This is a genomic window from Streptomyces sp. Ag82_O1-12, from assembly GCF_900182715.1.
GTDB classification, from domain to species: Bacteria; Actinomycetota; Actinomycetes; order Streptomycetales; family Streptomycetaceae; genus Streptomyces; species Streptomyces massasporeus.
Map to the genome: position 1 here is coordinate 5,464,706 of NZ_FXUW01000001.1, position 877,795 is coordinate 6,342,500.

Here is an 877,795-nt window from a genome sequence, read left to right on the forward strand (position 1 = left end):
CGAAGGTGAGGGTGTTGCTGACGATCTCGATGCCGGTCTGCGAGTCGGTGCCCTTCACTCCGGCGCTGCCGCCCCGCTTGTCACCGTCCTTCTTGCCGTTGTCGCCGCCCGCCTTGGCGCCGTCCTTCTGGCCGCCCTTCTCCACGGTGCGGGTCATGTCGACGCGGACGAGCTTGCCGGTCTTCTTGTCGTAGGTGACCGTGATGGTGCCCGTCTGCGTCGTGTTCGCCGCGTACTCACCGCTGAGCGGACCCGCCTCGTAGCCCACCTTGGAGCCGTACTCGATGGACGAGGAGTACGTGTACGACTTGGTGTCCTTGTAGGAGTTGTCGGTCCAGGTGACCTCGGGGGAGTACTTGAAGGTGCCGCCGAGCGCGGCGCTCAGCTTCTTCTCGTCGCCCGCCGAGATCTTCAGGCCCGCCGACGCCGAGGCCTCCAGGCCCACCTTGCCGTAGGTGATCTTCCGGTTGTCGCCGAGGTTCTCCTTGATCCGGTTCTGGGTGTCCTCCTCGTCCTTCAGGGGGCCCTTTCCGAAGAGATAGGCGATGCTGTCGCCGAGGCTCGCCTCCGCGCCGCCGGGCATCGTGCGCCGCATCTCGTACATCTGGAGCTTCTCCACGTCGTCCCGGAAGCGCTCGGCCTCCGCCGGGCTCTGGAACACCCAGGTGTCGCCGTTGGTGACCTTGATGCCGAGCCCCAGCTCCACCTTGTCGGCACCGAAACGGCCCACCTTCATGCCGGGCTTGAAGTCCTTCTTCGCGGCGACCGAGGCGGCGTCCGTGAACGTCAGGTAGACCAACTGGTCGTTGTCGTCGACCTTGCCGTCCCCGTTGACGTCCGTCTTCGCCTTCAGGTGCTGCTCCTGGAAGCCGTACTCCTTGCCGATCTCCCAGAAGAAGATCTTCGCCTTGGAGCCCGCCTTGTCGGTGACGGAGGAGACCTGGCACAGCGCCGGCTCGAAGTCCGCGTCGGTGAGCGGCTTGTCCGGCCCGGGCCCGCCCGTCCCGCAGTCGCCGCCGCCGGCCACCCGGCACACCTGCGCGGCGATCCTGTCGTAGACCAGCCGGCCGACACCGGTGGCCGAAACGGCCAGGACGATCGCCGCGCTGACGACGATCATGCCGAGGTACTCGGTGCCGGTCGCCCCGCGGTCGTCGAAAACCGGTCTGCACCCGTACGTCCGTATGCCGCCCCCGTCCGTCATACGGCACCCCTCCCCGTCCGGCCCACGTGTGTTTTCGGACGGTGAGCGTAGGTTCGCGACACCGCGTCAGGCGTGGGCCTCAGGGCCCAAACGAAGGCCCACCGTCACCACTGGGCCCGCTGGGCCCATCGCCCGGGGCCGCCCGAACCCGCCGCGATGACCGGCAAGATGCTCAACCTGCCCCGTTTTGACGCATCTTGTGCAACGACAGTTGCTGCTCAGCTACACAAACGCTGTTCTCCGGTCACAGAGCCGTGGATACAGTGCTGAGGTAGTCACGCAGTGAAGTCGACACGGTGCGCCGGAGTGACATCCGGCGTTCCGACGGGCATGGGGAAACGGGGAGCTGCGCGTGCCAACTGCCATTGCCGTGACCAGTGCCGACATGGCGCTGCCGCCACAGGACGAACGCACCCTGCCCGCCGTCGTGCTGCGGGACGTCGACCGACGGCCCCTGGAGCAAGTGCTGGCGGAGATGCAGGCCCTGGTCGATCACCACGGGCACGTGATCGTGGTCTGCTCACAGGCCGCGCCCACCGCGGTGCGGCGACGGCTGCACACGCTGCGCTCCCTCATGGAGAGCGACCGCATCGCCCTGTTCCAGCCGGACCTGCCGCCCCTCGGACTGGCCGTCCTGGCCCGGCAGTTACGGCAGCTCGCCTCCTGCGACATCAGCCCCGGCGTGCTCGCCTCCGCCGGCCGGCTGCTCGTCCACTACATCCACGCCGGCGCGCTGCTGAGCTCCGTCGCCCGCCTCGACCGCGTCCCCGTCGGCCTGAAGTCGCACGCCAAGTCCTGGGTGCCCGGCAGCCAGTTCGGCGTCCTCGCCCACCCCGAGCCGCAGCTCGTCAGGATCACCCCCGAAGCGACCCTCCCGGGCCCGGAGTTCGGCACCTGGATGCTGGTCGCCAAGGGACAGCTCCAGTCCGACTGGGTCACCGGCACCCTCGCCCCCTCCTGGAAGGTGCAGGGGCTGCGCGAGACCCCGCTCCCGGCCGAGTCGCCCGGCTGGTGGGGCACCGGCAAGCTCGTCGAGTTCTGCAGCTACCTGCCCGACCTGTCCGTCCTCTACCAGCTGGTCACCTCCGTCCGGCGCAGCCAGTGCCACTGGTGCGGCATCGACGTCATCGGCGATCGCTGCGTGTTCTGTTCGGCCATGCCACCCGTCCACGACAACCCGCCCCGCAAGCAGCTCGAGAACCGAACGGCCGTCGGGTGAGCCCTGACACCGCTCGTCAGCACTGTTCCGATCCCGCTCGACCGATATCCCCAACGAGGTTGTACGGCTCATGAACTCCCGTCAGCGCCGCGGCGTGATCCTCCTGCTCCTGTCGATCGTCTGCGCCCTCGGCGCCTTCGTCGGCGTGCTCTCCGTCATCAGCGACGTGAAGTCGAAGGTCGGCCCCGAGGTCACCGCCTACCGGCTGAAATCCGACGTGCCGCCCTACACCACCCTCAGCACGGGCCAGTTCGAGAAGATCGAGATGCCCGAACGGTGGCTGTCCGACAACGCGGTCACCGACCTGCGGGAGATACAGGGCAAGATCGCCGTGACCACGCTGGAGGCGGGCTCCCTGCTCCAGTCGGACATGATCGTCCGCCAGCCGGCCCTCCAGCCCGGCCAGCAGGAGGTCGCCATCATGATCGACGCGGCGACCGGCGTGGCCGGCAAGATCACGCCCGGTGCCTCGGTCAACGTCTACGCCACCTTCGAGGGCGCACGCGAGGGCGACCCCGACCAGTCGAAGATCATCGTCACCAACGCCAAGGTCCTCGACGTCGGCGACCTCACCCCCCTCGAACCCGACGAGTCCAACCGCACCCGGCAGCCCACCGACGCCGTCCCGATCACGTTCGCACTGTCCGCCCTCGACGCGCAGCGCATCACCTACGCCGAGTCGTTCGCCAAGCGGGTCCGGCTCGCCCTCGTCGCGCCCGGCAGCGACACCACCGTCCCCGAGCGGGACCGGACGTACGAACTCGCGAAAGACAAGTGAGAGGCTGCCATGCCCACGAGGATCCTCCCGGCAGTCGGTGACACGGACGCGGTCCGGTCGATCACGACACTGCTCAGCCAGCTCCCGGACGCCGAGCCCGTCGCCCCGGTCGTCGACTCCACCCAGCTCATCGACACCCTCGCGCGCCTGGCCGCCGAGTCCGTCGACGAGCTGCCCGAGGTCGTGGTCGTGCACGAGCGGATCGGCCCGGTCCCGGCCCTGGAGCTGATCCGCGAAGTGGCCCTGCGCTTCCCGGCCGTCGGCGTCATCCTCGTCACCTCCGACGCGAGCCCCGGCCTCTTCCAGGCCGCCATGGACTACGGCGCCCGCGGCCTGGTCGCCCTGCCCCTCAGCTACGAGGAACTCGCCAGCCGCGTCCAGGCGGTCGCCCAGTGGTCCGTCGGCGTACGACGCCACCTGGGCGCCGGCGGCGACGTGTTCACCGGCGTCGGCGGCACCGTCGTCACGGTCAGCGGCGCCAAGGGCGGCGCCGGGACCACCCTGACCGCCATCCAGCTGGCCCTGGCCGCCCAGGCCTCCGGCCGCAGCACCGCCCTGGTCGACATGGACCTCCAGACCGGCGACATCGCCTCCTACCTGGACGTCCAGTTCCGCCGCTCCCTCGTCGACCTGGCCGCCATCACCGACATCTCCCCGCGCGTCCTGGCCGACGCCGTCTTCCGCCACGACACCGGCCTCGCCCTGCTGCTCGCCCCCGCCGAGGGGGAACGCGGCGAGGACGTCACCGACCGCGCCGCGCGCCAGATCGTCAGCGCCCTGCGCTCCCGCTACGAGGTCGTCGTCATCGACTGCGGCGCCCAGCTCGGCGGCGCCGGGGCGGCGGCCGTGGAGATGGCCGACCGGGCCCTGCTGGTCACCACCCCCGACGTGGTCGCCGTACGGGGCGCCAAACGGGCCGTGCGGATGTGGGACCGGCTCCAGATCCGCAAGGCCGAGGAGACGACGATCGTCGTCAACCGGCACTCGCGCGCTACGGAGATCCAGCCGCCCCTCATCCAGAAGATCACCGGCACGGCGGTCGCCGCCACCGTCGTCCCCGCCAACTTCAAGGAACTGCAGAGCGTCGTGGACGCGGGCCGGATCCACGAACTGGAGAACAAGAGCTCGGTGAAGCAGGCCCTGTGGGGCCTGGCAGGCGAACTGGGCCTGGTCAAGGCCCCCGACGGTGCGCAGAAGGCGGGCCGGGGGCTGCGGAGCGGCGACCGGGGGTCGGTGAGCTTTCGGCGGAGGAGGGAGGGGTGAGGATGCTCTTAAGGGAGCGGTGGGAACGGGACAAGGGTCAGGTGACCATCGAGTTCCTCGGGATGACGCCGACGATCATCGTGACGCTGATCGCGCTGTGGCAGGTCGTCCTCGTCGGCTACACCTACATCCTCGCGGGCAACGCCGCGGACGAGGCGGTACGCCAGGCGACGGCGGCGGAGCCGGGGGCGCGGCCGGGCGTGTGCGAGGCGGCCGGGCTGAAGCATCTGTCGGACGCGTGGCGATCCGGGGCGAGTGTGACCTGCCCGGGATCGGGCTCCGGCTACGTGACGGCCGACGCGCGCCTCCAGGTCCCGGTCCTCTTCCCCGGCACGCTGACCTTCGGGTTCACCGTCCACGGCCACGCCGGGGCGGTCGAGGAGGCGAAACCGAGATGACCGGTGTCCGCAAGGGCCGCGACCGAGGACAGGTCGCCATCGAGTACATCGGCTTCCTGCCGATCCTGCTGATCGTCGCCCTGGGGGCCGTGCAGCTCGGCCTGATCGCCTACACGGCCCAGCAGGCCGGCACGGCGGCCAGGACGGGGGCACGCAGCGCGTCGCTGGAGGGGCCGTACGAGGCGGACTGCCGGGCGGCGGTGAGCAGTTGGCTGGCCGATGAGACCAGTTGCCAGCCGTCGTTCGGCGGCGACGAGGTCACGGTCACCGCCGAGATCACCATCCCGTCGGTCTTCCCGGGCAAGGACGACTTCGGTAAAGCCCGCAAGACCGCGACGATGCCGCGCGACCACTGAACGGAGCACCGCACTCATGAGCCTGCGAGCACGGATCAACACCCCCGAGGAGAACGGCAACCGGGGCGAGGACGGCCACATGGTCGCCTCCTACCGGGCCAAGCTCCTGGAGGAGATCGACCTCGCGGAGATGAGTTCGCTGGCCGCCGCCGAGCGCCGGGCACGGCTGGAGCGGGTGCTCGGGCACATCATCAGCCGCGAAGGCCCGGTCCTGTCGACGGTGGAGCGCGCGCAGCTGATCCGCAGGGTGGTCGACGAGGCGCTGGGCCTCGGCATCCTGGAGCCGCTGCTGGAGGACGCGTCCATCACCGAGATCATGGTCAACGGCCCGGACGCGATCTTCGTGGAGCGTGGGGGACGGGTCGAGCAGCTGCCGTTGCGCTTCGCCTCCAACGACCAGCTCATGCAGACGATCGAGCGGATCGTCTCGACGGTCAACCGCCGCGTCGACGAGTCGAACCCGATGGTGGACGCCCGCCTCCCCTCCGGCGAGCGCGTCAACGTCATCATCCCGCCGCTGTCCCTGACCGGTGCCACCCTCACCATCCGCCGCTTCCCGCGCTCCTTCACGCTCCAGGAACTGATCGGACTCGGCTCGCTGGACGAGCACATGCTGTACCTGCTGGCGGGCCTGGTGCAGGCGAAGTTCAACGTCATCGTCTCGGGTGCGACGGGCACGGGAAAGACGACCCTGCTCAACGCGCTCTCCGGGCTCATCCCCGACGGCGAACGCATCATCACCATCGAGGACTCCGCCGAACTCCAGCTCCAGCAGGCCCACGTCATCCGCCTGGAGTCGCGCCCGGCGAACGTCGAGGGCAAGGGCCAGATCAGCATCCGCGACCTCGTCCGCAACTCCCTGCGCATGCGCCCCGACCGGATCGTCGTCGGTGAGGTCCGTGGCGGCGAGTCCCTCGACATGCTCCAGGCGATGTCGACGGGCCACGACGGCTCCCTCGCCACCGTCCACGCCAACAGCGCCGAGGACGCGCTGATGCGGCTGCAGACCCTGGCCTCCATGTCGGACGTGGAGATCCCCTTCGTGGCGCTGCACGACCAGATCAACAGCGCGGTCGACGTCATCGTGCAGCTGACCCGGTTCGCGGACGGCGCCCGCCGCATCACCGAGATCGCGCTGATGGACAGCCACGGCAGCGACCCGTACCGGCTGGTCACGGCCGCCCGCTTCAACGCACAGCCGATGAGCTCCGACGGCCGTATCCACGGAGCCTTCGAGTACTACCCCCTCCCACGCCGTGCCGCCGACCGCCTGTACATGGCGAACCAGCCCCTCCCGCAGGCGTTCGGCATCGCCCGGTCCGCGGACCAGCTAGCCACCCGAGAAGCCAGGTAGGACCGACCGATGGAACTGCAATCGCTCATCACGCTCACCACCGGCGTCACGCTGCTGACCTGCGTCCTGGTGGTCGTCGGCCTGCACTCCTACGCCACGGGCAAGGCACAGCGGCAGGCCCTGGTCGACCGCCTGTCCGCCACCGGCCAGGTCCCGGCGGGCGGCCGGCGCCGCAACTTCCGCGGGATCGACCGCCGTCTGCGACGCACCAGGCTCGGCAAGAAGCTGGAGCTGCGGCTCGCGGCGACCGGCCTGGACATCACCCCGGGTGAGTTCTTCGTCTACATGCTCGCCACGGTCGCGAGCCTGTGGCTGATCGGCCAGGCGGCCCTGGCCCCGTTCTTCGGCCCGCTGGCCGGCCTGCTCGGCATCGGCGTGGCGGTCCAGTTCCTCAACTGGCAACGCCAGAAACGCATCGAGAAGTTCATCAACCAGCTCCCCGAGATGGCCCGGATCCTGGCCAACGCGACCCAGGCGGGGCTCGCCCTGCGTACGGCGATCGGGATGGCGGCGGAGGAGATGGAGGCCCCGGCGGGCGAGGAGCTCGGCAAGGTCTCCGCCCAGCTGGCCGTCGGCGCCTCGATGGACGACGCGCTGGGCGAACTGGCCGACCGCCTCCCCTCCCGCGAACTGGTCGTCCTCGTCACCACCCTGGTCCTGTCGAACCGGGCCGGTGGCCAGGTCGTCAGCGCGCTGCGCAACCTGACGGAGACGCTGGAGGAACGCAAGGAGACCCGGCGCGAGGTCCGCACCCAGCTCTCCCAGGTCACCATGACGTCGTACGCCGTCCCCGTCCTGGGCGTCGGTTCCCTGTTCCTGATGAACGGGGTGAAGGACGGCGCCCTGGACCGCATGACCGGCTCTCCCTTCGGCCAGGCGGCGGTCATCATCGCCTTCGCTCTCTACGCCGTCGGTTTCGTCCTCATCCGCCGCCTGTCCCGCATCGACGTCTGAGAGCCAGGAGGCAACCATGGGACTGCTTCTCGCCCTGCTGATGGGCCTCAGCGTCTGGGGCGTCTTCGCCGGCATCCGCATGTACCGCGCGGAGGCCAAGCTGCCCGGCGACCTCGCACTGGCCCTGGAGGTCGGCTCCACGCGCACCGGCGCGGTCGACTCGCTCATCGACCGCATGGGCATGCGCTACGCGCCCGCCGTGCTGCGCCTGATGGGTCCGAAACAGGTGGCGAAGTACCGCCGCAAGATCGACCTCGCGGGCAACCCCGGCGGCCTGACGATCGACAGGTACGCCGCGCGCCGGGCGGTCTACGGCTTCCTGGGAGCCGTGGGCTTCCTGGTCTTCCTCATGCGGGGCCAGCTGCTGATCGCCCTGCTGCTGCTGGCCTTCGGCGCGTTCTGTACGGAGGTCGGCATCTGGTCGGCGATCCGCATCCGCAAGGACGTCATCGAGCGGACCCTCCCGGACTTCCTCGACGTCCTCGCAGTGGTGGTGAGCGCGGGCCTCGGTTTCCGCCAGGCGCTGGACCGGGTCTCGTCCCGTTACGAGGGCCCCTGGGCGGACGAACTGCGCATCACCCTGCGCCAGATGGACCTCGGCATGAGCCGCCGCCAGGCCTTCGCGGAACTGCGCCGCCGCAACGAATCCGAGCAGGTGGCGATGTTCGTGACGGCGCTGCAGCAGGGCGAGGAACTGGGCGCGCCGATCGTCGACACGCTGGTGTCCCTCGCGAAGGACATGCGCCGCACGGACGCGCAGAACGCCCGCCGCAAGGCGGCCCGGGCCGTCCCCAAGGCCACGATGATGATCACGACCTTCATGGTCCCGGCCACGATGCTCCTGCTCGGCGCGGGCCTGATCCTCGGCTCGGGCACGGACTTCGGCTCGGTGACGGGGAAGTAGGGGGAGGGGCGACGGTATGTCGATGACAGGAGAGCGGACGGGGCTGCTGGGACGCCGACGCCGCCGGGCCGAGCAGAACCCGGAGATCACGACGCCCCCGGCGGGGACGGTGCTGCCCCCGCACGTCCGTACGGGCGCACCGGACGTACCGGTGACGTCCGTGACGCCGGCGCTGCCGCCGGGGTGGGAGGCGGCCGGGGGGTTGGTCGGCGGGGAACCGACGCTGCGGATCAAGGGGGGAGGGCGTCGGGAAGAGGCGGTGCCCCGGGTGGCGACGGTGGATGCCCCTGGTGCCCTTGATGCCCCTGCCCAGGGGACGATGCCGACGGCACACGGTCCGCAGGCGCAGGCTCATGGTCGCTCTGTCTCCGCCGACGCCGCGCCCCCACAGGCGCCGGCCGCGCCCGAGGACCACGGCCCCACGAGAGGTCCGTTCGAAGCCCCGGTCCCCGCCGCCGCAGGCCCGGCCGGAGTCGCGAACCCCGCGATCGACATCCAGGTCAACGCCCTGCAAGCCATGGGCCGCCAGGTCTTCGGCTTCCGCCTGGCGATGATCGCCCTGGCCACCCCCACCGCCCTCGTCAACGCGAACGACGGCCTTCCCACCCGCCTGGTCGGCGCGGCCGTGGTCGTCACGTTCATGACCTCCTACGTCCTCTTCAGGGACTGGGAACGCTTCGGCCCTCTCCTCCTGCGCCACCCCTCCCTCCTCGCGGCGGACACCCTCTTCGGCGCCCTGCTCCTCATCGCCGCGGGCCCCGACAGCACCCTCGCCTACGTCAGCGTCTGCACCCCCCTCCTGGCAGGCCTGGTCTACGGCTGGCGAGGCGCGGCGGTCTTCGCCTCCCTCCAGGCCCTCCTGCTGCTCCTCGTCCACGCGGCACAGGAGAACCCCGCCCCCGGCGTCACCGAGTCCGCCCTCCTGCCCGGCCTCTGCGTCATCGCCGGAGCCGTCGGCTCCAGCCTCCGCAACCTCATGCTCCGCTTCGGCGCGGCCACCCAGGCCCTCACCACCGTCCAGGCCCGTCTCGCCGTGACGGAGGCGGTCAGTGCCGAGCGCGCCCGACTGGCCCGCGAGATGCACGACTCCGTCGCCAAGACCCTGCACGGCGTGGCCCTGGCCGCCGACGGCCTCACGACCTCGACCGACGCCGACCGCATGGACCCGGCCCTGGTGAGACAGCAGGCGGCGCTCGTCGCCCGTTCCGCCCGCCGCGCAGCCGCCGAATCCCGCGAACTCCTGGCCGACCTGCGCCGCGAATCGGACCCGGACCAGGCCACGGACGTCCTGGTCGAACTGGCCGCCCGCACCCGCGACTTCAGCACCCGCACCGGCCTCCCGGCGGTCTACCGCCCCACCGGCGCACACGCCGTGCCGCCGGTCCCCCCGGCCGTGGCCCGCCAACTCCTCACCATCGCCTCGGAAGCCATGGAGAACGCCCACCGCCACGCCCGCCCCACTCGCGTCGACGTCAGCGCGGGCGTCCACGGCGACCTGCTCCGCATCAGCGTCTACGACGACGGCCGCGGCCTCCCACCCGGCACCACCCTCGAACATCTGCGCCGCGCGGGCCACTTCGGCCTGGTCGGCATGGTCGAACGCGCCGCCTCGGTCGGCGCCCGCATCCGCATAGGCCGCGGCGGCCACCCCCAGGGCACGGAGGTCCGCCTGGAACTCCCCCTGGCCGCCCTGACCACCCCGACCGCATGACCCCACGACCGAGAGGAGGCCCCTGATGCCGGACCAGACGCCCCACTCCACCGGCGCCCCGCAGCCGCCACCGCACCACCCGTTCGCCGACCTCCCGCTCCCGCACCCGGCACCACCGGCCCGCCGCCTCCGGGTCGTGGTGGCGGACGACAACCCCGTGGTCCGCGCCGGCCTCACCGCGCTGCTCTCCGGCCGCCCGGACATCGAGGTCGTGGCGGAGGCCGCCGACGGCCGCCAGGCCTACGACGCCGCCCACCAGCACCGCCCGGACGTCGTCCTCCTCGACGTCCGCATGCCCGGCGTGGACGGCATCTCAGCCCTCCCGTACCTGGTGCGGATCGCCCCGGTGATGATGCTGACCTACAGCAGGGAGTCGGAGATCGTCCACGAGGCCCTGCGCCGGGGGGCGGGCGGCTACCTGGTCCACGGCGAGTTCACGGCGGACCAGTTGGTCGACGCCGTACGGGACATCAAGGAGGGCCGGGCCCACTTCACCCCGACAGCGGCGGGCGCCCTCCTGGCCCAACTCCGCCAGGACCGGGCCCCGGCTCCGCCCTTGCCGGAGGGCCTGGGCGAATCATCGAGTGCGACTGCATACGGAATTTCCACCTCCGCACAGCCGTATAGTCAACCTCAACAACCATCTCCACCAGCGAATTTCGACATCCCCCCGGCCTCACCCCCGGTTGCTTATCCAGAAAACCTTTCGCAGATGCAACCGCATGTGGCACAGTCGTCGTCTGAGTGGACGAGTGGCCGCCCGGCCGCTCCCGACAGGTCGCGGTTCCAACTGAGCACGAGGGAGGCGGAGATCATGGACCTCATCGCGTCCGGCATGAACAACCAGCAGATCGCCGCCACGTGCTTCATCAGCGAGAAGACCGTCAAGAACCACATCAACCGCATCTTCGCCAAGCTCCACAGCACCAGCCGCTCCGAGGCCGCCGCGAAGTGGATCGGCACGGCCCCGGACGCACACCGGGGACGGGGGTGACCTCCGGTGACGCGATGGGGGGACAACCGACGGCTGGGCCCGGCCGATTGGGCCCGGAATTGGGCCCAGGGGCCCTCTGGCGGACAGGGCGCTTCGCCGTACGTTCCTCGTGTCGAAAGCGACACAGCCGAAACCGGAGGGGAACACCATGAGCGACCTGATGCTGAAGACCGCCGTCGCGACGAAGGTCCGCGTGAACGGCTGGAAGAACACGACGGCCGAGGCGATGCGCCGCCGCGCCGGCGACAAGGGGCAGACGGCGGTCGAGTACCTGGGCATCATCGCGGTGGTGGTGGCGATCGTGTTGGCGATTACGGGTACCAGCCTCGGCCAGACGATTCTCGGAAAGATCCAGGCGCAGATCGCCAAGGTCGCTCCTTGACGCGACCTCGCCGGTACGGCGACGCAGGGCAGGCTTTCCCCATCTACATCACGGTGGTGGGGGGCCTGCTCTTTCTCGCGTTCGCGTACTTCGCGGTCGGCCAGGCAGCGGCAAATCGAAACGGCGCCCAGACGGCCGCCGACGCGGCGGCTCTCGCGGCAGCGCAGGACAGGCGGGACCAACTCGCCGGCGCGTGGGTGAAGAACGTACTCGACCCGGGCAAGTGGCAGGCGATCTTCAAGGGGAACGCAGAAGGTCTCGGTCCCTCGTGCTGGCGTGCACATCAGCTGGCCGAATGGAACGACGCGCAGGTGACCGCCGATCAAGGTTGCGTTCCGGACGGCCCTCTGAGCTTCACGGTCGAGGTGCAGACCAACAAGCCCATGGGGGACTCGGTTGTCCCGGGTGAGGCGAACCGGAAGGCGCATGCTTCCGCCACTGCCGTGATCGAACCCCGCTGCGACTTCGACCCTCTGGCACCGGACGCCGGCCCCGACGTGCTGCCGAAGCTCTTGTGCGAGGGCGAGGAGCCCTGGGAGCTGGACCCGGACGACCTCGATGTCCTGCCGGAACCCGAAGATCTCTTCGACGTCCATCTGGCCGACCCACTAGCGAACGACGAGTGATGAAGGAAGCAGAGAGATGAGCATTCGGTTCACTGCGAAGGCCCGCAGGGGAACGGTCGCGCTGACCGTTGCGGCCGGACTGGTCCTCGGCATGGCGGGCTGCGGTGGCGGCGGTGGCGACGATGACAAGCCGACCCCGTCTGCATCCGCTTCCAAGGACGGTGGATCCAAGCCGAGTGCTCAGGAGGGGCAGTCGGAGACACCTCTGGCGGAACTGAAGGGCACGGGCGGACTGCTCCTTCAGATCACGTCAGCCGCGAGGGACTCGGGCGGCTTCCTCACCGTGAACGGAGTGGTGAAGAACGACGGAGACAAGTCGGCGGTGGTCCCCCCTCAGACGAGCGGCGACGAGACGGAGGTCATCGCGCACGGGCCCTCGCTCGGTGGTGCCACCCTCGTGGATGCCAAGGGGAAGAAGCGCTACTACACGCTCCGCGACACGGAGGGGCGCCCGCTGACGACAACCGGCCTCGGCAACCTCGAGGCGGGGCAGACCCTCCCGGTCTTCATGCAGTTCCCCGCACCTCCCACAAGCACGACCGAGGTCGACTTGCAGGTCCCGACATTCTCCAGCGGCACCATCAAGATCTCCGGGTGAGGCCGGCCATGAAGACCCGCACACGCACCCGCCCGGCGACTCCACGCCTCGCCCTCGTCCTCACCGCCGCCGGCCTCATGGTCGCCACGAACATCTACGGCGCCGTATCGGCCCACGCCGACGAAACCCCCGGCGTGCCCCCCGGCAGCGAGGCCTCCGCCTCCGCTCCGGTAGAGGTCGACCCCAACGACCCCGACCTGAAGCTCCCCGAAGGCGCCACTCTCGCCGAACCCAAGGTCCTCGACATCAAACAGGTCGTCGAAGACCAGAGCGGCGACGAGCGACGCGAAGACACCAACGCCGACGTCAAGTTCGCCCTCCAGGCCGAGGTCCTCTTCGGCAAGGACAGCGCGAAACTCAGCGGCGAGGCGAAGGGCCGGATCTCCGCGATCGCCGAGGAGATCAAGACGCAGAACGCGACGAAGATCCGCGTCTTCGGCTTCACGGACAATCTCGGCTCCTCAGCCCACGGCGACGTCCTCTCCCGGAAACGAGCCGACGCCGTACAGAACGTCCTCGACCAGGAGCTGACCGACTCCAACGTCACCTACGAGGTCCGCGGCTACGGCGAGCAGTACCCCATCGCCGACAACTCCTCGGAAACCGGCCGCAAGAAGAACCGCCGGGTCGAGGTCACCTTCCCGCGCACAGAGAATTGAGCCCCCGAAAGTGGGCCCAGGGTTGGGGCCCCGGGCCCATGTGTGAGTGGTGGACGTTCCATAGCCTCGGCTCGGTCACCGTCTTGAACGGCCGTTCATCGAGCTGAGCCGAGGTCACGCATGTCCCCTGCCGGTAGCCCGATACCCCCGAGCGGGATGTGGGGTGCGCAGAACACCCCCTCCTGGGACCGGCGTTCGCCGTTGCCAAGAGAGCTGGGCTGGGCGCAGGTACTGCTGTGGGTGCAGTTCGCGCTGACGGTGCTGTACGTGGTCACCGTGCTGTCGGTGGTGACGTACCACTCCGGGGAGATCTTCGGGATCCTGGTGTACGACTCGCTGCCCAGCGTGGCCGGGGTCTACCTGGCCCGGCGCCTGTGGCGGGGCGGGGTGTGGACGAGCCGCGCACTGATCGCCGTACAGGCGTGGATCGTGTGGCTGTCGCTCGGCACGCTGTTGCACGGTGATCTGAGGGGCGTCACTCAGGCGGCGATGCCGGTGGCGGTCATCGTGCTGGTGCGCCGGGCCCGGTCGCGCGAGTGGTTCGAGAGCGCTCCCCAGGACAGGGAGGAGCGCCGGGCGTTCAGCCTGGCGAGGATGATCCGCTGGCGGCGGGACGAGGGCCAGACCGCGGTGGAGTACGCGGGGCTCATCGCGGTGGTCGCGGCGATCATCGTCGCACTGTCGGTGGGCGGCCTCGGCGGGCGCATCGCCGACGGCATCCAGGCGGCGGTCTGCTCGGTGACGGGCACGGCCTGCCCCGCTCCGCAGGGGGATGGTTCGGAGACGGGTGCGGCCGGGGACGACGACGCCGGGCAGCCGGGTGGTTCGGACGCCGGCGCCGACGGCCGCAGCGGCGCCGACCCGGATGGCGGCGCGAACGCGGACGGTGACGCGGCGGCAGACGGTGGCACTGGCGCGAACGGCGAGGCGGATGCCGAAGGCGACCCGGCCACCGACGGTGGTGCTGGTGGCCAGGAAGGCGCGGGCGCCGGCGGTGATACGGGCGGCAACAACAGCGACCGTGCCCCGACGTGGTCGACTCGGATCATCACCTATGAGGGCGCGGGGACGAACGACACGGTCCCACTCGCGCCGGGGCCGTTCGACGAGAGATCGCTCTGGGACGACGTACATGACCAGGAACGCCACGACAGGACGTTCATGGACCATGTCCGGGGCTTCTTCGTGGCCCCGACCAAGAGTTTCCTGGCCGACACCATGGACGTCGTCAGCGACCCGGTCGGCTCGGTCAAGGACACCTGGAACGGCCTGAAGGGCTACACCACGAACTGGTGGGGCGACAAGACCGACGAGCTGAGCGAGAAGTGGGACAAGGGGAACTACGTCTCCTCGGTATGGGGCTGGATCAACTCGCCCGAGGACTTCGTGTCCGACCTGGCGACCGACACGTTCGTCGACAAGGAGAACTGGGAGAAGGGCAACTACGGCGCCTCCATCGGCAACACCGTAGTGAACGTCGTCGGCATCTTCAGCCCGAAGACCATCACGAAGTTCACCAAGTTCAAGAAGCTCGCCGAGGTCGGTGAATCCCTCGACAAGGCGGCGGACGCGGCGGAGAAGGCCCGTAAGGCCGCCGAGGCGGGCGACGCCGAGGGCGCTCGGAAGGCGGCGAAGGACGCCGACGACGCGGCGGACGCGGCTGAGAAGCGGGCCCGCGAGTCGGGCTGCACCATCGCGGCGCCGGCTCGCCGGATCCCGTACGGCGGCACCCCACCCGGAACCGCCACCGGCCTCCTCACCGGCTCCTCCGGCACCGGCACCACGCTCCTCGCCGCCGGCCCCTCCGGCTCCCCGTACGTCGTCCTCGCCCAGGACGGCTGCGACGAGGAGGCCAAGGAGGGGGCCCAGGACGCTCGCAAACAGGCCGACGAGGCGGACAGGGCCGCAGACGGGGCCGAGTTGGCGGATCGCCATGAGGCCGCCACGAAGGCACTCGACGACGAGGGCGTCCAGCACGCACCGCGGAAGATCGACGAGTTCGTTCAGCGGGCAAAGGACGACCCGGACCCGGACAAGAAGGAGATCGGCAAGGAGGATGCGGCCCGAGCGCTCGACGACATCTCCAGACTGGCCAGGACGAAGAACATCTCCAAGGAGGCACGTTCGTCGCTGACCAGCAAGGTCACGAACGCCAAGAACACCGACGAACTCAGCCAGGCACGTGCTGAGCTGAACGCCGTCCAGCGGGCTGCCGACAGTGAGGCAGCGCCTGGAACGACCGTGCACACCGCTGTCGGCAAGGACTTCGGTAAGGAGAACGTCGATCTCGGCAATGGCGAAACGGTGAACATCTCCGAGATCAACGACGCCGACGTGCTCTATCGGGGCAAGGACGGCAAGGTCCACGCCGTGGAGGTCAAGAACACGGGCAATGCCACCATCAAGGCCGACTTCGAACGGCAGGTCGAGGATCTGGCCAACTGGGAGGGGAAGGGCAGCCCGGGCAGGGCGACACGAGTCGAGATCGAGACCACTGAGAAATGGACCAATATCTTCAGTGGCTACAAGAGCGGAAAGCGGGACGGTGTCAAGTACAAGCCTGAAGGGACACCGGCCGGAACAATGGCGAAAAACGGGGTGCCCGTACGGATCGCGGGTACCGACATCTCCCCGAGTCAGCTCAAGCGGATGGAGGCAGAGATCCAGGCCCGGAAGCAGGCTGGGACGATGGAATGGTCCAGGATGAAGAATCCGAAGGAAGCGATGGATTACCTGGGCGTCTCATGACGCAAGCGCCTCGGGAAGCTGACGGGGCACGGACGGAGAGCGACTTGTGGACACCTACCTGCTGCCCGCTGCGATGCGCGAGTTGCCACCGCCTTGGCACGATCTGACATACCGCAGGTCTCAGGCTCTGGAGGCACTTGCCCCCGCGGAGGAGAGCCTTGAGCAGGCTCGGCACGTGCTGCGCGTGTGCCTGCCAGACCGACGGCAGAGTGTGCACGACTGGGACGAGGAACTACGGGACTTCTACGACGACCGCGATGACCACACCTTGGACGAGGCAGACGCCTGGTTGACCCGGATCATGCCGACCACTTCCCAGGTCACTCGGGAGCGGGTGGTGCAGGTGGTCGGAGCCTGGGCTGACATGGGGATTCCCACGGTGCCTGAGAGACCGACCGAACAGTGGGTCGACAGGGTGGCGGCGGAGTGGGCCGCCTCGGTGCGGCAGGCGCTGGCGTATGACGCCTTTGTTTTCATTGAGCGCGCAACCACCGCCGGACTGCTGAACGATGGGGAGGCTGAAGACGCCGCGCTGCTCGCAGCTGCGTTCGTGCGGGTCGGCGTGGCGGTCGAGGCGGCGGTGCGTGTGCTTGTCTCGCTCGGTCGTCCACGCGGCGAACAGGCCCTGATGGAGCTCGTACGCGACGACGAGGTCCGGGACTTCCGCCCATATGTGCGTTCCCGGCTGCTCGGGCTGCGCCGTCGGGTGTACGACGTTCGGGCTCGGGAAGTCCCCCGCGACGAGGAGCCGCTGCTGCCCGATGGACTGCAGGGCCTTCCGTATTCCTGGCAGAACGACTTCGACTGGGGCGCGACCGGGCCGGATTCACACAGCCTCGCCCAGGCGCGTTCCGCACTGGAGGCGTGTCTGACTGTCGAGCGGGTGCCGGACGACGCGCAGATGTGCGGTGACGCTCCGGCGGACTGCAGTGCCATCGCTGAGGTGGTGCGCGCCCTGATGCCGTACCCACGGCTGGTCACTCGCGAGCGAATGAACGAGGTGTGGCGCGAGTGCCAGTCGCTGGGGTTCGAATTCCGAGGCATCGACACCGGAGGCTTCGCCAAGATCTGGTGCAAAAGGATCGCTGACCGGGTCACCGCAGCCGTCTTCCGCTGGCTCGCCGACCTCCCGCAAGGCGCAGGAGCGGCAGGCGACAAGGAACCGGCAGTTCTGTCGGCGACGGCCCTCTGGGCCGCGGATCTCGCCGAGCGGTGCGTCCGGTGCGGCAGTGCGGTAGACGAGGCCCTCTGGTTCCTCCATCGTACGGATGACGTGCCAGGCAGCCGGGAAGTACTGGCGCGACTGGCCTTCGACCCGAACCTGCCGGCCACGACGAGGAACGCCGCGCAGCAGTGGTCGCCATGACGCCCGCACACCCGTTGCTGACCGCAGAAGACCGCGATGGAGTGCGTCAGCACTTCGCGGCCCGACGGGAACGCCGGAAGGGCCCATCCAAGGTCCAGCGGTTGCGGCGGCGGGGGAACGAACCTCTGACAAGACCGGATCATACGAAGCCCCGCGAGGACCGTCCCCTGAGCGCCCCGCTACGCCTCACCCCGAGGCCCTGACCTCCCTCGCCCTCCCTCCCGACACGACCACCTCCACCCGAGCCCCTTCCCGCACCCCCCACCCGCCCATCGCCCCTGCCTCCGCCTCCACCACATGCCGGGCCCGCAGCCGAGGCATGCCCAGCCGCCCGGGCCGCATGGTGCGCACGGCGACGACGCGAAGGTGCCGGTCGAGATAGGCGACGTCGATCGCCATGCGCATCCGAAAGGTGTGCACGCTGTTGGCGGGGGAGAGCAGGATCGCCCCATCGAGAGAGTCCCGTCCCAAGAGCCCCCTGGTCCGGGCCCGATAGGAGGCGGCGATCTCCAACGGCACCCGGACGGACGCCTCCCCGCCACCCCCGCGCACGACCAGCTCGCCACGCCCGTCCCGCCAACGCCGCCCCATCCGGGCCCCCTCCGACCGTGCCGCATGCCAACGGCTCTCCGCCCCCGAAGGTATCCGCAGACAGCAGCACTCACATGGGCCCACGGACCCACGTCCTTTGCTGATTCCTGACTGAAACGCCGTACACGGCACCGCTGTTGGCGTTCACCAATGGCGCGTTACGCAACCGTTACGGCTTGAACCGGACGACGAAACACCGATTCCTCCCCATACACCCCGCCGGTTGACAAGCTTCACCCTGGTGCCGCCGCACCCCGCTGTATAGCTTTGGTTCGCTCAAGAGAAGCCTCGCCTCTTACCGGGAGCCGACCGTGAACCGCCGCCCCACCCTCCTCGCAGCGCTCACGCTGACCGCCGCTGCGGCCCTGACGCTGTCCGCGTGCGGGAGCGACGACAGCTCCAAGAGCAAGGACAACGACAAGATCGCGGGAGCCGATACGGGGGACAAGGCGTCCGCCTCCCCCTCGCCCAGCGCTGCGGACTCGGCGGGCCGGCCGAAGATCGAACTACCCTCGGACCTCTCCTACACCTTCGACTGGCCCAAAACCGGAGACAAGGAGAAGGACGCGATCCTGGCCGACAGCGAGCAGTCCATCAAGGCGGTGGACCTGGCGATCGTCAACCAGGACGCGCTAGACAAGCCCTACCTCTATTACTACGAGGGCGAGGCCGCGGCGGGAACACAGACGTTCATCCAGGCCTATGTCAAGGCCAAAGCGCGTGTCACGGGCGCGTACCGCTTCTACGACCCGGTCGTCAGCGTCAGGGGTAACGGCAGTGGGTCGCTGGTGTACTGCGAGGACCAGAGCAAGGCCTACGACATGTACCTGAAGACCAAGAAGGTCAACAAAACCCCGGTGACGAAGAACAGCTACGTGCTTTACAACACCCTGCTGCAGAAGAACGACAAGGGTGTGTGGGTCGTCGAGAAGATCCTTTCCCAGAGGGGGAGCGACAGGTGCCAGCCTTGAGGTCGGCTTCCCGGGCGCTGATCGTGCCGGTCGCGATCGGTTCGATGGTGCTGTGCGGAGCTCCCGCACAGGCGGACAACGTCATCGGTGGTGGGACCCAGACGCCTCCGCCGAAGAAGGATGTCCACGGCGACTCGGACGGCGGCACCCTGTCGTCCACCGCAGGAGTTGTCGTCTTCGACCGTTCCAAAAACGGCTCAGGCCAGTCGGCAGGCCCGGTGACGTCGTCGACGACCTGGACCCCGCCGGCTTGCTACTACGCTCCGAAGTACACGCCGGAGCAGCTGAAGAAGTATTTGGAGCCCACATGGGAAGCCGGCTCGACCGGCTACGAGTGGGATGCCGAGCAACGCGATCGCTACGTCAACGGTCACCCCTACAAGGACTTCAACAAGGACAAGGCCGGCAAGGGCTACTGGTGGGACTTCTACGTCACGCCGGGCCGCGAGGGGGACCCGGGGGCGCTCGACTGCGGCAAGCCCATCTTCTGGGTGGACGAGAACGACGATCCGCCGGCCGCCATCCCGCAGGCCATCACCGCCGAGGTCCTCGCGCAGCTGGCCTACGCCGAAGTACGCGTCCCCTCCACGAAGATGGATCTCGCCCCGCAGGCGAACACCAAGGTGAACCTCCCTACGTGGGCATGGCTGGATGCGGCGGAATTCAAGCCTGTGTCCGTGACGGCCTCTGTTCCACTCCTGGGCATCCAGGCGACCACCACCGCCGAACCGGTATCGGTGAAGATCGAACCGGGTACCGCAGACGCCGAGACCTACCCTGCCTCAGGCGTGTGTCAGATTCAGAACGGCCGAATCGGTGAGCCGTACGCCAAGGGAAAGACCCATGAGGCCCCGCCCTGCGGTGTGAAGTACCTACGGTCGTCGGGTGATGGCTCGTACCAGCTCAAGGCGACGGTCACCTGGAAGATCCACTGGACCGGAACAGGCGTGGCCGGTGAACAGCGCCTGCCGGACGGCTCCTTCGGCGGGGAGCAGAACGTCGTCGTCCAGGAGATCCAGGCGGTCAACCGCTGACCATCTCAGCACCCCCGCTTCCACGGGCAGGACAGTGCGCACGCCGGCTCTCCGCGGGGTCTGAAACCCCTTGTCCGTTGCTCCCCGGAACGGGTAGGAAGCCAACATGACCCCCCTAGGCGCAGTCTTCCGCCCCCAACTCGCCCCCGAGCGACTCCGATCCGTGGCCCGGCTGGCCGATGACGCCGGGCTCGATGAACTCTGGCTCTGGGAAGACTGCTTCAGAGAAGGCGGTATCTCCACCGCCGCCGCAGCCCTCGCCTGGACCGAGCGCGTGCGGGTCGGGGTCGGGCTGTTGCCCGTGCCGCTGCGGAACGTGGCCATCACCGCCATGGAGGCCGCCTCGCTGCACCGGATGTTCCCCGGGCGGGCGATCCTCGGTGTGGGGCACGGTGTGCAGGACTGGATGGGGCAGGTCGGCGCCCGCGTGGAGTCGCCCGTCACCCTGCTGCGAGAGCATCTCCTCGCGCTGCGGGCCCTGCTGGCCGGCGAGCGGGTCACGGTCGACGGGCGGTACGTCAAGCTCGACGACGTCGCTCTCGACTGGCCGCCGGACGGCCCGCCCCGCGGCGTGCTGGCCGGGGCCACCGGGCCGCGGTCGCTGCGGCTCACCGGCGAGGCCGCCGACGGCACCATCCTCACCGCCGCCACCAACGCCGAGGGCGTGCGCACGGCACGGCAGCTCGTCGAGGAGGGGCGGGCGGCGGCCGGCCGTGGGGCCGGGCACCACCCCGTCGTCGTCTACCTGCTCACCGCCACCGGGCCCGACGCCGACACCCGGTTGCGTGCGGAACTCGTAGCCGAGGGACTCGACTCCGTACCGGACCTCGGGGTCGCCGGAGACGCCGGAGCCGTCGCGAAGGCCGTCGAGCGGCTCGTCGAGGCCGGGGCCGACAGCGTCGTCCTGCAACCGACGGCGGACGAACCCGACCCGGAGGGGTTCGTGCGGTTCGCGGCGCAAGAGGTGCGTCCGCTCGTTCCCTGAGGCCCGTTGTCAGTGGTCGCTGCCACACTCCGGGCATGAGCGATGACGACGTGGACGTGCGTCTGCGAGACGTGGTGGAAGCCGACCTCGAGTTCTTCCTGGCGTACGAGCACGATCCGGAAGCCGTTCGGCGGTCGAGGTTCACCCCTCGGCCGCGCGAGGCGTTCCTGCGGCACTGGAGGACCAAGGTCCTCGGGGACGACACCGTCTTCGTGCAGGCCGTGACCGTCGACGGCGAAGTCGCCGGCAGCGTCGTCGCCTGGTGGGACGCGGACCGCCGCTTCCTCGGGTACTGGCTCGGCCGCCCGTACTGGGGCCGAGGCATCGGCAGCCGGGCCCTCGCCCTCTTCCTGGAGCGGGAGCGGAACCGGCCCCTGTACGCCGACCCCGCCTGCGACAACACCGGCTCCGTACGCCTCCTCGAGAAGCACGGCTTCCAGCGGACCGGCACCGTACGGCACGGCGACAACGAGCACGTCATGCTCGTCCTGCCGTGAGCAGAAAGCGCGTGACGTCCCCGTCTACCCCCTGCCACCATCCGTCCATGGCAGAGCACCGGAACCAGCACCCCGCCACCTTCGAAGACCTCGTCGCCGAAGGGGCCTCCGTCCCCACCGAGGGCTGGGACTTCTCCTGGTTCGAAGGGCGGGCGACAGAAGCCCGGCCCTCCTGGAGATACGCCGTGTCGATGTCCGAGCGTCTCGGCCGGGCGAGTGCGGTGCTCGACGTGCAGACCGGGGGAGGAGAGGTGCTGGACTTCGCCCTCGCCAGGGTCGCGGACAACGCCACAGGCCGAGCCGCCACGGCCCCCGCCTCCAAGCCGCCCCTCCTCACCATCGCCACCGAAGGCTGGCCCCCCAACGTCGCCAAGGCCACCGCCCTGCTCCGGCCGCGCGGCGTCGCCGTCGTCGCCGCTGCCGAGGACGACCCGCTTCCCTTCGCCGACGGTGCCTTCGACCTGGTCGTCAGCCGTCATCCGGTCCGCCCGCACTGGGACGAGATCGCCCGCGTCCTCCAGCCCGGCGGGACGTACTTCGCCCAGCACGTCGGCCCGGGCAGCGTCTTCGAACTCGTCGAGCACTTCCTCGGGCCCCAGCCGGACGGCGTGCGCGGCGCCCGTCATCCCGACCGTGAGCGTGCCGGCGCCGAGGCCGCCGGGCTCGATGTCGTCGAGCTGCGGGCGGAGCGGCTGCGCATGGAGTTCCATGACATCGGCGCGGTCGTGCACTTCCTGCGCAAGGTGGTCTGGATGGTCCCCGGCTTCACCGTCGAGGCCTACGAGCAGCGGCTGCGGGAGCTGCACGAGCGCATCCGCACCGAGGGCCCCTTCGTCGCCCACAGCACCCGCCACCTCTTCGAGGCACGCAAGCCGGACACCCGCCACCTCTTCGAGGCACGCAAGCCGGACACCCGCCACCTTTTCGAGGCACGCAAGCCGGACTGACGCCACGGCCCCGTCGTCACGCGTGCGGCCCCACCGTCACCTCGCCCACCACCAGCTCCGGCGCAGCCTCCAGCACCTCACCCACCCGCTCCACCTGCTCGCCCAGCTCCCGTTCCTGCCGTGCCGTCAGCCGGGCGAGCGGCTCGACCGTGACGGTCGTACGACGGCCCCGGCGGCGCTGGTGCCACACCCCCGCCACCACACCGTCGACGAGCAGCACCGGGTGGTTGCCCGCCTGGCCGCCCCCGAGGGCGCGCTCGTACGCCGCCCCGGGGAACAGCCGCTCCCGGGGCTGCCCGGCGATGACGTATGCGTCGAAGTAGGGGAGCAGCCGCACACCCCGGGCCGGGCCCTCCGGGAAGTCGGTGTCGCCCGCCGCCACCCACGCCGGCGTCCCTTCGAAGAGGACTTCCTCGATGCGGCCCGCCGAGGCCAGTTCGCCGAAGAGCGCCGTGGCCCAGCCGGGCGGCGCGGCCAGCCAGCGCGCGAAGTGCTGCGGCGTCGCCGGGCCGTACGCGTGCAGATAGCGGTGGACGAAGGCAGCCGGCGCGTCCCCCGGGGCCGCCTCCGGGCCCCCGGGCACCGGACGCGTGTACGTCGCCTTGCGCCCCCGGTTCGGGCCGAAGCACAGCGTGCCCGCCCAGCCGGCCCGGTGCATCACCTGGCGCCAGCGTGGCCACAGGTCCTGGAACGCGGGCATCACACGGTCGCCGGCCCAGGGGCCCGTGCGGGCGACGACCTCCTCGGACAGTTCGTCGAGGGTCAGGAATCTGCCGTCGAGCGCGTCGCCGATCGCCGCGACGACCTGGCCGGCCTGCTCCTCGGTGAGCCGTACGCCGGGCGGGAACGGACTCGGCCCCGTCGGCACCGCCGTCAAGGCCGCCGAGAAGAGGGGGAGTTCCCGGGCCGCCAGGAGATGGACGGTGCCGCGTGGGCCGTACGTCTTGATCAGGGACCGGTCGTCCCAGAGGGCGGCCCGTACGTCCGCCCGTGTCACGCCGTCCGCCCGCATCCCCACCGACACCTCGGCCGCGGAGAGCACCTGCGCGTGCGCGCCCAGCATCGCGCCGACCACCTCGGCGACCGGTGTGCCGGTCCCGGCCGGCCCGGCCAGGAACTGCCGCTCCGCCCGGCGCGCGCTCGCCGCGTCCCACGTGATCTTCACGGTCGTCGTCATGGTGCGACGCTAGACATGAAAGAGGACAGATCCCGTCCTATGGGCCGAGTTGCGCCCCGCTCGGCCCATGCCGCTCGCACGTCACTGCTTTCACTCACTGCACTTGCGCATCTCCCGACGAGGGTTTTCACATCGTTATCGCTCACAGCTCGCCTCCGCGTCGCCGCTCACGTAGGTTCGGACCAGGGTAATTCGCGTGAGCAAAGCTGCGCGGGCGGTACCGCGCAGTGGAGGGGGCTGCGCGGTGCCAGGGCCTCCCGGCCGAGTCGGTCCACGGGAATGTCGGGTCGGCAAAGGGGTGAATCGGAGCCGACTCGGGGGCGGTGAAGGCCGGGTGACGGTCAAGGGGGCACGGGCGGCCGGTTCACCCGTCGGGGGGATGTCGTGACACGTCACCCGACTGGGCCTCAAGGTGCGTCAAATCCTCCGGATTCCGCCGCGGAGCGCCCGATTCCCCAGCATTTACGCGGTGTTTCGGCCAGAAGCGAGCCCTGAACGAGGGCTTCCGTGAGCATCGCCGCGTCGCCGGATGGCTCCGGAGAGTAGTTGTGGCACGCCGATGCACGCAGCATCACTTACGAAGGGTTATGGTGGAAACCCCCCCTCGGGCCGGTCCGTCTCCCCCCACGGACCGGCCCGTTTTTTCTTGGTCCGCCGGGCGGCTCGAACCACCGGCCGGAACCGATCGTTCCGCCCCCATTGGCGGCTCAGGGCCGCGGCGGGGGTAGGCTTCGCCCCCGGGGACCGCCATACGGGCAGGGACCGCCCGCGGCCAAGACCGGGCCGCACGCCGCGGCCTGTCCGATCCGTACGGAGGGGCTGACAATCACGTGAACCTGCGCGACAAGCTGCGCGGCCTGCTGGTCAGGCTGTACGCACGCCGGGTGGAAGGTCACCTGGACCACGCTCAGGTGCCCAAGCACATCGGCGTCATCATGGACGGCAACCGGCGCTGGGCGAAGGCCGCCGGTTCCAGCACCGTCGACGGTCACCGGGCCGGGGCCGGGAAGATCGAGGAGTTCCTCGGCTGGTGCACCGAGACCGACGTCGAGGTCGTCACCCTCTGGCTGTTGTCCACGGACAACTTCGACCGGCCGCAGGAAGAGCTCGTCCCCCTGCTCGGCATCATCGAGGACGTTGTCCGCACCCTGGCCGCCGACGGCCGCTGGCGCGTGCACCACGTCGGCACGCCCGACCTGCTGCCCTCCGCGATGCAGACGGTCCTCAAGGAGGCCGAGGAGACCACGGCCCACGTCGACGGGATAGTGGTCAACGTCGCCATCGGCTACGGCGGACGGCAGGAGATCGCCGACGCCGTGCGGTCGATGCTGCTCGACGCCCAGGAGAAGGGCACCTCGATGGAGGCGCTCGCCGAGGCCGTCGACACCGACATGATCGGGCGTCACCTCTACACGAGCCACCAGCCCGACCCCGACCTGGTGATCCGCACCAGTGGTGAGCAGCGGCTGTCCGGATTCATGCTCTGGCAGACCGCGCACTCCGAGTACTACTTCTGTGACGTGTTCTGGCCGGCGTTCCGCAAGGTCGACTTCCTGCGCGCCATGCGCGACTACGCGGCCCGCCACCGGCGCTACGGCGGCTGAGAACCTCCGCAACCGGCGCCAACGGCGGCGACCCACCCGCCACCGGCGCCGATGACGGCCGACCCGCCCGGCCACCGGCGCCGATGACGCCGACCCGCCGGCCCGGCCACCTGCGCCGATGACGGCCGCCCCGCCCGGCCACCTGCGCCGATGACGGCCGACTCACCGGCCACCGGCGCTAAAGCGGCCGACCGCCCGCCACCCGGCGCCACAAGGGTGAAATCCGCCGCCACCGGACACCGCGGACACAGGACGTCCCACGTCGCAACACCTCCCGGTACCCGCTTGAAGACGGGCGTAACACGGAGTTCACCGGCTCGCCGTCATATGCCGTGGCATGGCGACGGTCGTTCGAGGGCATAACCCAGACAGGTCGACGCCCGAACCACGGGTGTCGGATCTCAGCGGACGGCACGGGGCCGTCCGCCCGGGAGGCCCTTTGCACCAGCCCGATCGTGCGGTCACAGCACGGACGAAGAGGCGGAGGGCCGGTTCTCGGCCCGCGCAGGGCGGCCGACGACCGGTCCAGCTCCATACCGTCGCTCCCCGACCTCATCCGAGGGGGTACGTCCTTCCGTGGTGACCAGCACAAAGCGCCACAAGCCCGACCGGCGCACCTATGTTCTCGACACCAGCGTCCTGCTGGCCGACCCGAACGCCCTGAACCGCTTCGACGAGCACGAGGTCGTGCTCCCCATCGTCGTGGTCACGGAACTGGAGGCCAAGAGGCACCATCCCGAACTCGGCTACTTCGCCCGGCAGGCCCTGCGCCTGCTCGACGAGTTCCGCGTCCGGCACGGTCGCCTCGACGCCCCCATCCCGATCGGGGATCTGGGCGGGACCGTCCGTGTCGAGCTCAACCACTCGGACCCCAGCGTGCTGCCCAGCGGCTACCGCCTGGGGGACAACGACTCCCGCATCCTCGCGGTCGCTCGCAATCTGCAGGCCGAGGGGTTCGACGTCACCGTCGTGTCGAAGGACCTCCCGCTCAGGATCAAGGCGTCCTCCGTCGGACTCCTCGCCGAGGAGTACCGCGCGGAACTCGCCATCACGGACTCCTCCGGCTGGACCGGAATGTCCGAACTGACCCTGCCCGGCGAGCAGGTGGACATCCTCTTCGAGGAAGGGCACGTCTACGTCCCCGAGGCCGCCGGCCTGCCGGTGCACACGGGCCTGATGATCCAGTCGGAGCGCGGCAAGGCACTCGGCCGGGTCTCCCCCGACGGCAACATCCGTGTCGTGCGCGGGGATCGCGAGGTGTTCGGCATCAAGGGCCGCAGTGCCGAGCAGCGCATCGCGCTCGACCTGCTGCTCGACCCGGACGTCGGGATCGTGTCGATGGGAGGCCGGGCCGGCACCGGCAAATCGGCGCTGGCGCTGTGCGCGGGCCTGGAGGCCGTGCTGGAGCGCCGTCAGCACCAGAAGGTGATGGTCTTCCGTCCGCTGTACGCGGTGGGCGGTCAGGAGCTGGGCTATCTGCCGGGCTCCGAGGCCGAGAAGATGAGCCCCTGGGCGCAGGCGGTGTTCGACACGCTGTCGGCGGTCACCAGCCGTGAGGTCATCGAGGAGGTCTCCGCGCGCGGGATGCTGGAGGTCCTGCCGCTCACCCACATCCGAGGCCGTTCGCTGCACGACGCGTTCGTGATCGTGGACGAGGCCCAGTCGCTGGAAAGGAACGTACTTCTCACCGTTCTGTCCCGGATCGGGGCCAATTCACGGGTGGTTCTCACTCATGACGTGGCCCAGCGGGACAACCTCAGGGTCGGCCGGTACGACGGTGTCGTCGCCGTCGTCGAGAAGCTGAAGGGGCATCCGCTCTTCGCGCACGTGACCCTGACGCGATCCGAGAGGTCCCAGATCGCCGCCCTTGTGACCGAAATGCTCGAAGACGGGCAGATCTGACCGACTGCACCAAGTCGTGGCGGTTATCCGATAGTTGGCGCCGTCCGGAAAAGGCCAAGAGCCTAGCCGGGCGGCGCCTTCGCATGTAGACGTTTCTGTGAATCTCCCGCGCCAAACGGGATGTGAGCTTTCACACGCAACTCAGAATTGCCTTGCCCCGTCCGGTTACGGCAGAGTCTCACTCCTGTCAGGCCCCGCATACGACACACCTGTACCCCCAGCGGTACGGCACCACAAAAGCATCAGCATCAACTGCATAGCGATGTCGTATGCCGCCCGTGCTACACACGGCGCTCCCTCCGGGGGAGTTGCCCACCGGGCCCGCGCCTCCCGTGACCCCGCAGTTGGGGAGGCCAGTGCCAGGGGCACGATTGCGTCCGCGAGGGTCACCGAAGCGGGCGATGCTGGAAGGAAAACCGTGTGAGCCGGATCTCGGTCCGGGGATTCGCAGTGGCTTCGGCCACGGCGGTCACCGCTGTCGGAAGCGTCGTCGGCGTTGCCTCGGGCAGCACCGCGCAGAACAACGACGCGGAAGCGACGGCAACCGGCGCCACGCTGCTCGCGGACATCCCCGCGGGCCAGCAGGCCCAGGTACAGACCGCGTCGCTGACGCAGCAGGCCGACGCACAGGCCATCCAGGCGGACGCGAGCGCGAAGAAGGACGCCGAGGAGGCCGCCCGCAAGGCCGCCGCCGAGACGGCCATCGCCAAGAAGGAAGCCGCGGAGAAGGCTGCCGAGGCAGCGGCCAAGGAGCGCGCGGAGACCAAGGCCGCCGCCAGCCGCTCCAAGGACATCTCCGACTTCCCCGTCGCGAGCTCCTACAGCATCGCCCAGATCCAGGCGATGGCACGACAGCTGGTGCCGTCTGGTCAGTTCCAGTGCTTCAGCAACATCGTGGACCACGAGTCCGACTGGAACTACAAGGCGGTCAACCCCTCCTCCGGGGCCTACGGCATGTTCCAGGCGCTGCCCGGTTCCAAGATGTCGTCCGTCGGCGCCGACTGGCAGACCAACCCGGCCACCCAGATCAAGTGGGGCCTCAACTACATGAACGACCGCTACGGCAGCCCCTGTGAGGCCTGGTCGTTCTGGCAGGCCAACAACTGGTACTGAGCCGACCGGCCCACGGCCGATCCCGCCCTTCGCACGAGCCCCGCACCGCAGTCCGGTGCGGGGCTCGCGCCATGTACGGTCGGACGGACGACTCCCCGGGGGAGTGGTGCGCCAAGACGGGGGAAGAGGACGGATCATGTCGCGAGTGCCAGGGTGGCTCGGCCGGCTCGGTGCCGGGCTGACCGAGATGAGCGAGCGGTACAACGAACGCCGCGCCGAGGCCGAACGGGAGCGGGACGACGCCGACTCCCAGACGCTCGCCGACGAACACGTGCCGCCGCCCCCGGACTACGCGCCCGCCGTCGCCGCCCGTCCCGATCCCGCGCTGGCCGTGCCGTGGGGCGTGCGGGTCGCGGCCGAGGCGGGCTGGCGGCTGCTCGTCCTCGCGGGCACCCTGTGGGTGCTCATGCGCGTCATCAGCGCCGTCCAGCTCGTGGTGCTCTCGTTCGTCATCGCGCTGCTCATCACGGCCATACTGCAGCCGACGGTGGCGCGGTTGCGGCGCCACGGCGTGCCGCGCGGACCGGCGACCGCCCTGACGGCCATCCTCGGCTTCGTCGTCATCGGCCTCATCGGCTGGTTCGTGACCTGGCAGGTCATGGAGAACATCGACGACCTCTCGAGCCAGATCCAGAACGGCATCGACGAGTTGCGGAACTGGCTGCTGAACAGCCCCTTCCACGTCACCGACAAGCAGATCAACGAGATCGCGGCCAATCTGCGTGAGGCCGTCGGAGCGAACACCGACCAGATCACCTCGGCGGGTCTGGAGGGCGTGACCGTCGTCGTCGAGGCGCTCACCGGGATCCTGCTGGCGGTCTTCTCCACCCTGTTCCTGCTCTACGACGGCAAGCGGATCTGGGAATGGACGCTGAAGCTGGTCCCGGCGGCGGCGCGGCCGGGAGTGGCCGGGGCCGGTCCGGCGGCGTGGCGGACGCTGACGGCGTACGTGCGGGGCACGGTGATCGTCGCGCTGATCGACGCGATCTTCATCGGTCTCGGCATCTACTTCCTCGATGTGCCGATGGCCGTGCCGCTGGCCGTGTTCATCTTCCTCTTCGCGTTCATCCCGCTGGTGGGCGCGGTGGTGTCCGGGGCGCTGGCGGTGGTCGTCGCGCTGGTCACCCAAGGGGTGTTCACGGCCGTCATGACGCTGGTGGTGGTGCTGGCGGTGCAGCAGATCGAGGGGCACATCCTTCAGCCGTTCATCCTGGGGCGCGCCGTCCGGGTGCACCCGCTGGCGGTGGTGCTGTCGGTCGCGGCGGGCGGGATGGTGGCCGGCATCGGGGGCGCGGTGGTCGCCGTGCCGCTGGTGGCGGTGACGAACACGGTCGCCGGGTATCTGCGGTCGTACTCGCAGAAGTCGGCACTACGGCATTCGGTGCGGCCGCGCGGGGCCACGGCGCTGAGTGCGGAGCCCGGCCCGGAGACGCCGCCCCAGTAGCCGGGCAGCCGAACGGCAGCAGGGCCCCGTCCACCGGTCAGGTGGGCGGGGCCCTGTGATGCGAGGCGTGCGGCCGGGGTTACTCGGCCAGGACCGCCTCGGCGTCCAGCGTGACGCCGACCGCCTGGATCACGGAGGCGATCTTGAAGGCCTCCTGGACGACCTCGCGGTCGAGGCCCGCCTTGCGCAGGACCTGCTCGTGGGAGTCCAGGCACATGCCGCAGCCGTTGATGGCCGAGACGGCGAAGGACCACAGCTCGAAGTCGACCTTGTCGACGCCCGGGTTGCCGATGACGTTCATCCGCAGACCCGCGCGCAGGGTGCCGTACTCGTGGTCCGACAGCAGGTGACGGGTGCGGTAGAAGACGTTGTTCATCGCCATCACCGCGGCGGCGGCCTTGGCGGCCGTGTAGGCCTCCGGCGACAGGTTCGCCTTCGCCTCCGGCTCCAGCTCGCGCAGCACGATCGGGGAGCGCGAGGCGATGGCCGTCGACAGCACCGTGCCCCACAGCTGCTGGGCCGGCAGGTCGGAGTTGCCGATGACCGAGCCCAGGTTGAGCTTCAGGTCCTTGGCGTAGTCCGGTATGGCGGACTTCAGGGCGTCCAGCGACATGTCAGATCACTCCCCGGAGAGCAGCGCGACGGGGTCGAGGGTCTCGTCGCCCTTCGACCAGTTGCAGGGGCAGAGCTCGTCCGTCTGGAGCGCGTCCAGGACCCGGAGGACCTCCTTCGGGTTACGGCCGACGGAGCCCGCGGTCACCATGGAGAACTGGATCTCGTTGTTCTGGTCCACGATGAACACGGCGCGCTTGGCGAAGCCGTCCTCGCCCTCGATGCCGAGGTCGCGCATCAGCTCGTGCTTGGAGTCGGCCATCATCGGGAACGGCAGGTCGCGCAGGTCGTCGTGGTCCTTGCGCCAGGCGTGGTGGACGAACTCGGAGTCACCCGAGAAGCCGAGGACCTGCGCGTCGCGGTCCGCGAACTCCTCGTTCAGCTTGCCGAAGGCGGCGATCTCGGTCGGGCACACGAAGGTGAAGTCCTTGGGCCACGCGAAGATGACCTTCCACTGACCCTCGTAGGTCTTGTGGTCGATCTGCTGGAACTCCTTGCCCTTCTCCAGCGAGACGCAGGCGGTCAGGTCGAACTCGGGGAACTTGTCACCGACGGTGAGCACACACACTCCTTGCAGCGAAGAAACTCCCGGATCGCGGGGGTTTCCCATGGGTTGGACTGTGTTGATGTTGGCACAGGCTCGATTGATTACGGAAATAGCTACACTCGGTCGGGTTGATCGGAGGTAGTTATCAGTGACTGTCGGTAATAAACGCAGGCAGCCCAGCCTCGCCCAGCTCCGGGCGTTCGCCGCGGTGGCCGAACACCTTCATTTCCGTGACGCGGCAGCGGCGATCGGCATGAGCCAGCCCGCCCTCTCGGGCGCGGTGTCGGCCCTGGAGGAGACACTCGGAGTGACGCTCCTCGAGCGTACGACGCGCAAGGTGCTGCTCTCACCCGAGGGGGAGCGGATCGCCGTACGGGCCAAGGCGGTTCTGGGGGAGGTGGAGGCGCTCATGGAGGAGGCCGAGGCGGTCCGGGCGCCCTTCACCGGGGCGCTGCGGCTCGGCGTGATCCCGACGGTCGCGCCCTATCTGCTGCCGACGGTCCTGCGGCTCGTCCACGAGCGGTATCCGCACCTCGACCTCCAGGTGCACGAGGAGCAGACCGCCAGCCTGCTCGACGGTCTGGCCGGCGGGCGGCTCGATCTGCTGCTGCTCGCCGTGCCCCTGGGCGTCCCGGGTGTCAGCGAACTGCCGCTGTTCGACGAGGACTTCGTGCTCGTCACGCCCCTGGACCACGGGCTCGGCGGGCGGGAGGGCATTCCGCGCCAGGCGCTGCGCGAGCTGAACCTGCTGCTGCTGGACGAGGGCCACTGCCTGCGTGACCAGGCCCTCGACATCTGCCGGGAGGCCGGCCGCGACGACGTGCCGGTCACCACGACCGCCGCGGGCCTGTCCACGCTGGTGCAGCTCGTCGCGGGCGGGCTCGGCGTCACACTGCTGCCGCGCACCGCCCTGAAGGTGGAGACCTCCCGCAGCAACCAGCTTCTCACCGGGTACTTCGCCGACCCGGCCCCCACCCGCCGGATCGCACTGGCGATGCGGGTGGGGGCCGCGCGCGGCGCGGAGTACGAGGAACTGGCGGCCGCCCTGCGGCAGGCGCTGCGCCCGCTGCCCGTACGGGTCCTGGAGCAGGACACCTGACGACCCGTACGGGCGGCGCGTACCGCTGCTACTCGGTGCGCAGCCCGTCGGGCCGCATCAGCCTCAGCAGCGGAGGCAGACTCAGCAGCGTCACCACGAGGACGACACCGGCGCCGATGCCGGTCATCGACAGCACGCTCGGCCAGTCCACCCGGACCGAGGTGCTGGTCATCCGCAGCAGGACCGCGCCCAGGGCGATGCCCACCGTCGCGGCGAGCAGCAGGCCAAGACCGATCGGGATCGCCGTCTGCCACAGCACCGACAGGCCGAGGGTGCGGCGCCTGGTGCCGAAGGCGACCAGGGACGACAGCAGCTTGCGGCGTTCGCGCAGCTGTTCCAGCTGCGAGACGAGCAGGCTCGCCCCGATCAGCGCCAGCACGCAGGCGGAGCCGACGGACAGGCCCGTGCGGATGGTGGCGTAGCGGTCGTTGCTCTCGATGCTGTGCCAGGTCATGGGCTGGGCGGCGGGGTCGAGCCGCGCGGCCGTGTTGCGCACGTGGTCGTAGGCGTCCGGTACCGAGAGGTCCAGGCTCAGGAAGAGCTGCGCGGACGTGAACGCCGCCAGCTTCTCGGGCAGCGCGCCGGGCGTGACCAGTATGCCGCCGCGCTTGTACCCGGTGGGGTCCTCGCGCGACCGGGCCTGGCGGATGTCCCGCGGCACGGTCCAGGAGACCGGGGCGTCGCCCGCGTGGGCGTCGTCTTCCTCCGGTTCGGCCCACAGGGTCGTGCCGGGCTCGGCCAGGTGGTCGCTGTTGCTATCGTACTCCGAACCCTTGGCGGCGAAGACGTCCCCGTCACGGCAGGAGGGGAGCGTGGCCACCTCGCGCAGCGACGCGCAGTCGGCCACGGTGATCTGGGTGTAGGAGTCCTCGCTGCGCCGGTCGACCAGATAGGCGTCGGACAGGGCGGTGACCTTGCGCACGCCCTCGGTGTCGCGGTACTTCCCGATGATGGCCGAGGCGTCGGCGCCGTCCGGCACGTCCACGCTCATCTGGGCCCGGCTCACGTCGTACTCCGAGGCCCTGGTGTAGTTGCCCTCCACCCCGGCGAACAGCATCTGCAGGGCGATCGCACCGGCCACCGCGACCGCGATGCCGTTGACCATCCGGGCCGCAGACCCACTGCTCAACTGAAGCCGCCGGACGGCCAGCTGCCAGGCGACCCCGCCCGAGCCGAGCCGGGCCACGACGGTCTCCACCACCCAGGGGAGCAGTGCCGTGACGCCGACCAGCAGGAGCATCACGCCGCCGACGACGAGGTACTGGTTGAAGTTCCCGCCGTCGTCGCCCTGCCCGATCATCGGGTAGAGCAGCGCGATGCCGCCCAGCGGCAGCAGCAGCCGCCACCACAGCCGGCGCCGTGAGGGCTTGGCCGTGCGCACCACGCCGAGGGGCTCGATGACCACCCCGCGCAGGGCGAGGATCGTCACCAGGACCGCCGCCGCCGGCACCGTCAGCGCGACCAGGACGGCCAGCACGGGAGAGGGGTTCAGATAGCTCGGGAACACGCTGACGTGGAACACCTCGGCGGAGGCCGCCAGTTCGCGTCCGAGCAGGAAGAACCCGGTGCCGAGGACGAGGCCCAGCACCGAACCGGCGAGCGCCTCGCCGGCGGCGATCCGCCGGGTCATCCGGCTGTCGGAGCCGACCAGTCGCAGTGCCGCCAGCCGGCGGTCACGCCGCTCGCCGCCGAACCGCACGGCCGCGGCGATGAACACGGCGACCGGCATCAGCAGCACCACGAAGACGACCAGGACCAGCAGGAGCAGCACCGGGTCCCAGCGGTCGGACGACCCCAGGTCGTCGTTGCCGAAGCTGTCGATCCGGGCGCCGCTCGCGGGGCCCTCCAGCAGCTTGGCCAGCCCCTTGCCGCCGGCGAAGTAGGCGAGTTCCTGCGAGCCGACCAGCCCCTGCTCGCCGATGGTGCCGGCGATGCGGTAGTCCAGTCGCTCCCGCAGCAGCTTGCCGTCGTCGGAGGCGAGCAGCTCCTTCAGCGCGGGGGAGACGACCATCTCGCCCGCCGCCGGGAACTCCGCGACCCCTGGTGGCAGCGGAGCCCGCGGGCCCTCCGGCTCCAGCAGCCTGCCGCGCACGTCCAGGTTCCGGAACGTGGTGTCCGCGTCCACGACCATCAGCGTGTCGTCGGCCTTCGGGATCTTCTGCTGGCCGAACGTGTGGTCGCTGCGCGCCTCCTCGCGCCGGTCCCGTTCCGCCAGCGCGTTGGGGATGGCGGTGGTGAGCAGCAGCAGCGCCACCCCGAGCCCGACGCCGACGGCCGTGAGCAGCGACCGTGTCCACCCCTCGCGCCCGCCGGCGAGGGCGAACCGGGCGCCCATGGCGAGGTCCCGGCTCCACTGCCCGATGCTCATACGACGCGCTCCATGTCGCGGGACTTGCCGTCCCGTACGACGATCTCGCGGTCGGAGTACGCGGCCACCCGCGCCTCGTGCGTGACGAGCACCACGGCCGCGTTGGCGGACCGGGCGGCCTCCGTCAGCAGCTCCATCACCCGCTCGCCGTTGTACGAGTCGAGCGCGCCGGTCGGCTCGTCGGCGAAGACGACCCGCGGGTTGGTCACCAGCGACCGCGCGACGGCGACCCGCTGACCCTGACCGCCGGACACCTCGCCGGGCCGCTTCTTGCGGAGATCGTCGACCTCCAGCCGTTCCATCCACGCCAGCGCGGCCCGCTCGGCCTCCTTGCGGGACGACCCGTTCAGCCGCAGCGGCAGCGCGACGTTCTCCACACAGGTCAGTTCCGGTACGAGCTGCCCGAACTGGAACACGAACCCGAACTCCGAGCGACGCAGCGCACTGCGCTCGGCGTCGCTCATCGAGGTCACCTCGCGCCCGTTGTAGGTGATCGAGCCCGAGTCGGGCATGACGATCCCGGCGAGGCAGTGCAGCAGCGTCGACTTGCCCGACCCGGACGGGCCCATCACGGCGACGACCTCGCCCGGGTGGATGGAGAACCCGGCGCCGTCGAGCGCCGTCGTCGGCCCGTAGGCCTTGCGCAGGTCCTGGGCGGTGAGGAGCGAACCAGCGGGAATCGTCATCGGGTCACCGCCTCACGGAGCTTCTCCAGACGCGCCGCGGTCAGCTCCAGCCAGCGCAGGTCGGCCTCCAGGTGGAACAGCGCGTGGTCGCAGATGAGCTGGTCGGCCAGGTCGCCCTTGCGCTTGCGGTCGGTGAGGATCCGCATGCTGCGCAGGTGCTCCGAGCGCTGGGTGTCGAGGATGTCACCGGCGTCGCGGTGGGTGAGCAGCGCGAGGACGATCTTGGTGTAGAGGGTCGACTGGAGGTACGGCTCCGGCTTCTCGGGCGTGGCGAGCCAGCGCGCGACGTCGGTGATGCCGGCCTCGGTGATCGCGTACCGCTTGCGCTCGGGACCGCCGCCCGCCTCGATGCCGTCGACTTCGACGAGCCCGTTCTTCAGCAGCCGGGACATCGTCGAGTAGACCTGGCCGTAGTGGAGCGGCCGGTCATGACCGAACTTCTCGTCGAAGGCCCGCTTCAGGTCGTAACCGTGGCGCGGGCCGGACTCCAGGAGCCCCAGGAGAGTGTGACCGATGGACATGACCAGGACTGTACATGGCGTGTATACGCGACGTGTATACGCCGGGTGTGCAGTTCATGGCGGGCGGTACGGCTGTGCAGGTCGGGACCGGTTGTCACGGTTCCGCAACAGCCGTGGAGCCCGTGCGTTCAGGCCGGGGGCGGACCGGGGTCGGATCCTCCGGGAGGGCCGGGAGGCCGCCCGCGCCGGGGCAGTGGTCCCGTGTCCCGCGGCAGGCGACCCGCCTCCGCCAGCGCCTTGCGCAACAGGAACTCGATCTGCGCGTTGGCCGAGCGCAGTTCGTCCCCGGCCCACCGCGCGAGCGCCTCGTAGACCGCCGGGTCCAGCCGCAACAGCACCTGCTTGCGCTGCTGCTGCGGCCGGCGCTGCGGGCCCGGACCTTCGCCGGGGACCGTCACTGGTAGAGGGACCCGGTGTTGAGGACCGGCTGCGCGGCCCGGTCACCGCACAGCACCACCATCAGGTTGGAGACCATGGCCGCCTTCCGCTCGGAGTCCAGCTCCACGATGTCCCGCTCGGTGATCCGGGCGATCGCGGCCTCCACCATGCCCACCGCGCCGTCCACGATCTGCCGACGCGCCGCGACCACCGCTCCGGCCTGCTGCCGCTGGAGCATCGCCGAGGCGATCTCGGGGGCGTAGGCGAGGTGGGTGAAGCGGGACTCGATGATCTGCACCCCGGCCGCCTCCACGCGCGCGTGCAGTTCGACGGCGAGCTTCTCGGTGATCTCCTCGGCGTTGCCGCGCAGCGAGAGGCCGTCCTCGTCGTGGGCGTCATAGGGGTACTCGATGGCGATGTGCCGCACGGCCGCCTCGGTCTGCGTGGAGACGAACTCGATGTAGTCGTCGACCTCGAAGGTGGCCTGGGCGGTGTCCTCGACGCGCCACACCACGACCGCGGCGAGCTCGATCGGGTTGCCGTAGGCGTCGTTGACCTTGAGGACGGCGGTCTCGTGGTTGCGCACGCGGGTCGAGATCTTCGTGCGGGAGGTGAAGGGGTTCACCCAGCGCAGGCCGTCCTGCCGGATCGTGCCGCGGTAGCGGCCGAAGAGCTGGACGACGCGGGCCTCGCCCGGCGCCACCATGTTCAGCCCGCACATGGCGAGGAACGCGGCGAGGGCGACCAGGATGCCGCCGATGATCAGCCCGGCCTTCGCGCCGGACGCGTCCACCGAGGTGGCGGCCGCGATCAGCCCGGCGCCGGCCAGCAGCCCGAGCAGTCCGAGCAGCAGGGCGAGCCCGCCGCCGATGCTGTGCGCGGTGAACTCCCGCACGCGTGGCGCCGGCATCTCGGGCACGTCGGCGGTGACCTGCGTGTCGTGTGTGGACATGGGTGGTCCCCCGTTCTTCTGTCGAAGCCACTCCTGCATAGCTTCTGCTTATCTAAGTGATATCACTTTTCCGCGTTCTGGCAACCCTGCGGGTGTCTCGTACGTCGGTTCCGTTGGGATGGGTGCTGATTGTCACGTCCGCAAAGGACCGGATCGGCAGCCCTATCTCTTATCTCCCGGTGTTAGCTTTCTGAGCTGACCTGAGCGGCGAACCTGTGTGACATGTGAGCACACATGAACGAAGCGGAGCAGATCGGACTCATGGGACGAGCGGAAGAGAGACGCGCCCGACAGCGCGGTGGGCGCCGGGCGGCACCCAGGAACCACCGTTCGTCGGCCGCGGCCGGGAAGAGCGGCATACGCAGGCTCTTCACCTGGAAGAAGATCCTCGGCACCTTCCTCGGCCTGTGCCTGCTGGGCATGGGCGCCTTCATCGTGCTGTACATGGTGATCGACATCCCCGAGGGGAACGCCGACGCCAAGCGGCAGAGCAACATCTACAAGTACAGCGACGGCTCGATCATGGCCCGCGACGGCAAGGTCAACCGCGAGAACGTCGATCTGTCCCGCGTCCCGAAGGAGGTGCGGATGACGTTCGTCGCGGCCGAGAACAAGACCTTCTTCAAGGACGCCGGCGTCGACTTCAAGGGCACCGCCCGGGGTCTGTTCAACACGGTCTCCGGCCGGGGCGCGCAGGGCGGTTCGACGATCACCCAGCAGTACGTCAAGAACTACTACCTGACGCAGGAACAGACCGTCTCCCGCAAGCTCAAGGAACTGGTCATCTCGCTGAAGCTGGACCGGGAGAAGTCCAAGGACTACATCCTCGCCGGCTACATCAACACCAGCTACTACGGCCGCAACGCCTACGGCATCCAGGCCGCCGCCCAGGCCTACTACGGCAAGGACGCCGAGAAGCTCACCGTCGCGCAGGGCGCCTACCTCGCCGCGCTGCTCCAGGCCCCCAGCCAGTACGACTGGGCCGCCGCCTCGGAGAGCGGTAAGAAGCTGGTGAAGGCGCGCTGGAACTACGTCCTGGACAACATGGTCGAAGAGGGCTGGCTGAGCGCGTCCGAGCGGGCCGGGATGAAGTTCCCGGTGCCCGAGGAGCCCAAGCCCGCCCCCGGCATGGAGGGCCAGAAGGGCTACCTGGTCAACGCGGCCAACTCGGCGCTGGAGAAGCAGCTCGTCGCCGACGGCACCGCCGACAGCACCAAGGAAGCCGAGGCACTGGTCAACGCCGGCGGCTGGACCCTGACGCTCAACATCGACAAGAAGAAGCAGGCGGCGCTGGAGAAGTCCGTCCAGCGGCAGCTGAACAGCAAGCTCGACCCCGACAAGCGCAAGGTCGACGGAGACGTCCAGGCCGGCGCCGCGTCCGTGAACCCCAAGACCGGCGCGGTGGTCGCGATGTACGGCGGCGAGGACTACTTCAAGCACTACATGAACAACGCGACCCGCGCCGACTACCAGCCCGCCTCCACCTTCAAGCCGGTCATCCTGGCCGCGGCCCTGGAGGCCCAGGCGAAGACGCAGAGCGGCAAGCCGATCACCGCGAACACGGTCTACGACGGCACCAGCAAGCGCCAGGTCGTGGAGGACGGCACCAAGGTCGGCTTCGCCCCCGAGAACGAGGACGACCGCGACTACGGCCCGATCTCCGTCCAGACGGCGATGAACAAGTCCGTCAACTCCGTCTTCGCGCAGATGGGCGTCGACGTCGGCATGTCCGAGGTGGTCAAGGTCGCCGGCAAGCTCGGCATGGACACCGAGAACATGGAGGCCGTGCCCGCGCAGACCCTGGGCAGCATGGGCGCGAGCCCCCTGCAGATGGCCGGTGTCTACGCGACCCTCGACAACCACGGCAAGAAGGTCACCCCGGCCCTTGTGAAGTCGGCGGACCACCTGAACCAGAACGTCACCATGCCCGACCCGGTCGGCGACCAGGTCATCAGCCGCGAGGCCGCCGACTCGGTCACCTCGGTGCTGACCGGCGTGGTCGACGACGGCACCGCCCAGACGTCCGTGGCCAACAACCCCCGCCGCGACGGCCAGCAGGTCGCGGGCAAGACGGGTACGTCCGACAACAACAAGTCGGCCTGGTTCACCGGCTACACGCCCGGCCTGGTCACCTCGGTCGGCCTGTTCGGCGAGGACGCCAAGACCCACGCCCAGGTCCCGATGTACAAGGCGGGCGGCGAGCCCCGTGTCAACGGCGGCGGGTTCCCGGCGCAGATCTGGGCGGCGTACACCTTCGGTGTGATGGGCGACGTCGACACGTTCGACCTGGAGACCCAGCAGGGCGCCGCCGTCCAGCCGACCTGGACGCCGACGCCCTCGCAGTCGCCGACCGAGGAGCCGTCGCAGGAGCCGACGACCGAGGAGCCGTCGTCGTCCCCGCCGCCGACGACGGAGAAGCCCTCGTCGTCCCCGCCGCCGTCCCCGTCGACGACACCGCCCACCCTCACCCCGCCGACGTCGCCGCAGACGACACCGCCGGGTGACGGAGGCGACCCGTTCGAGCCGATCAGGCCGGGCGACGACGAGTAGCCGAACCAGAGACGAGGAAGGGCGCCCGGTACACACCGGGCGCCCTTCGCTTCGTCGTCACGGCTTCGTCAGCCGCGGTTCAGCTCGAACCAGACCACCTTGCCCGTGCTGAGCCGGGTCGCGCCCCAGCGCCGGGCCATCCGGTTCACCAGGTACAGCCCGCGCCCGCCCTCGTCGGTGGCGCGTGCCTGGCGCAGCCGCGGCAGCTGCGGCACGTCGTCGCCGACCTCGCACCGCAGCACGTCCGTGCGCAGCAGACGCAGCGTCACCGGCCGCGAGGCGTACCGCACGGCGTTGGTGACGACCTCGCTGACCAGCAGCTCGACGGAGTCGCTGAGCTCCTCCAGGCCCCAGCGCTGCAACGCACGCCGGGCCAGCCGGCGGGCACGGCCAGGGGCTGCGTCCTCCGGCTCCAGGAACCAGTACGCCACGTCGCTGGGGGCGATCCCGTCGAAGCGGGCGGCGAGCAGCGCGATGTCGTCGTCCCGGTCACCCGGGCCGAGCATGTCGAGCACCTCGTCGCACAGCGCTTCCAGGGGCGGCGGATGGTCCGGCCCGGTGAGCTGCGCGACCGCGGCGAGCTTCTCCCGCAGCTGCTCGATGCCGGTCCACACATCGCGCAGCCGCGACTCGACCAGGCCGTCGGTGTAGAGCAGCAGGGTCGCACCGGCGGGCGCGTCCAGCTCCACGGCCTCGAAGTCCACGCCGCCGACCCCGATCGGGGCACCGGCGGGCACGCGCAGCACCTCGGCACGACCGCCCAGGTGGAGCAGGACGGGCGGCGGATGACCGGCGTTGGCGATGGTGATGCGGTGCGATACCGGGTCATACACGGCGTAGAGGCAGGTCGCCATGCGGTCCACGCCGAGGCGCTGGGCCTGTTCGTCCAGGTGGTGCAGGACCTCCTGCGGCGGCAGGTCGAGGCCGGCGAGGGTCTGGGCCGTGGTGCGCAGCTGGCCCATGATGGCGGCCGACGTCATGGAGTGGCCCATCACGTCACCGACGACCAGGGCGACCCGGCTGCCCGGCAGCGGGATCGCGTCGTACCAGTCGCCGCCCACCCGGGCCGTCTCCGCGGCCGGCAGATAGCGGGAGGCCAGCCGCACGCCCGTGGGGCGGGGCAGCGTCTCCGGCAGCATGGTGCGCTGCAGCTCGTCCGCGATGTAGGCCTCGCGGCCGTACAGCACGGCCTTGTCGATGCCGAGGGCGCTGTGCGTGGCGAGCTGCGCGGCCACCAGGAGGTCGTCGGCCTCGAACGCGATGCGTTCGGGGCGGCGCAGGAACAGGGCGGCACCGATGACCCGGCGCCGGCCGCGCAGCGGGGCGAGGATCGCGCGCTGCCCGTCCGGCACGGCGAACTCGCCGCCGTCACCCAGCAGTTCCGGCAGTGCGGCGCGGGCCGCGGGGGCGTCGGTGAACACCGGGCGCACCCCGCGCAGCACCTCGGCGAGCGCGCTGCCGGGCCGCACCTCGCACAGCTCCGCCCCGACCGTGTCCAGCTCGTTCGGTTCGGGCTGCGCGGCCGGCTGGAAGCCGTTCTCGGTGTCGCGCTCCGCCGGTATCCGGTCGGTGCGGCGCAGCCGCAGCACCAGCGGGCCGGTGGGCCGCTCGTCGCCGACGGGCAGCGGGTCGCGCAGATAGACCAGGATCGCGTCGGAGAAGGTGGGCACGGTGGCCCGGCACAGCCCCATCACGATCTCGTCGAGGTCGATGCCCCGGGCGATCCGCCTCGTCGCGGCCCCCACGAACCTCAGCCGGTCGCCGTCCCGCCGCATGGGCGTGGGCCGGCCGGGCGGCAGGCTCTGGCCGCTGCGGCGCTCCTGCCCGTCGGTGCTCACCCCCGGCCGGTCCTGTTCGTCGGCCGGCTGGACCGGAATGCTTTCGGGGGCGGGGCGCGGCCGAGGGGTCTCGCGCTCGGCGGTCTGCTCGGCGCCCGGCTGGGAGTGCTCGAAGGCGGGGTCGCTCACGGTGTCCTTGCCCTTGCCGAACGGCGTGGAGGTGCCCGGCTCCGACGTGCCCGGCGCGCCGTGTGCCGTCGTGACCGGAACGGTGACATGGCCGCCGGGGCGGCCCTGTACCGGTAAGGCGCCGGCGCCGGGCGCACGCGCCGGTGTCGGGGTATGCCCGAACGCCCCGCGGGGATCCACGGGGTCGCCGCCCGTCTGGGGGCGTTCGAACGAGGTCGGCTGCTCCGTCACGCGTGTCGAATCCATCCGTCCGGGGCTGCGCGCCGCGCACGCAGGTGGTCCCGCCGAAACTCCGATACCCGGATTACGTGCCCCAGGAACGGAATTCCCGCGTGGTCAGAGGTTGTTCCTGTGCCACCGGCGGACCGTCTGCGGCCCGCAGAGGCCGTCCGACGGCCCCTGGGGCCCGTGGCGCAGGCCCCGCCGGTGTTGCCCTCGTACCCCTCGCTCACGTCCTGCCGCCCCTCGGTGACGATCGGTCAAGCCCAGCGCGTGCTCAGGTAGTTGCCGCCGCGCGCCCTTGCGGAGGACGATCCTACGTTTCTTGCCCGGGGGCGCATCAAGGGTCTCATGAGGACACATGCGCGGGCGTACGATCCCAGTCCTCCGGCAGTGACGGTACAGCCCAGGAGGGATCCGGGCGCCAGTGCTGCCAGCCTTCCGAGAACGGCGGCCCCCAGGCGCGGATCACCTCCACCGCGTCCCGGCCCGCCGCCCGTACCCTTTCCGCCTGTTGGTCGTCCATCAGCCCGTCCCGCCGGGCCTGGGCGAACTCGTCCTCGTCCCGCCAGTGCCAACTGCGGTCGGGATGGACGGAGATGTCCAGGAAGTGGTCGACGGAGTCGACGCCGCCCGCCCAACGGGCCAGCGGCTCCTCCAGGTTCACGTACCAGTTCTTGAACTGCCAGCCCGGCTCCCAGAACAGCCACACCGACCAGGGCTCGCCGGGCCGGGCCAGCTTCAGCACACCCGTGCCGAACCACCGGTCGCGCTGCACGGTCCGAGGCCGCGTGTAGCGCGACTCCAGCGGCTCCAGATGCACGGGCGTGCCGTCGGCGAGCACGGGCTTCACACATTCGGTGCCGGGCGCCAGCCACACGGCGAGCAGGTCGGCCTCGTCCCGGACGACGGTCACGGGGCGCGCGATGTGCACATGCGTGCCGCCGTTCTCCCGGTACCGCCACAGGATCCGGCTCCCGGGTGCCCAGAAGCCTGCCGCACCACCCGTTTCCACGCGTCTCATCGCTCCACCGTCCGCCATGAACAGATATTAGGTGCCGTAGGCATACGACGCTGCGGCGCGTGTCACGGTTCACGCGCCGGGCACACGAACGCGTCCCCTCGTCACGGGTGTGTCATCCGCAGGACATCCAGGGCCTCGTCGAGCTGCTCCGCGGTCAGGTCGCCGCGTTCCACGTAGCCGCCGTCCAGCACGACCTGACGGATCGTCTTCCGCTCGGCCAGGGCCTTCTTGGCGACCTTCGCGGCCTCCTCGTAGCCGATGTACTTGTTGAGCGGCGTGACGACGGAGGGGGACGACTCGGCGTACTCCCGCGCCCGCTCGCGGTTCGCGGTGATGCCGTCGACGGTCCGGTCGGCGAGCAGCCGTGTCACGTTGGTGAGCAGCCGGACCGACTCCAGCACGTTTTTCGCGATGACCGGCAGCATCACGTTGAGCTCGAAGTTCCCGGCGGCGCCCGCCGTGGCGACGGTGGCGTCGTTGCCGACGACCTGGGCGGCGACCATCAGCACGGCCTCCGGGATGACCGGGTTCACCTTGCCCGGCATGATCGACGAGCCGGGCTGGAGGTCCGGCAGGGCGATCTCGGCCAGGCCCGTGCGCGGCCCGGAGGACATCCAGCGCAGGTCGTTGGCGATCTTCGTCAGCCCGACCGCGATGGTGCGCAGCTGCCCGCTGGTCTCGACGACGCCGTCCCGGGCGCCCTGCGCCTCGAAATGGTTCCGGGCCTCGGTGAGGGGCAGCCCGGTCGTGCGGGCGACCTCCTCGATCACGGCGGCGGCGAAGCCGGGCGGGGTGTTGATGCCGGTGCCGACGGCCGTGCCGCCGAGGGGCAGTTCGGCGAGCCGGGGGAGGGAGGCCTCGAGACGCTCGATGCCGTACCGCACCTGGGCCGCGTACCCGCCGAACTCCTGCCCCAGCGTCACGGGCGTGGCGTCCATGAGGTGCGTCCGCCCGGACTTCACGACGTCGGCGAACTCCTCGGCCTTGCGCTCCAGAGAGGCGGCGAGGTGCTCCAGCGCCGGGACCAGGTCGCGCGTCACGGCGGCCGTGGCGGCGATGTGGATCGAGGAGGGGAAAACGTCGTTGGACGACTGCGAGGCGTTGACGTGGTCGTTCGGGTGCACGCCGCTGCCCAGGCGCTCGCTCGCGAGGGTGGCGATGACCTCGTTGGTGTTCATGTTGGACGAGGTGCCGGACCCGGTCTGGAACACATCGACCGGGAAGTGCTCGTCCCACTTCCCCTCGGCGACCTCCCCGGCGGCCTCCTGGATCGCCCCGGCGATGTCCTTGTCCAGGACCCCCAGCTCGGCGTTGACCTTGGCCGCCGCCCCCTTGATGCGGGCCAGCGCCTCGATGTGCGCGCGCTCGATGCGCTGCCCGGAGACGGGGAAGTTCTCCACGGCCCGCTGGGTCTGCGCCCGCCACTTGGCGTGCGCGGGCACCCGCACCTCGCCCATGGAGTCGTGCTCGGTGCGGTACTCGGTCCTGTCCTGCTCGTCGGTCATCGACGATCACCTCCACGTGTCACAGCGTCAGCGCCGCGACCACTGTTCCCCGTGCAGGCGAATCATCACCGCCGTCGTCAGGCGAGTCCGGGACCGCGTACCGGAATGGAGGCGAGGGCGGGCAGCCGGCGGAGGCGGGTGCCGGCGTCACCAAGCCGTGAGGCGGCGGGAGCGGCATCTCTCTCCCGCCGCGCCCGAGGCACTACGCCAGGCCGGGGCCCCGCACCGGGATCGAGGTGAACGTCGGCGCCGGCGCCGGGTCCTGGAAGAAGTCGTTGCCCTTGTCGTCGACCACGATGAAGGCCGGGAAGTCCTCCACCTCGATCTTCCACACGGCCTCCATGCCGAGCTCCTCGTACTCGACGACCTCGACCTTCTTGATGCAGTCCTGGGCGAGGCGCGCGGCCGGGCCGCCGATGGAGCCGAGGTAGAAGCCGCCGTGGGCGTCGCACGCGGCCGTGACCTGCTTGCTGCGGTTGCCCTTGGCCAGCATCACCTTGGAGCCGCCCGCCGCCTGGAACTGCTCCACGTAGGAGTCCATCCGGCCGGCCGTGGTCGGGCCGAAGGAGCCCGACGCGTAGCCCTCGGGCGTCTTGGCCGGACCGGCGTAGTACACCGGGTGGTCCTTCAGGTACTGCGGCATCTCCTCGCCCGCGTCCAGCCGCTCCTTGATCTTGGCGTGCGCGATGTCGCGGGCCACGACCAGCGGGCCGGTGAGGGACAGGCGGGTCTTCACCGGGTACTTGGTGAGCTCGGCGAGGATGGTGTCCATCGGCTGGTTGAGGTCGATCTTCACCACGTCGGAGGACTCGTCGAGGTGCTCGTCGGTCGTCTCCGGCAGGAACCGCGCCGGATCCGTCTCCAGCTGCTCCAGGAAGACGCCCTCGGCGGTGACCTTCGCGACGGCCTGGCGGTCGGCGGAGCAGGACACGGCGATGGCGACCGGGCAGGACGCGCCGTGCCGCGGCAGGCGCACCACACGCACGTCGTGGCAGAAGTACTTGCCGCCGAACTGCGCGCCGATGCCGATCTTCTGTGTCAGCTCGAAGACCTTCTCCTCCAGCTCCTTGTCCCGGAAGCCGTGCCCGAGCTCGGAACCCTCGGCCGGGATCTCGTCCAGGTAGTGCGCGGAGGCGTACTTGGCGGTCTTCAGCGCGTACTCGGCGGACGTGCCGCCGACCACGATCGCCAGGTGGTACGGCGGGCAGGCCGCCGTACCCAGCGAACGGATCTTCTCCTCCAGGAACTTCATCATGGAGGACTCGTTCAGGACGGCCTTCGTCTCCTGGTACAGGAACGACTTGTTGGCCGAGCCGCCGCCCTTCGCCATGAAGAGGAACTTGTAGGCGCCGCCGTCGGTCGCGTACAGCTCGATCTGCGCGGGGAGGTTGGAGCCGGTGTTCTTCTCGTCCCACATGGTGAGCGGGGCCATCTGCGAGTAGCGCAGGTTCAGGTTCTTGTACGCGTCGTAGATGCCGCGGCTCAGGGCCTCCTCGTCACGGCCCCGCGTCAGCACGTTCTGCCCGCGCTTGCCCATCACGATCGCCGTGCCCGTGTCCTGGCACATCGGCAGCACGCCCGCCGCCGCGATGTTCGCGTTCTTCAGCAGGTCCAGCGCCACGAACTTGTCGTTGGACGACGCCTCGGGGTCGTCGATGATGCGGCGCAGCTGCGCGAGGTGGGCCGGGCGCAGGTAGTGCTGGATGTCGTGGATGGCCTCCTCGGCGAGCTTGCGCAGCGCCTCCGGCTCCACCTGGAGGAAGGTCCGCCCGTCCGGCCCCTCGACCGTGGAGACACCCTCGGAGGTCACCAGCCGGTAGGGGGTGGTGTCCTCTCCCTGGGGGAGCAGATCGGTGTACGCGAACTCAGGCATCTCAGCCCATTCCTCACTCGGCGGACGACGGCCCGCTTCCGTCGGCGGGCGTCAACCAGCGTAGAACCTGCCGCTGACGGCGAGCTTGTGAGGTAAGGCTCAGTTCGTCACACCCGGCCGCGAACCAGGGGTGTCGCGATCTATCGTGTTTCGGTACGCTGCTGCCGTGGACCTCTCGAAGCAGGACCTTCAGAAGCAGGAGCCCGCCGGCTCCGAGCTCCGCGCCTCCGACGCCGAGCGCGACCGCATCGCCGACATCCTGCACGACGCCCTGGCCGAGGGCCGCCTCACGGCGGACGAGCACGCCGAGCGCGTGGAGGGGGTGCTGCGCGCCAAGACCGTCGGCGAGCTGGAGGTCTTCATCCGGGACCTGCCCGCGGCCCACCGCCAGGTCCCCGGCCCCGCCCACGCCCCGGCCCCGCTGCGCCCCACGGCCGGCGCCATCCCGATCGACGCGGACGACAACGTGGTCGCGGTCTTCAGCAGCGCCGTCCGCAAGGGCCGCTGGCGCGCGGGCCGCCGGATCCACGCGTACGCGATCTTCGGCAGTGTCGAGATAGACCTCAGCGAGGCCCTCTTCGGCCACCAGCAGGTCGTGGTCAAGTCGTTCGCGATCTTCGGCAGCGTCGACATCCGCGTCCCGGAGAACGTGTCGCTGCGCGGCACGGGCGGCGGCGTCCTCGGCAGCTTCGAGGTGGCCACCCTCGACTCGGGCGACCCGCAGGCCCCCATCGTCTACGTCGACGGCTGGGCCGTCCTCGGCAGCGTCGAGGCGCGGCCGAAGCGGGGCAAGGTCGTGGCGGACATCCTGGACCGGGTGCACCGCAAGGTCGACAGGAGTTTGCGCAAACACCTGGGGCATTGACAGTCGCGAATCCCCCGAATCCGGCGGTTCGGAACTCAGTGCATAGGCGCGCGTACAGCGGGTAGGCCTTGCTGCATCGTCTCTCGCTCGCGAAGCCGTCGTCAGGAGTAGACCGTGCTGCAACCGCCGCATTCGTCCGTGCAGGTAGCTGCCGTTCCGGCCCCGCGGGTGCCAGCGCGAGACAGGGACCAAGACGCCCCATGGCACACCGAGGCGGTGTGCCGGCGTGACGAGGCCGGACTGTTCTTCGCCCCCTCCAAGGAGCCGACCGCCGCGCGGCTGTCCCGGGAGGAAGCGGCGAAACGGGTCTGTGCCCGCTGCCCGGTGATGGTCGAGTGCCGCGAACACGCCCTGCTCCAGCCCGAGCCCTACGGCGTCTGGGGCGGCCTCACCGCCGCCGAGCGCCGCGTGGTCCTGGCCCGGCGCCGCCGCCGCGACATGGAGCTGAAGAAGACGGCCCGCCCGGCGGACCAGATAGCGGCGGCAGGCTGACGGCCCAGCACCGCGAAACGAGCACCACCGACGCGCGCCACGAAAAGGGGCGTCCCCACCGCACCGGGGACGCCCTTTTCGTCGTGCCGGCGCTCCGCTCGGGTGCCGGCCTGCTTCGCCCGGGGGCTACTTGCCCTTGTCGAAGTCGATCGCGCTGTAGGCACGCAGCTTGCTCAGCCGGTGCTCGGAGGAGATCCGGCGGACCGTGCCCGACCGCGACCGCATCACGATCGAGTCGGTCGTGGCGGTCTCCGCCCGGTAGCGAACACCCCGCAGCAGCTCCCCGTCGGTGATGCCGGTGGCCACGAAGAACACGTTCTCGCCGGTGACGAGGTCCTCGGTCATCAGCACGCGGTCGAGGTCGTGGCCCGCGTCGATCGCCCGCTGCCGCTCCTCGTCGTCCTTGGGCCACAGCTTGCCCTGGATCGTGCCGCCCAGGCACTTCACGGCGCAGGCCGAGATGATGCCCTCCGGCGTACCGCCGATGCCGAGCAGCAGGTCGACGCCCGTGCCCTCGCGCAGCGCCAGGATCGAGCCGGCCACGTCGCCGTCGGAGATCAGCCTGATGCGCGCCCCGGTCTCCCGGATCTCCTTGATGATGCCCTCGTGCCGCGGCCGGTCGAGGATCACCACCGTCACGTCCTCCGGCGCGGACCGCTTCGCCTTGGCGACCCGGCGGATGTTCACCGACACCGGGGCGTTGATGTCGACGAAGTCGGCCGCCTCCGGCCCGGTGACGAGCTTGTCCATGTAGAAGACGGCGGACGGGTCGAACATGGACCCGCGCTCGGCGGCGGCCAGCACCGCGATCGCGTTGGTCATGCCCTTCGCCGTCAGCGTGGTGCCGTCGATCGGGTCGACGGCGATGTCGCACTCGGGCCCGGTGCCGTCGCCCACGCGCTCCCCGTTGAACAGCATCGGGGCTTCGTCCTTCTCGCCCTCGCCGATGACGACGACGCCGTTCATCGAGACGGTGGAGACGAGGGTGCGCATGGCGCGCACCGCGGCACCGTCGGCGCCGTTCTTGTCACCCCGCCCGACCCAACGGCCCGCGGCCATCGCCGCCGCCTCGGTGACCCGGACGAGCTCCAGGGCGAGGTTGCGGTCGGGGGCCTCGGAGGGCACATCGAGTTCGGACGGCAAGTGATGATGCTCGGTCATCGGAGCGCACCTTTCTGTACGACGACGGCCGGATGAGGGTGTTGTCGCCCGACTCTATCTCCGAGTCGCCAAAATGAGCAGGGGCCCCCACGGATGAGCGCGGCAGGGACCTGCGACGATGGGGGCGTGGCAGGCAAGAACGGCAAGCAGAAGACGGCGCGGGACATGGTCCTCTCCATGGGAATCATCATCCTCGTAGCGGGCTTCGTGTACCTCTTCATCCCGCACGACGACAGCGCGCCCGACGTGAAGGCCGTCGACTACCGCGTCGAGCTGCTCACGGCACGCCGCGCGGCCTCCTACCCCGTGGCCGCGCCCCAGGGCCTGCCCGACGCGTGGAAGGCCACCTCCGTCCGCTTCCGGGGCGACAAGTTCGACGCCTGGCACCTCGGCTTCCACGATCCCGAGGGGGAGTACGTGGCGGTCGAGCAGTCCACTCAGCGGCGCCCCGTCTTCCTCGACGAGGCGACGCAGGGCGCTCAGGAGACCGGGAAGACCGAGAGGATCGGCGACGGCACCTGGACCCGTTACGAGGGCGGCCGGTACGACGCGCTGGTCCTGGAGGGCACCAAGGGTTCGACGACGGTCGTGACGGGCACCGCGTCGTTCGCGCAGCTGACGAAGATGGCCGAGGCGCTGCGGACGAAGTGAACGCGCACGAGAAGGCCCCCGGCATCGATGCCGGGGGCCTTCTCGTGCGCGTCCGCGGGGGCGGCTCAGACCGTCGTGACGACCTGGTCGAAGTCCAGGCGCGGGGAGCGCGGGTACCAGGCGTCCGGGCCGGGGCGGCCGATGTTGACGACCATCAGCGGGGTGTGGTCGTCGTCCAGGAACTCCTTGCGGACGCCCTCGAAGTCGAAGCCGGTCATCGGGCCGGCGGCGAGACCGGCGGCACGGACACCGACGATGAAGTACGCGGCCTGGAGGGCGGCGTTCAGCGCGGCGGCGTTCTCGCGGACCGGGCGCTCGGTGAAGAAGACGTCCTTGATCTGCGGGGCGGCCGGGAACAGGTGCGGCAGCTCCTCGTGGAACTCGTTGTCCGCGGAGAGGATCGCCACCAGCGGGGCGCTCGCCGTCTTGGGCCGGTTGCCCTCGGCCATGTGCGCCACCAGGCGCTCACGGGCCTCGGGGGAGCGGACCAGGGTGATGCGCAGCGGCGTCTGGTTGAAGGCGGTCGGACCGTACTTGACCAGGTCGTAGATCGCCTGCACCTGCTCGTCGGTCACCGGCTCGTCGGTGAAGGTGTTGGCGGATCGGGCCTCGCGGAACAGCAGGTCCTGGGCGGCGGGGTCAAGAACGAGGGACATGAAGGCACTTTCTCGCGACGGTCGGTCCGGAAGATCGGCTGACGTCTTCGACCGTACGCGAATGAAGTTCAATGTTCAACTAACGTGAGCGTGTCGTGTGTCACCCCGAACCGCACGGTCCCGGTGGGTTACTCCCCGTCCCCGTCCTCCGCGGCCTCCTCCGCCAGCGCCGCGTCCAGCCGCGCCCGGGCCCCGTCCAGCCAGCGCCGGCACACCTTGGCCAGCTCCTCGCCGCGCTCCCAGAGCGCGAGGGACTCCTCCAGCGTCGTACCGCCCGCCTCCAGGCGCCGGACGACCTCGATCAGCTCGTCCCGCGCCTGTTCGTACCCGAGCGCCTCGCCGGTACCCGGTGTCTCATCAACCTCGCTGGTCATCCACCCACCCTATGTGTCCACTCGTACGGAGAACTCACCCTCGGAGACCCGCGCGCGCAGGGCCTCGCCGGCCTCCACCTCGCCCGGATCGCGGACCACGTGCCCGTCCGCCTTCTGCAGCACGGCGTACCCGCGCTTCAGGGTCGCGGCGGGGGAGAGGGCCACCACGCGCGCGTGCGTGTGCGTCAGCTCCGAGTCGGCGCGGTCGAGCTGGTGCCGCAGACAGCGCCGGCCCCGGTCGAGCAGGTCCGCCACCTGGTCGGCCCGCGCGTCGATCATCCGGTGCGGATCCTCTATCGACGGCCGCGCGAGCGCGTGCGCCAGCCCGCGCTCCTCCCGCTCCACCAGCGCCGCCACACACCGCCGCGCCCGGTTCCGCAGCTGCCGCACCCGCTCGTACTCCTCGCCGACGTCCGGCACGACCTTCTTCGCGGCATCCGTCGGAGTGGAGGCGCGCAGGTCGGCGACCTGGTCCAGCAGCGGGTTGTCCGGCTCGTGCCCGATGGCGGACACCACGGGCGTACGGCACTGCGCGACCGTCCGGATCAGCTGCTCGTCGGAGAACGGCAGCAGGTCCTCCACGCTGCCGCCGCCCCGGGCGACGATGATCACGTCCACGTCGTCGATCGCGTCGAGCTCCTTCACGGCCTGCACGACCTGAGGCACGGCGTGCACGCCCTGCACGGCGACGTTGCGCACCTCGAAGCGGACGGCGGGCCAGCGGTGCCGGGCGTTCTCCAGGACGTCCCGCTCTGCGGCCGAGGCCCGTCCGCAGACCAGCCCGATCAGCTGCGGCAGGAACGGCAGCGGCTTCTTGCGCTCCGCCGCGAACAGCCCCTCGCGCGCGAGGGCCTTCTTCAGCTGCTCCAGGCGTGCGAGCAGCTCACCGACCCCGACGGGCCGTATCTCGGCGGCCCGCAGCGACAGCTGGCCGCGCGGGGCGTACCACTCGGGCTTCGCGAGGACGACGACCCGGGCGCCCTCGCTCACCACGTCCGCGACGGCGTCGAACACCTGCCGGTAGCAGGTGACGCCGACGGAGATGTCGTACGACGGGTCCCGCAGTGTCAGGAACACCACACCCGCGCCCGGCCGCCGCGACAACTGCGTGATCTGCCCCTCGACCCACACCGCCCCGAGCCGGTCGATCCAGCCCCCGATGAGCCGCGACACCTCGCCGACGGGCAGCGGTGCTTCCGGAGTCGTGTTCACAGCCATGCCGCGAGGGTAGTGGGCGGCACCGACAACCCGGCTCAACCGCCCTGCCGGCACCGGCACCTCACGGCGGCGGCACCGCCCGCCGGCTTCCCTGCACCGCCAGCACCGCCAACCCCACCGCCAGCCACACCGCGCCCACCACCTGGGCCGTTCCCGACGCCTCCACGATCACGGCGATCGTGATCGCCGCTCCCGCCACCGGTGCCAGCACATGGCGCCACCAGATCATCGGGCCGCCCCGGCGTCTGACCGCGAACCAGCCCACCACGCTCGCGTGCAGCAACGTGAACGCCGTCAGCGCGCCGACGTCGACCACCGACACCAGCTGGTCCATGCCGTCGTCGCGGCGGGCCGCCCACACCGCCGCCACCAGGGTCACCACGGCCGCGCACAGCAGTGCCACCCGGGGCACCCCGTCGCTCGTCCGGGCCAGCACGTGCGGCAGCCGCCGGTCACGTCCCATGGCGAACAGCAGCCGGCCCGCTGCGGCCTGCCCCGCCAGCGCCGCGAACGCCGCACCGATCGCCTTGCTCACCGCGACCAGGTCGTGCAGCCAGGTGCCCACCGAGGCGTCCAGGGCGTCGTAGAACGCCGACCCCTGCCGCCCCGGCTCCGCCGCCAGCCGCGCCGACGACACCGGCTCCAGCAGCGCCACGAGGTACGTCTGCGCGATGAACAGCACACCCGCCAGCGCCAGGCAGAACAGCAGCGCCCGCGCGATCTTCGCCGAGCCGCCCGTGACCTCCTCCGCGAAGGAGGCGATCGCGTCGAAGCCGAGATACGACAGCACCGCCACCGACACCGCACCGAGCACCGCCGACAGCGCGAACGCCCCCTGCGTACCGTCCCCGGTCAGCGGCGACAGCCAGTCCCGCTCGGTGCCGTCCCGGGCCAGCACCACGACCGCCGACACCACGAACACGACCAGGACCACGACCTCCATCGCCAGCACCAGGAAGCCCGCCCGGGCGGCGGCCCGGACGCCCCACAGGTTCAGCAGCGTCGTCACGACCACCGCCAGCGCCGTCCACACCCACCGCGACACCTCCGGGACCAGCGCGTTCATCGCGACCCCGGAGAACAGATAGGCGACCGCCGGGATCAGGACGTAGTCGAGCATCGCCATCCAGCCCGCCACGAACCCGGCCCCGTTCCCGAGCCCGGCACGCGCGTAGGCGAACACCGAACCCGCCTGGGGGACCACCCGGACCATCTGCGCGTAGCTGAACGCGGTGAACGCCATCGCGACCGTGGCGACGACGTAGACCAGCGCGACCGCGCCGTGCGACTTGGCGTCCAGCGTGCCGAACACACCCACCGGGGCCATCGGCGCGATGAACAGCAGCCCGTAGACGACCAGGTCACGAAAGCCGAGGCTGCGCCGCAGCGCGGGCTCCCCCTCGGCCGTACGGGCCTGTGTGCCGGACTCGGACATCGCGCCTCCGCTCCCGCTGTACGTCACTCGCGCCGCGCGATGTCAGTCTTCCCGGGGACTCCACCCGCACGCGATCTTTGACCCGCCGAACGCGGCCTTACGATGGGACGCATGTCTGCTTCGCCTGGCCGCCGTGTCCTGCTCGCCGCCCCCCGTGGCTACTGCGCGGGTGTGGACCGCGCCGTGATCGCCGTCGAGAAAGCCCTGGAGCAGTACGGCGCTCCGGTCTACGTCCGGCACGAGATCGTCCACAACAAGTACGTCGTGCAGACCCTGGAGAAGAAGGGCGCGATCTTCGTCGAGCAGACGGAGGAAGTGCCCCCGGGGAACATCGTCATGTTCTCCGCGCACGGCGTGGCCCCCGTCGTCCACGAGGAGGCCGAGCGCGGCAAGCTCGCCACCATCGACGCCACCTGCCCCCTGGTCACCAAGGTCCACAAGGAAGCCGTCCGCTTCGCGAACGAGGACTACGACATCCTCCTGATCGGCCACGAGGGCCACGAGGAGGTCATCGGCACCTCCGGCGAGGCCCCCGAGCACATCCAGCTCGTCGACGGCCCGGGCGATGTGGCGAAGGTCGAGGTCCGCGACCCGTCCAAGGTCGTCTGGCTCTCCCAGACCACGCTGTCCGTCGACGAGACGATGGAGACCGTCGATGCCCTGAAGGACAAGTTCCCGCAGCTCATCTCCCCGCCCAGCGACGACATCTGCTACGCCACGCAGAACCGCCAGCTGGCCGTGAAGCAGATGGGCGCCGAGTCGGAGCTGGTCATCGTGGTCGGCTCGCGCAACTCCTCCAACTCCAAGCGGCTCGTCGAAGTCGCCAAGATCGCGGGTGCCCGCGAGGCCTACCTCGTGGACTTCGCCGACGAGATCGACGAGGCCTGGCTGGAGGGCGTGACCACGGTCGGCGTCACCTCGGGCGCCTCCGTCCCGGAGATCCTGGTCGAGCAGGTCCTGGAGTACCTCTCCGCGCGCGGCTTCGAGGACGTCGAGATCGTCAAGGCGGCCGAGGAGTCCATCACGTTCTCCCTGCCCAAGGAGCTCCGCCGCGACCTGCGCGAGGAGGCCGCGACCCTGGCCGCCGAGCGCGGTGGCGCAGGGACCGGTGAAAATTCCGGGGAGTGATCGGGGACAGGCCGGGCAGCACCGCTGACCGGCCTGTGACTGTCAGTCGTTCGTCGTAACGTAGGGCCATGCAGATCTTCGGAGTGGACATCGGCGGATCCGGGATCAAGGGTGCCCCGGTGGACCTGGACAAGGGCGACCTCGCCCAGGAGCGCCACAAGGTCCTCACCCCGCACCCGGCCACGCCCGACGCGGTGGCCGACGGCGTCAAGCAGGTCGTCGACCACTTCGGCTGGACGGGCCCGATCGGGGTCACCTTCCCCGGCGTGGTCACCGACGGAGCCACGATCCGCACGGCGGCGAACGTCGACGACAGCTGGATCGACACCGACGCCCGCGCTCTGCTCGGCGAGCGGCTGGGCGGACTGCCGGTGACGGTGGTCAACGACGCGGACGCGGCGGGCGTCGCCGAGACGCACTTCGGCGCCGGCCGCGACCGCCGGGGCACGGTCATCCTGCTGACCCTCGGCACCGGCATCGGCAGCGCGGTCTTCGTCGACGGCGTGCTCGTCCCCAACACCGAGCTGGGCCACCTTGAGCTCGACGGGCACGACGCCGAGAAGCGGGCCTCCAGCAAGGCCCGCGAGGACCACGACATGACGTGGGAGCACTGGGCGGTGCACCGAGTGACCAAGTACCTCGCCCACGTCGAGATGCTGTTCTCGCCGGAGCTGTTCATCATCGGCGGCGGCGTCAGCCGCAAGGCCCACAAGTTCCTGCCCCACATCGAGGGCATCAAGGCGGAGATCGTCCCGGCGCAGTTGCAGAACAACGCGGGGATCGTGGGCGCGGCGATGCGGGCGGCCGGACACTAGCGGTATCCGCGCGTGCCGCCCGCCCGCCCCGGGACGGGACCTGGGTCGGCGCCCCCGGCACCACGAGAGGTCAGACCGGGGACGGGGCCACCAGCGGTATCCGAGCGTGCCGCCCGCCCGCCCCCGGGACGGGACCTGGGCCGACGCCCCCGGCACCACGAGAGGTCAGACCGGCGTCCGGCCCCCTGCCGTACGCCGCCGGTGCACCAGCCGGATCCGCCGCACGATCACGATCAGCCCGGCGGCGAGAGTGCCTCCGTACAGCCAGCCTGCCTGCGTGGCGAGTGCCGTCACCAGGCCCATCAGCGTGCCGCCGGTCCCGTCCTCGCTGTCGGCCACGGGCAGCAGACCCACGGCGAACGCGATCGGCACCACGACGGGCGCGGTCATCAGGTCCCCCCGGCGCACCCAGAGGGCGGTCAGCACACTCACCGGCAGGAACAGCACGCCGTACGCCGTCAGGGACGCCCCGAACAGCGCCGAGCAGAGCGCGCCGAGCAGGAACATCACCACCGCGCAGAACAGCCCGCTGCCCAGGCCGGTCAGCCGTGGGTTCGGCAGCCCTCCCGCGGCGGGTGCCGGAGCGGGCGCGGGCCGTCGTACCGGCACCGGGCGGCGCCGCGGCCCCGGCGGCCGGGCCGCGCGCACGGGCTCGCCCCCCGCCCCCCGTCCCGCCTGCGACGGCACGGGTTGCCGGGGCGGCCTGGGCCGGTCCCGTCGCGGTCCGTACTGGGGAGATCGCGTCCTGTATTGCTCCACCGCACCAACTTAGGTCGTTCAATATGCCGAATAGGCCTTCTGACACGCCGTCGGCCACGGCTTGGCCAAGCGTTCGATACGTCGCCCGGGTGGTTCCGGACACGCCGTAGACTGGTGGATCGGCCGGTCCCCTGGCCCTCTGGCCCTCCACTCACGGGAAGTCGCAACGTGTCGCTCACGATCGGAATCGTCGGTCTGCCGAATGTCGGCAAGTCGACCCTGTTCAACGCCCTGACCAAGAACGACGTGCTGGCGGCCAACTACCCGTTCGCCACGATCGAGCCCAACGTGGGCGTGGTCGGCGTCCCCGACCCCCGCCTGACGAAACTGGCGGAGATCTTCTCCTCGCAGCGGGTCCTTCCGGCCACGGTCGACTTCGTCGACATCGCCGGCATCGTGCGCGGCGCCTCCGAGGGCGAGGGCCTGGGCAACAAGTTCCTCGCGAACATCCGCGAGTCCGACGCGATCTGCCAGGTCATCCGCGCCTTCAAGGACGAGAACGTCGTGCACGTGGACGGCAAGGTCTCGCCGAAGGACGACATCGAGACGATCAACACCGAGCTGATCCTCGCGGACCTGCAGACCATCGAGAAGGTCCTGCCGCGCCTCCAGAAGGAGTCGCGCATCAAGAAGGACATCGCGCCGAAGGTCAAGGCCGTCGAGGAGGCCAAGGAGATCCTGGAGAAGGGTGACACGCTGTTCTCCGCGGGCATCGTCCAGGGCTCCGGCAACGAGGAGCTCCTGCACGACCTGCACCTGCTCACCACCAAGCCGTTCCTCTACGTCTTCAACGTCGACGAGGACGAGCTGACCGACGAGGACTTCAAGAACGAGCAGCGGGCCCTGGTCGCCCCGGCCGAGGCGATCTTCCTCAACGCCAAGCTGGAGGCGGACCTCGCCGAGCTCGACGAGGACGAGGCGCTGGAGCTCCTCCAGTCCGTCGGCCAGGAGGAGCCGGGCCTCGCGACCCTGGCCCACGTCGGCTTCCGCACGCTGGGTCTCCAGACGTACCTGACCGCAGGCCCCAAGGAATCCCGCGCCTGGACCATCAAGAAGGGCGCCACGGCCCCCGAGGCCGCCGGCGTCATCCACACCGACTTCCAGAAGGGCTTCATCAAGGCGGAGGTCATCTCCTTCGACGACCTGGTGGAGACGGGTTCGGTGGCGGAGGCCCGCGCGAAGGGGAAGGCGCGGATGGAGGGCAAGGAGTACGTGATGCAGGACGGGGATGTGGTGGAGTTCCGCTTCAACGTGTGAGCGGCTGAAGTAGCACCACGTCACTCGGCGTGGCAAACATACAGGTCAGGAGGGGCCGGACTCGCGGGAGTCCGGCCTCTCCGTCCATCCCGTGCTGGATCGGTGCTGGTTCTTCCGACCCGACGTCCGGCGTGCTCAGGTGTCGTACACAGTGGAGCGATGCCCGACGTGCACGACCCACACCACCAGTTCGCCGTTGTCGATCGTGTAGACAACGCGGTAGTCGCCCACGCGTAGGCGGCGGCGGTCGGGCTGGGAGACGAGGGCGGTGGTGTTGAACCCCAAGGGGTCGTTCTCCAACTCGGTCAGCTTCGCCAGAATGCGCAGGGCCATGTCTCTCGGGACCTTGCGGAGTTCGGCCTGAGCCTCGGGCCGGAAGACGGTGCGGTACTCACTCACTGCGCGCCAGCGTCTCCCTCATGATGTCCTCGATCGGGAGGCCGGGGGCTGGATTGGCCATGCGCTCGTCGATGATCCGGTTGATCTCGCGTTCTTCCCATTCCTGGTACTTGCGCAGCACTTCGATGGACACCACGGCGGCGACCTGCTTGCCGCGTCGGGTGATCACGGTGGGTACGTCATCCCGGTCGGCTCGCTCCACGACCTCGGCGAGGTGCGCCCGGACATCGCGAATGGACTCTATGGGCAGTGGCTGCGTCATGTGCTCAAAGGTACCGGGTGTCCCATGTGTACACAAAGGCTTGCTGTGCAGGACCCGCCCTTTCGGGGTCAGGCCCTTGTCAGCTCCCGGATGGCATACCCACGGCTGAGATCGGCTCCATCACATGGCTGGAGCAGTCGCCCTTCGACCGGCGCGACCTGGCAGCTCGCCATCGACACCGGGCCGCCCTCACCGGCGCACCCGTTCCCGTCGTGGCGGTCTGGCGCAGCGGGGTCGACTGTCGGGGCTCGATGCCGCCTACGACCCCGGCGATCTGCTGACCGCCTGGCCGCTGTGAGCGGCGGACGGAAGGGGAGGAGGTGAGAGCTGTCAGCCGGGCCCGTTGTCGCGCCACGGGTAGTGCCGTGGTGGGGGCGTGCCCGTCTCGCGGGAGACTTCTCGGGTGATGCGGCGCCAGACGTGCTCGGGGGGCGGGGTCGGCAGGTCCGCCGTCTCCGCAGTGCGCGCGGCCGTCACCAGCCGGGTCAGCATGACGAGTTCGTCGCGGCAGCGGTCGCAGTGTTCGATGTGACGCAGGGCCTCGGCGTCGGCGTCGGTCGGGGTGGCGTTGCGCAGCGCCAGTTCCACCAGGTGTGCGGACTCTACGTGGGCCACTGCGTCCTCCCGACGGGTTCCGCCGTGACGACGAGGTTGGATGCGTAACCGCCCCGCTCGGGGGCGTACGGGGGTGCGCAGGTGATGAGGGTGAGGGTCGGGGGGCCGGAGCGGCGGAACGTCGAAGGGGGCAGGGCTTCCTTCGGCACGGTGAGCCGGGAGACGACTCGGTAGGTCACCGGCTCATCCCCCGCGCGGCGCACCTCGACCCGGTCTCCGCGCCGCATGCCGTACAGCGCCAGGAACTCGCCGAGTGCTCCGGTGTCGGTGTCGACGTGCCCGACGAGGACGGCCGAGCCCCGGGCACTGCCCGGCGCGGGGCCGTGGCGGCACCAGCCGGCCACGGACGGGTCGCCGGGGACGGCCATGTCCCCTCGGGCCGTCACGCCCACCGGGCTGATCCGGGTGTCCAGACCGGCGCGGGGTGTGAGCACGCGACGGGGCGGTGGGTCCTGCGCCGTGCCGGGGGCCGACGTGTCCGGGGGTGTCGTCGGGGCCGCCGCCGGCGCGTGTGCCAGTGGCGCTGCCGCGAAGTCGGGCGGAAGTGCGGCCGGGTCCGACGGCGTGGCAGGAAAACCGAGGGCGGCTGCCGGAGCGGCAGCCGCCACCATCGGCCCCGTCGGCCGTCGCGGGCCGTCAGCCACGCCGGCGGGCGAAACGGCGGGCCACCAGCACGCCGGTCACCGCGACCGCTGCGGCCCCGGCGGCGAAAGCCGGCCCCAGGTCGGAGGAGTTCGTCTCGACGGCGGCACCGCTGCCGCCCGCCGGGACGCCACGGGGCGACGACGCCATGCCGCTCAACGTCTGGGTCGCCAGGGCGAGGTTCTTGTCGTCGGCGCTGCCCCAGGCGTAGACGATGTTGCTGGTGCCTTCGCCGAGCTTCAGGTCGGCCGGACCGATCGCCACGGTGTCCGTACCGGCGAGCACCACATCGGCGTTGATCGTGCCCGCGTCGACCTCGGCGGTGTCCTCCTTCGGGTTGGTCAGGTCGCTGAAGACCGGCTGTCCGCCGGCCCGCACGTCGACGGCGGGCGCGGCGGCGACATGGCGGACCGTCAGACGGGCCTTGCCCGCGTCGACCTGGGAAACGTCGTTGGTGAAGGCCGTCAGCTCCGGTGTGCCGTCGGCCGACAGATGCGCGGCGACCGTGGCGTTCGCACCCTCGGGCACCTCGATCTTCTTCTCCAGGGCCGGAGTTCCGTCGGGACCCTGGCCCGCTTCGAAGATCTGGATGTCGTAGGTCCCGGCGTCGAGGGACCTGGGGTCCGTCACCGTGCCGGGCTTGAAGTCGCCGATCAGTTCGTCGCCGTTGGCGTACACGTCCACGGTCATGCCGGGGATGCCGTGGAAGACGGACACCATGGCCTTGTCCTGCTGGTCGGCCAGGGCGGGCGTGCAGACGCCGAGGGCCAGGGCACAGGCACCGGCCGAGGCGGCGAGGGCGAGGCGGGTGTGAGAGGTCATGGGAATCATCCCTTCGAACGGAGACTCCGTACGGTGCGGAGTCTCGGTCCTGTTTTCAGGTGTGGGGGCCGTCGCGGATGCGCGTACGGCGTCACCGCTACAGGTTCGCGTCGGGGACCGGGGGCTGCTCGAGCACCAGGCGCAGCCGGTGCAGGCCGCGGCGGGCGTGGCTCTTGACCGTCCCCAGGGGCATGCCGGTCCGCTCCGCGATCTGCGCTTGGGTCAGGTCTTCGTAGAAGGCCATGCACAGCACCTCCCGCTGGTGCCGCGGCAGCCGGGCCAGGGCGTCGACCAGCAGCACCCGGTCCAGGACGCGGTCCGGTGCCGCCTCGTCGGGCCCGGCGGTGTCCGCGTCGCGGCCTGCCGAGTCGATCAGCGTCAGCCGCCGCGTCCTCGCCGCCAGCGCGTCGACGATCTTGCGGCGCGTGATGCCGACCAGCCAGGCGCCGAGCGGGCCCCGTTCGGGACGGAATCCGGCCCGGCCGTGCCAGGCACCGAGGAAGACCTGCTGGGTCACATCCTCCGCCTCGTACGTGTCACCGAGCAGTCGGGTGGCCATGGTGTGGACGAGCGAGCCCCAGCGCCGGTAGATCGCGGCGAACGCGTCCTCGTCGGCGGCGACGAGGCCACGGGCCAGCTCCTCCTCGTACCGCGTTTCCTCCGTGGGCGCGGCGGGCGCGGCGGGCGCGGTGGGCGTGGGCCTGGTGGGCGCGGCGGGGGTGGTGAGTCGCGTGTTCGTGATCATGGCCTGGTTCCTCCTGCAGTGCGTCGCGCGGGGACGGAAGGCCGTCTGCCGAACCGCACCGGTCGCGCTGTGCGGAGCCGCGACCGTGCGCTCGAAGCCAGTGTTCGGGGCACAAACGACGCATCTCAACATGCGTCGTTTGTGCGTCGTACAGTCGGAGGTATGGGTACACACGAACGGGACGGCGAGGACCGCGGACGCGGGGGCGTGCCGCCCGGCGGCGGGCTGACCACCGGCGAGGTGGCCAGGCGGCTGGGAGTCGCACCCACCACCGTCCGCACCTGGGACCGCCGCTACGGCCTCGGCCCCGACGCCCACACCGGTGGCCGGCACCGGCGGTGGACGTCGACGGACGTGGCACGGCTGGAGCGGATGTGCGCCCTGACGGCGACCGGAATACCGCCCGCCGAGGCGGCGCGCACGGTGCTCGGCGAAGCGACGCAGGAGCCGGCTCCGTCCGGGTGGGCTTCTCCGGCACCCGCGGAGGCGGCCGCGGAAGAGGCGGGGGAGGCGGCCCCGGGCCGGAGGGACGCCGACGCGCCACCCCGACCGTCCGCCCCCGCCCGCAGCCGCGCGGGCAGCGGACTGCGCCTCGGTGACGTCCGTCAGGAGTGCAAGGGCATCGCCCGCGCGGCCCTGCGCCTCGACGCCGCCGCGCTGGACGAACTGCTCGAGGCCGCGATCGCCGAACACGGGCTGGTCGCCGCCTGGACCGAGGTGATCATGCCGACCCTCCAGGCGGTCGGCCGCAAGTGGGAGAGCTCGGGCGAGAAGTACGTCGAGGTCGAGCACTTCCTGTCCTGGCACGTCTCCGGCGCGCTGCGGCGTGGTGCCCCGCCCTCGGCCGCCGACCGCCCGGGCGCGACCATCGTGCTCGCCTGCGTGCCGGGGGAGAACCACACGCTGCCCCTGGAGGTGCTGGCCGCCGCGCTGGCCGAACGCGGCCTGCCGGTGCGGATGTTCGGCGGGGCCCTGCCCGTGGAGTCCCTGGTCACGGCCGTACGCAGGACCGGGCCGGCGGCGGTGGGGCTGTGGGCGCAGTCCCGGACGACCGCCAGCCGGCCGCTGGCCCAGCACGTGGCCGCGATGGAGTGGGGGGTGCGGGGCGCCCGCCGCAAGCCGGTGGTCCTGACGATCGGGCCCGGCTGGAGCGGCCGGACCGTCACCGGCCTGCCACGTCCGACGGGGCTGGCCGAGGCCGTCGCGGTTCTGGAATCGGTGGTGTCGCGCTAGCCGCCCCCGGCTGTGTCCGGGAGTCTTGTCGGATGTGCCACGGCCGGCTGTGTCCGACAGTCTCGTCGGATGTGCCACGGTCGACTGCATCCGACTGTCTCGTGGGATGCGCTCCGGTCGACTGCATCCGACAGCCCCGTCGGATGCGCCCCGGCCGACTCCATCCGACAGCCCCGTCGGATGCGCTCCGGCCGACTCCATCCGACAGCCCCGTCGGATGCGCTCCGGCCGACTCCATCCGACAGCCCCGTCGGATGCGCCCCGGCCGACTCCACCCAACCGTCCCGTCGGATGCCCCCAGGCCGGCTGCATCCGAACACGGCCGTCGGCCCGAAGCGGTGACGGAACTCAACACACAGTCGACCGGTCGGGTGGCCGGGAGCGGGGTACGGAGATGAGCGGCGCGTGGTGGGCCCGGTGAGCCAGGGGCCCGTCGGCACGTCGGACGTGGTGGTCGTCGGGGGCGGAGCCGCCGGTCTCAGCCTCGCGCACCGGCTGGTCGAGACCGGCGTGGCGACCGTGACCGTGGTGGAGCCGCCGGACGGTCCCGCGCGCCCTGCGGAGCGGACCTGGTGCTACTGGGACCACGGTGACGGCGACGCTGCCGGCGGAGGCGACGACGATCTCGACGAGGCGGTCACCGCCACCTGGCCCCTGCTGCGGGTGCACGGGCCCGACGGCAGCCCGCTCACCGTAGATCCGGCCCCCTCCCGCTACCGCATGGTGCGGTCCACGGCGTTCGAACGGCTGGTGCACGCGCGGCTGGCCCGGTCGCCCGGCGGACGGCTGCTGCGCGCGACGGCGGACACCGTGCGCGACGTCCCCGGCGGCGCGGAGGTCCGCTGCACCGCGGCCGACGGCCGCACGCTGACGCTGCGCTCCCGGTACGTGTTCGACTCGCGGCCCCTGCGCGCCCTGCCCCCGGCCCGGACGCGGCTGTTGCAGCACTTCCGCGGCTGGTTCCTGCGCACCCGCGCCGACCGGTTCGACCCGGCGGTCGCCGACCTCATGGACTTCCGGGTCCCCCAGCCGCGGCACGGGCTCGCCTTCGGCTACGTCCTGCCGCTGGCCCCGGACCAGGCGCTGGTCGAGTACACCGAGTTCTCCCGGACCCCGCTGACCACCGCGGCCTACGAAGCGGCGCTCGGCCACTACGCCCGCGAGGTGCTGCGCCTGGGCGAGTTCACCGTGGACACGGCCGAGCAGGGCGTCATCCCCATGACCGACGCCCGCTTCCCCAGGCGGGTCGGAGCGGCCGTCTTCCGCATCGGGACGGCGGGCGGTGCGACCCGCCCCGCCACCGGCTACACCTTCGCGGCCGTACAGCGCCAGAGCCGGGCCATCGCCGCCGCCCTGCGGGACGGCCGCGGCACCGTGCCCGCACCGCACGGACGCCGGGCGCTCGCCATGGACGCGGTGTTGCTTCGGGCCCTGGACACCGGGCGGATCGACGGCCCCGCGTTCTTCACCGGCCTGTTCCGCCGTACGCCCCCTCAGCGCCTGCTGCGCTTCCTCGACGGAGCCACCTCGGTCCGGGAGGAGTGGGGCATCGGACTGCGCACCCCCGTCGGCCCGATGCTCCGCACCGCACTCGAAGTGCCCTTCCTGCCCCGCCGCCCCCACCCCGCCCCAGGAACCGGAGAGAGCCCCCGATGACCCTGCTGCGCGACCGCGACCTGGCCCACGCCTTCGACCACGCGTCCCGCACCTACGACCGCCTCACCGGCCTCAGCCCCGGCTACCGGACCGACCTGCTGCGCTCGGCCCGCCGGCTCCGGCTCCCCAGGGATGGGGCCGGTCTGCACCTGCTCGATCTCGGCTGCGGCACCGGTGCCTCCACCCGGGCCCTGCTGCGGGCCGCACCCCGGGCGCGGATCACCGCGGTGGACGCCTCCGCGGGCATGCTGCGGCAGGCACGGGCCAAGCCGTGGCCCGACGGTGTGCGCTTCCTCCACCTGAGCGCCGAGGAACTGCCGACGACCGGCGAAGGCCCCTTCGACGCGGTCTTCGCCGCCTACCTGTTCCGCAACGTCTCCGACCCGGACGGCGTCCTCGGCACGGTGCGGACCCTGCTGCGGCCGGGCGGGCGCCTCGCCGTCCACGAGTACAGCCTCGGCGGCTCGCCCGCGCACCGGGCGCTGTGGACGGCCGTGTGCCAAGGGGTGATCATCCCGGCGGGCACGCTCACCGGAGACCGGGCCCTGTACCGGCACCTGTGGCACAGCGTGCTCGACTTCGACACCGCCGCCGAGTTCACCGGGCGGCTCACCCGCGCCGGATTCACGGGCGCGCGGGCCCTGCCCCTCGCCGGCTGGCAGACCGGCATCACGCACACCTTCGTGGCCACGGCGGGGGAGACCGCCCGATGAGCACCCGTGGGGCCGCCCGCCGCGGGCGGGACCGCAAGGCCGAGGTCCTGATGCCCGCGCCCGGCCGGGACCGGTTCGCGCCCGGGGACGCGCCGTCCGTCGCCGTGGTGGGCGGCGGCATCGCCGGACTCGCCGCGGCCACCGGACTGGCCGAACGCGGCGCCCGGGTGACCCTCTACGAACGCGAGGACGCCCTCGGTGGTCGCCTCGCCGGGCACCCCACCCGGCTGGCCGACGGCACCGAGGTGACCATGAGCCGCGGCTTCCACGCCTTCTTCCGCCAGTACTACAACCTGCGCGGCCTGCTACGGCGCACCGACCCCGCCCTCAGCCGCCTCACCCCGCTGCCCGACTACCCCCTGAGGCACAGCGGCGGACTGACCGACAGCTTCGCCCGCGTCCCGCGCACCCCGCCCCTCAGCGCCCTCGGCTTCGTCGCCCTCAGCCCCACCTTCGGCCGCCGCGACCTCGCCGCCCTGGACGCGCGGGCGGCACTGCCGCTGACGGACGTGCGCGTGCCCGACGTGTACACGCGCTTCGACCGGATCAGCGCGACCGCATTCCTGGAGCGCGTCCGCTTCCCCGAGGCCGCGCACCACCTGGCCTTCGAGGTGTTCTCGCGCAGCTTCTTCGCCGACCCGCGCGAACTGTCCGCCGCCGAACTGATGCTGATGTTCCACATCTACTTCCTCGGCTCCTCCGAGGGGCTGCTCTTCGACGTGCCCGACGAGCCCTTCCCCCAGGCCCTGTGGGAGCCGCTCGGCGACTACCTCCAGCGCCTCGGCGCGACCGTCCGCACCGGCACGGCCGTGCTCGGCGTGGAGCCCGTCGGCACCGGCGGCGCCGAGGTGCGCACCGGCACCGGCACCGACCGGCACGACGCGGTGGTGCTCGCCCTCGACACCGGGGGACTGCGCGGGGTCGTCGCCGCCTCGCCCGGCCTGGGCACCGCCCCCTGGCGCGACGGCATCGCCGCCCTGCGCACCGCACCGCCGTTCCTCGTCTCGCGGCTCTGGCTCGACCGGCCGGTCCACGCCGACCGCCCCGGCTTCCTCGGCACCAGCGGCTACGACGGCCTCGACAACATCAGCGTCCTGGAACGCTACGAGGGCGAGGCCGCCCGCTGGGCCGCGAAGAACACCGGTTCGGTCGTGGAACTGCACGCCTACGCCGTCGGACCGGGCGCGGACCGGGAGGGCGTGCAGGACGCGCTGCTCGGGCAGTTGCGGCAAATCTACCCGGAGACCCGGGAGGCGCGCGTCGTCGACGCCCGGCACGAGTGGCGCTCGGACTGCCCGCTCTTCCCGGTCGGCACCCACCACCGGCGCCCCACCGTGCGGACCCCGCACCCATGGCTGACGCTGGCCGGCGACGGGCTGCGCTGCGACCTGCCCGTGGCCCTGATGGAACGCGCCGCCACCACCGGCTTCCTGGCGTCCAACGCGTTGCTCGCCGGGTGGGGTGTGCGCGGCCAGGTGTTGTGGACCGTGCCGCGAGCGGGCCGCTCCCGGGTGCTGCGGGCACTCGCCGCGCTCGCGGAGCGTCGGGTACGCCGGTGACGCGGGGCCGCCGGACGGACCCGGGCCGCTCAGCGCAGGCCCGTCCGGCGGGGTCGTGTCACCCGGGAAACCGCCCGCTGCTGCGCAACTCCCAGCGCCTCTCGGCGTAGGCGAGGTCGTCGCGCCACAGGCGCCCGGCGGTGCGCCGCATCAGGGGGCGCAGTACGGGGGCCGCGGCCCGGGCCAGGGCGAAGCCGCGCCGGTCCGAAGCGGCGACGACCGCCTCGATCACGGCCGTCCGCGGCCGCTGCGCGTCCGCGGCGGTCAGCGGCGTGGCATGGGTCTCCACCACGGACGTGGCGCCCTCGCCGCCGGTGATGCGCATGACGACGGTGCGCGGCTCCGGCGCGGCGAACTCGGCCCGTACGGGCACCACCAGACGGCCCGCCACCCGGAAGGAGACGTCCACCTCGAAGGCGTCGCCCTGGTCGTCCTCGTCGCCCCGCGGCTCCCTCACGACCGTCAGATCGACGAAGGAGTACGGGTGGAACCAGGAGCCGTGCCACGGGTCGAGCCGGTTGGCCACCACGTCCTGCGGTTCGCACCGCCCGACCGCCGTGTACACGGCGTCCACCCCGCTGCCCGGTGCGGGACGGTCCGGGACCACGGGCCGCTCCGTCGGCTCCTCACCGCCGACCGCGTCCAGCCGTACCCACACCAGCACCCCGTCGTCGTGGGCGGGGTACGGCCGCCAGTCGGCGAACGCGGTGCCGTCCAGGGCCAGGCCGTGCCAGTGGCACACCAGCGTGCCGCACACCACCCGGCTGTCCCGCAGGGGTGCGCCGAGGTGCGGGCACGCCCCGGGGCCGGCCCGGAGGTCGCCCGACCGCGAGCGCCACAGCACCACTTCGACACCGCCGACGGTCCTGCCGCAGGGGCTGCCCGGGCGAACCTCCCGGGAGGCGCCGGCCACGAACCAGTTGCCGGAGGGCCGGGCGGACGCGCGTGTGAGGGTGTCGGCGATCAGCGCCGGCCGGGCCGCGCGCCAGGTCGGTGTCTGCTCCGCCCAGCCGGGGCCGCGGCGCCGCCGCAGCGGTGAGGTCCAGCGTGCCTTGTCCGCCCGGTCAGCCACGGCCCGGTCCCTTCCGTTCCAGTGCGGCGTGGTCCGCCGCGGACGGCGCCTGCCACCGCGCGCGAGCCACCTCGAGGACACCGGCCGCGGCGGTGGCCGCCCGCCGTCGGCGGGGTACCACCGCCCGGCGGTGCAGCACGGTGTAGTCGTGCCGGGCGATCGCGTCGAGGATGCCGCCGTACAGCGTGAACGCGGTCCTGATGCAGGGGCGTACCCGCGGGTCGAGCATCGCGATGCCCGGTTCCGCGTCCCGGTACACGTCCCTGGTCAGGGCCTCGGCGGCGACGAGCGCCGCCCGGATGCGCGGGTCGCCGCGGCCGCTGCGCCTGCTCCACTCCAGGAGCGGACGGTCCACGCCGTGGGCGGCGAGCAGGTCGGCGGGCAGGTAGACGCGACCGCGGTCGAGGTCCTCGCCCACGTCCCGCAGGAAGTTGGTCAGCTGGAACGCCACGCCGAGGGCCGCCGCGTGCGGTGCCGCCTCCTCGCGCGGGACGACCGTGCCGAGCACGGGCAGCATCTGCAGGCCGATCACCGCGGCCGAGCCGTGCATGTAGGCCCGCAGGTCGGCGTAGGTCGGGTAGTCCGTGACGGTGAGGTCGGCGCGCATCGAGGCCAGGAAGTCGGCGAACAGGTCCACCTCGATGCCGTAACGGTCGGCGGTGTCGGCCACGGCCCGGACCACCGGTTCGGTCCCGCCGCCGGTGCGCAGCGCGTGCGCGAGGTCGCCCTCCAGCCGCTTCAGCAGCAGGTCCCGCTCGTCGGGGGCCAGACGACGGTCCAGGTCGTCGACGATGTCGTCGGCCCAGCGGGCGAAGCCGTACAGCGCGTGCACCGCGGAACGGCGTTCCAGCGGCAGCAGGCGCGTGGCCAGGAAGTAGGTCCGGCCGTGCCGGGCGTTGAGCCGCCGGCACACGCCGTAGTCGGTGCGCAGGCCGGGGTCGGTGATCCCGGCGGCGTCCAGTTCACGACGGGTCATGGGCACCTGCTCCGGTCGGGGTGGTCGGGCGGCGGTCCGGGGGCCGGCTCGCCCGGGTGCGGCCCCCGGTGACGCGGGCGGCGGCGAGTTTCCCGCTGATGAGCACGGTCGGTACGCCGACACCGGGTGTGGTCCCGCAGCCCGCGAGCACCACGTTGTCCACGCCGCGGACGAGGTTGCGTGGCCGGAAGGGACCGGTCTGGGCGAAGGTGTGGGAGACGGAGAAGGGGCTGCCCGCCGCGTGGCCCTGGGCCGTCCAGTCGAGGGGGGTCACCAGCTGTTCCTTCTGGATGCTGTCGCCGAACCCGTCGAGGCCGCGGCGTTCCAGCTCGGCGACCAGGGTGTCGCGGTAGCGCGGGCCCAGGTCGCGCCAGGCCGTGGCGGACGGGCCGACGGCGGTGTTGGGGCAGGGCGCCAGGACGTAGTGGAGGTGGCGGCCCGGCGGCGCCAGGGAGGCGTCGTGCGTCGTCGGGCGGGTGATCAGCAGGGACGGGTCGCTCATCAGCGTTCCCGAGCGGGTCAGTTCGTCGAAGGTGCGCTCCCAGGCGCCGCCGAAGGACAGGGTGTGGTGGGCGAGGTGGGGCCAGGTGCGGTCGGTCCCCGCGTGCAGGAGCACCGCGGACGGCGAGTGCCGCAGCTGTACCGGACGCCGGGGTGCCCGGCCCAGCAGCCGGTGTGCGGCGGGCAGTTCGCAGGTCAGCACCACCGCGTCGCACGGGATGCGCTCGCCCGAGGCGAGGCGGACGGCCCGCACCCGGTCCGCCGGGCGTTCCAGCGCGCTCACCTCGGCCGACCAGCGCAGTTCGGCACCGGCCCCGGCGGCCACGTCCGCCATCGCGCGGGGCAGCGCGTGCATGCCGCCCTTGGGGAACCAGACGCCGGCCACGGTGTCCATGTAGGCGATCACCGCGTAGGCCGCCAGCGCCCGGGCCGGTGCCACCCCGGCGTAGAGGGCCTGGAAGGAGAAGACGCGGCGCAGACGGGCGTCGGAGAGGAAGCGGCCGATCGCGCCGTCGAGGCGCCCGAAACCGCCGAGCGCCGCCAGCCGGAACAGGTCCGGGTGCGCCAGCTGGAGCGGCGAGTCGAAGTTGGTGTCGATGAAGCGGCGCATCTGCGCCCGGTACAGCCGCTCCAGCCACTCCCGCAGCCTGCGGTAACCCGCCGCCTCCGCCGGTCCCGCGAAACGCCGCACCTCCGCCTCCATGGCGTCGCCGTCGGTGTGCACGTCGAGCGAGGTCCCGTCCGCGAAGCCCGCCCGGTAGGCGGGGTGCAGAGGCAGCAGCTCGACGTGCCGGTCGAGGCTCTCGCCGACGGCCGCGAACGCCTCGTCGGCCAGATGAGGCATCGTCAGCACGGTGGGCCCGGTGTCCACCAGGTAGTCGCCGAGCCGCAGCCGCCCGGCCCTTCCGCCCGGGCCGTCGTCCCGTTCGACGAGGGTGACCCTGCGGCCTGCGCCCAGCAGATGCAGGGCGCAGGCGAGCCCGGACAGGCCGGCGCCCACCACGACGACATGGTCCGTCGGCCCCGCCACCGTCTTCATACGAGCTCCTCCGCCTGCCGCGGGGCGACGCCCGAGGCCCGCTCGACCAGCGTGGCGAACTCCCGCCGTACGCCGGGGGCGGCCCCGGTCGCCGCGAAATGCCGCAGCCCGGAGGCCGCCAGGTCGGCGATCCTCGCCTCCACCTCGGCCCGGGCACCCGTCCGCTCCAGCGCCGCCCGCATCCGCTCCACGGAGTGCCCGGGCCGGGCGTCCGCGTCGGGGGCGAGCACGGCGGCGGCGTCCCGGTCGCCGGTGGTCTCCGCGAGCCGGACGGCGACGGCGAGGAGCGGGGTGAGCTTGCGGGCGCGCAGGTCCTCGTCGGCCGGTTTGCCGGTCAGCGCCGGGTCCCCGAACGCGCCGAGGAGGTCGTCGCGCAGCTGGAAGGCCAGCCCCGCGCACCGGCCGGCGGCTCGCAGCGCGCCCAGGGTGCGAGCGTCGGCCCCGGCCAGCGACGCGCCCAGCGCCAGGGGCCGCGCGACCGTGTACCGGGCGCTCTTCAGCACGGCGATGGTCAGCGCCTCCTCGGCACCGGACGAGCCGCTCGCCTGCGCGCGCAGGTCGCGGTACTGCCCGGCGACCATCTCGGTGCGCATGGCCCGCCACTCCTCGAACAGCCGCGGGCCCTGCGGCGAGGCGAGCGCCGTCTCGGTGAGCAGGTCGTCCGCCCACGCCAGCGCCAGGTCACCCACGAGCACGGCCGCCGACGCCCCGAACGACTCGGGGGTTCCTCCGGTGTGGTCGGTGGGGTGTTCGTGGGTCGGCTGGGGGGTTTCGCCGGTGTGGTCGGCCGGGTGTCCGTGGGGCGGCTCGGCGGACCCGCCGGCCGGGTGTTCGTGGGCGAAGTCCACGTGCATCGCGGGGGCGCCCCGGCGCAGCGGTGAGCCGTCCATCACGTCGTCGTGGATGAGGGCGCAGGCCTGGAGCAGTTCGAGGGCGGCCCCCGTGCGCAGGACCGCGCTCGCGTCGCCCGAGCCGCCCGCGGCCCGCCAGCCGCACCACACGAACGCCGTACGCAGCCGCTTGCCGCCCCGCCGGACGTACGCGGCGAGACGCTCGGCCATGTCGGCGGCGAACACCGCGTCGGTGTCGCGGGCCTGCCGCAGCCGCGCCTCCAGCACCCGCTCCAGGACCGCCTCCATGGCGCGGGTGGCCTCGGGAGCGGTGAGCGGGGCGTGGTTCGGCTCCGCCGGTCCGGCCACCGTCGGCCGCGGTCCAAGCATGCGCAACCCCTTCTCGCTTCCGGTCTTCCGCACATCAGTGCTTCCCCGGACAGAGGCGTTTCGGATGCGCCGGATGGCGGGCTCTCGACCGTGAACCGGGCCCTCGGCCGTGAACCGCGCTCTCAGTCGCGGCCCCGGGCCTGCCGGAAGCGGGCTAGGCCCTCGCCGAGATCGACCAGCGGCGCCGGATAGTCCAGCCGGGCCCGCTCGTCCTCCGGCAGCCGCCAGGGCTCGTGCACCGCGGCGCCGCCGATGTCGGCCAGTTCGGGCACCCAGCGGCGTACGTAGGCGCCGTCCGGGTCGTAGCGCTTGCCCTGGAGGACGGGGTTGAGGACGCGGTGGGGGCGGGTGTCGGTGCCGGTGCCGGCGACCCACTGCCAGTTCAGCTGGTTGTTGACGAGGTCGCCGTCGACGAGGAACCGCAGGAAGTGCCGGGCACCGATCCGCCAGTCCACGTACAGCGTCTTGGTGAGGAAGCTCGCCACCAGCAGCCGGGCCCGGTTGTGCATCCAGCCCTCGTGGCGCAGCTGGCGCATGCCCGCGTCGACCACCGGGTAGCCGGTGCGTCCCTCCCGCCACGCGGCGATCTCCTCGGCGGCGTCCTCCTCGCCCCGCCACCGGTCGCCCCGGGAGCGGTAGTCCCGGACCGACGCCTCGGGCCGGGCCGCGAGGACCTGGTGGTGGAAGTCGCGCCAGCACAGCTGACGGACGAACGCCTCCGCCCCGGTGCCGCCCTTCGCCCGGGCCCGCCGGACCACCTCCACCGGCGACAGCGCCCCGAAGTGCAGGTACGGCGACAGGCGTGAGGTCGCGTCACCGGCCAGGTCGTCGTGCCGTTCCTCGTAGCGGGCCAGGCCGGTGTCCGCCCACCGTGCGAACCTGTCGCGCCCCGCCGACTCGCCGCCCGCCGGGAGATCCGCCGACACGTCCGCCACCCCGGCGCGGGACGGCAGCTCCTCGCCGCGCACCGCCTCGGGGACCCGCACGGCACGCGGGGCGGGCAGAGGGTCGCGCAGCGGCTCCTTGGACCAGCGGCGCAGGTACGGCGTGAAGACGGCGAAGTGGTCCGAGCCCAGGGGGGTCACGGCCCCCGGCGCGACGGCGGTGATCACGCGGTCGTGCACCCGCAGCGCGACACCGTCCGCGTCGAGTTCCTCGCGCAGCCGCTCCTCACGACGGTGGGCGAAGCCGGTGACTCCCGCGGCCATGTGCACCTCGCCGGCACCGCACGCGGCGGCGACCGCGCGGACCTCCCGGGCGACCGGCCCGGTGCGCACGACCAGCCGCCCGCCGCGCCGGCGCAGCGAGGAGTCGAGGTCGGCCAGGCAGTCGGCGAGGAACGCCGCGCGGTTGGGCACGTCGAACCCCACGGCGTGGACGGCGGGGTCGCGGACGAACAGGGGCACCACCTCGTCGGCCGCCTTCAGCGCCGCGTGCAGGGGCGGATGGTCGTGCAGACGCAGGTCCGAGGTGAACAGGACGACCGCGACGGTCATGGCGTCACTCCTGGTGCGGTGGTGCGGATTGCGTTCGTCGCTTTCGGACACTTCGCCGCTCACGGGCCCCTCGGATGCGCGAGGCGCTCCGGCGTCCGCTCGTGCCCTCGGCCGCCGCCCGCGCGATGTTGCGCGCCATGCCGCCGAACACGGCGGAGTGGAACGGGGCGACGCTCCACCAGTAGGCGTGGCCCAGCAGGCCGCGCGGGTGGAACAGGGCGCGCTGCCGGTAGCGGGTGCGGCCCTCGTCGTCGGTCTCGGCGTACATCTCCAGCCAGGCGAGGCCGGGCAGCCGCATCTCCGCGCGCAGCCGCAGCAGACGACCCGGTTCGATCTCCTCGACCCGCCAGAAGTCCAGCGAGTCGCCGACCCTCAGCCGCTCGGTGTCCCGCCGGCCGCGGCGCAGCCCGACCCCGCCCGCGAACCGGTCCAGCCAGCCCCGGGCCGCCCAGGCCAGCGGGGATGAGTACCAGCCGTTGTCGCCGCCGATGCCCTCGACCACCTTCCACAGCGCGGCCCGGGACGCGTCGACCGGCCGCTGCCGTTCGTCCTGGTAGAGGCTGCCGCCCGCCCAGTCGGGGTCGGTGGGCAGCGGGTCGCTGGGCGCCCCGGGCACCGAGGCGGAGGACCAGCGCGTGGAGACCTGCGCCTCCCGCACCCGGCGCAGCGCCAGGGCCAGCGCCTCGTCGAACGGCAGGGGCCGCCCCGGGATGTCGGGCACGTAGCGGGCGATGTCGTGCTCGTGGCAGACGACCTCGTGCCGCAGCGACTCGGTCAGCGGCCGGGCCAGGGAGGCGGGCACCGGGGTGACCAGGCCGACCCAGTGGCTGGACAGCCGTGGAGTGAGGACCGGGACCGGCACGATGAACCGCCGCCGCAGTCCGGCGACGGCGGCGTAGCGCCGCATCATGTCGCGGTAGGTGAGGACGTCCGGCCCGCCGATGTCGAAGGCCCGGTCGACGTCGTCCGGCATGGTGGCCGACCCGACGAGGTAGCGCAGCACGTCCCGTACCCCGATGGGCTGGGTGCGGGTGTGCACCCAGCTGGGGGTGACCATGACGGGCAGGCGTTCGGTGAGGTAGCGCAGCATCTCGAACGACGCCGAACCCGAGCCGATGACGACGGCGGCGCGCAGCACGGTCGCGGGCACCGGCGAGTCGAGGAAGATCTGCCCCACCTCGGCCCGGGACCGCAGATGCGGCGAGAGCGACTCCTCGGGGACGCCGCGCGGCGTGAGCCCGCCGAGGTAGACGATCCGCCGTACGCCGGCGGTCCGGGCCTGCTCGGCGAAGATCCGGGCGGCGGCGCGGTCGGTGTCCTCGAAGCGGGAGCCGGAGCCGAGGGCGTGCACCAGGTAGTAGGCGACGTCGATGCCGCGCATCGCGGACGCGAGCGACTCCGGGTCGGTGACGTCCCCCCGCACGGTCTCGGTGTGCGCCGCCCAGGGGTGGTCGCGGAGCTTGCCGGGGGAGCGGGCGAGGCACCGGACGCGGTGGCCCTCCTGCAGCAGTTCCGGCACCAGGCGTCCGCCGATGTAGCCGGACGCCCCGGTGACCAGGCAGTGCAGCCGCTGCCCGTCCGTCGTCATGGTCGTGCCTCCGTCCTCCGACACCGTCGCCGTGCTGTCGGATCACGGCCGGCCCTGACGCGAACACTTCCCGTCCGGGGCCCTCGGCGGATGCACGACACGGGCGCCGCCGGCGGTTCAGCCGGAGGGAGTACCGGCCCCGCCCCCATCCGGGCTCCGGCGGGCCAGAGCGCGGAGGGAGTACCGGCCCCGCCCCCATCCGGGCTCCGGCGGGCTCGGTCACTACGCCCGGGGCCCGGTGCCGATCATCAACGCGGGCACCGGCAGGGAGCGCACCGCGAGCGGGTCGAGCAGCACCGCTCCTCGCGGGCCACGCCCGCCGCCCCGTCCGCGCGGAGCGCCGGCAGTGGCCAGACCCCCGCCGCCGAGAACACCGTGCCCGCGCGGACCTCCGGCGCCCGGCGGGCCGTCAACCGGTTCGCCGCCCGTATCGCCGCGTGCATCGACCGCGTTCCGCCCCCGTCGCTCCGCCCCCGTCGCTCCGCCCCCTACGATGCGCCCAGCCGTACGACGGACCCGCCCACCGCCACAGCCAGGAGCACCGTACCCGTGTCGATACCCCCGCCCCCCGGGAACCAGCGGCCCCCGGGCCCGTACGGCCCGCCCCCGGCCAACGGGCCGCAGGCATACGGCCCGTACGACCCCGCGGGGCGGCCGTACGGCACCCCGGTCTCCGTCAACGCCCTCGCCGTCGCCGCCCTCGTGCTCGGCGTGCTCTGCTTCCTGCCCGCCGCCGGGCTCGTGCTGGGGCTGATCGCGTTGTGGCAGATCCGGCGGTCCGGGCAGAGCGGGCGGGGGCTGGCGATCGCGGGGGCCGTGCTGTCGGCCGTCGGGATCGTGCTGTGGGCGGCCGTGCTGTCCACGGGCGCCGCGTCCGAGGTCTGGGAGGGGTTCAAGGACGGCGCGCGACGGGGCGACGAGGTCCTGTCGCTGGACAAGGGCGACTGCTTCGACGCGCCCGGCGGGCTGGAGGGGGACACCTACGACGTCGACCGGGTGCCGTGCGAGGGCCGGCACGACGCCGAGGTGTTCGCGGTCGTCACCCTGCCCGGCGGCGCCTTCCCGGGCGACGCGAAGACCACCGACATCGCCGACGAGAAGTGCTACGCCCTCCAGGACCAGTACGCGATGGACACCTGGGCGATGCCGTCCGATGTCGACGTGTACTACCTGCTGCCGTCCCGGGTGAGCTGGCGCTTCGGCGACCGCGCGATCACCTGCCTCTTCGGCGGCGCCGAGGCGAAGGCCGAGCTGACCGGTTCCCTGCGCACCGACCCCACCACCCTCGACACCGACCAGGTCGTCTTCCTCTCGACGGCCAACGCCCTCGACACGGCGCTCTACGAGGAGCCCGAGAAGAGCCCCGAGGACGACCTCGCCGCCCACCGGGCCTGGGCCGGCCAGGTCCACGACGTGCTCGGCGAGCAGATCGAGGCCCTGCGCGGGCACTCCTGGCCGGCCGGCGCCCGCAAGCCCCTCGCCGACCTGGTCGAGGACATGGAGGGCGCCCGGGAGGAGTGGCGCGGGGCGAGCACCGCCCGCGACGTGGACACCTACTTCGCGCACTACGACAAGGCGTACGGATCCGTGGACGGCCCGGCCACCGTCACGGCGCGCAAGGCCCTCGCCCTGGGGGTGACGCCGCCCGCCTCGGGGGAGGACGAGAGAGGCACCTCCGAAGCGCAGGTGTGACGGCGGCCATAGCGGGGAGAAACTGCCTGCGTAAAGCCCTCAGGACCCTTCTGTCATCACATCGAGTGATTCTCTGGCCTTTGCTTGCATCGCACAACCTACGGTTGCCACGCTGTTGCTGTCTGTACAACCTGATGGGAGCGGCCAGTGACATTCGGTGAGCAGCCGGCGTACCTGCGCGTCGCGGGTGATCTCCGCAAGAAGATCGTCGACGGTCAGCTGCCACCGCACACCCGCCTCCCCTCCCAGGCCAGAATCCGCCAGGAGTACGGGGTCTCGGACACGGTCGCGCTGGAGGCCCGCAAGGTGCTCATGGCGGAAGGCCTGGTCGAGGGCCGCTCCGGCTCGGGGACGTATGTGCGCGAGCGGCCCGTGCCCCGGCGCATCTCCCGCTCCGGCTACCGCCCGACCGGAGGCGCCACCCCGTTCCGCCAGGAGCAGGCCGACGGCGAGGGCCGCGGCACCTGGGAGTCCAGCAGCGAGCAGTCCGAGGCGAGCGTCGCGGTCGCCGAGCGGCTGGGCATCGAGCCGGGCGAGCGGGTCATGTGCACGCGGTACCTCTACCGCGAGGGCGGCGAGGCGATGATGCTCTCCACGTCCTGGGAACCCCTCACCGTCACGGGGCGTACGCCCGTGATGCTGCCGGAGGAGGGCCCGGTCGGCGGCATGGGCGTCGTCGAGCGGATGCGCGCCATCGACGTGATCGTGGACAACGTCACGGAGGAGGTCGGCGCCCGCCCCGGCCTCGCCGAGGAGCTGCTCGTCCTGGGCGGCGTACCGGGCCATGTCGTCCTGGTCGTCCAGCGCACGTTCTACGCCTCCGGCCGCCCCGTCGAGACGGCCGACGTGGTCGTTCCGGCCGACCGGTACCGGGTCGCCTACCACCTTCCGGTCAAGTAGCGAACGCTCACATCCGCCCCGCGGCGCGCACCCCGCGCGCCCCGCTCACACGGTCGCCGTGCGGAGGGCCCTGGGCCGGGGCGGCGCGTGCCCCGCGACCCGCCGTCGTTCGCGCAGGTCGTCGCTCACCTCTGCGGTATGTCCCGGACCGGTTGCGCCGAGGTGCGCCGACGGCGCGTTCGTCGGCGTGCGCCCCCTGCGTTCTGGCTGGTTGCGTACCTCTTTGTGAAAAGCCGTGTTCGCTGCGTAAAGGTTAGGCGTAGGGTCGGGCATATGCGCATTGCGGTTTCCTTGGCGGGTGGGGCACGGAACAGGCCGCGGGCGGGAAGCGGAGGGGCGCGATGAACGACAGCACGGTCACTCTTCCCTGGCTCGTGATACGAGAGGACGACAACGGCAACCGCTACCGCGTGGGCCGGTACGCGACCCGGGCCGAGGCCCAGAAGATCGCGGACAGCCTCGACGGTCGCGGCCACAAACAGCTGTACTGGGTCGAGCGGCTCGGTCAGAGCGGGTCGGCCGTGGCGCACGACTGACCCTCATGAGGGGTCCACGACCGACCATCGTGAGGGGCGCACGACCGACCATCGTGAAGGGCCCCGGTGGACCCCGGTGGACCCCGGCAGCCGGCGGGGCTCCCGTAGGCTCCCCGCATGAGTGAGCGGATCGTCGTGGGGGCCGCACTGGTCGAGGACGGGCGGCTGCTGGCCGCCCGGCGCAGCGCGCCCGTGGAGCTGGCCGGGCGCTGGGAGCTGCCCGGCGGCAAGGTCGAGCCCGGGGAGGCGGCCGACGCGGCGCTCGCGCGGGAGTTGCGCGAGGAACTCGGCGTCGACGCCGAGGTGGGCGGGCGCGTCCCGGGGGAGTGGCCCCTCAGGGCGCCGTACGTCCTGCATGTGTGGACCGCCCGGCTGCGACCCGGCTCCGCAGCCCCCGAACCCCTCCAGGACCACGACGAACTGCGCTGGCTCGGCCTCGACGAGATCTGGGACGTGCCCTGGCTCGACCAGGACGTCCCGGCCGTACGGCAGACCCTCGCGCACCTGGGAGCCGTGGAGGGCCTCGCCTCGTACGGCCCCGGCTCCGGCGGGCCGCAAGCGCCCGGCGCCTGAAGCCGACCGGGGGCGTGCGGCCTGCATCGCACCGCCCGTAGGGGCGCTCCCTACGCCTTTCGTGCCACAGTGCGCCGCCCCGCGCGATACTCCACCCCGGATATCGGGTATGTGGCCATTAACCCCATGAAACCGGACATGGGCGGGGCTCCTGCCTGGGAAGTGATCGGCGTGATCGACACCGAAGGTGACTGCGCCGGGTGGACCTTTCCCGCCGACCCGGGAGCCGTGCGCACCGCCCGCCAGGCCGTGCGCGCCCAACTCCGGCGCTGGGGCCTCGACAGCCTCGCCGACCTCGCCGCGCTGCTGGTGAGTGAGCTGGTCACCAACGCCCTGCGGCACGCCACGGGCCCCATCGGGGTGCGCCTGGTACGCCCGTCGGGCCGGGGTGGTGTCCTCCTGGTCGAGGTCTCCGACCCGCTGCCGGACCCGCCCCGCGAACGCGCCGCCCGCCTCGAGGACGAGAGCGGCCGCGGACTGCATCTGGTGGCCTCCTCCTCCCGCCGCTGGGGCACCCGGCCCGGCGCCGCGGGCAAGACCGTGTGGTTCGAACTCGCGGTGCCGGAGTGAAAATCCGGTGTACGTACGTCCTGCCGCTGTAGAGCGAATGGTTCAGGCCAGTGGCGGTTGCCGGCCGAGGGGGTTCGACGACGTGTCCCCTGGTTAGAAGACTGGAAGTGTTGTCACGGTCCGGACCGAAAATCATCGGGACCGTGCTGTGATCGTGAACACCGTGTTGTGCGGCACCGTAGTGCTGGATACTGCGGGCAGCCGCCCCCGGTGACCGGTGCCGGACGCGGTGAGCTGGAGGGGACGGTTCGCGTGAGCGAGATACCAGCGAAGGCCACGGAGTCCGAGGACCCGTCGGAGGGCGCGAGGGCGAGGGCTGCCGACGGCCTGGCCTCCGCGGTGGGAGGTGCGCTCGCGGCCGACGGGATGCGGACCGGCGACGCCATGTGGCAGAGCAGTCCCCCCGGATCCATCTACGACTACATCAAGGTCGCGTCGTTCTCCATCGGGCCCGACGGGCTGATCGACCAGTGGAGCCTGCGCGCCGAGCACCTCTTCGGCATCTCCGCCGACCGCGCCGTCGGCATGGACCCCATCGAGACCTTCATCGACCCGCGCCACCGCGAGCGGGGCATGCGCAAGATGGCCGAGATCCTCGACGGCCGCGAGTGGACCGGCGTGGTGCCCTTCCGGACGCCCGAGGGCGCCGAGGGCGAATGCGGTCGCGAGGGACTCGCCGAGGTGTACGTCATGCCGACGCGCACCGAGGACGGTGAGAAGGCCGCCGTCTGCATCGTCGTCGACGTCCGCACGCTGCGCAGCATCGAGACCGACCTCGCCGCCTCGCAGGCCATTTTCGGTCAATCCCCGTTCGGCTTCCTGCTGATCGACCCCGATCTGCGGGTCCGCCGCGCCAACCACCGGTTCGCCTCCGTCTTCGGCGGCACACCCGACGACCACCGGGGCAAGGGCGTCCACGACTTCCTCCAGCGCGGCGAGGCCGAGCGGGTCGCCGCGACCCTGCGCCGCGTCCTGGAGACCGGCAACTCCATCACCGACATGCACGTCACCGGCTTCGTGCCGGGCTCCGACGAGCGCCGCCACTGGTCCGTCAACCTCTACCGGGTGCACAGCGGTTCGGGTCGGCCCATCGGCGTCGCCTGGCTCGGCACCGACATCACCGCCCGCCGCGCCGCCGCCCGCGAGGCCGCCGCGGCCCGGCGCAACCTCGCCCTGCTGAACGAGGCCGGAGCCCGCATCGGCAACTCCCTCGACCTGGAGACCACGGCCCGGCAGCTCCTCGACGTCGTCGTCCCCGGCTTCTGCGACCTCGCCACCGTCGACCTCTACCAGGGCCTGCTGGCCGGCGACGAGACCCCGCCCGGGCTCGCCGACGGCAGCGCGGAGCTGCGCCGCGTGGCCTTCGCCAGTGCCGTCTCCGACGCGCCCTTCACCGGCACCGGCGTGCCCGTCTCGGTCGGCGCCGTCCACCACTACCCGTTCAACTCGCCCTGCGCGGACGCCCTGCGCACGGCCCGCCCGCAGACCGTCCCGGGCGAGGACGGCGGCCTCGTGCAGTCCACGCTCGCCGTCCCGATGCTCGCCCACGACACGGTCGTCGGGCTCGTGCAGTTCGCCCGTACGAAGGGCAGCGAGCCGTTCGGCGACCGGGACCGCGAGCTCGCCGTGGAACTGGCCGCGCGGGCCGCGGTCTGCATCGACAACGCGCGCCTCTACCGCCGGGAGCACGAACGCGCGTTGATATTGCAACGGTCCCTGCTCCCGCCCGGCGACCCGGAGGCCTCCGGCCTCGACATCGCCTGCCGCTATCTGCCCGGCAACGTCAACACCGGCCGGCCCAGCGAGGTCGGCGGCGACTGGTTCGACGTCATCGAACTGCCCGGACACCGCACCGCGCTGGTCGTCGGCGACGTCATGGGCCGTGGCCTGCGCGCCGCCGTCGCCATGGGCGAACTGCGCACCGCGGTGCGCACCCTGGCCCAGCTCGACCTGGAACCGGCCGAGGTGCTCTCCCAGCTGGACGAGATCGCCCGCGGCCTCGGCGCCCCCGGCGGGGTGCAGCAGGCGACCCGGGCCGCCCGCCGGCCCCGCGAGGCGGACCTCTCGGAGGTGTACCTCGCCACCTGCGTCTACGCCGTCTACGACTCCGTCACCCGGCGCTGCACCTTCGCCAACGCGGGTCATCTGCCGCCCGTCCTGGTCGAACCCGGCGAGCCGGCGCTGATGCTCGACGTGCCGCCGGGCATGCCGCTCGGCGTCGGCGGGGAGCCCTTCGAGGAGGTCGAGGTCGAACTCCCCGAGGGCGCCCTGCTCGCGCTCTACACGGACGGCCTGGTCGAAAGCCGCGACCACCCTCTGGACGAAGGTCTCCAGGCCTTCGTCAGCGCGCTCTCCGACCCCGGGCAGCCGCTGGAGGACGTCTGCGACCACGTCCTCAACACCCTCGACACCCATCACGGCGAGGACGACATCGCGCTGCTGATGGCCCGCGTACAGGGGCTGCCCACGGAGTCCGTCGGCGACTGGACCCTGCCGCGCGAGCCGCGCAGCGTCGGCCGGGCCCGCGAGTACGCCCGCGCCCAGCTGCTCGCCTGGGACATGGAGCCCTTGGTCGACACCACGGAGCTCCTCGTCAGCGAACTGGTCACCAACGCCCTGCGCTACGGCGAGGGCGAGATCCGGCTGCGCCTCCTGCTCGACCGCACCCTGGTCTGCGAGGTCTGGGACTCCGGCCTCGTCCAGCCCCGCCGCCGCCGGGCCCGCGACACCGACGAAGGCGGCCGCGGCCTCCAACTGGTCGGCCTCCTCAGCGCGGCGTGGGGCTCCCGCCGCACGCCGCGGGGCAAGACGGTCTGGTTCGAACTGCCCCTGCCCGGCGGCGACACGAGCCTCACCGATCCGGCGGAGGCACTGCTGAGCCTGTTCTAGCCGAGCCGGCGGGCACGACCGACGGCCGTCAGGAGACCTCTTCCATCCGCTCGCGGGCCATGAGATCTCCTCGGTCCGCTCGCGGATCAGGTCATCTCCGCTGTCCGCCCGCGGGTCAGGTGATCTCTTCTATCCGCCGGCGGTTGAGGAGATGGGCGGGCAGGAACGGCTGCGCGGGATCGACGGGAAAGCCGTGGTCGTGGGCGAGGCACGCCATCGGCCACTTCCGCGAGGAACAACGCCTTGCCGGCGACGAACGGGGAGTCCCCGTAGAGGGAGTGCAGCCTCGCCCGCCCCGAGGCCCCCACCTCCTGCTGCCGCACGGGCACACGCGTCAGATTGGCGCGTCCCGCCTCCCCGAGGCCCTACAGCACACCTAAACTCACGCCACATGAGTGACGTGTTCGCCGTGGACCTGGCCCTCGACTTGTCGCCGACCGCACCGGATGTCGTGCTCGCGCACCTCCGCCGGCACTTGGAGGTCGACCGGCAGGACGACTGGCACTTGGCGGACGGCAACGCGGACGACGGCATCGGCGACATGGACCGGCCGGACTTCGTCCCCCTGCTCGCGGACCGGGGCCCGGCGAAGCGCATCGGGGGACTGCTGACCGGCCGGCTTCTCCAAGGCCCCGATCACTGGCTCCTGACGGTCCGACAGGAGCTTCACGCGGAGCTGCTTCCCGAACTCGTCGAGCTGGCGGAGATGCTCGCTCTCCACGCAAGAACCGACGGTGTCATCGGCCAAGTACGGTTCTACGAGGACGACATCCCCGAACTGCTCGTCAACAGGTCGGGAACGCTGGTGAAGATGCCGTTGCGGGCGGCCGATCCGAACGCTGCGCGGCACCTGCCGTAGGACACCGTCAGCACCTGTCAGGTCGCGTACTCGCCCACCCAGGACCGTCGAAGCAAAGCTCGCGGAATGTACTCCGACTCGACTTCGACGGGTAGGTCGGCGTCGTACGCCATGCAGGCGATGGCGAGCGGGCCGAGGACGACCAGCCCCTCGCCGCTGAGGGACTGTGCTTCGTTCGCGGTCCAGTACTCCTTGTGCCACGTGAGGGCATCGACAAGAGCGGCGTCGAACTGCTCGTTCTCCCGGCGCAGATAGCGGTGGAAGAGTTCGAGCGGCGGGTACAGGACCTTCAGCATGAGCTCCGGGCCGGCGATGGTGGCCGCCTCCGGGGTCGTGCCGTCGATCGCGGTGACCAGCGTGTCCCAGGTCTTCTGTCGCCCGGACCAGAAGTGCTGGAGGGTCTCCACCCAGGCGTGGATGCACTCGTCGAACTCCGCGCCGGACTCCCGCAGGAACGAGACGGGCACTTGTGCCAGTTGGTGGACCCGGTCGTTCTCGCGGCAGATCACCGCCAGGTAGAAGGAAGTGAGCCAGTTGCCCGCGTGGAGGTAGTCCTGCGGGCCGGTGGCGGGGAGGTGCTTGACCTCACCGGTGTTGCCCACCCGGCACGGCACGGTGCCGTCGGTGGCGGTGCCGGCGGCGAAGAGCCCGGAGCCGACCTGCATGGCAGTGACCCACGCTTCCCAGGCCGGGAACTCGCCTGCCGTCGGATCGGTCAGGCAGCGCCACTTCGCGAGGGTGAGGGCGGTCCACTTCTTTCCTCTGAGTGGCTCTGCTCTCGTCGGTGACGTCACCGACGAGAGCAATTCCTGGACTCCGGCCAGTGTCCTCCCCGGCTGTGACCGCTTCTGGACTCACCGGGTCTGCATCATGACTGAAGGAGCCACGAGTGGCCGGTCAGGTGGGAAACTCTCCGCACCAGTTGCGACCGATCAGTACCGCAGGCAAGTAGTCGGATTCAACTTCGATGGGCATTCCCGCGTCGTGGGCCAGGCAGACCATGGCGAGCGGGGCCAAGGCGACGAGTCCCGCGATGTTGACGGCACGGTCCTCCTCGCTCCAGTACTGCTTGTGCAGTTCGAGTGCCTGGGCCAGCGCACGGTTGAAGCCCTCGTGATCCTTGCGGATGAAGCGGTGGAACATCTCCATCGGAGGGTAAACGAGTTTGCCCACAGTTTCCGGGTCGGAGACGGTCTCCGGGTCGGTGCCGTCCACAGCCGAGACCAACTTGGGAACAAGCTCCTGGCCTCCGAGCCAATAGGTTTGGAGGGTGTCGATCCAAGCGTAGTCGTGCTCCTCGAACTGTGCGCCGTTCTCACGCAGCAGGGACAGGGGAACGCGGCACAGCGCCGTGATCCTGTCCTTCTCCCGGCACGCCACCGCCAGGTAGAAGGCCGTGAGCCATGCCCCGGGGTGCACGTACCACTGCGGACCTGTGGCCTGCAGGGTGAGGTCCCTGTGCGCGATGCGGCAGTGCACGTTCCCCTCGGTCGCCATCGCGCCGGCGAACACGGCGGAACCGACCTGCATCGCGGTCACCCAGGCGTCCCACGTGGGGTAGATCGCTGCCCGCGGATCCATGAGGCAGTGCGCCTCGGCAAGGTTGAGAGTCGTACTCAGGGCATCGCCCAAACCGGTCGGATCCGCCTCCAATCCCTCGAGCAGTTCCTGTGCATTCTCCTGAAGGACAGCGAGGCCCTCTTCCGCATTCCCCGTGGGAAAGGGGTGGCGGGTGATGACCGAGACCAACGCGTTTCTCCTTAGAAGAGCTTGAAGTGCTTGAGCTCGGCCCCAGCGTACCGGCCGGTGTTTTCAGTGGCCTGAACCAGGACATACCGCAGCGTCTTATTCTTGAGGGCGGCCCTGATCTCCTGCGCGTACTTACCGTCCTTGGGGGACAGGAGGACGCGCTGCTCCATATCGGCACAGATCGTGCGGACGTACTCGACGGTGCCCTGCTTCACCATCGTGCGCCGGTCGAGAGGGCCATTGCCCTGTCGCCAGTCCAGCCGCGCGTTGGGACCCTTTGCCTCGACGATGACGAGGTTGCCGTCCTTGTCGCGCCAGAGCTGGTCGAACCGCCTGGAACCGTTCGGGGTTGAATGGGGTGTCGGCGGTTCGGCAGCCGTTACGGAATCCCTGCGGAGGGAGTTCACCGGTGAGGCGATCGGCCCCGCGGCACCCGCCGGGGCGAGCCGGTCTGGTTCGAACTGCCGTTCTCCGGCGGGGGATCGAGGTCGACGCACCCGGCCGGTACCGAGAGGAGAGGCTCTGCTCAACTCCATGCCGCCGTCGAGGAGGTCGACGCCTCGGCGGGCGGGCTGTTGGCCGGCCGCGTGATCCTCGAGGACGTCGTACCCGGGGCCGCCTCCGCCGAGGTCGGCTACTGGACGGTGGCGCGTGCACGCGACCGGGGCATCGCGCCGCGTGCCCTGCAGGCCCCGTCCGAGTGGACGCTTCACGACCTTCGCCCGCACCGGCCTGACCAGCCTCACCCTCCACCGCCAGGCGGACAACACGGCCTCCTGCCGCGTGGCGGACAAGAGCGGCTAAGCACTCATCGCCGTCCTGCCGGCGAAGCCGCCCGCCCACCCCCTGGAGGGGCATCTGCACGTAGGCACCTGTCCGACGCCTCCGGCTGATCGCAACCGAACGTACGTGCTGATCGTCATCCCCGGCAACATCGACCGCACCGACAGGGGAGACGGCATGGACCGCACGGAAGCCACCGAGAGCGCGCACTCCCCACAACCGCAGGGTGATCCCGCGCCCGACCAGGCCGGGGGTACGAGACGCAGGCGCTGGGTCAGACGCACGGCCATCGCAGTCCCCCTGCTTCTCCTGCTCCCCCTTCTCTCCGTTCTGACAGCCCTCCGCGTCAACTACACGGGCGACCTCGCGGAGGGCACTCACACCAGGAACCGCGACGCCCTCTGGCTCGGCCACGCCTGGGTCGACGGACGTAAGACGGGCGCCGACGTCGACGCCCTGGCCCGGCGGCTGAAGGACACCGGCATCCGCGACCTGTACGTCCACTCGGGCCCGCTGGAGCACGACGGGACACTCCCGAAGTCGGTTCACCCGAAGGCCCGTTGGTTCATCGACGCCGTCCACGAGAAGATGCCCGGCGTCCGCGTCCAGGCCTTCCTCGGTGACGTCCTGGCCGACGAGGACTCCGACGGCATGCGCCTGGCGGCCCCCGACACCCGCTCCGCCGTCGTCCGCTCCGCCCGCCAGGTCCTGGACACCGGCTACGAGGGCGTCCACCTCGACCTGGAGCCCATGCCGTCCGGCGACCGCGACTACCTCACCCTCCTCGACGCCCTGCGCCGCGAGACCCGTTCCCGGGACGCCCGACTCTCCGTCGCCGCCCACCAGATCGACCCGCTCCCGAACCTGCACTCCGTGTTCGGCCTGTTCACCGAACACCCCAAGTGGTGGTCGCAGGAGTTCTTCGGCCAGGTCGCCCGCCGCGTCGACCAGATCGCCGTGATGTCGTACGACACCGCGCAGCCACTGGAGGGCACCTACGGCGGCTACGTCGCCCAGCAGACCTCCCTGGCCCTGGAGGTCACCCCGCCCTCCACCGACCTGCTGATGGGCCTGCCCTTCTACTACGAGAGCAACTTCACCCACTGGGGCCACGCCGAGACCGTCCCCGCGGCGGTCCGGGGTGTCCGCCTCGGCCTGTCCCGCACGGACGCGGACCGGGCCCGCTTCGGCGTCGCGCTCTACATCGATTTCGCCGCCACCGAGGCGAACTGGCGTTCCTACAAGGAAGACTGGGTGCGGTGACGACGACCCGACGCCCCCTCACCACCGCCGACCTCGCACCCCTCGCCCGCGCCGCCCTGGGCCGGTCCCGCGCCCTCACCGGCGTGGAACGCCTGCGCGGCGGCACCAAGAAGGGCGTCTACCGCCTCACCCTCGACGACGACTCCACCGCCGTCGCCTATGTCTGGGCCGCCGACGAGGACTACTGGGACCAGCCGGACCCCGACCCCCGGGACGTCTTCTCGCACGGCACGGGCCTCGGCCTGTTCACGGCGGCCCACGACCGGCTCGCAGCCGCCGGTGTCCGCACTCCCCGCCTGCGGTACGCCGACTCCACGCACACGCACCTGCCCGCGGACGCGGCCGTCGTAGAGGACCTCACCGGAGGCAGCCTGGAGGACGCCCTGGCCCGCGACCCGGAGCAGGCCCCGGAGGCCATGGAGCGGATGGCCGAGCTGCTCGCCACCCTGCACCGCCACACCGGCCCCCGGTTCGGGAAGGTCGCCGTCGTCGACAAGGGCGGTTCCTCGTACGGCGTCTCCTGTGAGCAGCGCGTCACCGAGGGCGCCCTGCGCTGCATCGCCGAAGCCGCCGCACGCGACCCCCGCGCCGCCGCCGCACGCCCGGAGCTGGAGGAGGAGATCCAGGCCCTGGCCGCCGAGGTCCGGCCCCGCGACCATCACACCCTCGTCCACGGCGAACTCGGGGCCGACCACGTCCTGCTCACGCCCGACGGGCATCCGGCGCTCATCGACATCGAGGGCCTGATGTACTTCGACGTGGAGCACGAACACGTCTTCCTGCGGCTCCGCTTCGGCCCCCACTACGACGCCCTGCGCGCCCCCGGCCTGGACGAGGCCCGCCTGCGTCTGTACCGCCTGGCGATGCACATCGGCCTGGTCTCGGGCCCGCTGACCCTGATCGAGGGCGACTTCCCGCACCCGGAGCGGATGCGGGAGATCGCGGAACACAACCTCCACCAGGCACTCAGCCTGCTGAAGAGCGCCTCCTGATCTTCGAGCCCAGCCACACCAGCGGGTCGTACTTACGGTCGACCGCCCGCTCCTTCAGCGGGATCAGCGCGTTGTCCGTGATCTTGATGCCCTCGGGGCAGACCTCCGTGCAGCACTTGGTGATGTTGCAGTAGCCGAGGCCGTGTTCGTCCTGGGCGGTGGTCTTGCGGTCCAGGCCCGCCTCCGACGCCGCGTCCAGCGGGTGCATGTCCAGCTCCGCCACCCGCATCAGGAAACGCGGCCCGGCGAACGCCTGCTTGTTCTCCTCGTGGTCGCGGACCACATGGCAGGTGTCCTGGCACAGGAAGCACTCGATGCACTTGCGGAACTCCTGCGAGCGGTCCACGTCCTCCTGCATCATCCGGTACTCGCCGGGACCGGCCCCCTCCGGCGGCACGAAGGCCGGGACCTCCCTGGCCTTGGTGTAGTTGAAGCCGACGTCGGTGACCAGGTCGCGGATCACCGGGAAGGCGCGCAGGGGCGTGACCGTGATCGTCTCCGCCCGGTCGAAGACCGACATGCGCGTCATGCACATCAGCCGCGGGCGGCCGTTGATCTCCGCAGAGCACGAACCGCACTTGCCCGCCTTGCAGTTCCAGCGCACGGCGAGGTCGGGCGTCTGGGTGGCCTGGAGGCGGTGGATGATGTCGAGCACCACCTCGCCGTCGTTGACCTCGACCTCGAAGTCCTTCAGGCCGCCGCCGCCCACGTCGCCGCGCCACACCTTGAAGTGGGCCGTGTAGCCGCTCATTCGTGGAGCTCCTCTTCGGCGAGGTACTTGACCAGCTCCTCCTTGTCGAACAGGGCGAGCAGGTCGGCACGGACGGGTTCGGTGGTCTCGCGGGTGAGGGTGATCTGGCCGCGGACCGGGTCCGTCGCCGCCAGCGTGCCCGTCGGGTCGGTGAGCGCGCACAGGAGGTTGATCCGGCGCCACGTGCGGTCCATCCCCGGATGGTCCTCACGGGTGTGCCCGCCGCGCGACTCGGTGCGCTCCAGCGCGGCGCGCGCCACGCACTCGCTGACCAGCAGCATGTTCCTGAGGTCCAGGGCGAGGTGCCAGCCCGGGTTGAACTGCCGGTGCCCCTCGACCCCGGCCCGGCGCGCCCGGAGCCGCAGCTCGGCCAGCTTCTCCAGGGCCTGTTCCATCTCCGGCTCCCGGCGGATGATGCCGACCAGGTCGTTCATCGTCTGCTGGAGTTCCTGGTGCAGGGTGTACGGGTTCTCCGGCGGGCCGCCCTTCGGCTCCTCGATCTCCGCCTCGGCGGAGAAGGGCCGCAGCGCCTCCGCGGCCGCCGAGTCGATCTGGACGTCGTCCACCACGGGCCGCGCCCCGGCCGCCCCCGCCGCGTACTCGGCCGCGTGCCAGCCGGCCCGGCGGCCGAACACCAGCAGGTCGGACAGGGAGTTGCCGCCGAGCCGGTTGGAGCCGTGCATGCCGCCGGCCACCTCACCGGCCGCGTAGAGACCGGGCACCCCGCGCGCCGCCGCCGTGTCGGACTCGACCGCGATCCCGCCCATCACGTAGTGGCAGGTGGGCCCGACCTCCATCGCCTCGGCCGTGATGTCGACGTCCGCCAGCTCCTTGAACTGGTGGTACATCGACGGCAGCCGGCGCTTGATGACCTCGGCGGGCATCCGCGTCGACACGTCGAGGAACACGCCTCCGTGCGGCGAGCCGCGCCCCTCCTTCACCTCGGCGTTGATGGCCCGCGCGACCTCGTCGCGGGGGAGCAGTTCGGGCGGGCGGCGGTTGTGGTCCGGGTCGTCGTACCAGCGGTCGCCCTCCTCCTCCGTCTCGGCGTACTTGTCCTTGAAGACGTCGGGGATGTAGTCGAACATGAACCGCTTGCCGTCGGAGTTGCGCAGCACACCGCCGTCGCCGCGCACCGACTCGGTGACGAGGATGCCCTTCACCGACGGCGGCCAGACCATGCCGGTCGGGTGGAACTGCACGAACTCCATGTTCAGCAGGGGAGCGCCCGCGAGGAGGGCCAGCGCGTGGCCGTCGCCCGTGTACTCCCACGAGTTCGACGTCACCTTGAAGGACTTGCCGATGCCGCCGGTGGCGATCACCACGGCGGGTGCCTCCAGCACGAAGAAGCGGCCCGACTCGCGCTCGTAGGCGAACACCCCGGAGACCCGGCCGCCCGCGGCGGAGCCGCTGTCGGACACGGTCTTCAGCACGCGCGTGACCGTGCACTCCTGGAAGACCTTCAGCCGGGACTCGTAGTCGCCGGTCTCCTTGAAGTCCTCCTGCTGCAACGCGACGATCTTCTGCTGGAGCGTGCGGATCAGCTCCAGGCCGGTGCGGTCGCCGACGTGCGCGAGGCGCGGGTACTCGTGGCCGCCGAAGTTGCGCTGGGAGATCCGGCCGTCCTTGGTGCGGTCGAACAGCGCCCCCCAGGTCTCCAGCTCCCACACCCGCTGCGGCGCCTCCTGGGCGTGCAGTTCGGCCATCCGCCACTGGTTGAGGAACTTGCCGCCGCGCATGGTGTCGCGGAAGTGCACCTGCCAGGAGTCGTTCTCGTTGGCGTTGGCCATCGCCGCGGCGATGCCGCCCTCGGCCATCACCGTGTGCGCCTTGCCGAACAGCGACTTGCAGATCACGGCCGTACGGGCGCCCCGCTCACGGGCCTCGATGGCGGCGCGCAGGCCCGCGCCGCCCGCGCCCACCACGACGACGTCCCACTCCTGCCGGTCGACCACGGACATCAGATAAGGCCCCATCCCTCTAGAAGAAGCGCGGATCGTCGAAGGCGCCGGACGCGACCAGGTAGACGTAGAAGTCGGCGAGCGCCACGCTCACCAGCGACGCCCAGGCGAGCTGCATGTGCCGGGCGTTGAGCTTCCCCGCCCACTGCCACATCCGGTAGCGCACGGGATGCCTGGAGAAGTGCTTGAGCTTGCCGCCGACGATGTGCCGGCAGGAGTGGCAGGAGATCGTGTACGCCCAGATCAGCACGATGTTGACCAGGAACACGAGCGTGCCGAGCCCCATGTGGCCCCACGCGTAGGTCTCGTCGCGGAAGGCGAGCACGGTGTCGTACGTGAGGATCCCGGCGACGACGAGCGCGGCGTAGAAGAAGTACCGGTGGATGTTCTGCAGGATCAGCGGGAAGCGGGTCTCACCGCTGTACTTCTTGTGCGGCTCGGCCACCGCGCAGGCCGGCGGGGACGCCCAGAAGCCCCGGTAGTAGGCCTTGCGGTAGTAGTAGCAGGTCAGGCGGAAGCCGAGCGGGAAGATCAGGATGATGATCGCGGGGGAGATGCCCCACCAGCTCCCGAAGATCTCCCAGTTCGGGCCGGACCTCATCGGCTCGCAGCGCTCCGCCAGGCAGGGGGAGTAGAAGGGCGAGACGTAGGGCGCCGCGTAGTAATGGGCGTCGGCGAAGGCCCGCCAGGTCGAGTAGACGATGAAGGCGAGCAGGCCCGCGGCCGTGCCGGCCGGGGCCAGCCACCAGCGGTCGGTGCGCAGATGCGGGGCGGCGATCGCGGCCCGCGCGGCGCCCCGCACACCGCCGCTCTCAGGTCTGGGTTCGGTGGCAGGGGGTTCCGTACCAGTGGCCACGTGACGACTCCGGTCGGGTTCGGGGGAGGTGCCGGTCGCGCTCGACTCCTCCCCGGGTCAGGGAGCGCGCCGGTCCCGGGCGCCGAGCCCCTCGTCGTCCGAGTCGCTCCACAGGGCGGAGTCGTACGGCGTGTCCGAGATGGTGACCAGCTCGGGGCGGGTCGGCGCGGCCGGGGACGCGGCGGCGTCGCGCAGCAGGGCGACGCTCTCGCGCAGGTGGTTGGCGTCGACACGGACGCGGCGCATCTCCAGGCCGCCGGTGCCGAGCTGCTTCTCCAGGCGTCCCAGCGATCGGAACACTTCGTCGAGACTGCGCTGGACTGACGTCAGTTCGTCGTGAACGGACATGACTTGCCCTCACTTCCGCGGGTCCTTCGTGGCCCAAGGCGGCAACGTTCATGCGCCTGCGAGTGTTGCGCGTCACACCTTGTGCTGTGAAGGGATGTGCATCGATTGGCCGAGGCGTGTGGGTGCACCGTGCGGTGCATTGGGCCGCACGGGTGGCTTCCCGCCCGTGACCGCCGTGTCGCCCTGTGTTGCCGAACCCTTTCCTCTTCAGTGGCGGCATACATCAGATGAACTCCAAATACCGCCAAAAGTGATCATAACGCCCGCGGCTTCCCGGAGGTAGCACAGATGTCCCAGCACGGCGTCGGCCCGCGTGCGGTCACGCGCTCGGTCGCCTTCCTCACCGCGGGAGTGCTCGCGGTGCCCGCGCTCGCCGGATGCGGTTCCGAGGACCCGTCCGGCAAGCCGCTCGCCGGGCAGGACATCCAGCCCGCGCCCCGTGACCGGATCACCGACGGAGGCACCCTGCGCTGGGCTGTCGACTCCGTACCCGAGACGCTGAACACGTTCCAGTCGGACGCCGACGCCACCACCACCCGCGTCGCCCAGGCCGTACTGCCGTCGATGTTCCGCATGGACGCCTCCGGCCGCCCGGAGCGCAACCCCGACTACCTGGAGTCCGCCAAGGTCGTCGACACCGAGCCCAAGCAGGTCGTCCTGTACAAGCTCAACCAGCAGGCAGTCTGGAGCGACGGCCGGGAGATCGGCGCCGCCGACTTCGCCGCCCAGTGGCGCGCCCTGTCCGGCAAGGACACCGCGTACTGGACCGCCCGCAACGCCGGCTACGACCGCATCCAGAAGATCGAGCGCGGCGACAACGCGCTGGAGGTCAGGGTCACCTTCAGCCGCCCCTACGCGGACTGGCGCTCGCTCTTCTCGCCGCTGTACCCGAAGGACGTCATGGGCACCCCGGACTCCTTCAACGACGGGGCCCGCAAGAAGCTCAAGGTCACCGCCGGGCCCTTCACGGTGAAGAAGACCGACCGCGAGGACGGGGAGATCACCCTCGCCCGCAACCCGCGCTGGTGGGGCGAGCCGGCCAAGCTCTCCGAGATCGTGCTGCGCACCGTCCCGCGCGACAAGCGGGCTTCCGAGCTGGCCGCCGGCACCCTCGACCTGGCCGAGATCGACCCCGCGGCGGCCCGCCGCATCACCGTCGCCGCCCGCCCCCAGGCCTCGGGCAGCCCGCTGATGGGCCCGGGCGCCGACCGGTCCGCCGCGGACTCCCTGGAGTCCTGGGCCGTCGCCAACGGCTCCGACGAGGACGCAGCCGACGAGGAGACCGTCGCCCGCAAGAAGCTGCGCAAGGCCGCCGTCGGGTACGCCCGGCAGCAGCAGGCCCTCGGCGGCTTCGAGGTCCGCAAATCCCTGGAACCGGCCTACACCCAGCTCGCCCTGAACGGCGCCGAGGGCCCGCTCACCGACGAGCGCGTCCGCAGGGCCGTCGCCCGCGCGCTGGACCGCAAGGAACTGGCCCAGGTCGTCCTCAAGCCGCTCGGCCTGCCGGCCGTCCCGGTCGGCAGCCACCTAGCCCTGTCCGGCCAGGCCCACTACGCCGACAACAGCGGCGCCCTCGGCGGCCAGGACACCAAGGAGGCCCAGGCGCTGCTCGCGGACGCCGGATGGGTGCGCGGCGGCCCGATCAAGGAGGAGAAGAAGAAGGAGAAGGCCGCCGGCCCCGAGGGCAAGAAGGCCGACGACACCGGCGAGGACGACGCCGACGACACCGGCGAGGACAACAAGGCGCACCACGGCCCCGACCCCGCGGGGCATCTCGCCCAGGACGGCAAGCAGTACAAGGCCCCGCACCAGGGCGGCGCCCCCGGCGCGTACGCCCCCCGGGGCACGGCCGCCCCGGCGAACCAGGAGGCCGCCCCGCTCGCCAAGAACGGCAAGCCCCTCACCCTGCGCTTCGTGCTCCCCTCCGGGCCCGGCTCCCAGACGCTGCGCACGGTCGCGGACCGCATCTCCCGGATGCTGGAGCGCGTCGGCATCGGCACCGAGATCTCCAAGGTCTCCGACGAGTCCTACTTCAAGGACCACATCGCCTCCGGCCAGTACGACCTCGCCCTGTACTCCTGGCCCGCCACGGCCTACCCCGCCACCGACGCCCGCCCCGTCTACGCCAAGCCCGTCCCGGCCGCAGACGGCTCGCTGAACGTCGAGCAGAACTACACCCGCGTCGGCACGGACCAGGTCGACCAGCTCTTCGACGAGGCCGTGGCCACCCTCGACGAGGGCGAGTCCCGCTCCCTGATCCGCAAGGCCGACTCCCGCATCTGGGCCGCGGCCGGCTCGATCCCCCTCTTCCAGCGCCCCCAGCTCCTCGCGGCCCGCAAGAACCTGGTCAACACCGGCGCCTTCGGCTTCGGCACACCGGTCTACGAGGACATGGGCTTCCTGAAGAAGGGCGCGAAGCCCGCGTCGGGCCCGTCGGCCAAGGGCTCGCCCGCCCGGTAGCTCTGAGAACGCTCAAACGCGTTGCCGCTCCCCGCCCGGCGTGCGCACCATGAGGCCAGCAGCGATCATGGTGCGGACGCCGGGCGTCCGTACGCGGGGGACGGGAGCCGGGGATGCACGACATGGTGGGGCGGGCCTGCATGGCCGGGGTGGTCATCGGGGTGTTGGTCACGGGGCTGACGGCCTGCACGGCGGACGCGGGCGGCGACGGGGACAGTAAGGGCGGCAAGGGCGGCAAGGCCGTGGCGAAGGCCTGCGCGGGCGGCACGTTCACCTGGTCCCACGTCACGAAGAGGGACCGACTGACCGGCGTCTCCGAGTCCGAGCGGCTCGAAGAGGGCGACGGCAGCCTGCGGAACCGGATGCGGCGGGTGTACACCCCCAAACCCTCGGTACGCGCCGACGGGCCGGCCCCGTCCCCCGCGGAGATCCTCTTCTCGCTCGGCAGGAAGATCGGCGAGATCGACTCCGACGCGCGCACCCTGGCCGAGGCGGGCGGCGACACCTGGTCGTTCACCGACGTCCGGCTCCCGGCCCCCGACCTCGACGACGACCGTGTCACGCCCCACGCGGCCGGAGAATTCGTCCAGTACGCCGGTGTGCGGGAAGTGTCGGCGGACTTCCGCTACACCTGCCCGGACGGCAGGACGGTCTCGGGCCACGCCCGGAACTGGACGGTCGACATCTCCGGCATCACCGACTGCGACGAGCGCCCCGACTCGGCCCTCGCCCGGGAGGTCGCCCGGCGCTCCTGCGCCTGAGCAGCTCCCTGAAACAGGTCCTGACCTGCGTCGACATAGCCCGGCTCACCCCATCGTCCGGGGCCCCGTACCATGGGGTGAGGCCGTGGCATGTTGAGCCCGGCAGGGCCCGCGCACCACCGACGTACGCGCAGGGCATTCCTCACCACTCCGGGAGTACGCCTTTTATGGCCACGCGCCACGACATCCGCAACGTCGCTATCGTCGCCCACGTCGACCACGGCAAGACCACCATCGTCGACGGCATGCTGAAGCAGGCCGGCGCCTTCGCCGCGCACCAGCTCGAAGGCGTCGACGACCGCATGATGGACTCGAACGACCTGGAGCGTGAGAAGGGCATCACGATCCTGGCCAAGAACACGGCGGTGAAGTACCACCCGAAGGACGGGGGGGACGTCATCACCATCAACATCATCGACACCCCCGGTCACGCCGACTTCGGCGGCGAGGTCGAGCGCGGTCTGTCGATGGTCGACGGTGTCGTCCTGCTCGTGGACGCCTCCGAGGGCCCGCTCCCGCAGACCCGCTTCGTGCTGCGCAAGGCGCTCCAGCAGCGGCTGCCCGTCATCCTGTGCATCAACAAGACGGACCGCCCGGACTCCCGGATCGACGAGGTCGTCAACGAGACGTACGACCTCTTCCTCGACCTGGACGCCGACGAGGAGCAGATCGAGTTCCCGATCGTCTACGCCTGCGGCCGCGACGGCATCGCCTCGCTGACCAAGCCCGACAACGGCACGGTCCCCGCCGACTCCACCAGCCTGGAGCCGTTCTTCTCCACGATCCTGGAGCACATCCCGGCCCCGACGTACGACGAGGCCGCCCCGCTCCAGGCCCACGTCACCAACCTGGACGCCGACAACTTCCTCGGCCGTATCGCGCTGCTCCGCGTCGAGCAGGGCGAGCTGCGCAAGGGCCAGACGGTCGCGTGGATGAAGCGCGACGGGTCCGTCAGCAACGTCCGCATCTCCGAGCTGATGATGACCGAGGCGCTCACCCGCAAGCCGGCGGAGATGGCCGGCCCCGGTGACATCTGCGCGGTCGCCGGTATCCCGGACATCATGATCGGCGAGACCCTGGCCGACCCGGAGAACCCGGTCGCGCTGCCGCTGATCACGGTCGACGAGCCCGCGATCTCCATGGTCATCGGTACCAACACCTCCCCGCTGGTCGGCCGTGGCGCCACCGGCAAGGGCGCCGACAACAAGGCGGCGGTCAAGGACCGCAAGGTCACCGCCCGCCAGGTCAAGGACCGCCTCGACCGCGAGCTGATCGGTAACGTCAGCCTCCGCGTGCTCGACACCGAGCGCCCCGACGCCTGGGAGGTGCAGGGCCGCGGTGAGCTGGCGCTGGCCATCCTGGTCGAGCAGATGCGCCGTGAGGGCTTCGAGCTGACCATCGGCAAGCCGCAGGTCGTCACCAAGGACGTCGACGGCAAGACGTACGAGCCGGTCGAGCGCATGACGATCGACGTGCCCGAGGAGCACATGGGCGCGGTCACGCAGCTCATGGGAGTCCGCAAGGGCCGCATGGACAACATGTCGAACCACGGCTCGGGCTGGGTCCGCATGGAGTTCGTGGTGCCGTCCCGCGGTCTCATCGGGTTCCGGACCGAGTTCCTGACCCAGACCCGCGGAACCGGCATCGGCCACTCCATCCACGAGGGCTTCGAGCCCTGGTTCGGCACCCTGCAGACCCGTAACAACGGTTCGCTGGTCGCCGACCGCTCCGGTGCCGTCACCGCCTTCGCGATGACGAACCTCCAGGAGCGCGGTGTGCTGTTCGTGGACCCGGGCACCGAGGTGTACGAGGGCATGATCGTCGGCGAGAACTCGCGCTCCGACGACATGGACGTCAACATCACCAAGGAGAAGAAGCTCACGAACATGCGGTCCTCCTCGGCCGACTCGTTCGAGGCGATCGTCCCGCCGCGCAAGCTGTCGCTGGAGCAGTCCCTGGAGTTCTGCCGGGACGACGAGTGCGTCGAGGTCACCCCGGAGGCCGTGCGCATCCGCAAGGTGAACCTGGACGGCCGCGAGCGCGCCCGCGCCGCGAGCCGCGCCAAGCACGGCTGACGCACTTCACCAACGGCACCGGGCACCCCGCAGGAGCGGGGTGCCCGGTGCCGTTGTGTAAAGGAGGGGGAACGCGAAGGGGAGGGTTAGGGAAAACCCTCGATTTGCCGGTGACAGCCGTCAGGGGCGGTTTTCTCCCACTACCCTGCTCCGGAAGCGCCACGCCTCCCCGACCCCGGGGAACGTGTAACGGCCTTGCCGCACAAGCTTCTTGAGCGCGCGACAGACTCCGGTGGCACCCTGCACGGGACCCACGGTACGTCGCAAGCGGTTTATCTCACTCTCGTGTCCGGAATGCGGACAGCCGACACCGATAGATGTGTAACAAGTCCGTTTCGCAGGGATCTTTCACCAAACCCTTTGTCCGGATTTTGGAAGATGTAGGCGAGAGCTGTGATCGAACCGAGACCTCGAGAGTGTGGTTCGGTCCTGGCGTTTGGCAGATAGTTAGGCGCGTAGAGCTCGGATGTACGGGTCAGTAGCCGGCAGCGGCGCGACTCACGAGCGCGGGGGCACTCGACGAATTCCGGCACCGGCGACGGGCGGGGGCCGTGATGTGCCGTGTGCTCCCTTCGCGGTGAACCAATGACTTCATAGGAGGAACCCATGCGCGGTGCCAAGAGCGCCAAGTGGGTCGCGGGGGCGATAGTCGTCGCCCTGGCCGCCACCGCCTGCGGCGGCGGCGACGACAGTGCCGGCGACGACATGAACAAGGGGAAGGCCGACCCGAACGGCATCGTCACTGCGCAGCTGAGCGAACCGCAGAACCCGCTCCAGCCGGCCAACGCCAAGGAGAGCCAGGGCAGCCGTGTCCTGCGCACGATCTTCGCCGGCCTGGTCGACTACGAGCCCGGCACCGGCAAGCTCGAGTACGTCAACGCCGAGTCGGTCACGCCGAACAAGGACTCGTCGGAGTGGACCGTCAAGCTCAAGCCGGGCTGGAAGTTCCACGACGGCACCCCGGTCACCGCGAAGTCCTACGTGGACTCCTGGAACTGGTCCGCCAACATCAAGAACAACCAGACCAACTCCAGCTGGTTCGCGGACATCGTCGGCTTCGAGGACGTGCACCCGGAGAAGGGTGACCCGAAGAGCGACAAGATGTCGGGTCTGAAGGTCGTCGACGACAACACCTTCACGATCAAGCTGACGCAGCCGGTCTCGTACTTCGCGTACAAGCTGGGCTACGACGTGTGGGCGCCGCTGCCCGAGGCCTTCTTCAAGGACCCGAAGGGCTTCGGCCAGAAGCCGGTCGGCAACGGCCCGTACAAGTTCGTGTCCTGGGAGCACAACAAGCTCATCAAGGTCCGCAAGTTCGCGGGCTACAAGGGCCCGAACGTCGCCAAGAACGGCGGCATCGACTTCAAGAACTACACGACCGCCGACGCCGCGTACTCGGACCTGCGCTCGGACAACGTGGACTGGATCGAGCAGGTCCCGACCACCGCGCTGACGAACTACAAGTCGGACCTCGGCGACCGCGCCATCGACGAGCCGTACTCGGCCGTCCAGTCGATCGTCCCGGCGTTCTACACCAAGCAGTTCAAGGACATCGACCCCAAGGTCATCCAGGGTCTGTCCATGGCGATCGACCGCCAGACGATCACCAAGACCGTCCTCCAGGGCACGCGTACCCCGGCCGACTCCTACGTCGCCCCGGGCGTCCTCGGCTACAAGAAGGGCGCGCTCGGCGACATCGTCAAGTTCGACCCGGCCCAGGCCAAGAAGCTCATCCAGGAGGGTGGCGGCGTCCCGGGCAACAAGATCCAGATCCAGTACAACGCCGACCAGGACCACAAGCCCTGGGTCGACGCGGTCTGCAACTCGATCCGCAAGTCCACCGGCGTGGAGTGCACCGGCGACCCGAAGCCGACCTTCCAGGCCGACCTCGACGCCCGTGACAAGGACCAGGTCAAGTCCATGTACCGCGGTGGCTGGGTGCTCGACTACCCGGTCAACTCGAACTTCATGCGCGACCTGTACGGCAGCAAGGCGGCCGGTAACACCAGCGGTTACGCCAACAAGGAGTTCGACAAGCTGAGCTCCGAGGCGGACAAGGCCAGCTCGATCGACGAGACCGTGAAGCTGTACCAGAACGCGGAGCAGCTCCTCGCCAAGGACATGCCGGCGATTCCGCTCTGGTTCTACAAGGTCAACAGCGGTCAGTCCAAGAACATCCTCGGCAAGATCGAGTACGGCCAGGACGGTGACCCGATCTTCGACACCATCCAGGTCAAGCAGAAGTAACCAGACGACCGCAGGCCGGTGCCGCCTCTCCCGCACAAGGGGAGCGGCGGCGCCGGTCCGTAGGCACAGGCCTCCACCTCACCCCCCTCACCTGCGGTAGATGAGTGCGCAGGCCTCGCCGACCCCTCACGGCATGGAGGCGCAAGATGGGGCGCTACGCCGCCAGGCGACTGCTCCAGATGATCCCGATCTTCATCGGGACAACTCTGTTGATCTTTCTGATGGTCCACATCCTGCCGGGCGACCCGGTCCGGGCCATCTACGGGGACAAGGCTCCCGATCCCGCACAGATCGCGCAGATCAAGCGCGAGTACGGCTTCGACAAGCCCGTCCTCGAGCAGTACTTCCACTACATGCTGAAGCTCGTTCAAGGAGACTTCGGCAACAACCTCGCCGGACGTCCGGTCGCCGACCTGATGGCCGACGCCTTCCCGGTGACGCTGCGGCTGACGCTGCTCGCCATCACCATCGAGATCATCATCGGTGTGGGGCTCGGCGCGTGGGCCGGTCTGCGGGCCGGTAAGGCCGCCGACTCCGGCGTGCTGGTCTTCACCCTGACGGTGATCTCCATCCCGGTGTTCGTGCTCGGCTTCATCGCCCGGTTCATCTTCGCCGACGAGCTCGGCTGGCTGCCGCCCAACGTCCAGGACTCCACGAGCTACTCGCAGTTGTTCCTGCCTGCGTTCGTCCTGGCCATGCTGTCGATGGCCTATGTGGCCCGGCTGACCCGGACGACCTTCGCCGAGAACCTGCGGGCCGACTACATCCGCACCGCGCTCGCCAAGGGCCTGCCCCGGCGCCGCATCATCGGTGTCCACCTGCTGCGCAACTCGCTGATCCCCGTCGTCACCTTCGTCGGCACCGACGTCGGCGGCTTCATCGGCGGCGCGGTCATCACCGAGGGCATCTTCAACATCCAGGGTGTCGGCAACCTCCTCTACAGGGCGATCCAGACGAGCGAGGGCTCGACGGTCACGGGTGTGGTGACGGTCCTCGTCCTCGTCATCCTCCTGATCAACCTGCTCATCGACCTGCTGTACGCGGTCCTGGACCCGAGGATCCGGTATGCCTGACGTGACCAAGGCCCAGACCACCGACGCGGCGGCCGTGGACGCCATCGCCCCGCCGGCCGCCGACGCACCCGGCAAGGAGAGCACGCAGAAGAGCGACAAGCCCCGCTCCCTGTGGGGCGACGCCTGGTACGACCTGCGCCACCGGCCCATGTTCTGGATCTCCTCGGTGCTGCTGGTCATGCTGCTCGTGATCGCCGCGTTCCCCGGCTGGTTCACCAGCGTCGACCCGCGTGACGGCGACCTCGTCCACCACTACCTGGGCAAGCCGGAGCTGGGGCACTTCTTCCAGCCCGACTGGTTCGGCTACGACCAGCAGGGCCGCTCGATCTACTCGCGTGTCATCCACGGCACCCGAGCCTCGATCCTCGTCGGCGTCTGCGTCACCGCGGCCGTGACGCTGCTCGGCGGTCTGCTCGGCATGCTGGCGGGTTACTTCGGCGGCTGGATCGACTCGGTGATCTCCCGGATCGTCGACATCTTCTTCGGCCTGCCGTTCCTGCTCGGCACGATGGTCGTCCTGAACGCCTTCACCGAGCGCAAGGTCTACGTGGTCATCCTGGCCCTGGCCTTCCTGGGCTGGACCTCGATCGCCCGCGTCATGCGCAGCTCGGTGATCACGGCCAAGCAGGCGGACTACGTGACGGCGGCCCGGGCGCTCGGCGCCGGCACCCCGCGGATCCTGTTCCGCCACGTGATGCCGAACGCCGTCGCGCCGACCATCGTCGTGGCCACGATCGCCCTCGGCGGTTACATCTCGGCTGAGGCGACGCTGTCGTTCCTCGGCCTCGGCCTCAGTGACCCGACGATCTCGTGGGGCATCGACATCTCCGAGGGCAGCAAGGTGATCCGGGACAACCCGCACACGCTGCTGTTCCCGGCGGGCATGCTCAGCCTCACGGTCTTCGCGTTCATCATGCTCGGCGACGCGGTGCGCGACGCCCTTGACCCGAAGCTGCGCTGAGGAGGGCGTACGTGACCACCATCGACAAGACCAGGAACGTCCCCGAGCCGCGCGGCGCGGCCGAGGGTGACGTTCCCCTGCTCGAAGTGCGCGACCTGCACGTCGAGTTCCACACCCGTGACGGTGTGGCCAAGGCCGTCAACGGCGTCAACTACACCGTGAGCTCCGGCGAGACCCTCGCCGTGCTCGGCGAGTCCGGCTCCGGCAAGTCCGTGACCGCGCAGGCGATCATGGGCATTCTCGACATGCCGCCCGGGCGGATCCCGCAGGGGCAGATCCTGTACCGCGGCGAGGACATGCTCACCATGTCCAACGAGGCCCGGCGCAAGGTCCGCGGCAGGAAGATCGCCATGATCTTCCAGGACGCGCTGTCCGCGCTGAACCCGGTGCTGTCCGTCGGCTACCAGCTCGGCGAGATGTTCCGTGTCCACCAGGGCCTGAGCAAGAAGGACGCCAAGGCCAAGGCCATCGAGCTGATGGACCGCGTGAAGATCCCGGCCGCCAAGGAGCGCGTCGGCGACTACCCGCACCAGTTCTCCGGCGGTATGCGCCAGCGCATCATGATCGCGATGGCGCTCGCCCTGGAGCCGGACCTGATCATCGCCGACGAGCCGACGACGGCCCTCGACGTGACGGTCCAGGCCCAGGTGATGGACCTGCTCGCGGAGCTCCAGCGCGAGTACAACATGGGCCTGATCCTGATCACCCACGACCTCGGCGTGGTCGCCGACGTCGCGGACAAGATCGCCGTGATGTACGCGGGCCGGATCGTGGAGACCGCGCCCGTGCACGAGCTGTACAAGCGGCCCGCGCACCCCTACACCAAGGGTCTGCTGGAGTCGATCCCGCGCCTGGACCAGAAGGGCCAGGACCTGTACGCGATCAAGGGCCTGCCGCCCAACCTGACGCGTATCCCGTCCGGTTGCGCCTTCAACCCACGGTGCCCGCAGGCACAGGACGTCTGCCGTACGGACGTCCCGCTGCTGCACCCGGTCACCGAGCGCGATGGCGGCGAGCTGCCCGGCCGCGGCAGCGCGTGCCACTTCTGGAAGGAGACGATCCATGGCTGAGCTGGACAAGACGGACGAGTCCATGGACGCCACCCCCAACGTCACCGAGGTCGAGACGATCGAGGCCGCCACCGATGCGGAGGCCGTGGCCGCCATCGAGGCGCCGGTCGAGCGCGGTGAGCCGATCCTTCAGGTGCGCAACCTGGTCAAGCACTTCCCGCTGACCCAGGGCATCCTGTTCAAGCGTCAGATCGGCGCGGTCAAGGCCGTGGACGGGGTCTCCTTCGACCTCTACCAGGGTGAGACGCTCGGCATCGTGGGCGAGTCCGGCTGTGGCAAGTCCACCGTCGCCAAGCTGCTGATGATGCTGGAGAAGGCGACCGCGGGCGAGATCTTCTACAAGGGCCAGGACATCACCAAGCTGTCCGGGCGCGCGCTGAAGGCGGTCCGCCGGAACATCCAGATGGTGTTCCAGGACCCGTACACCTCGCTCAACCCCCGTATGACGGTGGGCGACATCATCGGGGAGACCTTCGAGATCCACCCCGAGGTGGCGCCGAAGGGCGACCGCCGCCGCAAGGTCCAGGACCTCCTGGACGTCGTCGGCCTCAACCCCGAGTACATCAACCGCTACCCGCACCAGTTCTCGGGCGGTCAGCGCCAGCGCATCGGCATCGCCCGAGGCCTGGCCCTGAACCCCGAGATCATCATCTGCGACGAGCCGGTCTCCGCGCTGGACGTGTCCGTCCAGGCGCAGGTCATCAACCTGATGGAGAAGCTGCAGAACGAGTTCAACCTCTCGTATCTCTTCATCGCGCACGACCTGTCGATCGTCCGGCACATCTCGGACCGCGTGGGTGTGATGTACCTCGGCAAGATGGCCGAGATCGGCTCGGACACGGAGATCTACGACCACCCGACGCACCCCTACACCCAGGCGCTGCTGTCGGCCGTCCCGGTCCCCGACCCCGAGTCCCGCGAGGGCCGCGAGCGGATCATCCTCACCGGCGACGTCCCGTCCCCGGCCAACCCGCCCTCGGGCTGCCGCTTCCGCACCCGCTGCTGGAAGGCCCAGGACAAGTGCGCCCAGGAGGTGCCCCTCCTGGCCATCCCCGAGCGTTTCCAGGGCGAGGACACCCCGGCGGCCCACGAGTCGGCCTGCCACTTCGCAGAGGAGAAGGACGTGGTCCACGCGGCCTGACCCGCCGCTCCGACGTCCGTACCGGTTCCCGGCATCCCTCCAACGGGGTGCCGGGAACCGGCGTTCGAGGATCCTGGTCGAGCAGTCGCCGGCGATGAGCGCGGCCGGGCCCGACCGCATGCGTCCGAGGCACACACCCCCGCAAACCCCCGCCAACTGCGTTAACACGCAGGCAACTTCGTCGACCCGGTTCCGATATACGGACGCGTCACGCTGGTGGGCGTACGGCCGTGCGGGTGCCGTAAGCGGGCCGGGGCGCTGTGAGGCGTTCCGGCCCGCCGCCGTGTTCAGGCGGGTGTGATGCCCAGGGAGCGCTTCAGGAAGTCGACCTGGAGGAGGAGCAGGTTCTCGGCGACCTGTTCCTGCGGGGTGATGTGGGTGACGCCGGACAGCGGCAGCACCTCGTGGGGGCGGCCTGCGGCGAGCAGGGCCGAGGACAGGCGCAGGGCGTGGGCGACCACGACGTTGTCGTCGGCGAGGCCGTGCACGATCATCAGCGGGCGGTGCGGCTCGGCGGGGGAGGACAGTCCGTCGGGAGTGACCAGGGAGCTCTTCGCGTACGACTCCGGGTGCTCCGCCGGCGTGCCCAGGTAGCGCTCCGTGTAGTGGGTGTCGTACAGGCTCCAGTCGGTCACCGGCGCGCCCGCGATGCCCGCGTGGAAGACGTCAGGGCGGCGCAGCACCGCCAGGCCCGCCAGCCAGCCGCCGAAGGACCAGCCGCGGATCGCCACCCGGGACAGGTCCAGGGGGTGGCGCTTCGCGAGGTCCTCCAGCGCGTCCACCTGGTCGTCCAGCGACAGCGTGAAGTCGTGGTGGATCGCCTTCTCCCAGGCGGGGGAGCGGCCCGGGGTGCCCCGGCCGTCCGCGACCACGACCGCGAAGCCCTGGTCCGCGAACCACTGCGACGTGAGGTGGGCGTTGTGCGCGGCGACCACCCGCTGGCCGTGAGGCCCTCCATAGGGGTCCATGAGCACCGGCAGCGGGGTGTCACCGTCGTAGTCCCGAGGCATAAGCACGGCGCACGGGACACGCCGTGCGCCCCCCTCGGCGAGTGTCACGCGGGGGGACATACCGGGATCTTCGGCGTACGAGGGGACAGTCCTGGTCGGTTTTCCGTCGCGCAGGACCCGCACCAGAGAACCTGGCCGATTCAGCGTCGCCGAGACCAGAACCGTCACCGCCCCGGCCCGCACCGCCGCGTGCACGCCCGGCTCCTGCGACACCCGCTCCACACCCAGCTCGTTCACCCGGTACACGTGCACCTGGCCCGTCTCCGCCTCCCCGGCCGCCTCCGCGCCCGCGGACGCCGAGACCAGCACGTCGTGCTCGGAGACGTCCAGCACGGCCCGGACGTGCAACTGCGCTCCCGTGAGCGGCCGTTCCCCGACCGCCAGGACCCGCGCACCGCCCTCGTCCGCGATCCGCACCAGCTGTCCCGACGGGCTCCAGCACGGCACTCCGGGGAAAAGATCAAGCCATGTTCGATCTTCGTCGGCGTGCACCATCCGCGTCGCGCCGGTGTCCGGATCCACGGCCAGGATCAGCTGACTGCGCTGGTCGCGCGCCTGTACGAGCAGCAGCGGCGCACCCGCCGCTGACCAGTGGACATGCGCCACGTACGGGTAGCGCTTCCGGTCCCAGGCGACCTCCGTGCGCGGCCCGTCCAGGCCGATCACGAACAGCCGCACCTCCGCGTTGCCCGTGCCCGCCGCCGGATACGGCACCCGCTGCGGCTCCCGTTCCGGATGCGCGGGGTCGGCGATCCACCACCGTCGCACCGACGTGTCGTCCACCCGCGCCATGAGCAGCCGGTCCGACTCCGGAGCCCACCAGAAGCCCCGGGAGCGCCCCATCTCCTCGGCCGCGATGAACTCGGCCAGTCCATATGAGACATTCTCCGACTCCGGCTCGGCGAGCGCCCGGTCGCCCTCCCCCTCGGCGCCCACCACCCGCAGGGCCCCCTGCGCGACGTACGCGACGTGCCGCCCGTCGGGCGACGGGCGCGGGTCGATCACCGGTCCGGGCGTGGGCAGCCGACGCGCCGTCCCGGCCCGCAGCTCGGCCGCGAAAAGCCGCCCTGACAAGGCGAAAGACGCCAGCTCGACGGCCGTGTCGGTGGCGTACCCGACGATGCCGGCCCCGCCCTCGCGGCTGCGCTCGCGCCGGGCCCGCTCCTCGGGCGAGAGGTCCTCCGAGGCACCGCCCAGCAGGGCGCCCGGGTCGGCGGCGACGCGCTCCCCGCCCTCCTCCGTGTCGAGGACCCAGAGCGAATTCGCCCGGTCCGTACCGGAACCGGAGCGCAAAAACACGACACGTGAACCGTCGGGCGCCACGGTGAACGAACGCGGCGCGCCGAGCGTGAAGCGCTGGGTACGGGCGTGCCGTCGGGGGAAGGAGTGAGGCTCGGTCGTCATGCCCTGACCATATTGGCCATGCGCCCCCTTGTGCGGCCGTGCGCCGATCGATGCGCGCGGAGGGATAGTTATGATCAATGTCGCATAGTGGGTATGAACCTGCTGGCTGCTGTACGGATTTGATGCCCCCATAGTCCGACCCCCCGCGCCCTTGTGGATCTTTGGAGGTGAGCCGCCGTGGCACTCTCGATTTCGGCGGTGGTGCTGCTGGCGATCATCGTCTTCCTGCTCGTCAAGAAGTCGGGACTGAAGGCGGGGCATGCGATCGTCTGCATGCTGCTCGGCTTCTACCTCGCCTCCTCGACCGTCGCTCCCACGATCAACGAGCTGACGACGAACATCGCGGGCATGATCGGCAGCATCAAGTTCTGAGCGTCGCGCCTCCGGCCGGGCTTCGGGCGAGACCCGGGATCCGGCCGGGGTGCCTGCCTCGTGCGTTTCAGGACCCGACCGCGTACGGCACGAAGTCGGCCCACGCGGCGGGGGCGAAGGCCAGGCGAGGACCTTCGACGTTCTTCGAGTCACGGACGTGGACGGTGCCGGGCTCGGTGGCGAGCTCCACGCACGAGTCGCCCTCACTGCCGCTGCTGTAGCTGCTCTTGAACCACGCCAGGTCGGAGGCGTCCTCGAACGAGGTCTTTCGGCTCATGTCTCCCCCAGCAGTTTCTCGATGAATGAGGCGGACTCACGCGGCGTGAGGGCCTGCGCCCGGATGATGCCATGCCGGAGTTCCAGGATACGGAGCTGCCTGGGCTCGGAGACCGGTCGGCCGTCAGCCACTGCCGGTGAGCGTCCCACCATCGAGCCGTCCTCGAACTTCAGCACCTCGATGCCGCCTGCCAGACCGGCGTGCTCCTCGCGGTCCATCGGCATCACTTGTAGCTCGACGTGCCGCAACTGTCCTACTTCCAACAGGTGTTCCAGTTGCTGACGCAGCCTTGTCTTCCCGCCCAGCGGCCGCCGAAGTGTCCACTCCTCCAGGACGAAACTGAGTTCCGGTGCAGGGTTCCGTTCGAAGACGCTCTTGCGGGCCACACGTGCGGAGATGAACCGCTCCACCTCCTCGGCAACAAGCACCAGCCAGGCGGCGACACCGGGGGCGAGGTGGGCCGTGTCGTCGGCGGAGAGGAGCAGGCAGGGATCGTGGCGACGGAGGTCCGCGAGGAGAACGGGACGTCAGTCCCGCCGCCCTACGCCGCGCCCTGACCGCCGACCTGCCGCCCGAGGGCATACGACGGCCCGCCGCCTTCCTGGCCCACCGTCTCGCCGCCCTGCTTCCGCCCCCGGCCCCGTTCCGGGCACCGGCCGTCGACCCGCCGTCACCTGTACGACACCCGATGCAGAACTGCGACGGCTGCGACCGCGGGTTCCGCGCTGTCCGTCCCGGCCGCTGCCGCGACTGCCGCTCCGACCACGAGGAGGCCGCCTAGCATGAACGTGACGATCCTTGCCCCTGGGCACAGACGACGAGGAGCGAGCGCCATGACCATCGCATCCGGCAACGCGCGGCGGGACGGCTCCCATCTGTACCGGGCCATGAGGGATGTCGTGCAGTCGATGGGCGACACCCTCCCCGGGAAGTTCGAAGTCACCAAGGAAGGGATCGTGCACGACATGATGTCGCCGGGGGGACCGCACGAGGTCACGGCCGCGCACGTCAGCCGCCGTCTGGAGAAGGTCATGCCGGACGAGTTGCTGGCCCACAACGGCACACCCGACGTGGAAGACGTACCCGAGGGCATCATGCGGCACCCGGATGTGATGGTGATCGCCTGGGCCGATCTCGACGTCGAAGGCTCCGTCGACCCCCGTACGGTCGTCGCCGCCATCGAGATCGTCTCCCGGTCCAACCCGGAGAACGACTGGGTGGGCAAGATGCGCGACTACCCGCTGCTCGGCATCCCGATCTACGTGATCTTCGACCCCCGTACCGGCAGCGGTGCCGTCTTCACCGACATCCACTCCACCCCTGAGGGCCCCCGCTACGCGGTGCGCAAGAACTTCGTCTACGGCGAGGACGTCACCATCGGTGAGTGGACCATCTCTACGAGCGGCCTGCCGCGCTACCAGGACGACGGCGCGGAAGAGGCGGATCAGTGAAGGGCCTGATCCCGGAATCCGAGAGGGCCGCTTCGGCCACCTCCGGCGTCGAGTGCCTGGGCACGGGTGAACAGCCCTCCGGTGCCTCATAGGGTGGTCCCATGACGGAACTGCCCTCCCGGCGTCTGCTGCTGGTGCACGCGCACCCGGACGACGAGTCGATCAACAACGGCGCGACCATGGCCCGGTACGCGGCCGAGGGTGCCCACGTCACCCTGGTCACCTGCACCCTCGGTGAGCGCGGCGAGGTCATCCCGCCCGAGCTCGCGCACCTGACGGGCGCCGCCCTGGGCCAGCACCGCCGCGCTGAGCTCACCGCCGCCATGGCCAAGCTCGGCGTCCGGGACTTCCGCCTGCTCGGCGGCGCCGGCCGCTACAGCGACTCCGGGATGATGGGCCTGCCCGACAACGACGACCCCGGCTGCTTCTGGCAGGCCGACGTCGACGAGGCCGCCGCACACCTCGTCGAGGTGATCCGGGAGGTGCGCCCCCAGGTCCTCGTCACCTACGACGACCACGGCGGCTACGGCCACCCCGACCACATCCAGGCCCACCGGGTCGCCATGCGCGCCGCGGAACTGTCCGCCGACGCCGGTGTGCCCATCCCCAAGGTCTACTGGAACCGGGTCCCCCGGCCCGTTGTGGAGGAGTCCTTCGCGCGGCTCCGGGAGGACCTGCCCGGCACGCCCTTCGCCAAGGCGGCCGAGGTCGACGACGTCCCGGGTGTCGTGCCCGAGGAGCGGATCACCACCGTGGTCGACGGCTCCGCCCACGCCGCCGCCAAGGCCGCCGCGATGCGCGCCCACGCCACCCAGATCACCGTGGCCGAGCCGTACTTCGTGCTGTCCAACGAACTCGCCCAGCCGATCCTCACCACCGAGTACTACGAACTGGTGCGGGGCGAGCGGGGCTCCGGGGAACCGGAGACGGACCTCTTCGCCGGTGTCGGGGAGGCCTCATGAGCGACCGCACGTCGATGCTCGCCCAGCCGATGCGCCCGCCCACCGCCGGACGCGTCGGCGCCTGCCTCGGATTCTTCGCGCTCGGCGCCCTGGTCGGCGTGGCCGGGGCCCTGGTGCAGCCCGGGTGGTTCCCGGGCGGGCTGCTGCTCGCCCTGGCCGGTGAGGCCGGAGCCGTCCTCGGTGCCACGCGCGTCCTGCGCGGCCGGGCCGGGGGCGTCGCGGCCGCCGCGGGCTGGATGCTCGCGGTCGTCCTGCTCACCGCCAGCCGCCCCGAGGGCGACTTCCTCTTCGCCGCGGGGAGCGGCTCCTACCTCTACCTGCTCGGAGGCATCGCCGTGGCTGTGATCTGCGCCACCCTCGCCCCGAGGCGGCAACCGGACGGCGGTCCCGTCCGACTTGCCAAGTGACGTACCACTTCGCCGTGACGTGGCATGGGGGATCCGGTGTGGGTTTCCCGGCGGTCACGGGATACGGGCGAGAAGTGGCCAGTATGGTGGTGCGCGCCGCCGAGCTGCCCGCGTGAGGTTGTGTCGGGCGGCGGAGCCAACCGGGAGAACCTGCCTTGAGTCGTGAAACTGACACTCCGTCCTCCGGGCCCAACGGGCGCGGTGGAGCCGCCTACCCGTCGGGTACGCCGCCGTACGGGACCCCGACGGTCTCCGACGCGGGTACGGACGCGGGCCGTTCCGCCACGCGGCCGGAGGAACGCAAGACCGAGACCACGCTGACGACCCGGATCCGGATCAACATCCCCGGGTCGCGGCCCATTCCGCCCGTGGTGGTGCGCAAGCCCGTCGCGGAGGCGGAGGGCCCGGCCGACACCGACACGCACGGTGAGGCGTCGACGGCGCCGGGCACCGCCCCGTCCACGGGCGCGGGCCCGGGCACGGTCGAGCCCCCCGCCGATCCCGCACAGCAGGGCGACGACAAGCCGGCCAGCGACTGGTTCGCCCCCCGCAAGTCGGGCGGAGGCAAGGGCGGTCCGGGCAGCGGCTCCACCAACGGGGCCGGGCTGCCGGGCGGTTCGCGTCCGGCGCCGGGCGGCTCCGGCGCGGGCGGTCCCGCTGCCGGTGCGTCCGGCGGTGCGCGGCCGGGTGCCGGGCGGCCCGGAGGCGTGGTCGGCTCCATGGGCGCGCCGGGCGGCTCCCGGTCCGGGGGTACGAACGGTGCCGGGCTCCCGGGCGGTGCGACCGGCGGCCCCGTCGCACCCGGGCACGGCGGCGGCACCGGCTCCTTCGACGTCACCGAGGCCCTGGCGGCGGGCCCGCTGGGCAACGGTTCGCGTCCCGGCCCCGGCGGCGGCGAACCGCGCCGTGACGACCTGCCGTACTTCTCGGAGAACGGCCGCGACGGGCAGAACGGGCAGGCCGGTTACGGCGGTCAGCCCGGTGGCCCGAGCGCCCCGGACGGCTTCGGCACGCCCGGCCCCGGCTCCCGGGGCCCGGCCGGCCCGACGGGCGGACCGGTCACCGGTGACGGCCCCATGGTGCCGCCGGCAGGCGCCGGCTACGACGAGCAGGGCGGTCCCGGAAGGCCGGGCGGCTTTAACGCGCCCGGAGGTCCGGGCGCACCCGGTGGCCCCGGCGGCTTCGACAACGAGCCGGGCGGCCCGGCCGGCCCCGGTGCCTTCGACGTACCCGGCGGCCCCGATGGCCGTAGCGGCCCTGACGGCTTCGGCGACCCGGGCAGGCCCGGAGCCCCCGAGTCCTTCAGCGACCCCGGTCGCCCCGGCGGCCCCGGCGCCTTCAACGCCCCCGGCCGGCCGGGAGGCCCCGGAGCCATAGGCGGCGGCCCCGGTGGCCCGGGTGCCCCCGGCGGCCCCGCGGGCCCGGGTGCCCAGGGCGGCACCCACGCTCCCGGCGCGGCAGGCCCCGGCCCCGGCGGCGGCATGAGCGACGACACCGCCATCCTGACCCCGCAGAAGCCGGCCCCCGAACCGCCGGACGGCCAGGGCTACGGCCCCCGGCACGACAACGTCTCCGGGCACACGGTCACCAGCGGCATCCCCGTCGTACCGTCCGGCGCCGCCTCGCCGTTCGGCCCGGGCGCGCCCGGTGACGGCCCGGTGCCCCACGCGGCGCCGAAGCTGCCCGATCCGGTGTCGCCGCCCCCGGCGAGCTCCTCCAAGGCGCCGAAGAAGAAGGGCCGCAACAAGCTCGTGCTGCTGGCCGTCGGCGTGGTCGTCCTCGCCGGTGGCGTCTACGGCGCCGGGCTGCTGATGAACCGCACCGACGTGCCCAAGGGCACCACCGTGCTCGGCGTCGACATCGGCGGCACCACCCGCGACGGCGCGGTCAGGAAGCTCGACGAGGCCTTCGACAAGAACGCCGGCAACGAGCTGAAGCTGTCGCTGGGCGGCAAGACCGTCGCCCTCGACCCGGACAACGCGGGCCTGCAGTTCGACATGGACGCCACGGCCGACGCGGCGGCCAAGAGCGACTACAACCCGGTCTCCGTGATCGGCTCCCTGTTCGGCAACCACCGTGTCGTCACCCCGGTCATGCCCGTCGACGAGGAGAAGCTGCACGCCTCCCTGGAGGCCGCGGCGGGCGGCTCCGGCGCGACGACCGACGGCACGATCGAGTTCAAGGGCGGCAAGGCCGTCCCCGTGTACGGCAAGACCGGCAAGGGCGTCGACCTCGCCAAGTCGACGAAGGCGGTGGAGGAGGCCTACCGCACCCAGGTGGAGACCGGCACGGCCGGCACGGTGAACCTCCCGACCACCACCCGCCGGCCGACGATCTCGAACGCCGAGGTCGACCGGGTCCTGAAGGACTTCGCGCAGCCCGCGATGTCGGCCAAGGCCATCGTGCAGACCGACGCGGCGCACAGCATTCCGTTCGGCTCGCTGTCCCTGCCGAAGATCCTCAGCTTCAAGGCCGTCGACGGCAAGCTCGTGGACACCTACAACCTCAAGGCGCTCCAGGAGGCGTACGGCACGACCTTCGAGGGCGTGCAGATCGAGGGCGCCAGCGGCAAGCGGGACGTCCTCCCGCAGGACGTCGTCACGGCGCTGCGCAAGGCCCTGCGCGGCAAGACGTCCGCGGAACGCGTCGGAGTCATCGACACCAAGCCGAACTGACCTCCGGCCACCCGCCCGCACGAGAGCCCCCGCCCGATGAGGGCGGGGGCTCTCGTCGTCACTCCGCAGACATGACAACCGTCATGCGGCACTCCGGACGCCCGACACTGCCTCCGCCCCCATCCCCGAAGCCACGATGTCCGTATGACAACGACAGCCTCGGTGGTCGCGTTCGACCAGGTGAGCAAGGCGTACGACGCCGTCCGGGCCGTGGACGGGCTGACCCTCGACCTCAGGCCGGGGGAGACCGTGGCCCTGCTCGGTCCCAACGGTGCCGGCAAGTCCACCACCCTCGACCTGCTGCTCGGCCTCAAGAAGCCCGACAGCGGCACGGTCCGGCTCTTCGGCACCAGCCCCCGGGACGCCATCGTCGCCGGGCGCGTGGGCGCCATGTTGCAGAGCGGCGGCCTCATGGACGAGGTCACGGTCGCCGAACTCGTCCGGCTCGCCTGCGATCTGCATCCGAAGCCGCACCGGCCCTCCGAGGTGCTGTCCCGGGCGGGCATCGCGCAGATCGCCGACCGCAAGGTCAACAAGCTTTCCGGCGGCCAGGCCCAGCGCGTCCGCTTCGCCCTCGCGACCGCCGGCGACAGCGACCTCATCGTGCTGGACGAGCCCACCACCGGCATGGACGTCACCACCCGCCAGGCCTTCTGGGCCACCATGCGCGAGCAGGCCGACCAGGGCCGGACCGTCCTCTTCGCCACCCACTACCTCGAAGAGGCGGACGCCGTCGCCGACCGGGTCCTCGTGCTGCACCGCGGCCGGCTCCTCGCCGACGGCACGGCCGCCGAGATCAAGGCCAAGGCGGGCGCCCGACGGGTCTCCTTCGACGTGGAGGGCGCCCTCGACGAACCCGCCCTGCGCGCCCTGCCCTTCCTGACCGGGATCGACATCTCCGGCCGGACCGTGCGCATCCAGTCCTCCGACGCCGACGCCACCGTCCACGCCCTGTACGGCCTCGGCGTCTACCCCCGCAACCTCGAAGTCGCCGGGCTCGGCCTGGAGCAGGCCTTCGTCGCCATCACCACCGCCGAGGAGGCGAAGTCGAAGTGAACAGCCTGATCAAACTGGAACTCGCCCGCGCCCTGCGCAACCGCAAGTTCCTGTTCTTCTCCGTGATCTACCCGTCCCTGCTGTTCCTGATCATCGCGGGCAACGCCGACAGCACCACGAAGGTCCCCGGCAGCGGCCTGACCCTCCCGACCTACATGATGGTCTCCATGGCGTCCTTCGGCGCCCTGACGGCCGTCCTCGTGGGCAACAGCGAGCGCATCGCCAAGGAGCGCGAAGGCGGCTGGGTGCGGCAACTGCGCCTGACCACGCTGCCGGGCCGCGGTTACGTCCTCGCCAAGACCGCCAGCGCCGCCGTCGTCAGCCTGCCGTCCATCGTCATCGTCTTCGCCGTCGCGGCGGGTGTGAAGGACGTCCGCCTGGACGCCTGGCAGTGGCTCGCGCTCACCGGCGCGATCTGGGCCGGCAGCCTCGTCTTCGCGGCGCTCGGGGTCGCCCTCGGTTACCTGGCCAGCGGTGACGCGGTCCGCCCGATCACGATGATCACCTACTTCGGTCTGTCCATGCTCGGCGGTCTGTGGATGCCCACGACGACCTTCCCGGACTGGCTCCAGGAGATCGCGAAGTGGCTGCCCACGCACGCGTACGCTGCCCTGGGACAGGCCATCGAGCAGAGCCGGGTCCCGCACGTCCAGGACCTCGCCGTCCTCGTGGTGTCGTTCGTCCTGTTCGCGGGCGGCGCGGCCTGGCTGTACCGGAAGGACACCCTGAAGGCGTGAGCGGCGTCGGGTTCGGCATCGGGCAGCGCCCGGTCAACCGCAAGCAGCGGGTCGTGAAGTCGCTGTGGACCGGCATCTGGCTGGTCTACCTCGGCGCACCCGTCTCCGACCTGCTGCACGGCGGTCACAGCACGGGCGTGCGGATCCTCGGCTGGCTCGGCCTGGCCGCGTTCGTGGCCTGGTACATGGTGCTGGTCTTCCGCACCGGCCGCGGCGAGCGCAACGGCCTGGTGCTCGGCTCGCTCGGCGTCCTCGCGGCCCAGTCCACGCTCCTCGCCCTCACCCTGGGCCGCGAGTGGCTGGTGCTGTTCGTGTACGTCTCGATCGCGTCCGGCGCGGCCCTGCCGCTGCGCATGGCCCGCTGGACGATCCCGGGCGCCTGCGCGCTGCTCACCGCCGTGGCGTTCGCCGTGCCGGGCGGGCACTCCTACCTGGCCTCGCTGCTCATCCCGGCCCTGCTCGGCGGCTTCGCGATGACCGGCGTACGCGAACTCGTCCGGACGACCATCGCCCTGCGCGAGGCCCGCGCCACCGTCGCCCAGCTCGCCGCCAACGAGGAGCGCCTGCGGCTGGCCAGAGACCTGCACGACCTGCTCGGCCACTCCCTGTCCCTGATCACCCTCAAGAGCGAGCTGGCCGGGCGGATGCTGCCCGGCCGGCCCGACGAGGCGGCCCAGCAGGTCGCCGACATCGAGCAGGTCAGCCGCCAGGCCCTCGTCGACGTGCGCGAGGCCGTCACCGGCTACCGCCGCCCCCGCCTGCACGGCGAACTCGCCGGCGCCCGGGTCGCCCTGACCGCGGCCGGCGTCACCGCCGCGCTCCCCGAAGAACCCGACCTCGACGGTGTGCCCGAGGAGAGCGAGTCGGCCCTCGCCTGGGCGCTGCGCGAGGCGGTCACCAACGTCGTACGGCACAGCGGCGCCCGACGCTGCACGGTCGAGCTGCTGCGCCGTCAGACCCTGGACGGCCCGGTGCTGGAACTCACCGTCGAGGACGACGGCTCGGGCGGCGCGGGCACCGGCCAGGGCAACGGTCTCGCGGGCCTCACCGAACGCCTCACCAAGGTCGGCGGCACCCTGGAGGCGGGCCCGCTCAAGTCCGGCTTCCGCCTGGTCGCCCGCGTGCCGGCGGCCGGACCGGCGGACGTAGGATCCCCGGCATGAGCCGCACGATCAAGGTCCTGCTCGCCGAGGACCAGTCGATGGTCCGCGAGGCCCTGGCCGCCCTGCTCGGCCTGGAGGAGGACATCGAGGTCGTCGCCCAGGTGGCCCGCGGCGACGAGGTCCTTCAGGCGGCCCGCGCACACGCCGTGGACGTGGCTCTCCTGGACATCGAGATGCCCGGCGCCACGGGCATAGAGGCCGCGGCCCGCCTGCACGCGGAGCTCCCGGCCGTGAAGCTGGTCATCCTCACCACCTTCGGCCGCCCCGGCTACCTGCGCAGCGCCATGGAGTCCGGCGCCGACGCCTTCCTGGTCAAGGACGCCCCCGCCGCACAGCTCGCCGAGGCGATCCGCACGGTCCTCACCGGCGAACGCGTCATCGACCCGACCCTGGCGGCAGCGGCCCTGGCGGAGGGCGCCAACCCGCTGACGGACCGGGAGCGAGAGGTCCTCCGGGCCGCCGCCGACGGCTCCACCAACGCCGAACTGGCCGCGGCCCTGCACCTCTCCCAGGGCACCGTCCGCAACTACCTCAGCACAGCCATCCAGAAGCTGGCGGTGAGAAACCGAGTAGAGGCGGTCCGGGTGGCACGGGAGAAGGGCTGGTTGTAAAGCTTTTAGGGGCGCGGGGAACTGCGCGAAGCAGTCCCACGCACGCGCACACGCGAGGCCACACGAGCCCCATGGCGAGAAGGCGTCAGTTGAGCATCGCCCTGGCCGCAAAAGCCTCCCCCCGCACCCGCTCGGCCGCGGCCTCATCCACGGCCTTCACCACCTCCGCGTAGGCCTCCAGCTCCGAGGCCCCGGCCACGAACTCCCCCCGCTGCACCAGCAACTGCGCCCGCTCGTACCGCAACCGGGCCGGATGCGAGGGCAACAGCAGCGACAACTCGACCGCCCACAGCGAGACATCCGACCGCTCGGGCCGGGCCGCCGCCCACGCCCGCACGTTGTTCAGGATCCGCAGCACCACATCCAGCGGATCCGCCGGCCGCAGCATCGACGGATCGATCCCCGACCCCGTCGCCCCGGCCACCAGCAACTCCGCGTCCGCCCCCGTCAGCACCCGCCCGCCGTCGAACGGGTCCGCGAGCACCTGCCCCTCGTCGGGCCCGAACCCGACCACGAAGTGCCCCGGCAGGGCCACCCCGTACACCGGGGCTCCGGCTCGCCGGGCCACCTCCAGCCACACCACCGACAGCAGGATCGGCAGCCCCCTGCGCCGCACCAGCACCTCGTGCAGCAGCGAGGACTCCAGCCGCTGGTAGTCGGCGGGGGTGCCGTGGAACCCCATGCGCTCACCGAGCAGCTCCCGCAGGGCGACCGCCCACGCCCGCGGCCCGCCGGGCCGGTACGGCAGCAGCCCGGCCAGCCGGTCCAGCTCGACCTGCGCGGCGTCCAGGCCGGCTTCGTCCAGCTTCCCGTCCGCCTCCGCGCCCACCAGCAGGCACAGCGTCGACAGATCGGGCCGCTCGGACCGGGCCTCTTCGGCGAACCGCCGTCGCAGCTCGGCGGAGCGCTCGGGGGACGGGGGAAACGGGGGACGCATGACTGGCTCGTGCCCTCTCACGACGATCGGTTACCGGCCGCTGCGGCGCCCTCCGGCGCCCGGTAGTGGTGGTAGGCGTGGTGCGCCGTGAAGCCCATCCCGGCGTACAGCGCCCGCGCTGCCGCGTTCTCGGCCTCGACCTGGAGCCACGCGGCCGACGCGCCCTCGTCGAGCGCCTGACGGGCCAGCGCGGCCATCACGGCCGTGGCAAGACCGCGCCGCCGCAGCGCCGGGTCGACCTCGACGGCGGCGAAACCGGCCCACCGCCCGTCGACGACACACCGCCCGATGGCGGCGGGAGGCGCCTGCGCGCTCTCCCCGGGCACGGTCGCGAACCACACGGACGGCCCGCTCTCCAGAACGCGCAGGGCCACCTCGCTCACGCCCTTGCGCTGGTACCGGGCCAGCCACCCCTCACCGGCCTGCCGGGACAGCACCACCTCCGCCGGATCACCCCGGTCGGCGATCGGCGCCAGCGGCCCGATCCACAGCTCGGCGGTCACCTCCCGCACCCAGCCCCGTCGCTCCAGCTCGGCGCAGAGCAGCTCCTGCGTGCCCTCGGCACCCGTAGCGGTCTGGACGTAGGCGGGCAGTCCGCGCTCGCCGTACCACCGCCGCACGGCGTCCAGGGCCTCGTCGAGCGGCGCGTCCGGCGCGCCCAGCGGCAGCACCGAGTTGGCCCGCCGCGTGAACCCCGACGCGGCCCGCAGCTCCCACCCGCCGAGCCGCTCGCTCTCGACGGGCCGCCAGGCGCGCGCGGCGACCCGGGCCAGCTCCTCGTAGGAGGCGGCGGGGCCGCGGCGACGCGCCGGGGCGGCGGGCACGGTCTTGCCCGCGACCAGCGCCGATTCCGCGATACGGACGCTCTCGCCACTCTTGCGTGTGATCAGCAGCACACCGTTGTCCCATGATGTGAGAACACCGACCGTGTCGGTGAACTTCTCACCCGGAGCATCATGTTCGATCAAGCTCCGCACGGAGACCCGTTTGCCCACGTCAGCAGTGGTGATACGGACCTCGAGTCGCCCGGCGGCAGAGATTTCCACAGGTCAGTTCACCCCTCCTGTTCGGATCATGCCCAGGAACGGAGATACTAGGGGCGGGCATCGACGACGCCGCGCTCCCGCGCGCCAGGCGGCGGAGCCTGAGGAGGCCCGCCAGCGCCCTATCGAGGAGGAACGACAGCGTGACCTACGTCATCGCGCAGCCTTGTGTCGACGTCAAGGACAAGGCGTGCATCGAGGAGTGCCCGGTCGACTGCATCTACGAGGGCCAGCGGTCCTTGTACATCCACCCGGACGAATGCGTCGACTGTGGTGCCTGTGAGCCGGTCTGCCCGGTCGAGGCGATCTTCTACGAGGACGACACTCCCGAGGAGTGGAAGGACTACTACAAGGCGAACGTCGAGTTCTTCGACGAGCTCGGTTCGCCCGGCGGAGCCAGCAAGCTGGGGCTGATCGAGCGCGACCACCCCTTCGTCGCCGCGCTGCCGCCGCAGAACCAGTAAGAGCGGCCCGCACTCCGTGCCGCCTCGGTCCCGTACGGCCCGATCAGCCCGCTGATCGCCGTACGGGGCCGAGGCGTTTGCCGTGACCGGCTCGTACGTGCCAGAAAGTGAGCCCGAACCCGTGTCCGCAGTCTCCGACCGCCTCCCCGCCTTCCCCTGGGACAAGCTGACCCCGTACAAGGCCACGGCCGCCGCCCATCCGGACGGCATCGTCGACCTGTCCGTCGGCACCCCGGTCGACCCGGTGCCCGAGCTGATCCAGAAGGCGCTGGTGGCCGCGGCCGACTCGCCGGGTTATCCGACCGTCTGGGGCACACCCGAGCTGCGCGACGCGATCACCGGCTGGGTCGAGCGCCGCCTCGGCGCCCGGGAGGTCACCCACCGCCACGTGCTGCCGATCGTCGGCTCCAAGGAGCTCGTGGCCTGGCTCCCCACCCAGCTGGGCCTCGGCCCCGGCGACCGGGTGGCCTACCCGCGCCTGGCCTACCCGACGTACGAGGTCGGCGCCCGCCTGGCACGCGCCGACCACGAGGCCTACGACGACCCGACGGAGCTGGACCCCGAGGGTCTGAAGCTCCTCTGGCTGAACTCCCCGTCGAACCCCACGGGCAAGGTCCTCGCCAAGGAGGAGCTGACCCGGATCGTCGCCTGGGCCCGCTCGCACGGCATCCTGCTCTTCTCCGACGAGTGCTACCTGGAGCTGGGCTGGGAGGCCGACCCGGTCTCGGTGCTGCACCCGGACGTCAACGGCGGCTCGTACGACGGCATCGTCGCCGTCCACTCCCTCTCCAAGCGCTCCAACCTCGCCGGCTACCGCGCGGCCTTCCTGGCCGGTGACCCGGCGGTCCTCGGCCCGCTCCTGGAGATCCGCAAGCACGGCGGCATGATGACGTCGGCTCCGACGCAGGCGGCGGTGATCGCGGCCCTCGGCGACGACGACCACGTGCGCGTCCAGCGCGAGCGCTACGTGTCCCGTCGCGAGCTGCTGCGCGAGGCCCTGGTCACCCACGGCTTCCGCATCGAGCACAGCGAGGCCAGCCTCTACCTGTGGGCCACCCGGGGCGAGTCCTGCTGGGACACGGTGGACCACCTCGCCAAGCGCGGCATCCTCGTGGCCCCCGGCGACTTCTACGGCCCGGCGGGCGCGGAGTTCGTGCGCGTGGCGCTGACGGCCACGGACGAGAGGGTGGCGGCGGCCGTACAGCGGCTGTGACCGCGGCCGAGCACACCGAAGGGGTCCGGGGAAAGCTCCCCGGACCCCTTCGGCGTCACAACGCCGCCGTGTCAGCCGACCGGCAGGCTCTTCACCGGCAGGGAGTCCGCGGACGGCACGCCGCCCTTGGTGAGGGAGTCCGTCGGCAGGCCGCCCTTGGCCGAACCGGCCGTGTCGCCGACGAGCTGCCCGGCGGAGCCCGCCGCGTCACCGGCCGCCTTCTGCGCCACGGGCGTGGTCTTCTTGACCGCCTTGCCGCCGGTCTTGCCCGCGGCCGGCACCGCCTTCTCGACGGTCTTGCCGCCGGTGTCACCCGCGGACTCGGTGACCTTCTGCGCCGCGCCGTCGACGGTGTTGCCGACGTTGGCCCCGTCCAGGGCGGTCAGGCCACCGAGGTTCGGGGTGGCGGGCAGCTCGGGGGCCGCGCTGGCGGAGCCGGCCGCACCGACCCCGGCAGCCGCTCCCGCAGCGACGATCAGCGCGGCACGGGCGATACGGCGGGTCAGGGGGAGGGACATGGTGCTCCTTCGACGGGAGAGAACAGTGAGCTTCGTGAAGTGTCCGACCGGGTCCGGCAGTTGATCGACTGGCTGTGGATCACCCCGGCTCGGACGCAGTGACTACCGCTCGAAGCCCGCGAAGGTTGCGGCGCCGCAACGTAAAGAGTTGGCAATGCGTCGCATTATCGGTTGCGGATAAAAACGGTCAAAGGGGCCTCCGGGGGAAACCCTGCCGAATCCTTCCAGCCCTGTGCTCGCAAGGGATTTCGCGGATTCTCGGGTGCGGGTGCGAAAACCTGCGCACACCGTCGCCGCGGGACCGCTCGGGTAACCCCCTCGGGTGACTCCCCGCACCCGTGCGCGATCTAGCCCATCGTGACGACACGGACCGCGTCCGCGTCCCGTTCCGCGCCGGCGGTGCCCTTCGCCGTGGGCTCCCGCCACTGGCTGGCGGTGTTCCCGGCGACCCACTCGCGCCCCGCGTAGGTGACGCGCGCGATGTGCAGCTCGGAGGCGTTGGACACGGCCCAGTGCGCCAGCTGCCAGCCCCGTTGGTCCAGGCTCCGCCCGGTCGCCGCGCTGGTGTCGGCGGTCACCGGCAGGGTCACGGTCCGGCCGCCGTCCCCGGCGCTCGGGGACGGCGCGGGCGTGGCCGTCGACGCACCGCGGTTCACCTCGGCACCGGCCGGCTCCAGCACATCGCGCCCGAAGTCCCGCACGAGCGCGGCCCGCACCCCGTCCGGACCCGAGGCCCGGGTCGCGGCGGGGCGGCCCTCGCAGGTCAGCGTGGCCGCCGACTGCCCGGTGAGGGCCGCGGCGAGCAGCGCGGCGTCCGGCTCGTGCTTGGCGTAGGCCTGCGGGAATCCGCTGCGCTGCACACGCTGCGCGGCGACGGTGAGCGGCAGCCGGGTGTAGCCGGGCACCTTGACCAGGTGGTCGTAGAACTCACCGGCCGAGTACGTCGGGTCCATGATCTCCTTCGGCGTTCCCCAGCCCTGCGAGGGCCGCTGCTGGAACAGGCCGAGGGAGTCCCGGTCACCGTGCTTGATGTTGCGCAGGGCGGATTCCTGAAGCGCGGTCGCCAGCGCGATGGTCACGGCCCGCTCGGGCAGCCCGCGCGCGGTCCCCACGGCGGTGATCGTCGCCGCGTTCACCGCCTGCTCGGGCGTGAACTCGTACGACGCGCCGTCGCCCTTGCCGGAGACCACCTTGCAGCCCGGTCCACCCGAGCCCCCGGTGATGTACTGCACGACGAGGTAACCGGCGACCGCGAGCAGGGCCATGAAGGCGGCTCCGCATCGGAAGAGGCGGCCACGACGCTGGGGAGAGGACGGCTCTGGCACGCCGTACAAGGTACTGGAGAGTACGGAGTGGCATGAGCCGGGTGTGGACAGTGAGGCCCGGGCAGGGCGCGTTAGGGTCGACGGCATGGCCGACACCTCGCTTGACCTCACGCTGGACGCCGCGGAGCTCACCGCCCGGCTCGTCGACTTCCGTTCCGAGAGCGGCACCGAGAAGCCCCTCGCGGACGCGATCGAGACCGCGCTGCGCGCGCTGCCCCACCTGACGGTCGACCGGTACGGCAACAACGTCGTGGCCCGCACGAACCTCGGCCGCTCGCAGCGGGTGATCCTGGCCGGCCACATCGACACCGTCCCCGTGGCGGACAACGTCCCCTCCCGGCTCGACGAGGACGGCGTCCTGTGGGGCTGCGGCACCTGCGACATGAAGTCCGGCGTCGCGGTCCAGCTGCGCATCGCGGCCACGGTCCCCGCCCCCAACCGCGACCTGACCTTCGTCTTCTACGACAACGAGGAGGTCGCCGCGGAGCTGAACGGTCTCAAGCACGTCTCCGAGACGCACCCCGAGTGGCTTCAGGGCGACTTCGCGGTGCTCCTGGAGCCGTCGGACGGCCAGGTCGAGGGCGGCTGCCAGGGCACGCTGCGGGTCCTGCTGAAGACCACGGGCGAGCGGGCCCACTCGGCACGCGGCTGGATGGGCTCCAACGCGATCCACGCCGCCGCCCCGATCCTCGCCCGCCTGGCCTCCTACGAACCGCGTTGGCCGGTCATCGACGGCCTGGAGTACCGCGAGGGCCTGAACGCCGTCGGCATCGGCGGGGGAGTGGCCGGCAACGTCATCCCCGACGAGTGCGTCGTCACCGTCAACTTCCGCTACGCGCCCGACCGCACGCCCGAGGAGGCGATCGCCCACGTCCGTGAGGTCTTCGCGGACTGCGGGGTGGAGGAGTTCGAGGTCGTCGACCACAGCGGCGCGGCGATGCCCGGTCTGTCCCACCCCGCGGCCAAGGCGTTCATCGAGGCGGTCGGCGGCACCCCGATGCCGAAGTACGGCTGGACGGACGTCTCCCGCTTCTCGGCGCTCGGCGTTCCGGCGGTCAACTACGGCCCCGGCAATCCCCACTTGGCGCACAAGCGGGACGAGCGCGTGGAGATCGCCAAGATCCTCGCGGGCGAGGAGCGCCTGCGGAACTGGCTGACCGCCTGACCCCGCCGGCACGCCGACGGGTTTACGGCGCTTCATCGCGGACATGCTCACGTCCCTCGTTCGTAACCCGCGTAGATCTACGCTGAGGTGGAAAGACAGGCACGACGGAGGGAGCGCACATGGCGACCGGCAACCCCGAGGGGAAGAAGCAGCCGCCGGAGGAGAAGCGCCTGGGCCCGGTCCTCCAGAGGCGGGACCAGGTGCAGGCCAGCACCACCGACCAGCGGCTGCTGGACGAGCGAGCCCCTTCCGACTGGGTCCATACCGACCCCTGGCGCGTGCTGCGCATCCAGTCGGAGTTCATCGAGGGCTTCGGCACGCTCGCCGAACTCCCGCCCGCGATCAGCGTGTTCGGCTCGGCCCGGACCCCGGCGGACTCGCCCGAGTACGAGGCGGGCGTGCGGCTGGGACAGGGCCTGGTCGACGCGGGCTTCGCCGTCATCACCGGAGGCGGCCCGGGCGCGATGGAGGCGGCCAACAAGGGCGCCCTCGAGGCGAAGGGCATGTCGGTCGGCCTCGGCATCGAGCTGCCGTTCGAGCAGGGCCTGAACCCGTACGTCGACATCGGCCTGAACTTCCGCTACTTCTTCGTCCGGAAGATGATGTTCGTCAAGTACGCCCAGGGCTTCGTCGTCCTGCCCGGCGGACTCGGCACCCTCGACGAGCTCTTCGAGGCCCTCACGCTGGTCCAGACCCAGAAGGTGACGCGCTTCCCGATCGTCCTCTTCGGCAGCGACTACTGGGGCGGCCTGGTCGACTGGCTCCGCGACACGGTGATCGCCCAGGGCAAGGCGGCGGAGAAGGACCTGCTGCTGTTCCACGTGACGGACGACGTGGACGAGGCGGTGGCGCTGGTGTCGAAGGAGGCGGGCCGCTAGGCCCCGTGGCGGGGCGCAGGCCGGGAATCCAGGGGGCGGAGCCCCCTGGCACCTCGGTCAGGCCAACCCGCGCCGCGCTACGGCAGGGGCCCGACGCCCGGCGATCGTCGCCACCATGTCCAGCACCTGCCGTGTCTCGGCGACCTCGTGCACCCGGTACACCTGCGCCCCCAGCCACGCGGACACCGCCGTCGTCGCCAGCGTCCCCACGACCCGTTCCTTCACGGGCCGGTCCAGCGTCTCCCCGACGAAGTCCTTGTTGGACAGCGACACCAGCACCGGCCACCCGGTGGCGACCATCTCGTCCAGCCGCCGCGTCGCCTCCAGGCTGTGCCGTGTGTTCTTCCCGAAGTCATGACCCGGGTCGATCATGATCGACTCCCGTGGCACGCCCAGCGCGAGCGCCCGTTCGGCCAGCCCGACCGTCACGTCCAGGATGTCCGCCATGACGTCGTCGTACTCGATGCGGTGCGGCCGCGTCCGCGGCTCCGCCCCGCCGGCGTGGGTGCACACCAGCCCCACCCCGTGACGTGCGGCGACCTCGGCCAGCCCGGGATCGACCCCGCCCCACGCGTCGTTCAGCAGATCGGCCCCGGCCTCGCACACGGCCTCGCCGACCTCCGCCCGCCAGGTGTCCACGCTGATGATCACGTCCGGGAACCGCCGCCGCACCTCCCGGACGAACCCGACCGTCCGCCGGGCCTCCTCCTCGGCCGTGACCTCCTCGCCCGGCCCCGCCTTGACCCCGCCGATGTCGATGATCGCGGCGCCCTCGGCCACGGCCTGCTCCACGCGCGCGAGGGCCGGCTCGTCGCGGAAGGTGGCGCCCTGGTCGTAGAAGGAGTCCGGGGTGCGGTTCACGATCGCCATGATCACCGGCTCGTGCGTCCCGAATTCCCGCCTGCCCAGCCTGAGCATCCCCTGTGACCTTTCCTGTTGCGTCCCGTCTTCCGCCGCCTGCGACCCTAACTGTCGGACTCGCATGGCACGATCGGAGCCTGACAACATCCGACTCGGTGGACTCCCGGGGAGTCCGATCCATCCGACCGTGGGGGCCCCGCGATGGTTATGTTCCTGTTCCTGGTCGTCGCGCTCGCCGTCGTGGTCGGCGCGGTGACCCTCGCCGTGGTGGGCGGCGGCGAGAACGGCCCGCTGCCCGAGGCCGCCCCCGAGCGGCTGCGGGACCCGCTGCCCCCGGACCGCCCGGTCGACCGCGCGGACGTGGAGGGCCTGCGCTTCCCGCTCGCCGCCCGCGGCTACCGCATGGCGGACGTGGACGACGCCCTCGGCCGCCTGGGCGCCGAGCTCGCCGAGCGCGACGCCCGCATCGCCGACCTGGAGTCGGCCCTGGCCGGTGCCCGGTCGGCCGCCGCCCACGGGCCGGTGCACGCCTCCGGGGAGCACCACGTGTCCATGGACAAGCGGCAGGAGGACCGGCCGTGAGCGACGGCACCGCCCTGGCCGGCCCGGACGGCGCGCTGCGCTGCCCCTGGGCCCTGTCCGCCCCGGAGTACGTGGCGTACCACGACGAGGAGTGGGGCCGCCCGGTCCACGGTGACGACGCGCTGTTCGAGCGGCTCAGCCTGGAGGCCTTCCAGTCCGGCCTGTCCTGGATCACGATCCTGCGCCGCCGCCCCGGCTTCCGCGCCGCCTTCGCCGACTTCAAGATCGCCTCGGTGGCCGCCTTCACCGACGAGGACCGCGAGCGGCTGCTGGCCGACGCCGGCATCATCCGCAACCGCGCCAAGATCGACGCGACCCTCGCCAACGCGCGTGCGCTTGCCGAATGGGCCCCGGGCGAACTGGACGAGCTGATCTGGTCCCACGCCCCCGACCCCGCCGGCCGCCCGGTCCCGAAGACCCTCTCCGACGTCCCGCCGGTCACCCCCGAGTCGACAGCGCTGTCCAAGGCGCTGAAGAAGCGGGGCCTGCGGTTCGTCGGGCCGACGACGGCGTACGCGCTGATGCAGGCGTGCGGCCTGGTGGACGATCACCTGGAAGCCTGCGTCGTCAGAAGCACCCCGTAGGGGCGCGGGCCCGTGTCTGCGACCCGATCCAAACGACAGGCCCTGGCGGCTCCGCGTGGGCGCGGCCGGTGACATAGGTCCCGCAGCTCCCCGACGGCGCTGGAGTTCCGGGCTCACCGGCCCAGATACTTCGGCTTCTCCTTGTTGACGAAGGCCTGGACCGCGATCGCGTGGTCTTCGGAGGAGCCCGCCCTGGTCTGGAGCTCGTCCTCCTTCTCCAGGGTCTCCTCCAAGGAGTGCGTCAGTCCGAAGGCCACCGACTCCTTCAGCGCGGCCAGCGCCACCGTCGGACCCTCGGCCAGCGCCCGCGCCACCTTCTCGGCCTCCGCGCGCAGCTCGCCGGCGGGCACCAGCCGGTTCGCGACACCCAGCTCGTACGCCTCCTGCGCGCTGATGCTGCGCGGGAAGAGCAGCAGGTCGGTGGCGCGTCCCGGTCCGACGACCCTCGGCAGGGTCCAGGAGATCCCCGAGTCCGCGGTCAGGGCCACGCCGGCGAACGAGGTGTTGAACGACGCCGTGTCCGCCACGATCCGGTAGTCCGCGGCGAGCGCGAAACCGAAGCCCGCCCCGGCCGCCACGCCGTTCACCGCCGCGACGACCGGCTTCGCCGCACCGGCCAGCGCCCGCACGATCGGGTTGTAGTGCTCCCGCACGGTGCTCATGGTCTGGCCGGAGCCGGTCTCCCGGTCCTGGACCAGCAGCCCGATGTGCTCCTTGAGGTCCTGCCCGACGCAGAACGCCCGGTCACCGGCGGCTGTCAGCAGCACCGCCCGTACGGCGCCGTCGCCCGCCGCCGCCTCGACCGCCTCCCGCAGGGCGACCTTGGCCGCCACGTTCAGCGCGTTCATCGCCTCCGGGCGGTTCAGCGTGATCGTCGCGAGTCCGTCGCTCACCTCGTAGAGCACGGTGTCGGTCATGGCGTATCCCCTCCGAGTCGCGGATCGGGGGCGTACCGGCCGGTACGCCCCCGGGTCTGCAGGACAGCATGACGGAGATCACCGACGGGGAACCGGACCGGACGTGTGACCTGCGTCAAAGAATTCTCGCCCGGATTCGTTCGGCGGACGTGTGTGCGGTGGCGGAGTATCGCAGTCTCATCGCCGAATTGAGTGGTTTTGCTCGCGTGCGTTGCCCAAGCGATGCCTACTGATGTTGGTCATCGGGTCCTGCGATGCGGGATAATGGCTTGGAAGCAATGTGTTCGATGCCGGTGTCGCGTGTCCTGCCACAAGGGCCGCACGTGTGCCCTTCTCAGGGGCCGTCGGCTTTGACGATGAGCTGGGTTTCAGGAAGGGGAACGAGCATGGCGGCCATGAAGCCGCGAACGGGTGATGGCCCGCTCGAGGTGACCAAGGAGGGGCGGGGCATCGTCATGCGCGTTCCGCTCGAAGGCGGCGGTCGGCTCGTCGTCGAGCTGACCCCGGACGAGGCCGACGCGCTCGGCGACGCCCTCAAGAAGGTCGTCGGCTGACGCGCAAGCGACCATACCCCTTCAGTTGCCCCGGCATCACATGTGGTGCCGGGGCGGCTGTTTTCTCCCCGACGACACTCGCCTGCCCCGCCTCCCGCCCGGCTAACGCACGATCCGGCTGACGAGCGATCCTCCTGACGAGCGAGCGATCCGGCTAGCGTTTCACCGCGCACAGCAGCCCGTCGCCCACCGGCAGCAGGGACGGCACCAGCTCCTGGCTCTCGCGCACCGCGCGCAGCAGCTCCCGCAGCCGCAGCACCTCGGTGGGCTGCGGTCCGGAGTCGACCGTCCGGCCGTTGGCGAAGGCGCCCTCGAAGACGACCAGCCCGCCGGTGCGCAGCAGACGCAACGATTCAGCGAGGTAGTCCATGACCTCCAGGCGGTCACCGTCGCAGAAGACCAGGTCGTAGCCGGCGTCCGCGAGGCGCGGCAGCACGTCCAGGGCGCGGCCCGGGATGAAGCGGGCCCGGTTGCTGGCGAAGCCCGAGGCCCGGAAGGCCTGCCGGGCGAACTGCTGGTGCTCGGGCTCGGGGTCCACGGTCGTCAGGACGCCGTCGGGCCGCATACCGTGCAGGAGGTGGATCCCGGAGACGCCGCAGCCGGTGCCGATCTCCGCGACGGCCTTCGCGTCGACCGACGCGGCCAGCAACCGCAGCGCGGCGCCCGTGCCGGGCGTCACCGAGCGCAGCCCTGCCTCACGGGCGCGGTCCCGGGCCCAGTGCAGCGCTTCGTCCTCGGCGACATAGGCGTCGGCGAACGCCCAGCTCGTCTGCCGGTTGCCGGTAATGACCCTCTCCTGTCCCCGTGAATGCCTGGGCGTGACTGTATCCGTTGGGCACGGGAACTCGCAGATGGGACCGGTCGTTTAAAGGGATGAGCAACTGGCGCGGGTCGGGACGGGGGGGCGGGCGGTGGATCAGATCGGCGAGCAACTGCCGACGCAGCAGTACGAGGGGTATCCACCCACATCAAAGTCTCGTAAAACCGCTTATCCGGTCCTAACGGGCGAGGTGGCTATGGTAGGGGCTCCACTGGACACCACCAGAGCTGACAGGGGAGGTGCGGCTGCGCCTGTGGATCGCGGAGGAGTGCTGCGGCGCTTCCTCGGATCGGCGGGCAGGCCGACATCTGTGAACGACACCGCTGCTGACCACAGTCACGCCGCTGACTTCGCCCAGACCGCGACCTTCACCACCGACGCGGACGGGCAGGCGTGGACTCCGCCCACGTGGGAGGAGATCGTCAGCACGCACAGCGGCCGGGTCTACCGGCTCGCCTACCGTCTGACCGGCAACCAGCACGACGCGGAGGACCTCACGCAGGAGGTCTTCGTCCGCGTCTTCCGCTCCCTGTCGACCTACACACCGGGCACCTTCGAGGGCTGGCTGCACCGCATCACCACGAACCTGTTCCTGGACATGGTCCGCCGCAAGCAGCGCATCCGCTTCGACGCGCTCGGCGAGGACGCGGCCGAGCGCCTGCCCAGCAAGGAGCCCACGCCGCAGCAGCTCTTCAACGACGCGCACTTCGACGCGGACGTCCAGCAGGCCCTCGACACCCTCGCCCCCGAGTTCCGCGCCGCGGTCGTCCTGTGCGACATCGAAGGGCTGTCGTACGAGGAGATCGCCGCGACCCTCGGCGTGAAGCTCGGCACGGTCCGCTCGCGGATCCACCGTGGGCGTTCGCAGCTGCGCAAGGCCCTCGCGCACCGCTCCCCGGAGGCGCGTGCCGAGCGGCGCTCCTACGTGCCCCGTGTTCCGGCCCTGGGAGGAGGGGGCGCGAGCGCGTGAGCGGATCTCGGCCGAAAGCCTCCGAGGGTCACCTCGCAGAGCAGCATCTGGGAGACCGACTCTCCGCCCTGGTGGACGGAGAGCTCGGTCATGACGCGCGTGAGCGCGTACTGGCGCACGTGGCCACCTGCCCGAAGTGCAAGGCGGAAGTGGACGCACAGCGCCGGCTGAAGAACGTCTTCGCGGAGGCGGCCCCGCCGCCCCCGTCCGAGAGTTTCCTGGCCCGCCTGCAGGGACTACCCGCGGGCGGCGGCCCGGACGGTGATGTCACACCGCCGGGCGGAGGAGGGCTGCCCGGAGGCCTGTCCGGACGGTTCGGATCGTCCGGCGCCTTCGGCGTGAAGCGCGGTGAGCGGTTCGAGTTCGGGTACGCCCCGTCCCGGCCGCACCTGCCTGTGCTGCCCGCCACTCCGGGAGACCGGAGCCTCCCCTCCGACTCCGGCGCTCTGCCCTCCGGCCACCGCGGCCTCCCCTCGGAGAGGGGTTTCCGCATCCACGACGTCGGCCGGCACGACGGCGACCGGTCCTCCTCGCGGCTGCGGTTCGCGTTCGCGGCCGCCGGCGCGGTCTCCCTGGCCGCGATCGCGCTGGGCGGCGTCACCACGGTCACCCCGATCGACACCGAGGCCCGCGGCGGCCAGGGCACGGGGAGCAACGTGACACCGATGCGCACCCAGGGCACCGGCGCCGCGACCCCGCCCGAATCCCAGCGCCGCCGCACGGCGCCGCTGCTCGGGCAGGTGCACGGCCAGAACACGCTCGGCCACGCCTCGGTCGCCCCGACCGAGGTGTCCGCCCCGCTCCTGCCCGGCATGCCGTCCGCCACCCGGCACCAGGCGCTGCACGCGCTGACCGCCCCGGTGATGGCCGGTGCCGCGGTCATGTCCCCGCTGATACGACCGCTCGAAGTGGCGACACCGGCCGCCCTGACCTCGTGGTCGTCGGTCCCCGAGATGGCGGCCCCCCTGTTCGCCGTGCCCCCGCCCGACCCGGCCTCGTCCCCCTCTTCCTCCGCCCCCTCGCGCACGGCTCACTGACCGGCCTCTGCGCGGCGGCCCGCGAACCTGATTGAATCCGGGGGTTGTCGCCCGCCGCCGAGGTGTGTGGCCGGGCGCCGATTCGACGAACTGCGGCCACCGCGACGAGCCGTGCCGCGGCTGTGGGGAGAGCATGAACGAGGGGAAGCCCACGAAGGCGAAGTGGTGGAGCCGTCCACGGCCGCAGGACCTTTCGGAGGACCCGGACGGTACGGGCGGGGCGCGGGAGCCGGCGACGGCCCCTGCGGACCCCACCGACCGTGACGGCGACTTCGAGCTGGCCCGTCCGGCGGCTCGGACCGACGCGGACGGCGACTACGAGCTGAGGCGTCCCGAGGCGGTGCCTGCCGCCGCCTCGACCGCCTCCGGCGAGGCACCTGCGGAGGCCGCCGTCTCGGTCCCCGCCGCCCGGGAGGCCGAACAGGATGCCCCGGTCGCCTCCGCCGCGCCGTCCGCCTCACCCGCCACGCCGGCCGAGGGAGCTCCGAAGCCGCTGCACGACCCCGACCCGTACAGCACCCCGCCCTACGGCGAACCCGGCCCCTGGGCACCGGCCCCGCCCGTCCAGCACCCGGCCCCTCCCGTCCAGCACCCGCCGACCCCGCCCACCCCGGTGCAGGGCGTGGCGATACCGGGGCAGCCGACCGTGCCGGGCAACCCGACCGTGCCGACCGAGATGCCGCCGCCTGGAGCCCCTGGAGTCTCCGGCGCCCCCGCGCCCCTGTCGGCCGCTCCGGTCTACGCCGAACCTCCGGCACCCGCCCCTGCCTCCGACCCCTGGCAGCGCTACGACCCCTGGGCGGCTCCCGCTGCCGCAGGGGGACACGGACCTCTCCAGCAGAACGGCGCCGCCGTCCTCAGCACGGAGCAGCGGCGCAAGCGCGGCAAGAAGTCCCTGGTGCTCGGAGCCGTGCTGCTCGCGCTCGTCTCCGGGGGCTTCGGCGGCGTCGTAGGGACGTATCTGGAGCGCAACGGGGGTGTGGGGTCGGTCGAGCTGCCGCAGGCCGGGAAAGAGGCCGCCGCGCGGGACGCGGACAGTGTGGCCGGGATCGCCGGGCGGGCCCTGCCCAGCGTGGTCACCCTGCATGTCAGCGGCTCCGGCGAGCAGGGCACGGGCACCGGCTTCGTGCTCGACACCCGCGGGCACATCCTCACCAACAACCACGTCGTGCAGCCCGGCGACTCGGGCGGCGAGATCACCGTGACCTTCAACGGCGGGCAGACCGCTCAGGCCGAGGTCGTCGGGCGGGACAGCGGCTACGACCTCGCCGTCGTGAAGGTGAAGGGCGTCAGCGGACTCACCCCGCTCCCCCTCGGCAACTCGGACAATGTGCAGGTCGGCGACCCGGTCGTGGCCATCGGCGCCCCCTTCGACCTGGCCGGCACGGTCACCTCCGGCATCATCAGCGCCAAGCAGCGGCCCATCACCGCCGGCGGAGACAAGGGCGACGGCAGCGACGTGTCGTACGTCGACGCCCTCCAGACCGACGCGCCCATCAACCCCGGCAACTCCGGCGGGCCCCTGCTCGACACCCGGGCCCGGGTCATCGGCATCAACTCGGCCATTCGCTCGGCGGACAGCGGCTCCACACAGGACAGCAGCCGGTCCGGTTCGATAGGCCTCGGCTTCGCCATACCCATCAACCAGGGCAAACGCGTCGCGGAAGAGCTGATCAACACCGGCAAGGCGACCCACCCGGTCATCGGCATCACCCTGGACATGGACTACTCGGGCGACGGCGCGCGTGTCGCGACCGAGGGCAGCGAGGGCGGAGCGCCGGTCACCGCGGGCGGCCCGGGCGCCAAGGCCGGGCTCACGTCGGGCGACGTCATCACGGAGGTCGACGGCCGGCGGGTGCACTCCGGTGAGGAACTGATCGTCAAGACCCGTGCGCGCCGCCCCGGCGACCGGCTGGAGCTGACCGTCGAGCGCGGCGGCAAGGAGCGGAAGGTCTCGCTCGTCCTCGGATCGTCCGGTGGCTGAGACATGACGCCCGGGACTCGCCAACCCGCCTCAACAGGCCCCACAAGGGGCCAACAAGGCAAACAATCGGGAAAGCGCTCCCACCTCCCGCACTCGGAGGTCCCGGGACAGTACCGGTCGCACGGGATCGCCGGGTACCGTGGATCCGGCCCGGACCACGGCAAGACCCGCACCGACCACGAGGGCCGAGGACCGAGGACCGAGGACATCGCAAGGAGCTTCAGGTGTTCAATGACATAGGACCACTCGAGCTGGTGACGCTCATCGTCCTCGCCGTGCTCGTCTTCGGTCCGGACAAGCTCCCCAAGGTCATCCAGGACGTGACGCGCACGATCCGGAAGATCCGTGAGTTCTCGGAGAGCGCGAAGAACGACATCCGGGAGGAACTGGGCCCGGAGTTCAAGGACTTCGAGTTCGAGGACCTCAACCCCAAGACGTTCATCCGCAAGCAGCTGGACAACGAGGACCTGGGGCTCAAGGAGATCCGCAACGGCTTCGACCTGAAGAAGGAGATGGCCGAGGTCACCGACGCCGTCCACAGCCGTGACTCCGACACCTCGTCCGCGTCGTCCGCCGGCGCCGCCGGTTCCCCGGGTGGCCGCATCGACATGACGAAGAAGCCGGAGACGCCCGATCCGGACGACCGGCCGCCGTTCGACGCGGACGCCACCTGAGCGACACGCTCAGGGGCGTGCGCCCCCACGCGCGTGACGCGTTTCATACTCCGGTCGGGCTGTCTACGGCCTGAACCGGGCGCCCGTGCGGCCCACGCGCCGGGCGGTTTCCCTGCTGCTCGCAGCGGTGTGGCTATGCTGCCGAGTTGTTGTGCGGACCGTGACGAGTACGCCCGAAGGGGGGCGGGCCGTTCCGGTCCGACTAGAGCGAGGAGGCGTCCGGGCACATGGAGACGACGAGTCGGGCAGTCGCGCAGACGCCGGCCGCGGAGGGTGGACAACAGCTCCCCTCCGCCCGGCGTACGGTCGACGACTACCTGCGTGCGCCCTTCCCGTGGTACGGCCTCGACGAGGCCTTCACGGGACCGCGCCGGCTGATGCAGGTCGGTACGACGGCCGACGGGGCCGTGGAACACGGGTCGATCGGCCACGGGGACGAACCCACCGTGCGCAACGAGCACGCGGCCGGTGGCGATCAGGATTCCAAGGAGAAGTTCGCGGTCGTCGTGACCGTGGCGGCGAACCCCTCACGGCGCACGGCGGACGGAACGGGGCTCCTGGAGGCCACGTCGGTGTCCTCCGCGGCGTGGCTCGCGGGGGTGGGGCTGCTGTCCTTCACCTGGCCCGGGCAGATGGACCACACGCTGCGGGACGACTGGCTGGAGCAGCAGACCGAGACGGCGTGGGTGCTGGCGGACGACCTGGAGGGCGACGACTGGTCGACGCTGTCGCTTCCCGTGGACGGGGTGCCGACGGCGTTCCACTACCGGGAGTCCGAGTTCGGGTGGGTGCTGGCCGGGTCCACCTCGTCGGGGGTTCACGTCGGGGCGTACGGCAGGGGCATGAGCGCGTATGGGCTCGGCTTCGCCGTGGTGAAGGACATCGCCTCGTACGCGTGAGGTGAGGGGCGCCGGTTGTCGGCGCCCCTTCGCCGTGGGCGGTGTCGTGTGCGGGCGGCTGCGGGTCGTCGGTGGCCGATCGCGCAGTTCCCCGCGCCCCTGGGTCAGTTCAGAACTTGTTCCTCGGAGTGATACCGAGCGACAGGCCCGACAGGCCCCGCTGCCGTCCTCCCAGTTTGCCCGCGATCGCGCGCAGGGCCGAGCCCGCCGGGGAGTCCGGATCCGACAGGACGACCGGCTTGCCGTCGTCGCCGCCCTCACGCAGGCGGACGTCGATCGGGATGCTGCCGAGGACCGGGACGTTCGCGCCGGTCGTGCGGGTCAGGCCGTCGGCGACCGTCTGGCCGCCGCCCGTGCCGAAGACGTCGACCATCTCGTCGCAGTGCGGGCAGGGCAGGCCGGACATGTTCTCGACCACGCCGACGATCTTCTGGTGGGTCTGGACGGCGATGGAGCCCGCGCGCTCGGCGACCTCGGCCGCCGCCTGCTGCGGGGTCGTCACGACCAGGATCTCGGCGTTCGGGACCAGCTGGGCCACGGAGATCGCGATGTCGCCGGTGCCGGGCGGCAGGTCCAGCAGCAGCACGTCCAGGTCGCCCCAGTAGACGTCCGCGAGGAACTGCTGCAGGGCGCGGTGGAGCATCGGGCCGCGCCAGACGACCGGGGCGTTGCCCGGGGTGAACATGCCGATCGAGATGACCTTCACGCCGTTCGCCGACGGCGGCATGATCATGTTCTCGACCTGGGTGGGACGGCCGTCGGCGCCCAGCATGCGCGGCACGGAGTGGCCGTAGATGTCGGCGTCGACGACACCGACCTTGAGGCCGTCGGCCGCCATCGCGGCCGCCAGGTTGACCGTCACCGAGGACTTGCCGACGCCGCCCTTGCCGGAGGCGACCGCGTAGACGCGGGTCAGGCTGCCGGGCTTGGCGAAGGGGACCTCCCGCTCGGTCTGGCCGCCGCGCAGGGCGGACGCCAGCTCCTTGCGCTGCTCGTCGCTCATCACGTCGAGCGTGACGTCGACGCTGGTGACGCCCTCGACCGCGGAGACCGCGTCGGTCACGCGCTGCGTGATCGTCTCCCGCATCGGGCAGCCCGAGACCGTGAGGTAGACGGTGACCGCGACCGCCCCGTCCGCGCCGATCTCCACCGACTTGACCATCCCGAGTTCGGTGATGGGCTTGTGGATCTCGGGGTCGTTCACCGTCGCCAGTGCCTCGCGCACCGCGTCTTCCGTAGCCATAGGACGATGGTACGGCGCTGTACCGGTGCGTAGGAAAGCGTCTCAGCGGTCGTCTGCGTCACGTCCCCGTGACCGTTCCGCCGGGAATACGACGGGGTCGTGGCGGTGGCCGTTCTGCCGTTCCTCCATCTCCTTGATCGTGTCCTGCAGCTCCGAGCGGATCCAGTCGCGGGTGGCGACCTCGCCCAGGCCGATGCGCAGGGCGGCGATCTCCCGGGTCAGGTACTCGGTGTCCGCGATCGACCGCTCGTTCTGCTTGCGGTCCTGCTCCAGGTTGACCCGGTCGCGGTCGTCCTGCCGGTTCTGCGCGAGCAGGATCAGCGGGGCGGCGTAGGAGGCCTGGAGGGACAGCATCAGGGTCAGGAAGATGAACGGGTACTCGTCGAAGCGCAGGCCGCTCGGCGCGAAGATGTTCCACGCCACCCACACGATGATGACGACCGTCATCCAGACGATGAACCGCCCGGTGCCCAGGAAGCGCGCGATGCGCTCCGACAGCCGGCCGAAGGCCTCCGGGTCGTACTCGGGCAGGAACCGGCGCCGGCGCGGGAGCGGCTGGTCGAGACGGGTGGTGCGCGGCCGGGAGGCGGCCGTGGCACCCGCCGGGGGTGTGCGGTCGCGCAGGCTCTCGCGCTCAGGAGCCATCGGTGGCCACCTCCTCGTCCAGGTGGAACTCCGTCTCCCGCCAGTCCTCCGGGAGCATGTGGTCGAGCACGTCGTCCACGGTCACCGCGCCCAGCAGCGCGCCGGCCTCGTCGACGACGGGCGCCGCGACCATGTCGTACGTGGCGAAGAAGCCGGCGATGGCGGGCAGGTCCGCCTCCGGGTCGAGCGGCTGAAGGTCGTTGTCCAGGATGGAGCTGACCAGGGAGGGCGGTGGTTCGCGCAGCAGGCGCTGGAAGTGAACCGTGCCCAGGTACTTGCCGGTCGGGGTCTCGTCGGGTGGCCGGCAGACGTAGACCTGGGCGGCCAGGGCGGGGGAGAGGTCGGCGTTGCGGACGCGGGCCAGGGCGTCGGCGACGGTGGCGTCCGGGCGCAGCACGATCGGCTCGGTGGTCATCAGACCGCCCGCCGTGCGGTCCTCGTACGACATCAGGCGGCGCATGTCGGCCGCGTCGCCGGGCTGCATCAGGCTCAGCAGCCGCTCCTGGTCGTCCGTGGGCAGCTCGCCCAGCAGGTCGGCCGCGTCGTCCGGGTCCATGGCCTCCAGGACGTCGGCGGCGCGCTCCTCCTTCAGCTTGCCGAGGATCTCGATCTGGTCGTCCTCCGGCAGCTCCTCCAGCACATCGGCGAGCCGGTCGTCGTCGAGGGCGGCGGCGACCTCGGCCCGGCGCTTGGGGGAGAGGTGGTGCAGGACGTTGGCCAGGTCGGCGGGGCGCAGCTGCTCGAAGGTGGCGAGCAGGCTCTCGGCGCCCTGCCCCTGCTCCTCCAGGGAGAACCCGGTGACGGCGGTCCACTCGACGGTCAGCGCCTCGCCCTTGGCCCGCCGGAAGGCACTGCCCTTCCTGCCCTTGCGGACGAAGACCCGGTCGATCTCCCACTCCCGGCGGGCCGGCAGCTGATGCACCGACAGGTCGAGGACCGTGACGTCCTCGCCGGTCTCGTTGAGCGTCACCCGCCGGTCCAGCAGCTCCCCGAAGACCAGCCGCTCGGTGGGGCGCTGCTCGAAGCGCCGGACGTTGAGCACGCCGGTGGTGATGATCTGGCCGGACTGAATGGCGGTGACCCGGGTCATCGGCAGGAAGATGCGGCGGCGGGTGGCGAGTTCGACGACGAGGCCGAGCAGCCTCGGGGGCCGCTGTCCCACCCGCAGCATGACGACCAGATCGCGCACCCGCCCCACCTGGTCGCCGGCTGGGTCGAAGACGGCGACACCTTGGAGGTGCGATACGAAGATCCGGGGGGCGCCCGCTGCCATGGCCGCGGCTCCTTTTCGTGCGGGGTGGTTCGTGGTGGCTGTGTGAGTGATTTTCCTTGTGCCTGTGTCTTCCGAATTGCCCGCTCGGGTGGGCTTCAGGCTAGCCCGTCCCGATCGGTGACGCGTCGGCGGGCGGTCCGGACGGACTGGCTCCGATCTGCCCGTACGACCCCGGTACCCTGCGGTACGCCGTTCAGGTCTCCCGTCAGAGAGGCAGCCCCACCTGTGACTCCGATTCGCCAGAACCGTGGCCGCGGTGCCGCACTCGCGAGCGCGATGTGCGCGCTGCTCGTGACGGGAACGGTGCTCACCGGCTGCGCGGAGGATCCGAACGAGGGCACCAACGGGGTCGGCCGACTCCCCGCCGCCAAGATCCAGGGCAAGACCCGGTCGGCCGCCGAATCCGCCGGGGCGGTCCGGATGCACGGCAACGTCGTCAGCGGTGGGCGGACCTACGCGCTCGACGTGCGGCTGAAGGACGACGGCGGCGACGGTTCGGTCACCTCCGAGGGCGCGACCTTCAAGCTGCTGCGCATCGGCGAGCAGCTCTACGTCAAGGCGGACGCCGAGTTCTGGACTCACGGCGACGGCAAGGGCGGGAGCGGCAAGGGGGACGCGGCGGCGGCCTCCAAGCTCGGCGGCAAGTACGTGAAGGTGCCGCAGGGCGATCCCTCGTACAAGAAGTTCAGCGGTTTCACGGACAAGGGTCTCCTCCTCGACAGTCTGCTGACCCTGCACGGGACGCTCGCGACGGACGGCCACGACGAGGAGGCGGGCGTCCGCACCATCCGCGTCACCGGTGACAAGGGCTCCGGCGGGACCCTGGAGGTCTCCCTGGAGGGCAAGCCGTACCCGCTGCGCCTGGAGCGGGCCGGCGGGGCGGGCACCCTCACGTTCTCCGGCTGGGGCGAGGACTTCTCCCTCAGGGAGCCGGAGAGGAACGAGACGGTGGACTACGGCAAGCAGCTGCCGGCGTCGTAGGCCGTCAGCCCCGTTTGCGCTTCTTCAGCAGCAGGCGGGGCAGACCCGCCGGGACCGGCCGGCGGGTGAGCGCCGGGGACGGCAGGGGCGGCTCGGACAGGGAGTCGTCGGGCAGCGGCGTCGTCGCCCCGGTCGGCTCCAGGCGCAGCACGCGGCACTCGCGGGCCCAGCGCCCGGGCATGGCCTCGCCGTCGGGCGCGTTCAGCCGTTTGCCCTTGAGTTCGGCGACCGTCGCGTCCCACGCTTCGGAGCCCGGCGCGAGCTCGGCGACCCGCGCCGTCCAGGTGACCAGCCGGCCGCCCTTGTCCTTGCTGCGGACCGTCACCTTCGCCTCGGCGCCGTCGGCAAGCCCCGGCAGCGGCTGCTCGCCCGGCCCGTCGCCGACCAGGCACGCGGCACCCTCGTGCCACACGTGCCACAGCGCACGCGCCGGGCCGTCGGGGCCCTGGACCCAGACGAGGCCGGACTTCTTCGTGGCCTCCTCGACGAGGGCCTGGTCGAGCAGCTCGCTTGTCATGGGGCTCAGCCTAACCAGGCTGCTCACAGCCAGCCGTTCCGCTTCAGGGTGCGGTGGATGCCGAGACAGACGACGACCGTGAAGCCCATGATCACCGGGTAGCCGTACCGCCAGTGCAGCTCGGGCATGTGGTCGAAGTTCATGCCGTACACGCCGCACACCATCGTCGGCACGGCGATGATCGCGGCCCAGGAGGTGATCTTCCGCATGTCCTCGTTCTGGGCGACGGACGCCTGCGCGAGGTTGGCCTGGAGGATGGAGTTGAGCAGCTCGTCGAAGCCGAGGACCTGCTCCTGGACGCGGGCCAGGTGGTCGGCGACGTCCCGGAAGTACTTCTGGATGTCGGGGTCGATCAACCGCATCGGCCGCTCGCTCAGCAGCTGCATGGGCCGCAGCAGCGGCGACACGGCCCGCTTGAACTCCAGCACCTCGCGCTTGAGTTGGTAGATCCGGCCGGCGTCCGAACCGCGCGGCGAGCCCTTGCGGCCAGGGGAGAAGACCTCGGTCTCGACCTCGTCGATGTCGTCCTGCACCGCGTCGGCGACGGCGATGTACCCGTCGACGACGTGGTCCGCGATGGCGTGCAGCACGGCCGAGGGGCCCTTGGCGAGCAGCTCGGGGTCGTCCTGGAGGCGGTGCCTGAGGGCCCGCAGGGAGCCCTGCCCGCCGTGCCGGACGGTGATGAAGAAGTCCCGTCCGGTGAAGCACATCACCTCGCCGGACTCGACGACCTCGCTGTTGGCGTCGAGCTGGTCGTGCTCGACGTAGTGGATGGTCTTGAAGACCGTGAAGAGGGAGTCGTCGTAGCGCTCCAGCTTGGGCCGCTGGTGGGCCTGGACGGCGTCCTCCACGGCCAGCGGGTGCAGCCCGAACTCACTGGCGATGCCGGAGAATTCGGCCTCCGTGGGCTCGTGCAGGCCGATCCACACGAAGCCCCCGTCGCGGCGCACCAGGCGCACCGCCTCGTGCGGGGTCAGGGCGGTCTCGGTCTCGATGCGGCGACCGTCCCGGTAGACGGCGCAGTCGACGACGGCCGAGGCGGCCGCGGGGCTGCGGGTGGCGTCGTACGTCCCGCCGTCCTTGCGCAGCGACACACGGGACGGACGGACGACTGCTGCGCGCAGGTCGCGGATCATCGACATGGCGGGCTCCTTCGCGGGCAGGCAACGAACGGCGCCGGCGACGGGTGGAACCACCCGGAATGAGGACGTAGTGACTACGGATGTTTGGCACGTCCACAAAGCGGGGAGCACCGCACCGTCGCGGTGGCCGGTTTCGTTACTGATTCAGCTACTGAGGCAGATCAGGCAAAGCGAAACGAAGCGCTCTTCCGCGGTGAAGCGAGTGCGAGAGGTGGCAGCCAGAGACAGAAGCAGCTACATCGGCGGCGCGAAGAGCGTGGTGCTACTGCACGGTCGACTTCGATCCATTGCAGCCCCACCTCCTCCGGCCGGTCCCTCGTAAGGGAGTTCCTTCGGCGTCGGGGCTTGATCGCGACGCTTCTGCGTGCTGCCCCGAACCACCGGGCAAGAGTAGCAGCCGACACAACTGTCAAGGTGCTCCTTTGCCCGCTACTGGCGAGTTCTATGCTCGCCGCATGGCAGATGTTCTTCCTCTGGTCGAAGCCCGGTTGCGCACCGCGCTGGGCGAACCGGACGCGCGCGCGGCGGTCACCTTCCTCGGCACGGACCGCATCGAGGTGCTCCGCTTTCAGGAGGGCGGCGTCGCCCGCTACGCCTCGCTCGGCATGTCCGCGCACCCCATGTCGGACCCCACGTCGGTGGTCGCCGACCCGGTCAAGGGCCCGCGCGCCGAGCTGGTGCTCTCGGTCCGTTCCGGGATCGCCGACACCGACAAGGTGCTCCGGCCGCTCGCCGTGCTCGCCGCTTCTCCGCAGGTGGAGGGCCTGGTCGTGGCTCCCGGTGCCTCTCTCGACGTCGGTGAGCCGCTGTGGCCCGGCGCTCCGTTCACCTCGGTCCTGGTCGCCGAGCCGGGCGGCCTGGTGGAGGACCTGGAGCTGGACGAGCCCCTCGACCCCGTGCGGTTCCTGCCGCTGCTGCCGATGACCCCGAACGAGGCCGCCTGGAAGCGGGTGCACGGCGCGCAGGCGCTTCAGGAGCGGTGGCTGAACCAGGGGACGGACCTCCGGGATCCGTCCCGGAAGTCCGTCCCGCTGGAGTGAGCAAGCTCACCAACCCCAGGCTGTGCGGCGTCAGTTGGCGAACACGGTGACACCGTCCTCGGTCGCGTGCTTCGGCTCCAGCTCCTCGGCCTCGTGCGTGAGGGCCTTGCGCCGGACGACGACCACGACCGCGCCCGCGACCGCGGTGACCGCGGCCACCACGAACGGGATGTGGATGTCGGTCCACTCCTCGATCTTCGGCGCGAAGAACGGGGCGGCCGCCGCGGCGAACCAGCGCACGAAGTTGTAGCCCGCGCTCGCCACCGGCCGGGGCGCGTCCGAGACGCCGAGGGCCAGCTCGGTGTAGACGGTGTTGTTCACGCCGATGAAGGCGCCGGAGAGGATCGTGCAGACGACGGCGGTCGTGTGGGAGCCGTAACCGAGTACCAGCACGTCGGCCGCGAGCAGGACCAGCGAACCGCCGAGCACCTTCAGCGAACCGAACCGCTTCTGGAGCCGGGGCGCCACGATCACCGAGAAGACGGCGAGCAGCACACCCCAGGCGAAGAACACCGCACCCGACTTGTACGGGGTCATGTTCAGCACGAACGGCGTGAAGGCCAGCACGGTGAAGAACGTGTAGTTGTAGAAGAACGCCGAGACCGCCGCGGAGGCGAGGCCGCCGTGGCCGAGGGCCTTGAGCGGGTCGAGCAGCGAGGTCTTGCGGACCGGCTTCGGCTGCTCCTTCAGGAACACCGTGATGCACAGGAAGCCGACGGCCATCAGGAACGCCGTGCCGAAGAACGGGTAGCGCCAGCTGGCGTCGCCGAGCAGGGCGCCCAGCAGCGGGCCGCAGGCCATGCCGAGGCCGAGGGCCGACTCGTACAGCAGGATCGCCGCGGCGCTGCCGCCGGCCGCCGCGCCGACGATGACCGCGAGGGCCGTCGAGACGAACAGCGCGTTGCCGAGGCCCCATCCGGCCCGGAAGCCCACCAGTTCGCCGACGGATCCGGAGGTGCCCGCGAGCCCGGCGAACACCACGACGAACGCGAGGCCGAGCAGCAGCGTCTTCTTCCCGCCGATCCGGCTGGAGACGAAGCCGGTGACCAGCATCGCGACGGCGGTGATGAGGAAGTACGAGGTGAAGAGCAGGGAGACCTGGCTCGCCGTGGCGTTCAGGCCCTGGGCGATGGACGGCAGGATCGGGTCGACGAGCCCGATGCCCATGAAGGCGACGACCGATGCTCCGGCGGTGGCCCACACCGACTTGGGCTGCTTCAGGAGGCCGCCCGCTCCGGCGTCGAAGGGGTCCATTGCTTGCTCCCTTTCCCGAGACGTAGATAGTTGGTATATACACATACTAAGTTAGACGAGCTAATTAATGCAAGCTACATCTAACGTGCCTGGTGAAGGGGTTCCGTCCGGATGGGTGATCGTCCTTGACGCGGCGGGGCGGGGGTAGGACCGTGGGGCCCTATGAGGGGCGAACCCAGTTGCCCGAAGTGCGGTGGCCGGGTCAGGGCTCCCGGCCTCTTCTCCGACTCGTGGCAGTGCGATGTGCACGGCACCGTTCATCCGGTGCAGCCCGTGATACCGCCCAGCGTCGACGCCCTCAACGTCGTGGTGCACCGCACTCAGGTGCCGCTGTGGATGCCGTGGCCGTTGCCGGTGGGATGGCTGTTCACGGGTGTGGCCTGCGCGGGGGACGACCGCACGGGCGGCCGTGCGACCGCCGTCGCCTGCACGGGCCCCGGGCCGCTCGGCGGCATGGGTGAAATGATCCTGGTGGCCGAGGAACTCGGGGTCGGCCTCGGGGCGCGGTACGCGGGCATGGACGGTCCCGACCCGGGGCCGCACATGAACGTCGAGAAGCCGCCCCAGGCGAAGGTGCTGGCCGCCGGGCGTCCCACGCCGCTGTGGCACGTGGCCGGGGCGCCGGAGGACCGGGCGGTGTTCGCGGGGGAGGCGCTCGGGATGTGGCTGTGGGCCGTCGTGTGGCCCGAGCAGTCCGGGCTGCTGATGTACGACGAACTGGTGCTGGCGGATCTCCGGGAGGCGGGGGCGGAGGTGGAGCTGGTGCCGTGCGGGGCGTTGTCACCGCGCTTGCTTCAGCCGTAGCGCCCACGGGGCTGTAGGGGGCGCATGCCGCGTTCAGGTATGACATCGGGCGTTGAAAATGCGGTTATCCTTGTGCAGCCCTGTTCGTGCCGTCTGTGTCTGGAGCTCGTGTCGTGCGTATCGATCTGCACACCCACTCCACCGCTTCCGACGGCACGGACTCGCCCGCCGAGCTGGTGCGGAAAGCCGCTGTGACCGGGCTCGACGTCGTCGCACTCACCGATCACGACACCACCCGCGGGCATGCCGAGGCGATCGCCGCGCTGCCCGAGGGCGTCACGTTGGTCACCGGGGCCGAGCTCTCCTGCCGGATCGACGGGATCAGCATGCACATGCTGGCCTACCTCTTCGACGCCGAGGAGCCGGCGCTGCTCGCCGAGCGGGAGCTGGTCCGGGACGACCGGGTGCCGCGCGCCCAGGGGATGATCGCCAAGCTCCAGGAGCTGGGCGTGCCGGTGACGTGGGAGCAGGTGGCGCGGATCGCCGGTGAGGGGTCCGTCGGACGCCCGCACGTGGCGAGCGCGCTCGTCGAGCTGGGTGTCGTGCCCACCGTGAACGACGCCTTCACGCAGGACTGGCTCGCCGACGGAGGCCGGGTCTTCGTGGAGAAGCACGAGACCGACCCCTTCGAGGCGATCCGGCTGATCAAGGGCGCCGGCGGGGTCGCGGTGTTCGCGCACCCCGGGGCGAGCAAGCGAGGGCTCACGGTGCCGGAGGCCGCCATCGCCGAGATGGCCGCGGCCGGGCTGGACGGCATCGAGGTCGACCACATGGACCACGACGCGGACACCCGGGCGCGGCTGCGGGGGCTGGCCAAGGAGCTCGGGCTCCTCGTGACCGGGTCGTCGGACTACCACGGCAGTCGCAAGACGTGCGTGCTCGGGGAGTACACGACGGATCCCGAGGTCTACGGGGAGATCACCCGGCGGGCCTTCGGGGCGTTTCCCGTGCCGGGGGCCGGCGGGGCCGTCTGAGATCTCTCCCGTAGGTCCCGTAGGTCCCGTAGGTCCCGCAGGCCCCGCAGGTCTCGTAGGTCTCTTGGTCGCTGTAGGTCTTCAGGCCTGCGGGGCGCCCGTGGGTCCTCAGGGCCGTTGTACGCCCGTTTCCATTTCTCTCACCCGGCGCTGCCCGCTGCGCCCAGGCGTTCCGCACCGCGCGACGCCTGCCCCCGGCGGCGGCCCCCTGCGCAAGGCTCACTCATGTTCGACCTCGCCGTCTTCGGCTCCCTGTTCCTGACCCTCTTCGTCATCATGGATCCCCCCGGGATCACACCGATCTTCCTCGCGCTCACCGCCGGCCGGCCCGGCAAGGTGCAGAAGCGGATGGCCTTCCAGGCCGTCTGTGTCGCCGGTGGGGTGATCACCGTGTTCGGGCTCCTCGGGCACCAGATCCTCGACTATCTGCACGTGTCCGTGCCCGCGCTGATGATCGCGGGCGGTCTGCTCCTTCTGCTGATCGCGCTGGATCTGCTCACCGGGAAGACCGACGAGCCGAAGCAGACCAAGGACGTGAACGTCGCCCTCGTACCGCTGGGCATGCCGCTGCTGGCCGGGCCCGGCGCGATCGTGTCGGTCATCCTCGCCGTGCAGAAGGCCCACAGCGTCGCCACGCAGGTGTCCGTCTGGATGGCGATCCTCGCCATCCACGTCGTGCTGTGGATGGTGATGCGCTACTCGCTGGTGATCATCCGGATCATCAAGGACGGCGGTGTGGTCCTGGTGACCCGCCTCGCCGGCATGATGCTCTCCGCGATCGCCGTGCAGCAGATCATCAACGGCGTCACACAGGTGATCCAGGGGAGCTGACGATCCCCGTCAGGGCCTCAGGACGCCGCCGATCTCCTGGGCCGCCTCGGGGTGGCCGAGGTACTCCTCGATCTTGTGCGCGCGGTCGCGGCCGTTGGAGACGGGCGGCTGGCTGAGCTTCCCCCACCGTTCGTCCTCCAGGGGACAGCCGATGGCCACCGCGTCGGTGGGGCACCAGACGTTCACCCAGTCACGCACCCGGGGCGGCTGGTGCGGGCCTCGGGTGAGGAGCCGTTCGTTGACGCCGTCCAGGCCGAGCGGACTGCCCGCGGTGACCAGCAGGACGGGGTCGAGGCCGTCCGGGAGCCGGGTCAGGAGGTCCATGCCCACGACCGTGCCCAGGCTGTGCGTGACCAGCACCAGCTCGCCGCTGGTCGGCATCGTCTCCATGACGGTGTCCAGCACCGTCTGCCGCACGGCGCTGTCGCCGAGGTACAGGTCGACGTCCCGCAGGAACGTGGCGATGGTCCACTCGTCCAGGTCGGACCGGGCGGCCAGCCAGCTCAGCGGCCGGTGCAGCGCCCCGACCAGGCCCGAACCGAACCCCTCCGTGGTCGCCGGCCCGTTCCGGGGCATGCCGGCCCGGGCGGCCGCCTCGTAGAGCAGCTGCTCGTAGGAGCCCGTGGGGGACTCCGCGGCGAACACCTCGGCGGCAGCGGCGGCGCTCACCCGGTCGAGACCGACGGGCTCCACCGTGCTCTCCCTGCCGCTCACGAGGTCGTGCAGTCTCGTGCCGTAGAACGGGAACCACACGTCCTCCGGGTCCAGCGTGGGCAGGGAAGCGAGGGTGAGTCCGCGGTTCAGGCCGGCCGTCCAGGACCGGCGGAGCTCGTCGGGGAAGTTCTCCTGCTGGTCCCGGCCGTGCAGGAAGACCAGGTGCTGACGGCCGCCGAAGGCGGTGCTGCGGGCCCGGAGTCCGACCCTGGGCCGCTGGGTCCCGGTCTCGCTCCCGGTCATCGGGACCGTCACCGGGACCCCCGGGACCGGCGGGGTGGTGACGCCCGGTACCGCGCTCGTCCGCTGGGGCTGTGCCCCGGGAGCCGCCGCGGGGACGGCCGGTGCGGTGGCCATGGCCTGGTCCAGGCCGGCGTCCGGGCCCATCTCGGTCAGCAGGGCACGCCGAGCCGGGTCGAGGTCCAGCCCGGCCAGGTGCTTCAGGATCGAGCTGATCCGGACGCCCTCGTTGGCGACCCACTCGATGGCGTCGTCGCCGTCGCCCTGCTGCCAGGGCCGGCCGTCCTTGCGCAGGACGCGGCCCTGGTCGTCCTTCTTCGGCACGCCGCTGTGGTGCAGCGCCACGACCTCCCACTGGTCGTTGAAGACGGGGGAGCCGGAGTTCCCCGTTTCGGTGTCGTTCGTGTAATGGACGAAGTCGTCCAGGCGGACCAGCACCGCGTTGTCCCGCAGCGCGATCTCCTTCAGCCGCCCCGAGGGATGGCCGATGATGTTCACCTTCTCGCCGAGCACCAGCTTGCCGATCTGCACGCTCAGCCGGTTCCAGCCGAAGATCTCACCCGGGGCGGGGCCGTCCTGGGCGGGCTCCACCGCCACCAGGGCGAAGTCGAGCCGCTGGTCCGCGGCGAAGAACGCCCCGGGGTCGAGCTCCATCCGGACGACGGTGTCGGGCAGGTTGTCGGCCGTGACCTGGGCGTTGAACTCGGCGAAGCAGGTGCGGGCGAAGGCCTCGTCGGGCAGGACGTGGTGGTTCGTCATGAGCAGCCGCGGCGAGACCAGGAAACCGGTGCCGTGCGGCAGCTCCCGGCCGTCGCGCCGCAGGGTGATCCGGGCGACCGTGGCCCCGGCCCTGACCCCGCGCGGCAGGAAGCTCCAGGCCTGGAGCTCGTTGGACAGGTCGATGATCCGCTCGTTGGCGTCCGGCAGGTCCATGGCCTCGCGGTGGATGTCGGCCACCACCGCCGAGGGCGACAGACCGCCCCGGTCGAGGATCCGGTCCGCGCGCACCGCCAGCGCGTCCGGGGAGTCCGGGAACCGCACGCCGGCCGCCAGCCGGCCCTCGACCCGCTCGCGTTCCGCGGCCGAGTTCTCGTAGCGCCGCGCGGCCTCGTCGGTGGCCTGCTGGTGCAGCTCCTGGTGCGACCGGTCCGTCACCGACATGCTCCACCGTCCTGTTCTGGTTCGCGCCGTGCCCCCTCAGCCAGTACGCCCCCGACCAGGCACGTCCGCAACAGCGGAGCCCCCGCACGGCCGATGCCGGGCGGGGGCTGCGAAGTGTGGGAGAGCTGCGCGCGTTATGAGGCCGTGGTCTCGGCCGGGCGGATCCAGAGGCGCTGCCCGATGGCGGCCGCCTGCTGAACGATGCGGTTGACGGAGGCGGCGTCCACAACGGTCGAGTCCACAGCTGTGCCGTCGACGTCGTCGAGTCGCATGATTTCGAAGCGCAAGGGCTTCTCCCTTCGTCTGGTCATCCTCCTGAGGAGAACTACTTGGGTGTGCGGCCCACCAGGTCCGTGCCCGGTGTTCCATATGGGTCAACAGGGATGCAGGGGTCAAACATTCCCTACGCTAAGGAAATTTTTCGAACGGCTAATTAATGAGCTGTAAGAGTGTTGTTACGGGACCGACCGGGACCAGTTGTGTTCGCAGCGTGACCGCCGGGACAATGGGGGTGATGAACGACGACCTCGCGGCCCTCCACGCCCGCATCGACCGCACCAACGAGCTGCTCCAGCGCATGCTCGCCGAGGTGGCGAAGACGCCCTCGACCCACGCGATCTTCGTCGATGCCGGGTATCTGTACGCGGCCGCGGGACGCCTCGTCGCCGGAACCGAGGACCGCCGCGCCTTCGACCTGGACGCCGAAGGTCTGATCGACGCGCTCATCGACCGGGCCCGCACGATCTTCGCGGACAGCCGGCTGCTGCGCGTCTACTGGTACGACGGTGCCCGGCGCCGCATCCACACGGCCGAGCAGCAGACCATCGCGGAACTTCCGGACGTCAAGGTGCGCCTCGGCAACCTCAACGCCAACAATCAGCAGAAGGGCGTCGACTCGCTCATCCGCTCCGACCTGGAGTCCCTCGCCCGGCACCGCGCCATCAGCGACGCGGCCCTGCTCGGCGGCGACGAGGACCTGGTCTCGGCGGTGGAGGCGGCCCAGGGCTACGGCGCCCGGGTCCACCTCTGGGGCATCGAGGCGCCGGAGGGCCGCAACCAGGCCGAGCCCCTCCTGTGGGAGGTCGACAGCCAGCGCACCTTCGACCTGGACTTCTTCAAGCCGTACGTCTCCCGTCGCACCGCCCCCGGCTACGAGACGACCGCGAACCGGCCCACCCGTGAGGACGTGCGGTTCGTGGGCGCGCAGATCGCGGCGAAGTGGCTGTCGGCACGCGGCCGGGACACGCTGGTGGAGCTGCTGCCCGGGCATCCGTACCTGCCCGGGTCAGTGGACCAGGACCTGCTCGTGGAGGCGGAGGGCCTGCTGCAGTACTCGCTGAGGGGCAAGGCGGATCTCAGACGGGCGCTGCGTGACGGCTTCTGGGAGCATCTGCGGACGCAGTACTAGGCGGGAGCGGTCCGGAGTGGTCCGGAACGGTCAGGAGTGGTCCGGAGTGGTTTGGGGTGGTCCGGACCGGTCTGGACGTCGGTCAGGTGACTACATCCGACCGAGGCCGTCCCAGAAGTCGGCGAGGGCGCGGGCCGTCGGGAGCGGCTGGTCGGCGTTGGGGGAGTGCTCGGCTCCGGTGATGACCGTGCGGCGCGCGTCCAGCCGCTGGGCCATGTCGTCCAGGATCGCCACCGGCCAGGTGTCGTCGTGCGCGCCCGACAGGACGTGGAAGGGCAGCGGGATCGCGGCGAGTTCGGCCACGCGGTCCGGCTCGGTGCACAACTGACGCCCGGTCGCCAGGAGTTGGGCAGGGCTGTGGCCCAGCCAGCGGCGGCGAAGCTGGTCCTGGTCGCCGAGACCGCGGGCGGGCCCGCCGACTTCCTCCGGCGGTCCCATGGCCTGGATGGCCTCCCACACCTCCGCCATCGACAGCACGGCGAGCGCGTCCCGCAGCAGCTTCACGCGCTGCTGCTGGGAGACGGAGATCTCCGCCGGGCCGGACGAGATCAGGGTGAACGAGACGAACGGGGAGTGGTCGAGCAGCACGGCCGCACGGGCGATCTGCCCGCCGAGCGAATGCCCCACGAGGTGCACGGGCCCGCCGAGTGCCTCGGCCTGCGCGAGCACGTCCCGCGCGAGTTCCCGCTGGGCGTAGGCGGACTCGTCCTCCAGCGGGCCGCCCGACTCGTGCTGCCCCCGCCCGTCCACGGCGACGACCCGGTACCCCCGCTGTGCGAGCGGCTCGTGGAGCAGCCTGAAGTCCTCCTTGCTGCCGGTGAATCCGGGCAGCATCAGGACGACTCCCCGCTCCCGCACACCCGCCTCCGGCGACGGCGACGAGTCGACGACGGCGAACTCGCCGCGTGTGGTGCGCAGCGGGTAGGCGCGGGCGCCCGGGGGCGGGGGGAAGGCGGGGTGGCTGGTCACGGGGCGAGGGTAGCGGTCGGGGGTGGGGGTGGCGCGCCTGCCCTGAGCGGGACTCTGCGGGGTGTTGTGTCCCTGGGTGGGGCGGCGGGGAGTGGTGCTGTGCGGCGGGGGGCTGGGGCTGTGCCCGGGCGACTTGGCGGGGTCGGGCCCTATGTCCCGGGTGGGGATCAACGGGGACCGGCGCTGTGCGCCTGGTGGGGTCAGCGGGGGCTGGGGCTGTGCCCGGGCGGGGTTGGGCCTTGCGACCCGGTCGGGATCGGCGGGGGCCGGCGCCGTGTCCAGGCGACTCGGCGGGGTCGGGCGCCGTGTCCTGGGGAACGCCGACGGCCCGGCTCCCCGTGAGGGGGGCCGGGCCGTCGCAGAGGGGTGGGTGGGTCAGCCCTCTGTGGGCTCCGCGGTGGCAGCGGCCTTGCGGGTGCGGCGGACCCTGGGCTTCGCCTCCGCCGCGTCTTCCGAAGCGTCAGCCGTCGCAGCCGTGGCGGCCGTGGTCGCCTTGCGCGTACGGCGCGGCTTGGTGGCGGCCTCCGGCTCCTGATCCGCCTGTGCGGGGATCTCGGCGACGGCAGGGGCGGCCTCGGCGGCCTTGCGGGTGCGGCGGCGCGGCTTGGCCTCCGTGCCCTCGGCCGTGTCGACGGCGGCCTCCGCCGAGGTGGCGGTCTTGCGCGTCCGGCGCGGCTTGGCCTCGGCGGCCTCCGCGTCCGGGGCAGCGGCGACCGTCTTCCGCGTCCGGCGCGGCTTGGCCTCGGCGGCCTCCGGCTCCTGAACCGTCTGGGCCGGGATCTCGGCGACGGCAGGGGCGGCGGCCTCGGCGGCCTTGCGGGTGCGGCGGCGCGGCTTGGCCTCCGTGCCCTCGGCCGTGTCGACGGCGACCTCCGCCGAGGTGGCGGCCTTACGGGTGCGACGCGGCTTGGCCTCCGCGGCCTCGCCGGCCTCGACCGTGGCCGTGCCCGCCGTCCCGGCGCTCTCGGCGGCCTTGCGGGTGCGGCGGCGCGGCTTGGCCTCGGTGGCCTCCGCCGTGTCGACCGCGGTCTCGGCCGCTGCCGTCGCTGCCGTCGCCTTGCGCGTACGCCGGGGCTTCGCCTCGGCCGTCTCGGCGGCGGTGTCCTCCACCGCGGCGGCTGCCTTGCGGGCGCGGCGCGGCTTGGCCTCGGTCGCCTCCGCCGTGTCGATGCTCGCCTCGGCCTTCGCGGCCGTCTTGCGGGTGCGACGCGGCTTCGTCTCCGTCGGCTCCGGCGTGGACTCGGTGGTTCCCTCGGCCGTGTCGATCGCGACCTCGGCTGCGGACGCCGCGGTCTTGCGGGTGCGGCGGCGCGGCTGGGCGGCGGCTGCCTCGGGCAGCGCCGTCTCCGCGGCGGTCGGGGCTTCCGCGAGGGTCGCCGGCTCCACGGCCGACGGCGTCACCGGGGACGCCTCGGCCTGCACCGCAGGCGTCGCCGCGGCCTCGGTCGCCACCGCCGACGTCTCCGACCGGCGGGTGCGGCGCCGGCGCGGCTTCGCAGCGGTCTCGGCGGCTTCCGCGGCCGTGCCCTCCGCCGTGGCGACGGCGGTCTCGGCCTGCTCGGACGCGGCGGACTCGACCGCAGCGACCTGAGCCTGCTCGGACTGCGCTCCGCCGCGGGTACGGCGGCGGCGACGCGGAGTGCGCGGAGCGGTCACGGCGTCCGCCTCGGCGGCACCGCCGGTGGCGGTGGTGCCGGGCGCGGTGGTACCGGACGCGGTGGTGCCGGGCGCGGTGGTGCCGGGTGCCGTGGTGCCGGTGGACTCCGGCGCCCCGTCCACCGCGGCCCCGCCACGGGTACGGCGGCGGCGACGCGGCGTACGCGACGCCCGCTCGCGGTCGCCCGAACGGGACTCGTCCCGGTCGCCGCGGCCACTCCGGCCGCCGCGCCCGCGCGGTCCGCGGCCGCCCGGCTCGCCCAGGTCCTCGAGCTCCTCCGCGTCCAGCCCGGCGCGCGTACGCTCCGAGCGCGGCAGGACGCCCTTCGTGCCCTCGGGGATGCCGAGGTCGGTGTAAAAGTGCGGAGAGGTGGAGTACGTCTCCGGCGGGTCGCTGAAGCCCAGGTCCAGCGCCTTGTTGATCAGCTGCCAGCGCGGGATGTCGTCCCAGTCGACCAGGGTGATCGCCGTACCCTTCGCGCCCGCGCGGCCGGTCCGGCCGATGCGGTGCAGGTACGTCTTCTCCTCTTCCGGCGACTGGTAGTTGATGACGTGTGTCACGCCCTCGACGTCGATGCCGCGGGCGGCGACGTCGGTGCAGACGAGCACGTCCACCTTGCCGTTGCGGAAGGCGCGCAGGGCCTGCTCGCGGGCGCCCTGGCCGAGGTCGCCGTGGACCGCGCCGGAGGCGAAGCCGCGCTGCTTGAGCTGGTCGGCCAGGTCGGCCGCCGTGCGCTTGGTGCGGCAGAAGACCATGACCAGTCCCCGGCCGTCGGCCTGCAGTATGCGCGCCACCATCTCGGGCTTGTCCATGTTGTGCGCGCGGTAGATGAACTGCTTCGTGTTCGCGACCGTCGCGCCCGCGTCGTCCGGCGAGGTGGCGGAGATGTGCGTGGGCTGCGACATGTAACGGCGGGCCAGGCCGATGACCGCGCCCGGCATGGTGGCGGAGAACAGCATCGTCTGACGCCGCACCGGCAGCATGTTGATGATCTTCTCGACGTCGGGCAGGAAGCCCAGGTCGAGCATCTCGTCGGCCTCGTCGAGGACCAGGCACTTCACGTGCTTCAGGTTCAGCTTCTTCTGCCCGGCGAGGTCGAGCAGCCGGCCCGGGGTGCCGACGACCACGTCGATGCCCTTCTTCAGGGCCTCGACCTGGGGCTCGTAGGCCCGGCCGCCGTAGATGGCGAGGACGCGCACGTTGCGTGCCTTGCCCGCGGTCTGCAGGTCGTTGGTGACCTGCGTGCACAGCTCGCGCGTGGGGACGACGATGAGTGCCTGCGGGGCGTCGGTGAGGTCCTCGGGCTCGGCGCGCCCGGCCTCGACGTCGGCGGGGACGGTGACGCGCTCGAGGAGCGGGAGGCCGAAGCCCAGCGTCTTGCCGGTGCCGGTCTTGGCCTGGCCGATGACGTCCTTGCCCGAAAGGGCGACGGGAAGCGTCATCTCCTGGATGGGGAAGGGGGTCATGATGCCGACGGCCTCAAGGGCCTCGGCGGTCTCGGGGAGGATTCCGAGCTCTCGGAACGTAGTCAGGGTGCTGCCTCTTCTGTGTGGGCGGCGCGAGGCGAGCGCGGGGTCGTGTCAGACCGTGCCGGGGACGTCGGCTGCCTACGGGCGGGCCGTAGAGCACGGGACCGCGCCGACGCTCTAGCGCTCGTGCCGCTGAGGGTGTCCCCCTCCGGGTCTCGTACGCACTGTGGCGGACGGCCGGGGAGGGCTGTCGGGTCGGAGCCGATCGGGCCACCGACCGGGCATCCTCATACGTGCGGCCTGTCGAGGTACGTCGACGTACCAGCAGGCGCATTACCACCATACCCCGGATTCGCGCACATGCGATGGCCGATTCGGTCACGTAGTCGTCGTCACAGTGATTGACCAGGACCTTACGCCTCCCGGCGGGCGGGCTATTGTGCGCTTCATGACGAGCTCTGACAAGCCTGAGAACGCCTCGGACACCGCCGCCGCCGAACCCACCTCAGTCGCCGCCCGGGACTGGGCGACGGCCTCCGCCGACCCGCAGTACCGCGCCGCGGTCGTGGACCTGCTCGGTGCGCTCGCGTACGGGGAGCTGGCGGCGTTCGAGCGGCTCGCGGAGGACGCCAAACTGGCGCCGACGCTGGCGGACAAGGCGGAGCTGGCGAAGATGGCGTCGGCGGAGTTCCACCACTTCGAGAGGCTGCACGACCGGCTCGCCGAGATCGGGGAGGAGCCGACGCGGGCGATGGAGCCGTTCGTCGCCGCGTACGACGGGTTCCACAAGCAGACGGCCCCCTCGGACTGGCTGGAGGGACTGGTCAAGGCCTACGTCGGCGACTCCATCGCCAGTGACTTCTACCGCGAGGTCGCCGCCCGGCTGGACTCCGACTCCCGCGATCTGGTGCTGGCCGTGCTCGACGACACGGGGCACGGCGGCTTCGCCGTGGAGAAGGTGCGGGCGGCGATCGACGCCGATCCGCGCGTCGGCGGGCGGCTCGCGCTGTGGGCGCGGCGGCTGATGGGCGAGGCCCTGTCGCAGTCCCAGCGGGTGGTCGCCGACCGGGACGCGCTGTCGACCATGCTGGTGGGCGGTGTAGCGGACGGCTTCGACCTCGCCGAGGTCGGCAAGATGTTCTCGCGGATCACCGAGGCCCACACCAAGCGGATGGCCGCACTGGGTCTGGCCGCCTAGCCCTCCGCCGTCCGGCCGATCCGGCCGATCCACACCGTCACAAGCGCCACCATCGGCGGCCCGTCACGCGGTCGCCGATCGGCGGCGCAGTCTTCCCGCGGGGCGCAGCAGCAGCGACAGCGAGGCCACGGAGACGATGACCGCGCCGAGCAGGACGATCAGCACGTGCCCCGCGTCCAGCGCGCTGTGCATGACGAAGGCCCCGAAGAGGGCACCGGCGACGCCGGTCGACAGGACCATGGAGCGGGCCGGGAGACGGTGCGGCAGGCGTTGGGTCGCCGCCCACGCCAGAGCGAGGCCGAGGATCGCGGAACTCAGCGCTTCCAGGAGCATGTCGGGGTCCCTCCCACATGGCCGGCCTGCCCAAATCGGTCGTAGCCCGTCTTACCCCTGACCTGCGGAATCCAATCCACCCCTGTGGGCGAGTTGTGCTCCATCCGTGGAGGAACCGGTGCGCCGCAAGGGGAAGCCGAGGGCTACGCGGGAGGGGTGTCCGAGAGAGGGCGACGCAAACGGGGGTAGCGGGGGCAGCCGTGCGAACGGGGGCAGCCGTGCAAGCGGAGGCGGGCCGCGCGAACGCGGCAGACATGCAAACGGGGCGGGTCGGCCGAAGCCGTCCCGCCCCGCTCCGCGCATGCGCTACAGCGCGCCGAAGCCCACCTTGCGCGGGGCCGGCTCACCGATCTCGACGTACGCGAGACGGTCGGCCGGGACGAGGAGCTTGCGGCCGTGCTCGTCCACGAGGCTCAGCAGCTGCGACTTACCGGCCAGCGCCTCGGCGACCACGCGCTCGACCTCCTCGGCAGTCTGACCGCTCTCCAGAACGATCTCGCGGGGCGCGTGCTGCACGCCGATCTTGACCTCCACGGCTATGTCCCTCCGACGGTCAGTGATGTGCGCGACCTTCCGCGCCGTACGCAGCACACATTAGCCCGGTGAGGGGACGTACATGCTCCGCCCGAGAACGCCACGAGCGAACATCGGGCGGGAACAAAGTGCCGTCAGCGAGTGCCGTCAGTGCTGCGGCTGGTCCATGCCGTGCAGCGGGAAGCCGGCGATGCCGCGCCACGCCAGCGAGGTGAGCAGCTGCACGGCCTGGTCGCGGGGCACGCTGCGGTCGCTGTGCAGCCAGGACCGCGCCACCACCTGGGCGAGGCCGCCCATGCCCGAGGCGAGCAGCATCGACTCCGCGCGCGACAGGCCGGTGTCCTCGGCGATGACGTCGCAGATCGCCTCCGCGCACTCGTTCGTGACCTTGTCGACGCGCTCGCGCACGGCGGGCTCGTTGGTCAGGTCCGACTCGAAGACCAGGCGGAACGCGCCGCCGTCGTCCTCGACGTAGGCGAAGTAGGCGTCCATCGTCGCCCGGACGCGCTGCTTGTTGTCGGTCGTCGACGCGAGCGCGTTCCGTACGGACTGGATGAGCGACTCGCAGTGCTGGTCCAGCAGCGCGAGATAGAGGTCGAGCTTGCCCGGGAAGTGCTGGTAGAGCACCGGCTTGCTGACGCCCGCGCGCTCCGCGATGTCGTCCATCGCGGCCGCGTGGTAGCCCTGGGCCACGAACACCTCCTGGGCGGCGCCCAGGAGCTGGTTGCGTCGGGCACGGCGCGGCAGGCGTGTGCCCCGCGGGCGAACCGCCTCTGTCTGCTCGATGGCTGTCACGCCGCCTCCCATAGTCGTCCACGTGCGGATCTGGCCGCGTCGCCATCGTACTTTTCAGTAACCGTGGTGTGCGCGGTGAGAGCGCAGAATTTCACGGACCGGACGGTTGCGAAAGCGGTTGCGAAAGTTTTAAACAGGGTCAGAGCGGGCAAATGCTGCCTTCTTCCTGTTCGGTGGAGCTGTTCGTCGCCCGTCGGCGGCGAATCTCACCGGTAGTCGTCCTCGTCGAGCGAGACGATCCGGGCCTGCTCCGCCAGATCGGCCTCGTTGGCGCGGTCCGGGTCGACGCCGGTCAGCGGGTCGTCGCGGTCCGGCGCGAGATCCGCCTGCTGCTCGGCCGCGTCGACCTCGGGGGCCTCGACGTCGAACTCCTGCGCCTCGGGCGCGTCCTCGTCCTCGAACGTCTCCGGGTCGGTGGGGTCTACGGCCATGCTGGGCTCCCTTCCTACGAATGTCCCTGGGAATGCAGGGGCTACACGCGGGTGCCCTCCCTACGAGCCTAGGAGACACCCGATCCGGACGCTATGCGATCCGCGTCCGGGCCGTGACGCGGTGCTCATCCCGTTGACTGCTACCCATGCGCGCCCGGGTGCCTCCCTTTCCGGCACCCCAACTGGCCGATTCCTGTGACGGCGAACACAGGCGAACACATGAGTCACTGCGTGATCGTCTCGTAACATTGCCGCATGTCTTCGACCGAGCTGCCGTTCGTGCCGCCCGCCAATGTGCTGCCGAAGGTGGGGACCGTCCGGGTCGCGGAGGGCGAGCGCCTGCGGTCGGTCGAGCTGCCCGGGGTCACCCTGACGGTCCGGTCGAGACCACCCGCGCGCGAGGATCTGCCGCCCGCGCTGTACGTGCACGGGCTGGGCGGTTCCTCGCAGAACTGGTCGGCTCTGATGGCGCTGCTGGACGGTGAGGTGGACGGCGAGGCCCTCGACCTGCCGGGCTTCGGCGACTCGCCGCCACCGGACGACGGCAACTACTCCATCACGGGGCACGCGCGCGCGGTCATCCGATACCTCGACGCCTCCGGCCGCGGCCCCGTGCACCTGTTCGGGAACTCGCTCGGCGGCGCCGTCGCCACCCGTGTCGCCGCGGTCCGGCCCGATCTGGTCCGTACGCTCACGCTTGTGTCGCCCGCTCTGCCGGAAATCCGAGTGCAGCGCGCCGCCGTGCCCACGGGGCTGCTGGCGGTGCCGGGCGTCGCCCTGCTCTTCACGCGGATCACCCGGGAGTGGACGGCGGAACAGCGAGTCCGCGGCGTGATGGCGCTGTGTTACGGGGATCCCGGGCGGGTGACGCCGGAAGGATTCCGCAACGCCGTGCAGGAGATGGAGCGGCGGCTGCGGCTGCCGTACTTCTGGGACGCGATGGCGCGCTCGGCGCGCGGGATCGTCAACGCCTACACGCTGGGCGGCCAGCAGGGGCTGTGGCGCCAGGCCGAACGGGTTCTCGCCCCGACCCTCCTCGTCTACGGCGGCCGTGACCAGCTCGTCGGCTTCCGCATGGCCCGGAAGGCGGCCCGCGCCTTCCGGGACTCCCGACTGGTGACGTTGCCCGATGCGGGCCATGTGGCGATGATGGAGTATCCCGAGACCGTGGCCATGGCGTTTCGTGAACTCCTCGAAGATGCGGGAGAGTTGGGCGCGCAGCGCGCGAGGCGGGCCGACCGGGCGGGAGCCGGGGGCGACGCCGTCGACAGACAAGGCACCGACGAGAGCATGGGGGGCTGAGGCGCGACGTGGGACGCCACAGCCGCCGCGGGCCGGTCGCCAAGGGCGACAGCGCGGACACAACAGCAGAACGGGACGGTGGGGCCGGGTCCGCGCAGGGTCAGCGGCCGGGCCAGGGCCAGGCGCCGGACGCCGGCCGGGGCGCCCGGACCGCACCGCCCGGCGCACCGCAGGGCGGCTGGCCGCCGCAGGGCCAGCGCCGGACGCCGGGGCCGCGGCCCGTACCGACGGACGGCACGCGGCCCCAGGGCACGCCGCCGCCCGGCATGCCGCGTCTGCCCGACGGCTGGCACCCGGACGGCACACCGGCCCAGGGCCTCCCGCGCCTGCCCGACGGCACACCGGTGCAGGGGGTGCCCCGCCTTGCCGACGGCACACCGGCGCGGGGTGTTCCGCGCATGCCCGGCGGGACTCCGCCACGCGGCGTTCCGAGGCCGGCCGACGGGACTCCGGCACGCGGCGTTGCGCGGTTGCCGGACGGGACTCCCGCGCAGGGCGTTCCCCGGCTGCCCGACGGAACTCCCGCGCACGGCTTTCCGCAAGCGCGTGGCGGGCATCCCGAGCAGCGTGAAGCCGGGGGCGGCTGGGGCGAGTTGAGGGGGAATGGCGGGGGGTCCGCCGGTGTCGGTGTTCCCATACCGCGGCAGCGCCGGGCCTCCGTGCCCGGGCCGCGGCAGGACTACCTCGACGCCTTCCATGAGGAGGACGACGTCTTCGCGCCCCGTACGCCCGCCTCCGCGCACGCCGCGGACGCCTACGCCTCCGTCACGGACTGGACCGTCGGCACCCCGGCCGACTCCGGGTCCGATGGTCACGACGACGCGGGGCCCACCGGCACGCCCGTTCCGGGCAGGGGCGGCAAGGGCCGCGCCTTCACCGGCATCGCGGCCGCCGCCGTCACCACGGTGCTGGCCGTCATCGTCGCCGGCCAGGTCGCCGACGACCCCGGCGGCGGCGCGCAGTCGCAGTCCGCCCCCGACCGGGCCCGCGACGCCCGGGACGGCGCGTCCCGCGCGGACGGCCGGGCACCCGCCCCCGAGGTCACCCCGCTGACGTACGACGAGAAGATGGGCCGGACGTACCCGCTCGGCGCCAAGCTCAAGGCCTCCGGGAAGTTCGACGCCGTCCCCGGCATCGCCAAGGCACCGGGCGCCGGGCAGAAGTTCACCTACCGCGTGGACGTGGAGCAGGGGCTCGGGCTGGACGGCGCGCTGTTCGCCGAGGCCGTGCAGAAGACGCTCAACGACCAGCGCAGCTGGGCCCACAACGGCGCGCGGACCTTCGAGCGCATCCACTCCGGCAAGCCCGACTTCGTGATCACGCTCGCCAGCCCCGGCACGACCGCCGACTGGTGCGCCAAGTCGGGTCTGGACACCACCGAGGACAACGTCTCCTGCGACTCGGCCGCGACCGAGCGCGTGATGATCAACGCCTACCGGTGGGCGCAGGGCTCGGAGACCTACGGCGACGCCAAGATCCACGCCTACCGGCAGATGCTGATCAACCACGAGGTCGGCCACCGCCTCGGCTTCGGCCACGTCACCTGCGACAAGGACGGCGACCTCGCGCCGGTCATGCAGCAGCAGACCAAGTTCCTCGACCACGACGGAATCCACTGCCGCGCCAACGCCTGGCCCTATCCCGGGAGTTGACAGGCGTCACAGCCGGTGTGGCGCGGCTCGCGTTGACATGCTCGGAAAGTTCGTTCATATTTCTGGGCATGTCGCCCCGTCACGTCTCCCTTCGCGCCGCCATCGAGCTGGCGCTCATCGGCGTGACCCCGCTCTGCGTGGCCGACATTCACTGTTGCTGACGCCCGCCCCCGGCGCGCGTCGCTGACCCTCCCCGTGACCCTGTCGCGGCCCTTTCGACGACCCGGCGCCGGGCAGACGTCTGTCTTCTTTCGTCTCACCCTTCGTCATTTCGTCTCGCGATCCGAGATCTGTGATCCGTAGTCCGTGATCCGTGATTCCGAGGCGCCCTTCCGAGAGGTCGTCATTCCGATGCGCCAACCGTCCGTCAGAGCGCGCCGCGTGGCCGCGGCATCCGTCAGCCTGGTCCTGGCAGCGGGCGCCGCCGCCTGCGGGCCGAAGGACAACGATGCCAAGGGCGCCGGCGGCGACTCCACGCCCCACAAGGGCGGCACCCTCACGGTCCTGAACGCGGGTCCCCACCAGGACTTCGACCCGGCCCGGCTGTACACCTCCGGCGGCGGCAACGTCCCGTCCCTGGTCTTCCGCACCCTCACCACCCGCAACCGCGAGAACGGCGCCGCCGGCGCGAAGGTCGTCCCCGACCTCGCCACCGACACCGGGCGTCCCAACAAGGACGCGACCGAGTGGACGTACACCCTGAAGAAGGGCCTGAAGTACGAGGACGGCACCCCGATCACCTCGGCCGACATCAAGTACGGCATCGAGCGCTCCTTCGCCCCCGAGCTGTCGGGCGGCGCACCCTACCTGCGGGACTGGCTGACCGGGGCCGCCGACTACCAGGGGCCGTACAAGGACAAGAAGGGCCTCGACGCGATCGAGACGCCGGACGAGCGGACCATCGTCTTCCACCTGAACAAGCCCGAGGGCGAGTTCCCCTACCTCGCCACGCAGACGCAGTTCACCCCCGTCCCGAAGAGCAAGGACACGGGCACCAAGTACGAGGAGCACCCGGTCTCCTCGGGGCCGTACAAGGTCGTGCGGAACGAGAACGACGGCGAGCGGCTGGTCCTGGAGCGCAACACGCACTGGTCCGCCACGACCGACGCCGAGCGCAAGGCCTACCCCGACAAGATCGACGTACGGTCCGGGATCGACTCGTCCGTGATCAACCAGCGGCTGTCCGCGTCCCAGGGAGCGGACGCCGCCGCCGTCACCACGGACACCAACCTCGGCCCGGCAGAACTGGCCAAGGTCACCGGCGACAAGGACCTCGCCTCGCGCGTCGGCACCGGGCACTTCGGCTACACCAACTACATCGCGTTCAACCCGAAGACCAAGCCGTTCGACGACGCCAAGGTGCGGCAGGCCATCTCGTACGCCATCGACCGGTCGTCCGTGGTGAACGCCGCGGGCGGTTCCGCCCTGGCCGAGCCCGCCACCACCTTCCTGCCCGACCAGAAGTCCTTCGGCTACACGCCGTACGACCTCTTCCCGGCGGGCAAGGCCGGCGACCCGGCCAAGGCCAAGGCGCTGCTGAAGGAGGCCGGGTACGCGAAGGGCCTCACCGTCACGCTGACGCACTCCAACGCCAAGGACTTCGAGACCAGCCCCGAGATCGCGACCGCCATCCAGGACGCCCTCAAGAAGGCCGGCATCACCGTCAAGCTCCAGGGTCTGGAGGAGAACGACTACTCCGACAAGATCCACAACGTGAAGACCGAGCCCGGCTTCTTCCTCGCCCACTGGGGTGCCGACTGGCCCTCCGGCGGTCCGTTCCTCGCCCCGATCTTCGACGGCCGGCAGATCGTCAAGGACGGCGCGAACTTCAACACGGGCCTGTTGAACGACAAGGCGGTCAATGCGGAGATCGACGCGATCAACAAGTTGACCGATCTTGACCAGGCCGCCAAGCGGTGGGGCGCACTGGACAAGAAGATCGGCGAGCAGGCCCTGACCGTGCCGCTGTTCCACCCCGTCTACAAGCGACTGGTCGGCAAGGACATCAAGAACGTCGTGATCAGCGACTGGACCGGTGTGCTGGACATCTCACAGGTCGCGGTGAAGTGACGCCGTGAGTGAGGCACTTCTCACCGCCGAGGCGGCCGTGACGGACCCTGCCGTCCCGGCCGCCTCGGGGGCCCGTCAGTTCTGGCGGCGGCTGCGCACGCAGCGCGCCGCCCTCGTCGCGGCCGGAGTCGTCGCGCTGCTCGTCCTGGTCGCGCTCGCCGCGCCGCTGCTCACCGCCGTCGAGGGCCAGGACCCGACCACCTACCACCCGTCCCTCGTGGACTCCGCGCGCGGCGGCGTGCCCATCGGCTCCCTCGGCGGAGCCGGCGCCGACCACTGGTTCGGCGTCGAACCGCAGACCGGCCGGGACCTGTTCGCGCGGCTGGTGTACGGCGCGCGCGTGTCTCTGGGCGTCGCCTTGGCCGCGACCGTCGTGCAGGTCGTCATCGGGATCACCCTGGGTGTCGCGGCCGCGCTCGGCAGGCGAGGGGTTGATCAACTGCTGAGCCGGTTCACGGACATCATCGTCGCGATGCCGCTCATGATCATGTCGCTGGCACTGCTCGCGATCGTGCCGTCGAGCTTCCCGCGGCCCGTGCTCGTCGCGCTGGTCATCGGCCTGATCGGCTGGGGCAACATCGCCCGGATCGTGCGCGCCCAGACCCTCACCCTCAAGGAGCTCGACCACGTCTCCGCGGCCCGGCTCAGCGGCTGGGGCACCTGGAGCATCGCCCGCCGCGAACTCCTGCCCGGAATCGCCGCACCCGTCATCACCTACGCCGCCCTGCTCGTCCCGACGAACATCACCGTCGAGGCCGCGCTCTCCTTCCTCGGCGTCGGTGTGAAACCGCCGACGCCCTCCTGGGGACAGATGCTCACCGCCGCCGACGTCTGGTACCAGGCCGCCCCGCAGTACCTGCTGCTGCCCGCGGGCGCCCTGTTCGTCACAGTGCTCGCCCTCACCGTCCTCGGCGACGGCGTCCGCACCGCCCTCGACCCCCGCGCGGCCTCCCGGCTGCGCGTCGGCACGGGACGCAGGCGGGAGTCGAAGGCGACCGAGGGAGGCACGGCGTGAACGGGTTCACCAGCTTCGTCCTGCACCGCACCGTCGCCGCCGTGGCCACCCTGCTCGCCATCTCGGTGATCGTCTACGTCGTCTTCTACGCGACCCCCGGCAACGTCGCCCAGATCACCTGCGGCCCGCGCTGTTCACCCGAACAGGTGCATCAGGTGGCCCGGCAACTGAACCTGGACGACCCGCTGTTCGTGCGCTACGGGCACTTCCTCCAAGGCCTCGTCGCCGGACAGGACTACTCGACGGGAACGTCCGTGCAGCACTGCTCCGCACCCTGCCTCGGCCTGTCGTACCAGAGCGACCAGCAGGTCACCCAGCTGATCTGGGCCAAGCTCCCGGTCAGTCTGTCCCTGGTGGCCGGCGCGATGGTGCTGTGGCTGATCCTCGGGGTCGGCACGGGCGTGCTCTCCGCCTGGCGACGCGGCCGGTTCTCCGAGCGGGTGCTGACCGGCCTCACCCTCGCCGGCACGGCCACCCCGGTCTTCGTCATCGGCCTGGTCCTGATGATCGTCGTCTGCGGGGAACTGCGGCTGCTGCCCTTCCCCCAGTACGTCGCCCTCACCGACGACCCCGAGCAGTGGGCGTGGAACCTGCTGCTGCCCTGGCTGTCGCTCGCCCTCATCGAGGCCGCCGCGTTCGCCCGGCTGACCCGGGCCTCGATGCTGGAGACCCTGGCCGAGGACCACATCCGCACGTTCCGCGCCTACGGCGTCGGCGAACGGTCGATCGTCGGAAAGCACGCACTGCGAGGGGCGTTCGCCCCGGTCATCGCGCTGAACGCCAACAACGTCGGATCGGCCATCGGCGGCGCGGTGCTCACCGAGACCCTGTTCGGCCTGCCCGGCATCGGACAGGAACTCGTCCATGCCGTCAACGTCGTCGACCTGCCGGTCGTGGTCGGCATGGTCCTGGTCATCGGATTCTTCGTGGTCCTCGCCAACGCCGTCGCGGACGTCCTGTACGCGGTGGCCGACCGACGGGTGGTGCTGACATGAGCCTGGTCGACGTGACCGGTCTCCGCGTGGAGTTCGGCGCACTGCGCGCCGTCGACGGACTCTCCTTCCGCCTGGAGGAGGGCGCCGCCCTGGCCCTGGTCGGCGAGTCCGGCTCCGGCAAGTCGACCGTGGCGTCCGCGCTGCTCGGACTGCACCGCGGCACAGGCGCGCGGGTCGATGGCTCGGTCGAGGTGGCCGGCACCGACGTGCAGCGCGCCTCCGACGAGGAGTTGCGGCTGCTGCGCGGCGGACGGGCCGCCATGGTGTTCCAGGATCCGCTGTCCTCCCTCGACCCGTACTACGCGATCGGCGACCAGATCGCCGAGGTGTACCGCGTGCACGCGCGCACGTCCCGGCGGGCGGCACGCGCGCGTGCCGTGGAGGTCCTGGACCGGGTGGGCATCCCGGACGCGGCCCGGCGGTCCCGGTCCCGGCCGCACGAGTTCAGCGGCGGCATGCGCCAGCGCGCCCTGATCGCCATGGCGCTCGCGTGCGAGCCCCGGCTGCTGATCGCCGACGAGCCGACGACCGCCCTCGACGTGACGGTCCAGGCCCAGGTCCTCGACCTGCTCCACACCCTGCGCGAGGAGACCGGCATGGGCCTGCTGCTCGTCACGCACGACGTGGGCGTCGCCGCCGAGAGCGTCGACGAGGTGCTGGTGATGCGGCACGGCCGGGCGGTCGAGCACGGCCCGGTCGCCGGCGTGCTGGGCGCACCGGCCGAGCCGTACACCCGGGAGCTGCTGGCCGCGGTCCCACGGCTGGACGCGCCGCGGAAGGCCTCGGCGGACCCCGAGGAGGTCGTCCTGGAGGCGACCGGCCTCAGGCGCGCGTTCGGGCGCGGGAAACGGGCGGTCACGGCCGTGGACGACGTGTCGCTGACCCTGCGCCGCGGCGAGACCCTCGGCGTCGTCGGCGAGAGCGGCAGCGGCAAGACGACCCTCGGGCGCATGCTCGTCGGGCTGCTGGAGCCGACGGCCGGAGCGCTGGCCTTCGAGGGCCGTCCGCACCCCGGGGTGAACCCGGCCGTGCAGATGGTCTTCCAGGACCCGGTCTCCTCCCTCAACCCCCGCCGCAGCGTGGGCGAGTCCATCGCCGACCCGCTGCGCGCACGGGGTGAGCGGCAGGAGGGGCGCATCCGGGAGCGCGTGGGCGAACTGCTGGAGCGCGTGGGGCTCGAAGCGGCGCATTACGACCGCTATCCCCATGAGTTCAGCGGCGGGCAGCGCCAGCGCGTCGGTATCGCCCGTGCCCTCGCGGCTGACCCGCGCGTCATCGTCTGCGACGAACCGGTCTCGGCCCTCGACGTCACCACCCAGGCGCATGTGGTCGACCTGCTGGGGGAGTTGCAGCGCGAACTCGGGCTCGCGCTGGTCTTCGTGGCGCACGACCTGGCCGTCGTGCGCCAGGTCAGTGACCGGGTCGCGGTGATGCGGCGCGGCCGGATCGTCGAGGAAGGGCCCGTGGAGGAGGTGTACGAGTCGCCACGCGACCCCTACACCAGGCAATTGCTCGCCGCGGTACCGGCGCTGGACCCGGAGGCGGCGGCGCGACGCCGGGCGCGGCGACGGGAGTTGGCGGCGGCGTGACGCGGGGCGCGGCGTCAGGCGTTGGCGGCGGCGTGACGCGGCGTCAGGCGTTGGCCCGGGCATGACGCAGGGCGCGACATCGGGAGTCGGCCGCGGAGAGATGCCGCGGACGCGGGACTTGGCCGCGGCATGACGATCCGTGTCCGCTTGATCTCCTAGCGCGACAGAACGCGACCCGCACAGGAAAGTTACGACCGTTCACCCCTTTTGGTGGTGCGACGGACAACCGTCCGTCGCACCACCGCCTTGTCCGCATACGTTCGTCCCGCTGCGAGCCGCCGGACAACGGCGGCTCCCCATACGGGAGATCGGGGGTGCACTCGTGCGCATCGGACTGCTTACGGAGGGTGGCTATCCGTATGTGAGCGGTGACGCCAGGCTCTGGTGCGACCGGCTGGTGCACGGACTCGCCCAGCACGAGTTCGACGTCTACGCGCTCAGTCGCAGCGAGCACCAGGAGGACGAGGGCTGGATCCCGCTGCCGCCGAACGTCAGCCGGGTGCGCACCGCCCCGCTGTGGATGGCCGAGGACGACGAGGTGGTGCTCGGGCGCCGCGCACGTCGGCGGTTCACCGAGTACTTCGGGGAACTGGCCGCCGTGCTGTGTGGGGTCCCCGAGGGCGCCTCGGGTGCGGTCAGGAGCCTCTCCGAAGGGGCGTCGGCCTCCGAGGCGGACCGTTTCGCCAACGCTCTGTACGGGCTCGCCGAACTCGCCCGCGACGAGGGCGGACTGGCGGGAGCCCTCCGCTCCGAGGCCGCCGTACGCACCCTGGAACGCGCCTGTCGCGCGCCCGGCGCCCATCGCGCCGCGCGCGAGGCGCGCGTACCGGATCTGCTCGCCGTCGCCGCCCATCTGGAACGCGCCCTGCGCCCCCTCTCCCTCGACTGGTACGAGGACGACGGGCTCGGCGCGGTCGACCTCTGCCACGCCGCGTCCGGCGGCACGGCCGTCCTGCCCGGCCTGCTGGCCCGGCACTTCACCGGCGTACCCCTGATGGTCACCGAGTACGGCGTGCGCCTGCGGACGCACTACCTCACCACCCCGGACGCCCCACCCGCCGTACGGTCCCTGCTGGCCGCCTTCCAGGGCCGGCTCGCGGCCGAGGCCTATGGGCGGGCCGAGGTCGTCACCGCCGGCAACACCCACACCCGCCGCTGGCAGGAGCGCTGCGGCGCCGACCGCGAGAAGCTCCGCACGGTCCATCCCGGCATTAACGCCCGGCCCTTCGCCGAGGTGGGCGAGTCCCCGGACTGCGCCGACCCGGACACGCTCGTCTGGGTCGGCCGCGTCGAGCCCGCCAAGGACCTGGTCTCACTGCTGCACGCCTTCGCGGAGGTGCGCAAGCGGCAGCCGAAGACGCGCCTGCGTATCGTCGGCGCCCCCGCCGGCCCCGAGGGTGCGGCCTACCTCGGACACTGCAGGACACTGGCCGCCCAGCTCTTCCCCGACGAGGCCGCCGGCCCGCACGCCGCCGGCGACAACCCGGTGTCCTTCGAGGACATCGGCGGCCCTGACCTCCCGGTCGCCGCCGACGCCTACGCCTCGGGTGCCGTGAGCGTCCTCTCCAGCGTCGTCGAGGGCTTCCCCGTCGGCCTCGCCGAGGCCATGCTCTGCGGGCGTGCGACGGTGTCGACGGACGTCGGCGCGGTCGTGGAGGTGATCGGCGGCACCGGGCTCGTCGTACCGCCGCGCAATCCGAGGGCGCTCGCCGAGGCGTGCGTGGCGCTGCTGCGTGACCCCGAGCGCCGTGCGCGCCTGGGCGCCGCCGCTCGCGCCCGTGCCCTCGAACTGTTCACGGTCGAGCAGAACATCAAGGCATTTCACGGCATTTACCTGGAGATCGTCTCGCGTGCGCCCGTCCGCCGGGTCGTCCTCGACGGAGCGGGGGAGCCGCTGCCGTTCTCGGTTCCCGCCGAGGCGCACGTGGCCGTCCGCTGGACCACCGCGTCACCCCGCCTCGCCACCCGCGGCGGCCCCGGCTGGGCGGCGGGCAGGCCCGTACGCGCCACCACTCCCGTCCCCGCCCCGGAGGGAGCGCGATGAGCGGCCTGGACGAACTGGGCCGACCGGGAACCCCGACCGGCTCAGCCCGTGACCGCACGAGGTCCGGGCAGCCGGGGTCTGCCTTTGACAGCGCGGGGCCTGGGCAGCCGGAGTCTGCCTTTGACGGCGCGGGGTTTGGGAAGCCGGAGTCGGCCGCCGACCGCGCCACCCCCACCCCGCGGCGCGGCGCCGCCGATCCGGTCAAGGCGCTGATGCATCGTCACCGGGAGCTCTGCGAGCGCGCGGTGGACCCCCTCGAGATCGCCGCCGGACTGGAGGCGCACGGCATCACCGAGCGGACCGCCGCCCGCTTTCGGCACCGGGACGTCTTCTCCCTCGCCGAGGAGATGTACGCGCGCGTCTCCCGGGACGGAGACACACCCCTGCCCGCCCCGCCCGCCGCTCCCCGCGTGCGCGCCGACTGGGTTCTGCTGACCCTCCTGCCCGGGGCGCTGTGCGCCGCCGCCATCGCCGCCGTGCACCTCACCCAGGGGCAGTCGCGTCTGTTCGCGGCGGCAGCCGGGGCCCTCGCCGTGGCCCTGGCCCTCCATGCGGCCTTGCGTCGAGGGCCCCTGAGCAGGACCGACACGGACCGGCCCGGGCCGCGGCCCGGCGCGGCCTCCGGCAGGACCACCCCGTGGACCCTGTGGCTCGTCGCCTACTCCCTCCTGGGCGACGGCCTGCTCGACAACGCACTCACCGGAGGCCCCGACACCCTGCCCACCGGCACGGCCGACGGTGCCTGGCCCCTCACCGCCGCCCCGGCCCTGGCCCTCGCCCTGGCCTGCGCACCCGCCGCCTGGACCGCGCACCTCCTCACCGCCCGAGCACGCCGCAAACTCGCGGCCAGCCGGGGCCTGGAGGACTTCGCCGCCGCCGTACGCCCCCTCCTGCTCGGCGTGGTCGCCCTCTACCTGGGCGCCCTGGCGGCCTTGCTCACCCTCAGCCGCGCGGCCCTCGGCGAGCCCGCGGCCTACGCCCAGGTCCTCGCCCTGGGCGCCCTCCTCTTCCTGGCCCGCCTCCTCACCACGCACGGCTTCACCTACGCCCCCGCCATGGTCCTCACCGCGGCGGCCACGGTCGAGGCGGCCGCCCTCGCCACGGTCTTCGCCTCCCGCCTCCCTGGTGTCGGCTTCCTGGCCACGCCCGTCGAAATCCTCGTCACCACCTGGGGTGCCGACAGCGTCCCCACCCTCACCTGCGGAGCTGCGGCGCTGGCCCTCCTGGTCCACACGACCCGCAAACTCACCCGAGCCTCGGCCCACGCACCGCCGGAGCCCGCGCGGTGAGCGCCGCGGACACCGGCCCCACCGCCGCAGGCAGCACCCGTCCCGTCCCTTCCTTTCCGCATCGAGGAGAACCCGCATGATCACCCACCCAGGAACCCCGGCGACATGGGGAGCCGTGCGATGAGAGTCCTGCTGATCGGAGCCAACGGCTACATCGGGCGCTTCGTCGCCGACCGCCTGCTCGCCGACCCGGCCGTGCAGCTCACCGCCCTCGGCCGCGGTGACGACGCCGACGTCCGCTTCGACCTCGCCTCCGGCAGCCCCGGCGCCCTCACCCGCTTCCTCGACGCGGTCCACCCGGGCGTCGTCGTCAACTGCGCGGGCGCCACCCGCGGCGGTGCCCGCGAGCTCACCCGCCACAACACCGTCGCCGTCGCCACCGTCTGCGAGGCCCTGCGGCGCAGCGGCTGCGGGGCCCGGCTGGTGCAGATCGGCTGCAGCGCTGAGTACGGCCCGAGCCAGCCCGGCTCTTCCACCCCCGAGGACGCCGTGCCCCGGCCCGGCGGCCCGTACGGCGTCAGCAAACTCGCCGCCACCGAACTGGTCCTCGGCTCCGGCCTGGACGCCGTCGTCCTGCGGGTCTTCTCACCGGCCGGACCCGGCACCCCCGCCGGCTCCCCGCTGGGCCGTCTCGCCGAGGCCATGCGCCGGGCCATGCAGTCCGGGGACGGCGAGCTGAAACTCGGCGGCCTCGGCGCGCAGCGCGACTTCGTCGACGTCCGCGACGTGGCCCGCGCCGTCCACGCCGCCTCACTCTCCGCAGCGCAGGGCGTCATCAACATCGGCTCCGGCCGCGCCGTGCGCCTGCGCGACGCCGCCGCCGTCCTCGCCCGCGTCGCCGGATACGGCGGCGCCCTCCACGAACTCGACGGACCGCCCGGCGCCCTGCGCACGGCCATCGGCCACCCCCGCCCCGACCCGGACCACGCGGCCCCCGTCGCGTACCCGTACCCCGACGGCTGCGGCAGCTGGCAGCAGGCCGACGTGCGCACCGCGCGCGACCGGCTCGGCTGGCGTCCCCGGATCGGGCTGGAGGAGTCCCTCGCCGACATCTGGATGGAGGCGGCATGCCGCATCTGACCAGATCCCGGCAGCGCACCTCGGACACGGAACTGCGCCCCGGCGTCGGCGTTCCCGGCTATGCGCACCCCCTCCTCGCCCCCACCGAGTGGGGTGAGCTGACCCGCCCCGGCACCCCGCTGCACTGGGTGGTCCTCAACGTGGCCGACGGCCCCGGCGCCCGCCCCGACCCGCACTGCCTGGAGGCGGCCGGCCGGCTGCGCAACGCGGGCATCCGCGTCCTCGGCCACCTCGACACCCGGTACGGCACCCGCAACTTCGGCGAGCTGATCTCGGACGCCCACCGGTTCGTCGACTGGTACCAGGTCGACGGCTTCCTCCTGGAGCGCTGCCCGGCCGACCACGCCGGGCTGCCCGAGGTCCGCCGCACGGTCGCCACGCTGCGGGTGATCCGTGACGCTGCCCACATCGTCCTCGGCCACGGCATCCACCCGCACCCCGGCTACATCGAACTCGCCGACCAACTGGTCACCTTCTCCGGACCCTGGAGCGACTACCGCTGGTCGCAGGTGGCCGAGTGGACCGCCGACCATGCGCCCGAGCGCTTCTGCCACTTCGTCCACGGCGTGCCCCACCCGCACCTGGCCGAGGCGCTGAGCATCGCCCGCTGGCAGGGCGCCGCGACGGTCTGGATCACCGACCACACGGATCGCGGCGGCCGCACCGATCCCTGGGAGGCCATGCCCGGCTACTGGGACGAATTCGTCTCGCGTATCGGAACAGGTGTCTCGGAATGAAAAAGGGCATGGCACTGTTACGGGGAGAACAACCGTAGTGATTGACCGACCAACGGAGTCCCCGTGTCGCTGCCACCCCTGGTCGAGCCGGCTTCCGAGCTCACCGTAGACGAGGTCCGCAGGTACTCCCGCCACCTGATCATCCCCGACGTGGGGATGGACGGGCAGAAGCGGCTGAAGAACGCCAAGGTGCTGTGTGTGGGCGCCGGCGGCCTGGGCTCGCCGGCGCTGATGTACCTGGCCGCCGCGGGCGTCGGCACCCTCGGCATCGTGGAGTTCGACGAGGTCGACGAGTCGAACCTGCAGCGCCAGATCATCCACAGCCAGGCCGACATCGGCCGCCCGAAGGCCGAGTCCGCCCGCGACAGCGTCAAGGGCATCAACCCGTACGTGAACGTGATCCTTCACGAGGAGCGGCTCGAGGCCGACAACGTGATGGACATCTTCAGCCAGTACGACCTGATCGTCGACGGTACGGACAACTTCGCGACCCGCTACCTGGTCAACGACGCCTGCGTGCTGCTGAACAAGCCGTACGTCTGGGGCTCGATCTACCGCTTCGACGGCCAGGCGTCCGTCTTCTGGTCCGAGCACGGTCCCTGCTACCGCTGCCTCTACCCCGAGCCCCCGCCCCCCGGCATGGTCCCCTCCTGCGCCGAGGGCGGCGTCCTGGGCGTGCTCTGCGCGTCCATCGGCTCCATCCAGGTCAACGAGGCCATCAAGCTCCTCGCCGGCATCGGCGACCCGCTGGTCGGCCGGCTGATGATCTATGACGCCCTGGAGATGCAGTACCGCCAGGTCAAGGTCCGCAAGGACCCGAACTGCGCGGTCTGCGGCGAGAACCCGACCGTCACCGAGCTCATCGACTACGAGGCCTTCTGCGGCGTCGTCTCCGAAGAGGCCCAGGCGGCGGCCGCCGACTCCACGATCACTCCCAAGCAGCTCAAGGAGTGGATCGACGACGGCGAGAGCATCGACATCATCGACGTCCGCGAGCCGAACGAGTACGAGATCGTCTCCATCCCGGGCGCCCGGCTGATCCCGAAGAACGAGTTCCTCATGGGCACCGCCCTGGAGAGCCTCCCGCAGGACAAGAAGATCGTCCTGCATTGCAAGACGGGTGTCCGCAGTGCGGAAGTCCTCGCGGTCCTGAAGTCCGCGGGCTTCTCGGACGCCGTGCACGTCGGCGGTGGCGTGATCGGCTGGGTCAACCAGATCGAGCCGTCCAAGCCGGTGTACTGAGCCATACCGGTGTACTGGGCCGAGCCGGTCCACTGAGCCGTATCCGGCCTCCCGGCGGGGGCTTCGCGCACCACGAGTGCGCGAAGCCCCCGCCGTCGTCATGAGCAGACCTTGCCGTCCTTCGGCACCGAGCCGTCCAGCAGGTACGCGTCCACCGCGGAGTCCACGCAGTCGCTCCCACTGCCGTAGGCGCCATGCCCCTCGCCCCGCCAGGTGAGCAGCACCCCGACGCCCTTGCCCAGCTCGCCGGCCATCCTCAGCGCGCCCTCGTAGGGCGTGGCCGGGTCGCCGGTGTTGCCGACGACCAGGACCGGTGCCGCGTCGGGGGCGCTCACCTCCGGGGTGTCGTGCTGTCCGGGCACCGGCCAGTCGTGGCACCAGCCGGCCGTGTCCCAGCCGAGGAAGGTCCCGAAGACCGGGGAGATCCGCTCGAATTGAGGCAGCCGCTTCTTCGTCTCGGCCACCGTCGGCCGCTGCCTGTCGTCCAGGCACGATATGACCCGCTGGGAGTGGGTCGTCGTGCCGTAGCGCCCCGACGGATCGCGTTCGTTGTAGCGGTCGGCGAGGACCAGCAACTCCGAGCCGTCGCCTTCCTCCGCCGCCTTCAGGGCGCTCGTCAGGGTCGGCCAGCTGTCCTTGCTGTACAGCGGCAGGATGATGCCGGTGACCGCGAGGGTCTGGGTCAGCTTCCGCCCCGGCGCCCCGGTCGCCAGGGGGCGGGTGTCGATGCGCTGGAGCAGGTCCGCGATCTTGCGCGTGCCGTCCTCGGGGTCCTGGCCCGTGGACCTGAGGTAGCCGTTCAGCGCGCGCTGGAAGCCCCTGGCCTGGTTCTGGGCGTGGCCCACGGTGTCGGCGGTGGGGTCGACGACCGCGTCCAGCGTCACGCGCCCCACCTTCTTCGGGAAGAGGTGGGCATAGGTGCCGCCCAGTTCGGTGCCGTAGGAGATGCCGAAGTAGTTCATCCTGTCGTCGTCGAGGACCTCGCGGATGCGGTCCATGTCGCGGGCCGAGTCGGCGGTCGAGACGTGGGCCATCAGTTTCCCGGCGTCCTTCTGGCAGCCCTTGCCGAAGTCGGCGGCGTCCTCGAAGTACGCCTTCTCCTCGGCGGGGGTGTCCGGGGTGACGTCCACCGACTCGGCGGCCTGGATCTCCTTGTCGCCGCGGCAGCGCACACCCTCGCTGGCGCCCACACCGCGCGGGTCCCAGCTCACCAGGTCGTACCGCTCGCGGAGCGAGGAGACGGTCGGGGCGTACGACGGCATCATGGACACGCCCGAGGCGCCCGGGCCGCCGAAGTTGAACAGCAGCGAACCGAGGCGGTCGTCGCCGCGGGCCTTGGCGCGGATCAGACCCAGGCCGATCGTCTCGCCATCCGGCTTCGACCAGTCCAGCGGCACCTTCACCGTCGCGCACTGCCATTCGCTGCTCGGCGCGGGGCCGTCGGCGGTGGCCTTGCAACGGCCCCAGGAGAGCCCGCTCTTGTCGTCCTCGGACGAACCGCCGCTGCAGCCGGCGGTCAGCATCACCGAGGCGGCCGCCAGAGCGGTCCACCGAACCAAGCGCGTCATTGCCCATCCCCCCTCGCAGGCCGTCCGCTCCGTGCCGCGGATGGCGGTCAGGCCATGGTAGGCAGATCCGGCTCCGACCGTTTCAGCCTGTGGATAACCTTCTGACCTGCGCGTTCGTCGGGACCATTGCAGGTGTCAGGAGCAGACGGTCCCCGCCGGCGGCACCTTCCCGTCCAGCAGATAGCCGTTCACCGCCCCCTGCACGCACTTGTTCTTGCTGTCGTAGGCGCCATGCCCCTGACCCCGGTACGTCAGCTCGACGCCGACGCCCTTGCCCAGCGCGTTCACCATGGCCCGCGCGCCCTCGTACGGCGTGGCCGGGTCGCCGGTGTTGCCGACGACCAGGATGGGCGCCGAGCCCGGAGCGCTGACGTCCGGGTGTTCGGCGGCCCCCGCCACGGCCCAGTCGGTGCAGCTGAGCATGGACCACGCCAGGTAGTCGCCGAACAGGTCGGACGCGGCCCGGAACTCGGGCAGCTTCCGCTCGACGTAGGCCGTGTCGTAGCGGGGTTTGTCGTCGGCGCAGTTGATGGCGACGTTGGCGGGGGTGATGTTGCTGTACTCGCCGTTCTCGCTGCGCCCGTTCATCGAGTCGGCCAGCGACAGCAGGATCCTGCCGTCGCCGTCGTACGCATTCTCCAGGCCCTCGGTGAGGTACTCCCAGAAGTCCTTCGAGTACAGCGCCTGTGCGATGCCGCTGGTCGCCGCGGTCTGGGTCAGCTGGCGCGGGAAGATCCCCTGGATCGGAGTGCGGTCGAGCTCGTCGAGCAGTCTGGCGATACGGTCCTTCACGTCCTGGGCGCTGTCGCCGATCGGGCACTCCTCGGCCTGTGACACGCAGTCCTCGGCGAAGTTGTCGAGTGCGAGCTGGAAGCCCTTGGCCTGCCCCAGCGACCCCTGCTCGGAGTCCTGCGTCGGGTCGACGACGGCGTCGAACAGGGCTCTGCCGACCCGCTTCGGGAACAGATGAGCGTAGACGCCGCCCAGCTCGGTGCCGTAGGAGATGCCGAAGTAGTACAGCTTGTCGTCGCCGAGGACCTGGCGCATCAGGTCCAGGTCGCGGGCCGCGTCGGTGGTGCGCACGTGCGGCAGGACCTTCTCCGAGTTGTCCTCGCAGGCGTTGTTGAACTCCTTGGTGTTGTCCACGAGCTGCGTCCGCTCGGCGGCGTCGTCGGGGGTGGCGTCCTGCTGGAAGTAGGCGTCGAGCTGCTGGTCGTTCTCGCAGAGCACGGGGTCGCTGCGGCCGACCCCGCGTGGGTCGAAGCTGACCAGGTCGTAGCGGGTGCGCAGCTTCTCGTAGCCCTCCGCGAAGGCGGGCAGCGAGGTGACGCCCGAGCCGCCGGGGCCGCCGAAGTTGAAGATGAGCGAGCCGATGCGGGCGTTCTCCGTGCCGGTCGTCCTGACCCGGATCAGCTCCAGGCCGATCGTGTCGCCCTTCGGGTCGTTCCAGTCGAGCGGGGCCTTCATGGTCGCGCACTGCCACTCACCGTCGTCCGGCAGGGGGGAGGGCGAGGTGCCTCCGCCCTGGGCCGCGTCCGGGGCCGGGCAGGCCTTCCAGCTCAAGTCCTGCCGCGTGAGGTCCTCGGCCTTGGCGTCGTCGCTGCAACCCGCCAGCACGGTGGACAACAGCACGGCGGAGGCGGTCAGGGCGGCGGCGCGCAGCCGGAGGAGGGATGGCATGGTTCCATCCTGCGGCGGCAGCGAACGGGGCGCGCGGGACGCGTGCCGTATGAGGTAGGAGGGGCAGGGGAGGCTCTGCTTCCCACCCGGTCGTGTCAGAGGGCCTGCTTGCGCGAGAGATGGTTGAAGGCAAGCCAGCCCGGCAGCACCGGCAGCCACAGCGTCAGCAGGCGGAACAGCAGGACCGCCGGCGCCGCGACCTCCTTCGGCAGCCCGACGGCGATCAGACCGACCGTCAGGGTCGCCTCGACCGCGCCCACACCGCCCGGCGTCGGCGCCGCGGACCCCAGGGCGTTGCCCGCGAGGAAGACGACGGCGACGCTGGCGATGCTGATCGACGTGGACTCGTCGCCGAACGCGCGGATCGACGCGTCCAGGCACATGACGAAGCAGGCGGTCAGCAGCAGCATGCCGCCGATGCCGGTGACCAGCTTCTGCGGCCGCTGGAGCACATCGAGCATGCGCGGCACGACACCCGCGAACAGCGACCGCACGCGCGTGACGACGAACTTGCGCAGGAACGGCACCGACGTCACCACGAGCACCAGTACGGCCACCGTGAGCAGCCCGGCGATGACCGTCCGGGAGGGCGACAGGGACGGCGTCTTCTCGGTGCCGGTCAGATAGCCGAAGGACAGCAGCATCAGGATGTGGCAGCCGAGCCCGAACAACTGCGAGGCGCCCACACTCGCCACCGCGAGCCCCGGCCGCACTCCCGCGCGCTGCAGGAAGCGCGTGTTCAGGGCGACCCCGCCCACCGCCGCCGGGGCGACGATCTTCACGAACGACCCGGCGACCTGCGCCGCCACGGTCCGCACGAACGGCACCCGCTCGGGCACGAACCCCAGCAGCGCCATCGCCGCCGCGACGTAGCTGCACATCGAGAACAGTACGGCCGCGGCGACCCAGCCCCACTCGGCGTTGGCGATGAGCGGCCCGAACTCGATGTGCGTGAGCTGCGTCAGCAGGAAGTACGCGCCGATCGCGCCGGCGATGAAACTGATCAGCGTGCGCGGCCGCACCCGCTCCAGCCGGGCCGGCTCGACGGGCGCCTGCGGCCTGATCCGCAGCACCGCGTGCCGGATCTGCGTGAGGAGGTCCTCCTCGCGCGCCTCCTCCAGGGCCTCGTCGATCGCCCGCTTCTCGGCCCGCTGCTCCGCCCGTACGGCCTTCTTGTCGGGCTTTTCCAGGACGACGGGCGCGTCCTCCGCGTTCTCTTCCAGGCGGGCCTGCTTGGCCTGCCGGGACGCCTCCAGGACCGCCTCGCGTTCGCGCTGTGCCCGTTCGCGGGCCAGTCTGCGCAGCGTCGCGCGCGTGGAGCGGCTCAGCGCGATGGGCTGGAGCATCGGCAGACAGTCCGCCACCGCGTCGGGGCCGAGCACCCCCACCGCCGAGGCCACCGTGCGCTCGGCGCCGACGCGCAGACCGAGGGTCACCAGCAGCTGGGAGGTGTCCATGCGCAGCAGCAGATCGCCGGCCGCGATCTCGCCGACGCGCAAGTCGGTGAGGATCACCTTGCCGGAACGATCCACCAGGATCGCGTCGCCCACCAGCCTGCGATGCGCGATGCGCCGCGACTGCAGGGCCTTCACCTGGCGCCAGGTGTCGCGCAGCAGGTCGTCGGTGATCTCGTCGTCCGACAGCGAGTCGAGGGTGCGCCCGCCGCTGTGCTCGTAGACGAGCATCACCGCGTCGGGGCCGAGCTCGGAGGTGGCGATCAGCTTGGGCGCGTTGGCCCCGGCCGCGATGGCCGCGTACGCCAGCAGGGCCTCCTGCTCCAGGGCCTGGCGCAGCGACTGGAGGCTGCTGCGGGTGGCGAAGCCGCGCAGGGTCAGGTTGCGCCAGGTGCGGTAGAAGAAGCCCTGGGCCTGCTGCTCCCGGTCGACCACCGTCACGTCCAGCGGCGGGCCGTCCTCCAGCGTGACGAAGTAACGGCGGCCCCGGTCCCCGGTGTCCGGGTTGTCCGAGGTGTCCTCGCGTGAGGCGCTGACCGGGCGGAACCCGACGGTCCGCAGGCCGGCCATGAGCGTCTGCCCGGTGGGCCGGACGTTGGGCGAGCCGACCGCGTACAGGGTCCCGTAGGCCACGGTCCAGCCGATCAGCACGGTCAGAATGATCGAGAACGGGGTCGTGTACCCGGTGACGAGCATCGAGAAGGCGTCGAGGAGCAGCACGACCCACAGCACCGCGCGCCATCTCGGTCTGCGCGACATGCCGACGGCCGTCATGTAGGCGATGACCGGGGCCAGATATCCGTGCACGGGATCGGTCAGTGCGTGGATATCGCCGGGGGAGGGCTGGGTGAGCGCCTCCTGGATCGAATCGGGGGCGGCGCGGGCCACCCACAGGTCCGTGGCGAGGGTCACACCGTGCGCGAGGACCGCCGCGAGCACGCCGTCGGCGATGCGCAGCCCGTCCCGCTTGATCAGCCGCTCGATGGCGAAGGCGACCGGTACCAACAGGATCGCGATGCTGGAGGCCAGTCCCGCGATCTTGATGAGGAGGTCGGGTGCCTGCCCGGTGCCCTTGTTGATGTCCTGTTCGAGGCCCGAGGTGGTGCCGTGCGCGAAAGCGGCGATCCCGATCAGGACCGCGACCGCGAGCACGCCCACCAGCAGGCGCATCAGGTCGGACGGGCGGTGCACGCGCGCGGGGAGCAGCGGTTCGTCGCCCTCCACCTCGTCGATGTGGGCGAAGTCGGGCTCCTGGGCGGCCGCCCTGGACTTCTTCGCGGCTCCCTTCGGACCGTCGTGCGCAGTGCCCGGGCGCGACGAAGCGTCAGAGGTGCCCTCCGTGTCCTCGGGGTGCGCGCCCTGCTGCTTCATCGTCTCTTCTTGGTCTCGTATCACCGATCACCGCCCGCACGATGGTGGCATGCCGCACCGGCACACGGGGCAATCAGGGTGCACATGCGGGGGCGGACAGTCTGCCCGATGTGCCCCTGCCGGGTGACGAAAACGCTCCGGAGCACGCCCGGTCCGTTGTCGGTGGGGTGGGGCAGGATGGGGCGGATGAGTGAGCAGAGCCCTGAGGGGGGCCGGTACGAGGACGGGCCCGCGCGAGCGCTGCCGGAGTACGCCGAGCAGGTCCTCGACGTCGCCGAACTGATTCCGCCGGGTCGAGTCATGACCTACGGGGACGTCGCCGAGTGGCTGGAGCAGGGGGGCCCGCGGCAGGTGGGCCGTGTGATGGCGCTCTACGGGGGAGCCGCTCCCTGGTGGCGGGTCGTCCGCGCGGACGGCGTCCTGCTGCCCGGGCACGAACAGCGGGCGCTCGGCCACTACCGGGCGGAGGGCACGCCCCTGAAGGAGGCGAGCCGCGCCGCCGAGGGCCACCTGCCGCGCATCGACATGAGACGGGCGCGGTGGGACGGCGGCGATCGCGCGGAGGGTCACACCTGACAGCTTCCGCCATCGGACGGCCTGTCGTGTGACCCGTGATCCGTACGGGGGAATCGGGGCACACCGGGGGCATGACGTACGTTCGTGAGGCGAGGGGCATGAGTGCCAGGAGTGCCGAGAGCGGCCGGCGGGAAGAAGGGGAAGCCCTGCTTCCGCCTCGCCCGTCGGCGTAGCGTCTGCTGCGCGTGCCCCCGTCACCCCGCGGTCACCGCCCGCCACTCGCGGTGGCCCGCCAACCAGCACTTCCACCAGAACCGGCGAACCACGTGAGCTCCTCTTCCTTCACCAGCGGCCTGCCGCACCCCCGGGTGCGGCGGGGGAGCCGTGGCGCTTACCGACTGGTACGTACCCCTCCTGCTCGGGTGGACCCCCCTCTTCTGGACGCCTCGCAGCGCTCCGTGGTTGACCACACGCGGGGCCCGCTGCTCGTCCTCGCGGGTCCGGGCACCGGCAAGACCACCACGCTCGTCGAGTCCGTGGCCGAACGCGTCGCCCGGGGCGTGGACCCCGAGCGCATCCTGGTGCTCACGTTCAGCCGCAAGGCCGCCGTCGAGCTGCGCGACCGCATGGCCCGGCGGGCCGGCGCGGCCCGCGCCCCGCAGGCGACCACCTTCCACTCGTTCTGCTACGCCCTGGTCCGCGCCCACCAGGACAGCGAACTGTTCGTCGAACCGCTGCGCCTGCTGTCCGGTCCCGAGCAGGACGTCTCGGTACGGGAGCTGCTCGCGGGCCAGGTCGATCTGGAACGGCTCGGACTCGCTCATGTGCGCTGGCCCGATGAGCTGCGCGCCTGCCTGACCACCCGCGGTTTCGCCGACGAGGTCCGTGCGGTCCTCGCCCGCAGCCGTGAACTGGGCCTCGGCCCCGATGCCCTGGACGCCTTCGCCCGCCGCACGGGACGGCCCGACTGGCGCGCCGCGGCCGCCTTCCTCGCCGAGTACCTCGACGTGCTCGACCTGCAGGGCGTGATCGACTACGCGGAACTCGTCCACCGCGCGGTGCTCCTCGCCCGCCGCTCCGAGGTCGCGGCGTGGCTCGCCGCCCGGTACGACGCCGTCTACGTCGACGAGTACCAGGACACGGATCCCGCTCAGGTACGACTGCTGGACGCCCTGGCCGGCGGTGGCCGCACGCTCGTGGCCTTCGGCGACCCCGACCAGTCGATCTACGCGTTCCGCGGCGCCGACGTCAACGGCATCCTGGACTTCCCGCACGCCTTCCCCCGCGCGGACGGCCGCCCGGCCCCCGTCTCCGTGCTGCGCACGTCCCGCCGCTCCGGCGCCGGCCTGCTGGCCGCCACCCGGCTGCTCACCCAGCGCATGCCGCTGACCCGCCTGCCCGCCGAGAAGGTGCGCGCCCACCGCGAACTCGCCCCCGTACGGGACGGCGGCCGCGTCGAGGCGTACACCTACCCGACGTCCGGGACGGAGCTGGACAACATCGCCGACATCCTCCGCAGGGCCCACCTGGAGGACGGCGTTCCCTGGAGCGACATGGCCGTCCTGGTGCGCGCCGGCTCCCGCACCATCCCGACGGTCCGCCGCGCCCTCACGGCGGCGGGCGTCCCCGTGGACGTCGACGGTGACGACGTGCCACTGCGGCACGAACCGGCGGTGGCGCCGCTGCTGACGGCACTGCGGGCGGTGGCGGTGGCGGAGGCGGGATCTCCCGAGCCGCGGGAGTCCGACGCCGGGGAGTCCGCCTCCGGGAGCGTTCGGCCTAGGGAGCTAGAGGCCGGGGAGCCCGCTTTCGGGGACGTTCGATCTGGGGAGTCCGAGGCCACAGGGCCCTCCTCCGAGGACGTTCCCGCCGCGCCGCAGGACACCTGCTGGCTCGACACCGAAACCGCCCTCACCCTCCTGACCTCGCCCCTCGCGAGCATGGACGCCGCCGACCTGCGCCGCCTCGGCCGCGCCCTGCGCGACGAGGAGAGGGCCGCCGGCAACCCGCTGCCACCGCCCTCCGACGTGCTGCTCGCCCAGGCGCTCGCCGAGCCGGAGCGCCTCGCCGTTCACGACCCCACGTACGCGCGTGGCGCCCAGCGCCTCGGCGCGCTGCTGCACAAGGCCCGCGAACGCCTCGCCGGCGGCGGCACGGCCGAGGAAGCGCTGTGGGACCTGTGGGAAGGCACTCCATGGCCCACGCGCCTGGAGCGGGCAGCCCGCCGGGGCGGCGCCGCCGGGCGCAACGCGGACCGCGACCTGGACGCCGTCTGCGCCCTGTTCGCCACCGCCGCCCGCGCCGAGGAACGCACCGGAGGCCGGGGCACCCTGAACTTCCTGGCGGAGATCGACGCCGAGGACATCGCCGCCGACACCCTCACCAGGCGAGCCGTACGCCCCGCCGCCGTCCGCCTGATGACCGCGCACCGCTCCAAGGGACTGGAGTGGCGCCTCGTGGTCGTCGCGGGCGTCCAGGAGGGTCTGTGGCCGGACCTGCGCCGCCGCGGCTCCCTCCTGGAGGCCGACCGCATCGGCCGCGACGGACTCGCCGAACCCCTCACCCCGGGCGCGCTGCTCGCCGAGGAGCGCCGCCTCTTCTACGTGGCCGCCACACGCGCGCGTGAACGTCTCGTCGTCACCGCGGTCAAGGCCCCCGCGGACGACGGCGACCAGCCCTCGCGCTTCCTGACCGAACTCGGCGTCGAACCCAAGGACGTCACCGGACGCCCCCGCCGACCGCTGTCCGTCGCCGCGCTCGTCGCCGAACTGCGCGCCACCACGGTCGACCCGCGCGTCTCCGACGCCCTCCGGGAGGCCGCCGCCCGCCGCCTGGCCCGGCTCGCCGCCCTCGCCGACGAGGACGGCCGTCCCCTGGTGCCGTCCGCCCACCCCTACCGCTGGTGGGGCATGTTCGAGCCGACCGAGTCCAAGGTGCCGCTGCGCGACCGCGACCAGCCCGTGGTGCTCTCCGGCAGCGCCCTCGACCAACTGGCGAACACCTGCGCCCTCCAGTGGTTCCTCGGCCGTGAGGTGAAGGCCGACGCGCCCGCGACCGTCGCCCAGGGCTTCGGCAACGTGGTGCACGTCCTCGCCGACGAGGTCGCCTCCGGGCACACCCCGGCCGACCTCACCGTCCTCATGGAACGCCTCGACTCCGTGTGGAACGCGCTGGCCTTCGACGCGCCGTGGAAGTCGGCCCAGGAGAAGGACAACGCGCGCGTGGCGCTCGAACGGTTCCTGCAGTGGCACGTGACGAACCGCACCGGGCGGACCCCGGTGGCCAGCGAGCACGACTTCGACGTCACCCTCGAAGCGGGCGACTACCAGGTGCGCATCCGCGGCCAGATGGACCGGGTCGAGGCGGACGGCGACGGCCGCGCCTACGTGGTCGACTTCAAGACCGGCAAGCAGGCGCCCAGTTCCAAGGAGGTGGAGCGCCACCCACAGCTCGCCGTCTACCAGCTGGCCGTCCGCGAGGGCGCCGTCGACGAGGCCTTCGACGGCGTACGCCCCGAGCCGGGCGGCGCCGAACTCGTCCACCTCCGGCAAGGGGCGGTCAAGCGCGACGGCGGCGAGAGCCTGCCCAAGGTGCAGGCCCAGGAGCCGCTGGAGGGGGAGTGGGTCGGCGACCTGCTCGCCACCGCCGCCGGCAAGGTCCTCGACGAGAGGTTCACGCCGACCGCCGGGCAGCACTGTACGCACTGCGCGTTCCGAGCCTCGTGCAGCGCGCGGCAGGAGGGGCGTCATGTCGTGGAGTGAGAAGTCCTGGAGTCAGCGGTCGTGGCGTCAGCAGTCCTGGAGTCAGCACTCTTGGAGTCAGCGGTCGTGGAGTGAGCTATCGCACCACGCGTGCTGACCTGCGCTTCTTCTTCCTCCGGCGGCCGGTCCGGCCACCGCTGTCAGTGGCCGCCGCTAGCCTTTCGATGTGCCCGCCCGTATCTCCGATCCCGAACAGCTCAAGGAGCTCCTCGGCATCCCGTTCACCCCGGAGCAGACGGCCTGCATCACCGCGCCGCCCGCCCCGCAGGTGATCGTGGCCGGAGCCGGCTCGGGCAAGACGACGGTGATGGCGGCACGCGTGGTGTGGCTGGTCGGCACCGGCCAGGTCGCCCCCGAGCAGGTGCTCGGCCTCACCTTCACCAACAAGGCCGCCGCCGAACTCGCCGAGCGCGTCCGCAAGGCGCTGGTCAAGGCCGGCGTCACCGACCCGGACGCCATCGACCCGGACAACCCGCCGGGCGAGCCGGTGATCTCCACGTACCACGCGTTCGCGGGCCGTCTGCTGACCGACCACGGCCTGCGCATCGGTCTCGAGCCGACGTCCCGGCTGCTCGCCGACGCCACCCGCTTCCAGCTCGCCGCGCGTGTCCTGCGCGAGGCCCCCGGGCCCTACCCGGCCCTGACCCGTTCCTTCCCGGACCTCGTCGGCGACCTCCTCGCCCTCGACTCCGAACTCGCCGAGCACCTCGTGCGCCCGGAGGCACTGCGCGCCTACGACGCCGAACTGCTGCTGACCCTGCGAGGCGCCAAGCTCAGCAACGCCGACCTGCGCAAGGTCCCCGACGCCGCGGCCGCCCGACGCGAGCTCGCCGAGTTGGTCACCCGCTACCGGACCGCCAAGCGCGAGCGGGACCTGCTCGACTTCGGCGACCAGATCGCCCTGTCGGCCCGGCTCGCCGGGACCCCCGAAGTGGGCCAGGTCCTGCGCGACGAGTTCCGCGTGGTCCTGCTCGACGAGTACCAGGACACGTCGGTCGCCCAACGCGTCCTCCTGGCCGGCCTGTTCGGCGAGGGCACCGGCCACCCCGTCACCGCCGTCGGCGACCCCTGCCAGGCGATCTACGGCTGGCGCGGCGCCTCCGTCGCCAACCTCGACGACTTCCCCGAGCACTTCGCCCACGCCGACGGCCGGCCCGCGACCCGCCAGGCCCTCAGCGAGAACCGCCGCAGCGGCGGCCGCCTCCTCGACCTCGCCAACGGTCTGGCGGAGCCCCTGCGCGCCCTCCACGCGGGCGTGGAGGCTCTCCGCCCGGCCCCCGGCGCCGAACGCGACGGCATGGTCCGCTGCGCTCTGCTGCCCACCCACGCCGAGGAGATCGACTGGGCCGCCGACTCCGTGGCCCACCTCGTCCGGACCGGAACCGCGCCCGGTGAGATCGCCGTCCTGTGCCGCACCGCGACCGACTTCGCCGAGATCCAGGGCGCCCTGGTCGCCCGGGACATCCCGGTCGAGGTCGTCGGCCTGTCCGGGCTGCTGCACCTGCCCGAGATCGCCGACCTCGTCGCTGTCTGCGAGGTCCTCCAGGACCCCGGCGCCAACGCCGCCCTGGTGCGCCTGCTCACCGGCCCGCGCTGGCGCATCGGCCCGCGCGACCTCGCCCTCCTGGGGAGGCGCGCCCGGCTCCTCGTGGCCCACGCGCGCGTGGCGGACGACGACGACCAGGACCGCCGCCTCGCCGAAGCCGTCGAAGGGGTCGACCCGTCCGAGGTGATCTCCCTCGCGGACGCCCTCGACACGTTCCTGGAAACACCACTGGACGGCCGCGGGGACGACGACGGACTGCCGTTCTCGCCCGACGCGCGCGTGCGCTTCGCCCGGCTGGCCACCGAACTGCGCGAGCTGCGCCGCTCCCTGGCCGACCCGCTGATGGACGTCCTGCACCGCGTCCTCGCCGTCACCGGCCTGGAAGTGGAGCTGTCGGCGTCCCCGCACGCCCTGGCCGCCCGCCGCCGCGAGACCCTGTCCAACTTCCTGGACGTCGCCGCATCCTTCGCCGCCGGCGACAACGAGGCGTCCCTGCTCGCCTTCCTCGGCTTCCTGCGCACCGCGGCCCAGTACGAGAAGGGCCTCGACAACGCCCTCCCCGGCGGCGAGAACACCGTCAAGGTGCTCACCGCCCACAAGTCCAAGGGCCTGGAGTGGGACGTCGTGGTCGTCCCCGGCCTGGTCACCGGCACCTTCCCCAGCAGCCAGGGCCGCGAGAAGTGGACCTCCCAGGGCAAGGTCCTGCCGCACGAGCTGCGCGGCGACGCCGACACCCTGCCCGACGTGACGTCCTGGGACGCCAAGGGCCTGAAGGCCTTCCACGAGGCCATGAAGGACCACCAGCACACCGAGGAACTCCGCCTCGGCTACGTCACCTTCACCCGCCCCCGCTCCCTCCTCCTGGGCTCCGGCCACTGGTGGGGGCCCACTCAGAAGAAGCGCCGGGGGCCGTCCGCGTTCCTCCAGGCCCTCTACGAGCACTGCGAAGCCGGGTACGGCGAGATCGAGGCCTGGGCGGAGGAACCCGCCGAGGACGAGGAAAACCCGGCCCTGCACCAGACGGCGGCCGACCAGGTGTGGCCCCTGCCCCTGGACGAGGCGGCCCTGGCCCGCCGCCGCGCCGCAGCCGAGACCGTCCTGGCCCACCTGGAGGACCTCGCGTCCGAGGAGGCCGGGCATCCCGCGGCCGCGCACGACCCGGACGCCCTCGACGACCCGGAGTGGCCGCCGCCCCCCGAGGACGACGAGCCTCCCTACGACGAACCGGACCCGTTCGACTTCGACGAAGACCCCTTCCACGACGACGCCCTCGACGCGTCGGCCTCCGCGAAAGACGCATCGGCCTCCGTTGAAGACGCCCCCGACGGAGATGCCTTCACGGACGCAGCGGGGCCGCCGGCGGACGGCGACGCACGGTCAGCGACGGACGGGCACGCACGGTCGGCGGCGGACCGGCACGCACAGACGGCGGCGGACCGCCCCACGGTCCCCCACCAGGCGGGACCACCGGAACCCCAGATCCCGCGGCGACACCCCAGGCCGCACCTCACCCCGGAGGAAGCCCGCACCATCGCCTCCTGGGACCGCGACCTCGACGCCCTCACCGGCGAGCTCCTGCGCGCCCGCGACAGCGTCACCGAGGTCCCCCTGCCCACGTCCCTCACGGCCTCCCAGCTGCTGCTCCTGGCCGCCGACCCGGACGGCCTCGCCCAGGACCTGGCCCGCCCCATGCCCCGGCCGCCCCAGCCGGCCGCCCGCCGCGGCACCCGCTTCCACGCCTGGGTCGAGGCCCGTTTCGAAGAGCTGACGCTGCCCATGCTGGAGCCGGAGGAACTGCCCGGCAGCGAAGCGGAGATCTCTGACGAACGGGACCTGGAGGCCCTCAAGGAGGCCTTCGAGCAGACCGAGTACGCGCACCGCACGCCCTACCGGGTGGAGGCCCCCTTCCAGCTCGCCCTCGCCGGCCGCGTCGTACGGGGCCGCATCGACGCCGTCTACAAGGTGGGCGACGGTGAGGGCGCGACCTACGAGATCGTCGACTGGAAGACCCACCGCGCACGCACCGCGGACCCCCTCCAGCTCGCCGTCTACCGCATCGCGTGGGCCGAGCAGCAGGGCGTTCCCCCGGAGTCCGTCACGGCCGCGTTCCTGTACGTACGCAGCGGCGAGATCGTCCGCCCCGACGGCCTGCCGGACCGCGCCGCACTGGAGCGGCTGCTGAGCGAGGAGCCGCCCGGTGAGGAACCGCACTCCGAGGACGTCGGTGCGGGCCGATAGGCTCGTGACCATGAGCCAGACCCCGGACAGCGTCGTCCGTACGTACATCCAGCAGCACCGCGCCGCCTTCCTCGACGACCTCGCCGAGTGGCTGCGCATCCCGTCGGTGTCCGCCCAGCCGGACCACGCGCCCGACGTACGACGCAGCGCCGACTGGCTCGCCGCCAAGCTGAAGGAGACCGGCTTCCCGACGGCCGAGGTCTGGCAGACCCCGGGTGCGCCCGCCGTCTTCGCCGAATGGCCCTGTGACGACCCGCAGGCGCCCACGGTCCTGGTCTACGGCCACCACGACGTGCAGCCCGCCGCCCGGGAGGACGGCTGGGACAGCGAGCCCTTCGAGCCGGTCGTGCGCGGGAACCGCCTCTACGCGCGCGGGGCGGCCGACGACAAGGGTCAGGTGTTCTTCCACACCCTCGGCGTCCGCGCCCACCTCGCCGCCACCGGCCGCAGCACCCCGGCCGTGCACCTCAAACTGATCGTCGAGGGCGAGGAGGAGTCCGGCTCCCCGCACTTCCGGGCCCTGGTCGAGCAGCACGCCGAGCGGCTCGCCGCCGACACCGTGATCGTCTCCGACACCGGCATGTGGTCCGAGGACACCCCGACGGTCTGCACCGGCATGCGCGGCCTCGCCGAGTGCGAGATACGCCTGCACGGCCCCGGCCAGGACATCCACTCCGGATCCTTCGGCGGCGCGGTGCCCAACCCGGCGACGGCCGCCGCCCGCCTGGTCGCCGCCCTGCACGACGAGCACGCACGCGTGGCGATCCCCGGCTTCTACGACGGCGTGGTCGAACTCACCGACCGCGAGCGCGAACTCCTCGCCGAACTGCCCTTCGACGAGCAGCAGTGGCTGCGCACGGCCAAGTCGTACGCCGCCCAGGGGGAGGCCGGCTACACCACCCTGGAGCGGATCTGGGCCCGCCCCACCGCGGAGGTCAACGGCATCGGCGGCGGCTACCAGGGCCCCGGCAGCAAGACGATCATCCCCGCCTCCGCCCTGGTGAAGCTGTCCTTCCGCCTGGTGGCGGGCCAGGACCCCGGCCATGTGGAGAAGGCCGTCCGCGACTGGGCCCAGCAGCAGGTGCCGCCGGGGATCCGCTGCGACATCACGTTCAGCGGGGCCACGCGCCCGTGCCTGACGCCGCTGGACCACCCGGCTCTGGAGTCGGTCACCCGCGCCATGGGCCGGGCCTTCGAGAAGCCGGTCCGCTTCACGCGCGAGGGCGGCTCCGGACCTGCGGCGGACCTCCAGGACGTCCTCGGTGCCCCGGTGCTGTTCCTGGGAATCTCCGTCCCCTCGGACGGCTGGCACGCTCCGAACGAGAAAGTCGAACTCGACCTCCTCCTCAAGGGCGTCGAGGCCACCGCGTACCTGTGGGGTGACCTCGCCGAGAACTGGCGCCATGCACCCTGAGCCCACCGTTCCGTCCGGGCCGGGCACAGGCGCGGGGCACACTGGAGGCGCCGCCCCGCACCCCGAGCCCGCCGGACCCGGTCGCCTCCCGCCGTACGTCCCACTGAACCGCACGCCGAACCCGACCGTTCCACCGGGGAGTTGGAAGCACCCGTGACCACCTGGACCGACCCCAACGCCGACCGCCCCATCTCGCTCACCGCCCCGAGCGGCATCGACCGGGCCGCTCACCACCGGCTCGACGAGGCCTGGCTCGCGGCGGCGTGGAGCCACCCGACGACGCGCTGCTTCGTCGTCTCCGGCGGACAGGTCCTCATCGACGAGACGGCGGACGGGCGCACCGAACTCGTCATGACCCCGTCCTTCGAGGCCCCTCTCACCGAGGCACACCGCTACTTCCTCGGCAACGACGAGGACGGCGTCAGCTACTTCGCCCTGCAGAAGGACTCCCTGCCCGGGCGCATGGACCAGTCCGCGCGCCCGGCGGGTCTGCGCGAGGCGGGCGCGCTGCTGTCGGCCCGCGACGTGGGCCTGATGGTGCACGCGGTGGGCCTGGAGAACTGGCAGCGCACGCATCGCTTCTGCTCGCGTTGCGGTGAGCGCACCGTCATCGCCGCCGCCGGCCACATCCGCCGCTGCCCGGCCTGCGGCGCGGAGCACTACCCGCGCACGGACCCCGCCGTGATCATGGCCGTGACCGACGAGGACGACCGCGTCCTGCTCGGCCGCCAGGTCCACTGGCCCGAGGGCCGCTTCTCGACGCTGGCCGGCTTCGTCGAGCCCGGTGAGTCGATCGAGCAGTCGGTGCGCCGTGAGGTCCTCGAGGAGGTCGGCATCAGCGTCGGCCAGGTCGAGTACGTCGCCAGTCAGCCCTGGCCCTTCCCGTCCAGCCTCATGCTGGGCTTCATGGCCCGCGCCACCTCGACCGAGATCGAGGTCGACGGCGACGAGATCCACGAGGCCCGCTGGTTCTCCCGCGAGGAGCTGCACGCCGCCTTCGAGTCCGGCGAGGTGCTCCCGCCCTACGGCATCTCGATCGCGGCCCGCCTGATCGAGCTCTGGTACGGCAAGCCGCTCCCGACGCGGAACTTCGCCTGACGCCGCCGGTGACCGACCCGTACTGGAACCACAACGTCCATCACCATCCGGCCGTGCTGGCAGCCGTCCCGGACGGCTGCCGCACGGCCCTGGACGTGGGCTGCGGCGACGGGCTGCTCGCCCGCAAGCTGGCGGAACGGTCGGCATCGGTCACGGGCGTCGACCGCTCCGCGCAGATGATCGAACGTGCTCGCGGGCACGCGCGCGTGCCCGGCAACGTCACCTACCTGGAGGCCGACTACCTCGCCGACGGGGCGCTGCCGGAGAGTGCGTTCGACTTCGTCAGTGCGGTCGCCGTGGTGCACCACGCGCCGTTCGCGGAGGCGGTCACCCGCCTCGCCCGGCTCACCGCACCCGGCGGTCGTCTGGTGATCGTCGGCATGGCCGCCAACCGGACGCCCCTGGACTGGCTCATCAGCGCGTGCGGCGTGCCCGCGAGCCTGCTGCACGCCCGTCGGAACGGCGGCAAGCACGGCCCCGCCGGCATGCCCATGGAAGACGTGCACATGTCCTGGGCGGAGATCCGGCGGCTGCTCCACCGACTCCTGCCCGGCTGCACCGTCCGCCGCACGCTGCTGTGGCGCTACGTCATGGTGTGGGACCGACCACGAGAAGGCGGCCCCTGAGCTGCCTCAGGAGCCGCCTTCCCCGCACGAGCACGCGGCCCTAGGCGCCGATCTTCTGCTTCACCTGCGCCAGCGACGGGTTCGTGAGCGTCGAGCCGTCCGGGAACAGGACGGTGGGCACCGTCTGGTTTCCGCCATTCGCCTTCTCCACGAACGCGGCGGACTCCGGGTCCTGCTCGATGTTGATCTCGGTGTACGCGATGCCCTCGCGGTCCATCTGGCTCTTCAGCCGGCGGCAGTAGCCGCACCACGTGGTGCTGTACATCGTCACAGTGCCCAGCATGTGTCTCGTGCTCCTTCGTTGGCTCGGGGCGGGTGGTCGCAGTGACAGAACGTATGTGAAAGGTCCACCATTCCCGTGCCCCGGGTCCGCCCCGACGTGATGCCTGCCGCATTGGTACGACTATCAGTGCCCGCCTGTGGACAACCTGCGCGGCCGTCTCGCGCGACCTGGCAGCATGGCCGTGTGACAGCAGCAACGCACTCCTCCCTGTTCCCACAGGTACCGGACTCCGCCGACGCGGTGCTCGAAGGGCTCGACCCCGAGCAGCGCGAGGTGGCGACGGCCCTGCACGGTCCGGTGTGCGTCCTGGCGGGCGCGGGCACGGGCAAGACCCGGGCGATCACCCACCGCATCGCCTACGGAGTGCGCGCCGGCATCCTGCACCCCTCCAGCGTCCTCGCCGTCACCTTCACCAACCGCGCAGCCGGAGAGATGCGCGGCCGGCTGCGCCAGCTCGGCGCCGCGGGCGTCCAGGCCCGAACGTTCCACTCGGCCGCCCTGCGTCAGCTCCAGTACTTCTGGCCGAAAGCGATCGGCGGCTCCATGCCCCGGCTCGTCGACCGCAAGATCCAGCTCGTCGCCGACGCGGCCGCCGCCTGCCGGATCCGTCTCGACCGGGGCGAGCTGCGGGACGTCACCGCCGAGATCGAATGGTCCAAGGTCACCCAGACCGTCCCCGCCGACTACGCGCCCGCCGCAGCCAAGGCCGGCCGCGAGTCGCCCCGCGACCCCGCCGAGATCGCCCAGCTCTACGCCGCCTACGAGAACGTCAAGCGCGAGCGGTCCGTCATCGACTTCGAGGACGTGCTGCTGCTGACCGTGGCCGTCCTGCAGGACCGGCACGACATCGCCGGGCAGATTCGCGCCCAGTACCAGCACTTCGTGGTCGACGAGTACCAGGACGTCAGCCCTCTCCAGCAGCGCCTGCTCGAACTGTGGCTGGGCGAGCGCGACAGCCTGTGCGTGGTCGGGGACGCCAGCCAGACGATCTACTCCTTCACGGGGGCGACCCCGGACCATCTGCTCGACTTCCGCACCCGCCACCCCGGTGCCACGGTCGTCAAACTGGTCCGCGACTACCGCTCCACCCCCCAGGTCGTCCACCTGGCCAACGGCCTGCTCGCCCAGGCCCGGGGCCGGGCCGCCGACCACCGCCTGGAGCTCGTCTCCCAGCGCCCGGCGGGGCCCGAGCCCGTCTACGCCGAGTACACCGACGAGCCCGCCGAGGCGGAAGGCGCGGCCCGCCGGATCCGCGAGCTCATCGACTCGGGGGTCCCGGCCTCCGAGATCGCGATCCTCTTCCGTACGAACGCGCAGTCCGAGACGTACGAGCAGGCCCTGGCCGACGCCGGAGTGCCCTACCAGCTGCGCGGCGCCGAGCGGTTCTTCGACCGCCCGGAGGTGCGCAAGGCAGGCATCGCCCTGCGCGGCGCGGCTCGCTTCGGCGGTAACGACTCCCTCCTCGACGACGTCGTCGACCTCCCCTCCCAGGTGCGTGCCGTGCTGTCGGGAGAGGGCTGGACGACGCAACCGCCGGCCGGCTCCGGCGCCGTGCGAGAGCGCTGGGAGTCCCTGGCCGCCCTGGTGAACCTCGCCCAGGACTTCGCCGCCGCCAAATCGGGCGCCACTCTGGCCGACCTCGTCGCCGAACTCGACGAACGGGCGAACGCCCAGCACGCCCCCACCGTGCAGGGCGTCACTCTCGCCTCCCTGCACTCGGCCAAGGGCCTGGAGTGGGACGTCGTCTTCCTGGTCGGCGTGGCCGAGGGCATGATGCCGATCACCTACGCGAAGACCGATGAACAGATCGAGGAGGAGCGCCGCCTCCTCTATGTCGGTGTGACCCGCGCGCGCGAACATCTCCGCGTCTCCTGGGCGCTGGCCCGCTCACCCGGGGGCCGCCCCAACCGCCGCCCCAGCCGCTTCCTCGACGGACTGCGCCCCGGCTCGACGCCCACCACGGGCCGCACCAGCGCGGGCGGAGCGGGCGGAATCGAGCGCGGAATCCCCGGAACCAGGGAGTCCGCCCCGAGACGGGCCCAGCGAGTTCCCGCCCGCTGCCGAGTCTGCGGCCGCACGCTGACCGACCCGGGCGAGATGAAGCTGATGCGCTGCGACGACTGCCCCTCCGACATGAACGAGGGCCTCTACGAGCGGCTGCGCGAGTGGCGCGCCGACCAGGCACGCAGCAGCGGCCAGCCCGCCTTCTGCGTGTTCACGGACCGCACCCTGATGGCGATCGCCGAGTCCGCCCCCGACGACGAGCGCGAGCTCGCCCGCATCCCGGGCGTCGGGATGCGCAAGCTCACCCGCTACGGGGCCGACGTACTGGCCATCTGCGCAGGCCAGTCACTCGCCGAGAGCACAGATCAGGACTGACACGAACTCGTCGAAAAAATAGTTTGCGCATGCCCCAGCAATCCCCATAGGTTCTTAGGCACGAGAGCAGCGGCCTTCTCGGAGGCGCTGATTCCGTGTTGTACTTGCATATCCGCAGGACTGGTTCGTCCAGTCCCCCCGAGACGCCGAGAGGAGGCGAGTCCAGTGATCAGCATCAACACCAGCTCCGTCAGCATCGTGAAAATGACCGATCGCTCGGCCGTCTCCGCGTGCATGCTCGGCGTTTCGAACCTGGGCACCGGTCTGTCCGGCATTCGTGCCATCCGTCCGGCGTCCTCCTCCGTTGCTCCCGCGGGCCTTCCCGTCCGCGAGCGCAATGAGCGACCGACCAAGGCACTGGAAGCGGCAGTAGAGGCACAGGCACAGGCCTATGCCTTTACGGCAACCGGTGCCGGATTCCGGAAGCAGACGACGCAGCACCACCAGATGTGGGCCTTCCGTGGGCCAGAACCCTGGAGTGATCCAGCCTGATCGCAGATCAGGCCGGCGCCTTCAGGGCCGCGGAACCCCATCCGGGATCCGCGGCCCTTCTGTTTGTCCCTGAACAGGGATGACGGAGCGAAGGAGCCTCGGGACAAGAAAAGAACCCGGTACCACCACCCCCCGGCCAACAGGCCGGAACGAACAGACGAGGAAGACGAACCGTGCAACTCGAAGCGCACGCCCCGTCCGTACCGCCTTCCACGATCCCCAAGCCCGGCTCCACGGAGGACCCCACCTTGACCCCGCTCACGGCGCTCACCGCGCTCGACGACGCCATCGAGAACCTCGGCGTACCCGTCCCGTGCCGTTCCTACGACCCGGAGGTCTTCTTCGCGGAGTCGCCCGCGGACGTCGAGTACGCCAAGTCCCTCTGCCGTACCTGCCCGCTGGTGGAGGCCTGCCTCGCCGGCGCCAAGGAGCGGCGTGAGCCCTGGGGCGTCTGGGGTGGCGAGCTGTTCGTCCAGGGTGTCGTCGTCGCCCGGAAGCGGCCGCGTGGCCGCCCGCGCAAGAACCCGGTCACGGCATGAACACCACAGGAACGATCGATCGCCCCCTCACGCACGACCCCCAGAAGCAGGCCCCGATGAAGCCGTCCACTTACGAGCCCGCAGGCTCCGCGAACCAAGACTTCACCATCAGCGGCGCGAAGGACTCGCGTCAGAACAGGACCCGAGAGATGCAACTCATCCCAGAAGCCATGGCTCGCGCGCATATGCGCGAGCGACTGCAGGAGGCGGAGCGGGATCGACAGGCCGTGCGCCTGATGGCCGCCCGCCGGATGCAGCGCAGGGCGGAGCGCGCTTCGCTGCGTGCCCGCCGGGCGCTCGCCATGGCGGTCATGCAGTAACCCGCCGCACCTGACGAGGGGACAGCCCGGCCCATGAGCCCGGGCTGCCTCCGCCGAACTCTCACCACGGGGGCCGGTCCGTACCGAACGGACCGACCCCCGTGGTGCGTTGTACAGGAGGGTGCGCGGCGTCCACCGAGCCCGAGGCGTCGTCGCCTTCGCGCCGGGGCGGCGCCCCCGGGGGGCGTTGTTCCACCGTGTCGCCCGGTGCGGAGTTATCGTCGCCAGGTGACGAGTCCCTCAGGAGGCAGTGACGACGGCTCCGCCGCGCAGCCGCGGCGCGTTGTCTGTGCCCGCTGCGGCACCTCCGCCGAGCTCCTGACCGACGGTCCGCCGCTCACCTGGACCTACTCCGTGGAGGACGGCGCCCGCCGCCACTACTGCGAGACCTGCTCCAGGGAAAACCTCAGGTCCATCGAGGGGCGCCTGGACTCGGACTGGTGGTGACGCGCCCGGCCCGGACTCACGCCTCCGCCGCCTCCTCGCCGTCCGCGGGGTCCTCCGGGACGAACCCCGGCAACCACTCCTCGAGCTCCTCGCGCAGTCGCACTGTCGCCCCGAGCTGGCACAGCACCCCGATGGTGCTCAGCGTCACCCGGTGGATCAGCAGATAGGACGGGGGCAGGTTGAGCTGCTTGCCGAGCTGGTAGGCGGGGGAGCGGGGGTCGGCGACCCGGGCCGCCTGGCTGCGCATCCAGCCCCGGGTGAAGGTGAACTCCTCGACCTGGGCCGGCTCGATGATCGGCAGCAGGTAGTCCATGACGGCGTCCGGGTCCAGCTCTATCGTCTCCTTGACGAACCCTTCCACGCGCAGCAGCTCGTAGACCGCCTCGGCCTCCCCGTCGAGGGTCATTCGCAGGGACTCACCGATGGTGGCGGGCAGGCCGCCGGGGAGCCGGTCGACCGTGCCGAAGTCCAGGACGCCGAGGCGCCAGTCGTCCTCGCCCTCCGGGCCGCCGGGCAGGAGCCGGAAGTTGCCCGGGTGGGGGTCGGCGTGCAGCAGCCCCGTGCGGGCGGGGCCGGAGAAAAGGAAACGGGCCAGGAGCTGACCGGCACGGTCGCGCTGCTCCTGGGTGCCGTCCGAGATGATCTCCGACAGCGGGATGCCGTCCATCCACTCGGTGACCAGGACCTGGTCGGACTGGTGAACCACCTGCGGCACGACCACGTCCGGGTCGTCCGTGAACTCCTCCGCGTGGACCTGCTGGGCCTGGGCCTCCAGACCGTAGTCCAGCTCCTCCGAGACGCGGTCCTTCAGCTCCGCGATCAGCGGCTTGATGTCCATGCCGGGGATCAGCGGACCGAGCAGCCGGGAGAAGCGGCTCAGCTGGTTCAGATCCGACAGCAGCGCTTCACCGGCGCCCGGGTACTGCACCTTGACCGCGATCTCGCGGCCGTCGTGCCACACCCCCCTGTGGACCTGGCCGATCGAGGCCGCCGCTGCGGGCTTGTCCTCGAACTCCAGGAACAGCTCGTGCCAGCCCTCGCCGAGCCGCTCCTCCAGCACCGCGTGCACGGTACGGGTCGGCATGGGCGGCGCGGCCTCCTGGAGCTTGGTCAGCGCGGCCCGGTAGGGGCCGGCCACCTCCTCGGGGAGCGCGGACTCGAAGACGGACAGGGCCTGGCCGAACTTCATCGCCCCGCCCTTGAGCTCACCGAGCACCTTGAACAGTTGGTCAGCCGTGCGCTGTTGGAGTTCACGGCCGACGAGCTCGGCGGATTCACCGACGATCCGCTTTCCGAATCCCCAGGTCGCCCGCCCGGCGATGCCGAGCGGGAGCGCGGCGAGCTTGGCGGTCCGGGTAACCGCCTTCCGGGGAAGATCAGACATGCGCCCTCCAAGTCCCAGCCGGCCGCTCCGCCTCTGCCTCACGGCACTGCTCCGACGGCCGTTGCACCGCCATTGTCTCGTGCGACTCCCCGTCCTCCGAGACGTGCTCCCCTTTTCCTCTCTCCACCGCCGCGCACGGGCATTCCGGATGCGCCCGGATCGACCGCGCATGCCAGCGGAGACCGGGGACGGAGACCTCCCAGCGTGACCCCGCACTGGAGGGGACTTGGCCGTCCAGAAAGGCGAGTGCGTGGGCGGCCGCCAGGCCGGCCACGGTCGTGGCCAGCGTCAGATCGCAGGGCCTGACCTGCCGCTGCCTGCCGGAGCGCCACTGGGCGACCAGGCGCGGCCAGGCCGGGTCCCGGTCGGTTCGGCCCTCCTGCAGACACCCCGCGCAGCTCGTCTCCCCGGGCAGCACGAGAGGGCCGACCACGCCGGTGCCCTCCACGACACCGCCGTACAGATGGGGTGTCCCGGAAGCCATCAGCGGCTCGGCGGCGACCGGGTCCGGCGCGTGCACGGCGACATCGTCCCGCGGGGCGATGATCACCAGCGAGAATCCCGGGTCTCCCGCCCCTGGGGATGCCTGAGCCGTCGCGCGGCGCCGCGGCCGGTCCGGGGCCGCCCGGCGCACGGCACGGCGGGCCGACTCGTCCCTGCGGTCGCCGACGGACTCCGCGGGAAGGCCGCCCGGCGCGACGTCCCACGGCTCCACACGGCCACCGTCGAGCACGTCCACCTCGCCCACGCCGGCCCCGGCCAGGAGCGAGGCCAGCACGGCACCCACCCGGCCCGCGCCCCGCACCTGCACGCGCTGCGAGCGCCGGGCCGCCAGCTGCCCGATCGCGTCCCCGGGGGCCGAGGTCGTCAGGGACAGGGAGGCCAGGTCGGGGCGCAGCCGGTCGAGGACCTCCTTCTTCTTCCGCAGGGCGTCGGCGGCCGGCCCGCCGCCCCGGGCGTCGTCCAGCAGCCCGGCCCGGGCGAGCCCCCGCACCAGCCCGTCGACATGACCGTCGGGCAGGTCCATGCGGCGTCCCTCCTCGCGCAGGAGCTCCAGCCCCCGCGTGCCGTTCAGCAGGTCGAGGAAGCTGCCCGTCGCCAGGTCCATCGGGCCGAGAGCCATCGCATGCGCCGGTGTCATCCCGAACTGCACGGTGTTGAGGTCGCGCCAGCCGCGCCTGAGCGCGGGTTTCACCATCGGATGCATGACAGGCCCCCGTATGCCGTAGATCGTCCCCGTATGTCGGCGGAGCGAGGATGCGGGCCCGGGCAGGTCATGCCGAGGCCGGTCGCAAGCAGGGCCCCTGCCCAGCCCCGACCCGGGCACGGGCGTGCCCGGCGCAGGCCGAACCCGGGCGCGGAAACGGCCGGCCCCTGGTCCCGGACCGACCCCGCCATCGCTTCGCCGACGGGATCCAGCATGCCCAACCCCGCCGCCGGCTGCCGAAAGTTGTCCACAGGCGTGGGTATTCGTCGTACAAATCCGGCGGCCGGTGGGGGTGGCGGCACCGAACCGTCCCGGAGTCGGGACTTCCCCGTGTGCAGCGGGTAACGTCGGGGCGTGCCCGCCGACCCACTGCACCGCGCCGGAACGCCACACCGCAGCACGACGAGCCAGCCGCCGAGCGGCTCGGGGGCGAGCGCGATCGAGGTCCGCAGGAGCGCCCGCCGACGCAGAACGGTCTCCGCGTACCGCGAGGGCGATCGCACCGTGGTGCTCATCCCCGCCCGCATGTCCGAGGCGGAGGAGCAGCGCTGGGTGAACGTCATGCTCGACAAGCTGGCCGCCCAGGAGAGCAAGCGGGCCCTCGGCGACGCCGAGCTGGCCGAGCGGGCCCGGCGCCTGTCGGAGCAGTACTTCGGCGGACGGGCCCGGCCCGCGTCGGTGCGCTGGGTGACCAACCAGAACACGCGCTGGGGATCCTGCACCCCCGCCGAGGGCAGCATCCGCCTCTCGCACCGCCTCCAGGGCATGCCCGAGTACGTCGTCGACTACGTCCTCCTCCACGAACTCGCCCATCTGCTCGTCCCTGGACACGGACCACGCTTCTGGGAACTCCTCACGGCCTATCCGCGCACCGAGCGGGCCCGGGGATACCTCGAAGGCGTGGTCGCCGCCGAGCGGTTGCCCCACGTGCCCGGCGCGCGGGGCGAGAATCCGGCGGGGTGACCGGCCGCTTTCCGCGAGCGAACAGCCGATACCACCGAGCGGCCGTTCTGTACCGGCTCTGTACCGGCCTCGTCCGGTGTCCGAGTTTGCCGTTAGCCTGGCGCGACGCAATCACGTTCGGATGGGGGACGGTCGTTACGCATGGCCAGGGAATTCCAACGCGGCCACAAGGCCAGGATCAGTGACCTCACCGCGGGCACGGATCTGTACGTAGGTGTACAGATCGCCGGCCCCGGACTGAGCTTCGACATCAGCTGCTTCGGCCTCGACGCCGATGAACGGCTCTCGGACGACCGGTACTTCGTCTTCTTCAACCAGCCGAAGTCCCCCGAGGAGTCCATTCAGCTCCTGGGCGCCCAGGCGGGCGACACGGAGTCCTTCCGCGTGACGCTCGACCGGATCCCGTCGCAGATCCAGAAGCTGTCCTTCACGGCGACGATCGACGGCGCCGGCCAGATGTCGCAGATCGCCTCCGGCTACATCCGCATCGTCGCGGGCGGCGAGGAGGTGGCGCGCTACTCCTTCAACGGCTCGGAGTTCTCCACCGAACGGGCCGTGATGCTGGGCGACTTCTATCTGAAGGACGTCTGGCGGTTCGCGGCCGTCGGGCAGGGCTTCGACGGTGGTCTGGACGCGCTGCTGAAGAACTTCGGCGGTGAGGTGGCCGAGGAGGAGACGCCCGCGCCCGCCCCGCAGCAGCCGCAGGCGGGAGCGGCCCCGGGCTTCGCCCCGCCCGCGTTCGGCGTTCCGGGCACTCCGGCCCCCGCCCCAGCTGCGCCTCCGGCGCCCGCGCCCCAGCCGGCCGCCCAGGGCTTCGCGCCCCCGCCCGGCTCCACCCAGCCTCCCGCCCCGGCGCCCGCGCCCCAGGTGCACGCCGCCCCGACCATCGTCGCGCCGTTGCACACTCCGCCGGGTGGCTCTCAGGTGCCGCCTCCGGCCCCGGCGCCCGCGCCGTACGGCCAGCCGGGCCAGCAGCCGCCGCAGTACGGCCAGGTCCCCGGCCAGACGGCCCCGCCGCCTCCCGGTTACGGCCAGCCTCAGGCGCCCCAAGCCCCGGCCCCGCCGCCCGGCTACGGCCAGCCCACCCCGCCCCCCGGCTACGGACAGCAGCAGCCCCCGTTCGGGCAGGCCCCCTACGGAGCCCCGCAGGGCGTCCCACAGGGTGCCCCTCAAGGTGCTCCCCAGGGCCCCGGTGTGTCCGGCGCGCTCCAGCAGTTCAAGGAGACCCCCACGGGGCAGCGCTGGACGCAGCAGAACAAGAAGCTCGTCCGCGTCGACCTCGGCATCGGCGGACAGCCGGTGCTGGCCCGACAGGGCAGCATGGTGCTCTACCAGGGCAAGGTCGACTTCAGCTACAAGGGTGCCGGGTTCGCCGGCCGGATCGTGGGCAACGCGACCGGCCAGGAGATGCAGCTGATGCGCTGCACTGGCCAGGGACAGGTGTTCCTCGCCGAGAACTCGACCATGCTGCACCCCCTGGAGTTGCAGGGCGACGCCGTCTGCGTCTCCGCCGAGAACGTCCTCGCGTTCGACGAGAGCCTCACCTACGAGGTCCGCCGCATCGAGGGCCACGGCATCCCCGGCGGCGCACTGTTCACCATGCAGTTCCAGGGCACCGGCACCATCGTCGTGAAGACACACGGCACTCCCGTGGTGCTGCCCGTCACGCCGACCACGTTCGCCGACTGCAACGCCGTGGTCGCCTGGTCGGCGGCCGCCCAGGTCGTCGTCTCCAGCCAGGTGCGGATGCGCCGCAACGCCTACCCCGGTGACACGGGGGAGAGCGTGAACCTCCAGTTCCGGGGAGCGCCCGGCAATTTCATCGTCGTCCAGCCGTACGAGGTCTGAGGGAGCCCGTCATGACACAGCAGCTCGCGGGCCACGCTCCCGCACCCGTCACCGCCCGCATGGAGAACCACGGCAACCACATGCTGAAGGTCGCCATGCAGACCGGAAACGACCTCCTCGCGCGCGTGGGGTCGATGGTCGCCTACGAAGGGTTCGTCCAGTACGAGCCGAACCCGCCGGCCGTGCGCCAGATCGCCAAGGACTGGATGACCGGCGAGGGCGCGCCCTTGATGAAGTGCTCCGGCGACGGCCTGCTCTACCTGGCCGACTACGGGGCGAACGTCGTCGTGATCAACCTCAACGGCGACGGCATCTCCGTCAACGCCACCAACCTGCTCGCCTTCGACGCCCACCTCACGTGGGGCGTGGAGCGGGTCAAGGGCCTGGCGAAGTTCGCCGGGCAGGGACTGTGGAACACCAAGATCTCCGGGCAGGGCTGGGTCGCGCTGACCTCCCGGGGCAAGCCCATCGTCGTCGACTGCGGAGGCGGCGAGGACGAGACGTACGTCGACCCCGACGCGCTCGTCGCCTGGTCCCCGAACCTCAAGGTGAAGGGCAAGCGCAGTTTCCGGGCCCAGTCGCTGATCGGCCGCGGCAGCGGCGAGGCCTACCAGATGGCCTTCTCCGGTCAGGGCATCGTCGTCGTCCAGCCCAGCGAGGACAGCACCGACCGCCTCCGGGTCCGGGGCTGAGGGGGAGCCACACGCCATGCAGAGCCCGATTTTCGCCTACAACGAGCAGCAGACCCAGGAACGCTGGAGCCTGCAGAACAAGCAGATGCTGCGCGTCGCCCTGGAGGGCCACGACGACATCCTGGCCCGCAAGGGCACGATGGTCGCCTACCAGGGTCTCGTCGAGTTCGACGCCGAGTTCCAGAGCAACCAGCAGTCACGCGCGCGTGCGCAGACCGGAGAGGGCCTGGACCTGATGCGCTGCCACGGGCAGGGCACGGTCTACCTCGCCAACCTCAAGCAGCACGTCCACGTCATGGAGGTGGACCAGGACGGCCTCACCGTCGACAGCAGCTACGTACTGGCGATGGACTCCTCTCTGCACCACGAGGTCATCGCCGTGGACAGCCTGTACGGCATCTCCGGCTCCGGGAAGTACCAGCTCAACATCACCGGCCGGGGCAAGGTCGCCCTGATGACCTCCGGCATGCCGCTGGCGCTGCAGGTGACGCCCGACAAGTACGTCAACTGCGACGCCGACGCGATCGTCGCCTGGTCGACGAGCCTGCGGGTGCAGATGCAGGCCCAGACGCACTCCTCCGGGGTGTGGCGGCGGCGCGGCAGCACCGGCGAGGGCTGGGAGCTGAGCTTCATGGGCACTGGCTTCGCGCTCGTCCAGCCGAGTGAACTGCTGCCGCCGCAGAACGCCCAGATCGGCTCGGGCCTCGCCGCGCAGTACGGCATGGGCCAGCAGGGAGCGCGGGGGCAGAACCAGGGCAACGTCTGGAGCTGAGCGCTCCGCGGGTTCGGCCTATTCGGGTTCGGGGCTGTGCGGTCTCGTTCAGGCCGCGGGCCGTCCGGGCTCGCTCGCGCGGATCCCCGTGCCCCTGACGGGGCGCGCCTCGCCCGCCAGGATCGACATGTAAGGGGCGGCCGCAAGAGCGGTCGCCCCTTACCGATGTTCAGGCCCCGAGCCTCGCGCGAGTCGCCGCCAGCAACTGCGCGACCGACTCGTCCGCCACCTCGGCCACCTCGTCGTACCCGAACCAGCGCACGTCGAGCGACTCGTCACTGATCGCGTGCGCGGCGTCCGGGGGCGCCACGACCGCGTACTGGACGTCGAAGTGGCAGTGGCATGGCGGCGGGATCGGATGCCGGTCCAGGCGCACCGGGCCGCCGGTCAGCAGGGAGAGGCCCGGGACGCCGGACTCCTCCGTCGCCTCACGCAGCGCCGCGTCCGCCAGGGAGGCGTCGCCGGGCTCGCAGTGGCCGCCCATCTGCAGCCACATCCGCAGCTTCCTGTGCAGGGTCAGCAGCACCCGGTCGCCCTCGGGGTCGATCACCAGGGCGCTCGCCGTGATGTGACCCGCGTGGCAGGCCTTCCACAGGCCGTCGGGGTGCTCCGTCAGGTGGTCCAGATAGGCCTGGCGCAGCTCCGTCTGGTCCTCGTACCCCTTCAGTACGAGGACCGCGTCGTCGTACAGGCTCACCCGGCGTCGTCGTCCTTGCTCTCGTCGTCGGCCCCGCCCTCGTCCTTCTTCTTCAGGTCGGGCTTGTCCGCCGCCTCGCCGAGCATCTTGTCCAGCTCGGAGAAATCGATCTGCTCGCGGTGCACGAAGCCGTCCGGGTCGTCCAGGTCGGTCGCCGTGGGCAGCATGTCCGGGTGGTGCCACAGGGCGTCCCGGCCGTCGACACCGCGGGCGTCCGTGAGCGAGGCCCACAGACGGGAGGCGTCCCGCAGACGGCGCGGGCGCAGCTCCAGGCCGATCAGCGTGGCGAACGTCTGCTCGGCAGGACCGCCCGAGGCGCGGCGGCGGCGCAGCGTCTCGCGCAGGGCGTCGGCGGATGCCAGGCGGGGTTTCGCGGCGGCGTGGACCACCGCGTCCACCCAGCCCTCCACGAGCGCCAGAGCCGTCTCCAGGCGGGCCAGGGCGGCCTTCTGCTCGGGCGTGTCCTCCGGCTGGAACATGCCCTGCTGGAGGGCTTCCTGCAGCTGCTCGGGGTTCTGCGGGTCGAACTGGCCGACCACGTCCTCGAGCTTGGCCGTGTCGACCTTGATCCCGCGGGCGTACCCGTCGACCGCGCCGAACAGATGCGAGCGCAGCCACGGCACGTGCGCGAAGAGGCGCTGGTGGGCGGCCTCGCGTAGGGCGAGATACAGCCGCACCTCCTCCTGGGGAACGCTGAGGTCCTTGCCGAACGTCTCGATGTTCACCGGCAGCAGCGCGGCCTTGCCGGCCGGAGCGAGCGGCAGACCGATGTCGGACGAGCCGACGACCTCGCCCGCGAGCACGCCGACCGCCTGACCGATCTGCGTGCCGAACATGGCGCCGCCCATCGAGCGCATCATGCCGATCAGCGGGCCGGCCATGGCCTGCATCTCTTCCGGCAGGACGTCGCCCATGGCGGTGCCGACGCGCTCGGCGACCGGGTCGACGAGCTCCTTCCAGGCGGGCAGGGTCGCCTCGACCCACTCCGCGCGGCTCCAGGCCACCGCGGAGGCGGCGCCGGAGGGCAGCGACGTGGCATCGTCGAGCCACAGGTCGGCCAGGCGGACGGCTTCCTCGACGCCCTTGCGGTCGGCGGGGCCGACGCTGGCGTCCTTGGTGCCGTCAGGGCTGCCTTGGGAGACCGTCTGGCGGGCGATCTGCTTGGCCATGTCCCAGTTCACCGGGCCGCCCTCGTAGGAGAGCATCTGGCCCAGCTGCTGGAACGCGGCGCCCAGGTCGGTGGGGTTCAGCGACCCGAACATGGCTGCGAACGGATTGTCCGCACCGGGGCCGCCGGGGCCACCGGGGCCTTCGCCGAAGCCTCCGGCTCCGGGCAGGCCGCCAAAACCGAACGGGTTGGCCGGTCCCTGACCACCACCGCTCTGCTGGTCCTTCTTCTTGCCCTCGTCGCCGTCGTCCGGCTCCTCCGGCGGAAGGCCGAATCCGAATGGGGTGTCACTCACGGGATTCCTCGGCTGGTAGGGCCGCCGGTTCTTTCCGGCGGCACGGCTGCCCGACAACACCACCCAGCGTAGACACCTGGGGCGGATCGGGCCTCGGTGCTTCGCCGACTGACGGCCTGCGGCAGGATGGATGCCACCTGGTACGCACGCGTCGGACGCGCTCGTACTGAAGACAACCGCTGGAGACGCCCGGTGAGTTCCCCAGATCCGCAGGTTCGCGCAGCGCGAAACCAGTCAACCAGTTCCGCGAGTCCCGCGGCGCGCGGACCCGTCGTAGCGGTGACCGGCGCCGCGTACGGTGTAGGAGCCCTGCTCACGGAGCAGCTCGCCGCATCCGACGAGGTCAAGCAGGTCCTCGCCATCGACGAGCGGCGCGGCGAGTGCACGGCGGCGCAGTGGCACATCCTGGACGTACGGGATCCGGCCATCGCCGACAAGCTGCGCGGGGCCGACGTGGTGGTGCACCTGGCGCTGGATCTCGACCTTGAGACCGACGCAGCCGCCCGAACGGCCTACAACGTACGAGGGACGCAGACCGTCCTGACGGCTGCCGCGGCGGCCGGAGTGCACCGGGTCGTGCTCTGCACCTCGGCGATGGTCTACGGGGCGCTGCCCGACAACGAGCTGCCGCTGTCCGAGGACGCCGAGCTGCGCGCCACGGCGGAGGCGACCGGAGTCGGCGACCTGCTGGAGATCGAACGGCTGGCGCGCCGGGCGCCCCGGGCGCACCCGGGGCTCAATGTCACCGTGGTCCGGCCGGCCGTGCTGGTCGGCGGCACGGACACCGCGCTGACCAGGTACTTCGAGTCTCCCCGGCTCCTCGTCGTCGCCGCGTCGCGGCCCGCGTGGCAGTTCTGCCACGTCGAGGACCTGTGCAGCGCGCTGGAGTACGCCGTCCTGGAGAAGGTCGACGGGGAACTGACCGTCGGGTGCGACGGCTGGCTGGAGCAGGAGGAGGTCGAGGAGCTCAGCGGGATCCGGCGCATGGAGCTGCCGTCGGCGGTGGCCCTGGGGGCGGCGGCGCGCCTGCACCGGATCGGGCTCACGCCGTCCCCGGCCGGGGACCTGGCGTACACGATGTACCCCTGGGTGGTGAGCGGCAGCCGGCTGCACGACGCCGGGTGGCGGCCGCAGCACACCAACGAGGAGGTGCTGGCGGAACTCCTGGAGGAGGTGTCCGGCCGGCACACGGTCGCCGGACGGCGGCTGGGCCGCAAGGACGCCACGGCCGCGGGTGCCGCGGGTGCGACGGTGGCGCTGCTGGGCGCGGCGGCGGTGGTGCGGCGGGCGCGGAAGGCCCGGCGGCGGATCTGAGGGACGGCCATGCAGGGGCCACCCATGCAGGGGCCGAAGCAGGAGGCCGCTGTAGGAGACTCCAAACGCGTACGCGCGCGTGCCGGTCGATAACTCTATTCCGCGCTGTCGGTCGCGTGCGGCACGATGGACACATGGCAACCACGAACGATCACCCCGGTGAGCAGGCCGCGCACGACCCGATCAAGCTGATTGGGATCCGGGACTCGGCCCTCTCCCTGGACGAGGTGTTCCGGGCCGTCGGGGACGACGCCGCCGGCGGCATTGCGCTCTTCGTGGGAACCGTGCGCAACCACGACGGGGGTGCCGACGTCGACGAACTGGGGTATTCGTGCCACCCCAGCGCCGAGGCCGAGATGCGGCGGATCGCCGAGAAGGTCACCGCCGAGTTCCCGGTGCGGGCCTTGGCGGCCGTGCACCGCGTGGGGGACCTCCGGGTCGGGGATCTCGCCGTGGTCGTCGCCGTCTCCTGCCCGCATCGCGGGGAGGCCTTCGAGGCCTGCCGGAAGCTGATCGACGACCTCAAGCACGAGGTGCCCATCTGGAAGCACCAGAAGTTCTCCGACGGAACCAATGAATGGGTCGGCGCGTAGCGCTGTCGTTGAGGGGTGGTGGTCGGGTGACGGGAGGGCGGGTCGGCGCGTAGCGCTGTCGTTGAGGGGTGGTGGTCGGGTGACGGGAGGGCGGGTCGGCGCCTGCTGATCTCGGGGGCCTTCTTCCGGTTGCGTAACCGCACCCCCGGCGTGAGCGTTGTCACTGCGGATCGTTAATCTGCTGATCAGTCAGTTGCGGATGCTCAAAGGGGTTGGAGGTCGGCATGGCGGCGCTCGCCTGGTTGCTGATTCCGCTTGTGGCTGCCATCGGCGCGGGGCTCTGGGGCAGTTGGGCCAACCGGACCCGCAAGGCCCGCAACGACGGCCCGGAGCTCATCGGCTACGCCCGCTTCCGGGAGGCCATGGAGAAGCCCCGGCCCGGTGCCTGACGGGCCAGGAAACAGCAGGTCACAAGCGTGGTGGAGCTCAGGGTCGCCCCGGACGGGCGGCCCTGACGGTGCGCTGACAGGACCGTCCCGTACTGTCGAGTCATGCCACGCCGCACCGCGACGATGCTCGCCTCCACCCTGATGCTGATCGCGCTCCTGTGCGCGGGAGTGTTCATTCCCGTGCCCTACGCGGAGATGTCCCCGGGGCCGACGGTGAACACTCTGGGCGATCACGACGGTGAGCCGGTGCTGCAGATCGCGGACAAGAAGACGTACGCGACCAGTGGCCACCTGAACATGACCACGGTTCGGGTCACGAGCGCCGACTACCGGATGAACCTGGTCGAGGCCGTCTACGGCTGGCTCGCGCACGACAACAAGGTCGTCCCGCACGAGACGCTCTACCCGGACGGCAAGACCGAGGAGCAGTCCACCCAGGAGAACGCCGAGGAGTTCAGCCAGTCCCAGGAGAGCGCCAAGGTCGCCGCCCTGAAGCAGCTGGACGTTCCGGTGAAGTCCTGGGTGATCGTCTCGACGGTCGTCAAGGGGTCCCCGGCGGAGGGCAAGCTGCACGCGGGGGACGTGATCAAGGCCGTCGACGGTACGGCGGTGAAGGAGCCGGCCGACGTCGCGAAGCTCGTCACGAAGCACAAGCCGGGCCAGGAGGTCCGCTTCACGATCGTGCCGGCCAAGGAGCAGGTCGCCGCGGAGAAGGAGAAGCGGACGCCAACCAAGACGCAGGACATCACGATGACCACCACGACGTCCGACGACACCGGTGAGAAGCGGGCCATCGTGGGGATCTCCGCGGGAACCGACCACACGTTCCCGTTCACCATCGACATCAAGCTCGCCGACGTCGGCGGACCGAGCGCCGGGCTGATGTTCGCGCTCGGCATCTACGACAAGCTCACCCCGGGCAGCCTGACCGGTGGCAGGTTCGTGGCCGGCACCGGCACGATCGACGACGCCGGCAAGGTCGGGCCGATCGGCGGCATCGAGATGAAGACCGTGGGCGCGCGGGCCAAGGGCGCGCAGTACTTCCTGACGCCCGCCGACAACTGCGCGGCCGCCGCCAAGGACACCCCCGACGGCCTCACCCTGGTCAAGGTGGGCACCATCAAGGACGCCCTCGGCGCTCTCAAGGACATCCGCAGCGGCGACACCGCGGATCTGCCGAAGTGCGGTAAGTAGGCCGGGACCGAGGCACCAGGGCGTTAGCGGCCCAGCGGCCCAGCGGCCCAGCGGCCCAGCGGCCCAAGGGACCAGGGGCCCGGAAAGCCGGACCCCACAGTCGTCAGGGGCTACTCCTCGAACGTCGCCGCCAGCGCCTCCGCCAGGCCCGGGACCAGGTCGGAACCGGTCAGAACCTCGGTCGGGGAGTCCTTCTCGCGCAGCCGCAGGGCCGACTCGCGCGTGCCGTCGCGCAGGACCGCGACCGTCATGCGGACCTCCTGGCGGTCCGGGTGTTCCGCCACCCACTTCGTGAGCGCGGCCTCGCTCAGGCCCTTGGGAACCTGGGCCTCCGCGGACGGCGGCAGCATCAGACGCTCCACGGCGAGGGCGCAGCCGACCACCGCGTCGGGCCAGGCGATGGTGGCGAGGAACTCGTCGAGCGGCTTGCCCGTTGGAACTTCATCCTGCTCGATCGGGGTGAGGCCGGAATTCTCCGGCGCGTCCCCCAGGCCGAGCCGGTCCGCGAGCGAGGGCTGTTCGGCCCTCAGCCGTGCGGTGTCGACGAGGGCGAAAAGGCGGGCTGGCTGGTCCCAGCCGAGGCCGGAGACGTACTCGTCGATCTCGAGAACGGCCCGGGTGAGCGGGTTGGCAGCCATGGGAGTGTTGGACATGGTCACAATCCTCTCTCGTTCCTGACCGGAATCGGGAACCGAGTAAACGGTGAGTAAGTTGCATAGGTGGGGGCCCACGATCACGGGGGCCACGCACGGTCCGTGAAGACGCGGACCTGACGAATCAACAGCGAACTTCGAGGTGCGCACCTTGGCTTTCCAGATGCCGGACCGCGGCGGAGGCCCTTCGGGGCCGCGGATCAGAGTGGGCCGCCCGTCCCGGCGTGTCCGGACCCTGCTCATGACGCTGGGCGTCCTGGCCGTTCTCGGCATGGCGTTCACCATGTTCGCGGGCTTTTGGACGGACTGGCTCTGGTACCGCTCGGTGAACTACTCCTCGGTCTTCACCACCACCCTGTGGACCAAGATCGGGCTCTTCTTCGTCTTCGGCGTGCTCATGGCCCTCGCCGTCGGCTTCAACATCTGGCTGGCGCACCGGCTGCGGCCGCCGCTGAGCGCCATGTCGATGGAGCAGCAGAACCTCGACCGCTACCGGATGGGCATCGCGCCCTACAAGAAGTGGCTGCTGTTCGGGATCACCGCCCTGGTGGGCCTGATCGCCGGAGCCTCCGCCTCCGGCCAGTGGCGCACATGGCTGATGTGGGTCAACGGCGTGCCCTTCGGCCAGAAGGACCCCCAGTTCAAGCTGGACGTCTCCTTCTACGCCTTCGATCTGCCCTGGTACCGGTTCCTGCTCGGCTTCGGCTTCGCCGCCGCGATCCTGTCCGTGATCGCCGCCGCGCTCACGCACTACCTGTACGGCGGCCTGCGCGTCACCAGCCCCGGCGCCCGCGCCACGGCCGCGGCCACCGGGCACCTGTCGGTGCTCATCGGCATCTTCGTGGCCCTCAAGGCGGTGGCGTACTGGCTCGACCGCTACGGACTCGCGGTGAAGTCCAGCGACTTCAGGGCGACCGACAACTGGACGGGCCTGAGGTACGTCGACGCCAACGCCTACCTGCCGGCGAAGACCATCCTGTTCTGCATCGCCGTCATCTGCGCACTGCTGTTCTTCGCCACCATCTGGCGGCGCACCTGGCAGCTGCCCGTGATCGGCTTCGGCTTGATGGTGCTCTCCGCGATCCTCATCGGCGGTCTCTACCCGGCCATCGTGCAGAAGTTCCAGGTCCAGCCGAACGAGCAGGCGAAGGAAGCGCCGTACGTCGAGAAGAACCTCGAGGCCACGCGCCAGGCGTACGGCATCGACGGCACGAAGGTCACCGACTACTTGGGCACGAGCAAGACCGAGGACAAGTCGACTCTGCGCGACGACGTTCCCTCCACGGCGAGCATCCGGATCATGGACCCGAACATCGTCTCGCCGACGTTCCAGCAGCTCCAGCAGATCAGGAACTACTACGCGTTCCCGGACAACCTGGACGTGGACCGTTACGCCAAGGACGGCAAGGACCAGGACACGGTCATCGGTCTGCGTGAGCTGAACCTCGCGGGCATCCCGAAGAAGAACTGGATCAACAACCACTTCCGTTACACCCACGGATACGGAGTGGTCGCCGCCGAGGGCACCAGCGCCGACGCCCAGGGCCGGCCGAACTTCACGGAGTCCGACCTCCCGTCCGAGGGCGACCTCGGCACGTACGAACAGCGGGTCTACTACGGCGAGAAGACCACCACGTACTCGATCGTCGGCGGTCCCCAGAAGGAGATCGACTACTCCGACGACAACGGTGAGAAGACCACCAGCTACAAGGGCGACAGCGGGGTCAACCTCTCCAACCCGGTCAACCGGGCCGCGTACGCGGTGGCGTTCGGCGAACCGCAGATCCTGTACTCCGGTGCCATCGGCGACGGTTCGCGGATCCTGTACAACCGCACGCCCAAGGAGCGCGTCGAGGCCGTCGCCCCCTGGCTGACCATCGACGGCGACGCCTACCCGGCGGTGGTGAACCACCGGATCCAGTGGATCGTCGACGCGTACACGACGACCAACGGATACCCGTACTCCTCGCGCACGACCCTCGGTGACACGACGGCCGACTCGCTGACCGCCACCAACGACAACCGCGCGGTGGTCGCCCAGCAGAACCAGGTCAACTACATCCGCAACTCGGTGAAGGCGACCGTCGACGCGTACACCGGCGAGGTCAAGCTCTACCAGTGGGACACCAAGGACCCGGTTCTGAAGACCTGGATGAAGGCCTTCCCGAACACGGTGGAGCCCAAGAGCGACATCTCCAAGGACCTGATGGACCACCTGCGCTACCCGCAGGACCTGTTCAAGGTCCAGCGGGAACTGCTCACCCGCTACCACGTGAAGGACGCCACGACGTTCCTCAGTGGCAGCGAGGTGTGGCAGGTGCCGGACGACCCGACGAACCGGTCGGGCAGTGCGGTGCCGCCGTACTACCTGAGCATGAAGATGCCCGACCAGAAGGCGCAGGCCTTCTCGCTGACGACGACCCTCACGCCCAACGGCCGGGACAACCTCAGTGCGTTCATGGCGGTCGACGCGGAGGCGGGCACCAGTGACTACGGCAAGATCAGAATCCTGAAACTGCCGACGAACACCACGGTCAACGGACCCAAGCAGGTCCAGAGCCAGTTCAACTCGCAAGAGGACATCGCCGAGTCCATCAGGCTCCTGAGAGGCGGCGACTCCGAGGTCGAGTACGGCAACCTGCTGACGGTGCCGCTCGACGGCGGACTGCTGTACGTGGAGCCGGTCTACGTACGCGGTGGCGGACTGAAGTACCCGCTGCTGCGCAAGGTGCTGGTCACCTACGGAGGCCAGACCGCCTTCGAGAACACCCTCGACGAGGCCCTCAACAAGGTCTTCGGAGCGGACGGCCCGACCACCGAGCCACCGGACGAGGGCGACACGACGCCACCGCCGACGTCCGACAACCCGACGGTCCAACAGGCCCTGGAGGACGCCCAGAAGGCGTTCGACGCGGGCCAGGAGGCCCTGAAGAAGAACGACTGGGAGGCGTACGGCAAGGCTCAGAACGACCTCGAGGACGCCCTGCGGCGGGCCGAGGACGCGCAGTCCGAGGCGAGCCGCACGGGCGGCGCCGGGGGCGGCGAGAGCAAGCCCGGCGACAAGGCGAGCGGCAGCCCCAGCCCGAAGCCGAGCAGCTAGGGCCCTGGCCTGGTCAGATGCCCACCCCGCGCCGTGATACGGTTGTGAACACAACGGCGCGGGGTGGAGCAGCTCGGTAGCTCGCTGGGCTCATAACCCAGAGGTCGCAGGTTCAAATCCTGTCCCCGCTACTGAAATCGCAATGTCCGAGTGACAGAGCGACACTGAAGGCCCGGATTCCACACAGGAATCCGGGCCTTCGTGATGTGTGAACGCATGTGCTGGCGCAGGCTGTGGCCGCGCCGCCGGGGGGAGTTGGCCGATCTGTGTTTGACTTGTCTCTCTGTGGGCATGTCGACAAAACGCTGAAGTGACCTCACTGGCTGCGGTATACGAGGTGTACCCAGGTTGCAGGTGGTGCGACGATGGACGTTATGGGGGACAAGGCAACTCTGTTCGAGACAGGGCGTTTTGTGCAGCCTTCCAGCCGGGAGGACACCGAGACCCCGGACGAGACCGGGGAGATCGCCGACGAGGCGGCCGAGGAGCTGCGTCAGCGGCTGGCCGCCGAGGCCGGCGATGTCGAAGCGATGAGTGTCCTCGGGGCCATGCTGCTGCGCCGTGGCGATCTCGACGGTGCCGAGCCTCATCTGCGTGCCGCCACCGCCGCGGGCGACCGGGCGGCGGCCAACAACCTGGGAGTCCTCCTTCACCAGCGGGGGTACGCCGACGAGGCCGCCGGATGGTGGCGGATCGCCGCCGTCGCCGGATCCACGGCGGCCGCGCACGCCCTCGGCCGGCACCACCGCGAGCGCGGTGACGAGCCTGCCGCCGAGTACTGGCTGCGCCAGTCCGCCGAGCAGGGGCACACGCTGGGCGCCTACGCGCTCGCCGACCTGCTGGAGCACCGCGGGGACGCCGCGGCCGAGCAGTGGATGCGGGTCGCGGCCGAGCGCGGTCACCGGGAGGCGGCGTACCGGCTGGCGCGGACGCTGGACCGCAGGACGACGCGGGAAGCCGACGATGACAACGGTGTCCAGGCGTCCGAGGAGGCCGAGCAGTGGTACCGCCAGGCCGCCGCGCGCGGTCACCGGCGGGCCGCGCTGCACCTCGGGACGATCCTGGAGCGGCGCGGCGAGCTCAAGGAGGCCGGGCGCTGGTACCTGACGTCCGCCAAGGACGGCGAGGCGCGGGCCGCCTGCGCGCTCGGCTTCCTGCTGCGCGACGCGGGCGACACCGAGAACGCCGCCGTGTGGTGGCTGCGGGCCGCTCAGGACGGCGACGGCAACGCGGCGAACGCGCTGGGCGCGCTGCACGCCGAGCGGGGCGAGACCCAGACCGCCGAGCGGTGGTACCGCGCCGCGATGGACGCGGGCGACGTGAACGGCGCGTACAACCTCGGTCTGCTCTGCGCCGAGCAGGGGCGCACCCCGCAGGCCGAGCAGTGGTACCGGCGCGCGGCCTACGCCGGGCACCGGGAGGCCGCCAACGCGCTGGCGATCCTGCTGCTGCGGGGCGGCGACGAGACGGGCGCGGAGCCGTGGTTCTCCAAGGCCGCGGAGGCCGGGAGCGTGGACGCCGCCTTCAACCTCGGCATCCTGCACGCCGGGCGGGGCGAGGAGCAGGCCGCGCTGCGCTGGTACGAGCGGGCCGCTGCCGCCGGACACACCGAGGCGGCGCTCCAGGTCGGCATGGCGAGGCTGCGGGACGGCGACGAGCAGGAGGCCGAGCGGCATCTGCGGTGTGCGGCCGGGGGCGGGAGCGCCGAGGCCGCGTACCGGCTGGCGACCGTGCTCGACGCACGGCGGCCGCCGGAGCCCGCGCACGAGCTCGGGGAGCCGGTGCACCGGCGGAGCGAGTGCGAGGAGTGGTACGAGCGGGCGGCCTCCCAGGGGCATCGGCGGGCGCAGGTGCGGGTCGGCATGCTGGCGGCGGCCCGGGGCGACGTCGTCGAGGCGGCTCGCTGGTACCGGGAGGCGGCCGAGGCCGGGTCCCGCAACGGCGCGTTCAATCTCGGGCTGCTGCTGGCCCGGGAGGGGAGCGAGCCCGAGGCTGCGGTCTGGTGGACGCGCGCCGCCGACGCGGGGCACGGGCGGGCGGCGTTGCGGCTGGCCCTGGTCTACGCGCGTCGGGGTGAGCTGGCGGAGGGCCAGCGGTGGGCCGACCGGGCCGTGTCGCTGGGGCCGGCGTCCGTCACCGAGCGGGCGGAGCGGCTGAGGGACGCGCTGCGGCAGGAGCTGTCCGCGTGAGGTGGTGGGGCGTGTTGTGGGTGGGGCCGGGGTGCAGCCGGGCAATGGATTTGCATCCGCCCTCCGCGGTGACGTAACGTTGCATTCAACGACGCGGGGTGGAGCAGCTCGGTAGCTCGCTGGGCTCATAACCCAGAGGTCGCAGGTTCAAATCCTGTCCCCGCTACTGAAGGCCGAGGGCCGGAATCCGAAAGGGTTCCGGCCCTCGGTGTTTTGCGGCGGCGTCATGCAGCATGGCAGCAGAGAGCCCCGGCACCCATCAGTGCCGGGGCTCTCGCGCGTTCGTGGGGGGCTAGGCGGCCGCGCAGTTCGGGCAGACGCCGCGGTAGGTCACCTCGACGTCCGAGACCGTGAAGCCGAAGCGCTCGGTGTCGGGGAGGTCCGCCAGTGGGTTGCCGACCGGGTGGACGTCCCGGATCGCGCCGCACTGGGCGCAGACCAGGTGGTGGTGCGGCTGGTGGGCGTTCGGGTCGTACCGCTTGGCGCGCTGGTCGGTGGAGACCTCCAGCACCTCGCCGAGGGTCACGAGCTCACCCAGCGTGTTGTACACGGTCGCCCGGGAGATCTCGGGCAGCTTGGCGACGGCCCGGGCATGGACCTCGTCGGCCGTCAGATGGACGTGTTCGCCGTCGAGGACCTCGGCCACGACGCGCCGCTGCGCGGTCATTCGCCATCCGCGTCCGCGCAGGCGTTCCAGAAGGTCACTCATGGCCACCAGCCTAACAGCTAAGGGGACCAGGTCCCGAACAGGTGTGAGTTTAGAGTTCCACTCGTCTTAGAGTCTCACTTGCTTTAGACATTGTCTATTGTAGGATCGAGAACGGCTTTGGCCGGTGGACAGGACTGGTCAGGAACGGTGCAGGAGGCGCACGTGACGCAGGGACCGCTTACGACGGAGGCCGGGGCTCCGGTCGCCGACAACCAGAACAGCGAGACCGCCGGCGTCGGCGGCCCGGTGCTCGTCCAGGACCAGCTGCTGCTGGAGAAGCTGGCCCATTTCAACCGTGAGCGCATCCCGGAGCGTGTCGTCCACGCCCGCGGCGCGGGTGCGTACGGCACCTTCACGGTGACCGCCGACGTCACCCCGTACACGCAGGCCGCCTTCCTCTCCGGGATCGGCAAGCAGACCGAGGTCTTCCTGCGCTTCTCGACGGTGGCGGGCAATTTGGGGGCGGCGGACGCGGTCCGCGACCCGCGTGGCTTCGCGCTGAAGTTCTACACCGAGGAGGGCAACTACGACCTCGTCGGCAACAACACCCCGGTGTTCTTCATCAAGGACGCCGTCAAGTTCCCGGACTTCATCCACACCCAGAAGCGCGACCCCTACACGGGCTCCACGGAGGCGGACAACGTCTGGGACTTCTGGAGCCTGTCGCCCGAGTCCACGCACCAGGTGACCTGGCTGTTCGGTGACCGCGGTATCCCCGCCTCGTACCGCCACATGGACGGCTTCGGCTCGCACACCTTCCAGTGGAGCAACGAGGCCGGCGAGGCCTTCTGGGTGAAGTACCACTTCAAGACGGACCAGGGGATCAAGAACCTGACGGCCGAGGCGGCGGCCCGGCTCGCCGGCGAGGACCCCGACTCCCACCAGCGTGACCTTCGCCGGTCCATCGAGCGCGGTGAGTACCCGACCTGGACCGTCGGCGTGCAGATCATGCCGGTGGCCGAGGCGGCGACCTACCGCTTCAACCCGTTCGACCTGACGAAGGTCTGGCCGCACGCGGACTACCCGGTCGTCGAGATCGGCAGGCTGGAGCTCAATCGCAACCCGGAGAACGTCTTCGCCGAGGTCGAGCAGTCGATCTTCAGCCCCGCCCACTTCGTGCCGGGCATCGGCCCCTCCCCGGACAAGATGCTTCAGGGCCGTCTCTTCGCCTACGGCGACGCCCACCGATACCGGGTCGGCATCAACGCCGACCACCTGCCGGTGAACCGGCCGCACGCCACCGTGGCGCGCACCAACTCCCGGGACGGGTACCTCTACGACGGCCGGCACGCGGGTGCGAAGAACTACGAGCCGAACAGCTTCGGCGGCCCGTCCCAGACGGACCGTCCGCTGTGGTCCGCCACGGCCGTGAGCGGCGCGACGGGCAACCACCCCGCTCCGGTGCACGCCGAGGACGACGACTTCGTGCAGGCGGGCGATCTCTACCGTCTGATGAGCGAGGACGAGAAGGAGCGCCTGGTCGCCAACCTGGCCGGCTTCATCGCCAAGGTCTCGCGCGACGACATCGTCGAGCGGGCGATCGACAACTTCCGTCGGGCCGACGGAGACTACGGCAAGCGGCTGGAGGTCGCGGTCCAGGCCCTGCGCGGCTGAACTCCGGCGCTGGATCGCTTGCGGTGGCGGACGGGCCGGGCCCTCTTCGGGGGTCCGGCCCGTCCGCGTGGTTACGCCGGAACCCGCTGTGGTGCCGGTGCCCAGCAGCGGATGATGTCGCGGACCGAGACGATGCCGGCGGGTTCGCCGCCGTCCAGCACGATGAGGTGCCGGAAGCCGCCGTGCGCCATGGCGGCCGCCGCCTCCTCCAGGGTCCAGGCCGGCGCGGCGAACACGACGTCGTTGGTGGTGTGGGCGTGGGTGCGTTCCGCGTCCGGGTCCTGGCCGAGGCCCACGGAGTTGAGGATGTCGCGTTCGGTGAGGATGCCGATGCCGGCGTCGGGGTCGTGGACGACGGCCGCCCCGACCTTGCGCGCGGACATCAGCGCCGCGGCCTGGCGCAGGGTGTGGGTCGGGCCGATGGTGAGGACGACAGTGGTCATGGCGTCACGGACGAGCATGGATGCAGCCACCTCCTGGGAGTCTCCCCACCGTTCGTTCAGGATTTCACAAATTCACAAGTGGGGGGACTCTCAGGGTGGCAGGCAAAGGGAGGGTCAACAAGGGGGCGCTCGGTAACAACGGGGGGCTCAGTAGCGCTGATTGAGATACCCGAGCAACTCGTCGTGCAGCAGGCCGTTCGACGCGGCCGCGTTGCCGCTGTGGGGGCCCGGGCGGGCGTCGAGGCCGGTGAAGGTGCCGCCCGCCTCGGTGACGACGATGGCGGTGGCGGCCATGTCCCACAGGGACAGTTCCGGCTCGGCGCACATGTCGACGGCGCCTTCCGCGACCATCATGTACGGCCAGAAGTCGCCGTACGCGCGTGTGCGCCATACCTCGCGGGTCAGGTCCAGGAAGCCGTCCAGGCGGCCCTGCTCCTCCCAGCCGCTCAGCGAGGAGTACGAGAAGGAGGCGTCGGAGAGTTTGGAGACGCGGGAGACCTGCAACCGGGAGGCCTTGGTGAGGCTGCGGCCGGAGAACGCGCCATGGCCCTTCGCGGCCCACCAGCGACGGTTGAGGGCGGGGGCGGACACGACGCCGACGACGGGCTGGAAGCCGCCCTCGCCGGCCTCCATCAGCGAGATGAGCGTGGCCCAGACGGGAACGCCGCGCACGTAGTTCTTGGTGCCGTCGATCGGGTCGATCACCCAGCGGCGAGGGCCGGTGCCCTCGACGCCGTACTCCTCGCCGAGGATCGCGTCTCTGGGGCGGGCGCGCCCGAGGTGGCCGCGGATGAGTTCCTCCGCGGCCTTGTCCGCCTCGCTCACCGGAGTCATGTCCGGTTTGGTCTCGACCTTGAGGTCGAGGGCCTTGAACCGGTCCATCGTCGCGGCGTCGGCGGCGTCGGCGAGGACGTGGGCGAGACGCAGGTCGTCGAGGTAGTCGGGCATGCAACGAACCTATCTGCCGAGGTGGCGGTGGGGCTACAGGGGGTTTGTGGGGGAGTCGGAAGCGGTCGCGGGCTTGGTGTGGAGGATGTCGCGTGCCTGCTCCGCGGCGCGGGCGGAGCTCTCGGAGACGAAGTCGAGGAAACGGGCGACGTTCTCGAGGCGTGCGCCGGCCGGAGTGCCGGGGCCGAGGATGCCGACGCCCTGCCGTGCGGTGTCGACGACCCTGGCGATGGCCTGTGCGCTGGCCAGCATCGACCGGTACCAGATGTCGTCGTCGACGACGTAGCGCTCCCGGCGGCCCTGATCGGCCTCCCGGCGGACGAAACCCTGGCTGTCGAGGTACGCGACCGCCTTGGACACCGAGGCCGGGCTGACCTGGAGGCGCTGGGCCAGTTCGGAGGCCGTGAGGCTGCCCGAGTCGGTCATGCAGAGGCAGGCCATCACGCGGGACATCATCTTCGGCATACCCGACCCCATCATGACGGTGGTGAACGTCTCCTCGTACTCGCGCACGGCCTCGGCGTCCCGTCCGTCGGTCTGCGGGAGCGCCTTCGGGTCCCGTGGCGCGGCCTGTTTGCGGCGGGTACGGCGTTCCGTGGCGCGATGGGCCAGGTCGGCGCGGTAGGCCGTGGGGCCGCCGTTGCGCATGACCTCGCGGGTGATCGTCGAGGTCGGGCGGTCCAGGCGCCGGGCGATCTCCGCGTAGGCGAGGCCGTCGGCCAGTCCCAGCGCGATCTGCTGGCGCTCCTGCTGAGTGAGTCTGCCTCCCGGCATCGCGGCCTCCTTCGTCGTGCGTGATGTCCGCACCATAGCGTTCATCTTCATTTCATTGCAACGGGCTGAGTGGTGTTGTTGCGTTAGGCGGCAAGGTCGTTGCAATGAAATCTCGGCTTTGAGCTGCGATGACTGACTTCTTGTGCAACGACGTTGTTGCCTGCTGTGTGAATGCAACGTAGCTTTTCCATCGTTGGAAACGACGGAACGAAGCCAGACCAAGGAGAGCAACGATGCAGAGGTTCGACAGCCCCGCCCCCGTCTCGGCCGTCCTGGACATCCCCGCCGGACGCATCCGCCTCATCGCCGCCGACCGGACCGACACCACCGTCGAGGTCCTGCCCGCGGACCCCGCCAGGAGCCGCGACATCAAGGCGGCGCAGCACATCGAGATCGCCCACCACGACGGCGTCCTGCGGATCGAGGCCCCCGCGGCCAAGAACCGCATCCTCGGCCACAGCGGATCCGTCGAGGTCACCGTCCAACTGCCCGCAGGATCCCGCGTCCAGGCCAAGGGCGCCGCCGCAGACCTGCGCGGCGTCGGACGGCTCGGCGACGTCGTCTTCGACGCGGCCCAGGGCACGGTCAAGCTCGACGAGACCGGCAGCGCCCGCCTCACCCTGCTCGCCGGCGACATCACCGTCGGCCGTCTGGGCGGCCCCGCCGAGATCAGCACCCAGAAGGGCGACCTCCGCATCGCCGAGGCCGCATCCGGCACCGTCGCGCTGCGCACCGAGCAGGGCGACATCACCGTAGCCGCCGCCCACGGCGTCTCCGCCTCCCTCGACGCCGGCACCGGCCACGGCCGGATCCACAACGCCCTCAAGAACGCCGACGGCGCCGCCGCCGACCTGGCCATCCACGCGACCACCGCCCAGGGCGACATCACCGCCCGCAGCCTCTAGAAACCCGCCGCCCCTCCTGAGGAGTACCTCTCATGACCGATCTGGCCATCGCGGCGAACGGACTGCGGAAGTCCTACGGTGACAAGGCCGTCCTGGACGGCGTCGACCTGGCCGTCCCGGAAGGAACGATCTTCTCCCTCCTCGGTCCGAACGGCGCCGGCAAGACCACCGCCGTGAAGATCCTCTCCACCCTCATCTCGCCGGACCCGACCAGCGGCGAGATCCGGGTCGGCGGCCACGACCTCACCGCCGACCCGCAGGCCATACGCGCCGCGATCGGGGTGACCGGTCAGTTCTCCGCGGTCGACGGCCTGATCACCGGCGAGGAGAACATGCTCCTCATGGCGGACCTGCACCACCTGCCCAAACGCGAGGGACGCCGCGTCGCCGCCGAGCTGCTGGAGCGCTTCGACCTCACCGACGCCGCGAAGAAGCCCGCCTCCACCTACTCCGGCGGCATGAAACGCCGCCTCGACATCGCCATGACCCTGGTCGGCGACCCCAGGATCATCTTCCTCGACGAACCCACCACCGGCCTCGACCCCCGCGCCCGCCACACCATGTGGCGGATCATCCGCGACCTCGTCACCACCGGCGTCACCGTCTTCCTCACCACCCAGTACCTGGAGGAAGCCGACGAACTCGCCGACCGCATCGCCGTCCTCCACCACGGCATCCTCGCCGCCGAAGGCACCGCCGAGGAACTCAAACGGATCGTCCCCGGCGGACACGTCCGGCTCCGCTTCACCGACCCCACCGCCTACCGGAACGCCGCCACCGCCCTCGGCGACATCACCCGCGACGACGAAGCCCTCGCCCTCCAACTCCCCAGCGACGGCAGCCAGCGCGCGCTGCGCGCCATCCTCGACCGTCTCGACACCGCAGGTGTCGAAGCGGACGAACTGACCGTGCACACCCCCGACCTCGACGACGTGTTCTTCGCCCTGACGGGCAACACCGACCAGCCCAAGGAGACGGCCCGATGACTTCCCTCTCGTTCGCCGTGCGCGACTCGGCCACCATGCTGCGCCGCAACCTGTTGCACGCCCGGCGCTACCCGTCCCTCACCCTGAACCTGCTGCTTACACCGATCATGCTGTTGCTGCTCTTCGTCTACATCTTCGGCGACACCATGAGTGCGGGCATCGGCGGTGGCGGTCCGGACCGCTCCGCGTACATCGCCTTCGTCGTCCCCGGCCTGCTGCTGATGACCATCGGCAGCACCACGATCGGCACCGCGGTCTCCGTCTCCAACGACATGACCGAGGGCATCATCGCCCGCTTCCGGACCATGGCCATCCACCGCGGCTCGGTCCTCATCGGGCACGTCGTCGGCAGCGTGCTGCAGGCGGTCATCAGCGTGATGCTCGTCGGCGCCGTCGGTGTGGCCATCGGATTCCGCTCCACCGACGCCACCGTCCTGGAGTGGCTCGCGGCCTTCGGACTGCTCGTGCTGTTCGCGACCGCGCTCACCTGGATCGCGGTCGGCATGGGCCTGGTCAGCCCCAACGCCGAGGCCGCCGGCAACAACGCGATGCCCCTGATCCTGCTGCCGCTGCTGTCCAGCACCTTCGTCCCGCTCGACGCGATGCCGGGCTGGTTCCAGCCGATCGCCGAGTACCAGCCCTTCACCCCGGCCATCGAGACCCTGCGCGGCCTGCTGCTCGGCACCGGGATCGGCCACAACGGATGGCTCGCCCTCGCCTGGTGCCTCGGCCTCGCGGTACTCGGCTACTTCTGGTCGGCCGCGAAGTTCAACGACGACCCGAAGTAGCCCCCGGGCCGATGCCCCGCGCGACAAGGCCGAAACGCGCCCCCAAGCGCGCTCGCGAACCCTTGACAGTGGTTCCACGCGCGTCAAATCTGGGCGCAGACCGCTCGCCCCAAGGGGAGGCGAAGATGCCTGCAGCGCGGGAATCTCTACTGGACGCCGCGTACACGGCGCTCGTGCGCCGGCCGTGGTCCGCCGTACGGATGGTGGACGTGGCCGCGGCGGCCGGAGTGTCCCGGCAGACGCTGTACAACGAGTTCGGCAGCAAGGACGGTCTCGCCCGGGCGCTCGTCAGGAGAGAGGCCGACGGATTTCTCGCCGGGGTGGACCGCGCTCTCGCCGGGCACAGCGATCCCCGCGACCGGCTCGCGGCCACCGCCGAGTGGACCGCTTCAGCGGCCCGGGAGAACCTCCTCGTCCGCGCCATGCTCACCGGCTGCTGGAGCGAGCGGCTGCCCGCCCCGGCCCTGGCGGCCGTGCAGTCCGCCTCCGCCGTGCCGGCCCAGCGCCGCGCCGACGGGCCGCTGCCCTCACCCGGCGACTTCGTCGCCCTCGTCCGCGACCGGGCCGTCGGCCTCCTGGCCGCCCCCGGCACGGCCACGTCCGACTCCGCCGACCTGGCCCGCTCCTGCGAACTCGCCGTCCGGCTCGCCCTGTCGTGCGTGGCCGCGCCACCCGGCGAGGGCGGCGTCGCCGATCTGGTCCGCAGCGCCCTTCAACGGCAGACGGGGTGACGGAGCGTCAGTGTGCCGACCCCGACAACTGCAGCCCGATCACACCGATGATGACGAAACTGATCGACACGATCTTCAGTGTGGACACCAGGTCGCCCAGGAAGATCATGCCGTAGATGGCCGTACCCGCCGCCCCGATGCCGGTCCACACCGCGTACGCGGGACCCACGTCGAGCCGTCTCAGCGCCAGGGTCAGCAGTCCGAAGCTGCCGAGGGCGAAGACGCAGAACGCGACCGTCGGCCACAGCCGGGTGAAGCCGTGCGACAGCTTCAGACACACCGCGAAGCCGGTCTCGAGCATCCCGGCCACGATGACCAGCAGCCACGCCATGAGTCGTCCTCCCGTATCCCACGTTCAGTGACCGCTTCGTCAGTTTCGTCGCGCTCGTCAGGCAGTGGCCAGGCTTGGGTCCGGCTTGGGTGCGATTATGCACTTACCGTCCGCCCGCCAGGACAAACAACGCGGAGGTCAGTCGCCTTCCTTGCGCTCGCGCGTGGACAGCATCCGGCGCAGCGAGTACAGCCGCGCCGGATCCGCGTGTCCCTCGGCCACCCACGCGTCCAGCGCGCAGTCCGGCTCGTCGTGGCTGCACGCGCGCGGGCAGCCCTCGGTGCCGGGCTCCAGATCGGGGAAGGCGTGGATGACCTGGGACGGGTCCACGTGGTGCAGCCCGAAGGACCGCAGGCCCGGTGTGTCGATGACCCAGCCGTTGTTGCCCGACAGCGGCAGCGCCAACGCCGAGGTGGTGGTGTGGCGCCCGCGGCCCGTCACCGCGTTCACGTGCCCGGTCGTACGCCGCTGGTCCTCCGGCACCAGCGAGTTGACCAGAGTCGTCTTGCCGACGCCGGAGTGTCCGACGAACGCGGTGATCTTGCCGTCGAGCTGCTCGCGCACGCGGGCGAGGGCGGTGCCGCTCTGCAGTTCCTCGCGGCTGGTCACGACGTAGGGGATGTCGAGGTGGCCGTACAGCTCCAGCAGCTCGTCGGGCGGGGCGAGGTCCGACTTGGTCAGGACCAGCAGCGGCTCCAGGCCGCCGGCGTAGGCCGCGACCAGGCAGCGGTCGATCAGCCGGGGGCGGGGCTCCGGGTCGGCCAGGGCGGTGACGACGGCCAGCTGGTCGGCGTTGGCCACGACCACGCGCTCGTAGGGATCGTCGTCGTCCGCCGTGCGGCGCAGGACGGAGGTGCGTTCCTCGATGCGCACGATCCTCGCGAGTGAGTCCTTCTTGCCCGTCAGGTCGCCCACGATGGCCACCCGGTCGCCGACGACCGCGGCCTTGCGGCCGAGCTCGCGGGCCTTCATCGCCAGGACCACACGGTCCCCGACGAGGCAGGTCAGGCGGCCCCGGTCGACGGTGAGGACCAGGCCCTCGGCGGCGTCCTCGTGTTTGGGGCGGATGTTCGTCCGGGGCCGGGTGTTCCGGCGGCCCGGACGGGTGCGGATGTCGTCCTCGTCGGTGTGCTTGCCGTAGCGGCGCATGACCTTATCCCCGCGTCCTACGCCCCGAGCATCCCGGTCCACAGATCGGGGAAGTCGGGCAGGGTCTTGGCCGTGGTCGCCACGTTCTCGATCTGCACGCCCTCCACCGCGAGTCCGATGATCGCGCCGGCCGTGGCCATGCGGTGGTCGTCGTAGGTGTGGAAGATCCCGCCGTGCAGTCGGCGCGGGCGGATGTGCAGACCGTCGGCGGTCTCTGTGACGTCGCCGCCGAGTTCGTTGATCTCCTTGGTCAGCGCGGCCAGCCGGTCCGTCTCGTGCAGCCGCAGATGGGCTACGCCGCGCAGGGTCGACGGGGAGTCCGCGAGGGCCGCGACCGCCGCGATGCCCGGCGTCAGCTCGCCGACCTCGCCCAGGTCGACGTCGATGCCGTGGATCGAGCCGGAGCCGGTGAACACCAGCCCGTACTCGGTCAGTTCGCAGGAGCCGCCCATCTCGGTGAAGATCTCGCGCAGCCGGTCACCGGGCTGCGTGGTGCGGGAGGGCCAGTCCGGGACGACGACCTTGCCGCCGGTCACCAGGGCCGCCGCGAGGAACGGCTGGGCGTTCGACAGGTCCGGCTCGATGACCAGGTCCCGGCCGAGCAGGGCCCCCGGCGAGACCCGCCACACGTTCGGCTCGCCGCCCGACTCGGGCGTGTCCACCTGGGCGCCGACCGCGCGCAGCATGTCGACGGTCATGCGGATGTGCGGCATGGAGGGCAGCGTGGCGCCGGTGTGGCGGACCTCGACGCCCTGGTTGAAGCGCGGCCCGGACAGCAGCAGGGCGCTCACGAACTGGGACGAGGAGGAGGCGTCCACGGTGACTGTGCCGCCTTCGAGGGCGCCGTTGCCGTGCACGGTCATCGGCAGGGCGCCGCGACCGTCGTCGTCGATCCGGGCACCGAGCTGACGCAGCGCGTCGATGACGCCGTTCAGCGGACGCTCGTAGGAGCGGGGGTCGCCGTCGAACCGGACGGAGCCGTCGGCGAGCGTGGAGACCGGCGGCAGGAACCGCATCACCGTGCCGGCGTTGCCGACGTCGACCGTGGCCGGGCCGCGCAGGCCCGTGGGGATCACCCGCCAGGCCTCGCCGGTGCCGTCGGGGCCCACGCCTTCCTCGATCTCGATGCCCATCGCGCGCAGTGCCCCGGCCATCAGCAGGGTGTCCCGGGAGCGCAGGGGGCGGCGCAGCCAGCCGGGCTCGGAGGCGAGGGAGGCGAGGACCAGGGCACGGTTGGTGACCGACTTGGACCCGGGCACGTGGACCGTCGCGTCGACGGCTCCGCTCGCGTGCGGGGCGGGCCAGAGGGCGGTGTCTGCGGTGTTCGGGGCCATGGCCCCACTTTATAAGCCAGCCGACTTCCGAGTGCGGCGCCGTCGGCGCCGGTCGCGCCCGCGTGGTGAGGCCGCACACCGCGGGGGCCACGCGCCCCTCGGGCCGGCTGTCACATCTCCAGCAGCCAGCGCCCGCCGCCGATCAGCGAGCACAACGACACCGCGTGGAAGAGGAAGAACCACAGCCCCGCCGGTACGTGCGTCAGCCGCGACAACTGGTCCGCGTCCGAGTCGCCCGCCCCGCCCCGCGCCCGCTTCGCCTGGAGTTCGAAGGCCGGGCGGACTCCGCCGATCAGCAGGAACCACACCACCGCGTACGCGAACGCCGCCTGGACCTGAGGCCCGGCCAGCCAGGACACCAGCACGAACAGACCGCCGGTGACGAGCATGGTCAGGGCGCCGTAGGCGTTGCGGATCATCACGAGCATGGCCAGGAGCAGGGCCGTGGCCAGCCACAGCAGGAGGGTGATGCGGCCGCCGCCCAGCAGGGCCGCCCCGCCCAGGCCCAGCAGGGGCGGGGCGGTGTAGCCCGCGGCGGCGGTCAGGATCATGCCGATGCCGTGCGGCTTGCCGCGGCTGACGGTCAGGCCGCTGGTGTCCGAGTGCAGGCGTATGCCGGTGAGGGTGCGGCCGGTCAGCAGGGCCACGAGCCCGTGGCCGCCCTCGTGGGCGATGGTGATGGCGTTGCGGGAGATGCGCCACAGGCCGTGCGGGATCACCACGGCGAGCGCGGCGCCCAGGGTCGCGATCACCACCCACAGGTCGGGGTCGGGCTGCGTGCCGGACACCTCGTCCCAGAGGGAGGCGAGCGAGGCGGTTGCGGTGCTGTCCATGTGCGGCGTTGGCTCCCTGTGGGCGGATGGGATCTGGCAGTGTGGCACGTATGTGCGGACGGTATTCGGCGAGTCGTAGGCCAGAGGATCTCGCAGGAATCTTCGAGATCGAGAAGTGGGAGCCCGAGGAGACCCTCGCGCCGGACTACAACGTGGCGCCCACCAAAGAGGTCTACGCCGTCCTGGACCGCCCCCTGAAAGACGCGGACGACCCGCGCCCGGTTCGGCAGCTGCGCACGCTGAAGTGGGGACTCGTCCCGTCCTGGTCGAAGACCCCCGAGGGCGGCGCCCGCATGATCAACGCCCGCGCGGAGACCGTCCACGAGAAGCCCTCCTACCGCCGCGCCTTCACCTCCCGGCGCTGCATCCTTCCCGCCGACGGCTACTACGAGTGGGTCACCGGCTCCCAGGAGCGCGAGCTGGAGGTCGAGGGCAAGAAGAAGCGGCCCCGCAAGCAGCCCTACTTCGTGACACCGGCCGACGGGTCGGTCTTCGCCATGGCCGGGCTGTACGAGTTCTGGCGGGACAAGACGCTGCCGGACGACCACCCGCAGGCCTGGTGGGTGACGTGCTCGGTCATCACCACGGAGGCCGAGCAGAGCCCGCTCGCGGTGTCCCCGGCCGACGGGCCGCGGGCGCTCGCCGAGATCCACCCCCGGATGCCGCTGATGCTGACGCCCGACCGCTGGGACGCCTGGCTGGACCCGTCCCGCACGGACGCCGACGACCTGCGCGAGCTGCTCGCCCCGCCGCCCGCCGGGCTGATGCGCGCCTACCCGGTCGCCACGGCCGTCAGCAACGTCCGCAACAACGGGCCGGAGCTGCTGAAGGAGCTGGAGGGGCCCGAAGAGGGCACACTCTTCTGATGTGACGCATGTGACGAAGGCGACCAGCACGACCACCGAGACCGTCGAGACCGACGCCGGAACCGCCCGTATCACCTGGCACGAGGCGAAGCAGGCCCGGCTGGTCCTCGCCGTCAGCCACGGCGCGGGCGGCGGCATCGAGGCCCGCGACCTGACGGCCCTGGCCGAGGTCCTGCCCGCCCACGGTGTGACCGTCGCCCGGGTGGAGCAGCCCTGGCGGGTGGCCGGGAAGAAGCTGGCGCCCGCGCCGAGGACCCTGGACGCCGGCTGGCGCGGCATCTGGCCCGCGCTGGCGAAGTCCGGGCTGCCGGTGGTCTCCGGCGGACGCAGCGCCGGGGCCCGGGTGGCCTGCCGCACCGCGACCGAGCTGGGCGCCCACGCCGTGCTCGCGCTCAGCTTCCCGCTCCACCCCCCGGGCAAGCCGGAGAAGTCCCGCGCCGACGAGCTGCTGGGTTCCGGGGTGCCCACCCTGGTCGTGCAGGGCGGCAACGACCCGTTCGGCAAGCCGGCGGAGTTCCCCGAGGGGACGTACGCGCTCGTGGAGATCCCGTACGGGGATCATGGCTTCGCCGTGCCGAAACGTGCCGACATCTCGCAGGACGAGGCCGTGGCGGTCATCACGGACGCGGTCGTGGAGTGGACCGGGTCACTCGGGTAAAGCCTCGGGAATGCCGGGGCGGCGGTCACTGTTGTGCGGGACGTACGTGCTGGAGACCAGCGCCGACGTCGTAGGAGAGGGAGTCCGCCGCATGGGTTCGACCATCTGCCCGCCCCGCAGCAGCCGCGCCGACCTGGACTGGACGGTGCTGCACGCGGCCAGGACCGCCCCTGTTCGGGCGGCGGGCGGACCGGATCGTCGTCTATCCTCCGATTCGGGTGAGACCGGTCTCGGTCTCACGAGAACACGCGAGGAGGTGGGTCCGGTCACAGGGACCGACGCAGGGACCGAAAACGGCCAGGCGGAGCAGCCCGAGGGCCAGGGCGGCACGGGCGCGGAGACGGCCGCGGAGCGCAATGCGCGCTTCGAGCGGGACGCGCTCGAGTTCCTCGACCAGATGTACTCGGCCGCGCTGCGCATGACGCGCAACCCGGCCGACGCCGAGGACCTGGTGCAGGAGACGTATGCCAAGGCGTACGCGTCCTTCCACCAGTTCCGCGAGGGCACCAACCTCAAGGCGTGGCTGTACCGGATCCTCACCAACACCTTCATCAACTCGTACCGCAAGAAGCAGCGCGAACCTCAGCGCTCCGCGGCCGAGGAGATCGAGGACTGGCAGCTCGCCCGCGCCGAGTCGCACATGTCGACGGGCTTGCGCTCCGCGGAGTCGCAGGCGCTCGACCACCTGCCCGACTCGGACGTGAAGCAGGCGCTCCAGGCGATCCCCGAGGAGTTCCGCATCGCCGTGTATCTCGCGGACGTCGAGGGCTTTGCCTACAAGGAGATCGCCGACATCATGGGGACACCCATCGGTACGGTGATGTCCCGGCTGCACCGGGGCCGCCGTCAGCTGCGCGGCATGCTGGAGGACTACGCCCGTGACCGCGGGATGGTCCCGGCCGGTGCCGGAGAGTCGAACGAAGCGAAAGGCTCGGGGTCATGAGCTGCGGAGAGCCGCACGAGACGGATTGCAGCGAAATCCTCGATCATCTCTACGAGTTCCTCGACCGTGAGATGCCGGACTCGGACTGCGTGAAGTTCGAGCACCACTTCGAGGAGTGCTCGCCCTGCCTCGAGAAGTACGGGCTCGAGCAAGCCGTGAAGAAGCTCGTCAAGCGCTGCTGCGGGCATGACGACGTGCCGGGCGACCTGCGGGACAAGGTCATGGGGCGGATCGAGCTGATCCGCTCCGGCCAGGCCGTCCCCGACCAGGACGTCACGGCCTCGCCCGCCACGCCCCAGGAGTCCTGACACTCCTGCGCGTTTCAACTACCCCGCGTCTGCCGCGGGTAGTCACCCTCGAACACGTCACTCGAACGTGCTAATCCGAGGGTTATCGCCCCACGAACCCCCCTGCCGCCGCCCTAGGCTCCGATGCCTGACGGACATGGCCGGGGGAGGGGCTCATGGAAGCGGTACCGGCACGGGCACGTGTCTACATCGCCTGTGCCGCCATGGCCGCACTGCTCTGCCTGCTGCCACTGCCGGGCGTCCGCACGCCCTGGTGGGCGGCCGCGCTGCTCGCGGCGCTGTACGCGGGGTGCGAGCGCGTGGCCCGGTCCCGGTTCGTGGGGATCTCCCACCCGGCCGGGACCTTCTACCCCGTACTGCTCGCCGGCGCCTTCCTGTTGCCGGCGCCCGCCGCGGCGCTGGTGGTCGTGCCCGGCGCACTGCTCTCGCAGGTCGCGCAGCGGCCCGTGGCGCTGCGACGTGTCTGGCGGGCCGCACAGCTCGTCCTCGGGGTGCGGGCCGCGGCCGAGGTGCACCGGCTGCTCGGCGGGCAGGACGCGGTCGCCGCGGGCGACGTCCCGTACGCCCTCGGTCCGGCCGGAGCGGCCGTGCTGGCGTTCTGCCTGGTGCTCGCGCTGCTGGACGGCGGCATCCTGGCCGTGGCGGAGCGGGTGCCGCTGCGGCGGGCCTGGCGCGGCCTGGTGGCCCGCTCGCTCGCACCGATCGCCGTGCACGGCCTCGCCGGGGCTGATGATGGCCGTCCTGTGGCGCAGCCCCTACGGGCCCGTCTCCGCGCTGCTCGTCCTGCTGCCCATGTGTGTCTCGTGGTGGGCGTTCGCGCAGTACCACCGGGAACGCGCCGCCCATCAGGCGACCATCCGGGCGCTGGTGCAGGCCGTCGACATCAAGGACGGGTACACCCGCGGGCACAGCGAGCGCGTCGGGCAGGCCTCCATGATGATCGCGCGCGAGCTGGGCATGGCCGACGAACGCGTGGAGGTGCTCCGTTTCGCCGGGATCCTGCACGACGTGGGCAAGCTGGGCGTGCCCACCCGGCTGCTCAGGAAGGACGGGCCGCTGACACCCGAGGAGCGGCGGGTGATCGAGCTGCACCCGGAGTACGGGCACGAGATGGTGCGCGGCATCGGCTTCCTCGGCGAGGCCCGCGCCGCCGTGCTGCACCATCACGAGCGGCTCGACGGCAGCGGCTACCCCTACGGCCTGGTGGGCCGTCAGATCCCCGAGTCGGCGCGGGTCGTGGCCGTCGCGGACGCCTTCGACGCCATGACCTCCACCCGCAGCTACAGCAGGGCCCGGCCCGTCTCCGTGGCCCTGGCGGAGCTGGAGCGGTGCGCGGGCAGCCAGTTCGACCCGGTGATGGTCGCGGCGCTCGTCGAGGCCGTCGGGCGCACGGGATGGCACCCCGCCGTGACCGCCGACGACGAGGAGACCCGCCCGTCCCGCGTGCCCCCGCCCGGCACCCGCCTGGCCGGCCGCCCGGGAGCGCACCGATGAGGGCGTACCGGCCGCCACCGCTCCTCACTCTCGTCCACGCCTGCGCCGCCCTCTTCGCGACCGGCTCCCTCGCCGTCACCTTCGTCCACGGCCTGGACGAACCCCGGGTCGCCCTCGCCTTCGGCGTCCTCGTCACCGTCGGTGAGCTCACCCGCCGCAACGGCGCCCGGGTCCGGGAACCGGCGCCCCTCGGGGCCGCCGCGGCCCTCTCCTACGCCCTGCTCGGGGAAGCCGGCGGACGGGCCACCCACCACGGCCCCGCCCAGGTCGTCGCCGTCGTGCTGGCCGCCTCCCTGCTCGGCAGCGTCCCGCACGTCGCACGCGGGCAGGGGCCCACCCTCGACCACCTGGCGCGCCGCGTGCTCACCGTCGGATTCGTCGCCGTGTGCTTCCAGCCCCCGTACAACCGGGGCATGTTCGACGACTGGGGCGGTCCCGCCTACGCCCTGCTGCTCCTCGCGCTGCTGTCCCTGACCGCGCTGTGCGACGCGGTGTTCGCCGCCGCCCTGGCTCACACTCGCACCGGCTGGCCCTTCGGGCCGGTGCTGCGGGACGAGCTGCGGGCCGTGTACGGCATCGGCTCCGCCGTCATCGCGACCGGGGCGGTGATGGCGCTGGCGGTCGCCGTGGTGGGGCTGTGGGCGCTGCCCGTCTTCTCCGTGCCGCTGCTGCTCGCCCAGATGGCGTTCCGCCGGTACGCCGCCGTCCGGGCGACCTACCGGCAGACCATCGCCTCCCTCGCCCGGGCCACCGAGGTCGCCGGATACACCCCGGCCGGGCATGCCCGGCGCGTCGCCGTGGTCAGCAAGGCGGTGGGGCGTGACCTGGGGCTGACCGAGCCCGAGCTCGGCGTGCTGGAGTACGCCGCGCTCATGCACGACATCGGCCAGCTGAGCCTCGTCGACCCCGTTCCGTCGGGCGCCACCGCCGCGCTGCCCGCGGCGGAGCAGCGGCGGATCGCCCTGCTCGGCGGAGCCGTCGTCCGGCAGACGGGCGTCGACGAGGCGGTGGCCGTCGTCGTGGAACGGCAGGCCGACCCCTACGCCGAGCAGCCGCTCGCCGCGCAAATCGTCCGGGCCGTGAACGCGTACGAGGAGAAGTCCCGGGAAGGAGGGCCCGGCGGGCCGCTGACGGCGCTGGAGGAACTCCGGCTCGCCACCGCCGGGACGTACGCCCCGGAGGTGGTGGAATCACTGGCCCGCGTACTGGCAAGGAGCAGTCTGACCCTGCCCGTGGCTGGGTAACCCATGGGTAATGAGCGCCCTCGAGGCCGTACGTGGTTGGATGCGAAGGAGAAGGTGTCCGGGGGCTCGAAACACAGCTACGGCCAGCCCACCGCACGGAACTGGCAGGCGGGAATCGTGAGGATCTTCGGCAAGGGACGGCACCGGCCCTCCGCCTCCTGGCGGCAGGCCACGGACCGCGCGTTCACCCTCATCGGCGACGGCCGGTACGAGGACGCGGGCGCACTGTTGACACGTGCCGCCGATCTGGAGCCCTGGCTTTCCGAGTCCTGGTTCAACCTCGCGCTGCTGCACAAGTTCCGGCACGACTGGGAGCAGGCGCGGGCGGCCGGACTCAGGGCCGTGGCGCTGCTCGACCGGGACACCGGCGCGCCCGACTGGTGGAACGTCGGCATCGCCGCGACCGCGCTCCAGGACTGGCCGCTGGCCCGGCGTGCCTGGCAGGCCTACGGGCTGCGGGTGCCGGGGGCGGCCAACGACTCCGGTGAACCCCTCGGCATGGATCTCGGCAGCGCGGCCGTACGGCTGTCCCCGGAGGGGGAGGCCGAGGTCGTGTGGGGGCGGCGGCTGGATCCCGCGCGGATCGAGGTGCTGTCCATCCCGCTGCCGTCGTCCGGGCGGCGCTGGGGAGAGGTCGTCCTGCACGACGGGGTGCCGCACGGGGAGCGCACGACCGCCGCCGGGCACACGTACCCGGTGTTCGACGAGATCGAGCTGTGGGCGCCGTCGCCCGTGCCGACGTGGGTGGTGCTGCTGGAGGCGGCGACGGAGGCGGACCGGGACGCACTGGAGCAGCTGGCCGCGGACGCCGGGTTCGCCGCGGAGGACTGGTCCTCGTCGGTGCGGTTGCTGTGCCGGATGTGCTCGGAGTCCCGGATGCCCTCGGACGAGGGCGACGGGGAGCATCTCGATCCGCACGATCACAGTGAGCCGGGGCATCCCGGGCCGCTGGGGCACCGGACGGACGGGCAGCTGTGGGTTCCCGAGCGGGAGTGCGGGTTGGCCGCGCCGGCTGCGCTGGTGAGGGGGTTGCTGGACGGGTGGGTGGCCGACAGCCCTGATTCCCGGGACTGGCGAGATCTGGAAGAGGTCTGTTAGCGGCGTTGCCGGGTGCAGCGCCGTTGTGGTCGTTCGCGCAGTTCCCCGCGCCCCTGACGGGGCTCCTTCCCCGTACCCTGTATCAGCATCCCGGGTTGGATTTGTTCAGGAAGGCGTACGGACGTCATGGCTCAGCAGGACACCGATCAGCAGCGCGCGGGCGTGCTCCCCGTCGATGACGAGGGGTACGTGATCGACACGGAGGACTGCGAGGAGCGCGAGGCTGCCTGGCGGGAGCGGGGGACCTCGCGGCCGATCACGGTCGTCGGGAACCCGGTGCTGCACAAGGAGTGCAAGGACGTCACCGACTTCGGAGACGAGTTCCAGCAGCTCGTCGCGGACATGTTCGCCAGCCAGCGCACCGCCGAGGGCGTGGGCCTCGCCGCCAACCAGATCGGCGTCGACGCGAAGGTCTTCGTCTACGACTGCCCCGACGACGAGGGCGTCCGGCACACCGGCGTCGTCTGCAACCCCAAGCTCGTCGAGCTGCCCGCCGACAAGCGCCGCCTGGACGACAGCAACGAGGGCTGCCTGTCGGTGCCCACGGCGTACGCGCCGCTCGCCCGGCCCGACTACGCCGAGGTGACCGGGCAGGACGAGAAGGGCAACCCGATCAAGGTGCGCGGCACCGGATACTTCGCACGGTGTTTGCAGCACGAGACGGACCACCTGTACGGCTACCTGTACATCGACCGGCTCTCCAAGCGCGAACGCAAGGACGCCCTGCGGCAGATGGCCGAGAACGAGCCCCGCTACCCGGTCGTGGCCAACGACTGAGACCCCAGCCTCACCAGGCACACGGCGTCTGTTCGGGTTTCCCACCCTGAACAGGCGCCGTTCGGCTGTGCCGTTCGCCTGTCCGTCGCACGTTCGATCGCTTCTGCTCGCCAGATGATCCGCCGCTAGCCACACAACGGGAGGTTCCCGGCACTGTGGGGGAGTGAATGAAGCAAATGCGTTCCCAGAACGGTCAGTTGTAGTGCTGAATGGGATGAGCGGGGTATGCAACGGCGCACGCCCGGCATGAAGGGAGGGGCGCCCGCGCCAACTGGCGGCTGAGAGGGGTTAGTTCGTGCACGCTTTGTCACACGGCACCACATCGACACCGGGGGCGATCGCAGTTCCACCATCGCTCTCCCTCCCGGTGATCGAGGAGGAGTTTCCCCGGCAACTCCACCCGTATTGGCCGAAGTGCCAGGAGAAGACCCGGGCCTGGCTGCTCGAAAAGCGGCTCATGCCGGCGGACAAGGTGGAGGAATATGCCGACGGCCTTTGCTACACCGACCTCATGGCCGGGTACTACATCGGCGCCTCCGACGAGGTCATGCAGGCGATCGCCGACTACAGCGCGTGGTTCTTCGTCTGGGACGACCGTCACGACCGCGACATCGTGCACGGCCGTCCTGTCGCCTGGCGGCGGCTGAAGGACCGGCTGCACGCGGCCCTCGACTCCCCCGGGGAGCACCTGCACCACGAGGACCCACTGGTCGCCGGGTTCGCGGACAGCGTGCTGCGGCTGTACAGGTTCCTGCCCCAGACGTGGAACCTCCGGTTCGCCCGGCACTTCCACGCGGTGATCGACGCGTACGACCGGGAGTTCCACAACCGCACCCGGGGAATCGTCCCGACGGTCGAGGAATACCTGCAACTGCGTCGGCTCACCTTCGCGCACTGGATATGGACGGACCTGCTGGAGCCGACCGCCGGCTGTGAACTCCCCGAGGCCGTCCGGAAACACCCGGCGTATCTGCGGGCGGCGCTGCTGAGCCAGGAATTCGCCGCCTGGTACAACGACCTGTGCTCACTCCCGAAGGAAATCGCGGGCGATGAGGTGCACAATCTCGGAATCAGTCTCATCACCCATGAGGGGCTGACCCTGGAACAGGCCGTCGTGGAAGTCAGGTGCCGAGTCGAGAAAAGCATCACCGATTTCCTCGACGTCGAGCAGGAAGCCCTGAAGTTCGCCGACGACCTCGCCGACGGATCCGTGCGGGGAAAGGAACTGAGCGCCGCCGTGCGGGCCTGCCTGAGCAACATGCGGAACTGGTTCAGCTCCGTCTACTGGTTCCACCACGAGTCCGGCCGGTACATGGTCGACAGCTGGGACGACCGGTCCACGCCCCCGTACGTCAACAACGAAGCGGCAGGTGAGAAATGACCGTCGAGTCTGCGCAGCCCGAAACCCCGCCGGCCATCGAGCCGCGGGAACCGCCCCGGGCGGGCGGAGGTGTCCCCGTGCTCGGGCACGGCTGGAAGCTGGCCCGCGACCCGCTGGCCTTCATGTCCCGGCTGCGCGAGCACGGCGACGTCGTGCGGCTGAAGCTCGGGCCGAAGACGGTGTACGCGGTCACCGCCCCGTCCCTGACCGGCGCCCTGGCGCTGAGCAACGACTTCATCATCGCCGGACCGCTGTGGGAGTCCCTGGAGGGCCTGCTCGGCAAGGAGGGCGTGGCCACGGCCAACGGCCCGCGCCACCGGCGCCAGCGGCGCACCATCCAGCCCGCCTTCCGGCTCGACGCGATCCCCGGCTACGGCCCGATCATGGAGGAGGAGGCACACGCGCTCACCGAGCGCTGGAAGCCCGGCGAGACGATCGACTGCACGTCCGAGTCCTTCCGGGTGGCCGTGCGCATCGCGGCCCGCTGTCTGCTGCGCGGCGAGTACATGGACGAGCGGGCGGAGCGGCTGTGCGTCGCCCTCGCCACCGTCTTCCGTGGCATGTACCGGCGGATGGTGGTCCCGCTCGGACCGCTCTACAACCTGCCGCTCCCGGCCAATCGCGAATTCAACCGGGCATTGGCCGATTTGCATCTCCTCGTCGACGAGATCGTCGCCGAGCGCCGGGCATCCGGTCAAAAGCCGGACGATTTGCTGACGGCATTGCTGGAGGCGAAGGACGAGAATGGCGACCCGATCGGGGAACAGGAGATCCACGATCAGGTCGTCGCGATCCTCACCCCCGGGAGCGAAACCATCGCCTCCACGATCATGTGGCTGTTGCATATGCTCGCGGAGCATCCCGAACACGCCGACCGGGTGCATGACGAAGTGCAAGCCGTCACCGGTGGGAGGCCGGTGGCATTCGCAGACGTCCGAGGACTCAGGCACACCAACAATGTCGTCGTCGAGTCCATGCGTTTGAGCCCGGCCGTCTGGATTCTGACCCGTCGGGCGGTGCGGGACACGGAACTCGGTGGCTACAGTATTCCGTCCGGGGCGGACATCATCTACAGCCCGTACGCGATCCAGCGCGACCCGAAGTCGTACGAGCGGCACCTGGAGTTCGACCCCGACCGCTGGCTTCCGGACCGGGTCCAGGACATCCCGAAGCACGCCATGAGCCCCTTCAGCGTCGGCAACCGCAAGTGCCCGAGCGACCACTTCTCGATGGCCCAGCTGACGCTGGTCACGGCGGCGCTGGCCACCCGGTACCGCTTCGAGCAGGTGGCGGGGTCGAAGGACGCCACCCGCGTCGGTATCACGCTGCGGCCGCACGACCTGCGGGTACGGCCGGTGGCGAGGTGAGGGCCCCCGGGCTCAGGCCGCCTCGGGACCCCTGAACGTCCGCCGGTAGGCGTTCGGGGTCGTCCCCACGGCGCGGACGAAGTGGTGGCGCAGTGTGGCCGCGTTGCCGAACCCCGTGCGGCCGGCGATCGCGTCCATGGTCTCGTCCGTCGCCTCCAGCAGCCGCTGGGCCAGCAGCACGCGCTGGCGCAGGATCCAGCGGTAGGGAGTGGTCCCGGTCTCCTGCTGGAAACGGCGGGCGAAGGTGCGCGGGGACATGTGGGCGTGGACGGCGAGCTGCTCGACGGTGACCTCCTCGTCGAGATGGCGCTCCATCCACGCCAGCACGTCGCCGATCGTGTCGCCCTCGGCGTCGGGGAGCGGGCGCTCGATGTACTGGGCCTGGCCGCCGTCGCGGTGCGGCGGCACCACCATCCGCCGGGCGATCTTGTTGGCGACCTCGGTGCCCTGCTCCTTGCGCACCAGGTGGAGGCAGGCATCGATGCCGGCGGCCGTGCCCGCTGAGGTGATCACCGGATCCTCGTCGACGTAGAGCACGTCCGGCTCGACGGCCACGTGCGGGTACTGCCGGGCGAGGTCCTTCGCGTGCTTCCAGTGCGTGGCGCACCGGCGGCCGTCCAGCAGCCCGGCCGCGGCCAGCACGAAGACACCGGAGCACACGCTCAGCACGCGCGCCCCGCGGTCGACCGCGCGGCGCAGCGCGTCCAGCAGCTCCGGCGGGAAGTCCCGGGACGCATAGCTGTGCCCCGCCGGCACGGCGATCAGATCGGCCGTCTCCAGCCGCTCCAGGCCGTGCTCCACCTGGAGTGAGAAGCCCGAGTTCATCCGCAGCACCGGGCCCTCGGCCGAGGCGACCGCGAAGTCGTAGACCGGCAGGCCTTCGTCGCTCCGGTCCGTGCCGAAGACTTCGCACACCACACCGAGTTCGAAGGGGTTCACGCCGTCGAGGAGGGCGACGGCCACGTTCTGCAGCATGGATCCAGTGTGCCTCGCCGTTGGCAGTAATTCGAGGGTCTACGGCAGTACTGCCACTGACGGTAAGGAGCAACCGGCGCGACAGTGGTGTCCATGAACACGAACCAGATCGAAGCACTGATCGGACTGACCGCCACACTCGGGATCCTGGTCCTCCTGATCCTCCCGTCCGTGATCGGCCTGGTGCGCGAGAGGCGCATCGACCGGCAGATCCGGGAGGCTCAGGAGGCCCGCGGAGAGCTTCCGGCTCAGAAGTCCTCGTCCAGGTCGACGGTGCCCTCCACCGCCACCTGGTACGCGGAGGGCCGTCGCTCGAAGAAGTTGGTCAACTCCTGAACCCCCTGGAGCTCCATGAAGGAGAAGGGGTTCTCCGAGCCGTAGACCGGAGCGAAGCCGAGGCGGGTGAGCCGCTGGTCGGCGACGCACTCCAGGTACTGCCGCATCGACTCGGTGTTCATGCCCGGCAGGCCGTCACCGCACAGGTCGCGCGCGAACTGCAGCTCGGCCTCGACGGCCTCCCGGAGCATGTCCGTCACCTCCTGCTGGAGCCGGTCGTCGAACAGCTCCGGCTCCTCCTTGCGGACGGTGTCGACCACGTCGAAGGCGAAGGACATGTGCATCGTCTCGTCGCGGAACACCCAGTTGGTGCCGGTGGCCAGGCCGTGCAGCAGGCCCCGGCTGCGGAACCAGTAGACGTACGCGAAGGCGCCGTAGAAGAACAGGCCCTCGATGCACGCCGCGAAGCAGATCAGGTTGAGCAGGAACCGGCGGCGGTCGGCCCGGGTCTCCAGCCGGTCCAGCTTGTCCACCGAGTCCATCCACTTGAAGCAGAACGACGCCTTCTCGCGGATGGACGGGATGTTCTCCACGGCCGAGAAGGCCGCCGCGCGGTCCTCCGGGTCGGGCAGATAGGTGTCGAGCAGCGTCAGATAGAACTGGACGTGCACAGCCTCCTCGAAGAGCTGACGGCTCAGATACAGCCGCGCCTCGGGGGAGTTGATGTGCTTGTACAGCGTCAGCACCAGGTTGTTCGCGACGATCGAGTCGCCCGTGGCGAAGAAGGCGACCAGCCGGCCGATCAGGTGCTGCTCCGCCGGTGACAGCTTGGCGAGGTCGGTGACGTCCGAGTGGAGGTCGACCTCCTCCACGGTCCAGGTGTTCTTGATGGCGTCCCGGTAGCGCTCGTAGAAGTCCGGGTAGCGCATGGGGCGCAGGGTGAGCTCGAAGCCGGGGTCGAGAAGGTTCTGGGTGCTCATTACTGGCAGGCCTCGCAGGACTCGGGGTTTTCCAGGGAGCAGGCGACCGCTTCGGGGTCCGGGGTGGCCTGCGCGGGGACGGTGGCCTGGGCGGCGCGGGCGATGCGGGTCGCCGGGCGCGAGCGCAGGTAGTACGTCGTCTTCAGCCCGGACTTCCAGGCGTAGGCGTACATCGAGGAGAGCTTGCCGATGGTCGGCGTCTCCAGGAACAGGTTCAGGGACTGGGACTGGTCCAGGAACGGGGTCCTGGCCGCCGCCATGTCGATCAGACCGCGCTGCGGGATCTCCCACGCCGTGCGGTAGAGGGCGCGCACGTCCTCGGGGATCCAGGCGAAGTCCTGCACCGAGCCGCTGGCCTCGCGCAGGGCCTCCCGGCTGCGGGCGTCCCACACGCCGAGCCGCTTCAGCTCGTCCACCAGGTAGGAGTTGACCTGGAGGAACTCGCCCGAGAGCGTCTCGCGCTTGAACAGGTTGGACACCTGCGGCTCGATGCACTCGTACACGCCCGCGATCGATGCGATGGTGGCCGTGGGGGCGATCGCGAGGAGCAGGGAGTTGCGCATGCCGGTCGTGGCGATGCGCTCCCGCAGAGCCGCCCAGCGTTCGGGCCAGGTCACCTCCACGTCGTAGTGGTCGGGGTGCAGCACGCCCCGGGCCGTACGGGTCTTCTCCCAGGCCGGCAGCGGGCCGATGGGGGTCCCCCCTGCACCGGAGCTTGTCGCAGGTGCTTGGGGGCGCTCGGCCAGGTCGGCGGAGGCCTCGTACGCGGCCAGCATGATCCGCTCGGCGATGCGGGTGGACAGCGCCTTGGCCTCGGGCGAGTCGAAGGGCAGGCGCAGCTTGAAGAAGACGTCCTGGAGGCCCATCGCGCCGAGGCCGACCGGGCGCCAGCGGGCGTTGGAGCGGCCCGCCTGCTCGGTCGGGTAGAAGTTGATGTCGACGACCCGGTCGAGGAAGGTCACGGCCGTGCGGACGGTCTCGTCCAGCCGCTCCCAGTCCAGGTCGCCGGTCGAGGTGTCGACAAAGGAACTCAGGTTGACCGAGCCCAGGTTGCAGACCGCCGTCTCCCCGTCGCTGGTGACCTCCAGGATCTCCGTGCAGAGGTTGGAGGAGTGGACGACGTGGCCCGGCTCGGCCGTCTGGTTGGCGGTGCGGTTGGCGGCGTCCTTGAAGGTCATCCAGCCGTTGCCGGTCTGCGCGAGGGTGCGCATCATGCGGCCGTACAGCTCACGGGCGGGCAGGGTCTTCCTCGCCAGGCCCTTCGCCTCGGCCGCCCGGTACGCGGCGTCGAACTCCTCGCCCCACAGGTCGACCAGCTCGGGCACGTCCGAAGGGGAGAACAGCGACCACTGCGCGTCGGCGTTCACGCGCCGCATGAACTCGTCCGGCACCCAGTGCGCCAGGTTCAGGTTGTGCGTGCGGCGGGCGTCCTCGCCGGTGTTGTCGCGCAGCTCCAGGAACTCCTCGATGTCGGAGTGCCAGGTCTCCAGATAGACCGCGGCGGCGCCCTTGCGGCGGCCGCCCTGGTTCACCGCGGCGACCGAGGCGTCGAGGGTCTTCAGGAACGGGACGATGCCGTTGGAGTGCCCGTTGGTGCCGCGGATCAGCGAACCGCGGGCGCGGATGCGGGAGTAGGCGACTCCGATGCCCCCGGCGTGCTTCGACAGCCGGGCCACCTGGTGGTACCGGTCGTAGATGGAGTCCAGCTCGTCCTTGGGGGAGTCGAGGAGGTAGCAGGACGACATCTGCGGGTGCCGGGTGCCCGAGTTGAAGAGGGTGGGGGAGGAGGGGAGGTAGTCCAGGCGGCTCATGAGGCTGTAGAGAGCCGCGACCTCGTCCAGCGCGCGTGTGGTGTCGTCCTCGGCGAGGCCGCTCGCCACCCGCAGCATGAAGTGCTGGGGCGTCTCGACGACCTTGCGGGTGATCGGGTGCCGGAGCAGGTAGCGGCTGTGCAGCGTGCGCAGGCCGAAGTAGCCGAAGCGGTCGTCGGCGCCGGTGTCGATCAGGGCGTCGAGCCGGGCCGCGTGCAGCCGGACGAACTCGGCGGTGCGGTCGGCGATGAGGCCCTCGCCGTGGCCCACCGCCACGGACTCGGTGAAGGACGTGACGCCCTGCGAGGCGGCCTCCTCGCGGATGCCGATGGTCAGCAGCCGGGCGGCCAGCCGGGAGTAGGCGGGGTCCTCGGAGATCAGACCGGCCGCGGCCTCCGTCGCCAGCTCCCGCAACTCCGCTTCGTCCGCGGCGGCGGACCGGCCGCGCAGCGCGGCGGCGGCGACCCGGCCGGGGTCGGCGTCGGGGAGGTCGGCGGTCAGCTCGGTCAGGATCCGCAGCAGCGCGGTACCGGGAGCGTCGTGCTCCTCCTCGGCGGCTGAGACCGGTTCGGCTGGCGCGATGGTCACGTGGGGCTCTCCCTCGCTCGGCACGGGGGCCTCGTCGAGGGCAGGCGGCAGCACACGAGCGCACGCGGCGTCGCGTCCACCGGCCCATTCCACGAGGCCCGGACGTCAGGGCACACCGGCCGGGTGGCCGGGTGCGCTGTCGACAGGTCCTCGGACTGAATCCCATGCGCCTATATGGGCATGGGTACACCGTTGCGGGACAGTTCCGGATTCACACCGGATTCCCCTGCGGCGACAGCGAGCATGAGCATACATCTTGTGCCGGGCTCGGTCGGCACCCCCAGATGTTGTGTCGCGGTGGTGTCGGAGCGTCAGCTCTACGTGACAGCGGGCCGCCGTGACGCTTGGTCACGACGGCCCGCTGCGGGGTGTTCGCTGTGGGTCGAAACCCTGGAATCAGTGCGCGGATCCGGCGGTCGCAGGCGGAAGCTCCACCTGGACCCCGGGGTCGCCCGCGTCCGCCGTGTAGTCCTCCGGCTTGGTCTCGTCGATGCCGTCGGGGGCCTTCAGGGCCTTCAGGACGAAGGTCAGGACCACCGTCACCACCACGTTCAGCACGAACGCAGTGAGGCCGATGTAGCCGATCTCGCCGATGCCCGGGATCTCCTTCGCGGAGCCGCCGAAGTGCTTCTGCGTCGGGGAGGCGACGCCGTACGCGGCGACGGTGCCGTAGATCATGCCGACCGCCCAGCCCGCGAGCAGCGCCCAGCGGTGGAACCAGCGGGTGAACAGGCCGCCGACCAGGGCCGGGAAGGTCTGCAGGATCCAGATACCGCCCAGGAGCTGGAAGTTGATGGCGACCGTCTTGTCCATGGTGAGGACGAAGGCCAGCGCGCCGACCTTCACCAGCAGGGAGACCAGCTTGGAGACCTTGGTCTCCTGCGCCGGAGTGGCGTCCGGCTTGATGAAGTCCTTGTAGATGTTGCGGGTGAAGAGATTCGCGGCCGCGATGGACATGATGGCCGCGGGCACCAGCGCGCCGATGCCGATCGCCGCGAACGCCACGCCCGCGAACCAGTCCGGGAACATCGTCTCGAACAGCTGCGGAATCGCAAGCTGCCCGTTCTGCACCTTGATGCCGGCCGCGATCGCCATGAACCCGAGCAGCGCCAGCAGCCCCAGCATCAGCGAGTACAGCGGCAGGATCGTGGTGTTGCGGCGGATCACCTCACGGCTCTTCGAGGACAGCGTCGCCGTGATCGAGTGCGGGTACATGAACAGCGCCAGGGCGGAGCCCAACGCCAGCGTGGCGTACGTCCACTGGCCCGGCTCGGCCGGTGTCAGCGCACCGCGCGGCGCGCCCGTCGCCGGGTTGGTCTGGCTGTACGCCTCAGTGGCCTTGGCGAAGATGTCGTCGAAGCCGCCCAGCTTGATCGGGATGTAGATGATCGCCACCGCGATGACGATGTAGATCAGCGTGTCCTTCACGAACGCGATGAGCGCGGGGGCCCGCAGACCCGAGGAGTACGTGTACGCCGCCAGCACGCCGAACGCGATCAGCAGCGGCAGGTCCTTGATGAACCAGTTGGTGTTCTCACCGCCGCCGACGCCCATCACGTCCAGCACGGCCTGGATGCCGACCAGCTGGAGCGCGATGTACGGCATCGTCGCCAGGATGCCGGTCACGGCCACCGCCAGCGACAGGCCCTTCGAGCCGAAGCGGCCGCGCACGAAGTCGGACGTCGTGACATAGCCGTGCTTGTGGGACACCGACCACAGGCGGGGCAGGAAGGTGAAGATCAGCGGGTAGACCAGGATCGTGTACGGCACGGCGAAGAAGCCGGCCGCGCCCGCCGCGTAGATCGCCGCCGGGACGGCGACGAAGGTGTACGCCGTGTACAGGTCGCCGCCGAGCAGGAACCAGGTGATCCAGGTGCCGAACGAGCGGCCGCCCAGGCCCCATTCGTCCAGGCTCTGCTCGTTCTCGGCCTTGCGCCAGCGCGCGGCCAGGAAGCCCATGACCGTCACGGCCAGGAAGAAGAAGATGAAGACGCCGAGCGCGACGCCGTTCACGCCGTCCTTCACCGCGACGCACCGCCCTTCGCGGCCGAGCGGGCGCGCTGGTCGCGCTGCCACAGCTTGTAGGCGGTCATCGTCAGGGCGGTGGAGATGAGCACCCACGCCATCTGGTACCAGTAGAAGAACGGGATCCCGATGAAGGCCGGGTCGGTCTTGGCGTACGAGCCGACCCACAGCATGGCCACGAACGGCGCTATGAGGCAGACGGCGATGACGACGCGCATGGGCGTCACCACCGGCCCTCCACTGGCTTCTGGGGCTTGCGACATCAGGCGGCTCCGTCCCCTTGGTGATCACCTGTGTAATGCGCAGGCAATCTAGGTCAGGGCGTGCCCATAGCGGAACCCCTCGTCCGCAATGCGGTACCCAACCGAAATCAGGCCTCAGCAGTGACGGAAGCGGGCGCGGGTGCCCCTGGGGGCTGTCGTGTGGATCATGCCGACGTCGCGGGGCGGCAGCCCCTAGTCGGCGGGCCGCTTCAGCCGCGCCACGAACTTGTACCGGTCGCCCCGGTAGACCGACCGCACCCACTCCACAGGCTGGCCGCCCCGGTCCAGCGAGTGCCGGGAGAGCATCAGCATCGGCAGCCCCACGTCCGTGCCGAGCAGACCGGCCTCGCGCGGGGTGGCCAGGGACGTCTCGATGGTCTCCTCGGCCTCCGCGAGATGGACGTCGTAGACCTCCGCCAGCGCCGTGTAGAGGGACGTGTACTTCACCAGCGAGCGCCGCAGCGCCGGGAAGCGCTTCGCGCTGAGGTGCGTGGTCTCGATGGCCATCGGCTCGCCGTTGGCCATGCGCAGCCGCTCGATGCGCAGTACGCGTCCGCCGGGCGTGATGTCGAGCAGGCCGGCCAAGCGGTCGTCGGCGGTGATGTAGCCGATGTCCAGCAGTTGTGAGGTGGGCTCGAGGCCCTGGGCCCGCATGTCCTCGGTGTACGAGGTCAGTTGCAGCGCCTGCGAGACCTTGGGCTTGGCGACGAACGTGCCCTTGCCCTGGATGCGCTCCAGCCGGCCCTCGACGACCAGTTCCTGGAGCGCCTGGCGCACGGTGGTGCGCGAGGTGTCGAACTCCGCCGCCAGGGTGCGCTCGGGCGGGACCGGCGTGCCGGGCGCCTGGGTCTCCGTCATGTCGAGCAGGTGCTTCTTCAGGCGGTAGTACTTGGGCACGCGCGCGGTCCGGACGGGCACCCCGTTCTCGTTCTCCGCACTGCTGACGTCGGTGCTCATGCTCCGCCTTCCCGGCTGGGTCTGCCGACACGATCCCACTTGTATACCGTCGGCGCCTCTTTTGGTCTAGTCCACCAATCACTGTGGTCTACCCGCAGTATGCCGGGTCCGTCGGGGTTTTCGCTGGCTTCTTACTTAAAGGTTCCTGCATATGTAGGTCGCATAACAGCTGGTCAGGGCTGTAGTACGACCCTTGACAGGCCTTCTGGTCTGGTCCAAGCTCCCCGTACTGGTCTACACCATTGGTCCAGGCCCGGCCCCACGTTCACTGCGGGGAGCCAGGGGGGTTGTGGGATCCCTGAGGAGGGTGGCGTGAAGCGCAAGCTGACAGCCGCGATCGGTATCGCGGGCATGATGGTCTCCATCGCGGCGTGCGGCGGCGAGGGCGGCGGGGGTTCCGACAAGGGCGCGGACGCCAAGGAGCTGACCGTCTGGCTCACCGTCGACGCGCAGAACAACTGGCCGGAGCTGGTGAAGGCCGCCGACGCCGCGGTGAAGAAGAAGCACCCCGGCGTCAAGATCAACCACGAGTACTACGGCTGGCCCGACAAGAACGCCAAGCTCGACGCCGTCCTCGCCACGGACAAGGCCCCCGACGTGGTCGAGATGGGCAACACCGAGATGCTCGGCTACATGGTCAAGGGCGCCTTCGCCCCTCTCGACCAGGCCGAGTTCGACCACTCCGACGCCTGGCTGGACGGCCTCAAGGCCTCCGTCACCTACGAGGGCAAGGCCTACGGCGTCCCGTACTACGCCGGTGGCCGCGTCGCCAACTGGCGCAAGGACGTGGCGGCTTCCGTCGGGGTGAAGTCGACGCCCAAGACGTACAAGGAGCTCACCGCCGCCCTGGACAAGATCCAGAAGAAGCAGGGCGACAAGTACAACGCCTGGTACCAGCCCACCCGCGACTGGTACGCGGCCATGTCCTTCGTCTACGACGCCGGCGGCGCCATCGCCACCGAGTCCGGCGGCCAGTGGAAGGCCTCCCTCTCCTCGCCCGAGTCCCTCAAGGGCCTCACCGAGTTCAAGAACGTCGTCGACTCGTACATGCACGGCGACAAGACCAAGGACGAGTCCGACCGTTACATCGTCTACGGCCAGGGCAAGACCGCCATGATCTTCGCCGCCGCCTGGGAGGGCGCCACCGCCGAGGACCCCAAGAACGACAAGACCGGCAAGCTCAAGGGCAACCTCGAGAACTTCGTGATGCCCGGCCCCTCCGGCAAGAACATGCCCGTCTTCCTGGGCGGCTCCGACCTCGCCGTGCCGGTGAAGTCCGACGCGCAGGCCCTGGCCGCCGAGTGGATCAACGCGCTCACCGGCTCCTCCGGGCAGAAGGGCCTGATGGCCAAGGGCAACCTGCCCAACAACAAGACCGACCTCGCGACGCTCAAGAACGACCCGAAGACGGCGGTCCCCGCCACCGCGGCCGAGTCCAACTGGTTCGTCCCGATGGCCCCCGGCTGGGGCCAGGTCGAGAAGGCGCAGATCCTTCAGACCATGCTGCAGAGCATCGGCACCGGCAAGAAGTCCGTCGAGGCCGCCGCCAAGGACGCGGACGCCGCGATCGACAAGGTCATCAACACCAAGTGACCTGCGCGCGGGGCTCCCTGGCCTGCGGAGCCCCGCCGCCGTCAAGACCTGAGGGACCGCCGAGGAGCGCGCGATGAGTGCCGCAGACACCACCACCCCCGCCAAGGTGCCGCCACCGCGGCAGGCACCACCGCCGCCCCCGAAGGACCGGCGGCCCCGCGGGCAGCGCACGTCGGGCGGGGCCTTGGCCCCCTGGCTGCTGCTCGCGCCCTGCCTGCTGATCCTCGCCCTGGTCATGGGCTATCCGCTGGCCCGCCTGGTCACCCTGTCCTTCCAGAAGTTCGGCCAGTCCCAGCTGTGGGGCTTCCAGCCGGCCGAGACGGTCGGGTTCGACAACTTCGCCAAGGTGCTGGGCGACGGCGAGTTCTGGGCCGTCGTCCTGCGCACGGTCGTCTTCGCCGCCGGCGCCGTCGTCTTCACGATGGTGATCGGCATGGCCCTCGCCCTGCTGCTCCAGCGGGTGTCCGGCTGGCTGAAGATGCTCATCAACATCGTGCTGGTGGCCAGCTGGGGCATGCCGGTGATCGTCGCCACCACGGTCTTCAAGTGGCTCTTCGACTCCGACTACGGCGTCTTCAACGCGCTGCTCAGCAAGCTGCCCGGCGTCGAGATGATCGGCCACAACTGGTTCGCGAGCGGCCCCGAGGGACTGGCCGTGATCATGCTGCTGGTGATCTGGGGAGCCGTGCCGTTCGTGGTGATCACCCTCAGCGCCGGTCTCACCCAGGTCCCCAAGGAGCTGGAGGAGGCCGCCCGCCTGGACGGCGCCGGCTCCTGGGGCGTCTTCCGCTACGTCACCCTGCCCGTCCTCAAGCCGATCATCGTGATGCTCACGACCCTGTCGGTCATCTGGGACATGGGCGTCTTTCCCCAGGTGTTCGTCATGCGGGGCGGCCACCCCGAGCCGGAGTTCCAGGTCCTCAACACCTACTCCTACGACCGGGCGTTCGTGGTCAACGACTACGCCCAGGGCTCGGCCATCGCACTGATCACCGTCCTGCTGCTGCTCGGCGTGGTCACCGTCTACATGCGGCAGATGCTGAAGATCGGAGAGGTCGAATGAGCACACTCGCCGGAGCCGGCCGCCGCAAGTCGCGGCTGGGCTGGAACCTCGTCGGCCTCCTCGTCTTCGTCGTCGCAGGATTTCCGCTCTACTGGATGCTCAACACGGCGTTCAAGCCCGCCAAGGACGCCATCGACGCGGACCCGAGCCTGCTGCCGACCGGCCTCACCTTCGACAACTTCGGCCGGGCGCTGGACATCGCCGGCTTCTGGGGTCCGGTGGGCCGCAGCCTGGTGGTGTCGCTGGCCGTGGTCGTCATCGGCATGGTCGTCGGGCTGCTGGCCGCGCTCGCCATCTCCCGGTTCGCCTTCCGGGGCCGCAAAATCGTGATCGTGGGCATCCTCGCGGTCCAGATGGTGCCGCTGGTCGCCATGATCATCCCGGTGTTCCTGCTGCTCAACGACCTGGGCCAGTACGACCGGCTGACCGGCCTCATCATCACGTACCTGACGTTCATCCTCCCGTTCACCGTGTGGACGCTGAGGGGCTTCATCGTCAACATCCCGAAGGAACTGGAGGAGGCGGCCATGGTCGACGGCTGCTCCCGCACGGGCGCCTTCCTCCGGGTCGTCTTCCCCCTCCTGGCCCCCGGCATGGTCGCCACCTCGGTCTACGGCTTCATCCAGGCCTGGAACGAGTACCTCTACGCCCTGATGCTGCTCAGCCAGAAGAACCAGACCGCGACCGTCTGGCTCGGCAACTTCACCACCAAACACGGCACCGAATACGCCCCGATGATGGCCGGCGCCACGATGATGGCCGTGCCGATCGTCGCCCTCTTCCTCCTCGTCCAGCGCAAGATGGCCGCGGGCCTGACCGCGGGCGCAGTGAAGGGATGACCTCACCCGATGACGACACTCGCCAGCGGCACCGACACGCTCACCCGCGACGCCCTCACCGTCCTCCAGCCCGGCTTCACCGGCACCACCGCCCCCGACTGGCTGCTGCGCCGGCTCGGTGAGGGCCTCGCCTCCGTCGGACTGTTCGGCCGCAACATCGCCTCTCCCGGCCAACTGGCCGCGCTGACCGCCCAGCTGCGGGCCGAGCGCGACGATGTCCTCGTCGCGATCGACGAGGAGGGCGGCGACGTGACCCGCCTGGAGGTGCGCAGCGGCTCCTCCTTCCCGGGCAACCACGCGCTCGGCGCGGTGGACGACGTGGAGCTGACCCACCAGGTCGCCCACGAACTGGGCCGACGCCTCGCCTCCTGCGGCGTCAACCTCAACTGGGCCCCGTCCGCCGACGTCAACTCCGACCCGCGCAACCCGGTCATCGGTGTCCGCTCCTTCGGCGCCGACACCGAACTGGCCGCCCGGCACACCGCCGCCTATGTGACCGGCCTGCAGTCCGCCGGTGTCGCCGCCTGCACCAAGCACTTCCCGGGCCACGGCGACACGGCCGTCGACTCCCACCACGCCCTGCCGCGCATCGGCGTCTCCGCCGAGGTGCTGGCCGAACGCGAACTGGTCCCCTTCCGCGCCGCCATCGCCGCCGGCACCCGGGCCGTCATGAGCGCCCACATCCTGGTCCCCGCCCTGGACCCGGACCGCCCGGCCACCCTCTCCCGCCGCATCCTCACCGGCCTCCTCCGCGACGAGCTCGGCTACGACGGCCTCATCGTCACCGACGGCATGGAGATGCGGGCCATCGCCGGCACCTACGGCATCGAACGCGGCAGCGTCCTCGCCATCGCCGCGGGCGCCGACGCGATTTGCGTGGGCGGCGGCCTCGCCGACGACGCGACCGTCCTGCGACTGAGGGATGCCCTGGTCGGAGCCGTGCGGGCGGGCGAACTCCCCGAGGAACGCCTCGCGGAGGCCGCCGACCGGGTCCGGGCACTGGCCCGCTGGGCAGGCGCGGCGGGCAGCCCTGCCGAGAGCACCCACGGCACCGAGATCGGCCTGCACGCCGCCCGCCGCGCCCTCACCGTGACCGCCGCGCCGGGCCTCGGCAGCCCCGACACCTTCGAGCCCCTCACCGAACCGCCCTACGTCGCCGCCCTCACGCCCGTAGCCAACATCGCCGTGGGCGACGAGACCCCGTGGGGCGTCGCCGCCGAGCTCATCCACCTCCTGCCGGGCACGGTGACGGGCAGCTTCTCCGCCGGGGACGGCCCGGAGAACGAGGCGGGGGAGAACGCGGGCCGGGCGGCACTCCAGGCGGCCGGCCCGCGCCGCATCGTCGCCGTCGTCCGCGACGAACACCGCCACCCCTGGATGGCCGCGGCCCTCGACGCCCTGCTGGCGGCGCGCCCCGACTCGGTCGTCGTCGAAATGGGCGTCCCCCAAGCCACCCCCCGAGGCGCCCTGCACATCGCCACCCACGGCGCGGCCCGCGTCTGCGGCCGGGCCGCGGCCGAGGTGATCACCGGGGTTCCGGGGCTGTGAGAACTGGGGACTGGGGGGTGAGCCGAGGCCTGGGAGGGCCATCACGCGGACCGTCCTGACGGGCGCGACGCGAGCTGGTCCCGGCGCTCGGCCCCCTCCAGGAACGCCACCCGGGGCCCGACCAGCGGAACTGGGGGGTGAGCCGAGGCCTGGGAGGGGCATCACGCGGACCTCCTGACGGGCGCGACGCGAGCTGGTCCCGGCGCTCGGGCCCCTCCTGGAACGCCCCCCGGGGCCCGACCAGCCGCCCCGTACCCGAATCCCGAGCCTCGACCTGGCGCTGAAGATCTCCACGTTCTTCGGCCTGCCGGTCGAGGCCCTGTTCTCCCTCGAACCGTTCCGCCCGCTCACGGACGAGGTCTACGGGAGGAACCAGCCATGACGACGACACCCTGACCCGCTACGAATGGAGCATGCTGCGGCTGATGAACGACCGCCGCGCAGCGACCTGGTACGCCACGGCGGCACGCCGCCTGGCCGTCACCGCCCACGTCACCCTCACCGTGGCCATCGGCGGTCTGATGACCCACTTCTTCCTCGCCGAGGGCGAGCCACTGTGGGCCATGGCCGTGACGGCGGTGCTGCTACTGCCCTGGACCGTCGCCACCGGCGTGATCAACGGTGCCACCCGAGGCCCGCTGGAACTGCGCGAGCGCGCATTGGACGAGCGTCAGTCGGCGGAACGCAGCCGCGTCCTGGCCCGGTCCCACCGCGTGACGACCCTGCTCCTGGCCGCGGCGGCGGTCAGCCTGCTGATCACGGGCGGGACCGCCGTCGACGCCCCCAAGGCCTACGCCGCACCCCTGCTCATCGCCGTCCTCGTCGTCCACTGGGTGATGCCCCTGTGGGCGGCGGGCCTGCGCGCCCAGGACGAGCCGGTCGATGACGACGAATGTGCTGGAGCCGGGGGCCTTGGCCGCTGGGGCTCTCGGCTACCAGGGCTCTGGGCGGTCGGGGCTCTGGGCGGCCGGGACCCTCGACGGACGGCCTTTCGCCCGGATCAGGCGGCGGGGAAGCGCGCCGCTGCCGGCTGCCGGCTGCCGGCTGCCGGGTGCCGGTTGGCGAGCATCGCGCCGGTACCCACCACACCCGGGGCGCGGGAGCTCGCGGCGGGACCGGCGGCCTGTGAGAGGCCTCAGATCCCCTGCCACTCCGGCTTGTTGAGGTACGTGTGCCGGAAGTAGTCCGCCAGCTTCAGCTTCGACGCGGCGGCCTCGTCGACGACGACGGTCGCGTGCGGGTGGAGCTGGAGGGCGGACGCGGGGCACACCGCGGCGATCGGCCCTTCCACTGTCGCAGCGACGGCGTCCGCCTTGCCCTCACCGGTGGCGAGCAGCACCAGATGCCTGGCCTCCAGGATGGTGCCGATGCCCTGCGTGATCACGTGGTGAGGCACCTGGTCGATGTCGCCGTCGAAGAAGCGCGCGTTGTCGATCCGGGTCTGCTCGGTCAGTGTCTTGATCCGCGTCCGTGAGGCCAGCGAGGAGCACGGCTCGTTGAAGCCTATGTGCCCGTCCGTCCCGATCCCGAGGAGCTGAAGGTCCACACCCCCGGCGTCCGACAGCGCCTTGTCGTAGGCCTCGCACGCCCCCTGAACGTCATCCGCCGTGCCGTCCGGGCCCGTGAACTGGTCCATCCCTATCCCGAGCGGCTCCAGCACCTCACGGCGCAGCACCGAGCGGTAGGACTCCGGATGTTCTGCCGGCAGCCCCACGTACTCGTCGAGCTGCGCGATCCGAGCCCGCCCGACGTCCGCGGCACCGGAGCGCACCTTCGCCGCCAGCGCCTCGTACACGGGAAGCGGCGTCGAGCCGGTGGCCACACCGAGCAGGGCGCCCGGCTTGCGCCGGAGCAGCTTGGCCATGGCCTCGGCAATGAGCTCGCCGCCCGCCTTGGCGTCCGGAACGATGACAACTTCCACGCTGGGCCTGCCGATCTGAGAGGAGTGCTCAACTGGGACTGGACCCGGGAGGGGTCGTGTGGTGGTTTAGACCAATCTAACAGAGCGCCTCTGTCCCTCCCAGGGTGAACACCGCTGCTTCCACGCGGGCAGCGCTGCCGTGCCGACCGGGCCACCACACGGTGAACAGCGCCGCTCCGCGCGGGATACGCGGGGATACGGAAGCAGGATGACGGCCTCCCGGGCGGGCGCCGCGCGGCCCGGGGGAGTGGAATGGGGTTTGCAGCCACCCGCCCCGGAAGGAAGCCGCCATGACAGCCGCCGCCACACCGGACCCCCTCAGCGAACTCCCGGGCCGGACCATGGCCCGTGAAATGGCGGAACAGCCCGCCGTACTGCGACGGATCCTGTCCGAGGGCGCCCCCGCCATCCAGGATGTGGCCCGGCGGATCGCCGCCCGCGCACCCCGCTTCGTCCTGCTGACCGCCCGCGGCACCTCCGACAACGCCGCCCTCTACGCCAAGTACCTCCTGGAGATCCGGCTGGGCCTGCCCTGCGGGCTCACCTCGATGTCCACCACCACGGCCTACGGCGCCCGGCCGGACCTCACCGACGTCCTCGTCGTCACCGTCAGCCAGTCCGGCGGCTCCCCGGACCTGGTCGCCTCGACCCGGGCCGCCCGCGAGGCCGGGGCGATCACGCTGGCCGTCACCAACAACCCGGACTCACCGCTCGCCGACGTCTCCGAGCACCACATCGACATCCTGGCCGGACCGGAGAAGGCCCTCCCCGCGACCAAGACCTACACCGCCTCCCTTCTCGCGCTCTACCTCTTCGTCGAGGGCCTGCGCGGCGGCGACGGCGCACCCGCGCAGGTGTTGCCGGACCTCGCCGAGCAGTTGCTCGCCCGGCAGGACGAGGTGCGCACCCTCGCCGCCCGCTACCGCTTCGCCGAGCGCATGGTGATCACTTCCCGCGGCTACGGCTACCCCACGGCCAAGGAGGCCGCCCTCAAGCTGATGGAGACCAGCTACATCCCCGCCCTCTCCTACTCCGGCGCGGACCTGCTGCACGGACCGCTCGCCATGGTCGACAACGTCTCCCCGGTCATCGCCGTGGTCACCCACGGCAAGGGCGGCGAAGCGCTCCAGCCCGTCCTGGACCGGCTGCGCGGCCGTGGCGCCGACCTCGTCGTCATCGGCCCCGGGCACCAGGTCGAGCAGGCGTCGGCCGGTTTCGTCATGCCCACCGGCGACGTGGCCGAGGAGGTCCAGCCCGTGCTGGAGATCATCCCCCTCCAGCTCCTGGCCTACGAGGTCACCATCGCCCGGGGGCAGGATCCGGACGCGCCGCGGGCGTTGGCGAAGGTGACGGAGACCCGCTGAAGGCGGGGAGTCCGCGAACGTCGTCGCGGTCGGCGGGGGAGACCTGGCCGGCCACGTGCAAGGCGGTCGGGTCACCGCGGCCAGTGAGGCCCACGCATTCCCCCACTCCACCCGCCCCCACCGCCCGGCCGCCCCGGCTACGTAAGAGATCCCCCCGTCACATCCACCCAACTGCCCGTCACCCAACGCCCCCCGTCCGACACCAGGAACGCCACCACGTCGGCGACCTCGGCGGGCTCGCCCACCCCGCCCAGTGCCGATATCGCCGAGGCCTTCGCCCAGCCGTCGGGGGTGCCGCGCAGCAGCTCCGCGGTGTTGTCCGTGTCGATGATCCCCGGGGCCACCGAGTTGACCGTGATGCCCCGGTGCCCCAGTACCTTGGACAGGTCCCGGGACAAGACGTCCAGCGCGCCCTTCGTCATCGCATAGGCCACGTTGTCCGGCATCACAGCCGTGCGGGCCAGCCCCGACGAGATGTTGACGACCCGGCCGCCGTCCCGCAGGCGCGTCATGCCCTGCTTGAGGATGAAGAACGGTGCCTTCACGTTCACCGCGAAGACCTCGTCGTACTCCCGCTCCTCCAGTTGCCCGATCGGCCGCGTGTTGCCGATCGCCGCGTTGTTCACCAGGATGTCCAGCCCGTCCGCGTGCCGGTCGAACTCCGCCCACAGCGCCTCGGCGTCACCCGGCACTCCCAGCTCCACACCCACCGCGAACGCCGAGCCCCCGGCGCTCTCGATCGCCGAGACCGTCTCCTTCGCCGCCGTTTCGTTCCTGCCGTAGTGCACCGCGACCCGCGCACCGTCGCGTCCCAGAGCCGCTCGGCGATCCCGCGTCCGATGCCCCTGCTCGCCCCCGTGACGAGTGCGGTCCTGCCCGTGAGTACGCCCATGGTGGCGCCCCCTTCTCATTTCTCTAGCGGTCGCTACATAAATGACCGTACAACAGCCCGCGGACATTTCTCTAGTGCCCGCTATAAAATGCACCCCATGGTGAACGATGACGGAACCGCCAAGGCCTCGAAGGGGCCTGAAGCCGCGAGCGTGAGGGCCGCCGGGGACGGCAAGGCCAGGGCCAGGCCCCGCGGCCGCCCCCGCTCCTTCGATCGCGAGACCGCGCTGGAGAAGGCCCTCCTCGCCTTCTGGGAGCACGGCTACGAGGCCACGTCCGTCTCCGACCTCACCCGCGTCATGGACATCGGCGCCCCCAGCCTCTACGCCGCCTTCGGCGACAAGCGGTCGCTCTTCGAAGAGGTCGTCCGCGTGTACGGCGCCGGGCACGGATCCTTCACCGGCCGCGCCCTCGCCGAGGAGCCCACCGCTCGGGCCGCCGTCGAGCGCATCCTGCGCGAGGCCGCCACCGCGTACACCGAACCCGGCCACCCCCACGGCTGCCTCGTCGTCCACGCCGCCGCGAACTGCTCGACCCCCGAGGTGGAGCAGTCGCTGCGGGACCGCCGCAACGCCAACATCGCCGCGTTCGAAACCCGTATCAGGGCCGACGTCGCCGCCGGCGAGCTGCCGCCGGCCACCGACGCCGCCGCGCTGGCCCGGCACACCGGAGCGATGATCCAGGGCATGTCACAACAGGCGCGCGACGGGGCGAGCCGGGAGGAACTGGAGGCGGTCGCGGAAATTGCCCTGTCGATCTGGCCCCGCACAAGAACCCACACGGGTTAGGCTGCCTGCTGGACGCCGGTGCGTCCGACGTGTCGCGGAAATGACAACAACGAACAGCCTCCCACGCATGGACACCTGCAAGTGGTCTAGTCCACAATGCGTGACGAGAGCGCGTGTGCAACGCGCACCAGCCTCCGTCTTCCCCGCACAGGAGGACGGATCGAGGAACCGAGGCTCTCTGCCCTGACTGCCCCGGCTCCTCATCCTTCGGCCGACCGGGACCGCACACCCCACGGCCGATGCTGCTCCGGGCTGCGGTGCCGGGAGGGTTGAGGGTCCCTCTCAGGCGCCGCGGCCCGCGGGTGTTTCAGGGCCGTACGAACCCCCGGGTACGCTCGCAGACGTGCCCTCCATGAACGAACTCGTACGCCAGCACACCGCGCTCGACGACACCGACCTCGAGTGGCTGCACCTGCTGGTCTCGGAGTGGCAGCTGCTCTCCGACCTCTCCTTCGCCGACCTGGTCCTGTGGGTTCCCACCAGCGACGGCACCCGGTACGTCTCGGTCGCCCAGATGCGGCCCAACACCGGCCCGACCTCGTACCAGGACGACATGGTGGGCCACCTCGTGCCGCGCGGCCGACGGCCGATGCTGGACGCCGCCCTCGACGAGGGACGCATCGTGCGCGAGGGGGACCCCGAGTGGCGCGAGGAGGTTCCCGTCCGGGTCGAGTCGATCCCCGTACGGCGAGAGGGGCGCGTCCTCGGCGTCATCGCCCGCAACACCAACCTCCTCACCGTGCGTACCCCGAGCCGCCTGGAACTCACCTATCTGCAGAGCGCCTCCGACCTGGCGCAGATGATCGCCGCCGGGTCCTTCCCGTTCGCGAACCAGCAGCTCGACATGGACGCCTCGCCCCGGGTGGGCGACGGCCTGATCCGGCTCGACGCCGACGCCATCGTCCAGTACGCCTCCCCGAACGCCCTGTCCGCCTACCACCGGATGGGCCTCGCCTCCGACCTCGTCGGCCAGCACCTGGGCAAGACCACCGCCGAACTCGCCCCGACGCGGGGCCCGGTGGACGAGGCGCTCGCCAAGGTCGCCAGCGGCTGGGCGCCGCGCGAGTTCGAGATCGAGGCCAGTGACGGGGTCATCCAGTTCCGTGCGATCCCGCTCAAGCCGAAGGGCACCCGCATCGGTTCCCTCGTGCTGCTCCGCGACGTCACCGAACTGCGTCGGCGTGAGCGCGAGTTGATCACCAAGGACGCGACGATCCGGGAGATCCACCACCGCGTCAAGAACAACCTCCAGACGGTGGCGGCGCTGCTCCGCCTCCAGGCCCGGCGCATCGAGTCCGACCGCGGGCGCGAGGCCCTCGAAGAGGCGGTGCGGCGCGTCGGATCGATTGCGATCGTGCACGAGACGCTCTCCCAGAACCTGGACGAGCGGGTGGAGTTCGACGACATCGCCGACCGTGTGCTGGCCATGGTCGCGGAGATCTCCCCGGGCAAGGTCGCGGGCCGGCGCACCGGCCGCTTCGGCATTCTCGACGCCGAGGTGGCCACCCCGCTGTCGATGGTGCTGACCGAGGTGCTGCAGAACGCACTGGAGCACGGCTTCCGTGAGGGCGACACCGGCACGGTCGAGGTCTCGGCGGTCCGCGGGGGCACGTCCAAGGAGGCCCGACTGCTGGTCACGGTCCAGGACGACGGGGTCGGTCTGCCCGAGGGGTTCGATCCGCACACCGCCGGCAATCTCGGCCTGCAGATTGTGCGGACCCTGGTGGAGGGCGAGTTGGGCGGCACCTTCGACATGGTCCCGGCTCCGGAGCGCGGCACCCGCGTGATCCTCGACATCCCGGTGCCGTCGCCGAAGTAGCGGAAGCCGGAGTCTTTGCAAAGGGGTCCGGTAAAAGCAATGAGCCCCGGGCCACCAAGTGGCCCGGGGCTAAAGCTCGTTGCTGCTTAACTAAGCGCATCGGGGGAACTGCGCGCTGCGGCTCGGGGGCGGGAGATGCGTACTCGCTGTCTACGAAGTAATGCCGTAAGGCACACGCGCCGCCAAGCTCAGGCTGTCAGCAGGGGTGGGTTGTCAGGCGGAGGCCTGACGAGCCCGGTTGCGGGCGGCGCGGCGCTTCATGGCGCGACGCTCGTCCTCGCTGAGACCACCCCAGACGCCGGAGTCCTGGCCGGACTCGAGCGCCCACTGCAGACACTGCTCCATAACCGGGCAGCGACGGCAGACGGCCTTGGCTTCCTCGATCTGCAGCAGCGCAGGACCGGTGTTGCCGATGGGGAAGAAGAGCTCGGGGTCTTCCTCGCGGCAAACGGCGTTGTGACGCCAGTCCATGGCTGCTACCTCTCCTTGGTATTACGTGCAGGGTTGCTTGTGAATGTGAACGCTTTCACGAATCCCTCAACAAGTGAAGGGCCGACTGCCCGGTTCCCCGGCGAAGGTCCTGTGGATTGAAGAGGGGTTCTGGTGATCAGTGGAGGCCGGTGTTGCGGGCCGTCTCGATCGCCACGTAGAGACTCGCAAACCTCAGCGGCGGATACAACCCCTTCTGGAAAGTTTTTTTTGATTCTTCGGTGTCGACTAGGTCACAGCCGTACTTCCATGGGGTGGATCCTGGCCTAAACGTTCGAGTGAAAGGACTTTAGCCAGTTCTGCTCACACAATCACACGCAGTGCACGGCGTACGCCTGTGAACGTCACGCTTGTTCGCAGCCCCAGGTGGTCGCCGTCCATCTGGAGGGGGAGCGGGACCTTCGAATGCAAGGTGAACTCTGTCAAGTCGTGCAGAGAGGTGGCGTGCTTGCCGTGGGGTCCACGCTCGGGGGACGAAGTGAGCAACTGGGTGCCATACCGGGCAACCGCCGCGGTCGACAGGCGGCTGAGACCGAAGAGATCGAGCCCGGTATCGAACGAGGCTTTAGGTGCCGCGTAGATCGGGCGATTGCCCAGAAACGTCCATGGCGAGGTGTTCGAGACTATGGACAGCACCAGATCGGTGATCGGGTCCTCGCCGGCCCGCTCCAGCGTGATCGTGCCGTTGCGGCGGTTCGGCTCGCCCAGGAGCTGACGCATCACCTGGCGCACGTAGAGAGCGTGTGTGGATTTCCTGCCGCGCTCGCGATGCTGCTCCACACGGCCCACCACACCAGCGTCGAAGCCGAGCCCCGCGTTGAAGGTGAACCAGCGGGACGGCACCGCCTCGTCCTCCGTGCCCGGCGTGCCCGAGGTCAGGCCCAGGCCGACGGTTCGCTCGCTGCCGTCGCGCAGGGCGTCCAGCAGGGCGCCGGTGGCTTCCACGGCGTCGTTGGGCAGGCCCAGGGCGCGGGCGAAGACGTTGGTGGAGCCGCCCGGGACCACGGCGAGTCCGGGCAGACGCTCCGGGGCGGGGCCGGCGTGCAGGAGGCCGTTGACCACTTCGTTGACCGTGCCGTCGCCGCCGAGGGCCACCACCAGGTCGATGTCATCACTGTCGGCCGCGTGCCGGCCCAGGTCGCGCGCGTGGCCGCGGTACTCCGTGGTGACCGCCTCCAGCTTCATCTCGCTGGCCAGCGCGTGGATCAGCACGTCGCGCGTGCGCGCACTTGTGGTGGTTGCCGCCGGGTTGACCACGAGAAGTGCACGCATGAGTGGCAGCGTACCTACTGGGTGGTACCGGGCCCATACCGAGGTAGGGATCAGGTAAGAGGACGGGGGTGAACCGGGCCACGGGGGGCGTGTACGGCGGGGGCTACTCTTCAGGGGTGAGCAGTGAGCAGACCCCCACCATCGAGGAAACCACCGGTCCCCGCCCCCGGCGTCTGACGTATGCGGCGCTGCTGGCCGCGCTGGAAGGGCTCGCGCTGGTCGTCGGCGGCGTGTGGATCCTCGTCCTCGGCCTCACCGGGCATCCGGACGACCGGCAGCAGGCCGTGACCGGAGGCATCACGCTGGTCGTGCTCGCGCTGCTTCCGCTGCTCGCCGCCCGCGGGCTGCTCGGCTGCCGCAGTTGGAGCCGCGGCCCTGCCGTCATCACCCAGCTCATGGCGCTGCCGGTGGCCTACAACCTGTTGCAGGCCGACAGCATGGCCATTCCGGCCGGGATCGCCCTCGCGGTCGTGGCCGTCGCGTCGCTCGTGCTGCTGGTGAACCCCGAGACGACCCGGGCCCTCGGGATCCGCGGGCCCGGCAACCTGGAGAAGTAGCCGTCACTCCTCGACGAGGAGCTTCTCCCGCAGCTGTGCGAGCGTGCGCGCCAGCAGCCTGGAGACGTGCATCTGGGAGATGCCGACCTCCTGCGCGATCTGCGACTGGGTCATGTTGCCGAAGAACCGCAACAGCAGGATCCGCTTCTCGCGCGGCGGGAGATCCTCCAGCAGCGGCTTGAGCGACTCCCGGTACTCCACGCCCTCCAGCGCCTCGTCCTCCGCGCCGAGGGTGTCGGCGACCGCCGGGGACTCGTCGTCGGTGTCGGGGACGTCCAGGGACAGCGTGGAGTACGCGTTGGCGGACTCCAGGCCCTCCAGGACCTCCTCCTCGGAGATCGCCAGCTTCTCGGCGAGCTCGTGGACCGTGGGGGAGCGGCCGTGCAGCTGCGAGAGCTCGGCCGTGGCCGTGGTCAGCGCCAGGCGCAGCTCCTGCAGCCGGCGCGGCACGCGCACCGCCCAGCCCTTGTCGCGGAAGTGCCGCTTGATCTCGCCCACGACCGTGGGAGTCGCGTACGTGGAGAACTCCACGCCGCGGTCCGGGTCGAATCGGTCGACCGACTTGATCAGGCCGATCGTGGCGACCTGGGTGAGGTCGTCCAGCGGCTCGCCGCGGTTGCGGAAGCGGCGCGCGAGATGCTCCACGAGGGGCAGATGCATCCGGACCAGCTGGTTGCGCAGCTCCGCGTACTCGGGGCTGCCGCTGTCCAGCGTGCGCAGCTTGAGGAACATCTCGCGCGCACCGCTGCGGTCCGGAGAGCCGTGATGCCCACCTTGCGCGTGGTGTGCGCGCGGCGCCTGATCCTCGGAGTTCCGCTCGTGCTCGCTCATCGTCCCGCCCGTCGCCCTTCCCCGAGCGCTCGCCTCCTCCGCCACCCTCGACTTCGCGCGGGTGGGGGGACCCCCCTGGGCCGGGGATGCGGCGATCCCCCCGCCCGGAGGCGCGCTCCGCACGGCACCGTCCCGGTCCAGCCGCCCGCCGCCCGGGAGGACGGCCTCCACGGAGTCGTCCTCGGGATGCGGTCGGGCCTGCTCGGGGATGCCGTCGATGCCGTCCGCCATGCGCCGGGCACCGCTCGGGCCGTTCGTGCCCGTGCCCTCGGCCGGCAGCTCTCGTGTGCCGCGCTCTTCGTCCCGCACCGGCCCGTCCTCGCTCCTCACGCCGGCCCGGGTCCCGCGCCGCGCTGTTTGTAGAGGCTGATCGAAACGGTTTTGTCCTTGTCCACGGCAGAGGAGACCTTGCCCGCGAGGGCGGACAGGACCGTCCAGGCGAAGGTGTCCCGTGACGGGGCATGGCCATCGGTGGTCGGCGCCGAGACGGTGACCTCGAGTGAGTCGTCGACGAGGCGGAAGACACAGCTGAGCACCGAGCCGGGCACGGCCTGCTGAAGCAGGATCGCGCAGGCCTCGTCCACCGCGATGCGCAGGTCCTCGATCTCGTCGAGGGTGAAGTCCAAACGGGCCGCGAGACCGGCCGTGGCCGTACGCAGCACCGACAGGTAGGCACCCGCGGCCGGCAGCCGGACTTCCACGAAGTCCTGGGTCGCGGGCTCGCCTGCGATCTGGGACACCCTCACCTCCATGGTGGTACAAGCGTTTCAGGGCCGAGAGTCGCCCCTCGGGATAACGCGATACGTGGTTCAGCGGTGACGCTATCGCGCTCTCGACGGTCCTGTCCCCGGGACCCCAACCCCTTGTCGTCACTCACAGTAAACCTGTGGATACGCTCCGTGTCTAGGGGTTGGGCGGGCCCAAATGGGAAGAGCGCGCGCCGGGTTGACGTACCCAGACGTCAGACGGTCGAACCGTCCGCCGTCGGGGTCCTGTCGCGTCACACCAGGACATGGTCGACGAAGCACCAACGCCAGGTCTCCCCGGGCTCGTGGGTCCGCATCACGGGATGGCCGGACTCCTTATGATGCTCCGCCGCGTGCCGTCCTGGCGAGGAGTCGCAGCAGCCGACGTGACCGCAGCTCAGACACAGCCGTAGTTGCACCGGATCCATGCCCTCCGCCAGGCACTCCGGACACGTCTCGCTGAGCGGGCCGGGTTCGGGGTGCGGCAGCGCGTCGGCGTGCGTGCACTGTTTCATGATTGCCAGGTTACGACGGTCGGGCGGAAGACCGCGTCGAAAATGAGGGCGGGCGAGAACGATGGACGTGATGCCACTGCTGCTGCTCGTGGCGGGCAGCGCCGCGATCGCCGCAGCGGCGCGGCGTACCCCGGTGCCGGCGCCGTTGCTGCTGGTGGCCGTGGCACTGGCGGTCAGCTACGTCCCGGGGGTGCCCGAGTACACGCTCGACCCGCACGTCGTCCTGCCGCTCATCCTGCCCCCGCTGCTGCACACGGCGGCCACCGACAGCTCCTACCTCGACCTGCGGGCGCAGCTGCGGCCGGTCGCGATGCTGTCGGTCGGGTACGTGCTGTTCGCGACCTTCGCCGTCGGCTGGGCCCTGTACGTGATCGTGCCGGGCATGCCGCTGACCGCGGCGCTGGTCTTCGGGGCGGTGGTGGCGCCCCCGGACGCGGTCGCGGCGACGGCGGTGGCCCGCCGGGTCGGGCTGCCGTCGCGGATCACCACGATCCTCCAGGGCGAGTCCCTGCTGAACGACGCGACCGCGATCACCGCCTACCGGGTGGCGCTGGCCGCAGCCGTCGGCGAGGGCGCGACCTGGGTCGGGGGAATCGGCGAGTTCCTGCTCGCGGCGGTCGGCGGCGTCGTGGTCGGCCTGCTGCTGATGGCCCCGATCCACTGGCTGCGCACGCACGTGAAGGAGGCGCTGCCGCAGAACACGCTCTCCCTGCTGATCCCGTTCGTCGCGTACGCGGTCGCCGAGCAGGTGCATGCCTCCGGCGTCCTCGCGGTCGTGGTCGTCGCGCTCTACCTGGGGCACCGCGCGTGGGAGGTCGACTTCGCGACGCGCCTCCAGGAGGAGGCGGTCTGGAAGATGGTCGCCTTCGTCCTGGAGTCGACGGTGTTCGCGCTGATCGGACTGCAGCTGCCGGTCGTCCTCAGGGGGCTCGGGGAGTACGAGGGCGTCGACGCCGCCTGGTACGCGATCGCCGTCTTCCTGGTCGTCGTCGTGACCCGGTTCCTCTGGGTGTACCCGGCCACCTTCCTGCCGCGGCTGCTGTCGGCCCGGGTGCGGGAACGGGAGCAGAACCCGACCTGGAAGGGTCCGTTCGTCATCGCGTGGGCCGGGATGCGGGGCGTGGTCTCCCTGGCCATCGCCTTCTCGATCCCCCTCACCATGCACGACGGCGAGGAGCCCTTCCCGCAGCGCAACCTCATCCTCTTCCTGACCTTCACGACGGTCATCGGGACCCTGGTCGTGCAGGGCCTGACCCTGCCCCCGCTGATCCGGCTGCTGAAGTTCCCCGGGCGGGACGCGCAGACCGAGACGCTCGCCGAGGCCAACGCCCAGGCGCAGGCCTCCCGGGCCGCGGAGCGGCGCCTGGACGAGCTCCTCGCCGACGAGCGCAACGCCCTGCCCGCCCCGCTCGCCGACCGGCTGCGCATCGTCCTGGAGCGCCGCCGCAACGCCGTCTGGGAGCGGCTCGGGCAGGCCAACCCGGTCACCGGGGAGTCCGTCGACGACACCTACCGGCGGCTGTCGAGGGAGATGATCAGCGCCGAGCGTGAGGTGTTCGTCAAGCTCCGGGACGGCCGCTACATCGACGACGAGATGCTGCGGACCCTGCTGCGCAGGCTGGACCTGGAGGAGGCGGCGGCCTTCCGGGAGGTCGCGTGACGACGGGCGCGGCCCGGGACACGCGACCTCTCAGGGGAAGGGGCGCCCGGTGATCACCGCCGCCACCGCCGTCCCGCGCGGGAAGGCGCCTTCTGCGGCCAGGGTGACGAGCCCGTACAGCAGCTTGGCCACATACAGGCGTTCGACGGGCAGGCCGTGCCGGTGCTCGAAGTCCGCCGCGAAGGCGTCGAGCTCGGCGGGCACGCGCGCGTAGCCGCCGCAGTGGAAGCGTTCGTCCAGGTTCCAGGTGCCGCGCCTGCCGCCGAAAGCCGCACGCTGCAGGGCTTCCGTCTCGGCGGTCAGGAAGCCGCCCCTGAGCACCGGGACGCCCAAGGCCCGCTCGCCGGGAGCGAGACCGGCCGCCAGCCCCGCGAGTGTGCCACCGGTGCCGCAGGCCACGGCGACGACCTCGGCCCGGCCACGCAGTTCGGCGCCGAGCGCCCGGCAACCGCGTACGGCCTCGGTGTTGCTGCCGCCCTCGGGGACGACGTACGCCTCCTCCGCGTCCGCCGCGCGCAGGATGCCGGCCAGCGTCCGCGGCTCGGATTTGCCTCGATAGGTCGCCCTGTCGACGAAGTGCAGTCGCATGCCGTCGGCCGTGCAGCGGGCCAGCGAGGGGTTGAGGGGCCGGCCGGCCAGCTCGTCGCCGCGGACGACCCCGACGGTGGGAATGCCGAGCAGCCGGCCTGCCGCGGCCGTGGCGCGCAGGTGGTTGGACCAGGCACCGCCGAAGGTGACGACGGTACGGCCGGCCGCCGCGGTCAGATTCGGAGCGAGCTTGCGCAACTTGTTGCCGATCAGCTCCGGGTGGATGAGATCGTCCCGTTTCAGCAACAGCCGCACGCCCCGTCGCTCGAACCGGCTGTCCACGATCTCCTGCACCGGCGACGGCAGCCGGGGGCGCAGCGCGGCGATTCCGGGAGTGTCGGGGCTGGTCACCGGCCCATTGTCACCCGGGAGTGGGAAAGCGCGGGGCTCGGGGCTGACGCCGCGCTCCACGCCAGGGCGCCCGGATCCGAGGGCCGGACCCGGGCGTTTTCGATCGCCGTGACGGCCCCCCTGCCCAGCATCGCAAAGATCCATTCCCGCTCTTTCGGGTAATAGCACCAGCGCGTTGAGTGGGGAAGGCTTGCCCGTGCACATCGATGCCCGAGGCATATGGGCGTCGGTCACAACCGGGAGGGCAGTTCTCTATGTCGGTAGGCGAAGAGGTCCGCACGGAGCAGACCAAGCCGCAGCAGAGTCTCGGCACGGCGGCCGCGCGGAACCTGGCCACCACGACCAAGTCCGTGCCACAGATGCAGGAGATCAGCTCCCGCTGGCTGCTGCGGATGCTGCCGTGGGTCGACATCCAGGGTGGTACGTACCGGGTGAACCGGCGGCTGACGTTCGCCGTGGGAGACGGCCGTCTGACGTTCGTGAAGACCGGCGACCGGGTCGAGATCATCCCCGCGGAGCTCGGCGAGCTGCCGGCGCTGCGGTCCTACGAGGACGAGGAGGTGCTCTTCGAGATCGCTCGCCGCTGCGAGCAGCGCGAGGTCCCGGCGGGCGACGTGATCGCCTCGTTCGGCAGCCCGTCCGAAGAGGTGTACCTCCTCGCGCACGGCAGGGTGGAGAAGGTCGGCACGGGCCCGTACGGCGACGACGAGTCCCTCGGAGTCCTCGCCGACGGCGCCTACTTCGGCGAGGACGCCCTGCTGAACGAGGACGCGATCTGGGAGTACACGGCCCGCGCCCTCACCGCGTGCACCGTGCTGGTGCTGCCCCGCCAGGAGTTCGCGCAGATCGCGGAGCGCTCGGACACCCTGCGCGAACACCTCGCGCAGCGCCGCTCGATCCCCTCGCAGCGCTCCAACAAGTACGGCGAGAAGGAGATCGACCTCTCCGCCGGCCACTCCGGCGAGCCGGACATCCCGCACACCTTCGTCGACTACGAGGCCCGGCCCCGTGAGTACGAACTGAGCGTCGCCCAGACCGTGCTGCGCATCCACTCGCGCGTGGCCGACCTGTACAACCAGCCCATGAACCAGACCGAGCAGCAGATCCGGCTGACGGTCGAGGCGCTGAAGGAGCGCCAGGAGCACGAGCTCGTCAACAACCGCGACTTCGGGCTCCTGCACAACTGCGAGTACGACCAGCGGATCCAGCCGCATGACGGCGTACCCGGCCCGGACGACTTGGACGAGCTGCTCAGCAGGCGCCGCGGCACCAAGATGCTCCTCGCCCACCCGCGCGCCATCTCCGCGTTCGGCCGTGAGCTCAACAAGCGCGGACTGGTCCCCGAGACCATCGACATGGCCGGCAACCGCATCCCGACCTGGCGCGGGGTGCCGATCTTCCCGTGCAACAAGATCCCGGTCTCGGACGCCCGGACGACGTCGATCATCGCCCTGCGTACCGGCGAGGCCGACCAGGGCGTCATCGGTCTGCGCGCCTCGGGCATCCCGGACGAGATCGAGCCGAGCCTGTCGGTGCGCTTCATGGGCATCAACGAACAGGCCATCATCAAATACCTGGTCACGGCCTACTACTCCGCCGCGGTGCTGGTACCGGACGCGCTCGGCGTCCTGGAGAACGTCGAGATCGGCCGCTGGCGGTGACACTTGCGGTACGCCGGCCGTGTCCCCGCCCGTCAGGGCGGGTACATCCTCGGGGTACGCGCCCAGCGGCAGCGGAAGCGCCACCGTCCGCTCATTCTCCGAGGTGGTCCCATGAGTGAGTCCCTCACGGAGTCCAGGACGGAGACGACGCTGCCCGCACCCAGCGGGCGGCGCGGCACCGAGCCCGGGCAGAAGGCCGGGGCACCGGAAAGGCGGGGGCCCATCGGGACGCAGCGGGACGGCGGGACCGCTCCGGCCGAAGGGCACGAGGCGGTCATGCTGCTGGAGCGGGCCCGGGCGGAGGTCGATCCGGTGCTGCGGGCCGCGCTCGGCTCGCTGCCCGGCCCGATGCGGCGGATCGCGCTCTACCACTTCGGCTGGGAGCAGTCCGACGGCAGTCCGGCGGAGGGCGGCTCCGGCAAGGCGATCCGGCCCGCGCTGGTCCTGGCCGCGGCGGCCGCCCTCGGCGGACCCGAGGCGCGGGCAGGGGCGGCCCGGGCCGCCGCCGCGGTGGAACTGGTCCACAACTTCACGCTGTTGCACGACGACGTGATGGACCGGGACGCCACCCGCCGCCACCGCCCCACCGCGTGGACCGTGTTCGGCGACGCCGACGCCATCCTCGCCGGGGACACCCTCCAGGCGTTGGCCCTGCGGCTGCTCGCCCAGGACCGGCACCCGGGGTCCCGGGCCGCCGCCGCCCGGCTCGCGGACTGCGTCATCGAACTGTGCGCGGGGCAGCACGCGGACACGGCCCTGGAGCGGTGCGCCCCCGCGGAGGTCACGCTCGACGAGGTGCTCGCCATGGCGGAGGCCAAGACGGGCGCCCTGCTCGGAAGCGCCTGCGCGATCGGTGGGCTGTACGCGGGCGCCTCGGACGAGGAAGTGGCGGCGCTGGACGCGTTCGGCCGGGAAGCCGGGCTCGCCTTCCAGCTCATCGACGACGTCATCGGCATATGGGGTGACCCGAGCCGCACCGGAAAGCCCGTCGGTGCCGACCTGGCCGCCCGGAAGAAGTCGCTGCCGGTGGTGGCGGCCTTCGCCTCCGGCACCCCGGCGGCGGCCGAACTCGCCGAACTGTACGCACGACCCGGCGACAAGGGGGACCTGGACCACATCGCCCTGACCGTGGAGCGCGCGGGCGGCCGCGACTGGGCGCAGGGCCAGGCGGCCGACCGGATGGCCCGGGCGATGCAGCAGCTGGCCCGAGCGGTGCCGGACCCGGAGGCGGCGGGCGATCTGCTGGCGCTCGCTGAGTTCGTGACACGGCGGACCAGTTGACGGCGGGCGGTGCCGGTCGGCCGGCAGCAGTCGACGACCGGCCATGGCAGGCCGCCGATCGCCGGCATCTGTGACGACCTTCGGGTGACCGAAGGGCAAGACCCCGGAGCGCCGGGGCCGTGCGGCTCCTGACCCCGCACGGCCTCCGGCCTCCGGTCGGCGGGCCCCGCACTGCCCCACGGTGTGCGGGGCCCGCCCCCTTCCCCTGCCGGCTCCCTACGGATCCGTCGGGTTTGGGCAAACGTTCGACTGAATCTCGCCAAGATCCTGCTCGCATCCCTCCGCGAGGGCCGACGCCCCTACGATCAACGCCCGTCGGGTCGAGCGAAGGGGCGGGGCATGGGTGTGGCCATCCGGACGGCGGGTGAAGGGGACAGGGAGCTGATCGTCCGGCTTCTGGACGACGCGTTCCAGGACGACCCCGTGAGCGGCTGGGTCTTCCCGGGCGCGGCGGACCGCCGTGCCAAGCACCCCGCGCTCATGGCCGCCTTCACCGACATCGTGCTCGCGGCGGGCCGCATCGATGTCACGGAGGACGGCTCGGCCTGTGCGCTGTGGCTTCCCGTGCCCGCCGACGAGGACCATGGCGAAGGCGACGCCGGAGACGACGAAGGCCCGGCGCAGGTACGCGAGGCCGTCGACCCGGACAACGAGCGCATCGAGGCGATCGGCCGGCTGACGGCCGCCGTCCACCCCGCCGGGCGAGCCCACGAGTACCTGTGGATGATCGGTGTGGCACCCGGCCGCCAGGGCGAGGGACTGGGTACCGCGCTCATCGAGGCCGTCCTCGACCGCTGCGACCGCGAGGGCCTGCCCGCCTACCTGGAGGCCAGTAACGCCCGCAGCCGCGCGCTCTACGAGCGCCTCGGCTTCGAACCCGCGGGACCGGCCCTCGACCTGCCGGACGGCCCGACGATGTGGCCCATGTGGCGCGAACCCAGGCCGCATCTGACCGCCTAGGCTGTGCCCGCAAAGCCCCCGGCCCTGCCCCCGACACAGTCCATGGCCCCGCCACCGGCCCCGCCCCGCAACAGCCCCCCGGGCGGCTTCCCTCGCAACCGGCTCTAGGCCCCGCTCGCCTCGCCCGCCCGGCCCTCCTCCGGCAGCACCGTCGCGACGATCCGCTCCACCAGCCCGTCCGGCACGCCCACCCCGGGCAGGGCGCCGTCCAGCACGCCCGGCAGCGTCAGATGCTCCAGGAGCAGCCCGAGCATGGCCAGGTACAGCACGGCGACGGACTCGTCCCCGCCGGGCAGCCCGGCCGTGCGGTGGAACTCCATGGCCTCCTCCAGGTCCCCGCGCACCGACTTGGAGTACGAGGCGAGCAGTTCGGGTCGCCGGGTGGCCTCAAGGCGTAGCTCCATGAGGGCGAGGTAGCCCGTGCGGTCGCGGGTCGCTCGGGCCATGAGGTCGTGCATGAAGGCCGTGACCAGCGAACGGTCCCTCGGCCGGGTCATCAGGTCGGCGACCACGTCGGGGTCGGGCGCGAGCCGTACGTGCAGCCGGGTGTCGATCTGGCGGAGCAGGTCGGCGCGTCCGGTGAAGTAGTTGGAGGCGGTGCCCACGGGCACGCCGGCCTCCGCGTCCACCGCGCGGAACGTCAGCCCGCGCGCCCCCTCGCGCGCGAGCACCTCGACACCGGCGTCGACGAGCGCGGCCCGGCGCCCGGGATTGCTGACCATGCGGAATCCTTTCTCCCACTTTCGACGGTTCACCTAAAGTCCTTGCAACCACTACAGCAGGAGTACTACAAATGAAGTCGTTGCATCGACACCCTACGAAAAGAGACCGGCTTGCGAAAGCTCACGTACTACATCGCCTGCTCCATCGACGGCTTCATCGGCGACCCGAGCGGCGACGGGACGGCGATGATCCGCTTCGTCGACGAGGAGTTCATCGAGTTCTTCCGGCAGGAGTACCCCGAGGCGGTGCCCACGCATGGCCGCCGGGCCCTCGGCATGGACGACCTGCCGAACAAGCGGTTCGACACGATCATCCAGGGGCGGGGCAGCTACGACCTCGCCCTGAAGGAAGGCATCACCAGCCCCTATGCCCACCTGCGCGAATACGTCGCCTCCAGCACCCTGACGGAGTCGCCGGACCCGAACGTCGAGATCATCGCGGACGACCTGGTCGGGAAGGTCCGCGAACTGAAGGCGGAGGAGGGCGAGTTCGGCATCTACCTGTGCGGCGGATCCACGGTCGCCGGTGAACTGCTCGATGAGGTCGACGAGCTCGTCATCAAGACCTACCCGATGGTGTACGGCGCGGGCATGCCGATGTTCGGCTCCGGCGTCACGATCGCGGACTTCACCCTGGAGTCGGTGCGCACGTTCGGCAACGGCGCGCTGGTGCGCACGTACAGCAGGAAGCGCTGAGCTTCCGACCGGCCTACTCTGAGGTCATGGGCAGCGAACAACACGTCTGTCCGGCCTGCGGACAGTCAGTGGAAACAGTCGTACGGCGCCACAAGACGCTGGGCGCATGGGTGCCGCTCTGGGTGGCGGGCCCGAGTGCGGGGCCTACGACGCGGAAGGCGCCGCCGACGGCGATCCCGGCCACGGCGACAGCGGCCACGGCGATACCGGCCACGGCGATACCGGCCACGGCGACAGCGGCCACGGCGACAGCGGTGATGGTGCTGACGGGGGCCAGGGCGCTCGGCCCCCGGACGGCGACCGGCCCGCCGGCGCCACCGCCCCACCTGTCACGAGCCCGGCCGAACCAACCCCGGGAGAAACCGCCGCGAAAAACTCCTGAGCCCGTGTCGAGATGCGCGGCCCGGCTCCGACGTCCCCTGTGAAGAACCGCCCATCAGGGCGGTGAGAGCCGAAGGAGCGGACTGATGAAGTACCTGGTCATGGTGCAGGGCACACAGGCGGACTACGAAGCCATGCGCGGCAAGGCGTCGGCGGACTCCCCGGCCTGGAGCGAGGAGGAGCTGCAGACCATGTTCGCCTACATGGGCGCGATCAACGACGACCTGTCCGAGAGCGGCGAGTTCGTCGACGGGCAGGGCCTGGCCGAGCCGGCACAGACCCGGCACGTCACCCTCGGTGACGACGGCAAGGCAGTGATCACCGACGGGCCGTACAGCGAGACCAAGGAGCTGCTGGCCGGCTACTGGGTCCTGGAGTGCGAGAGCCTGGAGCGGGTCACGGAGATCGCCGACCGCGTCGCCCGCTGCCCCCAGCCGGCCGGCGCGCCCGACTACCCGGTCGTGATCCGCCCGATCATGGACGGTTCCGGGGACATCTGACGAACCGCCCGACGCCGACGGACACGCTGGTGCGAAGCACACCCGAGATCGAGGACCTGCTGCGCGACAACGCGCCGCAGGTCCTCGGCGCGCTGGTCAGACGGTACGGGCACTTCGACGCCGCCGAGGACGCCGTACAGGAGGCGCTGCTCGCGGCCGCGGGCCAGTGGCCCGAAACGGGTGTGCCCGGCAATCCGCGCGGCTGGCTGATCAAGGTCGCCTCGCGGCGGCTCACCGACGCCCTGCGCAGCGATCAGGCCCGTCGTCAGCGCGAGGAGCGGGCGGCCGCGCTCACGCCCCGCGACGCCTTCACGGCGCCGCCGCCCGGGGAGCGGGCACCCCGCGAGGACGACACGCTCTCGCTGCTGTTCCTGTGCTGCCACCCGGACCTGTCGCCGCCCGCGCAGATCGCGCTCACGCTGCGCGCCGTGGGCGGGCTGACCACGGCGGAGATCGCCCGGGCCTGCCTCGTCCCGGAGACGACGATGGCGCAGCGCGTCAGCCGGGCCAAGCAGAAGGTGCGGGGCGTGCGCTTCGGCCGCCCGGACCGCTGGGAACAACGGCTGCCGTCCGTCCTGCAGACCCTCTACCTGATCTTCAACGAGGGCTACACGGCCACCTCCGGCGCCACCCTGCAACGCCGCGACCTCGCGGGCGAGGCCGTGCGGCTGACCCGCACGGTCCACCGACTGCTGCCCGGCGACTGCGAGGTGACCGGTCTGCTCGCGCTGATGCTGCTCACCGACGCCCGGCGCGAGGCGCGCAGCGGCCCGCACGGCGAGCTGATCCCCCTCGACGAGCAGGACCGCGACCGCTGGGACGGCGCCGCGATCGAGGAGGGCGTCGCGCTCATCACCCGGGCCCTGTCGCGGGGTCGGCCGGGGCCGTTCCAACTGCGGGCGGCGATCGCCGCCGTGCACGACGAGGCATCCTCGCCCGAGGCGACCGACTGGGCCGAGATCCTCGGCCTGTACGACGTACTCGTCGGCCTGGTCCCCGGCCCGGTCGAGCGCCTCAATCGAGCCGTCGCCGTCGCCATGGTCCACGGTCCGCGCGCGGGCCTGGCCGAAGTGGATTCCCTGGCCGACGAGTTGAAGGGCCACCGCTTGGACGCCGTACGAGGCCATCTCCTGGAGCGCGCGGGCGAGCCCGAAGCCGCCCGGGCCGCCTACGAGTCGGCGGCCGCGCAGACCCTCAGCCTGCCCGAGCAGCGCTATCTCCGCTCCCGGGCGGCGCGGCTGGGCGACTAGCGTGTACGACATGGGCATACCGGGGGAGCGGCGCCGCACCGTGTGGCGTCTTGTGGTGGTGGTGTGGGTGCTGGCCGTGGCCGTAGCGGGCGGGCTGACGCTCTGGATGCAGGACTCGACGGAGCCACGGGGCCCGTACGTCTGGGAGCGGACGGACCCCGGGGAAGCGCAGGATCTGCCGCCTTGCCCGACGCCCAAGGGCTGCGCGTACGCCATCACACCCTAGCCACGCAGCCCGCCCGTCGCCGGGTCGCGGGCCGTCAGGCAGTATGTGCCGCCCGCCGGGTCGCGCATGACCGTCCAGCCGGGGAAGGCGGCCACGAAGGCGGCTCCGAGTTCCTCGTGCCGTGCCCGGGTCGCCGGGACGTCCGCGCAGGCGAGGTCGAGGTGGGCGGAGGCCGGGCGTTTTTCGTCGAGGCGTTGCAGGAGCAGACGGACCGGCAGGCCGGGCGGCGGCTCGACCACGTGGAACTCCGCACGGGAGCCCGGCCGCGACTCCCAGCCGTCGAGCAGCGCGCTCCAGAAGGAGACTTCCCTGTCGAAGGCCGGGGCCGGGACGTCCAGGCACACCTGGTCGAGCCGGCTGCCCCGCACCACACCCGGCCGCGACGACTGCCCACGCCACGGGTCCGCGCAGAACAACTGCCCGCCGGGCGAGCGCAGCACGACGAGCGACCCCAGATCGGCCACCACGCCCGCACCGAGCCGCACCGCCGTGGCGGCGAACTCCGGTACGTCGTCCACACAGAAGTCGATGTGCGCACCGCCGGAACCCGGACCGACCGCCTGCACCTTCAGGCACGCGTCGGCGTCGTCGGGCAGCAGGGTGACGAACTCGTCATGCTCCCCGCGCAGTTCGGACAGGCGGGTGTCCGTGACGGCCGTCCAGAAGTCGCAGGCGGCGTCGAAGGCCTCACGCGGGCGGTCGATGAAGGCGTACGTCCAGCTGATCCTCATGGGCGCGATCGTAGAGGGGTGCGCCACCGCCACCTGCGTGAACCTTGACCTGCCCTTGCCACACCGTTCCCCGTCCATTGGTCTGCGCTTGTTTGCATTCAGCAATGGACCACATCACGTTCCTCGTGGCGGTCGTCATCGTCACGGCTCTCGCCTTCGACTTCACCAACGGATTCCACGACACGGCGAACGCGATGGCCACGTCCATCGCCACCGGTGCGCTCGCACCCCGAACAGCGGTCCTGATCAGCGGTGTCCTCAACGTTGTCGGTGCCTTCCTGTCCACGGAGGTCGCCAAGACCATCTCGGGCGGCATCGTGGACGACACCCTCGTCTCCCCGGGCATGATCTTCGCGGGGCTGGTCGGCGCGATCCTGTGGAATCTGCTGACCTGGCTGGTCGGCCTGCCCTCGAGTTCCTCGCACGCCCTGTTCGGCGGTCTGATCGGGGCGGTGTGGGTCGGAGCGGGCAGCCAGGGCGTCAACTTCGAGAAGGTCGTGGAGAAGGTGCTGGTGCCCGCGGTGGCCTCGCCGATCGTGGCCGGTGTCGCCGCGCTGCTCGCCACCTGCCTCGCCTACCGGCTCACCGACCGGGCCCGCGGGGACTCCGTCACCAAGGGGTTCCGCATCGGCCAGATCGCCTCAGCCTCGCTGGTCTCCCTGGCCCACGGCACGAACGACGCGCAGAAGACCATGGGCGTCATCACCCTCACCCTGATCTCGGCCGGTGCGCTCGGCCACCACGCCGGCCCGCCGCTGTGGGTCATCGCGTCCGCGGGCCTCGCCATCGGCCTGGGCACCTACCTGGGCGGCTGGCGGATCATCCGCACCATGGGCAAGGGCCTCACCGAGATCCAGTCGCCGCAGGGCTTCGCCGCCGAGACCGCCTCCACGACCGTCATCCTGACCTCCGCCCACCTCGGATTCGCCCTGTCCACCACGCAGGTGGCCTCGGGCAGCATCCTCGGCGCGGGACTCGGCCGACGGCTCGCGGAGGTCCGCTGGGGTGTCGCGGGCCGGATGGCGGTCGCCTGGATGGTCACGCTGCCCGCCGCCGCGCTGGTGGGGGCTCTGGCCGCCTCCGTCGTGCAGCACGGCGGGGACCTCGGCACGGCGGTCGTCGCGCTGGTCGGCGCGGCCCTCGCGGCCGGCATCGTGGTCATCTCGCGCCGCAACCCGGTGCACGCGCACAACGTCAACGACGCACACGAGGTCAGCATCCGCACCGAGCCGCCGGCCAAGGTCGGCGCGGCCGCCTGAGCGACGGGAGCAGGACATGCATCTGGGCTGGACCGTCTCGGCGAGGTCGCCACGGTGAGTGTCGGCGTCACGGTCGCCGTGGTCGTCGTCTTCGCCCTCGGCGTCCTCGGCCTCGCCCGCCTGGAGGGCGCCCGCGCGCAGCAGGGTGGCACCTTTGCCCTCGGCCTCGGGCAGACCACCCTGTGCTTCCTCGCCTGCGCGGCCGTGGTGGCGTACGGGATCTACCTGATCGTCCCTCGGTTGCACTGACAGCGCGTACGGCGAAGGGGCCCGACCGGTTCGCGGTCGGGCCCCTTCGCCGTACGAAGGCGATCAGGCCTTCTTGGTCTCCCAGAAGATCTTGTCGATCTGGGCGATGTAGTCCAGCGCCTTCTGACCGGTCGCCGGGTCGGTCGAGCCCTTGGCGGCCGAGAGGGCCTTCAGGGCGTCGTTGACCAGCTGGTGCAGCTCCGGGTACTTCTCGAAGTGCGGGGGCTTGAAGTAGTCGCTCCAGAGCACCGAGACGTGGTGCTTCGCGAGCTCGGCGCGCTGCTCCTTGATGACGGTGGCGCGCGTCTGGAAGTGCGGGTCGTCGTTGGCGGCCATCTTCTCCTGCACGGCCTTCACCGACTCCGCCTCGATGCGGGCCTGGGCGGGGTCGTACACACCGCAGGGAAGGTCGCAGTGGGCACTGACCTTGACCTTGGGGGCAAACAGGCGGGAAAGCATGGAGCATTCCTTCCTCGTGATCGTCTTCTCACAGGGGACATTACTCCGTGAGGGACGGCTTTACGCGGGTGCCCCCATGGGCTTAGGACAAAAGTCCGGGGTGAGACTGAGACTGGTGGAGGAAGAACCGGGGAGGTGCCGGGTGATGCCGGAGCTGTCGCAGGAGTCCGAGCGGGGGAGGCCGGCCCCGCCCTTCGGGGTGGCCGAGGTCACCGGGCCGTCCATGGTGCCCACGCTGTACCACGGGGACCGGCTCCTGGTGCACTACGGGGCCCGGGTCAGGCCAGGAGACGTCGTCGTGCTGCGGCACCCCTTCCAGCAGGACCTGCTGGTCGTCAAGCGGGTCGCCCAGCGGCGCGAGAGCGGCTGGTGGGTGCTCGGGGACAACGCGTACGCCGGCGGCGACAGCACCGACTACGGCGTCGTGCCCGACGACCTGGTGCTGGGGCGGGTCCGGTTCCGCTACCGGCCGCGCAGGTCGGACCGGCGGTCGCCCTGGGCGCTGCTCGGCTGGGCGCTGTCGGCGGCCAGGCCCGTCTTCTCGGGCAGGTCGGGCCGGGCGGCCTCCAGGCGTTTGCGGGCGCGGTAGGCCGCCACGTTGGCCCGGGTCGCGCAGCGGTCGGAGCAGTAGCGCCGGGAGCGGTTGGTGGAGGTGTCGAGGTAGGCGTTGCGGCAGGGCGCGGCCTCGCACAGGCCGAGGCGGTCCGCGCCGTGCTCGGTCAGGTGGAACGCCAGGCCCATCGCCGCGATCGCCGCGTAGCCCGCGGTGGCGTTCGACGGGTGGTCCGCCAGGTGCATGTGCCACAGGGGGCGGCCGTCGTCGTCACGGAAGTCGTGCCCCGAGATCTGCGGGCTCACCGGGAACTCCAGCAGCAGCGAGTTCAGCAGGTCGACGGCGAGCCTCTCGTCGCCCGAGTCGGCGGCCTCGAAGACCGCGCGCAGCCGGGCCCGGACCGCGCGGAAGCGGGTCACGTCCGCGTCGGTGGCGCGGCGGGCCGCAGACTGGCTGGGCCCGAACAGATCGCGGACGGCCTCGACCGACGTCAGGGCGTCCTTGCCCCGGGCCGGTTCCTCGGTGTTGACGAGGCGCACGGCGTAGTCCGAGTAATAGGCCAGTTCCACTTGTAGTCCTTACGGAGGGGCTTTATCGTCGGGGGCGTGCACTTGTAACAGCTGATGGTGCTTCCAGGGTATTACGAGGGAGGGGCTCGATGACGGACGCCGACATCACGACGGCCACCACCGACTGGCACGCCTGGCAGGAGAGCTGGGACCGGCAGCAGGAGTGGTACCTGCCCGACCGCGAGGAACGGTTCCGGATCATGCTCGACATGGTCGAGGCCTGCGTGGGCAGCGCCCCGCGCGTCCTCGACCTCGCCTGCGGCACGGGCAGCATCACCGCCCGGCTGCTCGCCCGCTTCCCCGAAGCCACCAGCACCGGCGTCGACCTCGACCCGGCGCTCCTCGCCATCGCCGAGGGCACCTTCGCGGGCGACGACCGGGTCCGTCTCGTCACCGCCGACCTCAAGGACCCCGACTGGCCGGCGAAGCTGCCGTACGAGGCGTACGACGCCGTCCTGACCGCGACGGCCCTGCACTGGCTGCACCGGGAACCCCTCGCGGACCTCTACGGCCAGGTCGCGGGACTCGTCCGCGCCGGCGGTGTCTTCATGAACGCGGATCACATGATCGACGAGACGACGCCCCGGATCAACGCGGCGGAGCGCGCGCAGCGGCACACTCGCATGGATCAGGCCAAGCGGGACGGCATCCCCGACTGGGCCGAGTGGTGGCAGCTCGCGGCGAAGGACCCGGTTCTCGCCGGGCCCACCGCCCGGCGCTACGAGATCTACGGCGAGCACGCCGACGGCGACATGCCCTCGGTCCAGTGGCACGCGCGCGTGCTGCGCGACAAGGGATTCGGCGAGGCCAGGCCGGTGTGGTGCTCCCCCTCGGACACCCTGCTGCTGGCCCTGAAGTAGGACGGGCGAGGGGGCGGTACGGAATTCCCGTACCGCCCCCTCGCCGTGCGTACCGTCAGAGCACCTTGGACAGGAACGACTTCGTCCGCTCGTGCTGCGGGTTCGTCAGCACCTCGCGCGGGTGACCGGATTCGACCACCACACCGCCGTCCATGAAGACCAGGCTGTCACCCACCTCGCGGGCGAAGCCCATCTCGTGGGTGACGACGATCATCGTCATGCCGGACTCCGCCAGGTCGCGCATGACGTCCAGGACGTCACCCACCAGCTCCGGGTCCAGTGCCGAGGTCGGCTCGTCGAACAGCATCAGCTTCGGGTCCATGGCCAGCGCCCGGGCGATGGCGACGCGCTGCTGCTGACCGCCGGAGAGCTGGGAGGGGTAGTTGCCCGCCTTGTCGGCCAGGCCCACCCGGTCCAGCAGCTCCAGGGCACGCTCGCGGGCCTTGCCCCTGCTCACGCCCTTGACCTGGACCGGCGCCTCCATGACGTTCTCCACGGACGTCATGTGCGGGAACAGGTTGAAACGCTGGAAGACCATGCCGATGTCCCGGCGCTTGACCGCGACCTCGCTGTCCTTCAGCTCGTAGAGCTTGTCGCCCTTCTGCCGGTAGCCGACCAGATCGCCGTCGACGTACAGACGGCCGGCGTTGATCTTCTCCAGGTGGTTGATGCACCTCAGGAAGGTCGACTTGCCGGAGCCGGAGGGGCCGATGAGGCAGAACACCTCGCCGGACTTCACCTCCAGGTCGATCCCCTTGAGGACCTCTACGGGACCGAAGGACTTGTGAACGCCCTCGGCCTTGACCATGGCGGTCATGCGGTGCCTCCCGTCGACGCCGAGCGGTTGGACAGGGACAGCAGGTTCGCCTTGATCTTCTGGAACGGGGTGGCCGGCAGCGACCGGCTCGAACCACGCGCGTAGTACCGCTCCAGGTAGTACTGGCCGATGCTGAAGACCGACGTCATCAGCAGGTACCAGGCCGCCGCCAGGAACAGCATCTCGGCCGGCGCACCGGAGGTCTGGCCGATGTCCTGAGCCGCGCGCAGCAGCTCCGGATACTGGACGACCGAGACCAGCGAGGTCGTCTTCAGCATGTTGATGACCTCGTTGCCCGTCGGCGGCACGATCACGCGCATCGCCTGCGGGATGACGATCCGGCGAAGCGTCTTGGAGTGGCTCATGCCCAGCGCGTGCGACGCCTCCGTCTGGCCCTCGTCGACCGAGAGCAGACCGGCCCGGCAGATCTCCGCCATGTACGCGGCCTCGTTCAGGCCGAGGCCCAGCAGCGCCGTCAGGAACGGGGTCATGAAGTCCGACCACTCGTCCTTGTAGAACGGCCCGAGGTTGATGTACTCGAAGACCAGGCCGAGGTTGAACCAGACGATCAGCTGGACCAGGACCGGGGTGCCGCGGAAGAACCAGATGTAGAACCAGGCGATCGACGAGGTCACCGGGTTCTTCGACAGGCGCATCACGGCGAGCATGACGCCGCCGACGATGCCGATCACCATGGACAGCACGGTCAGCAGGAGCGTCTTGCCGACGCCGTCCAGGATGCGGTCGTCGAAGAAGTAGTCCGGGATCGCGCCCCAGTTGATCTTGCCCTGGGAGAACGCGTAGACGACCCCGACCAGCAGGGCGATGGCGACGACGGCGGATACGTACCGCCCGTAGTGCCGGACCGGGATGGCCTTGATGGCCTCCGGCCCGGCCGGGGGCGTGTCGGCCGGAGTCTTGTCGATGTCAACAGTCACGGGTGTTGCCTTTCAGTGCCGCTGTGCTGCGGTCACTTGCCGCCGTTGATGGTGGCCGCGTCGATGGAGCCGTCCGTGACGCCCCACTTCTTCATGATCTTCTCGTACTCGCCGTTCTTGACGAGCGCGTCGAGTGCAGCCTTGAGGGCGTCCCGCAGCTCCGTCTGGTTCTTGGCGACCGCGATGCCGTACGGGGCGGCCTCGACCTGCTCGCCGACCAGCTGGAAGTCCTTGCCGCCACCGGAGGTCTTCACCGCGTACGCGGCGACCGGGAAGTCGGACGAGCCGGCGTCGGCGCCGCCCGCGCGCAGACGGGTCTGGGCCTGCTGGTCGTTGTCGAAGGGCTCGATGGCGATCTTCTTGCCGGCCGGGCACTTCTTCGACTCCGCCTTGGCGAGGTCCTCGGAGACCGTGCCGCGCTGCAGCACGATCTTCTTGCCGCACAGGTCCGACCAGGTCTTGATGCCCTGGTCGTCGCCCTTCTTGGTGTAGATCGAGACACCGGCGGTGAAGTAGTCCACGAAGTCGACGCCCTCGCCGACCTTCTTGCCGGTGTCGGAGTCGATGCCCTCCTGGCGGTCCTTGGTGTCGGTCATCGCGGACATGGCGATGTCGTACCGCTTGGAGCGCAGACCCGTGATCAGCGTGTCGAACGTGCCGTTCTCGAACTGGAAGTCGACCCCGAGCTGCTTGCCCATGGCGGCGGCGAGGTCCGGGTCGATGCCGACGACCTTGCCGGAGCTGTCCTTGAACTCGACCGGGGCGTAGGCGATGTCGGAGCCGACCTTGATGACGCCCTTGTCGCGGATGGCCTGCGGCAGCTTGTCGGCGAGCGGGGCCGAGGCCGCGGTGTCGCCGGAGCCGGTGTCCTTGGTCTGGTCACCGCATCCGGTGAGCATCAGCGCGCCTGCGACCGCGATCGCACCGACCGCTGCTAGCCGAGAGTGCGCGGCGGTCGTACGACGGGTGGAGCTTGCGGTCATGGTGGGTTCCTCCGGCGGATGGGTGGAGTTGCCGATGGGGCGGGCCGCCACCGATGGGTTCGGCACGGCCGCGGCATGCCGAAGGGTTCGGCAGTGCCGTGGGTCGACGAGAGCACACCTCTTCGAGTGTCGCGACCTCGTGTGATTACGGCATCTTGCCATTCGGACTGCGCCATTCTGGGGGCCAGCCATGTCAAAATCGGATAACGGGCGACCCCCGAACCGCACCACTCCGGTACATCACGGCCGGACCTTCTACAGGAATCACCCCTTCCGGCCGGAAGATCTTCGGTAAATCCCGGGATTTCCATACGGGGGCCGCAGGCTTCGCCGATGCTTGAGTGGTTGTGGCTGGTTTGTCCAGGTCTTGTCCCGGTTTTGGATGAAGCGTCAGGGCGGCGTCATGTGACCTTCGCGTTATGGACTCGTCCCCGATGCCGTCCGTCCGGTAAGAAGGGTCTTTACACCCCTCATCCGGGGCTCAGGGCGCGTGTGCGGCGCGCCCGTCGCGTACGCGCCCGTACGTATACACGTACAAGCACGACATGGGCCTACGCGGTGCCCGCCCACCCCTCACCAGGAGTGGCCACCCTCAAAACAATGAAGATTTAAGGGGTAAAACGAAGTGGCAGCGGAGATCGTCAATCCTCGCAGCGAGAGCAAGACCGGCGATATGGAGCACGAGGGCAGTGCGGAGCCCCTCGACTCCTTCGACCCGGCGTTCGCGCTGCACCGCGGCGGCAAGATGGCTGTGCAGGCCACGGTGCCGGTCCGTGACAAGGACGACCTGTCCCTGGCGTACACGCCCGGCGTCGCGAAGGTGTGCAGCGCGATCGCGGAGCAGCCGGAGCTCGTGCACGATTACACGTGGAAGTCGTCGGTCGTGGCCGTCGTGACGGACGGTACGGCCGTGCTGGGCCTCGGTGACATCGGGCCCGAGGCCTCCCTCCCGGTGATGGAGGGCAAGGCGATTCTGTTCAAGCAGTTCGGTGGCGTGGACGCGGTTCCGATCGCCCTGGCCTGCACGGACGTCGACGAGATCGTCGAGACCGTGGTGCGGCTCGCGCCGTCGTTCGGCGGCGTCAACCTGGAGGACATCTCGGCGCCCCGGTGCTTCGAGGTCGAGCGCAAGCTCCAGGAGCGGCTGGACATCCCGGTCTTCCACGACGACCAGCACGGAACCGCCGTGGTGACGCTGGCCGCCCTGCGGAACGCCGCGCGGCTGAGCGGGCGGGCGCTGGGGGAGCTGCGGGCCGTCATCTCCGGCGCCGGTGCGGCGGGTGTCGCCATCGCCAAGATGCTGGTCGAGGCCGGGATCGGGGATGTCGCGGTGGCCGACCGCAAGGGTGTCGTGTCGGCGGACCGGGACGACCTCACTCCGGTGAAGCAGGAGCTGGCCGGCTTCACGAACAAGGCCGGGATCACCGGGTCGCTGGAAGCGGCGCTGGAGGGGGCCGATGTGTTCATCGGCGTCTCCGGTGGCACCGTCGCGGAGTCCGCGGTGGCGACGATGGCCAAGGGTGCGTTCGTCTTCGCCATGGCGAACCCGAACCCCGAGGTGCATCCCGAGGTCGCGCACAAGTACGCGGCGGTCGTCGCGACCGGGCGGTCGGACTTCCCGAACCAGATCAACAACGTGCTGGCGTTCCCGGGGATCTTCGCGGGGGCGCTGCAGGTGCGGGCCTCCCGGATCACCGAGGGGATGAAGCTGGCCGCCGCGGAGGCGCTGGCCGCTGTGGTCGGGGACGATCTCGCCGCCGACTACGTCATTCCGTCGCCGTTCGACGAGCGGGTCGCGCCGGCGGTCACGGCCGCGGTGGCGGCGGCTGCTCGGGCCGAGGGTGTGGCGCGGCGCTGAGGCCGACCTGACGTCGGTGTGATGTGGCCCCCGTCCGGGATCGGGCGGGGTCACATTTTCGCGTTGCGTGGGGCTGTTCGGGTGGCGCTTGTGGGTGGGGGTGGCGCTCGCTTCGCCTTCGCGTCGGGTGCGGGTCGGGGCCGCGCCGGGGGGTGTCCGTCCTCGGAACGGCGCGATGGGGTTGTGTACCGACTGACTGTTCGTTGACGCGACAACCGCTGCGGGCGGACACCCGCCGACCCGGCCCCTTCCCGCCGTACGCGGGTGCGGGCGGGTCCGGCTTCGCGTCGCAGGCGGCGGCCCCAGCAACACCGGTGCCCACCTGGCAAGAGGGCGTGTCTCACAGGGGTGGATGGTTCCTTCGGTTCCTCGGGGAACCTATCGTCAAGGTCATGTTCGCTGTCTACGCCGCCCGAATCGACCGCGACCAGCCGCTGTCCGGCCTGGAGTTGGGAGAGCGTCCCGCTCCCGAGGCCCGTCCCGGCTGGAGTACCGTCACGGTCAAGGCCGCCTCCCTCAACCACCACGACCTCTGGTCCCTGCGTGGCGTGGGCCTCGCAGAGGACAAGCTGCCGATGATCCTCGGCTGTGACGCCGCCGGCGTCGACGAGGACGGCAACGAAGTCGTCCTGCACTCCGTGATCGGACAGAGCGGGCACGGGGTCGGCCCGAAGGAACCCCGGTCCATCCTCACCGAGCGCTACCAGGGCACCTTCGCCGAGCGCGTCGCCGTGCCGACCTGGAACATCCTGCCCAAGCCCAAGGAGCTCTCCTTCGAGGAAGCGGCCTGTCTGCCTACGGCGTGGCTGACCGCGTATCGGATGCTGTTCACCAACGCGGGGGTACGGCCCGGGGACTCCGTGCTGGTACAGGGTGCCGGTGGTGGTGTCGCCACGGCGGCGATCGTGCTGGGGAAGGCCGCGGGGCTCAGGGTCTTCGCCACCAGCCGGGACGAGGCCAAGCGGAAGCGGGCCCTGGAGCTCGGGGCCGTGGAGGCGCTGGAGTCCGGGGCGCGGCTGCCGCAGCGGGTCGACGCGGTGATCGAGACCGTCGGGGCGGCCACCTGGTCCCATTCCGTGAAGTCGCTGAAGCCGGGCGGCACGCTGGTCATCTCCGGTGCCACCAGTGGCGACCGGCCCTCCCACGCCGAGCTGACCCGGATCTTCTTCCTGGAGCTCAAGGTCGTCGGGTCCACCATGGGCACCAAGGACGAGCTGGAGGACCTGCTCGCGTTCTGTGCCACCACCGGGGTGCGGCCCGTCATCGACGAGGTGATGCCGATGGACCGGGCGCGGGAGGGCTTCGAACGGCTGGCTTCGGGTGAGCAGTTCGGGAAGGTCGTTCTGACGAATCCCTGAGCATGCACGAGGTGCGTTGACGGTCGGTCCGGAGTGGGCCGGCCGTTGCGTTTGTCAACTATGGTTGACGAACGTTATATGTCAACGTAGGTTGACTGCATGACCGAAGCGACCGATCTGGCCGAGCGTGCGGGTGACCGTGATCCACGGGTCGGCCTACGGGCCGTCGCCGCGCTGCGTCGGCTGCTGGAGCAGTTGGAAGCCGTACAGGTGCGCAATGCGCGCAATCAGGGCTGGTCGTGGCAGGAGATCGCCACCGAACTCGGTGTGAGCAGGCAGGCCGTGCACAAGAAGTACGGGAGGCATTGATGTTCGAGCGGTTCACGAAAGACGCCCGCGAAGTGGTGAAGAGCGCGTACGCGCAGGTGGACGGGGGTGGTCAGGGCGGGCAGGTCGTGGAGCCGGAGCATCTGCTGCTGGCGCTGCTCGACCGGGAGGGCGGTCGGGGGTCCTTCGCGCTCGTCGCTCTCGGGCTCGACGAGCGGCGGGAGTCCGTGCGGGAGGCGCTGCGTGAGGCGCGGCGGCGGGCCGGGCTGACCCAGGCCGAGACCGACGCGCTCGCCGGGATGGGGATCGACGTGGAGGAGATCGTCGCCCGGGTGGAGGAGGCGCACGGGGTCGGCGCCCTGACCTGCGACCGGAAGGGCAAGGGGCGGTGGCCGGGGCGGGTCTCCTTCGGTCGGGGTGCCAAGGAGGTGCTGGAGCGCTCCTTGCGGGTCGCTCTCGCCCAGCGGGACCGGCACATCGGGGACGAGCACCTCCTGCTGGCCCTGACGCTCCGCCCCGGGGTGCCGGCCGAGGTCCTCGCCGACCACGGGGTGACGTACGAGTCCCTGGTGCGGGTGCTGTACGGCAGTGGTGGCGAGGCCAAGGCCGGGTGAAGGGCAGGGCCGGGGCCCCTGGGGGGCGTCTACTTCTTCTGCGTGCGCAGCAGTGCTCCTATGTGGGCCGCCGCCGTCGACAGGTGGTGGCGGGCGTCGCGCAACTGGTCGGGGGTGACGCCGTGGTCGCGGGCCGTGTCACGGATGTCGTCCCGGAAGCGGTCGAGCAGACGGTCCAGGTCGCGGGCGGGGTCGCCGGTGGAGTCCGCGGCGTCCTCGTGCGCCCAGGCCGGTTCGTAGGCGGCTGGGAAGCCCTCCGAGGGCTCTGAGGGTGCCGGCTCGGGGGCGGGCCTGGCCGTGCCGGTCCAGTCGAAGCCGAGGTCCTTGCCGAAGTCCTTGCCGTAGTCCTTTCCGAACTCGCCCACCTCCTTGACCAGTTCACTCAAGCCCTCGCGCAGGCCCGTCGGCCAGTCGCCGCGGGCGAAGTGGTCCTGCACCTGCTCCTGGACGCGGCGGGTGATGCGCTGCACCTGCTCCTGGGCCTGGACCCGGGCCTGCTCCTGGGCCTCCTTCGCCTGGCGGCGGGCGCGCTGGGCGTCCTCGCGGGCGCGGCGGCTCTCGTCCTTGGCGCGCCGGGCCTGTTCCTTCCACTCCTGCCGGGCGCGGCGCATCTCCTCCTTGGCGATGCGCCAGGCCTCCTTGTCGCCGTGCTGCGAGAAGTCGCTGTAGGGGGTGCCTGTCGTGCCGTCGGCCCTGGTGCCGGTGTCCCGGCGGGCCTCGGTGGCCGCGGCGCGCATCTCGCGGCGCAGGTCGCCGGCGGCTCCGCGCACGTCGGCCTGGATCTCCGCGGCCAGTTCCGCGACCGACTCCCGGATCTCCAGCTCCAGATCGGCCAGCTCGCCGCTGCGGTCGGCCAGCTCGGCGCGGCCCGCGTCCGTGATCGAGTAGACCTTGCGGCCGCCCTCGGTGGTGTGGGTGACCAGGCCTTCGGCCTCCAGCTTGGACAGGCGCGGGTAGACCGTGCCCGCCGATGGTGCGTACAGCCCCTGGAAGCGCTCTTCGAGGAGGCGGATCACCTCGTAGCCGTGGCGGGGGGCCTCGTCCAGCAGCTTGAGCAGGTAGAGGCGGAGGCGGCCGTGGGCGAAGACGGGGGGCATGTCAGAGCACCTTCTTGTCGGTCGTGCCGTCGGCCGAGGTGGTGGTGGGGGCATCGCCCGGGCCGGAGACGGAATTGTCTCCCGAGCCGCCCTGAGGGCCGCTCCCCGGGGCTGCCGACGCGCCGCCGGCGGCGGGCGGGATGTCCTCTCGCCCATCGGGGTCGTCCTCCCCGGCGGGCCGGCGCAGCAGGGCGATCGAGCCGGAGACGGTGGTGGCCCGCAGTTTGCCGGTGCCCGCGCCGAGGCGGCCCGTGATCTTGTGGGCGCCCCACTGGCCGTGCACCCGCAGGCCGTCGAAGGCGTTGGAGACGGAGCCGCTCGCCGTGTTGGCCTCGACCTCCGCGTCCGCCGGGTACGGCAGCCGGATCGCGATCTCGCCCGAGACGCTGGTCAGCCGGACGTCCGTCGGGCCGTTCGGGTCGAGGTCGACGATCATCGAGCCGCTGACCGAATCCGCCCGCACGGACGGCCCGGAGCCCTCGACCACCGTGAGGTCACCGGAGACCGAGTTGAACCGCAGGTCGCCGGTCACGTCCTGGGCCTCCAGGCTGCCGGAGACCGTGTCGGCTCGCACCGGGCCGGAGAGGCCCACGAGCGTCGTGTCGCCGGTGACGCCCTTCACCACCGCCGGGCCCTGGATCCCGGAGACCACGGCGGCCGCGCCGACCACGCCCACCTCCACGCGGGTGCCGGCCGGGACGGCCAGGGAGACCACCGCGCTGCGGCGCCAGCCCTTGCGGTCCAGCCACTTGAGGAAGCCCTTCCAGGGCAGGTCCTCGTAGGCCACCGTCAGGACGCCGTCCCGCTGGGTCACCACCAGGGGTGGTCCCTCGATCTCGGAGATCTCCAGGCGGGCGGAACCTTCGTCGGTGCCCACGACGTTCACCGTTCCGTTGACGAGGCGTACGTGCAGATCGCTCACGGGCTCGTCGAAGGTGAGCTTGCTCGGTTCCGTGACGGACCACTCGGACATGGTGCAGACCTCCCCGCTTCGACGCGCCATATCGCGTCCTCTCGTATTCACGATATATCGCGGTCCGGGAAAGTCAAGACACCCGTTCTGGGGAGGAGTGGGCGGACAAAAGTGCTCAGAATCAGGTGATTCGCCCTAGCGTGTGAGTATGCCGACGGAAGCTGACCGCACCGGTCCCGCGTCTGGGGCGCTGCTGCTGTGCCGGGCGGCGCCCGCGTCCGTCGCCCCCGTCGCCCACCTGTTGCGCGAGCCGATGCGGCTCACGCGCGCGGGCGACGAATGGAGCGTTCTCGTCCCCGAGGGCAGGCCCTGGCGGGACGGTGCCGAGCCCGTCGACCGGGTGGTCACAGGGTGGACCACGGCTCTCGCCGTCGGCGCGCCCTGGCCTGTCCTCGCCCTCTGGTGGGACCCTGACCACGCGGGGTTCATCTTCGCGTCCGGCTTCCGCCGCCCGGTCGGCTTCGTGTGGCTCGCGAGCGGCGTTCCGGTCGGCGAGGGCGAGGCGATGCGCGCGTTCGCCGCCCGCCTGGGCCTCGACCCCGTCCTGGACGTGCAGGCCCTCGACCGGCTGACCACCCCCGACTCGGCGGCCCACGCCCGCGCCCGCCTGCGCGGCCTGCTCGCGGTCCTCGCGGGCGTGGGTGTCGCCCTGCCCGCCGAACTCGTCCCGGGCGAACCCGCCGAGCGCCTCCTGGAGGCCGCCGCCGGACAGCCGGACAGCCTGCCCGTCGAGTGGCCGGGCTGGCGCGAGGCGGTCGCGGAACGCGACACCGTGAACCACAGCCGGCTCGGTCCCTGGATGCCCTGGACGGGCGGCCCCAGGGCCCGCGCCCTGGCCTTGGCGCAGGTGGCGGCGGGCCTGCCGCTCCTGGTACAGGGCCTGCGGCGACGGGGTGGCGGCTGGGTCACGGCCGGAGCTCTGCTCCTCGCGCACGGCGCACTGGGGCTGACCTACGCCCTCACACATCCCCGCGACTGACGCGTCCGGTCGGGGGGGCGAGAGACCGGATCTACTCGTCGCCGTGTGGGACGGTCGACGGCACCGCGTCCCCGACTCGTCGCCGCGTCGGACGACCGTCCCCGGCTCGCCCCCGGCTCGCCGCCGCGTCGGACGACCGTCGCCGACTCGCCCCCGGCTCGCCGCCGCGTCGGACAACCGACGCCGGCGAGTCCCCGACTCGTCCCCTACTCGTCGTCCTCGTCGTCCAGCCGGGCCAGCCACGTGGCCAGCCGCTCCACCGGTACCTCGAAGTCGGGATTGAGATCGACGAACGTCCGCAGCTGCTCGGCGAGCCACTCGAAGGTGACTTCCTCCTCGCCGCGCCGCTTCTCCAGTTCCTCGATGCCACGGTCCGTGAAGTACATGCCCCCAAGGATAAGTGCGCGCAAACGGCCGGGCCGCACCCCCGAAGCGGGGATGCGGCCCGGCCGTACACGACGCGCGAGGGCGACTTACGCCTCGAACACCTCACGCACCAGCTGCTCCTGCTCCGCCTGGTGCCGCTTCGCGGAACCCACCGCCGGGGACGAGCCGTGCGGGCGGGAGATGCGCCGCAGCCGCTCGCCGTGCGGGACGTCCGCGCCGACCGCCAGGTCCAGGTGGTCGATCAGGTTGAGCGCGATGAACGGCCAGGCACCCTGGTTCGCCGGCTCCTCCTGGACCCACAGGTACTTCTCGGCGTTCGGGTACTTCTTGATCTCCGCCTGGAGCTCGGCACCCGGCAGCGGGTACAGGCGCTCGATGCGGATGATCGCCGTGTCCGTCACGCCGCGCTTCTGACGCTCGGCCTCGAGGTCGTAGTAGACCTTGCCGGCGCAGAAGACGACCTTCTTGACCGCGGCCGCGTCCACCGACGCGTCGCCGATGACCGGCTGGAACTGGCCCGTCGTGAACTCCTCCGCCTTGGCCGCCGCCGCCTTCAGGCGCAGCATCGACTTCGGCGTGAAGACCACCAGCGGCTTGTGGTGCGGGTTGTGCACCTGCCACCGCAGGAGGTGGAAGTAGTTCGACGGCGACGTCGGCATGGCGACCGTCATGTTGTTCTGCGCGCACATCTGGAGGAAGCGCTCCGGGCGGGCCGAGGAGTGGTCCGGGCCCTGGCCCTCGTAGCCGTGCGGCAGGAGCAGGACGACACCGGAGGTCTGCGCCCACTTCTGCTCGGCCGACGAGATGAACTCGTCCACGACCGTCTGCGCGCCATTGACGAAGTCGCCGAACTGCGCCTCCCACATCACGAGCGCCTCGGGGCGGGCCAGCGAGTAGCCATACTCGAAGCCCATCGCCGCGTACTCGGAGAGGAGGGAGTTGTAGACGTTGAGCCGCGCCTGGTCCTCGGAGAGGTACTGCAGCGGCGTGTACTCCTCGCCGGTGCTGCGGTCGATGATGACCGCGTGGCGCTGGCCGAACGTACCGCGCTGCGAGTCCTGGCCGGCCAGGCGGACCGGGACGCCCTCCAGCAGGAGGGAACCGACCGCGAGGGTCTCGCCCATGCCCCAGTCGATGGTGCCGTCCTCGACCATCGACGCCCGGCGCTGCAACTGCGGCAGCAGACGCGGGTGGACGGTGATGTGGTCGGGGATGTTGACCTGGGACTCGGCGATCCGCTTGACGACCTCCGTGGTCACCGCGGTGTTCACGGCGACCGGGAACTCGGCCTGCGGGTCCGTGGACTCGATCGTGCCCGGCTGGGACGTGGCCTCACGGACCTCCGTGAAGACCTTCTCCAGCTGGCCCTGGTAGTCCTGGAGCGCCTGCTCGGCCTCTTCCAGGGTGATGTCGCCGCGACCGATGAGGGACTCGGTGTAGAGCTTGCGCACCGAGCGCTTCTTGTCGATCAGGTCGTACATCAGCGGCTGGGTGAAGGCCGGGTTGTCCGACTCGTTGTGACCGCGACGGCGGTAGCAGATGAGGTCGATCACCACGTCCTTGTTGAACGCCTGGCGGAACTCGAAGGCCAGACGGGCCACACGGACCACGGCCTCCGGGTCGTCGCCGTTCACGTGGAAGATCGGGGCCTCGATCATGCGAGCCACGTCCGTCGCGTACATGGAGGAACGCGAGGACTCGGGGGCCGCGGTGAAGCCGACCTGGTTGTTGATGACGATGTGGACCGTGCCGCCGGTGCGGTAGCCGCGCAGCTGCGACATGTTCAGGGTCTCGGCCACCACGCCCTGGCCCGCGAAGGCCGCGTCGCCGTGGATCGCCACCGGCAGGACGGTGAAGTCCGTGCCGCCCTTGTTGATGATGTCCTGCTTGGCGCGCGAGACGCCCTCCAGGACCGGGTCCACCGCCTCCAGGTGCGAGGGGTTCGCGACCAGGGAGACCGCGATCTGCTCGCCGTCGAGACCGGTGAAGGTGCCCTCGGCGCCCAGGTGGTACTTCACGTCGCCGGAGCCGTGCATCGACTTCGGGTCGAGGTTGCCCTCGAACTCGCGGAAGATCTGCGCGTACGACTTGCCGACGATGTTGGCGAGGACGTTCAGGCGGCCGCGGTGGGCCATGCCGACGACGACCTCGTCCAGGCGGGACTCGGCGGCCGAGTCCAGCACCGCGTCCAGCAGCGGGATGACGGACTCGCCGCCCTCCAGGCTGAAGCGCTTCTGGCCGACGTACTTCGTCTGCAGGAAGGTCTCGAAGGCCTCCGCCGCGTTCAGCCGGCGCAGGATACGCAGCTGCTCCTCGCGCTCCGGCTTGGTGTGCGGGCGCTCCACGCGGTCCTGGATCCACTTGCGCTGCTTCGGGTCCTGGATGTGCATGAACTCGATGCCGGTGGTGCGGCAGTACGAGTCGCGCAGGACGCCGAGGATGTCGCGCAGCTTCATCATCGACTTGCCGGCGAAGCCGCCGACGGCGAACTCGCGCTCCAGGTCCCAGAGCGTGAGGCCGTGCTCGGTGATGTCCAGGTCGGGGTGCTTGCGCTGCTGGTACTCCAGCGGGTCGGTGTCGGCCATGACGTGGCCGCGGACCCGGTAGGAGTGGATCAGCTCGAAGACGCGGGCGGCCTTCGTGACGTCGTCGTCGTGCGACGCGTCGATGTCCTTGAGCCAGCGGACCGGCTCGTAGGGGATGCGCAGCGCCTCGAAGATGTCGTCGTAGAAGCCGTTCTCACCGAGGAGGAGGTTCGCGACGATCCGCAGGAACTCGCCGGAGGCGGCGCCCTGGATGACCCGGTGGTCGTAGGTCGACGTGAGCGTCATGACCTTCGAGATGCCGAGCTTGTTCAGCGTGTCCTGGGACGTGCCCTGGAACTCGGCCGGGTAGTCCATGGAGCCGACGCCCATGATCACCGACTGGCCGGGCATCAGACGCGGCACGGAGTGCACGGTGCCGAGGCCGCCGGGGTTGGTCAGGGAGACCGTCACACCGGTGAAGTCGTCCATGCCCAGCTTGCCGTCGCGGGCGCGGCGGACGATGTCCTCGTAGGCCTGCCAGAACTCGAAGAAGTTCAGCGTCTCGGCCTTCTTGATGCCCGCGACCACGAGCTGGCGGTCGCCGTTGGGCTTGACCAGGTCGATCGCGAGGCCGAAGTTGACGTGCTCCGGCTTGACCAGGGTCGGCTTGCCGTCCTTCTCCGCGAAGGAGTAGTTCATCGACGGCATGGCCTTGATGGCCTGCACCATCGCGTAGCCGATCAGGTGCGTGAAGGAGATCTTCCCGCCCCGGGCGCGCTTCAGGTGGTTGTTGATGACGATGCGGTTGTCGAAGAGCAGCTTCACCGGGACCGCGCGCACGGACGTGGCCGTGGGCACCTCCAGGGAGGCGTTCATGTTCTTCGCGACCGCGGCGGCGGGGCCGCGCAGGACGATCTGCTCGGGGCCCGAGGGGGCCTCACCGGCGGGCTCGGCCTTCTTCGCGGCGGCCGGCTTGGCGGCCGGCGTGGCGGCCGGCTTCGTGGCCGGGGCGGCCTGCGCCGGAGCGGGGGCCTGGGCCGGTGCCTGTGCGGCGGGCTTCGCCTGGGCCGGAGCCGGGGCGGGAGCCGGTGCGGCGGCGGGCTTCTCGGCCGCCGGGGCGGGGGCCTGGGCGGGAGCGGCCGGAGCGGCCGCCTGAGCGGTGGTGGTCCCCGCGGCCCCCGCGGCCGCGGTACCCGCCGGAGCCGGGGCGGCGGCCGCCCCTGGCTTGTAGTCGGCGAAGAAGTCCCACCAGGCTCGGTCTACCGAATTCGGGTCCTGGAGGTACTGCTGATAGATCTCGTCGACGAGCCACTCGTTGGCACCGAACGACGCGGCAGGGTTCTTCCCCGCTTGGTCGGTGTCGGTCGAGATGCTCGAGTTACTGGGGGACTGTGGCGACACGGCGGCAACCGCCCTCTTCCGCTTCACAAGATGATGGACAGCGGGAATCAAGGCTACGCCCCCTCGAGGGGGAAGGTCAGGTCGGGCCCGTGCAACGTCGTGCAAGTCACATCTGGAACTGTGTTTCGGGGCTTGAAATGGCGGGAAACAAGCGTGGTTCCGCTTCAGGAGGGAAGAGCGGGGCACGGCCCCGGGCGCCGATGGCGCGGGCCTGTGCCTGATCACACGTGTCCGTCAGCGCGGACGCCCGTGGATCTTGTGACTCCGCTTCGAACTTTACGTCAATTTGGCAGAGATGACAGTCCCGGAAGAGTGACAAGAATCCGGCAACCCCGCTCGGATTCGGCCACTCCGATCCGGCCCCCGTGCAGGTCCACCGCCCAGCGGGCGATCGCCAGACCGAGTCCCGTGCCGCCGTCACTGCCCGGCCCCTGCGGCCGCTTGGCGCTGCCGCGGTTGAACCGCTCGAAGACGCGGTGCCATTCGGACTTCGGAATGCCGGGCCCCTCGTCCAGAACTTCCAGCTCCAGCGACTCCGGCAGGGCACCGCGCCGCGCCTTGACCGTCACCCGGCCGTGCGGGGGGCTGTGCTTGACCGCGTTGTCGATGAGGTTGGCGACGACCTGGTGGATGCGCTCCGGGTCGGCGTGCGCGGTCAACTCCGGTGGATGGACGTCGAGGTGCAGATGGACGTCCGTACGGGTGTGACTGCCCGAGCCGGTCGCGATGCCCGCGCGCACGGAGGCGACCATGTTGGCCTCCTTGAGCACGCCGGACAGATAGGGCCACACCTCGAACCGCCGCTGTTTCAGCGGTACGACGCCGTTGTCCAGGCGGGACAGGTCCAGCAGCGTCTCCACCAGCCGCCCGAGGCGCTCGGTCTGCTTCAGCGCCGTGCGCATCGTCTCCGGGTCGGCCTGCGTGACCCCGTCGACGATGTTCTCCAGCACCGCGCGCAGACCCGCGATGGGCGTGCGCAGCTCGTGCGAGACATTCGCCACGAGTTCCTTGCGCTGGCTGTCCTGGGCCTCCAGCTCGTCGGCCATGGCGTTGATCGTCACGGCCAGGTCGCCCAGCTCGTCACGGCGGTTCTCCCGCGTGCGGCGGGTGTAGTCGCCCTGGGAGATGGAGCGGGCCACCGCGGTCATCTCGTCCAGCGGTGCGGTGAGTGAATGGGCCACGAACTGCGTAATGAGAAGTGTGGCGATCATCGAGAAGACCGTGATGAAGCGCAGTTCCGTCTTGGTGTGCACCGCGATCACCGACAGGCCCGTGGTGATCAGCACCGAGATGACGACGAGCGCGCCCAGCTTGGTCTTGATCGAGAACGGGCTCACCCCGCCCCAGGGATCCGGCTCCCCGGGGATTCTCCGTCCGGCCGGCCCACCGCTCATGGAGTCGGGGTCTCCAGGGCGTAACCGACGCCGTGCACCGTGCGGATCCGCTCGGCGCCGATCTTCCGGCGGAGCGCCTTGATGTGGCTGTCGACCGTGCGGGTGCCGGAGGCGTCCGCCCAGTCCCAGACCTCGGCGAGCAGCTGCTCACGGGAGAGCACCGCACGCGGGGTGTTCGCCAGGCACACCAGCAGGTCGAACTCGGTGGGCGTCAGGTGAACGTCCTCGCTGCGCACCCGGACCCGGCGCTGCGCGTGGTCGATCTCCAGCTCGCCGAGGCGCAGGATGCCGGAGCGGGGGGTGGCCGCCGCGATGGCGGCCCGCTCCACCCGGCGCAGCAGGACGTGCACGCGCGCCGCCAGCTCCCGCATCGAGAAGGGCTTGGTCATGTAGTCGTCGGCACCGACGCCGAGCCCGACCAGCATGTCGGTCTCGTCGTCGCGCGCGGTGAGCATCATCACCGGCACCGGGCGGGCGGCCTGCACGCGCCGGCAGACCTCAAGGCCGTCGAAGCCGGGCAGCATGATGTCGAGAATCAGCAGGTCGGGCTGCCACGCCTCGGCCGTGTCGACCGCGGCCGGACCGTCACCCGCCGTTTGCACGAGGAATCCCTCGGCCCGCAGGCGGGTCGCGATGGCGTCCACGATCGTCGCGTCGTCCTCGACCACCAGGACCCGGCGCTGTGCGCCCGGAGTAGCCGTCGCCGAACCGTTGTGGGAGGTCTGTGTCTGCTCCATCGCCCGCCCCTGGGGTGTGCTTTCCCGGAATCAGTGGGGTGATTCCTTCTGACTGGCTATGCCTGCGCATGGTTGCGATTGACGCTTGAATGATCGGCGTCAGAGGAGCAGCGTACGGGGAGTCAGCACGCCTTTGCTATCCAGGGCGGATGCCGAGATGCACGACGTCCGGAACGCCCCGGGCAACCGGGATCTCTTCGGTACGCACCCGCTGGAACCCGGCATTCCGCAAGGTTTCCTCGAATTCGGCAGACGGTTGGGCGGACCAGACGGCGAGAACCCCACCAGGTCTCAACACCCGCGCACAGCTTGCCAGTCCGGCTTCCCGGTAGAGATTTCCGTTGCCCTCGGTGACGGTCCAGTCGGGTCCGTTGTCGATGTCGAGGCACAGGGCGTCGTACGTGTCGGATGTCTCATTGACGTGTGCGACGAGATCGGCCTCGACGATTTTCGCGCGGGGGTCCGCCAGGGCCGGGGCGGAGAGCGCCGAGAGCGGGCCGTCGCGATGCCATTCGACGATCGCGTGCTCGCGTTCCACCACCGTGATCCGTCCCCAGCGCTGGTCCGCCGCGGCGTGCGCGAGGGAGAAGCCCACGCCGAGTCCGCCGATCAGGACGTGGGGGCGGTCCCGGCCGTCCAGGGCGTCCAGGGCGGCGTCGACCAGCAGCCGCTCCGAGCGGCCGTCGGAGGTGTCCATCAGGAAACAGCCGTTGGCGATGATCTCCAGCTGGTCGCCGTGCCGCCGCAGCACCACCTCACCGTGCGGGCCCTCGCGACGGTCCAGGACCTCGGGAATGTCGTACGAGCTAGGCATGGGGGCATCCTGGCAGGAGTGGGCGCAGTGGCGCCCGTCAATTCGCCGAGGGCCCGAGGGCCCGAGGGAGGACGCGGGACGGGGCTTTCGGGTTGCTGTGAATCGGCTTCCGCGTGGCGCAGGTCACAGACAGTGCGGTGTCGGGAGCGAAGGCTGGGACATGACGGAAGGAGTGCCCGTTTTGGAACGCACCGCGCCGCCCCGCGAGCCGGCCACACCCCCGCCGGTGGACGCGCCCCTCTCCGACGTGTCCGGGCTGCTCGACGGGATGCCGCGGCAGCGGAGCCCCAAGGGAACGGCGGTCGCGGGAGCAGGGGAGCCCGCCCCGGCGGCAGTGCCCCGTTCCCGGACGCTCCGCCCCTGGCTGCTGCTGCCCACCCCCACGGGCACGCCGTTCACCTTCGGCTACGCGACGCTCCTCTGCCTCACCTCGCTGATCGCCGCGTACGCGGACCCGGCCCTGGTGCACGCCCTGCTCCAGGGCTCCAGTACGGACATGGCGCACCTGGTGCGCACGCCGGAGCTGGTGCTGATCGGCAGCGCGCTGTGGGTCGCCGGCGGGGTGACCTCGCCGTTCGCCATCGCCTTCGTGCTGGTGCTGACCGCGCTGGAACGGCGGATCGGGGGCCTGCGCACGGCCGGGGTCTTCCTGCTCGGGCATGTCCTCGCCACCCTCGCGACCGAGGTGCCCGTAGGGCTCGCGGTGCTGGCCGGGCATCTTCCCGACAGCTCCCTGCACCGCCTCGACTACGGCGTCAGCTTCGGTGTCGCCGCGGGCATCGGCGCCCTGGCCGGTCTGCTGCCGCTGTGGCTGCGCCTGCCGCTGCTGGCCGGCTTCGGGTGGATGCTGCTCCAGGACCTGCTCGCCTTCGCCGACCCGATGACGAACTGGGGGCACCTCATCGCCCTGGGTGTCGGGCTCGTGACCTGGCCGGTGGTCCGGCGCTCGTATGCGGCCCGCTCTCGCCCGGCCAGGGTCTGACCGCCGGGCCCCTCAGGCCCGAGCGGAGGTCGGCGGGTCGTGCTTCGCGCTGGTCAGCAGGGCCGCCACCTCCCAGCCGAGTGCCTCGTAGAGCCCTCGCCCCGCGGGAGTGCCGGCCAGGACGCCGGTCCGCGCCCCCTGGTGGACGGCGGCGTTCTGCAGCGTCCGCATGACGACGCTGCCCAGACCCTTGCGGCGATGGCCGGGGGCCGTCTCGACCTGGTCGACGACGGCGGTCACGCCCGTCGGGGCGATCTGGCCGCGTGCCGCCAGGGACCCGTCCGGCGCGGCCACCATCACGCGGGTCACCCCGCCGCGCGACCACTCGCGCAGCCGGTAGCCCTCGGGGGCGGCCGGAGCGCCGTCCGGCGCCAGCGGAACCCTCATCAGGAAGCCGGGCTCGGGGTCGATCCACCAGCCGTCGTCCAGCCAGCCGGCGACCACCGACGGATCCCGGAACGCCTTCAGCCACACGCCCTGCCCGGTCACCGCCCCGGCCACCTTGCGCACGGTCGTCTCGTCGAGACCCTCGTCCGTCGCGCCGAACACATGCCGCGTGACGTGCCCGTACGTCCCCATGTCGATGGTCCAGCCCCATGGCTCGGTCACGGGCGGAGCCGCCCCGCGAGACACGACCCACCCGTTCACCCATGCCTGCACGGTCTCGTCCACGCCCGCCCCCTGTAACGGCTGATTAGCCCTAGTGGCTCTTACATCCCGGAGCCTACGCGTCCTCCCGTTCCCGGCGTCATGAGTGATCGCTGACAGCGAACAGCGAGGGGGGAACATCCGGACCCGCTCAAGCATTGAGTCGGCATAGCTCAACTTGACTGCCGAAGGGGAGATCATGGCTTCGACGTCCACACCGCTCACCCTGCCCGTGCTGCCGCTCGACGGCGAGGTCGTGCTGCCCGGCATGGTGGTCCCGCTGGACCTGAGCGACTCCGAGGTCCGTGCCGCGGTGGAGGCCGCTCAGGCCGCTGCCCGGACAACACCCGGAAAGCCCCGGGTACTCCTGGTGCCACGCATCGACGGGACCTACGCGAACACCGGTGTCCTCGGCACCGTCGAGCAGGTCGGCCGGCTGGCCGACGGCGATCCGGGCGCCCTGATCCGCGGCCGGAGCCGGGTGCGCATCGGCGCGGGGACCACCGGTCCCGGTGCCGCCCTCTGGGTCGAGGGCACCAGCGTCGACGAGACCGTGCCGGAGCCCCTGCCCGGTCATCTCGCCGAACTGGTCAAGGAGTACAAGGCCCTCGCCACCGCCTGGCTGCGCAAGCGCGGCGCCTGGCAGGTCGTCGACCGGGTGCAGGCCATCGACGACGTCTCGGCGCTGGCCGACAACTCCGGCTACTCGCCGTTCCTGACCACCGACCAGAAGGTCGAGCTGCTGGAGACCGCCGACCCGGTGGCCCGGTTGAAGCTCGCCACCCAGCAGCTGCGCGACCACCTCGCCGAGCAGGACGTGGCCGAGTCCATCGCCAAGGACGTCCAGGAGGGCGTCGACAAGCAGCAGCGCGAGTTCCTGCTGCGGCGTCAGCTGGAAGCCGTCCGCAAGGAGCTGCGCGAGCTGGGCGGCGAGCAGGAGGGCGAGGAGTCCGACGACTACCGCACGCGCGTGGAGGCCGCCGACCTGCCCGAGAAGGTCCGCGAGGCCGCACTCAAGGAGGTCGACAAGCTGGAGCGGTCCTCCGACCAGTCGCCCGAGGGCTCCTGGATCCGCACCTGGCTCGACACGGTCCTGGAGATGCCGTGGAACGAGCGCACCGAGGACGCGTACGACATCCGGGGCGCCAAGGCGGTCCTGGACGCGGAGCACTCCGGTCTCGAGGACGTGAAGGAGCGGATCACCGAGTACCTGGCGGTGCGCAAGCGGCGTGACGACCGGGGCCTCGGCGTGGTCGGCGGGCGGCGCGGCGGTGCCGTGCTCGCGCTCGTCGGGCCGCCCGGCGTCGGCAAGACCAGCCTCGGCGAGTCCGTCGCCCACGCCATGGGCCGCACGTTCGTGCGCGTCGCCCTCGGCGGCGTCCGCGACGAGGCCGAGATCCGCGGCCACCGGCGTACGTACGTCGGAGCCCTGCCGGGCCGGGTCGTCCGGGCCATCAAGGAGGCCGGGTCGATGAACCCGGTCGTGCTCCTCGACGAGATCGACAAGGTGGGCTCGGACTTCCGGGGCGACCCGGCCGCCGCCCTCCTCGAAGTCCTCGACCCGGCGCAGAACCACACCTTCCGGGACCACTACCTGGAGGTCGAGCTGGACCTGTCGGACGTCGTCTTCCTCGCGACCGCCAACGTGTTGGAGGCGATCCCGGAGGCGCTCGCCGACCGGATGGAGATCGTCCGCCTGGACGGCTACACCGAGGACGAGAAGGTCGTCATCGCCCGTGACCACCTGCTCCCGCGCCAGCTGGAGCGGGCCGGACTCGGCAAGGACGAGGTGACCATCGACGAGGGCGCGCTGCGCAAGCTCGCCGGTGAGTACACGCGCGAGGCGGGCGTGCGCACCCTGGAGCGGTCCGTCGCGCGGCTGCTGCGCAAGGTCGCCGCCCAGCACGAACTGGGCGAGCGGAAGCTGCCCTTCACCGTCCGGGACGAAGACCTGCGCGACCTGATCGGCCGACCGCACCACGTGCCCGAGTCCGCCCAGGACCCGGCCGAGCGGCGGACGTCCGTGCCGGGCGTGGCGACCGGGCTCGCGGTGACCGGGGCCGGCGGTGACGTGCTGTTCGTCGAGGCGTCGCTGGCCGACCCGGAGACGGGCGCGGCCGGGCTGACCCTGACCGGTCAGCTGGGCGACGTGATGAAGGAGTCCGCGCAGATCGCGCTCAGCTTCCTGCGCTCCCGCGGCGCCGAGCTGGAGCTGCCGGTGGGCGATCTCAAGGACCGGGGCGTGCACATCCACTTCCCGGCGGGCGCGGTCCCCAAGGACGGCCCGAGTGCCGGCATCACGATGACCACCGCCCTCGCGTCCCTGCTCTCCGGCCGGCTGGTCCGCACCGACGTGGCGATGACCGGCGAGGTCTCGCTCACCGGGCGGGTCCTGCCGATCGGCGGTGTGAAGCAGAAGCTGCTCGCCGCGCACCGGGCCGGTGTCACCACGGTGATCATCCCCAAGCGCAACGAGCCCGACCTGGACGACGTCCCGGCGGAGGTGCTGGACAAGCTCGACGTCCACGCCGTCACCGACGTCCGCCAGGTTCTGGAGCTGGCGCTCGCGCCCGCCACCGCGGGCGCCGAGCCGGAGGTTCCGGTCGCGGCGTGACGGGCGTGACCGGACAGGGGAGGCCCGGGTTCCCGTGTGGGAGGCCCGGGCCTTCACCATGTGGTGGCCCTGTGGACACGGACGCCCTGACCTGCGGAATACTTGCCGAACTGCGGTGATCACGGCAGGTGGCGGAAAATCCAGGTACCGGAACTCTCACGACCGGGCGACGACCGAGGCAGGGGCTGACGTGCACGAGGGCGGCAACGACGACGGACACCGGGACGCCGGTCTGGCCGGAAGCGGTGTGGACCAGCCTGCCTTCCTGGCGCTGGAGCGCGAGCTGACCGTGCTGCTGCGGCGGGCCCGGGCCAGTCAGGGCGAGATGGCCCGCGAGGTCCACCCCGACCTGGAGTCGTCCGCGTACGGCCTGCTCGTCCGGCTGGACGAGTGCGGGAAGCAGCGGGCCACCGAGCTCGCCGCCTACATCGGGGTCGGCAAGGCGACGATGTCCCGCCAGCTGCGCGCCCTGGAGGACCTCGGGCTGGTCGCGCGTGAGCCCGACCCCGCCGACGGACGCGCCTGGCTCGTCGCCCTCACCCAGGAGGGGCACGACCGCGTCCGCCGGGTCCGGGAGGCCCGCCGCGCCCGCTACGCCGGCCGCCTGGCCGACTGGGACTCCCGCGAGGTCACGGAACTGGCCCGGCTGCTGAACCAGCTCAACCGCGGTATGGAGAAGTAGGCCGGGCGAGCGTCCAGGGCCTGTCGTGTGGATCAGGCCCTAGAACTCGACGTACACGGCCGTCGCGTCGTCGTGACGCTTGCTCCGGCCCAGGAAGGTCACCGCGGCGTCCGACCTCTCCAGAGCCCGGACGCGGTCCACCAGTGCCTGGGGACCCTCCTTGCGGACCAGGTGGAAGCAGTCCGTCCAGTCGCCCTCCTCGAACCGCTCGACCCAGCGGGTCGCCCCGTCCGTCAGCGCGGCCAGGGCACGTACCTGACCGCGGGGCACCGACCCGGTCACCGCCCGGGCCGCCACCGAGGGGTCGGCCGCCGCCGTGAAGAAGCCGCCCTCCACGTTCCGGAGCGTGGCGTCCACCTGCGCGTCCGTCGCCAGCGCCGAGCGGGGGAGCAGGGCCAGACGGTCGTCGAGGACGGGGGTCACCACGCCGTCTGGGGACTCCAGCAGAAGAGCCGAGTCCGACAGGACCAGGTACTCCACCGTGTCCGGATTCCATCGGGCGGCGACCACCGTGGCCTGGGGAGTTCGAGGGTGAGAAAGGTCACAGGTTGCGGCGTGTGCCTCGGAGGTACGCGCGATGGCACGGGACAAGGCGTCGATCAGGGGAACATCCGAGAGTGAAACGGTCAGTTCGGTCAGTGCTCCACCGAGGCGCGCCGTGAACCAGGGGACGGAATGCAGACAGCCCGTCCCGGTCTTCGGTGGTGTGACCCCGTCCAGGACGACGACCGAACCGCCCTGTCCCGAGGCGGGTAGTCCGACACCGGCGAAGTCCTCGTTGGGGCGGTCGGCGTCTCCCGGCTCCGAGGCGAGTTCAGTACGCATCCAGCCAGTCTGCACGAGCCCTTCACGGTGTCCGCAAAAGACCGGCAATGACTGCCGGACCGGCGCGGTCGCGCAGGTCGGACGCCAGGTTTGGGATGGAATGATTTGTTCCGGGAAGGCGTGGTGGCGAATACTGCCACCGGCCGTCGCCGTCGTCCAACCGGCGTGCCGCGCAAGGCCGCTGCAAAGGCCGGCGGAACTTGCCTCTCAACTCCCGTCCGGGGTTCACTCCTTCGGGTGGCGGGTCAGGTGATGCGCGTGCGCTGCCCACCGGCGCTGGGAGGGTCGGGAAGTGTACCGGGAGTACGCACCAGTTGACGGAGCGTCATCCGGGCCCAAGGGTTCACGAGTCAGGAATGCGAGCACCGGTGCAGAAGACGCGGCCTCGTCGCACAGGCAAGCAGAAGGCCCCCGTTCAGGGAGCCGAGCCGACGCCGTCCACCGGCAAGGGTCGCCCCACGCACGTACGCAACCGGCTGATCGTCGCCGTGGCCGTGGTCGCCGCGGCCATCGCCGGTGCGGGCACGCCGTCCGTCCTCGCGGCCTCCGGACAACTCCACGACTCCCAGGAACTGGTGACGCTCGCGGAGCAGACGCAGGGCGCCCTCGCCCTCGCGCACTCCCTCGCCGACGAGCGTGACGACGTCACCTCCTACATCGCGGCCGGGCGCCCCAAGTCCAAGGCACCCTCCGAGCAGCGCAGCGCCCGCGTGGACCGGCAGGTCGAGGAACTGAGGGCCGACACCGACACGCCCGACTCGCTCCGCTCGGACCTCGACGGCATAGCGGCCGTGCGCCGGGCGGCACTCACCGGCAAGAGCAGCGCCCTCGAAGCGCACCAGGCGTACTCCACCGCCATCACCGAACTCCACGGCCTCGCCGAGCAGCTGGCGCAGCAGACGCCGCCGCGCGCGGGCGAGGGCGGATACGCCCTGGCCGAACTGGACTCGGCCGTCCAGCAGGCCGCCGCGGCCCGCGGGCTGCTGCTCGCCGCGCTCAGCGTGCCGCGCGGCACCGGGACGGTCGTCGACCCCGTCACCGGCCTGCCGACCGGGACCTCCACCTCCTCGGACGCCGACACCCGGCAGCGCGACGCCCTCAGCGCCGCCGCCCAGCAGGCCCGGCTGCGCTCCGACGCGGCGCTCGCCGACTTCCGCGGCACCGCGCCCAAGCCGGCCCGCGCCTCCTTCGACTCCACGGTCACCGGCACCGAGGTCAACTCCGCCGACAAGTACCTCGCCACCCTGACCGACCAGCCGACGCTCTCCCGCAGCGATCTCACCGCCAGCCCCAAGAAGCTCGACGCGGCCCTGTCCGCCCGCGTCGACCTGATGCGCGGCGTGGAGTCGGCCCTCTACGACCGGCGCACCAAGGACCTCGAGGCGCTGCGCGACGACGACGTCACCGCGCTGGAGATCCGCATCGCCGTCCTCGGCGCCCTCATGCTCCTCGCCGTCGGTGTCGCCACAGGCATGGCCCGCAGCCTCACCCGCCCGCTCGCGGTCCTGCGCCTGGGGTCCAAGCGCCTCGCCGAGGCCGACGACCCGGCGGCCGAGGAGCCGGTGAAGTTCACCGGCCGCAACGACGAGTTCGCCCAGGCCGTCCGCTCCGTCAACGCCCTGCACGCGCACGCCGCCGCCCTCACCGACCGGATCACCACGCTGGAGTCCGACCGCAAGCACCTGGTCGGCCAGCGCCAGAAGATGGCCGACGCGCGCGAGGAACTGCGCGGCGAACTCGCCGAGTCCGCCGCCCAGCTGGAGCGGCTGCGCACGGCCATCGGCGGGACGTTCGTCAACCTCGCCCTGCGCACCCTGGGTCTCGTCGAGCGGCAGCTCGCCGTCATCGAGAACCTGGAGGAGCGCGAGCAGGACCCGGACCGGCTCGCCACGCTGTTCAAGCTCGACCACTTCGCCACGGTCATGCGCCGGCACAGCGAGAACCTGCTGGTCCTCGCCGGTACCGAGCACGTCCAGCACGCCGCCGGGCCGGTGCCGCTGGTGGACGTCGTCCGTGCCGCGGTCAGCGAGATCGAGCGGTACGAGCGGGTCCGGATCGCCGCGCTGCCGCCGCACGCGCACATCGCCGGGTTCGCCGCGGACGACCTCTCCCACCTGCTGGCCGAACTCATGGAGAACGCCACCTCGTTCTCCCCGCCCGACCTGCCCGTCGAGATCTCCGGCTGGCTGCTGGAGAACGGCGAGGTCATGCTCTCCGTCCAGGACGAGGGCATCGGCATGACCGAGGACCGGCTGGAGCGTCTCAACTCCCGCCTCGCCGACTTCGACCCCGAGGCGCCCTACGACCAGGAGGGCGAGGACGGTCTCGGCCTCGGCCTGTACGTCGTCGCCCGGCTCGCCCACCGCCACGGTGTGCGCGTCCAGCTGCGCGAGCAGAAGCAGGGCGGTGTCGCGGCGGTCGTCGTCCTGCCGCGCACGCTGTTCGCCGCCGCCCCGCCCGTCACTGTCCCGGCCTCCGGCCCTCTCGCCGGCACGGCCCACTCCTACTCCTTCCCGGGCGCCGACGCCGAGGCCAACTCCAACGTCCTGCCCGGCCGCGCGACCGGCGACGACCCGCTGGTGGCCCTGGCGGAGAAGGCGGTGGCGGTACGGCAGGACGAGGCGGCGGACACCACCGAGGCCGATCCGGGAACGCCTGCCGACCCGGGGGCGACGCCCGTCGACCCGGGGGCGGTGCCCGCCGGGCAGCCTGCGCCGGCCGACCCGGCGATGTCTGCCGACCCGGTCGGAGAAACCGACTCGGCGGCGCCCGCCGACGGGGCCGCACAGGCCGCACAGGCCGCACAGGCCGCACAGGCCGCACCGGCGGGCGCCGCCGCCACGGACGCCCTTGCGGCCCGGGCGGAGCACGTCGACACGGATGCGTACACCGCCCCGGGGACGTACGCCGACCCGGTTGGGCCCGCTGAACGGGCCGTGCCCGCCGACCCGGAGACGCCCGCCGGGCCGATGCCGCCCGCCGACCCCGAGACGCCCGCCGGGCCGATGCCGCCCGCCGACCCCGAGACGCCCGCCGGGCCGATGCCGCCCGCCGACCCCGACGCCTCGGCCACCTCGGCCACGCACGCCGACTCGGTCGGGCCCGTTGACGCCGACCCGGTGACGCCCACTGGTCCGGTCGCGGACGCCGACCCGGATGCCGCCGCCGACCACGTGACGCACGCCGCCCCGTTGGAGTCCCCCGCGGAAACCACCATGGAGCTGTGGATTCCGGCGCAGCCGGGGGGATCGAACCCGGCCGGCTCCGAGGTCGGGCCGCACGGGTTGGCCGTGGACGCAGACGTGACCCGTACGGGCGGCCCGGACGCGGGCGAGGGGGACAGCCGCGAGCACGAGCGGGCGCCCGACGAGGAGGAGGACCGGGTCACCGACAAGGGCCTCCCCAAGCGCACTCCGAAGATCACTGCACCGACCACCGCCCCGCGCCAGCGCAGCGGCTCCGTCGACGCCGACGCCCTGCGCCGCCGACTCGGCGGGTTCCGCCAGGGCGCCCAGGCCGGCTACCGCGACGTGGAGGCGGAGATCGCCGACAGGACGGCCTCGCACCAGCGGCCGGCCACCGGCGCAGCAGGACCAGCTGTACCCGAAGAAGCCACGGGGGGCACAGTCGAGGAGGCAAGCAGTTGACCGCTCCCAGTACCTTCGGACTGATCGGACTGAGCAGTGAGGCCCGCAACCTGCACTGGCTGTTGACCAACCTCGTCGAGGAGGTCCCCGGCATCCTCTCGGTCGCGGTCGTCTCGTCCGACGGACTGCTCCTGCTCTCCTCCGACGACCACCGCAACAAGCAGGCGAGGGAAGCCCTTCAGGTCCGCGGGACCCGGCGTACGGGCCCGCGCGGCTCCGCGGCCGACCTGGCGACGATCGTCTCCGGCATCGGCAGCCTCACCGTCGGCGCCGCCAAGCTGATGGACTTCGGCGGGGTCCGGCACACGATGATCGCCATGGACGAGGGCAGCCTGTTCGTGATGTCGATCAGCGACGGCTCGCTGCTCGGCGTCCACGGCTCCGCGGACTGCGACATGAGCGTGGTGGCGTACCACATGGCCCTGTTCGTCGGCCGCGCCGGTCACGTCCTGACGCCGGAACTCCGCAGCGAGCTCCGTAAATCCCTGGAGGATTCCCAGACGACGGGGAGTGCCCGATGAGCAGCACGCCGAAGCATCACCTCCCGGTCCGCGGCGGTGACCGCAAACCCGCCCGGGTCCGCCCCTACTCGCTCACCGGCGGCCGCACCCGCTTCGGCCACGTCCTCCTCGTGGAGACGTTCGTGGCGAGCACGGCCGCGCTCGACGCCCCGGAGGAGCGCAAGGAACTGACGAACGGCAACCTCTCCACCCGCGTCATGCCGGAGCTGCGGGCCATCGTCGAACTGTGCCGCCGGATGCGTACGGTGGCCGAGATCGCCGCGCTGCTGAAGATGCCGCTCGGCGTGGTCCGCGTGCTCCTGAGCGACCTCGCGGATCAGGGAAAGATCCGTGTGTACGGAACGGGCACCGGCCATGGCACGGGCCGCCCGGACCGGGCTCTGCTGGAAAGGGTGCTGAGTGGACTCCGTCGTCTCTGACGCCGCTCACGGCGTCTCTGGTTCCTCCCCGTTCGTCCAGCCGGACGACAGCATGCACGCCTGGGAGACGGACCGCACCCGGGCCCCCATCGCCACGAAGATCGTGGTGGCGGGCGGCTTCGGCGTGGGCAAGACCACGCTGGTCACCGCCGTTTCGGAGATCACGCCCCTGCAGACCGAGGCGCTGATGACCGAGGCGAGCGAGGCGACCGACGACCTCACCGCCACACCGGGCAAGACCACCACCACGGTCGCCATGGACTTCGGGCGCATCACGCTCGACGACGACCTGGTGCTCTACCTGTTCGGCACGCCGGGCCAGCAGCGGTTCTGGTTCATGTGGGACGACATCGTGCGCGGCGCGATCGGCGCCGTCGTCCTCGCCGACACCCGCCGCCTGAAGGACTGCTTCCCGGTCCTGGACTACTTCGAGAGCTCCGGACTGCCGTACGTGGTCGCCGTCAACCACTTCGAAGGCAGCGAGCTGTTCGAGCCGGAGGACGTGCGGGAGGCCTTGACCATCCCGCAACACATACCTGTCATGATCATGGACGCGCGTCGCCGGATCTCCGTGATCGAGACCCTCCTGGCCCTCGTGGGCCACGCGCTCGACGAAACCCCCGAGTAGAGGACAGCCCGCATGCGGAAGATACTCGTCGTCGGAGCCGGTCAGTCCGGGCTCCAGATCGCCCTCGGCCTCCAGTCACAGGGCTACGAGGTCACCCTGATGTCCAACCGGACGGCGGACGAGATCCGCACCGGCCGGGTCATGTCGACGCAGTGCATGTTCCACACGGCCCTGCAGCACGAGCGCGATCTCCAGCTGAACTTCTGGGAGTCCCAGGCCCCGAAGATCGATGGAATCGGCGTCTCGGTCGCCGCCCCCGGATCCTGGGCCGAAGGCCCCTCCGCCCGCGCCATCGACTGGCTGGGCAGGCTCGACGGCTACGCGCAGTCCGTCGACCAGCGCGTGAAGATGGCCGGCTGGATGGAGACGTTCGCCCAGCGCGGCGGGCAGCTCGTCATCCACGGCGCGGCCGTCGGCGACCTCGACTACTTCTCCCGCACCTACGACCTGGTGCTCGTCGCGGCCGGCAAGGGCGAACTGGTCCAGATGTTCGGCCGCGACGCGGAGCGCTCCCCGTACAGCGAGCCGCAGCGCGCGCTGGCCGTGGCGTACGTTCACGGCCTCGGCCCGCGCCCCGAGCACCCCGGCACCGAAGCGGTCCGCTGCAACCTCGTGCCGGGTGTCGGCGAGCTGTTCGTCATGCCGACCCTGACCACCTCCGGCCGCGCCGACATCCTGTTCTGGGAGGGCATACCCGGCGGCCCGCTCGACGCCTTCAACGGCGTCAAGGACCCCGCGGAGCACCTCTCCCTGACCCTGGAACTCATGGAGCGGTACGTCCCCTGGGAGTACGCGCGGGCCACCAAGGTCGAACTGACCGACGCCGGCGGCACGCTGGCCGGGCGCTACGCCCCCACCGTCCGCAACCCGATCGGCCGCCTCCCCGGCGGCGGACTCGTGCTGGGCGTGGCGGACGTCGTCGTCGCGAACGACCCGATCACCGGGCAGGGCTCCAACTCGGCGTCCAAGTGCGCCGCCGCCTACCTCTCCTCGATCACCGAGCACGGCGACAAGCCGTTCGACGAGGAGTGGATGCGGGCCACCTTCGACCGCTACTGGAACACCGCCCAGCACGTCACCAAGTGGACCAACGCGATGCTCGCGCCGCCGCCGGAGCACATCCTGAACCTCATCGGCGCCGCCGGCGAGCTCCAGCCGGTCGCCGACCGCTTCGCCAACGGCTTCAACGACCCGTCCGACTTCGAGAACTTCTTCTACGACCCGGAGAAGACCGGGGCCTACCTGGCCGAAGTGTCCGGCGCGGGCGCCGCGTAACCCCCGTCGCCCTCGTAGCCCTCGTCCGACCCGTCCGTGGCGCCCTTGGGGAGCTTCGGCGGCTCGTAACGCCGCAGGGGCTCCCCGCCCGGGTCCGGTCGTACGGCACCGAGGACCGGGTTGGCCACGATCGGTGACACCTTCACCTTCGCGCCCGGCCGGGGAGCCTGGACGACCATGCCGTCCCCGAGGTACAGCGCGACGTGCGTGGCCTTCGGGAAGTACACGACCAGGTCGCCCGGACGCAGCTCGTCCAGGGGGATCCGCTCCAACCGCTTCCACTGCTCCTGGCTGGTCCGGGGGATGGGCGTCCCCGCCTCGGCCCAGGCCTGTGAGGTCAGGCCCGAGCAGTCGTATGTCCTCGGGCCCTCGGCGCCCCACTCGTACGGCTTGCCGAGCTGCCGCACGGCGTAGCGCACGGCGCGGTGGCCCTCGGCGGAGGGGGTGGGAGTGCGGACGGTGGTGGTGCTTCCGCGGTCGGCCCTGTTCTTGCCGTTGTCCTCGGCGTCTTCGGTGTCCTCGGCGACTTCGTCTTCGTTGACTTCGTCCTCGTCGCCCAGTGCGCCCGACGCCATGAACTCCTTCTGCGCTTTCGCGATGCCCTTCTGCTCGAACTCGGCCAGGTCGGTGAGCTGCTCGCTGCTCAGGGAGGCGAGCAGTTCCTCGACCTCGCGGAGGCGGGCGCGGATCTCGTCCCGTTCCTTCTTGCGCCGCTCGGTGAGGGTGAGCTGCCGGTCGAGGGCCGTGCGGGCCTTACGGGCCAGTTCGCGGGCCGTGCGTTCGTCGCCGGTCAGCCGGCCGATGGTGTCGGCCCGTTCCTGGGCGAGCCGGCCGATCACATGGCCCTGCTCGATCGCGTGCTGTGGGTCCCGGGCCAGCAGCAGACGTACGTACGGGGAGATGTCGGTGCTGCTCTGGTACTGCTGCCGGGCCAGCCGGCCGGCCGCGCCCCGGCTGTCGTGCAGGGAGAGCCGGGCGCGGGCGAGGGCGCGGTCCAGGCGGTCGGTCTCGGCGCGCTGCTTCTTCAGTTTCTCCTCGGTGCCGTTGTAGGCCTCGGTGGCCTCCTCGGCCTTCCTGTACAGCTTCTGAAGACCTGTCAGGAGCGGGGCGATGTCGCGCGCTTCCGTATCGCGGTCTTCCGTACCGCGCTCCTCCGTGTCGTGCTGTGCCGTGTCCGGCTCGGGGACTGCCCTGGCTGGGACAGGGGCCAGGACGGTTCCGGCCGCCGTCGCCGCGATGCAGACCAGACGCAGAAGCTTTCCTGACATGCCATCACCTCCGTTGCGGGGGCGGCGTGGTGCCGCCGGACAACGTGAGGATCAGGCGTGCGCGTGCGGTGCGCGCGGTGGGTGTGCGCGGTTCGGCGCAACGGGGTCACCCGTCGGCGTCGTCCGGCTTGCCGGGCGGCGTGGCGTCTGGCTTCGACCACGGCCAGTTGAGCCGGCGTGGTGGGACGCCCTCCGGGGCGTACTCGTACTTCCAGCGGTTGGACAGGCCGACCTTGCCCGGGCCCCGGGGGACGCGGCGGTAGACGAGCACGGTGTCCGGTCCGCCGTCGGGGGCCGGGACGGGGATGCGGTACGTCTTGGGCGGGTGGCCGGTGATGCCGACGAGGACGGGCAGGACTCTGCCGTCCATGGGGCCGCCCTCGAAGGGGGTGTCTTCGCTCTTCACGGGATCAGTGTCAGACATCCTCGGCGAGCGCCAGGACCAGGGCGTCGGTCTGCGGGTCGCGGCGGGCGGTCACCGTCAGCATCGCCACGAACTGCTCGACGAGCCAGTCGCGGAGTTCCTCGGCGGGCGGCTGCTTGTCCTCGTCGAGCCAGATGAGCGACGACGCCTCCACGGCGGTGATCCACATGCGGATGGTCATGCGCAGGCGTGGGCCGGGGCCGGTGACGCCGAGGTGGTTGAGGATGTGCTCGGCGGCGACGCGGCGGACGCCGTCGACGATGGCGGTGGTGCGGGACGTCTCCACGACGCTGCCGCCCTGGAGGAGGGCGCTGAAGCCGGCGTGGTGCTCGTCGACGAAGGTGAGGTAGCGGTCGAGGGCGCGGGACAGGCGGGGGAGGAGGGGGCCTACGCGGGGTTCGTCGAAGCAGTGCTGGAGCTCGTCGGCGGCGGAGCGCAGGGCGGCCTCGTAGAGCTGTTGCTTGCCGCCCGGGAAGTACCGGTACACCAGGGGGCGCGAGACTCCGGCCGCCTCCGCCACGTCGTCGAGGGACACCTCCTCCGGGGCGCGGTGGGCGAAGAGGCTCAGCGCGGAGGTGAGCAGCTGACTGCGGCGTTCCTCGACGCTGAGTCGCCGGTAGGCGGGGGTGGGGGCGGCTGGTGTCATGCCTCGCAGCGTAATCGGGGGCCGGGGGGCTGCGTAGCGGTGGCGGGGGGCTTGCTTTCACGCCGGCGGGGGTGCCGGTTTGCTTTGCCTGACCGCCGGGTGGGGGTGCGCGTGCGCTTCGCGTGCGTGGAGTGTGGGTCGGGGCCGCGCCGGGGGGTGTCCGTCCTCGGAACGACGCGATGGGGTTGCGTACCGACTCGCTCCCCGTTGACGCGCCAACCGCTGCGGGCGGACACCCCCGACACGGCCCCTTCTCGCCGTACGCGGGTGCGGGAGCGCCTAACGCGCGTCCACGTGCTGGAAGTCGACGGCGGTGATCCGAGCGGCCTTCGGGGTCAGTTCGGCCATGCCCTGGCCCGCAGCGATCACCTCAGTACTCGTACCCGTCTGGGCCAGAGGGATACCGGCCCAGGTCAGCGAGTCACCGAGGGCGTTCGCGCGCGAGCGCTGGTGGCGTTCAGTGCACCGGACTACCTGGTTCAACGATCCGGAGCTGACCGAGCAGGAGCCCGAGGCCGCACTGGCCTACCAACACCTTCGACATGAGCGACTGGGCCTTGCGGCTCACGCCCGAGGAAGCGCTGATCGGCGCGGCCCGGGGACCCGGAGACCTGGCCAAGGAGGTGATGGTCCCGGACCAGGGCAGTGCCACAACGGAGATCCGCGTGCCGGTCCGGGCGGCGAACATCTCGGCGGAGAACCCGAGGTTCATCGAAGCGCAGGCGAAGATAGCCCGGCACGTCACGAACATCTTCGTGACGTATCAAGACAGGTCAGAGTCGATCCGGATGCTATTGAGGTCGGTAAAGTCGGCGATCTTCCTGGCCTCCGCCTGGCTGACCACTCCCTGCGGCTTGTCGGCGGCGGCCTTGTCGTCGTCCGAGCCGGTGCCACCGCCGCACGCCGTCAGGGCGAGGGCGGTCGTGGCACCGATGGCGGCGGTCTTGCCGGCGGGTGGTGTGGGGGGACATGCGGTGCTGATCTCCTTCAGGGCCACGGAGGGTGACTGCGTCTCGAAGGACAGTAGTCACCCTGCATGGACATGACGGAGTCGGGGCCGCTACGCCAGCAGCCCCGACGACTTCCACAGGCGGCGTCCGACGCCTCGGAGCACACCGATGTCGTCGAGGAAGTCGGTCAGACGCTTGGAGCCGTTCTGCATGACCTCCCGGCGGTGGCCGCTCGCGCGGACCTGGGCGAGGGCCTCTCGTTTGTCGAGGCCCACGTTGGTGTAGACGTCCGGGTTCACGAAGGCCACCGAGAAGACGCGGGCGAACTCGCCGGAGGTGACGCGGGTGAACTCCTGGGACCACTTGGGGGCCGTCACCATCTGGCGGCGGAGTTCCTCACGGGCGTAGCGGACGTGGCGGGCCTCCTCCACGACGTGGATACGGGTGACACCGCGGACCAGGGTCTGGACACGCTCGTCGGGGAAGGTCAGGCGCTGCATCCAGTCGAGGACCTCCTCGCCGAGGAGGGTGGCGGTGAAGGAGCCGGGGGTGGTGGAGATGGTCTTGAACAGGCGGCCCAGGTGCTGGTGGGCTCGGCTGACCGGGTACCAGGGCGTGTCACCGTGGGAGATCAGGCGGGCGAACATCTTGGAGTGGCGGCACTCGTCCTCGATCTCCGTGAGTGCGTAGCGCACATGGGCGCTCGTCGCCGCCTTGTCGTAGATGTGCCGGACCAGCAGCTGCATCAGGATGATCTCGAACCAGATGCCCAGGGAGGCGAGGGCCGCGGCCTCGTGCTGGGAGAGCAGGATGCGCTGTTCCTCGCCCATGCGTTTCCAGAGCGGGGTGTCGTAGAGCGAGACCAGCTCCGGGGGCCAGAACCACTTGCCCTCCTCGAAGGGCGCGTCCCAGTCCAGCTCCTTGTCCGGATCGAAGGAGTGCTTGGCGGAGGAGTCGAGCAGCCGTTGGGCCACCTGCTCCCGGTCCTTGAGCAGGCCGAGGGCATCGCGCAGGCCGTCGAGCGCGTCGGCTTCCGTCAGGGTCGTCATGGCTGCCCACCTCGTTGTGCACACGTCACTGTTCCTCTTATGAGACTGCCTGTCAGCAAGCTCGTCAATCCCCCGCGCACTACTTGTTGACCCGGTGTCTACCTCGTGTGAGCCTGCGGGCACGCCGCCGAGAAGCTCGACGCCGAGCGCCTCGCGGCGGAGGAGAAGGCGCGGGTGGCGGAGGTGACGGGGGCGATCGACGCAGGTCGGGCGGCTGGTTGAGGGGCCGTCAGAGGGCGCAGCCCAGGCCCTCCGGTACCTCGCCGAGCAGCGGCGTCGCCCCCTGGGGCGGGAACGAGGTCCGCAGGGTGAAGGCGTATGGTGTCGGGCCGTGCGTGCGCAGGTGCAGCACGCGGGACTCCGCCTCGGCGACCGTGGGGCGGTGGCCGGCCGGGACCCACCAGAGGGCGACCATGGCCTCCTGGACGCGTTCGAACCACTCGCGGCGACGGGCGAGCATCTCCCGGTGCCGGCCCTGATACATGTACGCGGTCAGGGCGTGCGTGTCGCGCCACACCGACATGTTGATGATCAGCCAGGAGTCGCCGAAGACGGGCACGTCCGTGGCGTCGTCGCCGCCCTCGCCCTGGAGGCGCCAGACGAAACCGTCGGCCCCGTCCGCGTCCGCGTTCACCGGGTCGAGGTTGTCGACGAAGTCCTTCAACTGCGGTGAGTCCAAGGGGGCCTTGAGGCGGCCGAGGTTGACCTGGGCGAGTTCGTACGCGGGCTCAGTCATGAACCGAACGGTAGGTCGGGCGCCCCCGGTCCCGGTAGCCCCGTCTCAGCAACCGGGCGGCCGTTGCGGGTCGCGTCAACCGGACGGCTGCTCAGGGGACTTCAGCACCGCTTCCATCACCGCCCGGGCGATCGGCGCCGCGTCACCGCCCCCGCTGATGTGCCCGCGGTCCGTCTCCGCGTCCTCCACCACGACCGCGACCGCCACCCGCGGCGCCAGATCGCGATCGCCCTGCGCCCAGGAGACGAACCAGGCGTACGGCGTACCGGAGTTGCCGAGACCGTGCTGGGCGGTACCGGTCTTGCCGCCGACCTTGGCGCCGCGGATGGCGGCGTTGCGGCCGGTGCCGTTCTCCACCACGTCCCGCATCATCGCCCGCAGCCGGACGGCCGTGGACGGGTACATCGCCTGGCGGATCGCCCGCGAGCCGGCCGTCGCCAGGGTGCTGCCGCCCGGCCGGGTCGTGCGCTCCACCAGGTAGGGGTCCCGCACCTGGCCGCCGTTGGCCACCGCCGCAGCGACCATCGCCATCTGCAGCGGTGTCGCGCGGGTGTTGTACTGGCCGATCGACGACAGGGCCAGCTGCGCCTGGTCGAGGCTGGTGTCGAAGGTGGACCGGGCCACCGGGAAGGGGACCCTCAGCGCCCCGTTGCCGAAGCCGAAGGCGTGCGCCGTGGCCGTCATGTCCGCCGCACCCACCTCCACACCGAGCTTGGCGAACACCGTGTTGCAGGAGAACGTGAAGGCCTCCCGGACGGAGGCGTTCGCACAGCCCTTCGACGAGTTCGTGAGGCGGGTGCGCGTCCCGGGCAGGCGGTAGGGGTCGGGGGTGTCGGTCGGCGCCTCGATGTCGGTGACCACACCGGCGTCCAGCGCGGCGGCCGCCGTGACGACCTTGAAGGTCGAGCCCGGTGGATACGTCTGCCGCACCGCCCGGTTGAGCATCGGGCGGTCCTTGTCGGCGGTGAGCCGCGACCAGGCCCGGGCCGCCGCCGAGCCGTTGCCCGACAGCGGCTGGGGGTCGTAGGACGGGGCGGACACCAGGGCCAGGATCCGGCCGGTCGACGGCTCCAGCGCCGCGACCGCCCCCTTGTGGCCCGCGAGCCCCTCGTACGCGGCCTCCTGGGCGGCGGGGTGGAGTGTCGTGACGACGTCTCCGCCGGGGTTGCGCGCCCGCGTGAAGTCGTTCCACAGCGGGAACGGCGCGAGCATCGGATCCGCGCCGGACAGCACGCCGTCCTCGCTGTTCTCCAGGAGCGTCGTCCCGTACAGCTGGGAGGCGAAGCCGGTGACCGGGGCGTATATCGGGCCGTCCGTGTAGGTCCGTTCGTAGCGGAGGTGCTCGCGGGTGTCCCGGGAGCCGGTGACGGGCCGCCCGCCGACCACGATGTCCCCGCGGGGCTGCTCGTAGCGGGTGATGTCGGGGCGCCGGTTGCCCGGGTTCCGGTCGTACGACGGGGCCTGGACGACCTGGACCCGGGCGGCGTTCAGCAGCAGGGCCACCAGCAGCAGGGCGCAGAAGTACCCGGCGTGCCGGATGTGCCGGGTCACCGGGCGTCCTGCCCGTCGTAACTCCGCCGGGCCGAGTCGCTCACCCGCACCAGCAGCGCCACGATCGCCCAGTTGGTGACCACCGACGAGCCGCCCTGCGCGAGGAACGGCATCGCCATGCCGGTCAGCGGGATCAGCCCGGTCACCCCGCCCGCGATCACGAACACCTGGAGCGCCACCAGCGAGGCCAGGCCGACCGCGAGCAGCCGGCCGAAGGGCTCGCGCTGCGCGAGGCCCGCGCGAAAGCCGCGCTCCACCAGCAGGCCGTAGAGGAGGAAGACGGCGGCGATGCCGGCCAGGCCGAGTTCCTCGCCCGCGGTGGCCAGGATGAAGTCCGACTTCACGGCGAAGCCGATGAGGAAGGAGTGGCCGAGCCCGAGACCCGTGCCGAGCATGCCGCCCTCCGCGAAGGCGAACAGCGACTGGGCGAGCTGGTTCGCGCCCTCGCCCGCCTCGATGGAGGCGAAGGGGTGCAGCCAGGTCTCGATCCTGCTGTGCACGTGCGGCTCCAGCCGGCCGACGGCGACCGCCCCCAGCGCGGCCAGCAGCAGGCCGACCGCGATCCAGCCGGTGCGGCCGGTGGCGACGTAGAGGAGGGCCACGAACAGGCCGAAGAACAGCAGCGACGTGCCGAGGTCGCGCTCCAGGACCAGCACGCCGACGCTCACCAGCCAGACGGCGACGATCGGGCCGAGGACCCGGCCGGTGGGAAGCTGGAGCTTCCAGATGCGGCGGCCGGTGTACGCGAGGGCGTTGCGGTTCGCCGCCAGGTACGCGGCGAAGAACACCGCAAGCAGCACCTTCGCGAACTCGCCCGGCTGGATGGAGAACCCGGCGATCCGGATCCAGATGCGGGCCCCGTTCACCGCCGGGAACAGGATCGGCAGCGTGAGCAGGATCAGCGCCGCGACCACGCAGACATACGTGTAGCGCTGGAGCACCCGGTGGTCGCGCAGCAGCAGGACGACCAGGATGAACGACGCCACGCCCAGGGTCGACCACACCAGCTGGGCCGGTGCCGCCCGGTCGCCCGGGGTCTCCAGGTCGAGCCGGTAGATCAGCACCAGCCCCAGCCCGTTCAGCAGCACCCCGATGGGCAGGAGCAGGGGGTCGGCGTACGGGGCCCGCAGGCGTACCGCCAGGTGGGCCAGGAGCGCCAGGACGCCGAGGCCGGCGCCGTAGCCGGCGGCGCCGGGGGGCAGCGCTCCGTGCCGGGCGAGGCCCACGGCGCAGTAGCCGTACACCGACAGCAGGACGGCCAGCACGATGAGGGCGAGTTCGATGCCCCGGCGCCGGGGGAGGCGGCGGACGGCGGGCGCGGGCGGGTCCGCCGTCGCCACGGTGATTCCGGCCTTGCTCATGTCCGGAACCTACCCAAACCATCCGTCTTGTGTGCCTCTGGGTGACGGAGTGTCAGCACCAGCGTGGCGCGGGGCCGACGTTGTCGATGTACCGGGCCGCGCCCCAGGCCCACGTGCCGTCCGTCAGCAGGTACCAGAGCGGATTGCCCTGTACGGTCTCGCCGCCCGTCTTGCAGAAGATCTTGACTTCGTCGCCCCGGTGGGCGTAGCGGATGATCTGCGAACCGCGGTTGGGGGCGCTGCGCAGCGCCAGGGTGTCCGCGGTGACGACGCCGCGGTAGAGGCTCGAGTCGTTGTTGTTGTGGTTGTTGCTGCCGCCGTTCCAGCTGTTCGGGTCCTGGTTGCCGTTGCCTCCGCCGCCGTTGCCGCCGGAGCCGCCGTTCCAGCTGTTCTGGCCCTGGTTGCCGTTGCCGTTGCCGCCGTTCCCGCCGTTCGGGTCCTGGCGGCTGGTGCCGTTCCCACCGCTCGGGTCCCAGTCGTCGAGCGCCGCGGCGGGCGTGATGGTGGCCGCTGCGGCGAGGAGCCCGGCGACGGTGGCTATGGAGAGACGGGTGCGCAGGGACATGGGGGTTACCTCCATGTGGGGGCGAAGATGCCGAAGCTGACTAATCGCCACATTAGGAGCGCCCAGAGGGTGCCGCCCTTCACGCTGGGCCATAGGAGGACGCGCCCCGGGCGCTCACTCCGCCGCGAGTTCCAGCGTGGCCACCGCCCCGCCGTCCGGCGCGTTCGCGAACTCAAGCCGTGCCCCCAGCACCTCGGCCTGCCCCCGCGCGATCGTCAGCCCCAGCCCGTGCCCCCGCGTACCGCCCTCCGTCCGGAACCGCTGCGGCCCGTGCGCGACGAGGTACTCCGGGAACCCGTCCCCGTGGTCGCGAACGGTCACGACCGGGCCGTCCACGGTCAAGACCACCGGCCCCCGTCCGTGCTTGTGCGCGTTCGCCACGAGATTGCCCAGCACCCGCTCCAGCCGCCGCCGGTCCGTCTCCACGGCCACGTCCCGTACGACCCTGACCTCCGTGTCGCTCCCCGCCGCCCGCACCGCCCGCTCGGCCAGCGGCCCGAGTTGCTCGGTGTCCAGCTCCACCCGCTCCCGGCCGGTGTCCAGCCGGGAGATCTCCAGCAGGTCCTCGGTGAGGGTGCGCAGCGCCGCCACCCGGTCCCGGACCAGCTCCGTCGGACGGCCCGGTGGAAGCAGTTCGGCCGCCGCGTGCAGCCCCGTCAGCGGCGTGCGCAGCTCATGCGCGACATCCGCCGTGAACCGCTGCTCGGCGAGCAGCTTGCCCTGGAGCGAGGCCGCCATGGAGTCCAGGGCGGCGGCGACCGCGGCCACCTCGTCCGGCGGGCCGGCCTTGGTGCGCGGGCCCGTGCGGGGGTCGTTCACGCGCGCGTCCAGGTCGCCCGCGCTGATCCGCCGGGCCACCAGCGCCGTGGTGTGCAGCCGCCGCGTCACCCGCGTCACCGCGAACGCGCCGACCAGCAGCGTCGCCCCGATCGCCAGGCCCGACGACCACAGGATCGCCCGGTCGAGGCCCTCGATCGTGCGGGCCTGCTGGGAGTAGTCGACCGCGACGGCCAGCGCCCGCTCGCCGTCGACCGGACCCGCCGCCCACATGGTGGGGCGTCCCGCGCGGTCGGCGACCATCGTGCCGCGGTCGCCGGCCACCGCCAGGTCCCGCAGCTCCCGCGGCAGCTCCGGCGGGTCCACCCCGGCGCCCCGCCACAGGGTGTCCCCGGCCTCGTACCGCTCCGTCGCCTGCGTCAGCCGCTGCAACGCCTGGTCACGGGCCTGGCCGACGGTCTGGTTCGTCACCTGCACATGCACCAGGACGCCGAGCAGGGCCGCCAGCGCGCAGCACATCACCGCGATGAAGACGGCTGCTTTCACGGCCAGCGTCCCGGACCACTGGGGGAGTACCGGTCTCATCCGCCACTCGCCGAGGGGGAGAGGGACGGGGAGGCGGCGGGGGATCCGGACGGGGAGACGGTGGGGGTTCCGGTAGGGGAGCCGGAGGGGGATCCGGAAGAGGATCCGGTGAGGGAGGAGGCCGAGGCCGACGGGTGCCGGGAGTGCTTGCGCGGGCCGGTGCGCAGCATCTCGTCATGGGTGAGGAGCATGGCCCGCTGGTCCCGGTCCCAGGTCCACTGCAGGCGGTACTCGTAGCCCGCGACCTCCGACGGCGAGCGGATCACCAGGGAACGCCCGGCCAGCTCGACCCCGCTCAGTGCGTCCTCCCATCCCATCACCTGCACCAGCCGGTGCTTCTCGACGGTGTAGACGCGGACCGCGGTCGTCTTGCCGGGCAGCAGCGGGAAGCCCAGCGTCAGGTCGTCGCGCCCGTCGCCGGTCAGATCCCGGTAGTACGGCGTGAGCACCGGGCACTTCCCGTGCCCCGGGCCCTTCGCGCAGTCGGCCATCTCGCGCTTCGTGTCGCGGTAGGGGGCCTTGGCGCCGTCGTAGTCACCCGGGTTCCGGGCGATCTCGGCCCGGACGATGGAGACCGGGTCCACCCGGCGGATGTCGTCGCCGGGCACCTTCACCCCCTTGATCACCTCGGTGTTCACCTCGCCGATCTCGAAGGCCGGGCTGGACGCCGGCGTCAGCTCCGGCCAGAGCCGGGCCGGACCCTCCGCCGTAGAGGTCGACCCCGCGCCCTCCAGCCCGCCGGCGTCCCCGCAGCCCACGGCGGCGGCCAGCAGGAGGGCGACGACGGCGAGGCGACGGGCGGCCTGTCCGGGGCGGCTGAGGGGCACTGCACTCCTGGCGTTTCATGGTGATCACACGGCGGGCACATGGGGGACGCGACCGTCGGTGGCGTGCACCTGTCGGCCGCGTACACCTTATTCGTAGGGAAGTCCCATTTGCGCGAGAGGGCGGCCGTACGCGCACAGCCGTACCCGTGCCGTGCTACTCGGCGAGTTCCTCCAGCAGCCGCGCCGTGGCCAGCCCGGCCCGCAGGTAGTCGACGAACAGGTCGTTGTGCAGCGCCCAGGGCGAGCGCCGGGCCCGGATCAGCCGGATCGCCTCCTCGGCGGAGTTGCCCTGGCGCATCAGCGCGTGCGCGACGACGAGACCGGAGCGGTTGTACCCGTGGTAACAGCGGACCAGGACCCTGCGGCCCTCGCCCAGCGCCTCGCACGCGGCCTCGGCCAGCCGGATCACACCGGCGAGCTGCGTCCCGTCCAGCGGCCCGTCGGGGATCGGCCACACATGGTGCCGGACGCCCGGATCGGGCCCGTGCCCCGGCAGCCGCAGCAGCGTCTGCACGAGATCGAACTCGTTCCGTACGACGGCGAACTCCAGGTGGCCCAAGGCCCCCGTGTACTCGTGACCGCCCATCCAGAGCCCGTGGACGACCTCGCTCCACGGAGTCTCCGGAGCGGGTACGTCGGGTTTACTGCGGGTACGCAACGGCGCCTCCCCACCACTACCGCCCGAGGGTCCGCGGGCAGGCCCAACTTCTCTCAAAGGTAGCCGGGTTCTTGCCCCCGCAGCACCCCGCCTGTTCCCATGGACTGGGGTGATGGTGCATGAACGGACTGCGCGTCATACCGACCTGGCGGCACGGCCGGGAGCGGCTCTACGTCTGCCTCCCGGACGGCAGGAACATCGCCTGGTACGACCGTGAGGCGGCACGGGTGAACCTGCTCGGCCAGGACCGCGAGGACGACGTCCTGCGGGCGCTCGGGCCCTTCATCACCGGCCCCGTGACGGTGGGACCGCCCCCGGTGCCGACCCCCGCCGAACTGTCCCGCCTCGCCCTCCACCCCGACGACGACCTGGCCCCCAACCGCCCCGGCGAGGCCCTCCTCGTCGCCCTCGACCGCGATCCCGGCCCCACGCACCGGCTGCGCCCCGACCCGCGCCGCAGGGCCCTGACGGCCGAGCAGACGGTCGGCGACGCCCTGGACCGCCTCGACGGCGCGGGCTGGCACGCCCTGCACTCCGTGCCGCTCCCCGGCGGCGACCGCATCCATCACCTGCTGATCGGCCCCGGCGGCCTCTACGCCGTGCACACCCTCCACGCCCGCAGGCAGCGCGTCCGGATCACCGATCCCGTGATCACCCTCGGTCGTCGCGACCCGTACCCCCTCCTGCGCCGCGTCCGCTCCGACGCCGACCGCGCCTCCTACGCCCTGACCGCGGAGGTCCGCCCGGTCCTCGCCCTGGTGGACCCGGCGGCGGTGTCGATCACCACGGCCCCAAGGGAGGTCCACGTCCTGACGTCCACGGAGGTGGAGGGCCTGTCCCAGCGGGGCGGCGTCCTGAAACCGGCGGACGTGGAGGCGCTGCACGCGATGGCCCGCGACCGGAACACGTGGGCGCGGGTGTGAGACGCGGTCCGGGCCGGTCGGGACGTGGAGCCTGACCGCCGGGGGCGGTGCGGCGGGGCACGGCAGCTGTCTGCCGGGGCCGGACGCGGCACGCGCGCCTGATGCGAGGCCCGTCGCGAATCCTCCGACCGTCGCGGGTTACGGCAGCGATCCGGCCGCATCCGTGTCCAGCAGCGGAGCGAGCAGGTCGCCGTAGTCCTGGATCCTCGGGGCGATGTCGGCGGCGTGGAAGTCCAGCCGGCCGGGCTCGCGGCACTCCTCGATCTCGTCCCAGGTCACCGGGGCCGAGACGGTCGGTTCCGGGCGGGCCCGCAGGGTGTACGGGGTCGCCGTCGTCTTGCGGGCGGCGTTCTGGCTCCAGTCGACGAAGACCTTCCCCGGACGCAGGCTCCTGGTCATCCGGTGGAGCGCGAGCCGGGGCATGGCCTTCTCGGCCTCGACGGCGAGTGCCTTGGCGTACTCGGAGACCCGCTCGGAGGACGCCCCGCGCACGGCGGCGAGCAGATGGAGCCCCTTCGAGCCGGAGGTCTTGGCGTAGGTCTCGAGGCCGTCGCGCGCGAGCCGTTCCCGCAACCACAGCGCGACCTCGCAGCACTGGACGATGCTCGCCGGCGCCCCCGGATCGAGGTCGAACACGATCCGGTCGGCCTCGTCCGGAGTGTCGACGAGCCACTGGTGCGTGTGGAACTCGGTCACGAGATTCGCCGACCACATCAGGCTCGGCAGATCCTGAACCAGGACCATCCGTGAGGGTCCCTCGACCCGTGGCACCTCGGCGGTGGTGACCCAGTCGGGCGTACCCGGAGGCACGTTCTTCGTGAAGAACACCTGCCCCTCCGGTCCGTCCGGATACCGCAGGAAGGACACCGCCCGATCACGCAGATGGGGCAACAGGACCTCGGCGACGGTCGCGTAGTAGTGCAGCACCTCGCCCTTGGTGAAGCCGGTGGCGGGATACAGCACCTTCTCCAGATTGCTGAGAGCGAGCCGTCGGCCCTCCACCACTGTGATAGGCGCCATACGATAAGAATCCCACGCAAACCGTGACGAACACTCCCGAGCGTGACCGGAAGGGTGCTGCACGTGAGATCCATCTGGAACGGCGCCATCTCGTTCGGCCTGGTCAGCATTCCGATCAAGCTGGTGAATGCCACCGAGAGCCACTCGATCTCCTTCCGCCAGATCCACACCGAGGACGGCGGCCGCATCCGTTACCGCAAGTTCTGCGAACTGGAGGACCGGGAGGTCACCCAGGGGGAGATCGGCAAGGGCTACGAGGACGCGGACGGCACGATCATCCCGATCACCGACGAGGACCTGTCGAGCCTGCCCATCCCGACCGCCAAGACGATCGAGATCGTCGCCTTCGTCCCGGCCGACCGGATCGACCCGCTCCAGATGGACGCGGCGTACTACCTCCAGGCGAGCGGCGCCCCCGCGGCGAAGCCGTACACCCTGCTGCGCGAGGCGCTGAAGCGCAGCAACAAGGTGGCGATCGCCAAGTTCGCCCTGCGTGGCAGGGAACGCCTGGGCATGCTCAGGGTCGTCGGCGAGGCCATCGCCATGCACGGCCTGCTGTGGCCGGACGAGGTCCGGGCCCCCGAGGGTCTGGCCCCCGACACCGACGTGACCGTCCGTGACCAGGAACTGGACCTGGCGGACGCGCTGATGGACACCCTGGGCGAGGTCGACCTGGAGGACCTGCACGACGAGTACCGCGAGGCCGTGGAGGAGGTCATCGCCGCGAAGGCCGCCGGCGAGGCCCCGCCCCAATCCCCGGAACCGGCCACGGGAGGCAAGGTCCTGGACCTGATGGCGGCCCTGGAGAGCAGCGTCCGCGCGGCCCGCGAGTCCCGGGGCGAGGACGCCGAGCACGCCGAGGTCAAGTCGCTCCCACAGCGCAAGACGGCCCGGGCGGCCCCCAAGCAGACCGGCGGCAAGAAGTCGACGTCCACGGCGAAGAAGACAGCGGCCAAGAAGACGACGGCGGCGAAGAAGTCGACGTCAAAGTCGGGTCAGGGCCAGGGGACGACGAAGAAGACGGCGTCGAAGAGCGCCGCGAAGAAGACACCGGCGAAGAAGTCGACGTCGCGCAAGCGCTCGGCGTAACAGGGGCCGGGTGGGGCCGGCCCGGTGCCGATACGGGACGGCGAGGGCGGCCGGGAGCCCCGGGCACCCGGAGAGGGTGCTTGGGGGCGGCGGGCACCCGGCGAGGGCGCTCGGGGAGGGCGGCGGGCACCACACGGCCCGTTGCCCGCCGCCCCCAAAGCCGAGACCTGATGAAGGACCTGAAGGGGCTGAAGGACCCGAAGGGCCTGCTGAACCAAACCCCTCGGGTCAGGTCACCCGCCTGCCCTCCTGCTGCTCGGACCCGTCCTCCTCCTCGTCCGGCAGATGGACGTCGCCGACGGCGATGTTGACCTCCACGACCTCCAGACCGGTCATCCGCTCCACCGCGTTGACGACGTTGGTCCGGATGTCCGCTGCGGTGTCGGCGATGGCGGCGCCGTACTCGACGACCACGTCCAGATCTACAGCGGCCTGGCGTTCGCCGACCTCCACCTTCACCCCCTGGGTGACCCCTCCGCCCCCGCCCGGCACCCGCTGACGCACGGCCCCGAAGGCCCTGGTCATTCCTCCGCCGAGGGTGTACACCTCGGGAATCTCCCGGGCCGCCATGCCCGCGATCTTCGCGACGACCGTGTCCGCGATGGCGGTGCTCCCACGGGTGCCGGGAGCACCCTTCCCGCCCTGCGATGTCGCCCCGTCCTGCCTGCCCGCTGTGCTCCTGCGCTGAGTGGTCTCCGTCATGACCGTCACCTCGATGATCGGTGAGGGGGTGAGCAGCGTCGTTCCTCTCCACGGTAGAACAATGGTGCGTACGGGGCGAAAGTGGTGATTCTCCACCCTTCGCGCCTCACCCGTACCGGGTGAGGCCGGAGCTGTCTGCCCGCTCCGGGCGATCGTGCGGAGCGTCGTCCCGGGCTTTCATCGTCCGGGCACCGGGCGTGATGCGGAAGAGCGACGCGTTCACGCCGTCCGGGCGTCCACCGGGCGCGTGAAGGGCCGGTACATCTCCGCGAGCAGGAAGGCCAGTTCGAGGGACTGGGTGTGGTTCAGCCGGGGATCGCAGGCCGTCTCGTAGCGGCGGTGCAGGTTCTCCTCCAGGACGGCGTTGCCGCCCCCCAGGCACTCGGTGACGTCGTCCCCGGTGAGTTCGACGTGCACGCCGCCGGGGTGGGTGCCCAGCGACCGGTGCACCTCCACGAAGCCGCGGACCTCGTCGACGACGGACTCGAAGAGGCGGGTCTTGTGACCGCTGGGCGCGACGACGGTGTTGCCGTGCATCGGGTCGCTGACCCAGCACACCGGAGCGCCCTCGGCCGTCACCTTCTCCACCAGGGTCGGCAGCACGTCACGGATGCGCTCGGCTCCGGCCCGGACCACAAAGGTGAGCCGGCCCGGCTCGCGCCGGGGATCGAGGCGGTCGATGAGTCCGAGGACCTCGTCGGGGGTCGCGGTGGGGCCGAGCTTGACCGCGACGGGGTTGGCGATACGGGAGAAGTACTCCACATGCGCCCCGTCCAGGTCCCGGGTGCGCTCACCGATCCAGAGCAGGTGCCCGCTGGTGGCGTAGGGGCGTCCGTCGTCCGGCCCGGGACGGGTCAGCGCCGTTTCGTAGTCCAGCAGCAGACCCTCGTGCCCGACGAAGAACTCCGCGGTGGACAGCTCGCTGGTGTCGACACCGCACGCGTCCATGAAGGCGAGGCTGCGCTCGATCTCGTCGGCGAGTGCCTCATAGCGCTCCCCGGCCTCGGCGGTCGTCACGAAGCCCCGGTTCCAGGCGTGCACCTGGCGCAGGTCGGCGAACCCGCCTTTGGTCAGAGCCCGGACCAGGTTCAGGGTGGTCGCCGAGCTTTCGTACATCCGTCGCATCCGCCAGGGGTCGGGCCGACGGCCCTCGGCGGTGAACTCCACCGTGTTGACGGCGTCGCCCCGGTAGGAGGGCAGCTCCACCGTGCCCCGCCGCTCCACCGGGCTGGAGCGCGGCTTGGCGTACTGCCCCGCCATCCTGCCGATCTTGACGACGGGCAGGGCGGTGGCGTGGGTCAGGACGACCGCCATCTGCAGCAGTGTCTTGATCTTTCCGTGGATGTCGTCGGCGCTGAGACCGCCGAAGGTCTCGGCGCAGTCCCCGCCCTGCAGCAGCACGGCCTCCCCGCGGGCCACGGCCGCCATCTTGTGCCGCAGCAGATCGCATTCGGATGCCAGGACGAGCGGCGGAGCGGCGGACAGGTGGGCCGTCACGGAACGCAGTTCGGTGGTGTCGGGCCAGTCCGGCTGCTGCGCCGCCGGTGACCGGCGCCACGCATCGGCGGGTGAATTGCTCATCGCACCTCCCTTTCCGGGTCGAAGAACCGGCTCAGCTCAACTCAATCCCATCCCGGGGGTCAAGCGATTCCGAAGTGGTCCGCCACAGCGGTCGGCAATTGGTCTGGCTCAGGATTCGAGGTGCCTGATTTTCTGACGGCATCGAGCGCGATCGTCATCCAGTCGACGACGCCGAATTCATGGGGGGTTCACCATGCCGCCGCAGGACCGGATCGAAGTGCGGGTCGCCGCCGCCGAATTACCGCACCACGACCCTTTGGAGTTGTACGAGCGACTGCTCGACGTATCGGGGCCCGAGGACGTCTTCCTCCTGGAGAGCAGGGCCGGCGCCGCTCCCGACCGCCGTTCCGCCGTCGTCGGTGCCGGGCGCCTCGCCGAGATCCGGGTCTTCGCGGAGCATGTGGAGATCGACGGCGTGCCCGCTGTGGCGTCCGCCCTGGCCCGGGCCGCCGAGGAGGCGGGGCTGCTCCCCGAGGATCCGGCGCCCTCAGCCGGAGCGGGTCCCCGCAGGCTGCGCATGACCGGCCCCGACGCCCTCTGGCGTCTGCTGCCCCTGGCACAGCAGGTCTTCGACGTGGAGACCCGGACGCCGCAGACGTCGTACGCCTTCGGCTTCCTGACCTCACTCGCCTACGAGTCCGTCTGGCACATGGAGACGCTGCCTCCCCGCACGAAGCGGGCGAACGGCCCCGACATCACGCTCACGCTCTTCCGTGACACCGTGTGGTACGACCTGACCACCGCCACGGTGCGTCATCTCGCGGCCGAGAGCCGGGCGTTCGGGGACCGCGCACCGGATGTCCCGTCCCTGCCGGACCTGGCCGCACGGGCCGCGCACGAGCCGGCCGCCACCGGCGCCGTGCCGCCCGCTCCCACCCCGGCGTCCGTGCACGACACCGTCAGCCGCGAGTCGTTCCTGTCGTGGGCCCGCCGATGCCTGGAGCACATCCGGATCGGGGACATCTACCAGATCCAGATCGGCCACCGCATCGACGTACGCACCGAACTGGCCCCCGTCGACGTGTACCGGCGGCTGCGCGGACGCAACCCCTCGCCGTACATGTACCTGATGCCCCGCGCCGGCCGGCAGCTCATCGGTGCCAGCCCCGAGCTGTACTTCCGGATCGAGGGCGACGAGATCGAGATGCGTCCCATCGCCGGCACCGCGCGCCGGGGCCCGGACGAGGAGGAGAACGCGCGGCGCGTCAAGGAGATGCGCGAGAGCACCAAGGAGCGCGCCGAACACATCATGCTGGTCGACCTGTGCCGCAACGACATCGGGCGGGTGAGCCGCCCCGGCACCCTGCCCGTGGACCGGCTGATGGCCGTGGAGTCCTATTCGCACGTGTTCCACCTGGTCTCCACGGTCACCGGGCACCTCGACGAGGCCATGGACACCTGGGACGCGGTGCGCGCGACGTTCCCCGCCGGGACGATGACCGGCGCGCCGAAGGTACGGGCCATGGAGATCATCGACGGCTTCGAGCAGGAGGCCCGGGGCAGCTACGCGGGCGCCGTGGGGCTGGTGGACGTGCGCGGCTGGAGCGAACTCGCCCTGTGCATCCGTTCGATCGAGTACGACGGGACCACGTACTCGACTCAGAGTTCGGCCGGGATGGTGGCGGAGTCGGATCCCGAGTCGGAATGGCGGGAGACACTGGCGAAGATGGGCGCCGCCCACTGGGCCCTCACCGGGGAGGAACTGCGATGAAGGTCCTGCTGATCGACGCCTACGACAGCTTCGTGCACGTCATCGACCGGTATCTGTGTCATCTCGGCGCGCAGACGCGGGTGGTGCGTTCACTGACCCGCACCGTCGACGAACTCGCCGGGTACGAACCGGATGCCGTGGTCCTCGGGCCCGGCCCCGGGCATCCGGCCGAGTCGGGCCACGTGGAACTGGTGCACGAGTTCGCCGGCCGGGTGCCGTTGCTCGGCGTCTGCCTGGGGCACCAGGCCATCGCCTTGGCCCACGGAGGGCGGATCGAGGTCGCCGACCAGGTGATGCACGGGCGGATCAGCACCGTGCGGCACGACGGCACGGGCCTGTTCGCCGGACTCGGGTACACCCTGAACGCCACCCGGTACCACTCCCTCGTGGTCGCCGAACCGCTGCCGGAGGACCTGATGACCACGGCCGTCGCCCTCGACCACGGATACGTGATGGGGCTGCGGCACCGCACCCTGCCCGTGGAGGGTGTCCAGTTCCACCCCGAATCCGTGATGACCACCGGGGGCCTGACCCTGCTGGACAACTTCCTCGCCATGGCCGCGGACGAGCTCAGCCGGGAGCGGCCGCTCAGCGGGATCTGACGCGCGCCAGCACACGGACGGCCTCGGTGATGCCCGAGCGCGGCAGATGCGCGTGGCCCACGACGAGCGCGGGCGCGCCCCCTCGTGGGCGGGCGTGGAAGGCTGCGCCGCCGCGGACGACGACGGAGCGCAGCAGCGCCCCGGCCACCAGGGCCGTCTCGTCGGTGTGCCGCGGCAGCCGGACGTACGCGTGCAGCCCCGCCGCCCGGCCGAGTACCTCCGCGTCGGGCAGGTGCCGGCGGACCGCCTCCTCGAGGGCGTGCCTGCGGGTGCGCGCCCGGGCGTTGAGCCGCCGCAGATGGCGGTCGAACAGCCCGCCGCGCAGCAGTTCGGCGAAGGCCAGCTGGGTGAGCGACTCCGTGCCCAGGTCGTGCCGGGCGCGCTCGCGCAGCAGCCGGTCCAGCAGGCCGGGAGGCGCGGCGAGCCAGCCGAGCCGCAGCCCCGGGGCGAGCAGTTTGCTCGCCGTGCCCGCGTAGACGACGTGGTCGGGTGCCAGCCGTTGCAGCGCCAGCGGCCGGGGGCCGGGTTCGTACCACAGGCCACCGTCGTAGTCGTCCTCGACGATCAGACCGCCGACGTCCCGGGCCCAGCGTACGAGGTGCTCGCGACGGTCCGGGCTCAGCGTCACGCCGGTCGGGAACTGGTGCGCGGGGGTGACCAGCACGGCGCGCAGCCCCGTCGCGGCCAGCGCCGTCACATCGAGGCCCGCCTCGTCGACCGGCAGCGGCACCGGCCGCACACCGCGCTCCAGGAGGAACTGCCGCTGCCCGGGGTGGCCCGGGTCCTCCACGCCGATCGCGTCCACACCGTCCCGGCGCAGCACTCCGCACAGCAGGCCGAGCGCCTGGGAGAACCCGCCCACCACGGCCAGCCCCTCGGCCGTGGCCCGTACACCGCGTGCCCGCCCCAGGTACTGGGCGAGTTCGAGGCGCAGCCCGGGGGCTCCGGCCAGGGGCGGGTAGGCGTGCGCCGAGGGTGCGGCCGACCGCAGGGCGCGCTCGTAGCAGGAGAGCCATTCCCGGCGCGGGAAGTCGGGCAGATTGCCGCCACCGGGCCGCAGGTCCCAGCGGGCGCCGGGCACCCGGTCCTCCCGGAGAAGCGCCGGCACGACCGGCTGGGTGGCCAGGTGTCCGACGACGCGGGTGCCGGCCCCCTGGACCGCCTCCAGGTACCCCTCGGCGACGAGCTGGCCGTACGCCTCCACGACCACGCTGCGCGAGACGTCAAGGTCGTCCGCGAGACGGCGGCTGGACGGCAGCCGGGTGCCCGCGTGCAGACTGCCCGCCGCTATCTCGCCCTTGATGAAGCGCTGTATCTGCGCGGTCAGGGACACCTCGGAATCCCGGACGACTTCCACCGCCATATGGAGGGACATGGCCTTTCTCTCCTTCTGAATTGGACCGCATCTCCAGCCCGGCACTGGTCTGGTCCGGGAGCGCGCCGGACGGGAAACTGGCCGCACCGATCGACGTTCTGTTCACCCCGCAGACTTTCGAGGAGAATTCACGTGACCGCCGGACCGCAGACGTTCAGTTGGCCCGCATTGCTGAATTCACTGCTCGACCTGAAGAACGTGCCCGCGGGGGAAACCGAGTGGGCGATGGACCAGGTGATGTCCGGTGTCGCGGGGCCGGTCCGGCTGGCCGGGTTCCTGGTGGCGCTGCGGGCGAAGGGCGAGACCGTCGAGGAGATCGACGGCCTGGTCCGCGCCATGCGGCGGCATGCGGTGCCGCTCGACGTGCCGGGTCCCTCGGTGGACATCGTGGGCACCGGCGGGGACGGCTCGAACAGCGTCAACATCTCCACGATGTCGGCGATCGTGGCGGCCGGGGCCGGTCTCCGGGTCGTCAAGCACGGCAACCGGTCCGCGTCCTCCGCCTGCGGATCGGCGGACCTCCTGGAGGAGCTGGGGGTGACGCTGGAGCTGCCCGCGGACGACATCGCCGCCGTCGCCGAGGAGACCGGCATCACGTTCTGCTTCGCGCCCGCGTTCCACCCCGCCATGCGGTACGCGGCCGGGCCGCGCCGCGAACTCGGGGTACGCACGGTCTTCAACGCCCTGGGCCCGCTGCTCAACCCGGCCTCGCCCACCGGCACGGCGATCGGGGTGGCCGACGCGCGGCTCGCTCCGCTGCTGGCCGGGGTCCTTGCCCGGCGCGGGTCGTCCGGACTCGTGTTCCGGGGCGACGACGGAATGGACGAACTCACGGTCACCACTACCTCCACGATCTGGTCGGTCACGGACACGGGGGTGCACAGGGAGACCTTCGACCCGCGGGACATCGGCATCGGGCTCGCCGCTCCCGGTGCTCTGGCCGGCGGCGACCGGGCGCACAACGCCCGGGTGGCGCGTGACGTCCTCGCCGGTCGGCGTGGACCGGTGCGCGACGCGGTGCTGCTTTCGGCGGCGGCCGGTGCCGCAGCGCTGCTGCGGGGCGACGGACGACCGGTCACGGAGAAGCTGGCGGACGGCGTGGAGCGGGCGGCGGAGTCGGTGGACTCGGGGGCGGCGGCGGCCGTACTGGAGCGCTGGGCGGCCGTCACGACCAAGCGGGCGCAGGCGGCGGCCCTGCCCCACGGATGAGGCCGGCCGCCGGCGTTCGGCCGGTCTCCCGGCCGCGCCGCGCGCCCGAGGAGCCTCGGGGAGGCCCGGGCACCCGCGCGCCCCGCCCGGCACCTGGGGAGCACGTGCCGGACGAACACGGGGGCACACCCGCGCCTCCCCCGACCCGCTCAGACGCGCGACGCGGCCAGGAGGCCGGCCACCGCCGCGCGGGGGTCGCCCCGGGTGACCAGGGCCTCTCCCACGAGGACCGCGTCCGCGCCCGCCCTGGCGTACGCGGCCATGTCCCCGGGTCCGCGGACACCGGACTCGGCGATCCGCACCAGGCCTTCGGGGATGTGCGGCGCGACTCGTGCGAAGGTGCCGCGCTCCACCGCCAGCGTCGTCAGATCACGGGCGTTGACGCCGATCACCGTGGCGCCGGACTCCACCGCCCGCTCCACCTCGGCCTCGTCGTGCACCTCCACCAGCGGAGTCAGCCCCACCTCCCGTGCCAGTGCGACGAGTTCGGCCAGCTGAGCGCGGCCCAGCGCGGCGACGATCAGCAGGACCATGTCGGCGCCGTACGCACGCGCCTCCCACACCTGATAGGGGTCCACCACGAAGTCCTTGCGCAGCACGGGGACGTCGACACGGGCGCCGACGGCCTCCAGATCCGCCAGGGAACCGCCGAAGCGGCGCTCCTCGGTCAGGACGCTGACCGCGGACGCGCCTCCTGCCGCGTAGTCGGCGGCGAGGGCCGCCGGGTCACGGATGCCGGCGAGCGGCCCCCGCGAAGGGCTGGCGCGCTTCACCTCCGCGATGACCCGGACCCGCGGGCCACCGCGCAGCAGCGGCACGCAGTCCCGCCCCGCGCCGCGGGCCAGGGCCCGCGCTCGCAGGTCCGCCTCGGGCATCAGCTCGCGGCGCGACGCCATGTCCTCGCGCACGCCCCTGACGATGTCGTCGAGAGCATTCATCGTTGTGTCTTCCTCCCTGACCGTCAGGCTGTGACGGGACGATAAGCGGCCCGGCGGGGCGCGGAACACGTCCTTAAGCAGCGGCGAAAACTTCCACGTGAACGCCCGGGGCGGGGCGCGCCCCGGCGCGAATCCGCAGGCTGCGCCCGCCGTGGCCGGCCGCGGGACCGCGGTGGCGGTACGTCAGTGCCCTGTCAGTGCGTGTCTTCAGCATGGTCACGAAGGCGATGCGAACAACACATTTCTCCGTCCATTCCTCGGTAGGTTGGCGATCACGTGGCGAAGACTCCGGGCTGCTCAGCCCCGGCCGGGACGACGGACGAGCCCGCTTCGGGGGACGTCGCAACGACGGCCGTACGCGTCCCGCGGTGGACCGCGGACCAGACGGGTGCGCGGACCGCAGTGGCCGCCGAACTCGTTCTGCCCCCCGAACTGACCGCGCGGCTGCGCACGGTGGCCGCTCGCTGCGCCGTCCCCTTGGACACCGTGCTGCTGGCCGCGCACCTGAGAGTGGTCGCGGCGCTGACCTCCGACCAGAACCCGGTCACGGGACATGTGCCCGCCGGGGGCGATCCGGCCGCACCCCGCCCGCTGGGTATCCGGGGCGTGCTGCGCCGCAGCTGGCACGACCTGATCCGGCAGACGGCGGAGGCGAGTCGGCGCCCCCCGGCGGCGCACGGCACCCCCGTGCTCCAGCACGAGTCCGTGCTGGACCTGTCCGGGAAGGGTCCGGCGGCGGCGGGCCCGCCGCCGTTGTGGGTGAGCATCCACGTGCACACGGACCGGGTCATCGTGCGGGCCCGGTCCCGTTCGGACGTCATGTCCGAGGAGCACCTGACCCGGATCACCGGCTACCACGGCCGTGCCCTGGAGTTGCTCGCCGCCCATCCCGGGGCACCGGCGGGGGAGCGGAGCCTGCTCACCGAGGACGAACGGCGCACGCAGATCTACGGGCTGGCGGGCGAGTCGGAGCCCTTCGACGGGCGGCTGTTCGTCGAGCGGTTCGAGGAACAGGTCCGGTCGGCCCCGCACGCCGTCGCGGTTTCGCACGGCAGCCGGTCATGGACCTACGAGCGTCTCAACGTGAGCGCCAACCGGATCGCCCATGCGCTGCTGGCGGAAGGGCTCCGGGACGAGGACGTGGTGGCCGTCGTCATGGAGCGCGGCCTGGAATGGGCGGCGGCCACCATCGGCGTGCTCAAGGCGGGCGGCTGCTACCTGCCGGTGCAGCCCGACTTCCCCGCCGCCCGGATCGCCGCGCAACTCGACGGCGCCGGCTGCGGGTTCGTCCTCGGCGCCGGTGCGGCCACCATCGACAGGGACAGGGACAGGGACAGGGACAGGGACAGGGACAGGGACAGGGACAGGGACAGGGACCGCCGGTCGATCGACGCCGCGGCCCTGTGCGCCGGAGCCGGCGACGGCGTGACCGGGGCGGACGGCGTCGGCAACCCGGGCCGGCCGCTCGCGCCGCGCGGGCTCGCCTACATCTACTTCACCTCCGGGTCCACCGGCTCGCCGAAGGGTGTGATGTGCGAGCACGCGGGACTGCTGAACCACCTGCTGATGAAGGTGGCGGACCTGCGACTCGGCCCCGGCGACGTGGTGGCACAGACGGCCGCCCCGTCCCTCGACATCTCACTGTGGCAGCTGGTCGCCCCCTTGCTGACGGGCGGCAGCGCACGCATCGTGGACACCGACGTGCTCCTGGACGTCGACCGCTTCGTCACGGAACTGACCGCGTCGCGGGTCTCCGTCGCCCAGTTCGTCCCCTCCTACTTCGACGCGCTGGTCACGGCCCTGGAACGAGGCCCTCGCGATCTCGGCGTCCTGCGCGCCGTCTCCGTCACGGGTGAGGAACTGAAACCGCGGCTGCTGCACCGATGGTTCGCGTGCCGCCCGGACATCCGGGTCGTCAACGCGTACGGCGCGACCGAGGTCTCCGACGACACCATGCACGCGTTCTACGACCGGCCGCCCGAGGACCGACTCGTCACGCTCGGCCGGATGCGACGCAACGTGCACGGCTACGTCCTGGACGAGCAGGGCGGGCTGGCACCGCTCGGCGCGACCGGAGAGATCGTCTTCTCCGGCGTCGCCGTCGGCCGTGGCTACGTCAACGACCCCGAGCGGACCCGGGCGGCGTTCGTGCCCGATCCGTTCCGTCCGGGACAGCGGATGTACCGGACGGGCGACTTCGGGCGCTGGCTCCCCGGGGGCCGGCTTCAGTTCCTCGGCCGGCGCGACCAGCAGGTCAGGATCCGCGGCTTCCGGGTCGAGACCGGGGAGATCGAGAACCGGCTCATGGCCCTCGACGACGTGAAGGACGCGGTGGTCGTCGCCTCGGGCGCGGGCGAGAGACACCGGGTGCTGGTGGCCTTCCTGGCCGGCACGGTCCGCCGCGACGCCGGCCGGGTCCGAGGCGCCCTGTCCCGCCATCTGCCGGACTACATGATCCCCGCCCACTTCCACTGGCTCGACGCCCTGCCGGTCAACGAGAACGGCAAGGTGGACCGGAAGGTGCTCACCGAACTGGCCGGCACGCTCGGGCACGCCGACGTGCCCAGCACGGCGCCCACCACGCCCACCGAGCGGCGCCTCGCGATGGCCTGGGCGGAGGCCCTCAACGTCCCGCTGCAGAGCATCGGGCCGGCGGACAACTTCTTCGCGCTCGGGGGCACCTCGCTCGCGGCCGCCTGGCTCGTCGTCAAGCTGGACCGGCTCGTCTCACTGACCCAGATCGTCACCCACCCCGTGCTGGCCGATCTCGCCGCGGCCGTCGACGCCGGCCGGGGAGCGGACCTCCACGGGCCGGGTGCCGGACTGCTCCGCCCGCTGACCGGTGCGCTTCCCGGCCGGACCGTGCCCGAGAGCCGTCTGGTCTGCTTCCCCGGCGCGGGCGGCAATGCCGTCAACTTTCTCGCCCTGGCCCGGGAACTGGCCCCATGCGGTATCGAGGTGTACGGCGTCGAGCTGCCCGGACACGACTTCGTCCCCGGCACGGGGGATCTGGCGGAGGTGGCCGAGGTCGCGCGCCGCGTGGCGCGGGAACTGGGCGGGCTGACCGGCGTACCGCTCGTGCTGTGGGGCCAGCGGGAGGGCGCGGCGCACGCGCTCGCCCTGGCCCGGCTGCTGGAGGACGGCCCGCTTGCCCCCCGCCGGGTCTTCGTCGGCGGCGCCGCCCCGGACTGGCCGGCCGAGGTGCGGGCCCGGATGGACCGCGCCAACGCCATGAGCGACCAGGAGGTCGCCGCCACCCTCCTGCGCGAGGGCTCGTACGTCGAGTTCGACGGGCTCAAGCCCGAGCGGGCCCGGCTGCTCGGGCCCGCCTACCGTCACGACGTCCGCTCGGCCGGGGACTTCCTGCTGGCCGCCCGGCAGCGTCCGGCCGCCCACCGGGTCAAGGCGGGCATCGAGCTCGTCAGCGCCGAGGGCTCCTCGGCCGACCCGGCCGGGGACCAGGGGTGCGGCCCGTGGGACTGGCGGCTCCTGTCCGACGAGGTGTCGCACCGCCGGACCCCCGGTGGCGCAGCGCACTCCCCGCGCACGCGGGCGGCCGACGCGAAAGACGCGGTGCTCACCGCGCTGAACCGAACCGCCCCTTCGTCCACGTGAGGAAACGCATGCCCAACGACCCTGTGACGACCGCCGGTTCCCGTGGGGCCGGCGGGCTGACCGGGCGGATCGCCGCCGGCCCCGACGCGCTGCTGCGCGCCGAGGTGCTCGAGCCGCAACTCCGCTTCGAGATCGACGCCCTGCTGCCCTGGTACGTCCAGCTGGAGAAGGTGCTGCTGCTGGAGTACCGCCGGCTCGGCCTGCTGGACGGCGCCCAGGTCGGCGCCGTCGCCGACCTGCTCGACCGGGTCACGCCCGAGGCCGTCACCCGGGAGGCCGGGGAGAGCATGAGCGACATCGCCTTCACCCTGGAGCGGCACGTCGCCCGGGGGCTGACCGCGGTACCGCCCGCGTGGCACGTCGATCGCAGCCGTAACGACCTCCAGGCCGCGGCCCAGCAGATGCAGGGCCGGGCGCGGCTGCTGGAGTGCGCCGAACAGCTGATCGCGTTCGGCCGCACCGCGCTGCGGACGGCCCGGCGCGGTGCCGGCCTGGTGATGCCCGGCTACACCCATATGCAGCCGGCGCAGGTGATCAGCCCCGCGTTCTACTTCGCGGCACTGTGCGACCAGGTGCTGCACACCCTGGAGCGGCTGGAGTCGGTGTACCGGACCGCCGACGCCTCACCGATGGGCGCGGGGGCGATGGCGGGCCAGGAACTGCCCTGGGACCGGGCCCGGATGGCCGCGCTGCTGGGCTTCACCGAGGTCCGTACCCATGCGCTTCGGGCGGTGGCCCAGCGCGACTGGGCGCTGGAGGCCTGCGCGGAGTTCTCGCTGCTGGGCGTCACGCTGAGCCGCTTCGTCACCGACCTGATGACCTGGGGCGGCGCCGGCTACGGCTTCGTCGACCTGCCGGACCACTGGTCGGGCATCTCCTCCGCGATGCCGCAGAAGAAGAACTTCCCGGTGCTGGAGCGGATCCGGGCGCGTACGGCCCATCTCGGCGCCGCCTACACGGCCATCGCGACCGGGCAGCGCTCCACCCCGTACAGCAACTCCGTCGAGATCTCCAAGGAGGCCAGTGCCGGGGTGCCCGCCGCCTTCGACACCGTCGGGTCGGTCCTGCGGCTGTTCGGCGCGGTGTTGGACAACCTGCGTTTCCGCGAGGACCGGATGCGCGAGGCCTGCGAGAGCGAATACCTGGGCGGGTTCACGCTCGCCAACCTGCTGACCCTGCGAGCCGGGGTTCCCTGGCGCACCGCCCAGGTGGCCGCCGGGCGTTACATCGTCCAGGCCGTCGAACGCGGCCTGTCTCCGGCGGAACCCGACGGCGCCCTGCTCGACGCCGTGCTGGCCGCGGAGGGACACACGGCGCAGAACGCCGCGGACCTGCTCGCGGAGTCGATGAGCGTGCCCGGCGCGCTGACGGCGAAGCGGTCGGACGGCTCGGCGAGTCCGGACGCCGTCCGCTCCCTGCTCACCGACCAGGAGACGGCGTTCGACGCGCTGGAGAAGAGCTGGCACGGCCGACGGGCCGGCATCGACGCGGCGGCGGCCGAGGTCGACCGGCTGCTCGCCGGGCCTGAGGGACGGCAGGAGTGGTGAGGTCACCCGACGCCGTCCTGGGGCCGGATGCCCCGGAGCGCTCCCCGGTGCCGTTCGCCGCGGTGACCGGGATGAGCACCGCGTCGGGCACGTTCGGCGAGCTGCTCCAGGGGATGCTTCCCGAGGAGAACGGCGACTTCCTGGTCACGCTGCCCATCGCCCGGTGGTCCCGGGTGACCTTCCACGGCATGCCCGGCACCGACGCGCTGGAGGTCCGGCCCGCCCACAAGCGCAAGGCGCTGCGGCTCGCCGGGATGATCATGGAGTCCTCGGCGACACCGATGGGCGGGCTGCTGACCATCGAGAGCACCCTGACCGAGGGGAAGGGACTGGCCAGCTCGTCCGCCGACCTGGTGGCGACGGCACGCGCGGTGGCCAACGCCCTGGGCGAACCGATGCCACCCCGGCGTATCGAGTCGCTGCTGGCGCGGATCGAGCCGACCGACGGGGTGCTCTACCCGGGCATCGTGGCGTTCTACCACCGCCGGGTGGCACTCCACAGTGAGCTGGGGTCCCTGCCGTCGATGACGGTGGTGGGTGCCGACGAGGGCGGCGAGATCGACACGATCGCCTTCAACCGCATTCCGAAGCCGTTCTCCGCGGCGGACCGCGCGGAATACGCGCGGCTGCTGGAGCGGATGGCCACGGCGGTGTCCGGCGCGGACCTCGCCGAGGTGGGCGAAGTGGCCACGCGCAGCGCCCTGATGAACCAGGTGCTGCGCCCCAAGAAGAAGCTCGAGGCCATGATCGACACCTGTCGTCAGGTGGGCGGGCTCGGTGTGGTGGTCGGCCACAGCGGGACGTGCCTGGGGGTGCTCCTCGACACGGCCGAACCCTCGTATCCGCAGCGGCTGGTGGACGCCGCGAGCGCGTGTTCCGAACTCGTCGGAAATGTCACGGTGTACCGGACCTTGAGCTTCGACCGATGAACTCCGGCGCTTCGCCGGCCCGGCGCAGGGATGGGAAGAGAGAGCGCACATGCTGAGCCAGAACGTGATCGAGGCCATCGGCAACACCCCGCTGGTACGTCTGCGGCCGGGGGCCGACCGGGATGTCCGGGTCTACGCGAAACTCGAGATGAACAACCTTTTCGCGATGAAGGACAGGGTGGCACGGCAGATCATCACCGAGGCGCGGGCCACCGGTGCGCTGGCCGAGGGCGCCCCGATCGTGGAGAGCTCCTCGGGCACGATGGCCCTCGGAGTCGCGCTGGTGGGCACCGCCCTCGGCCACCCGGTGCACATCGTCACCGACCCCCGGATCGACCGGACGACGCTCGCCAAGCTGGAGGCTCTGGGCTGCGAGGTGCACGTGGTGTCCGCGATGGACGCCCACGGCTGGCAGGGGGCCCGGCTGACCCGGCTGCGGGAGATCATGGACGCCAACCCGGGGGCCTTCTGGCCGCGGCAGTACGAGAACCCGCAGAATCCGGCCGCCTACCGGCACTTGGCGCACGAACTGCTCGCCGACCTCGGCACGGTGGACGTCCTGGTCGGCGCCGTGGGCAGTGGCGGATCCCTGTGCGGCACCTCACGGGTGCTGCGGGAGTCGCTGCCGGAGCTGTACGTGGTCGGGGTGGACTGCGTCGGCAGTGTGCTCTTCGGCCAGCCCGACCGGCCCCAGCGGCTGCAGAGCGGGCTGGGCAACAGCCTGCACCCGAAGAACCTCGACCACGCCCTGATCGACGAGGTCCACTGGCTCAACGACCGCGAGGCCTTCGGTGCCACTCGTGAACTGGCCCGCACGGAGAAGCTGTTCGCGGGCAACACGTCCGGTTCGGTGTACCGGGTTCTGGAGGCCATGGCCGCGCGGGCCGCGCCGGGTACGACCGTCGTCGGGATCTTCCCGGACCGCGGTGACCGTTACGCCGACACCGTGCACAGCGACGCGCACTGGGCCGAGAAGGAGTTGCAGCGCCTGCCGGTGGCCTCGGTGCCGCGACAGGTGCTCGACGGAGCCGAGGTCCACAGCTGGTCGTTCCGCCGCAACCGCGCGGACGCCCCGCGCCCGGCCTTCGTCTTCGTGGAGTCCAATACCACCGGCACCGGAATGCTGGCGCTGCGGATCGCGGCGGAGGCCGGCTACGAGCCGGTGCTGGTGACCGGCGACTCCACGCGGTACAAGGGGCTGGCCGAGACCGGCGCGACGGTCGTGGACGGTGACACCGACGACCCCGACGCGCTGGTCCGGGCCGTGACCAAGGCGTTCGAACCGGGCTGTATCGCCGGGGTCTCCACCACGAGCGAGTTCTATCTGGCGGCAGCGGCCGGGCTGGCCACCGCGGTGGGCCTGCCCGCGGAGGGCGCCGAGGCGATCGCCGGCTGCCGGGACAAGGGACGGCTGCGCGAGACGCTGGAGCGGGCCGGGATCGGGCAGCCGCGGTTCGAGGTCGTCCAGGACGGTCCGTCCGCCGCGGCCGCGGCGGAGCGCCTCGGTACTCCCTGTGTGGTCAAGCCGGTCGACGACTCCGGATCGACGCGGGTCCGCCGCTGCGACTCGGCGCAGCAGGCCGCCGAACTGGCCGGGGAGATCACCGCCCGCACCACCAACGGGCGCGGTCAGCCCATGGCGGGCCGGGCCCTGGTCGAGCAGTATCTGGATGCGCCGGAGTACAGCGTGGAGATGTTCGGGATCGACGGCGTGCACCATCTGATCGGCATCACCGAGAAGACCGTGACCGGCGCACCCCACTTCGTGGAGTCCCGGCACCTCGTGCCCGCCGACCTGCCGGCCGAGGCGGCGCGGGAGATGACCGGGACGGTGTCGGCGGCGCTGCGGGCGACGGGCCTGGGCCGCGGCCCCAGTCACACCGAGGTGAAGCGGACCGCGACGGGCAGTGCCGTCGTCGAGATCAACCCGAGGCTCGCGGGCGGTCTGATACCCGAGCTGTACCGCCTCGCGACCGGTGTCGATCTGCTCGCTGCCCAGGTGGCCCACGCCGCCGGAACGACACCGCTGCTCCCCGACGGCTGCACGCGGCACGCCGGCATCCAGTTCATCCTGCCGGACGAGCCGGGAGTGCTGGAGGGCGTGACCGGGCTGGAGGAGGCCCGGGCGGTTCCCGGGGTGGAGCGTGTGACTGTCACCGCCGCAGCGGGGACGCGGGTGGCTCCGCCCACGGACGCGTACGGGCGGATCGGGTACGTCGTCGCCGTCGGAGAAAGCCGCAAGACGGTCGTCGAGGCCCTCGACCGGGCCATGGCACTGGTCCGGGTCGCCCTGTGCGACCGGTGGGCGGGAGCCGCTCCGTCCGGTGCCGACGGTCGCGTCGCCCACGAGAACGCCTCGTTCACCACGGTCTCTCCGGTGGCGACCGAGCCGAACGCGGGCGCCGGTGAGCGACCCGAAGGGCCGCGCCCCGTAGGCGGTGGGCCCCAAGAAGGCCCCTTCGGCCGGTAGTTGCTTCTGCGCCAAGCTCCCGGCAGCTGCTGACCTGGCTCTTCGGATGTCCCCACGGACCCCGCTCCCCGAAATCGGGGAGCGGGGTCCGTGTCGAATGGCCGGATGTGGACCAACTGCCGTCCGCCAGGCCCCAGATGACCCGAACACCGATTGACGACACACGCTCTTACGCCTGTAAGCTCAGACTTACATGTAGAAGAGATAGTCGACGTGAGTAAGGGGCTGGAGACAGTGGAGAAACGCTCGGTCACCGTTCGGGTGGCGAGTTGGAGCGCGGCCCACCCCTGGCGCGCCATCGTCGGCTGGTTCGTCTTCGTCGCCCTGTGCCTCGGAGCGTCGGCCGCCGCCGGGACCAACAGCGCCACCACCGAGGACTACCGGGTCGGCAAGGCCGGGAAGGCGGAGGCGATCGCGACGGAGGGCGGCCTGCAGCGTCGGCCGGTCGAGCAGATCGTCATCGACTCCCGGTCCGGCACGCTGGACGTGTCCGCGGCCCGGGCCGCCGCCGCGGATGTCACCGCACGGATGAAGCGGCTTCCGGAGGTCGACCGGGTGGAGAAGCCGGTCCTCTCCCGGAACGGCAAGGTCCTGATGGTCGAGGTCGTCATGGCGGGTGAGGAACTCGCCGCGCGCAAGAAGGTCGGCCCGCTGGTCGAGCAGACCGAGGCCGTGCAGAAAGCCCACCCCGGCCTGCGGGTGGCGGAGACCGGCGGCCCGTCGATGAGCAAGGGCCTCGACGAGCAGCGCAGCGACGACCTGGCCTTCTCCGAGATGCTCACCCTGCCGGTCACGATCATCACGCTGATGATCGCCTTCGGTTCGGTGATCGCGGCCGGTGTCCCGGTCCTGCTGGCGCTCTCCTCCATCGCCGCCGCCATGGGCCTGTCCGCCCTCGCCTCGCACGCACTGCCGGACGCCGGCGTCGGCAACAACATCATCCTGCTGATCGGCCTGGCCGTCGGCGTCGACTACTCGCTCTTCTACCTCAAGCGGGACCGCGAGGAACGGGCGCGGGCCGGTGGGCAGCTCGACTCCCAGGCCGTAGTGGAACTGGCCGCGGCCACTGCCGGCCGGGCCATCGTGGTCTCCGGTCTGGCCGTGATCGTCTCGACCGCGACGCTGTACCTCGCCACCGATGTCATCTTCTCCTCGCTGGCCACCGGCGCCATCATCGTCGTCACGGTCGCCATGGCCAGTTCGCTGACCGTGCTGCCCGCGCTGCTGGCCAAGCTGGGTGCCCGGTCCGAGCGCCGCAGGGCCCGCCGCGCGGCCCGCGGCAAGAGGGCCGGGGGCCAGGGCGGGACGAGCACGGTGTGGAACGCGCTGCTGCGGCCCGCGACCCGGCGTCCCGGGATCACCCTGCTGGTCTCGGTGCTCGTCATGCTGGGTCTGGCGGCGCCCGCCCTCGACCTGAAACTGAGCGTGCTGGGCCGGGACACCTTCTCCCGGGACATCCCCGCCGTGCAGACCTATGACCGGCTGACCGGCGCCTTCCCGGAGAGGCTCGTCCAGCACCAGGTGGTCGTGCGCGCCGACGCGGACCGCTCACCCCAGGTGGTGCGGGCGATGCGGGACCTGGGCCGGCGGGCCCAGGCGGACCCGATGTTCGCCCGGGGCACCGTCGCCGACCCGGTCTCCTCCAGCGACCGGAGGATCACCAGCCTGACGCTCTCCGTGCCGTTCAAGCCCAGTTCACCTCAGGCGCTGCAGTCGCTCGACCGCGTCCGTGACGACCTGCTGCCCGCGACCGTGGAGAAGGTGCCCGGTGCCGAGGCCTACGTCACCGGTGACATCGCCCGTGACGCCGACTATCTGGACCACCAGAACTCCAAGCTGCCGCTGGTCGTCGGCTTCCTGCTGCTGGTGACGTTCGCGGTGACGGTGCTGGCCTTCAGGTCGGTGGTCATCGGTCTGCTCGGCACCGCGCTCAACCTGCTCTCGGCGGCGTCCGCCTTCGGCCTGCTGGTCCTGGTCTTCCAGGGGCATTGGGCGGAGGGCATCCTCGACTTCCACTCCACCGGAGCGATCGGGGCCCGGGTGCCGCTGTTCCTGTTCGTCATCCTCTTCGGGCTGTCGATGGACTACCAGGTGTTCGTGGTCAGCCGGATCAGGGAGGCCGCGCTGCGCGGTGTTCCCACCCGCAAGGCCGTGCTGGACGGGATCGGCAGCTCCGCGGGCGTGGTGACGAGCGCGGCCGTGGTCATGGTCACGGTCTTCGCCAGCTTCGTCTTCCTCACCCTGGTCGAGATGAAGCAGATGGGCTTCGTCCTCGCCGCCGCGGTCCTGCTCGACGCCTTCATCGTGCGGATCATGATCCTGCCGTCCGCCCTGACCCTGTTGGGCGACGCGAGCTGGTGGCCGTCCCGAGGGGTGCGGGCGGCCCAGTCGAAGCAGACCGGACTGACGGCTTCCGTGCAGGCCTCTTCCAACCGAGCGCGCGCATCCGGGCGCGTATGAGCCACGGCTGCCTTCACCGGCAGCCGCGCGAACGGCCTTCTATTCCCCCGGGAAGGCCAGGTGCTGGGCCGTTCACCAGGTGAACGGCCCAGCACCATGTTGGCTCGGAAAAACATTCCGGAATGGCCGATTCCCCCGTCATATCGGCCAGGTATGGCGAACCCGGGAGTCTGATATTTCTCAGCGGCATCGGGGCGGGCGAGGATGTGATCACACAACGACGGGGGTTTTGAATCATGGAGATCCATATACTTGGACCACTTTTGCTCACCAGAGGAACACGGAGCTGGGGGGTGACATCAAAGCGGGTGAGCTCGGTGCTCGCCCTGCTTGCCCTGGCCCCGGCCCAGCCCGTTCCGTTCGACCAACTCGTGGACGAGCTGTGGGGTGACGAGCGAATCGCCAACGCGAAGAACGCCCTGCAGGCCAATGTGACCCGGCTGCGCAAACTGCTCGCGGCCGTGACCGGGAGGGAGGGCAGGGACCTCGTCCGCACCGTCGGCACCGGCTATCTGCTGGACGTCGAGCCCGCCTCGGTCGACGCGCACCGCTTCGCGGCCCTCGCGGACGAGGGGGCGTCCCTGGTCGGCAGGGGTCCCGCGGCGGCGGTGCACGTGCTGGAGGAGGCCCTGGGCATGTGGCGAGGCACGGCCCTGCTGGACGTGAGCGAGGGGTTCCGCTGCCGGACGGCGTCCGTGCGACTGGAGGAGCGTCGGCTCACGGCGTACGAGGACTGGGTCACCGCGAAGCTGGCGGTCGGCGCGGAACGCGTACCGGTGCCGGAACTGCGCCAGTTGGCCACCGAGCACCCCGGCCGGGAGCGCCTCAGTGAACTGCTGATGATGGCTCTGTACCGCGACGGCCGGCAGTCCGAGGCGCTCGACGTCTTCCACCAGGCCCGAAGACGCCTGGCCGACGACCTCGGTGTGGAGCCGGGGCGTTCGCTGCACACGGTGTACGAAGCGATCCTCCACCAGGACGACGTCCTCGGAAGGCCCCACGGATCTCTCATGTTGACCGGTTGACCGGCTGACCAGTCCTCCGGCGAGCGGAAGCGATAATTCCCCGACACCTCGCGATCATCATGGTTCAATTACCGTGGTGTTACGGTGGTCAGCGCGTTGCCCCTGCAATCAGGCGTGACGCGTGGTGGTGCGTGTCCGGGGGAGCGTGGGTCTGCAATGCGCGTCGAGTTACGGCATGCCCGACTCGTAGCCGCCATCGCAAATGCCGGGAGCATATCGTCGGCCGCGACCCTGCTGAATCTTCCCCAACCCGCCCTTTCCTCTCAGCTGCGCCGCCTGGAACGCGAGTTCGGCGGGGAGCTGTTCGTGCGCTCGCACAGCGGTGTGGTGCCCACGCCCCTCGGCGAACGACTGATCCCGATGCTCGTCGACCTCGCCCGGCGCGGTGACGACCTCATCGCCGAGGCGGCCGCCCAGAGCATGGAGACCCTGCGCGTCGGGAACGTCGAGTGGACGCCGCCCACCCTCAAGGGCGCGATCACCGCGTGCCTGCCCTCCGTGGAGGTGCAGACCGAGACCGTGGATCCGGCCGAGGCGATGAGCGCGGTTGCCGAAGGGCTGCTCACCCTGGCGGTGGTACCCAGTCCGCCCGACCGTCAGTCGGCCGAGGTCAGAAGGCTTCCGCTCAGCACGGAGGTCGTGGTCCGCGAGCCGGTGTGGCTGGCGGTGCCGCCCGGCCACCCTCTGTCCGGGCAGGACCTCGTCGGCCCGGCCGAGGTGCGGTCCCTGGAGTGGGTGCGCTACGCGCGCAGCCACTGGTTCCACGACCACGAGGAGGCGGCCTTCGCCGACCTCGTCGACGGCCTGCCCGCCCCCGCGCACCGGGTGCGCGGGCACCACGAGGCGATGAGCTGGGTCCGCGAGGCCTCGGTGGCCGCGCTGACGGTGCCGACCGGTGCCACCAAGGACGTCTCGCTCGTCCCGGTCGCCAACGCCCACATGTGCGAAATGCTGTTGGTGTGGCGCACCGGGTCGCTCAGCCGGGGAACCCTGGCGACCCTGGTGGACAACCTGCGCCGTTACTACTGCGACTACGCCCGCACCATCCCGCGCTTCTGGTCGTGGATGGTCGACCACCCCGAGGACTTCCACGAGGTCCGGCGCTTCCTGACGGATGCCCCGAAGGAAGGCTCCGGCTCGGGCTGAGCCGTCTCACAACCCCTCGCGCGCCCACGTCAGTTCACGGTCAGTGCCCTGTCAGCCGCGTGCTCCAGCATCGTGGCATGACTACAGCAGCCACCAGCGCCGAACGGCATGCCCAGATCAAGGGCATCATCTGCGACATCCTCGAGATCGAACCGTCCGACATGACCGGCAACAGCCGGTTCAAGGAGGATCACGAGGCCGACTCGATGGGCGCCATCGAGATCCTCTCCACCCTCGAGCGGACGTACGGGATCGACCTCGACCAGAGCGTGCTGCCCCGCATGGTCAACCTCGATGCCGTGGTCACCGTCGTCGACGAGGCCGTGGCCGCCAAGTAGCCGGCGCTGTCCGGCCGGGGGCCGCCCGGGCCGGGCGTGAGGGACTGGAGTACAGGGTGTACGACACAGATCAGCGGCCGCGCCGGGTGGTGATCACCGGACTCGGCCTGGTCACCAGCATCGGCCTCGGCGTCGAGGAGTTCCTGGCCGGTCTGCGGGCCGGACGCAGCGGGGCCAAACCCATCACGGCCTTCGACACCACCGGCTTCGCGCACTCCTACGGGTGCGAGGTCACCGACTTCGACCCGGCGGAATGGATCCGCACCTGGGAACCGGACGAACTGGGCCGGGCGACCCAGTTCTCCGTGGCGGCGGCCAACATGGCCGTCGCCGACGCGGGGATCGACCCGGAGGCACTGCGCGGCCGGCGGTCCATGGTGTCCGTCGGCACCACGGACGCCGAGTCCCGCGACCTCGACCTGCTGGTCGGCGAACAGCTGGACAAGGGCCCGGAGCACCTCACCCCCGGGGTGGTACGCCGGGCCCACGCCGCCCGACTGTCCTCGAGCATCGTCCGCGAGCTCGGGCTGACCGACGTCGAGGCCCTGACCATCCCCACCGCCTGCGCAGCCGGCAACTACGCCATCGGCAGCGGCTACGACGCCATCCGGGCCGGCGACGTCGACGTGGCCCTGTGCGGCGGGGCCGACGCCGTGTGCCGCAAGACCTTCGCCGGCTTCTACCGGCTGGGCACCATCGCCCCCGAGGTGTGCCAGCCCTTCGACCGGGACCGCAAGGGCATCCTCACCGGCGAGGGCGCGGGCATCCTCATGATGGAGAGCCTGGACTCCGCCCGGGCCCGAGGCGCCCGCATCTACGCCGAGATCCTCGGGTACGGGCTCACCTGCGACGCCCACCACCCCGTCGCGCCCGACCAGGACAGCCTCGCCCGCTGCATGGCACTGGCCCACCGCAACGCCGGAATCAGCACGGCGGACGTCGACTTCATCTCGGCCCACGGTACGGGCACCAAGGCCAACGACGTCACCGAGGCGGGCGCCATCCGCCAGGTCTTCGACACCCCGCCGCCCACCGTCTCCATCAAGTCGATGGTCGGCCACAGCATGGGCGCGGCGAGTGCCCTGGGCTCGGCCGCCTGCGCCCTGGCCATCGCCGAGGGTTTCATCCCGCCCACCATCAACCACCGGGAGACCGACCCGGACTGCGGTCTCGACTGCGTGCCCAATGAGGCGCGGACCGCCGAACTGTCCGTGGTGCAGAACAACGCGCTCGCCTTCGCGGGCAACAACGCCGTGCTCATCCTGGGCCGGCACCGGGAGGCCGCCTGATGTCCGAACTGGTCTTCTCCACATGGTCGGCGGTGTCCCCGTACGGAGTGGGCAGCGAGGCCTTCCGCACCGGGATCCGGGCCGGCCGCGGCGCGATCGGCGCCCTCGACCCGGCGACCCACCCGGGACCGTTCACCGAGGGCGCGCCGGTACCGGACTTCGACGTCACCGAACACATCGGCCGCAAGGGCACCCGCACCATGGACCGGGTCACCGCCCTCGCGGTGACCGCCGTCGGCCTCCTGCTGGCCGACGGCGGACCGGAGCTGACCTCACGGCCCGAGGAGACCGGGCTGGTGCTGGGCACCGGCTCGGGCAGCGTGCAGAGCATCATGGATTTCACGCGCGACTCGCTGGAGGGGGAGCGCCCGTACCACGTCGACCCGGCCCGCTTCCCGAACACGGTGATGAACCGGGCCGCCGGACAGAGCGCCATCTGGCACGGCATCAAAGGACCCAACACCACCATCGCCGGCGGCCGTCTGACCGGGCTGACCGCACTGAGCTACGCCACGCGGCTGCACCGCGGCGGCCACTGCGCGCGGGTGCTGTGCGGCGCGGCCGAGGAGTACTCCGTGCAGCGGGCTTGGCTGGAATGGCACGGCCGGGACGACGACGACCGGACGTCCCCGCTGGGCGAGGGCGCCGCGGTGTTCCTGTTGGAGACCGAAGAGGACGCCCGGGCCGCCGGCCGGCCGGTGCGAGCCCGTCTGCTGACCACCGGATTCCGTGCCTTCGCCGAACCGGGTGACGCCCAGGAGGCCCTGGCGGAGTGCGTCCGCGGCGCCCTGAAGCAGGTCGGCGCCCGCGCCGACGACGTGCGTGTGGTGGCGGTGGCGGACACCGGCGGAAGCCTGGCCGGCGTCGAGGAGGCCGCGATCAGGGCGGTGCTCGGCCCGACCGCGCCCGCCCCGCTCGGCAACCGCGCACTGCTGGGCGACACCTCGGCCGCGACCGCGAGCCTGCAACTCGCGGCGGTGCTGTCGGTGCTCGACGACGAGGAAACCCCACCCGGCGCGCTCGCCCTCGTGACGGCGGTCGACCGGGACGGCACGGTCGGCTGCGCGCTGCTCGCCGCCGCGACGAACGAGGAGAACTGAGTGGAGACGAACGCCCGCAGGGTGGCGCTGGTGACCGGGGGCTCCCGGGGCATCGGGCGGCACGTGGTCACGCAACTCGCGCGGGACGGCTTCGACGTCGCGTTCTGCTACCGGTCCGACGAGGAGGCCGCGCAGTCGGCGGCCCAGGAGGCCGAAAAGGAGGGTGCCGCCGTGTTCACCGCCCGCGTCGACGTCGCCGACGCCCGGGCGGTGCGGGACTTCGTACGGGCCACGGAGGACGCTCTCGGCCCGCTGCACGCGGCGGTCTCCTGCGCGGGCATCGTCCGCGACAACCCGCTCGTGATGCTGCCCGAGGAGGACTGGGACGCCGTCCTGCGCACCAACCTGGACGGCACCTACCACCTGTGCAAGGCCGCCGTCTTCTCCATGATGAAGCGCCGGGCGGGCACCGTCGTCACGATGTCGTCGGTCGCGGGCGTATACGGCAACGCGACCCAGACCAATTACTCGGCGTCCAAGGCCGGGATCATCGGCTTCACCAAGGCGCTGGCCAAGGAGTCCGGGCGCTACGGGGTGCGCGTCAACGCCGTGGCGCCGGGCTTCATCGACACCGACATGCTCTCCGGGCTCGCGCCCGAGCACACCCGGACGATGACCGAGCGCATCCCCCTCGGCCGCTTGGGCCGCCCCGGCGAGGTGGCGGACCTGGTGTCGTTCCTGGCCTCCGACCGGGCCGCCTACGTCACCGGACAGGTCTTCGGCGTCGACGGCGGCCTCGTCGTCTGACCAGGCAGGACACCTGACCCGGCAAGGAGCAGCATGCCCAAGAACAAGACCCCGCGCTTCTACTTCTCACTGCGCAGCCCGTACTCCTGGCTCGCCTACCAGGACCTGATGGAGCACCACAAGGACCTGGTGGAACGGCTGGAGTGGCTGCCGTTCTTCGAACCGGACGACCTCAGCGCGCGGATGCTGCGCGAACGCGGCGGACGGTTCCCGTACTCGGAGATGTCGAGGGAGAAGAACCGGTACGTCCTCCAGGACGTCGGCCGGATCACCAAGGCCCGCGGCATCACCGTGAACTGGCCGGTGGACGTCGACCCGGTCTGGGAAGTGCCGCACCTGGGTTACCTGGTGGCGGCCCGGGAGGGCCGGGGGCACGACTACATCGCCGCGGTCTACCGCGCCCGGTTCGGCGAGGGGCGCAACATCTGCGACCCGGCCACCATCGCGGACATCGGCTGCGAACTGGGGATCCACCCCGAGGTGATCTCCCGGGCCGAGGCGGACCCCGAGCTGCGCGAGCGCGGCGCGGACATCCTGATGGACGTATGCACGGACGGTGTGTTCGGGGTGCCGTTCTTCGTGCAGGGGTTCACCCGCTTCTGGGGGCTCGACCGGATGGACGCCTTCGTGGAACACCTGCGCACCCGGGCGCCCTCGGCGGCGTCCCTGGCCCCCGCCACCGCCGGTGCGGTGGGCGTCGGCCGCTCGGCCGACGACGGCCACGCCGGCGGTTGCGGCTGACCGTCAGGTCTCGGTCAGTGCGCTGTCAGCGTGCTCGACCACCATCTAGAACATCGCCGGCCCCTCCGTTCCGCCAGCCGGAACGGAGGGGCGGCGCTTCATGAGTGGCCCCCACTGGAGTGAGCCGCGAGCGCTGAAGGCGCTGCGACGGCCGGGACGGCTGCGTGGACCTGGTGAACCTTTCCGAGGGGAATGCAATGACTCGTGTGCCGACGGCCGGCTTGCCGCTCACCGCTGGCCAGAAGGACATCTGGTTCGACGAGAAGCTCACCGGCGGTGGTGCCACGTACAACACCGCGATCTACTGGGACATCCGGGGCCCGCTGGACCGTGAGCGGTTCACGGCCGCGCTGGCCCGGCTCGCCGAGGAGTCGGAGTGCCTGCGGGTCCGCTTCTTCGAGGTGGACGGGGAGCCCCGCCAGGTCGTCGAGGACATCGCCGGGCTGCCGCTGACCGTCACCGACGTCAGCGCCGCCCCCGACCCCGAGACCGCCGCGGGCGACCTCATCCGGGCCGATCTGTTGGTGCCCTTCACCGTGGGCGGCCACACACCCCTGTTCCGCCTCAGCGTGTTCACGCTGGAGCCGGACCGAACGATCTTCTGTCTGCTCAACCACCACCTGGTGTCCGACGGCTTCAGCTACGTCATCTACTGGCAGCGGCTGTCCGCCATCTACGAGGCCATGACCGCCGGCACCTCGCTCGACGAAGGGCGCTTCGCCTCGCTGAGCACGCTGATCGAAGCGGAGGCGGCCTACGGAGGCTCTCCCCGCCAGGAGCGCGACCGGGCCTACTGGGAGGACCACTTCAGCGACGCCCCGGAACCGGTGACCCTGGCCCGCCGGGACGCCGAACCGGCCCAGTCGTTCCTTCGCGAGGGGACCGTACTCGACGACGAACTGGCCGACCGGCTGCGTACCGTGGCCTGGGACGCCCGGGTGACCTGGCAGACCGTCCTCGTCGCCGCGCTCGGCGCCTACACCCAGCGGCTGACCGCGACGGACGAGGTCATGCTGTCGCTGCCGGTCACCGCACGGGTCGGCGGCACCCTGCAGAACATCCCCGGCATGGTCGTCAACTACCTGCCGCTGCGGCTGCGGATCGGTCCGCGCACGACCCGGAGCGAGCTGCTCGCCGCCGCCCACAAGGAGATCACCGGCGCCCTCAAGCACCAGCGGTACCGGGTCAGCAAGGTGCGGCGCGGGATGGGGCTGGCCAGCGACGACCGGCGTCCGTTCGGCCCGTTCCTGAACATGATGCCGCAGATCGAGAAGCTGACCATCGGGCCCTGCGAGGCCGTGCTGCAGAGCCCGTCCACCGGTCTGGTGGACGACCTGGAGTTCACCGTCGCCGACAAGGGCACGGCAGGCGTCGGCATCGACCTCAGCGCCAACGAGAGCCGCTACGACCGTGCCGAGGCCCGTGGCCACCTCGAGCGGTTCATCGCCTGGCTCGACCGTTTCGTGACCGCCGGCGCCGACGACCGGCTCGGTGCGCTGGACCTGCTGACGCCCGGCGAGCAGGCGCGGCTCGTCCCCGTGCTCACCGGCCCCGAGCGGCCCGAACCGTATCTGGGGGTCGTCGAGCGGGTCCGTGCCCGGGCCGCCGAGCGCCCGGACGCCGTGGCCGTCACCGACGACGCGGGCAGCCTGACCTACGCCCAGCTGACCGGTCGGGCGGGCGCGCTGTCCCGACGACTCACCGGCACCGGTGTGGTGGCCCTGCTGGTCGAGCCCGGACGGGACTTCGTGACCGCCGAACTCGGCGTGCTGGGCGCGGGCCGTGCCTTCCTGCCGCTCGACGCGCGCTCGCCGCACGCCCGGCTGACCGCGCTGCTCGCCGACAGTTCGGCGACCTGCCTGGTGGCCGACACGGCCAACCGGGAACTGGCTCAACGGCTGGCGGCCGAGGCCGGACCGGGCCTCGGGCTGCTGGTCCTGGACGGCGCCGAGGACGCACCGCAGGACCTGCCGCCGGTCATCGGCGGTCCCGCCGACCTTGCGTACGTCATCTTCACCTCCGGATCCACGGGCAAGCCCAAGGGCGCGATGGTGCAGCGCGGCGGCATGATCAACCACCTGCTCGCCAAGGTCGAGGAACTGTCCCTGACCCGAGCCGACAGCCTGGTGCACAACGCGCCGGTCACCTTCGACATCACGGTGTGGCAGACGCTGACCACCCTGCTGGTCGGCGGGCGCATCCGCGTCGTGAGCCGGGAGACCGCGGCCGACCCGGACGCCCTGTTCGGCGTCATCGGCGACGAGGGCCTGACGGTCCTGGAGGTTGTCCCCTCGCTGCTGCGGGCCACCCTCGACGCCTGGGACACCACCGGCAGTGCCCCGCGGCTGCCCGGTCTGCGCTGGATGATCTCCAACGGAGAGGCGCTCGCCCCCGAGCTGTGCGACCGCTGGTTCCTCCGCTACCCGGCGATCCCGCTGGTCAACATGTACGGCCCCACCGAGTGCTCGGACGACGTGACGCACGCCTACGTCCGCCACGGCGACCCCGTCGACGGCGCGTACGTGCCGATCGGCCGGCCGCTGCGCAACACCCGTCTCTACGTCCTGGGCGACGAACTGCGGCCGGTGCCGCAGGGAGTGCCGGGCGAGCTCTTCATCGGCGGTGCCGGCGTGGGCCGCGGCTACCTCGCCGACCCGGGCCGTACGGCCACCACCTTCGTGCCCGACCCGTTCGCCGGCCGGGGCGCGCGTATGTACCGGACGGGTGACCGGGTGGTGCTGCGCGCCGACGGCCAACTGGACTTCATCGAGCGCCGCGACCACCAGGTCAAGATCCGTGGCCACCGGATCGAGCTGGGCGAGGTCGAGGCGGCCCTGCGCGCTCTGCCCGGCGTCTCGGACGCGGTCGTGACCGCCGACGCGGACCAGGCCGGCCACAAGCGGCTGACCGGCTACTACGTGCCCGAGCGGAACGCGGAGAACACCGAGCGGAACGCGGAGAACACCGCGGGGGAGCGCACCGGACAGCAGACGCCGAGCGCCGAGGCGGTCCGTGACGGACTCGCCCGCGTCCTGCCCGGCTACATGGTGCCGGCCGCTCTGGTGGCCCTGGACCGGCTGCCGCTCACGGCCCACGGCAAGGTGGACCGCAAGGCCCTTCCGGTGCCCGACTTCGCCGCTCCGGCCGCCGCTTCCGCCACGCCCGAGGCCCCGCGCAGCCACGCCGAGCAGATCATCGGCCAGGTGCTGGCCGAGGTGCTCGGACTGCCCTCGGTCGGTCCGGACGACAGCTTCTTCGCCCTCGGCGGCGACAGCATCAGCTCCATCCAGGTGGTCAGCCGGGCCCGCAAGGCCGGGCTGACCATCACGTCCCGCGACGTCTTCCTGCACCGGACACCGGCGGCCATCGCGGCGGCCGCGCAGCCCGTCGAGGACCGGACCCCCACAGCGGCCCGGGACGGCGTCGGCGAGATCGAGCCCACCCCGATCGTGGACCAGCTCCGCGAGGAACTCGCCGGACACCCGGCCGCCGCGCGGGAGTTCAGCCAGTACGTGACGGTCGCCGTACCGGCCGGAACCGACACCGAACGGCTCACGACCGCCCTCCAGGCGCTGCTGGACACGCACGACACCCTGCGGATGCGACTGTCCGTCCCGGCCCCGGGGCTCTGGTCCCTCGAGACGCTGCCGGCCGGCGCCGTGTCCGCTGCGGACGCCCTCACCCGGGTCGACGTCCGCGACGCTCCCGCCGATCCGCTGCCCGCCGAACTCGCCGCGGCCCGAGGCCGGTTGCGGCCGGAGGACGGCGTGATGGTGCAGGCCGTGCTCCTCGACGCCGGCCCGGAACGGCCCGGGCGCCTGCTGATCGTGATCCACCACCTGGCCGTGGACGGCGTCTCCTGGCGCATCCTGCTGCCCGACCTGGAAGCGGCGTGGAACCAGGTGACGACGGGCCGCCCGGTGCGGCTCGACCCGGTCGCCACCTCCTACCGCGGCTGGGCGCAGGCCCTGTCGCAGGAGGCCCGGACCGCACGGCGGGCGGGTGAACTCGCCTGGTGGACCGAGCAGTCGGGCACCGGCGAGCCGATGCTCGGCACCCGCGCCCCCGACCCGGCCCGCGACACTCACGCGAGCGCCGGCGCGATCACCGTCGAGCTGCCCGCCGACCAGACCGCCGCACTCCTCACCACCGTTCCGGCGGCCTTCCACGCCGAAGTGGACGAGGTCCTGCTGACCGGCCTGGCGCTGGCACTGGCCGACCGGGCCCGACGGCGCGGCGCCCCCGCCGCCCCGGCGGTCGTCGAGCTGGAGGGGCACGGCCGCGAACCGATCACCGGCGAGCCGGACCTCTCCCGTACCGTCGGCTGGTTCACCAGCGTCTACCCGGTCGCCCTGGACGTCGGCGCCCTGGACTGGAACGGGGCCGCCGACGCCGGCGCGAGGTGCGGCACGGCGCTCAAGCGCGTCAAGGAGCAGCTGCGCGCGGTGCCGGGCAACGGCCTCGGTCACGGCCTGCTGCGGCATGTCAACCCGCAGACCGCCCGCGTGCTCGCCCGGCAGCCGATACCCCAGATCGGCTTCAACTACCTGGGCAGGTTCACCGCCGGCACGGGCGAGGCCTGGCACATGGAGTCCGGCGCGTCCGGCCAGAGCGCCCACCCGGACACCCCGCTGCGCCACCTCGTCGAGGTCGTCTCGGTCACCGAGGACCGCCCCGGGGGACCGGTTCTGTCGGCGACCTGGACCTACGCCGGCGCCCTGCTGACCGAGGAGGATGTCCGGGAGCTGGCCGAGGGCTGGTTCCGCGCCCTGCGCCTGCTGGCCGAACACGCCGGGCGGCCCGGTGCGGGCGGCCGTACGCCCTCCGAATTCCCGCTGGTCACCGTCGGCCAGGCGGAGATCGAAGCCTACGAGCGTGAGGCCGGGGACCTGACCGACATCCTGCCGCTGTCCCCGCTGCAGCGCGGCCTGCTCTTCCAGGCGGAGTTCGACCGGCACGGGATGGACGCCTACACCCTTCAGGTCCTCATGGACATCGAAGGGCCACTGGACAAGGGCGCGCTGCGGCGCGCGGTGGCGGCACTGCTGGAGCGCAACGACGCCCTGCGGGCCTGCTTCCGTGACCGGGCCGTCGGCGACCCGGTGCAGCTGATCCCCGGATCGGTCGAGGTGCCCTGGCACGAGATCGACCTCACCGACGTCGCGGCGGACAGCCGCGAGGAGGAGTCGGTCCGGCTGACCGACGAGGAGTGGCTGCGCCGGTTCGACGTCGCCGAGGCCCCGCTGACCCGGTTCACCGTCCACACCCTGGGACCGCGGCGCCACCGCGTGGTGTGGACCGCCCATCACATCCTGGTGGACGGCTGGTCCCTGTCGGCGGTCCTGGCCCACGAGCTGGTCACGCTGTGGTCCAACGGCGCGGACACCTCGGCGCTGCCGCCGGTCGCCTCGGTGCGCGGCTATCTCCAGTGGGCGGGAGCGCAGGACAAGGAGGCCGCGCGGACCGCGTGGCGGCAGGAACTGGCCGGACTGGACGAGCCCACCCGGCTCGGCCCCGCCGACCGCGACCGCGTCGAGTCGCTGCCCGAGACCTGGACCATGGAGCTGCCCGAGGACCTGACACGGGCGCTGACCTCGTGGGCCCACACGCGCGGCCTGACGATGAACACCGTCGCGCAGGGCGCCTGGGCGGTGGCCCTCGGCCGGCTGACCGGCCGCCGGGACGTCACCTTCGGCGCGGTCGTCTCCGGGCGCCCCGCCGAACTGCCCGGCGTGGAGCAGATGGTGGGCTCCTTCATGCACACCCTGCCCGTGCGGGTGAACCTGGCACCGCAGACCACGCTGGAGGAGATGCTGGTCGACGTCCAATCCCGCCAGCTCGCCCTCGAACCGCACCAGCACCTGGGGCTGGCCGAGGTGCAGCAACTCGCGGGAACGGGCGAGCTGTTCGACACGGTGGTGAGCTTCCACAACTATCCGACCGGTGTGCTGGACCGCATCGGTGAGCACCTTCCCGGACTGAAGATGCTCGACTGGCAGGCCCGGGTGATCGCCGAGTACCCGCTCGCGCTCGGCGTGTTCCCCGGCGACCGGCTGCGGCTGGAGGCGCAGTACCGCGGCGACGTCTTCGACGCCCGCGACGTCGAGGGGATCGTGAGCCGCTTCGTCCACGTCCTGGAAGAGCTCGTCGCCGCGCCGGGCGCACGCCTGAGCACCGTGGACGCGTTGAGCGAGGACGAGCGCGCGCTCCTGCTCGGCACCTGGGCCGGCCGGGCGGCGGCGCCCGCGTCGCGCCCCGCGACCGAGCTCTTCGAGGAGCACGCGGCCCGCGCGCCGCATGCCGTCGCGATCGTCGACGGCCACGAGGAATTGACCTACGCGGAGCTCAACGCCCGGGCCAACCGACTGGCCCGCCTGCTGATCGACCGCGGCGTGGGCCCCGAGGACCTGGTCGCGGTGGCGCTGCCGCGCTCGGCCACGATGGTCGTGGCCGCGCTCGCGGTCCTCAAGGCGGGCGCCGGCTACCTCCCGGTCGACTCGGCCTACCCCGCGGACCGCATCGCGTACATGCTGGACGACGCCCGCCCGGCCGCCGTACTGACCACGCCCGAGATCGCGGCCGTCCTTCCCCCCACGCAGGCGGCCGTCCTCACCCTCGCCGCGGACGCCGCGGACGGGCCGGCGCGGTACGACGCCCACGACGTCACCGACGCCGAGCGCCGGGCCCCCCTGGACGCCCGCCACCTCGCCTACGTCATCTACACCTCCGGATCCACCGGGCGGCCCAAGGGCGTCTCCGTGGCGCACCAGGGGCTGCTGGGGATGGTCGCGAGCCTGGTGGAGCGGTTCGGGCTGGACAGCGACACCCGGGTGCTGCAGTTCGCCTCGTTCAGCTTCGACGCGTCGGTCTGGGAGATCATGCTGGCGCTGCTCAACGGCGGCACGCTGGTGATCGCCGACGAGGAGTGCCGTACGCCCGGCCGGCCGCTGGTCGACCTCATCAACAAGGCGCGTGTCAATCTGGCCGGTCTGCCGCCGGTGGTGGTCGGCGGACTGCCCGAGGACAGCACGCTGCCCGCCGATCTGCGCCTCGCGGTCGCCGGTGAGGCCGTTCCCGCCGAGACCGTCGAACGCTGGGCGCCGAGCGTGCGGCTGTACAACGGCTACGGCCCGACCGAGGCCGTGGTCAGTTCGACGGTCGCCGGCCCCCTGACCGGGACCGGCCGGCCGCCCATCGGCCGCCCGACCTCCGCACACCGTGCGTACGTCCTGGACGCGGCCCTGCTGCCGGCCCCGGTCGGCGTGACCGGCGAGCTGTACGTCTCCGGCGGACTCGCCCGTGGCTATCTGGGCCGCCCGGGCCTCACCGCCCAGCGGTTCGTGGCCGACCCGTACGGCGCCCCCGGCGAGCGGATGTACCGCACCGGCGACCTGGTGCGCCGGCGCGGCGACGGTGAACTGGACTACGTGGGCCGGGCCGACGACCAGGTCCAGCTGCGCGGTTTCCGTATCGAGCTGGGCGAGATCTCCTCCGTCCTGCTCGCCCAGGAGGGCGTGGCCCAGGCCGCGGTCACCGTGCGGGAGGACGACGGCGGGGACCGGCGGCTGCTGGCGTACGTCGTCCTCACGGACGAGGACGCCGTCACCGAGGGGCTGCGCGAGCGGCTGGCCGCCGAACTGCCCGACTACATGGTCCCCGCCGCTGTCGTGGCCCTGCCCGAGCTGCCCCTGACCCCCCAGGGCAAGCTCGACCGCAAGGCGCTGCCCGAGCCGAGCGCGCACACGGCGTCGCGGGGACGGGAGCCCCGCAACCCCGTGGAGGACATCCTCTGCAGTCTCTTCGCCGACGTGCTCGGTCTGGACCGGGTCAGCATCGACGACGACTTCTTCGACATCGGGGGCCACTCGCTGCTGGCGACCCGGCTGGTCAGCCGGGCCCGTACCGCGCTGGGCGTGGAACTGCCCATCCGGGCGCTGTTCGAGGCGCGCACCGTGGCCGCCCTGGCCGGGCAGCTGGACACCGCCGAAGCGGCCCGGCCGGCCCTGGCACCGGCCGCCGCGGGCACCCGCCGGCCGCTGTCCTTCGCCCAGCAGCGGCTGTGGTTCCTCAACCGTCGCGAGGGGCGTTCCACCGGCACCTACAACTCGCCCATGACCTTCCGGCTCACCGGACGGCTCGACGCCCACGCCCTGAGGGCGGCACTGCGGGACGTGGCGACCCGGCACGAGGTGCTGCGCACCGTGATCCCGGAAGCCGACGGCACGCCGTCGCTACGGGTGCTGGACGCCGCCGACGGCAGCCCGGAGCTGAAGGTGCAGGCCCTGTCCGAGGACGCCCTGGACGCCGCCCTCGCCGCCGAGTACGACCTCGGCTTCGACCTGACCCGCGAGACACCCCTGCGGGTACGTCTGTTCAGCCTCGGCAAGGACGAACACGTACTGCTGCTGGTCTTCCACCACATCGCCTTCGACGGCTGGTCGATGGCACCGCTGCTGGGCGACCTGTCCGCCGCCTACCGCGCCCGGTGCGCCGGCCGGGCCCCCGACTGGGCGCCCCTGCCGGTGCAGTACGCCGACTACGCGCTCTGGGAGCGGGAGCTGCTCGGCTCCGCCGACGACCCCGACAGCCACGTCTCGGGGCAGCTGGCGTACTGGAAGGAGACACTGGCCGGGCTGCCCGACGAACTGGCCCTGCCCGCCGACTTCCCCCGGCCCGCCGTCAGCGGCCACGCCGGCGGCGAGGTCATGTTCGACCTGGACGCCGAGCTCTACGCCACGCTGGTGGCCCTCGCCCGGCAGGCCGGCGCCACCGAGTTCATGGTGCTGCAAGCGGCATTCGCCGCCCTGCTCACCCGGCTCGGCGCCGGCACGGACATCCCGGTGGGCACCTCGGTGGCGGGCCGCACCGACGACGCCCTGGGCGATCTGGTCGGCTTCTTCGTCAACTCCCTGGTACTGCGCACCGACACCGCGGGCGATCCGTCCTTCACCGAACTGCTGGCCCGGATCCGGGAGACCGATCTGGCCGCCTACTCCCGTCAGGACGTGCCCTTCGAGCAGATCGTGGACGCGCTGAACCCACCGCGTTCGCTGGCCCGGCACCCCCTGTTCCAGGTGCTGCTGACGCTTCAGAACAACGAGGACGCGCCCCTGGTGCTGCCCGGCCTGACGGTGCGCCCCACGTTCGTCGAGTCCGGCCGGATCAAGGTCGACCTCGCCCTCCAGCTGCTGGAGTGGCCCGAGGACGGCTCCATGCGGGGCCTGCTCGGTTTCAGCACCGACCTGTTCACCCGGGCCACCGCCGAGCGCATCGCGGACGGATTCGTACGGCTCCTGCGCGCCGTGGCCGCCGACCCGGACGCCCGGCTCAGCGCGCTGGACGTGCTGGGCGAGGACGAGCGAGCCCGGGTCCTCACCGAGTGGAACGACACCGCCCGTGACGTGCCCGGCAGCACCCTGCCCGAGCTGTTCACCGCGCAGGCGGCGCGCACCCCCGACGCCACGGCGGTCCTGGCCGAGTCGGGCTCCCTCACCTATGCCGAGCTCGACGCCCGCTCCAATCAGCTCGCCCGGCACCTGATCGAGGCAGGCGCCGGCCCGGAGCAGGTCGTGGCACTCGCGCTGCCCCGCTCGCCGGACGCGGTCGTCGCGGTGCTCGGCGTGCTGAAGACCGGGGCTGCCTACCTCCCCGTCGAGGCCGACGAACCCGTCGAGCGCGTCAAGCGGATGTTCGCCGGGACCACGCCGCTCAGGGTGGTCACCACCAGCGGCCTCGCCCGGCGGATGCTGGCCACCGGAACGACCCCGGTGGTGCTGGACGGCCCGGCTGTGACCGCCGCGTCGGCGGCACGGATCGACGACGCCGACCGTCCGCGGCCCCTGCGCCCCGCGCACCCGGCCTACGTCATCCACACCGCCGCCGCGGGCGGCAGCCCCAGGGGCGTCGTCGTCGAGCACCGGGCCGTGGTCAACTACCTGAGCTGGGCCCGGGAAACCTACCGCTGCGGTGGCGAGACCGCCCTGCTGGCCACCCCGCTGTCCTTCGACGTCTCGGTCACCGGTCTGTTCCTGCCGCTGGTCTCCGGCGGCACGGTGCGCCTGGCCGAACTCGCCGAGGACGACGCGACGGCACGGGCCGGAGCCGCGTTCCTCAAGGGCACGCCGAGCCACCTCGCGCTGCTGGGCGCGCTGCCCGACGGCTGCTCGCCGACCGGGGAACTGGTCCTCGCCGACGAGCCCGTGCCGGCCGACCGGCTGGACGCCTGGCGCGCAGTCCATCCACGGGCGCGGGTGGTGACCGAATTCGGGCCGACGGAGGCCACGGTCGGTGCTCTGAGCCGGACGATCGAGCCCGGTGAGGACAGCGGGACCGGCCTCCTGCCGCTGGGCCGGCCGATCGGCAACGTACGGGCCTACGTGCTGGATCCGTGGCTGGGGCCGGTCGGACCCGGCGTGACCGGCGAGCTGTACCTCGCCGGCGACGGCCTGGCCCGCGGCTACGCCGGCGCCGCCGCCGCGACCGCCGAGCGGTTCGTCGCGTGCCCCTACGGCCCGCCCGGCTCCCGGATGTTCCGCACCGGCGATTTGGTGAAGTGGGGCGCGGACGGCGCTCTGCGGCACGTGGGCCGCTCGGACGACCAGGTGCGTGTGCGCGGCTTCCGGGTCGGCCCACGCGAGATCGAGTCGGTGCTGGCGTCGCAGGCCGCGGTGGGCCGGGCCGCCGTGGTGGCCCGTGAGGACCGGCCCGGAGACGTCCGGCTGGTGGCGTACGTGCAGCCCGCCGAAGGGGCCGTGGTGGACACCGCCGCGCTCGCCGGGGCCGCGGGTGCCGCGCTCGCCCCGTACATGGTGCCCTCGGTGTTCGTGGTGCTCGACGCCCTCCCGCTGACCGCGGACGGCCGGGTGGACCGGACCGCGCTGCCCGCTCCGGAAACGGCGCGGGTCACGACCGGGACCGCACCGCGCGACGCGACCGAGTCCGCGCTGCACGACATCGTCACCGAGGTGCTGGGGCTGTCCCGGATCGGGGTCGAGCAGAGCGTCTTCGACGCCGGCATGGACAGCATGAAGTCCCTGCTGCTGGTCAGCGCGGCACGCAAGGCGGGCCTCGAGGTCACCGTCGCCGATGTCTTCGTGCACCAGAGCGTGGCGGAACTCGCGGAGGTCTGCCGCGGCGGCCCGGACACGGACACCGCCGGACCGGAGCACCACAGCGGCGCGGAGGTGATGTCCCGGGCGCTCGCCCCCCCGGCGGAGCCCGACCTGGCCGACCCGTTCAGCGCCATGCTGTGCATCCGGCCGACCGGCAGTCTGCCGCCGGTGTTCTGCGTGCACAGCGGTGTCGGTTTCAGCCTGCCGTATCTGCCGCTCGCCCGGCACATCGGCGCCGAGCACCCGATCTACGGCATCCAGGCCCCCTGCGTGGTGGACTTCGCGCCGCTGCCCGGGTCGATCGAGGAGATGGCCACCGACTACATCCGGATGATCAAGAAGGTCCGGCCCACGGGCCCGTACCACCTGCTCGGCTGGTCCTTCGGCGGCACCATCGTCTACGAGATGGCCGTGCAGCTGCGGGCCGCCGGCGAGGAGGTCGGAGTGCTCTCCGTTCTCGACGCCTACCCGCGCACCGGAGTGCCGGACGACCGCGAGGAACAGTCGCTCTACGCCTGGCTGCTGGAGGGCATCGGACACCACCGCTCCGAGTTCGGCGACCGGGACCTGACCGTCCACGACATCTTCGAGACCCTGCGCCGCGACAACAGCCCGCTGGCGCGGATGGGGGAGCGGCGGATGGCGGCGATGGTCGACCTGATGGCCCATCACCAGACGCTGAAGTCCCGATACGCGCCCGGACGTTATGACGGGCGGATGCAGCTCTTCGTCTCCGAGTCCCCGCTCTCCGACGGCGAGCAGGCGAACAAGGTCGGGCTGTGGAAGCCCGTCTTCGACGGGCCGATGGACGTCCGTCATCTCGCCTGCACCCACGACGAGATGATGAGCGACGGGCCCCTGCGGGAGATCGGCCCGGCCGTCACCGCCGAACTGGCGCGCCTGCACGCCGAGAACCCCGGGAACACCGAGAAGCACGGCGGGCGGTCATGACGGCCGCCGTCGCCCCCCGGCCCGCCCCCGCGGCGGCCCTCCTCACGGAGGTCGCCGCGGTGACCGGCCGCCGCCTGCGGCACCTGCGGCGGGCCCCCGCCCGGGTGCTCGGCGTGGCGCTCAGCCCACTGGTGAGCATGGTGATGCTCGGCTACCTGTTCCGGGACTCCATCACGCTGCCGGCGGGAGGGACGTACGGGGAGTACGTCTTCGCCGGCGGCGCCGTCCAGGTGGCCCTGGCCTGCGTGGGGCCCACCGCCATCTCGGTCGCGCTGGACCTGCACGGCGGCATGACCGACCGGTTCCGCTCGCTGCCGATCAGCCGCTCCGCGGTGCTCTTCGGCCACACCCTCGCCGACCTCCTGGTGGGGCTGTTGGGCCTGGCCGTCGTCACCGCGGCCGGACTGCTGCTCGGCTGGCGCCCGCACGCCGGTCCGCTGCCGGTGCTGGCCGGTTTCGCACTGATCGCCGTGTTCGTCTACGCGATGCTGTGGCTGGGCGTGCTGTTCGCGCTGACCCTGCGCAACGTGGAGACGATCAGTGTGATCACGCCCTTCGTGGTGATCGTCCTGCCCTTCCTGTCCAACGCGTTCCTGGCCCCGCAGAACATCCCGTCACTGATCCGGCCGGTCGCGGAGTGGAATCCGGTGAGCGCCGTGATCGCGTGCTGTCGCCGGCTGTGGGGCAACCCCGCGAGCACCGGCGGCAGCTACCCCGCCGACCACCCCTGGCTGGTGGCCGCGGTGTCCCTGGGCCTGCTCCTCGCCCTCTGCTCACTGGTGAGCCTCCGCCGCTTTCGCACCGCGGGCGCCTGATCCCTGGAGATACGCACATGACCACCCAACCACGGCAGACCGTGGACGACCTGACCACGGTGGACCTCACCGATCCGCAGACCTTCCTCGACGTGGACATGCCCGCCCTGTGGCGCAGGTTCCGCACCGAGCAGCCCGTCTTCCGGCACCGGCCCACCGGGCGGGGCCCCGGATTCTGGGTGATCTCCACCTACGACGACGTGGTCACCCTCTACCGCGACAACAAGCGATTCACCTCCGAGCGGGGCAACGTCCTCGCGACCCTCCTCCAGGGCGAGGACTCCGCCTCGCGCAAGATGCTGGCCGTCACCGACGGCACCCGGCACCGGGAGATCCGCAACCTGATGCTCAAGTCCTTCTCCCCCCGGGTGCTGGAGCCCGTGGTGGAGGGCGTGCACCGGCGCACCCGGGCCCTGGTCGCCGAGACCCTCGACCGCGGTCGGCTGGACTTCGTCGCCGACGTGGCCGACCACATCCCCATCAACACCATCGGCGACCTGATGGACATCCCGCTGGAGGACCGCGAGCAACTCGTCGCCTGGAACACCATGACGCTCTCCCGGCACAGCGCCGACGACAGCGAGATGGAGGAACTGCTCGCCCGCAACGAGATCCTGCTCTACTTCTCCGACCTGGCCGCGCGCCGTCGCCGCCACCCGGGCGACGACGTGATCAGCGCCCTCGCCACGGCCACCGTCGACGGTGAGCCGCTGAGCGAGGACGAGATCGTCTTCAACTGCTACAGCCTGATCCTGGGCGGCGACGAGTCCAGCCGGATGTCCTCGGCCGGCGGCCTGATCGCCCTCGCCGAACACCCCGAGCAGTGGAAGGCGCTGAAGACCGGCACCGTCGACGTGGACAGCGCCACCGAGGAGGTGCTGCGCTGGACCACCCCCGCCATGCACTTCGGCCGCCGGGCCCTGGTGGACGTACCGCTGCGCGAGCACACCATCAGGGCCGGCGACGTGGTCAGCCTCTGGAACAGCTCGGCGAACTTCGACGAGACCGTCTTCACCGACCCGGACGTCTTCGACCTGGCCCGCACGCCCAACAAGCACGTCGCCTTCGGCCACGGCCCGCACTTCTGCCTCGGTGCCTTCCTCGGCCGGGTCCATGTGAACGCGATGCTCGACGCGCTGCGCGCCCAGGTGGCCGACATCCGGCTGGAGGGCCCGCCCCAGCGCCTCTACTCCAACTTCGTCAACGGCTACAGCGGACTGCCGGTGTCCCTCACCGCCGAGCGGGCCGTCGAGGGGAGCGCCGTATGAGCAGCGCCACGGACATCGGCATCGGCGCCATCCACTGCGTGCTGCCCGAGACCCGGGTGGCGGTCGAGAGCCTCCCCGAGTTCGCGATGCTGGACGCCGCCGCCGCGGAGTTCGCCCGGGGCAGCGGGGTGCGGACCGTCGGCGTCTTCGAGGAGACCGAGCAGGCACCCCTCGCCGCGCGGGCCTGCCGGGAACTGTTCGAGGCGCATCCGGGGGAGCCGGACGCCCTGCTGGTGGTGGCGCCGCGGGCCCCCGATGTGCTGCTGGGCTCGGACGCCTGCCGCGTGCAGAGCGAGGCGAAGCTGGACTCCGCGTTCCCGTTCACCGTCGAGGGGCTCGGCTGCACCGGATCCAGCACCGCCTGGGCCCTGGCCCGAGACCTCCTGGTCGCCGACCCCGGCCGTGAGCAGATCGTCATCGCGCACGCCAGCCGGCCCACCGGCGTCGACCGGATCCGCTTCCCGGTCACCGTCGTCGGAGACGGCGCGTTCGCCATGACCATGGTCCGCGGCGGCCGGCCGGTCCTGCGGGCACATCGCCAGCAGGCCGACGGCAGCTTCAACGACCTGTTCCGCGTCGAGTACAAGGAAACGCCCTGGTACGAGTGGCGCGAGGTGTGCCAGGACACGTCGCGCTACCGCTTCCAGCTCGCCACCCTCAGCTCGCGCCGGCTCGGCGCGATGGTGGAGCAGGTGCTCGCGGACGCCGGGGTGAGCCGGGACCGGGTCAAGACCACCCTGATGCAGAACGTCACCGCCTCCGCGTACGACTTCTACACCTCGCTGCTCGGCCTGCCCATCCACCCCGTGTGCGGCCGGCACCTCGCCGAGTACGGCCACCTGGGCGCCGCCGACGTGGTGCTGAACCTCGACGCCCTGCTGGCGAGCGGCGAACTCGACCAGGGCGACCTGGTGCTCGTGCTCAACAACAGCCCGGTGGCCGCATGGGCGGTGACCTTGTGGGAGGTGTGAGCCACCCACCGCTTTGGACCTCGCTCCCCGACCACGGAGAAGACTGATGGATTTCGCACCCACGCCAGAGCAGCAGGCGCTGCGCGAGAAGGTCGTCCGGTTCGCCCGCGACGACCTCGGCGCCCGGGCGGCCGAACACGACCGGGAGGCCACGTTCGACGAGGCCGGCTGGAAGGCCTGCGCCGACTTCGGCGTACTGGGCTGGCCGATCAAGAAGGAGTACGGCGGCGGCGGTCTGGACCCGCTGACCGCGATCATGGCCTACGAGGCGCTGGGTGAAGGCTGTGTCGACAACGGACTGGTCTTCGCGATCAACAACCACCTCTTCGCCTGCGCCGTCTACATCGCCGACCACGGCACCGAGGAGCAGCGCCACCGCTGGTTGCCCGCGCTCTGCGACGGCTCACTGGTCGGCGCCCACGCCCTGTCGGAACCCGACACCGGCTCCGACATGCTCTCCCTCACCACCACCGCCGTCCGCGACGGTGACGGCTACGTGCTGAACGGGACGAAGAAGTTCATCAGCAACGGCCCGCGCGCCGACCTGTTCATCGTGTTCGCCCGCACCGGCGGGGACGACGTGGCGCCGCAGCGCGCCCTGTCCGCCTTCGTCGTACCGGCCACCACCGCCGGACTGACGGCCCGTGACATCCCCAAGGCGGGGCTGCGCGGCACGCTGATGGGGGAGATCACCTTCGACGGCTGTGTGATCGGCGAGGACCAGCGCCTGGGCGCCGAGGGCGCCGGGTATCAGCTGTTCACCTCCACCATGGAGTGGGAGCGCGGCTTCATGTTCGCCAGCCAGGTCGGCGTGATGAGCCGGCTCACGGACCGCTGCGCCGCCTACGCCGCGCGCCGCCGCCAGTTCGGCCGTCCCATCGGGGCGTTCCAGTCCGTCTCCCACCGGGTCGCCGACATGCGGGTCCGTCTGGAGCTGGCCCGGCTGATGCTCTACAAGGTGGGCTGGCTGCGCTCCCAGGGCCGTCTCGCGATGCAGGAGGCGTCCATGCTGAAGCTCTACGTCAGCGAGGGCCTGAAGACCACCGCGCTCGACGCCATGCAGATCCACGGCGCCCGCGGCTACACCGAGGAGCTCGGCATCGAGCGGGAGGTGCGGGACGTGCTCGCGGGCACGATCTACGGCGGCACCTCGGACATCCAGCGGTCCATCATCGCCGGCCTCATGGGCCTGCCGACGGCTGCATAGGGACGAGAGGCCGACATGCACTCCTACGAACTCGCCCTGGACGAACCGGTCTCGGGCGCACACCTGGACGAGCTGAACCGGCGCGTCTACTACATCTCCGAGGCCATCATCGGCTTCGAACTCGTCCCCGGCGACGGCGGCGCGGTCGACGCCGTCCTGGTGAGCACCTCGCACCCGGTCGACGCCGAGGCCCTGGGCAAGAAGCTCCGCCACGTCGTCGACACCGAGGTGCGCCCTCAACTGCCCACCCCACCCAAGGTGCTGTGGCGGTCCGCCACCGACCGCGCTCCGCGCCCCGACACCTTCGCCGGGCTGCTGGCGGACGGTGTGGTGCACGAGATCGGGCCCGGGCAGGTGGCGCTCGGCGCCCCGGCACTGGCAGCGCTCGACGCCCTCGACGGCCTGCTGCGCGACATCATCCGCGAGGAGTTCGGGGCCCACGAGTACCGCTACCCCACCCTGCTGCCGGTCACCGCGCTGCACCGCAGTGGCTATCTCTCGTCCTTCCCGCAGCACATGATGTTCGCCGCCCGGCTCGACGGAGACGTCGACACCTACCGGACCTTCGCCGAGGAGGTGGGGGCGCGGGAGACCATCGGCGACCGGGTGCTGCACCGCTGCGCACCGGTGGACAGGTGCCTGCCGCCCACCATGTGCTACCACACCTTCGACCAGTTCGCCGGGACCGTCCTGCCCGACGAGAACACCGTGGTGACCGCCAAGGGCGGCTCCTTCCGGCACGAGTCCCGCTACCACCGGACGCTGGAGCGGCTCTCCGACTTCACCATCCGCGAGACCGTCTTCCTCGGTACGGCCGAGTTCGTCCGCGAGGCCCGCGACCGGTTCCGTCGGCGCGCCGTCGAGCTGGTCGAAGAGCTCGACCTGGCCGGCCGGTGCGAGGTGGCGAGCGACCCGTTCTTCGCGGGAGCGGCCACCGCGGCCCAGGTCTCCTCGCAACGTCTGCTGGAACTCAAGCACGAGCTCCACCTGGACGTCGCCCCCGGGGACAGCATCTCCATCGGCTCCTTCAATCTGCACGAGAAGCACTTCGGCGACGCCTTCGGCATCAAGGGCCCCGACGGCGCGACGGTGTACTCCGCCTGCGTCGGATTCGGCCTGGAGCGGTTCACCTACGCCGTGCTCTGCCAGTACGGATGGGACGTCGCCGACTGGCCGGCCCCGCTTGCCGAGCGGTGCCGCACCACACCACAACCGGGCAAGGGAATACGATGACTGTGACCAGCCAGATCCGGCGCGTGGCCGTCCTGGGCGCCGGCACGATGGGCATCGGGGGTGCCCACGCCTTCGCGGCGGCGGGCCTCTCCGTGGTGCTCGTTGACACCACCGACGCCGCGCTGTCCCGCGCCCGCGACCTGATCGGGGAGAACGCCCGGCTCTACGCGATGCTCGACCGCGACCTGGGCAGGAGCACCCCCGAGGAGATCCTCTCCCGGATCGAGTTCCGCACCGGTCTCGACGGCCTCGCCGACGCCGACTTCGTCGTGGAGAACGTGACGGAGAACTGGGACATCAAGGCCGCGCTGTACCGCGAGATGGACGCGGTGGCCCCGGAGCACTGCGTGTTCGGGGTGAACACCTCGGCCATCCCCATCACCCGGATGGCCTCGGTCACCGGCCGTGCGGACCGCGTGGTCGGCACGCATCTGATGAACCCGGTGCCGTTGAAGAAGCTCGTGGAGGTGATCCGGGGCTTCCACACCTCGCCGGAGACGATCGAGATCACGCGCGGGCTGTTCCGCACGGCCGGCCAGGACATCGTGGTGGTCGAGGACTCCTCGGGCTTCGTCACCAACCGTGTCGCGATGCTCAGCGTCAACGAGGCGATCCTCCTGCTGCAGGACAACGTGGCGCAGGCCCGCGACATCGACCGTCTCTTCCGGCAGTGCCTCGGCCACCAGATGGGCCCGCTGGAGACCGCGGACCTGATCGGCCTGGACACCGTCATGTACTCGCTGGAGGTCCTCCTGGACAACTTCAACGACCCCAAGTTCGCCCCCGCGCCGCTGCTTCGGAAGCTGGTCGCCGCGGGCTGCCACGGCCGCAAGAGCGGTCAGGGTTTCTATTCGTACGAGCCGGTCGAGACCGGGAAGAAGGCAGGGGCCTGATGACAGACGACATCGTCAAGAGCGTGCGCCAGTTCATCGGCGAGCACGTCCAGGACGGCGAACTCGGCGACGACCACGACATCTTCGCCACGGGCAGCGTCAGCTCGCTGTTCGCCGTGCAGCTCGTCATGTGGGTCGAGCGGACCTTCGGCATCACGGTGCATCCGACGGACCTCGACATCGAGAACTTCCGCACCGTGAACCACGTCGTGCGTTTCGTGGAGGCCCGCCGGGCGGCCGCGCCCGCCTGACGCGCGCTTTCAGGACGCGGTCAGTGCCGTGTCAGCGGGCCTCGACACCATGGTCGTATCGGGGCCCGCCACGGCCCTCCCCCCACAGGCATCCCAGATTTGGAGAGCGCGACGTGACCAACCCCTTCGACGACCAGGACGGCACGTTCCTCGTACTCGTCAACGACGAGGGCCAGTACAGCGTATGGCCCTCCTTCGCCGCCGTGCCCGGTGGCTGGAACGTGGCCCTGGGGGAGAGCTCCCGGGAGACCGCTCTGGCCCACGTGGAGGAGCACTGGACCGACATGCGGCCCAGAAGCCTCCGCGAGCCCGCCGCGGGCCTCGGCGTCTGACCCGCCGACGCGGCCGGCAGACGTGGAAACCGCGATCCGGGCCGAGGGCCTGGGCAAGCGATTCAAGGACCATGAGGCCCTCAGCGGCGTCGACCTCAGCGTCGCGGAGGGCACCGTCCTCGGGCTGCTCGGCCCGAACGGCGCAGGCAAGACCACCACCGTACGCATTCTCAGCACCCTGCTGGCACCGGACAGCGGCCACGCCGAGGTGGCCGGCTTCGATGTCGTCCGCCGGCCGGCGGAGGTCCGCCGGCGGATCGGCCTGGCCGGCCAGTACGCGGCCGTGGACGGCCTGCTCACCGGCCGTGAGAACCTCACCCTCATCGGTGTGCTGCTGCACCTCGGCCGTCGTGGCGCCCGCCGCCGCGCCGAGGAGCTGCTGGATCAGTTCGACCTGACCGGCGCCGCCGACCGGCCTCTGAAGACCTACTCCGGCGGCATGCGGCGCCGGCTCGACCTCGCGGCCTGCCTCGTCGCCTCGCCCGCCGTGCTGTTCCTCGACGAACCGACCACCGGCCTCGACCCGGTGAGCCGCATGGACCTGTGGACCGCCGTGCGCGGTCTGGTGGCGGAGGGCATGACCGTCCTGCTGACCACCCAGTACCTGGACGAGGCGGACTTCCTCGCGGACCGGGTCGCCGTCGTCGACACCGGACGGGTCGTCGCCGAGGGCACTCCCACCGAGCTGAAGCGGTCCGTCGGACCGGACCGGCTGGAGGTCCGGGTCGCGGGCGAGGGTGCGATCACCGACGCCCTCGACGCCCTGCGGACCCATACCACCGACGATCCGTCCGTGGATCTGGACGAGGGCGTCATCTCCCTGCCGCTCGAGGCCGGAATGGGCAGTATCGCCGCGGCCGCGACGGCCTTGGAAAAAGCAGGCGTGACCGTCGTGGATTTCGCCGTGCGGCGCCCCACACTTGACGACGCCTTCGCCAGGATCACCGGCCGCTCGAGCTGACTCGGGCCGCACCCGGACGCGTCATTCCTTTCCCCCATCGCCTCACCGGTGGGGGCGGACGCATGACTTGATGTCGTGCACAAAACGGGGGTATATCTTGCAAAGGATTCATTTCACGACAGCCGATCTCGCACGCACCCGACTTCAGTCCACCGCGGGACCGGAAATCGAGGCGCGACTGGCCCGGGAATTGTTCACCCGTGGAGTCAGCCCGCTGTACGCAAAATGGCAGCGTCAGGTCTATACGCGACTGCGTGCCAAATCCGGAACCCAGACGGCGTCCGCGACGACCCCGGGCGATTTCTGGCGGGCCGCGGTCGCCCCGTACTGGGGCCGGGTACTGGCCCACTGCGAGGCCGAGTGCGACGCCCGGGGCCGCATGGTCATGGCGGGCGGCATCGAGCAGCTGCTCGCCGGCCTGGGCCGAAGAGCAGCCTGGGACGGCCAGGTGCTGGAACTGCACGACGGCCCCGACGGCGACGTACACCTCGACGGAAAGGGCCTGGTGCTCTGCCCGTCGGTGTTCCTCGCCCACCGCCCCGCCCGGCTCCTGCGCACCGACGAGGAGCGCGGCCAGGCCGTCCTGGTCTTCTCCGCGCCGCCCAGCGCCGAGCAGTCCGCCCTCCTGTGGGACGACACCACTCTCCCCTCTCAGGGTCTGGCCGCCCTGGTAGGCCAGACCAGGGCGGCGGCCCTGCGCGAGCTGCGGGCGTCGCGCACCACCTCCCAGCTCGCCGACCGGCTCGGCGTCTCGGCGCCGTGCGCCAGTCAGCACGCCGCGATCCTGCGCGAGTCCGGCCTCATCACCACGCGGCGGGTGCGCAACACCGTCCTGCACTCGGTGACCCCGCTCGGGATGGCCCTTCTGGACGGCAGGGCCGTCTCGACTCCGCAGCGCCACCTGATGCTGAAGTAGCCGCGGCAGCGGCCGACTCCGCTGCCCGGTCGCGGACCCAAACCGCGCGTGCGCACGGGTCCGCGACGGTGCCGGCACAGACGAAGCGTGACAGGACCGCCCGGCCGGCCGCCGGGCGGTCTCGTCATGCCGGGAACGCTCCACGCGGGCTCGCCCGAGGCGCGAAGAGGGCTCCCGGACGTCCGGGAGCCCTCTTCGCGCCTCGGGTCCGCCGCGTCACGCCGCGGCGGCGAGTTCCCGCCGGGCCCGTGCCGTGCGGCGGCGTCCGCTCACGACCGCCGCCAGGCCGGCGGCCACGGTCACGAGGGCGACGCCCGCAAGGGCCAGCAGCGTCGAGGAGTCGGGGTGCACCAGCGACTGTCCGCGCGCCGCCTGCCAGGTGGTGACCGCGAGCAGTCCGCCGTAGCCGAGCGCCACGGCGCCGACGAGTCCCGTACGCACCCGCTCGTCGCGCAGCCAGACGTGGCGCGGGGCCAGCGCGGCCAGCGTCAGCACCACGGCCAGCAGCACGTGGATGCCGTGCAGTCCGATGAAGTGCGGCACCCGCAGGTCGCCACCGGTCGTGCTCCAGTTCGTGAGCGGCATCCCGGTGCCGTCCGGGTCGCCGATGCCGTGGCCGGCGGACATCGGCACCTGGTCACCGTTGGCGTCGCCGACCGTGTGCCCCTCCCCGACGTCGCTCAGCGGGATCAGCATCAGCGCGACCGCCATGCCCACCGTGGACAGGGCGAGCCCGGCGCGCAGCGCCCACGACAGGGCCCGGTCACCGGTGCGCTGCACCAGGACCAGCACCCCGATGACGAGGTTCGACAGCAGCAGGGGCGGCACTCCGTACTCGAACACCGTCTGCACCAGCCGGTTGAACACGTCCTCCTGCGCGTTGTAGTGGCTGAAGGTTCCGCGGGCCGCGGCGAGCGCGATCGCCGCCACGTCGAAGGTCCCGAAGACGGCGAACGCGGTACCGAACCACCAGCCGAACCGTCTGGCCTTGGTCAGTTTCGTGAGCAGCCACGCCAGCGTCGCTGAGTAGGCGGCGAAGGCGAAGCCGAATTTCCACGGTTTGACCCAGACCGATTCGTTCAGCAGCACCCGGTCGTCGACGAACAAACCGACCGTCGCGACGAGGACGAGCGCGGCCATGAGGACGACGTTGACCGAGAGCGGGCGGTGCCAGGCCAGCACCGTCCTGATGGTGGTGGGGTGGGATGACGCGGAGGGGGTCATGGGATTCAGCCTCGTGGGACGCAGGGGCAACGACGGTCGGGAGGTGGCTCGCCGGAGGCGCGGGGGGCGCCCGTTCTCACGCGGGCGACGTCGCCGGCTCGGGGAGGTCCGGTCCCACCGGCCACACCCGGTACTCCCGCTTGCCGTAGACCAGCGGCTGCCGGTCCGGGAACGGGGTGACGCGCAGGACGCTGCCGAAGACCACGAGATGGTCTCCCTTGCGGTGCTCGTCGCTGACTTCGCAGTCCGCGATGGCATGCGTGTCGTGCAGCAGATGGGGACCGGCCGCGTACGGGTCGCTCGTGTCGTGCTCCCAGCGCACGCGGTCGAAACGGTCGGGCGCGCCCGACGCGAAGAGCTCGGCGATGGGCCGGCCGGCACCGTGCAGCAGGTTCACCGCGAAGCGGCCGGTGTTCAGGACGGCCCGCAGCGTGGGGCTGCCGATCCGGAGACAGACCAGCAGGACGGGAGGGTCCAGCGAGACGCTGCACACCGAGGAGATGGTCATGCCGTGGGGGGTGCCGTCGTGGTCGGTGGTGGTGAGCACGGCGACCCCGGTGGGGAAGCCGCTCATCATGGCGCGCTGGCCGTCGGCCACGGACCACGGGCGGGCGGCGGCGGGTCGCGCGGGTTGGTCGAGTCGGATGAGTTCGGTCACGGGGTGAGGCTCCCTGGGGCGACGGACGCGGCGCCGCGGCGGCCGTTCGAGCCGCCGCGGCGCCCGCGTGCTCAACGGCGCATGTGCGTGAAGTACTCGTACTGCGTCGGGAGCTGCCCGATGAGCCCCGCCGCCCGGTCGTGCACGGACTGGAACGCCTTCTGCGCCGCGCTGTCGTCGGCGAGCGAGAGGGCCGGGGACGGCTTGACGTCGATGCCGCCCATCCCGAGCAGGACGCACATGTAGGAGTACGCCGGCAGCCCGTGGTAGTAGGGGTAGATCGTCTCGCTGTCCGGGAGCTGGTGCTTCCAGCGCTCGATGCGCTCGGCCAGCCCTTCGGGCAGCTCCCGGGTCTTGGTGTCCTTCCAGTACCGCGTGTCGTTGCGCCCGGCGGCGGCGTAGTGCAGGGCCAAGAACTCACGGACACCGTCCATCACATGGGCGACGGCGCTGTTGTAGTTGTCGCGCTGCACCGGGCTCCAGTCCGGCCCGGGGAAGTGCTTCACCAGCTGCTCGGCGGCGTGGTGGATGAAGAAGATGCCGGTCGACTCCAGCGGCTCGACGAAGCCGCTGGTCAGGCCTATGCCGACACAGTTGTTCACCCAGGACCGGCTGGTGCGGCCGATGCGCATCTTGATGTGGTTGGCTTCGGCGTCGGCCGCGCTCGGCCCCACGAACTCGCGCAGCGTGCGCTCGGCCTCGTCGGCGGACAGATAGTCGCTCGCGTAGACGTACCCGGTGCCGATGCGGCCGTAGAGCGGGATGGTCCAGGTCCAGCCCGCCTCCTGCGCGGTGGCGGTGGTGCAGGGCCGGATCCCCCGGGCCTCCATGTCCTGGGGCACCTGGAGGGCGACCGCGCTGTCGTTCGGCAGGGTGTTCTGGAAGGAGATGAAGGGCTCCTCCAGGGCCTTGTTGAGCAGCACCCCGCGGAAGCCCGTGCAGTCGATGAACAGGTCGCCCGTCAGCTCGCCGTGCTCGGCGGTCACCACGCTGCTGATCCAGCCGCGCTCGTCGAGCTTGACGTCCTTGACCTCGTCGATGATGTGCTTCGCGCCGCGTTCCACCGTGTAGGTGGTGAGGTACTTCGCCAGCAGCGCGGCCTCGAAGTGGTAGGCGTAGGGGAACTGGGTCTTGCCCTGGTGCTCCGACATCGTCAGGCCACGGGGTTCTTCGGCGTTCTCGTCGAACGGCTGCGCCAGCATGCGGCCGTCGAGGTGGCGGGGGCTGCGCTCGGCGTCGCAGATGTTGGCCATCACGAAGCAGTCCGAGTCGAACCGGTCGCTGCGGCCGTTCTTCAGCCACCACTCCGCCAGCGGGAAGCCGTCGACCGACTGCATGTGCTCGAACGGGTGGTAGAAGTGGTGACCCGGCTTGCGCCAGTTCTCGAAGCGCACCGCGAGCTTGTACGTGGCATTGCACGCGGGCATCCAGTCCGATTCCTTCAGACCGAGAAACTCGAAGAAGTGCCGGATGTCGCTGAACGTGGCTTCTCCGACGCCGATGGCGCCGACCTTTCCGGATTCGACGAGGGTGATGTCGATCCGGTCCCCGAAGGCCGCTTTCAGGTACGACGCCGTCATCCAGCCGGCCGTACCACCTCCTACGATCACGACTCTGTTCAGCATCGAGAAACTCCAATTTCTGCGACGGGACGGCTTCCGATGGGCTTCAACGCCATAAGAGCGAGCGTACGATTGACAAGACTTCGCCCACCACGTTGTTAAGTGGTGGGCGAAATACGCTGGTAGACCCCGTGGAAACCGGTCGGAGTTTCAGTTCAGTCGCGACTGCCGATGGCCGCGGAGGGCTGGGTGCGCAGCGCCACGCGGGCGGTCAGCAGCGTCGTCCCGACCGTCAGGACGAGTGCCGCACCGGCGACGGCCAGCAGGATCGACGGCGGCCCGGAGGGCACCGACCGGGCGAGCACGGCCTGGCTCAGCGGAACCAGCGTCAGTACGGCGACGAGCATGCCGAGTGCCAGACCGGCCAGAGCGGTCAGCAGCGCCTCCACCGTCATCATCCGCATCACCTGGCCCCGGGTGGCGCCGACCAGACGCTGCAGGGTGAACTCGCGGCGCCGTTCGCCGGTCGCCATCACCAAAGAGTTCACCAGGGCGATGACCGAGTATCCGACGACCATGGCGACCAGGAGGTACGCCACCCAGGTCTGGGTGTCGTTCTGCTCGGCCGACGCGCTGACCAGCTCGGCCCGGTCGGCCGCGCGCAGTCCGGGTGACGGGGCGCCGGCACCGGTGAGTTCGGCGGCGAGCCGGTCCGCGCCGATGGCGGGGTCCGCCGCGACCAGGATCTGCGGCACCGCGCCGTCGGTGGTGTGCGCGGCCACCACGGCGGCGGGCATCAGCGCCGCACCGTATCCGCGCTGGTTCCCGACCGTCGCCACCAGGCGGGGTTCGACCACGGTGCCGTCGCCCATGCGCATGGGGATCCGCTCACCGATCCGGTGTCCCCCGGCGGAGGACTCGGGCAGGGCCACGGTGTCGCCGGTCAGATCGGCGAGGCTGCCGCTCACCGTACGGATCGCCGTGGTGCGCTCGATGCCCGTCCCGGTGACTCCGGTGATCTGCACGCGGTCACCCTTGGGCCTGCGGCCCTTGCCGTCGTACTCCGCCATCTCGGCCTTGGACGGCTCCAGGAAGCCGGAGCTCGGCACATAGGCGGAGGCGGCCGCCACGCCCGGCTCCTTGCCGATGTCGCCGGCCAGGGACGCGGGCATCCCGCCGGTCACCGAGGTGAGTACGAGGTCGGCCCGGAGGTTGTCCTCGAACGCCTGCTGGGCGCCCTGGTTCTGGGTCGTCTGCAGGTAGATCAGGGCGGTGGCCAGACCGGTGGCGAGCATGACCGGCATGACCGCTCCGGCCAGCCGGGCTGCCCCGGCCTTGGCGTTGAGCAGGGCCAGTTGACCCGAGAAGCCGGTGACCGCGCGCAGCGGCCAGTGCAACAGGGCCGTCATCAGCCTGCTCAGGTTGGGACCCAGCAGGCCGAAGCCGGCGGTCCACAGCATCGCGGCCGGCGAGGCCGTGCTGCTCGCCGTCGGGCCGTCGAGGTTCGCCGTGACGGCCGCGAGGACGGTGCCGCCGGCCAGGCAGAGCACGGCGAAGAGCAGCCGGATCCAGTTGAGCCGGCGACGCTGAAGGGACGCCTCGGCCAGCGCCTCGGTCGGGCGGGTCCGGGCGGCGGCGCGGGCCGCGATCCAGGCCGCACCGAGCGCGGTCACCAGCCCTGCCCCGGCGCCCACGATCATGGGGACTCCGCCGGCACGGTGGATCAGCACGTCGGGCACCACACCCGCGTCCACGAACCGGCCGAGCAGCCACTGCCCCAGACGCGGTCCGGGCACGCAGGCCAGTGCGGTGGCGAACACGGCGATGGTGAACGTCTCGGCGAGCACCATCCGCCGGACCTGGCCGGGCGTCGAGCCGATCGCGCGCAGCAGGGCCATCTGACGCTGGCGCTGCTGAAGCGACAGGCCAAGCGTGCTGGCCACCACGAACACCGTGACCATCACGGACATGGCGCCGAACACGGCCGACAGGGACACGAGGTTCTTGCCCTCGGTCACGACCTCGGGGAACTCGGCACGGCCCCGTTCGCCACCGGTCAGCACCGAGACCGGGGCGTCCGCGAAGGCGTCGGCGAGCGCGGCCCGCACCTCGTCGGTGTCGGCGCCGGGGCGGGTGAGGATGCCGATGGAGTCGACCTTGTCCTGCTGCGGGGCGTGCCGGGCGGCGTCGCCGTCCGCGAGGAACAGCGTCCCGGCCTCGCCCGGTCCGCTGACCAGCCCGGTCACCCGGTAGGTGGCCAGGGTGCCGTCGAGGCCGAGCGTGACCCGGTCGCCGGCCTTCGCCCCCGTGCGGGCGGCGAGCCGCGCATCGAGCACGACCTGGCCCGCGGCCTCCGGTGCGCCGCCCTGGACCAGGCGATACGACCCGAGCCGGGCGGAGTCCCAGCCGTGACCGGTGGCGGGGACGGTGCCCTTGCCGCCGGCCGGGGCGAGAACGGCGGGGATGGAGAGGTCCGGCACGGCCGCCTGGACGCCCGGCACGGCCGCGGCCTTGGACACGTCGGCGGTGGAGAGCCGGACCCGCTCGCGGAAGACCTTGTTGGATTCGGGGTAGCCCTGGTCCCCGGTGAGGACGATCGGTGCGGCCCGCAGCCGCTGCGGCTCGGCCAGTCCCCGCACGCCGGTCTCCAGCAGCCCACCGCACGCGATCACGATGGTGGCGCCGAAGAAGAGCGCGATGAACGACGCGACGAAGCCCCCCTTGTGGAACTTCAGGGAGCGCAGCGCGAGCCCGATCACCGGGCCGCTCCGTACTGTCCCTCGGTCGCCGTGCGCTCCTCGGCCCAGGCGCCGAGGTGGGTCATGCGCTCGGCGACCATGTCGGCGGTGGGACGCTCCAGCGCGTCGACGATCCTGCCGTCGGCGAGGAAGAGGGTGCGATCCGCGTGTGCGGCGGCCATCGGGTCGTGGGTGACCATCACGATGGTCTGTCCGGACCACTGGACGGCCTCGCGCAGCAGCCCGAGGACCTCGCGAGCGGTCCGGGTGTCCAGGGCTCCGGTCGGTTCGTCGCCGAAGACCACGGCGGGACGGGTGACGAGTGCGCGGGCGATGGCCACGCGCTGCTGCTGGCCGCCGGAGAGTTCGCCGGGACGGTGCTTCTGCCGGGAGGCGAGGCCGACGCGCTCGATGACCTCGTCGACCTCGGCGGCCTTGGGGCGGTGTCCCGCCAGGCGCAGGGGCAGGGTGACGTTGTCCCGTACGTTCAGCGCGGGCATCAGGTTGAACGCCTGGAAGACGAAGCCGACGCGCTCGCGCCGCAGTTTGGTCAGGGCCTTTTCCTTGAGCCCGGCCAGTTCCACGCCGTCGAGCCGGACGGAGCCGGACGTCGGCCGGTCCAGTCCCGCGGCGCAGTGCAGGAAGGTGCTCTTGCCGGAGCCGGAAGGTCCCATCACCGCGGTGAAGGTGCCCCTGTGCAGACTGATGCTGACGCCGTCGAGAGCGGCCACCTTGTTCTTGCCGCCGCCGTAGACCTTGTGCACCGAGTCCAGTTGGACGACGGCGTCAGATAACCCGGCCTGTGTTCGGTTCATGGGATTCCCCGTTCTCTGTGGGTTCTGTGAGGGCGCCGGCGCGACGGGCGCCCGGCAGGGTGGAGAGGGGACCGGGGCCGCCGAGCACGCCCTTGGCCTGCGCGAGAGGGTCGCGAGGCGGGCGGAGTACCGCCTGGGCCACAGTCAGGTGCAGCCGGGCGGTGGCCAAGAGGAGCCGCGCGGCGAAGGGAAGCAGGGCGAGGGCGACGACCGCCAGGACCACCGCCCCGGGCAGGGTGTGGAGCCGGCCGAGCGCGCCGTCCGGGCCCATGGGGCCGCCGGAGACCTCCACGGCCCAGTACCACAGGGGCAGCGTGACGCAGCCGAGGGACACCAGCCAGACGAGCAGCGCGAAGAGGTCCAGGATCAGCAGTGGGGGGAAGAGAAGTATGAGGTAGGCGCAGTCGCGGGCGAACGCCGGATCGGTGCAGCGGGTCACGAGGTGCGCGGGCAGACCGGCCTCGGTGACCTCGCTGTACCGGTAGGGGATCGGCCGGTCGACGAGCGTGGCGCGGCCCCGCTCGACCTGCGCACAGCTCCTGACCACCCACACCGAGCCGATGATCAGCGGCAGCGTCACCGTGAACTGGCTCAGCACCACGCCGCTCACGGCGGCGGCCGTCGACACGGCGAACAGGGCACCTCCGACCAGGGGGTAGCTCGCGAGGTAGCCGACGGCCAGCCAGGGGGCGGCGGACCACGGAAGTCTGATCAGAGAGGCCGGAGGGCGCAGACGGCTGAGGACAGCCCTGCTCACTCGATCCTCCGGAGCATGTCGTCGATCGAGCTCACCCGGGCCTTCAGCTCTGCCAGCTCGCTCCGCAGCACCTCCTGGTGGGCGACGGCCTCTTCGGCGAGCTTGCGGTACGAGGCCATCGCCACGGCGTCGGCCCGGTGGCGCTGCAGTCTGAAGTGCGAGACCACCGCCGCCGTGATGCCTCCGACGACGATCAAGACGATGGCGATGGCGACAATGGCGCCGGTCATGTCCGGGTCCCCCTCATAACGTTCTAACCTTCCTCATCCACAGGCCCGTCCGCTGCGCCTGCCTGCTGCTCGTCCGCCTGCAGGGCGTCCAGAATCGTCTGCACGTTGAGGTGCAGATCGAACGGCACCAGCTCGAAGTACTTCAGAGCCTTGCCGTCGTCGGAGAGTTCCAGGTGGCCGGCGACCAGGCCGGCCTTCTCCAGACGCTCGAGATGCATGTACAGCAGGGGACGGGACATGCCCAGCTGCCGGGCCAGTTCACTGACGTACATACGGCCGTCGGCAAGGCCTGCGATGGCCCGGAGCCTCTGGGTATGGCCAACGGCGGAGAGTAAGGCGAGGAGCTCCTCGCTGGTCAACGCCCACCTCCCAGCGCATCGGACTGTATGTGTAAGTCAAATCTTACACATGCCAGAAGTGCAGTCAAACCTCTCCGGGGAGCAGCGCGCTGGCCAGCACCAGACCGTTCCGCACAGTCCACCGACCGGCGAACTCTGAAGGGGCGCGGCCCTGTTGGGCCTCCGGAGCAAGAACCCGGGCATGGAAGGTGCCCTCGGGGGCCGGTGAGATGACCGCCCCGTCGAAGCCGAGCCAGGTGTGCGTCGCGGGGAACCACGCCTTGTACACGGCTTCCTTGGCGCAGAACAGCAGCCGGTCCCAGTGCACTTCGGGAGACCGGCGGGTGAGGTGGGCGACCTGCGAGAGTTCCTCGGGCAGTGCGATGAACCCCAACACCCCCTCGGGCAGCGGGGCATGGGGCTCCGCGTCGATACCGAGGGTGCGGACATCGGACCGGCGTGCCGCGACCGCCGCCCGGTACCCCGCGCAGTGGGTCATGCTGCCGACGACCCCCTCGGGCCACCGGGGGGCGCCGCCCGCGCCCGGCGGCAGCGGCGCGGGTGCGATCCCCAGCCCGCCCAGCGCCCGCCGTGCGCAGTGACGCACCGTCGTGTACTCCCGTCGGCGCGCCTCGCCGACCTCTCCCAGGGCCGCGTCCTCCTCGGGGAAGAGCCACCCGTCCGCAGCGTCCCCGAAGGACTCGCCGCCCGAGACGGCCGCGGGAAGTATCTCGTCGATCATGCGGGCCGCCTGTCGTATGAGTCCTACCGGGGCAGGGGGGAGTGCGTCGGCACAGTCCGCGCGCCCGCCCCGACGTGCTCGTCCGCGTCGGGCGCGGGTGCGGGCGCGGCCGCGGGCTCGAGAGCCTCCGGCCCGAGCAGCCGCAGCAGCGGCCGCGTGACGATCGTCGTGCCCAGCGCGACGATGGTGAGGATGCCGAGCAACCGCTCGTCGATGACCCCCGCCTGGTAGCCGATCTGCAGGATGACCAGTTCGGTCAGGCCGCGGGCATTGAGCAGCACGCCCAGGATGAGGGCCGGCCGCGGGCGCATGCCGGTGAGGACGGCACTCAGCGCGGGCCCGCACACCTTGGTGACGACGGCCAGGACGAGCAGGCTGGAGAGGGCCAGCACACTGGCCCGGTCGAAGCGCAACGACCCGAGATCGATGGTGAGACCGAACCCGAAGAAGAAGAACGGCAGCAGCACGGTCCTCGACGTGCTGGACAGCCGCTCCGCCACCCGGGCCAGCCGGGCGTTGCCCGACGGCCAGGCCAGCCCCGCCAGCAGCGCCCCGATCAACTGGTGCACGCCGACGACCGAGGTGAGAGTGGCCGTGGCGGCGACACCCCCGGCCAGCAGGATCATGATCGTGGCATCGCCTCCGGCGGCCTCACCGGAGGCTGCCCGGGAGCGGCCCCAGCGGGCCAGTCCGCCGCGCAGCGGACCGAGGAAGACGACCGTGAGCATGACGACGAACAGAGCGTTCCACAGCACCCCCGTCGGGCTGGTCCCGTGCACCACCGCCAGGATCCCGGTGAGCACCAGCCACACCGCGCCGTCACCGAGCGCTGAGGCGAACAGGCTCAACTGCCCCTGACGGGTGTGGGTGAGCCGCAGATCGGTGAGGATCCGGGCCAGCACGGGCAGCGCCGTCACGCTCAGCGCGCACCCGACGAACAGCACGAAGGCCATCGGGTCGCCTGCCGAGCCCGTGAAGTCGTCGACGAGGGGCACGGCCGCGACGGTCCCGGCGGCGAACGGAATCAACAGGGAGGCCTGGCTCACCAGCAGCATCTGCGGTCCGACGCCTCGCAGCGGCATCCCGCCCAGTTCCCGCCCCACCCCGAACATGAAGAACACCAGGCCCACTTGAGCCAGCCCGTCCAGCATCGGCAGCGAGTCGGCCGGGAACAGCCAGTCCTTCGCCCCCGGCGCGAACCGTCCCAGCAGGGTCGGCCCCATGGCCAGTCCCGCACAGATCTCGCCGATCACCCGCGGCTGTCCGAGCCGGTCGGCCAGCCAGCCGCCCGACACGGCAGCGAGCAGGATGGCCGCGACGGCGAAGAAGAAGTGCCCTCCCTTGTCGATCCGTGCCGTCTCGTGCAACGCCTCCCGGCCGGGAGACGCCGCCGTGAAGACCGTCAGCGCCGCCCACACGATCACCGCCAGGGGCACCACGACCATCACGGCCGCGATCAGCCGTCTGCCATTTCTCGCCTGCACGTACGTCCCCCAGTGATCGATGTCGGAACGAGGCCGGCCGGAACACCGCCGTCGTCGGTCTACCGCCCGCGACTACCGGCTTCGCGTCTCGTCCCGCGCGAGGTGCGCCTCCCGGACCGGCTCGTACGGTGGCGCCAGATGCGCCTCCCGGACCAGCTCGTACGGTGGCGCGTCCGTCAGATAGAAATGCCCGCCGGGCACCGTCCACTGACGGAAGGCCCCCTCGGTCACGCTCGCCCACCGGGCCACCTGCTCCGGTGTCACCCGGGGGTCGTCCGCCCCGGCCACCGCCGTGACGGGGCAGCCGAGCAGTGCGCCGGGGCGGTGTTCATAGCTCCCCAGCAGCCGGAAATCGGCCTGGATGTAGGGCAGGATCAGCTCACGGAACATCGGGTGATCCAGCAACTCGGCATCGGTGCCGCCCAGGGCCGTGAGCGCTGCGATGACGCTCTCCTCGTTCGCCCCGGCCGCCCGGGCATCGGAGCGGACCAGGTTGCTCGCGGGGGCACCTGACACGAACAGGTGCGCCGGCCGGACCCCATCGGCCTCCAGAGCCCTGGCGGTCTCGTACGCCACCGCCGCGCCCATGCTGTGCCCGAACAGCACCGTGGGCCGATCCAGAAGCGGTTTGACGGCCTCGGCGATCTCACCGGCCATCGCCACCAGGTCGGTGGCCGTGGGTTCCCCGAACCGGTCGGCCCGGCCCGGATAGCAGACCGCGTGCACCTCGAACTCGGGCAGCCCCTTGCGCCAGTCCCGGAAGAAGTACGACGATCCGCCGGCATGCGGGAAGCAGACCAGCCGCTTCGCGGCGAACGGCCGGGATTCGCTGCATTCCGTCCAGGACATCCAGAGCCTCCTGCTCGCCGCCTGCCGACCGAGTTCGGCACCGTGCGGATACGGCTCCATTGCAACAGCCGGCCACTGACAACCGGCTGACACAGGTTCCGCTTCGGGAGAGGCGCCTGGGCCACCTCGACCGGCCGCTGCCGTCCCCCGGCCCCACGGCCCCCGGACCGCCATACCCGCGCTACCCCGCCCGACAGCCCAACCCACGGCCCCACGGCCACCGGACCGCCTTATCAGCGGCCCGTCAGCGCCCCGACGCAGGATGGCTGCGGACGACAACGGCCACGGCCGATCTCGCGGCCGCACCCCCCGATGAGGACACCGAGGAGACGCATGCCCGCATCTTCCAGCCCGATCCGACCTGCTGATCCAGGCGCACCGGGCCGCACCGGCGCCATCTCATCCGGGAGCGGCACCCGAGCGGTCCCCAACCTCGGTCTCAGGGACCAGCTGGCCGGGCTCCGCGCGATCCGCAAGGACCAGGTGGCGTTCCTCAACCGCGCGATCCACAAGCACGGCGACGTCTTCCGGCTGCGCCTGCTCGGCAATTCGCTGGTCATGCTCAACCACCCCGACCACGTGCAGCGCGTCCTCATCGAGAACAGGGAGAACTACGACAAGGAGAACTTCCTCTACCGGACGGTGCGTCCGGTCCTGCGCAACGGACTGATCGGCGCGGTCGGCGGCGAGTCCTGGCACCGTCAGCGTCGCCTCATGCAACCGTCGTTCCACCGGCCGAAGATCGCGGCCTTCGCCGACACGATGAGCGACGAAACCGACGCCATGCTCCAGCGGTGGGAACACCGGTACCAGGACGGCGACGTGGTGCCGGTGGTGCCGGACGTCGGCCACACCGCCCTGCGCATCGTGACGCGGAACCTCTTCGGCGCCGATGTCGGCCCCACCACCGAGGCCATCGAGCAGGACTTCATCTACGCGAACCACATCATGGGGAACTTCTTCCGCTTCCCCTTCCCACCGCTGCACTGGCCGACCCCGAGCCATCTCAGGCTGCGCCAACTGATCGAGAACCTGCACAACTTCGTGGCCGACATGATCGAGCAGCGCGACGCCCACGGCGACACCAGCCCCAACCTGCTGGGCATCCTCGCCGACGCCATCGACGAGGACACCGGCCACCACATGGACAAGGTCCAGCTGCAGCACGAGGTGGTCAACATCATGGTCGGCGGCTACGAGACCACCACCGGCGCGGCGTCCTTCCTGCTCTACCTGATCGCCCGGCACCCCGAGATCCAGGAGCGCATGCACGACGAGGTGGCAGAGGTACTGGACGGCGGGAAGCCGGACTTCGCCGCCGTGGCGCGGCTGAAGTACACGCGCATGGTCCTCGACGAGACACTGCGCCTGCGCGGCCCGGCCTGGCAGACCATGCGCCGCGCCGTGGGGCCGGACACCATGGGCGACTTCGCCATCGAGCCCAACAGCGGGATCTACATCAACTTCTACACCATGCACCGCCACAGGGACTTCTGGCCCGACCCGGAACGGTTCGACCCGGAGCGCTTCACCCCCGAGGCCATCGCCGCCCGGCCGAAGAGCGCGTACATGCCGTTCGGCGCCGGCCCGCGCATCTGCATCGGCAAGCACTTCGCCCTGACCGAACTCGTCATCATCGCCGCCATGATCGTGCAGAAGTACCGTCTGCGGCTGCCGGAAGGGCGCCCCTCGGTGGGCATGGAGCAGCTGGTGACGCTGCGACCGAAGCACGACGTACTGCTGCGCCTGGAACGCCGGTGAGCGCCGGCCCCGGGTCCCCGGAGGGACTCCACCGCGCGTTCCGCCACCTGCCGCCCGAGCTGAACTCCCATGTGGCCGCCGCCGTCTCACATCTGCACGAGTGGACGGAGCGGCACGGCCTGATCGGCACCACCACGGCGCGGGAACGGTTCGACCGGGCCGACTTCGGCTCGTTCGCCGCAGCCACCTACCCCACGGCCGACCAGCGGGGATTGTGCCTGATCGCCGACTGGTTCGCCTGGCTCTTCCTCCTGGACGACCAGCTCGACGACGGGGTCCTCGGCAAGGACCCGCTCAGGACCGGCGAGCTGATGTCCCAGATCTTCGAGGTCCTCACCGGCGACGGAGACGCCCTGCCCGCGCGGGCACCGTCCATCGTCACCTCACTCGCCGACCTGTGGCAGCGGACCGAGGCGTCACCCCGGTGGCGCGCCCGGTTCGTCGACCATGTGATCACCGGTGGTCTCGCGGCCCGCTGGGAGGCGGACAACCGGGCGCGGGGCACGATCCCCGACGTCCCCTCCTACGTGGAGAACCGCAGGCACACGGGAGCGATCTACGTCTGCATGGACCTGATCGAGGTCGTCGAGGGGATCGACCTGCCTACGGACGTGTACGACAGCGAACCGTTCGCCCGGGCCCTGCGCGCGGCTTGCGACGTGGTCTGCTGGACCAACGACGTGTACTCGCTGGACAAGGAGACCGCGCTCGGCGAATACCACAACCTGGTCACCGTCGTACGGCACGCCCACGCGCTGACCACCGACCAGGCCGTCGACCGGGTCACCGCCCTGATCACCGACGAGGTCGACGCGTTCACCAGGTGGGAAGAGGAGGCGCTGCGGGCCCTGCCCGGGCACACCGGACTGCTTGAGCCGTACTTCGCCGGAATGCGCTCCTGGATGCGCGGGAACTTCGACTGGTCCGCGAGAACCCGGCGCTACCGCGACGCCGCCGACGCCGGCCCGGAAACGGTCGACTATCTGGAACTCGCCCTGGTGGACGGGGCTTCCGGCAGCCCGGGAGAGCAGCGATGACGACGACCCCGGCCCTCACACCCGTCCTCGACGCGGGCGTCACCCAGGCGCGGTCCCTCCTCCCGCCGCTGCTGCGGGAGCAGATCGCGACGCTCGGAGACGAACTCAGCCGGATCTGCGGTTACCAGCTCGGCCTGTGCGACGCGGACGGCACCCCCATCCGCGGCAACGGCGGCAAACTCGTCCGCCCTGCCTTTTCCCTGCTGTGCACCGAAGCGGCGGGCGGCTCACCCGAGGACGTGCTCTCCGCCGCTTCGGCGATCGAGCTCCTGCACAACGCCTCCTTGATCCACGACGACATCATGGACGGTGACCACGCACGACGGCACCGGCCGACGGTATGGGCTCGGTTCGGGGTACCGCTGGCGCTGCTCGCCGGTGACGCGCTCATCGCCCTCGGTTTCGAGGTGCTCGGTACCAGCCGTCACCCGGCGACCGCCCCGGCGGTGGCCGACCTCGCCCGGACCCTGCGCCACCTGGCGATCGGCCAGGAGCAGGACCTGCGCTTCGAACGCGAGCAGGGGATCGGCATCGAGGACTCCCTGGCCATGCTCGGCGGAAAGACCGGGGCGCTGCTGGCGTGCGCCTGCCGCATGGGCGCCCGGTACGCATCGGCACCCCCGGACTGGACGGACCGCTTCGGTCGCTTCGGCATGCAGATCGGGGTGGCCTTCCAGCTGGTCGACGACGACCTGGGCATCTGGGGCGACCCGGTGCTGACCGGCAAGCCCGTCGGCAGTGATCTGCGAGCCCGCAAGAAGAGCGCCCCGGTGGTGGCGGCTTTGCGGGCCGGCACGGCGGAGTCGGCCCGACTCGCGCGCCTCTACGCGATGCCCGGTGACCTGACCGACACCGAGGTCCTCCTCATGGCCGAGCTCATCGAGTCCGCCGGGGGCCGGCAGTGGGCCCGGGCCGAGGCCGACCGCTTGATCGAGGCGGCCTGGGACCTTCTCGACCCTCTGGACCTCGCTCCCCACGCCCGCAGCGGTCTGTCCGACCTCACGACAGCCCTGACGGCCCGCCGCCACTGACTCGACGTCGGCTCCCGGCCGGGGGCGCTGTCATCGCGGTGTCAGCGCCCTCTGGGACTGTCGTGACGTGACCGAGGTTTCAGAACATCCGGAGATCGAGATGCCCGCCCCGACCCTCCCCCCGCTGTGGGAGGGCGGCGACCGCTCGCTGCCCTCCCTCCACGGCGACGAACGCCACGTCCTGACAGCACAACTGGACTTCCACCGGACGACGTTCGAGCTCAAGTGCTCCGGCATCGCCCCTGAGCGGCTGTCGGAGAGGAGCGTCGCACCGTCGGAACTGAGCCTGCACGGTCTCCTCCGCCACCTGGCCGACGTCGAGCGCTGGTGGTTCAGGATCCAGTGGGCCCAGGAGGACGTTCCGCTTCTGTACCACTCACCCGAAGACCCCGGCCGGGACTTCCGCGAGGTGGAGGGCGACGTCGCGGAGGCCTTCACCGCATGGCGGGCGGAGTGCGCCCGCTCCCGCGAGATCGTCGCCACGGAGCCGTCCCTGGACCGAACCGTGCCCCACAAACTGACCGGAGACCCCGTCTCGGTCCGCGCCGTCCTCTCCCACATGATCGCCGAATACGCCCGCCACAACGGCCACGCCGACCTACTCCGCGAACGCCTCGACGGAGCGACGGGGCTGTGAGGCGGCTGGGCCGGTCAGCCGGTCCTGCGTCGACGTCGCCGAGGCCGGCCGGGCCGCCGAGCGCGTCGAGGACGCGCCGGTCGTAGGCGACTTCGTCGGTCGACGACACGACGCGCACAGGTACCAGCTCGTCGCCCGCGAGCCACCGATGCCTGGCCAGAGATGCGTAAGCAACTGACGGCATCGTCGTCGCTCCGTTCCTCAGCTCGCCGGGCAGCCGATCACGCCCACGTCCTCCGCGAGATCCGCCAAGCCGGTTTCCGGGTTCAACGCGCGGACGACTGCTTCGGTCAACGGGCCGGAGGAGAAGACGTGACGAACCGCTTCCAGGTCCACCGGGACCTCGTAGTAGTCCTCAGCCCATCGCTGAAACGCCTCCGGCGAGCGATCCACCAGCAGTTGGAAGAGGTACCGGGCACCATCCGGGTTCTCCGTCGCCGATTCGGGAAAATCGATCGTTCCCGCCGTCCAGCCGTCGTCACCCGTCCTTTGCCACATACAGGCGGTGACGAGAGGCATCCCGTCCTCGTCGGAGAACGCCGGCTCCTCGACGTACCTCCGGAAGACCTCAGGAACCTCGTCCAGCACTCCGGGCCATGGCCCGTCCTCTGCGTAGGGGCTCATGGGCGATTCGTGATCGAACCCCCGCACATAGACACCGGCGGGGGAGAAGACGATCGAGTATTCGTCGCCCGCCCCGTTTCGCATCGAGGCCACCGACTCCGTCTCGGACCATTCGTCGGCGAAGGAGTGACGGCGGCCTTCCCACTCGGGGTTCAGGACTGCGTCAAGAAGGGCTAGGTGTGCTGTCCCGGGACGTTGGTGACGGGCGACACGCCTTGTGTGGTCCTTGAACGAGGCGAGGGCCTCTGGGTTCGGTGTGGATTGCGATATCTACAACCGGCTCCCAGGAGGCCCTCGTTGTTCCACCGTAACGCCCCGCTGACCGCGACCGGCAGGCTGCGTCTGGCCCGGTGTGTCGTCGACGACGGACGGCCGCTGCGGTGGGCCGCGGAACGCTTCCAGGTCAGCCACACCACCGCAGCACGCTGGGCAGGCCGCTACCGCAAGCACAGGCCTGCCGGGATGCAGGACCGCTCCAGCCGCCCGCACCACCAGCCTGGCCGCGCCCCGGCCGCCGTCGAGGAGCAGGTCGTGCGCCTGCGCGTATCCGGTGCGGAGTCGCAACCGGCCGGGACCCGGTGGGCATCTACTGGGCATGGAGGAAAGACTCTGGTATGCCTTCCGGGTCCTCAACAGGTCCCAGGCGAGGCGCTTCGAGCGGCGGATGATGACCAAGTTGGAGCGGCGCCAACTGCGCACGCGACGACTGATTCGTCTCCGCCGGCGGTCCACGATCGCCCTAATCTCGGTTGGCACATTGGTCCTGCTCACCGGATTGCCCTGGCTGATCTGGCAGGGTCCCTACGTCCTAGACGCAGGGTATCTCGACCGTAAAGCACTCGCCGGCGGATCCGCCACGCTTGTAACTGGGCTCCGCACCGCTATCGTTGCTTTCGTTGCTGCCCTCGGCGCGACCATCACAGTGCTCTACACCGCACGCACCTACCGGCTTACCCGCCACGGACAGATCACGGATCGCTGGACAAAGAACCTTGAACGGCTCAACTCTTCACCGGACATAGATGTACGTATTGCCAGCATTCACGAACTTGAACAAATCACCCAAGAGGCACCTGAACAAACCGCTACCAACACTGCGCGCGCTCTCGGCCGCTTCATCCGGCGCCAGGCACCTGAAGTCGCCCTGGAGCCCGGACCCACCCCCCGCCTTGACGTCGATCCCTTGCCCCATCGGCCCGAAGCAGATGTGCAAGCGGCCCTCACCGCCCTTGCACGAACCAAATTGCGCATTCACGTTGACCCAAGCGAAACTCTCGACCTCCGCGGCCTCCACCTTGCAGGCGCCGACCTCCGTCAAGCAAACCTCACCAAAGCCAAGCTGGCTGGAAGCACGCTGACGAAGGCCGACCTGAGCGCGGCGGTGCTTACGCGAGCAGACCTGTCGGGCGCGAGGCTGACGGAGGTCAACTTGCGGGAAGCATTGCTGAACGAGGCCTCTTTGGGCGAGGCCGACCTCACGAGGGCCTTCATGGCCGGGGCGATACTCACGGACGCCAGGCTGCCGCGTGCGACACTCACGCATGCAACCCTGCGCATGGCAACGCTGGCGCGGACCGATCTGACCGAGGCGAAATTGGAGTACGTTGATGTGTTCCTGGCATCGGTCACGGAGATCAATGTGAGAGGCGCGGATTTCGGAGACCTGAGGAACGCCATTGGGTGCGGTGAGTTCTTGGGCTCCAGACTTGAGCTGGTCAAGGGAATCGATGAGTAGCTCCTGTTCTCCTCCTGGAGTCGGCGTCAGCCAGGTGCCCAGGAACAACACGCTTTCCAACTGTGTTGGTGCCTCGCAGTTCCGCGTACAGCTCCGTTCACCTGCGTTCATGGGCGGCCGAGCATGAGAGCCGCTACCGGCTTCGGTCCCGCCTGAACGGCCGCGAACGGCGGTGAATGAGACGGAATCTGAGACGGATCGTGGGGCCGGGGAAGTGGCGGGGGCCGTGGGGCGACGAACACGCCGCGATCGGGCTGTCCGTCGACACGGCCCAGCGAGGCCCGCTACTAGGCTCCGCTCGCCGGCCAAGAGGACAGCCAGCTCGTCGTCGTGAACAAGTCCGCGGTGAAGCGGAACTGCTCGAATCGTCAGCGGGTCCGGTCCGTCGTGTTCTAGAGTGCGAGCGCGGCCGAGAGCAGGAGGCCGAGAGACGTACGGACATTCAGATCGTCAAGGTGCCGATCTTTCGCAAGCGGGGGAAGAGTTGATGGACGAGGACAAGAAGAAGGACGCCGAGCTACCACCCTTGCTCTCCCGGTTCGTGGACGCGGCGGTGTGGGCCAGGACAAACAGTGATCTTGTCTGGGACAGGCAAGCGGATGGAGGGTTCCGCGCTGGACTCGTCCTCAAGTGGCGAAGGAAAGCGTGGCAGAGGATTGCTGTGGCACTCGCAGCGCGTGTCTGATCTAGGCCTGCCACCTGGCCCGGAGTCCCCGAGTGCGGCACTGTGTCCCCGACTGATTGAGTCAGGCTAGGGGGAATTGGAGTTGTGGGAGCAGTTGCCAGCTTTGCTGGGTGTAGTAGTTGGAGCCGCGAGTTCCTTCGTGGCAACGAGCATCACGGAGCGGAGCCGGTGGCGACGAGGCAGGGCCGAGCGGTGGGATGAAAAGAGGCTGGACGCGTATGCGTCCTACGCCAACATCTTGAAGCAGCATCTGAGCGTTGCACAGCGCATGGGGGCGGCAAGAGGGTTTCCGCATGCAGTGGACCCGTTGGATTCCGAACAGGGCATGACGCAGCTAGCCGAGAATGAAGTACGGCGTGCGGCCGAGTGGGAATCTGTGCTGCTGATCGGCGACGCAGAAACGATAGGGGCGGCACGTAAGTGGCACGAAGCGGTTTGGAACGTTGAGCTGTACGCGCGCGGTCTGAAAGATGATCCTGCGGGATGGACAAGGGCCGTGCAGCAGGTGAGCCGAGCGCGTGACGCCTTCTATGCCCTTGCGCGACGTGATCTTGATATCTCAGGGCCGCCTCCCCCTTCTGGCAACTGGCCGCGGGCCTGGCAGCAGGAGGACGAGCCCGGCGACGGGACATGATCCCGATACACCTCCGACACGCGCACCTGCGGCATGATGGCCCCTGGACTACGGTCCGGGGGCCTCGGCGTTTTCCGGGCCTGACCTGCGGATTCCTGCCCTGTAGCTAGTCCACGGATAGTCCACAGCTCTCGACATACAGCCGCTCCGACCGGCACACGCCTGCACACACACGAAGACCCCGTCTCAGCGAAAGCGCTGATGGCGGGGTCTTTGGGCACCTTAATCCAAGGTGCCCCCGGCAGGATTCGAACCTGCGCACACGGCTCCGGAGGCCGCTTTTATCCCACGTGTTTCAGCTGGTCACGGGCCCTGGCGATGGCTGAGCGTTCTGCTTCGGGCCACGGATGGTCCACGGAACGGCGGCGCTAACCAGCTGGCTCAGCAACACCATGGAGCGGCCCAGACGCTCGGGCTTGTTCCCTGTTGTGCGCCGCTAAAGGGTGCCGCGCTTCAGAAGAACGCCAGTCCAGCAAGCAAGGATCAGCTAACGAGTTTACGGAAGCGTTCAAAAAGCAGTCGGAACTCCCCTGGGTAGGGTTGCTCCTGGTCTTCGTCATCGATCTTATTCGAGTCGGCAGGGCTTTGTGCTGTGATGACCTCATCGACGAGATCTGAAAGATCGCTGTCGTCTAGAAGGAGCACGAACTCATGGCGACTAAGCGCTGTATCCCTGCAGCGCTGAAGGAAGTGGTCCTTATCCGTGAGGGACCGGCATAGCAGCAGTCCCACCTTTCCGCGTAGTGGCGAGAACCTGCCGCAAAGCTGATCTAACTCGGGATTCCCGAGCTCGGAGTGATAATTCTTGCATTCTACGAAAATGTGCGAGCTCGGATGACCTTGTCGTGTTATCCATCCGAAAAACCCTTCAGTTGCGTTATTTGTGTATGTGATATCAACTCGCTTTCGGGATTGATCCAAGGGATGTTCGACAACCGGGTAGGTCAGCCAAGGGTAGAAGACCGCACTAAGGAGTGCGTGCACCCTGTGATGGTAAGTAGTGGCATTCTCGGCACCGGGTGGCGTGTCAAGCACGTCGTTCAGAAGGTTCCGATAGCTGACAGGTTTGGTCCCCGTGGCAGCGCTCAGCTCATCGTGATCGAGAGGACGGGATGGCTTCTTGCGCTTCTCCTCCTTATAGGCGTGGAGAACTTGAGAGCGCGTCAACGTCAGGTCCACCATCTTTTCTTTGTCGCCACCGTACTCCTTTTCGACATCCATCTTGGTTACATATTTTCGCCCAGTCTTAGCGGTTTGTACGAGCTTGCTGCCTGGCTTGTCGAGCTCCTCGTCTTGCAGGGTCGGCGCCAAATGGTTCCTAAAGTACTCCTCCTTGGTCAAATGCAGGTCGTGGCGGACGATCACCTTGGGCACCAAGAGCAAGGGACTTCCTGGTAGCAGCATGCGAGTATTTCCCTCCTCCCACTCGCAAGTTGAGTGATTCCAGACAAGTCCGCTGTACACGCCGTCTTGCAGTTCCATGCCATAAATCGAGGCCATTGACTGCGTGTACGAGATCAGCATCCCGCGAATGATGTTCGTGGTCACATCGGAGATGATGTCTTTACCGATTCCTTCTATGAAGAGTGCAGTATCCTCCAGGTCCTCAAGCAAGCCAGTCTCCGCAGCTCGGCTCACCACTAGGTTGTTGGTAATGCGTTGCACGAGATAGGGGCCTAGGCCTCGACCGCGCGATTTCCCTTTTGACAGACCGAAGTGTGTCTCGTTCGGCTCCTGCAATCGAACAAGGAGCTCACGGAGCCGGTCCTGGTCGCCAGCGTTGATTGCGTCTACCACACTATGAAAGAAGGTCGAAAGCATAGTGTGACACTGACTTGACCACTCATCTGGAAGATTTTTGAGCGTGCTCGGATCGATATAAACGGGCGTGTCTTTTTCGACATCCACATCAACGAAGTCGAGAGTCGGCTGCGTTCGACCCAGCTTGTAGTATTCGGAAACACGCATTGACGCCCCCCAGGTTCGCCGACCGGTCTTCCGCAGATCGGCATCAATACCCAGGAATGGATTTCTGTACGCTCAACAGCGCCGAGTTGGCTGAAAGTAGGTCCGGGCGGGTCTGCGGCTGGGAGAGGCGCCGGCACTAGTCCGAGGCGGCCAGGCTTCTCGAACGAGCAGAGCCCGAGTGGCGCGTTGCCTGCGGCGGGCGTGACGATGAGACGGCACGGAGGGTGCTCAACGCACAGATGGCCGGCGGCTCCCTTTAATGCCAGAGCACCGCTTTAGGAGTTCGCTCCATCGGCCACCCTGGAGCCTCGACGCCCTCGTTCGCCCTGCGCGTTCGGTCACTCAAGGGTGCCTGTGTACGCCGTCGTTGATGTCAGCTGGTGATGTCAGGTTGGATGGTGTGACGGAGCGCGTTGAGGCAGAGCTGTTCACTGATGGTGGCAACGACGCTGTGGTTCGCCTGCCCGGTCGGAGGTTCCCGGGTGTGCTGATGCAGGGCGACTCCCTTCACATACTTCGTAGTGACCTGGCCCAGGTGATGGAAGCGTGTGGGCGGGGCGACCTGGCCGAGGCGCGGGACTCAGCCGGCCTGCTCCTCGGGGGCCTGGATGTTCTACTGAAGCGCTACGAGGACGCACTGCAGCAGCACGAGATTCCTCGGCCTTACTGAGCAGTGGGGTCTATGACCTCTTCGTCCCGAAGCAACTTGGGCGGGGGTGCTCCCTTGCGCTGGTGTGGCTCTCACCTGCGCTGAGGGTCCGCAGACGTTCGCGCTCGTCCGCCGTTGTTCGTCGGCGTCGTCACGCAGTTAGACACTCACGCTGCCCCTCGGTGCGAATCACGGCGGGTAGGTCGCTCAGGTCCCACTCGGCCGGTCAGCCGTGGTCTTGTGCGTGCTGTCGGTCGACTGCGGTCCATGCCGCTTCTGTACAGCCACGGCTAATCATCGGTGGCCGTGACCTGCGGGATCACTGTTGCGGGCGCTGCAACTCTCCGACGTGTACGTGGGTCTTGCGGCGGCGGGTGCCAAGCAGCGCGGCATAAATTTGCTAATAGCACGTTCTGATCCATCATGCAAATGGCTAGCACAGCGCGCCTCCGGCCCTGACAATCGCCACATGACTCAAGCGCAACGCATCGCTGTGTGGGTGGGGGCAACACTGTTCGGGGTGGCCTGTCTGGGGCTTGGCATCTACATGGCGCAGATCGGGCTAGAGAAGGCTGACCAAGTGTCAGGAATTCTCGGTATGATCATCGGCCTTGCGGGCCTAGTGGCATCCGTTTGGAGCATGATTAATGCGCGGAACGCAATTCGGCCGCCCGGCCAGTCGCAACTTCCCCGACTGCATCAGTCCCAGCGAAGTGGTGACAACTCGAAGAACTACCAATCTGGTGGAAATATGAACATTGGCGACAATAACAAATTCTGATACTGGAGTTGATCCGGTGGCATGGTGGCAGAAGCAGCGCTCGGGCGATAACTCGCAGAATATCCAGGCCGCGATAGCCAATTTTGGTCTCGGCTACGATGACGTCCTGGCGGTTGTCTCGAATTACGTTGAAAACAATCTGTCGAGGCTCTCTCAAGCAGCTTACGAGGAAGCGAGAGATAGAGTCGAAGAGTTGATGGTAAATTACCTTCGGGAGATCCAGGAGCGAAGTCCTGCTGCACTAGAGAATGCTAAAGATCCTGGTGTTCAGTCTTCGATGCTCGATGCGCAGTCAGCGTTCGCCAAGTCCGGAGATCCGGATTTGGGAGAAGTGCTTGTCGAAATGCTCGTCAAGCGAACCGAGAGTACCGATCGAGATCTTCAACAACTGGTTCTAACGGAAGCCATCACCTCGGCCGGTAAACTTTCGTATCGACATGTCAAGCTGATCACTGCACTATTTCTGAGTGTTTCGGTTGATGTCGGTTTCCCTCCGAGCCCGAGAGTATTGTACGGAACCCTGGAACGCCACCTCTCGCCGATTCTGACGGGTTTGAGGGCGTCGAACGCAGACGTTCAATACCTGGCAGATAGCGGGGTCACGCGTATTGAACCTCTCTCGGAGCGGCAGTTCCCATCCGTGCTTCGCGCTAGCTACCCTGGACTATTTTGTAGAGGATTCGGTGTCGGGTCGTCGCCGAACGTGGAGAAGTATGTCGACACGCCCCTCTTGATTCCGTGCATTCGCGATAACTCTCTCCTGCAGGTGAATGCTGTGAGTGAGAGGCATCTCGATGTAGTGCTTGCCGAGCAAGGAATGGTAGACGCCAAGGCTGAATTGAAGCAGCTGCTGCAAGAAAATCCGGTCCCAGATGATGAAATCGAGAAGGAGTTGGTTGCTCAGGTTCCGGGCATGTCTGAGTACCTGGACATTTGGACGAGTACCGTGCTCAGGAACAGTGTCCCGTCTGTTGTTGGCATGGCTATCGCTCATGCGAATTTGAAGAAGACGCTTGGCGCTGTTTTCGATGCAGATCTTGGCATCTGGGTATCTTAAAGGTCGGCGGAGCGGCTTTGGGCTGGAGTTTCAATGACTGAGTCAAGCCACGGGGACTGATCGGAGCCCGTGAACACGATCAGGGCCAGGCGGCAGATTCATCCTCTGACCTGGCCCTGAGTCGCATGGTTCGCCGACGCTCCCCGTTGTTCCCCGCCGCAAGCCATCTGACCAGGCACGTCAGGGGCCAGGGTCGCCGAACCCCTGGCAGGGCCCCCGGTCCCTCAGTTCGCCTACGAGGAGTTCCGCTCTGTCTGGCTGATCAGCACACCAGCAGCGCGTCGTCGAACGTGATCGGCCTGGTCCGGCATCGGCGAACCTGAGATCATGCCGCGTGCATTGGTATGGACGACCTGTCCATCTCCGTAGTGCTTTCCACCGCAGACACTTCTGAGGAGAGGCTCTCGTGAAGAAGAACAGCATGACCACTGGCTTACCTCTCGTCATCGGCACCGTGATTGCCGCTGGCGTCCTCGTTCAGGACAACTACGGCGGCGCCGTCTTCGCCGTCGTGGCTGGTGCCGGCGCCTCGCTTGTCCTGCACCGCAGGTCTAGCCGCAACCAGGGGCGCGCTGAGTAGCTACGAGCCGGGCAGCGCGAAGCCCAGGACAAAGCCACGAGGTCGGTGGAGTTTCAAATGACCGAGTCGAGGCCGTGGGCGCTCGCCAGTAGTGCGGGTGGCCCCTGGCCTCGGACATCGTTTGTGCCTCAGCCGACGAAAGCCAGCCAGGATGGCGGGCACGTCGACCGGTCAGGCGCGCGTGTGTCTCGCTGCACCCCCACCGGCCTCAACCACGCTGCCATGTGTGTGACGTCGAGTTGATTCAAGCGGTCTGCGTGGGCGGGGCGGGGGTGAAGGATCGGTTGTCGCGCAGGAGAGCCCACATCACGCTGGTGCGGCGTCGTGCGAGGGCGATGACGGCCTGGACGTGTTTGCAGCCTTCGCCGTGTTTCTTGAGGTAGTAGTCCCGGTTCGGGCCGTCTCGGACGATGCTGGTCTGCGCGGAGAGGTAGAAGACTCTGCGCAGGCGGCGGCTGTAGCGCTTGGGGCGGTGCAGGTTGCCGGTGCGGCGGCCGGAATCGCGTGGGACGGGGACGAGTCCGGCGGCTGACGCGAGGTGGCCAGCGTCGGTGTAGGAGGTCAGGTCTCCTGCGGCGACGACGAATTCGGCTCCGAGGATGGGCCCCATGCCGGGCAGGGACTCGATGATCTCGGCCTGTGGGTGAGTGCGGAAGGTGCCGCGGATCTGCCGGTCGAGTCGTCGCAGTCGGTCGTCCAGGTCCAGGATCTGTGTGGCCAGGTCGGCGACGATCTGTGCGGCGGTGTCCTCGCCGGGCAGTGCGGTCTGCTGGGCCTGGGCCGCTTCCAAGGCCGCGGTGGCCACGCTCTCCGGGTCGCGGACTCCTCGATTGGTCAGCCAGGCGGTCAGGCGGGACAAGCCGCGTCGGCGGAGGGCGGCCGGGGTCTGGTATCCGGTCAGCAGCACCCGTGCGCCTTTGCGGGCCGAGTAGTCGAAGGCTCGCTCCAGGGCGGGGAACATGCCGGTGAGCACATCGCGGAGCCGGTTGACCGTCCGCACCCGGTCAGTGATCAGGTCGGTGCGGTGCGCGGTGAGGAGTGCGAGGTCGGCGGCCAGCTGCGCGGGCACGTCGAGCAGGGTGAAGTCCCGGCGGTGCCGGGCGGTTTCGGCGATGACATAGGCGTCGCGGGCATCGGTTTTGGCCTCACCCCGGTAGGCGCCGGTCATGCGGTTGACGGTGCGGCCGGGCACGTAGACAGCCCTTTGGCCATGGGCTGCCAGCAGCGCCAGCAGCAGGGCTGAGGACCTGCTGGAGATGTCTACCGCCCAGTGCACCTCGTCGGCCAGGTCCAAGATCTCGCCGAGCGCGGTCAGGATCGCCGACTCGTCGTTTTCGATCTTCTTCGACCACAGGGTCGCGCCGGTCTCGTCGACCACTGCGGCCCAGTGATGGCCCTTGCCCGCGTCGATACCAACCCATATCCGGGCCCGCTGTTTGTTCACGCGTCCCTCCCGCAGCCGAGTTCGTTCCGTCGGCCCGAAGGACACCCCGTCGTCAGCTCCGTAAGCAGCGACCCATTCCGCGCATTTCAATCAGCGACCAGGGCGCCCCGGAGGACCGGACGGCCACTCCAGCCGAGCCACGGTCGGCAAGCTGCTTTGAAGCCACATCCGGCCCTCCCGGGCCACCGAACAACTTACGGAGCTGCTTTGGGGCGAGTGATCATGGCCCCGTAAGCTTCCGGCTCGTCGGGCAGTCTGTGGACCTGCCCGTTAAAGCACGACGTTGGGGCCATGATCTTAGAGGCTCGCCCCAAAGTGGCTGCCTAAAGCCGTGGAGCCGACCGCCCCAGCCACAGAGGGTGTCCCACCTTCATGACCGCAGCCGCCGAGCGCGCCGCCGAGCGCGCCGCCGGGCGCGGCCAGCCGGGGCGCAGACAGGAGGCAGGCCGCGCCGCAGAGGCGGCGCGCGCCCGCGCCGTGCGCGGGCCTTGACCTACTACCGCGTGTGGCAGGAGGCCCGGCTCCTCGCGCTTCCGCCGGCCGTCGCGGCCTCGCCGCTCGCGAGTCGGCCGTACGACCTCCGGCACTCGGCGCTGTCGACATGGCTCAACGCCGGCGTCGACCCGACAGAGGTGGCCGAGCGCGCCGGCAACAGTGTCGAGGTCCTGCTGACCCGCTACGCGAAGTGCCTCGACGGACGGCAGGACGTTGCGAACCGGCGTATCGAGGACCTGCTCCGCGAGTACGAGTGAGACAACCTGTACCGACACCGAGGCCCCAGGCATGCCGCCTGGGGCCTCCCTCGTTCCGGCCCTACCCGCGCCAATGCTTCGTTTCGTAACGGGCCGATAACAGTTCTACTGGGATTCCTCGGAACCGTCCTCGCTCACTCCAGCGACTCTGCCGCCGACGAACGCCACGCTCAGCGCGAGGGCGGCTACACCGGTGGCTGCTACCAGCTTCATCCCCGCCCCCTGGAACTGCTTGCTCTCGCTGTCCTTCTCGAATACCCGCCCCACGTTTCGTTCGAAGCGGTCGTGGAGGGACTCCCGCTGTGCCTCGGTGAGGTCGTCCCGAGCGAGGTCGGCCTGCAGAGCGTCCCGCTGGTCCTGTGCAGCCTTGTAGAAGTGGTTCTGACTGTTCTCGTTGGCTGCGAGAGTGGACCTGTGGGCCTCTGCGACTGCATCGATGTTGGCCTTGCCCAGGTCCTTGAATGCAGGGAACTGCTCGATGAGCTTGAGCCGCGCCTCGGTGGCCATCTCGGGCATCGCTGCCGCGAACTTGAGCACCTTGTCCTTGGACAGGTTCCGCCAGTTCGGGATACCCAACTTCCGCTTGACCGCTGATTCGTTCACGTCGCCCATCCCTGACTCCACTCGTCATCCCGTGAGGCATCCCGGATAGTAGCGGTGCCCATCGACAAGCCCCTCTTCCTCGGCCTGCTCGCCATGACTCTGTGAACGGTATTCGCGGCTCAGGTACACCCAATACGCGTCAGTCGACGGGACGACCGGACCAACGATTGGATGGGACGGTACGACGCAGGTCAGCCCGTCTCTGACTCCGGCCTCGTCGTTCGTCTAGATCCATAAGAGAACCCCTGGGCGCTGGCAGCACTCATAGGCGCCGTTGGTAGCCCCGGTGGCGCGACGACATGTACCTGGGTCTGGCCTTAGCGCGAGCGTCGCCTTCTCTTGGACCTCACCTGCGGCGATGTCTCAAGATCCCGTCCACGCCTCGTCCACAGCCCCCGACATACGGCCGCTCCGGGCCGCATACGCCTGCACATACGCGAAGACCCCGCACTCAGCGTTTCCGCTGATGACGGGGTCTTTGGGCACCTAATCCAAGGTGCCCCCGGCAGGATTCGAACCTGCGCACACGGCTCCGGAGGCCGTTGCTCTATCCCCTGAGCTACGGGGGCGTGTTCGTCGCGTTGCTCGCGGCGACGGGTAGAACACTACCAGCTCCCTCGGTGTGGTCATGAACGGGTTTCCGCTGTCGGGGGCGGGGGTGTGAGTCGCTCGTGCGGGGTGGAAGTGGGGAAAACCCGGACGCGATGGCCGGGGTCGACCTACTCTCGAGTTGTGCCAGGCGTGTCGGGCCGGGTGCTTGTTGTGGACGACAACAAGGTCATCCGGCAGTTGATCAGGGTCAACCTCGAGCTGGAGGGGCTGGAGGTCGTGACCGCGGCCGATGGTGCCGAGTGTCTTGATGTCGTTCATCAGGTGCGGCCCGATGTTGTGACCCTCGACGTCGTCATGCCGCGGCTGGACGGGCTCAGGACCGCCGCCCGGCTGCGGGCCGATCCCCGTACCCGCGACATGCCCCTCGCCATCGTCAGCGCCTGCGGTCATCCCGAGATCGAGGCCGGGCTCGAAGTGGGCGTCGACGCCTTTCTCTCCAAGCCCTTCGAGCCGGCCGAACTGGTGCGGATAGTGCGCCAGTTGGTCGAGCGGGCCCGGGGCGGGGGCCGGGAGCGCGGTGGCAGCCCCGACGCCGGTGGTGATGCCGCCCCGGTGAAGGAAGTGGATCAACCCGCCGTGCCGTAGCCGCAGCCGTAGTCCCCCGCCGTGCCGTAGCCGCAACCGTAGTCCCCCGCCGTGCCGTAGTGGCAGCCGTATCCGTAGCCCACGCCGCGCCGTAACCGTATCCGCAGTCATAGGGGGAGTGGCCCGAGCACCGGCCCTCGCCGCAGCCCGCCCTCGGCAGGCGCCCTGTCGCCTTCCCGGACCAGCCCGCCCTCAACAGGCGCCGCGACCGCGACCGGACCGGATCCCCGGACAAGCCACCCCCCCGTCCACCCCGCCCCTGTCCACCCCGCCCCCGTCCACCCCCGCCCCCCGTCCACCCCCGCCCCCCGTCCACATCCCGGGACCGTACGGAAACCGGCTCGCATACCCACCCCCTCCCTCCCATACGCTTGTCCCGTGACCCCCGTCGAGCTCTCCCGCACCGTGCTGCACGCCGTGCGCCGCGCTGTCGACGAGGGTGAGCTCAGCGTGACCGTTCCGGAGCGGGCCGTGGTCGCTCCGCCGGGGCCGGGCGGGTGTGGCGACTACGCCACGAACGTCGCCCTCCAGTTGGCCCGCCCCGCCGGGCAGCCGCCGCAGCGTGTCGCCGAGATCCTGCGCGCCCGGCTCCTCGACGAGCAGCGGTTCACCGACGTCGTCGTCACCGGGCCCGGCTTCCTCAACTTCAGCCTGCGCGGCACCGCCTCCGCCGACCTCGTCGAGGAGGTCCTGCGGCGCGGGTTGCGCTACGGGCACGCGACGACCGGCTTCAGCGGGACCGCCGTCGGGATCTCGTGTCCGGCAGAGGTGCGTGCCGTCGTGGTCGCGGACGCCGTGAGCCGGGTGCTGCGCAGCCAGGGGGCCTACGTCCGCGTCGAGTGCGAGGGCCGGCCCGCCCCGGAGTGGCAGTCCGTCCTCGGGGCCGACGTCACCACCCCGGGCCCCCGCACCGCCGACACGCACGTTCGCACCGCCGACAGGCACGTTCGCACCGCCGACAGGCACGTTCGCACCGCCGACACGCACGTTCGCACCGCCGACACGCACGTTCGCACCGCCGACACCTACGTCCGTGTCGCCGACACCTACGTCCGTGTCGCCCCCGTCCCCGCCCCCGCCGACCCCCTGCCCCTCGGCCGCGACGCCGCCCGCTGGGCGCTGCTGCACCCCGCCGCCCACGACCGGCCCCGGATCCCCGGCGACCACCTCGTCCAGCGGGAGGGCAACCCCCTCTTCCGCGTCCGGTACGCCCACGCCCGCACCCGGGCCCTCCTGCGCAACGCCGCCGACCTCGGCTTCCACCCCGAGCCCGGTCCCGTGAGCGAAGCCGACGCGCTGACCGCCCTCATCGGCGACCACCCCCGCGTCCTCGCCGCCACCGCCACGCATCACACCCCCGACCGCCTGGCCCGGCACCTCCTCGCCGTCGCCGATGCCGCGATGCCCCTGCTCCCCGCCGTGCTGCCCCTCGGTGAGGAGAAACCCTCGGCCGCCCACCGTGCCCGGCTCGCGCTCGCCGAAGCCGTCGGGACGGTGCTGGCCGGCGGCCTGTCCCTGCTCGGCATCGACGCTCCCGACCACCTCTGAGAGACACGAACAGATCATGAGCCGTTCCGCACACCCCGCCGGGCCCCGTCACGCCGATGTCCTCCCCGAGGGCCACTACTCCGCCCCGCCCGCCGACCTCAACGCGCTGGACCCCAAGGTGTGGGCCCAGACCGTGACGCGTGACGAGGACGGAGTCGTGACCGTCGGCGGCATCCCCGTCACCCGGCTCGCCGAGGAGTACGGCACCCCCGCCTACGTCCTGGACGAGGCGGACTTCCGGGCCCGCGCGCGAGCCTGGCGTACCGCCTTCGGGGCCGAAGCCGACGTGTTCTACGCCGGCAAGGCGTTCCTCTCCCGCGCCGTGGTGCGCTGGCTCGACGAGGAGGGGCTGAACGTCGACGTCTGCTCGGGCGGCGAGCTGGCCACCGCCCTCTCCGCCGGCATGCCCGCCGACCGCATCGCCTTCCACGGCAACAACAAGTCGGTCGGCGAGATCACCCGGGCCGTCGAGGCCGGGGTCGGGCACATCGTCCTCGACTCGTTCCAGGAGATCGTCCGCGTCGCCCACATCGCGCAGAGCCTCGGCAAGCGGCAGAAGGTCCTCATCCGCATCACCGTCGGCGTCGAGGCCCACACCCACGAGTTCATCGCCACGGCCCACGAGGACCAGAAGTTCGGCATCCCGCTGGCCGGCGGGCAGGCCGCCGAGGCCGTACGCCGGGCCCTGCAGCTCGACGGGCTGGAGCTCGTCGGCATCCACAGCCACATCGGGTCGCAGATCTTCGACATGTCCGGGTTCGAGGTGGCCGCGCACCGGGTCGTCTCGCTGCTGAAGGCCGTCCGCGACGAGCACGGCGTCGAGCTGCCCGAGATCGACCTCGGCGGCGGGCTCGGCATCGCGTACACCAGCGACGACGACCCCCGCGAGCCGCACGAGATCGCCAAGGCGCTCACCGAGATCGTCACGAGGGAGTGCGACGCGGCCAAGCTGCGCACGCCGCGCATCTCCGTCGAGCCGGGGCGGGCCATCGTCGGGCCGACCGCCTTCACGCTCTACGAGGTCGGCACCATCAAGCCCCTCGACGGGCTGCGGACGTACGTCTCGGTCGACGGCGGCATGTCGGATAACATCCGCACCGCGCTGTACGACGCGGAGTACAGCGTCGCTCTGGTCTCGCGCACCTCCGACGCCGAGCCGATGCTGGCCCGTGTCGTCGGCAAGCACTGCGAGAGCGGGGACATCGTGGTCAAGGACGCGTTCCTGCCGGCCGACCTGGCACCGGGTGACCTCATCGCCGTCCCCGCGACGGGTGCCTACTGCCGGTCCATGGCCAGCAACTACAACCACGTGCTGCGACCGCCGGTCGTCGCCGTCGACGGCGGTGAGGCGCGGGTGATCGTCCGCCGCGAGACGGAGGAGGACCTGCTGCGTCTCGACGTCGGCTGAACGGCAGAAGGCCGAAAGCCGAAGCACGCGGGTGGCGGAAGATCTCCTGTCCGCCGCCCTCGCGGAAATGAAATAGACGTCTCACGATCCGGACCGGGGGCAGAAACTCCCGTCCGGTGAGTGAGACTGGTTCCACCGTAGACGGTAAAGAGGAAACGAGGTCGGATGATGCGTACGCGTCCGCTGAAGGTGGCGCTGCTGGGCTGTGGAGTGGTCGGCTCAGAGGTGGCGCGCATCATGACGACGCACGCCGACGACCTCACGGCCCGGATCGGGGCCCCGGTGGAGCTCGCGGGGGTGGCCGTACGCCGCCCCGACCGGGTGCGCGAGGGCATCGCCCCCGAGCTCGTCACCACCGACGCCACCGCCCTCGTCAAACGCGGCGACATCGACGTCGTGGTCGAGGTCATCGGCGGCATCGAGCCCGCGCGCGGCCTCATCACCACCGCTTTCGAGCACGGCGCCTCCGTCGTCTCCGCCAACAAGGCGCTGCTCGCCCAGGACGGCGCCGCCCTGCACGCCGTCGCCGAGCAGCACGGCAAGGACCTCTATTACGAGGCCGCCGTCGCCGGTGCCATCCCGCTGCTGCGGCCGCTGCGCGAGTCCCTCGCCGGCGACAAGATCAACCGGGTGATGGGCATCGTCAACGGCACGACGAACTTCATCCTCGACAAGATGGACTCCACCGGCGCCGGCTACCAGGAGGCCCTCGACGAGGCCACCGCGCTGGGCTACGCGGAGGCCGACCCGACCGCCGACGTCGAGGGCTTCGACGCCGCCGCCAAGGCCGCGATCCTCGCCGGCATCGCCTTCCACACGCGCGTGCGCCTCGACGACGTCTACCGCGAGGGCATGGCCGAGGTGACCGCGGCCGACTTCGCCTCCGCGAAGGAGATGGGCTGCACCATCAAACTGCTCGCCATCTGCGAGCGGGCCGAGGACGGGGCGTCCGTCACCGCCCGCGTGCACCCGGCCATGATCCCGCTGAGCCACCCGCTGGCCTCCGTCCGCGGCGCCTACAACGCCGTGTTCGTCGAGTCCGACGCCGCCGGGCAGCTCATGTTCTACGGCCCCGGAGCGGGCGGTTCCCCCACCGCCTCCGCCGTGCTCGGCGACCTCGTCGCCGTCTGCCGCAACCGGATCGGCGGCGCGACCGGACCAGGCGCTTCCGCCTACGCCGCGCTGCCGGTGTCCCCGATGGGCGACGTCGTCACGCGGTACCACATCAGCCTCGACGTGGCTGACAAACCGGGTGTTCTCGCCCAGGTCGCGACCGTCTTCGCCGAGCACGGAGTCTCGATCGATACGGTTCGCCAGTCGGGGAAGGACGGCGAGGCCTCCCTCGTCGTCGTCACGCACCGTGCGTCCGACGCGGCCCTCACCGGGACCGTCGAGGCGTTGCGCAAGCTCGACACCGTGCGTGGTGTCGCAAGCATCATGCGGGTTGAAGGAGAGTAACCAGCAATGACCCACCAGTGGCGCGGAATCATCGAGGAGTACCGGGACCGGCTGCCCGTCTCCGACAGCACGTCGGTCGTGACGCTCCGCGAGGGCGGTACGCCCCTCGTGCCCGCGCAGGTGCTCTCCGAGCGCACGGGCTGCGAGGTCCACCTCAAGGTCGAGGGCGCGAACCCGACCGGGTCCTTCAAGGACCGCGGCATGACCATGGCCATCACCCGGGCCAAGGAGGAGGGCGCGAAGGCCGTCATCTGCGCCTCCACCGGCAACACGTCGGCCTCCGCCGCCGCGTACGCCGTGCGGGCCGGGATGGTGTGTGCCGTGCTCGTGCCGCAGGGCAAGATCGCGCTCGGCAAGATGGGCCAGGCCCTCGTGCACGGCGCGAAGATCCTCCAGGTCGACGGCAACTTCGACGACTGCCTCACGCTCGCCCGCGGCCTGAGCGACAACTACCCCGTCTCGCTGGTCAATTCGGTCAACCCGGTACGTATCGAGGGTCAGAAGACGGCGGCCTTCGAGATCGTGGACATGCTCGGCGACGCGCCCGACATCCACGTCCTGCCGGTCGGCAACGCGGGCAACATCACGGCCTATTGGAAGGGCTACACGGAGTACGCCGCCGACGGCGTGGCGACCCGCAGGCCGCGGATGTGGGGCTTCCAGGCCTCCGGCAGCGCCCCGATCGTGCGCGGCGAGGTCGTCAAGGACCCCTCGACCATCGCCACGGCCATCCGCATCGGCAACCCGGCCTCCTGGCAGTTCGCGCTCGCCGCGCGGGACGAGTCGGGCGGCTCCATCGATGAGGTGACGGACCGTGAGATTCTGCGCGCCTACCGGCTGTTGGCGTCGCAGGAGGGAGTCTTCGTCGAGCCGGCGTCCGCCGCGTCCGTCGCCGGTCTGCTGAAGGCCGCCGAGCAGGGCAAGGTCGACCCGGGGCAGCGGATCGTGTGCACGGTCACCGGCAACGGGCTGAAGGACCCCGACTGGGCCGTCGCCGGTGCCCCGCAGCCGGTCACCGTGCCCGTCGACGCGGCGGCCGCCGCGGAGCGCCTCGGCCTGGCCTGACCTGCGGCGACGCACCGAGCGCCGGTGCAACGCCGGACACGGTCCGGCGCAAGACGGCGCTTGCCCTGAGGCGTTCCCCACGGGGGGTGCACAGGGGGCTTACGACACGCATCGTGCGCCTCCTGTGCGCCCTATGTCGCCACAGAACCTTCCTTCGATAGGCTGTACTGAACCCGCCCGCCGCATATGCCTCCGCATGGAGCGCGGTGCCGCGCCGTCATGCGGCCGGGGCAGCGGCCGGCCATCGCGGTCGGCGGCGGCCCCCCGGGTTCTCGTACGCCATCGAATGTCCACTGAACGTCATTCGACAATCACCGCAGCTCAAGGAGAGTCATCGAGCGATGGCCGGTCCAGCGTTCCGCGCCGCCGCCGTCCGGGTGCGCGTCCCCGCCACCAGCGCCAACCTCGGCCCGGGCTTCGACGCCCTCGGCCTCGCGCTGGGCTTGTACGACGACGTGGTCGTCCGGGTGGCCGACTCCGGGCTGCACATCGACATCGCGGGTGAGGGAAGCGAGACGCTCCCGCGCGACGAGCAGCACCTTCTCGTGCGTTCCCTGCGCACCGCCTTCGACCTGCTGGGCGGACAGCCTCGCGGTCTGGAGATCGTCTGCGCCAACCGCATTCCGCACGGCCGGGGCCTCGGCTCCTCCTCGGCCGCCATCTGCGCCGGGATCGTCGCCGCCCGCGCCGTCACCATAGGGGCCGACGCCAAGCTCGACGACACGGCGCTGCTGGAGCTCGCCACCGAGATCGAGGGCCACCCCGACAACGTCGCGGCGTGCCTGCTCGGCGGCTTCACGCTGTCCTGGATGGAGGCCGGCGCCGCCCGCGCGATCAGGATGGACCCCGCCGATTCCATCGTTCCGGTGGTTTTCGTCCCCGGGAAGCCGGTCCTGACCGAGACGGCGCGCGGCCTGCTCCCGCGCACCGTCCCGCACGTCGACGCGGCCACCAACGCGGGCCGGGCCGCCCTGCTCGTCGAAGCCATGACGCGCCGCCCCGAACTGCTGCTGCCCGCCACCGAGGACCGTCTGCACCAGGAGTACCGCGCACCGGCCATGCCCGAGAGCGTGGCACTGGTGGAGCGGCTGCGGGGCGACGGCATCCCCGCGGTGATCTCCGGGGCCGGACCCACGGTCATGGCCCTGGCCGACGCGGAGACCGCGGACAAGGTCGAGGCCCTGGCGGGCGCGGACTGGGCCGCGAACCGGCTGCGCCTCGATCAGCAGGGCGCGAGCGTGCTGCCGCTCGCCGCCTCCGGTGATATCTGAACGGCGCGGTTGCCGGATTTCGAGAGGGGGAATGTTTGTTGGATCCGGTAGTGTTAACCTCAAGTCTGCACCCGACCCCACCATGGCGAGGTGCCTTGTGTCCCCGTCCGGGACAGACATTCTTCCGGGAGCCCCCCAAACCGCACTGTGTTCTGTACGTCGGACCGTACGCCGTACAAGGGCACTGAGCGGGGCGCAGGGCATGCTCCGGAACCGGTGCGACCACGCCGCGTGACACTGACACTGGGTGCCACGCCTCAAGGAAGCGCCATCACCAGATTCCTCCGCCGCTTAGGCGGACCACCGCCCCGGCACGGTTCACACCACACGGACCGAAGTCGGACAGCACAACCGGTCGCCGAGCCAGACAGGCCGACGTCCGCTCCAGGGAAGGACCCTTCGTGAGCGACACCACCGATCTGATGGGCGCACGTGTCGAGGAGACCGCTGCCGCGCCCGCCACGGACGCCTCCGCGCCTGCCACCGGTGCCGGCTCCCGGCGGCGCCGCGGTACCGGCCTCGAGGGCATGGTGCTGGCCGAACTGCAGCAGGTCGCATCCGGCCTCGGCATCAGGGGCACCGCGCGGATGCGCAAGAGCCAGCTGATCGAGGTCATCAAGGAGGCGCAGGGGTCCGGCGGCGCCGCTCCGGCCGCGAAGGCCGACGCGCCCGCCGAGACCAAGCCCAAGCGCCGCGCCACCTCGCGGACCCGTACGGGCGACAACGCCGAGAAGACGGACAAGAAGGCGGACGCGAAGGAGGCCTCCCAGGCCCCCGCGGACAAGGCCGACAAGGCCGTGGCCCAGCAGCAGATCGAGATCCCCGGCCAGCCGGCCGGCGGCCCCTCCCGCGACGGGGGAGACGAGGCGCCCGAGCGCCGCCGTCGCCGGGCCACCGCCGAAGCCGGAGCCCCGGCTTCCGCTGCCGCGGAGACCATCGTCGCCGAGGCGAAGAACGACACCAAGGCCGAGGCGTCCGCGCAGTCGCAGCAGCAGTCCCAGGGCAACGACGCCAAGTCCGACGCCGGTGACGGCGGCGAGGGCCGCCGCCGTGACCGTGGCCGGGACCGGGACCGGGACCGGGATCGTGGCCGGGACCGCGACCGGGACCGCCGCGGCGGCAAGGGCGACGACCAGCAGGGCGGCGGCCAGCGCGGCCAGCAGCAGAGCCAGGGCGGCGGCGGCCGTCAGGACCGTGGCCAGCAGCAGCAGGACGACGACGACTTCGAGGGCGGCCGGCGTGGCCGTCGCGGGCGCTACCGCGACCGCCGGGGCCGTCGCGGCCGTGACGACGTCCAGGAGCCGCAGATCACCGAGGACGACGTCCTGATCCCCGTCGCGGGCATCCTGGACATCCTCGACAACTACGCGTTCATCCGCACGTCGGGCTACCTGCCCGGACCGAACGACGTGTACGTCTCCCTCGCCCAGGTCCGCAAGAACGGCCTGCGCAAGGGCGACCACGTCACCGGTGCCGTGCGCCAGCCCAAGGACGGCGAGCGGCGCGAGAAGTTCAACGCGCTGGTGCGGCTCGACTCCGTCAACGGCATGGCGCCCGAATCGGGCCGCGGGCGGCCGGAGTTCAACAAGCTGACGCCGCTGTACCCGCAGGACCGGCTGCGTCTGGAGACGGACCCGGGCGTCCTCACCACCCGCATCATCGACCTCGTCGCGCCGATCGGTAAGGGCCAGCGTGGTCTGATCGTGGCCCCGCCGAAGACCGGCAAGACCATGATCATGCAGGCGATCGCCAACGCGATCACCCACAACAACCCCGAGTGCCACCTGATGGTCGTCCTCGTCGACGAGCGTCCGGAAGAGGTCACCGACATGCAGCGGTCGGTGAAGGGCGAGGTCATCTCCTCGACCTTCGACCGCCCGGCCGAGGACCACACCACCGTCGCCGAGCTGGCCATCGAGCGCGCCAAGCGCCTGGTGGAGCTGGGTCACGACGTGGTCGTCCTGCTCGACTCGATCACCCGTCTGGGCCGCGCGTACAACCTCGCCGCCCCGGCCTCCGGCCGCATCCTGTCCGGTGGTGTCGACTCGACGGCGCTGTACCCGCCGAAGCGCTTCTTCGGTGCGGCCCGCAACATCGAGGACGGCGGCTCGCTGACGATCCTCGCCACCGCCCTGGTGGACACCGGGTCCCGCATGGACGAGGTGATCTTCGAGGAGTTCAAGGGCACCGGCAACGCCGAGCTGAAGCTCGACCGGAAGCTCGCCGACAAGCGCATCTTCCCGGCGGTGGACGTCGACGCGTCCGGCACCCGCAAGGAAGAGATCCTGCTCGCCAACGACGAGCTCGCCATCGTCTGGAAGCTGCGCCGGGTGCTGCACGCGCTCGACCAGCAGCAGGCGGTGGAGCTGCTTCTCGACAAGATGAAGCAGACGAAGTCGAACGCCGAGTTCCTGATGCAGATCCAGAAGACCACCCCGACGCCGGGTAACGGCGACTGAGGCAGGTCGACCGAGTAAGGACCGCACAAGAGGGCCGTTCCCCGAACAGGGGGCGGCCCTCTGTGGTGTTCGTGTGCAGGTAGGATCACGCTCTCTTCGAACTTGTGATCCCGAGGGGGGACATTCGTGGGTACACCCATGCCCGGGGGCGGTCGGCACAGACGCCGGATACGGATAGCACTGCCCGTCGCCGCGGCCGGTGTCGCCGCCGCCGTAGCCGGCGCGCTGCTGACGACCTCCGCCGGTGCGGCCACCCCGCTGCCGCAGCCGAAGGTCAGGCCCGCCGCCGACTCGCCGTCGTCCGCCGAGCTGGAGAAGCGCGTCGCGGGCGCCATGGCCGGTGACGACGTCGCCGGCAAGACGAGCAAGGCCGCGCTCACCGCGGGCACCGTCGCCGGCAGCATCGACCCGAAGGTCATCGGCGGCAACGAGACCACCATCAGCACGGCCCCGTGGATGGCGCAGCTCCACTACTACGACGACCGGGGCACCTCCAGCACCGGCGACGACATCGGCTTCTTCTGCGGCGGCGCCGTCGTCGCGCCGACGAAGATCCTCACCGCCGCGCACTGCGTCAAGGGCTACAACTGGAACGCCAACGGCGCCGTCGTCACCGGCACTTCCAAGCTGCCCTCGGACAACGGCACCGACCTGCACGGCGGTACCGCCACGGCGGTCTGGCGGCAGTGGAACCACCCGTCGTACAACGCGACGACCATCGACAACGACATCGCGCTACTGACGCTCGACACAGCGGTCAAGGCCACGCCGATCCGCATGACCACGTCCGGTGACACCGCGTCGTACAAGGCCGGGGCCAGCGCCAAGGTCTACGGCTGGGGCCGCACGAGCTCCACCAGTGACGACATCTCCGAGACGCTGAAGACCGCCACGCTGCCCATGCAGTCCGACACGACCTGCTCCGGCGCGTACGGCAGGGACTTCGTCAAGGGCCACATGGTCTGCGCGGGCAAGCCGGCGACCGGCAGCGACGCCGGCACCGTCTCCGCGTGCAACGGCGACTCCGGCGGTCCCCTGGTCGTGAACAACCGGATCGTCGGTGTCGTGTCCTGGGGCGTCACCGACTGCGTCGCCAAGGGCGCCTACAGCGTCTTCAGCAAGGTCGGCACGTACGTCGGCGCCGCCTACCCGCGCGTCGACGACGCCAACCTCAGCGGCGACAGCAAGGCCGACCTGTGGGTGCGCAACGCCTCCACCAAGACCGGGTACTCCAAGGACTCCAAGGGCACGTCGTTCGCCGCCCGCCAGTCCTGGGGCAACTGGAACGGCGTGAACGTCGTCCTGCAGACGGACCTCGACCGCGACGGTTACCAGGACCTCGTCTACCGGCGCAGCAGCGACGGCGACGTCTTCTGGGCTTCCGGCCGTACGGGCACCACCAAGCAGATCGCCGACAACTGGAAGACCCGCACCCGGATCGTCACCCCCGGTGACGTCACCGGCGACTACCTGCCCGACCTGCTCTCGGTCGACTCCGCGGGCGTCCTGTGGATCTACCCGGGCAAGGGCAACGGCACCTTCGCGTCCCGTGTGAAGGTCGGCTCCGGCTGGAACCAGTACAACTCCGTGCGCGGCAAGGGCGACTTCAACGGGGACGGCAAGACCGACCTGATCGCCCGCAGCACGTCGGGCAGCTACCTCTACCTCTACAAGGGCACCGGCAAGGCCGGCTCGGGCGCCTTCTCGGCCCGCGTCAAGGTGCGCACGTGGGGCGGCTACAACGCCTTCGACGCGCCCGGCGACGTCACCGGCGACGGGAAGGCCGACTTCCTGGCCCGCACCCCCGGGGGCACGCTCTACCTGTACGCGGGTACCGGCAAGGGGACGAGCGAGATCTTTGCCACAAGGAAGTCCGTCGGCACCGATTTCAAGCAGTACGACATCTTCGGCTGAAACCGCAGGTGAGCGAGGCTCACCCCGCTGTGACGAACACGGACTGTGCCCACCGCCGCACGCGGTGGGCACAGTCCGTTGTGCAACCCTTTCCCGAGTTTCCCCGTCTGACCAGGCGGGGCGACGATAGTGCGAGGAAGGGTCTTCTCCGGCCACGCCTGGCACTGACCGCAGGGGGTAACCGACCGTAGAAGAGCTGAGGAGTACATGTCTGCCGAGAGCACACCGGGCCCGGGTATACCGGGCGATACCGGCACCGACGGAGCACGTCACCGCGGCAAGGGCAAGCGCCGCAAGCCCCAGCGGCGACGCAAGGGCTTGATGATCACGGCCTGGACCGCCGCGGGCATCGTCGTGGTGGGCGGCGCCGGCGCCGGGTACCTGTACTTCAAGCTCAACGGCAACCTCAAGAGCGTCGACATCGACCAGGCCCTCGGCTCGGACCGGCCCAAGAAGGCCGACAACGGCTCGGAGAACATCCTGGTCCTCGGCTCGGACACCCGCGCCGGCGGCAACAAGAAGCTCGGCGGCGGCACCGACGACGGCAGCGCCCGCTCCGACACGGCGATGATCGTGCACGTCTACAAGGGCCACAAGAAGGCGAGCGTGGTCTCCATCCCGCGCGACACCCTCATCGACCGCCCCTCGTGCACGGACACCAAGGGCAACGAGCACCCCGCCGCGCGGAACGCGATGTTCAACTCCGCGTACTCCACCGGCGGGGCCGCCTGCGCCGTGAAGACCGTCGAGTCGATCACCGACCTGCGCATGGACCACTACCTCGAGGTCGACTTCGCGGGCTTCCAGAAGCTCATCGACGACCTCGGCGGCGTCGAGATCACCACGACCAAGAGCATCGACGACCCCGACAGCCACCTGAAGCTGAAGGCCGGCACCCACACGCTCGACGGCAAGCAGGCCCTCGGCCTGGTCCGCACCAGACACGGCGTCGGCGACGGCTCCGACCTGGGCCGCATCCAGCTCCAGCAGGCCTTCATCAAGGCCCTGGTCAACCAGATCAAGGACGTCGGCGTCTTCTCGAACCCGAAGAAGCTGCTCGACCTCGCGGAAACCGCGACCAACACGGTGACGGCCGACTCCCACCTCGGCTCGGTCAACAAGCTCGCGTCCTTCGCGAACGGACTCAAGGGCATCAGCCCGTCCAACATGCACATGATCACGATGCCGGTGGCCTACGACCCGGCCGACCCCAACCGCGTCCTCCTCCAGGAGAAGAAGGCCGACCAGATCTGGAAGGCACTGGAGAACGACAAGCCGATCCCGAAGTCGGCGACGTCGGGATCGGCGACAGGCGAGGCCAAGGGTGTCGTGACCGCCCCGTGAGGGGCGGGGCCGGCCCGCGGGGAATAGATCACAACAACCCCCGGTTTTGGGAGTAGGCCCCAGTCCTGGCAGACTGGTACGTCGGCTCCGGTTCACGCTCCCGCACCCCGCGTCAGCGACCCGGCGCCCTCCCGAACCTAGGAGACACCTTGAAGCGCGACATCCACCCCGAGTACGTCGAGACGCAGGTCAGCTGCACCTGTGGCGCGTCGTTCACCACCCGGAGCACCATCGAGTCCGGCGCGATCCGCGCCGATGTCTGCTCCGAGTGCCACCCGTTCTACACGGGCAAGCAGAAGATCCTCGACACCGGTGGCCGTGTGGCCCGCTTCGAGGCCCGCTTCGGCAAGGCCGCCGGCTCCAAGAAGTAGCGAGCCCCATTCCGCCGGTCCACGGACGCGCCCCCTCCACCGGGCGCGCCGGGACCGGCGTTTTTGGTCGCCCGCCCTTCACCCCCGTCCGTACACAGGAGCCCAAGATGTTCGAGGCCGTCGAGGAACTCGTCGCCGAGCACGCCGACCTGGAGAAGAAGCTCGCCGACCCGTCGGTCCACGCCGACCAGGCCAACGCGCGCAAGCTGAACAAGCGTTACGCCGAGCTCACCCCCATCGTCGCCACCTACCGCTCCTGGACGCAGACGGGCGACGACATCGGGACCGCGCGCGAACTGGCCGCCGACGACCCCGACTTCGCCGCCGAGGTCAAGGAGCTGGAGCAGCAGCGCGAGGAGCTCACCGAGAAGCTGCGCCTCCTGCTCGTCCCGCGCGACCCCAGCGACGACAAGGACGTCATCCTCGAGATCAAGGCGGGCGCGGGCGGTGACGAGTCGGCGCTGTTCGCCGGCGACCTGCTGCGCATGTACCTGCGCTACGCGGAGCGCGTCGGCTGGAAGACCGAGATCATCGACGCCACCGAGTCCGAGCTGGGCGGCTACAAGGACGTCCAGGTCGCCGTGAAGACCAAGGGCGGCCAGGGGGCCACCGAGCCCGGCCAGGGCGTCTGGGCGCGGATGAAGTACGAGGGCGGCGTGCACCGCGTGCAGCGCGTGCCCGCGACGGAGTCCCAGGGCCGTATCCACACCTCCGCGGCCGGTGTGCTCGTCACGCCCGAGGCCGAGGAGGTCGACGTCGAGATCAATCCGAACGATCTCCGCATCGACGTCTACCGGTCCTCCGGGCCCGGCGGACAGTCCGTCAACACCACCGACTCCGCCGTGCGCATCACGCACCTTCCCACCGGAGTCGTCGCCTCGTGCCAGAACGAGAAGAGCCAGCTGCAGAACAAGGAGCAGGCGCTGCGTATCCTGCGCTCCAGGCTGCTCGCAGCGGCGCAGGAGGAAGCGGAGAAGGAGGCCGCCGACGCCCGCCGCAGCCAGGTCCGCACCGTCGACCGCTCCGAGAAGATCCGCACGTACAACTTCCCGGAGAACCGCCTCTCGGACCACCGCGTCGGCTTCAAGGCGTACAACCTGGACCAGGTCCTGGACGGCGACCTCGACGCGGTGATCCAGGCCTGCGTCGACGCGGACTCCGCGGCGAAGCTGGCGGCCGCGTAGGGCAGGCACAAGCACGTACGAGTGATCACGTACGAGTAATACGGAGGACTTGCGTGAACCTGCTGCTCGCGGAGGTGGCCCAGGCCACCCAGCGGCTCGCCGACGCCGGCGTGCCCTCGCCGCGTACCGACGCGGAGGAGCTCGCCGCGTTCGTGCACGGCGTCAAGCGCGGCGAGCTGCACTCCGTCAAGGACTCCGACTTCGACGCCCGCTACTGGGAGGTCATCGCCCGCCGCGAGGCCCGCGAACCGCTCCAGCACATCACCGGGCGCGCCTACTTCCGCTACCTGGAACTCCAGGTCGGGCCCGGGGTGTTCGTGCCGCGGCCCGAGACGGAGTCCGTGGTCGGCTGGGCCATAGACGCCGTACGGGCCATGGACGTCGTCGAGCCGTGCATCGTCGACCTGTGCACCGGCTCCGGCGCCATCGCGCTGGCCCTCGCCCAGGAGGTGCCGCGCTCGCGCGTGCACGCCGTGGAGCTGTCCGAGGACGCCCTCAAGTGGACCCGCAAGAACGTCGAGGGGTCCAGGGTCGACCTGCGGCAGGGCAACGCCCTCACCGCCTTCCCCGACCTGGACGGCCAGGTCGACCTGGTCATCACCAATCCGCCGTACATCCCGCTCACCGAGTGGGAGTACGTCGCCCCCGAGGCGCGGGACTACGACCCCGACATGGCCCTCTTCTCCGGCGAGGACGGCCTGGACCTCATCCGCGGCCTGGAACGCACCGCGCACCGGCTGCTGCGCCCGGGCGGTGTGGTCGTCGTCGAGCACGCGGACACCCAGGGCGGCCAGGTGCCGTGGATCTTCACCGAGGAGCGGGGCTGGGCCGACGCGGCCGACCACCCGGACCTCAACAACCGCCCGCGTTTCGCCACGGCCCGCAAGGCGCTGCCGTGAGCACACCGGGCACCCCGCGCTCTTCGCGGACTTCATCCCAGCAGCACGTGTACGAGGAGGCCAGCTAAAGATGGCACGGCGATACGACACCAACGACGCGACCGACCGTGTGACCGGTCTGCGCGAGGCAGCGTCCGCCGTCCGCCGTGGCGAGCTCGTGGTGCTGCCGACGGACACGGTGTACGGCATCGGCGCGGACGCGTTCTCCTCGGAGGCGGTCGCCGACCTGCTGGACGCGAAGGGCCGGGGCCGCAACATGCCCACCCCCGTCCTCATCGGCTCCCCGAACACGCTGCACGGCCTGGTCACGGACTTCTCCGAGCTGGCCTGGGAGCTGGTCGACGCCTTCTGGCCGGGCGCGCTGACGCTCGTCGCCCGGCACCAGCCGTCCCTCCAGTGGGACCTCGGGGACACCCGTGGCACGGTCGCCGTGCGCATGCCGCTGCACCCGGTCGCCATCGAGCTGCTCACCGAGGTCGGTCCCATGGCCGTCTCCTCCGCCAACCTGACCGGCCACCCGGCGCCGGAGGACTGCGACGCCGCGCAGGAGATGCTCGGCGACTCCGTCTCCGTCTACCTCGACGGGGGCCCGACCCCCGGCATCGTGCCGTCGTCGATCGTCGACGTGACCCGTGAGGTGCCGCTGCTGCTGCGCGCGGGGGCCATCTCGGCGGACGAGCTGCGAAAGGTCGTACCCGACCTCGAGGTGGCGAATTGACGGCCCCTGGATCGGGGCGTGGCATAGGCAACGGGGAAAGCGCGGCGGAGATCACGACGACCTTCGTGGGACTTCCGCGCGACAGCTTCCGCATCCTCCACGTCAGCACCGGCAACGTGTGCCGCTCGCCCATCACCGAGCGGCTGACCCGCCATGCCGTGCGGGAGCGGCTCGGGATCCTGGGTGGGGGGCTGATCGTGGAGAGCGCCGGCACCTGGGGCCACGAGGGCGCGCCCATGGAGTCCCACGCGGAGACCGTCCTGGCCGACTTCGGCGCGGACGCCTCCGGCTTCACCGGGCGTGAGCTCCTCGACGAGCACGTGATCCGCGCCGACCTGGTGCTGACCGCCACCCGGGACCACCGGGCGCAGGTCATCTCCATGGGGCACTCGGCGGGCTTGCGCACCTTCACGCTCAAGGAGTTCACCCGCCTGGTCAAGGCCATCGACCCGGCGACCCTGCCGCCCCTGGAGGAGGGCGTGGTCTTCCGCGCGCGTGCCCTGGTCCGCGCCGCGGCCGCTCTACGCGGGTGGCTGCTCGCGCCGACCGCCGAGGCGGACGAGGTCTACGACCCCTACGGCGCGCCCCTGACGTTCTTCCGTTCCATCGGGGACGAGATACACCAGGCACTCGATCCGGTCGTCACGGCCCTCACCGGCGTCCCCGCAAAGACGTAACAGCCGAGCGCTCCGCAGGCCCCGGGCCTACATTGGTCGTACGTGTCACCGTCGACGCCCGGAGCCCACCATGACGGTCACCCCTGCCATCGAGGCCGACGTCCTGCGCCGCCAGGACCCCGAGCTCGCCGACATCCTGCTCGGGGAGCGGGAGCGGCAGTCGACGACGCTCCAGCTGATCGCCGCCGAGAACTTCACGTCCCCGGCCGTGCTGGCCGCGCTCGGCTCCCCGCTGGCCAACAAGTACGCCGAGGGCTACCCGGGGGCGCGGCACCACGGCGGCTGCGAGATCGTCGACGTCGCCGAACGCGTCGCGGTCGACCGGGCCAGGGCGCTGTTCGGCGCCGACCACGCCAACGTCCAGGCACACTCGGGCTCTTCGGCGGTGCTCGCCGCCTACGCCGCGCTGCTCCGCCCCGGCGACACCGTCCTCGCGCTCGGCCTGCCCTACGGCGGGCATCTCACCCACGGCTCACCCGCCAACTTCTCCGGCCGCTGGTTCGACTTCGTCGGATACGGCGTGGAGGCCGAGTCCGGGTTCATCGACCACGAGCAGGTGCGCACGCTGGCCCGCACACGCCGGCCCAAGGCGATCGTGTGCGGCTCGATCGCCTACCCGCGCCATGTCGACTACGCCTTCTTCCGCGAGGTCGCCGACGAGGTGGGCGCGTACCTCATCGCGGACGCCGCGCACCCCCTCGGCCTCGTCGCCGGGGGAGCGGCCCCGAATCCGGTGCCGTACGCGGACATCGTCTGCGGGACCACCCACAAGGTGCTGCGCGGCCCGCGCGGCGGTGTGATCCTGTGCCGCGCGGAGCTGGCCGAGCGGGTCGACCGGGCTGTGTTCCCTTTCACACAGGGTGGTGCGCAGATGCACACCATCGCCGCCAAGGCGGTCGCGTTCGGGGAGGCGGCAACACCGGCGTTCGCCGCGTACGCCCATCAGGTGGTGGCGAATGCGCGGGTTCTGGCGGCCCGGCTGGCCGCGGCGGGCCTGGTCGTCACCACGGGCGGCACGGACACCCATCTGATCACGGCCGACCCGGCGCCGCTCGGCGTCGACGGGCGCACCGCCCGGGGCCGGCTGGCCGCGGCGGGCCTGGTCATGGACTGTTGTGCGCTTCCGCACGCCGACGCCCGGGGACTCAGGCTCGGCACGGCCGCGATCACCACGCAGGGTATGGGTGAGGCGGAGATGGTCCGCATCGCCGAGCTGCTCACGGGGGTGCTGCGGGGCGTGACGGAGACCTCGAGAGCCCGTGAAGATGTGCGGGAGCTGGCCGGTGGATTTCCGCCGTATCCCGCTTGAGTCGGGGTAAGCGCATCAGGGTGCACCGCCACTCGTGCAACCATCGTCGCTACCCGGAAGTCCCCACTCATATGCGCGCATCGCTAGGGTGTGGGGCTGAGATGGCCAGCGAGACCTGTGGGGAAGCCCGTGCGTGAATACCTCCTGACGCTCTGCATCACGGCCGCGGTGACGTATCTGCTGACAGCGCCGGTACGGAAGTTCGCGATCGTGGCCGGAGCGATGCCGGAGATCCGGGCACGTGACGTGCACCGGGAGCCCACTCCGCGCCTCGGCGGTATCGCGATGTTCTTCGGCCTGTGCGCGGGCCTGCTGGTCGCCGATCACCTGACCAACCTCAACCAGGTCTTCGAGACGTCGAACGAACCCCGGGCGCTGCTGTCCGGAGCGGCCCTGATCTGGCTGATCGGGGTGCTGGACGACAAGTTCGAGATCGACGCCCTGATCAAGCTGGGTGGCCAGATGATCGCCGCGGGCGTGATGGTCGTGCAGGGTCTGACGATCCTGTGGCTGCCGATCCCGGGCGTCGGCTCGGTCGCGCTCACCCAGTGGCAGGGCACCCTGCTCACGGTCGCGCTGGTCGTCATCACCATCAACGCGGTCAACTTCGTCGACGGCCTGGACGGCCTCGCGGCGGGCATGGTCTGCATCGCGGCAACGGCGTTCTTCCTGTACGCCTACCGCATCTGGTACTCGTACGGCATCGAGGCCGCCGCCCCGGCCACCCTCTTCTCGGCGATCCTGATGGGCATGTGCCTGGGCTTCCTGCCGCACAACATGCACCCGGCGCGGATCTTCATGGGCGACTCGGGCTCGATGCTGATCGGCCTGGTCCTGGCCGCCGGCGCGATCTCCATCACGGGGCAGGTCGACCCGGACGCGCTCAACCTGTACGTGGGCTCCGAGAAGGAGGCCGTGCACCAGACGGTCCCCGTCTACATCCCGCTGCTGCTGCCGCTGACGATCATCGCGGTGCCGGCCGCCGACCTGATCCTGGCGATCGTGCGCCGCACCTGGCGCGGCCAGTCCCCGTTCGCCGCCGACCGCGGCCACCTGCACCACCGGCTGCTGGAGATCGGCCACTCGCACAGCCGCGCGGTGCTGATCATGTACTTCTGGTCGGCGCTGATCGCCTTCGGCGCGCTCGCCTACTCGGTCAACTCGGCGTCCATGTGGATCGTGCTGGGTGTGGTGTTCCTGAGCGCGATCGGGCTGCTCCTGCTTCTGCTGCCGCGCTTCACGCCGCGCGCTCCGCGCTGGATGGAGCACTTCGTGCCGCCGCGCTACCGGCGCCGCGGCGCGGTCGCGGCCCTCTCACCCGAGGCCTCCACCCCGGCGTCGACGGCGGACCAGCCCGCCCCGGCCGGGACCGAGAACCGCACTCCCGTGGTGTCCGGGGTCGCCGGCGTCAACGGGGCGACCGCCATCGGCCCCCGTTCGCGTCTGGCCGACCGGCGCAGGGCGGGGACAAGGTAAGAATCTGACTAGAGCATTGCCAACTCGTGGGGTGGCGATGGGGGTGCGAAGCATCCCAATACCAGACATGTCGGCGCTGTTCTCGCTCAGACGCGCAGCTTCACTCTCATGTGTGACAGTCCGCACACCGCCAGGTAAAGACTGCATCAAATAGTTTGTGATACGGTTCACGAGAACCCCCGGATAGAGCCGACGGACCGCAGTGCGACGGTCCATTGGTGTGAGGTCTCCACTCAGCCCGGGACTACGCTCGTCCATGACGACACCCCTGCCCCCTGCGAAAGCGGAGTTGCCGCCATGCCGTCCAATGACGCCCGGATCCTGGCCCAGGCTGCCGTGCCCACGGCCGCCGTCGGTGCTGTTGCCGCCGTCGTCAGTGGTGTGGTCGCCGGCGGCAAGGGAGCGATCGGGGCGGTCGTCGCGACACTCATTGTGATCCTCTTCATGGGGATCGGCCTCTATGTCTTGCAGCGCACTGCCAAATCGCTTCCGCACCTGTTCCAGGCGATGGGCCTCATGCTCTACGCGGCGCAGATTCTGCTGCTGTTCGTCTTCGTCGCCGCGTTCAAGAACACGACGCTGTTCAATCCAAAGGCCTTTGCCATCACGCTCGTTGTCGGCACCCTCGCCTGGATCGCCGCACAGACGCGTGCCCACATGAAGGCCAAGATCCTTTACGTTGAGCCCGATTCGACGAAGGGCGAGAAGCCCGAAAAGTCGGGGCACTCGTCGTGAGGGATAGGGCCGGGATAAAGAGGCATGAGATCTCCTGCTATCGTCCGGTGCCAACTGCGGCATCGCGGGCGCGGGCATCTGAGCTGACGCCTGCTCCATCGCGAGGCGAGATGCCCCCCAGCCGCCCCCACATCCGTAACACCAGTCCCGTGCCGAACCGCGGCTCCGTGCCGCGCCGACACAACGAGGTTGCCGTACCCATGCGTCACGCCGAAGGAGCCCGTGGTGAGTGCTGACCAGACCCAGCTCGCCTTTGACTGGAGCTGTCGGATCATGTCCGACAACGGGTGTGGTTTTCCGGCTCCGGGCCTGCACTCGTTCCTCTTCAAGCCGATTGGCACCGTCGGGGGGTACGAGTTCAACAAGGTGATGCTGCTCGCCATCATCACCACCATCGTTGTCATCGGCTTCTTCTGGGCGGCCTTCGGCAAGGCCAAGGTGGTGCCGGGCAAGCTGCAGATGGTCGGCGAGGCCGGCTACGACTTCGTCCGCCGCGGCATCGTCTACGAGACCCTCGGCAAGAAGGAGGGCGAGAAGTACGTCCCCCTGATGGTCTCGCTGTTCTTCTTCATCTGGATCATGAACATCTGGTCCGTGATCCCGCTCGCGCAGTTCCCGGTGTCGTCGATCATCGCCTACCCGGCCGTCCTGGCCGCGGTGGTGTACGTGACGTGGGTCGGACTGACCTTCAAGCGGCACGGCTTCGTCGGGTTCTTCAAGAACGTCACCGGCTACGACAAGTCGCTCGGCCCGGTGCTGCCGCTCGTGATGGTCATCGAGTTCTTCTCGAACCTGCTCGTCCGCCCGTTCACGCACGCGGTGCGACTGTTCGCCAACATGTTCGCCGGTCACCTGATGCTGGTCATGTTCACCGTCGCGTCCTGGTACCTGCTGAACAGCTGGATGGTCCCGGCGGCCGGTGTCTCCTTCGTCATGGCCACGGTCATGATCGTCTTCGAGCTTTTCGTGCAGGCCGTCCAGGCGTACGTCTTCGTACTCCTCGCCTGCACGTACGTCCAGGGCGCTCTCGCCGAGCATCACTGAGCCCCCACCACTCTCAGCCCCCAGAACGTCCGGTGGCCAACCCCCATCGGTCCTGAAAGAGAAGGAAGATTCAGCATGGCTGCCCTTGAGACCCTCGCCGCCGTCGAAGGCAACCTCGGCTCCATCGGTTACGGCCTTGCCGCCATCGGCCCCGGCGTCGGCGTCGGCATCATCTTCGGCAACGGCACCCAGGCCCTGGCCCGCCAGCCCGAGGCGGCCGGTCTGATCCGTGCCAACCAGATCCTCGGTTTCGCGTTCTGTGAGGCGCTCGCCCTCATCGGCATCGTCATGCCGTTCGTCTACTAAGAGACGTTCGGGACGATCGAAACCTTTCAACGGAAGGCACTGATGTGATCGCCAACCTGGTGCAGCTGGCGGCCGAGGAGAAGCAGAACCCGCTTATTCCTCCGGGCCCCGAGCTGCTCATCGGCACCATCGCCTTCGCCATCGTGTTCTTCTTCTTCTGGAAGAAGCTGCTTCCGAACATCAACAAGGTTCTGGAGGAGCGCCGCGCGGCGATCGAAGGCGGTATCGAAGAGGCCGAGACCATGAAGGTCGAGGCCCAGAGCGTCCTTGAGCAGTACAAGGCACAGCTCGCCGAGGCCCGGCACGAGGCCGCGCGCCTGCGCCAGGAGGCGCAGGAGCAGGGTGCCACGCTCATCGCCGAGATGCGGGCCGAGGGCCAGCGTCAGCGCGAGGAGATCGTCGCCGCCGGCCACTCCCAGATCGAGGCCGACCGCAAGGCCGCCGCTTCCGCGCTGCGCCAGGACGTCGGCAAGCTCGCCACCGACCTGGCCGGCAAGCTCGTCGGGGAGTCCCTCGAGGACCACGCCCGCCAGAGCCGCGTGATCGACCGGTTCCTCGACGAGCTCGAGGAGAAGGCCGAGGCCGGGCGATGAACGGAGCGAGCCGCGAGGCCCTGGCAGCCGCACGTGAGCGTCTCGACGCGCTGACGGACTCCACGTCCGTGAACGCGGCTTCGCTCGCCGACGAGCTGGCCGCCGTCACCGCGCTGCTCGACCGCGAGGTGTCGCTGCGTCGGGTCCTCACCGACCCGGCGCAGGCCGCAGAGGCCAAGGCAGAGCTGGCCCAGCGTCTGCTCGGCACCCAGGTCAGCGGCCCCGCCGCCGACCTGGTGGCCGGCATGGTGCGCTCCCGCTGGTCGCAGTCCCGCGACCTGGTGGACGCGCTGGAGGAGCTGGCCGACACCGCCGACCTCACGGCCGCCCAGCAGGCGGGCAAGCTCGACGACGTCGAGGACGAGCTGTTCCGGTTCGGCCGGATCGTCTCCGGCAGCACCGAACTGCGCGCCGCGCTGACCGACCGCAAGGCCACCACCTCGGCCAAGGGCGAGCTGCTGCGCAGCCTCCTCGGCGGCCGGGCGCAGTCGGCCACCGAGCGTCTGGTCACGCGCCTTGTGACCGCGCCGCGGGGACGTAGCCTGGAGTCGGGACTCGAGTCCCTGTCCAAGCTCGCCGCCGATCGCCGGGACCGCATGGTGGCCATCGTCACCTCGGCGGTACCGCTGAGCGACCCGCAGAAGCAGCGCCTGGGCGCCGCCCTCGCGAAGCTCTACGGCCGCACGATGCACCTCAACCTGGACGTGGACCCCGAGGTCCTCGGCGGAATCCGGGTGCAGGTCGGTGACGAGGTCATCAACGGCGCTCTGGTGGACCGCATCGAGGACGCCAGCCGCCGGCTCGCCGGCTGAGCAGCAACTCAATAGGCACAACGTACTTACGACGGCCCTGGTTGGGCCGTGCAGAAGAATCCTGGGGGTCGCCCCCAGACCCCCAAAGTGAAACTTCGGGCCCAACAAGGAGAGCAGGGAACCCAGATGGCGGAGCTCACGATCCGGCCGGAGGAGATCCGGGACGCGCTGGAGAACTTCGTCCAGGCGTACAAGCCGGACGCGGCCTCGCGCGAGGAGGTCGGTACGGTCACCTTCGCCGGCGACGGTATCGCGAAGGTCGAGGGTCTGCCCTCGGTCATGGCCAACGAGCTGCTGAAGTTCGAGGACGGCAGCCTCGGCCTCGCCCTCAACCTCGAGGAGCGCGAGATCGGCTGCGTCGTCCTCGGCGAGTTCAGCGGCATCGAGGAGGGTCAGCCGGTCTCCCGTACCGGTGAGGTTCTCTCCGTTGCGGTGGGCGAGGGCTACCTCGGCCGCGTGGTGGACCCCCTCGGCAACCCGATCGACGGCCTCGGCGAGATCGAGACCGAGGACCGCCGCGCCCTGGAGCTGCAGGCCCCGGGCGTCATGGTCCGCAAGTCGGTGCACGAGCCGATGGAGACGGGCTACAAGGCCGTCGACGCGATGACCCCGATCGGCCGTGGCCAGCGTCAGCTGATCATCGGTGACCGCCAGACCGGCAAGACCGCCCTGGCCGTCGACACGATCATCAACCAGCGCGACAACTGGCGCTCGGGCGACCCGAACAAGCAGGTCCGCTGCATCTACGTCGCCATCGGCCAGAAGGGCTCCACCATCGCCGGCGTGCGCGGCGCTCTGGAGGAGGCCGGCGCGCTGGAGTACACGACCATCGTCGCCGCCCCGGCGTCCGACCCGGCCGGCTTCAAGTACCTGGCGCCGTACACCGGTTCGGCCATCGGCCAGCACTGGATGTACCAGGGCAAGCACGTCCTGATCATCTTCGACGACCTGTCGAAGCAGGCCGACGCCTACCGCGCCGTGTCGCTGCTGCTGCGCCGCCCGCCGGGTCGTGAGGCCTACCCGGGTGACGTCTTCTACCTGCACTCCCGTCTGCTGGAGCGCTGCGCCAAGCTCTCCGACGAGATGGGTGCCGGCTCGATGACCGGTCTGCCGATCGTCGAGACGAAGGCCAACGACGTCTCGGCGTTCATCCCGACCAACGTCATCTCCATCACCGACGGCCAGTGCTTCCTGGAGTCGGACCTGTTCAACGCCGGTCAGCGCCCCGCGCTGAACGTCGGTATCTCCGTCTCCCGTGTCGGTGGTTCCGCCCAGCACAAGGCGATGAAGCAGGTCTCCGGCCGGCTGCGCGTGGACCTCGCCCAGTTCCGTGAGCTGGAGGCGTTCGCCGCCTTCGGTTCCGACCTGGACGCCGCGTCCAAGGCGCAGCTCGAGCGTGGTCAGCGCATGGTCGAGCTGCTGAAGCAGGCGCAGTACCAGCCGATGGCCACCGAGGACCAGGTCGTCTCTGTCTGGGCCGGCACCACCGGCAAGATGGACGACGTCCCCGTCGTCGACATCCGGCGCTTCGAGAAGGAGCTGCTGGAGTACCTGCACCGCAAGGAGCAGGGCCTGATGACCTCCATCCGCGAGGGCGGCAAGATGTCGGACGACACCCTTCAGGCCGTCGCCGACGCCATCGTGGAGTTCAAGAAGCAGTTCGAGACCGCCGACGGCAAGCTGCTCGGCGAGGACACCCCGGCTGCCGGTAAGTGACGACGGAAGGGACCTGACTCATGGGAGCCCAGCTCCGGGTCTACAAGCGTCGCATCCGATCCGTCACCGCGACCAAGAAGATCACCAAGGCGATGGAGATGATCGCCGCCTCGCGCGTCGTCAAGGCGCAGCGCAAGGTGGCGGCCTCCACGCCGTACGCGACCGAGCTCACCCGGGCGGTCACGGCGGTCGCCGGCGGATCCAACACCAAGCACCCGCTCACGACTGAGCCGGAGAACCCGACCCGCGCCGCGGTCCTGCTCCTCACGAGCGACCGCGGGCTGGCCGGCGCCTTCAACTCCAACGCCATCAAGGCCGCGGAGAAGCTCACGGCGAAGCTGGAGGCCGAGGGCAAGGAGGTCGTCAGCTACATCGTCGGCCGCCGCGGTGTCGCCCACTACAACTTCCGCGAGCGCAAGATCGCGGAGACGTTCACGGGCTTCACCGACGAGCCGTCGTACGCGGACGCCAAGAAGGTCGCGGCCCCGCTGATCGAGGCGATCGAGACGGAGACGGCCGAGGGCGGCGTGGACGAGCTCCACATCGTCTACACCGAGTTCGTGTCGATGATGACGCAGACGGCGATCGAGGCCCGGCTGCTGCCGCTCAGCCTCGACGAGGTCGCCGAGGAGGCCAAGCCCGGCAAGGGCGAGATCCTCCCGCTGTTCGACTTCGAGCCCTCGGCGGAGGACGTCCTCGACGCCCTGCTGCCGCGCTACGTCGAGAGCCGCATCTACAACGCGCTGCTCCAGTCGGCCGCCTCCAAGCACGCCGCCACGCGGCGCGCGATGAAGTCGGCCACCGACAACGCCGGAGAGCTCATCGAGACGCTCACCCGGCTTGCCAACCAGGCCCGCCAGGCCGAAATCACCCAGGAAATCAGCGAGATCGTCGGTGGCGCGAGTGCCCTGGCCGACGCGACCGCGGGGAGTGACCGATAAATGACCACCACTGTTGAGACGGCCACGGCGACGGGCCGCGTCGCGCGGGTCATCGGCCCGGTCGTCGACGTGGAGTTCCCCGTCGACGCGATGCCGGAGATCTACAACGCCCTGCACGTCGAGGTCGCCGACCCGGCGCTCGCGGGCGAGAAGAAGACGCTGACCCTGGAGGTCGCCCAGCACCTGGGTGACGGCCTGGTCCGCGCCATTTCCATGCAGCCCACCGACGGTCTGGTCCGCCAGGCCCCGGTGACCGACACCGGCGCGGGCATCACCGTCCCCGTCGGCGACTTCACCAAGGGCAAGGTGTTCAACACCCTCGGTGAGGTGCTGAACAGCGACGAGGTCCACGAGGGCGAGCGCTGGTCCATCCACCGCAAGGCCCCCGCGTTCGACCAGCTCGAGTCGAAGACCGAGATGTTCGAGACGGGCCTGAAGGTCGTCGACCTGCTCACCCCGTACGTCAAGGGCGGCAAGATCGGTCTGTTCGGTGGTGCCGGTGTCGGCAAGACCGTGCTGATCCAGGAAATGATCATGCGTGTCGCCAACCTCCACGAGGGCGTCTCCGTCTTCGCGGGCGTCGGCGAGCGCACCCGTGAGGGCAACGACCTCATCGCGGAGATGGAAGAGTCCGGCGTTCTGGACAAGACCGCCCTGGTCTTCGGTCAGATGGACGAGCCCCCGGGCACCCGTCTGCGCGTGGCCCTGGCCGGCCTGACGATGGCGGAGTACTTCCGTGACGTCCAGAAGCAGGACGTGCTGTTCTTCATCGACAACATCTTCCGCTTCACCCAGGCCGGTTCCGAGGTGTCGACCCTGCTCGGCCGTATGCCCTCCGCGGTGGGCTACCAGCCGAACCTGGCCGACGAGATGGGCACCCTCCAGGAGCGCATCACCTCGACCCGTGGTCACTCGATCACCTCGATGCAGGCGATCTACGTCCCCGCGGACGACCTGACCGACCCGGCCCCGGCCACCACCTTCGCCCACCTCGACGCGACGACGGTTCTCTCCCGTCCGATCTCCGAGAAGGGCATCTACCCGGCCGTGGACCCGCTGGACTCGACGTCCCGCATCCTCGACCCGCGGTACATCTCGGCGGAGCACTACAACGCCGCGATGCGCGTGAAGAACATCCTGCAGAAGTACAAGGACCTGCAGGACATCATCGCGATCCTCGGTATCGACGAGCTCGGCGAGGAGGACAAGCTCGTCGTCCACCGTGCCCGTCGCGTGGAGCGCTTCCTGTCCCAGAACACCCACGCCGCCAAGCAGTTCACGGGCGTGGACGGTTCGGACGTGCCGCTGGACGAGTCGATCGCCGCGTTCAACGCGATCTGCGACGGCGAGTACGACCACTTCCCGGAGCAGGCGTTCTTCATGTGCGGTGGTCTCGAGGACCTGAAGAGCAACGCCAAGGAGCTCGGCGTCTCCTGAGCCCCGTGCTCGTCGGAGGGGGCGGGGTTCGTCCCGCCCCCTCTGTCACGCCTACTAGACTTGTAACCAACACCCGGCACTCCCGCCGGGTGGTGACCCGAGGAGCCACTCTTGGCTGCTGAGCTGCACGTCGCGTTGGTCGCGGCCGACCGTGAGGTCTGGTCCGGCCAGGCCACCCTGGTCGTCGCGCGCACCACGTCCGGCGACATCGGCGTCATGCCCGGTCACCAGCCGCTGCTCGGTGTGCTGGAGTCGGGCCCGGTGACCATCCGTACGAGCGAGGGCGGGACGGTCGTCGCCGCTGTGCACGGCGGATTCATCTCGTTCGCGGACGACAAGCTCTCACTCCTGGCGGAGGTCGCCGAGCTGTCGGACGAGATCGATGTCCAGCGCGCGGAGCAGGAGCTCGAGCGTGCGAAGGCGGAGGACGACGCGGACGCCCAGCGCCGCGCGGACGTCCGTCTGCGGGCTGCCACGGCGGCGCGCTGACCCCATCCGCCGTGTGATGACGTCACTCAGCCGCGGCTGGGTACCGGAGAGATCCGGACCCAGCCGCGGCTGAGGCGGATGTGGGTGATTTTTACGTTCCGTTACCTAGGAGACGAGGAGGTCGGTGTCGATGGTCCTCGCTCTGACTGTGTGCGGAATCGTGGTGGCCCTCGTGGTGGTGGGCCTGTTCGTCTTCGGGCTGCGCCGCCGGCTGATCCAGCGGTCGGGCGGCACGTTCGACGCCAGCCTGCGCTGGGACGCCCCTGCCGAGGGTGACACCAACGGCAAGGGCTGGGCGTACGGGGTGGCCCGCTACAACGGCGACCGGGTCGAGTGGTACCGCGTCTTCTCGTACTCGCCGCGTCCGCGCCGCGTCCTGGAGCGTTCCGCGATCGAGGTGGCCGGCCGCCGCGTCCCGGATGGCGAGGAGGAGCTGGCGCTGCTCTCCGACCATGTGATCCTGGCCTGTCTGCACCGGGGCACGCGTCTCGAACTCGCGATGAGCGAAGACGCGCTGACCGGTTTCCTCGCGTGGCTTGAGGCAGCCCCGCCCGGACAGCGGGTGAACGTGGCGTAGCCACGTTCACCCGCTGGGTGGGGGTCCCCCCGGACGAAGTCTGGGGGAGCGTCAATGTCGCCTAGAGTCCAAGACCCTTCGAACTTCTCTGTGACGCGGCCTACTTCAGGCCGCTGTCGATCGCGGTCGCCAGCTCTCCGTTCGCGGTGTCACCGCTGAACTCCCAGAAGAACGCGCCGCCCAGACCCTGGTTCTTGGCCCAGCTCATCTTGCCCGCGATCGTGGCCGGGGTGTCGTACGACCACCAGTTGCTGCCGCAGTGCGCGTACGCCGTGCCCGCGATGGTGCCGGTGGCCGGGCAGGAGTTCTTCAGGACCTTGTAGTCCTCGATGCCCGCCTCGTACGTGCCCGGAGCCGCGCCGGTCGCCGATCCGCCCGGGGCGGACTGGGTGACGCCGGTCCAGCCGCGGCCGTAGAACCCGATGCCGAGGAGCAGCTTCTTCGCGGGGACGCCCTTCGCCTTCAGCTTGGCGATCGCGTCGGCCGAGTTGAAGCCCGCCTGCGGGATCCCCGGGTAGGACGTGAGCGGGGAGTGCGGGGCGGTCGGGCCGTCCTTGTCGAAGGCGCCGAAGTAGTCGTACGTCATCACGTTGTACCAGTCGAGGTGCTGGGCGGCGCCGCCGTAGTCGGCCGCGTCGATCTTGCCGCCGGAGGAGCCGTCGGCGGTGATGGCCGCGGTGACCAGGTAGTTCGGGCCGAACTCGGCGCGCAGCGCCGACATCAGGTTCCTGAAGGCGGCGGGGCCGGAGGTGTCGCAGCTCAGCCCGCAGGCGTTCGGGTACTCCCAGTCGATGTCGATGCCGTCGAAGACGTCGGCCCAGCGCGGGTCCTCCACGACGGCCTTGCAGGACTTGGCGAACGCGGCGGCGTTGGCCGCGGCCTGGCCGAAGCCGCCGGAGTAGGTCCAGCCGCCGAAGGAGTACAGCACCTTGATGTGCGGGTACTTGGCCTTCAGCTGGCGCAGCTGGTTGAAGTTTCCGCGCAGCGGCTGGTCCCAGGTGTCGGCGGTGCCGCTGACGGACTGGTCGGCCGTGTAGGCCTTGTCGTAGGCGGCGTAGGTGTCGTCGACGGTGCACTGCCCGTTCTTGACGTTGCCGAAGGCGTAGTTGATGTGGGTGATCTTCGACGCCGTGCCCGAGGTCACCAGGTTCTTGACGTGGTAGTTGCGGCCGTAGACGCCCCACTCGGTGAAGTAGCCGAGCTTGACCTTGTCGCCGGTGGGCGGCTCGGTGGTGCCGCCGGTGGTGCGGACCCGGACGGCGCCGCTGACCGGGCCGGTCTGGTCGGCGGTGTCACGGGCCTGGACGGAGTAGGAGTAGTCGGTTCCGGCGGTGAGGCCGGTGTTGGTGTACGAGGTGCCCGTCACGGTCGCGACCTTGGCGCCGTCGCGCAGGACGTCGTAGTTCTTGACGCCCTTGTCGTCGGTGGCGGCGGACCAGGACAGCTTCACCGAGGTGTTGGTGATGTCCGAGGCGGTCGGGGTGCCCGGGGCGCTCGGCGCGCTGTCGCCGGGTTCCGTGGTGCCGCCGTCGCAACTGCCGCCGTTGAGCTTGCAGTTCGCGGGGGAGCCGGTGCCGCTGCCGTTGAAGCCGAAGGAGAGGGAGGCGCCGGGGGCGAGGGTGCCGTTCCAGGACTTGTTCTTCGCGGTCCAGTGGGTGCCGGAGGAGGTGACGTCGGCGTCCCAGGCGGAGGTGACGGAGGTGCCGGAGGGGAAGTCCCACTCGACGGTCCAGGAACTGAGGGTCGTGGTGCCGGTGTTCTTCACCGTCCACTTGCCCTCGAAGCCGGAGCCCCAGTCCTGGGTCTTGGCGTAGGAAGCGGTGGCGGACGTCGCGGCCTGGGCAGGGCTCGCCAGGCCGACGAGGCCGGCCAGCGGGAGCAACAGGGTCGCGAACCCTGCCGCGGCTCTGTGTCTGAAGCGCATGCTGCGCCTCCTTGATGGAGTTGTGGGGGCGTGACTGAGCCTCACGCCCACTCATGGTGCGGTGAGAATAGGAAGGTCTGGACCACCGGTCAATAGGTCTGGACCACCACGGCCCCCGAGCGGGTCAGATCCCCAACTCCTGAGCCAGCACCGCCGCTTGTACACGACTGCGCAGCTCCAGCTTCCCCAGCAACCGGCTGACATGGGTCTTCACGGTCGCCTCGGCCATGTCCAGCCGCTCCGCGACGCCCGCGTTGGACAGGCCCTCGCCCAGGCAGGCCAGCACCTCGCGTTCGCGCCGGGTGAGCCGGTCCAGCACGGCCGGATCGGCCGCCGGCCCGCGGGCGGGCTTCGCGGCGAACTCCGCGATCAGCCGCCGCGTGACCGCCGGGGCGATCAGCCCCTCCCCGCGCGCGACCGTCCGCACCGCCTCCAGCAGCTCCCTCGCCTCGGTGTTCTTCAGCAGGAAACCCGACGCGCCCGCCCGCAGCGCCCCGAAGACGTACTCGTCGAGGTCGAACGTGGTCAGCACCAGCACGTCGGCGAGCCGCTCCGCGACGACCTGCCGGGTCGCCGACACCCCGTCCAGGCGTGGCATCTGAACGTCCATCAGCACCAGGTCCGGCCGCAGCTCCCGGGCCAGCGCCACCGCCTGCTCGCCGTCCGCGGCCTCGCCGACCACCTCGATGTCGGGCGCGCTGCCCAGGATCAGGACCAGGCCGGCGCGGACGGCGGACTGGTCCTCGGCGACCAGGACGCGGATCATGCGGTGTCTCCTTCGACGGTGTCGTGCACGGGGAGGGTGGCGCGTACGGCCCAGATCTTGCCGTCGGGCGAGTCCTCGGGGCCCGCCTCGAAGGTGCCGTCGAGCAGCGCGGCGCGCTCCCGCATGCCGACCAGACCGGCGCCCGAGCCGGGGGCGCCCGGCCCGTCCCGGTCGCCGTAGGGACTGGTGATCCGGACGGTCAGCACGCCGTCGCGGCGGCCGAGGCACACCGCGACGCGGCCGGGGCCGGCGTGCTTGAGGGCGTTCGTCAGGGACTCCTGGACGATGCGGTAGGCGGCGAGCTCGACCGGCGCCGGAACCTTGCCCTGTGCGGCTTCGAGGGTGACGTCCAGGCCGTTGGTACGCGCGTTGTCGACCAGCGTGCCCAGTCCGTCGAGGGTGGGTGCGGCGACGGGCTCGGTGTCGCCGCTGTCGTCCCGGAGGATCCCGATCAGCCGCCGCATCTCCGCGAGTCCCGCCACGCTGTTCTCGCGGATGACCACCAGCGCCTTCTGGGAGGTCTTCGGATCCTCCAGGGAGAGGGCGGCGGTGGAATGGATGGCGATCGCGGACAGGTGGTTGGCGACCATGTCGTGCAGCTCGCGTGCCATCCGGGCCCGTTCGGCGGTGACGGCCTGGGTGCGGTCCATCTCGGCGAGCAGCGCGGTCTGTTCGGCGCGCAGCCGGGCCGCCACGGCGGCGTCACGGTGATTGCGGACGATCAGTCCGGTGGCGGCCGGTCCGAACGCCACGATGCCGGTGACCACGCCGATCAGCAGCGCCTCGGGCTCACGCCAGACCGCGAACGGCACGACGGCTCCGGCCACGGTGAGCAACCCGGTGATCCGGGGGATGCGGTGGGCCGAGGCGGGCGGGCCGTACAGGACGGCCGCGTACATCAGGTCCGTGTACATCAGGATCGTGACCAGGTTGCCCTGGGTGAAGACGTCCAGGACGATCGCGGCGGTGCCGACGATCAGGGCGGTGCGCGGGGACGTCCGCCGCAGCAGCTCGCAGCCGGCCATGACGAACAGCGGCAGCAGCACCGGCCAGCGGCCGGGCAGCAGCACGTACACCTCGGTGGCCAGGCGGGTGGCCAGACCGAGCGCCCACAGCAGCAGCCCGCCGAGCAGACTGCCCAGGGCGACGTACACGTCGAAACGGCGTGGGCGGGGGAGTCGTACGGCCATGCCACCATCCAACACGGCCGCCACCCGCATCGCGTGATCCCCGGGGAGGGTCCCCGACTGCATCTTTCGATGTACCGCGGGTTCGTCAGTCGCGACGACGATTCCGGCCGCGCCGACCGGGAGCCTGGAAGGGTGACCGAGAGGAGCGAACCGTGATCGTCGCCTTGATCGCCGCCTGCGAGATCGGCTTCTGGGTGCTGCTGGCCGCCGGACTGGCCACCCGTTACCTGCTGAAGATGCGGCGCACGGGCCTGGCGCTGCTGCTGTGCGAGCCGCTCCTGGAGGTCGTCCTGCTGATCGCCACCGCGCTGGACCTGAAGAACGGCGCGGAGCCGAACTGGGCGCACGGTCTGGCCGCGCTGTACATCGGCTACACCGTCGGTCACGGCCACCGCACCGTGAAGTGGCTCGACGGCCACGCGGCCCACCGGCTCGGCGGCGCCCCGCCCCCGCCGAAACCCCCGCGCTACGGCATGGCCCGGGCGCGCCACGAAGGCGCGATCTGGCTGGGCACGCTGACCGCCGCCGTCGTCGCGACCGTGCTGCTCCAGCTGGCCATCTGGTACGTCGACGACCCGAGCCGCGTCACCCCTCTGGAGAGCTGGCGCTGGGTGGCCTGGCGCACGGCCGGGATCCACGGCCTGATCGCGCTGAGCTATGCGATCTGGCCGCGGCGGGCCCCAGCTGGGCAGCCCGAGGTGTCACTGGAGAAGGAAGAGGAAGGGGTGCGCCGATGAGCCGGGGGCGCCGGAATCTCCAGGAGGGCATCGTCACCTTCGCAACGGGCCTGGGGCTGTGGCTGTTCGCCGGTGACGTGGACGTGCCCCTGGTGACCCTGACGAAGACGGGGGTGGTGCTGATGTGCGTGGGCGGTGCGCTCGCCGCGGCGGGTCTGTGGCAGGCGGCACGCCGGGGGCCCTGAGTGCCGCCTGCCGCGTGCAGGTCCGTCGTGGCCGGTCGCGCCCACGCGGCGGAGCCGCATATCGAATCAGCCCCGCGCCCCCTTCGGGGCGCTTCTACCGCTCCCCGCCCGGCACCCACAGCACGTCCCCGACCTCCTTGTTCGCCGTCCTCGCGAGGATGAACAGGAGGTCGGACAGGCGGTTGAGGTAGGTCGCCGTCAGGGGGTTCATCACCTCGGCGTGGACCTCCAGCGCCGCCCACGTCGAGCGTTCGGCCCGGCGTACGACCGTGCAGGCCTGGTGGAGCAGGGCCGCGCCGGCGGTGCCGCCGGGGAGGATGAAGGAGCGGAGCTTCTCGACCTCGGCCAGGAAGCGGTCGCAGTCCGCCTCCAGCTTGTCGATGTAGAACTGCTCGACCCGCAGGGGCGGGAACTCCGGGTTCTCCACCACCGGCGTCGACAGGTCCGCGCCCACGTCGAAGAGGTCGTTCTGGACGCGGGTGAGGACCGTGACGATCTCCTCGTCCAGGCCGCCCAGCGCGATGGCCGTGCCGATCGCCGCGTTCGCCTCGTTGGCGTCGGCGTACGCGGAGATCCGCAGGTCGGTCTTGGCGACCCGGCTCATGTCGCCGAGGGCGGTGGTGCCCTGGTCGCCGGTCCTGGTGTAGATGCGCGTCAGATTGACCATGTGGCCAGCGTAGTTTCGCTCAGGCGGTTCGGAACACGCGTGTGCCCACTGTCACGGACAGCGCCGTGAGACCGACGGCCACCAGCGCGCCGTAGAGCATGTGGGGTGTGGCGTAGCTGCCGACGAACGCGTCCCGCACCGCGTCCACCAGATAGCGGAACGGCATGAGGTGCGAGAGGGCGTCCAGCCAGGCCGGTCCCAGGGTCATCGGCAGCATCAGGCCCGACAGCAGCATGGACGGCATGGTCAGCGCGTTGATCGCCGGGCCGAAGCTCTGCGGGGTCTCCATCCTCATCGCCAGCGCGTACGACAGGGCGGCCAGCGAGAGCGTGAGCAGGGCGACGAAGGCGAAGCCGATCAGCACCCCGGCCAGGGGTGCCCGCAGGCCCATCACCACCGCCGCCAGCACCAGCAGCACGGCCTGGAAGACGAACACCGTGGCGTCCCGCAGCACCCGGCCGAGCAGCAGGGCCAGCCTGCTGACCGGGGTGACGCGCATGCGCTCGACCACGCCGTGGCCCTTCTCGATGATGATCGAGAAGCCCGCGAAGGACGCCCCGAACAGGCCGAGTTGGAGCAGCAGCCCGGGGACGAGCACCTGCCAGGAGCTGCCTGTCGCGCCGAGCGGCAGGTCCGTGAGCAGCGGGCCGAAGAACAGCAGGTACAGCAGCGGCATGAGCACGCCGAAGAGCAGCGCGAAGCGCGAGCGCAGTGACTGGCGGAGGTAGCGCCCGTAGACGAGGGCGGTGTCGTGCAGCAGCATTCCGGGACTCCTATACGGCTACGGGGGCGGCGTCGGCCGGCGCGGCGCTGCGGCCTGTGATGGCGAGGAACGTCTCCTGGAGCGAGGCGTCGAGGGAGCCGCCGTAGCGCAGCTTCAGCGCGCTCGGGGTGCCCTCGGCGACGACCACGCCGTGGTCCACGACGACCAGCCGGTCGGACAGGGCGTCGGCCTCGTCGAGGTAGTGCGTGGTCAGAAAGACCGTCGTGCCGTGCTCGTCGCGCAGCCGGCGCACCAAATCCCACAGGTCGGCACGGCTGCCGGGGTCGAGACCGGTCGTCGGCTCGTCCAGGAACAGCACCTTCGGGCGGTGGGTGAGCGCCATCGCGATGTCCAGCCGCCGCCGCTGACCGCCGGAGAGCGCGCCGCACTTGCGGTCGAGGAGCCCGGTGAGGTCCAGGTCGCGGGCCAGTTCCCCGGCGCGCTCGACGGCCTGCGCCCTGGTCAGCCGGTACAGCCGCCCCTGGGTGACCAGTTCCTCCCGCACGCTGATCTGCGGATCGACCCCGCCGGACTGCGCCACGTAGCCGCAGGCCCGCCGCACCCCGGCCGCGTCCGTCGCCAGGTCGCATCCCGCGACGGTGGCGGCGCCGCCGGTCGGTGCCAGCAGGGTCGTCAGCATCCGCAGGGTCGTCGTCTTGCCGGCCCCGTTCGGCCCGAGGAAGCCGAGGATCTCGCCCTCGCGGACGGTCAGGTCGATCGAGCGGACGGCCTCCACGGGGCCGTTCTTGGTCAGGAAGGTACGGGCCAGCCCGGCCGTACTGATGATTGCCATGACCCCAGAAAAACAGAGCCTCTTAAAGTTTGCAATGACCCCAAGTTTTCAGAGCCCCCAGGGAAGCTAGGATTCGGACATGGCTGAGGGGCTCAGGGAACGGAAGAAGCGCGAGACCAGGCAGCGCATCTCGGACATCGCCACCGGGCTCTTCCTGGAGCACGGGTTCGTGACGGTGACGATCGCCGACGTGGCGGACGCGGCCGACGTCTCCGTGAACACCGTCTACAACTACTTCCCGGCCAAGGAAGACCTCTTCTTCGACCGCTCCCAGGGGGTCGTCGACCGGCTCTCGCGCTGGGTGCGCGGCCGGGACGCGGGGGAGTCGGCCGCCCGGGCGGTACTGCGCGAGCTGCGCGCCGAGATCGAGGCCGTCTCGCCCCGTGTGGGCCTCATCGAGGGCTACGACCGTTTCATGCGCTGCATCGAAGAGGCACCACCGCTGCGCTCCCGGCTGTGGAGCATCCAGCAGGAGCTCCAGGACCACCTGGAGGCGACTCTCCGCGAGGAGACCGGCGCCACCGCCGGCGACCCGCTGCCCGGGCTGATCGCCGGTCAGATCTGCTGGGTCCACGGCACCCTTTTCGTCGCGATCGGCCGCGAGATGGTCAAGGGGCGCAACCCGGACGAAGTGTCACGGGAGATGCTCGTCGTTCTCGACGACATCGAGGAGCTGTTGAGCGAGAAGGTGCTCAACTACGCCGTACGAGGCGCCGCGTGACCCCTCCCGGTGTGATGTCCGTCATGTGAGACGTGACGCGCATTACTTACTGGTCACACAGCCCCTCACGAGCGCTAGTGTCCGGCCGGGAAGCAGACATAAGCAGCGCGTCAGGGGAGTCGCACAGTGGCACGGAAGCTCGCCGTCATCGGAGCCGGCCTCATGGGATCCGGCATCGCCCAGGTCTCCGCACAGGCGGGCTGGGAGGTGGTCCTGCGGGACGTCACCGACGAGGCACTGACGCGGGGCACCGACGGCATCAAGGCGTCGTACGACAAGTTCGTCGCCAAGGGCAAGCTGGAGGCGCACGACGCCGACGCCGCCCTGGCCCGCATCACCGCGACCACCGACCTGGACGCCGCGGCCGACGCGGACGTCGTCGTCGAGGCCGTCTTCGAGAAGCTCGAGGTCAAGCACGAGATCTTCCGTGCGCTCGACAAGATCGTGAAGGACGACGCGGTCCTCGCCTCCAACACCTCCGCCATCCCGATCACCAAGATCGCGGCGGCGACGGAGCGCCCGGAACGGGTCGTCGGCACGCACTTCTTCTCGCCGGTGCCGATGATGCAGCTGTGCGAACTCGTCCGCGGCTACAAGACCAGCGACGAAACCCTCGCCAGGGCCCGGGAGTTCGCCGAGTCGGTCGGCAAGACCTGCATCGTCGTCAACCGCGACGTCGCCGGCTTCGTGACGACCCGTCTCATCTGCGCCCTGGTCGTCGAGGCCGCGAAGCTGCAGGAGTCGGGCGTGGCGAGCGCCGAGGACATCGACCTCGCCTGCAAGCTGGGCTTCGGTCACGCCATGGGCCCGCTGGCGACGGCGGACCTGACGGGCGTCGACATCCTGCTGCACGCCACGAACAACATCTACACCGAGTCCCAGGACGAGAAGTTCGCGGCCCCCGAGTCGATGCGCCGGATGGTTGACGCCGGTGACATCGGACGCAAGAGCGGGCAGGGCTTCTACAAGCACTGAAACCGCACATGCCCCGGGCCCGTCACACGCCAGGGTGAATTCGGTATCGGTTCGCTTACAAGAAGCAACCTCTGACACCTCCACACAGTCAGAGGTTGCATCACCCACATCAGAACGCGGAGCACGATTCGCACGCACGGGGAGCGCATATGTACATCAGGGGCGACCACGCCGAGCTGGTCGTCGGGGGCCGCCTCGACGTCCGGAGCGCGGCGGACGCCCGTACGGTCCTGCACTCGGCCGTCGACGACGGAGTCGGAGACCTGGTGCTGGACCTGTCCGAACTGGACTCCTGGGACGCCACCGGACTGGGCGTGATCATGGGAGCCCACCGGCGGGCCGGCCGCTGCGGCCGCCGCCTGGTGCTGCGCGGAGTACCGCCGCAGATGCAGCGCCTGCTGGTGGCCACCCGCCTGCACCGGATCCTGGCGATCGAGGGCGGCATCGGGGTGGAGACCCTTCCCCGCGTGTGACGCCTCCGGCGGGTGTGAGCCGGGCGACCGGGGAGACCCGGACGCACGTCGCCGAATCGTGCGACGCGCACAATCCTCACGAGACCGTGACGTTACGGACGCCGCGGTACCCCGGACTGTCGTAGATACTGTGCGAAGGTTTAGGGTTCGGCTGCCCGCTGCCTTGACACCCTTCGAGCGGGACCGGACCAGAAGCGACAGCGCGGTGTGCAGCAAGGCCGGGAGGGGCTTTTCCAAGCACACACACGCTTTTGGGGGGCTTGACCTATGGATCCTGACAACCAGGGACCCGAGGAGTACGGCCACGACGGTGACGGCCCCGCGCCGCGCCAGCGCCCTCCCAGGGAATCCCTCACACCCGACTTCGCGCAGCACGCGCCGGCGCTCGCCCGCACCGTGCAGCTCGTCACCGGCGACTTCCTGCTGACCGTCAACCCCGTCGACGGCAGCGAGATAGAGGCCTGCCCGCCCACCGAACGGCCCGCCCGGCCCGTCAAGCTCACCGCTGCCGAACGCGCCGAGGCCGAGCGGGCGGCCCGCCCGCCCGTTCCGCCCGGCCCCGCGGTGCCGGCCCTGCCGCTGCTGGCCCGCCAGGACGAACGCGAGCGCCTGGTGCGCCTGCTCGCCCGCGGCCGCTCCACCCGCCTCATCGGCGCGCCCGGCTCCGGCCGCACCCGCCTGCTCGACCTCGTCGCCGAGGACTGCTTCGACCTCGCCCCCGACGGCGTCGTCCGCCTCAACGGCTTCGGACGCACCTCCGGCGACCTGCTGTACGACCTGTTCCACGCGGTGTACAGCGCCCCCCTGCACCGCCCGGACCGGGACGAGCTGCTCACCCACGTGCGGGAGATCGGCGCGGTCGTCGTCCTCGACGACCTGGAGTTCGGCGGCGCCGCGCTCGACGAGCTGCTGGAGGCCACCCCCGAGTGCGCCTTCCTGCTCGGCGTCACCCCGGACGTGCCCGCCCCCTCCGCCGGCGCCGGCGTCGAGGAGGTCCTCCTCGGCGGACTGGAGCGCGCCGCCGGCCTCGACCTGCTGGAACACGCCGTGGGCCGGACCCTCACCGAGGACGAGTCCAACTGGGCGGGCGACCTCTGGTTCGAGTCCGAGGGCCTGCCGCTGCGCTTCGTCCAGGCCGGTGCCCTGCTCCGGCAGCGCGACCGGCTGCGCGCCGGCACCGGCGCCGTCGACGAGTTCGGTGTCTTCGAGGCCGCGCCCCCGGCCGACCCCGCCGAGGCCTACGACCTCGGCGACGACGTGCCGCTGCCCGCGCTCGGCGAGGCCGCCGCGCCCGCGCCGCTGCTCGCCTCCCGGCTGAGCGCCTCCGCCCGCGCCACCCTGCGGTTCGCCGTCGCCCTCGGCGGCGAGGTCCCGCACCAGGCGCATCTGCCCGCCCTGGTCGGCGACACCCACGCGGACGCCGCCCTCGGTGAACTGGCCGCCTGCGGCCTGGTCTCCCCGGTCGGCTCCCGCTACCGCCTCGCGGCCGGCGTCCCGGCCCAGCTGGAGGCCGCCGGGTACGCCGACGAGGCCGCAGCCGGCGCCCGCAGCGCCGCCCAGCACTACTCCTGGTGGGCCGGGCACCCCTCGGTCACCCCCGAGCGGGTGTGCGCCGAGGCCGACGCGGTCCTCGCCGCCCTGGCCCTCCTCGGACCCGCCACCCGGCCGCCCGCCGAGGGCGAGGAGAGCGCGGCCGTGCACCTGGCCCGCACCGCCGCCCCCGCGTTCGCCGCCGGACTGCACTGGAGCGCGTGGGAGCGCGCCCTGCGCTCCGGCGCCGAGGCCGCCCGGCTCGCCGGGGACGTCGGCGAAGAGGCCTACTTCCACCACGAGCTCGGCGTCCTCGCCCTGTGCGGGGGACAGCTCGACCGGGCCCGTGCCGAACTGGAGGCCTCCATCGGCCTGCGCGGCGCCCTCGCCGACAAGCGCGGCACCGTCGCCGGCCGCCGCGCCCTCGCCCTGGTCGCCGACCGCTCGGGCACACCCATCGGGCTCGGGCCGACCGCCGGGGAGGAGGTGCCCGACACCCGTGACGAGGAGTCGGCGTCCCCGCCCGGCGGAGTTCCGGCGGCCTTCCCGACGCTCCAGAAGCCGCCCTCCCCGACCCTGGTCACCCACCGCAGCTCGCCCGCGCCCTCGCGGGGGGCCCGCGGCGGCCTCAAGGGCCTCGCCCGGCGCAACCTCGTGGCCGCCGGCGCCGGTGCCCTGCTCGTGGCCGTCCTGGGCACGGTGGTGACGCTCGGCGCGACCTCCGACAACGACGCGAACCCGCCGGCCGACCAGGTCGGCGTCAACCCTTCGGCCAGCCAGGACATCAACGACGGCAGCCTCGGCGCCGACCGGCCGGCGAACGACGGCGACGGTGACAACGGCGAGCCGGCCCCGCGCCCGACGGACCCGGGCCCCGACGGCACACTCGGCACGTCGGACGACCCGACACCGACGAACTCGCCGAGCGGTTCGCAGGACCCGAGCGCTTCGGCGTCGCCGTCGAAGCCGCCGACGTCCTCGAAGCCGCCCACGTCCAAGCCGCCGGCGACGTCGAAGCCGCCGACCTCCAAGCCGCCGACGTCGAAGCCGCCGACGTCCGAGCCGCCCACCTCGGAGCCGCCGACATCCGAGCCGCCCACCTCGGAGCCGCCGACGACCAGCCCGTCCACCTCCGACTCGGCCAGCGGCCCGGCGCCCAGCGCTCCCACGAGCACCTCGGCGAGCGCGCCGCAGAGCAGCACCGGCACGCCGAGCAGCCCGGAGACGGTGATCTGACACCCCTGCACACGAACAGGGCCGGGTCCGTTCCGCGGACCCGGCCCTGTACTTCGTCGTAGGGGCTGTCAGAACAGCCGCAGCTTGTCGTCCTCGATGCCCCGCAGCGCGTTGTAGTCGAGGACCTGGCAGCCGATGCCGCGGTCGGTCGCGAGGACGCGGGCCTGGGGCTTGATCTCCTGGGCCGCGAAGACACCGCGCACCGGGGCGAGATGGGGATCGCGGTTCAGCAGTTCCAGATAGCGCGTGAGCTGCTCCACGCCGTCGATCTCACCGCGCCGCTTGATCTCCACCGCGACGGTCTTGCCGTCGGCGTCCCGGCACAGGATGTCGACCGGCCCGATGGCCGTCGGGTACTCGCGGCGGATCAGCGTGTAGCCGTCGCCGAGTGTCTCGATGCGGTCGGCGAGCAGCTCCTGGAGGTGCGCTTCCACGCCGTCCTTGATCAGGCCGGGATCGACGCCCAGTTCGTGCGAGGAGTCGTGGAGGACTTCCTCCATCGTGATGATGAGCTTCTCGCCCGCCTTGTTGACGACGGTCCAGACGCCCTCCTGTTCGCCGGTGCCCTCCTTCAACGTGCAGGGCGGCGACATCCAGTTCAGAGGCTTGTAGGCCCGGTCGTCGGCGTGGATCGAGACGCTGCCGTCCGCCTTCACCAGGATCAGGCGCGGGGCCGAGGGAAGGTGGGCGGTGAGCCGCCCGGCGTAGTCCACGGAGCAGCGGGCAATGACGAGACGCATGGTCGGCAACGCTACTCGACGGGCACCTGTCCACGCGATTCGCCCTGGAAAACACGTGTTCGGTAATGGCCGATTGTGAGCATGGTGTGCTCAGCGGGAGTGTCTCATCTGCGCATTTTCCTGGTGCGGTCACCGTACGGTGCTTACCGTATGAACGGGAGGTCGCGGTGCGTGTACGCAGCGTGTCCGGTGTCGCGAACTCCCCTATCTGTCCGGCAACCCCTGCTCGTCGGGGGTGCGAGAGGAGAACTCATGTCGCTCGACGTCTCACCGGCCCTACTCGAACAGGCCGAGCGAGGCGAGGTCGACGAAGCGGAATTCGTCGACTGCGTCCGGACCTCCCTGCCCTATGCGTGGGAGATGATCAGCTCACTGGTGGCCCAGCTGAAGGTGGACGGCGGCGCGTTCGCCGACAACCAGACGCCCCCGCCGGACGAGCAGGCACGCGGTCAGCTGCTGCGTGCGCTTGCGAGTGACGCGATACGCGGCGCGCTGCAACGGCACTTCGGTGTGCGCCTGGCCTTCCAGAACTGCCACCGGGTGGCCGTGTTCCCGCTTGACTCCTCGGTCGACGAGAAGCTGGGCCGCTTCACCTCGGTCCGCAGTCAGGTGCTGAACCAGTCACCCGAGTTCAGGGACTGCTGACGCGGCGCCACTGCTTGCCGCTCCGTACGCGGGAGGTGCAGTTCTGTACCGGAGCGGCAAGCCCCAGGAATCCACCATGCCCTCAGACGAGTTGGGGGAGCACCTCGGCGCCCAGCCGCCGCACGTTCTCCTCGGTCGCCGCCAGGTCCCCGGAGCCCTCGACGAGCAGCGCGAAGCGGGAGATGCCCGTCCGCTCGCTGGTCGCCGCCAGCCGGTCCGCGCACAGCCGCGGAGTACCCACCGGGTGCAGTCCGCAGAGCAGTTCGGTGTACGCCAGCGGGTCGCGCATCCGGCGCGTGCGCCCGTCGACCGTGACATGCGCCTCCAGGCCCTGCTTCAACCAGCCCGGCATCGCCTTCATCAGCGTCTCCGCCGCGTCGACCCGCCGGTCCCCGATCTGGCAGACGCCGGCCGAGACATGGGACGCGCCCAGGATCTCCTCCGGGGACCGGCCGCAGGCCCGCGCGTGCTGCCGCCACAGCGCGACCATCTCGGCCTTCTCCTCGTCCCCCACGTGCATCCCGAGCAGCATCGACAGACCCCGCTCGGCGGCGAGCCGCACGCTCGCGGGCGAGGTGCAGGCCACGACGACCTCGGGCCCCCCGGCCTCCGTCAGGGCCTCCGACGGCCGCGGCACCACCGGGACTTCACGGAAACGGAAGCGCTCCCCGTCGGCCGCCACGGACGACTCGCGCAGCCACCGCACCAGAAGCTCCAGGGACTCCGGGAACCCCTTCTCGTACGCCTCCAGCCCCGCGCCGAACACCTCCAGGTCGACCCAGGGGCCGCCGCGCCCGACGCCGAGCGTGAAACGGCCGCCGCTCGTGTGGTGCAGCAGCGCGGCCTGTTCGCCGAGGGCCACGGGGTGGACGGTGGGCAGCACACTGACCGCCGTGCCGACCCGGATGCGGCGGGTGCGGCCCAGCAGTAAGGCGGCCAGGGTGATGGCCGACGGGCACGTGCCGTACGGCACGAAGTGGTGCTCGGCCAGCCAGACCGTGTCGAGCCCGGCCTCCTCGGCCACCTCGGCCGAGCGGACCGCGCGGTGCAGCGCCTCTCCCTCGCCCTGTCCGGGGAACTGGGCCGCCAACACGAAACTTCCAACGCGCATGCTTTCCTGCTTCCTTGGCTCCGACACGGAGCTCCCCCACAGCGCATAACCGTCCGACACGTGCCGAGGACACGGCCGGGCGGAGCGTTTTGCGGATTGTCTGCAGAATGGGGCGTTCCGCCAGGAGCAAGGGGAGGGCACCCGGGGTGAGCCCGCCGAGCCCGCGAGGGACATATGGCGATTGGTTCCGTACGCGTACCCGCGTGCGCGCCGCGTAGGCTGGACGCGGCCCGTGCTTCCTGTATAGCCCCGAGAGGTGTCCCGTGTCCCCGCGTCGCAATCGGCCCAAGGGCGCCGCTGAATCCGGCCGGAGCGTCGAGGACGACCGTCCCGGCCGCTACGGCGGCTGGCAGTCCTCGGAGCACTGGCAGGGCGAGAACTGGAGCGTGCGGCACGTGGCCGGCGCGAGCGCGCAGGGCAAGTCGTACCGCTGCCCCGGCTGCGACCAGATGATCCCGGACGGGGTGCCGCACGTGGTGGCCTGGGCCGAGCACACGGGCGTCGACGACCGCAGACACTGGCACAAGGCCTGCTGGAACGCGCGGGACCGCCGCACCCCGGGGGTGCAGCGGTCCCGTAACGCGCCGAGGTTCTGACGCGACTCAGACGTCCCGCTTCTCCTGCAGCGCGTAGGCGCCGGCGAACGCGACGGCCGTGGCGCCGAGGATGATCCACAGCGGGTCCCAGCCGGACGGGCCGGACTGGCCGAGGGAGTTGGCGTAGAAGACGCTGAGCTGGTTCGGGATCGAGTACTCGAACAGGGCATCGCGCACGCCCTGCAGCGACTCCGAGAACATGAACAGCGCGATCACCAGCGGGGCCAGCACGGCGCCGATCATGATCGTGATGGCGCCGGCCGAGTGCCGGATGATCGAGCCGACGAGGAGCGAGAGCAGGCCGAGCAGCGCGATGTAGAGCGAAATGCCGACCGTGCCCTTCAACCACTCACCGCCGGTGGGGTCCTTGGCGCCGTTGCCCTCCAGCATGGCCACGTGCAGGAAGGCGACGAGGGAGCCGGCCACCAGCGTCACCACGAACGCGACCAGGAAGAACACGATGGCCTTCGCCGTCAGCACGCGTCCGCGGCTCGGGCACGCGACCATCGTGGTGCGGATCATGCCCGTGCCGTACTCCGAGGCCGTCGTCAGCACGCCGAGCGTGATGATGCACATGCTGCCGAGCAGCAGCCCGAAGAAGCCGAGGGACAGCGCGTTCTGCCCGGACAGGTCCGAGGTGGAGCTCGAGCTCGACACCACGATGCCGGTCAGCAGACCGATGCCGACGACGAGCAGGACGAACACGCCGAGCGTCCACATCGTGGAGCGCACCGACCTGATCTTCGTCCACTCGGAGGCGATGGCGTTGCCGAGGTGCGTGCGCACGACCGGGATCGGTGAGGTGTAGCCGGGGCCGTTGGGGCCGCCGGGGTGCGGGGCGGAACCGGGAGCCGCCTGCCAGGCTGGCGCGGCCTGCGGCATCTGGGACTGGGGGCTGCTCATCGGGCGTCCTCGGGCTTGGTCAGGTCGGAGGTCGGGGCGGCGGGCTGGGCGGCGGGGGCCGCGGGCGCCTGCGGTGCGGGCGCGGCGGGCGCCGGGGCGGACTGGCCCGCGGAGGGCTGCGGCGCGGGCTGCGCGGTGCCCTGCGGCGCCTGGGGCGCGGGCTGGGCGTACGGGTTGGGCGTTCCCGCGCCGGGGGCGCCAGGGGCGCTCGGAGTGGCACTGGGAGCGCTGGGCGCGCCGTGAGCCCCCGGGGCGCCGTACGGGCCCGCCGGAGCCTGGCCCGGTGCGCCGCCCGGTGCGCCCTGCGGCGGCGCGGGGAACGGCCGGCCGTCCTGCTGGGGCGGCGGCGGGGCGTACCAGCCCGGCTGGCCCTGTCCGGGCACCGGCATCGGCGGCTGCGCGCCGGGCGGCAGCGGCTGCTGGAGGCCTTCCTTCTGGTCGATCGTCGAGCGGTAGTCGACGGCGCCCTGCGTCATCCGCATGTACGCCTCCTCCAGGGAGGCCTGGTGCGGTGACAGCTCCCACAGCCGTACGTCGGCGGTGTGCGCGATGTCGCTGATGCGGGGGAGGGGCAAGCCGGTCACCCGCAGCGCGCCGTCCTGCTCGGGCATGACGTGCCCGCCCGACTCGGTGAGCGCGGCCGACAGCTTCTCGCGCTGCTGCGGCTCGGTGTCGGGCGTGCGTACGCGCGCGAAGTCCGCGGAGTTCGCCGAGATGAAGTCGGTCACGCTCATGTCGGAGAGCAACTGGCCGCGCCCGATGACGATGAGGTGGTCGGCGGTCAGCGCCATCTCGCTCATCAGGTGGGAGGAGACGAAGACCGTACGGCCCTCCGCCGCCAGCGCCTTCATCAGGTTGCGGACCCAGTGGATGCCCTCGGGGTCGAGGCCGTTGACCGGCTCGTCGAACAGCAGCACCTGCGGGTCGCCGAGCAGCGCCGCGGCGATGCCGAGCCGCTGCCCCATGCCGAGGGAGAAGCCCTTGGACCGCTTCTTGGCCACGTCCTGCAGACCGACGACCCCGAGCACCTCGTCCACGCGCCGGGCCGGGATGCCCGACAGCTGGGCGAGGGACAGCAGGTGGTTGCGGGCCGAGCGGCCGCCGTGCACCGCCTTGGCGTCCAGCAGGGCGCCGACCTGGCGGGCGGCGTTGGGCAGCCTGCGGTACGGATAGCCGCCGATCGTCACCTGCCCGGCGGTCGGATTGTCCAGGCCGAGGATCATCCGCATCGTCGTCGACTTGCCCGAACCGTTCGGCCCGAGGAAGCCGGTGACGGCTCCGGGCCGCACCTGGAAGGAAAGGTTGTGCACAGCGGTCTTGTCGCCGTAGCGCTTCGTCAGGCCGACTGCTTCGATCATGCTCCGCACCCATCGCAAGGTTCAGGACAGCGGGGCACACGCCCCCGTAAGGGTTAGGAGGATATCGAGGCGCTGACGGTTCCGCCCAAGAGGAGGTAAAAGGTCGGCCGAGTCCGTCCCTCTAGGCGTCGCGCTTCTTCAGCAGCACGTAGCCGCCGATCAGCACCGCCAGCACCCACAGCCCCATGATCCCGAGGCCGCCCCACGGTCCGTACGGGGTGTCGTCGTCGATCGGCGTGACCACCTGCATGATCTTGCTGCCGGCCTGGTCGGGGAGAAACCGGCCGACCTTCTTCGTCGCGTCGACGTTGCCCAGGATGTTGGAGATCAGGAAGAAGAACGGCATCAGGATGCCCAGCGAGAGCATCGGCGAGCGCAGCATCGCGGCGACGCCCATGGAGAACATCGCGATCAGCGCCATGTAGAGGCCCCCGCCGAGCACGGCCCGCAGCACCCCCGGGTCGCCGATCTCCGCCCGGTGCGAGCCCAGCATCGCCTGCCCCAGGAAGAAGGCGGCGAAGCTGGTGACGAGACCGACCAGCAGGGCCAGCCCACTGGCGACCGCGATCTTGCTGAACAGGAAGGAGCCGCGCTGCGGCACAGCGGCCAGCGAGGTGCGGATCATGCCGGTGCTGTACTCGTTCGACACGACCAGCACACCGAAGACGATCATCGCGAGCTGACCGAGACTCATCCCCGCGAAGCTGATGAACGTCGGGTCGAACTCCGCCCGGTCCTGCGTGTTCATCGAGTCGAACTCGTTCTTCGACAGCGCCGAGATCAGCATGCCGAGAGCGACCGTCACGACCACCACCAGCGAGAGTGTCCACACCGTGGACGCCACCGACCGGATCTTGGTCCACTCCGACCGTACGACCTGTGTCACCGCCATGCTCAGCCCCTCTTCCAGCCGTCGCCCCACTGTTGCCGCGGCGGCTCGGGGCTCGCCGGACTCGTTCCGCTGTGTGCGTGGTACTCCACCGACTCCGCCGTCAGCTGCATGAACGCCTCTTCCAGCGAGGCCTGTTGCGGGCTCAGCTCATGCAGCGTGATGCGATGCTGGGCCGCCAGCTCACCGATGTGCTCGGCCTTGCCACCGTCCACCTCCAGCACCCCGTCGCCGCTCTCCACGGCCACGATCCCGGCCTGGTGCAGCACATCGAGCAGCCGCTCCCGCTGCGGACTGCGAACGCGGACGTAACTGCGTGAGTTGCGGTCGATGAAGTCCGCCATGGAGGTGTCCGCGAGCAGCCGGCCCTGCCCGATGACGACGAGGTGTTCGGCCGTCAGGGCCATCTCGCTCATCAGGTGGGAGGAGACGAACACGGTCCGGCCCTGCGAGGCGAGCGATTTCATCAGGGTGCGGATCCAGTGGATGCCCTCGGGGTCGAGGCCGTTGACCGGCTCGTCGAACATCAGGATCCGCGGATCGCCGAGCAGCGCGGCCGCGATGCCCAGCCGCTGCCCCATGCCCATCGAGAAGCCCTTGGTCTTCTTCTTCGCGACCGCCGTCAGCCCGACCGTCTCCAGCACGTCCCGCACCCGGCTGCGCGGAATGCCGTTGCTCTGCGCGAGGCACAGCAGATGGTTGTAGGCGGTGCGCCCACCGTGCCAGGCCTTGGCCTCCAGCAGGGCGCCGATGTACGTCAGCGGGTCCTTGAGCTGCTGGTAGTGCTTGCCGTCGATACGGACGTCGCCGGCGGTCGGGTGGTCGAGCCCCAGAATCATCCGCATGGTGGTGGACTTGCCCGCGCCGTTGGGCCCGAGGAAGCCGGTGACGATGCCCGGTCTGACGGTGAAGGACAGGTTGTTGACCGCGACCTTCTCGCCGTACCGCTTGGTCAGCCCCTCGAGCTCAATCATGCCGCCACGCTAGAACGTGACAAAGCCCTCTGCCACCCGAGCGGCAGAGGGCTTTGCCGGAGATTCAGACTCCGTGCACCGGACTGTTACCGGGACTGCTGCGCCGGAACCCCACGGGAGATCGGCTCGTCCTCGGCCGGCGTACCGGCGGCGGCCACCGCGGCGCCCGTGAGCGTCGCGAGCATCTCGCGGACGTTCGTCAGCTGGGCGTTGATGCTGTCGCGGCGGTTGGTGAGGGCCGCGAGCTCCCGCTCGGATTCGGAACGGATGCGGTCGGCCTTGGCGTTGGCGTCGGCCACGATGTCCTCGGCCTGGCGCTGGGCCGTCTCCACCGTCTGACGGGCGCGGCGCTCGGCGTCCGTGCGCAGCTTCTCGGCCTCCAGGCGCAGCTGCTCGGCGCGGTGCTCGATCTCGGCCAGGCGCTTCTCGGCCTTGGCCTGACGGGAGGCCAGGTCGCGCTCGGACTGCTCGCGGCGCTTGGCGAGGTTCGTCTCGAAGTCGGCGGCGGCCTGCGCGGCCTTCGCACGGGTCTCCTCGAAGAGGGCGTCCGCCTCCTCACGCTTGGACTGCGCGTCCTTCTGCGCCTCGGAGCGCAGCTGGGAGGCGTCACTCTTGGCCTTCTCGACGATCCGCAGGCCCTCGTCCTCGGCCTTCGCCTTGCGCTCCGCCGAGTACGACTCGGCGTCGTTGCGCACCTGCTGGGCCGCCGACTCGGCGAGCTCGCGGTGCTGCTCGGCCGCGCGCCGGGCCTCCTCGCGCAGGTCCTTCGCCTCTTCCTCGGCGAGGCGGAGGATCTTCTCCACGCGCGCACCGAGACCCGCGTACGACGGCTCGGCGTCGGTGATCTGGGCCTGGGCGTTCTGCGTCTCGAGGTGGAGCTCTTCGATGCGCTTTTCCAGAGCGGTGATGCGGGCGAGAGCGCTGTCACGGTCGGAGACGAGCTTGGAGATACGTTCGTCCACCTGAGCGCGGTCGTACCCACGCCGCACAAGCTCGAAGCCGTAGGGGGAAGTGTCGCTCATGGGGTTCCTGTCGAATGAGACCGGTGAGGTGATAGGTGGAATCCTAGGGGCCGAAACGGTGTGTCATCGAGCGGATGCGCGTTTGATCTGGAAAATGACACCCCTTTTGAGTGGCTATCCCCGGGACCGCTTGCCAAAGACTTGGCCAAAGGCCCCAGCACACACCGGATTCGCCCCGTTTCGCTAGCTTTCCGAGGACTTGCCACCCGAACGGGGTGCGCCGACCGTCGCGCCGGCCTTGACTCCGTTGTCCTTGCCCGCGGCGGGGGCCTCGAAGGACTCCAACGCCTCCAGGACGTCCTGGACACGGGAGATCTCGGCGTTGATGTCCTCGCGGCGACGGACCAGGACCTCCAGCTCGCGCTTGCCCTCCTCGACCGTGCGCTTGGCCTCGCGGATCGCCTCGGCCTTGAGCTCCTCGGCCTCCCGCACCAGCGTGGACTTCTTCTGCTCGGCCTCCTTGAGCAGCCCCTCCGCCTTCTTCACCGCGGCGATACGGACCTTGCCCGCCTCGGAGTTGGCCTCCGAGACGATCTCCTTGGCCTTCGCCTGCGCCTTCGCCAGCTGCTCCTCGGCCGCCTTGACGAGCGCGTCGCAGCGGTCGCCCGCCGACTTCATCGCCTCGGCCGACTCACGGCGTGCCCGCTCGTGCAGCTCCTCGATCTCCGAGGTGATGCGGTCGCGCAGTTCCTCGGCACGCTCCCTGATCTGCGTGGCGTCCCGGCGCGCGCCGACCAGCAGCTCGTCGGCGTCCGTACGGGCCTTCTCCACCCGGGAGTTGCCCTCGACCGTCGCCTCGGAGACGAGCCGGTCGGCCTCCTTGCGGGCCGCGCCCACCATGGTGTCCGCCCGCGACTCGGCCTCCGCGGTGGTCTTGTGCGCCTGCTGCTGCGCCTCGGTCAGCAGCTTGTCCGCCTCGGCCGTGGTCTCCGTGATGAGCTTGTCGACCTGCTCGGCCGCCTCGGAGCGCCGCTTGTTGGCGTCCTTGCGGACCTCGTCCAGCGTGCGGTCGGCCTCCTCGCGCGCGCTGGTGACGAGCCGCTCCGCCTCCGCCTCCGCGTCGGTCTTGACGCGCGCGGCCTCGCTGCGGACCCGCTCCGCGTGCTGCTGCGCCGAACCGACCGTCTCGGCGGCCTCGGCCCGCAGCCGCTCCGCCTCGCCGGTGGCCTCCCCGACCAGCTGCTCGGCCTTGGCGACCGACTCCGCGCGCACCCGCTCGGCCTCGGCGGCCGCCTCGGAGCGGACCCGCTCGGCCTCGGAGATCGCCTCCGTACGGACCCGCTCGGCCTCGGCGACCGTGTCCATGCGCAGCCGGTCGGTCTCCTGGACCGTCTCCGTCGTGAGCCGCTCCGCCTCGTTACGCGCCTCGGTGATGAGGGTGTCCGCCTGCGTCGCCGCGTCCGACCGGATGCGGTTGGCGTCCTCCCGGGCGTCCGCCCGGGTACGCGAGGCACTCTGCTCGGCCTCGGCGATCGCGTCCGACGCCTCCGTGCGCACCCGCTGGGCGTGCTCGGCGACGTCCGTGCGGATCCGCTCCGCCTCCGAGATCGCCTCGGACATCGTCCGCTCGGCGAGCGCCTTGGCGGCCTCGGTCTCCTCGTGCGCCTCGCGCCGCAGCCGGCCCGCGTCCTCGCTCGCCCGCTCCCGCTCGGCGTAGGCGTCGGTGCGGACCCGGTCCGCCTCCTCCTGGGCCTCCCGGCGCGTACGGTCCGCCGCGTGCTCGGCGGCGCTGCGCAGGCCGGTGATCTCCTCCTGGGCCTGCTCGTGCAGCCCCGCGACGGAGTCCCGGACCTGCTGGGCGTGCTGCTCGGCCGCCGACACCATCTCCGTGGCGCGCCGGTCGGCCTCCTCGACCAGCCGTACGGCCTCGGTCTGCGCGTCCTCCACGCGCTTGCGCGCCGAGGCCAGCAGCTCCTCGCTCTGCTCGCGCGCCCGCTCGCGCTCCTGGTCGGCTTCCTGCCGGGCGCTGCCGAGGAGTTCCTCGGCCTCGCGGCGGCGCCGGTTGGCCTCCTCCTGTGCGGCGGCCAGCGTCTCCGAGGCCTCCGTGCCGAGCCGCTCGGCAGCGGCCTGCGCCTCCGCGCGCATCCGGTCGGCGCTCTCCTGCGCCTCCGACTTCAGCCGCTCGGCCTCGTTCGCCGCCTCCGAGCGCAGCCGTACGGCGACGGCCTCGCCCTCGGCGCGCGACGCGGACGCGTCCGACGCGGCCTCGTCACGCAGCCGCTCGGCCTCCGCCTCGGCCTGCTGCTGGAGCGTACGGATCCGCTCCGCGGCCTCGGCGCGCAGCCGCTCGTTCTCCTCGGCGGCCTCGCGGCGGATCCGCGCGGCCTCCTCCCGTGCGTCCGACAGCGCCTGCTCGGCGGCCGTCAGCCGCTCCTCGGCCTCCCGCTGGAGCCGCGTCAGCTCCTCGGCGGCCTCCGCCCGACGGGCCTCCATGGCCCGCTCGGTCTCCTCGTGCAGTTCCCGCGCCGCGCGCTCGGCGTCCTCCTTGAGCGCCTCCGCCTGCTCGACGACCTCCTCGCGGTGCCGCTCGGCCTCCTGCCGGGTGCGCTGAAGGGTCTCCTCGGCCTGCCGGCGCAGGGTCGTCGCCCGCTCGATGGCCTCGGTGCGGACCTTCTCGCTGTCCGCCTGGGCCGTCGTGCGCAGCTCGTCCGCGTCCGCCTTGGCCTTGGCGAGCAGCTCCTCGGCGGACTTCGCCGCCTCCTCGATCTGCGCCACGGCCTCCTTGCGGGCCTCGGCGCGGATCTTCTCGCCCTCGTCGACCGCGTCCGCCCGCAGCTGCTCGGCCTCGCCGCGCAGCCGGCGGGCCTCCTCCTGCAGCTCGACCGTCTTGGCGCGGTACTCCTTGGTGTCGTCCTTCGCCGCGCCCTTGAGCTGCTCGGCGATGTCGTGCGCCTCGGCCCGCAGCCGGTCCGCCTCGGCCTCGGCCTCCGAGCGGATCCGCTCGGCCTCCTCGGCCGCGGCCTTGGTGGTCTTCTTGGCGTCCTCCGACGCCTTGTCGAGGACCTCCTCGGCGGTCCTGGCCGCCTTGGACAGCTGGGTCGCGGTCTCCTCGGCGGTGAGCGTGCGGGCCTTCTCGGCGGCCTCCGCGACGATCTTCTCGGCCTCGGCCTTGGCGTCCGCGACGAGCTGCTCGGCCTCGGACTTGGTGTTCTCGGCCTCCTTCGTGGCCTCCTCGACCAGCCGGGCGACCTGCTCCTTGGCGGTGCGTGTCCGCGTCTCGTTCGCGGACTCCGCGCTCGCCAGGGCCTTGGCGGCGGCCTCCTCGGCCTCCGCGACCAGCTTCTCCGACTCGGTCTGCGCCTTGCGCAGCGCCTCCTCGGCCTCGGCCATCCGCTGCTCGGCGGCCTTGCTCAGCTCCTGGGCCTCGCGGCGCGCGGACTCCGACTCCGAGGCGCTGGACGTGCGCAGCTGCTCGGCGTGGTCGGTGGCCTCCTGGGCCTGGTTGGAGGCGGCGTTGAGCAGGCGCTCGGCGTCCGTGCGGGCGCGGCGCAGGATCTGCTCGGCCTCGGCCCGGGCCTCCTCGGCCGCGCCCGTCAGCCGCTGCCGGGCCTCGGTCGACAGCCGCTCGGCCTCCGCGCGGGCGGTGGCCAGGGCCTGCTCGGCCTCGGCCCGGGACTCCTCGAGCAGCCGGCGCGCCTGCTGCTCGGTGCGGGCCCGCAGCTGCTCGGCCCACGCCACGTTCTCGTTGACGTGCGACTCGACCGTCTGGCGGCGCTCGGACAACTCCTGGTCCAGCTGCTGGCGGCGGGTCACCGCCTCCTGGTGCAGCTCGGCCTGGAGCCGGGCCGCCTGCTCGGCGTGCTCCTGGAGGATCCGCTGGGTCTGGGCCCGGGCCTCGCTCAGCTCCCGGTCGGCGTCCGCGCGGATCTGGTCGGCCTGCACCTGCGCGTTGCGCAGCAACTGCTCGGCCTGCCAGCCGATGTCGCCCCCCTCGAAGGAGGGCCGGGACATGATGGTGCGCCGCGCCTCGTGCAACTTGGCGCGCAGCACCTCGACCTGGTAGCCGAGGTCCTCGGCGTGCTGGATCGCCTTTTCCCGTTCGGTCTTCAGCCGCTTCATCTCGGCTTCGAACCGAGAGAGGTGGTCGACGTCAGCCGCCGGCTCTCGCTCCTGGCTCTCGTAGCCCCGCACTGCGCGGTCCCATCCGTCCCCTGGTCGCAACTCTTTCCGAACGAGCTCCGTCCATCCGCCGAACGGGGCCCCCGGGGAATGGTGTCAGATCATCGGCGGAGCAGAGGCTGCTGCCCCGACGCTCGTCCCCCGAAACCCGGACCCCGGTGGTCCTGCCGTCGCACGGCGGGACCGCGGTCACCCTGGACTGAGCGGCGACCGCCCCCAACCCTACCGGCCCCTATGTACGAGGGTCAGTGCTCAGGTGACTCAACAGGCGCCGAAGTGACCAGTTCTGTCAGTACGCCATGACAGTCCTTGGGGTGCAGGAAGGTGATCCGTGACCCCATGGAACCGACTCGCGGCTCTTCGTACAGCACGCGTACGCCCTTGCCCTTGATCTCCTCGGCGTCACCGTCGACATCTGCCGTACCGAAAGCGATGTGGTGGACGCCCTCACCGTTCTTCGCCAGCCACTTCGCGACGGTGGAGTCCTCCCGGGTCGGTTCCAGGAGCTGCAGGTAGGAGGCGCCGCCGTCGGACGTCTCGTTGATCTTGAGCATGGCCTCGCGCACGCCCTGCTCCTCGTTGACCTCGGAGTGGAACACCTCGAAGCCGTAGGTGGCACGGTAGAACTCGACGGTCTTGTCGAGGTCGAAACAGGCGATTCCGATGTGGTCGATTCGCGTCAGCATGGATTCAGTGCAGCGCCCCCGAGGTGGTTACGCAACGTGCGCGCGATCACACCGACGGCCCGATGACGGCACGGAGTGCCACTCAGTACATTCGAAGTAAACCCTCGTTCACTCCTCGGCTGTGCAGCCGGTAAGGGGATCGCAGCTCATGTCTTCTGGAACTTCCGAAGCGAACAGCTCGGTGATCGTCGCGGGCGCGCGTACGCCCATGGGCCGGTTGCTCGGTTCGCTCAAGTCCTTCTCCGGAGCCGACCTCGGCGGCTTCGCGATCAAGGCCGCCCTCGACCGTGCGGGGATCGGCGGCGACCAGGTGCAGTACGTGATCATGGGCCAGGTGCTCCAGGCCGGGGCGGGGCAGATCCCGGCCCGCCAGGCCGCGGTCAAGGCCGGCATCCCGATGAACGTGCCGGCGCTGACCATCAACAAGGTGTGTCTGTCGGGCCTCGACGCCATCGCGCTCGCCGACCAGCTCATCCGTGCGGGTGAGTTCGACGTGGTCGTGGCCGGTGGCCAGGAGTCCATGACCAACGCGCCGCACCTGCTGCCGAAGTCCCGTGAGGGCTTCAAGTACGGCGCCGTCGAGATGATCGACGCCATGGCCTACGACGGTCTGACCGACTCCTTCGAGGGCGTCGCCATGGGCGAGTCCACGGAGAAGCACAACACCCGCCTGGGCATCGCGCGGCCCGAGCAGGACGAGATCGCCGCGCTGTCGCACCAGCGGGCCGCGGCGGCACAGAAGAACGGCCTGTTCGAGGCCGAGATCACGCCCGTCGAGATCCCGCAGCGCAAGGGCGACCCGGTGCTGTTCAGCAAGGACGAGGGGATCCGCGGTGACACGACCGCGGAGTCGCTCGGGAAGCTGCGTCCGGCGTTCGCCAAGGACGGCACGATCACGGCCGGTTCCGCCTCGCAGATCTCCGACGGTGCCGCCGCCGTCGTCGTGATGAGCAAGGCCAAGGCGCAGGAGCTCGGCCTGGAGTGGATCGCCGAGATCGGCTCGCACGGGAACGTGGCCGGGCCGGACAACTCGCTGCAGTCGCAGCCGTCCAACGCGATCCTGCACGCGCTGAAGAAGGAGGGCCTGGAGGTCTCGGACCTCGACCTCATCGAGATCAACGAGGCGTTCGCCGCCGTGGCCGTTCAGTCCATGAAGGACCTCGGCGTGTCCACCGAAAAGGTGAATGTCAACGGTGGTGCGATTGCCCTGGGTCACCCGATCGGGATGTCCGGTGCGCGTCTCGTGCTGCATCTCGCGCTGGAGCTGAAGCGGCGCGGCGGTGGCGTGGGTGCGGCCGCGCTGTGCGGTGGTGGTGGGCAGGGTGACGCGCTGATCGTGCGCGTGCCCAAGGCCTGAGTCCCGGTACGTCCCTTCTCGGTACGTCCCTTATCTGAACGGAGCTGTGATGCAGGACGTCTCCACCCTGGTGGCCCAGGCCAGGGAAGGCCGGCCGCGGGCCGTGGCCCGGCTGATCTCCCTGGTGGAGGGGGCGTCCCCGCAGCTGCGGGAGGTCATGGCGGCGCTGGCGCCGCTGACGGGCGGGGCGTACGTGGTGGGACTGACCGGGTCGCCCGGGGTCGGCAAGTCGACGTCGACCTCGGCGCTGGTCACCGCGTACCGCAAGCAGGACAAGCGGGTCGGCGTGCTCGCCGTCGACCCGTCGTCCCCGTTCTCGGGCGGTGCGCTGCTCGGGGACCGGGTGCGGATGTCGGAGCACGCGTCCGACCCGGGTGTGTACATCAGGTCGATGGCCACGCGCGGGCATCTGGGCGGGCTGGCCTGGTCGGCTCCGCAGGCGATCCGGGTGCTGGACGCCGCCGGCTGCGACGTGATCCTGGTCGAGACGGTGGGGGTGGGACAGTCCGAGGTGGAGATCGCCTCGCAGGCGGACACGTCCGTGGTGCTGCTGGCGCCGGGGATGGGCGACGGGATCCAGGCGGCCAAGGCCGGGATCCTGGAGATCGGCGACGTGTACGTCGTGAACAAGGCGGACCGGGACGGGGCGGACGCGACGGCTCGCGAGCTGAACCACATGCTGGGGCTGGGGGAGTCCCGGGGGCCGGGTGACTGGCGTCCGCCGATCGTGAAGACGGTCGCCGCGCGGGGCGAGGGCGTAGACGAGGTCGTCGAGGCGCTGGAGAAGCACCGGGCCTGGATGGAGGAGCGGGGTGTGCTCGCGGAGCGGCGTCTGTCCCGGGCGTCGCGGGAGGTCGAGACGATCGCGGTGACGGCGCTGCGGGAGCGGATCGGGGACCTGCACGGGGATCGCCGGCTCGACGCGCTCGCCGAGCGGATCATCGCCGGTGACCTCGACCCCTACCGGGCGGCGGACGAACTGGTCGCGGGGCTCACGAAGGGCTGATCCGGCATGGCGGAAAACACCGTGGCCGGTGGCCCGGTGCGTTGATACCTTGATCGGCGTGTTCCTCCTCTTGGCATAGGGCCCGCCCAGCCCGCGATCGACGAGCAGCAGCGGCTGTGGTCGTCGCGGCGCTCCGGCGTCCCCTCGTTGCCTCCCGTTGAGGAACCTCACGCGTGTCCACATCCCTCGCGCGGCCCTCGTACGCCGCCGTTCTGCGCCTCCCCCATGCACGCCGCACCTTCCTGGCCGCCCTCGTCGGCCGGATGTCGTACGGCACCGTCTCCATCGCTCTGATGCTGAGCCTGACCCGCGCCTCCGGGTCGTACGCCGTGGCCGGCTCCGTCATGGCGCTGTTCGGCGCAGCCGGAGTCCTGCTGTCGCCGTACCGGGCGGCCCTGGTCGACCGGCACGGGTCCCGCCGCGCCCTGCTTCCCTTGGCCCTGCTCTACGCCGGCCTGCTGTGTGCTCTGGCGGTGGTCTGCCTGCGTCCGGGCGTGTCCCCGGCGGTCCTCGCCGTCACCGCCGCCGCCGCGGGCGCCTGCCAGCCCCCGCTCGGACCCACCATGCGCACGGTGTGGGCCGAACTCACCGTTGACCGGCAGCTGCTGCAGCGGGCGTACAGCCTGGACGCTGTCGCCGAGGAACTGCTGTACGTCACCGGACCGCTCGCGGTGGGCGTGGTGGTGGGCCTCGCCTCCCCGGCCGCCGGTGTTCTGCTGAGTGCGGGGCTCATGGCGGCCGGAACCCTCGCCTTCGTCACGTCACCGGCGGTGGCCTCGGTACGCCCCCTTCCGGGCCGGACGCCCCGCCGTACCCGGGGCGTTTCGGTCCTGAGCCGCGCGCTGCTGCGACCGGTCGTCGTCATCGCCGGTGTCGGCCTGGCACTGAGCGCCGTCGAACTCCTGGTCGTCGCCTACGCCGCCCAGCGGCACCACGGGGACGAAACCGTCGCCTGGGTGCTCGCGGCGTTGGCGGCGGGCAGCGCTGTGGGCGGTCTGCTGAACGGCGCAGTCGCCTGGCGTGCGCCGGCCCGGGTCCGGCTCCCCCTTCTCGCGGCCGGCCTGGGCGTGACCCTGGCCGCCGCTGGTCTCGCCCCCGGCATCGGCACCCTCACCGTGGCGGTCACCTGTGCCGGCCTGTTCATCGCACCGGCGCTGACGACGGCGTACCTCATCGCTGACGAAACCGCGGCGCCGGGGACCCGCACGCAGGCCGGAGCCTGGATCAACACCGCCGTGAACGCCGGCGCCGCGGCCGGAGCCGCGGCGGTGGGGCTGCTGGTGGAGCGCCTGCCGCTGGCCGCGTGTTTCGCGGTGGCGGGTGCGGTGGCCTTGGTGGGAGCGGTCGCGTGCGGTGCCGGACAGGGCGACTGAGGCCTGCGCGGGGCGGGCAGGGGTGGCGTCGGGCCGAACAGCCCGGCGCCACCCCGGCACACAGTCCCGTCAGTCGTTCTCCGCGTCATCCGATCGGTCCGCCGTGATCTTGCCGGTGGCCAGGTCGATCTTCCAGTCCTGCTCGGCGCCGCCGGACTTGCGCGTCTCGGCCTCCCAGGACTTGTTCTTGCCGTCGTCGTCGAGGTCCACGGACGTCACCACGCCCTTGCCGGCGGCAGCCTTAGCCGCCTGCTCGGCCGTCACCGACGAGCCCTTCAGCGCCGCCCGCACCTGCGCCGTGTCGTCCTCGTCGTCGATGTGCGAGCCGAGGACCTTGCCGTTCGCCGGGTCGACGCTCACGGTGTGCCAGGTGTTGTCGCCCGACAGGACGTCGACCGTCCAGACGACCTTGTCGCTGTCGTCCTCATCGTCCAGCTCGGCGGAGACCACCGTGCCCGAGGTGTGCTTCAGCGCGGAGGCGATGGCCTCGGACGCCGTGACGTCCGCCGACACGGTCTTCTCGGCGTCGTCGTCCCGGTCGCCGTCGTCGTCCCGGACGTCGTCGTTCGACGGCTGGGTGGTGGCCGCCTGCCGCGCCGAGCCCTGGTCGTCTCCCGTGGTCGCGAGGGCCGTGGCCGTCCCGCCTCCGATCAGAGCGGCGGCGGTCACAGCGGCGATCACGATGTTGCGCTTCATGCGGATTCCTCCCGAGTCGTTTCGTTTTCGACGTCTTCGACTCTGGCTGACGGAGGCTGAGAGGAACCTGAAGCCCCCTGAAGGGATCTTCAGGTTGGCTTTGCGACTCTTTACCCATGCGCCTGTTGATCGTGGAGGACGAGAAGCGGCTGGCCCTGTCGCTCGCCAGGGGCCTGACGGCCGAGGGGTACGCCGTGGACGTCGTCCACGACGGACGGGAGGGGCTGTACCAGGCCTCGGAGGGCACGTACGACCTGGTCATCCTCGACATCATGCTGCCCGGCCTCAACGGCTACCGGGTCTGCGCGGCCCTGCGCGCCGCCGGGCACGACGTGCCGATCCTGATGCTGACCGCCAAGGACGGCGAGTACGACGAGGCCGAGGGGCTCGACACCGGCGCGGACGACTATCTGACCAAGCCGTTCTCGTACGTCGTGCTCGTCGCCCGGGTCAAGGCGCTGCTGCGGCGGCGCGGGCAGGGCGCGGGGGCCTCGCCCGTGCATGTGCACGGGGATCTGAAGGTGGACACCGCGGCCCGGCGGGTCTTCCTGGGCGAGGACGAGATCACCCTCACCGCCAAGGAGTTCTCCGTGCTGGAGCATCTCGTGCTGCGGGCCGGCGAGGTGGTGTCCAAGTCCGAGATCCTGGAGCACGTCTGGGACTTCGCCTACGAGGGCGATCCGAACATCGTCGAGGTGTACGTCAGCACGCTGCGGCGGAAGCTGCGGGCGGGGCTGATCCGGACCGTGCGCGGGGCCGGCTACCGGCTGGAGACGTCGCCGTGAGGCGGCTGTTCGGGTCCGTCCGGGCGCGGGCCACGCTGGGGGCGACGCTGGTCGTCGCGGTGGCGCTCGTCGCCGCCGGGGCCGCCGTGCTGCTGTCCCTGCGGTCCAACCTGATCGGCGAGGCCGGTACCGAGGCGGAGCGCTCCGCGCGGGCGGTCGCCTCCGAGCTCGCCGCCGGGACGCCCTACGACAAGCTCTCGGGGCTGGACGGCGACGACGGGCCCGTGCAGGTCCTGGACGAGCACGGCCGGCTGGTCGCGGCCAGTGAGGATCTGGAGAAGATCAGCGGGACCGACAGCGGGCAGGTGAAGCCGCGGCCGGCGGCGAAGCCCACCGGGGAGGACGATGACGACTCCGACGACGCGGGCGATCCCCTCGAAGCCGGTGAGATCTCGGGGGAGAGCGTCTTCAGCAACGGGTCGGCGACCATCGACGGGGACGCGGAGGACTACCGGTTCGCCGCCGTCGAGGTGGAGACCCACGACCGGGGGCACCTCAAGGTCTACGCCGGTTCCCCGCTGGCCGCCGAACACGGGGCCGTACGGACCGCGCTGACGGTGATGCTGATCGGGTTCCCGCTGCTGCTCGGTGTCGTCGCGGCCGTGACCTGGCTGGTCACCCGGCGGGCCCTGCGGCCCGTGGAGGGGATCCGGCGCGAGATGGCCGCGATCACCCGGTCCGAAGACCTCGCGCGGCGCGTTCCGGAGCCGGACACGCACGACGAGATCGCCCGGCTCGCCAGCACCACCAACGAGACGCTCGCGGCGCTGGAGACGTCCGTGGAGCGGCAGCGGCGGTTCGTCGCCGACGCCTCACATGAGCTGCGCAGCCCCATCGCTTCGCTGCGGACGCAGTTGGAGGTGGCCGCCGCGCATCCCGAGCTGCTGGATCTGGACGGGGCCGTGGAGGACACCGTCCGGCTGCAACGGCTGGCCGCCGACCTGCTGCTGCTCGCCCGGCTGGACGCGGGGGAGCGGCTGGGCGACGCGCGGGTCGACCTCGCCGGGCTGGCCCGGGAGGCGGCCGAGGGGCGGACGGGTGTGACCGTGGACGCGGAGGCGGTGGAGGTGGCCGGATCGCGGGGGCAGTTGGGGAGGGTGCTCGCCAATCTGCTCGACAACGCCCAGCGGCACGCCCGGTCGGCCGTGACCGTGAACGTGCGGCGCGAGGGCGACCGGGCCGTGGTCGGGGTGGCCGACGACGGTGACGGGGTGCCCGAGGACGACCGGGAGAGGATCTTCGAACGGTTCGTCCGGCTGGACGCGGCCCGCAGCCGCGACGACGGCGGAGCCGGGTTGGGGCTCGCCATCGCCCGCGACGTGGCCGTCCGGCACGGCGGCACGCTCACGGCCGGACGGGGGCCCGCAGGCGGAGCCCTGTTCGAACTCCGCCTGCCGCTCGTCTAGCGGGGCTGGCAGCGGGGGCTGCGGTTACGGGCGCCCGCGCTGGCCGCGCAGGTGCTCCGCGATGGGCTTGAGGGCCTTGTCGAGCTCGGTCAGGGCCTCGGGGGACAGCAGGTCGATGAAGTGCCTGCGCACGGACGCCACATGGTGGGGCGCGACCTTCTGCATCGTCGTCATCCCGTGGTCGGTCAGGACCGCGTAGAGCCCCCGGCGGTCCGACTCGCAGTTCTCCCGCCGGACCAGGTTCCCGTTCTCCATGCGCGTGATCTGGTGCGAGAGGCGGCTCTTGGACTGGAGGGTGGCGGAAGCGAGGTCGCTCATCCGCATCCTCTGGCCCTCGGACTCGGAGAGATTCACCAGGATCTCGTAGTCGTTCATTGTCAGGCCGAACGGCTGCAGGTCCTTCTCGAGCTGGTACGTCAACAGCCTGTTGACCTCCAGGTGGGTGCGCCAAGCGCACTGCTCCGCATCGGTCAGCCAGCGGGTGGCCGTCTCGGTCTCCATGAATGAAGTCTACCTAAAATGTTGAAAGGCGAACTAGTGAGGGGTGGCGTGTGACCGCGCACGCCTGGCGAACAGCTGTGCGCAGACGTTCGATGTCACACTCCGCAGACTACCGCTCACAGCCCGAAGCGACGCTGGAGGTCCCCCAGCTGTCCGGGAAGGCGCGGTACGCCGGACTGCCCCGCCTGGGGGCTGTGCGCCCCGCCGCCGGGCACGCCGGCCTGGTGCGGAACGGTCCCCGTGGCCTGCTCGGCCATCAGGGTCTCGGACGACTGGAGCAGCACCGTCCCGGCGCCCACGAACTCGAACTGGTGCTCCTCGCCGGAGGCCCCGCCCAGGCCCGTCAGCGCACGTAGACCGCCCATGACGCCGGTCATGTACCCGTGGTCGTAGTGGTGGCACGGAGAGGGGCAGTCGGCCCAGCCGACCAGGGCCTGGGGGTCGACCCTGATCGGGGGTTCCATGAACACCACCGGTCCGTTCGACGCGGCCACGAACTTTCCGGTTCCGATGAGGGTCAGAAAACCCGGCACGATTGATTGCTTCAGTGACAGAGTTGGCTGAAAAGCAAGCAGGTTGCCGGAGCGAATGGTCAGGTTGCCGTCCTCGAGGTCGTACGAATTGACGTCGAAGGCCCGGTCGGCGAGGAGCATCTTGCCCGAGCCCTCCGCCACGACCCAGTCGCTCGCGTGCAGTGGCGAATGGAACGACGTGCGCACGAGACGGTCCAGCCGGCCGTGTCCGACGCCGTTGAAGTCGATCGAGCCGTAGTAGGCGATCATCTTCCCCTTCTGCAGGAACCACTGGCTCCCCTTGAGCTCCACACAGAAGGTGTACGCGTTGACGTTGTCGTCCGCCGGCAGCGTCGCCGGGTCGAGGACCACGGGGCCGGTGCCCGGGGTTCCGTAGGTGCTCACAGCTTCTCCTCCGACGCCTGGACGTACACCGCACCGCTTCCGCTGAGCTCCAGCTGGAAGGCCTCGCCCGAGCCGCGGCCCACCATGTCCCGCCAGCCGAGCGCCGTGGACAGCTTGTTGCGGACGTCGCCGTGGTGGGCGACGTAGGCCTGCGGGTCCACATGGACCGGCCGCTGCGGGCTGATCGGGATCTCGATGACGCCGCCGTGCGCCATGACCGCGACGGCCCCGTGGCCCTTCAGCGTCGTCGTGAACAGCCCCTGGCCGCTGACCTGGCCCCGCACCATGCCCATGACTCCGCCCTGCGCGCCCAGGAACATCGTGCCCTGCTGGAGCGTGCCCTCGAAGGCCAGGAGGCGGTCCGCCTCCACGTACAGCGTGTCGCCGGAGAGCCGGATCACCTGGATGTGGTGCCCGCCGTGCCCGAAGAGGACCGTGCCGCTGCCCTCGACGGACATCAGGGGGGTGTCCTCGTTCGCCACCCGGCGGCCGATCATCGACATGACCCCGCCCTGGCCGCCCGCCATGTTGGGCGTGAACGACACCTCGCCCTGGTACGCGAGCATCGCGCCGCGCTGACTGAACAGCCGCTGCCCCGGCGCGACCGTCGCCTCGACCATCTTCCCGTTGATCTCCCGGAAGGCCATCTCACACGTCTCCCGCGATCGTGTTCCGCTCGCTCGGCTGCACGTACACCAGCCCGTCCCCCTCGAACCGCATCTGGAAGGCCTCGCCGCCGCCCTCCCCGAGCAGCGTGCGGAACGTCACACCGGACTGGAAGGACTGCCGCAGATTCCCCTGGTGCGCCACGTACGCCCCCGGGTCGACGGTCAGCGGGTACTGCGCGCTCACCCGCAGCACCACCGCCGGGCCGTCCGACATGATCGCCGCCTGGCCGTGGCCCTCGACGGTCGTCGTGAACAGTCCGTTGCCCTGCGACGCGCCGCGCAGGCCCGTGAACTCCGTGCCCGTGCGCAGCCCGCCGTCGGTCGCGAGCAGGTTGCTCGACTCGACGTACAGCTTGTCGCCCTGGATGCTGACCAGGTTGATCTCGGAGGCGCGGTCCGCGAACCAGCAGGTTCCGCGCCCCTTCACCTCCATCAACGTCATCTGCTCACCGGTCAGCCGCCGGGTCACCATGCCCCGGATGCCCTCGCCGCCGCCGCTGAGCTTCTTGAAGGCCATCTCGCCGTCGTACGCGACCATCGAGCCGTTCTTCGCTTTCACGGCATCCCCGGTCATGTCGACGGCGAGCACCTTGCTGCTCTGAAGTCGGAACATCGCCACGACTGGAAGGTAGCCGCAGGCCGGGCCGCTGGGACAGGGCCCGTGGGTGGAGAACGTCCCTGACCGCACCCCTAGGGGCCGGATGCCGAGGCGGTTTGCCACAATGGGCCCGACGCTTGTGCGCGTGTTCACAAACTGTTTCTCTCCCACCGAAGGTGACCCGTGGACCTCAAGACCGCCACCGCCATCCGCCGCCTCCGCCTGGTCTCGGCCCCCGAGGCGATCTCCTTCCTCCTCCTGCTGGTCTGCTCGGTGCTGAAGCGGACCACGGACTTCAACGCCGTGCCGGTGATGGGCATGGTGCACGGGGTGCTCTTCGTCCTGTACGTCATCTTCTGGGCCGACGCGTGGAACCGGGCGAAGTGGTCGCTGAAGACCGCCGCGCTGTACTTCGTCCTCTCGGTGCTGCCGACCGGCGGGTTCTTCGCCGAGCGCATGCTGCGGCGTGAGGCCGAGGACGCGGTCATCGCGTCCCGCGCCCGCAAGGAAGGCGTGGTGGGCGCGTGATCGTCGCCTTTTCCGTGACGCCGCTCGGGGTCGGTGAGGACGTGGGGGAGTACGTCGCCGACGCCGTGCGGGTGGTGCGCGAGTCGGGCCTGCCGAACCGCACCGACGCGATGTTCACGTCCGTCGAAGGGGAGTGGGACGAGGTCATGGACGTCGTCCGGCGCGCGGTCGCCGCGGTCGAGCGCCGGGCCCCCCGGGTCTCCCTCGTCCTCAAGGCGGACATCCGCCCCGGCGTGACGGACGGCCTCACGTCCAAGGTGGAGACGGTGGAGCGGCACCTCGCCGAGTAGATGACGACAGCGGCCCTGGCGCAGCGACCCGGTGGTGGCCCGCCCGAAGGGCGAGACAAGGCTGACCGCCATGTGACCGGCCGGTAAGGTCGGGTTCGTGCCGAAGCCGCTCAGTCTCTCCTTCGATCCGATCGCGCGCGCCGACGAACGCTGGAAGCAGCGCTGGGGAAACGTGCCGTCCATGGCCGCGATCACCTCGATCATGCGCGCTCAGCAGATCCTGCTGGGCGAGGTCGACGCGGTGGTCAGGCCGTACGGGCTGACGTTCGCGCGCTACGAGGCGCTGGTGCTGCTCACCTTCTCCAAGTCCGGCGAGCTGCCGATGTCCAAGATCGGTGAGCGGCTCATGGTGCACCCCACGTCCGTGACGAACACCGTGGACCGGCTGGTGAGGTCGGGTCTGGTCGCCAAGCGGCCCAACCCGAACGACGGCCGCGGCACCCTCGCCAGCATCACCGACAAGGGCCGTGAGGTCGTCGAGTCGGCCACCCGCGACCTGATGGCGATGGACTTCGGGCTCGGGACGTACGACGCCGAGGAGTGCGCGGAGATCTTCGCGATGCTGCGGCCGCTGCGCGTCTCGGCGGGTGACTTCGAGGAGGAGTGACCCGGGGCAAGATCCCCCGGAACGGGTCGTTACGCTCGACGGCATGAAGAAGAGCGTGCTGACCCGCTACCGGGTCATGGCCTACGTCACCGGTGTGCTGCTCGTCGCCCTGACCCTCGGCATGATCGGCAAGTACGTCCTCGATCTGGGCGGCGCCGCTGACTTCACGCAGGTGGTCAGCATCGCGCACGGCTGGTTGTACGTCGTCTACCTGATTTTCGCCTTCGACCTCGGCTCCAAGGCGAAGTGGCCGGTCAAGAAGCAGTTGTGGGTGCTGCTGGCCGGCACGATCCCCACGGCCGCGTTCTTCGTGGAGCGCCGGATCAGCCACGAGCTGGAGGGCAGGCTCGCCGAGGACGCGCCCGCGCCCGTCAAGGCCTAGCCAGGCGCGTTCCGGGACCGTCGCACGTGTGCGTGCGGCGGTCGTTCTCACCCGTTCGCCAGGTCACTCCCGTCAGCCATCGACATTTACTAGGACGTCCAAGTAAATTCGGGGGTATGGACGCTGACGCCATCGAGGAGGGCCGCCGCCGCTGGCAGGCCCGGTACGACGCCGCTCGCAAGCGCGAGGCCGACTTCACCACGCTCTCCGGCGACCCCGTGGAGCCGGTGTACGGGCCGCGGCCCGGTGACGCCTACGACGGGTTCGACCGGATCGGCTGGCCCGGGGAGTACCCCTTCACCCGCGGCCTGTACGCGACCGGCTACCGAGGGCGGACGTGGACCATCCGGCAGTTCGCCGGGTTCGGCAACGCCGAGCAGACCAACGAGCGCTACAAGATGATCCTCCGCAACGGCGGAGGCGGGCTCTCCGTCGCCTTCGACATGCCGACGCTCATGGGCCGCGACTCCGACGACCCGCGCGCGCTCGGCGAGGTCGGGCACTGCGGCGTCGCCATCGACTCGGCCGCCGACATGGAGGTCCTGTTCAAGGACATCCCGCTGGGCGACGTCACGACGTCGATGACCATCAGCGGCCCGGCCGTCCCCGTCTTCTGCATGTACCTCGTCGCCGCCGAGCGGCAGGGCGTCGACCCGTCCGTCCTCAACGGCACGCTCCAGACGGACATCTTCAAGGAGTACATCGCCCAGAAGGAGTGGCTCTTCCAGCCCGAGCCGCACCTGCGGCTCATCGGCGACCTCATGGAGCACTGCGCGGCCGGCATCCCCGCGTACAAGCCGCTGTCCGTCTCCGGCTATCACATCCGCGAGGCCGGGGCGACGGCCGCGCAGGAGCTGGCGTACACGCTGGCGGACGGCTTCGGGTACGTCGAGCTGGGCCTGTCGCGCGGGCTGGACGTGGACGTCTTCGCCCCCGGCCTGTCCTTCTTCTTCGACGCGCACGTCGACTTCTTCGAGGAGATCGCCAAGTTCCGCGCGGCCCGGCGCATCTGGGCCCGCTGGATGCGCGACGTCTACGGCGCCAAGTCCGAGAAGGCCCAGTGGCTCCGCTTCCACACGCAGACCGCCGGTGTCTCCCTCACCGCGCAGCAGCCGTACAACAACGTCGTACGGACGGCCGTGGAGGCGCTGGCGGCCGTGCTCGGCGGGACGAACTCGCTGCACACCAACGCCCTCGACGAGACCCTCGCCCTGCCGAGCGAGCAGGCGGCGGAGATCGCGCTGCGCACCCAGCAGGTGCTGATGGAGGAGACCGGCGTCGCCAACGTGGCCGACCCGCTGGGCGGTTCCTGGTACATCGAGCAGCTGACCGACCGGATCGAGGCGGACGCGGAGAAGATCTTCGAGCAGATCAAGGAGCGCGGGCTGCGGGCGCACCCCGACGGGCAGCACCCCATCGGCCCGATCACCTCCGGGATCCTGCGCGGGATCGAGGACGGCTGGTTCACCGGAGAGATCGCCGAGTCGGCGTTCCGCTACCAGCGGGCCCTGGAGAAGGGCGACAAGCGGGTCGTCGGCGTGAACTGTCACGACGGGTCGGTCACCGGGGACCTGGAGATCCTGCGGGTCAGTCACGAGGTGGAGCGCGAGCAGGTCCGGACGCTGGGCGGGCGCAAGGCGGCCCGTGACGACGCCGCGGTACGCACCGCGCTCGACGCCATGCTGGCCGCCGCCCGCAGCGGCGCCAACATGATCGAGCCGATGCTGGACGCGGTACGGGCGGAGGCCACGCTCGGCGAGATCTGCGGCGTGCTGCGGGACGAGTGGGGGGTCTACACGGAGCCCGCGGGGTTCTGACCCGCGCGCCCGTCCATCTGGCGGGCGCTGGTCGCCCAGCCCGTCCGTCCGTCCGGCGCTAGTCGCCCAGCCCGTGCAGGAGCACCCTGGTGAAGCCGCGGACCCATTCCTCGTCCGCAGGCTCCGCGCTCACCAGGGTGCGGTGGACCACCGCACCCGCCACCATGTCGAAGATCAGGTCCACCGTGCGGGCGGACGAGCCGGGGTCCGGCTCCGCGGGGAGTTCACCCCGGGCCTGGGCCCGCGCGCGGCCCTCCACGACCAGGCGCTTCTGGCGGTCGACGACCGATGCCCGGATGCGCTCCCGCAGGGCCTCGTCGCGGGTGGCTTCCGCCACCACCGCCATCAGGCCGCTCTTCGCCTCCGGGAGAGCCAGGATCGTGGCGAATTGCAGGACCACACCCTCGATGTCGGCGGCCAGGGAGCCGCGGTCGGGGAGTTCCAGCGCGTCGAAGAGTTCCGCGACGGCGTCGACGACCAGTTCGTTCTTGCCCGCCCAGCGGCGGTAGAGCGTGGTTTTCGCAACCCCGGCCCGCGTCGCGACGTCTCCCAGGGTGAGCTTGGACCAGCCCAGTTCCACGAGAGCCTCACGCGTCGCGGCCAGGATCGCGGCGTCCGCCGTGGCGCTGCGCGGACGCCCGGTGCGGCTGGCTGGGCTGCGGCTCTGCATCGCACGACCATAAACCGGCGGTTCCTGTGCGGCCGTGAGGGAGATCACCGGGGGGTGGTGTCCCGGCACCCCGGCATGGCATTACGCTACGACTCGTAGCGAAAGCTCGTGATGGACGTACACGGGCCTTGGCACACGCGGCGTGGGGTGGGGACCCGGCGCCGAAGGGCACGGACCGGCCCGGCTTTCACACCGTTTTTCACACGCGCGCGCAGGACGGGGGAGGATAGGCGCATGCAGCCACGGAACATGTCCATGAGCGGAGTCGTCGACCTCGCCGCGGTGAAGGCGGCCCAGGAGGCCAAGGCGAAGGCGGAGCAGGCGCGCGCGCAAGCAGCCCGGGAGGGCGGCGGGACGGGGGCGATCTCCCCGGCCGATCTCGTCATCGACGTCGACGAGGCGGGGTTCGAGCGGGACGTCCTGCAGCGTTCCGCCGAAGTGCCCGTCGTCATCGACTTCTGGGCCGAGTGGTGTGAGCCCTGCAAGCAGCTCAGCCCGGTCCTGGAGCGGTTGGCCGTCGAGCACAACGGCCGATTCCTGCTCGCCAAGGTCGACGTCGACGCCAACCAGATGCTGATGCAGCAGTTCGGCATCCAGGGAATCCCCGCGGTGTTCGCGGTCGTCGCGGGGCAGGCGCTGCCGCTCTTCCAGGGGGCGGCGGGCGAGGCGCAGATCCGCCAGACCCTGGACCAGCTGGTGCAGGTCGGCGAGCAGCGCTTCGGTCTGACCGGTCTCACCGTCGACCCCGAGGCCGCGCCGGGCGGCGCCCCGGCGGCTCCCGAGCAGCCGGCCGGTCCGTACGACGGGCTCCTCGAGGCCGCCGTGCAGGCGCTGGACTCGGGCGACCTGGCCGGTGCCGTCCAGGCGTACAAGAACGTGCTCAACGAGGACCCGGGCAACGAGGAGGCCAAACTGGGTCTCGCGCAGGCCGGGTTGCTCCAGCGGGTGCAGGGCGTCGACCCGCAGCAGGTACGCCGGGACGCGGCCGACAAGCCGGCCGACGTGCAGGCGCAGATCGCCGCCGCCGACCTGGATCTGGTGGGCGGCCATGTCGAGGACGCCTTCGGCCGGCTCATCGAGACCGTGGGGCGCACGGTGGGTGACGACCGGGACACCGTGCGGATGCGGCTGGTGGAGCTGTTCGAGGTCGTCGGGCCCGATGATCCTCGCGTGATCGCGGCACGCCGGGCCCTGGCGCGCGCCCTGTTCTGACCAGTCGTTAAACGCGCGGGCTGGTGGTGCCCGCGTGAAAAGTTCGACCACAGAGGGTCACCGCGGCCGCGTTTTACCAAAACTTGGTAATCGCGGCCGCTGTTACTACGAGTAAGTCATGGGCGTTGATCTGTCGGATTCTGTCCATCGATCAACAGCTTTGCACCGCCCCCCGGCAGCACCCTGCGTGGCCGACCGAGACCGATGGGTCGTTGTTCGGTTATCCGGCCGTTACTAGCCGGTAACGAACCCCCTTGTGCGGGCGGCGAGAATGCACCACGATCGGCCACGCTCGGTCCATTCCCGTACCCCGGCAGCCGGTTGGGTCGCGGGACAACCTGGGTCCCCACCGAGCAGAGCCGGCGGCAGTGGCGCCGGCTCTTGGACAGGGGGGTCTTCGCCCTTCCGGCGAAGCCTGTCCAGCAGGGTTGTGCGTGATGCGTGTCAGGCGCGACCAGTGGTTGTCGCTCGGGGGTGATCGCCGGTGATTCGGGCGCGGATGCGCCGCCGAGTGCAGGCGCTCTCCTTCCCGAGGACGTAGCACTTCTCCCATCCCTGCCCGGCTGAGCCGCCAATCGGGGCGAGCCAGGGCAGGAGATGTACGTCCGAGAAGGAGGAAATATGGAGTCCCAGGTGCGTGGCGGGACCAGATGGAAGCGGTTCGCTGTGGTGATGGTGCCCAGCGTCGCCGCCACGGCTGCGATAGGTGTCGCCCTCGCGCAGGGCGCTCTCGCCGCGTCGTTCAGTGTCTCCGGGCAGTCGTTCAAGGTCTCGACCGACCAGCTCGTCGGAGAGGGCTTCTCGCAGTACGGCGCCCTCGATGAGGGATACACGATGGACGGCAAGAAGGCCGTTCACCCGGTCGCCGTCTCGTCGTTCAAGCAGGCGACGATCAAGAACCTGTGCCAGTCGGTCGTCACCCCGAACATTCCGGTGCTCGGGAACGTCAGCCTGATCCTGCGTGCGGGTCAGGGTGCGAAGCCGGTGGAGGCCCAGAACCTCTACATCGACGTCGCCGACCTCAGCGCCGATGCGACGTTCGAGAACATCGACATCGGTGTGGCGGCCAAGGACGCCAACAAGGGTCCGGCCATGCGGAAGGGCGAGTCGGCCAACCCGTACGGCTTCGCGCAGCAGGCGGACAGGGCGACCCTGACCGACGTGAAGCAGACGGCGTGGGCGACCACCGCCGGAACCTTCAAGCTCAGCGGCCTGAAGATGTCGCTGTCGACAGGTGTCAAGGAGTGCTACTAAGCACTCGATGACGGGCGGGGGAGCCGGTGGCGCCCCCGCCCGTCCACCTTCCGGCCGCGCCTTCACGCGGGGCCCACATCACCACCACAGCAACGCTGTACCAGGGAGCTGTTTTTCCATGAGCGCCGAGACTCCTGCCGCCACCGGCCAGTTCACCGTCCGGAGGCAGCAGTTCCGCGCCTGGCGGGGTGAGCGGCCGTTCTGGGCCGGGCTGTTGGTTCTTCTCAGCGGACTGCCCATCGCCTACTTCCCGTACGCGAACCTCCAGATCGGTCACCTGACGCTGGCGATGGCGACCACCGCGGGTGCCGGGTCCCTGATCATCGGCGTGCTGCTCGTCGTACTGGGCGTGAGCCTCTGGTTCCAGAAGCACGTCCGCGTCTTCGCGGGAGTCGCGGCGATCCTGCTGGCGCTGGTGTCCATTCCCGTGTCCAACCTCGGCGGCTTCCTCATCGGCTTCCTCCTCGCCCTCGTGGGCGGGGCGATGGCCGTGGCCTGGGCGCCGGGCGCACGTCCCGCGGGACAGTCCGCCGCGATGGCCAGCACCGGCACGGGCGGGACTCCCGAGGCCACGGACCACGACACCACGGTGCTCCGGCCCGTGGGCGGGGTGGACGAGCCGAACGATCTGTCAGGAACGAACCCGGCCAACGGGGCGAACGGGAGGCACAGTGCCGGCTGACGAGGTGACCCACGGGGCTGATGTGGAGGCGTCCCGTGTGAGAACCGGGCCGCGCCACGCGGCACCCAAGAAGCCGCTGTTCACCAGGTTCAACAGGCCGGCCGGCAAGGCGATAGCCATGGCGGCGATGCCGACGGCGGTGCTCATGGGCATGGGCTTCACGTCGACGCTCGCCATAGCCGACAGCGACACCCCGGCTGCGCCGACCTCCAAGAGCCTGACGGCGGACGAGTACAAGGACTGTGTGGCGGCCCTGGAGGACTCCGACAAGGAGTCCAAGGGCGACGAGTCCGCCTCGCCCACGCCGTCCCCCTCGGCGAGCGACGGCGCGACCGACGAGAAGGACGACCAGGGCGGCACCGCCCCGAAGCCGTCCCCCTCGGGTGGTACGGACGCGAACAACGGCGGCTCCTCTTCGTCGGATTCAGGTTCCGGCGACAAGGCCGAGCCGAAGCCGACCCCGTCCACGAGCGCGCCCGCCACCGGCGGCGACGACGCGGCCGCCACCCCGTCCCCCTCGCCGTCCGAGAGCGGCGGCAACATCCTGGAGGACATCGGCGACGCGATCGGCGGCATCTTCAACGGCGGAAAGGACGGGGACAAGGACGAGGCGAGCCCCGCCCCGACCCCCTCGGCGTCGCAGAGCACCGAGAAGCCGGCCGAGGACGCCTCGGACGCCGTGAAGGACACCACGGACAAGGCCACCGGCGCGGTCGAGGACACCGTCAAGGACACCACCGGCAAGGCGTCCGACACGGTGAAGGACACCGGCAAGACGGCGCAGGACACCACCAAGGCCGTCGAGAAGGCGGCCGAGGACGCGGCGGAGAAGGCGAAGGAGGCCACCGCCTCGCCCAGCCCCTCCCCGAGCGCCACCACGGACGCCGACGACTGCCCGGCCGCCACCGAGGCCGAGGGCGGCGTCGACAACAAGGTGCCGCTGCCGGACGACCCGTGGTTCCTCAACGCCAGCTCGCTGACGCTGAAGGGCGCCGACTACAAGGGCGTCGTCGAGGTGCGGACCGCCAACGGCACCGTCAAGAAGGTGCTGAAGTACGTCATATCCGGCGGCACCGACATCGGCGACCTGCACCAGACCGTCCAGGACAAGCAGGCCGGCAAGACCTACCACGTGCAGGCGGCCAAGGGCTCGACGTCCACGATCCGCGACGGCGACACCGTGATGTACACGGAGAGCATCTCCGGCAACCTGCTCGGGTTGATACCGATCACGTTCGACCCGGAGCACCCGCCGCCGCTGAACATCCCGCTGATCTACTTCACCAACGTGAAGGTCCAGCAGGCCGGCCAGTTCGGCGGGACCCTGCACGTGCCGGGGCTGCACAACTTCGTCACCGACTGAGCGCCCCTCAGAGCCCGTTCGGGAGCCGCACACATCGAGGGGCAGGGGCGCCCCCTGGAATCCAGGGGGCGCCCTCGGTGCCGTCCAGGGGCCTTCACGGCCCCTGACGGATCAGCCCTTGGCCTCGCCCAGGTGGTGGACCCGCACCATGTTGGTGGTGCCGGGCACGCCGGGGGGCGAACCGGCGGTGATGACCACGATGTCGCCGTCGTTGAAGCGGTTCAGCTTCACCAGCTCCTGCTCGACGAGGTCGACCATCTCGTCGGTGCTGTTCACGAACGGCACCACGTACGGCTCCACGCCCCAGCTCAGCGCCATCTGGTTGCGGGTGCCCTCGTCGGTGGTGAAGGCGATGATCGGCTGCACCGCGCGGTAGCGCGAGAGACGGCGGGCGGTGTCGCCGGACTGCGTGAAGGCCACCAGGCCCCGGCCGCCGAGGAAGTCGGCGATCTCGCACGCGGCCCGGGCCACCGAACCGCCCTGCGTGCGCGGCTTCTTGCCCGGCACCAGCGGCTGCAGGCCCTTGGACATCAGCTCCTGCTCGGCCGCGGCGACGATCTTCGACATCGTCTTCACGGTCTCGATCGGGTACGCGCCCACGCTCGACTCGGCGGACAGCATGACCGCGTCGGCGCCGTCCAGGATCGCGTTGGCCACGTCGGAGGCCTCGGCGCGGGTCGGACGGGAGTTGGTGATCATCGACTCCATCATCTGGGTCGCCACGATCACCGGCTTGGCGTTGCGCCGGCACAGCTCGATCAGGCGCTTCTGCACCATGGGGACCTTCTCGAGCGGGTACTCGACGGCCAGGTCACCGCGGGCGACCATCACACCGTCGAACGCCATCACGACGTCCTCCATGTTCTGCACCGCCTGCGGCTTCTCCACCTTGGCGATGACGGGGACGCGGCGGCCCTCCTCGTCCATGATGCGGTGCACGTCCTGGACGTCCTTGGCGTCCCGGACGAAGGACAGCGCGACCAGGTCGCAACCCATCCGGAGGGCGAAGCGGAGGTCCTCGATGTCCTTCTCGGACAGGGCGGGCACGTTGACGGCCGCGCCGGGCAGGTTGATGCCCTTGTGGTCGGAGATGACGCCGCCCTCGATGACGATCGTCTTGACCTTGGGGCCCTCGACCTCGGTGACCTTCAGCTCGACGTTGCCGTCGTTGATGAGGACCTGGTCGCCCTTGGTGACATCGCCGGGCAGGCCCTTGTAGGTCGTCCCGCAGATCGTCTTGTCGCCCGGGACGTCCTCGGTGGTGATGGTGAACTCGTCACCGCGCACCAGCTCCACGGGACCCTCGGCGAAGGTCTCCAGACGGATCTTCGGGCCCTGGAGGTCGGCGAGGACCCCGATGGCCCGGCCGGTCTCCTTGGCGGCGGCACGGACCCGGTCGTACCGGCCCTGGTGCTCGGCGTGGCTGCCGTGGCTGAAGTTGAAGCGGGCCACGTTCATGCCGGCTTCGATCAACGCGACAAGCTGATCGTGGGAGTCGACCGCAGGGCCGAGAGTACAGACGATTTTCGAACGGCGCATGGGCGCGATCCTATCGGTTTGTTTCGCAACGGAATATTCCGTCTGGCGGAAAATGCAAAAGGGCGGCAGGCCGCTCAGGTGTGATTCCCCGAACCAATTACCAGCGCGTAGGTCTGTGTCGCGATCTCCAATTCCTCGTCAGTAGGTACCACCGCCACCGCGACCCGGGCGCCCTCGGGCGAGATCAGCCGCGCCTCGTCGCCGCGTACGGCGTTGCGCTCGCCGTCCACCGCCAGGCCCAGCTCCTCCAGCCCCGCCAGGGCGGCCGCCCGCACGGGAGCCGCGTTCTCGCCGACACCGGCCGTGAAGGCGACCGCGTCCACCCGCCCGAGTACGGCGTAATAGGCGCCGATGTACTTCTTCAGCCGGTGAATGTAGATGTCGAACGCCAGCTCCGCCTGCTCGTCGCCCTCGTCGACGCGGCGGCGGATCTCCCTCATGTCGTTGTCACCGCACAGACCGATCAGGCCGCTCTTCTTGTTGAGAAGAGTGTCGATCTCGTCGGCGGACATTCCACCAACACGCATCAAATGGAAGATGACGGCCGGGTCCATGTCTCCCGAGCGCGTACCCATCACGAGCCCCTCCAAAGGCGTCAGCCCCATGGAGGTGTCCACGCAGCGACCGCCCCGTACGGCCGAGGCGGACGCCCCGTTGCCCAGGTGCAGCACGATGACGTTCGTCTCGGCGGGGTCCTTGCCCAGCAGCTCGGCGGTGGCCCGGGAGACGTAGGCGTGCGAGGTGCCGTGGAAGCCGTAGCGCCGCACGCGGTGCTCGTCGGCGGTCTTCACGTCGATCGCGTAGCGGGCGGCCGACTCCGGCATGGTCGTGTGGAACGCGGTGTCGAACACGGCGACCTGCGGCAGGTCCGGGCGCAGCACCTGGGCCGTGCGGATCCCGGTGAGGTTGGCGGGGTTGTGCAGCGGGGCCACCGGGATGAGCCGCTCGATCTCGGCGAGCACGGCCTCGTCGATGACGGTCGGCTCGGTGAAGAACTTCCCGCCGTGCACCACCCGGTGCCCGATCGCGGCCAGTTCGGGCGAGTCCAGGCCCAGGCCGTCCTTGGCGAGCTCCTCGGCGACGGCCTTCAGGGCGGCGTCGTGGTCGGCGATCGCACCACCGCGCTCCCGGCTCTCGCCGCCGGCCGGGGTGTGCTTCAGCCGGGACGTCTGCTCGCCGATGCGCTCGACCAGGCCCACCGCGAGCCGGCTGCTGTCGCGCATGTCGAGCAGTTGGTACTTCACCGACGAGGAGCCGGAGTTGAGGACGAGGACACGGGTGGGGCTCACTGGGCGGTCGCCTTCTCGCTCGGGGACGGGGCGGGCATCTGGGCCTGGATCGCCGTGATCGCGACGGTGTTCACGATGTCGGAGACCAGGGCGCCCCGGGACAGGTCGTTGACCGGCTTGCGCAGACCCTGGAGCACGGGGCCGACGGCGATCGCGCCGGCCGAGCGCTGCACGGCCTTGTAGGTGTTGTTGCCGGTATTCAGGTCGGGGAAGATCAGCACGCTCGCCTGCCCGGCGACCTCGGAGCCGGGCAGCTTGGTCGCCGCGACCGACGGCTCCACCGCGGCGTCGTACTGGATCGGGCCCTCGATCTTCAGGTCGGGCCGGCGCGCGCGGACCAGCTCGGTGGCCTCGCGCACCTTGTCGACGTCGGCGCCGGAACCCGAGGTGCCGGTGGAGTACGACAGCATCGCGATCCGCGGCTCCACACCGAACTGCTCGGCCGTGGTCGCCGACTGGATGGCGATGTCCGCGAGCTGCTCGGCGTTCGGGTCCGGGTTGACCGCGCAGTCGCCGTAGACGAGGACCTTGTCGGCCAGGCACATGAAGAAGACGGACGAGACGATGTCGGCGTCCGGCTTCGTCTTGATGATCTCGAACGCCGGGCGGATGGTCGCGGCCGTGGAGTGCACCGAGCCCGACACCATGCCGTCGGCGAGGCCCTCCTGGACCATCAGCGTGCCGAAGTAGTTCACGTCGGAGACGACGTCGTACGCCAGCTCCACGGTGACGCCGCGGTGGGCGCGCAGGTCCGCGTACTTCTCGGCGAAGGTGTCGCGCAGTTCGGAGGCGGCCGGGTCGATCAGCTGGGACTCGCCGAGGTCGACGCCCAGATCGGCGGCCTTCTTGCGGATCAGGTCGACCGGGCCGAGCAGCGTCAGTTCGCACACGCCCCGGCGCAGCAGTACCTCGGCGGCGTGCAGCACGCGTTCCTCGGTGCCCTCGGGCAGGACGACCCGGCGCAGGTCGGAGCGGGCCTGCTCCAGCAGCTTGTGCTCGAACATCATCGGCGTGACGCGGTCGCTGCTCGGCGCGGAGACGCGGCGCGCGAGGTCGACGGTGTCGGCGTAGCGCTCGAACAGGCCGAGGGCCCGCTCGGCCTTGCGCGGGGTGGCCGCGTTCAGCTTGCCCTCCAGGGAGAACAGCTGCTCGGCGGTGGGGAAGCTGGTGCCGGCCACCGACAGCACCGGGGTGCCGGGGGCGAGGCGGTCGGCGAGGGTGAGTATGTGCTCGCCGGGCACCTCGTCCAGGGTGAGCAGCACACCCGCTATCGGCGGGGTGCCGGCGCTGTGCGCGGCGAGCGAACCGACGACCAGGTCGGCGCGGTCGCCCGGGGTGACCACGAGGCAGCCCGGGGTCAGGGCGCCCAGGAAGTTCGGCAGCATGGCGCCGCCGAAGACGAAGCCGAGCACGTCCCGGGCGAGCCCGGAGTCGTCGCCCAGCACCACCTTGGCGCCGAGGGCGTGGCCGATCTGCGAGACGGTCGGCGCGGACAGCGCGGGCTCGTCCGGCAGGACGTAACAGGGCACGGGCAGCCGGGAGTCGAGCTGGCCGGCGATCTCGTCGCGGTCCTCGCGGGCCACCCGGTTGGCGACCATGGCCAGGACGTCGCAGCCCAGGGTGTCGTAGGCGCGGTAGGCGTTGCGCGTCTCGGCGAGCACGGCCTCGACGGTCTGCTTGCGGCCGCCGACGACCGGGATCACGGACGCGCCGAACTCGTTCGCCAGCCGGGCGTTGAGCGACAGCTCGTCCGGCAGCTGCGTGTCGGCGTAGTCGGTGCCGAGGACCAGGACGACGTCGTAGTCCCGCGCGACCAGGTGGAAGCGGTCGACGAGGGTGGACACCAGCTCGTCGGTCCCGGCCTCGGCCTGGAGGGCGGACGCCTCGTGGTAGTCCATGCCGTAGACGGTCGCCGGGTCCTGGGTGAGCCGGTAGCGGGCGCGCAGCAGCTCGAAGAGGCGGTCGGGTCCGTCGTGGACCAGGGGACGGAAGACACCGACCCGGTCGACCTGCCGGGTGAGGAGCTCCATGACCCCCAGTTCGACGACCTGGCGTCCGTCGCCGCGGTCGATGCCGGTCACGTACACGCTGCGGGTCACGCGCGCTCTCCGTTTCGTCTCGATTGGGGGGCAGGCCTCACACCCACTGCTTTCCAGCCAGGGGCACAAAAATCGCCCACCGAGGTGAGCAGAACCCTCTTGACAATACCTCTGCCGCTAGATAAGGCGCCCGTCAGAGCAGGGGTTCCGCGACGGGCTGTGGAGCGTGAAACAATCGGCAGTGGCTCACCGGTGTCAACAGCGAGCAGGAGACACAGCACGATGCGTATCGGAGTTCTCACCGCAGGCGGCGACTGCCCCGGCCTGAACGCCGTGATCCGGTCGGTCGTGCACCGGGCGGTCGACAACTACGGCGACGAGGTCATCGGCTTCGAGGACGGCTACGCCGGCCTGCTCGACGGCCGCTACCGCAGCCTCGACCTGGAGTCAGTCAGCGGCATCCTGGCCCGCGGCGGCACCATCCTCGGGTCGTCCCGGCTGGAGCGCGACCGGCTGCGCGAGGCCTGCGAGAACGCCTCCGACATGATCCACGAGTTCGGCATCGACGCGCTCATCCCGATCGGCGGCGAGGGCACGCTGACGGCCGCGCGCATGCTGAGCGACGCCGGCCTGCCCGTCGTGGGTGTCCCGAAGACGATCGACAACGACATCTCCTCCACGGACCGCACCTTCGGCTTCGACACCGCCGTGGGCGTCGCCACCGAGGCGATGGACCGGCTGAAGACCACCGCCGAGTCCCACCAGCGGGTGATGGTGGTGGAGGTCATGGGCCGGCACGCGGGCTGGATCGCCCTGGAGTCCGGCATGGCGGCCGGCGCGCACGGGATCTGCCTGCCGGAGCGGCCGTTCGACCCGGCCGACCTCGTGAAGATGGTCGAGGAGCGGTTCTCCCGCGGCAAGAAGTTCGCGGTCGTCTGCGTCGCCGAGGGCGCCCACCCCGCCGACGGCTCCATGGACTACGTCAAGGGCGCCATAGACAAGTTCGGCCACGAGCGCTTCCAGGGCATCGGCACCGCCCTCGCCCACGAGCTGGAGCGGCGCCTCGGCAAGGAGGCCAAGCCGGTCATCCTCGGCCACGTCCAGCGCGGCGGTGTGCCGACCGCCTACGACCGGGTGCTCGCCACGCGGTTCGGCTGGCACGCGGTGGAGGCCGCGCACCAGGAGCAGTTCGGCAGGATGACCGCCCTGCGCGGGACGGAGATCGTGATGGTGCCGCTCGCGGAGGCCGTGACCGAGCTGAAGACGGTGCCGAAGGACCGCATGGACGAGGCCGAGTCGGTCTTCTAAGGGCTTCAGGGGCTCAGGGCCTCAGGGGCTTGCAGGGGTCGGTCTTCTATCCGGCCTCCAGGTCGGGGTCGTCCTGGAGCTTCATCCAGAAGTGCTCCACGATCCGGTCGAGGAAGTCCTGGCCGGCACCGCCCGCGTCACCGCTGCCGCCGCCCCAGCTCAGAGTGGCCGCCATGTGCCCCTGGTAGTCCTCGTGCAGGCCCCGCAGGGCATCCTCCAACAACCGCCGGTCCAGGGGCACGAGTTTGGCCACCGGGCGGACATAGGCCTGCCAGCGGGTGGTGGCGGCGCTGCGCAGCAGCTCGCCGAGTCTGCCGTCGCGGCCCGTGACCGTGACGAGGTCGGGCAGGCCGAGCCCGAGCAGATCGGCCAGGGCGGCGGACTGGCGGTCCGTGCCGCGCCAGGAGTCGGTCTCCTCCATGCGCAGATACGCGAGCACGTCGTGCCCCACGGCCCGGGCCACGTCCTCGGGGGCGAGGCAGCGGGCGATGCGGTGTTCGCGCAGAGTGCGAGGTCTGCCGATGAGTTCGGCGGGCGAGCACCACAGCACGCCCGCGAGCGCGGTGAGTTCGGAGTTGGTCGGGGCGGCTGCTCCCCGTTCCCAGGCCATCACGTGGTCCGGGGTGACGTGGGGGTGCCCGTACGAGACGCGCATGCCGTGGGCGACGTGCTCGGGGGCCATGCCGAGGGCCGCGCGCAGCCGGCGGGCGGCCGGGGCGTTGAAGGGCGGGGCCGTGGGGGCGGACTGGGGTGGAGGAGGCGGGGGCTGGCTCGGTCGGGCTGAAGGTCGGCGCACGGCCCACAAGCTAGGGCGGCGGGAGTGGGCTGACTACGGTCTGTTCGGCCAGGATCACGGATTGTACGAACCTACGGCTACCGGCGGGTTCGACCGGGGCTGAAGATCGCCTGTCGGCGGCGGTCCGGGCGGGGCGAGGATGGCGCCGGGCCCGATGATCACGGGCCCGGAAAGGCAGTGACTCACGTGAACGGCAAGCTCAACGGGCATATTCGCGAGCGTCTCCTCGCGCCGAACTTCTGGCATCTCGCGACGGTGGGGGTGGACGGGGCGCCCCAGGTGTCGCCCATGTGGGCGGACGTCGAAGGGGAGTACGTCATGGTCAACACCTCGATGGGGCGGGTGAAGGAGGAGAACCTGCGGCGCAATCCGTACGTTTCGCTGTCACACCATGACCCGGCGAACCCGTACGACCGTGCCGAGATCCGCGGAAAGGTCGTGCGGTTCGTGGAGGGGGAGGTCGCGGAACGGGCGATGGACCGGCTGGCGCGGAAGTACCTCGGTGAGGACCGGTACCCGTGGCTGCTGCCCGGCGAGCGCCGGGTGATGCTGCTGATCGAGCCGACGCGGGTGCGGAGGCTGGAGGGGGTCGAGCCGTTCCGGGCCGGCGTATTGCCGGAGGGGACGGCCGGCTGACCCCCTCGGGGAAGATGTGGCCGACGGAACGGAGCGCCCGGCGAGCAGGTCTCGCCGGGCGCTCCGGTGTGTGGGGCGGGCGGGGTCTCGCTTGGCGCTGCGGTGTGTGGGGCGAGTGGGGTCTCGTCGGGCGCTTCGGTGTGTGGGGCGAGCGTGGCCTCGCGTGGCGCTCCCGTGTGTGCGGCGAGTGGGGCTCGCCCGGCGCTTCGGGGTGCGGTGAACCTGTCGAGGTGTCGAGGCGTGATCGTCCGACCCATTGACCCTGATCCGTTCACCCACTTAGCCTCCATCTTCATACGTGGACGCCGTCTCCATAGAGAGACGGCCTCCCAGGGATGGGTCATCGGTTCAAAGGGGAACTGCCTTGCCTCTGCTCGTCGTAGGGATCAGCGTCCTGATCCTCCTGCTCCTCATGACCAGGCTGAGACTGAACGGCTTCGCGGCCCTGCTGCTCGTGGCGGTGGGGGTCGCGCTCGTGCAGGGCATCCCCGTGGCGACCATCCCGGACGTCCTCTCCGAGGGCATCGGGGACCAGATCGGCGACACCATGCTGACCATCGGGCTCGGCGCGATGGTGGGCCGTGTGATGGGGGACTCGGGCGCCGCCCAGCGCATAGCCGGCAAGCTCCTCGATGCCTTCGGGCCGCGCTGGGTCCAGGTCGCCATGGTGGTCACGTCCATGCTGATCGGCGTGACCATGTTCTACGAGGTCGCGTTCATCATCATCGTGCCCATCGCGTTCACGCTGGTCAGGGTCACCGGAGCGAAGCTGCTGTGGGTCGGCCTGCCGATGTCCATCGCGCTGTCCACCATGCACAGCTTCCTGCCGCCGCACCCCGGCCCCACCGCCGTCGCCGCGGCCTTCCACGCCTCCGTCGGACTGACCCTGTTCTACGGCCTGTTCATCGCCGTGCCCGTCGGCGCGCTCATCGCCCTGACCTGGCCCCGGCTCCCGTTCGTCGCGCGGCTGTCGCCGTCCATCCCCAAGGGCCTGGTCAGCGAACGCGAGTTCACCGACGAGGAGATGCCCGGTCTCGGCTGGTCCCTGTTCGTGGCGCTCTTCCCCGTCGTGCTGATCGTGGCCGCCGCGGTGACCGACATGGCCACGTCGGGCGAGAGCCCCCTGCTGCACGCCGTCGCGTTCATCGGGTCGGCGCCGATCGCGCTGCTGCTGACGCTGTGCCTGGCGGTGTGGGCCTTCGGGCCGCGGATCGGGCGCAGCCTGAGCGACGTGGGAGCGTCCTGTACGTCGGCGGCCCAGGCGATGGCGATGATCCTGCTGGTCATCGGCGCGGGCGGAGCGTTCAAGAACGTGCTGGTCGAGGGCGGTATCTCCGACTACATCAAGGACGCCACGGACGGCTGGTCCATCTCGCCGATCGTGCTCGCCTGGCTCGTCGCGGTCATCCTGCGCATCGCGCTCGGCTCGGCGACGGTGGCGGTCGTCACCGCCTCCGGTGTCGTGCTGCCGCTGCTCGCCGGGAGCGGGGCCCACCCGGAGGTGATGGTGCTGGCCGTCGCCTGCGGCTCCATCGCGTTCTCGCACGTGAACGACCCCGGGTTCTGGCTGTTCAAGGAGTACTTCAACCTGTCGGTCATCGAGGCGATCAAGGTGCGGACGTCCTATACGACGGTGCTGGCCGTGCTCGGGCTGGGCGGGGTGCTGGTCGTCGAGTGGGTGCTCGACGCGCTGAGTCTGTGAACCGGATCTTCGAGAAGGGGCAGTTGATGAACATCGGGAAGCAGCCGACCGTCACGGCGTTCGCCGTCTATCCCGTCGCCGGGCGGGACAGCATGGAGCTGAATCTCTCCGGCGCGCACGGGCCGTACTTCACCCGCAACGTCGTCGTGCTCACCGACTCCGAGGGGCGGACCGGGCTGGGGGAGGTGCCCGGCGGGGAGAAGATCACGCGGACGCTGCGGGACGCGGAGCCTGTCGTCGTCGGGGCGAAGGTCGGCGACTACAAGCGGGTGCTGCGCGAGATCGGGGAGCGGTTCGCCGACCGGGACGCGGGCGGGCGGGGTGCGCAGACGTTCGACCTGCGGACCACGGTGCACACGGTGACGGCGGTCGAGTCGGCGCTGCTGGACCTGCTGGGGCAGCACCTCGACGTGCCGGTGGCGGCGCTGCTGGGGGACGGGCAGCAGCGGGATTCCGTACGGGTGATGGGCTATCTGTTCTACGTGGGTGACCCGGACCGGACGGATCTGGAGTACGTGCGGGAGCCCGGCTCTTCCGTGGAGTGGTACCGGGTGCGGCACGAGGAGGCGTTGTCGGCCGAGGCGATCGTGCGGCAGGCCGAGGCGGCGTACGCGCTGTACGGGTTCCGGGACTTCAAGCTCAAGGGGGGTGTGCTGGAGGGGGCCGAGGAGGTCGCCGCGGTCCGGGCGCTGAAGCGGCGCTTCCCGGAGGCGCGGGTCACGCTCGATCCGAACGGGGCGTGGTCGCTGCGGGAGGCTGTCGAGCTGTGCCGGCCGTTGGTGGGGACGCTCGCGTACGCCGAGGATCCGTGCGGGGCGGAGGGCGGGTATTCGGGGCGGGAGGTGCTGGCGGAGTTCCGGCGGGCCACGGGGTTGCCGACCGCGACGAACATGATCGCGACGGACTGGCGTCAGCTGGCTCATGCGCTGGCTCTGCAGTCGGTGTCCATTCCGCTGGCCGATCCGCACTTCTGGACGATGCAGGGGTCGGTGCGGGTGGCGCAGTTGTGTGAGGCGATGGGGCTGACGTGGGGGTGTCACTCCAACAACCACTTCGACATCTCGCTGGCGATGGTGACGCACTGCGGGGCGGCGGCGCCGGGGGAGTACAACGCGCTGGACACGCACTGGATCTGGCAGGAGGGGCTGGAGCGGCTGACCGTCGAGCCGCCGCGGATCGTGGGGGGAGAGGTCGCGGTTCCGGATGCGCCGGGGCTGGGGGTGCGGGTGGACATGGAGCGGTTGCTGGCGGCGCATGAGCTGTACCGGGAGAAGGCGTTGGGGGCGCGGGATGACGCGGTGGGGATGCGGTATCTCGTGCCGGGGTGGTCGTTCGATGCGAAGCGGCCGTGTCTCGTGCGGTGACGCCTGCGGCGGGCTGTGCGGGGGGCGGGGTGCGCGTTCGTTTTGCCTTCGCGGTGGGTGTGGGTCGGGGCCGCGCCGGGGGGTGTCCGTCCTCGGAACGGCGCGATGGGGTGCCATACCGACTGACTGGCGTTGACGCGCCAACCGCTGCGGGCGGACACCCCCCGACACGGCCCCTTCTCGCCGTACGCGGGTGCGGGCCGCCCCAGCTGCGGGCATGCGTGCCGCTGGGGGCGGCACGGGTGGGCGTGGGGGTCCCCCCTGCTCGAGCGAAGCCGAGAGCTTGGGGGAGGCACCCCGTCCCGCCGGGCTGCGGGCCCACCCGGCCTTGGCAGTCGTGCTGTTCAGCCCTTGACCGCGCCTCCCAGGGCGAAGCCTCCTCCGAGGCGGCGGGCTATGAGGACGTACAGGAGGATCACCGGGGTCGAGTAGACGATGGAGAACGCTGCCAGCTGGCCGTACGCCACCATGCCGCGGTTGCCGAAGAAGTCGTTGATGCTGACCGAGGCCGGCATCTGGTCGGGGGTGAGCAGGAGCATGAAGGGGACGAAGAAGTTGCCCCACATCATGACGAAGGAGAAGACCGTCACGACGGACACGCCCGGGCCCATGAGGGGGAGGACGATGCGGAGCAGGGACTGGAAGGCAGAGGCGCCGTCGGTCCAGGCGGCCTCCTCCAGTTCCTTCGGTACGCCGTCCATGAAGTTCTTCATCAGCCAGATGGCGAAGGGGAGTTGGGACGCGGCGAAGAAGAAGATCGTGCCCTGCATGGTGTCGATCAGGTTCACCTGCACGAAGAGCGCGTAGACCGGAACCATGATCGCGGTGATGGGCAGGCTCGTGGCGAAGAGGATCGTGAGGAGGAAGGGGCGGTTGAAGCGGGAGCGGAAGCGCGAGAGGGGATAGGCGGCCAGGGCCGCGCAGACCACCGTCAGCAGGGTCGCGCCGCCGCACAGGATCAGGCTGTTGAGGAGCGGCGTGAAGGTGATCTCGGGGGTGAGTATCGCGTCGAAGTTGTGCAGGGTCAGGCCGTCGGGGGTCTTCACCCTCAGGTTCGCGTGGGGGTCCAGGGCCGAGAGGATCACCCAGGCGAGGGGGAGGACGAAGGCCGCGGCGACCACGAGGAGGCCCGCGTCCGCGGCCAGGCGGCGTGTCGTGCGGCGGGAGGCCATGCGCGTCAGACCTCCGTTCGCAGCAGGCGCAGGTAGATGAGGGAGAAGAGCGAGCCGACCAGGAGCAGGAGCAGGGCGACCGCCGTGCCGTAGCCGATCAGGCTGTTCTGGAAGGCCTGTTCGTACATGAAGAGCGGCAGCGTCTGAGACCTGCCGCCCGGGCCGCCCCTCGTCATCACCCAGATCAGGCCGAAGACGGAGAGGGTCTGGAGGGTGTTGAGCATCAGGTTCGTGCCGATGGAGCGGCGGATCATGGGGAGCGTGATGTGCCACATGCGGCGCAGGCCTCCGGCTCCGTCGACCTCCGCCGCCTCGGTGATCTCCTTGGGGATCTCGTTCAGCGCGGCCGAGTAGACCAGCATCGAGAAGGCCGTACCGCGCCAGACGTTGGCGAAGGACACCGCCAGGATGGGGAGGGTGAACAGCCAGTTCTGGGAGGGCAGGTGCAGCCAGTCCAGGATGGCGTTCAGGGTGCCCTCGCGACGGAAGAAGGCGTAGAGGAGGAAGCCGGCGACGACCTCCGGCAGGACCCACGCAGTGACCACGATGCCGCCGGTGAGGGTGCGGACCGGCTTCGACGCGCGCTGCATCAGCGCCGCCAGGGCGAGGCCGAGCGTGTTCTGTCCGATCAGGGAGGACAGGACGGTGAACACCAGGGTCAGCCATACGGCGTTGAGGAACGCCTCGTCGCCGAAGGCCCGGGTGAAGTTGTCGAAGCCGACGAACGACTCCTGGGCCTGGCCGGTGAGCTCGAGGTCGGTGAAGGCGATGGAGACGCAGTAGGCGATGGGGCCCGCGAGGAAGAGGAGCAGGAGGACGATCGCGGGGGTGAGGGGGAGGATCCGCACCGGCAGGCGGGGGCCGCGTGCCGGGCGGGAGGCGTCGGGGGTTTTGGTCGGCCGGGGGTGGGGTGCCGTGGCGGTCATGCCCGGAGGTCCTCGCTCACCGCTCGACCACCTGGTTGTCCGTCGCGTCCTTCAGCGCGTCCGTGTACGAGCCCGTCGCCTCCTCCACCGACGTGTCGCCCGTGGTCACGCCCTCCATCGCCTCCTGGATGGCCGTGGAGACCTTGGGGTAGGCCGGGTAGGCGGGGCGGTAGTGCGTCGTCGACACCAGGTCCGTGAAGAACTTGATGCCGGGCTGGGCGTCGACGTAGGCGGGGTCCTCGGCGACGTCCTCGCGGACCGCGATGCCCGAGTTGGCGACGTACCACTTCTGCGCGTTGGCCTTGGTCTGCATCGTCTTGACGAACTCGAAGGCCAGGTCCGGGTTGCCCGCCTTGGCCGGGATCGACCAGGTCCAGCCGCCGGACATGCTCACCTTGCCGGGCGCCTGCCCGTTCTGCGTGGGCATGGCCGCCAGGCCCAGTGTCTTCGACCACTCGGGCCACGCGTGGCCGCTGCCGGGCAGCCAGTCCTGGGGGAGCCAGGAGCCGTCGAGGGCGATGGCCAGCTTGCCCTGCGGGAGCCACTCGCCGCGGACCCGGGTCATGACGTTCGGGTCGAGGGCGTCCGAGACGTCCGGGCCGAGCTTCTCCTTGTAGACCGTCTCGACGAAGGACAGGGCGTCCTCGAAGTTGCGGCCGCCGGCGATCCACTTCTTGGAGGTCTTGTCGTAGAGGGGATCCGTGCCGCCGTCGCCCGTGCCGTAGAGCAGCATCTCGAAGGTCTGCATGGTGGCCGCCTCACCGACCGGTTTGCCGGTGTAGGCGTTGAGCGGGATGACGTCGGGGACCTTCTTCTTGATGGTGCGGGCGGCGGTGAGGACGTCGTTCCAGGTCTTCGGCTGCCAGTCGGCGGGCAGGCCGGCCTTCGCGAAGATGTCCTTGTTGAACCACAGGCCGCGGGTGTCGGTGCCGTCGGGGACGCCGTACGTCTTGCCGTCCTCGCCCTTGGCCGCCGCCTTCGCCGTGTCGATGAACTTGTTCCAGTCCGGCCACTTGGCGAGGTAGGGGTCGAGGGGCTTCAGATAGCCGCTGGTGATGTCCGAGTTGATGAGGAACGTGTCCTCGTAGACCAGGTCGGGGGCGGTCTTGGGGGAGCGGAGCATCTGCTGGAGCTTGGTGTAGTACTCCGAGTCCGGGGCCTTGATCGGGACGAGTTCGACCTTCTTGCCGGGGTGGGCCTTCTCGAACTGCTTCTTGATGTCCGCGAGATAGGTGTCCATCACCTTGATGGAGTTGTCCGTGGACTGTTTGAAGGAGACCTTCACGGTGTCCGGGTCGCTGCCGGATCCGCCCCCGCAGGCGGTGAGCGTGGTTGCGGCGAGGGCCAGGGCGACGAGGGGTGTGAGGGCGGCGGTGGGGCGCACGGCAACGACCTCCTACGGGCGCACTTCGTTGTGGCCGGGACGGCTGCGTCGTGAACCTAAGTTGAGTGGTCTAGTCAGGTCAATGCGTGTGCGGGGGTTTGACCGGTCGCTGATGAACCGTCACTGGCCCGTGACCCAGCGGTACTGCAACTCCGGCCGCCCCACCGTGCCGTACTGCGGGCGGCGTGCCGCCCGGCCCGCGTCGACCAGATGCTCCAGGTAACGGCGGGCCGTGATGCGGGAGATGCCCACGGATTCCGCGACGCCGGCGGCAGTGAGGCCCTCCGCGCTGTCGCGCAGGGCGACCGTCACCCGCTCCAGCGTCGGCGCGCTGAGCCCCTTGGGCAGCGCGGCCGGGCCCGGTGCGCGCAGGGCCGCGAGCGCCCGGTCCACCTCGTCCTGGCCGCTCGCCTCGCCGACCGCCGCGTGGAACTCGGCGTAGCGCACCAGGCGGTCGCGCAGGGTCGCGAAGGTGAACGGCTTCAGGACGTACTGCACGACCCCGAGCGAGACGCCCTCGCGCACGACGGCCAGGTCGCGGGCCGACGTCACCGCTATGACGTCCGCGTGATGGCCGGCCGTCCTGAGGGACCGGGCCAGTTGCAGCCCGTGCACGTCAGGCAGGTGCAGGTCGAGCAGGAGGAGGTCCACCGGGGTGCGTTCCAGGGCCCGGCGGGCCTCCGCGCCCGTGTGCGCCTTGCCCACGGCCACGAATCCCGGCACCCGGCCGACGTACAGGACGTGCGCGTCGGCGGCGACCGGATCGTCCTCCACGACCAGGACGCGGATGGCCTTCTCGCTGCTCGTCATGCGTCGCCTCCAGCGCCTCTGGCCGCCGGGGCCCCGGAGGGCACGCCCCCGGCCACCGTTTCCGGCTCCCGCAACGGCAGCCGTACCTCGAACTCCGCCCCGCCCCCGTCGGCCTCCGCCACCGTCAGGGAGCCCTCGTGCCGCTGGGCCGCCTGCCGGACCAGTGCCAGCCCGAGACCCCGGCCGCCCGGGCCGGCCGGCTTCGTCGAGAAGCCGCGCTGGAAGACCGCCTCGGCGTGCTCGGGGTCCACGCCCGGGCCCGTGTCCGAGACCCGCAGCACCAGCTCCGGGGCGTCGCCGGAGTTCCTGGTGTACGCGGCCACCGTCACCCGGGCCCGGGTGCTGCCCTGCGCCGCGTCCACGGCGTTGTCGATCAGGTTGCCGAGGATGGTCACCAGGTCCCGCGCCGGCAGGGTCGCGGGCAGCAGGCCGTCGTCCAGGCTGCTGTCCTCCGACACCATCAGCTCCACGCCCCGCTCGTTCGCCTGGGCCGTCTTGCCCAGCAGCAGCGCCGCCAGCACCGGCTCGCTCACCGCCGCCACGACCTGGTCGGTCAGTGCCTGCGCCAGCTCCAGCTCGGCCGTCGCGAACTCCACCGCTTCCTCCGCCCGGCCCAGCTCGATCAGCGAGACGACCGTGTGCAGCCGGTTCGCCGCTTCGTGCGCCTGTGAGCGCAGCGCCTGTGTGAAACCCCGCTCGGAGTCCAACTCGCCCATCAGGGATTGGAGTTCGGTGACATCGCGCAGGGTGACGACCGTACCGCGCCGTTCACCGCCCGACACCGGCGAGGTGTTGATCACCAGGACCCGGGACGCCGTCAGATGCACCTCGTCGACCCGGGGCTCCGAGGCGAGCAGGGCACCCGTCAGCGGGGCCGGCAGCCCCAGCTCCGCCACCGACCTGCCCACCGCGTCCCCGGCCACGCCGAGCAACTCCCGACCTCCGTCGTTGATCAGCGCCACACGGTACTGCCCGTCCAGCATCAGCAGCCCCTCCCGCACGGCGTGCAGGGCGGCCTGATGGTAGTCGTGCATCCGGCTGAGCTCGGTCGCGTTCATGCCGTGGGTGTGGCGGCGCAACCGGGCGTTGACGACGTACGTGCCGACCGCGCCCAGCGCCAGCGCCCCGGCCGCGACGCCGAGCAGGGCCGTGAGCTGGTCCTGGACCCGCTGGGTGATCTGCTCGACCCGGATCCCCGCGCTGACGAGGCCGACCACCCTGCTGCCGTCCTGGATCGGGGTGACGGCGCGGACCGACGGGCCGAGCGTGCCGGTGTAGGTCTCGGTGAAGGTCTCGCCCTTCAGGGCCCGCTCGGTGTGCCCCTGGAAGGTCTGGCCGATCTGCCGGGGGTCGGGGTGCGTCCAGCGGGTGCCCCGCGGATCCATGATCGTGATGAAGTCGACCTCGGTGTCCCGCATGACCTTCAGCGCGTACGGCTGGAGCTCGGCGGTCGGGTCGGCGGTGCGGGTCGCCGCCAGCACGGACGGGGAATCGGCCACCGAGCGCGCCACCGCCCTGGCCTGGCGCGTCGCGGACTCCTCGGCCTGGCTGCGGTCGCTGACGTAGGAGAACAGCGCATATCCGGCCACGACGACCGCTATCAGTACGGCCTGCATGGCGAAGAGCTGGCCTGCCAGGCTGCGGGGGCCGGGGACGGAGAAGCGCATGTCGTCAGTCTGCCCCTTGGCTGATTGTGAACTAAATGAACGGAAGGGTGACCGCGCTCACAGAGCAGGACATAGTCACGGCATTCCCTAATAGCATCTCCGGGAGCCCCCGCTCCCTTTCCCCCGGACGTGAGCCGCACGCCGGTGATGCCGACGACGTCGTCAAGGAGGGCCGCCGTGACCAGCGCAGCCGATACGGCACCTACCGCACGCAAGCCCAAGCGGGACCGCACGCACTACCTCTACATCGCGGTGATCATCGCGGTCGCCGCCGGTATCGCGGTGGGTCTGTCCGCACCGGAATTCGCGCAAGAGCTGAAGCCGATCGGCACGGGGTTCGTGGCCCTGATCAAGATGATGATCTCGCCGATCATCTTCTGCACGATCGTGCTGGGCATCGGCTCGGTACGGAAGGCCGCCAAGGTCGGTGCCGTCGGCGGTATCGCCCTGGGCTACTTCATGGTGATGTCGCTGGTCGCGCTGGCTATCGGCCTGGTCGTCGGCAACATCCTGGAGCCGGGCACCGGCCTCGCGGTGACCGACGCGGTCAAGGACGCCGGTCACGCGCAGATCGACGCCGAGGCGAAGAACACCACGGAGTTCCTGCTCGGCATCATCCCGACCACGATCGTGTCGGCGTTCACCAACGAGTCGGTCCTGCAGACCCTGCTGATCGCCCTGCTCGCCGGTTTCGCCCTGCAGGGCATGGGCTCGGCCGGCCAGCCGATCCTGCGCGGCATCGAGCACATCCAGCGGCTCGTCTTCCGCATCCTCGCGATGGTCATGTGGGCCGCCCCGATCGGTGCCTTCGGCGCCATCGCCGCCGTCACCGGCTCCGCGGGCGTGGAAGCGCTCAAGAGCCTCGCCGTGCTGATGCTCGGCTTCTACGTGACCTGTTTCCTCTTCGTCTTCATCGTGCTCGGCGCCCTGCTGCGCGCCGTCTCCGGCCTGAACATCTTCACGCTGTTCAAGTACCTGGGCCGGGAGTTCCTGCTGATCCTGTCCACGTCCTCGTCCGAGTCCGCGCTGCCGCGACTCATCGCGAAGATGGAGCACCTGGGCGTCAGCAAGCCGGTGGTCGGCATCACCGTCCCGACCGGCTACTCCTTCAACCTCGACGGCACCATGATCTACATGACCATGGCCTCGCTGTTCATCGCCGACGCCATGGGTACGCCGATGTCGCTCGGTGAGCAGATCCCGTTGCTGCTCTTCCTGCTGGTCGCCTCCAAGGGCGCCGCCGGTGTCACCGGCGCCGGCCTCGCTACCCTGGCCGGTGGCCTGCAGTCGCACAAGCCGGCCCTGGTGGACGGCATCGGCCTCATCGTCGGCATCGACCGCTTCATGAGCGAGGCCCGCGCCCTGACCAACTTCGCGGGCAACGCCGTCGCCACGGTGCTGATCGGCACCTGGACCAAGGAGATCGACAAGGACCGCGTGAACCAGGTCCTCGCCGGTCAGCTGCCCTTCGACGAGAAGACCCTGCTGGACGACGGCCACGACGGCCCGTCCGAGGACCACGTCGAGGTTCCCGAGCAGGGCGGCGAGAAGGAGCTGGCGAAGGCCTGAGGCCGCGCCGCCCCCCATGGAATCCGGGCGGCTGGGTGTCCCCCCCGTCGCTCAGCCGCCCGGTTCACAGACCACAGACAGATCAAGCGTTCAGCTTCGCCACCAGCTCGGTGGCCTTCGAGGCGGGCACGCCCGCCGCGGTCAGTACGGTGACCGCGGCGCAGCGGCCCGCCTCTCGTGCTGCCAGCAGGCCGTCGTTCACCGCCTCCATCACCGCGAACAGCATCTGTTCGTGCACGTACGCCAGGGCCGGAGCCGGCAGCGGTGAGCTGAAGACGTCCTCGTCCAGCCCGCGCTGCAGCAGCCCGATGCTCGCCTGGCGGACCGGGGCGAGCCGCTCCCGGATGCCCTGCATGGTGACCGTGCGCTGGGCGAGCGCGACCAGCAGCCGGTAGCGGTCGGCGATCGCCCACACCGCCAGCACCGAGCGCGCGACCGCCTCCGCCGGGTCCCGCACGTCCTCGCGGCCCGCCGCGTGCGCGGCCGACAGCGCCTCCACGGCCTCGTCGACGAGCGTGCTGATGAGCGCCTCGCGGTTCGGGAAGTGCCCGTACACCGTCCGCCGTACGACGCCCGCGGCCCGTGCGATCTGGTCCATGGACGCATCGGGGTCGCGCAGCAGCTCGGCGAGGGCGACGTCGAGGATGCGGCGGCGGTTGGCGTCGGCGCGGCTGGTACCCGTGGTCATGGAGGTCATTGTGCCCCCTCCCGGATCGGGTTGCACAGTGCTGTGCAACGGCGTAGATTGCACATCGTTGTGTAAATGCACAGCCATGTGCAACTCAAGCCGGGAAGGCAACCCCTGCCATGCGACTCGTCATGAACGAACCGACCGAGAGGATGGACCGCCCCTACGCACGCCGCTGGTGGGCGCTCCTCGTGCTCTGCCTCAGCCTGCTGATCATCGTGATGGCCAACACCGCCCTCACCGTCGCCGCGCCCGACATGACCGCGGACCTCGGCCTGAACAGCGCCGACCTGCAGTGGGTGATCGACGGCTACACCGTCCCCTACGCCGCGCTGATGCTGCTGCTCGGCGCGATAGGCGACAAGTACAGCCGCCGGGGCGCGCTCGTCCTCGGGCTGGTCGTGTTCGCGGGCGGCTCCGTCTTCGGGTACCTCGCCGACAGCTCCACGACGGTCATCGCCGCACGGGCCGTGATGGGCGCCGGCGCCGCGATGATCATGCCCGCCACGCTGTCCCTCCTCGCCTCGACCTTCCCGCGCGCCGAACGGGCCAAGGCCATCACCCTGTGGACCGCCACGGCCGGCCTCGCCATCGCGGCCGGACCGCTCGTCGCCGGCGCGCTGCTCGCGGACCACGGCTGGTCCTCGACGTTCCTCATCAACGTCCCCATCGCGATCCTCGCCATCCTCGGCGCCTTCGTCCTCGTACCGCCGTCCAAGGCCGCGGACCGCGGGCGCATCGACTACGGCGGCGGACTGCTGTCGGTGGTGTGGATCGCCGCGCTGGTCTACATGATCATCGAGGGGCCGCACTTCGGCTGGGGCGTCAAGGCCGTCACGGCGGCGGTCGTCGCCGGAGCCGGGCTCGTCGCGTTCGTCCTCTGGGAGCTGCGCCACCCGCGCCCGCTGCTCGACGTCCGCCGCTTCACCAACCGCGGCTTCGCCGGCTCCAACCTCGCCGTCGCCCTGTTCTTCCTGGCGGTCTTCGGCGCCTTCTACTACCTGACGCAGCACCTCCAGTTCGTCCTCGGCTACGACGCCCTGGACACGGGCCTGCGCATGCTGCCGCTGGCGGGCGCGGTCTTCGTGGGGGCGGCCCTCACCGGCTTCCTCACGCCCCGGGTCGGCATGAAGTGGACCGTCACGGCCGGCATGGTCGGCGGCACGGCGGCCCTGGCGCTGCTCACCCAGGTCGACGCCGGTTCGTCGTACGGCGACTTCGTCGCGCCCCTGGTCGTCCTCGGCCTCTCGATCGGACTCGCGCTCTCGCCCTGCACGGACGCGATCATGGGCGCGTTCCCGGAGTCCGAGCTGGGCGTCGGCGGCGCGGTGAACGACACGTCGCTGGAGCTCGGCGGATCGCTGGGCATCGCCATCCTGGGCTCGCTGCTGGCGACGTCGTACTCCGGCCACCTCTCGGACGCCACGGCCGGCAGCAAGCTCCCCGCCTCCTCCCTGTCCACCGCCCAGGACTCCGTCGGGGCCGGGTACGCCGTCGCCCAGGGCATCGGCGACAAGGCCCGGCAGCTCGCCGAGCAGGCCGCGCACACCAGCGACCCCCAGCAGGCCGAACGGCTCCGGGCCCAGGCCGAGCAACTCGGGGGCGGCGCCCGGCAGATGGCCGACGCGGTCGGCTCCTCGTTCTCCGACGCGGTCGCCCACACCAGCCTGATCGGGGCCGTGATCCTGGGCATCGGCACGGTGCTGGTGGCGCTGCTCCTGCCGGGCAAGGAGAAGACGCTGGAGGAGCCTGCGGACGAGAACAAGGAACTGGAGTCCGCCGGGGCCCGCTAGGCCGTGTCCACCATGTCCCCCGTCTCCACGCAGTCCCGCCGTTCGCCTCCGGGCAGGCGGGACTTGCGCACCCGGCGGCCCACGACCTGTCACGAGAGCGGCGCCACCGCCGATGGGCGGCGGGCGCCGCGTGCCCGGCGCCGCGTGCCCGGCGCCGCGTGCCTGTCCGGCGCCGGCGTGGTCCGGCCCGGCCGCGTCATCCAGCCGGGCACGTCGTCCAGCCGGACACGTCCGCCGCGGTGGCCGAGGCCGTGACCGTCTGCGGCCGCTCGCCCCTCCGGCGGCCGGAAGACGCCGTGTTGGTGACCGGCGCCGAACGCGCGCCGCCCCGGCCGCGTCGTCCAGCCGTACAGGTCCGCCGCGTTGGCTGTCTGCGGCTTCCCCCGGCAGTAGGGACGACTACGCCTTCGTGACCGGCGCCGGATGCGCACCACTCCCGGTCGCCTCGTCCAAGCGGGCCGTCTCCTCCGCGGTGAGCAGCAGGTCCGCCGCGGCTGCCGAGTCTCTGATCGTGTGCGGTCGGCTCGCCCCCGGGATCGGAACGATCGTGGGGGATCGGGCCAGCAGCCAGGCCAGGGCGACCTGTTGGGGGCTGACGCCGCGCTCCGCCGCCACCGCGTGGAACGCGGCGAAGCGCTCCGCCCCCTCCGTGCGCGGCGGCCCGTCCAGGGAGCTGCGGGACAGTCCGCCCAGCGGGCTCCACGGCAGGAACGCCAGCCCCAGGTCCGCGCACAGCCGCAGCTCCGGCTCACTGTCCCGGACGGCGGGAGAGTACCGGTTCTGCACCGACACCAGCCGGTCGCCGAGGATCTCGCGCGCCCGGCGGATCTGGCCCGCGTCCGCGTTGGACACCCCGGCCAGCCGGATCGTGCCCGCGTCGAGCAGCTCGCGCAGCGCGCCGACCGACTCCTCGAAGGGCACCGTGGGGTCGGGCTTGTGCAGGTGGTAGAGGCCGATCGCCTCCACGCCCAGCCGCTCGCGCGACGCCTCGGCGGCGGCCTTGAGGTGGCGGCGGGAGCCGTTCACGGTCCAGTCGCCGCCCGGCGGGCGGCCGCGGCCGCCCTTCGTCGCCACCAGGACATCGGAGGTGTCACCGCCGTAGGTCTCCAGGGCGCGGGCCACCAAGCGCTCGTTGTGCCCGGGCTCCGCGCCCGGCAGATGGTACGAGTCCGCCGTGTCCAGCAGGGTCACCCCCGCGTCGAGAGCGGCGTGCACGGTGGCCAGGGCGCGTTCCTCGTCCGGTCGGCCCTCGATGGACAGCGGCATCGCGCCGAGCCCGACCGCACTCACCCGCAACCCGCCGAGTGTCCTGTAGCGCATGTCAGCCGGCCTTCCCGAGCGTCTCGGCGACGGCACGCGGCAGCCACTGCCGGGCCTCGCCGAAGGTGAAGCCGAGCCGGGCGGCCCGGGTGTTGTCCATGCCGTAGGAGCGGCGGAAGGAGAACGGCGAGACCTCCCCGACCTCCACGGGCCGGAACGCGGCCCGGCCGCCGGGGACATGAGCGGCCACCGCCGCGCACAGCTCCTCGGTGCTCAGCGCCCCGGAGGAGGCCGCGTTCACCGGGCCGGTGAAGTCCTCGCCCGCCGCCCAGGCCAGGAAGCCGGCGATCTCCTCGACGTACACGTAGGTGGCCGGCCGGTTCACCGCCGGCACGGCGATCGGCTCGCCGGTGCCTATCCGCTCGGCGTAGTGGGCCAGCCTGCCCGTGAAGTCGTCGTCCCCGCCCAGCACATGGGCCACCCGCACCGCCGTGTACGGCAGCGCCGCGCCCCCGGCGGCGAAGACCGCCTCGGCCTGCCGCTTGCCCTCCCCGTAGTGGGCCTCCAGGAACGCGGGGTCGTCCCAGGGGAGTTCGAGGTCGACGGTGACGGTGGCCGGGTCGACGGCCTCCTCGCGCACGAGGGCGGGGGAGTCCTCGTACTCGTACACCTCGACCGTCGAGGTCATCACATAGCGGCGGGTGCGCCCGGAGAAGACGCGGTGGGCGATCGCGGCCTGGCGCGGGGTGTAGCAGACCTGGTCGACGACGACGTCGAAGGAGCGCGAGCCGAGCGCGCCGGTCAGCGACCTTTCGTCGTCCCGGTCGGCGCGCAGGTGGTCCACCCCGGCGGGCGGCGGGGAGGACCCCCGGTTCAGCACGGTGACGCGGTGGCCCGCGGCGAGCAGCCGTGCGAGCAGACGCTTTCCGACGTAACGGTTCCCGCCGATGACCAGGACTTCCAGGGCCTTTTCCATGGTCATAATTCTCCCGGCGTACATCCGCGCTCTGAAGGGGGAACCATGGGAGTTCAGGCGTCCGCGCCGAAAGAACCACGGCAGTTGCGCACCACCGCCGACGAAACATCGGCGGCCTTCGACACGCTGGACCGGCAGATCCTCCAGCTGTTGCAGACCGAGGGCCGGATCAAGCTCAGCGAACTCGGCCGCCGGGTCAGGCTCAGCCCCGCGGCCGTCACCGAGCGGGTGCGGCGTCTGGAGGCGGCGGGGGTGATCAGCGGCTACGGCGCCCACGTCGTGCCGGCCCGGCTCGGCTACGGCATCCAGGCGTTCATCCGCGTGAACCCGCACGGCGGCTACACCCTCAAGCACCCCAGGACCCTGGAGCTGATCGAGCGCCCCGAGATCACCGAGGTGCACCACGTGGTCGGGGAGGACTGCTGGATCCTCAAGGTCGCCGTCCGCGACACCGTCCACCTGGAGGACGTCCTGGAGGGCGTCTCCGTGCTCGGCCGCACCACGACGTCGATCGTGCTGACCTCCCCGGTGGAGCGCAAACCGCTGTTGCCTTGACGCCGGGGTCAAGGATTACGTTCGACCGCATGCGAATCGGCGAGCTGGCCGCACGGGCCGGGACCACGACGCGAACGCTGCGGTACTACGAGTCGCGGGGGCTGCTGCCCGCGCGGCGCACGGGCAACGGATACCGGACCTACGACGAGAGCGATCTGCGGCTGCTGCGGCAGATCAGGACGCTCCAGGACTTCGGGTTCGACCTGGAGGAGACGCGGCCCTTCGTGGAGTGCCTGCGCGCCGGGCACCCCGAGGGCGACTCCTGCCCGGCGTCGCTCGCGGTCTACCGGCGCAAGCTGGGCGAGCTGGAGTCCCTGATCGGTGAGCTGACCACCGTCCGGGACACGGTCGCGCGGCAGCTGGCCCGGGCCGAGCTGGCCGCCGAGGCGGAGGTTCCGGGTGGTCCGGAACCCGTGTGCGAGCTGGGAGGGGACACATGGTGACCGGCGTGACCGATGTGACGGACGCGGACTTCGAGGCGGAGGTGATCGGCGCGGAGCTGCCGGTACTGGTGGAGTTCACCGCCGACTGGTGCCCGCCCTGCCGGCAGATGGGCCCGGTGCTCAAGGCCCTCGCCTCCGAGGAGGGCGACCGGCTGAAGGTCGTGCAGCTGGACGTCGACTCCAACCCGATGACGACCAACGCCTACAAGGTCCTGTCCATGCCGACCTTCATGGTGTTCCGCGGCGGCGAGCCCGTGAAGTCGATGGTGGGAGCCCGGGCGAAGCGACGGCTGCTGGAGGAGCTCGCCGACGTGCTGTGAGCGGCGGCCCGAGCGCGGCCCGGATACAGGAAATCCCCCGAGCAATTGCGCTCGGGGGATTTCCTTGCGTATATTTGTTTGTTCGTGACTTCAAGTGGATTGAAGTCCGTTGAAGTCACAGCGAAGTTCAGTGAGCACAGTATATCCGGGCGGGAGCGGAATTGTCAAACACCGAATTTCCGGACGATGAATTGCGACAGGAACAGGAATTCATCGACGGGTTGTACGCGCGCGTGGACGCGCTGCGCGGCGACGCCGAGACCTCCGTCACGGACGCGCTCGCGCAGGGCAACACCCCCATGCAGGCCAGACTCGAGCGGGACATCCTCGTGGCCGAGCGCTCCGGGCTGCTCGCCGCGCTGAACGCGGTGGACGGCTCCCTGTGCTTCGGCCGGATCGACCTCACCTCGGGCGTCACGCATCGCATCGGCCGCATCGGCCTGCGCACCGACGACGCGGAGCGCACGCCCGTCCTCATCGACTGGCGTGCCGACGTGGCCCGCCCCTTCTACCTGGCCACCGGCCACACCCCGATGGGCCTCAGGCGCCGGCGGCACATCGCCACCGACGGCCGCCGGGTCACCCATCTGCACGACGAGATCCTCGACCTCGGCGACGCGACCCGCACCGGCCACGAGGACCCGACGGGCGACGCCGTGCTGCTCGCCGCCCTCAACTCCGCGCGCACCGGCCGCATGAGCGACATCGTGCAGACCATCCAGGCCGACCAGGACCGCATCATCCGCGCCCCGCACCGCGGCGTCATGGTCGTGGAGGGCGGCCCGGGCACCGGCAAGACGGCGGTCGCCCTGCACCGCGCCGCCTATCTGCTCTACGAGCACCGGGAACTGCTCGCCAAGCGGGCCGTGCTGATCGTCGGGCCCAATCCGGCGTTCCTCGGCTACATCGGCGAGGTGCTGCCCTCCCTCGGCGAGACCGGTGTGCTCCTCGCGACGGTGGGCGAGCTGTTCCCCGGGGTGAAGGCGAGCGCGGCCGACACGCCTCAGGCCGCGGCGGTGAAGGGCCGGGCCGACATGGCCGACGTCCTCGCCGAGGTCGTCCGCGGCCGGCAGGCGCTGCCCGACCCGGTGATCGCCATCGAGCACGACCGCGAGGTCCTCATGCTCGACGACGGCCTGGTCGGCGTCGCCCGCGAGCGCACCCGCGCCGCCAAGCTGCCGCACAACGCCGCCCGCGAGCACTTCGAGGGCCACATCCTCAACGCCCTGACCGACCTGTACGCCGAGCGGATCGGCACCGACCCCTTCGACGGGTCCAGCCTGCTCGACCCCAGCGACATCACCCAGATCCGCGACGACCTCGCCGAGAACCCCGACGTCTGGTCCGCGATCGACCAGCTCTGGCCGGTGCTCACCCCGCAGCGGCTCGTCGCCGACTTCCTCGCCGCACCCGAGGAGTTCCTGCCCGCCGAGGACGCCGAGGCCGTACGCCGCCCGGTGACCCGGCGCTGGACGGTCGCGGACGTGCCGCTGCTCGACGAGGCCGCCGAACTCCTCGGCGACGACGACCGGCTGGCCCGGGAGCGCGCAGCACGCGAGCGGGAGGAGCAGATCGCCTACGCGCAGGGCGTGCTGGAGGTGTCGTACGCGTCCCGGACCTACGAGTTCGAGGACAAGGAGGAGGGCGACCCCGAGGGCTCCGAGGTGCTGTCCGCGCACGACATCATCGACGCCGAGCGGTTCGCCGAGCGGCACGAGGAGGACGACCACCGCAGTGCCGCCGAACGCGCCGCCGCCGACCGCACCTGGGCGTTCGGGCACATCATCGTCGACGAGGCGCAGGAACTGTCGCCGATGGCGTGGCGGTTGCTGATGCGGCGCAGCCCGACCCGCTCGATGACCCTGGTCGGCGACCCGGCCCAGACGGCGGAGGCGGCCGGGGTCGGTTCCTGGTCGGGCATCCTCGCGCCGTACGTCGAGGACCGCTGGGAGCACACCCGGCTGGGCGTGAACTACCGCACCCCGGCCGAGATCATGGACGTCGCTGCGGCCGTGGTGCGCGCCGAGCAACCGGAGTTCGAGCCGCCCAGCTCGGTCCGCTCCACGGGCGTACGGCCCTGGGCACGCGCCACCGACGACCTTTCGGGCGCCGTCGCCAAGGCGGTCGGGGAACTCACCCCGGCCGAGGGGCGGCTCGCGGTGATCGCGCCGCGCGACCTCCACCGCTCCCTCGCGGCCCGCCTGGACGGTGTGACGGCGGGCGCCGAACCCGACCTCACACAGACGGTGGTCCTGCTCGACCCACGCCAGGCCAAGGGCCTGGAGTTCGACTCCGTCCTCGTGGTCGAACCCGGCCGGTACGGCACCAGCGATCTGTACGTGGCCCTGACCCGGGCCACCCAGCGGCTGGGCGTGCTCCACACCGGCGAGCTGCCGAAGCCCCTGGCGGACGCCTTCGCGTAGCGGAGCGGCCCCGCACCCGGCCGGGTACGGGGCCCGCCCGCCGCAGGAACGAGCTCGGACCCCGCAGGGCGGCGGCCAGGGCGAGTGCGGCGCTCGTCGCGTTCCTCCAGCCGTGGTCGGGGTCACCGGAGCAGACGGAGCCGCCGTCGCGGACGCCGTCGAAGCGCAGCGGCCGGTACGAGGACCGGTGACGGGGCAGCTCCTCCCACTTGGCCTCGCCGAAGCCCTCGCGGCAGGCCGGGGCCGGGACCGAGTCCGCCCCGTCACCGAACGCGTGCTCCGACGCCAGTACGGCGGAGAGCCCCAGCGCGCACACGGCCGCCGCACCCCACGCCACCGTCGTCGCCGCCGCACGCGCATCAGCTGTACCGGCTACGGCTCGGGCCGCCCGGCAAGCGCCCTCGCGACGACCCCCGCCCCGGCTAAGGAGGGTCTCAACCCGGCGTGCCCGCCGTCGGGTTGCCGGGGGGCTCGGGCAGCCAGTCGCGCACCGGGTCGTACTCCAGCCATCGGCTCCGCCCCGCCTGCGCGGCGAAGGCGGTGGTCAGGGTGTGCAGCCCCGGGTGCCCGCTGCCGGTGCGCCACAGCAGAGACCAGGCGTAGAGCGGCGTGGGGTCGACCAGCGGGACGCTGCGCAGGCCCGGCACGTCCGGCAGGGGGACGTCGGCGGGCAGCAGCGAGAACCGTCGCGGGTCCTCCGCCACCTCGGCGAGGAAGTGGGCGAGGCCCAGGTTGAGGGTCGTGGCCGTGGTGGGGATGCCGAAGCGGTGGGCGAACCGGTGCAGGAAGTCGAGCCGGTCCAGAGCACCGGGCGCCCACAGCACGCTGCCGGCCAACTGGTCCGGTCGGAGCGCCGGTTCGGAGGCGAGCGGATGGTCCGCGCCGAGCACCGCGTCCACCGGCTCCAGTCGCACCAGCCGGTGGGCCAGCCCGGCGTGCAACGGGGGGTGGACCCGGCCGAAGGCCGCGTCGATGTCACCGCGCAGCAGGGCCGCCGTCACCGACGGCAGATCACGTCCGTGCCCCGGCGTCAGATCCCCGGCATGCCCTGCGACCTGGGCCAGGGTCCGCATCGGCGCGTAGAGGTGCCCCCAGACGTCCAGCCGCAGGGGGCGGTCCGGTCCGACGGCGGCAGCGATCGCCGACTCGGCCGCGGCCAGGGCCTGCCGGGCCGGGGCGAGGAAACGCCGCCCCGCCTCCGTGAGGCCGACCGCCCCGCCCCCGCGCCGGAACAACGCGGTGCCGAGCAGCGATTCGAGCCGCGCGATCCGCTTCGACAACGCCTGCTGGGACAGGCCGAGCGTGCCGGCGGCCCGTCCGAAGTGCAGTTCCTCGGCGGCGCGTACGAAGGCCCGTACCTGCGCCATGTCGAGATCCATGGCTCCCCACCCTAGGCGACAACCAAAAGTTGTCAGCCCTGCTCGTTCGTTGTTGGATCACCGGGCGGCCGCCGGGGTTGCATGGCCGGCATGCGAAGACTGATTCCCACGGGGGAGGCGGCCCGCCCGGTCGCCTTCGCCGAGGTTCCCCCGCCCGTCCCGGCACCGGACGAGGCACTGGTCAAGGTCGAGGCGTTCGCACCGAACCGGGGCGAGACGTTCCTCCTCGAACACCCCCGCCCGGGGCTGCTCCCCGGCAAGGACGTCGCGGGGCTCGTGGTGCAGGCCGCTGCCGACGGGTCGGGCCCCGCCATCGGCGCCCGCGTGGCCGGACACCCGCCGCACGGCGGCTGGGCCGAGTACGCGGCGGTGCCCACGCACTCCCTCGCGCCGCTCCCGGACGGCGTCGACAGCGTCCGGGCGGCGGCCCTGCCCCTCGCCGGCCTCACCGCTCTGCGCCTGCTGCGCACCGCGGGCCCCCTGGCCGGCACACGGATGCTGCTGACCGGCGCCTCGGGCGGGGTCGGCCACTACGTCACCGAACTGGCCGTCGCCGCCGGGGCCGAGCCGACCGCGGTGACGGCCACACCGGAGCGCGGCCAACGGCTGGCGGAACTGGGCGCCGAGGTGGTGCACGAGGTGGCGGCGGCCCAGGGGCCGTTCGACGTCGTACTGGAATCCACGGGCGGACCGGACCTGCCCGTGGCCCTCTCCAAGGCCCGCCCGGGCGGCCTGGTCATCTGGTTCGGCCAGGCGAGCCGCACCCCGGCGACCCTCGACTTCTTCGAACTCCTCGCCGGGCCCGAGCGCGTCACCCTCCAGCACTTCCACTACGCGGGCGCCCCCTACGGCCCCGACCTCAGGACATTGGTGCGCCTGGTGGAACAGGAGCGGCTGCACCCGGAGATCGGCCGGATCGCCGACTGGACGGACACCGCCGACACCCTGGTCGACCTGCGCGAGCGCCGGATCCGCGGCAAGGCCGTCCTGCTGACGGGAGGAAACCGATGAACGCCCCCGAGTTCGTAACCGCCCAGTGGACGCGCGCCACCGGCGCGGGCGTCGACCCCCACGAGTACCGGCGCGTCACCGCCGGCCTCACCTCCGTCGCCGACTGGGGACCGTCCCTCTCCCGCGCCGCAGACGCCTGCGTCGAGCGCGCGGAACGGGCCGGATCGTCCGTCTCCGCGGGTGAACACCTCCTGATGGCGGCCCGGTGGTACCACCTCGCCACGCTCGCGCCGCAGACGGAGGCGAACCGGGCCGCCGCCCGGGCGGACCGGGCCCTGAGCCGGGCGCTGACCGTGCTGGAGCCCGACGCACGGCGCGTCGACGGCGAGGGCTTCACCGGCTGGCTGCGCGGCCCCACGGACGCCCCCGGCACGGTCGTCGTCGTGCCCGGCCTGGACTCGGCCAAGGAGGAGTTCCTAGGCCTGGCGTCCGCGCTGCTGGCCAGGGGGCTCGCGGTCTACGCGATGGACGGCCCGGGCCAGGGCGCCCTCACGGCCACGACCACGCTCACGCCGGACTACGAGCAGGTCGTCGGCCGGGTCCTCGACGCCCTCGGTGTCACTCGCGCCGGGCTCGTCGGTCTCAGCCTGGGCGGCTACTACGCGGCGCGGACGGCGGCACTGGAGCCGCGCGTGGTGGCCGTCGCCACCGTCAGCGGCCCCTTCCGCCTCGACTGGACGGAACTGCCCCGGCCCGTAAGGGACATCATGACCGAGCGGGCCGGAGGGGCCGACGCCGCCCGCGCCTTCGCCCGCCGGGTGGATCTGACCGACCTGGCACCGCGCATCACGGCACCCCTGCTGGTCGTGGACGGCGGCCGGGACGTCATCCCCGGCGTGACCAACGGCGAGCCGCTCGCCCGCCTGGCACCGCACGGCACCCACCTGTCGGTGCCGCACGGCGACCACCTGCTCGGCAACGCGCGGGACGACTGGCTGTTCCCGCTCGCCGACCACATCGCGCACACGCTGACGGGAGCGGCGGCATGAGCCGCCCCCGAAAACGCTGAGCTCCCTGTCGCTTCTCGCTTCCCGGCCCTCAGGCCGGCCGCAGCCACACCGTCGCCAGGGGCGGCAGGGTCAGGCGGATGCTGGCCGGGCGGCCGTGCCAGGACTGGGGTTCGGGCTTGACCGGATCGGGGTTGATGACGTCGCTGCCGCCGTAGCGGGCCGCGTCGGTGTTGAGCGCCTCGTGCCAGGCGGGAACGTCGTCGGGAACGCCCAGGCGGTAGTCCTGGCGGGTGACCGGCGCGAAGTTGGACACCGCCAGCACCGGGACGCCCTCCGGGTCCAGCCGCAGGAACGCGAGGACGTTGTCGTCGGCGGCGTCCCCGACGATCCACTCGAAACCGGCCGGGTCCGTGTCCAGCCGCCACAGCGCCGGGGTCGCCCGGTAGACGGTGTTCAGGTCGCGGACCAGGTCCCGCACACCCCGGTGGTCGGGCTCCGCCCCGTACCCCGGGTCCAGCAGCCACCAGTCCGGCCCGTGCGCCTCCGACCACTCGGCGCCCTGGGCGAACTCCTGGCCCATGAACAGCAGTTGCTTGCCCGGATGAGCCCACATGTAGCCGAGGTAGGACCGCACCCCGGCACGCTGCTGCCACCAGTCGCCCGGCATCTTCGACACCAGGGACCGCTTGCCGTGCACGACCTCGTCGTGGGAGATCGGCAGCACGTAGTTCTCGCTGTACGCGTACACCATCGAGAACGTCAGCTCGCCGTGGTGGTACTTGCGGTGCACCGGCTCGTGGCTCATGTACTGCAACGAATCGTGCATCCAGCCCATGTTCCACTTCAGCCCGAAACCGAGCCCGCCGAAGCCGCTCGGGCCCTTGTGGTGGGTGGCGCGGGTGACACCGTCCCAGGCGGTGGACTCCTCGGCGATGGTGACCACGCCGGGCACCCTGCGGTAGAGCGTCGCGTTCATCTCCTGGAGGAACGCCACCGCGTCCAGGTTCTCCCGCCCGCCGTGCTCGTTGGGCGTCCACTGGCCCGGCTCACGCGAGTAGTCCAGGTAGAGCATCGAGGCGACGGCGTCCACCCGCAGGCCGTCGATGTGGAACTCCTCGCACCAGTACACGGCGTTGGCCACGAGGAAGTTGCGCACCTCGTTGCGCCCGAAGTCGAACTCCAGCGTGCCCCAGTCGGGGTGTGCGGCCCGCAGCGGATCCTCGTGCTCGTACAGGGGCCTGCCGTCGAACTCGGCCAGTGCCCAGTCGTCGCGCGGGAAGTGCGCGGGCACCCAGTCCATGAGGACGCCGATACCGGCCCGGTGCAGTGAGTCGACCAGGTACCGGAAGTCGTCCGGCGTGCCCAGCCGGGCCGTCGGTGCGTAGAAGCCGGTCACCTGATAGCCCCAGGAGCCGCCGAACGGATGCTCCGCGACCGGCATCAGCTCGACGTGCGTGAAGCCCAGGTTCTTCACATACCCCGGGAGCTGCTCGGCGAGCTGACGGTACGTCAACCCAGGTCGCCAGGACGGCAGATGGATCTCGTACACCGAGAGCGGCGCCTCGTGCGCGGGGACCTCGGCGCGCCGGGCCAGCCACTCGGCGTCGCCCCACTCGTACGCGGAGGAGGTGATGACCGACGAGGTCGCGGGCGGCACCTCCGTGCGGCGGGCCAGCGGGTCGGCGCGCAGCGTCTTCGAGCCGTCCTGGCGCGTGATCTCGAACTTGTACAGCTCGCCCTCGCCGACGTCCGGCAGGAACAGCTCCCACACGCCGGACGAGCCCAGCGACCGCATGATGTGCCCGGCGCCGTCCCAGAAGTTGAACGTGCCGGTCACGCGCACGCCCTGTGCGTTCGGCGCCCACACCGCGAACCGGGTGCCGGTCACGCCCTGGTGGGTCGTCGGGTGGGCGCCCAGCGCCGTCCACAGCTCCTCGTGCCGGCCCTCGCCGATCAGATGCAGGTCGAGGTCGCCCAGCGTGGGCAGGAAGCGGTACGCGTCCTCGGTCTCCAGGACCGTCCCCTCGTACTCCACGACCAGCCGGTAGGCCGGGACCTCCCGCAGCGGCAGCAGCCCCGAGAAGAACCCCTCCCCGTCGTTGTGCAGCTCGGCCCGCAGTTCCCCGGAGACGACGGTCACCGACAGGGCGTACGGACGCAGCGCCCGGAAGGCGATGCCGCCGGGCACGGGGTGCGCGCCGAGCACGGAGTGCGGGGCGTGGTGCGTGCCGGCGAGCAGCCGCTCGCGGTCCACCGCGTCGACGGCGGGCGAGACGGCGACCTCCATCTCCGGCGGAACGACCTGGGCAAAACCGGCGTCCCCGGCGGGGGCCCGCCCGGCGGGAACCCTCCGAGCAGGGGCTTTTCGGGCCGGGGCCTTCTTGACCGCGCTCCTCTTCGCGACGGCCTCGCCCGCGGGCGCCTTGCCGGCGGTGGTCTTCTTCGCGGGGCTCTTGGCGACCGTGCTCTTGGCGGTGCCGGTCTTCTTGGCGGTGGCGGTCTTCGCCGCGGTGGCCTTCTTGGCGGCGATCTTCTTGGCGGTGGCCTTGGCGGGGGTGGCCTTCTTCGCGACGGCCTCGGCGGCCGTGGTCGTGGCAGCGGCGCGTTCGGCGGTGCCGGCCTTCTTGGCCGGGGCCTTCTTCGCGGTGGTCTTCGCCGCAGGGGATGTCGCGGCCTGGGCCTTGCCGGCTACGGTTTCCGCGGCCGTGGACTTCGAGGCCGCGGCCTTCACGGCAGTGGTCTTGGCCGCCGTCGCCTTGACCGTCGTGGCCTTCTTGGCTGCCGACTTCTTCGCGGCGGTCTTCTTCGCGGCGGTCTTCTTCGCCGCCGCGGTCCCGGCCGCGGGCTGCTCGACCGCCGTCTTCTCGGCTGCGGCCTTCTTCGTCGCCGCCTTCTTGGCCACCGTCTTGCCGACGGTGGTCTGTGCGGCTGCGGCCTTCTTGGCGGTCGCCTTCGCCGGGGCCGCCTTCTTCGCCGCTGCCTGTTTGGGCACCGCCGTCTTCTTCGCGGCGCTCTTCTGCTGGGCGGCCGTGGGCTGCTCGGGGATCTTCTCCCCGGCGGTCCCCTTGGGGCGCGAACCGCTGGACTCAGGGCGGGGGGTCACGGGCGGAGCCTCCAGGGCGAGGGGTGGTCGGTCAGGTCAGGTGGCCGGTCGAGGCGAGCCGGTCTATGGCGGCCAGGGGCACCGGCAGCCAGTCGGGGCGGTGCCGGGCCTCGTACACCACCTCGTAGATCGCCTTGTCGGTCTCGTAGGCCCGCAGCAGCACCGGGTCGGTGCGCGGGTCGCGGCCGGAGGCCTCCGCGTAGCCGGCGCAGTACGCGGAGCGGCAGGTCTCGGCCCAGTACGGCTGGGGAGGGTCGGCCGAGCGCGCCGCGTAGTCGAAGGACCGCAGCATGCCGGCGACGTCCCGCACGGCCGGCTGCGGCATGCGCCGCTCGGCCAGCGGCCGGGCCGGCTCGCCCTCGAAGTCGATCAGCCACCACTCGCCGGACGGCGAACGCAGGCACTGCCCGAGGTGCAGATCGCCGTGCACCCGCTGCGCGGTCCACGTACGGCCCTCGGCGGCCAGATCACCCAGCGCGGTGAACGCGGAGCGCAGCCCGTCGGCGTACGGCCGCAGCGCGGCCACCGCCTGGACGGCCGCGTCCAGCCGCTCGATCATCCCGTCGACCATGAGCTGGAGCTGCATGTGACCGAGCGTGACGGTCGGCACCGCCCGGGCCAGCGCGGTGTGCACCTCGGCGGTGGCCCGCCCCAGTGCCCGCGCCGCGGCGCCGAAGTCCTCGCCCTTGGCCAGCTCGCGCAGCGCCAGTTCCCAGCCGTCGGAGGCCCCCTGAAGGAACGGCTGCAGCACCCCGAGGACGTACGGCTGGCCCGCCGGGTCCGCCGCACCCGACGGGACGACCGGGTCCGCCGCGGGGGAGATGTCCGCGACCATCCAGGCCGTCGGCGCGGGCACCCTGGGGCAGCCCTCGCGGGCCAGCGCGAGCGGCAGTTCCAGATCGGGGTTGACCCCGGGCACGATCCGCCGGAGCAGCTTCAGGATGAACGTATCTCCGTAGACGATCGACGAGTTGGACTGCTCGGCGGTCACCACGCGCGGCACGAGACCGGAGCGGATGTCCTGGCCGGGGTCCCGTTCGAAGCGGAGCCTGCCGATCCGGGCCTGGGTGCGCAGCGCCTCCAGGAGCAGCTCGGCGGGCCGGGTGTCGTGCAGGGCGTCGTAGACGGTCCGGCCGGCCAGCGGCCCCGTCGGTACGTGTCCGATGAGCGCGGGCGCCAGCCGAGGCGGCAGCGCCTCGCGCACGCCTATCAGCAGCTGGTAGCAGTCGCCGGGGTGGCCGGGCGACCCGTGGGAGGGCACGACGGGCTGATGGGCGCGGACGAGCAGGTGGTACAGGCCCAGATGGGACGTGGCCGGAAGCAGCTCGGTGGCCTCGACCAGCGTGAACCCGGTGACCGGCCGCCCCTTGCCCGCGAACCAGCGCTGCCGCGGCAGCCACTCCCGCAGCAACGGGTCGAGGGAGGCAAGGAGGCCGGGCGGGGTGGTGACGGTGCGTGTGACGTCTTCCGACATGGCGTCGCGTCCTTTCACCCATTCTTGGTGCGCCTCCGGGTGCCTGCAACCGGCCCCGGACGGCGCCCCTCCGGCTCACGCGGGTGGGCGGGTGTTACTGATGCGTGCCCCGGGCGGGGCGGAGGAAACGCCCCGCCGCCGGGGTTTGCGGCCCGCCCCGCGGGTCAGGCCTCAACAGGCCTTTTCAGGCCTCACATGGTTTCCTTGCGGAGCCTGAACCAGTAGAACCCGTGGCCCCCGAGGGTCAGCAGGTACGGCAGCTCGCCGATGGCCGGGAAGCGCACCCCGCCGAACAGCTCCACCGGGTGCCGCCCCTCGAAGGCGCTCAGGTCCAGCTCGGTGGGCTGCGCGAACCGCGAGAAGTTGTTCACGCACAGCACCAGGTCGTCCTCGTACTCCCGCAGGAACGCCAGCACAGCGGGGTTGGACGAGGGCAGCTCGGTGTACGACCCGAGCCCGAAGGCCGGGTTCTGCTTGCGGATCTCGATCATGCGGCGGGTCCAGTGCAGCAGCGAGGACGGCGAGGCCATGGACGCCTCGACGCTCGTGACCTGGTAGCCGTAGACCGGGTCCATGATCGTGGGCAGGAACAGCCGTCCCGGGTCGCACGAGGAGAACCCCGCGTTGCGGTCGGGCGTCCACTGCATCGGCGTGCGCACCGCGTCCCGGTCGCCGAGCCAGATGTTGTCGCCCATGCCGATCTCGTCGCCGTAGTACAGGATCGGCGAGCCCGGCAGCGACAGCAGCAGGGCCGTGAACAGCTCGATCTGGTTGCGGTCGTTGTCCAGCAGGGGAGCGAGCCTGCGGCGGATGCCGATGTTGGCGCGCATGCGCGGGTCCTTGGCGTACTCGGCCCACATGTAGTCGCGCTCTTCGTCCGTGACCATCTCGAGCGTCAGCTCGTCGTGGTTGCGCAGGAAGATGCCCCACTGGCAGTTCGACGGGATCGCCGGGGTCTTGGCCAGGATCTCGGAGACCGGGTAGCGCGACTCCCGCCGCACGGCCATGAAGATGCGCGGCATGACCGGGAAGTGGAACGCCATGTGGCACTCGTCGCCACCGCTCGGGTAGTCGCCGAAGTAGTCGACGACGTCCTCGGGCCACTGGTTGGCCTCGGCCAGCAGCACGGTGTCCGGGTACTGCGCGTCGATCTCCTTGCGCACCCGCTTCAGGAAGTCGTGCGTCTCCGGGAGGTTCTCGCAGTTCGTGCCCTCCTGCTGGTACAGGTACGGCACCGCGTCCAGCCGGAACCCGTCGATGCCCAGGTCCAGCCAGAACTTCAGCGCGGAGATCATCTCCTCCTGCACGGCCGGGTTCTCGTAGTTGAGGTCCGGCTGGTGGGAGAAGAAGCGATGCCAGTAGTACTGCTTGCGGACCGGGTCGTAGGTCCAGTTCGAGGCCTCGGTGTCGACGAAGATGATCCGCGCGCCCGGAAACTGCTTGTCGTCGTCGGCCCACACGTAGTAGTCGCCGTAGGGACCGTCGGGGTCCTTGCGCGACTCCTGGAACCAGGGGTGCTGGTCGCTGGTGTGGTTCATGACGAAGTCGATGATCACGCGCATGCCGCGCTGGTGGGCGGCGTCGACGAACTCCACGAAGTCGGCCAGGTCGCCGAACTCGGGCAGTACGGCGGTGTAGTCGGAGACGTCGTAGCCGCCGTCGCGCAGGGGGGACTTGAAGAACGGCGGCAGCCACAGGCAGTCGACGCCGAGCCACTGGAGGTAGTCCAGTTTCGCGGTCAGGCCCTTGAGGTCGCCGACACCGTCGCCGTTGCTGTCCTGGAAGGAGCGGACGAGCACCTCGTAGAAGACGGCACGCTTGAACCACTCCGGGTCACGGTCCCTGGCAGGGGTGTCCTCGAAGGTGTCCGGAACGGGTTCGTTGACGATCATGTTGTGGGTGACCCTCCGATCTCCGGGGTGGACGGTCGCAGGACCGTGAAGACGTGCGCGGCCCGGTGGCCCGGTTCGAGGCGCACATAGTTGGCCCTGCCCCAGTGGTAGGTCTCGCCGGTGAGCTCGTCGCGCACCGGCACCGACTCGTGCCAGTCCAGGCCGAGTTGCGGCATGTCCAACGAGACCGTGGCCTCCTGGGTGTGGTGGGGGTCGAGGTTGGCGACCACCAGAACCGTGTTCGAACCCTTCCGCTTCGAGTAGGCGATCACCGCCTCCTGGTCGGCGTGGTGGAAGTGGAGGTCGCGCAGCTGCCGGAGGGCGGGGTTCTCCCGGCGGATGGTGTTGAGGCGGGTGAGCAGCGGGGCGATGCTGCGGCCCTCGCGTTCGGCGGCCGCCCAGTCGCGGTGGCGGAGCTGGTACTTCTCCGAGTCGAGGTACTCCTCGCTGCCCTCGCGCAGCGGGGTGTTCTCGCACAGTTCGTAGCCGGAGTAGATGCCCCAGGACGGTGACAGCGTCGCGGCGAGCACGGCCCGGACCTCGAAGGCGGGACGGCCGCCGTGCTGGAGGTAGGCGTGCAGGATGTCGGGGGTGTTGGGGAAGAAGTTGGGCCGCATGTAGGAGGCGGCCTCACCCGACAGCTCCGTCAGGTACTCGGTCAGCTCCTCTTTGGAGTTGCGCCAGGTGAAGTAGGTGTAGGACTGCTGGAAGCCGATCTGGGCCAGGGTGTGCATCATCGCCGGCCGGGTGAAGGCCTCGGCCAGGAAGATCACATCGGGGTCGGTGCGGTTGACCTCGCCGATGACCCGCTCCCAGAACACCACCGGCTTGGTGTGCGGATTGTCCACCCGGAAGATCCGCACCCCGGCGTCCATCCAGTGCCGCAGCACCCGCACCGTCTCCGCCACCAGGCCGTCCATGTCGGCGTCGAAGGCGATGGGGTAGATGTCCTGGTACTTCTTCGGCGGGTTCTCCGCGTAGGCGATGGTGCCGTCGGGGCGGTGGTGGAACCACTCCGGGTGCTTGTGCACCCAGGGGTGGTCCGGTGAGCACTGCAGCGCGAAGTCCAGCGCCACCTCCATGCCCAGCTCCCGCGCCCGCCCGACGAACCAGACGAAGTCCTCCAGGCTGCCCAGAGCGGGGTGCACGGCGTCGTGCCCGCCCTCCGGCGAACCGATCGCCCACGGCACACCGACATCGTCCGGGCCGGGGGAGAGGGTGTTGTTCCTGCCCTTGCGGAAGGTCGTGCCGATGGGGTGGATCGGCGGCAGGTAGACCACGTCGAACCCCATCGCCGCGATCGCCGGCAACCGCCGGGCGGCCGTGCGGAAGGTGCCGTGGGGCTGCTCACGGGTGCCCTCCGAGCGCGGGAAGAACTCGTACCACGAGCCGTACAGGGCCCGCTCCCGCTCCACGAGGAGCGGCAGCGGCTCACTGCTGGTGACCAGGTCCCGCAACGGATGCCGCTCCAGGACCGCGTCCACCTCCGGCGTCAGCGCCGCCGCCAGACGAGCCGCCGCGGGGCGGTCCTCGTCCCGCAGGGCGTCGACGGCGGTGAGGATCACGTCGCGCAGTCCCTCCTCCTCGGGCACACCCGCGGCCGCCCGCTCGTACAGACGCGCGCCCTCCTCCAGGACGACGTCCGTGTCCATGCCCGCCGGGATCTTGATCTCGGCGTGGTGACGCCAGGTACCGACCGGGTCCCCCCAGGCCTCGACGGTGAACGTCCACAGGCCGGGTTCCCCGGCGGTGACCGTCGCACCCCACCGGTCCGTCCCCGGGGCGAGCTCGCGCATCGGCGTCCACGGGCCCGGACGGCCCTCGGGATCCCTCAGGACGGCATTGGCGGCCACCGCGTCGTGCCCCTCCCGGAACACGGTCGCCGAGATCTCGAAGGTCTCGCCGGTGACGGCCTTGGCCGGCCGGCGGCCCCGCTGGACCACCGGGCGGACGTCCAGTACGGGTATGCGCCCCACGGCGGTCGCGTCGTGATCGGGGGGTGGTGGCGAGGCCGGTGGACCGGCGTCGGCCGGGCGCGCGGGGCGTGCTTCGCCGCCGGGTGCGCGCGCCCCGGTGGTGCGGCGGTTGGGGGGTGCTGGCGAATGGTGCTTGGCGGGCATGACCGCTCCTGTCCGCGTCAACGTGGGTAGGCGGATGTCTGTGGGGAGGTGGGTCCTGCGTGGTGCTCCTGAGAGGGGTACCCGCAGGAGCCTTCCCACCCTATTCGGGTGAGCAATCCGGCACTTTGTTAACTACTCACGCGTATGTCGACACACAAGACCGGCCGCGTCCGCGACGGACGAGGCCGGCCCTCTGGCATGGCTGCTCCTTCGCCCTACGCGCGCGGCACCCGCAGTAATTTGTCCGGCGAACCGATACCCCGGCCGGAGACCTTCCCGGCCGCCGCCGTGCTGGTCAGGACCGCCCCGACCTGGGCCGGAGTCGCTTTCGGATGATCGGCCAAATACAGCGCGGCCGCGCCCGCGGCGTGCGGGGACGCCATCGAAGTACCCGAAAAGGTGGCCCGCGCCGTGTCGCTCACGGCTGACGCGGAGGTGATATCGACGCCCGGGGCGAACAGATCGAGGGCCGGACCGTGGTTGGAGAAGGCCGGTTTTGTATCCCCGCGGTCGGTCGCGCCGACCGTGACGGCCTGCTTGACGCCGCCCGGGGAGTACAGGCCGGCCGGCCTGCCGTCGTTGCCCGCGGCGACCGTGTAGGTGACGCCGGAGGCGATCGAGGCGCGCACGGCGGCGTCCAGCCGGTCGTTGCGCGGGCCGCCCAGGCTGAGGTTGGCGACCGCGGGCTTCCTCGCGTGCCGGGTCACCCAGTCGATCCCGGCGATCACCCGGGCCGTGGTGCCCCCGCCCGCGGCGTCGAGAACGCGCACGGAGACGATCCGGGCCCGCTTCGCGACGCCGAAGGACGTCCCGGCGACCGTGCCGGCGACGTGGGTGCCGTGGCCGTTGGCGTCCGAGGCGACCCGGTCGTTCCCCACGAAGTCCCAGCCGTGGCCCGCCCGGCCGGCGAAGTCCTCGTGGGTGGTGCGGACGCCGGTGTCGATCACGTACACCGTCACCCCCGCGCCGGCCGACCGTGGCCAGGTGTAGCTCCGGTCCAGCGGCGGCTTGTGCTGGTCGACCCGGTCGAGCCCCCAGGACGGCGGGTTCCTCTGGGCGCCGTCGAGCCGCACGCGGGTGTCCTGGACGACCGAGGCGACCCGGGGGTCGGCGGCCAGCCGCGCGGCCTGTCTCCCGCCGGCCCGCACCGCGTAGCCGTTCAGGACCGTGCCGTAGGTGTGGCTGATCTCCGCCCCGTACTCTTCGGCGAGGTGCTTTCCGGCCGCCGACCGGGCCCGCGTGCCCTCCTTCAGTGTCACCAGGTAACTTCCGTGCACGGAGCCGGGTGATCCGGCGCCGAGTATCCGCCCCTCCGGTACGGCGTGCGCGGGCAGGGTGGTGGCCGAAAACGCCGCGGCGCAGATCGCCGCCGTCAGGCCCCCCGCCCGGCGCAGACGCCGCTCGCGCGTCCGAGCCATGGTCCGAGTTCCCCTCCTCGACTCGGCGTACGGCTGCCGCGCGCAGCCGCGTGCGGCGGGCGCGGGCCGGTACGCCAGAGGCAGCCTCTCGTGGCGTGTGAAGCACCACAAGGACGCCTATGGGTGCGGAATCGGCCATATCCGCGGATGGTGCTGTTCAGGCCGATCGGGGGTCGGGTGGCGGAGCCTCAGCGGCGGGGGCGCCGACGCCGGTACTGTCGGAGGAGACGTCGTCGAAGCCCTGCGAAATCCAGCGAACGCGCCGAGGTGGAACCCGTGAAGGCGATCCGTCGATTCACCGTCCGACCCGTTCTCCCCGAACCCCTCCGGCCGCTCAGCGATCTGGCCCGCAACCTGCGCTGGTCGTGGCACGCGGAGACCCGTGACCTGTTCCGGTCGGTCGACCCCGAGCGGTGGGCCGCCTCGGGCGGCGACCCCGTCCGGCTGCTCGGCAGCGTGCCGCCCGCGCGGCTGGCGGAGCTCGCCGGGGACCGCTCGTTCCTGGACCGCCTCGCCGCGGTCGCGGGCGATCTGCGCGACTACACGACCGGCGAGCGCTGGTACCAGACCCAGCCCGAGGAACTGCCCGCCGCGATCGCCTACTTCTCACCCGAGTTCGGCATCACGGCCGCCCTGCCCCAGTACTCCGGCGGCCTCGGCATCCTGGCCGGCGACCACCTCAAGGCGGCCAGCGACCTCGGCGTCCCGCTGATCGGCGTCGGTCTGCTCTACCGGCACGGCTACTTCCGCCAGACCCTCTCCCGGGACGGCTGGCAGCAGGAGCACTACCCGGTCCTCGACCCGAACGAGCTGCCCGTCGTCCAGCTGGAGGAGCCCGACGGCACCCCCGCCCAGGTCGCCCTCGCTCTGCCCGGCGGCAGGCAGCTGCACGCCCGGATCTGGCTCGCGCAGGTCGGCCGGGTCCCGCTGCTGATGCTGGACTCCGACGTCGAGGAGAACGACCTCGGCGAGCGCGGCGTGACCGACCGGCTCTACGGCGGCGGCAGCGAGCACCGGCTGCTCCAGGAGATGCTCCTCGGCATAGGAGGTGTCCGGGCGGTACGGACGTACTGCCGGCTGACCGGCCACCCCGCGCCGGAGGTGTTCCACACCAACGAGGGGCACGCCGGGTTCCTCGGCCTGGAGCGCATCGCCGAGCTCTGCGCCGGCGGGCTGGACTTCGACTCCGCGCTGGAGTCGGTGCGCGCCGGGACCGTCTTCACCACCCACACGCCCGTCCCGGCCGGCATCGACCGCTTCGACCGCGAGCTGGTCGCCCGCCACTTCGGCCCCGACGCCGAGCTGCCCCGCATCGACGTCGACCGCATCCTGCGGCTCGGCATGGAGACCTACCCCGGCGGGGAGCCCAACCTCTTCAACATGGCCGTGATGGGCCTGCGCCTGGCCCAGCGCGCCAACGGGGTCTCCCTGCTGCACGGCAACGTCAGCCGTGAGATGTTCGCCGGCCTGTGGCCCGGTTTCGACGCCGACGAGGTGCCGATCACGTCCGTGACCAACGGGGTGCACGCGCCCACCTGGGTCGCCCCCGAGGTGTTCCGGCTCGGCGCCCGCCAGATCGGCGTCCAGCGCGCCGAGGAGGCGCTGACCGTCGGCGGCTCGGACCGCTGGGACACGGTGGCCGACCTCCCCGACCAGGACATCTTCGACCTCCGGCGGGTGCTGCGCGAGCAGCTCGTGACCGAGGTGCGCGAGCGGCTGCGGGCCTCCTGGCGGCAGCGCGGCGCACACACGGCCGAGCTGGGCTGGATCGACGGCGTCCTCGACCCGGACGTCCTCACCATCGGCTTCGCCCGGCGCGTCCCCTCGTACAAGCGCCTGACGCTGATGCTGCGCGACCGGGACCGGCTGATGGACCTGCTGCTGCACCCCGAGCGGCCGGTCCAGATCGTCGTGGCGGGCAAGGCGCACCCCGCGGACGACGGCGGGAAGCGGCTGGTGCAGGAGCTGGTGCGGTTCGCGGACGACCCGCGGGTGCGGCACCGGATCGTGTTCCTGCCGGACTACGGCATGGCGATGGCGCAGAAGCTCTACCCCGGCTGCGACATCTGGCTCAACAACCCGCTCAGGCCGCTGGAGGCCTGCGGCACGTCCGGGATGAAGGCCGCGCTCAACGGCTGTCTCAACCTGTCCGTCCTCGACGGCTGGTGGGACGAGTGGTTCCAGCCGGACTTCGGCTGGGCCATCCCGACGGCGGACGGGGCGGGGACGGATCCCGATCATCGTGACGACATAGAGGCCGCGGCGCTGTACGACCTGCTGGAGCAGCGGGTGACGCCCCGCTTCTACGAGCGCGGGCGCAGCGGGCTGCCCGACCGGTGGATCGAGATGGTCCGGCACACGCTGAGCCTGCTCGGGCCGAAGGTGCTGGCGGGGCGGATGGTCCGCGAGTACGTCGAGCGGCTCTACGCTCCGGCGGCGCTCGCCCACCGCTCGCTCGTGCCGGAGTCGGCACGGGAGCTCGCCGAGTGGAAGGGGCGGGTGCGGGCGGCCTGGCCGGGTGTCACGGTCGACCATGTGGAGACGTCCGTGGTGGCCGCGCTGGCGGAGCTCGGCACGACGCTGGGGCTTCGGGTGCTGGTCGGGCTCGGGGAACTCGGGCCGGACGACGTGGAGGTGCAGGTCGTCTCGGGTCGGGTGGACGAGGAGGACCGGATCGGTGACGCGACGGTGGTTCCCCTGAAGCCGGTGGGCTCCGCCGATCAGGAGGGGCGCTGGGTGTACGAGGGGCCCTTGTCGCTGGATCGCACCGGGCCTTTCGGATACACGGTGCGGATCCTTCCCGCGCATCGGCTGTTGGCTTCGAGCGCGGAGTTGGGGCTGGTGGCCGGGCCTTCCGAGGAGCTGGTGGCGGCTGCGGGGCTGTTGATGCGGTAGTTCACCGTGTGCGGGTGCGTGGGGGCCGGTCGCGCCGACGCGGCGGAGCCGCACATCGATACGGCCCCACGCCCCTAGGTCGGCTCGCCACCCTGCGTCGCGAGGTTCCGTAGGACGCTGCCGCACCTGCGGGCGTACGCGTGCTGGAAACCCCTGGTCGCCGGGCCGCCCGCCTTTGCGTACCATTTGGCGGCCCGGCTGAAGGCGTTCACCGTCAGCCACACCGTGCCGTCTCCCGTGCGGTCCACGATGAACGACTCCTCGCCGGTCTCCGGGTGGCCGGGCAGCGTGCCGTAGGCCCAGCCGGCGCGGCGGGGTTCCTCGACCGTCCAGACCACGCGGCAGGGGGCCTTGATCATGCCGGCGAGGGTGACGGTGACGTCGACGCCGGGGGCGGCTCGCTCCGCGCTCGCGTCGAGGCCGACGCCCATCGACCGGTGCATCTCCCAGGTGAGGACGGCCTCCGAGGCCCGTCGGAAGACCTCCTCGCCCTCGCCGAGGCGGGTGCGGACGTTCATGCGGTGGAAGCCCGGAGGGCAGAAACCCTGGTCACGAGTGGCGCCGACATCGGCGTAGGTGAAGTCCTGCGAATCCGTAGAAGACACGGTCCCAAGAGTAGGGCGGTACCCGGACCCGCCTCGGGTCCGGGTACCGCCCAGGGGCGTGGATCGGTCAGCCGACGTTCACGGCCGACCAGGCGGACGCGACCGCCTTGTACTCGGTGCTGGACGCGCCGTACAGCGCCGAGGCCGCGTTCAGGGTCGCGGTGCGGGCCTGCGCGTACTTGGTCGTCGACGTCATGTACGTCGTCAGCGCCTTGTACCAGATCTGCAGCGCCTTGGTGCGGCCGATGCCGGTGACCGTGGAGCCGTTGGACGTGGGCGAGTTGTAGGTCACGCCGTTGATCGTCTTCGAGCCGCTGCCCTCGGACAGCAGGTAGAAGAAGTGGTTGGCGGGACCGGAGGAGTAGTGGACGTCCACGCTGCCGAGGCTGGAGGACCAGCTGTCCTTGGACGCGCCGTCCTTGCTGGGCTTGTCCATGTAGCGCAGCGGCGAGCCGTCGCCGTTGATGTCGATCTCCTCGCCGATGAGGTAGTCACCCTTGTCGGAGGAGTTGCCCGCGAAGAACTCGGCGCCCGCGCCGAAGATGTCGCTGGTGGCCTCGTTCAGGCCGCCGGACTCGCCGCTGTAGTTCAGGCCCGCCGTGGCCGAGGTCAGACCGTGGCTCATCTCGTGCGCGGCCACGTCGAGCGAGGTCAGCGGGTTGGTGTTGCCCGAGCCGTCGCCGTAGGTCATGCAGAAGCAGCTGTCGGACCAGAAGGCGTTGACGTAGCTGTTGCCGTAGTGGACGCGCGAGTAGGCGGCCTTGCCGTCGCCCCGGATGCCGTTGCGGCCGAAGGCGCTCTTGTAGAAGTCCCAGGTGATCTGGGCTCCGTAGTGGGCGTCGGCGGCGGCGGTCTCGGCGTTGGACGGGCTGCCGGTGCCCCACACGTCGTCGGAGCCGGAGAAGAGGGTGCCGGTGCCGGAGGTGCCGCGGTTGAGGTTGTACGTCTTGTGGCCGCCGCGGGTGCCGTCCGTCAGGTTGTACGTCGACCCGGACTTGGTGGTGCTGAGGGTGACCTGGCCGCTGTAGGTGGTGTTGCCGGTGCCGGTCTCGATGGCCTGGTACTCGTAGAGCTTCTTGCCGGTGGCGGCGTCGGTGACGACGTGCAGTTCGTTCGGGGTGCCGTCCTCCTGGAGGCCGCCGACGACGGTCTCGTAGGCGAGGACCGGCTTGCCGCTGGCGGCCCAGATCACCTTGCGGGGAGCGGAACTCGCCTCGGTCTTGGCCGAGCCGGCCGCCTTGGCGAGGGTCACGGCCTGCTTCTCCGCCTTGGCGGCGGTGACCTCGGGCTTGAGCGAGGCGACCTTCAGGGCCGCCTTGGTGGCTCTGGTGACGCCCTTGGCCGCGCCGGACTTCGACTCGTGCACGACGAGGTCGCCGCCGAGGACCGGCAGGCCCGCGTAGGTGCGCTCGTAGCGGGTGTGGACCGAGCCGTCGGCGTCCTTCACGACGTCACGGACGACCAGCTTCTCCTGGGCACCGAGGCCTATCTCGTCGGCCGTCTTCGTGGCGTCCGCCTGCTGCTCCTGGATGAGCGCGGTGCGGGCGGGCGCGGAGAGCGGGGCGGGGGCCGCGGCGAGGGCCGGCTTGCTCGCGGAGTCCGCGGCGGCGCTGCTGCCGGAGGTCAGACCGGTGGTGAGCAGGGCGCCGGCGGCGACGGCGGTGGCGATGGCGAGCGTGGCGCGCTTTTGACGCGCGTAGACAGAGGTGGACACACGAGCTCCTCGATGTGGGGGAAGTGCTTCGGTGCTGTGCGGGTGGGGGAAGAGTGGCACTAGAGACGCGTACATGTCAGGAGAGAGGCGTGATGTTGGCCGGAACTCGACGGCCAGATGTACGCGAGGGCAGGTGAAACGGACGCCGCCCCGGGGGATTCGAACCCACCGGGGCGGCGCCCTGACTCTGAGGCCCTACGGGCCCGCGGATCTACCGGTCTACGGATCTACCGGCCTACGGATCTACCGGTCTACGGGAACGTCAGCTTCCAGCTGTTGATGTAGCCGGTGTCGGCGGCCGCGTTGTCCTGCACCCGCAGCTTCCACACGCCGTTGGCCACCTCGGAGGAGGCGTTCACCGTGTACGTGGTGTTGATGTTGTCGGCGCTGCCGCCGGTGCCGTACCCCTTCAGCGTGTACGCCGTGCCGTCGGGGGCGACCAGCTCCACCTTGAGGTCACCGATGTAGGTGTGGACGATGTCCACCGCGACCTGGAGGTTGGACGGCGCGTTGCCCGTCCGGCCGGAGACGGTGACCGAGGAGGTGACCGCCGCGCCCCGGTCCGGGATCGCCACGTCGGCCGTGTTCTCGAAGGACGTGCCGCCGCCGCCCCCGCCGCCGGAGCGCTCGCCGACGCTGATGCCCGCCCACGCGTCCTGGACCGCCTTGTACTCGGCGCTGTCCGTGCCGTAGAGCTCACCGGTGGCTGCGAGGGTGCCGGTGCGGGCGCCCGCGTAGTTGGTGTTCGAGGTGAACTTCGTGGTGAGCGCGCGGAACCAGATCTTCTCCGCCTTGTCCCGGCCGATACCGGTGACCGGAAGGCCGTCCGAGGTGGGCGAGTTGTACGTGACACCGTTGATGGTCTTGGTGCCACTGCCCTCGGAGAGCAGGTAGAAGAAGTGGTTCGCGGGGCCCGACGAGTAGTGCACGTCGATCGAGCCGATGCCCGAGTACCAGCTGTCCTTGGACGCGCCGTCCTTGCTCGGCTTGTCCATGTAGCGCAGCGGCGAGCCGTCGCCGTTGATGTCGATCTCCTCGCCGATGAGGTAGTCACCGACGTCGGAGGAGTTGTTCGCGTAGAACTCGACCGTCGATCCGAAGATGTCGGAGGTGGCCTCGTTCAGGCCGCCGGACTCGCCGCTGTAGACGAGGCCCGCGGTGTTGGACGTGACGCCGTGGGTCATCTCGTGGCCGGCCACGTCGATGGCCGTGAGCGGGTGCGTGTTGCCCGAGCCGTCGCCGTAGGTCATGCAGAAGCAGCTGTCGGACCAGAAGGCGTTGACGTAGTTGTTGCCGTAGTGGACCCGGGAGTAGGCGCCGACGCCGTCGCCCTTGATGCCCGAACGGCCGTGCACGTTCTTGTAGTAGTCCCACGTCAGCGCGGCGCCGTAGTGGGCGTCCGCGCCCGCCGTCTCGGCGTTGGACGGGCTGCCGTTGCCCCACACGTCGTCGGGACCGGAGAACAGCGTGCCGGTGCCCGAGGTGCCGCGGTTGAGGTTGTACGTCTTGTGGCCGCCGCGCGCGCCGTCGGTGAGGTTGTACGTCGACCCCGACTGCGTGGTGCCGAGCGTCACCGTGCCGCTGTAGGTGGTGTTGCCGGTGCCGGTCTCGATGCCCTGGTACTCGTAGAGCTTGGCGCCCGTGGCCGCGTCGGTGACGACGTGCAGCTCGTTCGGGGTGCCGTCCTTCTGGAGGCCGCCGACGACGGTCTCGTAGGCGAGGACCGGCTTGCCGCTCGCGGCCCAGATCACCTTGCGCGGGGCCTTGTCGACGTCGGCGCTCTTGGTGTCGTCCGCCTTCGCCGCGGCCAGTGCCTGCTTCTGCGCCTTGGCGGCGGAGACCGCCGCGGTGGTGGTGGCCGGCTTGATGGCGGCGCGGGTCGCCTTGACGACCGCCTTCGTCGCACCGGACTTGGCGGCCTTGACGACGAGGTCGCCGCCGAGGACGGGCAGGCCGTCGTAGGTGCGCTCGTAGCGGGTGTGGACCGTGCCGTCGGCGTCCTTCACGACGTCACGGACGACCAGCTTCTCCTTGGCGCCGAGGCCCAGGTCTCGGGCGGTCTGCGCCTTGCCCGCCTCGGCCTTGCGGATCAGCTCGGCGCGCTGGGCGGGGCTGAGCTTGACCGATTCCGAGCCGGGGTTCGCCTTGCTGGCGGCCGGCGGCGTCTTCTCGGGTGCCGCGACGGCGGTGCCGCCCTGGACGGCGGCGGCCATCAGCGCGGCGACGCCGAAGAGGGCCACGGCCGCGGTGCGGCGGGGGGTGTGGGGAGTGCGTCTGTGGGAGGTGCCTCTTCGTGAGGAACTGCTTCTCAACACTGACTCCTTCTGCGGGACCGGGGGTCGCCCGGCCTGGGGAGGTGGAGGTGTTGCTGTGGGGTTCCTGTGGAGCAGTCGTGGGAAGCGTGGCAGGGGAGCGCGCTTTCTGTCAGGACCGCGTCAAAAGTATGGCCGGAAACGGTTCGTTGTCCGGAAGTTCATGTTCGCTATACGGACACGTTGCCAGGTGGGCGCCGCACTGTCCCCGGGCGGATCCGCTAGGTGGGCGCCGTGTCGTCCTCGGCGGATCCGCTAGGCGGGCGCTGCGCTGTCCTCGGGCAGATCCCCGTGCCAGGAGTGCCACAGTGCCGCGTAGGCACCGTCGGCCGCCACCAGCTCGTCGTGCGTGCCGAGTTCGGTCAGTCGGCCGTCCTCCATCACCGCCACGCGGTCGGCGTCGTGCGCGGTGTGCAGCCGGTGTGCGACGGCGATGACGGTGCGCCCTTCGAGGACGGCGGCCAGGGCCCGCTCGGTGTGCCGGGCGGTCGTCGGGTCGAGCAACGCGGTCGCCTCGTCGAGGATCAGCGTGTGCGGGTCCGCCAGCACCACCCGGGCCAGGGCGAGTTGCTGGGCCCGCGAACCGTCGGTACGGCAACCGCCCTGCCCCAGCGGGGTGTCCAGCCCTTGCGGCAGCTTCCGCACCCACGCGTCGGCGCCCACCACCGCCAGCGCGTCCCACAACTCCTCGTCCGAGGCCGACGGTTCGGCGATCCGCAGGTTGTCGCGGACCGAGCCGAGGAACACGTGGTGCTCCTGGGTGACCAGGACGACCTGGCGGCGCAATCGCTCCGGTCCCAGCCCGACTACCGGCACACCGCCGACCGTCACCGAGCCCGCGGTCGGCGCATCGATGCCCGCCATCAGCCGGCTCAGCGTGGTCTTGCCGGCGCCGGACGGCCCGACCAGGGCGAGCCGCTCCCCGGGCCGCACCGTCAGATCGACGTCGCGCAGCACCTCGACGCCTCCGTCGTACGCGTAGCGCACCCCGGTGACGTCGATCCGGTCGCCGTCGGGATCCGGACAGTCGCCCTCACCGGGGGCTCGCGGGGCCCGGGCGAGCCCTTCCACCCGGGCGAAGGAGGCGCCGCCGGACTGGAGTTGCTCGATCCGCACCAGGACCTCGTCCAGGGGCGCGCTCAGCTGGTGCAGATACAGCGTCGCCGCCACCACCGCTCCGAGGCTCATCGAGCCGGACGCGTGCAGTGCGCCGCCGATCACCAGCACTCCGGCCACCGGGAGGACGTACGACGTCTCCATCACCGGGAAGAACACCGAGCGCAGGAACAGCGTGTAGAAGCGGGTGCGGCGGGAGGCCTCCAGGGCGTCCCGGCTCGCGGCCGTGCGCTGCTCCCGGAGCCCGAAGGCCTCCACCGTGCGTGCCCCGGCCGCCGTCGACGCCACGATCTCCGCCACGTCGGAGGTGGCGGCGCCCTCGGCGAGGTACCCGTCCCGGGCCCGGCGGAGATACCAGCGCAGCGCGATCCAGATCGGCGTCAGCGTCAGCACCGCGAGGGCGCCGAGCAGCGGGTCCATCAGGAACACCGCGACGATCAGGAACAGCGCCTGGACCAGGTTGACCAGCAGGACGGGACCCGCGTCCCGCAGGGTGTTGCCGACCGTCGTCACGTCCGCCGTGCCGCGTGCCGTCAGGTCACCGGTGCCGGCCCGTTCCACCACCGACGCGGGCAGTGTCAGCGCCCGGTCCACGAACCGCTCCCGCACCCGGGCCAGGGTCCGCTCCCCGAAGCGGTGCCCCACGTACCGGGCCCAGCGCGCGAGCAGCACCTGCGCGAGGGCGGACAGCAGCAGGAGCAGGGCCAGCCGGTCCACGGCCGCCGTTCCGTGCCCGGCCCGCACGTCGTCGATCATCCGGCCCAGCAGCCACGGCCCGGCCAGTCCGGCCGCGGCCGCGAGCGCGTTCAGGCCGAGGACGACACCGAAGGCGCGGGCGTCGGCCCGGACGAGACTGCGCAGGGCGCGCCGGACGTCGGCCCGTTCGGCGACCGGCAGGTGTGCGCGGTTCATCCCAGGGCCTCCTCGGTGTCCCTCGCGACGAGGGCCTGGTAGCCGGGGGTGGTGGCGAGCAGTTCGTGGTGGGTGCCGGTGGCTTCGACCTTGCCGTCCTTGAGGTAGTGGACGGTGTCCGTACGGTCCAGGACGAGGGGGGAGGTGGTGGTCACGACCGTGGTGCGGCCTTCCCTCGCCTTCCTCAGCCTGGTGGCGACGGTGGCTTCGGTGTGGGCGTCCAGGGCGGAGGTGGGCTCGACGGCCAGGAGGATCTCCGGGTCGGTGAGGAGGGCTCTGGCCAGGCGGATGCGTTGGCGTTGGCCACCGCTGAGGTTGCGGGCCTGGGCGTCCATGGGGGTGTCGAGGCCTTGGGGGAGGGCTTGGACGATGTCTTCCGCGGCAGCTGTGTGGAGTGCCTGTCGGGTTGCCGCTTCGGAGTGTTCGGCGTGTGTGGGAGAGGGGCTGATCATGTCCTGGAGGGAGCCCGCGAACAGGTCCGCCTCGTGGTCGGCCACCAGGATGCGGGCCCGGACCTGGTTCAGGGCGATGTCGTCCAGGCGGGTGTCGCCCCACGTCACGCCCGACGGGGCGTAGCGGCCCAGGCGGTCCACCACCGTCGTGGCGTCCGAGGGGTGCTCCGCCACCAGGGCCGTCAGGCGTCCCGGCAGGATGCGTACGCCCGACTCGGGGTCGTACAGGGCAGACGGCTCGGACGGGGCGTCCAGGGTCCCCGAGTCGGCCGTCGGTTCCAGACGCAGGAACCGCACGACCCGGCGTGCGCACACCACGCCCCGGCTGACCTGGTAGCCGCACTCGACCAGGAAGGCCACCGGCCACACCAGCACCGCCACGTAGCCGTAGACGGACACCAGTTGGCCCACGGTGATGTCGCCCTGCGCCGCGAGCCGGGCCGCCAGCCACGTCACGACCGCGAGGAACAGGCTCGGCAGTCCGATTCCCAGCGCCTGCACCCAACTGGTCACCGCCCCCACCCGGTACCCCTGCTCACGCAACCGCCCCGAGTCCCGCCGGAAGGCGTCCGCCACCAGTTGCCTGCCGCCCAGGCCGGCGAGGACCCGCAGGCCGCCGGCGAGGTCGCCGATCCGCGCCGTCAGCACCCCCTGCCGCTCGCGGTACTCCGCCTCCGACCCCTGCAACCGGCCGAGCAGCGGCCCGACCAGCAGGGCGAGCACCGGAATGCCCAGCAGCACGACCAGCGCGACGACCCCCGAGACCGACACCAGCAGCACGGCGATCACCAGGTACCCGACGACCGCGCCGATCCCGGGCCCCACGACCGTCAGCGACTGGCTGACCGTCTGCACGTCGCCCACGCCGATCGTGACGACCTCACCGGCGCCCGCCTGACGGCGCAGCGAGGCGCCGAGCCGGACCGCCTGTCCGACGACCACCTTCACCGTCCGGAAGTTGGCGTCCATGCGGACCCGGGTCATGGTGCGGTGCCGCATGATGCTCAGCCAGGCGTTGAAGGCGCCCACCGCGAACAGCGCGCCGCTCCAGAGCGTCAGCGCGCTCATGTCCCCGGGCTCCAGGCCGTCGTCGATCGCCAGGGACATCAGGTACGGCGTCGCCGCCAGCAGCACCATCCACACCGTGCCGAACACCGCCCCCGCGGCGCACCGCCCCGGCTGCCGGGTGACCAGCCACCACAGGTACCGGGCGCCGCCCCGGTGGTCCGGTGTGCCGGGGTCCTCGTACGCGTCGATCATCCGCCCGCCCTCTGCCGCCGTCGCCCTACGCCAGACTGTCCCGCCACGCTCGGTGCAGGTCCGCGAACCTGCCCGTGCCCTCGATGAGTTCGGCCGGTCCGCCGTCCTCCACGATCCGTCCGTGCTCCATCACCAGGACCCGGTCCGCGATCTCGACGGTCGACAGCCGGTGCGCGATGACCACCGCCGTACGGCCCTTCAGCACCGTCGTCATGGCCCGTTGCACCGCACGCTCGCCGGGGACGTCCAGCGAGCTGGTCGCCTCGTCGAGGATGAGCACCGCCGGGTCGGCCAGCAACGCCCGGGCGAACGCCACCAGTTGCCGCTGCCCGGCGGAGATGCGGCCGCCCCGCTTGCGGACGTCGGTGTCGTAGCCGTCGGGCAGGGTGCTGATGAAGTCGTGCGCGCCGATCTCCTTCGCCGCCTGCTCGATCTCCTCGCGGGTGGCGTCCGGGCGGCCGATCGCGATGTTGTCGGCGACCGTCCCGGAGAACAGGAACGACTCCTGCGTCACCATGACCACCCCGCGCCGCAGCTCGGGCACGGCGAGGTCGCGCAGGTCGACGCCGTCCAGCAGCACCCGGCCGCCGGAGGGGTCGTAGAACCGGGCCAGCAGCTTGGCCAGCGTCGACTTGCCGGCGCCCGTGGAGCCCACGACCGCGACGGTCTGTCCGGCGGGGAGGGTGAGGTCGAACGTGGGCAGCACCTCGCCGCCGGTGCGGTAGCCGAACCGGACGCCGTCGAAGACCACCGCGCGGCCGGGGTGTTCGCTCTCGAGCGGGGGGAGCTGCCGGGGCGTGGCCGGCTCGGGGACCGAGGGGGTCTGGGCGAGCAGTCCGGCGATCTTCTCCAGGGAGGCCGCCGCCGACTGGTAGGAGTTGAGGAACATCCCGAGCCGGTCGATGGGGTCGTACAGCCGCCGCAGGTACAGCACGGCCGCGGCCAGCACACCGAGGGCCAGCGTGCCGTCCGCGACCCGGTAGGCGCCCCACAGCACGATCGCCGCGACCGCCGTGTTGGCGACCAGCCGCGAGCCGGTGACGTAGCGGGCCATCTCCAGCAGCGCGTCCCCGTTGGTCCGCTCGTGCCGCCGGTTGAGGGCGCCGAAGTCCGTGTCGTTGGCGGCCTCGCGGCGGAAGGCGCGCACCGGCCGGATGCCGTTCATCGTCTCGACGAACTTGACGATGACGGCGGCGATGGCGCTCGACCGGTCCCGGTACACTCGCCCGGCCCGCCGCTGGTACCACCGCACCAGCGCGTAGAGCGGCACGAGGGACGCCACCGCCACGCCCCCGAGGCCCAGGTCGAGCCAGAGCAGCATCGCCGAGATGTAGACGAAGGACAGGACGACCGTCACGAGTTCCTGGAGGCCCTCGTCCAGCAGTTCCCGCAGCGACTCCACGTCGGTCGTGGAGCGGGAGATGAGCCGGCCCGAGGTGTAGCGCTCGTGGAAGTCGACGCTCAGCGCCTGCGCGTGGCGGAAGATCCGGCCGCGCAGGTCCAGCAGCACGTCCTGGCTGACCCGGGCCGCGGCGGCGACAAAGGCGAACTGCAGCCCGCCCGCGGCCAGCGCGCACACCAGATAGCCGACGCCCACCGCGATCAACGGCCCGTGGTCCTGCGCCCGGAACGCCGGTACGGCACGGTCGATGGCGTACGCCACGAGCAGCGGGCCCGCCTGCACGACCGCCTGCTGGAGCAGCAGCAGGAGCGTCGTGACCGTGACCCGGGCCTTCAGCGGCGCGAGCAGGGAGCGCAGCAGGGTTCCCGTGGCGCCCGGCGGGGTGGGCAGGACGTCCCGGTCGAAGGGGTCGCCCGTGGCCGGGGGGCGGTCGTCGGTCCGGCCGTCGGGTCGGCCGTCCGGTTGGTCGTCGGGTTTGTTGCCGGCCGGTGCGCTGGTGGCCGCCGTCATCGTGCGCCCTCCTCTTCCCCTGACATCAGATGCGCGTACTCGGCGTTCGTACGCAGCAGTTCGTGGTGGGTGCCGACCGCGGCGATCCGGCCGCCGGACAGCAGGGCGACGCGGTCGGCGAGCAGCACGGTCGACGGGCGGTGCGCCACGATCAGGGCGGTGGTGTCCGCGAGGACCTGCCGGAGGGCGGCCTCGACGGCGGCCTCGGTGTGCACGTCCAGGGCCGACAGCGGGTCGTCCAGGACGAGGAAGTCCGGCTGCCCGACGACGGCCCGGGCGAGCGCGAGGCGCTGGCGCTGGCCACCGGAGAGGCTGAGGCCCTGCTCGCCCACCTGGGTGTCCGTCCCCTGGGGCAGGGCGTGCACGAAGTCGGCCTGGGCGACGGCCAGCGCCCGCTCCAGGTCGGCTGTTCCGGCGCTGTCCGCCGCCCCCATGAGAACGTTGTCGCCGACCGTGGCCGAGAACAGCGTGGGCTCCTCGAAGGCCACGGCGACCTTGGCACGCAGCGCTTGTCTGGACAGCTCCGTGATGTCGACGCCGTCGAGCGTGATGCGACCCGAAGTCAGCTCGTAGAGGCGGGGGATGAGGGCGGTGAGGGTGGTCTTGCCGCTGCCGGTGGCGCCGACCAGGGCCATGGACTCGCCCGGCCGGATGTGCAGGTCGACGTGCTGGAGGACGGGCGGGGCGTCGGCCGGAGCGTCGGGGTAGCGGAAGCGGACGTCGTGGAAGCGCAGCCCCCTGTCCCCGGCGTGCCCGGTGCCGGTGGCGGAGTCCGAGCCGGTGCCGGTGCCCGGTGCGGTGGTGGCGTCCTCCACCTCCTCGTCCATGACCTCGAAGTACCGCTCCGTCGCCGTCGCCGCCTCCTGGCTCATCGCCAGCAGGAACCCGATCGACTCCACCGGCCACCGCAGCGCCAGCGCCGTCGACAGGAACGCCACCAGCGTCCCCGCCGACAGGGCACCGTCGGCCACCTGGACGACCCCCACCACCAGCGCCGCCCCGATCGCGACCTCCGGCAGCGTCACGATGACGCCCCAGATCGTCGCCAGCAGCCGCGCCTTGCGCAGTTCCGTGCCGCGCAGGGTCTTCGACAGGTCCCGGAACGCCCGCGCCTGGCTGCGGTGCCGGCCGAAGCCCTTGATGATGCGGATGCCCAGCACGCTCTCCTCGACGACCGTCGTCAGGTCGCCGACCTGGTCCTGCGCACGCCGGGCGACCTTGGCGTAGCGCTTCTCGAAGACCATGCAGGTGACCATGAGGGGGATGGCGGGCCCGAGGATGACCAGCCCGAGGGTCCAGTCCTGGAGCAGCATGATGACCACGCCCACGACGATCGTCACCCCGTTGACCAGGAGGAACGTCAGCGGGAAGGCGAGGAATTGACGCAGCAGCATCAGGTCCGTCGTCGCCCGGGACAGCAGCTGCCCCGAGGCCCAGCGGTCGTGGAAGGCCACCGGCAGCCGCTGGAGGTGCCGGTACAGGTCCGCCCGCATGGACGCCTCGACGTGCGAGAGTGGACGGGCGACCAGCAACCGCCGCAGCCCGAACAGCAGGGCCTCCGTGAAGCCGAGCAGCAGCAGGTACAGCGCGCCGAGCCACACCCCGGCCGGGTCGCGGTGGGCGATCGGTCCGTCCACCATCCACTTCAGGACGAGCGGGATGACCAGGCCCACGCAGGAGGCGATTATCGCGACGCACGCGGCACTGGACAGCCGCGCCCGCACGGGCCGCACATACGGCCACAGGCGCAGCAGCGTGCGTACGGTCGGACGGTCCTGGGCGGGGGCGGGTGTCGTGGCCATCAGCAGCGAGCCTACGGATCGCCACTGACACTGCCCACCGAGTTTCCGCCGGACCGGAATCGGTCGTTGGTCCTACGACCTGGGGGTACCTCCCTGCTCGAGCGAAGCCGAGAGCTTGGGGGAATGTTCGACGGGCCGGACGGCGCCAACCGGCCGGGCCGGACGGCGCCAACCGGCGGGTTCGTCTGCGCCTCCGGCGGGGCCTTACGGCGTCACCGCCCGGGTCGTACCGCCGCATCAGCCGATCGGTTGATGTCCGTTCGAGCGCGACGGCCGATGCGCCGGACTCCGCCTCACCGGGACCCTTCTTCGTATGCCGACCGCACCTGTCATCGAAGTCACCGAGCTGCGCAAGAGTTACGCGGGCCGCCCCGTCGTCGACGGTGTCTCCTTCGCCGTGGAGGAAGGGGAGATCTTCGGGATCCTCGGCCCGAACGGCGCGGGGAAGACCACCACCGTGGAGTGCGTCGAGGGGCTGCGCGTTCCCGACTCCGGCCGGGTCCGGGTCGCCGGGCTCGACCCCGTCACCGAGCACGAGGCCACCCGCCGCGTGCTCGGCGCGCAACTCCAGGAGAGCGAACTCCAGGCCAAGCTCACCGTCCGCGAGGCGCTGGAGCTGTACAGCGCCTTCTACCCGAGCCCGCTGGACTGGCGACCCCTCGCCGAACGCCTCGGTCTGACCGCCAAGCTCGGCACCCGGTTCGCCAAACTCTCCGGCGGCCAGAAGCAAAGGCTGTTCATCGCGCTCGCCCTGGTGGGCAACCCGAGAGCCGTCGTGCTGGACGAACTGACCACCGGACTCGACCCGCGCGCCCGCCGCGACACCTGGGAGCTGATCGAGGACATCCGTGCGAACGGGGTGACCGTGCTGCTCGTCACGCACTTCATGGAGGAGGCGCAGCGGCTGTGCGACCGGATCGCCGTGATCGACAAGGGCCGGGTGGCCGCCCTGGACAGCCCGGCCGGTCTGATCCGCCGCTCGGCGGGCTCCACCGTCATCAGCTTCACTCCGTCCGCGCCCTTGGACGAGCGTGAGCTCGACGCGCTCCCCGCGCTCGCGTCGGTCGAGCACAGGGACGGCCGCCTGCTCCTGTCCGGCACCGACGAGACCGTCAACGCCGTCATCACCCTCCTCGCCCGCACCCACGTAACGGCCCACCAGCTCCGGGTCACCGACGCCACGCTGGACGACGCGTTCCTCGACCTCACGAAGGAGGCGGCGGCATGAGTACCGCCCTCGTCAACACCGCCGTGCTGAAGAGCGAGATCCGCCTCTTCCGCCGGGAGCCCGGAATCCTCTTCTGGGTCCTGCTCTTCCCGACCCTGCTCCTGGTGATCCTCGGCTCGATCCCGTCCTTCCGGGAGGCCGACCCGGACTTCGGCGGGCTGCGCCCGGTCGACGGGTACGTCCCGGTGAGCGTGCTGCTCGGGCTGATCATGGCCGGGATCCAGGGGATGCCGCAGACCCTCACCGGCTACCGCGAGCGCGGCATCCTGCGCCGGATGTCCACGACACCGGTCCGGCCCGCCGCCCTGCTGTCGGCGCAGATGCTGCTGTACGGAGGGGCCGCCGTGGTGTCGGCGCTGCTCGCCCTGACGGTCGGCCGGCTCGCCTTCGGCGTACGACTGCCGCGGCAGGGCTTCGGATACGCCCTCGCCCTGCTCCTGGCCGTCCTGGCCGCCCTCGCGCTGGGTTCGGTGATCTCGGCGCTGTCCCGGTCGACGAAGATCGCGGGTGCGATCGGGTCGGCTGTCTTCTTCCCGGCCATGTTCTGCGCGGGTGTGTGGATGCCGGTGCAGACCATGCCGGACGCGCTGGCCCGCTCCGTCGGCTTCACGCCCTTCGGCGCCGCGGCCGAGGCCCTGAACCGGGCCGCGGCGGGGGACGGCCCGGGCTGGGGCCACCTCGGGGTACTGGTGGCCTGGACCGCGCTGCTGACGGTCGGCGCCTCGCGCTGGTTCCGCTGGGAGTAGGCGGCGAGCCGTGCACACTGGCGGAATGACCGCGGCGGACGATCAGATCGAGCACCGGCAGAACCAGTTCCACACCTGGGGCGTCTACGGGCTGCTCGCCGTGTCCGCCGTTCTCTCGGTGGCCTCGCACGAGCTGATGGTGCCGGCCGAGTGGTACGCGGGCGGCGCGCTGATCGTCGCCGCGGTGCTGCTCCAGCTGTGGCACGGGCCCCGCCGCGGCCGGCGGACCCCGTCCCCGCGCGGGACCGTCTACTACGTCCTGCGCTGGGCGATCTCCTTCGTCCTCACGTGGCTGAACCCGTTCTTCGGGTTCTACGCGTCCACCGGCTACTTCGACAGCGACGAACTGATCGCCGGACGGCGCCGGCAGTGGCTCGGCCTGCTCGCCACCGTCGTCGTGGTGGCGGGCTCGCAGTCCGGTGGGATGCCGATCGAAGGCCCGGTCCAGTGGCTGCTGTTCGGCGTGCTGCTGGCCGCCAACTTCGGCCTGCTGACGGTGGTCGGCCGCATCAGCCGGCAGGAGGAGCAGCGTTCCCGTGAGCGGGCCGTCACCATCACCGCACTCGAACGCACCAACACGGCTCTGCAGCAGGCCCTCGACGAGAACGCCGCCCTTCACGCCCAACTCCTCCTCCAGGCGCGGGAAGCGGGCGTCGCCGACGAACGCCGGCGGCTGGCCGCCGAGATCCACGACACCATCGCCCAGGGCCTGACCGGGATCATCGCCCAGCTCCAGGTCGTCGCGAACGCCTCCGATCTGGCCACCGCCCGCACGCACCTCGAACGCGCCTCGGACCTGGCCCGGCACAGCCTCGGCGAGGCCCGCCGCTCCGTGCACAACCTCGCCCCCGTGGCGCTGGCCGACGCCGGACTGCCGGAGGCCCTCAAGAAGACGGTCACCGAGTGGGGCGAACGGACGGGTGTGCGCGCGGAGTTCACGGTCACCGGTACCACCGAGCAACTCCACGAGGAGGTCGCGGCGACGCTGTTGCGGATCGTCCAGGAGGCGCTCTCCAACATCTCCCGGCACGCGGCCGCGCGCCGCGTCGGGGTCACCCTGTCCTTCCTCGGCGACGAGGTCATCCTCGACATCCGCGACGACGGCAGCGGCTTCGACCCGCTCGCCGTCCCCGCACGCAGCGGCACCGGCGGTTTCGGCCTGCCCGGCATGTGCGCCCGCGCCGAACGCATCGCCGGCTCCCTCACCGTCGAATCCGAACCGGGCCACGGTACGGCGGTGTCGGCTCGCGTACCGTTGGTCCGCCATGACTGAGGACGCCACGACGGGGGAAGCCCCGATCACCCTGCTGATCGTCGACGACCACCCCGTCGTCCGGGACGGCCTGCGCGGCATGTTCGAGTCCGCGCCGGGCTTCCGCGTCCTCGGCGAGGCGTCGAACGGCGTGGAGGCGGTCGCGCTCGCCGCGGGACTCGACCCGGACGTGGTCCTGATGGACCTGCGCATGCCTGGCGGCGGGGGAGTGGACGCCATCCGCGAACTCGGCCGAACCGGCGCCCGCGCCCAGGTCCTGGTCCTCACCACCTACGACACCGACTCCGACACCCTCCCCGCGATCGAGGCGGGCGCGACGGGCTACCTCCTCAAGGACGCCCCGCGCGAGGAGCTGTTCACCGCGGTACGGGCGGCCTCGGAGGGCCGTACGGTCCTCTCCCCGGCGGTGGCCTCCCGCCTGGTCTGCGCGGTCCGCTCACCCCGGGCCCCCGGCAACGAGCCGCTCTCCGCCCGCGAACGCGAGGTCCTCGCCCTGGTGGCCAAGGGCACCTCCAACCGCGAGATCGCCCGCGAACTGTTCATCAGCGAGGCGACCGTGAAGACCCACCTCACCCACCTCTACGCCAAGCTCGGCGTCAAGGACCGCGCGGCGGCGGTGGCGGTGGCCTACGACCGGGGGATCCTCGGCTAGGGCCTGTCGTTTGGATCAGGCCGCAGGAAACTGACGGTGCGGGTCGATGCCGGTGAGCGGGGTCTGGTGCGTGCAGCTGCAAGACGGAGGAGGGCGTCGACGCGGAGCGTCGGCAACCGACGACAACGCGGCAGATGTGCGTGCCAGACCCCGCGTCTGCGGCGTGATCCAAACGACGGGCCCTAGGCCGGGTCCGGTCTAGGCCGGGTAGGGCAGCAGGGTCCGGTCGGTCTTCTCCCAGGCGGACTTCAGCTCGGCCAGCAACTCCGGCCGGTCCGGGGCGAGATCGGCCTGCTCGCGCTGGTCCTCGGCGAGGTTGTACAGGTGGTCGGTGCCCTTGGCGTCCCGGTAGTACTTCCAGTCGCCGCGCCTGAGCGCCCGGTTGCCCCGCACCCTCCAGAACAGGTCCCGTTCGGGCGGCTCCTCGCCCCGCAGCAGGTACCCGGCAAGGCTGCTCCCGTCCAGTGGATACGCCGGGTCGGGCCGGGCGCCGGCCACCTCCAGCAGGGTCGCGGTCCAGTCGGGGGAGAAGTGCGGCGTGTGACTGACCTGGTGGCCGTCGACGCGGGCCGGCCAGCGCAGTATCGCGGGCACCCGGATGCCGCCCTCCTGGAGGGAGAACTTGCCGCCGCTGAGCGGCCACAGGTATGACCAGCGCTCTCCGCCGTTGTCGCTGGCGAACAGCACAAGGGTGTTCTCCTCCTGCCCCGAGCGGCGCAGCGCGGCGAGCACCTCGCCGACGGCCGCATCCAGGCTCTGCACCATCTGCGTGTACTTCGCGACCGAGCCGCCGTCGTAGTGGTTCAGCGCCTTGCTGATCTCGGCCTGGCTCTTCGCCGCCCTGATCTTCGCCGCGATGTCGGCGGCGGTCTCCTCGTCGCCCTCGGCGAGCCAGGGCCAGTGCGGGGTGGTGAAGTTGAGGTTGAGCAGCCAGGGGCGGTCGTGGTCCCGGCGTACGTATTCCACGGCCCGCTCGGTGAGGACGGTCGTGTAGTACCTCAGGTCCTTGTACTCGGCGTCGCCCTCGTAGAGGTCGTACTCGCCGAGCTGGCCGAGCTTGGAGTAGTACTCCAGCACGCCCCCGAAGTTCCCGAAGAACTCGTCCCAGCCCGACTTGGTGGGGCTGAAGTCGGGCAGCCAGCCGCAGTGCCACTTGCCGATGAGCGCGGTGGCGTAACCCGCCTTCTTCAGCAGGGAGGCGAGGGTCGGGTGGTTCGGGTCCAGGCCCTGGGACCGGTCGGCGATCGGCTCGGCCAGCCCGCCCTTCGTCCGGCCCGGGTAACGGCCGGTGTACAGGCTGAACCGGGTCGGGGAGCAGGTCGAGGAGCCCGAGTAGGCGTCCGTGAAGCGCACCCCCTGGCGGGCCAGCCGGTCCAGGTTCGGCGTTCTGATGTGCGGGGCGCCGTAGGAGGACAGGTCGGCCCAGCCGAGGTCGTCGCCCAGGATGACGAGGACGTTGGGGCGCTGTCCGGATGCGGCGCCGGGACGGGCCCGGAAGGGGCGTTCGGTGGCAACCGCCTCGGCGGCACCGGCCGTACCGGCGACGGCACCCACGGCACCACCGCCGACGAGAGCACCGAGGGCACGACGGGATATTTCGGGCATGCGGAAGTCCTGGAGAGTCCGAGAAGGGGTGAGGGAGAGAAGCTGCGGCTCCGCAAGGACGCTGCCAGCGGTCCTACGGCGGGGTCAAGAAGATCCCCGCCGCGTTCACGGACCCGCAACGAGCCGCAACGATTCCCGGCGTCACCCTTCCGGCCGACCGGCGCAACGATGCCTCAGCCCGCCACCCGCAGCAGCAGCACCGCCCGGGCCGGCATCGTGATCTCCGTCCCCGCCCGGTGCTCCACACCCGGCGCCCGGTCCTGCTCCTCCAGGCTCGTGTCGACGACGACCTCGTACCGCTCGGCCCAGGGCGGCCCCGGCAACCGGAAGTCCACCGGCCCCTCGCCCGCGTGCAGCACGGCCAGGAAACTGTCGTCGAGGATCTGCTCCCCGCGCTCGTCACGGCCCGGGATGTCCCGGCCGGACAGATACATGCCCAGCGCGGCGGCGGGCGCGTACCAGTCCTGCTCCGTCATCTCCGTGCCCCGGGACGTGAACCAGGCCAGGTCGCGCAGCCCGTCGGCGGTCTGCGCCCGGCCGGAGAAGAACGCCCGGCGCCGGAGCACCGGGTGGCGGTGGCGCAGCGCGATCAGCCGGGAGGTCAGCGCGAACAGGGCCTGCCAGCCGGGATCCTCCAGCAGCTCCCAGTCCAGCCAGCTGATCTCGTTGTCCTGGCAGTAGGCGTTGTTGCTGCCGCGCTGGGTGCGGCCCAGTTCGTCGCCCGCGACCAGCATGGGCACGCCCGTCGACAGCAGCAGGGTGGTCAGGAGGTTCCTGAGCTGCCGCCGCCTGAGCGCGCGTACGTCCTCGTCGTCCGTCTCGCCCTCGGCGCCGCCGTTCCAGGCCCGGTTGTCGTCCGTGCCGTCCCGGTTGCCCTCGCCGTTGGCCTCGTTGTGCTTGCGCTCGTAGCTCACCAGGTCGCGCAGGGTGAACCCGTCGTGCGCGGTGATGAAGTTGACGGACGCGTACGGCCTGCGCCCGCCCCAGGCGTACAGATCGCTGGAGCCCGACAGGCGGTAGCCCATCTCCCGTACGTCCGGCAGCGCGTGCCGCCAGAAGTCCCGCACGGCGTTGCGGTACCGGTCGTTCCACTCCGTCCACAGCGGCGGGAACGCCCCCACCTGGTAGCCGCCGGAGCCCACGTCCCACGGCTCGGCGATCAGTTTCACCCGGCGCAGCACCGGGTCCTGGGCGATGACCGCGAGGAACGGGGAGAGCATGTCGACGTCGTGCATGGAGCGGGCCAGCGCCGCCGCGAGGTCGAAGCGGAAGCCGTCCACGCCCATCTCGGTCACCCAGTACCGCAGCGAGTCCGTGATCAGACGCAGCACGTGCGGCTGGACCACGTGCAGGGTGTTGCCGCAGCCGGTGTAGTCGGCGTAGCGGCGGGCGTCGTCCTGGAGGCGGTAGTAGCCGCGGTTGTCGATGCCCTTGAGGGACAGCGTCGGACCCAGTTCGCCCGCCTCCGCGGTGTGGTTGTAGACCACGTCGAGGATGACCTCGATCCCGGCCGCGTGCAGGGCGCGCACCATCCGCTTGAACTCGCCGACCTGCTGCCCGGTCGTCCCGGAGGCCGCGTACGCCGCGTGCGGGGCGAAGTAGCCGATGGAGTTGTAGCCCCAGTAGTTCTTCAGGCCTCTGCGCAGCAGGTGGTCCTCGTGGGCGAACTGGTGCACCGGCAGCAGCTCCACCGCCGTCACGCCCAGCTTCACCAGGTGCTCGATCGCCGCCGGGTGCGCGAGGCCGGCGTAGGTGCCGCGCAGCTCCTCGGGGATGCCCGGGTGGAGTCGCGTGAAGCCCTTGACGTGCAGCTCGTAGATCACCGAGTCCGCCCACGGCGTCTTCGGGCGGCGGTCGTCGGCCCAGTCGTCGTCATCGTGCACGACGACGCCCTTCGGGACGTGCGGCGCGGAGTCCCGGTCGTCGCGCACGGTGTCGGCGACATGCTGCTGCGGCCAGTCGGGGACGTGCCCGTACACCTCCGGCGGCAGGCTGAAGTCACCGTCGACCGCACGGGCGTAGGGGTCGAGGAGCAGCTTCGCCGGGTTCCAGCGGGCGCCGGTCCACGGGTCCCAGCGGCCGTGCACCCGGTAGCCGTAGCGCTGCCCGGGCAGCACACCGGGGACGAAGCCGTGCCAGATCTCGTGCGTCAGCTCGGCGAGCCGGACCCGCGACTCCTTGCCCGTCTCGTCGAACAGGCACAGCTCGACGCCCTCGGCCCCGCCCGCCCACAACGCGAAGTTGGTGCCCGCCACCCCGTCCGGGCCGACCCGGAACCGGGCGCCCAGCGGTGTCGGCGCGCCCGGCCACGCGGGCACGGTGGGCGGCGGCGCGGCCCGCCGTGCGCCGTTCACGGCGGCGGCCTGGCGCCCGTTCCCGGTGGCCTGACGACCGGCCACCGCCTCCTGCTCGGCTGCGCTGGACACCTGTCAGCCTCCCACCGGCTCATGGAACGACGGGGGACAGAGGGGTGCGGCCGGTGCTGCGGCCCGGGTCGCGGCTCCCCTGCGCGTCGTCCTCCCCACTGTTCTGCCCAGAGCGTGGGTCGCACTCACGTTTCCCCGGGGGCGGGCATGGTCGTTTCCCGGGGACACGGCCGGTCGTTGGGCACCGCGTGAGGCACGTACAAGGGCGCGCGCGGCGCGCGAGGGCCGCGCTGGCCGCCGTAGTGACATGGGCAGGGCTCCTCGCCGGGGCCACGGGCTGTACCTCGGACGACGCGGGAGGGATCGCCGGGGCGTTCGGCGCGCCCCCGGCGCCCGAGGACGTCATCAAGGTCTCGCCCGACGACGGCAGCAGGGGAGTGCGCCCCGGGAAGAAGCTGCGGGTGCGCGTGCCCGACGGCCGGCTGGAGAAGGTGAAGGTCGTCAGGTCGCAGGACGCGCAGGAGTCCCCGGTGCCCGGGCATCTCTCCGCCGACGGCCTGACCTGGGAACCCGACGACGAACGGCTCGCGCTGGCCGCCAAGTACACGATCGACGCCGTGGCCGTGGACGGCGGCGGACGCCGCTCCGCCCGGCACACCACCTTCACCACCTACGTCCCGGAGGAACGCTTCATCGGCTACGTCGCCCCGGAGAACCGCGCCACGGTCGGCACCGGCATGATCGTCTCACTGGAGTTCAACCGGCAGATCGCCGACCGGGCCGCCGTCGAACGCGCGGTCCGGGTCACCGCCCGCCCGGCCGTCGAGATCCGCCCGCACTGGTTCGGCCGGAGCCGCCTCGACTTCCGCCCCGAGGACTACTGGAAACCCGGCACCCAGGTCACCGTCGCCCTGAACCTGCGCGACGTCGAGGGCGCGCCCGGCGTCTACGGTCTCCAGCACAAGACGTTCTCCTTCACCGTGGGCCGCAGCCAGGTCTCCATCGTCGACGCCGCCGCGCACTCCATGGAGGTCCGGCGCGACGGCGAGCCCCTCGCCACGGTGCCCGTCACGGCCGGGGCCCCCGGCAACACCACGTACAACGGCACGATGGTGGTGACCGAGATGCTCGACGTGACCCGGATGAACGGCGCCACGGTCGGCTTCAAGAAGCGCGACGGCAAAGGCGAGTACGACATCCCGGACGTCCCGCACGCCATGCGCCTGACCGATTCCGGGACCTTCCTGCACGGCAACTACTGGGCGCACCGCAGCGTTTTCGGCCGCACCAACGTCAGCCACGGCTGCATCGGACTGCGCGATGTGAAGGGCGGCAGCTCGGACACCCCGGCCGGCTGGTTCTTCGACCGCAGCCTCATCGGGGACGTCGTCGAGGTCGTCAACAGCAATGACAAAAAGGTCTCTCCCGACAATGGGCTCGGAGGCTGGAATATGGACTGGAATGCATGGAAGGCGGGCAGTTCGGTGAAGTAGCCCGACAGAGGGGCGGGTTGAGCCGGCGATCTGTTGGGACCGAACAGTGACAATCGCGGGCCGCCGGTGCCGTGCACCCTGTGGTTACTATTCGCCGACGCGCGGGGGATCGCGCGGGGTGCGGGCCTGACCAGGCCCTGGGAGGGGAGAAAGACGTGAACGGGCGACCGATATCGGGGGCGTCGGTTGGACGCAGGAACGGAATGCTCGCGTCGGCGATCGGCGTGCTGCTCCTCGCCGTGACGGCGTGCGGCGGCGGGGGGACCGGCTCCGGTTCCGCGGGCGACGGCAAGGGCAAGGACTCGGGCGCCGCGCAGAGCGAGCAGTCCGAGGCGGTCGTCGGCATCACCCCCAAGGACGGCGCCACGGCCGTCGACACGAGCGGTGCGCTGAAGGTGACCGCCGAGCAGGGGAAGCTGACCGAGGTCGTGGTCAAGGACGCCAAGGGCAACAAGGTCGACGGCGCGATATCCAAGGACGGCGCCGGCTGGACGCCGTCCACCCACCTGGCCGGCGCCACCAAGTACACGGTCCACGCGGTCGCCAAGGACTCCGAGGGCCGCACGGCCGCCGAGGACGCCGGCTTCACCACGCTGACCCCTCAGAACACCTTCACCGGCACGTTCACCCCCGAGGACGGCTCCAAGGTCGGCGTCGGGATGCCGTTCTCCATCCGCTTCGACCGGGGCATCACCAACCCGGAGGACGTCGAGAAGGCCATCCGCGTCAAGACGGAACCGGCCGTCGACGTCGAGGGCCACTGGTTCGGCAACGACCGTCTCGACTTCCGCCCCGAGAAGTACTGGAAGCCCGGCACCAAGGTGACCGTCGACCTGAACCTCGACGGCGTCGAGGGACGCTCCGGTGTCTACGGCGAGCAGGACAAGACGGTGAAGTTCACCATCGGCCGCAACCAGGTCTCCGTCGTCGACGCCAAGAAGCTCACGATGAAGGTCATGCAGGACGGCAAGACCATCAAGACCATCCCCGTCACCACCGGCCAGCCCGGCATGGAGACCTGGAACGGCCAGATGGTCATCAGCGAGATGCTGACGGTGACCCGGATGAACGGCGAGACGGTCGGCTACGGCGGCGAGTACGACATCAAGGACGTCCCGCACGCCGTCCGCCTGACCACCTCCGGAACCTTCCTGCACGGCAACTACTGGGCGAGCGGCGCCTTCGGCGACTACAACGCCAGCCACGGCTGCATCGGCCTGCGCGACGTGCGCGGCGGCTGGGACAAGAAGGTGCCGGCCGCGTGGTTCTTCAACCACTCGATGGTCGGCGACGTGGTGGTCGTCAAGAACTCCGAGGACCGGACCGTCGACCCGGACAACGGGCTGAACGGCTGGAACATGTCGTGGGAGAAGTGGAAGCAGTAGTTCTCCGCTGCTGACAAGAGGGCCCCGGTGTGGCGGACCGCACCGGGGCCCTGCCCGTTGGCCCCCGTGCTGTGCCTGCCCGGGGGCAACCTCCGGGCCCCCGGCCGGTGACCCACCGCACCGCCCTCGATCCCGTTGGCCCCCGTGCTGTGCCTGCCCGGGGGCAACCCCCGGGCCCCTGGCCGGTGACCCACCGCACCGCCCTCGATCCCGTTGGCCCCCGTGCTGTGCCTGCCCGGGGGCAACCCCCGGACCCCCGGCCGATGTGACCCACCGCACCGCCCCCGATCCCGTTAGCCCCCGTTAACCTGCTGCCTATGACCGTCTCTCTCGAAGTCGCTGAAGGCGTCGGCACGATCCGTCTCGACCGCCCGCCCATGAACGCGCTGGACATCGCCACGCAGGACCGGCTGAAGGAACTGGCCGAGGAGGCCACGCGTCGCGAGGACGTCAGGGCCGTGGTGCTCTACGGCGGCGAGAAGGTGTTCGCGGCCGGCGCGGACATCAAGGAGATGCAGGCGATGGACCACACCGCGATGGTCCTGCGCGCCCGCGCCCTCCAGGACTCGTTCACGGCGGTGGCCCGGATCCCCAAGCCCGTCGTCGCGGCCGTGACGGGGTACGCGCTCGGCGGCGGTTGCGAACTCGCCCTGTGCGCGGACTTCCGCATCGCCGGCGAGAACGCCAAGCTCGGCCAGCCGGAGATCCTGCTCGGCCTGATCCCCGGCGCCGGCGGCACCCAGCGCCTGGCCCGTCTGGTCGGCCCCTCCAAGGCCAAGGACCTCATCTTCACGGGCCGCATGGTGAAGGCCGACGAGGCCCGCGAGATCGGCCTGGTGGACCGGGTCGTCCCCGCCGACGAGGTGTACGCGCAGGCGCACGCCTGGGCCGCGAAGCTCGCCCAGGGCCCGGCGCTCGCGCTGCGCGCCGCGAAGGAGTCGATCGACACGGGCCTGGAGACGGACATCGACACCGGCCTCGCGGTCGAACGGAACTGGTTCGCGGGTCTGTTCGCCACCGAGGACCGCGAGCGCGGGATGCGCAGCTTCGTCGAGGAGGGCCCGGGCAAGGCGAAGTTCCTCTGAACATCCCTCCAGGGGCTTGCAATTGACACGGTGTCTGACCCTGGGTCCCTCGATGGGGCGGTTTATGGCAACCTTAAGGCAGCCTTAAGCGTGCCGGAACGGAAGAGTCCGTCGATTGCCCCGGAATGAGACGTTGCAGCAGGTCGGACGGGGTGCCCGAGGCTCCGAAGTGCCGCCGGCATATGACGGACGTCCGCCGGTTCACCCCCTGTTCCCCGGGGTGTATTCCCCGGGAACGGCCCCGCCGGGCGCCCCGGGCGGCCATGATGGGGGCATGGCGGGGCTGGAGGGTATGGGACAGCCGCGGGGACACGCACATGCGGCCGCGGCGCGCTGGTCGCCGACCGTCGAGGACGAACACGCGCTGAAGGCGCTCGAGTTGTACGGCAACCCGACGGAGGCAGAGGTTCCACTGCCGTCCCGCCCCGAGTCCGCGGCCACCGCGAGACGCCTCACCCAGGTCGTGGTCCTGCGCCACTGGGGGCTCACCCCCAAGACCACCGAGGACGCGGTCCTGCTCGTCTCCGAACTGGTCGGCAACGCCGTACGCCACACCGGCGCCCGTGTCTTCGGTCTGCGCCTGCACCGGCGCCGCGGCTGGATCCGCGTCGAGGTCCGCGACCCCTCCCGCGGGCTGCCGTGCCTGATGCCGGTCCAGGAGACGGACATCAGCGGCCGGGGCCTCTTCCTCGTCGACAAGCTGGCCGACCGCTGGGGGGTCGATCTGCTGCCCCGGGGCAAGACGACGTGGTTCGAGATGCGGGTCGCCGACCGCTGAGCGTGCCGGATGCCTCACCCGGTCGCCGGACGGACGAATCACCGGTTTCCCTCCGAGACGCCCATTAAATGGTGCAATGCACCGCCATCTCGTGAAGAGCGCCCTGGTCGCGGGTGCGGCCCTCGCCGTCCTCTCCGCCTGCGGCACCGGGAGCGGGGAACGGGCCTCCGAGGCGCGCGCCACCAAGGCCGCCGTGCCCGCCCCGCCCGAGAAGAAGCCCGTGAAGGGGCTGCCGGGCATGCCGCCCGTCCTGGACCCCGAGGACGTGTACGCCGCCGACCGCCCCAACAAGCTGTCCCCCGTGGTCAAGGGCTTCCCGTCCCGGGTCTACGTCCCCAACACCGAGTCCGACACGGTCACCGTCATCGACCCGAAGACCTACGAGGTCACCGAGACGATCCGGGTGGGCCGGCAGCCCCAGCACGTCGTGCCCTCCTGGGACCTGAAGACGCTCTGGGTCAACAACGACCGCGGCCACACCCTCACCCCGATCGACCCGAAGACCGGCAAGGCGGGCAAGGACGTCGAGGTCCACGACCCCTACAACCTCTACTTCACGCCCAACGGCCGGTACGCCGTCGTCATGGCCTCCCTCGACCGCGAGCTGGTCTTCCGCGACCCGCACACCATGAAGGTGAGGAAGACCGTCCCGGTCTCCTGCTACGGCGTCAACCACGCCGACTTCTCCCTCGACGGCCGCTACTTCATCGTCTCCTGCGAGTTCAGCGGCGAGCTGCTCAAGGTCGACACCGAGAAGATGGAGGTCGTCGGGCAGCAGCGGCTGCCGTTCGAGGGCGCCATGCCGCAGGACGTGAAGGTCTCACCCGACGGCAAGAGGTTCTACATCGCGGACATGATGGCCCACGGCATGTGGGTCCTGGACGGCGACAGGTTCACCGAGCCCACCCTGATGCCCACCGGCAAGGGCTGCCACGGCCTCTATGTCAGCCGCGACTCCCGCGAGATGTACGTGACCAACCGCGGCGAGGGCACCATCTCGGTCTTCGACTTCACCCAGGGCAGGCTGACCAAGAAGTGGAAGCTGCCCGACGGCGGCAGTCCCGACATGGGCGGCGTCTCCGCCGACGGCAAGGTGCTGTGGCTGTCCGGCCGCTACGACGCCGAGGTGTACGCCGTCGACACCCGCACCGGCATCCAGCTCGCCCGGATCCCGGTCGGCAGCGGCCCGCACGGCCTCGCGGTCTACCCGCAGCCCGGCCGCTACTCGCTCGGCCACACGGGCGTGTTCCGGTGAGCGGCGTCTGCCGCCGCCGTCGAACCGGCGCCTCGCCGGCTGCGTGGAATCTTTCCCCGGATTGCATCAACGGGCGGCGACCAGACGCGGAACGCGCAAGCCGCACCCCGTAGTCCATGCTGAACACCTCCGAATTCTTGCACTCCGCGTATGAGTGAAACGAGTGATGCGAGAGCCGTATCGACGGGATGGATCTGGTATTTGTCCCGGTCCGAGGCGCTGTTCCGAGTTCCTCGGGAATCACCCAGCGAGATCTGCAAGCGAACGGGGGTATTTCTCGCATGAGTTCCTTCAGCCGCCGCCGGGCGCTGCCCTCGACGGCCGGTGCGGCGGCAGGTGCCGGACTGCTGCCGGCACCTGCCGCGGCGGCCCGGGAAGCTGCGGCCGCCGGGCCGAGTCCGGTTTCCGTCCACCCGGGCGATGCGCGCTACGCCGACCTGATATCCGGCCTGAACCAGCGCTCGGTCGCCCCTCCGGAGCAGATCGTGCTGCCCACGACGCGTCAGGTCGTCGAGATGGTGCAGGACGCGGTGAACCGTGGCAAGCGCATCAGCATCAGAGGCGGTGGACATTGCTTCGAGGACTTCGTCTTCCATTCAGAAGTCGAGGTCGTCATCAACATGTCCCGTATGAACCGGGTCCATTTCGACTCCACGCTTCACCATCCGGACCCCGGGCGTCTACCGCCGGCTACGTGGCGAGTACGCCGACATCGCCCGAGCCGTGGAGCGACTTCCGGCCCCACCCGCCGCCCTGCCGGCGCACGAGGCGGGCCGGCCCGGGCCGGACGACGTCGTCCTGTCACCCATGAACGTCGCGGGACGCCATCTGCTGCGCGTCGACACGGGACACCCCGTACTCTTCGACGACCCGGTCGACCATGTTCCAGGGATGGTGCTGCTCGACGCCGCCCGCCAAGCCGCCCACGTGGCCTTGCGGCCCCGTCCGGTCCGCACCACGGGGATGACCACCCGCTTCCACCGGTACGTCGAGTTCGACGCCCCCTGCTGGGTCGACACCGAGGCCGACCCCGCCGACCCGGACCACCTGTTGGTCACGGCCCGGCAGTACGAGCGCCTCTGTTTCACCGCGTCCGTCGCCTTCGAGGTGGCGCCCGATGCGAGGACCCCGTGCGGCGCACGCGGCCACTCCTGAACCGCTCCCGGTCGCGACTTGACCTTCACCCAGACGTCAAGGTTGATGCTGCCGCTCATGCACACCTCACAGAAGCCCTCCACCGAACGGGGCTCCGCCTGGGCTCTGGCCGTCCTGACCCTGTGCTCGTTCACTCTGGGCACCGGCGAGATCATGATCGCGGGTCTGCTGCCCGACATCGCCGCCGACGCGGGCGTCTCGCTGTCCACCGCGGGCCTCCTCGTCAGCTCCTTCGCCATGACGGTGGTCATCGGCGGCCCGGTCCTCGCCCTGACCACCGGACGGGCGCGGCGCCGACACCTGCTGATCGCGCTGATGATCACCTACGTCCTCGGCAACGTGGTGTCCGCCGCGGCAACCTCGTTCTGGCCGCTGGCCATCGGAAGGATCATCGCCGCGCTCGCCCACTCCGCCCTGATGCCGCTCTTCTTCGGTATCGCGGCCGACGTCGTGCCGCCGCACAAGCGGGGCATGGCGGTGGCCCGGGTCTCGCTGGGCTTCAGCCTGGCGATGATCGCGGGACTGCCCATCGGCACCGCCCTCGGACAGTGGTTGAGCTGGCGCGCCACCTTCTGGGCGGTCGCCGCGCTCACTCTCGCGGTCGCCGTGCCCGTCGCGGCGCTCGCGCCCAACACGCCCGGCATCTCCGCGGACGAGGACCGAGGGCGGCTGGCGGAACTGCGGGTCCTCGGCGACCGTCGCGTGCAGATCGTCACCGGCATCACCGCGCTGTGCGCCGCCGCCTCCTTCACGGCGTACACCTACGTCACGCCCCTGCTCACCGACGCCGTCGGTTTCGGGGAGTCGGCGGTCACCCCGCTGTTGCTGCTGTTCGGCATCGGCGGCACGGTCGGCAACCTCATCGGTGGCCGGCTGACCGACCGCTCGGTGCTCGGTGCCGTGTCCGTCTGCGTGGCCGCTCTGGCCGGCTCCCTGCTCCTCTTGGGCGCGACCACGTCGTTCAAGACGCCGGTGGTCGGGTTCCTCTTCCTCTTCGGCGCCGCCTACTACGCGGTCATGCCGGCGGTGAACACGCGGCTGCTCAACGTTGCCTCGCAGCAGGCCCGCACGCTGGCTCTGACCGTGCAGAGCTCGGCGTTCAACCTCGGTACGGCGCTGGGCGGCTGGCTCGGCGGCCGGGTCATCGCGACGGGGGCCCCACTGGGTTGGCTGCCCGCGGTCGGCGGCGGGGTCGCCGTGCTCGCGCTGGTGTTCGCCCTCGTCGAGGCGGCCGGAGAGCGGCGCCGTAGTCCCGGGGCCGAGCCTGAAGCGACCGGCCCGGCCGTGGAAACGCCGAAGGCGGCCGAGAGTACCGTCTGACCGGCAACAGAAAGGAGCACCATGCGCATCGGGGAACTCGCGCACGCCACCGCCACCACCACCCGGGCACTGCGGTACTACGAGGAGCACGGACTGCTGCACCCCGAGCGCTCCTCCAACGGCTACCGCACCTACGGGCCGGAAGCGGTGCGGGTCGTGGAGAACATCCGGCTGCTTCTGGCCGCCGGGCTGACCACGGACGATCTGCTGCTCATCGACGGCTGCCTGCGCGACGAGTTGCTGAGCGACCACAGCTGTGTCGACCCCGGCGCCAAGATCGCCGTGTTCGAGCAGCGGCTCGCCGTGATCCAGCAGCGCATCGACGACCTCACCCGCGTCCGAGGCCAACTGCTCGACCGGCTCGGCGACCTGCACGGCCGGACCCACTCGCCCGGAGACCAGATCTGCCCGCAGCGGCTCGGAGAGAAGAAGGACAGCACGTGGCCGACGGGCGACACCCCGTCCTGGTTGCCCCGCCGTGGGCAGACCGCCTGACGGACGGTGAGCGAGGCTCCGGACCTGTCAGCGCGTTCGACTCGGTGCTGCGGGTCGGGGCCAGGGCCCGCGGGCACCGAGGCCCTGCGCGCGCCACCGGGACGCCTCCCGCGCTGGCCGCGGTCGCACACCACCCCCGGGCGCCCGGTGCCGCCGCGCTGGAGGCACACACGGCCGGTTAATCTGACCTCCGTCAGACCTGCGTCAGCAGGAAGCACAGCACGAGATGAGGGGCGGATCGGTGGCGGACATCGAGGAAGCACGCAAGCAGTTCGAGCGGATCGATACGGACGGTGACGGATTCATCACCGCTGCCGAGTTCAAGAGCGCCCTGGCCAAGTCGGGTGACTGGAACGTCACCGAGTCGGTCGCCGAGGTCGTCATCAAGACCCGCGACCTCGACGGCGACAAGCAGCTGAGCTTCGACGAGTTCTGGGCCTACCTGAACAAGTAGGCCTCCGGCTCGCCCGTGCGGCACGAAGGGGCCCGGTCCACGATCCTCGGACCGGGCCCCTCGTCATGCCCGGACGGAGACCCTTCCGGGACCGGAATAGCCCACCCGCCCCCGAGGTTGACCCTGGTCACGAAGGCTTCACGCGGCGCTGTTCATCTCCGGAAGGACGAGGCGAGGACATGAAGATCGGCATCATCGGAGCGGGCAACATCGGCGGCAACCTGACCCGGCGGCTCACCGCCCTCGGGCACGACGTCGCCGTCGCCAACTCCCGCGGCCCCGAGACGCTCACGGCCCTGGCGGAGGAGACCGGCGCGACGCCCGTGACGGCCGGGGAGGCGGCCCGGGGCGCCGAGGTCGTCGTCGTCACCGTTCCGCTGAAGGCCGTCCCGGACCTTCCCTCCGGCCTGCTCGACGGCGCGGCGGACGGCGTCGCGGTCATCGACACCGGCAACTACTACCCGCGGCAGCGCGACGGCAGGATCGCGGAGATCGAGGACGACGGCCTCACCGAGAGCCGCTGGACGGAACGCCGGATCGGCCACCCGGTCGTCAAGGCCTTCAACGGCACCTACGCCCAGGACATCCTGGACCGCCCGCTCCCCGCCGGCGACCCCGGCCGCATGGCCCTCCCGGTGGCCGGCGACGACGAGACGGCCAAGCGCACGGTACGGGACCTGATCGACGCCCTCGGCTTCGACACCGTCGACGCGGGCGGCATCGACGACTCCTGGCGCCAGCAGCCCGGCACCCCGGTCTACGGCCTGCGCGGCGGCGCCGAGGCGGTCACGAAGGCCCTGGCGGAGGCGACCCCGGAGCGCACGCCGGAGTTCAGCGGTTAGATCAGGCGTCCTCCGCCCACTTCCGCAGCGCCGCCTTGCTCTCGAAGTCGGCCACGTTCTTGTCGAGCGGGTCGTCGGTGTACTGGTGGAAGCGCCACTTGGCCTTGATGCGGGGCTTGCCCGCGCTCACGTAGTCGGCGATCCACAGGGCGTCTCCCGCATAGGAGGTGGTGTCGACGTTGAGCCAGAAGTGGCGGTTGCAGTAGAGCACCACCTGATGGTTCGGCCGAAGGTCCTTCAGCTTCCTGATGAACAGGTCCTTCTCGGCGTTGCTCGCGTGCGTCCCGTTGCTGGTGTTCTCCCAGTCGACGGCGAGGATGTCGCCCGCCCGCTCGGGGGCCTTGCTCACGAAGTACTCGGCCTGGGCGGTCAGGTTGCCGGGCCACAGGAAGTGGTAGAAGCCGACGACCAGCCCGGCGTCACGGGCTCGTCTGGTCTGGGCGGCGAGTTTCGGATTGACGTAGGAACGGCCCTCCGTCGCCTTGACGAAGACGAAGGAGAGGCCGTCGGTGCCGTAGGAGGAGGACTGGTAGGCGCTCACGTCGATGCCGCGCAGCATGGGGGCTCCCTCTGGTGCGGGTGGGGCTGAAGTTCCCTTGGGTCAGGGGTTGTTGTTATGCCCCGCGAGGGCGGCCGTACGCCGGGCGCGAGGAGGCTCGCGGCCCGGCGGTGGTGAGCGCCGGTCGGTTTGACGGTCGGTTTCAGGGGGCGGGGGAGCCGGCCGGGGCGCGGGCCGGGTCGTCGGCGACGGCGTCCCGGTCGTCCAGGGAGACGTCCTTGGTCTCCTTGCCGAGCAGGAGCGCGATCAGCGTCAGCACCGCCATCGCCGAGAGGTAGACACCGACCAGCCACGGTGAGCCGTCCCCGGTCTCCCACAGCGCCACCGCGATGAACGGGGCGACCGCCGCCCCGAGGATCGAGCTGACGTTGTACGCGATGCCGGAGCCGGTGTAGCGCACGCTCGTCGGAAAGAGCTCCGGCAGCAGCGCGCCCATGGGGCCGAAGGTCATGCCCATCAGGGTGAAGCCGAGCACCAGCCACAGCACCACGCCCAGGGTGCCCAGCTCGATCAGCGGCACCCAGACCAGCCCGAAGACCACGATCGCGGCGGTGATCCAGATCAGGGTGGCGCGCCGCCCGTACCGGTCCGCGAGCGGACCGGAGACCAGGGTGAACGCGGCGAAGAACAGCACGCCGAAGATCATCATGAGCACGAACGTCGTGTAGCCGTACCCCAGTCCGGGGACGGCGGCGTCCTTCGCGGTCCGTCCGTAGCTGAGCGAGAACGTGGTCATCAGGTAGAAGAGCACGTAGGTCGCCAGCATGATGAAGGTGCCCAGGACCAACTGCTTCCCGTGGCTGCGCACCACCGTGGCGAGCGGCAGCCGCCGCACCCCGCCGGACTCGCGGGTCCTGGCGAAGACCGCCGACTCGACGAGCCGGGAGCGCACCCACAGGCCGATCGCGACCATCACGGCGGAGAACAGGAACGGGACACGCCAGCCCCAGCTGACGAAGGCCTCCGAGGGCTGCGAGGGGTCGGCACCGGCCGCGGACGGCAGGAGCGCGCCCATACCCAGGAACAGGCCGTTGCCGATGATGAAGCCGAGCGGGGCGCCCAGCTGCGGGAAGGTGCCGTACAGGGCGCGCTTGCCGCTGGGGGCGTTCTCCGTCGCGACCAGGGCGGCACCGCTCCACTCGCCGCCGAGCGCGAAGCCCTGCGCGAGCCGCATCAGCACGAGCAGCGCGGTGGCCAGCCAGCCGGCTTGCGCGTAAGTGGGCAGGACGCCGATGAGGAACGTGGCGATGCCCATGGTCAGCAGCGAGACGACGAGCGTCTTCTTGCGGCCGAGCCGGTCACCGAGGTGCCCGAAGACGACGGCGCCGATCGGACGGGCGACCATCGCGGCGCCGAAGACCGCGAAGGACGACAGCAGCGCGGTGGTCGGGTCGCTGCTCGGGAAGAACAGCTGGGGGAAGACGAGCACCGCGGCGGTCGCGTAGATGTAGAAGTCGTAGAACTCGATCGTCGTGCCGATGAGGCTGGCGACGAGGACGCGCGACCTCGGGTTGACGGGCGTGGGGGCTGAACCGGTGGCTGGTGCGGGCATCGTTCGGTCTTTCATGTGTGAAACATGGGTACTGCAACGATGTCAGCCGTCTTGATTTCCGGTATGGACGTCTCGCATGGCGAGACACACCCTGTCCCGGGCTCAGCACTCGATGATGTTCACCGCCAGCCCGCCCCGGGCCGTCTCCTTGTACTTCACCGACATGTCCGCGCCGGTGTCCTTCATCGTCTTGATGACCTTGTCCAGGGACACCTTGTGCGAGCCGTCGCCGCGCATCGCCATGCGGGCGGCCGTGACGGCCTTGACCGCGGCCATGCCGTTGCGTTCGATGCAGGGGATCTGGACCAGGCCGCCCACAGGATCGCAGGTGAGGCCGAGGTTGTGCTCCATGCCGATCTCGGCGGCGTTCTCGACCTGCTCGGGCGAGCCGCCGAGGACCTCGGCCAGGGCGCCGGCGGCCATGGAGCAGGCGGAACCGACCTCGCCCTGGCAGCCGACCTCGGCGCCGGAGATGGAGGCGTTCTCCTTGAAGAGCATGCCGATCGCGCCCGCGGCGAGCAGGAAGCGGACCACACCCTCCTCGTCGGCGCCCGGCACGAAGTTGACGTAGTAGTGCAGGACCGCCGGGATGATGCCGGCGGCGCCGTTGGTGGGGGCGGTGACGACCCGTCCGCCCGCGGCGTTCTCCTCGTTGACCGCCATGGCGTAGAGGGTGATCCACTCCATGGCGAGGGCCAGCGGGTCGCCCTCGGTGCGGAGCTTGCGCGCGGTGTTCGCGGCCCGGCGGCGCACCTTGAGGCCGCCCGGCAGGATGCCCTCCTGGGACAGTCCGCGCGCCACGCAGTCCCGCATCACCTGCCAGATCTCCAGCAGGCCCTCGCGGATCTCCTCCTCGGTGCGCCAGGCCCGCTCGTTCTCCAGCATCAGCGCGGAGATGGACAGACCCGTCTCCTCGGTCAGGCGCAGCAGCTCGTCACCCGTGCGGAAGGGGTACTTCAGCACGGTGTCGTCGAGCTTGATGCGGTCCGCCCCGACCGCGTCCTCGTCGACGACGAAGCCGCCGCCGACCGAGTAGTACGTCTTCGTCAGCAGTTCGGCGCCCGAGGCGTCGTACGCCCACAGGGTCATGCCGTTGGCGTGATACGGCAGCGTTTTGCGGCGGTGCAGGACCATGTCGTCGTCGTAGGAGAACGCGATGTCGTGCTCGCCGAGCAGGTTCAGCCGCCCGTCGGTCCTGATCGCCTCCACCCGCTCGTCCGCGCTCGACACGTCGACCGTGCGCGGCGAGTCGCCCTCCAGGCCGAGCAGCACCGCCTTGGGCGTGCCGTGGCCGTGGCCGGTCGCGCCCAGCGAGCCGTACAGCTCCGCGCGGACCTGTGCGGTCGGGGCCAGCAGCTCCTCGTTGCGCAGCCGCCGGGCGAACATCCGGGCCGCCCGCATCGGGCCGACGGTGTGGGAACTGGACGGGCCGATGCCGATCGAGAACAGGTCGAAGACCGAGATGGCCACGGGGGAACTCCTGACTACATGGGTGGTGCAGAGGGGGTGGGCGCCGCGTCCGCTGGTGGCGGGCGCGGCGCCCGAAAGGTTTCTTCGTTACGCGTTCAGAGCCGGGTACAGCGGGTGCTTGTCGGCCAGGGCCTTCACCCGGGCCTTGAGGGCCTCCGCGTCGTAGGACGGCTTCAGCGCCTCGGCGATGACGTCCGCGACCTCCGCGAAGTCCTCGGCTGCGAAGCCCCGGGTCGCCAGCGCCGGCGTGCCGATCCGCAGACCGGACGTCACCATCGGCGGACGCGGGTCGTTCGGGATCGCGTTCCGGTTGACCGTGATGCCCACCTCGTGGAGGCGGTCCTCGGCCTGCTGGCCGTCCAGCTCCGAGTGGCGCAGGTCGACCAGGACCAGGTGCACGTCCGTGCCGCCGGACAGGACGTCCACACCCACGGCCCGGACGTCGTCCTTCACCAGACGCTCGGCCAGGATGCGGGCACCCTCCAGCGTACGGCGCTGGCGCTCCTTGAAGTCCTCCGAGGCGGCGACCTTGAAGGAGACCGCCTTGGCCGCGATCACGTGCTCCAGCGGACCGCCCTGCTGACCGGGGAAGACGGCGGAGTTGATCTTCTTGGCCAGTTCGGCCGTGGAGAGGATCACACCGCCGCGCGGGCCGCCGAGGGTCTTGTGGGTCGTGGTGGTGACCACGTGCGCGTGCGGCACCGGGTTCGGGTGCAGCCCGGCCGCGACCAGCCCGGCGAAGTGGGCCATGTCGACCATCAGGTACGCGCCGACCTCGTCCGCGATCCGGCGGAACGCGGCGAAGTCCATCTGCCGCGGGTAGGCCGACCAGCCGGCGACGATCAGCTTCGGCTTGGACTCCTTGGCCAGCCGCTCGACCTCGGCCATGTCCACCCGGCCGTCCTCGCCCACGTGGTAGGCGACGACGTCGTAGAGCTTGCCGGAGAAGTTGATCTTCATGCCGTGGGTCAGGTGCCCGCCGTGCGCGAGGTTCAGACCCATGATGGTGTCGCCCGGCTTGAGCAGCGCGAACATCGCGGCGGCGTTGGCCTGGGCGCCCGAGTGCGGCTGGACGTTGGCGTGCTCGGCGCCGAACAGTTCCTTGACGCGGTCGATCGCGATCTGCTCGACCACGTCGACGTGCTCGCAGCCGCCGTAGTAGCGGCGGCCGGGGTAGCCCTCGGCGTACTTGTTGGTGAGGACCGAGCCTTGCGCCTCCATGACCGCGACCGGAGCGAAGTTCTCCGAGGCGATCATCTCCAGCGTGGACTGCTGGCGGTGCAGCTCGGCGTCGACCGCGGCGGCGACCGCCGGGTCGAGCTCGTGCAGGGGTGTGTTCAGGACGGACATACGACTCCTCAGCCCGCGGAGAACGCGGTGTACTCGTCGGCGGAGAGCAGGTCGCCCGGCTCGTCCGTGACCCGCACCTTGAACAGCCAGCCGCCCTCGAAGGGGGCCGAGTTCACCAGCGCCGGGTCGTTCACGACGTCCTCGTTGACCTCGGTGATCTCACCGGAGACGGGGGAGTACAGGTCGGACACCGACTTGGTCGACTCCAGCTCGCCGCAGGTCTCGCCGGCGGACACGGAGTCACCCACCTCGGGAAGCTGGACGAACACGACATCGCCGAGCGCGTTGGCCGCGTGCTCCGTGATGCCGACCGTCGAGACGCCGTCCTCGGCGGCCGACAGCCACTCGTGCTCCTTGCTGTAGCGCAGCTCTTTGGGGTTGCTCATGGCCTGGATTCTCCTGTACGCGCGGGAGTGCTGTGAAAGGGGGGACTGCTGGTGAGCTGGGACGACGGGCACGGGGTCGCTGCCGCGGCCCTTCGGCCAGTGTCTACTTCTGGCGCTTGTAGAACGGCAGCGCCACGACCTCGTACGGCTCGTGACTGCCCCGGATGTCCACACCCACGCCGCTCGTGCCGGGCGCGGCGTGCGCGGGGTCGACGTACGCGATCGCGATCGGCTTGCCGAGGGTGGGGGAGGGGGCGCCGGAGGTGACCTCGCCGATCACCTCGCCGCCGGCGACGACGGCGTACCCGGCGCGCGGGACCCGGCGGCCCTCGGCGATCAGGCCGACCAGGACCCGCGGCGGATTCTGCTCGGCGCGGGCGGCGGCCTCGCGCAGGGCCTCGCGGCCCACGAAGTCGCCCTCCTTCTCGAACTTCACCACCCGGCCGAGCCCGGCGTCGAAGGGCGTGAGGGAGGTCGTCAGCTCGTGCCCGTACAGCGGCATGCCCGCCTCCAGGCGCAGCGTGTCGCGGCAGGACAGCCCGCACGGGACGAGGCCGGCGCCCTCGCCGGCCTTGGTCAGGGCCTGCCACAGCTCGACGGCGTGCTCGGGCTTCACGAAGAGCTCGAAGCCGTCCTCGCCGGTGTAGCCGGTCCGGGCGATCAGGGCCGGGACGCCCGCGACCGTGCCGGGCAGCCCGGCGTAGTACTTCAGGCCGTCGAGGTCGGCGTCCGTGAGGGACTTGAGGATGCCGGGGGACTCCGGGCCCTGCACGGCGATCAGCGCGTAGGCGTCCCGGTCGTCGCGCACCTCGGCGTCGAAGCCGGCGGCGCGCTCGGTCAGCGCGTCCAGCACCACCTGGGCGTTGGAGGCGTTGGCGACGACCATGTACTCGGTCTCGCCCAGCCGGTAGACGATCAGGTCGTCCAGGATGCCGCCGTCGGCCCGGCAGATCATGGTGTAGCGGGCCCGGCCCGGCTTCACGCCGCCGATGTTGCCCACCAGGGCGAAGTCCAGCAGCGCGGCGGCCTGCGGCCCGGTGACGGTGATCTCGCCCATGTGGGAGAGGTCGAAGAGGCCGGCCTTCGTGCGCACGGCGAGGTGCTCGTCGCGCTCGGAGCCGTAGCGCAGGGGCATGTCCCAGCCGGCGAAGTCGGTCATCGTCGCGCCGAGCGAACGATGCAGGGCATCGAGCGCGGTGTGACGGAGTTCTCCTGTACTGCTCACGGTCGGTCGTCTCCCAAGGCAAATGGGGGTCCCTCCCGCGCGGGCGAAGCCGAGCGTGGGGGAGGGCGAGGTCGTTCCTCCCCATCTGTCATCGGAACCTGAGAGGTTCGCCATGACCGCACGGGTCCATGGCTTGCACCTTGGGTGGAGCCGCGTCCCGTCGAGGACAGGAGGCGGCCCGCTTTTCAGATGTGCCTCGCCCGCGCGGTAACGGGGCCTGAGAGATTCAAGGGAGGGACTTGCTCCTTCGGCGCCCCAGCTCTTGCGGTGCTGGGAACTCTCCCGCGCGGATTCAAACGGCCGGTATGCAGTTGGCGCGCACATCATTGCACGCATCCTTCCGGCGCGGCAGGGGGACCTTTCACAGGGAGTGCACGAGTCCCGCGCGCCGGGCACAGCGACCTGTAGCAGCCCTGTTGCAGGACGAGAACGTAAATGAGAGGCCTGCCGCATTACCTTCTCTTTACACTCGGCGGGGATGGGACTCCGTACCTGGCCCCAGGGGAGGACGATCACGGTGAACAGGACCACCGCGTACGCGACGACGGGCATCGCGCTGCCCGAGCAGCCGGCCGCCGCTCCGGTCCGGGCGGTCCGCGCCCCGGCGCCGGCGCCGGTCGTCCGCGACCTGCGCGACCGTCCCGGGGGCGGCCCGCACGCGCTGCTGTTCGGCCCCCGCGACCTCGTCGTGGTCACGGGCCTGCCCGGCAGCGGCAAGTCCACGCTGATGCGGCGCACCGTCCCGGGCCGGCGCATCGACTCCCAGGACACCCGCGACCGCTGGGAGCGCCGCATGCCGCGCGCCCTGCCGTACGCGCTCTACCGCCCGCTCGTCCGCCTCGCCCACTACGCCGGGCTGCGCCGCGCCCTGCGCACCGGGGAGGCCGTCGTCGTGCACGACTGCGGCGCCCAGGCCTGGGTCCGCCGCTGGCTCGCCCGCGAGGCCCGCCGCCGGGGCGGCACGCTCCACCTGCTCCTCCTCGACGTCACGCCCGAGCAGGCCCTGGCCGGTCAGCGCGACCGCGGCCGCGGCGTCTCGCGCTACGCGTTCCTGCGCCACCGCGTGGCCGGCAACCGTCTCCTGCGCGCGGTGGAGCGCGGCGACCTCCCCGCCGGCTGCGGCTCGGCCGTCCTCGCCGACCGGGACACGGCGAACACCCTGCACAGAATCGGCTTCACGGGCTGAGCCCGCGCCGTCGTACACCGGTCCTGTTCCCGATGCCCCCGGCGTCCCGTCAGCCGTTAGCCTTTTGAGCCACAGCAGTGGTTCCAGGCAGGCGGTAGGCAGATGGACATCCCGGCGGACTTCTCCGCGGACTTTCCGGCGCAGACGCAGACCCACCCGCACGGCGGTTGGCCCGGCAACGAGTTGGAGGAGGTGCTCTCGGCCTCCCTCGGCGCCGGACCGGCGGCCGGCGGGCGGATCGTCGAAGTGCTCGGCCGGAGCTTCGTGTGGATCCCGCTGCCCAGCGGCGGCGGCCCGCACAGCGGCCCCCTCGACCTGCCCGGCATCGAGATCGACGGCCAGGCGTTCGTGCCGGTGTTCAGCTCCGAGGAGCAGTTCCGCCAGGTCGTCGGCTCCCACATGTCGTACACCATCGCGCCCGCCGTGGAGTTCGCCCGCGGCCTGCCCCCGCACGCCGGCATAGCCGTCAACCCGGGCGGTGTGGTGGGCATCCCGCTCCCGCCGCCCGCCGTGGCCGAGCTGTGCCGGGCCGGCCGGACGCCGCTGGACGGTCCCGCGAGCGGCGGCCGGGTCCGCCTCTTCGAGCCCGACTGGCAGGACGACCCGGTGGACTTCCTCGCCGCCGCCTCCGCCGAGTTCGAGGCGACCGGCGTCGTCGTCACGGCCCGCCGCTGCCTCGCCGCGATCGAGACCGCCGACCCGGTGATGTTCGTAGGCGTCGAACTCTCCCAGTGGGAAGGCGACCTGCGCGCCCTCCCCCTGGACGCCCTCACCCGGGCCGTCACCGCGGTCCCGGCCCCCTGGCCGGTCAACCTCGTCCTGCTGGACGTGACGGAGGACCCGGTGGGAGCGTGGATGCGGGACCGGGTCCGGCCCTTTTTCCAGCGGTAGGCCAGTACCCCAGGGGCGCGGGGAACCGCGCGAGAACCACCCACGACCCGCGGCCGCGATACGACCCCAGGCTCCGACCTCTCGCGCGGGCTTAAGCTAGGGCACCGTCGAGGCGTTGTACGAAGGGGCGGTAAAGGTGAGCGCGAGCGGCACGGCCGCGGCCGGACAGGTCGAGCACATGCTGCGCCAGGTCACGCCCGGGCGTTACGACGCCTACGAGGCACTCCTGCGCGCGCTCGCGACCCCGCACAGCGGCCAGATCTGGATGCTCCTGTGGCACGGGCAAGCCGGCTCTCCCGACGCCCAGTACGGAAAGATGGACGTCGACGGCTGCGGCTACGCCCCCTGCGTGACCTCCGCCCAGGAACTCTCCGCCAGCGGCTGGAACCGTTCCTACGAGGTGGTCGACGGTGTCGACGTCGCCCGCGCCCTCTACCCCGACCACTACGGCCTCTGGCTCAACCCGCACGCCCCCGGCGGCGGCGTCGGCATCCCCTGGCTCGACCTGCGCAGAATCGCCACGGGCCTGGACCGCCAGCCCGCCGGCCCCCTGCGGCTGTCCGAACCCGCCATCGAGGTCCCGCAGTTCTACGCCCTGCTCGCGCAGAACGCCCACCGCACCCCCGCCGTCCGCTCGCTGCGCCGGGCCTGGGTGCAGCCCGCGCTCGGGGCGCCGTACCTCGCCATCGGACTGGATGTGTACGACACCTCGCCGCCGGCCGTGGACTCCGTACGCGCGATGATGCAGCAGTCCCTCGGCGCCGTGCCGGACGGGCTTCCCGTGTCGACCGTCGCCATGTCCGACGAGCACGACCCGGTGGCCATGTGGCTGCGTGCGAAGGCCCGCCCGTTCTACGACCGCGAGGCCCACGCCACCGCCCCCGTCCAGGCCCCGGTCTCCGGCTACGGATACCCTCCCGCGCAGGGCCGGTACTGACCGGCTCGAAGTCGCCCCCGGAGCCCCTCGCGCATCACCCTTCGAACGCGACAACCGCTCAGCTCTCCGCGCGTAGATAGGGGCGAAAAGAGCCTGGGTGTCCTAAAATGCCCCTATCTTGGCGCGTCCGACCCCCGCTACCCGTTGTCCGGATAACGGAACCCCGCAGACAGCATCACGTTTACGCATCCTTTCACCGCCAAGTCTGGCAACAGATCGCCAAAGCGTTGAAGACTCCCCGCAAGACACGGGCCGGGTCGGTCTTGTGTACGAGACAAACAAAACCGCTACAGCGGCAGCCAGGGGCTCGGCGATCGCCGGCCCGAGAGGGGTCAATCGCACCGTGACCGCACCGATCGAGACCACCGGGGCGGAAGCCGGAGCACAGCCCGAGGCCGTGCTCTCCGGGGTCAAGAAGAGCCAGATCGAAGGGCGCTCGCTCACCCAGATCGCCTGGATGCGCTTCAAGCGGGACAAGGTGGCGATGGCGGGAGGCGTCGTCGTCATCCTGCTCGTGCTGATGGCGGTGTTCTCCAAGCCGATCCAGTGGATCTTCAACCTCGATCCCAACAAGTTCAACCAGGACCTCATCGACCCCGCGCTGCTCGCCCCCAAGGGCGGCTGGGGAGGAATGAGTTGGGACCACCCGCTCGGCGTGGACCCCCAGTACGGCCGGGACATGCTCGCCCGCATCATCGACGGCTCCTGGGTCTCCCTCCTGGTCGCGGGCGGCGCCACGCTGCTGTCCGTGTGCATCGGCACCGTGCTCGGTGTCGTCGCCGGGTACTACGGCGGCTGGATCGACAGCGTGATCAGCAGGCTCATGGACACGTTCCTGGCCTTCCCCCTGCTGCTGTTCGCCATCTCGATCTCCGCCTCCGTGCAGGACGGGTTCTTCGGCCTCGAAGGACTGTCCCTGCGCATCAGCGTGCTGATCTTCGTGATCGGCTTCTTCAGCTGGCCGTACATCGGCCGCATCGTGCGCGCCCAGACGATGACCCTGCGCAAGCGGGAGTTCATCGAGGCCGCCACGAGCCTCGGGGCACGCGGCCCGTACGTCCTGTTCCGGGAACTGCTCCCGAACCTCGTCGCACCGATCCTCGTCTACTCGACGCTGATCATCCCGACGAACATCCTGTTCGAGGCCGCGCTGAGCTTCCTCGGCGTCGGTATCGCTCCGCCGCAGGCTTCCTGGGGCGGCATGCTCAGCAACGCTGTGGATCTCTACACAGCTGATCCGCAGTACATGTTCGTGCCCGGACTGGCGATCTTCATCACCGTCCTGGCCTTCAACCTGCTGGGTGACGGGCTGCGTGACGCCCTCGACCCTCGCAGCAAGTGATCCATCGAATGAGGGGGCTTCCTCAGGTGAAGACGAGAAGGGTGACCGCCGGCGTTGCGTCGGTCCTGGCACTGTCGCTGGGTGCTGCCGCGTGCGGCGGCGGCGGTGACGACAACGACGGGGGAGGCAGCGGCAAGAAGGACGCCGCGCTGAACTCGATCGTCAACGCGTCGGACAAGAAGGGAGGGACGGCCACGTACGAGCACTCGGACGTGCCGGACTCCCTCGACCCGGGCAACACGTACTACGGCTGGGTCCAGAACTTCTCCCGCCTCTACGGCAGGACGCTCACCACGTTCAAGCCGGCGGCGGGCAAGGCGGGCCTGGAGGTCGTGCCGGACCTCGCCGAAGGACTCGGCAAGTCCAGCCCGGACGCCAAGACCTGGACGTACAAGCTGCGTGCGGGTGTGAAGTTCCAGGACGGCACCCCGGTGACGTCCAAGGACGTCAAGTACGCCATCGAGCGCTCCAACTTCGCGCCCGAGGCACTGTCCAACGGCCCGACGTACTTCAAGGCGTACCTTGAGGGCGGCGACAAGTACAAGGGCCCGTACAAGGACAAGTCCGCCGAGGGCCTGAAGTCCATCGAGACGCCGGACGACCGGACGATCGTCTTCAAGCTGAAGCAGCCGTTCGCCGACTTCGACTACCTGGCGACGTTCTCGCAGACGGCCCCCGTGCCGCAGGCGAAGGACACCGGTGCGAAGTACGTGCAGGCCATCCAGTCCTCCGGCCCGTACCAGTTCCAGTCCTACGAGGAGGGCCGCGGCGCCACCCTCGTGCGCAACAAGCAGTGGGACGCCAAGACGGACCCGGTCCGCAAGGCCCTGCCGGACAAGATCACGATCAAGTTCAAGGTCAACCCGGTCACGGTCGACAACAACCTGCTCTCCGACAAGATCACGGCTGACGCGGCCGGCACGGGTGTGCAGCCGCAGACCCAGCCGAAGGTGCTGCGCGGCAAGTACGCCAACCAGACGGACAGCTCCTACGCGGGCGCCACGCAGTACATCGCGCTCAACGTGAACGTGAAGCCGTTCGACAACGCCGACTGCCGCAAGGCCGTTCAGTGGGGCCTCGACAAGCAGTCGGTGCTCGACGCCATGGGCGGTACACCGAAGGGCGACGTGGCGACCACGCTGCTGCCGCCGTCGGTGAACGGCTACACCAAGTTCGACACTTACGCGACCGACGGTCACAAGGGTGACGTGGCCAAGGCCAAGGCGGCCCTGAAGGCGTGCGGCAAGCCCAACGGCTTCAACACGATCCTGACGGCCCGCTCCGACCGCCCCGCCGAGATCGCCGCGGCGACCGCCATCCAGGCGTCGCTGAAGAAGATCGGCATCAACATCGAGATCAAGCAGTTCCCCTCCGGCAAGTACTTCTCGAACTTCGCCGGTGTCCCGAGCTACGTCCACGACAACAAGCTCGGCATGCTCTCGATGGCGTGGGGTGCCGACTGGCCGACCGGCTACGGCTTCCTCGACCAGATCGTCAACGGCTCGGCCATCAAGCCCTCGGGCGGCAACAACCTGATGGAGCTGGACGACCCGAAGATCAACAAGGCCCTGACGGACGCGATCGCCAACACCGACGACGCGGCCCGCACCAAGGCCTGGGGTGACATCGACAAGATGGTCCTCGACAACGCCTCGGTCGTCCCGCTGGTCTACCGCAAGAACCTGCTGCTCCGGCCGACGTCCGCGACGAACGTCACGGTCACGCAGGCCTACCTCGGCATGTACGACTACCTGCTGATGAGCTCCTCGAAGTAATTCAGCAGGCCGGATCCTTTCGAAAGGCAGGTGAAGGCACCGGGTGGCCGCGGCGGACGACCCCGCCGCGGCCACCCGGGGCCGTACAGCTGTGGCTGCGTACATCCTCCGACGCGTCATGGGCGCAGTGCTGTTGCTGCTGGTGGTCAGCGCAGTCACCTTCGCCATCTTCTTCCTGGTCCCCCGCATCGGGGGACAGACGGCCGACCAGTTGGCCACCCAGTACGTCGGCAAGGACGCGAACCCCGCCTCCGTCGCCGCGATCAAGGAAAACCTGGGGCTCGACCAGCCGGTCTACGTCCAGTACTGGGAGTTCATCAAGGGCCTCGTGGTGGGTGCCGACTACAAGTTCGGTCCCGACGCGACGCACTGCGGCGCACCCTGCTTCGGGTACTCCTTCAAGAGCCACATCGAGGTGTGGCCGCAGTTGGAGCAGCGGATCCCGGTCTCCTTCTCGCTGGCCATCGGTGCCGCGGTGATCTGGCTGGTCTCCGGTGTGACGACCGGTGTCATCTCGGCACTGCGCAAGGGCAAGCCGATCGACCGCGCCGCCATGTTCATCGCGCTCGCCGGCGTCTCGCTCCCGATCTTCTTCACCGGCCAGATCCTGCTCGCGCTCTTCGTCTACGAGATCCCGGTCTGGGAGAGCATCGACTACGTCCCGTTCACGGAGAACCCCGCCGAATGGGCCTGGCACCTGATGCTGCCCTGGATCAGCCTCGCGTTCCTCTTCTCCGCGCTCTACGCCCGGCTCACCCGGGCGGGCATGCTGGAGACGATGAGCGAGGACTACATCAGAACGGCCAGGGCCAAGGGTCTCAAGGAGACCACGGTCGTGGCCAAGCACGGCCTGCGCTCCGCGCTCACCCCGATCGTCACCATCTTCGGCATGGACTTCGGCACCCTGGTCGGCACCGCGGTGCTCACCGAGACCGTGTTCTCCCTCCAGGGCATCGGCGCCTACTCCGTCCAGGCCATCAAGGACAACGACCTGCCCATCGTGATGGGCGTGACCCTGGTCGCTGCGTTCTTCATCGTCTTCTGCAATCTGATCGTCGACCTGGTGTACGCCGCCATCGACCCCCGGGTGAGGTACTCGTGAGCAAGCTCGACAAAGCCGCGCTCGGCGAACCGGACACCACCGCAGCGTCCGTCCCGGACGACGTGTTCCTGTCCGTCCGTGATCTGCGCATCCACTTCGACACCGACGACGGCCTGGTCAAGTCCGTCGACGGCGTCAGCTTCGACGTGCGCAAGGGCAAGACCCTGGGCATCGTGGGCGAGTCCGGCTCGGGCAAGTCGGTCACCTCGCTCGGCGTGATGGGCCTGCACCGCTCGGCCCGCGCCAAGGTCTCCGGCGAGGTCTGGCTCGACGGCCAGGAGCTGATCGGGGCCGATCCCGACGAGGTACGGCGGCTGCGGGGCCGGAAGATGGCCATGATCTTCCAGGACCCGCTGTCGGCGATGCACCCCTACTACACGGTGGGGCAGCAGATCGTCGAGGCGTACCGCGTCCACAACGACGTCAGCAAGAAGGTCGCCAGGCAGCGGGCGATCGAGATGCTCGACCGGGTCGGCATCCCCGAGCCCGCCAAGCGCATCGACGGCTACCCGCACGAGTTCTCCGGCGGTATGCGCCAGCGCGCCATGATCGCCATGGCGCTGGTGAACAACCCCGAGCTGCTCATCGCCGACGAGCCGACCACCGCCCTGGACGTCACCGTGCAGGCGCAGATCCTGGACCTGATCCACGATCTGCAGAAGGAGTTCGGCTCCGCGGTCATCATGATCACCCACGACCTGGGCGTGGTCGCCGAGATGGCCGACGACCTGCTGGTCATGTACGGCGGCCGGTGCGTGGAGCGCGGTCCCGCCGAGGACGTGTTCTCCCAGCCCCGCCACCCCTACACCTGGGGCCTGCTCGGCTCGATGCCGCGCATGGACCGCGAGGAGACGGACCGGCTCATCCCGATCAAGGGTGCGCCGCCCTCCCTCATCAACCTCCCGTCCGGCTGCGCCTTCAACCCGCGCTGCCCGTACGCGGACGTCCCGAAGGACAACGTCACCCGCACGGTCCGCCCCGAGCTGACCGAGGTCGGCGGCTCGCACTGGGCCGCCTGCCACATGACGCAGGAGCAGCGGGAGCGTATCTGGACCGAAGAGATTGCGCCGAAGCTGTGAGCGACGACAAAACGGTGAGCACACCGGACACCAGCGGGAGCACCCTCACCAAGGGCACCACCGCCGACGGCGAGGTCCTGCTGAAGGTGACCGGCCTTCAGAAGCACTTCCCGATCCGCAAGGGCCTGCTCCAGCGGCAGACCGGCGCGGTGCGTGCCGTCGACGGTATCGACTTCGAGGTGCGCAGGGGCGAGACGCTCGGCGTCGTCGGCGAGTCGGGCTGCGGCAAGTCCACCATGGGCCGGCTGATCACCCGGCTGCTGGAACCGACCGGCGGCTCGGTCGAGTTCGAGGGCCAGGACATCACGCACCTGAAGACCGGCGAGCTGCGCCCCATGCGCCGCGACGTGCAGATGATCTTCCAGGACCCGTACTCCTCGCTGAACCCCCGCCACACGATCGGCACGATCGTCGGCGCCCCCTTCCGGCTCCAGGGCGTCGAGCCCGAGGGCGGTGTGAAGAAGGAGGTCCAGCGGCTGCTGTCGGTGGTCGGCCTCAACCCCGAGCACTACAACCGCTACCCGCACGAGTTCTCCGGCGGCCAGCGCCAGCGCATCGGCATCGCCCGCGCGCTCGCCCTCAACCCCAAGCTGGTCGTGGCGGACGAGCCGGTCTCCGCGCTGGACGTGTCGATCCAGGCGCAGGTGGTGAACCTGCTCGACGACCTCCAGGACGAGCTGGGCCTGACGTACGTGATCATCGCGCACGACCTGTCGGTCGTCCGGCACGTCTCGGACCGGATCGCGGTGATGTACCTCGGCAAGATCGTCGAGCTGGCCGAACGCGACCAGCTGTACAAGTCTCCGATGCACCCGTACTCCAAGGCCCTGCTGTCGGCCGTGCCGGTTCCGGACCCGAAGCGCCGGGGCGCCAAGAGCGAGCGCATCCTGCTCAAGGGCGACGTGCCCTCGCCGATCGCCCCGCCGAGCGGCTGCCGCTTCCACACCCGGTGCTGGAAGGCGACGGAGATCTGCAAGACGACCGAGCCGCCGCTCAAGGAGCTGCGGGCCGGACAGCAGGTCGCCTGTCACCACCCGGAGAACTTCGCGGACCAGCAGCCGCAGGACACCAAGCTGCTGTCGTCGGCGCACGAGGCGGCCGCGGAGAACAACGTGGAGAAGACCCCGGGGAGCGACGCCGCGTCTGTGGAGAAGTGAGTCCGCGGGGCCGGAAGTGAATCCGCCCGAGCCCCCGCCCTCGCACATCAGGGCGGGGGCTCACTCGTGGGTGAAAATGACCGGGTGCTCCAGCAACTCTTCAGCCCGTCCGTCCAGCACACGCTCGACCTGATCGGCATCTTCGTCTTCGCGATCTCCGGCGCCCTGCTGGCCGTGCGGAAGAACTTCGACGTGTTCGGCATGGCCGTCCTCGCCGAGGTCACCGCGCTGGGCGGAGGGCTGTTCCGGGACCTGGTCATCGGGGCCGTGCCGCCCGCGGCCTTCACGGACCTGGGGTACTTCCTCACCCCGCTGCTCGCCACCCTCCTGGTCTTCTTCCTGCACCCCCAGGTGGAGCGCATCCAGGGCGCGGTGAACGTCTTCGACGCGGCCGGCCTCGGCCTGTTCTGCGTCGCCGGCACGATCAAGGCGTACGAGTACGGGCTGGGCCTGACCGCCTCGGCCGGACTCGGGCTGACCACCGCCGTGGGCGGCGGTGTGCTGCGGGACGTCCTCGCCAACGAGGTGCCCTCGCTGCTGCGCTGGGACCGCGACCTGTACGCGGTCCCCGCGATCGTCGGCTCCGCGCTGATCGCCCTGTGCATCCGCTACGACGTCGTCAACCCGCTCACCAGCGGTCTCGCGGTGATCACCGCCTTCGTACTGCGCCTGCTCGCGATGCGGTACCACTGGCGAGCTCCGCGGGCCTGGCACCGCCGGTCGACGGTGAGCGAGGAGGAGCAGCCCGTCCTGCCGTGACGGGGCGGGCGCCCATCTCCTGGGTCAGCCACCGGAACACCGGCACCACCTGCGGCCGCCACAGCGCCATGTTGTGGCCGCCCGCGCTCTTCGGGATGTACACGACGTGCACGGTCGTCGGGGCCTTCGCGGTCTGCTCCAGGGCCACGGCGGCCTCGTAGCCGTCGTGCGGCTGGCCGGAGAGGTACAGCGCGATCCGCGGCGGGGCGGGTGACCGGCGCAGCATCAGGTAGGGGTTGTTCGCGGCGCGCAGGGCGGGGCTCTGCGCGGTGAGGGAGTCGCGTTCGCCGATCGGGTCGTTGTAGCCGGACAGGCTGACGGCGGCCCGGTAGCGGTCGGGGTGGGCGACGGCGAGCCGGGCCGCGCAGTGCGCCCCGGCGGAGTAGCCGGCGACGGCCCAGCCCCGCGGGGCGGACTGGGCGCGGAAGGTGTCCGTGACCATCGTCGGCACGTCGACGCTCAGCCAGGTGTCGGCGTTGACGGTGCCCGGGATGTTGGCGCAGCCGGTGTCCACGCCGGCCAGCAGGTTGGTGCGGGGTGCGACCAGGATGAACGGGGCGACCTGCCCGCTCCGCATCAGCGGCAGCAGTTGCTCGTGCGCGTGCAGCGAGCCGAACCATGCCTTCGCCGAGCCGGGGTAGCCGGGCAGCAGCTCCACCACCGGGAACCTGTGGTGCCGGTAGGCCGGCTCGCCGTACTGCGGCGGCAGCCAGACGTAGACCTCCGCGTTCACCCCCGACACCCGGCCCCTGAGCTGGGTCACCCGCACCCCGCCGGCCGCGCCCATCCCGGGCCCGGTGGCCGGCTCGAAGGCCTGCCGCACCCTGGGCAGCCGCTTGAGCGCGATCCCGCCGGTGCCGTCGGCGCCCAGATCGGCCGCCTGCTCCACGTGGTCGCCGGTGCCGAGCAGGTCGGCCCAGTTGTCGTACAGGTTGTTGGCGTTGTTGACCAGCGTGAAGACCAGGGCCACGGCCGTCCCCTGGGCGAACAGCAGCATCAGCGCCCGGGCCGCGGCACGCAGGACCCGGGGACCGCGGATGCGTGACCAGAGGACCAGCGGCAGGACGAGGGCGGCGACGGACAGTACGACCAGCGTGCAGAGGAACGGTGTCCCGGTGAGGCTCATGCCCCGGTAGAGGACGCATCGAGCCCCGGGGTTTACGGACGAGTCGGACACTTACCGAGAAATTGCCCGTGTCTCACCAAGGCATGACTCTGGCCCGGAACAGAAAAGCTACCGCTTAGTAGTTAGTTCTTGTACTGTTCAGCCATGCCAGAAGCAGCCACCGCCCCGGCCGCCCGGGCCATGATCGGCGACAGCGAGTTCGACCGCGACACCGCGCTCACCCGCCGCGCGCCGGGCGTCTACGACATCGACCTCTCCGCCGGCTGGACGATCATCAGCGCCGTCAACGGCGGCTACCTGCTGGCCGTCCTGGGTCGCGCCCTCGCGGACGCCCTGCCGCACGCCGACCCCTTCACGATCTCGGCGCACTACCTGACCGCGTCCCAGCCCGGCCCCGCGGTCGTCCGCACGGACGTCGTCCGCACCGGCCGCACCCTGTCGACCGGTCAGGCCTCCCTCTTCCAGTACGACGACGAGGGCCGCGAGGTGGAACGCATCCGCGTCCTCGCCTCCTACGGCGACCTGGACACCCTGCCCGACGACGTCCGTACGACCGCCCGGCCGCCCGCGATCCCGCCGCTGGAGCACTGCTTCGGCCCGGAGGACGGACCCGCCCCGGTCGACGGCAGCTCGGCCATCGCCGACCGGCTGATGCTCAAGCTCGACCCGTCGACCCTGGGCTGGGCCCTCGGACAGCCCTCCGGCAAGGGCGAGATGCGCGCCTGGTTCGGCCTCGCGGACGGACGCGACCCCGACCCGCTCTCCCTGCTGCTCGCGGTGGACGCGCTGCCGCCGACCGCCTTCGAGATCGGGCTCAAGGGCTGGGTGCCCACCGTCGAGCTGACCGTGCACGTCCGCTGCCGCCCGGCGCCGGGCCCGCTGCGGGTGTCGATCACCACACGCAACCTCGCCGGCGGCTTCCTGGAGGAGGACGCCGAGGTGTGGGACAGCGCGGACCGGCTGGTCGCGCAGTCCCGGCAGCTGGCGCGGGCCCGGCTGGGCTGAACTTTGCCTCGTTGACAGGCAGGTCATAGGACGGCCCCAAGGGAGGCCTAAGTGGGGTTGGTTGAGTTCACGCCTCAGGACTTCCTCACCCTCCCTGGAGTTGTTTCTCATGAAGCGTGCGCGTCTCCTTCCCGTCGTGGCCCTGCTGGCGCTCTCGCCCCTGGCCCTGGCGGCCTGCGGGTCGGGTGACTCCTCGTCGTCCTCGAACAGCGGCGGCGGGTCCGGGCAGCAGCAGGCCTGCCGGACTCCGTCGGGGGCGGCCTCGGGTGCCCCTTCCGGCGCCCCTTCCGGCGCTCCGTCCGGCGCACCCTCCGGAGCTCCCTCGGGTGCCGCCTCCGCGGGAGCCAAGCCCACGGGCGCACCGTCCGGGGCCCCTTCGGGAATGCCCAGCGGCGCGCCGGGAGGCGGGCAGGGCGGCCAGGGCGGTCCCGGCGGGGGGCAGGGCGGCGGCTGTGGCGGCCCGGGCGGCGGCGGTCAGGCCGCGGGCGGGCAGGGGCAGGGGCAGCAGCCCCAGCAGTCGCAGAAGGAGCAGTAGGCGCAGTGCAGGCCCGGGGGTTCGCCCGGGGTACGGCAGGGGCGGCGCGTCCGGCGAACGGGCGCGCCGCCCCTGCGCGTTCTCACGAGAGTGGATCCGGCGTACGGGGGTGTCGATCCAGCCAGAGTGATGGCGGCCGAGGGTGTCGATCCAGTGATGGCGGCCCAGGGTGTCAATTCAGCCAGTGATGGCGGCCGAGGCCGATCAGCCGCATCTGGCGGGCCGCCAGCTGTGCGACCTGCCGGGTCCGCTCCGGGCGCTCCTCCTCCGGCCCTTCGAGGGCCTCCAGGAACAGTGACGCCGTGCTCAGCATCTGGTCGACGTAGAGATGCGCGAGCATCAGCAGGTCGTCCTCGCTCCAGCCCTCGGACACCGGGTCCTTGGCCAGTTCGTCCTTGACCTCCTGGGCGAACCGGGAGAGTTGCTCCCGTATCGCCTCCCGGACCGGCTGAACTCCGCCATGTCGTTCACGGGCGATGAAGCGGACATGGGCGGGGTACCCGTCGACGTGACGGGCGATCAGGTCGATGGTGCGCGTGACGCGTTCCTCGCGGTCGCCCGTCGTGGACACCGTCGTCCGGATCATCGGGTGCAGGCTGCCCAGCGCCTCCTCGACCAGGGCCACGCCCAGATCCGCCGTGGAGCGGAAGTGGCGGTAGAAGGCGGTCGGGGCGACACCGACGGCGCGGGTGACCTCGCGCAGTCCCAGGCTGCTCAGGCTCTGCTCCTCGAGCAGCACCAGGGCCGCGTCCAGGAGCGCCTGCCGGGTCTTCTGCTTCTGGGCCTGCCGGATGCCGAGGGTGTGACTCATACCATGCAGTTAACAACTGTTCTCTGGAATTGGAAAGTCATGAGAGGCGTTAGACTGGGAAGTCAGTGAACAACTGTAACTACAACCGTTCACCGAAACCTTGGGGGCTGTTACCCGTGCTGTTCATCGTCGCCGCGCTCCTGCTGCTGGGTGTCGTCCTGGGCACCGTCGCGCACGCGCCGCTCACCTTCTCCGTCGCCGTCGGCGCCGTCATCGCCGTCTGGCTCGGCATCTTCGCGCTCCGCGAGCGCGGTCGCCGGCGCCACACCCAGGCCCACTGACACCGACGCCGTCCACCGTCCCTCCGATCCGACTTCGGGAGTCGATCATCATGCAGCTCACCGCTCCGGCCTCGCGCCGCACCGGTATCCGTGACACCGACGGCATGGCCGTCGCGTCCTTCATCCTCGGCCTGCTCGGCCTGCTCGTGCTCAACCTCTTCCTCGGCCCGATCGCCATCGTGCTGGCGAGCGTCGCCCTGTGGCGCGGCACCGAACGCCGCGGACGCGCACTGCTGGGCCTGGGCCTGGGCGTCGCCGACCTGCTGGTCCTCGCGGCCTTCATGGAGTTCGACAGCACCATCTCCTGGAGCTTCTGAGCCGTCGTCGGACAGCCGTCCGCCGGTACGCCGCGGCCGGGCCCGGGGACGACGGGCCGTCGCCGCGCCGCACGGCGGTTCACGTTCGGCCAGCCTTGATCTGAGGCCGGTCGAAGGGGAGCCGTAGAATCGGGCTCACCATGGCTTACCTCGACCACGCCGCGACCACCCCGATGCTCCCGGAGGCGGCAGAGGCACTCACCGCCCAGCTGGGTGCCACCGGCAACGCGTCCTCTCTCCACGCATCCGGCAGGCAGGCCCGCCGCACCGTCGAGGAGGCCCGCGAGACCCTCGCCGAAGCCCTCGGCGCCCGCCCCAGCGAGGTCGTCTTCACCTCGGGCGGCACGGAGGCCGACAACCTGGCCGTCAAGGGCCTTTACTGGTCACGCCGCGACGCCGACCCGGCCCGCACCCGCGTCCTCGCCAGCCCCGTCGAGCACCACGCGGTCCTCGACGCCGTGCACTGGCTCGGCGAACACGAGGGCGCCACCATCGAGTACCTGCCGGTCGACTCCCACGGCCGCGTCCACCCGGACGCCCTGCGCGAGGCGATCGCCCGCAACCCCGACGACGTGGCCCTCGCCACCGTCATGTGGGCGAACAACGAGATCGGGACGATCCTCCCCGTCCGTGAACTCGCCGACGTGGCAGCCGAGTTCGCCGTCCCCCTGCACGCGGACGCCGTCCAGGCCTTCGGCCAAGTCCCCGTGGACTTCGCCGCCTCCGGCCTCGCCGCGATGACCGTGTCCGGCCACAAGATCGGCGGCCCCTACGGCATCGGCGCGCTGATCCTCGGCCGTGAGCACACCCCCGTACCGGTCCTGCACGGCGGCGGCCAGGAGCGCCACGTGCGCTCCGGCACCCTCGACGTGCCCGCCATCGCCTCCTTCGCCGTCGCCGGGCGCCTGGCCGCCGAGCAGCGCGAGTGGTTCGCCCGCGAGATCGGCGCGCTGCGCGACGCCCTCGTCAGCGCGGTCCGTTCGGCCGTCCCGGACGCGATCCTCGGTGGCGACCCGGACCCGGAGGGCCGTCTTCCGGCCAATGCGCACTTCACCTTCCCCGGCTGCGAGGGCGACTCCCTGCTGCTCCTGCTCGACGCCCAGGGCATCGAGTGCTCCACCGGCTCCGCCTGCACCGCCGGCGTCGCCCAGCCCAGCCATGTCCTCCTCGCCACCGGCACGGACCCCGACCTGGCCCGCGGCACCCTGCGCTTCTCCCTGGGCCACACCTCCACCGAGGCCGACATAGAGGCCCTGGCGAAGGCCATCGGCCCTGCGGTGGAGCGGGCGAGGGCGGCGGGACTGACCTGAGCCTGCCGGGGCGGGGGCGGGGGCGGGGCGCGTCGCGAACGGGCCCGTGTCGTCAGGCCGGTGTCGTAGGCACTCGTCGGATCAGGCCGGTGTCGTAGGCGCCCGTCGGATCAGGCCGGTCTCGTACGCGCCCGTCGTACCAGGCGCATGTACTTCTCCCAGTCCCAGTGCCGCCCCGGGTCCGTGTGGTCCGTGCCCGGGACCTCCACGTGACCGATGATGTGCTCGCGGTCGACGGGTATGTCGTAGCGGGCGCAGATCCGGGCCGTCAGACGGGCCGAGGCCTCGTACATCTCGTCCGTGAGGTCCTGCGGGCGTTCCACGAAACCCTCGTGCTCGATGCCGACACTGCGTTCGTTGTAGTCGCGGTTGCCCGCGTGGTAGGCCACGTCCAGCTCGCGGATCATCTGCGTGACACGACCGTCCTGCCGGACGATGTAGTGCGCCGCCGCCTTGTGCCCCGGGTCCTGGAAGGCCTTCACCGCGCTGTCGAAGCTGCCCTGTGTGACATGCACCACGACCATGTCTATGCCGTAGTCGTCGGGGCGGTCCGCGCGCCGCCAGTTCGCGTCCGACGCCGCCACCCAGCGCGCACCCGCGTAGTCGACCTCGCCCTCCTTGCGCGGCTTTTCGACGCCCGGAGTGCGCCACCACAGGCGCGCCAGCTCGTCCCGGGCGAGCACGGCGGAGCCCGCCGCGGCCACCGTCCCGCCGATCAGCAGCGCGCGGCGGCCGACCTTCCGGTCGCCGTCCTTCGAAGCCTTCCGCTCTCCCATGTGATCGTCAACGGATACCCGGCGGCCCTGGTTCCCGCGTCCCCGTACCCTGGAAGGGTTATGACTGACACCCCGCAGCGCCCCCGCCCCCTCCGCGTCCTGGCCGCCATGTCCGGCGGAGTCGACTCCGCCGTCGCCGCCGCCCGCGCGGCCGAAGCGGGCCACGACGTGACCGGCGTCCACCTCGCGCTCTCCGCCAACCCCCAATCCTTCCGGACGGGCGCGCGCGGCTGCTGCACCATCGAGGACTCACGCGACGCCCGCCGGGCCGCGGACGTCATCGGCATCCCGTTCTACGTGTGGGACCTCGCCGACCGCTTCCGCGAGGACGTCGTCGAGGACTTCGTCGCCGAGTACGAGGCCGGCCGCACCCCCAACCCGTGCCTGCGCTGCAACGAGAAGATCAAGTTCGCCGCCCTCCTCGACAAGGCGCTCGCGCTGGGCTTCGACGCCGTCTGCACGGGCCACTACGCCCAGGTGATCGTCCGCGAGGACGGCACCCGCGAACTGCACCGCGCCTCCGACATGGCCAAGGACCAGTCCTACGTCCTCGGCGTGCTGGACGACCGGCAGCTCGCGCACGCGATGTTCCCGCTCGGCGACACCCTCACCACCAAGGACGAGATCCGCGCGGAGGCCGAGCGCAGGGGCCTGGCCGTGGCCAAGAAGCCCGACTCGCACGACATCTGCTTCATCGCCGACGGCGACACCCAGGGCTTCCTCGCGGACCGGCTCGGCCGCTCCGAAGGCGACATCGTCGACGAGTCCGGCGCCAAGCTCGGCACGCACGAGGGCGCGTACGGCTTCACCATCGGCCAGCGCAAGGGCCTGCGCATCGGCACCCCCGCCGCCGACGGCAAGCCGCGCTACGTCCTCGACATCTCGCCGGTGGACAACACGGTGACCGTCGGCCCGGCGTCCGCACTGGACGTCGGCGCCCTGACCGCCGTCAAGCCCCGCTGGTGCGGCGCCGCCCCCACCGGCCCCGGCACCTACACGGCCCAGCTGCGCGCCCACGGCGGCGAGACCGAGGTGACCGCCCACGTCGTCGACGGCACCCTCGAGGTCACCTTCACCGAGCCCGTCCGCGGCGTCGCCCCCGGCCAGGCGATCGTGCTGTACGACGGCACGCGCGTGGTGGGCTCGGCGACCATCGCGTCGACGACCCGGGCGACGGCGGGCGTGGCCTGATCCCGCCGCTGGACCCGGTACCCGATCCCGCCACGAGCACCGGGGCCTGATCCCGCCACGAGCACCGGGACCCGGTCCCGCCACGAGCACCGGGACCTGATCCCGCCGCGGGACCCGGGGGCGGGCTCCACGCGCGCGTGGTCCCGCGCCCCCGGTTCAGTCCCGGCTGAAGAACTCCGTCAGCACCGGCGCCAGCACGTTCGGCTCGACCATGTGCGTCTGCCCCTGGAGCGCGCGGTACGTGCCCTCGGGGACCGAGTCCGCGATGGCCCGGGCCGCCTCGCGCAGCCACGCGGGGCTCTCGTCGCCCGCCGCCGCGAGGACGGGGACGCCGACCGAGCCCAGCCGGGAGCGGGGCACCCGGCCGTCGCGCATCACGGCGTCGTCGTAGGCGAGGCTCGACGCCATCGCCTCCATGCCGGCCCACATGGGGGACTGGCGGGCGCCCTGGATCATCCCCTCGGCTAGGCCCGCCAGCCGCAGGAACAGTTCGACCGCGTCCCCGCGCCGCCCCTCGCCGAGTGCCTCCGTCAGCCGCTCGGTGTACCGCGCCCGCTCCTCGGCGCCCTCCTCGGACATCGCGAACGGCGTCTCGTAGACCGCCACGCGCCGCACCGGCAGCCCGCTCGCCGCCGCCTCCAGGGCCAATGCCCCGCCCGAGGAGATGCCGTACAGGTGCGCTTCGCCGCCCACCGCCTCGATCACCGCGGCCAGGTCCTCGACCTCACGCTCCACGGCGTACGGCGCGGTGTCCGCGCTGTCGCCGCGGCCCCGGCGGTCGTACACCACGGTCTGGAAACGCTCCGAGAGCGACACGGCGAGCGGCGCCAGGGTGCCGCCCGTCGACATCGCGCCGCTCACCAGGACGACCGCGGGACCGCGGCCGGTGCTCTCGTAGGCGATGCGGGTGCCGTCGCGCGAAAGGGTCTTCTTGTCCATGCTCATGCAGACTGCCGCACGCCGCGGTGTTCATCGGTGAAGCGTGCGGCGCGTCAGCCGATCAGAACACTTCCACTTCGTAGAAACACAGGTGGTCCTTGATCTCGGCGACGTCCGGCTTGGGGTCCGGATACGCCCAGACGAGGTCCGCCGCGTCCGGTCGCGACCAGTAGGAGGCGGTGCCCTTGAACGGGCAGTACGTCTGCGTACCGGACGGCGTCAGCAGGTCCAGGCGCACGTCCTCGGGCGGGATGTAGTACCGCTCGGGACAGCCCGTCTCGCGCAACACCAGCGCCCGGTCGCTCTCCGCCAGCACCTGCCCGTCGTGCACCACGCGCACGTGCCCGCCGCCGCGCTCGATGGTGATGCGATGCCCTCTGGTCACGATCGCCCCTCCTCGGGTAGCTGACTCCTGAGGTACAGCGCAGGCTGAAGCGGAGTTCTTCCCTCGCCGCAGGAGGCCCCGATGCGCGCCACGGAACCGGCCGGAAACCGCTCCCGTCTGCTCCACCAGGTCCGGTACGCGCTGCGCCACCCGGAGCGGGTGCCCGCGCACGCCCGGCGCGCGGTGCGGGACGCCTGGCTGCGGCTGCGCCACCCCGACCACATCGCCTACTACCGGGCCGTCATGGCCTCGGACGCGGCCCGCAGCACCGAGGCGGCGGTCGGGCACAACCCCTCGCGCGAGCAGTGGGCGCGGATCGGCCGCATGCAGTTCGACTACCTGGTGGGCCACGGCCTGCGGCCGCAGCACCGGATGCTGGAGATCGGCTGCGGCAACCTGCGTGCCGGGCGCCTGTTCATCGACCACCTCGACACCGGGCACTACTACGGCATCGACATCTCGCCGCACATCCTGCTCGCCGCACAGGACACCCTCGTCGCCGAGAAGCTCCAGCCCAAACTGCCCTACCTGGCGCTCGCCGACGACCTCACCTTCGCCTTCCTGCCCGACGCCCACTTCGACGTCGTGCACGCGCACAGCGTCTTCTCGCACTCACCGCCGCACGTCATCGAGGAGTGCTTCGCCCACGTCGGCCGGATCCTCGCGCCCGGCGGATTCTTCGACTTCACCTTCGACCGCACCGAGGGCGAGGAGCATCAGGTCCTGCACGAGGACTTCTACTACCGGACGCGGACCCTGACCGAGCTCGCGGCCGAGCACGGCCTGGACGCCCGCTTCATGGACGACTGGGAGCGCCTGCCCCACCGGCAGTCCAAAATGCGGGTCACCGTCACGGCGGACCGGGCCCGTACGGTGGGTTCATGAACATCTGTGTCTTCCTGTCCGCCGCCGACCTCGACGAGCGCTACACCCGCCCCGCGCGGGAGTTCGCCAAGCTGCTGGGCAAGGGCGGCCACACGCTCGTGTGGGGCGGCTCCGACGTCGGCCTGATGAAGGTGGTCGCCGACGGAGTGCAGGAGGCGGGCGGCCGGCTGGCCGGCGTCTCCGTTCAGTTCCTCGCGGCCAAGGCCCGCCCGGGCGTCGACGAGATGGTCATCGCCAAGGACCTCGCCGAGCGCAAGAGGCTGCTCCTGGAGAGGGCCGACGCCGTGGTGATCATGGTCGGCGGCACGGGCACGCTCGACGAGGCCACCGAGATCCTGGAACTGAAGAAGCACGGGCACACCGACAAGCCGGTGGTCCTGCTCAACACGGCCGGCTTCTACGACGGTCTCAAGGAGCAGTTCCGCCGCATGGACGCCGAGGGCTTCCTGCCCCGGCCGCTCACCGACCTGGTGTTCTTCGCCGAGGAGCCGGTGGGCGCCCTGGCGTACCTGGAGGAGAGCCGGGGCGTCGCATGATCCGGTTCTGATGCGAGCATGGCGGGCATGGCTACTCATGTGATCACCGGAGCCGGCTCCGGCATCGGCGCGGCCGTGGCCCGCCGCCTGCACGCGCGCGGGGACGAGCTCGTGCTGCACGCGCGCGACGCGGGCCGAGCGAAGGAGCTGGCGGCCGAGTTCCCCGGGGCGCGGACCCTGGTCGGCGACCTCGCCGACCCCGACAAGCTCTCCTGGGCCTTCTCCCACCAGTCGCTGCCGGACCGGGTGGACTCGCTGCTGCACATCGCCGGCGTCGTGGACCTCGGCCCGGTCGGCGAGCTCACCCCGAAGGCCTGGCGCCACCAGCTCAACGTCAACCTGATCGCCCCGGCCGAACTGACCCGACACTTCCTTCCCCAACTGCGCGCCGCCCGCGGCCACGTGCTCTTCGTCAACTCCGGCGCCGGCCTCAACGCCCACGCCGACTGGTCCGCGTACGCCGCCTCCAAGCACGGCCTGAAGGCGCTCGCCGACTCCCTGCGCCACGAGGAGCACGCGGGCGGGGTCCGCGTCACCTCGGTCTACCCCGGCCGCACGGCCAGCCCCATGCAGGCCAAGGTCCACCAGCAGGAGGGCAAGGAGTACGACGCCGCGCGGTGGATCGACCCGGAGTCGGTCGCCACGACGATCGTCATGGCCCTGGACCTGCCCCGGGACGCGGAGGTCAACGACCTGACGGTGCGCCCGGGCGGCTGACCCCGGTGAACCCCCTGCGTAGGCTTCTCCGGTGAGCGAAAACAGCCAGTTCAGGTTCGGCGCGGCCACCGGCGTGGGATCCATGCCGGGCGGCGACGCCCGAGAGGCAGCCAAAACCGTCACCGGCACCTTCGAGGACTTCCCCTTCCTGCCCGAACTGCCCGCCCGGGGACCCGGCGCGGACATGATCGGTCGGACCGCCGGCCTGCTCGTCGAGCTGTACGCGCGCGTGGAGCCCAGCGGATGGCGCCTCGGGGACCGGCCGGGGCGGGACACCAAGCGAGCCCGTTCCTGGCTCCGCGAGGACCTCGACGCGCTGGAGGAGCACACGCAGGAGTACGACGGGCCGCTGAAGGTCCAGGCCGTCGGCCCCTGGACCCTCGCGGCCAACCTGGAGCTGCGGGGCGGCGAGGTCGCCCTCTCCGACCCGGGGGCCTGCCGCGACCTCGCCGCCTCCCTCGCCGAGGGGCTGCGGCTGCATCTCGCCGAGGTGCGGCGGCGGATCCCCCGCGCGCAGCTCGTCCTCCAGCTCGACGAGCCCTCCCTCACCGCCGTCCTGCGCGGGCAGGTGAAGAGCGCCAGCGGCTACCGCACCCACCGGGCCGTCGACCGGCAGCTCGTCGAGCAGACGCTGCGCGACCTCGTCGCAACGCACACCGACGGCCCGGTCGTGGTCCACTCCTGCGCTCCCGACGTGCCGTTCGCGCTGCTCCGCCGGGCGGGCGCGGCCGCCGTCTCCTTCGATTTCTCGCTGCTCACCGAGCGTGACGACGAGGCGATCGGAGAGGCCGTGGAGGGCGGCACCCGGCTCTTCACCGGTGTCGTCCCGTCCGCGGAGGGACCATTGTCAGACCCTGCCGGTAGCGTCATGGGTGTCAGGACGCTGTGGCGCAGGCTGGGGCTGTCTCCGGGGCTTCTCGCGGAGGCGGTCACGGTCACCCCGGCGTGCGGACTCGCGGGGGCCTCCCCGGGGTACGCGCGCACGGCTCTCGCGCACTGCGCCCGGGCGGCGAGATCCCTCGCGGACAACCCAGAGTAACGGGAGGACGACACGGTGGCCGGCGACAAGCAAGCGGAGACGACGACGGTGCCCGCAGAGGCACGGGAGAAGCACGCGCGCCTCGCGGAGCAGATCGAGGAGCACCGCTTCCGCTACTACGTGAAGGACGCTCCCGTCGTCAGCGACGCGGAGTTCGACCAGCTGCTGCGTTCCCTGGAGGCGCTGGAGGAGGAGTACCCGGAGCTGCGCACCCCGGACTCGCCGACCCAGAAGGTCTCCGGCTCCTACGAGACGGAGTTCACGGCGGTCGAGCACCGCCAGCGCATGCTCTCCCTCGACAACACGTTCAACGACGAGGAGATGGCCGCCTGGACGGAGCGCATCGCCAGGGAACTGGGCGAGCAGGACTACCACTTCCTGTGCGAGCTCAAGGTCGACGGCCTCGCCGTGAACCTCACCTACGAGCACGGCCGCCTCACCCGCGCGGCGACCCGCGGCGACGGCCGCACCGGCGAGGACATCACGCCGAACGTCCGGACGATCGCCGAGATTCCGGAGCGCCTCAAGGGCGACCGCGTCCCGGACCTCGTGGAGATCCGCGGCGAGGTCTACTTCCCGATGGAGAAGTTCCAGGAGCTCAACGCCCGTCTGGTCGAGGCCGGCGACAAGCCCTTCGCCAACCCGCGCAACGCGGCGGCCGGTTCACTGCGCCAGAAGGACCCGCGCGTCACCGCCACCCGCCCCCTGCACATGGTGGTCCACGGCATCGGCGCCCTGGAGGGCTTCACCGGCCTGACCCGCCTCTCCCAGGCCTACGACCTGCTGAAGACCTGGGGCCTGCCCACTTCCGGCCACAACCGGGTGGTCGACGGCCTCGACGGCATCCGGGAGTTCATCGCGTACTTCGGCGAGAACCGCCACTCCGTGGAGTGGGAGATCGACGGCGTCGTCGTCAAGCTCGACCAGATCCCCCTCCAGGGCCGCCTCGGCTCCACCTCGCGCGCCCCGCGCTGGGCCATCGCGTACAAGTACGCGCCGGAGGAGGTCAACACCAAGCTCGTCAACATCCGCGTGGGCGTGGGCCGCACCGGCCGGGTCACCCCCTACGCCCAGGTCGAACCGGTCACGGTCGCGGGCTCCGAGGTCGAGTTCGCCACGCTCCACAACCAGGACGTGGTCAAGGCCAAGGGCGTCCTCATCGGGGACACGGTCGTGCTGCGCAAGGCCGGTGACGTCATCCCGGAGATCCTCGGCCCGGTCGCCGACCTGCGCGACGGCAGCGAGCGCGAGTTCGTGATGCCGAGCGAGTGCCCCGAGTGCGGTACGGCGCTGCGGCCGATGAAGGAGGGCGACGTCGACCTGCGCTGCCCGAACGCCCGCACCTGCCCGGCCCAGTTGCGCGAGCGCCTGTTCTACCTGGCGGGCCGCAAGGCGCTGGACATCGAGCACTTCGGATATGTGGCGGCGGCGGCCCTCACCGCCCCGCTGGAGCCGAAGACCCCGCCGCTGGTCGACGAGGGCGACCTGTTCGACCTCACCATCGAGCAGCTGCTGCCCATCAAGGCCTACGTCCTCGACCCGGACAGCGGGCTGCCCAAGCGCGACCCGAAGACCGGCGAGGAGAAGGTCGCCACGATCTTCGCCAACCAGCAGGGCGAGCCCCGCAAGAACGCGGTCGCCATGCTGGAGAACATCGCGGCGGCCAAGGAGCGCCCGCTCGCCCGGGTCATCACCAGCCTGTCGATCCGTCACGTCGGCCCCGTGGCGGCCGAGGCGCTGGCCCGCGAGTTCCGCTCGATCGAGCGCATCGACCAGGCCACCGAGGAGGAGCTGGCGGTCACCGAGGGCGTCGGGCCCACCATCGCCGCCTCCCTGAAGCAGTGGTTCGCCGAGGACTGGCACCGCGACATCATCCGCAAGTGGAAGGCCGCAGGCGTCCGCATGGAGGCCGAGAGCACCGGCGAGGACGAGGGACCGCGCCCCCTCGAAGGCCTCACCGTCGTCGTCACCGGCACCCTCGACCACTTCACGCGGGACGGCGCCAAGGAGGCGCTGCAGAGCCGCGGAGCGAAGGTGACCGGCTCGGTGTCGAAGAAGACGTCGTTCGTCGTGGTGGGTGACAGCCCCGGGTCGAAGTACGACAAGGCGATGCAGCTGAAGGTTCCGGTTCTCAACGAGGACGGTTTCGGCGTCCTGCTGGAGCAGGGACCGGACGCGGCGGCCGAAGTCGCCCTTTCGGCCGAGGAGTAGCGGTTGAAGGCCACCCGTTCGGCGCATACCAGATGCATACGGGTGGCCGGGGCGCATTCGGGCAACCGTCGGCGACCGCTGCCCCTGGAAGCCTTCTGCGGCCTACTGTTGAGAGGTGCGCCTGCCGTGCCCAGCTGCGGTCGGGGCATCGTCGTGCTCGCACAGAGCGCGGGGAAGGGTTTTCGGGCGCGGGCCGTTGAGGGTTGTCGGGCACCGGGCCGCGGGGCGTGGGCACCGCCGGCTGTGAGAGGGACGGGAATGGAACCGACCGAGAGCGCCGTGCCGGGCTCACGGCTGCGCCTGCGCCGCATGGCGGGCACATGGCGTGCAGTCCGTGAGGCCGTGCGGCCGGCGGGGCGTCCGGGTACGGAGGTGCGCGCCGTCGGACAGTACACCCCGGACGGACGTGGCGGTGCGGGACGCGCCACGGACGGCGCCGGAGCACAGCCGATCACCGAACACCCGCCCGGGCTCACCGGCGCGGACGACGCTGACGGGGAACGGCACCAGTCCTGGCCCGCGCTGCCCGCGGCCGTCGTCGCGGCGGCTGGGTTCGTCCTGGGCGCGGGCTTCTACCGCGCCTTCACCGACGGCCACGCGCTCTTCCCGGCGGGCACGGCCGGCTGGTCGCTGGCCGTGCTGACCGGCATCATCGTCGGCCACCTCGTCATGCTGGGCCGCTCCCGCTGGTGGGGCGGCACCGGCTCGGGCGCCGCCCTCACCCTCGCGGTCCTGCTGCTCCACGGCTGGGTTCCGGCCGGCATGGTCAGCCTCACGGTCGTCGTGCTGGTCGGCGTAGCCCGCCGCAACCGCTGGCGCCAAGGTGTGCTGCACGGCGCGGTCGACCTCCTCGGCATCGGCGCCGGCGCGCTCGTGCTGGGCGTCTTCGGCACCGTGCCGTCCGTCGAGTCCCCGGCGGAGCCCGCCGCCTGGACCCTCGCCACCGCACTCCAGGTGGCCCTGGTCGCCGTCGCCTACCTGATGGTCACCCGCGTCCTGCTCTGGTACCTGCACGCCCCGCGCCCCGGACTGCCCACCGTCGCCCGCACCGCACTGGTCAGACAAGGCCTGGTCGCGGTCGCGCTGCTGGGGATCGCGCCGCTGATCTGCGTGGTCGCCGTGGCCAAGCCGATCCTGCTGCCGCTGTTCTCCATTCCGCTGATCGCCCTGGACTCCACCCTGTGGATCGCCCGGGCCCGGGCGGAGGAGCAGCTGCGCGACCCGCTGACCGGTCTGCCCAATCGCCAGTGGCTGCTGGAGCGCATCTGGACCGCGCTGGACGACGCGGAGCGGATCAACGCCCGCGCCGCCCTGATGCTGATCGACCTCGACCGGTTCCGGTCGGTCAACGACACGCTCGGTCATCTCGCCGGTGACCGGCTGCTGCTGCAGATCGCCGACCGGCTGCGGGTGGCGCTGCCGCGCGGCGCGGAGGCCGCCCGGCTCGGCGGGGACGAGTTCGCCGTCTTACTGCCCGTCGCCGACTCCACGACCTCCGCGACCCGGGTCGCCCGCAACCTCGTCGCCGCCCTCAGTTCCCCCCTCGACCTCGACGGCCTCACCCTCGTCCTGGAGGCCAGCGCCGGAGTCGCCGTCTTCCCCGACCACGCCCTGGACGCCGAAGGGCTGCTGCGGCGGGCGGACGTGGCGATGTACCAGGCGAAGCGGGACCGCACCGGCGTCGAGGTCTACGAGTCCAAGCGCGACTCCAACACCCCCGACCGTCTCGGCCTGCTGGGGGATCTGCGCCGCGCCCTGGACGCGCACGAGGTGCATCTGCACTACCAGCCCAAGGTCCGCTTCGACGGTCAGGTGGCGGGCCTGGAGGCCCTGGTCCGCTGGGTGCACCCCGAGCGGGGCAAGGTGCCGCCGGACGAGTTCATAGCGATCGCCGAGTCCTCGGGCCTGATGCCCCACCTCACCGAGTACGTCCTGGAGACGGCGCTCGGCCAGGTCGCGCACTGGCGGGAGCAGGGCCTGTTCGTCCCGGTCGCGGTGAACGTCTCCCCGCGCGATGTGCACACCCCCGGCTTCGCCGGCTCCGTCGCCGCCCGGCTGGCCCGGCACGGCGTCCCGGCGGGAGCGCTCCAACTGGAGATCACGGAGCACGTCCTGCTGGAGGACCCGCAGCGCGCCGCCGACACCCTCAACCAACTGACCGCGCACGGCGTGAAGATGTCCCTCGACGACTTCGGCACGGGCTACTCCTCGCTCGTGCACCTGCGCCGGCTCCCGGTCAGCGAGCTGAAGATCGACCGTTCGTTCGTGGCCCGGCTCGCGGTCGACACCGAGGACGCGGAGATCGTGCGCTGCACGGTCGACCTCGCGCACTCCCTCGGCCTGCTCGTCGTCGCCGAGGGCGTCGAGGACGACGAGACCTGGGAGCGCCTTCGCGACCTCGGCTGCGACGCCGTCCAGGGCTGGCTGGTCGCGGCGGCGATGCCCCCGGAGGAGACCACGGCGTGGCTGCGGGCGCGGGGGCCCCGGGGCTGGCAGCGCCCACGCGCCGCGCTCCCCGCCGCGACGGCCGACGAGTAACCGCACCTCCTGTTCCACTCGCCCGGCCGCTCACTTCCTTCGGCTTCGGCCTCGGTGTCGGCTTAGGCCTCGGTGTCGGTGTCGGTGTCGGCCTCGGCCTCGGCCTCGGTGTCGGCCTCGGCCTCCACTTCCCTCGCCCTCGGCCTCGCCCTCGGGCGAGCGCTCAGTTCGTGCCGGGCGGCACGAAGTGGCCGATCAGCAGCGCCAGTCGCCGCTCGTGTGCCTCCTCGGGCAGCCGGCCGCTGCGCATCAGGGTCACCAGGCCGTGCAGCCCGGCCCAGTACGTCTCCGTCAGCAAGCCCGTGTCCTCGCCGTCGGCCGCGATCGGCAGGACGGCCTGGAGCAGTTCGCCGAAGGCGTCCTGGAGGGCGGGCGGCGCCTCGAGGGTGGCGAAGGGCAGGTCAACGGCGAGCGTGAAGATCACGTCGTAGAGCGCGGGCCGCCGCCGGGCGAAGGCGGTGTACGCGCCGCCCACCGCCGCGAGCGCCTCGCGGGCGCTCCCGGCCGCCGTGCGCGCCGCCCGCAGCTCGTCGGCCAGATCCGCGCAGCCCTGCACCGCCACCGCCGCCATGATCGCGCCCTTGCCCTTGAAGTGGCTGTAGAGGACCGGCTGGCTGTACTCGATCTCCTCGGCGAGCCGGCGCGTGGTCACCGCGTCCCAGCCCTCCGCCTCCGCCAGTTCCCGTGCGGCCGTCACGATCAGCCGCTCGCGCTCCGCTCGTTCGCGCTCCCGGCGCGTCTGGATCGTCATGCCGGAATTCTAGCAGCGCTAGCGTTCCTGTCGACGCTCTGCTAGCTTCGCTCCCATTCCTAGCGCTGCTAGAAGCCCAGACATCGGAGAGAGCCATGACTGTGACCGCGTACACCCTGGCCGTCGTGCTCAATCTGTTCTGCCTGTTCCTCGGCTACCGGTTCCTGTTCCAGCCCGGCTCCGCGGCCGCCGGCTACGGCGTCCCGGCCGACCCCGGCGGCGATGCCGGGGCCTACCTGACGATCAAGGGCCTGCGGGACGGCACCCTCGGGCTGGTCGGCCTGGCGCTGCTCGCCTTCGCGGGGGCCGGAGCCGAGGCCTGGTTCATGCTCGCCGTGGCGCTCGTGCCGCTCGGCGACACCCTGATCGTGCTGCGCAACGGCGGCACGAAGGCGGTCGCCTTCGGAATCCACTTCGCCACCGCCGTCGTCGTGCTGGCCGTCGCCGGACTGCTCTTCGCGGTCTGAGAGGGCCCGAGAGCCTCCGGGGCGGCAAACCGTTTCACGGGCACGGCCCCCCGCCCCATAGGATTGGGCCAAACCACATTCACTCACCCCAGAGGATCGCTGCATGCCTGGCATCACGCGCGAGGAGGTCGCCCACCTCGCCCGGCTGGCGCGTCTGGAGCTGAAGCCCGAAGAGCTCGAGCACTTCGCGGGACAGCTGGACGACATCATCGGCGCGGTCGCACGCGTCAGTGAGGTCGCCGACCAAGACGTACCGCCGACCTCGCACCCGCTCCCGCTGACGAACGTCATGCGGGCGGACGAGGTCCGTCCGTCGCTCACCCCCGAGCAGGCGCTCTCCGGCGCCCCGGCCCAGGAGCAGCAGCGTTTCAAGGTGCCGCAGATCCTGGGGGAGGACTAACAGCCATGACGGACATCATCAAGCTCACGGCCGCCGAGACCGCCGCGAAGATCGCCTCCGGCGAGCTCACCGCGGTGCAGGTCACCGAGGCCCACCTCGCCCGCATCGAGGCCGTCGACGAGAAGGTGCACGCCTTCCTGCACGTCGACCGCGAGGGCGCCCTCGCCCAGGCCCGCGCCGTGGACGACAAGCGCGCCAAGGGCGAGAAGCTCGGCCCGCTGGCCGGCGTGCCCCTCGCGTTGAAGGACATCTTCACCACCGAGGGGATCCCGACCACCGTCGGATCGAAGATCCTCGAGGGCTGGATCCCGCCGTACGACGCGACGCTCACCAAGCGGCTCAAGGCCGCCGACGTCGTGATCCTCGGCAAGACCAACATGGACGAGTTCGCCATGGGGTCCTCCACCGAGAACAGCGCCTACGGCCCGACCGGCAACCCCTGGGACCTCACCAAGATCCCCGGCGGCTCCGGCGGCGGTTCGTCCGCCGCGCTCGCCTCCTTCCAGGCCCCGCTCGCCATCGGCACCGACACCGGCGGCTCCATCCGCCAGCCGGCCTCCGTCACCGGCACGGTCGGTGTGAAGCCGACGTACGGCGCGGTCTCCCGCTACGGCATGGTCGCCTTCTCCAGCTCCCTCGACCAGGGCGGACCCTGCGCCCGCACGGTCCTGGACGCGGCGCTGCTGCACGAGGTCATCGCCGGGCACGACCCGCTCGACTCGACCTCCATCGACGAGCCCGTCCCGGCGGTCGTCGAGGCCGCCCGCAACGGCAGCGTCGAGGGCATGCGCGTCGGCGTCGTCAAGCAGTTCCGCGGCGAGGGCTACCAGGCCGGCGTCATCCAGCGCTTCGACGAGTCCGTCGAGCTGCTGAAGGAACTGGGCGCCGAGATCGTCGAGCTGGACTGCCCGTCCTTCGACCTGGCGCTGTCGGCGTACTACCTGATCGCGCCCTCGGAGTGCTCCTCCAACCTCGCCCGCTTCGACGGCCTGCGCTACGGCCTGCGGACCGGCGACGACGGCACGCACTCCGCCGAGGAGGTCACCTCCCTCACCCGCGAGGCCGGTTTCGGCCCCGAGGTCAAGCGCCGCATCATGCTCGGCACGTACGCCCTGTCGAGCGGTTACTACGACGCCTACTACGGCAGCGCCCAGAAGGTCCGCACGCTCATCAAGCAGGACTTCGACACGGCGTTCGAGCAGGTCGACGTGATCGTCTCCCCGACGACCCCGACCACCGCCTTCCCGATCGGGGAGCGTGCCGACGACCCGATGGCGATGTACCTCGCCGACCTGTGCACCATCCCGACCAACCTGGCGGGCAACGCGGCCATGTCGCTGCCGTGCGGTCTCGCCCCGGAGGACAACCTCCCGGTCGGCCTGCAGATCATCGCCCCCGTCATGAAGGACGACCGCCTGTACAAGGTGGGTGCCGCCGTCGAGGCCGCCTTCGTGGAAAAGTGGGGCCACCCGCTGATCGAGGAGGCTCCGTCGCTGTGAGCGCACTGTCCAAGGCCAAGGGCTTCAAGAAGTCCAAGTCCGGTCTGTACATCTCGATGGCCACGTCGGCGTTCGGCGCCGTCGGTGTCTACAAGCAGATCAAGAAGGCCCGCGGAGACAACGACACGCTGCGGCTGCTCGACGCCGTCGTGACCGGAGCCGCGGTCGTCACCAACCTGGCCATTCTCTACCGCGAGCTGAAGCAGCTGGGCGACGACGACGTCCTGTTGGGCTGAGAGGGAAGTACTCACCGTGACCACCACGATCGACCTGGTGTCGTACGAGGACGCACTCGCGTCGTACGACCCCGTCATGGGCCTCGAGGTCCATGTCGAACTCGGCACCAAGACTAAGATGTTCTGCGGCTGCTCGACCGCCCTCGGCCAGGACGCCAACACGCAGACCTGCCCGGTCTGCCTCGGCATGCCCGGCGCTCTCCCGGTCGTCAACGCGACCGGCGTCGAGTCCGCGATCAAGATCGGCCTCGCGCTGAACTGCGAGATCGCCGAGTGGTGCCGCTTCGCCCGGAAGAACTACTTCTATCCGGACATGCCGAAGAACTTCCAGACCTCCCAGTACGACGAGCCCATCGCCTTCAACGGCTACCTCGACGTGCAGCTGGAGGACGGCGAGACCTTCCGCGTGGAGATCGAGCGCGCCCACATGGAGGAGGACACCGGCAAGTCGACGCACGTCGGCGGCGCCACCGGCCGCATCCACGGCGCCTCGCACTCGCTGCTGGACTACAACCGCGCCGGCATCCCCCTCATCGAGATCGTCACCAAGCCGATCGAGGGCGCCGGCGAGCGTGCCCCCGAGGTCGCACGGGCCTACGTCCGTGAGCTGCGCGAGCTCATCAAGGCGCTCGGCGTCTCCGAGGCCCGCATGGAGATGGGCCAGATGCGCTGCGACGTGAACCTGTCGCTGCGCCCGAACGGCACCGAGAAGTTCGGTACCCGCTCGGAGACGAAGAACGTCAACTCGCTGCGGTCCGTGGAGCGCGCGGCCCGCTTCGAGATCCAGCGGCACGCGGCCGTGCTGTCCTCGGGCGGCACGATCATCCAGGAGACCCGTCACTTCCACGAGGACACGGGGTCGACGACCTCGGGCCGGGTGAAGGAGGAGGCCGAGGACTACCGGTACTTCCCGGAGCCCGACCTCGTCCCCGTGGCCCCGTCCCGCGAGTGGGTCGAGGAGATCCGGGCCGGGCTGCCCGAGCTGCCGCTGGTCCGCCGCAGCCGGCTCCGCGAGGAGTGGGGCATCAGCGCCACCGACATGCAGGCCATCCTCAACGCCGGTGCGCTGGAGCCCATCGTCGCCACGATCGAGGCCGGGGCCGACGCCGCCTCCGCTCGCAAGTGGTGGATGGGCGAGCTGGCCCGCAGCGCCAACGAGTCGGGCACCGCGCTCGACGAGCTGGCGATCACGCCGGCGCAGGTCGCCCGGGTCACCGAGCTCGTCGCGAAGGGCGACCTGAACGACAAGCTGGCCCGGCAGGTCATCGAGGGCGTCCTCGCGGGCGAGGGCACCCCGGACGAGGTCGTCGACAAGCGGGGTCTGAAGGTCGTCTCCGACGAGGGCGCCCTCACCACCGCCGTCGAGGAGGCCATCGCCGGCAACCCGGGCGTCGCGGACAAGATCCGCGGCGGCAAGGTGGCCGCGGCCGGTGCGCTGGTCGGTGCGGTCATGAAGGCCACCCGCGGCCAGGCCGACGCGGCCCGCGTCAAGGAACTGATCCTGGAGAAGCTGGGCGTCAGCGAGGGCTGACCGCAGCGGACCCGACGAGGGGGGGGACGCACCGGAGACGGTGCGTCCCCCCCCTCGTCACTCACACGCGGCGGCCGACGACCCGGGTGAAGCCCAGGACGTGCTCCACGTCGGCGTGCAGCAGCTCGACCGACCAGCGGGCCATGTCGGCCATGAACTCGCTCCGGCTCTCCTCGGCACACACCTCGCTCCACAGCAGCCAGTCGCGCCAGCCGTCGTCGAGCCAGTCGGCCGTCTCGACCTCGACGGCCCCGCTGCGGGCCCACAGCCGCCGCCACCAGGCGGGGGAGTGGAAGGCCCAGAAGCCGGGATCCTTCTCCCAGTACTCCTTCAGGTGTGCCGGCGGCTCGTCGCCCTCCGGCTCCTCCCGCAGCGCCGGCATCACGGCACCGATCCGCCCGCCCGGCTTCAGCAGCCGGGTCAGAGTGGGCAGGTACAGGTCGTTGGTGCCGAAGTACTGGTAGGCGTCGATCGAGACGATCGCGTCGAAGGTGCCCTCGCCGAACGGCAGGTCATGGGCCTCGGCGAACACGGGCAGGACCCGGTCGGCGACACCCGCCTCGGCGATGCGCCCGGCGTTGTCGTCGGGCTTGATCCACAGGTCGGCGGCGACGACCTGGACGTCGTACTCCTCGGCGAGGAAGATCGACGTCATGGCGCGGCCGCAGCCCAGGTCGAGCACCCGGGAGCCGGGGCTCAGGGTGTCGAGCCCCAGGGCGGGGGCCAGCCACTCCAGCAGCCACAGCGCGTGCGGGCCCATCTGGTTGTCGATGGTCCAGCGGGCGTCGTAGCCGTTGCTGCGGGGGTAGCCGGGGTGGCTCACTCGGTCAGTGAGGGGGTCGTTCGAGGTCCGGGAAGTGATGTCCGACATCGGTGAACGGGCTCCTTGAGTCCTTGAGGAAGAACGGGGATGCGGAGGAGCTCGGTCGGACCGTCAAACAACGCACCTGCTTCGGCCGGGCGGCGGGAGGCCGCGGGCGGGTCTCGGACCGACGGACGCTAACAGCCGGCCCGGCGGCCCCGCACCCGGTTTTCCGCGCCCGGCGCGCTACCGTCTCGGCCATGCATGGACGTCCTGATTCCGACACCGGTCCAGAGACAGCGGACTCGGAGGCGCCAGCCGACCAGGACGAGTCCCACGACCTCCTGGACGAGTCCGGCGACCTCCTGGACGAGTCCGGCGACTTCCTGGACGAGTCCGGCGACCTCCTGGACGAGCCCGACGACCTCCTGGAGGACGCGCGCCGGGCCCGCTGGACGGCTGCGGGCACCGGCGCCGCGCTGACCCTGGCCGGTCTCACCGCGGCGCTGCTCCGCCTCATCCGCTCCGCACCGGCACTCGTCCCGGCCGCGTACGCCGGCGGGGCCGCCGTGTGTGCCGCCGCGGCCGTGCTGGGCTCCCGCGGGCGCACCCGCAGAGCCCTGTGGCTGCTGATCGCGGGCGTGATGGCGATGGCGCTGGGGGACCAGTTCGACTGAGACCGGCCGCTGTGAATAAGCCCACGAAACCGACAAATGATCTCGTTCGTTTGTAAGAGTGGCAGCGCATTGCTCATGCGTTCTTTGCTGGCTGTTCAGTTCATGTACGACTGTTCCCGGTCAAAGATCCACACAAGGCAAACCCGGGAGCACGTTTCGTGGCAGCCCTCGCCCGCTGGTGTGTTCAGCGCCGTCTGCTCAGCGTCATGCTGTGGCTCCTCGCGTTCGCGGGTGTCGCCGCGGGTGCCGCCGTCGCCGGCACCACGTACTCCAACGACTACCAGGTCCCCGGTACCGAGTCCGGCCGCGCCTCCGAGCTGCTGCACGAGGGCTTCCCGCGGCTCGGCGGCGACAGCGACACCGTCGTCTGGCACACCACGTCCGGCAGCGTCCGCGCCGCCGACGTCGAGCAGACGATGACCCGCACCCTGGACCGGATCGAGAACCTTCCCGGCGTGGCCTCGGTCACCAGCCCGTACGGCGGACCCGGCACGGGCCGCGTCAGCGAGGACGGCCACACCGCGTACGCCTCGGTCACCTTCGACGACCAGGCCGAGAACATCGCCAGGAGCCAGGCGAAGGCCGTCGTCGACACCGCGAAGAGCGCCGAGACCGACGGGCTCCAGGTGGAGCTGGGCGGCAGCGCCGTCGCGCTCACCGAGTCCTCCGGCGGGCACGTCGCCGAGATCGTCGGCGTGATCGTCGCCGCCGCGGTGCTGTTCCTCGCCTTCGGCTCGCTCGCCGCGTCCCTGCTGCCCATCGCCACCGCCCTGGTCGGCGTCGGCACCGCCTACGCCGGGATCGTGCTGCTCGGGCACGCCATGACCGTCGCCGACTTCGCCCCCATGCTGGGCATGCTCATCGGGCTCGGCGTCGGCATCGACTACGCGCTGTTCATCGTCACCAGACACCGGCGCGGGCTGAAACGCGGGTTGTCCGTCGCCGAGGCGGCCACGAACGCCGTCGCGACCACCGGACGGGCCGTCGTCTTCGCGGGCGCGACCGTGTGCATCGCTCTGCTCGGCATGCTGATCCTGCGGCTGAGCTTCCTCAACGGCGTCGCCATAGCGGCGAGCCTCACCGTCATCCTCACCGTCGCCGCCTCCGTGACCCTGCTGCCCGCCCTGCTGTCCCTCATAGGCATGCGCGCGCTCAGCCGCCGCGAGCGCCGCCGCCTCGCGGAGCACGGGCCCGAACCCGAGCTGCCCACCGGCTTCGCGGCCCGCTGGTCGGCCTTCGTGGAACGCCACCCCAAGGTGCTCGGCGCGGTCGCCCTGGTCGTCATGGGCGTCCTCGCACTGCCCACCTTCTCCCTGCACCTGGGCACCTCCGACCAGGGCAACGGCCCGAAGACCGCCACCACCCGCCAGGCCTACGACCTGCTCGCCGACGGCTTCGGCCCGGGCGTGAACGGCCCGCTCACCCTCGTCACCAAGGTCGACGGAGCCGACGACAAGCTGGCCCTGGACAACCTCGACGGCACCCTGCGCGCCACCGACGGCGTCGCCTCGGTGACCCCAGTGACCTTCGACTCCGGCGGCCACACCGCCTACCTCACCGTCGTCCCGGAGTCCTCCCCGCAGTCGCAGCACACCAGCGACCTCGTCGACCGGCTGCGCGGCGAGGTGCTGCCGCGCGCCGAGTCGGGCACCTCGCTCGATGTGCAGGTGGGCGGCATGACGGCCGGCTACGACGACTTCGCCGACGTCATCGTCTCCAAGCTGCCGGTCTTCGTCGGGGCCGTCATCGGCCTGGGCTGTCTGCTGCTCCTGCTGGCCTTCCGGTCCGTCGGCATCCCGCTGAAGGCCGCCGCGATGAACGTCGCCGCCGTGGCCTCCGCCTTCGGAGTCGTGGTCGCGATCTTCCAGTGGGGCTGGGGCAGCGAACTGCTCGGCCTCGGCAGCGCGGGGCCCATCGAACCCTTCCTGCCCGTGATCATGGTGTCGGTGCTCTTCGGCCTCTCCATGGACTACCAGGTCTTCCTGGTCAGCCGGATGTACGAGGAGTGGCTGGAGACCGGCGACAACCGGCGGGCCGTGCGCGTCGGCCTCGCCGAGACCAGCCGGGTGATCAACTCGGCGGCGGTCATCATGATCTCCGTCTTCCTGGCCTTCGTCCTCAGCGGCGACCGCGTGATCGCCATGTTCGGCATCGCCCTGGCCGCCGCCGTCGCCCTCGACGCCTTCGTCCTGCGTACGCTCCTCGTCCCCGCCCTCATGCATTTGCTCGGCGGCGCCAACTGGTGGCTGCCCCGCTGGCTGGACAAGCGCATGCCGCGCATCAGCATCGAGCCGCCCGAGAGCCGTGCCGCCCATGAGAGGCTGGCCGCCGCGACGGACGCCGAGGTGGCGGACGTCTTTGCGGAGGAGGAGCGGCAGCGGGATGTACGCGATATCCCTGGGTGACGACGCCGAGCTGAGGCCCCTGGAGCCCTGGCACGCCGGGGAGTTCCTGGCGCACCTGGAGCGGGGGCGGGAGTTCATCGGGCAGTACATCCCGTTCGGCACGACCGAGACGGACCTGCTCTCGGCCCGCGCCAAGCTCCAGCGCTACGCCGACCTGCGCGCCGCCGACACGGGCTCCCTGCACGGCCTGTGGCTGGAGGGCACGCTGGTGGGCGGAGTGCTGTTCCTGAACTTCGACGCGGCGACCGGCAACTGCGAGGTCGGCTGCTGGCTGGAGCCGGCCGCGACGGGCCGGGGCCTGGTCACGCGCGCGATGCGGGTCCTCATCGACTGGGCCGTCGAGCAGCGGGGCATCCACCGCGTCGAGTGGGTCGCCGCCTCCGGCAACCAGCCGAGCCTGAACGTGGCACGGCGGCTCGGCATGACCCGGGACGGTGTGCGGCGCGAGGCACACCCCTATGGTGGCGTACGGCACGATCTCGAAGTCTGGTCGGTGCTGGCGCCCGAGTGGCGCGCCGCACGCGCGCGTGCCGCTCACAACGATCATTAAGAGACTTCTCAGACAGCGACCCTACGGTGCGAGACATGGCTACGAACGCAGTGGACGAGACCGAGGCCACCAAGGCCACGACCGACGAGAAGGCGGTGGACACCACCAAGTCCGACGAGGTGCCCGAGACCGAGGTCCCGGCCACGGCCGACGACTTGCAGACCAAGGAGGAGGCGGCCCCCTCCGGCGTCGGACAGGGCGCCGCCGCCGTCGTCTCCGCCGCACTGGGCGTCGTCTCGCTCACCGGCAGCTGGATCGGCACCGTGGCCTCCGCGCGCCAGAACCTCGTCGGCCAGCTGGAGACCGCGCAGAACGCGGGCGTGGCCCAGCAGATCCAGGCGGTCTACGGCGACGCCTGGCAGACCACCGCCCTGTGGGGCGGCCTGTTCGCGCTGATCGCGCTGGTCGTCGGCGTCGTGACGCTCGCCCGGCCCGCGTTCGGCACGCCGGGCCGGATCCAGGCCCCCTGGATCAAGTCCGTCGCCTGGGCGGGAGTCGCGCTCGGCGTCATCGGCCTGTTCCTGGCCGTCCTCAAGTACACCGGCATCCTGCTCGGACTGCCGTCCGCGAGCTGAGAGCCCGCAGGTCCTGAGGGGTCTTAGGCGTTCCGTGAGCACCTTACGGAGCGCCTGAGGCCCCTCAGCCGCGTCTAAGGCCCCCCGCGCGGCCGAAGATGCGGAACTCTCCCGATGTGGCGGCCCCACCTGGGAGACGAGAGTGAGGTCATCACGGAGAAACACTCCGGGACCGCCTCTCCTCAAGGACACACCATGTACGAGTACGAGCTCCAGCAGCTGCGCACCGACGACCTCATCCGCCGTGCCGACCACGAGCGCCTGGTCCGCGAAGCCGCCCGGGCCCGCCGCGCGGCCCGCCACGAAGCCGGCCAGGACTCCGCCGAGCACGAGAGCCATAGCCGCCGCTTCCGCCGGCCGCGATCCGCCCGGACCGCGTGAACACCGGGGCGGGACCGGCCGCCCGCGTGGCCGTCACGGGAGCAGCGGCCGTCGTTCGCACAGGAACGGCGGCCGCTGCTCCCGCCGTTCGGCGGAAAACCGGTGCCGTGCCGTCGGACCCGCATGCGATGCTCGGGGCCGTGGAGACCAGGTCCGTGAGCCCCGTGTTCGTCGGCCGTGCCGAGGAACTGGGCACGCTGCACGACGCGCTCGTCCGCGCCCGCGAGGGCGAGCCGCAGGCACTGCTCATCGGCGGGGAGGCCGGAGTCGGCAAGACCCGCCTCGTCGAGGAGTTCGCCGCCGCCGCCCGCCACCGCGGGGCGGTGGTCGCACTCGGCGGCTGCGTGGAGATCGGCGCCGACGGACTGCCCTTCGCCCCCTTCTCCACCGCCCTGCGCGCCCTGCGCCGCGAACTCCCCGGCGAGCTGGCCGCTGCGGCCGCCGGCCAGGAGGAGGAACTGGCCCGGCTGCTGCCCGAGCTGGGCGAGTCCCGAGCCGGGCGGCACGACGAGGACGGCATGGCCCGCCTCTTCGAGCTCACCGCACGCCTGCTGGAGCGCGTCACCGCCGAGCACACCGTCGTCCTCGCCCTGGAGGACCTGCACTGGGCCGACGCCTCCACCCGCCACCTCCTCTCCTACCTCCTGCGCACCCTGCGCACCGGCCGCCTCGTCGTCCTCGCCACGTACCGCTCCGACGACATCCACCGCCGCCACCCGCTGCGCCCCCTGCTCGCCGAACTCGACCGGCTCCGCACGATCCGCCGCCTGGAACTCGCCCGCTTCAACCGCGACGAGGTGGGCCGCCAGGTCACCGGGATCCTCGCCCACGAGCCCGAGCCGGAACGGGTCGACGCGATCTTCGAACGCTCCGACGGCAACGCCTTCTTCGTCGAGGAGCTCGCCGTCGCCGCCCACGAGGGCTGCCGCACCGGCCTGACCGACTCCCTGCGCGACCTGCTGCTCGTCCGTGTGGAAGGACTGCCGGAGCCCGCCCAGCAGGTCGCCCGCATCGTCGCCGAGGGCGGCTCCACCGTCGAGTACCGGCTGCTGGCAGCCGTCGCCCGGCTCGCCGAGGACGATCTCATCGAGGCGCTGCGGGGCGCCGTGAACGCGAACATCCTCGCCCCCGCGCCCGGCGGCGACGGCTACCGCTTCCGCCACTCCCTGGTCCGCGAGGCCGTCAGCGACGACCTGCTCCCCGGCGAACGCTCCCGCCTCAACCGCCGCTACGCCGAAGTCCTGGAGAGCGACCCGGCCCTCGTCCCCGCCGACCAGCGGGCGACCCGCCTGGCCAGCTACTGGTACCACGCCCACGACGCCGCCAAGGCCCTGCCCGCCGTCCTCGAAGCCTCCGTCGAGGCCCGCCGCCGCCACGCCTACTCCGAGCAACTCCGCCTCCTGGAACGGGCGATGGAACTGTGGGACGCCGCCCCCGACGCCGTCCGCCGGACCCTGCGCCCGGTGGACTACGCCGAGGTCTATCCGCCCTGCGGCTGCGACCCGGCCACCACCGCGCTGCGCTACCTGGATCTGCTGGCCGAGGCGGCCGTCGCCGGACGGCTCTGCGGGGAGCGGGAACGCGCCCTGAAGATCACCAAGCGGGCGCTGCACCTGCTGGAGGACGAGCACGACCCCCTGCGTGCGGCCTGGTTCTGGATTCAGCGCTCCCGGCTGGTGCAGGGACTGGCCCGGGGCGACGGCTGGAAGGAGATCGCCACCGCCCAGGAACTGGTCCGTGGTCTGCCGCCGTCCGAGGTGCACGCGGAGGTGCTGGCCACGGCCGCCCACTGGTCGATGCTGCACGAACCGGGCCCGGACGCCCTGGCAGCCGCCGAGCGGGCCGTCGAGTACGCGCGCATGGTCGGCGCCGACGACATCGAGTCCAACGCCCGGCTCACCCTCGGCGGGCTCATGGTCGACGCCGGGCAGATCGACGCCGGGCTCGGCCACATGTACGACGTCAGGGACGAGGTGGTCGCCCGTGGCCTCGCGGCGATCGTGGGCCGCAGCCATGTGAACCTGCCCTCTGTTCTCGAAGGTGTCGGCCGCTCCGAGGAATCCGTCGGCATCCTGCGCGAGGGCCTGCGGCTCACGGAGACGATGGGCCTGCGGGACGCCGAGGCCTGGATCTGGAGCAACCTCGCCGAGTCGCTCATCTCCCTCGGCCGCTGGGACGAGGCCGCCGAGGCCGCGGGCAACGCCCAGCGACGCGGCCAGACGGCTGGTCCGCACGGGTCCGGCGCCAACTGCCTGGCCTACCTGGCGCTCACGCGCGGGCAGGTGCCCGAGGCGGCCCGGTACCTCGCCCAGGGCCGCGCCGCCTACGGCCCGCACGACCCCATGCCGCAGCACGACCTGCCGATCTCCTGGCTCACCATGGCGCTCGCCGCCGCCGAAGGCCGCCTGGCCGACGCCCGCGCCGAACTGGCCCGCACCCTGGAATCCGGCTTCCCGCTCGGCACCCAGCGCTACGCCTGGCCGCTGCTGCTCCAGGCGGCCACCGCCGAGGCCGACGCCCGGGCGCTGCCCGCCGCGCGCGACGGCCGCGAGCAGGTCCTGGACGGCATACGCTCCACCGTCAAGCGCCTCACCACCCACGCCCCCGTCTGGCTCGCCCACGAGCAGTGGGTCCGCGCCGAACTCCACCGCGCCGAGGGCCGGAGCACCCCGGACACCTGGTCGGAGGTGGTCACCGCCTTCGAGCCCCTGAGCCGGCCCTATGACCTCGCCCGCGTCCGGTACCGCCTGGCCGAGTCCCTGCTGACGTGCGCCGGCGGGGACGAGCGGGAGCGCGCCACGGAGCTGCTCCGCCTCGCCCACACCGTCGCCCGCCACCTCGGCGCCCGGCCGCTCGCCGACGCCGCCACCGCGCTCGGCCGGCGCGCCCGCCTCCCGCTCACGCCCGCCACGCAGCCCGGCCCCGCACCGGCCGACCCCGCCGAGGCCCTCGGTCTCACCAGCCGGGAACGGGACGTCCTGCGCCTGGTCACCGCCGGCCACACCAACCGCCGCATCGCCCAGGAGCTGTTCATCTCCCCGAAGACCGCGAGCGTGCACGTCTCCAACATCCTGGGGAAGCTCGGCGTCTCCGGGCGGGGCGAGGCGGCGGCGGTGGCGCACCGGCTGGGGCTGTTCCCGGCCGAAATGCTCATGCCCGGTCCGGCGGCCTGAGGCATACGCTGTAAGGGACGTCGCGGACGACGTGAAGCCCGCGGCCCAGGGAGGCACCCGTTGTTCAACATGTTCGAGGAGCTGTTCTCGCCCGGGCGCAAGCACACCCGCGACGAGCAGAACCGCCTGGAACTGACCCGTGTGGACGTCGGGGACGGCGATCCCGGACGCGGACCGATAGACCTCGCGTCCGGAAAGGTCGTCGTACGCCCGCCCGACGAGGAGCAGGACAACCCCGGCAGCTAGGGGGCTTCTACGTCACCCGCAGTTCCAGGATCCGGTCGTCCCCGGCCTTCGGGCTGCCCCGGCCGTCCGTGTTGCTGGTCACCAGCCACAGCCGGTCGCCGCCCGCCGGCACCACCGTGCGCAGCCGGCCGTACTCGCCCTCCAGGAAGGCCTGCGGTTCGGCCGAGGCCTTCGTGCCGTTCAGCGGGATGCGCCAGAGCCGCTTGCCGCGCAGGCCCGCCATCCAGATCGAGCCCTCGGCGTAGGCGATGCCGCTGGGGGAGGCCTCCGCCGTCGTCCACTGGTCGACCGGGTTGTGGAACCGCTTGTCGCCGGACCGGCCCTCGGCCTCCGGCCAGCCGTAGTTGTCGCCCGGCTTGATCGCGTTGAGCTCGTCCCAGGTGTCCTGCCCGAACTCCGAGGCGAACAGCCGCTGCTTGCCGTCCCAGGCCAGGCCCTGCACGTTGCGGTGGCCGTACGAGTACACCGGCGAGTCCGGGAAGGGGTTGCCCGGCGCCGGCTCGCCCTCCGGCGTCAGGCGCAGGATCTTGCCGCCCACGGAGTCCTTGTCCTGGGACAGACCGGTGTCGCCGCTCTCGCCCGTGCCCACGAAGAGCATCTTGTCGGGGCCGAACTGGATGCGGCCGCCGTTGTGGATGAAGCCCTTGGGGATGCCCTTGTAGATCGTGTCGGGCGCGCCGAGCTGCTCGCCGGCCGGCTTCTGCTCGTCGTAGATCATGCGGACGATGCGGTTGTCGGAGGCCGAGGTGAAGTAGGCGTAGACCATGTGGTCCGAGGCGTAGTCGGGGGACAGGGCGATCCCGAGGAGGCCGCCCTCGCCGGCCGCCGAGACCCCCGGCACCTCGCCCAGTTCGGTCTTCTTGCCGGTCTTCTCGTCGACCCGGACGATCGTCCCGTCGTCCCGGGAGGAGACGAGCAGGCCGCCGCCCGGCAGCGGAGCGAGCCCCCAGGGGGACTCCAGGCCCTCGGCGACGGTGCGGACCACCTTCACCGCCCCCTTGGCCGGAGGCGTCTGCTCGGCGGCCTGCCCCGGCGGCGCGGACGACCCGGGTGCCGTACGGCTCGGGGAGGCGCTCGTCCGCTCGCCGGACGAGCCTGCGCTGTCGGAGGAACAGCCGGCCGTCAGCAGGAGCGCGGCGGCGGCCAGCACGGCCGGGACGGCTCGACGTCGCACGATCATGGTCCCTTCGACGGGGCGGGTCCTCTCCCTGTCATACACCGCCGGCGGCTCCCAGGTTCCCGATCACCGAACGTCGGACCGGGAAGGACGGGGTTTGCCCGAAACACACCGGAGGCGGAACGGGGGCGAACACCCTGCGGGCGGGCATCCCGGCGAGCTGGTGCAGCCCGTCCACGTTCTGCGTGATCACCCGCACCGGCACACCGGACCGCTCCGGCTCCGCCACCGCCCGGTGCGCGGTCAGTCCCAGGACCCCTGGGCCGGCGGCAGCCCGGCTATCTCCTTGAGATCGTCGGGGGTCAGGCGCACCGCCGTCGCGGCCGTGTTCTCCGTGACCCAGCGCTCCTGCTTCGTGCCCGGGACCGGGACCACGTGCGGGCCCTGGGCCAGCACCCACGCGAGGGCCACCTGTCCGGGCGTGACGTCCGTGCCGTGCCGGCGGGCGACGCGGCGCAGACCCACGACGACCGGCTGGTTCGCGGCCATCATCTCGGCCGTGAAGCGGGGGTGCCGGGCACGCGGGTCGTCCGCCTCGAAGCCGGCGCCGGGCCGCAGCCTGCCGGTCAGGAAGCCGTTGCCGAGCGGCATCGCGGCGAGGAAACCGACGCCCCGCGTCCGGCACCAGGGCAGCAGGGTCTCCAGCGCCTCCGGCGACCACACCGACAGCTCCGCCTGGACCGCGCTCACCGGGAAGACCTGCTGCACCCGCTCCAGCTGCCGGATCGTTCCGTCGTGGGGCCGGGCCCCGGACCGGCGGCCGGCCCGCGCGCCCACCGCGCACAGGCCCAGCGCCCGTACCTTCCCGGCCTGGACGAGCTCCGCCATCGCGCCCCAGGTCTCCTCGACCGGCACCTCGGGGTCGGCCCGGTGCAGCTGATAGAGATCGATGACGTCCGTCTGGAGCCGGCGCAGCGACGCGTCACAGGCGCGCTTCACATACCCGGGGCGGCCGTTGGCGACGATGTGCTGGTCGCCCACGAGCAGCCCGACCTTCGTCGACACGAACGCGTCGGACCGCCGCTCCTTCAACGCCCGCCCCAGCAGCAGCTCGTTGGTGAAGGGGCCGTACATGTCGGCCGTGTCCAGCAGGGACGCACCCAGGTCGAGCGCCCGGTGCACCGCCCTGAGCGACTCGTCGCCGCGCCGCCTCGACGCGCTGTAGGCCCAGCTCATCGGCATGCACCCAAGTCCGACGGCCCCCACCGCGAGCGCCGCCGCGCCGATCGTCCTGCGCTCCACCTGGTCGTGACCCTCCCTGTTCGAGCCACCCCAACCTAACCTCTGCCGTCGCACGCTCCTGACATAGCCTCCAGAGCATGACTGCTGACGTGTGGCTGCCCATCCCGCCGGACGAGATCGAGGGACTCCCCGAGGGCCCGGACTACCGCTTCTGGAACGGCGCGGAGGAGTTCCCCGCGGACCCGGCCGACTGCGCCTTCTACGTCGTCCCTTACATGAAGCCCAGTCCGCTGTGCGTGCGTCCCCTGGGGCGGATGAGCAACGTGCAGGTCGTGCAGACCCTCTCCGCCGGGATCGACCACGTCGAGCCGGGCCTCGGGCAGCTGCCGGCGGGCGTGCGGCTGTGCAATGCGCGCGGGGTGCACGAGGCCAGCACCGGCGAGCTCACCCTCGCGCTGATCCTGGCCTCGCTGCGCGGGATCCCCGACTTCGTTCGCGCGCAGGACCGGGGGGAGTGGCTCGGCGGGTTCCGCCCCGCGCTCGCCGACAAGAACGTCCTCATCGTGGGATACGGCTCGATCGGCGAGGCCATCGAGGACCGGCTCGTTCCGTTCGAGGTGGCGCGGGTGGCGCGCGTCGCGCGCTCCGAGCGCACCACGGCGCGCGGTCCGGTGCATCCGCTCACCGAACTCCCCACGCTGCTGCCGGAGGCGGACGTCGTCATCCTGTCCACCCCGCTCAACGCGACCACCCGTGGCCTGGCCGGAGCCGACTTCCTGTCCCGGATGAAGGACGGCGCGCTCCTCGTCAACGTCGCCCGCGGCCCGGTCGTCGACACCAAGGCCCTGCTCGCCGAGTTGGAGACCGGCCGCATCACCGCCGCCCTCGACGTCACCGACCCGGAGCCGCTGGCGCGCGAACACCCCCTGTGGCGTGCGCCGGGGGTACTCATCAGCCCCCACGTCGGCGGACCCACCTCCGCGTTCCTTCCGCGCGCCAAGCGGCTCCTGGTGGACCAGTTGAACCGTTATGTGAACCGGGAGCCGCTCCGCAACGTGATCCTCACGACGGGTGCATCAACCGACTGAGAGACCTTCGAGTACCGTCCGCAATCCTTCGGGTGCGGTGGGTACTCATATATCTGTTGATCGTTACGGAGCGTAGAGAACCTATGTCCCTGAGTGACGAGACTGGTGTATCGTCCCGACAGGGGCTGCGCCGGGGACCGTTCGGCGCTGGGGACGGACAGTTCGGACTGTGAGGGGGGCGACAGGCGATGCACGGCCTTTGGACGAGCGATCCGACGGGGCGGGGCTGCCGGCGGCGACCCGGGCGGACGACCGCGGGCAGACGCGGTCAGCACGCCGATCACGTCGGCCACCACACCCACCACAGCGAACACCCCACCGAATTCAGCCTTCACCACCGCAGGCCCGGCAGCCGCAGAAGGCATGACCAGCCGGTCCACCGGGACCCGCGGGAACCGGGAGCGGCGCGGACCGGGAGGGCCCGGTGACCGCGCCCCCCACCCCCACGCTGGACGGAGCGCTGCGGGCACAGCCTCCGTCCCGGGGCGCGCTGCTGCCTCGCACGCCGGCCCCCGGCCACCGGCCGGGCCTGGCCCTCCAACTCGTCCTCGCCCTGTCCTGCGCGGGATACGCCGTCGGTGCCGCGCTCGGCTGGGGCTCGTACGAAGTGGCCCTGTTCATGGGCGACTTCGGGCTGAGCGCCGCCGCCGGCACCGCCGCCGTCTCGTGCTTCCTCTACGCCCGCAGCCGCCGCACCCGCTTTCGACCCGCCTGGCTGCTGTTCGGCCTCTCCTCCGCCATGGCCTCGCTCGGCAACCTGGTCTGGGGGTGGTACGAGGTGGTCCTCGGACTGCCCGTGCCCAGCCCCAGCTACGCCGACCTGTTCTTCCTCTGCTTCGCGCCACCCGCGATCGTCGGGCTGCTCGTGCTCGCCAAGCGGCCGGTGACCAAGGCCGGCTGGGTCTGCCTGGGGCTCGACGCCTGGCTGATCGGCGGCTCGCTCCTGACGCTGGCATGGAGCCTCGCCCTCGCCCAGGCCGCGAAGTCGGAAGGCCCCGGCGTGGCGCACATCGCGCTGTCGCTGGCGTATCCACTCCTCGACATCGCGCTGGTCAGCATGGTGCTCGCCCTGCACTTCAGGCGGTCCGCGGTGAACCGCACCGCGGTCAACACCGCCATCGGCGCCCTCGCGCTGACCGTGATGTGCGACGCCCTGTTCACCTCGCCGCTCATGCACTACGACTACCGCTCCGGCCAGCTGCTCGACGCGGGCTGGTTCGCGGGCTCGCTGCTCCTGGCGTACGCCCCCTGGGCCGCGCCTCGTTCGGAGGGCGACCGGCACGGCCCCGACCGGCACGCCGGCACGGGCCGTACCCGCGTGGTGCACGAGCACGTGCCGGGGCAGCGCGGCGGACCCGACCACCAGGCGCCCCTGCCCGGCGCCGAGCACAGCCGGTACCCGGCCACCCGGCCCATCGCCGGCTCCCTGGCCGCCCTCACGCCGTATCTCGCGGCCGCGGTGTGCACGCTGGGGATCCTCTACAACGTCCTCAACGGCCGCAGTGTCGACCGCGTGGTCCTGCTGACCGGGGGCACGGTGGTGCTCGCGCTCGTCGTGCGCCAGGGGATCATGCTGCTCGACAACATCACCCTCACTCAGGAACTGGCGCAGAAGGAGAACCACTTCCGCTCCCTGGTGCAGGGCTCCAGCGACGTCATCATGATCGCCGCACCCAGCGGCGTCCTGAGATACGTCTCCCCGGCCGCCGCCGGTGTGTACGGCCGCTCGGCGGAGGAGCTGGTGGGTACGGAACTGGCCAACCTCATCCACCCCGAGGACCTGGGCTGCGTCGTGCACGAGGTGCGCAGGTTCCTCGCCGCCAACCCGGTCGAGGAACCCACCACACGCATCGAGTGCCGCTTCCGCTCGGGCGACGGGGGCTGGCTGAACGTCGAGTCGACCGTCAACCGCCATCACGGCGGCCTCATCTTCAACAGCCGCGACGTGACCGAACGGGTGCGGCTCCAGGCCCAGTTGCAGCACAACGCCGAGCACGACCCGCTCACGGACCTGCCCAACCGCGCCCTGTTCACCAAGCGCGTCCAGCACGCCCTCTCGGGCCGCCGCGCCTCCGACCGGGGCATGGCCCTGCGCAACACGGCCGTGCTGTTCATCGATCTCGACGGCTTCAAGGCCGTCAACGACACCATCGGGCACCAGGCCGGGGACGAACTGCTCGTTCAGGCCGCCCGCAGGCTCCAGGACTCCGTCCGGCACGGCGACACCGCCTCACGGCTCGGCGGCGACGAGTTCGCGGCCCTGATCGCCGGGGACAACACCCGGGACCGGGAGGCCCGGGAGCGGCACATACTGGAGCTCGCCGACCGGCTCAGGACGACGCTGTCCCAGCCCTACCTCATCGACGGCAACGATGTCCGTGTCAACGCCTCCATCGGCGTGGCCTTCGCGGAATCCGGCCTCGGTGCCGGCGAACTGCTGCGCAACGCCGACCTGGCGATGTACCGCGCCAAGGCCGGCGGCAAGGGGCGCGTCGAGCTGTACAAGCCGCAGATGCAGCAGGACGTCGTCCGCAAGGCCGAGCTCGCCACCCGCCTGCGGGCCGCCCTGCACGACGGGGAGTTCGCCCTGCTGCACCAGCCGGTGGTGTCCCTGGAGGATGGCCGGATCACGTCGGTGTCCGCGCAGGCGCGCTGGCGCTCCTCGCAAGGGGTGCTCTTCACCCCGGCGGAGTTCCTGCGGGTGGCCGAGGACAGCGACAAGACCGCCGAGCTGGGCCGCTGGATGATCGAGGAGGCCGTCGAGCAGGCCGCCGAGCGGCACGCCACCGGGCTGTCCGTGCCGGTCGTCGTGCGGATGAGCGCCCGCAGACTGCTGGACCGCTCGATGCCGCGCGGCACGATCGAGGCGCTGCTCACGCGGCACGGGCTGCCGCCCGGGGCGCTGATCATCGAGCTGTCGGACGCCGACCCGAGGGTCTCGCTGGACGAGCTGGAGCGGCGCCTGGGCGCCCTGCGGCGGGTCGGCGTACGGATCGCGCTCGACGGGTTCGGCAGCGGCTTCGCGGCGATCACGGCCCTCAGACGCCTCCCCGTCGACGTCCTGAAGCTCGACCGCGGTCTGGTCGAGGGCGTCGTCGAGTCCGCCCGCCTGCACAAGATCACCAGCGGGCTGCTGCGCATCGCGGGCGATCTCGGGCTGAAGTCCGTGGCCGAGGGGGTGGACCTGCCCGAGCAGGTCATCGCCCTGCGCGCGATGGGCTGCACGCACGGACAGGGCATGGCCTTCTCCGGGCCGCTCGACGAGTACCGGCTGCGCCGGGCACTCGCCGCCGGTCACTATCCGGTGCCGAACGGGCCGGTCGAACCGGCGTTCGCGGGCAGCTCCCCGCGGCTGTACAGCTCGGGTGTGTCCGCCGTCATCGGAGGCGGTACGGTCCTGCGCTCACATAATGAGACTCCCGTCCCACCCACTTGACAGTGAGTGCGTGCCGGGGGGAGGGTCAGTGCCATGCGCACCCGAATTCTCGTACTTGGAAAGCGCGTCGGCTGACGCTGAGCCTCGACCGCTCAGCGAACCCACCCGGCGCGCTCCCCTCGCTTGCCTTATGGCACGAGGGGTTTTTTGTTGCACAGGCACCCTTCGTGCAGCAGTCGAAGACCGTACAAACCTCGCATAAACCCTCAGCATCTGAGAAGAGAATGCCGATGACCGAGCAGGCCACCGGGGCCCACCACCCGCAGCCCCGGCCCCGATCCGGAGGACACTCCGCCCCCGAGCAGGTGACGGGCGCGCAGTCCCTCATCCGCTCTCTCGAGGAGGTCGGCGCCGACACGGTATTCGGCATTCCCGGCGGTGCGATCCTCCCGGCCTACGACCCGCTGATGGACTCCACCAGGGTGCGCCACGTCCTGGTCCGGCACGAGCAGGGCGCCGGTCACGCCGCCACCGGCTACGCGCAGGCCACCGGCAAGGTCGGCGTCTGCATGGCCACCTCCGGGCCCGGCGCCACCAACCTGGTCACCCCGATCGCCGACGCGCACATGGACTCCGTGCCGATGGTCGCGATCACCGGCCAGGTGGCGGCCAAGGCGATCGGCACGGACGCCTTCCAGGAGGCGGACATCGTCGGCATCACCATGCCGATCACCAAGCACAACTTCCTCGTCACCAAGGCCGAGGACATCCCGCGGATCATCGCCCAGGCGTTCCACATCGCCTCCACCGGCCGCCCCGGCCCGGTCCTGGTCGACATCGCCAAGGACGCCCTCCAGGCGAAGACCACCTTCTCCTGGCCGCCCACCATGGACCTGCCCGGCTACCGCCCGGTGACCAAGCCGCACGCCAAGCAGATCCGCGAGGCCGCCAAGCTGATCACCTCCGCCAAGCGGCCCGTCCTCTACGTCGGCGGCGGTGTCCTCAAGGCACACGCCACCGCCGAGCTCAAGGTTCTCGCCGAGCTCACCGGAGCGCCCGTCACCACCACCCTGATGGCGCTCGGCGCATTCCCCGACAGCCACCCGCTGCACGTGGGAATGCCGGGCATGCACGGTGCGGTCACCGCCGTCACCGCGCTGCAGAAGGCCGACCTGATCGTCGCCCTCGGCGCCCGCTTCGACGACCGCGTCACCGGCAAGCTGGACAGCTTCGCGCCGTTCGCCAAGATCGTCCACGCGGACATCGACCCGGCCGAGATCGGCAAGAACCGCGCCGCCGACGTGCCGATCGTCGGTGACGCCCGCGAGGTCATCGCCGACCTGATCCAGGCCGTCCAGAAGGAGCACAGCGAGGGCCACCAGGGCGACTACAGCGCCTGGTGGAAGGACCTGAGCCGCTGGCGCGACACCTACCCGCTCGGCTACGACCAGCCCGAGGACGGCTCGCTCTCCCCGCAGCAGGTCATCGAGCGCGTCGGACAGCTCGCCCCCGAGGGCACGATCTTCGCGGCGGGCGTCGGCCAGCACCAGATGTGGGCCGCCCACTTCATCGAGTACGACAAGCCGGCCACCTGGCTGAACTCCGGCGGCGCCGGAACCATGGGCTACGCCGTCCCGGCCGCCATGGGCGCCAAGGCCGGAGCGCCCGAGCGGGCCGTCTGGGCGATCGACGGCGACGGCTGCTTCCAGATGACCAACCAGGAGCTCACCACCTGCGCCCTGAACAACATCCCGATCAAGGTCGCCGTCATCAACAACGGCGCCCTCGGGATGGTCCGCCAGTGGCAGACCCTCTTCTACAACCAGCGGTACTCCAACACGGTGCTGCACTCCGGTCCGGACGACGTGAACCCGCAGGCCCGCGGCACCCGCGTCCCCGACTTCGTGAAGCTGTCGGAGGCCATGGGCTGCTACGCCATCCGCTGCGAGTCCCCGGACGACCTCGACAAGGTCATCGAGGAGGCGAACTCCATCAACGACCGCCCGGTCGTCGTCGACTTCATCGTCCACCAGGACGCGATGGTCTGGCCGATGGTCGCCGCCGGCACCTCCAACGACGAGATCATGGCCGCCCGGGACGTCCGCCCCGACTTCGGCGACAACGAAGACGACTGAGAGCCGTCGGGACCAGCAAGCAGAGGAAGCAGATCATGTCCAAGCACACGCTCTCCGTCCTGGTGGAGAACACCCCCGGCATCCTCGCCCGGATCGCCGCCCTGTTCTCCCGCCGCGGCTTCAACATCGACTCGCTCGCGGTGGGCGTCACCGAGCACCCCGACATCTCCCGCATCACCATCGTCGTCGGCGTGGAGGACCTGCCGCTGGAGCAGGTCACCAAGCAGCTCAACAAGCTCGTCAACGTGCTGAAGATCGTCGAGCTGGAGCCGGCCCAGGCGGTGCAGCGCGAACTCGTCCTGGTGAAGGTGCGCGCCGACAACGAGACGCGCTCCCAGATCGTCGAGATCGTCCAGCTGTTCCGCGCCAAGACCGTCGACGTCTCCCCGGAGGCCGTCACCATCGAGGCCACCGGATCCGGCGAGAAGCTGACCGCGATGCTCAAGATGCTGGAGCCGTACGGCATCAAGGAGCTCGTCCAGTCCGGCACGATCGCGATCGGCCGTGGTGCCCGATCCATCACGGACCGGTCGCTGCGCGCCCTGGACCGGTCGGCGTAAGACCCGAAACGGGCGGTCGGCGCGCCGTCGGCCGCCCGTATTCCGAGACCCTGAGACTTCCCTTCCGCCCCCCGTCATACGGTGGGACGCAACACCTGCACTCCCGAGGAGAGAACCCAAAGTGGCCGAGCTGTTCTACGACGCCGACGCCGACCTGTCCATCATCCAGGGCCGCAAGGTCGCGGTCATCGGGTACGGCAGCCAGGGCCACGCCCACGCGCTGTCGCTCCGTGACTCGGGTGTCGACGTCCGCGTCGGTCTGCACGAGGGCTCCAAGTCCAAGGCCAAGGCCGAGGAGCAGGGCCTGCGCGTGGTGAGCCCGTCGGAGGCCGCCGCCGAGGCCGACGTCATCATGATCCTCGTCCCGGACCCGATCCAGGCCGAGGTCTACGAGAAGCACATCAAGGACAACCTGAAGGACGGCGACGCGCTGTTCTTCGGCCACGGCCTGAACATCCGCTACGGCTTCATCAAGCCCCCGGCCGGCGTCGACGTCTGCATGGTCGCCCCGAAGGGCCCGGGCCACCTGGTCCGCCGCCAGTACGAGGAGGGCCGCGGCGTTCCCTGCATCGCCGCCGTCGAGCAGGACGCCACGGGCAACGGCTTCGCGCTGGCCCTGTCGTACGCGAAGGGCATCGGCGGCACCCGCGCCGGCGTCATCAAGACGACCTTCACCGAGGAGACCGAGACCGACCTGTTCGGTGAGCAGGCCGTTCTCTGCGGTGGCACCGCGGCGCTGGTCAAGGCGGGCTTCGAGACCCTGACCGAGGCCGGCTACCAGCCGGAGATCGCCTACTTCGAGTGCCTGCACGAGCTGAAGCTGATCGTGGACCTCATGTACGAGGGCGGCCTGGAGAAGATGCGCTGGTCGATCTCCGAGACCGCCGAGTGGGGCGACTACGTCACCGGCCCGCGGATCATCACGGACGCCACCAAGGCCGAGATGAAGAAGGTCCTCGCCGAGATCCAGGACGGCACCTTCGCGCAGCAGTGGATGGACGAGTACCACGGCGGCCTGAAGAAGTACAACGAGTACAAGAAGCAGGACTCCGAGCACCTGCTGGAGACCACCGGCAAGGAGCTGCGCAAGCTCATGAGCTGGGTCGACGAGGAGGCGTAAGCCGCCTGCCCGAGGGGCCGGAGCTAACCCGCTCCGGCCCCTTCGGCGAACCCCGGGTAACGTCGGCTAGTGAGGCGTTGTCCATCCCGTCCGGCCACGGACGGGTGATCCTTCCGCAGCGGCACAAGACGACGCCCTATGCGCCACTAGACTGCTGCACACATACGCGTCAGGCCCACAGCGTCGTGCGTCTCCAACGCGGCCAAGCGACACCGGAGAAGTGCAGGCACGCCCCCACGCCGCCCGGCACGCACTCTCGCCGCACCGGCCGAAGGCCCTGGTAGCTCCGCTACGAGGACCTCCAGCAGGCACGCCGAGAGCACGCACCGAACGCCGCGGGAACGCACCCGAACTTCTCCGGCGCCGCTCCACCCCTCCACCGCCTGCGGCCGTCGGGACGGCCGTCCGCAGCACTGGACTTGTGAGGACTCACGTGAGCTCGAAACCCGTCGTACTCATCGCTGAAGAGCTGTCGCCCGCCACCGTCGACGCCCTGGGCCCGGACTTCGAGATCCGGCACTGCAACGGCGCGGACCGAGCCGAGCTGCTCCCGGCCATCGCCGATGTGGACGCGATCCTGGTCCGCTCGGCCACCAAGGTCGACGCCGAGGCGATCGCCGCCGCGAAGAAGCTGAAGGTCGTCGCGCGAGCCGGCGTCGGCCTGGACAACGTGGACGTCTCCGCCGCCACCAAGGCCGGCGTGATGGTCGTCAACGCCCCGACCTCCAACATCGTGACCGCCGCCGAGCTGGCCTGCGGTCTGCTCGTCGCCACCGCCCGCCACATCCCGCAGGCCAACGCCGCGCTGAAGAACGGCGAGTGGAAGCGCAGCAAGTACACGGGCGTGGAGCTGGCCGAGAAGACCCTCGGTGTCGTCGGCCTCGGGCGCATCGGCGCGCTCGTCGCCCAGCGCATGTCCGGGTTCGGCATGAAGGTCGTCGCCTACGACCCCTACATCCAGCCCGCCCGCGCCGCGCAGATGGGCGTCAAGGTGCTGTCGCTGGACGAACTGCTCGAGGTCTCGGACTTCATCACCGTCCACCTGCCCAAGACCCCCGAGACGGTCGGCCTGATCGGCGACGAGGCCCTGCGCAAGGTCAAGCCGAGCGTGCGGATCGTCAACGCCGCGCGCGGCGGGATCGTCGACGAGGAAGCGCTGTACTCCGCCCTCAAGGAGGGCCGGGTCGCCGGTGCCGGTCTCGACGTCTACGCGAAGGAGCCCTGCACGGACTCCCCGCTGTTCGAGTTCGACCAGGTCGTCTGCACCCCGCACCTGGGCGCCTCCACCGACGAGGCGCAGGAGAAGGCCGGTATCGCCGTCGCCCGTTCCGTGCGGCTCGCCCTCGCCGGTGAGCTCGTGCCGGACGCGGTGAACGTGCAGGGCGGTGTCATCGCCGAGGACGTCAAGCCGGGCCTGCCGCTCGCCGAGCGCCTGGGCCGGATCTTCACCGCGCTCGCCGGTGAGGTCGCCGTCCGTCTCGACGTCGAGGTCTACGGCGAGATCACCCAGCACGACGTGAAGGTGCTGGAGCTGTCCGCGCTCAAGGGTGTCTTCGAGGACGTCGTCGACGAGACGGTGTCGTACGTCAACGCCCCGCTGTTCGCGCAGGAGCGCGGCGTCGAGGTGCGTCTCACCACCAGCTCCGAGGCGACCGAGCACCGCAACGTCGTCACGGTGCGCGGCACCCTCGCCGACGGCGAGGAGGTGTCGGTGTCCGGCACGCTGGCCGGCCCCAAGCACCTCCAGAAGATCGTCGCGGTCGGTGACTACGACGTGGACCTCGCGCTCGCCGACCACATGATCGTGCTGAAGTACGAGGACCGCCCCGGTGTCGTCGGCACGGTGGGCCGCATCCTCGGCGAGGCGGGCCTCAACATCGCCGGCATGCAGGTGTCGCGGGCGGTGGCCGGTGGCGAGGCGCTGGCGGTGCTGACCGTGGACGACACGGTGACCGCGCCCGTGCTGGCCGAGGTGGCCGCGGAGATCGGGGCGACCTCGGCTCGCTCCGTCAACCTGGCCTGACTTCCCCGGGGGGCTCGCCCCCCGGGAACCCCGTTCACCCGGAACGGGCTCGTCCTCACACGCCGGACGGGCTGAGCTGATCAGCCTGTCCGGCGTTTTCGCGTACCCGCGGCCGCCGCAGGGTCACCGCCGCCGCTGCCGCCGCACCGGCCAGCAGCACCGCGCCCGTGACCGCCGCCGTGTGCATGCCGCTGGTGAAGGCCTCGCGTGCCGCCGTCGCCAGGGCGTCTCCCGCGCGCCCCGGGAGCCGGTCGGCCACGGCCAGGGCGCCGCCCAGGGTCTCGCGGGCCGCGGCGGGTGCCGTTTCCGGGATCTCGTGGCGGTAGACGGCCGTGCCGATGGAGCCGAGGAACGCCATGCTCAGCGCGCCGCCGAACTCCGTGCCGGTCTCCAGCAGGGACGACGCCGCGCCCGCCTTCTCCACCGGCGCCGAGCTCAGCGCCAGGTCGGCCACCTGGGACATGACGGTGACGATGCCGCAGGCCAGCACGGCGCACGCGGCCAGCAGCAGCCACAGGGAGTCGGTGCCGACCAGAGCCAGCATCACGTAGCCGCACGACGAGACCGCGAAGCCTCCGCAGACGACGTACGCGCGGGGAACGCCCCGCTGCACGAGGTGGGCGCCGACCGGGGCCGCGAGTCCGATGGGCACCGACGGCAGCAGGCTCCACAGCGCCGCCTCCAGGGGGCTGTTGTCCAGGACCGACTGGATGTACTGGGTCGTGAAGTAGGCCGAGCCCATCATGCCGAAGGCGGCCACGAGATTGAGGACGACGGCCGGGCTGAATCCGCGGCCCCGGAACAGCTGAGGCGAGATCAGCGGGGAGGCCGCCGTGCGCTGGCGGTGGACGAACAGCGCGGCGAAGAGCAGGCCGACGGTCACCGACATCGCGTACCGCACGTTCCAGCCCTCGGAGGCGAGTTCCTTCAGGCCGTAGATCACGGGGAGCACCGCCGCCATCGACAGGGGGACGCTCAGCAGGTCGAAGCGGCCGGGGTGCGGGTTGCGCGACTCGGGCAGCAGGACCGGGCCGAGCAGCAGGAGCAGCACCATCGCGGGCAGGTTGACCAGGAAGACCGAGCCCCACCAGAAGTGCTCGACGAGCACCCCGCTCATCACCGAGCCGAGCGCGATGCCGGCCGTCATCACACCCGACCAGAGACCGATCGCCTTGGTGCGCTGCGCGGGGTCGGTGAACATCGTGCGCACGAGCGCCATCGTCGACGGCATCAGCGTCGCGCCGCCGATGCCGAGGACCGCGCGAGCGGCGATGAGGGTCTCGGCGCTGGTGGCGTAGGCCGCGACCAGGGAGGCCGTGCCGAAGGCGGCGGCGCCGATCAGCAGGAGCCTGCGGCGGCCGATGCGGTCGCCGAGCGAGCCCATGGTCATCAGCAGGCCGGCCAGCACGAAGCCGTAGATGTCGAAGATCCACAGCTGCTGGGTGGCACTCGGTTCCAGGTCGGCGCTGATCGCGGGGATCGCGAAGTAGAGGACGGAGACGTCCATCGAGACCAGCAGCAGCGGGAGCATCAGCACGCCGAGGGCCGTCCATTCGCGGCGGCCGGCGAGGGCGGGAGGGTGCGGGTTCGTCGTCATGGGCAGGACTGTACGAGCGTCCTAAACGATTGTCTAGTACGCTTGTTTAATACGTTCGTCTGGATCGAGAGATAGGGTGGCGGGCCATGGGACACCGTGAGGATCTGCTGGAGGGCGCCAAGCGCTGCCTGCTGGCGAAGGGCTTCCTGCGCACGACGGCGCGCGACATCGTCAAGGAGTCGGGGACCAACCTGGCCTCGATCGGCTACCACTACGGCTCTAAGGACGCGCTGCTGGCGCAGGCGTACGTGGAGATGGTGGAGGGCATGTCCGACGCCTTCGAGGGCGGCGGTGAGCTGCGCGGGGAGCCGGGGTCGATGGAGCGTTTCACCGACGTCTGGGCGAACATCATCGGGACCATGCGGGAGCCCGGCTCGATGTGGCGGCTCAGCCTGGAGATCGTGGCCATGGGGGACCAGCTGCCGGAGGTGCGGGAGCATCTCGCACGGGCCCAGCGCGAGGGGGCGCGCGGCATCCTGCCCCTCTTCCTCGGCGGGCATGAAGCCGACGTGACGGACGAGCAGGTGGACACCGTCGGGTACTTCTACCTGACCATGATGATGGGCCTGATGGCCCAGTGGACCTTCGACCCGGAGCACGCTCCGGAGGCCGAGCAGCTCACAGCGGGGCTCCGCCGAGTGATCGAGGCGGCTGAGGGGAAGTGACGCCTCACCCGGGCGTGCCGACGACCGAGTCGATGGCGGACGCGGCGTCGGGGGCGGTCCGGGTGGGGGCGGGTGCCGTCCCGGTCCAGGAGCGGCCCGCCGATACCCAGACGCTGCGGGCGCCGATGCCGGCCGCGCCGGCGATGTCGGCGTGCGGGGAGTCGCCGATCACCCAGGCGCCCTCCAGTGTGGCGCCGACAGCTCCGGCAGCGGCGTGGAAGATCTCCGGCGCGGGCTTCTTGTGGCCGACGGCCTCGGAGACGGCCCAGCCGTGGGTCAGCGCGTCGAGGCCGGTCGTGCGGATCTTCCTCTCCTGCTGGGAGGTTCGGCCGTTGGTGACGATGGCGAGGGCCCAGCCGGCGGCGGTGGCCTTCTGGAGGGCGGTGCGGACGGGCGCGGACAGTACGACACGGTCGGCCGCGCCCCGTTCGAGCAGGGCCCGGACCGCGTCCCGGGGGACACGGTCGCCGTACCGCCCGTGCATGGCGCGGGCGACCTCCGGGCGGGGCGTGTAGCCACTGGCGTCGACGGTCATGAGCCAGTCGATGTCGCCCTCGGGCAGCTCGTGCTCGGCCAGGAAGTCCAGCAGTGCGGCGCGGTAGGCGGCGTCCCGGTCGATCAGGGTGTTGTCGAGGTCGAGCAGCAGCAGGGGCATGAACGGGCCGTCCTCACAGTCGGTGTGCCTTGAGGGCCATGTGCAGCAGCAGACGGTCCTCTCCGTCGTCCAGGTCGAGTCCGGTGAGCTTCTCGATGCGGGACAGCCGGTAGTACAGGGTCTGGCGGTGGATGCCCAGCTCGGCGGCGGCCCGGGCGGCCTGCCCGGCGCAGTCGAGGAAGACCTCGGCGGTCCGGGCGAGTTCGTGGTGGACCGGGGCGAGCAGCGTGCGGGCGACGGGGTCGTGGGCGACCTCCGGGGGCAGGGCCGTGAGCAGCCGGAACGGCCCGATCGACGCCCACTGCGCGACCGGCCCGAACCGCGCCTCGGCCAGTGCCGCCCGGGCCGCCGCCGACGCCTCTGCCCATGCGGTCGCCAGGTCGGCGAGGCCGGAGCGGGGGGTGGCGACACCGGCGGCGGGGCCGGAGCGGGGGGTGGCGGCACCGGCGGCGGGGCCGGAGCGGGGGGTGCTGACGCCGGGGCTGGAGGTCGGCGGCCGGGGGATGGCGGCACCGGCGCCGGAGCCGGCTGCGCCTGTTCCGCTCGCCGTACTCGCTCGGCCCGCCGTGCCTGTTCCGCGCGCCGTGCCCGCTGTGCCCGTCGCACCCGCCGTGCCCGTGGGGGATCCGTCCGTGCCGCCGGTGGCGTTTCCGCCCTGGCCGCTGCCGCCCGCTCCCCGGGAGGCGGCGCTCGGCGGACCGCTGCCGCCCGCCCCCCGGGCAGCCGCGCTCCCCGCGCCGCTTCCCCCTCGCGCCCGCTCCAGCAGCCGCCCCGCCGCCGTCGTCGCCGGGGTGAGGACGTCCGGGGAGCGCAGGCGGATCAGGAGCGCCAGGCACTGGGCCGTCGCGCCCCACGGCAGCGTGCACAGAGCCGTCGCGCCGGGGACCGCGCGGACCGACGGGGCGTCGTCCGGGTCGGCCGAGGGCCACGGGGCGACGCACATCAGGGCGTGGAGGCCGTCGGCGCGGGGGCCGAGGGCGGTGCGGAGCTCGGCGACGGCCATGTCGCTCTGCCAGCCGCGCTCGGCCGTGAGGACCGCCCTCAGTTCGCGGCTGAGGTCGGCGCCGTGCTGGGCCTCGTCCGCGAGCAGGGCGCCGATGCGGGCCGTGACCCCCATGGCGGCGGTGAGCTGGCGTTCGCTCGGGCCGGGATCGTCGTCCAGGAGCCAGATGTAGCCGTGCACCACGCCCCGGTGGCGGACGGGGAGACAGATCCGGCCCCGGTAGACCCCGGCCTCCGGTGTCGGGGGGATGCGGACCGGGCCCGTCGCACGGGTGATGCCGAAGCCCTCGAACCACGCCCGGACCGCCGCCGTCGAGCGGCGGGTGAGGATCGAGCGGGTGCGCACCGGGTCCAGGGCCGACGGATCGAGGTCGCCCTCACTGTCGTAGGCACCGAAGGCGATCAGCTCGAAGTCCCGGTTCTCCAGCGTCGCGGGCGCGCCGAGCAGCTCCGAGATCTCGTCGACCAGCTCCTCGTAGTCGCCCCTGTGTTCCGACGTCACCCGGGCATTGTCGCGCACTTCCCGGACCCCTTCATACATCTGTCTGAGATCTGCGGCACGGATGCGTGACAGCTGTCGATGGCCGACGATCGGAGGGATCCTTAGGTTTCACGGTGGTTCTCCGTGCCGTACCCGACGCGCCATCCGCGAGGGGTCCGGCCTTCACGTTGCTTGTGCTCTGGAGGTGCCCCGTGCTGGGTCCCGTGATTCTCGCCGCGTCCCGCAGCGACCGGATGCGACGCCTGATCTCGGCGGCACCGGTGACCAAGCAGGTCGTCGACCGCTTCATCCCGGGCGAGGACGTCGACGACATCGTCCCCGTCGTCCGGGAGCTCGCCGATCACGGCCTCGAACTGACGATGGACGTCGTCGGCGAGGACATCACCAACCCCGCGCAGGCCGCCGCCGCCCGGGACGCCTACCTGGAGCTCGTCGACCGCCTCAAGCCGCTGGAGCTCGGCACCCGTGCCGAGATGTCGGTGAAACTGTCGATGTTCGGTCAGGCGCTGGAGGGCGGCCACGAGCTGGCCCTGAGCAACGTTCGCCCGGTCGTCGAGGCCGCCGCCGAGATCGGCACCACGGTCACGCTCGACGCCGAGGACCACACCACCCTCGACTCGATGTTCGCCATTCACGAGGAGCTGCGGAAGGACTTCCCGCAGACCGGCTGCGTCATCCAGGCGTACCTCTTCCGCACCGAGGCCGATGCCCGCCGCCTGGCCGGGAGCGGCAGCCGGGTCCGTCTGGTCAAGGGCGCGTACAAGGAGCCCGCGTCGGTCGCGTACCAGGACAAACACGAGACCGACCGGGCATACGTCCGTATTCTGCGGACGCTGATGGAGGGGGAGGGGTACCCGATGATCGGGTCCCACGACCCGCGCCTGATCGCGATCGGCCAGGAACTCGCCCACCAGGCCGGGCGCAAGCTCGACGAGTACGAGTTCCAGATGCTCTACGGCATCCGCACCGAGGAGCACCACCGGCTGGCCGCCGAGGGCCACCGGATGCGCGTCTACACCGCGTACGGCACCGACTGGTACGGCTACTTCATGCGCCGTCTCGCGGAGAAGCCGGCCAACCTGCGCTTCTTCGCCCGGAGCATGCTCACCAAGGGCTGACAGCCCTGCGAGGGCCGAGAGCCCTGCGAGGGGCCGAGAGCCCGTCAAGGGCCGATACCGAATCACCGCTCAGTAAGGAGTTACGGAAAACATGGACGCTGTGACCCAGGTCCCCACCCCCGTCAACGAGCCGGTGCACGGCTACGCCCCCGGCTCGCCCGAGCGCGCCCGGCTGGAGGCCCGGCTGAAGGAGCTGGCCGACAACCCCGTCGACCTGCCCTGCACCATCGGCGGCGAGAAGCGGATGGGCGGCGGCGAGGCCTTCCAGGTCGTCCAGCCGCACAACCACCAGGCCGTGCTCGGTACGTACCGCAACGCCACGCAGGCGGACGCCCAGGACGCCATCGACGCGGCCCTGGCCGCCGCGCCCGCCTGGCGTGCGATGTCCTTCGACGACCGCGCGGCGATCATCCTGCGCGCCGCCGAGCTGCTGTCCGGCCCCTGGCGCGAGACGCTCGCCGCCTCCACCATGCTCGGCCAGTCCAAGACCGCCCAGCAGGCCGAGATCGACACGCCCTGCGAGCTGATCGACTTCTGGCGGTTCAACGTCTCCTACGCCCGCAACCTCCTCGCCGAGCAGCCCCCGGCGAACTCCCCGGGCGTCTGGAACCGTCTGGACCACCGTCCGCTCGAGGGCTTCGTCTACGCGATCACGCCGTTCAACTTCACCGCCATCGCGGGCAACCTCCCGACGGCCCCCGCCCTGATGGGCAACGTCGTCGTCTGGAAGCCGTCCCCGACGCAGACCCACGCCGCCGTGCTGCTGATGCAGCTGCTGGAGGAGGCCGGCCTGCCCAAGGGCGTCATCAACCTCGTCACCGGTGACGGCATCGAGGTCTCCAAGGTCGCCCTGGAGCACCGCGACCTCGCCGGCATCCACTTCACCGGCTCGACCCCCACCTTCCAGTACCTGTGGAAGACGGTCGGCAACAACATCGAGAAGTACCGCACCTACCCGCGCCTCGTCGGCGAGACCGGCGGCAAGGACTTCCTCGTCGCCCACCCGTCGGCCGACCCGGCGATCCTGAAGACGGCGTTCACCCGCGGCGCCTTCGAGTTCCAGGGCCAGAAGTGCAGCGCCACCTCCCGGGCGTACATCCCCGCCTCGATCTGGAACTCCGGTTTCAAGGAGGAGCTGGCCGCCGAGGTCGACGGCATCAAGATGGGTGACGTCACCGACCTGTCGAACTTCATCGGCGCCGTCATCGACGAGCGTGCCTTCGCCAAGAACAAGGCCGCCATCGACCGCGCCAAGGAGGACGCCTCCTGCACGATCGTCGCGGGCGGCACCTACGACGACTCCGTGGGCTGGTTCGTCCGCCCGACCGTCATCGAGTGCACCGACCCGGAGAACGAGGTCTTCCGCACCGAGTACTTCGGCCCGATCATCGCCGTGCACGTCTACGAGGACGACAAGTACGACGAGATGCTGACCCAGATGGAGTCCGTCTCCGACTACGCCCTGACCGGCTCGGTCATCGCGAACGACCGCGCGGCGGCGGCCCACACGGCCGACAAGCTCCGCTACGCGGCCGGCAACTTCTACATCAACGACAAGTCGACCGGCGCCGTCGTCGGCCAGCAGCCCTTCGGCGGCGGCCGCGCCTCCGGCACCAACGACAAGGCCGGCGCCCCGCAGAACCTGATGCGCTGGACCCTGACCCGCGCCATCAAGGAGACGCTGGTCCCGCCGACCGACTACACGTACCCGCACATGGGCTGACACCCGGCGTGCACCGACGGGCCAGGTCGTGAAGACCTGGCCCGTCGGCATGTCCGGCGGAAACACTGGCGCCATGACGAAGACTGAGACCGTGACCACCGAGGACGGCGTACGGCTGTGGGCCCAGCGCTCGGGCCGGGGGGCCACCCCCCTGGTGCTGTGCCACGGCGGGCCCGGACTGTGGGACATGTTCGACGACGTCGCCGCACTGCTCGGCGACCTGGCCACGGTGATCCGCTGGGACCAGCGCGGCTGCGGGCGCTCACAGCCCTGCGACGGGCCGTGGACGGTGGAGCGCTTCGTGGCCGATCTCGACGCCGTACGACGGCACTTCGAGCTGGACAGGACGGCGCTGCTCGGCCACTCCTGGGGCGCGCAACTGGCGCTGCACCACGCCCTGGCGCACCCGGACAACGTCGGCACGCTGATCTACGTCAGCGGTACGGGCATCGGTCCGGACACCGACTGGCACGGCGCGTACGAGGAGAACCAGTCGGCCCGGCTCGGGGAGCGGCCCGAACGTCTGGCCCGCTGGCGGGAGCTGGCCGACACGCCGGGGCGTGACCAGGCCCAGGAGCGGGAATGGGCGGTCCTCCACTGGTCAGCCGAGTTCCCGGACGCCGACCGGTCGACGCAACACGCCGAACGGATGGCCGACCCCTGGTTCGGCATCAACGCCGCGTGCAACAAGCAGCTGAACGTCGAGGCGAGGAAGGTCTGCGGCACGCCGGGCCTTTACGCCGCCTGCGAGGCCCTCGACGTGCCCGCGCTCATCGTCGACGGCGCACGGGACATCCGCCCGCGCTCGGCGGTGGACTCGCTGGAGCGGGCGTTGCCGCGCGTGACACGCGTGGTGCTGCCGGAGGCCGGTCACCTGCCGTGGGTGGAGGACCCCCGCGGCTTCCGGGAGGCGGTGGCGGCGGGCCTCGGGCTCGGATAACCGGTCGAGAGCCACCCGGCCCGTTCGCATACTGGGCCGATGACCCTCCGCGTGCGCACCGCCCACACCGCCGACCTCGCCCCCGCCGACCTCGAGGCCGTACGGGCCCTCCTGGACGCCGCTTTCGACGGCGACTTCGGCGACGAGGACTGGGACCACGGCCTCGGCGGCATGCATGCCCTCGTGCACGACGACTCCGGGCTCGCCGCGCACGGGGCGGTCGTGATGCGCCGGGTGCGGCACCGCGGGCGGTGGCTGCGGGCCGGGTACGTCGAGAACGTCGCCGTGCGCGCCGACGCCCGCCGCGGCGGCCTCGGCGGGCGGGTCATGGGCGAACTGGAACGCGTCGTCGAGCGCGCCTACGACCTCGGTGCCCTGTCCGCCAGTGCGGACGGCGCCCGGCTCTACACCTCCCGTGGCTGGCGGCTGTGGAGCGGTGAGGTGCACGCCCTCAGCCCGCGGGAGGGCGACATCCGCCTGCCGGACGAAGAGGACAGCACCTATGTCCGGCCGGCCCTCGCCGGTGCGCTCGACCCCGCACACGCACTGCTCTTCGACTGGCGCGACGGCGACGTGCTCTAGAAATCACCGCAGGTCAGCACGGTGTGACCCAGTCCACCGTCTCAGATAGTAGGAAGTCCGAGTAATTGTGGAGACAGACGCTCCGCACTCCCTTAGCTTTGTAGGAGCCGAACGTCTCGCTCGACCAAGCGAATGGCGGTCGTGAGCCGGGCCCCGTGCAGGCAACCCCTGCGGCACCGCTCCCCGCCCCTTCCGGCGTCTCGTAACCCTCCCTGTGCACTCCGTGCTGTCGAAGGAGTCGATTTCCCATGGCCGAGACGACCGTCCGCCGCCGAGTCCGTCACGTCTCCCGTACGACCGAGTCCGACCGGAAGAACGCCACCGCCGCGCTCCAGCGCGCCCTAGACCGCAGGGACAACGGCGGATCCAGCGGCCACTGAGCCGCGCACCGCAACAGGACCGGGAGCCGCCCGACGAGGCGCGGTGCGGGGCCTCACGCCCCGCGCCGCACCTCGAAGTGGTCGATCCGCTCACCGCTCGACGCCAGCGCCGACACCTTCAGTCGCGGCCTGGCGCCGCTGACCGCCTCCACCGAGAGGAACGAGAAACCGCGGTAGCGCACCCGTGACCAGTGCGCCGACTCCGCCTTGGTGTCCCGGGACTTCGTCCACCGGAACGTGCTGACCGGCTCGTGGTCGGCGGCGTTCCCCTCGTAGCTCTCCTTCACGCCGTCGGGGAAGCCGTACAGCTCCTTGCCGCCCCCGCCCGCGGTGACGTACACGATCCCGTCCCGCCGTGGATCCGTCGTCCCGCCGACCGGCACCGGCCGGCCCACCTCGCCGCCCCGGATGGCGTCCGTCCGCTCGTAGACGTGGTTGTGCCCGTTGATCACCAGGTCCACCTCGTGCCGGGCGAACAGCGGCAGCCACTCGGCGCGCACCCCGCCGTCCGAGGCGTGCGTGGACGTCGAGTACGCGCAGTGATGGAAGAAGACGACGACGAAGTCGACGTCCTTCGAGGACCGCAGCTCGCCGAGCTTGCCGTCCAGCCACTTCGTCTGCCGCCCCTGCGTGTAACCGAAGTTGGCGGGGATCTCGTACGACACGTCGTTCGCGTCGAGCGCGACCACGCCCACGTTGCCGTACGTGAAGGCGTACACGCCCGGTGCCGTACGCGCGTCGAAGCCGCTGTCCGGCAGGGAGAAGCGGGCGACCTGGCCGCCGTAGCCGTCGGGTGAGTACCAGGCCTCCATGTCGTGGTTGCCGGTCGTCACCATCCACGGCACCGACCTGGCCACCGGCTCGGTCTGCTTCAGGAAACGGTCCCACTGGCCCGCGTCGAAGACGTCCGACTCCTTGCCCTTGCCGGTCGGATCGGCGTAGCAGATGTCACCGGCGTGCAGATGGAAGGCGGGCTTGCGGCGCAGCAGCGTACGGTCGTTGAGGGCCGCCTCGTCACCGACGCCCTGGTCGCCGAACGCGGTGAACACGAACCGCTCGGGCGGGCTCGCCGGTGCCGTGCGGAAGGACGTGATCGTCGACCGGTGCCGCGGGGAGGCCGGATCGAAGCCCTCGTGGCCGACGCCGTAGTAGTACGTCGTGTCCGGGCGCAGGCCGTCCAGCGCGGCGTGCAGGTAGTACTGGTCGACCGCCGCCCGGATGCCCTTCAGCTCCGGGGTGTGCAGGTCGCGCAGCTCCGCCTCGATCTTGCGGCCGAGGTCGTCGGGGCGCAGGCCCACCCGGACGTACGGCTTCTTCACCGCGAGCGGCACCTGCCAGGAGATCCGCATCTGCGTCCTGGGGTCGGCGCCGAAGGCGAGATGGCGGCCGAAGGGGGTGATGAGGGAACCGGGTGCCTTCGACGTGCTCGGCGACGGCCCGCCGGTCGCCGTGGCACCGGCCTGCCCGGAACGGGAACCGGAACCGGAACCGGAGCAGCCGGTCAGCAGCCCGCTCGCCACCGCGCCCGCCGTCACCAGGGTGCGCCGCCGCGACAGCCGGGTCCGCAGGTACTCGTGCTGCTCCGCCATGCTCATCCGGCCGGCGAGCTCGTGCGGGATGCCGAAGTGGGGGATCTCCATGGGAAGTGAACTTCCCAGCAGAGGCCAACGGCCGCACCACATACGGGTGAACGGCACCCTACGGACGCGTGCCGTCCCCCGGTCGGGTGCTTCCCGCCTGTCCGCATCACGGACACCGTGTGTCATCCCATGGGACGAGGAGTAGGGTGCCCGCATGTCTCGCAGCATCAATCTCGCAGTGATTCCCGGTGACGGCATCGGCCAGGAGGTCGTGGCCGAAGGCCTGAAGGTCCTCTCCGCCGTCCTTCCGCAGGATGTGAAGCTGGAGACCGAGGAGTACGACTTCGGCGCCCGGCGCTACCACGCCACCGGTGAGACCCTCACCGACGCCGACCTCGACGCCCTGAAGCGGCACGACGCCATTCTGCTCGGCGCGATCGGCGACCCGTCCGTGCCGTCCGGGGTCCTGGAGCGCGGCTTCCTGCTCAAGCTCCGCTTCGCCTTCGACCACCACGTCAACCTGCGTCCGTCGAAGCTCCTCCCGGGTGTCGCCACCCCGCTCGCAGGCGAGCCGGAGATCGACTTCGTCGTGGTCCGCGAGGGCACCGAGGGCCCGTACACCGGCAACGGCGGCACGATCCGCAAGGGCACCGAGCACGAGGTCGCCACCGAGGTGTCCGTCAACACGGCCTTCGGTGTCGAGCGCGTGGTCCGCGACGCCTTCGCCCGGGCCCAGGCCCGCCCCCGCAAGAAGCTCGCGCTGATCCACAAGAACAACGTGCTGACCTTCGCCGGTCACCTGTGGACGAACGTCTTCAACAAGGTGGCCGAGGAGTTCCCCGAGGTCACCACCGAGTACATGCACGTGGACGCGGCGACGATCTACCTCGTCACGCAGCCCGAGCGCTTCGACGTGATCGTCACCGACAACCTCTTCGGCGACATCGTCACCGACCTCGCCGCGGCCGTCTCCGGCGGCATCGGCGTCGCCGCGAGCGGGAACATCAACCCCTCCGGCGACTTCCCCTCGATGTTCGAGCCCGTGCACGGCTCGGCCCCGGACATCGCGGGCCAGGGCAAGGCCGACCCGACCGCCACCGTGCTGTCCGTCGCGCTGCTCCTGCGCCACCTCGGCTACGAGGCCGAGGCCGCCCGCATCGACGAGGCGGTCGCCGCCGACCTGTCGGAGCGTACCGGCAAGCCCGCCCGCTCCACCTCGGAGATCGGCGACGCGCTCGCCGTACGCGTAGCCGGCTGACCCGCCGCTGCTCACCGCAAGCCGCCGGGTCGCATCAGCGCCCGGCGGCTTTCGCATGTTCCCGCCGGGTGCCACCATCGACCACCGGGCCGCAATCACCCCGTTCCTTCCGCCGCCGCCCCCGGGCGATAATCGAACGCGAGGCCGCGGAATGAGGGAATGCTCGGACGTCCTAGCACTGGTCACCATCAGAGCAGTACCGAGCGCGGCCCGTCACTACAACCGGTGAAGGACAGCAACCCATGACGACGCCCACGATCGAGCTCAAGCCCTCCGCTCACCCGCTCTCCGACGCGGAACGCGAGGGGATCCTTTCCAACCCCGGGTTCGGCCGCCACTTCACCGACCACATGGTGACGATCAAGTGGACGGAAGGTCGCGGCTGGCACGACGGCCAGCTCGTGCCGTACGCGCCGATCTCCCTCGACCCCGCCACCACGGTCCTGCACTACGCGCAGGAGATCTTCGAGGGCCTGAAGGCCTACCGCCAGCCCGACGGATCCGTCGCCACCTTCCGCCCCGAGAAGAACGCCGAGCGTTTCCAGCGTTCCGCCCGCCGGCTCGCGATGCCCGAGCTGCCGGTCGAGACGTTCATCGAGGCGTGCGACGCCCTGGTGAAGCAGGACAAGGCGTGGGTGCCGGCGCACGGCGGCGAGGAGTCCCTCTACCTGCGCCCGTTCATGATCGCCACCGAGGTCGGGCTGGGTGTGAAGCCGGCCAACGAGTACCTGTTCCTGGTGATCGCCTCCCCGGCCGGGGCGTACTTCCCCGGTGGTGTGAAGCCGGTGTCCATCTGGGTCTCCGAGGACCGCGTCCGTGCCGTCCCCGGCGGCATGGGCGACGCGAAGACGGGCGGCAACTACGCGGCGTCCCTGCTCGCGCAGGCCGAGGCCGCGACGAAGGGCTGCGACCAGGTCTGCTACCTCGACGCCGTGGAGCACACGTGGGTCGAGGAGCTGGGCGGCATGAACCTGTACTTCGTGTACGGAGACAAGATCGTCACGCCGTCGCTGACCGGGTCGATCCTGGAGGGCGTCACGCGTGACTCCCTGCTCGCCGTCGCCCGTGACCTCGGGTACGAGGCCGAGGAGGGCCGGGTCTCGGTCGACCAGTGGCAGCGGGACTCGGAGAACGGGTCGCTGACGGAGGTCTTCGCCTGCGGTACGGCCGCGGTGATCACTCCGGTCGGTACGGTGAAGCGGGCCGGAGCGGAGTGGAAGCAGAGCGGGGGAGAGCCGGGCGAGGTCACGCTGCGACTGCGCCAGGCGCTGCTTGATATTCAGCGGGGTACGGCCTCGGACGCCCACGGTTGGATGCACCGCCTGGGCTGAGGCCCCCCTGGCCCCCGGGGGCTCCGCCCCCGGCCCCCGGCCTATGCCCACCCACCACCCGAAGCGGTCGGTTAGGAGGCCGGGCCGTCGGTCGTGTCGAGTTGGTCGGGCAGGAAGCCAGGCCCTTGCCCGTGTCGAATCGGCCGGCCAAGAAGCCGGGCCGTCGGTCGTGTCGAATCGGCCGGTTAGGAAGCCGGTCCGCCTGGCCGCCTCGAATCGGTCGGCCAGGATGGCGATTCACCGGCCGCCTCGAATCGGTCGGCCAGGAAGTCGGGCCGTCGGCCGCGTCGAGGCCGGTCGGCCGGAGAGCCGGGCTCCTGCCCGCGTCGAAGCCGGTCGGCCAAGGAGCCGGGCTCCTGCCCGCATGAAGCCGCCGGTCAGCTGGAGCAGGGACGAGTACGACGCCCTCGGCAATCAAGACGCGGGGCGCGAATCGATCGGGCGGGAAGCGGGCGGCGCTTCACCGGCCCCGGGCTCCTCCCCGGAGGAGCCGGGCGTCGCCTCGTCGGCCCCGGGCCCCTCCACGGACGAGCCGGGCGTCGCTTCATCAGCCCCGGGCCCCTCCACGGACGAGCCGGGCGTCGCCTCGTCGGCCCCCTGCTCCTCCGCGGGCGAGCCCGGGGCCGTCAGTGCGTACGTCACCCCTCCCACCACCCCCGACAGCAGGAAACCGCAGTCCACACCGCCGGTCAGCGCCAGCAGCGGACCCTCGTACGACGGCAGGGACACCGCCAGGACACCCACCGTCGCTCCGGCCGCCCAGGAGAGGGTCGCCGGGACGTTCCAGCCGGAGCGGTACCAGTAGACGCCGCCCCGGGCGCGGCGGTTGAAGACCTGGAGGGCGTCCGCGTCGTAGACCCCGCCGCAGCGGGCGAAGCCGATGAGGGTGATGACCGCCCACGGCGTGCCGATGGCGGTCAGGAGCAGCACGAAGGACGTCATCGCGTCCTGCGCGGTCGAGTAGTAGTGCCCGGCGAAGACACAGGCCGTGGCGACGGCCGCGACCACGTACGTCGCCCGGGCCCGGGAGGCGCGCGGCAGGATCGCGTCCAGGTCGAGGCCCATCGAGTACAGCATCAGCCCCGCGTTGCCGACCGAGCCGGCCGAGGCCGCCAGGAGGAGGGGGACGAGGTACCAGGACGGGGCCGCGTCGACCAGCGGGCCCGCGTAGTCGAGGGCCGCCCCGGCCGCGTACGCCGTGAACGTGCCGAAGAGCTGCGGCACCAGCAGGCCCAGCAGCAGCCCCAGCCAGGTCGCGTGCAGCACCCGCCGGGAGGAGTGGCGGGCCGGGGAGATGTAGCGGGTGTAGTCGCCGAGGAGCGTGATGAACGCGACCGGCCCGGACAGCCCGGCGGCCACGGCCGCGAGCAGCCAGGTCGGCCAGTAGCCGCCCAGCAGATAGCCGCCGGCCCCCGGGAGCGCGCTGGTGGTGAAACCGGGGGCGTAGGCGATCACGCCCAGCGCCAGCAGGGCCGTCATACCGAACGCCAGCACCCGTGACATCGCGAGCAGCACCCGGTAGCCGTACACCGCCCCGGCGACGGTGGCCGCGGCGAGCAGCCCGTAGACGATGCCGTAGGACGCCCCGCCCTGCGGCAGACCGGCCAGCCGGCCCAGGACGCTGACCATCACGTCCCCGCCGATCCACACGGTCAGCGCGGTGTAGCCGAGGGCCAGCAGCAGCCCGACCACCGAGCCGACCAGCCGCCCGCGGACCCCGAACTGGGCGCCGGAGGAGGTCGACAGGTTGGTGCCGGTACGCAGCGAGACCAGTGCCAGCGGGGCCGTGAACAGCACGCCCACCACCGTGCCCGCGAGCACCGCGCTGACCGACGACCACCAGTCCAGGCCGAAGGACGGCGGCAGCCAGCCGAAGACGATCACGCCCAGACAGAGGTTGGAGCCGAGCAGGATCGACACGAGGTCGCGCGGCCCGCTGGTGCGCTCCTCCTCCGGGATGGTGTCGACTCCGCGCTGTTCGATCGGCATGTTGGTCTCCCTTGGTTAGAGCGACGTTCAATGTGATGTGCGCATTGCCTCACCGTCAACCTTTCGGTCCAGGGAATTTCATGTTTAGAGTGATGCTCTAAACGGAGGGAGTGACATGCGGCTGACCCCGACCGAACGCGACCGGCTGCTGCTCTTCGGCGCCGCCGAGCTCGCCCGCGCCCGCAGGGCCAGGGGGCTGAGGCTCAACGTCCCCGAGGCGACCGCGCTCATCGCCGACACGGTGTGCGAGGCCGCCCGGGACGGCAGGAGGCTCGCGGAGGCCGTCGAGGCCGCCCGGTCCGTCCTCGGGCCCGGCGACGTGCTGCCCGGTGTCGCCGACGTCGTCACCGAGGTGCACGTCGAGGCCGTCTTCGACGACGGCTCGCGGCTCGCGGTCGTCTCCGACCCCATCGGAGGCGGCTCGGGGCCGGACGCCCCGGGCGCGCTGCTGCCCGGCCCGGAGGATGCCGAGCCCGAGCCGGCCGAGCGGCTCACGGTCACCAACACCGCGACCGTGCCCGTCTCGGTGACCTCCCACTTCCACTTCTTCGAGGCCAACCCGCGGCTCGACTTCGACCGCGGCCGGGCCTACGGCATGCGGCTCGCCGTGCCCGCGGGGTCGTCCGTCCGGTTCGGGCCGGGGGAGAGCGCCGAGGTCGGGCTGGTGCCGATCGGGGGCGAGCGGATCGCCATCGGGTTCGCCGGGCTCGTCGACGGGCCGCTGGACGCGCCGGGCGCCAAGGAGGAGGCCCTGAGGCGGGCCGCCGCCTGCGGCTACCTCGGCGTACCGGAAACAGCACCTGATCAGGAGGTCGAGCGATGAGCCGCCCAGGAGGCCACCCCGCCGAGGCGCGCCGCCTCACCCCGCACGAGTACGCCGCCACGCACGGCCCCCGCGCCGGTGACCGCATCCGGCTCGGTGACTCGGGTCTCGTCGTCAAGGTCGAGTCCGACTCCCAGCGCCGGGGCGACGAGTTCCTCGCCGGGTTCGGCAAGACCGCCCGCGACGGGCTGCACCTGAAGGCGGCAGCGGTCCGGGAGACCTGTGACGTCGTGGTCAGCAACGTCGTGGTGATCGACGCCGTGCAGGGCATCCGCAAGGTGTCCATCGGCATCCGCGAGGGCCGGATCTGCTCGATCGGGCGGGCCGGCAATCCCGACACCCTCGACGGGGTCGACGTCGTCGTCGGGACGGGCACCTCGATCGTCTCCGGCGAGGGCCTGATCGCCACCGCCGGGGCCGTCGACACCCACGTCCACCTGCTGTCGCCGCGCATCATGGAGGCGTCGCTCGCCTCCGGCGTCACCACGGTCATCGGGCAGGAGTTCGGGCCGGTGTGGGGCGTCGGCGTCAACTCGCCCTGGGCGCTGCGGCACGCGTTCGGCGCCTTCGACGCCTGGCCGGTCAACATCGGCTTCCTGGGCCGCGGTTCGTCGTCCCACGAGGCGCCCCTGATCGAGGCCCTCGCCGAGGGCGGCGCCTCGGGGTTCAAGGTGCATGAGGACATGGGCGCACACACCCGCGCCCTGGACACCGCCCTGCGCGTCGCCGAGGAGCACGACGTCCAGGTCGCGCTGCACAGCGACGGGCTGAACGAGTGCCTGTCCGTGGAGGACACCCTGCGCGTGCTGGAGGGCCGGACCATCCACGCCTTCCACATCGAGGGCTGCGGCGGCGGGCACGTCCCCAACGTCCTGAAGATGGCGGGCGTGCCGAACGTCATCGGTTCCTCCACCAACCCGACCCTGCCCTTCGGCCGGGACGCCGTCGCCGAGCACTACGGCATGATCGTCTCGGTGCACGACCTCAAGACCGACCTGCCCGGCGACGCCGCCATGGCCCGCGACCGCATCCGGTCGGGCACGATGGGCGCCGAGGACGTCCTGCACGACCTGGGCGCGATCGGCATCACCTCGTCGGACGCGCAGGGCATGGGACGCGCGGGCGAGACGGTCCGCCGTACGTTCGCCATGGCCGGGAAGATGAAGGCCGAGTTCGGCGCCCCCGACGACGAGCACGACAACGAGCGCGTCCTGCGCTATATGGCCAAGCTGACCATCAACCCGGCCCTCGCGCACGGGCTTTCCCACGAGGTCGGGTCCATCGAGACCGGCAAGCTCGCCGACATCGTGCTGTGGCGGCCCGAGTACTTCGGCGCCAAACCGCAACTGGTGCTGAAGGCCGGCTTCCCGGCGTACGGCGTGGTCGGCGACCCGGGCGCCGCGACCGACACCTGCGAACCGCTCGTCCTCGGACCGCAGTTCGGCGCGCACGGGGCGACACCGGCCGAGATATCGGTGGCGTTCGTCGCGCAGGCCGCGCTCGACCAGGGCCACGACACCATGCCGACCCGGCGCCGCAGGGTCGCCGTGCGCGGCACCCGCGGCATCGGCCCGGCCGACCTGCGCCTCAACTCCCGTACCGGAGCGGTCGACGTCGACCAGCGCACCGGTCTGGTCACCCTCGACGGCGAGCCACTGCACTCCGAACCCGCCGAGTCCGTCTCCCTCAACCGTCTCTACTTCCTCTGAGGATCAACGATGTCCGCAGCCGCCGACGGCTTCCGCATGCCCGCCGAGTGGGTTCCGCACGAGCGGACCTGGATGGCCTGGCCGGGCCCGAACGAGACCTTCGACGACCCCGGCGAACTGGCCGCCGCCCGGGTCGCCTGGGCCGCGGTCGCCCGCGCCGTACGCCGCTTCGAGCCGGTGACGGTGGTGTGCGGGCCCGGCAGCTCGGCCGACGCGCGTGCGCTGCTGGGCGAGGGCATCGACACGGTCGAGCGGGACCTGGACGACGCCTGGATGCGCGACATCGGCCCCACCTTCCTGACCAACGGCAGGGGGGAACTGGGCGCCGTCGACTGGACGTTCAACGGCTGGGGCGCCCAGGAGTGGGCCCGCTGGGAGCACGACGCGAAGGTCGCCGCACACGTCGCCGAGCTCGCCGGGGCACGGACGTACGCCTCGAAGCTCGTCAACGAGGGCGGGGCGATCCATGTCGACGGCGAGGGCACGGTCCTGCTGACCGAGACCGTCCAGCTCGGCCCGGAGCGCAACCCGGGCTGGTCCCGCGAGCAGGTCGAGGCCGAGATCCACGCCCAGCTCGGCACCCGCAAGGCGATCTGGCTGCCGCGCGGTCTGACCGGCGACTACCCTCCCCACGGCTTCGGCACCCTCGGCCACGTCGACATCGTCGCGGCCTTCGCCCGCCCGGGCGTCGTCGTGGCCCACTCCCAGCCCGACCCCGCCCACCCCGACCACGAGGTGAGCCGGGAGGTCATCGGCCTGCTCAGGTCCCAGACCGACGCGCGGGGGCGGCGTCTGGAGGTCGTCGAGGTCCCCGCCCCGACCGTCCTGGAGGCCGATGGCCACTGGGCCGACTACTCCTACATCAACCACTACCTCTGCAACGGCGGCGTGGTCCTGTGCGGCTTCGACGACCCGCGCGACGAGATCGCCGCCGGCATCTTCCGCCGCCTGTTCCCCGAGCGCACCGTGACGCTGGTCGACGCCCGTACGATCTTCGCGGGCGGTGGCGGCATCCACTGCGTCACGCAGCAGCAACCGAGGACCTAGGAGTGCACATGGCCGGAGGGCGACGGCAGGCCCCGCCCCGCGAGGACGTCCTCGCCGCGGCCATGGAGATGATCGCCGAGCGCGGCCTGGAGAAGCTCACCATGGCCGCGCTCGGCCGCGAGGTCGGCATGAGCAGCGGCCATCTGCTCTACTACTTCGGCTCCAAGGACGAACTGCTGCTGCGCACCCTGGAGTGGAGCGAGGGCCGCCTCGGAGCCGAGCGCGGCCGGCTGCTGACCCGGACCGCGCCCGCCCGCGAACGCCTCGACGCCTTCGTCGACCTGTACGTCCCCGACGGCCACCGCGACCCGCACTGGACGCTGTGGCTGGAGGTCTGGAACCGCTCGCAGAACGCCGACGCCGACGCCCGCGACCGGCAGGCCGCCATCGAGGGCGCCTGGCACCGCGACCTGGTCGCGCTGCTCGCCGAGGGCAGCTCGCGCGGGGAGTTCCGGCGCGTCGACCCGGACCGGTTCGCCGCCCGCCTGCGCGCGCTGCTGGACGGCTTCTCCATCCATGTGGCGATCGGCCTGCGCGGCACCGACCGGGCGCAGATCCTGCTTCACGTGCGCGAGTTCCTCGCCGACAGCCTCCTCGCGGAGGGCTGAACTACGCAGCGGCCGCACGGTCGCCTTCGCCCGTTCCTCACCCGACCTCGTGCCCGGCGACACCTACGACACCGCGCACGTCCACGTCCGTCACCCGAGGTGACCGACCGCATCCTGAGACGGCGGTGAGCGAAGCGCGAGGGGTGTGCCAGACTGCCTCCGTGCTCTCGTTCGCCATGATTATTGGCAGCAGGCGCGCCGGTCCGCAGTGACCGCCACGTACGACCAGGTACGGGCGGACACCGTCGTCCTCGACCCGCGCGCAGACCTCTCGCACCCGCGAGAGGTTTTTCGCATTTCTGGCCCACCCACAGCCGGAGGCGAGAGCGCGAGGGAGTATGTGAGGGCGGTGGAGCCGGTCATTCCGGTACGACCGAGATCCCATCCTCAGGAGCCTTGAGACCATGACCGAAACCAGCGAGCTCGACGATTCGTTCCACGTCTTCGACACCACCCTGCGCGACGGCGCCCAGCGGGAGGGCATCAACCTCACCGTCGCCGACAAGCTGGCCATCGCACGGCACCTGGACGACTTCGGCGTGGGCTTCATCGAGGGCGGCTGGCCGGGCGCCAACCCCCGGGACACCGAGTTCTTCGCCCGCGCCCAGCAGGAGATCGACTTCCGGCACGCCCAGCTCGTCGCGTTCGGCGCCACCCGCCGCGCCGGCACCACCGCCGACCAGGACCCGCAGGTCAGGGCGCTCCTGGAGTCCGGCGCGCCGGTGATCACGCTGGTCGCCAAGTCACACGACCGCCATGTCGAGCTCGCGCTGCGCACCACCCTGGACGAGAACCTGGCGATGGTCCGCGACTCCGTGTCCTACCTCAAGGAGCAGGGCCGCCGGGTCTTCATCGACTGCGAGCACTTCTTCGACGGCTACCGCGCCAACCCCGAGTACGCCAAGGCGGTCGTCCGCACGGCGTCGGAGGCGGGCGCGGACGTCGTCGTCCTGTGCGACACCAACGGCGGCTTCCTCCCGGCCCAGATCCAGGCCGTCGTCGCCACGGTCCTCGCCGACACCGGCGCCCGGCTCGGCATCCACGCCCAGGACGACACGGGCTGCGCGGTCGCCAACACCCTGGCCGCCGTCGACGCGGGCGCGACCCATGTGCAGTGCACGGCCAACGGCTACGGCGAACGCGTGGGAAACGCCAACCTGTTCCCGGTGGTGGCGGCCCTGGAGCTCAAGTACGGCAAGCAGGTCCTGCCCGAGGGGCACCTGCGCGAGATGACCCGCATCTCGCACGCCATCGCCGAGGTCGTCAACCTCACCCCCTCCACGCACCAGCCCTACGTCGGGCTCTCCGCCTTCGCCCACAAGGCCGGACTGCACGCCTCCGCGATCAAGGTCGACCCGGACCTCTACCAGCACATCGACCCCGAGCTGGTCGGCAACACCATGCGCATGCTGGTGTCCGACATGGCCGGACGCGCCTCCATCGAGCTCAAGGGCAAGGAACTCGGCGTCGACCTCGGCGGCGACCGCGAACTGGTCGGCCGGGTGGTCGAGCGGGTGAAGGAGCGCGAGCTCAAGGGCTACACCTACGAGGCGGCCGACGCGAGCTTCGAACTCCTCCTGCGCGCCGAGGTCCAGGGCGGGCCGCTGCGCTACTTCGAGGTCGAGTCCTGGCGCGCCATCGTCGAGGACCGGCCCGACGGCTCCCACGCCAACGAGGCCACGGTCAAGCTGTGGGCCAAGGGCGAGCGCATCGTCGCCACCGCAGAGGGCAACGGCCCGGTCAACGCCCTGGACCGCTCCCTGCGCGTGGGCCTGGAGAAGATCTACCCCCAGCTCGCCAAGCTGGAGCTGGTGGACTACAAGGTCCGCATCCTGGAGGGCAAGCACGGCACCAACTCCACGACCCGCGTGCTGATCTCCACGTCCGACGGCACGGGCGAGTGGTCGACGGTCGGCGTCGCCGAGAACGTCATCGCCGCGAGCTGGCAGGCCCTGGAGGACGCGTACACCTACGGGCTGCTGCGCGCGGGGGTCGCTCCGGCGGAGTAGCCCCGGGGTCGGCCGGGCCACGGCCCAGGGACAGAGTCCCACCGCCGTGTCCCGGGGCCGCGTCCCCGGGCGCGGTTCACATCGCCGTGTCCCGCGACCGCGGCACCGGGACCTCGCCGCCCCGGTCGCGGCCGGGAGTCCGGTCGAGGCGGAACAGGCCCGCGGTGTGGGAGCGCTGGCCGGTGGCGGTGCTGGTGGAGCGGGTCAGCTCCTCGACGCCGTCGGCCAGATAGCCGACCCACGCCGTGCCCTCGTCCTCGATGATCCGTTGCGCGTCGGTCCGCAGCCGCTCGATCACCCCGAGCAGAGCCGCCTGCTCCTTGTCGCTGGGGGAGTCGGTGGTCCTCAGGAACGCCTGCGCCCAGTCGGACTGCGCCTTCTTGAGGATCTGCTGCAGCGCCAGTTCGGCACGGATGTAGCGGGTCCAGGACGCCGAGAACCCGAAGATCCGGTCGAAGAGCACGCACCCCGCCCCGCCGGCCAGGAACACGAAACCCCACTCGGGCTGCACGGTCGTGGGCGAGGCCGCGTGCACCAGCGGCGTGATCGTGCCGACGACGCCCAGCAGCGTGGCGAGCGCCCGCAGCGAACGCGACCACAGCGACGGCCCCCGGCGCCGTGCCAGATACCAGCCGATCGCCGACGTCACCTCCGCCTCGGCGTGCCGGAACAGCTCCCACAGCAGGTCGGCCCGCGTGCGCGACCGGTCCAGCTCGGTCAGTTCGGACACCGTCATGTCCGCAGCTCTACGTCGTCCGAACATGTCCCTGTTCCCGCCCCTCCTGGATGGCCAGAGGCATCCTAGGCGCAGCCGCCTCGACAAATCCCCGGCTCGACGGATAACCCTTTCTGTGGCATTTCGGGTAGCTTCGAACATATGAGGGCCGCACTGGTGCGTACCGTGGTACGTCTGCTGATCGTGCCGTTCGCCGCCGTACTGGCGGTGCTGCTGGCCGGTGTGCCGGGCGCGCACGCTGCCACCGGCCTCTCCGAGGTCGCCCGGCAACTGCGTGAGAGCCCCGTCTACGTCGATCCGGCCGCCTCCGGGCAGCTCGCGGCGTCGGACGCGCAGGCGCTCGCCGACAAGATCAAGGACGCCGACAAGCCCGTCTTCGTGGCCGTCCTCCCGGCCGGTTACCCCACGCAGGACCTCTTCCGGAACCTCCGCACCGAGACCGGCGTCACCGGCCTGTACGGCATCCGGCTCGGCGACCGGTTCGACGCCCGCGCCGACAGCTCCGTGATGAGCCGGCAGTCGGTGTCCAACCTGGTCACGGCCGTGCAGGACGCGGGCGACACCAAGGCCCAGCTGAACGACTTCGTCGATGACGCCCTGCGCAACGTGGGCGGTTCGGCGCCGAGCAGCTGGAGCGACGGCTCGGGCACCGACGTGCCGGTCGGCGGCCTGATCACGATCGGCGCCCTGGTCGCGGTCGGCGGCGCGGGCGCGTACGCCGTGGTCCGCCGCAACCGGCGCCGCCACGAGGAGGAGCAGCGGGCCGCGCTGGAGAAGCTGCGGGTGGTCGTCGACGAGGACATCACCGCGTTCGGCGAGGAACTCGACCGGCTCGACTTCCATCCCTCGGAACCGGGCGCGGACGACGCGATGCGCGCCGACTACGAGCGTGCCCTGGACTGCTACGACCAGGCCAAGTCCCTGATGGCGGCCGCGACGAAACCGGAGGACGTCCGGGCCGTCACCCAGGCCGTGGAGGACGGCCGGTTCTCCCTGGCCCGGCTCTCGGCCCGCCGCGAGGGCGGAGCCCTGCCGGAGCGCCGCCCGCCCTGCTTCTTCGACCCGCGCCACGGCCCCTCGGTCGCCGACGCCACGTGGACGCCCCCGACCGGCACCGCCCGCGAGGTCCCGGTCTGCGCGGCTGACGAAAGGCGCCTGGCCGAGGGCCGCGACCCGGCGATCCGAGAGGTCGACACCGACTACGGCCGCCGCCCCTACTGGGAGGCCGGACCGGCGTACGGCCCCTGGGCCGGCGGCTACTTCGGCGGCGGCCTCCTGCCCGGCCTCCTCGTCGGCACCATGCTCGGCAGCATGATGGCCACCCCCGCCTACGCGGCCGACTACGGCTCCGGTTACGGCGACTTCGGCGGCTACGAGGGCGGCGACGTCTCCGGCGCGGACTTCAACTCCGGCGACTTCGGCGGCGACTTCGGCGGAGGCTTCGGGGGAGGGGACTTCGGCGGCGGCGGGGACTTCGGGGGTGGGTTCTGACCCGGCTCCGAGCAGTACGGCACGCTGGGCTCTTGGCCCGGGCTGACCGCGCTCGAGGCTCGGACCGGACTGACCGGGCCCCGAGTTCCACGGCCCACGGACTCAGCGTCGTAGCGGCATCTCCTGCCCCGCGGACCGCTGCTCCCGCCGTCGCAGCGTCGTCCCGGCGACCACGAAGGCCAGGGCCACCAGGCCCGCGCTGACCCACACCGGCGCCCGGTACCCGAACCCCGCGTCGATCACCGCGCCTCCGGCCCAAGGGCCCACCGCCGCGCCCACGTTGAGCGCCGCCGTCGCGAAGCCTCCGGCCAGGGTGGGCGCGTCCTGCGCCGCGTACAGCGCACGGGCGATCAGCGTGGAGCCGACGCCGAAGGACAGGGCGCCCTGGGCGAAGACAAGCGCGAGGGTCAGGACGGGGTGCCCGGCACCGAGGGCCAGGGCGCACCAGCCCGCGCCCAGCGCCAGGCCCCCGCCGGCGAGCACCGGCCCGGGGTGCCGGTCGGCGAAGCGCCCCGCGGCGGTCACCCCCGCGAACGCCCCGGCCCCGAACAGGGCCAGGACCCCCGGGACCCAGGAGTCCCCCAGCCCGGACACCCCGGTGACCAGCGGAGCGAGATACGTGAAGGTGCAGAACGTCGCGCCGTTCACGAGGGCGCCCAGCAGAAGGGTGACGAGCAACCGGGGATCGCGCAGCGACCGCAGTTCACCGCGCAACGCGGGCGGCGGGCCCCCGGCCGCACCGCCCGGCACGGACCGCGCCACCGCGACCAGCGCGGGCAGCGACACCAGCGCCACGGCCCAGAACGCCGTACGCCAGCCCCACAGTTCACCCAGCACGGCCCCGGCCGGCACCCCGGCCACACACGCCAGCGTCACCCCGCCCAGCAGCGTGGACGTCGCCCGCCCCTTCGCGTCGCCCGGGACCATGCCCACGGCGGCGACCAGGGCGACCGCGAGGAACCCGGCGTTGGCGAACGCCCCCACCACCCGGGTGGCGAGCAGGACGCCGAAGCTGCCGGTGAGCGCGCCGACGACGTGGACGGCGAGAAAGACGACGAGGAACGCCAGCAGCGCGCCCCGCCGGGGCCAGCGCCGCGCGAGCCCCGCCACGAGCGGCGCCCCCACGACCATCCCGGCCGCGAAGGCCGAGGTCAGGGCGCCCGCCGCGGGGACGGACACCCCCAGATCCCGCGCGATGTCCGGCACCAGCCCGGACAGCATGAACTCGGACGTGCCTTGCGCGAACACGGCAAGGCCCAGCAGAAAGAGAGCGAACGGCATGAAGAACTCCGCACCGGAAGTCGACGTCGGACACGACAGGTCGGACGGCAAACCGGCAGCGGAGCGGAGCGGGCGGCCTCAGCGGCCCGGCATCGGCGTCACGAACAGCCACCGGAGAGCCGGTGGCCACACTCTGGACGCTTCGGGGCCGGACATGGACCGCACGCTAGCTGGAGCCGGGGGACCGGGTCCACCGGTTTTCCTCCGGCTCCGACCGGGCGGCGGTCAGGCTCGTGCCCTTCCGGCCGGCACCGCGATGGACGACGGCGACCGCCACGAGGCAGACGGTCAGGCCGAGAGCGGTCTGCACGCCGAACGGCTCACCGAACATCAGCGCGCCCCAGACCGCGGTGACCGGGGCCATCAGGAACATCAGCGTGTTGACCTCGGTGACGCCGGAGCGCTTCAGGATGAGCCAGTACAGCCCGTACCCGCCGAACGTGGACAGCCCCACGAGCCAGGCGACCGCCACCCAGAAGTCCCCCCGCGCGGGTGGAGCGGCCGTCCCGGTGCCGAGGGCCAGCACCGAGAAGAGGACCGCGCTCGTGACGCAGTGGACGGTCAGTGACACCGACGGGGCGACCCGCGAGCGGTCCCGGCTCTCCAGGAACGTCGCGGCGACCAGGGACAGCATGCCGAGCAGGGGGATGGCGTACGCCCACCAGGCCACGCCGCCGCCCGCCGCCGCGTCGGCCAGCGTGACCACGGCGACACCGCTCAGCCCGAGGCCCAGACCGAGCCACTGCCGGCCCGAGACGTACTGCCCGAGCAGCGGCCCCGCGAGGGCCCCGGCGACCAGGGGCTGGACCCCGTCGATGAGGGCCGTCGTACCGCTGGAGACACCGAGCTGGATGGCGTAGTAGACGCTGAGCAGATAGCCGCTCTGCGACAGCACGCCGACCACGGCCTGCCGGGCGAGGTCCCGGGCGGTGAGCCCGCGCCAGGCCGATCGCATGACGACGGCGACGGCGACGAGGACGACGGCCAGCGGCAGGAACCGCCACATCAGGACCGTGAGCGCGGACGCGCCGCCGGCGCCGAGCTTGGCCCCGATGAAGCCGGAGCTCCAGCACAGGACGAAGGCGAGGGACAGGAGGATGGTCACGACATCACAACCAGTAGACAGATCGGTTTACTCGTTCCGCTCACTATACAGATCGGTATAGTCGGTGTCATGGATACCACCGCGCCGAACCCGCGCCGGATCACGATGACGCCCGCCGCCCGCCGCGTCCTGGCCGCCGCCGCCAGGCTCTTCTACGAGCGCGGCATCCATGCCGTCGGCGTCGACCTCATCTCCGCCGAGGCCGGGGTCACGAAGAAGACGCTCTACGACCGGTTCGGCTCCAAGGAGCAGATCGTCGTGGAGTACCTCGCGGACCGCGACGAGCGCTGGCGGGCCTTCCTCGCCGAGCGCCTCGACGCGGCGGGACCGGCCCCGGGCGAGCGCGTCCTGGCGGTGTTCGACGCCTCGCGCGCATGGGCGGAGGAGTTCAGCCCCAGGGGATGCAGCATGGTCAACGCTCACGCGGAGATCGGCGACCCCGCCCATCCGGCCCGCCCGATCATCACCGGTCAGAAGCGGTGGATGCTCGCCCTGTTCACGGATCTCGCCTCGGAGATCGCACCCGAGACGGCCGACGCCACGGCCCGGACGCTGATGCTCCTGCACGAGGGCGCCCTGGTCGCCCACGGCCTGGACGTCTTCCCGGACGCCATCGCCCAGGCCCGCGAACACGCTCGCGCGCTGCTGGCCTAGCGGACGGAAACCGTCCTTGCCGGGGTGGAGCCACTACGACCTGTCACAAACAGCGCCCGGACGGCGGGGAGCAGGGCCGCGCGGGTGGCGGCGGCGGTGGCGACGCTGGGAGGCACGGGAGCCGGAGGCAGGCTGAGCGCACAGGGCGGAGGCCGTCGCACTCGCCGAGGAACGGGCCCGGCACCCCTCGGTGCCGGGCCCTGAAGCCGTGGGTCAGAGGGTCGACGCCGCCGACGCGATGGCGGAGGCGAACGTGGAGACCTCCGTGTAGACGCCGGGTGCCTCGGGACGGGCGCAGCCCTCGCCCCAGCTGACGATGCCGACCTGGATCCAGGCGCCGGCGTTGTCCTTGCGGAACATCGGGCCGCCGGAGTCGCCCTGGCAGGTGTCGACCCCGCCCGCGTCGAAGCCGGCGCAGATCTCCTCGTTCGCGACGAGATCGCTGTAGAGACCGCCGTAGGCCTTGCACGCGGCGTCGCTGACGAACGGCACGGTCGCCTTCAGGAGGTAGCGCTGCTGGGAGCCGCCCTCACGGTTCGCGCCCCACCCGGCGATGGTGAAGTCACCGGTGTTGTACTGCGTGGTGGTGGCGATCTTCAGGGTCGGCAGGTTGATGGGCTGGGCGAGCTTGATCAGCGCCCAGTCCTTGCCGGTGCCGTTGTAGCCGGGGGCGCGCAGCACCTTGGTGGAGCGGACCTGGACCCGGCCGCTGGTCGACTGGAGGTCGACGACTCCCGCGGTGGCGGTGATGCTCGTGTTGTTGCCGGAGGCGCCCACGCAGTGCGCGGCCGTGAGCACGATCTGCTGGGTGTAGAGCGCCCCGCCACAGCCCATGGAGAGCCGGACCATGAACGGGAACTCGCCCTGTGCGGCCCGAGTCCCGCCGACGACGGGCGAGGGGGCGGCCTGGGCGGCGGAGAGGGGCTGAAGGCTGGCGATCGCGAGCGCGGCGGCGCCGAGGGCCGCGCATCTCTTGAGAGCCGTGAGAAGTCTCTTCAACGTGATGCCTTCCGTGGGGGGTTGACTGGGGAGGTGCAACCGAAGCATCAGATTGACGAGCGCATGACAGCAGCGAGGGCAAAAAGAACGTCCATGTGCTGGCATGGACTGGTCAAAATATTGCTGCTGGATTATGGGAACGCCGGGAGTCTTCGCACAAGGGGCGGGAACCGGCCAGACCGGCCCGGGCGATGTCACCGGGCCGGCCCCGCGGGGCTCACGCGTTCCTGATGGCCGAGATGTCGAAGTTGAGCTTGATCTTGTCGGAGACGAGGACGCCGCCCGTCTCCAGCGCGGCGTTCCAGGTCAGGCCCCACTCGGAGCGCAGGATCTCCGCCTTGCCCTCGAAGCCGACGCGCTCGTTGCCGAAGGGGTCCTTCGCGGCGCCGTTGAACTCGAGGTCGATGGCGAGCGGGCGGGTGGTGCCGAGGATCGTCAGATCGCCGGTGATCCGGTAGTCGTCACCGCCGAGCGCCTCCGCCTTGGTGGAGCGGAACGTCATGGCCGGGAACTCGTCCGCCTTGAAGAAGTCCGCGCTCTTGAGGTGGCCGTCACGGTCCGCGTTGCCCGTGTCGATGCTGTCCATCATGACGTCCAGCGAGGCCGTCGACCGCGACGGGTCGGTGCCGTCGAGGTGGAGCGTGCCGGTGAAGTCCTGGAAGCCACCCTTGACGTTGGTGACCATGGCGTGCCGGGCGACGAAGCCGATCGTCGAGTGCGCGGGGTCGATCGTGTAGTCGCCGGTGAGGGCGGCCAGCTCGGGGCTCACGGCGGTACCGGTGGCGGCGGCGGTCCGGGTGTCGTTGCGGCTGAAGATGCTCATGGGGGTACGCCTCCTGCGTGTGAAGTTGAATCTTTAACTACTCCAACGCGACCCACCGTAGACCTATTCCGTTCAATGTTCAACATCTTCGACGAGTGTGTCCCCGACGCCTTCCGCCGCACCCCTCCCGGGACTCCCGCGCCCCCTCCTGGACCTCCCCCTCGGTCATCTCCCGCGCCCCTTCGCGTACCCCCGCTTGGAGCAATCGCGCGGCCCGCGCGGGTGGTTCTGCCGGTGGCGGTGCGCAGTGGCCCCGTATGCGGGCGTCCCCACAGGCGGGGGCCCGCCGGGGCCTCCACGCGGGGCCCCGGCGGCCATCCGTGCGGTGGCGGGGTCCGACGAGACGGGGTTCCGTTTCCAGTGAGCGTATGGAGACAGACGAGACCACGGCGGACGCACAGCGCAGGGGAGAGCGACTCGTGACACTCACCGGCTCCGGCTCGGCCTACGACCCACCGGCGGACCCCACCCCCCGCCGCGCCACGGCCCCCGTCCCCGCCCGGGTGAACCAGTACGGGCCGCCGCGGCGACTCGACCGGCGCGTGGCCCTGGTCACCGGCGCCTCCTCGGGCATCGGAGCCGCCACGGCACGGCGTTTCGCGACGGACGGCTGGCAATTGCTGCTGAACGGACGCGACCGGCACCGCCTGGAGCAGACGGCCTCCGGCACCTCGGCCGTCGTGCTGCCAGCCGACCTCGCCGCCCCGGGCGGTCCGCGCCTGCTCGCCCAGTCCGCGCTGCACACCACCGGCCGGATCGACGTCCTGGTCGCCGGGGCGGGCATGGGCTGGACGGGCCCCTTCACCGCCATGCCGCACACCGACATCGACCGCGTCCTGACCCTGGACCTCAACGCCACGCTCCACCTCGTGCGCGAGGTGCTGCCCACCATGATCGCGGCCGGGCGGGGGCGCGTGGTGCTGCTGGGTGCGGTCGCGGGGTGCGTGGGCCTGCGGGAGCAGGCGGTGTACTCCGCCGCCAAGGCCGGACTGGCCGCCTTCGCCGAGGCGCTGCGCCAGGAACTGCGCGGCACGGGCGTGGGCGTGACCTTCGTCGTGCCCGGCGCCGTCGACACGGCCTTCCACACCCGCCGCGGCAGGCCCTACGACGGCGCCCGGGCCGGTCTCCTGTCGCCCGGCTGCGTCGCCGGCACGATCTGGGACGCCGTCCGGCAGAACCGCGACGAGGCCTACATCCCCACCTGGCTGACCGTCCCGGGCCGGGTCCGTGGCCTCGCCCCGGGCCTGTACCGCCGCCTGCTGAACCGCTTCGGCTGACCAACGGGGGCGGTGTCCGGTCAGGGTGACCGCGGCGGCCGTGTCCGGTCAGGGTGACCGCGGCGGCCGTGTCCGGTCAGGGTGACCGCGGCGGCCGTGCCCCCCAGGGCGACCGCGGCGGCCGGGCCCGTTGGGGTGACGCCGGCCGGGCCTGGTCGGGTGGCTGCCGTCCGGCGGTTGCCGTTGGGGTGGCCTGGGTCGGAGGTGCGGGTTTCGGCTGACGCATGTGGGCCGTGCTCGGTCGGGGTGGCTCCCGTTGAGCGGGTCTGTTGGGGTGGGCTGTCGGCGGTGCGCGGTTCGGCTGACCCATGCGGGGCGGGCCCCGTCGGGGTGACCTACTTCGGCCGGGCCTGGTCGGGGGGACCGGCTTCGGTCGGGCCTGGTCGGGTGGCTGACGTCGGCGGACCCCCGCGCGGGTGGCCCGGGCGGTTCCTGGTTCGGGCCGTCTCGGTCGGCTTCGGCTCCGGCTTCTCCGGCCGTTCCCGGTTCCACTGCCCCCGACGGTCCCCGCTCCGTTGAGAATGGCCGGGTCTGGCCGCCCCGGCCGTTCCCCCGTTCCGGTCACTCCGGCCGAATCCATCGTTCAGGTGAGCCTCTCCCCGGGGTAGGGCATGGGCATGACTCCCCAGCGTCGCCTCTTTCCCCGCCGTGCGGCCGGGGCAGCCGCCCCGCTCCGGCTCAGCCGGCGCGCCCTGATGCTGGTGGCCGCCGCCCTCGCGGCGACCGGGGGCGCGGCACCGGCCGGCCGGGGTGGCGACGCGTCGGGCGATCCGTACGACACCCTCCGCCGCCGCTGGCTCGAAATCTCCCTCGGCACCGGCTACGACCCCACGGCCGAGCCCTACGCCACCCGGCTCGCCGAGACCGGCGCGCTCGCCCGGGACCTGCGCGCGAGCATGACCCCGGCGGCGGACTCCCTCTGGCCCGGGCACCCCTTCGACCCGCCGGCCGGCATCACCCTCAGCTACGGCCGGTTGTGGACCATGACCCAGGCCTACGTCCAGCAGGGCACCGGCTCCACCGCCGACCCCGCCCTCCTGACCGGCATCCTGCGCGGCCTCGACCACCTCTGCGCCACCGTCTACAACCCCTCCACCACCCGCTACGGCAACTGGTGGGAGTGGCAGATCGGCAGCCCCCGCCTGCTGATGGATATCACGGCCGCCTTGTACGAGGAGTTGGGGGAGGCCCGCGTCCGTGCCGCCTGCGCCGCCGTCGACCACTTCGTCCCCGACTCGGCCCTCGGCGACTACAGCGGCACCTCCACCGGCGCCAACCGCGTCGACCTGTGCCGTTCCGTGGCCCTGCGCGGCATCCTCGGCCGCGACCCCGCAAAGATCGCCCTCGCCCGGGACGCCCTCTCCCCGGTCTTCCCGTACGTCACCAGGGGCGACGGCCTCTACGCCGACGGCTCCTTCGTCCAGCACACCTGGGTCGCCTACTCGGGCACCTACGGCCAGGTCATGCTCGACGGCCTCGGCCGCCTCTTCGCCCTGCTCGCCGGATCCGCCTGGGAGGTCACCGACCCGAACCGGCAGATCGTCCTCGACAGCGTCGAGCGTGCCTACGCGCCGCTCATCCACGACGGACTCGTCATGGACAGCGTCAACGGCCGGGCCATCAGCCGCGGTTACCTCAGCACCGACGACCGCAAGGTCCTGCGCAGCGACCACTTCCACGGCGGGCAGCTCGTCGCCGCGATCGCCCTGCTCGCGGCCGGTGCGAGCGCCGGGGAGCGCGAGCGCTGGCACGCCCGCGTCAAGGGCTGGATCGAACGCGACACCGTGAGCCCGATCCTGACGGCACCCCAGTTCGGCGTCGCGGACCTGGCCCGGCTGCACGCCGTCGCGGCCTCACCCGCCCCGGCCGCGCCCGAACCCCCCGGGCATCACCTCTTCGCCGCCATGGACCGCGCCGTCCACCGCGGCCCCGGCTTCACCGTGAACATCGCCATGGCCAGCGACCGCATCGCCCACTACGAGTGCGGCAACGGCGAGAACCCCCGCGGCTGGCACACCGGCGCGGGCATGGTCAGCTGGTGGGCCGAAGGCACCGGCGAGCAGTACACGGACTGGTTCTGGCCGACCGTCGACTGGTACCGCCTGCCCGGCACCACCGTCTCCACCAAACGGCTCGCCGACCGCGAGGGCGGCGAGTGGGGCACGGCCCGCCCGGACGCGCGCTGGGTCGGCGGCACCACCGACGGCACCTACGCGGCCCTCGGCCAGCACCTCAAAGGCCTCGGCTCCACCCTCGAAGCCCGCAAGTCCTGGTTCTGCGTCGAGGACGCGGTGATCTGCCTGGGCGCCGGGATCACCTGCTCCGACGGCGTCCCGGTCGAGACCGTCATCGACAACCGCAACCTCGGCACATCAGGCACCCCGCGCTTCGTCAAGGGCCCGCACTGGGCCCACCTGGAGGACCACGGCGGCTGGGTCCTGTTCGGCCGCGAGCCGAAGGCGCTGCGCGAGGACCGCACCGGCGCCTGGTCCGACATCAACACCGGCAGCACACCGGAGCGGCGCAGCCGCCGCTGGCAGACCCTCTGGCTCGACCACGGCACCGACCCCGAGGACGCCACGTACACCTACGTCCTCATGCCGGGGGCGTCCCGGCACGCGGTCGCGCGCCGCGCCGCCGACCGCCACTGGATGTCGGTCCTCGCCAACGACGCCGTCCGCCAGGCGGTCACCGTGCCCTCCCTCGGCTGCACGGCCGTCTCGTTCTGGCAGGCGGGGACGGCGGGTCCGCTCTCCGCCTCCGGCGGCGCGAGCGTGCTGGTCGTCCGCCGGGGCCGTACCGCTACCCTCTGCGTGAGCGAACCGCCCCGTACGGGCGAACCGCTGGAGATCGTCTGGGACCACCCGGTCCGCCGGGTCGACCGGGCGGACGAGACGGTCGAGGTGCTCTCCACAGGCCGCCGGCTGCGCGTGCGCGTCACCCCGGGGGAGGTATGCGCCACCCACGTCTGTGAGGTGACTCTCGTCTGAGCCCTTTGTGTGACCCCTACAAGCGACACGCCCCCTGAGCAGTCGGAAAGGCTCAACCGCGCCACGGTTCTGTTCAGGGGTACCAGGAAAACACGCCGGAGACTGTGAGGAGTCGACGGCTCGCATTCCGCGGTCGGCTTCGTAAGGTCACTACATGACCGTTTTGGATGAGGCGCCGGGTGAGCCGACCGACGCGCGCGGACGCGTGGCCGAACTGCACGAGATCCGTGCGCAGGCGATGGCGGGACCGAGCGAGAAGGCGACCGAGGCGCAGCACGCCAAGGGCAAGCTGACCGCGCGGGAGCGCATCGAGCTCCTCCTCGACCCGGAGTCCTTCCGGGAGGTCGAGCAGCTGCGTCGGCACCGGGCGACCGGCTTCGGCCTGGACGCCAAGAAGCCGTACACCGACGGTGTGATCACCGGCTGGGGCACGGTGGAGGGTCGCACGGTCTTCGTCTACGCCCACGACTTCCGCATCTTCGGCGGCGCCCTGGGCGAGGCCCACGCCACGAAGATCCACAAGATCATGGACATGGCCATCGCGGCCGGTGCCCCGCTGGTGTCGCTGAACGACGGCGCCGGCGCCCGCATCCAGGAGGGCGTGTCGGCGCTCGCCGGCTACGGCGGCATCTTCCAGCGCAACACCAAGGCCTCGGGCGTGATCCCGCAGATCTCGGTGATGCTCGGCCCGTGCGCCGGCGGCGCGGCCTACAGCCCCGCCCTCACCGACTTCGTCTTCATGGTCCGCGAGACCTCGCAGATGTTCATCACCGGCCCCGACGTCGTCAAGGCGGTCACCGGCGAGGAGATCACGCAGAACGGCCTGGGCGGCGCCGACGTGCACGCCGAGACGTCCGGTGTCTGCCACTTCGCCTACGACGACGAAGAGACCTGCATCTCCGAGGTCCGCTACCTCCTCTCGCTGCTCCCGCAGAACAACCGCGAGAACCCGCCCCGCACCGAGCCCTCGGACGCGGCCGACCGCCGCTCGGACGTCCTCCTGGACCTGGTCCCGGCGGACGGCAACCGGCCGTACGACATGGCCAAGGTCATCGAGGAGATCGTCGACGACGGCGAGTACCTCGAGGTCCACGAGCGCTGGGCCCGCAACATCATCTGCGCGCTCGGCCGGATGGACGGCCAGGTCGTCGGCATCGTGGCGAACCAGCCGCAGGCCCTGGCGGGTGTGCTGGACATCGAGGCCTCCGAGAAGGCGGCCCGCTTCGTGCAGATGTGCGATGCGTTCAACATCCCGATCATCACTCTTCTGGACGTCCCCGGCTTCCTCCCGGGCGTCGACCAGGAGCACGGTGGCATCATCCGCCACGGCGCGAAGCTCCTCTACGCCTACTGCAACGCGACCGTGCCGAGGATCTCCCTGATCCTGCGCAAGGCTTACGGAGGTGCGTACATCGTCATGGACAGCCAGTCCATCGGTGCGGACCTCACCTACGCCTGGCCGACCAACGAGATCGCGGTCATGGGCGCGGAGGGTGCGGCCAACGTCATCTTCCGCCGTCAGATCGCCGAGGCCGAGGACCCCGAGGCCATGCGGGCCCGCATGGTCAAGGAGTACAAGTCCGAGCTGATGCACCCCTACTACGCGGCCGAGCGCGGCCTGGTCGACGACGTCATCGACCCCGCCGAGACCCGCGAGGTGCTGATCAAGTCCCTCGCCATGCTCCAGACCAAGCACGCGGACCTGCCGTCCCGCAAGCACGGCAACCCGCCGCAGTAACCCTGCGGACATCTTCCTCACGGAGACTGACACCCATGGAATCGCCTGACATCCGCGTCGAGAAGGGCCACGCCGAGCCCGAGGAAGTCGCCGCCATCACGGCCATCCTCCTGGCCCGCGCCGCCGCCCGCCCCACGGACCCGACCCCGGCCCACCGCGGCCGCATCAAGGCGGGCTGGCGCCGCCTGGAACGCGAGCCGGGCTTCAGGGCCCCGCACAGCTGGCGCTGACCGTTCACGCCCTTTCGGCCCCGTCCTCCTTCGGGAGGGCGGGGCCGTGGTGTGGTGCTAGCGGACGACGACGCGAACGCCGGGGACGTCGAGGGCCGTGGGGTCGTCAGGGAGGGTGCACGCGCTCATGTTCAGATACGTCAGGTCGGCCGGCGGGAACGATCCCGCCTCCATCCAGGCGGCCACGTCGATATGCGTCAGGAACAGGCTTCTGAGGCCGGTCAGCGCGGAGAGGGCACCGACGCCCTGAGGCAGACAGGTCTTCCTGGCGAGCAGCCCCAGCCATCTGATCCGGTCGTGCTGGAGGGGAGAGAGATCGAGGGAGGTACCGACGTTCAGCAGGCCCAGGTAGGTCAGTGTCGGCGCCAGACGCAGCTCGCGAAGGTCCGGCGCGCACCCGAGGTAGAGAGTGTCCAGAGCAGGGAGCTCCCCCAGGACATCGATGTTCCTCAGCGCCGCCCCGCCGTTCAGCCCCAGTTCGGTCAGTGAGAGTTGGGCGCCGAGCGGCGACACGTCGACCTCGCCGTGCAGGGAGACCAGGGTGAGCTCCTCCAGCGGGTGCAGCCCGCCGAGGGCCGTGAGATCCGTGACGAGGTGACTGACCCACAGGGTGTCTACGGCGGGCAGACGGCCGATGGCCCGCCACTGTCCGGAGTGGGTGATGCCGACCCTTCGACCCTTGAGCGGCATGCCCGCCAAGACCCGGTCGGCATAAGTGTCGGCGTCGAAGTACCCCCACGCCTCGATGAGCGCCTCGACCACCCCCTCCCGCGTGTCCTGCGCATATCGCGCCAACAACCCCAGCGCCTCACCCCCGCCGATCAACGCCACCGTCCGCACCGTCTGAGCCGCAGCCTTCTCCGTCAGCTCGCTCAGAGACCGAGGCAACCTCCGCAACAAGCTCGACCCCACCGCCGCCAGCGCGGGCGGATCCGTCGGACGTCGTGCGGGCAGGAGACAGGAAACGGCGTCCTCCAGCCGCCCCGCCAAGCCGTCGGGGACCACCGGCAGCGTCTCCTGGCACGACGCCGCCAGCAGCCGCAGCACCCGCGCATGCCTGGGCTCCCGGTCCGCCCGGTCGAGGATCCCGCCCAGCAGCTCCTCCCGCTGCCGCGCGTTCGCGTGGCCCGCGGCCATGATGACCGTCTCCCGCCACAGATCCAGATGAGCCCGCTCGACGAGGTTGCCCATCCGGTCCTCCTCGGCCGCCTCCGACGAGGCGAGGTACTCCTGGAAGGTGCGGTGCACGAAGTCCAGGCGGGCCTCGGCGGGGGAGCGGAGGATGCCGGACCGGTGGCGCAGCTGGTCCAGGACCTGTCCGCCCTCCATGCCGTCCAGGTGCCGCATCGCCCGCAGCTTCGCGCCGACGTGCACGGCGGCCTGCTCCACCGGGATCTCACTGCGGTTGTTGTCCGACAGCCGCCAGGCCAGATCCCGCAGGATGACGAGCTTGTCGCTGAGGCTCAGTTTGCTGTCCACCGCGCTCGGCACGTTCCGGTCGGCATCCCGGTCGTGGACCAGGGTGTGCAGCGCGTTCCGATACAACTCCATCCGGTCGCGCGGCAGTTGACGGCCCCGGTTGAGGTGCATGGCGCAGAGCATCGCGGCCAGCAGGGGCGTGCCCGCCAGCGACTGGAGGTGCGGGCGGTCCTTCAGGCTGGTCAGCAGGGACTGCTCGTACAGGGGAAGGTCGTCCACGGGACACGGCAGGTCCTCGCCCAGCTCCCGTACCGCCTGGTGCCACTGCCGTACGAAGGCCGCCAGGTCCGGCGGGCTCATGCGGTCCAGGTGCATCGCGGTGAAGTCCTCCCCGCGCAGCCAGTCCGCGCCGGCTGCCGCCGGTCGGGAGGTGACCACCACGCGGACCCCGTCGTACGCCACCAGGAGCTTGCGCAGCCAGTCCCGGACCGCCCGGCGCTCCCGGTCGAGAAGCTCGTCCACGCCGTCGATCAGCAGCAGGGCCCGGCCCGAGTCGAGCTGCCGCTCCACCCAGCCCTTCGGCATGATGCCGGTGAGGGGCCCGGCGACCCCGTCGAGCATCGCGTCGGGAGCCGGAGGGGTGCGGCCGCTGTACTCCCGCAACTTGACCAGGACGGGCGTCAGGCCGTTCCAGTCGGCCAGCTCCCCGGAGAAGGCACCCCGCGAGGCCGTCACGGCCAGCCAGCGCAGCAGGGTCGTCTTGCCCGAACCCGCCTCGCCGCGCAGCAGCACCCGCGAGGCACCGCTGAGCCCGGTCTCGACCCGCACCCCGGAGCTCTCGCCCCCGGTCTCCTCCCAGTCGCTCATGTCGGGCCGCAGCCGTGACAGGGAGCGGACGGCCCGATGCCGGGACCCGTCGTCGCCGGTGGCCCGCAGGCTCACGTACGCCACCGACAACCGCACCCGTGGACCCGCCGCCCGGTCCGACGTACGCCGGAACAGCTCCACCTCGTCCAGGTCACGGCTGATCAGCTCCAGGTACCGGCGCCGGAACGCCGTGTCCCGGTCCGTGCCCTCCGGCGCGAGCAGGGAGCGGTCCGGAAGCCGCTCCAGGAGCCGGGCCACCTCGGTGCCGAGCGTCGCCGTCCGGGCCAGGAGTTCGGCCGCCGCCCGTTCCTCGAAGACGGGCAGGCTCCGCACGATCCGTACGTAGTACTCGACGCACTCGGCGAAGAGCATCTGGTAGAGCCGGCTCTCCGCCTCACTCAGCCCCACCGGGGCGGGCACCGAGCCGGTGAGACGCCGGATCAGCTCCGCCGGTTGGGCGTCCGCCGCGAACACGGCCTCGTCCGACAGGTCCGCCCGCGCGAACGTGTCGCACACCGCGTCGATCACGGCCTGCCGCCCGGCCTCGTCCAGCCCGCGGAACTCGTGTTCCAGATACGGCTCCAGCCGGTCGAACACGGCGTCGGTGATCTGCCCGAACTGCCGCTCCACGCTCCGCTGGAGCCGTAGCCCGGGCACCCGCAGCCGCACCAGCTCCGTCAGCGACAGCTGCCGCTCCTGCTGCCGCCGTCTGCCGCCCAGCCAGATGTCGGCCGCCGTCTTCGCCACGGTCGTGCCCAGCCGTAATGCCGCTGCCTCCGCGCTCACCGCGCCCCCTCCCAGGACAACACTGCGGCCCCCACTCCTCCCACAGGAGGAACGGGGGCCGCAAGGCGCACGGGGCGATTACCGCAGGCGCGCCATCAGAGCGTGCTCCACCAGCGTGATCAGCGCCGACTTCGCGTCGGCCCGGTGGCGGGCGTCGGTGGTGATGATCGGGGTGTCCGGCCCGATCTGGAGGGCTTCCCGGACCTCGTCCGGCGTGTACGGCTGCTGGCCGTCGAAGCCGTTCAGCGCGATCACGAACGGCAGGCCCGAGTTCTCGAAGTAGTCGACGGCGGGGAAGCAGTCGGCGAGCCTCCTCGTGTCGACCAGCACGATCGCGCCGATGGCGCCGCGCACCAGGTCGTCCCACATGAACCAGAAGCGGTCCTGACCGGGCGTACCGAAGAGGTACAGGATCAGGTCCTGGTCCAGGGTGATACGGCCGAAGTCCATGGCCACCGTGGTGGTGGTCTTGTCCCCGGTGTGGGTGAGGTCGTCGATGCCGGCCGAAGCGGACGTCATCACGGCCTCGGTGCGCAGCGGGTTGATCTCCGAGACGGCACCCACGAACGTGGTCTTGCCCACGCCGAAGCCGCCAGCCACCACGATCTTCGCGGACGTGGTGGAGCGGGAAGGCCCTCCGCTAGAGCTTGCGAAGTCCACTGAGCACCCTTTCGAGCAGTGTCACGTCTGGCTGGCCGCCGGCGTTCTCGTCGCCGCCGGGCTGATGGATGGCGACCAGTCCCGCCTCCGCCAAGTCGGCGACGAGGATCCTGGCCACGCCGAGAGGGATCGTGAGGAGCGCCGAGATCTCGGCGACCGACTTGATTTCCCGGCAGAGGTTGCAGATCCGCTGATGCTCGGGCAACTGGCCCTGCATCTGGTGCGGCTGCGCAGTGGTGTGCACCAGCGCCTCGATGGCGAGCTGGTAGCGCGGGCGGGTCCGGCCGCCGGTCATGGCGTACGGACGCACCAGCGGGTTGTTCGACCCCCCGGCGGGCGACGGCTCGGGGGTGCGGCGTTGCGGCTGCACGGGCTGGATGCGCGGGGCCGGCGGCTGGTCGTACGGCGAAGGGCCGGGGCCCTGCGGCGCGTACGGCTGCCGGTGGCTCGGTGCGGAGGGGAAGTTGTAACGGTTCGGGTTCTGACCACCGTCGCCCTGGCCCTGGGCAGGGCCGTACGACCAGTTGCCCGAAGACGAACCGCCTGGGGGTGTTGCCACTTTCTCCTCCTCCGACTGTGCCTGGCACCCATCGCTGTGGAGCCGCGTCCCGAAACCTTACGGCCACGGGACGCCAAAACGCACCGTCCGTCTGTTAGTTGAGCAGGCTCCCCTGGAGCTCTGCACGAAGGTCCGGTGTCAGGACCGTACCGGCTCGGTCGACCAGCAGTGCCATCTCGTACCCGATGAGGCCGATGTCCGCCTCCGGATGTGCGAGGACGGCGAGCGAGGAGCCGTCGGATACGGACATGATGAAGAGGAATCCCCGCTCCATCTCCACAACCGTCTGGTTCACCGCGCCTCCCTCGAAGATCCGGGAGGCGCCTGCCGTCAGAGACGTCAGACCGGAGGCGACGGCCGCGAGCTGGTCGGCGCGGTCGCGGGGGAACCCTTCGGACATCGCCAGAAGGAGTCCGTCGGCGGAGACCACCACCGTGTGGGACACCCCCGGGGTGTTGTCCACGAAGTTGGTGATCAACCAGTTCAGGTTCTGTGCCGCCTGGCTCATCGGGCTCACACTAACGCTCCTGGTTGTAGGTGCTGTCAGGACCGAAGCCCTGGCCGTTCGTTTCACTGCCTGCGCTGCGTCCGCGCTGGACGCCCCGACGCAGGTTGCTCAGCCTGCCCCGGACGTCCTCCGGAGCACGGGAGACCTGGGGGCCTCCCTGGGGGGTGTTCTCGGCGGCACCCTCGATCAGGTTGGCCTTGGGTACCCGCCTCGGCAGACCGGAGGAGGTGACCCCGCCGGCCTTCGGCTTCCGGAGCTGCGAGGCCTGCTGCCACCGCTCGTCGTTGGCCGAGCGCCAGTCGCTGTCGCCGTTGCTCTCCGGGGTGGAGGCCGGAGGCTCCTGGCTCATGTGCCGCGCGCCTCCCGTGCCGTTCGCACCGCTCGCGGTGGCTCCGCGGCGGGGAAGCCCGGCGTCGGTGAGCGACGGGGCGGCGGACTGGGTCGGTCCCGGACGGTCGAAGCCTACGCGGTCCTGCTCACTCGCGTCAGCGGCCTGCGCAGATTCCGTTTCCGGGGCCTGAGAAGGGTACTGGCTCGGGTAGCCGTTCTGGTAACCGTCCTGCTGCGGCCAGTCATCCTGGTGACGCCGCTGCTCGAACGCGGCGAAACCGCTCTGCCCGCCCGAGTTCGGTGCCGAGGGCTCCTCCTGGGCCGGCTCCGCATAGGAGGGCTCCGGGTAGCCGCCGTTCGGCGAGAAGGTGTCGTTCTGCGGCAGACCGCCGTTGGGCGCGTAGTACTGCTCGTCGTACGCGGAGCGCTGCGGCTCCTCGTACGCCGTGTGCCGCTGCTCGTCGTACGAGGGCTGCTGCTGCTCGTACGGCGCCTGACGGTCGTACGCGGACTGCTGCTGCTCCGGGTAGCCGTTCTGGCCGGTGTCGTAGGCCTGTCCGGCGTCGTAGCCCTGCTGCCCGTTGTACCCGTCGCGGTACCCGGTCGCCTGGTCGTGCTGCGGGCCGCTCTGACCGGGCAGAGCGGGCTGCTCGTGCGACTGGGCCTCCAGGGCCGCCCGGCGCTCCTCGCGCATCAGGGAGCGGCCGACGGGGTCCAGCTCGCGTATGTCGTCGGGGACGTCGGAGTAGCGGCTGTCGTCGAAGCCGAGCTCCGCGGCCGTGCGCATGGGCTGCTGGTTGAAGTTCTCGCCGCCGCCGCCGAAGTTCTGCTCCGGGATGATCTGCGAGACGGTGAACTCGTCGCGGTCCACGTGCTGCTCGCCACCACCACCGTGGGTGATCGCGTCCGGCAGCATGACCAGCGAGGTGGTGCCGGCCTGCTCGCCCGAGGGGCGCAGCTGGACGCGGATGCCGTGCCGGTCGGACAGCCGGCCGACCACGAAGAGGCCCATGCGCTGCGAGATCGCGGCGTCCACGGTCGGCGGGTTGGCCAGCTTGTGGTTGATGTCCGCGAAGTCCTCGGCGGTCAGGCCGATGCCCTTGTCGTGGATCTCGACCATCACGCGGCCGTCGGGGAGACGGGTCGCGGTCACGCGCACCTTGGTCTGCGGGGAGGAGAACGTCGTCGCGTTCTCCAGCAGCTCGGCGAGCAGGTGCACGAGGTCGGTCACGGCGCGGCCGTGGATCTCGGCCTCCGGCACGCCGGAGAGCTCGATGCGCTCGTACTGCTCCACCTCGGAGGAGGCGGCGCGCAGCACGTCGACCAGCGGGACCGGCTGGTCCCAGCGGCGGCCGGGCTCCTCGCCGGCGAGGACCAGGAGGTTCTCGCCGTTGCGGCGCATACGGGTCGCCAGGTGGTCCAGCTTGAAGAGGTTCTCCAGCTGGTCCGGGTCGGCCTCGTTGTTCTCCAGGTCGGTGATCAGGGTCAGCTGGCCCTCGATCAGCGACTGGTTGCGGCGCGAGAGGTTGGTGAAGATCGCGTTGATGTTGCCCCGCAGCAGGGCCTGCTCGGCGGCGAGCCGGACGGCCTCGCGGTGGACCTGGTCGAAGGCGCGGGCGACTTCGCCGATCTCGTCCGTGGTGGAGATCGGGATGGCCTGGACACGGGTGTCGACGCGGCCGGGGTCGGTGCGGGAGAGCTGGTCGACCAGCATCGGCAGACGCTGCTCGGCGATGCCGAAGGCGGCGTTGCGCAGCTGGCGCATCGAGCGGCTCATCTGGCGGGCGACCGCGCCGGCCAGGATGAACGCCAGGAGCAGGGCGACCACGACGGCGGCACCGGTGATGTACGCGTCACGCTGGGCGTCGTCGGCGATGTCGGACGCTTCGCTCACGGCCTTGTCGGCCATGTCCGTCTCGATCTTCTCGTACGCGTTGAACTTGAGGGTGTTGACCGCCCACCAGTTCTCGGCGGTGACGCCCTTCTCGGCGAGTGCGGCACGGGCGCTCGGGTCCGTGCTCGGCAACGTCGCCACGGCCGAGATCATCGTCGTCGGGTTGGCGGGCGGCGGCACGTAGTCCGGGTTCTTGCCCTTGGCCTCACGGGCCATCGCGGCACCGTCGGCCTTGATCTTGGCCTCGGCGGTCTTGAGCTTGTCCGCGTCCTGCTGGGTGCCACCGCCGATGTACTCCTGCACGGCGATGCGCTCGAGGTAGGCGTACGAGGAGAGGGCGATGCGCTGGCTGGCGAGGTTGCCGTCGTCAGGGCCCGGCTTGACCAGGATGTGCATGCCGATGGACCGCTGCAGCGACAGGGCCGCCTTGGTCAGCTCGATGGCGTACACGGTCCGGCCGTAGCTGGTGATGTTGCCGGTGCCGAGGCCGAGCTCGTTGGCGAACTCCGTCAGCGGGTGGGCGATCTCGACGTAGCCCTCTTCGGTCTGGACGCCCTTGAGCTTGGAGGTGTAGGCGACCTGGCGCAGGGTGGCCAGCTTGGGCTCCGCCTTGCGGAAGAGATCCAGCCGGCGCTCCAGGCCGGGCTTGGCCGGCATGTTCTGCGCCGCGGCGTCGAAGGCGTCGGCCGCCTCGTCGGTGGCCTTGCGGACCTGGGTGACGGTCGCCTTGTCCTGGGCGTTCTGGGCGCTGCCCTTCAGCAGAGGCGCGGCCGAGGCGTCACGTTCGATGTAGAGGGCGTTGGCGTAGAGCAGCGAGGCGCGGACCAGGCGCGCGGTGTTCTCCGCGTCCTCGGCCTCCTGCCAGGTGTCGATCGAGCTCTTCACCTGGAAGCCGCCCATGACGAGGCCGACCACCACGGGTATGAGCAGGATCGCGTTGAGCCGGGTCGCCACGCGCCAGTTGCGCGGGGAGAGACGGCCGCCGCTCTCGGCGGGCGCGGCCGACGGTTCCGAACCGGGCACGGGGGCGGGCGCCGCTGTGCGCGGCGGCGGGGTGAAGTTGCCCCGGGCCGACGGCTCGGGACTGTTCTTGCTTCGCCTCACTCGACCAACAACCTCTCGGCGGTCGGCACCAACGTTGTGCCGCAGTGTTCAGAGCCCAACACGACTCGATGGACGAGTACGTCATTGACTATTGGGCAGTTCAGGCATTCCAGCACGACGACCTGCGCTCTTCCAAACAGTCCGAGGCGGGGAATCGACATGATGTAAGCCCCAGATAAAACGGTCATAAAGAGCGAGCCCCGCCAAAAGGCGGGGCGATTGTGAGCGCAGCGAGACCGGATGTGCGCGACGAGTGGCCGTACCACTCGATTCCTCTGCCGAAACGTTATGAACACCTTGGCCGACCGTGTCAAAGGACACAGTCGGCTCCGGTGTATCTACGACAACTGCCGTATGGCACTTCTGAATTGGGTGCTACCTCAGCCGTGCCATCAAAGCGTGCTCGACCAGCGTGATCAGGGCACTCTTCGCGTCGGACCGGTGCCGGGCGTCGGTGGTGATGATCGGGGTGTCCGGCCCGATCTGCAGCGCCTCGCGCACCTCTTCGGGCTGGTAGGGCTGCTGCCCGTCGAAGCCGTTCAGCGCGACGACGAACGGCAGACCCGAGTTCTCGAAGTAGTCGACGGCCGGGAAGCAGTCGGCCAGGCGCCGGGTGTCCACGAGCACCACCGCGCCGATGGCGCCGCGCACCAGGTCGTCCCACATGAACCAGAAGCGGTCCTGACCGGGCGTACCGAAGAGGTACAGGATCAGGTCCTGGTCCAGGGTGATACGGCCGAAGTCCATGGCCACCGTGGTGGTGGTCTTGTCCCCGGTGTGGGTGAGGTCGTCGATGCCGGCCGAAGCGGACGTCATCACGGCCTCGGTGCGCAGCGGGTTGATTTCCGAGACGGCACCCACGAACGTGGTCTTGCCCACGCCGAAGCCGCCGGCCACCACTATCTTCGCGGAGGTGGTGGACCGCCCCGCGTCAGAGCTTGCGAAGTCCACTGAGCACCCTTTCGAGCAGTGTCACGTCCGGTGCGCCGGTGGCGTCGTCGCCGCCCGGCTGGTGGATCGCGACGAGACCGGCCTCGGCGAGGTCCGCGACCAGGATCCGGGCCACACCCAGCGGCATGTTGAGCAGCGCCGAGACCTCGGCCACCGACTTCACCTCACGGCACAGGTGGCAGATCCGCTGGTGCTCCGGGAGCAGTCCCATCAGCGCGGCGGGGTCCGCGGTCGTGCTGATCAGTGCCTCGATGGCCAGCTGGTAGCGCGGCCGGGTCCGGCCACCGGTCATGGCGTACGGCCGTACCAGCGGCTGGTCGCCCTCGTCCTCGTACGGCTCCGCGTACGGATCATGAGAGGCGGTGGGCGGGGTCATGGGTCCTCCGGGCGGGACAGCAAGTCGGTCAGCAAGCCGTCTGACGGGGCCTGTGTGGGGTGTGTGGCGGCCGGACGGTGATGTGGTGAGACGGGTGGTGCCGGGGCCGATCAGTGGAGCAGACTGCCTTGGAGCTCAGCTCGCAGGTCCGGGGTGAGGACCGCGCCCGCGCGGTCGACCAGGAGCGCCATCTCGTAGCCGACGAGGCCGATGTCGCACTCGGGGTGCGCCAGTACGGCCAGGGACGAGCCGTCCGAGACGGACATCAGGAAGAGGAACCCCCGCTCCATCTCCACGACCGTCTGCGCCACGTCACCGCCCTCGAAGATCCGGGAGGCGCCTGCCGTCAGCGACGTCAGGCCCGAGGCGACGGCCGCGAGCTGGTCGGCGCGGTCGCGCGGGAAGCCCTCGGACAGCGCCAGGAGGAGACCGTCGGCGGACACGACGACGGTGTGGGACACCCCGGGGGTGTTGTCCACGAAGTTGGTGATCAACCAGTTGAGATTCTGTGCCGCCTGGCTCATCGGACTCAACTAACGCTCCTGCTGGTGAGTGGGCCGTGGGTGGCTGCCGGTCTGGGTGGACCCGGCCTGACGACCCTGTGCGATTCCCCGACGGAGATTGGTCAGCCGGCCGCGCACGTCATCGGGCGCACGCGAGATCTGCGGACCGCTCTGGTGGGTTTGCTGCTGAGCCGTGCCCGGGACGAGGTTCGCCCGGGGCACCCGGCGCGGCAGGCCGGAGGTGGTGACACCACCCGCGGCGGGCTGGCGGACTCGCTCGGCCTGGCGGACGAGATCGTCGTTCGGCGAGGTACGCCAGCCGGCGGGGGCGGACCGCTGCGGACCGGTGGGTCCCTGCGGCTGCTGCGGGGCGGCCGGAGCGGAGCCGTTGTTCTGCGGCGGCTGCTGCTGCTCCTGCTGGCCGTGGAACCAGTTGGTCTCCAGCGTGTCGTACAGCGGCGTACGACCGTCGCCGGGACCGGACGCCGGCGGCAGGGCCTCGGGCTCCTGCCGGACCGGGCGGGTCTGCGGGGCGGGCGGACGCGGGGCACCGAAGTCGGCCGGGCCCCGGCCACCGTTGGGCTGCGGCCGCTCGAACTGGCCCGTGCCCGCCGGGTCGGCCTGCGTGGCCGGACCGGGGAGGGTGGGCCGCCCGGAGCCGTTGTCCTGGCGGGGCGCCGGGTACTGGCCCGTGGAGCCGTTGTCCTGGCGCGGAGCCGGGTACTGGCCGGTCGAGCCGTTGTCGTAGGACTGCGGGGCCGGGTACTGACCCGTGGTGCCGTTGTCGTAGGACTGCTGCGCCGGGTACTGGCCCGACGTGGACGACGGGTCCGGGCGGCCGCCCGGGGTGCCGAAGACGTCCGGGCGGACGAACGGGCCCTGGCCCTGCGGAGCGTTCGCGCCGGGGCCGAACGGGTCCGCCTGCTGAGCGGCGCCGAAGTCGGCCGGCGAGCCGAGACCCTGCCGGTCGTCACGCGGCACGGCCGGCATCTCGGTCGTCGCGCCCGGGCCCTGCCGGTCGTCGACGCGCGGGAGGGACGAGGTGCGGGAGACGTCCGGCTCCTCGTGGCCGCGAGGGGCGTCCAGCGAGGCGCGCGGCACCGGCGGCTGAGCGTTCTCGTCGCTCCAGCTCGGCACGCGCGGCTGGGCGTCGCCGCCGGGCAGCTCGGCCCGCGGACCACCGCGCGGCGGCAGCTGCGGCCTGCGGCCCTCGCCCTGCTCGGCGTTGCCGCCCTGCTTCTTCCGGCTCCGGCCACCGCCGAAGGCGTCCTGGCCCTGCGGCCCGTTGGTGCCTGCGGCCTGCAGACCCTGCGGGGCGCCCGGCGCCTGCTGGCCCTGCGGGGCGCCCGGCGCCTGCTGACCGAACGCACCGGCACCGCCCTGAGCCGGACGGCCCTGCGAGGGGCCGCCCTGCTCGAACGGCGACGGGCCGGGACCCTGCGGTCCGCGCGCACCGCCGGGCGCTCCCGGACGGCCACCGTCCGCGTCCCGTCCGGGCAGCGCGGCCCGCGGGCTCTGACCGGGACCGAGCCGGCCACCGCCGGAGGCACCGGCCCCGAGAGCACCGCCACCGAAGGCACCACCGGACGCGCCGGCCCCGAGGGCACCGGCGCCCTGGCCGGCACCGGCGGCACGCCGGGCCGCGGCCGCACCGGCGGCGGCCTGCGCGGCGGCGGGACCGCCGCCACCGACCGGCGGCTGACCGGGCTGCTTGGGCTGGGGCTTGCGGCCGCCCTGGGCGACGTCGACGGGCAGCATGACCAGCGCGGTCGTACCACCGGAGTCGGACGGGCGCAGCTGGATGCGGATGCCGTGCCGCTGGGACAGCCGGCCGACCACGAACAGACCCATGCGGCGGGAGACGGAGACGTCCACCGTCGGGGGAGAGGCGAGCCGCTCGTTGATCGCCGCCAGGTCCTCCGGCGACAGGCCGATACCGGTGTCGTGGATCTCGATCAGCACACGGCCGTCGGGCAGCGCGTGACCGGTGACCTTGACCTTGGTCTGCGGCGAGGAGAACGACGTCGCGTTCTCCAGCAGCTCGGCGAGCAGGTGCACGAGGTCGTTGACCACGCGGCCGGCCACTTCGGTGGTCGGCACCGAGGCCAGCTCGATGCGCTCGTACTGCTCCACCTCGGACGCGGCGGCGCGGAGCACGTCGACCAGCGGCACCGGACGGGTCCAGCGGCGGCCGGGCTCCTCACCCGCGAGGACGAGGAGGTTCTCACCGTTACGGCGCATGCGCGTCGCGAGGTGGTCGAGCTTGAACAGCGAGGACAGCTGGTCCGGGTCGGCCTCGCGGGACTCCAGCTCGGAGATCAGCGACAGCTGGCGCTGGATCAGACCCTGGGAGCGGCGCGAGAGGTTGGTGAACATCGCGTTGACGTTGCCCCGCAGCAGGGCCTGCTCGGCGGCGAGGCGGACCGCCTCGCGGTGCACGTCGTCGAAGGCCGCGGCCACTCGGCCGATCTCGTCCCGGGAGTGCACGCCGACCGACTCCACGGACGTGTCGACGTCCTGCGGGTCGGACTCGGACAGCTGCTTGACCAGCTCGGGCAGACGGTCGGAGGCGACCTTGGTCGCGGTGTCCTCCAGGCGGCGCAGCGAGCGGATCATGGACCGCGCCACGACGAAGGCGCCGACCAGCGACACACCGAGCACGATGAGGATCAGGGCACCGGAGATGATCGCGTCGCGCTCGGTGGCGCTGCGCAGCTCGCGGGCCTTCTGCTCCATCTCCTCGAGCAGCGTGTGCTCGATGTTCTTCATCTGCTGGATCTTGGTGGAGCTGTCGTCCAGCCAGTCGCGGTAGGACCGCTTGTCCTGCTGGGCGAGACCGCTCGCGGAGACCAGGGCGCGACCCGCGTAGGTGTCGGTCGCCTTGATCGTCGAGTTGCCGCCGTCCTCGATCGGCTTGAGCAGCTCGGCGGCGGAGTCCTCGCCGTAGATGCTCTTGAAGCTGCGGATCTCGGAGTTCTGGCTCTCCAGGGCGGACTCGGCGTAGAGCCGGTCGTTGGGCGAGAGCTTGCCGGTCGTGGTGTTGCTCGCGGGCAGTGCCGCCGCGAGGGCCGCGCGCTGGATCGAGGAGTACTCCTTGGCGGAGGAGAACGCCGCGAGCGCACGCGTGCGCTGGATCATGTCCGGGTTGCTGGTCGCCTCGGCCATGTCCTGGGAGAGGTCGATCAGGTTCTCGATCAGACGGTGGTACGCCTCGATCGTCTGCGTGGAGTTGTCCTCGGAGGCGTAGGCGCCCTTGCGGATCTGCTCCAGGTCGCCCAGCTCGCCGGCGAGCTGCACGAGGTACTCGCGGACGCCCTTGAGGTTGCCGTCCTTGCTGGTGCTGTCGATCGCCTCGGAGCTGTCGAGGAAGTTCTTCCTCGCCCGGTCGGTCTTCTCGCGAAGTCCCTTGACCGTGAAGTCCGTGGCCTTGCCGCCGTGCGCGAGCGGGCCGGCCGACTGGTCGCGCTCCTCCTGGAGCGCGGCCGACAGCTCGGTGGCCTGCTTGGTCAGATCCGTCAGCAGCTTCATGTTGTCCAGCTGCTGGATGTTGTCCATGGAGTCGTTGATGCGCAGCGCGCCCAGCGACGTGGCCGCGACCACCGGGAGCGCGAGCAGCGACACCAGGCGGGTGGAGATGCGCCAGTTCCGCAGGGCTATTCGCGGACCGGGGCCCACCGGGCCCGTCGGCGGCTTCAGGCCCTTGGACGGGCTCGCGGAACCGGAAGCGGTCGGCCCGGAGCGCTCGCCGCCGTCACCGGCAGGGCCCTGGTTCTGGGCGTGCTGGGGCGAGGAGCCGCCATTCATGGGGCCAGTCCCGCCGCGCGGCTCCGGCTCCGCCGAAGCGCTGCCATCCCTCTTGAAACGTCCCTGCACTAGCGTCGCAACCTCTGGACCAGGCACCCCGTCGCCTGAACGGCGGGGCACGGTGTCGGCGTTCTGGGGACGCCCTGAAAAACGCCCCCGTGGTGGTCGTGAGTGACCGGCGCTGGCTCCCCTTTCGCACCGCCGCTCGGCGCGTCTGTGCGCCCCCTGTGCGCCGGGTCGATCCTGCGGCGGTCCGTGAGATTCCAGCACAGCACAGGATCTCCAACAAGGCCCGTAGGCCGAGCCGTGATGTAGGTGACACCACGTGAGGGCCGGATCACCGGTCGTAGAAAGCGAGTTCGCCCATTTCGGGCGAAATCCCGCGAGTCGACGAGTCGGGCCGGGTGTCCCAGTCGCCATGATCAGCAGCGGAATGATGGCTTCAGTGCGCCAATGTCCGTTTCGTTGGGGTGGGGTGTGAGTCCGGATTGACCGTTTCGCCCTCTGATTCGTGAGGAAACTCACACGCTGATCATGGCCCCTGCGCGACCGGGCCGGGGAATCGGATGTTTAGCCTGACGCTTTACATCGATGGCACAACCGACAACCCGCGCCCGTACGGGGGTTCACACCCCGGCCGGCGCCCTCCACAGGACAGGGTCAAGTAAACAGTGAAGACGACGACGATGTTCCACAAGATCGCCAACCCGCGACGCACGACGCTGGCACACCTGGAAGACGCCGACGAACTGCGGACGCCGGAGCAGCCGGAGCACCCCGTCGACCTGCCGGCCCAGACCGCAAACCCCAAGCGCACCATCCTCATGGAGATCCCCGTCGCGGCCGCCGCGGCCGCGGAGTGACACCAGCAAGTACGCGTGCCGGCCGCCGGATGCTCATGGCGGCGGGACACGGATTTTCCAGGGGCGCCCCCCGCGGCGGGGCGCCCCTTCATAATGCGCGGGGCGGGGACACCTCCCCGCGTTAGCCTGGACCGTCAGACTCCAGCCGTTCAGTCAAGGGGCCAAGCATCCCGTGCGCATCGCCAGGTTCTCCATCGACGGGAACGTCGCCTTCGGCGCCATCGAGGGCGACAAGCAGGACGAACTCGTCCTGGACATCATCAAGGGCATCCCGTTCGCGGACTTCGAGCTCTCCGGCACCAAGGTGCCCGTGAGCAAGGTCAGGCTGCTGCCGCCGGTGCTCCCCAACAAGGTCGTCGCCTTCGGCCGCAACTACGCCGAGCACGCGAAGGAGCTGGGCAACGAGGTCCCCGACGCCCCCTTCGCCTTCTTCAAGCCGTCCACCTCGGTGATCGGCCCCGGCGACGAGATCCAGTACCCCTCCTTCTCCGAGGAGGTGCACCACGAGGCCGAGCTGGCCGTGGTGATCGGCCGGATGTGCCGTGAGGTCCCGCGCGAGCGCGTCAAGGACGTGATCTTCGGCTACACCTGCGCCAACGACATCACCGCCCGCGACGTGCAGCGGCGCGAGAAGCAGTGGGCCCGGGCCAAGGGCTTCGACAGCTCCTGCCCGCTCGGCCCCTGGGTGGAGACGGACCTCGACGCGAGCGACCTCACCATCCAGCTCACCGTCAACGGCCAGCAGCGTCAGCTGGGCCGGACCAGCGAGATGATCCACTCCGTCGAGGACCTGATCGTCAACATCTCCGAGGCCATGACGCTGCTCCCCGGCGACGTGATCCTCACGGGCACCCCGGCTGGGGTCGGCCCCCTGAACGTCGGCGACGAGGTCGCCGTCACCATCGAAGGCATCGGCACTCTCACCAACAAGGTTGTCAAGCGTGGCTAGCGCATCCGGCACTCCAGTACGCGTCCGTTTCTGTCCCTCGCCCACCGGTAACCCCCACGTGGGCCTGGTCCGCACCGCCCTGTTCAACTGGGCGTTCGCCAAGCACCACCAGGGCACCCTGGTCTTCCGCATCGAGGACACCGACGCGGCCCGCGACTCCGAGGAGTCGTACACCCAGCTGCTCGACTCGATGCGCTGGCTGGGCTTCGACTGGGACGAGGGCCCCGAGGTCGGCGGCCCGCACGCGCCGTACCGCCAGTCGCAGCGCATGGACCTCTACAAGGAGGTCGCGCAGAAGCTGCTCGACGCCGGTCACGCCTACCGCTGCTACTGCTCCCAGGACGAGCTGGACACCCGCCGCGAGGCCGCCCGCGCCGCCGGCAAGCCCTCCGGCTACGACGGTCACTGCCGCGAGCTGACCGCCGCCCAGGTCGAGGAGTACCAGGCCCAGGGCCGCGAGCCGATCGTCCGCTTCCGGATGCCCGACGAGACGATCACCTTCACCGACCTGGTCCGCGGCGAGCTGACGTTCACCCCGGAGAACGTCCCGGACTACGGCATCGTCCGCGCCAACGGCGCCCCGCTGTACACGCTGGTCAACCCGGTCGACGACGCCCTGATGGAGATCACCCACGTCCTGCGCGGCGAGGACCTGCTCTCCTCCACCCCGCGCCAGATCGCCCTGTACAAGGCGCTGATCGAGCTGGGCGTCGCCAAGGAGATCCCGTCCTTCGGCCACCTGCCGTACGTGATGGGCGAGGGCAACAAGAAGCTCTCCAAGCGTGACCCGCAGTCCTCCCTCAACCTCTACCGGGAGCGCGGCTTCCTCCCCGAGGGCCTGCTCAACTACCTCTCCCTCCTCGGCTGGTCCCTCTCGGCCGACCAGGACGTCTTCTCGGTCGCCGAGATGGTCGCGGCGTTCGAGATCTCCGACGTGCAGCCCAACCCGGCCCGCTTCGACCTGAAGAAGTGCGAGGCCATCAACGGCGACCACATCCGCCTGCTGGACGTGAAGGACTTCACCGAGCGCTGCCGCCCCTGGCTCCAGGCGCCGTTCGCCCCCTGGGCCCCGGAGGCCTTCGACGAGGCGAAGTGGCAGGCCATCGCGCCGCACGCGCAGACCCGCCTCAAGGTCCTCTCCGAGATCACCGACAACGTCGACTTCCTGTTCCTGGCGGAGCCGGCCGAGGACGAGGCCTCCTGGACCAAGGCGATGAAGGAGGGCTCGGACGCCCTGCTGCGCACGGCCCGCGAGAAGCTGGAGGCCGCCGACTGGACCTCCGCCGAGTCGCTGAAGGAGGCCGTCCTGGCCGCCGGTGAGGCTCACGGCCTCAAGCTCGGCAAGGCCCAGGCCCCCGTCCGCGTCGCCGTCACCGGCCGCACGGTCGGTCTGCCGCTGTTCGAGTCCCTGGAGGTCCTGGGCAAGGAGACCACCCTGGCCCGGATCGACGCGGCGCTGGCGAAGCTGGCCGCGTAGGCGCACGGCATCACACCGCGAGGGCGGCGTCCGGTTCGGGCGCCGCCCTCGCCGTGTCCGCCCACCCGTGACCCGGAGTTCACCACCCTGACCCTCGAACGCCTCGGGCAAGATCGTCCGCACGCTGACCGGCAGTTCCACGGGAGGGCCCGGACCTCCCGCTCTCCGGCACCAGGACCCTGGGCTGAGAGCATTCCGTGGTGGGTACGGTCGGAACATGAGCATCCAAGCCGTGGTCTGGGACGTCGACGACACCCTCTTCGACTACACCACCGCCGACCGCCTCGGCATGCGCGCCCACCTCACGGCCGAGGGCCTGCTCGACCGCTACGACAGCGTCGAGCAGGCCATCGACCAATGGCGGGAGATCACCCACCTGCAATGGGCCCGCTTCTCGGCAGGCGAGGCCACCTTCCAGGACCAGCGGCGCGACCGCGTACGGGTGTTCCTGGACCGGGACCTCACCGACGCCGAGGCCGACGCGTGGTTCCAGCGGTACGTCACCCACTACGAGGCGGTCTGGGCCCTCTTCCCGGACGTCCTGCCCGTCCTCGACGCCCTCTCCGCCAGCCACCGGCACGCCGTGCTCTCCAACTCCAGCCTGCACGTCCAGGACCGCAAACTGCGCGCCCTCGGCCTCCACGACCGCTTCGAGACCATCCTGTGCGCGGCCGAGCTCGGCATCTCCAAGCCGGAGGCCGGGGCGTTCCTCGCGGCCTGCGAGTTCCTCGGACTGCCGCCGCACCAGGTCGCCTACGTCGGCGACCACCCGGAGATCGACGGGCGGGGCGCCGCCGACGCCGGACTGCTGTCGGTGTGGATCGACCGAGGCGGTCTGTACGCCACGATCGACCCGCCCGTCGGGCCGCACCGCATCGCCTCCCTCGCCGAACTGCCGTCCCTGCTGGGCTCGGATACTCGTTTTGGAGCCCCGTCCACCTTCGGGTAATGTTCTTCCTGCGCCGCGGGAGCGGGCCGGAAGGCCGGAACCCCAGGCGCACTACTAGAACAAGATCCCTCCGGGGCTTGCGTTCCAGTGGCCTATGGTGTAATTGGCAGCACGACTGATTCTGGTTCAGTTAGTCTTGGTTCGAGTCCAGGTAGGCCAGCTCGCAGAGCTCATCTGCATCGCCCCCGTTGTGTAGCGGCCTAGCACGCTGCCCTCTCAAGGCAGTAGCGCCGGTTCGAATCCGGTCGGGGGTACTGTTCCGAGCGATTGACGATCATCTCGGGACTGCTAGGGCCCCCGTTGTGTAGCGGCCTAGCACGCCGCCCTCTCAAGGCGGTAGCGCCGGTTCGAATCCGGTCGGGGGTACTGACTGGTCTAAACCACATTGGTCTATGGTGTAATTGGCAGCACGACTGATTCTGGTTCAGTTAGTCTTGGTTCGAGTCCAGGTAGACCAGCTCGGACCTGCGGAAACGCAGGCTCCATGCCCCCGTTGTGTAGCGGCCTAGCACGCCGCCCTCTCAAGGCGGTAGCGCCGGTTCGAATCCGGTCGGGGGTACACAGCACATGAGGCCCCTCACTTCGGTGAGGGGCCTCATGCGTGCTTGCCCCCTGTCGGGGCGCGGGAACTGCGCGAGCAACCCCTATCGGCCCGTACGCGACGATCAAACCGTCCGTGCACCGTGGCGCGTGATCGGGAAGGCCTGCCGCGGCGTTGAGGCCGGCCTCCCCCGAAACGCTCCGTCGCTCAGCCGGTGCGCCGCAGCGCCTCGGAGAGACGCCCCGCCGCATCGATCACAGCCTGCGCATGCATACGCCCCGGGTGACGCGTCAACCGCTCGATCGGCCCGGACACGGACACCGCGGCAACCACACGGTTCGACGGCCCCCGCACCGGCGCGGACACGGACGCGACGCCCGGCTCCCGCTCACCGATCGACTGCGCCCAGCCCCGCCGGCGCACACCCGACAGCGCCGTCGCCGTGAAGCGCGCCCCCTGCAAACCGCGGTGCAGCCGCTCCGGCTCCTCCCAGGCCATCAGGATCTGCGCCGAGGAGCCGGCCTTCATCGTGAGCGTCGAACCGACCGGGACGGTGTCCCGCAGTCCGGACAGACGCTCCGCCGCGGCGACGCAGATGCGCATGTCGCCCTGGCGGCGATAGAGCTGCGCGCTCTCGCCCGTGATGTCACGAAGGTGCGTGAGCACCGGGCCGGCGGTGGCGAGGAGGCGGTCCTCACCCGCGGCCGCGGCAAGCTCTGCCAGGCGTGGGCCGAGAATGAAACGGCCCTGCATGTCGCGCGCCACCATGCGGTGGTGTTCCAGGGCCACGGCCAGGCGGTGGGCCGTGGGTCGTGCCAGTCCGGTAGCACCGACCAGACCCGCGAGGGTGGCCGGACCGGACTCCAGAGCGCTCAGGACGAGGGCCGCCTTGTCCAGAACGCCGACGCCGCTACTGTTGTCCATGAAACGATACTTGCGTCTCACTCTGTGAAACGCAAGTTCAAATTTCCGTGGAACGCGCCACCCTGGAATCACGAAGTCACAACGGCCCGTGACATAAGGGCCTGGTGGTGCGTGCCCGGGATCAGGGGTACGGGCACCGCCTCCTCAAGATCTCTAGTTGGGTCGGCGGATCGTCGTCGGCCGGAGGGAACAGCGATGGGTAGGACACTCGCGGAGAAAGTCTGGGACGACCACGTCGTCCGGCGCGCGGAGGGCGAGCCCGACCTTCTCTTCATCGATCTGCACCTGCTGCACGAGGTGACCAGCCCGCAGGCGTTCGACGGTCTGCGCAAGACCGGCCGGACCGTGCGGCGTCTGGACCTCACCATCGCCACCGAGGACCACAACACCCCGACCCTCGACATCGACAAGCCCATCGCGGACCCGGTCTCGCGGGTGCAGCTGGAGACGCTGCGCAAGAACGCCGCCGACTTCGGGGTGCGCCTGCACCCGCTGGGCGACGTCGAGCAGGGTGTCGTGCACGTCGTGGGCCCGCAGCTGGGCCTGACCCAGCCGGGCACCACCGTCGTGTGCGGTGACTCCCACACCTCCACGCACGGCGCCTTCGGCGCGCTGGCGTTCGGCATCGGCACCTCCCAGGTGGAGCACGTGCTGGCCACCCAGACGCTGCCGATGTCCCGCCCGAAGACCATGGCGATCACGGTCGACGGTGAACTGCCCGACGGCGTCACCGCCAAGGACCTGATCCTGGCGATCATCGCGAAGATCGGCACCGGCGGCGGCCAGGGCTACGTCCTGGAGTACCGCGGCGAGGCCATCGAGAAGCTCTCGATGGAAGCCCGCATGACCATCTGCAACATGTCGATCGAGGCCGGCGCCCGCGCGGGCATGATCGCCCCGGACGAGACCACCTTCGCCTACCTCGAGGGCCGCCCGCACGCCCCCGAGGGCGAGGAGTGGGACGCCGCCGTCGCGTACTGGAAGACGCTCAGGACGGACGACGACGCCGAGTTCGACGCCGAGGTCGTCATCGACGCCGCCGAGCTGGCGCCGTTCGTCACCTGGGGCACCAACCCGGGCCAGGGCGCACCGCTTTCGGCGTCCGTCCCCGACCCCGCTTCGTACGAAGACGCTTCGGAGCGCTTCGCCGCCGAAAAGGCCCTGGAGTACATGGGGTTGGAGGCCGGTCAGCCGCTGCGCTCCATCAAGGTGGACACCGTCTTCGTAGGCTCCTGCACCAACGGCCGCATCGAGGACCTGCGCGCCGCCGCCGAGCTCGTCAAGGGCCGCAAAGTCGCCGACGGCGTACGGATGCTGGTCGTCCCGGGCTCCGCGCGGGTCGGTCTGCAGGCCGTCTCCGAGGGTCTGGACGTGGTCTTCAAGGAGGCCGGCGCCGAGTGGCGGCACGCGGGCTGCTCGATGTGTCTGGGCATGAACCCCGACCAGCTGGCCCCGGGTGAGCGCTCCGCGTCCACCTCCAACCGCAACTTCGAGGGCCGGCAGGGCAAGGGTGGCCGCACCCACCTGGTCTCCCCGCAGGTCGCGGCCGCCACCGCCGTCCTGGGCCACCTGGCCTCCCCGGCCGACCTGTCCGCCGACGCCCCCACGCCCGCTGGAGTCTGATCAGCCATGGAAGCCTTCACCACCCACACCGGCCGGGCCGTCCCGCTGCGCCGCAGCAACGTCGACACCGACCAGATCATCCCCGCCCACTGGCTCAAGAAGGTCACGCGCGACGGGTTCGAGGACGGGCTGTTCGAGGCCTGGCGCAAGGACGAGACGTTCGTGCTCAACCAGAGCGAGCGGCAGGGCGCGACCGTCCTGGTCGCCGGCCCCGACTTCGGCACCGGCTCCTCCCGTGAGCACGCCGTCTGGGCGCTGCAGAACTACGGCTTCAAGGCCGTGATCTCGTCCCGCTTCGCCGACATCTTCCGCGGCAACTCGCTCAAGAACGGCCTGCTCACGGTGGTACTGGAGCAGGAGACCGTGGACGCGCTGTGGGAGCTCACCGAGAAGGACCCGCAGGCCGAGGTCACCGTCGACCTGGAGAGCCGCGAGGTGCGCGCCGAGGGCGTCACCGCCTCCTTCGAGCTGGACGAGAACTCCCGCTGGCGGCTGCTGAACGGCCTCGACGACATCTCGATCACCCTGCAGAACGAGGCGGACATCTCCGCGTACGAGGCGAAGCGCCCCACGTTCAAGCCGCGGACGCTCCCGGTCTGACCCGGGCACGACCGGCCGCCTGAGAACAAGGCGACTTTCGGCCACCGCAACACCCCCTCTGTACCCCCGATCAGCCCGATCGGGGGTACAGCCGTGTCTGCACCCGAACGGCCCTGCCCACCCGCTGTTCAGCTGCCAACTTCCCACGTTAAGCAGGTGGTTGCCGGGGTACGCGAGGGGTACAGCCGTGACTTCCACAGGTGCTGGGAGGGCCGTCGGAGGCGGCAGTTGTCCCCTGCGCAGGCGACAACTCGCCCCAGATGGCACAATCTGTGCATGGGACACGACGGCCAACTCGAGCTCTATGCGGCAGTCGCGGACCAACTCAAGGAAGCGCACACAAGAGTGCGCGCACTGCAAGTCCCGGAGGGCGTACGGATGGCGCTGACCCGGAAGCTGCTGGTCATTACGGCCGCGGCCAAACACGATCTCGCCGACGCGGCAAGACGGCTGGAGCGGTTCACCGCGGACCTCGACGAGGGACGTCTCCCCGACGAGGAACGCTGAACCCTTCGACACCTGTCGAGTTCGTTGCGGCACAAGGGTGATAAGCCCGTTTCGTGTTTGATTTGCGGTATATATCTGCCTAACGTGCGAAAAAGCTTGAACACTTTCGTTCTGGCGATGTCTCCGAAGGGGAAGACGTGAACAAGGCGCAGCTCGTAGAAGCGATTGCCGACAAGATGGGCGGCCGTCAGCAGGCCGCCGACGCTGTCGACCATGTACTGGACGCCATCGTCCGCGCGGTCGTCTCGGGTGAGCGGGTCTCGGTCACCGGCTTCGGTTCGTTCGAGAAGGTCGACCGCCCGGCCCGGTACGCCCGTAACCCCCAGACGGGCGAGCGGGTTCGGGTCAAGAAGACCTCCGTTCCGCGCTTCCGCGCCGGTCAGGGCTTCAAGGACCTGGTCAGCGGCTCGAAGAAGCTCCCGCGTGGCGGCGAGGTCTCCGTCAAGAAGGCGCCCAAAGGCAGCCTGACCGGCGGTGCCGGCGCGACGGTCAAGAAGGCCGCCGCGAAGAAGGCGACCACGAAGTCGGCCGCCGCGAAGAAGACCACCGCCAAGAAGACCACGGCGAAGAAGGCCACCACCAAGACCGCGGCCGCGAAGAAGACCACGGCGAAGAAGGCGCCCGCCAAGAAGACCACGGCGACGTCGAAGACCACCGCCGCGAAGAAGACGACCGCGAAGAAGGCCCCGGCGAAGAAGGCCACGGCCAAGAAGGCGCCCGCCAAGAAGTCGACGGCGCGCAAGACCACCGCCAAGAAGACCACCGCCCGCAAGAAGTAAGGGCGCTGGGGTACTCACGCGCCGGGCCGGACTCCGCACGGAGTCCGGCCCGCGGCGTGTTCAGCCCCTGATCAGAGGGTCTGCAGGGTCACCAGGGTGATCCGGAGCGCGTCCTTCGCGCCCTCCACCTCGATGCGGACCCGCTGGCCCGGGCGCAGCAGCCTGAGGCCCCCCGCGTCGAACGCGGCCGCGTCGAAGGGCACCGGGGTGCCGTCGTCCAGGAGCACCTGCCCGCTGCGGCTTTCGGGGTCGTACGTGTACGCGGTCGCCTGCATGGCCGCAGCCTACTGCCCGGGAATCAGCAACCGCGCGGCGGCCGCGGCCGTATGAGGGCCGACCCCCAGGGCCAGCGCGCTGCGCAGGTCATCTCCGGTGTCCACGTCCTGGCGAACGGAATCCACCGCGGTCAGGGGCAGTTCCACCGCCCCGGAGGCGCGGTGCCGGGCCCGGGAATCCGTGCCGAAGGCCGGGCGCAATTCGCGGCCCGGGGTGGCGGCCAGCAAGGTCGTGCCGATTGCGGCGGAGTCCGGGAGAAATGCGCGCGGGAATTCGGCGGCGGCATCGAGTACCCGGGACAATTCCGCGGGGCGCAGGGCCGGCAGATCGGCGTTGAGTGCGGCCACCGCCCGGGCCGGGCGCGCGGACCGTACGACCCGCGTCGCGTGTGCGAGGGCGGCGTTGAGGCCGCCGCCCGGTTCGTCGGCGATGATCGCGGCGCCCAGTGCGGCCAGCTCCCGGCCCGCCCGGGCGTCGTCCGTGACGACTGCCACATCCCCTACCGCCGGGCAGGCCAGCGCGGCCGTCACCGTGTCCTGGGCGAAGGCCAGGGCCAGGTCCGGCCGCAGCCCGTCGTCCGCGGTGTCCGCAAGCCTGCTCTTGGCCCGGGCCAGGGGCTTCAGGGGTACGACCAGGGTCCACTGCACGGGTGTTCCGTCCTCCTCTTGTCGCGCTCATTGTCACCCGGGGCCTCGGGCGGGTGGCGTGCCGGGGCGTACGGTGTTCTCGACAGACCGGCGGCCTGGGGCGACACTTGTGCGGCCCCCCGTGGCCCCGGCTTCAGGCCCAAGAGGAAGGTGTCCGCGTGCCCCGCCGCAGAATCGGCTTCTGGTACCGCTTCGCCGCGGTGATCTGCAAACCGCCGCTGGTGGTTCTGCTCAGGCGGGACTGGCGTGGAATGGAGCACATTCCGGCAGAGGGTGGATTTATCACCGCGGTGAACCACAATTCGCACATCGATCCCTTCGCTTACGCGCACTTTCAGTACAACACCGGGCGCGTCCCGCGATTCCTCGCGAAGAGCGGGCTTTTCAAGAAGGGATTCGTCGGAGCCGCGATGCGGGGCACCGGGCAGATCCCCGTCTACCGCGAGAGCACGGACGCGCTGAGCGCCTTCCGGGCCGCGATCGACGCCGTGGACCGGGGGGAATGTGTCGCCTTCTATCCCGAGGGCACCCTCACCCGCGACCCGGACGGCTGGCCCATGACCGGCAAGACCGGGGCCGCACGCGTCGCCCTGCAGACCAAGTGCCCGGTGATCCCCGTCGCGCAGTGGGGCTGCAACGAGTTGCTGCCGCCGTACGCGAAGAAGCCGCATCTGCTGCCGCGCAAGACGCACCGCGTGCTCGCCGGGCCGCCCGTGGACCTCGCGCGGTTCTACGACCGGGACATGACCGCGGAGCTGCTGAAGGAGGCCACGGAGGTCATCATGGCCGCCGTCACCGAACAGCTGGAGCTGATCCGCGGCGAGAAGGCGCCGGAGACGCCGTACGACCCGCGCAGGGAGCGGATCGAGCAGCGGCGCCGCACCCAGACGCAGACGCACCAGAAGTCCGGACAGACCGTGCAGGAAGAGGGGCTGGGCAAGTGAGCAAGCCGGTCAAGGCGGCGGTCCTGAGCGCCGGTTCGTGGGGTACCGCCTTCGGCATGGTGCTCGCCGACGCGGGGTGCGAGGTCACCCTGTGGGCGCGCCGCCCCGAGGTCGTGGAGGCGATCAACTCCACGCGGACCAATCCCGACTACTTCCCGGGCGTCGAGCTCCCGGAGAACGTACGGGCCACCGCCGATCCCGCCGAGGCCGCCGCGGACGCCGACTTCACGGTCCTGTCGGTGCCCTCGCAGACCCTGCGCGGCAACCTCGCCGAGTGGAGCCCGCTGCTGGCCCCGGACACGGTCCTGGTGTCGCTGATGAAGGGCGTGGAACTCGGCTCCGCGATGCGGATGAGCGAGGTCATCGACGACGTCGCCAAGGTCGGCCCGGACCGGATCGCCGTGGTGACGGGGCCCAATCTGGCCCGGGAGATCGCCGCGCGGATGCCGGCCGCGGCCGTGGTCGCCTGCACCGACGAGGTCGTCGCCCAGCGGCTCCAGGCCGCCTGCCACACGCCGTACTTCCGCCCGTACACCAATACGGACGTGGTGGGTTGCGAACTGGGCGGAGCCGTGAAGAACGTCATCGGCCTCGCCGTCGGCATCGCGGACGGCATGGGCCTCGGCGACAACGCCAAGGGCTCCCTCATCACCCGCGGCCTCGCCGAGACCACCCGGCTCGGCATGGCGCTCGGCGCCGATCCGCTGACTTTCTCCGGACTCGCGGGCCTCGGCGACCTGGTGGCCACCTGCTCCTCGCCGCTGTCGCGCAACCACACCTTCGGCACCAACCTCGGCAAGGGCATGACCCTCCAGGAGACCATCGCGGTCACCAAGCAGACCGCCGAGGGCGTCAAGTCCTGCGAGTCGGTGCTCGATCTGGCCCGCCGGCACGGCGTCGACATGCCGATCACGGAGACGGTCGTCGGGATCGTGCACGAGGGCAAGCCCCCGGTGGTGGCGCTCAAGGAGCTGATGTCGCGCAGCGCGAAGCCCGAACGACGCTGAGCGACGCGAGGCCGACGGCGCTTACCAGTGGCCCTACCAACGGGTACTCTCAACCCGATATGAGCACCGAGAACCTCCCCCAGAGCCCCGAGCAGCCGCCTCGCAAGCCGCGTGTGGCCGTCGTGTTCGGCGGGCGCAGCTCCGAACACGGGATCTCCGTGGTCACCGCCGGCGCCGTCCTCAAGGCCATCGACCGGACGAAGTACGACGTCCTGCCGATCGGCATCACCCAGGACGGGCGTTGGGCGCTCACGGCGGACGAACCGGAGCGGATGGCGATCGTCGACCGGCGCCCGCCGAGCGTCGACCTGCTCGCCGAGTCGGCCGAGGGAGCGGTGATCCTCCCGGTCGACCCCGCCAGCCGCGAAGTCGTCTACAGCGAGCCGGGATCGGTCCCCAAGGCGCTCGGCGAGGTCGACGTGGTCTTCCCGGTGCTGCACGGCCCCTACGGCGAGGACGGCACCCTCCAAGGGCTCCTGGAGCTCTCCGGCGTCCCGTACGTGGGTTCGGGTGTGCTCGCCTCGGCCGTGGGCCAGGACAAGGAGTACATGAAGCGGGTGTTCACCTCGTTCGGGCTGAAGGTCGGCCCGTACGTGGTGGTCCGGCCGCGTGAGTGGGAGCAGGACCAGGCTGCTTCCCGCAAGAAGATCGTCGACTTCGCCGGCGAGCACGGCTGGCCGTTGTTCGTGAAGCCCTCGCGGGCCGGTTCGTCGATCGGCATCACCAAGGTCGACGACCTCTCCGGTCTCGACGAGGCCATCGCCGAGGCCCAGCGGCACGACCCGAAGATCCTCGTGGAGGCCGCGCTGCGCGGCCGCGAGATCGAGTGCGGTGTCCTGGAGTTCGAGGACGGCCCCAGGGCCTCCCTCCCCGCCGAGATCCCCTCGCCCGAGACGCACGCGTACTACGACTTCGAGGCCAAGTACATCGACTCCACCCCGGGGCTCGTCCCGGCGCCCCTCACCCCGCAGGAGACGGCCGAGGTTCAGCGCCTGGCGGTCGACGCGTTCGACGCGGCGTCCTGCGAGGGCCTGGTCCGCGCGGACTTCTTCCTCACCGAGGACGGCGAGTTCGTGATCAACGAGATCAACACGATGCCCGGCTTCACGCCCATCTCGATGTACCCGCAGATGTGGCAGGCGAGCGGGGTGAGCTACCCGGAGCTGATCGACCTGCTGGTGCAGGCGGCACTGCGCAGGTCGACGGGCCTGCGCTGAATCATCGACGCCCGGCGCTCAGGAGGCGATCCCCTCGGGGATCGCCTTCTTCACGGCCTCAGCCAGATCGATCAGCACACCCGAGCTGTCCGCGCCCTTCGGCGCCCGGACCTCGACGTACGCCTCGCGGTTGGCGGTGGTGAACCGGTACCCGCCGCCGCCCTCGCTCTCCATCAGCCAGTCGACGCCGTTCACACCCCCGGCGACCGCATCCGGATCCCGCCCGTCCGCCACCTTCGGGTCGACCATCTTCGGCGGCTGCGGCACACCGCAGCGAAGTATGATCGCCGGGCTGCCCCAGCCCGCCGTCAGCGCCGACGCGGGCTCGGGATCCGCACGGCGCTCACCGTCCACCTTCGCGGGCAGTACCTTGTCCAGGTTCCGGCACAGTTCCGCGACCTTCGCGTCCGGACTGGGAACCGCCGCCGACGCGCTGTCGTCTGCTGAGGAGCAGCCCGCAACAGTGATCAACAGCGCGACAGCGGGCAGGCGGAACACGCGGAAGACACAACGGTGCCGGTGACGGAAGAAGTTCACCGGCACAGGGTAGACGGGGGCTACAGATGGACGACCGGGCAGGTCAGGGTGCGGGTGATGCCGTCCACCTGCTGGACCTTGGCGACCACCATGCGGCCGAGATCGTCGACGGTGTCGGCCTGGGCCCGCACGATGACGTCGTAGGGTCCCGTCACGTCCTCGGCCTGGATGATCCCAGGGATCTTGCTGATCGTCTCGGCGACGACCGAGGCCTTCCCGACCTCGGTCTGGATCAGGATGTACGCCTGTACCACGGAACCTCCAGGGCGGCCACGAGGATCATGTGGGGAAAAGGAACGCCACGGTATCGCGTCGCCGCTCGCCGCGGGGAGACCTGCGGGGACCGGGATGTGCGCGCCGGGGCGCAGGTCCGGCAGAACGTCACGGTCACTTCGACCGTAGCGAGGACCGAGATGCCTCGCGACCGGGCACGGACAGGGACAGAAGGGGAGAAAGGGCAATGAAGGGCACTGTTGGTGAGCTCGGTGAGTTCGGGCTCATCAGGGAGCTCACCTCCCGTCTGACCACCACCCCGGCGGTCCGGGTCGGCCCCGGCGACGACGCCGCCGTGGTGGCAGCGCCCGACCGCAGGGTCGTGGCAAGCACGGACATCCTGGTGGAGGGCCGGCACTTCCGGCGGGACTGGTCGACGGCCTACGACGTGGGCCGCAAGGCGGCCGCGCAGAACCTCGCCGACATCGCCGCCATGGGCGCCGTACCGACCGCGCTGCTGCTCGGTCTGGTCGTCCCGGCCGAGCTGCCGGTGGCCTGGCCGAGCGAGCTGATGGACGGCCTGCGCGACGAATGCCAGGTGGCGGGCGCCGCCGTGGTCGGCGGTGACGTCGTACGCGGTGACTCGATCATGGTGTCGATCACCGCGCTCGGCGATCTGCGCAACCAGGAGCCGGTGACGCGGGCGGGCGCCCAGCCCGGCGACCTCGTCGCGGTGACCGGCTGGCTGGGCTGGTCGGCCGCCGGGTACGCGGTGCTGTCCCGGGGGTTCCGCTCGCCGCGGGCGTTCGTGGAGGCGCACCGGCGGCCCGAGCCGCCGTACCACGCGGGTCCCGCCGCCGCCGGGCTCGGGGCGACCGCGATGTGCGACGTCAGCGACGGGCTGATCGCGGACCTGGGGCACATCGCCGAGGCGAGCAAGGTGCGGATCGACATCCGCTCCGGCGCGATCGACATCCCGTCCCAGATGAACGACATCGGGCAGGCCGTCGGCGTCGACCCCATGCAGTGGGTGCTGACCGGGGGAGAGGACCACGCGATCGTGGCGACGTTCCCGCCGGACGTGAAGCTGCCCGCCCGCTGGAAGGTCATCGGCGAGGTGCTCAACCCCTCGGCGCTGCCCCAGGTGACGGTCGACGGGGCGCCGTGGACCAGCAAGGGCGGCTGGGACCACTTCGGGGACATAGAGTCATGATCCCGGGCGTCCTCACGGTGGCGGGCTCCGACTCCGGCGGAGGCGCGGGCATCCAGGCCGACCTCAAGACCATGCTCGCCCTCGGCGTGCACGGCATGAGCGTCGTGACGGCGGTGACCGCGCAGAACTCCCTCGGCGTGCAGGGGGCTTGGGAACTGCCCGTGGAGGCCGTACGGGCCCAGTACCGCAGTGTCGTCGACGACATCGGCGTCCAAGCGGTCAAGACCGGGATGCTGGCCTCCGCGGAACTCGTGGAGGCGGTCGCCGAGTTGATCGCGGGGACGGACGCCCCGGCGGTCGTCGACCCGGTCGGCGTCTCCAAGCACGGCGACGCCCTGCTCGCCGCCTCCGCGCTGGACTCGGTCCGTTCGAAGCTGCTTCCGGTGGCGACGGTCGCCACGCCGAACCTCGACGAGGTGGCCCAGATCACCGGAGTGCGGGTCGAGTCGGAGCGGGAGATGCGCCGGGCCGCGGCGGCCGTGCTGGAGTACGGGCCGCGCTGGGTGCTGATCAAGGGCGGACACCTGCCCGGGGACGCCGTCGATCTGCTCACCGACGGCTCCGAGGAGCACTGGCTGCGGGCGCCGCGGCACGACAACCGCCACACCCACGGCACCGGCTGTACGCTCGCCTCGGCGATCGCCTCCGGGCTCGCCAAGGGGCGGTCCGTGCCGGAGGCGGTGGCGATGGCGAAGGAGTACGTCACGGGGGCCGTCGCGGCCGGGTTCGCGCTCGGCGGGGGGATCGGGCCGGTGGATCACGGCTGGCGCTTCCGCGGTGACGTATAGCAACCGGGGTGCGGTGGCATCGCCACCGCACCCCGGTCAGGTCTCACAGGCACGGCAAAGAGCCGGCCCACCCAGAGGTGGACCGGCTTTGCAGCGAACCAGCAGTGGTTGCGCGCTAGCTGAGCGTCAGCGCGAGACCTTGCCGGCCTTGATGCACGAGGTGCAAGCGTTCACGCGCTTCGGCGTCCCGCCCACCACGGTACGCACACGCTGGATGTTCGGGTTCCAGCGACGGGGCGTACGGCGGTGCGAGTGCGAGATGTTGTTGCCGAAGCCCGGCCCCTTGCCGCAGACGTCGCAGTTGGCAGCCACGGGTCACTCCAAAGACTTCAGATGCACTTACGGTTGATCCCGGCAGGCCGGGATCCAGATTCTCGGGCTCTGAACGAGCCGGTCGAAATCTGAGTGGCGTTGCCAGGGGGAAGGCCCGATCAGATCGGGCAACCGGAGCAGCATACAACGGCTGCACCCGTAGAGCGAAACTACCATGGCAGCTCAGGGGCCCGGCCCCTCCCTCTTCCGGCCGGCACCGCCCCGGGGTCTACGCTGCGAGCCACGTCCAGCAGCTCAGGGAGGCGTAGTGGCGCAGGTGCCGCAGACATTCTTCGATGCTCTCGCGGTGCGCACCTGGTGCGGTCTCGCGCTCGAGACACTGGGGCGGGCGCGTGAGGAGATCGACGCGATCAACGTCTATCCGGTGGCGGACGGCGACACCGGCACCAATCTGTATCTGACGGTGGAGTCGGCGGTCGCGGCGGTCGAGGCGGTGTTCGCGGGGCACGCGGCGGGGGCCGAAGCCGCGGTGGGTGCCGGGAGCGCGGGTGCCGGGGGCGCGGACATCGGGGTCGCGGGAGCCGCGGGAGCGGACGCCGGGGGCGCGGGAGCCGGGGGGACGGACACCGGGGGCGCGGGAGAGCCGACGCTCGCCGACGCCGCCCGGGCGATGGCGCACGGCGCCCTGATCGGCGCTCGCGGGAACTCCGGGACGATCCTCGCCCAGCTGCTGCGCGGCATGGCCCAGGTGCTGGCCGACGACGACACCGCCCGGGCCGACGGCCGGTGCCTGCGGCTCGCCCTGCGGCACGCGGCCGACTCCGCCCGCCGGGCCGTCGCCCACCCCGTCGAGGGCACCGTCCTCACGGTCGCCTCGGCCGCCGCCGACGCGGCCCACGGCGCGGAGGGCGACTGCGGGACCGTGGCCCGTGCGGCCTACGACGGAGCCCGCACGGCACTTGCCGCGACCCCGGGCCAGCTGCCCGTCCTGGAACGCGCCGGGGTGGTCGACGCCGGCGGGCGGGGACTGGTCGCGGTGCTCGGGGCGCTGGTGGAGACGTTCACGGGGGAGAGGGCGCGGGCGGTGGCGGCAAGCGCGTGCATGGGGCCCGCCGTGGTTCCCCACGCGCGCGTGGACCCGGCCGAAGGCCAGGTCCTCGCCGACGGCCACGCCCCGGCCGACGGCGCCCCGGGGGAGTGCGCCGACAGCGCCGCCGCCGTGCCGGGTCAGGAGGGGCCCGCTTTCGAGGTGATCTACCTGCTGGAGGCCGAGGACGCGGCCGTGGAGCGGCTGCGGGGGCGACTCGACGCTCTCGGGGACTCCCTCGTCGTGGTCGGCGGGGACGGGCTGTGGAACGTCCACGTCCATGTCGACGACGCGGGCGCCGCCGTCGAGGCCGGCATCGAGGCCGGGCGGCCCCACCGCATCCGCATCACCCACTTCGGCGCCGGCGACGTGCACACCACCGGGGCCGAGCGACCGCCCCGGGAACGCGCCCAGCGGGCCGTCGTGGCCGTCGTGCCCGGCGAGGGGCTGGCCGGGCTGTACGCCGAGGCCGGGGCGACGGCCGTGCTCGCCCGCCCCGGGGAGCCGCCCGCGAGCGGCGAGCTCGTCCAGGCCGTACGGCGGGCCCACGCGCGCGAGGTCGTGCTGCTGCCCAACGACGCCGACCTGCGCCACACCGCCGCGGCGGCCGCCGAGCAGGTCCGCACGGAGGGCATCCGGGTGGCCCTGATCCCGACCCGCTCGGCGGTCCAGGGCATCGCGGCGCTGGCCGTGCACGAGCCGGACCGCCGCTTCGACGAGGACGTCGTGTCCATGACCTCCGCCGCCGGGGCCACCCGCTACGCCGAGGTCACCGTCGCCGAACGCCAGTCCTGGACGATGGCCGGCATCTGCCAGGCCGGTGACGTCCTGGGCCTGATCGACGGGGACGTGGCCGTGATCGGATCGGACCTCGCGGTGACGGCCGAGACCGTCCTGGACCGCATGCTCTCGGCCGGGGGCGAGATGGTCACCCTGGTCCTCGGCGACGACGTCCCCGACACCGTCGCCGGGCGCCTGGAGAGCCGGGTCCGCGAGGGGTACCTCGCCGTCGACACGGTCGTCTACCGGGGCGGACGGCAGGGGGCCCTGCTCCTCATCGGCGTGGAGTAGGGCGGGCCTTCCGCGTGGGGCGTGCGGCAGGCCGGCGCCTCCTCACTGCGACCGCTCCGTCAACAGGCGGAGCAGTTGCTCCGCCTCCGCCCGGCGGGCCCGCACCGCCTCGCCGCCCCCGACGCCCGTCACCGCGCCGTCGTACCCCTCGTACGCCGCCAGCACCGCACGCGCGCGTGCCACCGCGTCGGCGGGGCGGTCCAAGTCGGCCTCCAGCCGGCCCGCGGCCAGTTCCGCGCCGGTGCGGCTGTGCAGGGCGCCGTCCCCGAGGGAGGCGAACACGCTCACTGCCTGGACCGCTTGGGCCAGCGCCTCCTCGAACCGGTCCCGGACCGAGGCGTCTTCGGCGTCCTCGACGGCGGAGCGGGTCAGCAGGTCACCGAACTGTCCGTGCGTGTGCCCGAGTTCGGCGACGAGCTGCTGCCGGGAGTCCTCGTCGGGCGCCGCTTCCCGTGCCGCCTCGCACTCCCGGACCGCTTCCGTCATCAGGCTGCGCGCCTCGTCCAGCCCGTCCTCCGCCCGCAGGGCCAGCCAGGCGCGGGCGCGCAGGGAGCGGATCAGGCCGTGGGCGTTGCCGAGCGCGCGCCACAGGTCGCCCGCGCGGGCGTAGGCCCGGTTCGCCTCGGCCGCCAGTCCGGCCTGCCCGAGGGACTCCCCGGCCAGATGGGCGAGGGTCGCGTGGTCGTGCTGTTCGGGCCAGTGCCGGGCGATCTCGGCAGCTTGCAGGCGCCGTTCGGCGGCGGCGCGGTGCTCGCCGAGCTCGCTCAGACAGTCACCGAGCCACCACTTGGCCTGCACGACCGCCCCGTCGCCGTGCGTCTCGGCGGTCAGGTCGGGCAGGGCCGCCTCCAACACCTCCGCGGCCTCGGCCCACCGGCCCTGCCGCAGCAGGAACCCGCCGAGCTGCTGTCGCGCCCAGGCACCCAGCGTCGCCGACTCGCCCGCCTCGTCGGCCCAGTGGGCGGCCTCCAGGGCATGCTCGGCTGCCTCCACGGCGTCACCCCGGCCGCCCACGACCTCCCCGAGCTGGAGGTGCAGCTGGGCCCGCCCGGGCGCCTCCAGCTGCTGTCCGCCGTGCTCCAGGGCCGCCCGCAGCGCCCGTTCCGCCTCCGCCACGTCGCCGAGGTGGTGGGCGAGGGAGGCCAGCCGGGCCTCGTACTCCACCGCGAACCACGGCAGCCCCGCCGCGACGAACGCCGACGCGCCCCGCGCGAACAGCTCCGCGGCCGTCTCCAGATCCCCGGCCAGCCCCGCCAGCTCCCCGAGCATGGCCTGCGCCTCGGCGACCCGCGCGGCCAGCCGCACGTCCTGGCCGGTCCGCCCGTCGACGAGTGCGAGGACCTCCCGCACGGCGGCCTCGGCCTCGGCGAGGACCGCCCCGTCGCCCTCACCGTCGTGCGCGCGGCGCGTCAGGATCCGCGCCCGGCTCATCACGACGGACGCCGTCTGCCGTATCCCCGTGCCGTCGGCGGCGTACAGCGCGAGGACCTCGTCGTAGAGGCCGGTCACCGCCACGGCGGCGCCGTCCACGTCACCCGCGAGCGCACGGACGTACGCCCCACGCGCGCGTGCCGCCAGGGCCTCGCCCGGGTCGCCCGCCTCCGCGTAGAGCCCGGCGGCCCGTTCGAAGAGGCCGGCCCCCTCGGGGCCGAGGGCCATCGCCTCGTGGTCGGCCATCTCGGCACGGTCGCGCGGGTCCAGCTCGACGCCCTCCGCGGCCTCGGCGGCCGCCGCCCACGCCTCCACGGCGTTCGGCCGCAGGTGGTCCGACAGCCGCCGTGCCTCGGCCAGCAGCGCGGGCAGATCCGGCTGCCCGGTGACGGGAACCGGAGCCGCGGCGGGAACGGGCGGGGGAGCCGGGCGTACCGACCGCACGCCCAGCGGCAGCCGTTCCACCAGCGGTTGCCGGGCCATACGCGCGCGTGCCCGCTCGCTCACGTGCGCTGTGCCGTTGCGTTCGTCGAAGCGCGCCGCCAGGGCGAGGGCCTCCCCGCGCGCGTGCGAGGAGAGTTCGCGGGCGGTCCACTCCCGTCCGGCCGGACCCGGCACCTGCCGGTCGCCCAGCCCGAGCACGGTCAGCCGGTGCATGAGCAGGGCCACCACGCTCATGAAGTCCAGCCTGCTGCGCGGCTGCCCGTCGTCCGTGAAGTACGCCGGACGCTCCGCGAGCAGCTCCAGCCCCCGCGCCTCGTTGCCGGTCAGCGCGCAGAACTCCACGTGGTCCGCGTACGCGCCGCGCATGCTCTCCATCGCCCGGACGAGCCGGAAGCCCCGCAGATGGCAGGCCCGGGCCTCGTCGAGGCGGCCCAGCCGCAACAGCGGCACCAGACAGGACGCGAGGGCCGTGTGCGGCTCGTGGGCGCAGGTGTACTCGCCCTCCAGCACCGGCCGCCACAGGTCCAGCGCCTCGGCGTCCCGCCCCTGCTCCGCCTGCCACCAGCCCTGGCCGTGCAGCTCGCAGGCGTGGCAGTCGGCCATGACGTCCCGGTCGGCGGCCAGCCACGCGGCGTACGCCCGCTCGGCCCGCGCCACGTCCCCGACATGCGCGGCCACACTGTGCTCGGCGCTTCGCACGGCCCGCTCGGAGTGCCCGGCGAGCCGGTAGCGGTGCTCCATCTCGCCGAGCCACTTCTCGATCGACGCCAGCGGGATGTGCGGCTGGTCGAGCATGCCGGCCGAGACCCATTTGAAGACCCAGTGCAGCGAGTGGGTCTCGTACTCGTCGAAGTCCTCGGGCCGTTCGTCCCACATGCGCAGCAGCCGCGCGAAGGGGACGAACATCTTCCCCTTCTCGGAGCTGTAGTTGTAGACCTTCAGCTGGTGCCCGAGCGCCTCGATCACGGCGAGCGGGATGTTCAGCTTCTCGGCCGCCGTCAGCAGCTCCTCCGCGCGCGTGTTGCGGGCCGGCCCCTCCGGCTGCTCGGAGTTCTCCGCCATCGCCGCGCGCAGGGCGTCGAAGTCCGTGATCTCGCTCATGCCTGACCGTCCTCGCTGTGCGTGGCCCACTCCAGGAGACCGATGAACGCGCGGTTGAGCAGCGCCGAGTCGGCCGGCCTGAGCGGCCGCTGCGCCATCAGCAGGGCCTGCCCGTACAGCGACTCCGCGGCCGTGCCGATCAGCTCCGGGTCGGGCAGCGCGCTGATCCGCCGCACGAGCGGGTTGAGATGGTTCAGCACCAGACGCGCGCGGGCGCTGCCCCGCAGGGAGCCGAGAATGCCCGCCCACAGGTCGTCGGCCCGCGCCTCGGCGTCCGCCCGGGCCTGCTCGTGCCGGGCGTCCCGGTCGTCGAGGTGCAGCGCGGGCACGGACAGCGGGTGGAAGGCCCGCAGCACGACGTCACAGCCCAGCGGGTCGAGCCGGGCCCGGGCCGCCGCCAGGAAGCCCGACAGGGCCAGCTCCTCGGCCGGGTCGACCGCGTCCAGATGCGCGGTGACCGTCTCCGCGTCCAGCTCGGCGACCACGGTGCCCGGCCGCACCGACGGCAGCGCCTGCACCAGCTCGCTGTCGTAGGTGTAGCCGCCGTTGATCACGCCGATGCCCTGCGCGGACGCGATCGGCGCGACCTGCCGGTACTCCTCGACGGTCCGCGTGAAGTGCACCACCGGGTGCCGCTGCGCGAACTCCTCCAGGGACAGCCGCCCGTCGGTCGTCTCGAACGGCAGCCATGGCAGCATCGTGCGCAGCATCTCCCGGTCGTGCCGGGCCAGCGACTTCACACCCAGATGGTGCACCGAGAGGAACGCGGCCAGCCGCTCCGGATCACCGGCCGCCAGCCCCGTGAGCCAGGCCTGGATCCGCTCGCCCAGCGCCTCCCGCACCCCGGCCAGCGTCTCGTCCTCGTACAGCGCCTCGCGGGACGCTGTGGGGCGCAGACTGTCCGTGTCGAGCACGCAGCGCACGAAGAACGCCCAGTCGGGCAGCAGTTGTTCCGCCCGCTCGGTCAGCAGCATGCCCTTCAGGTGCACCCGGTGACCGGCGCGCTGGGCCGGGCTCACCGCCGACGGCAGCACATACGCCACCCCGCGGATGCCGGCCAGCGGCACGGACAGGTCGATCGTGTCCAGCGGGGTGAAGCCGAACTGGTCGTGGCAGTGCCGGGCGAGGGCGACGCGGCGCGCGGCCGGGCCCGGATACGGCCGGTCCCAGGGCGCCGGAAGGTCGGTGACCGCCTCGTCGCCGACCCGGACGTCGTACGGCAGCAGCGATCCGAAGTCCCGGGCCAGCGCGGCGACCCGCTCGGGCGCGAGCCACTCCGCGGCCCCCGCCCGGGCCACCAGATGCACGGTCGTGCCCGGTTCGGGCCGCTCGGCGTCCGGCAGCGTCCGCACGGTGTAGGAACCGTCGTCGGACGCCGTCCACTCCACCGGCGGCGCCCCGGGCGTACGGGCGCTGCGGCTGACGACGCGGATCCGCTCCGCGACCACGAAACAGGCCAGCAGCCCGATGCCGAACTGCCCCAGGAAGTCGGACCGGGCCTCCTCCAGCCCCTCGGCGCGCTTGGAACTGCGCCCGATGGTGGCCAGCAGACTGTGCACGTCCGCCTCGCTGAGCCCCACGCCGGTGTCCTCGACACGCAGGGCGCCGCCCTCGGCGTACAGCCGCACCCGGGCAGGGGCGCCGGGCTCGTCCGCGCGTCTGGCGGTGACGGCGTCCACGGCGTTCTGCAGCAGCTCGCGCAGATACACCTTGGGACTGGAGTAGAGGTGGTGGGAGAGCAGGTCCACCAGACCACGCAGGTCGACCTGGAACGTATGAGGTGACTGGGGCGAAGGGGAGGGCTGGGATGCCTGTGAGGTCTGGGAGTCCATCTTCACGGCGCCGGTGGGGGGACTCGCGACGGCGCGGGGTCGGGCGGTCCCGGTGGGGCGGTGACCGCGAAAGAGGGCCGGGAGCGCGTCATCCTAAGGCCCGAACCAGCCGCCTGACCAGGGGTTTCCGGGATCTTTACGGCGATCCGGCCGCGGCCTGGAAGCCATTGTCAGTGGCGTGGTGTGCAATGGATCTCGTGCCCGCCCTGGAAGAACCCCTGCGACAACCGCTGAAGTCGGTGCTCGGCCCCGCCACCGCGAAGGTGATGGCCGAGCACCTCGGCCTGCTCACGGTCGGCGACCTCCTCCACCACTACCCGCGCAGATACGAGGAGCGCGGCCAGCTCACCCACCTCGCCGACCTCCCCATGGACGAGCACGTCACGGTGGTCGCGCAGGTCGCCGACGCCCGCCTGCACACCTTCGCCTCCGCCAAGGCCCCGCGCGGCAAGGGCCAGCGCCTGGAGGTCACGATCACGGACGGCAGCGGCCGGCTCCAACTGGTCTTCTTCGGCGCGGGCGTCCACAAGCCCCACAAGGAACTCCTGCCGGGCACCCGCGCGATGTTCGCGGGCAAGGTCTCCGTCTTCAATCGTCGCCTCCAACTCGCACACCCGGCCTACGAGTTGCTGCGCGGTACCGCCGACGATCCCGCGGAGTCCGTCGAGACCTGGGCGGGCGCCCTGATTCCGATCTACCCCGCCACCGCCAAGCTCGAGTCCTGGAAGATCGGCAAGGCGATCCAGACGGTGCTGCCCACCGCCCAGGAGGCCGTCGACCCGCTCCCGGACACCCTGCGCGAGGGCCGCGGCCTGGTCCCGCTCCCCGAAGCCCTCCTCAAGATCCACCGCCCGCACACCAAGGCCGACATCGAGGACGCCCGCTCCCGCCTCAAGTGGGACGAGGCCTTCGTCCTCCAGGTCGCCCTGGCCCGCCGCCGCCACGCGGACGCCCAACTCCCCGCCGTCCCCCGCAAGCCGGCCCCCGACGGCCTCCTCACCGCCTTCGACGCCCGCCTCCCCTTCACCCTCACCGACGGCCAGCAGCGCGTCTCGAGAGAGATCTTCGACGATCTGGCCACCGACCATCCGATGCACCGGCTCTTGCAGGGGGAGGTCGGTTCGGGCAAGGCCCAGCCCCTCGACGCGCAGGTGCTCACACCTTCGGGCTTCCGCCGCATGGGAGATCTGCGGGTGGGTGACGAGGTGGTGGTGCCGGACGGAGGCATCGGGCTGATCGATGGTGTCTTCCCGCAGGGTGAGCGCGATGTGTGGCGCTTGGTCCTGTCCGACGGGAGTTCCGTCGAGTGCGACGACGAGCATCTCTGGATCGTCGGCACGAGTTGTGGTTGGCACCGTGGCCAGACTTCCAAGGTCATGACAACACGGGAGATCCGTCTCGACACGTTCAAGGCCGACGGGTCCTCTAAGTGGTACATCCCGCCTGCGCAGCCGGTCGACCTCGGCGGTGACGACGGGCTGCCCCTCGACCCTTACCTGATCGGGCTGCTGTTGGGGGATGGTTCATTCCGGCACAATCTCCGTCTTTCCACCATCGACGACGAGACCCGTGAGGCGGTGGCGGCGGCAGTGGCGCCTGATTGCCGGCTGGTACCGGTGAAGGGGTCCCACTGTGACTACACGATCCAGCTCAAGCAACGTGCTGGAGGCGTGCGGAATCCGGTCATCCAGGTCTTGCGCGAGTTGGGCCTCTGGGGAAGGACGTCCCACGACAAGTTCGTCCCTCCGGCTTTCAAAAACGCTTCGATCAAGGACCGTCTCGCCGTCCTGCAAGGGCTCCTGGACACGGGCGGCACCGTCCAGGCCGACGGCCTGAGCATCTCCCTTTGCTCGGCTTCACGCCGGCTCGCGGAGGACGTCGCATGGCTCGTGCGCTCTTTGGGCGGCCGGGCACGCGTCCTGCCGAAGAAAGCCGCGTACAACGTGCAGGTGTCGCTGCCGGACGCGTATGCCCCGTTCCGGCTCACCCGCAAAGCAGATCGCGTGCGTCCGAGGCCGAAGGACAACACGTTCCGGCGCGGCATCCGGGCGGTCGAGTACGTGGGGCGGAAGCCCGTCCAGTGCATCCGCGTCGCCCACCCCAGCCATGCCTACGTCACCGACAACTTCACGGTCACCCACAACACCATGGTCGCCCTGCGCGCCATGCTCGCCGTGGTCGACGCGGGCGGGCAGGCCGCCATGCTCGCGCCCACCGAAGTGCTCGCGCAGCAGCACCACCGGTCCATCGTGGAGATGATGGGCGAGCTGGCCGAGGGCGGCATGCTGGGCGGGGCCGAGCAGGCCACCAAGGTCGCGCTGCTCACCGGTTCCATGGGAGCGGCCGCGCGGCGGCACGCCCTGCTCGACCTCACCACCGGCGAGGCCGGCATCGTCATCGGCACGCACGCGCTGATCGAGGACAAGGTGCAGTTCCACGATCTGGGTCTGGTCGTGGTCGACGAACAGCACCGCTTCGGCGTCGAGCAGCGCGACGCCCTGCGCGGCAAGGGCAAACAGCCCCCGCATCTGCTGGTCATGACCGCCACGCCCATTCCGCGCACGGTCGCCATGACCGTCTTCGGCGACCTGGAGACCTCCGTCCTCGACCAGCTGCCGGCCGGCCGCTCGCCGATCGCCAGCCATGTGGTCCCGGCCGCCGACAAGCCCCACTTCCTGTCCCGCGCGTGGGAAAGGGTCCGCGAGGAGGTGGAGAACGGCCACCAGGCGTACGTGGTCTGCCCCCGTATCGGTGACGAGGAGGACGACCCCAAGAAGTCCGCCAAGAAGAAGTCCCCGGAGGACGAGGCGGAGAAGCGTCCGCCCCTCGCCGTCCTCGACGTGGCCGACCAGCTGGTCAAGGGCCCCCTCCAAGGCCTCCGGGTCGAGGCCCTGCACGGCAGGATGCACCCCGACGACAAGGACGCCGTCATGCGCCGCTTCGCCGCGGGCGAGACCCACGTCCTGGTCGCCACGACGGTCATCGAGGTCGGCGTCAACGTCCCCAACGCCACCGCCATGGTGATCATGGACGCCGACCGCTTCGGCGTCTCCCAGCTCCACCAGCTGCGCGGCCGCGTCGGCCGTGGCTCGGCCCCCGGACTCTGCCTCCTGGTCACCGAGATGCCCGAGGCGAGCCCGGCCCGCCAGCGCCTGGGCGCGGTCGCCGCCACCCTGGACGGCTTCGAGCTCTCCCGCATCGACCTGGAGCAGCGCCGCGAGGGCGACGTCCTCGGCCAGGCCCAGTCGGGCGCCAGGACCTCCCTGAAGGTCCTCGCCGTCATCGAGGACGAGGAGATCATCGCGGAGGCGAGAGAGGAGGCGACGGCGGTAGTGGCCGCCGACCCGGAGCTGACCCACCTGCCCGCGCTCCGGACGGCATTGGACGCCCTTTTGGACGAGGAGAGGGAGCAGTACTTGGAAAAGGGGTGAGTGACGCCCACCCAGGGGCGCGGGGCGTAATCCATATGCGGCTACCGCCGCGAGGGCACGACCAGCCACACTGATACCTGAAGCCGCCCACGACCAAGGACCGAAGATGACCCGCGTGATCGCCGGCACAGCCGGCGGACGTCGACTCGCCGTACCGCCCGGCACCGGCACCCGCCCCACCTCCGACCGCGCACGCGAAGGCCTCTTCTCCACCTGGCGATCCCTCCTCGGCGGCCCCCTGGACGGCGATCGCGTCCTCGACCTCTACGCGGGATCAGGAGCCGTCGGCCTGGAGGCCCTCTCCCGAGGCGCCGGACACACCCTCCTCGTCGAAGCCGACGCCAAAGCCGTCCGAACGGTCCGCGAGAACGTCAAGAACCTCGGCCTCCCCGGCGCCGAAGTCAGATCGGGCAAAGCGGAACAGATCATCCGCACGACACCCCCGGGCGATCCCTACGACCTCGTCTTCCTCGACCCCCCGTACGCCGTCACGGACGACGATCTTCGGGAGATCCTCCTCACACTCCGCACCGAGGGCTGGCTCGCCGAGGAAGCCCTCGTCACCGTGGAGCGCAGCACCAGAGGCGGCGAATTCCGGTGGCCCGCAGGCTTCGAACCCCTGAGGGCCCGTCGCTACGGCGAGGGAACGTTTTGGTACGGTCGCGCCGCCTCTACGTGCGATGACGCACGATGACCGGACCGGAGAGCGAGGGATCACAAGTGCGCCGCGCCGTCTGTCCCGGGTCGTTCGACCCCATCACCAACGGACACCTCGACATCATCTCCCGCGCCTCCAGGCTGTATGACGAGGTCTACGTCGCGGTGATGATCAACCAGGCCAAGAAGGGCCTGTTCGAGATCGAGGAGCGGATCGACCTGATCCGCCGGGTCACCGCCGAGTACGGCAACGTCCGCGTGGAGGCCTTCCACGGCCTGCTCGTCGACTTCTGCAAGCAGCGCGACATCCCCGCCATCGTCAAGGGCCTGCGCGCGGTCAGCGACTTCGACTACGAGCTGCAGATGGCACAGATGAACAACGGCCTCTCGGGCGTGGAGACCCTCTTCATCCCCACCAACCCCACCTACAGCTTCCTGTCGTCCTCCCTGGTCAAGGAGGTCGCGACCTGGGGCGGCGACGTCTCCCACCTGGTCCCGGCCGAGGTCCTCGGTGAGCTCACCGAGCGCCTGAGGAGGGACTGAACCGGCCCCTGGCGTCCCGTCGGGGCCTGACTGCCCGTCACCCGGTGTCCGGCGTGGACCCCATGGCCTTACAGTCGTCCCGTCCGTCTCCAACGCATCTGTAGAGAGTGGCGAGCACACGGTGGACGTGCAGAAGAAGCTCGACGAGATCGTCTCCGCGGTCTCCGGCGCCAGGTCCATGCCCATGTCGGCCTCGTGCGTGGTCAACCGCGCCGACCTGCTCGCGCTGCTGGAGGAGGTGCGCGCGGCCCTGCCCGACTCCCTCGCCCAGGCCCAGGAGCTGATCGGCGGCCGCGAGCAGATGGTCGAGCAGGCCCGCCACGAGGCCCAGCAGATCATCGAGAGCGCGCACGCCGAGCGGGGCTCGCTGATCTCCGGCACCGAGGTCGCCCGCCGCTCCCAGGCCGAGGCCGACCGGATCCTCGCCGAGGCCCGCCAGGAGGCCGAGGAGATCCGCGCCGAGGCCGACGAGTACGTCGACTCCAAGCTCGCCAACTTCGAGGTCGTCCTCACCAAGACCCTGGGCTCCGTCGGCCGCGGCCGCGAGAAGCTCCTGGGCACCGGCCCCGGCGTCGACGAGCAGGGCTACGAGGACGAGGACGCCCCCGAGCGCAGCCACGACCCGGAGACCCAGCGCCGCAGCGCCGACGAGTACGTCGACGTCAAGCTGGGTGCCTTCGAGGCGGTCCTCGCCAAGACGCTGGAGGCCGTCGGCCGCGGCCGCCAGAAACTGCACGGCCGCATCGCCACCGACGACCTCGGTGCCCTCGCGGGTGACGCGGGCACCGTCCAGCACTCCAGCGACGCCGACTACCTCGCCGACCTGGCCGCCCTCGCCGAGCAGGAGACCCCGGCCGGGCAACCCGCCCACCAGCAGGACTACGCACAGCCGGCGTACGCCCCGGCCGCCGGCTACGCCCCGGCGGGAGGCGACCCGGTCCAGCAGCAGGATCCGTACGGCGGCTACCCGCAGCAGGCCTACGCGGCCCAGCAGGACCCCTACGGCTACCAGCACGCCGATCCCTACGCGTACCAGGGCTACGACCCCCAGCAGGCTGCCTACGACCCGAACCAGGCCCAGCAGCAGGGCCAGCAGCAGGGCCACCACGCCCAGCAGGGGTATGCCCTCGACGAGACCAGTCTCTTCGACACCGGCATGATCAGCGCCGAGCAGTTGCGGGCCTACGAGCAGGGTCGCGGCCAGGGCTGAGCACCGGATTGGGCCGACAGCGAAAGGTCCAGTATCCTGGCTCTTCGGTCGCGCGTACGTCCGCGATCAACGCTGCCCGGGAACACCGAAGGGCAGCATCCCCCGAGCTCACCAGATCGAAAGCAGGAATGGCCCTGAACGCCCGCCTCGACCACCGCAACCCCCTCGTGTTCGACACGCACGAGCTGGGCCGGCGGCCTGGTGCGCTGCAGCGCCTGACCCGCACGGTCGACGCTCCCACGGACCTCGGTATCAAGGGAGTCATCGGAGTGCCGGAAGGCGCCCCGGTGGAGCTCGAACTCCGCCTGGAGTCGGTCATGGAAGGGGTGCTCGTCACAGGCACCGCCCGTGCCGCGGCCGAGGGGGAGTGCGTAAGGTGTCTGGAGCCGCTCGAGCAAGAGCTCGCAGCGGAGTTCCAGGAGATGTTCTCGTACCCTGACGCCGACGACCGGGGCCGCGTGATCGCGGAACCGGGCGACGACGCCGAGGACGACGAGGACAGGCTCTTCCTCGAGGACGGCTTGTTCGACCTCGAGCCCGTGCTGCGTGATGCGGTGGTGCTCGCACTGCCGATGCAGCCGGTGTGCCGGGAAGACTGCCCCGGTCTGTGCGCCGAGTGTGGCGCGCGGCTGGCGGACGACCCGGACCACCACCACGACGCCGTCGACATCCGTTGGGCGGCATTGCAGGGACTCGCCGGCACCATGAAGGACGGCGAGAAGGACGAGATGAGCGGCGCCGAAGCGGAAGCGGGCGTCGACGAGAAGCAGGAGAAGTAGCCGTGGCTGTTCCGAAGCGGAAGATGTCGCGCAGCAACACGCGCCACCGCCGGTCGCAGTGGAAGGCTGCGGTCCCCACCCTGGTTGCGTGCGAGCGCTGCCACGAGCCCAAGCAGCAGCACATCGCGTGCCCGTCTTGCGGCACCTACAACAAGCGCCAGGTCCTCGAGGTCTGAGCGGCTGGTGAGAGGCACTGTGTCCACGCCAAAGAACAAGTCTTCCCGTGCGAGCGGGAGTGCTCCGGCGGACAACCAGGCCTCGTCCCACACGCTTCTGGAAGGGCGGCTCGGCTACAAGCTCGAGTCCGCCCTTCTGGTGCGCGCACTGACCCACCGGTCGTACGCATACGAGAACGGCGGTCTGCCGACCAACGAGCGCCTGGAGTTCCTCGGGGACTCCGTCCTCGGCCTCGTGGTCACGGACACGCTGTACCGCACCCACCCCGACCTCCCAGAAGGCCAGTTGGCCAAGCTGCGGGCCGCGGTGGTCAACTCGCGTGCGCTCGCCGAGGTGGGCCGCGGGCTCGACCTGGGCTCCTTCATCCGGCTCGGCCGGGGTGAAGAGGGCACGGGCGGCCGGGACAAGGCGTCCATCCTCGCCGACACGCTGGAAGCGGTGATCGGCGCGGTCTACCTCGACCAGGGACTGGAAGCGGCGGCGGAGCTGGTGCACCGCTTGTTCGACCCCCTGATCGAAAAGTCTTCGAACCTCGGAGCCGGCCTGGACTGGAAGACCAGTCTCCAGGAGCTCACCGCGACCGAGGGGCTCGGTGTTCCCGAGTACCTGGTCACGGAGACCGGCCCCGACCATGAGAAGACCTTCACTGCTGCCGCCCGCGTCGGAGGCGTCTCGTACGGCACCGGCACCGGCCGCAGCAAGAAGGAGGCGGAGCAGCAGGCCGCCGAGTCCGCATGGCGGTCCATCCGGGCCGCCGCGGACGAGCGTGCCAAGGCGGCGAAGGCCGCCGAGGAGACGCAGACGGCAGCTGCTCACGCCGCCCGGACGGTCACCGACGGCTCCGCCGACGGCTGACCGCCGCCGCCCCTCTCCGGGGGCGGCACGCACAGCGCACCCGAGCGCCCGCCCCTGCCCGGGGCGGGCGCTCGCGTCATCCACAGGTATGTGACGGGGGACCCCATGCCCGAGTTGCCCGAGGTCGAGGTCGTACGGCGCGGTCTCGAGCGGTGGGTCGCCCACCGGACCGTCGCCGAGGCCGAGGTGCTGCACCCGCGTGCCGTGCGCCGCCATCTCGCGGGCGCGGACGACTTCGCGCATCGACTCAAGGGCCACCGCATCGGCGTGCCCAGCCGCCGCGGCAAGTATCTGTGGCTGCCCCTGGAGGACACGGACCAGTCGATCCTGGCCCACCTCGGCATGAGCGGCCAGCTGCTGGTGCAGCCGCACACGGCCCCGGACGAGAAGCACCTGCGCATCCGCGTCCGCTTCACGGACCCCCTGGACACCGAACTCCGTTTCGTCGACCAGCGCACCTTCGGCGGCCTCTCGCTGCACGAGACCACCCCCGACGGCCTGCCCGACGTCATCGCGCACATCGCCCGGGACCCGCTCGACGAGCTCTTCGACGACGAGGCCTTCCACCAGGCGCTGCGCCGCAAGCGGTCCACGATCAAGCGGGCCCTGCTGGACCAGTCGCTGATCAGCGGCGTCGGCAACATCTACGCGGACGAGGCCCTGTGGCGCGCCCGCATCCACTACGAGCGTCCGACCGCCACCTTCACGCGCCCGCGCACCCTGATGCTCCTGGGCCATGTGCGGGACGTGATGAACGCGGCCCTCTCGGTGGGCGGCACCAGCTTCGACAGCCTGTACGTCAACGTCAACGGCGAGTCGGGGTACTTCGACCGGTCGCTCGACGCGTACGGCCGTGAGGGCCTGCCCTGCCGGCGCTGCGGCACGCCCCTGCGACGGCGGCCGTGGATGAACCGGTCGAGCTACTACTGCCCGACGTGCCAGCGGCCGCCGCGGATCACGCCCTAGCGGAGTCGTACCGCTCGCGCGCCGTCAGGACCTCGTCCATGCTGCCCTCCACGAAGTGGATCAGGGCGAGCAGCCGCTCGGCCACCTGGTGCCCCAGCGGCGTCAGTTCGTAGTCCACCCGGGGCGGGTTGGTCGGCTGGGCCTCGCGGTGGACGAGGCCGTCGCGCTCCAGGGCGTGCAGCGTCTGGGACAGCATCTTCTCGCTCACCCCGTCGACGCGGCGGCGCAGCTCGTTGAAGCGCAACGAGCCCTCGTACAGGGCGCCGAGCGTGAGGCCGCCCCAGCGGCCCATGACGTGCTCCAGCGTGCCGCGCGACGGACAGGCCTTGGCGAACACGTTGTACGGGAGGTCGTCGAGCCCCTCCGTGAGCTCCTGGGTGGTGGTCATGTGCCCAGCCTACGCCAGCACAGCGCTAACCGACAGGTTGCACTAACTAGAAGTTAGTGCTTTCCTGTGGTCATCGTCAGCGACCTGCCTACTTCAGGAGTTCTCACGTGACCACCCCTGTCGTCTCCCTCGCCTACCACTCCGGCTACGGCCACACCGCCGTGATCGCCGAGGCCGTCCGTACCGGTGCCGTCGAGGCCGGAGCCGAGGTGCATCTGATCAAGGTCGACGAGATCACCGAGGAGCAGTGGGCGGTCCTGGACCGCTCGGACGCCATCGTGTTCGGCTCGCCGACCTACATGGGCACCGCGTCCGGCGCCTTCCACGTCTTCGCGGAGGCCACCTCGAAGCGCTGGGCCACCCAGGCCTGGAAGGACAAGCTGGCCGCGGGCTTCACCAACTCCGCGTCCAAGAGCGGCGACAAGCTGCACACCCTGCAGTACTTCCAGATCCTCGCCGCGCAGCTCGGCATGCACTGGGTCAACCTCGGCCTGCTCCCGGGCTGGAACAGCAGCACCGGCTCCGAGCACGACCTGAACCGCCTGGGCGTCTTCACCGGCGCGGCCGCTCAGACCAACGCCGACGAGGGCCCGGACGCCGTCCACAAGGCCGACATCGCCACCGCCGAACAGCTGGGCCGGCGCGTGGCGGAGACGGCCAGGGTGTTCCTCAAGGGCCTGGCCGCCGCCTGAGCGTCGTCGGCAGGGCTCAGTAGCCGAAGTTCTGCGTCCACCAGGGGCCGCCGGAGCCGAGCTCGACTCCGACGCCCAGCGTCTTGAAGTCGCAGTTCAGTATGTTGGCGCGGTGGCCGGGGCTGTTCATCCAGGCGTCCATCACAGCCGCGGCGTCGGCCTGGCCGCGGGCGATGTTCTCGCCGCCGAGATTGGATATCCCGGCCTTCTCGGCCCGGTCCCAGGGGGTGCGGCCGTCCGGGTCGGTGTGGTCGAAGAAGCCCCGCGCGGCCATGTCCTCGCTGTAGCTCTGGGCCAGCGCCGTCAGGGCGCTGTTGGCGGCGACCGGGCTGCAGCCCACCTTGGCCCGCTCCTCGTTCACGAGGCTGAGGACCTGGGCCGCCGCGGAGGACTCCCCGGACAGGGCGGCGGAAGCGCTGGGTGCCTTCGGTGCCTTCGTGGCCGTACGCGAGGGCGTGTTGTCCGGCTTCTCGCTCGGAGTGGCCGCCGGCGCCTTCTTCTCCGGGGTCTCCTCCGGCTTCTCCCGCGTCTTCTCCGGCTTCTCCGGCGTCTTCGTCGGCGCGGCCGACGACTTCGAGGCGGACGGCGACGGCGAGCCGGAACGCTCGGCGTCGCGGCTGGTGGGCGTCTCGCCCCGGCTGTCGGCGCTGCCGGAGGTGCCGCCCTGCTCGATCGGGGTGTTCGTCGGCGTGTCCCCGGCCTGGACCTTGTCGGCCCCGCCGCCTCCGCCGAGCTTGTAGTTGTCGAGGCCGGGCACGGCGCCGGTGGCGACCGCGACCGTGCCGAGGGCGACGGCGGCGGAGACGCCGAGCAGCCCGGTGCGCATCGGCCGGGCGGCCTTCTTGCGGCGGCGGTGCGAACCGGCACGCCGTGCGCCGCCGTCGGGAGTGAATCCGTCGCTCGCGAATCCGTCGCTCGCGAATCCGTCGCTCGCGAAGACGGCCGTGTCGTCGTAGCGGTCTCCCGCGGCGGACGCCTCATTCCCGAACAGGTAGGCCTCGGTCTTCGCGTAGCTGCCGGCGTACGCCTCCGGGTTCAGATAGGGCGCGATGCCCATCGTCGGGGCGTCGTCCGCGGCGGGGTGCAGCGGATCGTGGCCCCCCGCGAAGCCGTCGGCGTGGGTGATTCCCGTGGCGCGGCCCGTGGCGGCGCGGCCGGCGTCCGAGCGTCGGTGGCGTCCCATGTCCTGGCCTTCCTCGTCCTGGCGGTCGACTCGTCCTCGAGATCAACACCAAACTCACCCGATCGTGTGAGTTTCATATGAGATTCGTTGAGGGGGGACGGTACCGCATGGCGCAAGTGGAGGAAGTGCCCGGAGAGAGTTTGGGCGGTTAGGTTGCAGTCATGAGCGAGGATGTGCGACTGGTCGCCTGGGTGCGGGGACGCGTCCAAGGTGTGGGTTTCCGCTGGTTCACGCGGGCCAAGGCTTTGGAGATCGGCGGCCTGAGTGGCTTTGCTCTCAATTTGGGCGACGGCCGGGTGCAAGTGGTCGCCGAGGGCGGGCGCGAGGGTTGTGAAGGCCTGTTGGATTGGCTCCAGGGTGACGACACGCCCGGGCGCGTGGACGGCGTCACCGAGATCTGGGACACACCTCGCGGCGGCTACGACGGCTTCGCCATCCGGTGATCACTCCCGCCGGACGGCCCCCGGGGCCGCCCGCGGACGGGCCACAGACGGCCGTCCCGGACGGAAACTCGCTGGTGATTGCCAGAACCGCTTGCCTTGGCCCGCTCCACACGCAAGGATGATCGCCACGCCCCGAGGGCCCCGTAGAAGCCGCGGTACGGCCGTTCCAGGCCGCGCGTGCCCGGGTCGCCCCCCAATACGGGGCGTGATCGTGTTGACCGTCAAACTTTTTGGTGAGACGCTGAAAGCCCCGCGCACCTTAGCTGTTTGGCATGGCTGAACGGCAGCACAACTCCAGGCCCTGCCAAAACCGCGGGTGCGAATCCCTCACGACCCACACCGCAGCGGTCGGTCACGCATTGTGGAGGACCATCCATCATGGCAAAGGCGCTTCTCGGTTACGTCGGCGGCTCCGACCCGCGACTCCTCGCCGAGATGCGACGGCTCCAGCAGCGCGTCCAGGACCTGGAATCCGAGCTCGGACGAATCCAGGCGGAGAACGAAGCGCTGACGGCTGCCGCTTCTCACGACAGGATCATGGAGAGCGTTGACGCACACCAGGCGGAGCCTGCGCTCACCTGATCACTGCACCGCTCCACAACAGCACAGCAGTGGTTGGGCCGCCCGTCACAACCGCCTAGTTGTCAGAAGTGCAAGGGACGCCCTGTCGGCGTCCCTTCTTTCTTGCCCCCGCATCCTTTCACCGTCTTTAACGTCTGATGTGCCCTGCGCGTTCAACGGCGAAACCGTGGGTTCATGGAGTGAGACCAACCCGGGCGGTAGAGTCCGGCGGCGTGCACCTCAAGGCCCTGACCCTCCGCGGGTTCAAGTCGTTCGCCTCGGCGACCACCCTCCGGTTCGAGCCGGGGATCACGTGCGTCGTCGGACCGAACGGCTCGGGCAAGTCCAACGTCGTCGACGCGCTCAGCTGGGTCATGGGCGAGCAGGGCGCCAAATCGCTGCGCGGCGGCAAGATGGAGGACGTCATCTTCGCCGGCACCACCGGCCGCCCCCCGCTGGGCCGCGCCGAGGTGTCCCTGACCATCGACAACTCCGACGGGGCCCTGCCCATCGAGTACGCCGAGGTCACCATCACGCGGATCATGTTCCGCAACGGCGGCAGCGAATACCAGATCAACGGCGACACCTGCCGCCTCCTCGACATCCAGGACCTCCTCTCCGACTCCGGCATCGGCCGCGAGATGCACGTCATCGTCGGTCAGGGCCAGCTCGACTCCGTGCTCCATGCCGATCCCATGGGCCGCCGCGCCTTCATCGAGGAGGCCGCCGGCGTCCTCAAGCACCGCAAGCGCAAAGAGAAGGCCCTGCGCAAGCTGGACGCGATGCAGGCCAACCTCGCGCGCGTGCAGGACCTCACCGACGAGCTCAGACGGCAGCTCAAGCCCCTCGGCCGCCAGGCCGCCGTCGCCCGCAGGGCCGCCGTCATCCAGGCCGACCTGCGCGACGCCCGCCTGCGCCTCCTGGCCGACGATCTCGTACGGCTCCGAGAGGCTCTCAAGGCCGAGGTCGCCGACGAGGCGGCACTGAAGGAGCGCAAGGAGTCCGCCGAGCAGGATCTGCGCAAGGCGCAACAGCGCGAGGCCCTCCTGGAGGACGAGGTCCGGCAGCTCACGCCGCGGCTCCAGCGCGCCCAGCAGACCTGGTACGAGCTCTCCCAGCTCGCCGAACGGGTGCGCGGCACGATCTCGCTGGCCGACGCCCGGGTGAAGAGCGCCACCTCCGCGCCCCCCGAGGAGCGACGCGGCCGCGACCCCGAGGACATGGAGCGCGAGGCCGCCCGCATCCGCGAGCAGGAGGCCGAGCTGGAGGCGGCCCTGGAAGCGGCCGAACGGGCCCTGGAGGACACGGTCGCCCACCGCGCCGAGCTGGAACGCGCGCTGACCCAGGAGGAACGGCGCCTGAAGGACGCCGCCCGCGCCATCGCCGACCGGCGCGAGGGCCTGGCCCGGCTGAGCGGCCAGGTCAACGCCGCCCGCTCCCGCGCGGCCTCGGCCCAGGCCGAGATCGAACGCCTGGCCGCCGCCCGTGACGAAGCGCAGGAACGCGCCGTCGCAGCCCAGGAGGAGTACGAGGCCCTCCAGGCCGAGGTCGACGGCCTCGACGCCGGCGACGCCGACCTCGCCGAAGAGCACGAGTCGGCCAAGCAGCAGCTCACCGACGCCGAGGCCGCCCTCACGGCCGCCCGCGAGGCCGCCACGGCGGCGGAACGCAAACGCGCAGCCACCCAGGCCCGGCACGAGGCCCTGGCCCTGGGCCTGCGCCGCAAGGACGGCACCGGAACACTGCTGGCCGCGAAGGACCGTCTCTCCGGCCTCCTGGGCCCGGCGGCGGAGCTGCTGACGGTGACCCCCGGCCACGAGGTCGCCCTGGCCGCCGCGTTCGGGGTGGCGGCGGACGCCATCGCGGTCACGTCCCCGGCATCCGCGGCCGACGCGATCCGGCTCCTCCGCAAACAGGACGGGGGCAGGGCCACCCTGCTCCTGGCAGGAGACGACGCCCTCAGGGGCGGGGGGAACTACGCGACCAGCCACAGCGGCCCCGCCGACGCCCGCCACACCTACGCCGCGGACCTGGTACGCGGCCCGTCCGACCTCATGCCGGCCGTGCGACGGCTGCTGCACGGCATCGTCGTCGTCAGCACCCTCGAAGACGCCGAGGACCTCGTCTACACCCGCCCCGACCTCACTGCCGTGACCGCCGAAGGCGACCTCCTGGGCGCCCACTTCGCCCACGGCGGCTCCGCCGGCGCCCCGAGCCTCCTGGAAGTACAGGCCTCCGTCGACGAGGCGGCAGCCGAGCTGGAAGAGCTCGCCGTCCGCTGCGAGGAGCTCAGCGAGGCACAGCGCGCGGCCGTCGACCGACGCAGGGACGCCGCCGCACTGGTCGAGGAACTGGGGGAGCGGCGCCGGGCCGCCGACCGGGAGAAGTCCGCCGTCGCCCAACAGCTCGGGCGGCTCGCGGGCCAGGCGCGCGGGGCCACCGGCGAGGCGGAGCGCGCCACCGCCGCCGCGGCCCGGGCGCAGGAGGCCCTCGACAGGGCGCTCGAAGAGGTCGAGGAACTCGCCGAGCGGCTCGCCGTCGCCGAGGAGATGCCGATCGAGGAGGAGCCCGACACCTCCGCCCGGGACCGGCTCGCCGCCGACGGCGCCAACGCCCGCCAGACCGAGATGGAGGCCCGCCTTCAGGCGCGTACGCACGAGGAACGGGTCAAGGGTCTGGCCGGACGGGCCGACTCGCTCGACCGGGCCGCCCGCGCCGAACGCGAGGCACGCGCGCGTGCCGAACAGCGGCGGGCCCGGCTGCGGCACGAGGCGGCCGTCGCCGAGGCCGTCGGCTCGGGCGCGCGGCAGCTGCTCGCGCACGTCGAGGTCTCCCTGGCCCGTGCCGACGAGGAACGCACCGCCGCCGAGGCCGCGAAGGCCCGCCGGGAGCAGGAACTCGCGCGCGCCCGCACCGAGGGGCGCGATCTCAAGGCCGAGCTCGACAAGTTGACGGATTCGGTCCACCGTGGCGAGGTACTCGGCGCCGAGAAGCGGCTGCGCATCGAGCAGCTGGAGACCAAGGCGCTGGAGGAGCTCGGTGTCGAACCGGCCGGACTGGTGGCGGAGTACGGACCGCACCAGCTCGTGCCGCCCTCGCCCCCCGCCGAGGGCGAGGAGCTGCCGGAGGACCCGGAGCACCCGCGCAACCTGCCCCGGCCGTATCTCCGGGCCGAGCAGGAGAAGCGCCTCAAGGCCGCCGAGCGTGCCTACCAGCAGCTCGGCAAGGTGAACCCGCTCGCCCTGGAGGAGTTCGCGGCGCTGGAGGAGCGCCACCAGTTCCTCAGCGAGCAGCTCGAGGACCTGAAGAAGACGCGGGCGGACCTCCTGCAAGTGGTGAAGGAGGTCGACGAGCGCGTCGAGCAGGTCTTCACCGAGGCCTTTCGCGACACGGCCCGTGAGTTCGAGGGTGTCTTCAGCCGGCTGTTCCCCGGTGGCGAGGGGCGGCTCATCCTGACCGACCCAGACAACATGCTCACCACGGGCGTGGACGTCGAGGCCCGGCCGCCGGGCAAGAAGGTCAAGCGGCTGTCGCTGCTCTCGGGCGGGGAGCGGTCGCTGACCGCGGTGGCGATGCTCGTGTCGATCTTCAAGGCGCGGCCGAGCCCGTTCTACGTCATGGACGAGGTCGAGGCCGCCCTCGACGACACCAACCTCCAGCGGCTGATCCGGATCATGCAGGAGCTCCAGGAGGCCTCCCAGCTGATCGTGATCACCCACCAGAAGCGCACGATGGAGGTCGCCGACGCGCTCTACGGCGTCTCCATGCAGGGCGACGGTGTGTCGAAGGTCATCAGCCAGCGTCTCCGCTAGATAGGTGCCCTCTACACCGGTCTCACCTGCGGCTCTTCACGTCTTCAACACTTGAACACCCAGCCACCACACTCCTGCCTCAGATCCAAAGTGATTGCCCTATTGACTTCGAAACTTGAAGGCATAGTCTCGGCAACGTTCCTTTTACCTTCAGGTACCTTGAGGTGGACCTCGAAGGGCTGATTCCCTCCGGCAGCGTTGCCGGTGGCCCGAGGAGTACACGTGACCAGCACAGCGCAGGCACCCCAGTCAGGAGCCAGGACGGCTCACCCCGATCATCTCGGGCACGTCATCTTCATCGCGGCGGCGGCCGCGATGGGCGGTTTCCTCTTCGGCTACGACAGCTCCGTGATCAACGGTGCCGTCGAAGCCATCCGGGGCCGCTACGACGTCGGCTCCGCAGCCCTGGCCCAGGTCATCGCCATCGCCCTCATCGGCTGCGCCGTCGGCGCCGCCACCGCCGGCCGCATAGCCGACCGCATCGGCCGCATCCGGTGCATGCAGATCGCCGCGGTCCTCTTCACCGTCAGCGCCGTCGGCTCCGCGCTGCCCTTCGCCCTGTGGGACCTCGCCTTCTGGCGCGTCGTCGGCGGCTTCGCCATCGGCATGGCCTCCGTGATCGGCCCGGCCTACATCGCCGAGGTCGCCCCGCCCGCCTACCGCGGCCGGCTCGGCTCCTTCCAGCAGGCCGCGATCGTCATCGGCATCGCCGTGTCGCAGCTGGTCAACTGGGGCCTGCTGAACGCCGCCGGCGGTGACCAGCGCGGCAAGCTGATGGGCCTGGAGGCCTGGCAGGTCATGCTCGGCGTCATGGTCGTCCCGGCCATCCTCTACGGGCTGCTCTCCTTCGCCATCCCCGAGTCCCCGCGCTTCCTCATCTCCGTCGGCAAGCACGAGCGCGCCCGGGAGATCCTCGCCGAGGTCGAGGGCAAGGACGTCGACCTGGACGCCCGTGTCGCCGAGATCGAGGGCGCCATGAAGAGCGAGCACAAGTCCAGCTTCAAGGACCTGCTCGGCGGCAGCTTCTTCTTCAAGCCGATCGTCTGGGTCGGCATCGGCCTGTCGGTCTTCCAGCAGTTCGTTGGCATCAACGTCGCGTTCTACTACTCCTCGACGCTGTGGCAGTCGGTCGGCGTCGACCCCGCGGACTCGTTCTTCTACTCCTTCACCACGTCGATCATCAACATCGTCGGCACCGTCATCGCGATGATCTTCGTCGACCGCATCGGACGCAGGCCGCTCGCGATCATCGGCTCGGTCGGCATGGTCGTCGGCCTGGCGCTGGAGGCCTGGGCGTTCTCGTACCACCTCGTCGACGGCAAGCTGCCGGCCGCGCAGGGCTGGATCGCGCTGATCGCCGCGCACGTCTTCGTCCTGTTCTTCGCCCTGTCCTGGGGTGTGGTCGTCTGGGTCATGCTCGGCGAGATGTTCCCGAACCGGCTCCGTGCCGCCGCGCTGGGCGTGGCCGCCGCCGCGCAGTGGATCGCCAACTGGGCCATCACCGCGAGCTTCCCGTCGCTGGCCGACTGGAACCTCTCCGTGACGTACGTGATCTACACCGCGTTCGCCGCGCTCTCCATCCCGTTCGTTCTGAAGTTCGTCAAGGAGACGAAGGGCAAGGCCCTGGAGGAGATGGGCTAGGCCCGTCCCGAGACTCGGGGGGAAGGGCCAAAGTCCCCGCTGCCCCTCTCCCCGTAACCCGCCGCCGCCCCGGTTCGGCCACTGCCCGAGCCGGGGCGGCGGTCTGTCGTCTCACCAGATCAGCACGCCGCCCTCGATCACCCGCGCGTGCAGGGCGGCCACCTCCAGGTTCCGCAGCCGCCGCACCAGCCCCGCCCGGTGCTCGGCGAGTCCGCGCGGTCGCCGCGTGCTCTCGGCGATCGCGTCGAGGTGCTCGCGCAGCAGCGCCACCTCGCGCAGGAACTCCGCGACCTCCTCGGCCTCGATCGCCAAGTCGTCGTCGGCGAGCACCGGCAGGAACCGGGCGCCCAGTGCCCGCACCGGCTCCGATCCCCACACCGTCCGGCGCCAGGACTCGAACCCGGCCGAGTCGTCGCGTCCTTCCGGGACGTCGAGGATCCGCCGCTGTCCGTCCGGCTCACGCACGAACACGTCGACCGAGAGGCTCATGCCGCCAGTGGAACACCACCCAGCCGCGGCGGACCACCGGATATCGGGGCTCGTCAGCTCCCCAGCCGCGGCAGCACCTGCTCGCAGAACAGCTGCAGACTCCGCCACCCCTCCTCCACCGGCATCCCGCCCGCCAGGGGATGCAGCACGTAGGAATCCAGCCCGAGTGCCACGCACGCCTCCGGGGTGAGGATCCGGTACACGCCCTCCGCGCGCAGGTCCTCGACCGTCGTCGCGGCCGACTTCACCGCCGAGCGCACCCCGCCCGACTGCCAGGAGGCGTACGTCCGCGCCTCATGCAGGAAATGCCGCCCGTACCGCGTCCAGGCCCGGTCCGGGTCCTCGGCCACGTGCAGCAGCGGCGTCTCGGCGGCGGGCATCATCACCCAGCCCTCGGTGCCGTACTCGACCAGCAGCTCCTTGTAGTACGCCTCCAGCTCCGGCAGGTGCGCGCTGGGGAAGAAGGGCAGGCCGAGCCGCGCGGCGCGGCGGGCGGCGGCCCTGGAGGAGCCGCCCACCAGGAGCAGCGGATGCGGGTCGGTGAGGGGGCGCGGGGTGATGCGGACGGTGCGGCCGTGGTAGGAGAAGGGCTCGCCGGTCCACGCCTTCAGCAGGGTCTCCAGCAGCTCGTCCTGGAGCGTGCCGCGCCGGGCGAAGTCCACGCCGAAGAGGTCGTACTCCTCCGGCCGGTAGCCGATCCCGGCGACCGTCACCAGCCGGCCGTTGCTCAGCAGGTCCAGCACGGCGATCTCCTCGGCCAGCCGCAGCGGGTCGTGCAGCGGGCCGATGATCGCCGAGACGGTGACCGCGACCCGCCGGGTGGCGCCGAAGACGGCCCCCGCGAAGGCGAACGGGGCCGGCAGCCAGTTGTTCCCGGCCCCGTGGTGCTCCTCCGTCTGCACGGTGCTCACGCCCCGGTCGTCGGCGTACGCCGCCATCTCCAGGGCCGCCCGGTACCGGGCGCCGAGCTCGGCGGGGGTCGCCCCGGGAGCGACGAGGTTGAAGCGTACGACCGTGACGGGCATGGGGGCGTCTCCCTCCACCGGCGGGTGTCCGGGGGACGTTAGCTGACGATGCGTCAGACATCCAGGGGTGTGGAGATCCGGCGGCGCCCGGCCCTCCGGTGCGGTGCGAGCAGGGTGACCCGGGGCCCCATGACTGATACTGGACGCGTTATGGACATCGTCATCCTTGCTGTAGTCATCGCCGTGGTCGTGCTCGGCGCGCTCGGCGGGCTCATCGTCGGCAGCCGGCGCAAGAAGCAGCTGCCCCCGCCCCCGCCCGCAGCGCCCGACATCACCGCCCCACCGGCCGAGCCGCACGTCGGCGACGAGGCCGAGACGCCGCGGGAGGAACCGCGGCGCACGATAGAGGAGGTGGATCTCCCGGACGGCTCGGCTCCGGTCGTAGTCGAGGAGCCGCCCGCCGAAGCTCCCGAGATCGAGATCCCGGAACCCACCGCCGGCCGTCTGATCCGGCTGCGGACCCGGCTCTCCCGCTCGCAGAACGCCCTCGGCAAGGGCCTGCTCACCCTGCTGTCGCGCGAGCACCTCGACGAGGACACCTGGGAGGAGATCGAGGACACGCTGCTCACCGCGGACGTCGGCGTGCAGCCCACCCAGGAACTGGTCGAGCGGCTCCGCGAGCGCGTGAAGGTGCTCGGCACCCGCACCCCCGAGGAACTGCGCACCCTGCTGCGCGAGGAACTGATCACGCTGGTCGGCCGCGACATGGACCGCGCGGTCAAGACCGAGCCGGAGGACCGCAAGCCGGGCATCGTGATGGTCGTCGGCGTCAACGGCACCGGCAAGACCACCACCACCGGCAAGCTCGCCCGCGTCCTGGTGGCCGACGGCCAGAGCGTCGTCCTCGGCGCCGCCGACACCTTCCGTGCCGCCGCCGCCGACCAGCTCCAGACCTGGGGTGAGCGCGTCGGCGCTCACACCGTGCGCGGGCCGGAGGCCGGCGACCCGGCGTCCGTCGCCTTCGACGCGGTCAAGGAGGGCAAGGAGATGGGCGCGAACGTCGTGCTCATCGACACCGCCGGCCGCCTGCACACCAAGACCGGTCTCATGGACGAGCTCGGCAAGGTCAAGCGGGTCGTGGAGAAGCACGCCCCCGTCGACGAGGTGCTGCTCGTCCTGGACGCCACCACCGGCCAGAACGGCCTGGTGCAGGCCCGGGTCTTCTCGGAGGTCGTCGACATCACCGGCATCGTGCTGACCAAGCTGGACGGCACGGCCAAGGGCGGCATCGTGGTCGCGGTCCAGCGCGAGCTGGGCGTCCCGGTCAAGCTCATCGGCCTCGGCGAGGGCGCGGACGACCTGGCTCCGTTCGAGCCGGAGGCGTTCGTTGACGCCCTTATCGGAGAGTGAGCTCGGCACCCACCGAGGATTCACCCACGAAAGTCGTACGTGCACGGCGAAGCGCCCGCCCCCGGGATCCGGTCGGGGCCGGGCGCTTCGCCGTGTGCGTCTGTGCCGTGTGCGTCTGAGCCGTACGTGTCTGTGTCGTTCCTAGGCCCGCGACCGGTGGGCCACGTACGCGAGCGTGCCCAGCACCAGACGGGCCTCCGGCGGGCGGGACGCCGAGTCCAGGGCGGGGGAGCGGAGCCAGCGCACCGGGCCGAGACCGCCGCGGTCGGAGGGCGGCGCCGTGATGTGCGCGCCCGGGCCGAGGCCGCGCAGGTCGAGGGAGTCCGGGTCGTCCCAGCCCATGCGGTACAGCAGGCCGGGCAGGTCGGCGGCGGCACCGGGGGCGACGAAGAAGTGGGCGCGGCCGTCCGGGGTCGCCGCGACCGGGCCGACGGGCAGGCCCATGCGCTCCAGCCGGGCCAGCGCGCGGCGGCCGGCGGGCTCGGCCACCTCGATGACGTCGAACGCCCGGCCGACCGGCAGCATCACCGAGGCGCCGGGGAACTCGCCCCACGCCTGAGTCACGTCGTCCAGCGTCGCCCCGGCCGCGAGCACCGGCGCGAAGTCCAGCGGGTGCGCGCCCGGCGCCGGGCAGTCGTCATGGCCGCAGGAACAGGCGCCCGCCGAGGCCCGGGCGCCCGGCACCACGTCCCAGCCCCACAGTCCGGTGTACTCGGCCACCGCCGTGCAGTCCGACGTGCGGCTGCGGCGGCGTGATCCGGTGCGGATGTCGCGCATGCCCCGGCTGATGCCGATCGTGAAGCCCATGCCCCCTCCAACGGGTCCGACGCAGCGGCGGTTACGCTGCGGACGCGATGCGTGACTCTCCGTTTCCGCCTTCCCGGCGGTGCTCGGTTCATTCAGCGCCCGGATGTGCCCAGGGTTGCGTGCCCGACGACGCGCGCCCTCGAATGCGTCGCTGCACCCGCTCCTGGTCGTGCTGTGTCAAGTGAATCGCGCGTAGGCGTACGTGAGTTCATTCGAAGGGGTGGCGAATGGTGGCGTTTCCGTGTGAGCCGTGGCTGGACGGGTGATCGTAGGATTACTTTGTGTGCACGAGTCCTGGGGGCACATGCGCTCGTGGGTATGCCGGAGGCAAGTCGTCATTCCGTTCGAAGGGTGACAAGGGCCGGACGGACGGCCGTATGAACCGGCATGCTGATAGGGCTTGGCGCACTCGGCGACAAGTGGTCTCAGGGATGGGGGCGTTCCAGTGAGCGGCAACGGCGGAAGCGGAACGAACGCTGCGGGCGCGACGCACGCTGACAAGCGCCCGAACGAGCTGCTCACCTCCTGGTTCGTGCGCAGCGGCTGGTCCAAGGGCGAGCTCGCCCGCCAGGTCAACCGCAGGGCACGCCAGTTGGGCGCCAACCACATCTCCACCGACACCTCGCGCGTGCGCCGCTGGCTCGACGGCGAGAACCCCCGCGAGCCGATCCCCAGGATCCTGTCCGAGCTGTTCTCGGAGCGCTTCGGCGTCGTCGTCTCCGTCGAGGACCTGGGGCTGCGCACCGCGCGCCAGTCACCCTCCGCGACCGGCGTCGACCTGCCCTGGACGGGCCCGCAGACGGTGGCCCTGCTCAGCGAGTTCTCGCGCAGCGACCTGATGCTGGCGCGGCGCGGCTTCCTCGGGAGCTCGCTGGTGCTGTCTGCGGGCCCGGCCCTCATCGAGCCCATGCAGCGCTGGCTCGTCCCCTCGCCCGCGGCCCCGAGGTCCGCCGACGAGCCCTCGGGCGGCTCCGGGCGCGCCCGCGGCCGCCTCTCCAAGCCGGAGCTGGACCTCCTGGAGTCCACGACGGTGATGTTCCGGCAGTGGGACGCCCAGTGCGGCGGCGGCCTGCGCCGCAAGGCGGTCGTCGGGCAGCTGCACGAGGTGACCGACCTCCTCCAGGAGCCCCAGCCGGAATCCACCACCCGCCGCCTGTTCAAGGTCGCCGCCGAACTCGCCGAGCTGGCGGGCTGGATGTCGTACGACATCGGGCTCCAGCCGACCGCGCAGAAGTACTTCGTCCTCGCGCTGCACGCCGCCAAGGAGGCGGGCGACCGGCCCCTCGGCTCCTACGTGCTGTCCAGCATGAGCCGTCAGATGATCCACCTCGGCCGGCCCGACGACGCGCTGGAGCTGATCCATCTCGCGCAGTACGGCAGCCGTGACTGCGCGAGCCCGCGCACCCAGTCGATGCTGTATGCGATGGAGGCCCGCGCCTACGCGAACATGGGGCAGCCCGGCAAGTGCAAGCGGGCGGTCCGGATGGCCGAGGACACCTTCTCCGAGGCCGACGAGTGGGACGAACCGGACCCCGACTGGATCCGCTTCTTCTCCGAGGCCGAGCTGTACGGCGAGAACTCCCACTCCTACCGCGACCTGGCCTACGTCGCCGGGCGCAGCCCCACCTACGCCTCGCTGGCCGAGCCCCTGATGAACCGGGCGGTCGAGCTCTTCGCCGAGGACGACGAGCACCAGCGCTCGTACGCGCTGAACCTGATCGGCATGGCCACGGTCCACCTCCTCCAGCGCGAGCCCGAGCGGAGCACGGTCTTCGCCACCGAGGCCATGCAGGTCGCCAAGAAGGTCCGCTCCGAGCGGGTGAACACCCGCATCCGCAAGACGGTCGACACCGCCGCCCGCGACTTCGGTGACCTGGGCGAGGTCGTCGATCTCACCGAGCGGCTCTCCGCCGAACTGCCCGAGACCGCCGAAGCGGTCTGACAAGCCGCACCACCCCAGAACCCCGGCCGCGGCCGGCCCTCCCGAACTGCCCGACTCGGCTCCCCCATGCCAGGTCATCGGAAGGCCGACCGCGGCCGGTCTGTGCTCCCCGGCTGTCCGAAAGCCGAAGGTTGCGCCACGATAACGATCAGGTCGCCCGCAATCCGGCAGTTCATCGACGCGTAACACAGAACGCGCCTTCGTCACGGTCGCGAAACAACGAGGGGCTTCGACCGAAACCGCGCTGCGCCAATCTCGTGGCGCATAACCGGCCCGCCCCTCAATCCGCTCGAGGCTTCGCCCGCACGGGGCCGTACACATGACGAGGAGACGCCGATGGCACCAGCCATCACCCTTGCCGCAGACAAGCTCTCTGCCGCGAACACAGGGTTCATGCTCATCTGTTCCGCCCTGGTGATGCTCATGACCCCGGGTCTGGCCTTCTTCTACGGAGGCATGGTCCGCGTCAAGAGCACCCTGAACATGCTGATGATGAGCTTCATCAGCCTCGGGATCGTCACCATCCTGTGGGTGCTGTACGGCTTCTCCCTGGCGTTCGGCACCGACTCCGGCAGCCTCATCGGCTGGAACTCCGACTGGGTCGGCCTCGGCAACATCGGCCTGACGGAGCTGTGGCCCGGCTACACCATCCCGGTGTTCGTATTCCTGGTCTTCCAGCTGATGTTCGCGATCATCACGCCCGCCCTGATCAGCGGCGCCCTCGCGGACCGTGTGAAGTTCAGCGCCTGGGCGCTGTTCATCGCCCTGTGGGCCACGGTCGTCTACTTCCCGGTCGCGCACTGGGTCTGGGGCGCCGGCGGCTGGGCCTTCGAGCTGGGCGTCATCGACTTCGCCGGCGGTACGGCGGTGCACATCAACGCGGGTGCCGCGGCGCTCGGCGTGATCCTCGTCATCGGCAAGCGCGTCGGCTTCAAGAGGGACCCGATGCGCCCGCACAGCCTGCCGCTGGTCATGCTCGGCGCCGGTCTGCTGTGGTTCGGCTGGTTCGGCTTCAACGCCGGCTCCTGGCTCGGCAACGACGACGGCGTCGGCGCGCTGATGTTCGTCAACACGCAGGTCGCCACCGCCGCCGCCATGCTGGCCTGGCTGATCTACGAGAAGATCCGCCACGGCGCGTTCACCACGCTGGGTGCCGCCTCCGGCGCCGTCGCGGGCCTGGTCGCCATCACCCCCGCCGGTGGCGCGGTCACCCCGCTCGGCGCGATCGCCGTCGGCGCCATCGCCGGTGTGCTGTGCGCCATGGCCGTCGGCCTGAAGTACAAGTTCGGCTACGACGACTCCCTGGACGTCGTCGGCGTCCACCTGGTCGGCGGTGTCGCCGGCTCCCTGCTGATCGGCCTCTTCGCCAGCGGCAAGGGCCAGTCCACCGTCGAGGGCCTCTTCTACGGCGGCGGCCTGACCCAGTTCTGGAAGCAGTGCGCCGGTGTCTTCGCGGTGCTCGCCTACTCCCTGGTGGTCTCCGCGATCCTCGCCTTCATCCTCGACAAGACCATGGGCATGAGGGTCCCCGAGGACGACGAGGTCGCCGGCATCGACCAGGCCGAGCACGCCGAGACCGCATACGACTTCAGCGGCGCCGGTGGCGGTGCCGCCAAGACCGCCGTCGCCGCCGCCGCGGCCCAGAGCAAGAAGGTGGACGCATGAAGCTCATCACCGCCGTCGTGAAGCCGCACCGGCTCGACGAGATCAAGGAGGCCCTGCAGGCCTTCGGAGTGCACGGACTGACGGTCACCGAGGCCAGCGGCTACGGTCGGCAGAGGGGCCACACCGAGGTCTACCGGGGTGCCGAGTACACCGTCGACCTGGTCCCCAAGATCCGCATCGAGGTCCTGGTCGAGGACGACGACGCCGAGCAGCTGATCGACGTCGTGGTCAAGGCGGCCCGCACCGGCAAGATCGGTGACGGCAAGGTCTGGTCGATCCCGGTCGACACGGCCGTACGGGTCCGGACCGGCGAGCGCGGCCCCGACGCGCTCTGAGGACCCTCGAGGCAGGCAACGGAACAGGAGCCACTGGGTGACGGGTACGGACGTGCAGAAGGAAGCAGAGGACTCGGGACCCAGCGGCTACGCGGCGGCCCGGCTGCGTCTCCTCACCGAGGAGGCGCGGTCCGGGCCGCCGCGCCGTGCGGCCCTGGCCGAACTCACGGACGACTGGCTCACCGGACTGTTCGCGGCGGGCGCCGAGGGGCTGCGCGGAGCCTCCCTCGTCGCCGTCGGAGGCTACGGACGGGGGGAGCTGTCCCCGCGCAGCGACCTCGACCTGCTCCTGCTGCACGACGGTGGCGACACCAAGGCGGTCGCGGCCCTCGCCGACCGGCTCTGGTACCCCGTGTGGGACCTGGGCCTGGACCTCGACCACTCCGTCCGCACGCCCGCCGAGGCCCGCAAGACCGCCGGCGAGGACCTCAAGGTCCAGCTCGGCCTGCTGGACGCCCGGCACATCGCCGGCGACCTCGGCCTCACCGCGTCGCTGCGCACGGCCGTCCTGGCCGACTGGCGCAACCAGGCGCCCAAGCGCCTCCCCGAACTCCAGGAACTGTGCGCCGAACGCGCCGAGCGCCAGGGCGAGTTGCAGTACCTGCTGGAACCCGACCTGAAGGAGGCCCGCGGCGGGCTGCGGGACGCCACCGCGCTGCGGGCCGTCGCCGCCTCCTGGCTCGCCGACGCCCCGCGCGAGGGTCTCGCCGACGCCCGGCGCCGACTCCTCGACGTCCGGGACGCCCTGCACCTGGCCACCGGGCGCGCCACCGACCGGCTCGCCCTCCAGGAACAGGACCAAGTGGCCGCCGAACTCGGCCTCCTCGACGCGGACACCCTGCTGCGGCAGGTCTACGAGGCCGCGCGGCTCGTCTCGTACGCCAGTGACGTCACCTGGCGCGAGGTGGGGCGCGTCCTGCGGTCACGCGCCGTGCGGCCCCGGCTGCGCGCCATGCTGGGCGGCGGGAAACCGGCCGGCGAGCGTTCCCCGCTGGCCGAGGGCGTGGTGGAGCAGGACGGCGAGGTGGTGCTCGCCCGTGCCGCGCGCCCCGAGCGCGACCCCGTGCTGCCGTTGCGCGCCGCGGCCGCCGCCGCGCAGGCCGGACTCCCCCTCTCCCTGCACGCCGTACGGCGCCTGGCGGCCACCGTGCGCCCGCTGCCCACACCCTGGCCCGCCGAGGCCCGCGAACAGCTCGTCACCCTGCTCGGCTCGGGACGCCCCACCATCGAGGTGTGGGAGGCGCTGGAGGTCGAGGGGCTCATCACCCGGCTGCTGCCCGACTGGGAGCGGGTCCGCTGCCGCCCGCAGCGCAACGCCGTACACCTGTGGACCGTCGACCGGCACCTGATCGAGACCGCGGTGCGCGCCTCCGAGTTCACCCGCCGGGTCAGCCGCCCCGACCTGCTGCTGGTAGCCGCGCTGCTGCACGACATCGGCAAGGGCTGGCCCGGCGACCACTCCGTGGCCGGCGAGATCATCGCCAAGGACGTGGCCACCCGGATCGGCTTCGACCGCCACGACGTGACCGTCGTCGCCACCCTCGTACGGCACCACCTCACGCTCATCGACACCGCCACCCGGCGCGACCTGGAGGACCCGGCCACCGTGCGCTCCGTCGCCGAGGCCGTCGGCTCCCAGAGCACCCTGGAACTGCTGCACGCGCTCACCGAGGCCGACGCCCTCGCCACCGGCCCGGCCGCCTGGTCGTCCTGGCGCGGCTCGCTCGTCGCCGACCTGGTCAAACGGGTCTCGGCCGTGCTCGCGGGCGACGCCCCGGAGGAACCCGAGGAGGCCGCGCCGACCGCCGAGCAGGAGCGGCTCGCCCTGGAGGCGGCGGCGACGGGCAGCCCGGTGCTCTCGCTGCGGGCCCAGACCGAGCCGCCCGCCGGACAGGAGCCGTCCGGCGACCCCGAGCCGCTGGGTGTGGAGCTGCTCATCGCCGTACCCGACCAGCCCGGGGTGCTGCCCGCGGTGGCCGGTGTCCTCGCCATGCACCGGCTGACCGTCCGCACCGCCGAGCTGCGCTCCCTGTACCTCCCGGACGGCGTCGACGGCTCCGTCCTGCTGCTGGACTGGCGGGTCGCCGCCGAGTACGGCTCGCTGCCGCAGGCCGCCCGGCTGCGCTCGGACCTGGTCCGGGCCCTGGACGGCTCCCTGGACATCGCCGGGCGCCTCGCCGAACGGGACGCGGCCTATCCGCGCCGCCGGGGCGTGGTCGCCCCCGCGGCCCGGGTGTCCGTCCACCCGGCCGCCTCCCGGCTGGCCACGGTCATCGAGGTCCGCTCCCAGGACGCCCCCGGCCTGCTGTTCCGCATCGGGCGGGCCCTGGAGGACGCGAGCGTGCAGGTGCGCAGCGCGCATGTCTCGACACTCGGCGCCAACGCCGTCGACGCCTTCTACGTGACCGGCCCGGAGGGTGCGCCGCTGCCCGGGGACGAGGCGGCGTCGGTGGCGCGGAAGCTGGAGGAGACGCTGCGTGGGTGAGGCCGACCCGGCGACGTGTCACGCCGGGATACCCTGGAGGGCGATTCCCTGTAGCCACCAACCCTGAGGACCGCGAGCGCCGTGTTCGATACTCTTTCCGATCGCCTCTCAGCGACCTTCAAGAACCTGCGCGGCAAGGGACGGCTCTCCGAGGCGGACATCGACGCCACGGCGCGCGAGATCCGGATCGCGCTCCTCGAGGCGGACGTGGCGCTTCCCGTCGTCCGGACGTTCATCAAGAACGTCAAGGAGCGCGCCCTCGGCGCCGAGGTCAGCAAGGCGCTGAACCCCGCCCAGCAGGTCCTCAAGATCGTCAACGACGAGCTCGTCACCATCCTCGGCGGCGAGACCCGGCGCCTGCGCTTCGCCAAGCAGCCGCCCACCGTGATCATGCTGGCGGGTCTGCAGGGTGCCGGTAAGACCACCCTCGCGGGCAAGCTCGGTCACTGGCTGAAGGAGCAGGGCCACTCGCCGCTGCTGGTCGCCTGTGACCTCCAGCGCCCCAACGCCGTCAACCAGCTCAGCGTCGTCGCCGAGCGCGCCGGTGTCGCGGTCTACGCCCCCGAGCCGGGCAACGGCGTCGGTGACCCGGTCAAGGTCGCCAAGGACTCCATCGAGCACGCCAAGTCCAAGGTCCACGACATCGTGATCGTGGACACCGCCGGCCGCCTCGGCATCGACCAGGAGATGATGCAGCAGGCCGCGGACATCCGCGACGCCGTCTCCCCGGACGAGATCCTGTTCGTCGTCGACGCGATGATCGGCCAGGACGCCGTCAACACGGCCGAGGCCTTCCGCGACGGCGTCGGCTTCGACGGCGTGGTGCTCTCCAAGCTCGACGGTGACGCCCGCGGTGGTGCCGCCCTGTCGATCCGGCAGATCACCGGCAAGCCGATCATGTTCGCGTCGAACGGCGAGAAGCTCGACGACTTCGACGCGTTCCACCCTGACCGGATGGCCTCCCGCATCCTCGACATGGGTGACCTCCTCACCCTGATCGAGCAGGCGGAGAAGACGTTCAGCCAGGAAGAGGCCGAGAAGATGGCCTCCAAGCTGGCGTCCAAGAAGGGCCAGGACTTCACCCTGGACGACTTCCTGGCCCAGATGGAGCAGGTCCGCAAGATGGGCTCCATCTCCAAGCTGCTCGGCATGCTCCCGGGCATGGGCCAGATGAAGGACCAGATCAACAACCTCGACGAGCGGGACGTCGACCGCACGGCCGCCATCATCAAGTCGATGACCCCGGCCGAGCGCCAGGAGCCGACGATCATCAACGGCTCGCGCCGCGCCCGTATCGCCCGGGGTTCCGGTGTCGAGGTCAGCGCGGTCAAGAACCTGGTCGAGCGGTTCTTCGAGGCCCGCAAGATGATGTCCCGCATGGCCCAGGGCGGCGGCATGCCCGGGATGCCGGGCATGCCCGGCATGGGCGGCGGCCCCGGCCGCACCAAGAAGCAGCCGAAGAAGGCCAAGGGCAAGCAGCGCTCCGGCAACCCGATGAAGCGCAAGCAGCAGGAGCAGGAGGAGGCCGCCCGCCGGGCCGCGGCGGCCGAGGGCGGCGGCGCCTTCGGACTGCCGCAGCAGGGCGGCAAGGACTTCGAACTCCCCGACGAGTTCAAGAAGTTCATGGGCTGACGTCCCACCCGAACCGCACTGAGGGCGCCCCCTTGCATGAAGGGGGCGCCCTCAGTGGTGTGCCGGCGGCTCGCCGGTCAGCCGTTCGGGAACGTCCAGATGTACGGCTCGCCGTCCTCCTCGGACCAGTGGACCTCGACGCTCTTGGCGTTCGCCGGGATCACGTACGTCTCGCAGAAGACATGGCTCTCGCCCTGCTTCCAGCTGTCGACGTCGTACGGGTCCTCGCAGCCCGCCGCGTCCTCGGTGGCGCCGATGAGGACGGTGCCGCGCTGCCCGTCGGCGAAGACCGTGGTGCCGTCGTGCACATCGGAACCGTCGGTGAGGGCGGGCCCGCTCTGGTGCGTGTACTTCAGGTGCGCGACGGCCAGCACCTTGCCCTTGACCTTGTCGGGCTCCGAGACGGCCTTCGCCGCCTCCGCCTCGGTGCCCAGGTCGACCTTCTGTGCCAGGACCTCGTAGGTGACCGTGCCCGGGTCCTCCGCGACCTTGCCCGTCGCGCTCTCGCCGGTCCCCATCCCGCCGCCGGAGGTGGGCTCCGGCGACGGCGAGGCCTTGGCCCGGGCGGTGGCCGTGCTCTTCGCGTCGGCGGTGTCGTCGCCGCCCCCGCAGGCGGTGAGCGTCAGAGCGAGGACGGCGACGGGCGCGACGAGGCGCAGCGCGGTCTGGTGGTGCGGCACAGCAGCTCCTGTATGCAGATGTGTAGGTCCCCCGAGCGGTGGATCACATTAGGTGTTCATGATCCACTTGGTGAAACCAAAAGCACTCCATGGTGCTTTCTTCACACTGTTCACACCTGCATCGAAAACGCGTGCGTCAGGGTGTCCGGGCGATCAGGTACCGGAACACGTTCGGCATCCACACCGTCCCGTCCTGCCGCTGGTGCGGATGCAGGGCCTCGGTCAGCTCCTTGTCCACCTGCGCCTGGTCCGTCGCCGTCATCGCCGCGTCGAACAGTCCCGTCGATTTCAGGCCACGTACCGCGCTGTCCACGTCGGCGTATCCGAAGGGGCACGCCACCCGCCCCGACCCGTCCGGCTTGAGACCGGCCCGCTGTGCGACGTCCTCAAGGTCGTCGCGGCAGGCCGGACGCCAGCTGCCCGAATGGCGCAGCGGCTCCGACAGTTTCGTGGCCACCCGCATCACGGACGCCGTGGCACACCGCTCCGGCGGACCCCAGCCGGCCAGCACCACGGCCGCACCGCGCCGGGCGAGCGGTGCCGCCTCCGCGAGCAGCCCGCTCAGCCCCTCCGAGTCGCCCGCGAGGCACCCGATCGGTTCGAAGGCGGTCACCAGGGTGTACCCCGAAGCGCCCGGCACCGCGGTGTCCCGGGGAGAGCCGTCGACCAGCCGGATGTCCGGCCGCGCACGCGTGCCCGGCGTCTCGGGCAGCAGCCGCTCCCGCGCCAGGGTCATCCTTTCGGGGGAGACGTCGACACCGGTGACCGACGCTCCCCGGGCGGCGGCCATCAGCAGGGAGAGCCCGGAACCGCAGCCGAGGCCGAGCAGCCGCGTGGCGGGACCCACTTCCAGTCGCTCGTAGACGGCCTCGTAGAGCGGTACGAGCATCCGCTCCTGGATCTCGGACCAGTCACGCGCGCGTGCACGCAGGTCCACGCGGGGTACGGCCCCCGCGTGGGGCAGGTGCTGCCGCACGAGCGTAGGTGTCATAAGTAAGCGCCCCAATCCGCCGAGAGTTGCCTCTTGCCCGATTCCATGGCCCCCGTGACAGTGCGCTCGCACTACCCCCGTATGCCAGGAAACTCCCCCCTCGACCTGTCGTCCAGTGGAATGCGGCAGGGCTTGTGAGTTGTCATGTGCCTATGGCGAGATTTCACATTCCGGCAACGTGGGCCCGTACCATCCCGTCATGACCAAGGCACCCGTTCTCACCCCCCGGGCGGACGATTTCCCGCGCTGGTACCAGGACTTGATCACCAAGGCGGAGCTCGCCGACAACGGTCCGGTGCGCGGCACCATGGTCATCCGACCGTACGGATACGGGCTGTGGGAGCGGATGCAGGCGGAGATGGACGCCCGTATCAAGGAGACGGGCACCCAGAACGCGTACTTCCCGCTGCTGATCCCCGAGTCGTACCTCGCGAGGGAGGCGGACCACGTCGAGGGCTTCGCGCCCGAGCTGGCCGTGGTCACCCACGGCGGCGGCAAGGAGCTCGAAGAGCCGGCCGTGGTCCGTCCCACCTCCGAGATGATCGTCAACGAGTACTTCTCGAAGTGGGTCCAGAGCCACCGCGACCTGCCGCTGCTCATCAACCAGTGGGCGAACGTGGTGCGCTGGGAACTGCGTCCCCGCCTGTTCCTGCGGACCTCGGAGTTCCTCTGGCAGGAGGGGCACACCGCGCACGCCACGCACGAGGAGGCGCGCGCGTTCGCCGCGCGCATTCACCGGCGGGTCTACGAGGACTTCATGCTGAACGTCCTCGCGATGGACGTCGTCCCCGGCCGCAAGACCGTCCGGGAGCGGTTCGCGGGCGCGATCAACACGCTCACGCTCGAAGGCATGATGGGCGACGGCAAGGCCCTGCAGATGGCCACGAGTCACGAACTGGGCCAGAACTTCGCGAAGGCCTTCAACACCCGGTACCTGTCCAAGGAGGGCCGGCAGGAACTGGTCTGGCAGACCTCCTGGGGCTCCACCACCCGCATGATCGGCGCCCTGGTGATGATGCACGGCGACGACGACGGGCTGCGCGTCCCGCCCCGGCTGGCGCAGATCCAGGCCGTCGTGCTCGCGATCAAGGGCGAGGAAGCGGTTCTGGCCACGGTCCGTGAGCTCGGCGACCGGCTGAAGGCGGCCGGTGTCCGTGTCCACGTCGACGACCGCACCGACATCCCGTTCGGCCGCCGCGCGGTCGACTGGGAGCTCAAGGGTGTGCCCGTCCGGATCGAGATCGGCCCGCGGGACCTGGAGAACGGCACCGCGATGCTGGCCCGCCGCATCCCCGGCGGCAAGGAGCCGGTGGCACTGGACGCTCTGGCCGGGCTGATCCCCGGGATCCTCGAGGAGGACCAGGCGACGCTGCTCCGGCAGTCCCGCGAGCGCCGCGAGTCCCGTACGACGGAGGTCTCCACGTTCGAGGAGGCCGTCGAGGCGGCCACCGCCGGCGGCTGGGCGCGCATCCCCTGGGCCGCGCTCGGCGAGGAGGGCGAGTCCAAGCTCGCCGATCACGCGGTGACCGTACGGTGTCTGGTCGCCGAGGACGGGTCGGTGCCGGACGCCGACGACGCACCCGGTAACGTCGCGGTCGTCGCACGCGCTTACTGAGGTGGGGCACGCGCTTTCCCGGGGGGGTGCAGGCGCTTGCCGTGCGGGGCGCGAGGCGACCGAAACACCTCTTGCGTATCAGCGGATCCTTGCCCACCCGGCGCGCGGACAGGTCCCACGCGCCGATCGAGAGGGTGGCCCGAAGGGCCTCCGTTGCGGGTGGTGGCGGGAGACGGGCGGGCGTACGCGGGACTACGCACCACCTTGTGGTGAGCTGTGAGGCTTATCCACAGATCTGCGCACCCGCCCTCGTCAGGACGCATCAGAGGCAACTGACGGGTACGTGCAAATTATTTGGGATGGCCCGGAATCGGAACACTGGGGCACCCCGGCTCGTTGTCATTACGTGAGCACGACACAGACACCACCTGTACTCGCCGCAGAGCTGGCACAGGCGTGGGCCGATATTCAGCGGTACCACCCCGAGCTGCCCGACCTTGCCGCGCCAGAGTCCCTGATCGGGGAGTCGTCGTCCGCGTGCGGTCACGAGCTCTCCTTCGAGCGACTGCTCCATGAGGCAGTCCATGGCATCGCCGCCTCGCGCGGCGTCCGCGACACCTCCCGTGCCGGCCGATACCACAACCGCAGATTCCTCGCGATCGCCGAGGAGCTGGGCCTGGACCACCCCGAGGAACCGCATCCCAGCAGCGGCTTCTCCCTGGTCTCGCTCACCCCCGAGGCGAAGCGGCGCTACCGCCCGACGATGGAGCGTCTCCAGCGCGCCCTGAAGGCACACACCGCCGCGACCTCGTCCGACACCTCCCGCACCTTCCGGGGACCGGCCGCCCGGCACGGCTCCTCCGGTGGCGGCGTACGCGTCAAGGCCGTCTGCGACTGCGGCCGCAACGTCCGCGTCGTCCCGTCGGTCCTCGCCCAGGCCCCCATCGTCTGCGGCGGCTGCGGCAAGCCGTTCCGGATCCCGGACGTCGTGGGAGCGGTAGCGAGCTGACGCCCCGCACCGGCAACTCGTGGCTGCCGGTCCGTGGCGCAGGGCTCGGGCCGTTTGACGCGCACCCGACGTACCCCACTCACGCCGGGTGCGCTCTCGGCATGCCCGCACGGCGGCCCCGGGGCCCGGGCCCGGAGCGACCCGCGGGGTGTGGCACAATGGCTAGCTGTACTCGACAGTCGCACAGGAACCCTCTCGCCTCCGGCTGACGCGTCCATCGGGCACTCGGGTACCGCAAATCCCCACGCGGCATCTCCGCCGTGCCCAACCACGTCAAAACCAGGAGAATCCACTCCCGTGGCAGTCAAGATCAAGCTGAAGCGTCTGGGCAAGATCCGTTCGCCTCACTACCGCATCGTCGTCGCCGACTCCCGGACCCGCCGTGACGGCCGGGCCATCGAGGAGATCGGCAAGTACCACCCGACGTACAACCCGTCGGTGATCGAGGTCGACGCCGAGCGTGTGGCGTACTGGCTCGGTGTCGGCGCCCAGCCGACCGAGCCCGTGATGGCCATCCTCAAGAAGACCGGCGACTGGCAGAAGTTCAAGGGCGAGCCCGCCCCGGCTCCGCTGCTGACGCAGCCCGAGAAGGCCGCGCGCCCGTCGTTCGAGGCCATCGGCGGCGACGACGAGGGCAAGGGTGAGGCGATCACCCAGAAGAAGAAGGCTGAGAAGAAGGACGAGGCGGCCGCCGAGTCCGCTTCGACCGAGGCCTGAGCATGCTCGAGGAGGCTCTCGAGCACCTCGTGAAGGGCATCGTCGACAACCCTGACGATGTGCAGGTCGCCTCGCGCAACCTGCGCCGCGGGCAAGTGCTCGAGGTCCGGGTCCACCCGGACGACCTCGGCAAGGTGATCGGTCGCAACGGCCGCACCGCACGCGCCCTGCGCACCGTCGTGGGCGCCATCGGCGGTCGCGGCATCCGCGTCGATCTCGTCGACGTGGACCACGTCCGCTGACGCTTATCGCGCAACCGGCTCGGGCCGGGGAAGGCCTGAGGGCCGTCCCCGGCCCGCAGTCGTATGACAGGAGATTGCACACGTGCAGCTGGTAGTCGCACGGATCGGCCGTGCCCATGGCATCAAGGGTGAGGTCACCGTCGAGGTACGGACCGACGAGCCGGAGCTGAGGCTGGGCCCCGGCGCCGTACTCACCACCGATCCCGCCGCCGCGGGACCGCTCACCATCGAGACGGGCCGCGTCCACAGCGGCCGCCTCCTGCTGCGCTTCGAGGGCGTCAGCGACCGCAGCGGCGCCGAGGCCCTGCGCAACACCCTCCTGATCGCCGAGATCGACCCGGAGGAACTGCCCGAGGGCGAGGACGAGTACTACGACCATCAGCTCATGGACCTCGACGTGGTCACCGCGGACGGCACCGAGGTCGGCCGGATCACGGAGATCTCCCACCTGCCCTCGCAGGACCTGTTCATCGTCGAGCGCCCCGACGGCAGCGAGGTGATGATCCCCTTCGTCGAGGAGATCGTCACCGCGATCGACCTCGAGGAGCAGAAGGCCGTCATCAACCCGCCGCCGGGCCTGATCGACGACCGCGCCGAGATCGCCTCCAGCCGGGACGACGCCTCCGGTCAGGAAGAGTCGTAATGCGCCTCGACGTCGTCACGATCTTCCCCGAGTACCTGGAACCGCTGAACGTCTCCCTCGTCGGCAAGGCACGCGCGCGTGGCCAGCTGAACGTGCACGTCCACGACCTGCGTTCCTGGACCTACGACCGGCACAACACCGTCGACGACACCCCGTACGGCGGCGGCCCCGGCATGGTCATGAAGACCGACCCGTGGGGTGACGCACTGGACTCCGTCCTGGCCGACGGCTACGAGACGGGCTCCCGGGCGCCGGCCCTCATCGTCCCCACCCCCAGTGGCCGTCCCTTCACCCAGGAACTCGCCGTCCAGCTCTCCGAGCGGCCCTGGCTGATCTTCACCCCGGCCCGCTACGAGGGCATCGACCGCCGTGTCGTCGACGAGTACGCGACCCGGATGCCGGTCCACGAGGTGTCCATCGGCGACTACGTCCTGGCCGGCGGCGAGGCGGCCGTCCTGGTCGTCACGGAGGCCGTGGCGCGGCTGCTGCCCGGGGTCCTGGGCAACGCCGAGTCCCACCGCGACGACTCCTTCGCACCCGGCGCCATGGCGAGCCTGCTGGAGGGGCCCGTCTACACCAAGCCGCCCGAGTGGCGCGGCCGGGACATCCCCGAGGTGCTGCTCAGCGGCCACCACGGCAAGATCGCCCGGTGGCGCCGCGACGAGGCACTGAAGCGCACGACCGCCCACCGGCCCGACCTCATCGAGCGGTGCGACCCCAAGGCCTTCGACAAGAAGGACCGCGAGATGCTCTCCATCCTGGGCTGGGCACCCGACCCGGCGGGGGAGCCGTACGGCCGATTTTGGCGCAGGACCGACGGCGTGGAAGAATAGCGAGCTGTTGTGCGTCCGTCCGGCGTGCGCCCCTGCCACAGGGGGAGACGACGTCCGTCCCGACCCGCACACACCTGATCCCGAAACACCTAGTTTCCGTTGATGACCTGTGGCATCAGCGAGGAAAGCAGACGAAATGTCTCACCTGCTCGACACCGTCGACTCCGCGTCGCTGCGCAGCGACGTCCCCGCCTTCCGCCCGGGCGACACCGTCAACGTCCACGTCCGCGTCATCGAGGGCAACCGCTCCCGTGTGCAGCAGTTCAAGGGCGTTGTGATCCGTCGCCAGGGCTCCGGCGTGCGCGAGACCTTCACGGTCCGCAAGGTCTCCTTCTCCGTCGGCGTCGAGCGCACCTTCCCGGTGCACACCCCGATCGTGGAGAAGATCGAGCTCGTCACCAAGGGTGACGTCCGCCGCGCCAAGCTGTACTACCTGCGCGAGCTGCGCGGCAAGGCCGCGAAGATCAAGGAGAAGCGCGAGAACTGAGCGCTCTCCGGGGTTCACGTCGGGGCCGGATAGCATCTGGCTCCGATGGACACCGAAGCACAGCCGACGGAGCGCGACCGCTCCTCCCGCCCTTCCGGCTCCGAGGGAACGACCTCGGACCCCACAGGGCCGGAGGACCGGTCGCGTTTCGCGTTGGTCTCGCGCCTCACTGCCCACGTCCCGGGCGGCCGGATCACCCTCACCCTGCTGGTCTGCCTGTTGTTCCTGCTGTTGCTCAGCACGTTCGTGGTGCGCCCGTTCCAGATCCCCAGCGGATCCATGGAGCAGGCATTGAGGATCGGGGACCGGGTTCTCGTAAACAAGGTGGCGTACCGTTTCGGTGCCGTGCCGCAGCGGGGAGACATCGTCGTGTTCGACGGGACCGGGTACTTCGGGCCCGCGGACTACATCAAACGCGTTGTCGGCGTGGGGGGAGACCACGTGGTCTGCTGCGACAGGGAGGGGAGAATCCAGGTGAACGGCCGGCCGGTCGACGAGTCGGGCTTCCTGTACCCCGGCGACAGCCCGTCCGCCGTGCCCTTCGACGTCGTCGTGCCCCGTGGCACCCTCTTCGTCCTCGGCGACCACCGCGGCGACTCCAGCGACTCCCGCGATCACCTCGGTTCGCCGGGCGGCGGCATGATCCCCGTCGGCGACGTGATCGGCCGCGCGGACTGGATCATCTGGCCGTTCGGTCACGCCACCGGCCTGGACCGCCCCGACGCCTACGCGCGCGTGCCCGCCGCCGGAAAGGCGGGCGCCCATGGGTAACCGAGGCAAACCGCGCGGCGTCCCCGCGGGCCCCGCGGAGAACCTGCTGCCCACCGGCGCCCGGCGCGCCGCCGGCCCGTCGGGAAGCGGCCGTACGCGTGCCGAGCGCCGCAAGCTTCAGCGCAAGGTCAAGCGGCGCCGCAGGCGCGGCGCCGTCAAGGAGATCCCTCTCCTCGTGGGCGTCGCCGTCCTGATAGCGCTCGTACTGAAGACGTTCCTCGTCCAGGCCTTCGTCATTCCGTCCGGCTCCATGGAGCAGACGATCCAGATCGGCGACCGCGTCCTGGTCGACAAGCTCACCCCGTGGTTCGGCTCGAAGCCGCAGCGCGGGGACGTCGTCGTGTTCAAGGACCCCGGCGGCTGGCTCCAGGACGAGCAGCCCACCACGCAGAAGTCGGACCCCGTCGTCATCAAGCAGGTCAAGGAAGGGCTCACCTTCATCGGCCTGTTGCCGTCCGAGAACGAGAAGGACCTCATCAAGCGCGTCGTCGGCGTCGGCGGCGACCGCGTCAAGTGCTGTGACACGCAGGGGCGCGTGACCGTCAACGGCGTCCCGCTGGTCGAGGACTACCTGTATCCCGGCGCCGCCCCGTCCGACACGCCGTTCGACATCACGGTCCCCCAGGGGCGGTTGTGGGTGATGGGCGACCACCGGAACAACTCCGCCGACTCCCGCGCCCACCAGGACACCGACTACGGGGGCACGGTCTCCGAGAGCGAGGTGGTGGGCCGCGCCATGGTCATCGCCTGGCCCTTCGGACACTGGAACATGCTGGAGGAACCGAATACCTACGCTTCCGTGTCCGACTCGGCCCCCGGGTCGACCGCAGCTCCCGAACTGTCGCATAGGGTTGCCTCCTACGATTCGAACGAGACGATCCAGCTCCCGACCCCTGCGGAACTCCCGCTCGTTATGGGAGTGGTGGGCCTGCGCCGTGTATGGGGCAGGCGGCGGCACAGAGTGAGGAGTTGGCGTGGGGGATGTGGCGGTTGGCGCACGGTCCGGACACGACGGCGAGGAGCATCGCGGACGCCCCGCGGAATCCGCCGTCCCGGCCGCGGACAGCGCCGTGACCTCCGGGAGTGACTCCGGGGCAGCCGAGGACGACAGGGTGACGGGCGAGCACACGACAGCCGAGGACCAGGGACCGGGCGGCACGACGCGGACACCGAAGAAGCCGCGCTCCTTCTGGAAGGAGCTGCCGATCCTGATCGGTATCGCGTTGGTGCTGGCGCTGCTGATCAAGACCTTCCTGGTGCAGGCGTTCTCCATCCCCTCCGACTCGATGCAGAACACCCTCCAGCAGGGTGACCGTGTCCTGGTCGACAAGCTGACCCCCTGGTTCGGCTCCGAGCCCGAGCGCGGCGAGGTCGTCGTCTTCCACGACCCCGGCAACTGGCTCAGGGGCGAGCCGACGCCCGACCCCAACGCGGTGCAGACGTTCCTCAGCTGGATCGGCCTGATGCCGTCGGTGGAGGAGAAGGACCTGATCAAGCGGGTGATCGGGGTCGGCGGGGACACGGTCGAGTGCAACGGGACCGGTCCGCTGAAGGTCAACGGCAAGGCACTGAACGAGCCGTACGTCTTCCCCGGCAACACGCCCTGCTCGAACGACGACCAGGGCGGCCGGTTCAAGGTCAAGGTGCCGCAGGGCTACATCTGGGTCATGGGCGACCACCGGCAGAACTCGCGCGACTCCCGCTACAACCAGGGCGAGAAGTACCACGGCATGGTCCCGGTCAAGGAGGTCGTCGGACGCGCCATCGTGAAGGCCTGGCCGATCGACCGCTGGGGCACGCTGCCCGTGCCCGACACCTTCGACCAGAACGGGCTGAACCCCTGAGTTCTCCGTCTGGATGACCAGGACGTGACAGATCGCCCCCTTCGAAAGGGTGCTTCACGTACTCCATGTGCCCGTCTGTGAACGCGGTGGCCCCCGGGATCTTCGGTCCTGGGGGCCACCGCGTTTTCCTCGCGGTGCGATCAGGCTTCCTGCGTGGGCTGCCCTTCGCCGGTACCGACGGGTAGGGTGCGGCTCCATGGGTGGTGAGAGCGCGATGCGCACGACCCCGCGCACCAGCGGGAGCACAGGAGCGGCCCCGGTCGGGAGCCGGCTCGGGCAGCGGCTGTCGGGACTGATGGTGGGGCTGGGCCTCGTGCTGTTCCTGGGCGGATTCGCCTGGGGAGCGGTGGCCTACCGGCCGTACACCGTGCCCACCAGCTCGATGACCCCGACGATCGACGCGGGCGACCGGATCCTGGCGCAGCGCGTCGACGGCGGCGAGGTGCGCCGCGGTGACGTCGTCGTCTTCAAGGACGCGACGTGGGCCAACGCCCCGATGGTCAAGCGCGTGGTCGCCATCGGCGGCGACACGGTCTCCTGCTGCCAGGACGGCAAGCTGAAGGTCAACGGCAAGGAGATCGACGAGACGTACCTGCCCCAGGGCACGCCGGCCGAGATGAGCAACTTCCCGACCGTGACCGTCCCCAAGGGCCGGCTGTTCCTGCTCGGTGACGAGCGCGGCAACTCCGTGGACTCCACCGCCCACCTGACGGACGCCGCCAGCGGCACGGTGGCGCGCTCGGCCGTGGACGCCCGTGTCGACTCCGTCGTGTGGCCGATGAAGGGCATGCTGGAGCGCCCCACCGGCTTCGAGCCGCTCGGCGCCCTCTCCTCGCCCGGTCCGCTGCGCACGATCACCCTCCTCGTGATCGCCGGCGCGGTGCTCGTCCTGGGCGGAGGCGCCTACGGGCCCATCGCCAAGCGCACCGGTGCGGCCCGGGCCCGACGCGAGAGCGCGGAGCCCGCAGGTGGCCGCTGAGGCCGTGGGAGCGGGCCAGGACACCTACGAGGGCGGGCTGCGCAAGGTCGCCCGGGTCGTCCTGCTCGACCCGCAGGACCGCATCCTGCTGCTGCACGGGCACGAACCGGACGATCCGGCCGACGACTGGTGGTTCACCCCCGGCGGGGGTGTGGAGGGCGACGAGACCCGTGAACAGGCCGCTGTGCGGGAACTCGCCGAGGAGACGGGCATCACCGGGGTCGAGCTCGGCCCGGTGCTGTGGAGGCGGAGGTGCTCCTTCCCGTTCGCCGGCCGCCGCTGGGACCAGGACGAGTGGTACTACCTGGCCCGTACGGACCGCACGGCGGTGGCCGCCACCGGGCTGACCGAGCTGGAACGGCGCAGTGTCGCCGGAGCGCGCTGGTGGACGTGTCCGGAACTGAGCCGGGCACATGAGACGGTGTATCCGACCAGACTCGCCGGGCTGCTGCGCACGCTGCTCGACGAAGGTCCCCCGGCCAGGCCAGTGATCCTTGACCCGGAAATCGTCTAGGGGCTCACGGGACTGGCGCACAATGGGGGGATCGCACGGCTGAAGGGGAACATGCCATGAGCGCCGAGGACCTCGAGAAGTACGAGACCGAGATGGAGCTGAAGCTCTACCGGGAGTACCGCGATGTCGTCGGTCTGTTCAAATACGTGATCGAGACCGAGCGGCGCTTCTACCTGACCAATGACTACGAGATGCAGGTGCACTCGGTCCAGGGTGAGGTCTTCTTCGAGGTGTCCATGGCGGACGCCTGGGTGTGGGACATGTACCGGCCGGCTCGGTTCGTGAAGCAGGTCCGGGTGCTCACGTTCAAGGACGTGAACATCGAGGAGCTGAACAAGAGCGACCTGGAGCTGCCGAGCGGCTGAGGTTCCTCGCGTGGGTGACGGAGTTGTCCACAATCGCTGAGTCACCCACCAAGATCCACTTCTTGGGGGAGGGTGCGTGATCGTTGGCGCCGGAGGTGGTGCCGACATGACCGCACAGCTGGCACGCAGTGCCATGGGGAAGTACGGGGAGAGCCTGGCCGCACGGCGGCTGGCCGAGACCGGTCTGACGGTCCTGGAGCGCAACTGGCGCGCCGGCCGGACCGGCGAGATCGACATCGTGGCCAGAGACGGGGACGTCCTGGTCGTCTGCGAGGTGAAGACCCGCAGGGAGGGCCCCTTCGAGCATCCGATGGCGGCCGTGACCCCGCAGAAGGCGGAGCGGCTGCGGGACCTGGCCGAGCGGTGGATCCAGACACATGGGGGCGCGCCGCCCGGCGGGGTCCGCATCGACGTGGTCGGGGTCCTGCTGCCGGCCCGCGGCGCCGCCGTGGTCGAGCATGTGCGGGGGGTGGCCTGAATGGCGTTCGCCCGTACGTGTTCGGTCGCGCTGGTCGGCGTCGAGGGCGTGGTCGTCGAGGTCCAGGCCGACCTCGAACCCGGCGTCGCGGCCTTCACGCTGGTGGGACTGCCCGACAAGAGCCTCACGGAGAGCAAGGACCGGGTGCGTGCCGCGGTCGTCAACTCGGGCGCGGCCTGGCCTCAGAAGAAGCTCACGGTCGGCCTGAGCCCCGCCTCGGTGCCGAAGTCCGGCAGCGGCTTCGACCTCGCCGTCGCGGCGGCTGTTCTCGGCGCGGCGGAGCGCGTCGACCCGCGGGTCCTCGCCGACATCGTGATGATCGGCGAACTGGGGCTGGACGGACGGGTGCGGCCGGTGCGGGGGGTGCTGCCGGCGGTGCTGGCAGCGGCCGACGCGGGATATGAGCAGGTGGTGGTGCCCGAGTGTGCCGCCGCCGAGGCGTCCCTCGTGCCCGGGGTGTCGGTGCTGGGCGTCCGCAGCCTGCGGCAGCTGATCGCCGTCCTGGCGGACGAACCCGTGCCCGACGAGGAACAGGACGAGCAGGGCCGCCCGGACCCGCTCCTCGCCGGACTGCGCGTGCCGGGCACGGGCGCGGCCACGGGGATGCACAGCATGGGCGCCGCCCAGCACGACCACGGTCACGACCTGGCGGACGTCGTCGGGCAGACCTCGGCGCGTACGGCGGTGGAGGTCGCCGCGGCGGGCGGGCACCACCTCTTCCTCGAAGGGCCGCCCGGCGCCGGCAAGACCATGCTCGCCGAGCGGCTGCCGGCCATCCTGCCCCGGCTCGGCCGGCAGGAGTCGCTGGAGGTCACCGCGGTCCACTCGGTGGCGGGGCTGCTGCCCCCGGGCAAGCCGCTGATCGACGTCGCGCCCTACTGCGCCCCGCACCACTCGGCCACGATGCAGGCCCTCGTCGGCGGCGGCCAGGGCGTCGCGCGGCCCGGGGCGGTGTCGCTGTCCCATCGCGGGGTGCTGTTCCTCGACGAAACACCGGAATTCAGCAGCCACACCCTGGACGCCCTGCGCCAGCCGCTGGAGGCGGGGCATGTCGTGATCGCCCGCAGCGCGGGAGTCGTGCGCTTCCCGGCGAAGTTCCTCATGGTCCTCGCGGCCAACCCCTGCCCGTGCGGGCGCTTCTCGCAGCGGGACGACCTGTGTGAATGCCCGCCCTCGGCGATCCGCCGCTACCAGTCCAGGCTCTCCGGACCGCTGCTGGACCGGGTCGACCTGCGCGTCGAGGTGGACCGCGTCACCCGCACCGAGCTGACCGCCGTCGGGGCCAGGGGCGAGTCGACCGCGACAGTCGCCGACCGGGTGCGGGTAGCCAGGGAGCGGGCCGTGGAGCGCCTCGCGGGCACCCCCTGGTGCACGAACAGCGAGGTGCCCGGCCGTGAGCTGCGCAGCCGCTGGTACGCCGTGCCCGGAGCGATGGACCAGGCCGAGCGGAACCTGGAGCGGGGCGTCCTGACCGCCCGCGGCCTCGATCGCGTCCTGCGCGTGGCCTGGACCGTCGCCGACCTCGTCGGCCACGACCGGCCCGACGCCACGGACGTCGCCCTCGCGCTCCAGCTGCGCACCGGTGTGCCGCGCGGCGTCCCCATGGCCATCGGGGCGCTGACATGAGCGGCGGACCGTACGACGAACTGCTCGGCAGGGTGCTTCTGACCCGGGTCCTCGAGCCCGGCGACGAGGCCGGCGGGCGGTGGGTGCGGGAGCTCGGTGCCGGGGGCGTGGTGCGGCGGTTGCGGGAGGGCGGGCCCGCCCTCCCGGGGGCGAGCGCGAAGCGGTGGGCCGGGCTCCTGGCCAGGGCGGAGGCCGCCCGGCCGGGCCGCGATCTGGAGGCCGCCCGGGACGCCGGGGTGCGGTTCGTCCCTCCCGGGGACGCGGAGTGGCCCGGACAGCTCGACGATCTCGGGGACGCCCGGCCCCTCGGGCTGTGGGTGCGCGGCCGGCCCAGTCTGCGGATGTGGGCGCTGAAGTCCGTCGCCGTGGTCGGCGCCCGGGCCTGCACCGAGTACGGGGCCCACATGGCCGCGACCCTCGCCGCCGGCCTCGCCGAGCACGGCTGGGTCGTGGTGTCCGGCGGCGCCTACGGAGTCGACGGCGCCGCCCACCGCGGAGTGCTCGGAGCCGGCGGCGCCACCGTCGCCGTCCTCGCCTGCGGCGTCGACCGGCCCTACCCCCGCGGCCACACCCGACTGATCGGCAGGATCGCCGAACAAGGCCTGGTGATCGGCGAGTTGCCACCCGGTGACCATCCGACGCCGAGCCGGTTCATCCTGCGGAACAGAGTGATCGCAGCCCTCACCCGCGGCACGGTGGTCGTCGAGGCCGCCCACCGCAGCGGCTCCCTGGTCACCGCGCGGGCCGCGCAGCGTCTCGGCCGGCACACGATGGGCGTGCCGGGCCCGGCCACCAGCGGGCTCTCCGCCGGAGTGCACGATCTGCTGCGCGGGGAGGCCGCCCTGGTCACCGACGTCGCGGACGTCGTCGAACTGATCGGTGACATCGGGGAGCTGGCCCCCGACCGGCGCGGCCCCGTCCTGCCCCGGGACCTGCTGGAACCGGCCGCCCGGCAGGTGCTCGCCGCACTGCCGGGACGCGGGGTGGCCCGGCCCGACGAGATCGCGCGCTCCGCACTGACCGCACCGGACGACGCGATCGCGAGACTGTACGAACTCCGAGCACTCGGTTACGTCGAACGACACGGCGACGGCTGGAAGTTGACACGCCAGGCGGTGATGTCGGTCCGCGACGGTCGCGGACCGGGTTGACCGTGCGTGTTCGGCCGTCCGGGGGAACCCCGAGAACCCTTGGAAATGCGCCCAGTTGGGGCCATCCGGTGATCACACCGGGCGACCGTCACGCCTCGCCGGGACGCCCTCAGGAACGTATCTGCGCCCGCCTTGGCCTCCGCTCTTCGCACACCGCGACACCGCAGTCACGCTACGCTCACGAGGATCCCGACACGGACAGGCAACTCGACATCAGACAGACAGCCCACCCCAGCAGCACCACTCCGCAGCAGAACGGCACAAGGCTACGAATGCCCCAGCACACCTCCGGGTCCGACCGGGCGGCGATCCCCCCAGCCGCCCGTGACGGTGGCAGCGTGCGGCCGCCCGCTCCCTCGACGCTCGACGAGCTGTGGCGGTCGTACAAGGCGACGGGGGACGAGCGGCTGCGGGAGCAGCTGATCCTGCACTACTCGCCGCTCGTGAAGTACGTCGCGGGACGGGTCAGCGTGGGCCTGCCGTCCAACGTCGAGCAGGCGGACTTCGTCTCCTCCGGGGTGTTCGGGCTGATCGACGCGATCGAGAAGTTCGACATCGACCGGGAGATCAAGTTCGAGACGTACGCGATCACCCGGATCCGCGGCGCGATGATCGACGAACTGCGGGCGCTGGACTGGATCCCCCGCTCGGTGCGGCAGAAGGCGCGCAACGTGGAGCGGGCGTACGCCACGCTGGAGGCCCGGCTGCGGCGGACTCCGAGCGAGGGCGAGGTGGCCTCCGAGATGGGCATCGCCGTCGAGGATCTGCACGCCGTGTTCAGCCAGTTGTCGCTGGCCAACGTGGTGGCCCTGGAGGAACTGCTGCACGGGGGCGGTGAGGGCGGCGACGGGCTCAGCGTCATGGACACGCTGGAGGACACCGCCGCCGACAACCCCGTCGAGGTCGCCGAGGACCGGGAGCTGCGGAGGTTCCTGGCCCGGGCGATCAACACGCTGCCGGAGCGGGAGAAGACCGTGGTCACGCTGTACTACTACGAGGGCCTCACCCTGGCCGAGATCGGGAACGTGCTGGGCGTGACCGAGAGCCGGGTCAGCCAGATCCACACCAAGTCGGTGCTGCAGCTGAGAGCGAAACTGGCGAGCTTCGGTCGCTGACCTGCCCGGATGTCCTCGGGCCGGCGACAGCCACTCCCGCCCGGGGGGACGCGTCCGTAGAGTGTTGACGTGCCAAGGATTCGAGCGGCCTCCGTGGCCGAGCACCGGTCGATGCAGCGAGCCGCCCTGCTGGACGCGGCTCGTTCCTTGTTGTCCGAGGGCGGTACGGAGGCGCTGACCTTCCCGGCCCTCGCCGAGCGGACGGGCCTCGCGCGATCGTCCGTCTACGAGTACTTCCGGTCGCGGGCGGCCGTGGTCGAGGAGCTGTGCGAGGTCGACTTCCCGGTCTGGGCGGCGGACGTGTCGGCGGCGATGGAGCGGGCCGGGACCGCCGAGGCCAAGGTCGAGGCGTATGTGCGGCAGCAGTTGGAGCTGGTCGGCGACCGGCGGCACCGGGCCGTGGTCGCGATCTCCGCGAGTGAGCTCGACGCGGGGGCCCGGGAGAAGATCCGGGCGGCGCACGGCGGGCTGGTCGCGATGATCGTCGAGGCGCTGGGCGAGCTCGGACACGAACAGCCCCGGCTTGCGGCGATGTTGGTCCAGGGCGTGGTGGACGCCGCCGTGCGCAGGATCGAGCTCGGAGCCGCGGAGGAGCCCGGGGCCATCAGGGACGCGGCCGTGTCGATGGCGCTGCGGGGTGTGCGGGGCTGACGGCTTCGGGTTGAGGTTGTGGGCCTGGCGCTGCGGGGTGTGCGGGGCTGACGGCCTCGGGTCGAGGCCGTGGCCTGGCCCTGCGACGTGTGCGGCGTGACGACCTCGGGGCCGTGGCCGTGGCGTTTCGCGGCCCGGCAGAGTGGGGTCCCGCGGCCCCAGCGGTACGCCACGCCCGTGGCTACGCCGGCGGTGCGCCACGCCCGTGGCTACGCCGGCGGCGCGCACACCCGGGACTACCCCAGCGGCACGCACACCCGTGGGCTACGCCAGCGGCAGCAGCCTCGACGGGTCCCGGTGCAGGAGCCACGGCGGCAGGAGGGACAGCGGGTTCACGTAGCGCTCGCCGCGGCGCAGGCCCCAGTGGACGCACGTGGCCGCGCAGTGCGAGCCGCTCGCGTCCACCGTGCCGATCACCTCGCCCGGTTCCACCTCCTCGCCCTCCTCGACCGCGGCCGTCACCGGCTCGTACGTCGTGCGCAGGAGCGGATCGCCCGTACCGGTGAGGTCCACCGATACGACCCCCCTGCCGGCCACCCGGCCCGCGAAGGCGACCCGGCCCCGGGCCACCGCTCGAACGGGTGTGCCCGCCGGGGCCGCCAGGTCCACGCCCCGGTGGCCCGGGCCGTAGACCGTCGCCGGGGGCTCCCAGCCCCGCAGGACACGGGGGCGTGAGCCGACGGGCCAGGCGCGGCCGATGGCCGGCACGGTGGCCGGCGGGCCGGCGTCGGCCAGGGGCGCACCCGCCGCGAACAGCGGTGGCGGCGGGGCCAGCAGTGCCGTCGCCGTGACGATCACCAGCAGGATCAGGCGTGCACAGACACGCACACATCGGTTCGCTCGCATGCGGAAAGCGTTCCGGAGTGCCGGTGTCGCCGCTCGCGGCTGTGGGCGGGCGCCCGCTTGTGGACATCGGCGTCACCCGGCACCCCACGGGTCCCGTACACTTCTGGTGGCGACCCGAGTCATCGGGTCGACTTCGCACGCCCCGATACGAACCCCGGCAACGGGCCCGTATCAGCGCCCCTCGGTCCCTCGTGGAACGGCGCGCAGTGGGCGTCAGGCGCGGAAGCCGTCCGGCATCCGCGGCACAACCGAGAAATTCAAGGAGATACGGCCATGGCCGTCGTCACGATGCGGGAGCTGCTGGAGAGCGGCGTCCACTTCGGTCACCAGACCCGTCGTTGGAACCCGAAGATGAAGCGCTTCATCTTCACGGAGCGCAACGGCATCTACATCATCGACCTGCTCCAGTCGCTGTCGTACATCGACCGCGCCTTCGAGTTCGTCAAGGAGACCGTCGCCCACGGCGGCACGGTCATGTTCGTCGGCACGAAGAAGCAGGCGCAGGAGGCCATCGCCGAGCAGGCCACCCGCGTCGGCATGCCCTACGTCAACCAGCGCTGGCTGGGCGGCATGCTCACCAACTTCTCGACCGTCTACAAGCGTCTGCAGCGTCTCAAGGAGCTCGAGCAGATCGACTTCGAGGACGTCGCCGCGTCCGGTCTGACCAAGAAGGAGCTTCTCGTGCTCTCGCGCGAGAAGGCCAAGCTGGAGAAGACCCTCGGCGGTATCCGCGAGATGCAGAAGGTGCCCAGCGCCGTCTGGATCGTGGACACCAAGAAGGAGCACATCGCGGTTGGCGAGGCCCGGAAGCTGAACATCCCGGTCGTCGCGATCCTCGACACCAACTGCGACCCCGACGAGGTCGACTACAAGATCCCGGGCAACGACGACGCGATCCGCTCCGTCACCCTGCTCACCCGCGTCATCGCCGACGCCGTCGCCGAGGGCCTCATCGCCCGCAGCGGTGTCGCCACCGAGGGCAAGGGCGACAAGGCCGCCGGCGAGCCGCTGGCCGCCTGGGAGCGCGACCTGCTCGAGGGCGAGAAGAAGGCCGACGAGGCCGCTCCGGCTGCCGAGGCCGCTCCGGCCGCGGACGCTGCTCCGGCCGACGAGGCTGCCCCGGCCGCTGAGGCTGCCCCGGCCGCCGAGGCCGAGAAGCCGGCCGAGGACGAGAAGCCGGCCGAGGACGAGAAGCCGGCCGAGGCCGAGCAGGCCTGACCCGTCAGTCCGAGTTGACGGCGGGAGCGGCCGCACCCACCAGCGCCTTCGGCGCGGTGAAGTCCGCTCCCGCCGTTAACCCGTAGGTCAGCGGAAGGACAGCGCCTTCCGGCTCCATGGGCGCATCCGCAGATCTTCGATCTTCCAGACTTCGAGAGAGATTCACAGACTCATGGCGAACTACACCGCCGCCGACGTCAAGAAGCTCCGTGAGCTCACGGGCGCCGGCATGATGGACTGCAAGAAGGCGCTGGACGAGGCCGAGGGCAACGTCGAGAAGGCCGTCGAGGCGCTCCGCATCAAGGGCCAGAAGGGCGTCGCCAAGCGCGAGGGCCGCTCCGCCGAGAACGGGGCCGTCGTCTCGATCATCGCCGACGACAACTCCGCCGGCGTCATCGTCGAGCTGAAGTGCGAGACGGACTTCGTCGCCAAGGGTGACAAGTTCCAGGCCGTGGCCAAGACCATCGCCGAGCACGTCACCAAGACCTCCCCGGCCGACATCGAGGCCCTGCTCGCCTCCGAGATCGAGCCCGGCAAGACCGTCCAGGCGTTCGTCGACGAGGCCAACGCCAACCTCGGCGAGAAGATCGTCCTGGACCGCTTCGCGCAGTTCGCCGACGGTTACGTGACGGCGTACATGCACCGCACGATGCCCGACCTGCCCCCGCAGATCGGTGTCCTCGTCGAGCTGGACAAGCCGAACGCCGAGATCGCCAAGGGCGTCGCCCAGCACATCGCCGCCTTCGCGCCGAAGTACCTCTCCAAGGAGGACGTGCCGGCCGAGGTCGTCGAGTCCGAGCGCCGCGTCGCCGAGGAGACCACCCGCGCCGAGGGCAAGCCCGAGGCCGCCCTGCCGAAGATCGTCGAGGGTCGCCTCAACGGCTTCTTCAAGGACGCCACGCTGCTCGGCCAGCCGTACGCGCTCGACAACAAGAAGTCGGTCCAGAAGGTTCTGGACGAGGCCGGTGTCACCCTGAAGCGCTTCACGCGCATCAAGGTCGGCATCTGAGTCCGTACCGCGATCGACGCCCGACCCCTATAGGGTCGACAGCAGTCGTCCGCGTACGCCGTCACATGAGTGGCGGACGACAGCAGATCTGACGAGGAGGCCATTGCCGTATGGGATGCGAAACACGCCCCACCGGCAATGGCCTTCTTGGTATGTGCAACACGTGAAAGAGGCGGGATCCCCCATGACGACCAAGGCTCAGAAGAGCGACGACGGCAAAGTGCGCGGCCGGTTTCTGCTGAAGCTGTCCGGAGAGGCCTTCTCCGGTGGCGGCGGCCTTGGCGTCGACCCCGACGTGGTGCACAAGATCGCCCGCGAGATCGCGGCCGTCGTACGGGACGGCGCGGAGATCGCGATCGTCATCGGCGGTGGCAACTTCTTCCGCGGCGCCGAACTCCAGCAGCGTGGCATGGACCGGGCCCGCTCCGACTACATGGGCATGCTCGGCACGGTCATGAACTGCCTCGCCCTCCAGGACTTCCTGGAGAAGGTGGGCGTGGACTGCCGGGTGCAGACCGCCATCACCATGGGCCAGGTCGCCGAGCCGTACATCCCGCTGCGCGCCGTGCGGCACCTGGAGAAGGGTCGCGTGGTCATCTTCGGCGCGGGGATGGGCATGCCGTACTTCTCCACCGACACCACCGCCGCCCAGCGCGCCCTGGAGATCGACGCCGAGGCGCTGCTGATGGGCAAGAACGGCGTGGACGGGGTCTACGACTCCGACCCCAAGACCAACCCGGACGCGGTGAAGTTCGATCACCTCGGCTACGGCGAGGTCATCACGCGCGATCTGAAGGTCGCCGACGCCACGGCCGTGACGCTGTGCCGCGACAACAAGCTCCCGATCGTGGTCTTCGAGCTGCTGGCCGAGGGCAACATCGGACGCGCCGTCAAGGGTGAGAAGATCGGCACGCTGGTGGGGGACCCCGGCAGCCGGGACTGACACCCCGGGAACAACCCCGTCCGGGGGACGGACGGGACGGAGCCGGGCCGGGGGATGGACAATGTCCTGCCGGTCGGGAACCGTGCAGGAAGAAGACGCGACGCAGCCGGCCGCCGCCCCACATGGAACCGCAGCCGGGCCTACTCAAGACACGCAGGAGCAAGTGGTGATCGAAGAGACCCTCCTCGAGGCCGAGGAGAAGATGGAGAAGGCCGTCGTGGTCGCCAAGGAGGACTTCGCCGCGATCCGCACCGGCCGTGCGCACCCGGCGATGTTCAACAAGATCGTGGCCGACTACTACGGCGCGCCGACGCCGATCAACCAGCTGGCCTCGTTCTCCGTGCCCGAGCCGCGTATGGCCGTGGTGACCCCCTTCGACAAGAGCGCGCTGCGCAACATCGAGCAGGCGATCCGCGACTCCGACCTGGGCGTCAACCCGAGCAACGACGGCAACATCATCCGGGTGGTGTTCCCCGAGCTCACCGAGGAGCGCCGCCGGGAGTACATCAAGGTCGCCAAGGGCAAGGGCGAGGACGCGAAGATCTCGATCCGCTCCGTGCGCCGCAAGGCCAAGGAAGCCATCGACAAGCTGATCAAGGACGGCGAGGTCGGCGAGGACGAGGGCCGCCGTGCGGAGAAGGAGCTCGACGACACCACCGCGAAGTACGTCGCGCAGGTGGACGAGCTCCTGAAGCACAAGGAAGCGGAGCTGCTCGAGGTCTGATGAACGACTCTTCCTGGGGGGCGCCGCCACAGGCCGGGTACTGGGGGCCCACCGACCAAGGGCATGGTCACGGGCACGTCCAGGGTCCGGGCCACGGGCACGTCCAAGGGGCCGCTCCGGCGGGTCCCGCATACGATGCGTATGAAGCGCCTCAGACTCGCCCCATGCCCATCGTGCCCGACGTGACCGAATTCGGCGGAAACCAGGATGACGACCGGGGGGCTGCTCGGCTGAGCGGCACCCCGGTCCGAAGCGACACGAATCCGGAGCCCATGCCCGACGCCTCGCAGCCGGCGCCCAAGCCGCCGAAGAAGAGCGCGGGTCGCGACCTGAGTGCCGCGATAGGGGTCGGTGTCGGGCTCGGTGCGGTGATCGTCGCGTCGCTGTTCGTCGTCAAGGCCGTGTTCGTGGGTGTCGTGGCCGTGGCCGTGGTGGTGGGCCTGTGGGAGCTGACCAAGCGGCTTGAGGAGCGCAAGGGCATCCGGGCGCCCCTAGTGCCGCTCGCGCTCGGCGGTGCCGCCATGGTCGTCGCCGGGTACGTCCGGGGCGCCGAAGGCGCGTGGGTGGCGATGGCGCTCACGGCGCTGGCCGTCCTGGTCTGGCGCATGACCGAACCGCCCGAGGGTTACCTGAGGGACGTCACCGCGGGCGTCTTCGCGGCGTTCTACGTGCCGTTCCTGGCGACCTTCGTCGCGATGATGCTGACCGCGGACGACGGGGCGCAGCGGGTGCTCACCTTCCTGCTGCTCACGGTCGTCAGCGACACCGGGGCCTACGCCGTCGGCTGGCGGTTCGGCCGGCACAAGCTCGCCCCGCGCATCAGCCCCGGCAAGACCCGCGAGGGCCTGCTCGGCGCGGTCTCCTTCGCCATGGTCGCGGGGGCGCTGTGCATGCAGTTCCTCATCGACGACGGGGCCTGGTGGCAGGGCCTGGTGCTGGGCCTCGCGGTCGCGGTCACCGCCACGCTCGGCGACCTCGGCGAGTCCATGATCAAGCGGGACCTCGGCATCAAGGACATGGGCACGCTGCTGCCCGGCCACGGCGGCATCATGGACCGGCTCGATTCGCTGCTGCCCACGGCTCCGGTGGTGTGGCTGCTGCTCGTGCTGTTCGTGGGATCAGGCTGATCCGACCGGCCCTGCCGGAGAGCCCCTGCCCGACCGGGCGGGGGCTCTCCGACGTCTCGGGGAGACCCTGAGCGGCCGAAGTGGGACGATTCAGATGTACCTCCCAAAGGAGGCCATCATGGCCATCATCCGAGAGAGCATCGACGTCGACCGCCGTCCCGAGGAGGTCTACCAGTACGTCACAGACGCCGGTCACATGCCGGAGTGGCAGTTGAGCGCCGTGTCCGCGGAGCGCTTGGACGAGGGGCCCGTCGGCATCGGCAGCAAGGTCCGGGTGGCCCGGCATATCGGCCGTCGCGTCATGCCGATGACCATGGAGGTCACCGAGTACGACCCGCCGCACAGCTGGGGCATGCGCGGCGTCGACGGCCCCGTGCGGGCACAGGTGCACGGCGAGGTCGAGCCCTATGACGAGGGCCGCCGCTCCCATGTCACGATCGACATCGACTTCGAGGGCCACGGCATGGGCAAGGTCCTGGTCCCGCTCGTCGTACGCCCCCAGGTCCGCAAGGAACTCCCGCGCAACGAGCAGCTCCTCAAGGACCGGCTGGAGCACACGGGCGGGTAGGACGTCAGGTTCCCCCGGCGGCGCGGGCCGCTTCCCTCACCGCCGCCGGGGGAACTTCCAGCCGTTCTGCCGCAGCTTGAACAGCACGAACACTCCGCAGAGCGCCCATACGCCCAGGAACGCCCACTTGAACCACGGGGGGCCTTGCCACTTCTCTGCGAGCTGCACCGGTGCCGCGTAGAAGGAGGTCATCCCTCGCGCGTGCCCGGTACTACGGCAGGAACACCCGGTTCCGCCGGGTGGGGCCCGGCCGTCGAACAGGTCGGGTGGATCAGTTCCGCCGGACGACTACTCGTCCCCGCCGCTCTTCCGTGAGCGCGAGTTCCGGCTCGCGCTGCGGGCCAGTTCGCTCCCGAGCAGCGTCGCCATGGCCACACCACGTGCCCAGCGCGGGGCGTCACCCCGGGCTGCCCAGAACACGCAGACGCAGCCGCCGATGACGAGCAGGACGACGACCGACAGCATGAGCACGAGCATGCTCAACCCCCATTTCGTGTGATGGTCGGCGCCATCCTTCCAGGCGGGCGCGTCATCCCACCCGTCCCGGCAGTCGTCGCGAGCGGCGGCCCCGAGTCACCCGATTGGATCTGCGACACTGGGAGGGTTATGCCTGCACCCGGAGAACTGATGTGCTCCGGGCATGAAGAAGCCCCCTACCAGCGAAGTTGTCGCCAGTAGGGGGCCGTCTTGTGCCCGCTGGGCCGTCCCTGGGCCGTCAGGGCTCCTGGGCCGTGCCGAAGACGCCATCCAGGGCCCGGCGGGCGCGCTCGGTGCTGCTGGGCATCAGGTGGGCGTACACGCGCAGCGTCATCGCCGGATCGGAGTGCCCGAGGTACTCGCTCACGGCCTTGATGCTCTCGCCCGCGTCCAGGAGGACCGAGGCGTAGAAGTGGCGCAGAGCATGCATACCGTGCTGCCGAGCGGAGGCGTACGGCTTGCCGGGTTCGGGCGTCGGGATGAGGCCGGCGGCCGCGAGGGCGGGCTTCCATTCCTGGATGTTGAAGTTGCTTCGCCAGACGATTCCGTCAGCCGTGTTGGTGAAGATCAGGCGCCGTTCGGTGAGCGGGCCGTCAGGCCTGCCCCACGGCAGCTTGATTGCTACGGGCGGGTGATTCTTGATGTGCTGCCGCAAGGCGGAGGCGACCGAGGACGGCAGCGGTACGTCCCGTTCCTTGTTTCCCTTGGGTGGAGCGAAGACGGCGACGCCCCGGATCAGCTTGACCTGAGCGGTGACCCGAAGGGTGTCGCCGTCGAGCTGCAGGGTGTCTTGGGCCAGACCGATGATCTCGCCCTGGCGGAGGCCGCAGCCGCTGCCGACGTCGACCATGGCTCGGTAGCGCTCGGGTAGGGCGTCGCGGACCGCCCGTACCTGCGAGGGGAGCCAGGGCACGACCCGGGCAGTCGAGACGGCGGGCGGACGCACTGACGCTGCCGAGCACGGGTTCCGGGCGAGGAAGCCGTCATCCACGGCGGCCGACAGCACAGCGCGGACGTTGGCGTAGATGTTGCGGGCGTAGGTGCCGCCCATCGGACCGTTCTCCAGGTCGCGCACGAACTCGCGGATGTGGACCGGGCGGAAAGACCCGAGCGGTCGAGCCCCGATACGTGGGAAGGCGTGCAGCCGAAGCCGGGTCTCCACACCGATGCGCGTGTTCAGGTCGGTGGTCTGCCCGGTGATCCAGCGCTCCGCGTACTGCTGAAAGGTGGTCTGCGCTGCCCTGGGGTCCACGTACTGACCACGGGACATGTCGGCAGCCGTCTCGGCCAGCCACTCTTCCGCCCGGCGCTTCTGGCGGTCTGGGAAGGACTTGCTCTTCTCTGTGCCGTCCGGGCCGACGTACCGGGCCCGGTAGCGGAGTCCGTGGCCGTAGCGGTCGGTCTTGACCCTCACCGGCTTGTCGTCCGGACCCGGTTCGGTCTTGTACCAGCGGTCTTGGATGTGTCCGGCCATCAGGCAGCCTCCCCAAGCTGGGAGTCCACCCAGGCCCGTACGTCGTTCGGGTCGAAGCGCAGGTGCCGACCGACGCGGAAACCGCGGGGGCCGGTGCGCTTTCGGCGCCACTGGTAGACCGTCTCGACGCTGGGCAGCTCGAACATCTCGACCAGGTCCTCGGGCGTCAGGAAGCGGGTCGGCAGAGCGGAGGCCATATCACCACTCCCTTTCGCCGGTGAGCTGGCCGGGTAGTTCCTCGCGGGCGATCTCTCGGTTGTGCTGGATGTCGCGGCGGATATTGGCGGCAAGCCAGGACTCGCCGGGGGTGTGGCCGTGACCGGCATAGGACCAGTGAGCGAGGACAAGGACGGTTGCCTCTGGGGTGTCGTTGGGGTCGGGTAGGCCGAGGGCTTCGCGTTGCTGGGCGGCGCGGTAGTCGGCGCGGACCTGTCGCAGGGCACCGAGGGTGGTGGAGTAGCGGCGGGACTTGCTGGAGAAGTGGCCGCGGAAGCCGAGCATGTGGGCCCAGTCCCGCAGCTTTCGGTCCGGGTAGAGCGCGTGGAGGTCGAGGCAGGCCGCGATCAACCGGGCGGGGTGGTCAGGGACTTCGAGTAGGACCAGGGCCTCTTTGTTGCCGATGCGGCGATCCACGGTGCCCGTGGTCTCAGCGGCCTTGGTGGCGTACTTGGCGACGTAGGAGGCGACCGCCTGTTCGGTGATGTCTTCGCCGTTTCCGAAGGCTCCGATGGGCTGTACGTCGAGTTGGGTGCCCCAGCGAAGGGTGCGGGCTGGCTGCTCTCCGGCAGGCGGTACGTCGACCGTGACGCGGTTAGCGGCGGCGTGGATGGCGTCGGTGAGCAGGTCGAGGGTGGCCCAGGCCGGAGGCGGGGAGTCGGGGCCCTCGGGTCCGTCGAAGCGAATCACGGCGTGGAAGTGCACGGCCCCGCGCTTCTGGTACTCCGCGACCTTGCCGAAGGAGACGCGGGATTGTTCATGGGCAGCTTTCTGGGTCAGGCCAGCGCGGCGGGCGATCTCTCGGCGCAGGTAGATCGTGAAGTAGCGCCACAGCTCGGAAGCGTGGTTGTTCCACAGCACCGCGCCCGCGTAGTCGTACGTCGCCGGATCCAGGGCCGTGCCGAGTTCAGGCGCGTCCTCCTGGTGGCGGATGCCGCAGGCGCACGGCCGGTTGCCGGGCCGGTTATGGACCCGGCCGAACGACGGCGCGGTGAGGGTCGCGAAGACTCGCGGGTGATCGCGGATCGTTTCCGGAGTTCCCTTGGCAGGGTCCCCAACCAGCCCAGCGCGGATCAGGTGGTAGGTGTCGCCCGCGTAGGTCCAGGCGCAGGACGGGCAGCGCGAGGCGCGGCGGTTGCCGCAGGCGACCCTGAGACGGCCGCCGGGCTCAGCGTCGGTGGAGTAGGAATGCAGCACCTGCCCGGTGAACGCGTCGCGGGTGACGGTGGAGCCCTGCAGGTGGATCGGGTCGGAGCAGCCGCCGGTACGGCGGATCTGGTCTTGGATGCGGTCGAAGCCATCGGACCCGGCCACCCTCAGCACGTCGGCGAGGGTGGCCGGGTCCAGGCCCGCCATGGTGGCGGTGTCAGTCACGTACGTTTCACCTCCCGACGCGGTGGAGCGCGGGAGCCGTGGCGGGAGCGGCGTGGCCGGTGCCCTTGCAGGCCGGGCAGAAGACACGGAGTGTGGCGCGGGTGCCGTCGCGGTGGCGGGCTCCGGTGGTGATCACAGCAGCGGCGAAGCCGTCGCAGACGCGGCAGACGCGCTTGGCCGGGGCGTACTGGGGCATGATGAGGCTTCCCTTTCGGGTCCGTTGGATCTGGAAGTGGTGCAGGCGCCCGGAGCGGCGGAAGTTTGGCGACCGAGGCCGCTCCGGGGGCCGTCAGCGCTGCTTGTCGAGGTCCTTGAGCAGCAGGCGCAGGACGACTGCGACCACGGCGACCGAGATGCCGGTGATGGCCACGGCCAGGAGCATCGAGACCAGGACGGCACCGACGACCAGGACCACGGCACCACCGCCCGCGGCGAGGGCGAGCGCGCTGCCCGGGGTGAGCTGGACGGTCGGCCGGTTCGAGGCCGGGGCGACCGGAGTCGGGGCGGGGGCGGTGGGTGCCGGCATGTCGGCGGCGACGGCCGGAGCGGTGTCCTGGGACGGGTACTTCGGGGTGAACACAGGCGGTGTCCCTTCGTGGGTTACTTGACGACCGCGCCGACGGCAGGGCCGAGGATGCTGTCCGCGACGAGGTAGCCGCCGAGGAGGAGCACGGCGACCAGCCACCACGGCGGCCGGACGAGCTTGATGCCGAGGAAGCCGACGACGAGCAGCGCGAGCCAGAGCGGAACGTCCATGGCGGTCTCCTGTCAGGCCTTGCAGCGGTGAGTGCGGGCGGCGAGTTCGGCGGCGGCGCGGCTGGTGTAGTCGGCGGAGAAGCCACAGCCGGGGGCGGTGCAGGCAGCCGTGTGCATGTCGCGGCCCCGGGCGTCGTAGTACGTGGCGACCTGGACGGGGCCGATGCGGAGGCGGTCGCGGAAGCGGCGGTAAGCGCTCATGGGTGTTCTCCCTCCTGGTCAGGTGAGTTGGAGTTCGGCGGTGATCGCGTCGGTCATCGGAGTGGGCAGGCCGAGCCGGGCGGACAGGTCAGCCGCGGGCATCGGTGAGCCGGTGGAGGCCCGGTGTGCGTCAGCGATCTTCCGGGCGTGATCGAGCAGGGCGACCGGGACCGCTGGCGTGCTGGTAGGCGGCTTCGGCGGTGCGGCCGTCAGCTCCGGTGCCGATACGGGAGCCGTCTCGGGATCGGGGTCGGGTTCGTCGGTGCGGTGCATCTCGACCTCCGGTGCGGCGGGTTCGTCGTTCACCAGCTGCTCGGGCGGAGCGGTCGTTTCGGTGGGCGAGTGCACCAGGAGCGTTCCGCCCAGGAACGCCAGGGCGGGCCAGCCAGCGACGAGGATGCACAGCCAGGCGGGCACGGCGTCGAGGTCGAGGAGCCCGGCGGTGGCGACGTTCGCGCCGAGCGAGGCGAACAGCGCGATGACGAACCAGATCCAGGCCGAGCGGTCCCGGCGGGCCGTGCGCAGCCGACGCCAGGCAGCGACAAGCAGCAAGTCCACGGAGACGGGATAGGCCCAGGCTTTCCAGCCGGTCTGTCCGGCGGCTGCGGCCAGGTCGTGCAGGTGGGCGAAGGACAGCGCACCGGCGATGACGGCCTGGACCAAGACGGCGTCCGGACGGATCGAGCGAGGCATGGAGGACACCTCCCTTCGGGGATCAGTCAGTGACCGGTCGGGCCTTGACCAGCGAGGGGCCAACGGCCGGCACATCGGCGGGCACGTAGGGGCGGAAGGGTTCGAGGGCAGGGAAGTCCGGGGCCAGGTGAGCGAAGGTCCGGCAGACCGCTGCCACCTCGTCGCGAGACGTGTCGGGGGTGCGGATTTTCGACCAGCCACCGGAGGCGTCCGCCGCGACTGCCGTCCCAGGGCGTTCCATCGGGATGAGGCTGGCGACCGCGACCGCGTCGGGTGCCACGTCGTTCAGACCCATCTCGGCGGTCTGCTTGTCGTTGACCCGGTGCACCACCCGGCCGGTGAGCTGGGCACGGAGCATGGTGGCGCCCTTGCCCAGGTCGGAACCGAAGCGCTGCCCGCAGATCTCCAGGTAGATGCCGACGGCGCGGGCCATCTGCGCCAGTCGGATCAGCGCGGTGACGATTCGCTCGCGGCGTTCCTCATCCTTCTTGGAGGAGATCAGGAACAGCTCTGCCACCTCGTCCACCAGGACGACGACCGGCACCGGCCGGAGCTCGGCGGGTAGCTCCCACAAGTCGGAGACGCCGTGCCCCTTCAGCACGTCGAAGCGGTTTTCCATCTCCGCCACCAGGACAGCCAGCAGCGAGGCGGATTCGTCCGGAGTGGTGGCCAGTGCCGACAGGCGAGGGCCGTAGGCGGTCTGTTCCACCCCGCGCTTGCAGTCGATGCCGACCAGAGCCACCGGCAGTTGGGCGAGCCCCTTGATCAGGTTGCGCTGATACATCGACTTGCCCGAGTGGTTCGCGCCCAGGGTGAGCGCCATCGGCGCCTTCCGGTAGTCCCGCTCGAAGGCAGTCCCGTCCTCCCGCAGTGCGACCGGCACGACCATGTCGTGGGGACGTGCCTTACGCGGCATCCGCACCCGGCGCAGTACGTCATAGCCGGTCATGCGCAGCTCGACATATCCCGGCTTGGTCTCCACCACGGTCACCGAGTGCACGCCCCAGGCGTGGCGCAGCCGTTCCGAGGTGGCGATCAGGTCGGCGGGTTCCAGACCGGCCGGGAGCCGCAGGGTGACCCGCAGGCCGGTCGAGGTGCCCCGAACCCGGCGGATCTTCGGCGGAACCGGCTGCACCTCGCGGCGGGCGACGTTGCGCGTCATGAACGCCCGCAGACCCGAGGGCTGCACCGTCAGCCCGCACACGTCCATGGTCGAGCGGTACGAGAGGAGGAAGCGGCCCCAAGTGACCGGCATGCCGACCAGCGCCCAGTACACGCGCGGGGCGCGTACCTTCGCGTAGCCGAGACCACCGGCGCCCGCTAAGGCTCCCGTGGCCTCCAGCCACATCGTCAGGTCGGTCATGGTCAGGCCGCCGGGGTGATCGCGACCGCGCGGAACGAGATGCCGTGCCGCTTCTGGCCGTTGAACTCGTTCTCCCAGTCACGGGCCTTCAAGCCGATCACCTTCACCGGCAGCCCCGGCGCCAGGCCCTCCGGGATACCCGTCTCCGGGATCGTGACCTGGTAGAGGTTGCCCTCCCCCTCGTCCGAGACCAGCAGGCCCACGGTCGACAGGCCTGCACCGGTCTCCCGGTCCACGGCGCGCTCTCCGGTCTTCTGGTTGACAAGCTTCGGCGTCGGGGCGGTGGCCACGAACACCACAGCGGTGGAAACGTCGATCTTGAACGACGGCATGAAGCACTCCCTGAGTCGATGTGTTTGGAGCAGCCCAAAGAAGCCCCTCCGGTTCGCAGTCCTGGGACTGCGAGCGGCTGAGGAAACAGTGACACCCAGTCCCGGGACTGTCAACAGTCCTGGGACTGTGTTTGACTGGCTTTCGAAGAGAGGAGTCACGCGATGACGCCCAAGTGGCGAGAGCTGGCGGACAAGCTGGCTGAGCAGATCAAGAGGGGCGAGTACGCGCCAGGCCAGCACCTTCCGCAGATCAGGGAGCTAGTCGCAGAGGGTGTGGGCTCAAAGTCCACCGTCCATGCGGCCTACAAGGCTCTTGAGGCCGAGGGCCTGGTGACCTCGTCTCGGGGGCACGGCACCGTCGTACGGCAACAGGTTCCGCTCAAGCGGCTCGGAATCGCCCGGTACGACAAGGCCAAGTGGCGAGACGGCGACGAGGTCGCGTTCATCGCGGATCGCGTGGCCTCCGGGCGCAGCTACCGCCGGAACGAGCAGTCCCAGACAGTCAGCCTCATCGAGGCCCCGCCAGCAGTCGCAGCTGCACACGGCCTGCCTGAAGGAGCGGAGGTGTACGCGCGCGCGCGACTTGTGAAGGAAGGCGACCAGCCGACGCACACCCTGACCAGCTACTACCGACCCGAGCATGTCGAGGGCACCCGGCTGGTGGACCCGACTCCGGGACCGGCCGGCAAGGGCGGCGGCTTCCGGGTGCTGTACGACGCCGGGTACGAGATCGACCACATGAAGGAAAGGCTCTTTGCCCGGGCCGCCACGTCCGACGAGGCGAAGCTCCTGCAACTACCGCCGGGTGAACCGGTCGTCGAGCTGCATCGAACGACCTACACGGCATCTGACACAGTGGTCGAGTTCGCCATCGGTGTTCACGCGGCTTCGCGCTTCGCCTGGGAGTACGACTTCAAGGTTCCGGACTCAGCGAAGGGCGAGAAGGGACAGTAATGATCTCGACACAGGCACGGGCCGACGCACGACGCCTGTGGGACTACCACCAGATGGGCCACACCCCACGGCCGTGTTCTGTCGCGATCGGCCTGGGCAGCCACGACCTGGGTGTGGCCGATACGGCAGTGGAGCTGTACAGGCGAGGCATGGCCCCACTGCTTGTGTTCACGGGAGCCACCAGCCCCACGACTCGAGAGCGCATGCCGAGGGGTGAAGCAGTCCACTACCGCGAGCGGGCTCTTGAACTCGGCGTTCCCACCTCCGCGGTGCTGGTAGAACAGCACGCTCGCAACACCGGCGAGAACATCCGCTTGTCCAAAGCTCTGCTCGAAGAGGCCGGAGTCGAGGTGTCCTCCGTGCTCCTGATCAGCAAGCCGTATGAGGAGAGGCGCTCGTACGCGACGGCGCGCAAGCTCTGGCCGGAGGTCGAGGTGGTAAGCGCCTCGACCCCGATGACGTTCGACGACTACGTCGATTCCATCGGGGATGAACGGCTGGTCATCGACATGCTTGTGGGCGCGCTTCAGCGCTTGCTGATCTACCCGGAGCAAGGGTTCATGATCAGCCAGCCGGTGCCGGAGGACGTACGTCAGGCGTTCGAGCGGCTCTGCCACGAAGGCTTCACCAGTCGGCTCCTCACCACCACTGGCAAGGCTTCCACCTGACATCAACTCGGCGCCAGGCAGGCACTCTCGCCGCGAGGGATGCTCCTGCCCCGACCGGCCACGCCCGAGCTGTTACGAGTTTCTCTACCTCATCAAGCCCCGGCTGCGCTCCGCTCCGCCGGGCGCGCTTCCCGGCTCCGCTCCGCCGCCGCTCCTGCCTTCGGCCCGCTCCGGCGGGCTGCGCCGACGCGCGCCCACATGTGAAACAGGCCGGGTCATGAGTAGAGACCGCGGAGCGCGGCAACGCTCAAAGCATGCCTCCGGCGGGGGCGCTCAGGCTCCGAGATGGCGGGGGCGCCGTCCGCGAGTGCCGGCCGAGTAGTGGCGTGCGCGGGGAGCTCCCATCCCGCCTGCCGTCGACCCAGGCAGAGCCGAGCAGACGTGGTCCCTGGCGTCCAGGTCGTTCGTACAGTGGCGCGCTCCACCTGGACGCCAGGGACCACGCCCGCTCCACGGTGTGTGGGTCGACGGCAGACGGGATGGGAGCTGGGGTGAGTGGTGGATGTTGGCGTTTCGCGAGTTGACGTGGGTTTGATCTCATGTTCACAACAGTTGGAGAAATGCGTTCCGCAAGAATGGATAGGCGGACTCGGGGTCCGCGACGATTCCCTCGATACTGCACAGGTCGGAGGGGGCGGACTCCTCCGTCAACAGCCTATTCCTCTTCCCTTTCCTCAATTCCTTCGGTGCAATTTTTATCTTCGCCCAACCTGCCTGTGGTGAATCTGAGACCATTTCTGGCGCCAAGTCAATCCACAGCTTGATTTCCAGCGGATTGTAAGAGTAGGTTACGGATCCGTGGCCAGCGCCGTTGTAGTCAATCATGTCGAGCGGCGCCAAGAGTGGCGATGTTCCTCGTAGGAACCACCACGTCACCTCGGCATAGTCTTCGCACTCATCGAGGCTTGGTGGCTCTGCCCCGTCATGCTCAACGGCATTGCGTAGCTGCCTCATTCGCTGCAACATGCGTTTGCGGATGACACCCCATTGCTCTAGAAGTCCCATCCATCCGAGTCTCTTGTGCTCCGGGTATTGCTTGAATCCGTACAGCGAATCCAGATGATTCAAGCGGGTCTCCATTGACCGCTTAAGTGCGAGTATGGCATCGATTCTGTCGTACGCATTCTGGTGGTTCTTGATCCTGTAGTCTGCATGCGCATGCGATGACTCGGCGCGGTCTTTGAAATCAACCTCCTCGGTGCTCATTCCGGCCCGACCGGAGCCATCGACGTAGGTATCTGGAAATGTTGCATCCACCCACCGAAAAGTGCTCGCAGCTCCCATGGTAAACAGCATAGGTGTAGCAGGTGCTCGACGTGCACGGGTTTTAGGCGTACTGAAATGTTTCCCTTGTGGCCGCGGCCGCCGAGGCCCTGGGCCGTCCCTGGGCCGTCCGAGGCCGACCAAAGCTGACAGACGGCACCCGCAGGTGACCACCCCCACCCCGCTCCGGCCTGGGCTCCCGGCGATGATCTGCCACACTGGATGGGTTATGCCTGCACCCGGAGAACTCACTTTCGTAGCCCCCCGCGGAGCCAAGAAGCCGCCGCGGCATCTTGCCGATCTCACTCCTGCCGAGCGCAAGGAGGCCGTAGCCGCTGTCGGGGAGAAGCCGTTTCGTGCCAAGCAGCTCTCGCAGCACTACTTCGCGCGGTACGCGCATGATCCGGAGCAGTGGACGGACATTCCGGCCGGTGCCCGGGGGAAGCTGCGGGAGGCGTTGCTGCCCGAGCTGATGACCGTCGTGCGGCATCTGTCGACCGACCAGGGCACCACACGCAAGACGCTGTGGCGGCTGTTCGACGGGACGCTCGTCGAGTCCGTGCTGATGCGCTACCCGGACCGGGTGACCATGTGCATCAGCTCGCAGGCCGGGTGTGGGATGAACTGCCCGTTCTGTGCGACCGGGCAGGCGGGACTGGACCGGAATCTCTCCACCGCCGAGATCGTGCACCAGATCGTGGACGGCATGCGGGCGCTGCGGGACGGGGAGGTGCCCGGAGGCCCGGCGCGGCTCAGCAACATCGTCTTCATGGGCATGGGCGAGCCGCTCGCCAACTACAACCGGGTCGCCGGCGCCATCCGGCGGCTCACCGACCCCGAGCCCGACGGGGTGGGCCTCTCGCAGCGCGGCATCACCGTCTCGACGGTCGGGCTCGTCCCGGCCATCCACCGGTTCTCCGACGAGGGCTTCAAGTGCCGCCTCGCGATCTCGCTGCACGCGCCCGACGACGAGCTGCGCGACACCCTCGTGCCGGTGAACACGCGCTGGAAGGTCCGTGAGGTGCTGGACGCCGGCTTCGAGTACAGCGCGAAGTCCGGGCGGCGGCTGTCCATCGAGTACGCGCTGATCCGGGACATCAACGACCAGGCCTGGCGTGGTGACCGGCTCGGCCGGATGCTCAAGGGCAGGCCCGTGCACGTCAACCTCATTCCGCTGAACCCGACGCCCGGGTCGAAGTGGACCGCATCCCGGCCCGAGGACGAGAAGGCGTTCGTGGAGGCCATCGCCGCCCATGGTGTGCCGGTGACGATCCGGGACACCCGTGGTCAGGAGATCGACGGGGCGTGTGGTCAGCTCGCGGCCACCGAACGGTAGTCTGACCGTCGTAAGCACATCTTCATATCGGCACCCTCGTATTCGACATCTGCATATTCCGACAGGGGAGCGCCACAGCGCTGAGAGTGCGGCACACGGCCGCAGACCCTCCGAACCTGGCCCAGGTCATTCTGGGTAGGGAGATCGGTCACCACTCGAGCTGTTGCGCCCTGCCCGGGACCACGGAAGTCCCGGGCAGGGCCGCGTCTTCTCCTGGTCACTCCAGGAGGAATCCAGTGAGCAACAAGAAGAAGCGGCTGACGGCTGTCGTGGTCGGGCTCGGCATGGCCGGCACGCTCGCCGCGTGCGGATCGTCCGACGGCGGTCAGGGGTCCGGTGACTCCAAGACCGTGACGCTCGTCAGCCACGACTCGTGGGCGGTGTCCAAGGACGTCCTCGCGGCCTTCGAGAAGCAGTCCGGCTACAAGGTCGACGTCCTGAAGGACGGCGACGCCGGGCAGGCCGTGAACAAGGCCATCCTGACCAAGGACAACCCGCAGGGCGACGTCTTCTTCGGCGTCGACAACACGCTGCTCTCGCGGGCGCTCGACAACGGGCTGTTCCAGTCGTACGAGCCGAAGGGCTCCGACACGATCAAGGCCGAGTACCGCGTCGACCGGGACAAGCACCGGGTCACGCCCGTCGACACCGGCGACATCTGCGTCAACTACGACAAGAAGTACTTCGCCGACCACGAGCTGGAACCGCCGAAGAGCTTCGACGACCTGGTCAAGCCCCAGTACAAGAACCTGCTGGTGACCGAGAACGCCTCCGCCTCCTCACCCGGCCTCGGTTTCCTGCTCGGCACCGCCGCCAAGTACGGCGGCACCGGCTGGGAGGGCTACTGGAAGAAGCTCAAGGCCAACGGCGTGAAGGTCGTCGACGGCTGGGAGCAGGCCTACAACGAGGAGTTCTCCGGCTCGGCCGGCGGCAAGAAGGCCAAGGGCGACCGGCCGCTCGTCGTGTCGTACGCCTCCTCGCCGCCCGCCGAGGTCGTCTTCGCCGACCCGAAGCCGAGCACGGCACCCACCGGCGTCGCCGAGGGCACCTGCTTCCGGCAGGTCGAGTACGCGGGGCTGCTCGGCAACGCCAGGAACACCAAGGGTGGCAAGGCCCTCCTGGACTTCCTCGTCAGCAAGAGGTTCCAGGAGGACATGCCGCTGAACATGTTCGTGTACCCGGTGACCGAGGGCGCCCAGGTGCCGCCGGAGTTCGTGACGTACGGGCCGCAGGCGAAGGACCCGGAGACCATGGACCCGGCGAAGATCGCCGACCACCGTGACCAGTGGGTCAAGTCGTGGACCTCACTCGTACTGAAGTAGCCGCCCGGCGGCGAGGCGCGGCGGCGCGGTTCGGCCTGCTGGCCGCGCCCGTCGCGTTCTTCGCGGTCTTCTTCGCCTACCCCGTCGCCGCGATCGTCGCGCGCGGCCTGAAGACCGGCGGGACCTGGCACCTCGGGCGGATCGGGGAGGTGCTCGCCCAGTCCGACGTTCGGCACGTCCTGTGGTTCACCACCTGGCAGGCGCTGGTCTCCACCGCGCTCACGCTGCTCGTCGCGCTCCCCGGCGCGTACGTCTTCGCGCGCTTCGACTTCCCGGGCAAGCAGGCCCTGCGGGCGGTCGTCACCGTCCCGTTCGTGCTGCCGACGGTGGTCGTCGGTACGGCGTTCCTCGCTCTGGTCGGCCGGGGCGGGCTGCTCGACGAGCTGTGGGGCGTACGCCTGGACACCACGGTGTGGGCGATCCTGCTCGCGCACGTCTTCTTCAACTACGCGGTCGTCGTCCGGACCGTCGGCGGGCTCTGGGCGCAGCTCGACCCGCGGCAGGAGGAGGCCGCGCGGATGCTCGGGGCGTCCCAGCTGAAGGCCTGGCGGCAGGTCACCCTGCCCGCCCTCGCCCCGGCCGTGGCCGCCGCCGCGCTGATGGTCTTCCTGTTCACCTTCACCAGCTTCGGTGTCGTGCAGATCCTCGGCGGGCCCACCTTCTCCACCCTGGAGGTGGAGATCTACCGGCAGACCTCGGAGATCTTCGACCTGTCGACCGCGGCCGTGCTGACGCTGATCCAGTTCGTCGCGGTGGGCGCGATCCTCGCCGTGCACGCCTGGACGGTGCGGCGGCGGGAGACCGCGCTGCGGCTGGTGGACGCGTCCGTGACCGCGCGCCGGCCGCGCGGAGCGGGGCAGTGGGCGCTGCTCGGCGGGGTGCTCGTCACCGTCGCCGTGCTGCTGGTGCTGCCGCTGGCCGTGTTGGTGCAGCGGTCCCTGGACACGCCGGGCTTCGGCTACTACCGGGCTCTGACCAGCGAGGACGGGGGATTGTTCCTGGTCCCGCCGATCGAGGCGATCGGCAACTCCCTGTCCTACGCCGTCGCCGCCACGCTCATCGCCGTGCTGATCGGCTCGCTCGCCGCCATCGCGCTCACCCGCCGGGACGCCGGACGCTTCGTGCGCGGCTTCGACGCGCTGCTGATGCTGCCGCTCGGGGTGTCCGCGGTGACCGTCGGCTTCGGGTTCCTGATCTCCCTCGACGAGCCGCCGCTGGATCTGCGGTCCTCGTGGATCCTCGTGCCGCTCGCGCAGGCGCTGGTGGGTGTGCCGTTCGTCGTACGGACCATGCTGCCCGTGCTGCGGGCCGTGGACGTGCGGCTGCGGGAGGCGGCCTCGGTGCTCGGGGCCTCACCCTGGCGGGTGTGGCGGGAGGTGGACCTGCCGATGGTGCGGCGGGCGCTGCTGATCGCCGCCGGGTTCGCCTTCGCCGTGTCGCTCGGGGAGTTCGGGGCGACGGTGTTCATCGCACGGCCTGACCGGCCGACGCTGCCGGTGGCCGTGGCCCGGCTGCTCGGGCGGCCCGGGGACATCAACTACGGCCAGGCGATGGCCCTTTCGACGATTCTGATGGTGGTGTGCGCCGTGGCCCTGCTGGTGCTGGAGAGGCTCCGCACGGACCGGACGGGGGAGTTCTGATGCTGCTGGCCCTGCGGGAGGCGACGGTCCGTTTCGGCGGCCGGGCCGTGCTGGACGCCGTCGATCTGGAGGTCGCCGAGCACGAGATCGTGTGCGTGCTCGGCCCCAGCGGCAGCGGCAAGTCGACCCTGCTGCGGGCGGTCGCCGGGCTGCAACCCCTCGACTCCGGGCGGGTGATGCTCGACGGACACGACCAGGCGGGTCTGCCGGCGCACCGGCGCGGAGTCGGGCTGATGTTCCAGGACCACCAGCTGTTCCCGCAGCGGGACGTGGGCGGCAATGTGGCCTTCGGGCTGCGGATGCACGGCGAGCCGAAGCGGCGACAGGCCGAGCGGGTGCAGGAGTTGCTCGACCTCGTGGGGTTGCCGGGCGCGGGCCGCCGGGCCGTCGCCGCGCTGTCCGGCGGGGAGCAGCAGCGGGTGGCGCTGGCCCGGGCCCTCGCGCCGAGCCCCCGGCTGCTGATGCTGGACGAGCCGCTCGGGCAGCTAGACCGGTCGCTGCGGGAGCGGCTGGTCGTCGAACTAAGGGAACTGTTCGGCCGGTTGGGCACGACCGTGCTCGCCGTGACGCACGACCAGGGGGAGGCCTTCGCGCTGGCCGACCGGGTCGTGGTGATGCGGGACGGGCGGATCGCCCAGTCCGGTACGCCCCTCGAGGTGTGGCAGCGGCCCGCCGACGCGTTCGTCGCCCGCTTCCTCGGCTTCGAGAACGTGGTCGAGGCGACGGTGGGGGCCGAGGCCGCGGACACGCCGTGGGGCAAGGTGCCGGTGCCGGAGGACGCCCCGCAGGGCACCCGCACCCTGCTGGTGCGGCCCGCCGGGGTGCGCCTGGTGCCCGCCGACGCGGGCCTGCGCTGCACCGTGGCCGCGCGCACCTTCCGGGGCACCCATGTCGCCGTGCACCTCCAGCCCCCGGACGCCCCGCGCCTGGAGGCGGCGTGCGCGCTGCGGGACGCGCCGGAGACCGGGGACGAGGTCGGCGTGGAGTTCGACGCGGCCGAAATCGTGGTGCTCGGCTGACCGTCCGCCGCCTGGGGTGCGGGGCATGACGCCGTTACTCGCACATGACCGCTACTGCGACGAAATCGCCCACCAGGTCGGCCTGTTGAGGTCCGTGGCGCTGCGCGGGCCGCTCACCTCCGTCCTGCTGGCGTTCTACCGCCGACTGCCGCTGGACGCGCCGGAGCTGGAGGTCTGGGCGAGCGGGAGCTGCTGGAGTTCTGGCTGGAGCGGGCGACGTTCGGGTGAGACGGGACGTGGCCCGCCCCCTGGTGGGGGACGGGCCACGACACGGTGTGCGCGGGCGTCAGCTGTCGCTGTTGGCGCCGCGACGGCGCATGCCGAAGAACACCGCGCCGCCACCGACGACGACCAGGGCCGCCGCGATGCCGGCGATCAGGCCGGTGTTGGAGTTGGCGCCGGTCTCGGCGAGGTTGGAGTCACCGGCCGGAGCGGGCGCGTTGCCCGCCGGCGAGGTGCTCTGGCTCTCCGACGGCTCCGGAGCGGGGGTCTCGGTCTCCTCCGCCGGCTTGGAGGGGGAGGCCGACGGGGTCGGCGTCGCCGGGGGAGTCGAAGCCGGGGGCTCCTCCTCCTTCTTGCAGGCCGTGGCCGGGGTGACGAGGTTCGGCTTGATGTCCTCGTCCACGTAGCGGTCGGCCTTGACGTGGATGCGGTACTCGGCGTTCGGCTTCCAGTCGTCGGCGAAGGTGATGGTGGTGCCTTCGCGCGAGCCCTTCACCTCCTGCTCGCCGATCTTCTTCACGTCGGCGCCGTTGTTCTCCAGGTACACGGTGACCGTGGCCGGGACGCCGGCGGGGTCGACGTCGGTGACGGTGATGACGCCCTTGTCACCATCGCACTTCGCCTCGGCGGAGAACTCGCTGATGTTGCAGGCGAGGGCGTGGCCCGCGGTACCGAGCGCGAGCGCGGCCGAGGCGGAGACGACACCGAGGACGCGCACGGCACGTGCGCGGCGGGATACGGACAGAACTGCCACGTTTGTCCTTTACAGGATTGCTAAAGCGGGGGGCTGAGGCGGTGTTGACTGAACATCAGCACTACCGTGAGGCTCACAGGTCTATAAGCGCCGCATAAGTAGTGTCAACGCATATGCAGGTTGCAAGCACTTGCTTTGCCTTCTTATTAACCGCCGAGACGTTTCAAGGCCTCCGGCGCCTCCTCGATCCGGTCCACCAACGCGATCCGGGCCTCCATCGAGCGACCTGCCGCCAGCGACCGGAGCAGCGGCCACGCGGGCAGCTTCTCCGTCCAGTGCGCGCGGTTCACCAGCACCATGGGCGTCGGCTCGCCGCGCGACTCGTAGTAGTTGGGCGTCGCGTTGTCGAAGATCTCCTGAAGCGTCCCCGCGGCGCCCGGCAGGAACACCACACCCGCGTTGGACCTGGCCAGCAGGCCGTCCTCGCGGGTGGCGTTGGCGAAGTACTTGGCGATGTGGGAGGCGAAGGCGTTCGGCGGCTCGTGGCCGTAGAACCAGGTCGGGATGCCCACCGAGCGGCCGCCCTGGGGCCAGCGGGTGCGTATCTCGAAGGCGGCCGAGGCCCACGGGGTGATCGACGGGGTGAAGTGCGGTGCCTTGCCGAGGAGTTCGAGCGACTCGGTGAGCATCTCGTCGTCGAAGGGGGCGGCGTACGCGCCGAGGTTGGCCGCTTCCATGGCGCCCGGGCCGCCACCGGTGGCGATCGTGAAGCCGGCGCGGGCCAGCTCCCGGCCGAGCCGCGCGGCGCCGGCGTACTCCTCGGTGCCGCGGGCCATCGCGTGGCCGCCCATGACGCCCACGACCCGGGCTCCGGACAGGAGTTCGTCGAGCGCGTCCGAGACGGAGTCGTCGTGGACCGAGCGCAGCATGGACGCGTAGATGTCGCGGTCGGCCTTGGTGCGCTGGAACCAGGCGTAGGCGAGGGCGTCGGGCGTGGCCTCGTAGCCCTCGGCCAGCGACGCGAAGAGTTCGTCCGGGGAGTAGACCAGGCCGCGGTACGGGTCGAAGGGCAGGTCCGGGACCGGCGGGAAGACCAGGGCGCCGTCGGCCCGGACCTTCGCGTCCGCCTCCTCGCGCATCGCGCAGCCGAGGAAGACCGCGCCCGCGGTGTCCGTGGTGAGCAGCTCGCGCGTACGGTCCGTCAGGTCGACGGCCTGGACGCGGTGTCCGGCGAGGGTGCCGCGCGCCGAGACGGTCGCGTCGAACTCCTCGAGGGTCTCTATCTCACGGTCGTCATGGTGGGCCGCATGGGCGGGCATCGTCTGCACCCGCCCATGCTGGCACAGCGCACCTCAGCCCTGGACGGCCGCGGGGTCCATCCACACGACCTCGAAGGTGTGGCCGTCCACGTCGTCGAAGGCGCGGCCGTACATGAAGCCGTGGTCCTGGGTCTCGCCCGAGACGGAACCGCCCGCCGCGACCGCCTTCTCGACCAGTTCGTCGACCTTCTCGCGGCTCTCGGAGCTCAGCGCGATCAGCACCTCGCTGGTCTTCGTCGAGTCCGCGACCTCCTTCTTGGTGAACTGGAGGTACTTCTCCTTGGTGTGCACCATGACCACGATGGTCTCGCTGATCACCACCGAGGCGGTCGTGTCGTCGCTGAACTGCTCGTTGATCGTGAAGCCCAGCTCCGTGAAGAACTTCTTCGAGGCGTCGAGGTCGCCGGTGCACAGGTTCACGAAGATCATCTGCTGGTACATGCGAGGTCGCTCCCATCAAGTCCGTGTCGTTACGCGGGGACAGACCGGGGGCCGGTCCGGAACTCATCGCCGTACGGAGATTCTTTTCGTACGAGTTTTCCAGCGGAGGCGCGGGGCTCAGCGCGCCAGGGGCAGCGCCGCCAGTTCCGCGACCGTCAGGGTGAGCGGACCGAACAGGGCGAGCAGCGCGACGGCGCGCAGAGCGGCGGCACTGCGCAGCATCGTGGCGGGGGCGCCGAGGCGCAGCAGTGCGGCCGTGGTGCCGGCGCGGGCCTGCCGGGCCTCGACGGCGGCAGTCAGGAGCGTCGCCGTCGTGCAGCCGGTCACGAGGAGCACGCCGAGGGTGGTGAGCGGGCCGAGCGAGAGCCCGTCCGGGGCGTGCAGCAGCGCCATGGCCCACGCGGCGGACAGGACCGCGCAGACGACGCCCAGGGGACGTCCGATGCGGACGGACTCCGCCATGAGGATGCGGCCGGCCAGCAGCCGCAGAGCACCGGGGCGGGCCGCCTGCAGCAGCCGTCCGCACAGGTGGGTCAGGCCGGGACCGGCCAGGGCCAGGCCGACGGCGGCGAGCGCCCAGCCCGCCATCACGCCCGGGGAGGCACCGGAGAAGGAGAGGTCGGGCGGCGTCGGGGAGGTACGGCTCGTGTAGCTCTCCACGGCGAGGCCCGCGGCCAGCACGGTGATCCCCCAGGGGAGACCGGAGGGGGCGGCGATGGTGTCCGGCAGCGCCGCTTCGGGGGCCGCGGAGTCGTCGGGGGCGTCGGAGTCCGCCTCGCGCCGGCCCGGGTGCCCGGCCAGGGCCCCGGCGGGGCTGATGGCGCCGGGCGTGTCCGGCGCCGCGGCGCGCGGGCTGGGCCACTGACCGGGATCGCCGGCCGCTCCGTGCGCGCCTGCCGCTGCCGGCGAGGCCGGGTAAGGGGCTGAGGGGCGCCCGGTCGGGTCCCCGGCGACCGTCTCCGGGGCGCCCGGCTGAGCCGGGCCCTCGAGCATGTGGCCGGGCGGCTGGACCGGCGGGTCCGCGACCGCGCTCACGGCAACTCCGGGCCCCGTGACCGCCGCCGGTGCGGATCCACCGGCCCGGGCCGCGGGCGGACCGCTCTTCGTGGCGGGCTCGGCGCCACTCGTCGCGGCGGGCTCGGCGCCGCGGCCGTTCGCGGGCCGGATGATCTGCCGGCCGAACCGGCCGTACGCCCCGAAGGTCTCGCGGGTGCTGGTGCGCCGGTACGCGCCGAAGCGACCGTACAACCGGGCCGCCCGGGGCCCGGCAGCCCTCGCCTCGTACGGACGCAGGGCCACCGCCACCGCCACCGACGCGCCGACGGGCACGAGCGCCAGCAGGGTCAGGGCGCCCGGCAGCGGCAGGGGGCGGTCCGCGGCGAGGGACTCGGCAGCCGCACCGTCGAAGGGCATGCCCGTCAGGTCGCCCCGCAGGTGCAGGAAGACGAGCAGGGCCAGCATCGCGCCCAGCGTGCAGGACAGGGCCGTCGTCGTCGCCGAGACGACCATCATGCGCACCGGGCCGAGACCGATCGCCGAGAGGCCCGCGCGGGGCTTGGTGCCGGGGTCGGTACGGGCCACGGCGACCGCGAAGTACACCGTGGCGGCCAGCGGGGCCGCACACCAGGCCAGCCGCAGCAGGGCGGTGCCGGGGGAGCCGGGGTGGCCCAGCGCGTAGCCCAGGGCGCAGAGCAGCAGGAAGGCCGTGCCCGCCGAGGCCGCCGCGACCGACAGGCGGCGCAGCTGGACGGCGGGGTGGGCGCCGCGGGTCAGACGGAGAGCGAGCACGCGGCCCGGCCTTCCGGCTCGCGGGGCTCGGCGACCGGCGGCAGGTGCACCGTCTGCACGCGCCGCCCGTCCAGCAGTGACACCGTGCGGTCGGCGAGGGCCGCGGTCTCCGCGTCATGGGTGGCCAGGACGACGGTGATGCGGTGGGAGCGGGCCGCCGTGGTGAGGGTGCGCAGCACATGGGCGCGGTCGGCGCGGTGCAGGGGTGCCGTGGGCTCGTCGGCGAACAGCACCGACGGCGCGGGGGCGAGGGCGCGGGCGATGCAGACCCGCTGCCGCTCGGCCTGCACCAGCTGGTGCGGCCGTTTGCGGGCGCTGTCGCCGACGTCCAGGCGCTCCAGCCACTCCAGGGCCGCCGTCTTGGCGCGGCGCCGGCTGGTGCCCCGCAGCATCAGGGGCAGGGCGGCGTTCTCCCAGGCGTTGAGCTCCGGGACCAGGGAGGGGGCCGGGTCGATCCAGCCGAAGCGGTCGCGGCGCAGCCGCTCGCGGGTGAGCGGACCCATGGTGTGCACGGGCACGCTGTTGAACCAGACCTCGCCGCGCCGCACGGGCACCAGGCCGGACAGGCACCGCAGCAGGGTCGTCTTGCCGCTGCCGCGCGGGCCGCCGATGGCGAGGATCTCGCCCTCGCGCACGCCGAGCGAGACGCCGCAGAGCGCGGGCGAGCCGTCGTCGTGCTGGAAGTGCAGGGCGCGTGCCCAGAGCACGTCGTTGTCCGGCGGGGCCTCCATGCGCGTACACCTCGGTTCAGATCCGTAGTTCCCGTGCCATCCCCCGTGCGGGGGAACGAAGGCAGGGCCGATCGGTCACTGGGCACGCTAGGCAGAAGGCGGCGGGACGCCGGACAGCACGCGGCCCCGGGCCGCCGTTTCTCACTCGAACGGGCGGCACCGGGGCCGGTGTTGATCATCCAGGAAGACGATCTGAACGACGGGCGTCAGAGCTTCGTCCACGCCTCCGTGAGGGTGGCGCGCAGGATCTGCTCGATCTCGTCGAACGTCGACTGGTCCGAGATCAGCGGCGGGGCCAGCTGGACGACCGGGTCGCCGCGGTCGTCGGCCCGGCAGTACAGGCCGTTGTCGTACAGCGCCTTGGAGAGGAAGCCGTACAGGACGCGCTCGGTCTCCTCGTCGTTGAAGGACTCCTTGGTGTTCTTGTCCTTCACCAGCTCGATGCCGTAGAAGAAGCCGTTGCCGCGGACGTCGCCGACGATCGGCAGGTCGTGCAGCTTCTCCAGCGTGGAGCGGAAGTTGCCCTCGTTGTCCAGGACGTGCTGGTTGAGGTTCTCGCGCTCGAACAGGTCGAGGTTGGCCAGGCCCACGGCCGCGGAGACCGGGTGGCCGCCGAAGGTGTAGCCGTGCAGGAAGGTGTTGTCGCCCTTGTAGAACGGCTCGGCCAGGCGGTCGGAGATGATGCACGCGCCGATCGGGGAGTAGCCCGAGGTCATGCCCTTGGCGCAGGTGATCATGTCCGGCACGTAGTCGAACTTGTCGCAGGCGAAGTACGTGCCCAGGCGGCCGAAGGCGCAGATGACCTCGTCCGAGACGAGCAGCACGTCGTACTGGTCGCAGATCTCGCGGACCCGCTGGAAGTAGCCGGGCGGGGGCGGGAAGCAGCCGCCGGCGTTCTGCACCGGCTCCAGGAAGACCGCGGCGACGGTGTCCGGGCCCTCGAAGAGGATCTGCTGCTCGATCTGGTCGGCGGCCCAGCGGCCGTAGGCCTCGGGGTCGTCGCCGTGGATCGGGGCCCGGTAGATGTTGGTGTTCGGGACCTTGTGCGCGCCCGGGACCAGCGGCTCGAAGGGGGCCTTCAGGGCCGGCAGGCCGGTGATGGACAGGGCGCCCTGCGGAGTGCCGTGGTAGGCCACCGCGCGGGAGATCACCTTGTGCTTGGTGGGCTTGCCGACCAGCTTGAAGTACTGCTTGGCGAGCTTCCAGGCGGTCTCCACCGCCTCACCGCCGCCGGTGGTGAAGAAGACCTTGTTCAGGTCGCCCGGCGCGTGCCCGGCGAGGCGCTCGGCCAGCTCGACGGCCTTGGGATGGGCGTAGGACCACACCGGGAAGAACGCGAGCTCCTGCGCCTGCTTGAAGGCGGTCTCGGCGAGCTCGACCCGGCCGTGCCCGGCCTGCACCACGAAGAGGCCGGCGAGGCCGTCCAGGTAGCGCTTGCCCTTGTCGTCGTAGATGTACGTGCCCTCGCCCCGGACGATGGTGGGAACGGGGGCCTTCTCGTACGACGACATGCGCGTGAAGTGCATCCACAGGTGGTCGTACGCGGTCTGGGAGAGGTCCTTGCTCACGGCTATCGGGTCCTCACGATTATCGGGTTCCCCACATGTAGGTCTGCTTCTTGAGCTTGAGGTAGACGAAGCTCTCGGTGGAGCGCACTCCGGGCACCGCCCGTATGCGTTTGTTGATGACGTCCAGAAGGTGGTCGTCGTCCTCGCAGACGATCTCCACCATCAGGTCGAAGGAGCCTGCGGTCATCACCACGTACTCGCATTCGGACATGGCCGACAGCGCGTCCGCGACCGACTCCACGTCGCCCTCGACGTTGACGCCGACCATCGCCTGTCTGCGGAAGCCCACGGTGAGCGGGTCCGTGACGGCGACGATCTGCATCACGCCCTGGTCGAGCAGCTTCTGGACGCGCTGGCGCACGGCCGCCTCCGACAGGCCCACGGCCTTGCCGATGGCGGCGTACGGCCGGCGGCCGTCCTCCTGGAGCTGCTCGATGATGGCGAGGGAGACGGCGTCCAGCTGCGGCGAGCTGCCGTTCCTGGACTCGCGGGAGGGCTCGCGGGACTCCCGCGAGCCCTTCTGTTCTGCGCTTCGACTGGCCACGAGGTCACTGTGCACGAGGTCTCGACACTTCCGCAAGCCTGGATCGATGAAATCCGTTGTTTGAGTCCCCGAGTCCTGCGAATTCCGCACGATCGAAGGGATTGGGGGTGTTGAAAACGTGGGTCGGCCGACTAGGGTGGGTGTCTCAAGTACTGGACATCCGAACTGGAGGGCCGGCAGTGAGCACCGAGCTTCGTCGTCTGCGCAACTACATCGGCGGTGAGTTCCGGGACGCCGCCGACGGACGGACCACCGAGGTGGTCAATCCCGCGACGGGTGAGGCGTACGCGACCGCTCCGCTGTCCGGGCAGGCGGACGTGGACGCCGCGATGGCGGCGGCCGCCGAGGCCTTTCCCGGCTGGCGCGACACCACGCCCGCCGAGCGCCAGAAGGCCCTGCTGAAGATCGCGGACGCCTTCGAGGAGCGCGCCGAGGAGCTGATCGCGGCCGAGGTGGAGAACACGGGCAAGCCGACCGGGCTGACCCGCTCCGAGGAGATCCCGCCGATGGTCGACCAGATCCGCTTCTTCGCGGGTGCGGCGCGGATGCTGGAGGGTCGCTCGGCCGGTGAGTACATGGAGGGCCTGACCTCCATCGTGCGCCGGGAGCCGGTCGGCGTCTGCGCGCAGGTCGCGCCGTGGAACTACCCGATGATGATGGCCGTGTGGAAGTTCGCCCCGGCGATCGCGGCGGGCAACACCGTCGTCCTGAAGCCGTCGGACACGACTCCGGCCTCGACGGTCCTCATGGCCGAGATCATCGGCTCGATCGTCCCCAAGGGCGTCTTCAACGTCATCTGCGGCGACCGCGACACCGGCCGCCTGATGGTCGAGCACGACACCCCGGCGATGGCCTCCATCACCGGTTCCGTGCGCGCCGGCATCCAGGTCGCCGAGTCCGCCGCCAAGGACGTCAAGCGCGTCCACCTGGAGCTGGGCGGCAAGGCCCCGGTCGTGGTCTTCGAGGACACCGACATCGCCAAGGCCGTCGAGGACATCTCGGTCGCCGGCTACTTCAACGCCGGCCAGGACTGCACCGCCGCCACCCGCGTGCTCGTCCACGAGTCCATCCACGACGAGTTCGTCTCCGCGCTGGCCAAGGCCGCCTCCGAGACGAAGACCGGGCAGCCGGACGACGAGGACGTGCTGTTCGGCCCGCTCAACAACCCCAACCAGCTCAAGCAGGTCGAGGGCTTCATCGACCGGCTGCCCGCGCACGCGCGCGTGGAGGCCGGCGGCAAGCGGGTCGGCGACAAGGGCTACTTCTACGCGCCGACCGTCGTCTCGGGCCTGAAGCAGACCGACGAGATCATCCAGAACGAGGTCTTCGGCCCGGTCATCACCGTGCAGTCCTTCTCCGACGAGGAGCAGGCCGTCGAGTGGGCCAACGGCGTCGAGTACGCGCTCGCCTCCTCCGTGTGGACCAAGGACCACGGCCGCGCCATGCGGATGTCCAAGAAGCTCGACTTCGGCTGCGTGTGGATCAACACCCACATCCCGCTGGTCGCCGAGATGCCGCACGGCGGATTCAAGAAGTCCGGCTACGGCAAGGACCTCTCGGGCTACGGCTTCGACGACTACACGCGGATCAAGCACGTGATGACGTCGCTGGACGCGTGAGCGCGCCGGACACGAACGAGCGAGCGGCCCCGGACGGCAGGATCCGTCCGGGGCCGCCGTGCGCTCAGGTGTTGTTCGCGCTGGACGGGCCGAAGAACTCGATCTCCGCGATGGCGACCTGCTTCTTCGCCGAGGTGCCGTAGGCGGAATCGATGGTGAAGCGGACGGCGGTCACCTCGCCGACGCGGAAGGCGCGCCGCTGCGGGCCCGCTCCCTGGTCGAGGGTCAGGCTGCGGGTGGTGGTCCGGCCGTCCTTGCCGGTGACGGTGGCCGTGAGGCGGTGCGGCAGTGCCGACTTGGAGAGCTGGTCGGCGCGCGTGGACGTGCCCGGCGTGATGACCAGGTCCAGCAGCCGGGTGGGCTCGTCGAAGCGGGCCTCTATGTACTGGCCCTGAGCCGACTCGGACACGCCCGGGCCCCACCAGGTGTCGTTCAGCTTGTCGAAGACCAGCTCGGGCTTGTGGCCCGGGTAGGAACGCGAGGCGCTGTAGCGGTCCGGGGAGACCGGGGCGCGCTTGGCGAAGTGGTCCCGGGTGGCCTGGATGCCCTGCGGGATGTTGACCACCAGCGCGATCAGCAGGGCCAGCACGATCGCGATGCCCAGCCAGGACAGGACGCGGTCGAAGGTGCGGCGCAGCCGGGGACGGTCGCCCGCCCAGGGCGTCTCCCGGCTGCCGAACGGGCCGAGCCGCCGCCACCAGGGGAGCTGGACCGGGGCGGGTCCGTCACCGGCCATGGGCATCGCGCACCGGGCACAGAAGTGCCGCTCCGGGCGGTTGCGCGTGGCACACCAGGGGCACGCGGTGCCGCCGTCGATCCCGTGCTCCTCGCCGGGGGCCCGGACGGCCTCGGGGCGCTGGGGGGCGGGGCGGCCGGGCAGGACGGGGGCGACGGAGGGTTCCGCGGCGGGGTGGGGTTCGGCGTCGGTGACCGGGACGAGGAGCCTGCGGGCCCGGGTGTTGATGCCCTGGGTGGTGGAGGGGTCCGGGGCGTGGGTGGCCGGGGGGACGGGCTGAGTCGGGGCGGTGTCGTCGGCGGCCGGGTGCGAGGCGGTGTGCGGGTGGGGCGTTCCATCGGGCGGCCCCGGGTGGTGGTCCGCGGTCCGCTCGGGGGCGGTGCCTTGTTCCGGGCCCTGTGCGGCTCGGACGGGCGCTTCTTCCATGGTGCCGGAAACGGGTGGAGCGGTGGTGCGGCTCGCCGTGGTGTGCGCTGTGTCGCTCGCCCCTGTGCGGTCCCGGGAGGTCTGGGGGAGGCCCGTACCTCCGTCCGGGCGGGAGAAGGCGTCCCAGCCGGGGCGGGCGTCGGCGGACGCGGGTGCGGCGGTTGCGGGCGCGGGTGTGGTGGGTGCGGATGCGGGTGTGGTGGGTGCGGATGCGCTCGCAGGTGTAGCGGGTGCGGGGGCCGGGGGCGGCGTGGTGCCTGCCGCGCCTGACGAGCCACCGGCCGCATCGGCGGCACGGGCGGATCCCGAGCCGCGGGCGGCGCCGTCGGGGCCGGTGTTCCCGGCGGTGCGGGCGGCGCCGTCCGTCCAGCTCAGTACCGACCCGCACGCGTCGCAGAACGACTGGCCCGGTTGCGCGCGGGTGCCGCAGTCGGCGCAGTTCTGGGGGGTCGTCATGGGTGCGGGGTCCTCTCGGGGGTGGCGGTCACCTGGACGGTGTAGGGCATGTGGGCGGGCCGGGCGGCGGACACGAGGGTGTCCAGGCGGTGCCGGTCCGCGGTGGTGGGTGCGGGCAGACGCAGGTGGACGTGGAGGTGGGGGCGCGGGTCGCCGGGGAAGGGGCCCAGCGGGCGGGCGTTCCACGACGCGCCGCCGCTCTCCGTGATCTCGGGTTCCACGCCGAACGCCAGCCGGACCGCCTCGGACAGGCCGCTCCGGGTGCCGCGGATGCGGTGCAGATACGCGGCGGCGGCCACGGCGGCCCGCAGCAGCGGCTCGGGTTCGTCGCCCTCGGTCTCCGCACCGACCCAACTGCCCAGCCACTGGGTGAAGTCGAGCGGGGCGAGGGACGGGCGGAAGTAGGTGTCGAGACAGTCCAGCACGCTCAGGATCGGCGCGACCACGTCGTCGAGCCCGCCCACGAACCGCTGGGCCAGGTCGTCGTCGGCGAACACGGCCGGCAGCATCCCGCCGATCGGCGCGGAGGATCCGAGGCCGTCGATGGAGCCCCTCATGCGCTGCTTCCCTTCGAGAACCGGCCCCTCACGATCCGTCCCCGATCACCCGGACGCGGTGGTCGAAGGAGAACACCAGCGACGGCGCCGACAGGTCGATCCGGTCCGTGGGCTCGCCGCGTTTGCCGGTGAGCGGGTCGGCGGGGTGCAGGGTCACCTCGTCGACCAGTTCGACCCCCGGCACGCGCTGCAGCACCGCGAACACCTCCCCGGCCTGGACGGGGCGCCCGAACGGCCAGCCCGTGCCGTCCGCACCGCCGGTCAGCGGATCGAGGTGCCGGTACAGGGCGTCGTGCGCCTGCCGGCGCACCCGGTCGGTGTCCACGCCGCGGAAGGCGTGCACCGTGGCCACGACCGTGACGCCCTGGTAGTAGGGCGGGCCCACCGCCAACCGGGTGCCGATCAGGCGCCGTTCGTCCAGGTGCCGGGTGATGCGGTCCAACAGGGCGTCACCGGGCACCAGTTGCTCGAAGCGCAGCCGCCCGCCCGGGTCGGGCACGGCCTGCGGCACGACCAGGACGCGTACCGCGTAGGCCCCGTGCTCGCCCTCCTTGCCCTCCAGGCAGGTGATGCGTGCCGTCTCCGGGGCGGCGCGGCGGGCCAGCTCCTCGTAGTCGCGCAGGGTCACGGCCCGCTCCTGAGCGCGCAGCGTGATCGGCGCCCGGACCTTCGCCTCCTGCACCGTCTCCCCGTCCACACCTCCGCGCGCGGCCTCGCGGTTGACGACCTCGGAGACGTACGGGATGGAGGTGCGCAGGATCCGCACCGCGCCGCGCGCCACGTTGCCCGCGCGGCCCCCGCCCGTGCGGTAGCGGCGGGCCCGCACGGGTGCGCCCTTGGGAGCGACCCTCCCGTACTGCCGCAGGGAGCCGTCGGGTTCGCGCACGGCCGGGCCGAAGGCGATCTCGCCGGTCGTGGCGTCGAGGGTGATGTGCCGGTCCCGCTCCCCGGAGGACGCGAAGTTCGGAACGACCCGCCAGTCCGTCCAGCCGTCGTGCTCGGCGGTCTGCAACAGCACCGGCGGATCGTCGCCGACCACCGGCGCGTGCGCCAGCCGCAGCCGCTGCCCCGGCAGCCCGGTGGACTCGCCGAGCGCCTCGTCGTACACCGTCTCCGCGTGCACGGCGCCGGTGGTGCCGCCGATCGTGAACGCCTCGGCGGCCCGCACGGTGGGCGAGGTCGTGTAGAAGGGCTGGTCGGGCAGGGGGTCGGTGACGCGGCAGCGCAGCCAGCCCGCCTCCTGGCCGGCGTTGCGGGACAGCACGTGCCCGCCGGGGACGTGCAGGACGACCTCGCCGGGCCGGTTGAGGCCGCCGGTGCCGTCCCGGTCCACCTCGCAGGGCTGCCAGCCGTCCGCGGTCCACGCCTCCCACACCAGCGGCGGCTGGCGCGGGTCCACGCCGACCCCGTCCACCCGGCTGTCCAGGTCCAGGGCGACCGCGCAGTGCGGCACCGCCGCCGTCAGGCCCAGCAGCATGGCGTCACCGGGGCCGGGCGACTCGGCGAAGCACAGCAGGTCCTTGTCCTCCTCGGCGAGGTCGTGCGTCCGGTCGACCACCGGCTCGCCCCGGTGCTGCACCAGCAGATGGCGCAACGCGCAGGGCACGACCGTCAGTTCGCGCTCGGTGGCGAAGACGACCGCCTCCTCGCTCTCGGTGCGCAGCGTCGCGACCTCCGTGCCGACCTGCACCCGCACCGGCTCCTCCTGCGGCGCCGACAGCCAGAACGTCATGTCCGTGCGGGCCGCGGACGGCGGGAACAGGGTGATCCCGACGAGGTCCAGGAACGCCAGATGGTTCTTCTCCGGCACCCTGTTCAGCCGGTAGACGATCTGGTCGGCCATGTGGGCCACCGTCTCGACGAGGGTGACGCCCGGGTCGGAGACGTTGTGGTCGGTCCACTCCGGGGCGCGCTGCTGGATGTAGCGCTTGGCGTCGTCGACGAACTGCTGGAAGCGGCGGTCGTCGAGGTTGGGGGAGGGCAGGGCCATCAGCGGTCGCTTTCGGGGGCGGTGCCCGCGCCGGGGGCGTCGGGCTCCTCGTGGGACGGAATGACGTAGAACGGGAAGACCAGGCTGCGCGGGTTGTTGGTGCCGCGGATGGAGTAGCGGACGTCGATGTAGAGCACGCTCTGGTCTCCGCCGGCGGTGACCTCGACGTCGTCGACCTCGATGCGCGGCTCCCAGCGGTCCAGGCTGACGTACACCTCGTGCTGGATGCGGCCCGCGGTCTGCTCGTTGACCGGCGCGAACACCAGGTCGTGGATCGCGCAGCCGAAGTCCGGCCGCATCGGCCGCTCGCCCGGCGCGGTCGACAGCACCAGACGGATCGCCTCCTCGACCTCCCGCTCCCCGCTGACCAGGGCGATCCCGCCGGTCGGCCCGATGCGCAGCGGGAACGACCAGCCGGAGCCGACGAACTGCTCGGCCATCAGAAGCACACCCTGTCTTTCCTGGTCAGAGTCACAGGCACAGTCACCGTCACGGTCATGGGATCGGCATCGGGACGGGGATGGTGGTGACGCCGAACACCTTCGATCCGATGAGCGTGGTCGGGGCCTTGATCGTCGTGTTGACGAGGGAGTTGATCTGCACGGTGCCGCCGCCGGTGAGGTTCGCGATGCCCTTCGCGTCCAGGTTCAGAGCGCCGAGCGCGTTCACGCTGATCGCCCCGGCGGCCCGCACGTTCACCAGACCGCCGCCCTGGATGGTCAGAGGCCCGCCGCTCTTGATGCTGAGACTGCGCCGGGCGCTCAGCGAGAGATCGCCGCCCGCCTCGACCGACACCGAGCGGCTGCCCTTGATCGTCACCGAGCCCTTGCTGTCCACGGTGATCTCGGTCTTCGTCCGGTCCAGGTTGATGGTCAGCTGCTTGTCGCCGGACACGAGCCGGACGCCCTGCTTGCGCAGGCCCGTCTTCTGGCTGAGCAGGTCCATCCGGTTGCCGTCCCGGTCGGAGACGGTGTGCCGGCTCGCCTTCTTGCGGACGGTGTCGTGCAGCGGCACGTCACCGACGGCCGTCGGCTTGTCCCGCCCGTTGTAGAGCCCGCCGATCACGAACGGATGGTCCAGGGCGCCCCGGTCGAACGCGACCAGCACCTCGTCGTTGACGTCCATCGGGAACACCCCGCCGCCGCCCAGACCACCCAGTTGCACGGTCCGCGTCCAGTCGCTGACGTACGTGTCGTCCAGCCACGGGAACTGCAGCCGCACCCGCCCCTGCTTGAGCGGGTCGTTCACGTCGGTGACGAGCGCGTTGGCCACGCCGGGCAGCCGGGGCGCGGCGGGCGTTCCGCCCGAGGCCAGCCCGAACAGTGAGCGCCACTGCCGTCCGCTGACCGTCACCCACGCCTCGTAGTGCCTGCCGTCGCCGAAGTCGTGCCGCACCGAGGTGACGGTGTACTTGCCCTCGAAGGGCACGCCCACGTCCGCCAGCGCGACCGGAACTCCCGGGCGCAGCTTGGGGTTTCCGCGCGCGACGACCTCCAGCTCGGCGAACGAGCCGGTGACGTCGTCGGCGAGGGCGTCGGCCGCGAACTTCACCTCGCTCTGCTTGTCGTAGGGCGTGCCCGTCTCCACGAGCGTCGCGGCCTTGAACTTCCCCGCCGCCGCGCCCGGGGTGGTGCCGATGGTGATGCCGGGATTGCCGGTCGCGGGCGCGGTGGCGGTCAGCTTCTTCTTGGTGGTCACGTCCCACCCCCGCGACTCGACCTTGGCCACCTGGTCGGCGGCCGTCACCGCGGCCCGCAGGCGCAGGATGTCGTGCCCGCCCTGGAGGACGAACGGGCTCTTGTCGCCGTCGGTGTTCGGGGAGGGCGCCCCGGAGGCCGACTTGGGCCGCACGAACTGGAACGTGCCGTCCGCGTCCACCGACATGGCCATCTCGTTCTCGTCGGCGAGCCGCGCGAGGAAGTCCCAGTCGGTGACGTTGGACTGGCTGATGAACTCGTACACCGTCTTCGTCGACTCGATCTTCCCGATCGGCACGCCGTCCTTGCCGGCGAGCTTGCGGGCGATGTCCGAGGCGCTCTGGTTGCGGTACGCCGCCACCCGGCGCTGGCGCAGCAGGCGGTGCCCGAAGTCGTAGCCGCGCACGACGGTGTAGCTGCCGGTGCCGTCGTAGTCGGCCTCCAGACCCGTGACCTCGCCGGTCAGCAGCGGATCGGCGGCGCCCTCGCCGTCGGCCACCGGCGCGAACACCACCTCGGTGCCGAAGGTGATGCCCAGCTTGCCCAGCAGCAGCCGGTACGGGTCGCGGAACGTCAGCCGGAACGCGGCCGGGACGCCGACCCCCTGGTCGACGTAGCTCTCCACCAGGTCCGGGACGAACTCGGGCGGCAGCGGGGCGCCGCCGATCTTCACGTCGACGACGCTGACGAACGAGGACTGCACCATCAGGAACGCACCTCCTCGGTGGCCGGCAGCACGAGTTCGACACCCGTCGGCAGCCGCGACGGGTCGTCGATGCCGTTGGCCTCGGCGATGGAACGCCAGGCGGCCGCGTTGCCGTACTCCCGCCAGGCCAGCGACTGGAGCGAGTCGCCCGCCACGACCCGGTGCACGCGCTGCGCGGTGAGCGCACCCGAGGTCGGGTTCTGCCCCTTGGTCTTCATCGGGATCTCGTGCAGCTGCACCCGGCAGGTGGCGCGGATGGGCACGCCCGTCGTCGAGAACAGCGTGTAGTCGGCCGACACGGAGCTGACGTACGCCGTGAACCGGGCCGTCGAGAACGACCCCCACTGGAAGACGACCCACGGCGGCGAGGGCTGCTTGGCGGCGATGCTCTTCGTCGTCACCTCGCAGCAGGCGAGCAGCGAGTCGACCTTCTTCATCACGGAGTTGCTGGTCGGCTCGTCGGAGGAGTCGAGGAAGATCTCGACGGCCATCTCGCGCGGCTCCGCCCCCATGAACTCCGGGAGCGGGCCGACCCGTTCGGTCTGCGCCGGGGTCGCCTTCCACTGGGCGCGGCGGCTCAGCGACAGCTGCGCCGGGTTGAAGTCGAAGTCGAACGTCTTGATGATCCCGCCGGGCGTCCTGCTCTTGCCCTTCGGCGGTTCGTGAATGGCGAGCGTGGCGCGGATGAGGCTCTTGCCCGCGCCCCTCTTGCTGCCCTTGGCCATGGTGTCCCGTCCTCCCCTCGCTCAGTCCGTGAACCCGTGGTGGGTGATCTCCAGCACCTCGGTCGCCACGGCCGGGTTGGCCGGGTCGAGGGTGGGTCCGGTCCAGCTCACCGGCAGCACGTCGATGAGGCCCCACCGCGCGACCTCCGACCCGTCGGCGCGCAGCGCCGCGATCTGGGCGGTGGGCCGCTTGATGCCGGTCTGCAGCGACGAGATCCACTTGGCGACCTTGGTGGTGTCCGGGGTGAGCGGCCGGGTCAGCCGGATCGTCGAGAACGACACGCGGGTCGGCAGCTGCCAGACGAAGCCGTTGTTGCCGCCTTCCTGGCGCTGCTCGATCTCCACCTGCGAGGACAGCCCTTCGCATCCGTTGAAGTAGCCGAGGCTCTCGCCGTCGATGCTGAGGGTGAACCAGATGGTGGAGCCCGGATCCTGGCGGGACATCGCGGGTGGGCCTTTCTGTCGTTTCTTGTCGTGCGTTCCGGGGCGGGTGACCGGTCAGTGGCGGGGGTCGCGGAGCCGGCCGATGCGTTCGCGGTCCAGGCGCAGTTCCGTGCGGATCAGGCGGGTGATGCGGCCGATGATGCGGTGCACGAGTTCGTCCAGCTGGAAGTCGGTCAGCTCACGGGGGTCGAAGGAGCCGGTGGGGACTTCCGTGTAGGCGGGCGGGGGCGGTGGGTCGGCCGGGGGTGTGTAGGGGGGTGGGGGGCCGGAGCGGTCGGCGGGCTGTGGCGCGGTTCGGTTGGTGAGGGTGGTGGCGACCGTGGCTGCGGCGGCCGCGGCGAGGGCGCCCGTGGCTGAGGGGGGCGCGGCTTCGGGTGCGGGTTTGGGCTTCTTGCGGAAGAGGGTCTGGACGACGGGGAGGGGCGTGGAGGGGGGTTGTGGGGCCGGGGCGCTTTGCACGGAGGGTTGGGGTGCCGGGTGGGGTGGGGCGTCTGCGGGCAGCGGGGGCGCGTGGGTGGGGGTGGTCGGTACGGGGGCGCCGAGGGGGAAGCGGCGGGGGGTGGGCGAGTTGGCGTCGAGGTTGCGTGAGGGGGGAGGGGGAGTGGTGGGGGTGGGCCGTTCGGTGAGAGGGGCGCCGAGGCCGAGGCGAGGGGGGTGGGGGTGGTGCTGCGCTGGACCGAGGGTGTGGCGGCCGGGGGTGTGGGCTTGGGTGGCGTGGCCGAGACCGGGGGCACCGGCTTGGCGGGCTTGACCGTCACCCGTTGGGGAGTGGCGGGGGTGCTCTGGGTGTGAGGTGCTCTGACGGCTCGGGGTGTCGTGCTGTGGGGTTGCTCGCCGGGCCGCGGTGCAGGGCTGGGCGCCGCACCGCTGCCGGTGGTGCGGGTGAGTGCGGAGCTGGGGCTGTCGGGCGTCGTACGGCTGGTGATGGCCGGGTTGTGGGGCGACGGGCCGGAGGCGGCCGGGCTGCGCTGGACGGCGGGGAGTCCACTGGGGACGTCGGGGGTTGCGCGCGCTGTCCTGGCGGAGGGTGAGGGGGTGTTCGCGTGCGCGGGGTTGCCGGGGGCGGGGCGGGGCATTTCGGTCGGGGGCGGAGACGTGGGCCCGCCGGGGGGTTGCTGGGCGGGTCCTGCCGTGGGGCGTTGCGGTCCGGCCGGGTCTGTGGGCTTGGCCGGGCCGGCGAGTGGCTGTGCGGGGGCTTCCGTAGCGGGCGGGTGGTTGTCGGCGTGCGTGTTGAACCCCGGGGTCGCGGCCGTGGGGCCGGAGGGGGCCGGAGCCGACGGCACGTGGCCGTTCCCGGGTGTGCTTCGGCCGTGGTCGCGCACCGCGTCGCGCCGGACCGCGGTCGCACGCTGTGCCGGGACGCCGCCGGATCGGGGCTCCGGGGTGTTGGGCTGCGCCGCGGAGTTGCTGCCGGTGGGTGGGAGGGGCGACCGCTGCACCGAGACGTCAGGGGAGACGGGTGCCGTGGTGGGGAGGTTCCGGTCGGGCTCGGGCTCGGGTGCGGGGGTGCTGGGCGGTGTTGCCGGGCGGGGTGTGCGCTGTACCGAAGTTTGAGGGGAGCCGGGCGGCGTCGTTCGGGGGCTCCCGCCGGGGTCGGTCGCGGGGATGCCGGGCTGTGCGGCCGAGTTGCCGTCGGGCCGGGAGGGCGTGCGCTGCACCGGCACCTGGGAGTCGGATCGCGCGCTCTGGGGCCTGGTCGCGATGCGGGGCTGTGCTGCCGTAGGGCTGCTCGGCGCCGGGGCCGTTGGCGGGATCTTTACGTCCTCGGTCGGGCCGGAGGCGCTCAACTCCGGTGTGGGGTCGGCGGGTCGGCTGGTCGAAGCCGGGGCGATGGTGTGCGACTCGGGCGATGCGGCCATCGGGGTGGTGGGAACTTGCGCTTGTCCGCCGTCAGTTGTCGCCGGAGGCCGACCCGCCTTGCCGCTCTCGGAGGGCCTGCCCGCTCCACGTGCCGTCGGCAGCGTCCGTCGCTGTACCGGAGTCGCGGCCGCCGACGTCCTCGTCAACGACCCCGACCGGGGCGGCTGGTTCGTCGGCACCGGGGTGATTCGAAGTCCGGATGCGGACGGCGCGGCAGCAGTGCCGTCGGACGCGGTGCGCGGCGACGCCGAGTGGGTTCCCAGCGCTGAGTCGGGAGCAGGAGATGTCGAGCCACTCGTCCGCCGGCCCGGGAGCTCGGGCGTGGCGGCGGGGGATCGTGGCGCGGCCGAGGGGGAGGGCGTGACTGTGGGCGGCGTGGCGCTCACACCCCTCTCGCGGCCGGGGTGCGCGGGGTCGGCGGCCGGGGAGCTCGGCGCAGCCGCGGGGATGGGCCTGACCACGGGCGTCGAAGCGCTCAGGGCCCGGCCCGAGCGCGCGGCACCGGCGGCAGCAGCGGTGGGCGGCGCGGCCGACGGCGTGCCGGTCGGGGCGGGCGAGGGGCCCGGCCGGGTGACCGGGCCAGTGCCATGGTCGGTGGAGGGCGCGACGTCACGGCCGGGGGAGGGCGCCGCGCTACGGCCGGTGGAAGGCGCAACGCCACGGCCAGTGGAGGGCGCCGCGCTACCGCCGGTGGAAGGCACAACGCCACCGTCGGTGGAAGGCACCGCGTCACGGCCGGTGTCAGCGGGCACGCCACTGCTGGGAGTCGCGGCCGTGCCACGGCCGGTGGAAGCGGCCAGGGGGGATGGCCTCACCCCACTCACCGCCCCCGGCGACGAGGCAACGGACGCAGTCGGCGTACCACTGGCCGCCCGCTGCACCACCGGCCCGTTCCCGGCGCCCGGGGGGCCGCCCGGCGTGCCGCCACGCGTCTGCCGCCCGGCAGGGCCGTTCTCCACACCCCGGCGACCACCCTGCGCGCCACTGGCCACCCTCTGCACCACGGGCCCGTTTCCGGTGCCCGCAGGACCGCCCGGTGTGCCACCACGCGCCCGCTGCCCGGCAGGGCCGTTGTCGGCGCCCCTTCGACCCCCCTGCGCGCCATTGGCCGTCCGCTGCGCCACCGGTCCGTTCCCCGTGCCCGGGGGGCCGCCCGGCGTGCCGCCACGCGTCTGCCGCCCGGCAGGGCCGTTCTCCACACCCCGGCGACCACCCTGCGCGCCACTGGCCACCCTCTGCACCACGGGCCCGTTTCCGGTGCCCCCGAGACCACCCCGGGCAGCGTCCGCCACGGCTCCGGCAACCCCACGTCCCCCGGCAACCCCAGGCTCCCTGGGCGCAAGCGCACGCAACGGCACCGCCGGTGACCGCTGCGGTACCGGCTCCGAACCCGCCGACGGCACCGAAGGCACCAACGGCACCAACGGCAGCGCACCCCCGCGGCGTTCTAGGCCCGACACCGGGCGGCCCGAGGTCGGGTGCGGTGCGTCGCCCAGTAGGGCACTGGACTGCCCGTCCAGGACCGCGTGGGACGCCATGCCCATGAACGACGGGTTCTGCCACGTCGGCAACCGCCCGCCGAAGCCCGCGTCCGCGACCCCGGACTCCCGCCCCGAAGCCAGCGCACGCCGGATCGGCGGCAGCCCTGACCAGGAGGCCGTCACCACAGGGCCGGCATCCGCCCCCACGGTCGATACACCCGTACCGGCATCCGCCCCCGCGCCCGACACACCCGTACCGGCATCGGGCCGCTCCGCAGCCCCGGCGACCACCTCACCCCCGGACGACACCACCTCGCCGCCACCGGAGCCGGAGGCCTCCGTCCCGTTCCCGCGCCCCCGCAACCGCCCCAGGAACCCCATCCCTCAGCCCTCCGACCCGGCACGCGTCACCAAGGACGCGATCTCGTTGGTGAAGCGGCGGCGGTCGTGGTGTTCCAGGTCCAGGATCTCGTCCATGCTCCAGTGGAAGTGGTAGGCGACGTACGCGATCTCCTCGTGCAGCCGGTCGGTCGCGTACGTCACGATTCCCCCAGGCGGCTCCCGCCGAGTTCCACCTCGAAGTGCTCCGTGCAGTGGGGGCACCGCACGGCCGCGCGGGTGTGCCCCTCCGCGTTGATCTGTCGGTAGAAGTCCTGAAGGAACGCCAGGTCGGAGGCGAACATGTTCTCCACGATCCCGTCGTGGACCATCGGCAGCGTGCCGAGCCGGGTGATGACCCGGCCCAGCAGCACCACCGACAGGTACGCCGGGTTCTCCTGGACGCGGACGTCCCGCAGCGGGACCAGTTCGTCCCTCGCCGTCGACAGGCGCATGACGCCGTCCCGGTGGACGGTGCCCGAGTCGTCGACGTAGCCGCGCGGCAGCTGGAAGGGGAACTCGGTGCGCAGGTGGTCCTGCGGGAGGAGCGGGGCCTGCGCGGGGGCGGCCGAGTCCGGGACCTGTTCCGGCCCGGGCTCCGCGGCGCCCGGTGCCTCCGGAACGCCCGCGGCCCCGCCCGCCCTCGCAGCCGTACGCCGCATTACTCGATGACCAGTTCTTCGAACACGATCGTGACGGTCTCCGTGAGGGCGGCCGCCTCGCCGGCCTTCACCGTGCTCGTGTCGATCTTGCTGCACCAGGCGTTGCGCAGGTTGTACCGCTTCACCGGGTTGTCCTCGAAGTCCATCATGATGATCGACGCGTTCTTGCGGGCCGTGGCCATCCGGCCGGCGATGGAGTCGTTGATCCACTGGGTGAACGACGCCGACTGGGTCATGCCGCGCACGACGGTGCACTGCCCGTTCTTCTGCACGCCCGGCAGCAGGGCCACACCGGACCTGCCCTGCGCGGTGTTCTGCTGGTAGGTGATGACGTCCTGCTCGAGGGTGAGGCCGCTGACCTCGGCGAGGTACTCGACCATCACACCGTCGATCTGGAGGCCGAAGTTGTGTGAGGTGAGGGCGTCACCCGGCTGGAGACTCATGTGTGGGATGTCCTTGTGACAGAGGTCGTGAGGGGGGTACGAGAGGGCGGGGCCGGGGGCCGGGGGCGGTTACTCCTCCAGCTCCCCGTTGCCGCTGGAGAACTGGGCCAGCCGGAAGATCACGAACTCGGCGGGCTTGACCGGGGCGATGCCGATCTCGCAGACGACCCGGCCGACGTCGACCGACTCGGGCGGGTTGGTCTCCTCGTCGCACTTGACGTAGTACGCCTCCTCGGGCCGCTGCCCGAAGAGCGCCCCGCTGCGCCACTCGTTGACCAGGAACGCCGAGATGTTGCGGCGGATCCGGGCCCACAGGTTGTGGTCGTTCGGTTCGAACACCACCCACTGGGTGCCGATCAGGATCGACTCCTCCAGGTAGTTGAAGTACCGGCGGATGTTGAGGTAGCGCCAGGCCGGGTCGGAGGACAGGGTGCGGGCGCCCCAGACGCGGATGCCGCGGCCCGGGAAGGCGCGGATGCAGTTGACCCCGATGGGGTTGAGCAGGTCCTGCTCGCCGCGGGTGATCTGGGTCTCCAGGTCCACCGCACCGCGGACGACCTCGTTGGCGGGCGCCTTGTGCACGCCGCGCTCGGCGTCGCTGCGCGCCCAGATGCCGGCGACGTGGCCGCTCGGCGGAATCAGCCGGGTGTGGCCGCCGGACGGGTCGAAGGTCTTGATCCAGGGGTAGTACAGGGCCGCGTACTTGGAGTCGTACCCGGCGGTCTCCTGGCGCCAGACGCGGATCTGGCGGGCGTTCAGGCCCGGCGGCGGGTCGATGACGGCGACCCGGTCGCCCATCAGCTCGCAGTGCGCGATCAGCCCGAGCTGGACCGCCTTGACGGCCTCCAGGTCGATCGAGCCGCGCTGGTAGGCGGCCATCAGGTCGGGCACCGCGACCATGGAGATCTCGTCGACCGCCTCCAGACCGCCGAAGCCCGTGCGGTCGGCGGAGTCGCCGAGGTACTGGGCCGGGCCCGGCTGCGAGGTGTCCGCGCGCTCGGCGGGGGCGGCGGCGGGCGCGGGAGCCGGGGCCGCCAGGGCCACCGTCTGGTTGTCCGGGCGGGCCAGCTGCGCGGCCGGCGCGGCCTCGGCGACGGTGATGAGCTTGGAGCGCTCCTTGACCTGCGTGACGACGTAGTTGCGGCCGCCCTTCTTGGCGGTCACGTCGAACGTCTCGACCGGCTTGCCGTCGTCCTTCACGATCAGCCTGAACCGCTCTGCGGGGCCCTCGCCCTCGGGGTCCGCGACCTCGACGCTCAGGTCGCCCTGTGCCACGGCGGTGACGGAGAACGTGCCGAGCTGCTTCGGCTCGCCCGCCGGCAGCGCGGCCGGGGCGTTCGAACGGCCGGTGACGGCGGCGGGGCCCCGCTCCGCGTCGACGGGAGCGCCCTCGGGGGAGCCGCCCACGCGGACGACGTACGCGGCGGAACCACCGTTGTTGAAGAAGCCGTAGACGGAGTGCGCGAGGTAGTACCCGTCGGTGAACTCACCGAAGGCCGCCACGTACTGCGTCCAGTTGGTCACCAGCGTCGGCTCGTTCAGGGGACCGGTCGGCGCGAGCCCCACGAAGGCAGCCACCGACGTCCCCACCCCCTCGATCGGGCGCGAGCCGCTGGCCACCTCCTCGACGTAGACGCCGGGCGACAGGTAGGACGGCATGCTCTGCTCTCCTCGGGGTACGAGACACGAACACCACTCACCCTCGCGCGCGCCCGACCGCCACCGAAACGGCCTCCGGTGCCGGAGCGGGGGCAATCCCGTTGCCCGCGAGGACAGGACCGAAGGCGCCCCCGGACCCCGGCAGGGCGGCTCTGCCCCCGCGTCTGCCCTCCCGGACCTCCCGTGTCACCGCGCGGGCGGGTACAGCTGACGGGTCGGGAGCAGATCATCGAGGGGAACGCCGTGCACGCACACGGAACACGGGGCGGGCGGGCCGCCGGCCGGGACGACCGCCGGGCGGACGCCCCCGGCGCGCCGGCCCACCGGATGCTGGACCTGCAGCGCATGGCGGGCAACGCGGCCGTGACCCGTGCCGTCGAACAGGAGCGGCACGAGCACGACGGGACCTGCGGGCACACCCCCTCCGTGCAGCGCCGCGCCCTGGTGCACGACGTGCTGAACAGCCCGGGGCAGGGCATGGACGCCGGGCTGCGGACCGAGATGGAGGCCCGGTTCGGCGGAGCCGACTTCAGCGGCGTACGCGTGCACAAGGGGCCCCTCGCCCAGGAGTCGGCGGCGGAACTGGGCGCCAAGGCGTACACCTCCGGGGCCCACATCGTCGAGGGCGCGCCGCTGACCAAGGAGGACTGGGCGCACGAACTCACCCACTACCAGGACCAGATGACCGGCCCCGTCCCCGGCACGGACAACGGCGCCGGAGTGCGGGTCTCGGAAGAGAACGACTCGGGTGAACGGCACGCGGTGGACAACGCCCGGCGGGTGATGAACGGGCCGGTCCCGGCCGTGCAGCGGTCACCGGACGAGGGCACCGCAGGACAGGCCGGCGGTGTGCCGCGGGCGGGGACGGTGCAGCGCACGGTGTGGACGTTCGACCAGGGCGCCAGCGTCCAGGACGAGCGCGAACGCCCCCACTACCGGTGGCGCAGCGGTGACGACCCCGCGACCCTCAAGACCTCCGGCGACCTGGGCCTGGACCCCCGGCGCAAGCCCCGCCCCGGTGACCGCTACGACGACGCAACCGAACAGCTCCACAGCAGTGAGAACGTCGCGTTCTCCACCAAGGGCAGCATCCCGGAACGCGATCTCGCCCGCCTCACCACGGGCACCGGCCGCGCGGTCGCCGAGGCCAAACACCGCATCGCCACGGCGCTCCAGCTGCTGAAGGCGGCCGGCGACACCCCCGGCGGTCCGCTGCTGGCCGCCCTTCAGTCGGGCTTCCCGCTGTTCCGCAGCGTGCCGGCCCAGCAGCTCGGGGCCTTCCTGCCGCACATCATCGAGGTCGTCCGGCGCATCCAGGCCGGGCTCAACGCCCAGGGCGCGCAGATCGCCCTGGTCGGCAGCGGAGTGCCCGGCGTCCCGGGCAACGCCACCGCCTGGGTCGACGGGAACCTGTCCGAGAACCTCGCGGGCCTGTTCAACCTCGGCCACCGCAAGACCAGCGAGGAACTGCCGCCGATGCTGGAGCGCTCCGGCCCCATCCACCTGCTGGAGCGCGGCCAGAACGCCTGGTACATCGTCCACGAGGCCACCCACCGGTTCGCCGGCACCCTCGACTTCCAGTACAGCCCGTACTTCGAGGAGGTGAAGGAGGACGACTTCCTGGCCACGGCGGACGCGGAGGTGACGGCGGCGATGGAGCCCTCGGTGCTGGACCGGCGCAAGGTGCGCGACCCCAAGGAGTTCACCGGCAAGGACGAGCAGACGTTCCGGCCCAAGCAGGCCAACTGGTACGCCCTGGGCCGGCGCGCCCTCATGAACGCCGACTCCTACGCCCAGTTCATCCTCACGGCGACCGGGGAGCAGACGCCCCGGACCTGACGGCCCCGGGCAATGGCCCGTTCGGTCATGTCATCGTGCCCCGACGCTTCCTGACGCGCCGTCGGCCCCCGGCTAGCGTCGCGACAGTGAGCCTGTGGACATCCCTGGAACCCGCGTCCGCGACCGTCGATCCGGGCAGCGTGACGCGCGTCCGGCTGCGCCTGCGCAACACCGGCGACGTCGTCGACGAATACCGCTTCGAACCGGTCGGGCCCGTCGCCCCCTGGACGACGGTCGAACCGGCGACCCTGCGCCTCTACCCCGGCACGACCGGCACGGTGGAGCTGACGTTCGCCCCGCCGCGCACCCCCGACGCCACCGCGGGACCCAACCCGTACGCGGTGCGCATCACGCCGACCGAGCACCCCGAGGCGACGACCGTCCCCGAGGGGAACCTGACCATCACCCCGTTCACGGAGGTGCGGGCGGAACTGGTGCCGCCCACGGTCAAGGGGCGGCTGCGCGGGCGGCCCCGGCTCGCGGTCGACAACGTGGGCAACACCAGGCTCACCGCGTCCCTCGGCGGCAGCGACAACGGCGACGAGCTGTCCTACGACCTCCAGCCGGGCAACGTGCAGATCGAGCCGGGCCGGGCCGCGTTCGTCAAGGCCACGCTCAAGCCGAAGAACATCATCTGGTTCGGTTCGAAGGAGCAGCGGCCCTACACCCTCACGGTCCAGCGCTCGGGCGCCGAACCGCTGCCCGTGGAGGGGACGTTCGTCCAGCGGGGGTTCCTGCCGCGATGGCTGGCGACCTGCTTCGGGATCCTGTTCGCCCTCGCGTTCACGTTCCTCATGCTGTGGATCACCTACAAGCCCGCCGTCGTCAGCAAGGCCAACCCCGGGGCCGCCGTCGAGGCGGGCAGCACGCTCGCGCCGTCACCGACCCCCACCCCCGCCCTCACCTCGGCCCCGCCGCCACCGTCGCCGACTCCGCAGCAGCCGGAGGGCGGCGGGGGCGGCGGAGGCGGCGAGCCCAAGCAGACCAAGAAGCCGCCCAAGCCCGTGGTGCCGGCGGAGAACATCCTGCTGCGCAACACCACCACCAAGATGTGCGTCGGCCTGCCGGGCGCCGACAAGGACGACGGCCGCCCGCATCAGTACACGTGCAACGAGTCCCCGCAGGGCACCCAGCGGTGGAACCTCGAGGTGACGGAACCGGACAAGGGGCCGGGCGGCCACGCGCTCTTCCTGATCCGCAACGTCAAGGAGCAGCAGCTCTGCGTGGACCTGCCCGACTACGGGGCGGCTGCCGTGCGGTCCCCGATCACCAAGTACACCTGTGACGGCACGACCCGCGACAACCAGCTGTGGTGGATCGACAAGCAGCCGAGCGGCGCCTACTGGATCCGCAACTTCGCCAGCAACAACAAGTGCCTGGACGTGGCCGGCTACAGCACCGGGGGCGAGGGCGCCAACCTGACTCTCTTCGACTGCTCCAACACGGACGACCAGGAATGGGACATCGTGAAGCCGTCAGAGAGCTGACGCCGCGGGGCGGCTACCAGGTGCCTTCCCCCGGCACCAGGCGGCCGGCCTTGCGGTACTCGCGGCGGGCGCCCTCCAGGAGGTCGCCCGCCGTGACCTTCCCCCCGCGCCCGGCGGCCAGGTACGCGGCGGTCACCACGGCGCTGCGGATGGAGCCGCCCGCCAGCTCGAAGTCCTGGGCCACCGGGCCCGGTTCGATGGCGTCCCCGCCGGGCACGTGCGACAGGCTGTGCCGCCACAGGGCGAGGCGCTGCCCGGCGTCCGGGAACGGGAAGTCGACCACCAGGTCCAGGCGCCGGGTGAACGCCTCGTCGATGTTGGCGCGCAGGTTGGTGGTGAGCAGCGCGATGCCGTCGAAGGACTCCAGCCGCTGGAGCAGGTAGGAGCTCTCCAGGTTGGCGTACCGGTCGTGCGCGCCCTTCACCTCGGACCGCTTGCCGAACACGGCGTCGGCCTCGTCGAAGAGCAGGACCGCGTCGGTGCGGTCGGCCTCGGTGAAGATGCGTTCGAGGTTCTTCTCGGTCTCCCCGACGTACTTGTCCACAACGGACGACAGCTGGACGACGTACAGATCGAGGCCGAGATCGGCCGCCACCACCTCCGCCGAGAGCGTCTTGCCGGTGCCGGAGTCGCCCGCGAACAGGCCGAGGACACCCCGGCCCCGGCCGCCGCCGGCGCTGAGCCGCCAGTCACCGAGGACCCGGTCGCGATGGCGGGCGCGCAGGGAGAGCTCCCGCAGCTGGGACAGAGGCCCCTCGGGCAGGACGAGGTCCCGCCAGTCGACGGCGGGCCGGATCCGCCGGGCGTGCCGCTCAAGACCGGAGGCGGACTGCCGGCGGGCGGCGAGACGCAGATGGGCGGGGGAGAGCGGGACGTTCTCGAACGCCGCGAGGTCACGGGCCGCACGGGCGGCACGGGTGATGTGGTCACCGGCGAGGCGATACGGGGCGACGGTTTCGGCCAGGTCGAACTCCGGCTCCCCGCCGAGGGCGGCCGCCCAGGCCCGCACCGCACCCGCACGCCGCGGGGGAGCGTCCAGGACCAGCGGGTCCCCGTCGCACCACCCGGGGTCGTACGGGCGCGTTCCGGTGACCAGCACGGGCACGTCGTCCGCCGCGGTCAACTGCCGGAGCAGCGCACCGGGTTGATCCGGGAGCCCGGTGACGACGACCGCGAGTCCGCCCAGCCGGGCCTCGCGCAGCAGATCCGGGACCCGGTCCTCGGGGCCCGAGAACCGTACGGCCGGGACGCCCGCGCTCCGCAGGGCGGTGGTGACGCCGGGGAGCCCGTCGCCCTCGTGGCGCTCCCGGACGTACGCGGTGAGGGGTGTCCCGGTGGTGAGGCGGGCGGCCAGCAGGCCGGTGAAGCGGGTGAACTCCCCGTCGTCGCCGGGGCCGGTGTGCGGCAGCGGATGGAGGTGCCCGGCGAGTGCCGCGTCAGGGGTGTCGTCGCCGAGGAGATGCGCCACGAGCCGGTCCGGCACCCGCAGGGAGCGGCTGAGGAAGGGCCGTTCGGGCTCCTCCACGGTGAGCAGCCCGAGCGTGGTCAGCGGGGCCGTGGGACGCAGCCGGGCCCGGGCCTCGGCCAGGTGGACGGGGACGCCGCACAGGTCGAGGGCGAGGGCCACGGTGGCCCGCCGCCTGCTGACGTCGTCGTTGAGGTAGCCGTACAGCGGCTCGAAACCCCGGTCCAGGTCCGGGGCGAGGGCGATCAGGAGCAGCGCGCTGTCCAGCTCGGTCAGGCCGAGCCGGGCGGACAGCTCGGCCAGCCGGTCGCCGGGCGGACCGTCCGGGTCGGGGCAGCCGAGCGGCAGCGGCTCGGGCGGGCGCAGCAGATGCCGTACGGCCTCGTCCGACAGGTACAGGCCGCGCAGCGGGTCGCCGGCCGTGGGGTCGTCGGCCGACCGGTGCTCGACCAGCAGGGCGGCCCGGTGCCGCAGTTCGGTCAGGCGGGTGAGGAGGGCGGTGGCGGGGGCCGTCTCGGAGGTCCGGGTGGTCACGGCGCCGGTCTCCGTCCCCGTCCCGTGATGCGCCGGGCTCTCCTGCGGGCCTCCTCGGCCGCCGCCACCTGCCGGGGGCTGTGCGCGCGTTCCTCCGTGCCGGGCGTGCCGTCCAGGCCGCTCATCCGTACAGCGGCGCCCTCGGTGACGGGCGGCCCGGCGTCGTACTCGGGGTAGGCCGGGAAGGGCGCGGTGATCACCAGGTCCAGGGACGGCTTGAGTTCGCCGCCGAGCGCGGACCAGATCTCCGCGAGGGAGCGCGACTCGGTCTGGATACCGGCCACCGACACCGGGATCGTCATGCCCAACGCGGCCAGCGACCCCGGGAGTTCGGAGGGTGGCAGCAACTCGCGCGGGATGAGTGTGGCCAGCACGGCGGACAGCAGCCGGTGCTCGTCCTGGGGTTGCTTCGTCCAGGCCGTCACCAGGTACGACAGCCGGAACCAGCGCGGCGGCTGACGGCGCTTGACGACGATGTCCCGCTCGTCCCGGACCGGGAGCTGTCCCCGCTGGCGGCGGTTGACGTCCTCACGGATGTCGTAGAGGTAGGCGTTGACCGTGGGCGCGTTGCGGCGGGCGGCCCAGTCCCGGGTCGGGGCGTCCAGGGCGATGTCGATGCCGGAGCCGGCCAGCGCACCGCCGCTCAGCAGGCTCTTGAGGACCTCGTCCACCTCGTGGATCACCGTCGACCCGCTCGTCCCTGGTGCATCACCGCTGCGCTCCCGCTTCCGCCCCGCTCGTCCCGCCCGTCACCTGTCGCCCTCCGCGATCCTGCCCTCCGTGACCCCGGGCCCGCAGGAACGCCGGGGACGGCGGCGGGGCAGAGGGCGCTGCCCGTGGGGGCGGATCCGGATGCCCGTTCGGTCAGATGTAGCCTTCCCGCAGGGCATGCGCCACGGCGTGCGCCCGGTTGCGCAGGTGCAGTCGGGTGGTCAGCCCGTGCATCACGTTCTTGACGGTGCGTTCGGAGTAGGACAGCTTGCTGGCGATCTCACCGGTGTCGAACCCCTCGGCGACCAGGCGCAGCACGTCCACCTCACGCGGTGTCATCCCCGAGACCGGGGCGCCGGTACGGCCGGCAGCGCCGCGGTGCAGGGTGCCCACCTGGTTGATGAGCCGGCCGAGCAGGTCGGCGGGCAGGTCGCCGTCGCCGCGGGCGGCCGCGAGCACGGCCTGCACCAGTCGGGTCGCCGTGGCCTCCCGCCGCCACACGATGGCACCGACCCCGCACTCGATCACGTCGAGCAGTTCCGTCTCCCGCAGGGCGCCCACCACGAGCACCGCCCGCGCGCCCTCGCTGCGCACGAGCCGGCGCAGCCGGGTCAGCGCCGCGTCGTCGAGCACGTCATCGATGAGCAGGGCCACCGTGCCGGGACCGGACCCCGTCTCCTCCCGCAGGTCGATCTCCGGGAACCGGCGCAGCTGGCTGACCGCCCCCTCGCGTGAGATCGGGTCCGCGGCGTGCACCGCCACGGGTATCCGGGCCGCGGAGTCGGGCGTGCCGGGGCGTGTGGTCCGCGATGAGCTGAGCAACCGTTTCCCCTATGTCCGCCTGCGCGCCACCTTCGTGGGGACGGTGGCGCATGTGCGCTCCTCAGCCTTCTGGGGCGGGTGGGCCGAGCGCAATCGTGGAGGACCACGAGGGCGACCACGAGATCGGGAGGCGGGTGTGACCACGAACCGCCGTGCGATGACCATGAACGGCCGTGCGGTGACCGCGAATTGCTGTGCCGTAAGCACGTATTGCCGTGCCGTGAGCACGAGTCGCCCTGCCATGAGCACGAGCCACCGTGCCGTGACCACGAACCACCGTGCCATGAGCACGAACCACCGTCCCGTGACCACGAGCCACCGTGCCACGAGCACGAGCCACCGTGCAGGGGGCGGGACATGACCTACCGCTCGGGCGCGCGGGGGCCGGGTATGACCCCCCGTTCGGTTGCGCCGGGGCCGGAATCCGACCCCGCGGTTCTTGTCACGGCACCGGCCCCGCGCCCCGGCCGTCCTCGACGGGGGAAGACGCCACGTCCGACCAAGGAGGCAGGAATGCCCGATCCGCAGCGCGAGCAGCCCCGGCCCGTGCGGTCACGGCCCGACCGGCCCGGCGAACACCGGGAGGCCGCCGCCCTGCTGGCCGCCGGCATCGCCCGCGCACGGTCCGGAACGGGCGGCCTCGTCCTGCTCCGCGGCGCGACCGGCACCGGACGGACCAGCGTCCTGGAGGCCGCCGCCGAGGACGCCACCGCGCAGGGCGTACGGGTGCTGCGCGCACGCTGCGCACCGGGCTACGCGGCCGGGCCCTTCGCCGTCGTCCACCAACTCCTGGACTCCGTGGCCGAGTTCGAGAAGCCCGACCCGGCCGGCGACGAACGCGAGCAGGCCGCCCTGCTCCGGCGGATCCTGTACGCGCACGCCGACGACACCCCGCTGCTGCTCGCCGTGGACGATGTCCACCTGGCCGACGGGCCCTCCTACCGCTGGCTCGTCGAAGCGGCCCGGCACGTGGGCCGATTACCCCTGCCGGTCCTGCTGGCCGTCACCGAACGCAGCCAGTACGACATCGAGCCGCCGGCCCCCGGCTTCACGCACACCCTGTCGCCCGCCCTCGTCGACACCCACACGCTGGCCCCGCTGACCGCGGACTCGGCGGCGCGGCTGGTGCGCGCGGAGCACCCGGACGCCCCGCCCGAGTGGATCGCCGCCTGCGCCCGGGCCGGCGCCGGCAGCCCCCTGCTGCTGAGGGCGCTCCTGGACGACCTCGGGGCCGTGCTTCCCGCCGTCGGCCGGCACCGTCCCTCCAGCGAGGCGAGCACCCTCACCCCCTACCCGCCCCTCCCCGAGACCTCCGCCGCCCTTTACCCCGGCTCCTACCCGGCCGCCGTGCACTGGTGGCTGGACAGCGCCGGACCCACCACCGCCGAGGTCGCCCGGGTCCTCGCCGTGCTCGAAGAAGGCCGGGGTGGCGGCCCCACGGAGGAACCCGGCGGCGGCGTACCGGAGGCACCCGGCGGCGGCACCACGCAGGAACCGGCCGGCAGCGCCCCCGGTGGGACCGGGTTGCTGGCCGAGGTCGCCGGGGCCGATCCGGCCCGGGTGGCGGGCTGGCTCACCGCGATGACCGGGCTCGGCGTCCTGTGCCCCGGCCCGGACGGGCAGCCCCGGTACGCCCATCCGCTGCTGCGGGACGCCGTCCTCACCGGCGTCCCCGACACCCGGCGGCGCGCGGTGCACCGGGCCGCCGCCGAGGCGATGCTGCACCGCGGCGCCCCCACCGGGGCCGTGGCCCGGCAGTTGCTGCTGTCCGGCCCCGTGGGCGCCCCCTGGGCCCCGGCCGTGCTGCGCGACGCCACCGCCCTCGCCCTGCGCGACGGCCGCTCCGGCCAGGCCGTCGTGTTCCTGCGCAGGGCCCTTCAGGAGCCGCTCCCGGAGGACCACCGGCAGCGGCTCCTGACCGAGCTGGGATCCCTGGAGTGCGCGGGGCGGGACTCCTCGGCCGGGATGACCCGGCTCACCGAGGCGCTGCGGCTGCACGGAACGCCGCAGGACCGGGTGCGTGCCGCCGTCGCCCTCGGCACCGCACTGGCCGGACGCGGCCGGACCCGGGCCGCCGTGGAGGTGCTGCGCACGGTGGACGGCCAGCTCTCCGGACACCCCGACCTGGGAGCCACGCTCCAGAGCGCGTCCGCCCTGCTCTCCGACCAGGACCAGACGGTCCGCCAGGACGTGTACCGCTGCCTGAGCGACACCGCCGAGCACTCCCCGGAACTCGTCGGCCCGGCCGCCCGGGCACTGCTCGTGCGCTACGCGGCCACGGCCGCACTGACCTCGGCGGACGACGCGATGCGGCAGGTGCGGGCCCTGCTCGCCGAACCGGCCCACCCGCTGACCGAGCCGTTCCTGCTGGGCACGGCCGCCGCGGTCGCCCAGTGGGCCGACGAACTCGACGAGGCCGACCGCCTCGTGGACCGCGGACTGGCCGGCCAGCGCCCCGACCTGCTGCACCCGATGCACGCGGCCCTGCTCAACACCCGGGCCGACATCGCCGCCGCACGCGGCGAGTACGCGCTGCTGCCCGCCGAACGGCCCGCCCCAGCAGCCGGGCCCTCCAACGTGCACGCCACCACGCTGATCGCCCTCGTGGAGACCGGCCGCGCCGAGGAGGCCCGGCGCCTCGCGGACGGCTTCGACCTGCGCGAGGCGCCTGACAACTGGGAGCTGAACCGGTTCCTGTACGCGCGGGGCGTGCAGCGGGCCGCCGCGGGCGACACGGCCGGGGCGCTCCTCGACTTCCTGGAATGCGGGCGCCGCCAGACGGCCCGCGACGTGGTCAGCCCGGTCGTCACCCCGTGGCGCTCCGCTGCCGCCGAGTGCCGCCTGGCCCTCGGCAACCCCCGGGAGGCGCTCGCCCTGGCCGAGGAGGAGCTGCGCCTGGCCCGGGTGTGGAACACACCCCGCACGGTCGGCCGGTCCCTCAGGGTGCTCGGCACGATCACCGGCGGCCGCCGGGGGCTGCGCCTGGCCGAAGAGGCCGTAGGACTGCTCACGGACGCGCCGGCCGCCGCGCAGGGGGAGCTGGCCGCCGCGCTGCTCGCGCAGGGCCGGCAGCTCACCGCCGCCGGGGAACGCGCCCGGGCCCGGGAGTGCCTGCGGACAGCGGCCCTGACGGCCGAACGCCTGGGCGCGGTCCGGCTGCGGACCCTCGCGGAGGCGGCCCTGCGCGAAGGCGGGGCCCGCCGCGCCGCCACCGTCCGCACCGGCTCCGGAGCCCTCACCGCAAGCGAGCTGCGCATCGCCCGCCTGGCCGCCGACGGCCGCACGAACGCGGAGATCGCCGGCCTCCTCCACCTCGCCCGGCGCACCGTGGAGACCCATCTGACCAGCACGTACAAGAAGCTGGGCATCCGGCGGCGGGCCGAGCTCGGGCAGGCACTGGCCGTGGACTGACGCCCCGCCCGAACAGAACCCGAAACGCGCCACCGAGCCCCTGGGAAGCAAAAAGTGTTATCGCCCTCCCTTCACGTCGTCTCCACCCATGTGATCCCCGACATGGCGAGGGCCCCGGGACCGGCTGAGAGGGTGCGTGCGGTACATCAGTGAACCCAGGCGTCGAGAGGCCACCGTGGACAGTCAGCACTGGCGCGCCGTCATCACGGCGGCACAGGCCGGCGACCGGCGGGCGCTGGACGAGCTGGTCGAGGGCTGGCTGCCGCTGGTCTACAACATCGTGGGCCGGGCCCTGAGCGGGCACGCCGACGTCGACGACGTCGTGCAGGAGACCATGCTGCGCGCGGTCGGCAACCTCGGCTCCCTGCGCGACCCGGACAGCTTCCGGTCCTGGCTGGTGGCGATCGCCATGCGGCAGATCCGCGACCGGGCCCGGCGGAGGACCCCGGACCGGCTGGAGGAGGCAACGGCCTCGGATTTCGCCGAACTGACCGTGTTGCGACTCCAGTTGGAGGGGCAGCGGCGCGAGGTCGCCGAGGCGGTGCGATGGCTCGACGACGAGGACCGGCACCTGCTGTCGCTGTGGTGGCTGGAGGTCGCGGGCGAACTGACCCGGCGCGAACTGGCCGCCGCCCTGGGCATCACCCGGCAGCACGCCGCCGTGCGCGTCCAGCGGATGAAGGAGCGCCTGGAGACCTCGCGCGGCATCGTCCGCGCCCTGGACGGCGCCTGCCCCGACCTGCGGGAGGTGACCGGCCGCTGGAACGGCCGGCCCGACTCGGTGTGGCGCAAGCGGCTGGCCCGGCACCTGCGCGGCTGCGGCTACTGCGGCGGCACCCGCGAGGCGGTCGTCCCGGCCGAACGCCTCCTGGTCGGCATCGCTCTGGTCCCGCTGCCCGTCGGCTTCACCCTGTCGCTCGCCCTCGGCGGCAAGACAGCGGCGGCCGCCACCTCGGCCGGCTGGTCCGCCAAGCTGCTCGGCTCGCTCACCAAACCGGCCGTCGCGATGACGGCGGGCGCGACGATCATCGCGGGCGGCGCCTACGTCGTCACCCAGCCGCCGGACGCCCCGCCGCCCCGGGCAGCGATCGCCCCCACGGCCGGCTCCGCACCGCCGCCCTGGGCCGCGGTCACGCCCACGGCCGGCTCCGCACCGCCGCGCACCTCCGCCCCGCCCGCCCCGACCCCCAAGTCCTCACCGACGGCGGCGAAGAAGGCCGACCCGTACGGCACGGTCGTCGACGCCGTCGACCGCGCACCCGACCCGAACGCCCGGCCCGCCGCCCTGCCGCGCCGCCCCGAGTCCGGCATCACCAGCACCGGCGGCCCGAAGGCCGTCATGCAGCACCGCGGCGACAGCGTGACCCTCACCGGCCGGGGCTACGTCCTGGTCCGCTGGCAGATCTCGCCCGGGTCCCGGCCCGGCGCGCTGGTCATGCCGTCCTGGACCGGCCTGAAGGGCAGGCTGTTCCACGTGGCGTCCGGCGGCTGGCGGCGGATGGACGACCCGCTGCCCGGCGCCCCGAACGGCTACGCCACCGGGATGGGCGGCCCGAGCATCGGCTACGCCGTCCTCCCGCCCGGCACCCAGCAGATGTGGCAGAACGAGTACTTCTACCTCGACGGCAGCGTCACCCTCACCCAGAACGAACGGGGCTGCGACTACGGCCTCACCGTCTTCCCGTCGAACCGGGACGCCGTGGTCGAGGACATCGACACGGGCCCCGACCGGGGCGCCCTGCGCTACGGACTCGTCCGCGACACCGGCACGGACAGCGCGCCGGTGCCGCAGTACGTCACGCGTGAGACCCCTGCCGATCCGGCGACGGTGCCGCAGCGCTCGCGCGTGTAGCGCACAGCACGTCGACGCGGTTCGTGGTGACCGAGTCCACGCCCGCCTCCAGCAGCCGGCGCATGGAGCGGCGGGTGTCTGGGGTCCAGACGGACACCAGATACCCGTCCCGGTGCACGCGCTCGGCGAGGGGGCGGTCCACCAGGGAGAAGCGGTAGTTGAGCCAGCGGGGGCGGACCGCCGCCAGCAGGACGGGCCGCGGCGGGGCCAGCGTCGTCCAGGTGAGGGCGATCTCGGCGCCCGGATCCGCCGCGCGCACGGCGAGCATGGCGTCGGCGCCCGCGCAGTAGTAGACGCGCTCCGCCGCCCCCGCCTCCTCCACCACGCCCATGATCCGGCGCACCGCCCGTACGTCGGGCGACCCGGGCAGGTCGATCATCACCCGGTGCCCGCCGGTCGCGGCCAGTGCCTCGGCCAGGGCCGGCACCCCGCCGCCGGTCAGCCCGCGCACCTCCTCGAAGGACAGCGCGTTCACCGGCCGTTCGTGCTCCCACAGGCGCTTCAGCGTCGCGTCGTGCAGCAGCACCGGCACACCGTCCCGGGTGAGCCGTACGTCGATCTCCACCGCGTCCGCGCCCCGGCGCAGGGCGGACCGCAGCGAGGCGACGGTGTTCTCGCGGACGCGGTAGGGGTCGCCCCGGTGGGCCACGGCGACGGGGGAGGGCGTCACCGGGCGAGCCACTGCGCGGTGTACGTGTCGATCTCGCCGGTGATCCGCGTCCTGCCCGCCGCGTCCAGGAAGGACGCCTCGACGGCGTTCTTCGCCAGCTCGGCCAGGCCCCGCTCGTCGAGGTCGAGCAGCCGGGCGGCGACCGCGTACTCGTTCTCGAGGGTCGTGCCGAACATGGGCGGGTCGTCGGAGTTGACGGTGACGAGGACCCCGGCCCGCACGAACTCCTTGATCGGGTGCTCGTCGAGGGTGCGCACCGCGCGGGTGGCGATGTTCGAGGTCGGGCACACCTCCAGCGGGATCCGGTGCTCGGCGAGGTGCGCGAGCAGCTTCGGGTCCTGCGCGGAGCTGGTGCCGTGCCCGATGCGCTCGGCCCGCAGATGGGTCAGCGCGTCCCACACCGTCTGCGGGCCGGTCGTCTCCCCGGCGTGCGGTACGGAGTGCAGCCCCGCGGCGATCGCCCGGTCGAAGTACGGCTTGAACTGCGGCCGCTCCACACCGACTTCGGGTCCGCCGAGACCGAAGGAGACCAGGCCCTGCGGGCGCAGCCGGTCGTCGGTGGCGAGCCGGGTCGTCTCCTCGGCGGCCTCCAGCCCCGCCTCGCCGGGGATGTCGAAGCACCAGCGAAGCACGGTCCCGAACTCGGCCTCGGCGGCCTTGCGGGCGTCCTCGATGGCGTCCATGAAGGCCCGCTCGTCGATGCCGCGCCGGGTGGACGAGAAGGGCGTGATGGTCAGCTCGGCGTACCGCACCTGCTGCCGGGCCAGGTCCCGGGCCACCTCGTAGGTCAGCAGCCGGACGTCCTCCGGGGTGCGGATCAGATCCACGACCGACAGGTACACGTCGATGAAGTGCGCGAAGTCGGTGAAGGTGAAGTAGTCGGCGAGCGCCTCGGGGTCGGTCGGCACCTTCGAGTCGGGGTGCCGCGCGGCCAGCTCGGAGACGATCCGGGGGGAGGCGGATCCCACGTGGTGCACATGCAGTTCGGCCTTGGGCAGTCCGGCGATGAAGGCCTTCAGGTCGCGTGGGGCGCGGGGGTCGACGAGGTGCTCGGTCAAGGGTTCCTCCCCGGAACGGCGCCGCTGCCGGCGTGAGGCGGGCGGGGCGCGGGTGATCGGCTGATCGATGACTCGCGATTCATCGTATGCCGCGGTCCGGCGCCCTTCTTTTCAGGGGCGCGGGACGCTGTCGGCGGACGGCTCCGCGTGGGCGCGACCGGCCCCCGCGCACCCGCGCTGTGGCATGCACCGGACCGCCCCGTAGCATGACCACACGATCGACCCAGGGGGGAACAGGATGACGGACGCGACGCAGCCCGACGGAGGCGGAGGCGCCGGCCACGACCCGTGGGCGCCCCCGGAGCCCACGCCCTCACTCGACAAGCACCAGCACCCCACGGCGGGGCCGCCGTCCGTGCACGACCAGGCCACGGTCACCTCGATGCCGGGCTTCACCCCGCCCACCGGCACGCCCCAGTACGATCCGTCCGGCACCGGTACCGGCGCCGTCCCGCCCCCGCCGGTGGCCCCCACCGGTCCGGGAGCGCCCGGCGGCTACGGCTACCCGGGCTACCCCCAGTCCGGCTACGGCTGGCCCGGCATGCCCCCGGCGCCCCAGAACGGCCTGGGTATCGCCGCGATGGTGCTCGGCATCGTCTCCTGCACCCTCTTCTGCCTCTACGGCGTGGTCTCCCTGGTCACCGGCATCCTCGCCATCGTCTTCGGCATCAAGGGCCGCAAGCGCGCCGAGGCCGGAGTGGCCACCAACCACGGGCAGGCCCAGGCCGGTCTGATCATGGGCATCATCGGGATCATCCTCGGCATCGCGGTGATCGTGCTGATCGCCGTCGGCATCACGGCCGCGATCAACAGCGACAGCTACGACGACGACCCGTACTACGGGACCCTCGGCCCGGTGGCCACCGCAGCGTCCCACCGCTGAAACCGGGGCTCTGCACGGCCGAGTTGGCCATTACGATGCCTTGGTCTGACAACGGAGGGGAGTTCGTCCATGTCCAACACCAACCCGCCCCCGGGTGGTTTCGGCCCACCGGCCCAGCCGCCGCAGCAGCCGACCCCGGGATACGGCTATCCGCAGCAGCCCGGCCCGGGCTACGGCTACCCCCAGGGCAGCCCCGGCTACCCGGCCGCGCCGCCCGTGGGCTACCCGCAGGCGCCCGGTTACGGGATGCCCGCGCAGCCCAGCAACGGCATGGGCACCACGGGACTGGTGCTGGGCATCATCGGCGTGGTGTGCAGCGTCACGTTCATCATGTGGTTCTTCGGCGTGATCCTGGGGATTCTCGCGATCATCTTCGGTGCCATCGGCCGTGGCAGGGCCACCCGCGGTGAGGCCACGAACAAGGGCGCGGCGACCGCGGGCCTGGTCTGCGGCATCATCGCCACCGTGATCCTTCCGCTGCTGGGCTTCCTGCTGTTCGCCAGCATCATGGGCGGTCTCGGCGCGGCGTCCTGACGCGGCTCCCGGAGCTTCACAAGGGGCCGGTCCTCGGGACCGGCCCCTTGCTCATGCTCCCGCCCGCAGCCGCGCCCGCGCCTCCATCAGCGCGAAGCCCAGCAGATTCGGCCCCCGCCACCGCTCGGGGTCGGCCGCCGCCTCGTCGTCCGCGGCCAGCCCGATGCCCCACACCCGGTCCACGGGGCTCGCCTCCACGAGCACCCGGTCGCCTGTGCCCAGCAGGTACCCCAGCAGCTCGGGGTGCGCGCCGAACTTGTGGACGCTGCCCTCCACGACGATCCGGAACCGCTCCCGGGCCCACACCGCCTCGTCGAACCCGCGCACCAGCCGCCCGGCCTTCTTCGCCTCGGCGGGATGCTCCGCGGCCAGCACGGCACGCTCCGCCGCCGCGTCCCCGAAGAGCCGGGCCTTGCCGGCCATCATCCAGTGCTCCGCCGTCGCGTAGGACACGCCGTCCACGGTGAACGGCGCCGGCCACCACTGGCTCAGACAGCTCGCCCCGATCCGGCCGTCCGGCCGCGGCCGGTGCCCCCAGAAGTGCAGATACCTGACCCTGGCCCCCTCGCGGACCGCCCTGATCAGGGCCTCCTGCGAGCCGACCGCCCCCGTGATCTTCTCCATGCACGCGAGTCTGGCACGCACCACTGACACAGCGTCCTGCCTTTTCGCGGGGAACTCGACACCTGGTCGACAGATTCCGTCGCGTAACCAAAAATCAACAACGGAATCACTTGTTGGAGTGGCATACCTCTGTCAGGATCGGCACTCAAATCGAGCCTGAGCCACGCCGGCCCCATGAGGGGACACGGAGGAGAGCGACATGCACAACCCGGGCAATGCCACCCCGGACCGATTTCCGGCCGAGGAGCGCTTCGCGGAGGGCGCGCAGTTCATCGCGGGGCGTCTGACCAGGGGCACCTCCGGCCGCACGCACGCGGTCGTCGACCCGGCGTCGGGCGAGGAGGTCCTCACCTACGAACTGGCGGGCACGGCAGACGTCGACCGGGCCGTCGCCGCCGCCCGCGCGGCCTTCCCCGGCTGGGCCGGAACCACCCCGGGAGAGCGGTCCGACGCCCTGCACCGGTTCGCCGCGGTGCTGGCCGACCGCGCCGAGGACTTCGCCCGCGCCGAGTCGCTCCAGTGCGGCAAGCCGCTGAAGCTGACCCGCGAGTTCGACGTCCCCGGGACCATCGACAACGCCGCCTTCTTCGCCGGTGCCGCACGGCATCTGCAGGGGCAGTCCGCCGGTGAGTACTCCGGCGACCACACCTCGTACGTCCGGCGCGAGCCCATCGGGGTCGTCGGGTCGATCGCACCCTGGAACTACCCCCTCCAGATGGCCGCCTGGAAGATCCTCCCGGCGATCGCCGCGGGCAACACCATCGTCCTGAAGCCCGCCGAACTCACTCCGCTGACCTCGCTGCTCTTCGCCCAGGCGGCCACGGACGCCGGGATCCCGGACGGTGTGATCAACATCGTCACGGGCACCGGCGGGGTGGCCGGAGAGCACCTCGTCGGCCACCCGGACGTGGTCATGACGTCCTTCACCGGCTCCACCGCCGTCGGCAAGCGCGTCGCCGAGGTCGCCACCGCCACCGTCAAGCGCCTCCACCTGGAGCTCGGCGGCAAGGCGCCCTTCGTGGTCTTCGACGACGCCGACCTGGAGGCCGCCGCCCAGGGCGCGGTCGCGGGCTCCCTGATCAACACCGGGCAGGACTGCACGGCCGCCACGCGCGCGTACGTGCAGCGGCCGCTCTACGAGGCCTTCGTGGAGCGGACCGCGGCGCTCATGGAGACGGTCCGGCTCGGCGACCCCTTCGCCGCCGGCACCGACCTCGGGCCGCTGGTCTCGCACGCGCAGCGGGACCGCGTCGCCGGATTCGTGGACCGGGCGCGGGCCTACGCGCGCGTGGTGACCGGCGGCGAGGTGCCCGAGGGGGAGCTCGCCAAGGGCGCCTACTACCGGCCCACCCTGATCGCCGACGCCGCCCAGGACAGTGAGGTCGTCCAGTCGGAGATCTTCGGACCGGTCCTGGTCGTGCTGCCGTTCGACACCGACGACGAGGGCATCGCGCTCGCCAACGACACCCCGTACGGCCTGGCCGCCTCCGCGTGGAGCCGGGACGTGTACCGGGCCAACCGCGCCACGCGCGAGATCAAGGCGGGCTGTGTGTGGGTCAACGACCACATCCCGATCATCAGCGAGATGCCGCACGGCGGCTACAAGTCCTCCGGCTACGGCAAGGACATGTCCGCGTACTCGTTCGAGGAGTACACCCAGATCAAACACGTCATGTTCGACAACACCGCGGTGGCCGCCAAGGACTGGCACCGCACCGTGTTCGGGGACCGAGGGAGCTCCTGATGGATCTCCGCAGCTTCCACGGATATCCATCAGAAGCCCCCTAGCCGTATGCAGGCCGCCTGACCAACGGCCGTCCACCCTCCGAAAGGGCACCACGCGCATGGAGCAGTACGAGCCCGACCGCCTGTCCGCGGCTCAAAGGGCCGCCATGAGGCGCAGTTTCACCAACGGCAGGGCCTCCCTCACCCGGCGGTCCCTGTTGCGCGCCTCGACGGGCGGGGCGCTCGCGGCCGGCGGACTGGGGACGCTGAGTGCCTGCGGCATCCCGGCGGCCGGCCAGTCGAAGGGCGGCGTCTCGGCAGAGGACCACTCGGCCAAGGAGAAGACGGTGAACTTCTCCAACTGGACCGAGTACATGGACGTCGACGACAGCGCAAAGCACCACCCGACCCTGGACCAGTTCGCCGAGCGGACCGGCATCAAGGTCAAGTACAGCGAGGACATCAACGACAACAACGAGTTCTTCGGCAAGATCAAGCCGCAGCTCGCCGCGGGCCAGGACACCGGCCGCGACCTGATCGTCCTCACCGACTGGCTGGCCGCCCGCCTCATCCGCCTCGGCTGGGTGCAGAAGCTCGACCCCAGCAACCTGCCGCACGCCTACGCCAACCTGTCGGCCCAGTTCCGCAGCCCCGACTGGGACCCGGGCCGCGCCTACTCGTACGTCTGGCAGGGCATCTCGACCGTCATCGCGTACAACAAGAAGGCCCTCGACGGCGTCGAGGTGAAGTCGATATCCGACCTGCTGGACAACCCCAAGCTCAAGGGCCGGGTCGGTTTCCTGTCGGAGATGCGCGACAGCGTCGGCATGACGCTGCTCGACATGGGCAAGGACCCGGCCGACTTCACCGCCGACGACTACGACGCGGCCATCGCCCGCCTCCAGAAGGCCGTCGACAAGGGCCAGATCCGCCGCTTCACCGGCAACGACTACACCTCCGACCTGACCAGCGGCGACTTCGCGGCCTGTGTCGCCTGGGCCGGTGACGTCGTCCAGCTCAAGGCGGACAGCCCCGACATCGACTTCCTCATCCCGGACAGCGGCTACGTGACGTCGACCGACAACCTGCTGATCCCCAACAAGGCCCGGCACAAGACCAACGCCGAACGGCTCATCGACTTCTACTACGAGCCGAAGCCCGCCGCCGAACTCGCCGCGTACATCAACTACGTGTGTCCCGTCGACGGCGTGAAGACCGAACTCGCGAAGATCGACGAGGACGCGGCGAACAACCCGCTGATCATTCCCGACAAGGCCATGGCCGCCAAGTCCCACGCCTTCCGCTCGCTGAGCTCGAAGGAAGAGACCGAGTTCGAAGCGAAGTTCGCGAAGCTGACGGGGGCGTGACCACCATGACGAACAAGACGGACCCCGGCGGCGACGTCCGCCTCACGGGCATAGCCAAGACCTACGGCTCCTTCACCGCCGTCCACCCGCTCGACCTGACCGTGCCGCAGGGCTCCTTCTTCGCCCTGCTCGGCGCCTCCGGCTGCGGCAAGACCACCACCCTGCGCATGATCGCCGGCCTGGAGGAGCCCTCCGCCGGCACCGTCTTCCTCGGCGATCAGGACGTGACCGCCCTCCCGCCGTACAAGCGGCCGGTGAACACGGTCTTCCAGTCCTACGCCCTCTTCCCGCACCTCGACATCTTCGAGAACGTCGCCTTCGGCCTGCGCCGGCGCGGATGGAAGTCGGTGAAGAAGCAGGTCGACGAGATGCTCGAGCTCGTCCAGCTCGGCGAGCAGGCCCGCAAGAAGCCGCATCAGCTCTCCGGCGGCCAGCAGCAGCGCGTCGCCGTCGCCCGCGCGCTGATCAACCACCCCAAGGTGCTCCTGCTCGACGAGCCGCTCGGCGCCCTCGACCTCAAGCTGCGCCGCCAGATGCAGCTGGAGCTCAAGCGCATCCAGACCGAGGTCGGCATCACCTTCGTCCACGTCACCCACGACCAGGAGGAGGCCATGACCATGGCCGACACGGTCGCCGTGATGAACGCGGGCCGCGTCGAGCAACTGGGCGCGCCGACCGACCTCTACGAGAACCCGCGCACCACGTTCGTCGCGAACTTCCTCGGCACCTCCAACTTCATCGAGGCCGAGGTCGATTCCAAGAGCGGTGAGGAGATCGTGCTGAAGGCCGGCGGCGGCAAGCTCGTCCTGCCCGAGGCGCGATGTTCCGCCTCCGCGACGACCGGCGGGAAGGTGCTGGTCGGTGTGCGCCCCGAGAAGATCTCCCTCACCCACGCGGACGACGCCGGCGAGATACCCGAGGGCCGCAACCGCATCACGGGCCGGATCGCCGACTCCAGTTTCATCGGCGTCTCCACGCAGTACGTCGTCGACAGCCCGGTCTGCTCCGACTTCGAGGTCTACGCCCAGAACATCGACCGCGACCCCCGCCTGGTGCCCGGCGCCGAGGTCGTCCTGCACTGGAACCCGGCCCACACCTTCGGCCTGGACGCCGCTCAGGACGCCGACGCCGGAGTGGAAGAGGCGGCCTGATGTCGACACTCACCGAGGCGCCACCACCCCTCGCGCCGCAAGCGCCCGAGCCGAAGCCCCCCAAGCGCCGGGGCCGCTTCACGCCGTACTGGCTGCTGCTGCCCGGCATCCTGTGGCTGGTCGTCTTCTTCGCGCTGCCGATGATCTACCAGGCCTCCACGTCCGTGCAGACGGGGTCCCTGGAAGAGGGCTACAAGGTCACCTGGCACTTCGCCACGTACTGGGACGCGCTGTCCGCGTACTGGCCGCAGTTCGTCCGCTCCGTGCTCTACGCGGGCACGGCGACGATCCTGTGCCTGCTGCTCGGCTACCCGCTGGCGTATCTGATCGCCTTCCGCGCCGGCCGCTGGAAGAACCTGATCATGATCCTGGTGATCGCGCCGTTCTTCACCAGCTTCCTGATCCGCACCCTCGCCTGGAAGACGATCCTCGCGGACGGCGGACCGGTCGTGGGCGCGCTCAACACGCTGCACGTCCTGGACGTCACCGACTGGCTCGGCATGACCGCCGGAGACCGCGTCCTGGCCACCCCGCTCGCGGTGGTGTGCGGCCTGACGTACAACTTCCTGCCGTTCATGATCCTGCCGCTCTACACCTCGCTGGAGCGCATCGACGGACGTCTCCACGAGGCCGCGGGAGACCTCTACGCCCGGCCCTGGACGACGTTCCGCAAGGTCACCTTCCCGCTGTCGATGCCGGGTGTCGTCTCCGGCACGCTGCTGACCTTCATCCCGGCGGCCGGTGACTACGTGAACGCCGATCTGCTCGGCTCCACCGACACCCGCATGGTCGGAAACGTCATCCAGACGCAGTTCCTGAGAGTCCTCGACTATCCGACGGCCGCGGCGCTCTCCTTCATCCTCATGGCGGCCATTCTGCTCATGGTCACCCTCTACATCCGCAGGTCCGGGACGGAGGATCTGGTTTAAATGCCCTTCGTCAACTGGCTCAAGAGAAATCTCGTCGTCCTGGCGGGACTGCTGACCCTCGGCTATCTGCTGCTGCCGAACGTCGTCGTGACGGTGTTCTCCTTCAACAAACCGAAGGGGCGCTTCAACTACGAATGGCAGCAGTTCTCCCTGGACGCCTGGAAGGACCCGTGCGGTGTCTCCGGGCTGTGCGGGTCACTGTCCCTCAGCCTCCAGATCGCCGTCTGGGCGACACTCGGCGCCACCCTCCTCGGCACCCTGATCGCCTTCGCCCTGGTCCGCTACCGGTTCCGCGCCCGCGGCGCCGTGAACTCGCTGATCTTCCTGCCGATGGCGATGCCCGAGGTCGTCATGGCCGCCTCGCTGCTCACCCTGTTCCTCAACATGGGCGCCCAGCTGGGCTTCTGGACGATTCTCATCGCGCACATCATGTTCTGCCTGAGTTTCGTGGTCACGGCCGTCAAGGCGCGCGTGATGTCGATGGATCCAAAACTGGAGGAGGCGGCACGGGACCTGTACGCGGGCCCGTTCCAGACCTTCGTCCGGGTGACCCTGCCGATCGCCGCACCGGGAATCGCCGCGGGTGCGCTGCTCGCCTTCGCGCTCTCCTTCGACGATTTCATCATCACCAATTTCAACGCGGGCTCGACCGTCACCTTCCCCATGTTCGTCTGGGGTTCGGCGCAGCGCGGAACGCCCGTTCAGATCAATGTCATCGGCACGACCATGTTCGTCGTCGCCGTACTGTTCGTCCTGGTTTCCATGGTTGCCGGAAACCGCCGCAACAGGCAGAAGGCATAACCCCGTAGGGAGTTGACATCATGGCCCCGAGCGCCATGAATCAGTGGACCCGTTCGCTTTCCGACGTGCAGCCGGTCCCGTACTGGCTGGACGACCCCGGCCGGCCCCGTCCCGAACCCGCCCTCACCACCTCCGAGACCTGCGACCTGCTGGTCGTCGGAGGCGGCTACAGCGGCCTGTGGACGGCGCTGATCGCCAAGGAGCGCGACCCGCAGCGGGACGTGGTGCTGGTGGAGGGCCGCGAGGTGGGCTGGGCCGCCTCCGGCCGCAACGGCGGATTCTGCGCCGCCTCCCTCACCCACGGCCTGCCCAACGGCCTCACCCGCTGGCCCGACGAGATCCACACGCTCCAGCGGATGGGCGAGAGCAACCTCGACGAGATCGAGGCGGCCCTCGCCCGGCACTCCCTCGACTGCGACTTCGAGCGCACCGGCGAGATCGACGTCGCCACCGAGCCCTACCAGGCGCGCGAACTGCGCGAGTGGCACGAGGAGACGGTCCGCCGGGGCCTGGCCGACGGCGTCGAGTTCCTGGACGCCGACGCCGTACGGGAGCAGGTGAACTCACCCACCTTCCAGGCGGGCCTGTGGGACCGCAGGGGCGTCGCCATGCTGCACCCGGCGAAGCTCGCCTGGGGCCTGAAGCGGGCGTGCGTGCAACTGGGCGTGCGCGTCTACGAGAACACCCCCGCCCTGACCCTGAAGCCGTACGGGCCCGGCATGGCCGTGACCACCCCCTACGGCCGGATCCGCGCCCGCCGGGTCGCCCTCGGCACCAACATCTTCCCGAACCTGGTCAGACGCGTCCGCTCGTACACCGTCCCGGTCTACGACTACGCCCTGATGACCGAGCCGCTCACGCCCGAGCAGCTCGACTCGATCGGCTGGAAGAACCGCCAGGGCCTCGGCGACAGCGCCAACCAGTTCCACTACTTCCGGCTGTCCGCCGACAACCGGATCCTGTGGGGCGGCTACGACGCGATCTACCCCTACGGCGGCCGCGTCCGCGCCGAGTACGACGACCGCCCCGAGACCTACGCCAAGCTCGCCGGGCACTTCTTCGCCTGCTTCCCGCAGCTGGAGGGCGTCCGCTTCAGCCACGCCTGGGGCGGCGCGATCGACACCTGCTCCCGCTTCTCGGCGTTCTTCGGCACCGCCCACCAGAGCAAGGTGGCGTACGCGGCCGGGTACACCGGCCTCGGGGTCGGGGCCACCCGCTTCGGCGCCGAGGTGATGCTGGACCTGCTGTCCGGCGAGCGCACGGAACGCACGGAACTACAGATGGTCCGCAAGAAGCCCCTGCCCTTCCCGCCGGAGCCCTTCGCCTGGACGGGCATCGCCCTCACCAAGTGGTCACTGGCCCGCGCGGACGCCCAGGGCGGCCGCCGCAACCTGTGGCTGCGCACGATGGACCGCTTGGGGCTGGGATTCGACAGCTGACCGACCGGGTGTGATCCGGTTCACTCCAACGAGGTGCCGGAACCCGCGTAATGACCGGGGTACACCCCCTTCTCCCTCGTGATGCCCCTCGGACGCCCCGCGCGTCCGGGGGATACGTGAGAGAGAAGGGGGTCTTTGACGATGACCGGTGCGAAGACGGCGGTCGAGTGGCTCGCATCCGTCGCACCCGATCCCGAGGCCTGCCGCTGGGAGTGGGAGCGCAACCCGCTCGGGGTCGCGCTGCTGCCCGCCGGCAGCGCCTGGGACGTGCTCATCCTGCCCGGCGCACTCGGGTACGCCACGCTCGACGTGCTCACCCGCGTCCTCGACCGGCCGGGCCCCGTGCTCGTCGACTTCGGTGACGCCCGCATGGGGTTCTTCGTGCCGCCGGGCACCGCGGCCCGCTGGCTGGGCACGGGCATCCGCACGGCGGGCGCCGGCACCTGGATCGTCGTGCCGTACCCGGGCCGCTCCTCACCCGGCGGCGTGCGCTGGCTGGTCCCTCCGGACGGCTCGGGCATGCTGACGGACCCGGCCCTGCTGGAACTGGCGATGCACGAGGCGGCGGCGGGCCTGGCGACGGAGAACGACGGTTAGGGCCTGTCGTGTGGGTCGGGTTCCAGGTCCGGACGCCGCGGTCGGTCCGGCGCCGTCGTCCGCCGGAGGAACAGCCACAGCGACCCGAGCAGCACCGCGCACAGACACCAACTGCCCACCACGTCCAGCGGCCAGTGGTAGCCGCGGCGGACCAGGCCGTAGCTCGCGCCGAGGACCAGGGCAGCGCACAGGATGATCAGGGCGCGGCGGGCCAGGGCCGTGCGCAGCCAGGGGAGCAGGAGCAGGGTCGCGGAGCCGTAGGCGACGGCGGCCGTCGCGGTGTGGCCCGACGGGTAGTAGCCGGTGCCGGGCGGTTCGGCCGGGGTGCCCGGGCGGGCCGTCAGCGCCTTCAGCGGCACGACCAGCGCCGGGACCAGGGCCATGAGCAGGGCTGCCGCTGCGACGGGGAGCCACCAGCGGTCCGCTCCGGCGCGGCGCCCGCGTACGGCGACGTACCCCAGCGCGACCGCGAGGACCGGGACCGCGACCGGGATGTCGCCGAGGTCGGCGAGGAGTTCCGAGCAACGGTCCGGGTTCACCAGGACGCGGCTGAGCCGCTCGTCGAGCCGGACGAGCGGGCCGTCGTCGTCGACCTGCCAGGTGATCAGGGCGAACAGGAAGGCCGGAAGGGCGGGCAGGAGGGCGACGGAACCCGGGAGCGTGGCGCGTTCCTGGTTCGCGGAGATCGGCATGGGGCACAGCTTGGCACGAGCACAGACGCCGATCAGCGGCCCCCGCGGAGGATCACGTGAACCAGCCGTCCCACGACGCCGGCCTCTTCGACCACTGCCCCTGGCTCTTCGCCGGACAGGCCTCCGAGGAGCAACGCGCCGCACAGGAGCAGCGGCAGCGGCGGCTGCTCGCCGGGCCCGGGGAGGTGCGCCTGGGCGAAGGCTGCTTCGTGGCCGAGACGGCCGCCGTCCATCCGGACGTCCTGCACCTGGGCGACCGCTCGTACATCGCGGCCCACGCCTACGTCACCGACGCCATACGCACGGGCGCCGACTGCACCGTCAACCCCTTCACGGTGGTGCGCGGGACCGTGACCCTCGGGGACGGGGTGCGCATCGGCGCCCACAGCTCGCTGCTCGGCTTCAACCACGGCTCCGCACCCGACCTGCCGGTCCATCAGCAGCCAGTCACCAGCCGGGGGATCACGGTCGGCGACGACGTGTGGATCGGCTCGCACGTGGTCGTCGTGGACGGGGTCACCATCGGCGACCACTGCGTCATCGGCGCGGGAGCGACCGTCACGAAGGACCTGCCCGCGTGGTCGGTGGCGGCGGGCAACCCGGCACGCCGCCTCCGCGACCGGCGCGAGCCGCGCGGAGCGAAGCACCCGGCCGGCCCCCGAAGACCTCGCCGAGGAGCTACGGGAGTTCGCCGACACCGCCCGGGCCCAGGCGACCGACCTGCTGGACCGCTCCTGGCACCCGGACACCGGCCGCTACGCCGACCGGCCCGGCACCGAGCCGACCGTCCGGGCCCACTGCGACGCCGTCGAGATCGCCGACCTGCTCCTCGGGGACGTACCGCCGCACCTGCCCGCCCCCGAACACGTGCAGCGGCTCAGGGCGTTGCAGGACCCCGCCACCGGCCTGGTCCCCGAGTACGGCGCCCCCGCCCCGCTCCCGGGCCCCGCCGGGGTGCCGGACGGCGCCCCGGCCTATCACGTGCTGTGCGTGGGCTACGCGCTCGACCTGCTCGGCAGCTCCTTCGCCCACCCGGTCCACGCGGTGCGGACCACGACGGCCGACCGGCTGGTCCGGCAGCTCGGCGCACTGCCCTGGACCGACCGTGCCTGGCACGCCGGGGCGTGGGTCGACTCCTGGGCCACCGCCGCGCACTGGAACCTGCGCGCCGGAGGTGAGGCGGCGGCGCCCGGCGCGCTGGAGGCGCTGTTCGGCTGGCTGCACATCCACGCCGATCCGTGGACCGGGATGTGGGGCGCACCCACCCGGCAGGCCGGACGCCTGCAGATGGTCAACGGCTACTACCGGCTCACCCGCGGTTCCTTCGCCCAGTTCGACCTGCCCGTGCCGTACGCGGAGCGCGTCATCGACACCGTCCTGGACCACGCCCGCGACCCCCGCCACTTCGCACCCGGCCGGGAGAACGCCTGCAACGTGCTGGACGTGATCCACCCCCTGTGGCTCTGCGCCCGGCAGACCGGTCACCGCCGCGAAGAGGTCCGCTCCTGGGCGGCACAGCAGCTCACCGCCGCCCTGCGCCGTTGGCACCCCGGCCAGGGCTTCGGCTTCGGCCCGACGGCGGCCGGAACCGGCCCGGGACGTGAACCCGGTCTCCAGGGCACGGAGATGTGGCTCGCGATCGGCTGGCTGCTCGCGGACGTTCTCGGCCTGGCCGACGTCCTGGGCTACCGCCCGCGGGGGATTCACCGCCCGGAGCCCGCGCCGGCCGGGAAGGCCTGACCGGGCGTCGCGAGGGGGCGCATAGATGGAGGTCGGCCGCCCCGGAACAGGGGGGGTGGTTCCGGGGCGGCCGTCGGACCGGAACGTCGCGCGCCCCGGGGGGTTTGGGGCGAGCGACTGTCCGATCGGTGAGGAGATCCAGAGCCTCAGGCTCCGGTTGTGTGCGCGAGGGCACGACCAGGTCGAAGCTGGGGAGGCCCCGGCCTGATGTCACCCACAGTCCCCTGTGGGCGGGGTGTATCTCTCATCTGGGTAGAACCTACGACAGGGCGGGGGCGCGGGACAGGCCGCAGGACCCCCTGTCATCCACCTCGCACACCTTCTTCACACGCTCTGCCGCTCGCCGCCCCGGTAACGGAACCGGGGCGGCTCACCTGCCCGGAGGCCGGCTCAGATGCGCGCGCCGCAGGCTCAGACGCGGGAGAACGCCTGCTCGATGATGTCGAGGCCCTCGTTCAGCAGGTCGTCCCCGATGACCAGCGGGGGCAGGAAGCGGAGCACGTTGCCGTAGGTGCCACAGGTCAGGACCAGCAGGCCCTCGGCGTGGCACGCCTTGGCGAGCGCGGCGGTCGCCTCCGGGTTCGGCTCCTTGGTGGCGCGGTCCTTGACCAGCTCGATGGCGATCATGGCGCCGCGGCCCCGGATGTCGCCGATGATCTCGAACTTCTCGGCCATGGCGCCGAGGCGGGCCTTCATGATCGCCTCGATGTTCTTCGCCTTGGCGTTGAGGTCGAGCTCCTTCATCGTCTCGATCGAACCGAGCGCACCCGCGCAGGCGACCGGGTTGCCGCCGTAGGTGCCGCCCAGGCCGCCGGCGTGCGCGGCGTCCATGATCTCGGCGCGACCGGTGACGGCCGCGAGCGGCAGACCGCCCGCGATGCCCTTCGCCGTCGTGATGAGGTCCGGGACGATGCCCTCGTCCTCACACGCGAACCACTGGCCCGTGCGGCAGAAGCCCGACTGGATCTCGTCGGCGACGAACACGATGCCGTTGTCCTCGGCGAACTTGCTGATCGCCGGCAGGAACCCCTTGGCCGGCTCGATGAAGCCGCCCTCGCCGAGCACCGGCTCGATGATGATCGCGGCGACGTTCTCCGCACCGACCTGCTTGCTGATCTGGTCGATGGCCTGCGCGGCGGCCTCGGGGCCGGCGTTCTCGGGCCCGGTCGGCCAGCGGTAGCCGTACGCCACCGGCACCCGGTAGACCTCGGGCGCGAACGGCCCGAAGCCGTGCTTGTACGGCATGTTCTTCGCGGTCAGCGCCATCGTCAGGTTGGTGCGCCCGTGGTAGCCGTGGTCGAACACCACGACGGCCTGCCGCTTGGTGTACGCCCGCGCGATCTTCACGGCGTTCTCGACGGCCTCGGCGCCGGAGTTGAACAGGGCGCTCTTCTTGGCGTGGCCACCGGGGGTCAGCTCGGCGAGCGCCTCGGCGACCTCGACGTAGCCCTCGTAGGGCGTGACCATGAAACAGGTGTGGGTGAAGTCGGCGAGCTGCGCCGACGCCCGCCGTACGACGGCCTCGGCGGAGGCGCCCACGGACGTCACGGCGATGCCCGACCCGAAGTCGATCAGCCGGTTGCCGTCGACGTCCTCGATGATCCCGCCACCGGCACGCGCCGTGAACACGGGCAGCACGGACCCCACGCCCTGCGCGACCGCGGCGGTACGGCGGGCCTGAAGCTCCTGCGACTTCGGGCCGGGAATGGCGGTGACGACGCGGCGCTCCTGCGGAAGTGCGGTCATGCGGGGCTCCTGGGGTGGTGCGGAGGGTCTGTACGGACGCTTGGCTTCTTTTCTCGCAGGCTAGGGCGGAGGAAGGGGGGTGGGCATGCTCCATGTGGGCGTTGTCGGCGGGGCGCCTTGTCCGGGGTGGACATGGCCGTCAAGTGGCCCGGTGCCCACGTCCCGGCCGCGTAAGCGGTGAACTCCCCAGGGGAGGGCGTTAGATTGGCTCGCTGATGGTGGACGGAGCGGCTGGTCAGGGGGCAAGGGCGATGGACAGCGACGGGACGCAGGACGCGCGGGGTACGCATGCGAGTCCCGTGCCGCGCCCGGCGGGGCCGCCGGAGGTGCCCGCGATGCCTCCCCGGCCGCCCCGGGCACCGGCGACGCCGCCGCTGCCGGACGGGTCGGCGTTCCTCGGCTGGCTGCGGGCGCCGCGCCCCGACGCCGCGCCGGGCGTGTGGCGGTTCGGGCACCGGCCGCGGCCCGCGGAGGAACCCGAGGAGATCCCCACCCGGCAGCTGCTGAGCGGGGCGCTGATCGCCTTCCTCGTGGGATGGCTGGTCTGGTCGCTGCTGCAGAACGGGTACCTCGGCACCTGGTGGTGGGTGCCCTTCGACCTGATCGTTCCCGACGCCTGGAGGGGTGGCGACAGCGACCTCGGGGAGACCGGGACGTTCATCGTCTACCAGGGCTACGAGCTGCTCGTCGCCCTGGGGATCATGATCGGGGCGGCCCGGCTCGGCCGCTGGGGCGAGGTGTGGCGCCGCTTCGTCACCCCCCGCTTCCGCCGGCCGGAGGCCCAGGAGGACCGCACGGCCCCCGAGGACGACCCGGCCCAGTGGAACGAACTGCGGGCCGCCGGGGCCCCGGACGCCGCCGAGCGCCTCGCCGCCGAGGCCCGTTCCGGACTGATGCGCGACGTCGACCACGCCCGGATCCTGCGGGCCTGGCAGGGCGTGCGCACTGGACGGCACAGCCTCGCCACCTTCAGCGGCGCGGTGCTCAAGGACGGTGCCGCCGCGTGCCTCCACCCCTCCGGGGAGCGCGACCTGCCCGCCCGGCTCGCCCGGCACGACCTCGTCACCGGACAGGTGCGGCTCGGGACCACCGTCGACGACGCCCGCAACCCGTACGCCTACCGCGGCACCGGACTGGCCCTCGGGCCCGAGCTGCTCGGCACCTCGCTCGTCGCCGTCGGCCCCGCCGGATCCGGCAAGACCGGCACCGTCGTCCGTCCGCTCGCCGAGTCGCTCTGCCTGCACGCCCTCGCCGGGCGGGCCGCCGTGGTCGTCGTGGGGGCGGCCGGCGCGGGGCTCGGACCGGCCGACGCCTATGACGTGGTCGTACGGATCGGGAACCAGGAGTCCGAGTACGACCTCGACCTGTACGGCGGCACCACCGACCCGGACGAGGCCGCGGCCGTGCTCGCCGAGGCGCTCGTCGGGGACCTCGCCGACCCGCACCCCGGCAGCGACAGCCGCCGTTCCACCACCGTCCTCGCCCAGCTGCTCGGGCCGTTCCGGGCCGTGCACGGGCGTTTCCCCTCCGTACCGGAGCTGCGGCAGCTGCTGGACGGCGCGCCGGGGCCGTTCGCCGCGCTGCGGCAGGGGCTCCAGGAGACCGGGCAGGAGTCGCTGCTGCGGGAGCTCGACGCCCGGGAGCGGCAGATGGGGCAGCCGGGGGACGTCGGCGGGGTGCTGGGCGATCGCGTCGCGCTGCTCGACCGGCCCGCCTTCGCCGGGTTCTTCGACACCTCCGGGCAGTCCCGGCCCTTCACGCTCAAGGCCCTCGACCACCCGGTGCGGGTGCGCATCGACCTGCCCCAGCGCGGGCACGCCGATGCCTCCAAGATGCTGGCCCGGCTCGTGCTCGCGCAGTTCACGGCCAGTGTCGCGGTACGCGAGGACCGGTCGCTGTTCGCCTGCCTGCTGCTGGACGACGCGACCGGGGTGGTGACGCCCGAGGCCGTGCGCGGCATCCAGCGGCTGCGGTCCGGCAACGCCGGGGTCGTGCTCACCCTGCGCACCCTGGACGACGTGGCCCGGCCGCTGCGCGGGCCGCTGCTCGGCGCGACCGGCTGCCGGATGGCGCTGTCGGGACTCACCCCGTGGGACGGGCAGGACTTCGCCGAGGTGTGGGGCAAGGAGTGGACCGAGGCCCGCGATGTCACCGACCGGCAGATCATCGCGGAGACCCCGGCGGGCAAGGCCGTGCACATGCTGCGCCGGGTGATCACCGGCAAGGCCCCGACCGCGCGGGCGGTGACCGTGCGGCAGGTCGAGCGCGAGCGCTGGTCCGCCTCCGAGCTGGCGCACGCCGTGCCGGCGGGGCACGCGGTGCTGTCGCTGACCGACGTCAAGGGCGAGCACGCGCCTCCGCTGCTGGTGGATCTGCGGGGCTGAGCCCTTCCCGACAGCGGGGTACGCGGGGACCGTACGGTGAGGCAGAATCGTCACAGGTCGTTCATACGCGGCGGCCAAATGACCACAGCGATCTCACAGCCCCGACGCAGAAGGCCTCATGCCCCCGACGCTCGCCTCGCTCGTCCACCACTCCGCGCTGAAGCTGACCGTGCGGGCGGGCGAAGACCGCCTCGACGTGCCGGTGCGCTGGGCGCACGTCAGCGAGCTCGCCGACCCCGTGCCCTACATGGAGGGCGGGGAACTGCTGCTGATCACCGCGCTGAAGCTGGACGCCGAGGACCCGGAGGCCATGCGCCGCTACGTCCGGCGGCTGGCCGGGGCCGGGGTGGTCGGGCTCGGTTTCGCCGTCGGCGTCAACTACGACGAGACGCCCAAGGCCCTCGTCGACGCGGCCGACGAGGAGGGGCTGCCGCTGCTGGAGGTGCCGCGCCGCACGCCGTTCCTCGCCATCAGCAAGGCCGTGTCCGCCGCGATCGCCGCCGACCAGTACCGGGCCGTCACCGCCGGGTTCGCCGCCCAGCGCGAGCTGACCCGGCAGGCCCAGAGCGGCGGCCCGGAGGGGCTGCTGGCCGCGCTGGCCTCGCAGGTCGACGGCTGGGCGGCGCTGTACGACGCCTCGGGCGCGGTCGTCGCCACGGCACCGGAGTGGGCCGGGCGGCGCGCCGCGCGCCTCACCGGTGACGTGCAGAAGCTGCGGGACCGCCCCGCGCCCGCCTCCTGTGTGGTCGGCGGACCGGAGAACGAGGACCGGGTCGAGCTGCACACCATCGGCACCGGCCGGCGCCCCCGGGCGGCCCTCGCCGTGGGCACGGCCGCCGCCCCGGGCACCGCGGAGCGCTACGCCGTCCACTCGGCCATCGCCCTGCTGACCCTGACCACGGAACGCTCACGGTCCCTCCAGGCGGCCGAGCAGCGGGTCGGCGCGGCGGTGCTGCGCATGCTGCTGGCCGGGGAGCCGGACCACGCGCGCGCGGTCGCCGGGGACCTGTACGGCGAGCTGCTGGACGCGCCGTTCCGGATGATGGTCGCGGAGCGGGTGCCGGTGTCGGCGTCGGCCGCGCTGGCCCGGGCCGGGGCGCGCAAGGGCGCTCCGCCCGTCGAGCGGCCCTCGGCCGCCGCGCTCGCCGCGGCCGACCCCGGCGACCCCCTCGCGGTGCTCGCCGACGTCGTGGAGTCCGCGGCGGCCCGGGCGGGCGAGGCCGTGCTGGTGGTGCCGGAGGGGGAGCGGCTGGTGGTGCTGGCGGCGGACGGCGGTGCCGCCGCCGCGGCCTGCGGGGAGTACGCGGCCGCCCTGGAGGCGGCCCGGGCCGGGATACGCGAGAAGGTGCCGGGCGGCGAGGAGGGCGAACTGGTCGTGGGCCTGTCGGCACCGGCCGGGCCGATCGCCTCGTCCGCCGCCTACAAGCAGGCCGAGCAGGCGCTGTCGGTGGCGCGGCGGCGCGGACGCGTCCTCGTGGAGCACGAGCGGATGGCGGCCGGATCGGTGCTGCCGCTGCTCGCGGACGACGCCGTACGGGCCTTCGCCGACGGCATGCTGCGGCCGCTGTACGAGCACGACGCCACGGGCCGCGGCGACCTCGTGGCGTCCCTGCGCGCCTGGCTTTCCAAGCACGGCCAGTGGGACGCGGCGGCGGCGGACCTCGGCGTCCACCGGCACACCCTGCGCTACCGCATGCGCCGGGTCGAGGAGATCCTCGGCCGGTCCCTGGACGACCCGGACGTCCGGATGGAGCTGTGGCTGGCCCTCAAGGCGAGCAGTACCGAGTAGCCAAACCGGAGTGTCCGCGTCCCGCACTGCTACGGCTCGGACAAACGCCCTTCGGCCACCTCGCGCCTACCGTTGGTCCGGTAGCACAGGATCACCCCCAACGCCGAAGGGCCGGAACCCACATGACCTCCACCCACGCCTTCTGGCTCGCCGGCCGCCAGGCCACCGGCGAGGACACCTTCGACGTCACCTCCCCCTGGGACGGGCGGCTCGTCGGCACGGTGAGCCTGCCGACCGACGCGCAGGTCGAGGAGGCCGTGGCCGCCGCGCACGCGGTCCTGGACGAGTTCGCCGCCACCCCCGCCCACGTGCGGGCCGCCGCCCTCGACCACGTCAGCAAGCGCCTCGTCGAGCGCACCGAGGAGATCGCGCGGCTGATCTCCGCCGAGAACGGCAAGCCCCTGAAGTGGGCCCGCGGCGAGGTCGGCCGGGCCGTGTCCGTGTTCCGGTTCGCGGCCGAGGAGGCCCGGCGGTTCAACGGCGGCGAGGCCCAGCGCCTCGACACCGACCTCGGCGGCCAGGGCCGGCTCGCGCTCACCCGCCGCTTCCCGAAGGGCGTCGTGCTCGGCATCGCGCCGTTCAACTTCCCGCTGAACCTCTGCGCCCACAAGATCGCCCCGGCCATCGCCGCCGGTGCCCCGATCATCCTCAAGCCGGCCCCGGCGACCCCGCTGTCCGGCCTGATCATCGGCGACCTGCTGGCCGAGACCGAGCTGCCCGCCGGCTCCTGGAGCATCCTGCCGGTCGCCAACGACAAGATGCCGGCCCTGGTGCGGGACGAGCGCCTGCCCGTCATCTCCTTCACGGGCTCCGAGAAGGTCGGCTACGCGATCATGGACTCGGTGCCGCGCAAGCACTGCACCCTGGAGCTGGGCGGCAACGGCGCGGCCGTCGTCCTCGCCGACTGGGCGAGCGACGAGGATTTGGACCGGGCGGCGAACCGCATCGCCACCTTCTCCAACTACCAGGGCGGCCAGTCCTGCATCTCCGTGCAGCGGGTCATCGCCGACGCCTCGGTGTACGACCGGCTGCTGCCGCGCATCGTCGCCGCCGTCGAGGCCCAGGTCACCGGCGACCCGAGCGACGACAGGACCGACGTCGGCCCGCTGGTCAGCGAGGACGCCGCGCAGCGCGTCGAGGCGTGGGTCCAGGAGGCCGTGGACGCCGGGGCGCAGCTGCTCACCGGTGGCAAGCGCGACGGCGCCTCCTACGCGCCGACCGTCCTGGCCGAGGTCCCGGGCGACGTGACGATCTCCTGCGAGGAGGTCTTCGGTCCGGTGCTGACCGTGCAGAAGGCGGACGACGAGGCCGCCGCCTTCGCCGCCGTCAACGACTCCAAGTACGGCCTCCAGGCAGGCGTGTTCACCCACGACCTCCAGACCGCCTTCCGCGCCCACCGCGCCCTCGAGGTCGGCGGCGTGGTCATCGGCGACGTGCCGTCCTACCGCGCCGACCAGATGCCGTACGGCGGCGTCAAGCAGTCCGGCGTGGGCCGCGAGGGCGTGCGGTTCGCCATGGAGGACTACACGTACGAGCGGGTGCTGGTGCTGACCGGCATCGACCTCTGACCCACCTCCGCCCCACCCTCTGGCTTATGGAAACCATTTTCATATAAGCTCTGTGAAGAGGCCCGGCACCGATGCCTTCCGGTGCCGGGCCCCTTCTTTGTGCCGGCCTGCTCCGGACCCTCAACCGGAGAAGCCGACATGCGCGAGCCGCAGCGGGCCGCGCAGTCTGAGACACACGTCGTGGACGCCCGCGGCGGCGATGGACGCGCTGAGGGACACGTAGTCGTACGGACCCGGGGCCGGTGAGGCGGGCGACAGCACCGCGAGCGCCGGGCCGCCGTCGAGGGACAGCTCGACCGCGCCCTCGCCGGCCACCTCCACCGTCACCTCGCAGACCCCCCGGCCGAAGTCGCAGGCGCGGTAGACCAGTTCGCCCGTCTCCGGGCCCGACGGCGTCACCGCGTCGCCCGAGACCTTCGTCCGGTCGACGATCGCGATGCCCCGCTGCTCGTCGAACCCGGCCGCGGCCAGGCCGCCTGCGAGGACCGCGCGCGGCAGGGTCGGCTCGCCGTCGAGCGTGACCGTCGTCCGCAGCCGGACGTCCTCGCTGGACGCCCCGGCCAGCAGCTCGTATCCGCCCGGTTCCACGCGCCACCGGTCCTGGGCGACGTCCCAGAACGCGAACGCGGTCAGCGGGACGTCGAAGCCCAGCTCGGCCGTCGCCCCCGGGGCGAGCGTGACACGGCGGTGGTCCAGCAGCTCGCGGCGCGGACGCGGCACCGACGCGCCGACGGCCCTGGTGTAGAGCTGGGCCACCTCGTCGGCCGTCACGTCACCGGTGTTGGTGACCGAGAAGGAGACCCGCACCGCCCCGTCCTCGACCCGGGCCGTCAGGTCGCCGTACGCGAAAGAGGCGTACGACAGGCCGTGCCCGAAGGGGAACAGGGGCGTGCCCTCGAAGTACAGGTACGTCTGGCGGGCGCCGATCACGTCGTAGTCGAGGAGGCCGGGCAGGTCGGCGTCGTCGGCGTACCAGGTCTGCGGGAGGCGGCCGGCGGGGGAGACGTCACCGGCCAGGACGCGGGCCAGGGCGGTGCCGGCCGCCTGGCCGCCGTGCGCGGTCCACAGCACCGCCGGGAGCTCGGCGGGGTCGACGGCGTACGGGTAGGCGGCGACCAGCGCCAGCACGGTGGCCGGGTTCGCCGCGCGGGCCGCCCGCAGCAGCCGCTCCTGCTGCCCGGGCAGGCGCAGGGTCGTACGGTCCTCGGTCTCGCGGCCGTTGATGTGCGGGTCGTTGCCCGCGACCACCACGACGACGTCGGCCGCGGCGGCGGCCCGCGCCACCGCCTCCTCGCCACGCTCGACGACGACCAGCTCGAAGACCTCGGGATCTTCGTCGGCAACCTTCACGCCGTCGGCGGAGACACACACGTGCCGACCCGTCCCCAGGTGCTTCAGGAGGTGCCCGTCCCCGTGCGGTTCCAGGCGGAACGTCTCCTGCACGATCCAGCCGCCCGGCTGGTCGGCGGAGGCGCGGAGGCAGCCGTCGTCGGCGACCGAGAGGTAGCGGCCGTCGGGGGCGCGCAGGGTCAGGACACCCTCGCCCCAGTCGACCAGCGCCAGCTCGGTGCCGGCGGCGTCGGTCGTGAGCGCGGGCAGGTCGGTGCGGCCCGCGAGCAGCGCCGGGTCCAGCGCGCCCTCGGCGCCGCGCACCTCGTCTGCGGCCCCCTCGGCCGCCGGCACGTGCAGGAACGCACCCGCGGAGGTCTTCAGCCGGACCCGGTCCACGCCCTCCGCGAACTCCACGCGCTCCGCGCCGAACCGCTCGTACAGGCCCTCCAGCGGGGTCGAGCGGTGGATGAGAGTGCCGCTGTACCAGTCGAGCTTGCACTCGTCGGCGAGCAGCCCGACCACCGCGACGCGGGTGTCCGGGGCGAGCGGCAGCACCCCGTCGTTCTTGAGCAGCACGATCGCCTGCTCGGCCGCCTCCTGGGCGAGGGCGCGGTGCGCCGGTGTGTCGAACTCGCTGGTGGTGTCGTGCGGGTCGTACTCCGGGTCGAACTCGCCGAGCCGGAAACGGACCGAGAGCTGGCGGCGGACGGCCGTGTCGACATCGGCCTCGGTCAGCAGGCCGCGCTCCAGGGCGCCGCGCAGCCGCCCGGTCATCTGCGAGGAGTCCGTGCCGTGGTCGGTGAAGCTGTCGACACCCGCGACGAGGGAGGCGGCGGTGGCCTCCTCGTGGGTCTCGAAGTAGTGCTCGGAGTCGACCAGGTTGCTCGGCGCCCCCGCGTCCGAGCAGACCAGCAGATCCTCCTCCGCCCAGGTCCGCAGATGCTCGGACAGATACGGGGAGACGTGGTTGGGGCGGCCGTTGACCAGGTTGTAGGCCGGCATCACCCCGGCCACCGCGCCCGCCTCGACGGTGTCGCGGAAGGCCCGCAGGTCGTACTCGTGCAGCACACGCGGTCGCACCGAGCTCGACGTCGTGGAGCGGTCCGTCTCGTTGTTGTGGGCCAGCCAGTGCTTCAGCACCGGGGCGGTGCGCCAGTAGGTGGGGTGGTCGCCGCGCAGACCGTGCGTGTAGGCCGTGGCGATCGCCGAGGTGAGCTTCGGGTCCTCCGAGTAGCCCTCCTCGTTGCGGCCCCACAGCGGGTGGCGCAGCAGGTTGACCGTCGGGGCCCAGACGTTCAGGCCGACCCGGTCGTCCTTGGCGCGCATCGCGCGGACCTCCCGGGACACCGCGTCGCCGACGCGCCGCACCAGCTCCGGGTTCCAGGTGGCACCGAGGCCGACCGCCTGCGGGAACACTGTCGCGGGGCCCATCCACGCCACGCCGTGCAGGGCCTCCTGGCCGGTGCGGAAGGCGGCGACGCCGAGCCGTTCGACGGCCGGCGCGAACTGGTGCAGGAACGCGGTCTTCTCCTCCAGCGTGAGCCGCGACAGGAGGTCGTCGATCCGCTTCGCGAACGGCAGGCGCGGATCGCGGAACGGCGGCATGGGCGGCGTGTGTGCGGTCACGTGGGAATCCCTTTGCGATGGAGCGGCGAGGCGCTTTCGAAGCGCTTCGATGCTCGATCGGCACCGGGGTGGGTGTCAAGACACCCCGGCGCAACAACTCCGTCCTATGGGCGGCATTCCAACGCCTCGAAAGAGCCGCCGGTGCTGGGGAACACCTCGGAGGAATCTTGGAATCGCCCCTTGTGCACCCCTGGGTGTTCACTTAACCTCGCAGCAACATCGAAGCGCTTCGACTGTGAGGTCCGCCACCCGGTGGTGCACATTCCGCGTCACGCGTCGGAGTATCGCTTCGGCTCAGCCAGTTCCACTCGAGACACCGCAGCCGACGGCCCTCCGCCGGGTGTCCTGGTGCGCCATGAAGGGTTGACGCAATGACGAACGCCGCCTCCGCCTCCTCCGGACCTAGCCGGAGAAGTTTCCTCGCCTCCACGGCGGTCGCCACCGCAGCCGTGGCGGGAGGGGTGCCGCTGTTGGCCGCCTGCGGCGGTTCGGACAGTGGATCGAAGGACGGCACGACCTCCGGCAAGAGCGCCAAGAAGCTGCTGCCGGCCTACGTCGCGAGCAACGTGGTGACGCCGGACATCCCGGCCAAGAACGGCTCGGCGATGGGCTTCACCAAGAAGCTCGCCCTGGCCGACCTGAAGACCTCGGTGCCGAAGAAGCTCGGCAAGGGCAGCCGCATCAAGATCATGTCGCCGTTCTGGGGCACACCGCCGAAGGGCGACAACCCCTACTACACGACGATGAACGACCTGATCGGCGTCGACATCAGGTGGCAGAACCAGGACGGCAACACCTACGACGAGAAGCTGGGCGCGGTGCTCGCCTCCAGCGACCTGCCGGACGTGGTGGTCATCCCCAGCTGGAACATGGGCGGCAAGATACCCAGCGCCATCATCAGCAAGTTCGCCGACCTCGGCCCGTATCTGTCCGGGGACGCGATCAAGAAGTACCCGAACCTCGCCGCCATTCCGAGCGGCGCCTGGCAGTACTCGATCTTCGGCGGCAAGCTGCGCGGCCTGCCGCAGCCCGCCCCCTCCGTCCCCGGCATCGTGCCCTTCTACCGCAAGGACGTCTTCGACAAGGAAGGCTACGACCTCCCGAAGTCCCCGGACGAGTTCATCGCCCTGGCCAAGGAGATCACCCGGCCGAAGGCCAAGGTGTGGGCCTGCGACGACATGAAGTGGGCCGCCTTCGAGTTCTTCGGCGTGCTCTCCGGCAGCGAGAAACCGCTCGGCTGGAACCTGACCGACGGCAAGATGATCTACCGGGTCGAGACCGAGGAGTACCTCGAGGCGCTGGAGTGGACGCGCAAGCTGTACGCGGCGGGCGTCGTCCACCCCGACGCGAAGGCGGTCCAGGGCACCGCCGGTGACCGGTTCACCGCCGGCCAGGTCCTGATGTACAACCAGAACATCTCGGACTGGTGGGGCAAGATGGCCGAGCAGGCGGGCCAGAAGTCCGACTTCCGCATCTCCGGCATGGACATCTTCGGCGCCGACGGCGGTGACCCCACGTTGTGGGCCGGATCGCCGGCGGGCATCTTCGCCTTCGTCAACAAGCGTGCGTCCAAGTCCGTCGTCGAGGACGTCCTGGCCGCCGCCAACGTCACCGCCGCCCCGTACGGCACCAAGGAGTACATGCTCACCAACTACGGGGTGGAGGGCACGCACTACACCGTCAAGGACGGGGTGCCCACCAAGAACGACAAGGGCAACCAGGAGGTCATCAACGCCTATGTGATGCTCGCCAGCCCCGCCCCGACCATCGCGCACCCGGACCTGCCGGACATCGCGAAGGAGCAGGTGGAGTGGCAGCAGCGGATGGGCGCCTTCACCAAGAAGTCGACCTTCTGGGGCCTGCAGATCACCGAGCCCGCCCGCTACACCAACCTCTCCAACGACTTCGAGCAGCTGGAGGACGACGTCGTCCGCGGCCGCAAGAAGATCAGTGACGTGCAGCAGGCCGTCTCCGACTGGAAGAAGCAGGGCGGCGACAAGCTGCGGGACTGGTACCAGAAGCTGCACGACACCAACGGTTCCGCGCAGTGACCCGGCGCTGAGGCAAGGAGAAATCCGTGTCCAACAGCACGGTGCCTCGCAGCAGGGCCGAGGCGACCACGAGTGAGGCGGACCCCCGAGCGACAGACGCTCCCGCCGGGGGCCGTCCGGAGAAGAAGCGCTCCGGCAAACTGAGCCTCCGACTGCGGTTCCGCCGGGACCGCACCCTGATCCTGATGACCTTGCCGGCCGTCCTGCTGGTCCTGGTCTTCAACTACGTACCGATCCTGGGCAACGTCGTCGCCTTCCAGGAGTACGACCCGTACGTCAGCGACAACGGTTTCGTCGCGATGCTGCACAGCCCCTGGGTGGGCTTCGAGCAGTTCCAGCGGATCTTCGCGGACTCGGCGTTCTGGGACGCCGTGCAGAACACGCTCGTGCTGTTCTCCCTCCAGCTGGTGCTGTTCTTCCCTGTTCCGATCGCGCTCGCGCTGGTCATCAACAGCGTGATCAGGCCCCGGATTCGTGCGGTGTCGCAGGCGATCCTCTACTTGCCGCACTTCTTCTCGTGGGTGCTGGTCATCACCGTCTTCCAGCAGATCTTCGGCGGCGCGGGCATCATCGCGCAGACCCTGCGCCAGCACGGCCACGAGGGCTTCGACATCATGACCGACCCCGGGATCTTCAAGTTCCTGGTGACGGCGGAGGGCGTCTGGAAGGACGCCGGCTGGGGCATCATCGTCTTCCTCGCGGCGCTCGCCTCCGTGAGCCCCGACCTCTACGAGGCGGCGGCCATGGACGGGGCCGGGCGCTGGCGCCGGATGTGGCACGTCACGCTGCCCGCGCTACGGCCCGTGATCGCCCTGCTGCTGGTGCTGCGGGTCGGTGACGCCCTGACCGTCGGCTTCGAGCAGATCCTGCTGCAACGCGACGCGGTGGGACCAGGGGCCGCGGAGGTCCTCGACACCTATGTGTGGTGGAACGGCGTCCGCAACCAGGACTTCAGCTACGCCGCGGCGGCCGGCCTCATCAAGGGCCTGGTGAGTGTGGCGCTCGTCCTCGCCGCGAACAAGGTGGCCCACTTCATGGGCGAGCAGGGGGTGTACAAGAAGTGACCGCCGTCATCGACAAGGCCGCCCTGGACGAGGCGGCGCGCGAACCCCGCTGGTGGGAGGCTCCGCCGAGGCCGGCCTGGGAGGACGAGCCCAGTAGGGCCGGGGTCGCGGGCAAGGGCATCGTCCTGGCCGCCGCCTGTCTGGCCGTCCTGTTCCCCCTGTGGATCGTCATCGTCACCAGCCTGTCCTCGAAGCAGACCATCACCGAGGCCGGCGGTCTGGTGCTGATCCCGAAGGGCATCACGTTCGTGGCCTACCAGGAGCTGCTGAGCGGCGGGCAGGTGACCCGGGCGGCGATCGTCAGCGTGTGCGTCACGCTGGCCGGCACCCTGTTCTCCATGGCGGTGTCGGTCCTCGCGGCGTACGGGCTGTCCAGGAGCGGCTCGCTCGGCCACCGCTGGCTGCTGATGACCCTGCTCGCGACGATGTTCTTCGGGGCCGGGCTCATTCCGACGTACCTGCTGGTGCAGTCGCTCGGGCTGACCGACACGTATCTCGCGCTGATCCTGCCGAGTGCGGTGAGCGTCTTCAACATCCTGGTGCTGCGCGCGTTCTTCATGGGCATCTCGCCGGAGCTCGTCGACAGTGCGCGTATCGACGGGGCGGGGGACTGGCGGATCCTCTGGCAGATCGTCATTCCGCTCTCGCGGGCCGTCATCGCGGTGATCACGTTGTTCTACGCGGTCGGCTACTGGAGCGCCTGGTTCAACGCCTCGATCTATCTGAGCGACCAGGACATGATGCCGCTGCAGAACGTCATGATCCAGCTGGTCCAGAAGCAGGAAGCGCCGGTCGGGGTGAGTCAGGCGATCAAGACCGGGCAGATTTCCGCGCTGGCCATCCAGATGGCCGTGATGGTGATGGCCCTTCTGCCGGTGGCTGTGATCTCGCCCTTCGTCCAGAAGCACTTCAAGAAGGGCATGCTCACGGGGGCCGTCAAGGGGTGATGCCCTCCTTCCGGGTCTCGTCGTAGGGCTTTGCGTCCTGTTCCGTCCGCGGCCGCGTTGTGGCTGTTCGCGCAGTTCCCCGCGCCCCTGAAGGGGCTCCCACGTCTCCCCCTGGTGCAAGAACCGAGGTATGTCATGAGCGCGTTTCACCTCAGCAGACGTTCCGTGCTGGCCGGGACCGCTGCCGCCGCGGCGGCCGTCTCCCTGCCGCTGACCCAAGGGCGGGCACACGCCGCGGCCACTCCCGCGGCGGGCGGATACCGCTGGCGCAACGCGGTCCAGGGCGGCACCGGATTCATCACCGGCGTGCTGTTCCACCCCTCCGTGCGCGGGCTCGCCTACCTGCGTACCGACATCGGCGGCGCCTACCGCTGGGACGACCGTACCGACCGGTGGATCCCGCTGACGGACCACCTCGGCTGGGACGACTGGAACCTGCTCGGTGTGGAGGCCATGGCCGTCGACCCGGCGCATCCCGACCGCGTGTACCTCTCCCTCGGTACCTACGCGCAGTCCTGGGCCGGAAACGGGGCCGTGCTGCGCTCGGAGGACCGGGGCGCGACCTGGAAGCGCACCGACCTGACCGTCAAGCTCGGGGCCAACGAGGACGGCCGCGGCTGCGGTGAGCGGCTGCTGGTCGATCCCCGGGACAGCGACACCCTGTGGCTCGGCACCCGGCACGACGGGCTGCTCAAGTCGACCGACCGGGGCGCCACCTGGAAGGCCGTGAGCTTCCCGGCCGCCCCCAGCGCCACCGGCCAGGGCATCACACTCCTGGTCGCCGCCGGGCGCAGCGTCTACGCCGGCTGGGGCGACTCCGACGGCACCGCCGGCAAGCCCAACCTGTACCGCACGTCCGACGGTACGGCCTGGGAGGCCGTCCCCGGGCAGCCCACCGGCGCCGCCGCCAAGGTGCCGATCCGGGCCGCGTACGACCGGCACACACGCGAGCTGTACGTGACGTACGCCGACGCCCCCGGGCCCAACGGACAGTCCGACGGCAGCGTGCACAAGCTGCGGACGACCAGCGGGAAATGGACCGAGGTGACGCCGGTGAAGCCCGGCGGGGCGACGAGCGACGGCGGGACCGACTCCTTCGGCTACGGCGGCGTCGCCGTCGACGCCCGCCACCCGGGAACCGTCGTCGTCTCCACCAACAACCGCTGGTCGCTCATCGACACCCTGTACCGCACCACCGACGGCGGCCGCACCTGGACGTCACTGAAGGACAAGGCCGTCCTCGACGTCTCCGAGACGCCCTACCTCACCTTCGGCGCCGACAAGCCCAAGTTCGGCTGGTGGATCCAGGCCGTCGGACTCGACCCGTACGACTCCCGGCACGTCGTCTACGGCACCGGCGCCACCCTCTACGGCACCCGTGACCTGAGGCACTGGGCCCCGCAGATCCGCGGTGTGGAGGAGGCGTCCATACGCCAGCTGATCTCACCGCCGACCGGGCGGGCGCACCTGCTCAGCGGGTCCGGGGACGTCGGCGTGATGTACCACGAGCGGCTCACGGCGTCGCCCTCGCGCGGGATGGCGTCGAACCCGGTGTTCGGCTCGGCGACCGGACTCTCGCTGGCCGCGGCGAAGCCGTCGTACGTCGTACGGGCCGGGTGGGGGGACAACGGCAACGGCGCCTTCTCGAACGACGGTGGCAAGACCTGGGCGCCCTTCGAAGCCCAGCCGGCCGTCGCCAAGTCCGCGCCGGGGCCGATCGCCACCAACGCCGACGGCAGCGTGCTGCTGTGGTCCTTCGGCACGAGCAACCCGGGCTACCGCTCGGCGGACAACGGCGCCACCTGGTCCGAGATCGCCTCCTTCCCCAAGGGAGCCGCCCCGGTCGCGGACCCGGCCGACCCCACGCGCTTCTACGCCTTCGACACCACCACCGGAACGCTCCACGCCAGCAGCGACGGCGGCAAGACCTTCACCGCGCGGGCCACCGGCCTGAACTCGGGCGACACCGAGTTCCAGCTGGTCGCGGCGCCCGGGCGCTCCGGCGACCTGTGGCTGAGCCTGAAGTGGAACGGGCTGTACCGCTCGACCGACGGCGGCACGACCTTCAGCAAGGTGAGCAGCTGCTGGGCCTCGTACACCCTCGGCTTCGGCAAGGCCGCCGAGGGCGCCTCCTACCCGGCGATCTACCTGGTCGGCTCGACCGAGACGATCACCGCCGTGTACCGCTCCGACGACGAGGCGAAGACCTGGACCCGGATCAACGACGACCGTCACCAGTGGGGCTGGATCGGCGCCGCCATCACCGGTGACCCGCGTGTGTACGGCCGGGTCTACATCGCCACCAACGGGCGCGGCGTGCAGTACGGGGAGCCCGTCTGATGCCCGGGGGGACCCGCCCCGGCCTGAGCGACGCCACCCGGGGCCGGCTCCTCTTCGGCGGCGACTACAACCCGGAGCAGTGGCCCGAGGAGACCTGGCACGAGGACGTCCGGCTGATGAAGGCCGCCGGCGTCAACTCGGTCACCCTCGGCGTCTTCTCCTGGTCGAAGCTGGAACCCGAGCCGGGAGCCCGGGAGTTCGGCTGGCTGGACACGCTGATGGACCTGATGCACGCGGCCGGCATCGGCGTCGTCCTCGCCACCCCGACCTCCTCGCCCCCGCCCTGGATGGGCCGGCTGCACCCCGACACCCTGCCCGTCACCGAGGACGGCCGCACCGAGTGGTGGGGCGGCCGGCAGCACTTCTCGCACTCCAGCGCCACCTACCGGCGCTACGCCGCCGCCATCACCGAGGACCTGGCCGCCCGCTACGGCGACCACCCGGCCCTGACGATGTGGCACATCAACAACGAGTACTGCACCTTCGACCACGGCGACGAGGCCGCCGCCTCCTTCCGGCGGTGGCTGCGCGAGCGGTACGGCTCGCTCGACGCCCTCAACGAGGCCTGGGGCACGGCCTTCTGGAGCCAGGGCTACGACACCTGGGACGGCATCCTGCCGCCCCGCCTGCCCCACTACATGCGCAACCCCGGACAGGTCCTGGACTTCCGCCGCTTCACCTCGGACATGCTCCTGGAGTGCTACACCGCCGAGCGGGACATCGTCCGGCGGCACACCCCGCATCTGCCGGTCACCAGCAACTTCATGCCGCTGTGGTTCGGACAGGACGCCTGGCGCTGGGCCGAGGAGGAGGACGTCGTCTCCGTCGACCTCTACCCCGACCCGCGCGACCCCCTCGGCGCCCAGAACGGCGCCCTGGTCCAGGACATGACCCGCTCCCAGGCGCGCGGGCCCTGGATGCTGATGGAGCAGGCGGCCGGGCCGGTCAACTGGCGGGGCGTGAACCACCCCAAGCCGCGCGGTCTCAACCGGCTCTGGTCGCTCCAGGCCGTGGCCCGGGGAGCCGACGCCGTCTGCTACTTCCAGTGGCGGCAGTCCCGGCAGGGCGCGGAGAAGTTCCACTCCGGCATGGTCAGCCACGCCGGGGAGGAGGGCCGGACGTACCAGGAGGTCAAGAGGCTGGGCGCCGACCTGGAGCGGATCGCCCCCGAGGTGACCGGCCGGCACCTCACCGCGAACGTCGCCGTCCTGCACGACTGGCACGCCTGGTGGGCCGGTGCCCAGGACGGCCGCCTGTCCAGCCTGGTGGAGTACCCGGACGTCCTGCGCGCCTGGCACCGGGCTCTGTGGCAGGCGCACCTCACCACCGACTTCGCCCACCCCGAGCACGACCTGACGCCGTACTCGATGGTCGTCGTGCCCCAGCTGTACGCGCTCACCGACGCGGCCATCGACAACCTCCTGGCCTACGCACGGGGCGGCGGCACCCTCGTCTGCGGCTTCCTCACCGGTGTCGCGGACGAGGACGACCGCGTCCGCCCCGGCGGCATGGACGCCCGGCTGCGCGAGCTGTTCGGCATCCGCACGCTGCACGAGTGGTGGCCGCTGGACGCGGGGGAGACGGTCGCCTGCGAAGGCTTCCGGGGCACCCTGTGGTCCGAGGAACTGGAGCCGGACGGCACCGCCGACGAGACCGTCCCCTACCAGGGCGGCGAACTCGACGGCCTGCCCGCCCTCCTGCGCAAGGGCCGGGCCTGGTACGTCTCCACCCTTTTGGAGCCCGAGGCGCTGCGCGACCTGCTGGACTCGATCGCGGCCGGTGTGGGCGTCCGGCCGGTGCTCGACGATCTTCCCGAGCAGGTGGAGGCCGTGCGGCGGGGCGAGGTGCTGTTCGTGCTCAACCACGGCCGCGAGCCGGTGACCGTCGAGGTGCCCGGCACCCACCGCGACCTGCTGTCCGGGACGGACGTCACCGACCGGGTCACCCTCGGCCGCTACGAGGCGGCGGTGCTGCGGCCATGACCGACTCCGCCCCCGTCCACGGCACCTGGGAGCCGCACCCGGCCGCCCGCTGGGAGGACGCCTTCCTCAGCGGCAACGGCCGGCACGGCGCCCTGGCGTTCGGTGATCCGCACGCCGAGCGGGTCGTCGTCACCCACCACACTCTGGTACGGCCGGGTGGCCGTGACCCCCGCCCGCCGCAACTCGCCGGTGACCTGCCCGGACTCCAGGACCGTCTCCTGGCCGGCGACACGACCGCCGCCGAGGACTTCACGGACGGGCGCCCCCTCCAGTGGGTGCAGCCCTTCCACCCGGCTTTCCAGGTCCGCCTGGACCGGCCCGAGGCCGGCGGCCACGACCACCGGCCCGAGGACGGCGGCCACGACTACCACCGGGACGTCGACTTCACCACCGGAGTGGTGAGCACGACCTGTGCCGGCCGGGCCGGCCGCGTCTTCGTCTCCCGCGCCGACGACGTGATCGTCCAGCACCTCACCGGACCCGGCCTCAGCCTCGACATCGAGCTCGACCCCCGGCTGCCCGGCGCCCCCGCCCGACTGGGCATCGGCCACGGAGCCGTCCTCACCCCCGAGGGCGCCCTGCTCAGCCTGCGCGCCCGCTACCCGGACAGCGACCTGGCCTGCACCGGCGTCACCCAGGTCACCGTCACCGGCGGCACGACCACCCTGGTGCCCCCGGGCGTGCGCATCGAGGGCGCCCGGTCCGTGCTGCTCCTCACCCGGGTGCACCGGCACACCGGCGAGCTCGACGTGGTCGCCGAGGGCCGTGCCCTGCGCGACCTGCCGGCCGCCTACGACGAACTCCTCGAACGCCACACCGCCCTGCACCGCACCGCCTACGAGCGCGTCACCCTCGATCTGGCCGCCGACCCCGCCGAACGGTCCCTGCCGGGATCGGAGCTGCTCAAGCAGCCGCGCAGCGCCGCCCTGCTGGAACGCCTCTTCGCCGCCGGGCGCTACCACCTGCTCTCCGCGAGCGGACTCTTCCCGCCCCGCCTGACCGGACTGTGGACCGGCGACTGGAACACCGCCTGGTCCGGCGCCTTCACCAACGACGCCAACCTCAACCTCCAGACCGCCTCGGCCGCCGCCGCAGCCCTCCCCGAGGTCACCGAGGCACACGCGAATCTGATCCAACGGCTGCTCCCCGACTGGCGCGACAACGCCCGCGCGATCTTCGGCACCCGGGGCGTCGTCGCCCCCGCCCACTCCGACGGCGAGTCCGGCCACTCCTACCACTTCAACCGCGAGTACCCGCTGCACCTGTGGACCGCCGGCGCCGACTGGCTGCTCAAGCCGCTCGTCGACCACGACGAGACCCACGGCACCCGCGACCCCCGCACCGCCGCCGCCCTCGCCGAAGTCGCCCTGTTCTACGAGGACTTCCTCACCAGGACGGACGAGAACGGCCACCTCGTCGTCGTCCCGTCCTACTCACCCGAGAACCGGCCCGCGGATGCGAGCTGGGGCACGATCAACGCCGCCATGGACCTCTCAGCGGCCCGCCACGCCCTGCGCACGGCCGCCGCCTACCACCCGGGCCCCGACGCCGACCGCTGGAACGCCCTCGCCGACCGGCTCCCGCCGCACCGGATCAACGAGGACGGCGCCCTGGCCGAATGGGCCTGGCCCGGCCTCACCGACTCCTACGACCACCGCCACCTCAGCCACCTCTACGGCGTCTGGCCGCTCGACGAGATCACCCCCTACGACACCCCCGAACTGGCCGACGCCGCACACCGGGCCCTCGAACTGCGCGGCGCCGAGAACGACTCCGCGCACGGCCATCTGCACCACGCCCTCGTCGCGGCCCGGCTCCGGGACGCGGACCGCGTCGCCCACGCCCTCGGCCAGGTTTTGGACGGCGACTTCTTCCACGCCTCCCTCATGAGCGCGCACTACCCCGCCCGCGACGTCTACAACGCCGACGCCGCGCACACCCTGCCCGCCGTACTGATCGAGATGCTCGTCCAGTCGACCCCCGACCGGCTGGTCCTGCTGCCCGCGCTGCCGTCGGCGTACCCCGAGGGCGCCCTGCGCGGGGTGCGCACCCGGTTCGGGGCGGAGCTCGACCTCACCTGGACGCGGGACGGCGCCGTCGTCGTCATCAGGCCCGGCCGCACCCACCGCGTCGAACTGCGGACTTCCTCCGGCGCAGAATCCCTCCACCTGGTCGCCGGAGAAGACCACGTTCTCACCCTGAGGACGTGGTAGTTCCCCCATCCCCCCACCCCATGGAAGGGACACCATGGCATCACGCACGCTGAGCAGGGTCACCAAGGCCCTGCTGGCCCCCGCCCTGGCCCTCGGCGCCACCGTCGGCCTCGCCTCAGCCCCCGCCTCCGCCGCCGTCTGGAACTCCTGCGACCAGTGGGCCCAGACCAACCTCAACGGCTACACGCTCTACAACAACATCTGGGGCGGCGGCGCCGGCAGCCAGTGCATCTGGGCCAACTCGGGCACCAATTGGGGCGTCTGGGCCAACCACCCCAACACCGGCGGCATCAAGTCCTACCCGAACCAGACGAAGGCGATCAACAAGTCGATCACCTCGCTGGGCTCGCTCTCCAGCAACTACAACGTCAGCGTCCCGTCGTCCGGCGCGTACAACACGTCGTACGACATCTGGGACACCGACCACGACTACGAGATCATGCTCTGGGTCAACAAGACCGGACCCGTCGGCCCGATCGGCTCCTCGCAGGGCAGCGTCAGCCTCGGCGGCCACTCCTGGAACGTCTTCAAGGGCACCAACGGCGCCAACGAGGTGTTCTCGTTCATCCGCACCTCCAACTCCAGCTCCGGAAACGTGAACATCCTGCCGATCCTGAAGTGGATCAAGGACACCAAGAAGTGGATGGGCAACGAGACGATCGGTGACGTGCAGTTCGGCTACGAGATCACCTCGTCGTCCGGCGGGCTGAACTTCACCACCAACAACCTGACGGTCAGCAGCAGCTGACCCGTCGCGGGGCCGGGGCCGGCCGCGCCGTCAGGCGCGGTCGACCTCGGCCCGCAGCACGTTGTGGTCCGCGAAGGCCGACTCGACCTCGTCGCGGGTCAGGCCGTAGCGGGTCAGGTCGTAGGTGTGCTCGCGGGCGCCCTCGGGGCGGGCGACCGCCGCGGGGAGCCGGGCCGCGTCGGCCTCGGTCCACCGGGCGCCGACGGCCGCGAAGAGCTTCGGGACGCCGGTCGCGGGATCGGAGCCGAGCCAGGAGTACGGGGCGTCCACCAACTGCTGCGCGGGGATGGCGGCCCGGGCCGCGAGCACCCGCGTCATGGCCCGGCTCGGCAGACCCAGCCAGGTGGCGCCGATGCCGGTCGGGTCGAGCGCGGCGCGAACAGATCCGTGCCCCGCCCCACCCGGCGCCCGGCCGTGATCGCCCGCCGCCGCTGCCGGCGAGGGTGAGGGCGAGCGGAGTCGAGGACACGCGGAAAACTACCCCCTGCACCTCGCCCGCACTGAACGGAAGGTGGCCGATCGAGCGAAAGGGGGTGGCCGGAAGACCTCCATCGATCCGGCCACCCCCCCTCGACACGGCTACTCCGCTACAGGCAGCCGTGCCCCGTCCCGCAGGAACAGCGGGATGCGGTCCAGCGGGGCGTCGACCGTCACGGCCCGGCCGCCCTCGTACGTCTCATCCGTCCACGCGTCCGTCCAGGACGCCCCCGCCGGCAAGTACGCCGTACGGGCGGTGGCGCCGGCCGTCAGCACCGGCGCGACCAGCAGGTCCGGGCCGAACAGATAGGAGTCGTCGACCGACCAGGCCGCCGGGTCGTCCGGGAACTCCAGGAACAGCGGCCGCATCACCGGCAGGCCCTCCTCGTGGGCCGCCCGCATCACGTCCAGCACATACGGCTTCAGCCGCTCGCGCAGGCGCAGGTACCGCTCCAGGATCGCCCCGGCCTCCTCGCCGTACGACCACACCTCGTTCGGGCCGCCGGTCATCTCCGGGCCCAGCGGCATGCCCGGGTCGCGGAAGCCGTGCAGCCGCATCAGCGGGGACAGCGCGCCGAACTGGAACCAGCGGACCATCACCTCCCGGTAGGCCGGGTCGTCCGGGTCGCCGCCGTGGAAGCCGCCGATGTCGGTGTTCCACCACGGGATGCCCGACAGGGCCGTGTTGAGTCCGGCCGCGATCTGGCGGCGCAGGGTCGGGAAGTCGGTGCCGATGTCACCGGACCACAGGGCGGCGCCGTAGCGCTGACTGCCCGCCCAGGCCGAGCGGTTGAGGGTGACGATCTCCTCCTCGCCGGTGGCGGCCAGGCCCTCGTAGAAGGTGCGGGCGTTCTCCGCCGGGTAGGCGTTGCCGACCTCCAGGCCCGGGCCCGCCCAGTAGCGCAGGTTCTCCTGGAAGCCCGGCTTCAGCTCCGGCTCGCACGCGTCCAGCCAGAACGCCGTGATGCCGTACGGGTCGAGGTAGTTCTCCTTCACCCTCGACCACACGAACTCCCGGGCGTCCGGGTTGGTGGCGTCGTAGAAGGCCACCTGGACCGTGGAGGCGACCTCCTTGTCGGGCCAGTCGGCGTGCGCCATCGGGCCGTACTGGGTGCCGATGAACCAGCCGCGCTGCTCCAGGACCGGGTGGTTCTCGCTCAGGGGCGACACCGACGGCCAGACGCTCACCACCAGCTTGATGCCGAGCTCCTCCAGCTCCCGCACCATCGCCGCCGGGTCGGGCCACTCCTTCGGGTCGAACTTCCAGTCGCCGAGGTGCGTCCAGTGGAAGAAGTCGCAGACGATCGCCGAGATGGGCAGCCCCCGCCGCTTGTACTCCCGGGCGACCGCCATCAGTTCGTCCTGGGTGCGGTAGCGCAGCTTGCACTGCCAGAAGCCCGCCGCCCACTGAGGCAGCATCGGGCTGCGGCCGGTCACCGCGCTGTAGCGGCGCTGGCCGCCGGCCGGGTCGCCCGCCGTGATCCAGTAGTCGATCTGCCGGGCCGAGTCGGCCACCCAGCGGGTGCCGTTGTGCGCCAGCTCCACGCGGCCGATCGCCGGGTTGTTCCACAGCAGGGTGTAGCCGCGGCTGGAGGTCAGCACCGGGATGCCGACCTCGGCGTTGCGCTGGATCAGGTCCAGCACCAGGCCCTTCTGGTCCAGGCGCCCGTGCTGGTGCTGGCCGAGGCCGTACAGCTTCTCGTCGTCGTAGGCGGCGAAGCGCTGCTCCAGGCGGTGGTGGCCGTTGCCGACGGCCGTGTAGAGGCGGGAGCCGGGCCACCAGAAGTGGGCGCGGTCCTCGGCGAGGATCTCGGCGGAGTCCTCCGTGCGCAGGAAGCGGATCAGACCCTCGGCGCTCACCTCGACGGTGAGCGCGCCGACGGTCAGCAGTCCCCGGCCGTCCTCGATCTTCACCGTGGCCGCCGTCGCGGGAGCCTCGTCGAGCAGGGCGCCCGGCAGCCCTTCGAGGACGGGGCCGCCGAGCCGGGCACGCACCCGGACCGCGTCCGGACCCCAGGGCTCGATCCGGACGGTCTCCTGGCGGCCGCTCCACTCCAGCGCGCCGTCCCGCTCGCGGAACGTGCCGACGGTCGGGGAGGACTGCGCCAAACTCACCTGGGGCTGGGTTTCAGCAGGTTGATTCACGAGGCGGGCTCCTGTGCGGATGCAGACATGGGGGTGCCCCGGAAGGGGCGCTGTTCTACGGCGGGGAGTGACTACGACCGGCTCGGCGCCGGCCCCGTACTGCCCCGTACCGTCAGCTCGGGCGCGAGCAGCACGACCTCGTCGCTGCCGCGTCCCTCGAGCTTGGCGACCAGGTGGTCCACGGCGTGCCGGCCCATCTCCTGCGCGGGGATGGCCACCGACGTGAGCCGCACCGAGGCCTGCATCGCGACCTGGTCGGGGCAGATCGCGACCACCGACACGTCCTCCGGCACGGCCCGGCCCTGCTGGCGCAGCACCGCGAGCAGCGGCTCGACCGCCGACTCGTTCTGCACGATGAGCCCCGAGGTGTCCGGACGTTCGTCGAGGATCCGGGCGAGCGTCACGGCCATCGCGTCGTACCCGCCCTCGCACGGCCGGTGCAGCAGCCGCACGCCCAGCTCCCGCGAACGGGTCCTGAGTCCGTCGAGGGTGCGTTCGGCGAAACCGGTGTGCCGCTCGTAGACGGCGGGCGCCTCCCCGATGACGGCGATGTCCTGGTGCCCCTGCTTGGCCAGGTGCTCCACGCACAGCGCGCCCGTCGCCCGGAAGTCCAGATCGACGCAGGTCAGACCCGCGGTGTCGGCGGGCAGCCCGATCAGCACGGACGGCTGGTCCGTCGCGCGCAGCAGCGGCAGCCGCTCGTCGTCGAGCTCGACGTCCATCAGGATCATCCCGTCGGCGAGCCCGCTGCCCGCCACGCGGCGCACGGCGTCGGGCCCCTCCTCACCGGTGAGCAGCAGCACGTCGTACCCGTGGGCGCGGGCGGAGGTGGCCACGGCGATGGCGATCTCCATCATCACCGGCACGTACATGTCCGTGCGCAGCGGGACCATCAGCGCGATGATGTTCGACTTGCTGCTGGCCAGGGCGCGGGCCCCGGCGTTCGGGTGGTACCCGAGCTCGCGGATGCTCTGCTCGACCCGCTGCCGGGTGTTCGCGGAGATGGACCGCTTGCCGCTGAGGACATAGCTCACCGTGCTCGCCGAGACTCCGGCGTGCTGGGCGACCTCGGCGAGGGTGACCATCCAGCTCTCCAAGCTCTTGTGAAGCGCTTCGACAGTGCGCGTAGCTGATAAGGGTGGGGGAGGGTGGTTCGACAGTAGCTCCAGCAGGAGTGGGTGTCCATAGGTTGTCGAAGCGCTTCGATGCCGATTTCCCGGAGCGCTCTCAGGGCAGGACTCCTCCCCTGTTACGGCACCTCGATGCAACACCGTCGTCGGGCGTGCGACAAGTGCCGGGCGTTCCGGGCCCCCTTCGGCTGAACGGACGCGCGAGGACTGGTGGGAGCGTCCGGATTCGGGTACCAACGATCCAGTAGCACTGGTCGGTAACGAAACGGTCCTCCATCTTCTAGTTGCGGCGAGGTGCCCCTCATGTCCGCTTCCACCACCCCCTCTTCCCGTCCCGCCGTCACCGAGCGGGAGGCCCGTGAGGTGGCGGAGGCCGCCCGGGAACAGCACTGGCGCAAGCCCAGCTTCGCCAAGGAGCTGTTCCTCGGCCGCTTCCGGCTCGACCTCATCCACCCCCACCCCCTCCCGGACGAAGAGCTGGCCCAGCGTGGCGAGGAGTTCCTCGCCAAGCTCCGCGACTTCGTCGAGACGAAGGTCGACGGGGGCCTCATCGAGCGCGAGGCCCGCATCCCCGACGAGGTGATCGATGGTCTGAAGGAGCTCGGCGCCTTCGGCATGAAGATCGACACCAAGTACGGCGGGCTCGGCCTCGGGCAGGTGTACTACAACAAGGCGCTCTCCCTGGCCGGTTCCGCCAGCCCCGCGATCGGCGTGCTGCTCTCCGCGCACCAGTCGATCGGCGTGCCCCAGCCCCTGAAACTGTTCGGCACCCAGGAGCAGCGGGAGCGCTTCCTGCCGCGCTGCGCCCGCACGGACATCAGCGCGTTCCTGCTCACCGAGCCCGACGTCGGCTCCGATCCGGCCCGCCTCGCCACCACCGCGATCCCGGACGGCGACGACTACGTCCTCGACGGCGTGAAGCTGTGGACCACCAACGGCGTCGTCGCCGACCTGCTGGTCGTCATGGCCCGGGTCCCGAAGAGCGAGGGCCACCGCGGCGGCATCACGGCCTTCGTCGTGGAGACGAACTCGCCGGGCGTCACCGTCGAGAACCGCAACGCCTTCATGGGCCTGCGCGGCATCGAGAACGGCGTCACCCGCTTCCACCAGGTCCGCGTCCCCGCCGCCAACCGCGTCGGCGAGGAGGGCCAGGGCCTGAAGATCGCCCTGACCACGCTCAACACCGGGCGGCTCTCCCTGCCGGCCTCCTGCGTCGCGGCCGGCAAGTGGTGCCTGAAGATCGCCCGGGAGTGGACGGCGGCCCGCGAGCAGTGGGGCAAGCCCGTCGCGCACCACGAGGCGGTCGGCTCCAAGATCTCCTTCATCGCGGCCACCACCTTCGCCCTGGAGGCCGTGACGGACCTGGCCTCGCAGATGGCCGACGAGGACCGCAACGACATCCGCATCGAAGGCGCCCTCGCCAAGCTGTACGCCTCCGAGATGGCCTGGACGATGGCCGACGAACTCGTCCAGATCCGCGGCGGCCGCGGCTTCGAGACGGCCGACTCCCTGCGGGCCCGCGGTGAGCGCGGCGTCCCCGCCGAGCAGCTCCTGCGCGACCTGCGCATCAACCGCATCTTCGAGGGCTCCACCGAGATCATGCACCTGCTGATCGCGCGCGAGGCCGTCGACGCCCACCTCTCGGTCGCCGGCGACCTCATCGACCCCGAGAAGTCCCTCGGCGACAAGGCGAAGGCGGGCGCGAACGCGGGGGCCTTCTACGCCAAGTGGCTCCCCAAGCTGGTCGCGGGCCCGGGCCAGCTCCCCACCTCCTACGGCGAGTTCAAACGCGAGGTGGACCTCTCCGGACACCTGCGCTACGTCGAGCGCACCGCCCGCAAGCTCGCCCGCTCCACCTTCTACGCCATGTCCCGCTGGCAGGGCCGGATGGAGTCCAAGCAGGGCTTCCTCGGCCGGATCGTCGACATCGGCGCCGAGCTGTTCGCCATGAGCGCGTCCTGCGTCCGGGCCGAACTCCTGCGCAGCCAGGGCGACCACGGCCGCGAGGCCTACCAGCTCGCCGACGTCTTCTGCCGCCAGGCCCGCATCCGGATCGAAGAGCTCTTCAACCGCCTGTGGGCCAACACCGACGACCTCGACCGCAAGGTCGTCAAGGGCGTCCTGTCCGGCACGTACGAGTGGCTGGAGCAGGGCATCGTCGACCCGTCGGACGACGGCCCCTGGATCGCGGACGCGACACCGGGACCCTCGCAGCGGGAGAACGTCCACCGGCCCATCAGGTAGACCCGGCCCCCCTGGGGGCGTGCACCGTCATGGCGCGCGCCCCCAGGAGGGGGATGCGCTGTCCTCACACACCGGCCTTACGGCAACAATGGAGCAATGAGCGACAGTCCAGCCCCCCTCGCCGACCCCCACCTCGTCTACGACCCCGTAGCGGGAAGTGGCCCGAAGGACGTGGTGATCCTCGGCTCCACCGGGTCCATCGGCACCCAGGCCATCGACCTCGTGCTGCGCAACCCGGACCGGTTCCGGGTCACCGGCCTGTCCGCCAACGGCGGCCGGGTCGCGCTCCTCGCCGAGCAGGCGTACCGGCTGCGCGTGCGCACGGTCGCGGTGGCCCGCGAGGACGTCGTACCCGCCCTGCGCGAAACGCTCACCGCGCAGTACGGCGCGAGCGAGCCGCTCCCCGAGCTCCTCACCGGCCCGGACGCGGCCACACAGCTCGCGGCCTCCGACTGCCACACCGTCCTGAACGGCATCACCGGCTCCATCGGACTCGCCCCGACCCTCGCCGCCCTGGAGGCGGGCCGCACCCTCGCGCTCGCCAACAAGGAGTCGCTCATCGTCGGCGGCCCGCTGGTCAAGGCCCTCGCCAAGCCCGGGCAGATCATCCCGGTCGACTCCGAGCACGCCGCCCTCTTCCAGGCCCTGGCCGCCGGCACCCGCGCCGATGTCCGCAAGCTGGTCGTCACCGCCTCCGGCGGCCCCTTCCGCGGCCGTACGAAGGCCGAGCTCGCGGGCGTCACCGTCGAGGACGCCCTCGCGCACCCCACCTGGGCCATGGGCCCGGTCATCACGATCAACTCCGCGACCCTCGTCAACAAGGGCCTGGAGGTCATCGAGGCACACCTCCTCTACGACATTCCCTTCGACCGCATTGAGGTGGTCGTGCATCCCCAGTCGTATGTCCACTCGATGGTTGAGTTCACGGATGGATCGACACTGGCCCAGGCGACCCCGCCCGACATGCGCGGGCCCATCGCCATCGGCCTCGGCTGGCCCGAGCGCGTGCCGGACGCGGCGCCCACCTTCGACTGGAGCAAGGCCTCGACCTGGGAGTTCTTCCCGCTCGACAACGAGGCCTTCCCCTCGGTGAACCTCGCCCGGCACGTGGGCGAGCTCGCGGGCACCGCCCCGGCGGTGTTCAATGCGGCGAACGAGGAGTGCGTCGAGGCGTTCCGCCAGGGCGCACTGCCCTTCAACGGGATCATGGACACCGTCACCCGGGTGGTCGAGGAGCACGGCACCCCGCGTACGGGAACCTCACTCACCGTGTCGGACGTCCTCGAAGCGGAGACCTGGGCGCGGACCCGGGCCCGGGAACTGGCGGCACAGACGGCGGAGGCCCGTGCATGACGACCCTGATGTTCATCCTCGGCATAGTCCTCTTCGCGGTCGGCCTGCTCGCCTCGATCGCGTGGCACGAGCTGGGGCACCTGTCCACCGCCAAGCTCTTCGGCATCCGCGTACCGCAGTACATGGTCGGCTTCGGCCCCACGATCTTCTCGCGCAACAAGGGCGAGACGGAGTACGGCATCAAGGCCATCCCGTTCGGCGGCTACATCCGCATGATCGGCATGTTTCCGCCCGGTCCCGACGGCCGGATGGAGGCCCGCTCCACCTCCCCGTGGCGCGGCATGATCGAGGACGCCCGCACCGCCGCCTACGAGGAGCTCAAGCCGGGCGACGAGAACCGCATGTTCTACACGCGCGCCCCCTGGAAGCGCGTGATCGTGATGTTCGCGGGCCCCTTCATGAACCTGGTCCTCGCGGTGGCGCTGTTCCTCACCGTCCTGATGGGCTTCGGCATCACCCAGCAGACCACCACGGTCAGCTCGGTCTCCCAGTGCGTCATCGCGCAGAACGAGAACCGGGACAAGTGCGAGAAGGGTGACCCGGCCGCCCCCGCCGCCGCGGCGGGCCTCAAGGCGGGCGACAAGATCGTCTCCTTCAACGGGGTGAAGACCGACGACTGGAACAAGCTGTCGGACCTGATCCGCGCCACCCCCGGCAGGGAGGTGCCGATCGTCGTCGAGCGGGGCGGCCAGGACGTCACCCTGCACGCGAAGATCGCCACGAACCAGGTCGCCAAGAAGGACTCCTCCGGCCAGATCGTCGAGGGCCAGTACGTCCAGGCCGGTTTCCTCGGCTTCAGCGCCGCCACCGGCGTGGTCAAGCAGGACTTCGGCGACTCGGTGACCTGGATGAGCGACCGGATCGGCGAGGCCGTCGACTCCCTGGCAGCCCTCCCCGGCAAGGTCCCGGCGCTGTGGAACGCGGCCTTCGACGGTGCTGAGCGCGAGGCCGACTCCCCGATGGGCGTGGTCGGCGCGGCCCGCGTCGGCGGTGAGATCTTCACCCTCGACATCCCGCCCACCCAGCAGCTGGCCATGGCCCTGATGCTGGTCGCCGGCTTCAACCTCTCGCTGTTCCTGTTCAACATGCTCCCGCTGCTGCCGCTCGACGGCGGTCACATCGCGGGCGCTATGTGGGAGTCGCTGCGCCGCAACCTCGCCAGGGTGCTGCGCCGGCCGGACCCGGGCCCCTTCGACGTGGCGAAGCTCATGCCGGTCGCCTACGTCGTCGCGGGGATCTTCATCTGCTTCACGATCCTCGTGTTGATCGCAGACGTGGTCAACCCGGTGAAAATCTCCTAGTCATACGGCGTTCACGGCGGCCCGGCAGGCTTTTCGCCGGGCCGCCTCCCATCGAGTGGCACGGTGGGTGGGATGTGCCCGCGCCGAGGCATGTGCCGTAATCTCGAAGCTCGGAGCCCGCTGCTCACGGGACCGGACCTTGATCCACGACTTGGGGTTGCACAGCAGATGACTGCGATTTCTCTCGGCATGCCGTCCGTTCCGACCAAGCTCGCCGAGCGCCGGAAGAGCCGCCAGATCCAGGTCGGATCCGTGGCCGTCGGCGGAGACGCCCCTGTCTCGGTGCAGTCGATGACCACGACGCGCACCTCCGACATCGGCGCGACGCTCCAGCAGATCGCCGAACTCACGGCCTCCGGCTGCCAGATCGTCCGCGTCGCCTGCCCGACGCAGGACGACGCCGACGCCCTCGCGACCATCGCCCGCAAGTCGCAGATCCCGGTCATCGCCGACATCCACTTCCAGCCGAAGTACGTCTTCGCCGCGATCGAGGCCGGCTGCGCGGCCGTCCGCGTCAACCCCGGCAACATCAAGCAGTTCGACGACAAGGTCAAGGAGATCGCCAAGGCGGCCCGGGACCACGGCACCCCGATCCGCATCGGCGTCAACGCCGGTTCCCTCGACCGGCGCCTGCTCCAGAAGTACGGCAAGGCGACCCCCGAGGCCCTGGTGGAGTCGGCCCTGTGGGAGGCGTCGCTCTTCGAGGAGCACGACTTCCGCGACATCAAGATCTCCGTCAAGCACAACGACCCGGTCGTCATGATCGAGGCCTACAAGCAGCTCGCCGCCCAGTGCGACTACCCGCTGCACCTCGGCGTCACCGAGGCGGGCCCGGCCTTCCAGGGCACGATCAAGTCGGCGGTCGCCTTCGGCGCGCTGCTCTCGCAGGGCATCGGCGACACGATCCGCGTCTCGCTCTCGGCGCCCCCCGCCGAGGAGGTCAAGGTCGGCATCCAGATCCTGGAGTCCCTGAACCTCAAGGAGCGCGGCCTCGAAATCGTCTCCTGCCCCTCCTGCGGCCGCGCCCAGGTCGACGTCTACAAGCTGGCCGAAGAGGTCACGGCCGGCCTCACCGGCATGGAGGTCCCGCTCCGCGTCGCCGTCATGGGCTGCGTCGTGAACGGCCCCGGCGAGGCCCGCGAGGCCGACCTCGGCGTCGCCTCCGGCAACGGCAAGGGCCAGATCTTCGTCAAGGGCGAGGTCATCAAGACCGTCCCCGAGTCCAAGATCGTGGAAACCCTCATCGAAGAGGCCATGAAGCTGGCCGAGCAGATGGAGGCGGACGGCGTGACCTCGGGCGAACCGTCGGTGGCGGTCGCGGGCTGAGCCTCTCCACGCTGTGGGCGGGGGCGGGCTTTCTCGGGGGCGCGGGGAACCGCGCACCCAGCCACGGAAAGTCCCGCACCCAGCCACGGAAAGTCCCGCAGCCGCCCACGGACCAGTACCCCCGAGCTCGAAGGCGCCCCGCCCAAGCAGCGCAGCTATAGTGCGGGGACCAGCCGCCCCCAGTGTGTGAGGCCCCCGCACGTGTTGACCCAGACGACCTCACGGGTCCTCGAACCGAGCGACCTGGACGCCGCGCTCGACGTCCTCGACCGCGAGCCGGTCGCGAACGCCTTCGTGACGTCCCGCGTGCAGATCGCCGGACTCGACCCGTGGCGGCTCGGCGGTGAGATGTGGGGCTGGTACGAGGACGGCATACTCACGTCCCTCTGTTACGCCGGCGCCAACCTGGTCCCGATCTGCGCCGGCCCGCGCGCCGTCCGCGCCTTCGCCGACCGTGCCCGCCGGGCCGGCCGCCGCTGCTCCTCCATCGTCGGCCCCTCCGGCGCCACCTCCGACCTGTGGCGGCTGCTGGAACCCCACTGGGGCCCGGCCCGCGAGGTCCGCCGCCACCAGCCGCTCATGGTCGCCGACCACCTCCCGGCCGACATCACCCCGGACCCCTACGTCCGCCGCGTCCGCAAGGACGAGATGGAAACGATCATGCCGGCGTGCGTGGCGATGTTCACCGAGGAGGTCGGCGTCTCCCCGCTGGCCGGTGACGGCGGCCTGCTCTACCAGGCCCGCGTCGCCGAACTCGTCGGCTCCGGCCGCGCCTTCGCCCGTTTCGACGCGGACGGCAAGGTCGCCTTCAAGGCCGAGATCGGCGCCGCGACGGACCGCGCCTGCCAGATCCAGGGCGTGTGGGTGGCCCCCGAGTACCGCGGCACCGGCCTGGCGGCCCCCGGCATGGCGGCGGTCCTGCGCTACGCCCTCGCCGACGTCGCCCCGGTCGTGAGCCTGTACGTCAACGACTTCAACACCGCGGCCAGGAGGACGTACCAGAGGGTGGGCTTCCAGGAAGTGGGAGCTTTCATGAGCGTCCTGTTCTGAAATGCCCCCAGGGGCGCGGGGCTGTATGCGACGTGCGCCTGTGCCGCGTGGGCGCGCTCAGCCGAAGACAGCCGGCACCCGGGTGACAACCGAAACCCCCCTGTAGGCTCCCCGCATGGACCTGGTGATCGGCCCGCTCGACCTCTCCGCCCACGTAGACGAGGCGCTGGCCATCCAAGCCGTGGCCTTCGGCCTAGGCCCGGACGAGGTAGCCGTCCGCCGCCAGATCGTCCTCCGCCACCTGACCTACCCGGGGGCGAGGGCGCTCGGCGCCACAGCCGACGGCACCCTCGTCGGCTTCGTCTACGGCATGCCCAACGACCGCACCCACTGGTGGTCCACCGTCGTCGAGCCCTACCTCCGGGCCCTGCGCCACGACCACTGGCTCGACGACTCCTTCGTGATCACCGAACTGCACGTCCACCCCGCGTACCAGAACCGCGGCCTCGGACGCTCCCTGATCACCACGATCACCGACGGCGCCGCCGAACCCCGCTCGATCCTCTCCGCGATCGACACCGACAGCCCCGCTCGCGCGCTGTACCGCTCCCTCGGCTACCAGGACCTGGCCCGCCAGGTCCTCTTCCCGAGCGCGCCGAAGCCGTACGCCGTCATGGGTGCCCCTCTGCCCCTGCGCCGCGGATAACCGATTTCCACCCCCGCGCACCCCCCGGATAACCTCCTGCCATCACCTACACGCAGCAGGAGCAGAGGAACCATGGCGAACGCACCGGTCCAGCGCATGTCCCAGTTGTTGGCGAAGACGTTGCGCGACGACCCGGCCGACGCCGAGGTCCTCAGCCACAAGCTCCTCGTCCGCGCCGGCTACGTACGCCGTACCGCCGCCGGCATCTGGAGCTGGCTGCCCCTCGGCAAGAAGGTGCTGGCCAACGTCGAGCGGATCGTCCGTGAGGAGATGGACGCCGTCGGCGCCCAGGAGGTCCTGCTCCCCGCCATCCTGCCGCGCGAGCCCTACGAGGCCACCGGCCGCTGGGAGGAGTACGGCCCCGAGCTGTTCCGCCTCCAGGACCGCCGGGGCGGCGACTACCTCCTCGGCCCCACCCACGAGGAGATCTTCACCCTCCTGGTGAAGGACCAGGCGTCCTCCTACAAGGACCTGCCCGTCATCCTCTACCAGATCCAGAACAAGTACCGCGACGAGGCCCGCCCCCGCGCCGGCATCCTGCGCGGCCGCGAGTTCCTGATGAAGGACTCCTACTCCTTCGACACCGAGGACGAGGGCCTCGCCAAGTCCTACGCCCTGCACCGTGAGGCCTACCAGAAGATCTTCGCGCGCCTCGGCCTCGACTACCGCATCTGCGCCGCGACGGCCGGCGCCATGGGCGGCTCCAAGTCCGAGGAGTTCCTCGCCCCGGCCGAGGCCGGCGAGGACACCTTCGCCGACTGCCCGAACTGCGACTTCGCCGCCAACACCGAGGCGATCACGTACGAGTTGACGTCCGTCGACGCCTCGGACGTGCCGGCCGCCGAGGACATCCCGACCCCCGACACCCCCACCATCGAGACCCTCGCCGCCTCCCTCGGCGTCCCGGCCTCGGCCACGCTGAAGAACCTCCTCGTGAAGGTCGACGGCGAGATCGTCGCCGTCGGCGTCCCCGGCGACCGCGAGGTCGACATCGACAAGGTCGAGGCGCACTTCGCCCCGGCCACCGTCGAACTGGTCACCGAGACGGACTTCGCGGCCCGCCCCGACCTGGTCCGCGGCTACGTCGGCCCGCGGGGCCTGGAGAAGGTCACGTACATCGCCGACCCGCGGGTCGCCCCGGGCACGGCCTGGATCACCGGCGCCAACAAGGCCGGCACGCACACCAGGAACGTCGTCGCGGGCCGTGACTTCGAGGTCGACGCCTACGTCGACGTCGTCGTCGTGCAGGAGGGCGACCCCTGCCCCAAGTGCGGCACGGGCCTCGTCCTCGACCGCGCCATCGAGATCGGCCACATCTTCCAGCTGGGCCGCAAGTACGCCGACGCCCTCAAGCTCGACGTCCTCGGCCAGAACGGCAAGCCGGTCCGCGTCACCATGGGCTCCTACGGCATCGGCGTCTCCCGCGCGGTGGCCGCCCTGGCCGAGCAGAGCGCCGACGACAAGGGCCTGTGCTGGCCCGCCGAGGTCGCCCCGGCCGACGTCCACGTGGTCGCCGCCGGCAAGGCCCTGCAGACCGAGCTGGCCCTCGACATCTCCGGGAAGCTGGCCGCCGCCGGTGTCCGGGTCCTGGTCGACGACCGCCCCGGCGTCTCCCCGGGCGTCAAGTTCACGGACTCCGAGCTGATCGGCGTACCGAAGATCCTCGTGGCCGGCCGACGCGCGGCCGACGGCGTGGTGGAGCTGAAGGACCGCCGCACCGGCGAGCGCGAGGAGCTGACGGTCGAGGAGGCCGTCGCCCGCCTCACGGCGTAGCACCGACGCCGCACGGCACAGCACCGACAGGGCCGGGCGGACTGGCCGAAATCAGTCCGCCCGGTACGCGAGGACGACGTCCCGGCCGGCGGTTCCGGGCGCGGCAGCCGGGCTCCCCGACGCCCTACAGCCAGCTCGCGAACTCCAGCAGCAGCTCCGCGTCGCGCGGCCGTCCGACCCGCCCCGCCCGCACGCCCGACTCCACGGCCCTGAACAGGGTCCAGCCCCGCAGCCGCTCCTGGTCCACGTCCAGGGACTCGGCCAGCCGCTTCACCCGGCGCCGGGTGGTGGCCGCGCCGGACGGCTGGGCGATCAGGTCCTCCACCCGGTCCCGGACCAGCCGGGCCAGATCGAAGGCGCACTCGCCGACCACCGGGTCGGGCCCCACGGCCAGCCACGGCATCCGCTCCGCGCCGAGCACCTTGCTCTGCCGGAACGTGCCGTGCAGCAGCCGGTGTTCGGGCGGCGCGGCCAGCAGCTCCTCGCGCGCCGCGAGCGCCAGGTCGACCAGCGGGGCCACCTCGGGGTCGGCCTGGGCCCGTGCCCGCATCGCCTCGGCCTGCCGCCCGGTCCGGTCGGCCACGGTCTCGAAGGGGACGTCGGCGGGGGGCTCCACCCACAGCCGCCGCAGCGTCCCCGCCGCCTCCAGCAACGCCTTGGCCTCCGGCAGCGACCGCACCGACACGTCCGGATGCAGCCGCTCCAGCAGCAGGACCCCCTCCGCGGAGAAGGGTTCCAGCAGCTGCACGGCACCGCGCCCCGCCCAGTGCGCCAGCGCGGCCCGCTCGGCCTCCGGGCGGGCCCGGCCCGGCGCCAGCTTGAGCACGGCGGGCGTCCCGTCGGCGGCCCGCACCAGGACGACCAGGCTGCTGCGCCCGCCGGGCACCTGCACCCGCTCCACGGTCAACTCGCGTAGCGCGACGGCCTGCTGCGCCGCCTCGGGCAGCTTCTCCAGCCAGTCGTCACCGTCCGGCGCCGTCTCACCGAGCGCCCTGACCAGACGCTTCGGCGGTTCGAAAACCATGCGCGAGTCGTTCCCTTCGTGCTGTCCGCGGTGCGTGCCCGGCCCGGGTCACGCCGTCGGCGCCGCCGAGGGCGGGGCCGTGCCGGCCCGCTCGGCGAGCCCAGGGAAGGCTACGCTCTCGCCGCGCCAGCGCACCGCCCGCACCGCCGCCTCCCGCAGCGCCTCGGCGGCCAGCGTCCGCCGCCCGCCGCCCGCCGCGCGCACCAGGTCGGAGTACACCCCCGCCACCCGGTCCTCCAGCTCGGCCGCGAGCCGCACGGCCGCCGCCGAGTCCGGCACCTGGAAGGGCAGCGCGTAACCGGCGGACGCGGCCACCGGCCGGCCCCCCAGGTCCTTCACCTCGCGCACCAGCGCATCCCTGCGCGCCCGGTGCGCGTCGTACGCCGTGCGTGCCTCGGTGCGCTGCCCGTCGCCGATCCTCCCGCCGACGATGCCGTAGCCGTACACCGCCGCGTGCTCGGCCGCCAGCGCCGCCTGCAGGGCGCGCAGCTCCCGGTCCTTCTCCTCGCTCACGCCTCACCCTCCGTCAGCAGATACACGTGCGCGGCCCCGGCCGCCGCCACCGACGCCAGCAGGCGTGCCAGCTCACCCGGGACCTCGCCGAGCGCCTTGGTCCGCCGGTCGGCGAGTTCCCGCTCCGCCGCGGCCAGCCCGGCGAGGGCGTCCTTGTCGTTCCCCGGCACGGCCGCGGACGGGGAGGCCGAGGCCGGCGAGGTCACCGAAGGAGAGGGGGAAGAGGACGCCGAGGGCGATGCTTTCCGGCCACCGCCGAACGCCCGCGCGTGCCGTACGACCTCCTCGCGCAGCGGCCCCAGCCGGCCCGCGAGCCCCGGACGGGCGGCGATCACCGCGTCGTAGCGCTCCACCAGGCCCTCGCTGTCCCGGGCCGCCCGCGCGCGTGCCCGGTCCGCCGACGAGTCCTCGCCGGCCGGTCCGCCGGAGTCCCCGCCGGTGCAGCCCGTCAGGGCGAGGGCCGCCGGGGCGACGGCGAGCAGACTCCTTCTGCGCGGCCCCGAGCGGGCACGCGGCGATGAGGGAAAGGGCACGTCAGACGTCCTCGGGGGCTCGTTTCGAGAAACATGCGAGAAGGAAGGGAGTGCAAGGGCTGCATGCCCGTGATCACGGTACCCGTGCCTCCGCCCGGCATCACTCAGCGGCACCGTTCGTGACCGGGTGGACGGCAACACTCCCCGCGACCGGATACCCTTTGACCAGACACGCGCCCCATCCCACAACAGCACACGCGGCCGAGGAGTCACCCGGATGAGCACCACCCAGAGCGAGAGGCTGCGAGAGCTGCTGGAGCCCCTCGTCACCTCTCAGGGCCTGGACCTCGAAGAGATCGAAGTGGACTCCGTCGGACGCAAGCGTGTGCTGCGCGTGGTCGTCGACTCGGACACGGGCGCCGACCTGGATCTGATCGCCGATGTGAGCCGCGCGCTCTCGGCGAAGCTCGACGAGACGAACGCGATGGGCGAGGGCGAGTACACCCTCGAGGTGGGCACCCCGGGCGCTGAGCGCCCCCTCACGGAACACCGGCACTACGTCCGCGCCACGGACCGGCTGGTGAAGTTCCAGCTGTCCGAGGGCGGCGAGTTGGTCGCCAGGATCCTGAAGGTCGACGACGAGGGTGTCGACACCGAGGTGCCCGGAGTGAAGGGCCGCAAGGCCACCGCGCGCAGAATCGCCTTCGACGACATCGTCCGGGCGCGTGTCCAGGTCGAGTTCAGCCGCAAGGACAACAAGAAGGAAGAGGAGGCGTAGCCGTGGACATCGACATGAGCGCCCTGCGGGGCTTGGTTCGGGAGAAGGAGATCTCCTTCTCCCTGCTGGTCGAGGCGATCGAGTCGGCCCTCCTCATCGCCTACCACCGCACCGAGGGAAGCCGCCGCCACGCGCGCGTGGAGCTCAACCGGGAGACCGGCCATGTGACCGTGTGGGCGAAGGAGGACCCCGACGACCTCGAGGAGGGCCAGGAGGCCCGCGAGTTCGACGACACCCCGTCCGGCTTCGGCCGTATCGCCGCCACCACGGCCAAGCAGGTCATCCTGCAGCGCCTGCGCGACGCCGAGGACGACGCGACGCTCGGCGAGTACGCCGGCCGTGAGGGCGACATCGTCACCGGCGTGGTCCAGCAGGGCCGCGACCCGAAGAACGTGCTCGTCGACATCGGCAAGCTCGAGGCCATCCTGCCGGTGCAGGAGCAGGTGCCGGGGGAGACCTACCCGCACGGCATGCGCCTGCGCTCCTACGTCGTCCGGGTGGCCAAGGGCGTCCGCGGGCCCTCCGTCACCCTGTCGCGCACGCACCCCAACCTGGTGAAGAAGCTCTTCGCCCTGGAGGTGCCGGAGATCGCCGACGGCTCGGTGGAGATCGCCGCGATCGCCCGTGAGGCCGGTCACCGCACGAAGATCGCCGTACGGTCCACCCGCTCCGGTCTGAACGCCAAGGGCGCCTGCATCGGCCCCATGGGCGGCCGGGTACGCAACGTCATGGGCGAGCTGAACGGTGAGAAGATCGACATCGTCGACTGGTCGGAGGACCCGGGCGACATGGTGGCGAACGCGCTGTCCCCGGCCCGTGTCTCCAAGGTGGAGATCGTGGACATGGCGACCAGGTCGGCCCGGGTGACCGTGCCCGACTACCAGCTCTCCCTGGCCATCGGCAAGGAGGGGCAGAACGCCCGTCTCGCGGCCCGGCTGACCGGCTGGCGGATCGACATCCGCCCGGACACGGAACCGGCCGGGAACGGCTCCGAGGAATAGATCCAAGCCGCGGGCCGTTCAGATCACGACAGGTTCATGCGCGCCAACTGTTCGAATCCTGCCCCAAAGGGGTGAGGCGCGCACGGGGAGGTAGACTTAAAGGTGTCTGGCCGGACGCGCGCCCGAGCATGCCCTGAACGCACCTGTGTGGGGTGTCGGGAGCGAGCGGCCAAGACCGAGCTGTTGCGGATCGTGACGATCAAGGACGCATGCGTTCCTGATCCAAGCGGTACGCTGCCCGGCCGGGGTGCGTACGTTCACCCCGCTCCGGTCTGTCTCGACCAGGCGGTACGCCGCCGAGCGTTCCCGAGGGCACTGCGCGTCCCGGGACCGCTCGACACAAAGGCGTTGCGCCGATACGTCGAGCAGACGACAGTTGCCGAGCAGGCAACACGGTAAGACGTGCCGTACGGAACCCCGTGCGGCTAGGTACCTCGCGAGTCGAAAGCAGGTCGAGATTGCGATGAGCACTCGATGAGTACGCGATGAGTACGCCCATGAACTAGCGACGGTCCGGACGCAACCCGGACCTCAAAGGAGCGAAGTGGCTAAGGTCCGGGTCTACGAACTCGCCAAGGAGTTCGGCGTCGAGAGCAAGGTCGTCATGGCCAAGCTCCAGGAACTCGGTGAATTCGTCCGTTCGGCGTCTTCGACGATCGAAGCGCCTGTTGTACGCAAGCTGACGGACGCCCTCCAGCAGGGCAGCGGAGGCGGCAAGCCCGCCCCTGCCCGCAAGGCTGCCCCGGCGAAGCCGGGCGCCCCCTCTCCCGCGCAGGCTGCCCGTCCGGCCGCCCCGCGCCCGCCGGCCCCGAAGCCGGCAGCGGCCGAGAAGCCCGCGGCTCCGGCCGCGCCGGCCACTCCCGGCCCCCGTCCCACCCCGGGCCCCAAGCCCGCGCCGCGGCCCGCCCCGGCGTCCCCGGCTCCGACCGCGCCCGAGTTCACGGCGCCCCCGTCGGCGCCCGCCGCCCCGGCCGCCTCTCAGGGGCAGGGCCAGGGCCAGGGTCAGGGCTCCGGCTCGCGTCCGGGCGCCCCGCGTCCGGCCGGCCAGTCGCCGCGTCCGGGTGCTCCGCGCCAGGGCGGTCAGGGCGGCCAGGGCCGTGGTGAGCGTGGCGACCGTCCCGGCGCTCCGCGTCCGGGTGGCGGCGCCCCGCGTCCCGGTGCCCGTCCGGCGGGTCCCCGTCCGGGCAACAACCCGTTCACCTCTGGTGGCTCCACCGGCATGGCGCGCCCGCAGGCGCCCCGTCCGGGCGGCGCCCCGCGTCCGGGCGGCCCCGGTGCCCCCGGCGGTGCCCCGCGTCCGCAGGGCCAGGGTCAGGGCGGTCCCCGTCCGCAGGGTGCCGGCGGCGGTCCTCGTCCGCAGGCTCCGGGCGGCGCGCGTCCGACCCCGGGCGGCATGCCCCGCCCGCAGGGCGGCGGCCCGCGTCCCGGCGGCGGTCCCGGCGGTGCGCGTCCGAACCCCGGCATGATGCCGCAGCGTCCTGCTGCCGGCCCGCGTCCCGGCGGCGGTGGCCCCGGCGGCCGCGGTCCCGGTGGCGGCGGTCGTCCCGGTGGCGGCGGCGGTCGCCCGGGTGGCGGCGGCTTCGCCGGTCGTCCCGGTGGCGGCGGTGGCGGTTTCGCCGGTCGTCCCGGTGGTCCCGGTGGCGGTGGCGGCGGTTTCGCCGGTCGTCCCGGTGGTCCCGGCGGCGGTGGCCGTCCCGGCTTCGGTGGTCGTCCCGGCGGTCCCGGTGGCCGTGGTGGCACGCAGGGTGCCTTCGGCCGTCCCGGCGGTCCCGCGCGTCGTGGTCGCAAGTCGAAGCGGCAGAGGCGCCAGGAGTACGAGGCCATGCAGGCCCCGTCGGTCGGCGGTGTGATGCTGCCTCGCGGCAACGGCGAGACTGTTCGCCTGTCGCGCGGTGCCTCGCTCACCGACTTCGCGGAGAAGATCAACGCCAACCCGGCGTCGCTCGTCGCGGTCATGATGAACCTCGGCGAGATGGTCACGGCCACGCAGTCCGTCTCCGACGAGACGCTGCAGCTCCTCGCCGACGAGATGAACTACACGGTTCAGATCGTCAGCCCGGAGGAGGAGGACCGCGAGCTCCTCGAGTCCTTCGACATCGAGTTCGGCGAGGACGAGGGCGACGAGGAGGACCTGATGGTCCGCCCGCCCGTCGTCACCGTCATGGGTCACGTCGACCACGGTAAGACCCGGCTCCTCGACGCCATCCGCAAGACGAACGTCATCGCGGGCGAGGCCGGCGGCATCACCCAGCACATCGGTGCCTACCAGGTCGCGACCGAGGTCAACGAAGAAGAGCGCAAGATCACCTTCATCGACACCCCGGGTCACGAGGCGTTCACCGCCATGCGTGCCCGTGGTGCGCGGTCGACGGACATCGCGATCCTCGTCGTCGCGGCCAACGACGGCGTCATGCCGCAGACGGTCGAGGCGCTCAACCACGCCAAGGCGGCCGAGGTCCCGATCGTCGTCGCGGTCAACAAGATCGACGTCGAGGGCGCCGACCCGACCAAGGTGCGCGGTCAGCTGACCGAGTACGGCCTGGTGGCCGAGGAGTACGGCGGCGAAACGATGTTCGTCGACATCTCCGCCAAGCAGGGTCTGCACATCGACTCCCTGCTGGAGGCCGTGGTCCTCACGGCCGACGCCTCGCTCGACCTGCGGGCCAACCCGCACCAGGACGCGCAGGGCATCTCGATCGAGTCCCGCCTCGACCGCGGCCGTGGCGCCGTGTCGACGGTCCTCGTCCAGCGCGGCACCCTGCGAGTCGGCGACACCATGGTGGTCGGCGACGCGTACGGCCGAGTCCGGGCGATGCACGACGACAACGGCAACAGCGTTGCCGAGGCCGGCCCGTCGACGCCGGTTCAGGTCCTCGGCCTGACCAACGTCCCGGGTGCGGGCGACAACTTCCTGGTGGTGGACGAGGACCGTACGGCCCGTCAGATCGCCGAGAAGCGCGCCGCCCGCGAGCGGAACGCCGCGTTCGCCAAGCGCACGCGCCGCGTGTCGCTGGAGGACCTGGACAAGGTGCTGAAGGCCGGCGAGGTCCAGCAGCTGAACCTGATCATCAAGGGTGACGCTTCCGGATCCGTCGAGGCGCTCGAGTCCTCGCTGCTCCAGCTGGACGTCGGCGAAGAGGTCGACATCCGCGTCCTGCACCGTGGTGTCGGTGCGGTCACGGAGTCCGACATCGACCTGGCCATGGGCTCCGACGCCATCGTCATCGGCTTCAACGTGCGCGCCGCCGGGCGTGCGCAGCAGATGGCCGAGCGCGAGGGTGTCGACGTCCGGTACTACTCGGTCATCTACCAGGCGATCGAGGAGATCGAGGCGGCCCTCAAGGGCATGCTCAAGCCGGAGTACGAAGAGGTCGAGCTCGGTACGGCGGAGATCCGCGAGGTCTTCAAGTCGTCCAAGCTGGGCAACATCGCGGGTGTTCTCATCCGCTCCGGCGAGGTCAAGCGCAACACCAAGGCGCGCCTCATCCGCGACGGCAAGGTGGTCGCGGAGAGCCTCAACATCGAGGGTCTGCGTCGCTTCAAGGACGACGTCACCGAGATCCGCGAAGGGTTCGAGGGCGGTATCAACCTCGGCAACTTCAACGACATCAAGGTCGACGACGTCATCGCGACGTACGAGATGCGCGAGAAGCCGCGCGTCTGACCTGAGCCACGATCGGGGCCGATCGACGGGACTTATTCCGTCGATCGGCCCCGGCCGTTGCGTGTACGGTTCCCGTATTCGCGTCGAAGCATGGCGCCCGTACCCCGAACCGGCGGGACATCCGGATACACACATGTACGTGGGGACTCTGTCCTTCGATCTGCTCCTCGGCGACGTCCACTCGCTCAAGGAAAAACGCTCTCTCGTCCGCCCGATCGTGGCCGAACTCCAGCGCAAGTACGGGGTGAGTGCGGCGGAGACGGGGAACCAAGACCTCCATCGCAGGGCCGAGATCGGGCTCGCGGTGGTCTCGGGGGAGCCGGGACACCTCACCGACGTACTGGACCGCTGTGAGCGGCTCGTCGCCGGGCGGCCCGAGGTCGAACTGCTCTCGGTTCGACGCAGGCTCCACAGCGACGAAGACTGAAGCAACGAGTAAGCACTTAAGGAGACGGACCAGTGGCCGACAACGCGCGGGCTAAGAGGCTGGCGGACCTCATCCGAGAGGTGGTGGCCCAGAAGCTGCAGCGCGGGATCAAGGACCCGCGGCTCGGCTCGCACGTCACCATCACGGACACCCGGGTCACGGGTGACCTCAGGGAGGCGACCGTCTTCTACACGGTGTACGGGGACGACGAGGAGCGCGCGGAGGCCGCCGCCGGCCTGGAGAGCGCCAAGGGCATCCTGCGCTCCGAGGTGGGCCGGGCCGCCGGTGTGAAGTTCACGCCGACCCTGGCCTTCGTCATGGACGCCCTCCCGGACAACGCGCGCACCATCGAGGACCTCCTCGACAAGGCGCGCCAGTCCGACGAGAAGGTGCGCGAGGCGTCCGCGGGCGCCAAGTACGCCGGCGAGGCCGACCCGTACCGCAAGCCCGAAGAGGACGACGAGACGGACGACAGCGCCGAATGACCCAGAAGCACACCACGCCCGACGGCCTTGTCATCGTCGACAAGCCGTCGGGCTTCACTTCGCACGACGTCGTCGCCAAGATGCGCGGCATCGCCAGGACGCGACGCGTCGGGCACGCAGGCACCCTCGACCCGATGGCGACGGGCGTCCTCGTCCTCGGCGTCGAGCGGGCCACCAAGCTCCTCGGCCACCTCGCGCTGACCGAGAAGGAGTACCTGGGCACCATCCGGCTCGGGCAGAACACCCTGACGGACGACGCCGAGGGGGAGATCACCTCCGCCACGGACGCCTCCAAGATCACCCGCGACGCGATCGACGCCGGCATCGCCGAGCTGACCGGCGAGATCATGCAGGTGCCGTCCAAGGTCAGCGCCATCAAGATCAAGGGCGTGCGGTCCTACAAGCGGGCGCGCGAGGGCGAGGAGTTCGAGATCCCGGCCCGGCCCGTCACGGTCTCCTCCTTCGGCGTGCACGACGTCCGCGACGCCGTCGCCGACGACGGCACGGCCGTACTCGACCTGGTCGTCTCGGTCGTCTGCTCCTCCGGCACCTACATTCGGGCCCTGGCCCGTGACCTGGGCGCCGGCCTGGGCGTGGGCGGTCACCTCACCGCCCTGCGCCGCACTCGCGTCGGCCCCTACAAGCTGGACGCGGCCCGCACGCTCGACCAGCTCCAGCAGGAGCTGACCGTGATGCCCATCGCCGAGGCCGCCACGGCCGCGTTCCCCCGCTGGAACGTCGACGCCCGGCGGGCCAAGCTGCTCACCAACGGTGTGCGGCTGGAGATGCCCGAGACGTACGCGGGCGCCGGCCCCGTCGCCGTCTTCGACCCCGAGGGCCGCTTCCTCGCGCTCGTCGAGGAGCAGCGGGGCAAGGCCAAGAGCCTGGCCGTCTTCGCCTGACGGAGGAAACGGGGGGCCGGGTGTCCGCCCGTGGAGCGGCGGCCACGGGGTACCTCCACTGCCGCCGCTCCACGGTCCCCCTCGGTTCCCCCACCCCTAGGGTGTATCCAGCCGCCCCCTCTCCTTCACCCGTCCGTGCAGGCGCTCGGAGTGAACCGGGGGAGCGGAAGGGGGCGCTTTCGCAGAGCGATCTGTCCCGCTGATCATCCCGCCCCTACTGTCGAACACAAGGGCACGGGTGTACGGCGGGGAGGCTCGACGATGGCGTCGCGGAACGGGTCACGGGAGACGGACGACAGTCCACAAGGCTCCCCGGACCGCCCCGGAACAGCGGGAACCGAGGACGGGGCGGTCCCTGCGGACGCCCTCGTCCGGATCCACGACCTGGCCGGCCGCCCCCGCGGCACCGGCTTCCTGGCCGACCACCACGGCACGCTGATCACCAGCCACGAGGCCGTCGACGGCCTGCCCCGGCTCGTCCTGCACGGCGCCGGGGACCGCCGCCGGGTGGTGTCCGCCGACGCGGTCACCCCGCTGCCCGCGCTGGACCTGGCCCTCGTCCGGACCGAGGGACTCGGAGTGCCTCCGCTGCCCGTCACCGTGCGGGAGGGGACCGGGACCGGCGCCTACGTCCGGATCGCCGCCGGTGGCTGGCGCGAGGCGCGGGTACTGGGCCCGGCCACCGTGACGTACGCGGCCACGGACCGTTTCCACCGCCTCGACGACGTGCTGGAGGTGGCCGTCGGCACAGCAGGGCGGGACGCGCTGCGGCTGGGCGGCGGAGCGGCCGGCGGCCCGGTGCTCGACGCCGGGACCGGTGCCGTCGTCGCGGTCCTCGGCACCGCGCTCAGCTCCGACCACCGCGACGTCGGGTTCGCCGTACCGCTGCGAGCCCGGATCCCGGGAGCTGCGGGACCGCTGGGCGAGCTGCTCGCCGAGAACGCGGCGACGGTCCCCGCGTACGGCGCGGACCTCAATCCGGCCGGGGTGCTGGAGCTGACCGGCGCCTCGCTGGCGCTGGAGGGCCCGCCCGACGGCCCCGGCGTCCCGCCACCGGTCGAACGGGCTGCCGTGGCAGCCGAGTTCACCGCGTTCATGGAAGGCCCGTCGGCCGTGCTCGGCCTCGTCGGACCACCGGGCAGCGGCCGGACGACGGAGCTCGCCGCGCTCGCCGCGCGGCGCCGGCGAGCCGCGCAGCCCACGCTGTGGCTGCGCGGCTGCGAACTGCGGGACGGCGACGCGTCGGTGGCGGACGCGGCCCGCCGGGCGCTGGACCGCGCAGCCCCCGCCGTGGCGGCCGCCTCCGCCTGCGCCGACCTCGGCGACATCACGCCCGAGCGCCTCGCCCACCTCGCCCGCTCCCTGGGCCGCCCCCTGCTGCTTCTGCTCGACGGCCCCGAGGAGATGCCACCGGCCCTGGCCCGCCGGATGACCGACTGGGCGGAGGAGACCGCGCGGTGGCTGCGGGAAACGGGAAGCCGGCTGATGGTGGCGTGCCGGACGGAGTACTGGGAGACCGCGCCCTTCCCCGCGGACCAGTGTGTGCGGCTCGGCGACCTCACCGAGGACGAGGCCCGGGAGGCGCGCCGGAGCCTCGGCATCCCCGATCACGCCCTCGTCCCGGCCGATGCCCGCAATCCCCAGGCCCTCGGTCTCCTCGCCGAGGTCCTGGCGGCCGGCTCCGCGCCCCCGGAAAGGGCCGCGATCGACCGGCACGACGTCTTCACGGCCTACCTGGACCTGGTGTCCCTGCGCATCGCCACCCGGCTGGCCGCCGGCAGCGGCCTGCACGGCACGGCCGTACGCCGGCTTGCCGCCAAGGTCGCCGGACAGGTGCACGAGGCCGCCCGGCGCGGCCTCGGCCCGGGGTCGGGGGACCTCGACCGGGAGGCGTTCGAGGAGGTGTTCCCGTGGGGGCCCGCCCCGGCGCGGCTCGGCGGCTGCCCGGGCTGGGCGTCGGCCGCGCTCGCCGAGGGCCTGCTCGTGCCCGCCGGAGCCGGATACCGCTTCGCGCACGAAGGGTTCGCCGACTGGCTCCAGGGCACGCACCTCGACCTCGACGACGCCCTGCACGTCCTCGTCCACCGCGGCGAGGACGCGCAGTGCGACCCCGTGCCGCACCACCGCATCGGGCCGGTCGTCCAGGCCCTGCTCTGCCTCGCCCGCCAGCACGGCGCCGGTCGGCCGGCCTCCCGCCTGGCCGACCTGGTGCACGCCCTGGACGCCGATCCACGCTCCTGGTGGGCCGCCCGGCTGCTCACCGGGACGCTGTCGGCCCTGCCCGACGCGGCGCCCTACGCGGAGGTGCTGCGGCTGCTCGCCGACCGGATCGTGGCCTGGCGGCGCCAGGAGCGGCCCGTGCCGGAAGAGCTCGGGCCCGCCTTCTGGACCGGCCTGCGCCTGCCCGAGGAGACGCGCTGCGCCCTGCTGCGGCGGCTGGTCCACGCCGACCGACCCCCGTGCGAGGCCGGGCCCCGCTTCCTGGACGCCGTCGCCGCACTCCTCGCCGCCGACCCCACCGCCGTGCAACCGCAGCTGGCCCGCTGGTTCGACGACGAACAACCGCTGCCCGCCACCCCGCACGCGACCGTCGCCACCGCCGCCCAGGCACTGCTGCACACCCACCGCCACGGCGCCCTGGACGAGCTGACGGACGTCCTCGTCGAGCGTGCGCACCCGAGGGCCGACGAACTGCTCGCCGTCCTGACCGAGGAGGAACCGTCGGCGGTGTGCCGGGCCGTCGACCGGTGGGCCCGCGACGAGCGGCCCGCCCGGCGGAGCGCGGCGGTGGCGCACGGACTGCGCGTCGCACCGCACGTGAGCACCGCAGGCGACCGTGCCCTCCTGCGCTACGCCGCCCTCACCCTGCTCGCCCGCCCCGCCGACCGCGCCCCGCACGGCGGCGCCCTCGCCCTCCTCGTCCAGGACCCCCACACCCGGGCCCGCTACCTCCCCCGGGCGCTGGAGCACTTCGCGGCGGGCGACCCGCGGTTCTCACCGGACGCGCTGGCCGGAGCCCTCCTGACCGACCCCGAGCCGGTCCTCGGAGCCTTCGCGGCCCGGCTGGAGCGGCCCGACGCGGAGGAGGCGCTACGGGCCCTGGCCGACGCCACCCCGCCCGGCCTGGCCCGACGGGTCGCCGCGCTGGTGTGCCGGGCCGCGCGGCAGCGGCCGGAACTCGCCGGGCAGGTGGCCGCCTACGCGGACCAGCGCCTCGACCGCGGCCCCGCCGCCCGGCCCGTGCTCCTGCCGCTGGTCACCGGCCTGCTGGAGGACGGCCCGGTACGGCTGCGCTGCGCCCTCGCCGGCATCCTGAGCCCGCCCGGCGTGCCCGCCTCGCGTCCGCTGCGCCGCGAACTGCGCGACGCGCTCCTCGCCCGGGAACACGACACCGACGTCCTGGACGCGCTGCTGAACGCCGCCGCCCGCAACGGCGGCGACGACCTGCGCGACCTCGTCCACCGCATCGGACTGCTCCTCGTACGCACCCCGGAGGGCGCCACACGCTTCGACCGCGCCCTGGTCGACCTGGGCCGGCACGTGCCCGGCTTCGCCGCCCGCACGGCCGCCTGGCTCACCGGCGCGCCCGAGGAGTGGGCGGCCCTGGTCGGGCCCAGTTCCCACCGGATGATCGAGAACCTGGCGGGCGCGGGCGTCCCCGCCTGACCGGCCTCCCGGGCGCCGGGCCGCAGTACGGTGTCGTGCGCCCTGTCACAGCCCCCATGCCGATGCCGGCGGGAGGCACCCGGCATGGCACCCTTAGACCTGCGCACGAGGCAATCACGAACAACGACCGGACACGAGTTCGACGAGCTTTCGACAAGGAGCAGGCACAGTGCAGCGCTGGCGTGGCTTGGAGGACATCCCCCAGGACTGGGGACGCAGCGTCGTCACCATCGGCTCCTACGACGGAGTGCACCGCGGGCACCAGCTGATCATCCGGCATGCCGTGGACCGCGCCCGGGAGCTGGGCGTGCCCGCCGTGGTCGTCACCTTCGACCCGCACCCCAGCGAGGTCGTCCGCCCGGGCAGCCACCCTCCGCTGCTCGCCCCGCACCACCGCCGCGCCGAACTCATGGCCGGCCTCGGCGTGGACGCGGTGCTCATCCTCCCCTTCACGACCGAGTTCTCGAAGCTGTCCCCGGCCGACTTCGTCGTCAAGGTCCTCGTCGACAAGCTGCACGCCAAGGCGGTCGTCGAGGGCCCCAACTTCCGCTTCGGCCACAAGGCCGCCGGGAACGTGGAGTTCCTGTCCACGCAGGGCAAGACCTACGACTTCGAGGTCGAGGTCGTCGACCTGTACGTGACGGGTGAGGCGGGCGGCGGCGAGCCGTTCTCCTCCACGCTGACGCGGCGGCTGGTCGCCGAGGGCGACGTCGAGGGCGCGGCGGAGATCCTGGGCCGCCCGCACCGGGTCGAGGGCGTCGTCGTCCGGGGCGCCCAGCGCGGTCGCGAACTGGGCTTCCCCACCGCCAACGTCGAGACGCTGCCGCACACGGCCATCCCGGCCGACGGTGTGTACGCCGGCTGGCTGCACGCCCAGGGGGAGGCGATGCCGGCGGCGATCTCCGTGGGGACGAACCCACAGTTCGAGGGGACCGAGCGCACGGTGGAGGCGTACGCCATCGACCGGGTGGGGCTCGATCTGTACGGGTTGCACGTCGCGGTCGACTTCTTGGCGTTCGTGCGGGGGCAGGCGAAGTTCGACACCCTGGACGCGCTGCTGGTTCAGATGGGGCAGGACGTGGAGAAGTGCGCGGAGTTGGTAGCGGCCGAGGGGGCTGCCTAGTCTCCTTGTGGGCCGTCTGCGGGTGGGTGGGGGCTTGTCGCGCAGTTCCCCGCGCCCCTTTGGGGCGCGTACGCAGCTGCCCAGTGACAGGCCACCTGTGATTCTCCGCCGCCGCTCAGCACCGGCAAGTCCAGGCCCCTGCACGCGTCCGACACGCCCGCCCGGTCCGCCTCTCCACTGGCCAGGATCTGGCAGCGGGCGTGGAAGCGGCAGCCGGACGGCACGCGCGACGGGTCGGGGGGCTCGCCCGTGAGGATCACCGGGGCGCCGGGAGCCTCCGGGAGCACGGACAGCAGGGCCTGCGTGTACGGATGACGCGGTGCCGTGAGGACCTGCTCCACCGCCCCCGTCTCCACGATCCGGCCCAGGTACATCACGGCGACCCGGTCGGCGATGTTCCACGCCAGGCCCAGGTCGTGCGTGACGACCAGCGCGGACAGGCCCAGTTCGGTGCGCAGGCGCAGCAGCAGGGCGAGGATCTCGCCGCGTACCGAGGCGTCGAGGGACGCCACCGGCTCGTCGGCGACGAGGAGTTCGGGTTCCAGGACGAGCGCGCCCGCGATGACGACCCGCTGGCGCTGCCCGCCGGACAGTTCGTGCGGGTAGCGCAGGAAGAAACGCTCCGGGGGGCGCAGGCCGGCCCGGGACAGGGCATCGGCGACCGCAGTGCGTTCGTCGCCGCCGTAGCGGTGGATGCGCAGGCCCTCGGCGACCGCGTCGTACACCGTGTGGCGGGGGTTGAGCGAGCCGCTCGGGTCCTGGAGGACCAGCTGGACGCGTTTGCGGTAGGCCTTCAGGGACCGGCCGGAGTAGTCCAGCGGGCGGCCGTCGAAGGTGACCCGGCCCGCCGTCGGCTCGACCAGCCCGAGCAGGCTGCGGGCCAGGGTCGTCTTGCCGCAGCCGGACTCGCCGACCAGGGCGACGATCTCGCCTCGGCGGATGTCGAGGTCGACGCCGTCCACCGCGCGGGCCCGGGGGCCGCCGTGCCGGCCGGGGAAGGTGACGCGGAGGCCCTGGGCGCTGAGCAGGGGCGCCGTGGTGACCTCGGGGGCCGTGGGGGAGAGGGTCATGGCGTGCCGGGCCTCGCTTCCTCAAGGGTCTCCGGTTCGTCGGCCTGGCCGTTCGCGGGGGTCGCAGGTTCGTCGGCCGATCCGCTCTCAGGGGCCGCGGGCTCGGTCGCCGCCGGTTCGTCGGCGGCTTCCGCTCCGGCTCCCGGTGGTCCGACCAGCACACACGCGGCCCGCCGCTCCGGCCCCGCGGCCCGCAGCACCGGGTCCTCCTCGGGGCACGACTCCAGCGCCACCGGGCAGCGCGGATGGAACGTGCAGCCCGACGGCAGCGCCGCCGGGTCCGGCGGGTCGCCCGCCAGCCCCCGCGGGGCGAACCGGGACGCCGGGTCGCCGATGCGCGGGAACGCGGCCGACAGAGCCCTGGCGTAGGGGTGCCGCGCGTCCTCGTACACCAGCCGGGCCGGGCCCTCCTCGACCACCCGGCCCGCGTACATCACCGCGAGCCGGTCGCAGGTGTCGGCGAGGACGGCGAGGTCGTGGCTGATCATGACCAGGCCGAGGTCCTGGTCCGCGACCAGCTGCTCGATGAGCCGGAGGATCTGGGCCTGGATCATCACGTCGAGCGCGGTCGTCGGCTCGTCCGCGATGACGAGCCGCGGATCGCAGGCCAGGGCCATGGCGATCATGACGCGCTGGCGCTGGCCCCCGGACAGCTCATGCGGGTAGGCGTCGGCGCGGGCGGCCGGCAGACCGACCTGCTCCAGCAGTTCCCCGGTCTTCTTCTTCGCCCCGGCCGCCGTGGCCTTCCGGTGCAGCAGGATCGGCTCGGCGATCTGGTCGCCGACGCGGTGCACGGCGTTGAGGGAGTGCATCGCGCCCTGGAAGACGATGGACGCCCCGGCCCAGCGGACCGCCCGGACCCGGCCCCACTTCATGGTCAGCACGTCCTCACCGTCGAGGAGCACCTCCCCGGTGATCCGCGCCCCGGCCGGCAGCAGCCGCAGCAGGGCCAGCGCCAGCGTGGACTTGCCGCAGCCGGACTCCCCGGCGAGACCGAGCTTCTGGCCCGCATCCAGGCGCAGGTCCACCCCGCGCACGGCGGCCGCCCCGCCCGCGTACGTCACGGTCAGGTTCCTGACGTCGAGCAGACTCAACGCGACACCCCCAGCCTGGGGTTGAGGACGGCCTCCACGGCCCGGCCGCACAGCGTGAACGCCAAAGCCACCACGGCGATGGCGATGCCCGGCGGCACCAGGTACCACCAGTCCCCGGCACTGACCGCGCCCGCCTCGCGCGCGTCCTGGAGCAGCCCGCCCCACGACACGACCGTGGGGTCGCCCAGGCCGAGGAAGGCGAGCGTCGCCTCCGCGAGGATGGCCGAGGAGATGATCAGGGTCGTCTGGGCCAGCACCAGCGGCATCACGTTCGGCAGGACGTGCCGGGACATGACGTGCCAGTGGCCGCCGCCGAGCGCCTGCGCCCGCTCGATGTACGGCCGGGTCTCCACCGCGAGGGTCTGGGCGCGCACCAGCCGGGCCGTGGTCGGCCAGGTGGTGACGCCGATCGCCACGACGGTCGTGGTCAGCGAGCGGGACATCACGGTCGCCAGGGCGATCGCGAGCACCAGCGTCGGCATGACCAGGAACCAGTCGGTGATCCGCATCATCACCGTCGCGTACCAGCCCTTGAAGTGCCCCGCCGTCACCCCGATCAGGGTGCCGATCGCCACCGACAGCACGGCGGCGAGCAGCCCGACCAGCAGCGACACCCGCGAACCCCAGATCACCAGGCCCAGCAGGTCACGCCCGAACTGATCGGTGCCGAGCGGGAACTCGGCGCTCGGACTCTGCATCGGGCGCCCCGGAGCGCCGGTCACGCTGCTCACGTCGGAGCCGACGAACAGCGGTGCGAACAGCGCCAGCAGCGCGCACAGCGCGAGCACCGTCAGGCCGTACAGCCCCGCCCGTTCGGAGCGGTACTGCCGCCAGAAGCGGGCGACGGACGCCCGGCGGCGCTGCCGGGCCAGGGCGCGCGGGCCGGGGGCCGTCTCGGTCGTCGTCATCGGGCCACCCGGGGGTCCAGCAGCGGATAGACCAGGTCGGCGAGGGTGTTCATCAGGATCACCGCGGCGGCGAACACGAAGAACAACCCCTGCACGAGCGGCAGGTCGGGCACGCTCAGCGCCTGGTAGAACAGCCCGCCGAGGCCGGGCCAGGAGAACACCGTCTCCACGAGGATCACGCCCGCCACCGTCCGGCCGAGGTTGATGAAGATCAGCGTCACGGTCGGCAGCAGCGCGTTCGGCACGGCGTGCCGACGACGTACGAGGTCGTCGCGCAGCCCCTTGGCCCGCGCGGTCGTCAGATAGTCGCTGCCCATCTCGTCCAGCAGCGCCGACCGTGTGACCAGCAGGGTCTGCCCGTACTCCACGGCCACCAGCGTCACCACCGGAAGCACCAGATGATGCGCCACGTCCAGGACGTACGCGAAGCCCTCCTCGCCGCCCGACTCCATGCCACCGGTCGGGAACATGCCGGGCAGCGGGCCGATGCCCACCGACAGCACGATGATCAGCAGCAGCCCGAGCCAGAAGGACGGGATGGAGTACAGCGTCAGCGCGAGGCCCGTGTTGAGACGGTCGCCGAGCTTGCCGTGCCGCCAGGCCGACCGGGTGCCGAGGAAGATGCCCAGCGCCGTGTAGAGGACGAACGCGGTCCCGGTGAGCAGCAGGGTGTTCGGCAGCGCCTCGGTGATCTTGTCGACCACGGGGGCGCGGAACTGGTAGGACGTCCCGAAGTCGCCCGTGAGCGCCTTGCCGCAGTAGTCCGTGAACTGCCGCCACAGGGGCAGGTCGAGCCCGAACTCCTCGCGGTAGGCGGCCAGCTGCTCCGCCGACACCTGACGGCCGCCCGTCATGGTCTTCACCGGGTCGCCGGGGATCAGCCGGAAGAGGAAGAAGCTGGTCACGAGCACGGCCAGCAGCGAGACGGCGGCACCGGCCACCTTGCCCGCCAGATACCGCGGGTACGCGGAGCTCTTGCGTACCCGCGGCCCGGCCGCCCTCTGCTTGTCCTCGACCAGCGCGGGGGTCGCGTCAGCGGTCATGAGTACCCGCTCGCCGCCCTACTCGCGTTCCTCGGCGGTGGCCCGCCGCCGCATCGCCGCGAAGGCGCCGAGCCCGCCCAGGATCACGACAGCCGCGACGATCCCGACCACGACCCCCGTCGACGACGCGTTGTCGGAGGATCCGGAGTCCGCGGGCACCGCCGACCACCAGCTCCAGTAGCCGTCCTGGCCGTAGATGTTGCCCGCCTTCGCCGGCATGGTCGTGATCGACTTGATCTGGTCCGTCCGGAAGGCCTCGACCGCGTTCGGATACGCCATGACGTTCATGTACCCGAGGTCGTACAGCCGCGACTCCATCTGCTTGACGATGTCCGCCCGTTTGGCGGGGTCGTACTCGGTGAGCTGCCGGGCGTAGAGCTCGTCGTACTTCTTGTCGCAGATGAAGTTGTCCGTCGCACCCGTGTCCTTCGGGGTTGCCGGGAGCGCGCCGCAGGTGTGGATGGACAGCACGAAGTCGGGGTCGGGATTGACCGACCAGCCGTCGAACGCCAGGTCGTACTTGCCGGCCAGCCACGGGTCGGTCACGTTGTCCAGGCAGTTCAGCTGCACGCCGATGCCGAGCTTGCCCCACCACTCCTGGAGGTACTTGCCGACCGCCTTGTCGTTGGGGTCGGTGGCGTGACACAGCACGCGGTAGGTGATCGGCTTGCCGTCCTTGCCGACGCGTTTGCCGTCGCCGTTCTTCTTGTACCCCGCCTGGTCGAGCAGCCGGGCGGCCTCGGCCGGGTCGTATGCCAGTTCCCGGTCCGCGGAGGGCTTCCAGAAATAGTCCTGGAAGCGCGGCGGGATGTAGCCCTCACCCTCGACGGCGTGGCCCCGGAACACCTTGTCGATGATGGCCTCGCGGTCCACGGCGCGGAACAGCGCGTTGCGCACCCGCTGGTCCAGCAGGGAGGGGTGGCCGTCGCCGAACTTCTTGCCGTTCTTCGCCTTCGCTCCGGGGTTGGTGGCGAGGGCGTAGAAGCGGCGGCCGGGGGCGTCGTTCACCTGGATGTCGTCCGCGCCCTTCAACGACTCCGCCTGAGCGGGTGTCAGGGAGGGGGACCCGGCGACGAAGGACACCTCGCCCTTGCGCAGCGCCGACACGGCCGCGTCCTGGTCCTTGTAGTAGCGGAAGACCAGCTCGTCGAACTTCGGCGACCCGCGCCAGAAGTCCTTGTTGGCCTTGAGCCGGACATAGCTGTCGGCCTTGTAGCCGCTGAGCACGAACGGCCCGTTCCCCACGACGGGGAAGCTCTTGTCGTTGTTGAACTCGGAGAAGTCCGAGACCTTCTCCCACACGTGCTTCGGCACGATCGGCACGTCCAGCGCGGCCATCGTGGCCTGCGGTTTCTTCAGCTCGATGACCAGCTTCGTGGGGCTCGGTGCCGTCACCTTCCGGAAGTTCCCGACGTAGCTGCCGTTCGCCGTGGCCGCGCCGGTGTCGGTCATCATCTTGTTGAAGGTCCACGCCGCGTCCTCGGCGGTGGCCTGCTCGCCGTCCGACCATGTGGAGTTGGCGCGGATCGTGTACGTCCACGTCAGCTTGTCCGGCGACGGCTCCCACTTGGTGGCCAGGCCCGGGATGGCGTGGTTGTCCTTGGGGTCGTAGTTGGTCAGGTACTCGTACATGAGCCGGTGAATGCTCGTGCTGAGCAGCCGGACCGCCAGGAACGGGCTGAGCGAGTCCACGCTCTGCGCCACGGCGACGGTCAGCACCTTCTTGCCGTCGTCGGCCGCCCGGGCCTGCTGGGGAGCCGGGTCGAGCGGGGTCGCGAGACCGGCGGTGAGGGTGAGCGCGGCGGCCCCGGCCAGGGCGACGAGCCGGAGGCCGTGCGGGAGGCTGCGTTTCTGATCGTTCGTGCCCATGGTCGGACCTCGCGTCATCGCTCGGACGGGAAGGACGGGTTGATCAGCTGTCAGATGCGTGATGTGTGTGTACCAGCGGCCGTCTCCACCCGTCAACGGCGCGTTCACCCCTTGTGGCCTGCGGAAATAACGAATTGGCGAGCTTTTCGCACCCATTGGTGGAGACCACTGACGCGCCCCTGGCCAGGGCCTGGCAACGGAATTTCGCCCCTGAACGCGCCGAGGCCCGCGCCGAGTCGGAACGGCGCGGGCCGGGCGGGGATCGGCCCCTGAGAAGGGGCCGATCGGGTGAGGTGATTACTGCGTCGGAGGCGGGGGCGGCGGGGTCTGCCCGTCGGGCTGGGCCGGGTGGCCGGGCTGACCCGGCTGGCCGGGCTGGGGGTAGCCGTAGCCCGGCTGCGGGGGAGCGGCCGGGGGCTGTCCGGGCTGCGGGTACGGCGGTCCGGGGTGGGCCGCCGGCTGCCCGGCGTGCTGAGCGGGCTGCTCCGGCTGTCCCGGCTGCCAGGGCTGCGGATAGGGCGGCTGGGCCGCGGCCTGCGGGTACGGCTGGCCGGGCTGGGCCGGGGGCTGACCCGGCTGGGCGTAGGGCTCGCCGGGCTGCGGGTACGGCTGACCCGGCTGGGCGTACGGCTGGCCGGGCTGCGGCTGCTGGGGCTGCTGCGGATACGGGCCCGGCTGGCCGGGAGCCGGCTGCTGACCGGGATAGGCAGGCTGTTCCGGCTGGGCGTACGGCTGGCCGGGCATGGCCGCCTGGCCGGGCATCGGCGGGGCCGCGACCGGCGGCGGGTTGCCGTCCGAGGTCCACAGACCGTGCGCCTGCTGATGACGGACGAAGTCCTCTGCGACCATGGCCGCGAGGTTGAAGTACGCCTCCCGCACCTTCGGCCGCATCATGTCGAGGTCGACCTCGGCACCGGCGGAGAGATGCTCGTCGAACGGCACGACGATGACGCCACGGCAGCGCGTCTCGAAGTGCGTCACGATGTCATCGACCTTGATCATCTTGCCGGTCTCGCGGACCCCGGAGATGACCGTGATGGACCGCGAGACGAGGTCGGCGTACCCGTGCGCGGACAGCCAGTCCAGCGTCGTGCTCGCACTGCTCGCCCCGTCCACGGACGGCGTCGAGATGATGATGAGCTGGTCGGCGAGGTCCAGCACACCGCGCATGGCGCTGTACAGCAGACCGGTGCCGGAGTCGGTGAGGATCACCGGGTACTGCTTGCCCAGCACGTCGATCGCGCGCCGGTAGTCCTCGTCGTTGAAGGTCGTGGAGACCGCCGGGTCGACGTCGTTGGCGATGATCTCCAGACCGGACGAGGCCTGGGACGTGAACCGCCGGATGTCCATGTACGAGTTGAGGTACGGAATCGCCTGGACGAGGTCACGGATGGTCGCCCCGGTCTCCCGCCGCACCCGGCGCCCGAGCGTGCCCGCGTCCGGGTTGGCGTCGATCGCGAGGATCTTGTCCTGCCGCTCGGTGGCGAGCGTCGAGCCCAGCGCGGTGGTCGTGGTCGTCTTGCCGACACCGCCCTTGAGGCTGATCACGGCGATCCGGTAGCAGGACAGCACGGGCGTACGGATCAGGTCGAGCTTGCGCTGCCGCTCGGCCTCCTCCTTCTTGCCGCCGATCTTGAACCGTCCGCCACCGGCCGCCGGACGGCTGCTCTTCGCCTTCTGCTTCTTGCTGTTGAGCAGCCGGTCGGACGACAGCTCCACGGCAGCGGTGTAACCGAGCGGCGCGGCCCCGGGGTTGGTGGGCTGCCGCTGGTCGTGCTGCATGGGCTGCGGCCAGGCGGCACCGGTACGGGGGTCGACGGGCTGCTGGGGCTGGCCGGGGTGACCTGGCTGCTGCCCGGGCTGCCCAGGCTGCCCGGCGTGCGGGGGCTGGGCCTCGGGCTGGGGCTGGGGCTGGGCCTGCGGGGGCACGCCGGGGTGGGGCTGGGGCTGCTGGGCGCCCGGCTGGGGGAAGCCGTAGCCGCCCGGGGCATCAGGGGTACCCGGGTGGGGGAATCCGTAGCCGGCCTGTGGGGCGGGGGCGCCCGGCTGCGGGAAGCCGTAACCGGCCTGCGCGGCCGGCGCGGGGGCGGGCGGTGTGACGGGCTGCGCGGCCGGGGGCTGCTGGGCTGCCGGGGCGGGTGCGCCCTGCTGCGGGAAGCCGTAGCCGCCCTGCGCGGGGGGCGCGTGCGGGCCGTCCGGCTGCTGGGCCGGGGGCTGTGCGGCCGGGGCCGGGGCGCCGGGGTAGGGGAAGCCGTAGCCGCCCTGGGCGTTCGGCGCGGACGAGGGCTGTGCTCCGGGGTGGTGCGGGAAGCCGTAGCCGCCGGGCTGCGGTGCGGGCTGGGCGGGCGGCTGGTTCGGAGGAGTCGATGCGGGCTGCTGGTTCCACGCGGCAGGCGCGGGCTGCGGCGCCTGGGGCTGGAACGGCGGCTGCTGGGCGGGTACCGACGGCTGCGGCGGCACCGGCGGCTGACCCTGCGCCGGCACCTGCGCATCGGACGGCCGAGCCTCCGGCTGGGGCTGCACGGGCCACTGGTGCGCGGGCGCCGGGGCCGCCGGCTGGTACGACGGCGGCAGCGGCGGTACACCCTGCGGGAGCGGGGGAACCGAGTCGGACGGCGTGGTCTGCGGTGGTACGGCGTCCTCCGGCTCGCCCTCCGAGGACGCGAGGTCGGCGGTGGCCGCGTCGGAGGGCTCCTCAGGAGCAGCGGCTGCGTCCTCGCGTGGGGGTTCGGCGCCGGCCAGCACCGCATCCTCGGGCTCGGGCCGGACGTCCTCGGGTTCGGCGGCCTCCGACGGGGCGTCCTCGAGCGCGGTGTTCTCCGCCTCGGCGTCCTTGTCTTCGGCTTCTTCCGTACGGGCGTCGTCGGCGGGCGCCCCGTCCTGGCTGGCGGCGTCTTCGGACTCCCTGTCGTCGGCTGCCAGGGCAGGCGGCTCGACAACCACGGGCGCCACGTCTTCGCCCTCCGGCCGCGTCTCCTCCGGCTCGGCCTCCTCGGCCGACGGCACGTCTGCGAAGGCGTCCGCGTCCAGCGCGTACTCCGAGACCCCGTCGGAGGCCGAAACCCCGTCAGAGGCGTCGTCGGCCTCCGCGTCAGGGCCGTGGTCCTCCGTGTCATCCGCGCGGACAGCGCTGCCGGCCTCGTCGGCGGCCTCGTCCGCCTCGATGTCACCCTTGTCCTCGACAGCCGGCACCCCGGGGGCGTCGAAGCTGTCGCCGGCGTCGGGAGTACCGGGCACGTCGGGCGTGGAAACCGCCTCCGCGGCGGCCCGCTCCTCGATCTCCCGCTTCAGGGCGACGGCGGAGAAGCGCATGGTGGCGCCGCTCTCCAGATCACCGGCCGACGGCTCTGCCGCACCGGCAGCCACAGCCGGAGCCTCGTGAGTCCCGGAGGCGGAGGGAGGAGTGGCAGGAGGAGTGGCCGGAGCCTCGGGAGCGTGCGGAGCGGCAGGAGCCACCTCCGGAGCAGCCGGGGCCGCCTCGGGAGCAGGAGCAGCTGGGGCCGTCTCCGGCGGAGTCGGCGGCGTCCACTGCGCCTGATACCCACCCACGGGAATGTTCGGCACAGCCGTGGGAGAGGCCGGACCCGCCTGGGGCGCCTCGGGCTGCGCCTGCTGCGACGCCTGCGGCTCGAAACCGCTCCCCATCGGCAACCTGGGCAAACCGGTCGGCCCTCCGGCGGCCGGCGGAGTGAAGGGCGCACCCGGCGCGGGCGGCGGGGGCGTGAACGGAGCACCCGGAGCGGGCGGCGGCGCGGGCGGCGTGAAGGGCACACCGGGCGCCGGAGCAGGCTGCGACGCCGAGGCCGGTCCCTGAGCGGGACTCTGCGCCGGGAAGGCCGAGGCTCCACCGGACGGATTGGCATGCGGCGGCGGAGTCAGCCCGGGCAGCGGCGGCACCGGCCCCTTCGGCATTCCGGAGCCTCCGGGCGCCCCGGAACCCCCGGGCCCTCCGGCAGCCCCCGAAGCATTGGAGTCCTCGGACGTCCCCTGCCCCGAGGACGAACTCCCCGAGGCGTTCTGCGTGTACCAGGCGGGCGGCGCGTAGTCGATGGTGAACTCGCCCGTCATCTCTGCTGCGGACTCCGCGTCGGGCTGGTCATCGCCGGGTGTCGCCCAGCCCCCGCGGTTCCCGTCCCGATCGCTGCTCACAGTGTTCCTCCTGGTGTGGTCGAGCACCCTCATGCCGTGCTGGGGCGACCCTTGCTTGTCGTCCGACGTCGTGCGAAGTCGGTTGCGGCGTGTCAGAGGTCGTCCGAGGTCGTCCGCTCCACAGGCTCCCCCGCTTGCCCCTGGGACGCCGACGCCTGCTCCACGCGGTACGACGTCGATCCCTGTCCCAGCCTAATCACCACACGCCGCGGCCCGGCAGGCCCGTCTGCCCCTCCACAGGCACGCTGGACCACGAAAACCAGGCAAATGCGACGCAATTGCCGACGCAACAGTCGACAAACCGGGTGCTGTGAACGGTTTCGCTGCCAGGCCCGTCAGTCCATCCGACGTGGCGTACCCAACAACCCGGTCTCCGCGTCCGTGGGCTGTGTCATCACGTATTGCCGATCGCGGTCGGTACACCACAGGGTGAGGCCGTCGGAGAGCCCCGGCAGGGAGTCCGTTTCGGCCCGGGTGAGCGCCATCGTGCGGCCCAGTTCCGTGGCCTCGTCGGGCGACACCCTCTGAATCCCGACCAGCCGCGCCTGCCGCACGAGCCGCGGAGCGACCGGGCTGACGTAGGGCAACAGGGTCAGCACCGACTGCCAGGGCCCGGAGACCACGCGACCGCGAGGTGGCCGCATCCCGCAGTCCCGCACCACCAGCACCGGCGTACCGGCCGAGGCACCCAGCGGCGGCACCCGCCCGACGTCGTACACGGCCATCCCGTTCTGACCGCCCCCCATGGCGTGCACCATCGGCATCCAGACCTGCGCCCGCGCCGTCTCCACGGCGACCCGCGTCCCTGTTGCCGCCGCCCTGAGCGCGATGACCTGCACGGTCCACAGCCCGCCGATGAGCACGACGTCGTACGGCAGCGGCCGATTGAGCCCGAGTACGGCGGGCCGGTTCTCCGCGTCCACGCCGATGACGACGCCGTCGTCGGCGACGGGAAGGGCCAGGGTGTCCAGTTGGTCGACGGTCACGGAGTGCCGAGGGTGTCTCGGGCCGATCAATCCGAAGCCGCGGCGCAGTAGTTCACGCGCCCGCTCGGGGGCAGAGGACTGCGGCTCGCCCCGTCCGGTGGCCGCCGCCTGTCCCACGCGCGGGGTCGTCGCCGTCACCGGGCACCTCCGAGGGGCAGAGTGGCGAGCATGCCGGGCACCTGTTCCCGGTCGAGTCGGGAGAGCCCCATGCCTGTGTGCCGGGCCGCAGCCTGCACCGCGCGCCGGGCGGCGACGAGTTCGTCGTCGCTGCGCCCGGTCACCCGCAGGTGCCCGCAGACGGACACCTCCTTCCGCTCCCCCCGCCTGAGCGTGAGGCTGAAGGTGGTGGCGAGGGTGGGGACGGCCGTCACCAGAGCGACGAGCTGCGGCAGCGACGGCGCCCTCTCCCCACCCAGGGCGGGCCACCGATTGATCCAATATGTGGTGTGTCTGCGGTTGTCGCAGCGCCAGTTCCGGCCCGACTCCTCGGTCCGCCGCTCCCGCGTGTCCGTCCGCCCGGCCTCCGCCGTCACCAGCGGGTTGGCACAGGCCGACGTGGCGATGGCGGAGGTCAGCTGCTCCTCGTCGAGGAGGGTCGCCCGGAATCCGGATCCGGTGAGTCGGCTCGCGAGATGATCGGCGGCACGCACGACACACTTCTGCGCTCCGACCAAGCCGCCCCCGCGCGCGGCCACCGCTTCCGCGCACAGTTCCGGATCGAGTTTCAACGCGATCCACGTGATGCGTACGGCCGGCGCACCCGTCTGCTCCTGCAGGGGGGCGTAGTTGGCGACTGCCACGGACTGCCGGGGCAGATGGATCGCCGGCGCGGGCTGGGTGTGGAGCACGACCTGCGCCGACTCCAGCCGGATACCGTCCACATCCAAGGCGTCGCGCACCAGAGAGAGCGGCAACGGCTGTTTGTTCCGCTCGGCCCGCAGCGCGGTGGCATCGGCCTCGACATGCAGCACCGCGGTGACGAACGTACCGTCCCCGACGATTCCGACGGGTCGGCGGTCGCGGCCGCTGTACGTGTACGTCCGCAGACTCGGGTCGCACTCCACGGCCGGCGCCAGCCCCGGCTCCGTGCCCTCCGGTATCGGCGTACTCGCGGCCCGCCGCTGCCTCGCACGCAACGCCTGGGCCGTGGCCAACCACTCGGGCAGGGAACGCCCGCGACGACGGAGGAAGGAAAGCAGCACCAGACAGCCGGCGAGGACGGCCGCAGGCACCACGGCCACGGGATCGATCACCCATCCGACGAGCAGAATGGCCACCGCGACCTCGAACAGGACAAGGCGTTGCAACCGGAACGCCCCGACCTGACCCGAACGCACCCTGGACTGGAGCGCGCCCGGCGAGGCCGGCCGCTGTGCCGGTCCCTGCCCGGACACCGATGCACCCCGTGCCCGTGATCGGTCACGAGACCGGGCGCGCGATCCGGAAGCCATCACTCCATCCCCCCCGTTCTGCTGACGACTCGCAGGTGTCTCAGCACCGCACCATGCCCGTGAAGGCCCGGGCACCCTACCCGCTCCACAAGTCCCCGCGGATACCAGGCATAGTAGGGGGCCGCTCTGACACCGGGGCGGTCGGCCATGACACATCAGGCGAGCGCGGCACATGTGAACACGGGGAGAGACAAGCAGAGATGGCATCTCGGCGCGACCAGCTCAATGCCTACACCTTCGCGAAGCGCCGCATGCTCGCGGCCTTCCTGCAGTCGTCGCCCGACGGTTCGGAGGAGGGGGCGCCTCGTCCACTGCGCGCGGTCGTCCCCGGGGCCATCGTAGGTGTGGTCGTCATGGCCGTCTTCGGGGCCTGGGGCATGTTCAAGCCCACCGCCCCCAAGGGCTGGGACGAACCCAACGCCAAGGTGATCGTCGCCAGCGACTCGACCACGCGCTACGTCGTCCTGAAGACCGGCAAACAGGTCCAGCTGCACCCGGTCCTCAACATGGCCTCCGCGAAGCTGCTCCTCAACGAAGGCCAGGGCGATGTGGTGACCGTCGCCGAATCCGTCCTCGACAACGGCAAGATCCCCCACGGAGCCACCATCGGCATCCCGTACGCGCCCGACCGTCTCCCCTCGGCGTCCGAGGCGGGCGGCGAGAAGCGCTGGGCGGTCTGCGAACGCCGCAGCGCGGGCGGCGAGTCCATCCAGAAGGCGGCCCTGGTCCTCGCTTCCCGCGACGTGAAGGCGACCGAAGGCAAGGGTGAGAAACTGACGGGCGGGCAACTGCTCTACGTCGTGGCCCCGGACGGGAACCACTACGTAGTGGACGCGAGCGGACGCTCTTACCCCATCGACAAGAGCAACGAACTGCTGCTGCGCGCCGTCGTCGGCTCCGGACGCAAGCCGCAGAAGGTCTCCCGTGAGTGGCTGGAAACCCTGCACACCGGCGACCCGATCTCCTTCCCGAAGATCCCCGATCAGATCGGTGTCGCGGCCGACGCCCCAGGCCAACTGGACGACAAGACCAACAAGGTCGGCATGGTCCTCAAGGCGTCCGACCTCAACAGCGACCAGTACTACGTGGTGTTGCCCAACCGGATCGCCCCCGTCTCGGCCTTCATCGCCCAACTCCTGCTGTTCAGCGAGGACCTGGCCTCCCTCGGCCAGGCCGGTGCAGCCAAGGACATGAGCCCGGGTGCGATCGTCCCCGGCAAGCCGTTCGGCACCGAGCACCGCTGGCCCACCGAGGACCCCCAGCCCGTCAACGATGCCTCCGGCACCGCGGGAAGCCGCGGCACCGTCTGCAACGTCCTGCGCGGCGTCGACGCCGGCTCGGGCGCCACGACCCTGAGCACCTGGGCCGGCACGGACTTCCCGGCCAAGCTCCCCACCGGCTCCTCCAGCGCCTACGTCACGCCCGGCTCCGGCCAGCTCTACCGCCAGTTCCAGGGCAGGGAGACCAAGGCCGGCCCCGTCTTCCTCGTCACCGACACCGGCCTGCGCTACGTCCTGCAGTCCAACGCCGACAGCGGCGCGGACGACGCCGGCATCGGAACGACGGCCAAGGACCGCCGGCAGGCCCAGCAGGAGGCCCAGCAGGCCCAGACCCGGCTCGGCTACAAGGACGTGGACCCCGCGCCGATTCCCGTCGCCTGGTCGGAGTTCCTGCCCACCGGCCCACGCCTGTCGACGACGGCGGCACGCCAGCCGCAGGGTTCCTGAGGGGTCCGGACATGCCACACGTGCCCTCCTTCGTCCGCAGGGCGACCGCGGTGACGGCGGCGACCCTGCTCACGACCGCCCCTGTCGTCCTCGCGCCCCCGGCGACGGCGGCCGACCTGCCGTACTCGGACCAGTGCGAGTTCCCCAACGGCAAGTACCCGGGCCGCCCCTGGTCCCTGCAGCGCGTCCTCCTGGACGAGCTGTGGAGCCAGTCCACGGGCAAGGGCATGCGAGTGGCGGTGATCGACACCGGCGTCGACGTGACGAATCCCCAACTCACCGACGCGGTCGACGCGAAGAGCGGCCGCAACTTCCTGCCCAAGAACCTCAAGGACGACGACGGCAACCCGATCGAGCGGGGCAAGGAGAACGGCACCACGGACACCGTCGGCCACGGCACCAAGGTCGCCGGCATCATCGCGGCCCGCCCCGCAAAGGGCACCGGGTTCGTGGGCCTGGCCCCCGACGCGACGATCATCCCGATCCAGCAGAACGACGCGGAGGGCAACGGCGACGTCGGCACCCTGACCGATGCGATCCGCCACGCCGTCCAGGCCGGGGCCGACGTCATCAACATCTCCCAGGACACCACAAAGCCGATGACGTCGACGTCCCATCTGAAGCTGGCGATCGACCAGGCCCTGAACAAGGGGATCGTGGTCGTGGCCTCGGCGGGCAACGACGGCCTCGGCGGCAACGTCAAGAAGACCTACCCGGCTTCCTACGAGGGCGTACTCGCCGTCGCCGCCTCGGATCGCAACAACGAGCGCGCCGCCTTCTCCCAGTCCGGCGAGTTCGTCGGCGTCGCGGCCCCCGGTGTCGACATGATCTCCACCGTCCCCAAGGGCGGCCACTGCTCCGACAACGGTACGAGCTTCTCGGCGCCGTACGTCGCCGGCCTCGCGGCGCTGATCAAGGCGAAACACCGCGACTGGACGGCCCGGCAGATCGTCGCCCAGATCGAACAGACCGCGGAGCGCACCACCGTCGGCCACGACCGTCTGGTTGGCTGGGGAGTGGTCGACCCCGTACGAGCTCTGACGCAGGACGAACACCCCATAGAGTCCCCTGACCCCCAGGCAGGCCTGGGCAAACCCGAAGCCCCCACCCCGGCCAAGTTCCAGATCGGTGAAACCGCCGAGGAACGCAACGCCCGCCTCGCCACCTACGTGGCCGTGGGCTCGGTGGTCCTCGTCGCGGGGATGGGCGGCACGGCGGTGGCGCTCCGGGACGCGCGACGCAGGCAGAAGCGACGGGGGGAGAGCGGATCATGGACGCGCTGACCGAACTGAATGTCATCGGCCTCATCCTGTCCGCCGTGCTGCTGGCCATGGCCTGCGTCAAGGCGGACCGTGTCCGGGCGTGGCGCACCGGCGTCAACCCATCGGCCGAAGAACTCTCCGATGCCTCCTTCGTCGCCGCTCGCGTCGTGTTCGTCGCCCTGGCCGGCATCGGCATCTACCTGTCTGTGCAGGGATTCGGAGTCTCCGACGACACGACTTGGGACGACGCCGAGTTGACGACTGCGGTACAGGGCGCCACGGACGCCTTGGACGGCAGTTCCGGTTTCGGCGACATCTATGCCGAGGACGACGACACCGGCTGGATCGACGAATACGCGACAAAAATCGAGCAGGAAGTCGTCGAGCACGGCGGCGGCGACGCCCCGCAGTACGGCGTGAACGCGACACCCTCCGACTCGAACACGCCCTCCGAGGCGCGTTACACCGTCACCGGCGGTGACTCGGCCTTCTGCATGCAGGTCACACGCACCCGGTCGAAGGACGGGGACTATGAGCCGCCGGGAATCGGGGGAGGTCAGGGGACGGTGACGGTCCCTTCGTATGACTTCGCGGTGACGACGCGTGAGGGCGGTTGCTGACTTCGCGAGGCGGCCCGATCCCGTCCATCTTGTAACTCGCATACCACGAAGTTCAGTTGGTCGCGTCTCACACGTTGACTACAGTGGTGATCGAGTGTGCCGGTCGAGTGATCGCCTGTGCACCTCAACGACTTTACAAACGGGGAACGGGGAGGGAAGGCATGCTGCCTGCGGAGGGATTCAAGGTCGGCTTGGAGGCGCTGGGGACCTTCAAGAAGCGTGTCGATGCCGTGCTCTCCACATTCGAGGGCTCACCCGGCAGCCCCCAGAAGATCGCGGCGCACGCCCTCTCCGAGGTCTCTTTCAGCGGCTCAGGCGGCTTCGCCGAGGCCAAGGGCCTTCACAGCCAGTACGAACGCGTCCACGAACGCCTCACCGCGCTCTCCAAGAACCTGGGCCTTCAGATCGAGGCGATGCAGATCGCCGTCATGGGCGCGGGCGGAAACTTCAGCAACATCGACGAGGAGGAGCGGCGGCGGTTCTGGGAGATCAAGACTGAAATCGGCCGCCAGCACTACGAAGCGAAGCGGGAGAGGGAAGCGGCGGAGGCTGCGAAGCAGGGCGCGTCCGCGCCGAAGAGCAATGACGAGCGGACGGTCACCTACTAGTGAGCGACAAGCAGAAGCCCCAGGAATCACACCAGGCGGAGAAGGAGCAGGCCACGGCGCAGGTCAGCGCCATCGACATGGTGAGCGGCGCGACGGGGGTGGCCCAATTCCTCCCCTTCGGCTGGAAGGTCCCCCGTGTCTTCGGCAAGACGAACTTCGAGGGTCACGCCCTGAACGCCATGATCGACATGGTCGAGTCCGCAAAACCAGAGGACTTGGAACTTGCGGGCACTGCCCTGCTGAACGCCCAGACCGCCATCGAAGACGCCGCCGAGGAACTCGAAGGCCACATCACCCGGGTCGACTGGGAAGGCGAGTCGGGCGAGGCCTTCCGCAAATGGGGCGCCAATCTCGTCATCCACGCCCGCAAACTCGCCGCCTTCGCCGACGCCGCCGGCACCCAGATCACGGCAGCGGCCACGGGCCTCGCCTCCGTCCGCAGCGCCATGCCGCCCCGCGACACCCGAGAGGACCCCAAGGCGGTCGCGGACATTCCGACGCCTAAGCAAACCGAAAGCAACGCGGAGTATGCGGCTGCGGTCAAGGCCGAGAAGGACCGCCAAGAGGCGATCAACCAGATGAACCGACTGGCGTCCTTCTACGCGGTGTCGGAAGAGATCATGGCGGCGCAGGAGCCGCCTACGTTCGAGCCTATGCCGGATGTGGGGGTGCCTAAGCCGCAGCCAGGTTACGAAACCCCCATCATCATGGGCGATGAAGTGCAAGGCAACGGTGGACTCGGGAGTGTTCGTGAGTCAGTAGTGGCCGGACAGGACGCGTCGAGTACGGTGTCGAGCCACTCACCTTCAGGAGGCACTACCGCGCCGCTCAAGCCGGTAGATGACTTGCCTATCACCTCTGATGGGGACGTCGGTACTAAGATCGACAGCGTTGGCACTCTGTCGCCTCAGGAAACCGCAAGGCCGACGACCAGTGTGGCGCCGACGATGACTGGTCCCATTGGCGGAAGCGGAGGGACAGTCCCTCCCTTTCCCTACGGCACAGTTCCTCCCGCCCCCAGTGGGCCGGTCGGCCGCACCTCAGGCTTCAGCGGAGCCAACGGCAACAGGGCCCCGATCTCGGCTCAGGGCCGTACAGGCACTCCGAGCGGCACCGTCGGCGGTCGCGGCACCACAGGCCCGATGGGGCGTGCCACCACCACGGGGCAGTCAGGTGCTCGCGGTGGCAGCGCTTCCCCCATGGGGCGAGGCGTCTCTGGCGGAATGCCACGCACTGTCGGAGGACCGGCGAGCGACCGCGCGAGCAGTGCGAGTTCAACAGGTGCTGCGCGCGGTAATGGAGTTGTCGGCGGAAGACCCGCCACGGGTCCTCAAGGGGCGACCAGTTCCAAGGTCCCGCGCGGTACGGTCGTCGGCGCCGGCGGCAACACCGGCTCTCGTGCGCCCGCCGGGCAGATCGGGCAGCGCGGAGTGATCGGAGCGCCGAACTCTACCCCTGGCGCTCGTCCGGGCCGGACTGCCCGTGCCTCCGCGGGCAATCCCGACGGCGTCGTCGGCACGCCCAAAGGACAAACCCCAACAGGGAGAAGCGGTGGACCGGCCGGTGGCGGTGCAGGCGTGCCGCACGGCCGCACAGGAAACCGACGAAACACGAACCGCAGGGATCGTGAGGGTGACCCTCAACCGGAGACCCCGCGACGCAACACGCCACCAGTGACTGACTGATCAGAGCGAGGACCTACAGAGGCATGACAGGGACCGGCCCACGTGGCGAATTGACGGCGTTCTTCGCAGGACGTGCCGGAAGACGGGTGTCCACCGCGTTTGCGGCACTCGGTGTTTTCGCAATCATGTCTTCGGGGCTGGCTCCGAGTGCGGTCGCCGCAGACGTTCAGTCGAAGCAGTGGTACTTGGACGCAATGAACGCTGACGCGATGTGGAAGATCAGCACTGGCAAGGGTGTCAAGGTTGCTGTTTTGGACACTGGCGTAAATCCACACACGTCTTCCCTCAAGGGTCAGGTGCTAGGAGACGTGGTGCCTGCAGCGGTCTCGTATAACGCCACCTCGGATTACGATGGCCACGGAACCAGCATGGCGGAGTTGATTGCCGGGACCGGCGCAGGCGGCGGCTTGAAGGGCCTAGCACCCGGCGCGAAAATTGTCCCTTATCGGGTGCTCGTCAAGGGTGTTAAGAACGCCACCGACAAAAGGAAAACGCCATCGGTCGAGGATGCGATCAGGGCTGCCGCCGATAGTGATGCCCAGATCATCAGCATGTCATTCGCCGGAGACATCATGGACCCAGACGAGGAAGAGGCCGTCAAGTACGCCCAGTCCAAGGGGAAGTTGATGTTCGCAGGCACTGGAAATGACGCTGAATCCAAAAACTTTATCGGCTATCCGGCCGCATATCCTTATGTCGTCGGGGTAGCTGCCGCGGATGCGAAGGGGAAAGTCGGTAAGTTCTCGGAGCACGGAAACTATGTCGATTTGGCGGCGCCAGGCCTCAACGTGCCCTATTGGTGCGACGCAACGTTCCGCTCGTATTGCAACGACGGAGATGGAACAAGTCTGGCAACTGCCATCGCCTCGGCCTCCGCTGCCCTCATCTGGTCCGCCCACCCCAACTGGACGGCCAACCAGGTCCTGCGCACCATGATCGATACGGCTGGCCGCACCTGGGCGAAGGGCGAGCGGAGCAACTACCTCGGTTACGGCGCAGTCCGCCCCCGCAAGGTGCTGGAGAACAGCGACATCAACCCGGGGTCGGCCGCCACCGACCCCCTCAGCTTCGAAAACGGAACCGGCGTCACGGGCGTCACCGCCTCACCCTCCGCTCCCGCATCAACCTCGTCACAGGCCCCCAAGAACCCTTCTGGCGGCCAGACTTCGGCGGCAGGATCGACCTCGGAGTCGTCCGACAACACCACGACGTGGGTCGCTCTTGGAGCCGCAGGGGCGGCCCTGGTGATCGGGGGCGGCGCCTTCGCGGTGATCCGCTCGCGGCGAAAGGCATGACGACTCACGCGGGTCAACCGGTCACACACGACCTCTCCGGCGCGATGACGCGCTAGGAAACGAACCAGAGCTCTTACGAAGGGGAGTGCCGAAATGGTCGACCGCAAGCTTAATGAAGGCGACGTACAGAGGCTTCAGACCGAGGTCGTCGATCGGTACGACAACATCAGGGGATCGCTCGCGAAGCTGCAGGGCACGATCGACATGATCGAGAAGGCCTGGAGGGGACAGGGCGCCCAGGCGTTCAACACGAAGCAGACGGAGATCAACCAGCACATGGTCGCGATCGGCAAGATGCTCGACGACTTCCTCGAGGGCATCAACCTGAACAAGACCGACAAGCGCAACCTCGAAGACCAGATCGAAGCCGACCTCAAGCAGATCTCGGTGGACGATCTCGGTGGCAAGACTTCGGCGCTCAACAGCTACTGAGGCTACTGACGAGCCATCGGCGGCAGCGAGCCGCACCGTGGTCCGGGCTGCGCAGCCCGGCTGAAATCTGCACAGAAACGAGGGAAACATGTCCGGAGCCCACTACGACGAACTCGCCGTCACCTACGGCACCATGGATGCGCTCGCCACCGAGCTCGGCAATCAGGCAAAGAAGCTCGAGGAGGACCTCGAGGCCCTGAAGCAGGCCGTGCTCAACGTGTCCTCGGGCTGGGGCGGCGAGGCGTACGAGGAGTTCCAGAAGAAGTCCAAGCAGTGGGACACACACGCGCGGGGCATCCACCAGGCGCTGGTCAACATCTCACAGCGGGTCCACACCGCCGGCGGTGACTACCGAGGTGGCGACCTGAAGGGCGCCAGCTACTTCCAGTAGTAGCGCACAGTCTGCAAAGTCAGGGTGGGCACGCACGGGAGGTGCCCACCCTGTATTGCATTGATCAGCCCCATTTCTTCATGGCGAGAGGAGAGAAGCTCACTTGTTGCGTTCAGCGCGGTGTCGTGCGGCTCTGTATAAGTGTGAAGCAGTGATGCGGGTTGACGTTCGACTGCTTAAGTCGTCGAATCGGTTGGTAAGTTGAGGCAGGTGTAAGAAGACTCCGCGATCAGTCGCTATCGGGACTGACGCGTCAGCGCAAATCAAGGGAGGGTGCGAGGGAATGGCCTGGGACGAGTGGGAGCAGCTCAAGGCCGACGTGGCTGAGAGTGGATCGACAGGCATGCAACTCAACCAGCTCGCTGCGGATGGTGGCGGAGGAGGCGGGAGTCGTGTTGCTGGTGATCTGGTGGTCAACCAGGATGACCTCGGCGCCGTCGGCCATGACGCGTTCACCCTCTACGAGGACCTTCGCACCGGGACGGACATCGCCGGCGCGGGCATGAACAAGGATGGGACCGGATCGACGATGCAGGCCGCCGCCTCCCTGAAGGCGCATGGTTTCGCGATGGGCAGCGCTCTGGAGCTGACGGTCGATGTCTGGACATCCCAGTCCAAGGCGGTGCTCCAGGCGTGCGCGCACATCTCCAATCACCTCGATTACAGCAAGAAGCTGCACGCCGAGGACGACGCCAAGATTGCGGCTGTACTGCGCAGCCGAGACGGTTTGGCTGAGTCAGTGTCAGAGCTCAGCAAATACTTCAAGTAGGAGCAGTCCGGTGGCCGTCAAGTACATGGATCTGGTTGAGGTGGACCTGGGCAAGCTGGCCACCGCCGTCTCAGACTGGAAGAGTGCCGTCGACAAGCTCAAGACCGCAGCGCAGAGCGCGCGCAGGGGAATGAAGGCCAAGTCGGAAAAGGCCCGGTGGGCTGGTGCGAACGCCACAGTGACACGGGGCTTCGTCACCAAGACGACGAAGGAGATTGCAGACCTCCACGCCGAGGCGAACAGCATCTATCAGGTCCTGAACGACGCCCACGCAGAACTTGCCTCCCTTCAAAGGCAGATCAAAACCGCGGTCCAGGCTGATGCCCCGACCCTCGGGGTCCGGGTCGAGGACATCGGCGACGGTAAGGTTCGCTGCTACTTCCAGCACATCCGGGGCGACACCGACGAGCGCACCCAGGACCAACTCGATGCCAAGCAGGAGTTGGAGAGTCGCATTAACCGGCTCATCGCCCACGCCACAGAGATCGATGCGTCGGTGGCCCGCGCACTCCGCAAGAGTCACGGCAGCGATCCGCACAACGCCGGGCACAGCTCGTACAAATCCCTAGACGACGCTCAGTCTGAGCGGGCGGCGGAGCTGGCGAAGCTTGGTCCGAAGATGACTGACAAGCAGTTCACCGAATTGAATTCCATCATGAAGTGGAACGCGAAGGACGCAAACTTCAGCACGGCCTTCTACAAGTCTCTTGGGGGGCCCGAGGAGACTTTGGACTTCTATGGTCGTATGGCTCTCGAAGGTACGCAGGGCAGTGACAATAAGGAGCGGTTGGCCCTGACCAGACAGCTTCAGCGCAACATGGGCAACGCACTCGCCACAGCGACCGACCCGGACAATGATCCGCGCCTTTCGGCGAGTTGGGGAGAAGAATTCAGAAAGCTGGGAACTCGGCCAATTGAGATCTATCCGGGAGCCCCGAACTCGCCCTATGGATACCAAATCCTCGGGGGGCTACTGCGATACGGGAACTACGATGCAGAGTTCATTAACCCCATCGCGGAGCACGTTGTTCAACTGCACCGCAAAGATCCCGACTTCTTCATGAACAACAAGCCGGTGACGGGAGGGGCCGACCTCGACTGGGGGTACAACCCGTCAGGAAAGAACGGCGCGGGCTATGACCCGCTCACGAGCGTACTGGAAGGGCTCGGGCATAGTCCGGAGGCCGCAAAAAGGTTCTTCACCGACGAGCCGACCGTGTTCAAGAAGGACGGCACGGTCGACAAGGACGGCACACTCGGTTATGACTACTTCGACGTTCTGAACGGCAAGGACTTTGAGTGGGCTCCTGACAGCCTCGTACACCCCGGAAGTGACGAAGCGCAGCATGCACGGGCAATGGGCCCTGACGCCCTCGGGCACGCGTTGGAGGCTGCGGTCACAGGCGACGCTTGGGACGCGGACCCACCGGAGCTACATCGGGACAGCGATACGGCCGAGATTATGAAGCAGGTCATCAACCGCTACAACGTCGCCTCCGAGGAAGGACCGCCACCTGAGGTAATGAAGGACAGTCTGGCGAAGATGGGCGCGTCGTACATCGACGACCTCAACTATTCAATCATGGATTTCGGTGGCTCAGGCGACGCGCTGGGACGAGACGCGCTCTTCGAGAACAGCAGCGACGGATCGACGCGAACGTCCTTCGACGAGCAGAAAGCGCGGAACTTCATGATGCTGGTGGCCGGCGACGAGGACGGATATAAGTCACTGACCTCAGCTCAGCAGCTCTTTATGGCGAGTGGCCTCGTGGCGTTTGAGACCGACGAGGATCGTGGCATTGCGTTTGCCCAAAATGCTGCGAAAGTGCATGGAATTCTCGATGAATCGCGATCTCATGGGATTCGCGAGGAATTCAAGGATCCGGAAGAGGCTCAGCAGATGCTGCAAGAGCAGAACGGAGAATGGCGCAAGTCGCTCGTCAGCGGAGGAGCCACGGTGGCAGCGACGGCCGGTGCCGCGATACTGCTAGGCCCGGCAGCAGGCGTCGTGGCCGCCACCGCGGTTCCGTTGGTCATGGAGTCCGCCGGATCCGCTGTCAGTACCGCATATGGCAACCACACGTTGGAGTACCTGAAGGACCACGAGTACACGAACGACCCTCAGGCGCTTCAAGCCGTGCAGGACGTGGAGAAGATCGGCGAGCGGGCAGCCACTCAGCCTATTCTTCAATTTGCCCAAGCTACCGGCATGAGCAACAAGGAGGCCACCGATCTCATCAATGAGATCGAACAGTCCTACTTGGCTGGGAAGACAGTTATCTCTAACAATGAGAAGGTGGCATCGTGAAATCCTTGACCCGGATTTCCTGGTGTGGAGCTATGGCGATGCTAGCATTGTCGACAGGTTGCTCGGATGGGCAGCCTCTAAGCGAAAAGTACCCGACGCAGTGGAAGGCCTGTAACGCGCTGTTCGGAGCCAAGAACGTGGAGTCTATGCGGGCTATCCTTGATTCCGACGATCTCAGGTTCTCCAACAGTCCTATTTCTGTTGACCAGCTCAAGAAGAGTCTGACGCAGGAAGCGATCGACCCTTATGACAAACTCAGGGGATTCAAGGAATACGAGATCTGCGGAATCTCGGGCAATGGCCGATTTACTGCGATGGCGACCTGGGCAGCAAATTCCCTGAAGTCCGTGCAGGCCAACGCCGAACGCTGGCAACGCGCAACCGCAGATGTCTACGTTGCTGACCCCTCCGGTGTGGGCGGGGACGTCGACCTCGTTTTCCGTTGTGCCATCAAGGGCGCAAGTGGGCAGGAACAAGTGCTTCTCGAAGCCAGGGTCAGCGCTCCGGATCCCCCGAGGGTCTCGAAGGCGTTCCACCGGCAGCTGGCCGTCAAACTGGCTCGCACGCTGCGGGATGAGCTGGCATGCACCAATGAGCCGAACATCCCAGATGATTTGGACGTTGATGGGTGAGTCGGTCTGACTGCTAGTAAACCGTTGCGGCCATCGTCTGAGGGCTGGCGTAGTTGCGTGAGTGAGTCGTAGGTGCTATCCCGCTCCAAAGCGAACGACTGCACGATCCACAAACTAGCAGATACTCTCCAGAGTTGATTTCTCGGCGATCGCGTCGACATCTCTGGAGTACGCGAGAGGGCTGTTACTGAACTTGAACTCGTGATGTCGGTCGGCTCGTGGTGGTGTACAGAACTGGAGAGGGGGTGGAAGCTTGCCGCAGCAGCAAGCATGTTCACTCAGTCTCAGTTCTGGACGGTCGACGGGGCAGGGGCACATCGGCGTCAACCACCGAGAAGGTATGGGATAACCGCCTCAGACCAGTCTCGATCACGCGGTAGCCGCGCTACTGCAGCCGGAAGATGTGCCCCGAGACGTCGTCGAGTTGATGAGCCCCCCAAAGTCAGTGCGGTTGGTAGGAGTGGACCGGGTCAGCCCATCCTCCGAGGCGGCGGCTGATGCCGAAGCGCGAGGGGAGCCAGCGGCGCCTGCGGACGTGCTGCTCGCTGACGGCTGACCACGGGGAGCCTGACAGGTCTTCCACACCCCACCAGGTCTTGACGGCCTTGCTGCCATTCAGACTAAGCAGCGGCCACCTCGGGAGGTGGAGTCCGACAAGGAACATGGAGACGTCATCGCCGCACTTGGTCGTGTAGAAGTACCTCTCAACGTCCGTGTAGCTGGCACCGAGCCCGCATGCCAGGCCCATGGTTCCTCCGAGCCACGTCAGGGCCAGCTTGCCGTTGACTGGGATTGAGGGGACGAGTACGGGGTTGAACCACCGCTCTGCGTTCAGGCCACGTGTAAGTGAGGTTCGCTCGGTCTGGGCCACAACGATGTTCGTGGCCGGGCCGGTGCCGACGTTGACCAGCCACCACTTCGGCTCCACAGAACCGTCTTGCCCGCCTTCCCACATGAACTGCAGGACTGGCATGTGAGACCGGCGGCCGGCCGTGTACGAGATGCCCAGTGACCCCAGCGAGACGAGAACAGCAAGAATCGAGACCAGGAGTGACAGCACCGTTGAATTCCCCCTTGAAGCAGCGATGTCTTCTCCGGCCTACCCGTCTCGCTGCCGCCGAACCGAGTGCCCTGCGCAGCCGGACAACAGCCCCCACCGGCCTGTACCGGCCTGGGGGTGAACTCGCTCTGTCGCGTTGTTGTTCAGGCGGGTCGGATGGTCAGGCCGGTCTCGGCGAGGCAGCCGTCTATGAGGTCGCTGCGGTACTGGATGTGCCGTAAGCCTCGTCGGATGGCCCGGCCGGCTTGTCGGCCCAGGACCTTGTGGCCGCCGCCGTCGGGGATGCGGCCGAGCTTCTTGACATCCACGTGGACCAGTTCGCCGGGCCGCTCACGTTCGTAGCGGCGGATGACCTGGCCGGTGGGCCGGTCCAGGAAGGCCAGCCGGTTCAGGCCATGGCGGGTGAGGATGCGGTGCACGGTGGAGGCGGGCAGGCCCAGGATCGGTCCGATGCGTGCCGGGCCGAGTTTGCGGTCCTGCCGCAGCCTGCAGACATGCGCCTCGGTGGAGGATGCGGTGCGGTGCGGTGTCCTGCGGGGACGGCTGGAACGGTCGATGAGTCCGCTCTCGCCCTCGGACCGCCACCGCCGGATCCACTTGTGGACTGTGGGACGGGAGATGCCCATGTCGGCGGCGACATGGGCGACGGGACGGCCGGAGCGGACACGTTCGACCAACAGCCGCCTGCCGTGAACGGTCAGCCGGGCATTACGGTGGGACAAGAAGGCCTCCGTGCGGTGAAGATTCGACACCTCCACCACACACGGAGGCCTTCGCCATGATCAAGCCCGGCCACCGTTAACAACGCTCGTGATCAATACAGCTAGTGCTGTGACCGCATAGGTCCGCCGGTTCGGCGGTTCTAGCGGTTGGATGTGCGGTGACGTCCGATCCGACCGTTGGAGGCGCAGTGGCCGAGCCCGTCCGGGTGCGCAGACTGACCGACCAGGAAGGGCAGAAGCTGCAGCAGATCGTGCGCCGGGGCAGCACCAGTTCGGTGCGTTACCGGCGCGCGATGCTGCTGCTGGCCTCGGCCGGCGGGAACCGGGTGCCGGTGATCGCCCAGCTGGTCCAAGCCGACGAGGACACCGTCCGGGACGTGATCCACCGCTTCAACGAGATCGGCCTGGCCTGCCTGGACCCTCAGTGGGCGGGAGGCCGTCCCCGCCAACTCAGCGATGACGACGAGGACTTCGTCATCGCGACGGCTACCACCCGCCCGGTCAAGCTCGGCCAGCCATTCACCCGCTGGTCGCTGCGCAAGCTGGTCGCCTACCTGCGCAAAGTGCACGGCCGGGTGATCCGCATCGGCCGCGAGGCATTACGGTCCCTGCTCGCCCGCCGCGGCGTGACCTTCCAGCGCACCAAGACCTGGAAGGAGTCCCCGGACCCCGACCGTGAGGCGAAGCTGGACCGTATCGAGGAAGTGGTGGACCGCTTCCCGGACCGGGTCTTCGCCTTCGACGAATTCGGCCCGCTGGGGATCCGGCCCACCGCTGGCTCGGGCTGGGCGAAACGGAAGCATCCCGACCGGGTGCCGGCCACCTACCACCGCACCCACGGAGTCCGGTACTTCCACGGCTGCTATTCGGTCGGCGACGACCGCCTATGGGGCGTCAACCGCCGCAAGAAGGGAGCCGTGAACACGCTGGCCGCGCTGAAATCGATCCGCGCTGCCCGGCCCGACGGCGCCCCGATCTACGTGATCCTGGACAACCTGTCTGCCCACAAGGGTGCCGACATCCGCCGCTGGGCGAAGAAACATAAGGTCGAGCTGTGCTTCACCCCGACCTACGCTTCGTGGGCGAACCCCATCGAAGCGCACTTCGGACCGCTGCGGCAGTTCACGATCGCCAACTCGAACCACCCCAACCACACCGTGCAGACCCGAGCCCTGCACGCCTACCTCCGCTGGCGCAACGCCAACGCCCGCCACCGCGAGGTCCTGGCCGCCGAACGCAAGGAACGCGCCCGCATCCGCAGCGAGAAGGGCATCCGCTGGGGCGGACGACCACTCGCCACCGTGGCCTGAGCGACCCGGCCAACCTATGGTCAGAGCACTACTAGCATCCCCTGTCATGAGCGATTCGGAAGATGTCCTTGCTTGGCTGCAGCACTGGTACGCCGCACAGTGCAACGAGGACTGGGAGCACGAGTGGGGCCTGAAGATCGCCACGCTCGACAACCCCGGCTGGACCGTCACCATCGACCTGGAGGAGACGGACCTGGAGCAACACGAATACCCCCGCCAGGACGTCAACCGCAGTGCTCACGACTGGGTTTGGGCATGGACTTCCGAGAAGACCTTTCACGCCAGATGCGGCCCCGGCAATCTCACCGAAGCCCTCGCCCTGTTCCGCTCCTGGGCGACCGCGAACACTCCTTGAACAATCGCACAGCGGCAGGACGCCAACCCGGTGAACCTATGCGGTCACAGCACTAGATCCCTTCGACGGGGTTGAGGTCGGGTGCGTAGGGCGGCAGGTAGTAGATGGTCCGCCAGTCCCGGGAGGCGGCGAACTCCCGGAGGCCAGCGGCCTTGTGACGTTCAGGTTGTCCCAGATCAGCACGATCGGGCCGCCGAGCTAGCTGGTAGGCAGCGATCAGCAGGTCTCGGTAGTCGCGCCAGGAGAAGGTCTTGCGACCGTCGCGGCGGCCGTCGTCTGTGCGAGGGCGGTAGGGACCGGTGGCCTGGTTTGTAGCAGGTCAGGGCGATGATGGAGATCCGTCTGCGGGAACGGCCGCGGACCCGCACCACCGGTGTCTGGCCGCGCTGTGACCAGGTCTTCGCCTGCGGCGGCGTCATAGAGAATCCGGCTTCGTCCTCGAAGACGAGCCAGGCTCCACGGGCCGCCGCGAGTCTTCCGCGCAGGGCCACACCTCCTTGCCCCACCCGGCCACCGCGCCGTCGTCCCGCTCCATCGCCCGCCCGGGGTCAGCTGCCCGATAAGTCCAAGGAGCACGGCTTCGGGTGGGTGAGCCGATGGGCGGCAGGGGTCACCCTGCCCCTGCGGCTCGGAGGTGCGTCCGCAAACTATCACCTGCAGAAAGGGCTTCCCCCCGTCGCCGAGACACGACGACTCCCGTCCTGCAGGCATTGGCCGCGACTGAACCCCTCTCGGCATCGAATTTTTCACAAGAGTCGTCGGCTAAGCGTTGTCCCGCAATTGATCACGGTCATGCTCGCTGACCTGCCTGCTCTCGGCTCAGCCGGTGATGGTGAGGTTGTAAAGGCGGGCGATGCCGAGCATGGCTTGGTGGACGCCGTCGCCTTCCAGGCGGCAGTCGAGGAGGATCGTCCAGGTCTTCAAGCGGGCGAAGGTGTGCTCGACGCGGGCTCGGACCTTGCGGTGCGAACGGTTGTGTTCCTCTTTCCAGGCCGGGAGTTCGACATGGCCGCGTTCGCGGCGGTGTGGGATGACCAAGCCGGTATCGCGGTAGCCGCCGTCCGCGATCACTGCGCTAAGGCCGACAGCGTCCTTCGCACCGGACAGTTCCCACGCCTTGCAATCGTTTCGGTTGCTCGCGACCGGCCGACCGACAGCGACGACGAACCGGGTGTCGGCGTCGATGACGAGCTGGTGGTTGGTGGAGTACCGGTAATTCTTTGACTGCTCGGCGACGGCATGGTCCCGGGTGGGCACCAGGGTGCCGTCCACGATCAGCACGGTGCCTTCGCGGAACCGTCTGCGTTGCTGGAGCGCGAGCGGCGGGCCGAGGTGGTCGATGATGCGGTCCGCGGCCGACTTCGACACCTCGAACAATGGCGCCAATTGCCGCAGGGTGAGGTTCGTTCGCCAATACGCGGCAACCAGCAGGACCCGGTCCTCCAGAGGCAGATTCCACGGTCTGCCCTTACGTACCGGGTCCGCGCGCTCACGTCGCAGCGCGGTGATCAGCTTGCCAAACTGCCGCGGGCTCAGCCCGGTGAACGGGGCTATCCACGAGGGCTCCGACGTCGTGATCACACCAGCCATGCAGCGGATCATTTCAGTTGCAGACACCTCTCCCTGCGACTGATCCTGGGCGCTGGGCAAGCAAGGAGGACAGGATGGGGCTCATGCTCTTCCCCGGAGACGGCGACGTGACCAGCCCTGACGTCTCCTGGTCCTACACCAGCTTCCACATGTTCAGGGAGTGGCTGGCCGACGTAGAGGGATTCACCCTTGCTGAGATGAACGGATTCGGCGGAGACCGCGCGTGGAGCAGTATCTCCACCACGCTGACACCGCTGCTCGACCATCCGGACGACGACGGCTCTCTCACGACCACTCAATGCGCAGTCATGCTGCCCAGGCTGGAGGCGATCATCGATCAGTTCCACCCTGAGGACAGCGACCCCGTTCTCCAGCGACGCGTCGACGACACCCGCCAACTGGTCACCGTCATGAAGTATTGCTTGGACAAAGGCGCTGAGCTCCTCTTCGGCTGACCGCCGCAGGCAGGCTGCTATCGGGGATGACCCGCAGTTACGGGACAACGCTTAGGACGACCCATTGTGGGCCCGAATCAGTGACTGCCTGTATGAGCGCCCCGTACGAAGTTCGCACCGCACCAGCCGTAGACCGCGCGATGACGGGCAAGGCGGTGCGATGGCGACGGTCACTGAATCGAGTCTCCCAGACGCTAGTGGGATTTCGTGAAGGAGCGCCAGGGGAGCGTGCACTCCTTGCGCTACCTAAAAGCGGCTAGCCTTTCTAATCAGCGCGGTAGTCTTAGGTCCGTGCAGCCGTGGCGTGCGGCCGAGCGCTCGGCGAATGCGCGCAGTGACTTGATTAGGAAGGCCTTCCGTGGATCGGCGTATTCCGTTGCGTAGACACTAAAGATCGCCCGTGCGGAGCCGGGGCAAGCAGCGGTCGCCCATGCCATGTCAAGCCCGAGTCCGGTGTTCGCGTTCATTGCTCCCGGTTCATCGGTCGCCGACCGCAAGCGCTGGGCGTAGGGGCCGAACGCAGCTTCCAGCACGTACAGGCGTTCGGAATTTGCCCCAAACTCCCCCAACGTGCACATCTCCAGTGGGGTGGTGCCGGAAGCCTGGCTTTCCTTGATCCAGTCGATGTGCATGCTCTCGTACCCAGTTATGCGAATTCCTTTGCATGTGCCCGTGGCGGAGGACGGGTATTTTTCCGTCGCCAGCCCAGATATCGAAGGGATCCGACTGCCGAACTTCGTCTTGCACGACCAGTAAGCGGATGCATTTCGCGCGGCAGCGGCTGCGAGCTCCCCCACCTTGCGGGCTTCGCGCGGATTTTCATGCGACTCATCCCCGGCGATGGATACGACGACGGATGCGGGCTTGTTGTTGCAAGGTAGTACAACACCGGTATTACGTAGATCCGTATACCCTTGCCAGCCGCCACCGAGGGGCTTGGGAGGGGTATCCGAGGCACTCGAACGCAAGGTGTCGAGCATCTCAAATTTGTCCTGCCTGGAATTGACCGCGTCGTGAGCGATCAGGCCGATAGTCATCGTCATGTCGGACACTCGGCAGGAGTTGAATCTGCCGTCACCGAAACGATGGTGCTCGTCGCGAGCCAGGCCGATCTCTGTGTTGAGGCCGGTGAAGGCGGCAGACTCGTCGTACGGGATCAAACCGTCGCAATACGTTGCCAGCTTGTCCTTGTAACGCCAGCCCTTGCCGGTGTCACTCATCTGGTACCAGATGTAGCCGCCGACCAGAATAAGCACCAGGGGTATAACACCAAACAGAGTTGCCCGACGTATAAGAATGGTCATTGTTTTCTCACCAGCATTCATCGACCATCAAAACGCCCCTCCCGGACACACCCCGACCTGCACCAACGGCTTCCCCCTCCGCCGAGACACAAAGACCCCCCGCCCCGCAGGCATGGGCCGCGGCCGAACCCCGCCCAGCAGATCCCCCTCACCCGGATCGCCGGCCAGCACCACACCCTGCGCGCCCAGTTCCTTCACCCGCTGCATGAACGCCTCGTAGGACGCCCGCCCCGCACCCGCCGTCGACCGCGCGATGATGAACCGCACCCCCACATCCCGGGCGAACGGCAGGAGTTCCGTCAGTCCCGCCAGCGGGTTTCCGCTCGACGTGGCCACGAGGTCGTAGTCGTCGATGACGACGTACACCGTGGGTCCGCGCCACCAGCTCCGGTCCCGCAGCTGCTGGGCGGTGACGTCGGCTGTCGGTGTGCGGCGCTTCATCAGGTCGGCGAGGGCGGCCATGTGGTGGTCCATGGAGTTGGACATGGGGATGTATTCGGCGAGGTGCGACGACGGCGTCACCTCCAGCAGTGAGCGCCGGTTGTCGATGACGAACAGCTTCGCCTCGTCGCCCGAGTACCGCTGCGTCAGCTGCTGGATCAGCAACCGCAGCAGATTCGACTTGCCCGACTCGCTCTCGCCGAAGACGAGGAAGAACGGGTCCTGCTCGAAGTCCACGAAGACCGGTTCGAGGTTGTCCTCGTCGAGGGCGAAAGCGACGCCGCGGCGTGGGAAACGATCGCCCGGAGGAAGCTGATCGGCCGGGAACTCGCGTGGCAGCAGACGGACTTCGGGTGCGCCGGGGGCCTGCCAGTGCCGGGAGACCTCGGTGGCGAGGGCGGCCGTGGCGTCCGCCAGGTCCGTGTCGGAGGTGAGACCGTCTATGCGCGGCACCGCCGCCATGAAGTGCAGCTTCTGCGGCGCCTGTCCGCGGCCGGGCACCCCCGCCGGGACGTTCGCGGCCACCTTGCGGTCCAGTTCGGAGTCCATCGTGTCGCCGAGCCGCAGCTCCAGGCGGTTCATCAGGTGGTCCTTGAGGTTGGCCCTGACCTCCATCGAGCGTGAGGCCGTCAGGATCAGGTGGATGCCGTAGCCGAGACCGCGGGCCGCGATGTCGTGGATCACCTGGTCCATCGCCTCGTAGTCCGCGCGGAAGTTGCCCCAGCCGTCGATGACCAGGAACACGTCGCCCCAGGGCTGATCCGTGACCGGGATGTCACCCCGGGCCCGCCTGGCCCGGAAGTCCGCCATCGAAGCGATGCCCGCGGAGCGGAAGTACTCCTCGCGACGGTTCAGCACGCCGTACACCTCGGCCACCGTGCGCCGGACGCGCTCCGGATCCAGGCGTGAGGCGACCCCGCCCACGTGCGGCAGGCCGGCCACCGCCGCCATGCCGCCGCCGCCGAAGTCGAGTCCGTAGAACTGCACTTCGTACGGCGTGTGTGTGAGTGCGAACGCCGAGATCAGGGTGCGCAGCAGCGTCGACTTGCCGGACTGCGGGCCGCCGATGATCTGCATGTGGCCGGCCGCGCCGGAGAAGTCGACCCAGAGCGGGTCGCGGCGCTGCTCGTAGGGCTTGTCCACCAGGCCCGCCGGTACGACCAGGCGGCCGGCGCCTTCGTAGCCCGGCTGTGTGAGGCCGCGGCCCTGTACCGCTGTGAGGCCGGGAAGGAGTCCGTCGAGCGGCGGCGGACTGTCCAGCGGCGGCAGCCACACCTGGTGTGCCGCCGGGCCCTGGGCCTCCAGTCGGCGCACGATCACGTCGAGCACGGTGTCGGCGAGCGCGTCGTCGACCTCCGGACCGTCCGAAGCCGAAGGGCGCTGTTGTGGCACGGCCATGTACTGCACCGGCACCTCGGCCGCCGTGAACAGCACCGGCCGCCGGTTCATCGGCAGCGGGCCGCCGCTCAGCGCGGTGCGCTGCGTGCCCGAGCGGTACACGCCGGAGACGTAGGCCGCTTTGAAGCGCACCATTTCGTCCGTACCGAATTTGAGAAGGCCGGAGCCGGGGACGTTCGGCAGCTCATAGGCGTCCGGTACGCCGATCGCCGCGCGGGACTCGGCGGCGGAGAAGGTGCGCAGACCGACTCGGTACGACAGGTAGGTCTCCAGACCGCGCAGGCGGCCTTCCTCCAGGCGCTGCGACGCCAGCAGCAGATGCACGCCGAGCGACCGGCCGATGCGGCCGATCTGCACGAACATCTCGATGAAGTCGGGCTTGGCCGTCAGCAGCTCACTGAACTCGTCGATGACCAGTACCAGCGACGGAATGGGCTGCAGGGCGGCACCGGCCGCGCGGGCCTTCTCGTAGTCGTGGATGTTGGCGTAGTTGCCCGCGTCGCGCAGCATCTCCTGGCGGCGGTTGAGTTCGCCGCGGATGGAGTCGCCCATGCGGTCGACCAGAGTGAGGTCGTCCGCGAGGTTGGTGATGACGGCCGCCACGTGGGGCATCTGCGCCATGCCGGCGAAAGTCGCGCCGCCCTTGAAGTCCGCGAGGACGAAGTTCAGCGTCTCCGACGAATGGGTGACCGCGAGGCCCAGTACCAGCGTGCGCAGCAGCTCCGACTTGCCGGAGCCGGTGGCACCGACGCACAGGCCGTGTGGGCCCATGCCCTCCTGTGCGGCCTCCTTGAGGTCCAGCATCACGGGGCGCCCGTCCTCGCCGACCCCGATCGGCACCCGCAGCCGCTCCGCCAGCGACCGCGGCCGCCAGGTGCGCTGGGTGTCGACGGACGCCGCGTCACCGAGGTTCAGCAGATCGGTGAACTCCAGGTTGGCGAGAAGTGGTTCGTCGTCGTCACCGCCTGAGGCCATCCGCAGCGGGGCCAGCTGCCGGGCGAGGGCTTCGGCGGACTCGTAGGAGAGGACGTCGGGGGTTCCTTCGTAGACGACGCCGTGTCCCGATTCCAGGTGCAGCGCTTCGGGTTGTACGACGATGGAGAGTTCGCCGCCGCCCGTGATGAGGTCGCCGGGAACCACCTCGAGGACGGTAACGCCCTGGAGCCCTTCGGGATTGGCCAGGACCGAGTCCGGCGGCAGGGTGAGGCCGTCGAGTACGACGACGATGTGGGGTTCCTCCGGCAGGGGCGCCGCGTTCGGGTGGAAGCGCGGGCGGCCGGTCAGCCGGGTGGCGAGCAGGTTCTCCAGTTCGCGGGTGTCGCTGTCGATCAGTCTGCGGCTGCCCGCCCCGTCCACGGCGCCGGGCGCTTGGACGTGCGGCAGCCACTTGGCCCACTCCCAGTGGGGCAGGGCCTCGCGTCCCGCCGCCACGACGATGAGCAGATCGTCCGGGGAGTGCAGTGCGGCCAGTGAACCGGTGATGGCCCGGGCGGAGGACCGTACGGACCGCGGGTCGCCGCTGATCGTGACGTGGTAGAAGGCACGCAACGAGACCGCCATCGGCAGGTCGTCCAGGGTGCTGTGGACGGAGAGGAAGCGCTGCATCGCACCCGCGGTCAGCGGCTCCAACTGCTCGACCGGGGCGGTTTCTGGGGCGACGAGGGCCCTGGCGAGGGCCTGCGCGCCGAGGCCGATGCGGACCTGGGCGAAGTCCTCGTCGCCGGAGCGTCGTTCCCACACCCGGCTGCCCTCGGCGACCAGGGCCCACAGCTGTTCGGGGGAGGGGTGAAGGAAGTACTGCGCGTCACGCTGTGTCTTCGCCGTGTCGACGGCCGTGCGCCGGGTCTGTGCCAGGTAGCTCAGGTAGTCGCGGCGCATGTCCGCCAACTCCCCCTGGGAGCCGCGGCGGAAGCGGATCACCATCGCGACGGACATGGCGATGGTCGAGGCGATCATGACCATGCCCATGATCCTCATGAACGGCTGCCCGCTCGTGAAGAAGAAGACCACCGAGCCACCCATGCCCAACGTCGGCAGGAGTTGCATCAGCACGCTCTCCCGGTGGCCTCGCGGAAGTTCCGGTGGAGGCTGCAGGATGATGTCCTGCGTGGACACTTCGGACGGCAGCACCCGAGGCGGGCGCTTCACGACGATGTGGCTCACTGGCATCCATTCCCTTGACCAGCCCGAGAGTCCGTCCGCCGCCCCGTGTCAGGCGGACGCAGGCCGCCGCGCGATCCTACTGATTCCCGCGGACGCAAGGGCGATAGGGTGCCGGAAGTTCGCGTCGGCACACGGGACTTGAGCCGGAGTGAACGGGGCATTGCGTCACATCCCGCCGCCCGCGGAAGCCCGGCGACCGGCACCGAGGGTGTTCCCGCGACCTCGCCGCACGATCGGTCACAGGGGACGGGAAACCACGCAGGACGTCCGTACCGTAGGTAAAAAATCATCACTGAGGGGGAGCAGCAGGTGAGCATGACGGCCTCCGCGGCAGCCACCGGAAGGGGACCCGGTACCGGAAGTCCCGCCGGGGCGGGCACGGGTCTCGGTTTCTGCCGCGTCACCATCGTCGCGCCCGACAGCCGGATCGACGTGGCGCTGCCCGACGACATCCCGGTCGCCGACCTGTATCCGGAGATCCTCACTCTCACCCGGCAAAGTCCCGCCGAGGGCGCGCCCGTCGGCTACCACCTGGTCCGCCGGGACGGCACTGTCCTCGACAGTGCCCGTTCCTTCGCCGCCCAGCGCATCCTCGACGGCGAACTCCTCGCGCTGCGCCCGTTCTCCGAGTCGCTGCCACCCGCCGTCTTCGACGACGTCTCCGAGGCGGTCGCCTCAGCCGTGACCAGCGAGCGCACCTTGTGGAGCGGCGACCTGACGCGCGCGGCAGGTCTCGTCGGGGGAGGCGTACTGCCTGTCCTGCTGGCCTTCGTGGCCTGGATGGGCGACCCGCTGCACGACATGAACAGCCTGCCCGGCATCCTCGCCGGCGTCGCCGGTGTCCTCCTGGTCGTCCTGGCCTGCGTGCGCGCCCGCGTCTACGACGACCGGGCCTCGGCCATCGCCCTGGGGCTCGGCGCCCTCCCCAACGTCGGCGTGGCCGGCTCGGGTCTCCTGCCCCTCGCCGACGGACAGGGCATCGGCCGGCTCCAGTTCCTCCTCGCCTGCGCGGCGGTGCTCCTGGCCTCGGTCCTGCTCACCCTGTGCTCGCCGAGCGGGGACGGTCCGTTCGTCGGCTTCGTCGTCGCCTCCGCCATCAGCCTGATCGCCGTGTTCGCGGCGATCCTCGCCGATTGGACGCCTTCCGAGATCGCCGCCCTGTGCGCCCCGATCGCCGTCGGAGGCCTGGCCTTCCTGCCGGGGCTGTCGATGCGCTTCGCCCGGCTCCCGATCGGCTTCGACACCCCGAACACGGCCCCGCGCAGCGCGTACGACACAGACCCCGCCCCCCAGGAGCCGGTCGACGCCGAGCGGGTCGCCGCCCAGGCGCGGCGTGGACACGAACTTTTGGTCGGCCTGGTGGGCGGCTGCGCGCTGCTCGCCGTCGGTTCCTCGGCGGTCCTCGGGTTCTCCGAGAACGTCTGGGCGCAGCTCCTGGCCCTGGCGACCGGCCTGGCCATGCTGATGCGCGCCCATCTCTTCCGGTACACCGGCCAGGTGGCCCCCGTCCTGGCCGCCGGTCTCGCCTCTCTCGTGCTGCTCGGCCTGGGGCTGGCACTCAATCCGCCGCACTCGGCCGTCCGCGAGGCCCTCACGGGCGACCGCAGCGACCTCGACCTCCGGACCATGTGGCTCGTCGCGGCTATCGCCGCGACGGCCGCGCTCGTCACGGCGATCGGTTTGATCGTCTCGCGCGGCGGCCTCACCCCGTTCTGGGGACGCTTCCTGGAGATCGCCGAGGGCTTCGTGCTGCTGACCCTGGTGCCGCTGACCCTGGCGGTGTTCGACGTGTACTCGGCAGTCCGCTCGATGACCAGCTGAGCCCCGCCCTGCTGCCCTCCGCGTTCACCCGGTCCATCCGGGCGGCGAATCCACCACACCTACGGGAAGCGTCGAACGACGCTGCGGGGCGCCGGTCGCCGTCCAGCGGGGGAGCGGCGCCGCAGGGCCGTCGTGGAACCCGTTTCCCGCTCGCTCGGACAGGTCGCCGACCGCCACGAGGCAGCGCCGCACAGGGGCTCGCCGGCTCGATGACCGGGTCGTCGGGGAGTGTCCGACGACCCGGTAAGGCTCCCGTGCCCACCCGTCACTCCGGAGCAGGCCCTCCCCCGCGGGGCGAGGACTCAAGATCGAACTCCCCGTCCCGCGCCCCCAGCACGAACGCCCGCCACTCCGCCTCCGTGTAGCGCAGCACCGTGTCCGGGTCGAGCGACGACCGCATCGCCACGGCCCCCTCGGGCAGGTAGGCGATCTCGACCCGCTCCTCGTGGCCCTCGGTGCCCGGCGCGCTGTGCCACTCGACACCGGAGATGTCGAGGGCGTATAGCTCGTCCCGCTCCCGCTCCTTGCGTGCCTTGATCTCCTCAGCCGTCTCCGCCATGCCGCAGCGACCCCTTCCCGACGTACGAACGATCCGAATCTGCTCACCCTAGTGGCCCCGTCCGCTCCGGCCGGGAGCTTCGGAGACCAGGGCAAAGGGGGCCCCGGCCACCTGGTACGCTGGTCGACGGCCGTTTGTGTACGCACCCCCGGAGCGCCGCTCTGGAGGCCGCGCTCAGCGGATCCCCGCCTCCCGAGTAACGGAAGCTCCCCCGAGACACAGACCGGGGGCACTCGGTGGCCCATCACAGACCACGAGGAGTACGCGTGCCGCTCGACGCCGCTACGAAGAAGCAGATCATCACCGAGTTCGGCCAGAAGGAGGGCGACACCGGCTCCCCCGAGGTCCAGGTCGCCATGCTCTCGCGCCGCATCTCGGACCTGACCGAGCACCTCAAGACCCACAAGCACGACCACCACTCCCGTCGTGGTCTGCTGATCCTGGTGGGTCAGCGCCGCCGCCTTCTCCAGTACCTGGCGAAGAAGGACATCCAGCGCTTCCGTGCGCTGGTCGACCGCCTCGGCATCCGCCGCGGTGCGGCGGGCGCCAAGTAAGACGCCGTGAGGGGAGCGGTTCCCGAAGGAAAGGGGACCGCTCCCTTTGCTGTACGTGCGGAGTGTCACCACTGCTTTGTAGTGTGGTAGCACAACGCAATACGGACGACGCAGCACCACAAGTAGAGGAGAGGCGCACCTAGCCGCCGCCGGTCCTCGGTAGTGGCCCCCGGGGCAAGTGAAACCCGGGTGCTTCGATCGAAGACCGGCCCGCACAGCCCGGAGCGCTTCTCCGCAACCGTCCCCCTGCCACACGGGCAGCGACGGGACGAAGACGAGGAGATAACGCTAGTGGAGAACGAGACCCACTACGCCGAGGCCGTCATCGACAACGGCACCTTCGGCACCCGCACCATCCGCTTCGAGACGGGCCGCCTGGCCAAGCAGGCCGCCGGCTCCGCCGTGGCGTACCTGGACGACGACACCATGGTGCTGTCGGCCACCACCGCCTCCAAGAACCCCAAGGACCAGCTCGACTTCTTCCCCCTCACGGTGGACGTCGAGGAGCGGATGTACGCCGCCGGCAAGATCCCCGGCAGCTTCTTCCGCCGTGAGGGCCGCCCCTCCGAGGACGCGATCCTCACCTGCCGCCTGATCGACCGCCCGCTGCGCCCCTCCTTCAAGAAGGGCCTGCGCAACGAGATCCAGGTCGTCGCCACGATCATGGCGCTCAACCCCGACCACCTGTACGACGTCGTCGCGATCAACGCCGCGTCCGCGTCCACGCAGCTGGCCGGCCTGCCCTTCTCCGGCCCGATCGGCGGCGTCCGCGTCGCGCTGATCAACGGCCAGTGGGTGGCCTTCCCGACGCACACCGAGCTCGAGGACGCCGCGTTCGACATGGTCGTCGCGGGCCGCGTCCTGGAGGACGGCGACGTCGCGATCATGATGGTCGAGGCCGAGGCCACCGAGAAGACCATCAAGCTGGTCGAGGGCGGCGCCGAGGCGCCGACCGAAGAGGTCGTCGCCGCCGGTCTGGACGCCTCGAAGCCCTTCATCAAGGTGCTCTGCAAGGCCCAGTCGGACCTCGCCGCCAAGGCCGCCAAGCCGACCGGCGAGTTCCCGATCTTCCTGGACTACCAGGACGACGTTCTCGAGGCCCTCACCGCCGCCGTCAAGCCGGAGCTCGCCTCCGCGCTGACCATCGCCGGCAAGCAGGAGCGCGAGTCCGAGCTGGACCGCGTCAAGGCGCTCGCCGCCGAGAAGCTCCTCCCGGAGTTCGAGGGCCGCGAGAAGGAGATCTCCGCCGCGTACCGCTCGCTGACCAAGACCCTGGTCCGTGAGCGCGTCATCAAGGAGAAGAAGCGCATCGACGGCCGCGGTGTCACCGACATCCGCACCCTGGCCGCCGAGGTCGAGGCCATCCCGCGGGTCCACGGTTCCGCCGTGTTCGAGCGTGGCGAGACCCAGATCCTGGGCGTCACCACCCTGAACATGCTCCGCATGGAGCAGCAGCTGGACACCCTCTCCCCGGTGACCCGCAAGCGCTACATGCACAACTACAACTTCCCGCCCTACTCCACCGGTGAGACGGGCCGCGTCGGTTCCCCGAAGCGCCGCGAGATCGGCCACGGCGCCCTCGCCGAGCGCGCCCTCGTGCCGGTCCTGCCGACGCGCGAGGAGTTCCCCTACGCGATCCGCCAGGTCTCCGAGGCGCTGAGCTCCAACGGCTCGACGTCCATGGGCTCGGTCTGCGCCTCCACCATGTCGCTGCTGAACGCCGGTGTGCCGCTGAAGGCCCCCGTCGCCGGTATCGCCATGGGCCTGATCTCCCAGGAGATCGAGGGCGAGACGCACTACGTCACCCTCACCGACATCCTCGGTGCGGAGGACGCCTTCGGCGACATGGACTTCAAGGTCGCCGGCACCAAGGAGTTCGTGACCGCCCTCCAGCTCGACACCAAGCTGGACGGCATCCCGGCCTCCGTCCTGGCCGCGGCCCTCAAGCAGGCCCGTGACGCCCGCCTCCACATCCTCGACGTGATGATGGAAGCGATCGACACGCCGGACGAGATGTCCCCGAACGCCCCGCGGATCATCACCGTCAAGATCCCCGTGGACAAGATCGGCGAGGTCATCGGCCCCAAGGGCAAGATGATCAACCAGATCCAGGAGGACACCGGCGCCGACATCACGATCGAGGACGACGGCACGATCTACATCGGCGCGGTCGACGGACCGTCCGCCGAGGCCGCCCGCACCACGATCAACGGCATCGCCAACCCGACCATGCCGGAGGTCGGCGAGCGCTACCTGGGTACGGTCGTCAAGACGACCACCTTCGGCGCGTTCGTGTCGCTGCTCCCGGGCAAGGACGGTCTGCTGCACATCTCGCAGATCCGCAAGCTCGCCGGCGGCAAGCGCGTGGAGAACGTCGAGGACGTCCTCGGTGTGGGCCACAAGGTCCAGGTCGAGATCGCCGAGATCGATTCCCGCGGCAAGCTCTCCCTGATCCCCGTGATCGAGGGCGAGGAAGGCTCGGACGAGAAGAAGGACGACGCCGACAAGTGACGTCCCAGCGCTCCAAGGCGACGGCCCGCACCTCTTCGGAGGCGCGGGCCGTCGCCCGTACCCAAACCCTCATCAAGGGCGAGAACGGCATCGGCACGGTCCGCAAGACCACCCTCCCCGGCGGCCTGCGCATCGTCACTGAAACCCTGCCCTCGGTCCGCTCCGCGACCTTCGGCATCTGGGCGCACGTCGGCTCCCGCGACGAGACCCCGGCCCTGAACGGCGCCACCCACTACCTGGAGCACCTGCTCTTCAAGGGCACCAGCCGCAGGTCGGCCCTGGACATCTCCGCCGCGCTCGACGCGGTCGGCGGCGAGATGAACGCGTTCACGGCGAAGGAGTACACGTGCTACTACGCACGCGTGCTCGACAACGACCTGCCGCTGGCCATCGACGTCGTCTGCGACATGCTGACCGGCTCGCTCATCCGCGAGGACGACGTCAACGTCGAGCGGGGCGCCATCCTCGAAGAGATCGCCATGACCGAGGACGACCCGGGCGACTGCGTGCACGACCTGTTCGCGCACACGATGTTCGGCGACAACCCCCTCGGCCGCCCGGTCCTCGGCACGGTCGACACGGTCAACGCCCTCACCGCCGATCGCATCCGCCGCTTCTACAAGAAGCACTACGACCCCACCCATCTGGTCGTCGCCTGCGCCGGCAACATCGACCACGCCAAGGTCGTCCGGCAGGTCCGAGCCGCCTTCGAGAAGGCCGGCGCCTTCGCCGACCTCGCCGCCGACCCCGTCGCCCCGCGCAGCGGTACGCGTGCCCTGCGCACCGCGGGCCGCGTCGAGCTGATCGACCGCAAGACCGAGCAGGCGCACGTCGTGCTCGGCATGCCGGGCCTGGCCCGCACGGACGAGCGGCGCTGGGCCCTGGGCGTGCTGAACACCGCCCTGGGCGGCGGCATGTCCTCCCGCCTCTTCCAGGAGGTCCGCGAGAAGCGCGGCCTCGCCTACAGCGTGTACTCGTACACCTCGGGCTTCGCCGACTGCGGCCTGTTCGGCGTCTACGCCGGCTGCCGGCCCTCGCAGGTGCACGACGTGCTGAAGATCTGCCGCGACGAACTCGACCAGGTCGCCGAGCACGGCCTCTCGGACGACGAGATAGGGCGTGCGATCGGTCAGCTCCAGGGGTCCACGGTTCTCGGCCTGGAGGACACCGGCGCGCTGATGAACCGTATCGGCAAGAGCGAGCTGTGCTGGGGCGAGCAGATGTCCGTCGACGACATGCTGTCCCGGATCGCGTCGGTCACCCCGGACGACGTCCGCGAGGTGGCCCGCGAGATCCTGGGACGGCGGCCCTCCCTGTCGGTCATCGGCCCGCTGAAGGACAAGCAGGCGGCCCGCCTGAACGACGCCGTCGCCTGACAATCCCCCTGGTGAAGGAAGCACAAGAGATGAGCAAGCTGCGCGTGGCGGTCCTCGGCGCCAAGGGCCGGATCGGCTCGGAAGCCGTACGAGCCGTCGAAGCCGCCGAGGACATGGAACTGGTCGCCGCCCTCGGCCGGGGCGACACGCTGGAGACGCTGACCGAATCCGGCGCACAGGTCGCGGTCGAGCTGACCACGCCCGACTCGGTCATGGCCAACCTCGAGTTCTGCGTCGGCCACGGCATCCACGCGGTCGTCGGCACCACCGGCTGGACCGACGAGCGCCTCGCCCAGCTGAACGGCTGGCTGTCCGCCGCACCCGGGACGGGCGTGCTCATCGCGCCGAACTTCTCCATCGGGGCCGTACTGAACATGAAGTTCGCGCAGATCGCGGCACCGTACTTCGAGTCGGTGGAGGTCATCGAGCTCCACCACCCGAAGAAGGTCGACGCCCCGTCGGGCACCGCCACGCGCACCGCCCAGCTCATCGCGTCGGCTCGTGCCGAGGCGGGTGCCGCCCCGGCACCGGACGCCACGGAGACGGCCCTGGACGGCGCGCGAGGCGCGGACGTCGACGGCATCCCCGTGCACTCCGTCCGCCTGCGCGGCCTGCTGGCTCACCAGGAGGTCCTGCTGGGCGGCGAGGGCGAGACGCTGACCATCCGCCACGACTCGCTCCACCACAGCAGCTTCATGCCGGGCATCCTGCTCGGCGCCCGCCGCGTGGTGAGCACCCCGGGCCTGACGTTCGGCCTGGAACACTTCCTGGACCTGAACTGAGCCTCTGACCGTCATGCGCGCGAAGCTCACCTACGCCGTCACCGCCGCCGTCCTGGTCGTCTACTTCGTCCTGGTCGGCAGCCGTGGCGTCCTGCTCATCGAGACCGGCACGCCCCTCACCGTCACCTTCGGTGTCGCCGTGCTGATCCTGCCGGTCATCGGCCTGTGGTTCCTGTGGAAGAACACCCAGTTCGCCCGCAGGGCCAATCAACTCGCCGCCGAACTCGACGCCGAGGGCGGGCTGCCCGTCGACGAACTGCGGCGCACCCCCAGCGGCCGCATCGACCGCGACTCGGCCGACGAGGTCTTCGCCAAGCGCAAGGCCGAGACGGAGGACGCCCCCGACGACTGGCGCACCTGGTTCCGCCTCGCCGTCGCCTACCACGACGCCCGCGACACCCCGCGCGCCCGCAAGGCGATGCAGCACGCGATCGCCCTGCACGACGGCAAGCAGTCCGAAGCTGCCTGAACCGCGGCCCACTCATGACGGCGGGGCCCGACCGTGAGAACGGTCGGGCCCCGCCGTCATGAGATCGAGGACGTCAGCGCGGGCCGTACTCCTCGGCCCACGCCTCCACCGCGTCCGCCGCCCGGTCGAAGGCCTCCGTGCGGCCCAGGAAGTCCGCGTTGTGCGTCGTCATCAACGGCGTCGGGGTGGCAGCGTCCTGACCCTGGCGCCCGAGCAGCAGCGCCTGCCCCTGCACGGTCCGGGGCAGCGCCAGCCAGCGCACCGGCTGCTGCACCGTACGCACGGAGACGACCTGCTCCCAGGACGCCGTACGCGTCGTGAGGAAACCCACGTGCCGCAGCCCGCGCGCGCTGACCCACACGCCCATGCGCAGCAGCCGCAGCGCCGCGGCGATGACGAGCAGCGCGAGCGCGAACACCACGGCGGCCGAGGTCAGTTCGGCCGTCACGGCGATGATGACGGCCGCGAACAGCACGAACGAGGCGAGCAGCAGCGTGAGCGCCGCGACGCCCACGCGCCAGGGCCCGGGCCGGTACGGCCGCCGCCAGCGGTCACGGTCGTCGTAGGGCAACGGAACGTCGTCCGCCGCCTCGAAAACACGGTCGGCCGTCAGGAAGGGCAGGGGCACGGGCGGTCCTCACTCGATCCATGCGTGGGCTGTGCCCGGTGAGGCTACCGATCTGTCTGCCCGGTCACCACTGGCGGGGGGCCGGATGGAGTCACCGCCGCAGCGGTGCGGTTCAGCGCTTCTCGGACGCCTGCGACTGCTGAGGCTGATCAGCCGTCTTGCCGGGCGACAGCGCGGGCGTCCCGATGACCAGGGACCCCACGAGCCCCGCCACGATGGTGAGTCCCAGCAGCCAACGGCCGGCCATCTGACCGACGGACGACCGCTCGCGCGGCGGGGGAGTGACATTGCTGCGGAACCTGTCGGCCTCGGCGACGAAGGCAAACGGTACGGGTTCACGCCGACCGAACATCAGGGGTACTTCTCCTTCAGGGGTGGAACGGATCACTTTCGTCAGTAAGACGAACGAACTCCCTCAGAGGTGCCCTGTTTCACCAACTTCATTGCGGCACGCCACCGATCGCACCGAATCGGCCGGGCCGTAGAGTGGCGTCGCCACACGACGAGATGGGAAGGCCCTGCCAACCGTGACCGACACCCCCGCCGACGACCTCAAACCCAGCTACCGCAGCGACGTCACCGTCGAGCTGGTCAAGCACACCGCGTCCGACGCGGACGTCCTCTTCGCCGCCCGCGTCTCGACCCTCGGCGAGCAGTCGCTGGACGAGCTGAAGAAGGACCCCGAGCGTTCCAAGGGCCTGATCAACTACCTGATGCGGGACCGGCACGGCAGCCCCTTCGAGCACAACTCGATGACCTTCCTCATCAGCGCCCCGATCTTCGTCTTCCGCGAGTTCATGCGGCACCGCGTCGGCTGGTCGTACAACGAGGAGAGCGGCCGCTACCGCGAGCTCCAGCCCGTCTTCTACGTCCCCGACGAGTCCCGCAAGCTGGTCCAGGAGGGCCGCCCGGGCAAGTACGTCTTCGTCGAGGGCACCCAGGCCCAGCAGGAGCTGACCGGCCGTGTCATGGAGGACTCGTACCGGCAGGCGTACGAGGCCTACCAGGAGATGCTCGCCGCCGGCGTCGCCCGCGAGGTAGCCCGTTCGGTCCTCCCGGTCGGCCTGTACTCCTCGATGTACGCCACCTGCAACGCCCGCTCGCTGATGCACTTCCTCGGCCTGCGCACCCAGCACGAGCTGGCCAAGGTCCCGTCCTTCCCGCAGCGCGAGATCGAGATGGTCGGCGAGAAGATGGAGGCCGAGTGGTCCCGCCTCATGCCGCTCACCTACGCGGCCTTCAACGGAAACGGACGCGTGGCGCCGTAACGCGGCCCAGATCACCCGGTCAGGTACAGATGTACGGTTCAGCCGCGCGAAGTGTCCGTATTGCGGCATTTAGAGAAGTTCATCTAGCCTGATCAAACGGGTCCGGCACTGCTTGAACCCCCGAGCAGGCAGTGCCGGGCTCCACCTTTGTCACGACTTGTCGCCTGCCCCATGGGCAGACCCGGTCCTGAGCAACGAGTAGCGTGTAACCCATGGCTCCGACCTCGACTCCGCAGACCCCCTTCGGGCGGGTCCTCACCGCCATGGTCACGCCCTTCACGGCGGACGGCGCACTCGACCTCGACGGCGCGCAGCGGCTCGCCGCCCACCTGGTGGACGCAGGCAACGACGGCCTGGTCATCAACGGCACCACCGGCGAGTCCCCGACCACCAGCGACGCGGAGAAAACGGATCTCGTACGGGCGGTCCTGGAGGCGGTCGGAGACCGTGCCCACGTGGTGGCCGGAGTCGGTACCAACGACACCCACCACAGCATGGAACTCGCCCGGGCGGCGGAGCGCACCGGCGCTCACGGCCTGCTCGTCGTGACCCCGTACTACAACAAGCCCCCGCAGGAAGGCCTCTACCGGCACTTCACGGCCGTCGCCGACACCACCGGCCTTCCGGTGATGCTCTACGACATCCCCGGCCGCAGCGGCGTCCCGATCAACACCGAGACGCTCGTCCGCCTGGCAGAGCACCCGCGGATCGTCGCCAACAAGGACGCCAAGGGCGACCTCGGCCGCGCCAGCTGGGCCATCGCCCGCTCCGGCCTCGCCTGGTACTCCGGCGACGACATGCTGAACCTGCCCCTGCTCTCGGTCGGCGCGGTCGGCTTCGTCTCGGTCGTCGGCCACGTCGTCACTCCCGAGCTGCGCGCCCTGGTCGAGGCGTACACCTCGGGCGACGTCCAGAAGGCCACCGAGATCCACCAGCGACTGCTCGCCGTCTACACGGGTATGTTCCGCACGCAGGGCGTCATGACCACCAAGGCGGCGCTCGCCCTTCAGGGGCTGCCCAGCGGGCCCCTGCGTGCGCCCATGGTCGAGTGCGCGCCCGAGGAGATCGAGCAACTCAAGATCGATCTTGCCGCGGGCGGGGTACAGCTCTGACATCAGACTTCGCGCGGACCCCCGCGCACCTGCTTCACAACTGAATAAGCGGGCCACCGGTGCCCGCGCACCCCACACAGACAACTGCTTCTGCACGAACGTCACGCGCGCCACGTGCCCCACCGGTACGTGGCGTGCGTGGTGAGGAGAGTCTTTTGAGTCATCCGCATCCCGAACTCCGCACGCCCCCGCCACTCCCCGAAGGCGGCCTGCGCGTCACCCCGCTCGGCGGCCTCGGCGAAATCGGCCGCAACATGACGGTCTTCGAATTCGGCGGCCGCCTTCTCATCGTCGACTGCGGCGTGCTCTTCCCCGAGGAGGAGCAGCCCGGCATCGACCTGATCCTGCCGGACTTCTCGTCCATCAGGGACCGCCTCGACGACATCGAGGGCATCGTGCTCACGCACGGGCACGAGGACCACATCGGCGGTGTTCCCTTCCTCCTGCGCGAGAAGCCGGACATCCCGCTGATCGGCTCCAAGCTGACCCTCGCCCTCATCGAGGCCAAGCTCCAGGAGCACCGCATCCGCCCCTACACCCTCGAGGTGACGGAGGGGCACCGTGAGCGCATCGGTCCCTTCGACTGCGAGTTCATCGCCGTCAACCACTCCATCCCGGACGCGCTGGCCGTGGCCATCCGCACGCCCGCGGGCATGGCGGTCCACACCGGTGACTTCAAGATGGACCAGCTCCCGCTGGACAGCCGCCTCACGGACCTGCACGCATTCGCACGTCTGAGCGAGGAAGGTATCGACCTCCTCCTCTCGGACTCGACGAACGCCGAGGTGCCGGGGTTCGTCCCGCCGGAGCGGGAGATCTCCAACGTCCTGCGCCAGGTCTTCGCCGGCGCCCGCAAGCGCATCATCGTCGCGAGCTTCGCCAGCCACGTGCACCGCATCCAGCAGATCCTGGACGCGGCGCACGAGTACGGCCGTCGCGTCGCCTTCGTCGGCCGCTCCATGGTCCGCAACATGGGCATCGCGCGTGACCTGGGCTATCTGAAGGTCCCCCCGGGCCTGGTCGTGGACGTCAAGACGCTCGACGACCTCCCGGACAGTGAGGTGGTCCTGGTCTGCACGGGCTCCCAGGGCGAACCGATGGCGGCCCTGTCCCGCATGGCCAACCGCGACCACCAGATCCGCATCGTCCAGGGTGACACGGTGATCCTCGCGTCGTCCCTGATCCCCGGCAACGAGAACGCGGTCTACCGCGTGATCAACGGCCTCACCCGCTGGGGCGCCAACGTGGTCCACAAGGGCAACGCCAAGGTCCACGTCTCCGGTCACGCCTCCGCGGGCGAGCTGCTGTACTTCTACAACATCTGCCGCCCGAAGAACCTGATGCCGGTGCACGGTGAATGGCGGCACCTGCGGGCCAACGCCGAGCTGGGCGCCCTGACCGGCGTCCCGCACGACCGCATCGTCATCGCCGAGGACGGCGTCGCCGTCGACCTCGTCGAGGGCAAGGCCAAGATCTCCGGCAAGGTCCAGGCCGGATACGTCTACGTCGACGGCCTCTCGGTCGGTGACGTCGGCGAGCCGGCGCTGAAGGACCGCAGGATCCTCGGCGACGAGGGCATCATCTCGGTCTTCCTCGTCATCGACTCGTCCACCGGGAAGATCACCGGCGGCCCGCACATCCAGGCCCGCGGCTCCGGTATCGAGGACTCCGCCTTCGCCGACGTGGTCCCCCGGATCACGGAGGTGCTCGAACGCTCCGCGCAGGACGGCGTGGTCGAACCCCACCAGCTTCAGCAGCTCGTACGCCGCACGCTGGGCAAGTGGGTCTCGGACACCTACCGGCGCCGTCCGATGATCCTGCCTGTGGTGGTGGAGGTCTGACGGTCCGTCGGGCCGGAGCAAGCGCCAACTGGGAGCGGGGCGCCTCGATTTGCATCGAGGCGCCCCGCTCCAGTAGGTTTACAACTCCTCCCGACGGGGCACCCGGGCCAACTTAGGCACCAGGAACCATGCCCGGCCGGGGAGGGAAATCCGACTCAGAACTTCTGATAAAGTCGGAACCGCCGGAAAGGGAAACGCGGAAGCGGGAACCTGGAAAGCACCGAGGAAATCGGATCGGAAAGATCTGATAGAGTCGGAAACGCAAGACCGAAGGGAAGCCCGGAGGAA

760 protein-coding genes, 9 tRNA genes, 17 pseudogenes and 4 riboswitches (1 of these 790 only partly in view) are annotated in these 877,795 nt (G+C 71.0%); of the genes and pseudogenes, 476 read left to right on the forward strand and 310 right to left on the reverse strand.

Annotated features, from left to right (window positions below; translation table 11 throughout):
* On the reverse strand, window positions 1–1,204 hold the 5' portion of the coding sequence (locus QOL88_RS25210; RefSeq protein ID WP_097219827.1) for a hypothetical protein. It extends 356 nt beyond the left edge of the window; 1,204 of the gene's 1,560 nt are visible here — the first part of the coding sequence; its start codon is at window positions 1,202–1,204; the stop codon falls past the left edge of the window.
* Between the two features lie 385 nt (window positions 1,205–1,589).
* On the opposite strand from QOL88_RS25210, the gene QOL88_RS25215 reads away from it, so the two are divergent.
* The 16 genes from QOL88_RS25215 (at window position 1,590) to QOL88_RS25290 (ending at window position 17,514) form a co-directional block, all read left to right on the forward strand.
* On the forward strand, window positions 1,590–2,423 hold the full coding sequence (locus QOL88_RS25215) for a hypothetical protein (protein WP_097223176.1): 834 nt from the start codon (window positions 1,590–1,592) through the stop codon (window positions 2,421–2,423).
* Between the two features lie 70 nt (window positions 2,424–2,493).
* Window positions 2,494–3,201, forward strand: a complete 708-nt coding sequence (gene cpaB, locus QOL88_RS25220; protein WP_097219829.1) for a Flp pilus assembly protein CpaB — start codon at window positions 2,494–2,496, stop codon at window positions 3,199–3,201.
* A gap of 9 nt (window positions 3,202–3,210) precedes the next feature.
* Window positions 3,211–4,464, forward strand: a complete 1,254-nt coding sequence (locus tag QOL88_RS25225; RefSeq protein WP_097219831.1) for a CpaE/TadZ family protein — start codon at window positions 3,211–3,213, stop codon at window positions 4,462–4,464.
* Window positions 4,465–4,466: 2 nt separating this feature from the next.
* A complete protein-coding gene (locus QOL88_RS25230) occupies window positions 4,467–4,862 on the forward strand; it encodes a TadE/TadG family type IV pilus assembly protein (protein ID WP_097219833.1) in 396 nt (131 codons plus the stop codon).
* On the forward strand, window positions 4,859–5,218 hold the full coding sequence (locus QOL88_RS25235) for a TadE family protein (protein ID WP_097219836.1): 360 nt from the start codon (window positions 4,859–4,861) through the stop codon (window positions 5,216–5,218). The genes QOL88_RS25230 and QOL88_RS25235 overlap by 4 nt, the downstream gene beginning before the upstream one ends.
* A gap of 16 nt (window positions 5,219–5,234) precedes the next feature.
* Window positions 5,235–6,572 carry a TadA family conjugal transfer-associated ATPase gene (locus QOL88_RS25240; protein ID WP_097219838.1) on the forward strand — a complete coding sequence of 446 codons (1,338 nt, stop codon included), beginning with the start codon at window positions 5,235–5,237 and terminating at the stop codon, window positions 6,570–6,572.
* A 9-nt stretch (window positions 6,573–6,581) separates the two neighbouring features.
* A complete protein-coding gene (locus tag QOL88_RS25245) occupies window positions 6,582–7,526 on the forward strand; it encodes a type II secretion system F family protein (RefSeq protein WP_097219841.1) in 945 nt (314 codons plus the stop codon).
* Between the two features lie 16 nt (window positions 7,527–7,542).
* The gene (locus QOL88_RS25250; RefSeq protein ID WP_097219843.1) at window positions 7,543–8,430 is read left to right on the forward strand and encodes a DUF5936 domain-containing protein; all 888 of its coding nucleotides are present in this window, start codon (window positions 7,543–7,545) and stop codon (window positions 8,428–8,430) included.
* A gap of 16 nt (window positions 8,431–8,446) precedes the next feature.
* Complete coding sequence (locus QOL88_RS25255; protein ID WP_257027891.1) at window positions 8,447–10,141, forward strand: sensor histidine kinase; 1,695 nt, start codon at window positions 8,447–8,449, stop codon at window positions 10,139–10,141.
* Window positions 10,142–10,166: 25 nt separating this feature from the next.
* Complete coding sequence (locus tag QOL88_RS25260) at window positions 10,167–11,135, forward strand: response regulator transcription factor (protein WP_097219846.1); 969 nt, start codon at window positions 10,167–10,169, stop codon at window positions 11,133–11,135.
* A 148-nt stretch (window positions 11,136–11,283) separates the two neighbouring features.
* Window positions 11,284–11,517, forward strand: a complete 234-nt coding sequence (locus QOL88_RS25265) for a hypothetical protein (RefSeq protein WP_097219848.1) — start codon at window positions 11,284–11,286, stop codon at window positions 11,515–11,517.
* Window positions 11,514–12,143: a pilus assembly protein TadG-related protein gene (locus QOL88_RS25270; protein WP_097219850.1), complete on the forward strand. Its 630-nt coding sequence runs from the start codon at window positions 11,514–11,516 to the stop codon at window positions 12,141–12,143. Before QOL88_RS25265 ends, QOL88_RS25270 begins: the two co-directional genes overlap by 4 nt.
* A gap of 16 nt (window positions 12,144–12,159) precedes the next feature.
* Window positions 12,160–12,741: a hypothetical protein gene (locus tag QOL88_RS25275; protein WP_097219853.1), complete on the forward strand. Its 582-nt coding sequence runs from the start codon at window positions 12,160–12,162 to the stop codon at window positions 12,739–12,741.
* Between the two features lie 8 nt (window positions 12,742–12,749).
* Window positions 12,750–13,400 carry an OmpA family protein gene (locus QOL88_RS25280; RefSeq protein WP_097219856.1) on the forward strand — a complete coding sequence of 217 codons (651 nt, stop codon included), beginning with the start codon at window positions 12,750–12,752 and terminating at the stop codon, window positions 13,398–13,400.
* 156 nt (window positions 13,401–13,556) lie between these two features.
* Entirely contained in the window at window positions 13,557–16,148 is a 2,592-nt protein-coding gene (locus tag QOL88_RS25285; protein ID WP_143668888.1) for a hypothetical protein, read from the forward strand.
* Between the two features lie 46 nt (window positions 16,149–16,194).
* On the forward strand, window positions 16,195–17,514 hold the full coding sequence (locus QOL88_RS25290) for a hypothetical protein (RefSeq protein WP_097219861.1): 1,320 nt from the start codon (window positions 16,195–16,197) through the stop codon (window positions 17,512–17,514).
* A 186-nt stretch (window positions 17,515–17,700) separates the two neighbouring features.
* Here the strand turns inward: QOL88_RS25290 and QOL88_RS25295 are convergent, their stop codons facing one another.
* Entirely contained in the window at window positions 17,701–18,105 is a 405-nt protein-coding gene (locus tag QOL88_RS25295) for a DUF192 domain-containing protein (protein WP_179878955.1), read from the reverse strand.
* A gap of 311 nt (window positions 18,106–18,416) precedes the next feature.
* On the opposite strand from QOL88_RS25295, the gene QOL88_RS25300 reads away from it, so the two are divergent.
* The 5 genes from QOL88_RS25300 (at window position 18,417) to QOL88_RS25320 (ending at window position 22,539) form a co-directional block, all read left to right on the forward strand.
* Window positions 18,417–19,076, forward strand: a complete 660-nt coding sequence (locus QOL88_RS25300) for a hypothetical protein (protein ID WP_097219866.1) — start codon at window positions 18,417–18,419, stop codon at window positions 19,074–19,076.
* Window positions 19,064–20,110: a hypothetical protein gene (locus QOL88_RS25305; protein ID WP_179879141.1), complete on the forward strand. Its 1,047-nt coding sequence runs from the start codon at window positions 19,064–19,066 to the stop codon at window positions 20,108–20,110. Before QOL88_RS25300 ends, QOL88_RS25305 begins: the two co-directional genes overlap by 13 nt.
* Window positions 20,111–20,216: 106 nt before the next feature.
* The gene (locus QOL88_RS25310; protein ID WP_097219869.1) at window positions 20,217–21,095 is read left to right on the forward strand and encodes an LLM class flavin-dependent oxidoreductase; all 879 of its coding nucleotides are present in this window, start codon (window positions 20,217–20,219) and stop codon (window positions 21,093–21,095) included.
* Window positions 21,096–21,130: 35 nt separating this feature from the next.
* Window positions 21,131–21,592, forward strand: a complete 462-nt coding sequence (locus tag QOL88_RS25315; protein ID WP_179878956.1) for a GNAT family N-acetyltransferase — start codon at window positions 21,131–21,133, stop codon at window positions 21,590–21,592.
* Between the two features lie 47 nt (window positions 21,593–21,639).
* Window positions 21,640–22,539, forward strand: a complete 900-nt coding sequence (locus tag QOL88_RS25320; RefSeq protein WP_097219872.1) for a class I SAM-dependent methyltransferase — start codon at window positions 21,640–21,642, stop codon at window positions 22,537–22,539.
* Window positions 22,540–22,555: 16 nt separating this feature from the next.
* On the opposite strand, the gene QOL88_RS25325 is transcribed toward QOL88_RS25320, so the two are convergent.
* Entirely contained in the window at window positions 22,556–23,716 is a 1,161-nt protein-coding gene (locus tag QOL88_RS25325; protein ID WP_097219874.1) for a winged helix DNA-binding domain-containing protein, read from the reverse strand.
* Window positions 23,717–24,546: 830 nt separating this feature from the next.
* On the opposite strand from QOL88_RS25325, the gene QOL88_RS25330 reads away from it, so the two are divergent.
* The 4 genes from QOL88_RS25330 to QOL88_RS25345 all read left to right on the forward strand — a co-directional run bounded on the left by QOL88_RS25330 (window position 24,547) and on the right by QOL88_RS25345 (window position 29,779).
* The gene (locus QOL88_RS25330; protein WP_031103025.1) at window positions 24,547–25,320 is read left to right on the forward strand and encodes an isoprenyl transferase; all 774 of its coding nucleotides are present in this window, start codon (window positions 24,547–24,549) and stop codon (window positions 25,318–25,320) included.
* Window positions 25,321–25,896: 576 nt separating this feature from the next.
* On the forward strand, window positions 25,897–27,222 hold the full coding sequence (gene phoH2, locus QOL88_RS25335; RefSeq protein WP_097219879.1) for an RNA 5'-3' helicase PhoH2: 1,326 nt from the start codon (window positions 25,897–25,899) through the stop codon (window positions 27,220–27,222).
* Window positions 27,223–27,642: 420 nt separating this feature from the next.
* Complete coding sequence (locus QOL88_RS25340; protein WP_179878957.1) at window positions 27,643–28,335, forward strand: aggregation-promoting factor C-terminal-like domain-containing protein; 693 nt, start codon at window positions 27,643–27,645, stop codon at window positions 28,333–28,335.
* A gap of 136 nt (window positions 28,336–28,471) precedes the next feature.
* The gene (locus QOL88_RS25345; RefSeq protein WP_097219882.1) at window positions 28,472–29,779 is read left to right on the forward strand and encodes an AI-2E family transporter; all 1,308 of its coding nucleotides are present in this window, start codon (window positions 28,472–28,474) and stop codon (window positions 29,777–29,779) included.
* Window positions 29,780–29,858: 79 nt separating this feature from the next.
* Here the strand turns inward: QOL88_RS25345 and QOL88_RS25350 are convergent, their stop codons facing one another.
* A complete protein-coding gene (locus QOL88_RS25350; RefSeq protein WP_031103031.1) occupies window positions 29,859–30,392 on the reverse strand; it encodes an alkyl hydroperoxide reductase in 534 nt (177 codons plus the stop codon).
* 6 nt (window positions 30,393–30,398) lie between these two features.
* Entirely contained in the window at window positions 30,399–30,953 is a 555-nt protein-coding gene (locus tag QOL88_RS25355) for a peroxiredoxin (protein ID WP_030842656.1), read from the reverse strand.
* 133 nt (window positions 30,954–31,086) lie between these two features.
* Here QOL88_RS25355 and QOL88_RS25360 point away from each other — a divergent pair, with 133 nt between their 5' ends.
* Window positions 31,087–32,037 (forward strand): LysR substrate-binding domain-containing protein, encoded by a 951-nt coding sequence (locus QOL88_RS25360; protein ID WP_097219884.1) that lies wholly within the window; start codon window positions 31,087–31,089, stop codon window positions 32,035–32,037.
* A gap of 28 nt (window positions 32,038–32,065) precedes the next feature.
* On the opposite strand, the gene QOL88_RS25365 is transcribed toward QOL88_RS25360, so the two are convergent.
* The 5 genes from QOL88_RS25365 to QOL88_RS25385 form a co-directional block, all read right to left on the reverse strand.
* Window positions 32,066–34,405, reverse strand: a complete 2,340-nt coding sequence (locus QOL88_RS25365; RefSeq protein WP_097219887.1) for an ABC transporter permease — start codon at window positions 34,403–34,405, stop codon at window positions 32,066–32,068.
* Complete coding sequence (locus QOL88_RS25370; RefSeq protein ID WP_097219890.1) at window positions 34,402–35,091, reverse strand: ABC transporter ATP-binding protein; 690 nt, start codon at window positions 35,089–35,091, stop codon at window positions 34,402–34,404. The genes QOL88_RS25365 and QOL88_RS25370 overlap by 4 nt, the downstream gene beginning before the upstream one ends.
* Window positions 35,088–35,612 (reverse strand): PadR family transcriptional regulator, encoded by a 525-nt coding sequence (locus QOL88_RS25375; RefSeq protein WP_031103036.1) that lies wholly within the window; start codon window positions 35,610–35,612, stop codon window positions 35,088–35,090. The genes QOL88_RS25370 and QOL88_RS25375 overlap by 4 nt, the downstream gene beginning before the upstream one ends.
* Window positions 35,613–35,740: 128 nt before the next feature.
* Window positions 35,741–36,010 carry a type II toxin-antitoxin system antitoxin gene (locus QOL88_RS25380; protein ID WP_097219893.1) on the reverse strand — a complete coding sequence of 90 codons (270 nt, stop codon included), beginning with the start codon at window positions 36,008–36,010 and terminating at the stop codon, window positions 35,741–35,743.
* The gene (locus tag QOL88_RS25385; RefSeq protein WP_097219895.1) at window positions 36,007–36,942 is read right to left on the reverse strand and encodes an SPFH domain-containing protein; all 936 of its coding nucleotides are present in this window, start codon (window positions 36,940–36,942) and stop codon (window positions 36,007–36,009) included. Before QOL88_RS25385 ends, QOL88_RS25380 begins: the two co-directional genes overlap by 4 nt.
* Window positions 36,943–37,203: 261 nt before the next feature.
* On the opposite strand from QOL88_RS25385, the gene QOL88_RS25390 reads away from it, so the two are divergent.
* Window positions 37,204–39,492, forward strand: coding sequence for a transglycosylase domain-containing protein (locus QOL88_RS25390; RefSeq protein WP_097223181.1), 2,289 nt, complete (start codon window positions 37,204–37,206; stop codon window positions 39,490–39,492).
* Window positions 39,493–39,560: 68 nt separating this feature from the next.
* On the opposite strand, the gene QOL88_RS25395 is transcribed toward QOL88_RS25390, so the two are convergent.
* From QOL88_RS25395 to QOL88_RS25410, 4 genes are all read right to left on the reverse strand, one after another.
* A complete protein-coding gene (locus tag QOL88_RS25395) occupies window positions 39,561–41,705 on the reverse strand; it encodes a SpoIIE family protein phosphatase (RefSeq protein ID WP_097219898.1) in 2,145 nt (714 codons plus the stop codon).
* Between the two features lie 322 nt (window positions 41,706–42,027).
* A complete protein-coding gene (gene fomD, locus QOL88_RS25400; protein ID WP_097219901.1) occupies window positions 42,028–42,720 on the reverse strand; it encodes a cytidylyl-2-hydroxypropylphosphonate hydrolase in 693 nt (230 codons plus the stop codon).
* A gap of 83 nt (window positions 42,721–42,803) precedes the next feature.
* Entirely contained in the window at window positions 42,804–44,207 is a 1,404-nt protein-coding gene (locus QOL88_RS25405; RefSeq protein WP_097219903.1) for a class II fumarate hydratase, read from the reverse strand.
* Between the two features lie 202 nt (window positions 44,208–44,409).
* Window positions 44,410–46,080 carry a fumarate hydratase gene (locus tag QOL88_RS25410; protein WP_097219906.1) on the reverse strand — a complete coding sequence of 557 codons (1,671 nt, stop codon included), beginning with the start codon at window positions 46,078–46,080 and terminating at the stop codon, window positions 44,410–44,412.
* Window positions 46,081–46,246: 166 nt separating this feature from the next.
* On the opposite strand from QOL88_RS25410, the gene QOL88_RS25415 reads away from it, so the two are divergent.
* Window positions 46,247–46,945: a DUF1707 SHOCT-like domain-containing protein gene (locus tag QOL88_RS25415; RefSeq protein ID WP_097219909.1), complete on the forward strand. Its 699-nt coding sequence runs from the start codon at window positions 46,247–46,249 to the stop codon at window positions 46,943–46,945.
* Between the two features lie 114 nt (window positions 46,946–47,059).
* Window positions 47,060–47,437 (forward strand): WhiB family transcriptional regulator, encoded by a 378-nt coding sequence (locus QOL88_RS25420; RefSeq protein ID WP_097219911.1) that lies wholly within the window; start codon window positions 47,060–47,062, stop codon window positions 47,435–47,437.
* Between the two features lie 126 nt (window positions 47,438–47,563).
* On the opposite strand, the gene glpX is transcribed toward QOL88_RS25420, so the two are convergent.
* Complete coding sequence (glpX, locus tag QOL88_RS25425) at window positions 47,564–48,598, reverse strand: class II fructose-bisphosphatase (RefSeq protein ID WP_097219914.1); 1,035 nt, start codon at window positions 48,596–48,598, stop codon at window positions 47,564–47,566.
* A 126-nt stretch (window positions 48,599–48,724) separates the two neighbouring features.
* On the opposite strand from glpX, the gene QOL88_RS25430 reads away from it, so the two are divergent.
* Window positions 48,725–49,249 carry a DUF4245 domain-containing protein gene (locus tag QOL88_RS25430; RefSeq protein WP_097219916.1) on the forward strand — a complete coding sequence of 175 codons (525 nt, stop codon included), beginning with the start codon at window positions 48,725–48,727 and terminating at the stop codon, window positions 49,247–49,249.
* A 65-nt stretch (window positions 49,250–49,314) separates the two neighbouring features.
* Here the strand turns inward: QOL88_RS25430 and QOL88_RS25435 are convergent, their stop codons facing one another.
* The 4 genes from QOL88_RS25435 to QOL88_RS25450 form a co-directional block, all read right to left on the reverse strand.
* The gene (locus tag QOL88_RS25435) at window positions 49,315–49,905 is read right to left on the reverse strand and encodes a malonic semialdehyde reductase (RefSeq protein ID WP_283445906.1); all 591 of its coding nucleotides are present in this window, start codon (window positions 49,903–49,905) and stop codon (window positions 49,315–49,317) included.
* Window positions 49,906–50,033: 128 nt separating this feature from the next.
* Complete coding sequence (locus QOL88_RS25440) at window positions 50,034–50,279, reverse strand: exodeoxyribonuclease VII small subunit (protein WP_097219918.1); 246 nt, start codon at window positions 50,277–50,279, stop codon at window positions 50,034–50,036.
* A gap of 9 nt (window positions 50,280–50,288) precedes the next feature.
* A complete protein-coding gene (xseA, locus tag QOL88_RS25445; protein WP_097219920.1) occupies window positions 50,289–51,497 on the reverse strand; it encodes an exodeoxyribonuclease VII large subunit in 1,209 nt (402 codons plus the stop codon).
* Window positions 51,498–51,558: 61 nt separating this feature from the next.
* Entirely contained in the window at window positions 51,559–52,932 is a 1,374-nt protein-coding gene (locus tag QOL88_RS25450) for an APC family permease (protein ID WP_097219923.1), read from the reverse strand.
* 102 nt (window positions 52,933–53,034) lie between these two features.
* On the opposite strand from QOL88_RS25450, the gene QOL88_RS25455 reads away from it, so the two are divergent.
* Both QOL88_RS25455 and ppgK read left to right on the forward strand, forming a co-directional pair.
* Window positions 53,035–54,060, forward strand: a complete 1,026-nt coding sequence (locus tag QOL88_RS25455; RefSeq protein ID WP_097219926.1) for a 4-hydroxy-3-methylbut-2-enyl diphosphate reductase — start codon at window positions 53,035–53,037, stop codon at window positions 54,058–54,060.
* Between the two features lie 68 nt (window positions 54,061–54,128).
* Entirely contained in the window at window positions 54,129–54,875 is a 747-nt protein-coding gene (gene ppgK, locus QOL88_RS25460) for a polyphosphate--glucose phosphotransferase (RefSeq protein WP_097219928.1), read from the forward strand.
* A gap of 165 nt (window positions 54,876–55,040) precedes the next feature.
* On the opposite strand, the gene QOL88_RS25465 is transcribed toward ppgK, so the two are convergent.
* The gene (locus QOL88_RS25465; protein ID WP_283445907.1) at window positions 55,041–55,634 is read right to left on the reverse strand and encodes a DUF6542 domain-containing protein; all 594 of its coding nucleotides are present in this window, start codon (window positions 55,632–55,634) and stop codon (window positions 55,041–55,043) included.
* A 168-nt stretch (window positions 55,635–55,802) separates the two neighbouring features.
* On the opposite strand from QOL88_RS25465, the gene ychF reads away from it, so the two are divergent.
* Entirely contained in the window at window positions 55,803–56,891 is a 1,089-nt protein-coding gene (ychF, locus tag QOL88_RS25470) for a redox-regulated ATPase YchF (RefSeq protein ID WP_030842729.1), read from the forward strand.
* Window positions 56,892–57,026: 135 nt separating this feature from the next.
* Here the strand turns inward: ychF and QOL88_RS25475 are convergent, their stop codons facing one another.
* Together QOL88_RS25475 and QOL88_RS25480 are read right to left on the reverse strand one after the other, a co-directional pair.
* Complete coding sequence (locus QOL88_RS25475) at window positions 57,027–57,290, reverse strand: type II toxin-antitoxin system RelE family toxin (protein WP_097219931.1); 264 nt, start codon at window positions 57,288–57,290, stop codon at window positions 57,027–57,029.
* On the reverse strand, window positions 57,283–57,552 hold the full coding sequence (locus QOL88_RS25480; RefSeq protein ID WP_097219933.1) for a type II toxin-antitoxin system Phd/YefM family antitoxin: 270 nt from the start codon (window positions 57,550–57,552) through the stop codon (window positions 57,283–57,285). Before QOL88_RS25480 ends, QOL88_RS25475 begins: the two co-directional genes overlap by 8 nt.
* A 110-nt stretch (window positions 57,553–57,662) precedes the next feature.
* Between QOL88_RS25480 and QOL88_RS25485 the strand changes: the two are divergent.
* Window positions 57,663–57,850 (forward strand): annotated as a pseudogene (locus QOL88_RS25485) (ATP-binding protein); the annotation flags it as partial.
* 32 nt (window positions 57,851–57,882) lie between these two features.
* On the opposite strand, the gene QOL88_RS25490 reads toward QOL88_RS25485, so the two are convergent.
* The 4 genes from QOL88_RS25490 to QOL88_RS25505 form a co-directional block, all read right to left on the reverse strand.
* Entirely contained in the window at window positions 57,883–58,167 is a 285-nt protein-coding gene (locus QOL88_RS25490) for a hypothetical protein (RefSeq protein ID WP_097219936.1), read from the reverse strand.
* Window positions 58,155–58,601: a class F sortase gene (locus QOL88_RS25495; protein ID WP_257027892.1), complete on the reverse strand. Its 447-nt coding sequence runs from the start codon at window positions 58,599–58,601 to the stop codon at window positions 58,155–58,157. The genes QOL88_RS25490 and QOL88_RS25495 overlap by 13 nt, the downstream gene beginning before the upstream one ends.
* A 202-nt stretch (window positions 58,602–58,803) precedes the next feature.
* Window positions 58,804–59,631, reverse strand: coding sequence for a DUF4397 domain-containing protein (locus QOL88_RS25500; RefSeq protein WP_097219939.1), 828 nt, complete (start codon window positions 59,629–59,631; stop codon window positions 58,804–58,806).
* Window positions 59,632–59,728: 97 nt separating this feature from the next.
* On the reverse strand, window positions 59,729–60,376 hold the full coding sequence (locus tag QOL88_RS25505) for a sigma-70 family RNA polymerase sigma factor (protein WP_097219942.1): 648 nt from the start codon (window positions 60,374–60,376) through the stop codon (window positions 59,729–59,731).
* 162 nt (window positions 60,377–60,538) lie between these two features.
* On the opposite strand from QOL88_RS25505, the gene QOL88_RS25510 reads away from it, so the two are divergent.
* The 4 genes from QOL88_RS25510 (at window position 60,539) to QOL88_RS25525 (ending at window position 65,537) form a co-directional block, all read left to right on the forward strand.
* Complete coding sequence (locus QOL88_RS25510) at window positions 60,539–61,609, forward strand: MerR family transcriptional regulator (protein WP_097219945.1); 1,071 nt, start codon at window positions 60,539–60,541, stop codon at window positions 61,607–61,609.
* Between the two features lie 417 nt (window positions 61,610–62,026).
* On the forward strand, window positions 62,027–63,265 hold the full coding sequence (locus tag QOL88_RS25515; protein WP_097223183.1) for a lycopene cyclase family protein: 1,239 nt from the start codon (window positions 62,027–62,029) through the stop codon (window positions 63,263–63,265).
* Window positions 63,262–63,978: a class I SAM-dependent methyltransferase gene (locus tag QOL88_RS25520; protein ID WP_097219948.1), complete on the forward strand. Its 717-nt coding sequence runs from the start codon at window positions 63,262–63,264 to the stop codon at window positions 63,976–63,978. The genes QOL88_RS25515 and QOL88_RS25520 overlap by 4 nt, the downstream gene beginning before the upstream one ends.
* On the forward strand, window positions 63,975–65,537 hold the full coding sequence (locus QOL88_RS25525) for an FAD-dependent oxidoreductase (protein ID WP_097219951.1): 1,563 nt from the start codon (window positions 63,975–63,977) through the stop codon (window positions 65,535–65,537). Before QOL88_RS25520 ends, QOL88_RS25525 begins: the two co-directional genes overlap by 4 nt.
* A 58-nt stretch (window positions 65,538–65,595) precedes the next feature.
* Here the strand turns inward: QOL88_RS25525 and QOL88_RS25530 are convergent, their stop codons facing one another.
* The 6 genes from QOL88_RS25530 to QOL88_RS25555 form a co-directional block, all read right to left on the reverse strand.
* Window positions 65,596–66,609: a Rieske (2Fe-2S) protein gene (locus tag QOL88_RS25530; protein ID WP_257027893.1), complete on the reverse strand. Its 1,014-nt coding sequence runs from the start codon at window positions 66,607–66,609 to the stop codon at window positions 65,596–65,598.
* A complete protein-coding gene (locus tag QOL88_RS25535) occupies window positions 66,602–67,585 on the reverse strand; it encodes a phytoene/squalene synthase family protein (RefSeq protein WP_097219954.1) in 984 nt (327 codons plus the stop codon). Before QOL88_RS25535 ends, QOL88_RS25530 begins: the two co-directional genes overlap by 8 nt.
* Window positions 67,572–69,125, reverse strand: coding sequence for a phytoene desaturase (locus tag QOL88_RS25540; protein WP_097219957.1), 1,554 nt, complete (start codon window positions 69,123–69,125; stop codon window positions 67,572–67,574). The genes QOL88_RS25535 and QOL88_RS25540 overlap by 14 nt, the downstream gene beginning before the upstream one ends.
* Window positions 69,122–70,345, reverse strand: coding sequence for a polyprenyl synthetase family protein (locus tag QOL88_RS25545; RefSeq protein WP_097223185.1), 1,224 nt, complete (start codon window positions 70,343–70,345; stop codon window positions 69,122–69,124). The genes QOL88_RS25540 and QOL88_RS25545 overlap by 4 nt, the downstream gene beginning before the upstream one ends.
* Before the next feature lie 122 nt (window positions 70,346–70,467).
* Window positions 70,468–71,841, reverse strand: a complete 1,374-nt coding sequence (locus QOL88_RS25550; RefSeq protein WP_097219959.1) for a cryptochrome/photolyase family protein — start codon at window positions 71,839–71,841, stop codon at window positions 70,468–70,470.
* 4 nt (window positions 71,842–71,845) lie between these two features.
* The gene (locus tag QOL88_RS25555) at window positions 71,846–73,429 is read right to left on the reverse strand and encodes an SDR family oxidoreductase (RefSeq protein WP_097219962.1); all 1,584 of its coding nucleotides are present in this window, start codon (window positions 73,427–73,429) and stop codon (window positions 71,846–71,848) included.
* Between the two features lie 549 nt (window positions 73,430–73,978).
* On the opposite strand from QOL88_RS25555, the gene QOL88_RS25565 reads away from it, so the two are divergent.
* The 6 genes from QOL88_RS25565 to QOL88_RS25590 all read left to right on the forward strand — a co-directional run bounded on the left by QOL88_RS25565 (window position 73,979) and on the right by QOL88_RS25590 (window position 80,589).
* A complete protein-coding gene (locus QOL88_RS25565) occupies window positions 73,979–75,121 on the forward strand; it encodes a DUF4190 domain-containing protein (RefSeq protein WP_097219965.1) in 1,143 nt (380 codons plus the stop codon).
* A gap of 147 nt (window positions 75,122–75,268) precedes the next feature.
* Window positions 75,269–76,021 (forward strand): GntR family transcriptional regulator, encoded by a 753-nt coding sequence (locus QOL88_RS25570; RefSeq protein WP_097219967.1) that lies wholly within the window; start codon window positions 75,269–75,271, stop codon window positions 76,019–76,021.
* A 341-nt stretch (window positions 76,022–76,362) separates the two neighbouring features.
* The gene (locus QOL88_RS25575; RefSeq protein ID WP_097219970.1) at window positions 76,363–76,557 is read left to right on the forward strand and encodes an SPOR domain-containing protein; all 195 of its coding nucleotides are present in this window, start codon (window positions 76,363–76,365) and stop codon (window positions 76,555–76,557) included.
* 117 nt (window positions 76,558–76,674) lie between these two features.
* Window positions 76,675–77,130, forward strand: a complete 456-nt coding sequence (locus QOL88_RS25580) for a (deoxy)nucleoside triphosphate pyrophosphohydrolase (protein WP_097219972.1) — start codon at window positions 76,675–76,677, stop codon at window positions 77,128–77,130.
* A 126-nt stretch (window positions 77,131–77,256) separates the two neighbouring features.
* Window positions 77,257–77,700, forward strand: coding sequence for an ATP-binding protein (locus tag QOL88_RS25585; RefSeq protein WP_179878959.1), 444 nt, complete (start codon window positions 77,257–77,259; stop codon window positions 77,698–77,700).
* Window positions 77,701–77,952: 252 nt separating this feature from the next.
* The gene (locus QOL88_RS25590; RefSeq protein WP_097219978.1) at window positions 77,953–80,589 is read left to right on the forward strand and encodes a SpoIIE family protein phosphatase; all 2,637 of its coding nucleotides are present in this window, start codon (window positions 77,953–77,955) and stop codon (window positions 80,587–80,589) included.
* 115 nt (window positions 80,590–80,704) lie between these two features.
* Here QOL88_RS25590 and QOL88_RS25595 read toward each other — a convergent pair whose 3' ends face one another.
* The gene (locus QOL88_RS25595; RefSeq protein WP_218892920.1) at window positions 80,705–80,806 is read right to left on the reverse strand and encodes an immunity 49 family protein; all 102 of its coding nucleotides are present in this window, start codon (window positions 80,804–80,806) and stop codon (window positions 80,705–80,707) included.
* A gap of 174 nt (window positions 80,807–80,980) precedes the next feature.
* Between QOL88_RS25595 and QOL88_RS25600 the strand changes: the two genes are divergently transcribed.
* A complete protein-coding gene (locus QOL88_RS25600; RefSeq protein ID WP_143668889.1) occupies window positions 80,981–81,448 on the forward strand; it encodes a hypothetical protein in 468 nt (155 codons plus the stop codon).
* A 17-nt stretch (window positions 81,449–81,465) separates the two neighbouring features.
* Here the strand turns inward: QOL88_RS25600 and QOL88_RS25605 are convergent, their stop codons facing one another.
* From QOL88_RS25605 to QOL88_RS38640, 3 genes are all read right to left on the reverse strand, one after another.
* Window positions 81,466–82,242, reverse strand: coding sequence for an immunity 49 family protein (locus QOL88_RS25605; RefSeq protein ID WP_257027894.1), 777 nt, complete (start codon window positions 82,240–82,242; stop codon window positions 81,466–81,468).
* A gap of 103 nt (window positions 82,243–82,345) precedes the next feature.
* Complete coding sequence (locus tag QOL88_RS25610; protein ID WP_097219990.1) at window positions 82,346–83,197, reverse strand: immunity 49 family protein; 852 nt, start codon at window positions 83,195–83,197, stop codon at window positions 82,346–82,348.
* Between the two features lie 11 nt (window positions 83,198–83,208).
* Entirely contained in the window at window positions 83,209–83,910 is a 702-nt protein-coding gene (locus tag QOL88_RS38640; RefSeq protein WP_306456187.1) for a hypothetical protein, read from the reverse strand.
* A 247-nt stretch (window positions 83,911–84,157) separates the two neighbouring features.
* On the opposite strand from QOL88_RS38640, the gene QOL88_RS25625 reads away from it, so the two are divergent.
* Window positions 84,158–85,243, forward strand: a complete 1,086-nt coding sequence (locus QOL88_RS25625; RefSeq protein WP_107426751.1) for a glycoside hydrolase family 18 protein — start codon at window positions 84,158–84,160, stop codon at window positions 85,241–85,243.
* Complete coding sequence (locus QOL88_RS25630; protein WP_097219996.1) at window positions 85,240–86,235, forward strand: phosphotransferase family protein; 996 nt, start codon at window positions 85,240–85,242, stop codon at window positions 86,233–86,235. Before QOL88_RS25625 ends, QOL88_RS25630 begins: the two co-directional genes overlap by 4 nt.
* Here the strand turns inward: QOL88_RS25630 and QOL88_RS25635 are convergent.
* Genes QOL88_RS25635 through QOL88_RS25650 form a run of 4 tightly spaced genes read right to left on the reverse strand, consistent with a single transcriptional unit; the run spans window position 86,210 to window position 90,151 of the window.
* Entirely contained in the window at window positions 86,210–86,986 is a 777-nt protein-coding gene (locus QOL88_RS25635; RefSeq protein WP_097219999.1) for a succinate dehydrogenase/fumarate reductase iron-sulfur subunit, read from the reverse strand. The two genes, QOL88_RS25630 and QOL88_RS25635, sit on opposite strands and share 26 nt — an antisense overlap.
* Window positions 86,983–88,947 carry a fumarate reductase/succinate dehydrogenase flavoprotein subunit gene (locus QOL88_RS25640; RefSeq protein WP_097220002.1) on the reverse strand — a complete coding sequence of 655 codons (1,965 nt, stop codon included), beginning with the start codon at window positions 88,945–88,947 and terminating at the stop codon, window positions 86,983–86,985. The genes QOL88_RS25635 and QOL88_RS25640 overlap by 4 nt, the downstream gene beginning before the upstream one ends.
* A 19-nt stretch (window positions 88,948–88,966) precedes the next feature.
* Complete coding sequence (gene sdhC, locus QOL88_RS25645) at window positions 88,967–89,803, reverse strand: succinate dehydrogenase subunit SdhC (RefSeq protein WP_097220004.1); 837 nt, start codon at window positions 89,801–89,803, stop codon at window positions 88,967–88,969.
* 57 nt (window positions 89,804–89,860) lie between these two features.
* A complete protein-coding gene (locus QOL88_RS25650) occupies window positions 89,861–90,151 on the reverse strand; it encodes an Rv0250c family protein (protein WP_097220007.1) in 291 nt (96 codons plus the stop codon).
* A 288-nt stretch (window positions 90,152–90,439) separates the two neighbouring features.
* On the opposite strand from QOL88_RS25650, the gene QOL88_RS25655 reads away from it, so the two are divergent.
* The 8 genes from QOL88_RS25655 (at window position 90,440) to QOL88_RS25690 (ending at window position 101,939) form a co-directional block, all read left to right on the forward strand.
* Entirely contained in the window at window positions 90,440–92,611 is a 2,172-nt protein-coding gene (locus tag QOL88_RS25655; RefSeq protein ID WP_097220010.1) for an ABC transporter family substrate-binding protein, read from the forward strand.
* Between the two features lie 113 nt (window positions 92,612–92,724).
* Window positions 92,725–93,372, forward strand: coding sequence for a hypothetical protein (locus QOL88_RS25660; protein WP_097220013.1), 648 nt, complete (start codon window positions 92,725–92,727; stop codon window positions 93,370–93,372).
* Window positions 93,373–93,539: 167 nt separating this feature from the next.
* A complete protein-coding gene (gene typA, locus QOL88_RS25665; RefSeq protein ID WP_097220017.1) occupies window positions 93,540–95,447 on the forward strand; it encodes a translational GTPase TypA in 1,908 nt (635 codons plus the stop codon).
* Between the two features lie 606 nt (window positions 95,448–96,053).
* Entirely contained in the window at window positions 96,054–97,694 is a 1,641-nt protein-coding gene (locus QOL88_RS25670; protein WP_097220019.1) for a peptide ABC transporter substrate-binding protein, read from the forward strand.
* A 146-nt stretch (window positions 97,695–97,840) separates the two neighbouring features.
* On the forward strand, window positions 97,841–98,767 hold the full coding sequence (locus QOL88_RS25675) for an ABC transporter permease (protein ID WP_097220021.1): 927 nt from the start codon (window positions 97,841–97,843) through the stop codon (window positions 98,765–98,767).
* Window positions 98,760–99,728, forward strand: coding sequence for an ABC transporter permease (locus tag QOL88_RS25680; protein WP_097220024.1), 969 nt, complete (start codon window positions 98,760–98,762; stop codon window positions 99,726–99,728). The genes QOL88_RS25675 and QOL88_RS25680 overlap by 8 nt, the downstream gene beginning before the upstream one ends.
* A gap of 11 nt (window positions 99,729–99,739) precedes the next feature.
* Window positions 99,740–100,798 carry an ABC transporter ATP-binding protein gene (locus QOL88_RS25685; RefSeq protein ID WP_097220027.1) on the forward strand — a complete coding sequence of 353 codons (1,059 nt, stop codon included), beginning with the start codon at window positions 99,740–99,742 and terminating at the stop codon, window positions 100,796–100,798.
* On the forward strand, window positions 100,791–101,939 hold the full coding sequence (locus QOL88_RS25690; protein ID WP_097220029.1) for an ABC transporter ATP-binding protein: 1,149 nt from the start codon (window positions 100,791–100,793) through the stop codon (window positions 101,937–101,939). Before QOL88_RS25685 ends, QOL88_RS25690 begins: the two co-directional genes overlap by 8 nt.
* A gap of 287 nt (window positions 101,940–102,226) precedes the next feature.
* Here QOL88_RS25690 and QOL88_RS25695 read toward each other — a convergent pair whose 3' ends face one another.
* Window positions 102,227–104,353 carry a S9 family peptidase gene (locus tag QOL88_RS25695; protein WP_097220032.1) on the reverse strand — a complete coding sequence of 709 codons (2,127 nt, stop codon included), beginning with the start codon at window positions 104,351–104,353 and terminating at the stop codon, window positions 102,227–102,229.
* A 177-nt stretch (window positions 104,354–104,530) separates the two neighbouring features.
* Here QOL88_RS25695 and QOL88_RS25700 point away from each other — a divergent pair, with 177 nt between their 5' ends.
* Entirely contained in the window at window positions 104,531–104,725 is a 195-nt protein-coding gene (locus QOL88_RS25700; protein WP_031103282.1) for a hypothetical protein, read from the forward strand.
* 67 nt (window positions 104,726–104,792) lie between these two features.
* Here the strand turns inward: QOL88_RS25700 and QOL88_RS25705 are convergent, their stop codons facing one another.
* Window positions 104,793–105,002, reverse strand: a complete 210-nt coding sequence (locus tag QOL88_RS25705; protein WP_097220034.1) for a DUF397 domain-containing protein — start codon at window positions 105,000–105,002, stop codon at window positions 104,793–104,795.
* Window positions 104,999–105,520 (reverse strand): annotated as a pseudogene (locus tag QOL88_RS25710) (DUF5753 domain-containing protein); the annotation flags it as partial. The gene QOL88_RS25705 and the pseudogene QOL88_RS25710, both read right to left, overlap by 4 nt.
* Here QOL88_RS25710 and QOL88_RS25715 point away from each other — a divergent pair.
* The 9 genes and pseudogenes from QOL88_RS25715 to QOL88_RS25755 all read left to right on the forward strand — a co-directional run.
* A pseudogene (locus QOL88_RS25715) lies at window positions 105,520–105,783 on the forward strand (helix-turn-helix domain-containing protein); the annotation flags it as partial. The pseudogenes QOL88_RS25710 and QOL88_RS25715 sit on opposite strands and share 1 nt — an antisense overlap.
* 52 nt (window positions 105,784–105,835) lie before the next feature.
* The gene (locus QOL88_RS25720) at window positions 105,836–106,453 is read left to right on the forward strand and encodes a Uma2 family endonuclease (RefSeq protein ID WP_097220037.1); all 618 of its coding nucleotides are present in this window, start codon (window positions 105,836–105,838) and stop codon (window positions 106,451–106,453) included.
* Window positions 106,454–106,554: 101 nt separating this feature from the next.
* A complete protein-coding gene (gene mshB, locus QOL88_RS25725) occupies window positions 106,555–107,415 on the forward strand; it encodes an N-acetyl-1-D-myo-inositol-2-amino-2-deoxy-alpha-D-glucopyranoside deacetylase (protein WP_097220040.1) in 861 nt (286 codons plus the stop codon).
* Entirely contained in the window at window positions 107,412–107,822 is a 411-nt protein-coding gene (locus QOL88_RS25730; RefSeq protein WP_097220042.1) for a DUF6113 family protein, read from the forward strand. The genes mshB and QOL88_RS25730 overlap by 4 nt, the downstream gene beginning before the upstream one ends.
* A 155-nt stretch (window positions 107,823–107,977) precedes the next feature.
* Window positions 107,978–110,497, forward strand: coding sequence for a hypothetical protein (locus QOL88_RS25735; protein WP_097220045.1), 2,520 nt, complete (start codon window positions 107,978–107,980; stop codon window positions 110,495–110,497).
* 207 nt (window positions 110,498–110,704) lie between these two features.
* Window positions 110,705–111,553, forward strand: a pseudogene (locus QOL88_RS25740) (ABC transporter ATP-binding protein); the annotation flags it as partial.
* Window positions 111,550–112,290 (forward strand): ABC transporter permease, encoded by a 741-nt coding sequence (locus QOL88_RS25745; RefSeq protein WP_097220050.1) that lies wholly within the window; start codon window positions 111,550–111,552, stop codon window positions 112,288–112,290. The pseudogene QOL88_RS25740 and the gene QOL88_RS25745, both read left to right, overlap by 4 nt.
* Complete coding sequence (locus QOL88_RS25750; protein ID WP_097220053.1) at window positions 112,287–113,453, forward strand: sensor histidine kinase; 1,167 nt, start codon at window positions 112,287–112,289, stop codon at window positions 113,451–113,453. The genes QOL88_RS25745 and QOL88_RS25750 overlap by 4 nt, the downstream gene beginning before the upstream one ends.
* The gene (locus QOL88_RS25755) at window positions 113,450–114,064 is read left to right on the forward strand and encodes a response regulator transcription factor (RefSeq protein WP_097220055.1); all 615 of its coding nucleotides are present in this window, start codon (window positions 113,450–113,452) and stop codon (window positions 114,062–114,064) included. The genes QOL88_RS25750 and QOL88_RS25755 overlap by 4 nt, the downstream gene beginning before the upstream one ends.
* A gap of 85 nt (window positions 114,065–114,149) precedes the next feature.
* On the opposite strand, the gene QOL88_RS25760 is transcribed toward QOL88_RS25755, so the two are convergent.
* Both QOL88_RS25760 and QOL88_RS25765 read right to left on the reverse strand, forming a co-directional pair.
* Window positions 114,150–115,001: a transglutaminase family protein gene (locus QOL88_RS25760; RefSeq protein WP_097220057.1), complete on the reverse strand. Its 852-nt coding sequence runs from the start codon at window positions 114,999–115,001 to the stop codon at window positions 114,150–114,152.
* A 17-nt stretch (window positions 115,002–115,018) separates the two neighbouring features.
* The gene (locus QOL88_RS25765) at window positions 115,019–116,047 is read right to left on the reverse strand and encodes a GNAT family N-acetyltransferase (protein WP_097220060.1); all 1,029 of its coding nucleotides are present in this window, start codon (window positions 116,045–116,047) and stop codon (window positions 115,019–115,021) included.
* A gap of 140 nt (window positions 116,048–116,187) precedes the next feature.
* Between QOL88_RS25765 and fdxA the strand changes: the two genes are divergently transcribed.
* A complete protein-coding gene (fdxA, locus tag QOL88_RS25770; RefSeq protein ID WP_003973842.1) occupies window positions 116,188–116,508 on the forward strand; it encodes a ferredoxin in 321 nt (106 codons plus the stop codon).
* Window positions 116,509–116,629: 121 nt separating this feature from the next.
* On the forward strand, window positions 116,630–117,721 hold the full coding sequence (locus QOL88_RS25775) for a bifunctional succinyldiaminopimelate transaminase/glutamate-prephenate aminotransferase (RefSeq protein ID WP_097220063.1): 1,092 nt from the start codon (window positions 116,630–116,632) through the stop codon (window positions 117,719–117,721).
* Window positions 117,722–117,792: 71 nt separating this feature from the next.
* Here the strand turns inward: QOL88_RS25775 and QOL88_RS25780 are convergent, their stop codons facing one another.
* Both QOL88_RS25780 and QOL88_RS25785 read right to left on the reverse strand, forming a co-directional pair.
* Window positions 117,793–118,239, reverse strand: a complete 447-nt coding sequence (locus QOL88_RS25780) for an ATP-binding protein (RefSeq protein ID WP_097220065.1) — start codon at window positions 118,237–118,239, stop codon at window positions 117,793–117,795.
* A gap of 347 nt (window positions 118,240–118,586) precedes the next feature.
* Window positions 118,587–119,564, reverse strand: coding sequence for a VldE C-terminal domain-containing protein (locus QOL88_RS25785; RefSeq protein ID WP_441349295.1), 978 nt, complete (start codon window positions 119,562–119,564; stop codon window positions 118,587–118,589).
* Between the two features lie 85 nt (window positions 119,565–119,649).
* Here QOL88_RS25785 and dapE point away from each other — a divergent pair, with 85 nt between their 5' ends.
* Together dapE and QOL88_RS25795 are read left to right on the forward strand one after the other, a co-directional pair.
* Complete coding sequence (gene dapE, locus QOL88_RS25790; protein WP_097220069.1) at window positions 119,650–120,729, forward strand: succinyl-diaminopimelate desuccinylase; 1,080 nt, start codon at window positions 119,650–119,652, stop codon at window positions 120,727–120,729.
* A 119-nt stretch (window positions 120,730–120,848) separates the two neighbouring features.
* Window positions 120,849–121,607, forward strand: coding sequence for an LOG family protein (locus QOL88_RS25795; protein ID WP_031109448.1), 759 nt, complete (start codon window positions 120,849–120,851; stop codon window positions 121,605–121,607).
* Window positions 121,608–121,664: 57 nt separating this feature from the next.
* Here the strand turns inward: QOL88_RS25795 and folP are convergent, their stop codons facing one another.
* A complete protein-coding gene (folP, locus tag QOL88_RS25800) occupies window positions 121,665–122,525 on the reverse strand; it encodes a dihydropteroate synthase (protein ID WP_097220071.1) in 861 nt (286 codons plus the stop codon).
* 144 nt (window positions 122,526–122,669) lie between these two features.
* On the opposite strand from folP, the gene QOL88_RS25805 reads away from it, so the two are divergent.
* Window positions 122,670–123,050 (forward strand): DivIVA domain-containing protein, encoded by a 381-nt coding sequence (locus QOL88_RS25805; RefSeq protein WP_097220073.1) that lies wholly within the window; start codon window positions 122,670–122,672, stop codon window positions 123,048–123,050.
* Window positions 123,047–123,634: a DNA-3-methyladenine glycosylase I gene (locus QOL88_RS25810; RefSeq protein WP_097220075.1), complete on the forward strand. Its 588-nt coding sequence runs from the start codon at window positions 123,047–123,049 to the stop codon at window positions 123,632–123,634. Before QOL88_RS25805 ends, QOL88_RS25810 begins: the two co-directional genes overlap by 4 nt.
* Window positions 123,635–123,747: 113 nt before the next feature.
* Here the strand turns inward: QOL88_RS25810 and chcB are convergent, their stop codons facing one another.
* Entirely contained in the window at window positions 123,748–124,551 is an 804-nt protein-coding gene (chcB, locus tag QOL88_RS25815) for a 2-cyclohexenylcarbonyl CoA isomerase (protein WP_097220077.1), read from the reverse strand.
* A 386-nt stretch (window positions 124,552–124,937) separates the two neighbouring features.
* On the opposite strand from chcB, the gene QOL88_RS25820 reads away from it, so the two are divergent.
* Entirely contained in the window at window positions 124,938–125,105 is a 168-nt protein-coding gene (locus tag QOL88_RS25820; protein ID WP_003966491.1) for a DUF3117 domain-containing protein, read from the forward strand.
* 154 nt (window positions 125,106–125,259) lie between these two features.
* Here QOL88_RS25820 and QOL88_RS25825 read toward each other — a convergent pair whose 3' ends face one another.
* Window positions 125,260–125,958 (reverse strand): O-methyltransferase, encoded by a 699-nt coding sequence (locus QOL88_RS25825; protein WP_283445927.1) that lies wholly within the window; start codon window positions 125,956–125,958, stop codon window positions 125,260–125,262.
* 235 nt (window positions 125,959–126,193) lie between these two features.
* On the opposite strand from QOL88_RS25825, the gene sigE reads away from it, so the two are divergent.
* From sigE to QOL88_RS25850, 5 genes are all read left to right on the forward strand, one after another.
* Window positions 126,194–126,895, forward strand: a complete 702-nt coding sequence (sigE, locus tag QOL88_RS25830; protein ID WP_097220080.1) for an RNA polymerase sigma factor SigE — start codon at window positions 126,194–126,196, stop codon at window positions 126,893–126,895.
* Window positions 126,892–127,932 carry an anti-sigma factor family protein gene (locus tag QOL88_RS25835; RefSeq protein WP_097220082.1) on the forward strand — a complete coding sequence of 347 codons (1,041 nt, stop codon included), beginning with the start codon at window positions 126,892–126,894 and terminating at the stop codon, window positions 127,930–127,932. Before sigE ends, QOL88_RS25835 begins: the two co-directional genes overlap by 4 nt.
* Before the next feature lie 133 nt (window positions 127,933–128,065).
* Window positions 128,066–129,916, forward strand: a complete 1,851-nt coding sequence (locus tag QOL88_RS25840; RefSeq protein ID WP_097220084.1) for a S1C family serine protease — start codon at window positions 128,066–128,068, stop codon at window positions 129,914–129,916.
* Between the two features lie 224 nt (window positions 129,917–130,140).
* Window positions 130,141–130,590, forward strand: a complete 450-nt coding sequence (locus QOL88_RS25845) for a sec-independent translocase (protein ID WP_097220086.1) — start codon at window positions 130,141–130,143, stop codon at window positions 130,588–130,590.
* Window positions 130,591–130,817: 227 nt separating this feature from the next.
* On the forward strand, window positions 130,818–131,489 hold the full coding sequence (locus QOL88_RS25850; RefSeq protein ID WP_097220088.1) for a hypothetical protein: 672 nt from the start codon (window positions 130,818–130,820) through the stop codon (window positions 131,487–131,489).
* 109 nt (window positions 131,490–131,598) lie between these two features.
* On the opposite strand, the gene QOL88_RS25855 is transcribed toward QOL88_RS25850, so the two are convergent.
* From QOL88_RS25855 to QOL88_RS25865, 3 genes are read right to left on the reverse strand one after another with little or no spacing between them, the layout of a single operon-like run.
* Window positions 131,599–132,732: an Mrp/NBP35 family ATP-binding protein gene (locus QOL88_RS25855; protein WP_097220091.1), complete on the reverse strand. Its 1,134-nt coding sequence runs from the start codon at window positions 132,730–132,732 to the stop codon at window positions 131,599–131,601.
* A gap of 42 nt (window positions 132,733–132,774) precedes the next feature.
* A complete protein-coding gene (locus tag QOL88_RS25860) occupies window positions 132,775–133,377 on the reverse strand; it encodes a DUF1003 domain-containing protein (protein ID WP_097220094.1) in 603 nt (200 codons plus the stop codon).
* Window positions 133,367–134,650: a magnesium transporter MgtE N-terminal domain-containing protein gene (locus QOL88_RS25865; protein ID WP_097220097.1), complete on the reverse strand. Its 1,284-nt coding sequence runs from the start codon at window positions 134,648–134,650 to the stop codon at window positions 133,367–133,369. Before QOL88_RS25865 ends, QOL88_RS25860 begins: the two co-directional genes overlap by 11 nt.
* A 225-nt stretch (window positions 134,651–134,875) precedes the next feature.
* Here QOL88_RS25865 and QOL88_RS25870 point away from each other — a divergent pair, with 225 nt between their 5' ends.
* Window positions 134,876–135,631 carry a hypothetical protein gene (locus QOL88_RS25870; protein ID WP_097220100.1) on the forward strand — a complete coding sequence of 252 codons (756 nt, stop codon included), beginning with the start codon at window positions 134,876–134,878 and terminating at the stop codon, window positions 135,629–135,631.
* A 4-nt stretch (window positions 135,632–135,635) separates the two neighbouring features.
* On the opposite strand, the gene QOL88_RS25875 is transcribed toward QOL88_RS25870, so the two are convergent.
* Together QOL88_RS25875 and QOL88_RS25880 are read right to left on the reverse strand one after the other, a co-directional pair.
* Complete coding sequence (locus QOL88_RS25875; RefSeq protein WP_097220102.1) at window positions 135,636–136,148, reverse strand: hypothetical protein; 513 nt, start codon at window positions 136,146–136,148, stop codon at window positions 135,636–135,638.
* 23 nt (window positions 136,149–136,171) lie between these two features.
* Complete coding sequence (locus tag QOL88_RS25880; RefSeq protein ID WP_097220105.1) at window positions 136,172–137,290, reverse strand: magnesium and cobalt transport protein CorA; 1,119 nt, start codon at window positions 137,288–137,290, stop codon at window positions 136,172–136,174.
* A 455-nt stretch (window positions 137,291–137,745) separates the two neighbouring features.
* Here QOL88_RS25880 and QOL88_RS25885 point away from each other — a divergent pair, with 455 nt between their 5' ends.
* On the forward strand, window positions 137,746–138,330 hold the full coding sequence (locus QOL88_RS25885) for a suppressor of fused domain protein (protein WP_097220107.1): 585 nt from the start codon (window positions 137,746–137,748) through the stop codon (window positions 138,328–138,330).
* Between the two features lie 30 nt (window positions 138,331–138,360).
* On the opposite strand, the gene QOL88_RS25890 is transcribed toward QOL88_RS25885, so the two are convergent.
* Window positions 138,361–139,584 carry an MFS transporter gene (locus QOL88_RS25890; protein WP_097220109.1) on the reverse strand — a complete coding sequence of 408 codons (1,224 nt, stop codon included), beginning with the start codon at window positions 139,582–139,584 and terminating at the stop codon, window positions 138,361–138,363.
* A gap of 162 nt (window positions 139,585–139,746) precedes the next feature.
* On the opposite strand from QOL88_RS25890, the gene QOL88_RS25895 reads away from it, so the two are divergent.
* From QOL88_RS25895 to QOL88_RS25905, 3 genes are all read left to right on the forward strand, one after another.
* Window positions 139,747–140,388, forward strand: coding sequence for a DUF6758 family protein (locus QOL88_RS25895; protein ID WP_097220111.1), 642 nt, complete (start codon window positions 139,747–139,749; stop codon window positions 140,386–140,388).
* A gap of 113 nt (window positions 140,389–140,501) precedes the next feature.
* Window positions 140,502–141,362: a PHP domain-containing protein gene (locus tag QOL88_RS25900; RefSeq protein WP_097220114.1), complete on the forward strand. Its 861-nt coding sequence runs from the start codon at window positions 140,502–140,504 to the stop codon at window positions 141,360–141,362.
* A 225-nt stretch (window positions 141,363–141,587) separates the two neighbouring features.
* Entirely contained in the window at window positions 141,588–142,193 is a 606-nt protein-coding gene (locus QOL88_RS25905) for a MarC family protein (RefSeq protein ID WP_030854767.1), read from the forward strand.
* A gap of 9 nt (window positions 142,194–142,202) precedes the next feature.
* Here QOL88_RS25905 and QOL88_RS25910 read toward each other — a convergent pair whose 3' ends face one another.
* Together QOL88_RS25910 and QOL88_RS25915 are read right to left on the reverse strand one after the other, a co-directional pair.
* On the reverse strand, window positions 142,203–144,308 hold the full coding sequence (locus QOL88_RS25910; RefSeq protein ID WP_097220116.1) for a trypsin-like serine peptidase: 2,106 nt from the start codon (window positions 144,306–144,308) through the stop codon (window positions 142,203–142,205).
* 134 nt (window positions 144,309–144,442) lie between these two features.
* On the reverse strand, window positions 144,443–144,595 hold the full coding sequence (locus QOL88_RS25915; RefSeq protein ID WP_097223186.1) for a DUF8834 family protein: 153 nt from the start codon (window positions 144,593–144,595) through the stop codon (window positions 144,443–144,445).
* A 227-nt stretch (window positions 144,596–144,822) separates the two neighbouring features.
* Here QOL88_RS25915 and QOL88_RS25920 point away from each other — a divergent pair, with 227 nt between their 5' ends.
* Complete coding sequence (locus QOL88_RS25920) at window positions 144,823–145,716, forward strand: NYN domain-containing protein (protein WP_179878960.1); 894 nt, start codon at window positions 144,823–144,825, stop codon at window positions 145,714–145,716.
* A gap of 90 nt (window positions 145,717–145,806) precedes the next feature.
* Here QOL88_RS25920 and QOL88_RS25925 read toward each other — a convergent pair whose 3' ends face one another.
* Window positions 145,807–146,685 carry an alpha/beta fold hydrolase gene (locus tag QOL88_RS25925; protein WP_097220122.1) on the reverse strand — a complete coding sequence of 293 codons (879 nt, stop codon included), beginning with the start codon at window positions 146,683–146,685 and terminating at the stop codon, window positions 145,807–145,809.
* A gap of 375 nt (window positions 146,686–147,060) precedes the next feature.
* On the reverse strand, window positions 147,061–149,784 hold the full coding sequence (locus QOL88_RS25930; protein WP_097220125.1) for a DEAD/DEAH box helicase: 2,724 nt from the start codon (window positions 149,782–149,784) through the stop codon (window positions 147,061–147,063).
* A gap of 475 nt (window positions 149,785–150,259) precedes the next feature.
* Between QOL88_RS25930 and QOL88_RS25935 the strand changes: the two genes are divergently transcribed.
* Window positions 150,260–151,009: a ferritin-like fold-containing protein gene (locus QOL88_RS25935; protein WP_097223187.1), complete on the forward strand. Its 750-nt coding sequence runs from the start codon at window positions 150,260–150,262 to the stop codon at window positions 151,007–151,009.
* A 63-nt stretch (window positions 151,010–151,072) separates the two neighbouring features.
* Here QOL88_RS25935 and QOL88_RS25940 read toward each other — a convergent pair whose 3' ends face one another.
* The 4 genes from QOL88_RS25940 to QOL88_RS25955 form a co-directional block, all read right to left on the reverse strand.
* The gene (locus QOL88_RS25940; RefSeq protein WP_097220127.1) at window positions 151,073–151,342 is read right to left on the reverse strand and encodes a hypothetical protein; all 270 of its coding nucleotides are present in this window, start codon (window positions 151,340–151,342) and stop codon (window positions 151,073–151,075) included.
* A gap of 306 nt (window positions 151,343–151,648) precedes the next feature.
* Entirely contained in the window at window positions 151,649–151,876 is a 228-nt protein-coding gene (locus tag QOL88_RS25945) for a DUF3107 domain-containing protein (protein ID WP_030854792.1), read from the reverse strand.
* A gap of 147 nt (window positions 151,877–152,023) precedes the next feature.
* Entirely contained in the window at window positions 152,024–152,671 is a 648-nt protein-coding gene (locus QOL88_RS25950) for a TetR/AcrR family transcriptional regulator (protein WP_031110090.1), read from the reverse strand.
* 206 nt (window positions 152,672–152,877) lie between these two features.
* Window positions 152,878–153,102, reverse strand: a complete 225-nt coding sequence (locus QOL88_RS25955) for an Rv3202a family protein (RefSeq protein WP_097220129.1) — start codon at window positions 153,100–153,102, stop codon at window positions 152,878–152,880.
* 255 nt (window positions 153,103–153,357) lie between these two features.
* Here QOL88_RS25955 and QOL88_RS25960 point away from each other — a divergent pair, with 255 nt between their 5' ends.
* The 12 genes from QOL88_RS25960 (at window position 153,358) to moeZ (ending at window position 168,117) form a co-directional block, all read left to right on the forward strand.
* Window positions 153,358–154,404, forward strand: coding sequence for an alpha/beta fold hydrolase (locus QOL88_RS25960; protein WP_097220132.1), 1,047 nt, complete (start codon window positions 153,358–153,360; stop codon window positions 154,402–154,404).
* Window positions 154,405–154,412: 8 nt separating this feature from the next.
* Window positions 154,413–156,056, forward strand: coding sequence for a DUF3152 domain-containing protein (locus QOL88_RS25965; RefSeq protein WP_097220134.1), 1,644 nt, complete (start codon window positions 154,413–154,415; stop codon window positions 156,054–156,056).
* 68 nt (window positions 156,057–156,124) lie between these two features.
* Window positions 156,125–156,217 carry an Ms4533A family Cys-rich leader peptide gene (locus QOL88_RS38645; RefSeq protein WP_349362270.1) on the forward strand — a complete coding sequence of 31 codons (93 nt, stop codon included), beginning with the start codon at window positions 156,125–156,127 and terminating at the stop codon, window positions 156,215–156,217.
* A 190-nt stretch (window positions 156,218–156,407) separates the two neighbouring features.
* Complete coding sequence (locus tag QOL88_RS25970) at window positions 156,408–158,126, forward strand: ABC transporter substrate-binding protein (protein WP_097220137.1); 1,719 nt, start codon at window positions 156,408–156,410, stop codon at window positions 158,124–158,126.
* Window positions 158,127–158,130: 4 nt separating this feature from the next.
* Window positions 158,131–159,141 (forward strand): ABC transporter permease, encoded by a 1,011-nt coding sequence (locus QOL88_RS25975; protein ID WP_097220140.1) that lies wholly within the window; start codon window positions 158,131–158,133, stop codon window positions 159,139–159,141.
* The gene (locus QOL88_RS25980; protein WP_097220143.1) at window positions 159,138–160,136 is read left to right on the forward strand and encodes an ABC transporter permease; all 999 of its coding nucleotides are present in this window, start codon (window positions 159,138–159,140) and stop codon (window positions 160,134–160,136) included. Before QOL88_RS25975 ends, QOL88_RS25980 begins: the two co-directional genes overlap by 4 nt.
* The gene (locus tag QOL88_RS25985) at window positions 160,133–161,725 is read left to right on the forward strand and encodes a dipeptide ABC transporter ATP-binding protein (protein WP_097220145.1); all 1,593 of its coding nucleotides are present in this window, start codon (window positions 160,133–160,135) and stop codon (window positions 161,723–161,725) included. Before QOL88_RS25980 ends, QOL88_RS25985 begins: the two co-directional genes overlap by 4 nt.
* A gap of 322 nt (window positions 161,726–162,047) precedes the next feature.
* A complete protein-coding gene (locus QOL88_RS25990; protein ID WP_097220148.1) occupies window positions 162,048–163,769 on the forward strand; it encodes a DUF3492 domain-containing protein in 1,722 nt (573 codons plus the stop codon).
* Entirely contained in the window at window positions 163,766–165,058 is a 1,293-nt protein-coding gene (locus tag QOL88_RS25995; RefSeq protein ID WP_097220150.1) for a hypothetical protein, read from the forward strand. The genes QOL88_RS25990 and QOL88_RS25995 overlap by 4 nt, the downstream gene beginning before the upstream one ends.
* A gap of 120 nt (window positions 165,059–165,178) precedes the next feature.
* Complete coding sequence (locus QOL88_RS26000) at window positions 165,179–166,138, forward strand: NAD-dependent epimerase/dehydratase family protein (RefSeq protein ID WP_097220152.1); 960 nt, start codon at window positions 165,179–165,181, stop codon at window positions 166,136–166,138.
* Complete coding sequence (locus tag QOL88_RS26005; RefSeq protein WP_097220155.1) at window positions 166,126–166,875, forward strand: spherulation-specific family 4 protein; 750 nt, start codon at window positions 166,126–166,128, stop codon at window positions 166,873–166,875. Before QOL88_RS26000 ends, QOL88_RS26005 begins: the two co-directional genes overlap by 13 nt.
* A 63-nt stretch (window positions 166,876–166,938) precedes the next feature.
* Window positions 166,939–168,117 (forward strand): adenylyltransferase/sulfurtransferase MoeZ, encoded by a 1,179-nt coding sequence (gene moeZ / locus QOL88_RS26010; RefSeq protein WP_031112256.1) that lies wholly within the window; start codon window positions 166,939–166,941, stop codon window positions 168,115–168,117.
* 98 nt (window positions 168,118–168,215) lie between these two features.
* Here moeZ and QOL88_RS26015 read toward each other — a convergent pair whose 3' ends face one another.
* The 3 genes from QOL88_RS26015 to QOL88_RS26025 all read right to left on the reverse strand — a co-directional run bounded on the left by QOL88_RS26015 (window position 168,216) and on the right by QOL88_RS26025 (window position 174,190).
* Window positions 168,216–169,685 (reverse strand): alpha/beta hydrolase, encoded by a 1,470-nt coding sequence (locus QOL88_RS26015; RefSeq protein WP_097220157.1) that lies wholly within the window; start codon window positions 169,683–169,685, stop codon window positions 168,216–168,218.
* A 135-nt stretch (window positions 169,686–169,820) separates the two neighbouring features.
* Entirely contained in the window at window positions 169,821–171,365 is a 1,545-nt protein-coding gene (locus QOL88_RS26020; RefSeq protein ID WP_097220160.1) for an alpha/beta hydrolase, read from the reverse strand.
* A gap of 95 nt (window positions 171,366–171,460) precedes the next feature.
* Window positions 171,461–174,190 (reverse strand): lysylphosphatidylglycerol synthase domain-containing protein, encoded by a 2,730-nt coding sequence (locus QOL88_RS26025; protein ID WP_097220162.1) that lies wholly within the window; start codon window positions 174,188–174,190, stop codon window positions 171,461–171,463.
* Between the two features lie 177 nt (window positions 174,191–174,367).
* Here QOL88_RS26025 and QOL88_RS26030 point away from each other — a divergent pair, with 177 nt between their 5' ends.
* The 6 genes from QOL88_RS26030 (at window position 174,368) to QOL88_RS26055 (ending at window position 185,389) form a co-directional block, all read left to right on the forward strand.
* Window positions 174,368–174,766: an MGMT family protein gene (locus QOL88_RS26030; protein ID WP_373559306.1), complete on the forward strand. Its 399-nt coding sequence runs from the start codon at window positions 174,368–174,370 to the stop codon at window positions 174,764–174,766.
* A 266-nt stretch (window positions 174,767–175,032) separates the two neighbouring features.
* Window positions 175,033–178,467, forward strand: coding sequence for an ATP-dependent helicase (locus QOL88_RS26035; RefSeq protein WP_097220167.1), 3,435 nt, complete (start codon window positions 175,033–175,035; stop codon window positions 178,465–178,467).
* 166 nt (window positions 178,468–178,633) lie between these two features.
* Complete coding sequence (locus QOL88_RS26040; protein WP_097220169.1) at window positions 178,634–182,251, forward strand: ATP-dependent DNA helicase; 3,618 nt, start codon at window positions 178,634–178,636, stop codon at window positions 182,249–182,251.
* Between the two features lie 10 nt (window positions 182,252–182,261).
* Window positions 182,262–183,665, forward strand: coding sequence for a dipeptidase (locus tag QOL88_RS26045; protein WP_097223188.1), 1,404 nt, complete (start codon window positions 182,262–182,264; stop codon window positions 183,663–183,665).
* A 153-nt stretch (window positions 183,666–183,818) separates the two neighbouring features.
* Window positions 183,819–184,763 carry an NAD(+) diphosphatase gene (nudC, locus tag QOL88_RS26050; RefSeq protein ID WP_097220171.1) on the forward strand — a complete coding sequence of 315 codons (945 nt, stop codon included), beginning with the start codon at window positions 183,819–183,821 and terminating at the stop codon, window positions 184,761–184,763.
* An 8-nt stretch (window positions 184,764–184,771) separates the two neighbouring features.
* Window positions 184,772–185,389 (forward strand): class I SAM-dependent methyltransferase, encoded by a 618-nt coding sequence (locus QOL88_RS26055; RefSeq protein WP_097220173.1) that lies wholly within the window; start codon window positions 184,772–184,774, stop codon window positions 185,387–185,389.
* A gap of 40 nt (window positions 185,390–185,429) precedes the next feature.
* On the opposite strand, the gene QOL88_RS26060 is transcribed toward QOL88_RS26055, so the two are convergent.
* The gene (locus tag QOL88_RS26060) at window positions 185,430–185,672 is read right to left on the reverse strand and encodes a mycoredoxin (RefSeq protein WP_003992805.1); all 243 of its coding nucleotides are present in this window, start codon (window positions 185,670–185,672) and stop codon (window positions 185,430–185,432) included.
* Between the two features lie 99 nt (window positions 185,673–185,771).
* Between QOL88_RS26060 and QOL88_RS26065 the strand changes: the two genes are divergently transcribed.
* The 5 genes from QOL88_RS26065 to QOL88_RS26085 all read left to right on the forward strand — a co-directional run bounded on the left by QOL88_RS26065 (window position 185,772) and on the right by QOL88_RS26085 (window position 189,849).
* Entirely contained in the window at window positions 185,772–188,051 is a 2,280-nt protein-coding gene (locus QOL88_RS26065; protein ID WP_097223189.1) for an ATP-dependent DNA helicase UvrD2, read from the forward strand.
* A 165-nt stretch (window positions 188,052–188,216) separates the two neighbouring features.
* The gene (locus QOL88_RS26070) at window positions 188,217–188,543 is read left to right on the forward strand and encodes a hypothetical protein (protein WP_097220175.1); all 327 of its coding nucleotides are present in this window, start codon (window positions 188,217–188,219) and stop codon (window positions 188,541–188,543) included.
* A gap of 173 nt (window positions 188,544–188,716) precedes the next feature.
* Window positions 188,717–189,082 (forward strand): WhiB family transcriptional regulator, encoded by a 366-nt coding sequence (locus QOL88_RS26075; protein WP_097220178.1) that lies wholly within the window; start codon window positions 188,717–188,719, stop codon window positions 189,080–189,082.
* Entirely contained in the window at window positions 189,079–189,402 is a 324-nt protein-coding gene (locus QOL88_RS26080) for a putative WhiB-interacting protein (protein WP_097220181.1), read from the forward strand. Before QOL88_RS26075 ends, QOL88_RS26080 begins: the two co-directional genes overlap by 4 nt.
* 228 nt (window positions 189,403–189,630) lie before the next feature.
* Window positions 189,631–189,849: a hypothetical protein gene (locus QOL88_RS26085; RefSeq protein ID WP_097220183.1), complete on the forward strand. Its 219-nt coding sequence runs from the start codon at window positions 189,631–189,633 to the stop codon at window positions 189,847–189,849.
* Between the two features lie 16 nt (window positions 189,850–189,865).
* Here the strand turns inward: QOL88_RS26085 and QOL88_RS26090 are convergent, their stop codons facing one another.
* A complete protein-coding gene (locus QOL88_RS26090; protein ID WP_097220186.1) occupies window positions 189,866–191,233 on the reverse strand; it encodes an ABC1 kinase family protein in 1,368 nt (455 codons plus the stop codon).
* Window positions 191,226–192,440 (reverse strand): ThiF family adenylyltransferase, encoded by a 1,215-nt coding sequence (locus QOL88_RS26095; protein ID WP_097220188.1) that lies wholly within the window; start codon window positions 192,438–192,440, stop codon window positions 191,226–191,228. The genes QOL88_RS26090 and QOL88_RS26095 overlap by 8 nt, the downstream gene beginning before the upstream one ends.
* Before the next feature lie 354 nt (window positions 192,441–192,794).
* Here QOL88_RS26095 and QOL88_RS26100 point away from each other — a divergent pair, with 354 nt between their 5' ends.
* The 4 genes from QOL88_RS26100 to QOL88_RS26115 all read left to right on the forward strand — a co-directional run bounded on the left by QOL88_RS26100 (window position 192,795) and on the right by QOL88_RS26115 (window position 196,715).
* The gene (locus QOL88_RS26100) at window positions 192,795–193,403 is read left to right on the forward strand and encodes a M48 metallopeptidase family protein (protein ID WP_097220191.1); all 609 of its coding nucleotides are present in this window, start codon (window positions 192,795–192,797) and stop codon (window positions 193,401–193,403) included.
* A 141-nt stretch (window positions 193,404–193,544) separates the two neighbouring features.
* Window positions 193,545–195,251: a TerD family protein gene (locus QOL88_RS26105; protein ID WP_097220193.1), complete on the forward strand. Its 1,707-nt coding sequence runs from the start codon at window positions 193,545–193,547 to the stop codon at window positions 195,249–195,251.
* An 11-nt stretch (window positions 195,252–195,262) separates the two neighbouring features.
* Entirely contained in the window at window positions 195,263–195,943 is a 681-nt protein-coding gene (locus QOL88_RS26110) for an AIM24 family protein (RefSeq protein WP_031112077.1), read from the forward strand.
* Window positions 195,944–195,959: 16 nt separating this feature from the next.
* Window positions 195,960–196,715, forward strand: coding sequence for an AIM24 family protein (locus QOL88_RS26115; protein WP_097220195.1), 756 nt, complete (start codon window positions 195,960–195,962; stop codon window positions 196,713–196,715).
* A gap of 169 nt (window positions 196,716–196,884) precedes the next feature.
* Here QOL88_RS26115 and QOL88_RS26120 read toward each other — a convergent pair whose 3' ends face one another.
* Both QOL88_RS26120 and QOL88_RS26125 read right to left on the reverse strand, forming a co-directional pair.
* Window positions 196,885–197,412, reverse strand: a complete 528-nt coding sequence (locus tag QOL88_RS26120; protein WP_097220196.1) for an NUDIX hydrolase — start codon at window positions 197,410–197,412, stop codon at window positions 196,885–196,887.
* Window positions 197,409–198,875, reverse strand: a complete 1,467-nt coding sequence (locus tag QOL88_RS26125; protein WP_097220198.1) for a zinc-dependent metalloprotease — start codon at window positions 198,873–198,875, stop codon at window positions 197,409–197,411. The genes QOL88_RS26120 and QOL88_RS26125 overlap by 4 nt, the downstream gene beginning before the upstream one ends.
* 192 nt (window positions 198,876–199,067) lie before the next feature.
* On the opposite strand from QOL88_RS26125, the gene QOL88_RS26130 reads away from it, so the two are divergent.
* The 4 genes from QOL88_RS26130 to QOL88_RS26145 all read left to right on the forward strand — a co-directional run bounded on the left by QOL88_RS26130 (window position 199,068) and on the right by QOL88_RS26145 (window position 202,365).
* On the forward strand, window positions 199,068–200,189 hold the full coding sequence (locus tag QOL88_RS26130; protein ID WP_097220200.1) for an SDR family oxidoreductase: 1,122 nt from the start codon (window positions 199,068–199,070) through the stop codon (window positions 200,187–200,189).
* Window positions 200,190–200,323: 134 nt separating this feature from the next.
* Complete coding sequence (locus QOL88_RS26135; RefSeq protein WP_097220203.1) at window positions 200,324–200,782, forward strand: molybdenum cofactor biosynthesis protein MoaE; 459 nt, start codon at window positions 200,324–200,326, stop codon at window positions 200,780–200,782.
* A 257-nt stretch (window positions 200,783–201,039) separates the two neighbouring features.
* Window positions 201,040–201,171, forward strand: coding sequence for a hypothetical protein (locus QOL88_RS26140; protein ID WP_257028112.1), 132 nt, complete (start codon window positions 201,040–201,042; stop codon window positions 201,169–201,171).
* A gap of 102 nt (window positions 201,172–201,273) precedes the next feature.
* Window positions 201,274–202,365 carry a YlbL family protein gene (locus tag QOL88_RS26145; protein WP_097220205.1) on the forward strand — a complete coding sequence of 364 codons (1,092 nt, stop codon included), beginning with the start codon at window positions 201,274–201,276 and terminating at the stop codon, window positions 202,363–202,365.
* 110 nt (window positions 202,366–202,475) lie between these two features.
* Here QOL88_RS26145 and QOL88_RS26150 read toward each other — a convergent pair whose 3' ends face one another.
* Entirely contained in the window at window positions 202,476–203,018 is a 543-nt protein-coding gene (locus tag QOL88_RS26150) for a PPA1309 family protein (RefSeq protein ID WP_179878963.1), read from the reverse strand.
* 163 nt (window positions 203,019–203,181) lie between these two features.
* On the opposite strand from QOL88_RS26150, the gene QOL88_RS26155 reads away from it, so the two are divergent.
* The 4 genes from QOL88_RS26155 (at window position 203,182) to QOL88_RS26170 (ending at window position 208,473) form a co-directional block, all read left to right on the forward strand.
* Entirely contained in the window at window positions 203,182–206,118 is a 2,937-nt protein-coding gene (locus tag QOL88_RS26155) for a UPF0182 family membrane protein (RefSeq protein WP_097223190.1), read from the forward strand.
* A gap of 57 nt (window positions 206,119–206,175) precedes the next feature.
* Window positions 206,176–206,249 (forward strand) — tRNA-Met (locus tag QOL88_RS26160).
* 234 nt (window positions 206,250–206,483) lie between these two features.
* Window positions 206,484–208,307: a tetratricopeptide repeat protein gene (locus QOL88_RS26165; protein ID WP_179878964.1), complete on the forward strand. Its 1,824-nt coding sequence runs from the start codon at window positions 206,484–206,486 to the stop codon at window positions 208,305–208,307.
* Window positions 208,308–208,399: 92 nt separating this feature from the next.
* Window positions 208,400–208,473, forward strand: a tRNA-Met gene (locus QOL88_RS26170).
* 126 nt (window positions 208,474–208,599) lie between these two features.
* Here QOL88_RS26170 and QOL88_RS26175 read toward each other — a convergent pair.
* Window positions 208,600–209,016 carry a Fur family transcriptional regulator gene (locus tag QOL88_RS26175; protein ID WP_031110441.1) on the reverse strand — a complete coding sequence of 139 codons (417 nt, stop codon included), beginning with the start codon at window positions 209,014–209,016 and terminating at the stop codon, window positions 208,600–208,602.
* Between the two features lie 162 nt (window positions 209,017–209,178).
* Between QOL88_RS26175 and QOL88_RS26180 the strand changes: the two genes are divergently transcribed.
* Window positions 209,179–210,630, forward strand: a complete 1,452-nt coding sequence (locus tag QOL88_RS26180) for a catalase (RefSeq protein ID WP_097223191.1) — start codon at window positions 209,179–209,181, stop codon at window positions 210,628–210,630.
* 71 nt (window positions 210,631–210,701) lie between these two features.
* Here QOL88_RS26180 and QOL88_RS26185 read toward each other — a convergent pair whose 3' ends face one another.
* The 3 genes from QOL88_RS26185 to QOL88_RS26195 all read right to left on the reverse strand — a co-directional run bounded on the left by QOL88_RS26185 (window position 210,702) and on the right by QOL88_RS26195 (window position 212,795).
* Complete coding sequence (locus QOL88_RS26185) at window positions 210,702–211,091, reverse strand: CBS domain-containing protein (protein WP_097220213.1); 390 nt, start codon at window positions 211,089–211,091, stop codon at window positions 210,702–210,704.
* Window positions 211,092–211,220: 129 nt separating this feature from the next.
* Complete coding sequence (gene hisN / locus QOL88_RS26190; protein WP_097220217.1) at window positions 211,221–212,021, reverse strand: histidinol-phosphatase; 801 nt, start codon at window positions 212,019–212,021, stop codon at window positions 211,221–211,223.
* Between the two features lie 33 nt (window positions 212,022–212,054).
* The gene (locus QOL88_RS26195) at window positions 212,055–212,795 is read right to left on the reverse strand and encodes a GbsR/MarR family transcriptional regulator (protein WP_097223192.1); all 741 of its coding nucleotides are present in this window, start codon (window positions 212,793–212,795) and stop codon (window positions 212,055–212,057) included.
* A 233-nt stretch (window positions 212,796–213,028) separates the two neighbouring features.
* On the opposite strand from QOL88_RS26195, the gene QOL88_RS26200 reads away from it, so the two are divergent.
* From QOL88_RS26200 to QOL88_RS26215, 4 genes are all read left to right on the forward strand, one after another.
* Window positions 213,029–213,700, forward strand: a complete 672-nt coding sequence (locus QOL88_RS26200) for a DUF4097 family beta strand repeat-containing protein (protein WP_097220219.1) — start codon at window positions 213,029–213,031, stop codon at window positions 213,698–213,700.
* A 32-nt stretch (window positions 213,701–213,732) separates the two neighbouring features.
* On the forward strand, window positions 213,733–214,686 hold the full coding sequence (locus QOL88_RS26205; RefSeq protein WP_097220221.1) for an ATP-binding cassette domain-containing protein: 954 nt from the start codon (window positions 213,733–213,735) through the stop codon (window positions 214,684–214,686).
* Window positions 214,683–215,474 carry an ABC transporter permease gene (locus QOL88_RS26210; protein ID WP_097220224.1) on the forward strand — a complete coding sequence of 264 codons (792 nt, stop codon included), beginning with the start codon at window positions 214,683–214,685 and terminating at the stop codon, window positions 215,472–215,474. Before QOL88_RS26205 ends, QOL88_RS26210 begins: the two co-directional genes overlap by 4 nt.
* Before the next feature lie 125 nt (window positions 215,475–215,599).
* Window positions 215,600–216,205 carry a TetR/AcrR family transcriptional regulator gene (locus QOL88_RS26215; protein WP_097220227.1) on the forward strand — a complete coding sequence of 202 codons (606 nt, stop codon included), beginning with the start codon at window positions 215,600–215,602 and terminating at the stop codon, window positions 216,203–216,205.
* Between the two features lie 7 nt (window positions 216,206–216,212).
* On the opposite strand, the gene QOL88_RS26220 is transcribed toward QOL88_RS26215, so the two are convergent.
* The 4 genes from QOL88_RS26220 to QOL88_RS26235 form a co-directional block, all read right to left on the reverse strand.
* Window positions 216,213–216,536, reverse strand: coding sequence for a DMT family transporter (locus QOL88_RS26220; protein WP_097220231.1), 324 nt, complete (start codon window positions 216,534–216,536; stop codon window positions 216,213–216,215).
* Between the two features lie 138 nt (window positions 216,537–216,674).
* Window positions 216,675–217,685 (reverse strand): ribosome small subunit-dependent GTPase A, encoded by a 1,011-nt coding sequence (gene rsgA / locus QOL88_RS26225; RefSeq protein WP_097220233.1) that lies wholly within the window; start codon window positions 217,683–217,685, stop codon window positions 216,675–216,677.
* Window positions 217,686–217,702: 17 nt separating this feature from the next.
* Window positions 217,703–219,019 (reverse strand): 3-phosphoshikimate 1-carboxyvinyltransferase, encoded by a 1,317-nt coding sequence (aroA, locus tag QOL88_RS26230; protein ID WP_097220236.1) that lies wholly within the window; start codon window positions 219,017–219,019, stop codon window positions 217,703–217,705.
* A 110-nt stretch (window positions 219,020–219,129) separates the two neighbouring features.
* Window positions 219,130–219,852, reverse strand: a complete 723-nt coding sequence (locus tag QOL88_RS26235) for a M50 family metallopeptidase (RefSeq protein WP_031108059.1) — start codon at window positions 219,850–219,852, stop codon at window positions 219,130–219,132.
* A gap of 50 nt (window positions 219,853–219,902) precedes the next feature.
* On the opposite strand from QOL88_RS26235, the gene QOL88_RS26240 reads away from it, so the two are divergent.
* The 10 genes and pseudogenes from QOL88_RS26240 to QOL88_RS26285 all read left to right on the forward strand — a co-directional run bounded on the left by QOL88_RS26240 (window position 219,903) and on the right by QOL88_RS26285 (window position 229,988).
* Window positions 219,903–220,718: an SOS response-associated peptidase gene (locus tag QOL88_RS26240; RefSeq protein ID WP_097220239.1), complete on the forward strand. Its 816-nt coding sequence runs from the start codon at window positions 219,903–219,905 to the stop codon at window positions 220,716–220,718.
* A gap of 10 nt (window positions 220,719–220,728) precedes the next feature.
* Window positions 220,729–221,376, forward strand: a complete 648-nt coding sequence (locus QOL88_RS26245; protein ID WP_097223193.1) for an alpha/beta hydrolase family protein — start codon at window positions 220,729–220,731, stop codon at window positions 221,374–221,376.
* A gap of 256 nt (window positions 221,377–221,632) precedes the next feature.
* Window positions 221,633–222,319, forward strand: a complete 687-nt coding sequence (gene sigR / locus QOL88_RS26250) for an RNA polymerase sigma factor SigR (RefSeq protein WP_097220242.1) — start codon at window positions 221,633–221,635, stop codon at window positions 222,317–222,319.
* Complete coding sequence (gene rsrA, locus QOL88_RS26255; protein ID WP_059416550.1) at window positions 222,316–222,627, forward strand: mycothiol system anti-sigma-R factor; 312 nt, start codon at window positions 222,316–222,318, stop codon at window positions 222,625–222,627. The genes sigR and rsrA overlap by 4 nt, the downstream gene beginning before the upstream one ends.
* Before the next feature lie 155 nt (window positions 222,628–222,782).
* Window positions 222,783–224,121 (forward strand): annotated as a pseudogene (locus tag QOL88_RS26260) (HD-GYP domain-containing protein).
* Window positions 224,118–225,365: an HD-GYP domain-containing protein gene (locus QOL88_RS26265; protein WP_179878965.1), complete on the forward strand. Its 1,248-nt coding sequence runs from the start codon at window positions 224,118–224,120 to the stop codon at window positions 225,363–225,365. Before QOL88_RS26260 ends, QOL88_RS26265 begins: the two are co-directional and overlap by 4 nt.
* Window positions 225,366–225,482: 117 nt before the next feature.
* Complete coding sequence (locus tag QOL88_RS26270; protein WP_031108068.1) at window positions 225,483–226,463, forward strand: tetratricopeptide repeat protein; 981 nt, start codon at window positions 225,483–225,485, stop codon at window positions 226,461–226,463.
* Window positions 226,464–226,589: 126 nt separating this feature from the next.
* Window positions 226,590–227,240, forward strand: a complete 651-nt coding sequence (gene def / locus QOL88_RS26275) for a peptide deformylase (protein ID WP_031108069.1) — start codon at window positions 226,590–226,592, stop codon at window positions 227,238–227,240.
* A gap of 295 nt (window positions 227,241–227,535) precedes the next feature.
* Window positions 227,536–228,621: an epi-isozizaene synthase gene (gene cyc1, locus QOL88_RS26280; RefSeq protein ID WP_097220248.1), complete on the forward strand. Its 1,086-nt coding sequence runs from the start codon at window positions 227,536–227,538 to the stop codon at window positions 228,619–228,621.
* Window positions 228,618–229,988, forward strand: a complete 1,371-nt coding sequence (locus tag QOL88_RS26285; protein ID WP_097220251.1) for a bifunctional albaflavenone monooxygenase/terpene synthase — start codon at window positions 228,618–228,620, stop codon at window positions 229,986–229,988. The genes cyc1 and QOL88_RS26285 overlap by 4 nt, the downstream gene beginning before the upstream one ends.
* Before the next feature lie 12 nt (window positions 229,989–230,000).
* Here the strand turns inward: QOL88_RS26285 and QOL88_RS26290 are convergent, their stop codons facing one another.
* Window positions 230,001–230,963, reverse strand: coding sequence for a GlxA family transcriptional regulator (locus QOL88_RS26290; RefSeq protein ID WP_097220255.1), 963 nt, complete (start codon window positions 230,961–230,963; stop codon window positions 230,001–230,003).
* A gap of 93 nt (window positions 230,964–231,056) precedes the next feature.
* Here QOL88_RS26290 and QOL88_RS26295 point away from each other — a divergent pair, with 93 nt between their 5' ends.
* Window positions 231,057–231,299, forward strand: coding sequence for a hypothetical protein (locus QOL88_RS26295; protein WP_179878966.1), 243 nt, complete (start codon window positions 231,057–231,059; stop codon window positions 231,297–231,299).
* Here the strand turns inward: QOL88_RS26295 and QOL88_RS26300 are convergent.
* From QOL88_RS26300 to QOL88_RS26320, 5 genes are all read right to left on the reverse strand, one after another.
* A complete protein-coding gene (locus QOL88_RS26300; RefSeq protein ID WP_097220258.1) occupies window positions 231,212–232,219 on the reverse strand; it encodes a ribonucleotide-diphosphate reductase subunit beta in 1,008 nt (335 codons plus the stop codon). The genes QOL88_RS26295 and QOL88_RS26300 overlap by 88 nt on opposite strands.
* Window positions 232,219–234,618, reverse strand: coding sequence for a ribonucleoside-diphosphate reductase subunit alpha (locus tag QOL88_RS26305; protein ID WP_097223194.1), 2,400 nt, complete (start codon window positions 234,616–234,618; stop codon window positions 232,219–232,221). The genes QOL88_RS26300 and QOL88_RS26305 overlap by 1 nt, the downstream gene beginning before the upstream one ends.
* 124 nt (window positions 234,619–234,742) lie before the next feature.
* A riboswitch (cobalamin riboswitch) is annotated at window positions 234,743–234,869 on the reverse strand.
* A gap of 145 nt (window positions 234,870–235,014) precedes the next feature.
* On the reverse strand, window positions 235,015–236,643 hold the full coding sequence (gene mctP / locus QOL88_RS26310; RefSeq protein WP_097220261.1) for a monocarboxylate uptake permease MctP: 1,629 nt from the start codon (window positions 236,641–236,643) through the stop codon (window positions 235,015–235,017).
* On the reverse strand, window positions 236,640–236,906 hold the full coding sequence (locus QOL88_RS26315; protein ID WP_097220264.1) for a DUF3311 domain-containing protein: 267 nt from the start codon (window positions 236,904–236,906) through the stop codon (window positions 236,640–236,642). Before QOL88_RS26315 ends, mctP begins: the two co-directional genes overlap by 4 nt.
* A 192-nt stretch (window positions 236,907–237,098) precedes the next feature.
* On the reverse strand, window positions 237,099–237,863 hold the full coding sequence (locus QOL88_RS26320; RefSeq protein ID WP_097220267.1) for a GntR family transcriptional regulator: 765 nt from the start codon (window positions 237,861–237,863) through the stop codon (window positions 237,099–237,101).
* Between the two features lie 312 nt (window positions 237,864–238,175).
* Between QOL88_RS26320 and QOL88_RS26325 the strand changes: the two genes are divergently transcribed.
* From QOL88_RS26325 to QOL88_RS38650, 5 genes are all read left to right on the forward strand, one after another.
* Entirely contained in the window at window positions 238,176–239,456 is a 1,281-nt protein-coding gene (locus tag QOL88_RS26325) for an extracellular solute-binding protein (protein WP_097220269.1), read from the forward strand.
* A 73-nt stretch (window positions 239,457–239,529) separates the two neighbouring features.
* Window positions 239,530–240,519, forward strand: a complete 990-nt coding sequence (locus tag QOL88_RS26330) for a carbohydrate ABC transporter permease (RefSeq protein ID WP_097220272.1) — start codon at window positions 239,530–239,532, stop codon at window positions 240,517–240,519.
* The gene (locus tag QOL88_RS26335; RefSeq protein ID WP_097220274.1) at window positions 240,516–241,358 is read left to right on the forward strand and encodes a carbohydrate ABC transporter permease; all 843 of its coding nucleotides are present in this window, start codon (window positions 240,516–240,518) and stop codon (window positions 241,356–241,358) included. The genes QOL88_RS26330 and QOL88_RS26335 overlap by 4 nt, the downstream gene beginning before the upstream one ends.
* A gap of 9 nt (window positions 241,359–241,367) precedes the next feature.
* Window positions 241,368–242,906, forward strand: a complete 1,539-nt coding sequence (locus QOL88_RS26340) for a glycoside hydrolase family 3 protein (RefSeq protein WP_097220277.1) — start codon at window positions 241,368–241,370, stop codon at window positions 242,904–242,906.
* A 413-nt stretch (window positions 242,907–243,319) separates the two neighbouring features.
* Window positions 243,320–244,090: a hypothetical protein gene (locus QOL88_RS38650; RefSeq protein WP_306456188.1), complete on the forward strand. Its 771-nt coding sequence runs from the start codon at window positions 243,320–243,322 to the stop codon at window positions 244,088–244,090.
* Here the strand turns inward: QOL88_RS38650 and nagB are convergent.
* Window positions 244,042–244,827: a glucosamine-6-phosphate deaminase gene (gene nagB / locus QOL88_RS26355; protein ID WP_097220280.1), complete on the reverse strand. Its 786-nt coding sequence runs from the start codon at window positions 244,825–244,827 to the stop codon at window positions 244,042–244,044. The genes QOL88_RS38650 and nagB overlap by 49 nt on opposite strands.
* Window positions 244,828–245,117: 290 nt before the next feature.
* On the opposite strand from nagB, the gene QOL88_RS26360 reads away from it, so the two are divergent.
* A complete protein-coding gene (locus tag QOL88_RS26360) occupies window positions 245,118–246,191 on the forward strand; it encodes an SIS domain-containing protein (RefSeq protein WP_097220283.1) in 1,074 nt (357 codons plus the stop codon).
* A 137-nt stretch (window positions 246,192–246,328) separates the two neighbouring features.
* Here the strand turns inward: QOL88_RS26360 and QOL88_RS26365 are convergent.
* Window positions 246,329–247,083, reverse strand: a pseudogene (locus QOL88_RS26365) (SDR family oxidoreductase).
* 88 nt (window positions 247,084–247,171) lie between these two features.
* Here QOL88_RS26365 and QOL88_RS26370 point away from each other — a divergent pair.
* Both QOL88_RS26370 and QOL88_RS26375 read left to right on the forward strand, forming a co-directional pair.
* Window positions 247,172–247,870: a TetR/AcrR family transcriptional regulator gene (locus QOL88_RS26370; RefSeq protein WP_373559307.1), complete on the forward strand. Its 699-nt coding sequence runs from the start codon at window positions 247,172–247,174 to the stop codon at window positions 247,868–247,870.
* Between the two features lie 352 nt (window positions 247,871–248,222).
* Window positions 248,223–249,689 carry a sensor histidine kinase gene (locus QOL88_RS26375; RefSeq protein ID WP_097220285.1) on the forward strand — a complete coding sequence of 489 codons (1,467 nt, stop codon included), beginning with the start codon at window positions 248,223–248,225 and terminating at the stop codon, window positions 249,687–249,689.
* A gap of 213 nt (window positions 249,690–249,902) precedes the next feature.
* On the opposite strand, the gene QOL88_RS26380 is transcribed toward QOL88_RS26375, so the two are convergent.
* A complete protein-coding gene (locus tag QOL88_RS26380; protein WP_016639615.1) occupies window positions 249,903–250,160 on the reverse strand; it encodes a WhiB family transcriptional regulator in 258 nt (85 codons plus the stop codon).
* 321 nt (window positions 250,161–250,481) lie between these two features.
* Window positions 250,482–251,450 (reverse strand): diacylglycerol/lipid kinase family protein, encoded by a 969-nt coding sequence (locus tag QOL88_RS26385; RefSeq protein ID WP_031107096.1) that lies wholly within the window; start codon window positions 251,448–251,450, stop codon window positions 250,482–250,484.
* Window positions 251,451–251,566: 116 nt separating this feature from the next.
* Between QOL88_RS26385 and QOL88_RS26390 the strand changes: the two genes are divergently transcribed.
* Window positions 251,567–252,007, forward strand: coding sequence for a hypothetical protein (locus tag QOL88_RS26390; protein ID WP_097223196.1), 441 nt, complete (start codon window positions 251,567–251,569; stop codon window positions 252,005–252,007).
* 3 nt (window positions 252,008–252,010) lie between these two features.
* On the opposite strand, the gene QOL88_RS26395 is transcribed toward QOL88_RS26390, so the two are convergent.
* The 3 genes from QOL88_RS26395 to QOL88_RS26405 form a co-directional block, all read right to left on the reverse strand.
* A complete protein-coding gene (locus QOL88_RS26395) occupies window positions 252,011–253,147 on the reverse strand; it encodes an RNA polymerase sigma factor SigF (protein WP_179878967.1) in 1,137 nt (378 codons plus the stop codon).
* 17 nt (window positions 253,148–253,164) lie between these two features.
* Window positions 253,165–253,578, reverse strand: a complete 414-nt coding sequence (locus QOL88_RS26400) for an ATP-binding protein (protein WP_003992877.1) — start codon at window positions 253,576–253,578, stop codon at window positions 253,165–253,167.
* Window positions 253,579–253,838: 260 nt separating this feature from the next.
* Window positions 253,839–254,099, reverse strand: coding sequence for a UBP-type zinc finger domain-containing protein (locus tag QOL88_RS26405; protein WP_053672413.1), 261 nt, complete (start codon window positions 254,097–254,099; stop codon window positions 253,839–253,841).
* A 61-nt stretch (window positions 254,100–254,160) separates the two neighbouring features.
* Here QOL88_RS26405 and QOL88_RS26410 point away from each other — a divergent pair, with 61 nt between their 5' ends.
* Window positions 254,161–255,759, forward strand: a complete 1,599-nt coding sequence (locus tag QOL88_RS26410; protein ID WP_097220291.1) for a Na+/H+ antiporter — start codon at window positions 254,161–254,163, stop codon at window positions 255,757–255,759.
* 30 nt (window positions 255,760–255,789) lie between these two features.
* Here the strand turns inward: QOL88_RS26410 and QOL88_RS26415 are convergent, their stop codons facing one another.
* Window positions 255,790–256,698 carry a 1-aminocyclopropane-1-carboxylate deaminase/D-cysteine desulfhydrase gene (locus QOL88_RS26415; protein ID WP_097220294.1) on the reverse strand — a complete coding sequence of 303 codons (909 nt, stop codon included), beginning with the start codon at window positions 256,696–256,698 and terminating at the stop codon, window positions 255,790–255,792.
* Between the two features lie 254 nt (window positions 256,699–256,952).
* Here QOL88_RS26415 and QOL88_RS26420 point away from each other — a divergent pair, with 254 nt between their 5' ends.
* The 3 genes from QOL88_RS26420 (at window position 256,953) to QOL88_RS26430 (ending at window position 260,600) form a co-directional block, all read left to right on the forward strand.
* On the forward strand, window positions 256,953–258,359 hold the full coding sequence (locus QOL88_RS26420) for a family 2B encapsulin nanocompartment shell protein (protein WP_097220296.1): 1,407 nt from the start codon (window positions 256,953–256,955) through the stop codon (window positions 258,357–258,359).
* 111 nt (window positions 258,360–258,470) lie between these two features.
* Window positions 258,471–259,640 carry a family 2 encapsulin nanocompartment cargo protein polyprenyl transferase gene (locus tag QOL88_RS26425; protein WP_097220300.1) on the forward strand — a complete coding sequence of 390 codons (1,170 nt, stop codon included), beginning with the start codon at window positions 258,471–258,473 and terminating at the stop codon, window positions 259,638–259,640.
* A gap of 339 nt (window positions 259,641–259,979) precedes the next feature.
* Complete coding sequence (locus QOL88_RS26430) at window positions 259,980–260,600, forward strand: GNAT family N-acetyltransferase (RefSeq protein ID WP_097220303.1); 621 nt, start codon at window positions 259,980–259,982, stop codon at window positions 260,598–260,600.
* A 104-nt stretch (window positions 260,601–260,704) separates the two neighbouring features.
* Here QOL88_RS26430 and QOL88_RS26435 read toward each other — a convergent pair whose 3' ends face one another.
* Window positions 260,705–261,322 carry a TetR/AcrR family transcriptional regulator gene (locus QOL88_RS26435; protein ID WP_097220306.1) on the reverse strand — a complete coding sequence of 206 codons (618 nt, stop codon included), beginning with the start codon at window positions 261,320–261,322 and terminating at the stop codon, window positions 260,705–260,707.
* A gap of 111 nt (window positions 261,323–261,433) precedes the next feature.
* Between QOL88_RS26435 and QOL88_RS26440 the strand changes: the two genes are divergently transcribed.
* Window positions 261,434–262,018, forward strand: a complete 585-nt coding sequence (locus tag QOL88_RS26440; protein ID WP_097220308.1) for a dihydrofolate reductase family protein — start codon at window positions 261,434–261,436, stop codon at window positions 262,016–262,018.
* A 13-nt stretch (window positions 262,019–262,031) separates the two neighbouring features.
* Here QOL88_RS26440 and QOL88_RS38655 read toward each other — a convergent pair whose 3' ends face one another.
* The gene (locus QOL88_RS38655; protein ID WP_179878968.1) at window positions 262,032–262,262 is read right to left on the reverse strand and encodes a hypothetical protein; all 231 of its coding nucleotides are present in this window, start codon (window positions 262,260–262,262) and stop codon (window positions 262,032–262,034) included.
* 223 nt (window positions 262,263–262,485) lie between these two features.
* On the opposite strand from QOL88_RS38655, the gene QOL88_RS26450 reads away from it, so the two are divergent.
* Genes QOL88_RS26450 through QOL88_RS26460 form a run of 3 tightly spaced genes read left to right on the forward strand, consistent with a single transcriptional unit; the run spans window position 262,486 to window position 264,375 of the window.
* Window positions 262,486–262,899, forward strand: a complete 414-nt coding sequence (locus tag QOL88_RS26450) for a YciI family protein (RefSeq protein WP_097220314.1) — start codon at window positions 262,486–262,488, stop codon at window positions 262,897–262,899.
* Between the two features lie 29 nt (window positions 262,900–262,928).
* Window positions 262,929–264,149 carry an RNA polymerase sigma factor gene (locus QOL88_RS26455; RefSeq protein ID WP_097220317.1) on the forward strand — a complete coding sequence of 407 codons (1,221 nt, stop codon included), beginning with the start codon at window positions 262,929–262,931 and terminating at the stop codon, window positions 264,147–264,149.
* A 10-nt stretch (window positions 264,150–264,159) separates the two neighbouring features.
* Window positions 264,160–264,375, forward strand: coding sequence for a hypothetical protein (locus QOL88_RS26460; protein WP_143668890.1), 216 nt, complete (start codon window positions 264,160–264,162; stop codon window positions 264,373–264,375).
* Here QOL88_RS26460 and QOL88_RS26465 read toward each other — a convergent pair.
* On the reverse strand, window positions 264,372–265,106 hold the full coding sequence (locus QOL88_RS26465; protein WP_097220322.1) for a VOC family protein: 735 nt from the start codon (window positions 265,104–265,106) through the stop codon (window positions 264,372–264,374). The genes QOL88_RS26460 and QOL88_RS26465 overlap by 4 nt on opposite strands.
* Window positions 265,107–265,210: 104 nt before the next feature.
* Between QOL88_RS26465 and QOL88_RS26470 the strand changes: the two genes are divergently transcribed.
* A complete protein-coding gene (locus QOL88_RS26470; protein ID WP_097220325.1) occupies window positions 265,211–266,365 on the forward strand; it encodes an inorganic phosphate transporter in 1,155 nt (384 codons plus the stop codon).
* 16 nt (window positions 266,366–266,381) lie between these two features.
* Window positions 266,382–266,614 (forward strand): annotated as a pseudogene (locus QOL88_RS26475) (hypothetical protein).
* 63 nt (window positions 266,615–266,677) lie between these two features.
* Here QOL88_RS26475 and sodN read toward each other — a convergent pair.
* A complete protein-coding gene (gene sodN / locus QOL88_RS26480; RefSeq protein ID WP_097220330.1) occupies window positions 266,678–267,073 on the reverse strand; it encodes a superoxide dismutase, Ni in 396 nt (131 codons plus the stop codon).
* Window positions 267,074–267,296: 223 nt separating this feature from the next.
* Between sodN and sodX the strand changes: the two are divergent.
* Window positions 267,297–267,470, forward strand: a pseudogene (gene sodX / locus QOL88_RS38935) (nickel-type superoxide dismutase maturation protease); the annotation flags it as partial.
* Window positions 267,471–267,535: 65 nt separating this feature from the next.
* Here sodX and QOL88_RS26490 read toward each other — a convergent pair.
* A complete protein-coding gene (locus tag QOL88_RS26490) occupies window positions 267,536–268,195 on the reverse strand; it encodes a CGNR zinc finger domain-containing protein (protein WP_257027899.1) in 660 nt (219 codons plus the stop codon).
* Window positions 268,196–268,284: 89 nt separating this feature from the next.
* Between QOL88_RS26490 and QOL88_RS26495 the strand changes: the two genes are divergently transcribed.
* Window positions 268,285–269,055, forward strand: coding sequence for a class I SAM-dependent methyltransferase (locus QOL88_RS26495; protein ID WP_097220336.1), 771 nt, complete (start codon window positions 268,285–268,287; stop codon window positions 269,053–269,055).
* Window positions 269,056–269,110: 55 nt separating this feature from the next.
* Here QOL88_RS26495 and QOL88_RS26500 read toward each other — a convergent pair whose 3' ends face one another.
* Genes QOL88_RS26500 through QOL88_RS26510 form a run of 3 tightly spaced genes read right to left on the reverse strand, consistent with a single transcriptional unit; the run spans window position 269,111 to window position 271,793 of the window.
* Window positions 269,111–269,872, reverse strand: coding sequence for an amino acid ABC transporter ATP-binding protein (locus QOL88_RS26500; protein WP_031103312.1), 762 nt, complete (start codon window positions 269,870–269,872; stop codon window positions 269,111–269,113).
* Window positions 269,869–270,810 carry an amino acid ABC transporter permease gene (locus QOL88_RS26505; protein WP_097220339.1) on the reverse strand — a complete coding sequence of 314 codons (942 nt, stop codon included), beginning with the start codon at window positions 270,808–270,810 and terminating at the stop codon, window positions 269,869–269,871. The genes QOL88_RS26500 and QOL88_RS26505 overlap by 4 nt, the downstream gene beginning before the upstream one ends.
* A 32-nt stretch (window positions 270,811–270,842) precedes the next feature.
* Window positions 270,843–271,793 (reverse strand): ABC transporter substrate-binding protein, encoded by a 951-nt coding sequence (locus QOL88_RS26510; protein WP_097223197.1) that lies wholly within the window; start codon window positions 271,791–271,793, stop codon window positions 270,843–270,845.
* A gap of 625 nt (window positions 271,794–272,418) precedes the next feature.
* On the opposite strand from QOL88_RS26510, the gene QOL88_RS26515 reads away from it, so the two are divergent.
* From QOL88_RS26515 to QOL88_RS26530, 4 genes are all read left to right on the forward strand, one after another.
* On the forward strand, window positions 272,419–273,651 hold the full coding sequence (locus tag QOL88_RS26515) for an NAD(P)-dependent malic enzyme (protein WP_097220341.1): 1,233 nt from the start codon (window positions 272,419–272,421) through the stop codon (window positions 273,649–273,651).
* Between the two features lie 392 nt (window positions 273,652–274,043).
* A complete protein-coding gene (locus tag QOL88_RS26520) occupies window positions 274,044–275,009 on the forward strand; it encodes a zinc-binding dehydrogenase (protein WP_097220344.1) in 966 nt (321 codons plus the stop codon).
* A gap of 99 nt (window positions 275,010–275,108) precedes the next feature.
* The gene (locus QOL88_RS26525; RefSeq protein WP_003992902.1) at window positions 275,109–275,318 is read left to right on the forward strand and encodes an HTH domain-containing protein; all 210 of its coding nucleotides are present in this window, start codon (window positions 275,109–275,111) and stop codon (window positions 275,316–275,318) included.
* Window positions 275,318–275,890: a Clp protease N-terminal domain-containing protein gene (locus QOL88_RS26530; RefSeq protein WP_097220347.1), complete on the forward strand. Its 573-nt coding sequence runs from the start codon at window positions 275,318–275,320 to the stop codon at window positions 275,888–275,890. The genes QOL88_RS26525 and QOL88_RS26530 overlap by 1 nt, the downstream gene beginning before the upstream one ends.
* 29 nt (window positions 275,891–275,919) lie before the next feature.
* On the opposite strand, the gene QOL88_RS26535 is transcribed toward QOL88_RS26530, so the two are convergent.
* Window positions 275,920–276,987 carry a helix-turn-helix transcriptional regulator gene (locus QOL88_RS26535; RefSeq protein ID WP_097220349.1) on the reverse strand — a complete coding sequence of 356 codons (1,068 nt, stop codon included), beginning with the start codon at window positions 276,985–276,987 and terminating at the stop codon, window positions 275,920–275,922.
* Window position 276,988: 1 nt separating this feature from the next.
* Window positions 276,989–277,960 carry a DUF4097 family beta strand repeat-containing protein gene (locus QOL88_RS26540; RefSeq protein ID WP_097220352.1) on the reverse strand — a complete coding sequence of 324 codons (972 nt, stop codon included), beginning with the start codon at window positions 277,958–277,960 and terminating at the stop codon, window positions 276,989–276,991.
* A gap of 148 nt (window positions 277,961–278,108) precedes the next feature.
* Between QOL88_RS26540 and QOL88_RS26545 the strand changes: the two genes are divergently transcribed.
* On the forward strand, window positions 278,109–278,939 hold the full coding sequence (locus tag QOL88_RS26545; protein WP_097220355.1) for a hypothetical protein: 831 nt from the start codon (window positions 278,109–278,111) through the stop codon (window positions 278,937–278,939).
* 206 nt (window positions 278,940–279,145) lie between these two features.
* Here the strand turns inward: QOL88_RS26545 and QOL88_RS26550 are convergent, their stop codons facing one another.
* The 5 genes from QOL88_RS26550 to QOL88_RS26570 form a co-directional block, all read right to left on the reverse strand.
* A complete protein-coding gene (locus tag QOL88_RS26550; RefSeq protein WP_003992906.1) occupies window positions 279,146–279,325 on the reverse strand; it encodes a DUF6104 family protein in 180 nt (59 codons plus the stop codon).
* 87 nt (window positions 279,326–279,412) lie between these two features.
* Window positions 279,413–283,252: a multifunctional oxoglutarate decarboxylase/oxoglutarate dehydrogenase thiamine pyrophosphate-binding subunit/dihydrolipoyllysine-residue succinyltransferase subunit gene (locus tag QOL88_RS26555; protein WP_097220358.1), complete on the reverse strand. Its 3,840-nt coding sequence runs from the start codon at window positions 283,250–283,252 to the stop codon at window positions 279,413–279,415.
* Between the two features lie 281 nt (window positions 283,253–283,533).
* The gene (locus QOL88_RS26560; protein ID WP_097220361.1) at window positions 283,534–284,646 is read right to left on the reverse strand and encodes a HAMP domain-containing sensor histidine kinase; all 1,113 of its coding nucleotides are present in this window, start codon (window positions 284,644–284,646) and stop codon (window positions 283,534–283,536) included.
* Window positions 284,643–285,383, reverse strand: coding sequence for a response regulator transcription factor (locus QOL88_RS26565; protein WP_030851757.1), 741 nt, complete (start codon window positions 285,381–285,383; stop codon window positions 284,643–284,645). Before QOL88_RS26565 ends, QOL88_RS26560 begins: the two co-directional genes overlap by 4 nt.
* A gap of 136 nt (window positions 285,384–285,519) precedes the next feature.
* On the reverse strand, window positions 285,520–286,197 hold the full coding sequence (locus QOL88_RS26570; RefSeq protein WP_097220364.1) for a spermine/spermidine synthase domain-containing protein: 678 nt from the start codon (window positions 286,195–286,197) through the stop codon (window positions 285,520–285,522).
* A 181-nt stretch (window positions 286,198–286,378) separates the two neighbouring features.
* Between QOL88_RS26570 and QOL88_RS26575 the strand changes: the two genes are divergently transcribed.
* Window positions 286,379–287,179 (forward strand): rhomboid-like protein, encoded by an 801-nt coding sequence (locus QOL88_RS26575; RefSeq protein ID WP_097220367.1) that lies wholly within the window; start codon window positions 286,379–286,381, stop codon window positions 287,177–287,179.
* A gap of 12 nt (window positions 287,180–287,191) precedes the next feature.
* Here the strand turns inward: QOL88_RS26575 and QOL88_RS26580 are convergent, their stop codons facing one another.
* The gene (locus QOL88_RS26580) at window positions 287,192–287,851 is read right to left on the reverse strand and encodes a GNAT family N-acetyltransferase (RefSeq protein ID WP_097220370.1); all 660 of its coding nucleotides are present in this window, start codon (window positions 287,849–287,851) and stop codon (window positions 287,192–287,194) included.
* Window positions 287,852–288,026: 175 nt separating this feature from the next.
* On the opposite strand from QOL88_RS26580, the gene lon reads away from it, so the two are divergent.
* Both lon and QOL88_RS26590 read left to right on the forward strand, forming a co-directional pair.
* Complete coding sequence (gene lon / locus QOL88_RS26585) at window positions 288,027–290,441, forward strand: endopeptidase La (protein WP_097220373.1); 2,415 nt, start codon at window positions 288,027–288,029, stop codon at window positions 290,439–290,441.
* Window positions 290,442–290,631: 190 nt separating this feature from the next.
* On the forward strand, window positions 290,632–291,123 hold the full coding sequence (locus QOL88_RS26590; RefSeq protein ID WP_097220374.1) for a MarR family winged helix-turn-helix transcriptional regulator: 492 nt from the start codon (window positions 290,632–290,634) through the stop codon (window positions 291,121–291,123).
* Window positions 291,124–291,162: 39 nt separating this feature from the next.
* Here QOL88_RS26590 and QOL88_RS26595 read toward each other — a convergent pair whose 3' ends face one another.
* Window positions 291,163–291,948, reverse strand: a complete 786-nt coding sequence (locus QOL88_RS26595) for a protein phosphatase 2C domain-containing protein (RefSeq protein WP_097220378.1) — start codon at window positions 291,946–291,948, stop codon at window positions 291,163–291,165.
* A 368-nt stretch (window positions 291,949–292,316) separates the two neighbouring features.
* Between QOL88_RS26595 and QOL88_RS26600 the strand changes: the two genes are divergently transcribed.
* The 5 genes from QOL88_RS26600 to QOL88_RS26620 are packed head-to-tail and all read left to right on the forward strand — an operon-like array spanning window position 292,317 to window position 298,438.
* Window positions 292,317–295,595 carry a sensor histidine kinase gene (locus QOL88_RS26600; RefSeq protein WP_097220381.1) on the forward strand — a complete coding sequence of 1,093 codons (3,279 nt, stop codon included), beginning with the start codon at window positions 292,317–292,319 and terminating at the stop codon, window positions 295,593–295,595.
* Window positions 295,592–296,116, forward strand: coding sequence for a roadblock/LC7 domain-containing protein (locus QOL88_RS26605; RefSeq protein ID WP_097220383.1), 525 nt, complete (start codon window positions 295,592–295,594; stop codon window positions 296,114–296,116). The genes QOL88_RS26600 and QOL88_RS26605 overlap by 4 nt, the downstream gene beginning before the upstream one ends.
* Window positions 296,113–296,535 (forward strand): DUF742 domain-containing protein, encoded by a 423-nt coding sequence (locus QOL88_RS26610; protein ID WP_097220385.1) that lies wholly within the window; start codon window positions 296,113–296,115, stop codon window positions 296,533–296,535. The genes QOL88_RS26605 and QOL88_RS26610 overlap by 4 nt, the downstream gene beginning before the upstream one ends.
* The gene (locus tag QOL88_RS26615) at window positions 296,516–297,163 is read left to right on the forward strand and encodes a GTP-binding protein (protein WP_097220388.1); all 648 of its coding nucleotides are present in this window, start codon (window positions 296,516–296,518) and stop codon (window positions 297,161–297,163) included. Before QOL88_RS26610 ends, QOL88_RS26615 begins: the two co-directional genes overlap by 20 nt.
* A gap of 12 nt (window positions 297,164–297,175) precedes the next feature.
* Window positions 297,176–298,438 (forward strand): styrene monooxygenase/indole monooxygenase family protein, encoded by a 1,263-nt coding sequence (locus QOL88_RS26620; protein WP_097220392.1) that lies wholly within the window; start codon window positions 297,176–297,178, stop codon window positions 298,436–298,438.
* On the opposite strand, the gene QOL88_RS26625 is transcribed toward QOL88_RS26620, so the two are convergent.
* From QOL88_RS26625 to QOL88_RS26635, 3 genes are all read right to left on the reverse strand, one after another.
* Entirely contained in the window at window positions 298,402–299,706 is a 1,305-nt protein-coding gene (locus QOL88_RS26625) for a C40 family peptidase (RefSeq protein WP_097220395.1), read from the reverse strand. The two genes, QOL88_RS26620 and QOL88_RS26625, sit on opposite strands and share 37 nt — an antisense overlap.
* Window positions 299,707–299,812: 106 nt before the next feature.
* The gene (locus QOL88_RS26630) at window positions 299,813–300,112 is read right to left on the reverse strand and encodes a DUF8847 domain-containing protein (RefSeq protein WP_097220398.1); all 300 of its coding nucleotides are present in this window, start codon (window positions 300,110–300,112) and stop codon (window positions 299,813–299,815) included.
* Between the two features lie 10 nt (window positions 300,113–300,122).
* Window positions 300,123–300,776 (reverse strand): TetR/AcrR family transcriptional regulator, encoded by a 654-nt coding sequence (locus QOL88_RS26635; protein WP_097220400.1) that lies wholly within the window; start codon window positions 300,774–300,776, stop codon window positions 300,123–300,125.
* A 418-nt stretch (window positions 300,777–301,194) separates the two neighbouring features.
* Here QOL88_RS26635 and QOL88_RS26640 point away from each other — a divergent pair.
* A pseudogene (locus QOL88_RS26640) lies at window positions 301,195–301,357 on the forward strand (ArsR family transcriptional regulator); the annotation flags it as partial.
* A gap of 479 nt (window positions 301,358–301,836) precedes the next feature.
* Here the strand turns inward: QOL88_RS26640 and QOL88_RS26645 are convergent.
* From QOL88_RS26645 to QOL88_RS26680, 8 genes are all read right to left on the reverse strand, one after another.
* On the reverse strand, window positions 301,837–302,775 hold the full coding sequence (locus QOL88_RS26645; protein ID WP_031108281.1) for an AurF N-oxygenase family protein: 939 nt from the start codon (window positions 302,773–302,775) through the stop codon (window positions 301,837–301,839).
* Between the two features lie 229 nt (window positions 302,776–303,004).
* On the reverse strand, window positions 303,005–303,511 hold the full coding sequence (locus tag QOL88_RS26650) for a DUF3291 domain-containing protein (protein WP_097220403.1): 507 nt from the start codon (window positions 303,509–303,511) through the stop codon (window positions 303,005–303,007).
* A gap of 75 nt (window positions 303,512–303,586) precedes the next feature.
* A complete protein-coding gene (locus QOL88_RS26655; protein WP_097220406.1) occupies window positions 303,587–305,062 on the reverse strand; it encodes a penicillin-binding transpeptidase domain-containing protein in 1,476 nt (491 codons plus the stop codon).
* Window positions 305,059–306,423, reverse strand: coding sequence for an FtsW/RodA/SpoVE family cell cycle protein (locus QOL88_RS26660; protein WP_097220409.1), 1,365 nt, complete (start codon window positions 306,421–306,423; stop codon window positions 305,059–305,061). The genes QOL88_RS26655 and QOL88_RS26660 overlap by 4 nt, the downstream gene beginning before the upstream one ends.
* Before the next feature lie 52 nt (window positions 306,424–306,475).
* Window positions 306,476–306,988 (reverse strand): SH3 domain-containing protein, encoded by a 513-nt coding sequence (locus QOL88_RS26665; RefSeq protein WP_097220411.1) that lies wholly within the window; start codon window positions 306,986–306,988, stop codon window positions 306,476–306,478.
* A 114-nt stretch (window positions 306,989–307,102) separates the two neighbouring features.
* Window positions 307,103–308,350 carry an ATP-binding protein gene (locus QOL88_RS26670; RefSeq protein WP_097220414.1) on the reverse strand — a complete coding sequence of 416 codons (1,248 nt, stop codon included), beginning with the start codon at window positions 308,348–308,350 and terminating at the stop codon, window positions 307,103–307,105.
* Complete coding sequence (locus QOL88_RS26675; protein WP_097220416.1) at window positions 308,347–309,177, reverse strand: hypothetical protein; 831 nt, start codon at window positions 309,175–309,177, stop codon at window positions 308,347–308,349. Before QOL88_RS26675 ends, QOL88_RS26670 begins: the two co-directional genes overlap by 4 nt.
* 154 nt (window positions 309,178–309,331) lie before the next feature.
* Complete coding sequence (locus QOL88_RS26680) at window positions 309,332–309,835, reverse strand: protein-tyrosine phosphatase family protein (protein WP_097220419.1); 504 nt, start codon at window positions 309,833–309,835, stop codon at window positions 309,332–309,334.
* Between the two features lie 119 nt (window positions 309,836–309,954).
* On the opposite strand from QOL88_RS26680, the gene QOL88_RS26685 reads away from it, so the two are divergent.
* On the forward strand, window positions 309,955–310,758 hold the full coding sequence (locus QOL88_RS26685; protein ID WP_097220421.1) for a nuclease-related domain-containing protein: 804 nt from the start codon (window positions 309,955–309,957) through the stop codon (window positions 310,756–310,758).
* 138 nt (window positions 310,759–310,896) lie between these two features.
* On the opposite strand, the gene ligD is transcribed toward QOL88_RS26685, so the two are convergent.
* Window positions 310,897–311,778: a non-homologous end-joining DNA ligase gene (gene ligD, locus QOL88_RS26690; RefSeq protein ID WP_097220424.1), complete on the reverse strand. Its 882-nt coding sequence runs from the start codon at window positions 311,776–311,778 to the stop codon at window positions 310,897–310,899.
* 63 nt (window positions 311,779–311,841) lie between these two features.
* Between ligD and ku the strand changes: the two genes are divergently transcribed.
* Window positions 311,842–312,867: a non-homologous end joining protein Ku gene (gene ku, locus QOL88_RS26695; protein ID WP_441349296.1), complete on the forward strand. Its 1,026-nt coding sequence runs from the start codon at window positions 311,842–311,844 to the stop codon at window positions 312,865–312,867.
* 228 nt (window positions 312,868–313,095) lie between these two features.
* On the opposite strand, the gene QOL88_RS26700 is transcribed toward ku, so the two are convergent.
* Window positions 313,096–313,569, reverse strand: coding sequence for an Asp23/Gls24 family envelope stress response protein (locus tag QOL88_RS26700; protein ID WP_097223198.1), 474 nt, complete (start codon window positions 313,567–313,569; stop codon window positions 313,096–313,098).
* 219 nt (window positions 313,570–313,788) lie between these two features.
* The gene (locus QOL88_RS26705; RefSeq protein WP_097220429.1) at window positions 313,789–315,150 is read right to left on the reverse strand and encodes a class II 3-deoxy-7-phosphoheptulonate synthase; all 1,362 of its coding nucleotides are present in this window, start codon (window positions 315,148–315,150) and stop codon (window positions 313,789–313,791) included.
* A 193-nt stretch (window positions 315,151–315,343) separates the two neighbouring features.
* Here QOL88_RS26705 and QOL88_RS26710 point away from each other — a divergent pair, with 193 nt between their 5' ends.
* Both QOL88_RS26710 and QOL88_RS26715 read left to right on the forward strand, forming a co-directional pair.
* Window positions 315,344–316,861: an anthranilate synthase component I family protein gene (locus QOL88_RS26710; protein ID WP_097220432.1), complete on the forward strand. Its 1,518-nt coding sequence runs from the start codon at window positions 315,344–315,346 to the stop codon at window positions 316,859–316,861.
* Window positions 316,858–317,463, forward strand: a complete 606-nt coding sequence (locus tag QOL88_RS26715; protein ID WP_031108753.1) for an anthranilate synthase component II — start codon at window positions 316,858–316,860, stop codon at window positions 317,461–317,463. The genes QOL88_RS26710 and QOL88_RS26715 overlap by 4 nt, the downstream gene beginning before the upstream one ends.
* Here QOL88_RS26715 and pdxR read toward each other — a convergent pair.
* On the reverse strand, window positions 317,450–318,838 hold the full coding sequence (pdxR, locus tag QOL88_RS26720; RefSeq protein WP_097220435.1) for a MocR-like pyridoxine biosynthesis transcription factor PdxR: 1,389 nt from the start codon (window positions 318,836–318,838) through the stop codon (window positions 317,450–317,452). The two genes, QOL88_RS26715 and pdxR, sit on opposite strands and share 14 nt — an antisense overlap.
* A 132-nt stretch (window positions 318,839–318,970) precedes the next feature.
* Between pdxR and trpD the strand changes: the two genes are divergently transcribed.
* Window positions 318,971–320,047, forward strand: a complete 1,077-nt coding sequence (gene trpD / locus QOL88_RS26725; protein ID WP_373559308.1) for an anthranilate phosphoribosyltransferase — start codon at window positions 318,971–318,973, stop codon at window positions 320,045–320,047.
* A gap of 149 nt (window positions 320,048–320,196) precedes the next feature.
* Here the strand turns inward: trpD and trpC are convergent, their stop codons facing one another.
* Window positions 320,197–320,985 (reverse strand): indole-3-glycerol phosphate synthase TrpC, encoded by a 789-nt coding sequence (trpC, locus tag QOL88_RS26730; RefSeq protein WP_097220441.1) that lies wholly within the window; start codon window positions 320,983–320,985, stop codon window positions 320,197–320,199.
* Between the two features lie 276 nt (window positions 320,986–321,261).
* Between trpC and QOL88_RS26735 the strand changes: the two genes are divergently transcribed.
* The 23 genes from QOL88_RS26735 (at window position 321,262) to QOL88_RS26845 (ending at window position 359,301) form a co-directional block, all read left to right on the forward strand.
* Window positions 321,262–324,600: a non-ribosomal peptide synthetase family protein gene (locus QOL88_RS26735; RefSeq protein WP_143668891.1), complete on the forward strand. Its 3,339-nt coding sequence runs from the start codon at window positions 321,262–321,264 to the stop codon at window positions 324,598–324,600.
* 8 nt (window positions 324,601–324,608) lie between these two features.
* Window positions 324,609–326,147, forward strand: a complete 1,539-nt coding sequence (locus tag QOL88_RS26740) for an argininosuccinate lyase (RefSeq protein WP_097220446.1) — start codon at window positions 324,609–324,611, stop codon at window positions 326,145–326,147.
* Window positions 326,144–327,076 carry a GHMP family kinase ATP-binding protein gene (locus tag QOL88_RS26745; RefSeq protein ID WP_257027900.1) on the forward strand — a complete coding sequence of 311 codons (933 nt, stop codon included), beginning with the start codon at window positions 326,144–326,146 and terminating at the stop codon, window positions 327,074–327,076. Before QOL88_RS26740 ends, QOL88_RS26745 begins: the two co-directional genes overlap by 4 nt.
* Window positions 327,077–327,125: 49 nt before the next feature.
* The gene (locus QOL88_RS26750) at window positions 327,126–329,546 is read left to right on the forward strand and encodes a pyridoxal-phosphate dependent enzyme (RefSeq protein ID WP_097220449.1); all 2,421 of its coding nucleotides are present in this window, start codon (window positions 327,126–327,128) and stop codon (window positions 329,544–329,546) included.
* Between the two features lie 213 nt (window positions 329,547–329,759).
* Window positions 329,760–332,006 carry an MMPL family transporter gene (locus QOL88_RS26755; protein WP_257027901.1) on the forward strand — a complete coding sequence of 749 codons (2,247 nt, stop codon included), beginning with the start codon at window positions 329,760–329,762 and terminating at the stop codon, window positions 332,004–332,006.
* Between the two features lie 236 nt (window positions 332,007–332,242).
* On the forward strand, window positions 332,243–333,031 hold the full coding sequence (locus QOL88_RS26760) for an AfsR/SARP family transcriptional regulator (protein WP_097220452.1): 789 nt from the start codon (window positions 332,243–332,245) through the stop codon (window positions 333,029–333,031).
* A 156-nt stretch (window positions 333,032–333,187) separates the two neighbouring features.
* Window positions 333,188–334,177 carry a LysR family transcriptional regulator gene (locus tag QOL88_RS26765; protein ID WP_097220455.1) on the forward strand — a complete coding sequence of 330 codons (990 nt, stop codon included), beginning with the start codon at window positions 333,188–333,190 and terminating at the stop codon, window positions 334,175–334,177.
* Window positions 334,178–334,254: 77 nt separating this feature from the next.
* Window positions 334,255–334,515: an acyl carrier protein gene (locus QOL88_RS26770; RefSeq protein WP_031106514.1), complete on the forward strand. Its 261-nt coding sequence runs from the start codon at window positions 334,255–334,257 to the stop codon at window positions 334,513–334,515.
* A 56-nt stretch (window positions 334,516–334,571) separates the two neighbouring features.
* The gene (locus QOL88_RS26775; RefSeq protein ID WP_031106513.1) at window positions 334,572–335,804 is read left to right on the forward strand and encodes a beta-ketoacyl-[acyl-carrier-protein] synthase family protein; all 1,233 of its coding nucleotides are present in this window, start codon (window positions 334,572–334,574) and stop codon (window positions 335,802–335,804) included.
* On the forward strand, window positions 335,804–336,904 hold the full coding sequence (locus QOL88_RS26780) for a beta-ketoacyl synthase N-terminal-like domain-containing protein (RefSeq protein ID WP_097220458.1): 1,101 nt from the start codon (window positions 335,804–335,806) through the stop codon (window positions 336,902–336,904). The genes QOL88_RS26775 and QOL88_RS26780 overlap by 1 nt, the downstream gene beginning before the upstream one ends.
* Window positions 336,905–337,651 carry a 3-oxoacyl-ACP reductase FabG gene (fabG, locus tag QOL88_RS26785; RefSeq protein WP_097220461.1) on the forward strand — a complete coding sequence of 249 codons (747 nt, stop codon included), beginning with the start codon at window positions 336,905–336,907 and terminating at the stop codon, window positions 337,649–337,651.
* 33 nt (window positions 337,652–337,684) lie between these two features.
* Window positions 337,685–338,392, forward strand: coding sequence for a 2-hydroxychromene-2-carboxylate isomerase (locus tag QOL88_RS26790; RefSeq protein WP_097220464.1), 708 nt, complete (start codon window positions 337,685–337,687; stop codon window positions 338,390–338,392).
* 197 nt (window positions 338,393–338,589) lie between these two features.
* Window positions 338,590–350,454 (forward strand): non-ribosomal peptide synthetase, encoded by an 11,865-nt coding sequence (locus QOL88_RS26795; protein ID WP_097220468.1) that lies wholly within the window; start codon window positions 338,590–338,592, stop codon window positions 350,452–350,454.
* On the forward strand, window positions 350,451–351,269 hold the full coding sequence (locus tag QOL88_RS26800) for an ABC transporter permease (protein WP_283445908.1): 819 nt from the start codon (window positions 350,451–350,453) through the stop codon (window positions 351,267–351,269). The genes QOL88_RS26795 and QOL88_RS26800 overlap by 4 nt, the downstream gene beginning before the upstream one ends.
* 17 nt (window positions 351,270–351,286) lie before the next feature.
* Entirely contained in the window at window positions 351,287–352,537 is a 1,251-nt protein-coding gene (locus QOL88_RS26805; RefSeq protein WP_097220474.1) for a cytochrome P450, read from the forward strand.
* On the forward strand, window positions 352,534–353,508 hold the full coding sequence (locus QOL88_RS26810) for a 3-oxoacyl-[acyl-carrier-protein] synthase III C-terminal domain-containing protein (protein ID WP_097220478.1): 975 nt from the start codon (window positions 352,534–352,536) through the stop codon (window positions 353,506–353,508). Before QOL88_RS26805 ends, QOL88_RS26810 begins: the two co-directional genes overlap by 4 nt.
* Window positions 353,509–353,554: 46 nt before the next feature.
* Window positions 353,555–354,715 carry an acyl-CoA dehydrogenase family protein gene (locus tag QOL88_RS26815; protein WP_097220481.1) on the forward strand — a complete coding sequence of 387 codons (1,161 nt, stop codon included), beginning with the start codon at window positions 353,555–353,557 and terminating at the stop codon, window positions 354,713–354,715.
* A gap of 15 nt (window positions 354,716–354,730) precedes the next feature.
* Window positions 354,731–355,948, forward strand: coding sequence for a class-II aminoacyl-tRNA synthetase family protein (locus QOL88_RS26820; RefSeq protein ID WP_097220496.1), 1,218 nt, complete (start codon window positions 354,731–354,733; stop codon window positions 355,946–355,948).
* The gene (locus tag QOL88_RS26825) at window positions 355,945–356,841 is read left to right on the forward strand and encodes a 3-hydroxyacyl-CoA dehydrogenase family protein (protein ID WP_097220499.1); all 897 of its coding nucleotides are present in this window, start codon (window positions 355,945–355,947) and stop codon (window positions 356,839–356,841) included. The genes QOL88_RS26820 and QOL88_RS26825 overlap by 4 nt, the downstream gene beginning before the upstream one ends.
* Window positions 356,841–357,092: an acyl carrier protein gene (locus QOL88_RS26830; RefSeq protein WP_097220501.1), complete on the forward strand. Its 252-nt coding sequence runs from the start codon at window positions 356,841–356,843 to the stop codon at window positions 357,090–357,092. Before QOL88_RS26825 ends, QOL88_RS26830 begins: the two co-directional genes overlap by 1 nt.
* A 113-nt stretch (window positions 357,093–357,205) precedes the next feature.
* On the forward strand, window positions 357,206–357,424 hold the full coding sequence (locus QOL88_RS26835; protein ID WP_031108466.1) for an MbtH family protein: 219 nt from the start codon (window positions 357,206–357,208) through the stop codon (window positions 357,422–357,424).
* 22 nt (window positions 357,425–357,446) lie between these two features.
* On the forward strand, window positions 357,447–358,385 hold the full coding sequence (locus QOL88_RS26840) for an ATP-binding cassette domain-containing protein (RefSeq protein ID WP_097220504.1): 939 nt from the start codon (window positions 357,447–357,449) through the stop codon (window positions 358,383–358,385).
* 190 nt (window positions 358,386–358,575) lie between these two features.
* Entirely contained in the window at window positions 358,576–359,301 is a 726-nt protein-coding gene (locus QOL88_RS26845) for an ArsR/SmtB family transcription factor (RefSeq protein WP_257027903.1), read from the forward strand.
* Between the two features lie 216 nt (window positions 359,302–359,517).
* Here QOL88_RS26845 and QOL88_RS26850 read toward each other — a convergent pair whose 3' ends face one another.
* The 11 genes from QOL88_RS26850 to QOL88_RS26900 form a co-directional block, all read right to left on the reverse strand.
* Complete coding sequence (locus tag QOL88_RS26850) at window positions 359,518–360,525, reverse strand: hypothetical protein (protein WP_097220507.1); 1,008 nt, start codon at window positions 360,523–360,525, stop codon at window positions 359,518–359,520.
* Between the two features lie 76 nt (window positions 360,526–360,601).
* Window positions 360,602–361,183 carry a flavin reductase family protein gene (locus tag QOL88_RS26855; protein WP_306456189.1) on the reverse strand — a complete coding sequence of 194 codons (582 nt, stop codon included), beginning with the start codon at window positions 361,181–361,183 and terminating at the stop codon, window positions 360,602–360,604.
* A gap of 71 nt (window positions 361,184–361,254) precedes the next feature.
* Complete coding sequence (locus tag QOL88_RS26860; protein ID WP_097220510.1) at window positions 361,255–362,808, reverse strand: tryptophan halogenase family protein; 1,554 nt, start codon at window positions 362,806–362,808, stop codon at window positions 361,255–361,257.
* Between the two features lie 152 nt (window positions 362,809–362,960).
* Entirely contained in the window at window positions 362,961–365,504 is a 2,544-nt protein-coding gene (locus tag QOL88_RS26865) for an ABC transporter permease (RefSeq protein ID WP_097220513.1), read from the reverse strand.
* Window positions 365,501–366,298, reverse strand: coding sequence for an ABC transporter ATP-binding protein (locus QOL88_RS26870; RefSeq protein WP_097220516.1), 798 nt, complete (start codon window positions 366,296–366,298; stop codon window positions 365,501–365,503). The genes QOL88_RS26865 and QOL88_RS26870 overlap by 4 nt, the downstream gene beginning before the upstream one ends.
* A complete protein-coding gene (locus QOL88_RS26875) occupies window positions 366,270–367,055 on the reverse strand; it encodes a sensor domain-containing protein (protein WP_097220518.1) in 786 nt (261 codons plus the stop codon). Before QOL88_RS26875 ends, QOL88_RS26870 begins: the two co-directional genes overlap by 29 nt.
* Complete coding sequence (locus QOL88_RS26880; protein ID WP_097220520.1) at window positions 367,052–367,285, reverse strand: hypothetical protein; 234 nt, start codon at window positions 367,283–367,285, stop codon at window positions 367,052–367,054. The genes QOL88_RS26875 and QOL88_RS26880 overlap by 4 nt, the downstream gene beginning before the upstream one ends.
* A 23-nt stretch (window positions 367,286–367,308) precedes the next feature.
* Window positions 367,309–367,644, reverse strand: a complete 336-nt coding sequence (locus QOL88_RS26885) for an ArsR/SmtB family transcription factor (protein WP_031104424.1) — start codon at window positions 367,642–367,644, stop codon at window positions 367,309–367,311.
* A 64-nt stretch (window positions 367,645–367,708) separates the two neighbouring features.
* A complete protein-coding gene (locus tag QOL88_RS26890) occupies window positions 367,709–368,365 on the reverse strand; it encodes a 4'-phosphopantetheinyl transferase family protein (protein ID WP_097220522.1) in 657 nt (218 codons plus the stop codon).
* 23 nt (window positions 368,366–368,388) lie between these two features.
* On the reverse strand, window positions 368,389–369,849 hold the full coding sequence (locus QOL88_RS26895; protein ID WP_143668892.1) for a cation:proton antiporter domain-containing protein: 1,461 nt from the start codon (window positions 369,847–369,849) through the stop codon (window positions 368,389–368,391).
* A gap of 72 nt (window positions 369,850–369,921) precedes the next feature.
* Window positions 369,922–370,698 (reverse strand): thioesterase II family protein, encoded by a 777-nt coding sequence (locus tag QOL88_RS26900; protein WP_097220527.1) that lies wholly within the window; start codon window positions 370,696–370,698, stop codon window positions 369,922–369,924.
* Window positions 370,699–371,031: 333 nt separating this feature from the next.
* On the opposite strand from QOL88_RS26900, the gene QOL88_RS26905 reads away from it, so the two are divergent.
* The 4 genes from QOL88_RS26905 to QOL88_RS26920 all read left to right on the forward strand — a co-directional run bounded on the left by QOL88_RS26905 (window position 371,032) and on the right by QOL88_RS26920 (window position 375,164).
* On the forward strand, window positions 371,032–372,459 hold the full coding sequence (locus QOL88_RS26905) for a cytochrome P450 (protein WP_179878969.1): 1,428 nt from the start codon (window positions 371,032–371,034) through the stop codon (window positions 372,457–372,459).
* The gene (locus tag QOL88_RS26910; protein ID WP_097220532.1) at window positions 372,456–373,496 is read left to right on the forward strand and encodes a terpene synthase family protein; all 1,041 of its coding nucleotides are present in this window, start codon (window positions 372,456–372,458) and stop codon (window positions 373,494–373,496) included. Before QOL88_RS26905 ends, QOL88_RS26910 begins: the two co-directional genes overlap by 4 nt.
* Entirely contained in the window at window positions 373,493–374,527 is a 1,035-nt protein-coding gene (locus tag QOL88_RS26915; protein WP_097220535.1) for a polyprenyl synthetase family protein, read from the forward strand. Before QOL88_RS26910 ends, QOL88_RS26915 begins: the two co-directional genes overlap by 4 nt.
* 100 nt (window positions 374,528–374,627) lie before the next feature.
* A complete protein-coding gene (locus QOL88_RS26920) occupies window positions 374,628–375,164 on the forward strand; it encodes a DinB family protein (RefSeq protein WP_097220538.1) in 537 nt (178 codons plus the stop codon).
* 201 nt (window positions 375,165–375,365) lie between these two features.
* Here QOL88_RS26920 and QOL88_RS26925 read toward each other — a convergent pair whose 3' ends face one another.
* Window positions 375,366–375,944 carry a hypothetical protein gene (locus QOL88_RS26925; protein ID WP_097220540.1) on the reverse strand — a complete coding sequence of 193 codons (579 nt, stop codon included), beginning with the start codon at window positions 375,942–375,944 and terminating at the stop codon, window positions 375,366–375,368.
* A 141-nt stretch (window positions 375,945–376,085) separates the two neighbouring features.
* On the opposite strand from QOL88_RS26925, the pseudogene QOL88_RS26930 reads away from it, so the two are divergent.
* From QOL88_RS26930 to QOL88_RS26945, 4 genes and pseudogenes are all read left to right on the forward strand, one after another.
* A pseudogene (locus QOL88_RS26930) lies at window positions 376,086–376,334 on the forward strand (helix-turn-helix domain-containing protein); the annotation flags it as partial.
* Window positions 376,335–376,383: 49 nt separating this feature from the next.
* Complete coding sequence (locus QOL88_RS26935; RefSeq protein WP_097220542.1) at window positions 376,384–377,523, forward strand: pentapeptide repeat-containing protein; 1,140 nt, start codon at window positions 376,384–376,386, stop codon at window positions 377,521–377,523.
* A gap of 487 nt (window positions 377,524–378,010) precedes the next feature.
* Window positions 378,011–378,208, forward strand: a complete 198-nt coding sequence (locus tag QOL88_RS26940; protein ID WP_143668893.1) for a hypothetical protein — start codon at window positions 378,011–378,013, stop codon at window positions 378,206–378,208.
* A gap of 238 nt (window positions 378,209–378,446) precedes the next feature.
* Window positions 378,447–378,842, forward strand: coding sequence for a hypothetical protein (locus QOL88_RS26945; protein WP_257027905.1), 396 nt, complete (start codon window positions 378,447–378,449; stop codon window positions 378,840–378,842).
* 233 nt (window positions 378,843–379,075) lie between these two features.
* Here QOL88_RS26945 and QOL88_RS26950 read toward each other — a convergent pair.
* Window positions 379,076–379,153: transfer RNA gene (locus QOL88_RS26950), tRNA-Arg, on the reverse strand.
* A gap of 172 nt (window positions 379,154–379,325) precedes the next feature.
* Window positions 379,326–380,810, reverse strand: a complete 1,485-nt coding sequence (locus QOL88_RS26955; RefSeq protein WP_179878971.1) for a DUF8370 family protein — start codon at window positions 380,808–380,810, stop codon at window positions 379,326–379,328.
* 370 nt (window positions 380,811–381,180) lie between these two features.
* On the opposite strand from QOL88_RS26955, the gene QOL88_RS38940 reads away from it, so the two are divergent.
* From QOL88_RS38940 to QOL88_RS26970, 4 genes are all read left to right on the forward strand, one after another.
* Window positions 381,181–381,480 carry a DUF6959 family protein gene (locus QOL88_RS38940; RefSeq protein WP_097220546.1) on the forward strand — a complete coding sequence of 100 codons (300 nt, stop codon included), beginning with the start codon at window positions 381,181–381,183 and terminating at the stop codon, window positions 381,478–381,480.
* Window positions 381,481–381,928: 448 nt separating this feature from the next.
* Window positions 381,929–382,240, forward strand: coding sequence for a hypothetical protein (locus QOL88_RS26960; RefSeq protein ID WP_143668895.1), 312 nt, complete (start codon window positions 381,929–381,931; stop codon window positions 382,238–382,240).
* A 16-nt stretch (window positions 382,241–382,256) separates the two neighbouring features.
* Window positions 382,257–383,297: an LPO_1073/Vpar_1526 family protein gene (locus QOL88_RS26965; protein WP_143668896.1), complete on the forward strand. Its 1,041-nt coding sequence runs from the start codon at window positions 382,257–382,259 to the stop codon at window positions 383,295–383,297.
* Window positions 383,298–383,703: 406 nt separating this feature from the next.
* Complete coding sequence (locus QOL88_RS26970) at window positions 383,704–383,877, forward strand: hypothetical protein (RefSeq protein ID WP_179878972.1); 174 nt, start codon at window positions 383,704–383,706, stop codon at window positions 383,875–383,877.
* Window positions 383,878–384,121: 244 nt separating this feature from the next.
* On the opposite strand, the gene QOL88_RS26975 is transcribed toward QOL88_RS26970, so the two are convergent.
* Window positions 384,122–385,321, reverse strand: coding sequence for an IS110 family RNA-guided transposase (locus QOL88_RS26975; protein ID WP_097220551.1), 1,200 nt, complete (start codon window positions 385,319–385,321; stop codon window positions 384,122–384,124).
* A 491-nt stretch (window positions 385,322–385,812) separates the two neighbouring features.
* Here QOL88_RS26975 and QOL88_RS26980 point away from each other — a divergent pair.
* A pseudogene (locus tag QOL88_RS26980) lies at window positions 385,813–386,073 on the forward strand (tyrosine-type recombinase/integrase); the annotation flags it as partial.
* A gap of 105 nt (window positions 386,074–386,178) precedes the next feature.
* Here QOL88_RS26980 and QOL88_RS26985 read toward each other — a convergent pair.
* Both QOL88_RS26985 and QOL88_RS26990 read right to left on the reverse strand, forming a co-directional pair.
* Entirely contained in the window at window positions 386,179–386,685 is a 507-nt protein-coding gene (locus QOL88_RS26985) for a hypothetical protein (RefSeq protein ID WP_097220554.1), read from the reverse strand.
* Between the two features lie 488 nt (window positions 386,686–387,173).
* A tRNA-Arg gene (locus QOL88_RS26990) sits at window positions 387,174–387,245 on the reverse strand.
* A 115-nt stretch (window positions 387,246–387,360) separates the two neighbouring features.
* On the opposite strand from QOL88_RS26990, the gene QOL88_RS26995 reads away from it, so the two are divergent.
* From QOL88_RS26995 to QOL88_RS27120, 26 genes are all read left to right on the forward strand, one after another.
* A complete protein-coding gene (locus QOL88_RS26995; RefSeq protein ID WP_097223204.1) occupies window positions 387,361–387,873 on the forward strand; it encodes a response regulator in 513 nt (170 codons plus the stop codon).
* 378 nt (window positions 387,874–388,251) lie between these two features.
* Window positions 388,252–389,421: an ArgS-related anticodon-binding protein NrtL gene (gene nrtL / locus QOL88_RS27000; protein ID WP_097220556.1), complete on the forward strand. Its 1,170-nt coding sequence runs from the start codon at window positions 388,252–388,254 to the stop codon at window positions 389,419–389,421.
* 16 nt (window positions 389,422–389,437) lie between these two features.
* Complete coding sequence (gene lysA, locus QOL88_RS27005) at window positions 389,438–390,829, forward strand: diaminopimelate decarboxylase (protein WP_097220559.1); 1,392 nt, start codon at window positions 389,438–389,440, stop codon at window positions 390,827–390,829.
* 165 nt (window positions 390,830–390,994) lie between these two features.
* Entirely contained in the window at window positions 390,995–392,287 is a 1,293-nt protein-coding gene (locus QOL88_RS27010; RefSeq protein WP_097220561.1) for a homoserine dehydrogenase, read from the forward strand.
* Window positions 392,288–392,293: 6 nt separating this feature from the next.
* Window positions 392,294–393,352: a threonine synthase gene (gene thrC / locus QOL88_RS27015; RefSeq protein WP_097220563.1), complete on the forward strand. Its 1,059-nt coding sequence runs from the start codon at window positions 392,294–392,296 to the stop codon at window positions 393,350–393,352.
* Between the two features lie 341 nt (window positions 393,353–393,693).
* On the forward strand, window positions 393,694–394,623 hold the full coding sequence (gene thrB / locus QOL88_RS27020; protein WP_097220566.1) for a homoserine kinase: 930 nt from the start codon (window positions 393,694–393,696) through the stop codon (window positions 394,621–394,623).
* Window positions 394,624–395,024: 401 nt separating this feature from the next.
* Window positions 395,025–397,082 carry a transcription termination factor Rho gene (gene rho / locus QOL88_RS27025; RefSeq protein WP_097220568.1) on the forward strand — a complete coding sequence of 686 codons (2,058 nt, stop codon included), beginning with the start codon at window positions 395,025–395,027 and terminating at the stop codon, window positions 397,080–397,082.
* Window positions 397,083–397,220: 138 nt separating this feature from the next.
* Window positions 397,221–398,996 (forward strand): trypsin-like serine protease, encoded by a 1,776-nt coding sequence (locus QOL88_RS27030; protein ID WP_097220571.1) that lies wholly within the window; start codon window positions 397,221–397,223, stop codon window positions 398,994–398,996.
* A 207-nt stretch (window positions 398,997–399,203) separates the two neighbouring features.
* Entirely contained in the window at window positions 399,204–400,340 is a 1,137-nt protein-coding gene (locus tag QOL88_RS27035; protein WP_097220573.1) for an LCP family protein, read from the forward strand.
* 149 nt (window positions 400,341–400,489) lie between these two features.
* Window positions 400,490–400,711, forward strand: a complete 222-nt coding sequence (gene rpmE, locus QOL88_RS27040) for a 50S ribosomal protein L31 (RefSeq protein WP_031140670.1) — start codon at window positions 400,490–400,492, stop codon at window positions 400,709–400,711.
* 107 nt (window positions 400,712–400,818) lie between these two features.
* The gene (prfA, locus tag QOL88_RS27045; RefSeq protein WP_097220576.1) at window positions 400,819–401,895 is read left to right on the forward strand and encodes a peptide chain release factor 1; all 1,077 of its coding nucleotides are present in this window, start codon (window positions 400,819–400,821) and stop codon (window positions 401,893–401,895) included.
* Window positions 401,896–401,948: 53 nt separating this feature from the next.
* Entirely contained in the window at window positions 401,949–402,794 is an 846-nt protein-coding gene (gene prmC / locus QOL88_RS27050; protein WP_097220578.1) for a peptide chain release factor N(5)-glutamine methyltransferase, read from the forward strand.
* 70 nt (window positions 402,795–402,864) lie between these two features.
* Window positions 402,865–403,512 (forward strand): L-threonylcarbamoyladenylate synthase, encoded by a 648-nt coding sequence (locus QOL88_RS27055; RefSeq protein WP_030854964.1) that lies wholly within the window; start codon window positions 402,865–402,867, stop codon window positions 403,510–403,512.
* On the forward strand, window positions 403,509–404,189 hold the full coding sequence (locus tag QOL88_RS27060) for an arsenate reductase/protein-tyrosine-phosphatase family protein (protein WP_097220581.1): 681 nt from the start codon (window positions 403,509–403,511) through the stop codon (window positions 404,187–404,189). Before QOL88_RS27055 ends, QOL88_RS27060 begins: the two co-directional genes overlap by 4 nt.
* Before the next feature lie 70 nt (window positions 404,190–404,259).
* Window positions 404,260–405,498 (forward strand): serine hydroxymethyltransferase, encoded by a 1,239-nt coding sequence (gene glyA, locus QOL88_RS27065; RefSeq protein WP_097220584.1) that lies wholly within the window; start codon window positions 404,260–404,262, stop codon window positions 405,496–405,498.
* A 129-nt stretch (window positions 405,499–405,627) separates the two neighbouring features.
* The gene (locus QOL88_RS27070) at window positions 405,628–406,974 is read left to right on the forward strand and encodes an MraY family glycosyltransferase (RefSeq protein WP_097220588.1); all 1,347 of its coding nucleotides are present in this window, start codon (window positions 405,628–405,630) and stop codon (window positions 406,972–406,974) included.
* A gap of 297 nt (window positions 406,975–407,271) precedes the next feature.
* A complete protein-coding gene (locus QOL88_RS27075; RefSeq protein WP_097220590.1) occupies window positions 407,272–407,709 on the forward strand; it encodes a Cg1360 family ATP-synthase-associated protein in 438 nt (145 codons plus the stop codon).
* 225 nt (window positions 407,710–407,934) lie between these two features.
* Window positions 407,935–408,753, forward strand: coding sequence for a F0F1 ATP synthase subunit A (atpB, locus tag QOL88_RS27080; protein ID WP_502961620.1), 819 nt, complete (start codon window positions 407,935–407,937; stop codon window positions 408,751–408,753).
* 75 nt (window positions 408,754–408,828) lie between these two features.
* Window positions 408,829–409,059, forward strand: coding sequence for an ATP synthase F0 subunit C (gene atpE / locus QOL88_RS27085; RefSeq protein ID WP_030049631.1), 231 nt, complete (start codon window positions 408,829–408,831; stop codon window positions 409,057–409,059).
* Between the two features lie 44 nt (window positions 409,060–409,103).
* Window positions 409,104–409,652, forward strand: a complete 549-nt coding sequence (locus QOL88_RS27090) for a F0F1 ATP synthase subunit B (protein WP_097220595.1) — start codon at window positions 409,104–409,106, stop codon at window positions 409,650–409,652.
* The gene (locus tag QOL88_RS27095; protein WP_097220598.1) at window positions 409,649–410,464 is read left to right on the forward strand and encodes a F0F1 ATP synthase subunit delta; all 816 of its coding nucleotides are present in this window, start codon (window positions 409,649–409,651) and stop codon (window positions 410,462–410,464) included. Before QOL88_RS27090 ends, QOL88_RS27095 begins: the two co-directional genes overlap by 4 nt.
* A gap of 126 nt (window positions 410,465–410,590) precedes the next feature.
* A complete protein-coding gene (gene atpA / locus QOL88_RS27100) occupies window positions 410,591–412,180 on the forward strand; it encodes a F0F1 ATP synthase subunit alpha (RefSeq protein WP_031104202.1) in 1,590 nt (529 codons plus the stop codon).
* A 20-nt stretch (window positions 412,181–412,200) separates the two neighbouring features.
* Window positions 412,201–413,121, forward strand: a complete 921-nt coding sequence (locus QOL88_RS27105; protein WP_097220600.1) for a F0F1 ATP synthase subunit gamma — start codon at window positions 412,201–412,203, stop codon at window positions 413,119–413,121.
* Complete coding sequence (gene atpD / locus QOL88_RS27110; RefSeq protein WP_097220603.1) at window positions 413,122–414,558, forward strand: F0F1 ATP synthase subunit beta; 1,437 nt, start codon at window positions 413,122–413,124, stop codon at window positions 414,556–414,558.
* Window positions 414,559–414,669: 111 nt separating this feature from the next.
* The gene (locus QOL88_RS27115; protein WP_031104205.1) at window positions 414,670–415,047 is read left to right on the forward strand and encodes a F0F1 ATP synthase subunit epsilon; all 378 of its coding nucleotides are present in this window, start codon (window positions 414,670–414,672) and stop codon (window positions 415,045–415,047) included.
* Between the two features lie 130 nt (window positions 415,048–415,177).
* Window positions 415,178–415,624, forward strand: a complete 447-nt coding sequence (locus QOL88_RS27120; protein WP_097220606.1) for a DUF2550 domain-containing protein — start codon at window positions 415,178–415,180, stop codon at window positions 415,622–415,624.
* Between the two features lie 100 nt (window positions 415,625–415,724).
* Here QOL88_RS27120 and QOL88_RS27125 read toward each other — a convergent pair whose 3' ends face one another.
* From QOL88_RS27125 to QOL88_RS27135, 3 genes are all read right to left on the reverse strand, one after another.
* Window positions 415,725–417,548 (reverse strand): glycoside hydrolase family 18 chitinase, encoded by a 1,824-nt coding sequence (locus tag QOL88_RS27125; RefSeq protein WP_097220608.1) that lies wholly within the window; start codon window positions 417,546–417,548, stop codon window positions 415,725–415,727.
* 124 nt (window positions 417,549–417,672) lie between these two features.
* Entirely contained in the window at window positions 417,673–418,314 is a 642-nt protein-coding gene (locus QOL88_RS27130; RefSeq protein WP_097220610.1) for a response regulator, read from the reverse strand.
* Entirely contained in the window at window positions 418,311–419,504 is a 1,194-nt protein-coding gene (locus tag QOL88_RS27135) for a sensor histidine kinase (RefSeq protein WP_097220613.1), read from the reverse strand. The genes QOL88_RS27130 and QOL88_RS27135 overlap by 4 nt, the downstream gene beginning before the upstream one ends.
* Window positions 419,505–419,656: 152 nt before the next feature.
* On the opposite strand from QOL88_RS27135, the gene QOL88_RS27140 reads away from it, so the two are divergent.
* Both QOL88_RS27140 and QOL88_RS27145 read left to right on the forward strand, forming a co-directional pair.
* A complete protein-coding gene (locus tag QOL88_RS27140; protein ID WP_097220616.1) occupies window positions 419,657–420,241 on the forward strand; it encodes a hypothetical protein in 585 nt (194 codons plus the stop codon).
* Window positions 420,238–420,426, forward strand: a complete 189-nt coding sequence (locus QOL88_RS27145; RefSeq protein WP_097220619.1) for a DUF5708 family protein — start codon at window positions 420,238–420,240, stop codon at window positions 420,424–420,426. Before QOL88_RS27140 ends, QOL88_RS27145 begins: the two co-directional genes overlap by 4 nt.
* Window positions 420,427–420,520: 94 nt before the next feature.
* On the opposite strand, the gene QOL88_RS27150 is transcribed toward QOL88_RS27145, so the two are convergent.
* The 3 genes from QOL88_RS27150 to QOL88_RS27160 are packed head-to-tail and all read right to left on the reverse strand — an operon-like array spanning window position 420,521 to window position 422,649.
* The gene (locus QOL88_RS27150) at window positions 420,521–421,093 is read right to left on the reverse strand and encodes a cob(I)yrinic acid a,c-diamide adenosyltransferase (protein WP_097220622.1); all 573 of its coding nucleotides are present in this window, start codon (window positions 421,091–421,093) and stop codon (window positions 420,521–420,523) included.
* 19 nt (window positions 421,094–421,112) lie between these two features.
* A complete protein-coding gene (locus QOL88_RS27155) occupies window positions 421,113–421,856 on the reverse strand; it encodes an ABC transporter permease (protein WP_097220624.1) in 744 nt (247 codons plus the stop codon).
* A gap of 10 nt (window positions 421,857–421,866) precedes the next feature.
* A complete protein-coding gene (locus tag QOL88_RS27160; RefSeq protein ID WP_097220627.1) occupies window positions 421,867–422,649 on the reverse strand; it encodes an ABC transporter ATP-binding protein in 783 nt (260 codons plus the stop codon).
* A gap of 79 nt (window positions 422,650–422,728) precedes the next feature.
* On the opposite strand from QOL88_RS27160, the gene QOL88_RS27165 reads away from it, so the two are divergent.
* From QOL88_RS27165 to QOL88_RS27180, 4 genes are all read left to right on the forward strand, one after another.
* Window positions 422,729–423,370, forward strand: a complete 642-nt coding sequence (locus tag QOL88_RS27165; protein ID WP_097220629.1) for a TetR/AcrR family transcriptional regulator — start codon at window positions 422,729–422,731, stop codon at window positions 423,368–423,370.
* A gap of 126 nt (window positions 423,371–423,496) precedes the next feature.
* Window positions 423,497–424,345, forward strand: coding sequence for a 3-hydroxyacyl-CoA dehydrogenase family protein (locus QOL88_RS27170; RefSeq protein WP_097220632.1), 849 nt, complete (start codon window positions 423,497–423,499; stop codon window positions 424,343–424,345).
* 149 nt (window positions 424,346–424,494) lie between these two features.
* Entirely contained in the window at window positions 424,495–424,818 is a 324-nt protein-coding gene (locus QOL88_RS27175; RefSeq protein ID WP_030246483.1) for an STAS domain-containing protein, read from the forward strand.
* A gap of 267 nt (window positions 424,819–425,085) precedes the next feature.
* On the forward strand, window positions 425,086–427,584 hold the full coding sequence (locus QOL88_RS27180; protein ID WP_097220634.1) for an ATP-binding protein: 2,499 nt from the start codon (window positions 425,086–425,088) through the stop codon (window positions 427,582–427,584).
* Between the two features lie 68 nt (window positions 427,585–427,652).
* Here the strand turns inward: QOL88_RS27180 and nucS are convergent, their stop codons facing one another.
* Complete coding sequence (gene nucS, locus QOL88_RS27185; protein WP_179878974.1) at window positions 427,653–428,324, reverse strand: endonuclease NucS; 672 nt, start codon at window positions 428,322–428,324, stop codon at window positions 427,653–427,655.
* 252 nt (window positions 428,325–428,576) lie between these two features.
* Here nucS and QOL88_RS27190 point away from each other — a divergent pair, with 252 nt between their 5' ends.
* Window positions 428,577–428,969, forward strand: coding sequence for an SCO5389 family protein (locus QOL88_RS27190; protein ID WP_030246492.1), 393 nt, complete (start codon window positions 428,577–428,579; stop codon window positions 428,967–428,969).
* Between the two features lie 82 nt (window positions 428,970–429,051).
* Here QOL88_RS27190 and QOL88_RS27195 read toward each other — a convergent pair whose 3' ends face one another.
* Entirely contained in the window at window positions 429,052–430,080 is a 1,029-nt protein-coding gene (locus tag QOL88_RS27195; RefSeq protein ID WP_097220638.1) for an LLM class flavin-dependent oxidoreductase, read from the reverse strand.
* 263 nt (window positions 430,081–430,343) lie between these two features.
* Between QOL88_RS27195 and QOL88_RS27200 the strand changes: the two genes are divergently transcribed.
* Window positions 430,344–430,676 (forward strand): Rv1322 family protein, encoded by a 333-nt coding sequence (locus QOL88_RS27200; protein WP_097220641.1) that lies wholly within the window; start codon window positions 430,344–430,346, stop codon window positions 430,674–430,676.
* 6 nt (window positions 430,677–430,682) lie between these two features.
* On the opposite strand, the gene QOL88_RS27205 is transcribed toward QOL88_RS27200, so the two are convergent.
* The 7 genes from QOL88_RS27205 to mce all read right to left on the reverse strand — a co-directional run bounded on the left by QOL88_RS27205 (window position 430,683) and on the right by mce (window position 440,627).
* Window positions 430,683–431,579, reverse strand: a complete 897-nt coding sequence (locus tag QOL88_RS27205) for an ABC transporter permease (RefSeq protein ID WP_097220644.1) — start codon at window positions 431,577–431,579, stop codon at window positions 430,683–430,685.
* Window positions 431,576–432,937 (reverse strand): ABC transporter ATP-binding protein, encoded by a 1,362-nt coding sequence (locus QOL88_RS27210; protein WP_097220646.1) that lies wholly within the window; start codon window positions 432,935–432,937, stop codon window positions 431,576–431,578. The genes QOL88_RS27205 and QOL88_RS27210 overlap by 4 nt, the downstream gene beginning before the upstream one ends.
* Window positions 432,938–433,058: 121 nt before the next feature.
* On the reverse strand, window positions 433,059–433,829 hold the full coding sequence (locus QOL88_RS27215; protein ID WP_097220649.1) for an ABC transporter permease: 771 nt from the start codon (window positions 433,827–433,829) through the stop codon (window positions 433,059–433,061).
* 2 nt (window positions 433,830–433,831) lie between these two features.
* The gene (locus QOL88_RS27220; RefSeq protein WP_031107950.1) at window positions 433,832–434,800 is read right to left on the reverse strand and encodes an ABC transporter ATP-binding protein; all 969 of its coding nucleotides are present in this window, start codon (window positions 434,798–434,800) and stop codon (window positions 433,832–433,834) included.
* An 86-nt stretch (window positions 434,801–434,886) separates the two neighbouring features.
* Complete coding sequence (locus QOL88_RS27225; protein ID WP_031140747.1) at window positions 434,887–435,822, reverse strand: coiled-coil domain-containing protein; 936 nt, start codon at window positions 435,820–435,822, stop codon at window positions 434,887–434,889.
* 183 nt (window positions 435,823–436,005) lie between these two features.
* Window positions 436,006–439,953, reverse strand: a complete 3,948-nt coding sequence (gene scy, locus QOL88_RS27230) for a polarized growth protein Scy (RefSeq protein ID WP_097220652.1) — start codon at window positions 439,951–439,953, stop codon at window positions 436,006–436,008.
* 233 nt (window positions 439,954–440,186) lie between these two features.
* A complete protein-coding gene (gene mce, locus QOL88_RS27235) occupies window positions 440,187–440,627 on the reverse strand; it encodes a methylmalonyl-CoA epimerase (protein WP_031107947.1) in 441 nt (146 codons plus the stop codon).
* Window positions 440,628–440,775: 148 nt separating this feature from the next.
* On the opposite strand from mce, the gene QOL88_RS27240 reads away from it, so the two are divergent.
* The 3 genes from QOL88_RS27240 to QOL88_RS27250 all read left to right on the forward strand — a co-directional run bounded on the left by QOL88_RS27240 (window position 440,776) and on the right by QOL88_RS27250 (window position 444,363).
* Complete coding sequence (locus tag QOL88_RS27240) at window positions 440,776–441,984, forward strand: acetyl-CoA C-acetyltransferase (RefSeq protein ID WP_179878975.1); 1,209 nt, start codon at window positions 440,776–440,778, stop codon at window positions 441,982–441,984.
* Between the two features lie 49 nt (window positions 441,985–442,033).
* On the forward strand, window positions 442,034–442,990 hold the full coding sequence (gene meaB, locus QOL88_RS27245) for a methylmalonyl Co-A mutase-associated GTPase MeaB (protein ID WP_097220656.1): 957 nt from the start codon (window positions 442,034–442,036) through the stop codon (window positions 442,988–442,990).
* A 173-nt stretch (window positions 442,991–443,163) separates the two neighbouring features.
* Entirely contained in the window at window positions 443,164–444,363 is a 1,200-nt protein-coding gene (locus QOL88_RS27250) for an MFS transporter (protein ID WP_097220658.1), read from the forward strand.
* A 69-nt stretch (window positions 444,364–444,432) separates the two neighbouring features.
* On the opposite strand, the gene QOL88_RS27255 is transcribed toward QOL88_RS27250, so the two are convergent.
* A complete protein-coding gene (locus QOL88_RS27255) occupies window positions 444,433–445,059 on the reverse strand; it encodes a PepSY domain-containing protein (RefSeq protein WP_097220660.1) in 627 nt (208 codons plus the stop codon).
* A 116-nt stretch (window positions 445,060–445,175) separates the two neighbouring features.
* Here QOL88_RS27255 and QOL88_RS27260 point away from each other — a divergent pair, with 116 nt between their 5' ends.
* Together QOL88_RS27260 and QOL88_RS27265 are read left to right on the forward strand one after the other, a co-directional pair.
* A complete protein-coding gene (locus QOL88_RS27260) occupies window positions 445,176–445,844 on the forward strand; it encodes a response regulator transcription factor (protein WP_097220662.1) in 669 nt (222 codons plus the stop codon).
* Window positions 445,841–447,250 carry a sensor histidine kinase gene (locus QOL88_RS27265; RefSeq protein WP_097220665.1) on the forward strand — a complete coding sequence of 470 codons (1,410 nt, stop codon included), beginning with the start codon at window positions 445,841–445,843 and terminating at the stop codon, window positions 447,248–447,250. The genes QOL88_RS27260 and QOL88_RS27265 overlap by 4 nt, the downstream gene beginning before the upstream one ends.
* 24 nt (window positions 447,251–447,274) lie before the next feature.
* Here QOL88_RS27265 and QOL88_RS27270 read toward each other — a convergent pair whose 3' ends face one another.
* The 4 genes from QOL88_RS27270 to QOL88_RS27285 form a co-directional block, all read right to left on the reverse strand.
* A complete protein-coding gene (locus QOL88_RS27270) occupies window positions 447,275–447,751 on the reverse strand; it encodes a MarR family winged helix-turn-helix transcriptional regulator (RefSeq protein WP_097220667.1) in 477 nt (158 codons plus the stop codon).
* A gap of 116 nt (window positions 447,752–447,867) precedes the next feature.
* A complete protein-coding gene (locus QOL88_RS27275) occupies window positions 447,868–448,668 on the reverse strand; it encodes an AIM24 family protein (RefSeq protein ID WP_097220669.1) in 801 nt (266 codons plus the stop codon).
* Complete coding sequence (locus QOL88_RS27280; RefSeq protein ID WP_097220671.1) at window positions 448,665–449,315, reverse strand: AIM24 family protein; 651 nt, start codon at window positions 449,313–449,315, stop codon at window positions 448,665–448,667. Before QOL88_RS27280 ends, QOL88_RS27275 begins: the two co-directional genes overlap by 4 nt.
* Window position 449,316: 1 nt before the next feature.
* Entirely contained in the window at window positions 449,317–449,949 is a 633-nt protein-coding gene (locus QOL88_RS27285; protein WP_031105041.1) for an AIM24 family protein, read from the reverse strand.
* A 168-nt stretch (window positions 449,950–450,117) separates the two neighbouring features.
* On the opposite strand from QOL88_RS27285, the gene QOL88_RS27290 reads away from it, so the two are divergent.
* From QOL88_RS27290 to icmA, 5 genes are all read left to right on the forward strand, one after another.
* Window positions 450,118–450,462 (forward strand): DUF3817 domain-containing protein, encoded by a 345-nt coding sequence (locus QOL88_RS27290; RefSeq protein WP_097220674.1) that lies wholly within the window; start codon window positions 450,118–450,120, stop codon window positions 450,460–450,462.
* Window positions 450,459–450,752: an MTH1187 family thiamine-binding protein gene (locus QOL88_RS27295; protein ID WP_030854324.1), complete on the forward strand. Its 294-nt coding sequence runs from the start codon at window positions 450,459–450,461 to the stop codon at window positions 450,750–450,752. Before QOL88_RS27290 ends, QOL88_RS27295 begins: the two co-directional genes overlap by 4 nt.
* 97 nt (window positions 450,753–450,849) lie before the next feature.
* On the forward strand, window positions 450,850–451,359 hold the full coding sequence (locus tag QOL88_RS27300) for a MarR family winged helix-turn-helix transcriptional regulator (RefSeq protein ID WP_097220677.1): 510 nt from the start codon (window positions 450,850–450,852) through the stop codon (window positions 451,357–451,359).
* Between the two features lie 43 nt (window positions 451,360–451,402).
* Window positions 451,403–451,741, forward strand: coding sequence for a DUF3817 domain-containing protein (locus QOL88_RS27305; RefSeq protein WP_031105037.1), 339 nt, complete (start codon window positions 451,403–451,405; stop codon window positions 451,739–451,741).
* A 116-nt stretch (window positions 451,742–451,857) separates the two neighbouring features.
* Window positions 451,858–453,558, forward strand: a complete 1,701-nt coding sequence (gene icmA / locus QOL88_RS27310) for a coenzyme B12-dependent isobutyryl-CoA mutase large subunit (protein ID WP_097220680.1) — start codon at window positions 451,858–451,860, stop codon at window positions 453,556–453,558.
* A 58-nt stretch (window positions 453,559–453,616) separates the two neighbouring features.
* On the opposite strand, the gene QOL88_RS27315 is transcribed toward icmA, so the two are convergent.
* Window positions 453,617–454,228 carry a TetR/AcrR family transcriptional regulator gene (locus QOL88_RS27315; protein ID WP_097220681.1) on the reverse strand — a complete coding sequence of 204 codons (612 nt, stop codon included), beginning with the start codon at window positions 454,226–454,228 and terminating at the stop codon, window positions 453,617–453,619.
* Between the two features lie 234 nt (window positions 454,229–454,462).
* On the opposite strand from QOL88_RS27315, the gene QOL88_RS27320 reads away from it, so the two are divergent.
* The 4 genes from QOL88_RS27320 to QOL88_RS27335 all read left to right on the forward strand — a co-directional run bounded on the left by QOL88_RS27320 (window position 454,463) and on the right by QOL88_RS27335 (window position 458,739).
* Window positions 454,463–455,440: a tetratricopeptide repeat protein gene (locus QOL88_RS27320; protein ID WP_097220683.1), complete on the forward strand. Its 978-nt coding sequence runs from the start codon at window positions 454,463–454,465 to the stop codon at window positions 455,438–455,440.
* A 621-nt stretch (window positions 455,441–456,061) separates the two neighbouring features.
* Window positions 456,062–456,694: a DUF6230 family protein gene (locus QOL88_RS27325; RefSeq protein ID WP_097220684.1), complete on the forward strand. Its 633-nt coding sequence runs from the start codon at window positions 456,062–456,064 to the stop codon at window positions 456,692–456,694.
* A gap of 118 nt (window positions 456,695–456,812) precedes the next feature.
* Window positions 456,813–457,376 carry a DUF6114 domain-containing protein gene (locus QOL88_RS27330; protein WP_097220686.1) on the forward strand — a complete coding sequence of 188 codons (564 nt, stop codon included), beginning with the start codon at window positions 456,813–456,815 and terminating at the stop codon, window positions 457,374–457,376.
* Complete coding sequence (locus tag QOL88_RS27335) at window positions 457,366–458,739, forward strand: prolipoprotein diacylglyceryl transferase (protein WP_097220687.1); 1,374 nt, start codon at window positions 457,366–457,368, stop codon at window positions 458,737–458,739. The genes QOL88_RS27330 and QOL88_RS27335 overlap by 11 nt, the downstream gene beginning before the upstream one ends.
* 111 nt (window positions 458,740–458,850) lie before the next feature.
* Here the strand turns inward: QOL88_RS27335 and pyk are convergent, their stop codons facing one another.
* The 3 genes from pyk to pta all read right to left on the reverse strand — a co-directional run bounded on the left by pyk (window position 458,851) and on the right by pta (window position 463,666).
* Window positions 458,851–460,278 (reverse strand): pyruvate kinase, encoded by a 1,428-nt coding sequence (gene pyk, locus QOL88_RS27340; RefSeq protein ID WP_097220689.1) that lies wholly within the window; start codon window positions 460,276–460,278, stop codon window positions 458,851–458,853.
* A 74-nt stretch (window positions 460,279–460,352) separates the two neighbouring features.
* Complete coding sequence (locus QOL88_RS27345; RefSeq protein WP_097220690.1) at window positions 460,353–461,567, reverse strand: acetate kinase; 1,215 nt, start codon at window positions 461,565–461,567, stop codon at window positions 460,353–460,355.
* Window positions 461,564–463,666: a phosphate acetyltransferase gene (pta, locus tag QOL88_RS27350; protein ID WP_097220692.1), complete on the reverse strand. Its 2,103-nt coding sequence runs from the start codon at window positions 463,664–463,666 to the stop codon at window positions 461,564–461,566. The genes QOL88_RS27345 and pta overlap by 4 nt, the downstream gene beginning before the upstream one ends.
* Before the next feature lie 222 nt (window positions 463,667–463,888).
* On the opposite strand from pta, the gene QOL88_RS27355 reads away from it, so the two are divergent.
* Window positions 463,889–464,914, forward strand: a complete 1,026-nt coding sequence (locus QOL88_RS27355; protein ID WP_097220694.1) for an ATP-dependent 6-phosphofructokinase — start codon at window positions 463,889–463,891, stop codon at window positions 464,912–464,914.
* A 46-nt stretch (window positions 464,915–464,960) separates the two neighbouring features.
* Here the strand turns inward: QOL88_RS27355 and QOL88_RS27360 are convergent, their stop codons facing one another.
* Window positions 464,961–465,719 carry an XRE family transcriptional regulator gene (locus QOL88_RS27360; protein WP_373559309.1) on the reverse strand — a complete coding sequence of 253 codons (759 nt, stop codon included), beginning with the start codon at window positions 465,717–465,719 and terminating at the stop codon, window positions 464,961–464,963.
* 168 nt (window positions 465,720–465,887) lie between these two features.
* Between QOL88_RS27360 and QOL88_RS27365 the strand changes: the two genes are divergently transcribed.
* The 3 genes from QOL88_RS27365 (at window position 465,888) to QOL88_RS27375 (ending at window position 469,412) form a co-directional block, all read left to right on the forward strand.
* Entirely contained in the window at window positions 465,888–466,346 is a 459-nt protein-coding gene (locus tag QOL88_RS27365) for a PPOX class F420-dependent oxidoreductase (RefSeq protein WP_179878976.1), read from the forward strand.
* Between the two features lie 364 nt (window positions 466,347–466,710).
* The gene (locus QOL88_RS27370; RefSeq protein ID WP_097220700.1) at window positions 466,711–468,048 is read left to right on the forward strand and encodes a gluconate:H+ symporter; all 1,338 of its coding nucleotides are present in this window, start codon (window positions 466,711–466,713) and stop codon (window positions 468,046–468,048) included.
* A 26-nt stretch (window positions 468,049–468,074) separates the two neighbouring features.
* Window positions 468,075–469,412 carry an enolase C-terminal domain-like protein gene (locus QOL88_RS27375; protein WP_097223205.1) on the forward strand — a complete coding sequence of 446 codons (1,338 nt, stop codon included), beginning with the start codon at window positions 468,075–468,077 and terminating at the stop codon, window positions 469,410–469,412.
* A gap of 344 nt (window positions 469,413–469,756) precedes the next feature.
* Here the strand turns inward: QOL88_RS27375 and QOL88_RS27380 are convergent, their stop codons facing one another.
* From QOL88_RS27380 to QOL88_RS27400, 5 genes are all read right to left on the reverse strand, one after another.
* Window positions 469,757–470,584: a carbohydrate ABC transporter permease gene (locus QOL88_RS27380; protein ID WP_097220701.1), complete on the reverse strand. Its 828-nt coding sequence runs from the start codon at window positions 470,582–470,584 to the stop codon at window positions 469,757–469,759.
* A 5-nt stretch (window positions 470,585–470,589) separates the two neighbouring features.
* Window positions 470,590–471,510 (reverse strand): carbohydrate ABC transporter permease, encoded by a 921-nt coding sequence (locus QOL88_RS27385; RefSeq protein ID WP_097220703.1) that lies wholly within the window; start codon window positions 471,508–471,510, stop codon window positions 470,590–470,592.
* Between the two features lie 16 nt (window positions 471,511–471,526).
* Window positions 471,527–472,894, reverse strand: a complete 1,368-nt coding sequence (locus tag QOL88_RS27390; protein ID WP_097220705.1) for an extracellular solute-binding protein — start codon at window positions 472,892–472,894, stop codon at window positions 471,527–471,529.
* 120 nt (window positions 472,895–473,014) lie between these two features.
* The gene (locus QOL88_RS27395; protein ID WP_097220708.1) at window positions 473,015–473,704 is read right to left on the reverse strand and encodes a response regulator; all 690 of its coding nucleotides are present in this window, start codon (window positions 473,702–473,704) and stop codon (window positions 473,015–473,017) included.
* Window positions 473,701–475,371, reverse strand: a complete 1,671-nt coding sequence (locus QOL88_RS27400; RefSeq protein ID WP_097220710.1) for a sensor histidine kinase — start codon at window positions 475,369–475,371, stop codon at window positions 473,701–473,703. The genes QOL88_RS27395 and QOL88_RS27400 overlap by 4 nt, the downstream gene beginning before the upstream one ends.
* A gap of 177 nt (window positions 475,372–475,548) precedes the next feature.
* Here QOL88_RS27400 and QOL88_RS27405 point away from each other — a divergent pair, with 177 nt between their 5' ends.
* Window positions 475,549–476,940 carry a cation:dicarboxylate symporter family transporter gene (locus tag QOL88_RS27405; RefSeq protein ID WP_097220713.1) on the forward strand — a complete coding sequence of 464 codons (1,392 nt, stop codon included), beginning with the start codon at window positions 475,549–475,551 and terminating at the stop codon, window positions 476,938–476,940.
* 82 nt (window positions 476,941–477,022) lie between these two features.
* On the opposite strand, the gene QOL88_RS27410 is transcribed toward QOL88_RS27405, so the two are convergent.
* The gene (locus tag QOL88_RS27410) at window positions 477,023–477,637 is read right to left on the reverse strand and encodes a TetR/AcrR family transcriptional regulator (RefSeq protein WP_097220715.1); all 615 of its coding nucleotides are present in this window, start codon (window positions 477,635–477,637) and stop codon (window positions 477,023–477,025) included.
* 110 nt (window positions 477,638–477,747) lie between these two features.
* Between QOL88_RS27410 and QOL88_RS27415 the strand changes: the two genes are divergently transcribed.
* Window positions 477,748–479,421: a DHA2 family efflux MFS transporter permease subunit gene (locus tag QOL88_RS27415; protein WP_097220718.1), complete on the forward strand. Its 1,674-nt coding sequence runs from the start codon at window positions 477,748–477,750 to the stop codon at window positions 479,419–479,421.
* Window positions 479,422–479,820: 399 nt separating this feature from the next.
* On the opposite strand, the gene QOL88_RS27420 is transcribed toward QOL88_RS27415, so the two are convergent.
* Window positions 479,821–480,741: an aldo/keto reductase gene (locus QOL88_RS27420; protein WP_097220721.1), complete on the reverse strand. Its 921-nt coding sequence runs from the start codon at window positions 480,739–480,741 to the stop codon at window positions 479,821–479,823.
* Between the two features lies 1 nt (window position 480,742).
* Entirely contained in the window at window positions 480,743–481,657 is a 915-nt protein-coding gene (locus tag QOL88_RS27425) for an NAD-dependent epimerase/dehydratase family protein (protein WP_097223206.1), read from the reverse strand.
* 45 nt (window positions 481,658–481,702) lie between these two features.
* Between QOL88_RS27425 and QOL88_RS27430 the strand changes: the two genes are divergently transcribed.
* From QOL88_RS27430 to QOL88_RS27445, 4 genes are all read left to right on the forward strand, one after another.
* Window positions 481,703–482,212, forward strand: coding sequence for an Lrp/AsnC family transcriptional regulator (locus QOL88_RS27430; RefSeq protein ID WP_179878977.1), 510 nt, complete (start codon window positions 481,703–481,705; stop codon window positions 482,210–482,212).
* 29 nt (window positions 482,213–482,241) lie between these two features.
* Entirely contained in the window at window positions 482,242–482,655 is a 414-nt protein-coding gene (locus QOL88_RS27435) for a MerR family transcriptional regulator (RefSeq protein ID WP_097220727.1), read from the forward strand.
* A 5-nt stretch (window positions 482,656–482,660) separates the two neighbouring features.
* Window positions 482,661–482,975 carry a thioredoxin family protein gene (locus QOL88_RS27440; RefSeq protein ID WP_179878978.1) on the forward strand — a complete coding sequence of 105 codons (315 nt, stop codon included), beginning with the start codon at window positions 482,661–482,663 and terminating at the stop codon, window positions 482,973–482,975.
* Between the two features lie 191 nt (window positions 482,976–483,166).
* The gene (locus QOL88_RS27445) at window positions 483,167–485,398 is read left to right on the forward strand and encodes a HelD family protein (RefSeq protein ID WP_257027906.1); all 2,232 of its coding nucleotides are present in this window, start codon (window positions 483,167–483,169) and stop codon (window positions 485,396–485,398) included.
* Between the two features lie 434 nt (window positions 485,399–485,832).
* Here QOL88_RS27445 and QOL88_RS27450 read toward each other — a convergent pair whose 3' ends face one another.
* The gene (locus QOL88_RS27450; protein WP_097220732.1) at window positions 485,833–486,777 is read right to left on the reverse strand and encodes a LysR family transcriptional regulator; all 945 of its coding nucleotides are present in this window, start codon (window positions 486,775–486,777) and stop codon (window positions 485,833–485,835) included.
* A 90-nt stretch (window positions 486,778–486,867) separates the two neighbouring features.
* On the opposite strand from QOL88_RS27450, the gene QOL88_RS27455 reads away from it, so the two are divergent.
* Together QOL88_RS27455 and QOL88_RS27460 are read left to right on the forward strand one after the other, a co-directional pair.
* Window positions 486,868–487,788, forward strand: a complete 921-nt coding sequence (locus QOL88_RS27455) for a zinc-binding dehydrogenase (RefSeq protein ID WP_097223207.1) — start codon at window positions 486,868–486,870, stop codon at window positions 487,786–487,788.
* Window positions 487,785–488,777, forward strand: coding sequence for an alpha/beta fold hydrolase (locus QOL88_RS27460; RefSeq protein WP_097220733.1), 993 nt, complete (start codon window positions 487,785–487,787; stop codon window positions 488,775–488,777). The genes QOL88_RS27455 and QOL88_RS27460 overlap by 4 nt, the downstream gene beginning before the upstream one ends.
* Before the next feature lie 49 nt (window positions 488,778–488,826).
* Here QOL88_RS27460 and glgB read toward each other — a convergent pair whose 3' ends face one another.
* The 5 genes from glgB to QOL88_RS27485 form a co-directional block, all read right to left on the reverse strand.
* Window positions 488,827–491,841 carry a 1,4-alpha-glucan branching enzyme gene (glgB, locus tag QOL88_RS27465; RefSeq protein ID WP_097220734.1) on the reverse strand — a complete coding sequence of 1,005 codons (3,015 nt, stop codon included), beginning with the start codon at window positions 491,839–491,841 and terminating at the stop codon, window positions 488,827–488,829.
* Window positions 491,842–491,872: 31 nt separating this feature from the next.
* The gene (locus QOL88_RS27470) at window positions 491,873–493,315 is read right to left on the reverse strand and encodes a maltokinase N-terminal cap-like domain-containing protein (RefSeq protein WP_097220736.1); all 1,443 of its coding nucleotides are present in this window, start codon (window positions 493,313–493,315) and stop codon (window positions 491,873–491,875) included.
* A 191-nt stretch (window positions 493,316–493,506) separates the two neighbouring features.
* Complete coding sequence (treS, locus tag QOL88_RS27475) at window positions 493,507–495,207, reverse strand: maltose alpha-D-glucosyltransferase (protein ID WP_097220738.1); 1,701 nt, start codon at window positions 495,205–495,207, stop codon at window positions 493,507–493,509.
* The gene (locus QOL88_RS27480) at window positions 495,204–497,327 is read right to left on the reverse strand and encodes an alpha-1,4-glucan--maltose-1-phosphate maltosyltransferase (protein WP_179878979.1); all 2,124 of its coding nucleotides are present in this window, start codon (window positions 497,325–497,327) and stop codon (window positions 495,204–495,206) included. The genes treS and QOL88_RS27480 overlap by 4 nt, the downstream gene beginning before the upstream one ends.
* 215 nt (window positions 497,328–497,542) lie before the next feature.
* Window positions 497,543–498,745, reverse strand: a complete 1,203-nt coding sequence (locus QOL88_RS27485) for a S8 family peptidase (protein WP_097220743.1) — start codon at window positions 498,743–498,745, stop codon at window positions 497,543–497,545.
* A gap of 276 nt (window positions 498,746–499,021) precedes the next feature.
* Here QOL88_RS27485 and QOL88_RS27490 point away from each other — a divergent pair, with 276 nt between their 5' ends.
* Window positions 499,022–501,640 carry a glycosyltransferase family 1 protein gene (locus tag QOL88_RS27490; protein ID WP_097223208.1) on the forward strand — a complete coding sequence of 873 codons (2,619 nt, stop codon included), beginning with the start codon at window positions 499,022–499,024 and terminating at the stop codon, window positions 501,638–501,640.
* Between the two features lie 74 nt (window positions 501,641–501,714).
* Here the strand turns inward: QOL88_RS27490 and QOL88_RS27495 are convergent, their stop codons facing one another.
* The 7 genes from QOL88_RS27495 to QOL88_RS27525 form a co-directional block, all read right to left on the reverse strand.
* On the reverse strand, window positions 501,715–502,245 hold the full coding sequence (locus QOL88_RS27495; RefSeq protein ID WP_097220746.1) for a DUF1990 domain-containing protein: 531 nt from the start codon (window positions 502,243–502,245) through the stop codon (window positions 501,715–501,717).
* Window positions 502,246–502,312: 67 nt separating this feature from the next.
* Window positions 502,313–503,959, reverse strand: coding sequence for a M4 family metallopeptidase (locus tag QOL88_RS27500; RefSeq protein ID WP_097220748.1), 1,647 nt, complete (start codon window positions 503,957–503,959; stop codon window positions 502,313–502,315).
* A 251-nt stretch (window positions 503,960–504,210) separates the two neighbouring features.
* Window positions 504,211–506,271 carry a M4 family metallopeptidase gene (locus tag QOL88_RS27505; protein WP_097220751.1) on the reverse strand — a complete coding sequence of 687 codons (2,061 nt, stop codon included), beginning with the start codon at window positions 506,269–506,271 and terminating at the stop codon, window positions 504,211–504,213.
* Between the two features lie 255 nt (window positions 506,272–506,526).
* Window positions 506,527–508,299 carry an ABC transporter ATP-binding protein gene (locus QOL88_RS27510; RefSeq protein WP_097220754.1) on the reverse strand — a complete coding sequence of 591 codons (1,773 nt, stop codon included), beginning with the start codon at window positions 508,297–508,299 and terminating at the stop codon, window positions 506,527–506,529.
* On the reverse strand, window positions 508,296–510,011 hold the full coding sequence (locus QOL88_RS27515) for an ABC transporter ATP-binding protein (protein ID WP_097220757.1): 1,716 nt from the start codon (window positions 510,009–510,011) through the stop codon (window positions 508,296–508,298). Before QOL88_RS27515 ends, QOL88_RS27510 begins: the two co-directional genes overlap by 4 nt.
* Window positions 510,012–510,036: 25 nt before the next feature.
* A complete protein-coding gene (locus QOL88_RS27520) occupies window positions 510,037–511,923 on the reverse strand; it encodes an ABC transporter ATP-binding protein (protein WP_097220759.1) in 1,887 nt (628 codons plus the stop codon).
* On the reverse strand, window positions 511,920–513,725 hold the full coding sequence (locus tag QOL88_RS27525; RefSeq protein ID WP_097220761.1) for an ABC transporter ATP-binding protein: 1,806 nt from the start codon (window positions 513,723–513,725) through the stop codon (window positions 511,920–511,922). Before QOL88_RS27525 ends, QOL88_RS27520 begins: the two co-directional genes overlap by 4 nt.
* A gap of 313 nt (window positions 513,726–514,038) precedes the next feature.
* Between QOL88_RS27525 and QOL88_RS27530 the strand changes: the two genes are divergently transcribed.
* From QOL88_RS27530 to QOL88_RS27545, 4 genes are read left to right on the forward strand one after another with little or no spacing between them, the layout of a single operon-like run.
* Window positions 514,039–514,953 carry an ABC transporter ATP-binding protein gene (locus QOL88_RS27530; RefSeq protein ID WP_097220764.1) on the forward strand — a complete coding sequence of 305 codons (915 nt, stop codon included), beginning with the start codon at window positions 514,039–514,041 and terminating at the stop codon, window positions 514,951–514,953.
* Entirely contained in the window at window positions 514,950–515,699 is a 750-nt protein-coding gene (locus QOL88_RS27535) for an ABC transporter permease (protein ID WP_097220766.1), read from the forward strand. Before QOL88_RS27530 ends, QOL88_RS27535 begins: the two co-directional genes overlap by 4 nt.
* A gap of 25 nt (window positions 515,700–515,724) precedes the next feature.
* Window positions 515,725–516,972, forward strand: a complete 1,248-nt coding sequence (locus QOL88_RS27540; RefSeq protein ID WP_097220768.1) for a sensor histidine kinase — start codon at window positions 515,725–515,727, stop codon at window positions 516,970–516,972.
* Window positions 516,965–517,624: a response regulator gene (locus QOL88_RS27545; protein WP_097220771.1), complete on the forward strand. Its 660-nt coding sequence runs from the start codon at window positions 516,965–516,967 to the stop codon at window positions 517,622–517,624. The genes QOL88_RS27540 and QOL88_RS27545 overlap by 8 nt, the downstream gene beginning before the upstream one ends.
* Window positions 517,625–517,822: 198 nt before the next feature.
* Here the strand turns inward: QOL88_RS27545 and QOL88_RS27550 are convergent, their stop codons facing one another.
* Window positions 517,823–519,229, reverse strand: coding sequence for a sulfatase family protein (locus tag QOL88_RS27550; protein WP_097220774.1), 1,407 nt, complete (start codon window positions 519,227–519,229; stop codon window positions 517,823–517,825).
* A 173-nt stretch (window positions 519,230–519,402) separates the two neighbouring features.
* Window positions 519,403–521,655 carry a glycogen debranching protein GlgX gene (glgX, locus tag QOL88_RS27555; protein ID WP_097220777.1) on the reverse strand — a complete coding sequence of 751 codons (2,253 nt, stop codon included), beginning with the start codon at window positions 521,653–521,655 and terminating at the stop codon, window positions 519,403–519,405.
* A gap of 188 nt (window positions 521,656–521,843) precedes the next feature.
* Here glgX and QOL88_RS27560 point away from each other — a divergent pair, with 188 nt between their 5' ends.
* From QOL88_RS27560 to QOL88_RS27605, 10 genes are all read left to right on the forward strand, one after another.
* The gene (locus QOL88_RS27560) at window positions 521,844–523,088 is read left to right on the forward strand and encodes a L,D-transpeptidase (protein WP_097220780.1); all 1,245 of its coding nucleotides are present in this window, start codon (window positions 521,844–521,846) and stop codon (window positions 523,086–523,088) included.
* Between the two features lie 155 nt (window positions 523,089–523,243).
* Window positions 523,244–524,473 (forward strand): L,D-transpeptidase, encoded by a 1,230-nt coding sequence (locus QOL88_RS27565; protein ID WP_373559310.1) that lies wholly within the window; start codon window positions 523,244–523,246, stop codon window positions 524,471–524,473.
* A 317-nt stretch (window positions 524,474–524,790) separates the two neighbouring features.
* On the forward strand, window positions 524,791–525,558 hold the full coding sequence (locus QOL88_RS27570) for an enoyl-CoA hydratase/isomerase family protein (RefSeq protein WP_097220785.1): 768 nt from the start codon (window positions 524,791–524,793) through the stop codon (window positions 525,556–525,558).
* Window positions 525,559–525,727: 169 nt separating this feature from the next.
* On the forward strand, window positions 525,728–526,336 hold the full coding sequence (locus QOL88_RS27575) for an ATP-binding protein (protein ID WP_179878980.1): 609 nt from the start codon (window positions 525,728–525,730) through the stop codon (window positions 526,334–526,336).
* 76 nt (window positions 526,337–526,412) lie between these two features.
* Window positions 526,413–527,591, forward strand: a complete 1,179-nt coding sequence (locus tag QOL88_RS27580; RefSeq protein WP_097220789.1) for a YncE family protein — start codon at window positions 526,413–526,415, stop codon at window positions 527,589–527,591.
* Between the two features lie 723 nt (window positions 527,592–528,314).
* Window positions 528,315–528,746, forward strand: a complete 432-nt coding sequence (locus QOL88_RS27585; RefSeq protein ID WP_257027907.1) for an AfsA-related hotdog domain-containing protein — start codon at window positions 528,315–528,317, stop codon at window positions 528,744–528,746.
* Window positions 528,747–528,803: 57 nt separating this feature from the next.
* Window positions 528,804–530,066, forward strand: coding sequence for an MFS transporter (locus QOL88_RS27590; protein ID WP_097223210.1), 1,263 nt, complete (start codon window positions 528,804–528,806; stop codon window positions 530,064–530,066).
* Window positions 530,067–530,087: 21 nt separating this feature from the next.
* Window positions 530,088–530,561 (forward strand): MerR family transcriptional regulator, encoded by a 474-nt coding sequence (locus QOL88_RS27595; RefSeq protein WP_097220791.1) that lies wholly within the window; start codon window positions 530,088–530,090, stop codon window positions 530,559–530,561.
* A gap of 241 nt (window positions 530,562–530,802) precedes the next feature.
* The gene (locus QOL88_RS27600; protein WP_030855113.1) at window positions 530,803–531,015 is read left to right on the forward strand and encodes an EF-hand domain-containing protein; all 213 of its coding nucleotides are present in this window, start codon (window positions 530,803–530,805) and stop codon (window positions 531,013–531,015) included.
* 179 nt (window positions 531,016–531,194) lie between these two features.
* Entirely contained in the window at window positions 531,195–531,857 is a 663-nt protein-coding gene (locus tag QOL88_RS27605) for an NADPH-dependent F420 reductase (RefSeq protein WP_373559311.1), read from the forward strand.
* A 1-nt stretch (window position 531,858) separates the two neighbouring features.
* On the opposite strand, the gene QOL88_RS27610 is transcribed toward QOL88_RS27605, so the two are convergent.
* From QOL88_RS27610 to gcvT, 6 genes are all read right to left on the reverse strand, one after another.
* The gene (locus QOL88_RS27610) at window positions 531,859–532,416 is read right to left on the reverse strand and encodes a glycoside hydrolase family 25 protein (RefSeq protein WP_097220795.1); all 558 of its coding nucleotides are present in this window, start codon (window positions 532,414–532,416) and stop codon (window positions 531,859–531,861) included.
* A 142-nt stretch (window positions 532,417–532,558) separates the two neighbouring features.
* Window positions 532,559–533,968, reverse strand: coding sequence for an MFS transporter (locus QOL88_RS27615; protein ID WP_097220797.1), 1,410 nt, complete (start codon window positions 533,966–533,968; stop codon window positions 532,559–532,561).
* Window positions 533,969–534,070: 102 nt separating this feature from the next.
* Window positions 534,071–535,438, reverse strand: coding sequence for an L-serine ammonia-lyase (locus tag QOL88_RS27620; RefSeq protein ID WP_097220799.1), 1,368 nt, complete (start codon window positions 535,436–535,438; stop codon window positions 534,071–534,073).
* An 87-nt stretch (window positions 535,439–535,525) separates the two neighbouring features.
* Window positions 535,526–536,788, reverse strand: a complete 1,263-nt coding sequence (gene glyA, locus QOL88_RS27625) for a serine hydroxymethyltransferase (RefSeq protein ID WP_097220801.1) — start codon at window positions 536,786–536,788, stop codon at window positions 535,526–535,528.
* A gap of 8 nt (window positions 536,789–536,796) precedes the next feature.
* A complete protein-coding gene (gcvH, locus tag QOL88_RS27630; protein ID WP_097220803.1) occupies window positions 536,797–537,174 on the reverse strand; it encodes a glycine cleavage system protein GcvH in 378 nt (125 codons plus the stop codon).
* Window positions 537,175–537,277: 103 nt separating this feature from the next.
* Window positions 537,278–538,399: a glycine cleavage system aminomethyltransferase GcvT gene (gcvT, locus tag QOL88_RS27635; RefSeq protein ID WP_097220805.1), complete on the reverse strand. Its 1,122-nt coding sequence runs from the start codon at window positions 538,397–538,399 to the stop codon at window positions 537,278–537,280.
* A 75-nt stretch (window positions 538,400–538,474) separates the two neighbouring features.
* Window positions 538,475–538,594, reverse strand: a riboswitch (glycine riboswitch).
* A riboswitch (glycine riboswitch) is annotated at window positions 538,595–538,694 on the reverse strand. It lies immediately after the preceding riboswitch.
* A 222-nt stretch (window positions 538,695–538,916) separates the two neighbouring features.
* Between gcvT and QOL88_RS27640 the strand changes: the two genes are divergently transcribed.
* The 9 genes from QOL88_RS27640 (at window position 538,917) to QOL88_RS27680 (ending at window position 548,627) form a co-directional block, all read left to right on the forward strand.
* Complete coding sequence (locus QOL88_RS27640) at window positions 538,917–539,585, forward strand: AAA family ATPase (RefSeq protein ID WP_097220807.1); 669 nt, start codon at window positions 538,917–538,919, stop codon at window positions 539,583–539,585.
* 102 nt (window positions 539,586–539,687) lie between these two features.
* Complete coding sequence (locus QOL88_RS27645; protein ID WP_097220809.1) at window positions 539,688–540,476, forward strand: enhanced serine sensitivity protein SseB; 789 nt, start codon at window positions 539,688–539,690, stop codon at window positions 540,474–540,476.
* A 136-nt stretch (window positions 540,477–540,612) separates the two neighbouring features.
* Complete coding sequence (locus QOL88_RS27650) at window positions 540,613–541,413, forward strand: enhanced serine sensitivity protein SseB C-terminal domain-containing protein (protein WP_097220811.1); 801 nt, start codon at window positions 540,613–540,615, stop codon at window positions 541,411–541,413.
* Between the two features lie 343 nt (window positions 541,414–541,756).
* A complete protein-coding gene (locus tag QOL88_RS27655; protein ID WP_097220813.1) occupies window positions 541,757–542,755 on the forward strand; it encodes an ABC transporter permease in 999 nt (332 codons plus the stop codon).
* Between the two features lie 8 nt (window positions 542,756–542,763).
* Window positions 542,764–544,530, forward strand: coding sequence for an ABC transporter substrate-binding protein (locus QOL88_RS27660; protein ID WP_179878981.1), 1,767 nt, complete (start codon window positions 542,764–542,766; stop codon window positions 544,528–544,530).
* A 91-nt stretch (window positions 544,531–544,621) separates the two neighbouring features.
* A complete protein-coding gene (locus QOL88_RS27665; protein WP_097223211.1) occupies window positions 544,622–545,632 on the forward strand; it encodes an ABC transporter permease in 1,011 nt (336 codons plus the stop codon).
* The gene (locus QOL88_RS27670; RefSeq protein WP_097220818.1) at window positions 545,629–546,711 is read left to right on the forward strand and encodes an ABC transporter ATP-binding protein; all 1,083 of its coding nucleotides are present in this window, start codon (window positions 545,629–545,631) and stop codon (window positions 546,709–546,711) included. Before QOL88_RS27665 ends, QOL88_RS27670 begins: the two co-directional genes overlap by 4 nt.
* On the forward strand, window positions 546,708–547,868 hold the full coding sequence (locus tag QOL88_RS27675; RefSeq protein WP_097220820.1) for an ABC transporter ATP-binding protein: 1,161 nt from the start codon (window positions 546,708–546,710) through the stop codon (window positions 547,866–547,868). The genes QOL88_RS27670 and QOL88_RS27675 overlap by 4 nt, the downstream gene beginning before the upstream one ends.
* Window positions 547,869–547,952: 84 nt before the next feature.
* Window positions 547,953–548,627, forward strand: a complete 675-nt coding sequence (locus QOL88_RS27680; protein WP_097220822.1) for a trimeric intracellular cation channel family protein — start codon at window positions 547,953–547,955, stop codon at window positions 548,625–548,627.
* Here the strand turns inward: QOL88_RS27680 and QOL88_RS27685 are convergent.
* A complete protein-coding gene (locus tag QOL88_RS27685) occupies window positions 548,518–549,753 on the reverse strand; it encodes an alpha/beta hydrolase (RefSeq protein ID WP_097220824.1) in 1,236 nt (411 codons plus the stop codon). The two genes, QOL88_RS27680 and QOL88_RS27685, sit on opposite strands and share 110 nt — an antisense overlap.
* Window positions 549,754–549,897: 144 nt before the next feature.
* Between QOL88_RS27685 and QOL88_RS27690 the strand changes: the two genes are divergently transcribed.
* Window positions 549,898–550,758: a thioesterase family protein gene (locus QOL88_RS27690; RefSeq protein WP_097220826.1), complete on the forward strand. Its 861-nt coding sequence runs from the start codon at window positions 549,898–549,900 to the stop codon at window positions 550,756–550,758.
* Between the two features lie 109 nt (window positions 550,759–550,867).
* On the forward strand, window positions 550,868–551,293 hold the full coding sequence (locus QOL88_RS27695) for a hypothetical protein (protein WP_097220828.1): 426 nt from the start codon (window positions 550,868–550,870) through the stop codon (window positions 551,291–551,293).
* Between the two features lie 172 nt (window positions 551,294–551,465).
* On the opposite strand, the gene QOL88_RS27700 is transcribed toward QOL88_RS27695, so the two are convergent.
* Window positions 551,466–552,104 carry a TetR family transcriptional regulator gene (locus QOL88_RS27700; protein ID WP_097220830.1) on the reverse strand — a complete coding sequence of 213 codons (639 nt, stop codon included), beginning with the start codon at window positions 552,102–552,104 and terminating at the stop codon, window positions 551,466–551,468.
* A 116-nt stretch (window positions 552,105–552,220) separates the two neighbouring features.
* Here QOL88_RS27700 and QOL88_RS27705 point away from each other — a divergent pair, with 116 nt between their 5' ends.
* The 3 genes from QOL88_RS27705 to QOL88_RS27715 all read left to right on the forward strand — a co-directional run bounded on the left by QOL88_RS27705 (window position 552,221) and on the right by QOL88_RS27715 (window position 554,012).
* On the forward strand, window positions 552,221–552,385 hold the full coding sequence (locus tag QOL88_RS27705) for a hypothetical protein (RefSeq protein WP_031103608.1): 165 nt from the start codon (window positions 552,221–552,223) through the stop codon (window positions 552,383–552,385).
* A gap of 50 nt (window positions 552,386–552,435) precedes the next feature.
* On the forward strand, window positions 552,436–552,702 hold the full coding sequence (locus QOL88_RS27710; RefSeq protein ID WP_031103607.1) for a hypothetical protein: 267 nt from the start codon (window positions 552,436–552,438) through the stop codon (window positions 552,700–552,702).
* Window positions 552,703–552,842: 140 nt separating this feature from the next.
* Window positions 552,843–554,012, forward strand: a complete 1,170-nt coding sequence (locus tag QOL88_RS27715; protein ID WP_097220832.1) for a cysteine desulfurase family protein — start codon at window positions 552,843–552,845, stop codon at window positions 554,010–554,012.
* Between the two features lie 110 nt (window positions 554,013–554,122).
* On the opposite strand, the gene QOL88_RS27720 is transcribed toward QOL88_RS27715, so the two are convergent.
* On the reverse strand, window positions 554,123–554,788 hold the full coding sequence (locus QOL88_RS27720; RefSeq protein ID WP_097220834.1) for an N-acetylmuramoyl-L-alanine amidase: 666 nt from the start codon (window positions 554,786–554,788) through the stop codon (window positions 554,123–554,125).
* A gap of 60 nt (window positions 554,789–554,848) precedes the next feature.
* Between QOL88_RS27720 and mnmA the strand changes: the two genes are divergently transcribed.
* Window positions 554,849–555,979 carry a tRNA 2-thiouridine(34) synthase MnmA gene (gene mnmA, locus QOL88_RS27725; protein ID WP_097220836.1) on the forward strand — a complete coding sequence of 377 codons (1,131 nt, stop codon included), beginning with the start codon at window positions 554,849–554,851 and terminating at the stop codon, window positions 555,977–555,979.
* Between the two features lie 156 nt (window positions 555,980–556,135).
* Here the strand turns inward: mnmA and QOL88_RS27730 are convergent, their stop codons facing one another.
* Both QOL88_RS27730 and QOL88_RS27735 read right to left on the reverse strand, forming a co-directional pair.
* Window positions 556,136–556,918: an alpha/beta fold hydrolase gene (locus tag QOL88_RS27730; protein ID WP_097223212.1), complete on the reverse strand. Its 783-nt coding sequence runs from the start codon at window positions 556,916–556,918 to the stop codon at window positions 556,136–556,138.
* Between the two features lie 61 nt (window positions 556,919–556,979).
* The gene (locus tag QOL88_RS27735; RefSeq protein ID WP_097220838.1) at window positions 556,980–557,303 is read right to left on the reverse strand and encodes a DUF427 domain-containing protein; all 324 of its coding nucleotides are present in this window, start codon (window positions 557,301–557,303) and stop codon (window positions 556,980–556,982) included.
* Between the two features lie 81 nt (window positions 557,304–557,384).
* On the opposite strand from QOL88_RS27735, the gene QOL88_RS27740 reads away from it, so the two are divergent.
* The 6 genes from QOL88_RS27740 to QOL88_RS27765 all read left to right on the forward strand — a co-directional run bounded on the left by QOL88_RS27740 (window position 557,385) and on the right by QOL88_RS27765 (window position 565,229).
* Entirely contained in the window at window positions 557,385–558,188 is an 804-nt protein-coding gene (locus QOL88_RS27740) for a class I SAM-dependent methyltransferase (protein WP_097220840.1), read from the forward strand.
* Window positions 558,185–558,724, forward strand: coding sequence for an LOG family protein (locus QOL88_RS27745; RefSeq protein WP_097220842.1), 540 nt, complete (start codon window positions 558,185–558,187; stop codon window positions 558,722–558,724). Before QOL88_RS27740 ends, QOL88_RS27745 begins: the two co-directional genes overlap by 4 nt.
* 18 nt (window positions 558,725–558,742) lie before the next feature.
* On the forward strand, window positions 558,743–559,441 hold the full coding sequence (locus QOL88_RS27750) for an SDR family oxidoreductase (RefSeq protein ID WP_097220845.1): 699 nt from the start codon (window positions 558,743–558,745) through the stop codon (window positions 559,439–559,441).
* A gap of 31 nt (window positions 559,442–559,472) precedes the next feature.
* Window positions 559,473–560,480: a methionine synthase gene (locus QOL88_RS27755; RefSeq protein ID WP_097220847.1), complete on the forward strand. Its 1,008-nt coding sequence runs from the start codon at window positions 559,473–559,475 to the stop codon at window positions 560,478–560,480.
* A gap of 15 nt (window positions 560,481–560,495) precedes the next feature.
* Window positions 560,496–562,691: an NAD-dependent DNA ligase LigA gene (gene ligA, locus QOL88_RS27760; protein WP_097220849.1), complete on the forward strand. Its 2,196-nt coding sequence runs from the start codon at window positions 560,496–560,498 to the stop codon at window positions 562,689–562,691.
* Window positions 562,692–562,949: 258 nt separating this feature from the next.
* Entirely contained in the window at window positions 562,950–565,229 is a 2,280-nt protein-coding gene (locus tag QOL88_RS27765; RefSeq protein ID WP_097220851.1) for a putative bifunctional diguanylate cyclase/phosphodiesterase, read from the forward strand.
* Window positions 565,230–565,392: 163 nt separating this feature from the next.
* Here QOL88_RS27765 and QOL88_RS27770 read toward each other — a convergent pair whose 3' ends face one another.
* The gene (locus QOL88_RS27770) at window positions 565,393–565,980 is read right to left on the reverse strand and encodes a TetR/AcrR family transcriptional regulator (RefSeq protein WP_097220854.1); all 588 of its coding nucleotides are present in this window, start codon (window positions 565,978–565,980) and stop codon (window positions 565,393–565,395) included.
* A gap of 95 nt (window positions 565,981–566,075) precedes the next feature.
* On the opposite strand from QOL88_RS27770, the gene QOL88_RS27775 reads away from it, so the two are divergent.
* The 5 genes from QOL88_RS27775 to gatB all read left to right on the forward strand — a co-directional run bounded on the left by QOL88_RS27775 (window position 566,076) and on the right by gatB (window position 570,113).
* Window positions 566,076–566,447 carry a DUF4267 domain-containing protein gene (locus tag QOL88_RS27775; RefSeq protein WP_097220857.1) on the forward strand — a complete coding sequence of 124 codons (372 nt, stop codon included), beginning with the start codon at window positions 566,076–566,078 and terminating at the stop codon, window positions 566,445–566,447.
* 103 nt (window positions 566,448–566,550) lie between these two features.
* Window positions 566,551–566,847, forward strand: a complete 297-nt coding sequence (gatC, locus tag QOL88_RS27780; RefSeq protein ID WP_007384860.1) for an Asp-tRNA(Asn)/Glu-tRNA(Gln) amidotransferase subunit GatC — start codon at window positions 566,551–566,553, stop codon at window positions 566,845–566,847.
* Between the two features lie 5 nt (window positions 566,848–566,852).
* Complete coding sequence (gatA, locus tag QOL88_RS27785; protein ID WP_097220859.1) at window positions 566,853–568,346, forward strand: Asp-tRNA(Asn)/Glu-tRNA(Gln) amidotransferase subunit GatA; 1,494 nt, start codon at window positions 566,853–566,855, stop codon at window positions 568,344–568,346.
* Window positions 568,343–568,582, forward strand: coding sequence for a hypothetical protein (locus QOL88_RS27790; protein ID WP_030851407.1), 240 nt, complete (start codon window positions 568,343–568,345; stop codon window positions 568,580–568,582). The genes gatA and QOL88_RS27790 overlap by 4 nt, the downstream gene beginning before the upstream one ends.
* A gap of 16 nt (window positions 568,583–568,598) precedes the next feature.
* Window positions 568,599–570,113, forward strand: coding sequence for an Asp-tRNA(Asn)/Glu-tRNA(Gln) amidotransferase subunit GatB (gene gatB, locus QOL88_RS27795; protein ID WP_097220861.1), 1,515 nt, complete (start codon window positions 568,599–568,601; stop codon window positions 570,111–570,113).
* A gap of 61 nt (window positions 570,114–570,174) precedes the next feature.
* On the opposite strand, the gene QOL88_RS27800 is transcribed toward gatB, so the two are convergent.
* Window positions 570,175–570,984 carry an SAM-dependent methyltransferase gene (locus QOL88_RS27800; protein ID WP_097220862.1) on the reverse strand — a complete coding sequence of 270 codons (810 nt, stop codon included), beginning with the start codon at window positions 570,982–570,984 and terminating at the stop codon, window positions 570,175–570,177.
* Window positions 570,985–571,175: 191 nt separating this feature from the next.
* Here QOL88_RS27800 and QOL88_RS27805 point away from each other — a divergent pair, with 191 nt between their 5' ends.
* From QOL88_RS27805 to QOL88_RS27835, 7 genes are all read left to right on the forward strand, one after another.
* Window positions 571,176–571,592 (forward strand): hypothetical protein, encoded by a 417-nt coding sequence (locus QOL88_RS27805; protein WP_179878982.1) that lies wholly within the window; start codon window positions 571,176–571,178, stop codon window positions 571,590–571,592.
* A 158-nt stretch (window positions 571,593–571,750) separates the two neighbouring features.
* Window positions 571,751–573,997, forward strand: coding sequence for an MMPL family transporter (locus QOL88_RS27810; RefSeq protein ID WP_097220864.1), 2,247 nt, complete (start codon window positions 571,751–571,753; stop codon window positions 573,995–573,997).
* Window positions 573,975–574,547 carry a GNAT family N-acetyltransferase gene (locus QOL88_RS27815; RefSeq protein ID WP_097220866.1) on the forward strand — a complete coding sequence of 191 codons (573 nt, stop codon included), beginning with the start codon at window positions 573,975–573,977 and terminating at the stop codon, window positions 574,545–574,547. The genes QOL88_RS27810 and QOL88_RS27815 overlap by 23 nt, the downstream gene beginning before the upstream one ends.
* A 35-nt stretch (window positions 574,548–574,582) precedes the next feature.
* Entirely contained in the window at window positions 574,583–575,122 is a 540-nt protein-coding gene (locus tag QOL88_RS27820) for a hypothetical protein (protein ID WP_097220868.1), read from the forward strand.
* Window positions 575,123–575,317: 195 nt separating this feature from the next.
* Window positions 575,318–575,503 carry a hypothetical protein gene (locus QOL88_RS27825; protein WP_097220870.1) on the forward strand — a complete coding sequence of 62 codons (186 nt, stop codon included), beginning with the start codon at window positions 575,318–575,320 and terminating at the stop codon, window positions 575,501–575,503.
* A gap of 128 nt (window positions 575,504–575,631) precedes the next feature.
* On the forward strand, window positions 575,632–578,676 hold the full coding sequence (locus tag QOL88_RS27830) for a helix-turn-helix transcriptional regulator (RefSeq protein WP_097220872.1): 3,045 nt from the start codon (window positions 575,632–575,634) through the stop codon (window positions 578,674–578,676).
* 60 nt (window positions 578,677–578,736) lie between these two features.
* On the forward strand, window positions 578,737–578,922 hold the full coding sequence (locus QOL88_RS27835; protein ID WP_097220874.1) for a DUF6191 domain-containing protein: 186 nt from the start codon (window positions 578,737–578,739) through the stop codon (window positions 578,920–578,922).
* Window positions 578,923–578,929: 7 nt separating this feature from the next.
* On the opposite strand, the gene QOL88_RS27840 is transcribed toward QOL88_RS27835, so the two are convergent.
* The 3 genes and pseudogenes from QOL88_RS27840 to QOL88_RS27850 all read right to left on the reverse strand — a co-directional run bounded on the left by QOL88_RS27840 (window position 578,930) and on the right by QOL88_RS27850 (window position 581,341).
* Window positions 578,930–580,102, reverse strand: a complete 1,173-nt coding sequence (locus QOL88_RS27840; protein ID WP_097220876.1) for a PQQ-dependent sugar dehydrogenase — start codon at window positions 580,100–580,102, stop codon at window positions 578,930–578,932.
* Window positions 580,103–580,232: 130 nt separating this feature from the next.
* A pseudogene (locus QOL88_RS38660) lies at window positions 580,233–580,340 on the reverse strand (Sir2 family NAD-dependent protein deacetylase); the annotation flags it as partial.
* A gap of 2 nt (window positions 580,341–580,342) precedes the next feature.
* Window positions 580,343–581,341 (reverse strand): aldo/keto reductase, encoded by a 999-nt coding sequence (locus QOL88_RS27850; RefSeq protein ID WP_097220878.1) that lies wholly within the window; start codon window positions 581,339–581,341, stop codon window positions 580,343–580,345.
* A 77-nt stretch (window positions 581,342–581,418) separates the two neighbouring features.
* Between QOL88_RS27850 and QOL88_RS27855 the strand changes: the two genes are divergently transcribed.
* The 6 genes from QOL88_RS27855 to serA all read left to right on the forward strand — a co-directional run bounded on the left by QOL88_RS27855 (window position 581,419) and on the right by serA (window position 591,583).
* Complete coding sequence (locus QOL88_RS27855) at window positions 581,419–582,369, forward strand: 2-hydroxyacid dehydrogenase (RefSeq protein WP_097220880.1); 951 nt, start codon at window positions 581,419–581,421, stop codon at window positions 582,367–582,369.
* A gap of 424 nt (window positions 582,370–582,793) precedes the next feature.
* Window positions 582,794–585,805: a putative bifunctional diguanylate cyclase/phosphodiesterase gene (locus tag QOL88_RS27860; protein WP_097220882.1), complete on the forward strand. Its 3,012-nt coding sequence runs from the start codon at window positions 582,794–582,796 to the stop codon at window positions 585,803–585,805.
* Window positions 585,806–586,029: 224 nt separating this feature from the next.
* Complete coding sequence (locus QOL88_RS27865) at window positions 586,030–587,880, forward strand: acetolactate synthase large subunit (protein WP_097220883.1); 1,851 nt, start codon at window positions 586,030–586,032, stop codon at window positions 587,878–587,880.
* Window positions 587,881–587,915: 35 nt separating this feature from the next.
* Entirely contained in the window at window positions 587,916–588,440 is a 525-nt protein-coding gene (ilvN, locus tag QOL88_RS27870) for an acetolactate synthase small subunit (RefSeq protein WP_030851453.1), read from the forward strand.
* 121 nt (window positions 588,441–588,561) lie between these two features.
* Window positions 588,562–589,560, forward strand: a complete 999-nt coding sequence (gene ilvC / locus QOL88_RS27875; RefSeq protein ID WP_030851456.1) for a ketol-acid reductoisomerase — start codon at window positions 588,562–588,564, stop codon at window positions 589,558–589,560.
* A gap of 433 nt (window positions 589,561–589,993) precedes the next feature.
* Window positions 589,994–591,583 carry a phosphoglycerate dehydrogenase gene (gene serA / locus QOL88_RS27880; RefSeq protein ID WP_097220885.1) on the forward strand — a complete coding sequence of 530 codons (1,590 nt, stop codon included), beginning with the start codon at window positions 589,994–589,996 and terminating at the stop codon, window positions 591,581–591,583.
* A 55-nt stretch (window positions 591,584–591,638) separates the two neighbouring features.
* Here the strand turns inward: serA and QOL88_RS27885 are convergent, their stop codons facing one another.
* The gene (locus tag QOL88_RS27885; protein WP_097220887.1) at window positions 591,639–593,180 is read right to left on the reverse strand and encodes an MFS transporter; all 1,542 of its coding nucleotides are present in this window, start codon (window positions 593,178–593,180) and stop codon (window positions 591,639–591,641) included.
* 86 nt (window positions 593,181–593,266) lie between these two features.
* Here QOL88_RS27885 and QOL88_RS27890 point away from each other — a divergent pair, with 86 nt between their 5' ends.
* The gene (locus QOL88_RS27890; protein WP_097220888.1) at window positions 593,267–593,845 is read left to right on the forward strand and encodes a TetR/AcrR family transcriptional regulator; all 579 of its coding nucleotides are present in this window, start codon (window positions 593,267–593,269) and stop codon (window positions 593,843–593,845) included.
* A gap of 4 nt (window positions 593,846–593,849) precedes the next feature.
* Here the strand turns inward: QOL88_RS27890 and QOL88_RS27895 are convergent, their stop codons facing one another.
* Window positions 593,850–594,500, reverse strand: coding sequence for an HAD family hydrolase (locus tag QOL88_RS27895; protein WP_097220891.1), 651 nt, complete (start codon window positions 594,498–594,500; stop codon window positions 593,850–593,852).
* Window positions 594,501–594,513: 13 nt separating this feature from the next.
* Window positions 594,514–596,043 carry a PucR family transcriptional regulator gene (locus QOL88_RS27900; RefSeq protein ID WP_373559312.1) on the reverse strand — a complete coding sequence of 510 codons (1,530 nt, stop codon included), beginning with the start codon at window positions 596,041–596,043 and terminating at the stop codon, window positions 594,514–594,516.
* Between the two features lie 152 nt (window positions 596,044–596,195).
* Between QOL88_RS27900 and QOL88_RS27905 the strand changes: the two genes are divergently transcribed.
* The 5 genes from QOL88_RS27905 (at window position 596,196) to QOL88_RS27925 (ending at window position 600,747) form a co-directional block, all read left to right on the forward strand.
* Window positions 596,196–597,122: a proline dehydrogenase family protein gene (locus QOL88_RS27905; RefSeq protein WP_097220893.1), complete on the forward strand. Its 927-nt coding sequence runs from the start codon at window positions 596,196–596,198 to the stop codon at window positions 597,120–597,122.
* Window positions 597,123–597,213: 91 nt separating this feature from the next.
* On the forward strand, window positions 597,214–598,845 hold the full coding sequence (gene pruA / locus QOL88_RS27910) for an L-glutamate gamma-semialdehyde dehydrogenase (protein ID WP_097220894.1): 1,632 nt from the start codon (window positions 597,214–597,216) through the stop codon (window positions 598,843–598,845).
* Between the two features lie 73 nt (window positions 598,846–598,918).
* Entirely contained in the window at window positions 598,919–599,785 is an 867-nt protein-coding gene (locus tag QOL88_RS27915; RefSeq protein ID WP_097220895.1) for an alpha/beta fold hydrolase, read from the forward strand.
* A 39-nt stretch (window positions 599,786–599,824) separates the two neighbouring features.
* Window positions 599,825–600,367, forward strand: coding sequence for a GNAT family N-acetyltransferase (locus QOL88_RS27920; RefSeq protein ID WP_097220896.1), 543 nt, complete (start codon window positions 599,825–599,827; stop codon window positions 600,365–600,367).
* Window positions 600,368–600,615: 248 nt separating this feature from the next.
* Window positions 600,616–600,747, forward strand: coding sequence for a hypothetical protein (locus QOL88_RS27925; RefSeq protein ID WP_097220898.1), 132 nt, complete (start codon window positions 600,616–600,618; stop codon window positions 600,745–600,747).
* A gap of 53 nt (window positions 600,748–600,800) precedes the next feature.
* On the opposite strand, the gene QOL88_RS27930 is transcribed toward QOL88_RS27925, so the two are convergent.
* Entirely contained in the window at window positions 600,801–602,387 is a 1,587-nt protein-coding gene (locus QOL88_RS27930; RefSeq protein WP_097220900.1) for a purple acid phosphatase family protein, read from the reverse strand.
* Between the two features lie 154 nt (window positions 602,388–602,541).
* Between QOL88_RS27930 and QOL88_RS27935 the strand changes: the two genes are divergently transcribed.
* Both QOL88_RS27935 and QOL88_RS27940 read left to right on the forward strand, forming a co-directional pair.
* Window positions 602,542–603,585, forward strand: a complete 1,044-nt coding sequence (locus QOL88_RS27935; protein ID WP_097220902.1) for a 3-isopropylmalate dehydrogenase — start codon at window positions 602,542–602,544, stop codon at window positions 603,583–603,585.
* Window positions 603,586–603,827: 242 nt separating this feature from the next.
* Window positions 603,828–604,916 carry a branched-chain amino acid aminotransferase gene (locus QOL88_RS27940; protein ID WP_097220904.1) on the forward strand — a complete coding sequence of 363 codons (1,089 nt, stop codon included), beginning with the start codon at window positions 603,828–603,830 and terminating at the stop codon, window positions 604,914–604,916.
* Between the two features lie 414 nt (window positions 604,917–605,330).
* On the opposite strand, the gene QOL88_RS27945 is transcribed toward QOL88_RS27940, so the two are convergent.
* The gene (locus QOL88_RS27945; protein ID WP_257027908.1) at window positions 605,331–606,905 is read right to left on the reverse strand and encodes a cytosine permease; all 1,575 of its coding nucleotides are present in this window, start codon (window positions 606,903–606,905) and stop codon (window positions 605,331–605,333) included.
* Window positions 606,906–607,020: 115 nt separating this feature from the next.
* On the opposite strand from QOL88_RS27945, the gene ureA reads away from it, so the two are divergent.
* From ureA to cimA, 5 genes are all read left to right on the forward strand, one after another.
* Window positions 607,021–607,728 (forward strand): urease subunit gamma, encoded by a 708-nt coding sequence (ureA, locus tag QOL88_RS27950; RefSeq protein WP_097220906.1) that lies wholly within the window; start codon window positions 607,021–607,023, stop codon window positions 607,726–607,728.
* Window positions 607,725–609,437: an urease subunit alpha gene (locus QOL88_RS27955; protein ID WP_097220908.1), complete on the forward strand. Its 1,713-nt coding sequence runs from the start codon at window positions 607,725–607,727 to the stop codon at window positions 609,435–609,437. The genes ureA and QOL88_RS27955 overlap by 4 nt, the downstream gene beginning before the upstream one ends.
* Window positions 609,438–609,446: 9 nt before the next feature.
* Window positions 609,447–610,484, forward strand: a complete 1,038-nt coding sequence (locus QOL88_RS27960) for an agmatine deiminase family protein (RefSeq protein ID WP_097220910.1) — start codon at window positions 609,447–609,449, stop codon at window positions 610,482–610,484.
* 8 nt (window positions 610,485–610,492) lie between these two features.
* Window positions 610,493–611,092 carry a TetR/AcrR family transcriptional regulator gene (locus QOL88_RS27965; protein WP_097223214.1) on the forward strand — a complete coding sequence of 200 codons (600 nt, stop codon included), beginning with the start codon at window positions 610,493–610,495 and terminating at the stop codon, window positions 611,090–611,092.
* Between the two features lie 404 nt (window positions 611,093–611,496).
* On the forward strand, window positions 611,497–613,101 hold the full coding sequence (gene cimA / locus QOL88_RS27970) for a citramalate synthase (RefSeq protein WP_097220914.1): 1,605 nt from the start codon (window positions 611,497–611,499) through the stop codon (window positions 613,099–613,101).
* Window positions 613,102–613,177: 76 nt separating this feature from the next.
* Here cimA and QOL88_RS27975 read toward each other — a convergent pair whose 3' ends face one another.
* A complete protein-coding gene (locus tag QOL88_RS27975) occupies window positions 613,178–613,837 on the reverse strand; it encodes an SLATT domain-containing protein (RefSeq protein ID WP_097220916.1) in 660 nt (219 codons plus the stop codon).
* 141 nt (window positions 613,838–613,978) lie between these two features.
* Here QOL88_RS27975 and QOL88_RS27980 point away from each other — a divergent pair, with 141 nt between their 5' ends.
* Window positions 613,979–615,328 (forward strand): hypothetical protein, encoded by a 1,350-nt coding sequence (locus QOL88_RS27980; protein ID WP_097220917.1) that lies wholly within the window; start codon window positions 613,979–613,981, stop codon window positions 615,326–615,328.
* Between the two features lie 102 nt (window positions 615,329–615,430).
* Here the strand turns inward: QOL88_RS27980 and QOL88_RS27985 are convergent, their stop codons facing one another.
* Together QOL88_RS27985 and QOL88_RS27990 are read right to left on the reverse strand one after the other, a co-directional pair.
* Window positions 615,431–616,609, reverse strand: a complete 1,179-nt coding sequence (locus QOL88_RS27985; RefSeq protein ID WP_097220919.1) for a Cmx/CmrA family chloramphenicol efflux MFS transporter — start codon at window positions 616,607–616,609, stop codon at window positions 615,431–615,433.
* A 166-nt stretch (window positions 616,610–616,775) separates the two neighbouring features.
* Window positions 616,776–617,714 (reverse strand): DMT family transporter, encoded by a 939-nt coding sequence (locus tag QOL88_RS27990; protein ID WP_097220921.1) that lies wholly within the window; start codon window positions 617,712–617,714, stop codon window positions 616,776–616,778.
* Between the two features lie 69 nt (window positions 617,715–617,783).
* Here QOL88_RS27990 and QOL88_RS27995 point away from each other — a divergent pair, with 69 nt between their 5' ends.
* The gene (locus tag QOL88_RS27995) at window positions 617,784–618,368 is read left to right on the forward strand and encodes a TetR/AcrR family transcriptional regulator (RefSeq protein WP_257027909.1); all 585 of its coding nucleotides are present in this window, start codon (window positions 617,784–617,786) and stop codon (window positions 618,366–618,368) included.
* Window positions 618,369–618,581: 213 nt separating this feature from the next.
* On the opposite strand, the gene QOL88_RS28000 is transcribed toward QOL88_RS27995, so the two are convergent.
* Window positions 618,582–619,367 (reverse strand): S1 family peptidase, encoded by a 786-nt coding sequence (locus QOL88_RS28000; protein ID WP_097220923.1) that lies wholly within the window; start codon window positions 619,365–619,367, stop codon window positions 618,582–618,584.
* Window positions 619,368–619,584: 217 nt separating this feature from the next.
* Window positions 619,585–620,190, reverse strand: coding sequence for a YceI family protein (locus QOL88_RS28005; RefSeq protein WP_097220924.1), 606 nt, complete (start codon window positions 620,188–620,190; stop codon window positions 619,585–619,587).
* Window positions 620,191–620,609: 419 nt separating this feature from the next.
* Here QOL88_RS28005 and QOL88_RS28010 point away from each other — a divergent pair, with 419 nt between their 5' ends.
* The 4 genes from QOL88_RS28010 (at window position 620,610) to QOL88_RS28025 (ending at window position 626,425) form a co-directional block, all read left to right on the forward strand.
* Window positions 620,610–621,467: an SDR family NAD(P)-dependent oxidoreductase gene (locus QOL88_RS28010; protein ID WP_097220926.1), complete on the forward strand. Its 858-nt coding sequence runs from the start codon at window positions 620,610–620,612 to the stop codon at window positions 621,465–621,467.
* 611 nt (window positions 621,468–622,078) lie between these two features.
* Window positions 622,079–624,457 (forward strand): polysaccharide lyase 8 family protein, encoded by a 2,379-nt coding sequence (locus tag QOL88_RS28015; RefSeq protein ID WP_179878983.1) that lies wholly within the window; start codon window positions 622,079–622,081, stop codon window positions 624,455–624,457.
* A 154-nt stretch (window positions 624,458–624,611) separates the two neighbouring features.
* Window positions 624,612–626,195 carry an acyl-CoA carboxylase subunit beta gene (locus QOL88_RS28020; protein WP_097220928.1) on the forward strand — a complete coding sequence of 528 codons (1,584 nt, stop codon included), beginning with the start codon at window positions 624,612–624,614 and terminating at the stop codon, window positions 626,193–626,195.
* Between the two features lie 35 nt (window positions 626,196–626,230).
* Complete coding sequence (locus QOL88_RS28025) at window positions 626,231–626,425, forward strand: acyl-CoA carboxylase subunit epsilon (RefSeq protein ID WP_030851540.1); 195 nt, start codon at window positions 626,231–626,233, stop codon at window positions 626,423–626,425.
* Window positions 626,426–626,482: 57 nt separating this feature from the next.
* On the opposite strand, the gene QOL88_RS28030 is transcribed toward QOL88_RS28025, so the two are convergent.
* The 9 genes from QOL88_RS28030 to QOL88_RS28070 form a co-directional block, all read right to left on the reverse strand.
* Window positions 626,483–629,497: an NACHT domain-containing protein gene (locus tag QOL88_RS28030; RefSeq protein ID WP_097220930.1), complete on the reverse strand. Its 3,015-nt coding sequence runs from the start codon at window positions 629,495–629,497 to the stop codon at window positions 626,483–626,485.
* A gap of 78 nt (window positions 629,498–629,575) precedes the next feature.
* Window positions 629,576–630,157, reverse strand: a complete 582-nt coding sequence (locus tag QOL88_RS28035; RefSeq protein ID WP_014675207.1) for a GTP-binding protein — start codon at window positions 630,155–630,157, stop codon at window positions 629,576–629,578.
* Window positions 630,138–630,716: a DUF742 domain-containing protein gene (locus tag QOL88_RS28040; RefSeq protein WP_097220932.1), complete on the reverse strand. Its 579-nt coding sequence runs from the start codon at window positions 630,714–630,716 to the stop codon at window positions 630,138–630,140. Before QOL88_RS28040 ends, QOL88_RS28035 begins: the two co-directional genes overlap by 20 nt.
* A 94-nt stretch (window positions 630,717–630,810) precedes the next feature.
* Window positions 630,811–631,224, reverse strand: coding sequence for a roadblock/LC7 domain-containing protein (locus QOL88_RS28045; protein ID WP_003993185.1), 414 nt, complete (start codon window positions 631,222–631,224; stop codon window positions 630,811–630,813).
* Window positions 631,225–631,234: 10 nt separating this feature from the next.
* The gene (locus tag QOL88_RS28050) at window positions 631,235–634,552 is read right to left on the reverse strand and encodes a nitrate- and nitrite sensing domain-containing protein (RefSeq protein WP_179878984.1); all 3,318 of its coding nucleotides are present in this window, start codon (window positions 634,550–634,552) and stop codon (window positions 631,235–631,237) included.
* A 375-nt stretch (window positions 634,553–634,927) separates the two neighbouring features.
* The gene (locus QOL88_RS28055) at window positions 634,928–635,503 is read right to left on the reverse strand and encodes a GTP-binding protein (protein ID WP_097220936.1); all 576 of its coding nucleotides are present in this window, start codon (window positions 635,501–635,503) and stop codon (window positions 634,928–634,930) included.
* Window positions 635,484–635,879 carry a DUF742 domain-containing protein gene (locus QOL88_RS28060; RefSeq protein WP_030851927.1) on the reverse strand — a complete coding sequence of 132 codons (396 nt, stop codon included), beginning with the start codon at window positions 635,877–635,879 and terminating at the stop codon, window positions 635,484–635,486. Before QOL88_RS28060 ends, QOL88_RS28055 begins: the two co-directional genes overlap by 20 nt.
* A 110-nt stretch (window positions 635,880–635,989) precedes the next feature.
* The gene (locus QOL88_RS28065; RefSeq protein WP_030231800.1) at window positions 635,990–636,403 is read right to left on the reverse strand and encodes a roadblock/LC7 domain-containing protein; all 414 of its coding nucleotides are present in this window, start codon (window positions 636,401–636,403) and stop codon (window positions 635,990–635,992) included.
* A gap of 9 nt (window positions 636,404–636,412) precedes the next feature.
* Entirely contained in the window at window positions 636,413–640,255 is a 3,843-nt protein-coding gene (locus tag QOL88_RS28070) for a sensor histidine kinase (RefSeq protein WP_097220938.1), read from the reverse strand.
* Between the two features lie 602 nt (window positions 640,256–640,857).
* Between QOL88_RS28070 and QOL88_RS28075 the strand changes: the two genes are divergently transcribed.
* From QOL88_RS28075 to QOL88_RS28115, 9 genes are all read left to right on the forward strand, one after another.
* Complete coding sequence (locus QOL88_RS28075; RefSeq protein WP_030851933.1) at window positions 640,858–641,049, forward strand: hypothetical protein; 192 nt, start codon at window positions 640,858–640,860, stop codon at window positions 641,047–641,049.
* 172 nt (window positions 641,050–641,221) lie between these two features.
* Entirely contained in the window at window positions 641,222–641,998 is a 777-nt protein-coding gene (locus QOL88_RS28080) for a fumarylacetoacetate hydrolase family protein (protein ID WP_031109874.1), read from the forward strand.
* Window positions 641,991–643,475 carry a glutamate--tRNA ligase gene (gltX, locus tag QOL88_RS28085; protein ID WP_097220941.1) on the forward strand — a complete coding sequence of 495 codons (1,485 nt, stop codon included), beginning with the start codon at window positions 641,991–641,993 and terminating at the stop codon, window positions 643,473–643,475. Before QOL88_RS28080 ends, gltX begins: the two co-directional genes overlap by 8 nt.
* A 217-nt stretch (window positions 643,476–643,692) precedes the next feature.
* Window positions 643,693–644,424, forward strand: coding sequence for an HAD family hydrolase (locus QOL88_RS28090; protein ID WP_097220942.1), 732 nt, complete (start codon window positions 643,693–643,695; stop codon window positions 644,422–644,424).
* An 88-nt stretch (window positions 644,425–644,512) separates the two neighbouring features.
* Window positions 644,513–644,584 (forward strand) — tRNA-Gln (locus QOL88_RS28095).
* Between the two features lie 21 nt (window positions 644,585–644,605).
* Window positions 644,606–644,678 (forward strand) — tRNA-Glu (locus tag QOL88_RS28100).
* 39 nt (window positions 644,679–644,717) lie between these two features.
* A tRNA-Glu gene (locus QOL88_RS28105) sits at window positions 644,718–644,790 on the forward strand.
* Between the two features lie 20 nt (window positions 644,791–644,810).
* Window positions 644,811–644,882: transfer RNA gene (locus tag QOL88_RS28110), tRNA-Gln, on the forward strand.
* Window positions 644,883–644,910: 28 nt separating this feature from the next.
* Window positions 644,911–644,983: transfer RNA gene (locus QOL88_RS28115), tRNA-Glu, on the forward strand.
* Window positions 644,984–645,172: 189 nt separating this feature from the next.
* On the opposite strand, the gene ndgR is transcribed toward QOL88_RS28115, so the two are convergent.
* Window positions 645,173–645,889: an IclR family transcriptional regulator NdgR gene (gene ndgR / locus QOL88_RS28120; protein WP_003993203.1), complete on the reverse strand. Its 717-nt coding sequence runs from the start codon at window positions 645,887–645,889 to the stop codon at window positions 645,173–645,175.
* 195 nt (window positions 645,890–646,084) lie between these two features.
* Here ndgR and leuC point away from each other — a divergent pair, with 195 nt between their 5' ends.
* From leuC to QOL88_RS28140, 4 genes are all read left to right on the forward strand, one after another.
* On the forward strand, window positions 646,085–647,512 hold the full coding sequence (gene leuC / locus QOL88_RS28125) for a 3-isopropylmalate dehydratase large subunit (RefSeq protein WP_097220944.1): 1,428 nt from the start codon (window positions 646,085–646,087) through the stop codon (window positions 647,510–647,512).
* A 6-nt stretch (window positions 647,513–647,518) separates the two neighbouring features.
* Window positions 647,519–648,112 (forward strand): 3-isopropylmalate dehydratase small subunit, encoded by a 594-nt coding sequence (gene leuD, locus QOL88_RS28130; RefSeq protein ID WP_097220946.1) that lies wholly within the window; start codon window positions 647,519–647,521, stop codon window positions 648,110–648,112.
* A gap of 276 nt (window positions 648,113–648,388) precedes the next feature.
* Window positions 648,389–648,619, forward strand: a complete 231-nt coding sequence (locus QOL88_RS28135; protein ID WP_097220948.1) for an SCO5555 family protein — start codon at window positions 648,389–648,391, stop codon at window positions 648,617–648,619.
* A 137-nt stretch (window positions 648,620–648,756) separates the two neighbouring features.
* On the forward strand, window positions 648,757–649,398 hold the full coding sequence (locus QOL88_RS28140; RefSeq protein ID WP_030851950.1) for an HU family DNA-binding protein: 642 nt from the start codon (window positions 648,757–648,759) through the stop codon (window positions 649,396–649,398).
* A 71-nt stretch (window positions 649,399–649,469) separates the two neighbouring features.
* Here QOL88_RS28140 and QOL88_RS28145 read toward each other — a convergent pair whose 3' ends face one another.
* Window positions 649,470–649,673 (reverse strand): hypothetical protein, encoded by a 204-nt coding sequence (locus tag QOL88_RS28145; protein ID WP_031138097.1) that lies wholly within the window; start codon window positions 649,671–649,673, stop codon window positions 649,470–649,472.
* 9 nt (window positions 649,674–649,682) lie between these two features.
* Window positions 649,683–650,321: a 2-phospho-L-lactate guanylyltransferase gene (cofC, locus tag QOL88_RS28150; RefSeq protein WP_097220951.1), complete on the reverse strand. Its 639-nt coding sequence runs from the start codon at window positions 650,319–650,321 to the stop codon at window positions 649,683–649,685.
* Between the two features lie 158 nt (window positions 650,322–650,479).
* Between cofC and QOL88_RS28155 the strand changes: the two genes are divergently transcribed.
* Genes QOL88_RS28155 through QOL88_RS28165 form a run of 3 tightly spaced genes read left to right on the forward strand, consistent with a single transcriptional unit; the run spans window position 650,480 to window position 653,489 of the window.
* Complete coding sequence (locus QOL88_RS28155; protein ID WP_097220953.1) at window positions 650,480–651,265, forward strand: lysophospholipid acyltransferase family protein; 786 nt, start codon at window positions 650,480–650,482, stop codon at window positions 651,263–651,265.
* Window positions 651,262–652,272, forward strand: a complete 1,011-nt coding sequence (locus QOL88_RS28160; RefSeq protein WP_097220955.1) for an NAD(P)H-dependent glycerol-3-phosphate dehydrogenase — start codon at window positions 651,262–651,264, stop codon at window positions 652,270–652,272. The genes QOL88_RS28155 and QOL88_RS28160 overlap by 4 nt, the downstream gene beginning before the upstream one ends.
* A 59-nt stretch (window positions 652,273–652,331) precedes the next feature.
* A complete protein-coding gene (locus tag QOL88_RS28165; protein ID WP_097220957.1) occupies window positions 652,332–653,489 on the forward strand; it encodes a D-alanine--D-alanine ligase family protein in 1,158 nt (385 codons plus the stop codon).
* 18 nt (window positions 653,490–653,507) lie between these two features.
* Here the strand turns inward: QOL88_RS28165 and QOL88_RS28170 are convergent, their stop codons facing one another.
* On the reverse strand, window positions 653,508–654,026 hold the full coding sequence (locus tag QOL88_RS28170) for a DUF3515 domain-containing protein (protein WP_179878985.1): 519 nt from the start codon (window positions 654,024–654,026) through the stop codon (window positions 653,508–653,510).
* A 20-nt stretch (window positions 654,027–654,046) separates the two neighbouring features.
* A complete protein-coding gene (locus QOL88_RS28175; RefSeq protein ID WP_031106939.1) occupies window positions 654,047–654,280 on the reverse strand; it encodes an Lrp/AsnC family transcriptional regulator in 234 nt (77 codons plus the stop codon).
* A gap of 206 nt (window positions 654,281–654,486) precedes the next feature.
* Between QOL88_RS28175 and QOL88_RS28180 the strand changes: the two genes are divergently transcribed.
* Together QOL88_RS28180 and thiD are read left to right on the forward strand one after the other, a co-directional pair.
* Window positions 654,487–655,452: a thiamine-phosphate kinase gene (locus QOL88_RS28180; protein ID WP_097220959.1), complete on the forward strand. Its 966-nt coding sequence runs from the start codon at window positions 654,487–654,489 to the stop codon at window positions 655,450–655,452.
* Complete coding sequence (gene thiD, locus QOL88_RS28185) at window positions 655,449–656,240, forward strand: bifunctional hydroxymethylpyrimidine kinase/phosphomethylpyrimidine kinase (protein WP_097220961.1); 792 nt, start codon at window positions 655,449–655,451, stop codon at window positions 656,238–656,240. Before QOL88_RS28180 ends, thiD begins: the two co-directional genes overlap by 4 nt.
* 126 nt (window positions 656,241–656,366) lie before the next feature.
* Here the strand turns inward: thiD and rpmB are convergent, their stop codons facing one another.
* Window positions 656,367–656,552 (reverse strand): 50S ribosomal protein L28, encoded by a 186-nt coding sequence (rpmB, locus tag QOL88_RS28190; RefSeq protein WP_004924906.1) that lies wholly within the window; start codon window positions 656,550–656,552, stop codon window positions 656,367–656,369.
* A gap of 268 nt (window positions 656,553–656,820) precedes the next feature.
* Here rpmB and QOL88_RS28195 point away from each other — a divergent pair, with 268 nt between their 5' ends.
* Window positions 656,821–658,671, forward strand: a complete 1,851-nt coding sequence (locus QOL88_RS28195) for a DAK2 domain-containing protein (RefSeq protein WP_097220964.1) — start codon at window positions 656,821–656,823, stop codon at window positions 658,669–658,671.
* A gap of 42 nt (window positions 658,672–658,713) precedes the next feature.
* Here QOL88_RS28195 and QOL88_RS28200 read toward each other — a convergent pair whose 3' ends face one another.
* Entirely contained in the window at window positions 658,714–661,647 is a 2,934-nt protein-coding gene (locus tag QOL88_RS28200; protein ID WP_097220967.1) for a hypothetical protein, read from the reverse strand.
* Entirely contained in the window at window positions 661,644–663,479 is a 1,836-nt protein-coding gene (locus QOL88_RS28205; protein ID WP_097223219.1) for an HSP90 family protein, read from the reverse strand. Before QOL88_RS28205 ends, QOL88_RS28200 begins: the two co-directional genes overlap by 4 nt.
* A 188-nt stretch (window positions 663,480–663,667) precedes the next feature.
* On the opposite strand from QOL88_RS28205, the gene QOL88_RS28210 reads away from it, so the two are divergent.
* From QOL88_RS28210 to mutM, 8 genes are all read left to right on the forward strand, one after another.
* A complete protein-coding gene (locus tag QOL88_RS28210) occupies window positions 663,668–666,910 on the forward strand; it encodes a helicase-related protein (RefSeq protein ID WP_097220969.1) in 3,243 nt (1,080 codons plus the stop codon).
* Window positions 666,911–667,016: 106 nt separating this feature from the next.
* Entirely contained in the window at window positions 667,017–667,604 is a 588-nt protein-coding gene (rsmD, locus tag QOL88_RS28215) for a 16S rRNA (guanine(966)-N(2))-methyltransferase RsmD (protein WP_097220971.1), read from the forward strand.
* Between the two features lie 26 nt (window positions 667,605–667,630).
* Complete coding sequence (gene coaD / locus QOL88_RS28220) at window positions 667,631–668,110, forward strand: pantetheine-phosphate adenylyltransferase (RefSeq protein ID WP_097220973.1); 480 nt, start codon at window positions 667,631–667,633, stop codon at window positions 668,108–668,110.
* A gap of 121 nt (window positions 668,111–668,231) precedes the next feature.
* Window positions 668,232–669,320 carry an ATP synthase subunit B family protein gene (locus QOL88_RS28225; RefSeq protein ID WP_097220975.1) on the forward strand — a complete coding sequence of 363 codons (1,089 nt, stop codon included), beginning with the start codon at window positions 668,232–668,234 and terminating at the stop codon, window positions 669,318–669,320.
* A gap of 128 nt (window positions 669,321–669,448) precedes the next feature.
* Window positions 669,449–670,099, forward strand: coding sequence for a YceD family protein (locus QOL88_RS28230; RefSeq protein WP_097220977.1), 651 nt, complete (start codon window positions 669,449–669,451; stop codon window positions 670,097–670,099).
* 2 nt (window positions 670,100–670,101) lie between these two features.
* Entirely contained in the window at window positions 670,102–670,275 is a 174-nt protein-coding gene (gene rpmF, locus QOL88_RS28235) for a 50S ribosomal protein L32 (RefSeq protein WP_003951102.1), read from the forward strand.
* Between the two features lie 7 nt (window positions 670,276–670,282).
* Complete coding sequence (gene rnc, locus QOL88_RS28240) at window positions 670,283–671,131, forward strand: ribonuclease III (protein WP_097220980.1); 849 nt, start codon at window positions 670,283–670,285, stop codon at window positions 671,129–671,131.
* A gap of 105 nt (window positions 671,132–671,236) precedes the next feature.
* Window positions 671,237–672,097 (forward strand): bifunctional DNA-formamidopyrimidine glycosylase/DNA-(apurinic or apyrimidinic site) lyase, encoded by an 861-nt coding sequence (gene mutM, locus QOL88_RS28245; RefSeq protein WP_097220983.1) that lies wholly within the window; start codon window positions 671,237–671,239, stop codon window positions 672,095–672,097.
* Here mutM and QOL88_RS28250 read toward each other — a convergent pair.
* The gene (locus tag QOL88_RS28250; protein WP_097220986.1) at window positions 672,087–672,485 is read right to left on the reverse strand and encodes a winged helix-turn-helix transcriptional regulator; all 399 of its coding nucleotides are present in this window, start codon (window positions 672,483–672,485) and stop codon (window positions 672,087–672,089) included. The two genes, mutM and QOL88_RS28250, sit on opposite strands and share 11 nt — an antisense overlap.
* A 107-nt stretch (window positions 672,486–672,592) precedes the next feature.
* Between QOL88_RS28250 and QOL88_RS28255 the strand changes: the two genes are divergently transcribed.
* Entirely contained in the window at window positions 672,593–673,177 is a 585-nt protein-coding gene (locus QOL88_RS28255; RefSeq protein ID WP_097220988.1) for a flavodoxin family protein, read from the forward strand.
* A 16-nt stretch (window positions 673,178–673,193) separates the two neighbouring features.
* Here the strand turns inward: QOL88_RS28255 and QOL88_RS28260 are convergent, their stop codons facing one another.
* Window positions 673,194–674,360, reverse strand: a complete 1,167-nt coding sequence (locus tag QOL88_RS28260) for a CAP domain-containing protein (protein WP_097220990.1) — start codon at window positions 674,358–674,360, stop codon at window positions 673,194–673,196.
* Between the two features lie 161 nt (window positions 674,361–674,521).
* On the opposite strand from QOL88_RS28260, the gene QOL88_RS28265 reads away from it, so the two are divergent.
* The 4 genes from QOL88_RS28265 to QOL88_RS28280 all read left to right on the forward strand — a co-directional run bounded on the left by QOL88_RS28265 (window position 674,522) and on the right by QOL88_RS28280 (window position 680,817).
* The gene (locus QOL88_RS28265) at window positions 674,522–674,803 is read left to right on the forward strand and encodes an acylphosphatase (protein WP_097220992.1); all 282 of its coding nucleotides are present in this window, start codon (window positions 674,522–674,524) and stop codon (window positions 674,801–674,803) included.
* A 378-nt stretch (window positions 674,804–675,181) separates the two neighbouring features.
* The gene (locus tag QOL88_RS28270; RefSeq protein WP_030852030.1) at window positions 675,182–675,385 is read left to right on the forward strand and encodes a hypothetical protein; all 204 of its coding nucleotides are present in this window, start codon (window positions 675,182–675,184) and stop codon (window positions 675,383–675,385) included.
* Window positions 675,386–675,597: 212 nt separating this feature from the next.
* Entirely contained in the window at window positions 675,598–679,176 is a 3,579-nt protein-coding gene (gene smc, locus QOL88_RS28275) for a chromosome segregation protein SMC (RefSeq protein WP_097220994.1), read from the forward strand.
* Between the two features lie 222 nt (window positions 679,177–679,398).
* A complete protein-coding gene (locus QOL88_RS28280; RefSeq protein ID WP_097220996.1) occupies window positions 679,399–680,817 on the forward strand; it encodes a sugar porter family MFS transporter in 1,419 nt (472 codons plus the stop codon).
* Window positions 680,818–680,928: 111 nt separating this feature from the next.
* On the opposite strand, the gene QOL88_RS28285 is transcribed toward QOL88_RS28280, so the two are convergent.
* Together QOL88_RS28285 and QOL88_RS28290 are read right to left on the reverse strand one after the other, a co-directional pair.
* Entirely contained in the window at window positions 680,929–681,306 is a 378-nt protein-coding gene (locus tag QOL88_RS28285; protein WP_097220998.1) for a hypothetical protein, read from the reverse strand.
* A gap of 53 nt (window positions 681,307–681,359) precedes the next feature.
* A complete protein-coding gene (locus tag QOL88_RS28290; RefSeq protein WP_097221000.1) occupies window positions 681,360–682,331 on the reverse strand; it encodes an LLM class flavin-dependent oxidoreductase in 972 nt (323 codons plus the stop codon).
* Window positions 682,332–682,481: 150 nt separating this feature from the next.
* On the opposite strand from QOL88_RS28290, the gene ftsY reads away from it, so the two are divergent.
* Window positions 682,482–683,681: a signal recognition particle-docking protein FtsY gene (ftsY, locus tag QOL88_RS28295; protein WP_031109910.1), complete on the forward strand. Its 1,200-nt coding sequence runs from the start codon at window positions 682,482–682,484 to the stop codon at window positions 683,679–683,681.
* Between the two features lie 141 nt (window positions 683,682–683,822).
* Here ftsY and QOL88_RS28300 read toward each other — a convergent pair whose 3' ends face one another.
* Entirely contained in the window at window positions 683,823–684,488 is a 666-nt protein-coding gene (locus tag QOL88_RS28300; RefSeq protein ID WP_097221002.1) for a bifunctional DNA primase/polymerase, read from the reverse strand.
* Window positions 684,489–684,933: 445 nt separating this feature from the next.
* On the opposite strand from QOL88_RS28300, the gene nsdA reads away from it, so the two are divergent.
* The 5 genes from nsdA to ffh all read left to right on the forward strand — a co-directional run bounded on the left by nsdA (window position 684,934) and on the right by ffh (window position 692,547).
* Window positions 684,934–686,430 carry a transcriptional repressor NsdA gene (gene nsdA, locus QOL88_RS28305; protein ID WP_097221004.1) on the forward strand — a complete coding sequence of 499 codons (1,497 nt, stop codon included), beginning with the start codon at window positions 684,934–684,936 and terminating at the stop codon, window positions 686,428–686,430.
* 336 nt (window positions 686,431–686,766) lie between these two features.
* Window positions 686,767–688,095 (forward strand): ammonium transporter, encoded by a 1,329-nt coding sequence (locus QOL88_RS28310; protein ID WP_097221006.1) that lies wholly within the window; start codon window positions 686,767–686,769, stop codon window positions 688,093–688,095.
* A complete protein-coding gene (locus tag QOL88_RS28315) occupies window positions 688,092–688,430 on the forward strand; it encodes a P-II family nitrogen regulator (RefSeq protein WP_003993253.1) in 339 nt (112 codons plus the stop codon). The genes QOL88_RS28310 and QOL88_RS28315 overlap by 4 nt, the downstream gene beginning before the upstream one ends.
* 37 nt (window positions 688,431–688,467) lie before the next feature.
* Window positions 688,468–690,915: a [protein-PII] uridylyltransferase gene (locus tag QOL88_RS28320; protein ID WP_097221007.1), complete on the forward strand. Its 2,448-nt coding sequence runs from the start codon at window positions 688,468–688,470 to the stop codon at window positions 690,913–690,915.
* 81 nt (window positions 690,916–690,996) lie between these two features.
* On the forward strand, window positions 690,997–692,547 hold the full coding sequence (gene ffh, locus QOL88_RS28325) for a signal recognition particle protein (RefSeq protein ID WP_097221009.1): 1,551 nt from the start codon (window positions 690,997–690,999) through the stop codon (window positions 692,545–692,547).
* Window positions 692,548–692,624: 77 nt separating this feature from the next.
* Here ffh and QOL88_RS28330 read toward each other — a convergent pair whose 3' ends face one another.
* Together QOL88_RS28330 and QOL88_RS28335 are read right to left on the reverse strand one after the other, a co-directional pair.
* Window positions 692,625–693,227 (reverse strand): hypothetical protein, encoded by a 603-nt coding sequence (locus QOL88_RS28330; protein ID WP_097221010.1) that lies wholly within the window; start codon window positions 693,225–693,227, stop codon window positions 692,625–692,627.
* 136 nt (window positions 693,228–693,363) lie between these two features.
* Entirely contained in the window at window positions 693,364–694,218 is an 855-nt protein-coding gene (locus QOL88_RS28335) for a class I SAM-dependent methyltransferase (protein ID WP_097221012.1), read from the reverse strand.
* A 199-nt stretch (window positions 694,219–694,417) separates the two neighbouring features.
* On the opposite strand from QOL88_RS28335, the gene proS reads away from it, so the two are divergent.
* The 18 genes from proS to QOL88_RS28425 all read left to right on the forward strand — a co-directional run bounded on the left by proS (window position 694,418) and on the right by QOL88_RS28425 (window position 709,198).
* The gene (gene proS, locus QOL88_RS28340; protein ID WP_097221014.1) at window positions 694,418–695,833 is read left to right on the forward strand and encodes a proline--tRNA ligase; all 1,416 of its coding nucleotides are present in this window, start codon (window positions 694,418–694,420) and stop codon (window positions 695,831–695,833) included.
* A 346-nt stretch (window positions 695,834–696,179) separates the two neighbouring features.
* Window positions 696,180–696,782 (forward strand): hypothetical protein, encoded by a 603-nt coding sequence (locus tag QOL88_RS28345; protein ID WP_097221016.1) that lies wholly within the window; start codon window positions 696,180–696,182, stop codon window positions 696,780–696,782.
* Between the two features lie 297 nt (window positions 696,783–697,079).
* The gene (gene rpsP, locus QOL88_RS28350; RefSeq protein ID WP_010044494.1) at window positions 697,080–697,499 is read left to right on the forward strand and encodes a 30S ribosomal protein S16; all 420 of its coding nucleotides are present in this window, start codon (window positions 697,080–697,082) and stop codon (window positions 697,497–697,499) included.
* A gap of 2 nt (window positions 697,500–697,501) precedes the next feature.
* Window positions 697,502–697,741 carry an RNA-binding protein gene (locus QOL88_RS28355; protein WP_031107040.1) on the forward strand — a complete coding sequence of 80 codons (240 nt, stop codon included), beginning with the start codon at window positions 697,502–697,504 and terminating at the stop codon, window positions 697,739–697,741.
* An 82-nt stretch (window positions 697,742–697,823) separates the two neighbouring features.
* A complete protein-coding gene (gene rimM, locus QOL88_RS28360; protein ID WP_097221018.1) occupies window positions 697,824–698,384 on the forward strand; it encodes a ribosome maturation factor RimM in 561 nt (186 codons plus the stop codon).
* Window positions 698,384–699,217 (forward strand): tRNA (guanosine(37)-N1)-methyltransferase TrmD, encoded by an 834-nt coding sequence (gene trmD, locus QOL88_RS28365; protein WP_097221019.1) that lies wholly within the window; start codon window positions 698,384–698,386, stop codon window positions 699,215–699,217. The genes rimM and trmD overlap by 1 nt, the downstream gene beginning before the upstream one ends.
* A 136-nt stretch (window positions 699,218–699,353) precedes the next feature.
* Complete coding sequence (gene rplS, locus QOL88_RS28370) at window positions 699,354–699,704, forward strand: 50S ribosomal protein L19 (protein ID WP_030852073.1); 351 nt, start codon at window positions 699,354–699,356, stop codon at window positions 699,702–699,704.
* Between the two features lie 45 nt (window positions 699,705–699,749).
* The gene (gene lepB, locus QOL88_RS28375; protein WP_097221021.1) at window positions 699,750–700,475 is read left to right on the forward strand and encodes a signal peptidase I; all 726 of its coding nucleotides are present in this window, start codon (window positions 699,750–699,752) and stop codon (window positions 700,473–700,475) included.
* Entirely contained in the window at window positions 700,468–701,562 is a 1,095-nt protein-coding gene (lepB, locus tag QOL88_RS28380) for a signal peptidase I (protein ID WP_031107045.1), read from the forward strand. Before lepB (QOL88_RS28375) ends, lepB (QOL88_RS28380) begins: the two co-directional genes overlap by 8 nt.
* Window positions 701,450–702,319, forward strand: coding sequence for a signal peptidase I (lepB, locus tag QOL88_RS28385; RefSeq protein ID WP_097221023.1), 870 nt, complete (start codon window positions 701,450–701,452; stop codon window positions 702,317–702,319). Before lepB (QOL88_RS28380) ends, lepB (QOL88_RS28385) begins: the two co-directional genes overlap by 113 nt.
* Before the next feature lie 196 nt (window positions 702,320–702,515).
* On the forward strand, window positions 702,516–703,298 hold the full coding sequence (gene lepB / locus QOL88_RS28390; RefSeq protein WP_097221024.1) for a signal peptidase I: 783 nt from the start codon (window positions 702,516–702,518) through the stop codon (window positions 703,296–703,298).
* On the forward strand, window positions 703,288–703,812 hold the full coding sequence (locus QOL88_RS28395) for an NUDIX hydrolase (RefSeq protein ID WP_097221026.1): 525 nt from the start codon (window positions 703,288–703,290) through the stop codon (window positions 703,810–703,812). Before lepB (QOL88_RS28390) ends, QOL88_RS28395 begins: the two co-directional genes overlap by 11 nt.
* A 56-nt stretch (window positions 703,813–703,868) precedes the next feature.
* Window positions 703,869–704,177, forward strand: a complete 309-nt coding sequence (locus QOL88_RS28400) for a DUF2469 domain-containing protein (protein ID WP_003993268.1) — start codon at window positions 703,869–703,871, stop codon at window positions 704,175–704,177.
* A gap of 76 nt (window positions 704,178–704,253) precedes the next feature.
* Window positions 704,254–704,655 carry a YraN family protein gene (locus QOL88_RS28405; RefSeq protein WP_097221028.1) on the forward strand — a complete coding sequence of 134 codons (402 nt, stop codon included), beginning with the start codon at window positions 704,254–704,256 and terminating at the stop codon, window positions 704,653–704,655.
* Window positions 704,656–706,281 carry a YifB family Mg chelatase-like AAA ATPase gene (locus QOL88_RS28410; RefSeq protein ID WP_097221029.1) on the forward strand — a complete coding sequence of 542 codons (1,626 nt, stop codon included), beginning with the start codon at window positions 704,656–704,658 and terminating at the stop codon, window positions 706,279–706,281.
* Window positions 706,278–707,432, forward strand: coding sequence for a DNA-processing protein DprA (gene dprA, locus QOL88_RS28415; protein ID WP_097221031.1), 1,155 nt, complete (start codon window positions 706,278–706,280; stop codon window positions 707,430–707,432). The genes QOL88_RS28410 and dprA overlap by 4 nt, the downstream gene beginning before the upstream one ends.
* A gap of 272 nt (window positions 707,433–707,704) precedes the next feature.
* Window positions 707,705–708,547 carry an RNA polymerase sigma factor WhiG gene (whiG, locus tag QOL88_RS28420; RefSeq protein ID WP_097221033.1) on the forward strand — a complete coding sequence of 281 codons (843 nt, stop codon included), beginning with the start codon at window positions 707,705–707,707 and terminating at the stop codon, window positions 708,545–708,547.
* A 93-nt stretch (window positions 708,548–708,640) separates the two neighbouring features.
* Window positions 708,641–709,198: a TetR/AcrR family transcriptional regulator gene (locus QOL88_RS28425; RefSeq protein WP_097221035.1), complete on the forward strand. Its 558-nt coding sequence runs from the start codon at window positions 708,641–708,643 to the stop codon at window positions 709,196–709,198.
* A gap of 264 nt (window positions 709,199–709,462) precedes the next feature.
* Here the strand turns inward: QOL88_RS28425 and QOL88_RS28430 are convergent, their stop codons facing one another.
* A complete protein-coding gene (locus QOL88_RS28430; RefSeq protein ID WP_097221037.1) occupies window positions 709,463–710,044 on the reverse strand; it encodes a M23 family metallopeptidase in 582 nt (193 codons plus the stop codon).
* A 273-nt stretch (window positions 710,045–710,317) separates the two neighbouring features.
* On the opposite strand from QOL88_RS28430, the gene rpsB reads away from it, so the two are divergent.
* The 6 genes from rpsB (at window position 710,318) to QOL88_RS28460 (ending at window position 715,633) form a co-directional block, all read left to right on the forward strand.
* The gene (gene rpsB, locus QOL88_RS28435; protein ID WP_097221039.1) at window positions 710,318–711,262 is read left to right on the forward strand and encodes a 30S ribosomal protein S2; all 945 of its coding nucleotides are present in this window, start codon (window positions 710,318–710,320) and stop codon (window positions 711,260–711,262) included.
* Window positions 711,263–711,434: 172 nt separating this feature from the next.
* Complete coding sequence (tsf, locus tag QOL88_RS28440) at window positions 711,435–712,271, forward strand: translation elongation factor Ts (protein WP_097221041.1); 837 nt, start codon at window positions 711,435–711,437, stop codon at window positions 712,269–712,271.
* Window positions 712,272–712,455: 184 nt separating this feature from the next.
* The gene (gene pyrH, locus QOL88_RS28445) at window positions 712,456–713,214 is read left to right on the forward strand and encodes a UMP kinase (protein ID WP_030852122.1); all 759 of its coding nucleotides are present in this window, start codon (window positions 712,456–712,458) and stop codon (window positions 713,212–713,214) included.
* 166 nt (window positions 713,215–713,380) lie between these two features.
* A complete protein-coding gene (gene frr, locus QOL88_RS28450; protein ID WP_006136598.1) occupies window positions 713,381–713,938 on the forward strand; it encodes a ribosome recycling factor in 558 nt (185 codons plus the stop codon).
* Complete coding sequence (locus tag QOL88_RS28455) at window positions 713,938–715,065, forward strand: phosphatidate cytidylyltransferase (protein ID WP_097221043.1); 1,128 nt, start codon at window positions 713,938–713,940, stop codon at window positions 715,063–715,065. Before frr ends, QOL88_RS28455 begins: the two co-directional genes overlap by 1 nt.
* 118 nt (window positions 715,066–715,183) lie before the next feature.
* Window positions 715,184–715,633 carry an SRPBCC family protein gene (locus QOL88_RS28460; protein ID WP_097221044.1) on the forward strand — a complete coding sequence of 150 codons (450 nt, stop codon included), beginning with the start codon at window positions 715,184–715,186 and terminating at the stop codon, window positions 715,631–715,633.
* Between the two features lie 36 nt (window positions 715,634–715,669).
* Here the strand turns inward: QOL88_RS28460 and QOL88_RS28465 are convergent, their stop codons facing one another.
* From QOL88_RS28465 to QOL88_RS28520, 12 genes are all read right to left on the reverse strand, one after another.
* Window positions 715,670–715,825, reverse strand: a complete 156-nt coding sequence (locus QOL88_RS28465) for a hypothetical protein (RefSeq protein ID WP_179878986.1) — start codon at window positions 715,823–715,825, stop codon at window positions 715,670–715,672.
* Between the two features lie 96 nt (window positions 715,826–715,921).
* Window positions 715,922–716,110, reverse strand: coding sequence for a hypothetical protein (locus tag QOL88_RS28470; protein WP_097221046.1), 189 nt, complete (start codon window positions 716,108–716,110; stop codon window positions 715,922–715,924).
* A gap of 238 nt (window positions 716,111–716,348) precedes the next feature.
* Window positions 716,349–717,584 (reverse strand): tyrosine-type recombinase/integrase, encoded by a 1,236-nt coding sequence (locus QOL88_RS28475; protein WP_097221048.1) that lies wholly within the window; start codon window positions 717,582–717,584, stop codon window positions 716,349–716,351.
* Window positions 717,584–717,781, reverse strand: a complete 198-nt coding sequence (locus tag QOL88_RS28480; protein ID WP_097221050.1) for a helix-turn-helix transcriptional regulator — start codon at window positions 717,779–717,781, stop codon at window positions 717,584–717,586. The genes QOL88_RS28475 and QOL88_RS28480 overlap by 1 nt, the downstream gene beginning before the upstream one ends.
* 1 nt (window position 717,782) lies before the next feature.
* On the reverse strand, window positions 717,783–719,174 hold the full coding sequence (gene repSA / locus QOL88_RS28485) for a replication initiator protein RepSA (RefSeq protein WP_097221051.1): 1,392 nt from the start codon (window positions 719,172–719,174) through the stop codon (window positions 717,783–717,785).
* 7 nt (window positions 719,175–719,181) lie between these two features.
* Complete coding sequence (locus tag QOL88_RS28490) at window positions 719,182–719,370, reverse strand: hypothetical protein (protein WP_097221053.1); 189 nt, start codon at window positions 719,368–719,370, stop codon at window positions 719,182–719,184.
* 93 nt (window positions 719,371–719,463) lie between these two features.
* Window positions 719,464–719,754: a SpdD protein gene (locus QOL88_RS28495; protein WP_179878987.1), complete on the reverse strand. Its 291-nt coding sequence runs from the start codon at window positions 719,752–719,754 to the stop codon at window positions 719,464–719,466.
* Window positions 719,755–719,774: 20 nt separating this feature from the next.
* On the reverse strand, window positions 719,775–719,930 hold the full coding sequence (locus tag QOL88_RS28500; protein ID WP_097221055.1) for a hypothetical protein: 156 nt from the start codon (window positions 719,928–719,930) through the stop codon (window positions 719,775–719,777).
* A gap of 12 nt (window positions 719,931–719,942) precedes the next feature.
* On the reverse strand, window positions 719,943–720,131 hold the full coding sequence (locus QOL88_RS28505; protein ID WP_097221057.1) for a mobile element transfer protein: 189 nt from the start codon (window positions 720,129–720,131) through the stop codon (window positions 719,943–719,945).
* An 18-nt stretch (window positions 720,132–720,149) separates the two neighbouring features.
* A complete protein-coding gene (locus QOL88_RS28510) occupies window positions 720,150–720,824 on the reverse strand; it encodes a DUF2637 domain-containing protein (protein ID WP_097221059.1) in 675 nt (224 codons plus the stop codon).
* Between the two features lie 22 nt (window positions 720,825–720,846).
* Window positions 720,847–722,187 carry an FtsK/SpoIIIE domain-containing protein gene (locus QOL88_RS28515; protein ID WP_097221060.1) on the reverse strand — a complete coding sequence of 447 codons (1,341 nt, stop codon included), beginning with the start codon at window positions 722,185–722,187 and terminating at the stop codon, window positions 720,847–720,849.
* A gap of 2 nt (window positions 722,188–722,189) precedes the next feature.
* Window positions 722,190–722,519, reverse strand: a complete 330-nt coding sequence (locus QOL88_RS28520) for an SCO3933 family regulatory protein (RefSeq protein WP_097221062.1) — start codon at window positions 722,517–722,519, stop codon at window positions 722,190–722,192.
* 162 nt (window positions 722,520–722,681) lie between these two features.
* Here QOL88_RS28520 and QOL88_RS28525 point away from each other — a divergent pair, with 162 nt between their 5' ends.
* Window positions 722,682–723,473, forward strand: coding sequence for a GntR family transcriptional regulator (locus QOL88_RS28525; RefSeq protein ID WP_097221064.1), 792 nt, complete (start codon window positions 722,682–722,684; stop codon window positions 723,471–723,473).
* Window positions 723,473–724,141, forward strand: a complete 669-nt coding sequence (locus QOL88_RS28530) for a YdcF family protein (protein WP_097221066.1) — start codon at window positions 723,473–723,475, stop codon at window positions 724,139–724,141. The genes QOL88_RS28525 and QOL88_RS28530 overlap by 1 nt, the downstream gene beginning before the upstream one ends.
* 543 nt (window positions 724,142–724,684) lie before the next feature.
* On the opposite strand, the gene QOL88_RS28535 is transcribed toward QOL88_RS28530, so the two are convergent.
* Entirely contained in the window at window positions 724,685–725,425 is a 741-nt protein-coding gene (locus tag QOL88_RS28535) for a hypothetical protein (protein ID WP_143668898.1), read from the reverse strand.
* Between the two features lie 208 nt (window positions 725,426–725,633).
* Between QOL88_RS28535 and rlmN the strand changes: the two genes are divergently transcribed.
* The 4 genes from rlmN (at window position 725,634) to QOL88_RS28555 (ending at window position 730,721) form a co-directional block, all read left to right on the forward strand.
* Complete coding sequence (gene rlmN, locus QOL88_RS28540; RefSeq protein WP_031103416.1) at window positions 725,634–726,740, forward strand: dual-specificity RNA methyltransferase RlmN; 1,107 nt, start codon at window positions 725,634–725,636, stop codon at window positions 726,738–726,740.
* 53 nt (window positions 726,741–726,793) lie between these two features.
* A riboswitch (TPP riboswitch) is annotated at window positions 726,794–726,900 on the forward strand.
* Window positions 726,901–727,024: 124 nt separating this feature from the next.
* Window positions 727,025–728,062, forward strand: a complete 1,038-nt coding sequence (locus QOL88_RS28545; RefSeq protein ID WP_373559352.1) for a thiamine ABC transporter substrate-binding protein — start codon at window positions 727,025–727,027, stop codon at window positions 728,060–728,062.
* Between the two features lie 38 nt (window positions 728,063–728,100).
* Complete coding sequence (locus tag QOL88_RS28550) at window positions 728,101–729,702, forward strand: ABC transporter permease (RefSeq protein WP_179879148.1); 1,602 nt, start codon at window positions 728,101–728,103, stop codon at window positions 729,700–729,702.
* Window positions 729,702–730,721 (forward strand): ABC transporter ATP-binding protein, encoded by a 1,020-nt coding sequence (locus QOL88_RS28555; protein WP_097221073.1) that lies wholly within the window; start codon window positions 729,702–729,704, stop codon window positions 730,719–730,721. The genes QOL88_RS28550 and QOL88_RS28555 overlap by 1 nt, the downstream gene beginning before the upstream one ends.
* Before the next feature lie 286 nt (window positions 730,722–731,007).
* Here QOL88_RS28555 and QOL88_RS28560 read toward each other — a convergent pair whose 3' ends face one another.
* The 7 genes from QOL88_RS28560 to QOL88_RS28590 form a co-directional block, all read right to left on the reverse strand.
* A complete protein-coding gene (locus QOL88_RS28560; RefSeq protein WP_097223221.1) occupies window positions 731,008–731,688 on the reverse strand; it encodes an LAETG motif-containing sortase-dependent surface protein in 681 nt (226 codons plus the stop codon).
* Window positions 731,689–731,843: 155 nt separating this feature from the next.
* A complete protein-coding gene (locus tag QOL88_RS28565; RefSeq protein ID WP_097221075.1) occupies window positions 731,844–732,965 on the reverse strand; it encodes an LOG family protein in 1,122 nt (373 codons plus the stop codon).
* Window positions 732,966–732,989: 24 nt separating this feature from the next.
* On the reverse strand, window positions 732,990–733,397 hold the full coding sequence (locus tag QOL88_RS28570) for a VOC family protein (RefSeq protein ID WP_097221077.1): 408 nt from the start codon (window positions 733,395–733,397) through the stop codon (window positions 732,990–732,992).
* A 117-nt stretch (window positions 733,398–733,514) separates the two neighbouring features.
* A complete protein-coding gene (locus QOL88_RS28575; protein WP_097221079.1) occupies window positions 733,515–735,185 on the reverse strand; it encodes a hypothetical protein in 1,671 nt (556 codons plus the stop codon).
* Window positions 735,167–735,916: an ABC transporter ATP-binding protein gene (locus QOL88_RS28580; RefSeq protein ID WP_097221081.1), complete on the reverse strand. Its 750-nt coding sequence runs from the start codon at window positions 735,914–735,916 to the stop codon at window positions 735,167–735,169. The genes QOL88_RS28575 and QOL88_RS28580 overlap by 19 nt, the downstream gene beginning before the upstream one ends.
* A 206-nt stretch (window positions 735,917–736,122) precedes the next feature.
* Window positions 736,123–737,484 (reverse strand): aspartate aminotransferase family protein, encoded by a 1,362-nt coding sequence (locus tag QOL88_RS28585; protein WP_097221083.1) that lies wholly within the window; start codon window positions 737,482–737,484, stop codon window positions 736,123–736,125.
* 19 nt (window positions 737,485–737,503) lie between these two features.
* Window positions 737,504–738,043: an Lrp/AsnC family transcriptional regulator gene (locus QOL88_RS28590; RefSeq protein WP_097221084.1), complete on the reverse strand. Its 540-nt coding sequence runs from the start codon at window positions 738,041–738,043 to the stop codon at window positions 737,504–737,506.
* Between the two features lie 164 nt (window positions 738,044–738,207).
* On the opposite strand from QOL88_RS28590, the gene QOL88_RS28595 reads away from it, so the two are divergent.
* Window positions 738,208–739,647: a gamma-aminobutyraldehyde dehydrogenase gene (locus tag QOL88_RS28595; protein ID WP_097221086.1), complete on the forward strand. Its 1,440-nt coding sequence runs from the start codon at window positions 738,208–738,210 to the stop codon at window positions 739,645–739,647.
* Window positions 739,648–739,711: 64 nt separating this feature from the next.
* Here the strand turns inward: QOL88_RS28595 and QOL88_RS28600 are convergent, their stop codons facing one another.
* From QOL88_RS28600 to QOL88_RS28655, 12 genes are all read right to left on the reverse strand, one after another.
* Entirely contained in the window at window positions 739,712–741,265 is a 1,554-nt protein-coding gene (locus tag QOL88_RS28600) for an NADase-type glycan-binding domain-containing protein (RefSeq protein WP_283445909.1), read from the reverse strand.
* Window positions 741,262–741,822, reverse strand: coding sequence for a phage tail protein (locus QOL88_RS28605; protein WP_097221088.1), 561 nt, complete (start codon window positions 741,820–741,822; stop codon window positions 741,262–741,264). The genes QOL88_RS28600 and QOL88_RS28605 overlap by 4 nt, the downstream gene beginning before the upstream one ends.
* Before the next feature lie 28 nt (window positions 741,823–741,850).
* Complete coding sequence (locus QOL88_RS28610) at window positions 741,851–743,812, reverse strand: putative baseplate assembly protein (protein ID WP_097221089.1); 1,962 nt, start codon at window positions 743,810–743,812, stop codon at window positions 741,851–741,853.
* Window positions 743,812–744,252 carry a GPW/gp25 family protein gene (locus QOL88_RS28615; RefSeq protein ID WP_097223223.1) on the reverse strand — a complete coding sequence of 147 codons (441 nt, stop codon included), beginning with the start codon at window positions 744,250–744,252 and terminating at the stop codon, window positions 743,812–743,814. Before QOL88_RS28615 ends, QOL88_RS28610 begins: the two co-directional genes overlap by 1 nt.
* A gap of 55 nt (window positions 744,253–744,307) precedes the next feature.
* A complete protein-coding gene (locus tag QOL88_RS28620) occupies window positions 744,308–746,215 on the reverse strand; it encodes a VgrG-related protein (RefSeq protein ID WP_097221091.1) in 1,908 nt (635 codons plus the stop codon).
* The gene (locus QOL88_RS28625; protein ID WP_097221093.1) at window positions 746,215–746,940 is read right to left on the reverse strand and encodes a CIS tube protein; all 726 of its coding nucleotides are present in this window, start codon (window positions 746,938–746,940) and stop codon (window positions 746,215–746,217) included. Before QOL88_RS28625 ends, QOL88_RS28620 begins: the two co-directional genes overlap by 1 nt.
* 21 nt (window positions 746,941–746,961) lie before the next feature.
* The gene (locus QOL88_RS28630) at window positions 746,962–747,384 is read right to left on the reverse strand and encodes a phage tail protein (RefSeq protein WP_097221094.1); all 423 of its coding nucleotides are present in this window, start codon (window positions 747,382–747,384) and stop codon (window positions 746,962–746,964) included.
* 54 nt (window positions 747,385–747,438) lie between these two features.
* On the reverse strand, window positions 747,439–747,843 hold the full coding sequence (locus tag QOL88_RS28635; RefSeq protein WP_097221096.1) for an extensin: 405 nt from the start codon (window positions 747,841–747,843) through the stop codon (window positions 747,439–747,441).
* A 3,266-nt stretch (window positions 747,844–751,109) separates the two neighbouring features.
* The gene (locus QOL88_RS28640; RefSeq protein WP_097221098.1) at window positions 751,110–751,268 is read right to left on the reverse strand and encodes a DUF6760 family protein; all 159 of its coding nucleotides are present in this window, start codon (window positions 751,266–751,268) and stop codon (window positions 751,110–751,112) included.
* Window positions 751,265–751,765 (reverse strand): hypothetical protein, encoded by a 501-nt coding sequence (locus QOL88_RS28645; protein ID WP_097221100.1) that lies wholly within the window; start codon window positions 751,763–751,765, stop codon window positions 751,265–751,267. Before QOL88_RS28645 ends, QOL88_RS28640 begins: the two co-directional genes overlap by 4 nt.
* Window positions 751,765–752,208 (reverse strand): phage tail protein, encoded by a 444-nt coding sequence (locus QOL88_RS28650; RefSeq protein ID WP_097221102.1) that lies wholly within the window; start codon window positions 752,206–752,208, stop codon window positions 751,765–751,767. Before QOL88_RS28650 ends, QOL88_RS28645 begins: the two co-directional genes overlap by 1 nt.
* Window positions 752,209–752,277: 69 nt before the next feature.
* Window positions 752,278–753,867 carry a phage tail sheath family protein gene (locus QOL88_RS28655; RefSeq protein WP_097221103.1) on the reverse strand — a complete coding sequence of 530 codons (1,590 nt, stop codon included), beginning with the start codon at window positions 753,865–753,867 and terminating at the stop codon, window positions 752,278–752,280.
* 243 nt (window positions 753,868–754,110) lie between these two features.
* On the opposite strand from QOL88_RS28655, the gene QOL88_RS28660 reads away from it, so the two are divergent.
* Entirely contained in the window at window positions 754,111–755,706 is a 1,596-nt protein-coding gene (locus QOL88_RS28660) for an eCIS core domain-containing protein (protein ID WP_143668899.1), read from the forward strand.
* Window positions 755,707–755,792: 86 nt separating this feature from the next.
* The gene (locus QOL88_RS28665) at window positions 755,793–757,193 is read left to right on the forward strand and encodes an RICIN domain-containing protein (protein WP_097221107.1); all 1,401 of its coding nucleotides are present in this window, start codon (window positions 755,793–755,795) and stop codon (window positions 757,191–757,193) included.
* Between the two features lie 13 nt (window positions 757,194–757,206).
* On the opposite strand, the gene QOL88_RS28670 is transcribed toward QOL88_RS28665, so the two are convergent.
* The 3 genes from QOL88_RS28670 to QOL88_RS28680 form a co-directional block, all read right to left on the reverse strand.
* A complete protein-coding gene (locus QOL88_RS28670) occupies window positions 757,207–759,192 on the reverse strand; it encodes an ATP-binding protein (protein WP_097221109.1) in 1,986 nt (661 codons plus the stop codon).
* On the reverse strand, window positions 759,189–759,875 hold the full coding sequence (locus tag QOL88_RS28675; RefSeq protein ID WP_097221110.1) for a Pvc16 family protein: 687 nt from the start codon (window positions 759,873–759,875) through the stop codon (window positions 759,189–759,191). Before QOL88_RS28675 ends, QOL88_RS28670 begins: the two co-directional genes overlap by 4 nt.
* Window positions 759,876–760,056: 181 nt before the next feature.
* Window positions 760,057–760,725, reverse strand: a complete 669-nt coding sequence (locus QOL88_RS28680) for a helix-turn-helix transcriptional regulator (protein ID WP_097221112.1) — start codon at window positions 760,723–760,725, stop codon at window positions 760,057–760,059.
* Window positions 760,726–761,238: 513 nt separating this feature from the next.
* Between QOL88_RS28680 and QOL88_RS28685 the strand changes: the two genes are divergently transcribed.
* Window positions 761,239–764,136 (forward strand): helix-turn-helix transcriptional regulator, encoded by a 2,898-nt coding sequence (locus QOL88_RS28685; protein ID WP_097221113.1) that lies wholly within the window; start codon window positions 761,239–761,241, stop codon window positions 764,134–764,136.
* 175 nt (window positions 764,137–764,311) lie between these two features.
* Window positions 764,312–765,988: an RNA polymerase sigma factor gene (locus QOL88_RS28690; RefSeq protein ID WP_097221115.1), complete on the forward strand. Its 1,677-nt coding sequence runs from the start codon at window positions 764,312–764,314 to the stop codon at window positions 765,986–765,988.
* On the opposite strand, the gene QOL88_RS28695 is transcribed toward QOL88_RS28690, so the two are convergent.
* Together QOL88_RS28695 and QOL88_RS28700 are read right to left on the reverse strand one after the other, a co-directional pair.
* Window positions 765,933–766,658 (reverse strand): glycerophosphodiester phosphodiesterase, encoded by a 726-nt coding sequence (locus QOL88_RS28695; RefSeq protein WP_257027911.1) that lies wholly within the window; start codon window positions 766,656–766,658, stop codon window positions 765,933–765,935. The genes QOL88_RS28690 and QOL88_RS28695 overlap by 56 nt on opposite strands.
* Window positions 766,655–767,773, reverse strand: coding sequence for an adenosine deaminase (locus QOL88_RS28700; RefSeq protein ID WP_097221118.1), 1,119 nt, complete (start codon window positions 767,771–767,773; stop codon window positions 766,655–766,657). Before QOL88_RS28700 ends, QOL88_RS28695 begins: the two co-directional genes overlap by 4 nt.
* A 181-nt stretch (window positions 767,774–767,954) precedes the next feature.
* Between QOL88_RS28700 and QOL88_RS28705 the strand changes: the two genes are divergently transcribed.
* Window positions 767,955–768,599 (forward strand): DUF4190 domain-containing protein, encoded by a 645-nt coding sequence (locus tag QOL88_RS28705; RefSeq protein ID WP_097221120.1) that lies wholly within the window; start codon window positions 767,955–767,957, stop codon window positions 768,597–768,599.
* A 69-nt stretch (window positions 768,600–768,668) separates the two neighbouring features.
* A complete protein-coding gene (locus QOL88_RS28710) occupies window positions 768,669–769,133 on the forward strand; it encodes a DUF4190 domain-containing protein (RefSeq protein ID WP_097221122.1) in 465 nt (154 codons plus the stop codon).
* Window positions 769,134–769,184: 51 nt separating this feature from the next.
* Here the strand turns inward: QOL88_RS28710 and ybiA are convergent, their stop codons facing one another.
* On the reverse strand, window positions 769,185–769,757 hold the full coding sequence (gene ybiA, locus QOL88_RS28715) for a riboflavin biosynthesis intermediates N-glycosidase (protein WP_097221124.1): 573 nt from the start codon (window positions 769,755–769,757) through the stop codon (window positions 769,185–769,187).
* Window positions 769,758–769,956: 199 nt separating this feature from the next.
* On the opposite strand from ybiA, the gene QOL88_RS28720 reads away from it, so the two are divergent.
* From QOL88_RS28720 to QOL88_RS28750, 7 genes are all read left to right on the forward strand, one after another.
* Complete coding sequence (locus QOL88_RS28720) at window positions 769,957–771,501, forward strand: gamma-aminobutyraldehyde dehydrogenase (RefSeq protein WP_097221127.1); 1,545 nt, start codon at window positions 769,957–769,959, stop codon at window positions 771,499–771,501.
* A gap of 100 nt (window positions 771,502–771,601) precedes the next feature.
* A complete protein-coding gene (locus tag QOL88_RS28725) occupies window positions 771,602–772,849 on the forward strand; it encodes a polyamine ABC transporter substrate-binding protein (protein ID WP_097221129.1) in 1,248 nt (415 codons plus the stop codon).
* 5 nt (window positions 772,850–772,854) lie between these two features.
* Entirely contained in the window at window positions 772,855–774,000 is a 1,146-nt protein-coding gene (locus QOL88_RS28730) for an ABC transporter ATP-binding protein (RefSeq protein ID WP_179879149.1), read from the forward strand.
* Complete coding sequence (locus QOL88_RS28735; protein WP_097221134.1) at window positions 774,000–774,929, forward strand: ABC transporter permease; 930 nt, start codon at window positions 774,000–774,002, stop codon at window positions 774,927–774,929. The genes QOL88_RS28730 and QOL88_RS28735 overlap by 1 nt, the downstream gene beginning before the upstream one ends.
* Window positions 774,930–775,730 carry an ABC transporter permease gene (locus QOL88_RS28740; protein ID WP_031105730.1) on the forward strand — a complete coding sequence of 267 codons (801 nt, stop codon included), beginning with the start codon at window positions 774,930–774,932 and terminating at the stop codon, window positions 775,728–775,730.
* A gap of 20 nt (window positions 775,731–775,750) precedes the next feature.
* The gene (locus QOL88_RS28745; protein WP_097221136.1) at window positions 775,751–777,169 is read left to right on the forward strand and encodes an NAD(P)/FAD-dependent oxidoreductase; all 1,419 of its coding nucleotides are present in this window, start codon (window positions 775,751–775,753) and stop codon (window positions 777,167–777,169) included.
* 141 nt (window positions 777,170–777,310) lie between these two features.
* Entirely contained in the window at window positions 777,311–777,766 is a 456-nt protein-coding gene (locus QOL88_RS28750; protein WP_097221138.1) for a hypothetical protein, read from the forward strand.
* Here QOL88_RS28750 and QOL88_RS28755 read toward each other — a convergent pair.
* Complete coding sequence (locus QOL88_RS28755) at window positions 777,763–778,458, reverse strand: phosphatase PAP2 family protein (protein ID WP_097221140.1); 696 nt, start codon at window positions 778,456–778,458, stop codon at window positions 777,763–777,765. The genes QOL88_RS28750 and QOL88_RS28755 overlap by 4 nt on opposite strands.
* A gap of 56 nt (window positions 778,459–778,514) precedes the next feature.
* On the opposite strand from QOL88_RS28755, the pseudogene QOL88_RS38945 reads away from it, so the two are divergent.
* Window positions 778,515–780,198: pseudogene (locus QOL88_RS38945) on the forward strand (acyltransferase).
* Between the two features lie 27 nt (window positions 780,199–780,225).
* Here QOL88_RS38945 and QOL88_RS28765 read toward each other — a convergent pair.
* Together QOL88_RS28765 and gabT are read right to left on the reverse strand one after the other, a co-directional pair.
* Window positions 780,226–780,446 (reverse strand): annotated as a pseudogene (locus tag QOL88_RS28765) (phosphatase PAP2 family protein); the annotation flags it as partial.
* A 163-nt stretch (window positions 780,447–780,609) separates the two neighbouring features.
* Window positions 780,610–781,944: a 4-aminobutyrate--2-oxoglutarate transaminase gene (gene gabT, locus QOL88_RS28770; protein WP_097221141.1), complete on the reverse strand. Its 1,335-nt coding sequence runs from the start codon at window positions 781,942–781,944 to the stop codon at window positions 780,610–780,612.
* A gap of 251 nt (window positions 781,945–782,195) precedes the next feature.
* Between gabT and QOL88_RS28775 the strand changes: the two genes are divergently transcribed.
* The 3 genes from QOL88_RS28775 to QOL88_RS28785 all read left to right on the forward strand — a co-directional run bounded on the left by QOL88_RS28775 (window position 782,196) and on the right by QOL88_RS28785 (window position 787,685).
* Window positions 782,196–784,328 (forward strand): ATP-binding protein, encoded by a 2,133-nt coding sequence (locus QOL88_RS28775; protein ID WP_097221143.1) that lies wholly within the window; start codon window positions 782,196–782,198, stop codon window positions 784,326–784,328.
* Between the two features lie 118 nt (window positions 784,329–784,446).
* Window positions 784,447–786,117, forward strand: coding sequence for a PucR family transcriptional regulator (locus QOL88_RS28780; protein WP_097221146.1), 1,671 nt, complete (start codon window positions 784,447–784,449; stop codon window positions 786,115–786,117).
* Window positions 786,118–786,239: 122 nt separating this feature from the next.
* Window positions 786,240–787,685 carry an aldehyde dehydrogenase family protein gene (locus QOL88_RS28785; protein WP_097221148.1) on the forward strand — a complete coding sequence of 482 codons (1,446 nt, stop codon included), beginning with the start codon at window positions 786,240–786,242 and terminating at the stop codon, window positions 787,683–787,685.
* Window positions 787,686–787,805: 120 nt separating this feature from the next.
* Here the strand turns inward: QOL88_RS28785 and QOL88_RS28790 are convergent, their stop codons facing one another.
* Window positions 787,806–790,643 (reverse strand): glycoside hydrolase family 3 C-terminal domain-containing protein, encoded by a 2,838-nt coding sequence (locus tag QOL88_RS28790; RefSeq protein ID WP_097221150.1) that lies wholly within the window; start codon window positions 790,641–790,643, stop codon window positions 787,806–787,808.
* A gap of 371 nt (window positions 790,644–791,014) precedes the next feature.
* Between QOL88_RS28790 and QOL88_RS28795 the strand changes: the two genes are divergently transcribed.
* The 7 genes from QOL88_RS28795 (at window position 791,015) to QOL88_RS28825 (ending at window position 801,988) form a co-directional block, all read left to right on the forward strand.
* Window positions 791,015–792,694, forward strand: coding sequence for an extracellular solute-binding protein (locus QOL88_RS28795; protein ID WP_097221152.1), 1,680 nt, complete (start codon window positions 791,015–791,017; stop codon window positions 792,692–792,694).
* Between the two features lie 26 nt (window positions 792,695–792,720).
* Window positions 792,721–793,758 carry an ABC transporter permease gene (locus QOL88_RS28800; RefSeq protein ID WP_097221154.1) on the forward strand — a complete coding sequence of 346 codons (1,038 nt, stop codon included), beginning with the start codon at window positions 792,721–792,723 and terminating at the stop codon, window positions 793,756–793,758.
* Window positions 793,755–794,705 (forward strand): carbohydrate ABC transporter permease, encoded by a 951-nt coding sequence (locus QOL88_RS28805; protein WP_097221155.1) that lies wholly within the window; start codon window positions 793,755–793,757, stop codon window positions 794,703–794,705. Before QOL88_RS28800 ends, QOL88_RS28805 begins: the two co-directional genes overlap by 4 nt.
* A 135-nt stretch (window positions 794,706–794,840) precedes the next feature.
* The gene (locus QOL88_RS28810) at window positions 794,841–797,045 is read left to right on the forward strand and encodes a sialidase family protein (protein WP_097221157.1); all 2,205 of its coding nucleotides are present in this window, start codon (window positions 794,841–794,843) and stop codon (window positions 797,043–797,045) included.
* The gene (locus QOL88_RS28815) at window positions 797,045–799,027 is read left to right on the forward strand and encodes a beta-galactosidase (protein WP_097221159.1); all 1,983 of its coding nucleotides are present in this window, start codon (window positions 797,045–797,047) and stop codon (window positions 799,025–799,027) included. The genes QOL88_RS28810 and QOL88_RS28815 overlap by 1 nt, the downstream gene beginning before the upstream one ends.
* Window positions 799,024–801,240 (forward strand): glycosyl hydrolase family 95 catalytic domain-containing protein, encoded by a 2,217-nt coding sequence (locus QOL88_RS28820; protein WP_097221161.1) that lies wholly within the window; start codon window positions 799,024–799,026, stop codon window positions 801,238–801,240. Before QOL88_RS28815 ends, QOL88_RS28820 begins: the two co-directional genes overlap by 4 nt.
* A gap of 34 nt (window positions 801,241–801,274) precedes the next feature.
* Window positions 801,275–801,988, forward strand: a complete 714-nt coding sequence (locus QOL88_RS28825) for a glycoside hydrolase family 12 protein (protein WP_097221163.1) — start codon at window positions 801,275–801,277, stop codon at window positions 801,986–801,988.
* Between the two features lie 30 nt (window positions 801,989–802,018).
* On the opposite strand, the gene QOL88_RS28830 is transcribed toward QOL88_RS28825, so the two are convergent.
* The 3 genes from QOL88_RS28830 to QOL88_RS28840 all read right to left on the reverse strand — a co-directional run bounded on the left by QOL88_RS28830 (window position 802,019) and on the right by QOL88_RS28840 (window position 805,695).
* Window positions 802,019–802,306: a hypothetical protein gene (locus tag QOL88_RS28830; RefSeq protein WP_306456191.1), complete on the reverse strand. Its 288-nt coding sequence runs from the start codon at window positions 802,304–802,306 to the stop codon at window positions 802,019–802,021.
* 261 nt (window positions 802,307–802,567) lie between these two features.
* The gene (locus QOL88_RS28835) at window positions 802,568–804,610 is read right to left on the reverse strand and encodes a glycoside hydrolase family 31 protein (RefSeq protein ID WP_097221165.1); all 2,043 of its coding nucleotides are present in this window, start codon (window positions 804,608–804,610) and stop codon (window positions 802,568–802,570) included.
* A gap of 71 nt (window positions 804,611–804,681) precedes the next feature.
* Window positions 804,682–805,695, reverse strand: a complete 1,014-nt coding sequence (locus tag QOL88_RS28840) for a LacI family DNA-binding transcriptional regulator (RefSeq protein ID WP_097221166.1) — start codon at window positions 805,693–805,695, stop codon at window positions 804,682–804,684.
* Between the two features lie 348 nt (window positions 805,696–806,043).
* Between QOL88_RS28840 and QOL88_RS28845 the strand changes: the two genes are divergently transcribed.
* The 7 genes from QOL88_RS28845 (at window position 806,044) to QOL88_RS28875 (ending at window position 815,433) form a co-directional block, all read left to right on the forward strand.
* Window positions 806,044–807,984, forward strand: coding sequence for an acyl-CoA dehydrogenase family protein (locus QOL88_RS28845; protein WP_097221168.1), 1,941 nt, complete (start codon window positions 806,044–806,046; stop codon window positions 807,982–807,984).
* Between the two features lie 96 nt (window positions 807,985–808,080).
* Window positions 808,081–809,337, forward strand: a complete 1,257-nt coding sequence (gene dxr / locus QOL88_RS28850; RefSeq protein WP_097221170.1) for a 1-deoxy-D-xylulose-5-phosphate reductoisomerase — start codon at window positions 808,081–808,083, stop codon at window positions 809,335–809,337.
* Window positions 809,334–810,638, forward strand: a complete 1,305-nt coding sequence (locus QOL88_RS28855; RefSeq protein ID WP_502961621.1) for a M50 family metallopeptidase — start codon at window positions 809,334–809,336, stop codon at window positions 810,636–810,638. The genes dxr and QOL88_RS28855 overlap by 4 nt, the downstream gene beginning before the upstream one ends.
* A 168-nt stretch (window positions 810,639–810,806) precedes the next feature.
* On the forward strand, window positions 810,807–811,964 hold the full coding sequence (ispG, locus tag QOL88_RS28860) for a flavodoxin-dependent (E)-4-hydroxy-3-methylbut-2-enyl-diphosphate synthase (RefSeq protein ID WP_031103460.1): 1,158 nt from the start codon (window positions 810,807–810,809) through the stop codon (window positions 811,962–811,964).
* Window positions 811,965–812,165: 201 nt separating this feature from the next.
* Window positions 812,166–813,014 carry a GNAT family N-acetyltransferase gene (locus tag QOL88_RS28865; protein WP_097221172.1) on the forward strand — a complete coding sequence of 283 codons (849 nt, stop codon included), beginning with the start codon at window positions 812,166–812,168 and terminating at the stop codon, window positions 813,012–813,014.
* 115 nt (window positions 813,015–813,129) lie between these two features.
* On the forward strand, window positions 813,130–813,660 hold the full coding sequence (locus QOL88_RS28870) for a GNAT family N-acetyltransferase (protein ID WP_097221174.1): 531 nt from the start codon (window positions 813,130–813,132) through the stop codon (window positions 813,658–813,660).
* Between the two features lie 72 nt (window positions 813,661–813,732).
* Window positions 813,733–815,433 carry a proline--tRNA ligase gene (locus tag QOL88_RS28875; RefSeq protein ID WP_097221176.1) on the forward strand — a complete coding sequence of 567 codons (1,701 nt, stop codon included), beginning with the start codon at window positions 813,733–813,735 and terminating at the stop codon, window positions 815,431–815,433.
* Between the two features lie 124 nt (window positions 815,434–815,557).
* Here QOL88_RS28875 and QOL88_RS28880 read toward each other — a convergent pair whose 3' ends face one another.
* The 3 genes from QOL88_RS28880 to QOL88_RS28890 are packed head-to-tail and all read right to left on the reverse strand — an operon-like array spanning window position 815,558 to window position 817,503.
* The gene (locus QOL88_RS28880; RefSeq protein ID WP_097221178.1) at window positions 815,558–816,457 is read right to left on the reverse strand and encodes an aminoglycoside phosphotransferase family protein; all 900 of its coding nucleotides are present in this window, start codon (window positions 816,455–816,457) and stop codon (window positions 815,558–815,560) included.
* A 48-nt stretch (window positions 816,458–816,505) separates the two neighbouring features.
* Window positions 816,506–816,970, reverse strand: coding sequence for a ferritin-like domain-containing protein (locus QOL88_RS28885; protein WP_097221180.1), 465 nt, complete (start codon window positions 816,968–816,970; stop codon window positions 816,506–816,508).
* Window positions 816,967–817,503: a hypothetical protein gene (locus QOL88_RS28890; RefSeq protein WP_097221182.1), complete on the reverse strand. Its 537-nt coding sequence runs from the start codon at window positions 817,501–817,503 to the stop codon at window positions 816,967–816,969. Before QOL88_RS28890 ends, QOL88_RS28885 begins: the two co-directional genes overlap by 4 nt.
* A 217-nt stretch (window positions 817,504–817,720) precedes the next feature.
* Between QOL88_RS28890 and rimP the strand changes: the two genes are divergently transcribed.
* The 9 genes from rimP (at window position 817,721) to QOL88_RS28935 (ending at window position 829,489) form a co-directional block, all read left to right on the forward strand.
* Complete coding sequence (gene rimP, locus QOL88_RS28895; RefSeq protein ID WP_031111412.1) at window positions 817,721–818,221, forward strand: ribosome maturation factor RimP; 501 nt, start codon at window positions 817,721–817,723, stop codon at window positions 818,219–818,221.
* A gap of 2 nt (window positions 818,222–818,223) precedes the next feature.
* The gene (nusA, locus tag QOL88_RS28900; RefSeq protein ID WP_031111413.1) at window positions 818,224–819,222 is read left to right on the forward strand and encodes a transcription termination factor NusA; all 999 of its coding nucleotides are present in this window, start codon (window positions 818,224–818,226) and stop codon (window positions 819,220–819,222) included.
* Between the two features lie 102 nt (window positions 819,223–819,324).
* Window positions 819,325–819,621 (forward strand): YlxR family protein, encoded by a 297-nt coding sequence (locus QOL88_RS28905; RefSeq protein WP_097221184.1) that lies wholly within the window; start codon window positions 819,325–819,327, stop codon window positions 819,619–819,621.
* 145 nt (window positions 819,622–819,766) lie between these two features.
* Window positions 819,767–822,886 (forward strand): translation initiation factor IF-2, encoded by a 3,120-nt coding sequence (infB, locus tag QOL88_RS28910; RefSeq protein ID WP_097221186.1) that lies wholly within the window; start codon window positions 819,767–819,769, stop codon window positions 822,884–822,886.
* 133 nt (window positions 822,887–823,019) lie between these two features.
* The gene (locus tag QOL88_RS28915; RefSeq protein ID WP_097221188.1) at window positions 823,020–823,313 is read left to right on the forward strand and encodes a DUF503 domain-containing protein; all 294 of its coding nucleotides are present in this window, start codon (window positions 823,020–823,022) and stop codon (window positions 823,311–823,313) included.
* A gap of 32 nt (window positions 823,314–823,345) precedes the next feature.
* Complete coding sequence (gene rbfA, locus QOL88_RS28920) at window positions 823,346–823,798, forward strand: 30S ribosome-binding factor RbfA (RefSeq protein ID WP_097221190.1); 453 nt, start codon at window positions 823,346–823,348, stop codon at window positions 823,796–823,798.
* A complete protein-coding gene (truB, locus tag QOL88_RS28925; RefSeq protein ID WP_097221191.1) occupies window positions 823,795–824,700 on the forward strand; it encodes a tRNA pseudouridine(55) synthase TruB in 906 nt (301 codons plus the stop codon). The genes rbfA and truB overlap by 4 nt, the downstream gene beginning before the upstream one ends.
* Window positions 824,701–824,961: 261 nt before the next feature.
* Window positions 824,962–828,366, forward strand: a complete 3,405-nt coding sequence (locus QOL88_RS28930; RefSeq protein WP_097221193.1) for a trypsin-like peptidase domain-containing protein — start codon at window positions 824,962–824,964, stop codon at window positions 828,364–828,366.
* 169 nt (window positions 828,367–828,535) lie between these two features.
* Window positions 828,536–829,489 carry a bifunctional riboflavin kinase/FAD synthetase gene (locus tag QOL88_RS28935; protein WP_097221195.1) on the forward strand — a complete coding sequence of 318 codons (954 nt, stop codon included), beginning with the start codon at window positions 828,536–828,538 and terminating at the stop codon, window positions 829,487–829,489.
* Here QOL88_RS28935 and QOL88_RS28940 read toward each other — a convergent pair.
* From QOL88_RS28940 to eccE, 8 genes are all read right to left on the reverse strand, one after another.
* Complete coding sequence (locus QOL88_RS28940) at window positions 829,486–830,559, reverse strand: ABC transporter ATP-binding protein (protein WP_097221196.1); 1,074 nt, start codon at window positions 830,557–830,559, stop codon at window positions 829,486–829,488. The genes QOL88_RS28935 and QOL88_RS28940 overlap by 4 nt on opposite strands.
* Window positions 830,556–831,653 carry an ABC transporter ATP-binding protein gene (locus QOL88_RS28945; RefSeq protein WP_097221198.1) on the reverse strand — a complete coding sequence of 366 codons (1,098 nt, stop codon included), beginning with the start codon at window positions 831,651–831,653 and terminating at the stop codon, window positions 830,556–830,558. The genes QOL88_RS28940 and QOL88_RS28945 overlap by 4 nt, the downstream gene beginning before the upstream one ends.
* Window positions 831,650–832,561, reverse strand: coding sequence for an ABC transporter permease (locus QOL88_RS28950; RefSeq protein WP_097221201.1), 912 nt, complete (start codon window positions 832,559–832,561; stop codon window positions 831,650–831,652). The genes QOL88_RS28945 and QOL88_RS28950 overlap by 4 nt, the downstream gene beginning before the upstream one ends.
* Complete coding sequence (locus QOL88_RS28955; protein WP_097221203.1) at window positions 832,558–833,604, reverse strand: ABC transporter permease; 1,047 nt, start codon at window positions 833,602–833,604, stop codon at window positions 832,558–832,560. Before QOL88_RS28955 ends, QOL88_RS28950 begins: the two co-directional genes overlap by 4 nt.
* An 18-nt stretch (window positions 833,605–833,622) precedes the next feature.
* Window positions 833,623–835,473, reverse strand: a complete 1,851-nt coding sequence (locus QOL88_RS28960) for an ABC transporter substrate-binding protein (protein WP_097221205.1) — start codon at window positions 835,471–835,473, stop codon at window positions 833,623–833,625.
* 297 nt (window positions 835,474–835,770) lie between these two features.
* A complete protein-coding gene (locus tag QOL88_RS28965) occupies window positions 835,771–839,655 on the reverse strand; it encodes an SCO5717 family growth-regulating ATPase (RefSeq protein ID WP_373559313.1) in 3,885 nt (1,294 codons plus the stop codon).
* A 302-nt stretch (window positions 839,656–839,957) separates the two neighbouring features.
* Window positions 839,958–840,746, reverse strand: coding sequence for a hypothetical protein (locus tag QOL88_RS28970; RefSeq protein WP_373559314.1), 789 nt, complete (start codon window positions 840,744–840,746; stop codon window positions 839,958–839,960).
* Window positions 840,743–842,059 carry a type VII secretion protein EccE gene (gene eccE / locus QOL88_RS28975; protein ID WP_097221208.1) on the reverse strand — a complete coding sequence of 439 codons (1,317 nt, stop codon included), beginning with the start codon at window positions 842,057–842,059 and terminating at the stop codon, window positions 840,743–840,745. The genes QOL88_RS28970 and eccE overlap by 4 nt, the downstream gene beginning before the upstream one ends.
* Window positions 842,060–842,259: 200 nt before the next feature.
* On the opposite strand from eccE, the gene eccB reads away from it, so the two are divergent.
* The 11 genes from eccB (at window position 842,260) to QOL88_RS29030 (ending at window position 853,788) form a co-directional block, all read left to right on the forward strand.
* The gene (gene eccB, locus QOL88_RS28980) at window positions 842,260–843,786 is read left to right on the forward strand and encodes a type VII secretion protein EccB (protein ID WP_097221210.1); all 1,527 of its coding nucleotides are present in this window, start codon (window positions 842,260–842,262) and stop codon (window positions 843,784–843,786) included.
* An 11-nt stretch (window positions 843,787–843,797) separates the two neighbouring features.
* Window positions 843,798–845,069, forward strand: coding sequence for a type VII secretion-associated serine protease mycosin (mycP, locus tag QOL88_RS28985; RefSeq protein ID WP_097221211.1), 1,272 nt, complete (start codon window positions 843,798–843,800; stop codon window positions 845,067–845,069).
* Window positions 845,057–845,668, forward strand: coding sequence for a hypothetical protein (locus QOL88_RS28990; RefSeq protein ID WP_179878989.1), 612 nt, complete (start codon window positions 845,057–845,059; stop codon window positions 845,666–845,668). The genes mycP and QOL88_RS28990 overlap by 13 nt, the downstream gene beginning before the upstream one ends.
* Window positions 845,669–845,829: 161 nt before the next feature.
* Window positions 845,830–846,276, forward strand: a complete 447-nt coding sequence (locus QOL88_RS28995; RefSeq protein ID WP_179878990.1) for a DUF2563 family protein — start codon at window positions 845,830–845,832, stop codon at window positions 846,274–846,276.
* Complete coding sequence (locus QOL88_RS29000) at window positions 846,276–847,961, forward strand: WXG100 family type VII secretion target (RefSeq protein WP_179878991.1); 1,686 nt, start codon at window positions 846,276–846,278, stop codon at window positions 847,959–847,961. Before QOL88_RS28995 ends, QOL88_RS29000 begins: the two co-directional genes overlap by 1 nt.
* Window positions 847,962–848,086: 125 nt before the next feature.
* On the forward strand, window positions 848,087–849,256 hold the full coding sequence (locus QOL88_RS29005; RefSeq protein WP_283445929.1) for a S8 family serine peptidase: 1,170 nt from the start codon (window positions 848,087–848,089) through the stop codon (window positions 849,254–849,256).
* Window positions 849,257–849,349: 93 nt separating this feature from the next.
* A complete protein-coding gene (locus QOL88_RS29010) occupies window positions 849,350–849,688 on the forward strand; it encodes a WXG100 family type VII secretion target (protein WP_097221214.1) in 339 nt (112 codons plus the stop codon).
* Between the two features lie 88 nt (window positions 849,689–849,776).
* Window positions 849,777–850,079 carry a WXG100 family type VII secretion target gene (locus QOL88_RS29015; protein ID WP_097221215.1) on the forward strand — a complete coding sequence of 101 codons (303 nt, stop codon included), beginning with the start codon at window positions 849,777–849,779 and terminating at the stop codon, window positions 850,077–850,079.
* A gap of 283 nt (window positions 850,080–850,362) precedes the next feature.
* Entirely contained in the window at window positions 850,363–850,848 is a 486-nt protein-coding gene (locus QOL88_RS29020) for a hypothetical protein (RefSeq protein ID WP_097221216.1), read from the forward strand.
* A gap of 10 nt (window positions 850,849–850,858) precedes the next feature.
* Complete coding sequence (locus tag QOL88_RS29025; protein WP_097221218.1) at window positions 850,859–853,156, forward strand: hypothetical protein; 2,298 nt, start codon at window positions 850,859–850,861, stop codon at window positions 853,154–853,156.
* On the forward strand, window positions 853,153–853,788 hold the full coding sequence (locus QOL88_RS29030; RefSeq protein WP_143668900.1) for a hypothetical protein: 636 nt from the start codon (window positions 853,153–853,155) through the stop codon (window positions 853,786–853,788). The genes QOL88_RS29025 and QOL88_RS29030 overlap by 4 nt, the downstream gene beginning before the upstream one ends.
* Window positions 853,789–854,230: 442 nt before the next feature.
* Here QOL88_RS29030 and QOL88_RS29035 read toward each other — a convergent pair whose 3' ends face one another.
* From QOL88_RS29035 to QOL88_RS29040, 3 genes and pseudogenes are all read right to left on the reverse strand, one after another.
* Window positions 854,231–854,848: a hypothetical protein gene (locus QOL88_RS29035; RefSeq protein WP_097221220.1), complete on the reverse strand. Its 618-nt coding sequence runs from the start codon at window positions 854,846–854,848 to the stop codon at window positions 854,231–854,233.
* Between the two features lie 143 nt (window positions 854,849–854,991).
* Window positions 854,992–855,087 (reverse strand): annotated as a pseudogene (locus tag QOL88_RS38950) (transposase); the annotation flags it as partial.
* Window positions 855,070–855,570 (reverse strand): annotated as a pseudogene (locus QOL88_RS29040) (leucine zipper domain-containing protein); the annotation flags it as partial. The pseudogenes QOL88_RS38950 and QOL88_RS29040, both read right to left, overlap by 18 nt.
* Before the next feature lie 188 nt (window positions 855,571–855,758).
* Between QOL88_RS29040 and QOL88_RS29045 the strand changes: the two are divergent.
* Window positions 855,759–856,880 carry an IS630 family transposase gene (locus QOL88_RS29045; RefSeq protein ID WP_257027914.1) on the forward strand — a complete coding sequence of 374 codons (1,122 nt, stop codon included), beginning with the start codon at window positions 855,759–855,761 and terminating at the stop codon, window positions 856,878–856,880.
* Between the two features lie 46 nt (window positions 856,881–856,926).
* The gene (locus QOL88_RS29050) at window positions 856,927–857,235 is read left to right on the forward strand and encodes an immunity 53 family protein (protein WP_030666118.1); all 309 of its coding nucleotides are present in this window, start codon (window positions 856,927–856,929) and stop codon (window positions 857,233–857,235) included.
* A 55-nt stretch (window positions 857,236–857,290) separates the two neighbouring features.
* On the opposite strand, the pseudogene QOL88_RS38955 reads toward QOL88_RS29050, so the two are convergent.
* Together QOL88_RS38955 and QOL88_RS29065 are read right to left on the reverse strand one after the other, a co-directional pair.
* Window positions 857,291–857,753: pseudogene (locus QOL88_RS38955) on the reverse strand (transposase); the annotation flags it as partial.
* A gap of 301 nt (window positions 857,754–858,054) precedes the next feature.
* Entirely contained in the window at window positions 858,055–858,825 is a 771-nt protein-coding gene (locus tag QOL88_RS29065) for a transposase (protein ID WP_097223226.1), read from the reverse strand.
* Window positions 858,826–858,899: 74 nt separating this feature from the next.
* On the opposite strand from QOL88_RS29065, the gene QOL88_RS29070 reads away from it, so the two are divergent.
* Window positions 858,900–859,280, forward strand: coding sequence for a hypothetical protein (locus QOL88_RS29070; protein WP_097221225.1), 381 nt, complete (start codon window positions 858,900–858,902; stop codon window positions 859,278–859,280).
* 269 nt (window positions 859,281–859,549) lie between these two features.
* On the opposite strand, the gene QOL88_RS29075 is transcribed toward QOL88_RS29070, so the two are convergent.
* Both QOL88_RS29075 and eccCa read right to left on the reverse strand, forming a co-directional pair.
* Window positions 859,550–860,605, reverse strand: a complete 1,056-nt coding sequence (locus QOL88_RS29075) for a hypothetical protein (protein ID WP_143668901.1) — start codon at window positions 860,603–860,605, stop codon at window positions 859,550–859,552.
* Window positions 860,606–860,611: 6 nt separating this feature from the next.
* Window positions 860,612–864,586: a type VII secretion protein EccCa gene (eccCa, locus tag QOL88_RS29080; RefSeq protein WP_179878992.1), complete on the reverse strand. Its 3,975-nt coding sequence runs from the start codon at window positions 864,584–864,586 to the stop codon at window positions 860,612–860,614.
* A 309-nt stretch (window positions 864,587–864,895) separates the two neighbouring features.
* Between eccCa and eccD the strand changes: the two genes are divergently transcribed.
* Window positions 864,896–866,407, forward strand: coding sequence for a type VII secretion integral membrane protein EccD (eccD, locus tag QOL88_RS29085; RefSeq protein ID WP_257027915.1), 1,512 nt, complete (start codon window positions 864,896–864,898; stop codon window positions 866,405–866,407).
* Window positions 866,408–866,672: 265 nt separating this feature from the next.
* Here eccD and QOL88_RS29090 read toward each other — a convergent pair whose 3' ends face one another.
* On the reverse strand, window positions 866,673–866,966 hold the full coding sequence (locus QOL88_RS29090; protein WP_097221234.1) for a DUF397 domain-containing protein: 294 nt from the start codon (window positions 866,964–866,966) through the stop codon (window positions 866,673–866,675).
* A 266-nt stretch (window positions 866,967–867,232) separates the two neighbouring features.
* On the opposite strand from QOL88_RS29090, the gene rpsO reads away from it, so the two are divergent.
* The 5 genes from rpsO to QOL88_RS29115 all read left to right on the forward strand — a co-directional run bounded on the left by rpsO (window position 867,233) and on the right by QOL88_RS29115 (window position 872,658).
* Complete coding sequence (rpsO, locus tag QOL88_RS29095; protein ID WP_003993372.1) at window positions 867,233–867,520, forward strand: 30S ribosomal protein S15; 288 nt, start codon at window positions 867,233–867,235, stop codon at window positions 867,518–867,520.
* Between the two features lie 291 nt (window positions 867,521–867,811).
* Window positions 867,812–870,031, forward strand: coding sequence for a polyribonucleotide nucleotidyltransferase (locus QOL88_RS29100; protein WP_097221237.1), 2,220 nt, complete (start codon window positions 867,812–867,814; stop codon window positions 870,029–870,031).
* The gene (locus tag QOL88_RS29105; protein WP_097221239.1) at window positions 870,028–871,407 is read left to right on the forward strand and encodes a M16 family metallopeptidase; all 1,380 of its coding nucleotides are present in this window, start codon (window positions 870,028–870,030) and stop codon (window positions 871,405–871,407) included. The genes QOL88_RS29100 and QOL88_RS29105 overlap by 4 nt, the downstream gene beginning before the upstream one ends.
* Before the next feature lie 29 nt (window positions 871,408–871,436).
* Window positions 871,437–872,189 (forward strand): 4-hydroxy-tetrahydrodipicolinate reductase, encoded by a 753-nt coding sequence (dapB, locus tag QOL88_RS29110; RefSeq protein WP_097221242.1) that lies wholly within the window; start codon window positions 871,437–871,439, stop codon window positions 872,187–872,189.
* Window positions 872,190–872,202: 13 nt separating this feature from the next.
* Window positions 872,203–872,658 carry a hypothetical protein gene (locus tag QOL88_RS29115; protein ID WP_097221245.1) on the forward strand — a complete coding sequence of 152 codons (456 nt, stop codon included), beginning with the start codon at window positions 872,203–872,205 and terminating at the stop codon, window positions 872,656–872,658.
* Between the two features lie 73 nt (window positions 872,659–872,731).
* Here QOL88_RS29115 and QOL88_RS29120 read toward each other — a convergent pair whose 3' ends face one another.
* Together QOL88_RS29120 and QOL88_RS29125 are read right to left on the reverse strand one after the other, a co-directional pair.
* On the reverse strand, window positions 872,732–873,286 hold the full coding sequence (locus QOL88_RS29120) for an SCO5741 family PH domain-containing membrane protein (protein ID WP_097221247.1): 555 nt from the start codon (window positions 873,284–873,286) through the stop codon (window positions 872,732–872,734).
* Window positions 873,287–873,398: 112 nt separating this feature from the next.
* Window positions 873,399–873,638 (reverse strand): hypothetical protein, encoded by a 240-nt coding sequence (locus QOL88_RS29125; RefSeq protein ID WP_097221249.1) that lies wholly within the window; start codon window positions 873,636–873,638, stop codon window positions 873,399–873,401.
* A gap of 175 nt (window positions 873,639–873,813) precedes the next feature.
* Between QOL88_RS29125 and thyX the strand changes: the two genes are divergently transcribed.
* The 3 genes from thyX to QOL88_RS29140 all read left to right on the forward strand — a co-directional run bounded on the left by thyX (window position 873,814) and on the right by QOL88_RS29140 (window position 877,507).
* On the forward strand, window positions 873,814–874,554 hold the full coding sequence (thyX, locus tag QOL88_RS29130; protein WP_031109938.1) for an FAD-dependent thymidylate synthase: 741 nt from the start codon (window positions 873,814–873,816) through the stop codon (window positions 874,552–874,554).
* A 212-nt stretch (window positions 874,555–874,766) separates the two neighbouring features.
* Window positions 874,767–875,666, forward strand: a complete 900-nt coding sequence (gene dapA, locus QOL88_RS29135; protein ID WP_097221251.1) for a 4-hydroxy-tetrahydrodipicolinate synthase — start codon at window positions 874,767–874,769, stop codon at window positions 875,664–875,666.
* A gap of 155 nt (window positions 875,667–875,821) precedes the next feature.
* Window positions 875,822–877,507: a ribonuclease J gene (locus QOL88_RS29140; protein ID WP_097221253.1), complete on the forward strand. Its 1,686-nt coding sequence runs from the start codon at window positions 875,822–875,824 to the stop codon at window positions 877,505–877,507.
* The last annotated feature ends 288 nt before the right edge of the window (window positions 877,508–877,795 follow it).

What these genes read in the sequence shown, in the direction of transcription:
- QOL88_RS26095 (WP_097220188.1), bottom strand. Translation starts at nt 192,440, where the DNA reads ATGCATCCGATGGTGAAACCCGCGCTCAGGCGCGGCTGGCGCGACCTC.
- QOL88_RS28265 (WP_097220992.1), top strand. Translation starts at nt 674,522, where the DNA reads ATGAGCGAGGATGTGCGACTGGTCGCCTGGGTGCGGGGACGCGTCCAA.
- QOL88_RS27940 (WP_097220904.1), top strand. Translation starts at nt 603,828, where the DNA reads ATGACGACGCCCACGATCGAGCTCAAGCCCTCCGCTCACCCGCTCTCC.
- QOL88_RS26265 (WP_179878965.1), top strand. Translation starts at nt 224,118, where the DNA reads ATGAGGGCGTACCGGCCGCCACCGCTCCTCACTCTCGTCCACGCCTGC.
- QOL88_RS25450 (WP_097219923.1), bottom strand. Translation starts at nt 52,932, where the DNA reads ATGTCCGAGTCCGGCACACAGGCCCGTACGGCCGAGGGGGAGCCCGCG.
- QOL88_RS26410 (WP_097220291.1), top strand. Translation starts at nt 254,161, where the DNA reads ATGGACGTGATGCCACTGCTGCTGCTCGTGGCGGGCAGCGCCGCGATC.
- QOL88_RS28260 (WP_097220990.1), bottom strand. Translation starts at nt 674,360, where the DNA reads ATGGGACGCCACCGACGCTCGGACGCCGGCCGCGCCGCCACGGGCCGC.
- QOL88_RS27175 (WP_030246483.1), top strand. Translation starts at nt 424,495, where the DNA reads ATGTACATCAGGGGCGACCACGCCGAGCTGGTCGTCGGGGGCCGCCTC.
- pyrH (WP_030852122.1), top strand. Translation starts at nt 712,456, where the DNA reads ATGACGACCAAGGCTCAGAAGAGCGACGACGGCAAAGTGCGCGGCCGG.
- lysA (WP_097220559.1), top strand. Translation starts at nt 389,438, where the DNA reads ATGAGCCGTTCCGCACACCCCGCCGGGCCCCGTCACGCCGATGTCCTC.
- QOL88_RS27255 (WP_097220660.1), bottom strand. Translation starts at nt 445,059, where the DNA reads ATGAAGCGCAACATCGTGATCGCCGCTGTGACCGCCGCCGCTCTGATC.
- QOL88_RS27415 (WP_097220718.1), top strand. Translation starts at nt 477,748, where the DNA reads ATGCGACTCGTCATGAACGAACCGACCGAGAGGATGGACCGCCCCTAC.
- QOL88_RS27075 (WP_097220590.1), top strand. Translation starts at nt 407,272, where the DNA reads ATGCCGTCCAATGACGCCCGGATCCTGGCCCAGGCTGCCGTGCCCACG.
- QOL88_RS27190 (WP_030246492.1), top strand. Translation starts at nt 428,577, where the DNA reads ATGTCGCTCGACGTCTCACCGGCCCTACTCGAACAGGCCGAGCGAGGC.
- QOL88_RS27605 (WP_373559311.1), top strand. Translation starts at nt 531,195, where the DNA reads ATGAAGATCGGCATCATCGGAGCGGGCAACATCGGCGGCAACCTGACC.
- QOL88_RS27330 (WP_097220686.1), top strand. Translation starts at nt 456,813, where the DNA reads ATGAGCGCCGAGACTCCTGCCGCCACCGGCCAGTTCACCGTCCGGAGG.
- QOL88_RS26340 (WP_097220277.1), top strand. Translation starts at nt 241,368, where the DNA reads ATGACGACACTCGCCAGCGGCACCGACACGCTCACCCGCGACGCCCTC.
- QOL88_RS26495 (WP_097220336.1), top strand. Translation starts at nt 268,285, where the DNA reads ATGACGGACGCCGACATCACGACGGCCACCACCGACTGGCACGCCTGG.
- QOL88_RS25855 (WP_097220091.1), bottom strand. Translation starts at nt 132,732, where the DNA reads ATGGCTACGGAAGACGCGGTGCGCGAGGCACTGGCGACGGTGAACGAC.
- QOL88_RS26045 (WP_097223188.1), top strand. Translation starts at nt 182,262, where the DNA reads ATGAGCCAGACCCCGGACAGCGTCGTCCGTACGTACATCCAGCAGCAC.
- QOL88_RS28490 (WP_097221053.1), bottom strand. Translation starts at nt 719,370, where the DNA reads ATGCCCCAGTACGCCCCGGCCAAGCGCGTCTGCCGCGTCTGCGACGGC.
- QOL88_RS27325 (WP_097220684.1), top strand. Translation starts at nt 456,062, where the DNA reads ATGGAGTCCCAGGTGCGTGGCGGGACCAGATGGAAGCGGTTCGCTGTG.
- QOL88_RS26450 (WP_097220314.1), top strand. Translation starts at nt 262,486, where the DNA reads ATGAAGTACCTGGTCATGGTGCAGGGCACACAGGCGGACTACGAAGCC.
- dapB (WP_097221242.1), top strand. Translation starts at nt 871,437, where the DNA reads ATGAGCAAGCTGCGCGTGGCGGTCCTCGGCGCCAAGGGCCGGATCGGC.
- QOL88_RS28145 (WP_031138097.1), bottom strand. Translation starts at nt 649,673, where the DNA reads ATGCAGGCGACCGCGTACACGTACGACCCCGAAAGCCGCAGCGGGCAG.
- QOL88_RS28940 (WP_097221196.1), bottom strand. Translation starts at nt 830,559, where the DNA reads ATGACCCTCTCCCCCACGGCCCCCGAGGTCACCACGGCGCCCCTGCTC.
- QOL88_RS27105 (WP_097220600.1), top strand. Translation starts at nt 412,201, where the DNA reads ATGGGAGCCCAGCTCCGGGTCTACAAGCGTCGCATCCGATCCGTCACC.
- QOL88_RS25885 (WP_097220107.1), top strand. Translation starts at nt 137,746, where the DNA reads ATGGCAGATGTTCTTCCTCTGGTCGAAGCCCGGTTGCGCACCGCGCTG.
- QOL88_RS25235 (WP_097219836.1), top strand. Translation starts at nt 4,859, where the DNA reads ATGACCGGTGTCCGCAAGGGCCGCGACCGAGGACAGGTCGCCATCGAG.
- QOL88_RS25225 (WP_097219831.1), top strand. Translation starts at nt 3,211, where the DNA reads ATGCCCACGAGGATCCTCCCGGCAGTCGGTGACACGGACGCGGTCCGG.
- QOL88_RS28775 (WP_097221143.1), top strand. Translation starts at nt 782,196, where the DNA reads ATGGACAGCGACGGGACGCAGGACGCGCGGGGTACGCATGCGAGTCCC.
- QOL88_RS26030 (WP_373559306.1), top strand. Translation starts at nt 174,368, where the DNA reads ATGGGGCGGATGAGTGAGCAGAGCCCTGAGGGGGGCCGGTACGAGGAC.
- rplS (WP_030852073.1), top strand. Translation starts at nt 699,354, where the DNA reads ATGTCTCACCTGCTCGACACCGTCGACTCCGCGTCGCTGCGCAGCGAC.
- QOL88_RS25675 (WP_097220021.1), top strand. Translation starts at nt 97,841, where the DNA reads ATGGGGCGCTACGCCGCCAGGCGACTGCTCCAGATGATCCCGATCTTC.
- QOL88_RS27865 (WP_097220883.1), top strand. Translation starts at nt 586,030, where the DNA reads ATGCCGATGACCGAGCAGGCCACCGGGGCCCACCACCCGCAGCCCCGG.
- QOL88_RS26650 (WP_097220403.1), bottom strand. Translation starts at nt 303,511, where the DNA reads ATGACTGAGCCCGCGTACGAACTCGCCCAGGTCAACCTCGGCCGCCTC.
- QOL88_RS28300 (WP_097221002.1), bottom strand. Translation starts at nt 684,488, where the DNA reads ATGGGCTTCACGATCGGCATCAGCCGGGGCATGCGCGACATCCGCACC.
- QOL88_RS27610 (WP_097220795.1), bottom strand. Translation starts at nt 532,416, where the DNA reads ATGCTGCGCGGCATCGACGTGAGCGCCTACCAGTCCTCCTCCTACGGC.
- QOL88_RS28455 (WP_097221043.1), top strand. Translation starts at nt 713,938, where the DNA reads ATGAACGACTCTTCCTGGGGGGCGCCGCCACAGGCCGGGTACTGGGGG.
- QOL88_RS28995 (WP_179878990.1), top strand. Translation starts at nt 845,830, where the DNA reads ATGCTGCCTGCGGAGGGATTCAAGGTCGGCTTGGAGGCGCTGGGGACC.
- QOL88_RS28570 (WP_097221077.1), bottom strand. Translation starts at nt 733,397, where the DNA reads ATGTACCAGCAGATGATCTTCGTGAACCTGTGCACCGGCGACCTCGAC.
- QOL88_RS28785 (WP_097221148.1), top strand. Translation starts at nt 786,240, where the DNA reads ATGACCTCCACCCACGCCTTCTGGCTCGCCGGCCGCCAGGCCACCGGC.
- QOL88_RS25905 (WP_030854767.1), top strand. Translation starts at nt 141,588, where the DNA reads ATGTTCGACCTCGCCGTCTTCGGCTCCCTGTTCCTGACCCTCTTCGTC.
- QOL88_RS26015 (WP_097220157.1), bottom strand. Translation starts at nt 169,685, where the DNA reads ATGACGCGCTTGGTTCGGTGGACCGCTCTGGCGGCCGCCTCGGTGATG.
- gabT (WP_097221141.1), bottom strand. Translation starts at nt 781,944, where the DNA reads ATGACCGCACTTCCGCAGGAGCGCCGCGTCGTCACCGCCATTCCCGGC.
- QOL88_RS25650 (WP_097220007.1), bottom strand. Translation starts at nt 90,151, where the DNA reads ATGTCCGTTCACGACGAACTGACGTCAGTCCAGCGCAGTCTCGACGAA.
- QOL88_RS27130 (WP_097220610.1), bottom strand. Translation starts at nt 418,314, where the DNA reads ATGATCCGCGTCCTGGTCGCCGAGGACCAGTCCGCCGTCCGCGCCGGC.
- QOL88_RS27570 (WP_097220785.1), top strand. Translation starts at nt 524,791, where the DNA reads ATGACCGTCTCTCTCGAAGTCGCTGAAGGCGTCGGCACGATCCGTCTC.
- QOL88_RS27385 (WP_097220703.1), bottom strand. Translation starts at nt 471,510, where the DNA reads ATGACCGCCACGGCACCCCACCCCCGGCCGACCAAAACCCCCGACGCC.
- QOL88_RS25705 (WP_097220034.1), bottom strand. Translation starts at nt 105,002, where the DNA reads ATGAGCCGAAAGACCTCGTTCGAGGACGCCTCCGACCTGGCGTGGTTC.
- QOL88_RS27720 (WP_097220834.1), bottom strand. Translation starts at nt 554,788, where the DNA reads ATGGGAGAGCGGAAGGCTTCGAAGGACGGCGACCGGAAGGTCGGCCGC.
- xseA (WP_097219920.1), bottom strand. Translation starts at nt 51,497, where the DNA reads ATGGCTGTGAACACGACTCCGGAAGCACCGCTGCCCGTCGGCGAGGTG.
- QOL88_RS26870 (WP_097220516.1), bottom strand. Translation starts at nt 366,298, where the DNA reads ATGAACCGAACACAGGCCGGGTTATCTGACGCCGTCGTCCAACTGGAC.
- QOL88_RS28710 (WP_097221122.1), top strand. Translation starts at nt 768,669, where the DNA reads ATGTCCAACACCAACCCGCCCCCGGGTGGTTTCGGCCCACCGGCCCAG.
- QOL88_RS26635 (WP_097220400.1), bottom strand. Translation starts at nt 300,776, where the DNA reads ATGACACCAGCCGCCCCCACCCCCGCCTACCGGCGACTCAGCGTCGAG.
- QOL88_RS27240 (WP_179878975.1), top strand. Translation starts at nt 440,776, where the DNA reads ATGTCTTCTGGAACTTCCGAAGCGAACAGCTCGGTGATCGTCGCGGGC.
- QOL88_RS26320 (WP_097220267.1), bottom strand. Translation starts at nt 237,863, where the DNA reads ATGAGCACCGACGTCAGCAGTGCGGAGAACGAGAACGGGGTGCCCGTC.
- QOL88_RS26285 (WP_097220251.1), top strand. Translation starts at nt 228,618, where the DNA reads ATGACCGTCGAGTCTGCGCAGCCCGAAACCCCGCCGGCCATCGAGCCG.
- QOL88_RS27920 (WP_097220896.1), top strand. Translation starts at nt 599,825, where the DNA reads ATGACCCTCCGCGTGCGCACCGCCCACACCGCCGACCTCGCCCCCGCC.
- QOL88_RS26210 (WP_097220224.1), top strand. Translation starts at nt 214,683, where the DNA reads ATGACTTCCCTCTCGTTCGCCGTGCGCGACTCGGCCACCATGCTGCGC.
- QOL88_RS38645 (WP_349362270.1), top strand. Translation starts at nt 156,125, where the DNA reads ATGTCGCCCCGTCACGTCTCCCTTCGCGCCGCCATCGAGCTGGCGCTC.
- trpC (WP_097220441.1), bottom strand. Translation starts at nt 320,985, where the DNA reads ATGAATGCTCTCGACGACATCGTCAGGGGCGTGCGCGAGGACATGGCG.
- QOL88_RS28460 (WP_097221044.1), top strand. Translation starts at nt 715,184, where the DNA reads ATGGCCATCATCCGAGAGAGCATCGACGTCGACCGCCGTCCCGAGGAG.
- QOL88_RS28205 (WP_097223219.1), bottom strand. Translation starts at nt 663,479, where the DNA reads ATGGACTCCCAGACCTCACAGGCATCCCAGCCCTCCCCTTCGCCCCAG.
- QOL88_RS27580 (WP_097220789.1), top strand. Translation starts at nt 526,413, where the DNA reads ATGCACCGCCATCTCGTGAAGAGCGCCCTGGTCGCGGGTGCGGCCCTC.
- truB (WP_097221191.1), top strand. Translation starts at nt 823,795, where the DNA reads ATGACCCAGAAGCACACCACGCCCGACGGCCTTGTCATCGTCGACAAG.
- QOL88_RS27545 (WP_097220771.1), top strand. Translation starts at nt 516,965, where the DNA reads ATGACTGAGGACGCCACGACGGGGGAAGCCCCGATCACCCTGCTGATC.
- QOL88_RS28020 (WP_097220928.1), top strand. Translation starts at nt 624,612, where the DNA reads ATGACCGTTTTGGATGAGGCGCCGGGTGAGCCGACCGACGCGCGCGGA.
- QOL88_RS27730 (WP_097223212.1), bottom strand. Translation starts at nt 556,918, where the DNA reads ATGGACAAGAAGACCCTTTCGCGCGACGGCACCCGCATCGCCTACGAG.
- QOL88_RS25250 (WP_097219843.1), top strand. Translation starts at nt 7,543, where the DNA reads ATGGGACTGCTTCTCGCCCTGCTGATGGGCCTCAGCGTCTGGGGCGTC.
- QOL88_RS28285 (WP_097220998.1), bottom strand. Translation starts at nt 681,306, where the DNA reads ATGAGCCTCTCGGTCGACGTGTTCGTGCGTGAGCCGGACGGACAGCGG.
- QOL88_RS38650 (WP_306456188.1), top strand. Translation starts at nt 243,320, where the DNA reads ATGCTGCGGCTGATGAACGACCGCCGCGCAGCGACCTGGTACGCCACG.
- QOL88_RS27315 (WP_097220681.1), bottom strand. Translation starts at nt 454,228, where the DNA reads ATGCAGAGCCGCAGCCCAGCCAGCCGCACCGGGCGTCCGCGCAGCGCC.
- QOL88_RS26530 (WP_097220347.1), top strand. Translation starts at nt 275,318, where the DNA reads ATGTTCGAGCGGTTCACGAAAGACGCCCGCGAAGTGGTGAAGAGCGCG.
- QOL88_RS25595 (WP_218892920.1), bottom strand. Translation starts at nt 80,806, where the DNA reads ATGGCGTGCCTCGCCCACGACCACGGCTTTCCCGTCGATCCCGCGCAG.
- QOL88_RS25325 (WP_097219874.1), bottom strand. Translation starts at nt 23,716, where the DNA reads ATGACGACGACCGTGAAGATCACGTGGGACGCGGCGAGCGCGCGCCGG.
- QOL88_RS26805 (WP_097220474.1), top strand. Translation starts at nt 351,287, where the DNA reads ATGACCACCCAACCACGGCAGACCGTGGACGACCTGACCACGGTGGAC.
- QOL88_RS28400 (WP_003993268.1), top strand. Translation starts at nt 703,869, where the DNA reads ATGAGCGCCGAGGACCTCGAGAAGTACGAGACCGAGATGGAGCTGAAG.
- QOL88_RS27820 (WP_097220868.1), top strand. Translation starts at nt 574,583, where the DNA reads ATGGCTACGAACGCAGTGGACGAGACCGAGGCCACCAAGGCCACGACC.
- QOL88_RS27430 (WP_179878977.1), top strand. Translation starts at nt 481,703, where the DNA reads ATGGGAGTTCAGGCGTCCGCGCCGAAAGAACCACGGCAGTTGCGCACC.
- QOL88_RS25320 (WP_097219872.1), top strand. Translation starts at nt 21,640, where the DNA reads ATGGCAGAGCACCGGAACCAGCACCCCGCCACCTTCGAAGACCTCGTC.
- QOL88_RS26150 (WP_179878963.1), bottom strand. Translation starts at nt 203,018, where the DNA reads ATGTCCAACACTCCCATGGCTGCCAACCCGCTCACCCGGGCCGTTCTC.
- QOL88_RS26330 (WP_097220272.1), top strand. Translation starts at nt 239,530, where the DNA reads ATGAGTGCCGCAGACACCACCACCCCCGCCAAGGTGCCGCCACCGCGG.
- folP (WP_097220071.1), bottom strand. Translation starts at nt 122,525, where the DNA reads ATGCTCAGGCTGGGCAGGCGGGAATTCGGGACGCACGAGCCGGTGATC.
- QOL88_RS25375 (WP_031103036.1), bottom strand. Translation starts at nt 35,612, where the DNA reads ATGTCCATCGGTCACACTCTCCTGGGGCTCCTGGAGTCCGGCCCGCGC.
- QOL88_RS25385 (WP_097219895.1), bottom strand. Translation starts at nt 36,942, where the DNA reads ATGTCCACACACGACACGCAGGTCACCGCCGACGTGCCCGAGATGCCG.
- QOL88_RS25910 (WP_097220116.1), bottom strand. Translation starts at nt 144,308, where the DNA reads ATGTCGGTGACGGACCGGTCGCACCAGGAGCTGCACCAGCAGGCCACC.
- QOL88_RS26520 (WP_097220344.1), top strand. Translation starts at nt 274,044, where the DNA reads ATGTTCGCTGTCTACGCCGCCCGAATCGACCGCGACCAGCCGCTGTCC.
- QOL88_RS25935 (WP_097223187.1), top strand. Translation starts at nt 150,260, where the DNA reads ATGACGAGCTCTGACAAGCCTGAGAACGCCTCGGACACCGCCGCCGCC.
- QOL88_RS28870 (WP_097221174.1), top strand. Translation starts at nt 813,130, where the DNA reads ATGGACCTGGTGATCGGCCCGCTCGACCTCTCCGCCCACGTAGACGAG.
- QOL88_RS38940 (WP_097220546.1), top strand. Translation starts at nt 381,181, where the DNA reads ATGTCAGCTGGTGATGTCAGGTTGGATGGTGTGACGGAGCGCGTTGAG.
- QOL88_RS27945 (WP_257027908.1), bottom strand. Translation starts at nt 606,905, where the DNA reads ATGCCGATCGAACAGCGCGGAGTCGACACCATCCCGGAGGAGGAGCGC.
- QOL88_RS26700 (WP_097223198.1), bottom strand. Translation starts at nt 313,569, where the DNA reads ATGACGGAGACCACTCAGCGCAGGAGCACAGCGGGCAGGCAGGACGGG.
- QOL88_RS25240 (WP_097219838.1), top strand. Translation starts at nt 5,235, where the DNA reads ATGAGCCTGCGAGCACGGATCAACACCCCCGAGGAGAACGGCAACCGG.
- QOL88_RS27740 (WP_097220840.1), top strand. Translation starts at nt 557,385, where the DNA reads ATGCGCGCCACGGAACCGGCCGGAAACCGCTCCCGTCTGCTCCACCAG.
- QOL88_RS27135 (WP_097220613.1), bottom strand. Translation starts at nt 419,504, where the DNA reads ATGGCCGTACGACTCCCCCGCCCACGCCGTTTCGACGTGTACGTCGCC.
- leuD (WP_097220946.1), top strand. Translation starts at nt 647,519, where the DNA reads ATGGAAGCCTTCACCACCCACACCGGCCGGGCCGTCCCGCTGCGCCGC.
- QOL88_RS28615 (WP_097223223.1), bottom strand. Translation starts at nt 744,252, where the DNA reads ATGGCCGAGCAGTTCGTCGGCTCCGGCTGGTCGTTCCCGCTGCGCATC.
- QOL88_RS27690 (WP_097220826.1), top strand. Translation starts at nt 549,898, where the DNA reads ATGCCAGAAGCAGCCACCGCCCCGGCCGCCCGGGCCATGATCGGCGAC.
- mnmA (WP_097220836.1), top strand. Translation starts at nt 554,849, where the DNA reads ATGACTGACACCCCGCAGCGCCCCCGCCCCCTCCGCGTCCTGGCCGCC.
- QOL88_RS27975 (WP_097220916.1), bottom strand. Translation starts at nt 613,837, where the DNA reads ATGACGGTGTCCGAACTGACCGAGCTGGACCGGTCGCGCACGCGGGCC.
- QOL88_RS25545 (WP_097223185.1), bottom strand. Translation starts at nt 70,345, where the DNA reads ATGCTTGGACCGCGGCCGACGGTGGCCGGACCGGCGGAGCCGAACCAC.
- QOL88_RS26060 (WP_003992805.1), bottom strand. Translation starts at nt 185,672, where the DNA reads ATGCTGGGCACTGTGACGATGTACAGCACCACGTGGTGCGGCTACTGC.
- QOL88_RS26955 (WP_179878971.1), bottom strand. Translation starts at nt 380,810, where the DNA reads ATGCGTGTTTCCGAATACTACAAGCTGGGTCGAACGCAGCCGACTCTC.
- QOL88_RS26405 (WP_053672413.1), bottom strand. Translation starts at nt 254,099, where the DNA reads ATGAAACAGTGCACGCACGCCGACGCGCTGCCGCACCCCGAACCCGGC.
- QOL88_RS26380 (WP_016639615.1), bottom strand. Translation starts at nt 250,160, where the DNA reads ATGGACTGGCGTCACAACGCCGTTTGCCGCGAGGAAGACCCCGAGCTC.
- QOL88_RS25215 (WP_097223176.1), top strand. Translation starts at nt 1,590, where the DNA reads ATGGCGCTGCCGCCACAGGACGAACGCACCCTGCCCGCCGTCGTGCTG.
- QOL88_RS26315 (WP_097220264.1), bottom strand. Translation starts at nt 236,906, where the DNA reads ATGTCGCAAGCCCCAGAAGCCAGTGGAGGGCCGGTGGTGACGCCCATG.
- QOL88_RS25580 (WP_097219972.1), top strand. Translation starts at nt 76,675, where the DNA reads ATGAGTGAGCGGATCGTCGTGGGGGCCGCACTGGTCGAGGACGGGCGG.
- QOL88_RS27895 (WP_097220891.1), bottom strand. Translation starts at nt 594,500, where the DNA reads ATGCCCCTGCTGCTGCTCGACCTCGACAACACCCTGATCGACCGGGAC.
- QOL88_RS28410 (WP_097221029.1), top strand. Translation starts at nt 704,656, where the DNA reads ATGGCGTTCGCCCGTACGTGTTCGGTCGCGCTGGTCGGCGTCGAGGGC.
- QOL88_RS25230 (WP_097219833.1), top strand. Translation starts at nt 4,467, where the DNA reads ATGCTCTTAAGGGAGCGGTGGGAACGGGACAAGGGTCAGGTGACCATC.
- QOL88_RS27095 (WP_097220598.1), top strand. Translation starts at nt 409,649, where the DNA reads ATGAACGGAGCGAGCCGCGAGGCCCTGGCAGCCGCACGTGAGCGTCTC.
- QOL88_RS25760 (WP_097220057.1), bottom strand. Translation starts at nt 115,001, where the DNA reads ATGCGTCCCCCGTTTCCCCCGTCCCCCGAGCGCTCCGCCGAGCTGCGA.
- QOL88_RS27320 (WP_097220683.1), top strand. Translation starts at nt 454,463, where the DNA reads ATGCAGCCACGGAACATGTCCATGAGCGGAGTCGTCGACCTCGCCGCG.
- QOL88_RS26240 (WP_097220239.1), top strand. Translation starts at nt 219,903, where the DNA reads ATGTGCGGACGGTATTCGGCGAGTCGTAGGCCAGAGGATCTCGCAGGA.
- QOL88_RS28025 (WP_030851540.1), top strand. Translation starts at nt 626,231, where the DNA reads ATGGAATCGCCTGACATCCGCGTCGAGAAGGGCCACGCCGAGCCCGAG.
- QOL88_RS26850 (WP_097220507.1), bottom strand. Translation starts at nt 360,525, where the DNA reads ATGACCCCCTCCGCGTCATCCCACCCCACCACCATCAGGACGGTGCTG.
- QOL88_RS26295 (WP_179878966.1), top strand. Translation starts at nt 231,057, where the DNA reads ATGAACACGAACCAGATCGAAGCACTGATCGGACTGACCGCCACACTC.
- QOL88_RS26565 (WP_030851757.1), bottom strand. Translation starts at nt 285,383, where the DNA reads ATGGAGCAGACACAGACCTCCCACAACGGTTCGGCGACGGCTACTCCG.
- QOL88_RS26420 (WP_097220296.1), top strand. Translation starts at nt 256,953, where the DNA reads ATGTCGGTAGGCGAAGAGGTCCGCACGGAGCAGACCAAGCCGCAGCAG.
- QOL88_RS29015 (WP_097221215.1), top strand. Translation starts at nt 849,777, where the DNA reads ATGTCCGGAGCCCACTACGACGAACTCGCCGTCACCTACGGCACCATG.
- rpsB (WP_097221039.1), top strand. Translation starts at nt 710,318, where the DNA reads ATGGCCGTCGTCACGATGCGGGAGCTGCTGGAGAGCGGCGTCCACTTC.
- QOL88_RS25955 (WP_097220129.1), bottom strand. Translation starts at nt 153,102, where the DNA reads ATGGCCGTAGACCCCACCGACCCGGAGACGTTCGAGGACGAGGACGCG.
- QOL88_RS26370 (WP_373559307.1), top strand. Translation starts at nt 247,172, where the DNA reads ATGCACCCCATGGTGAACGATGACGGAACCGCCAAGGCCTCGAAGGGG.
- QOL88_RS28795 (WP_097221152.1), top strand. Translation starts at nt 791,015, where the DNA reads ATGACGAACGCCGCCTCCGCCTCCTCCGGACCTAGCCGGAGAAGTTTC.
- QOL88_RS26830 (WP_097220501.1), top strand. Translation starts at nt 356,841, where the DNA reads ATGACAGACGACATCGTCAAGAGCGTGCGCCAGTTCATCGGCGAGCAC.
- QOL88_RS27510 (WP_097220754.1), bottom strand. Translation starts at nt 508,299, where the DNA reads ATGAACCGCGCACACCTGCCGGTCGCCGAACGGGCCGACGTCCGGCGC.
- QOL88_RS27270 (WP_097220667.1), bottom strand. Translation starts at nt 447,751, where the DNA reads ATGGAGACCGAGACGGCCACCCGCTGGCTGACCGATGCGGAGCAGTGC.
- def (WP_031108069.1), top strand. Translation starts at nt 226,590, where the DNA reads ATGGCTCAGCAGGACACCGATCAGCAGCGCGCGGGCGTGCTCCCCGTC.
- mce (WP_031107947.1), bottom strand. Translation starts at nt 440,627, where the DNA reads ATGCTGACGCGAATCGACCACATCGGAATCGCCTGTTTCGACCTCGAC.
- QOL88_RS26610 (WP_097220385.1), top strand. Translation starts at nt 296,113, where the DNA reads ATGAGCAGCACGCCGAAGCATCACCTCCCGGTCCGCGGCGGTGACCGC.
- QOL88_RS26000 (WP_097220152.1), top strand. Translation starts at nt 165,179, where the DNA reads ATGAGAGTCCTGCTGATCGGAGCCAACGGCTACATCGGGCGCTTCGTC.
- QOL88_RS26200 (WP_097220219.1), top strand. Translation starts at nt 213,029, where the DNA reads ATGCAGAGGTTCGACAGCCCCGCCCCCGTCTCGGCCGTCCTGGACATC.
- prfA (WP_097220576.1), top strand. Translation starts at nt 400,819, where the DNA reads ATGTTCGAGGCCGTCGAGGAACTCGTCGCCGAGCACGCCGACCTGGAG.
- QOL88_RS25540 (WP_097219957.1), bottom strand. Translation starts at nt 69,125, where the DNA reads ATGAAGACGGTGGCGGGGCCGACGGACCATGTCGTCGTGGTGGGCGCC.
- QOL88_RS29050 (WP_030666118.1), top strand. Translation starts at nt 856,927, where the DNA reads ATGAGCGATTCGGAAGATGTCCTTGCTTGGCTGCAGCACTGGTACGCC.
- mycP (WP_097221211.1), top strand. Translation starts at nt 843,798, where the DNA reads ATGCCACACGTGCCCTCCTTCGTCCGCAGGGCGACCGCGGTGACGGCG.
- QOL88_RS27435 (WP_097220727.1), top strand. Translation starts at nt 482,242, where the DNA reads ATGCGAATCGGCGAGCTGGCCGCACGGGCCGGGACCACGACGCGAACG.
- QOL88_RS25395 (WP_097219898.1), bottom strand. Translation starts at nt 41,705, where the DNA reads ATGGATTCGACACGCGTGACGGAGCAGCCGACCTCGTTCGAACGCCCC.
- QOL88_RS25930 (WP_097220125.1), bottom strand. Translation starts at nt 149,784, where the DNA reads ATGACGCTTCCCGTCGCCCTTTCGGGCAAGGACGTCATCGGCCAGGCC.
- QOL88_RS26205 (WP_097220221.1), top strand. Translation starts at nt 213,733, where the DNA reads ATGACCGATCTGGCCATCGCGGCGAACGGACTGCGGAAGTCCTACGGT.
- QOL88_RS25890 (WP_097220109.1), bottom strand. Translation starts at nt 139,584, where the DNA reads ATGGACCCCTTCGACGCCGGAGCGGGCGGCCTCCTGAAGCAGCCCAAG.
- trmD (WP_097221019.1), top strand. Translation starts at nt 698,384, where the DNA reads ATGCGCCTCGACGTCGTCACGATCTTCCCCGAGTACCTGGAACCGCTG.
- leuC (WP_097220944.1), top strand. Translation starts at nt 646,085, where the DNA reads ATGGGTAGGACACTCGCGGAGAAAGTCTGGGACGACCACGTCGTCCGG.
- QOL88_RS28780 (WP_097221146.1), top strand. Translation starts at nt 784,447, where the DNA reads ATGCCCCCGACGCTCGCCTCGCTCGTCCACCACTCCGCGCTGAAGCTG.
- tsf (WP_097221041.1), top strand. Translation starts at nt 711,435, where the DNA reads ATGGCGAACTACACCGCCGCCGACGTCAAGAAGCTCCGTGAGCTCACG.
- QOL88_RS26960 (WP_143668895.1), top strand. Translation starts at nt 381,929, where the DNA reads ATGACTCAAGCGCAACGCATCGCTGTGTGGGTGGGGGCAACACTGTTC.
- QOL88_RS26890 (WP_097220522.1), bottom strand. Translation starts at nt 368,365, where the DNA reads ATGATCGACGAGATACTTCCCGCGGCCGTCTCGGGCGGCGAGTCCTTC.
- QOL88_RS26525 (WP_003992902.1), top strand. Translation starts at nt 275,109, where the DNA reads ATGACCGAAGCGACCGATCTGGCCGAGCGTGCGGGTGACCGTGATCCA.
- thrC (WP_097220563.1), top strand. Translation starts at nt 392,294, where the DNA reads ATGACCCACCAGTGGCGCGGAATCATCGAGGAGTACCGGGACCGGCTG.
- QOL88_RS28750 (WP_097221138.1), top strand. Translation starts at nt 777,311, where the DNA reads ATGACCGGTGCGAAGACGGCGGTCGAGTGGCTCGCATCCGTCGCACCC.
- QOL88_RS25390 (WP_097223181.1), top strand. Translation starts at nt 37,204, where the DNA reads ATGGGACGAGCGGAAGAGAGACGCGCCCGACAGCGCGGTGGGCGCCGG.
- QOL88_RS27590 (WP_097223210.1), top strand. Translation starts at nt 528,804, where the DNA reads ATGCACACCTCACAGAAGCCCTCCACCGAACGGGGCTCCGCCTGGGCT.
- QOL88_RS25295 (WP_179878955.1), bottom strand. Translation starts at nt 18,105, where the DNA reads ATGGGGCGGCGTTGGCGGGACGGGCGTGGCGAGCTGGTCGTGCGCGGG.
- QOL88_RS26940 (WP_143668893.1), top strand. Translation starts at nt 378,011, where the DNA reads ATGGACGAGGACAAGAAGAAGGACGCCGAGCTACCACCCTTGCTCTCC.
- QOL88_RS25780 (WP_097220065.1), bottom strand. Translation starts at nt 118,239, where the DNA reads ATGTCCCTCCCCCTGACCCGCCGTATCGCCCGTGCCGCGCTGATCGTC.
- QOL88_RS25285 (WP_143668888.1), top strand. Translation starts at nt 13,557, where the DNA reads ATGTGGGGTGCGCAGAACACCCCCTCCTGGGACCGGCGTTCGCCGTTG.
- lepB (WP_097221021.1), top strand. Translation starts at nt 699,750, where the DNA reads ATGGACACCGAAGCACAGCCGACGGAGCGCGACCGCTCCTCCCGCCCT.
- QOL88_RS25985 (WP_097220145.1), top strand. Translation starts at nt 160,133, where the DNA reads ATGAGCCTGGTCGACGTGACCGGTCTCCGCGTGGAGTTCGGCGCACTG.
- QOL88_RS28725 (WP_097221129.1), top strand. Translation starts at nt 771,602, where the DNA reads ATGGAGCAGTACGAGCCCGACCGCCTGTCCGCGGCTCAAAGGGCCGCC.
- thrB (WP_097220566.1), top strand. Translation starts at nt 393,694, where the DNA reads ATGGCCGGTCCAGCGTTCCGCGCCGCCGCCGTCCGGGTGCGCGTCCCC.
- eccE (WP_097221208.1), bottom strand. Translation starts at nt 842,059, where the DNA reads ATGGCTTCCGGATCGCGCGCCCGGTCTCGTGACCGATCACGGGCACGG.
- QOL88_RS27165 (WP_097220629.1), top strand. Translation starts at nt 422,729, where the DNA reads ATGGCTGAGGGGCTCAGGGAACGGAAGAAGCGCGAGACCAGGCAGCGC.
- QOL88_RS26110 (WP_031112077.1), top strand. Translation starts at nt 195,263, where the DNA reads ATGACACAGCAGCTCGCGGGCCACGCTCCCGCACCCGTCACCGCCCGC.
- QOL88_RS28270 (WP_030852030.1), top strand. Translation starts at nt 675,182, where the DNA reads ATGGCAAAGGCGCTTCTCGGTTACGTCGGCGGCTCCGACCCGCGACTC.
- QOL88_RS25755 (WP_097220055.1), top strand. Translation starts at nt 113,450, where the DNA reads ATGAGCCGCACGATCAAGGTCCTGCTCGCCGAGGACCAGTCGATGGTC.
- QOL88_RS26165 (WP_179878964.1), top strand. Translation starts at nt 206,484, where the DNA reads ATGGACGTTATGGGGGACAAGGCAACTCTGTTCGAGACAGGGCGTTTT.
- QOL88_RS26290 (WP_097220255.1), bottom strand. Translation starts at nt 230,963, where the DNA reads ATGCTGCAGAACGTGGCCGTCGCCCTCCTCGACGGCGTGAACCCCTTC.
- QOL88_RS25350 (WP_031103031.1), bottom strand. Translation starts at nt 30,392, where the DNA reads ATGTCGCTGGACGCCCTGAAGTCCGCCATACCGGACTACGCCAAGGAC.
- QOL88_RS27745 (WP_097220842.1), top strand. Translation starts at nt 558,185, where the DNA reads ATGAACATCTGTGTCTTCCTGTCCGCCGCCGACCTCGACGAGCGCTAC.
- QOL88_RS25255 (WP_257027891.1), top strand. Translation starts at nt 8,447, where the DNA reads ATGTCGATGACAGGAGAGCGGACGGGGCTGCTGGGACGCCGACGCCGC.
- QOL88_RS28310 (WP_097221006.1), top strand. Translation starts at nt 686,767, where the DNA reads ATGGCACCAGCCATCACCCTTGCCGCAGACAAGCTCTCTGCCGCGAAC.
- QOL88_RS28830 (WP_306456191.1), bottom strand. Translation starts at nt 802,306, where the DNA reads ATGACGCGGGTGCTCGCGGCCCGGGCCGCCATCCCCGCGCAGCAGTTG.
- QOL88_RS26115 (WP_097220195.1), top strand. Translation starts at nt 195,960, where the DNA reads ATGCAGAGCCCGATTTTCGCCTACAACGAGCAGCAGACCCAGGAACGC.
- QOL88_RS26705 (WP_097220429.1), bottom strand. Translation starts at nt 315,150, where the DNA reads ATGAGCAATTCACCCGCCGATGCGTGGCGCCGGTCACCGGCGGCGCAG.
- QOL88_RS29070 (WP_097221225.1), top strand. Translation starts at nt 858,900, where the DNA reads ATGGGGCTCATGCTCTTCCCCGGAGACGGCGACGTGACCAGCCCTGAC.
- dapA (WP_097221251.1), top strand. Translation starts at nt 874,767, where the DNA reads ATGGCTCCGACCTCGACTCCGCAGACCCCCTTCGGGCGGGTCCTCACC.
- QOL88_RS29125 (WP_097221249.1), bottom strand. Translation starts at nt 873,638, where the DNA reads ATGTTCGGTCGGCGTGAACCCGTACCGTTTGCCTTCGTCGCCGAGGCC.
- QOL88_RS27225 (WP_031140747.1), bottom strand. Translation starts at nt 435,822, where the DNA reads ATGAGCGACACTTCCCCCTACGGCTTCGAGCTTGTGCGGCGTGGGTAC.
- QOL88_RS26765 (WP_097220455.1), top strand. Translation starts at nt 333,188, where the DNA reads ATGCGCGTCGAGTTACGGCATGCCCGACTCGTAGCCGCCATCGCAAAT.
- QOL88_RS25435 (WP_283445906.1), bottom strand. Translation starts at nt 49,905, where the DNA reads ATGTCCCTCGTTCTTGACCCCGCCGCCCAGGACCTGCTGTTCCGCGAG.
- QOL88_RS27830 (WP_097220872.1), top strand. Translation starts at nt 575,632, where the DNA reads ATGCTCGGGGCCGTGGAGACCAGGTCCGTGAGCCCCGTGTTCGTCGGC.
- QOL88_RS25535 (WP_097219954.1), bottom strand. Translation starts at nt 67,585, where the DNA reads ATGACCCGTCGTGAACTGGACGCCGCCGGGATCACCGACCCCGGCCTG.
- QOL88_RS25690 (WP_097220029.1), top strand. Translation starts at nt 100,791, where the DNA reads ATGGCTGAGCTGGACAAGACGGACGAGTCCATGGACGCCACCCCCAAC.
- QOL88_RS28065 (WP_030231800.1), bottom strand. Translation starts at nt 636,403, where the DNA reads ATGAGCCAGGCGGCACAGAATCTCAACTGGTTGATCACCAACTTCGTG.
- QOL88_RS27180 (WP_097220634.1), top strand. Translation starts at nt 425,086, where the DNA reads ATGGATCCTGACAACCAGGGACCCGAGGAGTACGGCCACGACGGTGAC.
- QOL88_RS26810 (WP_097220478.1), top strand. Translation starts at nt 352,534, where the DNA reads ATGAGCAGCGCCACGGACATCGGCATCGGCGCCATCCACTGCGTGCTG.
- gcvH (WP_097220803.1), bottom strand. Translation starts at nt 537,174, where the DNA reads ATGAGCAACCCCAAAGAGCTGCGCTACAGCAAGGAGCACGAGTGGCTG.
- QOL88_RS28465 (WP_179878986.1), bottom strand. Translation starts at nt 715,825, where the DNA reads ATGACCTCCTTCTACGCGGCACCGGTGCAGCTCGCAGAGAAGTGGCAA.
- QOL88_RS25840 (WP_097220084.1), top strand. Translation starts at nt 128,066, where the DNA reads ATGAACGAGGGGAAGCCCACGAAGGCGAAGTGGTGGAGCCGTCCACGG.
- lepB (WP_031107045.1), top strand. Translation starts at nt 700,468, where the DNA reads ATGGGTAACCGAGGCAAACCGCGCGGCGTCCCCGCGGGCCCCGCGGAG.
- QOL88_RS25960 (WP_097220132.1), top strand. Translation starts at nt 153,358, where the DNA reads ATGTCTTCGACCGAGCTGCCGTTCGTGCCGCCCGCCAATGTGCTGCCG.
- QOL88_RS27155 (WP_097220624.1), bottom strand. Translation starts at nt 421,856, where the DNA reads ATGCTGCTGCACGACACCGCCCTCGTCTACGGGCGCTACCTCCGCCAG.
- QOL88_RS26820 (WP_097220496.1), top strand. Translation starts at nt 354,731, where the DNA reads ATGCACTCCTACGAACTCGCCCTGGACGAACCGGTCTCGGGCGCACAC.
- QOL88_RS27145 (WP_097220619.1), top strand. Translation starts at nt 420,238, where the DNA reads ATGAGCCGGGGGCGCCGGAATCTCCAGGAGGGCATCGTCACCTTCGCA.
- ureA (WP_097220906.1), top strand. Translation starts at nt 607,021, where the DNA reads ATGCGGCTGACCCCGACCGAACGCGACCGGCTGCTGCTCTTCGGCGCC.
- QOL88_RS26815 (WP_097220481.1), top strand. Translation starts at nt 353,555, where the DNA reads ATGGATTTCGCACCCACGCCAGAGCAGCAGGCGCTGCGCGAGAAGGTC.
- QOL88_RS27485 (WP_097220743.1), bottom strand. Translation starts at nt 498,745, where the DNA reads ATGGCTCGGACGCGCGAGCGGCGTCTGCGCCGGGCGGGGGGCCTGACG.
- QOL88_RS28810 (WP_097221157.1), top strand. Translation starts at nt 794,841, where the DNA reads ATGAGCGCGTTTCACCTCAGCAGACGTTCCGTGCTGGCCGGGACCGCT.
- ftsY (WP_031109910.1), top strand. Translation starts at nt 682,482, where the DNA reads ATGGACATCGTCATCCTTGCTGTAGTCATCGCCGTGGTCGTGCTCGGC.
- QOL88_RS28655 (WP_097221103.1), bottom strand. Translation starts at nt 753,867, where the DNA reads ATGCCGTCCTACCTGTCGCCCGGCGTCTACGTCGAGGAGGTGGCCAGC.
- QOL88_RS26935 (WP_097220542.1), top strand. Translation starts at nt 376,384, where the DNA reads ATGGAGGAAAGACTCTGGTATGCCTTCCGGGTCCTCAACAGGTCCCAG.
- QOL88_RS27010 (WP_097220561.1), top strand. Translation starts at nt 390,995, where the DNA reads ATGATGCGTACGCGTCCGCTGAAGGTGGCGCTGCTGGGCTGTGGAGTG.
- QOL88_RS28545 (WP_373559352.1), top strand. Translation starts at nt 727,025, where the DNA reads ATGGCCGGCACGCTCGCCGCGTGCGGATCGTCCGACGGCGGTCAGGGG.
- QOL88_RS27380 (WP_097220701.1), bottom strand. Translation starts at nt 470,584, where the DNA reads ATGGCCTCCCGCCGCACGACACGCCGCCTGGCCGCGGACGCGGGCCTC.
- QOL88_RS27410 (WP_097220715.1), bottom strand. Translation starts at nt 477,637, where the DNA reads ATGACCTCCATGACCACGGGTACCAGCCGCGCCGACGCCAACCGCCGC.
- QOL88_RS27150 (WP_097220622.1), bottom strand. Translation starts at nt 421,093, where the DNA reads ATGGTCAATCTGACGCGCATCTACACCAGGACCGGCGACCAGGGCACC.
- QOL88_RS28825 (WP_097221163.1), top strand. Translation starts at nt 801,275, where the DNA reads ATGGCATCACGCACGCTGAGCAGGGTCACCAAGGCCCTGCTGGCCCCC.
- proS (WP_097221014.1), top strand. Translation starts at nt 694,418, where the DNA reads ATGACCAAGGCACCCGTTCTCACCCCCCGGGCGGACGATTTCCCGCGC.
- QOL88_RS25895 (WP_097220111.1), top strand. Translation starts at nt 139,747, where the DNA reads ATGAGGGGCGAACCCAGTTGCCCGAAGTGCGGTGGCCGGGTCAGGGCT.
- dxr (WP_097221170.1), top strand. Translation starts at nt 808,081, where the DNA reads ATGAGCGACAGTCCAGCCCCCCTCGCCGACCCCCACCTCGTCTACGAC.
- QOL88_RS27965 (WP_097223214.1), top strand. Translation starts at nt 610,493, where the DNA reads ATGGCCGGAGGGCGACGGCAGGCCCCGCCCCGCGAGGACGTCCTCGCC.
- QOL88_RS27480 (WP_179878979.1), bottom strand. Translation starts at nt 497,327, where the DNA reads ATGCCCGCCAAGCACCATTCGCCAGCACCCCCCAACCGCCGCACCACC.
- dapE (WP_097220069.1), top strand. Translation starts at nt 119,650, where the DNA reads ATGGCCGACACCTCGCTTGACCTCACGCTGGACGCCGCGGAGCTCACC.
- pruA (WP_097220894.1), top strand. Translation starts at nt 597,214, where the DNA reads ATGGACGCTGTGACCCAGGTCCCCACCCCCGTCAACGAGCCGGTGCAC.
- QOL88_RS27540 (WP_097220768.1), top strand. Translation starts at nt 515,725, where the DNA reads ATGACCGCGGCGGACGATCAGATCGAGCACCGGCAGAACCAGTTCCAC.
- QOL88_RS26760 (WP_097220452.1), top strand. Translation starts at nt 332,243, where the DNA reads ATGGAGATCCATATACTTGGACCACTTTTGCTCACCAGAGGAACACGG.
- QOL88_RS27220 (WP_031107950.1), bottom strand. Translation starts at nt 434,800, where the DNA reads ATGATTGAGCTCGAGGGGCTGACCAAGCGGTACGGCGAGAAGGTCGCG.
- mutM (WP_097220983.1), top strand. Translation starts at nt 671,237, where the DNA reads ATGCCCGAGTTGCCCGAGGTCGAGGTCGTACGGCGCGGTCTCGAGCGG.
- typA (WP_097220017.1), top strand. Translation starts at nt 93,540, where the DNA reads ATGGCCACGCGCCACGACATCCGCAACGTCGCTATCGTCGCCCACGTC.
- QOL88_RS26300 (WP_097220258.1), bottom strand. Translation starts at nt 232,219, where the DNA reads ATGAGCACCCAGAACCTTCTCGACCCCGGCTTCGAGCTCACCCTGCGC.
- QOL88_RS26770 (WP_031106514.1), top strand. Translation starts at nt 334,255, where the DNA reads ATGACTACAGCAGCCACCAGCGCCGAACGGCATGCCCAGATCAAGGGC.
- QOL88_RS28315 (WP_003993253.1), top strand. Translation starts at nt 688,092, where the DNA reads ATGAAGCTCATCACCGCCGTCGTGAAGCCGCACCGGCTCGACGAGATC.
- QOL88_RS28880 (WP_097221178.1), bottom strand. Translation starts at nt 816,457, where the DNA reads ATGGTTTTCGAACCGCCGAAGCGTCTGGTCAGGGCGCTCGGTGAGACG.
- QOL88_RS26510 (WP_097223197.1), bottom strand. Translation starts at nt 271,793, where the DNA reads ATGACCGCAAGCTCCACCCGTCGTACGACCGCCGCGCACTCTCGGCTA.
- QOL88_RS26660 (WP_097220409.1), bottom strand. Translation starts at nt 306,423, where the DNA reads ATGAGCAAGGCCGGAATCACCGTGGCGACGGCGGACCCGCCCGCGCCC.
- QOL88_RS26740 (WP_097220446.1), top strand. Translation starts at nt 324,609, where the DNA reads ATGCCCAACGACCCTGTGACGACCGCCGGTTCCCGTGGGGCCGGCGGG.
- QOL88_RS27030 (WP_097220571.1), top strand. Translation starts at nt 397,221, where the DNA reads ATGCCCGGGGGCGGTCGGCACAGACGCCGGATACGGATAGCACTGCCC.
- QOL88_RS27400 (WP_097220710.1), bottom strand. Translation starts at nt 475,371, where the DNA reads ATGCGCTTCTCCGTCCCCGGCCCCCGCAGCCTGGCAGGCCAGCTCTTC.
- QOL88_RS28855 (WP_502961621.1), top strand. Translation starts at nt 809,334, where the DNA reads ATGACGACCCTGATGTTCATCCTCGGCATAGTCCTCTTCGCGGTCGGC.
- QOL88_RS26715 (WP_031108753.1), top strand. Translation starts at nt 316,858, where the DNA reads ATGAAGGTCCTGCTGATCGACGCCTACGACAGCTTCGTGCACGTCATC.
- sodN (WP_097220330.1), bottom strand. Translation starts at nt 267,073, where the DNA reads ATGCTTTCCCGCCTGTTTGCCCCCAAGGTCAAGGTCAGTGCCCACTGC.
- rlmN (WP_031103416.1), top strand. Translation starts at nt 725,634, where the DNA reads ATGCCTGCACCCGGAGAACTCACTTTCGTAGCCCCCCGCGGAGCCAAG.
- QOL88_RS28815 (WP_097221159.1), top strand. Translation starts at nt 797,045, where the DNA reads ATGCCCGGGGGGACCCGCCCCGGCCTGAGCGACGCCACCCGGGGCCGG.
- QOL88_RS27470 (WP_097220736.1), bottom strand. Translation starts at nt 493,315, where the DNA reads ATGTCGGAAGACGTCACACGCACCGTCACCACCCCGCCCGGCCTCCTT.
- hisN (WP_097220217.1), bottom strand. Translation starts at nt 212,021, where the DNA reads ATGCCCGACTACCTCGACGACCTGCGTCTCGCCCACGTCCTCGCCGAC.
- QOL88_RS28645 (WP_097221100.1), bottom strand. Translation starts at nt 751,765, where the DNA reads ATGCGGCGTACGGCTGCGAGGGCGGGCGGGGCCGCGGGCGTTCCGGAG.
- nucS (WP_179878974.1), bottom strand. Translation starts at nt 428,324, where the DNA reads ATGCGTCTCGTCATTGCCCGCTGCTCCGTGGACTACGCCGGGCGGCTC.
- QOL88_RS26430 (WP_097220303.1), top strand. Translation starts at nt 259,980, where the DNA reads ATGGGTGTGGCCATCCGGACGGCGGGTGAAGGGGACAGGGAGCTGATC.
- QOL88_RS27890 (WP_097220888.1), top strand. Translation starts at nt 593,267, where the DNA reads ATGGGACACCGTGAGGATCTGCTGGAGGGCGCCAAGCGCTGCCTGCTG.
- QOL88_RS27595 (WP_097220791.1), top strand. Translation starts at nt 530,088, where the DNA reads ATGCGCATCGGGGAACTCGCGCACGCCACCGCCACCACCACCCGGGCA.
- QOL88_RS27900 (WP_373559312.1), bottom strand. Translation starts at nt 596,043, where the DNA reads ATGTATGAAGGGGTCCGGGAAGTGCGCGACAATGCCCGGGTGACGTCG.
- glpX (WP_097219914.1), bottom strand. Translation starts at nt 48,598, where the DNA reads ATGACCGAGCATCATCACTTGCCGTCCGAACTCGATGTGCCCTCCGAG.
- QOL88_RS28500 (WP_097221055.1), bottom strand. Translation starts at nt 719,930, where the DNA reads ATGGACGTTCCGCTCTGGCTCGCGCTGCTCGTCGTCGGCTTCCTCGGC.
- cimA (WP_097220914.1), top strand. Translation starts at nt 611,497, where the DNA reads ATGACCGAAACCAGCGAGCTCGACGATTCGTTCCACGTCTTCGACACC.
- QOL88_RS25345 (WP_097219882.1), top strand. Translation starts at nt 28,472, where the DNA reads ATGTCGCGAGTGCCAGGGTGGCTCGGCCGGCTCGGTGCCGGGCTGACC.
- QOL88_RS28535 (WP_143668898.1), bottom strand. Translation starts at nt 725,425, where the DNA reads ATGGGAGCTGCGAGCACTTTTCGGTGGGTGGATGCAACATTTCCAGAT.
- QOL88_RS27955 (WP_097220908.1), top strand. Translation starts at nt 607,725, where the DNA reads ATGAGCCGCCCAGGAGGCCACCCCGCCGAGGCGCGCCGCCTCACCCCG.
- QOL88_RS25275 (WP_097219853.1), top strand. Translation starts at nt 12,160, where the DNA reads ATGAGCATTCGGTTCACTGCGAAGGCCCGCAGGGGAACGGTCGCGCTG.
- QOL88_RS28180 (WP_097220959.1), top strand. Translation starts at nt 654,487, where the DNA reads ATGAAGGGCACTGTTGGTGAGCTCGGTGAGTTCGGGCTCATCAGGGAG.
- QOL88_RS25625 (WP_107426751.1), top strand. Translation starts at nt 84,158, where the DNA reads ATGGACCGCACGGAAGCCACCGAGAGCGCGCACTCCCCACAACCGCAG.
- QOL88_RS25795 (WP_031109448.1), top strand. Translation starts at nt 120,849, where the DNA reads ATGGCGACCGGCAACCCCGAGGGGAAGAAGCAGCCGCCGGAGGAGAAG.
- QOL88_RS26665 (WP_097220411.1), bottom strand. Translation starts at nt 306,988, where the DNA reads ATGTCCCTGCGCACCCGTCTCTCCATAGCCACCGTCGCCGGGCTCCTC.
- QOL88_RS25640 (WP_097220002.1), bottom strand. Translation starts at nt 88,947, where the DNA reads ATGTCCGTGGTCGACCGGCAGGAGTGGGACGTCGTCGTGGTGGGCGCG.
- QOL88_RS28045 (WP_003993185.1), bottom strand. Translation starts at nt 631,224, where the DNA reads ATGAGCCAGGCGGCACAGAACCTGAACTGGTTGATCACCAACTTCGTG.
- QOL88_RS26570 (WP_097220364.1), bottom strand. Translation starts at nt 286,197, where the DNA reads ATGCCTAGCTCGTACGACATTCCCGAGGTCCTGGACCGTCGCGAGGGC.
- QOL88_RS25655 (WP_097220010.1), top strand. Translation starts at nt 90,440, where the DNA reads ATGTCCCAGCACGGCGTCGGCCCGCGTGCGGTCACGCGCTCGGTCGCC.
- QOL88_RS26175 (WP_031110441.1), bottom strand. Translation starts at nt 209,016, where the DNA reads ATGAGTGACCTTCTGGAACGCCTGCGCGGACGCGGATGGCGAATGACC.
- QOL88_RS28060 (WP_030851927.1), bottom strand. Translation starts at nt 635,879, where the DNA reads ATGACCCCGCCCACCGCCTCTCATGATCCGTACGCGGAGCCGTACGAG.
- QOL88_RS26425 (WP_097220300.1), top strand. Translation starts at nt 258,471, where the DNA reads ATGAGTGAGTCCCTCACGGAGTCCAGGACGGAGACGACGCTGCCCGCA.
- QOL88_RS26135 (WP_097220203.1), top strand. Translation starts at nt 200,324, where the DNA reads ATGGCAACCACGAACGATCACCCCGGTGAGCAGGCCGCGCACGACCCG.
- QOL88_RS27645 (WP_097220809.1), top strand. Translation starts at nt 539,688, where the DNA reads ATGGACATCCCGGCGGACTTCTCCGCGGACTTTCCGGCGCAGACGCAG.
- QOL88_RS28610 (WP_097221089.1), bottom strand. Translation starts at nt 743,812, where the DNA reads ATGGCCCTGCCCTCCCCCAACCTCGACGACCGCCGCTTCCAGCAGTTC.
- glyA (WP_097220584.1), top strand. Translation starts at nt 404,260, where the DNA reads ATGACGGTCACCCCTGCCATCGAGGCCGACGTCCTGCGCCGCCAGGAC.
- QOL88_RS28990 (WP_179878989.1), top strand. Translation starts at nt 845,057, where the DNA reads ATGGACGCGCTGACCGAACTGAATGTCATCGGCCTCATCCTGTCCGCC.
- cpaB (WP_097219829.1), top strand. Translation starts at nt 2,494, where the DNA reads ATGAACTCCCGTCAGCGCCGCGGCGTGATCCTCCTGCTCCTGTCGATC.
- QOL88_RS26790 (WP_097220464.1), top strand. Translation starts at nt 337,685, where the DNA reads ATGCCCAAGAACAAGACCCCGCGCTTCTACTTCTCACTGCGCAGCCCG.
- QOL88_RS25660 (WP_097220013.1), top strand. Translation starts at nt 92,725, where the DNA reads ATGCACGACATGGTGGGGCGGGCCTGCATGGCCGGGGTGGTCATCGGG.
- glyA (WP_097220801.1), bottom strand. Translation starts at nt 536,788, where the DNA reads ATGTCCGTCCTGAACACACCCCTGCACGAGCTCGACCCGGCGGTCGCC.
- QOL88_RS27425 (WP_097223206.1), bottom strand. Translation starts at nt 481,657, where the DNA reads ATGGAAAAGGCCCTGGAAGTCCTGGTCATCGGCGGGAACCGTTACGTC.
- QOL88_RS28510 (WP_097221059.1), bottom strand. Translation starts at nt 720,824, where the DNA reads ATGCCTCGCTCGATCCGTCCGGACGCCGTCTTGGTCCAGGCCGTCATC.
- QOL88_RS27660 (WP_179878981.1), top strand. Translation starts at nt 542,764, where the DNA reads ATGAGGGGGCTTCCTCAGGTGAAGACGAGAAGGGTGACCGCCGGCGTT.
- QOL88_RS28580 (WP_097221081.1), bottom strand. Translation starts at nt 735,916, where the DNA reads ATGGAGGCCCCGCCGGACAACGACGTGCTCTGGGCACGCGCCCTGCAC.
- QOL88_RS28720 (WP_097221127.1), top strand. Translation starts at nt 769,957, where the DNA reads ATGCACAACCCGGGCAATGCCACCCCGGACCGATTTCCGGCCGAGGAG.
- QOL88_RS28755 (WP_097221140.1), bottom strand. Translation starts at nt 778,458, where the DNA reads ATGCCGATCTCCGCGAACCAGGAACGCGCCACGCTCCCGGGTTCCGTC.
- ndgR (WP_003993203.1), bottom strand. Translation starts at nt 645,889, where the DNA reads ATGGACAACAGTAGCGGCGTCGGCGTTCTGGACAAGGCGGCCCTCGTC.
- QOL88_RS29020 (WP_097221216.1), top strand. Translation starts at nt 850,363, where the DNA reads ATGGCCTGGGACGAGTGGGAGCAGCTCAAGGCCGACGTGGCTGAGAGT.
- QOL88_RS25315 (WP_179878956.1), top strand. Translation starts at nt 21,131, where the DNA reads ATGAGCGATGACGACGTGGACGTGCGTCTGCGAGACGTGGTGGAAGCC.
- QOL88_RS25805 (WP_097220073.1), top strand. Translation starts at nt 122,670, where the DNA reads ATGGTTATGTTCCTGTTCCTGGTCGTCGCGCTCGCCGTCGTGGTCGGC.
- QOL88_RS27535 (WP_097220766.1), top strand. Translation starts at nt 514,950, where the DNA reads ATGAGTACCGCCCTCGTCAACACCGCCGTGCTGAAGAGCGAGATCCGC.
- QOL88_RS28525 (WP_097221064.1), top strand. Translation starts at nt 722,682, where the DNA reads ATGACGCCCAAGTGGCGAGAGCTGGCGGACAAGCTGGCTGAGCAGATC.
- QOL88_RS25455 (WP_097219926.1), top strand. Translation starts at nt 53,035, where the DNA reads ATGGGACGCATGTCTGCTTCGCCTGGCCGCCGTGTCCTGCTCGCCGCC.
- QOL88_RS27775 (WP_097220857.1), top strand. Translation starts at nt 566,076, where the DNA reads ATGACTGTGACCGCGTACACCCTGGCCGTCGTGCTCAATCTGTTCTGC.
- QOL88_RS27035 (WP_097220573.1), top strand. Translation starts at nt 399,204, where the DNA reads ATGTCTGCCGAGAGCACACCGGGCCCGGGTATACCGGGCGATACCGGC.
- QOL88_RS27930 (WP_097220900.1), bottom strand. Translation starts at nt 602,387, where the DNA reads ATGGAGATCCCCCACTTCGGCATCCCGCACGAGCTCGCCGGCCGGATG.
- QOL88_RS26460 (WP_143668890.1), top strand. Translation starts at nt 264,160, where the DNA reads ATGGGCATACCGGGGGAGCGGCGCCGCACCGTGTGGCGTCTTGTGGTG.
- QOL88_RS27995 (WP_257027909.1), top strand. Translation starts at nt 617,784, where the DNA reads ATGGATACCACCGCGCCGAACCCGCGCCGGATCACGATGACGCCCGCC.
- pyk (WP_097220689.1), bottom strand. Translation starts at nt 460,278, where the DNA reads ATGCGCCGTTCGAAAATCGTCTGTACTCTCGGCCCTGCGGTCGACTCC.
- QOL88_RS27280 (WP_097220671.1), bottom strand. Translation starts at nt 449,315, where the DNA reads ATGGCCTTCCGGGAGATCAACGGGAAGATGGTCGAGGCGACGGTCGCG.
- chcB (WP_097220077.1), bottom strand. Translation starts at nt 124,551, where the DNA reads ATGACCGACACCGTGCTCTACGAGGTGAGCGACGGACTCGCGACGATC.
- QOL88_RS26625 (WP_097220395.1), bottom strand. Translation starts at nt 299,706, where the DNA reads ATGTCAGGAAAGCTTCTGCGTCTGGTCTGCATCGCGGCGACGGCGGCC.
- QOL88_RS28005 (WP_097220924.1), bottom strand. Translation starts at nt 620,190, where the DNA reads ATGAGCATCTTCAGCCGCAACGACACCCGGACCGCCGCCGCCACCGGT.
- thiD (WP_097220961.1), top strand. Translation starts at nt 655,449, where the DNA reads ATGATCCCGGGCGTCCTCACGGTGGCGGGCTCCGACTCCGGCGGAGGC.
- QOL88_RS27695 (WP_097220828.1), top strand. Translation starts at nt 550,868, where the DNA reads ATGAAGCGTGCGCGTCTCCTTCCCGTCGTGGCCCTGCTGGCGCTCTCG.
- QOL88_RS28135 (WP_097220948.1), top strand. Translation starts at nt 648,389, where the DNA reads ATGGGACACGACGGCCAACTCGAGCTCTATGCGGCAGTCGCGGACCAA.
- mshB (WP_097220040.1), top strand. Translation starts at nt 106,555, where the DNA reads ATGACGGAACTGCCCTCCCGGCGTCTGCTGCTGGTGCACGCGCACCCG.
- QOL88_RS25505 (WP_097219942.1), bottom strand. Translation starts at nt 60,376, where the DNA reads ATGATCACGAACACGCGACTCACCACCCCCGCCGCGCCCACCAGGCCC.
- QOL88_RS25500 (WP_097219939.1), bottom strand. Translation starts at nt 59,631, where the DNA reads ATGACCTCTCACACCCGCCTCGCCCTCGCCGCCTCGGCCGGTGCCTGT.
- QOL88_RS27055 (WP_030854964.1), top strand. Translation starts at nt 402,865, where the DNA reads ATGGCACGGCGATACGACACCAACGACGCGACCGACCGTGTGACCGGT.
- rsmD (WP_097220971.1), top strand. Translation starts at nt 667,017, where the DNA reads ATGACCCGCGTGATCGCCGGCACAGCCGGCGGACGTCGACTCGCCGTA.
- gatC (WP_007384860.1), top strand. Translation starts at nt 566,551, where the DNA reads ATGCCTGGCATCACGCGCGAGGAGGTCGCCCACCTCGCCCGGCTGGCG.
- gatA (WP_097220859.1), top strand. Translation starts at nt 566,853, where the DNA reads ATGACGGACATCATCAAGCTCACGGCCGCCGAGACCGCCGCGAAGATC.
- QOL88_RS27855 (WP_097220880.1), top strand. Translation starts at nt 581,419, where the DNA reads ATGACTGCTGACGTGTGGCTGCCCATCCCGCCGGACGAGATCGAGGGA.
- QOL88_RS27770 (WP_097220854.1), bottom strand. Translation starts at nt 565,980, where the DNA reads ATGACGATCCAGACGCGCCGGGAGCGCGAACGAGCGGAGCGCGAGCGG.
- QOL88_RS27685 (WP_097220824.1), bottom strand. Translation starts at nt 549,753, where the DNA reads ATGAGCCTCACCGGGACACCGTTCCTCTGCACGCTGGTCGTACTGTCC.
- QOL88_RS28475 (WP_097221048.1), bottom strand. Translation starts at nt 717,584, where the DNA reads ATGGCCGGACACATCCAAGACCGCTGGTACAAGACCGAACCGGGTCCG.
- QOL88_RS26235 (WP_031108059.1), bottom strand. Translation starts at nt 219,852, where the DNA reads ATGGACAGCACCGCAACCGCCTCGCTCGCCTCCCTCTGGGACGAGGTG.
- QOL88_RS27120 (WP_097220606.1), top strand. Translation starts at nt 415,178, where the DNA reads ATGGTCCTCGCTCTGACTGTGTGCGGAATCGTGGTGGCCCTCGTGGTG.
- ybiA (WP_097221124.1), bottom strand. Translation starts at nt 769,757, where the DNA reads ATGGAGAAGATCACGGGGGCGGTCGGCTCGCAGGAGGCCCTGATCAGG.
- QOL88_RS26220 (WP_097220231.1), bottom strand. Translation starts at nt 216,536, where the DNA reads ATGGCGTGGCTGCTGGTCATCGTGGCCGGGATGCTCGAGACCGGCTTC.
- QOL88_RS26500 (WP_031103312.1), bottom strand. Translation starts at nt 269,872, where the DNA reads ATGACCGCCATGGTCAAGGCCGAGGGCGTTCACAAGTCCTTCGGTCCC.
- QOL88_RS25370 (WP_097219890.1), bottom strand. Translation starts at nt 35,091, where the DNA reads ATGACGATTCCCGCTGGTTCGCTCCTCACCGCCCAGGACCTGCGCAAG.
- QOL88_RS28250 (WP_097220986.1), bottom strand. Translation starts at nt 672,485, where the DNA reads ATGACCACCACCCAGGAGCTCACGGAGGGGCTCGACGACCTCCCGTAC.
- QOL88_RS28960 (WP_097221205.1), bottom strand. Translation starts at nt 835,473, where the DNA reads ATGGGCACGAACGATCAGAAACGCAGCCTCCCGCACGGCCTCCGGCTC.
- QOL88_RS28600 (WP_283445909.1), bottom strand. Translation starts at nt 741,265, where the DNA reads ATGACGACCCCCCAGAACTGCGCCGACTGCGGCACCCGCGCGCAACCG.
- QOL88_RS27375 (WP_097223205.1), top strand. Translation starts at nt 468,075, where the DNA reads ATGAACATCGGGAAGCAGCCGACCGTCACGGCGTTCGCCGTCTATCCC.
- QOL88_RS26335 (WP_097220274.1), top strand. Translation starts at nt 240,516, where the DNA reads ATGAGCACACTCGCCGGAGCCGGCCGCCGCAAGTCGCGGCTGGGCTGG.
- atpE (WP_030049631.1), top strand. Translation starts at nt 408,829, where the DNA reads ATGGCTGCCCTTGAGACCCTCGCCGCCGTCGAAGGCAACCTCGGCTCC.
- QOL88_RS29065 (WP_097223226.1), bottom strand. Translation starts at nt 858,825, where the DNA reads ATGGCTGGTGTGATCACGACGTCGGAGCCCTCGTGGATAGCCCCGTTC.
- atpD (WP_097220603.1), top strand. Translation starts at nt 413,122, where the DNA reads ATGACCACCACTGTTGAGACGGCCACGGCGACGGGCCGCGTCGCGCGG.
- QOL88_RS27715 (WP_097220832.1), top strand. Translation starts at nt 552,843, where the DNA reads ATGGCTTACCTCGACCACGCCGCGACCACCCCGATGCTCCCGGAGGCG.
- meaB (WP_097220656.1), top strand. Translation starts at nt 442,034, where the DNA reads ATGCAGGACGTCTCCACCCTGGTGGCCCAGGCCAGGGAAGGCCGGCCG.
- QOL88_RS25730 (WP_097220042.1), top strand. Translation starts at nt 107,412, where the DNA reads ATGAGCGACCGCACGTCGATGCTCGCCCAGCCGATGCGCCCGCCCACC.
- QOL88_RS27260 (WP_097220662.1), top strand. Translation starts at nt 445,176, where the DNA reads ATGCGCCTGTTGATCGTGGAGGACGAGAAGCGGCTGGCCCTGTCGCTC.
- QOL88_RS25600 (WP_143668889.1), top strand. Translation starts at nt 80,981, where the DNA reads ATGAGTGACGTGTTCGCCGTGGACCTGGCCCTCGACTTGTCGCCGACC.
- QOL88_RS28200 (WP_097220967.1), bottom strand. Translation starts at nt 661,647, where the DNA reads ATGAGCGAGATCACGGACTTCGACGCCCTGCGCGCGGCGATGGCGGAG.
- QOL88_RS26920 (WP_097220538.1), top strand. Translation starts at nt 374,628, where the DNA reads ATGCCCGCCCCGACCCTCCCCCCGCTGTGGGAGGGCGGCGACCGCTCG.
- QOL88_RS27215 (WP_097220649.1), bottom strand. Translation starts at nt 433,829, where the DNA reads ATGGCGGTGACACAGGTCGTACGGTCGGAGTGGACCAAGATCCGGTCG.
- QOL88_RS25995 (WP_097220150.1), top strand. Translation starts at nt 163,766, where the DNA reads ATGAGCGGCCTGGACGAACTGGGCCGACCGGGAACCCCGACCGGCTCA.
- QOL88_RS27750 (WP_097220845.1), top strand. Translation starts at nt 558,743, where the DNA reads ATGGCGGGCATGGCTACTCATGTGATCACCGGAGCCGGCTCCGGCATC.
- QOL88_RS25260 (WP_097219846.1), top strand. Translation starts at nt 10,167, where the DNA reads ATGCCGGACCAGACGCCCCACTCCACCGGCGCCCCGCAGCCGCCACCG.
- QOL88_RS27980 (WP_097220917.1), top strand. Translation starts at nt 613,979, where the DNA reads ATGAGGGCCGCACTGGTGCGTACCGTGGTACGTCTGCTGATCGTGCCG.
- QOL88_RS25680 (WP_097220024.1), top strand. Translation starts at nt 98,760, where the DNA reads ATGCCTGACGTGACCAAGGCCCAGACCACCGACGCGGCGGCCGTGGAC.
- QOL88_RS27450 (WP_097220732.1), bottom strand. Translation starts at nt 486,777, where the DNA reads ATGGATCTCGACATGGCGCAGGTACGGGCCTTCGTACGCGCCGCCGAG.
- QOL88_RS27305 (WP_031105037.1), top strand. Translation starts at nt 451,403, where the DNA reads ATGAAGAAGAGCGTGCTGACCCGCTACCGGGTCATGGCCTACGTCACC.
- QOL88_RS28620 (WP_097221091.1), bottom strand. Translation starts at nt 746,215, where the DNA reads ATGGTGCAGTCCTCGTTCGTCAGCGTCGTCGACGTGAAGATCGGCGGC.
- ppgK (WP_097219928.1), top strand. Translation starts at nt 54,129, where the DNA reads ATGCAGATCTTCGGAGTGGACATCGGCGGATCCGGGATCAAGGGTGCC.
- dprA (WP_097221031.1), top strand. Translation starts at nt 706,278, where the DNA reads ATGAGCGGCGGACCGTACGACGAACTGCTCGGCAGGGTGCTTCTGACC.
- QOL88_RS28740 (WP_031105730.1), top strand. Translation starts at nt 774,930, where the DNA reads ATGCCCTTCGTCAACTGGCTCAAGAGAAATCTCGTCGTCCTGGCGGGA.
- QOL88_RS26540 (WP_097220352.1), bottom strand. Translation starts at nt 277,960, where the DNA reads ATGTCCGAGTGGTCCGTCACGGAACCGAGCAAGCTCACCTTCGACGAG.
- QOL88_RS28840 (WP_097221166.1), bottom strand. Translation starts at nt 805,695, where the DNA reads ATGGTCACCCTCGCCGAGGTCGCCCAGCACGCCGGAGTCTCGGCGAGC.
- lepB (WP_097221024.1), top strand. Translation starts at nt 702,516, where the DNA reads ATGGGTGGTGAGAGCGCGATGCGCACGACCCCGCGCACCAGCGGGAGC.
- QOL88_RS27285 (WP_031105041.1), bottom strand. Translation starts at nt 449,949, where the DNA reads ATGTTCCGACTTCAGAGCAGCAAGGTGCTCGCCGTCGACATGACCGGG.
- QOL88_RS26915 (WP_097220535.1), top strand. Translation starts at nt 373,493, where the DNA reads ATGACGACGACCCCGGCCCTCACACCCGTCCTCGACGCGGGCGTCACC.
- QOL88_RS28630 (WP_097221094.1), bottom strand. Translation starts at nt 747,384, where the DNA reads ATGTCCCGCCAGGATCCGGGCTCCACCATCTGGTTCACCCTCAGCATC.
- QOL88_RS25940 (WP_097220127.1), bottom strand. Translation starts at nt 151,342, where the DNA reads ATGCTCCTGGAAGCGCTGAGTTCCGCGATCCTCGGCCTCGCTCTGGCG.
- QOL88_RS26905 (WP_179878969.1), top strand. Translation starts at nt 371,032, where the DNA reads ATGCCCGCATCTTCCAGCCCGATCCGACCTGCTGATCCAGGCGCACCG.
- QOL88_RS27395 (WP_097220708.1), bottom strand. Translation starts at nt 473,704, where the DNA reads ATGACGAGCAGCGAGAAGGCCATCCGCGTCCTGGTCGTGGAGGACGAT.
- QOL88_RS26375 (WP_097220285.1), top strand. Translation starts at nt 248,223, where the DNA reads ATGAACGAACTCGTACGCCAGCACACCGCGCTCGACGACACCGACCTC.
- QOL88_RS26780 (WP_097220458.1), top strand. Translation starts at nt 335,804, where the DNA reads ATGTCCGAACTGGTCTTCTCCACATGGTCGGCGGTGTCCCCGTACGGA.
- QOL88_RS28505 (WP_097221057.1), bottom strand. Translation starts at nt 720,131, where the DNA reads ATGAGCGCTTACCGCCGCTTCCGCGACCGCCTCCGCATCGGCCCCGTC.
- QOL88_RS27960 (WP_097220910.1), top strand. Translation starts at nt 609,447, where the DNA reads ATGTCCGCAGCCGCCGACGGCTTCCGCATGCCCGCCGAGTGGGTTCCG.
- QOL88_RS29005 (WP_283445929.1), top strand. Translation starts at nt 848,087, where the DNA reads ATGTCTTCGGGGCTGGCTCCGAGTGCGGTCGCCGCAGACGTTCAGTCG.
- QOL88_RS26800 (WP_283445908.1), top strand. Translation starts at nt 350,451, where the DNA reads ATGACGGCCGCCGTCGCCCCCCGGCCCGCCCCCGCGGCGGCCCTCCTC.
- QOL88_RS28845 (WP_097221168.1), top strand. Translation starts at nt 806,044, where the DNA reads ATGTCCGCTTCCACCACCCCCTCTTCCCGTCCCGCCGTCACCGAGCGG.
- QOL88_RS26005 (WP_097220155.1), top strand. Translation starts at nt 166,126, where the DNA reads ATGCCGCATCTGACCAGATCCCGGCAGCGCACCTCGGACACGGAACTG.
- ilvN (WP_030851453.1), top strand. Translation starts at nt 587,916, where the DNA reads ATGTCCAAGCACACGCTCTCCGTCCTGGTGGAGAACACCCCCGGCATC.
- QOL88_RS27925 (WP_097220898.1), top strand. Translation starts at nt 600,616, where the DNA reads ATGGCCGAGACGACCGTCCGCCGCCGAGTCCGTCACGTCTCCCGTACG.
- QOL88_RS27125 (WP_097220608.1), bottom strand. Translation starts at nt 417,548, where the DNA reads ATGCGCTTCAGACACAGAGCCGCGGCAGGGTTCGCGACCCTGTTGCTC.
- QOL88_RS25280 (WP_097219856.1), top strand. Translation starts at nt 12,750, where the DNA reads ATGAAGACCCGCACACGCACCCGCCCGGCGACTCCACGCCTCGCCCTC.
- QOL88_RS28210 (WP_097220969.1), top strand. Translation starts at nt 663,668, where the DNA reads ATGGATCTCGTGCCCGCCCTGGAAGAACCCCTGCGACAACCGCTGAAG.
- QOL88_RS26065 (WP_097223189.1), top strand. Translation starts at nt 185,772, where the DNA reads ATGCCTGCCGCATTGGTACGACTATCAGTGCCCGCCTGTGGACAACCT.
- QOL88_RS25585 (WP_179878959.1), top strand. Translation starts at nt 77,257, where the DNA reads ATGAAACCGGACATGGGCGGGGCTCCTGCCTGGGAAGTGATCGGCGTG.
- QOL88_RS25875 (WP_097220102.1), bottom strand. Translation starts at nt 136,148, where the DNA reads ATGACAAGCGAGCTGCTCGACCAGGCCCTCGTCGAGGAGGCCACGAAG.
- QOL88_RS26090 (WP_097220186.1), bottom strand. Translation starts at nt 191,233, where the DNA reads ATGTCTGATCTTCCCCGGAAGGCGGTTACCCGGACCGCCAAGCTCGCC.
- QOL88_RS26985 (WP_097220554.1), bottom strand. Translation starts at nt 386,685, where the DNA reads ATGGGCGACGTGAACGAATCAGCGGTCAAGCGGAAGTTGGGTATCCCG.
- QOL88_RS25440 (WP_097219918.1), bottom strand. Translation starts at nt 50,279, where the DNA reads ATGACCAGCGAGGTTGATGAGACACCGGGTACCGGCGAGGCGCTCGGG.
- QOL88_RS28950 (WP_097221201.1), bottom strand. Translation starts at nt 832,561, where the DNA reads ATGACGACGACCGAGACGGCCCCCGGCCCGCGCGCCCTGGCCCGGCAG.
- QOL88_RS28480 (WP_097221050.1), bottom strand. Translation starts at nt 717,781, where the DNA reads ATGGCCTCCGCTCTGCCGACCCGCTTCCTGACGCCCGAGGACCTGGTC.
- QOL88_RS25860 (WP_097220094.1), bottom strand. Translation starts at nt 133,377, where the DNA reads ATGGCTCCTGAGCGCGAGAGCCTGCGCGACCGCACACCCCCGGCGGGT.
- atpA (WP_031104202.1), top strand. Translation starts at nt 410,591, where the DNA reads ATGGCGGAGCTCACGATCCGGCCGGAGGAGATCCGGGACGCGCTGGAG.
- QOL88_RS26560 (WP_097220361.1), bottom strand. Translation starts at nt 284,646, where the DNA reads ATGAGCGGTGGGCCGGCCGGACGGAGAATCCCCGGGGAGCCGGATCCC.
- QOL88_RS26105 (WP_097220193.1), top strand. Translation starts at nt 193,545, where the DNA reads ATGGCCAGGGAATTCCAACGCGGCCACAAGGCCAGGATCAGTGACCTC.
- QOL88_RS26825 (WP_097220499.1), top strand. Translation starts at nt 355,945, where the DNA reads ATGACTGTGACCAGCCAGATCCGGCGCGTGGCCGTCCTGGGCGCCGGC.
- QOL88_RS27805 (WP_179878982.1), top strand. Translation starts at nt 571,176, where the DNA reads ATGCATGGACGTCCTGATTCCGACACCGGTCCAGAGACAGCGGACTCG.
- QOL88_RS28605 (WP_097221088.1), bottom strand. Translation starts at nt 741,822, where the DNA reads ATGAGGGGCTCCATCGACGGCCTCGGATCCTCCGCGCCGATCGGCGGG.
- QOL88_RS28165 (WP_097220957.1), top strand. Translation starts at nt 652,332, where the DNA reads ATGAGCACCGAGAACCTCCCCCAGAGCCCCGAGCAGCCGCCTCGCAAG.
- QOL88_RS28955 (WP_097221203.1), bottom strand. Translation starts at nt 833,604, where the DNA reads ATGACCGCTGACGCGACCCCCGCGCTGGTCGAGGACAAGCAGAGGGCG.
- QOL88_RS28530 (WP_097221066.1), top strand. Translation starts at nt 723,473, where the DNA reads ATGATCTCGACACAGGCACGGGCCGACGCACGACGCCTGTGGGACTAC.
- fomD (WP_097219901.1), bottom strand. Translation starts at nt 42,720, where the DNA reads ATGGCGGACGGTGGAGCGATGAGACGCGTGGAAACGGGTGGTGCGGCA.
- QOL88_RS25970 (WP_097220137.1), top strand. Translation starts at nt 156,408, where the DNA reads ATGCGCCAACCGTCCGTCAGAGCGCGCCGCGTGGCCGCGGCATCCGTC.
- QOL88_RS28515 (WP_097221060.1), bottom strand. Translation starts at nt 722,187, where the DNA reads ATGACCGACCTGACGATGTGGCTGGAGGCCACGGGAGCCTTAGCGGGC.
- QOL88_RS26670 (WP_097220414.1), bottom strand. Translation starts at nt 308,350, where the DNA reads ATGAGACCGGTACTCCCCCAGTGGTCCGGGACGCTGGCCGTGAAAGCA.
- QOL88_RS27915 (WP_097220895.1), top strand. Translation starts at nt 598,919, where the DNA reads ATGACGAAGACTGAGACCGTGACCACCGAGGACGGCGTACGGCTGTGG.
- QOL88_RS28290 (WP_097221000.1), bottom strand. Translation starts at nt 682,331, where the DNA reads ATGCCCGTCACGGTCGTACGCTTCAACCTCGTCGCTCCCGGGGCGACC.
- QOL88_RS27355 (WP_097220694.1), top strand. Translation starts at nt 463,889, where the DNA reads ATGCGTATCGGAGTTCTCACCGCAGGCGGCGACTGCCCCGGCCTGAAC.
- QOL88_RS27885 (WP_097220887.1), bottom strand. Translation starts at nt 593,180, where the DNA reads ATGACGACGAACCCGCACCCTCCCGCCCTCGCCGGCCGCCGCGAATGG.
- QOL88_RS28875 (WP_097221176.1), top strand. Translation starts at nt 813,733, where the DNA reads ATGGCGAACGCACCGGTCCAGCGCATGTCCCAGTTGTTGGCGAAGACG.
- QOL88_RS28230 (WP_097220977.1), top strand. Translation starts at nt 669,449, where the DNA reads ATGGCCCTGAACGCCCGCCTCGACCACCGCAACCCCCTCGTGTTCGAC.
- QOL88_RS26360 (WP_097220283.1), top strand. Translation starts at nt 245,118, where the DNA reads ATGACAGCCGCCGCCACACCGGACCCCCTCAGCGAACTCCCGGGCCGG.
- QOL88_RS26685 (WP_097220421.1), top strand. Translation starts at nt 309,955, where the DNA reads ATGAACGGACTGCGCGTCATACCGACCTGGCGGCACGGCCGGGAGCGG.
- QOL88_RS28820 (WP_097221161.1), top strand. Translation starts at nt 799,024, where the DNA reads ATGACCGACTCCGCCCCCGTCCACGGCACCTGGGAGCCGCACCCGGCC.
- QOL88_RS26025 (WP_097220162.1), bottom strand. Translation starts at nt 174,190, where the DNA reads ATGAAGCAGCAGGGCGCGCACCCCGAGGACACGGAGGGCACCTCTGAC.
- QOL88_RS26470 (WP_097220325.1), top strand. Translation starts at nt 265,211, where the DNA reads ATGGACCACATCACGTTCCTCGTGGCGGTCGTCATCGTCACGGCTCTC.
- QOL88_RS25670 (WP_097220019.1), top strand. Translation starts at nt 96,054, where the DNA reads ATGCGCGGTGCCAAGAGCGCCAAGTGGGTCGCGGGGGCGATAGTCGTC.
- QOL88_RS25520 (WP_097219948.1), top strand. Translation starts at nt 63,262, where the DNA reads ATGACCCTGCTGCGCGACCGCGACCTGGCCCACGCCTTCGACCACGCG.
- QOL88_RS25920 (WP_179878960.1), top strand. Translation starts at nt 144,823, where the DNA reads ATGAACGACGACCTCGCGGCCCTCCACGCCCGCATCGACCGCACCAAC.
- ispG (WP_031103460.1), top strand. Translation starts at nt 810,807, where the DNA reads ATGACTGCGATTTCTCTCGGCATGCCGTCCGTTCCGACCAAGCTCGCC.
- QOL88_RS26710 (WP_097220432.1), top strand. Translation starts at nt 315,344, where the DNA reads ATGCCGCCGCAGGACCGGATCGAAGTGCGGGTCGCCGCCGCCGAATTA.
- QOL88_RS27815 (WP_097220866.1), top strand. Translation starts at nt 573,975, where the DNA reads ATGTACGCGATATCCCTGGGTGACGACGCCGAGCTGAGGCCCCTGGAG.
- QOL88_RS25265 (WP_097219848.1), top strand. Translation starts at nt 11,284, where the DNA reads ATGAGCGACCTGATGCTGAAGACCGCCGTCGCGACGAAGGTCCGCGTG.
- QOL88_RS25510 (WP_097219945.1), top strand. Translation starts at nt 60,539, where the DNA reads ATGGGTACACACGAACGGGACGGCGAGGACCGCGGACGCGGGGGCGTG.
- QOL88_RS27825 (WP_097220870.1), top strand. Translation starts at nt 575,318, where the DNA reads ATGTACGAGTACGAGCTCCAGCAGCTGCGCACCGACGACCTCATCCGC.
- QOL88_RS29010 (WP_097221214.1), top strand. Translation starts at nt 849,350, where the DNA reads ATGGTCGACCGCAAGCTTAATGAAGGCGACGTACAGAGGCTTCAGACC.
- QOL88_RS25525 (WP_097219951.1), top strand. Translation starts at nt 63,975, where the DNA reads ATGAGCACCCGTGGGGCCGCCCGCCGCGGGCGGGACCGCAAGGCCGAG.
- rsgA (WP_097220233.1), bottom strand. Translation starts at nt 217,685, where the DNA reads ATGCGCCGCTACGGCAAGCACACCGACGAGGACGACATCCGCACCCGT.
- QOL88_RS28355 (WP_031107040.1), top strand. Translation starts at nt 697,502, where the DNA reads ATGCTCGAGGAGGCTCTCGAGCACCTCGTGAAGGGCATCGTCGACAAC.
- QOL88_RS27935 (WP_097220902.1), top strand. Translation starts at nt 602,542, where the DNA reads ATGTCTCGCAGCATCAATCTCGCAGTGATTCCCGGTGACGGCATCGGC.
- QOL88_RS26465 (WP_097220322.1), bottom strand. Translation starts at nt 265,106, where the DNA reads ATGAGGATCAGCTGGACGTACGCCTTCATCGACCGCCCGCGTGAGGCC.
- QOL88_RS28430 (WP_097221037.1), bottom strand. Translation starts at nt 710,044, where the DNA reads ATGCGAGCGAACCGATGTGTGCGTGTCTGTGCACGCCTGATCCTGCTG.
- QOL88_RS29115 (WP_097221245.1), top strand. Translation starts at nt 872,203, where the DNA reads ATGCGCGCGAAGCTCACCTACGCCGTCACCGCCGCCGTCCTGGTCGTC.
- QOL88_RS28555 (WP_097221073.1), top strand. Translation starts at nt 729,702, where the DNA reads ATGCTGCTGGCCCTGCGGGAGGCGACGGTCCGTTTCGGCGGCCGGGCC.
- QOL88_RS29075 (WP_143668901.1), bottom strand. Translation starts at nt 860,605, where the DNA reads ATGAATGCTGGTGAGAAAACAATGACCATTCTTATACGTCGGGCAACT.
- QOL88_RS27520 (WP_097220759.1), bottom strand. Translation starts at nt 511,923, where the DNA reads ATGACGGCGGCCACCAGCGCACCGGCCGGCAACAAACCCGACGACCAA.
- QOL88_RS26880 (WP_097220520.1), bottom strand. Translation starts at nt 367,285, where the DNA reads ATGACCGGCGCCATTGTCGCCATCGCCATCGTCTTGATCGTCGTCGGA.
- treS (WP_097220738.1), bottom strand. Translation starts at nt 495,207, where the DNA reads ATGATCGTCAACGAACCCGTTCCGGACACCTTCGAGGACACCCCTGCC.
- pdxR (WP_097220435.1), bottom strand. Translation starts at nt 318,838, where the DNA reads ATGTCCCTCCATATGGCGGTGGAAGTCGTCCGGGATTCCGAGGTGTCC.
- QOL88_RS26795 (WP_097220468.1), top strand. Translation starts at nt 338,590, where the DNA reads ATGACTCGTGTGCCGACGGCCGGCTTGCCGCTCACCGCTGGCCAGAAG.
- QOL88_RS28335 (WP_097221012.1), bottom strand. Translation starts at nt 694,218, where the DNA reads ATGACACCTACGCTCGTGCGGCAGCACCTGCCCCACGCGGGGGCCGTA.
- QOL88_RS27525 (WP_097220761.1), bottom strand. Translation starts at nt 513,725, where the DNA reads ATGGCCACGACACCCGCCCCCGCCCAGGACCGTCCGACCGTACGCACG.
- QOL88_RS26645 (WP_031108281.1), bottom strand. Translation starts at nt 302,775, where the DNA reads ATGACGACCCTGACGGAAGCCGACGCGCTCGACGGCCTGCGCGATGCC.
- QOL88_RS27615 (WP_097220797.1), bottom strand. Translation starts at nt 533,968, where the DNA reads ATGCCCGCACCAGCCACCGGTTCAGCCCCCACGCCCGTCAACCCGAGG.
- QOL88_RS27985 (WP_097220919.1), bottom strand. Translation starts at nt 616,609, where the DNA reads ATGCCGTTCGCTCTCTTTCTGCTGGGCCTTGCCGTGTTCGCGCAAGGC.
- QOL88_RS25410 (WP_097219906.1), bottom strand. Translation starts at nt 46,080, where the DNA reads ATGCCTGAGTTCGCGTACACCGATCTGCTCCCCCAGGGAGAGGACACC.
- QOL88_RS27420 (WP_097220721.1), bottom strand. Translation starts at nt 480,741, where the DNA reads ATGCGCTACAGGACACTCGGCGGGTTGCGGGTGAGTGCGGTCGGGCTC.
- QOL88_RS26435 (WP_097220306.1), bottom strand. Translation starts at nt 261,322, where the DNA reads ATGGTCAGCAATCCCGGGCGCCGGGCCGCGCTCGTCGACGCCGGTGTC.
- QOL88_RS25850 (WP_097220088.1), top strand. Translation starts at nt 130,818, where the DNA reads ATGGAGACGACGAGTCGGGCAGTCGCGCAGACGCCGGCCGCGGAGGGT.
- QOL88_RS26195 (WP_097223192.1), bottom strand. Translation starts at nt 212,795, where the DNA reads ATGCCGGGAGGCAGACTCACTCAGCAGGAGCGCCAGCAGATCGCGCTG.
- QOL88_RS29090 (WP_097221234.1), bottom strand. Translation starts at nt 866,966, where the DNA reads ATGGCGGAGACGGCTGAGGAGATCAAGGCACGCAAGGAGCGGGAGCGG.
- QOL88_RS28745 (WP_097221136.1), top strand. Translation starts at nt 775,751, where the DNA reads ATGGCCCCGAGCGCCATGAATCAGTGGACCCGTTCGCTTTCCGACGTG.
- QOL88_RS27160 (WP_097220627.1), bottom strand. Translation starts at nt 422,649, where the DNA reads ATGGCAATCATCAGTACGGCCGGGCTGGCCCGTACCTTCCTGACCAAG.
- ligD (WP_097220424.1), bottom strand. Translation starts at nt 311,778, where the DNA reads ATGGCGCCTATCACAGTGGTGGAGGGCCGACGGCTCGCTCTCAGCAAT.
- QOL88_RS28625 (WP_097221093.1), bottom strand. Translation starts at nt 746,940, where the DNA reads ATGGCCAAGGGCAGCAAGAGGGGCGCGGGCAAGAGCCTCATCCGCGCC.
- QOL88_RS25695 (WP_097220032.1), bottom strand. Translation starts at nt 104,353, where the DNA reads ATGACGACCGAGCCTCACTCCTTCCCCCGACGGCACGCCCGTACCCAG.
- QOL88_RS26595 (WP_097220378.1), bottom strand. Translation starts at nt 291,948, where the DNA reads ATGCGTACTGAACTCGCCTCGGAGCCGGGAGACGCCGACCGCCCCAAC.
- QOL88_RS28730 (WP_179879149.1), top strand. Translation starts at nt 772,855, where the DNA reads ATGACGAACAAGACGGACCCCGGCGGCGACGTCCGCCTCACGGGCATA.
- whiG (WP_097221033.1), top strand. Translation starts at nt 707,705, where the DNA reads ATGCCCCAGCACACCTCCGGGTCCGACCGGGCGGCGATCCCCCCAGCC.
- QOL88_RS26750 (WP_097220449.1), top strand. Translation starts at nt 327,126, where the DNA reads ATGCTGAGCCAGAACGTGATCGAGGCCATCGGCAACACCCCGCTGGTA.
- QOL88_RS27550 (WP_097220774.1), bottom strand. Translation starts at nt 519,229, where the DNA reads ATGCCCGAAATATCCCGTCGTGCCCTCGGTGCTCTCGTCGGCGGTGGT.
- QOL88_RS28470 (WP_097221046.1), bottom strand. Translation starts at nt 716,110, where the DNA reads ATGCTCGTGCTCATGCTGTCGGTCGTCGTCCTGCTCGTCATCGGCGGC.
- QOL88_RS28735 (WP_097221134.1), top strand. Translation starts at nt 774,000, where the DNA reads ATGTCGACACTCACCGAGGCGCCACCACCCCTCGCGCCGCAAGCGCCC.
- QOL88_RS28090 (WP_097220942.1), top strand. Translation starts at nt 643,693, where the DNA reads ATGAGCATCCAAGCCGTGGTCTGGGACGTCGACGACACCCTCTTCGAC.
- QOL88_RS25555 (WP_097219962.1), bottom strand. Translation starts at nt 73,429, where the DNA reads ATGACGACGGACGGGCAGCGGCTGCACTGCCTGGTCACCGGGGCGTCC.
- QOL88_RS27195 (WP_097220638.1), bottom strand. Translation starts at nt 430,080, where the DNA reads ATGCGCGTTGGAAGTTTCGTGTTGGCGGCCCAGTTCCCCGGACAGGGC.
- rsrA (WP_059416550.1), top strand. Translation starts at nt 222,316, where the DNA reads ATGAGCTGCGGAGAGCCGCACGAGACGGATTGCAGCGAAATCCTCGAT.
- QOL88_RS28930 (WP_097221193.1), top strand. Translation starts at nt 824,962, where the DNA reads ATGGCGTCGCGGAACGGGTCACGGGAGACGGACGACAGTCCACAAGGC.
- QOL88_RS26620 (WP_097220392.1), top strand. Translation starts at nt 297,176, where the DNA reads ATGCGGAAGATACTCGTCGTCGGAGCCGGTCAGTCCGGGCTCCAGATC.
- QOL88_RS26185 (WP_097220213.1), bottom strand. Translation starts at nt 211,091, where the DNA reads ATGCTCGTCCGTGACGCCATGACCACTGTCGTCCTCACCATCGGCCCG.
- QOL88_RS26145 (WP_097220205.1), top strand. Translation starts at nt 201,274, where the DNA reads ATGCCACGCCGCACCGCGACGATGCTCGCCTCCACCCTGATGCTGATC.
- QOL88_RS27455 (WP_097223207.1), top strand. Translation starts at nt 486,868, where the DNA reads ATGCGAAGACTGATTCCCACGGGGGAGGCGGCCCGCCCGGTCGCCTTC.
- QOL88_RS25310 (WP_097219869.1), top strand. Translation starts at nt 20,217, where the DNA reads ATGACCCCCCTAGGCGCAGTCTTCCGCCCCCAACTCGCCCCCGAGCGA.
- QOL88_RS28015 (WP_179878983.1), top strand. Translation starts at nt 622,079, where the DNA reads ATGGGCATGACTCCCCAGCGTCGCCTCTTTCCCCGCCGTGCGGCCGGG.
- QOL88_RS28965 (WP_373559313.1), bottom strand. Translation starts at nt 839,655, where the DNA reads ATGAGGGTGCTCGACCACACCAGGAGGAACACTGTGAGCAGCGATCGG.
- lon (WP_097220373.1), top strand. Translation starts at nt 288,027, where the DNA reads ATGGCTTCGACGTCCACACCGCTCACCCTGCCCGTGCTGCCGCTCGAC.
- QOL88_RS25575 (WP_097219970.1), top strand. Translation starts at nt 76,363, where the DNA reads ATGAACGACAGCACGGTCACTCTTCCCTGGCTCGTGATACGAGAGGAC.
- QOL88_RS26550 (WP_003992906.1), bottom strand. Translation starts at nt 279,325, where the DNA reads ATGTACTTCACGGACCGTGGCATCGAGGAACTGGAGAAGCGGCGCGGC.
- QOL88_RS27800 (WP_097220862.1), bottom strand. Translation starts at nt 570,984, where the DNA reads ATGTCGGACATCACTTCCCGGACCTCGAACGACCCCCTCACTGACCGA.
- QOL88_RS28685 (WP_097221113.1), top strand. Translation starts at nt 761,239, where the DNA reads ATGCCCGATCCGCAGCGCGAGCAGCCCCGGCCCGTGCGGTCACGGCCC.
- QOL88_RS25820 (WP_003966491.1), top strand. Translation starts at nt 124,938, where the DNA reads ATGGCGGCCATGAAGCCGCGAACGGGTGATGGCCCGCTCGAGGTGACC.
- QOL88_RS25880 (WP_097220105.1), bottom strand. Translation starts at nt 137,290, where the DNA reads ATGTCGATGATCCGCGACCTGCGCGCAGCAGTCGTCCGTCCGTCCCGT.
- QOL88_RS27210 (WP_097220646.1), bottom strand. Translation starts at nt 432,937, where the DNA reads ATGATCGAAGCAGTCGGCCTGACGAAGCGCTACGGCGACAAGACCGCT.
- QOL88_RS27765 (WP_097220851.1), top strand. Translation starts at nt 562,950, where the DNA reads ATGGAACCGACCGAGAGCGCCGTGCCGGGCTCACGGCTGCGCCTGCGC.
- QOL88_RS26535 (WP_097220349.1), bottom strand. Translation starts at nt 276,987, where the DNA reads ATGCCCCCCGTCTTCGCCCACGGCCGCCTCCGCCTCTACCTGCTCAAG.
- QOL88_RS26155 (WP_097223190.1), top strand. Translation starts at nt 203,182, where the DNA reads ATGCCGGACCGCGGCGGAGGCCCTTCGGGGCCGCGGATCAGAGTGGGC.
- QOL88_RS28915 (WP_097221188.1), top strand. Translation starts at nt 823,020, where the DNA reads ATGTACGTGGGGACTCTGTCCTTCGATCTGCTCCTCGGCGACGTCCAC.
- icmA (WP_097220680.1), top strand. Translation starts at nt 451,858, where the DNA reads ATGGACGCTGACGCCATCGAGGAGGGCCGCCGCCGCTGGCAGGCCCGG.
- QOL88_RS27710 (WP_031103607.1), top strand. Translation starts at nt 552,436, where the DNA reads ATGCAGCTCACCGCTCCGGCCTCGCGCCGCACCGGTATCCGTGACACC.
- QOL88_RS25550 (WP_097219959.1), bottom strand. Translation starts at nt 71,841, where the DNA reads ATGACCGTCGCGGTCGTCCTGTTCACCTCGGACCTGCGTCTGCACGAC.
- aroA (WP_097220236.1), bottom strand. Translation starts at nt 219,019, where the DNA reads ATGGCCCCGAACACCGCAGACACCGCCCTCTGGCCCGCCCCGCACGCG.
- QOL88_RS25865 (WP_097220097.1), bottom strand. Translation starts at nt 134,650, where the DNA reads ATGGCAGCGGGCGCCCCCCGGATCTTCGTATCGCACCTCCAAGGTGTC.
- QOL88_RS26900 (WP_097220527.1), bottom strand. Translation starts at nt 370,698, where the DNA reads ATGTCCTGGACGGAATGCAGCGAATCCCGGCCGTTCGCCGCGAAGCGG.
- QOL88_RS27530 (WP_097220764.1), top strand. Translation starts at nt 514,039, where the DNA reads ATGCCGACCGCACCTGTCATCGAAGTCACCGAGCTGCGCAAGAGTTAC.
- QOL88_RS28705 (WP_097221120.1), top strand. Translation starts at nt 767,955, where the DNA reads ATGACGGACGCGACGCAGCCCGACGGAGGCGGAGGCGCCGGCCACGAC.
- QOL88_RS27460 (WP_097220733.1), top strand. Translation starts at nt 487,785, where the DNA reads ATGAACGCCCCCGAGTTCGTAACCGCCCAGTGGACGCGCGCCACCGGC.
- QOL88_RS26215 (WP_097220227.1), top strand. Translation starts at nt 215,600, where the DNA reads ATGCCTGCAGCGCGGGAATCTCTACTGGACGCCGCGTACACGGCGCTC.
- rimP (WP_031111412.1), top strand. Translation starts at nt 817,721, where the DNA reads ATGAGCACCACCCAGAGCGAGAGGCTGCGAGAGCTGCTGGAGCCCCTC.
- QOL88_RS26080 (WP_097220181.1), top strand. Translation starts at nt 189,079, where the DNA reads ATGAACACCACAGGAACGATCGATCGCCCCCTCACGCACGACCCCCAG.
- QOL88_RS25480 (WP_097219933.1), bottom strand. Translation starts at nt 57,552, where the DNA reads ATGACGCAGCCACTGCCCATAGAGTCCATTCGCGATGTCCGGGCGCAC.
- QOL88_RS27515 (WP_097220757.1), bottom strand. Translation starts at nt 510,011, where the DNA reads ATGATCGACGCGTACGAGGACCCCGGCACACCGGACCACCGGGGCGGC.
- QOL88_RS26385 (WP_031107096.1), bottom strand. Translation starts at nt 251,450, where the DNA reads ATGCGTGCACTTCTCGTGGTCAACCCGGCGGCAACCACCACAAGTGCG.
- QOL88_RS28650 (WP_097221102.1), bottom strand. Translation starts at nt 752,208, where the DNA reads ATGAGTCTCCAGCCGGGTGACGCCCTCACCTCACACAACTTCGGCCTC.
- QOL88_RS25635 (WP_097219999.1), bottom strand. Translation starts at nt 86,986, where the DNA reads ATGAGCGGCTACACGGCCCACTTCAAGGTGTGGCGCGGCGACGTGGGC.
- QOL88_RS26860 (WP_097220510.1), bottom strand. Translation starts at nt 362,808, where the DNA reads ATGCTGAACAGAGTCGTGATCGTAGGAGGTGGTACGGCCGGCTGGATG.
- QOL88_RS26545 (WP_097220355.1), top strand. Translation starts at nt 278,109, where the DNA reads ATGCCGACGGAAGCTGACCGCACCGGTCCCGCGTCTGGGGCGCTGCTG.
- QOL88_RS27700 (WP_097220830.1), bottom strand. Translation starts at nt 552,104, where the DNA reads ATGAGTCACACCCTCGGCATCCGGCAGGCCCAGAAGCAGAAGACCCGG.
- QOL88_RS25720 (WP_097220037.1), top strand. Translation starts at nt 105,836, where the DNA reads ATGACCATCGCATCCGGCAACGCGCGGCGGGACGGCTCCCATCTGTAC.
- eccB (WP_097221210.1), top strand. Translation starts at nt 842,260, where the DNA reads ATGGCATCTCGGCGCGACCAGCTCAATGCCTACACCTTCGCGAAGCGC.
- QOL88_RS27205 (WP_097220644.1), bottom strand. Translation starts at nt 431,579, where the DNA reads ATGAGCAGCCCCCAGTCCCAGATGCCGCAGGCCGCGCCAGCCTGGCAG.
- QOL88_RS28520 (WP_097221062.1), bottom strand. Translation starts at nt 722,519, where the DNA reads ATGCCGTCGTTCAAGATCGACGTTTCCACCGCTGTGGTGTTCGTGGCC.
- QOL88_RS25365 (WP_097219887.1), bottom strand. Translation starts at nt 34,405, where the DNA reads ATGAGCATCGGGCAGTGGAGCCGGGACCTCGCCATGGGCGCCCGGTTC.
- QOL88_RS25405 (WP_097219903.1), bottom strand. Translation starts at nt 44,207, where the DNA reads ATGACCGACGAGCAGGACAGGACCGAGTACCGCACCGAGCACGACTCC.
- QOL88_RS26020 (WP_097220160.1), bottom strand. Translation starts at nt 171,365, where the DNA reads ATGCCATCCCTCCTCCGGCTGCGCGCCGCCGCCCTGACCGCCTCCGCC.
- QOL88_RS27840 (WP_097220876.1), bottom strand. Translation starts at nt 580,102, where the DNA reads ATGATCGTGCGACGTCGAGCCGTCCCGGCCGTGCTGGCCGCCGCCGCG.
- QOL88_RS25245 (WP_097219841.1), top strand. Translation starts at nt 6,582, where the DNA reads ATGGAACTGCAATCGCTCATCACGCTCACCACCGGCGTCACGCTGCTG.